Below are 922,746 nucleotides of genomic sequence, written 5' to 3'. Positions count from 1 at the left end.
TAATGCCATTGTCAAAGCTGACCGCATAGTAGTGCGGTTTGGCCACTTCATGCTCATGGCTGAAGGCCAGCGCCCGCTGCTGCTCATCGACCTGCAGCTTCCCGCTGCCGGGCATCAGCGAAAATACCATATAGTCCCCCATCCAGGGGCTGCACTGATGCACCTGCTGAAAGCCCCTGATCTTGTCAGCCTTATACTGGTACTTCCAGCCATCACCGTTTTTGCCGGTCTGTGCCGAAAAGAAATGCACGGCAAAGGGCAGCCCCACCGTCGGATAGGTATTGCCGTAGGAAAGGCTCCACTCGGAGTCGGTACCCTGCAGCGTATTTACATATTTGACCAGGTCCGCTTCCTGCGCCTGCAACCGGCAGGCAAGTAAAACGAGGAACCCATACATCCATAATTTTAGTTTCATCATATCGCTTTTCTATTTTTTATCCGGATTGCGCCCTTTCCATTTCAGTACCTGCTTCTCGGCCTGCCCATACTGCTTCCACAGCAGGCGGAGGTCATTGTGTGCGGGATCCAGGTCGCTGATCCGGATTATTTTTTCCTCTCCCGGCATCAGGGTAAAGTAGTTGTCCGAGATCATCAGCGGCAGGATACGCTCTCCGGTATGGCCGTCCAGCATGCGCAGCCTGTTGCCAAAGGCCACGGTGCTGCCGGCATTACGGACGGTGAGTACCCGGCCTGAGCTGCTGCTATCGCTGCTGTCTACGCCCCAGCTGAAGTGCAGCTTTGCCGGGGGCAGGCTGTTGAGCGCTGTGTAGTCCAGTTCCCGCTGCCCATTGTGCCAGTAGAAATTTTCGGACAGCAGCTCCCCTGTGCTGCTGCGCAGCTGCAGCCTGATGAAATGCAGGTCCGACAGCGCGCGATCACTGCCGCCGCTAAGGGGGCCGAGGCGGAATACCTCCCGGGCCTCGTTGCTGGCAACCGAGGCCGTGGCCCGGCGGCTATAGCCGGGGACCTCCTGTCCCGACAGGTTGAAGACGCGGGCTGTCACTGAAGCCGAGTCCAGGTCCAGCAGGCTGGTGTTGATCACCTTGACACTGTTATTGGCCACGTTCCACTGCACGTGCAGCGGTTCGCAGGCCTGTCTGGCCCCCCAGTAGGCGCCGGTCGCGTCGTAGTAGTAATCATAGGTCTGCCACACAAACGAAGGGTAGGCCGACTGGCTCATCCAGATCAGCAGCCCCGCAGCATCGTCCCAGAGTTTATCATTCCAGGCCTCGTACATGCCCTTCATGACTTCCAGGTTGAGGTATTGCGCTTTCTCGGCAAAAGCCGGCAGTCCGTCCGAGGGGCCAAATTGTGTATCGACCGCCGCCTTATACTGGATGGGGCTGGCATTGGACGCTTCCTTACCAAAGAAATGCCGGTTCCATACGTTGTCGTCTTCGGACTTCAGCTGTTCATCCGAGGGCAGCGGCCAGAGCTGATCCTGAGGGATAAACTTGACGATGCTCTCATAGTTGGGAAATGTCGCCGTCCCGATTTCGGTCCGCAGGCCATAGCCGTAGCTGCCGCTGTAAGGATAGGGCGGCTGGTTCCAGGCCAGGTTGCTGCCCGAGGTTTCGAAGTGATGCCTCGGCGGCTGATTGCCCCACCATCCGCTGCCCGACAGGCCATCCTGGTTGGAGCTGGACTTGTACAGGCGGTCGTTGTGGTCCTCGAGGGCCACGATGGAGCGCAGGTAGCTGTCGAGCTCCGGCTTGGGCCGCGTCTCATTGGCCCCGCACCAGATGGCGATACTCGGATGGTTGCGCAGCCTTTTGATCTTATCAAGGGCGTTGGCTTTGAAATCCGCGTCGCTGGCGACATCGTTGTAGGCCACATACAGCCAGAAGTCGTCCCATACCATGATGCCGTAGCGGTCACAATAGTCGTAGAAGGCATCGTCGGTAATCGATCCCGTCCACAGGCGGATCATATTATAGTTCATGTCTTTGTGCAGTTTCACCTTGAGGCCATATTCCTCCCCGCGGCAGCGCAGCAGGTATTCGCTCATGCCCCAGTTGCCCCCCTTGAGGTACACCTTTTTGCCGTTGATGAAGAAGTTGAGCACCGGCCAGCCCGCACGGTTGCGCACATACTGGTACTCATATTTGCGGATGCCAAACTGGATCCGCTTCTGATCCGACAGTTGGCCGCCGGTCTTCAGCGTCAGCTCGCAGCTGTACAGATGCGGCTCACCGTAGCCGTTGGGCCACCACAGCCGAGGCTGGTGGATTACAAACTCCTTGACCTCATTGCGGGTAATGTATACCTTCTGTCTGCTATGCGCTGCGATGGACAGCTTTTTGCTGAAAGGGATGCCACCGGGCTGTATGAGTCCGGTCAGCTCGACCTGCTGTGTGCTGTCGCTGGCATTGTTGATGTCGGTGGAAAACTCCAGGTAAGCAAATTCGTTGCTCTCGAGGTCCGAGCGCATCCAGGGATCTTCCAGCGTGACGGCACCTGCGGAGCGCAGCGACACATTGCCCGTAATACCCGCCAGGCGTCCCGGCACATAAGGCATCCAGTCCCAGCCCGCTGCCGCCAGATAGGTCGGACTCGCGGTCACCCCGAAGGCTTCCTTATCGCTGCGTGTCTTTTTCTGGTCCGCATCGCTGATCAGCACAGCGACCGTGTTGTCTGCCCCTTCGCGCAGCAATGCCGTGACATCAAACTTGCTGCGCAGCATATGTCCGCTCACATCCCGGGTCGATGTTGCCGTCCCCGACAGCTTCACCCCATTGAAGAAGAAGTCCGCATAGCGGTTGGTATTGTCAAACTGCAGCCAGATGCGCTGTCCCTTGCTGTAGCCCGCAGGCAGCCGAAAAGTACCCCGGTACCAGAAGGGCCGGTTAAACAACTTTTCGTCCACCCGATAGATATTGTCCGCATAGTTGGGATCCGGCACCAGACCCTGACTGACATAAGCCGTAAAGACCACCCCCGGGACAATGCCCCTGACGGGGTCTTTCAGCACAAAGCCGGGCTGCGAAATCTCCAGCCCCGACTGCGGCACTTCGTCCTTGGGCTTGATCTCCCAGCGGACGGCCGTATTGCTGCTATTGAGCGACAGCTCAGGTACCTGAGCCCTGTTCGGGGCAGCCAGCAGGAGCAGCAGCAGGATATAAATTAATCGTGTCATTATTAGATTCCCCAATTTTTATTGGGACGCGGTCCCATATACAGTTCCAGGGTGGCTCCCGCCACCATGTCTTTAAAATCAATATAACTTTTGTTGTACGGCTGACCATTCAGCTTCGCCCGCTGGATATAGCAGTTGGCCTCCGAGTTGCCATGGGCGATGATGCGGAAGGCCTTTCCCGGAAAATATACCGGATCCAGCGCAAAGACCACTTCCTCCAGCAGCGGGCTCGTGATCTCGTAGCGCGTCGATCCCGGGCAGGAAGGATGTATGCCCGCGGCCGCCAGTACGTACCAGGCTGACATCTGGCCCACGTCTTCGTTGCCGACAATCCCTTCGACCGAATTGCTGTAGGCCCGGTTGCAGATCAGGCGTGTCCACTTCTGCGTCAGGTGCGGCGCCTGCAGGTGATTGAACAGAAAAGGAATCAGGTGCACCGGTTCGTTGGCGTGATTATAATATTCGTTCCACAGCATATTTTCGGGCGTCTTCTCAAAAAATTCCGTCAGGTCGGCCAGGGTCTTGTCCCTGCCGCCCATCAGCTCGATCATGCCGGGGATATCGTGCGGCACAAACCAGCCCTGCTGGTAGGGGTTGCTTTCGATGGTGCCGTACCATTCCTTGGTGCGGGCATTCTCGGGCCAGTCCTCCCAGGATCCGTCGGCCCTGCGCGGCCTGAACCAGCCCTTCTGCGGATCAAAAATAGCGCGGTAGGCCCTGCTTTTGGTCCGGTAAGCCTGTTCCGTGGTCCGGTCACCGAGCTCCGCCGCCAGCTGGGCGATGCACCAGTCGGTGTAGGCATACTCCAGTGTGTTGGATATGCTGAGTGCGCCCGCGGTATAGCCCAGGGAATCATTGCCAAAACGCCGTGAGGTATTGACCGCATAGTGCAGCGCCTTGTGGGCATCATAGCCACGGATGCCCTTGGCATGTGCATCTGCCAGCACCGAAAGTGCGGGGTTGCCGATCATGCAGCCCGAGTAGGCATTTAAGAGCTCCCAGCGTTCAAAATATTCCTTTCCTGACTGCTCTGCCAGGCTGATCAGCGAATTCAGCTCGTCGTTTACCAGCGCCGGATTGATCAGCGTCTGCAGCGGGAACTGCGAGCGGAAGACATCCCAGCCGCTGAAGATCGTACGTTTGGTGAAGCCCTCACTCCGGTGGATCCGGCGGTCGCCACCGATGTAGCGGCCGTCGACATCCGTAAAAGTCCGGGGGTCGATCATGGTATGGTACAGCGCCGTATAGAAGATGGTCTTCTGGTCCGGCGTGCCGCCCCGGATATCGACCTTTGACAGCTGCGTATCCCAGACCGCCTCCGCTTCGGCGCGGATCCTGTCAAAGTCTTTGCCCTCCATCTCAGCCCTGAAATTATTTTCGGCGCCCTGCATATCCACAAAGGAGATCCCCACCTGCAGGTTGACCTGCTCACCCGCATGGGTGACAAATTCGGAGAAAAACCCCAGATGGCGCCCTTGCATGGCGTCGATGCCCCGGGTCACGGTTGCTGCCGCCACGCGGGCCTGATAGGCAGGCGAGACGACATCGTCGCGCTTGCGCTTCCAGTCTTTCGGAATATCGGCAGACCAGACGCCATAGTTTTTGAGCGGTTTGTCAAAACGTGCGTAGAAGTATACCGTATAATCGGCTTTGCCGTCGCCATCCCCCCAGCCACCGCCCTCGGGCGTGCAGCGCATCCAGCCGCGGATGCTATGATCGTCGGCTTTCTGTACATACTGTTCCACGGAAGTGCCGCCCACCCGGCGCGCCAGGTCGATCTGTATCCGCGACTGCCTGTTTTCGGGAAATGTAAAGCGGAGCATGCCACTATGCGGCGCTGCCGTGGCCTCCACCTTGATGTCATAGCGCCCCAGGTGGGCGGCATAATAACCGGCTCTGGCCGTTTCGCCCTGCTTATCATAAGGCGAACGGTAGCCCTGCAGGCTGCCATCCTCCTTTCCGGCGATGGTATGCAATGTCCCCGTGGTGGGCATGACCAGGAAGTTGCCCAGGTCGCCGTACCAGCCCACGCCGCTCATCTGCGTGAAGGCAAAGCCTTCGATGGTACGGTGCTCATCGCTATATCCGGGGCTGTTGTCGCCGCCGGTGATCGTATTGGGGCTCACCTGCACCATGCCGTAAGGTGTCGTTGCCCCCGGAAAGGTCTTGCCCAGACCGTGGTAGACGCCCGCAGCTCCGGTGCTGGTGCTGGCGCCGATAAAAGGATTCACATAAGCTGTCGGACTGGGCACATGCCGATGGCCGCGGCTCGCACAGGAAGTGATCCCCAGTGCCAGTGCGGCGATACAACAGGTCAGCAGTCCAGTTAATTTATTCATATCTATTCGTGCATTTTACAGGTTAAGGATTGATCAGGAAAGTCTGGATGCCGTACGGCGGTATTTTCACATCGAAGGCCGCTTCCTGCTGTTTTTTCTTTGTCAGCGCCACCTCGCCGAGGTCGGCGCCGTTGAGCTGCACCGCCCGCAGGGCACGCAGCGGAAAATTCAGGCTCAGCCGGACATTGCTTGCATTGGGCTGCGCGTTGTACAGGCGCAGCTTGAGCTGCCCCTGATCGAGGTGCAGCGCCGAAATCTCCAGCGGCCCCCCGGGCAGGCGGACCAGCTGCCGGTCGTGGACGTCCAGCTGCCGGTGATACCTGGCTACCAGCGGCTCGTTCCAGGCATTGCTGTGTCCGGCGATATCGGCCTCGAGCCAGTTTCCCCGGTGTGGGATCAGCGCATAGCGTATATGCAGGGGGCCCGTGATGCTGTAGTCCATGCCCCAGAGGCCCTTGCCCGAGTACTGGGCGGTCAGGCTCAGCGGAAAGTCACTGCCCTGCGCATACGAGCCCGTATGGTCGGTCAGCACCGCCAGTCCCCGCTGCCCACCGGCATCGTAGAGATCCAGCCAGTGCAGCACCACGTTGTTTTTGATCTGGTCCCACTGCCCGAAATGCGTATCCTCGAGCCGGCTTTCGGTCACGTCAAAAGGTGCATCTTTAAACACTTTGCCCCCGGCAAAATCCACCGGAAACATGACTTTCAGCTTGTAGCGGTCGTCGGTAAACGCCCGTCTGTTGTCGGTCCAGCGCTCCTGCTGCCGGTATTCGCCGATGCCCACATTGCCCTTCCAGTCGATACGCAGGTCCATATCGATACGCTGCTGGCCAGCCTCCAGCGCGAGCTGCTGCACAAAAGGATGACCGTTGATCTGGCCTTTTATTTCGACAAGCGTGCTCAGCGCATTATCCCGGAGGATCCGGAATACTGCCGGATGGTCTTTGGAGGAATGCAATCTGCCCTCCTCGTAAAAGTGTCCGGCGATCTCGCCCATGCGGTATGTCCCCTGCTGGGCGGCAAACTCCTGCTGCCCGGCAAATTTGGCCTTCAGGCTACGGATGGTGCCGCCCTGTTTTCGGTCGAGCACGATCCGGTACATATCATTTTCGAGGATGCAGTTGCCCTCTGCATCAAACTGCACCCCCTTGTGCGGAGCCTGGCTGCCGGAACCGGCAGCCAGGCGGTAGGTCGCATAGCCAAAGCCCTGCACCGCCGCCTTAAATTCCAGCTGCTGTCCCAGGGCCGTCCGCTGCTGCCGGCTGGGGATCAGCTGCCCGCGGCTATCCAGCACCCGAAGCTGCCCCATAGCCGCGGGCAGGGCCACCTGCACCAGGTCTGTGCGGGGCGCCGCAAGCGTATTGTACACCCTCACAAAGCCCGGAGCCTGGCGGTCCGGCGCCACGACGGCGTACGCTGCATCCGCGGCAGCAATAATGTCTTCGGCGGCAGCAATGCTGCTGTCTGTCCACTGGCGGATCGCCTGTGCCCAGGTCTGGCCCTTGTGCAGACGGTTGTAGGGCACGATCCAGGAGTCGTGGTGCTGAGCCAGCATCAAGGTCCGCCAGGCCTCGTCCATACGGCTGCTGTCGGGGACAAAGCCCCGCTCGATATAGGCCATGGCGGCAATCTTTTCGGCCTGGATCATTTTATTTTCTGCGGTGCGCACCTGCTGTGCGATCTGCTGCAGCACCTGGCTGCCCCACATCAGGTTGACCAGCAGGTCCTCCTGGCTCAGGCGCCAGTCCGGTGCAGGCTGTCCGGGAGCCACGGCCTTAAAATATTCAGTCCAGGTGCTGTAACGCACCCCGTTTGGCAGCTCATTGCCGCCACCTAGCCAGGGGCCCTTGTCCCAGCCCGCATCCTGATAACACATGCCGACGGGATTGCTGATCCCCGCATCAAAGCAGCTCTTCCAGTAGGAGGATGTATTGGCCCAGGCCGTGGTCTGCCAGGTGGAATTTTGCTCCAGTGCCTCATTGGCATAGCGGGGCACGGTCAATATGCCCGTCCCGTCGGGGCCTACCCAATTCAGGAAGGCGCCCCCATGTGCCCGTGTGTAGCCGCCCCAGCAGGTGTTGGGGCATTTGAGCACGGCATAGTCAAAGCCAAACTGCCGCAGCAGCTGCGGCAGGCTGCTGGTAAAGCAAGGTTCTTCCACGGCATAGGTCGTAAAGCGGATATCCGGAAAATGCCGGCGGTAGCGGGCCATGCCATAGGCAAACTGCCGGATGATGCTTTCGCCCGAGATGTTATAGAGGTAAGGCTGTGCATAGGTCGGGTTGGTAAAGTCCAGCCGCGGATCCGTGCTCCACTGCCTGAGGCGGGCGTAGCCCGCCGGATCCTTGAGCCTAACGGTATCCCAGGTTTCGGGCTCGATCTCCAGCCCGACACGCCATGCCGGCTGCTTGTCCAGGTGGTCAAGCATAAAGGAGGTGACCCAGAGCGGGTAATGCCCATAGATGCCACCGTGATAGCCATCCACAAAATAAGGTTGCTGCGCCCATAGTCCCGCTATAGGGGCCAGCAGCAGGCAGAGCCCGGTCCAAAAACGCTGTCGTGCTCCCATCATTTATTTCTTTGCCGGCACCAGGCGGATGCGATGTTTTACAGGCTGGTTTACTTCGTTCATACGGCGCTGCAGGTCCTCGATCTGGCTCTGCCAGGCCGCCCGCACTTCGGGATGCATCGCTTTGGCATACAGGTCCCTTTTGGCGCGTAGCCAGCCATCGTTGGCCACGTGCTGGTCCATGACTTCGATCGCCTTGCGGTTGTCGGCATTCAGGAGTCCCCGGGGCTGGAAAAAGTTGTACTGCACCCAGGCCAGATCCCGAAAGCGGCGTTCGATCTCCCAGCGTTCCTCGTTGAGGTACATGACCTTGAGGGCCTGCTGGTACTGGGGAGTCCGCGTCTGTGCGGCCAGGTTGATCCCTTTTGCCAGGTCCGCTGCGGACCAGGTGCCGATCTGTTCGTCATCTATCCAAAGGACCTGGTCGCCCCGGAGGCCTTTGACCTGCAGGGTTTCGCGGTTCATCTCCTCCATGAAGGGCACGATCCCGACGGCATCGTGCTGACTGTATCTGGCGCCCCAGCCCCGTGCCGTGGTATCCAGCGGGTAAGGCAGTGCCGCCGCGAGGTAGTCAAACTCCAGTGCAGCTGCCGAGCGGCGCAGCCCGTCCACCCTACAGTTGCTGGCCTGCTCGACCCGCTGCCGGGCCGCATCGACGGTCACCGTGGCGACCTCACGGCCCGCAAAGCCCTGAGCTTTTAAAAATAGGTAGGCCATGACCATATGCCCGTTGTTGTCCGGATGCACCCTGTCGCTTCCCGAAATCGTAAAACCGGGATCCTTTTGCTGACCCTGCACATTGATGGCGGTAATAGGTTCATTAAAATCAAAGAATTCCCAGCCGTTGGCCCTGGCCGATTCACGCTGAAAGTCGACGATGCGCTGCATGGCCTTATTTTTATTCTTAAACGGCGTATTGTCCTTGATCTGCACGGTCTCATCATAAGGCGTACTGCCCAGCAGCACCAGCCGTGTACCCACCAGCTGTTTATAGCGCTTTTCCATGTCCTTAAAGGCCTCATGGGATTCCCTCACCTTGGTATCCGCAAACACCTGCGGTTCGGCGCCATTGTACTCGAAATAGCCCGAGTCATTCATGCCGAAGGTGGTGATCAGCACCGTGGGCTTTTTGCTGAACACGTCGCCATCCAGGCGTCGCAGCATCTCCACCACCCGGTCGCCCCCGATGCCCGCATTGAAAAATTGAAGCTTCAGTCCCGGAAAGCGGGTGAGATAATATAGCCAGATATACGCGTGATAATGGCCCCCATCGGTAATGCTGTTGCCCAGGAAGACGACACGGTCGCCATCTTTAAAAGGCGCTATCTGTTGCCCAAGGCCACGGAGGACTGTTCCCACAGAGAGGAGAATGCTCAGTCCCGCTAAAAAGAGTTTTTTAGAATATGTTCCCATAAGATTAATATTGTGACGCCGGCAGTTATCGCAGTGATAGATTTATGAAAATTGGTCTTTGCACGGGCGTCATTTCCCTTGGAACAAATGTATAACGCAGGAGCCCCACCTGAATCAGCAGGTAGGGCTCCCGGTAAATGATTTTAAACCCAAAAAGCAATCAATACACTAAAAATCAACAATTTACATCAAACCCAAAATCAGGATTTGGTAAATGTTTTGGAATCAGTTTGTCGGTACAGCACCCAGTTTTCGGACCTTATCCTCAAAATGCTCGCTGTCGCCGAGGGCTTTGCTCTTGACTTTGCTCTTGTAATTGTATATGGTCTGCATCGAATAGCGCAGAAATACGGCGATCTGGTGAACGTCCGAAATCCCCAGGCGGATCAGCGCGAAAATACGGAGTTCGGTATTGAGCCGGTCCTTCTTGAGCTGGTAGCGTTCCTCGGGCCTGAGCAGGCTGTTGAACTCGTCGACAAAATGGGGATACACTTCGAGAAAGGTACGGTCGAAATCCGTGTATAGATCCTGCGCATATTTCTCCAGCGATTCGCCGGAGGAGGTGAGCTGCATCAGGTCATCCAGCTGCCGGCTTTTGAGCTTGCGGTGTACATTCTTCCGGAACTCGTCCAGCTTGTCGAGATATACCGCACACTGATTGATATAATATCCGATGTAGCGCTCACGCACTAGGTTGGCTTCATCCAGCTTACGGTTGACCAGCGTAAGCTGCCCGTTGGTCACATTGAGTTTTTTGCGGGCGCGGGACACGCTGCGGATCTGCTTGAAGAGGAAATAGAGCGTCAGGATCAGGATCACCGCAAAGGCGCTGATCACGATGGCATACATGCGCAGATTTTTGCGCTGCTGCTCAATCTTGGCCAGGTAGGTCGCCTCGATGATGGGCTGAGTGCGGGCAATGACGGTGTTTCTGAACCGTGAGTTATAATAGTTTGCGTCATCCAGCGCTGCCTGGATATAGGTAAAAGCACGGTTGACATCCCCTTTCTGGTTGAGGTAAACCGCGAGGGTGAGCAGCGATTCGTTCTCTTTGATGGCCAGGCGCACATCGGTGATGGCCGCCAGGATCAGGTACTGTTCGGCCTCCTGCATCTGCCCCAGCTCTTTATAGATCAGGGCCAGTCCCATCGCAGCCATGCCATAGCCATGGGTATCCGGCTTTTCGCCGGCAAAGAGCCGCAGCTGGATATCCTTTGATTCCCGGAATCTGCCGGCCGCCTTCAGCGCAAAGGATTTTTCTTTCAGGTACATTTCCGAATTGCTGTCCAGCAGGCCCATCAGGCTGCTGCGGGACTGTGCAATGGCCCGTTCGTAGTCGGCCGTATAGCGTGTATTGTCGGTATACTTGATCAGGTTTTCGTAGTAGCGGATATTGCTCCAGTGATACAGCACCTTGAGGTGATTGGGCAGCCGGCCGTAGTCGATCTGCTGCAGCACATCTGCAGCCTGCGTGAACAGGCCGGAAATGGCCCGTACAAAGGCCAGCTTGGCGCGGCTCTCGCTCAGCAGCATCTTGTCGCCCAGCTGCTCCGCAATGTCGATATTATGCTCAATGTAGGCCAGGGCAGAATCGCAGTTTAACGTCTGAAATTCAAAAATAAGCTGATTCTGGATATCATACCGTTCTTTCAAGGATGACTGCCGGCTGAGTTTGTGCCTGACCGCATCGATCTGCCCGATCTTGCGGCTGAGGTAAGCAGGCCTGTCTTTGATGGCCCCGTCCAGCACGCGCAGCAGCGAGTCGACGTTTGCCGCAAAAGAAGGTGTACAGTTCGCTATCGCAAGGATACAGACAAGAATAATATGTTTCGCTTTCACAGGTATGTAATTGATCAATCCAAGCCAAAGATAAACAAAAATTTATTGCTTTATCGATGCGCCGTGCGGACAAACATAGTGGGACTCCGGATCTGCATCACATCATCTGCAGGCCCGATTTCCGAAAGGGATCCAGTGCCGGATCATTGGCATCCAGATCGGTGATCAGAGCAGATAGCGCATCCAGATCGCAGACCCTGAAGTGCTCGGTCTGATAAAGCTTATTCTGAGCGGCCAGTGCGACGGTCCTTTTGGCACATTGCAGCATCACTTTTTTCGTCTCACCATCGGCAGCCGATACCGCCGATACCCCCAGCTGCGGATCCACCGCGCAGGTACCCATAATAAAGAGGTCTGCGATGTATTTGGCCGCTTCCGCGCAGGTCGTCATGCCCGAGGTGATGGCCAGATCCGGCTCATAATTTCCGCCGAGCAGCACCAGTTCCACCTGTTTGAACTTTTCGGCGACGGGGACAACCGACAAGTTGTTGGTAATGATGCGGATGCGCCTTTCGAGCGGCATGCTGCTGATCATCGCCCAGACCGTGGTGCCGCCATCTACAAAGACGGTCATGCCATCTTTGAGCAGCTGCTGCGCCTTCAGCGCGATAATATCCTTTTCGCGGGTGAGAAAAGACTGCCGGTCATGGAAGGTCAGCGGATCTTTTTCGCGGAGCATGGCACCGCCCCGTGTCTTGGAAAGCAGGCCATTGCGGTACAGGACGTCGATGTCGCGGCGTATGGTATCCTCCGATACCCCCAGCAGCAGGGCCAGCTCCTCAAATTTGACCTTCGCCCTGCTGTTCAGTTCACGGAGAATGATCTCAAAGCGTTCTTCCTTTAACATGATGCTACTTTTTGAATTTATAGATAAGGGCCACCATTACAAAGAGCAAAGCTATTGTTTCGAAGGCAATAGTCAAAGAAAAATGGTGGGCGATAAAGCCCAGCAGCGCGGGGCCCACGAGCTGCCCTGCGTAGCCGATCGTGGAAATGGCGGGAATGGACACCGTGGGCGACAGTCCGTCGATGCGCCCGCCCTCACTGAAAAATACCGGCACAATGTTGGCCGCGCCCATGCCCAACAGGACAAATCCGGCCATCGACAAGGCGATCCAGGGGCTAAACAGCAAAACAAAAATCCCCAGGGCAGCCAGCAGGCTTCCACCGATGACGACCACCATGCTGCTGAGCCTGCTGATCAGCGCATCCCCCTGTAGCCGCATGACTGCCATGGCCACCGAAAACGCCGCATAGCCTATACCCGTAAATTCAGGCGGCAGCCCTTTGCTGTCCCGCAGCAGCACAGCACTCCAGTCCAGCATGGCCCCCTCGGACAGGAAGGTGATGAAACAGAGCAGTCCCAGCACCAGCACACTGCCCCGTAGCCATTGAAAACGGCCCTGTGCGGCAGCAGCCTCATCCACATGCGAATATTGTCGGATCACCTCCTTTTCGGCAGCATGGCTCAGCAGCTGCGGATACTGAACAGCCAGTAAGACGATCAGCAGGGCCGAAATGAACATGGCGGCGTAGATGGGATCGAGGCCCATCTTCATTAAAAAACCCAGCCCGATCGACCCAAAGAGACCACCTACACTGTACAGACCGTGCAGGGACGACATCACCGGCCGGCCAAAGGCATTCTGCACCTGTACGCCGTGCGCGTTCATGGCCACATCCACCGTGCCGATGCTCCCGCCGAATAGCAGCAGCACCAGGGCCATCAGATAGGGATCCGACACCAGCAGCAGAAAAGGCAGTATGAGTGCCGACAGCAAGGCCGACACCAGTATCACCTTGCGGCTCCCCACCCTGCCGATCAGATAGCCCGAGACGGGCATCATCAGCAGAGCCCCGCCGCCCAGAAACAGCAGCAGGATACCCAGTTCGGCTTCGTTCATGCCCAGACGGTCCTTGGCAAAAGGTACCATCGGAGCCCAGCTTGCGATTGCCAGTCCGCAGACCAAAAATATACACTGCGTCGCTGTCTTTGCTTTTTGTATCGTTCTATCCATTCTCATTATCTATAACTAACTTTGCAATATTATGCAATTTTGCATAATATTGCAAATAAACACAGCTAATATCGAATAGCGATGAGAATAGAACATCTGGCGATCTGGGTCGATGACCTGGAGATGATGCGCCAATTTTACGCGACCTACTTTGGTACGTCGAGCAGTGCGAAGTATACCAATGCGAGCAAAGGATTCAGTTCCTATTTCCTGACATTCAGAGATGGGGGTGCGCGGCTGGAACTCATGCACCGAAGCGGTATCGCCGCTGCGCCGTCCAGCAGGGGCAGCAGCAAGGGCTACACCCATATTGCCATTCGGGTGGGCAGCCCTGCGGCCGTGGATGCGCTTACCGAGCGCCTGCGTGCCGATCACTATAGCATCGCCGGAGAACCACGGACCACCGGCGACGGCTATTACGAAAGTGTGGTATTGGACCCCGAAGGCAATCCCATCGAAATTGTGGCCTGAGCAGGTGTCCGGACATCTGTATGCGAGCGGCTGTCCTTCTGAACAAAGGACAGCCGTTAGTGGCACGGATACATGACAGCCAAAATAGGCATCTGGAAATAAGTCTACAAAATAAGTAGTCTTTTTTATGAAAACATTGTGGTTTAATATATGCATAATGTTACCTTTGTAAGGTAAAGATATTCATGAGTAAGGATCAAGACATACTGGAAATACAATTGTGGGAAGCGCTAAGAAGTGGAGAACAGGCTGCTTTACAGAAATTATACATGTCTTATTACAAGAGTCTGCTGCAGTATGGACTGCGGTACACCGACGATCGTGATAGCCTCAAAGACAGCATCAACAACACCTTTCTTTATTTCTGGGAAAAGCGCGACAGCATAAGCTCCGCCAGCCATGTCGGCAACTATATTTTTAAAAGCTACCAGCGGCAGCTGGTCAAGGACCTCAGCAGCAGCAACAAGTTTGAAACACTTCTGGAAAATAATGACAATGCCGAAGCCGTGGACATCGAAGAATTCCAGTTCATCATCCGGCAGGAAGAAAATACACGGATCTCCATCCTCAAAAATGCCATTCTCCAATTGCCCAAACGCCAGCGGGAACTTATACTCCTCCGCTATTATGAGGGGCTGAGCTACGATGAAATCTCGCGGCAGACCAACCTGACCAAACGGGCTGTGTACAATCAGATCCATACCGCCATCAATGCACTGAAGAAGGATACCAAGCTCAAAAACCTCAAACAGATCCTTCCGCTGCTGATCTTCTTTTAAGATTTTAAAAAAAAATAACACACAGACTTACAGCAGTTTACAATTTTTATAAAAAATGACTGGTAAAAATCGCGTCGGGCACGCTCTATCTAATTAAACGACTAATTTTTAGACCATGAGTGCATACCAGTCTATTCAGGATTTTATATTGGATGAATCTTTCTTTCGCTATGCCGTAAAGCAGGATGCGTCTGAAATCCGGAAATGGGAAAACTATATCAAACAGCATCCTGAACAGGCGGCGCTGATCGCGCGGGCCCGGCAGGAACTGCTGGATATGCACGATGCCCTTTACCTGATCGATGCTGAGCAGAACTATGCCCGGCTGGCCGGGAAGCTGCATCCTCCGGTCAGCACGGCAGGCGGCAGAAGACGGTGGGACTTGTATGCGGCAGCAGCTGTAGCGCTCTTGTGTCTGATGGCCTCCCTATGGCTTTACCAGTATCATTTCTACCCGACCCGGACGGTCGCTTACCAGACACAGCCTGCCGAAAAGAAAACTATCCATCTGCCGGACGGCACCCTTGTGAAGTTGAATGCCGCCAGCAAACTGGAGGTCTCCGAAGGATTTGGCAAAACAGACCGTGCGGTAAAACTGGTCGGCGAAGCGTATATGGAAGTCGCCAAAAACAAAGCGCTGCCGTTTACCGTGGCCACACAAGCGCTGCAGGTACGTGTGCTGGGCACCACCATCAATGTCCGGGCCTATGCCAATGAAGAACTTACGGCCGCCTCTCTGATTGAGGGCAGTGCCGAAGTCATCCTGAGGGGCAAGGCGAAATCCCCTATTCGTCTCAAGCCCAAGGACAAGGTCGTTGCGGCGGTCCGGGACAAGAAATTGGCCGATCAAGGCAGCGTCCCCACCGAAACGCAGCCAGAGGACTACAAAATGGAGACCGTCACCCAGTACGACGCCGAACAGCGGCTGGCCGAAACCTCCTGGACCCAGCAGAAGCTGGTCTTTGTCAACGAACCCTTATCATCGATCGCCAAAACGCTGGAACGCTGGTATAATATACAGATCGAATTTCAGGACCCGCACATCAGTGCACGCAAATATACCGCCGCATTTGACGATCGCGAAGAGCTGCAATATGTACTCGAAAGTCTGCGGAGCAGTATCCCCTTCAGCTACCGAAAAACAGGTCCGCGTACCATCGCAATTTATTTAACTGATCAATACAACTAACCCTATGAACGACACCGTGACATAATCGAATGGACATAAAAAAAGGAGCATGCCAGGCATACTCCTAAAATCGTTAATTAACACAACAGGCTGCGACGGCGAATCCAGGCTCTGTTGTCAATTGTTTACATTAACCTTGCAAACTTATGAAAAATAACGCAATTCGCGTTGAGGGAAGATATTATCCTAAACTTTTTAATGCTATCATTCTCGTGAAACTGACCACCATCCTAACCCTGCTGTTCCACCTGACTGCGATAGGTCATTCCCTGGCACAAAATGAACGGGCGACATTGAACCTGAAATCGGTTAATTTAGGCAAAATATTAAAAGAAATCGAGAGCCAGACCAAATACCGTTTTGTATACGGCGAAGACCTGGTCGAGGGGCTCGGCGAATCCTTTGCCATAAATGCACAGAACGAGCCGGTAAAAGATATTCTTGACGAGCTGCTGCTTCATACCGATCTCAGTTTTCGTCTGCACCGCGAATATCTCATTGTGCTGACCAAGGAAGAAAAACAGACCCAGCACGACCAGGGTATCCTTCAGGGTACCGTACGGGACAGTCAGGGCCGCCCATTGCCCGGAGTTACCGTGAATGTGCTGGGGGAAAACAACAACACGGTGCTGACGGATCCGAACGGCATTTTTAAGATCCGGGCCTCCCTCGGGCAGACCCTTCGTATCTCCTATGTAGGCTATGTTTCACAGACGGTCAGACTCAGTGCCGCACGCCTGCGCGAAGGGATCCAGGTCGTCCTGGAGACAGGAGTCAACACACTGGAGGAAACTGTCGTGGTGGGCTACGGCAGTGTCAAGCGGAAGGATCTGACGGGTTCGGTTGTATCCGTGGATGTCAAGGAGATCCGCGATGTCCCCTTTACCAGCATCGATCAGGCGCTGACCGGTAAGGCTGCCGGAGTGCAGGTGGTGCAGGCCGATGGATCCCCCGGAGGGGTTGCCAAGATCCGCATCCGCGGCGGGACCTCACTCATGGGCGGCAACGACCCCCTGTACATCATCGACGGGGTGCAGATGACCGTACAGAACCGCTACGTCAGCAATTCGGCCGAAGTGGTCAACCCTATAGACCGCTTTGGTTCGGACGACCCAAATAGCGCCGTATCAGGATCCTTTGCCCGTGGGCTGAACAGCCTCGCCGGACTGAATATCAGCGACATCGAAACGATCGACGTCCTCAAAGACGCTTCGGCCACCGCCATCTACGGATCGCGTGCCGCCAACGGTGTCGTCATCATCACCACCAAACGCGGCAAGCGGGACCAGAAGCCGACACTGGAGGCCAATTATTACCATGGTATCAGCAAGCAGCGTCCGATCAAACTGCTCGACCGCGATCAGTATATCATGATCCTGCAGGAGGCCAACCGCAACCTGCTCGAGGCCCGCAAGGCAGCCGGCGAAACGCTCACACCCGAAGAACTGGCCGATTTTGACAACCGCATCAACAATCCCGATTTCTATGGCACCGCCAATACGGACTGGCTCGATCTGGTCACCCGCACCGGGAAATCCGACAATGCCGATCTCTCCGTGCGGGGTGGCAGCAGCGCCTCCCAGTATTTTATCTCATTGGGCTACACCGGCAATCAGGGCGTCGTCAAAGGGACCGACTTCCAGCGTCTGTCGGGCCGGATCAACCTGGACAACGAAATTACCAGCAAGCTCCGTACGCAGGCCACCTTTGGCTACGGCTACACCACCAATAATATTACCAATGGTCTGTATACGCAGGCCTTGTTTGCCCCGCCGACCTTTGCCGCCTACAATGCCGATGGCTCCATTGCCAAATACACGGGCAGTACACTGGACGGATCCGATTACCAGGGCTATCAAAACCCGCTCGTACTCCTCGACGGCATCAATCGGGCAACAAGCCATTCGCTGCTGGGCTCCATAGCGGCTGACTACAGAATCCTGCCCGAGCTGGTGTTTCGGAGTACCGCTTCGATCAACTACAACAGCACCAACCAGCGCAACTATGTAACCGGAGACGCACTGATTGCGGCTTCGAACGGTGTGGGCACCTCCAGCCTTGGCACCGGATCCCAGTCACAGAACCAGCTCTCGGACCTGTTTTTTGAAAACACGTTGACCTGGGACAAAGTATTCAATACCGCACACCGGCTCAATATCGTAGGCGGAACCTCCTGGCAGAAGACGAGGTCACAGCTCTTCGGTGTCACTGCGCAGGGATATCCCGACGACAAGTACCTCAATAATCTGTCCTCCGCCAGCCTGGTGACCGCCGCAGTGGGTACGAGCGGACAGAATTCGCTGCTCAGCTTTTACACAAGGGCGCTTTATGCCTGGAAAGACCGCTATATCTTCACCTTTACCGGGCGTTCGGATGCATCATCCAAATTTCCCAAAGTCAACCGCACCGGATTTTTCCCTTCGGGCGGGGTGGCCTGGCGTCTGTCTGAAGAATCTTTTATGAAAGAGGTCAAGTGGATAGACGATATTAAATTGCGGGCAAGTGCCGGCTACACCGGAACCCAGAATATCGGGGACAATATGTTCTATACGCTCTACAATCCCTACGCCTATGCAGGCAAGAGCACCATGGTCCCCAGCCAGCTCGGCAACGAAGATATCCGCTGGGAATCAACCCTGCAGAAAGATGCAGGGCTGGACATCAGCCTATTTCATTCAAGATTCGGTGCCAGCATTGAGGTTTATGAGAAAGCAACATCAGGCATTTTATTCACCAGAACGGTAGCCGGCAGTTCCTCCTATAGCAGTGTCATTGCCAATCTGGCCAACATCCGTAACCGGGGGCTGGAAATTGCACTGCGCGGCACCTTTATCGAAAACAAGAACCTCTCCTGGAACGGCGCTTTCAATATCTCGTTCAACCGCTCCCTGGTCACCAATGTGGACCGCGACTTTACCGATCCCAATGATATCACAAGCTATAATCTGGGCAATGCGATCGTCCGTGAAGGAGAGCCATTGGGCCTGATCTACGGCAAACAGTTCACCGGCCTGCTGCAGACGCAGGAAGAGGTCGATGCCTACAAAGCGAAGAATCCGTACTGGATATATTTTGATCCTTATCTGGGTATCGGCGATCCGAGCTATAAAATTCCGGAAGGCGAATATTTTCCGTCCAACGATATCATCGGACATGCGGCCCCCAAGTTTTACGGCGGATATACCAACAGTATTTCATATAAGGGCCTGAGCCTGACCACGCTGTTTACCTTCAGCTATGGCAACGACATCCTGTACCAGGGCGATATCCAGAACAACAATGTCAGCAACCGCAGCAACAAAACGACCGAAATACTGGGTAGATGGACACCAGAGAATCCCACCTCTACCCGGCCGCGGCTCCTGTACGGGTATAACGGCACGACCTATACCAACAGCGCCGCCGTATACGACGGCTCATTTCTGCGGCTCAAATCATTGACCCTGACCTATGCCCTGCCTGAGCGCTGGAAAAAAAGGCTGGGTCTGCCACAGGCTTCCATCTTCGGATCTGCCACCAACATCCTCACCTGGACCAGCTACCCCGGCGTGGATCCGGAGGTCAGCAACGATCCCTATAGTCTGATCAATGGTGCCAGCGATCCGGGTACGTTTCCGGCCGTTAGGCAATTTACGCTGGGATTACGTTTTTCACTTTAAAAGAGAGCACATATGAAAAGAAAACTCATCTACATATTTCTTGGATTAGCCTGTACTGCAGGCAGTATGACCATGACATCCTGCGAGAGCCAGCTCGGGGCCCTTCCTGAAAATGCCAAGGTGGACGGCAACACGGTACTGGATGCTGCTACCGCACGCATCGCGCTCAATGGCGTGTATTATCGGTTTGCCAATGTATCCACCAGCAAAAACATTACCGAATGGACGAACAACGAGCGTCTCCCCGCCCAATTGGCCGGCTATATGATCTATGGCTACGGCACCGGCGCGGGATCACCTGAAGACAACCAGATGGTCAGTTCTGCCGATACCTACTGGCTCTATAGCTATGGCATCATCAATGCGGCCAACTCGCTGATCGGCGGCATGGACAAGTTGCCGCAGGGCCGTATTCCAGCTGCCGAGCGCGAGCCCATTGAAGCCGAAGCCCGCTTTTTAAGAGCATATGGGCACTTCAAGCTGCTGAGCTTTTACGCCCAATGGTTTGATTATTCCAGCCCCTATGGTGTCTTGCTCCGGGACCAGCCGGTCACAATCAGCACTATTCCCAAGGCCCGCTCCACGGTGGCCGAAAGCTATACGTCCATCCTCGCCGATCTGGATTACGCGATTGCGCACTGCCCGGCACAAAATGAAAAACACTACGCCACCAGCTGGGCAGCGCAGGCGCTGAAAGCCCGGGTGCTGCTGTGCCGCGGTCAGGCGGGCGATTACGCCGAGGTGATCAAACTCGCCGATGCCATCATCAACGAAGGCCCCTACAAGCTCGAAGCCAGGGCCGAGGATATCTTCCGCACCAAGGGTGCCAGCAGTACCGAGGTGCTGCTGAGCATCACCCCGCAGCCCAACCAGCCGGCCTATGCCTATAGCCGTAGCCGGCAGTTCTATCCGGGTGCCTCCACGCTGTACTGTGCCACCACCGCTTTGCGCGATCTGCTGGCGGGCGACCCCCGGCAGGACTGGATGATCGGCAGTTTCAGGAAAAATTATGGCAACTACTTCTTCACCAAGTATATTGCCGAAGCGACGTCCCCGACCGTGATTTCCGAAACGTTCTATGCGATACGTCTTACCGAAATCTACCTGATGAAGGCCGAGGCGCTGTTGCGCAGCAACAGTTCCATTGCACAGGCAAAGGCCATCCTGAAGGACATCGGCAGCCGCAATGGCCTGTCCGACTTTTCCGGACTCGAGGCCCTGACCAGCCGCGAAGACCTGCTCCGCTACCACTATACGGAGCTCTCCAAGTGCCTGGTCGCCGAAGATGGACAGGAATGGCTGTGTCTGTTGCGCCTGCCGCTGGCCACCATCACCACCATCCGGCCCAAACTGATCAGCAAAGAGCAGTACATCCTCCCCGTGCCGAGAGGTGAATTTGTTGACAATCCCAAATTTGGCGCACAAAATCCGGGTTACAACATTGACTTATAATAATCACGCTTAAAAAAACGACATGAACGCTAAAAAATATATATTCAGCACATTCCTCCTTGCCGCGGCATTAGGAGCCACAGCACAAAAGGCAAAGGTCTCGGGCGAGATCAAAGGACTCGGCGACGCAGAGATCGCCATCGGTTACCTCAAGGCGGGCAAGCCCGCGCGTGACACCATCCACATTCATCAGGACCGATTTGAATGGGCCGCGGAGATGCCCGAGCCCCAGAAAGTATACCTGATGTTTCCCACGCAGTATAGCGAATGCTTTCTGGAGGCCGGCGATATCCGGATCACGGGCCATGCCGATTCACTGCACCTGCTGAAAGTCGAGGGCAGTAAAATCCAGGACGAAGCCGACCGCTACCGGGCCACCTTGGAAGACCTGGAACAGCGGGCCACACCGCTGTATCAAAAATGGGGCAAAGTCAGCCCCGAGGAGCAGTTAAAGCTGGAGCAGGAGCTCGAGCATATCAGCGCCGAACGCCGTTCCCGGGCGGCAGCCTATATTGCCGCACACCCCCGCAGTGCCTATAGCTTGAGCCTTGTGGCCGACCGCTCGGCCATGGGCAGCTATGAAGAGGTCAAGCCCCTGTATGACGCCCTCGACAAGAGCGTGCTGATGACCGCGGCAGGGCAGCAGGCCACAGCGCGTCTGGATGTGCTCAAACGGAGTGCCCTGGGGACGCAGATACTCAACTTCACCCAGAACGATGCCGACGGCAGGCCCGTCAGTTTTGCCAGCTTCAAGGGCAAATATGTGCTGGTCGATTTCTGGGCCAGCTGGTGCGGTCCCTGCCGCGCCGAAAATCCCAATGTCCTCAAAGCCTATAACCAGTACAAAGACCGCAATTTTACCGTTGTCGGCATCTCCCTGGATGACAATGCCGAAAAATGGAAAAAAGCCATCAAGGATGATGGCATGCCCTGGACGCAGCTGTCTTCCCTGCAGGGCTTCGACAATGAAGTATCGGCTTACTATGGCATCCAGGGGATACCGAGCAGCCTGCTGGTGGACCCCGACGGTAAAATCATTGCCCGCAACCTGCGGGGTGCCTCCCTGCAGCACAAGCTGAGTGAACTATTCAACAAACAAAAATAAGATGCGTCCAAACCATTAAATAGAAACAAGAAACATGAAAAAGAATATATTATCCATCCTGTTTGTGGCGCTGGCCGCACAGGCCGTTGCGCAAAAAGCAACTACCGTGGTGACCGGTAAACTGGAGGGGCTGCCCAGAGAAGAATGGATCTATCTCTCCGGCTTCGGCAACGGACAAAAAGATTCTGTACAGCAGACCGAAAAAGGGTTCCGCTTTGACGTCGATATCCCCGAAGGCGAAGGTGACTTCTATATCCTTCAGGTAGGCAAGATGCGTCCTTCGGGCCAGATGAACGGGGCCTTTATCTTTCTGGAAAAAGGCAAGCTGCATATCAGCGGCAAGACACCGCAGCTGCAGGACGCCAAATACAGCGGCGGCAAGCTCGCCGACTACTACAATCTCTTTCAGCAACGGAGCAAAACCGAAGGGCTGGAAGAGCTGTATGAACAATTTGCCGCGGCCCGAAAAAGCAACGACCAGGATAAGATGACTGCACTGCGCACCGCAATAAACAGCAAAAATGCCGAACAGGCCGCGCTGGACAAGGCCTTTGTGCTGAAACACAAAAAGAGCCCGGCCATTGTCTATCCCCTGTTTTTCACGCTGCGCAACGGCGACAATCTGGGCGAGCTCGACACCCTGCTGCAGCAGGTCGCCCCGCAGGCCAAAAACAATGTGCCCGTCCGGACCATCGAACACAGCATCAAGACCGACAAGCTCACGGGCGTGGGCCGGCCGGCGCTGCCCTTCGCACAGACCGATACCCTGGGCAGGACCGTATCTCTGGCCGACTTTAGAGGCAAATATGTGCTGATCGATTTCTGGGCCAGCTGGTGTGTACCCTGCCGCATGGAAAATCCCAATGTGGTGAGTGCTTATCAGCAGTATAAAAACAAAAACTTCACCGTACTGGGTATTTCTTTTGACTATCCCGGACAGCAGCAGCGCTGGAAAGACGCCATTCATAGTGACCACCTCAGCTGGACCCAGCTTTCAGATCTGAAAGGCTGGAAAAATGAGGTCGGCGTGCTGTACGATATCAAATCCATTCCGTCCAACCTGCTGATTGATCCCAATGGTATCATCATCGCCAAAAACCTGCGCGGGGAAGCGCTGGACAAAAAACTTCAGGAGCTGCTGGGTGAGCCAGCGATGGACAAAGGTACTTTTGTGGTCAAGGGAGAAGTTGAAAATCCGGACAAATCCAGCTGGTTCCACATCCGCTATACCGATGCTGCCGGCCAGATCCGGAGCGACAGCGTCCAGATCTTCAATGGCGTGTTCAGCTACCTGGGCAGGGTACAGTCCGCCACTCAGGCCAGCGGCTATTTCAGCGATGGAAAAAGCGGTGCCCCACGGTCTTATGAGAAATACCTGCAGTTTTATGTAGAACCGGGGGTGCTGCAAGTCAAAGGCAGTACCGCCATGCCCCAGGAGATCCAGCTCTCGGGCACCCCGACACAGGATGAGTACAACCAGTACAGGAGCCTGGTCAAAACCGAACTGGCCGCGGTACAGCCGCTGAACCGGGCGTACAACGACAAGAGCGTTGAATACAGCCAGTTGAAAAAACAAGGCGCAACGGAAGCGGTGCTGAATGCCAAACTCGACGAACTTGAAAAGCTCAAAGAGGCCATGGCCCCCTATCACGAAACCATGCGCGAAAAGCAGTTTGCCTATATCAAGCAGCATCCCAACTCACTGGTTTCGGCTTCGCAGCTCCGTTTTTTTGTCAGCAGCGCCGATCTGGCTGAGCTCCAGGATATCTATGCCCAGATGGATGCCGATGTGCAAAACTCGCCCGAGGGGAAAGAACTTGCCGAGGAAATTGCCAAGTTAAAATCCGGCTCCGTGGGTGCTGCAGCCACTGATTTTGCGGGAACGGATATCCAGGGCAAGCCGCTCAGACTATCCGATTACCGTGGCAAATATGTGCTGCTGGATTTCTGGGCCAGCTGGTGTGTCCCCTGCCGCAAAGGCAACCCGCACCTGCTGCAGCTTTACAGCAAATACAAAAAGAAAGGCTTCGAAATCATCGGCGTCTCCGACGATGACAGCAATGAGAAAGCCTGGAAAAAGGCGGTTGAACAGGACAAAATCGGCGTATGGAAGCATGTGTTACGTGGTCTGAAGACCACGCCCGACGGGGGCTTTGACAAGTCAGCAGATAAGTCCGAAGCCTATGGCATCCATACCCTGCCCACCAAGATCCTGATTGACCCCAGCGGTGTCATCGTCGGCAGATATGGCGGCGGTGGCGGTAGCGACCAGGACATGGACGCCAAACTCAAGGAGATCTTTAAGTTTTAGAAAAAGGGAGTCGTTCCGGTCGAAATGAGCGGAACGGCTTTTTTTCTGTCCAAATGGCCTGATGCCCCACACGGCATGCCAATCCCGCTCAGTACCTGATCTTGCAGCATCCCGCTGTCCTATGCCGGCACACCGGATCAGCTTTTCGTGTAGCGTGCGGTCCACGGCACACCCTGCCAGCCTTTCAGCGAAAAATTGACAGTTTTCAGGAAAAAATTTCAGCTTTTGGCGATCGGTATTTTTTTTGCGGTACTTTTTATACAGTCGCAGGACTGTAAATAGACATTAAATTTAATTGTTTTCACTTCAAAAAAGGAGGTTATGATGAAACTCGCAAAAAGAAACTGGAACAATTTACCGATGTTTATGCCCTTGTTTGAAGATTTTAACCGTGAGCTGTTAAACTGGGGCAACAGCAATTACTCATCTACAAGTACCACCGTTCCGGCGGTCAATATCAAAGAAAATGGAGATGCCTTTGAGGTCGAAGTCGCCGCACCCGGTATGGCCAAGGACGATTTTAAAGTTACCCTGGACGGCAATCTGCTGACCATTTCCTCGGCCAAAGAAGAGAAGCATGAGGAGCAGCAGGACAACTATAACAGGCGCGAATTCAGCTACCAGTCGTTTCAGCGGAGCTTTGAGCTGCAGAAGGACGTGGTCGATCAGGAAAATATCGAAGCCCGCTATGAGAATGGTATGCTCAAGCTGACCATCCCCAAAAAAGAAGAGGCCAAACGGAAAGAACCACGTACCATTCCTATTTCATAAACTATACTTTAGACTGTCATCTCAAGTTGGTCTCCCTGCGCGGAGACCAACTTTTTTAATTGTGCTCAACGGACTATTGAAAGGTTATATATGATGAAAAAATCAGACTACCATATCGAAGTGCTGATGCCCTGCCGGGGTGGACAGGTCGAGATTGCCCGCTTTGACCTGGGCAGCTGCAGCAGTATTGTGCACGAACTGTTTGACGAGCTGCTGGGGGAGCCCGCATCCTCGGGCAAGCGGCTGCTGCGCATCAACCTGATCCTGAATGGAGCCGGCGCAGACCGCAGGCAGGTCCGTTCGGTCTACTGTACCCTCGACGAACTGGCCGAAAATACCAAGGCCATCATCAAAAAAGCATTCCGCGTGCTCAATATGGAAAACTCCATTTCGTAGCACCAAGGTAGCTCCGCCCGCGTTCATAAACTCATGTGCAGCAGCGGATAGGCTTTGCCCTGTCCGTCCAGCGGCGACCGTTTGACAACGTGGAATCCCATATGTTCATAAAAGGCGACGGCCTGCCTGTTCTGCTCGTTGACATCCACCCTGGTGACCTGCAGCTGCTCCATGGCGTGCACAAGCAATTGCTTTCCGATGCCCTGCCCCCTGTGGTCGTTGTGCACAAATAGCATCTCCAGACTCGGGCCCGCTATGCCCATAAAGGCGGTCAGGCTGCCACCGTTTTCGTAGCCCAGCAGAGTGACCTGCCCAAAATAGAGCGGCAGCTGCTCCCTATAATAGTGAAAATCCTCTTGGCGGAGAAAGTCGTGCGTATGCAGCACGGCACTCTCCCATATTTTTATCAGCCTGGGGTATTCGGCTGCGTCTACTGTCCTGATCATACCGGGCAAATCTAAACACAAAAAGTGTATTTCTGCCTAAGACACCGGCTTTAATCAAAAAATTACGTGTTTTTATCTAATTTTCTATGTATTTAGGTAAACAATTATCCAATTTTTTAAAACAATTTTCAGTATATTTACGTTAGAAAGATCAAGATACCAGCGATCACAGCCTTTTTGCACCTAAAGACTTTGGTAAAGATGAATGATGAAATAGATGAACTAAGGTTAAAAAACGACGAACTATCCGATTTTTTTGAAAATGCGTGCGTACCGTTCCGTCGTGTTAATGGCAATGGCATTATTATATGGGCCAACCAGGCCGAGCTCGATTTACTGGGGTATACCCAGGAAGAGTATATCGGCCATTCTATGCGGGATTTCCATGCCGATCCCAAGGCCATGGAGGAGATCTATGTACGGCTCTTAAATAACGAAACCATACAGGACTTTCCGGCTCGCCTGCGCTGCAAGGACGGGACATTCAAACACGTGGAGATCAGTTCCAATGCGCTGTTTGTCGATGGCAGGTTTATCCATTCACGCTGCATTACCAAGGACGTCACCAAGGCCGTGGAGAACGAAGCACGGTGGATCGAACAGGAAGAACGGAAAAACAAGATCCTGCAGCTGCTCAAAAAAAGCGAGGAGCGCCTGCGGCTGGCCATAGCAGCCACCGACCTGGGCACGTGGGACTGGGATTTTGAAACCTCAAAAGTCTATTTTTCGTCCGAAGCCAAGCAGATCCTGGGACTCAGCTACGATGAGAGCAGCATCTTTGGCGTATTGAAACAGATCCATCCCAAGGACCTGACCGTCATCGAAGAGGTCATGCATCAGCTGCAAAACACCACAAGCGATAAACATTTTAATTTTACCTGTAGAGTCGTTAAGCCCGAGCATAAAATCCTGTGGATCGAGGTCCGCGGCATAGCCCTGCTGGAGGGTAACACCAAGATCAACCGGATCATCGGATCGGTGCTGGATGTCACCGAGCGCAAGACGGCCGAAGTCAATAATGCCCAGCTGGTCGCCATCGTCAACTGTTCCAACGACGCCATTGTCGGCAAAACACTGGACGGCATCGTCACGAGCTGGAACCACGCCGCGGAACAGATTTTTGGCTATTCGGCCGCGGAAATGATCGGGCAGCCGATCCTGAAAATCATCCCCGAAGAGCGGCACGAGGAGGAAGAATATATTTTGCAGCGCATGCGGGCCGGTGAGTCCATCAAACATTTTGAAACCAAGCGCATCACCAAAAGCGGCAAACTGATCGATGTTTCGCTGACGATATCGCCGATCTCTGCAGGCGGCAAAGTCACCGGCGTCTCGAAGATCGCGCGGGATATCACGGCGAAGAAGCAGGAGGAGCGCAAGAAGAACGATTTTGTCTCGATGGTGAGTCATGAGCTGAAAACACCCCTGACCTCGATCCTGCTTTCGGCACAGGTGATGCAAAAGATGAGCAGCCAGAGCCATGATACCATGGGCATGAAGATGGCATCAAAAATCGAGAATCATGCCAACCGGATGATTGCGATGATCCGCGATTTCCTCAGTCTGGCCCGCATTGAAGAGAGCAAAATACAGCTGCGCAAGGAACATTTTCAGGTAGGGCAGATGATGCAGGAGCTGAAGGAGGAGGCCGAACTGATGGCCAGAAATCACGAGATCCATGTGCTATGTGAGCCGGCCTCGACGATCTTTGCGGACCGCGATAAAATCGGGCAGGTACTCAACAATCTGGTCAGCAATGCCATCAAATACTCGCCCAAGGGAGGCCGGGTGACCATCGGCTGCGAGCAGGTCGATGGCGCACTGCGCATCTATGTACAGGATGAGGGCGTGGGCATCAGCCCGGCCGACCAGCAGAAATTATTTGAGCGTTTTTACCGGGTAGAAAACGAGACGGTGACCAGCATATCGGGCTTCGGTATCGGCCTCTACATCGTGGCCGAGATCCTCAAGTACCACGGTACCAACATCGAGGTGGAAAGCGAACCCGGCCAGGGCTCTGTCTTTTCGTTCAAGCTGCCACAGGCCTAGGCTTGTTCCCGCTGTGCCCGGAGTGCAAGTACTCATCTATAGCAATACTATCAGAAAGAAACCGATGGGGAGGAAGAAATATCCCAGCCCATGACCAGATTTCTATAACGTTCGTAATCTGCCTTTTTCCATTTTGTGATGTGATATCCACCACAATACGGACAATAATAGGCGCGTTTGCAGGCGTATCTACCCATGCGGTGCTTAATCCGTTTGCCGTCGAGTTTATTTTTGATACGGCTCCTGACCTTAAATTGAAACATACGCCACTTTGCCTCCATTAAGGATGGAAAGGCCACTTTACCTGTGGCACGGCATTTCCAGGTTTTGCTTATCAGATTTTCCATAGCCAATATTTTTATTGATTCATATAATTGTCTTTTTCAATGGGCACCTGCAGCATGACCCACTCTTTGATACGTCTCGAAATCCTGGACGACACCTGAAACTCACGCAGTCCATCAAACGGAACTTTCAGCGCGATACGGAGCTTCCCTCCTTTTAACTGCTGACAGGTCTGTATCATATGAAGCGGTATGGCATGGTGCCGGTCTATCTTCTGGACGTACCCTCCGGTATCGCGCACAACTTCGTTGAGGCTACGCTGTTCACAGGCAAAATCCTCGGTCATATCCTTTCTGAGGTACAGTTTGACCAAGGGCGTGTTGCTAGTATTTTCATATTCGAACATGCCCAGCTCGTCGTACATAATCTTCTTTGTCAAAAGCCTGTTGTTGAGCAAAAATGCCTCCTGCTGTGGATCTAAGGCACGTACAGAGGCAATATCAATTTCTTCCGCAGGATCACTTTCAGCTGACAGTTCCCCGGATGGGGGCATTTCGGCAGCCGTGTGCTCACCTTGTGCGTACGGGGGAAGCTGACTCCTGAGGTCCATTATTTTTTCCTCCAGTTCACACACCTGTTGCTGCAGCCAGAACCTGTGTCGCCTTTCCACCACGAACACAATGCAGTAAAAATATAAGGTATACACCAGATTCAGCATCAGTACGGCTCCGAAGATGACCGACAACGGAAGCCATAGCCATTCGTTTTTTGGCAATGCAATCGGCTGAGTCACGGCAAATAAAAATACTGCCGGGAGTATGAAGCAGCAGAAAAACTGCATGCTGAACCTTTTTTCGGGAACCGTCAGCCAGTTCATTTTTCTATCCAGTACTTTGATGACTGCACTGATCGAAAAGAAAGCTGCCGCCGATACCAGCACATAAAACAGATAACTGACCACCAAAGGCATATTTTCAAACCAGGTCATCAGGGCGCCGATATAGCCCAGGTACCAACACACGAAACCAAAGCAAAACGAAGCGATCCACAACCAGATAAAGTCTGGATAATGCACCTGCAGCTCCGTATCTTTAGAATACCTGACCAGTTGATTACCTTTCATAATTTACTGTTTAAATATGCGGACAAATACACTAACCGACCCATAGATAAAATTGGCTAAGTAAGGTCCTGTACAAATCCCGTTATCGGGAATTTTTGTCATATAAATTTAGCCAATATTTTCGTAAACCGTTCATTTATAACGAAATTATACCCTCATGCCCGATTTTTTGCGCGGGAATAATTACCCAAAAAGCAGAAAATTAACACCCTCGTTGCCAAAATTTATACCTTCCTTGCAGAAAGCCGACCTTAAATGCAGAAAATAACCGTTTGTTGAAATAATGCTGATATCCGAAAAGATTGGCTGGCTTATTCCGTAAATTTGAAACAGAGCAAGTTACTGATTATAAACTGTATACACATGAATACATCACATACGCCAGTTCGCCGGTTCAGCCGCAATTATATTTTGATTGCCATCGCCGTGCTGACCACTGTTTATGGCCTGTTTCTGGCTTCGGCATTTCATTTACGCGTGTATAGCATCGGGGTACTGGTACTGCTGATCCCTTTTTTTGAAATCCGTAGCCGTCAGCTGATCATGCAGCTCTTCATCTTATTATTTATCTGCCTGCAGGTGAGCAGTATTTCGGTCTTTGACCGGCTGCCCTACCAGCTGCTTATCAGTTCACAGCCCTTCTGGCCTGCCGTACAGAGAGGGCTGCCTCTGGCGCTCGGCTGCTGCCTGCTTGTCCATCTGATCTTCAGGAAAAAAACAAGTATCGCCCGCCTGTACGGCATACAGCTACCGATTATGATTGCAGCATGCACCTGGTACGTACGCATGCTGCTGATCATGAACAACTGCCAGCATATTCCGAATGCAAAAGCCGTACGTCTCCCAGCTGTCGTCGTGCAGAAGTGCCCCGCCTGCTGCGATATCCATGAACTATGGCTTTCACTTACGTTTGAAGGCAAACAGCAAACCGTCCCCATCGACGTCCATCCCCAATTACATGAACGTACCAAGGAGGGGGATACCCTCAGGCTGACCATGCACCCCGGCGTATATGGCTGGCCCTGGTACCATAAAGATATCAAAAGGAGGTACGAATGATCGTAAGCCTACATCCCCTGACCCTCATGATAGAAACGCTGGGCCGCCTGGAGGCCAAGGAGATCCCCGAGCGGCTATCCAGCATATCCGTTGCCTGCCAGGACAATTTTGTTCAGGCCCTGCAGGCGCACCGGCAGGCCCATAGTGTGGAGGCGGCCGGTCAGTCGGTGCAGCTCTATCATGCACAACTGCTGCGCCTGCATCAAAAGCTCGACAGCTTCCTAAGGCACAACGGTATTGAGGACCGTACAGCCATAAATGCACTCGAGGAACTGCTCGAGCGCATCGAGTTTCTCTTCAAAAAAGATATCGATCCCCGTACGGCGCTCCCCAGCCATTACCGCGACAAGGTCAAAGACTATGTCAACAGCCATATTCACAGCATTTTTGAAAAACTGGCCCGAAAGAAAATCCCGCAGGTCTACCTCGACGAGATCCTCTCGGCTATCGATAGCCTGTTTGAAGACGGGAAGATCCCTTATATACAGTACCATCACCAGCACTATCTGCCCCACCTGATTGATGCATTGCGGCAGCTGGCCGACGATAGCCGTCAGGGCAAAAACTGGCACTTCCGCTTTCTGGTACTGATGGTCAACCTCAACTTTAACCATATGGGATTCTTTAACCGCTGGAAAGAGATGTATGATCAAGACGCCTCGTTTACGGAGGGATTGCTGCGCTATCCCAAACACTTTTCCTGCATCCCGGACTTTGCCTATGACAACAACCGCAGGAGCCTGCTCAAACTGATGTGCGAATATGTACAGTCCGGCAACAGGCAGCTGCAGCTCGCCGGGGCAGCAGGGGCAGAACAGTATATCCATAGCAACTTCAACGGGAAGGAACTGAAACTGTGGTTACATCTCTGTGTCAAGGCCGATATCACGCGGTCTTCAGAAAAAAAAGAGGTGGCGCAGGAATTTTCGAGACTGATCAAGACCAGGGAGGGTACTCTGCTGTCGACACATAGCCTGACCAAAATGGACAGAGCCGCCGAATATGCTGCCGCTGTCCGGCTGCGTAAGGTGCTGAAGACGATGCTCAGTGAACTACATGAAAAATTTCCGGAGCTGAGCCGTTAAAATCATCAGAAAAATTCAAAAAGCAGGGGTATTCCTCCACTACCCCTGCCATAGTGCCTGCACTCACAGGCCAAAAACACAGCTCTCCGCCTTGCTGTAGCCTGTTTTACCGAGCTGCCGGAACTGACATCATTTCCTGCAGCGTCCCCCCTCCCCCCTTCTCCATTCACCAAAAAGCCCATCGATCAGCACACGCGAGAGCATATACTACCCCTCCGTAGCCCTGATATGCGATCTATCTTTGTCCTGAAGCGTACGAGAAGTAGAAGCTGACGCTTAAACAGGCCGCTGTACCGGGAGAAGGATCAGGTACAGCGCCCTGTTACTGAAACTGACAAAGCGATTATAGCAACAACAATATACAGGCTATGGAATACAACAAGACTACAAACCACTTACATCGGCTGCTCCGTGCGGGGATGCTCCTATTTTGGGTCTATGTGGGCATGGACAAGATCTGGCAGCTGGACGCTTTCCGGATTGCCCTGGAGCAGCAGCCCGTGATCAGCCCGCTTGCCCCCCTGCTCTTTTGGCTGCTTCCGGTAGTCGAGATCGGTATTGGACTACTGCTGGCGGTACCGTCACGCACACTGCAGGTCCGGGGATGGCAGGCCTCCACGCTGCTGATTGCCATCTTTACCCTGTACATCGGTCTGGGCGTACTGGATGTCTATGCCCAGAAGCCCTGTATGTGCACCAGTTTTCTGAGCCGCATCAGCTGGGGCAGCCACCTGCTGATCAATGTCGGCCTACTGGGCCTATCCATACTTGGATGGAAGATGCGGCTATCATCTATGCTGAAAGGCAGCAGCACCTTAGCGGCGGGGGCCGACATTGCACTTGTGCTTATCGGCATTGTGTCGATCGGCATTTTGACCTACAGGAGTACACCTATGGCGAGGACTGATCTATGGCATCTGCCGGACAGCCTCTACCAAGTGCCCGAACACTACAACGTCAGTAGGCCTATAGTAGGCAGCCTGACATTCAGATACGACCGGTACTGCGGACGGTACCGGCAAATATTCACTAGAGGTATGCAAGCCAGCATTTTCACTAATCAATTAATGGCTTGCCATACAGAAAGGAGAAAGCGAAATGCTTACCAAATTTCTAAACAATTATGGCTACATGATATTAGGAGGAGCCATGATTATCGGTTTCTCGGCATTTAAAGGTGCTGAGGCTTATGCAGGAAAAAGTTTAGCTCCTGTAACTGTTTATTTCAATGGAGATCCATTAGATGCGGCTCAAGTTGCTGATGAATCACGCTGGACAACTACGCCTAATGGGCATAGCTGTAACCCTACGAACAATAAAGCTTGTTCGCTCCCGGTTGACAATACAGACTTGAGCGGATCCGCTTTAGATCCAGCAAAAATTTCAATGGATGCAATACCCGGTGCAGCAGGTGCTGCTTCAGGTTACATTCCGCAACGAACTGGAGGGTCAAGTTCGACACCTTTCAATCCCGTGAACCGAAATTAAGCAGTACCTAAAATATCCAAGCCCCAAAAATGGGGCTTGGATTGTATCACTAGAGTGGGTTTTGTTCCATCCCGGTTAACCGAATAATGTCATCAGGCAAAGGCAGGGCGTAGCGATTTGCATTTGGCTCCAATATATATTCGTTTCCGTCCAGAAACCTCCTTTGTCTAATATTTGCGCCTTCAAGATTTAATCTTTTGATATCCATCCATCTCAGCCCTCTAAAGAGCAATTCTTTCCTTCGTTCTCTTAATGTTAAGTCAACGACATCCTTTGCGACTGTTAACTGATAAGGGGTAAAGGCTCCTTTTTTATAACGCCTAGCTAATAACTTATTGAGATCTGCCTGCGCCTCCAGTAGTCTTCCAGCCCTTGCCAAACATTCTGCACGGATGAGATATATCTCATCCACCGCTATCCCCCCAAATGGTGATACCGTTTCCCAAGCATTCGATGCTACAGCATAATTTCCTTTAAAAGCATGATAACCATTCACACCTGTCTTAAAATATACCTGCTTTCTCAGATCATTCGTATCATAAGAATGATATAGTAAGGTATCCATCTGTGCTATCCGAATTAGCGGTGTTCCATTGGAAGTCTGTTCGTAATAACCCACAATTTCCTTATTGTACCGCAAAAACGGATTTGTCCCTATCAGATCAACCTCTGCTGGATTATTGAAATCCATCAAGTCATCTTTGATCTGAAGCATTTTATCCGCATAGTAATAGGCTGAATCATATTTCGCCATCGATAGGTAAGCCCGAGCCAACAGACCATATGCAGCTGCTTTTGACGGACGCATCACGTGGGTACTTGTCTGCGGCAAAAGAGTAACGGCCTTACGCAGATCATCCAGCAATGCATTATAACAAGCCAATACCGATGAGCGTTTTGACTTTACATTCATATCCGAAGAATTGCGCAGTACAATCCCAAGATCCGATGCTGCCGTCATACTATGGAATGCCTTTGCATAATTCCAAAGCAAGGACAGATATTGGTTGGATTTCCCAAAGAGTGCTGTACCTTGAATTCGATCGTAGTCAACAGCATTATGCGCTGTCCGCTCGATCCTAGCTAACCGTTCTAAAACTAAGTTGGAGATATACACAGGTCCATACCCCGCCGACCAATCGTTGCTAAAATTATACTGATTATTTCTCCAGGTATAATTTAACCGATCGATATCTGTCTGCATATCCAAGACCGATTGCTCCATAAAATAATCATCTGCCGATATCTCGCCCATCGAACCGATCCCCCGATTCATCTTTAAGGTATTATCCAGTAATTTTTGAAGGTCTTCCAGACTTCTGGGGATGACCAATCCATCATTTGATTGGACATCCAGATATTTGCTACAGGAACTATGTAGCAGTAGTATACCAATTATACCTAAAATAATTGATAGGCCTCTCTTCATATTTTTCATATTGTACGATCTAATATTCCAGTTGTATTCCCAGTGAAAACTGCTTTGAAGGACGCAGTCTATAAACAAATTCTGGATCAATCTTTTCTTTGTTTGCACTCCATATCATGCCTAGATTGCTCGCATTGGCAAATAGCCTGAGATTTATCTCTTTCGTCATTAATTTATACCGTTGTTTCCATGAGAAATTGATATATTCCAAGCGTATATGGTCTCCCTTCAACACATTGATGCTCGCTCTTGCATAAAAAGCATCCGCATCTGTCGATATGGGATAACTCATAGCTGGAACATCTGTTATTTGCTCATCGCCAGGTTTTTGCCAACGCTGTTCAAAATCCGGATAGGCAATCCCAGACTGAAAGAGGGTATAATAACTGGTGGTAGGTTTATTGAAGTAATAGCCGCCCTTGTAACTCAAGTTGAAAGAAAGATCAAAATCGCGGTACGATAAAGTATTGATCAGGTTACCAAAATGCGTTGGCTTAGCAGCTCCAATGTAAGTTATAGTCTCATTGCCTTCAGGGTTCATTGATGCCGAGCGGAATATCGCTGTATAATCTGAACTTGCCTGACCGTCCAACAATCCTTGTGGCATACCCTGATTATTGAGGCCCATCCATGTATACGCCGCGAGCGCATTGAGAGGGAGACCAACCACGGGATTGATCCGATTACCATTGGCTAAAAAGTACACCAACCCCTCATTTAAATTGCTGTAGTAGGCTGTCGTTTTATTTTTGTTGAGGCCCAACAATAGATTACTGCTCCATTTCAACGAGCCGACAGTGTTTATTGAATTCAATTTGAAGTCCCAGCCCCTGCCATGCATTTCGGCCACATTCTTTACGATTGTCCCACTATTGCCCCATGTCGTGTAATCGTATGCTGTCTCTCCATAGAGGTCCTTACCGTATTTTCGATAGTGGTCGATTGTCCCCGATAGCCGTCCTTTTAATACTGAAAAATCAACACCAAAGTTTAACATCCCCACTTTCTCCCAGCGCAGCGATGGATCATTCAAGTTTGAAATTCCTAACATCGGATATAAAGTGTAAGGGTCTGTCCCGCTCCCGGCAATAGGTTCGGGAGTCTTTCGGAGATCAACATTGCCACTATAGCCATACGTAGCTCTAAACTTGAACTGATCTACCCACCTCACTTTAAAAAACGCTTCGCGGTCCACTTGCCAGGAGGCTCCCACAGACCATAGAGGCGACCATCTATCGTTAGTGGTCGCCCCGAAGATATTGGCGCCATCCTTTCTGAAACTAGCAGATAAACCATATTTATTACGATATAGATCACTCCAATTACTATATACCGAAACAAAACGATTCGTCGTTTTGGTAAACATAGGCGCACCTACAATATTTAGATACAGATTGTCTGGAGCCGTGGCAAATGCAGTAAGGTAATCCACTGGCACCGACGTGAGCGGCACCCCATTATAACCATAAGCCGTATTTGAACTGCCTGCCAGCTGGTTTTCTCTGACCTCCGCCCCCACTATACCTTGAATATGGTGCTGTCCAAAGGTTTTGTTAAAATCCACTTGCGCCCTCGCCGTGTATGATCTGCCCTGTTGCTGGTCTACCGCTCGTATGGCACCCATAGGCACATTATACTTCTGCCGACCCGTCATTGGATCAATAGTCATAAACTGGTTGATTTTTAAACGCGTAAAGTAACTATCCTTTTCATGCAGATTCTCATTTTCAGTACGTTGGTTTTGCCATTGCAAACCAACACTGGCACTCAAAAAATCAAGCAGCTGATAGCTCAAATTGGTCGTTGCAAATAACTCATTGAGATGGTTTGTTTTCCGGTCGTATTTATAGTCCTGTAAGGGATAGTATCCCCAATCCAAGTAGCCATTCGAATAATGCTGTTCAAGGTAAGCATTGCTGTACATAGCCTCAAAGGGAACCTCATTTCCCACTTCATCTCTAAAATAAAGATAGGGATATGATTTACCAACTGTCTTGAAAGTTGAATAGTCTGGTTTTCCAGAGCGGTTACGCTGTTGTGTAAAATTTATCATAATATCCAATCGTAATTTTTCGAAAGGTCTATAACTATTGGATAGAAGTAGATTTAATTTTCGTGACTTTGCGTCCAGACTTGTCCTATCCGTCGTATAGCCTACACCCAACCCGTAAGCGTATGATTTACTCCCTCCATTAATATGCAAGGATAGCTGATTGGAAAATGCTGTCGTGTAGAAGTTATCCGTAAAATTTCGACGACCATCCTGATTAGCAAGCCAGTCTATCATTTTGGCTGAATCCAGCGCCGTGATCAGCCCCTTCTTTCTATCGTTTAGCAGATTAATGACCGGAGTCATCGCATAATAAGGCAAATACTGCAAAAACGTATCATAGTAACCGCCGTTGAACAGCATTCGCTCTACATTGATAAAATCTCGGGAAGACAGCTGATAGATTTGCTTTAAGTTGGGTTTCTGCTGAATAATTGAGGTATTGCTAAAGGATATCTTAGCTCTTTGAGCCGACTTAAGCGCTCCTTTTTTGGAAGTCATCACGATTACCCCATTACCCGCCCTTGCACCCCAAATAGCACTTGCAGCCGCATCTTTAAGAATGGAAATCGATTCAATATTATTGGGATCAATATTTTCGATCGCCCCTTCGTAAATAAAACCATCCAGCACCACCAAGGGATCTAAATTCCCATTTATTGTACTGAGACCGCGAACTGAAAAATTGAGTTTTTGTAGATCGGGATTATTGATAGGCTGGTTGTCAAACCGAAGTCCTGCTGTTACATTATTCAGACGCTGCAGTACATTTAAACCCGTCTGCTGATTGAGCAGCCCGCTGGAAATCACATCTACAGCTCCCGTAACATCACTTGCTTTTACAGTTTGATACCCCGTACTGACCAGCGCCTCTTCGAGATAGTTTACCCGTTTATCCAAAAATAGCGAGCCCCCGCGAGCGAAGAAAGCCACCGCTACCTTCTTATCGATAAAGCCTATGGAGGAGAATATTAGCGAATCTTTCAAAGTCGGTACCTTTATTGTAAATCTCCCGTCCGAGGTACTACGGGTCAACGTGCTCTTCCCCATCAGCCGGACAGTTACCCCAACTAGTGGCAGTTTGCTCTCGTTGGAATAAATCTGACCAGAGATCAGCAAATTATCCTGCTGGGCATGGCTAAAAAAATTGCAACATAGTAGAATGACTACTAAACAGTATATTTTCATAATAATAAGCCTTTCGAATTAATAAATACGGCTGATGTAAGGATATTCTTTTTCTTGATCATGCAGGGTAAGCATGATACCCTTTGTCTCCAAAAAGGTCAGCTTTTCCGCTGTAGACATGTATATAAATCCCTCTGGCATCCTGAGATCAATCCGTAACAACTGGGGCGGGCCGAAGGTTACAGGCAGATCAACATACAGATGCAATAACCTTAACAAGTTTATCAAGGGGTAATTTTGAAAGTAAATTGGCCCGTCCTCCGGATTTATGTTGACTTGCGGTATCCCACCTTTGGATTTTAGACTTGAAATATTATCCAGGATGCCGACTGAATAAAATGAAATCCGTCCACGTTTTCTTTCTACATTCAAACGAAAATAATCCTTAAACGCTTGTTGAAAATATCGATTTGCCTTACTAGATGAGATGGTATCGTCCACAAAGAGCTGATAGCAATATTGATATTCGCGCCGCGATCCACCGAATAACATTTTTTGTATCTTATCTTTCTGCCCGTTTTCAAAAACATAGTCGGTGTTTTCAAAGCCCCTGAGTTCATCTTTAAAAGCAGTCACCAACATAAAATTGAAGGCTGCATTTAGCATCTGATAACTGGAATTACCATTTTTATGGATGACATTGGGATAAGTCGGAAGATAATCTGGCAAATAACCTGTTATAGCCGACAGAAACTTGACACCGGCGGTGTCAAAAATTGGAGGCGTATCCATGACCTTGTCTTTATTGAGAAATTCACTTCTCAATTGCAGATCGGCCGTTTTATTTTCGAGAATAGTCTCGATATTACGGAGCCCCACTTCATCTGGCAGGGTATTTCCCAGAAAAACTCCATCTTGATTGATCCAAGCGATATTGGGTATCGTGTTATGTGGAAAGAGATTAGTCAGCATTGTATCCTCCAATATCGTCATCAACTTAATTTCGAAATTGTACTTTTCCTTGTAGCGATCCAGTACCAGCTTAATGCGACTCGGCGTATCCTTGTTTCTTTTGCTGTTAACCAGTAACACGGATAAACCTTTCGGGTATCGTTTTTGTATGTCTTCCATATGAGGAATATTCTCGATACAGCTCGGGCAACCTGTCGACCAAAAATCCAGCAGGATAAGCTTTCCTTTCAGATCAGCGAACTTAATTGTTTTCTTTTTGCCATTGAAATAGTTCAGCTCGAGCGGCTGATTCCATACCGCATCGGGAATCTTGTCCCCCGGCTTTAGCGCAACTAGATCAGATAGCCCATCCGCCCCGCTATCCTTGCGGGGCGTCTGAGCCGATAAACTAAACATAGAAACTAAAAACACACATGCCAACGACATGCGAAAAGCCTTTCTATAGCCACCAAATTGCCCGACGCATTTTAAAGCGTTTAGAACGTTTGATTTTTTTCGAGCGACCAAAGACTCGTCCTTGCCCATCAAGACCGCACAGGACGCCTGTAAATCACCAAAATTCAAACGATACGCATCAGTTCTCCTAACCGATCGGCCACACACTACTCGTAAAGAAGATTCGGATCCTCTACGCAGCTTATACCCAAGCTTCACTATAGAGCTACCGAAAGCATGTAGCTGTTTAGTACATCTTTGGTATATCTCCAGTAGCTTTTTGGTAGCTCTTCGGTACCTTTTTAGTACCTTTTCCGTACACTCCCGGTAGCTTAATGGTATACTTAAGTACCGACCAACTCCTGACCAACTTCGACCGTTCATCGGGTTTTCATCGGGACGGCATCGGGATTTCATCGGGTCCACCCGAAGAAATCCCGATGAAACATGCATGCAGGACCGATGGCCCGCCCGAACAAGGGCAGAACTTAGGGCGAAGTTGGTCAGAAGAAAGGCAGAAGAGCCTCTCTTATTCCTGCACTTTCGAAGCACCAAACAAGTACTTTTGAAGTACGTTTTTCCTTTGTAAATCTGCTTACGCAACAGTTGCGTAAATAGTACTATATCTGTGCTATATCTGTGCTTAACGAGTGCTTGAAATATACAGGTTATATAGCCCCTTAAAAAGGCTAGAAATTTTAGCGTATTCATAATTTAGTTTGTTAGTGGTTACTTCGATAACCGACCGAAAAACTCAGCGACCTTTTTGCTCACTTCTATCTCTTTTTCAATGTGCTCTTTTGCTTCTGCTGTCAGCTGCATTTTACGGAGGTCTATATTGTGATGATAGGTGATACAATAAGCGATCAAGACGCGGTACAATGCGATTGCAAATTCCTGCATTTCCTCATCCTTCAGGAGCCTATTTTTTCCTGCGCCAGTATCAAGATATGTGCTCAAGAGCTGGAGTATATTAGCAGAAACAGCGTCTAGCGCATATTGATTCCAGAATGCCTCAATCTCCTTTATAGGATCATAATCGACCTTATGGACATCATAAATCATCCAATCAAAAGCAAATTGAAACGCTAAAATCCTGTTCATTTTTCAGTAAGTAAATCCGTAACCGAAAGTACATAGCATCCCCCCTCCGATTGAAATCAGCTTTTATTGGGAGCCGATGTTACTTAGTTCACATTTGTAATAATTAATTCATTCTTGGAGCCAGATCGCGTTTGATTGAGGGGTCACACAGGTGAATAATATTGGCGTTACGCGTTCCATGGCAAGAGAAGCCAAATCTAATTTGGCCAAACCAGCCGAGCTACTCGGGGGCCGTGATGATGTTCTTTGATCTTTGCTTTTTGTTCATAACTCGTTTATTGGTAACGAGTCTTGGCGGTTCGCAGGCAAATGATAAATGTGGGACTGCATACCGTACCTGAAATAAAGTTTCTGACGCCTTACACACCACGGATTTACAGCAGTACCCACATCTATCTTAATGCACAAATATAGCATAAAAGTATAGACATGGGTGTTAAAATCTGCTGTCTTGTGGTGTGGCGTCAGAATACAGGCACAAGACTCTTAATTTAAACACCTAAACTATAGATGATTTAATCTAATTTCTTACTAAAACAAAGATAATAAAGACGCATCATAAAATCAAATTTTTACATATAAATATGATACATAATTTTCTTTGCCAAATTGGCAAATGGCAAAATTAGTTTTCATCTCTCCCATTCAACTTTACAACATTAATGCTGTTAGGCGTATAAGAATACATTTCAATTTGTCTGCTAGCCAGCTCTCCAAAGGTATTGGAAAGAGTGCTAATTATATTGGAACAATGGAGAATGAGCAAAATGAGGGAAGCTACAGCGATGAAGTCTTGTCGGAAATAGTACTTTATATAAACAAATTAATTACAGAAAATCCTGCGTTAGAACTAGAATTTGAAGGAAAAACCCATTATACAATTTATGATCTATATCCTTCGGATGTACTCAGCAACGAAAAAGTAGTTAAAAAGGTCGATCCGATTCCGCTAGGATCTGGTCCGACTGTTACTTTAAATGCAATGATAGAATCTACAGACTTCTTTAAATCTCCTCGTACATTAAAAGAAATTGTCGAAGAATCCAACAAAGTTCAGAACAGGAATTGGGTGCTGCAAGATTTCACACAGCCTCTGGAAAACGCCGTGAAAGGTAGAAACAAAAGACTCAAGGTAGTGCTTAAAGGCGACGTAAACACGTACATCCTTATCAATAAGCAAAAAAAGGTTTAGTATCTTTGTGGTCAAAGAAATGGCCATTTTATGCTAGTTGATCATAAATATGAAATAATTAACATTATTGCCATGCCACGAATAGAGGTCGAAAAAATGCTCAATGTATTCCTTTTGAGAAAGAAAAAAGGTTATAGTCAATTCGAACTTTCTTTCCTCATGGGGCAACGAGACTTTTATGTTCGTGATGCGGAAGATCTTTCCCATACCTTAATTTATTCTGTACCATTTAATAATATCTTCCGAGAAATTTTTGATTGCGATATTCAGGCTATTGTTCCTGATCTAACTAGTGCTAACTATACTATTCAGATTTCAAAAGTTAATGATCATTCGGGCAATGTGGTTTATAAGGCTGAAAAAGTTTTCGATGATTGTCATACAGAGCTTTTAGGTATGTTAACCGCTGAACCCAAAAATTTATTGCTTGAATCCCAAAGCAAAATTTCAGAACAAGCTGTTAAAGACTGGGTATTGAATCAAATCTCCGCAGGATATTTTGGGGAACCCAAAAACGCCTTACATATTCTCAAAGATTGTGAGAAAAAGCTCGGAAGCACAATACGTCCGTTGTTTCTTGCGAATGCATTAAAATCTTGTAATGGTACCAAAGGAGCTCCTAAATTGATGAGTAAGAAAAATGGGAATGGGAGGTTTGTCTTTGGAGAATAAAATTGTTTCGCAAATTTAAGACAGGTACATTTATTATATTTACAAATTAGTCATTTATAAACCATTACCAGAACCTAATCAAACATGGATAGAAAAACAATATCTTCATTTATAGATTTCATAAATCATCTTGATGCTGTCGAAATGTCAGGATATGAAATCAATTTATTCCGTGGTCAATCCCATAATCATCCATTGCTACCAAGTATATGTAGAAAGAACTCATCTAAGGATACTACGGAATTGGAGCGTGATATGCTTAGTGATTTCAAACGTAGATCTTCCCTCCTGATAAAAAAAGAATTTACAACAGATTGGGAATGGTTAGTTTACGCACAACATTTTGGACTTAAAACGCGGCTCTTAGATTGGACTAGCAATCCACTTATCGCTCTTTGGTTCGCATGTCAAAATCTTAATAATATACATGATGATGCTTATTTGTATATTTTCTCTTGTGATAACAACATGCGCGTTGATATTGATAAGAAAACTTCCCCATTTGAAATTAGAAGTACCAAAATCCTAAAACCAATGTTAAACAATGAAAGAATAGTTGCTCAATATGGGTGGTTTACCGCCCACGCGTACTCAAGATCTGCCGGTAGGTTTGTTAAGTTGGAAACTAATAAAAAAGCTAAAAAGCACCTGACTGAAATCAAAATCCCTGCCAGCTTAAAGAAAAAGATCCTCCGAAAACTATCGGTCTTCGGGATTAATAGCGGAAGTGTCTACCCCGATATTAATGGGCTTAGTTTAAATTTAAATTGGGAATATTTGGAAGAAAAACATTAACTATAAGACCCTGGCACAACTCAAACTGTATCGCACACAATTTTATGGCAGGTTTCTGCAATTTAAAGCTAAGCGACAACAAGATCATGGTGGTAAGCAAACAATTATAGCATGATGTCATGGTTAAGTGGCCCTTAAAAATGGCGGCTGAACAGGCTAAGAAGAGCTTATTGTAGTTAGCGCAACTTAATCCAAAATAATTTAAGTAAATTTGGTAGAGAGTAATCAATGACCAAATGATTTTAAACAAGGAATACTATCAAACCCTTTGGGATAGATTTAGAAGTGCCGGTATGCTTGGTGTTTTTAATGATAATATTTCGTGTTTAACTACAAAACTCATATTAGAGCATAATCACAAAAATAAAGCGGTACATTTCAACTTTCAGAACTCTAAAGAAATTATTTTTGAAATTGGGCAATATTTATTTCTTGAATTTGCTAACGACATCTACAAAAACCATTATGACTTACCCACATTAACGAAAGGAAGTAGATTACGAGATAAAAGAAAATATACACACGGAAAAAAGCATGACTATGTTATAAAGGGTATAAGTAATGGAAGTTATTTACTGGAGCATACCAAAAATAAAGCTCAATTAAATATAAAATATGATGATTTGGTAAAAAAGTTTATTCCTATAGAACAAGGCACAAGACAAACAACGTTACAAGGTTACACTAAGTTTTTTTCTGACCTGAACAAAGCATTAAAGCTAGACTTTACACCTACAAACTTTGAAAAAAAAACTGTCTTCATAGCGAGAAAAACTTTATGGGATAGCTTACCGAACAGGAACAAAATCCCTTGTGCCTATTTACCCAATCCAAGAGAAGAACAAAACGCCTCTTGGATAAGGTCAATCCCTGCATTGCAGGATTGTTTGGCGTACTTTACACCAAAGTATGAAGTTTGTTATTCAAATATTCTTTTGAGAAACGAAAAAGTCAAAACTATTGTTGTATTTGACACAGAAGCAGATAAGATTGAACAAATGGTTTCCGATAAAAACCGTTTTGGTTTCAATCTCATAATCATTTCCAATAGCGATTTTTCTAAGCTTGTGAAAAGCCAATCTATTCCTTGTTGGAATTGGTTTAAAGAAGAAATTGAAATTGTGAACGCTTTATGATTAACTTCCGAAACATACCCAGTAACGAATTAGAAGTACACATCAAGAATCTTGATGAAAAAATTGCTTATGCCAATTTGAAACTTGGGATTGAATTAAAATCCTACGGAAACATTTTACGAATTGCCTTAAATGCAGTTCAATATGAAACGATTGAAAATTTAATTGAACGAGTTGAAATAAATCGAGAATTAGAAAATGCTTTGGACAATACAGGCGGTTATTCACTTGATTATTTGGATAACAATAATCCTAAAGCTGAATTGCTTGCAACGCTTTATTATCTCAAAGAGAATTTGCCGAAGCAAAAAGTTTTGTTTAACTTTTTGAATACTGAAACTGACAAAAGAATGATTGCCGTTTTTGATAACAATGATTTGGATTTTATCGACAAACACATCCAAAACGAAAAGATTGAAATTGTATCATTTTCAGCATTGAAAAGGACGGACATCCAAAACAAAGTTTTAGTTTTTCATTCGTTCAACGGACAAAGAGATTTTGACTATCTGTACAATTTGGATAATGAGATCCGTCTTATCGTTTACAAGCAAGAAAAGAACCTGTATCACAAATACCTTGACCAAAGAAAGAAACTTGTTGAACAGGAAATAAAATCAAATGACCGTTTGACAATTTGTGGAATTGAATACAAAGAAGTTCGAGATAATGTAACCGGTATTAGTTCTACAATAAATGATATAGTTTTCCGGTTAGACGAGATGAGTGACAGAGCTTATGATGGTTACAAAAACGAGAGTGATTTATTGCTAAACGAAATCGAAGAAAAGCTAATTTATAAAGTAACTTCCGATATAGACACGATACTTTTGGAAAGTAATGATACGGTTTTTACGGATAAAGGCGATTTGAATAAAATTTACAAAATCAAAATTGGTGATAAAATCAGAGTTTATCCAAAGGAACGGTTAGCAGAAAATTTGTATCAAGTTGCTGTTGAAACTGAACCTGATGTTTTTGGAAAAGTTGAAGAACATTCAAAACTTTGGAAGCAAATCATTGTAGAGTTACGAAACAAATATGGCAACGATTTACTCTATCAAAAACTAAAAGAAAAAGGACTTCGTATTATGCAAGCAACGCTTGATACCTACGGAGGGGAAAAAAGTTTAAGGAAATTTCCGATGTTCAATAACGATTTGAGAGCTATCTTGAAACTTTATTTTCAAGATAAATCGAATAGCGAAATTGACATCGTATTAAAACCAATCCTAAAGTCAAAAACTACTTATAATAGTACTATGATAGTGCTTGGTCGTGGCTTGAAACAAGAATTGCGTTTGTTTTTGAAAGAAAACAAAATAGGCGAAATTTTGCATAAGCGAAATTTCAACGAAAACACATTACAATCCTTTGTTGATGAATTTATGCCAATACATACCGTAGTAAGTAAAGATGTTTTTGATGAGAGTATTGAAACTTTGGAAGAAGAAGCCTTACAATTAATTGAATTATGAGCGTAAAAGAAAATAGAGATATAGTTATTGAGCGAGTTCAGAAAGAAATAATCGGCCCCGGTTCAGACCTTTTTCATTGTAAAAAAGATTTTAGCGATGAAATCATTGAAGGAAAGCCTTTACAACGGTACTTTTCGGGTATTTTATTTCCAAAACAATTACAACCAAATGGGAGTGATAATGGTGAACAGGAAATGAAAGATGAAGATGTGGACGATGTAGCCGATTTAAGTTCTGATAAGATTGAAGAAGAAAATAAACTTAAAGAAGTTTTTGAAGAAGACGAGGACGAAACAGACAAAACCGACACGCAACCAAAATACACAGCAAACACATTTTTTCCCTCACATTTCGGAATTACGTTTGCCGTTAAAAACACTTGTAAAAGGTTTAAAGCAATTGTTCGTTTTGGTAATTATATCAAAGCAAAGCCCGAAGAAATTAAAATTTCTTATGGTGGAGATAGTGTAAATTTATTGAGTGAATACGGATTGAATAGTGTTGTGAGTTACGATGAGGAAAACAAAACACTTTCTCAAACTAAAAAATTACAACGAACCAAAGACGGAAAAACAACCGCAGAATATCAGGCATTTCAAGACGGATTAAAGGCTTTTACCAAAGCCACTTCTTACGACCATGCTTTATACAAAACCATTTCAAAACTATTTTTCAAGGATAAATACAAACGTAACGATAACAAAATTGAAGTTGAAATAAACATTGCGGATATTCTTTCTGCCGACAATCAGCATATAGAATTAAAGTTATCTGAACAACTAAACGTAAATACTGAAAAATGGAGTAAAGAGATGAAAGAAAGTCTTGTATTTCATTTGAAACTCTATCCTGACTATGCAGATAAATACTACATCAGGGCAATTGTTGAAAATAAATCGTTGATTGCAAAAGGCAAGTTTTCACTTTCAAAAGAAAAAGTAAATCAATTGTCTTGTTTTCAGACCGAAATTAGAATTGAAAGCGAAAAATTGTTACCATTCAGAGATTACAAAGCACATCTTTATAAAACCGATGAAGATAGAATGTTGGATTATCTCTATCGTGATAAACTGGCTTTCGGGATTGGGCACAACACAGCTTGCACTTGGGAAAATGCTCAATCGCCTAACACACCACAATGGATACAATCTACATTTTTGCCGGAATACGATGTAAAAAGCCAAAGTTCGGAAACCGACAAAATCAGAGGCGAGATTCTTAACATCAAAAATCTTTCTGTTTACAACACAAGTAAAGACAACATTATTTCAAACCTTAGCAAAGTGGCAGAAGCGTATAAAACTTGGATTGAAGATGCGCGAAAAGAAGCTAACAAAAATGAATTAGGTTTGAAAAACATTACAAAATGCGAGCAAATTTACAAGCGTATTAGCAACGGAATAAGATTGCTTTCTGAGAACGAAAATGCGTTGCGTGCGTTTCAGTTGGCAAACACAGCAATTTATTTGCAGATGTTCCAAACGGCACAGCATTTTAGTAAGAAAAAAGAAGGTTTTGAAGTTTGGGAGCGAAACGAAGCGTTGCAACACAACTTTGATGATTACGACAATTTAGATTTTCCGTCAAGTAGAATACCTGAATGGCGACCGTTTCAGCTGGCTTTTATTCTGCAATGTTTAGCTTCGTTTGTAGATGAAAACAGCACAGAAAAAGAGTTGATTGATTTGTTGTACTTCCCCACAGGTGGCGGTAAAACAGAAGCGTATTTAGCAGTTTCAGCTTTTTTGATTTTTTGGCGAAGAATAAATTATTCCAACAATTATGGCGGTGTAAACATTATCATTCGTTACACCTTGCGTTTGCTTTCTGCACAGCAATTTGAACGAGCCTCAAAAATGATTTTAGCTTGTGAATTTATCCGAAGCCATTACAATGATTTAGGAGATAAGCCTGTTTCTATTGGTTTTTGGGTAGGAAATCAAACCATTCCAAACACATTAAAAGAAGCAGAAACCAAACTAAAAAAGGCGCAAGAAAAACTAAACACAGGTGAAAATCATGTTGTTAATCCTTTTCAATTATCAAATTGCCAGTGGTGTAACACAAAAATTATTTCAAGACTAAACCAAGACGACAAGGTTTTACAAATTGGACACAGAGTTGGAAAAGCAAATTTACAATGCCATTGTTTGAATGATGCTTGTCATTTTTCAGAAACCAAAGGCGGTTTGCCTGTTGTGTTGATTGATGAAGATATTTACAACAAACCGCCAACCGTTCTTTTTGCAACGGTAGATAAATTTGCAATGCTTGCGTGGAAAGGCGAAGCAACAACATTTTTCAACAATCGTAATAACAGAAAACCCGAGTTGATTATTCAAGACGAGTTGCACTTATTGAACGGAACTTTGGGAAGTTTAGTTGGTTTATTTGAAAACGCTTTGTTGAAACTTTGCGATAATCCGAAAATCATTGCTTCAACCGCAACTGTGAAAAATGTGGACAAACAAATTCAAGGTTTGTACGGACGAGAAGCCCGAGTATTTCCGCAATACGCAACAAATGCAGATGATACGTTTTTCTCGAAAGTCATTGAAGAAAGTAAACGAAAATACATCGGAATTTTGCCGACAGGAAAAACAACCGTTGTAACCAACTTGCAACTTTTGGCTTCATTACTTTTTGCAAGATTAGAAATTTGGAAACAATCAAGCGACAAAAAAGAAGCAGATAATTTTTGGACAATTCTTTCCTACTTCAAAAGTTTGAAGGAAATCGGACGTTTTTCAAACAAAATTAATTCCGAATTAAAGCCAATCATCAAGCAATTACAAGTTCGCTATTTGAATGATGATTTTATTTCAGCAAACAATTACAACAAACTTTCTTACCGAAATATTGAATTGACAAGCCGTATTCCCAATGAGAAAATCAAAAAGAATTTGGACTTATTAGAGAGAGAATTTGACGGTAACATGAAAGAACACACAGCTTACGATTTGGTTTTGGCAACCAATATGATTAGTGTAGGGCTTGATGTTGGTAGACTGGGTGTAATGGTAATGAACGGAATGCCACCAAACACAGCCGAATATATTCAGGCAAGTAGCCGTGTTGCACGGAAGAATGAAGGTTTGGTAATTACACTTTACGACCCCTTTAACACTCGTGATTTATCGTACTACGAGGATTTCGTCCAATTCCACAAAACATTCTACAAGCAAGTTCAACCATTAAGCGTAACCCCATTTGCCGAAAACGCTTTGGAAAAAATGTTGTTTACGCTTGTGCTTGCGTATTTCAGACACACGACACCATATACAGCCAATGACATGGCAAATGCTTTGATTGATGATAATGTAGAAAACGAATTACGAAGTAATTTAATTCAACTTTTCACTGAACACAAGTTTGCTCAAAACGATATTCAACTTATCACAGAAAAGATAGATGACATTTTGAGAGAGTGGAGGTATAAACTTGAATCAAATAAAGACTTGAAGCATTATTATTGGAAAGACCGCCCATCCTTAATTATTCCTATACAGGAAAAGAAAAATGACGATGACACATTAATAGCAATGCAATCAATGAGAAGCGTCGAGCCAACTGCTGAAATTTTAATTAAACAATATTAGAACTTATGCCGAACGATAAAATAAAACACGGAAGAAGCAAACATATTTCAAATTATGGCGGTGTAGGTTCATTGATTGAAACAACGGATAATTCTATCATCATAGAAACCTTTGATGAATGGGGGTACAGCGAACTGAACGAAAAGTTGGCTCATTACATTGTTAAAGACGACCGTTTATTACAACGCTTAAAAAATCGTTTTCCGAATTTGAAACATTTGGTTGCAATTCCAACCGATAGAGATTCGTTTTTGCATAACGTAAGACCAAAAGCAAGTTATTTTCCGAAATGGTTTTATTGCACACGTTGCAACCGTTTTGCAAATTATAGTGAATGGAAAAAACGGTGGACGGCTTCAGGAAAAAAGACTGACTTTTTCAATCCACCCAAATGCAGTAATAAGGATTGCAAGGAAAATCATTTGGAACAAATTCGTTTTGTAATGACCTGTAGTAACGGACATATTCACGATTTGCCGTGGGAATTTTGGAACAATCGTTTGTCAAGTGACATAAGCCAACAAAACGATGAAGAAAACGAAAATGCAACCGAAAAGCCAAATGGACCTCAATTAGACTTTACACAAACGTGCTGTGACAATCAAGACTTAATTTATAAAATTAGTCGTGAGAATACGGAACTCTCGGGTATTTGGATTGAATGTAAAAACTGTAAGAAGAGAGCAAATTTAAGAGGTGTTTTCAATTTTGAGCAACCTTGTCCTGGTAAGAAGTATTGGTTAAAACCCGATAACGGTAAGTTTCACGAAGAAGAATGTAAAGCAAACACGAGCGTGAAACTCAAAACAAGTAATAGCGTTTATTATGCCAATTCATTGGGTAGTTTATACATTCCAGAATTACAAAATCCGCTTTCTACGGAAATCAGAATTGACATTGACAACATGGTTGAAAGTGGGGATTTTACAAATGAGTTGATTGTTCAATTGGTAAGTATTCAGAAAAAAATTGACAAGGAACTAATTCAACAGTATTTGGAAACAGGCGACATCAAATACATTCCTGATAATATTTATAGGGAAACGGAATACAAGTATTTTTTAGAAAAAAAGCAACCTGATAACAAGCAAATCAAATTTCATGTAATTGACTGTAATGCACACATCAATGGTTTTTCCAAGCTCATAAAAATTGATAAACTCAAAAAGACGACTGTTCAAACTTCGTTTACTCGAAACGAACCGATTGATGTAGATTCAATTTTACAAAATTCAACAGATTACGAATACACGGTACAACGGCAATCTGTTTCTAAAAACAATTTTGAAACAAGAACTTTACCAGCATTAGAAAGTTATGGTGAAGGGATCTTATTTGTTTTAGACGAACATAAATTAAAACAATGGGAACGACAACTAGAAGTAATTGAGCGAACTGAAAAGATAAAATCAAATGCGGAAAATGTAGATTGGAAATCGCACCAAATCATTGCAAAATCGTTAACGCCAAGAAAAGTGTTGATACATACATTATCACATTTAATAATGCGTGAATTGGAATATGTGTGTGGCTATCCTACATCTTCTTTGTCGGAAAGGTTGTATGTTAGTGAAACAATGCATGGCTTTTTAATCTCCGCTTTTGATGGGACGGACGGTTATTTAGGCGGACTTTCAAATTTGTGCAACGATTTAAAAAATCTAAATAACATTATTAATAGTGCCATTTTCAGAGCAACTGATTGTTCTTCTGACCCGATCTGTATAGAATCCGAAGGACAAGGTGTAGGGCAATTGAACCTTTCAGCTTGTCATTCTTGTACACTGACACCCGAAACAACTTGTGAACTATCTAATCTATACCTTGACAGGAAATTAGTTGTAAGCAATGATTACGGGTTTTTCAATAATTTAGTTTCATAGATTAATTCCTTTTAGAGAATTAGAAAAAGCGTTACCAATGTGTTACAGACCGAAATTTAGTAGTTCCGAAAACTGTTCATGTATTGCTTCTGCAAGTCGGAAACGACGATTTCGCAACATGTAGAAAGGTAAAAGCGAAAATCTCATTGCGAGGCTGTCAAATTAAAAAGATGGGAATTGTTATGGTTATTAAAAGAAAGTTATTTTGTAACTTGGTAATGCCAAATTTAGTGGAGACATCACGAGTATTATTTGTGAGATGAAATCAAAGATTTAACCTAATTCAAAATGAAGCTTAATAGATTAATTATACATGAACTTATAAAGGAATCTGGAAAAACAGAAGTAGACTACACGCCGTCTGAATCTCTTTTATTGGTCAACGATGGATTAACTAAAATGATTGAGAATATTCATGAGTCATTTGAGAAGTCAATTACGAGTTACCATCGATTTAAAACTAATACTCAATCTGAACCTATTTATATAAATGCTCATAAATATATAAATAAAGATAAAACTGATAAAAGATTTCTTTCATGGAGTAAAACCGGAATGAGAAAATTAGAAGATCTTGTAGAGAATATACCTTTTGCAACAGGTGGTTTTTATGTTTTTTCGGATTATGAGCTGAAAGGAATAAATTTCTTATCGATTGTTATTGTGAGAAATAAAGATGCATTTAATATTTCTTGGGATGAAGAACATAAAATATATAGCGTAGATACTACACAAAATATAAATATCGAGCAAATGGCGATGGGATTCCGATTAAATGTAAATTCTTATGTTGCAAAGACAGATCGAAATTATATAGCAATAATAAGCAAAAGAACGGAAGATGCATCCCAGTATTTTAAGGATTGGGTTTGTGTAGATGATGGAACTAGTAGCAAAATTAACACAAATAATCTAATACAGATTATAAAAGAAATCGGTGAACCCGATACTTTTGATGGAGATGAGGATGATTTTTTAAAACATATTCATGATACTATTTGGAGTGAACAAAGAGCCAATAAAGGTTATATTAATGTCGATAGATTAAGTGATTTGTTTTATCAGGATCCATCATATTTAAGAACGTATGCGGAAGAAAGCTATGGTACTGAGTTAGATTCAGATTTTAAAGTTAATACAAGTTCTCTAAAAAAGCTTATACGGTATAAGGCGTCAGTAAAGGGTATAAGTGTAAGCCTAGACGTAGAGCACTTTCAAAACGAAACTGTAGAATTGAAAGATGGCTGTGTTATAATTAAAAACAGGTCAATTTATAACCAATTGTGGCAACAACGAAATGAAGAAAATTGACAATCTATCTGACTTACTGTTATTACACGAAATTATCGAGAAGTCAAAAGTTCTTCAGGATATCAGGTACGAAAACGGTTCATTAGAAATAGAGCTTAAAGAAGATATTTCAGCTATCACTAGTGACTTGCAAAGTTCCAATATTGATTTCGATAAGTCTGGAAGTAAAATAATTGAAATTAATATTGATAAAAGCCAAATACTCTTTTTTCAAAATAAGGATACTTTTTATGATCGAGTTTGTTCAAATAATTTATCCCTTGATGGCAGGGATATTTTTATTTGGGATTATGATAAAACCTGTATATTATATGAAAATTTCTCAAAGGAGAGAGCTGCTAATGATGAGACAAAAAATGGAGGCTTTATCCTCAACGTCGTACAATATCGTGATCTTTTGAATATTTTTTTGGACATAAAAAACCAATTGATAGAATTGGAGAAAGCGCATCCGCAAAATGAACTTTTCTTTGCCTCAAAAGGTGACGACAATTTGTTGGTAAAAATCAATTACCAAAAAAAAGTAGATGAACTATACAATAGAAAATTTGAGTATCTTAATATCGATAAATTTTTAGAAAGAATAAACAATCAAGAATGGTTAGCTTGTTTCAAAAATACCATCTGCGCTTTTTTTGACAAACAATCAGATTCCAAGAAAACTTTCTTTTGGCTTTATGAGAATTTTGAGTATTTGTTTGCTAACACAGAGAAGAGCTATTTTCTTTACATAAGTAAGTTCTCTTTTGATAAGATTTCTAAACTATTCAAAAAGGATCAGGAGCAATATTTTAATAGTTTAAATGATTATCAGAACAAGCTCAGTGGACAATTAATATCCATTCCTTTAACGATTGGGGCAGCATTATTGAGTAGTAACTTTGTGACAAATAATGGGTTGGCAAATAGCTTTGTTGTGTATCTTATCTCCGCCTATGTAATTTTTGTTATGGGTACAATAGGGTTTGTCTTTTTCGATCTAATTAAACTAAAGAAAGACATAACGGACGAACGTGATAATTTTCAAAAGAGGTATTCTAATATATACGAGAATTTCAAACAAGACTTTGACTATATTTTATGTAAATCAAGGTGGATGATTGGTTTTGCAGTATTTTTATTGGTACTATTTTTAAGTATTTTATTAATAGTATGGATTGGCCCTACTGAGGAGCTGAAAAAGGATTTTATTTTAATTTAAATTTACTTTTTCTTGACTGCCTGCATAATCCGGAGGATATGCACCCAAAATCCGGTTGTTGATCCAGTCCGATCAGGTGTTCATATCTCTGCCAATCCGGCATATATATTCATTTTTCTGCTTCAAAATGACTAAAGAGTTTTTAAAAAATATTTTAACCCAGGACACACATTTATTTAAATATTATATTTGCATATATAAATGATTTTTCATGAAAAGAAACAATATAAAAGACAACCTATTTTTGCTTTTTTTATTTCTAACTTCTATATGTATCAATAGCTGTCAAAAGATAAACAGCACAATCGAAAATAGTGGAAATTACAATATCACCAGTGAAGAAGTAAAAGAAGTTTTAAAAGTTACCCACAGGTCATTCAAACATAAAAATCTGGAAATTCTACAAAATGAATTACTGAATTCTAAGCCAGTTCTCTATGTTAAAACTTTGGGAGATACTTTGGTGAAATATGTTGTCCCCGTTTTAAATGATGATCATACTGTAAAGGGTTATCTTTCATTTACAACAGATGCGGCTTTCAATTTTTTGAAATATGAGATATTGGACAGCAGAGCGATCCAGCAGAAGTCAACTGTGGAATTAGGAGAAGCTTTTTATCTATTCGAAACTATGCAAAAAAACGGATATAAGATCAATTCGGCCATCGAAAATCTAATTATTCAAAAAAAGATAGATAAATCAAATTTAAATGCGCAAGATATAAACGGGCTAGGCAAATTTGTAAAAAAATCTGCCGCCAAGGCTGGCAACAGCGATCAGCGATGTACTGCCATAATGCAAGTTCAATTTGCTGGTGTCGGAAGTGTCTGTAATCCGGGTGACTTTAATATTTTGGCAGAACATCTAACTCAAAAAATTAGAGAATATTTTTCAAATAAGGGAGGGCAGGCATATTTTGAAAATCAAGAAATTAAGGTTATCGCTCCTGATCTATGGGAATTTAACTTCCAGAATACGGCACAAGATAAGATTATTTCGCTGATGCAATATAATATTCCTATCATACCGTGTATAGGTTCTAATACCAATCCTCGGGTAACTTACTATTCAAAGTGGTGTACTGGAGAAGATCCGGAGGAACCATTTCCCGGAGAAGATGATGGATCTGGAGGAGGATCAAATCAGAGTCCAGAAGAAATAGATGACTACCTATCTCCTGAACAGCAGCAGCAGCTTTTAATCAATCGTATTTGTCCACAGTCTTTTGCTTTTACAAGTGTAGTAGAGGCTGGAAGTGGTCTTCCAGGGTGGAAAGAAGCATCGTTAAAAGGTGTTACTGTTAATACAATTGCAGATAGCTATTTTGAAAATATTTGGACAGTAGTTACAACAGGTACCCCTATAGTTTCATCAACATTTAATCTTGAAATCGGTGTTAGCGGCGATAGGCCCAGTACACAAGCATCGCTAGTGGCGGCTGAGGCAGCCAATACTGCTATGAATAATATTTTAAAAAAGTATTCTTATAAAGCTGTTAAGAGACAAATGGAACTAGGAAAATTTCCCGTATATTTCATAGCGGAAATGGTATTGCAGATAAAAAAAATATATCCAGAAGCAACAGTATCTTCGAATCTGAGTGGCCGCACGGTCGCCAAAACACCAATGACAGGTTGTCAATAATTTATATATGGAAAAGATTAAGAACATAATTAATAATTATTTTGATAGGGATTTCTTTTGGAAACACTATGAAAATGGATCTCCTAAATTAATAAATATCTATAAGAGGAGTGACAAATTCGAACAGGAAAATCCTGATCTTGTGAATAGAATTTTGGATAAGTTTCACACCGATTTCCCACAATATCAGATCAAGAGGTTTAGACCTTTCATTAAAGAAGATCGTGGGATTAATTTTGAAGTACGTATTGGAGCATCAGAGGTTTATGTGATTTGGGTAAGTATTTTTAACTTTTTCCTCGCATGGAAATTAGGTAATGAGATTCCTTTTTCTTCGAAAACATATATTGAACAGGGCGAATCAAATATTATTGATTGTATTTATGCCATGGTGGTCATTCCATGCATAGATGTTGAATGGTTACCACGGGAAATTGCTTATAAAGAGATAGAAGAATTTAATGGAGCAAATTATCCTGGTTATCTGGAAGACGATGAAATTTTTAACGAGCCAATTTTTATAGTCGATACATTAGCAAGAACTTGATATCCATTTTCACGTTTATATCCTTTGAATGAACTAGATGACTATCATTCTCAAACTTTAATAAAATATAATAAGGTTTTAAATCCTTATACCCTATAAAAATTGATTTTATTGAATCATAGGTCTTAAAAAACGTCTGATTGGTGGCAATATTAAATTGCATATCCTCAGTCCAAGCATTACAGTACGTCTATTGATACCGGTTTCCCTTTCGATGGAACGCTGGGAAAAGCCACGTTCCAAAAACAGCAATATCTGTCTTATTTTCTGCATATTTAGAGGTCTGTTTGCCATATCGTTAGGTCTAATACAGTCCCCAACTTAGCAATCTTTTTTCTTAAATATCCAGTGGTGTACTTTGCCGCGGAATTATTGGTGCACTTTGTGTCGGAATGGCAGTCTTTTAGGAATCGTTTAAAAGACCTTCAACTTATAATTAGGCTGCTAGAACTCTATACCAAAGTGGTGTATTTTGCAGCGGAATTACTGGTGGATATACTTGAACAAGCTGACCCCTCAAAATTGAAATAGATTTAGGGATGCATATTGCGTTTAAAGCTGTTATTCAACTGCCATACTGGCTCATGTTGACCCCCTAATTTATTTTTCAGTTCATTTCGCTGGAGCATACTGACCCCTTAGCAAGTAGTTTTTGTTACTTAGTGATCAAACAATTTGGATCACTGATGGCTGGAAAACCAAAACGAATGAGTCAGATAAAGCAATTAATCAGATTGTACCAGAGCGGTAGCGGGATAAAAACAATCGCCCGCATCCTTGGTATGAGCAAGAATACGGTGAAGTCCTATCTCAAAAAGATGGCCGACGGCGGTTTCAATACGGAAGAACTTCTTAAACAGGAGGATCCCCTGTTGGAAAAGTCGTTCCACGCAGGGAATCCTGCTTACAAGGCAGACAAGTTTGAGTACCTAAAAAGCCGTCTTGACTATTATGAAAAAGAACTTAAGCGTACCGGAGTTACCAAGCTGCTGCTCTGGCAGGAATATATAGAAAGTGATCCCACCGGTTATAGCTATCCACAGTTCAACTATCATTTAAGGCAACAGCTTGTCTCGCGCAAGGGCAGCATGGTGATTGAACATACCGCCGGCGATAAACTATATATTGACTTTTCCGGAAAAAAGCTCCATTATATTGACAGGTCCACCGGGGAGCTGGTCGCCTGTGAGGTATTTGTGGCCTGCCTGCCCTTTTCAGACTATGCGTTTGCAATCGCTGTACCATCTCAGCAGACCCCCGACTTTTTTTATGCACTGAGCAGCTGCCTGGAGTCTCTTGGCGGTGTGCCAAAGGCCATTGTTCCCGACAATCTCAAAGCAGCGGTCATCAGGGCCGATAAATATGAGCCGGTCCTGAACCAGGCCATGGAGGACTTTGCCAATCACTACGGCACAGCTGTGGTTCCGGCGCGTGCAGGCCGCCCAAAAGATAAATCATTGGTAGAAAATCAGGTGAAAATGATCTATACCCGTGTTTTTGCACCACTGAGAAACAGGCAGTTCTTTGATATCCATACGCTCAATGAAGCTATAAAGGTATGTATGTTAAAGCACAACCAGACCCGGATGCAGCAAAAACCATACTGTCGGGAAGAGCGGTTCTTAAGTTCCGAAAAATCAACATTGGGCGAACTTCCCAAAGAACGCTTCGAGCTGAAGAGCTATGCTGAACTCAAAGTTGGGGATAACGGACATATCTACCTGCAGCGCAATAAACACTATTACAGCGTACCCTTTGCTTATATCGGAGCAAAGGTAAAGATCATTTACACACGCAGTATGCTCTGGATCTATTGTCGGGGCAAACAGATTGCCTCGCACATACGCAGTTACAGGGAAAATGCGTACACCACTCTGGCGGCACATTTAAAGTCCGAACATCAGGCGTATAAGAACCGCTCGCATGAAACGTACCTGACAAGGGCAAAAGCACACTCTGCGGAGTTCGCCAAACTTCTGGAGGCTCTGTTTGAACGGGCACGTTATCCCGAACAGTTATTCCGTACCTGTGACGGACTGTTCAGGCTAAAACGGGATTTCCCGGCAGAAGAGTTTGACAAAGCATGCAGTTACGTACTAAAAAACAAGCTATATACCTACTACTGCTTTAGGAATGTACTTGAAAACGGAACAGCAAACAGTCAGCAGGAAACTTCCGTAAAAAGCTCCCTGCCGGCGCATGCCAATATCAGGGGGAGAGCATACTATGCAGGCAGCCAGCCGACACTGTTTGATCAGCCAAACGATGGACCGGCAATACAATGATCGGCAGGAATGAACAGAATAAAATAAACAATAATAAAATAAGATGAATATTGAAACACAGATGAGAGCGTTGCGCTTACATGGTATGGAGCGTAACTGGAAAGCATTGAATGAAACCCGCCGCAGTACAGAACTCTCCCTTTCCGAAGGACTGTCCCTATTGCTTCAGGCAGAATCAGATGAACGGGATGAAAAAAGGTTTGAGCGCCTCAAACAGAATGCCGGGTTCCGCTATCAGGCTTCCATAGAAGAAATAAACATGGTCGCTACCAGAGGTTTGGACAAGGGATTGATCACTACGCTGGCTACCGGCGAATACATCAAAAAAGGAGATCCTATACTCATCAGCGGTGCTACCGGCTGTGGGAAGAGCTTCCTCTCTTCGGCATTGGGCCATCATGCCTGTGCGCAGGGGTATAAAGTCCTGTACTTTAATCTGCAAAAACTACTTCTAAAAACTAAAATGGCCCGCCTGGAAGGTACACTGCACAAGCTGATGGACAGGATATCAAAAACAGACCTACTTATTGTCGATGACTTCGGCCTGGTAAATCTGGACCAGCAGCAAAGGCTGGATCTGATGGAAATAATCGAAGATAGACACGCTAAGGCCTCGACAATAATTGCCAGTCAGTTACCTGTGGCCAGTTGGTATGATGTAATCGGTGAAGATACAATTGCAGACGCAATACTCGATAGACTGATCCATGGATCTTACAGAATCGAACTTAAAGGCGAAAGTCTAAGAAAAAAGAAGTAATATTGTCAGGTCATCAGTTGGACTGAAGAAAGCCTTGATAGAGGGGTCAGTATGTCCAGCGGAGGGGTCAACTTCAACATTATATCCAACTGGTGTACTTTGGTGCGGAATAGTGGTGTAATATGGTGCGGAATATGCAAAGGTTGGGTGACAATACACAGAACGTTATTGATTTGAAAACCTTACCCCTTGTTTATTCTGCAATACCATACATGGCCTTAGCGTTAAACGAGATCAAATGTTGTCGGGTGATAAAATAGTCTAGCCCAAGGTCTTTGAACGATAGGTGCATAACCAGTTCACTGGGCGATGCATTAATTTCTTTATTTTCACATTAAACTTTACTATTTTAGTAAACACTTAAGGATTCCATATCCTCAATCAATAACGCTATTTTAAATGTCTGAAGATCAAAAGAAAATATTGGAGCAACAGCTCTGGAATATTGCCAATACTTTGCGAGGAAAAATGAACGCGGATGAGTTTCGTGATTATATACTAGGATTTATCTTCTATAAGTACTTAGCGGAGAAAATGGAAATTTATGCTAATTCTATTTTGGAGCAGGACAATATTCAATTCAGAGATATAAACGAAAATACTCAAAAAGGGAAAGAATATATAGAAGCCATCAAAGAAGAAGCTCTCGAAACGCTAGGATATTTTCTAAAACCCTCTGAATTATTCGGCGAAATAGCGAAACGTGGAAGCAGCGGTTCGAATACCTTTATTCTGGAAGATCTGCAAAAAATCTTGACCAATATCCAATTAAGTACAATGGGTACACAAAGTGAAGAAGACTTTGACAACCTATTTGAAGATATGGATCTCAATAGTACAAAACTTGGCAAAACAGCTGAGGCTAGAAATGCTATCATCGCCAAAGTCTTGGTACACTTGGATGAAATTGATTTCAAATTAGAACATACAGAATTAGATGTATTGGGTGATGCCTACGAATATCTAATTGGTCAGTTTGCTAGTGGTGCGGGTAAAAAAGCTGGCGAGTTTTATACACCACAAGAGGTTTCCAAAATCCTTGCTAAAGTAGTCACTACAGGAAAAAACAGATTAAAATCTGTCTATGACCCAACATGTGGTTCTGGCTCTCTCCTACTTCGTGTAGCCCGTGAAGTAAAAGATGTTAATAATTTCTACGGACAAGAGATGAACCGTACCACGTACAATCTTGCTCGGATGAATATGATACTCCACGGAGTACATTATCTCAAATTCGATATTAAGCAAGAGGACACACTGGAGCACCCCCAACATCTAAATGATATGCCTTTTGAGGCAATCGTTGCAAACCCTCCGTTCTCAGCGAACTGGAGTGCGAATCCATTATTCCTTAATGACGACAGGTTTAGCCAATACGGGAAATTAGCTCCTTCAAGCAAAGCTGATTTTGCATTTGTCCAACACATGATTTATCACCTTGCCGAGAATGGTACTATGGCAATCGTATTGCCGCATGGTGTCTTATTCCGTGGCGCTGCTGAATTACACATTCGGAAATACTTAATTGAACAGAAAAACTATTTGGACGCCGTAATAGGTCTACCTGCTAATATTTTTTACGGTACTAGTATTCCTACTTGTATTTTGGTATTCAAGAAGTGTAGAGAAACTCCGGACGATATCCTGTTCATAGATGCTAGTAAGGAATTCGAGAAAGTGAAGAATCAAAATATGCTCAGAGATGAGCATATCAATAAGATTGTAGATACCTACCGTAATAGAGTTGCAATTGATAAATACAGCCATCTTGCAAGTTTAAAAGAGGTTGCTGAAAACGATTACAACCTCAATATTCCTCGTTATGTAGATACTTTTGAAGCCGAGGAAGAAATCGATATACAGGCCGTCATGCAGGAAATCAAATCCTTAGAAGCTAAACGAGCCCAATTGGATCAGGAGATTGATGTTTATTTCAAGGAATTAGGTCTTGTCTTTTAATTTTCTGTAATGAAGCCAACAATCAATATATATTGTGACGAAAGTTGTCATCTACAGAATGACAAAGAACCAATTATGGTTATCGGAGCTGTTTATTGTCCGATTGAGAAGAAGGAAGAAATTTTTGAACGATTGTATAGTTTTAAAGTTAAACATAACCTTATTCCAAAAATCAAAAAAAATGATAGTGACAACCGAAGCTACTATGAACTAAAATGGAACAAAGTTTCAAAATCAAAAATCGAATATTACAAGGATGTAATCAACTATTTTTTTGATGATGATGACTTGCAGTTTCGAGTGCTTGTGGTTTCTAATAAATCTGCTATAGATTATGAGAAATTCAGCCATACACATGATACATTTTACTATAAAATGTATTTTGGAATGCTGAAAGCTATCTTGAACCCTGAAAACTCTCATCATATTTATATCGATATTAAAGATACCAGAAGCAAAGAAAAAGTTCACAAACTGGAACAAATTTTAAGGAATGACAAATATGACTATTCTAAAGAAATCATTAAAAAAGTACAACAGGTAAGATCCCACGAAGTAGAAATTTTGCAATTGACAGACTTATTAGTCGGTGCTACTGCTTATGTGAATAGAGCGTTAGCAGACAGCAAAGCTAAAAATGAACTAATTAATCTCATTAAATATCGCTCTAAATATTCTTTAACAAAATCTACGTTGTTAAAAGAGCGAAAATTCAATGTTTTTATCTGGGAACCTCAAAAACCATATTTTGTATGAATTTAGTGTTTCCTGAATTAATATATTTTGATGAATATGATGGAAATTTCCCCTCTTATTTTGACGCTATTTATTCCGTCTTTCATTGCGATTTCATCCAAGCTCAGCCTCTCTATGAAGGACTAAAAGTGTCTGTAAGGAAATATCCGGAAGTCGAAGGAATGCATCGTACATTTTATCATATTACGCACGAAGGAGAAGACGAAGCCAATAGACAACCTGATTTCCGACGAATGGAGAGAATCCGTTTTCCAAAATTTGTTATAGAAAACTTTGAACACGACGAAATACTCATCTGGAAAAATATAAGAGGCAAAGACGAACGAATCGTTTTATTTAATGAAGCCCAAAATTATATTGTGATCTTAACCGATAGAAAAGAGTATTATATGTTCATTACCGCTTATTATATCGAGACAGAGCATCGAAAAAGAAAGCTATTAAAAGAGTATGAAGCGTATATAAAAGCCAAAACCGCTTAGCGGAGCTAAACGGCTTCTTATACTCCTTTAACACTTACATCCAATGAAGAAATGGTTACTGAGCTTCTGCAAAGGTACAAAATAAAATTGAAAAAGCAAATGGACTAGATCCTTAATGCTGAGTAAGAAGATAATAATATGACCGAGATAAAAAAAGAAAATAAAAGCGTGGGTAAGGTTCCCAATTTGAGATTCCCTGAATTTACGGAGGAATGGGAAACTAAGAAGTTGGGGGAATTTGGCGAGAAAGTAAAAACTAAAAATAAAAATAATAAAGTTAAACTAGTGTTTTCGAATTCCGCTGTACAAGGGATTGTATTACAAGATGAATATTTTGATAAAAGTATTGCAAACAAAGATAACTTGAAAGATTACTATATTGTGGAACCGTTTGATTTTGTTTATAATCCTCGTATTTCTTCAAATGCACAGGTAGGTGCTATGAGTGTAAATAAGACTGGGAAAATAGGATTGGTTTCACCATTATATACTGTTTTTAAGGTTAATGATAATTCGATCAATCTTACTTTTTTAGAAATTATTTTCAAAACCACAGTTTGGCACAACTATATGAGGAGTATTGCAAATTACGGTGCAAGGGATGACAGAATGAACATAAAAGGCGATGATTTCTTTGCTCTTCCTGTTAAATTGCCTTCAAACAAAGAGCAGTCAAAAATAGCTAACTTTCTGTTTTTGTTGGATCAAAGAATTCAAACCCAAAACAAAATAATTGGGGAAATAAACGGTCTTAAAGCTACCGTTATAAAAAAAATATTCGCTGGGCAATTGAAATTCAAGGATGACAATGGAAAAGATTTTCCGAATTGGAACAAGACAGCTTTAGCAGAGATCGGTGAATTTTCAGGCGGAGGTACTCCATCCTCCTCTAATATTGATTTTTGGAATGGGAATATTCCATGGGTGTCCTCTTCAGATCTATCTGAAAATAATATTCGTTCGATTAATGTTTCAAAATTTATAACAGAAAGTGCTATTGATAATTCTGCAACAAAACTATGTCCCGCTCCTATGATTTTAATTGTTTCACGAGTTGGTGTTGGCAAGGTAGCTTACTCAGATAGAAGTATATGCACAAGTCAAGATTTTTTGAATGTATATAATTTCAACTGCAATGGTTTATTTCTAACATATTTGATTTCAAAAGAGATGAAAAAAGCAGCATCAAACACTCAAGGTACTTCTATTAAAGGAATCACAGCATCTGAAATTAAATCAACTGAAATTCAACTTCCTTGTAAACCTGAACAAAACAAAATAGCAGACTTCCTTTCATCAATCGATTTGAAAATTGATATTGAAAATCAATTTTTACAAAAATTAGAAGAACAGAAAAAGTTTTTACTGCAGCAAATGTTTGTATAATTTATGCAAGCATTTGCTGCAACAGGTATTTCTTCTGATTTTCAGCTTGAATTAAAATTTCCTTTTCAGTTTGAATTTTTTGGTCAATTGAGGACAAAAATGATGCTATTTTTTGTTGCTCTTCTAGTGATGGAAGGCTTACTTCAATATTAAAGAAATCAGAAACACCTACATTTAATAGACCGTGATTTCGAGCACCTTCTTGTGCTATTTTTTCTATTTCAGCATTTTGAATACCTGATTCAAAATATTGTTCTATAAAGTCCAAATTAACAATAGAATTGAATCTAAAGCAGATGTATAAGGTTGATACAATTCCTTTGTCGTATTTTTTTAACCTTTTCACAGCCCCCATTGGATAACCACTAGAATAACTTCTGTTATATGCAAATTCATTTTTTTCTAAAAGATAGTATCCTGAAACATCCTTAGCCGAAACAGATTTATTAAAAAACTCCAATTGACTTATTAACCCAAATTGAGCTGATATTGTTAATACATTTTGACTTCCCACAGAGTTTTTTTTAATAATTCTTTCAGAAATATCGCTCAATTTATGAATTATCCATTCAGGAAAATATTTCCCATCATCATCAGTAAACCTTATTTTTTGTTTGAATATTCGATTGCGAAAATCTCGGATTAAGGTTTCTAATTGTTCAATTATTTTGTTTTGGGTTTGAATACGTTCGTCAAGTAATGCGAAAAAAGAAGTGATTTTTTGTTGCTCATCTACAGCAGGAAACGATAAATCAATTTTTGATATCCTTCCAACATTGATGCTTAAAACTTTTGAGCCTTGAGATTCCTTTTGAATTTGTGTTCTGACAGAATTGGATTTAAACAAATAACCGTTAAAGCCCAAATGAAAAATACTTTTTTTTGGTCTTGCTAATAAAGTGTGTAGTCCTGATAATAATTTCTCGCCATTGACATTTACAATTTCGATACTCTTTCCCACATCATTCAAATCTTCGGAAGCGTCAGCAAAAATTACATCTCCTTCTTTGCAATAATTTTCATTAGAAATCCTGTCAAGATTTATTTCTTCATTTATGAAAGGAATTACTTCCTTAGTAGTATCAAATAAGGTTTGAAATTTAGTGTGAATATCTCCGTAATGGATATTTTTTACAGTACCGGCTTTGTAATTTAAATTTTCACGAGAAAATGAGTTTGTCACTTTAAAGTCCATCACGTCCCCCAACTTCTTCGTTTCCCACTCCTCCGTAAATTGAGGAAATCTCAAATTGGGAACCTTAGCTCCAAATCCATTTCGAGGATTTGATATCCTTAATCTTAAATTACTTTTATTTGAGATTCAATAAATAAAAATATAATGACTAAACAAAAACAACTTTCAGAAGTAATTGAATTGTGGAAAACAAACAAAAAACAGTATGTTAAAAAATCAAGCTTTGCAGCATATATACTGTTGATAGAAAATCATTTACTTCCATTATTTGGCAACAAATATTTAATAGAAGAGACTGATGTACAAAATTTTGTATTCAAGAAGCTAGAAGCTGGCCTTAGCCACAAAACAATTAAAGACATTTTGATTGTCTTAAAAATGATTATGAAGTTTGGCGCGAAGAATAAATGGCTAGAATATACACCATTTGACATCCAATTTCCTACGGAACGTGAAAAGCATAATATCGAGGTACTAAGCAGAGCCGATCAAAAGAAAATAATGAACTACATTCAAGAGCACTTTACTTTCAGAAACCTAGGGGTTTATATCTGTTTAAGTGCCGGCATGCGTATTGGCGAGATATGTGCGCTTACATGGGAAGATATTGACACTGATAGCGCTGTCATCAATGTCAGGCAAACAATTCAACGAATTTACGTCATAGAGGATGGAAAGAGAAGAACTGAGCTCATCCTAGATACGCCTAAGACAAAGAACTCTATTCGGGAAATACCGATCAGCAAAGACCTTCTAAGGATTTTAAAACCATTTAAAAAGATTGTCAATCCCTCCTTCTTTGTACTAACAAATGATGCGAAGCCTACCGAACCAAGAACATACCGCAGCTATTACAAAAATCTAATGAAAGAACTGAAGATGCCTGAACTTAAATTTCATGGATTACGGCACAGTTTTGCAACGAGATGTATCGAAAGCAATTGTGACTATAAGACGGTAAGCGTTTTACTAGGCCATTCCAACATCAGTACGACACTAAACCTTTACGTCCATCCAAATATGGAACAAAAGAAGAAAGCGATCGAACAAATGTTTAAAGGACTGCGATAGCTGATTAAATTATGAATTAGGAGGAGCAAATTACAAATACTTTTATTAAATTTATCCCTAAGTCAAAATAATTATTACTCCTAATTCATAACAATCTTGAGCAAGCAGTCTGAACAAGTTTTAGAGGAACAGTTAATTATCCAATTACAAAAATTGGGATATAAATATGTCGTACTACCTAATGAAAAAGCTTTATTGACTAATCTAAAAAGCCAAATAGAGAAGCACAACAATATTGTATTTAGTGATAGCGAGTTTGAAAAAGTCTTAAATATTCTAAATAAAGGCTCTGTATTTGAGAAAGCGAAAACATTACGTGAAAAGAAACATCATATCATACGGGATAACGGTGATAATCTTTATTTCGAATTTTTAAATGTGGAACACTGGTGCCAAAATGAATATCAAGTAACCAATCAGATCACGCAAGAAGGCAAATATGGGAATCGCTACGATGTTACCTTGTTAATCAACGGGCTTCCTTTAGTACAGATAGAGCTGAAAAGAAGAGGATTGGAAATGAAAGAGGCTTTTAATCAGATCAATCGTTATCAAAAACATAGTTTTGGTGCTGGAAAAGGATTGTTTCATTTTGTTCAGTTATTTATTATAAGTAATGGAGTCAACACTAAATACTTCAGCAATTTCGGTACGCACAACCAGGAATTTTTACAGACATTTCATTGGACAGATGAAAATAACATTCCACTCAACAATATTTTAAATGGCTTTACCGATACATTTTTAGAACCATGCCATGTCAGTAAAATGATATGTAAATACATCGTCTTAAATGAGACCGACAAAAAGTTAATGATTCTACGTCCCTACCAATATTATGCAGTAGAGAGTATCATTAAAAAGGTGACTGAGAATGAAATATTAAATGGCTATAATATTGAGAAAAACGGATATATATGGCATACTACTGGTAGTGGAAAAACCCTAACAAGCTTCAAAGCCAGCCAGATCTTATCTAAAATTCCAGCGATTAAAAAGGTCGTATTTGTTGTAGACAGAAAGGATCTGGATCATCAGACAAACAAAGAATATGATAATTTCAGTAAAGGTTCGGTAAGTTCCGCTACCAACACGGATGACCTAATCAGGAAATTTAATGATCCTGAAATAAGGATTATTGTCACCACTATCCAAAAACTGAATAATGCTATTTCAGGCAGGAATATATTTAAAATGAAGTCCATTCAGGATGGAAGAATGGTGTTTATCTTTGATGAGTGCCACCGTTCACAATTTGGTGACACGCATAAAAACATCGTGAATTATTTCAGCAATATACAACTGTTTGGTTTCACAGGTACGCCAATATTGGAAAAGAATTCTGATGGGATGAAAACTACGGCTAGCTTATTTGGCAAATGCTTGCACAAATATGTGATCACGGATGCGATACGTGACGAGAATGTATTGAAATTCTCCGTCGAATACATACAGACCTTCAAGAAGAAAGATCATATCATCGATCTAAAAGTAGAACAAATCAATGAACATGAGGTGCTAGAAGCTCCTCAACGCAAAGAAGCAATTGTCGATTACATCATTCAATACCACGATCAAAAAACGCAGAACAGAAAATTTTGCGCAATGATGTGTGTACAGGATATTGATGCTGTGATCCATTACTATGAGATATTTAAGCGCAAAAAGCTAAATGGAGAGCACAACTTGCGCGTAACAACTATATTCAGCTTTGGACAGAATGAAGATGAAATGGACGATACCATTTATTCACAATTAGGCGTCGCAGCCGAACCTAAAATGCAATATGGTAATCCCAAGCCACATCGTCGAGAGTTATTAGAAAATTATGTTCATGATTTCAACGAGATGTATGGCGAGGCCCAGGATATCAGAGATAATGAAGGTTTCTATAAATATTATAATGCGGTAGCTGGTAAATCTAAACATCCTAAACACGAATCTGATATTCTATTGGTCGCAAACATGTTTTTAACAGGTTATGACAGTAAGAATCTTAATACATTATACGTCGATAAAAATCTTCAATTCCACGGACTGATACAGGCATTTAGTCGTACCAATCGTATTTTAGATAAGAATAAAACGCAAGGAAATATCGTCTGTTTCAGAAATCTAAAAGATAAAACGGATGAAGCAATTGCTTTATTTAGCAACAAAGAAGCTATTGACGAAATCATTGTAGAGCCTTATGTGACCTATGTCGAGAAATTTAATCAAGCAACTCAAAAGCTCCTAGAAATCGTCCCTGGAGTAGATAACGTAGACGGGCTTTATACCGAAGAGGAAAAGCTTAAATTTATTCTGGCTTTCCGTACGATGATACGGTTGCATAAAAAGATGAGCCATTATTCCGAATTTACATGGGAAGATCTAGAAATCGACAGAGATATTTTTGATGGCTATAGCAGTAAGTATCAAGATCTAAAAGATTCAATAAACTTAAAAAGTGATATTCAAAAAACCTCTATACTTAACGATATCGATTTCGAACTTGAATTGATCAGACGGGATACCATCAATGTTACGTATATAATCCAGCTCCTTATTAAATTCAAGTCGAAAAAAGCAGGCAAGGATAAAGAAAGTATTGAAAAAGATATCGCCAATCTCTTGAACACAGAGGTATCACTACGAAGCAAAAGAGAGCTTATTGAGAAATTTATTCAAGAAAATCTACCGCATATCGAGGATAGCGATACGATCCCGGATGAGTTTGAAAAATTCTGGAATATAGAACAAGAAAACGCATTGCAGGACTTAATCAAAACTGAAAACCTGTTAGAAGAAGATACCGAAAGGCTAATTGAAAACTATCTTTTTACAGAGCGAGAACCTCTTCGTAAAGAAGTTCTTTCTCTTCGCGCTGAGGGAAGACCTAGCGTTCTAAAATCCAAAGAGATTGGTGATCGTATTTTAAATAAGATTGTTGGGTTTGTGGATACTTTCGTGAATGGGATAACGGGCCTGTAGTAAAAAGCCTGGCTTAAATCAAGGAAGTGCGATCAAAAACACCAAACAAAAGTTAAAACATGTGTAATAAAAAAAAACTATGGCATTATATAAATTAAAAGCACCTAGGCAATTTGGCGATATGCCTAAAGGCTATGAATTTCAAGTTGTCTCCTCCACTATACCTACACCTAATGCGAAGGATGTTGAAAAAGAAATAGCAAGATTAGGATTTAATAGACAAGCCCAAGGATATAGAAGTCCTGGCAATTTTGAAGTAAAGAAGATAAGTTAGAAGCTTAAAATTCTATTTTATTCAGATATTTTCGAATTCAAAAACTCATTTGGATTAACTACGGGTAGGATGATGCCATTTAAATTGGTTTCAGCCAACCTGCTGTATAAAATTCCTCTAAGAGTAGAATAGGATAAGCCAATCAATGTACCCAATAGCTGGTCTGTAAATGCGGCCTTGCCATCTTTTTCACCAAGGAAATCTAGCATATTCTCGACCTTAAAATAAAAATCATATAGGTATTCAGCGAAAACATGTTCAGTACATGAAAACGACACCAAAAGAGATATTTTAAATTTTGGGATAGGCTCAAACTTGATAGAGGTTTTTAAGCTTTAACCCTATGATACAGTTGGTGTTACACTCCCGGGGAACCTGAATTTCCAGATCTCCCTGATCTCCACGAACCTTTTTGCTCGTATGCCCGTTTCGGGAATTGCCCCGACCACTGCGCTCATGCTTTTCATAGCCAAGGTGGCCATTCATTCTCCTTCAAGCATCTGCGATACTGCACGTGCCTGTAATTCGCGGAAAAATGATTGCGCAGCTATAAGCCTTCCTTAAAACTCTTTAAGAATTCCTTGTCGTTTAATAGTGACTCCTTGTCAACCATACTTTTATTACTTAATGAAGGAATAGACTTCTTAGTTTTCCAATGCATGAGCATTGGCTGATCAAGGAAATGCGCTGTCTGTGGAGTAAGATAATCGCAGCTCATATGTGGTCGTAACATATTATAATTTCCAATGGCGCTTTTGGTGGCTAGTAATGCTTCAGCGCGCGACTTAAACACACGATTTAATCTAAAATCAACTTTTAGAATTCCATTAACTCTTTCAGCCATAGCGTTTTCATATGGATCGCCATTATCTCTCATACTGATGCTGATACCTGACTCACGTAATTTATTAACATATTGAAAACTGCAATATTGCGATCCTCTGTCAGAATGATGGATCAGCGGAGTTTCTGTTTGTATTTTTGTTCTGGAGCCAATTGCCATTTCCAATGCTGTCATGCAGCCTTCGGTATTAAGATAGGGGTGTAAACAATAACCGACAATCATTCTGGAATGCGCATCTGTAATCAGTGATAAATAGTTGAAGTCATTGCCCACACAGATATAAGTCAGATCACAGACCCAAACCTGCTCCGTTGTACTCACTGAGATATCCTTTATTAGATTGGGATATTTTTTCATCCAGTGATTGGAATTGGTCGTTCTGGGCACTCTTTTACCTGCTCTTATAATAAGATTATGGGCCTGTAATAAGTTATGAAGCTTATCTCTCCCCATTTTAATGTCACTTAATTGCAGGCTGGGACGTATCAGACGGTATAGCTTATTGGTTCCCAAACCGGGTATCTCACGACGAAAAGCAGCAACAAGGTCCAAAACTAAACTGTTCTGGGCATTCACTGCCTTTGTATGACAATGCTTTTGATAATAGGCTTGACGGCTTTTACCAAACAGTCTGCAAAGAGGGCCGACGCCAACTTTTGCAATACGGTTATCCCGTAGCTTTAAGACTGTTTGGTACCACGCTTTTTTCTAATAGATATCTTTAAATCCTGTTCAGCAACATCAATTAAGCTGTTTAAAGCAAGGATCATAAGGTTAGCCTCCTTTACTGCACGTTCTAATTCTTTGTTACGTTGCTGAAGAATGTGCAAATCCCGTTTCTGTTTATCTGTCATAGGAGCTAAAGTTATCAATCCCTCCTCAATTTTTTTGCGATAAGCATTTACCCAGTGATTGATTGCCTGGACGCTGTGAATTTCCAGCGATTCAGCAACTTCAACAACACTTTCACCGTTAAATAAAACGCGTACTATTGCTTCATCTTTGATATCCTCTGTGTATTGTCGTTGGATCAATAAGTGTTTAATATGATCATTCATTCTTGAAATAATTTTATTCCAAAAAATGTAAAGCTATATCAGTAGAAGACAATGGAAAGGACTTTAAGAACGATCCCTTATTGGCTCCTTTCCTAAAAACCCTATCTTATTATATTTGACTTCCCGAGAAAAAACAAAAAGATATTGATTTTCGATTATTAGTTTAGTAAATTTATAAAAGTGCACTACAGTATTTTTATTGTATGTATAAGCCTATATATAATAACTTGACTTAAAATAACAGTCCATCGAGTAATATTTATAAAATTTCCGTATAATTATGGCAGATAGATCAGCAATTGATACTATAAAAGGTTATTTTTACCAATTCGATTATACTATTCTTAGTTTATTGAAGTTATCGCAAGATACAGATGCCATCACTATAGAAGGCATTGAAGATATAGATATATCGACAGCTACAGAAGAATCCGCAATCCAGTGTAAGTATTATTCAAAAACGGAGTATAATCATTCTGTTATTGCCGAACCTATTAGATGGATGTTATCTCATTTTGCTGAGTACAAAAAGGGGAAGGCGCCCGAAATCAAATATATATTACGAGGTCATTATAAATCAGGACATGACAAATTATCCTTGCCCATAAACACTCAATTCCTAAAAACTCATTTCTTAACATATAACCGAACTGTTAAAGAAGTGAAAAAAACTTTTGAGCATCATAACATTTTAGGGCTCACAGATACAGACCTCCAGGAATTTATAAAGGTCCTAGAGATTGATATTAATGCCGAAGACTTTGAAAACCAATATAAAGAAATAGTCCAGCTCCTTAAATCTTACTATTCTTGCTCGGAATTTACCGCAGAACATTTTTTTTATAACAATGCGTTAAGGGCGGTCAAAGAATTGAGTATAAAAAAATCTCTTAAATCAAGAAGAGTTAATAAAGCTGATTTTTTTCAATTGATTGATAAAAGACAAATCCTTTTTCATGAATGGTTCGTAATCAAAAATGGAGAAAAAAAGCATTTTGCCAATCTGAAAAAGGAATTTTTCACATTTCTAAATGTATCATCTTTTGAAAGAATATTTATTATTGAAATCGATACAAACCAATATACTAGAGTTGAACTTAAGGAGTTGATTTTCATTATATCAAAAAAATGGTCAAAAATATCTAAGAGAGAACCGAAGCCTTTCTGCCCCTACATTTACATACACAATATAAATGAAAAAGAATTAATTGAACTAAAGAAGGAACTTTTATCTGAAGACTTTAAATTTATTGACGGATATAATTTTAATGGAGCTGATTTCAACCCGTCTTCAATTGTTCAAAGAGCTGATTATAGCAACCAAATAAAAATAAAATTTATAAATAAAATAACATTTATAGATGGAGTTCTGAAGGCTACAAAAGGTACTAAAGAATTATACCAATTCTATTTAAAACAGCCTTTCTACCAAAATGACCAAGCTTCAATTAAGCATATTCAAATTCAAATAAATCAGTTAAGCAATATTAAAAATATCATATAATGTCTGAACAAAAATCCCCAATTAATGCTCAGGTTGTATCAGTATTCCCTGACAAAATAAAAATAGTAGTTGATAATTTAGAGGATTTTAAAATAGCAGAAGAATCCTTGAAAGTAGGTTCGTACCTTAAAATAGAAGACAATGAAAACGCTATTTTGATAGCAGTTATTGAAAATTTTCAAATTACTGTCAGTGATTTGGGCGTAAATACGCATCTGATAGAAGCTTTCCCATTAGGAATCTTAAGAGCTAACAAATTTGAGAGAGGTGGGGATTCTCTTGCAATCCCACCGAAAGAGGTACAGCCAGCTACTATTCAAGAAATAAAAAAAATTTATGAAAGTTCCATCGATAAAGAGGAATCATTTTGTTTCGCGACGTTATCTACAAATCCTAATGTAAGTATTCCGGTAAATGGCAATAAATTTTTCAACAAACATATTGCCGTTGTCGGTTCGACAGGTTCTGGAAAATCCCATACGCTATCTACTTTAATTCAACATGCTATTTCCGAAAAAAATGGGGAATTTTCTTTAAATAATTCTCATATAATAATTTTTGATATTCACTCAGAATATTCTACAGCATTTCCTAAGGCCAACTATATTGATACAAATAATTTAGTTTTACCATATTGGCTTCTAAATAGTGAAGAATTAGAAGAGTTTTTCTTAGACACTGAAGCAAACGATCATAATCAACGCTATATTTTTAAAGAGTCTATAGTCAAAAATCGCAAAGAGAATTTCAACGGCCCAGAAACAGAGAAAGCAAAGATTCACTATGACTCCCCTATTTTTTTTGATATTCATAAGGTCCTGCAAGATGCAAATGAAAAAAACACAGAACTAATTGACACGGGAGAAGTATACGCCTCTGGAACAAAAAAAGGAGAGCCCAAAACTACGCAAGGAAGCCTTTACGGAAAACTCACAAACTTTGTTAACAGACTTGAAAACAAAATTAATGATACACGTTTAGAATTTTTAATAGGTGAAAAATCAAAAAAACAGACATTTGAACAAACTATAGAAAATCTCTTAAGTTACAAATCCAATAATCGATCAAACGTAACTATTATTGATTTAAGTGGTGTCCCATTTGAAGTATTATCTATCACGGTATCGCTTATTTCGAGACTAATCTTTGAGTATGGTTATTTTTACAAAAGATTAAGGTCTAAAATTGATAAGACAGAAAAAGTCAATAATGATATCCCTGTCCTACTCGTATATGAGGAAGCTCATAAATATGTTCCCAATATAGATCTTTCCAAATTTCGATCATCGAAAAAATCAATCGAAAGAATCGCAAAAGAGGGTCGCAAATATGGAGTGACTTTATTATTGGCGAGTCAACGACCCTCCGAAATTTCAGAAACTATTTTTTCTCAATGCAACAATTTTATATCAATGAGACTAACAAATCCTGTTGATCAAAACTACGTTAAAAAGCTTTTGCCTGACACACTGGGTAGTCTGATTGACAAAATGACTTCATTTAAGCAAGGTGAGGCGCTCATCGTAGGGGAATCTATTGTAATTCCATCTATTGTCCAAATAAATAAATGTTCTCCCGAACCTTCTTCAAGCGATATACCTTATTGGAAATTATGGAAAGATGAATGGAAAAACTTAGATATAAAAGCGTTAAAGGAAGAATGGAATAAATAATTTAGGAACAATGAATTATAATCTCGAAGTATTAAATGACAAAGAATTTGAGAGCTTGTCCAAGGATTTGCTTGAAAAAGTACTAGAATTTCGACTTCAAAATTTTAAAACAGGCAAAGACGGAGGGATTGATTTAAGATATTCAACCCATAATCTTAATGAGATTATCGTTCAAGCTAAGGCATATACGAAATCTACGTATGCTAATTTAAAATCAACATTAAAAAAGGAGAAAGAAAAAATGGCTATACTTTCTCCTCAACCTGTAAGATATATATTAACAACAACCTGCGATTTATCTGCAAAACAAGTCAATGAGATTGTCACCATAATGCATCCATATGTTACCTCAGCGCAAGATATTTATGGACGAGATAGAATCGAATCGCTGATCAGTAATCATCATGATATTGAAAAAAAATATTACAAGCTTTGGCTTACGAGTACAAATGTTCTAAAGACTATACTACATAATGGACAGCAATCGCAGTCAGATTTTCAAAGAACTAAAATATTAAAGAATGCCAGTCTTTATGTACCCACGAAAAACCTACAAAATGCTATTGACAAATTAAATGAGAATAAATTTGTAATAATTTCAGGAGAACCCGGAGTTGGAAAAACAACGCTAGCTTATATTTTAATATGTGACTTACTTGGAAACGGGTATGAACTAATCAATATTGATGAGAAAATCAGCGACGCATTACATTTATTGTCCGAAGATCCTGAAACTAAACAGGTTCTTTTTTTTGATGATTTTTTGGGAGCAAACATTAATGCGATACTTAATCCGAAAAATACGGAGAATAAAATTATTAGCCTTATTGAACAGATAGAATCATCAAAAAACAAATTTCTTATATTAACTTCAAGAACTACTATTCTTAATCAAGCTAAAGATAATTATGAGCATTTTGCACGTCAAAAATTCGATAAGAGATCTAAGTATGAGCTTGTATTAAACAATTACACTCTTTTAGATAAAGCCAAAATTGTATACAACCACCTTTACTTTAACAATATGGCTGATGAATATAAGACTCATTTTTTTGATAACAAAAGCTATTTAAAAATTATTGAACATAAAAATTATTTCCCAAGGTTAATTGAATTCATTACTGACCAAAAGAACTATGACCATGAATATTATACCACAGTGGATGAATTCATCTTTAAAAATTTGGACAATCCTCGTGAAATATGGAAAATTGCATTCGAACGGCAGCTTGAGGATGAAGACAGGTTTTTATTATTATCACTTTTTTCTTTTGCAAAAACTCGCGTACGGCATGATGAGCTCGAGCATGCGTTCAACTGCCGATATAACTACGAAATTCGGGAAAATGGAATACATAAAAAATTAGATCCTTTTAATAGATCTTTAAAAAAATTATTAGGAAGTTTTGCCTCATCTATAAAAACAAAAGATGGAACCAACGAATATCAACTTTTAAATCCATCAATCGCTGATTTTCTAATAAACTATCTAAAAAAAAGCAATGAGGAAAGAAATAGAGTACTTTTTTCGATAAGTTCTCCCAACCAACTTCTAGGTTATTTCGACAGGATAAGAGAAGATAAGATAATTCTCGATGATTATTTCATAAAAGAATACTATCCAACGTTCATTAATTGCTTAAATAACGTAATGAACAAACATTACGGCCATGTAATTTTTGACATATTATATTGCCTAGATCAATTTTTTAGCCCTAAAACAATTAATGACACAAATACTTTCATAAAATATTTCAACGACCTATTAAACTTAGAATATCAGGCTTATGTCTTTTCTCCACGGCTAATTACCATTCTTAAAAGTGTTAAATCCTGTTATCCCGAAAATATAATCAAAATAGTCACTGATAACTGGAATCTTTTAATGTTTTTAGTAATAAAAAATGCATATGAATCAGATCATCTCTCAGAGGTTAGAGAACTTCACGAACTCTACGCAATTGATTTATTCAAAACAATAAGTGTTCAAGAAATAAAGGAGGAGCTGACCCTTAAAATCAACAGCTTGTTCGATGAATATGTCAAAGATTATGAATTAGTAGTATCTGACGATGATGTGCTAAAGACATATCACGACACAGATGAAACCTATACAAGATCTTATATCAACGATAAGTATTGGGAATCATATGACTCTTTCTTCACTGATTGTGGACTTATAGATTTCTATGAAAATTTCGATCATGATTTAGATATTGACTCTTACAGTTTATTACATAAAATTTTAGAACGTTATAGTTATGAAGAAGACGATTATAGATCGGAAATCTCACATGATAAAGACTATAGTCGTAATGAAGAAATTCAAATGATTGAAGACTTATTTGAAAAATAAATACAACAATTTAGCTGGTATCTCCATATTATAATTAAAAAAATGAGTAAAAAAAAGGTTTAGAGTTAGAATTAATAACTTTAGAATTCTTAGAAAGAATTTTTAATGAACTTGGATATACAGTTACGAGGCGAAGAAACCAGAAAACTGGAACACAAGACGGATGTCTATAACGGAGGTCACCGGGCCAGTTAATTCGGTTTGATTTGCCAATTATTTCGGAGGTCGCTGGGCCAAAAACTCTCCTGAATTTCGGAGGTCATCGGGCCATTGTTACTTCTAAAACGGAGGTCATTGGGCCACTTTCCCTTAAACTGCTTAAGTTGTTGTTATATAACCCTATTACAGCAACATGGCAGGACAACGGAAAAACAAATGGAACTTAGAACACTGATCCTTCTCAAGAAAAAAGGACTTAGTAACCGTAAGGTTGCCCAGATGATGAACATCAACCGTAAAACGGTAGATAGCTATATCGGCCGGTTTAGATTACTGGGATTGGATTATCCCGAACTGCTGGCTGCATATTCCGGTGATGTTGACCCCTTTCCGGCGATACTGACCCCTCTGATTTTGGTTATCTGGGGGATTTTTACCAATAGCCTGACAATATTACCTTTTTTTTCTTAGACTTTCACCCTTAAGTTCAATTCGGTGAGAAGTATGTACAATCCGGTCCAATACAGCGTCCGCAATTGTATCTTCCCCAATCACATCATACCAGCTTGCGACCGGAAGCTGACTGGCTATAATGGTGGATGACCTGGCATGCCTATCTTCAATAATTTCCATCAGGTCCAGTCTTTGCTGCTGATCCAGATTTACAAGACCAAAGTCATCCAGGATCAGCAGGTCAGATTTTGCAATCCTGTCCAGAAGTTTGTGCATTGATCCTTCCAGTCTGGCAATCTTGGTTCGCTGGAGCAGCTTCTGTAGATTGAAGTATAAGACCTTTTTTCCCTGTGAGCATGCTTTTAACCCAAGGGCTGAGGCCAGAAAGCTTTTTCCGCACCCCGTCGCGCCCGATATCAGTAGGGGCTCACCTCTTTCAATGTACCCGCCAGTAATCAGGTCAGCGATCTGGGCTTTGTCCATACCGCGTCTGGGATCCATATTGAGCTCCTCGACCGATGCCTGATAGCGAAAGGCAGCATTCTTTTTTAGTCTGTCAAACCGTTTTTCTTCCCGGCTGTCCAGCTCTGACTGCAGGAGAAGCTGCAATCCATCCTCAAAGTTAAGTTCTGTCATACGACGCGTTTCTACCAGCGCTTTCCAGCTACGCTCCATGCCCAATAGCCGGAGACGTCTCATGTTGTGTTCGATGTTCACTGTAATTGATTTTTATGTTATGAATAATACCCCCGGTTCCTGATATTTTCGTGCAGGGGAAGTTTTTTTTTCGCTCTGTGCCCCGCCGTGCTCCGGAAAGTTTACCATACCGGTTATTAAAAGACCTTCAACAAACTTATACCGTAGCTGGCGATGAGTAATAGCTACCCGACAGGCCTTTATAAACAGGTCGCTGTAGGTCCTTTGAAGCCTGAACAGTCCGTCACATGTCCTGTAAAGCTGTTCAGGATGGCGTTTCTGATCAAAGATCATCTGTACCAGTTCACTGAATACCGGGGATATCGCATTTGCTCTTGTCAGGTAATGGGCAGGGTTCTTTTTTCTGAACTCACGGTACCCGGCATCCAGATGTTCCTCCAGGGTAGTATAGGCGTTCTGTTTTGGGCTCCTCTGATGCAGGGCGACCTGTTTTCCTCCAACAAAGATGTGCACGAGATTTTTGGTGTAGATAACCTGTGCTTTCTTTCCGATATAGCAACTGGGTGCAATATAGAAGTGTCTGTCCCTGCCAAGATAGACATGTCCGTTTTCACCGATCTTGAGCTCCGCATAATATTTTAGTGCAAAGCGATGCTCGGGTAATGGTAACAGAAGATGTTTTTCACAGCTGAGGAACCGTTCCTGCCGGCAATAGCTCCTGTTCTGCATACGCGTCTGGTTCAGCTTTAATACACAGTCTTCAACGGCGCTGTTGAGGGATGATAATGAGAAAAAGCTCCTGTTTCGAAGTTTGGCAAATACCTGCGTATAAATGATCTTTACATGGTTTTCTACGGCACTCTTGTCCCTGGGCTTTCCAGCGCGTGCAGGAACGATAACAGTAGCGTAATGATTGGCCGGGTCTTCCATACAGCGGTTGATTTCCGGTTCGTACCTGTCACTTTTTATAACCGCAGACTTGAGATTGTCCGGAACGATACATCTTGGCACCCCGCCAAGAAACTGTATGCATCTATCCAGCGCATCCAAAAAGTCCGGCGTCTTCTGGCTTGGTACAGCTGTGGCGTAACAATAATTGGAAAAAGGGAGACAGGCCACAAATATCTCACAATTTATGACCTCACCGGTATCGTGATCGATATAATGAAGCTTCTTACCGGAAAAGTCGATATATAGTTTATCTGCCGGCGTATGGTCCATCACCATCGAGCTGCGCTTCTGTACTTTGAGATATTGCCCCAGGTGGAAACAGAACTGTGAAAGTTCATAGCCGTCCGGCACGCTCTGCTTATATTCTTCCCAGAGAAGTTTACGGGTAACACCCGGACGGCCGGGTTCCTGCTGAAAATAGGAAAGCCGCTCTTTGAAATCCTCAAACCGGGCGTCACGATAGGCTGGATTACCGGCATTAAGAAGCCCGTCGAGAATCGGATCCTCCAGTTCCAGCAGCTCGTTCATGTTGAGCTTTGCCTGACCGATCTTGAAAAGATAGGTCTTTACGGTGTTCTTACTCAGTGACAAACAACGTGCTATCGCTTTTATGGCATAGCCCTGCTGTTTCAATCTTATCAATTGTTTTATCTGACTCATGGGTCTTGATTTACCGGCCATTGGAATAACTCTTAAAAATCTTATCCCAAATAAATCAAAATAACCAAGGGGGTCAAGATGCTCCGGAATTAGCCCCACATTATTTTTTTGAGGGGTCAGTATGATCCGGAATAAGTTCATCTAAATCTTATAGAGGGGTCAGCTTCTGCCGGAATGGCATGCGATAACTCAATGGAATCGCGCATATACTCCAGTGCAACGTACCGGAATCATGGGGTCAATTTACTCCGGAATATGCATTCCTCCTCCATAAGCTTTCTGATGTACGGAAAAAATTTTTCTATCGGGTTGTTACGGCTTTGTGATCTGCGGGATAAGGTTTTCATATCCAGATATCTCTTGATAGTTCGCCTGCTCATGTTCAGATGTCGTGCCATCGCACGTATAGAGTGCCCTTTTCCCTGCAGTTCTTTAAGCTGTTTGAACCGTTGAAGGCGGATTCCACCTTGGGGATTCGCTTCGGACCTTTTGTCTCCACCAGAGATATTTTGGCCGCAGACCGCTTTTTCCGCTTCGTTCAGGGGTTGCTTCGGGGACAGCATAGCGTTGACTTTGCTATACTGCCTGACCAATACTTTCTGTACTGCTTCGCTTAGATTTTTCAACAGATGCCAACGGTCGGTTACCTGTATAGCCTGTGGTGCACCGGCGATGATGGCTTTTTGGTAATTACTGTATCTGTCCCGACTCATTACCTTAATCTCCGGACGCATTTCCAGCCATTTTCGCAACGTCTCTTCTTCCCGGTCAGGCAGAAGGTCGATAGCTTTCCCTGTGTGAAGATTGACCAGGATACTACCATAGCTATTCCGTTTTTTATAGGCCCAGTCATCCACCCCGACAGCAGTCACACCTTCTGATGGTGAAAAAGCCTCGTTTTCAATCAGTCGCAGTATAGTCGTGTCACTGGAAGGCATCGACACTAAGTCGCAGATTCGCTCAGCAGGTCTGCCCCCGGCCAGTAGTCCCAGCTGCCGGATCTTGTTTTCCAAACGGTCGGTCTTCCGCCTGTAAGGCTTAAAGTAATGCTCGAAACGTTCAGTGAATACTTTAAACGGGCATTCCTGATGACGGCAGTAAAACTTACGCGAGCGAAGAAAAATCACGGATGTTTTTCCAAAAACCGGAAGATCTGCGATTTTACGTGTGTAATAACTATGGATTCTTTTCGAGGGGATACAGCAGTTCGGACAGCTAACAGACCCGGTGCCACTCTGAACATAAATACGAAGTTCGTCCTGTCTGTTGTCAACCGATATCACTTTGAAGCGATCCCCGTTTGAAAAAACGAGTTTTGAGGCATTCATTATAATCTTAACGGTCTGCACACGACAATTATGATAAGATTACCACCAAAAGTGGGGAAGAACCCGCTTCGGCGATATCTCTCGTCCGCGTAGCTGCAAAGCCTTTGCTGATGAATACCTTTCGTGCCGCCTGTTTGATCTTCTGCTCGGTTGAGTCTATATTTGTCTTTATCATCTGGTCTGAACATCATTGGTAATGCAAAGCTACTGATATTGTTTAGTATTAAACACTTATTTTAAACGTTTGCTTAACATTTAGATTCTAAGTTCCTCTTGAGCGTTCTAAGATAACGGCGCATGGCCCTTTTGGTGACCCAATTGACGATGGTATGGGGCAGTGAAAACCCTAGTCCCACTTTCACGACCGCGCTATCGAATTCCAGCGTATAGCAAACACGGGTCCCACCACGATCATTGTCATGAACTGTCCGAAGAGTTCGTAAAAAATAGCTTTCGTCAGTAGAGGAAGTATAAACTACCCGTGTCTGGTCGACCCATTCCGTGCAGCGTAATTTTCGCAGGTACGAGGGTACCTTTGGGGATAGCCTGGAATCTTCCAGGGCAACGGCTCCTACCTGCACCTCCCCTGTTATGGAGGTACCGTTGACCTCGCTGCGCCAATACTTATCATTGCGAAGATCTGCTATATAATCAAAAACTTTTCTCCGTTCGGCAGCTATCTCTATGCTGAGCGACTGTGTTACTATCATAATGGGTTGGTCTAAATATATCCGATGCTATCACGATCTATAGGCAAGACTGTCTTTTTTACTCAAAGTACGTGAATAGACGTTCTGGTGGCAAACATTTTAGCAAAGACCTGTTCAATATGATGGTTCAATTGAACATTTTCCTACATGAACGTCGAATGGGCCAGTTCCATAAAGTTACCTCCAATCAAACATTTCCCAACCTAAAATATAGCAGTTCATCCCGCCCATTCCACATATCATCCAACTTGGCATTCCTATCGACTTTGGTTTTGTCAAGCTTTGCAGCTCTTATATCATTATTTATACATTCATGAAATACAAGTTAGTCAAAGGCGTTCTGTTCGCCATGCTCAGCATTACCCTGGCCTGTAAAAAGGACAAGGTTACTGATCCCACAGATTTGGAAATCATCGCACCGACACCAATCGGAGTTGTAAACGGTCCCAAAACGACCAAGGAAATCGGCCCCAATGGGGGGCTCATCGAGACTGCCGAAGGCATTAGTATCAGCATTCCCGATGGCGCCCTGGATAAAAACACGGTTATTACGGTGGAACCCATCAGTACCACCAATCCAGCAGGAATAGGTCAATCTTTTAGGCTGTTGCCCCACGGCATCAAGTTTACCAAGCCTATCGAAATGACTTTTTCCTTTGCTGCAGTAGCCAGCAGCATTCCGCTGATTGAAGGCCTTACCGTTTCCTATCAGGATGATCAGGGTATCTGGAGAGTCGAGGGGAATACCCGTACCAATCCCACTGACCAAACAATTACGGTAGTTACAGACCATTTCAGTGACTGGGTCCCCATGAAGTGGCTGGACCTTGTTCCCGGCAATGCACAGCTGGAAGTGGGAAAATCCCTAACATTGAAGGCCGTTAGGTACATCCAGGTCGAGGACGACGATTTTCTAATCGTACCACTTGTCCCATCGAAGGTAAAAGACCGGCCGGTGATCAGGCCTGTTGCCTTGGCACAAAAACACATCGTCAAATGGGAACTGGGAGGTCCAGGGGAACTCAAGGCCAATGGAAATACGGCTACCCTAACTGCTCCTAAATCTGTTGCAAGTGGAAATGGAGCAGCGGTCAGCCTTCAGGTAAAGAGTCCCGGCGTTACCAAAAGACTATTGGTCTCAAACATTACCTACCTTTCGGACGAATACCTGCTGGTCAGTTTCAATGGAGGGGAGTGGAAATCCTATTATGGCGCCCTGACCAACATACAACAGAAATATAATGCGATTACGGGGATGGTCAATCCGGGCGATGAGTTCGTACCCCTGGCCATTATTTGGAACACAGGTGAGGGAAATCATCCTTGGACCGCTATTCACGAACCTAACAAATTTGTAGAATTCCAATACGCCTATTCTACCAAGGATCATCTCAGTCATCTCTATGAAAATTCAAAAGAAGATTGGGTGCCGAGCGGGGGAAGCCTCAACATACCAAAGATAAACAAAGACGGTTATACCGAGGGTACCTTTAACCTCAGCTCTGCCGGCAGATGGGTGGACGGTGAATATGCTGGCAAACTCACCATCAGCGGTAAGTTCAAACTGAAATTCCACCAGTTCTGATCGTGTTCACTATCGAATTGGATCACCTTAAATGATGAGCAATGAAAAGTTCAATTTTATGCTGTGCTGCTATCCTACTATGGATCAATTCCATGGCGCAGCCAAAACCAGCCCACAACGAAGCCTTAGACGCCTACATTGCAAAGGAAATGAAAGAAACCGGCACGCTCGGGATGGCCGTTGCCGTGATCAAAAACGGAAGGATATTACATTCCAATACCTATGGTCTTGCGAACATCGAATACGGTATTCCCGTTTCGCCGCGTACCAATTTTGCCATTGCCTCTGCGACCAAACTATTTACGTCCAGCCTATTGATGAAATGGGTGCAATCGGGGAAGATCAGCCTAGAGGATCCGATCGGCAAATTTATTCCAGAGGCACCCAAATGGCAGGACATCAAGATCCAGCACCTACTGGCACATGAGGGCGGCATAGTTTGGCCGGGAGCGCTTGGCGGCTATCTGGGGATTGGCGCTTCTTCCGAGTTCAAGGTAGAGCCCATCGAAACGGTCATCAAACAATTAAAGGACTCGTCGCTGGTATTTCCGCCCGGAAGTAAACAGGCCTACCAGAACGGAGATTATTTTGTGCTGCAATATATCATAGAAAAAATTGCAGGTGAGCCGATCGAAACGGTACTAAAAAAGGAACTTCTTTTGCCAATGCAAATGTTGGATGGAGGCTTTGACGTCGAATACAGGGGATTTCCTTTTCAGACCATGTACCCCATTCCCAACAAGTCACAAAATTTCACTAAGGGAAAAAATGGACCACTGGTCTTTAAGGGCTATTATTCGCCAGCCTCTTTTGGGGCCGGTGGGATGTTCCTCTCCCTTTCAGATCTTTGCAAGTGGGCAATCTGCCTGGATAGGCAAACTATCCTAAAAAAGGAAATACAGGACGTAGCGGTTGCAGCAACTGGCCTAAAGGGCGGTTTTAGCAAAATGGGATGGGCTATACAGAACAACAACGGACTGGCGATAGCTGGACATAGTGGCGGACCCGGCCTGGCGGATATCCTCAGGGTGCCCCAAGACAATTTTACGGTCATCGTACTGAGCAACAATGCCGACCTCTATGCCTACCTGGCCGGGGAGATCCTGAAAATGTACTATCCGAATTACAAGCCTGAAAAAATGCCGAAATCCTTCACAAGAAAGTTGGTTCGATAAGGCTGGTACCGCTCAGGGGCTCGAGCCTTCATTTAAATCCGCTAGGGACCAACATGGTTAACCTAGCGGATCAATAGAAAGCTAAGCCTAAAGCAAAAAGCAATCGTCATTGGCAATGTTCCGGAACTCTCCATTCCTTTTGGCGTCCATGATCACTCCGTAGATTCCTTCGGCAGAAGTTGTCGTATCCATCGGTGCGTCCGCCCCGCCCACATTGGTCCTTACCCATCCAGGATGGACCGCAGTCACCCTGATCCCGGTTTCACGCATCCTCAAGGCCAGCATTTTCGTATACATGTTGAGTGCCGCCTTTGAAATCCTATAGGCTGGTCCGTTTGTATCGGCTTGCGATAACAATCCCATATCACTGGAAACGTTGATGATATGACCACCTTTGGAGACCAGTCCCAAAACCGCTTCATTGAAAAACACCAAACCGGTGAGGTTCACATCTATCGTTCTTTTGAAGGATTCGTACTCAGGAATGATAAAATAGGCATCGGTTGCTACTCCCGCACAATTGACCAGGATGTCTATCCCTCCACATTCAGCTTCCAATGTTTTGGCAGCCTGGGCTATGCTATAGGCATCGGTAATTTCAAGGGCCACCGTTTTAAGGTGGGGATGCTGCCATTTGGGAGATTGTCCCGGCTTCAGGGTGATGGTCACCTGATACTGTTGATCTAGCAACAATTGAGCTAGGGCCATGCCTATACCATTATTGCCACCGGTGATCACTACTTTTTTCTGATTTTTCTGTTCCATTATATTCATTTTTCGGCAAAGATTGACCTTAGCAACTAGAACGGAAAACAACTTCGGTTGAATCAGCGATTTCGGGCACCCAATTGAAACAAAGGTATATTGCCATCTTAGGCAAAAACGGTTTGGGCTGTTTTTTTCACACTTGCTCCCTGGGAATGCTCACCTCATCCCAAACCTACTTTGGGCAGTTGAACTACCGCGGCATCTTTGTAAAAAAAACAACAAAATAATATGAAACAATTTACACTAGTCGCCCTACTGCTGATGATCGGACTACAGAGCTGCAAGAAAGATAGCGAGCATGAAGCTGCAGATGATTTTGCGGGGTCGCCCAGAAGCGAAGTTCCCGATGAACTGATCGCACCCAACGGAAAATATTGGACCTATGGCACCGTATCCAGCATCAACTATCACGACACCTATTCAGATTCCTACAGAAATGCCTTCGGGCTGAGCCTCTTTTTGGAAATCCGTAAAGACGGAACCTACAAGTTCATGCAATACCTCAATAGCGGAAACTATGCTACCCTGGACCAACTATGGCTGGAAACGGAAGGAACGGTGACCATTGGTACCGCTGATGTAGATGGTGTAGCCTATCCCACCTTCACCCTACATCCGGTCAAAGGCATCGAAAGGATCAGGACGGCCACAAAAAATGAGCAGCGCAAGCTCAAAAAGGAAGCATTGGTCGGCAGGGGAAATCTTTCGGCAACCTTCTTTTACGGACGCTACCTTGACCAGGGAAAACACTTCCTTGATATCCTGAATACCGACGGCACGGCACCAATCCAAGCCCTACACGAGGAATGGTAGCTATGCCAAAAGAATAAAGAAATGATAGCAAAGGGCAAACACCATTTTTTTATTGGTCTGTCCTTTTTGACAATTCAACCAAAAAATAACCCGTTCATCCATTTTTGGCTGGACGACTTCCCTGGAAAGCGGAAAATTTGAAGAAAAAAAACATGATGATCATAAGAAATATCAGGATTTTTGATGGCGCACCAGTTTCGGGCGCCAAGGATATCTACATCGAAGATGGCATTATCACGGCCATAAAGGAAAATACTGGCGGGTACGACCAGGAACAGGGACACGTCGTATTGGACGGAAAAGGAATGTTGGCGGTGGCTGGCATGACCGATTCGCACAAGCATGTGTGGCAGGCACCCTTCAAGGGCTATTCTGCGGATCAATTATTATTGGAATACCTTGAAAAGGTCTGCGGAGACATGGCGCAGAAGATCAGTGCCGAACAGCTATACCAGCTGAATCTATACGGCTACCTACAGGCTGCGGCCAGCGGGGTTTCCAATGTATTTGACTGGTCACATATCATGAACTCGGAGGCCCATGCCGATGCGGCTGTACAGGCGGCCATCGACTCGGGCATAAATGTGCTCTTCTTTCATTCTACCTCTGCCTTCGGAAGGGACAAGCTCTGGAATAACAGCACCATTCCACATCAGCCCTATGTCGAGCAGCTCGCCAGATCTCATAAGCACCAAAGTAACGTACGCATCGGTATGGGCATCAGGGGGCCGGAGTTTGCGACCATGGAGGTTAACAGGGCCGACATCGAGTTGGCTGCCTCCCTAGACTGTCCGGTATCGATGCACCTTGGCAGCTCCATTCTGGGCAAGATCCATCAACCGGTACGCCAGCTGGCGGATCATGGGCTGTTGGACGAAAGGCTGAACCTAGTGCACTGCAGTACCTTGTCATCGGAAGAATACGGCTTGATTGCAGAAGCGGGCTGCTTGGTATCAATCACACCAGAAGCCGAACTACAGACAGCCCTCGGCTATCCAGCAGTAGAGCTCCTTGCGGACCATCCTTCGGCCAAATGGGCCATTGGTACAGATATTCCAACTGGTGCTACCGATAGCCTGATCTTCCAGCAACGTTTATTGTTGCAGTATTATCGCGGCTACATGAACCAGCGAGCGATTGATCAGATGCAGTTTCCGACAGACATACCCTACAAAGCGAACAAATTCTTTTTTGATTCGATGGATCATGCCAATAGCTACTCGGGCTTTAACGTATCCTCAAAGATCGAGGTCGGCAGAAATGCCTGTATCAACCTCTTCCAATGGGATCAGCTGGAAATGGGCGGCTTCGGACAGCATCCGGCATTTTATTTCCTACAGGAAGAGCAGCTCAGGACGATTGTTGTCAACGGCAAACTTTTCAAACTGGATGGCGACTGGATCGACCATGATTTCCAGGCATTATCCCACCAGGTCCAAGAGATTGCAAAAGGTATACTTTCCTGATGAGCCTGTTTTTCCCTAGGGGCCGACAGTTGAAGAGACAGGATTTCTACGTCCTATTTTTCATCAGGCCCCCGTTTATGTTCCTGATCGCCTATTGGCTATTTGGCTCGAGCTATTTCAGCCATTGGCATATCTTTTGGCCGGTAACTTTGGCATTGATCGTCCAAACGGTCGTTTCCTGGCGTCTGCACATTTATGCGGACGGATTGATCCGTAGCCGATATGCTAATATCGAAAAGGTGACCGAAAGACTGGTCTGGAGCATGGGCAGCCATATCTGCATCATGGTGACGGTCATCAGCGCAAGCTGTGCCCTATTTGTGCTCACGGACTTCCAGGACTTTGATTTCCAGTGGGACGGTTATTTCAAGACGCTGGTGACCGGTTTCTGCACCAATATTGCCGCTACCGGCTTTCACGAAGGCGTCTACATGTTCCACAATTGGCGGAAAACCTGGTTGGAAGCCGAGGAACTGAAAAAGAACAATCTCAAGAGCCAGTTAACGGGACTGAAGTGCAAGATAGATTCGCATTTTTTATTTAACAGCATCAATACCCTATCCAGTCTTATTGAAGAAGATAGGACCTTGGCAGAAAAGTTTTTGGACGAGATGAGCAAGGTCTACCGTTACATCCTACAAGGTGACCGGGAAGAACTGATCCCCCTGGGCGAAGAAATCGATTTTATCCATTCCTGGTTTTTTCTGCTCAAGACAAGATACGGGTCTGCCATTGAGCTGCAACTGGGACAGCTTGGAGATACGGAGGCCTATGCACTTCCCGTACTCAGTCTGATGCTCATCGCCGAAAATATCATCGAACACAATTCGATCAGCAAGAAGGCTCCGTTAAAGCTATGCATCCAGAGAGAAAGGGACAACCTACTGTTCGGTCATTTGATGCAGCCTAAGAAAAACAGTCCTATCGTCAATGAGGACCAAAAGATCCACCATCTTTTTGATAAATACAAGCTAATGGGCATCTATGACGCTGACCTATTCTACCACAAACAATGGAGGTGGGTTAAAATCCCATTGATCTTAATCCCTAGGCCCTTATGAACTTCATCCTGCCCAACCGTAGCCAGTGGAGGACCTTATCCTTCCCGTTTCCCATTATCATCATCTCCATCTATTACCTGATGTTCTATAACCTTGGAATGGATTTGACCCATAGCCTCAACCTCTTCGGTCTCGTCTTCACGCTGGGCATCCTTTCGTGGTGGTTGTCTGTGGTCATCAGCAATTGCATGAACTGGCTCCTTCCCGATTCGGAACAGCTTCCATTAAGGGCACTGTGCATCTTCCTATCCCAGCTGTCAATAGAGATCGTCATCGTTTCGATCCTGTTCCAGGCCTTGGACAGGGTCTCGCAACCTGGACGACTTGAGCTCGACCAAGCCCATTTCGTTGCCGCGCTGGTATTGGCCCTGTTGAGCAATATCATCTTCAACAGCATTTGGCAGGTCAGATATATCTTTGAGCACTGGAAAAATGCATTGACCACAAAAGAACTTTTGGACCAGGAACAGTTGTTAAGGGAATATCGCGGACTTAGGGAACAGCTACATCCCTATTTCCTGTTTGACAGTTTATATGCTGTAGGCCGATTGATCGCCAATGACCTGGAAAGGTCCATTACCTATCTGGATGTACTGAGCAAGGTCTATCGTGCATTTCTGAACGAGAACAAAAAGGAACTCTGCAGCCTGTCACAGGAATTTGAGCATGTCATGTTGTACGTCAAATTGTTGGAAACGGCCAATGGAATGCCGATAAGACTAGACATCAGTCCGATTGGAGAGCACTCAGCCCATTACCTTCCCCCATTCAGCATACAAAGGATCATCGAAGACGTAAAGGATTACCATTATCCAGACCCCAACTTGCCCGAAATCCGCATTTGGACCGAAGAGGCCTACGTCTACGTTGAGCACGGACTACATGCACATTGGAACTACACGCCATCGGCCAACCTGCGCAGCATCGTTGGAAGGTACAATTATTTAAAAATAGGCCAATTTTCGGTCAAGAAAAATGGAGAAAGCCTTCGCTACAGTCTTCCATTACAAGTAAAATAGATATGAAAAAAAATTGGGAAATGCCAGATTTTGGCTGGCAGATGAAAAGCTTAGCTAGCGCGGAAACGAGCTTTGAGGTTACCAAAAATGGTGTTTATGATCTTCGCATTGTCCACAGCACGATCAAAGGGGTCAGCCCAAAGATGCTGGAATGGTGGTTCAGGAACATCGGTGGCGATATGACCTACCGTGGTCATCGATATCCAAGGTACCTGATCTGGCATCCGCTAGACCATATCCATTGGGAATTGGTTGGACAGAAAGGCAAAGCGCAGCAGGTTGGCGTGGGATCCTATTTCAGGATCGTGGAAGCCTTTGCCAACAATCCAAGCTATCAGATCGACAGCATTGAAAGGGTAGAAAAGTTGGATATTACAGGAATCAGGTTGGTCCGTAGGATACTTGGTATCGAAATTTTCAGCTTGGAACACCATTTCGGACAGGCAGGTACGGAAGGCAGCAGCTACCGGTCACAAATGTTGGTGGGCTCCGACCATTGGCTGATGGGACCGTTGTTCAATAAGTTGATCCGTCCATTTATTTTTTCGAAGATCATGGGCCGCTTGTGGCTGAAGCACAATATCGAAGAGGTCGGCAATTTCGAGTTCTTCCTTCCCGAACTCTATCGGCAATACCATCCGCAGTTCTGTGATGGAGACATGATTGCCGAGCCCTGGAGGCTCCTCCAGCAGCCATAAAATACAATTGGTAGTCAAATATCCCAGTTCATGAACGTGTCTGTTTGGGACTGAGCAGATTAACTGCAGTTTTGCCCTAAGAATAAAGAATTATCACACAAATAAATAATATAACAATGAAAAAAACAGTACTATCATTATTATTGCTAGCCGGTTTGGGCATGGCAGCAAACGCACAACAGGGCGCAACAAACAAGATCAGCGCAGGGCTAGAATTGGCTTTGCCTACCGGTGACAACGCGGACGTGTTCAGCTTCGGTTATGGCGCCTCGGTACAGGGTGAATTCAATATAGTCAAGAACCTTAACCTGACAGCCAATGCCGGATATCTTTCCTTCAGGCTAAAGAAGGAGATCAAAGACCTATTGGAGAGTTTTGGTGAAGACACTAAGGGCAGTGGTGCCATTCCGTTGAAAGCTGGTGCGAAGTATTTCTTTGCGGGCAAATTCTACGGACAGGCCGAGGTAGGCGCCGCCATCAGTACTGATGAGGACGGGGGTACGGCCTTCAGTTATGCACCTGGCATAGGCATTAACCTGCCGATTTCGGAAAAGACTATCGTAGATCTGGGGATCAGGTATGAGAACTGGAGAAAAGACGGTATCGGTTCCTCTTTCTTCGGGCTTAGGGCCGCAGTGGCTTTTGGTCTTTAGCCAATTGAATAGTAGTTTATAGTGTTGAGGGGCTGTTCTTAGGGGCAGCCCTTTTTTGCAGAAGATCTTTATATTTAACACAATCACATCAACATGAAAGTAAGCATTATTGGAGCCGGGATCGCTGGCCTAGCTACCGCCATTGCCCTGAAAAAAGAAGGTATCACCGCAGAGGTTTTTGAGGCTGCCCCACAACTGTCGGCTGTAGGTGCGGGATTGGGACTTGCGCCCAATGCCATTAAAGCGCTGTCCCATATCGGTCTGGACGAAAAGATTGTGTCCATTGGCCGACAGCTTCCCTACTTCCAGATCTTGGACCAACGGGGCGGGCTTATCTCTTCGGCCGACAGCACATATGTGGTCGAAAAATATGGAATCGACAATTTCACCATCCATCGCGCCGACCTTCACGAATGTCTTTTGAACGAACTGGACAGCCATTTTGTGCATACCAATAAAAGAGTTGTCCATTGCAGACCCTATCGTAGCGGTGCAGAGCTGACCTTTTCGGACGGCAGCATCCACCAGACCGATTACCTGATCGTCGCCGATGGGATCAATTCTATTGTCAGGAAGAAGATAGTTCTCGATTCTAAGACCAGATATGCAGGATATACCTGCTGGCGTGCAGTAGTGGACGCCAAGGCGCTTGACCTTCAAGGGGCTTCCGAAACCTGGGGAGCCCATGGACGTTTTGGTATCGTTCCCCTTAGGGATGGAAAGGTGTATTGGTTCGCCTGTATCAATGCGGCCCCCGATGATCCCAACTTTAAGAACTTTACAACGGCAAACCTGGCCCAACATTTTCAGGGTTATCATTCCCCTATCATCCAGCTTTTGGAGCTTACGCCCGACCAGGCCCTGATCCGGAACGACATCTACGATATCGAACCGCTGAAAAAATTTGCCTATCGCAGGATACTATTTGTTGGCGACGCCGCCCATGCCACCACCCCGAACATGGGACAGGGAGCTTGTCAGGCCATCGAAGATGCGGTCATCCTGGCAAACGAATTCAAGACCTCGAGCGACCTTGAGGAAGCCTTCCGCAGGTTTGAGAAAAAACGATTGAAACGTACATCGGCAATCATCTCCCAATCCCGCAGGATAGGTGCCATGGCACAATGGACCAACCCCATCGCCATTTTCCTCAGAAATTGGCTATTGAAACATAGTCCAAAAGGACTTCAAAAAAAGCAGTTCGAAGAACTTTATCGCTTTAAGCTATAGCACAAAAAAGGCTAGTAGGATCATCTACTAGCCGTTCTCGCTACCGTAATCAAGTAAATCAGCGCTTGTCTATCGGCACAGTCCCACTGTCGGGCTGGCGCTTACGTATACCGTCAATCTTGTGACCATCCATGATCAGGGCCATATCGACCAATACACTTTCGAACTGCATGCGATAACTGACCACTTTTGCGTTGACCTTGTCTTCAAGTCGGTGACTTTTTACCTTTCCAAGTTGAAGCAGCATCTTTCCGAGCAGCAGCTCGGTATCTTCCCGGCTCATGGCATTTTTCAGGCGATCGCTGAAGAGCACGTACACGCTATCGGTTCGGCCCGCATGGTAGTGTGCGATAAATCTGTTCACCGTTCCCTCTGGGCTCTGCTGTGCCAAGGCAGGTTTGTAGCAAAATGCAATCAGGACGATTGCGGAGACATTCCATAAAAATCTTTTCATTTCGATCAGCAGGGGTTCAAGAACCTGCCTCCCAAAACTCGCCAATGGCAAGCTAAACCAAAATAGAAAAGTATACGAACTGTCGATCTTCCGTATGAACAGTAGACTCCACATTCCTGCGCCAAGTTTAAGTGGAAACAGCACTACAATTAAACCAGGGATTTGACCAGTCCATCCGAAAGCGCTTAAGATCCATTGATAAAGCCACGAATTTGCCGTACCGGTAAGTTACGTTCTGGCACAGCGATTCGGGCAAAGGTGTTGGAAGGCTATCGGCATCAATTTATTAATTTCATATGAGACAAACAAAAATCAAACTAAAGGTTTTCGTGATCAGCTTATTGACGAACACGTTCCTAATCCAAAATCTGGCAATTGCACAACAGCAGGTCGAGCACGCCAAATTGCTTACCGAAAATGGTGCGGCTACAGATTTCTACGGCAGATCGGTCGCTATCAGTGGAAACTATGCCATTGTTGGTTCAAATAAAACGGAAGAGCTTGACGGATCCACCGGTAACATCCTTAATGATGCTGGTTCGGCCCACATCTATGAAAAATCCTTCGATGGAAAATGGGTCTTCAAACAGAAGCTCATTGCAGGTGATCGCAGGGTCAGTGACTCCTTCGGAACTTCGGTAGCCATCTTTGGCAACTTTGCGGTCATCGGAGCCGAAGAGAAGGACGTTGACCTACAGAAACTAGCCAATGTGGGGGCTGCCTACGTCTTTTATCGCGGAGCCGACGGCATCTGGCGTGAACACCAAAAACTAATACCTTCTGATTATGCAGCAAACGACTTTTTTGGTCATTCGGTGGCCATGCATGGCAACTACATCGTGGTTGGCGCTTATTTGAGCGATAAAGATGCCGCCGGAAACGCTGTTAGCAATTCTGGATGTTTTTATGTCTTTGAACTGGACAACGCTAATGGATGGAGCTTAAAACAAAAATTGACCGCACTGGACAGAAGGACGGGTGATTGCTTCGGCTGGTTGGTGGCCGTCCACGGCGAGCATATCGTGGTAGGCGCCTATCAGGATATAAAAAATGCAGAGGGCACAGGTTCACTGTTAAATGCGAGTAGCGCCTATATCTTCGGACGTCAACCCAACGGATCTTGGATACAACAACAAAAAATCGTGTCCAGCGATCGGAATTCAGGAGATTTCTTCGGTTACAGTGTCGCTATCAGCGGACAAACCGTTGTGATCGGTGCCTATGGTGAAGACGATGATATACAAGGGGGTAATCCCAAGCAGCTTGCCGGGAGCGCCTATATTTTTGAACAAGCTTCCAACGGCTCTTGGACGCAGACACAGAAGCTGAACGCTCCGGATCGTACCATGGAAGACCGTTTTGGCTATGCGGTGGGCATAGATGGCGGCAGTATCCTGATCGGCACCTATCTAGAGGACGACAATGCAGAGGGCCAACAATACCTGAGTGCTGCCGGCAGTGCCTATCTGTTCGTAAAGTTGGCAGATGGAAAATGGATCTTCCAGCAAAAAATAGTTAGCTCGGAACGTAGTGAAGTCGCACAGTTCGGTACCACTGTGGCTATCTCGGAAAACCATATGCTCTTGGGCGCTCCAGGTCATGCCAACAGAAAGGGAATGGCTTCGATATTTGGCCCACCTCCCGTACTTCCCATTGAACTCTACGAATTTAGCGCCAAATATAGCCATGACGCTGTCCTATTAAAATGGACTACGCTGATGGAGGCCAACAATAAGGAGTTTATCATTAAGCGGTCGATCAATGGAACAGACTTTACGGAAATTGCCCGTATCATTGGCGCAGGACATACCAACAGTAGAAAACACTATACCTATAAAGACAAAAACCTGAGTAGCGGCATTTATTACTACCGCTTGGAGCAGGTCGATTACGATGGAAAGCTTAGTGTACTTGGCGTAAGGATGGTGAAGATCCACATCGATCCTTCCACCGTCTCTGTATTTCCAAACCCCACGACAGGTCCAATCTATCTGATGCTGCCTTCCACATTTGGGAAATCGGTCAAGGTGACCATTGCCAATCTTTCAGGCCAGATTGTCCACAGCGAAACTCTCCAATCAAAGGAGCAAGCTGTAAAGCATCAGCTCAAACTCAACAAACCTATGGCTAGCGGCCTATATTTTATAGGTATAGACAGCGAAACGTCCAAGCAACAGCTCAAGCTGATGATTAAATAAATCTATCACAGCTTGTTCCTTAGAAAAAGAACAAGCTGGTACGATAAGATCAGCTAAAAGCTTCACCGCCTATTACCAAATCTCTTCCACAACCGTAGATTTGCAATAGCATATTTTGAATATCGGCATGTACCTCATCTACCCTATCAACACTGAGAAACAGGGTCAACAAGCTTCAGTTTGATATCCTAGACTTTTAATTGATAGGCGGACAGTCCAGACAAAAAAAGGGATGGCGATGCCAGTAGCATCATCATCCCGTTTAAAGTTCAAATTGGGTTCGCTTATTTTTTGGGTGTAAACCTCTCTACCTGATTATTGATCGGAACAAGGCTTTTCAGGTAACTATAGATGGCCCTTAGATCGGTATCTTTCATTCCCGCATACATTGTCCATGGCATTGGCGTATTATAGCTGCCATTTTCCACACGTGGCGAACTATACGCAGGATCCGCATAAAGCTTAAACCTAGCGAGGAAGCTCTCTTGAGTCCAGGTCCCTATCCCGGTTTGCTGATCAAAAGTGATGTTAGGTGCCCTTACGATGCCGACAGGCTGTGCAAATTCCATTCCGCCCCCAAATTCTGTGCCGGCGATAATACTTCCCTTATCCGTTTTACTATGACAATCTACACATCCTGCGGCATTTACCAGATATGCGCCATATTTTAATTCATCTGAGGTATCTGGACGCTTGGTAAAGCTAGGTTTCTGGGGCATCGTATTGATCAGGATATTGACCGGAAAATCTGCCTTGGATTCAGGGATATTTTTTTTTACGGGAGCTAGGGAACGGATATAGGCAACGATGTCATACAGGTCTTCCCTGTCCATCTTTCCAAAACGATGTGAGGCCATCACCGGAAATAAAGCCTTTCCCTCCTTGTCTACCCCTGCGGTGATCGCCCTAAAGATTTCGCCGTCAGTCCAACTGGCCAATGCATATGGTGTCAGGTTTGGTGCGTAAAAGGTTCCGGGAAAGCCCATCTCTTGGTTGAATACTTCTCCTCCCCCGCCCATACCATTGACATCCATAGGGCCAGCGAATAGCTCCCAGTTTCTTGTACTATGGCAGTCCATGCAGACTGCCACGTGATTGGCCAGATACCTGCCATTTTCGATTCGTTCAGGCGTGGCTTCGATGCTCAGCTTTGGTGCCGGATCGGCATTGGGCAGGGCTGTCTTGATGTACACACCCCCGGCCAGTACAACCAACAATATCACCACGATAATGATGAGGATTACTTTTAATGTCTTCATTTTATTTATTGGATAATCATTTAAATTATTACCCAAATTTCAATGACAACCGAGCTTTAAGAAAATACTTCATGAACCAATTGGGATTATAGTAAGATGAACTGTCCAAACCAAACGCAGCGGATCTACAGCGGGCTATTTACCCAGCCAGAGCTTAAAATCAGTGACCTTTTCACGGCTCACGATCGCCTCCTTATCCTGTAAGGGCTTCAGGTGCAGCGAAAGACGGTGACCAAAATAATCATGGATCTTGTCTATACTGGCCGTGGCCACCAGGAATGCCCGGCTGATCCTGAAGAAATCGTCCGGTTCAACCATATTTTCCAGCTCATCCATGGTATAGTCGATGATGTAGCGTTTATCGTCATAGGTCTTGAAAAAATTCAGGCGGTCATCCGAATAGAAATAGGCGATATCTGCCACATTGATCGAGATCAAGCGTTGCATACTTTTGACCAAAAATCGTTTACGATAGGTTTTGGGCTTTATCTGTTGCAATCCGGCCATCAGCTTTTCAAAATCAGCGACATTGGCAGTTGGCGCAGACTGCTTCTGGAGCCTTTCGAATTTCTGCAGGGCCGCCTCCAATTCTTCTTTCTGCACCGGCTTCAACAGATAGTCGATGCTATTGACCTTAAAGGCCTTCAATGCATGTTCATCATAGGAGGTCGTAAATATGACGGTACTGGTGACTTCGGTCTGTTTGAATATTTCAAAACTCTGGCCGTCGGTCAACTCGATATCCATCAGGATGAGATCGGGTTGCTTATTCGTTTCCAACCATTCGACCGTACTTTCCACACTATCGAGCACGCCCAGCACTTCTGCTCCTGGCGCAATGGACAACAGGGTCTTCACCAGCTTTTTAGCGGCAAGGTTTTCGTCTTCAACAATTAAAACTTTCATCTTTATATCAGTTAATTTCTATTTTGATCAGTGGTAATATGACCACAAACTGGTTTTCTGTCTCATAAAACTGCGGATCTTTGTCCATCAGCAACTTATAGTTTTCGGTAATATTGGATAGGCCTACCTTGTTGGAAAGGATGTTGCTTTTTTTCTTCTGCAGGTTATTGACTACATGAAGGTTTCCATCCCTGATATAGATCTCTATCTGTAACGGTCGCATTTTGTTGGCTACGTTATGTTTGACCGCATTCTCTACCAACAATTGCAGGGAATAGGACGGCAGGTAACAGCCCCTAGCAGCAGCATCCACTTCCAGTACCAATCGGATCGCCTCCCCATGTCTGATGCGCAGGAGTTCATAATACGATCCAATGAAATCAAGTTCGTCCCCTACACTTGTCAATCCCTCTTCTGTATTTTTCAGCAGGTACCGGTACACCTTGCTCAGTTCATTGAGGAAATACTCGGCCTTGACCGCATCCTCCGCAATCAGCGAGGAAAGGATATTGAGGTTATTAAACAGGAAATGTGGGTTGATCTGTTTCTTTAGGTTCTCAAACTCGTGTACCAGCTTCTGTTGTTCTATCAGTTCCTTTTCAGAAAGGCTCAGGCGCCATTGTTTGAAAATATACTCCACCTGCCATAGGGAGGTGGAGATCAGCGTGAGGAATACGCCTACCCATAGTCCGGTCCTAAAACTATCCTCATCAAATTGGTAGCCAAATAGCGATAAGGCGTCAAAGCCATAAAAATAGCTGCACATCGTCAGGGTGATCAGTACCATATGCACAATTGCCAACAGCACCAGCCTGATGATCGTCTGACTCAGCTTGGGCAGCAGTTTTGCCAGGTAGTGCATGGAGACGATATGCAGGTACCAGGATAACAGTCCGATGAGGTAGATCGCCGTAAATGCGCCCAGCATCACTTCCCATTCCTGGTAGAACCGATGTTTGAACATTACCAAACCTGTTGCAATGGAGATGATCGGCATCAGCACCCAGAAACTGATCCATTCTATTTTTGTAGGCCTGAATATCGTGCTCATATTTCCAAGTTTTTTTGAATCACAAGGGGCAGCTGGATGCGCCTTGTCCCGACAAGCTGTTGAATACTTATTTCGGCCATTCCCAACAGGCGGAACTTGTTGATGACATTGCGTAGCCCGCTTTCGTCGGCCTCAAGGTCGGCCTTGATCTTAGTCGATACCGAATTCTCGATCACAAGCTGTCCGTCCCCATTGGCACCGATATAGATCCTAAGGGGCATTTTCTTACTTACCACATTATTGTGCAGTGCATTTTCGAGCAACAGCTGTAAGGTAAATGGCGGTACCAGTTTTTCTGTTTCGGTTTCATCGATGTCCATATGCAATTCAATAGCCTGTCCATACCTGGCTTTCAATACATAGAAGTAAGAACCTACAAAGGCCAGTTCTTCGGCCAGGGATACGAACTGCCCATCGTTTTTGAGCAGGTACCTGTAGACTTTGCATAGTTCATCCAAAAAAGCTTCCGCCTTTTCCCCATCCTCGCCGATCAGGGCCGATAGTGTATTGATGCTGTTGAACAGAAAGTGCGGCTTGATTTGGTTCTTCAACCCTTCCAGTTGGCTTTTGATATAGGCTGTACGCAACTGCTCGGTTTCGGTCAGCGCAGCCCGCCATTTCTCAAAATTGGAAGCACCTTCATGAAAGAGCGTAGCGAAAAGGTTGAGGACCATCCCTGAAAGGATCACGTACAAAAAACGATCACCTCTGTAGACAAATCCCTGGAACTGGTAATGATGAAAAAGCCAGGTAATAAAAATACCGTCTACAGCTGTCATAACAAAGAACAGGAGCAGCGCGGTAAGCATCCTCCGCATGATCTGGGCATCCAGGGGCATCCTTGCCCTCAGGTATACGGCAACATAGGTATGGAACTGCCAGGAAACACATTTGATAAAGAGCGTAACCATCAATACCGAAATGAACTTCCCCCAACTCCCATAGAGGCTTTCCCCATAGAGTATGGAATTCATCAGGACCGAATAGGGTACCAGGATTCCCAACATGATCTTGAGATCGTTCTTCGTATATCGTGGTCGGTTCAATTTATCTTTTGATGTCCTCTAAGATACGACAATGGCATTAAAAATGATCAGCATCCACTCCTGAATGCTAATACATTTTGTATGAATTGAGGAATTTAATGAATGAACTGTACAATACAAAAATAACAGATCGTATCTACCATACTACCTTGAACGCAAACGATTAAATGTGACTGACCTTAAGGAATTTTATGCACTCGCTGGTTCTCGTCCCTGTACTGAATTTTCGGTACTCCCTTGGTCGTACTCCATACAATTTTATCATCCCTGGTCGCATCTCCAATCTTGATCATCGACATATCCTTTCTGGTATCGCTCCATAGCACGATCCGGTCACGATGCCCCCAACGGCTACATCGCCGTTCAAAGTGATATAAGCCAAACTGTCGGCCGCACTCAGGTAAATAACCTCTAAGCCATTTTTGCCTCCATAATCCAAGCCAAGACCAACAGCATTATCCTCATCCCTAAACCCAAATCCAGCCCTTTCATCTCCCCCGGTTCGTTGATCGATAATGACCAGCCCATACTATGGCGTTCAACCAGCTTTCCGCCCATCTGCAATTTCGTTTTCCTGCCCAAATATAGGCGGTCATCGCCGTTTTGGTCCATCAATACGATACCATGTATACTGTCCTGCCTTTTCCGTCCGAGATTTACAGTTTCTCCACTTCCCATGACGATTACGGGACTTCCCTGCTGATCTTCTATGATAAGCTGGGATACGCTCAGCTTTCCATCCTGTTAGACTGTGTAAATGCTGTGAGGAAAAGTGTGATCGACATTACTAAAAATATACACATCGCTATTCTTAGGTTTCGAACCTGCCGCTGCAGCTTCATAAATTCACGCCTCTCCATGTCAATTGATTTAATCATCCAATTTAATCTCGCAAAGGGCTATTTTGCATAGGGGAAATTCCTTGCGACCTTGCGCATCATGCGCTCGATCAGGTCATCTGTAGAGGAAGTGATGTTGGCATCCATGTTCTTGAACAGTCTCCAGATCAACTCGCCACTTTTACCTTCATTGAGCGTCAGGAAAATGGTACCGGTACCGGTCTTGCCGCCAAATCCTCCGAACATTACCGCGGAAGCAATGGCACCCGCCTCGGATTTGGTCTGCTCGGTTTCGAACCTTCCGCCCAGTACGGCGTCCACTCCCAAGATCTTAGCGATCTCATCCTTTGTAAATTCATCGGAACGATCCAGTATACCTGCTTTTTTCAGTAGGATATTGGTTTTTTCGGGATCCTGGAACTGCACCGAAAAATCTTCCTTTTTGCGCAACAGGAAGGTAAACATGCTCAATTGGATATTTTTGGACATGGTCTTCTCCTGCTCCCTGTTTCCTTCAGCACTAAAATTCTTTGGTTGCTTCTTGTAGCTGATCTTGGTTTCGAAACTTTGCCCCCAGAACAGCAACCAGATCATGCAGGAAAACATCAGGAAGAAACTGGATATACTACAGGAACAGGCATTGACCTTTATCAGCTATGGTGCCTCTCCCTTTACCCTATTAATTCTGGAAAAGGCAGCGAGTGATGTGTTACAGCAGATGGAGAGGCTTGGGAACGGCAAAGATCAGATGCCAGAGATGATGGTCGGAATCTTTAGAAGGCTTGATTTCCGACAGGCAGATAGGATTGACTATTACAGCCTGTCAAGTGAAGTGCTCAGACTGGAAGAAGATCAGCAACACATGGCGCCCCGTTACCTATCAGAAATGGATGGTAAACTTTCAGATTGGGCCGAACGCAAGTTGGCTATGTTGGTGGGTTTCGTGCACAGGGTAATGCAGCAGCAATCACTGGAGTTCACTGCAATTCAGGATGCAGACATTATCAAATTTAATCAAGTTCTGCCTAAAAGCAGCCCCATCGAACTGACAAGCGGATTTTGGATCTTGGCAGATAGAACTATCTGAAACAAGCATGGGCAAGGCCCATGCTCATATTTTTACTAACTTACCTGGATTTTTGTCCGGCCAAGAGCTCTTCAGAAGGAGTCAAATTGTAGGCAAACTCGACTATGTACAACTTCTGCTGAGCGCCCTGATGACTGACTTTGATCCAACCATAATGCGGTTTGTTATCGATCAACAATTGTACGCCAATATATTGGTCGTCCTTAGCTACCCAAGGCCCCTTCAGTTCATTTCCCTGAACCTTTTCGATCACGTCCAATAACACCGCTTTGGTCATGTAATTGCTCCAGCGGGTAGTCGCCAACATCTGCTCCCTGATGGGATTTCCCTGTTTCAATGGCGAGGCCCATAGCCCGTTCAATCCCATTTCGCTTCCCTTATCCAATAACAGCTTCCCACCGCTGGTCGAAATACTGCTGGCAAAGAAATAAAGATGGCTTTGGCTATCCATGACCAATGCACTGGTGAAATAGAGGTCATTCTTTCCATCGGCATTCATATCCAAGGTGATGAACTTATTGTAGGAAAGTTCCTGATTGACCACCCCGTGTACAATTCCGTTGTTATTGCTGGGCGGTGGTGCAGGTTCGGGCTTTTTACCTTCATCGGATGGCTTCTCGGGGATACCTTCCTTTGGTTTTTCGGGCACAGGTTTGTTCGGATCATCCTGTGGATTTTTGGTTTCAGCTTTGTCGCAGCTCTGCAACAAGATACAAAGACCTAAAAAGGCCATCAACGTTCTTTTCATGATTTGCTTATATTATGCGTAATTGACGGTAAACTTCCAAATACCGACATTATAAGCAAACCACTTGCTGAACGAACTGTGGGAAATGTATGCTGAACTGTTATCTCTAAAATTTAAAACCATACTCATGTCATGCTGTGCCAATGAACGCAGCATCCAACACACCCCCAGATTTCCGCTAATCATAGCGTGCCCATCCAGTTCATCCGCTAATCTGTAGATTTCGGATAAGCGAAACCTCCAAGCAAGCGGAAGAATTAAAATCATCCATTTAGCTTTCTTTGTCCTGACTGCGATAAAGCAGAAAAGGAAAACAATGGCAGTATTAAACCCCGTGATGGCTTATGAAGTGCAGTATTTTTGAGATAGCAACCATTTTCTGAACTAATTTTTATTATCTGCGGTCTTTACTTTTTCTGCCTGCTGCTTTTGCGGATGGATGATTAACCGCAATGTGGGGTCATTGGATATGAAATTCCATAGCCAGCTACAAACCAGTTTTACCTTGTTCTTAAAACCGGCAATAGGTAATATGTGTATCACCAGCCAGAGCCACCATGCAATAAACCCTTTGAAGAAACCAACAGGCAATTCCGCTACGGCTTTGTACTTGCTGATGATAGCCATGCTTCCTTTGTCGGCATAGCGAAAGGGCTTTAGCTGTTTGCCGTTGATGATTTTCTTAAAGTTCTTTCCCAACAAAGTTCCCTGCTGTATGGCTACCTGTGCCACCTGCGGATGCCCATTAGGAAATGCTTTGTCCGTATCCTGGTAACAGATGTCGCCAATGGCAAATACATTCGTTGTTCCCGTAACAAGGTTAAATTCGTTTACAGCTATACGCTTGTTTTTCAGCACTGCAGTTTCGGGCAATCCCTTTGCTTCGTTTGCGATAACGCCCGATACCCATATCAGTGTTTTGGCAGTAATCTGTTCTTCGTTTGAAAGATAAACTACATCGTCTTTGAAATTTTTTACCGCCACAGATAGCTTGATGTTTACACCTAACTCCGTCAGAGAAGCCAACGTTTCTTGCTGTGATTTTTGGCTCATTGTACCCAGTAAAGTATGTGCTGCATCTACCAGGTAAACGTGCATCGGGTCGTTCGCCAGTTCGGGATAATCTTTTTTGCGGATGTTGCGGTTCATTTCCGAAAGCATACCCGATAGCTCTACGCCTGTGGGACCACCACCGGCTATTACAAAGGTCATCAGCTTTCTTCGCTCAGCGGCGTCGCTTGTTTTGCAAGCCTGCTCCATATTGTTCAGTATGGTATTCCTGATTTTCAGGGCATCATTTATATTTTTTAACGGCAATGCTTTTTCGCTGATAGAAGATAATCCGAAGTAATTAGGTTGAGTGCCTTGTGCAAAGACAAGGTAATCGTAGTTAAGGTTTCCTTCACTGGTCTGAACGCTGTTTTGTTCAACATCAACACTAAGAAAAGTACCCTGATAGAAACGTACATTATCTTTCCCCTGGAACATCTTTCGGAAAGGATAGCTGATATTGGACGGCTCAATGAAAGAGGAAGCTACCTGGTAAATAAGCGGTGGAAAATAATTGTAGTTGTTCCTGTCCACCAGCACTACTTCAATTCCTTTTACGCCTGCAAGGTTTTTGGCAAGGTTCATCCCACCAAACCCACCGCCTATGATGACTATTTTTTTCTTCATGTCAAGAGATTTTTAGAAATCCGTGTTATATAGTTTTTTGAACTGCTTGTCCTTTATGCTTCCCGGTATAGAGCGGAAAAGCGCATTGCGCAACTTAATCATCAGGGGATTGGCAGCCTGTGCCACTTTCCCGATGCGGGCAGACTGATTGGTAATAAAGTGTGTACGTGGAAGCCTTCTTTTTTCAAAGCGAAGAAATGAATTGTTCAGTTCACCGCCTTTTAGAAGCTCATCATACAAGACTGCGGCATCTTCAATAGCCTGGCAAGCACCTTGTCCCATATTGGGTGTGGTGGCATGAGCAGCATCGCCTAACAGCAGTATGTTGTCAAAAGCATACTTAGGAATAGGCTTTAAATCAATAATGTCATTCCATATCAGTGCGCTCTCTGATGTTTGGGTGAGTATAGCCCCGATTTCAGCAGGATATTCCTTAAACCACTCTTTAAGGTTGTGCAGTGTGAAGTTTTTAAAACGGGCATTGTTGGCAGTGCTGTTTACTGTTGCAAACCAGTACAGCTTATTGTCAGCAAGGGGTACAGCTCCAAACCTTCCTTTGCTCCCCCATATTTCGTAGCTGTTATCAATGTTCAGCGTATGGTTGTCAATCACTGCTCTCCAGCAGGTATATCCTGCAAAGCGTGGTACAGAACCGGGAACCAGCTTCTGCCTTACCGGGGAATGGATGCCATCAGCAACGATAAGATAATCCGTATCAAAGCTGCTCCCGTCCTTAAACAATAGCCGGATATTGTTTTTCTGAACATTAATATCCACGCATTTTTTTCCGGTATATAGCTGTGTGCCGGGAATTTCAGAAAGCAAGGCTTCATGCAATGCTGCCCTGTGGATAGTGAAATTATCAATACCATACTCACGGCTTATCTTAATGCTGTCCGTATAAGTAATGATTTTATCCTTTTCGTCTTTAATAGTAAATGATGAAAGTATTCTTCCTTTTTCTACTACTTTATCCTTTATGCCGAGTTTGTCCAACGCTTTAATGGCATTGGCTGCAAGTCCTAACCCTGCGCCTACGGGTTTCATTGTTTCTGCGGCTTCAAATACAACAGGGGTATATCCTGCTTTTTTAAAGGCTATTGCAGTTGTAAGCCCTGCGATGCCTCCGCCTATAATTGCTATTTTATGTGTCATTTTATTTCTTTTTTTCGTACCGGTTTACTGAATTTTCAATCGGCTTTAAACTTTGCAGGTAAGTATATATAGCTTCCAAATCCGCTTCTTTCATACCTGAATACATGTGCCAGGGCATCGGGCTGTTTAAATCACCCTTTGTATATTTTGGCGATTGGTAACTGCTGTCTGCATATATTTTAAAACGCTGCACAAATGCCTGTTTTGTCCAATGCCCAATACCTGTTTCTTTATCAGGGGTGATGTTGGGCGAACGTACAATACCTGCCAGTTGTTGAAACTCCATACCTCCGCCAAACTCCGAACCTTTTATGATAGAACCTTTATCGGTCTTGCTGTGGCAATCCACGCAACCTGCAGCATTTACAAGGTAAGCACCATAAGCCAACCGGTCATTATCATTTGGTTTTGGTTGCGGTTGTGCTTCTTTAGGCATCGTATTCACTATAAAGTTCAATGGGAAATCCAGCTCACGTTCTGCTGTATTGTTCCTGATAGGAGCAAGCGTTCTGATGTAGGCTATGATGCTGTAAACATCTTCCTTATCCATTTGACCGTAATGGTGATACGGCATTACGGGGAATAATGCTTTACCGTCTTTGTCCACTCCGGCAGTGATTGCCCTGTAAATTTCTCCGTCTGTCCAGTTGCCCAGATTGTAAGGTGTAATATTGGGTGTGTGGATAGTGCCGGGAAATCCCATATCCTTTCCGAATTTTTCACCTCCACCACCAAGGTTGCCCGATAGCGGTCCGGCAAACTCCGTCCAATCCCTTGAACTGTGGCAGTCCATACACACCGCTACGTTATGAGCAAGATAACGTCCCCGTTCTATGCGTTCGGGCGTTTGCTGTATGGTAATTTCAACAGGCTCATTGATGTTGGGGAGAAACACTTTCACATAAGTGCCAGTAAACGCAACACCAATAAGGACAATAGCAAGAATGCCGAGTAATACTTTGTAAACCTTTTTCATTTCATTAAAAATTATACTGCAAAGGTCTTTTTTACGGCTTTCTTCACATAGTGGTATTCCATTGAATTGTAAAAAAGGGCAAATGAATTGTAATGGTTAGTTGGTATGAATAAAACGATATAGCAGGATACTTGTATTTCTTCGGATTAGATACCAGTCGTTTTTAATTTCGTTTCTTTCTCATACAGTTCGGGCAAGAAGAACTCAAAATTCCCGACTTCTTCAATGTTATGTTTTAGCCAGGCAGTTCCCATTTCTTTGGTAAAGAATAATGGTCGGATGCAGTAATTGAAAATTTTATTAAATGGATTTTTTTTATTGATACCTACTATCATTTGTGATTTGTAAATAGTGTTTTGCCCGTCCTGTATGAAATCATGTTGAAGTGAGAATATTTCGAACTTCCCGACACGTTTTACTAATCTTATACCTGTTTCATCCAATTTTTCTACATACTCTGTGCTGTCAACTAAAAATTCCATTTTTCGTCCAAATGCTTCAACAATTCTAAAATACGAACCAGCTGCAACTTCGTTGTTGGAAGTTTTGCCCACTAAACACCAATGGATATGGTCTTTGGGATGCCAGACCAGATATTTAAGATAATTTTTTCCTTTATAGGTCATCTCGCCACCGATATTCTTAAACCACCACAATAGCATTTTTGGAGTAACTCCCCGAATAGGGTCGTGTTCAATAGTTAACTTAAAAACGCCATTCTCCTCAATAGTAAAACTTGTTTTGGCTGTTTCTAAAGATTTCATTTTCCAGCCAAAATCTTGTTCGGCAGGCAATGTCCATTTGGAAAATCTACTTGCTAAAGTCATCGTTTCCTATTATTTTTAATTGTGAAGTGTCGTCATAAACTCTTCTGGCATATCGGGTGTGAGAACGACTTTTTTGTTATCGTTTGTGCAAATCAATACGGCACTGCTTCTTCTGGTGGCATACCAGGTCATTGAACCGTTTGTGCGGTTGGCATACTTACCGAAATATTCGAACAGCCCGCCAACGCCAAATGTTCTTACACTTTTCTGAACTATGGCATCATCAAGCCGTTCAATGTTCGTTATGGCATTGCGTTCCATAACAATGTCTTTCAACGGTCTGTGAATGATGAGGTGCGTATCGGTTACACGATAGTTGAGTGGTCTGAACAGTAACGTCCAAACGTAGAGGAGTATGAAACCCCCAGCTATCAAGAAAGGCGTTATTGCCTGTTCTTCTTTAATAGCCTCAAATTGTTTAGTGATAATAACTGTGAATACGACCGTTACACCAACGGTCATTATTTTCGCAAGGTTGTCTAATGATGCTTTGTACTTCATATCAAAATAATTTTATTGATACAAAGAACGATAATGAGTTTTGCGCTATACAGTGAAAGCTAAATGAACTGTTATATCTTCTGGTTGAACTGTAAGGATTACTTCCCCAGCCACTTTTTAAACGTATTCACTTTCTCCCTGCTTACCAGCGCTTCTTTTTCATTTTCGGGAAGCAGCTTTAGGTAGAGACGGTTGCCGAAATAATCCTCAATCTTATGAATGCTTTCCAGTGAAACAAGAAAGGAGCGGCTTGTTCTGAAAAAATCGTCTGGGTTTAACATGGCTTCAATCTCATCCAATGTGTAATCTACCACATAACGCTTGTTGTCATTGGTTTTAAAAAAGGTCAACTCGTCAAAATAAAAATACGCAATATCCTCTACGGAAATGGATACCAGCTTTTGCAGGTGCTTAACTAAAAACCGTTTCCTGTAAGCAGTAGGTTGTGCCAACTGGAAAGAGCGCAGCAGTTGTTCAATGTCTTTAGAGCTGGTTTCCGCACTGGACTTTGAATGCCCGTAAAGTCGTTTGTATTTTTCAAGTGCTGTTTTTAGTTCAGCTTTTTGAACGGGCTTCAGTAGGTAATCTATGCTGTTCAGCTTGAATGCCTGCATAGCAAATTCATCATACGATGTAGTGAAAATAAGCATACTCTCTACGTTCATGCTTCGGAATATTTCAAAGCTCTGACCATCGGTAAGCTCAATGTCTGAAAGGATAATATCTGGATGCGGATTATGTTCTAGCCATTGTACGGAGGAGGCTATACTATCTGTTACATCCACTACTTTTGCATCCGGTGCTACTTCCGTAAGCGTTTTTTTCAGCTTGCTCACTGCTAATTCTTCATCTTCTATTATAAGTATATTCATATCCGAGTATTTTAAGTTCTGTTTTTATTAACGGTAATTTCACTTCAAAGTATTCATCGGTTTGCTGCACTGTCATGTTTTCGATGTTCAGCATCCGGTACTTGGTCTGTATATTGGCAAGTCCTACATTATTGGATGGTACGGAAGCCTGCTTGCGTTGCAGGTTGTTCTTTACCTCTATATAGGCATTGCCTGTCATTTTTATGCTTATTCTTAAAGGCATAGCCTTATTTGCGGTATTATGCTTGATGGCGTTTTCAACCAATAATTGCAGTGAAAGCATCGGCAACAATCCGCCCGATTTTCCATCATCGGCTTCAATGGTTATCTGTACTGCATTGCTGAACCTTATTTTCAAAAGGGCAGCATAGGAACGGATAAACGCCAGCTCATCTTCGAGCGTAGCCAGGTCTTCACTGCCTCTTCTAAGCAGGTAACGGTATATCTTGCTTAACTCATCAAGATAGAAAGAAGCCTTATTAGGTTCTTCCGAAATCAAAGAGGAAAGCACATTCAGGTTGTTGAACAGAAAGTGCGGGTTGAGTTGCTGTTTCAATCTGTCAAACTCTTGTTGCAACAGTTCCCTTTCTATCCACTCTTTCTCTGCAAGAGTCTTTTTCCAGCTTTTGAAAATATACTCCACCTGCCAGATGATGGTAAAAATGATATTGAAAATAGCCCCCAGCACTATGGCAGAAAAGAAGTTCTCCTTTACAAAATTGATGTTCAGGAAAGATGTTTTTGCCAGCCCGCTGAATATGAGAAACGACAGGATGATGAGCCAAATAAAATGAACGCCAAACAGTATCATCCCTCTCTTTACGGTTTCGGATTGCCCGGGCAGCTTACTTGTAATGTAATTGTTGATGAAAGCGCAGGTGTACCATGAGCAAAAGCTTATAGGAATAAAAAGCAACAGAAGCATTGTAAGGCTATTATCGTCCAAAGACGAAAAATCAATCAGCAGGTACAGGAAGAACACCACCACCAGCGGAAGCGGGAATACGGCAGTAAACCATTGTACTCGTGTGGGTTTATATATGCTCATAGCTGACAGCGGATTGTTGAAGCGGTATGCTTATTGTTTTGATGTGATTATCTGTATGCTCCTCTATGTCCGGCAATCCTAACAGACGGTGAATTGTTTTTATTTCTTCTATTTGTCCAGTATTTTTCGTGTGGCCTGATTTCTTTTTGTGTAGGGGATGTGATATTTCCACACGATTATATTTCACTTCAATATCAATTTGAAAGGAAGCCTCTTTATCAATGATATAAGTATCGAGAATGGTTTCCAGAAATGCCAGTAAGGTCAGTCGGGAAATACAAACGCTTTGACCAGGTTCATATCCGCTGATAGAAAATTGAAGTGAATTGCCATACCTTGTTTGTACAATATAAATCCATGACCGTATAAAATTCAATTCCTTGTATAAAGGAACAAAAGTATCAGGTTCATTTCTTAGCAGATACCTGTACACTATACACATTTCATCCAAGAAGCGGTCTGCCTTTCCCGTATCAATTTCTATTAAGCCCGACAAAGTATTGATGCTGTTAAAAAAGAAATGCGGATTGGTTTGATTACGAAGCCCGGCAAGTCTGTTTTTAAGCGTGAGCTTTTTTAATTCTTCGGCTTCGATGAGTGTTCTTTTCCAGTTTTCAAAAGTGTAAACGCCTTCGTGAAAACCTGTGGCAGATAAATTGGTACATAAGCCTACCAGCAGTCCCGAAACAAAACTGCCCCAGGTGAAGCTGTGCCCTAAAAAATGAACTGCACCTGCCCACAGAAATAAAATTGCAATAAATACTGATGCAATGATAAAATGAAACAGCACTGATAATGCAATCCTCTTCACTGTATGGTTTGTATTGAAAAAACGTTTACGCAGAAAATGGTCTGCATAAATATGTAAACGCCATGTAGCTACCGTTACCAGAACAGCCACAACCGTAGCGGGAATAAATATTTTTATATCATTAAAATAAGCCCGTCCGAAAAGCACATAGCAAAGCAGCACCATAAATGGCGGTCTGATGAACAGCAGCACTTTTACGTCTTTTGAGCTTACTTTAAAAATATTCACTTGCTTCAGTTTAGTAAAATACAATATGCAAAATTATTTATTTTATTTTGACGGAATGGTAAAACAGCGATAGTTATACCGCTGTTTTTACAAAATAACCACGACTTTTTACCGAACTTTTTTTACTATTTCTGCTATTGCAGCTTCCAGTTGTACCATATCCCTGTTTAGCCATTTCCCTTCACGCAAAAGTACTTTTCCGTTGGCTATTACCGTATCTATGTTCGTTTCTTTCAGATAGTAGAAAGCAGGATTTTGTACAAATGATGTGCATTGCAATTCATCCCATTTCAGTAAACTGAGAGAAGCGTTTTTACCAACAAGAATTTCTTCACAGGTATTCATCCCCGCAAACTCGTGTGTGTATCGCTGGCTTTCAAAGAAAAAGTCGTTGGCTTTGTAAGGCATAGCCATCGGGAACTCCATTTTTTCAATCAGTTCATTATTTAATTCTGAACGGTAATGCTGCAATAAAAGGCGTTGCTGAAATATAAGACTGTCGGTAGATGCCGTATCAATATCAATACCTGCCGACCATTTTAAGCCTGTACATTTCGCAACCTGTTTGCTTGCGGGATTGCCCAAGCCCATCTGCATTTCGGCTTCGGGTGTCATGGAAACAAGGCAGCCTGCATCACGCATCAGCTCAAATTCTGTATCCGAAAGCGTATTGCAATGCACCATGTTCATATTGGCATGAAGCAATCCTTTTTCATACAACTGCATTACGGGCTTGTGAATTTTTCCAAGAATAGACGAACCAATGTGCATGGATACCGGGATGTTTAATTGCTTTGCCAGCTTAATGTCCTGCTCATTTACCTGCATGGTGGCGAACTCCGGTCCACGGATACCCATTCCTATTTTTACATAAGGAGATTGGTTGCCGTAATTCTTTACCAGCCTTTCAATATCCTTGTCATGCGGCAGTTCGCTGTTGTACCACCATGGCGTTCTGTCAATTGCTGTGGATGCGTGAAAGAACAGCACGTTGATACCTGCATCCGTTGCCGCCTGCAAAGCAGCGTCAGCGTGTTCAGGACTATTCATGATATGCGACCAGTCGAAAATGGTAGTGATACCGTTTGCAGCGGCTCTAAGATAGCCGTAAAAGTTCAGGCAGTACAATTCTTCCGGTGTGATTTGAGCGCCGATGCCACCCACCGTTTGGTTAAGGTAATCCATAAGCATAAGGTCTGCCGCACAAGCCTTAAAAGCTGCCTGCCATACATGGCGGTGTGCATCCGCCATTCCCGGTAATGCAATCATGCCTTTGCCGTCTATCACTTCCTCAGTTTCATAAGGCATTATGGTAGCCGCTATTGCAGCAATCCTGTCATTTTCAATTCTTATATCCGATGTATTGGTTATTGGGTTTCCATCGAATATGTGGACGTTTTTAATAATCATCTTTTTTTTGTATTTAAAGGTTACTATTTCATTATGCTGTTGCTATTTCCGGCTGGGTTTCCCAAACGGCATATTTTTCCATCAGCTCGGCTTTTACTCTTTTTCCTTTAGCTGTTTTAGCCATCCGACCCAATAAACCACCTATGATAGCAAAGAACCCTGTATGCCTGGACTCGCCGATGTCGAGTAATACGGCAAGATGCCAGATATTGGTAGGGATACCTTTTTTATTGGTCAATCCTGCTTTCACAAGGTTGGATGCAATCAATGCCGCCAGGTATTGCCCTTTGCAGGCAGGAACTACTTTGCACAGAAACTTGGCATCGGTGTCCGTAGTCCAAAATGTATGTATTTTACCTTTCTCCGCAAGAAAGGTTTGTCCTTTGGTCAATACCAATTTCTGATTGCCGTTGAGCATATGTAAACGCCCATCCAGAACGGTAAACTCTTCGGAGAATGAAAGGTGATAATGCGGTGAAGGACCGGGGCACCCTTTGGGTATGAATGCCTGTATTAAATGATAGGCTTGATTGGTGTCTTTGCCTTCGGTAATGATTTCCAATATGTCGCCCACGATGGGGTTATGCAATTTCTTAACCATGACTGATACTATTTTTTAGCTTATAATATTTTCGATGCCAAAATTCAGACATGGGGGAGCGTATATCAATAAGGTTCCCGGTGAATTGCGGTTATTGTACAATGAACTGTAATAAATCCAGCTAAGCCCCAAAACGAATTTTCTATTTTTAAATTCTCCAGTTTTAAGGGGAGAGGTCATTCCTTAGTGCCATTTTTGCTGCACCGTTATTGCCAAAAGTTGTGTATTCTGATTTACCGATTACAGTAATCTTAAACCTAAAATCTGAGGCTTAAATCCAAAAGACAGCCATAAAATAATTCACACAATTTTACACAAAACATATCATAAGATGATTGTAAACAATACTTGTTAAACCACAATAGAAGGGAGCGAATGACCCCCACCAATATAAAAATGAACTCTTTTACAAAGCAAAAATGAGCTTTTTTACAAAGTCGATTGTTGGTTTTCATTCTAATTTTGTATTATAAAATTTTAGAAATGAAAACTATAAATAAAATCTACATCAATGGCGAATTTGTAACGCCCAACGGAACAGAAGTTCTCGAAATTATAAATCCTTCAAATAACCAAAAAATCGGAGAAGTGACACTTGCTGATGAAGTTGATACCAGAAATGCAATCGCAGCAGCAAAAGGCGCATTTAAAACATTTTCAAAAACTACGGTTGCGGAACGAATTTCCTACTTGGAAAAACTAAAATCGGCAGTCGAAAAAAGAAAGAAAGAGTTTACAGATGTGATGGTGGAAGAATATGGCGGTACTTTCCAGTTCTCTTCGATGAGTAACGAATTTACAGGTCAATGGTTTGATTCGATGATTGAGTCCGTTAAAGGTTTTGAATTTGAACAAACCATTAATTCATCAAAAGTTTTTTTTACAACCCGTTGGCGTAGTGGGAATCATCACGCCTTGGAATGCCAGCAATGGATCTATTTGCAGTAAGGTTGCTACAGCAATTTCAGCGGGTTGTACCGTGGTCATCAAACCAAGCGAAATGAGCGCACTTCAGACCCAGGTATTAATGGAAGCTTTTCACGAAGCTGGGTTACCGAAAGGAGTCATTAATTTTGTAACCGGTTTGGGAAGCGTGGTCGGAACCGAATTGACCGTTCATAATGATATAGCCAAAATTTCCTTCACAGGATCTACAGCTGTTGGAAAACTGATAGCTAAAACAGCGGTGGATACGATGAAACGTGTTACACTAGAGCTTGGAGGTAAATCTCCAAACATTATTTTAGACGATGCTAATCTTGAAGAAGCAATTCCAACTGCGGTTTTCGGAGCTTATATGAATAGTGGACAAGCCTGCATAGCGCCAACAAGACTTTTAGTTCCCGAAAATCAATTGGAAAAAGTAAATGAAATTGCCAAGACAACCGCAGAACAGATTGTTGTAGGTTTTCCTGAAAACGAAAACACCAATGTTGGTCCAATGGTGAGTGTTAAACAATTTGAAAGGGTTCAGAATTATATTAAAACTGGATTGGAAGAAGGTGCAATCTTATTGACAGGAGGAATAGGGAAACCTGATGGACTGGAAGCAGGAAACTTTGTAAAAGCGACCATTTTTACTAATGTAAAAAACGATATGATTATTGCTCAGGAAGAAATTTTCGGCCCCGTTTTATCCATCATTCCTTATTGAATATTCCGACAAAAGTACACCACGGGTTCCGGACGAAAGTACACCAGATTTAGTGACCAATAACCCGAGCTATTTTGACATATAGGCTATAAATTTTAAAGAGTTTTCATCAAAGGAGCTCAATTCAAAATTCATTTCGCTATATAAGCTGTCTTATGAGATTTAAGAATTTATGCCTAAAATTTTAATTACGGGAAACGGCGCTTTCTATTCATAGATTAACCTATTTAAGTCGAAATATTTTGACAGCTATATAAAATAAAATATAGCAAATAAAAACAGTAACAAAGAGACGTATTATAAGATTTGCTATATGCCATGGAATTTCAGAAAGCTTAATTTCCCCACTAATAAGATCCAAAACTGTATAAAAAGTAACTAGTATCAAAGAATACTTTGTAATAATCCATAGTGTCGTATTTTTTCTCATTTTAATTATTTTCTGATGGTGCTGGAATATTAACTTCTGGAAGCTTAACTGTTGTTCCTAGCTCAGTTGTTTGATAAAAGTGGAAATTCAGGAGTGTAAACCTCAATATCTAAAACCGCATCTATTTTTTTAATAAATGCATTATATCTCTTTTCTAAAAAAAACCATGGAGTGCTTTCCTCTCGATTGCGTAAAAAGATGACAACGCGAAATTTACACGTATATTTTCTCGCAAATTTCTCTAATACCGAAACCTTAGGTTCTAATGCGTCCAAGATCTTTTCCATTTGCTCGCCAAAGTTTTCCATATTTCCATATGGTGTTCCATACACCCATTTATCTTCTTTTTTTTTAGATACTGCCTTACTTTCTAAATCTTTTGCGTGAGAGACATTACTGGCAATCAGTCCCAGTTCATTAGATATTTGCTGATGTGTGATATCGTCATAGTCACATATACAAAAACTCACATTTATTTCATTTCTCATCTATACTTATTATTATTCATCACTAGTTAATTTCTCCATTTTATTCCTCGTCCAAAGGAGAATAATAGAGATCCAGATCAAATTCAGCATCTACTTCCCTGATAAAATCGTGGTATCTTTTACCTAAATGAATCAAGGGAGGTTTATAACCTAGCGCACTACAAAAGTATGCCAGTGAAAAATCACAAGGATATTTTTTTGAGTACTCTTTTAAAATAGGAATTCTAGGTTCTAGAACGTCTAACAGTTTATTCAATTGAGTTTCAAAATCTTCTGTATTTCCGTACGATGGACCATAGATCCATGCATTACGCTTTCTGATCTTTGAAATTTTGGGAGATATCCGTTCCCCTTTAACAAATATCTTGCTAGGTGATAATCCGAGATCATTTGTAATAACATCATGTGTATTATTCTCGAAATCCCAGATAGCAAAACTAAGATTCAATTCTTTATCAAAAGCCATATTAAAAAGATGTTTGTTGTTTATACTGATCCATACCTCTCCAGGCTCTCCAAAAGTAATGTTCCTGTTCCAAGGCAACATAAACCATAACAGGTTGTACAAAAACAGAATATTTATAAATCAAATCGAGGTCGTAGTAAAAAAGTAACCGCAAAGAATGAGAATACTATTATCCAAAACTAGGCTATAAATACAAAATAAATCAATTCTTAATTAAAGCTTGCCCTAAATTCCAAAGGAGTTTGATTGGTTTTGGATTTGAATAACCTATTGAACGATTGCGCCTGTTCAAATCCTAACTGGTAGGCGATTTCGGAAACGGAAAGTACCGTGGAGCTGAGCATGGTTTTAGCAACCTCGATCAGCTTACTTTGGATATGGCTCTGGGCACTTTTACCTGTCGATGTTCTCAAAAGATCACTTAAATAATTGGGTGACATATGCACAGCCTCCGCAAAATATTTCACGTTGGGCAGACCCTTTTGCAAATGAAGCTCCTCATGAAAGTATGCATCCAATAATTCTTCAAATTGAGCCACAATAGGTCGCTGATGTGTTTTTCGGGTAATGAATTGCCGGTCGTAAAAACGTTTTCCGTAAACCAGCAACAGATCAAGAAAACTCACGATGGCTTCCTGACTATAACTGTCTATTTTACTCTTGTATTCGGTTTCAATACCTTTGGCAATAGCGTGGCACTGGGCTTTTTCTTCGTCTGAGAGAAACAGGGCTTCATTGACTTTGTAATCAAAAAAATCATAGCGTTGTATCTTTTTGTCCAAAGGAAAAGTACGCAGAAAATCGGGATGAAAATTGATGGTAAAACCATCTTTCACTATAGCAGCATTAGGGTCTACCTTGATAGTTTGTCCGGGTTTGAAAAAGGACATTGCTCCCTGCGTAAAATCAAAGTGATGCGGGCCATATTGTAAAATACAATCTGCACCTGATTTGACGCTGATATTGTACAAATTGGAATGGATGTAGCATGTCTCTTTTGGATGAGAATACGTAATTTTCGAAAAATCGATGATACTAAATAAAGGATGCATCGGTTTTTCAATGCCCATCATCTCGTGATAGGACGCTACGGAGTCGATACGTATATGTATTTCGTTGGATTGAGCCATTATTTTACGATATAATATAACTATATAAATTTAGTGATTTATATAACAAAAGAGCTTCCCGCTAATGAAGAAGCTCTTTTGCAACCTGTTTATTTACTCAGGTAAATCAAACGAACGATTACCTGTGTCTGCATGAGCAGGAAGTATTTCTTCAATTTTTTGCAATTCAGCTTCCGTAAGTCGAATGTTTGTAGCCTCTATATTCTGCTCTACATATTTCACTCTTTTGGTTCCGGGAATAGGCGTAATGCCTTTTTGAATGAGCCAGGCAATCGCTAACTGTGAAGTACTGTATCCTTTTTCATCTGCCATTTTTTCCAATTCTTTTACTAATTCAATGTTTTTGTAAAATTGTTGTCCTTGAAAACGCGGTATTTGTCTACGGAAATCATCTGCTGCCATATCCTCCGGCGATTTCAATTCACCCGTTAAAAAACCTCTGCCTAAAGGTGAATAGGCTACTAACCCAATGCCTAATTCGTTAACTGTGTCCAATACGCCATTGGTTTCCACATCACGACTGAATAGCGAAACTTCATTTTGAACTGCCGTGATGGGAGCCACAGCATGTGCACGTCTGATCAAATCTGCATCGATCTCAGAGACACCGATGTATTTGATTTTTCCTGCTTGCACCAATTCTGCCATTGCACCAATTGTTTCTTCGATCGGCACCTTCGGGTCTGGACGGTGCAGATAATACAAATCAATAACATCTGTATTCAGATTTTTGAGCGAACGCTCAATGGATTTTCTAATGTAGTCCGGACTGGCATTTAATTTCCAGGTCATCCGCCCATTATCATCTATCTCATACCCGAATTTTGTGGCAATGATGTATCGATCCCGGTTTCCGGAAATAGCTTTTGCGACCAGTTGTTCATTAAAATGTGGGCCGTACAGATCGGCCGTGTCGAGAAAATTTCCACCCAATTCGAGCGAACGATGGATTGTTGCAATGGATTCTTTTTCATCTGCTTTTCCGTACACATCGGCACCTTCAAAGCTTGTCATACCCATACAGCCTAATCCTACTAATGGTATTTCAAGTCCTAGACTGCCTAATTTTTTTGTTTGCATAACGTATAAATTTTTATACTTCAAAGGTAGAAACCATGGAATCAAGCCGATGATCCGAATTACGGATATGTGTAGCTGAATTGAAGGTGTATGACGGGATTGGATCGGTTAGCATAATTATGGAGTCCGACAGACTGCGGTGGTTACCATTGATATATTATATTCGTATTAAATCCGGTCTGTGTTCGGATGCTCAGCAGATAAAAGCCAAACTATAGCCAGACATCGGCCAGACTGCAAGCAGGAATTATCTGGCTAAAGGCTGGTCAATACCTTCGTAAACATTGGCCAAGACCGCGAGCATTCCGAAGCAGGTCCGAAGACAGTCCGAATAATGTGGGATGTTTCTTCGTTTACTATCTTATCATTCCGCCTTAGTTCCCGGAGAAAATTGTTTATCTTAATCTTCTTTTGTTTATCATTCATTGGGCTTAATTACCAGTCCAGTTTCTAAGCACTGTCGGAATTTTTATTGTTATTTGTCCATCATGACTTCTTTTAATATAAATTTTTAAAATTGAATTCATAGGTCTACTGACATTATACCGTATCGCAGCTTTCCATTTTGGGCTACCGTCGCTAAAATAGTTCGTATTCTTTTCAGACAATTTTTTCTGTAGCACTTTTGAATACGAAGATTTATCACCTTGTACTGGCTCTACTTCTTCTACATCGCCTTTTTTTGATATTTTTACTTTGAACAGGAAGACACTATCGACGTCATTTTTTGACGGCTTAGGACTACGGATTGAACTTAGATTTCTTTCAAGTACTTTCGTTCCCCCGATATATGTGGCAGGAAACGCCCATACATTTTCGGTAAGATGATGTCTTGTGTCCGAAGAAATGGTATTATTAAATAATGTTATCTGAAGCTTTTTTCTTTCTATAGTAATGGATTTTATCCTCTGGATCTTTTCTATTCCTAAACCTACATTACTATTAAACACGTCGGATTGTAAATCCAATACTTCAATCGAAGGGTATGCTTTTTTTAGAAGCCACAAATCCCCCTCAAATGTCAAGTCAAAGTGTTTAGTCTTCTCGCCAAATGAATCATTCTCAAACTTTAATAAAATATAATAAGGTTTTAAATCCTTATACCCTATAATAATTGAATTTATTGAATCATAGGTTTTAAAAAACGTCTGATTGGTGGCAATATTAAATTGCATATCCTCAGTCCAAGAGGATGGATTGTTATGACTAGTCTGAGCTATACTCATGAAAGGACAATAGCAACATAATATAATTCCTAATAAGAATGAAGAGAACGCTCGTGATATTTCTTTGATCATAACTAATTATTTACACTATTAAATTGACTAACCTGGTCCCCAATAATAAAACCCATCGGAGTCATACGGTCTTTTAAAGTTGGCCTCCTCCTCCCCTCTTATTCAGACAGTCAAAAGTCGGGTTTCGGGGAGTGTGAGCTGTAAGTTAACAAATTCTTTGGGAGTTAAATCATCTAGTGGACTGTGCGGTCTGTAATGACTGTATTCCCACCTGAAATTTTCGATTTTGTGCCTTGCACCTTCAGTGATAGAAACCAATTTACTGACAAACATCCGTCACTGAATTTGCGCCATTGAATGACTCAATATACGGATTATCTGTTGGTTTTCCCCGTCTGGAGAAAACTAATTCCACCTGATGTCCATATACCCACCTATCAAGTTCCTTTGGAGCAAACTCGGATCCATTGGGAGGTGTCACCTACAGATGAGGAACAGAATCGTTTTCCATTTTTTTAATTAATTCGTCGTATTCCTTTTCTCGATCTTTAGAATAAAAATGTGGTCCAGAAAAAGAATCATAGCCATGCCTATTTATTGCAGTTACATTTCTTAAAAATACAATTGCATCATACCTCTTTTTTACATTACCAAAATCGTTATAATCACTTTTTAATTTATGCCTACTTATACCCAACATTTGATTTGGTGGGGCAATCAATCTATCCGTTGGAAAATAGAAGAAGTCAATACCCGATTGAAACGCATAACTTTCCAGTGTCCGGGCACGAGGTATCTGAATTGTATCTGTAGTATAATGAAATGATTGACAGTCATCCTGAAGGAATGTACCTGCACCAAATGTGAAATTTATTGAGAAATAAGCGTCCTTATAAAAACGAGCTAAATAATTCCCAAGCATTTTTTCTGTTTTTGTTCCAGTAGTAAATGGTGTCTTTTTTACATGCCAAGAATGTGCTAAAATGATAATCTTTTCCCCTTCCTCCCGGTATAACGAATCCAAGAAACATAACCTTTTAAACATCTTCAAGTCTCGATCTAAGTGCCACCACTCATCCACATTCGAAAATTGCCTTTCTGGGTTGTCGTAGTCTGCAATAAAGTATTTATAAAAAGCTATATCCTGCTTGTTTAATCCCGTATACATGACCTGATCTACTTTCATTTTATTCAAAGCTTGTTTGGTCTCCGCTGCCATAAACATCGATAAATAAGGTCGCATAAACTCTTGTCCAAACAAGTACAGATGATAATCCATCAAAGGGTAATCGCGCCCCCCTTGATTTATAGGATTATCAATACCAAAAATTTTAACCTGCTTTGAGTTTGAATTGTTGTAATTCTTAATCCATTCTAATAGCCCCTCCAATTCGTCCATACCGGAAAACGTTAAATCAAGATTCCTTCTTAATTTTGCTTTTCCTGGTTCGTCTAATTTACCCGTGATATATAAGTTCATTAGAAAAGCCAATTCATAGGGAACTTCCATTAACACCAACTTACAGTTGTGGTGACTAATTAAATTTTTAACAAACAGATTACGCGCCTCCTTTAAATCATTACTACCATGTGTAATTTCGCCCAAGCCAATAACTTTAATATCTTTTATATTTGGTATTGGGTTTTCAAATTCATTTTCTGACTTTTTTAAAGGCTTAATATGTGACTTATCAAATACGGTGTATGTCGAATCTATCGGATATTTAATGATAGTTGATGTCATATCCCTCTTTCCACATCTTATTGAAATATTCCGAAAGTCCACCACTTGATTATTATCTTGGTCACCTTTATAGGTAATCGTTAGCTTGATAGCTGCAATCCTTCCTTTCCCAACAGAAACTACATTCTTTTTCCATTTTGTATTGATCTTGACCTGGATGGTATCACTTTCTAACGCTGATTCGTCTGCATCATAACTGGTAATATCAACCGATAAAGGAAAGTTAGTATGACCGCGTGTTTCAAAACCAATATGAAGATCTTTACGTTCAATATTCACCGGAAAAACTATTATTCGGGACAAGGTAAAAGACATTGTTTTGTCGATCCTCTTTTTATATAAAACACTTAAAAATTTTTTCCCTTTTTCTTCTTTTTGCTGAAAACTCGAACTACCATATGCTTTTACCCAATTCCGGTCACAGTCATCAACTTTTGATAATCCTAAGTCAAACCGATCCTCAAATGTTTGTTGCGCCAGCAAGTTTGCACACAGAAAAAATAGTATGAACAATATGTATAGTCTCATTTAGTTTACTTTCCTTCCTGAGATTTGTCAAGATATTGAAACAAAAAGGTGATTTTAGACCGATCATTTAAATCCCTAAAATCTGTCGCGGCACACCATCCGGAGTCTAGAGAAATGTAATTCGCCCAACCATTTATTAAGCATATTTTTTTGGGGAAAGATTTAATTTTCTTTCCTATGATTACCGCGTCTCCTATTTTAAAATTCCTATCTACTGTTGAAATAAATACAATTCGCCCAGTAGTATCTAAGCCCAACGAAAATTTTATGTCATCAACCTTGATTTGTACACTGTCTATTAGTCCATATTTGGGAACATACAATTTAGCTTCTCGATGACGGTTATTATTCCATATACTTCCGAGTTTAGGCATATGTTGCGCATATATAGAAAACGATAACAACGTTAGATAAATACTTAAAAACATCTTTTTTACTGCGATCAACCTTCCCTCCTTCTTAATGCCGAAAGACCAAATCTGTCTTTTTAGCCATTAATTTACTTTATATAACTTTCACACAATTTTAACAAAATCTAAAACAGTATACTTCCCTTTCTGAATAAATAAATGTTATATATTTATTAAATGTCGAACTAAGATGAAGCCCTCCCGCGAACTATGTCATCAAGTAAAGCTCGCTACTCTACGATTTATAAACTATGCATTCACATAAAAAGCCACATCTCGCGATGTGGCTCTACAACATTTATATATTTGACTAAAGGCTCTGTTATTTAGAGGAATGAATTGACTTGGACACTTTCCAGCTATCGCCTTCGCGCACCAAAGTCACCAGGTCGGTCTTGGTGAAATTTTCAAATTTCAACGTCACTTTAGCGACCATGTAGTCGGCCGACTCTTCGAGGATATCGGTGGCCACTTTACAGTCCAGCTTCTCTCCTTTTTGCTTTTTGAAGAATTTAACAACCGCACTACGTCCGTTGGTAGCTGCGTTAGCCTTCTGGCTGAAATCTGCAGCAAGCAGCTGCTCCACGCCTGCCGACTCGCCTTCGGTGGTGACCGCAACATAGTGGTCAAGGGCGAAATCTGCTGTGGACAGATTGACGTTTGCTTTTGCGGACTTTGAACCGGGTCCTTCAGCGGCCATAGTGAATGTGGATACTGCGATTAAGGCTGCTGCTGCGAATGTTTTTACTAGAGTTTTCATAATGATGTCTTTATTTTTTGTGTTAGTTCTGTTGTTCTTATTTGTTGACTCAAAACTACGGCACAATATGACCACAGCCTATGGGCTTTAGACCAACGGACGGGAAAACTCGGTAAACAGAGGAAATGGGGAGGTGAAAACAAAAAGAGCAGTTCAGGCGCTAAAGCTATTTAAGGCTTGATATATTCTTGATAACTCTTTTTGATGTATAGGATAATATCATAGTCGGACATGTATTTCACTGTATCAATATTCGGACGATACAACTGCATAAAAGTTTGTAGAGAGTCCCCGTTAAGGCCCGTCAAATTTTGAACCATACGCTTTGAAAAGGTATTGTCAAGATACCGCTCTTCTTCTTCCTTTATCAATTTCTGTTGCAGCTTGGATTGAGGGTTACGTTTATTTCCTAACATAGAAAGTACAGAAAGTACATCAACACTAATCAGCGAGGCTGTACTATTGCTAGCTTGATTAGGCTGTCTCGGGACATTTGAAGAATAGCTTTTGGTGATGAAAATGTCTTTAAATTTGGGTTTACTGTAATTGAAGGTCTTGGCAAATTCTTCCCGAAACTTTAAGGAATCAGCCTTATAATTTCTTAAAGGATTGATCTTGACTTCATCCAACAAAATTGTTGTTTGCTCCATATATATGACCAAATTATCAAGATTGCTATTACCAACTATATATTTAACCTCACGATATCCGATTGAAGAAAAGATGATTGTATCTCCAAGCTTAATGCCTGACACTTTAAATTCGCCATAACCATCGGAATAGGTCTTGCGCGAAGCTACTTTGATCGAAACACCTACAAGAATATCACCTGAATTCTTATCTTTAATCGTGCCTTTCAGATCTTGTGCTGAAGATAAGCTTGTGATAAAGAGCAATAGTAATAACACCTGTAGTCCACTCACTTTCAATTAGTTTTTACAATAAAAATATTATATAACTAAGCATTTAGCAATGTTATTAACCTTTTTTAACGCGATTACATTAAAACAATTTAAACATCAAAAAAATGAAAAGAATTATTGCAACTTCAATAACAACCACTAGTCGATGTACATCAAACTAAGGTATTCCTGAAAGGATCCAAATAATTTAATTCTCTTTGTTCAAATATTTCCTCAAGCTTTTCGGGACCATGTTCCTTTTTAAAGGCGACTTCTTCTTCCGTAATAGGCAGTAACCAATAGCAATGTATCGATTTATTGTCGCCAAGGGTAAGAATCTCCAGTTTGGGCCCATCCAGATAAGGTAGCGAAATTAACCCATAAGAGCATATGGAACCTAACCGCCATCCTCTTCCCCAGTTGATGGTGTGCCAATGTCCCAAACCTGAACCAAATCTATGATAATGTGCTACGACTATTAATGCTTCGACAAGTGTTTCGTCTTGGTCGCCAGAAAACAGGTGCAGTTCTAAGGCAAATTCATCTTCAAAGCAGGACATACCCAAGGTAGCATAAACCCACATTTTCCGTTCACTTGTTGGAGGAAATTCCAAAACACGAAAGTGATTACCCAAATCCTTATTGGGGCCTTTTTCCCAGTTCAGTGTGTTATGCATCTCTCCCCAATTGGAGATATAGTGTGCTAAAAGTTTTTGATGATATAAGCCCTGGTCCATTTTAATAATTCATTTCAATTTATCAAAAAAATTTAAAACTATTTTAATCTAACAGGTGTTCTTATTATACAAAGCCGCTACAAGTACTCCTTCAACAGAAGGTACCAACATAAAAATTGGCGTCGTACAGTGAAAATCCAATAGTATTCAAACACATTGGATGACGAAACAAAAAGAGGAAACGATAGGAAACATAAAAATTACTGTACAGAACAACGCTAAGAGAAAGGGTCTGATCAACATCAGGCCCTTTTGACGTAAAAAACCAGATCGGGGAGGCAGTGGTCTATGCCGAGTTGGTATACGTTACTTTTTTAATCGAATAAAATTGCTATCGGCCTTGACAAGGACCTTAGGCATTTTCATAAAATGCTTTAAATCTCTTCCCAGAATAGTATAAAGTAATCTCAAGACAGAGCCCTTGCTGACCTCCAGATTTCAACAAAAAGGAAATTTCAGAAAGACCTCAGTAGATGGTATTATTTAATAAAATTATTTGTACTATCGGGCTTTGTAGACAACGGCCTAAAATTAAACGTATCTCGTCTTGCTTCAAGCTTTCCAGTCTTGATATATTTCCGTGAGGTTATGATAAATTGTCTTTCGTTTATAATATGACCTTTATCAACATAGGTTTGATAGGATTCACCAAAAGCAGGCACTTTATAACGCTCAATTATGATATAGTTTTCTTTTATACTATAAATACCCCATATATATGGTATTTTTCTATCATATGAATTATTGAAGTTATTGGCTGCTAAAAAATTGCTATCAACACTATTTAGGCCAGCACTTATTTCCAAACTGCCTCCTTCCAATATTACACCGTTCTGATATAAGACTATTGAATTGTAAAGACCATTATCTTTCTTAGCGTAAAAATAACCATCAAGTTGTATTTTTCCGCTCTTATTATTTTCTAAAGTCAATGTCGGCGCCTGTCGATAAACAGAACATGCCGCCGCCAGGAAAACGGTCCCTATAAATAAATGCTTTACCATACTGTAAATAGATTAAGTGTACGATAATCTAAATTAACCATATTATTCAATAATGAAAAAATTGGGTAAGTCTGCCCATTATCGTGTGCGAATTTGTTCTGAAATATATTTCTGTTGTCCTCACAATTTGTCCCTATATTAAATCCCTTTTAGCGAAAAGTAGCGTATGCTCTTTTTCAGCAGAATAACTAACAAACAAAAAAGCCACATCTCGCGATGTGGCTCTACAACATATATATTTGACTAAAGGCTCCGTTATTTATAGGAATGAATTGACTTGGACACTTTCCAGCTGTCGCCTTCGCGCACCAAAGTCACCAGGTCGGTCTTGGTGAAATGTTCAAATTTCAAGGTCACCTTAGCGACCATGTAGTCGGCTGATTCTTCGAGGATATCGGTGGCCACTTTACAGTCCAGCTGCTCTCCTTTTTGCTTTTTAAGGAAGTTAACAACGGCGCTACGTCCATTGGTAGCTGCGTTAGCCTTCTGGCTGAAATCTGCAGCAAACAGCTGCTCCACGCCTGCCGACTCGCCCTCGGTGGTGACCGCAACATAGTGGTCAAGGGCAAAGTCTGCGGTAGAAAGGTTAACGTTTGCTTTTGCTGATTTTGAACCGGGTCCTTCAGCGGCCATAGTGAATGTGGATACTACAATTAAGGCTGCTGCTGCGAATGTTTTTACTAGAGTTGTCATAATGTCTTTATTTTTTGTGTTAGTTCTGTTGTTCTTATTTGTTGACTCAAAACTACGACAACATACGTCCACAGCCTATGGGCTTTAGACCAACGGACGGGAAAACTCGGTGAACAGAGGAAATGGGGAGGTGAAACTCTCCAAGCAGAAGACCATTAAAAATATCCCTTTATTTGGTGTAGATGCGATGCTCATAGAACGGTTCTATTTTTCGAGCCCATGTCTCGTCACGCAAAACATTGATAAATCATGTAGTATAGAATTACCAATGATTAAAGAATAAAAATCTTACATAAACGCGAGGAATTTACTATAGAATTGTGTATCTTTGCATTATAGAATTCTTTTCTCAGTGTAGAAAAGTCATCAAAAAGACAGTTTAATTACTAAAGTTAATACACCCTCCATGCCTCTCCGCGATGCACACTTGGGGGGGGGTCTTCTCTTTTTATAGCCTATGCCAAAGAAATCGTACAACAAACCACCATTGAGGTTTGCAGATCAGCTGGAAAAACTGAAACGCCGAGGATTAGAGGTTCCGGACGAGTCCCGGGCAATAGCTTATTTACAACAAATAAGCTATTATCGGTTGAGTGCTTATTTTCTTCCGTACCAATCCGTAAAAGACATCTTTGATAAAGGCACTACCTGAACCTGCACCTTGGTGAACAGCCGAATGGCAAGGTTAACATAGCCTTGTTTTGTAAGTAGAGCATTTTAATAATTCATTCCAATTTACCAAAAAAAAATTAAAACTATTTTAAACTGCCAGCTGTTCTTATTATACAAAGCGGCTACAAGTAATCCTTCAGCAGAAGGTACCAACATAAAAATTGGCGTAGTACAGTGAAAATCCAATAGTATTCAAACACATTGGATGACGAAACATAAAAGAGGAAACGACAGGAAACATAAAAATTACTGTACAGAACAACGCTAAGAGAAAGGGTCTGATCAACATCAGGCCCTTTTGACCTAAAAAGCCAGATCGGGAAGGCAATGGCCTGCGCCCTCCTCTGTTAAAAACATATCCCGAAAGAATTTCAACGTTGGTCGTCTCCCTGCTGGATGATAAGGAAATCCATGACCCCCTGTCTCGACAGTTGTTAAATACCAACGTAACGGATATCTCTTCGCCTGCTTGTATACATTCTTCAGATTTTCATAAGTATAGAGACTATCATCTTTTGCATGTAATGAATAAATCGGACGTGTAACTACCAAAGATCCACCTGATTCAAAGTCAGCAAACTTTGGTTTAGCTGAAATAGCATAAAATGCCCGAAAAGGACTACCAGATCCCCGTGCAAACTGGTAGGACACGTTACCGCCCATAGATAGTCCACCTAAATATATTGTATTGATATCAACAGAATAACGAGCTTTAACTTCGGTCAAAATCTTAGCAATCACACTAGAACAATGTGTATAATCCTTCCATCCGGGGTTGCCTTTTTGAAAAGGATAAATAATAATCGAGCCGGTACTGTCCCCAATTGTAAAAATGGGTTCAAGTCGGGTCTGCGGATCTATTTTAAATGATGCTTCGCCGGTAATTACGCCGCCATGTAGAAAAAATACGGCTCTTGTAGGCTTTTTTGGATTATAGTTCCCGGGAACAAATACAATATACGGTATTTCAAGCCCTCCTTCGTTGACATAATATAATGCAAAACCTGGAGTAGCATTCTGATATGAGCCTTTTCCTTTTAAAATGGCATTGGATAGGATTTCGTATTGCCAAGTACTGTCTAGCTTATTTTTTTCTAGTAATTGAGATTCCATTTTCGATAATACCTTTCGGTAGGAATCATCATTTATGATTGTTTTAAATATCGAGTCGTTTTTAAAGTAGAACAGTTCTTCTTGGCTGTTGCCCAGCCCGATCTTAGCTCCTTTGGCTAGCCACTCAATGGCCAAGTTGCTCTGGCCACTTCGAAGTGCGGCCACTGAAGCATTTGCATAATCATATTTTCCGATCTCTGCCTGATTTTTAAAAGCTCTCTGAAAAGTCTGAAGCGCATCTTTGTATCTCTCCAACTTAATTTGTGTGCCAGCTAACTCCATCAATTCCTCATAGGATTGAGCAATCGTTCTTTGAAATGAAAGCAAGGCAATAATTATAACTAAAATCTTCATTTATATTTTGGTTGATGACGCTAGATAGCAGTGCCTAAAATTGTTAAGCACACCAATGATAACAAGCGAATATGATAAACGAGCAGTTCGTATAAAAGCCACATCTCGCGATGTGGCTCTACAACATTTATATACTTGACTAAAGGCTCCGTTATTTATAGGAATGAATTGACTTGGACACTTTCCAGCTATCGCCTTCGCGCACCAAAGTCACCAGGTCGGTCTTGGTGAAATTTTCAAATTTCAACGTCACTTTAGCAACCATGTAGTCGGCTGACTCTTCAAGGATATCGGTGGCCACTTTACAGTCCAGCTTCTCTCCTTTTTGCTTTTTGAAGAATTTAACAACCGCACTACGTCCGTTGGTAGCTGCTTTAGCCTTCTGGCTGAAATCTGTAGCAAACAGCTGCTCCACGCCTGCAGACTCGCCTTCGGTGGTGACCGCAACGTAATGGTCAAGGGCGAAGTCTGCTGTAGAAAGGTTAACGTTTGCTTTTGCGGACTTTGAACCGGGTCCTTCAGCGGCCATAGTGAATGTGGATACTGCGATCAGGGCTGCTGCTGCGAATGTTTTTACTAGAGTTTTCATAATGTCTTTATTTTTTGTGTTAGTTCTGTTGTTCTTATTTGTTGACTCAAAACTACGACAACATACGTCCACAGCCTATGGGCTTTAGACCAACGGACGGGAAAACTCGGTAAACAGAGGAAATGGGGAGGTGAAACTTTCCAAGAGACAGGGTCTGATCAACATCAGGCCCTTTTGACGTAAAAAGCAGATCAGGAAGGCAATGATCTACGCCTAGTGGTGACAGAGCCCTTGCTGACCTCCAGAATGCAACAAAAAGGAAATTTTAGGGATAGCCCAGTGGATACGATTAATTAATAAAATTATTTGTACTATCGGGCTTTGTAGACAATGGTCTGAAATTGAAGGTATCTTGTCTTGCTTCCAGCTTTCCAGTTTTGATATATTTCCGTGAGGTTATGATAAATTGTCTTTCGTTTATAATATGACCTTTATCAACATAGGTTTGATATTTTTCGGCATAAATTGGTGTTAGATAACGTTCAATTGTGATATTATTTCCGTCAACAATGTATAATCCCCAAATATACCCTGTCTTTTTATCATTAACATTACTTTTTGAAAAAGTTTCATCAATATTCTTAAAACCATGTTTAATTCTCGGGTTCCCGCCTTGATAGACTATTCCATTTTTATACAGGAAGATAATATCAAAAAAAACGCTATCTAATTGAGTATAATAATACCCATTCAACAAAAGTCTTTCACTAACATTTTCTTTCAGCTGTAATGTCGGAAGTTGCCGACGAACGGAACATGACACTATTAAAAAGAAAAATACATAAAAATAAATTGTTCTTACCATACCCCAAATGGATCAAGTATGCGCCCAGCTCTCCTATAGAGCGCATTTGAATTCTCATTACGTTGAAATCTACTGTCTATCCCATCTCTCAAGACAACTGAACTGCAAGCACGTATAGAAATGAAAATACTACTATTTAGCTTGCTGCCGCATCACGTTCCAGAAATTATAGTCCATCATTGGAGCTTTTATAACACCTACATGGTGCCCAATGGTTACGATCTGTCCCCGATGATAGGTAGTATGGATGATTAAATGCTGTAAGTATTCATATTTCGGAAAATTCGACGAAAACCATTGTGATTCTATCAAATAGGGGTCGTTCATCGATTCGGTATTTTCTTTCACATAGGCTGCCAGTAGTTTTGCTTCGTTTACCAGATTTTCCATTTCTTGCTGAAGATGCACTGCTGTAGGAATGTATTCAAAACTCGGTGTCTCCGTACCACGAATCATCGATGACCAGTACAACTGGGTGTCGCTAATATGTTTTAATGTTTTGGCGATACTACTAAAACTCGAGGGACATTCCTTTTGTAACAGATCGTCAGGATAGTTCTGTAGCCAATTGACCAGCTGCTCCGTAACCCAAACGTTGTAGTCAACGGCATTGGTAATGAATGTTTTTAAACTCATTGTATTCTTTTTTAGTTCATAATTGCATGGATATTACCCCAAATAAATTTAGCGATTTTTTATAGCTATCCTCTTTTTTTTTTCAGCTGAATAACTAACAAACAAAGAAGCCACATCTCCGGATGTGGCTCTACAACATATATATTTTGACTAAACGCCTAGTTACTAAACGAATGGATTGATTTGGAGACTTTCCAGCTTTCACCTTCGCGCACCAAAGTCACCAGGTCGGTCTTGGTGAAATTTTCAAATTTCAACGTCACTTTAGCGACCATATAATCTGCAGACTCTTCGAGAATGTCGGTGGCCACTTTACAGTCCAGCTGCTCTCCTTTTTGCTTTTTGAAGAAGTTAACAACCGTACTACGTCCATTGGTAGCTGCGTTAGCCTTCTGGCTGAAATCTTCAGCAAATAGCTGCTCCACACCTGCCGACTCGCCTTCGGTGGTGACCGCAACGTAATGGTCAAGGGCGAAGTCTGCTGTAGAAAGGTTAACGTTTGCTTTTGCGGACTTTGAACCGGGTCCTTCAGCGGCCATAGTGAATGTGGATACTGCGATTAAAGCTGTTGCTGCGAATGTTTTTACTAGAGTTTTCATAATGTCTTTATTTTATATTGTTAGTTTTAGTTCTTATTTGTTGACTCAAAACTACAACACAATAGACCCCAGGCCTATAGGCTTTAGACTAACAGCCAGGAAAACTCGGTGAATGGTGGAAATGGGGAGGTAAAAATAAATCCTGATATTTACCGGACAAAGAACTAGACGGATAACCTATGCGGTGGTTTAAAGCTAATTACTCCCCCAGTAGCGGTGGAGAGCTGGTGAAGATTTAAGGTCTATTTTCTAGGATCGCTTCTACTTTAGGCTCTATTATTTTAAGCATCCTTTCAAATCCTACATCTGTTGGGTGTGTGCCATCCACTGTTCCTTCGGAATCATCACCTATTAAATGGTCTGTGGGTATATAATACAAATTTTTATAACCTGCCTGCAGCAATCTCTCATACTGTAGCTTAAAATTTTTATTCTGCTCGGTCAACCGCGCACGCCATTTTAAATTATAATTGCCGACCTGACGGGTAATGCTCTCGATCAGCAATATGGGTAACCGGGGATGGGACCGACGGATCCGTTCCACAAAATTGAACGTTCGGTCCCGGACTTCCTCTGGGCTACTGTTTGGTACACAATCCATGATGAGCAGGTCCATAGTATCAATGTCACACAGCATATCGGCCACAGCAGGCTCCATCCGCGCATTGCCGCTCACGCCCATGTTGATCACGCTGGCATTCAGCCGACGCCCCAATTGTGCTGGATAAGCTAATCCCGGACGGCTTGCGGAAGCTCCATGGACAATGCTGGAACCATAAATCACGATCTTTTTAGCAAATGACTGTTTGGTACCAACAAAGCTGGCTTTGTCATCAATAATCAGGTCAAAGTCCAATAGCTCTTTATATAGCGGAAAATAAACAAGAAATTCTTTTTCTGTTTTGGCCATATCTTCAACCAGCGTAGCTTTACTTTCTGCCAAATTAAGATCGGGACGAGCTACTCCTGCAAAGCGCCATCCGCTGGCTTCTTTTACATATACATCAAAACCCCGCGACATAATCGGCGTAGAATTATTGCCTAACACTGCATCGACCGTCTTCCAGCGTAAAGATAATTTGCTCGTATTGCTTTTAAACGTAATAAACATTCCTGCAGCATGGGTATATAATTTCTTTACCGCAGCAGGAAGCTCCCTGTACTTCGCTGTATCTATACGATGAAATTTTGGCGCATTTTCAAAAGCTCTTCCCTGCAGCTCAAATTTAGCAGACGAAATAACCTGTTGAGCGTAAATGGAAAACGAGCCATAAACAAAGAAGAGGAAAAGAAAGATAATTGTCTTTTTTTTCATGATGTTTCAATTAATAGCAATCATTATAACTTAATAGCAGCCATCTCATCTTACCCATGAGATGGCCGTCTACCTATAAAAGTATCGATTTTTTATTTTACGGTAAATACCGTGGCGACAGCGCGTTCTCCTTCATGGTCAAACTTTCCATTATCTGAAGGATAGTTGACCACACCTTCACCCTTCACCCAGGCTGTGGAGGAACCGCCGCCATCATAGTTTAATGCGGACGTGCAGCCCAAGGCGGCCATCAACTGGCCCAGCTGGGGAATCGTCAGTCCCTGTGACTGCGACGAACGTCCATCGATAACAGCTACGATCAGCTTATTGTCCTTGGTAAGCCCCACTGCTGTACGGGGATGTCTGCTGGTATTGAAATCTACGTTCAACTGCTCCAGCACCTGACCATTCTGCATCAATAAAGGGCCGCCAGCCAGTGCAGCTGTAGCGCTCAGGGTACCCCAACCACCTGCTGGCTTCGGCACGATCTGATAGCTTTGCCCGGTAAAGGTAAATGCGCCATTTTCACGGTAGCTATTAAATCCATTCACCGTCTGGTTGATCACCTGGCCGTCGTATTTGAAAAATACGGTTGATCCGCCCGTACTGGTATTAAAGTAACTCCCGTTGAATGCCACCAAAGCGCCCTTGGCCGTGGCAGCAGCACTTGTTTTTAGAAATCCGGTCTTCACATAGGGAATTTCCAGCTGCATACCTTTCTTCAGATCGATCTCAAATACATTAACATATTGTTTGGATTCAAATATCCGCGGGAATTGGTAATACTTCCACACCACACCATCGGCAACCGTTTTTGTATTCCAGGCAGCCGTATGGATAATCTCCGCCAGGTCTTCTTGCTGGGGAATACTGTAATCGTAGGGCAGCTGCGTTCCGCCTTCATTTTTCTTGCATGAAATAACAAGAAAAAGCAGCAATAAGCTGTATATAAAATTTCTTTTCATCTGTTTTTACTTTATTTCACCGATCCACTTTAACTTTAATGGAACCGCTTTTTCAATTGTTTTTTGGTCAATAGTGCATACGGCAGACTCCATATTTCGGTAAAAGATGACCTTATTTTCTCCCGGCAGCAATCTTGCCGCACTGACATTGCCCGCACCCCAACTATAGGGCCAGTTGGCAAAATAGTGTTGCGGCACGGTTTCCCGGACATACTGAAAGGCCTTTCCTTTTCGCTCCGCCAATAGCACTTTGTCCTTTCCGATCAATACCAATGATTTTCCCTGGATATACCCTGCATTGATTTGGTTCCAGTTCAATGTGTCTGGCAGCCTCAGCCATTCCTGAATAGGCTGTTCGTCCAGTACCTTATAGTCTTTTTTTGAAACTTTACGGCAATAGCCGTCAAAGAGGATGTACCATGCAGCCGGCTCATCGATATATATCGGCGGATTAAACTCTGAACTCCCTTTCAGAAAAGGGAACAGCTTCTCCACCGGACTGACGCTATAGCTGGTGTTAGCAGCATCCGTTGTATAGATGATATCCTGCGTCAGGTAACAGGTACTGTCTTTTTTTGTCCATACCGCTTCCGGCGTCAGCCAGGTGCCTTTTAATGTAAAAAGGTGGTTGTCATCGTAAGCGTTAAATATTCCGGCATAATCAAGACGGTCTTCCTTTTTGGGCTGTATAGCGCCTTCAATAAAAAACTTCGCTGTCACCCCATCGTATTTTTGCAGGCGGGCAGCAACAGCAATCGCATGCCAATGGTCGGAAACAACATACACTGTATCTCCTGGCTGCATGATCCGCTCGCCAGCGTTATTTTTTAGGCGCCTGCTAAAAATATAATTCTGCACCGTCGTCTTGGAGTTTTCCTCCTTGAAGATCAATGCTGCAGGCACGCCCTTGCTGACCAATTGCAGCGCCATGGACGACGCTTCGCAAATCTTGGAACCGTGGGCACCACAACCTCCAGACACCACAATAGCATCCATCGGCCGGATACGGTAGAGCTGAGCAGCAACATCTACCCGCTGGGCCAGTACCTCAGGATCGGCTGAACCCAATAATAGCAGGATATTTTTGTGCTCAGCAGCCCGGCTGTTGCCTAATACAAGAAGGATAAGGATAAATAAGCAGCTTAATTGTTTCATCTTATTTCACTTTTGCGCCCATCCAGCTGGAAGAACGCGGGTTATTATTGATATCTTGTTGCATGCGACTATCGTCCAATGCCGGCGTGTATTTCTTGGCAAGCTCCAGCAGTCCTGCCGAATTTAGACCATAGCTCATGGACGGATTTTCGGCACCGATAGGTAGATAATCTGGATTCAGCATGGTCGCAGGTTCAAAACTTACTTTTGGAACAATGCTTCCATCAGCGCCATACACCGCTTGCGCAGCAACCGTGTGCTGTATCCTTGGCACGACAGCAATGTTATCTGAATAGGCATCAACATCGGTAGAACTGCCCGCCTGGGTATTGCCTGATACAATCGAATTGATCAAAGTCAGGTTGTTGACATTGCTGCGACGATAGACCCCACCGCCGGGACCAACAACGGTATTCTTGGTAATGGTTGTACTGATCACGTCTGCCTGACTATTATCATACAGCATCAGTCCGCCGCCGCCATTGGCTGATGTGCTCGAATTTTCAGCCAGCAGGCAATTAACAAATATCCCTTTTGACTTTTCACGCAGATAAACGCCTGCTCCATAGGATGTATTTGAATTGCCGATCACCTCACAATTATAGAGTGTAATAGCTGCATTTGGATAGGCGTGCAAGCCCCCTGCGGTGCCTTTGGCACTATTGTGATTAAACTGGCTATCGTAGGCAATCAGTGAACCATCGGCGATCCATAGTCCGCCACCGTTATTTCCGCTGTTGCTATTATTGTTGATGCGACAGTTTTCCAACCTGAGCTGGGCACCTGCAAATGCGTAGATGCCGGCAGCAAAACCTGCGGTCCCCTTATCTGCGGTCGCTTTATTGTCGACCACATCCACATTTTTGAGCAAGACCCTGGCCATGCCAATCAACATACCGCCCCCTTGGCCACGGCTGAATTTGACGTTATTGATGGTTGTACTCGCACTACGATCGGTGGCATTTCCCCCTCTGATGCTGATGTTTTCAAGCGTCACCTGATTTTCAGGATCCGCGGTCGCCGTCACAGTGACGGTGTGGAACACCGATTTTCCGCTGGAAAGCTTTCCCTGAAAGATGGTTTTATACAAGGCCGGATTGGGCTGATCTCCAGGTTTGGCATTGGCCGCATATCCGCCGATCAGGCTGATATTTTTTGCGATCTCTATGGTTTTGTCCGATTCCTCATTCACATCACCATTGCGAATGGTCCGCGTTGGAACATAGGTTCCCTCGGCCAGGAATAACGTACTGCCTGTCGTTGCTTTTTCGAGTGCCTGATCGAGGTCAGTAGCACTACTCCACGAACTGCCATCCCCTCTGCCTGCAGGAGTCACATAAAAAACGGGCACTTTTCCGGATTCCTGCAAGATCAAGATCTCCTGCGATAGATTATCGTTCAGCCTGAGCAGCAAAGTCGCCGAACGTTCGTCTTCCGAATTTTTATCAACAGAAAACCGAATCTTATTTTTCCCCTTGGGATACACCGTACTATCGAGTTTGATCCAGTCTTTGTCGCTGCTTACGGTAACGGTCGCATTTGCCAAAATGTCCAATTGATAGGTATCGGCCCTACTGCCGACTTCCATATAATCCCGATCGATCAGGAGCCGCTGCTCACTCTCGACTTTATCTTTTTTACAGCTCTGTATGCCTAGGGCATACAAAAGGACCATAAAAATATATAACGATTTTTTCATTATAATCAATGTTTTTTGAACCTACTTATTGTTTTGTGTTCCTATAATTCTGCTGCAGCTGACGGTAACATTGGACCAGCTGCATTGTCGTTTCATAATGACACTCAAACATGAATACACCTTTATATTTAATTTTTTCCAGTGTGGCCAATATGGTATTCCAGTCATTCTGACCTTTGCCATTACAGGGTAAATAGTGACTTTCCTTGGTTCCATCCCCATCCGCGACATGCAGTGTCTTGACGCGCGCCCCAAAAGCCAAGAGCAGGCGCTCGGGATGCGCAATATGGTTCATATCGACGGCAATGCCGACCTGATCAGGAAAGCGCGCGAAAAGTTCCTGACATTCTTCCACGGTCCGCAGCAGGGGCCGCTCCCGCTCACCCACCGTCAGCGAAGGCCCCAGCATATTTTCGATGACGAGCTGCCGCCCAGCCTTAGCCACTGCCGGGTACAACTCCTTGACAGAACGTACCAGCTGATCCTTCCGGGCCGCACGTTTGTTGGGCTCGAGGTAATAGGAAGGGTGAAACAGGATGACCTGCGGATGAAGACGGTAAAGGCCTTCCAGCAGCTGCAAATGCATACGGATCACCTGCTGCCGCTGCTGTTCGTCCAGCGCAGAGATATCTATTTTGGCGGAAAAGGGCATATGGACAGACCATACCTTCACCGCGGCTTTTTTCAGTACAATGGCCAACGAATCGCATTTAAGCAACCATTCATGCTGTGGAATCTTTAAACTGAGGTCTGCATTGACAAAGCTTCCGAGCCCCGCGATCTCGATATAGTCCATACCTGCTGCTTTGTCTGCCTTTAGTTTTTCCAATGCTATCTTCCGGATATCGAGCGAATAGCCAACGGCATAATCAGGTCCACCCTGTTTTTGACAGTAGGTATATCCGGGGATCAATAGACAACAGAGGATCGCTATAAAAATAAGTTGTTTCATGTTATCGGTATAATTTCTCCCATTCAGGATTTTGTTTCAAATTTGGGTTTAACTGGATATCTTCAATCGGGATCGGTGCATAGTAATCGCGTTTTTCATCAAACTTACCCCGTTGATAAAAGGGATCAAGTGAGCCTTTATTGGCGTTCTGGGTATTTGAAATAGGGTCCCAAAGTGTCCGCTGATTGATATTGATCAATGTGGTCACCGTACCCGGTGCACCTGATGTATTGCCTGTATGGACATACACATCGGCCTTGCCATCCCCTGTAAAATCATAGGCTCCAACGCCGGGAAAATAAACCCCGACAATAGGCTGATTGAGTTTAGATCCGGCCTTCCAGCGCATTAAGTCATCCCAGCGCTGCCCTTCGTTGAACAATTCGATCCGTCTTTCGCGCCGTATTTCCAGCAGAACGCCCCTGAATGCACCAGCATCGACATTGGGATACATGGCCAGCAAATAAGGATCGGGGTTAGCATTCGCTTCAGCGAGGGATAGCATCGGCATGCCCGCACGGCTACGCAGCTTATTGACCGTCAGGTCGAGGTCACTTTGGCTGATGGTCCCAAGTTCGGCTTTCGCTTCGGCATGGATCAGCAGTGCCTCCGCATAACGGAATAAGATGACATCAAAATAGGAGGCCGATACGCCCCATTGCAATTTATCAGGCAACGCCTTGATCAGACGGTAGCCTGTCGTGGTGATCGTCAAGTTGACAGGCTCATTTGCTGTTTCTCCATTAGCACGGAAGTCTGGCCCTGCAGTTGTCTGTGTAAGCCTTGGATCTCTATTTTGCATTTCCTGATAGAACTCCATGGTCTTGTAACCCGATCTATCGGTAAAGCGGCTCCCATCCTTCATCAGATAGCTATTGATCATATCTTTGGCGATACCGTAGGCTCCTGAAGTTGCTGAGGTAAAGGAATAGCCAAGGCCATGAACACGCATACCCAGTTCAAAATCAATGGCAAGAATAGTCTCCACCTGATCCTGATTATTGCGGGCGAACAGATTCCGATAGGCTTGATCTGCTCCCCCCTGGCTGTACAAGGTATAGGCTCCACTATTCATCAGTTCGGCCGATGCGCTGACCGCCTCATTCAGGAACTTTTCATGTCCCGCGATCTGATGGTATTTTCTAAATGTTCCTTCAAAGAGCGCCACCCTGGCTTTCAGCAGCAGTGCCGTGTATTTGGTGATCAAGTTAAGCTGTTTTTCGGCTGGTATATTTTCGATCGCATAGTCCAGGTCAGCCATAATGGAATCCATCACCAGCTGCCGTGAGTCCCTGGCCTTGAAAAGGTCTTCATCTTTGGCGCTCAGCACCTTTCCATACCAAGGTACGTCACCAAAAGTTTTCACCTTATCGTAATAAAAATTTGCTCTAAAAAAACGGGCTATGCCACTGTATTTTTTTTGTGCCGCAGCGTCGGGAACTTTATGATAGTTGGCCAGAAAATAATTGATCTTGCGCAACTGGCTCCAGGACCAACCGCCCGAGCCGCTTCCCACGGGGACAGTTCGATTGCCCTTGATCCGGTCGGCCACCGTGAGGGGGATCATATTGTCCGAACTCCCATCGTTTGTATACCAGGATTCATTGGGCAGAAAGGTGTAAAAATCATTGGTGGCAACCTCCAGATCCTTTGCTGTATTGAAAAAATAGGGTGCTTCCACCTGGTCCTCCGAAGGACGGTCCAAATAATCTTTCTGACAAGCTGCCAGCGATAGTAAGATCAACAGACCAAGTAGTTTATAGGTGTTTGTTGTAAGTTTCATTATCATTGCGTTGTCGAGTATTAAAGCGTAAGCATTAAACCAAAAGAATAGGTTTTACCCATGGGATAGTCCCGCAGCAGCCCCCGCTCCGAGGAGTCCGCAGGATCATTGGCACTTGCGGGCGAATTATAATTGATCATTGCACCTGCCTGTTCGGGATCTATATACTTGGTCAGATTGCCAAAGTTCCAGGTCAACAGATTCTCGCCACTGAAGTAAAACCGCAGTTTTTCAACTTTATAGCGCCGTGTCCATTGCTGTGGCAGGGTGTAGCCCAACGTAAAATTTTTCATCCGCAGGAACCCGACATTGGTCAGGTAATAATCGTTCAATTCATATAGCGACCTTCCGCTCTGCAAGGACGAGTATCCCCGATAGATCTGTGGATACCTATTCGCTTTCTTGTCCGGAGTCCATGCATTATCTACCAGGTCTTTACGTACAAAGGAAAGATATGGCCGCTGATAGGAACCCCAGTATAAATCCCCTGTCGGGTACCAATCTTGTTTGGCAACACCGGCAAATGCCGCCGAGAGATCAAAATTATTCCAGGAAGCACTCATATTGATACCAAATGGAAATTTCGGCATGGCATTGCCAATGGGTTTAATATCACCGTGGTTGGCAAGCGTGTTGTCGCCTTTGTCGATACGGCCATCACCATTGAGATCTACGTATTTCACATCGCCACCGCGCAACATATTCCACTCACTATTTTGCGATACACTCAGAATATCGTTATATACTTTAGAGAGGGACAATTGCGGGTCCTGGAAACTATTCTGGTAGCTCAATGCCTCCGCGTCGGACTGAAACTGTCCGTCGATATGGTATCCCCAGATCTGCCCCAGTACCTGTCCTTCGTAATAGGAACTCAACAAGCCCTGTGGATTATTATATTTCGTAATGATCCCTTTAAAATTGGTGGTATTCACAGCGATGTTGAAGCGAAAGGGTGAACCGGCAAGGTCAAACTTGTCCTGGTAGCTTACCCCCACTTCAAAACCTTTATTACGCAAAGCAGCGTAGTTTTCACGGGGTTCATTAGCTCCAAATACTGCTGGAAGCGGCTGTCCCGGGAGATACATGCCTTCGACATCTTTCTGATACCAGTCAAAATTGACATTTAGCTTGTTCTGGATCAGTCCAAGATCAACACCGAAGTCAATGCTTTTGGTCCGTTCCCAGGTGACGACGTTCGGCAATGGTGCCGGCGTACTTGCCCCAATAAGACGGGAGCCCCCATTTAGCCAGGCCAACTGCTGCACGGTCATCAATTCCTTAAAGGTATTGACCCCTACAGTCTGGTTGCCGAGCTTGCCATACGAAGCTCTGAGCTTTAAGGTAGGTATAGTGCCTTTGATCGATTCCCAAAAGTGCTCACGATCCAGCTGCCAACCTAATGAAACTGAGGGGAAAAATCCCCATCGGCTCCCGCTAGGAAACCGTGATGAACCATCATACCGTGAATTTATTTCCAGCAGGTATTTATTGTCGTAGGCATAATTAAAACGGCCAAATACGCCCTGAATAGCCCAATTTTCAGCTGTGCCGCTCAGGCTGTACATGGAAGTCCCCAGCGCCAGGTTGGAAAGATCCTCGATCAGCAGGTCGTCCATGGCTCCGGCGATACGGTCCCGGTCAAAGGATTCCTGATTGTAGCCCACCAATAATTTGAACTGATGCTTCTGCGCCACATTTTTTTCGTAGGTCGCAAACAGGTTCATCGCGTTATACTTGTCTTTCCAGCGGTATTCTGTCAGACGGTTGAGGCCGGCAGTTGTATAATTGAGTTTGTTGCCCGAGTAGTAACTGAAGGGGTTGAGGCGTGTGCTCCGTGAAAAGTTTTCGATACGGTTGCTATAATCAAAATTTACCTGTAGGCCTTTCAATGGCTTGAGCAGGACACGGAAGGTATTGGTAAACTCTTCACTATTGCGTACCTCCCAGCTTTTTCCCGATTCCAGCCCTGCATTGGCTCCCTGACCGCCAGTACCCACACCGATATCCGTTGGAATACCATCGACAAAATTAGGGTAAAAAGGCATCAGATTATACCAGGTCGTCGTACTCCAAAGCCCCCCCAGACCATTGCTGTAGCCTCCATATTCTTTATCCTTTTCGTTGATGAACTGCGTATTGTTTGAAATTTCCAACCAGCTGTTGGGTGTGAATACCAAATTGGATTTCATATTCTGGCGGTCCATATTCGCATCGTCATTGATATTATTGATCGTTTCGCGTTTAAATACACGGCCGGAGAGATAGGCTTTCAACTTTTCACTGCCACCTGAAATGGCGATATTATGGAAGTTGGAGGGCTGATATTTTTTAAATAGGTAATCCCACCAGTTGGTCTTATAGAAAAACTTATAGGTTCCGTCTGCCTGCTTCTCATGAAAGGGCGCAATCTCCCCTGCAGCTACCATTTTGATCGCTTCCCAGTCCATTGCATTGTAACGTGTATAGGAACTGCCGTTATAACCATACAGTGCAGCATCTACTGTTTTCCCGTAGACATAGGGATCGGAGATATAGTCGGTACGGGAGGCCGGTGTAGTCCAGGCAAAATTATTGACATAATCCACCTTCACTGTCCCTGCCTTTCCTTTTTTTGTGGTCACCAAGATGACACCAAAAGCACCACGGGCTCCATAAATGGCCGCCGAAGCGGCATCTTTCAGCACAGAAACACTTTCAATATCATTGGGGTTGACCCGAGTAATATTCCCTTCGATCCCGTCGATCAATACCAGCGGGCCGCCCTCGTTGATGGAATTGAATCCCCGCACATTGATATCGGGTGTCTTGGATGGATCTCCGTTGTTGAGCTGGATATTCAGGCCGGGCATAAGTCCCTGGAGCGTACCTGCAATGTTCGCACTTGGTCGTAGCGCGATATCATCCGCATTGACCTGCGACACGGCACCCGTCAGATTGGCTTTTTTCTGCACACCATATCCCACGACGACCACTTCTTCCATTGCATTGATGGCAGGCTTCATGGTCACATGCAAGGTTGACTGCTGTGCCAGCGCCATTTCCAGCGGCTCATAGCCAACCATCGTAAATACAAGTATGGCATCACGGCTGCTGACCTGGATCTGAAAGCTGCCATCCTCGCGACTGAGCGTTTTCTCCTTTTTGCCTTTTTCACTGATAGTAACATTGTCCAACGGCCGGCCCTGCTCGTCTTTGACAAACCCTTTGACCGGGTACAGCTGCGGAGCCTCCGTAGCCGACGCCTGGCCAACAGCCTGATCCGTTCTTTTGTTCAAGACAATATTTTTATCCGCTTTGACATAAGATAACTGCAGCTGGGCCAATAGATCTTTCAAGGCTTCTTCAAAAGAGATATTGTGGTAGCTGACGCTGATACGGTCGTCTTTTGCGATCAGCGATTCGTTGTAAAAAATGTTGTATCCACTTTGCTTCTGCAGTTCTTTCAGGACCGCACTCACCTTTACATTGTTCCGCTTCAGATTGACGGTCTGGCCAAATGAAAATGCGTGCAGCTGTAAATTGGCAGCGAACAAGAGAGGAATTGCTAATGACAATTTCATAGAAATTGGTATTTTCTGGGATCTTACCTGACATAATAGGGTCGGTCCGATCAATTTTTTTTTATTAAATTGCATTCGGTTGAGATAAAATTTAACGGTTTTACTATTCATCCATGTCGAGAAAAAGACAAAACTTTCAGGGGCGTTGGCGCGCTCCTGATTGTTATATATGCTTCCCTTCTCATCAGCGTTAGTTTAGCACATATATCCTCCTTCCTTTACGTTCGAAATGTACGCCACCGGCGAAAGCAATTGTTTTCAATAGTTTATCGATATTTTCATAGCGGGAGATAGTCCCCGAGAAGTGCTGTCCCTGCAGCTTGTCTCCGTAACTGATCTCGACATCATACCAGCGAGCTACCTCGTCCATGACCGTTTGAATGGATGCATTATCAAAGGCGAAATTTCCATTTTTCCAGGCAAGGCTATAGAACGGATCCACTTGCTCCTTTTTCACATTCCTGCGACTTTTATCGAAAACGACCTGATCATTGGGCGCAAGGACTTGTTCTTTTAGGGCAGCATCGGCAAAAGAGAGCTTGACTTTCCCTTCTACCAACGTGGTAACGATGTGATCACCAAAACTCTTGATGTTAAAGTGTGTTCCCAGGACCTCGAGTGTCTGTCCTCCACTTTGCACAATAAAAGGTACCCTTTTGCCTTTAACATCCATTTTAGCCACTTCAAAATAAGCTTCCCCTTCGAGCTGCACCGACCGCAGCTTCGCATCAAATTTTACGGGATATTTGATCTTACTGCCTGCATTGAGCTGCACAAGACTTCCGTCAGCCATCCTGAGCGTATATTCCCCGCCCCGGGGCGTAATGATGGTGTTGTAGACGACGCTACTTGCCTGTGACCTGCTGTCCTTGAGCCGATAGCTGATTTGACCTTTATTATCTTTGGTAATCAAATATTCCCCTTGGTCAAGTACCGTATCCGCACGGAGCAAACTGAGATCGATCTGTTTTCCATCTTCAAGTATGATCATGGCTTTATCTGAGCCCGGTACGATCGACACCTTAGACAGCTGCTCTTTCGGTTGTGTTTCCTCGGTATAAAAGTTGTAGTAGCCCCATAGCACTGCACCGCATAACGCAAGAAAGACTGCCGCAACCTGCCACCAATTTCTCCTGAAATTAAAATGTCCATCTGTGGTCCTTTGGGGAGTAGATGCCGATGTTGCAATTCGGGGATCGGCCAATATATTTTCCAGCATCCGGTGCGGATCAGGGTATGCTGCGGGCTGTACCGGGTACGAGTTCTCCCGCCAGACTTTCTCCCAAACCTGAAGAAATACGGGATCATCCATTAATTCCTGAAGCTGTGCCCGTTCTTCTTTACTGGCTTGATCAGCAAGATATTTGCGTATTAATTGGCTGTATTGTTCAATTTGGTTCATTCCTTTGGATCGATTTCAACTACATAATCGCGCGAACCCTGAAAAAGTACCAATAGAAAAATATTTTTTTTTTGAAAAGGATTATAGATGCCGTTTTTTACCCCCCGGGATTGCTAAATGGGCTAATAAAAAATCGAATGCAAACTCAAGCTGCTTACAAAAAAAAGATAGACAGGATTTTGTCCAGCTTGAACCGGACAAATTTCGAGGCGAGGCTGAGGTGATTGCGCACCGTATTTTTGGAGAGTCCTTCCTCATCGGCAATTTCCTGATAAGATTGGTCTTCAAACTTGCTCCGTCGGTAAATTGCCTGCTGCTGTGGCGGCAGTTGTTCAATAATGGATTCTAGGATGACCTGTAGCTCTTTGCCCTCCAATTCATCCTGCAGCGAAAAGGAATTTTCAAGCCAGGTGTGCTGAAGCGACTGCAGATAATTGGACCGGACCAGCGATTTGCGGAAATTGGATATGGCCATTCTTTTTGAAATAGCAAATAGAAAGGGGAAAATGGCTTCCGGACCGGAAAGCTGCATTCTTTTTAAATAAAATTCAATGAAAACTTCCTGTGTGACCTCCTCTGCATCACTATCGTTTTTACAGAGCTGCCTGACTTTAAAATAGATAATCGGCTGATAATAATTAAACACAACACCAAAAACAGACTGATCCCCAGCTTGTAATAAGAGGAAATCATCCATTGAAATGGAAATATGTTTCAGCCCAGCGATCATGAATTCGGTATATTTAATTGATGCAAATTAACCTAACAGATGTTAATTTCATATAAAATTAACATTAATATCCATAATATCGAGCTTTGTCGCGCTATAAAAAAAACAGAGCTTTCCAGCTACATTGATTGCTGTCACTGCTTGAAATAAGGCTGAACTTTCACATTTCACTGGTATTAAATTAAGATAATGTATAGTGCTAGCCCCTTATTATATTCCGATTGATTCTCTCTTTTTGACTGATACGTTTTATTTTTTCATGGAACAAAAAAAATCACGCTATTAAAACTATTTCAAAGTAGCCGTTGTTCTTACTATACAAAACGGCTACAAGCTCCTTTCGAAAGAAAGGTTCAACATAAAATTGGCGTCGTACAGTGAAAATCCAATAGTATTCAAACACATTGGATGACGAAACAAAAAAGAGGAAACGATAAGAAACATAAAAATTACTGTACAGAACAACGCTAAGAGAAAGGGTCTGATCAACATCAGGCCCTTTTGACGTAAAAAAGCCACATCTCCGGATGTGGCTCTACAACATATATATTTGACTAAACGCTCAGTTATTTATACGAGTGGATTGATCTCGAAACCTTCCAGCTGTCACCTTCGCGCACCAAAGTCACCAGGTCGGTCTTGGTGAAATTTTCAAATTTCAACGTTACTTTAGCGACCATATAATCTGCAGACTCTTCGAGGATATCGGTGGCCACTTTACAGTCCAGCTTCTCTCCTTTTTGCTTTTTGAAGAAGTTAACAACCGCACTACGTCCGTTGGTAGCTGCGTTAGCCTTCTGGCTGAAATCTGCAGCAAATAGCTGCTCCACACCTGCCGTCTCGCCTTCGGTGGTGACCGCAACATAGTGGTCAAGGGCGAAGTCTGCCGTAGAAAGGTTAACGTTTGCTTTTGCGGACTTTGAACCGGGTCCTTCAGCGGCCATAGTGAATGTGGATACTGCGATCAGGGCTGCTGCTGCGAATGTTTTTACTAGAGTTGTCATAATGTCTTTATTTTATATTGTTAGTTTCTTGTTTTTTTTCTAATTGTCGTAAGGAGATCGATTTGTTGCATCATTTCCTTGTAGATTCTGAATCAAAATTACGACACAATACGCCCACAGCCCATGGGTTTTAGACCAACGGACGGGAAAACTCGGTAAACAGTGGAAATGGGGAGGTGAACATGGTCCAAACTTGGACCGAGGTATCAACAGGTCATCTGGAAAACGGAAGAAGTCGAGGGATTGAAAGATCAGTTATAACAATTCAGCCAATGCGATAATCCCTTCTTCCAGATCTTTTTCAGAAAGAGAACCATAGCCTAGCCGGATACCGTGTATAGTTTCACCAAAACTATAGGCATCTGGTGTGATAATTTTTATTCCTTTATTTTTTAGTTTCGTATCAATCTGCTGCCAGTTCACTGGTTTTTCGGGTACGACCCAAAATGCCAGACCACCTTCGGGAATGGTAAATCTGGCTTTGTCTTTGAGGTGTTTTGCCAGGAGGCTGGTTGCGAAATCTTTTTTGGCTTTATAGTGATTTGTTGCCTTTCTGATATGTCGTTTTAATGTACCGTCTTTGATGAGCTGCAAGACAGCCTGTTCCATAATGTTGTCACCCTGCACATCAATAATTTTACGCAGATCGCCTACTTGTTCAATCAAATCGCTATTGTTGCTGGCTAAATAACCGATACGCAGGGCAGGTGCGACAACTTTACTCATTGTTCCGATGTAAACATAATTTTTTAGCTCCGGGAAACTTGATAAAGGTAATATGGGGCGATACCCAAAATGAAATTCATTATCATAATCATCTTCTATGACCGTGAAACCATATTCGTTGGAAAGCCGTATCAGTTCCAGTCTTCTTTTTAGGCTCAATGTTACCGTAGTCGGGTATTGGCGGTGTGGCGTAACGTAAATAGCCTTTATCTTTTTACCGGATTTTAGATAATTCGTCACATCGGCCATCAGCAAACCATCTTTGTCCACATTTATCGGCAAGAGCCTCGCTCCTGCATGTTCAAATGCTTTCCAGGCTGGTTTATATCCGGGGTTTTCTATCATCACATAATCCCCTTCGGTAAACAGGCATTGAGCTGTGAGGTACATGGCCATTTGACTGCCCCGGGTGAGGCAAATATTTTGTTCACTGATCTGCATCCCTCTTTGGTGATTGAGCATTTGAACAATTGCCTTGCGAAACTCAAGATCACCATATTCATCGCCGTAACCCATCATCTGCCACTTTGCTTTTTGGTTGAAAATCTGCCGATAAGCCCTTGCCAGTTCCGTAACAGGAGCGATTTTACTGTTGGGGTGACCATCGTCAAACTGTAAATGATAATGCTTGTTTTCTGTGCTCTCTGCGTTCGCAATTATCTCCTTGTTATCATGCACGTCTTTAAAATCGGGCAAGGTATCGGCAACAAATGTACCTTTCCTTTCTTTAGAAATCAGCCAGCCTTCAATCAGCAGAACATTAAGGGCTTCCACAACCGTATTACGATTGACTTTTAATAGTTGTGCCAGATGTCTGCTTCCGGGCAAAACTTCGCCGGTCTTTAACCTTCCCGAATGGATATCTTTTATAAGGGCGTCGGCAATTTGCAGGTAAACGGCTTTGTCCGACCTTTCATCTAACTGTATTTCGAATTTCCAATCTCTTAACATCTGGACTATCTATTATTACAAAAACTGCATCATCATGCCAGTCCAAAGATACGATATTTTTGTAGTGCAATAGTGCAAAAGATCATTAAATAAATTCAATTATGGCAAAATTAGAAGCAGCTACAGCAGTAAAGAAATCAATTCATGAGGAACAAAAGCAATTCAGCTCTAAAGACTTTCATCAGACCTTTGCTAGACCAACCTATGTAAAGCCCTCACACGTCATTCACAAGAATGTTGAAAACGCTGGTGTGCACAACCAGTTTTCGGCAGAAAGAAAACACCCTGTATTCTTCGTTGACCTGCCGAGTAAAAATGTAAGTATGACCATCGGTGGTTTATTGCCGGAACAGAAAACACATCTGCATCGCCACACGTATGAAACTGTATTGTATGTGCTCGAAGGCAAGGGCTGGACAAAAGTTGAAGATGAAATTGTCGAATGGGAAGCAGGTGATGCTGTTTACATTCCGTCCTGGGCATGGCATCAGCACCAGAATTTGAGTGACAGCGAACCGGCCAAATATATCGCCTGCGAAAATGCTCCTCAACTCCAGAACCTTGGTGTAGCATTGCGTGAGGAAGAGGGCAGAGATTTTTAACTTTTAAAATAAGATCATAAAATGAATAATGTACCATTAAAAGGGGTAATAGCCTATCCAATTACACCGTTCGACAACAACGAGCAAATCAATATTCCTTTATTCAAAAAACAGGTAGAGCGCTTGGTGACAGCGGGTGTCCATGGTATCGCCCCTCTTGGAAGCACAGGCGTAATGCCTTACTTGAATGATTCCGAAAAAGAAGCTATAACCGAAGCAACAATGCAACAGGTAGCAGGTAGAATACCTACATTGGTGGGTGTTTCGAACCTTACGACGGAACGAACAGTCTACCACGCAAAATTCGCCGAAAAAGCAGGTGCATCCGCCATCATGATAATCCCGATGAGTTATTGGAAATTAACTGATGACGAAATTGTGAAACACTATGACGAAGTAGCGTCCAAAATTTCTATTCCTATTATGGCGTACAACAATCCGGCTACGGGCGGTGTGGATATGTCGCCTGCATTGTTGAAGCGTTTACTGGAAATTCCGAACGTAACGATGATAAAGGAGAGCACCGGTGATATCCAGCGGATGTATTACCTAAGAAAGGAATTAGGTGAAGACGTTGCTTTCTTTAACGGTTCCAACCCGCTGGCATTAGCCGCACTGTCCGCTGGTGCACGGGGCTGGTGCACAGCGGCGCCCAACCTGATACCTGAACTGAATTTAGCCCTCTACGATGCCATACAGCAAAACGATCTGGATAAAGCGAGAACTATATTCTACAAACAGGTTGATCTGTTGAAATTCATGGTGGCCAAGGGCTTGCCACGTTCCATTAAAGCGGGTCTTGATTTGCTGGAAATAGGAGGCGGAGGCCTTAAAAGCCCTATCAAACCACTTAGTGAACGTGAAATAGCGGAATTGGATGGCATACTTTCGGCCATAGAAAACGAAGTTTATCAAAGTTAAATCTCTAAAAACAAAGCAAAATGAAAAAGGCTATTTTTTATCATGCAGGTTGTCCCGTCTGTGTAAGTGCAGAACAGGATATTTTAAGTTTCATTCCCGAAAATCAGGTTGAAGTAATCCATTTGGGAGAAGATAAAGCCAAAGTAAACGATGCTGAAAAGGCTGGTGTGCGATCTGTTCCGGCATTGGTATTGGCGAATGGAAATGTATTACACATCAACTTCGGCGCTTCAATTGAAGATTTGAAGTAGTTGATTATAAAGCCCGGAAGCAACACTAACTTTCGGGTTTTATGCTTTCCTAAATAATTTATAATGAAATACAATGAGTCAAAAACAAGCAAGTAACTCCGCTGACATAAAGGATCAGCTACGCGACACTGTGAAAGTGACCCTGACTTTAAACGGGTCGACCACTCATATTTTATGGAACAGGCAGATACCGTTACTCGATGCCCTGTTAAATGCGGGTATACATGTACCGAATTCCTGCTGTAGAGGTACCTGTGGCACGTGTATCTGTAAATTGGAAGAGGGAGAAATACGGTTAAAGCGAAATTTCGTATTGTCCGAAACACATCTCCAACAAGGACTGATACTGGCCTGTGTGGCCGCTCCAGTAAGTCAAAGCATTACGATAAACTACGATGAATTCTAACGTAATGCAATGACAGGTGTGGGGTCCAGCTATAGCAGCCTGGCCTACGGGCTTTAGACCAACACTACCGCGCTTTAAACAATTTAGGTACAAAAAGGGTAAGATAATCCCGCCAGTTGGCCCAAATGTGTCCGCCTTCACTTTCATGATATTCGTAAGGCATATTGAGCTGATCCAACGTGGCCCTATATTGTTTTATTTCGTTGTAAAGAAAATCGGTTTTGCCCATGGCAATCCAGTAAAGGTGATAACCGTTTTCTTTTTGGCGCGTCAGGCTTTCATTTAAATTTTGGTAAAACTCAGGCAACTGTTCTGACCTTGGCATCACTGCGGCTGAAAACAAGCCCATATAGCCAAACGTATTGGGATAGTGTCTGGAAATATGAAGGGTATGAAAACCGCCCATGGAAAGTCCTGCAATGGCGGTGTAGTCTTTCCCTTTTTTCACGCGGTAATTACTGTTAATAAAATCCAACACATCTCCAAAAGTCTTTTCCATTTGGCCGTCCATAGTGTGTGGCAGGGCCATCGTCGGTTTATAAAATCCTTTATCCGATTGTCCGGGTGCAGCTTGCTGAAAAACATTACCGTTGGTCATGACGACAATCATTGGCTCGGCTTTTCCCTGGGCAATGAGATTGTCCATAATTTGTGATGCTCTACCTAGATCCATCCATGCTTCTTCATCTCCTCCCATGCCATGCAACAGATAGAGAACAGGGTAATCTTTTCCACTCGTTTCATATCCTGCAGGTGTATAAACCGTCATTCTTCTTTTCATTTTATTGCCGGGAGAGTCATACCAACGCTTGGCGACGGTACCATGCGCCACGTTGTTTACCGAATAGTTGTCCGCCTTCCCACCGCCCACAATAAAGACGTTGAAAATGGAGCTTACATCCCGAATGAGGTATACGTTGTTGGGATCGGTAGTTTTAACGCCATCGATAATTACATTATAACTATACAACTCCGAAGGCAGCGGAGGGCTGGTCAGCGTCCAGATGCTATCTTTCCCCTTGGTCATCGTTTTGGGGATAATATTCCACCCTTCTCGGGGCATCCAGTCGCCGGAGAGTTCCACTTTTTGGGCATTGGGAGCAAAGACCCTAAATGTCACTGAGTTGTCTTTGTGGATTTCCGGTGAAATGATTTCTTGCGGATTAAAAAGCGCCTGCTGTGCCAAGAGTGGCAACTGAATCAAAAGAAATAAAACGATAAAAAGGTTTTTCATGCGTCAGAAGTTTTATGTGTTGAAATAGTAAACAAGTTCCTTTCTCTAAAATAATCATTTTTGTTCATTCTATTTCTTTTTTCCTCCTATTTAAATGTTCTTGGCTACTTAAAGCCCCGCATACCAAAAACACCATATTGATTGGTGAAAGAAGAAATAAACCGGAATGAGAAGGTGAAGGTTTGAGTGACACAATAAACAAAAAATCCGCTAAATAATAGCGAATAATAAATGAACCCACGCGAATACTAAACGGCCAAAATCAAGTCGTTTCTTGTCCTTATTTTCATACCAGATAATTAAAATATGCCCTCAGCGGTATATATGGTTAAACTAAAAACATTAAAAAAATGAAAAAATTAATGATGAGCTTGGTAGCCGTAGCTGCGCTAACCACTACAGCCTTTGCCGGTACGGAAGCAAAAGACACCAAAGAAAATGCTAATGCAAAAACAGCCACTTACGACCTGGCCAAAACCAAAGCGGAGGTTAAAGTTGCAGAAAAAAAGGAGTCCAAAGACATGCTAACAAAATGTGTTTACGTGCTACATGTTTACAATAGCAGCGGCCAGGTGGTAAACACCTATACATCGGAGACCTATGTAGAAAATTCATGCACAGGATTCTTCGGAACCTGCAAACTGATGTACAGACATATGCTTGCCAATAACGAGCTGTAGTCTGAGCAGTAAATGTTATTCGAATACAATTTTAAAAATTTAAGCGAGGCTCAGGCCTCGCTTTCTTCAATCCAACGATCATGTACAGATATTCTCTATTCTTTGTATTCTTATTGGCCATGACGGTTACGTATGGCCAAAAACTAAAAGCGGTGTACGAATACCTGCCATCACCTATGGCTACTTTTCGGGAGGAGGTTTATTTTCAGGACGGCGTGAAGACTGCTGTTCGCGATTCGCTGCCACTGCCCAAACCTCAAGCTGCCGACAACAGCGACGAGGATGAGCTGAGCGGCAGCATGTCCCTTACGCTGGATATGGGCAAAGTCTACCGGAACATCGTTATCCAAAAAAACAATGTACCTCAATTGCTCGAAACCTGCTCGCTCAAAGGCAGCAACTACCTGATCAGCGACGAATTTCCGCCCCTCGTCTGGAATACTAACTATAAGGATGTAGATACCTTGGGCAAGCATATATGCCACAAAGCTACAGCCGCCTACCGTGGGACTACACTGGTCGCCTACTATACCAACGATATTCCCGTACCTGCTGGGCCTTATAAATTTGGTGGTCTGCCCGGCCTTATCGTCATGCTATACAACGAAGGGGCCAACCCCAATTATTGGCTGCTCAAAGAAATTGAGTACCCCTACACTGGCAATGTACCTGTCAACGAAAAATACATGCAGTCGCTGCCCAAGCTCAGCCTGGAGAGCTACATAAAAAAAGTAGATCTTGAAACGGAAGAGCGAATGCGCATGATGATGAGCAAAATGCCGGTGATGGAAGGTGTAACCGTGGAACGCCAAAAAGTTCGTGGCAGTGTCGAACAGGTATATGAGTGGGAAAAAAATTAAGCGTATAGCTGGTTGGCTTGGCCTATGCCTACTGCCCTTATTTGCAGGGGCACAGGTCAATATACATGGCAGGGTTACGGTCAAGGGTGAAGCGCTGCGCGGTGTGCGCATCGATCTGCGCCTTGCGGCAGATTCGCAGATGCTGGCCTACACCTTTAGCAACGCCGAGGGAAATTACCATCTGCAAACCCTGCAACGTGGAAAATTCATACTGCAGTTCAAAGCGCTTAGCTATGAACCGCTTAGCCTGGCCATTGAACCGGTGCGAGCTGATACGCTTATCGATGTGCACATGCAGGCCGGCGGTGTGCAGCGTTTACAGGAAGTGCTTATACATGCCAAGCAGCCCTACCGGCATGGCCGGGACACCATCGAATTGGTGGCAAAGTCTTTTCTGCAGGGTGATGAGCGCAACGTGGAAGACCTGCTGCGCAAAATTCCCGGAATCAACGTAGGCACCGATGGCAGCATCAAGATCGGCAACAAAGAGGTGGAAAAGGTCATGGTAGAGGGCGATGACTTTTTTGAAAAGGGCTACCGCCTGCTTACGCAAAATATGAGCGTGCAACCGCTGGAGAAAATTCAGGTACTGCAGCGCTATTCCAATAACAAACAACTGAAAGGCATCGAAAACTCCGATAAGGTCGCTCTTAATCTGCAACTGAAAGCGGATAGCAAAAGCCAATGGCTGGGCTCGGTCGGGCTGCAGGGCTCACCAATTGGTGCCAAATATTACCAGGCCAGCGCCAACCTCATGAATTTTGGCAAGCGCAACAAATATTACCTACTGGCCAGCGCCAACAATAATGGCTACGATGCTGTAAGCAGCATCAACCACCTGATTCAGTCCGGCCCGGCCAACGAACCCGGTCAAATCGGTCAAGACGTAAGTACACCGACACTTATTGACAATACGCCCAACCTGCCCGGTTTCGACTATCGACGCACGAATTTCAACAATGACAAGCTCATATCATTAAATACCATTTTGAATCCTACGCCGGCAATCAAAATCAAATGGCTGGGCTTTGCCAACCCCACAAAAAAGTCGTTTTATCGCCATACGGTGCAGGAGTACAATCTACCAGACATTCAGTTTACCACCACTGAAAACTATGCTTTTGCCCGTAAAATCGACAATTATTTCACCAAACTGGAGCTGCAGTACGAACCCGCCACTCATACCACACTTAGCTACACCGGTACACTGGGTTCGTTGAACACCAATGAGGTGGGCAAACTGCTTTTTAATAATACAGCCAGCCTAGAATCCACCAAAAACAAAGGCTACCTAACTAATCACAACCTGACGTACAGCCGTAAACTGTCGCCACGCAAAGCCCTGGTCAGCTCGATACGTTTTATCAGCCAGCAGTCGCCGGTTGATTACAGCATCAATCCATATTATTATGAAGATCTTTTTGGTCCTGACCCAGTGAGCGAGGTGCAACAGCATATAGACAACAAACTGCGTTATCTGGGGGCGACCACACATTATGTAAGCCGGCAACAGAATGGCAATTTCTTCGAGCTGGGATTGAGCTCAACCTATCAACAGCAGGAGCTCAACGGCCAGTTGCGGCTACTCCCCAGCCCCGAAGCAGAGCAGAAGACGGTGGTGTACCCCCCCAAATTTGCCAACGACATGACCCTACGTTTGTTTCAGACGAACCTTGTTTCGAAATACACGGTAAAGCGTCGCGTCTGGGAGGTGACGCCACGTCTGCAAGTGGGCGCGTTATACAGCAGACTGATTAACTTTGAGGTTCAAAAACACAAAAACGACCTATTACTCTCGCCGGGTGTATCAGGCAAATGGACTGTACACCGTAAGGGGCGACTGGAAGCCGATTTGTTTTTTCAACAGCAGAACGCCAAACTCACCGACCTGATACCCAACTATTACACCACAGGTGTGCGCAATTTTATAAAGGGAATGGATAACTTAGCAACGCTGAGCAGTTCGGGTGGATCGCTCCTCTATACCTATGGCAATATGACCGACCGCTTTTTTGCCAACCTGCAAATCGGGCATCAGATCCTGTTGGACTATATTGGAACGGAAAGCGACCTTAACCCCAATTTTAACCTCGTGCAACAGCTTTTGCTGAAAAATAAAACGATGACTTCTGCGAAAGCGGAGCTGAACTATTTTCTGAGACCTTTCAACGGAAATGTACGCTTGGATATCGGCTTCAACACCGTGGATTATGAAAACTTGGTCGTCGGCCTGGGTCGCAGGCAAATCCGCACAGACCGTTACGACTATGGGCTTTCGTTCAGAAGCTCCTGGAAATCCAGCTTCAACATATATACAGGGTATAGCTTGCAGACCAGCAGCTACCGCATGGAAGGTGTGACAAACAGCTTGACAAATAGCCAGGCTTTTTTGAATCTCTTTTTGCGCTGTAACGACAATCTGCAGATCAGCCTCAAAAACGAATCTTATCGCTTTGGCGCCATGCCCGACCAAAAAAAACAAACGTACTACTTTTCGGATTTTTCGCTGTTTTATGACCTCAAAAAATACCGGACCCGTTTTGATATAACGGCCAAAAATATCTTGAACACCCGTTCTTTCAGAAACACGCTGCTCACAGACATCTCGCGTTCCACCACGGAGTACCGGCTCCTGCCCCGGTACATAAGCTTTGGCGTAGATTATAATTTCTAAGGACCTTTGCTACAAAAATAATAGCACATCGAAGGACTTCTAAAAAAAAGCATGCTTTGGTAAGCTAAATGGGGCGTGAGACCAATAAATAAATGTTATTTTTAACCATAGTAATCGCAGCGTTCAGAATGGGAACGAAACTGATAAACGAAAAGAATTACTCCCGCACTGAACACTAAACTTTTGGATAATTATGGATTTATCAAGGAGAGCACAAATCATTTTAGCTAAATTACAGGACCACAATACCAAGCTTGGCGATATACGGATCATTGCAAAAGATTTAAAAAAAGACCATGAATTAGCCATGGAACTTTGGTCGTCCAACTTCTTTTTTGCTCAGCAATTGGCCATCTTAATTATGGACAAAAAATATCTAAGCGAAGATGTTATTGACAAACTGATCAACGACATGAATCGACATAGCGAGAAGGAGAAGCTACAACTAGTGGACTGGTTAATGGCCAACCAGCTCACCAAAGACAAAAAGACAATCGCTGTAATCGAACTGTGGAAAGACAGTCCCAATTCACTTAAAAGGCGAATTTATTGGTATTATCAGGCGCGCTTACGCTGGATGGGCAAACCACAAGCAGGTAGTGAAATATTGTTATCAGCTATTGAGAAACAAATTGAAAACGAAGAGCCTCACGTACAATGGGCAATGAATTTTACAGCAGGCTGGATTGGCGTTTACGAAAAAAACTATCGAAATCGCTGCATCGCTCTCGGAGAAAAAACAGGTTTGTATAAAGGTAAAATGGTGTCAAAAGGCTGCACCCCGGAATATTTACCCGAGTTTATCGCAATAGAAAGTAACAAAAGGAATTTATAACCTTTTGACGTAAAAAAGCCACATCTCACGACGTGGCTTTACACTAAACTTATAAACATATGATTCACTAGTGGTCAGTCTTCGGCTGTGCTGACCGACCACTAGTCGTTGTGTTCTATCTGTAAGCGTTGATCGAACGCGATACCTTCCAGCTATCATCTTCACGTACCAAAGTAACTAAGTCGGTCTTGGTGAAATTTTCAAATTTCATAGTCACTTTAGCCACCATAAAATCAGCTGACTCTTCAATGATATCCGTACTCACTTCGCAGTTCAGTTTCTCTCCTTTTTGTTTTTTAAAGAATTTCACCACCGCATCACGGTGATGAGTAGTGGCGTTGGCTTTGTGGCTGAAATCTCCGGTAAACAGCTGCTCAACGCCTGCTGACTCACCTGTGGTAGTGACCGCAATATAGTGCTCAAGGGCAAAGTCTGCTGTAGACAGATTGACGTTTGCCTTAACTGATTTTGTACCGGGGCCCTCAGCTGCCATAGCGAATGTGGATACTGCGATCAGGGCTGCTGCTGCGAATGTTTTTACTAGCGTTGTCATAATGTCTTTATTTTTTTGTATTAGTACTTATTCTTATTTGTTGATTCAAAACTACAACACAAACAGCCCCTAGCCCATGGGCTTTAGACCAATGGGCATGAAAACTCGGTGAACGGGGGAAATGGGGAGGTGAAGCTGAGTAATGTACAGGAGAGTTGGCATTTCCGCTTTTAATACCTTCACTTATTTGGAGTTTGTCGATGTATTTTGCAAGCAGAATATTTTACCTTTTCAAAGTAAAATCAGGAGCAATTTGGGGTGCTATATTATGCCATGCAGCGTTTAACCTGAGCATGATCTATTGTATATTTTATCTGTTGTGAAATAATTAGTGTATTGCTGACCTAAAAAAAATGAAAAAAAATCATTCTGATAAAACTATTTCCAGACTGCAGCTGTTCTTACAATAGAATGAAGCCAATAGCTGCCTTTCGCAAGAAAGGACCGACATAAAAATTGGCGTCGTACAGTAAAAATCCAATAGTTTTTAAAAGCATTGGATGACGAAACATAAAAGAGGAAACAATAGGAAACATAAAAATTACTGTACAGAACAACGCTAAGAGAAAGGGTCTGATAACATCAGGCCCTTTTGACGTAAAAAGCCACGCCTACCAATCTAAGGAGTCGATCCAGTTGCAGGTAGAAACCGAAACTGACGCTCTACCTTCAACACCTTGGGATAATTCGGAAATAATTACTACTTTTAAATGGGCAGAAAATCCATAAAAGCGGTCAATTTTCAATCCACAACCACTGAACTGTCGTACACAAATATCTTTAAATTATTTATCAAAACAATTAAAAAGAATCTCACCCAAAAATGGCCTAGCTTATACACTTAAATATCAAAGCCAACGCAAAAATACGGATGAGATATTGAAATTAATTCCCAAACATTGATTTGTTCATTCAGGATGTATTTATTAAAATTTCAGACTTTTTCATCTGTAATAGGATGTTAGTTATAGGAATGGATTGACCTGGACGCCTTCCAGTTGCCGTCTGCATACACCAGTGTCACAAGGTCTGTCATACTGAAGTGTTCAAATGTCAGTACAATTTTTGCAATCATACAATCTGTTGATTTTTCAACGATCTTGATATTCACTTTGCAGTTCAGAATTTCTCCTTTTTGTTTTTTTAAAGACTTAACAAGGGCATTACGTCCATAGGTGTGCGCATGGGAAGCTTGAATCGTCTGCTTAAAATCTGTGGCAAACAACTGCTCCACGCCCGCAGATTGTCCCTTTGTCGTCACAGCGATATAATGGCCAAGGGCAAAGTCTGCAGTGGACAGATTAATGCTTACTTTCCCGGATTTAATCTCGGGATCTCGGGCGGCCATAACGGATGTGGATACGGCAAATAGCGCTGTGGCTGCTAATGTCTTTATAAGTGCTTTCATAACGATTTTATTTAATATTGTGTTAGTTTATTTAATTGCTGATTCAAAACTACGGGTCATCCTACCGTTATTTGCTGCGCTTTAGGCCAACGATCGGAACAACTCGGCCAATGATGGAAATAAAAAGGTAAAGTTTCATTTCCCCACGCTACTTGTTCCTAGGAAAGCGTTCGTAAAGAATATAATGACCCATTTTATCAGCTGCGTGCCAAATAGTATACCAGTTGGCACAAAATCGTTGATTGTGCCCTCAGGGCACTGTAAGGAACCTATCAAGATCTTCTTAAAAAAAGGAAGTGTGCGCATGCGAACAATCTTGTTTGAAGTTGTTCGCATGCGCACACTACTTTAGGAGCCCAGCAAAAGGTTGACTGGCGGTCGTGGGTGAATTACTTTGGTCAGCCTTGGTTAGGATCAAGTTTTTTTGCTGACTCAATCAGTTCGCGCATTTCTAATTTGATATAATCAACATTGGAGGTTGACCCAGTCAGCATATAGCGTATATTACCTTCTTTGTCCAGGATAAATTTCGAAGGTATACCGTTGATACCTAGCTTGCCTGCAAGCAGCTTTCCTGTTTCCGGATCTTTTTGATCATCAAAAATCACTTCAAAAGGGTACTGATTTTTGTCGATAAACTTGGCGACATTCTCTTTGTAGTTTTTGTCCCGCTCCCAAGTATTGACAAATATAAACTGTACATCCTTATCATTGGCATATAACTCTTGGGCGGCTCTCATTCCTGGAAATGAACGCACACAGGGCTGACACCAGGTGGCCCAAAAGTCGAGCACCACAACTTTCCCTTTTAGACTTGCCAAGCTTACTTTGTCGCCTTTTAGATTTAGCAATTCGAAATCAGGTGCTTTTTTGAATACTTTATTTCCTTTGATATGTTCACGTATATTTTTGACAAGTTCTTCTTTAAGCGTGGCATTATACTGCTCATAACCGGCTAAAGTACCATTGAGTTCACCGTACAACTTTTTTAGTTCGGGCTCGGTGTCAAATTGTCCTTTAGCATAGAGTCTGGACAGAACATTGTAAGCTTCAAGTTTACGATTTACCCCCAAAAGTGTCTTTGCATGTACCCTCGCGAGTCCATCCGCCTGTTCTGGCGCTACGGCCAGCGCCTTATCGATATACTCCAGTGCTTCCGGATACTTTCCTTGTCCAACTAAAATATTGACATAAGCCGACATGGCACTTGCATAGCCCATGGAAGCAAACTTGGCTTTGTTATCTTTCTGATCCTCGGGCAGACTAATATAATAATAAGCGTCATCCATTGCTGTCTTCAAAATGGGTGCAGCAGCGGCTGTATCGCCAGCAGCCAGTAAGGCCTGACCAGTCGGTATGTAACCATTTCCACGCCAGAAACGCTCTTTCATCTGCCCTAAATAATGGCTTGCCTTTTTTGCATCCCCATCCTTGGCAAAGGAAGTTGCCAGAGACGCCAGCACATAATCATAAGTCAATTCATCTCCCGGAAAATTTGCCACCGGCCATTTCTTGATCAACTCCAGATATGCTTTTTCCTTGGCAGCGGTTTCATCTGCTTTATAGAATACGTTCGTTACAAAAGCTTCCCTGGTAATCTTTCCTTTAGGATATTTTTTAGTTGCCACTTTTTCCAGAGCAAGCTGTTTGTCTTCTCTTTCCAGCATACGCAGTACATTGATGGCTGTACGGTACTCCTCTTCGGTACTGTATTTTTTGGATTCAGCAAATAGGGCATTCGCCAGAGAGTCCTTTCTTTCGGCGTTGCCTCCATTGGCAATCTGATAATACCGCTCCATTTTGGCACGGTCCGCCTGCTGGGCAAACACTGTTGCCGAGGCCAACAAAAGGCCTATCATCAATTTAAGTTTCATGTCTTGTCTGTTTTTTAATTAATATTTATAGGCTAAATCAATAATTTTCCCAAAACCTGTAAAGGTTTTGTCCAGCTGCTGGACTGTCCCTGTAGGGCTCACTTTAAAATAATAGACCTTCCCTTCGGTCCCGTTCCAGGTGGTCACAATCAAGCGTGGCAATCCTTCGCCATATCCATGCCGTTCAAATTTTATTTTGCTAACGGCCTCATTGGCCGGCAGCTGATATTCTACGGTATAGGTATTAGAGGTCACCTCATATCGATAAAGTTTACCATCTGCAACATAAAAGATATGTGGTGACAGGGTAGAACAGCTGAGGTCGGCCGCTTTGGTCAGTCCCGGTGCGTCCAGACGCTGTTTGGCCACATTTATCGTGGGCTCTACGGCGGTGCGTGTGGTTCTAAACTGTAACAAATAAGCGTCGGATCCATCTGTGGTACGCATAATGGCATTACGCACGGTGCTCACATTGGAAGAGTCCAGTTTAATCAGGTCCATGCCTACATTATTCATATCAAAGAGCGCAGTATTTTGCGAAGCTGGGTCGAATGCATTAAGGTTACTGGAGGTAACAGCATAGAAGCAGCGATTGAGCCGGTCAAAAACAAATACATTGTAAGTATCGGAATAGTTGACACCGGAAATATGCTGCGGGGCCAGATCGTAATCATAATTGTGGCTAGATGATTTCATCTCTGCGCCAAACTTTTTGGCTCCGGGAAATCCGCCGACCATATTGGGATACAGTTTACCACCGTTGATCAGCAGCCCGAGGTTATTGCCATTGACGCCGCCCCAGGCAATATATTCGGGCTTGATCGTTGCCGGCGGCTGAAAAAACAGGTAGGCATAATCAAAACGCTTCTGCATCGTATTCCCGTCGAGCTCGATGGCGTCGTTGGCCCCCACAATATAAAATTTCTTACCATCCTGCGCCACGCCGTCGGAAACGGACTGCGGCGATATAGTAAAGCTCCGGGGATCGGCAATAGGATAGCCGGCATTACGCCCGCTGTAGATATCATGGTACACTGTTCCATTACGCAAAATCATTGAAAGGTCTGCCCTGCCAGCCTTGTCTTCCAAGAAGATCCAGCCCTGGGTAAATAGATCCTGAACTTCCAGCTGATAAAACTGGAATACCGAAATACCGGTTTTGTTGTTCGTCACCTTATAGGTTAGTTTGTAACTTTCACCCAGCACGAAAACATCGGGTGATACGGTATAGTTCAGTGATTTGGTCCTTGCAATCAGCGTACTATCCTGTACGTAACTGGCACTTGCTGAATTGAGGTAGACAAACCATTCATACGAAAGGTCACTGGCATCTCCCTGATAGGATATCTCAGGTGACAGCGTCAATGGCTCACCCTGCCTGACAAAAATCGTCTCGTTATTTTTCTCGCCGGAGAAACTCACTTTTTCCAGTTCAGTATAACTGTAATTGCCCTCGTCCTTCGCACAAGATAAGGTAAATAATACAAGTAAGGACAGATATAGTACAGTTGATAATCTCGTTGTTTTCATGCTATTTTATTTAGGGAATAATGACACGGTTACCATGTTCATCCAACATCGGCCCATTGGCCTTTTCATATTCGTAGATACCCAATCGCGCCTGGGCCAGCATCCTGTTGCTATCCTGTGGAAACAATCCTCCCTGATTCCAATTGCTATAATTGAGCAGCTGGGTCAGAAACAGGATCTTGGTGTTGGAATAATCGCCAAACAGATTTTTCCAGTAAGAATCCCAGATACTGGGCTTTTCCAGCTTATCCGTCAAAGTGAAACGCCAGGTCAGCCTATCCAGCACCGCGGAAACACCTTTGTCATCGTAACCGGGTTTAAAATCATTGTTGGCGACAATCTTTAATTCGGCTGTCACCACACTGTCTTTGAGCCCTGCCCGGCGAAAGAATATCAGATCCACAAGACCATCCGAAGCATCTGCTGGAATAAAAGCATTTTCGAGCTTAAAATGATATCCCTCCCTCGCTGTCGAACCAGCTGTCAATGCAATGGCGACGGGACGGTCCACTGGACGGGGCAAGCCAATAATCCGAAGCGGTATCTGAACGGTATCTGTCACGATATCGCTGGACTGAAAGGCAAAGCTGTAGTTTACGCTATCAACAAGGGTACCTGAGAAGCGTTTGTCGAACGAAACTTTGGGTTCGCTGTCATCAAACATCAATTTAGCGTCCTCCTTACATCCCTGTAAGCAGCACACAAGGGCGATACCTGCCCCGATAAAAGTGAGTAATCTTTTCTTCATGATCTTTAATTCAAGCCAAATTCTATTTCATTGTCCGGTAGAGGGAAAGTATATTTTGTATTGTCCATCGTTCCGCCCACCGAATTCGGCAGGCTGTTATAATTTTTACGCTTATAGTAAAACCACAGCTGCCCTTCGGAATAGAAATCCTTCCGGTACTCTTTGAACAATTCGGTCTCAAGCAGCGCAGCGGTACTGACCGAACCTGCGGACAATGCGGGGATTAGCCGTGCTGTACGTACTTTATTGAGGTAAACCAGCGCCTGGTCAATCGTTTCGCTAGCTTCAGCGGCGATATAGTACATTTCCGAGAGCTTGATCACGGGTACCAACTTCTGGTTTACGTTGGTGACGTTGTTACCGACATAATATTTTGTGTTGTAAACTGTACTGGCGTTGAACTGATTCCAGCGGCTATTGGAGGCCTGAGGTCCACGGATATCGATGGCATGGCCTGCGACCGATACTTCGTACCAGCTATTGAGGTTGGCCAATGTGGTAAATAGGTCCTCGTTTTCGGCCGCACCGGCTTCTGTCTTAAAATAGCGGTCCGAAATAGCCTTTAAGTCAGATTTATAGACTGAAAAAATATGCTCTGTACTGAAAATTGCGTTTGAGGTCGATGAGGTTGGGCTGACCGTATTGGTGTTGCCGTTGACAAATTCAAACTTTTGACTGTCAATCACCGCTTTGGCATATTTTAATGCTTCGGCTTTATTTCCCTGATAGAGATATACCCTGGCCAACAGTGCCTTGACAGCCCACACATTCAGGCGATTCTGGCGAAACATGGTAAAGACTTCCAACGATGTATTGGAAGCATTATCCTTGATCTGGTCGATATCGGGATATACTTCCAATAAAGACTCCGCTTCTTTCAGGTCTTTCTCCACTAACCCCAAGACTTCACTGCGCGTAAGCGCTTTGCCAGGGTTGACCGTAAATGCCGTTATATAGGGAATAGCTTTGCCATCGGTGTCCGTGCCGGCAGCAGGCGCAGCCGCAAATAGACGCAAAAGATCAAAATGTAGCAGGGCGCGCGCGGCTAATGCTTCGCCCTTTATAAGCTGGTAATTCACCCCGCTAAATAGCCCTTTGTCAGCGTCAATATCCTTGAGCAGATAATTTGCTTGTGCAATAGTACTGTACTGTGTAGTCCATAAGCTGCTCAGCAAAGATTTTGCTGTTGCATCGATGTAATTGTATCTTGCCAACCGGCCATAGGCATCCGTATTGGCATTGGATTTATTTTCATAGAGCTGTGCCAGGATGTCCAAACAACCATAGGTTAGTTCTTTCCCGTAGCTATTTGCCTGAGCCATTTTCTGATAAATGCCAATCAGGGCATCCTTATAGCCCTGCTCCGACGAGAACTGCTTTTCTTCGGTAGTCTGTGTACCGGGCTGTACATCCAGCCATTTGTTGCAGGATTGAGCTAAAATGCCCAGTCCTACCATAAGCAATATAATATAAGTCCTGTTGTTGTAAATGATTTTCATCTGCGTGGCTTTTAAAAACTGGTAGATAATTGAAGCGTAAATGAACGGGCAAAAGGATAGTCAAGACCGCGTTCGCGCCGTATAGAAGACATCTGGAACACGTCATTGGAATACATGGAGATCTTCGTATTGCTCATACCCCAGCGTTTGGTAAACTGGTCTTTGAAGCGGTAAAACACCGAAACACTTTCCAATGAAAGCAGATTATCGTTCTGTACAAATCTCGACGTCGCATAGGTAGGTGTTGTAATAGCATAACCATCAGCATCAATCAATCCCTTGTAAAACACATGGTCCCCTTGTTTCATCCAGCGTTCTTCGGCTACCCTACGATCCACATTGTAAAGACGGGCATCGACATTTTCTACCCGGTCGGCAAGGGTCTGGTTATAGGCCTGTCCTCCTACACGAAAGCGGAAAAATGCGTTAAAGCCGATGCCATTGTATTCAAAATTGGTTCCAAAAGTTCCTTCCACATCACTCCGTGAATCGCCGGCTATGACCTGATCCAAGGGATTGTAGGTATTGGTTAATTTGCCATCTCTGGTCCTGAAAATCTCATAGCCTGACGCCGGATCGATACCTAGAGAAGGGACCGCCCATATGGCTGTCTGTGATTGTCCCTCGGCATATCGGGTAATCGGAAGGGAGGATAACTCTTCGTTAGCCGCCTTGTTCAGCGCTGCAATCGTGTTGGAAACCTTGGTGATCTTGGTCTTGACGGAAAAGAGGTTGACAAATACAGACCAATTGTTTCTGTTTGCCGTATTGCTCACTATATTGTAACGTGTATATAACTCCCAGCCCTTTGCTTCCAGATCGCCCATATTCTCTTTGTACTGATCGAATCCCGTTGAAGGCGCCGTGGATATACTCGCGATCGATCCTTCTGTCTTTTCGATATAGTAATTGGCCGTAAGATCAAAGCGATTAAACAAGGTTAGATCCAGACCTATATTATTCTTTTGTGTTTTTTGCCACGCCAGTGCATTATTGCCAAATCCGAGCAGATAAGTACCGATCATACCACGGTAATCGGTGGAGTTAAAGTATCGGGAAGTTGTCTTCCCATAAAATGAATCAAAATTCTGCGATCCGGTATAACCGAATGAATAGCGCAATTTAAGCCGGTCTAATCCTTTGACTCCGGCCAGAAAATGTTCTTTGTGCAGGTTCCAGCCGGCTCCGGCAGACCAAAACGGCGCAAATCTATTGTCACTTCCAAATTGGGAAGATCCGTCCAGACGGAAAGAAAAATCCAATAGATAGCGGTTGTCGTGCGAGAACGACAGGTTGGAAAATAAACCGGCCAGACGTTTTATATTTTCCGTTCCCTCAGGTCGCGTTCCGGTAGCAAATTGGAGTCCCTGACTCATATTGTCCATACTTGCGTTAGGAAAACCCACAACTTTGAACGTTTCAGTATGGTTGTCTTCCTGGCTGATATTGGCCCCCAGCGTAGCGAAAATCAGATTCTTGTCAAAGGTTTTATTGAAATTGGCTGAGAAAATCCCCTCATAGCGCTGATTTTTACCGTAACCTTTGGTGTAAGAACCTTTTTCAAAGGTTGCCACATTGGTAAATGAGGAATGTTGGGCCGGCAGAAAACGATCCGATTCATCTGCCTGGTACAAGTAGGCAAATGTTCCTTTAAATTTAAGCCAGCTGTATGCCTGCCACTCCAACGCAAAATTATTGATTATGCTATGGTAGTTTGTCTGGTCAACCAGATTCAATGCTGCATCATACAGGGGGTTGACCGGTCTTCCAATATAGTCCGTCAGGTTATCATAGCTGTCAAAGTTTGTCAGACGCTTTCCTGTCTCCTCATTGAGGATATCCTCGAGGTATACTTTATAGGATCCGTCCGGATTATAGGGCGTCCAGTAGGGATTCAGCTGCGCATATTGGCGAAATGAGCCGTAGGGCGAATTGGTTCCCTTGTTTGATACGAGGGTAAGGTCATTTTTGAATAGCAGATTTTTGTATCGATAAGCTAAAAATGTATTGCCCGTCATCGTCTGTCGCCCTGATCCTTTCATGACACCGGCATTGTTATAGTAATTGAGGTTGACACCATACTGAACTTCCTCTCTTCCTCCTTCGAGATAGAGATTATGTTTTTGTCCGATACCGGTCCGTACAGGCTGGGCCAGCCAATCCGTGTTAACACCCGATCGCACGGCCGCGAGGCGGCTGTTGTAAATAGTTTTCAGCTGTTGATCGGTGCTGTTCCAACTGTTGTTATATACGCCGGTCTGTCTTTCGAGCTCCAATTTTTCGGTAGCGTTGAGCACATCGTAACCTTTCAGATCGGGCATTTCCAGAGTCATGTTGCCTGTATAGGTGACCTGTAGCTTGCCTGATTTAGGGCGGATGGTTTCGATTACGACGACGCCATTTGCCGCACGTGAACCGTAGATGGACGTTGCCGTAGCATCTTTAAGCAAATCAATACTTTTGATCCGGGTAAGGTCGAGGTCGTTGATTCTGGAGAGCGACACCTCAAATCCGTCTAAAATAAACAGCGGTGTATTAGGGCTATTTGAATAGTTGAATGGGCTGCTTCCTGAACTGTTGGGATCGATGAGACTGTTTCCGCCACGCAACGTGACCTCTGGCAGGGCGTTGGGATTAGACCCTAGATTTAGGTTTTCAGGCATCTGAAAAGAAGGGTCCAGCGATTTTATGGCTGATAGCACGTTGTCACTGCTGACATTTTGTAACTGTTCTTTCGTAAAGGATCTGGCCGCCCCTGTGTACATTTCCTTTGGACGTTCGAAGAGCCCGGTGACCACCACATCTTCTATCCTATTTTCAAGGGTTTTGAGCACCACTCTAAACTCTGTTTTGCCTGAAAGCGGCACCTCTTGGCTGACATAGCCGATCATGGAAAACACCAATACGCTCCCCGGAGCAGTAGCCGGCAGCCCCCAATGTCCATTTTGATCCGTTGCTGTACTGCCGCTTTCCACGCGTACCTGGGGATCCTTGGCATTTTTCAACAGGACGGTCACGCCGGCAATGGGCCGGCCATTTTCGTCCAATACGATGCCTCCGATACGACGAGGTTGGTCACGTTCATTCCGGAGAGCAGTTTTTCCGGGATCCTCAAACAGCACCACACCCAGGGATGTTTCCTTAAAATTCAGGTTGGTCTGCTGAAGCATCAGTCGGAGTGTCTCCGACACGGACCGTGACTGCGTGTCCATGACCGGAGCCATATATCGGTCCACAAGCTCACTTGGATAGAAAATGGTTATCCCTGATTTATGTTCAAGTTCCTGAAGAGCCTTTTTCAATGAAAGAGATGAAGTTCCCATATGGATCTTTACCGTATTCATCCGTTGACCCAACGATTCGGGCAGTGCCATCAATTGTAAAGAGCTGGATAGCAACAAGCCGCCGATCAAATTTACTTTCATGGTAGATAGAAAGATTTTTCGATGTTTAGGGTTAAAGTGGGCAAAATAGTCCCCACTTGCAAAAAACAAGAATTTTTGCATTATTTGTATTGGGTTTAATTGTTTCACAAAAATGGATAAGCTCAGCTCCCTGTTTTGCTTCCTACGGCCAGGGAGTTTTTACATTATCATTCGTTGTTAAGTCTGTTTTTTCGTTTTCATTAGGCGTTGATACTTGAGTTAATTTTTGTTAGTTTTTATTTTTTAAGGACAGCCTGCACCCTGTATTTCATATTGTCCCTCGCCGGTTTTGTGGTAAGTCGCATTTCGGGTTGCACAGATATTCAAAAGCACCTCGTCAATCGTTTCGCTGCCCGTGAATTTTCCGCTGACAGGACAGTTTTCCAGTGTCTGGTTGGCAAAATGCAGGCGCACGCCATAACGTTTTTCCAGGCCTTTAGCTATAGTACCGAAAGGTAGTGCATCAAAAGCCATATCTTGCTGCTTCCAGTTCAGGGCAGACTGGACATTGATTTTCTCAACCGCAGGCTTTACCGCCAGTTCATCGATATCAATTTTTTGGTCTGCTGTCAATTCCGCAAATACCTGCTTTCTGTCCTCCACCCGTACTCTTCCACGTTCAACAAGAACTTCCACCTGTTTGCCTGCTCGCGGATACTTTATCGTAAATGCAGTTCCCAAAACGGTAGTTCTGACCTCACCTGTATGGATGATAAAAGGCCGCCCCTGTTTATGCTTTATATCAAAATAAGCCTCCCCTTCCAAACTAACCTCTCTTGTCTGTCCTTCAAAATTGCTGGGGTAGGTCAATTTACTTCCAGCCCGGAGTACGACACGTGAACTATCAGGCAGTAAGACGAAGCGATTGTTTCTGCCTTCCGATTTTGAAAAATTTACCTGCTGCTCCGTTACGACCGGTTCTGCGCGCATGAAAATGACGAAAGATGCCAGCAACAGGGCTGCTGCAGTAGCGACATAAGGCCAATAGGTACGTTTACGGACTGGCGGTGCGGCTATATCTTTCCAGATATTGCTTTTTATCCGCTGACCGATATCCTGTTCGGTTTCACCGGGCTTAAGGGGCCAGACGGCCTCTTCTTCCTGCTGTTGACGATACCAGGATAGCAAACGTTCTTTTTCCTCCACAGAAATAGTTCCCTGAAGATATTTATCGATTAACTGCTGCAAATTACTATTGTCCATGAAGTCGTCCATTAATTATTAGTACCGCATGTCTATGGGTACCCCTATATTGAAATTGATTTTTTTTAAAGAAAAAATAAAAAGATAAAACCAACCTTGCGGAGCTGTACACGAAGTACTTTTAATGCCCGGGTAATATTGGCCTCTACCGCCTTTTCAGAAATCTGGAGTTCTGCGGCGATCTCACGGTTGGAATAGTGCTCATCACGGCTCAGCTGAAAGACCAGCTTACAGCGCTCTGGCAAGCTGTCAACAACACCATGCAGATATTCCTGCAAAAAGCGGGCGTCAATCGTATTCTGGTCCTGCTGAAAGGCATCCTGAGACATTTCAGCGCTCAGGATTTCCTCGCGGCGCCGGGCACGCTGTAATGCCTTAAAGGTGGAAAATTTGACCGCGGTAGCTAAATAATGAGAAAGAGACACAATCTTCACCGACTCACGCCTATTCCATAAGGATACAAATACCTCCTGTACAATTTCCTCTGCAGTATCCTTATCTTTGGTCAACGTAAACGCGATGGCCAGAAGCTTTTTCCAATAAAAATCATATATATCTGCAAAAGCCTGTCTATCACCCTGCTGTAAAGAGACAACCCATTGCTTTTCTAGATCTTCCACATCCATATCCGCCGTATTTTTAATGTTAGGTCATTGTGAAACTGGTCAAATATACAAATTGCAAGAATATAATCTACCTATTTAATAGATTTTATTTTTCAAAGATATTCTGTCAATTGTATTACACTCACCTAAACTTACGATTACTTTCAAGAAAAAAACAATTGTGCCCGTAATTTTAGTAAATATCTGACAAAAACCGTCAAATAACCGAAAAATATCAAAAATAAATTCATTTTAATAACAAATTCCAAATATATTTCGATCATCTACGCTGCTTCCTACACCACTGGCGCGCATTATATACGGCTCGGTAATGAACATTGATCTTTTATCTACGCATTTCGGGTAATGATTGCTGCGCACAAAAACGCCAAGCTCCTCCCTTCCAATTGGAAGGGTTAACATAAAAATATTGGATGACAGAACACAAAACAGAAGAAGATAGGAAGCAAACAATTACTGTACAAAGAAACAGCCACCAACTCCTCATTGGTGGCTGCTTTGTGATGGCCGCAGGGCACTTTTTATTGGACTTGTACATCCAATAATTTCAACCATCCGGCGCTGGTAAGATCACCATTGACCGCAAGCTTTATTCCCGGCTGATCACCATTTGTCGTATCGACAATAGCTACGGCCCAGGTATATTTTCCTGCGGGTACACCCACGTTAACTTTCAGCTCATACGATGTAGGATTATTTTTGAGCCAGGTAGATGGCTCTCCATTGTCATCCACAAAAACTTTTTTCACATTGCTGTCTTCATCCAATAATGCAAAAGCTACTTTATATTTATAGTTCCATTGGGGGATATTATTAGGGAAATAACCCCAGCCCATATTTCTCCAACGATGGGTAATGGTCGTTTCTGTTCCGGCGTTTACTTTTTCCGGTAAATACACCCGGTCGGGATATAAACGATAGCCCCCTTCGGAAATGAAGCGCTGACACAAAGAGAAAGACTTGGTAAACCAGCTTTCAATCTCGCCGATGCGGAAATCCATCATATTCACACCTGCCTCTAGTGAAGCATCAAATTCACCCTGCCTCACATCTTCGGGATGACCCTCTCTGTATTTTCCGCTCGGATCGATCCAGTAGCGGTGCGTGCCTGTTGTGATCCAGCCGCCCTCCATGATAATCGGACGTTTAAAATTCCAGGCTTTGGCAAAATTTTTCTCCCAACTTTGGTAATAAGCCGTCATCCCAAAAGCGTCCTGACGCAAGCTGTAGCCTTTGTTAATCATTTTATTCAACAGCTTCTCGGAATTGGGGTTGGGTGCTCCGTCTCCCGCAGGGTCGCCGACTACACGATGGTAATTGATCAGTAAAGGCACCTTGGTAAAATTTTTTGTATAAACATCGGAAATCCAGTCGATGACTTCTTCCTTAATCACTTCAATATTCTGACCAGAAGGGTGATCTAAGTCCTCATAAATGACACTGTGTCCCTCTCCCCATAGCCCGAGTCCATACGCGTCAATAAACGAAGTTTTATTTAGATCGTTAAAGTCCTTTGCCAGCTCTTCAATCAGTTTTGTATAGTACTTTCTAAAAATAGGGTCTTGTAATACTGGTGTTTTTCTGTCTGGGTATGATGTATTGGCAATGTAATACTTGGCGCCTGCATCAAACACAAACTGTGGCGTATTTGCCCCTTGGTCCCGACCATCAACGACGATGCGGAAAGCAATCGGCAATCCTTTCTCTTGTGCACCTTTGATCATTTTGTATAAGGCTGTACCCGGATCTCTCCAGGCATACACGCCATCTGCAGGATTAAAGGTGCGCCAGCTGGTACGAATATAGCAGGCAGAAGCATAATCAATGGCTTTGACGGTCTTACCCAAATCAGGCACGTAAAACTGCGTGTCCCAATAGGATGGCGTGCCGGACGCAGAAGCGTACATGACCCAGCCGTTCAACGGGTTGCGAAAGATGGAACTTCTGTTGTAACTGGGTTTCACCAAGGTGCCCTGTATGTCCTTTTCTTGGTCAGTATCGCTTTTCTTACAGGCAACCGCTAAAAGACACAATACGACAGCGATTGTTTTAAGACAGGCTATTTTATATTTTATATTTTTCACTTTTAGAAATGTTAAAGTTAATTTATGCTCTTTTTTACACCATCAGTTCACTCATCGCTTTAAGGCCAGGATGGTCATATTTCTTAAATCAAAAATCAGCACATTAGTCGTAGCCGGAATGGTGAAATACGAATTTCGGTTTGCGCTGGCGGTACCGCCCCCCAATTCAGCTACTTTGCCCAACGTAAGGGACAAGGTCTGGGCTGCACCGGCAGATGTAAGCGGAGCACTGAAAGCGTAAGCTAGATTTTTATTGTTACTATTATCTCCGGTTACGATAAACTTGGTCGTGCCGACTTTTCCCCCAGTATAGACCAGCACCTGCGGATCGGCCAGACTGACCGTACAATCCATTTTCAATGGTGTACCCCAGCCATTAATACTGCCATGCATCCATAGATCGGTAACGGTGGTCGTATATGGGGCATCCCCCGTCCATGTCACTGTCTTTGGTGCAAGCGCTTTCGCTGGCGAATAGATGGTTGCCGTGGCCTTCTGCATGTTGACCACAACACGGTACTGCCCGGCAGTTTCTATTTTCCAGGAGAACACATTTTCTCTCATCCTGATACCTACAGGGTTTCCATCATTGAGCACATCGCTTCCATCTGTGGCCACGACGTAATTGGTCTCGCCGTTAAATTCCACCGGAATCTCCAGTTCTCCCGGCTGCAAGTTCAACACATACGCGTACTGATCGAGGTTTTCCAACGTTTTTGGCATCTCAACGCGGCTTACGCCCACGGCACTGCCGCCCAAAAACACTTTGTCGGCATCAAACACTACAGTTTTAATCGGAGTAACGGCCACTCTGACTGTTCTGACTTCTGGTGCTTCAAAGCTGCCCCCACCTTCCCACTGCGCGACCACTCTAAACTCGAGCGTAAAGCTTTTATTTGTAGGTATACCCCATTTTTCGTTGGCCCAGTTCTGCAGCTGCTCGGAAGTGAAGCTCCTGCTGAATACGTTATCGTCTTCATAATTAAATATAGCTGTACCGGTACCAAAATTGTTGCCTACCACATCTAAAGCGGTGGTGTAACTTACCAGATGATCATCTGACTGTGTGCGTGCCGGCGTCCAGCTAAAGGTGACAATATCTTTGTCAAGATGATCCCCGTCCAGGGCAATGCTATCCGATGAAGGCTGAAGCGTCATCGTTTCCTCTACTTTTGGTATATCCTGAACTCCCTTCTTGCAGGACGACAGGCAGAAGACAAAGCTTACAAAAAGTAGGGTTTTATATATATAATTGATTATTTTCATCTGTTTATTAGTTTACTGACGGTTATCCATTATGCTGGTGGCGTCATTGAGCGCCTAACCAGCCCTGGCTGTATTTCGTGATCAGATGTCGAAGCTGCCCAAAATGGCTATTGCTTTTTTTGACCAGCTTCCTGACCTGATTTAATTGTAACCCGGATTTTGAGGGAATGGTGCCCCTGTATTTGCATCCCGGATTACCTGTGGAATCGGCCACAAGATGTTATTGTCCGTGATCTTATCCTTAATTGCATTATTGTACTTTTTGACACGTTCCACCAATTTATTGGTACGCACCAGGGTAAACCTCCGGCTTTCTTCTCCCACCAGTTCACGGATACGCTCATCGAGTAAGAAATCCATATTCATTTGTGCGGCAGTTATCTCCGAAGTTCCGGCTCTTTTCCGTACCTCGTTTACGGCCTGGGCTGCTTTGTCAGGCATATTTTGCCCTAGATAAGCTTCGGCAAGCAATAAATAGGTTTCGGCCAGACGGAACTTCATACGGTCTTTGTAACTGCCCGTCAAGCTTAAATTTTCTGGACGGCCGTAAAAGAACTTGGTGATCGCCGGGAACAGGGTTTTTGTCGTAAACCAGGTCTGTTCGGTGATACTTGCTTTTTTGCCATAGAGCGAAGTCTCGTTGGCGTTATTGTAATACCAGTTGCGTTTGATATTGTAGCCCGAATTACGCATATCATTGGCTTCGAAAATACCGGCTACATTGCCTGTGGCATTGGTACCATTGGTACCCACCCACCATTTCATAGGCACCAGCTGTGCAATACCTCTGCCGCCCAAGGTATCGGCCAGGACAAATCCTGTGATCGACGAGTAGTTAGGTATCCAGGCTCTACGCGTCCAGTCATCAGAATTGGTTCCCCCACCTATGGTATTAAACTGAAATTGCAATACCCATATACTTTCTTTGTTACCGCTTTTTCTATTTTGGTTATTTTCGAGAAACAGGTCACTAAATACGTCGCCGGGCTTGGCACCATTCACCCCATATCTATTTTTCATAAGATTGTAATAACCGCTATTGATCACTGCCAACGCTGCCTTTTCCGCTTCCGCAGGATTGCCCTGCAACAGATAGATTTCGCTTAAGAGATGGTTTGCTGCCCATTTGGTCAGCTTCCCTTCCTTCACAGCATCGGGATTTTCGGGTAAATTATCTACAGCAAACTTTAGATCGTCAACCATATGACCGATCACCTCAGCTTTGGGTGTGCGGGTAAAATTAAGCTGAAAATCATACAAAATTGTCTCGACATAGGGCACATCGCCGTAGAGGTACACCAAGGTACGGTAAGCGTATGCCCTAAAAAAACGTGCTTCAGCCTGAAAACGTGCTTTGTCGGACGGGCTATCCCAGTTGGTATTTTTTTCGGAATAGACCAACATCAGATTGGCCGATGATATCAAATTGTAAGCCCAATTCCAATAAGTACCCACAAACCGCTCAGATGCAGTCAGGGTAAGATTGGCAAAAGCGGTCAACGAACCGTCGCTATTAATAGCATCGGCTATATCTGTGGCCACCTGCAGCGCTTCGTACGGACAAGCGCCATTGTGAATAAAAGCGCCGCCTTCGCCATAGGTATTATACTCTGAGCGGGTCAGGGCATATAAACCCGCGCTCCCCACTTCGAAGCCATAGGTGCTGGTATAGGTGTTGGATGGAGCCAATTCAGTTTTCAAATTTTCATCCAGATAATTCTTACAGCCACCCAATGAGAACAATACGATAAGCGCCAAACTTGTTGTGATAATATTTTTCATTTTCATGTCGTATTAAATTAGAAGTTTACGTTTAGGCCAAACATATAGGAACGGGCCGTAGGGTAAGAGGCCATCCAGGTGTTGTCGTAGTTTAGCACTTCTCTGATATTGGAAAAAGTGTTCAGATTGTTGACACTGGCATTGATGTCAATGCCGCTTACACCTACTTTTTTGGCTATATTGTGCGGCAACTTGTAGCCAAACGTAATGTTTTTCACCTGCACATAATTCACTTTTTTGTAATAGCCATGACCCAATGGGTTGAGATAACCCGGCGAAACAATAGTAGCATGTGGATTTTCGGGTGTCCAGTAGTTGGCACCATGTACATAATTGGTAATTCCGAAAGTCCAGGAGCCCAGATTAGCCATATGGTCATCGCGCCATACACCAAAAACTCCTGTCACCAAAGCCGAGGCATAAAAGTTTTTGTACGATAGCCTGTTGGCCAAGGATGCGGTATAGCGCGGATTTTTGGATCCTATCACTACCCGGTCGCTGGGCTCAATCTTATTATTACCATCACGGTCGTAGAGTTTGGCTGCTCCGGGTGCTGCACCTTCAACCGGAATGGTTTCTCCATTTTGCCAGACACCAATCATTTTGTAATCGTAAAATACCCTTAATGGCTTACCGATAAACCAGTTGTTGGCCACATCATCAATGCCATCGCCTCTCAATTCCACGATCTTGTCTCTGTTTAATGAAAACACGGCTGTAGAGTTCCACTGAAAGTTTTCGCCTTTAATATTTGTTGAATTTAAGGTTACCTCAAGGCCTTTATTCTGCGTTGCTCCGATATTGTCCCAGATTCTATTGTATCCGTTCATGATAGGAACGGTACGGGTCATCAACAGATCTCTGGTCTTGGAAAGATAGGCGTCGATGGTTCCGCTCAACCTATTTTTAAACAGCTGAAAATCCAGACCAAGGTTGGTCGAGTAGGTCGTCTCCCATTTCAGATTAGGATTGCCGACACCATCTCCTGCCAAGTAGGCTGTGGTAACGGCCGTTCCGTCATCGCCCCAGATATATTTTACATTGGAATATAGCCGGTCTAAAGTCCTGTACGGTGTAATCGCCTGGTTACCATTGGCACCGTAAGAAAGGCGTACTTTCAGCATATCCAGCCATTTTACCTTACCTTTCAGGAAGTCCTCCTCCCCAATTTGCCAAGCTGCGGCGGCAACCGGAAAAAAGGCGTACTTATTGTTGATACCAAACACCGAAGCGCCATCGGTACGTCCGGTTAAAGTCAATAGGTACTTACCTTTGTAACCGTAGTTGATTCTGCCCATATACGACAGCATAGCTGTTTCGGACAATGAAGCACTATTGGAAACAAGACGGCTCGCCGATCCTATCATAAAGTACTCGGTATCGTCGGTGACAAATCCTGCTCCGCTCTGGCCTGTGGACCAACTTTTGGTTTTTTGCATACTGAACAAACCGGTCACGTCCAAACGGTGATCGCCTAGCTGACGTTCGTATTTGAGCAGGTTCTCCCAGGTATAATCATTATAATTAGAATTGTTGATGGAAGCACTGCCCCCAGCCTGTGTCCCCTGGTCCCTGCCTTCGAATGTATTGCGGCCATAATAGGTACCCGTAAATCCGTTGCGATAATTATAACCAAAGTTTGACCGTAATGATAGACCTTCTACCGGCAATAAAATATTAGCATATCCTGAAAGGAAGAAATTGTTGTTGTACCTATCTTGTATACCGTTGACGTTGCGCATAGGGTTTACGATCAAAGAGTACTCCATCGGTTCGGGCACATAATTTCCGGATTCGTCTTTATAACTGCCATAGGGGCTTTGTTTAATGGCGTGTTCAAGATTTGGCGTGATTCCGCCATCGCTTTTTCTGGTGTATTGCAAACCGATCCCGGTGGTCAGCCATTTATTAAACGTCTGATCCACATTGGTTGTGATATTCAGGCGCGACAAACGTGAATTGTACACCACGCCTTCCTGATCCAGTGCGGCCAACGCCGCCATATATTTCGTATTTTCGGTACCTCCGGAAATACTCAGCTGATGATCCATGGTAAAAGCTTTCCTGAATACATAGTCCTGCCAGTTGTGGGTAATACCTTTGGCATAATTGCCGCGCTCTGTTACGCTTATGATATCGCCGGCGATAGGATCCAACAAAGCGCCTGTATATCCCTGTCTGATACGGGCGATATCCTGTTGAAACCGGATGTACTCATTTGGTCCCATTACATTGATCTGTTGCATAGGTTCGGCCATACCGGCGGTACCTTTGTAGTTCACCTGAGCTTTGCCAAGGACTCCCCGCTTGGTTTGTATGAGGATCACACCGTTTGATGCACGCGAACCGTAGATAGCCGCAGCAGAGGCGTCCTTCAAGATAGAGAGGTTTTCGACGTTATTGGGATCGATGTCTGCCAGGGAACCGCTATAGGGAATCCCATCCAGAATAATCAATGGACTATTATTTGCGGATATGGAGTTTTCTCCGCGTATCAACAACGTTTGTGATGCGCCTGGGGCTGCTTCGGCGGTGGTAATCGAGAAGCCGGCCACCTGACCTACTAAGCGGTCCATCAGGTTGGGCGTGGAAACCATGCTCAGCTGTTCTTTTCCGACGACGGCCAGGCCTCCTGTAAGATCTTTTTTCCTGGCGGTCCCGTAACCTATTACTACGACTTGATCCAGCACCTTGTTTCCGGCCATTTTTACGTTCATTATCCCTGCTGGATCAACCTTTGCTTCCTGGTTATCGAAACCCACATAAGTAAACACCAAGGTAGCTGCTGCTGGTGCCTGAAGGACATAATGACCATTTGCATCTGTCTGCACAGTATTTTTGACACCTTTGACCGTGACCGAAACTCCCACTAATGCTTTCCCTGTTTCGTCGGTCACTTTTCCCTTAACTGTAATTTGATCTTTTGCTTGTGTATAGCCGTAATTTGTGGCCACCAACAATATGGCGACAATCATTAACCAGCTCTTGAGCCTGATATGTAATTCTTTTATCATTGATTTATATTGGTTAGTTTCAAAATTCACTTTGTCGTTCTTTACTTTCCCTTCCCGTAAAGACAATAAGGTTAAAATGGTTTTCTTCAATAGGCTTGCATTTTTTTGGTTTAACTTCGTTTCTTAAACAATATCCGGTAACGTAAAAGCTTGCTCCATGGCAGGGGCAGGTCCGTAAAGTTTTGGTTATCCCTCCTTCAGGTATTCACCCGGTCATAACTATTTCCCATATACATGTTTGTTTTTTTAATTGGTTAAGACAAAACTAAAGTCATCACCGGTCAATGGGGTTCGTTTTTGTACGAAAATGGTTCGATTTTGTACAAAGGGCAAAAACATGTGTTTATTGCTCTATAAGGCAGATAAAGTGTATTTTTTTATACTTTTTTTTGATGGCTTATACGGGGATAGAGGTCGCCGCTATGCGGGATTGCACAGCGGCAGCTTCAGTCAGGACACAGTTCTTCTATTTCCTGTCCCCGCCATTGGCGATTTTTTTCTTAAACTCAGACGGACTCACTTCAAACTGTTTTTTAAAACACACACTAAAGTATTTTGCATTGTTGAAGCCTGTCTGATAGGCAACCTCTGCCACAGTCAGATCTGATTTTTCCAATAGATAGGCGCTTCTTTTCAAACGCATATTCAAAATAAACTCTTTAATGGACATGCCGACAATATCATGTATCTTTTGGTAGAGTATGGTCCTGCCTACATTCATATCGGACACAAAGTCTTCGACGGAATAATTAGCGTTATCAATATTTTCCTCGATGACCTTGATGGCCTTATTCAGTAGCTCCTCGTCCATGGAGGTCACGGTGACATTTGAAGGATCAACCTGATAATGCTTGCTGTATTTTACTTTCAGTTCTTGCTGGGTTCTCAGGATGGTTTCGGTTTGCTGCAATAGATAATCGACATTAAACGGCTTGTCTATAAAGACGTTTGCACCGTATTCCAGTGCTTTTATTTTATTCTGGTTATCGTCTCCTGTCCCGGATATCATGATGATGGGAATATGGCTGGTCTTAAAATTTTGCCTTAAGCTCCGGCAAACGTCCAGGCCATTGCGATTTGGCATAATCAGGTCGGTAATAATCAACTGCGGATAAATTTTCTCGGCTTTGGTCAAGCCTTCTTTGCCGTCGCTGGCCGTATATACGTTGTATTTTTCAGCCAGCCTTTGCTCCAGATAAGCCCGCAACTGCGGGTCATCTTCGATCAGCAGGATATTGTCTGTCTTTTTGATATTCATAAAGCCTTTTTCGGGCTCTGCCGTATCCTGCATAATGATATCGTCAATTTCGGACACCGTATAATCGTACACATTTGACTGCATATCTCCTGATCCGGCTTGTTTCTTCAAGGGCAATGATATGGTAAACGAAATTTTATCGGCTTTGTTGACCATCCATATTTTTCCGCCCAGCACATCCACCAGTTCTTTTACAATGGCAAGGCCGAGCCCGGAACTTTCTTCAAAAGTAGGTCTTTGTGACGACAGGCGGTTGAAAGAGGTAAACAATGTCGCAATCTGTGCTTCGGAAAAGCCGTCTCCGGTGTTTAAGACTTCGACCGAAATGTATTCTGTCTCCTGTAGATCCGGCGATGAAAACCGCAATTTTTCTTCTTCGGTCGCAGAATAGATGCGTACCCCCACATAGCCGTTGTCTGGCGTATATTTGAGTGCATTGGAAAACAGGTTGGTCAGGATCTTTTCGATGATGTCATAATCAAACGCCACATATAAACTGTCTTTATGTGCGGCAAGGTTGGTCTCGATACCTTTTTTATTGGCATAGAGTTCAAAAAGACCAAAGATATCCCTTACAAAATTGATAAAATCACCGGCCTGTGGATTGAGCGTAATTTTTTGACTTTCAATTTCTCGAAAACGCAGCAGCTGGCTGATCATCCGCTGGATCCGGGATACATTTTTCTCGATCAGATCCATATATCCCACCGCAGCATCGTTGTTGACTACGGTCTCTTTAAGTTGTTTGAGCGGCTGCAACACCAGTGTTAACGGTGTTTTTAAGTCGTGCGAGATATTGGTAAAGAAATCCGTTCGGGCCTGGTTCAGTTCACGCATATTCTGTTCCTTTAAACTCTCCAGTGCGAGTCTTTCTTTGAATACTTTTTTATTGGTGTAATATCGGGTAATGAAAAACAGCAGGGCTAGAGCGAGGGCCACATAGAAACAATAGGCCCACCATGACAGGAAAAATGGAGGATCAACGTGGATATACAGCCTCGATATCTGGTCGCCCCACAATCCATCGTTGTTGGAGGCCTTGATCTCGAATGTATAATCACCGCCCGGAAGATTGAGAAACTGTACAGATTTTTGATTGGCGTGACTAATCTGCCATTCGTCGCCAAGTCCCAGCATGCGGTATGCAAATTGGTTTTTATCTGCCGACAGATAGCTATTGGCCGAAAACCTGATTTCTACATTGGACTGACTGCTCGATAGCCGTATCTGCTCCTTCTGGTTGGATAGACTGCCGATATCTTTTGGCAAAACGGATGGTTGGTCGCGCGGGGTCACCAGCTTGTTGTTCACTAAAAATGCCGTAAAAAACACTTTGGGACGCTGCAGGTTTTTATTCAGGTAGGCCGGGTCAAAAAGCAGAAAACCGTTGGTGCCACCAAACAGCATTTCGCCCTTGGATGTTTTGTAAGCTGAATGAATATAAAATGAGCCGATATTATTTTCCTGATAAAATCTGGCTTTTTCAAATTTATTTTGTTTCCGATCGAAATAAAAAAGACCTTCGCTGGTACTCAACCAGACGTTTTTGGTGCTGTTATCCTCCAGTATGCCAAATACCATCTTCGCCGGAAACCCGTTGGCAGCACTGTAGTTGGTGTAGGTTCCGTCCTTTTTGAGCACATTGACACCTTTTCCCAGGGTACCGAGCCAAACGTCGCCGCCAGAGGTAACGACATAGCTGCACAGATAGTTGGCAGAATACGCAGTGTCTTTGACCATATAGCGCTTTAACACTTTTAAGCTGCGGGTATCCACCATAAAAAAGCCCTGATGGCTGATCAGACAAAGCTGCTCCTGTTCATTAAGATAAAGTGCTTCCACCTCCAGGTTTAATTTTTTACCATTCGCGCCGATCACGTTTACCATTTCTATGCTGCCTTGCGGTTGCTTTCGGTATATAAACGGTTTATCAGGATCTGTCATCCACCATGTACCTCTGCTGTCGTTTACGAAATCGTAAACAGTCAACGGTTGCTGGCTTTCGGGCGAAAGGAAGTTGAAGCTGCCAAACCTATTATTGTCCAGGTCATAGGTACCGATTCCACCATTATAAGCTGAAATGAACAAGCGCCTGCCTTTTGCGTCAAACTTAAGGCGTTTGATCATGTTTGCATTTGACGAGCTGCTCTGTGATCTTAAAGGGCGGCTAAATTGGTCGTTTTTTCTATTCCAGTAATTGAGGTTACCGCCTTCTGTACCAATCCATATATTTCCTAAATGATCTTCCTGAAAACTACTTACAATGGGATGATTAAGCCCGCCGGGACTCGGATTAAAATAGCGCACCCTTGCGTCGTAAAGTGAGCAGTAGGCGATTTTACCACCGTAGGTACCTATCCATGCCCCTTGGTCGGGGTCCGCATAAATCGTCCAGATGGAGTTGTTGGGCAATGAAAAAGCATCATTCAGATTCATCTGTAAAGAGCTGCTGCTTCCCTGATCGGGGCTATAAAGGAAAAGGCCGGCCTGCGTAGCCACCCATATGACCCCTGTTGGGTCCAAGTATAGCTTTTTGGACAAAACGGACTGATTTTGTGCGACGATCACCGGGATTTTCTGTTTTAACGTTCCTGTCAAATCGGTCACATGAATACCACCCCGCTGCGTTAAAAAGTAAAGCAATCCACGGTACTCCACGATATCGTTTACCTGATTGGCCGCGCTACCAAAGTCCGCGAAATGTTCTACACGTTTCCTGGTCATCTCTACACGGTGCACAATAGCTCCCTGCGTTAAAAAAACATGACCTTTTGCACTCAATATGGTATGGAAAGATTTGTTCTCTGGCAACGAAAAACTTTCAGAATGACCATTTAATGGATCATAGCTCAGTACCCTGTCATCTGACAGCATATAAAGTTTGCCGTCGCTATTTAAACAGAATGAGCGGATCTTGCCCGGTACGGCGACATCAAAAGAAAAGCGTTCGTAATCGAACTTTAATAAGCCATAGCCCGAAGCTAAAAACAAATTTCCCTTCCTGTCTCTGATCAACGAACCATACCCCCATTTATGCTTTGGCTTGATAGCAGAGATGATATCATTTAACTGGTAAAAGCTATTGCCGTCATACATGAAGAGCGCGTCCGGACCAGTGTACCAGATCCGTCCCAGACTGTCTTTTGCGATGCTCTGGATACCTCCGTAATAGGAAGTTTCGGGCATCAGGTGAAATCTGTACCTCGAAACGTCGATAGCGAGAACATATTGCCAGAAAAAAGCGATGACACAAATTAGCAGACCGAATTTTTTCATTTAACCGATGCTTTTAAAAACTATTTAAATAACAGCCGTCGATTTCTCTGCTCATCCATTCTACCGAAGGGAGAATCAAAGAAATTGATACAGCTGAGCTCTGTTTCCCGACCTGCGGTCTGAAGTCAACATGCAAACGGCTGGTCTTTTTCATTGCCTGAAAATACTATGAATAACCTTAAAAATAAACTGCCGCGGCTATTTTTTCCAGATATCCTAACGCTCTCAGGCTATTTAAAGACAGGCGCTGTGGATAGACTTATGGTTTTTTGCTGATTGTTTTTTAATTCGAAGATAACGACTTCGTTTTTGCCCCGGACCAGATCTTCCGAAGAAATCGATATCGACTTCTGTTTTTCTTCTTCCCAGTACGAACCTAAATAGCGGTGATTTAACCACACCTCTCCCATTCCCCACCCAGTCATATCCAGATAGATATTGTCGGGTTGGTTGACCTCAAATTGCCCCCGGTAAAAACCGGGGGTATCATCCGCTGTCCGTTGTTCAAAAACCAGATTCTGTATTGGGTAGTCACGCACATTTAGCGGTATCATTTTCCAATTCCTGACCTCGTTTCCAGCTAACGTAACCGCGCCAAACAAACCTTTGGCATTATCCGTAATTTCGGGGCCATAGGTGATCCTTCCAATGTTCTCTACATACAACTGAAGCTGGTGTGTGCCCGGCAGTGCTTGTATCTTCAGCTTTTTTTTGGTATCCGTGATGGTGCCCAGCAGCTTGCCATCCATGTATACTGTTGCATAATCGCGTACGTTTTCCAATTCCAGTTCTTCCTCCCCCGTACTGATTTCTATCCCGGCCTGATAAAGCACATAGCCAGATTCCACGTTTAGGTCGTTCATGGATAATACATTTTCGGCCTCAATAGCCTTTTTATACACCTGTGAGAGCTGTGCTTTCTCTTGTAAGATCACTTCCTGCGCAGTTAATGTCTGGCTCAGAAACAGCAGACCCAATATGATTATTCTCTGCATCTCTTATATCTTTCTTAATTTGTTAAAAATGACTGGATAAAAGTTTCGTCCAGCGGCACCTGTGGCGAAAACTTATCACTGTTCACATAATTGTCAATACTGTACAACAATTGTTGTGTTGCCGGTCGCTTATCGATGTCCGTCTTGGTATCTAATGCCAGCACCAATAATTTTCCACCGTTTACTCTGGCTTCGAAGCCAATACCTAACTTTTGGTTGCTATCATAACTATCGATTACCTGTATAAATGGACGCAGCTTCTGCGGCGTATTTTGCATTTCGATCACTTTTGCATAATTAAGGATATCCCACCATTGCCAATCGGTATGGTATGAAGTGCTGAAATCCTTGAACATGCCCTGCTCGTGATGAATCAGGTTGCCGATGGTCATCGGTGCCCAGGCAAACATGATGGGGTTCCAGAAATGATTGTGAAACATGGACTTCCGGCCCTTTACGTGATCCGGCGATGGATAAAGCACGACTGTCTTTCCCTGAGCGAGCTGTTTTCTCACCGCCTCATCATAAACACTGCTGTATAGTACCTGATCGTTGGACCGCATCAAATTCTGATGGGCCGGATATACCCAGATGTCCCAGCTGTTTCTAATGCTATCATTGATGGCGAGATGTACGGTAACCTTTTGGCTGCTTATATTTTTCAAGGGTATCTCAAAGTCGCCGGCTGGCGATACCTGATCATTGGCAATGGTCTGCCTTTTCAGGTTTCCTTTTTTCAGCACTTTGCCGCTGGTATCAGTCAACCACCATTTAATTTTGGCATTTTTAAGAGCGGAATTGCTAAAGTTATACACCTCGGCTTTGGCCTTAAAAGTTTCGGTATCGAAATAGCTGCTTTTGGCATAACGCAGCAGAGCAACCGTTGGGGCACAGAACTCCCTGAATTTTTGAGCAGTAACGAGGCCTTTGGAATCCCAAAAAGGATCAAAGATACCCACAGGTGCATAACCCTGCCCCGGAAAATCGTTCAACGACAAAAGCTGGAAGCCTGCCGACTTGCCAGAACGTAGCAGCGTTTCGATCACAGCCTTGTACTCGAGTACCGTCAATGCGCCCGATGCCCTGTAAAAATCCTTCGCTTGGTCAAGCATGCCATTTTTTTGGAGCAGCTCCCTGAACACTTCAAAATTGCGCGCTTCGACGGGACTGTTTTCATACTTTTTAATTTCATCAAAATTGGGATAAATACATCTCTGCCCCGATTCGTGCGAAAGTACAGGCACATCTACGTCAGATTCTATATTCTTATCCCAGTCGGTATTGGGCAGACCTTCGTATACTTTTACCGGTCCTTTGTTGGTCTGCTGTGATACGTAATACTGGTCTGATTTTACCCGCGTTCTGGCCGTAGAGCCGCTATATAAATGGCGTGGGTCTGCTTTTCTGCCCGCGGCAGTCAGCTCTTCGATAAAGTCGAAGTTTCCGGTGATTTCATTGCCATTGCAATACAAAACAAAGGAGGGATGATTGCCGTACTCTTTTAAGATGGCTTTCATCTCTCTACGGAAGAAGTTGTACCGTGCTTCGTCAGGTTCTGCATCTTTGCCCCACATAGGCATCTCTACCTCGAAATAAATTCCATGTTTATCGGCCATGCGAAAAGCTGCGGCCGGCGGACACCAGGAATGGAAGCGTAGATGATTCATCCCGTACTCTTTCATCAGTAGCATAATACGCTCCCATGAGGCATCGTCCAACGGAGCATGTCCGGTTTTTGGGAACACCGCATTTTCGACATTGCCCCTTAGATGGATAGGACGGTTATTGAGCAATACGTGATTTTTCCCTTGTTTTACCTCACGCATACCGAATGTGACCGTCTTTTCGTGCTGATAGGTCTTGTTGCCGTCGGATGTGCTCAGCTGGCAGGTAATCCGGTAAAGGTTCGGGTTAAACTCATCCCACAATTTGATATTTTTGCCCAGCTGGATATTGGCCTCCACGAAGGTGACTGAATCGGTACTGGACACGGCAACTTGGTCTTGGAGACTATAGTTGGTTCCGGCAATAGTGAAAGAAGCCTCACCTTTCACCTGTTTTTTGATATCGTTATTTATCTGTAATCTCACTCGTATCGAGTGATCCCCGATGTTGGGATATACCTGGAGGTCTTCCAGATAGACGGGGTCTATGGCCATCAGCTTCATATCGCCCAAAATACCGTTCCAGTTGATCTGTGTAAATTCGGTATGGGCATGATCCCACTTGTGGGTATTGTACTGAAACCTATTGTCGATACAGACCGTAATACGATGCCTGTTTCCGGGTTTTACAAAAGGGCTAAGGTCGTGGTCGTGCGGCACGCTCACATAATCAATACTGCTTACTTGTTTGGTATCGACATAAATCGAACTTAACCAGTGCGTGCGCTCAAAATACATTCTTATCTTTTTGCCCTTCCATGCGGCGGGTATCTCGATATCGCGCTGGTACCAAGCCGGCCCCATGTATTCATATTTTCTAGTTAAACGGTCAATATATCGGTACGGATTTTTATACCCGATCTGGTAGTCATCGGTGATCCCCGGAAGTTTGATCGCTTCTTGTAAAACGTGGTTATAGCGTGGAGAAAGCGAGCCCCGCCGAAAATCCATCACATCGGTCTGAAAGCCCCAGGTGCCTGATAAATCGATGACGTCTTGAGCTTTTGACCAGCTGGTCAAAGCTAAAATCCCTATTAAGCATATTGTTTTTAAGTGTGTATATAAGTTCATTTTATGTTCGTTTAGATGTTATTTCGTTTTTTACCCTTCCGGTCGTGCTGTGCTGCGTATCAACGTACCCACAATGACGACTGGAGCAGTGTTGTTGCAAGGGTCTACAGGCAGGTCCATACCTCCAGGATACGGGCGGACAATTTATTTACTATCATAATATGCCTTCATTAAAAACCAGGCCTTCTTCCGGTATCCCTGATCCGATATTAGCCCTTTGCGGTTCCAGCCTTCCTGATTGGTGGGATGAAAACGGAAAGGCGAACGGAAATCAAAAAGTACCCATGGAGAGGTACCACGCAAGTTTGGGATATGCTTAAACATCTCCAGATTGTTTTTGTACAAAGTGGCCTGATAATCTTCGCTCCATGAACTTACGACATCCGCATCACCTGTTTTGCCAGACAGTGCTTCACCTCCAAATTCAGAAATGATCAAAGGCTGCCCTTTGGCGACTTCCCATTTGGCTTTATCCGGAGCAACCGGCCAAGGATGGTACCAGCCCATATATTTGTTAACGGCCACTACATCCAATTCTTTAATAAAGGGATCGTCCATTACAAACATTTGCCTTTCTTTATCGAAACGCACCAGATCAAAGGCCGCGGTAATGAGCCTTGTTGTATCCATGCTTCGACAGGTAGCTATCAATTGTCTGATAAATGTATTTCTGGACTCGGAAGGCTGTGTTTCGTTTGCTACGCCCCAAAACGTCAGCGCACAGCGGTTTTTGTCGCGCGCAACCATTTCACGCATCATCTTTGTGGCTTTTTCTTCAGTCGCCTCATTATCAAAATCGATACCTTGCCATACCGGGATTTCTTCCCATAACAAGAATCCCATTTTTTCGGCCATTCTGACGATATGTTCATTTTGTGGATAGTGCGCCAACCGAATCATGTTACAGCCTAGGGCTTTCGCTTCTGAAAGTAACATTGCCGCATCTGCCTGTGAAAAAGCGCGGCCCCTGCGCTGTGGTATTTCCTCATGAAAGGAGATGGATTTCAAGAAAATAGACTGGCCGTTCAGATAGACGTCCTCTCCTTTGACCCAAACATTGCGAAAACCGATCTCCTCTTCTATCTGATCATCGGGGCTCGAAATTTTCACCTGATACAGCGTTGGTGCAGATGGTGACCAACGCTTAATTTTCTGCGATACAAATGCTGTCTTTATTTCCCCATGGGCATCGGTCATCAGGGTCTGTTTTAGCTGCAGTTCCGGAATTTCGATCGTCACGGGAATATTTGCCTTCTTTTCTGAAAGTTTGACACTGGCGTTGATTTTATCCGCTCCTGTTTTATCAAGTTGGATAAAATAATCGTCGATAAACACGCTAGGGGTGCGGATCAGGAACACATCACGGGTGATCCCACCATAATTCCACCAGTCAAAGGCCATTGCCGGAATGGCGTCTACCCGCCGGGTATTATTCACCTCGACAGCCAAAAAATTATTCTTTTCCTTAACCGCGTCCGTAATTTCTACCTGAAAAGGTGTAAACCCGCCTTCATGCTGGGCGATTTCCTGACCGTTGAGATAGATACGGCAACGGTAGCTCACCGCACCAAAATATAGAAACAGTCTGCCTCCCCGGTCTTTCGCTGCATCAAATCTGCGGGCATACCAAATAGTTCCTTCGTAATATTTAAGTTCGGGCATCTGACTGTTCCAGTCTGGCGGAACGTTTAACCGAAGGCCGTTCTCGAAAGCATATTCATAAAAGTCGGTTTTGTTCTCCGGCTTTTTATTCAGGTAGATTTTGTTTTTTTTCCCCTGATCATATAGATCTACAATGGCGTCCCATTTTCCATTTAGTGATTGTACACGTCTACCGTATACGTTGGTCATGGTCTGCTGTGCAAAGAGGTTAGCAACCATCAGGCTAAAAAATAGCGATAATACGAAATGAAGATTGTTAAGCTTTATCATAATGTGTGTTTATCTCCTAATAATGTTGATGCAATGAGCGTGTACAGCTAATACCAAGCGCTCATTTGACAATTTCGTACCGGTAGAGGACAAAGTCATTGATCTTAGGCAGTGTTACGTCCATTGTTCCGCTTCTGCTGACCGTTGTACGGATGACTTTGCCATTCCCAAACAGGGGTGTACAGTTTATTTTTGTTCCGGCAGGCAGCCAGGTTTTTACTGAACCGACAGCTTCCGGTGTATTTTCCCTGTAGAAGATGAAGTAACCGGTCTCACCTTTTATGGACTGAAACCCTGTCCAGGACCTGCCGGAAGGTTCATCGCCGATGGGTAAAATGGTCCCCGAATGGAAATCGTGCTGGATCTCCCGATAGGCGCTGATCAGATGATGAATGTTCAGCGCAGCCCCGGGCAAACCGGTACCTTCGAACCATGCCAGCGGCTGTGCCGCCATCGTTGTGGCGAAGAGATACTCAAATGCGTGTTTTTTTGGCGCGAAGATATCATCGCCGTATTTATCCGCATTTCGCCATTTATTTAAAAATTCCACCTGAAGCCTTTCTGGCGGAACATATTTAGCCAATTGCCATAGATTCCTGAGCGTCCAGTAGGGATAATAGTTCTGCCAGTCGGTATAACGGTTTTCGAGGAAAATATTTCCATATTCGTTGAAGGTAAAGTAACCTGTCCTCCGGCCTGCCGTGGCATCTAAGTTGAATACGACCCGGTGGTCGGTCTTCTCCAACACAGTATCAAACAGCCTGCGCAGGTTGACCTCTGATTGCTTGGTCGGGATGGCCAAACCATCTATTTTGAAGGTACGGATACCATATTCTTTATACAGATGGATGAGCGCGCTGGCGTCTTTTTCCCAGTCGGCATAGTCGTTTTGTACACTTGGATTAAACCAGAGACAGATTTCCACGCCTAACTCTTTCCCTCGTTTTACGACAGGAGACAAGCCCCTCGGATATTTGACGGGGTCGGGTTTCCAGTAATTGGGATTATCCCAGATATTCTTGAAGGAACCTTTCGCGACGGCCGAATTTGGGCTTTTACCCACCTGCCAGCCATCATCTATCTGAAAATGGGAGATACCCAGTGCCGCCGCTCTCTCCACTTCGAGCAAACTAAATTGCTCGTTTACTTTAGCATCCTGGCTTCTGTCGCCCCAGGTATTCATCATGACCATCTCATCACGCTGTGGCAACAGTTTACGGATGTTCTTTTGATAGCTTCTGAGCGCCGTCAGCTGCTGCAATTCACCGCCGCTATACACACCGATCACGCAACTGTAGGCTTTTGTCCATACATTGTCTTTTACATCCTTTGCTGTCAGTCCCAATCCACTCACCGTAAAATGAGAAAATTCGGTCGTAAAATCGTACCCCTGATAGGCCAACTGTACACTGGATGTGGGCGCTTCCTTCAAGAAGAAAAACCCTTTATTATTTTCGTTATTGTGGGCGACAAGCAGATTGCCCCTGTATGTGGATTTACGGTAAGGAATGATATTCCTTTCCTGAATCAGGTTGTTATTCCAGTCGGTGACGTCAAAAAACTCCACAATCTTGGTCTGCCAGTGAAAACCATCCAATTTGATCTGGTCCAATACAGCCGCCATTTGCCCAGCTTCCATATCCTCCGTAGACTCGATATTCTTTCGGTCTGCCATATTTGCCGCTTTATCGTCCTGAATGGATGCCATATTGCCTTTTAGATAGATATCGCAAGCGATTACAGGGCTATTTGGGTAAATACGGTATGCTTTCTTTATATGTAGTTTTCCAAGTGAATAATTAATTTCAGCGATTAAATAAGTAGGGTGGATAGCCGTTTCCCTGACCTCATAAGAAGTATATGAAGAGTTTGTCGCTGGGGTTATAAGTTCCTTTGAAACCTGAAAATCGGGCGTGGTCAACTTGTTAAACCACATCTGGCCCGATGACTTATCTATCAGGCTGTGGGTAATCAGATTACCGCCGTTCCAAACGAACTTTCTTTCAATCGATGAATTGCCTATTACCAGTGTATCTTTTTCAAAACGGCTATAAGGACCGTGTTGGGCGTCGACAGTGCTGAACAGCGAAAAAAACAATAGAATCGAAAGTATATGTTTCATAAACTGAATTGGTTTGTGCTAACTACTGGGCATTGATCGAATAACGTTTCAGTTATTTTACACGGAATGCCGACAGTTTGGTCCATCCTTGAGCCGTAGCTTTTTGATCGAGGGCTAACTGAATAGCAGGTTTATTGTCCTTGGTGGTATCAACAATGGCTACAGCCCAAGTATAATTTCCGGCAGGCACAGCTATTTGTGCGCGGAGCTCATAACGCATTGGAGAGCCTTTCAACCACTGCGACGGATCACTATCCTGATCCACAAAAACCTGTTTCACATTGCCTTTGGCATCTAACACCGCAAAAGCCACTTTATATTTGAAATTCCATTGCGGGATGTTATTAGGGAAATATCCCCAGCCCATATTCTGCCAACGGTGTGCAATACGGGTTATCGCACCCGATTTAATGCGTTTGGGTAAGCTGATTTGATCCGGAAACAAGCGGTAGCCACCCTCTGTGTTAAAACGCTGAACTAACTCAAAGGATTTAAACCATGATTCGGTTTCGCCTCCAGCCCTAAAATCCATCATATTTACATGGGCTTCTGCTGACATCTCAAATTCTCCTTTTCTTACATCCTCGTCATGCCCTTCCCGATATTTTCCACTAGGATCTTTCCAGTAGCGATGTTTACCCGGAGCGACAATCCAGCCGCCCTCCATAATAATAGGACGCTTAAAATTCCATTTACGGGCAAAATCTTTTTCCCAATCTTGATAGTAACCGGTCATACCGAACGCGTCCTGGCGCAGACTATAGCCTTTATCAATGACTTTATCCAGTAATCTTTCGCTATTTGGGTTAACCGCTCCCCAGCTTTGTGGATGGCCGACCAACCGGTGATAATTGATGACTAAGGGGATCTTTGTAAAGGTTTTGGCGTATAAATCGGTTACCCAGTCCATGGTTTCTTCTTTTAATGTCTCGGTAGTTTCAGGGCTTGCTTTTTTGGGGTCTTCATAGACTACATAATGCGCTTCACCCCATTTTCCCAGGCCATAGGCATCGATAAACGAAGTTTTATCGGGATCATTAAATGCGTTGGCCAGAGCCGCTATAAATTTGCCATAGTATTTTCTGAATATGGGGTCCTGCGGGTATGGAGTTTGTCTGTCGGGATGTTTTTGATCTTCCAAATAGTAGCTAGCACCTGCATCAAATACAAATTTAGGCGTATTTTGACCTTGGTCACGCCCATCCACCACAATACGAAGTGCAATAGGCAGTCCTCGTTTTTGTGCTCCCTTGATTAGATTTCCGATTTTAGAATCAGGATTGTCCCAGGCGTACACACCATCCTCCGGATTCAGCGAAGACCAGCTTGTGCGTACATAGCAAGCAGAAGCATAATCAATGACTTTGACTTTTTTTCCGAGTGCCGGCACAAAATACTCCGTATCCCAGTAGGTTTCATCCGCATTACGCGGAGCATACATTACCCATCCGTTTAATGGATTACGCAACAGGGAGTGTCCGTCGTATTTTGGCTTCAATAAGATTTCATCTGAAGTGTTCCCGCCGTCTTGTTTCCTGTTTTTTTGAGCGAGGGACGGCAATGCAAAAACGCAAAGCACGAATAAAATAAGTTTAGTTGCCCTTTTTAATATCATTTGTCTGTTCATTGATTCGTATCTAAGAAAGTCTTTATGTCGATTGATCATCAGTTATTTATTAAGAAGCATGGAGTAATCCGTACTTATGTACCGTAGATAGCGTGCTTGTAAACAGGTGTATCTTGTTTCATACTGCAAGTTTGGTTATTATTTAATATTTATAATTGGTTTAGGTACTGGACAAAAATAGCCAGAGGCAGTCATGTTAAGGGTATCGATTTGTTCAGAAATGGTTTGTTTTTGTACAAAATAAGGCAGTATGCAGGGTGTTTGACTGTATTTGGGCGGTGTGCTGGTATCTGGCGTCTGTTTACACGATGTAGAGTTGTTAAATAACGTTATTTTCTTTACTGATATAGCGGTTTTTTGCTAGACTTGCCGTCGTTATAAACTTATTTACTCCTAGAAAAGAAAATGATATGCATATTTTAATCGGCCACCCTTCTCGCTCGATATTTTTGATGGCCTGGGCAATTTTTTCAGTTTTTCCCAGTGTTGCGCAGCTAAAGAATCAAGTTCGTGTCAGCATTAATTTCCATGAGATTGATAAAGATAGATTGAGTGTAGATTTCGACGATGGGGTCGTATTGGAGCCCGTCGATTTAAGCGGGGTGGATTCTGTTCTCGTGATCAATAAACCGGTGTATACCCCATACCCGACCATAAGACTCACTTATGACCGCAAATCCGGTCTAGATTATTTTATAAATAGCGACGGCGCAACTTTGAATCTTTTCTATGATGCGAACAGAACAGACACTCCGTTTTATTCGGTTGCTAATCCAAATTTTACTGCTATCTATGATTCCATTACCAACGAGATGTATCGTGACCTGAGGCGGGGGCAACAAGCCGAACTGAATAAGCTAAACGATCTGTTTAAAAAGCATGGTCATGAGATAGGAAGTAACGACTCCATTAAATATGAACTTACCACTCTGATCAAAACAATAAATGCGAAATCCATGGATTTCATGACATCCTATGCGGATCATTTTTTCTCCTTTTATTATTTTAAGAGTCAGGTGCTTGGACTGACAAATATGATCGTCCCCGATCCCGAATATTATAAATCCTTATTAATATATTACGAAAAAACGTTTCCGCAAAAATTCAGATTTACGGGTGAAGGAAAACAGATCACTGCAACATTACAGAAAAAAATAAGTCTCGTACATTTAGGCGAGAACATGCCTATGCCGGAGGTGTACTTCAAAGACAGTCACGGGGATACAATTCGATATAAGAATCAAAAAGAGCGCTTTGTCTTACTTGATTTTTGGGCAAGCTGGTGTGGTCCGTGTATACAACAAATCCCTGATATAAAGATATTAAGGGAGCAATTTACGGAGGAAAGCCTGAACATAGTAAGTATTTCTATTGATACAGATTCAACACGTTATGAAAATTGTAAAAAAGAACATAAATTAGATTGGGTACATTCCCTGGACAGGGGCGGCACACGGAGTGCCTCACTGGGAATCAGCAGTATACCAACCGTATTGCTCCTGGACCCAGATGGTAAGATAGTCTATTATAAGAATGGAGGAAAACTTGACATTGAAAAAATAGGCGCCATTGTCCGAAAGAAGCAGCGGAAGAACTAACGTTGAATATTAATCTAAAACAAAACGAAGAATGAAACCAGGTAAAATAATTCGTACAGCAATGCTTTGGATAACGCTTACTTTTGCCTTCGCCGGTAAGGCTCAGCAAAAGCTATCACACATCCCAAAGGGGTACTGGATAGCCTGTGGCGATGACAAAGTACTGATCATCGATCCAGCAATTGGCGCTGATAGCTCTGCAATCGTCTGGAAATGGGCATTCGGAGAAAGTGCCCACCAGATACCAGAGGAATATACCAGTTATTTTAAATCCATTGATGAGTGCAAGCCAGTGTTTGACAATAAAAAGATCCTGGTCACCTCATCGTCGGGAGCGACTTGCCTATTGAACATCGAAGACAAAAAAATCGAATTTTACGCCAAAACGCCGATGGCCCATTCTGCTGACGTATTGCCCGGCAAGCTTGTAGCGGTAGCGAATTCAACACACCCCAAGGGAAACTCGTTGGAGCTCTACCACCTGGACCAAGCTGAAAAACCAATCTACAAGGATACCCTATATTCGGGACATGGCGTGGTCTGGAACGACAGGCTCCAGCAGTTATTCGTATTAGGATACGAAGACCTGCGGACTTATCAATTGACCGCTGACAAAAACAGTTTAACGCTCACCAGTACCCTAAAAATCCCGGGAAAGGGAGGACATGACCTTTCTTATGTAGATGATAACCGTCTCTTGCTGACTTATACGGATGGTGTCGTCCTTTTTTCAATCAAGGACAAAAAGTTTGAGCCTTTTGCACCGTTAGCTACTGTTCATCATGTGAAATCGCTCAACTGGAATCCGAAAACCAATAGACTGGTATATACCAAGGCTGAAGAAAGCTGGTGGACCTTCAACATCTATGCGACCAATCCAGACCAAAAAGTAAATATACCGACCCTCAAACTTTACAAGGTACGCGTTTGTCGATAATCCGGATCATTGCCATGTTAACGGATACGGAGTGGGAAGGGACGGCCCTGTGACGGAATCCACCCTTTATTTGTCGCTTTTGCACAGCATGTGGCTCGGGAATCCTTGCCATCTTTGTGATGTAAAACGCAAATAAATCAGTTATGAAAAATATTCTTAAAACCGTCAGCGTATTGAAATCACTCATCTTTATAATCGTTATGACAACTGTATCTCAATTACATGGCCAACAGGCCCAACTTTCTGACAGTGGCTATGCTCCTGTCAATGGCATCAACTTATATTATGAGGTCTATGGCTCAGGAAAGCCCATTGTATTATTACATGGTGCTTTTATGACTATCGGCTCCAATTGGGGGCAACTTATACCTGAGCTTGCAAAAACCAGAAAAGTAATCGCCATTGAACTGCAGGGCCATGGGCATTCGCCGTTTTCGGACCGAAAATTTGACCATACAATACTGGCTGCGGACGTGGCCGAAGTGTTGGACCAGCTGAAAATCGACAATGCCGATGTCGTCGGATATAGCTTTGGAGGCGCAGTGGCTTATCAATTTGCCATTCAATATCCAAAGCGGTTAAACAAATTGGTCATCCTCTCCGCCACTTATAAAAGCAATGGCTGGATGCCCGAAGTCAACCAGGCCTTCAAGAATATGAAACCTGAATTTTTTGTGGGCAGTCCCATGCAAAAAGCCTATGATGCTGTTGCCCCGGATAAAACAAAATGGACAGCATTTTTAACACAGATGATTGCTTTGGCTCAGCATCCTTTTGATTTTGGCGATACAAACATTTCGAAGATATCTTCACCCGTATTAATCATCGCTGGAGACAATGATGGTCTGGATAAGGTTGAACTGATAAAAACTTTTCAGTTATTGGGAGGCGCAGTAGTAGGTGATTTTGGGCAAATGCCAAAATCTCAGCTGGCCATCATCCCTGGGCAGGGACACGTCAGTCTAATGAGTCAGACACAGACCATTTTAGGCTATCTAAACGAATTTTTAAAATAAATATCATGTTAGCGGGCTGTCTCTGGCACACATGAGGTGCCGTCAGCTGCTGATAAGAAGGCCGCGCATAACCGGACAATTAGCTTCAATGCATTCGCAAAAAAGAACTAAAAGAGCAGGACAGTACAGGATACTTAATTGAAATAAATTACGGATTATAGTAGGTGACGTTATACCTTAACGCGAATTGCTAACCAGATAAACTGCATATGGTAACTCTCCTTCAAAAATCCATCCTCCTCGGACTTCTATTGGTCATTCATTTAACAACATATGCGCTAAAATTAAGCGTCCATGATCTCAAAGTAGAGCATCTAAAAAGCCCACTGGCGATAGAAACCCCGGCGCCGCGATTTAGCTGGAAATTAGTTTCTGACGAAAAAAATACCTTACAATCGGGATACGAAATCCGTGTAGGACAAAATAGGTCTTCTCTGCTTGCAGGCAAAGACCTGGTATGGAACGCTAATGTGAGCGGAGACCAATCGGTCCTGGTCGAATATGCTGGTTCACCTTTGCAGTCGAAGCAGATCTATTACTGGCAGGTCAGGGTGAAAGATAATCACGGAAACCGATCTGCCTGGTCAGCACCGGCAAGCTTTAGAATGGGCATCCAGGCCAATGAATGGTCAGCAAAATGGATTAAGGTAGCGGGAAAAGATAGCAGTGCCCGGAGCCCTCTTTTTCGGAAAGAATTTTCCCTCCGGAAAAAGGTGAAGTCTGCTTTGGTATATGCTACGGCGAAGGGACTGTATGAAGCCAGCCTAAACGGTGAACGTGTAAGTGACGCATATTTTGCTCCCGGATGGACAAGTTACCGCCATCATCTGCAATATCAGGTGTACGACGTTACAGCCTCCGTCAAATCCGGCGCTAATGTGCTGGGCGTATGTCTCGGTGACGGCTGGTATAAAGGTAGGATAGGATTTGCGGGTCAGCGCACCTTCTACGGCGATACGCGCGCACTGTTATTACAGCTGGAAGTGGAGTACACGGATGGGACGAAGGAAACAATTGTGACGGACGAGAGCTGGACATATGCTTACGGCCCCATCTTGGCTTCGGACATTTACGACGGCGAGATCTATGACGCGAGGATGGAGATTGAAGGCTGGAACAATATCGGATTTAAGCAAAATGATACATGGAAGGCTGTGGAAACGCTAGATAAAGGATCAGAAAAACTGGTAGCCATGAGTGGTCCTCCTGTCAAGAAACATGAACGGTTTAAAGCAATAAAAATCTTTAAAACACCTGCCGGAGAGACCGTGGTAGACTTTGGCCAAAATCTGGTTGGCTGGGTAATGCTTAAAGCTCAAGGTCCTGCCGGAACAAAGATCACTCTTAGCCATGCTGAGGTGCTTACGAAGGAGGGGAATTTTTATACCGCCAACCTCCGCTCGGCAAAAGCACAAGTCTCCTACGTTCTAAAAAATGGACCGGAGCAATTTTTTGAGCCTCATTTTACTTTCCAGGGTTTCAGATATGTCCGGGTAGAGGGCTTTCCGGGTCAGCTGACGCCAGATGATCTCACCGCGGTGGCTCTGTATTCGGATATGGAGACAACCGGAAAATTTATAACGTCCAACAGCTTAATAAACCAATTGCAGCACAATATCCAATGGGGTCAGAAAGGTAACTTCTTGGATGTACCGACAGATTGCCCACAACGTGATGAGCGTCTGGGCTGGACCGGAGATGCTCAAGCCTTCGCCAATACGGCGGCGTTTAACATGGACGTGATGGCATTCTTTACCAAATGGCTAAAAGATCTGAAAGCCGACCAGCTATCGGATGGCCGGATTCCCTTTGTCATTCCACATGTCCTCGGTCCCAATGACGCGGCTTCTGCGGGCTGGGCCGACGTATCCACGATCATTCCATGGGATATGTATGTAGCCTATGGCGACCGACGCATACTGGAAACCCAATACGATAGTATGAAAAAATGGGTTGATTATATTTCATCTGTGGCAAAGGACGACCTATGGAATTCGGGATTTCACTTTGGGGACTGGCTTTTTTACCGTCCAAACGATGATAACGACGGAAGAGCTGCTGTGACTGATAAATATCTGATCGCACAGACATTTTACGCACACTCGACCCAGCTGCTGATCAATGCAGCGCAAGTCTTGGGGAAGGTGGATGATGCTACAAGATACAGCGCTTTACTGGAAAAAATTAAAGCGGCATTCATAAAAGAATACATGACACCTTCTGGCCGTCTGGTTTCAAGTACCCAGACAGCCTACGTATTGGCACTGCAATTTGATATGTTGCCCGAAACGCTTAGGCAAGCATGTGCCGATCGTCTTGTTGCCAATATCCGAGATTATGGCACGCATTTGACCACTGGATTTTTGGGCACTCCTTATTTATGTCATGTTCTTTCGAGATTCGGACATGATCAGGTAGCCTATGACCTATTGATGCAAGAGAGCTATCCCTCATGGCTTTACCCTGTTAAAATGGGCGCTACCACCATCTGGGAACGATGGGATGGGATCAAGCCGGATGGTTCATTTCAGACACCGGATATGAATTCTTACAATCACTATGCCTATGGCGCCATAGGCGACTGGATGTATAGAACGATTGGTGGGATAAACTCACGTGCCGACGCTCCGGGATATAAATCGATGGTAATCGCTCCCAGACCCGGAGGAAAGTTAACCAGTGCAACTACCGAGCTGGAAACAGCTTATGGTACCGTCAAAACGTCATGGATAATGGAGAATGCTATCCTGAAGTTGCATGTTACCATCCCGCCAAACACGCGCGCTAGCATTGTTTTACCGGATAAAACAGAGGAAATTGGATCGGGCAGCTATTATTTTGAATGCCCGCTCCTCGGCAACAAACATCGCTCTAAGGAACGCTAAAGTTTGCTTTCTTGCCGCAGGCGTTCTGGCCAAGGGCTTTAGGCAAATGGTCTGGAAACTTCGGTAAATAAGGGTAAAATATAGTGAAGTGCTGACTGTAGGAAAACACCTGAATTGTGTGAGACATGCGAACGGCCTAAATTTATGCAATGCTACCCACTATTAAATCAATTGCTTTACGTATATCAATTTCCCAGACTCCGGCTTCATTCTGTTCAAAATCAGATCTCCAGAGATAATATCCTTCCCCTAAATCGTAATGAGCCTCACTTTCGACATGTATTACACTTTCTAAAAAGGAATCTTCTGCAATTGGTAAATGTTCAATACAATCGCCAATATAGATCCCGCGAGTATCTGTGATGTATAAACCGTCAATTCTTACATGTACGATATTTCCATAATTGCTATCCTTCTCCACCGCCAACACAGTTACCCTTGAATTAGACTCTCCTTTTCTACTGTGATAAGACCAAACTTGGCCTGAATTGATTTCCTTCATTTTCCTGTTTGTTAACTGACCAATCGGTACTTCTTAAATACACCGTTCCAGCCCAATGAATACGACGGCAGAAGCCTTTGATTAGCAAAGGAGAATCTACTCTGACCATCTGACAGGGCCCGAAGTCAATGTATAAAAAATTTATTTGATTTAAAAACTATTTCAATCATCGTCCTTACTTCCGAATCAGCTAGCATTCGCTGGATGGGAAGCCAGAAAAAAGCGATGTAACTTCCCGAATGAAATCCGGTCAGATGTTTACTGTGCTGATCGAAGCTAACAATGTATGACTTAACCTCCGGTACTGAAATCTACAGGTAGCGGATACCCCTTACCTTGTAAATCTGCGATGGGTACCACGAGCTCACTCTGCCCGACAACAGACTGAGTAACCTTGCCTTTTTTGGCACGTTGGTCTTTAGTCGCCTCACGTTTTTTGCTGTCAGGTGCATTGGCCACGTTTTTATCGATTTTTACGCCAGCAATAACATTTCCTTGGGCATCACGGTTCATCTCGTCCAAAGCTCGTGTTAGATTTGCTTTCTCGTCATCATTCAACTTTTCGTATTTGATACCATACGAATCGAGCACCCGTGTGGCATTTTGAACCGTATTGGTCCCCCGCTCGTAAACGTCTCTATAGATATGCAGATGCCCATCTTGTGCTACAATCGTTTCATATCGAAGTTCGACAAGTACCGGCGAGGCAAGCTTTACGGTTTGGGTTTTTGTATCTTCCTTCTCATATTTAAGGATTTTGTCCGCAGAGATGGGTGTTCCCGCTATTTGAGATAAGAACTTGGTAAAGTCCTGTACCTGATCGTTAGTTAATCCTACACAGCCGTGCGAAGCAAAAGCGCCTAACTTTTCTGGGTTCTTGCCCCCGTGAATCAATGAAGGCAGGCCAATCGGAATCTTAATCGGCCCCAAAGGGTTCAATTCACTTCCTGCTGGTACCTTTTCTCCGGCAGTTACCTTACCTTTTACCCAAGGCTCGTCAGGAGGCGTCCATGTAGGATTAAAAATAATATTTACAGCCTTCCTCACCCCCGTAGGCAATGGAAATTCAGGATAACCAATTCCTATTCTGTACGTCTTTATTAGTTTCCCTTTTTCAAATACATCCATCCGAAAGGCGGGGGCATTAACGATAATACGTGAATCTTGCGGAACATGATTGGGAGCTAAGGGCAACGAATTTTCTGGGTCGGTATACCGTTTCGCCATAAAGGCGAAGAACTGTCCCGCTTTTTCTGCACCCAAGATCCTAACAACCTCGGTTGTGGCCTGCTTGATCGCTTGATTGAAAGATCTAGCGCTCTGAGCATTATCTTCATCGAGATTCTCCACTGCTGTATTCGCCGCAAGTTTTAGCTCGCTGATCTGCTCATTGCTGAGCTGAAGAGTATCTTTTAATTCACTGCTAAATTTTTCTTCATAAAAAAGAGCGTTTAACAAAGGAAGTGTAAAGTCCGTATTTTCGGCACGTTCGATAATGGTTGACTCATCCAGATCTTTCTGGTTTCGATTTCTGTTATTACACCCCAGCACCAATAGCACCAATAAAACAAAGCTGCCCAGGTAAATTCCGGCTATAAACTCTTTCGAAGTAAATTTGACGTTATTTCTCATATACTCAATCAACAATTTTACTTTTGAAATAGTTTGAAAAATGTCTTCATAGCCTACAAGTAGGTCTTAATGAACTGCAACGGTTAAAAAGCCCGGTGTTCCTTATCAACGAATCTCATTGTCTGCGGGCCTTACTCAAGATCAATACAAGGTCACTTTTGCCTCAGCTGCCTTTAATAACGGCGAACTCAATCGCACAGTGATGGCATCTCCCGGTTGTCCATCCGATTTAATATATGCAATCAATCTGCCATGATAAACACGCTGCTTATTGTCTGTATAATCACCCATATCTTGATTGTTTCCGGCTTCCAATCCAAGCAGATGTCCCGGGCCAGAAAGTTCACAGGTCACCTCACTGTCGGAAAGAATAACCGGATTGCCGTCTTCATCGATCACCTGTACTTCTATCTGAGCAACACCATGCTTCGCATCTGCCTGCAGGGACGACGAATTAAGCACACGCAACGCATATGGTCGTTTGCTAGTCTGAATACGATACCTGCTGATTATAGAACCATCGGTACTCATTCCGACCACTTCCAATGCACCCGGAGCATAAGGTATATCCCATGAGATTATACCTTGTTGGTTGTTATAAGGTTTTTCCTCTCCGACGATCTTTCCGTTCAGTTCTAAACGCACCTTGGCGGTGTTGGTATAACATACTACACGAATGCTCTGTCCTAAATCATAATTCCATATCGGCCATGCATCCATAGATGGAGCCTCATCGGTTTTATTGCTCCGTTCAGCCTCCAGTGCAGACCAAACATCCGTGCTTTGCGATCTTGATTTTATAGGATAGGTTCCCAAATAGGTGACCGGCCTCCCGGACCACAAAGCTTGACGGAAATATCCCCTCGGTTTTATAAATCCTGCAAAATCCAGCAATCCGGAATAAAAGCCTCTAGATGGCCAACGTCCTGATTCGCCAAGGTAATCAATACCTGTCCATAAAAATTGACCAAAGATATGTTCGTTATTTTTAACTGCCTTCCATGCATCGAAATCATGACGGTTTTCGCTACCATAAATGACTCTTTGCGGGTATTGTTTGTGATCCTGTTGATATCGGCTTTCCGTATAATTATACCCCGCAATATCCAACGTTCCGGGGTAGGCTGTCTCATTGGACATGGCTACTCCGGCCAGCCCAGCGGTAACAGGCCTGCTCGGATCATGTGCTCTGACGACAGAAGCCAATTTCTGGGCAATATGTCCCAACCGCATCGCATCAGGAGCGTTTTTTTGGTACCCACCGAAAATCGGTTGTGTAAACCCTCCCCCTTGGTTGCCGTCCAATACAGGATGAGAATATGGATCATTGGGATAATCAACTTCATTACCTATACTCCATGCGAAGATGGATATATGGTTACGATCGCGCTTGACCATATCTTCCAAATCACGTTCACCCCATTCCGCAAAAAAATCATACGAACCTTGATACCCGGGTGTTCCATGATTCCAGCCCGTCAACCATTTGCGTTTGGGATATTCCCATTCATCAAAGGCTTCATTCAGAACAAGCAGCCCCACTTCATCACATAAGTCATAAAAAGTAGAGGCCTGGGGATTGTGGCTTGTGCGTACAGCATTTACCCCGATTTCTTTAAGTTTCAACAAACGCCGGCGCCAGACATCAGCATACATCTCAGCTCCCAAAACGCCGGCGTCATGATGGAGGCAGACACCTTTGACTTTCATCCATTTTCCGTTTAGGGCAAACCCTCTGTCTGCATCGAAAGTCAACGTCCGGAATCCTGTTTTAAAAATAGATTGGTCAACAATTTGATTTCCGATGCAAATCGTACTCCGCAGTTGGTACAGATAAGGGTCTTCGAGCTGCCATAAATTTGGTGTCTTGACCGAAAGTGCTAGCTGAACATCTTTGGCGGATTCGGCATTCATGTGAATATTCCTGGTCTGCTTGGCGACAAGATTACCCTCCCTGTCTATCAGCTCCTGCAATAAGGTTACTTTTGCAGCTACCTTACTGTCATTTTTTAATCTTGTACAGGTATAAAGCTGCTCTTTTCCATTCTTTAAGACAGGATAAGCTTGGATCCCCCATTGATCAAAGTGAACAGGTTTGGCCGTTACCAACCATACATTGCGATAAATCCCAGATCCCGTATACCACCTTGAATCGGCAAATTGGCTATGGTCCACCTTGACGGCAATGGTATTTTCGCCATCGGTGTTCAAATACGGTGTGATGTCATACGCGAAGGATATATAGCCGTTAGGCCTCTTCCCCACCAGCTGACCGTTGATATACACTTCGCTGCGATTGTATATGCCTTCAAAATACAGATAAACCTTATCATCGGCAGATTGATTATTCACAAGGAGTTTTTTTCTATACCATCCGATCCCGCCCGGAAGATATCCTGTAGCACTTGCTAAACTCGGACTGAGAGGTCCCTTTACACTCCAGTCGTAGGGAAGGTTAACAGATTTCCAGTTTCGTGTATTAAATTCAGGTAGATTGGCATCTTTTAAATCGCCTAGATGAAATGACCAGTCGGCGTTGATCTGAACGGCCTTTCCGAATCCCAGCTGCGCAGATAATGCTTTAGGCAATATATGCAACAAAATAAGGACGAAAGCAACAGCAAAGTGTCTTATAGATTTCTTCATGTTCGTTATATATAAATTCTCGTAATGAGGTTTTCAGCTGAAGAGCGGTCTGGTTCGGTTACCAATGGAAGATCTAAACGATACCTCCGGCAATCCTATTTCCCGTCCACAAACATTGTCCTTTCTGATGGCTAGCAACCTAAAAGAACGGATTATAAGAAGGCGGCAATCAAAAAAGTTGTCATAATGACAATTGCAATATTATCAAAAGCATCCTACAGGAAAGGGGGGAAATTTACTTTTTTTAAGGGACAAATTCATCAAAATATGAATGTTTGGCTTCCGCTGCGGCCTTCTACGTTTTTCAGTTCCAAAAACAACATGAATTCGTTTTGGCTTCAGCAGTTCTACCAGGCACTCCCTGTTCCTCGTCATCCAGCATAGCAGTCTTCGCACACAAAAGAAATATTACCCTTTAATACTGGAAGCCGAAAAGAATAGAAAAATCCTTTCGAGCAACGTTGCCATATTGGAAGATAGAATTGCAAGTAGAGAAGGACGGCAGCAGACATATGGTAGCCAGGGCTACTACGACAGGGAACAGAAAAAGCGATGCAAGAGAACTTTCAAAGAAACAAATTGAGCTATAGATCAGTTTTTCAAGGATAAGCAGCATGCTACGACAATGGAGAGCCGGGATCAAAATCCGTTGCTCCGCAATATCGTATACAGCTTATCATAGTCCTCCCAGTCTCCGAAACCGTCGAATTTCAGGTCGCTGCTCCAAGAAACCATAGCCTTGCAATCAAAACAGATTTTGACCGCTCCGACACATTTATTATCTCTGTAAAAAATTAAGATATCTCTAAACTGGTTTATGCATGAGCTATCCAGATAGTCCTTTCTTTGATTGGAGAGAAACAAAGAATCGATAGATCCGTAAAGAGATCGGTCAACCTCTGTTTTAGAATAACCAATTTCTAACAAATGGGCGAGAGAGGAAGTGTCTACCTGACTACCCTCTAGCATAGTCAATAAAAGTGATTCCCGCGATGACTTATTCGCTTTGTCTTCCAACTCTCCTAGTTTATACGGGCTCATCGCGATCGAATAATGCTCCAGTGAATCAAAACCAGACGATGCCGAAATTGAACTGTGACCTCTATCTGAGATATCACGATTTCCACAACACTGCAATAAAATGCCTATAAAGAGGCTTATATAGCACAACAAAAACTCTGTTTTCATCTCGATTGTATTGAAATTCTGTTCATGCTAGATAAAATTACAGTTTCGAGGGCCTAATTAGAAAACGATAGCATACCGATCGACAAATGTTGTTGAAATCTTTTCTCCGACTTAAGCTGGATTGTAAAATAGGACATCTGTATCTAAAAAATGGCGCTATTTACTCTACAATCGTGTGGGGAGTCAAAGGAACTTTTTGTTTCCAGGTTCCTTTCACATTAAATAGGTGTCCCGAATTTTTGTTTTTAACCGTGAAGACATATGTACAGGTTCGCTCAAGATAGGTAAACTCACCCCTGACAGAAACACTGGAAAAAGGCTTTACCAGTAATTTTAGGCTGTTTCCAGGCTTTATGTAGCTTTCAGTTGTTATACCTTTGGTATAAGGCACTGTTCTTTGCCAATAGGAAGTGCCGTCTATTAATATCTCATCCATGAAAATCATGGTGTCCTGACTACTGATCCAGTCAAATGCACCATAGCTCTCGCTCAAAAATTCGGACCTATATTTTACATCTTTAAATATCGAAAGAACCTCAACATTTTTTTCGCTACCCGTGTCATTGCCCAACGTCATGGAACTGCAGCCTTCGGAGCTTACATATATTTTTCTGCTACCCTCCACTTCCTTAATCTCTTTTTTAACCAACTCGTAGTCCTCACCTCTCATTTGCCTGAAATTGATTTCATCCTGCTGATTGCCCGACAGAATTCCAATTGTGAAATTACGGGGTGTAGCACTAAAATTCTCCAACAAACTGATTTTAAGTTCATTGTTAACCGTTTTCTCCATTTTAAGCCAACCGTCTCCAACTTCAGTCTCACTATTTCCATCTAACTTCACTATATTTCCCACAGCATCTTTCAGCAGCTCGCCACTGACTGCATCTTTCACATAGGAAACCGTCCACTTGTCGGCTTTTATAGGAAAAATGTTATCAGTAAACCCTGTACTCAATGTTAGGCTCTTTAAAGTTGGCTGTATTAATCTCCCTTCGACTACCTCTTCTTTGGAACACGAGTTAAAAGTGAGCAAGCAGGCTAACAGCAGGGCACAAGAAATAAAATTCAATTTAAAACACTTTTTCATAAGGAATCAATTAACGGTCGGACAAACAACTTCGCCAATGTTTGCGACATTTAAATTAAACAAAGAGATGGCTCTTCACGCCTAATTAGGCAAATCCGAATTTAACCAGCTACTATATGTTTATGAGGTTCAAATGTACTTGCGAACAGGATCAACAAATAAGACGATTTGCCGAGAACGGAGTAAAGAAAAGGTTTCATTATCTTTGGCTTATAAATTTATATAAAGGTAATAAATTAAAACCGTAAAACAAGGCTGAAAAACAAGATCATAGAGATGACACCGTATCGCATGTCGGATGCCAATACTGGCCAATGATCCGCAGCAGACTAGGAAGTACTGGATAAATTGAACTGCAGGGTTAACAAAAGCTGGTGCTTCCAACAGCGCTGCAGTTCCTCGTACGCAGTTTAGCGAAGAGAACTCAATCTTCGGCACTGTCATTGCCCGGCCTCGAATAGGATGGCGGATCGCTAGCCGGAAACGATTGCTCCAGCTGTTCATCTATTTTCCGTTCGCGTTCCTCAACCGGTGTTTCCTCTTTTTCTGCGTGATCTTTTTCCTCCTCTGGTTGTCTATTATTGTTCTTTGGAATGTTCATAGCCTTTTTATATGGATGTTCGTTTTAAACAGGAACATGTGCACGGAAAGTTTCGTTCTACAATAAGTCAAATTATTTGCAATGCGGCTCAGGCGGCCTACACGTCCGAATTCCCTTCACCGATCATATCCTCCATAGTGACGACAAGCTTATCATAACCACAGCCTGAAGGGGACAATATCGTATAGGGGAAGATTTGGCCGATAACCGAAATGCGCTCAAGCACAACGCGATCATCAACGTTCATTTTGAATTAATCGCTTTTTTATATAAATTTAATATCAATTGTGTTTCTTTAGACCAATAAAACCTATGGAGCTATGGATTTGAAAGGATCTCCAATTAGTATTGACGAATTTGAACGATTTCAGCTGGGTGACGAACAGGCTTTTCAAAAAATATTTGAATGCTATAAATCGATCCTCTATGGAAGAGTGCGCCGTCTGGCCTGCTCTGCAGCCGAAGCTGAAGAGATTGTACAGGAGGTTTTTATCCAATTGTTTCTAAAAAGAAGCGATATTCCTTCGGCGGAGGCTATTTTCCCTTTCCTATATATCGCCTCCAAAAGAATGGCTATTTCAAATTTCCGTAAAGAGGTGATCCGAAAAGAGTATAGACTAGAAAGCAAGGGCGATCTCTATGATACATCTTCCTGCTCCCAAACTAAGCTGGAACAGAAAGAATACGAACAGCTGCTCGATAAGGTCATTGATACACTACCTGCTCAACAAAAGCTTGTGTATCGTATGAACAAGCTCGAAAACAGAAGCTACAAAGAAATCGCTGAGCACATAGGCATCTCCCGCCATACAGTCAGAAACCACCTGGCTGCTGCCTGCAACTCTATCAAACTACGGTTCCAAAAAATTCTTTTCTCCTTTTTTGCCTTATCACTGCTGCAATATGGTCATCCCAACACTACAGCCTTTAAAGTAGCTGTGCAAATCTTCTCAGCAGTTTCAAAAAAAATTTAGTCTTCCACTAGTACATATTGACTTCTCATGCGAATAGTTCATAAAGCATGTAGTGGAGGGTATAAATGTCCAAAGTAGAAGCATATAAGAAATTGATCCGGCAGTATTATCAAGCGCCTTTCCATGGGGAAGCGCTCAAGCAGTTCATTAATTATATGGACGATGAGGACTTTTTGGACGCTTGGGAACAGATCAGGCTCGAAGACACTACAGATCCTGACACCAATACCGAGATGGGAAATCAAATCTCATTCGAAAAAATAGCCGGCGACGCACGTCTTAAACAGGCGTTGATCCGAAACACCCCAGTAAAAAAGATACATCGCTTTACCTCGGGGAACATCATTCTTGCTGCCACGCTCCTGCTATTTTTAGTTGGCGCATGGGCATATCATTTCTATACATCTGGTTCATCTCCTGTCAGCGATGGAAGTGATTGGGCCCAACAGGTTGAAACGATTGTTCCAGGGAAAGACCGCGCACAGATTATTCTCGAGAATGGACATCGTATCGATTTAGAAAAAATAAAGGGTGACACTGTAATTGACAATGGCGGGTTCGAAATTATCAAAACAGCATCGGGTAGCATTTCATACCGCATCAAAGCTGGTGCAGATCCCCATAAGCTTGTTTATAATACGATTATCACCCCAGGTGGCGGCGAATATCATCTTACTCTGCCCGATGGAAGCCGAGTATGGCTAAATGCGTCGACCACGCTAAAATATCCCGTCATCTTTGATAAGTCAAAACGAGAAGTCGAAATGCAAGGTGAAGCGTATTTTGAGATCACCAAACAGACGGAAAAGGGAAAACGGATTCCATTTATAATACATTCGGGAGCGCAGTCCATAGAAGTTCTGGGAACGGCGTTTAACGTACAAAACTATGGTAAAAAAATTGTCACCACGCTGGTGGAAGGTAAAATCAGACTCAACTTCAAAGCTTCCCAGCTGGAGGACCAGATCTTAACTCCTAATGAACAGGCGGTATTTGAAAGCGGCACCAACCGTTTCAGCAAGGATCCGATCGATCCTTTTTATTATACAGCCTGGAAAGACGGCAACTTTGCTTTTCACAAGACTCCGCTGACAGAAGTTATGGAAATCATCGGCCGTTGGTATGATGTACAGATCCAATTTCAATCGACATTTGAGAATTTCCAATTTACCGGAACAATATCAAAATATAGCGACATCAAAAAACTATTGCAAACGATCGAACTGGTCGGTGGTGTACACTTTGAACTAAAAGGGAGGAAAATATATGTAAAGAAATAAATCTACACAACCAAAAGGCTCCAGGAGCGTTGCGACCGCCCCTGAAGCTGGTCTTTTTAAGACAGTTGACGAATCTTATCAGTATTAACACAAAAAATTATCAACCGAATGCAAAAATACAAAAAAAATCGGTGTGTCCTTTCTATGGATTTTAGGAAGGGATCTACCTTCAAACCATTGGTTATGAAACTGTCTATCGCAGTGCCACTGCTTTTTGCCGCTAGTCTGACAACTTATGCGGGTTCCTTTGGACAAACAATTAATCTCAGAAAGAGCAAAGCTAGCCTCGAATCCTTATTAAGGGATATCCAAAAACAGAGCGGGTATAATATTTTGTATAAAGAGTCGCTCGTGCCCAAAACACGTACGGCTGATGTTAAATTCATCAATGCACCATTAGAAACTGTGCTGAATGAACTGCTCGGCAAATATAATATCAGCTACAAAGTGGTGGACAACAACATTATTCTGAGCAAGGCAGCTGACCGCTTGCCAAACGTACAGCCAGAAGGAACCGCAGCCATACAGCAAAGGATCGTCCGTGGTAGGGTCCGCGATGCTCAAGGTAAGCCGCTCGCCAACGCGACTGTCACTGAAAAAGGCACAGCCAATCGTACTTCCACCTTGGAGGACGGTTCATTTTCTCTGCCAATCAGCGGCAACAATCCTTCGCTTCATGTCAGTATGATTGGTTATGTCGGAACAGATTATAAGGTAACGGCTAATGAAAATGTCGAAATCATGCTGCAGCAGACCATCACCTCCATGGAAGAAGTGGTAGTCGTAGGTTACGGCACCCAGAAAGCTTCTACCGTAACGGGATCTATCGTGGATGTTAAAGGCGATGTGCTCGATCGCGCGCCAGTCATGAATGTCACCAATACGCTGGCGGGTAGGCTGCCGGGCCTCGTGGCGACCACCGGGTCAGGCGAACCGGGCAGTGACAACTCCACACTGAGGATCCGAGGCGCGAATACACTTGGGGACAACTCGCCCCTCATTGTAGTCGACGGGATTGCCAACCGCTCAATTGAACGGTTAAACCCGCAGGATATCGAAAGCGTCACTATCCTAAAGGACGCCTCAGCGGCAATATATGGTTCTCAGGCTGCCAATGGCGTCATTCTGGTAACGACCAAAAAAGGAAAAACCGGTAAGCCACAGGTGAGCTTAACTCACAATCAGGGATGGTCACAGCCTACCGTAATACCGAAGGCTGCCGATGCGGCGGAATATGCGCAGATGCTCAATGAAATCAGTATATACGCCGGCCAGAAACCTAAATATACGGAAGATGAACTTTCATTATTCCGTTCGGGTACGGATATCTGGAAATATCCGAATACCGACTGGTTCGATGCTACATTCAAATCTGCGGCCCCACAACACAAAACAGCGTTAAACATTACAGGCGGGTCAGAATACTTGAACTATTATATCTCGGGCGGTTATGACAAGCAAGACGCGATCTATAAAAATTCGGCGACCAAATTTAACCAGTATAACTTTCGAAGTAATTTAAACGGTAAGTTCAACGAGTATATAAAATATGGTGTAAATGCTGCACTGCGCGAATATAACAGGAATTACCCGACACGTTCGGCTGCCGATATTTTTGGTATGATCCTGCGGGGCAAGCCCAATATGCATGCCTACTGGCCAACTGGCCAAAACGGTCCTGACATTGAATATGGCAACAATCCGGTCGTAATCACGACCAACCAAACGGGATATGACCGCAACAAAACGACCATGCTCGAGTCAAGAGCCAATGTAGAAATTACCATCCCCGGTGTGGAAGGCCTATCTGTATCGGGAAATGTTGCTTATGACCGAACCATACAGAACGATAAATTATGGCAGACGCCATGGACTTTGTATAACTGGGATGGCAGTACGGTCGACGCACAGGGTACGCCCGTACTTGTCGCCGGTCAAAAGGGTTTTACTGCACCGCAACTCCGGCAGGACTTCGACACCAAAAACCTTTTAACCTTGAATGCACTGGTACGTTACGAACGTAACCTCGGCGGTAAACACCATGTAAACGGCTTATTGGGTGTAGAAAAAATCACCGGTGATAATATGAATTTCTATGCCTTCAGAAAGTATTACGTCTCGGCAGCGATCGAAGAGCTGTTTGCAGGGGGCGATGCAGAGAAGGATAATTCAGGTCAATCATCGATGCAGGCCCGCCTCAATTATTTCGGGCGCCTCAACTACGATTTTGACAACAAGTACTTACTTGAGTTTTTGTGGCGCTATGACGGATCCTACAAATTTCCGAGCAATAAGCGCTTTGGTTTTTTCCCCGGCATTTCGGGAGGCTGGCGCGTCTCCAATGAGGCGTTCTGGCAGCCTCTTAAATCCGTGGTATCAGACCTGAAATTGAGAGCGTCCTGGGGACAAACGGGCAATGACCGTATCGACGATTATCAGTTTATGTCAAGTTACGGCTTCCTGACCGGCGCTTCCAATATCTATGTCTTTAACGGAACTCAGGAGAACAAGATCCTGAATGAGCTACGTATTCCAAACCCCAATGTCACCTGGGAGGTAGCCAATCAATCCAACTTCGGTCTGGATGCTAAATTCCTGAACAATAAATTGACCTTGACAGCAGAATATTTTTATAATGTGAGGACCAACATTCTATGGAACAGAAATGCTTCGGTACCCTCCTCTTCTGGCCTTACCCTACCCAAAGAAAACATCGGTGAGGTCACCAATAAAGGCTTTGAATTGCAGTTGGGATATACCGACCAAGTGAATGACTTCCGCTATGCTGTAAACGGAAATATAGCCACTAACCATAATCGGATCCGTTTTTGGGACGAGACTCCAGGTGTACCTGACTACCAGCAGTCTACAGGAAGACCGATGAATGCTAAGCTCTATTACAACGCCATTGGGATATTCAGGGATCAGGCAGCGGTGGACGCCTATCCCCATTGGGCAGGAGCGCGCCCCGGCGACATCATTTTTGAAGATGTCAATCAGGACGGAAAAATTGATGGCCTGGACCGCGTGAGATCTGAAAAAACGGAACTACCTACACTAACCGGCGGGCTGAATATCGACCTTGCTTATCGTGGATTCTACACAAGCTTGTTCTTTCAGGGTGCCGCCGGAGCTATACGGAACAACTATTACGAAATGCAGGGTGAGGCAGGCAACTACCTCAAACAGAATGTCGACGGGAGATGGACCACAGACAACCCTGATGCTTCCAAACCGCGTACATGGAACCGCTACAACGAATATTGGCGATCAAATGAAAATACGTACTGGCTGCAGAATTCGGACTATATCAGATTAAAAAACTTTGAGTTTGGCTACAACTTTTCCGAGGATATCTGTAAAAAGCTAAGGCTAACCAGGCTACAGCTTTACTGTAGCGGACAGAATCTATTGACCTGGACAAAGGTCAAAGACTTTGATCCAGAGACTACGTCGGCAACAGCATACCCGCTAAACAGAGTTTACAACTTAGGCATTTCACTTACATTTTAATGGTCATGAAAAAACAATTTAATCTATTGATAGTGTTGGCGGCTTTAACATTAGGATCCTGCCAAAAGGATTTTCTGGATACCGACCCATCTACTGAGTTTTCCGAGAATGCCGTGTGGGCTGACCCCGCACTGGTTGAAACCTTTATCAACCAAGTGTATTTTCGTCTAGATGAGCCGCTTACCGACGGCCGGTTTAAGGCTAATCTGGTCGACGAAGGACACTACCGCGGTAATGCGTCCTCGCTAAACTTCAACCGCAGCATTCAGTCTCCTGACGATCTATTGGGCTGGGGTGTTTCCCGATATCGATCTTGGGCGGATCTTTATAAAAGTATACGCTTTTGTAACATCTTTTTCTCCAAAGTAGATCAGGTGCCTTTCACTTCAAATGTAGTTGACGGCAAAACGCTCAAGGAGCGGATGACCGGTGAAATGCATTTTCTACGGGCCTATTATTATCATCTGCTTACCAGTACCTATGGTGGAGTGCCATTGATCACCGAACCTTATTCGCTTACCGATGAATTTCAGAAAGAGCGAAGCACGTATGCGGACTGCGTTAAATTTATGACGGATGAGCTGGACAAAGCCGCTGCCCTGTTGCCTCTGGAAAATACAGGAGCAAATCAGGGACGGGCGACGAAGGGAGCAGCGCTTGCACTCAAAGCAAGAATATTACTTTATGCAGCGAGCGACCTCTATAACAAAGAGGTCTTCCCGGGTTTCGAAAAACCGGAATTGATCCGCTATACAGACGGCAATCGTGCCGCAAGATGGCAGGCTGCCAAAGAGGCCGCCAAGGCTGTGATCGACCTCAATAAATATAAATTATACAAAGCGACTCCAGCAGCTACTGATGATGTGACAAAAAATCTGACTGAAATATTTTTGAGTAAAAATACCGAAGAAGATATTTTCATTAAATATTTCACGGTCCCCATGGGGCAACGAGCAGGACTATACTCTTCTCCAAACGGCTATCACGGTTGGGGGACCAACGCGCCTTTGGGTGACTTTGTTGACGATTTTGAGACCATAGACGGCAAAAAGTTTGACTGGTCCAACCCCGCAATGGCCATTGCCCCTTATCAAAATAGAGACCCGAGGTTCGCAGCGACAGTACTGTATAATGGAGCTTCATGGCGACAAAGACCGGATGATGCAAAAGGCCTGGACCCGGAAAATAAGATACAGACCGGCAGATGGGAGCGCTGGAATGCCACCACGGGCAAGGCAGATATTGTCTATGGAGTGGATACCCGCAAAAGTACGATAGAAGATTGGAACGGCAGTTATACAGATTATTACCTCAGAAAATATATTGATCCCGCGGTAAATGCCCAATACGATAAACAAACTGTCACCTGGCGTTTTATGCGTTATGCCGAAGTGCTGCTGAACTATGCCGAAGCATGTATTGAACTGGGGCAAGAAGAAGAAGCCCGCACCTACATCAATATGATTCGCAGACGAGCGGGCATGCCAGTAATCACTGATTCTGGCTCTGCACTTAAAGAAAGATACCGCAACGAAAGAAGGATAGAACTCGCCTTTGAAGAACATCGTTTCTATGATGTGAGGCGCTGGTTGCTGGGGCCACAGGTATATAACCGGACGACCAAGGTTGCTGATATCGTCTATAAGATGAATCCGGATCATACGACCGCTGCTGTCCCGACAATCAAGCATATCGATTTCGAGAAATATGCATGGAACGACAAAGCCTATTTTCTGCCGATTCTACGCGATGAGCTAAAGAAGAATGGTTTATTGATTCAGAACCCTGGATATTGATTTTCCGCTATTCAGAGCTGGCATGTCTGATGATACCACTCGTAATATATATTGATAAATAATCAAAAAAATGAAAAAAATTCAATTGATACTTGTTTTATTCCTGTTGCACAGTCTCTGGGCTAATGGACAGGAAGCCATTAAGATAACCCATTTGCCGTTTATCCAAGGACTTACCGAGCACTCGGTATCTATCATATGGACAACCGATAAGCCCGCGACAGGTTGGGTAGAACTCGCCCCAGATGATTCCAGCCACTTTTATTTTAAAGAGCGACCTAAATATTATGCTACAGCTTATGGCTTTAAAAAAGTCAGCACACTACATCAGGTTACGTTGACCGGACTCCAGCCGGGCACAAGATATCGATATCGCGTATACAGCCAGGAAGTGCTTAAACATGTAGGGGTCGACGTCCAGTATGGTGCTGTGGTAGCCAGTAATGTATATAAAGCGGCTCCGCTGTCCTTTAAAACTTTTGGGGATGCCAAATCGACACATTTCACCGTGGTAAACGATATTCATGAACGCAATGAAGTGCTCGACAAATTGCTTGATATCGGAGATATCAAGACCAGTGATTTTGTTGTCTTTAACGGTGATATGGCCAGTAGCCTTTTGAATGAAAATCAGATGTACGCTGGATTTATGGATATGGCGATTAAGAAGTTTGCCAGTGTAAAGCCCATGTTCTACGCAAGGGGAAATCACGAAACTCGCGGCCCCTTCGCGATCGAGTATCCTAAATATTTTCCTACGCCTACGGGCAAGCTCTATTATCAGTTTAGACATGGAAATACCGGATTTATCGTACTGGATTGTGGAGAAGACAAACCAGATAGCGACATTGAATACAGCGGTATCGTGGATATGGACAACTATCGCAGCGAACAGGCTGCATGGCTTGCTCAAGCAGTGGAAAACCCCGCCTTTAAAGATGCAAAATATAAAATCGTCATCTGTCATATGCCTCCATTTGGCGGCTGGCATGGTGAACAGGAAATTCTGGAGAAGTTTGTCCCCATCCTCAACAAGGCGGGGACACAAATCATGCTCTCGGGCCATCTTCACAGGCATATGATCAAAAACGCGACAAATGCTGTACAGTTCCCGATCATCGTAAACTCGAACAACAATGTCCTCCGTGCAGATCTGGACGATAGCCAAGGTGTCTTCAAAATCCTCGACCAGCAAGGCAAAACGGTAGACCAAGTCATCATCAAGCCTTTAAAATAGGTTAAAAAAGCTGCTATCTGATGGCTGTGATCTATTAAGCAGAGGGCTACTTGGACAGCAGGCTGTACAAGTCCTGTAAACAAAAGGTGTTAGACCACATTTTTGTGTGGGTTAACACCTTTTGTTCATAGTTAGAGAGCACTAATCTGCCCACACAAACATAATTACCTTATTTCTAGACAGCTATTCAATCGCCTGAAGTACTGCGATAAGCATTTGCAAGCTAGTATCCCAGTTTTGCCAAGCGTGCGTACATTTCCACAAAAGCGCATTGGTCTAATAGCCATTTGGATTTTTGGGTGTTTTTTAAAGTCCAGTCGGACTCAAACAGGCCGTCCCGATCGCGCATTTTATACCATGCTCTATCAAGGTTCCTGGCCCAGACCGCCATATATTCTGGGTTTCTGTCCTGTTCAAATAAGCTGATATAACCTCTCATCATGACGGCGTGAAACCATATATTACTGTTTTTCAGCACAGGAAAATCTTCACCCTCCCTAATCTTAAAAAAATGACCCAGGCAAGCCTTAGCAAGCTGCTGTGCATCGACCAGATACTTTTTTTCCTTAGTCAGTTTGTAGAGCAGTGCTGCTGCCTGCAGCATCTGACCGGAATTATAGGAATATTTGGCCTTTTCAACCTTTCCGTCAAGACGCATATTGTCCCAATATAATTTGTCCGCCGGATCTTGTAGCCGCGCTTTTGTCCATTCATACAGACGTCGGCCTTCGTTCAGATAGTTCTTCTTTTTGGTGGCTTCAAATAGCTTTAGGGCAAACACTGCAGCAGGGGCATTTGAACAGGTATTTTTGGATTCTTTCTTCTGCTCACACCAGTAGATACCTCCGCCTAACTTTTCGTCTTCACCGCTTTTTATAAACGCCCAGATTTCTTCAGCATGTTTTAGATATGCTGTTTTTTTGGTTTGGATATAGCTGTCCGTAAAGTCAATGCCCAGCCAGATATTGTCATCGTAAAAACGGTCGGACGCAGGTGCCGAATTGATATAAGAGGCGTATCCGACAGGTTGACGACGGTCATCTCTATATTCACGCAAACCAACTAACACCTTTTGATCCAAAAATTTATGAAGGTCCGTGTTTTTATTTCGAAGCTCCATCAAAGCATTGACGGCTGAAAAACTACCTGAGAACGGCCAGAGATAGGCATACTTTTTCTGTTGGCCGGCCTGCTCCGCATTATTCAGGTAGTCCGCCTTAAAACCTTCATCAAAAGGATATTTCTCGGCAAGGAGTTCATTCTCTGCATTACCGTATTTCGCATAAACTGCATCCAGAGTTTGTTGGGCACGCTCAAAAAAAACTGCATTTTTCACCTGTGCCTGTCCCGTTAGACGACATAGTCCTGTCAATAATATAGTGGTGGTGGTTATTATATGTATATATTTCATCAGCATGTTTAGTAGCGGAGCCATCAGGCCCTATTAGGTAACCCTCCGGCTCCGAAGTTTCAAAATTATTTTGACCGGGCCTGGTAGCGCGCCAGCCCTTCAAATAGCATCGCTGCACTCGCATAAGCAGTAATCTCACTATTTCCAATCGGCGGCTGGGACCAAGAGGAACCAAATAATAAGGTTGGCCGGCTGGTACCTTTGGTCCATGCAATTTTCCCGTTGTTGATCAGGAACTTTTCGAACTTAGCCCGGTAGTCAGCATCAATGCCTTCCAAATTCAAATATTCAATAAAATACCGGATAAATATCCCCTTAAATAAGGCTCCATCACCATTTCCTTCGTCGCGAAGAATATTATTACCCAAATCTATACAACGCGTAATCGTATAATAGCTAATTTTTTGGGCATCGACCAAATAGATTTGATCTTTGGTTACTTTAAAAAGTTCAACGGCAGTGCCCAGAAAGGTCCCCTGATTATAGGTCAGCGTAGTCATATCTACAGCATCGGTTTCGCCATTGATATTATCATATACGGCACCTGAAGACGGGTTATATAAGGTTGCCTTCTGCCACTCATAGATTTTTTTTGCCCAGTTTAGATAGGTTTCATTTTTTGTCAAAACATAAAGTCTGGCTGCCAGGATGCTGGCAGGCCCATTAGAGCAGGCGTTTTTGCTATACAGCATATCTTTGCGCCACGCCAGTCCCCCACCAGCATATTGTTCGTTCCAGGCTTCGATAATATCTGACCATAAAAGCAACACTGTATCGAGATATTTTTGTTCTTTGGTGACTTCATGCAAACGTAGCATAGTCAAGGCATTCCATTCCATATCGTCATAGAATACATTATAATACGTGTTGCCGTTTTTGACTTTGACACCTTCAAACCACTTGTTAAAATAGGCGCTATACTTCGTATCTCCGGTCCGTAAATAAGCATCTATAACAACGTCCATAGCATGCGCATTAGGCCAATATTGAAAGCCCTGGTCCGACTGGTTAATAGCGTTGTTAAAGTATCCTGCTTCATTCCAAAAACCGGCAATCATTTTATCGGACACTTGCGTGGCTATTGCTGACCAGGATTCTTGGACCGTATCGTCATAAGGATAGGTATCATCAATTTTTGTACACCCAAACAATATAAACAGCATGGATGATAAGATCATTATTTTTTTCATCATCTGTCCTCCTTTAATTTGGAACTACGGTATGCGTATACTCCTTATCGCCCTGTAAAATCAATGAGATTTTTGTCGGATGACCATCCACTGCATCGACAAATTTCCATTTATCATCCCATTGAGATAGATTGGGCAATATACGGACGAAATAATAGGTTGGGTCCGAGCCATTTGGTGGAACATCCAAAGGCTTTTGAGTACCGAGTTGTATGGGTTCTGCTTTACCCGCTTTGACTGTTTCCATCTGGAACTTGTAGCGTTGGTCACGGCCCCAGCTTTCCTGCTTAAAGTTGATTACCCCAGTTGCGGACCAGACACCCTTTCCTTGATAAGGCAAATCCAGCACAACTGCTCCGGAGGGAGAGAAATAGACCCCCATGCTCTTGATTTCCGTGTAGGTAATCGTTGCGACATTGAAATCAATTTGTATTCGGTAAATTGCTGTTTTTGTCACCGTATTGATTCCCGTTTCACTTTCTTTCAACTTTGTCTGATCTTCGGAATAGAAGATCCGGCCATCAGCAGCTTTGCGATCCGTAAATATATATTTCTTTCCGGCCTCCAACTTCGTAAAGATTTCATACTCCCCATTTCCCACAAGCTTAAACGGCAAGGCCTGTGCAATAGCTGCACCACCTTCCGAACCCTCTCCTGTAATGAACAATTCATCCGGAATTTCAGCAAATCCCTCCAGGCTCTTGATAGTTAACTTCCTGTTCGCTTGACTCAACACTCTTTTCATACCTCGGATGGAATACACCGACCAGCTGATATCCCCACTTGTGCCTGGTTCGATTCCCGCTTTAGCGGCTACTTGGTTCAATATCTTATGGCTAATGTTGGCTCCGTTGGAGTTGCCGTTATTATCTGAGGCAACGGTATATAGGGGCTTGCTAAAATCCCCGCCTACCTTATCAAAAACGACTTCATATTGGGCCGCACCCCCATCGGCGACTAACGCAGATTCCCATTCAAAATAAAGAGCAGCAGAAGCTGAATTTAATAATTTGACGGCTCTTCCGTCCACAGGTGAATATAGATGCTCTACAGCAGATACTTCAGCATCCGAGTAGTTCATATCGTCTTTTTTGCAGGAGAAAATGCTCGCAGCCAATGCAAACATAGCAATAACTTTAAAATACCATTTCATGTCTTTATCGTTAATTTTGCGGCTCACAACGAGTGTGTTCTCATGATCTCGGTGGCGCCGCTTTGTTTTTAATTCAATTAGTTTGAGTACCCCGGATTATTCGGCAACAGATTTTGATTCAGGTCAATCTGTGTCCTGGGTACCGACCAGAGGTAATCACGGCTTTCATCAAAGCGTCGGATATCCAATTTAATGTAGCTATTGTTACTACCATATTTCGCCCCAAAGACTTGACCATCCAAATAGGTCTTACCTGCTTTCCAGCGAACAATATCATAGTAACGCAAGCCTTCTAAAGCAAGCTCGCTGCGTCGTTCATTTCGTACAATCGTCTTCAGGTCACCTGTGGAAGGAAAGTCAAGCGCCTTGGCCATTTCAAAGCCTGCCCGCTTACGGATCGGTTTAATTGTCATGTCCCAAATATTGGCGTCGAGCTGACCCAGCGCTTCTTTTTCCTCGGCATACATCAATAATATATCAGCGTACCTGAATAGGATAATATTCAGTCCAGCATCGTATTTCACCGTCGCGGTCTTATCGTAATATTTTTTGACATAATAGCCGGTGGGAGACGCGTTGGCGCTGGCCCCCTGATACTCGTCGAGGCGCTCCTTATCGGTTGTGCCTGATCCGGGCTTGATAAAAATTTTGCGGACTGTATCGTCAAAGTCCGTCCATTGACTTCCATGATGAACAATTGTCGCTGTCATACGTGGATCCCGATTGACATACGGGTCGTCGCTATTGTAGCTGGGATCGTTAACGATGTTATTTCCATCGAGGGTAATATAACTGTCCACCAGACTTTGCAAGGGCGCATAAGCATTTAGACGTGCCTGGGCCGACATTGGGGCTGCATCGTAGAGCTTATTCCAAGTTTTTAACTGCGGTACATAAGCATAATCAAGAATAACCTCTGCGTTATACTCATTGGCAGCAGTAAACAATTGCGGATAGCTATTGAAAAGTGAATATGTGCCAAATTCGGACTGTTTATTCATCAGATTTTCGCAATACTGCAGCACTTTATTCCAATTGCTTTCATAGAGATAGGCCCGCGCCTGAAAGGCTGAGGCTGCGCCTCTGGTAATCCTGCCCTTATCATCGGCAGGCAGGGCGTCTTTGCTGGGTAAATCTACAATACATTCATCTAGCTCCTGATGAATAAAGGCCATAATGGTCGCTTTAGGCGTTCTAGGTATTGTCTTTGATTCCTCCAACGTGATATCTTTGGTAAAGAATGGCACATCACCAAAGAAGTTGACAAGCCTAAAGTACAGGAAAGCCCGGATAAATCGTACTTCGGCAGTCCGCCGCTTTTTGAGTGCAGCGTCCATGTCGGGCACGCGGTCTACATTTTCCAGGTAGACATGGCAGGTTTTGATCCCGCCATAGAGATCCGACCACTCTGAAGCAAAGCGTCCCAGGGTAGGATCTGCAGTACCGTTACGAATAGCACGCTGGTCAGTATTTGACCTGCCTTCAAAAATATTATCGCTCAGGGCTTCGTCGTTCCACATACGGTCTGCGGAATACATTTGATTATAGGCCATGTTGACCATTTTTTCCGCATTGTCGGGGTAGTTCCAGAAATTTTCGTCTGTAAATCTATCCGTCGGCAGTGTATCCAATTTATTGCAGGAGGTGAAATGGACAACCGCCATTAAACTCAAGCCTCCGATAAGTAGTTTGTATAATTTCATAGCATAAAAGGTTAAAACTGAATATTTAATCCGCCGCCATAGTATTTTAAAGTTGGGTAGTTGCGGGCACTATTGGCAGAACCGCCCATGTTTGAGTCAAATTCGGACGACTCTGGGTCTATCCAGGAGTTTTTACTCAGCGTCAGCAAGTTTTGACCATTGACAAAAAATCGGACGCGTTGTAAGCCCCATTTGGAGACGACATTCTTTGGCAGTGTGTATCCGATCTGCAGATTTTTCAGGCGAGCATATTTGCCATTGAAAAGATAAAGATCAGAGTCTTTTCCAAAGTTGTTGGTCGATGCTGTAGATCCATTTGCGGTCAGACGTGGCCAGCGTCCATCTATATTTGTCGGAGTCCAGTAATCCAGCTGATGCTGATAAATCGCATACGAATAGTTTTGATGAAATGGTTCGATCAATTCACCACGAATCATCATATCCCGTTTGCCAACTCCCTGCCAGAACATGCTAAAGTCGAAATCCTTATAACTGAGATTATAGGTCAGACCAAAGGTAAACCTTGGAAAACCGTTACCCAGGACAAAGCGGTCCCGTGCATCAATAATCCCATCATTATTTCGATCCACATACTTGACATCTCCCGGACGAAGGTCTGCTGCAGTAATACCACTTGGTAAAGCGGAAGTTTCTATGTCAGCGATATTTTGGAAGAGTCCCGCCATTTTATAGCCGTAATAAGAATTATAAGGCAGACCGACACGTGTTAATTTGGTAATGTTATCGACGGTCGAAATGCGGTCATCCCCGGGCATTGCTACGATCTTATTATGACTATCGCCCATGTTGGCACTGACCGTATGCTGAAACGCTCCGGTCGATGTCCGATAGCTCACGTTGATCTCCCAACCTTCATTGTTCATTTCGCCCAGGTTCTGGTTTTTTAATGTGGTACCGAATGTGGAAGGAATCTGCGGTGACATTAAAATATCTACAGTCCGTTTCTTAAAATAATCGAAACTTGCAGTCAGCTTATCGTTAAAGAACGTAGCATCGACGCCGACATTGAAATTATAGGTTTTCTCCCAGCGTAAATCCAGGCTGGCGTAATTAAATCCAGCAGCCGCAACCGGTTTATTGTTAAACCCATAACTGTTCGGATAAGATTCGTAAGTAAAATAGTAGGAATAGTCGTCCACAGCCTGATTACCCAGTACACCATATGTGGACCGAACCTTGAGACTTCCAATATGTTCCTTATACCAGTTCATAAAATGTTCGTCCGAAGCTCGCCACCCAAGTGAGCCTGAGGGAAAGAAGCCCCAGCGGTTGGCTTTGGAGAATTTCGAGGAACCATCATAACGAAAGCTGAACTCAGCAAAATACTTACTTTCGAAGTCATATCCTGCTCGGCCGAAGAGTGAATTGATGCTATTCTGTAAGGTCCCATTGGGCGTGACACGCGCACTTACGGGGTCGATAATCGTACCGGTGGTCGGCGTGCCGAGTACCGGATCTGTAAATTTCATTTTGAGCTCATTCTGTCTACGGGTGTACGACTCATTAGACGCGCCAAACAGTCCTGAGACATGGTGACCACCAAAGTTTTTGTCATAATCCAAAAGCAGCTGAAAGTTTAACAACGAAGCTTTTTCGTTAAAGTCTTCCGTATTGCGGTCGGAATTTACGTAGACCTGTGGTTGAGCGGCGTCTGGATTGGCATACAACGGCACTTGGATCCTCCGGATAAAACGATGGTCCGCGTAAATATCAGCGCCGAAAATACCGCGTAGTTTTAATCCGTCCATGAGCTTCGCTTCCAGGTTGAGATTGATATTGAAATAATCGTTATCATGCTTAATGTAACCACCTTCGTTGAGTTCTGCTAATGGATTCTGATCCGTCAGTGCATTATTGACCAGATATTTTCCGTTGTCGGCCTGCATACGGTAGTAATAGTACGAAGGCAAACGGGAAGCGTTGATAATAGCACTTCCTGCGGTATTACTCATATTGTTATTACGTGTATAGGCCAAAATAGAAGTCAGCTTGAAGCGGCCGATCTCCGTACTGAGGTTGGTCCGAAGATTGTATCGTTTGATCCCAAAATTCTGTCCGACAAAGTTGCTCGGTTGGTTATAAAACCCTCCGGAAAATAGGTAAGAACTCTTTTCCCCGCCACCGGTAACACTGATGTTATATTTTTGTTGGAAAGAATTTTTCATGATTTCCGGCAAGTTCCATTTCTCGATATCCTGATGTGCATATAAATCAGCAATTGCTGCAGGAGAAAACTGTGGGTCCATGCCTGAATTGGTCAGGGCGAGGTTGCGCAAGGTTGCATTTTCATAGCCAGCAACGGGGGAAAACAAAATATTGGGTTGTTGGACACCCCATTGCGTGCCAACTGCAACCGTAGGTTTCTGGTTTTGTCGTCCTCTTTTTGTGGTGACCAGAATGACGCCATTCGCCGAACGTGAGCCATATATTGCTGTAGAACCGGCATCTTTAAGTACCGACACGGTTTCGATATCATCTGGATTGATCTTGTTGAGTGTACCGCCTTCTGTAATAATCCCATCAATCACTACTAAAGGCGCATTGCTGTTGACCGTCGATATCCCCCGGATATTGATATTCATCGAATTATCATTCGGATCCATGCTCTTCTGCTGAATGGTCAGGCTCGGGGATGCGCCTTGCAGCGCCTGTGTCACGTTGCCTACGGGGCGATCCTGAAATGTCTTTGAACCGATCTGGTCAACTGCTCCCACAATTCTCTGGCGGGTCGTCGTACCATATCCGATCACGATAACTTCTTCCAACTGGCTATTGCTATGCTTCATGACCAACTGTAGCTGCTCTAGCTGCGTCGCAGACATAGATGCCAATTGTACCGTCAACTGTTCGTATCCGACCGAAGAAAGGACAAGTGTCGACGTTGGAGAAAGGTTGCGGATCATAAACGTTCCATCGGCAGCGGTCGATGTTCCAGCTTGCTGATTTCCTTTAACCCGGACAGAGACATTTGCTAACGGCTCTCCACGTTCGTTGGTCACCCGGCCTTTGATCACTGCCTGCCCCGAAACAGGCGCATCGGAGGCAGAAGCCGGCCCGGCAACAGGACGGTCACGGATAACGACGGTCTTGTTGTCCATCTGATATGACAGCGGCTGATCCGTGAAAATCTGCGCCAGTACGTCGGACAGCCCCCGGTCCTTGACCTTTATACTGACCGGCTTTGCATTTGCCATTTGCCGTTCTGTATAAAGGAAGTTGTACCCTGTCTGCGACTTGAGTTCCTTAAAAATTCTTTTAAGGCTCATATTGGTATATTCCAATGTTACCTTCTGTGCAAAGGTCGTAGCGCTAACCTGCATAAAAGTAACCAAGATAATTATGGTCGTCAATCGCATAATAAGCCATAGTTTACGGAATAGCAGATATGCTATCTCCTTATTTCTGATATAATTTTGATACATTTGCAAGGTTTGATACGCAGTATGTTCCAGTCGTCCAAACAAAAACATACTGCAGATTGGATAGTAAATTCAATTGTCCCAAACAGCAACTGGGTCCTCCGCGGCCCGGTTGCTTCTGATTACCCCTATGGTAAAGCTTATTCGTTTCGTATATTTATGCTCATGATCTGTTTTTTAGGTTATTATTGTAAAGATTATCGATCAACTATTAAGGCAGTACATACAATGTCTTCCCGTCGATACGAAAATGGACTCCGCCCGTTTTTTCCAGCAGACTTAACACCTGCTTTACATCATCAAATCTGGATATCCCTCCGCCAAACTTTTCTGTTGTTTTTTTGCCCTCAAAGATGACCTCGACATTATACCAGCGTGCTATCTTGCGCATGACACTCTCAATATCATCCCCATCGAACATAAATTCGTGATTGGTCCAGGCAATTATAGGTGCTGTGTCCACTGTCTGTAATTTCAATCTGCCGTTGGATGTCAGGCTCAACTGCTGTCCAGGGTGTAATTGTAGCTTTTGGCTTGCTGAAGTCACTTCCACAAGTCCTTCGACGAGGGTGGTTCGTACTGACGGCTCATCTGTATAGCTATTCACGTTAAAATGCGTTCCCAATACCTGAATATGCTGGCCTGCGGACCTGACGACAAAAGGGCGTTTGGCGTCTTTGGCCACCTCAAAGTAGGCCTCCCCGGTCAACTCGACCTCCCGCGTTCCTTGCAGTGCAAAACTTGCCGGATATTTTAAAGCTGAGGCGGCATTGAGCCAGACCTGTGTACCGTCAGGGAGTTTAATTCTGTAGGTTTCGCCTTTTGTTGTCGATAATACATGATGGCCGGTAACGGCTTCACTATTTTGCCTAATTTCGTAGATTAATTGTCCGTCAGAGCTCTTAGAAATCCTGATACCCATTTCGTCCGCGATCGGTCCATTGGAAGCTCCCTGCAATTGAATCTGCTGACCGTCGGAAAGCGTCAAGGTTGCAGATTGCTTTCCAGGTAATATAGACTCTTCTATTGATGCCTGCATCGGGACATTATCAGCGCGATCAACAAACCACCAGCTTAGTATCAATATTCCTGCGACAGCAGCCGCAACGGCGCCAGCATTTTTCCAGAATGTCAACGTTCTCATCTTAGGCTTATTAATCCTGTGATGTAATTGCTCCCAAGTGTTGTCCAGGACAAGTAATAAGTCCGTATTCCGAAGTAATTCTTGGTCGACAGGATCATCCAACGCTTCTTGAATGAGCTCCTGTATTAACACACGATCTGCCCCGGATTTAAGGTATGACAGAAAAGCACGGGCATCCTCTTCACTGAGCTCCCCCCGCATATACTGCCTTAAAGTATATTGAAGTAGTTCCTTTTCCACAATTGGTTATCTTCTTTTTAGCTATTACACTTCAAATGCGGAGATCATCTGCTCGTGCTGAGAATTTTATTTATTTTTTTTTAGCTTAAAAAAGATAACACTGTTTAATGATGCTGGAGGAGTATAAAGGAGGCGATTAATAGTGCAGACTGGTCTAGTTTAGCATGTTTCTCTTTGATGTACTTTGTAGCTTTTACAATATGGTCATTGATTGTCGAAGTCGATATGCGCAACAGCGTACTCACTTCGGCGTAGCTTTTGCCTTCAATCTTACATAACCTGTAGATCAATCTCCGTTGAGGAGGAAGCTGCTCAATCGTCTGAGACAACCAGTGCTCATCCTGCTTTTCATCCAATTGTTCTTCGACATGGCTGTAGAGCTGTGTGCCGTGAAGGCTAAGATAGGCTTGCACCTGTTTTTCCAGCTTGGTTTTACGAATGAAATTATATACACTGAATCTGGCAATCTGAAAAAGATAAGCGCGAAAAGATTGCTCAGGATCAATAAGCTTCCGCTTGTCCCAGACTTTGACAAAGACCTCCTGTAGAAGTTCGGTAGCATCCTGTTCGGATTTGACCATCTTCCGAATGTTAAGATAAATCCGGCCACTATATAAAGTATAAATCTGGCGAAAGGCCGTTTGGCAGCCCGAACGCAAGGCCAAAAGGATTTCCTTCTCTTCGATATGGTCATATTTCGGTTTATACATTGTCACATAGGTGAAAACATAAAAATAGAAAGCCAATTTTTGGTCTTTCTTCAAATAGCGATAACAAAGCGGCCAGGATCATCCCTTTCGATGAAAAAACGCTATCGTTTTGTCGTATTTGGTTATCTTCTGATCAGCTTCTGCTACATCCGGGATGTATGCTCCTTGAAACGAAGACGCAGGCACGGCTGCTCAAAAACAATCGTCCCCAAAGTTCTGATGCTCAATTACTGAAGATGATGAAACAAATATATAAAAACTAAAACGGTTTTGCTGATATCAAAAAAAATTTACTGGTATAGAACATCCAACAAGACACAAGCGATACAACAGGTGTGACACGACATGGAGTTGGGCACGAAGCTATAGACGGATACACATATCACCAAAAAAAGAGGCATCCGATATTGGGATGCCCTTTATCATAGAATAGATATGGCTCGAAAAATCATTACGCTGATTGCTACATGATGATATTGAAACACCTTATCCCGTGTTCAGGGAATAAAATGAAATAGTTTGTCGTGGGTTGATATATTCATAATCGCGTATCTTAATGCTCCGCCCCTGTGATTTTAAGTTCGTCCAGGTCAAGTTGCAATTCAGCTTTACGGATCGCCTCGTCACTATAGTGCTTTTCTTTGCGTAGCCGGAATAGTTCTTTGCGGTGCTGCTGATAAATGGTTAACAAAACGGTATGGTAGCATTCTATCTCCTGCTGTTCAGTTTCCACACATTCCAGGGACTGCAGGCGCGCTTCTGTGTTACGAACCCTTCCCTCGAGGCTAGATTTATAAAATCCGACCAGTTCGTTCTCTTTGAGTGAGTCGGCAAACTTTTCGTCCAATAGCTTCAATGCGACATTATCCAACCGCAGCTGGATAGCGGCTTGCTGTTCTTCTTCTGGAATGATAACATCAATCTCTTTCAGCCGGATCAGCTTGATAACAAAGGGCAGTGTGAGGCCCTGCACGACCAGCGTTACAAAGATGACAACGAAGGTAATGAAGATAATCAGATTGCGCTGTGGGAATGCTATACCATCGGACATCAGCATCGGGATGGACAGGGCAGTTGCCAACGACACTACGCCGCGCATCCCCGCCCAGCTGATCACCAAAGGGCCTTTCCAGCCAGGAGATGGATCTTGCCGTGCTTTTGCGCTCAGCCAACGTGGCACATGCGCCGCAGGATACACCCATAAAAAGCGTAATGCGATGACGATGGCACTAATTGCCAAACCGTAGGTAACGCCGTCGGCTAGGGAATATGCTCCCAGACCTGCGATTATCTCTGGCAGTTCCAGACCGATCAGCACAAACACGAGCGCATTCATCACAAAAATCATCGTCGTCCATACGCCCAGCATATTCATGCGGGTACTTCCGGTTTTAAACACTTCGTGTGCACGGTAAGACATAAATAAACCCCCACTCACAACTGCCATGACACCGGAATAGTGAAATTGCTCTGCTGCCAGAAACAGTATATAGGGGGTCATTACTGTCAAAGCTGCATCGATGGCAGGCGTAGTGGGTAAAAACCGATGAGTGATATACAGGATATGTGCTCCGGCAAGGCCGATAGCTATCCCCATTCCGGCCACCAGAAAGAACTGTGCCGTCGCCTCATGCATGGAAAAGGTTCCGGTCAAAACGGCGGCCAGCGCAAACTTGAAAACGATGAGTGAGGAAGCGTCGTTGACCAGGCTCTCCCCCTCAAGAATAGTCATCACTCTTTTCGGCACACTCATACCCTTTAGCACCGTCGCTGCAGCAACAGCATCCGGAGGAGAAACAATACCACCCAGTAAGAACCCCAACGCCAGTGTAAATCCGGGAATGAAGGATGAGGAAGCATAAGCGACGACAACCGATGTAAAAAAGACCAGACCGAAAGCCAGTAAAGCAATCGGCCGCTTCCATTTCCAGAAATCATTCCACGACGTATACCAGGCCGCTTCATATAGAAGGGGCGGCAAGAATATTAAAAATATCAGTTCAGGATCAAGATGCAGCAACGGGATTCCTGGAATGAAACTGATGCCCAAACCCGCAAGCACTAAAAATATGGGATATGCTATTTTTATACGCTGCGCAAGCATGACCAGGAGAAACACGGCAAACAATAGGCTGAGAATGAGAAGCAAATTGTGGTGCATAATCAATTGTGTTTAATATTAAGTCGTATGGATTCGTCAAGCCGCAGCTGATATGTGCGGACCGGTGAGATCACCAAGGTAGGTAAACTAATATTTTGCCTGCCCGATATCCAGGCGTTCAAATTTCCCCTCCTTGCCAAGCTGAAATTTAAAGAAAGTCCTGAAATCCCCCCAGCTTTCGGTGTGAAAATTTCCATAGATATCGAATCCGTTGTTTTCGACTTTGTCTATACTTGTGAAGCGTTCATGCCCACAGGCGGTCTTTACGAAATTTGCAAAATCGCGTGGATGACCATCGTCGGTTAACCGGGCGTTAGCCACAAAGAAAGATAAGAAGCTTGTGCTGTCCCCCTGTTGCCAGGCCTCAATAGCTTGTCTGGCCTGTTCGTTTGTAATTTTTGATAGATCCATTGTCTGTTCGGTTTTATGAATTGATGTATTTGATGCGCTACGCTGCGGTTTCTGCCCACAGGCAACCAACGACAAAATCATGGCCAGCAACGTAATCAGACATTTATAGGGCATTAGGATAGGTTTTTAAGGGATGCTGTAAATAAATAATAATCAGATTCAACAGTAAAAAAGGGATCTCTATCGCCACACCCTTGATATCCTTATCCAACAGATGGAAGCATATAATCAACAGAATGCCGGCAGCCATTAAAAAATTGCCCCACATGAAGGTCTTCGGAAATAGGATCAACAGCGCCGCCAAAATGGTGATAAGTCCATTTACCATTAGGCCCGTCTTGGTAAAACCCCATTTTCCAAACATGGCCATCATTTCCGTCTTGCCCGAAACCATCGCATATCCCTGTTTTAGGCCCATAAAAACAGCCGCAAGGATCAAAATAGAATTGATAATTTTCAACATCGTTATTTCTATTAATTCGTTACAAGCCAAAGCGCATTGTAGTTTGATGACTAAAAAAAGAGGCAAATAATCAATTATTTGCCTCCAATATTTCTCCTTCTATCTTGTGGTATAACCACCGTTCGCGAAAATAGTCTGACCTGTCACCCACCATCCGTCAGTAACCAAAAATTCAACTAGCGGCGCAATATCCTTGATATCGGTTAGTCCTCCAAGAGCAGACGCCTGCTTATGATAAGCTACCGCGTCGTCCGTTTCCTGTCCGTAGAAGAAAGGCGTGTCCATAGGTCCGGGAGCTACCGCTGTCACCGAGATACCACGGCCGCCGAACTCCTTCGAAGCCGCTCTCGTAAAATGTTCAACCGGAGCTTTGGCGCCAGCATAGGTTGAATAATATCCTGTATAGGCTGCAAGCAAGGAGGTAACGATGGTATTGATTTTTCCATTATCATTCAAACGCTTACCCGCTTCCTGGATAAAGAAATAGGCTACTTTGGCGTTTATATCGCTCATACTATCGTATTCTTCCTCGGTCGTGTCAGCAAAAGGCTTTTTCAAGACCTTACCTACTGTATTGATCGCAATATCAACTCCACCGAATTTTTCAATCGCAGCATCAAAAAGTTTGCTGATGTTTTTCACGTCAGTAAGATCAGCCTGATATAAAAATGCCTCTCCTCCTGCACTGTTAATATCCGCCAAAGTTTTTTCAGCGTCCGCCTTTGTGCTGTCACTATTGTAGTGAACAACGATCTTTGCTCCTTTGGCCGCAAGATTACGGCTCAATAGACCACCTAAGTTTTTTGCTCCACCTGCAATTAAAACTACTTTTCCTTTCAAATCATTTCGTGCCATTTTTCTCTTTATTTAAATGTTTTACAATTGTTTTTACAAAGTTGCTCATCCGAACGCTGACTTTTATGGTGAACTTTTCGGAATTTTACCTACGTATATTTTACCTACGTATATTATGTTATACGCTATGCCCGACAATCATGATTTCGAGAGATAGCCCCTACGCCCTGACGACTTAGGTTATCTCTCCGCCCGGACATAACCTTTGCAAAATCAAAGGGGCTGATCCGAACCGCAGGCATTGAAGGAACAGAACTATAAAAAGTTACTTTTTAAGCCCACTACCTCGTTTTTATCACTGTTTTAATATAGTTCCGGTAACTATGGTTTATATAAATTCTAGCTTCATCATCTTCTAAAATCAAGATACATGATATACAGCGCGTTAAATAAAGATAACAATATGTATAAGAAGGTTCTTTCCTGCTCACCAGAAAAAAGATTGTTGTGGAGGGATAACTACACTATTTATGCTTTCATAGCACAAACTTATGGACTACTTTGTCCTACTTTCAATTTCATCTGAGAGAGCTTGCCATAAAAAGAGAAAACGAGGTGACAAACACTCAGATCCCGCGTTAAAATAGTTTCGTATATTTCGCTCGAAAAATTACACAATCTGAGGAATATTCTTTAGATTTACTATACAAGTTGACCTGTAATTATTAACGATTTTATGAAAGTAGAAGTATCGCCAAACTTTAAAAAGCACGCGCGCAAAACTATTCTATCCATCTTTGTTTTTGCATTCACTTATATTTTATTGCTCGTCCTGGCCATTGGTTTAACAATCGGCTTCACCTTGTTTGGTCTATTTATCTTCGCATCCAAACCGATGTTCCTAACAGGCGTGTTATGTTTGGGCCTGATTGCCTCCGGACTTACCATTTTATTCTTTTTGCTTAAATTTGTATTTGCCCAAACCAAGACCGACACCAGTCATCTTACAGCGATAACTGCCCAAGATGAACCCCAGCTGTTTGCCCTTATTGATGAAATCGTCAACGAAGTGGATACCAGTTTCCCGAAGAAAGTTTTCCTGTCGCATGATGTCAACGCATCCGTTTTCTACGATTCAACCTTCTGGAGCATGTTTCTTCCGATAAGAAAAAACCTTCAGATCGGAATGGGGCTAATCAACGTGGTAACACAACAAGAGCTAAAAGCGATACTGGCACACGAATTTGGCCATTTTTCCCAGCGAAGTATGAAACTAATGAGCTATGTCTATCATGTCAACCAGATCATCTATAATATGCTGTACAAAAATGAGGCCCTTGATAACACATTCGAAAAATGGGGAAATGTCAGTGGCTATTCGGCTATTTTCATAGGTATATCTGTTTTCATTATCCAGCAGATCCAAAATATCCTCAAGTATTTGTATGAATATATCAATCTAAATTATTTGGCCCTATCGAGGGAAATGGAGTTCCATGCGGATGAAATCGCAGCGCATGTTGCGGGATCAAAAGCCTTAGCGGACTCTCTGTTGCGGCTGGGATTTGCAAATCATGCACTGGAATATGTACTCAATTTTTATGAAGGTAAAATTCCTGAACAGGTTCGGAGCAATAACATTTATCCTGAGCAGAGCTTCGTTATGTTACTCCTCGGACAAAAAAATAGGTATCAGTTGGAAAATGATCTCCCGCAGATCCAGCTGGCAAACTTAAAAAAATATGATAAGTCGAAGTTGAATCTTGACAACCAGTGGGCTTCACATCCTACTGATGAAGACCGTATCAAAGCACTACAACAAATAAATATTGTAAAGAACGAAACCAACAATGCTCCTGCAATGGCGTTACTGACCAACGATGGTGCTATCGCCCAACAGATTTCGGACAAGCTATTTTCAGGCGTTCAGTATGAACAAGTACCCGGCATTCTGGAAATTGAATCGTTTAAAGCACAATTCACAGACCGATTCAATAAATATACATTTGACCTCAAATTTAATGATTTCTACGATTTCAATAATCCCATATTGAAAAACGAGTTACCGGCACCGCCAATACAAGAGGGTCTGTCGTTCGAAATCTTATATGCAGATAGCCGGGCCGAACTGATTTATGAGCTCAATAGCCTTAAAAATGACAAATACGTTGTCGAAGCAATAAGCAATGGCGAGGTTAAATTAAAAACGTTTGATTATGGCGGAAAAAAATACCGGCATACAGAAGCATATGAACTGCTGCAAAAAATCGAAGGGGACATAGTAGCGACCGAACGGTTAATAGATGGATATAACCATCAAATCCACCATTACTTCACCCAGCTGTCGGACAGTATGAACCGACGGGAAGAATATGACCGGAAATATTATGATTACGCGGCTTTCCATAAAACCTTTGACGAATATCATAGCCTCTATGATGAAATGTCAAAAAATTCTGAGTTCATTTTTAAGACCACACCGTTTGCTGAAATTGAAGCCAAACTGAGTGATCTTAAAAAAAGGGAGCCCAGATTCAAAAACAAACTTCGTAAACTACTCGAACTACCCAGCGCTACGCAGGACATGGATGAAACAGTATTATCTTCGCTGAACACGTATATTCACAATGATCTGGTGTATTTCAATACCAACCAGTACAAAGAAGAAAATCTTGCCATTATGGTAAGCGCTATTTCAGAATATAAAAAGATACTGGACAATAACTATTTCAAGAAGAAAAAAAACTATCTGGATTTTCTGCTGGAACTTGAACAAAACAAAAAATAATCTTATGTCTGCGGCCCATCCGAAAGTAGCCATCAACAAAAAGGAGTGACGACCGACACTTGACAGGTAGAGTCTGACCACGGTAACAATAAAATGCTTACATTTGATTTTCGTAACTTACTTAGTCATGAGCGAAACATTGGAGACCCTACAGGATTATTATCGGCGACTCAGCCATCTACATACAAACGGCAGTGATCTGCTCGATGTGGAACTGGGAAAATCACATTTCAACATATCACCGCGTAAATACTGTGATTTCAAAACGCCCTATAACCGAAGGGATTTCTACAAGATCAGCCTTATCTTGGGAAAAGGCAGGTTTAAGTATGGACAGCACGAACTTTACATCGATCGTCCGGCGCTATTTCTGCCCGCATTAAACATCCCTTACTCCTGGGTGTGCGATAGCAATAGACAAGAGGGTTATTTCTGTCTTTTCAACCAGGAATTTTTCTCGGGCAGCCAAACTTTTGAACCGTTCAAGAAAACCTCATTGTTCAAGGAGTGGAGCAAACCGATTATTTTTTTGAATGATGAGCAACTGCATTTGATCACCACGCTGTTTGACAATATGTTCCGGCTCAACAACTCCAATTATGCCCTTCGCTGCGGGGCTATAAAGAGCAACCTCGCGGCGGTATTACATCTCGCATTAGAATGGCGGGTAGAAGATATCCATATACAGGACCAATCGGGCAGCGCAAGAATGTATCGTCTGTTTGACGAATTGCTCCATAAACAGTTTCCCTTAGATTCGCCTGCATACCCCCTCGAACTGCGTACCGCAGCTGACTTCGCCGCGCGGCTCAACGTGCACGTCAATCATCTTAACGCCTCTGTCAAAGCAGTCACTAATCTGACCACCACACAGATTATTAAAAGAAAAATTTTTGAAGAAGCAAAAAACCTGCTCAAATATACGGATTGGAACGTCGCAGAAATTGGTTATACCCTAGGGTTTGACGAACCGGCACATTTCAATAATTTTTTTAAGAAAAATGCTGAAGTCTCCCCGCTGAAGTTTCGGCAGCAGAACAAGTGATCTTTGATTTTAACAATTTTTACTTTGAGAGATAAAATTAAGCACAGCTTAAAACTGCTAGCTTTGTCTTAAATGAAATACGCAAAGCTATGTTGAAAGAAGCGTCTGCACAACGGATCAAATTGGTCACGCTCATGGCATATGTATCAATGCCTCTGTCGGGCTTTGTCACCGACATCTATCTCCCCTCTTTTCCGGCTATGGCCAATAGTTTGGCTGTGCAGGAACACGATATTCAGATCACTTTGACAGCCTATCTCCTGAGCTATGGTATATCGCAGCTATTTATTGGCAATATATTGGACAGCATTGGTCGCTATCACCCTAGACTCATCGCCTTGACTTTAGTGATTCTCAGTAGCCTGCTAATCGCAAAGAGCGACAGCACCCTCATTATCTGCTTGTTGAGAATCGTTCAGGGAATAGCCATTTCCACGTTGGTGGTCGCGACCAGAGCGCTTTTTGTTGACCTATATCAGGGCGAACGGCTGAAAAACTACCTCAGCTACTTTACCATTGTCTGGTCCTGCGGTCCCATATTGGCTCCTTTCCTTGGCGGCTATCTGGAAAAAATATTTGATTGGCAGGCAAACTTCTATTTTTTAGCGTTCTACGCCTCGGGGCTTCTGCTATTTGATCTTTTTTATGGCGGTGAAACCATTGCACAGAAGAAAAGGATAAATCTTAAGGACAATCTTGTACTATACAAGATGATGTTGCAAAATAAACTATTCTTATTAGGTATTTTGGTATTGGGACTGAGCTATTCTATCGTGATGCTGTTTAATATCACAGGGCCTTTTATTATTGAAAACAGATTTCATTTTACAGCCGTCACCATTGGTCATTGTACATTGGCGCTCGGTTTTTCCTGGATGATCGGTGGGTTTATCGCCAAACCGCGTCTGAAATCGGAATTTAAATCACGTATTGTTTTCCCGGCCCTGTTTCAGGCAATATTGATCATTATCTTCATTATGATCAGCCTAGTGGCGCAAAATCTCTATATTATGATCAGTTTCGCTTTTTTGATCCATATTATTTCGGGCATTTTATTTACCAGTTTCTTTACCAGCAGCATGCTTTTTTTCCCACAACATGCAGGCACCGCTGGCGGACTCATGGGCGGGCTGGTCTACATCATTACTTCTTTATCCAGTTTTGTTATCGCATTAAGCGGACAAGTAACAACGCAGTTTGGCCTGGCATGGCGCTATTTGATTTTTGCAGCTTTACTCACATGGATCATTATCCGTATGTGGCGACGGCAGGATACGCATTTAAAGAAAAAAATATAGGCACTATTCGATCCGCTCACACACATACCCCCACTCTAACATTTTCCTTATAACACGATGGGTCTCAATAGCTGACTGTGACGATTCAATCCTTAAGATATGCTCTTCATCCTCAAGATCAAAATTAATCTTATACGACGAGAATAATTGGAGTAGCGTGTCAACAATCTGCTGAGCCTCCTTATTCTTATAGACATTCGTTTTAAAAATTTCTACCTTTTTCATTGTACTTATTTAGATATCGAAGTTAAATCTTTATACCGGCCCTCTAATCCAGTAAGTTATTTTGGATCCGCGCATTTCCTTGAAATGAACGGACAGGGAAAAGTTTCCCCTTTGGATACTCCCGATGCTCGCCCAAAGCATTTGCTGTGACGGACTTTCTATCCTGCCCGGCGGGTGGATTGGTAGCTATAGCTGCTGCACCAACCACCAATAGGATTATTAACGCATTAAATAAATGTACCATATGTTTAGAATTATTCCATGCCGAATTTCTAAAAAGTATAAGGCCGATGCTATGATTTTTCGGTAAATAGCATATTTACGTCGGTAAACCGTAGATTTTCCATTATTAATTAAATGCTGTTACTACCCTGCCCGCCATGAAAGACTCGTTCAGGCTACTTATCGATTAAACTCGACCTTAAGGACGGGGGCAAATGAAAAAAGCCACATCCTTGAGAATGCGGCTTCGCTGTATATTAATTTAAATGGCTCGATCGGAAGGTCCCGTAGATAGGGGGATCTGGACGATGATTGTTTTGTCCGGTCAAGTGCAACAACCCCCTGTATTTAGCTATGCGGCACTGATTATGCTTAAGACGAAAAATGCTTATATGCGCATTGCCGGGCTGCCTTCATATGATTTGTCGAGCAAAGATAGGAATAGATGATTTGGGGGATAATTATATTTACAATTCGTCCAGTTTGGTTTAATATTCGTCGCGCAGGCAGAAAATTGGCGATTCGATACAATTGACATATCTTGGACAATCGGTCGGCAAGTCATAAGCGCCAAATTTGTAAATTTGATAAAGAGTCGTCGTGCCTCAGATGAATGAAGCCGAGATGCCATCATTTAGACTCATGGGGAATTCTTATTTACATGGAGTTTCATCAAGAGCGACAAAAAATATAATTGGATGAAAAAAATAGGATTTTTATCGTTTGGACATTGGTCCAAACACCCTGCCTATAGCACGCAGACAGCGAGCGACACTTTATTACAGTCAATAGATCTGGCTGTCGCTGCGGAGGAAATCGGGTTAGATGGTGCTTACTTTCGTGTACACCATTTTGCCGCACAGCTTGCTTCACCTTTTCCTCTTCTGGCTGCTGTCGGTGCAAAGACCAACAGGATCGAAATCGGTACAGGCGTCATTGATATGCGGTACGAAAATCCGCTCTACATGGTGGAGGATGCTGGCGCTGCTGACCTGATCTCTGAAGGTCGCCTACAGCTCGGGATCAGCAGGGGTTCACCCGAGCAGGTGATCGACGGCTGGCGATATTTTGGATACGAGCTGGCGGAAGGAGAGACCGACGCAGACATGGGCCGCCGCAAAGCATTAGCGTTTTTAGAAAAACTGGACGGCGTAGGTTTTGCCACCCCTAATCCCTATCCGATGTTTCCGAACCCTCCGGGTCTGCTGCGGCTAGAGCCGCATTCACAGGGCTTACGTGACCGTATCTGGTGGGGCGCAGCGTCCAACGCTACGGCAGTATGGGCAGCACAAAACAGAATGCATCTCCAAAGCTCCACGCTAAAGTATGATGAAAGTGGAAAACCGTTTCATGTGCAACAGGCCGAACAGATCAGATTATATAAGGATGCATGGAAAGAGGCCGGCCACCCGGGTGAACCGCGGGTTTCGGTCAGCCGATCGATCTTTGCTTTGGTAAATGATATGGACCGGTATTATTTCGGGCAAGAGACAGACAGAGCCGACAAAATCGGTTTTATCGAATCCGATAAACGTGCAATTTTCGGAAGAAGCTATGCTGCTGAACCCGATCAGCTGGTGAAAGAGCTGGCAATGGACGAAGCTATACAGGAAGCAGACACGCTGCTGCTGACGATACCCAATACTTTGGGTGTTGATTATAACGTGCATGTACTACGGGCTATCCTAGAACATGTTGCACCTGAACTGGGGTGGCGGTAAACTAATGCCAATGGTAAAGAACATTCGATACAAAACCAAAATTGCCGTAATCGGAGCTGGCCAGGCGGGACTTTCTTCCGCCTATCATTTGAAGAAACTGGGATTACAAATCGGCGGGGACTTTATCATTTTGGACGAATCCCCAGCCCCCGGAGGCGCCTGGCAATTCCGCTGGCCATCGTTGACGCTCAGCACCGTCAACAAAATTCATGATCTACCCGGAATGGGGTTTGAAGAGACACTCAGCAGCAAGCAAACCGAAGTACAGGCCAATATTGCCGTTCCGCATTATTTTGATCTTTATGAAAAGAAATACGGACTACAGGTATACCGGCCGTTGAAGGTTCAAAACGTATCTCTGGTAGAACCTCGCTTCCATATAGAAACTTCAGGTCCTTCCTTTTCGGCGCTGGGCATTATCAACGCAACTGGTACCTGGGAAAATCCGTATATCCCAGCTTATCCGGGAGCGGAATTATTTCGAGGCGAGCAGCTGCATACCAAGGATTTTAAAACGGCAGACTATTTCCTGAACAAACATGTTATTATCGTAGGTGGCGGCATCTCTGCTATCCAACTGCTTGATCAGATCTCCAGGATAACCAGCACGACCTGGGTTACCAGACGTCCGCCCATATTCAGAGAAGGTCCATTTGATGACATGGCTGGCCATGATGCCGTCGCAAGGGTTGAGGAACGCGTTAGACAGGGCCTTTCACCTTTATCAGTGGTATCGGTCACAGGCCTTCCCTACTCGTCCGAAATTCAGGCCATGGAACAGCGAGGAGTACTCAAGCGAAAGCCTATGTTTAGCGAGATCACCAGCACAGGAGTAAAATGGGAGGACGGTAGGGAGGAAAAGGCGGATGTTATCCTTTGGAATACCGGTTTCAAAAGTGCACTGGAACATTTAACCCCTGTGCTGCCAAAAGAAGAAAATGGAGGAATTCTCATGGGTGGCAGGTTAGCCACAATGGTTGTCCGTCAACCACGGATCCACCTTGTCGGCTATGGGCCGTCAGCATCCACGATCGGCGCCAACCGCGCAGGACGTGCGGCAGCCAAAGAACTACTGGAGACAATTGAAATATACAAATGAAATTTATCGTTACTTTTATTCTCCTTGTCATCTTACAGCAGCTTGCTGCTCAAGAATATCCACGGCTTGTTCCATTCAAGTCTGACGGCGAACTGAAACTGATGGACATCTCCACGGCCGAGGTGGTATCACCGGAAACATGGAACAACACAGGAGCTTACTATGTGGGTGGAGATTTCAAAAGCTATATTGTAAGCAATACTGAAAACAAGGCAACCGTTATTGATGCCCGGACAGGAAAAGAAATACTTTTTGGCCGTCTGGACAACGCATGCGGTGAGCTCAATATCAATAACCACCGCTATTACCATTTTGAATCAGAGGGCAGTTCCATCCTTTTAGCGGATGGGACGACGACAATCTCATTAAACCGCCAATACTCCAAAATCGAACCAAACAGCAATAGCTGGGACAATGGCAGTCCAGAAGGCCAGCAGTACGTCTGGGCATTAAAAGATGATGGCACCTACGATGTCCTTAATGCGAACAGCAATTTTACTAAGTTGAGCCCATTACCTATTTTTGACAGTTTTGATTTGATCTATGAAATTCACGAAAATGAACCCATGACGTTGATCGGATTTGCCCTCGGCAACAAAGCGGCTATACGACGTGACTTTGCCCAGCAATATAATATTCCTGAATCCGCAGAATTCGTAGACATATACGATATCGACTTTAATAACATTGGCAAGGCTGCTTACCAGCAAGAAGCGATTGGAGAACTTCTACAAAAGAATATTCAGCTCCGGGGAAGCCTAATAGCACCTCCGTCGATGCGCCAACAAGTAATAGTCCCCGGAAATACGAAGATCACCCTCAATGATGAATTTAGTCTTATTCCGACAGCAGATCATACCGAATTGATATTGGTCAACACGAAGCAGGGAAACACTCCAGTATTGGGGAAGACGCATTTCGACTATCGCTATATCAGTACTTCCCAAAATTTAAAGGCACTTTTGCAGATCAGACATGCTGAAAGCGGCAGTTTATTTTACTTTGATTTCAACGGCCTCTATTTTCCCAGAGGAACTCCATTAATCCCTGAACAATTCCGCCAATGGGAGCAGGAACTGACAGCCCCCTAATAGACATATGCAGAAAATGAAACAATGTATCGAAAAAAAAGGAGATAAGAATTGAACGCCATGGATGTGTCAGAATAATGAGCAACCGATAAACTTGTTAGTCACAGCCATTTTATCATAGTGTAATTCTATATACTGTTCGACACTATCAAACTGTAACTACACATCCAATGACGTTCAATTATAGCCAAATATAACTATTAAAACTAATTAATTTAGTTTATAAACTAAATTAGTTAGTTTTAATACATAAACAACTGTAAATCAAACAAATTATCTTCTCAGCCATAAAGGTAGCATCTGCAATATGTGAGCATTTACGCAGAGCAATGCATACTGATAAATCGCGCAGACAGGCATCGGCAACAGCCAGTCTTACAGAGACCTGCTAATATCGACGACATTAAAGATCTGATCTACATCATCGAGACTGACCTCAAAATCCGGATACTTTATTTTATCGGTATTCAGTGACCGGAGCGTCAGAATGCCTCCAGCTACATCATGATTGGCAATTTCCTTAATAATCACCCCTTCATACTTATGTACAATCACCCAATATCTGTATTTATGGGTGTGAAATTTGGATTGCCATAATTCTCTTTTGATCAATCGGCCTGTTACAATATCGCCATCGAGGACACTTGCATCTGTTCCGTCCGTCATACTTTCGCCACTCACCTCAAAAGAACGATAGACTCCTTTATGAAACTCATTCACTGTGATAAAATGTGCGGGCAGGTCATCCATATATTCAGCGTCCGAAAACCCCGAAAGATACCCCGCCTTCGCCTTTTCGGTTACCAGTTTTGTCTGCATTAGATAACGCCCCGGAGATACCTCATAAAATATATTGTTTTTATTTTCGTCGATGAATTTAATATCGTCAGAAAAATAGCCGATGGATCTACCATTTCCAAAATTGACATGGTTAACTGTGCTGGGCTGGACAAATGAACCTACCTCCTTCCGCTCACCCTTGCCGTATACCAGCCATTCATATCGAATCTGTGGAAAGGCAGTCTGAATCCGTGTTTTCATTGTGAGACCGATAGGATACTCGCCCTTTTTTATACGCGAATAGACTTGCTCGCGCACGCCCAATAGCGCAGCGAACTCACGGTTAGTCACGCCCATCTCTAATCGGATAACTTCAAAATTATTATCTGGATAAAGTTCCATGATTAACAAGTTTTTTAACAATTGTTACACTAATTCATAACAATCTGACGCTAAGTTACACAAGATATTAAACCTAAACAAATAAATAAACCTAAAAACAACATAAAATACTGTATAACAACATTTTAAAGTTAAACAATTTAGTTTATTAAATTGCACTAAAAAGGAATATAATAAAAAATATAATTTTTAAAGCTTGAAAGATTAACATAATTGTTTAACTTTGTTTAACAACATAAAAAGCCAAGAAGCAAACGGGGATGGTGATTGTTGTGACAAACGTAGACTAAGACTGAAATAAACGATTTAAAAGGAAACACCATGGAACATATCATCACACGAGATTCAATGCTCATCCAAACGCATGCCCTATCCTATAGGGATGGACATGATATTACGCAAAGAAAAAGCACACGCCAAGTTTCCGCTTTCGCGGAAAAAGAAAAGATAGGAATCAGTCAGGGGCCACAAAATAAAAAAACGAATACGCAACATATGAACACGCTATATTATTCTTTTATGATGAGCTTTTTAAAAGAACATCATCCCGATATTTTAAAATCCATCAACCGCATATATGAGCCTGACCTGTCCAAAATCAGCACAGTCATCGATTACTACTGCGATTTCATGGGAATCCCCTCGCAGCAAATTAGAGGTGAGTACATCAAGTACAAAGACATTCAGCATCGCTATAAGGCCATTGCCGTTGTGCTCCGTATCTTCCAGCCCGAAAAACTGGACAATCTGAAAACAAAAGTTAAAAGCAACATTTACAAAGAACTAGGTCCCTGTTTAAAAATAAATAGCGATACCCTTCAGAAGTCGATTATCTGCGCTTGCAATCAATTTGACATGTATAAGGATTTCAAAACGGACGTGAAACAAGCCGCGAATTATTATCTCATCAACACGCGGTTCAATGGTAGATAAGGTGATTTGGAGGGATATGATACCGGTCCGGCAAAGCAAGCTTGCATGTGATACACTTTTACCTGACCGGTATCGATACGTCAGTTATATTTCCTTCGCAGCCACCAGACAATACCGTAAACCACAGCCAGCAACCCCACCAAAAAATAGAGCATACGCGTCACCGCTGGCTCCGTTATCTTTTTATCCTGCCGTCCAAGCACACTAATTGTGTTCTCGCCATACTGAATATGCTGTAGTTTCTGTTCGCTCTTGCCAGACCTGACCTTAACATTTTCGCTTTTCTGCGTCTCGTGTTGCATAAATGTATTATGGAGCCTGCCTTTTTCTATGTGCAAACTACCGTCCGGCCGCAACTGAATACCTTCACCTTCCAGCAGCATTAATCCGGAGACTTCGATCGAATATGTGCTATCTGAGCGCTCGGCACGCACATGCTGCTCGTTAAGTTGTGTGTCTGACCGAAGACCGTTGTGTTCAACGAGCGCTGCCTTATGTAGCTCAGTTGTTTTCACTGTTTTCTTAAATAGACCGCAGCTGCTAACCAATAGCAGCATTACGGTCAATGGAAATACATTTTTCATTTTTAACTTTCTTTAATTCAATTTGCAATTCGCTATAAAGCTTCATCAGGTCGTCATATTTCACCTGTAAGGCTGCCAGCGTTTTTGAGCAGGCGATACGTTCCTCGTTAGCAAGTTTCAGCCCGGCATTCAGGTCTTCGATTATTGCTCTTAAATGCTCGATATCTTTTTCCAGCCGGCTGGCATAACTTTCCCATTTATCGATCACCTTTCCGGCGTTATCCACATTCGTAGCTTCCACTTCCGCCCGCTGTTTGGGCCGCCCTACGAGGTATCCGGCGATGGCGGTGACGAGCGGAACAATAAGTTTCTCCAAAATTTCAAGTAGTTCCATGATCGTCCTTTTTTATCAACATTTTAAACTTTGACCAAGGAAATTGCTTTCCCGGATCCTCCTTTCGTCCTGCCGCAATATCGCTGTGACCCAAAATCTCCTGAATCGGATACTGGGCAATAATGGCTTTACATACGTCGACTGCCGCAGCAATCTGCTTGGCAGGGTACACCTCCTGCCCTTTATTTTGCAGTTCGATACCTATGCTAAAGCGATTGATATCGTTCAAACCTTTCCAAAAACTTACACCAGCATGCCAGCATTTGACATTAAGAGGTGCCAGCTGGGTGATAGAGCCTTCTCTGCTGATATGCAGGTGGGCGGACACTTTACTTTTGGGATCCAACATCCAGGTAAGGGCACTAGTAGCATTAGATGCTCCGTCATAATGCATAATGATATAGCGTGGTCTAATAATTCCACCTTTGTTGGGCGTCTCCCGATAGGTTGCTCCCGTAATTTTGTGATCTTTAATTTCCATGTCTTTGTTGTTTAATTTGATTTGAAGCGCCTCTGTAAAAAATATTTCGTTTATATTGTACGGTGCTCCTGCACCGATGAAGTAGTGACTGATCAGCATTTCAATACAAATGTAGATCGGATAAAGGCCCAAAAGCTGGAATATCAACGATATCTGCGCGGTAGAAAAAAAATACCGAATATGTACTGAAATCCAACTGTTTTACTCTGTACGCCGGGGTAAACGAAACATTTCTCCTGCTCCATTGTTATTTGATCGTTATAGCATAGGATGAGTTATATCGTGAAGGCTAGGGAAACGGTTCGCCTAGCCTTTTTAGTACCTATCCCCTTGAGACTACAGCCGAAATTTCCGTGCGTTCGCAGACCGAACATATATTTAGGCAAGACCTATCAGTAGGATAGCAGGCGTGCCCATTATTTAACAGACAAGTTGCTGCAAGGCATGATTTTTTCCTATCTTAGGAACAAGGTTTGATTTAGGCTTAAAACACAGCATACCTGCTTTAAGATGCTCATCACAAGAATGCTCAACAATATCGACGGCAATGAATGAATTCTGTCTATTAATTGGAAATGACATAAACAACATCTCTCCGGGCATTAGCTGGAGTGACCTGCTGGCGAATATTAAAAAAAAATATCACGTCACCACATTGGAAAATGGGCAAAAACCTTTCCCTATGTTATACGAGGAGATTTTTCTTCGTGCTATCCAATCCCGGCATCTCAACGAGAAAGAGCTTAAGACCTATATTTCCGAAAGCGTCTCACTGATAAAACCCAACGAGATCCATCAGATGATCCGCGACTTACCGGTCAGCAACATCATCACCACGAATTATGAATTTAGCCTGGAAGGAGAAACACAGAGAACAAATACAAGCTTGGTCAGGGAGACCACGTACAGTATTTTTCGCAGACATGAAACTATGGATAAAACCTATTGGCATATTCATGGGGACTGCAGCATCCCCAATTCCATTAATTTGGGGTACGAACATTATTGCGGCCAGTTACAAAAAATGCGCGACTATGTAGTCAATGGAACGAATTACACTTCCGACAAGATATTTAAGGCTGCTTTCGTCAAGAGACTGAAACAGCAGAAAGAACTGAAACTGCAATCTTGGATCGACCTCTTTTTCACCCATGATATCCATATTCTGGGATTATCACTCGATTTCGTGGAAATAGATTTATGGTGGCTACTGACTTACCGGGCCCGACATAAATTTTATCGAAAGAGTAGTTTCATTAAAAACCGACTGTTCTATTATACAACCCAAAAATGGTACAACCTTTCGAGGGATAAGATGCAGTTGCTTACAGCAAATGATGTGGAGATTGTGACCATTGACGAATCCAATAAGACCAGATATTATAAAAAAATAATAAAGGATATTATGAAAAGATACAACGTGTCCATAAAGAATTAAAGTGGTACCCGCCCAAAACATATCGAAACAAAACTTCATACGACGATGTTTGCTTTTTCATCTTAATCGGAGCAGCAATAATTACCTTTACCTTCATAAATAATGCTATGGCAATACAAAATATTAAAATTATAAAGACCGAGATTCTCTCTGACAATTGGTATACATTAAAAAAGGTCACCAACCAGTACAGCAAGCCCGATGGCATCGTACAACAGCAAAGCCGGGAAGCTTACGACCGTGGAAACGGCGCCGTCATCCTGCTCTATAACAAACAATCGAAGACCGTAATCCTAACACGGCAATTCCGCATTCCTACATACATCAATGGTAATGAATCGGGGATGCTCATTGAAGCCTGCGCTGGTTTATTGGATCTGGATTCGCCCGAGGACTGCATACGCAGGGAAACAGAAGAAGAGACAGGTTACCAGATCACAGACGTGAAGAAGATTTTTGAAGCTTACATGTCCCCGGGTTCGGTGACGGAAATCCTGCATTTCTTTATCGCCGAATATTCGAGCAGCATGAAAGTGAGCGCCGGCGGTGGGCTGGCTGAAGAGGAAGAGCATATTGAAATCCTTGAAATAGAGATGCAGAAGGCGCTGGAAATGATCCAGAGCGGCGACATCAAAGATGGAAAAACGATTATGCTCCTCCAATACCTTAGGCTGAACAATATCTTATAATACAAAGCTGCTCCTATACGGGCATCTCGCTTAGGCTCAAGCGCAGTCACTTTAGACCGGACGTACGCTCAAAAACTGGAAAATATGCCGTTTCGGCATTTGCGTCTGACCTTTCACATTTATTGTGTAGACCACAAAAAAACGGACTAAATGCAAAATTACCACATTCAGTCCGTTTTTATTTACGGGAAACATTAGCTAGTTTTCACCAGCGTTCTTGATGATTTTCTCTGCTAACGCTTTGAGCTGAACCATATCCGCATAATCGAGCTTCAAGGCCTCAAAAAGCTGCATTGGGATACAGCTTGCCCTTTCCTTTAATTGAAGTCCTTGTTGGGTCAATCGGATTTTGACCACTCGTTCATCATCCTTGCTGCGTGTACGCGTAATCAGGGATTTGTTTTCCAGCCTTTTCAATAATGGTGTAAGTGTCCCATTATCCAAAAACAATCTTCCCCCCAGTTGATTGACGGTCTGTTCATCCTTTTCCCACAATGCCATCAATGTGATATATTGAGGATAGGTCAAATCGATCGCTTCAAGGATAGCACGGTAACGCTGCATAATTTCTCTGTGAAGAACATACACGGAAAAACAGAGCTGTTTGTCTAATTTTAATAAATCATCCATCCTGCAAATATATTGTGTTTTGTGAAGCTTAAGGAACCCTCATACTTATTTGTACTCGACGACAAACTCCTCCTTTGGTACCCGTACTTTTTTCATTGTCGAAATCCAGTCACGAGAAGGATCAGCCACACCAACATACATCAATGAAACACTCTTGAGTCCTTGCTCGCTCAATTGTAGCACATTATCCACCACACTGTTGTCGAAGCCTTCGGCAGGCGTAGAATCAACACGCAGTTCAGCTGCCTGTGCCAGTGCCAGGCCCAGCGCAATATAAGTCTGCCGTGCAGTATGCGCAAAATTGTTTTCCGCTGCTTCATTCAAATATATCGATTTCAGCTTGTCGGTATACGAGCCAAAACGGCCGCGCGGTAAATTTCGCTCATCGGTCGTAAAATCATACACTTTGTCAATACGTTCGGCGGTATACCGATCCCAGGCGGCAAAAACCAATACGTGAGAACACTCGCGCATACAATCAGGGTTGAGAGCACCTTCCGCCAGTTTATCTTTTAATTCCTGATTTTCAACGACCAAAATCTTAAAAGGCTGCAAACCAGAAGAGGTTGGTGCAAAACGCGCCGCCTCGATGATCTTATCGATATTTTCCTGACTAACTTTTTTTGTTGGGTCATATGCTTTCACAGCATGACGCCATTGTAAATCTGTTATAAGTGACATATAATATTGTATTATTTAAAAAGAACGGATAATAACGCCAGCAATGCCGGTATCCCCTGTATCAAAAATATTTTTCTATTCGCTGTGATGCCTCCAAAAATTCCGGCCACGAGCACGCATCCCAGAAAAAATAGACGGATATTGTCGCTCCATATAGCGTCTTCTGTTAAAAATGACCAGACCAACCCTGCTACCAGAAAGCCATTATACAAGCCCTGATTGGCAGCCAGGCCTTTTGTAGGTTTAAATAGTTCAGCAGGAAGTGTTTTCCCGAAACTGCGTCTTCCTGCAGTCTCCCAGGCAAACATCTCCATCCAGACGATGTAAATATGTTCTATCAGTACGATTACGGTGAATACCGTGGCTATATAATCCATATTCTATCCGTTGTTTGAAACCGTTAATTTAACCTCGATATTACCTCTTGTTGCATTTGAATAAGGACAGACCTGATGCGCTTTTTCAATGAGCTGCTGTGCCAATTCCAAACTAACTGACGGAATATTGGCGTGCAATTCAGCGGCCAAACCAAAGCCGCCATTGTCCAGCTGTCCTATACTTACTTTCGCTGTAACCGTAGTCTCGCCGGTTTTTATCCTATCCTGTCTGATCACCAGATTCAAGGCGCTGTCAAAACAAGCCGCGTAGCCAGCGGCAAAAAGCATCTCTGGATTAGCATAGTCGTCATTGGCACCGCCTAGGCCCTTTGGCGTTCGCACAGGTACATCAAGGACACCATTTTCACTTTTTACATGACCATTCCGTCCGCCCTGGGCGGTAGCTCCTATTGTATATAATGTTTTCATTTTCTTTTTGTTTATTTCAACAGTACAAATGTAGATTGAAAAATTATATTGTGCAAAATATAATAGCGTTATTTACATTAAAATGAAACTCCGCCTGCTCTATGGTCTTCGGGAACGGCAGCTATTTCTATCGCTGACACTTTGGCTCCCAGTCCGGGCGCGAAATGTGACAAACGTTTATTCGCCCGCGTTCAAAAATCGCACACTTCTTCCATATAAATCAGCTTTTCTACCATTACTCATTATGCGTTTACAATTGCATTGCATATCAACCTGAATTTACTTAGGTTTGATTGTTACAAATACAAGTTATATGAAAACCACTTCACTCGAACAATTTTATAACGAAATAAATGCGCCTATTCCACAGGAAATCGCACGTGAAATCGGACATTTCAATGTATTCAGTTTTGAGGAGTTGGCCGCAAAGCTAAAGAATAAACCAGTCATGCCATATAATAAACGGACTTATTACAAGATCAGCCTGATCACTGGAAGGAACACAGCCGAATATGCCGACAAAGTTATCGAAATTGAGGAATCAGGACTGGTGTTTGCCACGCCGAAAGTCCCCTATCACTGGATTCCAAAAGATGAACATCAAAAAGGCTATTTCTGCGTTTTTACCGCCGAATTCCTTGCCCGAAACAAAAGTGGTGTCGTTATAGACGACCTTCCGATCTTTCGTCCCGGAGGCCTTCCGATTTTTCAAATCAGCGATGAACAACGTGTAGAAATTGAGGCCATTTTCAAGAAAATGAATAAAGAATTATCCTCTGACTATGTCTTCAAATACGATCTTTTGCGTAACTATGTACTGGAGATCATCCATTATGGGCAGAAATTGCAGCCCAAAAGCATAAGCAACCCCTCTCACAGTGCATCCCATAGGATTACTTCGCTTTTTATCGAGCTTTTGGAACGGCAATTCCCTATTGACTCCCCCATGCAACACTTACAACTGCGTACCGCGCATGACTTCGCCGAACGCCTGGCTATCCATGTCAATCATTTAAACAAAATTCTAAAAGAAAACACGGGCAAAACAACAAGCCAGATCATCGGCGCTCGGATCACTCAGGAAGCGAAGATACTACTTAAGCAAACCGACTGGAACATTTCGGAAATAGCCTATACCCTCGGATTTGAAGAGATAGCCCATTTTTCAAATTTCTTCAAAAAACAGACAAGTATCTCGCCGAACAATTTCCGTTCGCACAGGTCATAATTTGAATTTCGCAAATATTGGTTTGCTTTTCGCAAAGAAGCAGACAACATTTCGGACGACCTTTGTAGTGTTCAATTAAAAAACAATACAATATGACAAGGAATAAAATAGCATTAGTTACTGGAGGAAGTCGCGGCTTGGGCCGCAACATGGCCATTAGTCTTGCAAAAAAAGGAATAGACGTTATCCTAACCTATAATAGCAATAAAGAGGAAGCCGACCATGTGGTTTCTAGTATTCAGTCATTGGGACAGCGGGCCACCGCATTCCAGCTAAACACTGGTGATGTGTCGTCTTTTGATAGCTTTATTAAGCAATTGACAAGTCATCTGCAGGAACAAACTGGTCAGCCCAATATCGATTTTCTAATCAATAATGCCGGGACTGCACTTTACGCCGCTTTCACGGATACTACCGAAGAACAATTTGACACCGTATATAATATTCATTACAAGGGTGTATTTTTTCTGACACAAAAGGTGCTGCCCTATATGAATAACGGCGGCCGCATCATTAACATCTCTTCCGGACTTGCACGCTTTGCTTTCGCAGGTTCCTCAGCATATGGATCCATGAAGGGGGCAATCGAGGTACTGACGAGATATCTCGCCAAGGAACTTGGTCCACGTGGCATCGCTGCAAACGTAGTCGCTCCCGGAGCAATTGAGACAGACTTTGGAGGTGGACATGTGCGGGACGACAAAGAAACGAATGCGCATATTGCCAGCGTAACAGCACTTGGGCGAGTGGGCCTGCCAGACGATATCGGCGGCGTAGTAGCCTTCCTATGTACCGAAGAGGCTAGGTGGATCAATGGACAGCGTATTGAGGTCTCAGGTGGCATGAATCTGTAGACGCATAAATCTTGATGTTAAATGTCCTGCACTTTTGTACAGGACATTTATTTTTTTTGTATTAGCCTAGAAAGGAGGTTTCCTTCTACGTTCTTACCCAAGAATAAGATCCACGTATTCCCTTTCCACAGCCTTCATAAAGAATAGAAAAATTATGTATAAATTAGATCATACAAAGTTCTTATATCCGTAAAATAGACTTACGGTGATCAAAGTCTACAACACCAATTTAGAAAAAATATGGAAAAGCAGCTATTTATGGCCAACAGGCTGCGCGAGGTATTGCTAGATGGACATTGGATTGCAAATACCAATTATCAAGAACAACTGATAGATACCAACTGGCAACAAGCCGTATATAAGATCAATACGCTAAACAGTATTGCAGCACTTACTTACCACATCAATTATTATCTTGAGGGATTACTATCCGCATTCAGGACAGGAAAAATCGACATCAGCGACAAATATAGCTTCGATGTACCGGAAATAAGCTCAGAAAGCGACTGGAAAGCACTCGTCCAACGTTTTTTGACCCATGCAGCTCGCTTTGCCGACGCTATCGAGGGGCTCGAAGAAAAACGTCTTGAGCAACCTTTTATTGAAGAAAGTTACGGTTCTTATTTAAGGAATATCGAAGGTGTAATCGAACATAGCTATTATCATCTGGGTCAGATTGTACTGATCAAAAAATTGATAGTTAGTCAACAAACGCACTGATCAGTTGATGCGTTGATATTCCCCACAAATAGCCATGAGGAATTCAATGTAGCTTTTTGCCAAATGGCAATTGTACTTCGCTCCTTGAGCCCTAGTTTTGAATACGATTTTAAATAAGAAAGATATGGATATTCTAATTGGACTTCAATGGGGAGACGAAGGCAAAGGCAAGATCATCGATTTAATGAGCAGGGACTACGACATCATCGCGCGGTTCAATGGCGGAGCGAATGCTGGGCACAGCATCTACCACCATGGTGAACGAATAACCTTAAAACTGCTTCCCTCGGGCATTTTTTACGCACACATTGATAATATTATCGGTAGCGCTGTGGTGATTGACCCCCTGGCTCTGAAGTCCGAAATCGACCTCGTTGAAACGCTGGTACAAGGCAGTTTGGAAAACCGCATTTTCATCTCCAAAAAAGCGCATCTTGTGCTGCCAACCCAACGATATTGGGACATCTTTCTGGAAGAGTCACCGCGGTATCCATCGATTGGAACAACCAAGAATGGCATAGGTCCGAGTTATGCCCATAAAGCACTCCGACAAAACGTACGTGCAGGTGATATTCACTCAGCACGCTTTGGCGAGGATGTTTATCACATGCTCAGCAGACAGTATGACGAGTTAGAAGTACTGGGACAGCCCATGCCTCCTTTGGAAAAATTATATCGCAACTTTATGGAAGCGTGCGAGTTTATGCAAAAACTACAGATTATCGACACGGAAATTTTTCTGAACCAAGCCCTCAGCACAAATAAAAAGGTACTGGCTGAAGGTGCCCAGGCTACATTTTTGGATATTGATCATGGTACCTATCCATATGTCACCTCCTCCAACACGATAGCATCCGCTGCTTGCGTTAGTCTTGGTGTCTCTCCGAAGCTGGTGAACCGAATTTATGGTATCACAAAGGCGTATTGTACCCGTGTGGGCAACGGTATCTTTCCGACAGAAATCAGCGATCCAGCAGCTTCATACTTACGCGAAAAGGGAAATGAGTTTGGCTCTAACACCAAGCGGCCGCGCCGTGTGGGTTGGCTCGACCTTCCTGCGCTGCGATATGCTGTGATGTTAAATGGTGTAACCGATCTGGTACTGACCAAAGCGGATATCCTAAATGGGATGGCAACAGTGCCCGTTTGCACCGATTACGACATTCAAGGTAACAAAACGGCATTGGCCTCTCTTGCATTTGCCGGAGCAGATGTACAGCCGATATGGAAATTTCTTCCGGGATGGAATGATACAAAGTGTGAGATCAGCGATCCTACCACTCTCCCTGAAGAACTGAGGGCCTTTGTTTCATATTTGGAGGAAGACTTAAATGTTCCCGTGAAATACCTTTCCGTAGGACCGCTACGCGAACAATTGATTACCTTAGCACATTAGATTGCCGATATGGAACAACTACTGCAATATATCCGAAAATTTGGTTCCCTCGACGGAAGGGAAGAAAGCCTGATCAGGGGCGCCTTCAAAAAAAAGACTATCAGCAAATCAGCGTATTTCGTCACCAATGGCAAAGTAACCAATAGTATTGCGTTTGTAGAAGATGGTGTATTTCGATCGCTATATTATAATCATAAAGGCGACGATTTTACGCGTTACTTTATTTATGAAGGTCGTTTTATTGGCGACCTACAAAGTTTTCTGGACCGCACACCGTCGAGCGATTATATCGAGGCATTGACTGATGCAACTATCTGGCATCTTGATATCCAAGAATTTAGGTTACTGGAAAAAGAAATCAAAATTTGGCCTCTTCTGATCTCGAAATTGTATGCTTTCGTTATCGAAAGCAAATTAAAAACGGCAAACACAATGATGAACCTAGATGCCAAAGAGCGGTATCTGTTATTCCTGAAACTATACCCCGGGCTTGCCAACCGCGTGCCCTTAGCCATGCTGGCATCTTACCTAGGTATAACGGCATCGTCTTTAAGCCGTATCCGGAGGAATACCTGAGCGCGATTTTCTTTTCCAAGGTAGCCGCATCGGTATAAGCAGATCCTATATATTAGAAGGCAAATTCGTCTAAAAGTAAATGACATGCTTATCCACAGTTCTGCAATTACCCCTTTCCGTCGACAGCGCTTGGGCTACTACCAACGATACAGCAACCGTGTCGTGAATACGTTGTCTCTGATGTCATCGGCAAAGTTGGCCAAACTCGTCGATTCATTGGTTACATGTTCGTTGTATACCGTAAGCTTTAGCCTATTGCTGATCTGATAAGCCACGCCATAACCCAGTGTACTGAATTTAACATCGCCATCCGCTGTAAAATTATCTGGCGCACCGATAGTCATACCGCTTGCTTTTGTGTTCGGGTCATAGACGTCGTAAGCCAGCAAAGCTGTGATACCCGTCCTGGCAATTTCCTGTGTAAACCAGAGGTAGTAGCCGTTGAACTTACGTTGATATAGATCAGTCGTCGGCTGCGTGGTGAAACTTCTGCTCGCGTAAGGGCCCTTAATATCCGTTCCCCCAGCTACTCCGGGCTGCTCACCAGCCACATATTCCGTTTTGAAGCTAGACTTTCCGAAGCTATTGTCGAGCTCAACCTGCAAGTTGGCACCGTAGTAGTTGCGGCCTATTCCCTTGCCTTCAATATCATCGCCTGTGTGTGCGATGTAGCCATTGTCTATTGGTGTATAATACGTCTTGGTATCGTTGCGTACAGTACCTTTATAGAAAGAACCTCCGAACCCAAGGTGCAGCTTCTTGTCCGCTAGGCTATCAAATTTAAAAGCTAAGTTGCCGATTAGATCTTTCTTCGAATCGTAGTCTTTGGCCGAATGCCCACTACCGTTGACCATCGCTAAGTCCAGATTCAAGAATTTCAGCTTCCCGCCCGGATGATAGCTCACCATACCACCAAGATCACGCTCGCGCGGCATTATAGTTTGAAAGACACGTGCTCGTTCGGGAAAATCACGGTAACCGGAGGAATAGACAATCGAATAACCGAATGGCCGATTAAAAAGGCCGGCTGTCAGGCTCAGTCCCTTTTGGCTGGGATGCCGCAATTGGATAAATGCATCCATCAGCTGTACCCCATCCTGTGTTGCGTCCAGCTGAAATACGATACTGGAGTAGGTGTCCACGCGGTCAATTTTGAGACGTCCACGGCGGATCATAAAGCGGTTATCGGAATTTTTAGAGAAATCGCCGCCTGAAAAAGATGTTATCCCCGGCGACTGGGCCTTTTGAAATTGTGTCTGTAGATATCCGGTAATCTTGATATCGTGCGGATCATAACTCGAAGGAGCGTTATTATTCTGCGCCACAGCTATACCCGGACCAGCTAACGCAAGCAGTAAAAATATTTTTCTCATTGAAAGTAACCCTTTTTTGCAGCAATGAATTTGTAAATTAGCACTTGTCATATAAAACGGTTTTAAGTCCTAAATGGTTTCACTGCAACAATAATCTCTAAATATACGAAGAAGTTTAAAGAGGCTCGACCTGCTAACTTCAACGCTGTAAAAATAGAGTCTCAATGTTAATTCAATATTAACAAATTGTTAGCCTATTAATTTATACACATAAAGTTAATGATTTGGTAATACTCACCGTAGTGTAGAAAATTTTATAGGTTTAAGCGAGAAATATTCATGGGATAACAATGACGTCAACTGAGATGACAGATATTCGTAATAAGAAGAAGAGGGCAATTCTTTAGAAATGCCCTCTTGAAATATACAGCTTAGATAAGTCGCAGAATAGCGTTCTATCCGTACTTGATGTTAACTAAAACACTTATTTACAACACACTGACTTACAAATCAAACCACATCTTATCATAATATTTGGGAGCTGGATTTGGGATATTAGGATTTGCCGATATTTCATCTGGAGAAAGGGTCCATCTTCTAATCAATGGTCCTGCAGTAGCCCCAGGAGGAACTGTTAATTTAGGCACCTCATTTCCATCTTTTCCCGAACGTCTCCACTGTACAAATCCTTCCATAGGTCTGTCCATTAAATCAATCCATTGTTGCAAATGTATTTCCTTTAACGGATCCGCAACAGTAGTCAGATCTTTTAAAGTATTATTAACAAAAGCGGTCGCGTCACCATTAGAAACTCCATAAAAAACACAAGCTGCCTTCACTCCATCCTTAAATAGTGAATTAGCTTTGCTTAAGTCTTTTGTCACTCCAAGTCCTCTTGCATAAGCTTCTGCTTTTAATAAAGTTAATTCATGATAAGATAATAGTAATGAAGGAGCATCTTTCCTATATAAATAGCTACTTATTAATGAAGTAGTTTCATCAGCAAGCTCCTCAGAACCAACAGCCTTATAGGTTGTTGCTTTTGGTCCCTTATCAAAATACCTGGGGATCCGAGGATCCTGAGGATCCATATAATTGAATACATTAGAATTAGCAAAAAACCATTGATTTTCGCCATTAGTGTAGGTTTTGAACAACCTGTACTTCGGATTTTCGTTATTCTCAGTTGAATAGTATTTGTGAATCCAGCTTTCTGAAGCTGAACTAATCATAACTGTCTCATCTTTTAAAAGATCTCCGATCTTCGATACAACAGATGGGTCAGCATCAGCCATCACCATATATACTTTAAACTTTATGGAATTTGCCAGTTTTTTCCATTTTTGTAAATCTCCTGAATAATAAATATCATAGTCTGAAATCTTCAATGCACTTGATTCATCAATCTGATTAATAGCGTCATCAAGTAACGCTATTACTCCGTTTAAAACATCTTTTTGACTATCATATTTGGGATATGAGATTTCAGGTACCCAAGCCTCACTAAAGGGAACATCGCCATACAATGTCGTTGCCTCATACATCAATTGTGCAAGTACAATTTTGCACTGCGCTGCAGCATTATTTTGTACGGGACTAGCCTCCTCCGCAATTTTTATAGCCTGCTTTAAGTTATTTCCCGCTGTACTATAATATACCTTAAAGGTATTTCCCAAAGCGTAAGTACTTATATTGTATAAATTATCATTCCCCCATCCATAATCCCCTCCACTTGCCAAACTTTGCACCTCTAAACCTAAAGGCAGCCAAGCATCACCACTATTTTTATTTGCATCCCAAGCAGTAACGGCATATCCGAACAGTAATTTCGGCTCAACCTTTGTCGCCGTTAACGGACTTGTATTAATATCAAGATATTTACTACAAGAGGAAGTTGTTAACAAGAGACCAGCTCCTAACAAAATACTCAATATTTTTATTTTATTTGATTTCATTTCTTTAAAATTTAGAATGTCATACGAATATTAAAGCCAAAAGATCTAGTCGAAGGAATACTATTAAATTCGACCCCTTCTCCCACGGATCCTGCTCCAAAGAAGTTAGATTCGGGATCAACATGAGGAACTTTACTTTTAATCAACCATAAATTTCTTCCTTCCACACCAAACTCAGCTGCCTTAATCACTTTTTGTCCGGACAGTACAGATTTTGGCAAAGCATAAGATACCCTAATCTCTCGAAGTTTTATATAGGACGCATCAAAAACATTTGAAACCGTATTACCTGCATCATAATTAGATTGATAATACATCTGTGCAGACTGCACTGGGACATCGTTCTGCACTAATGTACCATTCTTATCTACCAACCCATCCAGAATAATTGGGATAGATCTATCTCCACCAGTTTCAACAGCCAAACCGCTAGTTCTCAAATTTGACACCGTGCCTGAATAAAATTTCCCTCCTTGACGAATATCTACCAAGCCACTAACCGAAAATGATTTATAACTAAAATTAGTATTAATTCCTAACATCCAATCTGGATAAATATTACCTAATCTTGTACTCTTATCATCAGGGATTCTCAACCCGCTTTCCGAATCAATTAGGTATTTCCCAGTAGCCTCATCTTTTAGGAAATCTATTCCATAAATGCCGAAAGACTGTCCTTTTTCTGCTTTGATCTGAAGATTGCTCCAACCAGACGCCAAACTATATTGCTCTAGATTAGGTGCCAATTCCACAACCTTTTGATTATTTTTAGAAAAATTAAAGTCTAAACCCCATGTAAAATCTTCTGTTTTGACAGGGACAAGATTTAATCCTATTTCGACACCTCGATTTCTAACCAATCCAACATTTACATATTTAGCAAAATATCCGGTAGATATTGCTACGTCAATAGGTATAAGCTGGTTTTTTGTCTCATTGTTATAAAAATTAAAGTCTAGGCCGATTCTATTTTTAAAAAATTTCAACTCGGTTCCAAAATCGAAAGAGTTCTGACGTTGAGGCTTCAATTCATAGTTAGGCAATATTCTTGGTCCAGTAAAAGCCGTAGATATGGGGCCAAATGGAAAGACCGTAGTACTGCCACCAACATATTGCATAAAGACTGTCGATACAGGACTATATTGATAATCTAATTGAAAAGCTGGCAAATCACTTCCTACTTGTGCCCAGCTAGACCTTATTTTACCATAGCTTAGCCAATCTGGTTTATTATTTCCGAGAGCATCTGAAAATACAAATGAACCACTTATTGAAGGGTAGAAATAAGATCTATTTTCAACAGGTAACGTAGAAGTCCAGTCGTTTCTTCCTGTGACATTCAAGAACAAATAATCTTTATAATTGATTCCGAAATCCCCATATACACCTATCAATCGACGTTTAGAAAAACCTCTAGTAGGAGTTTTTGAGGCTGCATTGGGATAATTCCATAATTCGTCGATGGTTAAGTTTGTTGCATCAACAGTTGTCGACTCAGATTGTAAGTCGTTAATATTATGCCCTAAAATTAAATTAAATTTAAAATCGTCGAGAAGATGGTCCTGCGTAAGGGTAACCATCAAATCATTATTGATTTGCCTATAAAATAACTCGGAATTATTAAAGGCTCCATTCATTGTACCAGCAGTTCCCTTTTTTACTACGCTTGTACGTTTTTCTCTATAAATATCTCCCCCCAAGTTATCAGAAATAGTAATCCAGTCCACCGGTTTGTAGCTTAAATTATAAGTACCAAAAAAACGGTCGACAACATTACTATTCTTATTATAATTTAAAATCCAATAAGGATTATTACCATCTCTACCTGTCGTCATGAATATCTGCTCCCCAGTTACGGGATCTTTATAATTATTTCTCAAATCATTCATATCGACCACTCGTGGTACCCCATATACTGCGCTAGTAATAATATTTAAATTATTTGAACTCTGAGCAGGCCTACCATCTGAACTAACTCTTGTATAGTTACCTGAAAATCTCGACGATACTTTATCAGAAAATTGAGTACCTGTATTAACGCTTAAATTATAACGGTCTAACTTATTTTCAGGTATTATTCCTGATTCGTTAGTACTAGTTAGACCCAGGCGATAATCAGATTTATCCGTACCACCTGAAAAACTAACATTGTTTATGTAAGAATGACCTGTATTAAAGAAATCTTTAACATTATTGGGTTTTGCTGCTAATTGGACATCTCTTCCTAAAAAATCTTTTACTGTTTGACCCGCTATTTTCGGTCCCCAACCATTGGAATATTTAAGACTATAATCATATTCTTTTGTTTTAGTATTGAAAGTTCCTTGAGCGTATTCATTTTGAAACTCAGGTAAAACTAATGGAGAATCAAAGCGCACCGAGGAATTAAATGAAACGATACCCCTTGAGTTTAAAGACCCTTTTTTAGTCGTCACAATAATAGCACCATCCTTAGCACGAGAACCATACAAAGCCGTTGCAGCGGCCCCCTTTAAAACCGTCATTGATTCAATATCGTCGGAACTGATATCACCTACACGATTCCCAAAATCAATATTCCTTGCTGTAGTCCCACCCGATGCCGTATTGTCACTGATAGGCGTGCCGTCTATAACCCATAGCGGACTATTTCCTTCAAACGAATTCACCCCTCGAATAACAATTTTGCTCGATCCACCAACAGTACCTGACTGAGAGGTTACCCTTACACCAGTCATTTTTCCTGCCAATGAGTTAATAATATTTGTTTCTCGGGCTTTAGTCAAATCATCAGATTTAATCGTTGATGTACTATAACCTAACGATTTTTCTTCCCTTTTAATGCCCATTGCTGTCACCACAACTTCCTCTAATGCATTGTCGGAACTATCTAAGGATACATTAAAAGCAGATTGTCCTTCTTTTACAATTAGGGTTTTGTCCGCATAACCGACTGAGCGGAACACGATAACTTTTCCTGTTGGTACAGATAGCGAATAGTTACCATTCGCATCTGTTTGCGTGGCAACGTTAGATCCTTGAACAGCAATCGTCACACCCGCCAACGGTTTACCATCGGCACCGGTAACACGACCACTCACTTTTTTTTCCTGCGCGAATGCAACAGAAGTCAGGATCATACTACCCACGAAAAGACTGAGTAATTTGTGTTTCATATGTTTATGTTTATTAAAAGTGTTTATTTTTCGAAAATAACTTGGCTAGTATAATACTACTTTTCCAATAATCTATATACGTCTAGTTAGTAATGCATTTTTTGAAGCACAACGGCTGTTAAAAAATGTTAAATACAAAATTATAACTTTTTTTAACTTTTACAATGCAAGCATAACTTTCCGATAACAATAAATTCATACCGAAAATTAAAACGCTGTAAATCAACAAAATAAAATTAACCAATGAAGCACCAATTGTATCTAAGTAACGGCCAAAGTCATGAATATGCTGCCCCATTAAATCTAACAAAGAAAAGCGGCCATGTAAGAAAGAGCGATACCATGCTTTTAAGCTCTATTCTTTATCTACGTTGATATGGCCTAAATATACGCTGTTCATACTCCGGTTGCTGCCGTCAGTCGCGACGAAACCCAAATAGAGATGAAAAGTACATGGGCTATTGACCTTGGGTAACACGACCGTTTCTTCTAGGTCAATGATATTATTTCCCAGAAATATTGAATCGGCATAAAACATCGAAGTTTCTGGAAGCAATAAAAATATGACCTTGAAGTCTGTCAGCTCACGTTGAAACAGTTCATCGCGGTTTTTAAGCTGCCATCTGATGTGAAGCTTTTCGTCCACTATCTCGACTGTTGCTGCTGTAATAGCCTCTTCCAATCCCCTGCTGATCGCGAACTTCCCGTAATCCATAAACGGGCCATTTTCGTCCACCTTGACAGCATGTTCAAGATGATAGGACATTGCCGCATTAAATGCCGTCATATTCTCACCGTAATGATGAAATCCTAGACGGAAGAACTTCTTATAAGGACTCAGAAAATTTTGCGCAAAACCAAATTTGCTCCTGTTCTTCACTTCGCTATCGGACAATTTTCTTCTTTTTTTTACTTTTGGCAAAGACCTGACATAATTGATTCCTTTCCATTTACAAAATACTACCGCACCGACCTTACCGGAAGGCGCACCGTTAACTCCATTTTTTACACGCGCCATAGCTTTTTATACAAATGATAAGATCTATACAACACCTAAGAATAGGATAAGTTTATGATAATTACGTCATTAAATGTAAAGTAATTATTACAAAACAGGTATAAACAAAGGAAATAATACGGTTTTATCCGAATGAGGTCCCTATTAAATCCCTATTAAGTCCGTCTCACATCCTTTTTAATAAATAAGTTATTGTATAGTTGTAGTTGGCTTGAGATTAAGGCGTGTATTCCCAATATCTATGTCAAGCCTAAATATGTCAATTGGATAAAATAACACACTGTCCCTGCATTATCAGAAAATCCTTTCCGGACCTTGACAATCCGAATTAATTATTGAACTACTCGGTGAGATAAAACAACGTAGGCGTCCAAATTGAACGCCTACGTTATAAACTTAAATTGTGTTGTGATAATTATATACTAGCGTATACCGCCTGCCCACCAAACATTTTCGGTATAGACATACTGTCCATCACCGTATGCTGCCTGAACATATGGATTCGTAGTTGTATCATCGTTACCATATGGTAAACGCAATGGAAATTTACCTGGATTTTTCAATTGAATAAGATTCTCCCCGAGCGCTTTCCAACGGCGGATATCGTTGTACATTTCTGTTGATTCACCGGAAGCTCCGAAAAATGCAAGGTACTTTTCCCTAGCAATAGCCTGTAGACCATTTGAAGCTAGTAATGGTTTTACCGCAGCGTTGAAATAGTTTTCTGCGTCTGTTGCTGTTAAAGTTTTAGTCCCTAGCAAATGTTTCTTATAGGCGAGTCTCAGTTTTTGATAAGTCTATTAGCTATCGGCCCATGCGATTTTGCTACGGGAGTCTGCAAGCTGTCCCAAAAGATCAGCTAATCGTGTGGAGAGAGAGGAAATAAATGCCACGGCAAATAAAAACCTCCGACTACTGTAAATAAAATATGAAGTCAGGTTCACTCCACCTTTTATAACTACATAATATATACGGAAATATGTATAAAAACGTTAAAAGCGGCAATTTTTTTTAGAAATTGCCGCTTCATTGCTATAGAGATTTTAAATCATTTTACATCCCACCACACACGGTCTGTGAGTGGCTTAAGTCCTGGGAAGTTCGCATTCGACGTGGCTTCGCTATTAGGATAAATCAGGCGCTGTGGCATTTGACCGCTACCAATAACAGAACCTTTTGAAACGATAAAAAACTTCGGATATCCAGTTCTACGCCATTCGTTCCAAGCCTCGAAATTCTGAAAGCCTGCCAAAGCAAAATATTTTTGCGTAATGATGGCTTCTAGCTGCTGTGTCTTAACTTCAGGGAATTTGGCTTTTGTCATATAGGCTTTCAAGTCCTCAGCTGATAATCCTAGCCCAGCAAAACTAGCCTCAATTCCTTTATTATAAGTCTCCTCTGCATCAGCTGTCGCCCAACCTCTATAAGCAGCCTCTGATTGCAAGAAATAGCTTTCCGCCCGAGTAAATAAATTAGCTGGGGCAAGAGCAGATTTTGCGTCTCTAACATTAGCGCCTACTAATGCTGATGGCGGAGACACTCTCTTCTTTGTATTAGCTCTAAAGTCACCTTGCTCAATGTAAGCTATTGTATCTTGTTCGGAAAGTCTATCAAACAATTTAAATCTTCTTGGATCATTATTATCTACAAATGCTTTAACAATTGTCCCGCTGGCAACTAAATTCTGCACACTTCTCAAACCGATCATTTCGTTATAAAGCGGATTCTCATTTCCTCCAGTGGTCGTATATGTGATAGAAACATTTTTATCCAAAAACTTCGGATTAGTTGCATAGAGAGCTTTGATACCGGCAGAAGCAGCTGACGCATCGACTTCTGAAAGCCTCAAATACGCTTTTAACTTCAATGTATTGGCAAAAGCTTTCCAAGACTCCAAATCTCCTCCAAAATACATGTCCTGTTGCCCAGGATTTGTTCCCGTTTCGCTATTTAGAAGCTCTACTCCTTTATCAATATCCGCTAAAATTTGTGTATAAACTTCTTTTTGACTTTGATATTTTGGGCTACGATAATCTACCCCTTGCAACGCCTCATCTAAAGGAATATCACCGAAGGCGTCTGTAGCGACTTGGAAAGTATAAGCCTTTAAAAGATGGGCGATACCTTTATAATAATTGTCCAGTGTACTTTCGGATTGAATAATTATCTGGGCATTGTAAAGCGCGTAGCGATAAATATTAGCCCAAACGCTGTTTGTAGCAGTACTTTTTATATTGTATTGATCAATTGTTATATACTGCGAAGAGGTCGGGTTCTGCGTCCAGACTTGTGCCCATAGTCCACCATATACTTGCAATTGATTACCTAAAATTTGTCCAATACTAGCTTGAACTGTTGGCAGTAAAAGACGAGGCTCTGCTGTCTCTGGATAGTTCGGATTTTGATTTATATCCAAATACTTATTACAACTTGTAAATGCCACCGTGCCTAGAAGAAAGGCAAATACAATTTTCTTAAAATTTCTTTTCATTTCTCTTTTAAAATATTTCTAGAATGAAACTTTCACATTAATTCCGTAGTTACGCAAAGACGGTTGTGCCGTGTAATCGAATCCCTGTGCGTTTCCTGCCCCAGCGGAGTTAACTTCTGGATCCGCATACTTATTTTCTTTCGGTGTCCAGATGAAGAGGTTGTTACCGAACAAACCAACAGTAATATCTCCAAATGGAGTATTTTGAAGTTGGCTTTTCTTAAACTTATATGATATGGCCAAACTACGTAATTTGATATAAGAAGCATCCACAACATTTTCTCCTGCTTCCAAATATGGGTAATAATCTACCTTATCGTATTTAGCTGTCGTATTAACCACACTGTTTCCATTTTCATCTAGGTAGACCGAGTTAGGAAATATCTGACCAAAACGATCTCCACCCGTTTCTGCGGAGGTACCTGTAAAGGCCATAATATCTTTCGTTCTCGAGAAGAAAACACCGCCATGTTTCATATCAAACAATGTGTTCAATGACCAATTTTTGTAACTTAATGTAGTTCCTAACGATGCTTGGAATTTTGGATTGTAACTTCCTAGATATTGAGCTTCCGTAGTTGGAATCGGTAGGCCGGTTTCTTGATCTACAATGGTACGACCTTGTGCGTCTTTTTGATTTGTAATCGCATAAAACTCGCCGTATGGACGGCCTTTAGCAGCTACAATAGACATGCCCGAAAAACCACCCAAAGTTACTTGGTCAACTCCTTCCATTAATTCGACCACTTTGTTATTATTTTTGGTAAAGGTTCCCATGAGTTCCCATGTGAAATCCTGAGTCTTGATTGGAGTACCTCTCAAAGCAAGTTCCACTCCATTATTTGTCACTTTACCTGCATTGACAACAGAGAACCCAAACCCTGTAGAATTAGCTATAGGAATGCTTAAAATTTGATCTTTTGAACTGTTCTTATAGTAGGTAAAGTCAACTGACAATCTGTTCTGAAAAAATCCTAGTTCTGTACCTACTTCAAACGATGTTGTAATCTCAGGTTTCAGTTCAGCATTTCCAATAGTGGAGTTAGCCATTAATCCATAAACATTACCAAATGGAAATGTAGTACTACCAAAATTACCGTTTATCTCTCCGCGGCGGAACGTAGTTAGCAATTTATAAGGATCGGTATCGCTACCCACTTTTGCAATATTAGCTCTCAGCTTACCATAGCTTAAAATCCGCTTTGCATCGGCGCTCATCAACTCAGAAAACACAAATGAGCTACTTACACTGGGGTAAAAGAATGAGTTATTTTTTTTCGGAAGCGTTGAAGACCAATCGTTTCGAGCTGTTGCCTGCAAAAACAAGAAATTTTTATAAGATAAATTCAGGTCTGCATAAACACCTACTAGACGGCGTTTTTCCCAGGAGTCTTCAATCAAATCCAATGGCCCTAATGAATTGGCCAGATTATACCATCCCGGTTTTACTAGACCGCCACTGGAATTTGTGGCCGTATTATTTACAGATGCATAACGCTGTCTAATATTATTACCAACCATCAAAGACGCGTCGAAATCTTCATTAAACTTATGATTAGCTGTAACCATGAAGTCATGGATTACCTCTGTAACTTGGTATTGATCGAGACGATAACGTCCATTACTTGTGCGTACGTTTGAATCGGAATAGTTTCCGGACGTAAGGTCTGCAGGAAAGAAGGTATATTTTGGAGATTCTGTCCTTCTTCGATCAGAGTAATGATCGACGCCGACACGTTCCTTAATATCCAACCATTCGAAAGGTTTATAGCCTACGTTAAAATTACCCTGAATACGATTAACATCATTATAGTTGTTGTAATTTTGAAGTACCCAATATGGATTCATTGTATATGCGCCATAATAGCCATATCTATTACTATAATCAGTACCATCGGCCCCAACGTAACCATAACCAAAATAAGGATTGTTTAAATCTTTTAAATCAGTAACAGGAATATCCCTTGGTGTCTGCAATAAATTATTGTATACAGAAGCATCTCCTTGACCACCTCCAATGTTATTGCTATTGATTTTATTGTAATTGGCAGAAATCCCAGCGTAAAACTTATTAGAAAACTCGGTTGTTCCGTTAAATCGTACACCGTATTTATTATGGGTGTCCTTATTTCCTGGATATACACCATTGGAGTTTAAAGCATTTAATCCCAAATAAAACGTACTCTTTTCCGTACCGCCCGAAAAACTTAAGTTGTTATCGGAAGCTATACCAGTAGAAAAGAAATCGCGGACGTTGTCTTCCACTGCCGAGTATGGCTTGGTAAGTCTTTTACCATCGATTGACTGTCCCCATTCTTTCACTTCACCAGTAAATGGTGCTCCCCAAGACCAATTTTCCTTGGGATCATCAATAAATACTAGATTTCCCTCGCTATCATACGTTGACGCCCCCTGACCGTATTCGTTTTGGAATTCCGGCAATTTAAGAATGGAGGAAAACGTATTGGAAGAACTGAAGGAAATATCTGTTTTGCCACCACCTTGTTTACCTGTTTTGGTCGTAATAATTAATGCGCCATTAGAAGCACGTGAACCATATAATGCTGCCGCTGCAGGCCCCTTTAGGATAGTAACTGAAGCAATATCATCCGGATTAATATCGTTACCCCTGTTTCCAAAATCAACACTGGCAAGAGAGGATGATCCACCGATAACACTGGAGTTATCAATAGGCACACCATCCACAACGATCAACGCCTGATTATTTCCTGCGATAGAAGAACCTCCGCGCAACACGACACGAGACGAACTACCGGGAGAGTTTGATGTAGATGTAATGTTTACCCCTGCAACTTTTCCAGCTAAAGAATTGATTGCACTTGAGTTTCTTCCACTTGTCAACTCTTCGCTGTTGATTGTCGGAGCGGAGTATCCCAACGTTCTTTTTTCACGCTTGATTGCATTTGCAGTCACCACCACCTCTTCCAAGGCATTGTCATGGTTTTCCAAGGAAACGTTGAATACTGTACTGTTGTTGTTCACAATAATGGTTTTATCATCAAATCCAACTGAACGGAATACGACAACTTTACCAGCAGGTACATTCAATGAATAGTTACCGTCAGCATCTGTCTGTGTAGCCTGATTAGTACCTTGGACCACTACTGTCACCCCTGGTAATCCTTTACCATCAGCAGATGTCACACGACCACTAATCTTTTTTTCTTGCGCGAATGCGACCGAAGTCAAAATCATTCCGCCAACAAGAAAATTTAGTAATGTTTGTTTCATGTTTTAGTTAGTTAATTTATTATTTCTAATCCTCTATATTGATATTAAAGTATATCCAATCAAATAACCGTCTAAACATAAATTGCCTAGACAATAAACAGCAGCTAGCGAAAGCATGCCGTCATTCATTTTTTGATAACAGTTGATGATATTAGTGGAACAGCGAACTCCCGGCAGATGTAGAGTCAATCCATTGAAAAATACTCACCTGTAAAATCTACTCTTTTCAGTATTTACAGAATATAATAGTTAGTGCGATTTCTATTAGCGGTTCCAAATATAGAAAGCCAAAGTTGTTTTTACAAGTTTTTTAACATACCGTCTCAAAAATGGAAAATACTGCAATAAAGACCTCAGTATCTTACAAATTCAGACAAAAGAAACAATTTAGAATAAAAAACCAACAAACAAACCCACAACAGAATATTATACGGCAACACCATTATTTAACAAAACATTAACAATGATATAAGAATTTCATAATAGCAGCATCCTTTCATTTTTTTTGATCAAAAAAAATGTAATTTATAAACATTCTAAAGTGACTGGTGCGGTATCTAACACAAAAAGGCTCTATCCGTGAAGGTAGAGCCTCTTAGCGAATAAGCCAGTCAGTGAAGTTCTTAGTCCACCGTCTGCTTAGTCAATGTATTCAAACTTGGTATATGGAACCAAAACTTCAGGTATCTTGATACCTCTATCCGTCTGGTTATTTTCCAATATTGCAGCTACAATACGTGGCAGCGCCAATGCCGAACCGTTTAACGTGTGAGCCAGCTGCATTTTGCCTTCTGCATTTTTGAAACGTACTTTTAAGCGGTTTGCCTGATAAGTTTCAAAGTTAGAAACAGATGATACTTCGAGCCAGCGCTTTTGCGCCGAACTGTACACCTCCATATCGTAGGTTAATGCTGCGGTAAAACTCATATCTCCACCACATAAACGCAATACGCGATACGGAAGGCCCAATTTTTGCAACAAACCCTGCACGTACAAGCTCATCTCTTCAATCACCTCGTAAGACTTGTCCGGATGGACAATCTGCACAGCTTCGACCTTATCAAACTGATGGAGACGGTTGAGTCCGCGCACATGTGCGCCATAGGAACCTGCCTCGCGACGGAAACAAGGGGTATAAGCGCAGTGTTTAATCGGAAATTGCCCTTCTTTTACGATCACATCCCGATAGATATTGGTCACTGGGACTTCTGCGGTGGGAATCAGATACAAATTATCATTATTAACAAAATACATTTGTCCCTCTTTATCAGGCAACTGACCTGTTGCAAAGGCGGAGTCTTCATTAACCACAATCGGCACCTGAACCTCCTCATAACCTTGCTCTGCGGCCTGATCCAAAAAGAAATTGATCAAAGCACGTTGCAGCTTGGCGCCTTTTCCCTTATATACCGGGAAGCCGGCCCCAGAAACTTTCACACCCAGTTCCAAATCCACAATATCGTATTTGGTCAGCAGTTCCCAATGTGGAAGAGCTTCTTCTGATAAAGCAGGAATATCACCGTTGGTCAGCACCACTTCATTATCTTCGGCACCCGCACCGACAGGTACGGAATGATGCGGCAGATTGGGCAGTTGTACAATCTTTTCATTCAATGCCGTTTCTATCGTTGCCAATTTATCCAAAAGCTGCCTGACCTGTTCCTTATATCCCGATGACTTGGATTTAACGGCTTCAGCTTCTTCTTTTTTGCCCTGGCGCATCAGATCTCCAATCTGTTTTGCTGCCGCATTAGCCTCTCCCGAAAGCGCGTCCGATTCAGCCTGGATCTTACGGCGGTCTTCATCCAGACGGATGATTTCGTCGACCAACCCAATTTCCTTGAAATGCTTGACAGCCAATCTTTCGATAACCGTATCCCTGTTTTCACGGATATAATTCAATTGCAACATAATGTGATATATTATTTAAAATAGTGAACAAAGATAGTGAAAACTGATTTTAACCGAAAGGGAATCGTAGATTATTCATCAGCTACTCTATTCGAGAGAAAGAAAATGTTTTTCGGAGAAGTTATTCCCGAAAAACACTTCCGTCGGTACCCTCTTAACAAACTAGGTAAAGGCAAAATTCGCGGGCCACCCCCAGCCAATATTCGATCGAACTTCTGTTATCCACTTGCTTGCTTGCTTGCTTGCTTGCTTGCTTGCTTGCTTGCTTGCTTGCTTGCTTGCTTGCTTGCTTGCTTGCTTGCTTGCTTGCTTGCTTGCTTGCTTGCTTGCTTGCTTGCTTGCTTGCTTGCTTGCTTGCTTGCTTGCTTGCTTGCTTGCTTGCTTAGGCGATAGTAACCTCGTTACATAGGTACACATCCTGAATGGCATGCAGCAGCTCTACGCCCTCCTTCATAGGTTTCTGAAAAGCCTTACGGCCCGATATCAATCCCGTTCCTCCTGCTCTTTTATTGATGACAGCTGTCTTCACAGCTTCCTGGATATCATTTTGTCCGGAGGCCCCACCGGAATTAATAAGTCCTGCCCGGCCGGAAAAACAGTTAAGAACCTGATAACGACACAGATCGATTGGATGGTCAGTAGATAGCTGGCTATACATGCGTTCATCCAATTTTCCATAGGCACTCTTGCCCATATTCAGCGCTTTAAATCCGCCATTTAGCTCGGGCAGCTTTTGTTTGATGATGTCAGCCTTGATGGTTACCCCGAGGTGGTTGGCCTGCCCTGTCAGATCTGCGGACAGATGGTAATCCTGTCCGTCTACCTTAAATGCAGTATTGCGTAAATAGCACCACAATACAGTTGCCATGCCAAGAGCATGTGCTTCCTCAAAAGCTCTCGCTACTTCAATAATCTGACGGTCAGATTCTGCTGAGCCAAAATAGATGGTTGCTCCGACAGCTACAGCTCCCATGTTCCAGGCTTCGCGTATCGTACCATATAAAATCTGGTCGGCACGATTGGGGTAAGTCAGCAGTTCGTTGTGATTGATTTTTACCAAAAACGGTATCTTGTGGGCATACTTCCGGGACACAGCTCCCAGTACACCAAAAGTAGAAGCTACAGCGTTACAGTTTCCTTCCAATGCCAGTTTAACAATATTTTCGGGGTCAAAATATTGTGGGTTGGGAGCAAATGAGGCTCCTGCACTATGTTCTATGCCCTGGTCTACGGGTAATATAGAAAGATACCCGGTGTTGGCCAGGCGTCCTGTACCAAACAATTGTCCCAGACTGCGCAGCACCTGCGGGCTGCGATCACTCGTTCCGTATACCTGATCAATAAAAGCGGCATCTGGAAGATGAAGCATATCTCTGGATACTGCGGGTTTATCAAACTCCAGCAAATCACTTGATTCGGCACCTAGATATGCCTGAATTTTTTCAATGTACTGCATAATTTATCCTTGCATTTATATAGAAAATAACCCGAAAACGGATAGAATGTTTTAGCTCCTATTATCTAGCAAAAAAAACTTAACTTTGACCATGTTATATTTAGTCCCAACACCTATTGGCAATCTGGAAGACATGACCTTTCGTGCGGTCAATGTCCTGAAAGAAGTTGATATCATTTTAGCAGAGGATACCCGGACCAGTGCTCCTCTGTTAAAACATTTTGGTATTGAAAAGAAAGTATTTGCGCATCATCAGCATAATGAACATAAAGCTGTTTCCGAAATCATCAAGTTTCTGAAAGAAGGACAGCGAATTGCCCTGATTTCAGATGCTGGGACACCCGCAATTTCGGACCCGGGCTTTTTACTGGTACGGGAGGCTATCAAGGAAGGGCTTGAGGTTCAGTGCTTGCCCGGAGCCACGGCATTCGTCCCTGCATTGGTCAATTCGGGACTTCCGAATGACCGCTTCTGTTTTGAAGGCTTTCTCCCCGTCAAAAAAGGTAGACAGACGCGATTAAAGGCCTTGGCAGAGGAAAAAAGGACGATGATTTTCTATGAATCACCGCATCGCATTCTGAAAACCATTGATGAATTTATCTCTATTTTTGGTCCGGAAAGACAGGCTTCAATTTCAAGGGAATTGAGCAAATTATATGAAGAGAATGTACGTGGCACATTGACGGATTTAAAATTACACTTCGAAAACAATCCAATTAAAGGAGAATTTGTATTTTGTGTAGGTGGATTGGAATAAACTTTGACAATCTTTAATTACTTTAAAACGCATCTAACATGAACATGGAACAATTTGCACAGGACGGACAGGATATCAAGATCATTGAAAAACTGATCACCAAAGTCCGGGACATGCTTACTCCAGGAGAAAAAATAGATTATATTGCTGTTCAGAAGAAGCCAGCAGTAACCATCTTGCCCGATAGCATCACGATCAGCAACAAGCGCATTTTTATGTGCGAATTCACCAAATTGGGACTGGCAACGGATTTCGAAATCTTTGGCTGGCAAGATATCAAAGATATTGCATTCAAAGAAGAAATCTTCGGCTCTAAGGTTACGGTGATTCCTTTTACAGGCGAAAACTTGAGCATCGACTATATTCCAAAAGTACAGGCAAGAAAGCTCTACCAGTACATCAAAGCGGCACTGGAGAATTATAAAAAAGCGGAACTGGCTGCTGAAAAGGAGAAAATTGTAATCGCTCCCGCAGCCAAAGAAATCGTCCCGGAAAAAACGGAACATGTGACTCCGGCTCCTGCTCCGCCATCCACACCGCTTTCGCAGCCTACACCGGCAATTGCTCCAGCACCAGCGCCCCCCGCAGCCGTCTCCAGTACGCCTGTCAAAGAGGAAGAAGAGGATGAAATTACGCTGAAGCTTAAGAAGTTAAAAACGCTCTTTGATAAGCAATTGATTACACAGGAAGAATACGAAAACAAGAAAAGGGAAGTTTTGTCGAGTTTATAAATACAAGCGGGAGAAAAACGATTGTGAAAAATAATTATCTATTGGCACTTTTTAGTGCCTTTTTACTGTGGCTAGGCTGGCCACCTATCCCCTATTCCAGTGTATTGCTCTTTATCGGGTTTATTCCCTTGCTTCTTGCGCTGGAAAACATCATACAGCATGATTCCATGACGAAGAAAGGAAGAAAAATCTTTCTTGTTGCAGGACTCACCGCACTAATCTGGAATACAGCCTCGATTTATTGGGTATACAACTCGATTTCGTCGGTTATGCCGGCCTTCGCAGCGGTGCTGATCAGTTTGATCCCCTTCTGTCTTGGCGCCCTCTTGATGGCTGCTGCCTTCTGGTTATACTATCGATTGAGGCGTAAAGCCAACCTCACTCTGTCGCTTTTTGGTCTAATGGGGTTCTGGATAAGTTACGAACTGCTGCACGCTTCCTGGGACCTTGCCTTTCCCTGGATGACGCTGGGAAATGGTTTCGCCACTTTTCATCAGTTGGTCCAATGGTACGATATCACTGGCGTGTACGGCGGTTCCATCTGGATCTGGGTGGTCAATATTTTAATTTTCACACTTTATCTCCACTACAAAGGCCGATATACCCTCAAAAACAAAGTAATTCACGCTATAAGTCTTGGGCTGGTCCTGATCGTGCCAGCAACATACTCGCTGCTGCGCTATTCGAATTATGAAGAGCACCAAAATCCTGCGCAGCTCGTGGTCGTACAACCTAATATCGATCCTTATATCAAGTTTCAGCTCAGTCCGGAAGAGCAGCTAAGGACGCTGTTTGCATTATCCAGTTCTGTAGCTAAACCAAATACAGAGTTCTTTATCTGGCCCGAAACGGCTCTTTCGCAAAATGGCTATTTTGATGAAGAAAGCTTTCGGGACACTTATTCTTATAAACAAATCTTAAAATTTCTGGACGCTTATAAAAATGGTAACGTGCTGTCGGGCATAGAGAGCTACCAGCTGTACAATTATCCCAAAACACCGACAGCCCGCCAACTCGCTCCGCACGTCTATCAGGACAATTTCAATGCGGCAACGCTGATCGATTTCTCGTCCAAATTACAATTTTACCACAAGTCTAAACTGGTCCCGGGAGTGGAACAGATGCCTTTTGGTGCGGCAATGGAATTTTTAAAACCCTTATTTAAAGCATTTGGTGGTACAACTGGGGGATATGGCAAGCAGGCCGAACCCTCTGTATTCTATTCGCAAAGTGGCATTGGTGCAGCTCCTGTAATCTGCTATGAATCTATTTGGGGTGACTATGTGGCTAAATATGTAAAAAAAGGCGCGCAATTCATTGCCATCATCACTAACGACGGCTGGTGGGGCAACACCTCGGGCAAAGATCAGCATATGCAATATGCCAAACTCCGCGCCATTGAAAATAGAAGATGGGTTGCGCGGTCTGCCAATACCGGCATCTCCGGATTTATCAATCAACGGGGCGATATCGTCCAGCAAACAACATGGTGGCAGCCGGCTGCTTTAAACCAGGAGATCAACTTAAACGAAGAAATCACTGTTTATACGAAAACAGGAGATATTGCAGCCTATCTGGGGCTCGCTATAGGATTGGGCGGATTGTTGATTATTTTGTTGAGAAAAAAACAGTAGCGGCAGGAATCTACAGATAACATACACAGGCCGTTGGCGTTTGCGCTGTATTCATCAATAATTCTTATGTAAATAAGTTATTTAATGCATCTGATTTACTTTTTAGATTTGTAATTTTGCGCCATGCAAGTATATTTTGACAATGCTGCGACTACAGCTTTGGATCCTGAAGTGATAAAAGTCATGGTCGATGTCATGGACCACAATTTCGGAAATCCATCTTCCATCCATAGTCACGGAAGACAAGTGAAAACTATCGTCGAGAAAGCCCGAAAGACAATCGCCAGTCTTCTCCACGTATCTCCAGCGGAGATCTTCTTCACCTCCGGTGGAACAGAAGCGGACAATATGGCTATCGTTCGGTCCATAGCCGATTTTGGCATAACGCATGCCATTACATCGCCGATCGAACATCATGCGGTGCTGCATACCCTGGAGGAGCTCAAGAAAGAAGGGAAGATACAGCTTGACCTCCTGGAGGTCGACGCGAAAGGCAATTTAAATCTTGATCAGCTTGAAGTGCTTCTGAGTAACAATCCGCGCACCTTTGTTTCGATCATGCATGCCAACAATGAAATCGGAAATCTCAACGACATCGAACGCATCGCTGCTCTATGCCAGCAATATCATGCGATATTCCATTCGGATACGGTACAGACAATGGGACATTACCCGCACGACCTTAGCAAACTCAGAATAGATTTTATTACGGGTGCCGCCCATAAGTTTCACGGACCAAAGGGGGTTGGTTTTCTTTATATCAACGCCAACAATAAAATCAAACCCTTAATCTATGGCGGTGCACAGGAACGTAATATGCGCGGTGGTACAGAAAATGTCTATGGTATTGCCGGACTTGCCAAAGCTTTGGAAATAGCATATGAGCACATGGAAGAGCACCATGCTTATATCCAGGGCATTAAATCGTACATGATCAGCGAACTTCAAAAAGCGATTCCAGATGTGACATTCAATGGTATTATTGATCCTGACAAATCTCTATACACGGTATTGAACGTATCCTTTCCCTGCAGCGAGCTGGCCGATATGCTGCTGTTTAACCTGGACATTGCCGGCATCTCCTGTTCGGGCGGAAGCGCCTGCAGTTCAGGCACAGACATTGGCTCGCATGTACTAGGAGCTATCCGTGTAGATGCCGACCGCCCGTCGGTACGCTTCTCATTCTGCAAACATAATACAAAAGAAGAAGTGGACTTTGTGGTTTCTACCTTAAAAGAACTTTGCGCGAAAAAAAGATAACGAGATTCATTTAAGAGAAAAAGCCGGAGGGGATACCTTCGGCTTTTTTTTATTGCTCCGAATCTTGCCTCGCGGTAAGCTTCAGTTTTTTGTTAGAACATAGTATTTGGAAATATCACCGGTAATATCGTTACCCGATAAATCCAATTGACTTAATACATGGTTGCCTAGTTTGAATTTGTAATCTACCCCGTCCAATGTAATGATGTTGCCGTCGAGTTTCCATTTACCCTCACGAACAAAGACATCTTCGCTCTTGTTTAGATATTTGGATGAATATTTATAGGTATTGTCTGGGTGCAACGAGATCAGGGTTTCTATTCCATCGCAATCCGCACAGGGCATTACTCCCCTATATTCTCCAATGACAATCTCGGCCTTATCTCTTCCTTTCAGTTCCTGTAAATTATCTTTATAAGCAGCCACACTCTGTTTGGGATTGTCACATCCCCCCAATACAAGCGCTACCAACACTCCCACTGTCCAAACAAACGTTTTCATCGCATTCCAAATTCAAAAAAATCAGCATCTAATATATTCTCTCGGAATTTACATAACAAATTAAATACCAAAATTTTAGAATCTGCTAAAAATCGTCCTCATCCTCGTCTGTCAAAAAGGACAACGCGCCCTGTAATTCACCTAATGCATGAAAATTACGGCTCTTTCGAGCAATTTCAATTCCTTTTTTGTATGTAGAAATAGCAGAATCGGGTTGTCCCAGTTTTTCATACAGCTTAGCCAGATGGTAATAGGTGCCCACATAATCGGGATTGCTGTCTATTAATTGTTCAAAACGCCGGCGTGCCTCCTGCTCGTCATTCAGTTTTAGGTATTCGGCGGCAATGGCATATTTTAAAAAAGGATCTTCTGGTGTCTCCTTTAGAAATTCGTTAAGCTGATCCAATCGTGTTGACATAGTGTTTTTATTTCAAACTTAGCAATTTTGCGAGGATAAGCAATGATCTTGAAAAGCGTCCTTTTTCTATAATACTATGCTAGCATATAAAATGACAATTTACTGACGCACCCTCCGCATTGGAAAAGTATACAGACTCCATTTAAAATATTATCAATTATACAACGGAAACACTAATAAAATAAAAATTTTATATATTTTAAAAGAAATTCCGAGTAAAAATTTAAAAAACAACAATACAGGAACTATCTTTTCATACAGAATTTTAGACCGTTTACCTCTTTTTATTTGGGAGAAAATATGGTAAGTTTGGGTAAAACCAATCGCATATGAAAATATTAGTTTGTATAAGTAATGTCCCAGACACTACATCCAAGATCACTTTTACAAATGACAACACCGCTTTTAACACCGCTGCGGTGCAATTTATTATAAACCCTTATGATGAAATTGCTTTATCCAAAGCCGTGGAATTAGCTGAAGGCGGAAAAGGTACCGTTACTGTCATTAATGTGGGGGACGCCTCTACTGAAGCCACGATCCGTAAAGCATTGGCAATTGGTGCGGACAATGCCGTACGTATCAATGCGACACCACGGGACGCTTGGTTTGTTGCTCATCAGATCGCAGCATACGCCAAAGACAAAACCTTTGATCTGATCCTGACAGGACGGGAATCCATCGATTATAATGGTGCTCAGGTGGGAGCTATCGTCGCTGAACTGTTAAATATTCCGTCAGTCTCGATCGCGAAAAAGATTGACCTGTCTGCCGACAGTGTGAGCATCGAGCGGGAAATTGAAGGTGGCAAGGAAGTTTTGACCGCCAAACTACCGATTGTTGTCGGTACCGCGGAGGGCGTTGCTGAACCCAAGATCCCCAATATGCGGGGAATCATGAGCGCGCGCACCAAACCATTGGAAGTTCTGGAGCCTATATCAGTGGATTCATTATCCCATATCGTCAAGTACGAGAGTCCGGCACCACGTGGCACGGTCAAGCTGGTCGATGCTGCCGAAGTGGAAAAACTGGTTTCTCTTCTTCATGATGAAGCCAAAGTTATTTAATTACTAAATCTGAAAACATTATGTCTATATTAGTATATGTAGAAAATACGGATGGCAAATTCAAAAAATCGGCTTTCGAGGTCGTTTCTTATGCTAAAGCCATCGCTGATAACATCCATACCGACCTTACGGCTCTTTCCATCGGCCATGTTTCTCAAGACGAACTTGCCCGATTAGGTAATTATGGGGCATCGAAAATACTCACCGTCGACAATGAACAACTATCCACTTTCGTCAACCAAGCGTATGCGAGCATCATCGCTGAAGCAGTGCGGAGTACAGGTGCACAGCTACTGGTGCTTTCCAATTCATTTTCCGGCAAAGGGCTCGCACCACGGGTGGCCACAAAGCTGCAAGCTGCGCTTGCCGACGGCGTCCTGGAGCTGCCATCCATCGAAGGTGATAAACTGACGGTCAGGAAAACAGCATTCTCGAACAAAGCATTTGCCACGCTCGAACTGACCGCAGCCATTAAAATCATTGCGTTAAATCCAAACGCCTACGAGGCAAAAGAAACCGGCGGTACCGCTACTGTGGAGCAATTTAAGGCAAACTTAAACGCCAGCGATCTATCGACTGTCGTGAAAGAGATTGTGCGCGCCACAGACAAAGTCTCTTTACCGGAAGCGGAAATCGTTGTGTCTGCAGGACGTGGACTGAAAGGACCTGAAAATTGGGGCATGATTGAGGAACTTGCAGAGGTCCTCGGGGCTGCTACCGCCTGCTCCAAACCGGTATCCGACGCAGGCTGGCGCCCGCATGCTGAACACGTTGGCCAAACTGGTATTGTTGTGAGCCCCAATCTCTATATCGCAATCGGAATCTCAGGAGCGATTCAGCATCTAGCAGGTGTCAGCTCTTCCAAAACAATAGTCGTTATCAATAAGGATCCCGAAGCGCCATTTTTTAAGGTTGCAGACTATGGAATTGTGGGCGATGCGTTCGAGATTGTCCCTAAGCTGACGCAAGCTTTGAAAGCATATAAAGGGAATTAAACTGCTTATTCACACTTTATTTTCCCCATTTATCCTCGAGATAAATGGGGAATTTTATTTCATCATTGAATATTTGCTTTCGACCGCTATAAAAGGTGCCTAACAGCTGATGGAGGTCGGGAAATTTGTTCACCGCTAACGCAATTTATAATTGCATATAAAAGCAAATTTATCTAAGTTTGTAGACCGCTTTGGAATTAAAATGAAGAAAATCAGATTAGATATCGTTGGTTTATCCTATAGTCAAACACAGTCTGGGGCCTATGCCCTTGTATTGGGAGAAGTGGAGGGCAACAGAAGATTGCCCATCATCATTGGCAGCCATGAAGCCCAGGCCATTGCTATCCGGATAGAAAAAATGATTCCTAGCCGCCCGCTTACCCACGACCTATTTCAGTCTTTTGCAGAATCTTTCGGCATTAAACTTATTGAGGTATTGATCTACAATCTGATTGAGGGTATCTTTTATGCCAAAATCATCTGTTCTGACGGCAACAAAATTGTGGAAATTGATGCACGTACCTCCGATGCGGTTGCATTAGCCGTCCGCTTTGAAGCGCCTATTTATGCGTATGAATTTATCATGTCCTCTGCCGGAATTATTATTGAAGGCCATGAATTTGCATTTTTGGAAAATTTAGATAAAGCCAGCAAATCACAGGATCCCAATGTTATGGAAGTCGAAGAAAAGACTCCATCGAAATCACCCACCAACCCATTTTCTTCATTGACAGACGAACAATTGGAGCAAGCGCTCAACCAGGCTCTGGCTGATGAGAACTATGAGCAGGCAGCGCTGATTAGGGACGAAATTTCCAAAAGAAAGTAATTCCTTTCGTCATTGCGAAACAAAAACTCTAAATAATATCGTTTTATGTCTATTAAACTAAGATTGACCATTATGAGCTTCTTTCAGTTTTTCGTCTGGGGAGCATGGTTGATTACAATAGCCAATTATTGGTTCGGCACGAAGCAATGGGATGGTACGCAATTTGGTGCCATCTTTGCTACCATGGGCATCGCTTCGCTGTTTATGCCGACATTAATGGGTATCATCGCTGATCGCTGGATAAATGCGGAAAGGTTATATTTTATTCTGCATTTATGTTACGCAGGTGTTTTGTTCTATTTACCCCAGGTGAATGATCCAAACACCTTTTTTTATGCGATGCTGGCAGCAATGTGTTTCTATATGCCTACATTGGCGCTTTCCAATGCAATCGCCTACACAGCATTGAATCAGAACAACTATGACCTGGTCAAAGCCTTTCCGCCCATTCGTGTGTTTGGCACAATCGGATTTATCGTCGCTATGTGGATGACCAATCTAACCGGAAATAAAGCAACAGCTTATCAGTTTTACATTGCTGGTGCAGCGGCTTTGGCCTTAGCGCTGTATGCTTTTACGCTGCCGAAATGTCCTCCAAGAAAATTACAGCAGGACAACGCCTCCTGGACGCAGCTATTGGGTCTGGAAGCATTTAAACTCTTCGGCAACTACAAGATGGCGCTGTTCTTTATTTTCTCTATGTTTTTGGGAGCAGCCTTACAGCTGACCAACGCCTACGGCGATGTATTTTTGGATGAATTTAAATTTTTCCCAAAGTTCGTGGACTCTTTCGTAGTGAAATACTCCACTATTATCATGTCCATTTCGCAGATTTCAGAAACACTTTTCATTTTGGCCATTCCTTTTTTCTTGAAGCGATTTGGCATTAAGAAGGTGATGTTAATCTCCATGTTGGCCTGGGTACTCCGTTTCGGTCTTTTTGCTTTTGGCGATCCTGCAGGCGGGCTTTGGATGATCATCCTATCTTGTATCGTTTATGGAATGGCATTTGATTTCTTCAATATCTCCGGTTCATTATTTGTCGAAACATCGACGACCTCAAGCATACGCAGTTCGGCTCAAGGTTTATTTATGATGATGACCAATGGTATTGGCGCTGTATTTGGTAGTTTTGTATCAGGATGGGTCATCGACCACTATTTTACCAAAAGCTTCCAAAACGGACAGGACCTTGCACAGTACCTGGATACCTCGGTCAATGATGCCCATTTTCTGAATTTCATAAAGGAAAAAAGTGTTTCATTGCTGCCTGATGGCACATTGAGCAACAGCCTTATGCTCAAAGACTGGCACCATATCTGGCTGGCATTCGCGATCTATACGCTTGTTATTGCGATTCTTTTCGCAGTATTCTTCAGACATAAGCATGAGCGTGAACCGCAATATTCGAAATAACAAAAAGCCGCATTTGCGGCTTTTTGTATATTTGTAAGATGCAAAACACAACAACAGCATTATTAAAAGATCCGCAATCTCAAATCTACAACTGGACATTTCAATGGATTAAAGGCCTCGGTCTGGACAATCAGAGCAGCCATTTTCTCAACTCCATTGTATTATTACTTGCCGTCATCCTTTTTCTAGTTATTGTCGACTATTTTAGCAAAAGAACTCTTCTGCTATTAACCATTAAAGCAATCAGGAAAAGTACCAACCGTTTTGATGATCTTCTGATCAGGAATAAGACCCTTAAACTCATTGCCCATTTCGTTCCCATCCTGGCAGCACAATATATCATCCCCATGATCTTTATGGGTTTTCCGACCTGGAAAGAGAACATCAATAAGGTGCTCGCCATTGCAACAACGATTGTGAGTTTAATGATCATCCATTCGCTGTTGAAAAGCGTGCGCGATATTCTTCGCACGCGTAAATCCTTTGCCGACAAACCGCTGGAAAGTTATCTTCAGGTCTGCCAGATCATCCTCTTATTCATCGGGGGAACCATCTGTTTCTCGATCCTGACGGGCAACTCTCCATGGTCATTTCTTCTGTCTCTAGGAGCGGCTTCAGCTATCCTCATGCTGGTTTTCAAAGACACGATCTTAGGTTTCGTCGCAAGCATACAGGTCTCAGCCAATGACTCTATACGCGTGGGAGACTGGATCGAAATGCCCAAATACGGGGCAGATGGAACGGTCAGGGAAATCAACCTCAACAATGTGAAGGTACAGAACTTCGATAAAACGATAACCACCATCCCCACACATACCTTGCTATCGGACTCCTTTAAAAACTACAGAGGCATGCAACAGTCGGGCGGGCGCCGACTCAAACGGGCAATACATATCAAGATCTCGACTATCCGATTTCTGGAAAACGAAGAAATCGATAAGCTAAAGAATATTCAGATCCTACGTCCTTATATTGAGGAGCGGGCGGCCACGATTGATGCCTACAATCTGAAGCACCACATCGATCCCTCCACTCCGATCAATGGTCGCAAAATGACGAATCTAGGCCTATTTAGAGCCTACGCACTCACGTATTTACGGCAAAATCCACAGATCCACAAAACAATGCCTCTGATGGTACGCCAGCTTGCATCAACAGAACACGGCGTTCCGCTGGAACTATATTTCTTTGTCAGCGATATTCGGTGGGAATTTTATGAAGGTATCGTATCCGATGTCTTTGACCACTTATTTGCTGCAATAAAATACTTCGATCTTGAGGTGTTTGAAAATCCTGCTTCAGACGATTTCAGGCATTTCGTAAAGGGACAACACTTCAGTGTACTGCACTGAGCCGGCTAAACGGTCTGCCCTAAAAGAGTGAAAGGTAATCCGGGGAGATTACCTTTTCACTTTAAAAACAAACTAAATTTTCAGACGTGTTTCACAACAGATCTACACATTAACCCTAACTCTTTATGAATCAAAAATTACTCTATACAAATATAGTTCTACTATGTTAAGTGCATCTTAAGTTAACTTTAAACTTAAAATTATTCGACCACAACATCTTTTGTGGCAAAATGTTCACGGTTAAACATATCGACAGCTTTAATTTCAACCTGATATTTCCCTGCTTTCAGCTTTGGAAGGTTCGTCATCCATAAGTGACTTGATTTTTCGGGGTTGGATGGCCGGCGGGTCGTAAGCAGCTGCTTCGCCGTGTCGTACTTTGCCAAGGTTCCCAAAAAAGCAGGATCGTGTTCATTGACGTAGCTCATTTCTTTCCACTCCCCCTGATTAATACGCCACATCACCTTATCGCCTTCTTTTCCGATAAAGAAATTGGCATAAATCGGATAACGTCTGCTATACTTTTCGGGTATTATTGACGCTCCGTAAAGCTCGATCTGGTGACTTGCAGGCTTGCCGACAACGCGATAATCAAAGCTATATTGATTACCATCAATCTTTAAAATCGCATAGCCTTTTGGCGTACCGTCGCGCATGGTGGAAACCGGAATTCCTTTGTCATTCAGTTCACCCGAATACCAGTCGCCCGAAGTCGTGCCTACATTGTATTCATGATGCGGTTTTTCCTGCTTCCACCCATCCTGTTTTCCATAGAAATACTGCCGTTGAAAATGTGTGTGCGCGGACAGCGACAGCGTATATTTAAAAGGAGCCAAAATATCAAATAGACGCTGTCGGTCTTCATCGCGGAACACATCTGAATTTTGGTGGTACAGAGGAATGTGAAATGCCAGCACAACGAGTTTATCCTTATCGACATGCTTCAGATCATTTTCAACAAAGTCCAGTTGGTCCCTTCGAAAACCGCCCAAGTATCCTTTTCCTGTGCGTGGATTTGGATAAATAATATCATCCAGTACAATGAAATGTGCGTTGCCATAGTTGAACGCATAATTGTTTGGTCCAAATGTTTTTTCAAAAGATTCGTCCGAGAGACTGTCCGCTTTAGCATCATAATTCATATCATGATTGCCCATAACATTGTACCAAGGCAGTCCCATAGCAGATATAACCGATTTATATTTGGGCTGCAACGACAGATCGTCTCCTACCAGGTCGCCCAAGCTAATCCCAAATCGGGCAACCGATTTATCCGTAATTTCGTTGATTATACCATTTTTGAAAAACGCTAGCTCTTCCTCCGTATAAGCCTGGGGGTCGCCGAAGATAAAAGCTGAAAACTCAGGGCTTTCCTCTTGCTCATACAACGCAAAATCAATGGCTGCCGGAATTTTTCCAGTTGCGGCGACACCTGAGTATTTGGATTGTGGACTTCCCTTTGTTTTGTGGATGTAATAGAATTTTGGATGGTTATCAGTGTCCAGCGACAAGTTGTATCCACTCGGTTTAATCACAAAAATGATATTGTCGGCACCGACAGGTAGCTTATAACGGCCATCTTGATCGGTGATGACGACTTCGCGGCCGTTGCTAACGGAAACGCCAGCTAATCCTTTTTCATTTTTATCTAATTTTCCATTCTTGTTTATATCCAGATAAACCTTACCCTTTGCGAGTTCCTGAGCCTGCACTGACTGGGTCAATACGCAGGCGGCGGCGATTGCTAAAAATGCTTTCATGTGAAATGTAGTTTTGCCGCTAAAGTACCCTATTGGGATTAAAAGAAAATAAAGGGAATATAAAGTAATTATAAAACACCCATATTTTATTATCGCGCCTGCGCAGTCGCCAGCATACGGTTGACTTCGTCAATCATTGATTTGGCCGCATCATGCATCCGGGGATTGCCAGCAAAGTCTGCATCAAGCGTAACCGCTTTTGACTTCTCTTTATAAGTATATTTCAAATAAAAACGCGGCACGGTAGAGTGTGTAGAATCTTCTTTCCACTGCGGGCCAGTCATGTCCGTATCTAAATTCCAGAAGCCTAATTCCATCGCTTTACGATGCAGGTATAATAGGTCATCTTTGGTGAATTTTACGGTATCGGTGATCAGCGAATCCTGTTTGTTCAAATATTTATAGATGCGTGTTTTTGAGTTGTATTCATTGACCATGTGGTTGGGTTCACCGTATTTGAATTCAATCGATTCAAAATCCGCAAAACGGAAAGGTGCGTTCTTGATCATATTGCTATAGTAATAGACACAATACATCAAAAATGGCACAATAACACATAGGCCTAAAAAAATCTTTTTACTTTTTATTGTCATTTCTATAAAATTTTGACAAAAATAAGGATTTATATACCGTATAAAAGATTATATAAACATATGACATAAAACCTACATGTCTTCAGCTTCAAATCTTTGGTGATCCAGCATCAACAAAGGTTTTGGCATACCAGCTGTCCGAAAGATCCGATATGATGACACCCTTACGTGTGGAGACATGCACAAACTTGTTATTATGTAAGTATACGCCGACGTGGTCGATTCCTTTTCGACCAAAAGAGAAGAAGACCAGATCTCCTTCTTCCAGCTTTTCGGGTTTCTTTTTTTTGACGATGCCCTCCATATCCCTTGATGTACGCGGCAGGCTTCCTTTGTACACTTCTATATAAAGGAGGTTTACAAAACCTGAGCAGTCCACTCCGGCTTTCGTCTGTCCGCCCATGCGGTGCGGTATACCCATCCAGTCATCGATAAAGGAATATAATTGGGGATTAAGCTTTTTGGGACTCACGTCGAGTAATGCCGCGTAATTGTCGAGCCTTGCCCCGGAAAACGTCTTTCCACGCGCAGTACTGGCATCGGTCAATACCGAACCCGAAGCGTGGGAATTGGAACTGAGTATTTTTCTCTTCGTTGAACAGCTAGTCAACAACAATAACGTGCTCAAAAAGAAAATGTAATAAGATCTAGCAATCATCATAGCCGATATCATTCCGGTAAAACAAACATAGAAAAATTGCTCTTTTTCCACAAGTTTTATTTCAGTGTCTCACCGCCGAACAAACTATGTTGCAGAGATACATGTACTTCCTAAAAAAAAGCGGCAAGTAGAAAGTCCTTTTTCTGTCAACAAGAAGGTCTGGGCGAGGAAAGAATTGTTCAGAATCGTAACTTTGCCGGCTAATTTATTTGTGAATGGAAAAATTAAAAGGTGCATTAGCCGTCTTTTTAGGTGCAAGCAGTTTCGGTATATTATCTACTTTTGTAAAAAAAGCCTATGGTCAGGGGCTTACGCTGGGGCAGGTAACAGGAATCCAGGTATTGTTTGGCATGCTGATTCTATGGATTATCTTGATCCTGATGAACGTATTTTCGGCCGGTCCAACAACTTCGGAAGCTCGAAAGTCATCCTGGGTCAAAATTCTGGTCAGTGGCACATCCACCGGCTTAGTCAGTGTATTATATTACAAATGTGTACAGCTTGTTCCAGCTTCATTGGCTATTGTATTGCTGATGCAGTATATCTGGATCGGTGTGGTCATTGAATTTATTTTTTTCAGGACCAAGCCGTCCAAAAACAATTTGATCGGGATCGGAATCGTCCTAATGGCCACGTTGTTGGCGACCGGACTGATTGAAAAGGGACTCAGCCAGCTTAATCTCACTGGAATTGTATTTGGCTTGCTTGCTGCCACGGCATACTCGGTGTTTATGATTGTAAATGGCCGCGTGGGCAATGATTATCACCCAGTACAAAAAAGTGCAATCATGGTAACAGGTTCCTGTGTGCTTATCTTTACCCTATTTCCCCCTGTTTACTTATTCAATGGACAATTTGATCATCACTATCTATATTTTGGGCTTATCCTTTCGCTATTCGGCACCGTGATCCCACCGTTACTATTCGCCTACGGTTTACCCAAAACGGGGTTCTCATTGGGCGGAATATTAAGTTCTGCCGAACTTCCGGTGGCGACGTGCATGTCATATTTCATCCTGCATGAGTCTGTGACATGGCTGCAATGGCTCGGCGTATTGTTGATCCTCGGCACAGTCATCTGGCTGAACGCCGCCAAAGAGAAAGCACATTAACGGTCTTTAATTCCGTAAAAAAGAAGCTGTTCCAGACTCAATAAAGGGAAACCGCTGAATACAACATTTTGAAAGACTGAGAAAGGTATAGGCGTTAATGTGCCAAGGTTTCAGGAATTTCTTCCACCTCAACTTCACAGCTATCTGTTACTTCCATAAACTTCACAGGAATAACCTCATTGACCAACAATGGATCATAAAGAGAGCGTACTTTGACGTAATTTTTGGAAAAGCCATGCATATAACCGTCTTTTTCGTCCGCTTCAAACAGCACATCACCAATAGCCCCCAACTGCGATTCATAAAAAGCACGGCGTTTCTTCTCAGAAAGGATATGCAGCATCTTGCTCCGGTCACTCCGCTGTGCCCCGGGCACTGCTCCTTCCATCTGAGCCGCAATGGTATTTTCACGTTCCGAATACGTAAACACATGCAGATAAGATATATCCAGTTCGTTCAGAAAATTATAGGTGTCGATAAAGTCCTCACGGGTCTCTCCCGGAAATCCTACAATCACGTCCACGCCAATACAACAGTTTGGCATCAGATTTTTGATAAATTCTACACGTTCAGTGTACAGCTCACGTCGATATCTCCTGCGCATCAGGCCCAGGATTTTATTGCTCCCCGATTGCAATGGCATATGAAAGTGTGGTACAAAACGTTTGGACTGGGCCACAAATTCAATGATGTCATTGGACAGCAGGTTGGGCTCAATGGAAGAGATGCGGATGCGGTCAATTCCTTCTATTTCATCCAAGACTTTTACCAGATCCAGAAACCGGTCTTCGCGTTTACCGTTGCGAATCCCAAAATCACCGATATTGACTCCTGTGAGTACGATTTCTTTCACTCCAGAAGCAGCAATTTCTTCTGCCTGACGTACGATATCATCAATTTTGCCCGAGCGGCTGCTGCCCCGTGCCAGCGGGATAGTACAAAAAGTACAGGAATAATCACATCCATCCTGAACCTTTAAAAAGGTACGGGTACGATCACCTATCGAGTAAGCCGACACAAACTGGTTGGTCTCATCAATTGGGCCATTATAAACAATCGTTTTCTCCTGCTTGGTCAGGTCATTGATATGTTCGATAATATTAAACTTTTCAGCCGCTCCTAGCACCATATCGACCCCCGGAATCTCCGCGATTTCCTTCGGTTTTAATTGTGCATAGCAGCCTACGATCGTAATATAGGCGTTTGGGGAGTGCTTTAATGCCTCTTTGACCACCTTTCTACACTTCTTGTCTGCATTGTCCGTGACAGAACAGGTATTGATCACATAAACATCTGCCCGGCTGTTGAACGCAGTGGTCTCATAGCCCGCATCCTTAAACAAGCGGCCTATGGATGATGTTTCTGAATAATTCAGCTTACATCCAAGTGTATAGAAAGCTACCTTTTTATTCTCCATAATATTTTGCAAAATTACATTTTTTTTCAGTAACCCCTCCTATCAATTTAAGTTTTGACTTTCTCGTTATAGGGATTTTCCTTAGTTTTGACTGTCCCGGTAGAAATCAGCAACTAGCCCTGCAGGCGGCTGGCCCGCATGTTGCAAATCAGGGAGATTAAATTCACGTTATAGAAATGTAATCCATGAAACAATATTTAGATTTACTCAGGCATGTTTATACAAACGGTGTAGTAAAGACAGACCGTACCGGTACTGGTACCAAAAGTGTCTTTGGATATCAGATGCGTTTCGATCTCCGGGAAGGCTTCCCTTTGGTGACGACAAAAAAATTACATTTACGATCAATTATCCATGAGCTGATCTGGTTTTTGAAAGGTGAAACCAATATCAAGTACCTCAAAGAAAACGGGGTAAGCATTTGGGACGAATGGGCAGACGAACAGGGCAACCTAGGCCCAGTGTATGGCTCACAATGGCGCTCCTGGCCAACGCCGGATGGCCGTCATATTGACCAGATCGCGCAGGTCATAAACCAGTTAAAAAAATCTCCTGACTCCCGTCGTATCATTGTGTCGGCATGGAATGTCGCTGAAATCGAACATATGGCACTCCCGCCCTGCCACGCCTTTTTCCAATTTTATGTTGCCCCAGCGCAACCTGAAAAAGGCATATTGAAGCCACAGTTGTCTTGCCAGCTTTATCAGCGGAGCGCGGATATCTTCCTGGGGGTTCCCTTTAATATCGCCTCTTATGCCCTATTGACGATGATGGTCGCACAGGTATGCGACATGGAAGCGGCAGAATTTATTCATACATTAGGTGATGCCCACATCTACAGCAATCATTTCGAACAGACCGAACTGCAGCTGAGCCGCGCACCAATGTCACTTCCGCAGATGAAAATAAATCCGGAGGTCAGGGACATTTTCGATTTCAAATTTGAGGACTTTGAATTGTTAAATTACCAATCGCACCCGCATATTAAGGCACCGGTCGCCGTATAATATTATCGGAGGATAATATACATTTGCCAGCAAGATTCCGCTTATTCATAGCATTTTGCGCACCACAATTTAATACAGATAAAACGATGAGTAACCCAACGATAACATTAATTGTAGCTGCATCAGAGAACAATGCCATAGGTATCAATAACCAAATGCCATGGCATTTACCCAATGATTTCAAATATTTCAAGAAGAACACGCTGGATCATTCGGTGCTGATGGGGAGAAAAACATTTGACGCTATCGGCAAAGCATTGCCCGGACGAAGGAATATCGTTATTACCCGAAACGCCGAATTTCAGGCCGATGAAGTGGATGTGGCCAACAGCATCCAGGAAGCGCTACTCTATTGCCGTGATGAACGTGAGGTATTCATCATCGGGGGAGCGAATATTTATCAGCAAGCGCTGCCTTTGGCAAGTAAAGTATTGCTGACCCGTGTTCATACAACGATACCCGGCGATGCTTTCTTTCCTACCCTATCGTCAGAAGACTGGGAACTCGTTTCCTCAGAATTGCATGCTGCCGACGATAGACACGCCTTTGCCTACACTTTTGAAGTGTATATAAAAAAGTAAGAGGTTTGACATAATATGCATAAGTGTTTTTTCTTATTCCTTGTCTTTTTTATGACACACAGCTATGCGCAGCAGATCGATACGGTCTATTTAGAAAAGCTGCTCCGGAGCCGGCCCGATCTTTTTCAGCCTATATTGGATCATCCAACAAAAAAAGAGGTTCAGATCCTCTACACGCAGATAGATCGTGACGAATCCAACATCCCGCATTTTAGATCATATAGTTATAGGCTGAATCCAAGCTGGTACTTCTATCCAGCGAGCACGGTCAAACTTCCGACGGCCATTTTTGCCCTGGAGAAACTCAACGACCTGAACCTAGCCGGATTGACCAAAGACACTCCGCTACGCATTGATACGGCATTCGAAAGACAAACAGCAGTTGCAAAAGATGAGTCCGCCAAAAACGGTCTCCCTTCCATAGCACAGTATATAAAAAAAATATTATTGACCAGCGATAACGATGCTCAAAACAGGTTGTTTGAATTTATTGGCCGTGCGCCACTAAATGCGAAGCTCCAAAAACATGGGGCTATGCACAGCAGAATTGTCAATCGCCTGGCCATCGGCGACAAGGGAATATGGTCCAGACACACCAACCCCATTACATTCTATAAGGGCAATCAGGTCATCTATCAGCAGCCAGCGCAATATGATCCAAAAGATTATGACATTAAACTTGAAAATACACTTCAGGGAAAAGGTTATATAAACGACCGGGAACAGCTGGTACACGAACCCTGGAGTTTCGAGGGGTTAAATGCATATGCGTTGGAAGATCAACAGCTCATCTTAAAAAAACTGCTGTTTCCCGAAGCTTTTAAACGTAATGAACGTTTTAACCTACATCCGGATGATTACGCGTTACTTTACGATTATATGTCGCGTTACCCGTTTGAATCCGATTTTCCCAAATATGATACCACGGAGTTCTGGCCAACATATAGCAAATTACTTTTCTATGGCAGGGACAAAAATGCGTTTTTAAATCCAGATATCCGGATCTTCAATAAGTACGGAGATTCGTATGGATATAATATCGACAATGCTTACATTGTTGATTTCAAACATGGTGTCGAGTTTTTGCTTGCGGTCGTGGTACAATCGAATGAAAATGGCATCTACAACGACGGTATCTATGAATACGAAACGGTCACCTATCCTTTCCTGAAAAATATCGGGCAATTGATCTATCAAGAAGAATTGAAAAGAACAAAGACAATCAGACCGGATCTATCCAGATTTGATTTTAGAAAATAATATAAAGGCCTTCATGAACTGAAGGCCTTTATATTATTTTCTGCTATATTTTTTTGCAGAGGCAATCGCTTAGACTGGACGCTTCAAGGCACTTTCGATGAGCTCCGCGTAAAACTCCCCTTCCTTCATACCATAAGCACGGACTTGTTGTGGAATAAAACTCTGTGCTGTCTGTCCCGGGATGGTATTGATTTCGATGAAATAAAACTTATCGGTACCGCTTTCCAAAAAGAAATCTACACGGACCATCCCTTTGCAGTTCAGACGTACATAAATCTCCTTCAGAATACGTGCAGCGCGTTGCTGCTGCTCTACAGTTAGATCTGCCGGTGTTATTTCTTCTGTCAGCCCGGGTACATATTTGGCTTCATAGTCAAAAAATTCGCGTGTGGTCCGTACCTCTGTTGCCGGTAAGACTATCAGCTCGCCCGCAGCATTGCGAAAAATCCCTTCTGAAAACTCCCGCCCCGTCACAAATTCCTCAACAATCACCTGTTTTCCCGTATTTTCAGCATCGAAGGCTTTATCAATGGCTTGCTGCAGCTGGGAAGCTTCTTTCACTTTGGTCATTCCGATGCTGCTTCCACCAGCATTGGGCTTCACAAAATAAGGAAGGGACAAATTACTTTCCACGATACGGATAGCATCCACCCGTTGCGACTCGAACAACAACACGGACTTGGCGAGAAATAACTCGGGAATACCGCTTAATACCGCTTTGGTGTACCCTTTATTCATTGTCAGTGCCGACGTCAGCGCATCACATGAGGTATACGGTATGTTCAGCAGATCAAAATAACTTTGCAGCCTGCCGTCTTCCCCGGGTACGCCATGGACCATGATAAAGGCCAGATCAAAGGTGATGGTTTCCCCTTGTAGTGGAAGTGTAAAATCTTCCTTAGCAACGGAATGGCGTTCACCATTCGGATCTTCATAAAACCAAGCCTCCTTACTGATCGTAATCCGATAAACATCGTATTTTTCGTGATCTAGCTGAGTGTATACAAAGGCTGCACTTTTGAAAGAAACTGCCGCCTCCTCCGTGTAACCTCCGGTTATTAATGCTATTTTTGCTTTCATAAATTTTAGCGATTCGAATAGCAAATATAATTTGCTATACACGGAAAAACGAATAATTTTGTGACGAATAATTTTAATTTAACCATTCTGCTAAACTGGCGTCAATATTGCGGTCTTATGCAGAATTCATCTTTAATATTATATATAGAAAATGTCCAAAATCGTACAATATCTTCAGACGCCCACATTCAGGAAGAATCTTATTGCCGCATTTATCGCGATAATCTGTCTATTTCTGGCTATATATGTTGGACTGAAAATATATACTAAACATGATGAATCGATAGCGGTTCCAAAAGTAAAAGGTCTACATATCAATGCTGCGCTGCAGGCATTGGAAAATGCAGGACTAGAGTACCAGATCGACTCTGTTTATCAGATGGATGCCAAACCCGGCCTGGTGATCGAACAGGATCCCGAACAGGGATTTCACGTGAAATCGGGTCGGACAATATACCTTACGATTATCACACAGGTGGCTCCCGAAGTTGCTTTTCCAAATATTAAAGACAAAACACTCATTGAAGCAACAGCCATTCTAAAAAATCATAACCTTAAAATAGGTGATACATCCTATGTGGCAGACATCGCCCGCGATATCGTTTTAGATGCCCAGTTTGCCGGTCAGTCGATCCGAAATGGCCGAATGATACCGAAAGGTTCGCGTATTGACCTGGTGCTGGGCAATGGCCTTGGGGCAAACGAAGTGGAAATTCCGAACCTGATCGGTCTGCCGCTGAATGAAGCTAAATTTGCGCTTTCGGGTGCAGGCCTTGGCTTAGGTACTGTCACGTACGACCCCAATGTCACCGATACAACGACTGCCGTAATCAGTGCGCAGTCACCGGGAATAGAAAAGGGATTAACGAGCCTCGGGGCTAAAATTGATGTCACGCTTTCTCTTACGGCTCCCGCTCCTACGGCAACTGGAACACCGGGGACGACAGGTATGTCCAAGCCGCAAACTAATCCGTCACAGACAAACCTTCCGGTTAAGTCTACAGTCCCAGCAAAACCGACGACAACAGGCTCACCGGCAAAATCAACAAATCCACCAGGGGCAACACAAAAAAAGGAAAATAAAAGCAATAGTCTGGGCTTCTGATGCTACGGGAAAGGATTTGACCGGCAGCCTACGAACTATAGCGCAGGAAAATACCGTTAATACATAAAAACAACAAGCTGATGAAGTAAAACAGTGATAATCTTGGCTCTGGGCAATTATCGGACTAGCGTACCTGAGTTTCTTGCAACTGAAAATATAAATGAATGAAAAATAAAAAAGGAATACCAAGCTGGCTAAAAATTGGGTTAGTCATCGTTATCGTGATCGGCGGCTATTTTGCCTTGATCTTTTACCGTGCATTTTTTGCTTCCAACGTATCTGGAGAAAAGAAATACCTTTACATCCATGAGGGTGAAAAATATGAAGACGTCCTGAAATCAATCCGGGATTCCAATCTGCTGGATGATATCGCATCTTTTGAACGGGCAGCACAGTATAAAAAATATGCCCAAAGTATTAAATCAGGCCGATATTTGTTAAGCCCCGGTATGAACAACAGGCGTCTGATCGGAAATCTGATGGGCGGCTATCAGGAACCCGTTAAATTTAGGTTCGCCAACGTTCGCCTAAAAGAGAATATGGCTGCATTGCTCGGCAAAAATTTCGAAGCTGATTCAGCAGCGTTTATCGCGATATTGAATGATGAAACTATTGCACAGAAATTTGGTTTTACCAAAGAAAATTTTATTTCAATATTTATTCCCAATACCTACGAGATTTATTGGAACACAAGTCCGGAGAAGATCATCGCCCGCTTTGACGACGAATGGAAAAAGTTCTGGAACGCTGAACGGATGACCAAAGCAAAAGCCCTTAACCTGACTCAACAGCAGGTCAGTACCTTGGCGTCCATTGTAAAAGGCGAAGCCCTGCACCAGGACGAGATGCCTATGATCGCAGGGTTATATCTGAACCGTCTGAAAAAAGGCATGTTGCTTCAGGCCGACCCGACTGTGATCTTCGCCAACAACGACTTTTCCATCAGAAGGGTACTCAACAAGCATCTGAGAATGGATAATCCTTATAACACATACATTTATAGAGGATTGCCTCCGGGGCCTATTTCCATCCCCAGCATAGCTGCTATAGATGCCGTACTAAACTTTAAACAGCATGACTATATTTATATGTGTGCCAAAGATGACTTCTCGGGCTATCATAACTTTGCCACAACAGAAGCCGAGCATTTAGTCAATGCCCGTAAATTCCAACAGGCGCTAGACGCAAGAAATATCAAAAAGTAATGTTTGTATTTGATCATCAGATTCGTGTGCGCTATGCTGAGACGGACCAAATGGGTTATGTCTATTATGGGAATTATGCTGCATTTTACGAAATTGCACGGACCGAAATGCTCAGGAGCACAGGCATATCCTATAAAGAGCTGGAAGAGATGGGCGTCATGCTTCCTGTCACGGAGATGAAAACAAAATATCTCAAGCCGGGAAAGTACGACGACCTGATTACAATACGAGTTACGATACGCAAAAAGCCTGCTGTACGCATTGTTTTTGAATATGAGCTTTTCAATGAGAGCGGTGAACTGCTCAACCAGGGGGAGACTACACTGGTATTTGTGAATATGGAGAAAAACAAACCCTGTATGCCACCACAGGTCTTCCTCGATAAAATGAGTAAATATTTTAATTGATATGGGGAAATTTCACCAATGGCTATTAAGATTTGAACCTTATTTTAGACTGATCGAATGGAGTAAGCACATCATACTGCCGGGATTTGGATCACTCCCCTTATACACCGTTGCGGTATTTTTTTTTCAGGAGCTTTCCAGAGACTCTATCGTGAGCAAGGCATCTTCCTTATCTTATAGTTTTTTGCTGGCTATATTCCCCGGTATTATTTTTCTGTTTACTTTGATTCCCTATATTCCAATCGACAACTTTCAGGAGCAGCTACTGGATTTTCTCGCAGTAGTAATCCCGAAAAATGCGTTCCTTGTCGTCGAGACCACATTGGAAGATATTATCAAAAACCAGAATGGTGGGTTACTTTCCTTTGGTTTTTTGTTTGCAACATATTTTGCCACCAACGGAATGGCTTCATTGATGAATGCCTTTAACAAGGCTTCTTTAATGACAGAAAAAAGACCGTGGGCAAGAAAACGTGTCATTGCCTTGGCCCTGGCCTTCCTGATTATCTTTGCGCTGACTGTGGGCATGACCATATTCACTATTGCTGGTATCACCATCGACTACCTGAAGGAAACGACAGGTATCAAATCCAGCATGTGGGCTATATTATTAAAAATCGCGCGCTGGATGATCATTTTCGCCATTTATTTTTTTACGGTAAGCTGCATCTATAAATTTGGTCCATCTACCTCCAACAGATGGAAGTTATTTAGTCCGGGAGCATCCATGGCAACTATCCTCGCCATTCTGACATTCTCCATATTTACTTTTTATATCAACCACTTTGGCGCATATAATAAATTGTACGGGTCTATCGGGACTTTGATTGTGATCATGCTCTGGATCTATTTAAACACACTTATCTTATTACTGGGATATGAATTAAATGCTGCCATTGCCCTCTCCAAACAAACCATAGTCATCGCCAAACCTCGGATTTTCAACTCATTCAAGAAAGATGCACGCTAACATCTTTCGTAACTATTCAAGATGTTCTGGTCTTTGCAACGGTGTGCCAATCGACTTATAACGAGGGCTGCGACTACATAGATACCTTTCCTTTGGGATAAGTGGAAGTCTTTCAATAAAATATAGAAAAATAAAGTTTTGGAATAAAAGATTTTTTGTACCTTTGCAACTCCTACAACGTAGGAAAAAGGAGAAAATTAATTAATGGCAAAAAAACAAGAAGCAGAAAAAGAATTAGCAGCGAAAAACGCGGAGCTACAAGGTGCTGACACTAAAGTAGTGAAAGACACTGAAAAAATTGAATCAGAAGCTGATTCAAACTTAATCGACGAAATCAAATCAAACACTTGGATCACACCGGAAGGTGAATTTGACTGGGATGCGAATGATAAAGGTTTCGGAAATTATAGCGAAGCTGAACGCGCTAAACTTGAAGCACAATACGCTGATACTTTCAACCAGGTTAATCAAGGTGAAATTATCGAAGGTACTGTAGTTTCTATCAACAACAAAGACGTTGTCTTAAATGTTGGTTTCAAATCTGACGGTTTAGTCTCTTTATCAGAATTCCGTGACTTACCAGAATTAAAAGTTGGTGACAAAGTTGACGTATTTGTTGAATCTCAAGAAGATGCTAACGGTCAATTAGTACTTTCTCGTAAACGTGCTAAAACTCAAAAATCTTGGGAAGCTATCAATGAAGCATTGGAAAACGATGCTATCATTACTGGTTTCGTTAAGAGCCGTACTAAAGGTGGTCTTATCGTTGACATCAAAGGTGTTGAAGCATTCTTACCTGGATCTCAAATCGATATCAAACCTATCCGTGACTACGATGTATACGTAGGTAAAACAATGGAATTCAAAGTTGTTAAAATCAACCACGAATTCAAAAACGTTGTTGTATCACACAAAGTATTAATCGAAAACGACTTAGAAAACCAAAAATCTGAGATCGTAGCTAAATTAGAAAAAGGTCAAGTATTAGAAGGAACAGTTAAAAATATCACTGACTTCGGTGTGTTCATCGACTTGGGTGGTGTTGACGGTTTGTTACATATCACAGATATCTCTTGGGGCCGTATCGAGCATCCAAAAGAAGTTTTGTCTCTAGATCAAACAATCAACGTTGTTGTATTAGACTTTGATGATGAGAAGAAACGTATCGCTTTAGGCTTGAAACAATTGTCTGAGCATCCTTGGGAATCTTTAGATACCGCGTTGGAAGTTGGTTCTAAAGTTAAAGGTAAAATCGTAACAGTTGCTGATTACGGTGCTTTCCTAGAAATCATCCCTGGTGTTGAAGGTCTGATCCACGTTTCAGAAATGTCTTGGTCACAAAACCTACGTTCTCCTCAAGAGTTCTTGAAAGTGGGTGATGAGATCGAAGCTCAAATCTTAACTTTGGACCGTGATGAGCGTAAAATGAGCTTAGGTATCAAACAATTGACTCCAGATCCTTGGAAAAATATTACTGAGCGTTACCCTGTAGGTTCTAAACAAACTGCTGTAGTTAAGAATATGACTAACTTCGGTGTATTTGTTGAACTAGAAGAAGGTATCGACGGTCTGATCCACATCTCTGATTTATCTTGGTCTAAGAAAATCAATCACCCGAACGAATTTACTAAAGTTGGTGAAACATTAGACGTCGTTGTTTTAGAGCTAGACGAAGAAAACCGCAAATTATCTTTAGGTCACAAACAATTGGAAGAAAACCCTTGGGATACTTTCGAAACAATCTTTACTGAAGGTTCTATCCACGAAGGTACTGTGATCAAAGTGGGTGATAAAGGTGACATCGTAGCTTTACAGTATGGTGTTGAAGGTTTCTGTCCTTCTAAACACTCAGTTAAAGAAGACGGTTCTTCATTGAAAGTTGATGAAGTTGCTTCATTCAAAATCATCGAATTCAACAAAGAAAACAAACGTCTAGTAATCTCTCACTCTCGTATCTGGGAAGAAGAGAAAGAAGAAGCTCGCAAAGAAGAGTCCAACAATCGTAAAAAAGACGCTAAAGCTGAATCTTCAGCTGTGAAAAAAGTAAAAGATTCTGTTGAAAAATCTACTTTAGGCGACTTAGACGTGTTAGCTCAATTGAAAGAGCAAATGGAAAATGATAAAAACGCTAAGTAATTAGCTATTTAAATCCATAAAAAGAGGCGGTCCACATATGGACCGCCTCTTTGTTTTTAACGGTCTGCTTTGTAAATTTGTGTCTATAAGTGTTATTGTTATGTCATTCAAATCAGCCTTAATTAGCCCTGCGGAACTTCAGGAGGCACTAACAAAAAACGACCACCTCATCCTACTCGACTGCACGATCGATAAGGTTGGCCAATCGTTAAAAGATGCTCCATTAGAATTACTTCCCAATTCACTATTTTTCGACATTGAAGGAAAATTTTCCGATCCTGCCTCTAAATTGCCACATACTTTGGTTTCCGAACAGGTTTTTCAACGCGGTGTGCGAGCCCTAGGCGTTGATCAAGATAGCACAGTGGTTTTATACGACCGATGGGGTATCTATTCCAGTCCAAGAGGCTGGTGGATGTTTAAGGTAATGGGATTCAATCAGGTATATATTCTAAACGGTGGTCTTCCTGCCTGGAAAGAAGCAAAGTATCCATTGGTAAATAGCTATCAAGAGAACATCAAAAACGGTAATTTTGAAGCGCATTTTCAAAAAAACTTATATGCCGATAAAGAGTACATTTTAGCACATTATAGATCATCGGAAGTCAGTATCTTCGATGCCCGCAGCAAAGGACGCTTTAATGGTTTAGTAGCTGAGCCGCGTAAGGGGCTTAATGGTGGGCATATCCCCCATTCCAGAAACCTACCCTTTGAAGAAGTACTTGACGGTGTTTGCTATAAGGATGTCGCTGAATTAAAACGACAATTCGAGCATTTTAATACAATGGAAAAAGAACATGTGTTCACCTGTGGCTCTGGGATCACCGCCTCCATACTGGCTTTCGCCTGCTATCTTTCGGGGCAGCACAACATTCGCGTTTACGATGGATCATGGTCTGAATGGGGCCGTGAGGAACTAAACCTTCCTACAGAAAAATAATCAGAATAAGGTGTTCCAGGAATAGAGATTTGCCTCCAGACGGATGACCTCAGCGTCAAGTAGCTCACGAATAATCTCTATTCTTCTTTTTTCCGAGCCAACCGTCAGACCACCGACAAGATCATGCAGGTTTTTGGGTCCGGCCAATAAGCTGACTTTAACTTCTTGCTTGATTTTTGCTCGCTGGTTTTCCTGATGATTCCGAATCAGGCACAGGTCACAGACCTGACAAAATCCTGCATTCTTTTCTCCGAAATAAAGCAGCAAAGACTGACTACGGCAATGTGACTTTTCGATATAACCAATCATTCCATTGACCTGATCTTCTTTTACCTGATGGCGTTCGCGGATAAAAACATGATCGATATGCAAGTGTTTATAGTCAACGCGATTCTGTAAAAAAGTTAGCTGTGGAGCGTCAGTAGACGGCAGATAGCTTGCTATCTCCAATCCTTCCAAGGACTTTAACAGTTCGACAACCTTTGCATAAGGTATCCCCAGCTTGTTGGCAAACTCATATTCATTGATCAGAATATAATTTTCAAATACACCACCATAGGTACGCAAAATTGCCTTGATCAATTTATCATATTTTGCATATTGTACCTGCACCTTGTACAGTTCGGTATGATCTATTTCAAATTTAAACCGTGAAGGTATTGTTACTGCTTCGGACAACGTGAGCCAGCCATCACGTTCCAGAAACTTCAGCGCGTTCATTACCGGAACCAACGGCAGCTGATACTTCTTCGCAAATGTAACTACATCAAAATCCACGGTAATCCCTGCTCCAGCCCCATAGGGAATCTGGAAGTGGTTACATAGGTAATGATAACTCTGCTGGATAAAAGGAATATCCGGAAAACTTACCTGCAGCGTGTCAAGCAATTTTTGTTCATCATTTTTCTGGTAGAGAATGACCGGATAAGCTTTTTTTCCGTCCCGTCCTGCCCTACCAGCCTCTTGATAATAGGCTTCTAAGGAGTCAGGTAGATCCAGATGGATCACAAATCGCACATCAGGCTTATCGATCCCCATTCCAAAGGCGTTGGTCGCAACAATAACACGAATATTGTTATTCATCCAGGCATCTTGCTTTTGGTCCCGTTCCGGCCCGGGCAGGCCTGCATGATAATAATCTGACGAGATACCATTGTTGATCAATATTCGGGCGATTTCCAGTGTCTCTCTGCGATTTCTGACATAAACGATACCAGAGCCGCCCAGCTTATGGATAATACGCACCATGCGTCCCATCTTATCTTCCTCCTCGATTGCCATATACGCCAAATTGTCCCGCAAGAAACTTTTGACAAACACATTCGACGCCGGAAAACCTAGCTTGCGCTGTATATCAGCAATAACCCGCTCTGTTGCTGTTGCCGTCAGGGCCAAGAAGGGGACGTCGGGATGCAGTTCTCTGAGCCTGGCCAATTCCAGATACGGCGGGCGGAAATCATAGCCCCATTGGGAGATGCAATGTGCTTCATCAACAGCAAACAGATTAACCTTCATATAACGTATACGCTCCCTGACCAAATCACTATAAAGCCGTTCGGGCGAAAGATACAAAAACTTGATCTGCCCGTAGACACAATTGTCTAAGGTAATATCCACTTCCCGTTTTTTCATTCCGGAATAAATCGCCACTGCCTGAATACCATTTTTTTGCAGATGTTCGACCTGGTCTTTCATCAGGGCAATAAGTGGGGTAACAACAATGCATATCCCTTCTTTCATCAGAGCCGGCACCTGAAAACAAATAGACTTTCCCCCGCCAGTTGGCAAAAGGGCCAGGGTATCTTTACCCGACATGACCGATTGGATGATTTCCTCCTGTAAAGGTCGGAAGGATTCAAATCCCCAATATTGTCTTAAGATGGATAGACTATCTAATGTCATAAGTTCTCCTTATTCCAAACATACGCAAAATTATCTTTTAAGATATAATAGGATACACCCAAACTGTCAAGTTCAGTCTTTGTCTGCTGTACATACCTCAAGGAATTGGATCCATCAACGATAATCAGTTTGGGTCTGATTTGCCCAATGAGAATGGATAGCTCTTTGACGGCGTTCTTTCGGACAATGGCCAAATCAGCCTGCGGAAGCCGATCACTGCGCTGCTCGATAACGGCTATTTTACCTATAGGAAGGGAGATCAAATAATTTTTTCGCCTATCGTTGGTCAAAGGGATAAACTGGATTTGATCGCCCGCTGTCAGCGCAGAAATCTCCCGTCCGCAAGCATATTGCAGGGCAGTATGCTGTAAAGAATCAAAGGTACTATAGACCAGCCCTCTCCGGTGCCTGAAGTAGGCTATGGTCAGCTCATTTCGGGTATTATAAACCCGAAATTGTTCACTATCGATCTTCGTTGTACGATCATGGAGATCGATCAGCAGCATTGCGACTATACAAAAAAGGCCTAGATAAGCGTATTTCTTATCTCTCCATTGATACGCATATAGCAGCAAAAAGATAGCGAAGTAGGAAAGCAGTAGAAAACCGATATCGATGATATCATACCTTACTGTCGAAAATGCTAAGCGCTCAATATACTTTAAACAAGATAATATTACCGCAATCAGATACTCTAAAACATCACCCAGCATATGGTTGAGCCACTCCAATGGGCTGACGGTCATCACGAAACCGAGGTACATAATCAGGCTGGACGGAAAGTCGACAAGCAGGTTGGCAAATAGAAAATAGGTGGGAAACTGACCAAAATAATAGAGACTGAGTGGTGTTGTCAGCAGCTGGGCAGCGATGGAAATACTGAATGTGTCCCTTAGAAAGCGGACCACAGGACTTGTGACCACTATGACCCGTTCGAAAATCGGAATAAGCAGGGTCATACCGAGTACGGCTAGAAAGGAGAGCTGAAAGCCAACATCCATGATGGAACGGGGGGCACAGATCAGAATAAGTAGTGCAGCCGCTATCAAGGTATTGAACGTAGAACGGCTTCGTCTAAAGTGTTCGGCACATACGATGAAACTGATCATGATGGCCGCTCTGGCTATGGGGGGATCCAATCCAGCAATAAATGCATAAGACCAGATAATCAAGAGAGTCAGTAGAAAGGGCAGCCATGAGGCTGGCCCCCGCCAGTTGATCCGTTTAAAAATTAGCGATAGAAATCCGAAAAGTATAGCCACATGCATACCCGAAACGCTCAGCACGTGAATGGTGCCGGTATTGGTAAACGCACGGATATTATCTTCGCTGATATCGCTCCGGAAACCGTACAACAATGCTGCGGCTATTGAAAAATACTGTTCCTCGGAGAAATAAGGATACAACTTCATCAGAAAGTGCTGGCGGATCCGCAACGCCATTCCCCTGATATCAAAATAGCTGGGCAAAGCTGACCCAACAATTCTATATTGTCCGGATTTCAGAAAAAGCTGATGATGGATATCCGATTTATTTAAATAGCCACGATAATCAAACTGCATAGGATTATAAGGGGGATCTACAACTTTTGCACGGCCTTGTAACCATAGCTTGTCTCCATATTGCAGAAAGTTTTTGGATGTGTCGCGGAGGCTCACCATCATCTTACCCTTTAAAGCGATAAAATTGCCCTGCATATATCCACCGGTAACTTGCGCGGAGAACCGGATGAAGTCAGATTTCACTTTCGGTTCCTCATTCACCTCGACGACATAGCTATCGAGATTAAAATGCGAAAAATGATCTTTGACATAACGAGGGTCATTACGCCAATATTGCCAGACTCCAAACAGTAGAATAACGATATAATAAAATATCGGATAACAGCGTCCCAGCGGTCGACTACCTAGAAAATAACAGCACACTGTCAGCAGCGCCACGACCTGCAGCCCAGACTTCAGATATAAAAAGGATACCAGATCAAACCTAAACAGCGGCGCCACAAGCAGCGCCATAACGTATACAATCGCGATCTTCAGTAATGGAACTCGCTCCAGCGTTTGATCGAAACTTAAATCACTCATAGCTGCCACCTTAACTGTATCTTGATTTCCGATTTTCGGCCGCCATTGATCTCATCTAGCCCTGATCCGATCGTCTCCATCCCCGGGTAAAAGTATACCCCATATTTTGCCCATATATCTAGACGATTACCGACGCGGTACCGTACGTTCATGTAGGTCCGCCAGCCCGTTGCGGTATACATGCCAAAGCTAGATCCATAAAGTACGTCATTCTCGTATGCATACATGCGGTTGTCGTAGCTGTCTGTCTGAAAATACGCCACCCTTGAATTCAGCTGAATTTTGCCAGCGGAGGGCTTCCAGAAAATGTCCTGGTAAAATAAGTATCCGAAGGTGTTTTCTTCATATTCTTTTTGATACAGATTGGCCTCTGCGCGTGTACGGATGGTCCATACACGGTCCAATTTATACTGAAATTCGAGTCTCACTTGTTGTTTTGCCGTATTCACCAGTCCTGTTTCGGTATTTCCTTCTCCGGAGTAATTTACCTGTTTCAGCCGGTTGCGGTACCGGAGAGAAAGCTGGCCTTTTTTATACCACATATATGTGAGCTGACTAAAAATATCAGCTCCTGACGAGCTTGTGTCTGCTTGATATCTGGCCTCGGGAAATCTGAATATGTCCACATAGTTGGACCAGAGGAGTTTTCTTGCAAGCTGATAAGTAAGGCCGATGTAAGCGCCCTGCTCATTTGCAGTATTACTCGATTCACCAAATCCCTGTCCATAGAACGTATGGAAATTCCTCTTGTAATCGCGGATCAGCAACACGGAGGATAGACGTGGATGTAAGCTCATAATCGTTCCGAACAACCAGGCGGTCCCTCCATCGAGACTACTTGCGAACTCGCCAAATAGATGTAAGTTGCGAAACGTATAGTTTGTATATAAAGAAACATTCCGCAATAAGTCTCCTTCAAAATCGTATTGTTGCCTTAGACCACTCCCTTTTACTTTAATGGCATCCAATTGGGATTGATTGACATTGACACCGATTTTCATGCGGTTGTAGCGCCACAGTATATTTATTCCGTAAGTCATCTGATGGGCAGCATTCCGGTAGCGAAGTTCTGTAGGCGTGCGGTGCAATCCTGACACCGCGATAGTCTTAATGATACGCTCCCCATCCTGATCCGTAACATTGCCATCAATAGATCGATAAGAAAAGTAAGGAGTAATCTCCAATGGCTGTAGCTGTATAGTTGCTGTCAAGCCACGCATAAAATTGGTTTCATTCAGTGAGGTATACTGTTTGGCGCCTATGCCCTGCCGGGCGGTGTTCTGTACAAGCCCACCCTTGCCGAAGCTTAGACCGTTCCACATGCTGATACCCTGCCCGAATTGCAGGGCATAATCTCCGACAATGAGATTGTTTATGCGGCCGGCTTTCTTTACGGCTAAACTCACACTGTAGAAATCGAATCCCAATTTTTGCTTACCCGAAAAAAAAGGTTCGCCAGCATCTTTTTCCATATTGATCGCCAGTCGGATCTTGTCTTTAAGCGCCGCCCGGTACCGGACCGCATATTTATTAGCATCGCCAAGGTAGCGGGACCTGCTCGTATCGGTGATCTGGTATCCTTTTGCTTTTTCGAGAAGCTTCCCATAGCGGATTATCAGCTCATGGGAAAAATCCCTTAATTTAGCGTCTTTCAGTGGGCTCGTTTCTCCCACACGGACAAACGGAAGCAATAGATTTACCAACCTCGCATCAAAGCCCTCAATCGACTGCAGTTCCAGTACGTGAATAAAATTGCCGGAAACCTGACGATGCTCCAGGATACGCTGCAACAGCAAAGGGTTGAGAAACTGCAACTCGTTTAATGCTGTTCCATCGGTCTTATTGAGATCAATAGGATGTTTTAGATAGTAATACCATTTTTCGCTGATTTCGCTTAAGTCGGTATCTTCAGGAAGTTCTTCCGACAAGCTTTCAAATAACTCTTCAGGATTGATGTTCTCTTGTGCTTGCGCCATACAGGTTGATCCAACAAAACAACCTATGATGAGCAAAGTTTTGCTGCAATAGTTCATAACAGGTCTTATTCATATTGGCTACGTGTTGGCTTAAATAAGAAGCATATATCTCGGCATGATAATGATTCTTCACTATGAAGTTAGAAAATTAAACACAATAAAAAAAGGCTTGATGAAAAATTTCTCAAGCCTTTTTATTTTATTTAAGAAACGATACTAGATATCGATCTTCGCGTAACGCGCATTTTTTTCTATAAATTCACGTCGGGGAGCAACCTCATCGCCCATCAGCATGGAGAAAATACGGTCACATTCAGCTGCATTTTCAATGGTGACCTGACGCAGGGTACGTGTTTCAGGATTCATCGTGGTTTCCCAGAGCTGTTCTGCATTCATCTCTCCCAGACCTTTATAACGCTGTACATGAACGCTGTCTTCTTTACCTGTACCTTTTAACCGTTGAATAGCATTGATGCGCTGATCTTCATTCCAGGCATACTCATGTTCTTTTCCTTTTTTCACCAAGTACAGCGGAGGTGTTGCGATGTATACATACCCTCTTTCGATTAGCTCTTTCATATACCTAAAATAGAAAGTCAAAATCAGTGTAGTAATGTGCGAACCATCCACGTCCGCATCGGTCATAATAATGATGCGGTGATAACGTAATTTTTCCAGATTCAGCGCTTTTGCATCTTCTGGCGTCCCGACACTCACTCCTAAAGCGGTAAACATGTTTTTGATCTCTTCATTTTCGTAGATCTTATGTTCCATTGCTTTCTCCACGTTCAGGATCTTACCGCGCAATGGCATAATGGCTTGATGTTTTCTATCGCGCCCGGACTTGGCAGTACCACCGGCGGAATCTCCCTCGACAAAATAAATTTCACATTTTGTGGGGTCATTATCTTGGCAGTCTGCCAATTTACCGGGTAATCCAGATCCTCCCATCACGGTCTTGCGCTGTACGAGGTCTCGGGCTTTGCGAGCAGCCGCGCGCGCCTGAGCGGCAATCACCACCTTTTGGACAATGGCTTTCGCTTCACGGGGGTTTTCTTCCAGATAGACACCCAAAATTTCTCCTACAGCGACATCAACCGCTCCCATTACTTCAGAGTTACCCAATTTGGTTTTCGTTTGACCTTCAAATTGAGGTTCGGCAACTTTAACAGAAATAACAGCGGTCAATCCCTCACGGAAATCATCCCCAGTGATTTCAACCTTTAAGTTCTTAAGCAAACCTGACTTATCCGCATATGCTTTTAAAGTCCGTGTCAGACCACGGCGGAAACCCGCCACGTGTGATCCCCCTTCAATGGTGTTGATATTATTAACATAAGAATGCACATTCTCCGAATAGGTATCGTTATACTGTAGCGCTAGTTCCACAGGAATCCCCTGTTTAATGCCTTCTACATAGATTGGTTCTGGTATGAGGGCCTGACGAGTGCCATCTAGAAACTTGACAAATTCTTTAAGACCGCCCTCAGAATAAAATGTTTCTTTCTTTTCGGAGCCGTCATCATTGGCTTCACGTTCGTCTTCCAGCGTTAAGCTGACGCCTTTATTCAAAAAGGCCAGTTCACGGAGACGGTTGGCCAAGGTGTCATAATTGTATACCGTGGTCTGCGTAAAGATCGTCGGATCAGGATGAAATGTTACAATAGTACCTGTTTTATCAGATACGCCGACTTCTTTCACATCGTACATCGGCTTACCGATTTCGTATTCCTGCTGGAATATCTTTCCTTCGCGATGTACTTCAGCTTTTAAATGAGTGGATAATGCGTTGACACAAGACACCCCTACACCATGCAGACCGCCCGAAACTTTGTAGGTATCCTTATCAAATTTACCACCAGCGTGCAATACCGTCATCACAAGCTCCAGAGCTGATTTGTTTTCTTTTTTGTTAATTCCTGTAGGGATACCACGACCGTTGTCCCGTACTGAAATGGAGTTGTCTTTATGAATCGTAACAAAAATCTCTGTACAATACCCTGCTACAGCTTCGTCGATTGAATTGTCTACTACCTCGTATACCAAATGGTGCAGTCCTTTGACACCGGTATCACCAATATACATGGATGGACGCTTACGAACCGCCTCTAAACCCTCTAATACCTGAATATTATCGGCCGAGTAGGTGGATGCATTTTTCTTTTCTTCGCTCATTGAAAACCTCTTAAATGTAATATTCAAAAATACGAAATTTAGCCCGATTTAACAAGCCTCCGGCTAAGTTTAAGCGCATAAACGGAATCACTAAAATAGAGGGTAATTTCACTTTTTTGATATGAAAAATTAGAATTTCAATTTTTTTATGTTAGGTTTGTTTCAATAATTATCTGCAAATAACAAAAAGATGAACACTATAATTTCCATTGTATCGAAAGTTTCCTTCGGCCTCTTGCTGGCCGGAGCCATTGTATCATGCAATCAGCAGGGAACAAAAACTTCCAGTGAACCTGCTAAAAATGACGCGAATGCAGTAAGCAAAGAAAGTCAGGACAGCAATAAAGATAAAATCGTTTATATAAATTCAGATTCTCTCTCAGAAAAATACCAGTATTTTAAAGACATCAAATCAAAGCTCGAAGGAAAGGTAAAAAAAGCACAAGCCGATTTACAGTCAAAAAGCACCGCATTTCAACGCGAGGTTGCTGAATACCAAAAAAATGCAGCCACAATGTCTGCTGCTGACAGACAGGCTACCGAACAAAAATTGGCCCGTAAACAAGACGAACTTGCCCGCCTGGATCAGACAGCCTCTTCTTCCATCGCAAAAGATGAATCGGATGAATTTAACAATGTTTATAACAAGATCACTGAATTCCTGAAAAAACATGCTACGGAAAATGGGTATAAACTGGTGTTAACTTACTCGAAGACTAACCCGACGGTACTCTATGCTGACCCTTCCTTGGAAATCACCAATGAAGTGATCAAGCAGTTAAACGAAGAATACAAATCTTCCAAAAAATAGAAATCTCAGTCAGATAGAAGAGATCACATGATCGAATAAAAATAGAGGCTGTTCAATTGTGAACAGCCCATTTTTTTTTAAAAGACCGCTGCATTTTTGCGAACTCTCCCTGCCCGCCCTTTGCATGGATTGGAGCAAACAAAATTGTTTCTTATCTTGTCTTTGCAAAAATCAGATTTATGGTCAGAACAATTGTTGAAAAAGATATTGCCAGTTACGAGTGGATCGATATCTCCGAACCCACTACGGAAGATTTCGCATTCATCAAGCAACGATACGATCTCAATGAAGCATCGATAAAAGACTCCAGAGAACCTGAACATCTGCCTAAAATAGAAGAATTTGAGAATTATACATTTATTATTCTTCGGGTAATGTCTGATAATTTTAAAGAGAATTCTGACAGCATAGGCGAAGTTACAGACCGACTGACTATTTTTTATGGCAACGACTTTGTCATTACTGTCCATAAACGGCGTATTGAATTTCTGGAAAAACTTAAAAATATTGAGTTCACTTCCATCAAAACAAAAAATAGCCGGAAGCTTGCCGTCTTTATTACGACCGCTGCCGTCTTTACATTCAGCAAAACCCTTGAACAGCTTTCCACACGAATCGATTCCTATGAGGAACTCATCTTTCTGAAGCGCATGAAGCAACAGCCCGTTCTAAAAAATCTGTATTTTATAAAAAGACAGATTGATGTCGCCAGGAAAGTCATTTTTCTTTATAAAGAAGTTGTCGAACACTTTCATTCCTCGTCCAAAAAAGATGTATATACACGTGATCTGAAGGATCTACAGATACGTACTTCGACCTTATATGAAAACTTATCGGAAAATATTACGCAACTGCTGAATGTATTTTTTAATATATCATCGAATCATACCAATGAAATCATGCGCATCCTCACCATATTTTCTGTGTTCTTTATGCCGATCACTTTTGTGGCTGGGATTTATGGGATGAATTTTAAAAATATGCCAGAACTGGAGTGGTATTACGGCTATCCCATAGCCTTAGGAATAATGGTCGGGATATCATTAGCCATCTACCTCTGGTTTAAACGGAAAGGCTGGCTATAAGCCAACCTTTTTCTTTGCCGCTGTTACGATAAAGTCTTTAAGATAGAAGGGTTCAAAGTAGGCGACATCCTCAAACTGTTTAAGCCGAAACTTATTAAAAGCCAGCTCGGATAGGAAAGCCGCAGAATTTTTAAATTCCTTGTGCACGACAATATGATCCATCCCCCGAAACAGTTCGTCAAATTTATCTGCCCCCGAACCAAATAAATGGATACGTTGGTATGTATTCAACAGCGCATCATAATGACTTTCATTAATAACTTCGGCTGAAGTATCTTTTATAAGTTCAGCTCTATCGTTGTAAATAGCCCTATACACCTCCATTCGGCGTGCATCAATCATCGGAATATAAACTTCATTATCAAGCAGACCAAATTGCTCTCTATACCCCCAAAACAAGGCCTCTAGCGTGTTTACTGCCACCAAAGGTATGTCTAAACCGTAGCAGAGACCTTTCGCTGTAGATACACCAATACGCAGCCCTGTATAAGAGCCCGGCCCCATGCTTACCGCAATTGCTGAGAGTTGACTAAAAGTACAGCCCGTTTCGTGCATTAACCGCTCCATTAAAACGGTAAGCTTTGCAGCATGGGCATTAGGCTCGTCAAGGTTTATGACTTCCAGTGTCCGCCCGTTTTCACTTAGGGCTACCGAACACACAGGAGTGGAAGTATCGATCTGTAATATTAAATTATTCATGGTTCTCTTTTGAAATCAAGGGACGGGATCATGTCCATGGCCACCCCAGGGATTGCAGCGTATGATTCGTTTTAAAGCCATTAAACCACCTTTAAATGGACCGTATTTAACAATAGCTTCCTTACCGTATTGGGAGCAAGTAGGCGTATACCTGCAATTGGCACCCAAAAACGGTGATAGAAACAGTTGATAGAAACGAATAATGGTCAGGAAAAAAAAACTAAAAAAAGGTTTAATTCCTTTTATCCAAATAAGCTTGAGCACACTCATCCTGCAATTTTTTCAGCGTTTTATTCATTGCGGCACGAAACACATCAAAGGCTAAGATCTGTTTGCCGACGTATTGAATCGCCAGATACAAAGTTACATTATGTTCTATCAAAAAGGGAATTAAATCGTTTGATTTTTGTAAGCGATAGCTCTCTCGCAACATGCGCTTAATTGCATTGCGGTCGACCGCTCTTTTAAATCTACGCTTGGAAACGGAAATAATAGACTGACAAGGGGGATTTTTTTCAGTCTGCTGGCTGTTTTCAAAAATAAACACTACTCTAAACGGATACAAAACAAAAGAAGAACCGCATTTAAAAAGCATATCGATACGCTTTTTCGCACACAACCGTTCTTCTTTTGTAAATGTATTTCTCATACGATGACTTAATCTTATCAGAAAAAGTTCCTATAAGCGGCCATCGATCCTTGTCAAAGACTAGCCTTTGTGACGGTATTCGTCAGACACTGTAAGACGTTTTCTACCTTTAGCTCTACGTGAAGCTAATACTCTTCTACCGTTTGCAGAGCTCATGCGCTCTCTAAAACCGTGTTTGTTTCTTCTTTTTCTTTGCGATGGCTGAAATGTTCTTTTCATGACGCTATTATGCTAATTTGTTCTTACTTCAATTAAATACAAAACTCCCCAAGAGGAATGCAAAAGTAAAGTTTATTTTAGATAAAAACAAACAATATTAAGAACATTTAAACTTTCAGTGAAAGAGGCGACCTAAAGCATTCAGCAATAAGACACTAACCGACGCAAACCAAAATAAAAAACAGGGGAATTAAGTTCCCCTGCGCGGATCGTAAATTCAGGACGACTCTGTTATTTGTTTTTCAGAATGTCTCTGATTTCAGTCAACAAGGTCTCTTCTTTCGTTGGTGCAGGAGGAGCTGCAGGTGCGGCTTCTTCCTTACGTTTCAAGGAATTCAAGGCTTTGATAACACAAAAAATACAAAATGCAACAATCAAAAACTGAATAACCACATTAATAAAGTTACCGTAATTAATGGATACCTCTGCCTGTTTGGCCGCTTCGTCTGCAGCTTTCAGGACAATTTTCTTCGACGAGAAATCAACTCCACCTGTTAAATATCCTATGGGCGGCATGATAATATCGTCAACCAATGATGTAACAATTTTACCAAATGCCCCACCGATCACAACACCGACAGCCAGATCAACAACGCTCCCGCGCATTGCGAACTCTTTAAACTCTTTTAAAAATCCCATATTAAACCATTTAATCTGTTAAAACTTAGTCAAAACTACTAATTGTCATATAAATCTAATCAAAATATAACAACTTTTATAATGCATTCATAATTGTCCTACATTTTTATTTCTTAAGTCTTAGTTTTAAAAATAGAATCTAAAACGATATTCTTCAGTTTTTTATAAACTTAATTTGTTATATTTGCACGTTAACTAGGGCAAAATATCAGGATATATTGTATATTGATAGTACTTTAAATTTAAACGGTAACTAAAAAGCCCAGAATAAGATAAAGTATCTATGAAAAAGATTCTTATTGCAGACGACCATGGCATTGTACGATTAGGTGCTTCTGTCATCATTAAAGAAACCCTTAGACAAGCCGAAATCTTTCAGGCCGAAGATTTTGATGAAGTACTGGAAAAGATAACAGCAGAAGATTTCGATCTGTTATTATTGGACATTAACATGCCCGGAGGAAATAACATTAAGGTTGTTGAAGAGATTCTACAAATTAGACCGGGCATCAAAATTTTGGTTTTTTCTTCCTATGATGAATCGCTTTATGCATTACGTTATATTGAAGCAGGGGCCGCTGGCTATCTGAACAAAACGACGGCCATGGCCGAATTGAGCCACGCCATTTTGGCTATTCAGGAAAGGGGCAAATATATGTCCAGCAATGTGCAGGATCTGTACGTGCAGAAACTTACTCAAAGTAAATCTGAGTTAACCAAATTAAATCCTTTGGCCCGTCTATCTAATAGAGAAGTGGATGTGGCCAAGCAGTTGATCAAAGGCTTGGGAATTATCGAAGTATCGAGCTTACTGGAATTGAGCCCATCAACCGTAAGTACGTATAAGAGCAGGATATTTGAGAAATTAAATGTTTCCAATATACCCGAGCTCATCGAGTTATTCAGAATACACTCCAACAACTAAGAAGATCGTTGGAGTGCATTTTATGTTAAACCAGGTCATCCATAGTGACTACTGGGATATCCTTCACATTAAAATCTTTCAATGGCTCAGACTTTCGGTACGCATACCCCACCTCAGCTTCGAGATCCCATAACATCGGTGCCAAAAAGTTCAGACAAGTTGTGAAGCCCTGTACCGTCGCAGAAAAATCACCTGTGTCTTTCGAATTTTTAGCCTCATTTTCAATCTCAAAAGGGCCATCGAAACCACGATCCTGCAACAGGTCCACAAATCCACGCCAGTCCATGCTGTCCGACCCACCGAATCCGGGAAGCATCGCTTCGTAATGATGTCTATCCCAGTCGTGTACGGGAATACTTACATTTGCTTTTTTAGCAAGTTCGGCATCGACGTGCTGCATGGGATACATGCCCCCCCAGTCTACACGGGCAGCCGTTTCCAGATTGCGTGTAGTCTTTACGTGGATTCGCTGCAAACGCTTGATATCCGTATTCCGAATCACCTCAATCGGATTCGTATTCTGCCACACATCATGTGAGGGATCGTAGATTTCGCCGTGGGCCTGACTCGGTATCATTGCATACATCAATTTACGGGCAGCCAAGACAGCAGGCAGGTTATTATAAGTTGAACTGTAACGCGACGAACGCCAGCCTTCCATAGGGCAATTTTCATACAGGATGGTCACTCCCAACCCTTCCGCATAGCGGACAATAGGTTCAAATATACGCTTGTACTCATCCAGATTCTTCTGAAATCCATCGATCTGATTACCGAGCTCGTGGTTATAACCGACAAAAGTACCCACTTTAACATTATTTTCATCTCCCCCAAGCAAATGGGCAATACGAATTAACTTTAATAGATGGTTTTGGTTTTTCACACGTTGTTCAGGATCTCCACCGATCATATTTTCAAAGGCTCCAAGAGAAAGCTTCAAGTCAGCTTGATTAAATAGTTCCAATGTTTCTTTCGCCTTTGCCGGTGTAAATCCATCGTAATCTAAATGTGTAGCTGTATGATCTTCTCGCGTACCATCTTTTCTAAACACGCAAAGATCTATCCCACCAGCACCGATCCGTTTTGTCGTTTGAATCAATTCAGGCAGGGACAATTTGTCAAAGGCAGAACTCATTACCCATACAGGGTTATTTAATTTTGTAGTCATAGCTTATATAATTGTATTGTATCGGTTTCTAAAGATACTAAAAAAGCCATCCGATCGAATGGCTTTTTTAGTTTTATGTCAATTACATTAATCTACATTGTCATGGAGAAAGGAATTATTTGGCCGGATTTCCGTGTTACCATCTTCAAAAGAAAGTGTAAAACGGGACACCTGCGATTGCGAAGAATGAGGTGTATCTTCCAATGACATTTGCTTCCTTTTATATGCAGGCTCGTTTTCGAGTTCATGTAAACCGTTTGAAGACTTCAATTTCATGCTCAGCTCTTTCAAACGTAAAATACGTTCTTTGGTACGCACCAGCTGGTCCTCAAAGGAAACCTGTTCTTCTTCTACTTGTGGTAGTCCTACGTGTTCATTGGTTGTGCTGGAAGAAAAACTTGTCTTTTCTTCGTAGTCCGAAGCTGATGGAGTCGTGTACGAATCAAAGACAGTAGGCATTTGAAACTGAAAGACTGAGGGCGAGGTTTTTAACTGAAATTCGTTTTCATCAAATGACGCTTCCTCCTCATATGCACTATCATGACCTAGATCGTGGCGTATTACCTGCGGTTCTTCAACAGCCACGTGTTGCTGTACCGCATTTTTCGGAGCAGTGAACAGGTCAGATTGCAATGTATTGTTTGGGGTCGACGGATTATTTGTCGAAGGAGCTGCAGTTTCCACGCGGTGTACCGGAGTCACAAAACTATTTGTAGCAGGTGTTTCCTTTGGAGCAACCTGAGATACAGGCTTCACAAAAGAATTAACGGGCTCCGGTGTCAAGGGCATAGACACCTTTGTATTTTCACGTTCTTTGTCACGTTCTTCCGATGTCTGGAAACCTGTCGCGATGATGGTTACCGATAGCTCGTCCTCAAAGTTTTCGTCGATACAGTTACCCCAGATTAAATCCGCTGACAAACCCGCTTTCTCCTGGATGTAATCCGTAATGATGGCGACCTCATCCATCGTCACCTCTTTAGTTCCGGAAGTGATGTTCAACAAAATATAACGCGCGCCTTCGATTTCATTATCTTTCAATAATGGCGATGCCAAAGCACCTTCTACAGCTCTAAGCGCACGGTCTTCACCTTCAGCAACGGCATTACCCATAATGGCAACTCCGCTATCATTCATTACAGTACGAACATCCTTGAAATCGACGTTGACATAACCGGGGATAGTGATGATTTCGGCAATACCTTTCGCTGCAGTAGTTAAGATATCATCTGCTTTCGCAAAAGCGGCAGTCATGGTTAAGTTTCCAAAAATTTCGCGCAGACGGTCATTGGAGATCACCAGATAGGAATCCACATATTTACGCAGCTCAGAAAGCCCTTCTTCAGCCTGAGAGCGACGGCGCTTTCCTTCAAATGTAAAAGGAGTTGTGACAATAGCGACAGTGAGAATGCCCAGTTCTTTGGCTGCTTTGGCTAATACAGGACTTGCTCCAGTACCGGTACCGCCCCCCATACCTGCTGTGATAAATAACATCTTGGTATTGGTGCCCAACATACGTTTGATCTCTTCAATACTTTCGATCGCCGAATTTTCACCTACATCAGGATCTGCACCAGCGCCCATACCTTCGGTCAGACTTATCCCCAATTGAACTTTATTGGGAATCGGGCTCAATTCCAACGCTTGCGCATCGGTATTGCACACGATAAAATCTACCCCGCTAATCCCTTGTTTATACATATGGTTGACCGCATTGCCGCCACCACCGCCGACTCCAATAACCTTAATTATTGAAGATTGCTCTTTTAACATTTCAAACTGTATTGACATAACTTATCCCTATTTAACTTATAATGAACACGATACCGAAGTACGCCAAGCCCACTATATGTAATGTAATAATAATATAATTTCAACAAAAGTTTTCCACATTTGTGAAATTGTGGAAAACTTCAATCATTGTGGAAAACTTACTTTTTATCTAAAAAACTTGCATCATCAATCTCATTTCCATCCTTAATAAACCGTTTGAACCAAGATAGCAATCCCTGCTCCTTTTGTTGCTGTTCGGACACTTCCTTTGTGGTCGCTGTAGGTTGTGACTTCTTTACCGGAGCAAGCATTTCCCTACGGCTATCTTCTTCCTCTTCGTGGGATTGAATACCTTTGATCAGCAAACCAATACTGGTCGCATACAAGGGGCTCTTGAGCTCTTCAAAAAGAGGCTTGGGCAGTACTTCGTTCTTGGATAGATATTCATTTGGGAACCCCACCCGACAATCGATTCCTGTGATATATTCGACAAGCTGCACAAGATGTTTTAGTTGTGCCCCACCTCCGGTGATAACGATACCACCAATAAGTTTATTCTCGTAACCGGACGATTTAATCTCATAGTATACGTGTTCGATAATTTCCTCCATACGGGCTTGTATGATATAAGCGAGGTTTTTGACGGAAATTTCCTTCGGTTCACGGCCTTTTAGTCCGGGTACACAGATCACTTCATTTTCTTTGTTCTCATCAGCCAGAGCAGATCCGAACCGTGTCTTTAACAATTCGGCTTGGGAGCGCAATACAGAGCAACCTTGACGGATGTCTTCGGTCACAATATTACCCCCAAGAGGAATAACGGCCGTATGACGGATAATACCCTCATGGAAGATGGCCACATCTGTCGTTCCACCACCAATATCAACTAATACAACACCAGCATTCTTTTCATCTTCATCCAATACAGCTTCAGAAGATGCCAACGGTTCCAGGATCAATTCAGCAACTTCCAAATTGGAATTATCAATACATTTCTTAATATTTTTGATATCGGTAACTCGTCCCGAAATAATATGGAAATTTGCTTCTATGCGACGACCGGCCATGCCGATGGGTTCCCGTATACCGGGTTCATTATCTACCGTAAACTCTTGAGGCAACACATGTATAATTTCTTCTCCTGGAGGCAGTACCAGTTTATACATATCCGAAATCAAGCGTTCGATATCTCTCCGAACGATTTCATCATCACCATCAGTCTTGGTAAATATTCCACGATGCTGAATACTCTTAATGTGCTGACCGGCGATCCCCACATTAACCACTTTAATATCCACATTAGACTGTGCCTCGGCTATTTCAACCGCCTCCAGAATACTTCCCACAGTTTTCTGGATGTTGGCGACAACTCCTCTGCTCACACCGGCAGATTCGGCTTTGCCCACACCTAATAGTTCAATTTTGTTTCCTGAGCTACGTCTCCCAACCGTAACACAAATTTTGGTAGTACCAATATCGAGTCCCACGATAATTGGGTTTTCTCTTTCAATTTCTGCTGCCTTTGAGTTCATAATTTCCTGTATTGTTGCTGTATTACTATAATGTATTATTTGCTATTTTTTTTGTTTGGTCATCCGAAAAACTCCAGTTTCCACGTTTTTCACAGATGATCTGACCCCCATATTTTACATTCACCACTCCATAAGCATTTACGCCGACTTTAGGCATTATCTGCGTATAGAATGTTTTTAATAATTCAAATTTCTGTTCCAGAGAATCCGCTGAGCCGACAATTAACTGCTGCGATCCCACACGGGGCACGAGCTCAATGTCCTGATCCGCGTTGACATAGATCTGCACAACCTGATTGCTCCACAATTCATCTTTCCCTATAAATTCAGCTACTTTCACCAGATCTTTTACCAATGGTGTCGATATGGTGTCCAGCGCTTCATTGTATCCTTCGGCGATGTTACCTGTTGCGACCATAATGTGCGGAATATACTTTAATGTGGTTGGTATCTTTAGTCCTTTTGGATCGACATAAAACTCTCGCCCATTTTTGTTGATAACCCGCATAACAGCCTCGCGCTGATCAATATGTATGCTCACAGTACCGTCCATATCCGAATGGACGCTGGCGTCCGCCACATAGGGCAGCTTTTTCAGGGTCTCCTCGACCCGATGAAAGGGAATATCATTGACTTTTTTCCCGACAAAGTTTCCATAATTCTGTTTGATCATCTTGGAAATATCTGCTTGGTCAATAAAAGCTTCTGTCCCCTCAATAACAATTTTCACTTCTTTACAAGGCTGTTGTTCATCACGTTTCCCCACAATTGTCATAATCACGACCACAACGATCACCCCAATAAAAAATAGGGTAAAGTAGAGGACACGATTCCATTGTATGTCACGCAATTTTTTAAGCATGCTCAAAAATCTCCTGTAACGGTTTTACCAATTTATCAATATCGCCAGCGCCGACTGTAACGAGAAGTTCCGGCTTTTCATTCCTTGCGAAGTCAAGAACCTCTGCCGCAGTTGCAATCCGCTTTTGCGGCGCCGTAATTTTCTCCAGCAACCAGCTTGAGTTAACGCCCTCAATCGGAAGTTCCCGCGCGGGATATATTTCCATCAACAACAGATTGTCTGCCATGGACAGCACCTCGGCAAAGCCGTCCACGAAATCCCGTGTACGGGTAAACAAATGGGGCTGAAAGACCACATTTAGTTTCTTTGCTGGATACAGCTTTCTCATTGATGTCAGAAACGCACGCAGCTCTTCGGGGTGATGGGCATAGTCATCAATATAAATGGCTTCGGGCCTACGAACGATATATTCAAATCTTCTTTTAACTCCTTTGAAAGTCGTCAACGCTTTTTTGATGGCCGCGTCAGAAATATCCAATAACCTTGCGACCGTGATAGCAGCGACGGCATTTTCCACGTTGTGAATTCCAGGAATACCCAAATGAATGTCTTCGATTTTTCCTTTAGCATCCTGATAGTCAAAGAAGAACTCGCCATCACGGACGTGCACATTAGATGCATAAGCATCGGCAGCCTCCTGGCCAGAATAGCTGATCTGTCCTTTAAATTCAAGCCCTTTCTTTATGATCCGGGTACCACCTTCCACCACTTTATCCAAAAACAGCTGAAAAGATTCGAGCAAATGGCTCTTATCACCGTAAATATCCAAATGATCGGCATCCGAAGACGTCACAATGGCTATATTGGGATGCAGCGTCAGAAACGAACGGTCAAATTCGTCTGCCTCGACTACCACGGTATTGTTGTTGCCATAGAGTACATTCGTTTCATAATTCGAGCTGATACCACCTAAAAAGGCCGAGCAATCGTAACCAGAGTCTTTTAGCACATGAGCAACCATCGTTGAGGTGGTCGTCTTGCCGTGGGTACCTGCAACGGCAATGGTATATCTGCTCTCACTTATAATCCCCAGTACTTGGGATCTTTTATAAAGTATATGCCCCCGCCCCTCAAAAAAAGCCTTGATCTTGGAATCTTTTGGAATCGCTGGGGTGAAGATGACCAGTGTAGCCTCGCTCACGTTGTGAAAAATGGGATCAATAGTCTCCACATCATCTTGGTAAACAATCGGAATCCCTTCCTTGACCAGCGTCCTGGTCAGTTCTGTCTCCGTCCGATCATATCCACACACCACACAGCCCAAATGCTTAAAATAGCGTGCCAGGCCACTCATGCCGATTCCGCCTATTCCAATCAAGTATACTTGTTTTATTGCATCCAGATTCATACCTATCCTCGATTTTTACTTGCTAATTGATAAACTTCGGCAGCTATCTGCTTATCTGCATCCAACTTTCCTAGCTTCTTTATCTGCTCGCCTAACCCCGCAGCCTGTTGATGATCCTTTAATAATTCCAGGGCAGCCGGGATCAAATCTTTCTTCGCATCCCCATCCTTAATCAACACGGCTGCCTGCTTGTTGACCAAGGCCATCGCATTCTTAGTCTGATGATCTTCGGCAACATTCGGTGAGGGGACCAAAATCACCGGCTTACCAATTACACACAACTCAGAAATAGTTCCAGCACCTGCCCTGCTAATAATTAAATCGGCTGCTGCATAGGCGTAATCCATCTTCTGAAGGAAGGCCATCATCTTGACATTACCTGGAATTTTTCCTTCCAATTGAGCACGCAGCCCTTCTATATAAAAACTGCCACATTGCCAGATAAGCTGTACGTCTTCATCACGCAATAAGTCCAAATAGGCGACAACGCTTTCATTTAATGTTCTCGCGCCTAAACTACCACCAAGAACCAGAATTGTTTTTCTGCTCTGCTCGAGACCAAAGAAGGCTATCGCCTCTTCCCTTTTCCCCTCGATAGCAACAGATTCTCTTCGTATCGGATTACCTGTCAGCAGCACTTTGTCCGCTGGAAAAAACTGATCCATTCCTTCATAGGCAACACAGATGCGGGCGGCCTTAGCACCTACTTTTTTGTTGGTGACACCGGCGTATGAATTCTGTTCTTGTACCAGAGTCGGAACACCGACTTTATTTGCTGTCATCAATAACGGTCCTGAAGCAAAACCGCCCACACCGACAGCAACATCCGGTTTAAACTCCCGGATCACTTTTTTGGCCTTATTCAGACTCTTCATCAATTTAAATGGCAAAAGGATATTTTTCCAGAGCTGCTTTCTATTGATACCCTGAATATCCAGTCCAACAATGTCATACCCCGCAGCAGGCACTTTGTCCATTTCCATACGGCCATTGGCACCCACAAATAAAATCTCATTTGCAGAATCCATCGCTTTCAATGCATTTGCAATTGAAATCGCCGGAAAGATATGTCCTCCGGTTCCACCCCCACTTATGATTACACGAATTGCCATGCTTACTCTATTAGGCCGGAATTGAGCCGATCACCACTTTCTTGGGTTTCGCTTTTTCTTCCAACTGTTCTTTTCCTTTTAATTCTTCAATATTTCTGCTCACACTTAGGATAATCCCTAGTGCTACACTAGTGAATAAGATTGATGTACCGCCCATACTCACCAAAGGAAGCGGTACACCGGTCACAGGCCCCAGACCAACCGCTACAGCCATATTGGCCAGCGCCTGTATAGTCAAACTAAACCCCAGCCCTGCAGCCAAAAACGTCCCAAACGCTTTAGGGCTCATGGTCACAATACGGATGCAACGATACATAAACGCCAAGTATAGGAAGAGTAGAATAACACCACCAATAGTACCATATTCTTCAATAATAATGGCGTAAATGAAATCTGAATATGGATGGGGCAACACATTACGCTGCACACTATTGCCCGGCCCCTTACCCAGCAAACCGCCTGTAGCAATCGCTATTTTCGCATTGTTCGCCTGATAATTTTTGTCATCTTGGAAGGATACTGTTTTCTCTACTTTTTCGGTCTGGAAAAATGATTTCACCCGACTGATATAGGTCGCCCGGCGCGGACCGAAAAAAATCACCATCAACAGCAGCACTCCGCCACCACAGCAGACAATCGCAATCTGCTTAAACGAAATCCGGCCGATCAGCAATAAAAGTACACTCACACCAAACAACATTAATGCTGTCGAAAGATTCGCCAAGGCGATCAGAATAAAAACGCCACATACAGAGCCCATGATTGGTAGAAAGGATTTTTTAACATCCTTTATCTCTTCCTGCTTACGGGACAACATGCGTGCGAGAAAAACAATAAGCGATAGCTTAGCTAAATCCGAAGTCTGGAACGTCAATCCAATACCGGGTATGGTCAGCCAGCGGCTGGCTTCGTTCACTTTACTTCCAAAAAGTAAAGTGAACAAGAGCAAAGGGATCGTTATTCCCATCATTATTTTTGAAATACCCGCATAATAGCGGTAGTCCAGCTTGTGAGAAAGATACATCAGCACAAAGCCTATGGCAATGATGGAAAAATGCTTTAACAGATACATTTCCGTACCCTTACCTTCCTTATAGGCCAAGGTGCCGACCGAACTATATACAGCCAAAAGAGACCATCCCGAGAGGATAATCACTATGATCCATATCCATCGATCACCTTTCAATTTAGACATTATGTTCTGTAGCATATCCTTATTCCTGTGGGTTATACTTTTATAATTCCATTACTGCCGCTTTAAACTTGTCCCCCCGGTCTTCATAATTTTTAAACCAGTCAAAACTTGCACAAGCCGGAGACAATAATACCGTATCTCCTTTTTGCGCCAGATGAGAAGACAGTACCACTGCGTCCTGCATAGAGGTACTATTGACAATAATCTCCACATCCTGTTCAAAAGCCTCGTGTATAGCTGCAGTATCTTTGCCTAAGCAGACAATCGCACGTACTTTCTGTTTTACCAGATCAGCTAGCATGCTATAATCGTTCCCTTTGTCAACCCCCCCCAGCAACAACACAATTGGCGTGGAAAAACTTTCCAGTGCATACCACACTGAATTGACATTGGTAGCCTTTGAATCATTGATATAATTTACACCACCGATACAGGCCACATGCTCCAGACGGTGCGGAATATTCACATATGAACCCATGCTCTCCTTCATCGCTTGATTCCTCAACTCCTGCACTTTTGCAATCAATCCAGAAGCCATGCTATTATAAATATTGTGCTTCCCCTGCAATGACAATTCCTCAGTTTTCATAGTGAACGTATCGTTATTTGGTGTATTAATAATCATTGTTTTATTGGCGGCCAAATAAGCACCCAATTCAACAATCTGCTCTTGTGTAAAAGGCAAATAAATCCCCTTACTATGATGCCTTTCCAATCCCTTGACTGTCTCAGGATCGTCCAGACAATATATAAAGTAATCTTTCTCGGTCTGATTCCGGATTATTCTGAATTTTGAATCGACATAATTTGTCATTTTATGATCATAACGATCCAGATGATCCGGGGTAATATTTAGTATCACAGCAATATCTGCCCTAAAATGATACATATCATCCAGCATGAAGCTGGATATTTCCAGCACATAACAGTCAAAATTCTCTCTAGCAACCTGCAGGGCAAAGCTTTTTCCGATGTTACCTGCCAAACCGACGTTAAGCCCGCCATGTTTGAGCATTTCGTAGGTCAGCATGGTTGTTGTCGATTTCCCATTGGAGCCTGTTATACAAATCAATTTAGCTTCAGTAAATTGTGCTGCAAACTCGATCTCGGCTACTACAGGAATATTTTTTTCCTTCAGTGCGACAATCAGCGGTACAGTTTCCGGAATTCCGGGACTTTTTACCACAAGAGCTGCATTCAATATTCGTGATTCTGTGTGACTGCCTTCCTCGAATGCAATTCCCTCAGCCACCAATTGGGCCTTATAATGATCCGCAATAAGCCCTTTATCTGACACAAATACGTCATACCCCTTCTCTTTTCCAAGGATAGCGGTACCAACGCCGCTCTCACCTGCCCCTAAGACGACGAGATTCCCAGACTGTGGATAATATGTGGTTGCGATATTTGGCATCGTTATCTAATTTTCAATGTTACAATAGTCAAAATGGCCAGTATAATACCAACAATGACAAAGCGCGTTACAATTTTCGCCTCGTGGTAGCCTTTTTTCTGAAAATGATGGTGCAAGGGCGACATTAAAAAAATTCTTCTCCCCTCGCCATATTTCTTTTTGGTGTATTTGAAGTAGGAAACCTGCAGGATAACGGAAAGATTTTCCAATAAAAAGACACCACATAAAATTGGAATCAATAACTCCTTACGGATCAGAATGGCGAAAGCAGCAATGATGCCGCCAATAGCCAAACTACCTGTATCCCCCATAAACACCTGTGCCGGATAGGTATTATACCACAAAAAACCCACGCAGGCACCTACAAATGCTCCGGCAAAGATCACAAGCTCGCCCGAGTTGGGGATATACATGATGTTCAGGTAATCCGAAAAAATCACGTTACCCGACACATAAGCCAAGATAGCCAGGGTCACCCCGATGATAGCCGAAGTACTCGTAGCCAAACCATCAATTCCGTCTGTGATATTGGCACCATTGGAAACCGCCGTTACAATAAAGATCACGACCACCAAAAAAACTACAAACGTCAGGTAATCGCTCTGCAAGCCAAATACTTTGAACACTTTCGCATAGTCAAACTCATTATTTTTGTAGAACGGGATATTTGTTTTGGACGATTTTACATTTTCTGCATATGTTTTTTCACCGGTCCCCTCATTAATAACTACTTCCACTGGCTTGGTGGAAGTAGGCTTATCCACACCCTTACGTACGACGATATCCGGATGAAAGTACATGGTACACGCAATGATCGCTCCCAGCCCCACCTGGCCAACAACTTTAAACTTTCCGGCCAGACCTTCCTTATTATGCTTGAACACTTTGATATAATCATCTAAAAAACCGATAGCACCCATCCAAAGTGTGGTTATGATCATGATAATGACATATACATTGGTAAGTTTGGCAAATAGCAATGTGGGAATCAATATTCCGGCAATAATGATAATTCCACCCATAGTCGGTGTACCAGCTTTCTTTTTCTCTCCTTCCAGTCCCAGATCACGAATTGTCTCCCCCACTTGTCTATTGTGCAGGAACTGGATCAATCTCCCCCCAAAAACCGTGGTAATAATCAAAGAGACAATTACAGCCATGGACGTCCGAAATGAGATGTACTGAAACAATCCCCCTCCGGGTATATGAATGTATTCGCTCAACCACGTAAATAGATGGTACAACATATTTCTATTTTTCGTTAAATGTATTCTCTAAAACTTCTTTATCGTCAAAATGATGCTTCACTCCGTTCACATCCTGATACTTTTCATGACCTTTTCCGGCGACCAGAATAATATCACCCGGATTGGCTAGCTGAAAAGCAACTCTTATCGCTTCTTTGCGGTCGGCGATAGATAACGTTTTCACCTTTTGATCCACCTCTACCCCTGCCTCGATATCTTTGATAATCTGATAGGGATCTTCTGTGCGCGGATTATCGGAGGTAATCAAAAAGCGGTCACTATAGCGCAGCGCCGCCTGCGCCATCTCCGGTCGTTTGGTCTTATCACGGTCCCCGCCACAGCCCAATACCGTAATGATTTTTTGCTCCGGCCTACGCAGCGAACTAATGGTTTTTAGCACATTTTCCACAGCATCAGGTGTGTGCGCGTAATCAACGATTCCAAATACACCATTGGCTGATTTTACCGTTTCAAACCGGCCTTCAGCCCCTGTCAGAGTACTCAGCGCAGTCAATACCTTTACCGTTTCCTGCTCCAGCAAGATAGCTGTCGCATAGGCTGCCAACAGGTTATACGCATTAAAATCACCGATCAGTTTTACCCATACCTCCTGCCCGTCTATGCTCATCAGCATACCATCAAAATGACTTTCAATCACTTTCGCTTTAAAGTCAGCCCCTGAACGCAAACCGTAACTCTTTTTATGAGCCACCGTATTCTGTAACATCACACGTCCATTCCGGTCGTCGGCATTTGTCAGAGCAAACGCATGCGCATCTAAATCATCAAAGAACTTCTTTTTCGCTTTGATATAATTATCAAAGGTTTTATGAAAATCGAGATGATCGTGTGTGATATTCGTAAATATGCCGCCGGCAAATACCAATCCTGCGACCCGTTCCTGCACTACAGCATGTGAACTGACTTCCATAAAAGCATAATCACAACCATCATCGACCATTTCCCGCAAAAGACCGTTGAGCTGGATCGGATCCGGTGTTGTATGTGTTGCCGGTATTATTCTCGTACCGATCTGATTTTGTACAGTCGACAATAAACCTACGTGATAGCCCAATTCCGTAAATAGCTGAAATAACAGTGTCGCCACAGTAGTCTTGCCATTGGTTCCCGTTACGCCGACCAGTTTAAGCTGTTCAGATGGATTACCATAATAATTGGCAGATGCAATACCTAGGGCATACGCAGAATCCGCCACCAGGATATAGACAACCGAGTCCAGTGTTTCTACTGGCAGCTCCTCCACAATCACTGCGCGGGCACCGGAAGTGATCGCTTTATCAATGAATAAATGACCGTCAGTTTGGACACCTCGAACAGCGATAAACAAACTCCCCAGCTCCACCTTCCTGGAATCAAAGCACAAAGAGTGCACGTTAACCTCTTCGAGGTTACCCACCACCTGTTGCACAGGGATAGCATGCAATACCTTTTTTAAATCCATCGTTACTTAAGTTCTAAATTTACCGTTGTCCCAAATGGCAACCGCTGCCCGACTGTTAATGATTGCGTTATTACTCTACCTTTCCCTGAAACATGCGTTTTAAATCCTGCATTCTCCATCACATATAAGGCGTCCATCAGCCCCATTCCCAAAACATTAGGAACAACGCCTTCTTTATATTTCAAATCCATAAAAGGCACCCCTCTGTTGGACGTATCTATCGATCCTCTTGCAATCATATTCCAGTTTACCGTACCGATCCCAAGTTTTTCGTATACCTTTTTACTCGCTTCCCGCGAACCTTGCAAGGTTAACGGCAATCGACCCCCTACATTAACCGCTTTAAACGTTTTTTTCCCTTGCATCTCCATATCATTGGCATAGACCATATCTGCGAGTTCTTTAAAAACAGGCCCTGCTACCGAACCACCATAGTAACCATTCCGCGGATTTCGGATCACCACAATAATGGAGTACTTCGGATCCTCGGCTGGGAAATACCCTGCAAACGAGGATTGATACCGTCTGGCACCATAACCCCGTGCACCGTCCGCCATCTGCGCCGTCCCCGTCTTACCACCGGAGGTATATAACGGACTCGCAACACTCCGTCCTGTACCCTCAGTCATTACACCTTCCATCATCCCTCTCACTTGAGCCAGTGCCTGATCGGAAGCGATCTTGTCGTTAAGCACTCTGGCCTTGAATGTCTGAATCGTATTGCCTAGATGCCTAATCTCCTTCACGAATAAAGGTGCAATCAGCTTACCGTTATTCGCTACCGCATTGTAAAACGTTAATGTCTGCAATGGCGTAATCTTCATTTCATAGCCATAAGCCATCTGCACCAAAGAAAGTCCGCTCCAGCTTTTGCTTTTAGAGGTCTTCACTAGCGGAACCCCTTCTCCAGGAATCTGTAGACCCAAAGTTTTTCCAAATCCAAAGGAATACAGTTTCGAGGTAAACTGATCAGGATTATCCTTATAAGCCTGGTAGACAAATTTCGTAACCCCGACGTTCGACGATTCCTCAAAAGCTCTCTTTGCACTGATCACAGACTTTTTAGGCGCATGCGAATCTCTAATAGTATGCTTATAAATCGGCCACGTACCATTTCCGATATTAACCGTTGTACTGGAGTCAATTTTTTTATCATCTATCAATGCTAGATAGGAAGCTAATTTGAATGTTGACCCTGGATCAGCACTCTGAGCAATAGCCAGGTTGAACTTCTCCCGATAGACCCCATCCTTATCACGCATGAAATTTGCAACTGCCCGCACCTCACCAGTTTTGACCTCCATCATCACCACACAACCTTCATCTGCATTGCTGATGATCATCTGCTTCTCCAATGCCCGTTGCGCCATATCCTGCATATTCACATCGATTGTAGAGATGATATCCGACCCATCAACCGGTGCTACCTCAATATCTCTGTTAACCGGAATCCAGACCCCACCAGCAATACGCTGCATCAATCGCTTACCGCTTTTTCCGTCAATATACTCACCGTAAGCACCCTCCAGCCCCACATGTATATTTTCCTTTACATTTTTATAACCTATGGTCCGTGCCGCAAGATTCACAAAGGGCAAAATCCGCTTATTGTTCCTTTCTGTAATCAGTGCAGCCGGATACCGGTCTTTACCGACACGGGCAGCCTTAAATAGTGGAAACTGCTTCACTTTTTTCAAATCCTGATGCGACACATTACGTTTAATCAGTACATAACGCTGCTTTTTATTGCGTGCCTGTTTTAATAATGTCAAATATTGCCGCGATGATTTATCCTTAAAAAATTCAGCGAGCTTAATGGCTAACGAATCCACTTTTAGATTGAAGTAATCACTATCCTCCTCCGGAACAGCCATGGCATCAAAACGAAGCTCATATTCCGGAACAGAAGTAGCCAATAAGCTACCGTCGTTGGAATAAATATTCCCACGTGCCGCTTCCACCTCACGCTCCTGAATAGAAAGACTATCTGCCAGAGCTCTCCAATGCTGCCCATCTACATACTGCAACTTCAGCATTTTTCCAAACACCAGAAATGCAAGCAGCACAATAAGTCCAAAGGCAAAATAGACGCGTACAAGAATCGTATTTCTGATGCTCATAATTCTCTATTTATCTTCTTTTTTCTCTATTACTTCGATCTTGATCGGTGGCTCCAATCGTTCTTTCAGCCCCAAAGAATCCACCCGTTTCGCAATCTCCGTCTGGGTAGACATTTTCATGAGTTCGGCAGAAAGCGACTTATGGTCCCAGCCCAGTTCTTTGACCTCTTTGCTCACTTTATCGATGCTTCGAATGGTCCGCTCCGCAAAATGACGATTTGAGATATACAACAGCATAAGAAAGGCGATAAAAGCTCCGAAAGGCAGATACTCCAATATTTTGTTTAAGGAAAGGTCTCCAACGGTAAAAAGCGTTTTAATAAACGCTTCTGTTTCCTCTGCCTTTTCCTCAACAGTTTCTTGTAGTTCATCCTGAACTTCTTCGCTCAATTCTTTCTGTCTTATTGTATTCCTGCTCATCTTTCACCCACTTTAAGACAAATCCAACTTTTCAGCAATACGCAGTTTCGCACTGCGCGATCTATTATTCACCGCCAGCTCATGCGGCGAAGCCGTAATCGCTTTACGACTCAATACATGAAATGGCTTGATCTCATTTCCATAAAAATCTTTGTCCACCTCTCCTTTAAATTTCCCTTTGGCCATAAAATTTTTGACCAAACGATCTTCCAACGAGTGATATGACATCACTGCAAGACGACCTCCGGCACGCAAGCACCCCACTGACTGCAGTAGAAATTCCTGTAAAGCCTCCAGCTCACGATTGACTTCTATCCGCAATGCCTGAAACACCTGCGCGTGGTATTTATGCTCCTTCCCTTTCGGAACCAGGCGGCGGATCACCTCCTTAAGCTCCGCTACTGTATGTATTGGCTGCACCAGCCGTGCGGTAACAATCGTCTTGGCCAATGACTTGGCATTCATAATTTCCCCATACATCCCGAAAATACGGTGCAGCTCCTCCTCCGGATAAGTTGCCAGCACTGTTTTTGCATCTAGATCACTAACCCGGTCCATACGCATATCCAGATCCGCATCAAAGCGGATTGAGAATCCACGATCTGCCGCATCAAACTGATGTGACGAAACACCCAGATCGGCCAAAATACCATCCACATAACGCACACCATACAAACGGAGACTATTTTTTAAAAACCTAAAATTCTGATGAATCAAGGTAAAACGAGGATCATCAATCACGTTCGCTAACGCATCCGGATCCTGATCGAATGCAAAGAGCTTACCCTCAGGCCCAAGCCGGTTTAAAATTTCACGGGAATGGCCACCCCCACCGAAAGTCACGTCCACATAAATACCGCTGGGCTTGATAGCCAGCGCATCCATGCACTCTTGCAACATTACCGGAACATGATACACACTCTCCATATTCTTACATTCCAAAATCAATATCTCCCATGACTTCTGCTGCCAAAGCCGAAATATCTTCTATTCCGCCATCACCCATCAGATCATCATAACCTTGTTTAGACCATACCTCAATTTTATTAAACTGACAAGCCAGCACCAGCTCGGTTGTGATACCCGCAAACTCCAACAAACTCTTTGGCAGTAGCACCCTTCCGGCGGCATCCAATGTCAGTTCGCTCGCTCCACGCGTAAAAGCACGTACAAATGCCCGCACTTTCGGATCAAACTGATTTAACTTAGCCAATTTAGCAGTCATTAAATCCCATTCCTCCCGTGGATAAAAAACCAAATGTTTCTCAAAACCGCGATTCACTACAAGCCCATCTCGCTCAACATGAGGCATCTGCCTCTTGAGCGCAGCCGGCAACACCATCCTTCCTTTGGCGTCTAGCTTGCATTCGAATTCTCCGATCAACTGAGTCATGTCGTCAATTATCCTATTCTAATTCAAATGTAAAAGTATACACTTTCTCCCACTTTCCCCCACTTTGCTACATAAAAAAGTTTTCCACATCGAAAAATAGCTACATAACAAAAAAAAGAACAGCGGCAAAAGAACAAATAAAACCTTATTTACAAGCAGTTAAACCGCATTTTTAATCACTTCTTTCTGACAAAACTGTAGCATATTATTTTTCTGCTTTTTTTTAATAAGTGCACGTGAATTGTAAAATCTTCGGCTGCAAAGATTCGCTTTTAAGTCTTATCTCGTAAAAAAGGGGGAGAAAGTGGGAGATCATAATCACGGGACGAAATGAGTGGAGTAAAGTGGGAGTCCGAGATCAAATAAGCTAACCTTAATTCGTTATTGTCGACTAAAACCAATAATTTTGCGTAAATTTTTATTACAATAAGATATGCACAGAACACACACTTGTGGAGAATTAACGCTAGCTGACTTGGGGAAAACGGTTACCCTAAGTGGATGGGTTCAAAAATCCCGCGATTTAGGCGGTATGACTTTCATCGATGTTAGAGACCGCTATGGTATCACACAATTAACGTTCAATGCAGATGATGATGCGTCATTGCGGGCCAGTGCTCGTGAACTGGGCAGAGAATATGTCATTAAGGTAACTGGAGAAGTCATTGAGCGATCCAGTAAAAACCCAAAGATTCCAACAGGCGACATTGAAATTAAGGTGTCAGACCTTGAAATATTAAATGCAGCAAAACTACCACCTTTTACGATAGAAGACGACACAGATGGTGGTGATGATATCCGGATGAAATTCCGATATCTTGATCTACGTCGCAATCCCGTGCGCGAAAACCTTATTTTGCGCCATAGGACTTCGCAGGAAGTGCGCCGATATCTTGATTCGCAGAACTTTTTAGAGGTAGAGACACCCTACCTGATTAAATCCACACCTGAAGGAGCACGGGACTTTGTCGTGCCTTCGCGCATGAACCCCGGTGAGTTTTACGCCCTGCCCCAATCACCGCAAACCTTTAAACAATTGTTGATGGTTTCCGGATTTGATCGCTATTTTCAGATTGTCAAATGTTTCCGGGACGAAGACCTACGTGCCGACCGGCAACCGGAATTCACGCAGATAGACTGTGAAATGTCTTTTGTCGAGCAGGAAGACGTACTTAATATTTTCGAAGGGCTTGCAAAGCATATCTTTAAAACCATCAAAGGCATAGATTTGGGTGCGGTTCCACGTATGACTTACGCCGATGCTATGCGCTTGTACGGTTCGGACAAACCGGATATTCGTTTCGGTATGCAGTTTGTCGAGTTAAACGATGTTGCGAAAGACAAAGGTTTCCCCGTGTTTGACACTGCAGAATTAGTTGTTGGTATCAATGCAGAAAACTGCGCACATTATACCAGAAAGCAGATCGATGCCTTGACAGACTTTATCAGACGACCGCAGATAGGTGCTACAGGACTGGTCTACGCACGTATCAATGAAGACGGTTCCGTCAAATCTTCAGTGGACAAATTTTTCAATTCCGAACAATTGACAGCGATCGCAGAAAAGTTCCACGCGAAACCGGGGGACCTATTATTGATCATGGCTGGCAGCAAAGATAAAGTGCGTAAGCAACTCAATGAATTACGTTTAGAAGTAGCCTCGCAGCTTGGACTCCGCAACAAAGACACCTTCGCGCCATTATGGGTCGTCGACTTTCCATTGCTCGAATGGGATGAAGAAAGTGGAAGATACCATGCGATGCACCATCCATTTACCTCTCCAAAGCCTGAAGACATACCACTTTTGGACAGCAATCCGGGGCAGGTAAGGGCGAATGCGTATGACTTTGTGCTCAATGGTGTCGAAGTGGGAGGAGGATCCATCCGTATCCACGACAGAGAATTGCAGTCGTTGATGTTTAAACATTTGGGCTTCACTCCTGAAGAGGCAAAAAAACAATTTGGCTTCCTCATGGAGGCTTTCACCTATGGCGCGCCGCCGCATGGCGGACTGGCATTTGGCTTTGACCGTTTGGTTTCGCTATTAGCAGGTTTGGACACGATCCGCGATGTGATCGCCTTCCCTAAAAATAATTCGGGGAGGGATGTCATGATCGACGCTCCGGCAACCATCCATCAGGAGCAACTGGATGAATTGAGCTTAAATATTGATATAAAAGAATAAATTTTAAACTCAGCTTTCGAGAAACAATTTATTAACAGTATATTTAAAAGTTGGTTGGAAATGACCAACTTTTTTTTGTGAAAAAGCAGCAGATTAGATGTCAGAGAGTACCGCTAATACGTTTTTAAAGGAAAGTGCACAGAAAGCATTTGATATCAGGCACCGCGATATTATCAATTACAATATCGACAAATACAGCATGGCTTTCGAGAAAGGAAAAACCAAATTTGCGGATCTTGAAAACACGAAGATTAAAGCAAATTTGCTCAAGTGGAAGGTGATGGAAAACCTGGATCGATATCTGCTACAATTTGAGGCAAATTTCACTGCACGCGGCGGTAAGGTGATCTGGGCCAACCATGCTGAGGAAGCGCTCGAAGAAATTCATAAAATTCTCGAAAGAAAAAAAGCACGGTCGGTTGTCAAATCAAAATCGATGGCCACTGAAGAAATCGGGTTAAATCATTTTTTGGATTCGAAGAATATTGAAGCTATAGAAACCGATCTTGGCGAATATATTATACAACTGCTCGACCAAAGGCCTTATCATTTTGTAACACCGGCTATGCATTTAAGTCTGGAAGATATTGCGAAGCTTTTTCACGAAAAATTTGGCACACCGCTGGATGCCTCCGCTGAAGAGCTGACATTAAAAGCCAGGGAATTACTCAGAGAAAAGTATCTAGCAGCAGAAGTCGGTATTACAGGCGCCAATTTCTTAATCGCTGACACGGGCAGTATTGCCATTACGGAAAATGAGGGTAATGCCCGACTGACTTCCACATTTCCAAAGACACATATCGCTGTTGTCGGCATTGAGAAGATTATTCCAGAACTTCAAGATCTGGAAATATTTTGGCCACTTTTGTCTACACATGGCACGGGACAAAACCTGACTGTCTATAACACTCTACTGACAGGTCCCAGACAGCCCTATGAGTCTGATGGTCCCGAAGAAATGTATGTTATCCTGCTGGATAATGGTCGCAGCAATTTATTAGCTCAAAAAGAGCAGCGTCAAGGCTTATATTGCATTCGTTGTGGAGCCTGTCTAAACGTATGTCCTATTTATCAAAATATTGGCGGACATACCTATGAAACAACGTATCAAGGCCCGATCGGATCATTGATAACTCCGCATTTAAATGGAATGAAGGAGTTTAAGCATTTAAGCTATGCCTCTACCCTATGTGGCAAATGTACCGAGGTCTGTCCTGTCGGCATTGACATACAGCGAATGCTGCTTATAAACCGAAAAGATGCGGTCGAAGGGGGAATAGCCTCCAAAACAGAAAAAAAAGCCTGGAGCTGGTACACATATGCTATCCAACGGAGAAAATTAATCGATTTTTTTGGAGGAAAATTCAAGAACTTCTTTCTTAGAAAGCTTTTTAGAAAAACCTGGGGCGACCAGCGGGAACTGCCTAAAATCGCTGAAAAATCTTTCTCCCGTCAGTGGAAGGAACAGCAAAAGAATAGGGACTGACAACAAGTGTGCTGCGTTAAAAAAAAGAGAGGACCTATGGTCCCCTCCTCTTACTAACACTCACCAATTATTAATATGAAAACTATTCTATTCTTGTGCACTAGCTTGCTTTTTGCTCTGTCTCACTGTCCCTTACGGCATCTTGTTTTTTAAACTCCTGTTTCCGCATTTCTCGCTCTTTTTTCCACTGAAATCTGTGCGTTTTACGGTTCTCAGCATAAGCATCTTTCAATGTTTGTTGCTGCTCAGGTGTCAACAGGCTCATCATCTTTTCATGATCCGCTTTACGCTGCTTCCGCATCTTCTCCCGGTACAATTTACGCTCGGCCGCGATCTTCTTATGATCCTGCGCCTGTCTTAGATGAAAGGCATAGACCTCTTCCCTTTGTTTATCCGTAAATTTCAGTTTCTGATCCATGCGGTCGGTTTTGATCTTGGCCACCTCCTCAGGCGTTTTGTTTTTTAAGCTATCATGTTTCCGATCCCGATGCTTATGCGCAGCAACATTGATTCCCTTTGCTTCTGCCTTAGTATCCTTTTTTTCCTGTGCGAAACCTGTTAACATTAATCCAGATAGCGCCAAACTTAACATCAATCTTTTCATCGTTTTACTTTCTTTTATAAGTTCAACTCTTACTTTATTAAGGGCTGCTTTTTCAACCTATTTATCTATAAGAGTGTTGACGACTATCGAAAGTTTAATGCGGCATTTGTTAAATAACGTTAAGAGGACTTTATTGCGACACAGCGCTCAGGCGGATGGGCAAGGTATAGGCAACACGCACTGCACGGCCGTTTTGTACACCGGGTTTCCATTTTTTTGCCTTCTTCAACAAATCTATTGCTGCCTGTCCAGTTCCAAAGTCCATGTCCCGTTTGATGGCAATATCAGTCAACGTCCCATCCCGTTCGACCACAAAAGAAACTTCAATGACCCCCGATAATCCTTGATCCAAAGCATGCTGCGGAAAGCTATAGTTTTCAGAAACCCACTTCATAAAAGCTTGCATGCCTCCCACTGGGCTTGGCATGACTTCTACGGTAATAAAAGGCTCGTCCAGATTCGCTTCCTCACTTCCCCCCGAAACAATGCCTTTTGTATGTCCCGTGATCGCACCATCTTTTTTTGACGGACCGAACTCTCCTCTCGCCACATAGGTACCTGCAGCATTCGCTTTCAGTGTCATACGCGCTGTCATAGTATGAGGTTTGTTCAGTTCTTCCTGGCTAGCAACATCTTCAGTAACCCTATGCGCCTGCGCTACTTTAGGTTCTGACATATGTACCAAATCAAACTTTGAAACATCCTGTGCAATTTGCTGCGGTGCTTTGTCCGGCATCATTACCGGCTCTTCTTTCTTGTCGGCTTCCCTTGGGATTTCATTTAAGTCCTCCGATTTAAACACAGCAGAGGTCAATTTTACGGCAGGTAACGCCTGCTTAAAATATTTATTGTAGCTATAAGATCCTACAATAAACACCAATACAAAGGCAACTACAATTCCTAGACCGATATTGGTCGCCCGATCAGACAAGTTCCGTAATTCATATGCACCATACATTTTGTTGCGGCCAGCAAAGACAACATCTAACCACTCCTTACGGTAGATATTCAATTTTGAGTTCATCATCATATTAAAGTTTAAATGTTTTCATTATGATGCACGAAAGCCTTATATTACATAAAATTTTTGAACACACTTATGAAATCACTTTTATTAGCTATTCTACTATTTACCGTATATGCTTGTGACAATGCTCAAAACCAATCCCGGACTGCGGTGACCAAGGCGGAAAACAACGAAAAACTGATTTCGCCTTATTTCGGTTTTTTAAATGAACAAAAAGATTCGTTAATAGCTCTTCCAATGGATCAGATGATGGAAAGTCCGGAAAAATACAACTATGTCATCGTTGAACATCAGGTCAGTCCCTTGGAATTTATACAGACCAGACCGGACAATAAAGATAGCAACGGTAGACAAACGGCGCAGAATTTCGCCAACAGTGAAGGCTCTCTGTTCAAAATAAAAAACGTGATCACATCTGGCGATTTTGGTATGTTGGTCGACAAGGCCTTCTTAGAACATTATAAGCCTGAGCCTTTTAGCAGGACCCAATCGGCGACCAGTGCCGATATCAGGGAAAAGTTAGAAAAAAAATATAAAAGAAAAATCAATAAAAGTACCGCAGTCGCCATGCTGAATGACAAATCCCAGTTTCACCTCACCGTATTTGAACATCAGCAGGACTCCGCTCTTGCTGTATTTTCATACATAAAAGATGAGCAGGTGGTCAGCCTGGATTTTCCGGCCACTTACGATGATATCAGCACCTGGCGGGTAGATGATGGTGGAGAGTTTGACAACGATGCATTCCAGGTTTTAACCGTGCTGCGTTCTGCAGAAGGGATCAGTTTCATCAGCATCTTTTGGGGGGCCGAAGGTTATGAATTAAATTTCTATCAACCGCATAAAGACAGGTTCATTTCAGGTGCCCAGGCGTACGGTTATAGCTCACCCCTGTAGCCCCAATCGTTATTTTCCCGGTAGGTGCCGGGAAAATAACGAGATCCTATCTTCGAAGGCACCGGCTATAAATGCATGCGTGCCAATGGAGCAACATCCTGTCCGACGAAATCTCCGGCTAGATATTTATAATAACCTGCAATAGCAATCATGGCTGCATTATCTGTACAGTACTCAAATTTGGGGATAAAAACGTTCCAACGATACTTATTTCCCATTTCCATCAACTCTTTTCTTAGTCCTGAATTCGCGGACACTCCACCGGCAATGGCAATATCTTTTACGCCAGTCTGCTTCGCTGCCTTTTTCAATTTGTTCAGCAGAATAGATACAATACGCGATTGGACGCTTGCACATAAATCAGCAATATTTTCCTTCAGGAAGTCAGGATTTAACCTTATCTGGTCCTGTACAAGATAAAGTATTGCGGTCTTTAATCCTGAAAAACTGAAATCGAGCCCAGGGATTTGAGGCTCAGGTAACTTAAACGCTCCTGCATTACCCTCATGGGCTAATTTATCAATAAGAGGCCCTCCTGGATAGGGAAGATCTAGTATTTTCGCGGTCTTATCAAAAGCTTCCCCAGCAGCATCGTCCAGCGTTTCCCCTAATAGTTCCATCTCAAAGTAATCCTTTACAAGTACGATTTGCGTATGTCCCCCCGAAACAGTAAGACATAAAAAAGGAAAACTGGGTTTGGGATCATCAATAAAATGTGCCAAAATATGTGCTTGCATATGGTTGATATCAATCAAAGGGATGTTTCGGGCGAGAGCAAATGATTTTGCAAAAGAGGTTCCGACTAAAAGTGCACCTAATAATCCCGGACCCCGCGTAAAACTCACTGCATCTATCTGATTTTTGTTTATTTTTGCCTGACGAATGGCTTCTTCCACAGTAGGGATAATATTCTGTTGATGAGCACGCGAAGCCAATTCAGGCACAACACCACCATATTTTGCGTGGATAGCTTGGGTGGCAATAACATTTGAACGAATTTCACCGTTTATACAGATAGAAGCGGATGTTTCATCACAAGAAGATTCAATTCCTAAAATAATCGCCATAGCTAAAGGGTAAAAAATTTAGATTACAAAAGTATCAAAAAAATAATTAAAATAATGTCAATAGTGCTAGGCAGTGTATTCGTTATACTGCTCGCATTGACTTTATCCTTACAGTTGAAGCCTGTCCAGAATTTTGCCGCACAACGTGCCATAAAATATTTGTCCAATGAGCTGGATACAAAAATCAATCTCAAGAGCATCTATTTCAAGCCTTTTAAATCAATTGTAATTGAAGGTTTTGAAATCTATACACCGCAAGGTAAAGAAATTATAAAATCTGGAAAGATAGAGGCGGCGGTTAATTTATCACAGCTATTTGAGCTCAACAAAATCGTCATCAATAAATTGACGATTGAAAACACTGAAAGCCAATTTGAGCAGTTTAAGGATAGCAGTAACATCTCCTTCCTGATCCGTTATTTTAATCCACCCAAGAAAGAAAAGAAGAAGAGTTCCAATAAGATTGACTTCGAACTCAAGGAGCTGCTTATCAAAAACAATTCCCTTCGGTATGTCAACCATAATCAGAAACATTATGACAAGGTTGTTGATTTTGGCGATCTGGGTATTTCCAAATTCAATGCTCATTTTGAAAACATTAAAATAGATTCCAACCGCGTCTCGGCAACAATCAAGACCTTTAACCTTCGTGAGAAGAAAGGACTGATCATCAAGGGGCTGCTCGCTCGGGCTTCGGTAAGTAACAGGAGTATCGAAATGCATGACCTTATGCTTGCCACCAACCGCTCCACTCTCAAGAATTACCTGAGATTAGACTATAATCGCTTCGACGATTTTTCGGATTTCATCCATAAAGTCGATGTGAAAATACGTGCACGGGATTCGCGTATTCATTCCGAAGATATTGCCTACTTTTCCTCACCGATGCACCAGGTAAAATTCGATGCAACGATTAAAAAAGGCAACTTAAAAGGTACGGTAGCAGCCATTGATGCCTCGGAAATTGATCTTACCATTGGGAAGAACACCAAATTAACAGGCGATCTGAGGATCGTGGGACTACCCTATATGGATAAAACAAATTTTATAATTCCTGATGCATTTATTTCCACTGACTATCAGGATCTCCAGTCTGTTGTTAGCAATTTAGGAAATCTAAAAAACTTCAAACTCCCACAGATCGTCGCTACCTTTAACACGTTTGCCTATAAAGGCAGTTTACATGGTCAGTACAATAATTTCAAAACTGAAGGAACCTTAAAAAGCGATATTGGCAGCGTTGATATCGACGGTTCCTTTGACATGCGTAAAGAGATCATATACGCAGGCCATTTCCGGTCGAAACACTTCGATCTCGGAGCTGTTACCAAACGGAAAGATCTGGGAAGCTCGGGCTTTGACCTGCAGCTCAATGGCACTGGCACAGCCCCTAAACACTTAAAACTTGATGTAAAAGGTGACCTTACCAATTTTAATTTTAAACATTATACCTATCAACGCTTCCGGATCGAAGGCCATATAGCCAATCAGTTATTTCTTGGATCCGGATCGGTACACGACCCCAATCTTAGGGTGGAGTTTACGACCGATATCGATTGGTCTGCCCAGCCCAGTTATCACCTGGACGCAGCAATTGAGCAGGCTAATTTAAAAAAGCTTCAGCTTTTTCAGGGCGACTCCATCACTATTATGGATACAAAACTCCATACCAGCCTGATCGGTGACAACATCAACAATATCACGGGCGAGTTTAAATCGGATAGTGTAAGTTTCACTTCTTCCAAAGGCAGGTTCACGATTAAAAATATCCAGTTTTTGGCAGAAGGGGATCAGGAGGCCCGCTCACTCACGCTTCAGTCGGCTATCGGACATATCGATCTCAAGGGAAGAATAGACTTAAATACAATTGTTCCCTATTTTAAGTCACTTGCCATGCGTTATGCACCTGCCATAGGTTTCGAAAACAGCAGCTTCAACCGCCAGGACTTTGACCTGAATATCAATATCACCTCCTTCCGCCCTATCGCCACCTTTTTTCGGAAAGACGTCTCGCTAGATAGTGGAGCGACATTAAATGCCAAATTTGCAAGCGAAAAACAAACTGCGAGTTTCAATTTCTATGCCCCCGAGTTTAAATATAATGGCATCCGGCTGAGACATTTGATTATTGACCAGAATGCCAGTCTCAAAAATATGGAGCTACAAACCTCCATTGACCAGATCAACTTCACGGACAGCACCTATATTAAGAATGTTAACATTTCCAATACCTTGGTCAATGACAGCCTGCAGTTCAATATAAAGATGTCAGAACTGGAAGCCAGCAATAGCCTTGATTTAAACGGTGTTATCCGCTTTGCCCATGCAAAACCTGCCTTTATCAACTTCTATCCATCCAATATCCTGATCAACAGAGAACAATGGCTTGTCAATAATGATGCCCAGCTCAAAATTTCCAAAGGTAAATGGTATTTCGAGAAACTAACCCTAAGCCATGCCGAACAGAAGGTGCATATAAACGGTATACTGTCCAATGATATTTCTGATCGGATCAATCTGAAATTTGAGGACTTTAACCTTACCTCTTTAAATGGTATTACAAAACCACACGGCATCAACCTTTCGGGCAACCTCAACGGAAGCATTGAGATTAACTCTGTTTTTAAATCCCCGTTTATTGTGGCCAATATCAAGACCTCCCCCATTCTGTACAACAATATTCCGATCGGCTCACTGTACCTCGACGCCAACTACGACCCTGAAAACCAATTGGTAAAACTGGACAGTAAGATCCAGGAGGGCGATAAATTAATGCAGTTGAGGGGCTTTTATAATCATTTAAGTGAAAATAATAAATTAAACCTGCAGGCATCGCTCTTAAATACCGACGTTTTTGTCTTTCAACCCTTTTTACGTAATCTCGTATCGGACATCAAAGGTAAAATCAATGCGGATCTGGATATTGAAGGTGATATATTAAACCCTAAATTCAGTGGCACGGGGAAACTGCAGAATGCTTCCATGGTGATAAATTACCTGAAAACTCCTTATCGCCTATCGGATGAAATCAACGTATCAAACAACAGGATTTTCCTAACAGGACTCAAAATTTACGACCCGAAAGACAATGTAGCTACTATCGACGGGGTTGTGGACCTCAATAAATTAAGCGATCCAGATATTGATGTGACAGCTGAAGCAAAAAATTTCATGGTATTAAATACTACCATCAAGGACAACAGCATTTACTACGGCACAGCCTATGCTTCGGGCAATTTTGAATTCAAAGGGCTGACCTCCGCCATGAACATCAACATACGCGCCAAGTCCGAAGAAAATACCGTCATCAATATACCGTTTAATAATGCCAGCACCATCTCCGATAGTGATTTTATCTATTTCATCGATAAAGACTCGACCAAAACGAAAAACAAACAGAAGAAACGGGATTTCGACGGCCTGACAATGAATATGGACCTGTTAATCACCCCCAATGCTGAGATCAACCTATTTTCCAGCATGGGTGAACTTTCGGGAAAAGGCAATAGCAATCTTAATATGCGGATATCGTCATTAGGTGATTTTGAGATGTTCGGCGACTTCATTATCAATAGTGGTAAGTTTAATTTTACGGCTCAGGATTATATCAATAAAATTTTCGACCTAAAAGAAGGCGGCACAATACGATGGGCCGGAAATCCGGCGGAAGCAAATATCAATATCAATGCAATTTACCAACAAAGAACTAGCTTGGCCCCATTGTATAACGCGGCGGGAAGAGAAGAAAACCCCGAACGCGTGCTTGCACAGGCCGATATGATTTTAAAGGGACAACTGAGCCAGCCTGATATTACCTTTGATATTAACTTCCCTCAGAATCCCGGTGTCAAAGATGAACTTCAGGGCTATTTTTCCGATGCCAATAACGTCAATCAGCAGGCCCTGAGCTTAATTGTGCGGCGCAGCTTCACACCGGGGACACAAAGTGATTTTGGCAAAGAGGTGAACAACACCTTACTTTCAGCGGGAACTGAAATTGCATTTAATCAAATAAATAACATCATTGCGCAATCACTGAACATCAACTTCTTTGATATCAATATCAAGTCGCTCAACGATGCCTCTGCATCGCTCCGTCTGTTCAATGACCGCCTCGTCCTTACGGGGGGCATCTCAGACCGCCGCAATCAGGCACTGACAGATTTAAACGTTTTCTCAGACCGCGTATCAACGGACGCAGAAGCCTTATTTTATCTTCGAAAAGATGGAAGGCTCGTACTCCGGGCTTCCAATCGTCTTAATACCAGAAATTTTCTGCTCAGCCCAAATGATGGCGAATATATCAGCGCATTTGGCTTACTGTACCGCCAGGAGTTCAATACATTTTCAGAATTTTTAAGACGACTATTTCCAATAGGAAAAAAGAACAGCATCGTTCCGGCCCAGAAAGCAACAGATAAAAATAAACCCCACTAGTTCATCAGGGAACTGAAGGGCGTGAACACCTTCATTTGGCTATAATAGGAATGAGAGGTGTGCTCAACTATCCGGTCCCACCGTATTGCTCTGCTCAATTATGCAAGCAGAAGTGGATAAGGTCAATATTCATAACATAAAAAAGGCCTCTCAATTGTATTGAAAGGCCTTTCTTTGATCATTGGCTTGCTATTTATGCCAATTTTTCGAACTCTTTATACTCAATTTCGCTACTGTTTAATTTTACCAAGCCTTTTAAGTGATCAAATACTTTCAATGCTTTAGCTTCCTCAAACAGACGGTTTCCTTGCTCTCTGTCCTGTAACAACTGGATGGCAAATTGATTCAGTTGTTCATCAGAAGGTTCTTCGTTAATATTGTACATCTTGATCTGCGCATAAATGCGTTCTTTCGCTAAATTGATCACCTCATCATATTTAACTTCAAGACCATTTTCAGTAACAACACGGTTTTCAATGATTGTCCATTTCAGGTTGTTCAGAAAATCCGCAAAACCTTCATTTAATTCTTCGTCAGAAATACTTGGGTTTGTTGCTTTCAACCATTTTTTCAAGAATTCCTCAGGGAAAGTTACGTCAACTTTTTCCATACCAAAAGTATACATATCATTACGTAATTTCTGATCTGAATTCTGTTTAAATAAGTTTTCTACCTCTTCTTTTACTTTCTCAGTGAACTGTGCCTCTTCTGTCACTTCACCTTCTGCAAATAATTTATCGAAAAACTCCTGATTAAGATCAGCTTCCTCTAAACGGTTGATGTTTTTAACAGTCAATTCAAATTTCGTGACATCCAAAGCAGCAGCTTCTTCTTCACTGATACCTAAGATACGTGCCAGATCTTCAGTTTTGAAAGCTTTTTTCACATCAATCTTTACCGTATCATCTTTTTTAAGACCTACTAAAGATTTTTTGATTTTTGCATCTTCAACAATATCAGTACGGATAGAAGTCGTTTTTTCTAAACCATCTTCCTTATCTTGCTTTAATGTAGCATACAATACGTCGCCCTCTTCCGAGACTTCGGGATTCGTCATTTTTCCGTAGCTACGACGTAAGTTTTTGATACGGTCTGCCAAAGTTTCTTCATCAGCTTTGATTTCGTAAGCAGTGAATTCCGTCTCAGCAGTAAATGGCAACTCAAACGCAGGAGCCAGACCAATCTCATATTTAAAGTTGAAATTGTCTTTAAAATCCCAGTTATATTGAGCATCGTCTTCCAAAGGAAGAGGTTGACCTAATACTTCCAGTTTATTCTCAGCGATATAATTCGTGATTTTTTCATTCACCAATTTATTGATCTCATCAAATAAAATAGACTTACCATACGTACGTCTAATATGTCCCGGAGGAACCTGACCCGGACGGAAACCCGGCAACTTTGCTTTCTTAGCTTGTGCCTTAATCTCTTTGTCGACTTGAGGATTATAATCTTCAGGTGCTAATGCGACATTGATTACCGCATTGATTGCATCTACATTCTCGTGTGAAATATTCATACTCTTTTTAGCTATATCGCATTCATAAAAAAATCCTCCCGAGGTTTTAAGTTCGGGAGGACATCAAGTGCGGAAGAAGGGACTCGAACCCCCACGCCTTGCGGCGCCAGATCCTAAGTCTGGTGCGGCTACCAATTACGCCACTTCCGCATTAGGATTTCTTTTGATGCCACAAAGATAGAAATGAAAGCGATATCATGCAAGTATTTTTTACTCTTTTTTTGTTTTTTTTCAATATTTTATTTTGCTCTTGCATAATACATTATTATTCACTTACTTTGAATATCAAAGTACTTTTATGGAACAGAAAGATTTATTTAAAGAGCTTGGCCAGATCAGATCACTAATGGAGAAGTCGTCCAAATTTGTTTCGATAAGTGGATTGTCCGGCGTGCTCATTGGCTGTTATGCTTTAATCGGAACCGCCTTTGCCGGATATAGTCTATACAATCCATACCATATCATGAGCATGGTGCGAGGCAATATCAGCATGGTAGATCTGCTGCTAGGCACGGCGATACTTATCTTATTGCTGTCCTTAGTCACCGGCTGGCTTATGGCTCGTAAAAAAGCGAGGAAAAACAGACAGTCCATTTGGAATATTACCAGCAAATCCCTTTTATTTGCAGTTTCAATCCCACTATTAACGGGAGGTATCGTATCTTTGGTACTCCTTGCCGGGGACTATTATCATCTGATTGCAGCCATGCTCCTCATTTTCTATGGACTGGCTCTGTCTGCCGGAAGCATATATACGTTTGCGGAAGTTAAATGGCTGGGCATATTGGAGATCACTTTGGGCTTGGTCGCTTTATGCTTTCCTGATTACGGGTTGCTGCTGTGGGGATTGGGATTCGGTGTGCTACACATCATCTATGGTTTTATCGTTTACAAAAAGTATGAATCGTGAAATTGGACCTCTCTTTATATGACAAAATATTTGAAAACAGAGTACGCCTTCAGATTATGAGCATCCTCGCCGCAAATGAAGAATATGACTTCAGTTCACTAAAAGAGTTACTCGATGTGACTGACGGCAACCTGGCTTCTAACCTCAAAACACTGGAAAAAGAGGAATATATTATCGTAGAAAAGAGCTTTGTTGACCGTAAGCCCAATACAAGATATAAAAGAACAGCCAAAGGATTAAAAGCGTTTGAAAACCATCTTATCGCTCTGGAAAACTTAATAAAACAACAGTATAAATAATTTTTTTTATTCAATTACTTTGAAACACAAAGTACTTTTAAAACAATAAACATGAAAGAAATCCGGTTAAGTCTTATGCTACACCTCTATGATTGGTCATCCAAGGTGTATGCCTCCATTTTTAAATGGAACAAAAAAGCCTGGGGGATTAGCAAAGAAGAATTTTTAGCCTACCCAGCAGGTAGCATTGGCCACCGTCTAGGACTGTTTTATGAGAGCAAAGGCTTCGACGTGATGCCCAAACTGGAAAACCACGATGTTTTCCATATCCTGACAGAGACCGGAACGGAGATTCAGGACGAAATAGCCATGCAGTATTTATTATTGGGTAATGGAAAAATCAGCCTTTATTTGTTCGGAATGATTGTCGTCGGAGGTATACTGTATCCCGAGTATACCAATGATTATAAAAGAGCGTTCCGAAAAGGCCGGTCATTACAAAAATTCTATCACATCGACTTTAAAGAAATACTCCATTATCAGCTCAGCGAACTACAGATTGCTCTTTACAGCAACAATGTGCAAATAAACTTAAATAACTGAAATCATGGATAACAATAATTCATTTCATAACGGTCAATATTCGTTATTCGACAAAATCACGAACTCAACAGTCTTAAAATTATTTGTGATTTTATTTCTTTCCCTGATATTGCTCATACCGTTATCTCTGATCGAAGATTTGATCGAAGAACGCAAAACAAGGGAACAGGAAGTATCTGACGGAATCGCGCTCAACTGGGGACAGGACCAGGTTGTCTCCGGGCCTATTCTTGCTATCCCATATCAGCAAACAATCCGCGAATCCTCAGAGAAAAACCAAAATACCATTGTACAGGAGCACCAACAAATGAAGTGGATATTCATCCTGCCACGAACCTGCAATATCATGGCCAAGGTCGATCCTCAGCACCTGTCGAGGGGCATTTATGAATCCGTGGTCTACGGCAGCCATATTAAACTCGAAGGTACCTTTAGCAAAATAGATCCAAAGAACCTCGAAATCCCAGAAGAAAATATCGACTGGAAGGGCAGTAAAATCATCTTAGGTCTTGAGGACTTTAAAGGTCTCGGAAAGCGTCCTACTTTATCTTGGAACAACAGTCAATTTACTTTTGATCCTGACTTGCATAGTTTCAAATTATTTCACCAAAATCTGGTTAGCAACATCCCCCTCGCCGCCGGTCAGAACGAGCAACATTTTACGATCGAACTCGACCTGAAGGGATCTCGATCTTTGAACTTTTTGCCCCTCAGCGAACAGACCAACATTCAGGCAGAGGGCAACTGGGCAACCCCGAGTTTTACCGGCGCATTTTTGCCGGACAAACGAAATACGCAGACATCCAGCTTTTCGGCGTCATGGGAAATCCCTTCCTTTAGCCGGAAGATTCCGCAACAATGGACAGGCGACATGCAGCCTATTTACCATTTCGACGAAAACAACAGAATTGGGGACGGGTTCAATGCGCAACGTACAGATCAGACGGCCCCTGCTGCAAAAGTCGCTGCCGACGAACGGCTAACCAACAGTGATATGATAAGCATCCATTTCCTACCCGATGTCAACAACTATCAAAAAACAACGCGGGTCACAAAATATGGCATTTTAGTCATCGTTCTGACGTTCACATCCTTGCTATTCACCGAAGTCATCAAGAAAAAACGTGTGCACATTATTCAATACATCTTAATTGGTGTGGCCATGGTTCTTTTTTATACATTATTATTGGCGCTATCCGAACATCTCGGGTTTAACCCAGCCTATCTTATAGCCTCAATGGCCACGGTATTGTTGATTGGCAGTTTTATTAGGTCGATTACAAAAGACTGGAAATCAGCTTTATTGCTCAGTGCTATTTTAGCTATTTTCTACCTGTTTATTTATATCCTCATGCAGCTCAGAGATTATTCACTCATTGCCGGTACCATTGGGATTTTCATTATCCTTGCCATCCTTATGCGCGTATCAACTAAAATCAACTGGTATCAATTTGACAATAATCATGCAGATCAATAGGCATCATCTGAGGATGTACTGGATATTATTCCGTATTTTGCTAAAAAAATCATAACGCAATGACAAGTAGCCGACTTCTTTCAACAGAAAACGGCTATTTCTTTACTTCACTTAGCATTTAGTGGCAAAATCTGTAACTTGCGGGGATATTTTTCAGGAATATAGATATGAAAAAACTGACAATACTTACATTAGCAATTATGGCATGCAACCTCAGCAATGCACAAGAACAGAAACAACCCATTTCACCAAGCGGCCTTTGGGATCTTGGCCGTGTGTCGGCTGAAGGACTTTCTGCTGACGGCAAAACGTTAATTTATGGTGTTTCCAATTATAATTTGGAAAACAACAGCAGTGAAAAGAACTTATATACGGTTTCGCTGAGCAACGGAAGCGATACCCAATTTACCGATCAAAAAGGCGGTGAGACTGTCGTGCATATTGAACCCAACGGCGATGTCATTTACTTGCTGAAGGGTCAGCTCTGGAAAAAAAATCTAACGGAGGGTGAGCCAGCTCAATTAACCAGCGGCGAAACGGCACTGGACAATGTAAAATTCTCTCCCGATGGAAAATATATTCTCTTTAGCCAACCCGTACTCGTTAAAAAGTATCATAGCAAGGATAAGTACCCAGAGCTGCCAAAATCAGATGTTTATATCTATGACAACCTGGATTATCGGCATTGGGATACGTTCAACGACGGCAAGTTCAATCATCCATTTATAGCCAGTTACAGCGACGGAAAGCTCGGCGAGCCGATAGATCTTTTAAAAGACCAGCCTTTTTATAGCCCGCAGGCTCCCTTTGGTGGTGCAGAAGATTTTACTTGGTCCCCTGACAGCAAAGCGGTACTGTATGTCTGCAAGAAAAAATTTGGAACAGATTATGCCGTCAGTACCAACACCGATATTTATCGGTATGATATCGCTACCGGAGCAACTACTAATCTCACAGAAGGGATGAACGGTTACGATACCGCTCCAGCATATTCCCCGAACGGAAAAAACCTTGCATGGCTTAGCATGAAAACAGATGGATATGAATCGGATAAAAACGATATCATTCTGTTTGATAAGAATAGCTCCGTACGTTTAAACGTAACAGCGCACTGGGACGGCACGGTAAACGCCTTCCAGTGGAGCAGCGACAGCCGAAAAATTTACTTCACGGCGGCGATCAAGGGGACCGTGCAGCTATTTGAACTGGAAGTACCTTCCAACGTTAAATCCCGGAGTCTGCCGCAAATAGAGCAGATCTCCTCAGGCGATTTTGATATTACTGGTATTGTTGGCCAAACTAAAGACAAGCTTATTGTCACCTTGACAAAATTTACGCGTGCAACTGAAATCTACAGTTTTGACCTCAAAAGCAAAACTCTTTCGCCGATAACCAAGGTGAATGCTTCCAAATACGCAAAAATCGCTGATAACAAGATTGAAAGCCGCATAACAAAAGCCTCCGATGGCGCAGATCTGTTTTCGTGGGTTATCTATCCTCCTAACTTTGATCCTGCAAAAAAATACCCGACTATACTTTACTGTGAAGGCGGCCCACAATCGGCACTCACACAATTTTATTCCTTCCGCTGGAACCTGCAACTTATCGCTTCCCAAGGCTACATTGTGATTGCACCAAACCGCAGGGGTATGCCCGGCTGGGGGGTGAAATGGAACGAAGCTATCTCGCAAGATTGGGGCGGCCAGCCAATCCGGGATTATCTTGCAGCGATCGATGATATATCCAAAGAATCCTATGTCGATACCGCGCGGCGGGCAGCAATTGGGGCCAGTTATGGTGGATATTCAGTCTATCAGCTCGCCGGCGTACATCAAAACCGGTTTAAAACATTTATTGCACATAATGGGCTTTTTGACATGCGTAGCTGGTATGGCACGACCGAGGAGTTATTTTTCGCCAACCATGAACTTGGTGGTCCTTACTGGGAAATGAAAAACGAAAAATCCTACACTCAATTCAACCCCATTGAAAAGGCCAACAATTGGAATACCCCCATTTTAATCTTTCAGGGTGGAAAAGACTATCGCGTTCCTATAGGACAAGGGTTAGCCGCGTTTCAATTAGCCCAGCTCAAAAAGATCAAGAGCAGACTTGTCTACCTACCGGACGAAAACCATTGGGTGTTATCCGGACAAAATGCACAAGTTTGGCAAAGAGAGTTCTTTACCTGGCTGCAAGAAACTTTATAAAGAGACATCATTTTAACGAAATAAAGCCTGCTATTGCAGGCTTTATTTCGTTAAAATGATAACAGGAGTCTATTGTTCACCCTTTTTACCAAAAATAGAAAGTCGAATATATTTACCCGGTTTCTCTTTCACATCCTTCATCAAATTATCCATTTCCTTGGACGCATTGTTCAGGTTATTGTACAATTGTTCATCATTCAGAAGCAGGCCGATTGAGCCCTGTCCGCTATTGATTTTGTTGGTGATACTCTGAAAATCAGACATCGCTGCATTCACTTTATTCATGGTCTGCTCAAAGTCCAGTCGCGCAGCTTTGTCGGTTATATTATTCAGATTGGCCATGATCGCGTTGATCTTGTCTCCGTTTTGTGAAAAATTGGAACTTATGGACTCCAGATTGGCCATGATGCGGTTCAATCGTCCCTTCTCATTTCCCACCAAGCCTTCTACATCTTTCGTAATCCCCTCAACATTCTTTAACGAGGTCGAAATGCTATGAATACTATTTTTAAAATCGTCCTGGAATTGCTTATCCAAAACCGTATTGACTACAGATAAGGTAGAGTCGAGCTTGATCGTAATGGTTTCAATGCGCTTCTGGATAGGCTCTACTTTGTCCATAATATTTGCCTGTACACCCGAAGTAAGGTAATCACCGTCCTTGGCCATCTCCGTACTGTTTCCCATATCAAAAACGATAGCTTTGCTACCCAGAAGATCCGTACTCGAAATACGCGCGACGGTATTTTTCGGTATCTGATAGTGCGAATGAATCTTAAACTCAGTTTTGATCTTGCCATCAGGCTGCAGAATCATTTTGGAAACCCGCCCTATCTGATAACCGTTAACCAGAACCGGCTTTGACGGAGTCAGCCCATCGACCGCATCATAGGTCGTGTAAAATGTATTATCGCTGCTGAATACGTCGTTGCCCTTCAGAAAGCTATAACCAATAAATAATAAAACTATTGCAACTGTTGCTAATATGCCGACTTTTGTTTCGTTTGATATTTTCACAAATTATTCCTTTTGTAATGCATCCTTAATTTAAGTTTAAAACAGCACAAAAGCAAATCTGTTTAACGCTCGACAGAATTTTTATAGATTTTAATTGCTGAAACCAGATTATTAACGACTTCCTGTTGCCCTTCCTCCGACAGCAGATAGCTCTCCTCCTCCCGGTTGCTGATAAATCCAATCTCAGTCAATACCGCTGGCATGCCTGCTTCTGCCAATACGGCTAAACCCTTTTCCCAGAATCCACGGCTATATCTACCGGCTTTTACATATTCTCCTTCAATCATCTGCGCCAGGCGGATGCTTTTCTCGCGGAATCTATTTTTCATCAGGGAAAAGATAATTGCACTTTCCGGATCCTTTGGATCAAAGCCCTGGTAGTTTTCCTTATAATTTGCTTCCAGTAACAGCGAGGCATTTTCACGTACAGCCGCATCCTGCTGACCTAAACGATGAGATCCCGACACCAGAGTTTCGGTGCCATGTGCACTAGCGCCACTGGAATTACAGTGAATAGAAATAAACAAATCGGCTTTGTTGGCATTCGCCAAGCGAATACGCTTATAAAGTTCGACAAATTCGTCAGTAGTACGTGTATAAATAACCTTGATGCCGGGTATATCCTTTTGGATCTGGCGGCCCAGTTTCAAAGCGACGTCCAGGGCGATATTTTTTTCCAGGGAACGACGTCCCTGTGCTCCGGTATCTTTACCGCCGTGCCCCGCGTCGATGACAATAGTTTTAATCTGATAGTCAGGCGGCTGAGGTTGGCCGTTGTTCAATTGGAAAGAATTCAATAAAAAAAATCCCAAAGTAGCACACATGGCGCTACACCATTTTCTAATTCTTAAATCTGATTTCATTGAATAATTATTTGCTCTACTATAAACGCAACAAAATGAGTCAATATTATTTCTTCAATAGATAACGATATTTAACATTTTTTCTATTTGTTTTTTGACTAATTTTGTCCTTCGAAGTTTAACATTATTTCACAAAAATAACATTTGTCTTTAATTTTGAAGTCGTTAATCAACATTTTAACACTATTTATCATTCTTGCAATGAGCAATTCAGCCTTTGCTCAAAGTAACATTCCTTTAAAGCAGAACGGACTTCAAAGCAAAGATCCTGTCCCGACAACCCGTCCTCTCCAAGATACATCCAAAATAAAAGCTGTTGATTCAACGGGAAGCAAAGCGGACTCTACGAAGAAAAAAGGCGGTGGCCTTCAAGCCGAGGTCAGCATTATCGCTGTTGACTCCCAGAAATCTGAAGTCGCCAAAAATATTAGCCACTTATACCGGGGTGCAAAAGTAAAATATCAGGATTTCGAATTATCGGCTGATTACATCCGTCTCGATCGCAACCAGAAAAAAATATTTGCTTCGGGGATTTATGACAAAAACGGCAAGTACGTTGGCCGACCAATTGTCATTATGGGTAATGGCGAATCCCCAAAAACGGTCGATTCCCTCTATTACGATTATGAGAAACAGGAGGGCAATACCTATGGCATCATGACCGAGGTAGACGGGGGATATATCCAGGCGAATATCGTGCGTAAAAACATCTATGATGAAATGTCCATCTATAAAGGTCTATACAGTACCTGTAATCTACCACAGCCGCACACACACTTCGGTATACATATTACCAAAGGGATTGTAACCAAAAACCAGATTATCTCCGGTCCTGCCTATCTGGTTGTCATGGGTGTACCAATGCCTGTAGCCTTCCCTTTCGCTTTCTTTCCAAAACCGGACAAAAGAGCATCAGGCTTCCTGTTCCCCTCCTTTGGAGAAGATTATACCCGCGGTTTTTCAATGCGCGATATTGGCTGGTACTTGGCGTTCAACGATTACTGGGATAGCGAAATCCGAGGGTCCCTATATTCGAAAGGTTCGTGGGAAGCATCCATCAGCACCCGATATACAGTAAACTACAAGTTCAACGGTGGTTTCAACATTCGTTATGCCAACACCAAAACGGGGGTAGAAGGTACAGACAACTATGGTTCCAACAAAGATTTCAATGTAACCTGGAATCACACCCAGCGCCAGGAAGCCAATCCGGGCACCTCTTTTTCAGCCAGCGTGAATTTTGGTACCACCTCATTCTTCCAAAATACCGGTACGGGAAGCGTTCAAAACACCTATGAAAATCTTGCCCGCAACCGCATGGGCTCATCAATAAGTTATGGTAAAGTGTTTGCGGACGGAAAAGTGAATCTGACAGCGAGTTTGACGCACAATCAGGATATGGCAACCAGAAGCATTCAGCTCAGCCTGCCAAATGTCAGTTTGAACGTGTCATCGTTCAATCCTTTCGACAGTAAGGACCGCGTAGGTGAGCAAAAGTGGTATCAGCGCATCAATGTAGGCTATAGCTTCCAGGCACAGAACTCTGTAAGTACAACAGACAGTTTATTATTTAAACCCGGAGGCTTCAAAAAATTCCAGAACGGTTTCCAGCACAATATTCCTGTCAGTTTGTCGCTCAATGCGTTCAAATATTTCCAGTTTAACACCAGCGTAAACTATACCGAACGCTGGTATCTACAGAGCACGCGGCAGCGTATCGACAACACAGCAGCCGGCTACACACAACGTATTGATACCTTGCAGGGATTTAACCGGGCTTACGACTATTCGATATCTACTGGTCTTTCGACGAAAATATACGGTATGTATCCTAAAATTGGAAAAATCCAGGCCATCCGACATGTCGTCACTCCATCGATTAACTTTAACTATAGACCTGATTTTTCAGATCCAAGATATGGTTTCTATCAGCACTATATTGATCAGTACGGTAACCAAAATGTCTATTCCATCTTCTCACAGGGAATATATGGATCGCCCTCCGCTGGAAGATCGGCGGGTATCGGATTCTCCATTGATAATAACATTGAAGCCAAGGTCAAAAGCAAATCCGACACCACAGATGGTGGTTTTAAAAAGATACCTATTCTTCAGGGGTTGACCTTTAGCGGCAACTACAATTTTGTTGCCGACTCACTTAAACTATCTCCGATAACATTTTCCGGCCGGACCGCTTTTTTCGACCAAAAGATGAACGTCAACTTTAATGGTGCATTCGATCCCTACACGGTCAACGAAAATGGTGTACGTATCGATAGATTTGCGATTAAAGATGGAAGCCTGGCGCGGCTCACGAATTTTGGTCTATCCTTTGACTACAGTTTAAATCCGAAGGCTGCGCAATCGCGCAACAACAATATAGACTCCTTAAGGAAACAGATGGCAGGCGGCGGAATGACACCGGAGCAGGCACAGGCCTTATCAAGAATCAGTTCCGACCCCAATGCCTTTGTGGACTTCAACATCCCTTGGAACCTCGCAGCCTCGTTTAGCTTTAATATGTCCAAATTTTTTAACACGAGCACGCGAAAAATGGACAATCAGATCACGAGTACGCTAAACTTACATGGCGATTTTAGCGTCACCCCCAAATGGAAAGTGACCTTCCAATCGGGTTACGACTTCAAGCAGAAGGAAGTGGTTATGACTTCTTTCAATATCTATCGGGATCTACACTGCTGGGACATGTCGTTTGGCTGGATGCCTTTTGGACGCTATCGAAGTTACAATGTGACGATACGTGCCAAAGCGTCTATCTTGCAGGATCTCAAGTTAACAAAAAGAGCAAGTTCTGGGGGCGGTTATTTTTAATAACCGCTTTCTTTTTTTGTTCTTTTCTGATGAACGATCCATGCAGCGGCGTCAGCATGAAAACAGATTATTACACGACACAACAACAGCAATTCATAGGAGTTGGGCGTAATTTTAGTAAGTTTATACCATGAAAGCAGAGATCATTACCATCGGAGATGAAATTCTTATCGGTCAGATTGTTGACACCAATTCAAGCTGGATAGCGCAGCAGCTGGGTAAATTAGACGTGGATGTCGTGCAGATGACATCCATTCCTGATACGGAGGCCGCCATCATGGCGACCTTGAACACTGCATCCTCACGGGCAGACTTGATCATTATTACCGGCGGCCTCGGCCCGACGCAGGACGATGTCACCAAAAAGACGGCGGCCAAATATTTTGGCACAACCCTCATCCGCGATCAGAAGGTACTGCAGCACGTGACCGGATTTTTTGAGGCCCGCGGATTGCCCATGCTGGAGATCAATCGGCAACAGGCGGATGTCCTCGCCAACTGCGAAGTGCTGTTCAATGACTACGGCACTGCTCCGGGCATGCTCGTTCGCCATGCACAAAAACAATATGTATTTATGCCGGGTGTACCATTTGAAATGAAGCACCTGATGGTAGCGCGTGTGCTCCCAATTCTTGAGCAGCAAAACTCCGACACCTTTATTCATCACGAAACCATTCTCGTGGGTGGTATAGGAGAATCTTATCTCGCGGAGGAAATAAAAGACATCGAAGATGAACTGCCACCAAATATTAAATTAGCTTATCTACCCACATTGGCTTTTATACGTTTGAGACTTTCGGGAAAAAGTAAAAACAAGGTAGATATCTTACAGCAGGTAAAGCTTTTTAAAACCAAATTACTCCATCGGTTAAAAGACTATGTGATTGCCGATCAGGATACCAGCATTGAACAGCATTTGATAAAGTCCTTAACCCGTGCTGGATTAAGCTTGACGACGGCAGAAAGTTGTACCGGAGGAAGTCTAGCGGCGTCACTCACAGCAATCCCTGGGAGCAGCGAAATATTTGTTGGCGGCACCATTCCGTACTCCAATAGGCTCAAGCAGCTTCTCCTTGGTATACATGAACACACCCTAAGTCAATTTGGCGCAGTAAGTGAACAAACCGCACTTGAAATGGCCCAGGGTGCAAAAATAAAATTTGAGACGGATTACGCTATTGCCACAACAGGTATTGCAGGTCCCGGTGGCGGCTCCATTGAAAAACCCGTAGGAACCGTTTGGATTGCGGTTGCGGGAAGAAAAAAAAGCATTTCCAGGAAATTTCAATTTAACAACGATCGGCTTATTAATATCGAGCGGACACGCATGAACGCACTTCTCCTCCTATGGAAACTGCTTTCAGAAGAAGAGGCATAAGTTTTTCAAGATCATAAAATATAATTTCATTAAATAATACATGTAAAGAATAATATTTTAATTTGTTGAAATTAAACCATAATTTAATTAACTTCGTTTTTCTATACTGATATTGCTAAAAATATGGCTCTATATAAACTTTTACTTCCAAAAATGGGGGAAAGTGTATCGGAAGCGACAATTACCAAGTGGATAAAACAGCCGGGTGATCTGATTGAAGAAGATGACACTTTATTGGAAATTGCAACCGACAAAGTTGATTCAGAAGTACCTTCTCCAGTAAAAGGAATTCTCAAAGAACAACTGTATGCTGCCGATCAGGTCGTCCAGGTCGGTGATGTCGTTGCCCTAATAGAAATAGAGGGAGAAACCGAAACCGCTGAGGCCAGTACTCAGGCAGCGGAAACTGCCGGCGACAGACCGGCTCCATCCGATGAGGCAGAAACAGCTCATCTGGACATCCCCGGAATCAGTCAATTATCTGCTTATGAACCCACTGTTCCGAGTTCGTCCAACGAGGGCGAAATACGTTTTTACTCGCCATTGGTAAAGAATATTGCCCGTCATGAAGGGCTATCGCAAGAGGAGCTTGACCGCATTCAGGGTACTGGGGCTGAGGGTCGGGTGACCAAAGAAGACATTTTATCTTATGTAGCCAAACGATCGGCAAAAACAGCCGATACGGTTATTCCGGTCTCCCCGTCGATCCCCCAGAAAGAAAGCGCTCCATCCGTAACTCCGACTACCCACACTGTGGTCAGTGGACATGATGAAATCATCGAAATGGACCGGATGCGAAGACTGATAGCTGACCACATGGTTAAAAGTGTACAGATATCGCCGCATGTGTGTTCTTTTGTGGAGGCAGATGTCACCAACCTCGTCTTGTGGCGCAACCGTGTTAAAGATGCATACAAAAAGCGGGAAGGCGAAAATATCACCTTTACACCATTATTTATAGAAGCGATCAGCAAAGCTCTCAAAGACTTCCCACTGGTCAATATTTCTATTGATGGGCATAACATCATCAAAAAGAAAAACATCAACATCGGCATGGCCGCAGCACTGCCTAACGGTAACCTGATTGTCCCCGTCATTAAAAATGCCGATCAACTAAGTCTGGTAGGACTTAGCAAAGCGGTCAATGACCTTGCACAGCGCTCGCGGGCAAATAAATTAAAGCCCGACGATACACAGGACGGCACTTTTACATTCACCAATATTGGCGCCTTTGGCAATATTATGGGAACCCCCATTATCAACCAGCCTCAGGCAGCCATTTTAGCGGTAGGCACTATTACCAAGAAGCCGGCAGTCATTGAGACCGAATACGGTGATATGATCGGCATTAGACATATGATGTACCTGTCTCTTTCGTATGACCACCGTGCCATTGATGGTGCTCTCGGTGGAACTTTTCTAAAAAGGGTAGCTGATTATCTGGAAAACTGGGATAGCAACAGAGAGGTCTAATGTTGTCAAACATACTGAAAATCAATAGGGCTAACCAAAAATTTTGGATAGCCCTATTTTTATGCACCTCTACACGTGTTCACTACAGCATCATCTCGATATTTGATCTCAAAGGGTTCAGATTGCCCTGTGGACAATGATTATTTTATGTGGCTGTACTGAGATTTGGCATACTCCTACTAAAATTTAGCTCGTTCAAAATGAAGCTTTTTCTTTTTGATCACCAAGTGGAAGCGTAAGTAAAGAAGCAACGAAGAGGTCAGCAGCCCTAAAGTAAGTCCATACCAGATGCCCTCGATCCCCCAGTCAAACATTATACCCATGACATAGCCGCTGGGCAGGCCGATCACCCAATAAGCAATAAACGTGATAATCGTAGGAATATTGACATCCCCCATCCCCCGCAATACGCCCAGTCCCACCACCTGCGTGCCGTCAAATAACTGAAAGAGACCGGCTATAATCAATAGCTGCGAGGCGATGACGACCACTGCTGTGTCGGAGGTGAAAATATAAGGCAGATAATTGTTGAAGAGAGCAAACAGCGAAGCCGTAATCGCCATAAAGAGCAAAACGAGCTGATAGGAAGATACAGCAAAGCGCTCCAGGCGAAACAGATTGCGGTTTCCGTAACTATTGCCCACCTTGATCGTTGCTGCCGCAGCAATACCACTGGCCATCATATAGGTCATTGCCGCCAGCTGTATAGCCACTTGGTGTGAAGCCTGCGCCGTTGCGCTGATGGTCCCAGCCAATAAAGAAGCACCGGCGAATGCGCCGATCTCAAATACATATTGCATGGCCACGGGAGCACCGATCTGTAATATCTTCCGTAATCGGATCCGGTCGATTACCGTAATCCTAAAATGCTGGATATAACTTTTAAATTTCTGCGCACGCAAGACATAGGCCATCATGACAGACATCATCAGTACACGGTCGATCAAGGTACTATAACCGACGCCCTTGACCCCCATAGGAGCTATCCCGAACATCCCCTTCACAAATATTATTGCCAAAATGATATTTAGAACATTACCCCATATTGTTACATTCATAGCCTGCTTTGTAAACCCTAATCCTTCGGCAAACTGTTTGAAAGTACTGAACACCATTAACGGCAGCATGGACAAACTTAGGATAAACAGATAAGGTTTTGCCTCTTTCACTACCGCAGGGTCCTGATCCAAATGGTCAATTGCCAGCATCGATCCAAAATAGACTAGGCAGAACAAGAGTATGCCGGTAATGATATTGAGCCAGAAGCTGTTTGACAATAAAGTTCCACACTCCTGCTTATTGTCGCGGCCATTCTCCTGTGCGATCAAAGGAGTGATTCCATAAGCGATTCCTAACCCGACGACCATAACGATCATGAACACAGCATTTACCAGCGAAACCGCTGCCAGCGGAATCGTTCCGGCAAAATGCCCCACGATAACGCTGTCGGCAGTATGTACCAGAGTATGTCCCAATTGTGAGATGACCACCGGTCCGGCGAGCACAATGGTGCTTTTGTAATACGGCTTGTAAGATTTGAATTTTCCCAACATGATCAATACGAAAAAAAATAGGCACAAAAATACAAAGATATTTCTGCTCTATCGCCATATTATAAAATATTTAGCAAATAAATAACCAAAACTTCACGCTACGCAGCACGGTGCCATTAAGTAATTTTTATGTTTCAAATGCCTTAAAATTGTCTTAATTTTACGCACTGGGCTAAAAACTATAGAAATATAAACGTAACTTAGCACTTAGTTAGAAATCAAAAGAAGAGGAAAAGAGTATGTACAATCCAGTAATAGCATTCCTAAACATCGGAACACAAGAAATGATTTTAATCGTGTTTGCCATCCTGTTGCTTTTTGGTGGTAAAAAACTTCCCGAGCTGGCAAGAGGACTAGGAAGAGGGATACGGGAGTTTAAAGATGCATCCGAGGGAATCAAAAGGGAAATCTCCGATCAGATCAATAATTTCGAAAAGGACATAGAAGTTAAACCGGAAGTCAAAGAAGAGACTTTGCCAAACGATGTAAAAGCTGCTGAAGAGAAAGCCAAAGCTGAAACGGAACAGTCTGCGGACACCGAGAACGGTTCTGAGTCAGAACAGCCAAAGAAAAAATATGAGTTTACCACTCCGGCCGGTGTCGTAGAACATAATCCACACAAGCAGCCCGACTATGGAGAAGAGCCCGCCCATATCACTTACGGCTACAACGACCACTTTGCGGAAAATAAAGGCAGTGAAACAGCCGATACAAAGGCTCCTGAACAAGAAGGCACCAATAAACCGGCTTAGTTTTCATTACATTCATTTACAATAAGATATATACAAAAGCTGTTGAATACACTATTCAGCAGCTTTCCTTTTTAACATAACCTATAATGAGCTTATTATCCCACGAAACGATTATAGCTAATGAACTTTCCATTAGCGAAAAACAAGTTCGTACGACTATTGAACTGCTGGAGGAAGGAGCAACTGTTCCTTTTATCTCCCGGTACCGGAAGGAAATGACAGGCAGCCTGGATGAAGTGCAAATCACCGCGATCCGGGACCGCTCACAGCAATTGAAGGATCTCGACAAGCGTAAAGATGCGGTATTAAAATCCATTACTGATCAAGGTAAGTTAACGCCTGAGCTGGAACTACAGGTGCTGGCTGCGGAGACAATGGCTAATCTGGAAGACATTTATCTACCCTACAAGCCAAAAAGAAAGACAAGGGCGAGTGCCGCCCGCGAAAAAGGACTACAGCCTTTGGCCGATGTACTTTTGGCGCAGCAAAACACTGATTTTTTGGCTCTGGCGGAATCGTTGGTGGATGAAGAAAAAGGTGTTAAGAACAGCGAGGAGGCATTGGCGGGGGCGAGAGATATCATTGCCGAAATGATCGCCGAAGATGCCACTGTCAGATCCAGAGCTAGAGCTATATTTCTCGAAAAAGGCGAATTTGTGTCCAGAGTCGTACCCGGTAAAGAAGAGGCTGCACTTAAATATAAAGATTACTACGAATGGTCTGAACCGCTGAAAGATGCCCCTTCACACCGGGTACTCGCGATGCGTAGAGGAGAAAAAGAAGAATTGCTATACCTTGATATCGATATTCAGGAAGAAGACATTCTTCCGGCCATTGAGTCTATTTACATCAAAGCTGTCAATGAAGCAGCTTCACAGGTGAAACTAGCCCTAACAGATAGCTACAAGCGTCTTTTAAAGCCTTCTATGGAAACCGAAATCCGTGTATTGACACGTCAGAAAGCAGACGAAGAAGCTATCAAAGTTTTTGCCGACAACGTCCGTCAATTGCTTTTGGCTGCCCCCCTGGGCCAGAAAAGGCTGCTCGCAATAGATCCCGGATTTCGAACAGGCTGTAAGACAGTCGTCCTGGACGAACAAGGTCAGCTAAAAGAAAATACCACCATATTTCCACATAATGGCGCCAATGGGCTCGCTGAAGCACAGAAGACAATTAAATACCTGGTATCAAAATACGATATTCAGGCCATTGCAATCGGGAATGGTACAGCGGGGCGTGAAACGGAAGATTTTGTACGCAAACTAGCGCTCAGTGAGGTGATCGTCGTCATGGTCAACGAAAGTGGAGCATCCATTTATTCGGCTTCTGAAACCGCCCGCGAAGAATTTCCAGATTGCGACATTACTGTGCGCGGCGCTGTATCCATTGGCAGGAGACTCATGGATCCGTTGGCCGAACTTGTCAAGATTGACCCGAAATCAATAGGTGTTGGCCAATATCAGCACGATGTCGATCAAAACAAACTCCAGACTTCCTTGGACGACACAGTTATCAGCTGTGTGAATGCCGTAGGTGTGGAACTGAATACAGCGTCCAAACAGATCCTGTCTTATGTATCCGGATTGGGTCCGGCATTGGCTCAGCAGATTATTAAATACAGGAATGATAACGGTCCTTTTACATCACGCCGTGAGCTCAAGAAAGTACCCCGTCTAGGAGACAAGGCGTTCGAACAAGCCGCAGGCTTCCTCCGTATACGTAATGCTGCCAATCCACTGGACTCCTCAGCTGTACACCCCGAACGCTATGCTTTGGTCGAACAGATGGCCAAAGATCTTGGTAAAAATGTGGAGGATTTGCTAAAAGATGCCGAGTTAAGAAAATCAATACCGCTGAAAAACTATATTTCGGAGGAAGTTGGTTTACCCACATTAAATGATATTATAAATGAGCTGGCCAAGCCTGGATTGGATCCACGTGAAAAATTCGAAGCTTTCTCTTTTACCGAGGGCGTCAACAGCATTTCAGATTTACGCGTGGGAATGAAGCTTCCGGGCATCGTCACAAATATTACTAACTTTGGAGCCTTTGTTGACATCGGCGTCCATCAAGACGGTCTGGTGCATTTAAGCCAACTATCAAACCGATATATCGCTGATCCTCATGAAGTCGTCAAAGTGCAGCAGCAAGTCACCGTCACCGTCACAGAAGTAGACGAAAAACGTAACCGGATCGCCCTGTCCATGAAAACAGATGAAAAAAATGCAGCTCCTAAACATAAAAAAAACGAGAACAGGCGGAATCAGGAGCCCGAAACCGATATGGCAAGTAAGCTAGCTGCGCTGGCCAGCAAATTTAAATAACACAGATCGGCAATACATTTTATTTGACAATTACCCATCCCCCTGAGATAGAACTCAGGGGGCTTTTCTTTGACGCCTTTTTATTTGTATCTTTAATGGACAATATAAGCTGAATTGATATGAAAAATTGTTTAATACTACTAGTCATATTCTCTTTCGTCGCTCATTTTGAGACAAAGGCGCAACTTGCTGACGGTGTTTATTTATCCCAGACAGGCAAAAACAAAAATCTTATTCTGATCAAAGATCATTACCTGTCCTTTATCAGTTATGACGATATAGATAAACATTTCGGCTATACCTGGGGAGGTCCGATTCAACAACAGAACAACCAACTTACTGTGTTAGCAGAATATAATAGCACGGATAGCACCACCATTGGCAGCAAAATCAATTTAAGTTACAAAAAAGACAGTGATAAGGTGCTGATTAAGGTACGTGGCTCCGACCTGCTGTTCACAAAGCAAAAAGTACAGCCCCAGCCATTGGATGCTTTATGGAGAATAACTGGACGGCAACAAAATACAAAAATACACGAAATTCCACGCTCCGATCGCAAAACGATAAAGATCCTAGTCGATGGTTATTTCCAGTGGATTGCTATTAATCCGGCACAAAAAGGATTTTACGGAACAGGTGGCGGCCGTTACACCTACCGGGACAAAGAATACAAAGAGAAAATCCTCTTTTTCTCGAGAGATAATAGCCGCGTCGGACAAGAACTTCGCTTCGAAGGGAAAATCCTGGACAACAAATGGCACCATAGCGGAAAAAGCTCTAAAGGTGATGATATTTATGAAATCTGGAGTAAGGAAATTGATAAATGACAAAATGACAATACAAGAATTTCGATTATTGGAAGAGCCTAAAGACGATTGGTCACCGATACAGAAGGCCTTATGGTTTGACAAAAAAGGGGACTGGAAAACTGCCCACGATCTTGTTGATCGGCTGGATGGTACAGCAGCTGCACATGTGCACGCTTATCTCCATCGCAAGGAGGGCGATCTTTGGAATGCGGGTTACTGGTATAACCGTGCCAAACAGCCTGTATTTACAGGGCCCCTAGAAAACGAATGGGAAGAGTTGTTCAGGCGATTCTTTGCGCAATGATCTGCGGGATACGATTGTCTCAATAGATGGTATTAATCGCTTTCTCTGAACGTAGCCCGCCGCCAATGGTTTATCAATCGTAAAAAATACCATGCAAAGAACCGTGTAGTATACAGAGGAATAAAATGGCATGAATATTGATTATCATTTAGTATACTTTTCATAAATTTAGGTTAATAATTGGTTAGGTTAAAACACCTGAAGTTCCCCGCTTCAGGTGTTTTTGTGTTAAAAATCTATGCTTTTTCAAACAAGTGACCTATCTGCGCATTTATCACGCACGAGATAGATGTAGGAATTAAAGCGTCACTATTTTAAACTCACCGGCACAAATACAATTTTTTTATAACTGTCCTTTTCATACAGGACACCTATGGCCTTTTTATTTAAGAGCACCAGATCAGAATAGGCCGCATAATCTCCTTCCACCTGTTCCGGCGCTTTTGCAATAATACGGCTGAAATACCATGTTTTGCCCTTATCCTTGCTTAAACGCAGTGTCAAATTGTCCCTTCTGTTGGTCATTGCGGCGTTACAGACCGCCAAGATATACTTCCCTTTTTTCTGCCAGGAAAGTACAGATCCCTGATTGACTGGATCAGGCAAGTTTTTGTCGTAATAGGTCGTATCCCAAGTCACCCCGCCGTCACTTGAATAAGAAACAATCCTGGATCTAACATTCCCCTGTTGGTTACGGGAATTCATATATAATCCCGTTGAGGATATCTGAGCTGCCATTGTCTCGTTTGACCCTTCAAATCCTATGCTCTCGCCCAGTTTGAATGTTTTCCCATGATCATCTGAGTAGTAAGAGTGGGCAAAATAGTCCTTGCCATTCACTTTCGGGTTCCCTTCCGAATGATTCGCCGGAATATAAATACGCCCTTTAAACTTACCTGAGTCAAATTGCAGCCCATGTCCGGGCGTATTGGCATACGCACGCCAGTCTTCCTTAAAGGTATATTGCGCATGTACAGAAGGTTGATTGGGACGATGTGTTTCCAGAGTTATATTTCTAGGTTGAGACCAAGTTTTGCCACCATCAGTAGAACTGATCGACCAGCATTCACGTAAACCGTTGCCCTTACGCACCTCACCTTCATGATTATTTCCCGTATTATAAAAAAGCAGCAGACGCCCGTTTGGGTAGGCAGGGTCGAGTAAATCGACTACCGGAGCAGGGTTACCTACCTGCAAATTATCATTATCTACGGCCACCTTCAGCGGTCCCCAGGTCCGACCATTATCCTGACTGATTTTATAAACAATGTCCACATTGCCAAAGTCCCCAGCATGATCCACCCTTCCTTCTGCGAAAGCGATCAACTGACCTGATTTATCTTTTACAATGGCTGGAATACGATAGCTCTTATAACCATCTTGTCCCGAAATAAATACATCAACCTCCTGTGCCTGAATCATGCCCGCCAGCATGACAAATGCGAGCACTATGCTTATTTTTTTCATATGTTTTTCTATTAAATTGCTTGTTTATAACTGAATGTAAGACACATGTTTCCTAAGGATTTTCTGCTATTCAATCGTAGATCGGAATGCAGGTAAACATCCACTTCAGGGGATTTTGCCAGTCTTTTCCCTCCAACTTTCCTACAGGAAGTTTAATCACGACCTTATTCAAACCTTTTTTTAACCGGATAATTGTAGGTTGACGATAACTGTAACCTTCATCAACCAAGGCAATTTCCAAACTTCCTTTTTGACCAGCGTTCTGCCATTTTGGAGGACGAACCTCGTTTTCATTTATCCAAATTCTACTCATCCTGTCGTCCCAGGTTCCGAGAGCCGGTGAATCGCTTGCGTACGAACGGGAAAGATCATTAAATCCGATCCAGAACTTCTGATTGCCCTCCCTGTCACTCCAGAACTCGCTGACAGCATATACAGTTGTATTTTCCAATGGCCGATCGATAGCCCCTTTTATGACATCTGACCACCAATGTTTCAGGACGACCGTACCGCCGTAAAACTCGCCAATTTTTTTCAAAAATTTGAAATCACCCTTCTTTTCATTTTCCAGCGACATCGCGAGATTTCCATGATTTGCGACAGGACCATATATTGTCCATTGCTGTGTACTCTGTCGGTAATAGGGAAAGATCAGTTTATTAAAATATAAATTTTTATGCTGCAGCAACCGCGTTTCAAATTCAGTAAATTCAGCATGCCCCTGCGCATCAGTTTTTATGTTACTACGCCATTCAAACTCGCCCCCTCCCCGCCAACTACGTTCAGCAAACGTCAATAAAGCAGGATAGACTGCATTCTGGCGAAAGATATCGCGTTCATTATTGACTGCCCGATCCGGCCACGAACACAAGATTGCTCCGTGTAATTTTCGGTTCCCTTTTGCGCTTCCGCCCAATTGCCTATAGAATAAGGTGGTAACCGCTTCCAATGGATCCATATGGTTAATATAAAGGTGCTTCGAATCCACAGCTTCAAAAGGATAATCTGCTGTGATCTCCTGTGGCCCACCCATCCAAAGCTGGCGGATAGTCTGTGGCAACAGGTTGCCTCCGGGATCCCAGCCTATTGTTTGCAGTCCCAGGCACTCTGCCCATTTTGTCATCGTTGGTAGAAATGCTCGATTATATATTTTGACCTCATCCCCTCCTATATGTAAAAAGGGTAATCCCGGATACGTATCGACAAATTCTTTTACCAAGTTCTTAATCACAGCCATACCGCTGTCACTTTGCATATCCGTTTTAAAGTACCGACGAAATGCTGCCGAATGCCCAGGCATATCTATCTCCGGAACCAGCTGAATATGCCGTTCTCTGCAATATCCGATCAGTTCCTGCATTTCGGCGACGGTATAGAACTTACCTTTCCAACGTTCCATATTGGTAGAGTCAGTTAGACCGGGATACTTTCTACTCTCCAATCTCCAGGCAATATCTTCCGTAAAATGAAAATGGAAAATATTCAGTTTATACCTGGCCATCATGTCGATCTGTTCTTTCAACAGCGGGATACTTTGGTAATTCCGGCCTACATCAACCATATAACCCCGCCACCGAAAAGCCGGGTAGTCGACGATAGAGCAGTAAGGTATCTCACCATTGAGGTCGCCCAACTGCCTTAGTGTCTGCAGGGCGTAAAATATCCCTGTTTTATTTTTAGCTTTTATCCGTATACCGGATTGGGTCACATCAATCTGATAAGCTTCAGCTGCTGTGGGCAAGTCTATGAAATCGCCACATACCAGCGCAATATCAGGTTTCTCCTTAGCGTCTATTATTCCCGTCTGTCGCCCCCAGTCTTGCAGAAACTTCAGAAGCAATCGTCTTTCTTCCCTCAACGTATCCTGGGGAACTGCTACTCCAACGTTTTTGTGGAGGCGGTAGACGCCTTCCTTCCAGCTCACCGACCGAGGCATTGGAAGCAATGGCCTAGCTAACTGCCCCATACAGATATACGGGATGACTAGACACGCAAAACAAACGAAGTTAATTATTAAACCACGCAAGCCGATCGATAACTTCATGTGTTCTATCTCAGTGTTTTTAGAATCTGCATACAGTACCATTCCTGTCTCGGGAGATGAAAAGGTCCTTTAAAGAGGTTCCCTTTGGCCGTCTGCGCTAACGTTCCGTCGCGGTGGAGATAACCAAACCACTCCCCATTAACTTTATCATGAAAATGATCATAAGCATAATCGTGGATTTGTTGGTGCCATTTCTTATATTTTTCGTTGCCGGTCAAGAGGTAAGCCAGCAAGGTTGCAATAATAGCTTCATTCTGGGGCCACCAGAATTTCATGTCCTGCCAATATTCCTGTACAGGTTTACCATACACATCCCTAAAATAAAGGATTCCACCATATTCCTTGTCCCAGCCACGTTCCCACATATAGTCCAGCATTCGGCAACCGAGATTAATCAGGTCAGGATCATTATCCCGGTGTCTGGCTTCATGCAAAATAAACCAGGCACCTTCGATCGCATGTCCGGGATTGAGCGTCCGTCCATCAATGTGGTCGATAATTTCTCCTGCCGCACCGACCTGCTCCATAACGCATTGAATATCATCCTTGACGAAATCCCCCTGTATCTGAGCGATAAAATCCGTAATGGCCTGATCACAACGAGGATCGCCAATGGTTTCCCTAATCTGTTGGGCCGTATTGATCATAATCATAGGTACACCGATACCCTTCATTGGCCTGGTGGGCTCGTATTTGGGCTCGATTAACTTCTCACCGTTAGCATAGGCCAAGCATTCACCAAACAAAAATCTGGCTTCTGCTGCGATATCTTGGTCACCAGTGGCTTTGGCAAAGGCAGCAAAGGCAATGGCAGCAAAAGTCTCTGAGAAGAAATAACGTCGCATCCGAATGGGTCTTCCTTGTTGATCCACATGGAAATACATTTTTCCATTGCTATCGAAGCAATGCTTTTTTAAGAATTCATAGCCTGAGCGTGCCCAGACCAACCATTCATCTCTAGCCTCTACGGTGTTGTAGAGAGTAGACAATAACCAGCAGGCCCGGCCCTGTATCCATACCGCTTTGTCCGAATCAATCAAGGTACCGTCATGGTCACGCATCAGCAAATACCCTCCATATGTACAGTCAATAGATTTTGGGAACCAAAATGGAACAGTATCATTTAATAACTGATTCTGGTAAAACTTTTCCATTTGATCCAAATAGGAAGTGTCCAGTTTTTTTTCGATTTCTGTGAGATTCATATCTTATTTCTTTGATTTTGCGTTAGTTTTATTCTACTATTATATCAAAAGTTGAAACTGGCGTTCCAATTTCATTTTGAAGATTGGCTCTATTGAAAGGTTCATAAGCATACACGATCTTTTTGATACTGAAGCCCGGTTTTTCGATCGCTATTTTATTCGCTGCAACGATGTATGCATTGATACTGTGGATTCCACCTTTTTCATCAATAGCCTGGAACCCCGCTAGCGGATAACCATTTTTCGTCTTCAGTTCCTTACAGTTGTTAAAGATTAAGTAAAGGCAGCAATCGGCATGGAGCTGTTTAACGACCTGAGGATGGTCGGCATTGACCGATTGCCCATATTCATATTTTTTAACCAAATTAGCCAGACGGTGGCCAATGGTTATTTTTTCACGCGGATGGACATCCAATGAGTCACCCAGATCAAGCGCAACCGCCATGTGGACACGCTCTATTTGTTTTTCCAGGCGCCGTTGCGAATTTCTAAAATCGCCCCATGATGGCCTGTTCAGTCCCGGCAATTGAACAAAATAAAAAGGTAAGGTCTGATGAAACATTTTTCGCCAGGAAGAAACTAAAGTTTTAAACAGATGTTCATGAAGCTCTATGTGATGTGCATTGCTTTCGCCCTGATACCAGAGCACTGCCCTAAGACCAGTTTCCAGCCATTTACTGACTCCTGCCTCAAAGTTATACGCCGGTTGATAAGGGTGGCGTTGATTTTTTACTTTTGAGAGCGCTAGATTCTGGCTGGCACGTTTCCTGCAAAAGTCCTGTATGAAATCTGAAGTCCGCCATTGGTGAATATAAGTTGCCAATAGATCATCATTTTCCAGAGACTTCCTATCTATCCACGATTCTGTGTTTGAGCCGCCTACCGACAGGTCGATGATACCAATAGGAATTTGTTCTTCCTTTGTGATCTGTTCTGCAAACGCATATGCTACTGCTGAAAAATGAGCAGCTTGATCTTCTGTCACCGAACTCCATGAGCCTGTAAAATAGGTGAGATCGTTTACTTTTTGCAAGGCGATAGTATCCCATACTGTCGCGTTGGTTTCCATCAAGTTCCGACATTTGAAGAGACGTAGATTTTTAAGATGATCTGCTCCCTTGATGAGTTCTTCCCCTCCCATTGCATGCCGAAGCTGAAAAGCCATGTTGGACTGACCCGATGCCAAGTAAACGTCGCCAAAGAGGACATTGTTTAACACGATCTTGTCCTTGCCGGCGCTTATCGAGATTCGGTATGGCCCTCCCGCCTCCATCTTCGGCAGCTTTACCTGCCAAGAGCCGTCACGGTCTGCAAAGACAATATAGCGGATTTTATTAAACATAACCTTTACCTTGATATGGGGTGTTGCTTTGCCATATATCTTGTTTTCCCAGTTACGCTGAAGCACCATATTTGAACCTAGGGTCTCAGCAACCTGTAAACCGTGTTGTACCGGTGCCAGTACCCGGGCAATCTGCGCCGCGATGATATAAGCTCCCTGCTGGTTTGGATGTAAATAATCATCAAACAAATCGATACGGAACTGTAGCGGACTGTTCAGATCAATCAGCTCTACATGATTGTTCTCCGCAATTTGAGGAATCAATTTCTGTATTTGGCCGTACCAGTCACGGGTACCGGACAAAAATCGAGGATGCCCACTAAAAATAGGTGTCAAGCGACATATATAAATCTTCATCTGCCTGTTAACTGCGCGGATACCGTCAATCAATGTGGCATAATCCGACGCAAATGAATTTCTATAATTGGGCCAGTTCCTCGGGTCTGTATCATTGAGGCCAAGATGTATAATGACAATATCGGGCTGGTAGTTGAGCAGTCTTTTATATTCAGCGGTCTTATGATATGGCTTATGTCCACTTCGTAAAAGGGTGGCACCTGAATGTCCAAAATTAGCCACTTCATAAGCGTTTCCCAACAACAACTGAAGCTGAGAAGGATAAGATTCATGAGCAGGGTCTCCAAGTCCATAGCCAAAGGTGACCGAATTACCGACACAGGCTACGCGGATACGATTTTGTCCAACAGCCGATGCCGCCAGCTGGAAAAAGAGCAACAGTAACCAACTTTTCTCAAAAAGAGAACGGAATGACTTCATAAAGGATATCATATACATAACCATTGATCTGTTAAGAAATTCCTTCCGTCTCTCCGGTCGGTTTAGGTTTAAGAAATAGCAGCTGGAGCAAGAGAGCGATTAACACAGCTACTCCTAACGCAGCGAAACCGAGGCCAAAGTGTCCTTCATCCTTGAACCTGCCTAACCATTGCGTTATGGCGGCCCCCGCAAATACGCCAACCATATTCATAAATCCATAAGCGGAAGCGCGTAGATTCCTCGGTACGATCTGACACAGGATAGGCATATTGTTGGCGTCGAACATACCGAAGCCAATTCCAAAACAGATTGCTGCTCCCAGCACTGCTGTCAATGTCTGTCCTAACCCCAAAAACAACAACGCTGGTATTGTCAATCCAAGGCCAATTGCACTGGTATAAATTCTACCACGAATTTGTTTCCTCACCCAACGGTCGCTCACCATACCGCCTACTATTACACCTACAAAGGAGGAGATTGCAATCGTTATCGTAGACAGAGGCCCTGCACTGGACATAGGGATGTGCAAGTTGTCCGCAAACAACGTTGGCAGCCAATTTTTTATAGCCCAACCCGGTAAACTGGGAGCTGCGAAATAAAACAGCAGAATCCAGAACGCCACATTGGAAAAAATCAGCATCAGGCTTTTCAGCAAGGAACATTGTCCTTCCTGGCCGTTTTCCTCTGCCGCTGGCTCAGGCCTTTTTTCGGAAAGCAAGACGGCAAGTATCACTGCATAGACTATACCGACTATTCCGAACCAGTGAAAAGCAGTATGCCAACCTTTTGAAGCCGCCAGTGTTGCGCCAAAACCACCCAGTGCCTGACCGGTATATAATCCAGTCATATGTAAACCAATGGCTAGGGATCTATTTTTTCCTATATGATAATCTGCGATCAACGAAAGCGCCGTCGGAATGTACAGCGCCTCGCTAAAACCCATAATAGCGCGAAGTATCAACAAGGTAGGGTAGTCATTTGCCATACCCATTCCATAAGTGACCGCTGACCAAACAAACAAACTTCCGACGATCAGCCATTTTCTATTACCACGATCCGCGACGATGCCAGCTATTGGGCTCATGATACCATAGATGTACAAAAAAATAGCCATCAGCGCGCCAAAGGCCTCCGCACTTTGTAATACGGGTATATCGATCTGCATCGCGTCACGCATTGTGGAAAGCATTTGCCGGTCCATATAGTTCAGTAACGCAACACCCCAAAGTAGCGCCACGACGAGCCATGGATAAAAGGATTGATGTCGTAATGAAGAAATCATTTCAGGTTCCTATTGTTGTTTATTATTCTATTTCTTGAAAAATGTAGCCAGTAAAATCTGCGCACTTCGCACACCCGCTTTGATTTCACCTGACGGTAAAACCAACATATCCCCCCATAAAACAGCTGTTGTTGTTACCGGCCCATTGGAGGGCAGATCCCCCGCTCGGCTCCATCTCCCTGATTTCAGGTCGTAACGCCAGATCTCCCTGCCAAATCCGGGATGATTGGCCTGAAGCATGTTTTTAGCGCGAATCAGCTCCTGCTTTTTTTCCGTATCTGGCTCTTTCTCAGCCTCGGAGAGTATCGTTTCCACCCGACGAAAAGTAGTCCCCCGATCCGCACTAAATAACCATAGCCCATGATCCGGTAGTACACAGGCTGTCCCAGCAGCAGCTTTAAAAGGAATATCCGTGAGTTCCAACCAGCGCTGCCCACCGTCAACAGATTTCAATAGCCCTTGATATAAAGTCGAGGCGGCACTCCGGTTTCCTTTTCTCCCCCCCACTACGTATAAATGGTGCATATCGTCCACTAGCAGCTGCAAATGCGATACTGGGTAAGGAAGCGTTCCGACTTTCTTCCATCCGCTGCCGAGATCTTCGAGATCCAGCTGCAGCACTTGGTCCGACACTCCATCATGGCGTTCGCCACCAGCAACCAGCAGCTTGTTCCCTAAGCATACGGCCCCCATATTGGATAGCGAAAACGGAAGCTGGGGATAGACAAACGTTTCTATTTTTCTGTTGCTAACGTCATACCTGATCAGTCGACAGGCATTTGTCTTTCCTTCCGTATTCTCTCCGCCTATAACACACAGTCCGTTGGCTACACTCAGGCTGGCACTATAAGCAACAGCGTCCGGTAGGCTATCTTGCCCTATCAGACTGAGGCCGGCGCTATCTTTTGCATATATATAGACATCTTTCTGTATCTTTTTTTTGCCACCTTCCCACGGTGGCAGATCCGGAAAGTTAGCTCCACCACCAATCAGCAAAAAGTCCTTGGCAAGTCCGGCTATTGGTCCTGCCAGACCAATATGTGCCTTTCCATTCTGCCTTGCGGGCAGGTCAATAGAACGATGCCATTCCAAACGGCCGGTCTGCCCGTAAACACTGCTTACCATCAATATTCCTGCTACAATCGTCATCCAATTTTGTTTTGTCATAATGATCTATTTTTGGCCAGCTTGGCCAGCCGTTTGTTCTCCTGCTGCATGAGCGCCTGTATTACCTACCATCCTCCGGTTTATCACACCCATGTGCAGCAAAGTCCTGAAAGCCAAGCTTCATAACATCTGCTTTAAAAAGTGCGAACTGCTCTATGGACATATTTTTCACGGGTAGCCGGAATTCGCCACAATTTAAGCTAATCAACTTCATAAAAGCCTTTCCAACAGCAATGCCACCATATTTGCCCAACAACGATATCATGTCAATTGATTGTTGCTGCAGTGCATTTGCTTTTTCGAGATCACCTGCTTCAAAGGCCTCCATCAGCCGTAGATACAACGGCGCCGCGTAGTTATACGTACTTCCGACGGCACCTTTGACACCCAATACTAATGCCGACAGCATGTTTTCATCCCTTCCCCAAAGCATATCATATTTCCGCTCCGCGAAATTCATACAACTTAAGAAATCCATGAAATCTTCGTGTGTATACTTAATGCCTCTGAAATTGGGTATTACACCATCAATTTTTTTTAATAATTCGATCATCGGGAAATTTCCCCCGGTCAGCACCGGAATATGATAATAATAGAAAGCTGTCCGAGGGGAGGCGCCCGCTATTTCGACACAACATTTTGCCAGCTGATCCACATTTGCCGGCTTGAAATAAGATGGTGAAGTAAACGAAACAGCATCCACTCCTACCTGTTCTGCCAGTCGGGCCAACTGCTGGCATTCTTTGATATTGGTTCCGCCTAAGAGCATCATTAATGTAAATTCCGCGTCAGTGCTTGTGAGGCTTGCCCAAGCTGTCATTACAGCGACCTTCTCGTCAAACGTCAACGATACCCCTTCCCCCGTAGAGCCGCAGATGAAAGCACCTGTTACCTTATTTTTTTTTAGCATATCGTAATATGCTGGAATCAGCGCAAGATTGAGTTCTCCCGACTCATCGAAAGGAGTAAATGGTGCAGCTATTAATCCCGATATTTTTTGCATTAGCATGATATATGTTTTGATTTGATAAATAATTCTATGTATTTGCTTCCCGTCTGATATCATCCGAGGCGGGATTACTGTATTATGTACCTGAATAACCCGGATTTTGATGGCCTGACAGCTTTGGATCAGCCGTCAGTGTACCTAAATCTATTGGCCACAAGACCTTGTGTTTTTGACCGTCTGTTTGTTCTAAGACACCGACCAGATTCAGGTCTTTACGAAACACTAAAGACTTTCCCTGACCATCTTGCATCCGTCTTAAATCAAACCATCGTTTACCTTCAGAGACAAATTCCTTTGTACGTTCATAAAAAATTGCCAGTTCGTTTGCTTCGAAGCTTCCCTTAGTAAACACGGGGGCTTTACCAGCGTAAGCACGGTTTCTGACGGCCATAATTTCAGCGGTCGGATCTTCTCCCAGTTTATTTTTGATTTCTGCCAACAGCAGATACGCTTCGGCCAAGCGATAAATAGGATAATCATCCGAATAGCTACGGACACCATCAATCAACGTACCCAAAAACTTTTTAAATACAATAGCAGATGTGTTCCCTTTATTAAAATTGAGAAAGGTTGCGTTCGCCCTTGTATCCTCCTTATCAAATAGGCGGTAAAGATCGATTTTGTATTCATAACGAATTATTCCCGTAGACCCGGCTTGCAGAGGATCTTTAGGAATACTCTGCCCTTTGTCGTCCACGTAGCCTGTCAGATCATCGCTTGCGGCATAAATAAAGTTATTGAAGAAAGAAGTAGCCTCACCATTCAAATAGCGAATCGTGAAAATTATTTCTGAATTACCCTTCATCGATGGCATGCTAGCAGACTGAAACAGCTCGGAGAAGCTGCTGGCCAACGCATATCTCGACATCACGCTTTCTACTGCTGCCTTCGCCAGTTTCAAATCACCGGCAACATTTTCTGGAGCCATTCCATCCACTCCTACTTTAGCCGACCATAGGTAGACTTCCGTTTTTAACATTAACGTGGCAGCCAGTGACCATTGCGCTTTCTGGTTCTTTGTTTCATAACTTCCAGCAAACGATTTTTCTGATCTGTCCACTTCCGACTTTATGAACTCTAAGGTCACTTTTTCAGTTTCGGTTCTGGCCTTATAGGCTTCTTCTGCCGACGAGGGCGTGTTTACTGCTGCCTGTGGTTCCGTAACTAAAGGGACGCGACCATATGTACGAAACAGATAAAAATAATAGAAAGCCCGTAGTCCGTAAGCTTGCCCCAGATAATACCCCTTTTGTGTATCGGTCAGATAGTCGGCCTTCTCCACTTGATAAATAAAGTTATTAACCTGGAATATTGGGCCATAAAGACCCGCCCAACTGGAGATTCCCGGCGAACTTTCACGGATATCCTGTGTGATTATCCCCGCAGCGTTCAACGACGCTGTCCCCGTAAAACTAGTACCATCTCGCAAAGTTCCACCACGCAATTCACCCAGATTCCATAAATTTTGCTGCTGTCCACGAAGCTGGTTATGAAGTCCAAGCATTGCTCCAGCTACCTGCTCATTGTTTTTCCAAAAGCTTCCGCTGGCGAAATAATCCTCTGGAATGAGATCCAAATCAATTTCTTTGCATGAGGAAAACAAAGAAATTGCGAAGCCTATGTATATAAGTATCTTTTTCATCCGTTTAATTTTTTCTATCAGATTTACTCGTCTCTGAACTTTGTACTAAATAAACTTATTGTTAAAATTGAAAATCAAAAGGTTAGCTGAACACCAAGGATAAAGGTCCGTGGAAGAGGATAACCTCCGCCATTTTGCCCTACACTCCCACTCTCTGGTGAAAATAAGCTGTTTTTTGACCAATAATGTAAATTTTGCCCCGTCACGGATACGCTAAGATCCTCCATCTTTATTCGTTGAGCGATAGACTTAGGTAAACGATAGGAGAGATTGACCTCCCGAAATGCCAAATAGTTCCCTTTATTATAAAACATACTGCTCTCTCTGCTGGTATTATTTTTAAAAAGTTGATCTGCCCAATAATAGGTGGGGTATTGAGCATTCGGGTTGTCCGGAGTCCATGTATCAAATACACTTGTGGTGGTGTTAAATGTTCCCTGCATCATCCCTAAAAACCAAGCTTTCGGTCCATCATAGGCGACATAGCCCAATGCATAGTCAAAGCGGGTGCTAAAACTGATATCTTTCCAGCGCAAGGCCGCTCCAAAACCTCCGGTCCACCTTGGAAGAGTATTTCCCATATATACCCTGTCATAGGAATTGATAATCCCATCTTCATTTACGTCTTTCCACATAACATCTCCCAAGGCCAACGGGTAGTGTAAGTTTTTCTCACTGCTCGACATTGCATTATAAACATCCGGATGCACCAACGTCCTTGCCCCAATAAGATCTTTCAACTGCAATGCATAATTATCTAGTTGCTCCTGTGTACGAATGATCCCAATGGCCTCATAAGCAAAAGCTACGTTAGGGTCTTGTCCTTCTTGATAACCACCTACCCAAACTAGCTCTCTGGTTTTCGGATCGTAAACTTGCAAACCGCCCTGCCTATTGTTTTCAACACCGTTAAATGGCAATTTCAATATCTTATTTTTGTTATAGGCTGTATTCCAGTTAAAACTCAGGTCCCAGTCATTTTTCCGTAGCACCTGATAATTCAATCCGATTTCGATCCCCTGATTCTGCATGTCACCATTATTGGTCGTAATCGTTGTAAAACCTGCTGAAGCGGGTAGGGTTAAGTTTGCTATTTTATCTTTTGTAGTTCTGTGATAATAAGCAAAACTGAAGTCCATTCTGTTTAACATCCTCGCCTCTAGTCCTACTTCTTTTGTGATCAGACTTTCCCATTTTAAATTGGGAATAGATAGCGTTGACATGGTATACCCTACCTGACCGTCGTATTTATTCGTGCCATAGGAACCTTGGAGCGTATATGAACCTATCCCGCTGACATTACCATTTCCCCCATAACTCGCCCGCAATTTTAAGGTGTTTAACAATTTTGTTGAGCCTAAATACTCCTTCAAGAAATCCTCATTGTGCAAAGCCCAGCCTATTGAGACACCAGGAAAAGTTCCCCATCTGTTATTTAATAGTGTTGAATAACCGTCGCGACGGGCCGTTAGCGTCAAAAGATATTTTTCTTTATAATCATAGTTTACACGTCCAAAATAAGACATAATACGCTGGCGATCGTGGTAAGAATCAATACTTCGTTTATTTGCCTCAGGGCTCGTTAATCCTAGATCCATAAAATCGTCCGTAGGAGCCCCACTTCCAGCTGCCGAAAATCCATTATTATACGTATCGAAAAATTCCGAGCCCAGCATCACGTCAATGTGATGAGAGTTATCGATAACCGGTTTGTAATTCAAGACCGCATTGTAAGTTTGGTTATATATCTTGTCATAAGAGGCCGAAGAGTTGCGTGTCCGCACATAATTGCCCGGGCTCGCGAGATAATCCTTATTAAAAGACTCTACGGTTGATTGATTAAAAAACCAGTTTCCGCTTATACGCAAATTAAGGTCTCTTGCAAAATCAATAGTAAACGCCTGAGTAAGTGTAAGTTTTTGATTTAGGTTTTTCCGGATAAATTTATCATCATTTACCAGTGGGTTTCCATCTAGATAATCACGGCCAACAAGCAGATCTCCGTTAGCATTAGTGCCGCGCATTGTTGGCGGAGCTCCCAATGCGCGGGTCATATAATTACCTTCACCGTTAATGGCATCCCGCCATTTTGTGTACGCGAAATTTACACTCGAAAGAGAATGCAGCCAAGGTTTAATCCTATACTCGCCGTTCAGTATGAAAGTCGTCCGGTCATAAAAGGTATTAATTGGCATTCCCTTTTCGTTGTATTTTCCGACGCTTCCATAGTATTTACCTTTGTCATTCCCTCCTTGTAATGCTATACTATAATCTTGTGTCAGACTTGCATTGCGGAGCGCATACTTTGCGTAATCAAAATCCTTAAATAACAGCTCCTTTCCCGTAACCGGATCAACCATTGTTTGCCAGCCGTGCTGAAGTAATTCACGATTGGTATCATCAAGGAACATTGTACTCCATACGGCATTGCTCGTCATATTACCGTCCAGGATGTTTCCTTTATCGTCTTTATATTTATTACCTGTACCGAAGGGACCAACGCTAGTCAGTTGATTCAATTGAGATGGTTGATATTGTCCAGACACCTGAACGCCTTTTCGGCTCCAGTACAGATAGTCTTTTGCATCTAGGAAATCAAAAGGCATATTCAATTTATTGACACCCACTTTAGACGAAATAGTAATGTTGGAAATCCCCTCTTTTCCTCTTTTCGTAGTTATCAATATGACACCGTTTGCTGCCCTTGCACCATATATTGCTGTGGCCGAAGCATCTTTTAATACGTCGATAGATTCAATATCATTTTGATTGATATCATTAAATCCATTTCGAATTAACCCATCAACAATGACCAATGGTGCACCTCCTCCCCCATATGTTGTTCCACCTCGGAGTACAACTGTGGGAACAGCCCCCGGTCTTCCCGAAGTCTGTTGAACCCGAATGCCGGGTACAGTACCAGCTAAGGCAGAAGCTGGATTAGAACGGACTCCAGTTTCAAGCACTTTCTTATCCAGACGGCTAACGGAGCCTGTCAAATTGGATTTCTTCATCTTCCCGTATCCCACCACAACAACCTCATCCATTTGTTCGACTTTTGATTCAAGTTTAATATCCAATTGTCGGAGCTGTCCAATAGCTATTTCAAAAGGCTTATAGCCCGTTGAAGTAATGACCAAGGTCGTATTTGGATTGGTCGTGATTATAAAGGTTCCATCAGCATGCGTTTTTAACGATTGGTTGGTTCCCTTGATTCTGATGTTCACATCGCTAAGCGATTCCCCCGTCTTTGCATCTGTGATTTTCCCTTTCACTGAATGATCCTGAGCTTGGGCCACTAACATATGGCCTGCCAGAACAGACAGCGTTAACAGGGATCGTAATTTTAGGTTTGAATACATATTGGTTTGTATTAAGTATTACATATATGCAAATATATAAAATTATAAAAGCAAAAAACAAATTATATTTACATTATGTATAACATATTTTTGATTTTAATTAATTATCTTTGTATTACAGTGCCTAATGCGCTACATGTAACACATATGGAATTAAATCCTTCTTTAACTGAACACCTAAAAACCATTGATACTTCTTCACTAGTAGACCGTGCGGAGAAAGAAATCATTAATCTCTTTGTCAGTCAAGGGCTAAAAGTCGGGGATGCTCTACCAAAGGAGATGGAGCTGGCGCAAACGCTTGGCGTAAGCCGCACTGTTGTCCGTGAGGCGATGCTGAGATTACGTATGGTCGGACTGGTCGAATCCAAAAAACACAGAGGAGCAGTGCTAACCAGTCCGGATCTTATCAAACCCTTACGCAAATCCCTTTATCCGACCATTATGGAAAACAAGACCCTGCAGGATCTTTTTGAGATGCGCATGGTACTGGAGGTCGGTATGGCTGATATATTGTTTGAACATATACAGGAAAAAGATATTGAAGAGCTGGAGGCTATTGTGGCTAAAGAGCCATTAAACGCCGATAACACAATTTTCGACATTGAAACCGAGGTTGCTTTTCACGGAAAACTTTATGAAATCACAGGGAACACGATTTTAAAAGATTTTCAGAACATGTTACTACCTGTTTTTCAATATGTTCACAGTAGCGGTTTATTGACAAGCCCAAGCACATCAAAGAGCTTTATCTCCCATCGGGGCCTTGTAGATATATTGAAAGTAGGCAATGCGGAAGTTTTTCGCAATGCCATGCGAAAACATTTAGACAATCACTATCAACGTCTTTTTGTATATAAGAAATCCGTTGGATAAAGTCTTATTAATTCTTATCCACACAAGTAATGTTATTGCACAACATGTAAGATAAGCTACCGACAACAGTTTATTTCCCGATCTACCAACAGTTTTCCAGAATAGCTCACACCCTTGTTTGGTATCGCTGCGGTGAGGTTCGGATGAACAGGGTAGGCCTATCGGAGCTAAAGACGAAATGCTCGGAAGTATGTCCGTCTTCTAACAGATGAGCTACTAGAGCTATTATTATTTGCGCGTTAGCAATTTTGTTTATTAGTCGTTTTATGTAATACATATATTTGTTAATTTAGCATGATAAACTGACCTTTTAAAATCCGGGTAATGAAACTGAAATCGCTTTTATTTGTATTACTTACACTGCCGATCGTAAAAAATGCTTCTGCACAAAAAAGACCAAATATCGTCATCATCATTTCCGATGACCATGCTTACCAGACAATTGGTGCCTATGGCTCAACATACGGAAAAACACCACAAATTGACCGTATTGCTGCGGGTGGTGCAATATTTAAAAACACCTTTGTCAACAACTCCATCTGCGGCCCAGCACGGGCGACATTGTTGACCGGTAAATACAGCCATAAAAATGGTTTTAAGGATAATGAAACCTCCGAATTCGACTTCCATCAGGATCTTTTTGTGAAACAGCTCCAAAACGTCGGTTATCAAACGGCATGGGTAGGCAAGATTCACCTGGGCGACAAACTACAGGGTTTCAATTATTATGATATTCTTGTCGGTCAAGGAACATATTTCAATCCAGATTTTATCAGCAAACAGGGCCGTAAACGCACCGAAGGGTATGTCTCAGATATTGTTACTGAAAAAGCAATCCGATGGATGGACACGGTAGATGCGAACCGGCCGTTCTGCCTGGTCATCGGCCATAAGGCTACACATCGTACCTGGATGCCCGATCCAAAAGACTTTGGCACGTATGATTCTGTCCATTTTAGCTTACCGACAACCTTCCATGATAATTACCAAAGTAGGCAGGCAGCAGCGTTACAGGAAATGTCCATAGACAAGGATTTGCAAATGGGCTATGATCTGAAAATGTTCAAATCACTGGAAGACATGATGGCTGATGGTAATTTCAAACGGATGAACCAAGCCCAGAAAGACAGCTATATAGCGTATTACCGTCCGATATTTGAACAACTGAAGCAAGATAAACTAACAGGAAAACAGCTGGCGGAATGGAAATTCAGACGCTATATGGTCGATTATCTCAATACGGCTCAGTCTATGGACCGTAACATTGGCAAAGTGCTTGATTATCTGGATAAAAGATCTCTCACTGAAAATACAATTGTGATCTACCTCTCGGACCAAGGATTTTATATGGGCGAACATGGTTGGTTTGACAAACGCTGGATGTACGAAGAGTCTTTTCGTACGCCAATGGTAATGCGGTATCCTGCCCTGTTGCCTCAGCATTCAGTCATTGATGCGAAAATTGTCAACGCCGACATTGCCCCCACACTTCTAGAACTGGCCGCTGTCAAAAAACCGAAAGACATGCAAGGCGAATCGTTCGTTCACGTCCTAAAAAATAACAAAGAGGAACATCGCAAAGTTCTGTTCTATCACTATTTTGAGAACGGGGAACATGCCGTGAGTCCCCATTTTGGGGTCAGGGATGATCGTTACAAGCTGATTAGGTATTATAAACGCGTTGAAAACTGGGAACTTTTTGACCTGAACAAAGATCCTCATGAACTCCAAAATGTATACAAAGACCCAGCTTACTCGGATGTTGTCAAAATGATGAAAAAGAAACTTGCCGCGCAAATACAAAAATTTGACGATAAAGAAGCCGAAGGTATTTATCGAGTCAATATCGACCGCTGATCAAAATGAAGGATGGCCAAGACGGTTTTTTCCTATTATTTTCGGACCAACTTCCGACCAACTTCTACCTTTCATCGGGATTTCATCGGGACGGCATCGGGATTTCATCGAGCCAACCCGATGAAATCCCGATGAAAAAACGATGGCCACCCGATGTCAGCACGAAGAAAGTCAGAGTTTGATGCGGCGTTGACCAAAAGAAAACAGTTCATCTAAGTCTGATTTCGTCAACATAGTATTGTAGAAGTTCTTTTAAAATCCTTTTTATCCTTGTCCGTTTTGTGCAATTGCTGTTGAAGCCTATTCTGACCTAAATATTACAAAAAAAACAAAAACAAAGTATAGTTATCAGGTAGATTTAATATATTTGCATTAACATTTTTTAACACATGAAACTAGACACACTACTTATGCTTGAAAAACGAATGTCCAAAGGAGATGTTTTGCAGGTAAACATTTAAATATCTCCGACAACCTTTCCGTACATATAATAGCAATTCATTATTCATAATTAACTATGGCAAAAAATAACATAAATTTTGTCGTAATGGCTGCGCTATGCCTAAGTTCAAGCGCGCTATACGCGCAATCTACCATAAAAGGAAAAGTGGTTGACAACAACAACAGTCCTATTCAGGGTGCAACCGTCACCGAAACGGTCAGTAAAAAACAGGTTCAGACAGATGCAAACGGTTTATTCGAATTTCCTTCCAATGGGAGCTCATTGAATATACAGGTCCAATATGTGGGTTTTGAGTCTAAAATTGTACAGACCAATCCCAATGGGCTGACGACAGTTCAGTTACTACCGGCAACTTCGCAGTTGGAAGAAGTAGTGGTAACCGCCTTAGGAATCTCCCGCGAGAAAAAATCATTGGGATATGCAGTTCAGGAAGTGAAATCGGTTGAATTGCAAACGAGACCAACAAATGCCCTTAGCTCGTTATCGGGAAAAGTAGCTGGTCTTCAGATAACCACTTCTGGCGGTAATATGGGAGGATCTTCCTCTGTGTTGCTCCGGGGTATTACATCCATCTCGGGAAACAATCAGCCATTATATGTCGTTGACGGAACTCCTATAGATAATACAGATTTCAACTCCAGCTCAACGATCAACGGTAGTGCCGGAAAAGATGTTGGTAATATGATTCAGGACATCAACCCCGACGACATAGACAATATATCCGTGCTAAAAGGCGCTACAGCTGCAGCGCTTTATGGTTCGAGAGCTGCCAATGGCGTTATCATGATTACAACCAAACGTGCGTCAAAAGGCGAAAAAGTAGAAATCGCACTGAATACAGGTATAGACTTTGAAAACGTTGTTCGGCTGCCCAAAAGACAACATCTCTATGGACAAGGCTATTCCACGTCTTTCCAGACCCAAACTATAAATGGTACCGATTTCAAGCTAGTAGATTATGCCGCAGACGAGAGTTGGGGGCCCAAGCTTGATGGTACGCCAGTCCTTCATTGGTATAATCTGAATCCTGAAGATGAGGCTAACTATCTCAAACCATCACCTTGGCTTTATCCAAAAAATGACGTCAGTTATTTTTTCCGCACTGGTATAGCTAATACAAATAATATTGCCATTGCAGGTAACAGTGGGAACACGAATTATCGGTTTTCATACACAAATAAAAATGTCAAAGGGACTACCCCAAATTCGCACTTGTCCCGAAATTCACTCAATTTCTCCGGGGGGACGCAATTAGGCCGATTGAAAGTGACTTCCAATTTGAATTATATCCGCAACTCGTCTTTAGGCCGGCCGTGGACAGGTGCGTCTAATAGAAATATTATCCTAGAAGCATTCCAATGGGGGGCCGTGCAAGTGGATTACAAAATATTAGAGAATTACAAGAGAGCCGATGGAACGCCTTTAGCCTGGAACCGTACCGGTTGGCAAAATACACCAGCAGCAGAGGCAACCCGTTTTATTGACAACCCATATTGGTCAGCTTATGAATCTTATTTGGAGGACAAGAGAGATCGTTTTTATGGAAATATTGGTTTAGAATACGATGTAAATAGCTGGCTAAAACTTGGCGCCAAGGTACATGGCGATATTTATTCATTTCAGGCACAGGATCGTATCGCTGTTTACTCCCGTAGTGCCTCTCAATATGAGGAAACTAATAATAAACTGAATGAATATAATTATGAGTTTATGGCGACGGCAAAAAAGAATTGGAACAAATTCTCACTCGTCGCTTTCGCTGGAGCTAACATCAGAGACAAAAGCTGGCAAAATAATTATGCTATTACACAAGGTGGCCTGATTATCCCGAACTACTATAATTTGAAAAATGCAAATTCTGTTCGAATAGATAACTATAAATATCACAAACGCATTGCATCTGTTTTCGGCAGTGCTTCATTAGGTTATAATGACCTGCTGTATGTTGATGCGACAATTCGAAACGACTGGTCTTCCACTTTGCCAGCTACAGCCTGGTCTTATGCATATCCATCATTAGCAGGTAGTTTTGTATTCAGTAATTTAGATGCATTAAAAGAACTTTCTTGGTTGAGTTTCGGTAAATTAAGACTGGGCTGGTCAGATGTTGGAAACGACACAGAACCTTACCAGCTTACGAAAGTATATGAGGCAGAACAATCTTACGAAGGCAACCCGTCGTATACCTTGCCTGCACAAAAACCCAACGATAAGCTACGTCCAGAACGTACACGTTCCTTGGAGACTGGACTCAACGTTCAACTGCTGAAAAACAGACTAGGACTGGATATCACCTATTATAACAACAATTCGAGAAATCAGATCCTTCCAGTTCCGGTATCATCCTCCTTTGGCTATGAATACAAATGGTTAAATGCGGGTAAAGTTAATAACAAAGGAATTGAAATCGTACTCAATGGAACTCTGATTAAACATGAAAATTTCTCGTGGGATGCAACCATTAACTGGGCAAAAAACAGAAATAAAGTCGTTAAGCTAGACGATCAAGTCAATACATTGAATCTCAGTAGCTCATTAGTTCAATTGGTTGCTCGCGAAGGAGAATCCTACGGCCAGTTTTTAGGTTACGACTTTGTATATGCGCCGGACGGCCAACGCGTCGTACAAGCAGATGGTACTTACATGAAAACTTCCCAATTAGTACCCTTGGGAACGATCATGCCCGACTTTACCTTTGGCTTCCAAAATACGTTCCATTATAAAAACTTCAATCTTGGCTTTCTAGTTTCTGGCCGTGTCGGAGGTAAATTTTTCTCACAAACATATAAAGTTGGTATGTATGCGGGTATACTAGACAAAACAGCCGCAAACAATATTCGCGAAACGGGGGTCGTGCTCGATGGTGTAAAAGGGAATGTCGTCTTCCACAGCGACGGCAGCTATGACGTAACAGACATTCAGCCAAATACAACAAATATCACCGCACAGCAATGGGCGCGCAACGAGTACAATGGTCCGACAACGTTTTCTATTTTCGACGCGACTTATGTGAAGCTTAGAGAAGTTACACTGGGTTATAATTTTAATTTCGCAAACTCCAAGGTCGTTAAAAATATGGGTGTTAATGTATACGGTCGTAACCTTTGGAACATCTATACCAAAAGCAAGTATATAGACCCTGAATTCACCTCTAGTGGTGGCAATGTTCAGGGCATTGAAGGAGGTAATATCCCCCTACCGATTACTTATGGTTTTAATGTAAACTTTAAATTCTAAAAAAATGAAACTGTCCAATATAATATATATTTCTTTCCTCAGCTTGGCATCTGTTGCAGCCTCCTGCTCCAAAGAGACCTTTGCGGATATCAATACCGATCCCAATCGTCCGGCAATTGTAACTACACCAACGCTTTTAGTGACTGCTGAAAAACAATTAGTTAATGCCTTGCGTAGTGAAGAGATCAGCTTAAGGGGAGCCCAACTATTTGCTCAGTACTTCAGCCAGAATATCTATACTGATCAATCGCGCTACCAGATCCCCACTAGCTATTCTGACAATTACTGGACAGCCACTTACAGGGCTCTCAACAATTTAAATGAGATCGTTAAACTCAATTCCAACGAGAGCACTAAAGCAATTGCAGCTGCCGGTACCGCTGGCACCAACGCTAATCAGATTGCTATTGCCAGAATTCTTAAAGCATATGCCTTTCAATCCTTAACAGACGTGTTTGGCAACATTCCCTACGAATCGTACGGCAATAAAGATCCTGACTTTGAAGCGCTGCAGCAAGAACCAGATAATTTAACTCCAAAATACGCTAGGCAGGAGAAAATTTATAAAGATATCCTCAACGAACTACAGCAAGCTGCTGATACCTTGCTTAAATACCCAACAGGCAATACTTTTGGATCGGCAGATATTCTCTATAAGGGATCCAATGAACGTTGGGCAAAATTTGCAAACTCTTTGCGTTTACGTGTTGCCAACCGCATCAAAGGTAAAGACGCAGCCTTGGCGACAACACATATGGCAGACGCTATAAAAAAAGGTATATTTACTTCGAATGATGATAATGCGGTATTTAAATATTCGAAAACATCACCTCATGAAGCACCTTTATTCCGTGCTACAGTAACAGCTAATCGAAAGGATTTTGCGATTTCCAATGTTCTTGTGGAGACATTGCAGGGTATCCGCGGTCCGTTTAAGATTGCAGATCCAAGGCTATCTAAATTCGCTAAACCTGCTGCAGACGGAAAATTCATCGGGCAGCCCTATGGATTACCTTTGTCTGCAGGTAATCTCTTCCCTGTTGATAAAATATCGCTACCAAGCGATGCTATTAATGCTGCGGACTATGGCGAGGTACTTTTGGAATACGCAGAAATCGCATTTATTCTAGCTGAAAATAACAGTTGGGATCAAACTAACTATGAAAATGGCGTTCGTGCTTCTTTGGAAAAATGGGGCGTATCACAAGAGGATGTAGACACTTATATAAGTAAATTACCTTCCGCCAATAAAGAAAATGTACTTTCGCAAAAATATCTGGCACTTTTCAATCAGAGTATAGAAGCTTGGTCGGAGATAAGAAGAACAGGCTACCCATTATTCCTGATCAAAAAGGGTGATGTGACCTGGAGCGGCACGGTGGAAGGCAAACCCGTTACTTATACATTTGAGCCTGAAGTCGGCAATACGATCCCTAGCCGTCTAGTCTATCCGCTCAAAGAGCAAAGCACCAATAAAACAAATTATCAGGCTTCTTTAGCCCAACAAGGAGACGACGTTATAAACACCAAAATCTGGTGGAATACCGCAAATAATTAAATCCGCTTTAAGTGCAAACCCCTGAATTTAATATTTTCAGGGGTTTGTTTATTACTATATTTTCATAACTTCGTATAATACCCCAAAGTACATATTATGGACGATCAAATACTCGACAAAATCGATCAGCTCAGCGAAGATGGCAACGCATTTTGTGATCAGGGTAATTATCAGGAAGCCATCCGTATCTGGAACGAAGCTTTAAATCTAATACCCCAACCCCAGCATTTGCATGCCGAAAGCCTTTGGCTAGAGGCCTCCATTGGCGATGCTTTTTTCCTACAGGGCGATTTCCAAAATGCCCTCCAGCACTTTGAGAATGCCAAAAGGAATATTATCGAAAATGCCTACGAAAACCCGTTTATTATGTTGCGTCTAGGACAGTGTTACCTCGAATCCGCAGATACGGAAGCGGCTCAGGAATATTTACTTCGCGCCTATATGATGGAAGGAAAAGAGATTTTTGAAGAAGAGCCGCCCAAATATTTCGATTTTCTGGCCGACAATATAGACCTTGACTGACTTGTGTCTTCTATTTCCTGCCAGCTTCAAAGTAATGCCCGGGACTAACCATCCTAGGCTTACTCCATAACATATAACAGGAGTACGGCGGACTCCGATCCGGTGGCGAATACCGTCCGGGCCACTGCAGCAGTTATTTTCATTAATTTCCTTCCGTTGAAAGAGTTGTCTAAAAAAAAATCATTTTTTAGATGTTAAAACATAAATGTTCTATATTTGCATCAATTTATAATTGATCTAAATAAACTGCTATGAAAAACAGAACATGCATTAAGATGTTCACCGGTAGTATGCTTGTCTTGCTGAATATGCAGGTAATTGCACAAGAATTATCACTGATTGTAAAAAATACCGATAATCAACCTGTCGCTCAGGCCAACATCAGACTAAATGGGAAAAATATCGGCTATTCCAATCAAAATGGCCAATTCAAATTAAACAAGCTGCCATCTGGGGAATACTTGCAATTCCGTGTCTCTTATGCAGGATATTCTCCAGTGGAGAAAACCGTACTACTGGATACGGTCAAAAGCCCGATTTTATTTCAATTAGACGGGAGACAAACCTTGGATGAGATCATCGTTACAGCCGGTCGTAAACCGGAGAGCATTTCTACGGTTCCCTCGTCTGTTTCAATCCTGACCACCAAGGAAATTGAAGCACAAAGTCAGATCAGCACCAATCTTTCGAGCATCTTGGGCAATACGGTTCCAGGCTTGGGAACTTCAACCAATAAAGCTACCAACTCGGGGCAGACGCTGAGAGGCCGATCTGTTTTGGTACTAATCGATGGTATCCCGCAGTCTACACCGCTGATGAACGGACAGCGCGATCTACGAACGATAGACCCCAGTGTTATTGAACGCGTCGAAGTGATCAAAGGTGCAACGTCCATCTATGGCAATGGCTCGGCCGGCGGAATCATCAATTACATCACCCGCAAGCCCGCTAAAGATGCTGCGCCGATACAGGGCATCACCAGCTTAAGGACAACCTTCAATCCGGTCAACAGCGCCGGAACCATGGGATATCGCGCTGCACAGACCTTATTTGGCCGCAAAAACAGATGGGATTATACCGTCAGCGCATCTGCCGATTATGTGGGACTTCAGCGCGATGGCGATGGCGTACCACTCGGTCAGACTGACGCGCTTTCCAATACCTATCAGTACAATGCATTCCTCAAAGCCGGTTACAATATTGACAGCAGCTCCAACATTTCTGCGGTTTATAACTTTTACCGGAGTAACCAGCACAATCGATACATTAGCCAGACCGGTATATATGGGCAAAAGCCAACGATCGGTGTGAGAGGCGACGATCCCGGAAAACCCGCCGGAACGCCATACAACCACAACGCTATGCTGACCTATGCGAAAAACAACCTACTTGGTTCTACGTCACTGGTTGCGTCCGCCTATTACAATACATTCCGGTCCATGAATCGTTATGTAGAGAAAGCGTCCGCCTGGTACGGCCCTGGGCAGACGCAGATCAACTCGGAGAAAAAGGGTCTACGCCTCAACCTCAATACCCCCTTTAACCTATTGGGATATGCTGCTGACGTCACTTATGGACTGGACCTTTTAAACGATGTCACTGATCAGAACCTGACCGACGGCCGTGTCTATATTCCCCATATGAATATGCTTAACGTGGCCCCCTATGCGCAGGTCAAGATTGACTTTATTGAAAACCTGATTTTCAAAGGTGGCGTCCGTTATGAAAACGCCACTGTCAAGATCAAAGATTTCAACACAATCGCAACAGGTCCCAACAATGAAGGAAGCATAGCTGTAAAAGGCGGTAAAATTCCCTACAAAGGTGCCACCTTCAATGCTGGACTCCGTTACAATAAGTATGCGTTTTTTAATCCCTTCATCAGTTTTTCGCAGGGTTTTGCGATCAATGAGCTCGGCCGTATCGTGCGCAGAGCAACGGATAACGATCTCGACAGCCTGAAAACAGACCCCATAATTACCAATAACTACGAAGTAGGATTCTCGAGCAACTACAGTATTTTCCAGTTGGCTGCATCTTATTTCTACAGCACCTCAAAGATGGGCGTAGAACTTGTGGACATTGGCGGATACCTGATGCCCCAACGTCTTCCAGAAGATGTTTATGGATATGAGATTGCGCTCAGTGCAACCATCAGCCACCAACTTACTGTCGGTGGTACCTATGCTTATGTAGAAGGAAAGTCCAAAAAAGAAGACGGCACTAAATCCTACCTCAACGGCTCACGAATATCACCTGTCAAAGCAACAGGATATATCTATTTTACGCCCATAAAACCTTTGAATGTCCAGCTATTTTGGGTACACACAGGCTCCCGTGACCGTTTCTTGCCCAATGACAAAGGTGTATATAAAAACAGTGAAGGTCCAGTAAAGCAGGTCGACCTCTTTAATCTCAATGCAAACTACCAGCTCAACAGACAATGGTCGTTAGGAATGGGAATAGAAAACCTTTTCAACAAGAACTACTACCCTGTCGTCAGCCAATACCGTGCATTAAATGAAGAATACGTAAAAGGACAGGGTATGCTGGCATCATTCAACGTTAACTATAAGTTTTAGATGATAAAATCAAGCATCCTCTGGTTACATAAATGGCTAGGCATTATTACCGGAATTATTGTGCTTATTTTAAGCCTTTCGGGATGTGTATACACTTTTCAGGATGAGCTCAAATTATGGGCTTACCCTGAAAAGTATTTTATAAAGGATACTGTGCAGACAGCGTCTCCTCTGCCACTTAGCACCCTCCTTTCCAGCGCGCAACATAGTCTTGAAAAGGGACAGAAAATAACGCGGGTGGATCTATACCCAGCCAAAGATCGTACCTGGGTCTTCCGCGCCATGAAAACAGATGACAGCGCCTTTGGCCATTGGAACTACTACATCTACTATAAACGCGTCTTCGTTAATCCTTATACCGGCAGCGTACAACAGGTGGAAGATGCCAAGACAGAGTTCTTTCAGCTGGTGTTACAACTTCATCTCAACCTATTGCTCGGCAAAAAATATGGACATACCCTAGTCAGCTGGTCGGTAGCACTATTTGTGCTTATTCTGTTGAGTGGAGTTGTACTTTGGTGGCCGAAGAAATGGAAAGGCAAAAATTTACGCCGAAGCTTCTGGATTGACACCAAGGTCAAATGGAAACGCCTCAACCATGACCTCCATAATGTTGTAGGTTTTTATTGTCTGTTTTTTGCTCTGGTTTTCGCAATCACGGGGCTTGTCTTTGCCTTTCCAGCATTCAAAAAAAACTATATTGCAGCATTTAATCTGCTACAAACGAAAGAACGCGTACAACAAAAGCACACTTCAACCGCGCTACCAGCGCCGTACCTAAACGTTCAGGACAATGCTCTCGTATACAGTCTACAGCAATATCCACAAGCCGAAATGCTCTCTATCCGACTAAAAAAAGATACCGTACGGGAAATGGACATTCAGGTCAGAAGATATGAAACGCGAAGTGGCGTATTTGACTGGCTGTATTTTGACAAAAAGGAAGGCAGTCTTAAGGAGATCAAATCAAGTTCGCAATTACGGTATGGGGACAAGCTTAGCGCACTTAACTTTGACATCCATACCGGAAGTATAGGTGGCATGGGGACTAAGATCATCGCATTTATGGCAAGCCTTTGTTGTGCTTCCCTGCCAGTAACCGGTTATATCATCTGGTTCAACAAGAACAAGAAGAGGAAAAAGAAGGCAAAAAAGAAAAGTTATCAACATCATGTTGATAAGTGCTGTGAATAACCCATATTATGTTTTAAACATAGTTGTTAACATCATGTGGAAAACTAGGAATCCGCAGCTACCAATCGAAACTGCGCGATACTATTCGTATAGCACGCTTATTGATCTTACCAACGTTGAAAGCTTGGCGACCTCTCTTCACTGACGCCGGCCTCCACTCCAGCCGGCACTGAGGGATTGACTTTTAAACACAAATTTCGCTGGGCAAAATATACTTTTTTTTAAGCGTTGCGAAAACAACCTTACCAGTAAAGAGACTGCAGATGTCAGTAAAAATCGACATATATGAAAGTCGCCTGAAAATAATACGCTAACTGATGCTTGTTTATCGATAAATTTATGATTTTTGCATTCACAAAAACAACACTGTGTCAAAAGCGAAATTTCTTAAGCTTGCAAAACGCCTCTCGATCGGTATGGCAAGCATCATTCTACTTTTTATTATTTGCTTACTATCCGTACCTTATATCTTCAAAGAGCAAGTAAACGCGAAGGTAAAATCGCTGGTTAATGAACATATTAACGGTGAGCTAAACTATGAAAAGGTCCGCTTAACCTTCTTTGACCAATTTCCGCTTTTAACGGCCTCCATGGACCAGGTGCTATTAAAAGGGGCCGCTCCTTTCCATAAGGATACCTTGCTATCAGCTCAACAAGTGAGTTTTGGTCTTGACCTCCTTAGTCTGCTTAAATCCAAAATCATCATCGACAAGTTTATCGTCAGCAATGGGACCGTGAACATATTGGTGGACTCTTTGGGCAACAGCAACTACACGATCTACAAGTCGAAGTCGGCTGACTCTTCTAAAACGGGCGACAATTCTGAAAGCAACGCGCTGGCATTCCAACTGATCAGATTGGAGAAGACACATGTACATTATGAAGATCGGTCCATTCCGCTATGGTTTGACGCCAAAGATCTTGACTATGAAGGCAAAGGCGATCTTATGTCCAGCATATTCGATTTAAATACGCGTGCTAAAATTGCTACTTTTTCATTTTCTTTTAACAATGAGCTGTACGTGGATAGAAAATCTATCGACGCAACCTTATTGACAAAGATCAATACAGACAACCTGTCTTTCCTTTTTGAGCGCAATGATATCCGCATTAATAAGCTTCCGGTACAGTTCAAGGGTCTATTGTCTTTTATTTCACGTGGATATCATTTGGATTTCAGGCTCAGATCCCAGAAGAGCACATTAAGCGAATTGCTTTCTTTGGTGCCAAACAGTTATGCCGCATGGGTAGATAATCTGTCTGTCAAAGGCACTTCGGAAGTGTTTGTCAACCTGACCGGTGATTATATTGTCGACGACAATAAAATGCCTGATTTATCACTTGGGTTAACGATCAATAATGGCTATCTCGCCTACAACCAGTCCAGGAACCCATTGACAGATTGGAATGCGCGGCTAAAAATTAATCTCCCTTCTTTAAATACAGATTCCCTTCAGGTTATGCTTGACCAGTTCGATTTTAAGGTGGCTTCGGGTTATTTTAAAGCGAAAGGGGCGGCTGCCGGGCGGTCTCCCTTTAGGCTGCACGCTGATATCAAAAGTAGTCTTGATCTGGACTTGCTGTCGAATTCCTTACAGTTTCCGACGTTTTCCTTTGGCGGCAGATGGGACCTCGATGCAAAAATCAACGGAACCTATGCCAAAGGAATCCGCAAAGTCGGTCTTCAAAAACGTGAAGAGGAGTATATTGCTTCCATACCCTCTTTTGACATCAAGAATACTCTCGCCGACGGACATTTCAAACTGTCGGGTCTTCCTAGGGGACTCGACAAGATCGCATACCATCTGGAAGCAAAGAACTCCGACGGAAACATGAAAAATGCAGCTATAGCAGTGCGGGATATTTCTATACAGGCGCTTCACAATTATATAAAGGGTTATATTTCGATTTCGGATTTCAACAAGATCGCGATACAGTCTGACTTACAGGCTCTTTTCAACCTTGCTGACATCAAGAGTTTCTTCCCAATTGACGATGTCGAGCTAGCGGGGCTCGTGGACGTCAGCCTACATGCAAAAGGGCATGTTGATCTCAAGCGAAATATTTTTCCGGAAACCCACACTTCTTTTGTGATGAAAAATGGACGGATCAAATCGAAAGAATATCCCGTTCCAATGGAAGATATACACATCGAAGCCTTGGTACACAGCGAGAAAGGTTCACTACGCGATTTAAGTGTTAAGATCCTACCCGTATCTTTTACTTTTGCAGGTGAACCATTTTTTCTGAATGCAGACCTACGCAATTTCAACAACATCAGATACGATATCCAGTCCAAAGGCAAACTCAATCTAGGCCCGCTCTACAAGTTTTTCGCTCTAGACGGTGCCAACGTAGATGGATTTATACACACGGATTTCAGTCTCAAAGGTCTTCAGAGCGATGCTGCCGCGGGCCGCTATATGCAGCTTCAAAACCGCGGACATCTCCGTGTGGGCAATATTCAGGTGCATACAGATATGTTGTCTCAGCCCATTTCGATCAAAAGGGGGGATTTCCGCTTTCATCAGGAAAAAATGAACTTTGACCGGCTCCTGGTTAGCTATGGTCATAATGCCATTTCGATCAAGGGTTATCTCAACAATATCATAAATTACCTAACCCGCAGTAATGAAAACCTGAAAGGACAATTTACCCTCAACAGTAAGAGGATTAACGTGGACGATTTTATGGTTTTTGCAGATCGGCCCATACCCATAACAGTGTCGTCTCCGTCAGAATCAGGCGTTGTTCTATTACCTAAAAACCTGGATATTCAGGTGCTGGGATCCGCCAGCAATATTCTTTACAAGAAGATGAGCATCCAGGATTTTAACGGCTCCCTTCTACTAAAAGAGGGTAATCTGGCTCTCCATAACACAACGTTTGAGCTTTCCGGACTAAAGGTGAATATGAACGGCAATTACAAGCCTTTAAATCCACATCGTGCCGTATTTGATTATCAGGTAAAAGCGGACAGCTTTAACATCCAGCGTGCCTATAAAGAGATTCCCATCTTCCGTGAGATGGTGACCTCCGCAAAGAACGCCTACGGCCTCGTGTCCTTGGATTATCGTCTGGGGGGATTACTCAATGGACAGATGCAACCTATTATGCCGTCCATCACGGGTGAAGGCGCATTGATTCTGGAACAAATAAAATTTCGCGGATTTAAACTTCTCAATGGCATAAGCGCGTCGACTTCAAAAGAAAAACTCAAGGATGGTGAGGTGAAAAAGGTAACCATCAGATCACATATCAAGAATAATGTCATGACGATCCAAAGGACCAAGATGAAGATGATGGGATTCAGACCGCGGTTTGAAGGACAGGTTACCCTCGATGGCCATATGAACCTTGGATTCCGGCTAGGTCTGCCTCCTTTCGGGATTTTCGGAATACCGATGCGAATTACGGGTACTGCTGATAATTTCAAACTCAAAATGGGTAAATACAGGGAAGAAGATTTAGATATGGATATGGACAATGAAGACGCTGAAATGTATAAAGAGTTACAAAAAGAAAAGTCCGAGGCAATACAATAAACAAAATATAACAAAACACTAATCCCATATTATGCTTTAAAACATATTATTTTTCTATCTTTATTAGGAACAAATTTTTGGACAATGAGATATTTTGCAATTCTACTACTTGCGGGGCTGTCGATCTGCAGCTGGTCCAGTTTCAACGCCATTCAGCAGGATAAAAATCCACTTTATGGAAAAATTTTCCGTGATATCGATGAAATCCCTTCACTACGTCATTATACAGAAGCTTTTGGTACTGTGCTCCAAACGGGCAAACGCGCCAATGGAGATTATCGCTTTGCTGTTGGCTATTATACCAGTGACAAAAACGGCGTATGTATCCTGGAGGAACTAATGAAAGATAGCGGTAATGAGGTTAGGTATAAAATACTGGACACCATCAATATTCCGAAACTTTCAGCCAACCACAATTTTGGCACTTGCGAATACCACCCAACAGGCAAGTCAGCCGCTGATGTAATCGCTATCAGCGTCATCGACGAAAATAAGGAGTATTTCGACAACATCAAGCAGGCTTGGCGTATTGACACCAAAACTCAGAAGTTTATTCCGATAAGAGATTTAAGCGGTATCCGATGTATAAATGAGGGATATGGTCTGTAGTTTAGATCAGACCATCGCCCTCTAATCGCTCAAAAACTTGCAGAACGCCGACAACCTGAATGGGTTCCCGTAGGTAGTCTTCCTGCGAAAAGTATTTCACATCGGCTATTTCGTTACCCGGCGCTATCGTTTCCGTCAACGGATACAGAAAACAGTCCTGTTCCATGATGACCTCGGGCACAATACCATAAGCCGGAGCACTGATGTGACAATAATATGTGATTTTCTGTGGATCAAGGTCAATATTCAGCTCTTCCGAAATTTCGCGCCGTAACGATTGTAGGGCAGTTTCCCCAGTATCAATTTTTCCGCCGGGAAGATACCATGCGTTTCTGTTATTACTGTACGCCAGCAATAGTTTGCGATCTTTAATACTGATTAATCCGGCCGTTGGCAGACCTTGTGTCGTAGTAGGCATATATCTCTTATTAGTCTGAGTTGTGAAAATACCCTTTTTTACTTATCCGTCAAAATACAGTGTTGTCTTTTTCCCCTAAAGGCATGACTGGTAAGCAGTCGGTAAAACCGCTTTGGAACATGCTGCTCATGGGATCACTTCCCGCGTAGCAGTTTCTTTAAGCTGGACAGGAAGATCTCGGCGTATTCCATGGTAAAACAGAGCGGCGGCAGCAACCTTAGGGTATAAGCGCCAGCATAACCGGTGAAAATTTTTTCATGGAATATTAATTGGTGCCGAAGAGTGGCTATATTGTCCTCAAATTCCACGCCGATCATCAGTCCACGTCCCCGAACTTCGGTAACAGCGTCTATCGACTTCAATTCGTCAATTAAAAATGTACCTACCCGGGCAGCATTTTCAATCAGCTTTTCATTTTCCATGACGTCGAGAACGGCAATTGCAGCCGCACAGCCCAAGTGGTTGCCTCCAAAAGTAGTTCCAAGTTGTCCGCTAATGGCCTTTATCCGCGGAGAGATCATCGTCGCCGCCATTGGATACCCATTCGCGATACCTTTTGCTACCGTAACAAAATCAGCCTGCACTCCAGCATGCTGATGTGCAAAAAAATGACCGGTACGTCCATACCCCGACTGTACTTCATCCATAATGAGCATGGTACCCGTCTGTGTGCAGCTTACGCTCAGCTGTCTCAAAAACTCATCCGATGCTACGTGGATCCCGCCGACACCTTGTATCGGCTCAATGATTACCGCACAGTATGATTCTGTTTCCAGCTGCTTTCTTACACTGGAAATGTCGTTGAACGGCGTGAAAAAGTAGTGGCTGCTTTCATTTACCGGCGCCCGGTTACACGCGATGTCGGTCGCTGCAGCTGCAGCTGAAGTACGACCGTGAAATGCATTGGACATGCATAGCACCTTTTTCCTCCCTGTAAAAAAAGATGCCAGCTTCAGGGCATTCTCGTTTGCTTCGGCGCCAGAGTTTGATAAAAACAGGCTGTAATCCGGATATCCACTCATTTCTCCCAACCTCTTTGCCAAGCTTGTCTGTAGTTCATTTTGGACTGTATTGGAGTAAAATGCGAGCTGTTGCAGCTGCTTTACCATTCGGTGCACAACCTTGGGATGCGTGTGCCCCACGGAAATAACCGCATGTCCTCCGTATAGATCTAAATAGGGCTGTTGTTTTTCATCATACACAAAGCATCCGGCGGCACGCTCAAGCTGGATGTTGATCTTTTCAAATATCGGAAACGGTTTCATCGAAGGGTAGTTTTAGTACAAAGCTAATATGGGCTTAAATTTGCCTATTTTTCCAGTCCAGGATGATTTTAAATAACCAGTCCAAGATAGCAGAAAAGACGAAATCGTCTTTAATCGTAAAGAACAATTGTATATTTGGAACAGTAACCCAAAAGAACGACCCATGCTTAGACCCTGGAATTTGACCATAACCATTGACCGACACTCCGCAAAGGCGATTTATTTACAGATAGCAGCGAGCATTTCTGCTGATATACAATCTGGCCGGCTGAGCAGCGGCACCGCTCTGCCGAGTAGCCGGGCACTAGCCACTCAGTTGGGTGTAAACCGTAACACAGTGGTCGAAGCCCTACAATTGCTTCTTAGCGAAGGCTGGCTGGAGAGTCAGCAGCGGCGTGGCATTTTTGTCGCCAAAGAGCTGCCCCCTCTGTACTCAGGATCAACAGTGGACGGAACGGCGGATACTCCGCAGTCTCACCTACGTATTGTGTTCGATGATGGCAATCCGGACACCAGAATTGCGCCTATAGACCAGCTTGCGCGAGCATATCGCCAGATCTTCAAACGAAGTGCACGCTGGAAAATGATGGGCTACGCCGAACCATGCGGGCATGCTGATTTCCGTCAGGCCATTGCCGATATGCTGAACCAGGAACGCGATATGCGTGTTACCAAAGACCATCTTTGTGTCACCCGGGGTAGCCAGATGGCCATGTACCTTATTGCTCAGTGTCTGCTTGAGCCCGGAGATAGCATCTTGGTCGAATCGCCGGGATACTGTACGGCCTGGAAGATCTTCGAGCATCGGGGCGCGCGGCTCATTGAAATCCCTGTTGATGCAGACGGCATCCTTGTAGACGAGATCCTTCCTCATCTCACTGCGGCAACAAATGTCAAAGCCTTATATCTGACTCCCCATCGCCAGTATCCAACGACCGTAACCCTCAGCTCACATCGGCGGTCGCAACTCATCCAGCTCTCCAACGCTTTTGGATTTACGATTATCGAAGATGACTACGACTATGAATTTAATTTTGAGCAGCCCCCCGTATTCCCCTTGGCTGCTTCACCCGTTCTACAGCATTCTATCTATATCGGGACTTTGAGCAAAGTGGTAGCTCCTGCGCTCCGTATCGGTTATCTCGTCAGTAAGAGCGAACAATTATTACGCAATATAGCTGCTTTACGTTACCTTATTGACATACAAGGCGATAATATTATGGAGCAGGCTATACTGGAACTTATTCGGGACGGAACAATACGACGGCATATACGAAAAGCGACAGATCATTATCGGCAAAAGCGCGATCTTATGGTTCGCTTGCTCGAAGAACATCTGCAGGATCATGTCCACGTCCATATTCCTGAAGGTGGACTCGCAGTATGGCTATCCTTCAAACATCAGGTAGATTGGACATTACTATTTAAAAAGCTAAAGCGGAAATCGATACAGATTCCACACCCCGACAACTATGGTAAAAGCGATAGCTACGGAGGACTGCGTTTGGGCTATGGATCACTTTCAGAAGAACTGATCGAAGAAGGCATCAGCGAATTGGCACAGATTCTAAAACATGCCCGGATTAGTTAGGTCCTGACGGGAAGCTTGGTCAAATGTCGTAGACCGTTTCTCCATTTTGACTAGACCCTAAAAATTAAAATTTCGAAATAAAGACAACGAACCATATATAATTTTGGTATCATATGACCAATTGAAAGAATAGTATAGTCAAGAAACCCAATTCAGTCAAAAATAATGCAGTAACGTAATTATTTTGTAAAAAACGGCTGTTTTGAGCTTTTTGTTCATCAAATTAACCGTAGTTTTACGGCGCAAAAATTGAAGCCCGCTACTTTTTTTTAGATTGGGCTGTATAAAAGAGAGAAAAGAGTACATTATTTTATGATTGAAAGAATACCGAGCAGGCCGTATGCCGCAATAACTGCTATTGGTGGATATATCCCACCGAACAAAAGATCGAATACCGATTTAGAGCAGTTTTGTGACACGTCCGATGAGTGGATCATCAAACGTACAGGAATTAAGGAGCGGAGGATCTTAGATGAAAATCTTGCCACATCGGATATGGCGGTCAGGGCCATTCAGGATTTAGCACAAAAATATAACAAGGATTTACGGGACGTAGATGCACTTATTGTCGCTACTTCAACCCCGGATATGCCTATGCCGGCTACGGCCAATATTATTTTAGAGAAATTAGGTCTAAACAATGTATGGGCTTTTGACGTCAATGCAGCTTGTTCTGGATTTTTGTATGCCTTGGACATGGCTTCATCTCTTGTCGAAACACAGCGCTACAAAAATGTGCTGGTCGTTGGTGCCGACAATATAAGTACATATGTGGATCTGAAGGATCGCACGACAAATATCCTGTTTGGCGATGGGGCCGGCGTCATTTGGCTCGAGCCTTCAATTGAAGGCGGTATTATGGATGCTTATCTCTGCAGTAACGGTGCAGGACGCGAATTTTTAAAGATTGAAGCAGGAGGATCCCTATACCCTATCGACAGCACACTTCCTGTCAATAGTAATCGCTTTCTTAAGCAGGACGGAAAAACGGTGTTCAAACATGCGGTCCAGTCGATGAGTGATGCCTGCACGACGGTACTGCAGCGCAACAATCTGCAAATTGAAGATATCAACTGGTTAATTCCACATCAGGCCAATCAGCGGATCATTGATGCTGTGGGTCGCAGCCTGAATATCCCCGAAGATCGTGCGTTGAGCAATATCGAATACCTGGGAAATACGATTGCCGCTACCATACCGCTTTGTATCTGGCAAAATATAAAAAAATTGAATACTGGTGATTTGGTTATGCTGACCGCTTTCGGAGCAGGCTTTTCATGGGGAGCCAGCCTATTTAAATGGATGATTTAAGCGGCTCTAGGTATAAGATAAATAGTTCATCAGTTAAAGAGCAGGGCATGCCATTACGGAATACCCTGCTTTTTTTTAGCTGCTATTAGTAATTTAGGGACAGCCCCACACCAAATCCCATATCGCTGTCATAGTGGGTTCTAAAAGCCATATTCTTTGTCAGCACATAGTTCAGTCCGGCCATATATTCCAGATCTGAATTTACCATAAAGTCCGCCCGGATTCTTCTGGAGATAGGAATATCCTCCCGCATCAGCTGCAGGCGCGCAATACCGTCGTGATACACCTCAGCCTGAAAATTAATCAGCATCGGCAGAGTATACATAAACCCTAAGCTCACCGCTTTGCGACTGTCTTTTTTATTGGTCTGACCAAAAATATTCTTTTCGTGTGTGTCCTCTCCCATCCGGCGGTAACGGTAATCAAAACCAACAAAAGGCATAAACCACTGCATCTTTCCGAGGAAACGTCCCAGATGCGTCTCTACTTCATACCCATGCATGTCGTTGTAGCCCAGCCGCCACTCCGAACCCAGCTGCCAGCGCGCATTTTGGAACATAGCCTGACCGTCATTTCCGTTCGTGGCAAAGTCGTTCTGCGCCATAAAGTGGAGCATATTGCTCTCGCGCTGCAATTCCTTATACGCTTTTGCCTTATCGGGCAGATTGGGATTTTGGTAATCGCCCACGGCGAACACACGATTCATACCAGCCATCATATGATACAGGATATGACAGTGGAAAAACCAGTCGCCTTCCTCATTGGCTAAGAACTCGATAGTGTCAGTCTCCATCGGCATGATATCGACCACATTTTTGAGAGGCGCCTTAGCTCCTTTACCGTTCAACAGTCTAAAATCGAAGCCATGCAAGTGGATCGGATGCCGCATCATCGAGTTGTTGTAGAGTGTGATCCGCAGCACTTCACCCTTCTTAACCGGAATTTTGTCGGTTTCGGAAAGAATTTTGTTGTCCATGCTCCAGACATAACGGTTCATATTACCCGTCAGCTCAAACCTAAGCTCACGCACAGGAGATGACTTGGGAAGTTCTGTAACCTGCGGAGATTCCAACATCGCATAGTTCAATGTGACGATATCACTCTGCGCATTTGCATCATACCGGTTAGCGTCTGCATTCTTATCCATTTTACCGTGATCCATTCCCATATGCTGAGCATGCTCTTTGTTGTTCCCGCCTCCTGTAATTTCGGGATACATGACGACGTTCATATCCATCTGGTTGAGACTCATCTTCATGCCCATATCGTTGAGATCCCCATTCATTTTCATCATGTCATTCATCATCTTCATCCCTTCAAAATACTTGAGACGTGGGAGGGGCGAAATCAGCTGCTTGATTCCATTGCCGACAAAATAGCTGGCGGACTGCGTACGGTCTTCCGTCGTCGCCATAAACTCGTAGGCCACGCCGTCATCAGGAATAGTAAGCACCACGTCATAGGTTTCGGATACGGCTATCAGTAACCGGTCTACCTCCACCGGTACGACATCGTTGCCATCATTGGCCACAACTGTTATTTTCCCTCCGGCATACCGCAACCAAAAATAAGAAGAGGCACCACCATTGGAAATCTGTAAGCGTACCTTGTCTCCAGCCTTCAGTTTCCTTCCGTCAACTTCCCGTAGGTCGCTGGTGTGCGCACCATTTATCAATACCCGGTCATAATATACATCGCTCACATCCATGGCCAGCTGGCGCTTCCATTCGTTGGTGATTTTGGTCTTGAACTTTCCTGCTTTTATGGCTTCGGCATAGGACTGCGTCGCTCCCTTTTTGATGGCAGACCAGTCGTTGGCGGTATGTAGCATACGCTGGATATGATGGGGATTATAATTTGTCCACTCACTTAAAATAATTGGAATAGCCGGCAGATCGTCTATTCCTTTCCGGAAAGATTTATCATCAGACCGTTTTTTAAGAATCAGGCTACCGTACATACCGATCTGCTCCTGCCATCCGGAATGTGAATGGTACCAATGCGTCCCATGCTGGATCACAGGGAACCTGTACGTGTACGTCGATTGTGGTTTTATCGGCTCCTGCGTCAGATGTGGCACACCATCCTCCTTATTTGGCAAAAAGATACCGTGCCAGTGTAAAGAAGTACTCTCTTTCAGTTCGTTGTGGACCACGATTTCGGCTGTGTCACCTTCCGTAAACGTCAACGTAGGCATTGGAATCTGCCCATTGACCGCAATAGCACGTTTTGCTTTCCCGGCATAGTTGACAATGGTATCACGCACATAAAGCTCATGCCGCACCATTTTCTGAGCCAAGGCGGTCATCTGCAAGGCAAACAGAAAAACCAGGATTAATAGATTGTTTCTTTTACTCATCTTATCTTTTCTTACTGCTAAAACAGCTGTTTGAAACGCAGCGATTTAAAAATAAACACTTATATAAGTAGACTGTTTTAATCAGTTTGTATGTTTAAAATAACTCCTATAATTTGCTTCGTTCTCAAAATAGGATACTTCCCCCCGGTCACCTGTAATAGCGATAATAGCTTCTGCTTTATCAACGGTTTTTCCGGAGAAAGGGTCTGTAGCTATGCGTACGGCCTGCTCCCTGGGGATCCTATCTTTGCACATTTGACAACAACCGTAGTACATTTTACCATTGTGTTCTACCAGCAGTTGTTTCTTTGCCATAAAGGCATCATTAACCATACAGACCTCGGCAGCAGGAACAAGATCGCCTTTTCTATACTGAGCAGGCTGGATAGTGTTCATGGCCGCAACGTCTTCGCTATTGTCCGCTTTCGGTAGCTGAGGGTTATGCTGAGAACGGGTGCAGGCCATTAATGAAGCGACCAGCACCGTAAGGATAAGCATTAAATAATTCATCAGTCGCCACTAATTAAGTGTCTCTACTGTGCTTCCACAACTCATCATCTGCGATCCAAAGAATGGATTTTTCACGGCCTTTTCCTTAGTCAACCAGTTCCCCCCTTTTCCGTCGTTAAACATGGGGCAATGCTGATAATAAACAGGAGCCTGAAGATGGCTTACTTTCAGCAGCTGATACATCGCCTGGGACAGGGTAGCAAAAGCCATGCGTTGCTTGGCGACATCTTTTGTCTTTGCAATGGCAGCCGCATCAGCTGCCAGACTGTTCATCACCTTCATCCAGACGGTGTGCTCCTCTCGAGAGAGCTTGTTCATGTCGACAGCTTTGACTGCTTGCTGCAGGTTCAAGGCCTGAGCGGCTGCTGTTTGTGCATCAGTCTTTACCAGACCATCTTTTAGGGCAAAGTAGTGACTAGCCAGTTGGGACATTGTCGTACGCTGGACTACAGTGAAGACTGCTTCCGTCTTTTCAGCATGGCCAGAATGGCTTGCCGTTGATTGCATACTATGTCCCGAATGTTGACCATGTTGGGTGGATGCCGGTTTGAATACGCGGAGATATTGTTCTTCTTCAGGTAAATTGGCGTACGCGTCATCTGGCGCTAAAAATCGCTCGTTATCGAAACCCGCGAGCGCAATGCGTTTGAGCACATCATCGGCATCTGTTTTTGAAGCATCATACGTAATGGTAGCCATTTTTGTAGCTTGGTTCCAGTCGACTTTTGCTATTTTTCTTTCCCCGCCCTCCCGTTCTATAACGGTCTTTACCGACGGGCTGTTTCCAGATATCTTTACTGTTTCTGTCTTTGCATGCTTAATCTGTGCTTGTGTATACGTATCGGATAATACACCCAGTATGACTAAACCGATAAATGATATTGATTTCATGATATATTTTATTGAAATTAAGTAAATACAGAAGGAAATGCCACAGGCTGTCACCGCCAACTAGAACATAATAGCGGATGTCATCCAGGTGAATTCCTATATTTATACAAATTGTGGATCGGAACAAAGGTTCCGAAAAGAGATAGCACCGGCTATCGCCAATCTCTAGGCAAGCTTGGGCGGTTGCCAGATAGAGAAATAAGCGTCCGGACAAAAAGGAGGCTTATACAATCCATAGGATTGCAGACCATCTATTGTGATGGGTGCTGAAAGTCCCTCCTCGTGAGGGGAAATAATAGGATTATACTGCAGCGCAGTGCGGCAGGTTTTCTCATTGCACTGCTTGTTACAGTCTGAATCGTGCTGATCAGATTTCGAAGGCTGGCCACCGGGTTTTTTAGGATCCGACTTTTCTTCTTTGCAACAGCTTTCTGCTGCGGTATCACTTGTGTTCTGTTCGTTTTCTGCGCAGCAGGATTTTTCTACCTGGGGTTTTTCAGAATTTCCGTGGCAGGCAAATGTCCGGCCCGGCACTAAAAATAGCGCCACGATACACAGAATTAAAACAATATTGCCTTTTGTCCACATACAAAAAAACGAACTTATTACAGTCTATCACTACAACAACAGTATTCGTGATGTTTTTACATAATAAAGGTCGTTACTATTTTTCAGTTTATTGTTATAATATTTTTTATTTTTTTTATAGAATTTCCATTCCTATTTTTCCTGCTCTTTGATCCATTTGAGCATCAACAGGCAGCCGGGTGCATAAACGCCGCCATGATCAAAGCCCTGCAACTTATACAACACTGTGTTCGTATGCCCCGTCTGTTTTAAGATCGCTGCCAAATGGGCGTTTTCTTCATATCGTGCCGGTAGTTCCAGCCGTTCATCACCAGTAATCAGTAAAATGGGTGGCGCATTCTTCCGCGCATGAGATATCGGCGCATATTCGTCGATCTGAGGTATGACCATCGACTGTCCTCGCTCTTTCTTAATGGTATAATGTGTATTCGTCTGTCCGCTGATAGGTGCCAGTCCTTTTATACGGCTATTAGCGATTCCATAAGGTTGCAAGTAGCTGCTATCCAAACCAACCATCAACGCCAGATAACCACCAGCCGAATGACCCGAAATATAGATCTTACCGGGATCACCCCCATAAGAAGATATATGAGAAAAGGTCCATGCAACAGCTTCTGCTGCATCTTCTATATAGCTTGGCGCCTTGGCTCGGGGACTTAGCCTATAATTGACCGCCACAACAGCTACGCCCTTTTCCTTTAATTCAAGCGGGATAAACTTATTGCCCTCTTCCAGCCCCCCGCCATGGAACCATACAATTGTTGAAAACCCTTTTTTTCCCTTAGGGATATATAGATCAAGCTTACACCGCTCCTTTTTATAAGCATCCGTATCAGCATTTTTACAATAGCTGATATTTTCTATTGTCTGATAGTTCTGAGCAAGAGCACAGCCTTGCGAAATCAGTAAAAAGAGGATAAAAAACAACCTGATAGACATCGTATAATGGGTTTAAGTATTCAGATTCATAAAGTTAGCAAAAACTGCTTAAATTTCTTTATCGAAATTACAAAAGCATTACACAAATACGCGCTGTTCCTGAACGAGCTGTGTCGTGCTTACTTTTCGAGCAGTGGGCATAATTATCTTCGATCCGATATAACAAATAGCCAAAAAACCTGTTATTAGAGATAACAAGAGATTACATCAGAAAACAATCGACATAAGCATGGAAAAAATAAACATACAAACATCGATTAACGTGCGTGTGGAGACCATATGGAATGCATACACTTCTGCGGAGGACATTATGCAATGGAATCATGCTGCTGAGGACTGGCATTGTACAAGTTCGACCAACGATCTCCGTATAGGGGGTAAATTTAAAAACCACATGGAGGCTAAAGATGGATCTGCTGGTTTTGATTTCGTGGGGACATATACAGCACTTGATCCTTTTAAACGGATTGCCTATGACATGGCCGACGGTCGTCATGTCGAAATTCATTTTGATTCCAAAAAATCCTCTACAGATGTCAGCATAATTTTTGATGCAGAGTCTGAGAATCCTATTGAAATGCAGCGTGAGGGCTGGCGGGCCATATTGAATAATTTTAAATCATATGTGGAAAAAACATATGGCATACTTCCCTGACAGGACCTGCCAATCAATATGATACCGAATCAGGGGTCTTCGGACAGGTACAAAAAGGGATACTTGGATTACTCCTGACAATGGTTATCTTTGGCTAAAATTTGACACTCGATCAAATTGCCCGGAAGCAATTTCCAGCAGAAAATTGATAAAGACATACAATATGACAATAATTAACAATTATGAAGAGTATAAGGCCTTTGAGGGCAAGTCATTAGGCGAATCTCAATGGCATAAAATCGATCAAAGACAGATTAATCAGTTCGCGGACGCAACTTTAGACCATCAATGGATCCATCTCGACAGTGAAAAAGCAAAAACAGAAAGCCCATTTAAGTCAACTATCGCACATGGCTACCTGACCTTGTCACTCATTCCTTATTTGTGGAAGCAGATTGCCGATGTTCGGAACGTCAAAATGGAAATTAATTATGGCATCGAAAATTTGCGGTTTGCCCAGCCGGTCCTAGTCGACAACGAAGTGCAGCTGCACACCCATGTTAAAAGTGTCGTCAACTTGAGGGGTGTGGTCAAGGTTACCATTGAAGCGACATTGAAAATAAAAGACAATACCAAACCCGCCTATGTCGGAGATGTGATTTTTTTATACCACTTCAATTGACGCCAACTGCACAAATTGAACCAACTTTTGAATATGCTGGATGGTTTAACAATAAAACAAGTTACGGATCATAAGGACTATCCTTATGATCTGTTGCTTTTGGCGGATGAAACTATAGCCGCAATTGAGAAATATCTTTTCAAGTCTACTGTCTATGTTGTGCAGGTACAGGATCGCGTCGTCGCCGTATTCTGTCTATGTCCAATAGACGATACGACCTTAGAAATAAAAAATATAGCTGTTTCTCCTCCCTTTCAGAACAGTGGACTAGGAAGCGGCATTTTGCGCTATATACAGCAAACATACGCAGATCAATACCCTAATCTCATTGTGGGAACAGCCGATTGTGGTACGGATCAGATCCGCTTTTACGAACGCAACGGTTTCGTGAAATACGCCGTCCGTAAGAATTTTTTTATTGAGAACTACGAACAGCCTATCTACGAAAATGGTCAATTGTTGAAGGATATGGTTCTGTTGAAGTATTGTCGACCTGAATCGCAATAAAATGACGATGTCGTTTCCGGATTTCCTAAAGACATATACTAAATAATGAAACTAACAGCGATACATCCAAAATTGCCGATGCGTGACAAGGCAGTCACAAGCGATTTCTATTTAAACCAGCTTGGTTTCTCAAACTGTAACAGCGAAGATTATCCCGATTACCTGATGATCCGAAAAGATCAGGTTGAAATCCATTTTTTCGAGTACAGGGAACTTCCACCAGAAGATAACTATGGTATGATCTACATTCGCACAGACGATATTCAACAACTCTATCAATCCTTCCTGAAGAAGAACATTGCCATTCACCCCAATGGCGGATTAACGCGTAAACCTTGGGGACAATGGGAATTTTCCATCTTGGACCCCGATAATAATCTACTGACTTTTGGGCAGGCAGAATAGTATGACTTTACCAAGCGAGGCAAATTCCACAACGTCTACGTCTGCTTATTGTCAGCGGATCAAGAAGCTCAGCGAACCTTGAACAATCAGCATAGGATTTACCTCACCCCTAACCAAATAAGTCCGAACTCAAATAGCGGTCGCCGCGGTCGCAAGCGATAAACACGATAACGCCCCGGTCGATTTCATTGGCAATTTTTAACGCTCCGGCAAATGCGCCACCTGTACTCATACCAGCAAATATACCTTCCCGCCGTACGAGCTCACGCGCGAGTTCCGTTGCTTCCTGCTGGGAGATATCGATCACCCGGTCCACACGGCTTGGATCAAATATTTTGGGCAGGTAGGCTTCTGGCCAGCGTCTGATACCCGGGATGGAAGACTCCGACGTAGGTTGACAACCCACGATCTGTATTGCAGGGTTCTTCTCTTTTAGATATATCGAATTACCCATGATAGTTCCCGTAGTGCCCATGGCGCTGACAAAATGGGTTATTTCTCCAGCTGTATCGCGCCAGATTTCCGGCCCAGTGGTTTTGATATGGGCCTTATAGTTATCTGGATTGGCAAATTGATTTAGAATGAAATAGCCTTCCTGAGCTGCCTTTTGCTCTGCATAGTCGCGACATATTTCCATGGATTCCAGTAATGTGACCTTTGCTCCATAGGCTTCCATCGTCAGGGTTCGCTCCCTTGTGGAAGAGGCAGGCATCACCAGTTCAAGGCTTAAGCCATAGATTCCAGCAATCATGGCCAGAGCAATCCCTGTATTGCCGCTGGTCGCTTCGATCAGCTTGCTTTCTTTTGTAATTTCGCCCCTTTCCATAGCCGAACGGATCATATTTAATGCCGCCCGATCTTTGACCGACCCCGCAGGATTGTTACCTTCCATCTTCGCAAAGATCTTGACCTCTGGATTTGCGTGAAATTGGGTAATCTCTACCAATGGCGTATTTCCGATGGTATCTATAATATTTCCCATAAATATCTATATGATTGGTTTTGAATCAATAAATTTCGATGTAGCCTGATGGTAAACGGTCGTATACGGCTCCACTGAACTGGTCAGCCAAACATTGCCACCAATGACTGAATGGTGGCCAATATGCGTTTCACCCCCCAAAATAGTGGCACCCGAATAAATGATCACGTGGTCTCCAATAGTGGGATGACGTTTCACATTCGAATACACCTTGTCCACGCTGAGCGCTCCAAGCGTTACCCCTTGATAGAGTTTGACATAATTACCGATTGTACAGGTCTCACCGATCACCAGCCCCGTCCCGTGATCAATGTGCAAATGATGACCGATGGTTGCAGCGGGATGAATATCGATCCCTGTCTTGGAATGTGCATGCTCGGTCAGAATCCGTGGAATTAACGGGATCCCCAGACGATGCAGTTCATTAGCCATGCGGAAAATACAGATCGCAAAAAAACCGGGATAGGTACGAATTACTTCCCTTTTGTTCTGCGCGGCCGGATCGCCGTCCATCAGCGCATCCGCATCCCAGCACATCAGTTCATAAAGCTCAGGGATACGTTCAAAAAATTTTCGGGCTACTTCCGCATGATTACAGCTACCACAAGCTTTTGATTTGCTCAAAAGCTGCTCAAGCTCTAGTTCAAACTGTTCAAAAGCGAGCTTTACATCATCCACAGATCTCATTTCGCCAGAGTTGCGCTCCGGAAAAAGCAGATCCAGAATCCTTGTCGCCCAGCCACAGATCTTCTTGTTGGACGGCATTTCTAAAACAGCCAGCTGCTGCTCGTAGATATGTTGATAAAAATCATGCATCTTCAAAAGTAAATATGACAACAAATATACTATAATATTGATAGATTAACCCTTTTTATCAAAAAGACAGGCTATCAAAGCGGACAATCAGAGGACCAGGCGCTCAAACAGCTGCTGTAGTGTAACGTCAGGATCCTCACATAATCCCGGATGCGAGGCTGAACACTGGATGACGGTACTCCGTTTGGCTGTAAGCCAGCGGAAACGTTCTGTCATGTCCAGTGTAGCCAGCATGCCGGCACCTTTATCTCCATGACATATCCGCTGAAAAGAGGAAAGATGGTTCTCAATCAGCTCCAGTTCAATAGTTGGGCACAACGCTCTAACTTTTTGTTCGTCCACAGCATAGACCATCTTAGCAAAGCGGTATTTACGGCAAAATAGCGCAATACCAACGTTGATAAATTCCTCACGTTCCACACGCGGCACAAGCCGTACCACAGCATACTCATACAAGGTTTTTTCGGGCATCTTCAATCTGTTTTACAAAAATGGATGAATTGGCAACACGCTGTTTTAAAAAGGAAACATACACCTCTCTTGCATCCGCTGCCGACAGTTCGCGTTCGGGATCTTCCAGCCACCCGTCGGGTACAACTGCCATTATTTTTCGGAAAACTTCCTCGGTGAATAACGGGCGGTATGCCGCTTCGACCGCCGCCACGCTTGTCGCGTTTTTTAAAAGTACATGGTCTTTGATTTGAACAAAAGGTTTGACAGCCTGTTCTTCCCAATTGTCCCAGCTGTGGTGAAAATATAATGATGCTCCGTGATCAATCAACCAAAGCTCCTTATGCCAGATGAGCATATTGGTATTGCGGACCGTGCGGTCAACATTCATCAACAGGGCATCCAGCCAGACAATTTTTGAGGCTTCCTCAGCACCGATCACATCAACATTGGCATCGAATGTAATTGCACCACTCAAGAAATGTAATCCCAGATTTCTGCCCACACTAAATTTAAGGAGATCCTGAATCTCCTCATCGGGTTCTGTACGGCCAAAAGATTCATCGAGGTTGGCAAACACAATTTCCGGCACCCTTAACTGGAGTAGCCTGGCAAGTTCACCGCCAATCAATTCAGCAATCAGTGCCTTACGCCCCTGACCTGCGCCTCTAAATTTGATCACATAACTAAAACCATCATCGGCATCCACTAGGGCAGGTAAAGACCCGCCTTCGCGAAAAGGCTGTACATACCGGATAATCTCCACTTCGCGAATAATAGGTTGTTGAAAACTCATGAATATCTTTTTACTTTTATATACCAAAGGCAGTTACTGCCCCGGGAACCGTTCAATGAAACTAAATTGTATTTATTTTCGTATCCTGATCCGTTCGATAGATCAAATTTACCGAACTCCGCTTTACCTACGAACTTTTACCGGACAAAATATCTTGATAATTGTAATTTATTTTGTGAATTAGCGTAAATCATACATTAATTTGACCGTCAGAAGTATTATTTTCTAATTATATTTGTCATATAATCTCGACTTGTCTCATCAAGTTCTTCAAACGCAATATGGATACTATGCAGGAATATAACAGTGTGATCAAGCACTGTCAGGATTTATTTATAAAAAAAACAAAAGATTATGGTACGGCCTGGCGAATTATGCGTCTGTCCTCCATTACAGACCAAATTTACATTAAAGCACAGCGTATACGGACCTTAGAAATCAAAAAAGTATCCAAAGTCGGCGAAGGTGTAGTGGATGAGTATATTGGGATTATCAACTATTGTATCATGGCACTGATTCAGATCGATCTTGGTGAAGATGGCGATGACAACCTCGATCCTGTTTTTGTTAATCAAAAATATACAGAAAAAGTCACCCAGACGCGTGACCTCATGTTAGCGAAAAATCATGATTATGGTGAAGCCTGGCGTGATATGCGCGTATCTTCTATGACCGATCTGATTTTGATGAAAATCCATCGGGTGAAGCAGATTGAGGATAACGACGGGCAGACGATCGTTTCCGAAGGCATCCAGGCCAATTACCAGGACATGCTCAACTACGCCGTTTTTGCATTAATTAAGTTAGGATTAGCACAGCAATAAGCAAATGATGACAGCAGCAAAGCAGCAAACAAAAACAAATTACCTACTGGGATTTTGTCGAATTTTCACAGGACTTCTTTTTATTTTTTCTGGATTGATAAAGGCTAACGATCCGACCGGGTTTGGTTATAAGCTTCAGGAATATTTTGAAGTGTTTCACCTGACCGTTTTCAATGATTACGCTACTGCTATTGCTGTTGTGATCTGTGGATTTGAAATTCTTTTAGGAGCTTTATTACTGTTTGGTGTTTATGCCAATACTGTAGCCTGGGGTCTGCTGCTGCTAATTTTATTTTTTACGTTTCTGACCTTCTATTCGGCATTTTTTGAAGTTGTCACTTCCTGCGGTTGTTTTGGCGATGCCATTCCTTTGACGCCTTGGCAATCGTTTTCAAAAGATCTGATCCTGCTAGCCCTTATTTTAATTATATTTTTTAATCGCAGGCATATCCGGTCTATTATTAAAGGTTCGGGCAACCAGTTTTTCGTCACGCTGATCACTGTCATCGTCTCATTGGGCATTGGTATCTATACGGTCAATTATCTCCCGTTTATTGACTTCCTACCGTATAAAGTCGGCAACAATATCCCATCATTGATGGTATTGCCCGAAGGCAAAGAAGGCGATGTGTTCGAACAGCTCTACACAATGAAGAATAAAAAGACTGGAGAAACAAAACAGGTGAATGACAAAGTGTATATGGCGGATAAACTGTGGGAAGATGAAACTTGGGAAATAGTGGGTGAGCCAGAAAGCAGATTAATCAAAAAAGGCTATGATATACCCATTCCAGATCTGTTGATTACGGATGCAGACGGTGCTGACCATACCCAGGAGATTATCAATAATCCATATTATAACCTGCTGATTGTAGCAAAGGATCTTTCTACAGCAAATCTCGACGCTATACAAAAGATCAATCAAACCGCCACTCAGCTCTCAAAAGACTATAATGGTCTTCGGATTGTCCTGTTGACTGCTTCCGCATCTAAAGACGCGCAATACCTCAGCGATAAAATGCAGCTGATAGCCGAAATTTACTATGCGGATTTGATTCCTCTGAAAAGTATGGTGAGAGCTAATCCGGGTGTACTCCTGTTGAAGGGCGGAAATGTCATGGGCAAATGGCATTACCATAATTTTCCTGAAGCAAAAACGATTGAAGAGAATTTTTTAAGTAAAGACAAGTAATAACATATGCCAAAACCTATTTTTTTGATTGGTTATATGGGCAGCGGAAAGACGACGCTGGGAAAAAAACTAGCCAATAGATTAGGCCTTCCTTTTATTGACACCGACGAGGAAATAGTCAAAGAGATCGGTATGACGATCACCGAATATTTCGGCCAGTTTGGGGAGGATGAATTTCGGAAGCTCGAGCGTGCACAGCTACGCAGGTTTGCCGACAATTATGCAGTCATCTCTACAGGAGGTGGTGCACCCTGCTTTTTTGACAATATGGAATGGATCAAAGCCAATGGCTATGCGATTTATTTATATATGACACCAAAGGCTTTGTTCGACCGGCTTTCCCAGTCAAAGCTGCACAAGCGCCCTATTCTCATTGGAAAATCCCCCGAAGAACTCAGGGCTTTTATAGAAGAGAAGCTGACAGAAAGAGAACCCTATTATACCCAAGCCCATTTGACCATCGATCAACTCAATACGACAGTGGAGGATTTGGTAAGCATGATCAATCAGCATAATAGATAATATGACAAAGGTGCTACGCTATTTATTGCTCTTATGGGTCTTTACGCTGGCAAGCTGCTTTCGCCATAGCGGTGACACCGAAGGGCTGCCTGTGGGCAAGCGTATTCAGCTGACCTCGGCCGAGGACCTTTATCAGTTCCTCACCTATGACGACAATAGATACCCGCTGGTCAGTCTGCATCGAGGTGGCCCGAGTTCAGGATATCCTGAAAATGCGCTTGAAACATTTGCTTATAACGCCAGCCTACAGCCGGTAATTGTCGAATGTGACGTTCGCCTAAGCAAAGATTCAGCCTTGGTGCTTATGCATGACAACACGCTGGACCGTACAACCACAGGACATGGAGCAGTTAAAAGCCTTACCTTGGCCGAACTCAAAAAGCTACGTCTCGTGGATAATAATAAAAAAATAACACCTTATAAAATACCGACGCTAGACGAAGCGCTCGCTTGGGGAAAAGGAAAAGTTATTTTTACTTTGGACATCAAAAATGACGTACCTTACGAATCTGTGATCAATGCCATCCGCAAACAGCGCGCTGAATCGAGTGTGGTCATTATCACCTACAGCGCAGGCCAAGCCAGCAAAGTACATAACCTAGCGGGAGACCTGATGATTTCTGCCTCCGTCAAAAACCTTGATGACCTTGTCCGGCTCAGCGAAAAGGACATTCCTGATAATCGCCTGTTGGCTTTCGTCGGCAGCCGAGAAACGGATCCCCAATTAACCAAAATATTGCACGATCATGGAATTATGTGCATATTGGGCACTCAGGGAAATCTCGATAGACAAGCGACGAAAAAAGGCTTTCAGATATATGCAGGTTTTATCGATCGTGGCGCTGACATACTAAGTACCGACCGCCCCACCGAAGCCGGACGGGCTCTGAATTTTTATATCAAAAAACGCGGAATAACTTCGAAGTTTGTGCAATAAACCATGCCTATAGTCTACCACACCTGTCGGTTGGAGGCAGCCAGACTGTCACGCACAAAGTTTGCCACTTCATCATCGTCACCGGCGTCTGTAAGGCGTTTCCGCAACATGCTCAGCCAGTCCTCCAGCGCATCGGGTACTGTTTCGCCATTACCAAAAATCCCGCGCTGTGGATCTGGGCCAAGAAGACACCAATAGGAAGCCTCTTCCTGATACACGACCGGACGCAATTCCCTTATTTCCACAGGCAGGTCTGCCGCATTATAGTCGATCGGAACAATCTTCTCTGTCGCAATTTTCATCTGTTCCATAGCATATCTACAATTTTTTGAGTTCTTCTTCGGGCCAGGTGATCAGTTCCTGAAGCAAATAAGTTTTTGACTCCTCCTCATCCGCAAATTGTGCCAGAAACTCCTGCAGGTTTCCGTCTACTTTTAACAGCTTTCCATCCTGAATCACGTCGTAGCCTTCACTGATCCACTGCTCAATCTTTTTTCTGTCAATCTGAATATCTTCCATGTTATTTACGATCATGTACGGTTACATGACAAGAACAATACTTTTCCAAATATCGTTTCCTTTTTTTGTATGACACAAGTACTGAAGATCAACATTAAGGAAAGTGGGATTTAGTAACAACAAAAATCAAACTTCTCAATACAAACATTTTACACAACAAAACACAATTAGAGTCATATTTTCATTTTTTTGGCAAACTATTTGTTGTAACAGCGAAAGTTTTCATTTCAGAAACACAACGCTAACATTATTTTAATATCATGAAAAAAGTAATTCTACCTATTCTAACACTTTTTACATTTATTTTTGCTGTCAATCAACAGGCGAATGCCCAGACACCTTACCGCACTGCGATTGGTCTCGGAATCGACCTTGGTGACGGCCAGTCATTATTCGGACCGCAGATCAAGCATAATTTTGGCGGCAACGATGCAGGAAACGCACAAGTATTGTTTGGAGACAATATCACGGTTGTCGGAGTAGACTATTCGTATAACCAACGTATTGCTGGCACCCGCGGTTTATCTTGGTATATTGGTGTTGGTCCACAAGTCTCTTTTATTGACTATGGAAAATGGCACGATGACTGGGACGACGATTATCATTGGAAAGATGGCGATACCCATACAGACTTTGCTATCCGTCCAGCATTAGGGTTAGAGTTCCGCATTCCTTCTGCGCCGTTGGCGATGCACTTCGACTGGAAACCATGGTGGAATCTGTCTCATGGCTCTAACTTCGAACCTTCGCGTTTCTCATTGGGATTCAAATTTGTTCTAAAATAAAAGAAAATAGAGTGTTAAAAATCCTGCAGACGTCAAGTCGCAGGATTTTTTTATAATTACACAAATTGTTAATGCGCAGAACAGGTTTCTCCAAACATATCGGAACTTCGGCCGTTACCTTTGCGATGACGTCTGGTTGTCACTCCACAAAGTCGTTTTCTGAATACATCAGGATGCCGAACGCCAAACTATTAACTCAGCGGCTGTATACGTAGAAGAAACAATTCGTTGATGATCATGGTCAGTCACCAATCAGTACTTGAAATATCGCCTCCGGGATGGGTGACAACAAAAAAAGCCTTTGAAAAAATCCAAAGGCCTTCTATAATGTTTAAGACAAAAGCACAATTAGGCTTTCTCCTCTTTTAATTTCGATGTTTCATTTTTCGGTTCTTTCTCTTCAAAGCCTGAGCGTAAGATAGCATCCCATAAGGAAGAGCTCACCCCAAAACCTTTTTCTGGATCAGAATAATGATGTAACATATGATGCTGTTTAATCCGTTTGAAGATACCGCTCTTAAAATTAGCATGGTGCATGGCGTAATGGCATTCATCATAGATCAGATAACCCACCATGAATCCCGAAAAAAAGCAAGCTAGAATAAATTCGTTCGAAAAAAACAGGGTAAAGCCCAAATAGACCAATATGGCCAAAGGAATACTGGCAGATAGTGGCATCACCAGACGCATACGGTCTCTTGGGTAATCATGATGTACACCATGAAAAATAAAAGCTATGCGTTTGCCCCACTCGGTGGTTGGATGATAATGGAATACCCAACGATGCAATGCGTATTCGAAAGCAGTCCAGAAGGCCAGACCGAATAGAAAGTACCCGATATATGTCAACAACGGCACATCGCCCCAAACGAGAGCTTTATACGAAAAGAAAATTACTACAGGTACATAGAAAATCAAAGGTACACTCCAATGCACTTTCGTCAAAGACTCCAAAAAGTCATTTTTGAACATGCGCGTAGATTCCGTAGAATTTGAAACATAATTACGCTTTGCCATAATACTATTTTATTATTCCCTCACAAAAATACGTATTTTAAGCACAAATGAAGAAGGCTGCGTAAGAGAAAAACAAAATATTTGACCTTTTTAATAAAAAAGTTAAACACCTAATAGAATAACATCGCTAAAAAAACCTTTTAACCGATATCTTAGCTCAAATTTCACGATAAGCCAGACCAGGTTCTTTCGTATGACAACGCTGCAAAATTGACAAAATCAAGACAGTTTGCTACTTGAAGTTGACTGTTCCACCGACCATTTTCTTTTCTACGCGTTGTTCGGGCTTTCCATACACATCGATGACGCCGCCACCGCGTGTCTTTGTTTCAATTGTATCCAATGCATATACCTCCGCTTTTCCTCCTCCGTTTACGGTCACTGTAGTCGTTGCTGTCTTAAAATCTTTCCCTTCATATTTACCGCCAAAATTGGAGATCACCTCCTGCTTGTCGGCCTTTCCATAAAGCGCAACTGTTGCGCCGGAGGTTACCTTCACTTCGGTGGTTTTCGCGTTGGCATGCAGGTCAACCAGGCCGCCTTCAGATGCATAAACTTTCAGGTGATCTGCGACAACTGGGTCATTGGCTGTTGCGAATACCTTCGCCCCCTTCTTTGCCTCCACATTCTTCAGGCTCTTATAGTACACCTTTACCGATATATTGCCGCCTTGTAACATGTTTAACGTGTTCATCTTTAATGCGAGCGCACCGTTTGTATTGACTACCTTGATGTTTTCATAATTCTGTCCTTCAAATGTCACTAATGACTCATTGGATTTGATTAGTTCCACTTGTATTTTGTCCGTCGCCATGACCGAACTGAAATCACCAACATTTTGTTTCGCTTGGCCAAACGCAATCTGACCCATCAATAAGAAAACTGCACTAATTCCTAAAAATTTCATTTTTATACCATCTATTTTAAATTCCCATACCTGATTTAAGAATGTTATTGTATCGATATCCCACCCTCCAGGTTTCCCCCTGCTGCTTCAAAAAATACGCCAATCCCGTTTTTGAATTCCGTTTTTAACCTATTTTGACAAAAGATTGTCTTAAACTTCGGGACAAAAAAAACGTCCCATAATTACTTATGGGACGACTTCCTAATCATTCATTCAAGCAAACTACAATTTGCTGTTGACGTCTACTGCATTCAGATCGGCGAATGCTTCTTTCAGACGGGCAACAAATGCTTCCTCACCCTTGCGTAACCATACGCGGGGATCGTAGTATTTTTTGTTCGGAGAATCAGCTCCTTCAGGATTTCCGATCTGCCCTTGCAGATAGTCATGGTTTTTAGCTTCATAACCTCTAACCCCATCCCAGAAAGCCCATTGCATATCCGTATCGATATTCATTTTGATCGCACCATAAGAAATCGCCTCGGCAATTTCCTCAGGCGAGGAACCAGAACCGCCATGGAAGACAAAATTCACAGGTTTTTCAGCAGTGAGACTATATTTCTCGCGGATATATTCCTGAGAATTATGCAAAATTACGGGTTGCAATTTCACATTACCAGGTTTATATACGCCGTGCACGTTACCAAAGGCAGCAGCAACCGTAAATTTGTCAGATACTTTCGACAATTCCTCATAAGCGTAAGCCACTTCTTCTGGCTGTGTGTATAATTTTGAACTGTCTACATCTGAATTGTCAACACCGTCTTCTTCCCCACCGGTTACCCCCAATTCAATTTCCACAGTCATGCCAAGCGGCTTCATGCGTTCCAGATATTTTTTTGAAATTTCAATATTTTCTTCAATCGGTTCTTCGGACAGATCCAACATATGCGAAGAGAATAAAGGCTTACCATGTTGTGCGAAGAACTTTTCACCAGCGTCCAACAAGCCATCGATCCAAGGTAAAAGCTTCTTAGCAGCGTGGTCAGTATGCAAGATAACCGCTACACCATAATGCTCAGCTAATAAATGTACGTGCTGTGCTGCAGACACCGCTCCCAATACACAAGCTTTCAAGTTATCATTGTTCAATGATTTACCTGCATAAAATTGTGCACCGCCATTTGACAATTGAATAATTACTGGAGAGTTTACTGCTTTGGCAGTTTCCATCACCGCATTGATAGAATTAGTTCCGATAATGTTTACTGCAGGCAAAGCAAATTTGTGCTTTTTAGCAACTTCAAACAACTCTTGTACTTGATCTCCTGTCAATACACCTTTAAAATCTTTTAGGCTCATATTACTGTTATTGATTTATTTAAATCTTATTAATTCTTAAAGCTACTAAATTATTAAAAATAATTATTACTTCCTAATTTTTATAGTGTACTAAATACACTATCATTTGAAAACTGTAAAAGGGGCCAGTTGAATTGCATGTTATGCCGAAAGAACAGGATGCATATGCTGGCTACCGTCGTATAATATTCGATCAAAAAAATAAATAGAGTAGATCACATCTTGCCAAAAGATTCCGGGAATCATTAAATTTGGGCTCACTAATTTGTTACTATTATGCTACAAGTATACGGGATCAAAAACTGCAATACGGTAAAAAAAGCCCTGACATGGCTTGAGGACAACCAGATAGCTTTCCAATTTCACGATTTCAAAAAGGAAGGTGTCAGTGACGAAAAGCTAAAAGCATGGGAAAAGTCGGTTGATTGGCAGGCTCTGCTTAATAAGAAGGGAACCACCTGGAAAAAACTGTCACCCGAACAGCAAGCGCAGGTAGTGGACGTCAAGAGTGCCAATGAGGTATTAAAAGAGCATACCAGTATGATCAAACGTCCTGTGATTGAATATAATAACGGTATTTTGCTCGGATTTAACGAAGAAGAATATCAGAACAATTTAAAATAGTTGTTACAAGCTCCTTTGAGAAGGAGCTTTTTTTTGCCTTATGCACTTTTCATTGTATATTGGAGCGATTAACGTAATTAAAATTCTAAGAAATATGATGAAAAGTGTTGCCCTAGCTTCCTTAAGTCTAATTGCACTAAGCTATTCTTTGCCGTCCTTTTCCCAGGATCAAAATTCCAAATACAGCTATACGGAGGCCTTTGCGCCATTATTTTTCAATAATAACGGCAACGATTATCGTTCTGCAGCAGGAAAACCGGGTGCTGCCTACTGGCAGAATGCGGCAGATTATAAAATACAGGCATCGCTCAACGACCAGAATGATCAAGTAACTGGCACTGTTGAAATCACCTACAGCAACAACAGTCCGGACAATATGGATTATCTCTGGCTACAACTGGACCAAAATATGTTTTCCCAGCAGGGCCGCGGACAGCTTATTTCACCCCTAACAAATAGCCGGTATGGTGATGCCAATTCCACCTTTGATGGTGGCTACAAAATCCAGTCCGTGACCGATGTGAATGGCCATGCGATTGAGCATATCATTGACGATACTCGCATGCAGCTTCGACTACCAGCGCCATTGAAAAGTAAAGGCGGAAAAATTTCCTTCAAAATAGCCTACCAATATACAGTACCACAATATGGCGCTGACCGTACGGGTATCCTTGACACCAAGAATGGCAAAATATATGCTATAGCGCAATGGTTTCCCCGACTCTGTGTTTACGATGATATCCGTGGCTGGAATACGCTTCCTTATACAGGGCCGGGAGAATTTTACCGCGAATTCGGAAATTACCAAGTAGAGATTACAGCGCCGGCCAACCATATCGTCGTCCTCGGAGGGGAGCTGCTAAACCCGCAGGAAGTTTTTACTGCAGAGCAGTTCAAAAGGTACCAGCAAGCACAGCGTAGCGACGAAACTGTATTGATACGCTCTGCCGAGGAAGTCACTGTAAAGCGTTCCAGACCGGACAAAAAAACGCTTACCTGGAAGTACCAGTTAAATAACGCACAGGATATTGCCTGGGCTTCTTCAACGGCTTTTATTCTGGACGGTGCCAGGATAAATCTGCCCAGTGGCCGAACGGCTTTGGCTCTTTCTGCCTACCCTGTGGAAAGTAATACTAACAATGCCTGGGAACGCTCTACTGAATACACCAAAGCGGCTATTGAAATTTATTCAAAAAAATGGTTTGAATACCCTTATCCCGTTGCTGTCAATGTAGCCTCCAACGTTGGTGGAATGGAATATCCCGCCCTTTCATTCTGTGGTAACCAAGCGAGAGCAGGATCCCTCTGGGGCGTGACCAACCACGAATTTGGGCACAACTGGTTTCCCATGATCGTCGGATCCAATGAACGCGAGCACGGCTGGATGGACGAAGGGTTCAACACGTTTATCAACGAACTGGCCACAGAAGAGTTCAATAACGGTGAATATTACCGTTCTCAAGCCAGCCGATCGTATATTTTTACGGCTCAGAACCTTGAACCCATCATGAGTACGCCACAAAATATGAAAGAACGTAATATCGGCGCGCTCGTATATTACAAGCCAGCTTATGGCCTAAAACTATTGCGCAACGTTATCGTCGGCAAGGAGCGTTTCGATTATGCCTTTAAAAAGTATATACAGGAGTGGGCCTATAAACATCCGACACCCGAAGATTTCTTCCGTGCTATGGAAAACGGTACCGGCGAAAGCCTCAACTGGTTTTGGCGAGGCTGGTTTGTCCACAATTGGCAAATGGACCAAGGCATCAAATCCGTGTCTTATGCCAACAATAATCCAATGCATGGTGCACTCGTAACTGTCGAGAATCTCGAAAAACTTCCTATGCCGATCATCGTGGAGGCCACTACCGTATCAGGCAAAAAAATCCGGAAAAAACTGCCGGTGGAAATCTGGGAACGGAATCAGGTCTGGCAGTTTAAAATGCCGACAACCGAAGCGCTGCAATCCGTAGAACTGGATCCAGAGCATGTGATGCCTGACAAGAATCCGGACAATAATATATGGAAGGCAAATTAGCACAATAATTCAAAATCTATTCGTTATTTTTGGGATACGCAATCCAGCTGGGCGGCCGTAGCCGAGATGTATGGCCGCTCAGTGGGGATTAAACCATAAACACTATGCCTGCATGATACAAAACGCCTTTGCGGATATCTGATGCCAGGAATGTAAAAAACAAAGCTTAAAACCAAATTTATACGGATGAAAGTCATACACACTATTGTTACCTGCTTATTTATCACGTTGACCAGTGGACAGCTATTTGCCCAGGAAAAAACGAAAGGCATTATTATGGAACTTGTCAGTGGTGAAAAAATCGAAGCTGCCCAGATTCAGAACCTTCGGAACAAAGAGGAGGTGCAGACCAACAAAGATGGTTCTTTTGCCATCAATGCCAACATAAACGACCTTTTATTGATCAAAGCACCTGGATACGAACAGGATACTGTCTTCATATACGACAACAGCTTACGCAGAATCTATCTGAACCGACTGAACAATACAATCGAACTGAATCAGGTCATTGTCGAGCGGATGACTGATAGTCGTCTGGCAGCAGAAATCCAGCGCGAAAAAACCGCTGGAAAATATTCGGACGCCAGTCAGAATCGCGGCGGTATCCGTATTTCCCCAAGTCGGATATTCAGCAAAGAAGGAAAACGAGCCCGCTCTAACTACAAACTCCTAGTCGCCGAACTGGAGAAAAGAACTGTCGACCGTCGATTTACTGACAACCTAATCAAGGAGCTGACACCATTGGACGGCGCTGAACTTGCCTTATTTAAAGAACAATTCAGACCCTCTTACAAGTTCATACAAAACAGCAGTCAGGAGTCACTAAAAGTCTATATTATGGACAGTTACAAAAAATTTAACGAGAAAAAATAAAAAACCATCCATTATCACCTTAGTGTCAGAAGATATAAACTGTAATAATTTTTATTTCAGTTTAAAACCTTATGCATTATCTTTGTGTTATTAAAACAAATCAGCAATAGGATGTTACACAATCTTAGATTCGCAACAGCACTACATATTATGGTATTGGCGCAATTGGACGACACCCTCCGATGGCTCCCGTCCGAATATATTGCTTCCAGCATTCAGATCAATGCCAGTGTAGTGCGGAAAGAAATCGCCTCTTTGAAAGCAGCATCCTTATTGGTCAGCAAAGAAGGTAAAGGCGGGGGGATTCGAATAAACACTGAACTCGAAGACATCACCTTGGCAGACATTTACCTCAGTACCAAACAAAATGAGCTACCGGGCAAATTCAACAACCCGAATCCGGCTTGTATTGTAGGTAAAAATATCAATTCCAAATTGCAGGTGCTCTATCAGGAAGTCGACACTGATATCATTCGGCATTTGGAAAAGATAAAGCTGAGAGATTTTAGTAACACATTTAATACGTAAAGACATGAAAGTAGCAGTCATTGGATCCACTGGCTATGTTGGATCACACCTTGTAAAAGAATTAGCCGAGCGCAACTACGACGTCATCGCGATTGCACGTCATATTGACAACATTCCTTCCGGCCATCGGATCGTTAGGGCCGAGATCGACATTCACAATCACCAACAGCTTGTGAATGCATTGAAGGGAGCAGACGTAGTGGTCTCGGCTTTCAATGCCGGCTGGTCAAACCCTAACCTTTATGAAGACTTTACCAAAGGTGCATTGGCCATCCAGCAAGCTGTTAAAGACGCCGGAGTGAAACGTTTTATCGTTGTCGGCGGAGCAGGGAGTCTAGTAGTCGATGGTAAACGTCTTGTGGATTCACCAGACTTTCCAAAAGAAATTAAACCAGGTGCGCTCGCTGCCGCCGATTATCTTGACACGATACGCAAAGAGCAGGAGCTAAACTGGACAATGATCAGTCCCGCCATTGAGATGAATTCCCAGGCGGGTGGCATCCGCACTGGCAAATACCGGACTGGCCTGGACCATCCTGTATTTGATGCCGAAGGCAGGTCGAGGCTTTCGGTTGAAGACCTTGCGGTCGCTATCGCCGACGAAATCGAGCAAAAACAGTTCATCAACCAACGCTTTACGGCGGCATACTAATACAAATAGGCAACTGAATCAGATTTAATACAAAATTTTATCACAAAAGGGAAGCGCGATCTTCCCTTTTGTCGTTGATATCATTTATATTTGACATTAATTAAACAATTAAAAGGCTAAATAATCGTAAAGAATTAATCCTATGCTATTTAAGAAATCGATTCCTCAGCTGATCGCGGAGGCAAATGAAAATGGTGAACATACGCTCAAAAGGACGTTGTCGAGCACAGGCCTGATCGCGTTGGGTGTAGGCGCCATCATTGGGGCAGGACTATTTTCCTTAACTGGAATTGCCGCTGCTGAAAATGCTGGCCCAGCTGTCATCTTATCTTTCATTATTGCAGCCGTAGGCTGTGCTTTTGCCGGTCTCTGCTACGCCGAATTTGCTTCCATGATTCCAGTGGCGGGAAGCGCCTATACCTATTCCTATGCCACCATGGGTGAATTTGTTGCCTGGATCATCGGCTGGGATCTTGTCCTGGAATACGCTCTGGCCGGAGCCACAGTAGCCGTCAGTTGGTCGCAGTATTTTAATCAGCTGTTAATGATATTCCATATCCATTTGCCAGACATGCTACTCAAGGGCCCCTGGGAAGGTGGCGTAGTCAATCTGCCCGCTATTATCATCGTCTGCCTGCTTTCTCTCCTATTGATGCGGGGGACGCAGGAATCCTCTACAGTAAATAATATATTAGTTATTTTAAAAGTAGGTGTAGTCCTGATTTTTATCGCCTTGGGCTGGAGCTTCATTAATCCGGCCAATCACGATCCTTTTATTCCCGTGAATCCAGGCGAAGAAATGGTTAAGAGCGGTCAACAGAGTCTCATGGCCTTCCTCAAAAGCGACGATTTTGGGCATTTTGGAATCAGTGGGGTATTGCGCGCAGCTGGTGTCGTATTCTTTGCATTTATTGGTTTTGACGCAGTAAGCACAGCAGCGCAAGAAGCCAAAAATCCGAAAAAGGGCATGCCTATCGGTATCATCGGCTCTCTCGTCATCTGTACCTTGCTGTATGTGCTCTTTTCCTATGTAATGACCGGTATCGAAAACTATACCATGTTTAAAGGTGACGCCAAACCCGTCGCCACTGCATTTGCTAAAACAGGTTACCATTTCTTGAATACAGCTTTGATTATTACGATTATTGCAGGTTATACATCGGTCATCCTTGTTATGCTACTTGGCCAGAGCCGTGTATTCTATTCGATGAGCAAGGATGGCCTTCTTCCCAAAGTATTTTCAGATCTTTCCAAAAGGCAGACACCTTGGAAAACAAACGCAATCTTTATGGTATTTGTGAGCATCTTTGCAGGATTTGTACCAGTATCAGATCTTGGCCATATGGTTAGTATAGGTACTCTGTTTGCCTTTACGCTAGTTTGTGTCGGCATATTGGTACTGCGCAAAACCGATCCAAAATTGGAGCGCCCCTTCAAAACACCACTTGTTCCTTTTGTGCCTGTTATGGGTATCCTCGTATGTGTACTGATGATGGCATCTTTACCGATCGAGAGCTGGGAACGTCTCGCGATCTGGTTAGCCCTCGGCTTATTGATTTACTTTGTGTATGGCAAAAAGCATAGCGTTATCCGTAAGCAGCACCAAAATCAACAGTCTGTCGAATAAGTATAGCATACAATAAAAGCATTCCTGATTCTGCTTTCAGCAGGTGCTGTCCAAAACATTGGACAGCACCTTTTCTTTTTCAGCTTTCTATCTCCTACACCAGCCACTTCGTCGTTCAGGATGCCAAACTACTTATGACAAGTATAAGATTAGAAGATTTAGCGACCGAACTTATTCCTGGACTGAGCCAGCATTTATTTACAACGAACTCAGCTTAAAATAGCCATTGGCAATCAAGTCATCATCTAATCCCGCCCTGGCCGAGATCTGGATAGCGAACTTTTCTTTGTCCTGAGCCGTTAGCAGGTCCTCTATTTCATAAATATCATCCACATCCAATCCATATTTATCATCAATGTGGGCCGAACTGTGGTGTTTCCAAAAAACCGTGCGTTTAGCCTTCTCTGTGGCTTTGGCCAAATTGGCTGCGACGATCAGCTCTTTATAATGGAATTCATCAAACTCATTCGGCTTATAGCCCCCAAGGTTAACGAAGAATAATTTCAACGGTTGCTCCTGATTGACTGCCTGCCCTTTGTCAATAACGTTGATTTCATATTCGCCTATCTTATGAACCACACGATAGGCATCAATATGTATCTTGCCATCAGCTTCAGGCCAGAACTCCCGAATAGGCTCCACAAAGTCCTTCAGCTCATTTCCAATTCCAAAAAAAATATCGTGCTGTTCCGTACGTCTGTTTTTCGGCTTGCAGCCGATCAAAATCATAAATAATTTCATATCCAAATATTCTGTCTGATCAACACCTAAAATGAAATATCAAGTTATTTTCACAGATACTATGCTCGCTAATCGGGGATATTTCATAACTTAAGCCCATTAAATATTAAAAATAATTAATATTCACCACATTTGACAATGATAAAACCCTGACTATGCGTAAAATTTTCCTTTCATTTACCTTCCTACTTATATCCGTATGTTTATTTGGACAAAAACGCTATACAGATAAAAGACTTGAATCACAAATCAAACAGCTTATTCAGGGCTTTCAGGGCGATGTAGGTATCTATGTACACCATTTGAAAAAACATAAAGAAGTCAATATTCAGGCGGACAGCATATTCCCGACTGCCAGTGTGGTTAAGATCCCCATTCTCGTCGGTGTTTTTGATAAAATTGAGAAGGGGCAGCTTCAACTGGATCAAGAATTTATATACCGCGAAAGCCAAAAATACGGTGGTTCGGGCCTGATGCAATTTTTCAAGGACAGTACAAAAGTCGACCTCAAAACCTTGGTCGGTCTTATGCTTTCCTACAGTGACAATGTCACGAGTATCTGGAACCAGAAACTTGCTGGTGGTGGTGTGGCGATCAATTCATTAATGGAGGGATTGCAGCTCACTCATACACGTGTCAATTCACAGACAGAAGGCAGAAAAGCAGACTGGGAAAAATATGGCTGGGGGCAGACGACGCCAAAAGAAATGGCAGATTTAGTAACACTAATTCGTGAGGGCCGTGTGATCTCGGCCAAAGCTTCAGATCGTATGTACCGCTTTTTGGGTAATATGTTTTATGACGAACGTGGACTATCCCAGATTCCGGCAACGGTCAAAGCGGCCTCCAAAACAGGGTCTTTAGATGATGTCCGCAATGAAGTTATTCTGGTCAATGCTCCCAAAGGAGATTATGTTTTCAGCATCTTCACCAAAAACAATAAGGACCGGAGCTGGGGGAAAAATAATGAGGCAGAAGAATTGACCCGCAAACTATCAAAACTGCTTTGGGAATATTATAAGTAAAGGCCAAGTATACCACATCAGTTGCTTCTGGTCAAAAATTCTGCTAGAACCTTCCTAATAAAAAAATAAGGGATTCAAAAAATCCCTTATTTTTTCCCTGTAAACCGGGGTCGTTATGATTTTAGTTTTTTAAGGCTTCACCGACATTCTTGGCTTTACGGCTAATGTCATCAGCAGCTTTTTTGGACGCATCTTTAACATCATTGGCAGCATCCTTTGTACCCTCAGCCACATCCTTTGCTACTTCTTTTGTTTTGTCAGCTGCTGTATTCGCAGCATCGACAGTTGCATCTTTGGCATCATTTAATCCTTCTTTAACATCTTCCCCAGCATTGCGCAGCGCTTCTTTAGTTTTTTCCCAAGCGGTGTTGGCTTCTTCAGAAGCTGCACGTGCTTTTTCCTCAGCCGCTTTATCGCCTTTGGCAATTGCTTCATCCAAATCTTTTTTGGCTTGTTCGGCTTTTAAACGCGCATTTTCTTCAGCGTTTTTTAAATCTGCAATAGCCGCATCCACATGCTCACCTACTGTCTGGGCTGAATCTGTACTTGTCGAAGCCTTTTTTTCCGAATTGTTGCAAGAAGACATAACCAATGCTCCCGCTACTACCGCTAAAAGTGCAATTTTTTTCATTAGATTATCTTGTTTTTGATGGCTAAAAACAATCAGGAATCGTGTATATTAACTTAACAGTTTAACACCCTGATGCTTTCACATAAGTTTGTAATTAATGATTAACTGTTCAATAGTTACAACTTCTATGCCAAATCACCAAAATTATGCCTTAGGGTAAATTGTTCCTTTGGCTGCTTCCAACGTATTTTTAAGCAATCCAACGATGGTCATCAAGCCGACTCCGCCCGGCACTGGAGTGATCCATGATGCTTTCGGGGCCACATGTTCAAAGTCCACATCACCATATAATTTAAAACCTGATTTAGTTTCGGTAGACGTTTCTCTATTGATACCTACATCAATGATTACTGCCCCTTCTTTGACCATATCTGCTGTCACAAAATTCTTTTTGCCGATAGCCGCAACCACAATATCGCCACGCAGGACTTCCGCCTTGAGGTCCTTGGTACGGCTATGAGTCAAGGTGACCGTACAGTTTCCGGGGTTGGAATTGCGTGCCAGCAATATACTCATTGGCGATCCGACAATATTGCTTCTTCCGACCACAACGGCATGTTTGCCCGCGGTATCGATCTTGTAATAATCCAACATCAACATAATACCATAGGGTGTAGCTGGAATAAAACAAGGCAGATTCCGCTGCATACGTCCCAAATTGACCGGGTGAAAGCCATCGACATCTTTTCGGTAATCAATCGCTTCGGTAACTTTATCCGGATCGATATGTTTGGGCAACGGCAACTGAACAATCAATCCGTCGATCGTATCATCCTTATTGATTTCTTTGACCTTTGCGATTAATTCTTCTTCAGTGATTGACTCATCATAACGGATATTCGTTGATTCAAAGCCAACAAGCTGGCAATTGCGCATTTTGCTGGCCACATAGGTTTCACTGCCCCCATCATTACCAACTAGGATAGCCACCAAATGCGGTTTACGCCCAGTCTGTGTTGTAAATGCAGCCGCATCCAGCGCAATTTGTTCTTTAATTTTTTCGGAAACTAATTTACCATCTAAAAGATTCATGTTTAGGAGATTTTATTGTATTTAAAAGGAGCCCAAGAGCTCCTTTATTTAGATAATGTTCTAGTCTAATTTCAATACTGCCATAAATGCCGACTGCGGAATTTCAACATTCCCAACTTGGCGCATGCGTTTTTTACCTTTTTTCTGTTTCTCCAGCAATTTACGTTTACGCGAGATATCACCACCATAACATTTAGCCGTTACGTCCTTACGCAGTGCCGAAATCGTCTCCCTGGCAATAATCTTAGCGCCAATAGACGCTTGGATACGAATTTCAAATTGTTGGCGTGGAAGAAGCTCTTTCAACTTCTCACATATCTTCTTTCCAAAATCGTAGGCATTACTGCGGTGTATCAACGAAGACAGCGCATCTACAGGCTCATCATTTAAACGAATATCCAGTTTTACCAGATCCGATGTACGGTAGCCAATCTGGTGATAGTCAAAAGAGGCGTAGCCTTTAGAAATCGTCTTCAGTTTATCATAGAAATCAAATACGATCTCTCCCATTGGCATTTCAAACACCAGCTCCACCCTGTCCGAAGTCAAGTATTGCTGATTCACTATAGTGCCACGTTTTTGAATACAAAGAGACATAATCGGTCCAACGAAGTCCGATTTGGTAATGATATTTGCTTTAATGTAAGGCTCTTCAATGGTATCCAGCTTGCTTGGATCAGGCAGATCAGAAGGATTGTGAACAATCACCTCGGTTTTATCTTTCGTCAGATAAGCTTTATAAGACACGTTCGGTACTGTCGTGATGACCGTCATATCAAACTCACGTTCCAAACGCTCTTGAATGATCTCCATATGGAGCATCCCCAGAAAGCCACAGCGGAAGCCAAAGCCTAAAGCAGCAGAAGATTCTGGCTCAAAAACCAGAGATGCATCGTTGAGCTGTAGGCGGTGCATGGATTCACGCAGCTCCTCATAATCCTCAGTATCTACAGGGTATATACCCGCAAATACCATGGGTTTTACCTCTTCAAATCCTTGAATAGCTTCTGCACAAGGTCGGTCCCTATGCGTAATCGTGTCCCCTACTTTTACCTCACGGGCTTCCTTGATACCCGAAATGATGTAACCTACATCGCCTGTGCTGATGACATCTTTGGGTACCTGATTGAGCTTCAAAGTCCCAATTTCATCCGCAAAATACTCTTTGCCTGTCGCAACAAATTTAACCCTGTCTCCTTTTCGGATTTGGCCATTCTCCACTTTAAAATAGGCCATAATGCCGCGGAAGGAATTGAATACGGAGTCAAAGATCAATGCCTGTAACGGGGCATCAGGATCGCCCACCGGGTGTGGAATACGTTCAACGATAGCTTCCAATATATCTGGCACTCCCAAACCTGTCTTCCCTGATGCAGGAATAATCGCATCTCTGTCACCGCCAATCAGATCGATGATCTGGTCCTTTACCTCTTCAGGCATAGCGCCGGGCAGATCCATTTTGTTCAAAATTGGAATAATCTCAAGATCATGTTCCAGAGCGAGATACAAATTTGAAATTGTCTGCGCCTGAATTCCTTGAGATGCATCCACGATCAATAACGCACCTTCACAAGCTGCTATTGAGCGGGATACTTCGTAAGAAAAATCAACGTGTCCCGGGGTATCGATCAGATTGAGGATATATTCCTGACCATCTTTTTTATAATTCATTTGGATCGCGTGACTCTTGATCGTGATACCACGTTCACGTTCCAAATCCATATTATCGAGTAATTGTGCCTGTGCTTCGCGCTGACTAATGGTATTGGTATACTCTAAAAGGCGATCTGCCAAAGTACTTTTGCCATGGTCAATATGCGCAATAATACAGAAATTACGAATGTGCTTCATATAGGATTTTTAAACTCTTTTGCTAAAAGGCAAAGATACCTTTTTTTATACATATTTATATACTCAAGAACATTTTTCGTCCGCCCCCGCCCCGTCCTCAGTAAGACTGTGTATAAACATGACTTTCAAGTGGAAAGCCCAGAAATTCTAATCGGCTGTTGTGTAAAAGAAATGCTTTTGATTGCGGATAACCTTATCCATATCCCAGCTGATTTTATGTTCGAAGTGTTCTGACCGGACCGGACAATCCTTCACTTGGCAATAGCGGCAACATTCAGGAAGGCAAGGGTCAGCGTGGACAAAAAACTCCGTTCGGACCGACATTTCCTTATTCACGATCTTATCAACAGCTGATATTTCGTCGTGCACCCTCACCAGATCAAAATAGCGGGGCAGTGTGAGATGACAGTCAACATGCAACTCATTTCCGTATCGTTGTACCCGAAGGTTATGGACATCAATCCAGGCAGCTTTACGGTTGCGTTCTAGAATCTCGACTACATCCTGTACCAATGCCGTATCTGATTCATCCATCAGTCCTCCAATAGACTGACGAAGCAATTTGTAACCATTGAACAAGATAAAAAGCCCCAGAATAATGGAAATCACAATATCTATCCACTGAAATCCAGTTAGCTTCATCAACAATAAGCCGAGTATTAGCCCAATGGTACTATAGGCATCCACCTGCAGGTGTTTGCCATCCGCCACTAAAGTGATCGACCCCAGTGCACGGCCTCTCTTCATAATGTAAAACCCAATGGCAAAATTGACCAATGATGTTACAGCGATTAAATAGATACCCTGCTCAAGATGAGTAATATTCGCAGGAAAAAAGATATTGTAACAGGCTTTCGCTAAAATAATGGCGCCGGCAATAAAAATCAGCCCGCCCTCTAGAAATACGGAGAAAAACTCGACCTTCCCATGTCCGTAAGGGTGATTTTCATCCTTGGGCTGAGCCGCCAGGTAGATACTATAAAAAGCAAAACCTGACGCAATGACATTGACGATGCTCTCGGCAGCATCGGTAAAGATCGCACTCGAATCGGTCAAAAAGTACGCGATAAACTTGATGATCATCAAACCTATTCCCGTAAACAACGATAGTAAAACCAATCTTCTTTGTTTGGACATGACAATAATGTTGTAGGGCAAAGGTAAAGATATAACGGCAAATGTGGCTGATTAGTTTTTAACAGCTTGGTCAAAAAGTGTCAATTCATGCAAGTGTGGCTATCGCCCCCCGCTTTTGTTAGCAAAGCCCCAATAAAAACACGGCTTTTCTTTGTAAATTTTCAAAAATAAAGAAGATTATTTGCAACGTATATAATATCTTTGTCTTACCATGAGCACATCATCATACTTATCAGACAGGATAAATAATTTGTCCGAATCGGCCACACTTAAAATGACCAAGTTGGGCCGCGAATTAGCAGCGAAAGGCGTAAATGTTATTAGCCTTAGCGTAGGTGAACCTGATTTTAATACGCCTGAACATGTAAAGGATGCCGCAAAGAAGGCCTTGGACGAAAACTGGACGCGCTACTCTCCAGTTCCGGGTTACCCTGAATTGCGCCAGGCAATTGTAAATAAACTGAAGACCGAAAACAACCTGGATTATGACATATCGCAGATTGTTGTTTCAACAGGTGCAAAGCAGTCCTTGTCTAACGTCATCTTAACCTTGATCAACCCGGGTGATGAGGTCATTATCCCTACGCCGTATTGGGTATCTTACTCCGAAATGGTCGTTTTGGCAGAAGGTAAGTCGGTATTTATCAATACCGAAATTGATAATAACTTTAAGATTACACCAGAGCAGTTGGAGGCCGCCATTACACCAAAGACCAAGCTGTTTATGTTTTCTTCGCCGAACAACCCGACCGGAACTGTTTATAGTAAAGATGAGCTGGCGGCGTTAGCGAAAGTTTTTGAAAAGTATCCACAGGTTTTCATTCTATCGGATGAGATTTACGAACATATCAACTTTGTCGATAAACATGAATCTATCGCACAGTTTGACAGCATCAAAGACCGCGTTATCATCGTCAATGGCTTCTCTAAAGCCTTCGCAATGACTGGATGGCGTCTTGGCTACATCGCTGCAAATAAAACTATCGCTGCAGCCAACGATAAATTGCAGGGACAGACCACTTCAGGCACCTGCTCTATTTCACAGCGTGCAGGTATTGTTGCTTACGAGCAGGGATTGGAAACTGTCAACAAGATGAAAGAAGCATTTGCCCGCCGCCGCCAATTAGTTTATGATCTTTTGAGCGACATCCCCGGTGTAAGAACAAACTTACCTGAAGGCGCGTTCTACTTCTTCCCTGAGATTTCATCATTCTTTGGCAAAAAAGATCAGCAAGGCAATGTCATCAACAATTCCGCGGACCTGGCCCTGTACCTGCTAAATGTAGGACACGTCGCTACCGTAGGAGGAGATTCATTTGGCAATGATAACTATATCCGCTTATCCTATGCTGCGTCTGACGAAAGTCTCATCGAGGCATTAAAGAGAATCAAAGAAGCATTAGGCAAACTAGCGTAAACGCTATTACATAAAAATGGGTTGCTCCATACAATTGGACAATCCATTTTTTTGTATATCCCCGCTAGATCATAATAATATCTCTCCTGTCTAGCTTCGCTTATGAATCCGTCACCTCCAGGATTTTTTTCTTTATTCTTCGGATCAGAAACGCACTTCTTCTATCTTAGCAAGTCTTAGAGTCTCCAATTACTATATCCATCCAATCAGCATAGATAACAATTGTTGCTTTCTCAGTTTGCCGGTCTAAAGTTTTTTGACAAGCTCATAACACATAATTCACGTTGTTTTTAGCGCTTCAGACAAATATTTATTACATTTACTCCTATGAGTATTTTAACAGAAAAGTTCAAAACGAAGCACGATACTGCTCCGTTTTCTGAAATAAAGAATGAAGATTATATCCCTGCATTTGACGAAGCTATTCAAATGACCAAAGACGAAGTCAATGCAATCATTAACAATCCCGAACCGGCAACATTCGACAATACGGTTGCAGCAATGTCCTATGCCGGACAGACACTCGATAGATTATCCAACATCTTTTTCAATCTGCACTCGGCAGAAACCAACGATGAGCTGGAAAAAATTGCCCAGGATGTCGCACCCAAATTGTCCGCATTGGCCAACGATATTACATTGAACTTCGACCTGTTCAAACGGGTCAAGGCTGTTTATGATCAAAAAGAGCAGCTGACGCTGACGGCCGAACAGACGACGTTATTGGAAAAGTCATACAAAGATTTTGTTCGCAATGGAGCGCTTTTAAACGAAGAGCAAAAAGCAAAGCTGCGTGAGATCGATTCCGAACTAGCGCTTTTAAAATTAAAATTTGGCGAGAATGTCCTTGCTGAGACCAATGCTTATGAGCTATTGATTACCGACGAGAAAGACCTGAGCGGCCTGCCAGAGGGAGCTATTGAAGCTGCCCATGCATCAGCCAAAGCCAACGATAAAGAAGGCTGGCTTTTTACACTGGATTTTCCCAGCTACCTGCCTTTCGTCACATATGCTGACAACCGCGAGTTACGCAAAGAAATAACCTTGGCCGCAGGACGTAAAGCTTTTCAGAACAACCCATACAACAACGTGGAAAATGTTCTAAAAATCGTCAGACTGCGTTTCGAACGTGCCAAACTATTAGGATATGCAACACATGCGGATTTTGTGCTAGCAGAACGAATGGCACAGAGCCCAGCAAAAGTCATCGAATTCCTGAATAACCTCCTCGATAAAGCAAAACCTGCGGCACAGCGGGAATTTAAAGAACTGTGCGAATTTGCTCAAGAGTTACATGGCATCGAACGGCTCGAAAAATGGGATGGAGCCTATTATGCGGAAAAGCTCAAACAACAACGTTTTAATCTAGACGATGAAAAATTAAAACCTTACTTTAAGCTTGAAAATGTCCTACAAGGTGCCTTCGAGGTCGCACGTCGTTTGTTTGGTATCCATTTTAGGCAGGTAAGTGATATCGACACTTACCATGACGAGGTCCAGACCTATGAAGTCACTGGAGATGATGGTGAACTCGTCGCCATCTTCTATGCAGATTTCTTTCCACGTAAAGGAAAACGTAATGGCGCCTGGATGACCTCCTTCAAACCCCAATATATTCAAAATGGTAAACAGGAGCGTCCACATGTGTCTATCGTCTGTAATTTCACGCGCCCGACCGCCACAAAGCCATCGTTGCTGACTTTTCAGGAAGTTACTACCTTATTTCATGAATTAGGCCATGCCCTGCATGGCATGCTGGCAAACAGTACCTACCCCACTCTTTCTGGAACATCCGTATATTGGGATTTCGTCGAATTACCAAGTCAGATCATGGAAAATTGGTGCTATGAGAAAGAAACCCTAGAACTGTTTGCCAGACATTACGAAACAGGTGAGGTGATTCCCATGGAACTTGTGGAAAAGATCCGCGAAAGCGCTTCTTTCCTTGAAGGTATGGCAACGATGCGGCAGCTCAGCTTCGGCCTGCTTGACATGGGCTGGCATGGACAAGATCCAACAGGCATCACAGATTTAAAAACTTTTGAAAATAAGCAGTTTGAATCCACAAAATTATATCCTGATGTGAAAGAGAACGCGATGAGCACCTCCTTCTCCCATATTTTTAACGGTGGATATTCTTCAGGCTATTATAGCTACAAATGGGCCGAAGTGTTGGATGCGGACGCCTTTGACTATTTCAAGCAAAACGGCATTTTTAACACCGAGATTGCCAGAAAATTTAAGGACAATATCTTATCAAAAGGTGGCACCGAACATCCAATGGTACTCTACAAACGTTTCAGAGGCCAGGAACCTGCAGTGGAGCCACTGCTTAAACGTGCTGGACTAATCAAATAAAAATACAATACGGAGGATATGCCGCGACATGTGGCATATCCTTGGTATGTCGTCCCCTTTTCCTGCTAACCGAGACAACATTGGTCTTCGCATATTGCGGATTAATTTAAAAAATCGTACCTTTGTAATACATAATTGGGGTTGACCGGATTTGACAGGATGGAGACGGTTATGTAAGCATGTAGTGCGTTGTTAGTAGAGCACTTTAATCTGAACTTTCAAAATTATAACTGGCGAAGAAAACTACGCCTTAGCTGCTTAATTTAGAATTAAGACTAGCTTTTGTCTCGTTAAGCCTTGCTCTATCGCTTAACATCAGAGGCATCGATTCATAGAGCTGGTCAGTGTGATGTTGCTAAACACTGACGAGATTTAGCAAATACGGAGTCCGGTATAGGTAAGCTTCTCACCTTCCCTCTCCCGACAATCAAAGAGAAGCTAAACATGTAGAAAGCGTATACAGTACCATGACTGGACGAGGGTTCGAATCCCTCCAGCTCCACTAAACGGGATAATTTTTCAATTATCCCGTTTTTTTTACTCCCCCTTTCATCTCATTTTCAACTCATTACAAAGAAAAAAAAAAAAAAAAACATAATAGAGGGGCTTCGATAGATGCCGTTTTGATAGCAAAAATGTCAACGAACACCATTTTTTAAATTTGTATTTCTATGTGTCTCGCTTCACAACACGTAGTATGTAGCGAAAGCACCGTGGAACACGTTCTATAAGCAACCAATAAAACTAGCTGTGAAAAAATACGTAAAGCTTTTTATACTGCCGATTATCCTGCTCAGTGTTGGATCATGCAAGGATAATGACGGAATTATTGCCTGTCCAGAAATTTACGTTCCTTTGATCGCTAATATAAAATATCTTGATAACGATGGAAAGGACCTAATATTTGCTGACACTCCGGTATACCCGCCTGAGTCTATTAAAATATATAAAACAAGACCTGATGACCAACCTGTACCACTGATGTTTACGATAAACAAAAATGCTAAGTTCCTTGCTGTAAATTTAGAAAAAGTAGAAAACGGCACGTTTTATATTGAGTTAAAAACAGGTATAAAAGACAAAATCACATACTCTGCTAAAATTGACGGAAGCATCCCATGTAGCGATTTTAAATTAATTGATATTCATCAAAATGACGTCCCTGCCCAATATGATGACAAAAATCAGGTTTGGATATTGCAAAAATAACTTTGCATCCAGAATGAATCACATAACAATCAGTCCAATCAAAAAGATAGGGATATGTCTTACTCTTCTAATTCTATTTGACTGTAAAAGATGAACAAACGTTCAATTTTGTTGTTGACCACAATGAAATGGAATCCCGTATAAACATGTCCGGATATGCCACCATTACTAGTGGAAACGGAGGCTATACCATCCAACATTATATAAGATCAACAAGTTCTCTGGATTATATTCCAAATGGCCATTTGGATTAAATTTTCAACAATCACGATAGGGCATCATTTTCCTAACCTTAATTGAAGGGGTAGTAAATATCGGATTGTCTTCGGATCTTTTTCGGAATGTTCGCGTTGCTGAGCGATACTTAAACGGCTATAGATCAGTCTCCGACCAGACAATTACTGCTTGGGGTCTGGTCGAGGTCTGGCTCTAGTTTGGCTGTTGTCTGCCAAGCATCCGAACATGGTGCGAATTTGATACGAATTTGTTTGATACAATTTGTTGAAAGAATCTAATTTAAATACAAAATCCCGTGTCAATACAAAATCCCGTGTCAATACAAAATCCCGTATCGAAACAGCAATCCGTAAGCTACTGCCCACGAAACTGCTTTCGATACTTTAGCGGTGACACCTTTGTCACCACTTTAAATTGTTTGCTAAAATGAGCCCAGCTATTATATCCACTATTATAGCAAATATCAAGAATAGGTCGATCTGTCTCCCGCAATAATTTGCAAGCGTGACCAATCCGGAGCTCTTTGATAAAATCAAAGTAACTTTTTTTAATATTTTTTTTGAAGAAGCGGCAAAATGCAGAAACAGACATGTTAGTGCTTGAAGCGACATTTTCGAGTGATATTGGATTGAGAAAATTTTTAAAAGAATAGTCTATTATTGCCTCTATAAGACCGTTTTCCTCTCTTCCTGAAAACGTGTCAAACACCATAGTAATCACCTCCTGCTCCTCGGATGAGCCAATCCTTTCCAGACACTTTATGATACTCCCCATTGGTTGGACAACTATTTCACTAAATTAAGATACATTTTTCACTTTATCTGCATATTTTTCATCAGGTGTAACCCTACCGATAGATTTGTGCCGTCGCTCAGAATTATAAAAGGCGATATAATCTCTGACCTGTCGGTAGAGATCAACCCCTCCATTAGGGGGATTGATATAGATTTTCTCCCTTTTGATTGATCCCCAGAACCTTTCAATAAATATGTTATCCAGTGCACGGCCCTTACCATCCATTGAGATCTCGATATGATGATCCTTTAGCGCTTTGGTGAATACGGGAGAAGTGAATTGAGAGCCCTGATCGGTATTGAATATTTCAGGCACACCATAAGTCCCTATGGCTTCCAATAACACATCCCTGCACCATTCCACGTTCATGGTATTGCCCACAGACCAGCCAACAATCTTCCTGCTGTACACATCAATAATGGCAAACAGGTACATAAAGCCACGGAACATGGGGATATAGGTGATATCGGCCTGCCATACCTGATTTGCACGTTCGATTTTCAGTCCCCTGAGCAGATAGGGATATTTGTAATCCGCTTTATTTGCCTTGCTCAGGTTCTTTTTCGGACAGATAGCTCTCAGGTTCATCATGTGGTAAAGACGTCTTACCCGCTTTTCCCCCACTGGATGACCCAAGTCATATTTCAGGTAGGATGTCATCCGTTCCACTCCATAGAAGGGACAGTCAAGGAATTTCCGATCTATCAGCCTCATTATTCTCTGGTTGAACAGCGATTCCCCTTTGGGTCTGTAGTAATAATTACTGCGCGGAAGGCCGATAAGTTTGCACTGCTCCGAAACGCTGATCTTTTTTTCGGACGGGGAAACCAGTTTGCGTTTCGCTTCCATGCTCATTTCCCCAATACTTTTTTTAAGAAATCCACCTGGATCTGTAACTCACCGATCTTGGAATAGAGTTCTTTCTCTTTCGAATCATCTTTCTCTTCTCTCTTTTCACTGGCGAACACCTGTTCGGCATTGGCCAGAAATTCACGTTTCCAGCTGTTGATCTGCGTGGGATGTAACTCATATTTCGCCGCCAGTTCCTGGATGCTCTGTTGCTCTTTAATGGCTTCTATGGCTACCTTCGTCTTAAAGCCTGAACTGAATTTTCTACGTTCCTTTTTCATTTTCAACTGCTAATTTAAACATTTACGCAGTTGTCCAGTTTTTGGGGAGTACTATACTTTAGCAATTGCATGAGGCGAGCGACACCTTCGGCATTTTCTATTCGTCTAACCAATCGGCTGATTTCCTGTGCTAGCTGTCCATGAAGTCTAATCCCCACATTGTCGTTTTTGACCAATGTGGCTATTGTATGCATCTCCGGCAAAGCCAATAAATCTGCGCCCCAGAAATCTTTTAAAAAATGAACAACAATAGCGCTTCCAACGGCGTCATGTCTAGATTTCCGGAACCAATGTGGCAGATTCGAACCAAGAAAAAATACGTCTCCTTTCTGGTAATCTCCGATATAGTCGCCAATGAGCGCAGTACCATTCCCCTCTGTCATGACGATCAATTCACACTCCGGATGCCTATGCCACGCCGTTTCAAAATTGGGCGTACTATACCTCCGGCAGGCAAATGAACAATGTTCTTCGACATGTATTTTCTGAATTAGCGTTTTCATCTCAAAAAAAGTTGCAGCAGACATCTGCTATCTAAACACATAATATACAACAATAAACGCAACAAACGACAAGATAGCATATTTTTTTACTCAAATAGCAGTTGAATAGACCTATAACTATGCTGTAAATTTAAGCTACGATAAAGGGAACCTCGTTTAAACGCTACCCAGGGAGCATTGGGTGCGATAAACCTAAAACTAAATTATGGATACAATTTCAATAATGACCAGGTATGGAAACAAACACGTATGATGCCATTGTGGTGGGCTCTGGGATCAGCGGCGGATGGGCAGCAAAAGAGCTTTGTGAGAAGGGCTTAAAAGTCTTGATGCTGGAACGTGGTGGTCCTTACGAGCATATCAAAGATTATAAATCCGCCCTACGAGAACCATGGGATTTGCCGCACCGCGGATATACAACAGTCGAACAAAAAAGAAAATATCCAGTCATTCATCGTGGCTGGGCTGCGTCAGAAGCCGTCATGGATGGCTGGGTAAATGAAGAGGACTGTCCTTATACCGAACTGAAGCCCTTCACCTGGTGGCGCAGCTACCGTATGGGGGGACGCTCGACCTTATGGGGACGGCAGTCCTACCGGTTCAGCCAGATGGACTTTGAAGCCAATGAACGGGATGGAATAGCTGTTCCTTGGCCTATTGGCTATAATGACGTTGCCCCCTGGTATGATTATGTAGAAAAGTTTGCAGGAATCAGTGGGTCAATCGAAAATATTGCGCATCTTCCAGACGGACACTTCTTACCCCCCATGGAGTTAAATTGTGTAGAAAAAGAGGTAGCCAAACGAATAAAACACGTATACGGGGAGCAGCGGCGTCTGATCATTGGAAGAACAGCGAATTTAACAGCACTGATTCCAGGACGGTCCAAATGTCAATTTAGAAACCGATGCTGGGAAGGTTGCCCTTTTGGGGGCTATTTTAGCACCCAATCCTCCACCTTGCCTGCTGCAATGAAAACCGGTAACTTGACTATTCGACCTTATTCGTTGGTCACCCAGGTGCTCTATGACAAAAACACCAAAAAATCGAGTGGTGTCGAGATCCTCGACACCGAGACCAATCAAACTTATATATTTAAGAGCAAAGTAGTTTTCCTATGTGCCTCTTCGCTCAACAGCACCTGGATTCTGTTTAATTCAGCAACGGACATCTGGCCGGAAGGTTTGGGCAGTAGCAGCGGCGAGCTTGGGCATAATGTGATGGACCATCATTACAACATCGGTGCTTCTGGCGACGTGGAGGGTTATGAAGATAGGTACATATTTGGCAAAAGAGCGAACGGATTTTATATTCCTCGATTTGTCAATATTGGCGACGACAAAAGAGACTATCTACGTGGCTTTGGGTACCAGGGATCAGCTAACCGCGAAGGCTGGCGTAGAGATATTGCCGAACTAAATATTGGTGGCGATTTTAAAGATGCCCTTACAGAGCCCGGACAGTGGACCATCGGAGCGACAGCTTTTGGAGAAATACTCCCCTACCATGAGAATAAAATCTCATTGGATAAAGACCGAAAAGACAAATGGGGATTACCTGTATTAGCAATGGATGCAGAGCTTAAGGAGAATGAGCTGAATATGCGGAAAGATATGCAGGAAGAAATGAAAGCCATGCTTACCGTCGCAGGGATAAAAAACGTTAAGACCTGGGACAGCGGACATGCCATGGGACATGGTATTCATGAAATGGGAACTGCAAGAATGGGATTGGACCCCAAAACGTCGGTGCTCAACAAATGGAATCAAGTATGGGACTGCCCCAATGTATTTGTCACCGACGGTGCCTGTATGACCTCTTCGGGTTGCCAAAATCCGTCGTTAACTTATATGGCACTGACAGCGAGAGCTGTAGATCACGCCGTCAATGAGCTCAAGAAAAATAATATCTAGGTCAATGGAAAGAAGAACACTTTTAAAAATGATAACCCTACTCACTGGCGGAGCAGTGATTGGAGGCCACGCTTTTTTGACGGGTTGTAGCGGCGGCAGAGAACGGAAGCTAAAGGAACAACTCACCTTTACTCCCGAACAGCTGGCATTTCTGGATGAAGTAGCAGATACTATACTTCCGACGACGCAAAAAAGTCCGGGAGCTAAAGCAGCCAAAGTCGGCGCCTTTATGACGGTCATCGTCCGCGACTGCTACGAAGTGGCCGATCAGGAGGTCTTCCTCGAGGGGATAGACAAGTTAGATACCGCGTGTAAAAAAATGCACAATTTCCCGTTCGTGAAGGCAACACCTGAGCAAAGGCTCGCATTATTGACTTCCATCGATCAAGAGGCAAAAGAATATATGTCCCAAAAGCAAGAATTGCCCAATCATTATTACACGATGTTTAAACAATTGACACTATTGGGTTATTTCTCCTCCGAAATTGGCGCCAAACAAGCATTGCGGTACAACCAGGCACCTGGCCGATATGAAGGGGATGTGCCTTATAAAAAAGGCGATCGCGCATGGGCTTAAACATCAATAAAAACGAAAACCAATGACAACAATTAAAGGACCAGCTATTTTTTTAGCACAATTTGTAGGTACGGAAGCACCGTTTAATACCTTGGAAAGTATATGTGAATGGGCTGCTTCCATCGGTTACAAAGGAATTCAGATTCCCACTTGGGACAGCAGATTGATAAACCTTCAAAAAGCTGCCGAAGATCTGGAATACGTACAGCGGCTTCAGGACACCGTACGCTCCCATGGCCTGGAGATTACCGAATTATCAACCCATTTACAGGGACAACTGATCGCTGTCAATCCTTCTTTTGACAGTTTATTTGACGGCTTCGCACCACAGGAACTTCATGGCAAACCTAAAGAACGTCAACAATGGGCTGTACAGCAACTGCACTACGCGATCAAAGCCAGCCATAATCTAGGGTTAAAGGCCTTGGCAACGTTTAGCGGTGCTTTTCTATGGCCTTATGTATATCCTTGGCCACAACGTCCACAAAATCTGACCCAAACGGGATTTGGTGAGCTCGCCAAGCGCTGGCTGCCTATATTGGATGCCTGCGAAGAGTATGACGTGGACCTCTGCTATGAACTTCATCCCGGAGAGGATCTACACGATGGAGTTACTTTCGAGCTATTCCTGGAAAAAGTGAACTTTCATAAGCGCGCAAATATTCTGTATGATCCTTCACATTTTGTTCTGCAATGTCTCGATTATCTGCAGTTTATAGATCTATACCACGAACGGATTAAAATGTTCCATGTGAAAGACGCCGAATTTAATCCATCTGGCCGTCAGGGTGTATATGGAGGATATCAGGATTGGCAGGCCCGAGCAGGGCGTTTTCGTTCTATAGGTGATGGGCAGGTAAATTTCAAAGCTATTTTTACCAAATTGACCCAATACAACTTTCAGGGTTGGGCAGTGCTGGAGTGGGAATGTGCTTTTAAGAACTCCGAAGACGGAGCTCGGGAAGGGGCCGCCTATATAAAGGACTACATTATCCGGGTAGGCGACCGGGCATTCGACAATTTTGCCGGATCCGATGGCGACAGTGAGCTAAACAAAAAATTGATAGGAATAGCAGAAGAATAACAGTTTTAAACACAGCTATTATGGAAATTAGAAAACTTCGAATGGGAATGGTGGGTGGAGGTAAGAATGCATTTATTGGCGCTGTACATCGCATGGCCGCAAGTATGGACGGGCAGATCGAACTATGCTGCGGTGCTTTGAGTTCTGATCCGGTCAAAGCGAAAGAATCTGGAGAACTCCTTTCGCTTCCACCGCATAGGATCTATTCAAATTTTCAGGAAATGATGGTACATGAAAGTGAGTTGCCAGCTGACGAACGAATGCATTTTGTGAGTATTGTGACGCCAAATGTAGCTCATTTTGAGCCGGCAATGCTTGCCCTGGAACATGGATTCCACGTTATACTGGAAAAACCTATGACGTTTTCACTAAAAGAAGCCGAATTATTGCAAAAAAAAGTCAACGAGACTGGCTTACTTCTGGGCGTTACCTATACTTACTCGGCATATCCTATGGTAAAACAGGCACGCCAACTGGTCCAAGACGGCAAACTGGGCCATATCCGTAAAATCATGGTCGAATATCCGCAGGGCTGGCTCAGTACCCTAATCGAAGAAAAATCTGCTCTTGCCGCCTGGAGAACAGACCCCGAAAGAGGCGGCCTCAGTAGCTGCATGGGTGACATCGGCACCCATGCAGCCCACTTGGCTGAGTATATCTCAGGTATAAAAATCACAAAGGTATGTGCCGATCTCCGTATCGTCGTGGAAGGAAGACGGCTAGAAGATGACGGCAATGTTCTGCTGGGATTTGAAAATGGTGCGACAGGCGTACTGTCAGCTTCGCAGGTAGCCGCAGGCGAAGAAAATGCGTTAAAAATAAGGGTCTATGGCGAAAAAGCCGGATTGGAATGGAACCAGCAGGATCCGAATACGCTCCTACTGAAATGGCTAAATGAACCAGCACAAACATACCGTGCAGGCCAGTCCTACCTCTGCCCCATGGCTCAGCACAATACCCGCTTGCCGGCCGGACATCCAGAAGGCTATATAGAAGCGTTTGCTAATATCTACAAAAATTTTGCATCGACAATACGGGCGAAATTAAATGGTGTTCAACCATCTGAAGCTATATTGGATTTTCCTACCGTAAATGATGGAATGCGCGGCATGAAATTTATCGAAACCGTAATCGCTTCAGGACAATCCGATCAGAAATGGACGATGATGTAAATCACTGACGCCAATAGATACGATCGATAGTAAGGCTACTCCTGGCTCGTAATAGCTTAATATAACGGCCTTCTATCGATCGAAAGAAAAGAGCCCATACTTGTACGATGCATTTCAGGGCTGTCGAATGGACTATTACGACAATTTGCAAATGTGAAAAACTTTTGCAGACCATGCCAACTATCGCCCAAAAACTGATATTTTTGAACATAATTCCAGAATACATACATGAGTTCACTAATATTTCGTGACGCATTACAAGAAGATTTACCCCGTATTGTCGCTATTTACAATACGACTATTGCATCGAGAATGGTCACCGCGGATACAAGTCCAGTTTCTGTGGCTAGCAGACAAAAATGGTTTGACGACCACAACCCTTCAAAGCGCCCTCTCTGGATGGTTGAGGACGAAACTGGTCATATCCTTGGATGGGCTAGTTTTCAGTCTTTTTACGGCCGTCCTGCGTACGATGCAACTGTAGAAATCAGTATCTATATCGACGAACACTATCGCGGTAAAGGATTGGGCCGCCAAATACTCCAACACTGTATTGACCGTGCACCGGCCTTCGGAGTCCACACCCTTTTGGGGTTTATCTTTGCGCACAATGTACCCAGTATCGCACTGTTTAAGAAAATGGGATTTCAGGAATGGGCTCACCTTCCCAATATTGCTATCTTGGATGAGCAGGAACGGAGTTTGAAGATTCTAGGCAAACGGGTGAATTGACAAGTAGAGCTCGGTCCCAACGCTGAACATCAACAAAATCTACGGCAAAATTTGTCTTCTTGGTGTCCGGATCGGGGATAATGCCGCCACCACCTATACGAAAATAAAGCAACTCTATCAGTCACAAGATTTCGCTTCGTTTAGCTTCAGCCTATCGGATAAACCGCTGCACAAATTGTATGATCCTATCATGGAAAAATACACAGAATGGGCATTTTCCTTTAATGAAGATACAGAGCAGGGAAATCCTAAGAATACAGATGTACGGTTGTATTTTAACAACAATAAATTGGACAAAATGCAAATCACGTATAGGACATTCGATATGCCGGTCAATTAAATAGACACGTCACAAGAGGCTGCTGTCTACCCCGTATTACGAAACAGTCCCTATATGGATATGGTGAGTAACGGCACATCAAGGCCAGACGCCATCATCCGTGTTTTGCTGCGGTGGGTGAGGGAGCTCCAGAAACCGTATTTATAAGGAATCATCACCAGCAGGTCGGTATGACTTACTTTAACTTCATCGCGAATAGCTTTAACGACTTCATTGGAGGTAACATTTTTATAATAATAGCTGACTATACCCATGACGTTATTGATTGCTTCACGGGTTTCCTTACCTTTTTCTTCATTTAATTGCTCAACGGTCTTGCGGATATTGAGAACCTCCAATGTGGCGTCAAACTCTGCAGCAAAGTTCTTCACTTTTTCGAGGATTTCTTTCTGTACACCACGCACGATATCACAGGCGAAGAGGATATGTTTTAATCCGGTAAATTCAGCCCCCAGCGGCACCGAAAGAATCGGAATCTTCAGTTTACTGATTGCAGCGGTAGTCGTATTGCCCAGCATATCCTGGTCAAATGAGCGTTTGGCCATTCCCATGACCAACAAATCAGCGTTTGTTTCCTGAATACACTTGGTAATCTGGTCATAAAACAATCCCGTCGCTAAATACGGAATAGTGGTAATTCCATGCTGCGCCGTCACTGCTTCTGCTTTGCGCTGTAAGATTTTATTCTGATGTTCAAACATCTTGAACAAGGTGTCGGGAGAAAGACGTGCGTTCATGGCATGAATGGAAGGGTTCTGAAGCGAAAATAAGACGAGCTCATATTCCTTCCCATCAAAGACCTCCAATATAAAATTCAAGGCATGTTCAGCCTCTGCAGCATAATCTGTAGCAACAATTATCCGTTTCATCTGGTGTGAAATTATACGATTTAAAAATCTCTCTTTACACCATTCAAGTTAACGAAAAATAATAAATTTATAACTGGACAATTGTCTCAGCATCGTCAATTTTCTCCCGATTCCCGATTTATTTTGAATAACTGTTTTTTACAAAAGGTGCTTTTTTCAAGTAATCAATACTTTGTTCCAGGCCCGTGTAAATGTCGTTGTTTGTTTCTTCCAGCTCAACGAAAAGATACTTTAGTCCAGCAGTCTGCACGTTGTTAAAAATAGCATCAAATCCTACCATACCGCTCTGACCGATCTCACGATGATCTTTAATATGCAAAGCTCTAAATCTTCCTGAGTATTTATTGAAGTAGTCAACCGGACTAACATCACCAATCACAGCCCAATATACATCCATCTCAAAAAATACATTTTCTGGGTTGGTATGTTCCAGCATGTAATCGTACATGACTTGGTCTTCTACTTTCTTGAACTCATGCGCGTGATTGTGATAGCCATATAAAATTCCCTGCTCACGGCACTTTGCGCCTACCGCATCCAGATAACGGCACTGGGTCTCCAGATCCTTAAGTGTTTTGGGTACCTCCATCCATGGCGTCACGATATATTTCATACCAGCAGCTTTGTGGGTGGCGATACACTCGTCCCACCATTTTAGAGATTCTGAAAAATCACCTGAAGCCAGCTCCTGTGCTGATAATGTTTTCGTTGCATGTGAAGACAAGACCTTCATCCCCGCTTTTTCAACTTTAGCTTTAAATTCTTCCGGACTTAAATTATACAGCTTCCCATCTTTATAGCCAGCAGCTTCCACACCGGTATAACCAAGCGCTGCTATCTTTTGCAAAATCTGATCAAAATTAGGATTTTTTGCAATCTCCTCACGTACAGAATACAACTGTAGACCAATTTCCTTTTTTGCTGCCTTCTGTGCAAAAGTTGGATTGACAGCCAAAAGCATACAGCCGGCCAGCAATGTACCAATAAGGGTTCTCCTCTTCATATGTTTTTATTTTTCAGTAAAGACCTATCCAACACGAAAGCGATGGTAAACATACGTTTACGGGCTGTTTAGGTTTGTTCGTGTTTATGTGAAGTGCAATGTATACAAATACTGGAAAAAACACAATGCTTTGCCATTTTATTTATTCACATTCCAAGTTTTAAACGGACCAACCGATACATTATTACACAGCAATTCCCCAGTTTGTAAACGATTTCATAAACAAAACTGTTCTATTGTCAACGAACAACACTAAGAAAAATGGAAGAACAATTTAAAAATCCCGAATATAGCCACGAGAAGCAGGATGAGAAATTACCTGAGGTGGCGACAGAAGAAAAAGATGATGCTCCAGCAGGACGCAATATTAAGCGTACAATCATTATAGCTGTTTGTGTACTGATTGTATTTTACTTGATTTATTATTTCATGAGCGATCATTAACGTATTAAAATGCATATTGCAGCCATATTGTAGTAGACCTATGTCTGGTGCGCCAGTCCAAGTTTGTCTGACCATCCAGGAATAGACAGTTTGGCCGGGTGCCTAGTGCAGCCCGCTGACACGACTTCTTTTGCGGGTATGCGGGCTGCGCAGTTGGCTGTCTATATGTTTTTCATGATGGTCCAATAACAAACCTATCGGACAGGTGATATAGGGTTGAAATTACAAAGTGCATAATACGCTAGATATTGTCAACAACTCGATAAACGGGTTTACTGACATCTCACCCGAAAATAAAAATAAATTCTCATATAAGCAATTTTTAAAACAAAATTATAGACATATTTTTGCGCAAATTGTCACTCAATTCGTTGTATGACGGACAACGACAAACAAAAACTAGCGTCAATTGGTCTGCGATTTCGCGCCAGACGCAATGAACTCTATTATTCTATACGGGATGTTTCCAATCTGACCGGTATTTCAGTAGGTACTCTAAATGGGATAGAAAGGGGCAAAGACCTCACGTTGAGCAATTTTCTCCTTTTATGTAGCAGCCTTCAGATTCAACCCAAGACATTTTTTCAGGAAGATATTAAGTTCGGAGCCCCCTATTCATTGCCGCCCGATGTTCAGGAGCGCATTACCATCAACAAAAAGTTAGACAAACTCATCTATGATTCCGACTTTTTCGATAAGCCCAAACGGGTTTCTGAGGTATTGAAAGAACTGGATATAGACAGTGTTCACAGCAATAAGTTCTCCGTTCAGCTTACCGCTTATTGCGAAAAGGGCGCACTCGAATCAGAACAACGAGGTAACTTTAAATTTTATAGAAAAAGAACCTAACCCTCAAAACACGATCCCCTCCCAGACGGCTGAAGTGTCCTTCGAGTAGAACGCATTGTTCACCGTGCCGGTAATCTGAATTATTTTTGTATAAACTGTAACAACGGCTACCTTACTTATACTAATCCAGAAAATCAACATATAAACAGTTATGAAAACGAAATCTATTTACAACTGGAAAACTAACCTATTGGGAACTAAATTTAAATTGTATGCCAACGAGAATGTTATCGGCTCACTCGAATCAAGTAACTGGAATTTGGATGCACGAGCTACGATACAGTCCAATCAGTATAACTTCAAAAATAAGGGATTCTTCAACCCTTACACCGAAATCCGAGATAAGCATGGTTACTTGGTGGCTGATATTGAATACAGTCCTTGGACAGGCAATGCTACGATTAGCTTAATCGGTAAAAAATATTTTTGGAGTGCGAAAGGTATATGGATGTCGAGCTGGAAAATAGAAGATGCGAATGGTCAGGTTATCGAAGTAAAACCAGGTGTGTTAGGCGATAGCGGCACGATAGAAAGCATGGACAACAGCGAAATGTTGCTTTCAATCTGCCTTTACCTCCAGCGGCGTGCCGTACTTCTCTATTCAATGATTGCCTTCTTACCTATTTTCATCTTACTCCTGCTTTGCATCTAGTTAAACAGCGGACAGAACCTATACAAAAATAGGTACCACAGGCCCTTACGGACCTGTTTTTTTTTGCACAGACGGAACGCTGAAGAATCTAGACGCTATAAACGTCAGTGCCAATTATACCGCACGACAGACTATCCCATATTTTGTCCCAAGCTAAAATTACTTACTTTCCCCGTTCCATCAAAAACAATTCTTGTTCCAACGATTTTACCTATTCCCCTTATAAAGGGACCCGAATAGACCGTTTGATGATCAAATTGGATTTCAATCCTTCTCGCATGGACAAGACAACGGAGGTTAACCACATTGGAAAAATCCACCCCAAATTTCGATAAATCATGTGAATGCCCTTCAAATAATTGTTCGCCGATTCTCAATTTGAGATTCTCAACACAACCTGCAAGGGCTAAAGGGATACTAATTACTCCTTCAGTCCCAAGAATCATGACACGGGTTTGCTTACATGGAGCGTTTGAATGATTTAACGTATGCTGAATATCCATTTCATACCGGAAGTTTTCGCTGTTTATCATGAGTTGCTTACTGACATTGGTCAAAACAAATTCCGGTATATTGAGACTGAGATCTGCTGTATCCAGCTTTAAATCGTCGGGCCCCACTCCGATCATGTCGCCCCGATGTAGTAAACCCGACGGCAAATAAGTGGGAATAGGCTGTTTCATCAATACTCCCAACCAACCATTCGACTCTATAAAGACATCATGTTCCTTCACTATAGAATCATTCAGTATTAGTTTTGCACGATAATACCCCGGCATATAGTAAATACTTCCGTATTCATGTCCTCCCTTGTCTACTCGTGCCCGACGTTTGGGGTCCCAGCTCTGCTGAATAAAAACAGAATCAGCATTGGATCGGATAGCATCGTACTTAAAGATGACCGTATTGGGTACGCCCACAGCGATGGTTTTACTACTGAAGGCAATCGTTTCGAAAGACAACCTTTTGGAAAAAGATAGGTATATAACGCTTCCTGCGGATAACGCTGTTATCAGCAACAAACTGACAAGGATGTATATCAGCTTTTTATTCACTTTTAGGCGCGGTTCAGAAGTTTGTTGCATTCCAGAATTGGAACCGCAGAATGAACGCCAGCTGCTATATCCGATAAACTTCGCCAAAGTATCGAGAGTACTTAGGTTCGGAGAGCTTTTGTAATGCACTTTTCCCCATATCCTTTTTAATGTACTGGGACTCAACACAGTCTTTGTCTCATTAAAAATCTGCTCACTTAAATTTTCAAAATCTCTTGCCTGCCATTGATCACTATCTCCCCAATGGAGTTTGTTTTCAATCAGCTTTTTGATCACGGTTATATCATCTTGTCTATCAAACATTTAAAACTTGAATAAAATTTGAACTTATTTGAACAGGTGCTGAACATATCATCCGTTTCAAACATAATATTTTCGGATCAGATTCTTTATCAATCGAAATAATAATATCATAATTTATGAATAGCACTAAAATCATTAGCAGCATACTCTTTTTCCTCCCTACATTATTGGTATTTGGTCAGGACACCATAACACCCGCTTTAGCCCCCAAACAGATTAAACCATACAACCGGGCTTTCGAAATTCTCCACGAACAGTATCGGGGTAACCCGATCATTCGGATCAAAGGCAAACCCGACGCGGGAATAGCCTGGATCAAGGGTCTTACTTTCGAAAACGGAATAATAGAATTCGATGTCAAGGGAAAGGATATAGTACAACAGAGCTTCGTGGGGGTAGCATTTCATGGCCTGGACGACAATACTTATCAAGCAATATATTTCCGTCCATTTAACTTTAGATCGAAAGACCCCATCAGAAAAATGCATGCAGTACAATATATTGCCCTCCCCGATAACGACTGGCCCTACCTCAGGGAAACTTATCCCCAAAAATATGAGGCATCTGTACCTTCCACGGTAGATCCCAACGAATGGTTTCATGTCAAATTAATAATTGGCCAGCAAACGATAGCAGTATTTATCAATTCATATCCCCAGCCAATTCTCAGCGTAAAATCGCTTATGTCAAACGGAAAAGGCAAGGTTGGATTTTGGACTGGAAATGGTTCTGACGGTGATTTTTCCGGCCTTGTTGTGATTAAACATTAAGCCTCCCACAATATATAAGGCATACAGCGCCCACAAAATTTTGAAAGCCTCGAGCAGGAAAAAAAGCATATCCGCTTAAATGTTAATTCACAATAAGATAATATCAGCTTAACACAAAATCATTCTTTCCGTGTTTAACTTAGTAAGAATGAATAACATGGCTTCTAATCGTTTTGTTCCGACTATAGCTTTATGCTCCGCTGTTTTGTTCTGTTGCTGCGGCAATAACGATCATACGATCAAAATGAAAGGATCGGATACTGAAGTAAATCTCGCTGTCAATCTGGCCGAGGCATACAATAAAACCGACCCTACTTTCAGCATGGCCATCTCTGGAGGCGGATCAGGACTGGGGATTACTTCTTTGCTGAATGGGCAGGCCGATATCGCCAACTCCTCTCGCCCGCTGACGGAAGAAGAGCAGTCTTTATTCAAAAAGAAAAATATCTACCTAAAAACCGTAGTATTTGCTGAAGATGCCACCGCATTTGTCGTACATAGCGACAATCCCATAGACGAAATCGACATCCATACCTTAGCCAAAATCATGAGCGGAGCAGAGGAAAACTGGGAGTCCATTTCGGGATCAGCCATGCCGATCACCATCTATGGTCGGCAAAGCAGTTCAGGAACCTACTCGTTTATCCGCAAAAAATTAAAGATCGCTTATAGTCAAAGGGCTAAGGAGATGACCGGAAACGCACAGATTCTCGAAGCTATCAAGATTGACAAGTCAGGCATCGGCTATGTAGGAGCTGGGTATATTTCAAAAAAGATACAGGACAATCAAGGTATTAAAGTACTAAAAATCAAACATGATGCAGCACAGCCAGCTGTGTCGCCACTGGATCCCGCCGCCATTAAAAACAGAGTCTATTTCTTTCAGCGGCCACTTTATCAGTTTATTCCCGAAAAATCCTGGGCTAAAGTACAGCATTTCATTCAGTTTGAAACACAGGGAGAAGGAACTCAGATCATCGAAAATTCGGGGTATTACCTTATACAATAAGTTACCATGCAGTACAAAAAAAGAATAGCCATCGACAAGATCGCCAGAATCGTATTCAAGTCCACCGGTTACTTGGTACTCCTGTTATTGGGCGGTATTTTCTTTATGCTGCTCTATAATGCTATAGCCTTCTTTCTGGATGTGTCACCATTGGATTTTATTACTGGAAGCCAGTGGAATCCAACAGCAGCTGAACCCGTCTATGGGATTTTACCTTTAATTGTCAGCACCTCGATTGTGTCTTTCGGAGCCATGTTGCTGGCCGTTCCACTGGGAGTGGGAACCGCTGCATTTATTTCCGAATATGCCACTCCAAAGCTAAAAAATATTTTAAAACCCGCCATCGAGATGCTTGCTGCCATTCCCTCTGTAGTGATTGGCTTTCTAGGAATCGTACTTGTCGGACCTGGGATTGCGGATTTCAACAATTTACCCAACGGTCTGAACGCACTCAACGGAGCCATCTTATTGGCGATCATGGCACTTCCCACCATTATCACCATCTCAGAAGATGCCATCCATGCTGTGCCACAGACATACCGCGAGGCTAGTTACGGTCTTGGAGCTTCCCGGTGGCAGACACTTCGCAAGATTACCATTCCAGCCGCCGCACCGGGGATTATCGCAGCAATCATGCTGGGGCTGGGCAGAGCAATAGGTGAGACGATGACCGTATTAATGGCCACAGGCAATGCTGCAGTTTTTCCAAAGGGCTTCTTCGACTCCGTCAAAACCATAACAGCGACCATTGCAATAGAAATGGGTGAGGTACCCTACCAGACCACACATTACTATGCCCTGTTTGCCATTGCCATTGTCCTTTTTTTTATGACCTTGGTAGCCAATCTGATTGGCGAGTATTTTATCAACCGTTTTAGGAAATATCATGCGGCATAAATTCAGAAAAATAGGTTTTATCATGGAGTGGAGTACACTCCTGCTATCCACCGGACTGGTTTGCTTCTTCCTATGCGTCATTTTATATGACATTTTCAGCAAAGGCTCGGCCATACTCTCCTGGGATTTTGTCACTAAACTGCCGACCAACGGCATGACCCAGGGCGGTATACTCACACCGATGATCGGAACGGTATTTTTAACCCTGATCACTGCACTATTTTCTATCCCTTTCGGAGTTTGCTGTGCGATTTATCTGAACGAATATGCAGAGAATACATGGCTCACGCGTACCATACGAGCTTCCATCCGCAACCTTTCAGGCGTCCCTTCAATCATATATGGACTGTTTGGTCTGGCCTTATTTGTTCAGGCGCTCAGCCTAGGGACTTCTATTTTAGCTGCAGGACTGACGCTCGGCCTGCTATCACTGCCATATATTATTACCACAACCGAAGAAGCCCTGCTTCGTATCCCCCGAAGTATGCGAGAAGCGGCATTGGCTGTGGGCGCGACGAAGTTTGAGTCGATTAAAGATGTGGTGCTCCCCGCCGCACTGCCCGGTATCCTGACGGGGATAGTACTGACACTTTCCAGGGCTGCCGGCGAAACCGCCCCAATATTATTTACTGGAGCCGCATTTTATATCACCAATTCCTTTGGCAGTCTCAGTCAGGAATTTATGGCACTCCCCTATCACCTATATATGCTGTCTACGCAGCATCAGTCGATCGAGGAGGTCAGACCAATAGCCTATGGAACGGCATTGGTCCTTATTATCGTCGTCTTCCTCATGAATTTAACAGCTTTCTATATTCGGTATAAGTTTAGAAATAATGAAAAGTAAATTGGTCGCTGAACATCTCAACCTTTGGTTTGGGAACAAACAGGTGTTAAAAGATATTAATATCGAATTTGAGGAAAATAAGGTTACCGCATTGATCGGCCCTTCAGGTTGTGGCAAAAGTACGCTGTTACGAAGCTTCAACCGCATGCATGATCTATATCCAGAAGCCAAAATCGAGGGCCGTATCAAACTGGATGGACAAGACATCTATCGAAAAGAGATCGAAGTAACGGACCTTCGAAAGCGTGTCGGCATGGTCTTCCAGAAAGCAAACCCTTTTCCCAAGAGTATTTATGAAAATATTACCTATGGATTGAAGATCAATAATCTTACTGCAGACAAAACCACCGTCCAGAAGGCTTTGCAAGAAGCATATATCTGGGAAGAAGTTAAAGACGATCTGAAAAAACCGGCCACACGCCTCTCGGGCGGGCAGCAACAAAGGCTCTGCATCGCACGTACAGTAGCGCTGCGGCCCGAAATTATTCTGATGGATGAACCTTGTTCTGCACTGGATCCTGTAAGTACCCTTAAGATTGAGGAATTGATACACCATCTCAAAAAGGATTACACAATTGTCATCGTTACCCATAATATGCAGCAAGCTCAGCGTGTCGCCGACAAAACCGTATTTATGTACCTGGGCGAGATTATTGAACAGGGCGATACTGACCAGATCTTTAACCATCCGCAGCACGAGACCACCCGTAATTATATCAGTGGGCACTTTGGTTAACACCGCAGCAATCCGTAGCACACTTCCGATGTGCCTGCCTACTGCTTTCTCTTATGTTCGACAAGGCCCTTCCTTGTCGGACATCCTTGAAACTCCCTAGAATTATCAGGCAATGACAGAACTTAGGTTCCAAAAGGATCATTTTTTTTCTCCCTTTTTAATAGAAAGGTCAGATGTTCCACGGCATTTTTTAAACGCTTCGCGTCATCCTCCGTCTGAATGGCCCATAGTATCTCCTCAGTAACAGGTGCCGATCGATAACGGATTTGATAACCTGCCTTTACACGGGCAACAAGGAGCGGTTCAGATTTTGAAATATCACTACGAAAATGCTGGCCAGTAGATAAAAAGACAGTCAACGTTTTACCGTCAACTGTCACGGTATCTACCTTTGTATCTTTATAACGGTAAGCAAGCTTGTATAGCTTATTGATGTAAGCTAGGGTCTGCTGTTTGTTGAGCGCGGCATGTTGCCCTTGTAAGGCTGTGCTTATTCCCAGAAAAAAACAACAGTATAAAAGGATTTTTTTCATTCGAAAGAAGATTTGTTCATCGTCCGGTGGCTTTGCCAATACTTATCTGCACAGGCAATTATCCCAATAAAAATATCTATTTATTTAGGATTTTCCTACTGGCCTGCCATCAAAAAGCGGACCAATGGCAAATATTGAGGTCAGCACAATGCATCCCATCCTGAGCAGGAGCGAATTTTTATTGCCGTCCCTGCACGACACAAGTATTAAACGTCCAAACGACGATCATTGGCGACCGTCGTTTGGAAACTTATTGCGGGAACCAGCTCAGCTGTGCAAGGTCCGACTAATTCGATTTCAACAGATCCCTGGCATTTTCAGCAAGCCGTATAAACTCGGCCCGGTAACCCTCCTCATCGGATCCTTTTGCAGCTTTAGCCCGGGCGATCAAGCTTTCAAAGCTAGCTCTTTGCTTGAAATCAGAATCCCTGAGCAGCATGCCCAATTCTGCAACTGCACTCGCAAATCGAAGGTCTTCGCTGGCCTTTTCGATCTCAACGGCTTTCGCCTCAACGGTCTTCTGCTGCAGTTTGCTCTTGCTGCCTTCAGGTTCTTTGTATCGGAACTTCACTGTCGCCAGTTCACCATTCATTTTTCCCACACTTGCCTTTTGTTCCGCTTGGTACTTCAACGGATCCACGTTACCTGCTATGGCCGAAGACACCCCGACAGGAACAATCTCGTACAAGGCAGTCACCATATGCCCCACGCCCATATCGCCACCCATCTTTTGATCGTTGTTAAAATCTTCGGCTTCCAGCAACCGGTTTTCATACCCCACCAGACGGTAGGCCTGTACATAACTCGGATTAAATTCGACCTGGATTTTAACATCCTTCGCTACCGTGAACAGTGTACCGCCAAATTCAGTGACCATCGCTTTGCGTGCTTCGGAAATATTATCAATATAGGCATAGTTGCCATGCCCCTTATCAGCAAGGATTTCCATTTTGCTATCTTTCAGGTTCCCCATGCCATAACCTAGCACAGTCAGAAAAACACCAGACTTGCTCTCGCTGCTAATAAGTTCTTCCATAGATTCATCGCTGCTCTGGCCGACATTAAAATCCCCGTCACTGGCCAGGATAATCCTATTGTTGCCCCCTTGTATAAAATTTTGTCTGGCTATTTCGTAAGCTTTCTTAATTCCAGCCGCGCCCGCTGTACTTCCTCCGGCTTCCAGTTCATCAATCGCTGTTTTAATTTTCATTTTCTGACTACCGGCCGTACTTTCCAGCTTTACGCCCGCCGAACCAGCATAGGTTACGATCGCCACCCGGTCAATATCACGCAGTTGATCCACCAGCATTTTCAGTGAGGACTTTACCAGGGGCAACCGCCCCGGTCCCATCATGGATCCAGACACATCAATCAAAAAAACCAGATTGGAAGCCTTCAGCTGATCGGTTGGGATATCCTTCGCTTTAAGTGTTACGCGCATCAGCTGATGGGTGCTGTTCCATGGTGCTTTACTCAATTCGGTCAGGATGTTTACCGGTTCACCATTTTTAGGTCCGGCTACCCGATACTGAAAATAATTGATCATTTCTTCGACTCGCACAGCATCCTTTTCGGGGAGACTACCTGAATTTATAAACCGACGCACATTGCTATAAGACGCCGCATCCACATCAGCAGCAAAGGTGGATAGCGGTTCCTTCAACGGATTGATAAATTTGTTCTCTTTAATTTTTTGGTAGGACTCCTGAGAGGACTGCTGTCCACGGATGAATATTCCACTTCCCCCAAAGTAAGTCTGTTTTGCGCTTAGCGCCATCACAGGGCTACTATTCGTTTTAACCGCCGTACCGTACCCCAACACTACCACCTCCTCCAAGGTATGCAGGTCAGCGGCCATAACCGCATCTACTTTTGATTTTCCATTTACCGAAACCCGTCGTGTGAGATAGCCAAGGGCGCGAAATTCCAGAACATCTTTACCCGTGGCCACATGGATCTGATAATTCCCCTCACGATCGGTCACCTTGCTTTCTTTGGTCTGCAAGTTCGTCACGGTAGCGCCGCTCAGACCTCGTCCAGACTGCCCATCGGTTACTCTGCCCTTTACACGATATCCTTGACTCGCATAGCTCCCGAAAGACATCAGGACTGTCATTAAAAAAAGTATTGTTCTCATAATATTCCGTTTTTGGACAAGGGATGCAGCAAATATTAAATTTCCATAAACCAGAAAAAAAAAATATTTTTAACAAAATAATGTTTGCATTCAGGTCGTCAAAAATGGATTCAACGCGAGAGCAGGATCTCTTGCATCAATATCAGGAAACAGCAGATCTCCAGGTATTGGGCGAGCTCTATCAGCGACATACCGAAATGGTATATTATGTTTGCTTACGTTATTTCCAGGATCCCGAACGAAGTAAGGACGCCGTGATGAATATCTTTGAAGAACTCATATATAAAGTTAACAAACAAGAAATCAAAGACTTTCCGAGATGGCTTTATGTACTGAGCAAAAATCACTGCTTAATGTATTTACGGTCACAAAAAAATAAATCCCAGATTTCTCTGGATGAGTTTGTGAAATTTCCCGAAGCGCTGCATCAGTATGAGGAGCAGGACGAAAAAGAGTTGCAGCTGGCAGCGATGGAAAGTTGTCTGGAAAAGCTTCCCGAGCGGCAGCAACAGTCGGTCAGGCTCTTTTTTCTCGAAGAAAAATGTTACAAAGAGATCAGTGACACGACAGGATATAGCTTGAATGAGGTCAAAAGCTACATCCAGAATGGGAAACGAAATTTAAGAAACTGCATGGAGGCATGGAATGAGCAACAGTAATTACGACATAGCATACTTAAGGAAATACCTCAACGGCGAACTTTCTCCAAAAGAGATGTATGCTGTCGAGCGCGAAGCTCAGCGTGACCCAATGCTGGCAGATATTCTTATGGGTATGGAAATAGCTCCGGGACAACCCGACCTCTCCGATCTTAGACTCCGTATCCTAGAACGTACTGCTGCCTCCCAAAAAAATAAAAAGACGACTGTGTTCGACTGGAAGCGATTAGCCGTTGCCGCCAGTGTTGTCGCTATTCTGGGTGCCGGTATTCTATACGTTCAACACAAGAAAAATCCGGCCGATTCCCAACGGACGGCCAACATTTCCTCCGCTGCTCATGAGCAAGGATCCCCCATACCAAACGATTCGCCATCCGCCTCTCCGACAGGCGGCAAGACACAACAGACTGAAGCTACACGGCCCCAAGAAAGCAACACAACGTCTACTCCTCGCCAATATGAGGTAGACGACAAGCGCCTCGCGCTCAACAAACGATCCTCGCCGACCGCCCCGTCCGAAAAAAGAGATAGCCATACGCTGTCAGGACGCCCCGTACTGAGCCTGAAGCCGGCCGATACGGCGATGATTACCGGTTATGCTGCACAGGCAAAAAAGAGCCCAACGACAAACAGCGAACGGATAATGATCAGAGGCTATGGCAATGCTCTGGCAAGTCAGGTTGCGGGTGTAAACGGAGCTACGGTGCAGGGCTCAGGATCGCCTTTTCAGGTTACCGTCAAAGATAAAGAGACTGGACTACCCATATCGGGAGTAACCATTATACAACCCAATAGCAAGATAGCCACAAATACAGATGCTCAGGGCAAGGCTACTATACAACCAAGTTCAATTGATTCCCTAGTAGATATCATGGCCTTAGGTTATAATACGGTTGCACTCAATATGCGACGAACTAAAAATTTAAACGTGAAACTACAGCCCTCGAACGGTGCATTGGAAGAAGTCGTCGTCACCACGATGTCTTCACGAAAAACCAAAGCTGCAGAACCTGTATGGGGCTGGAAAGCATTTAATAGCTATATTAAGAAAAAAACCGCTCGTAGTCGCTATGAAGGAACAGTACGTCTAAGCTTTTATATTGATAAAGACGGGTTTCCGACCAATATCAATATTTTACAGAGCGCCAACGAATACCTGAATACCAAAGCTTCGGAAATACTGCTTTCCGGTCCGAAATGGAAGGCCGACGACAACCGTTATGTCACCGTGACTTTTGAGTTTAAATATGACTAACATTTAAAAAAGCGATCTCCAACACTAAAGCCCCCAAAAAAATAACAGATCAAATAGGGATTTTCATTTAAAATTATTTCATACATTAGCACTATAATTGTTAACCATATAGTGAATTTTATGAAAGTTTTCTTCAGCTGTCTGCTTGTTCTCAGCAGTTTTTGGGCCAGTGCTCAGGATTTTTCGTTTGGCAAGGTAAAAAAGGAGGATTTCGCTATTGACATCAGCAAACTGGACACTGCAGCCAATGCCTTTGTCATCCGTGAATATGGCTCCGCCCAGGTGAGTTATAACAATCAAAAGGGCTTATATGTCGAATTTACCAAACATGTGCGGATCAAAATACTGAACAAAGAGGGGTATGATCATGCAAACTTCAGCATTCCACTCTATAAAAGCGGTAATGAACGCGAAGTTCTTGTTGATATCAAGGGAGCGTCCTTTCATCTCGAAGGGGATAGAGTGGTCGAGACCGAGATGACCAGATCCAATGTTTTCAACGAAAACTCCTCTGAAAATCTTTCGGTGACAAAAGCGGCTATTCCAAGGGTCCAGGAGGGAACGATCATCGAATACCGTTATCGGACAGAATCACCTTTTATTTTTAACCTTAATTCCTGGGAATTTCAGGAAGAACTGCCCAAAATTTATAGTGAGTATGCGACGCGTATACCAGAAATCTGCCATTATAAAGCGAACTTAAAAGGCAGCTTGGCGATTAAAGATCGAAAGACGGAAAATTACAATACAGGGCTTCAAACGAATGTAGGCGACATTTTGGGTGAGAAGACAACCTACATCATGGAAAATATCCCAGCCTTCCAGCCGGAAGATTATATGACCTCTTCCAAAAATTTTCGTTCCATCATCTTTTTCGAACTTGGCCGTTATAGTGTACCTTTTGGACTGACCAAAGACTTCTCCCTCACCTGGGAAAATGTTAGAGAAAAACTGATGGCAGACGAAAGCTTCGGTGGTCAGGTCAAAAGAAAGACAGCACTAAAGCAGTTTGTTGATCCTGTCCTGCAGGGAGCCAATAGTGAACTTGCAAAGGCCTCCCGTCTCTATGCCTACTTTCAGAAACAGATCAAATGGAACAACCGCCATTCCATCTACGCAAAAAATATCAAGGAAGCGCTGGAAAAGAGGAGCGGCAACAGTGCGGACATCAATCTCGGATTGGTCAATGCATTACGATATGCGCAGCTGGAAGCCATTCCCGTCGTTCTGTCTACCCGCGATAACGGTTACGCCGGACTATACTCGCCGGCCATATCGGAGTTCAACCATGTTATTGCGCAGGTAAAGATCGGCGAAGAGTATTATCTACTGGATGCCACCTCTCCTTACGAGCCATTCGGCAACCTGCCCTTTAAATGTGTCAACTATCAGGGGCGCAGTATTCCTTTGACCGGCGAATCGGACTGGGTAAAGTTAGAATCTAGACTCCCCGCCTCCCAAAGCAGCTTTTTCTATGGCGAACTTCTGGAAAATGGCACTTTGAAAGGAAAATGGATAACCTCCAGAAGCGGTTACCTAGCTTCAAAAATGCGTGAGCGCCTGCAGAGCAGTAACTCAGAAGAAGAATTCTACGAAAAATTGGACGAGGACAATACCCGTATAAAAATCAATAGCTTCAAAGTATTCAACCGTGACTCACTGGAAAAACCATTATCGGAGGAGTTTGAGATAGAAATTGAACAATTTGCCTCTCTCCAGAGTGGGTTGCTCGCTTTTAACCCCTACATCGACAGCAAAACCACAAAAAATCCCTTCAATCTGACAGAAAGAAACTATCCTATCGATTTTGGCTCTTTGATTCATGAAGAAAACTATATGGAAATAAAGCTGCCCAAAGGCTATGTTTACGCTCCTGAGACAAGGCTGAAAAACATCAGCATGGCGTTACCAGAACGTGCTGCCCGCTATATTTTTAAAGTCAGTGATACAGCACCGGACACACTGCTGATTGAATCGGCGACACAATTCAATAAACCATTGTTTCTGCCTGAAGAATATTTCGATCTAAAAGAGTTTTTCAGCCGCATCATACAGGCGCAGAAGCTGGATATCACCCTCAAAAAAATTTAAAGCAGACTTTAACACAAAGTTCATATTATCTTGATGATAAGCTTAAATAAGCGGAATAAATTTGAATATCAAAAAAAGAGAATGAATATGATTAAAGATTCAGAATTATTCGAACTAGAGCATACCTTTCTTGGTGAAGGTTTTGATCTGGATGGTGATGACATCGTCATCGAGGAAGACTAGGTCTTCTTTTAATTCAGCAAGTATTATTCCCCTTATATAATCTCTAAGCCCGGTCTATTCTTAGCCGGGTTTTTCCTTTTCGTCAAAATACAAATCCTTTAGTACCCCTTAGATAGGGCTCTCCATTATGACATGCACATAAGCCTCATGCAATAAGCGGACGGCCTCTGGCATATCTTGTTCATCCAAATGCGCAAATCCCAGCCTGAGGGCGGTGACTGTCTTATTTTGATAGAGACAGACGCCGGGTAGCAAAAGGCCTCTTTTTTTAGCTTGCTGTTGCAGACGCATCAGTGAAAAGGAGCGGTTAAAGCGGATCCAGAAGGCCAGCCCCGATACAGGTGGCTCAAACGTAAGCTCCTGCTTAAAATACGCATGCAGCAACTGGGCAAAACGTTCTTTCCGTTCGGCGACGATCTTCTGGAATTTCCGCTGATAACGGAAGATATCTCCCTGATGAATAATTTCTCCCAGAGTTTTTTCCAGCATGAAATTGGGTTTACCAAAAATATTCAGATACTTTTTTCCTTCTTCCAAAAGGTCTTTCGGGGCGATCAGAAAGTTCATCTGGAAGCCCGGAGCAAAAAAGTGTCCGAAAGAGCCGATATACAGTACCCTTGCACCTCCGTTTTTCCTGAACAACGATTCTGCCTTCCCCCTTATAGGTGCCGTTTCAAAGTCAGCATCATCCTCGATTACAATAAACTGGTAGTGTTCGGCGAGCTGCAGTAACTGTACTTTCCTTTTCTCCGAAAGAGCAGCTGTCGTCGGATACTGACACTTTGTATTGACATATACGCACCTGATCTCTCCAGGACTGAAATGCGCAGCAATATAGTCGATGTCCATCCCCTCTGCATCTACAGGAACTGTTTTTAGTCTGGCGCCGGCCTGGCTAAAGATCATGTTGGGCAAAAAATAGCTCAGGTCCTCTACGAGGACAATATCCCCCATACGGATCAACAGACGCGTCAAAATCGAGAAGATCTGCTCCCTGCTGACGATCGGCAGCAGAAAGTTTCTGGAAATATGAAATCCTCGGGTCAGGTTGAGGTAATAACTCAGCTGATCCCTGAAAAACAGATTTCCTTCAGCTGTCTCCGGCAGCTGGTCGGTTTTCCGTTTCCTTTTTATCATCGATGCATAGAAACGGACCAGCTCATCGGCTTCAATGATACGGTAATCAGGGGTTCCGTCGGTAAAATAATAGTTTTCAGGAACCTCCAGATGTGGCGTATCCAAAATCAGTTCTTTCCGAAAATGGAAGGGAGCCCGTTCCGGAGGCTGACGGAATGCATCTTTCACCCCTTGGGAAGCTGTCTGTTCGGGGTTCTGCACAAAAGTACCAATGTTGGGCAGCACCTTAACCCAACCCTGCTCGTGCAGTTCATTTATCGCCGCAACAACGGTCTTACGATGCACCTGCAGATCAGACGCTATCTTCCTGCTCCCGGGCAACAGGTCTCCATCTTCCAGCAGATGGCGCTTTACGGCGTTGATAAACTGGTATACAATCTGCAAATAAACGGGATCTTCCTTGCGACGGTCGATCTTGACGATCGTATGGAAATGGACATGAACCGGACTACTCATTTTCTTTATTTCGGACTACCAAAGTTAATATTTAAACGCCAATCTTTGCAATTCCGACACACAAATTACGTCTGGCTCCGAAGCCATGGCCTGCATATAATTTAATGACAAGAATATGAGCGAAGCAAAAAAATGGACACAGAAGGAGGTTGTCGCACTATACAACAAACCGATCATGGAATTGCTCTATGAAGCTGCGGAAGTCCATCGAACTTATCATAATCCCAATAAAATACAAGTATCCACATTGATTTCAATAAAAACCGGAGGTTGCCCGGAAGACTGCGCTTATTGTCCACAGGCAGCACGGTACCACACCGACGTGAAAGCTCAAGCCCTCATGAGCGTGGAGCAGGTCAAAGCTCAGGCATTGGCGGCTAAGGCCAACGGCAGCTCACGTATCTGTATGGGCGCCGCCTGGCGCAACGTCAAGGACGGCCCCGAATTTGACCAGGTACTGGAGATGGTACGTACACTCAACCAAATGGACATGGAAGTATGCTGCACCTTAGGTATGCTCACCGAAAATCAGGCACAAAGACTTTCAGAAGCTGGCCTCTACGCGTACAATCATAATTTGGATTCTTCTGCCGAATACTATGGGGAAATCATTACGACCAGAAGTTATGCAGACCGGCTGCAGACAATCGATAATGTCCGGAAAACCAATATCACGATCTGCAGTGGGGGCATTATCGGCATGGGTGAAAGTGTTGCCCAACGCGCCGATATGCTGCTCACCCTCGCTTCGCTGGTCCCTCAGCCCGAGTCGGTACCGATCAATGCCCTGGTTCCGGTAGCAGGTACACCAATGGAGAGTCAACAAACGGTTTCCATCTGGGAAATGGTACGCATGGTCGCCACGGCGCGTATTTTATTACCACAAACGCAGGTACGCTTATCTGCCGGACGTACAGGCATGAGCCGCGAAGGACAAGCCCTGTGTTTCTTTGCCGGTGCCAACTCCATATTTACTGGTGACAAATTGCTGACTACGCCTAATCCCGATGTCAGCGAAGACATGCAAATGTTTCGCGAACTGGGGTTGATCCCGCAGCAAGCTTTTGAAAAACGAAGCCAGCCCAAAACAGTAGCAGCGGCCGATGCTCATTTTAAGGCACAAGGCGAAAAGCCCAAATGGTCACGTCCGCCCCGTAAGCGGAAGCCCTCCTGATACAGCATCAAGCGAGCAGGGGATCTGTTGTAGTCTCTACACCTGTTTCGAGTCTGCCTGCCAGCTGTATGGCAAAGTTGGCACTCCCCTGCCCCATGACCAACAGATCATACCAGTTGCCCTGTGTGGCAATGTCCAAAGACAGCACAATCTCCTTGCCTGCCCCAATGTCCATTATAGATTTATAGTTTTGGTAATTTAAGCTTTTAATTTCAACTTTCACCGGCTGGCTTTCCCGATTTCTAACAACAAGCCGCAACTTGCCTGTCGGTGTCTTAGTCAGCGGCTTCAGTTCCGGCGAGATGGCTGCTGAGACAGCAGGCGCATTTTTTTGACCTGTAAAGCGTCGGTAAAAACCATTTGGGCCATGTAGCTCAAAAGCATAATCTGAACCTTCAAACCTGCTGAGATCCCACTGGTAAAGCAACTGATCTCCTGCACTGACTGCGAAATTCCAGTTCCGATAGCGCTCTGTCCTCCCCTCGCTGTCACGGTACGTTTTTGGGCTATAAACATTAAAGGGCACTCCGCTGGTCCGTTTGCCGAAGATTGCTGTATCTACCTGCATCATTAGCTTAAATTTTCCATTGCTTACATAAGCCTCCGCATCGTGCGCATAGGGCAACGTCGGTGATTTACGGATGCCGGATTCCTGCACACGGTTGAATTTTGCCGTCCATACTTCTTTTTTTACCTTATTGAGATCATCGATTTCAACAAAACCTGCGGGGTTGCCCTTAAATTGTGCATTGTAAATGGTTTCGATATAAGAATTCCGGTTTAAGAAAGGAAGGTTTTCTTCCTTCTCGGTAAATGGAGTGAATGCAGCAGTCAAATCGCCACAGATCGTCCTTCGCCAGCTACTGATGTTTTCCAGACGGAGGTCTTTTTTGTACTTGTTGCTAAAAAAAGATTCGAGAAACTGCAATGTCGAAGTGTGGTCAAAGAGCTGTGAACACACCTTGCCACCCCTTGACCAGGGCGAGACAATATACATTGGCACGCGAAACCCGAGTCCAATCGCCGCCTCGCGAGCCTGTTTCTTCGGAATTCCCTGTTGGAGTTCGTTGGTCAGACGTACCATCTCGACCTCCGTATCAATCCCCGCTGAACAGGCACCCGTGTCTGCCTTTTTGAGGTCAGGAACCACAAAAGGCTTCACATGATCATAATAACCATCATTCTCGTCGTAGGTGATAATAAAGATTGTTTTCTTCCATACTTCTGGATTTTTTGTGAGGATATCCAGCACCTCCGAAACATACCAGGCACCATACCATGGAGCACTGGGATGATCTGAAAAATTCTTAGGGCCGGCCAGCCAGGATACTGCGGGCAGTGTACCGTTGTCAACATCCTTTCTAAACTGATAGAGCACATCTCCTTTAGGTACTTCCAGCGTCCGCTTTTTACCCTTTTCGCCAAATCCGAGTGTATCCAGTTTACGATAATTATTATCTCCCTTATTGACCGTAAAGGCCCGCTGATTTAGCGATTTAGTGAAGTCGCTCAGCTTTTCGTAATTTGCAGCATTATACGATTTCAGCTCTGCTTCCGCTCGGCCGAGCACCTCACTTTTCTTCCGGATATCCGCACGGATTTTTTCTGCCTGCGACTCCGATTCGGGCGAACGTTCCTCCAAGGCAGCGATTTGTCCGGGCAGATCACGCACCTGTGCCTCGAGGTTACTGATATAGGTATCCTTGAATTTCACCTGATAAGCTTGGAAAAACTCAAGCAGGTTGCAGCCAAAATTCGACAACCATGCCCGCTCTTCGCCCGTCAGACCACCCCCGCAACTCGTTTCGTTCTGATAAAAACGCCAGCTGATACTGTTCTTTTCAAGCAGTTCCGGAAAGGTCTCCCAAGTCATTTTTCCATAGCTGTAATCATCATTCCGGATATTGACTTTCTGCAGCCCGTCTTTCATCTCGGTGATCTTGCCCGTCCAGAAAAACGAACGGTTGGGGGTCGTGCTGGTCATGCCCGAACAAAAATTCTGGTCACATACCGTAAAAGCATCTGCGAGAGCATAGTGGAAAGGCAGATCCTCCCTGGTGAAATAACCCAAAGTAAGCGGCATCGCAGCATATTGTTTATTTCCCGACTGCTTGGCTGGCAGCCACTGATCATATCGCCCCTGATTAAAGGCATCTACCTGACTCGCGCGGCTGTGCGGAAGAGACCCCATCCAAGTCACTTTACTTTCTTTAAGATTCAAGCGGAAAGGGGCAAATACCCTCCCCTCCCTGTCGGTCTGATACCATACTGGCAGACCATTCGGCAACCGTACCGAACGCGGATCATTAAAACCACGTACCCCTGCCAGGCTACCCAATGTATGATCAAAAGACCGATTCTCCTGCATCAGGATAACGATATGCTCGGCATCCAGAAAACTACTCCCCGGTTCCGGATTTATAGCAAAGGCTTTCTGGATGGAGGCGGGCATGAAACTAGCGATACCTGCGGCTCCTGAAAATAGCAAAGTCTTTCTTAGAAACTCTCTTCTGCTTTCCATAATGTTTAGTTATAATTTCGATTTGAATCTACTTACATTTCTTTTTGTTTCATATTTCTTCGTGTAAATCTTATGTTACAGCGTACTCAGTTTCTCAAGCAAGTCCCCGAAACATAGCAGGATGCACCTTTAGGGCGCGCAAACTGCATTCAGCATGTAACATTTGTATCTATTCCTGTTGAAAGTTTCAGAAAACAACAAAAAGCCTGTAAGTTTACAGCAAATTTCTTCCACGGGCTAGCATTGCTCCTGGATCAACAAACAAACAGATATGACTATTCTCACCTTCACACTCATCCTCCTTTTAGGTGCTTTTATCGCAGGACTTTTGGGATCACTGACGGGCCTTGGTGGAGGAGTCGTTGTCATTCCGCTGCTGACACTTCTCTTCCACGTGGATATCCGCTACGCAATAGGAGCTGCCTTACTGGCATCCATAGCCACATCGTCGGGTGCCGCTACAGCCTACGTCAAAGAGGGGATCACCAATATTCGTCTGGGGATGTTTCTGGAGATTGCAACCACAGTGGGCGCCGTGATTGGCGCTATTATCGCTATCTATATGCCGACCAATACCATCGCTATTATTTTCGGTGTGGTATTGATATTTTCGGCAGCTATGACTGTTCGCAAGAAAAATGAACACGCCCTTTCGGGTGGTTCGGCCTTAGCCGAAAAATTAAAACTCAACAGCACCTATCCTGCCGGTGGTAAACTGGTTCCTTACAAATTGACAAACGTGGTCGGCGGATTTTCACTCATGGGTGTGGCGGGTATTCTTTCCGGCCTGTTGGGTATAGGCTCGGGATCGCTTAAGGTACTTGCGATGGACAGTATGATGAAAATTCCGTTCAAAGTCAGTACGACAACGAGCAACTTTATGATCGGAGTCACCGCTGCCGCATCCGCTGTCGTGTATCTTCAAAGGGGATATATGGACCCGGGCATTGCCTTTCCCGTCATACTCGGGGTACTCTGCGGAGCTATTACCGGTTCGAAGCTGCTGAAGCGAATGAATCCCAAAACACTACGGATTATTTTTGCCATTGCCATCACCCTGGTTGCTCTGGAAATGATTTTCAACGGATTTCAACAAAAGTTCTAACCACACAGAAGTGTGCCACTTATGCAATACGATACGGTCAGCCGAACAGACCGCGAATCCGGAAAAAGAGAGGTATTCACAAACTCATGACCTATAAAAAAATAAAACAAAGAGATGAAACAGGTATTTTCAAAACATTATTGGGGCGACAAAGATATCTCATTGCTGGTTGGACAGATCTTACGGACAGGCGTTATCCTAGCCTCATCCCTATTGGTCATCAGCGGTGTTTTATATCTGATTGTACATGGTCAGGAACAGGTGCCGGATTATAAGGATTTTATCGGCGAGAGCAATGCCAACACAACGATCACAGGTATCCTTACCGGTGCATTTGCGGGAAGTGTTCCACAGTTGATCCAACTCGGTGTGCTCCTATTGATCTGCACACCTATCGTCCGGGTTATCGGATCACTGTTCGGCTTTGTCATCGAAAAGGACCGGCTCTATATCATCATCACGCTGATTGTACTGGCAGTGATTATCGGGAGCATACTTAGTGGAGTGAAAGGTTAATCTGTATTCCGTCTGCGCCGCAGCCAGGTGTTTTTCTGCAGTGCATATTCAACGTTTCGCCGTTCAGGTTCGTTGGCATAAGCCACAATCCGCTCAGCGACCCTGTGGGCACCGAGGCGTTCCACAGCCTTTTGCGAGCGATAATTTTCAGCACCCACATGTAGCAAAATCGTATCCACAAAGTTGAAAGCAAAATCAAACATCATTTCTTTAACCAGGGGGTTGATTCCGCTTCCCCAATAAGCACGGGCATAAAACGTGAAGCCGACAAAGATGGATCTTTCGGTCTCATTTAACCCGTAATACCGCGTGCTCCCAATACATTCTCCCGTCGCCTTGTCCAATATGAGATAAGCAGCCTTGCTGTCTAGAGCGGATTCAAAAAAAGTACGAAATACCTCCTTCTTCCAGCGGTCTTTATTGGGATGCTGCTCCCATATCAATGGGTCTTGGGCAACTTGATAAAGCCGGTCAAAGTCCTTGGGGCCAATCAATCTCAAGGTGACCTTTTCATTTTCAAGTGTATTCGGTGCTACAAATTTCATGCGAATGTTTACTATTAGATAGCTTTGAAAAGCTGGTGAATCGATCAATTTTCAACAAAAGATACCAATTATTGATGAAACTCAGTTTAATTCTCTTCATTCCGGTCAAATATTACACCAAAATGTTTGTCCATCCTACATCCGAACCATACGGTTGCCTCCGTAGGAGACTATCCCCGTCCGTTGAACAAAATTTTTCGTGATGCCACGATGTTCTTTTGGTCAAAATAAGCTTACTCTTCTTTCACATAACAAAATTTCGTATTTTACGCTGTCTATGGAACAATTCAAAGAATTTGTAAAACAGCGCATCAAAGTTAGCGAAGAAGAGCTCAATGATATCATTTCCCGTTATCAGGTCAGAACGTTCAAGAAAAAGGAATACTTTCTACGCGCAGGCGAAATCTGCCATCATGAAGCCTATGTTGTCAACGGCCTCTTTAAATCATTCTACGTCACTGCCGACGGTATAGAGCATATCCTACAATTTGCCATCGAAGATTGGTGGATCGGAGATATCGCCAGCTTCAATTATCAGGAGCCGGCATTGCAGAATATTCAGGCCCTGGAAGACTCAGTCGTGCTCACCCTTTCTAAACAGGATAAAGACAAGCTTTATGAGGACCACCCGATCTTCGAAAAGCTTTCCCGGATTATGGCCCAGCGCGCACAAGTCGCTGCTCAGCACCGAATCATTTCCAGCATCGGTTTTACGGCACAGGAGCGCTATCTGGACTTTATCCAACGCTATCCTAAGATCTACCCGCGTATATCCAATATGCAGTTGGCTTCTTATCTCGGCGTCACGCAAGAATTCCTAAGCCGCTTAAAAAGACAGATATTAAAGCCCAACCGAAATTCTTGACCTACATCAATGTTTTCCCGCTCCGTTTATCTCACCTTTGCAAAAGCTTGTTCAAACAAACATTTTGAACAATTAACGGTTTGATAAATAAATAGAAAACAACATGAATAGATTTTTCCAATTTTTAGCCCTGTCGGTATTAATGGTTAATGTCGCTGTGGCGCAAGTAAAATGGTCTGCAGACCCTGCACATACCAATGCCCGCTTTGATGTGAAACACTTGGGAATAAGCTTTGTTGACGGCGAGTTCACCAAAGTTGAAGGAAGCGTAGAAACAGCTACCGGAACAAGCTTCAACAATGCAAAAGTTAACTTTTCCATTGATGTCAACAGCATCAATACCCGTATTGAAGCACGTGACAACCATTTAAAAACGGATGATTTTTTTGCTGCGGATAAATTCCCCAAAATGACATTGAAGTCCGTTACATTCAAAAGTGCCAAACTGAAAGGCCAATATATTATGGTCGCTGATCTGACCATCCGCGACGTGACTAAGCGCGTGACCTTCGACGTGACCCAAAATGGCGGTATCATTACCGACCCCTGGGGAAAAACACGTGCTGGGTTTACCGCCAGGACAAAAATTAACCGCCAGGACTTCGGAATAAAATATAATGACAAGTTACCATCAGGTGTAGAAGCCGTTGCTTCAGACGTAGACATCGTCGTCAATACGGAATTGGTGTTAAACTAGTCAACGAATTCTAAATCACACAAACTGGGACGGCTCTTCCTCAACAATGGAAGAGCCGTTTTTTATTAAAAACCTTTTAACATGCCGCCATCCAGCGGGATATTGGTCCCCGTCAGATAATTCGCATACTCCGAACAGATGAAGGCTACCAGATAACCATACTCTTCGGGTTTGCCCAAACGTCCGGCAGGCACCTGTTGGAGCCGTTGCTGCAAGGCTTCCCCGTAGGATATGCCCAGGCGCTGCGCATCAAGATTCGTCAACGACTGAATTCTTTCCGTATCAAACAGGCCAGTGAGGATACTATTCACCGTAACGCCATCTTTAGCGACATCAGCCGACAGCGACTTGCTCCAGCTCATCAGTGCTGTCCGCACTGTGTTGGATAAGACCAGATTAGATACCGGTTCTTTGACAGTCGAAGACGACACATTGATAATACGACCGTAACCGCTGGCAAGCATATAAGGCAATGCGCATGAGGTCGTATAGCAATGATTCTGGAACAGCAGTTCGAAAGCATGCTGGTAATCGGCGAGATTCTTCTCATCAATTTTTCCTGCTTTAGGACCGTTGGAATTATTGACCAGGATATCGACCTTATTCCCCTCAAAATAACGATCTACCTGTGCCTTATAAGCTTCGTGATCGTTATAATCGACAATAATATACTGATGTCGCTGTCCCTTTGAAGCGTCAAGGCTTTCACAGGTACGTTGTAATTTCTCTTCATTGCGTGAGGCCAGCGTGACAGAAGCTCCGCAGGAAGCCAACACACGGGCAATCCCTGCCCCGATGCCCGTTGAGCTGGCGCCAATCAGCGCCTTTTTTCCGATAAGATTAATTTCCATATTATAATTGTCCTACATTTACGTTCCAAATAATGCGACCTTCCTCGCGACATCGCTGCTCTACGCATACGCAGATTGGAGCAATATGCTCACCTGCAGCCCTGCATCTTTTCATTAATCATGATCCTTGGCTCGGATCATGGCGACAAACAGATACACGGCAAAAACCCAGGCTGATCCCAAACATATCCAGGCAAACACCGGAATTCCCCACCATTTGGGCTCAATCCGGGCAACAATAACCATCCCTCCCAAGAGATTAAGGGACATAAACATAATACCAATTACGATCCGGTTAACACCTTTACGAAAAATGGCATTAAAGGAACGGGCGCTGATCAGCCGGTGGTTTAACGTGAAATTTCCCGTCCGGAACAATCGAACCAAAGCCCGCATATCTTCCGGAAGTTTTTCGACATCACGGGCAAAAGATTCCACCTTATGTTTTCCTTTTTTGAACATGGCTTCAGGCGAGAGCCGTTCCCGCATAATCCGCCGCGCGAAAGGCCTGATGCTCTCCATGATATTGAGATCCGGATACAGTTGCCGGCCGATACCCTCCATCAGGGAAATACCGCGCATTAACTGATAAATATACTCGGGAAAATACAGACGGTTATCGCCAATGACCTTCCACAGCTTGTTGAATAAAATATCGAGGCTGAGATCACCCAAGGAAACATTGTCAATCAAATCGAATATTTCATACAAAGCGCGCTCAAACTGGCTCCGGTCGGGTATATGGCTGACCACAGCGACATCTTCGATCACGTCCGCCAGCCGTACAGCATCTTCGGAGATTGCAGACTGTATAAATTCTTCCAGCTGCTGGCGGTCTATGCCCAGCAGTTTACCCATATTTCCGAAATCCAGAAAGGCAATACGTCCATCAGGCATGACCATCATATTGCCCGGATGCGGATCACCATGAAAGAAACCATGGATAATAACCTGCTCCAGATACAGGTCAATACCATTCTTGACCAGAGTCTGCACATCCATGCCGCGACGTTTGATCTCTTCCAAGTCGGTCACTTTAAACCCATCAAGAAATTCCATACACAGCACACGGTCCGAAGACAGATCGGCATATACCCGCGGCACCTTGACCAGTTTGTTACCCTTAAAATTTTTGCTGAAACGTTCAATATTATGACGCTCAATGACCAGCGACATTTCCTCCTGCAAGGTCATGGCGAATGACTCGACAATAAGCGACAGATTTAGATTTTCCAACACCTCATTATACATTGTCAATATCCTGGCAATATCGCGCATCAGGGCAAGGTCGCAGCGCATCACCTCATCTATCCCAGGCCGGCGCACCTTCAGTACGACCTTACTGCCATCGACCAAGGTAGCCCTGTATACCTGCGCTATAGATGCTGCGGCGAAAGGTTTGGACTCAATGTCCCGGAAAGTTGATTCAACGTCCAGATCAAGCTCTTCCGCCAGATAAGACCTGATATCTACATCAAAGGCAGGCACATGGTCTTCAAGACGTTTGAGCTCCTCCACAAGATCCTTGGGCAATAGTCCTTCGCGCGTTGAAGCAGACTGTCCCAGTTTAACAAATGCAGGCCCCAGCTCTTCCAAAGCCATGCGAATACGCGCATAAACACTGATGTTGTCGACATCAATATTACGTTCAATACTTGCCCGCGGTCCTTTCCAGGGCAATCTGGCAATTGCATCCTTAAAGCCATACTTGGCCAATATACTTAAGATCTGGGAACTGCGCTGTAGTTTCTTGGTCGGATTATACATAGTGGACACGGATTTTCTCCAAACAAGATACGAAACAAAAACCTTACCTTTTTCGCAACATAGTAGGCAGAAAGTAAAAATTCCGGGGTTAGCTGCCTCTTATCGAGAAGATAGACTAATCGGATTCCATCTGATCCAGATTCTCTTTAATCTGTTTAACATAATCGCCGTAGTAATAGCGGATCATCAGCTCGGTAATCACGGCAATGATAGCAATAGACGCAATGGCCGAAAGAATCATCCATAAAATAAAATCAGGATCCTGCTGGTAGGTTTCCTTAAAGTGATACAATTTTTCAAACCACTCTATTGCTTTGTTCCGTCCAATCATGATCAGATATAAAAACAATGCCTGCGGAATCATCACATAAGCTACTATGCGATAGGTTTCAACCGCGTACTTTAAATCATAGTATAACTTGAGCAAATGTTCCCTGGACGCCAGCAGTTCGATCTGCCCGGCACTTTTGATTAGGTAATAAAACCGGCGGTAGTACAGCAGACTCGATAAACATATCTGTACGATAAAAAAATAATAAGCAAAGGCAGCATAGCCCTGGATCTTGTAAAATGGCAACATCGGCACCGCAATCAGGAAAATCACACATAGCAGCCAGGAAACAAATTCCCGCTTAATATTCCTTCGCAGTTTGGCCATGATATTACCGACTTCCTTATATTGCTGAAGATTGGGATTATGCAGATCCTCTTCTGTAGACTGTTCTTGCCAAGATTTTTTTAATTCATCAAAATTCATAGCTGTATTTTTTAATGATCTGTTGAATCCGTTCTTTTGTACGATTTAATTTTACCCGTGCGTTCACTTCCGAAATCCCTAAATGGGCTGCAATCTCACGATGGCTCTGTCCTTCGAGAAATAGGAAGATCAGGGCTTTCTCCACAGCATTAAGTTCATGCACTGCCTGATAGAACAGCCGTAGCTGCTCATCTTTATCGGTGTTGTACGCCTCCTCCGCATAGTCGTGTCGTTCTTCGAGCGGATCATGTTGCTGATGTTTCTTTTCTTTCTTCAGAAAGACCATCGCGGTATTTAACGCCACGCGGTACATCCATGTTGAAAATTTACTCTGCTGCCTGAATGTCCCGAATGACTTCCACAATTGATAAACAATTTCCTGATAAAGGTCCTGCCGCCCTTCGTGATCATCCATATACATACGGGTCACCTTGACGATTATTCCTTTATTTTCATCAATCAATCTAAGAAATTCTATTTCCGGTTGGTTCACTTAGCAAATTTTCTTTATGCAATGTTACTGGCAATAAGTATCGCAAACAAACAAAGTGTTACAGCTTCGCTTAAAATTATGTAAATTGTTCTTAAAAAGGAGGCAAATCAAGTTAATATGGAAAATATATTTTACGAAGGACAGGTCATCTGGGCACAGATTGATGCCAATCGGCACATGCGCCATTCCGCATATGCCGATATCTGCGCACAGGCGCGCAGCAACATGCTCCATAAAATGGGATTTTCACTCGATAATTTTGCTGCTTATCAGATCGGGCCTATTTTATTCCGGGAAGAGCTGATCTACTCCAAAGAAGTACATCTCGACGAATATGTAAAAGTCAAAGTCGAAATGACGAAGTACAATAAATCAAATAGCCGTTTTTCCTTTACCCACAAGGTTTATCGTCAGGACGGCACATTGTGCTGTACGGTGCATGTCGACGGCGCCTGGCTCGACCTAAAACAGCGCAAATTGACAAAGTTGCCCGAGGAAATGGAGCCCTACTTGGCGAAAGTACCGCGGGCACCCGAATACGAAGAGTTGGGATAAAAAAAATCCCTCGGTACCTAAAGAAGTTCCGAGGGATCAAAACATAAACTAAACCTAAAAACTATTTTTCTTATGATCGCTGCCACTGCTGGGACATAGCCGCGCTGCTACAATATTATTTTACTTCGATCAGACGTTTTGCAATAATCGCGTCTTCTTTCTTGCCTAGGGTCAACACCAGAATACCACCCTCATAAGCTGCTTCGATATTGCTATAATCTACTGTATCTGGTAAAGTAAATGATCTTGAAAATGATGTATAGTTGAACTCTTTTTTGCTATACAATTTTTCCTCGCTGGTCTGCTCTTCTTTCTTCTCTGCTGAAATCGTAATCAGATTCTTATCCACATTGATTTTGAAATCTGACTTATCTAAGCCCGGAGCAGCCATCTCGATTTTAAATGACTTTTCAGTTTCGGAAATATTCACCGCCGGAACACGCGACACCAAACGGTCCGAAATAAAGTTATCATTGAACAGATTATCAAATACAGTATTTACAAATGGATTTACTGCGTCAGTATTCAAACTTTTTGTTGGGAATTTAATTAATGCCATTTTTTTGTCCTCCTAATTTTGATATTGTTAAGCTTTTATTTTTCTAACTTGTTTTCTAGGAGGTATTCAATTTGCATACCAGCAACAAAACAAAGACAAAATGACACAAAAATATAATTTAAACTGTCATTTTGTCTTTGTTTCGCTATAAAGAACGTCTATATTGGCCGGTATTAAATGATGAAGCACATAAACCCTCCCTTGATGAATAACGTTTTAGACAATAAACTGTTTCGAGGGTCCTCCAAAATTTGACATTGTATCCGTTGCATCCCGTCACTCGCCCACCTGCTCCAATTCTGCTATAAGCAGCGACTTGACCGCATCATAACTATAGTCTTTTGCCTCTGCAAACGAAACGCCGTAAATTCTTGGCACCACACTGGCGTAATGCGGAAACGGCGCAAATAGACGATTATAATAGGCATCAAGCTGCGCATCGTCGGGTAGTTCGAAGGCTAAACGCAACTGAAAGCGTCTGACAACAGCGGCATCCAGAATCTCGGGATGATTGGTCGCAGCGACCAGCACGGCTTCGGCGGGAAAATAATCCATCAGCTGAATAATGGTATTCACGAGACGCCGCATTTCGCCCACGTCTTTTTCTTCGCTGATGCGCGCTTTGCCGATCTGGTCAAATTCGTCCAGAAAAAGCACCGCTTTTTCACGCCCCGCTTTGTCAAACGCCTGCTTGATATGCTGAGAAGTCTCTCCTATCCGCGAGGAAACCAGATTACTCAGATTCAGCACGTATATAGGCTTATCCAGTGCTGTAGCAAGAGCTTTTGCCGTCGTTGTTTTACCGCAGCCGGAGTACCCGTGCAGCAGAACCTTGTTGCTGACCGGCAGTCCATACCGGGCAAGTTCGCGGATATAGCGATGCTCCTTTATGAGCTGTCCAAGCTTCTCCCGGCTTTCAGCTTCGAGAAAGACATCTTCTAGCGAAATCTTTTCCTTATCCGCTATAACAAGATCGTAAATATTCATTTCTATTTCGTATAATATGGGGTCCGTCTTACTGACGCTGGGCAAATGATTAACGATTATACCTCAGGCTCACTTGCGAGCTGGACAGATCGCCACCAAACGGCGGATTTGACTTCCGGATCACAACTTCAATCATTTCAGCATAGCCTACCGACTGACGGATCTCCTCGAGTATCTCAGCCGCAGCCGATTCCAGCAACCTCCTTCTCGGCGCCATGATCTTGGCCGCGATGCGATAGAGTTCCTCATAGTTGAGGGTATTGCCCAAATCGTCTGTCTCGCCAGCGTGAAATGCAAAACACACATCGATGGACACGTAGAATTCATTGCCGACAATCTGCTCTTCCTCATAATAACCGATTGGAGCGAAAAATCGCGCTTCTTTAAGTGATACAGTCTGTAAAATGCTTGCCATGCACAAACCTAAGCAAATTGTTTGATACCTGAAAACATCGCACTGACTACCTGGACTACGGAAAAAGTCATTCACATCCATCTGAAATTATAATTGCATTTAAAAACATTTTTTTCTAAGTTTAACCATACCAAAAACCAAACAGATGAATTTTTCACGACCATCAACATTAGCAGTTGTCCTAGTATGTGCCGCAGTATCGCTGCAGGCTCAGACCAATATGAAGCCCATCGATACAGAATATTATACTCCTGTCCCACCGACCGTAAGGATCGATCACGGCATACCGAGCGATGCCCTCGTGCTTTTCGACGGAAAAGATCTTAGCAAATGGAAAAGTGAAAAAGGCAAAGCAAACTGGACTGTGGCCAACAATGTCCTCGAAGTAAAGCCGGGCACCGGAAACATTGAGACGACTGAACATTTTACCGATTTCCAGTTACACATCGAATGGAAAAGCCCAGCGGTGATCAAAGGTGAAGGCCAGGGCCGTGGCAATAGTGGCATCTTCCTTCAGGGCCTTTACGAGATTCAGGTACTGGACAATGACAACAATCCGACCTATGTCAATGGCGGCGCAGGCAGCATTTATAAGCAGCGTCCTCCGCTGGCACAGGTCATCGCTCCGGACAAATGGCATGTCTACGATATTATCTACAAAGCTCCCCAATTCAATAAGGACAGCCTGCTCGTCAGCAAAGGAACAGTCACCGTATTGCATAATGGTGTCGTTGTACAGAACAACACACAGATAGATGGCACTACCGAATACATCGGGCTGCCGAGGCAAGTGGCTCATGGCGCAGGTCCCATTATCCTTCAGGATCACGGCGACCTCGTTCAATTTAGAAACATCTGGATCCGAAAACTATAAGCCTGCACAACAATTTCAGTTAGACAAGCAACAATTCTGTACTAGGTTTTACAGGGCCATTTCCCTAATTTAGCCCTGTAAAATTTAATAACAGATGAAAAGAATTGCGCTATTCTTCTTGTTGGCCAGCGCGCTGACAAGCCAGGCCCAACGAAACCTGAATTTGGAGGAAACTGTATATGGTTCCCATACCTATGCACCGGCTTCGATAGCTTCCCCATCCTGGATACCAAGCACCAACAAGCTTTCCTATCTTGATAAATCGTATCAGAACCTACTCTTCAAAGGCGCTGCAGACAATTGGAACGAAAACAGTCTAGCCTCCAAGTCGGATCTCGAAGCAGCTTTGAAAACAGCAATTCCGGACGAAACATTCCGTTTAAGCATATTCCCCTACGACTACAAGTGGCGCGATGCCAATACTTTACTTCTGCAAGTGGACGGTAAAAGCAAAGCATATACTGTCGCCTATAACACCAAATCCAAAACTATTGAAAGTTTTATCGGCAATGACAGCCAGGGTGCTAACCGCGAAGTAGCACCTGACCTCTCCAAAATAGCTTATCTGATAGACAACAACATCTCTATAGTTGATAAAAACGGGAAAGTAACGACTGTAACCAACGACACAGACAAAGGGATTGTCAATGGCAGCGATTACACGCACCGTCAGGAATTTGGCATAAAAAAAGGAATGTGGTGGAGTGCCCAAAACGACAAACTGCTCTATTACCGCAAGGATGAAACCATGGTAGCCAATTATCCACTTCCCCAGTGGGCCCCTAAAATCGCCGGGATTAAGTGGATTAAATATCCAATGGCCGGGCAAAAATCCGAGGAAGTCTCTTTAGTAGTTTACAACACCACGACAGGGCAGAAAGTAACGTTGCAGACCGGTGATCGCTCGGAACAATACCTGACCGCGGTCACCTGGGATCCTTCCGGAAAATATGTTTACGTCGGCGTACTCAACCGTGGCCAGAACGATCTCAAATTCAACAAATACGACGCGGCAACAGGCGACCTCATCAAAACACTGTTTGAAGAAACCGCAACAACATGGGTGGAACCTGAAACCCCATTGACCTTCCTACCCAACAAAACAGATCAATTCCTCTATCAGTCCGACCGGGACGGATACAATCAGTTATACCTCTACAATACAGAGGGGAAGCTGGTTAAAAAACTTGGACACAAGGACATTGTACTCGAAACGCTACTGGATTTCTCTGCCGACGGAAATAAAATAAGTTACATAGGTGTCACCAATAATGGACTTGACCGTCAGTTATTTGAAGTGGACCTCAAATCCGGAAAAACCATACAACTAACCAACGAACCGGGGATGCACCTGGCCTCCGTGAGCAGCGACGGAAAATACCTGTATGACCAGTACAGTAATTTAAATACGCCAAACAATATACAGATCAAAGAACTTAAATCGGGTAAGGCAACGCAGCTACTCAAGGCAGAGAACCCTTTCAGCGGCAAAATCCACAATCCTAGAATTGAATTCGTCCAGCTGACCTCCGCGGATGGAAAATATCCATTGACAGGCCGTATTATTTATCCGAACGACTTCGACCCAGCAAAAAAGTACCCTGTGATGTACTACCTATACGGCGGTTCACATTCACAGCTGGTATCTAACAGGTGGCTGGGTGGCGCCGGTTATTTCGACATGTACATGGCGCAGCAAGGCTATATTGTGTTTACCATGGACAACCGTGGCACCAACTACCGCGGCCGCGATTTTTACACGGCCACGCACCGCAAGCTTGGCCAGAACGAAATGGCCGACCAGCTTAAAGGTATAGAATTCCTCAAATCCAAACCCTTCGTTGACCAGGGACGGATGGGTATCTTTGGATGGAGTTTTGGCGGCTTTATGACAACTTCATTTATGCTGCATCACAATGATATCTTCAAGGCCGCAGTCGCCGGAGGCCCCGTCATTGACTGGAAGTTTTATGAGGTCATGTACGGTGAACGCTACATGGACACGCCACAGGAAAATCCTGAAGGCTACAAATTAACTTCTCTACTCAACAAAGCAGATCAGCTGAAAGGAAGACTGCTGATTATCCATGGTGCACAAGATCCTGTCGTAGTGCAGCAAAACAGCATGGAATTCATTGAGGCGTGTATTAAGGCAGGCAAGCAGGTCGATTATTTCCTATATCCTACCCACGAACACAATGTAATGGGCCGCGACCGTATTCACATGTACGAAAAAATTGCCGATTACTTTAATCAGCACCTCAAAAAATAGATAAGCAACTAAATAAACAAGCACGGCTTCTTTCAAAGTAGCCGTGCTTGTTTATTTAGTTGCCACTTGTGCGCTTTGCCTTCAGGTTGCCGGGCCAAGCCATCGGTTTCCCATCGCTACCCAAAGGCAGCACCATTTTATCCCGCGATACTAATTCGGGTTCCTCGCAGGCAAGATAAGTCAGCACAGCAACGATAACCGCATTTTGCCTAACTTCATCAAACACAATTTTATCATAGGTATCTCGATTCGTATGCCAGGTCACCTTGCCGTAATCCCAGGATGTGGACGAAAGTCCAAAAGCCGGGATTCCACGCTGCACAAAGGAGGAGTGATCACTCCCACCCGTCCCCGGCATCCCGGGAAAGGAGGTCTGTATTTCATTACGTATTTCCTCCGGCAGGTATTGCAGCCAGCGACCTATATATTCATAAGCCTTCTCAAAACCACTTCCTCCGATACGCACAATCCGGCCGGTTCCATTATCCTGATTCCAGACGACCTGAATATTCTTAACAATTTCAGGATGATCTTCGACAAAGGCCGACGAACCGTTTAAACCCTGCTCTTCACTCCCCCAATTGCCCACCAAAATTGTCCTTTTATTATCTGGATATACTTTTCGCAGGATACGTACGGCTTCCATCATTGTGATTACACCGGTCGCGTTGTCGGTTGCGCCCGAAGCCCCGTCCCATGAGTCAAGATGAGCAGACAGCACTACATATTCATCCGGTTTACCCTTACCTTTGATTTCCGCTATACTATTATATGTTTTTGCGACACCTAGCTCTTTCGATTTACCTTGCAACAGCACACGGGGCTTAACGCCGCGTTCGGCCATACGGTATAGCAACCCATAATCCTCCAGGGCAATATTAAATACCGGAATCTGCCTTGACTTCGCGTCAAAAACCCGGGTGATTCCCGGCAGTTCAGTCCAATAAGAATCGATTACGCCAACAGCTCCCGCAGCCTCCAGCGCCAAGGGCAACGTGCGTCGCGTGTTCCCCGTGTAAGCCATACTCTGCTCCCAGGCGCTGAGCTGCCGCGTTTTCAGGGATTGATACTTTTCGTAACTTTTGGGCGACGCGGACTCCTTCCAGTTGGCATCAGACCTACCCGAGATCGGATTCATTCCGATAAGCACGATCTTACCTTTTACGGTCTGAAGCCAAGCCTGATAATCCGGCTGTGAGTGGAATATGGGCATCGCGATGACTTCAGCTTCCACACCTTTTTCTTTTGTCATCGGACTAAAAGCCAATTGGGTACCTTCCAAAGACTTCAGTCTCGGAAAAGTCATCGTAGCCTGAGAAGTACCACGCTCCCAAGAGCGCCATTCACCATAAGCTTCATTGCGGGCATGGGCACCCAAAGCTGTATATTGTCTGACGACCCAATCGTGCGCCTGTTGCATCTGTGGACTTCCCACCAGCCGCGGACCGATCATATCGACCAGCTCAAAAGCATAGTTCTCAAGCTGGGAGTTCGCATTGGCTTCCTGAACAATCGCCGCAACGACGGCCTCTTTGCTTTGTGCAACTATTATCGGACTGCTGAAAAGTAGCAAAGCAACTCCGATCAACTTTAAATTTCGTTGTTTCGTTCGTATTTTCATTTCTATTTTCTTTTTACGACACCTAGGCTTGGCTTCGTCTGGTTTTTCACGAAAATTACTAAAAATATTCAATAATCTACATCATCTTGCCTACCGCACAGCTGCTCCCTCGAAAGTCCACGGAGTGGATATGTGCGCCGCAAGGAGCAGAACTAAAAAAGCCTAAGGAGATTTCCTTAGGCTTTGCAAATAAAAGTTGGTTGGGTTGATTGTTTACACTGCTTCTACTTTTGACTTCTCGTAACTCTCCTGGTGCACTGAAGCTACTGCCCTGCCCGATGGATCGTTCAGGTTTTCGAACGAGGCATCCCAAGCCAGTGCTTCCGGCGTACTGCAGGCCACGGATTTCACCGAAGGTACTGTAGCTGCCGCAGCGGCAGAAGGAAAGTGGGATTCAAAGATTGTTCGATATAGGAATTCCTCCTTGTTCTTCGGCGTATTGACCGGAAACCGCTCAGACGCAGCTGCAAATTCCTGATCGGAAACCTTACTTTCAGCCTGTTCTTTAAGAGTATCTATCCAACTATAGCCCACACCGTCAGAAAACTGCTCCTTTTGACGCCAGGCAATGCTCTCGGGGAGATAGTCCTCAAAAGCTTTACGGACGACCCATTTTTCCATTCTTCCATCGCGGATCATCTTGTCTGACGGGTTGATGCGCATCGCTATATCCATAAACTCCTTGTCCAGAAAAGGAACCCGACCTTCTACTCCCCAAGCTGCCAGCGATTTGTTTGCCCGCAAACAGTCATAGAGGTACAATTTTTTCAGTTTACGTACGGTTTCCTCATGAAATTCCTGCGCATTGGGTGCTTTATGAAAATACAGATATCCACCAAAAAGTTCGTCAGAACCCTCTCCCGACAGCACCATCTTAATCCCCATGGATTTGATGACGCGGGCCAGTAAATACATCGGAGTTGACGCCCGTACGGTCGTCACATCGTAAGTCTCCAGGTGATAGATGACGTCACGGATGGCATCCAGTCCTTCCTGGATCGTAAAGTTAATTTCATGATGAATAGTACCAATATGCTCTGCGGCTTTCTGTGCAGCGACCAGATCGGGCGCACCTTTGAGACCAACAGCAAAAGAATGCAGCTGTGGATACCAAGCGTCTTCCTGATCATCAGTCTCAATACGTTTGGATGCAAATTTTTTGGTGATCGCGGCAATCACAGAGGAATCCAGTCCCCCGGAAAGCAAGACACCGTAGGGTACATCTGACATCAACTGACGGTGTACCGCATCTTCCAGTCCCTTGCGCAATGCAGCAATGTCCGTTTCATTGTCCTTCACTGCTTCATAGCTTTCCCAGTCGCGCTGATACCAGCGCTTGGGCTCTGTACCTGATTTGCTGTACAGATAATGTCCCGGAGGAAATTGTGCTATGCTATCGCAAAAACCTTCCAGTGACTTCAACTCTGAAGCAACGAATAACTGCCCCTGATCATCTTTTCCATAATAAAGCGGAATAATCCCCATATGATCGCGGGCCACAAAGAAGGAGTCATCCCTTGAATCATAGAGCGCAAAACCAAATATACCGTTCAGTTCATCGACAAAAGATGGCCCCTTGGCCAGGTACAATGCCAATATCACTTCAGAATCACTCTGTGTGGCAAACTCATAGTCGGGAAGGCTATTGCGCAATTCATGGTGGTTATAAATCTCACCATTAACAGCCAACACAACTTTGCCGTCAGGACTGTACAAAGGCTGGCTGCCCGACTTAGGATCTACTATGGCCAACCGCTCGTGAGCCAATAACGCTTTCTCACCGGTAAAAATACCAGACCAGTCCGGACCGCGGTGGCGAATACGTTTGGACATCTCCAAAACTTGGGGTCTCAATACGTCTGCAGGTTGCTTTAATTCAAAAGCGCCGATAATTCCACACATATTATGAAAATTTTAAATATTTCGTTTCTACATTTTGTTATTGACACAAAGTAAAACAATTAAAAACTAAATTCATAATAATTTTTAATTTTTATTGTATTTTTATTAAAAAACACAATTAAACCAAATGAAATTAACAATGAAATACCAATTTATTTACAATAATCACATGCTACATCACAAAATGGTTTGAAGATTTATAGTAAATTCACATGATAATCAGACAACAACCCGTATGGATCTAATAGGATCTTTTTATCGTGACCTTGCACTCCGCCCCGACGAGCTGAATGCCATAAAAGAAAAGCATCAGGCGATAACGGTCAAAAAAGGAGAGTTTATATTGACGAAAGGTCAGGTTGCTAACGCATATTACCTGATTGAATATGGTTTGACGCGTTCATTCCTGCACGATTATGAAGGCAATGAAGTGACGATAGATTTTTGCTGTGACCACGAAGTTGTCATCGAAGTAGCATCTTTTTTTCAGCGCAGCCCGACGGTTGAAAACATTCAGGCACTCACAGAGACCAAGCTATGGAAAATACGATTTGACGATTTTCAGGAGCTCTTTCACCAGATTCCTGAATTCAGGGAATGGGGGCGTTCGTGGATGGCAAAAGAACTGGTGCACACCAAAAACAGGGCGGTCGCGATGATCACTGAACCTGCAACTACGAGATATCTGCGGCTGATCAAAGAAAAGCCCATTCTGATTCAGCAAGCGCCGTTAAAGCACATTGCCTCTTATCTCGGGATCACCGACACCTCGTTGAGCCGTATCCGAAAAGAAATTGTACACAGCAGTTAGCGGAAAAACCGCGATCAGCTGCAGGTATTTTCAATTCTTGCCCTGAGACAAGTTTTCCGTTTATATTGACCGTTATTTTTGTGCTCAGCGCGTCTTTGATACCGCGCAAGCAAATACAGCTGAAATAATAATCAATATATTCAAATTAGAAATCATGGCAAAATTACACGCTTACTTAAATTTCGATGGCAACTGTGAAGAAGCATTCACATTCTATGAAAAGGTTTTTAATACCACAAATCCGGGTTTTATGCGTTATGGTGATGTTCCTGCAGACCCCGCGATGCCACCTATACCTGATGAAGCAAAGAACAAGATCTGCCATACCGCAATTTCAATCAACGGAGAGAGCATGCTTATGGGGGCAGACGTCATTTCAGCCTTCGGCCAGCAATATGCACAGGGCAACAATACCTATGTGATGCTCATGTGTGACGATGGCGAGGAAGCCCGGTCGCTATATGAAGCATTAAGCGTCAATGCAAAAGTTATAGAAATGCCCTTGGGCGAAACGTTCTTTGCGGAGCTGTACAGCTCTTTTCAGGATCAGTTTGGCATCTGCTGGATGGTCTATTTTGGCGGAAGCAAAGACGAAGATTGTAGCAATAAAGACTAGACGTTTGCAGCTACGCCGTCTATCAGTTACGATATAAGGGTACTGCTGCAGCACCCTTATATCGTAGCTATATTTCGGACGCCATGTAACCATGTAGCGCCACTTGACAAACTATTATTTGCTGATCAGCACATCCTGTTCAAAAACCACCCCATCCCAACCGTTTACCATAAATTGCCGGATATTCTGATGACCCTCGCCTGCAGGATTATCCAATACATTTTGATAATGTTCGGCAAACAGCCTCAAGGTGTCTTCTTCCGTCAGATGATTTAATCTGGCAAAATAAAAAAGTTTGGCGCTCCCCTGATTTTCAGCTTCTGAGTTTTTTAAGCTTCCATTCTGAAACGCCGCTGGACGGTACTCGTAGTTCAGGGCAATATGGTCGAGTACTTCCTGAAACCGTAATTGCCCCCTTTTGGATCTTTCAATGAGTTCTTCTGTTTTCATTCGGGTTGATTAAGTATTGTCAATTATATAATTCCATGCAATGAACCGCCTTTGGCCCCCAGTTGGTCTACCCGCCTTTCGACCGCAGCATCTTTAATCAAAGCTGGAGCATGGTGAGGTTTGGTACGCGCGTCGATGATGATCGGTCCTTCACAACCCCAGTGCTTGAATGCGGTAAAACTTTTAATTCCATAGATGTCAAATGCCGGATTGCTCCTTGTAAAGGTGGTCCATACAAAATTATTCACCGTCGCTGCAGTAAAATCGGCATCATCACACAGCACGATCAGCGGAAGTCCTTCCCACGGAAGGTCAGCAGCAGCACGACACCACTCCGCAATCACCTTTTCCTCCTCTTCATAGCTCGTGAACGCCTGTCCCTCTATCGCCAGAATACCGGGCATCACCATTTTGGACCGGCTGAACGGCCTTGGCAGATCGAGATTAGCCGGCAGCTCCCGCTGTAGCTCCCGCTTTTTGCTTCCCGCAGCAGCAAACACCACTTTTGACCCTGTGTTAAGTCCGTCACCCGAATAATCGAGGGTATCGATGGTGGTGTTGGTCTGAAAATGCAGATCGCGTGTAGGGTCTATCCGTTCAAGAATATGCTTCAGAAAAGCGGGGATATCATCGATATCCAATGTTGGATTATCTTCATGAGCGGATATAAATAAATATTTGGCTAAGCTCAGCTGATTTTTTCCAAGAATTTGATTGGCAATGGTCAGAATCTCCTGGGGTCGGTCGACCTTTTGATAAGGTGTATAGCGTTCGGAACCAATAGCAAATAACAGCGGATGCACTCCAGCAGCATCTACGGCGTTGACAGCATGCAGCCCGGAAATCTCCTTGGGAATGGCGGTTCCTGTAATTTCGTGGATCAGTGCTCCAAAGCTAGTATCCTCCTGCGGAGGGCGTCCCACTACGGTAAACGACCAGATGGGATTTTTTTTATGATATACATTGTGCACCTTCATCAGCGGAAAAGGGTGTGTCAGGCTGTAATAGCCAATATGATCCCCAAAAGGACCTTCAGGTTTATTCTCATTGGGATATACCGTTCCGGTAATCACAAAATCGGCATCGGCTGAGATACAGAATCCCTCATCATCGTAAAAATAGCGAAATCTGCGGTTGCCAAGCGCTCCTGCAAAAATCATTTCTGAGAGTCCTTCCGGCAGCGGCATGACCGCCGACAACGGGTGAGCTGGCGGACCTCCGACGAAAATACTCACCTTAAGCGGTCTGCCCAACGCATTTGCTTTGGTCTGATGGATACCGATGCCCCGATGCAACTGATAATGCAGCCCAATCTCACGGTCCTTCACATAATCATTGCCGGACAGCTGAATACGGTACATACCAAGATTAGCGTGCAGGATACCGGGCTTATCTACATCTTCTGTATAAACTTGTGGCATAGTGACAAAAGCACCGCCATCCATGGGCCAGTTGACAATCTGCGGAAGCTTGCTGATCTTCGACCTGCCATATAGAATCGGAGCACCCGATTTCTTTTTCCAGGGCAAGGCACCGAGTGCAGTCATGGATGAGCCGATGTACTGAAAGGGATTTTTCAGCACGGCAGCAGGATTCATCTTGACATCCACGAGCTTCTTGAGGTGGTCCAGCGAATCTCTGAACATAAACTTTGAACGCTCAAGCGTCCCAAAAAGATTCGATACCGCAGGGAATTCCGAACCTTTGATATTTTCAAAGTAAAGCGCGGGCCCGGCCACATCAAATACCCGCATATGAATAGCCGCCATCTCCAGGTAAGGATCTACCTCTTCTTTGATTCTGATTAAATGACCATGTTTTTCAAGATCAGCAACACATGCTTCTAAACTATTGTATCCCATATATTATTCTGCACCAACCGTTAATCCACAAATTTAACAGAATAATCCATATGTAAACAATCATTCCTGTGTGTTTACATGTAATTATCCTCATGCAGGCTTCGCATTTTGCGTTTCAAGAATACAAATCAACGACCACTGGCGGGACCGACGGCGGACAGTTACCAAAGGATCATGTATCCTGACAGACATAAGCTTTGAGCGGTGTAAACTGAAAGGGCTGAATTTTCTGCCAGGCAGAATTATCCACATTTTTTTCATAATACAGCACGCGCCTAAATTCGTCGATGTCTTCCTTATTGATATCATTAAAACGGCTCAGCAGAAGTTTCGCAAAAAACTTATTGACACCGATCTCCCGCTTCTGGGTTTCGGACGTGCAGTTCAGATATTGGTAAAACAGGCTTCTAAAAGTGATTTCCTCATTCCCGCCCAAGTAAATGACTTCCGAAAAAAAGTGATCTTCCCAAGGCATCTCACGCAGCCAACGATAAACATCCAGCAAAGGAAGAGGATGGAATTTTAAGGATGCCACCCAGTTCCAGTAGAATACCGTCTGCCGTTTTGCCAGTTTGGCAAACACGCGGTTGAGTATACTTTCTCTGCCGATGGCACTGCTTTTGATCACGATGGTATACCGTACCCGTAGCACTTCCAGTAGATTGCGCACAGGCTCCAAAAAATGCTCATCCATCAGCTGGGCAACATAAATAATACGGTTGTTGCCCCCTCTTTTGCAGATTTCTATAAAGTTACGCAGCCCCAGCAGCTCAAGCTGCAGCTGTATATCGTTGTCCAGTGAAGGCACCTGGGTAAAATAGATACCGAAATTGACATCACTGACCTCAAAGTTATCATAGGCTTCGCCCTTCCGCAAAAGATCAAGCTCAAAAAGCTTGGCTGTCACCCTTTCTTTCACAATTTTATTGAAAATGGACAGATTCCGTACCAGCCCCGTGACATCGAAATCTTTGGCCTGCAAATGACATGATGCCCGTCGTCCCAAATAAGTATTAAGACCGCTGATTAAAACCTTTTTCATCCCTAGTAATATTTCTGCGTATTCGCTTTTAAATGGCAGCAGCGAGTTCAGGCATCCGGCCTGTCGGCACCACAGCAGAGCAGCTTCTACCCTGTTGTTCCTGTACGTTATATGTTCTTCAGGCGCGGTGGTTTTTATCTCCAAATATGCTGACTAACAAATATCATAATTCTCTGATTTTAGAACAGAGAAAGGTCAAATAAGTTTAAGACTATTTTGACTTTTTGGACAAATTTATCCCATCCTTCGCTTCAGCACCAATTTCTTTGTCCTTTTTATGTCAATTCGTGTCTAAAAGCTTTGAGGAACACAATATCCTTATATATTTGTAATTCTTCTGAAAATAGACTGCACTAAAAAGTATTTATCTTCACCTCTATGGACAAAAGGGCAATAATGATCTGGTTTAGGAATGATTTAAGACTTCATGACAATGAAGTGTTTTATCAGGCTTCCGAGAGGAGCTCTTTTATTATTCCCGTCTATTGTTTTGATCCCCGATACTTTGACCGCAATCCATTTGGCACGTTAAACACGGGTGTACTGCGGGCAGCGTTTATCATTGAGGCAGTCACTGCCCTAAAAGAAAAACTGCGTAGCCACGGAAGCGACCTACTGACATACATTGGCAGACCGGAAGATATTATTCCGCGGATCGCACAAAAGTACCAGGTCAACGAGGTGTATCACCATCGTGAAGTTGCCCTGCGCGAAACGTCGATCTCCGAAAAGGTTGAAAGCGAACTATGGAATAGCAAAATTAACCTCCGCCATTTTATCGGACACACCCTCTACCACAAAGAGGATCTTCCTTTTCCGATCAAAGATATTCCTAACGGATTTTCTGTTTTCAAGAAAAAAGTAGAACGGGAAAGCACTGTCCGGCAACCGATTCCATTCCCTTCGAATTTTCTGACCCCCCCGCATCTGGAGGACACCAAAATCCCAACCTTGAAGGATCTGGGGTACAGCGACGAAGAAATCCGTTCCGTAGACGATATTTACATCCTGGGCGGCGAGGACACGGCATTGAGCATCATGCATTCCCTGCTGTCGACTTATCCAGAAGCTGAGCAGGACCCCTTGATTTTAGGCCCTTTTATCGCTTCCGGAGCTCTTTCCCCTATCTTGCTGTACAACAATATCAAAAAATTGGGCGAGGGCAAAAAAGACAAGCGCTTCGAGAAAATCATTGAGATATTGCTCTGGAGGGATTATTTCCGTTTTATGCTCAAAAAGTACCCGAACATCTTCTTTAAGGCACAAGGGACAAAGGTTGGTACGGGGATGACCATCCCGGCCCTGACGGTAAATGAAGAAGAGTTTGAAAAATGGAAATCCGGCCATACCGAACATGACTTTATCAACAGCACCATGACGCAGCTGCAAAAAACCGGCTATATTCCCTATCAGGCCCGGCTTATTGCTGCCAGCTATCTGGTACATGAATATCAAGTCAACTGGCTACGGGGAGCCTCCTGGTTTGAAGAGCACCTGCTGGACTACTCGCCAGCTACGGTATATGGTCAATGGTCACATATTGCGGGCGTGGGCACAAGCGAAAAAGACAACAAAGCCCTCGACTGGCAAAAATTGATCAAAACGCACTTTCCAAACGGCCTTCCTAAAGAGGATGAATGGCTCGCCAAATAAATCGCTGGCTGGAATAAATAACGCTACTCGAAATGAAATCTACAGTGCGTTACAGGCCCCTTTTAAATCATGCTAAAAATGTTAAGAATCGGATAGATTTATTGATTAAATAATTCAATTTCAGTATTAGAAACTCTTTTTTTATTCATAACTTTGACAAATTTCATAGTTTTAATTGTAAATGGACAATCTGACATATTTGAGTAATGCTGATTCGGCTTATGTCGATGGCTTATATCAATCGTACAAGCAAGATCCCCAATCGGTAGATTTCGGATGGCAAAAATTCTTTGAAGGTTTTGATTTTGGTCAAAACGCTGGTGGAACAACAAGTTCAGTAGGTGAAGCGACTCCCGAGCACGTATTGAAAGAAATCAATGTACTGAACATGATCAATGGTTACCGTGACCGGGGCCATCTCTTTACACACACCAATCCTGTACGCGAAAGACGCAAATACTACCCTGGCAAAGAGCTCGAAACGTTTGGTCTTGCAGAGACCGATATGAACACAGTCTTCAATGCGGGGGTGGAAGTTGGATTAGGTCCGGCTACATTAAAAGACATCCGTCAGCTGGTAGAGGACACCTATTGCCGCTCTATCGGTGCAGAATTCAAATATATCCGTAATCCAGAAAAAATAAAATGGCTACAAGACCGCATGGAAGCGGATCGCAATATGCCGAAATTCTCCTTGGACACCAAGAAGAGAATCTTAAACAAATTGAACCATGCCGTTGCCTTCGAGAACTTTTTGGGCACCAAATTTTTGGGACAGAAACGCTTCTCTCTCGAAGGTGCAGAGAGCTTAATTCCAGCCTTGGATTCGGTGATCGAAAAAGGAGCTGAGATTGGTATTCAGGAATTTGTGATTGGTATGGCACACCGCGGCCGCTTGAATGTACTGACGAACATTATGGGTAAATCCTATAAGTCTGTGTTCTCAGAATTTGAAGGTAAAACCTACGCCGATGACCCAGAAGTAAATTTTGGCGGGGACGTAAAATACCACTTAGGTTTCTCTTCTGAAGTGAAAACCAACGACGGCAAGACTGTACATTTGAGCTTGGCACCTAATCCTTCCCATCTGGAAACTGTGGATCCGGTTGTAGAAGGAATGGTACGTTCTAAAATTGATTTCAAATACGACGGTGATTCCTCAAAAATTGCTCCGATCCTGATCCATGGTGATGCAGCGATTGCCGGTCAGGGTGTCGTGTATGAAGTGACTCAAATGTCGAAACTGGATGGTTACAAGACTGGTGGTACAGTTCACATTGTGATCAACAACCAGATCGGATTTACCACAAACTATAAAGATGCACGGTCGGGTACTTACTGTACAGACGTGGCAAAAATCACTTCTTCACCAGTCTTCCATGTCAATGGAGATGATGCCGAAGCGGTAGTATATGCGATCAATCTAGCGGTTGAATACCGTCAAAAGTATAAGACCGACGTATTCATTGATTTGTTATGTTATAGAAGATTTGGTCACAATGAAGCCGATGAACCAAAATTCACGCAGCCTTTATTGTACAAAATCATCGAAAAACATCCAAACCCAAAAGAGGTCTATGCGAAAAAATTAATCGCTGAAGGCAGCATTGATGAAGCCTATTCAAAAACTATAGAAAAAGAATTTAAGTCTGAACTACAGGCTAAATTCGAAGATGCAAAAACTGTCGAGGTATTAACCGAAGACATTCCGATGTTCAAAGGCGCTTGGGAAGGATTGCGTCCGGCCAAAAAAGGTGAAGTATCCACCACAACAGACAAAACAAAGGTGTCGAAAGAGACCTTCCTGAAATTAGCAAAAGAGATCACGACGCTACCTTCAGACAAAAAGTTCTTCCGTAAGATTACCCGTTTATTCGAAGACCGTGCAAAAATGATCAGCAGTGATTCATATGATTGGGCAATGGGTGAATTGATGGCGTATGCGACTTTATTGGATCAAGGTAACCGTGTCCGCATCTCCGGACAGGATGTACAACGCGGTACATTTTCACACCGTCATGCGGTATTGACACTGGAAGATTCAGAAGAAAAATATGTGCCGTTGGCTAATATCAAGGGTGGTGACAAATTCTCCATCTACAACTCTTTGCTTTCCGAATATGCCGTTTTAGGCTTTGAATATGGCTATGCTTCCTCTAACCCCAACTCATTAACGGTTTGGGAAGCACAGTTCGGCGACTTCTATAATGGCGCGCAGATCATCGTGGACCAATATCTGTCCAGTGCAGAGACCAAATGGAAGCGTTCAAACGGGCTTGTCATGATGTTGCCTCATGGTATGGAAGGACAAGGTCCCGAGCACTCTTCCGCACGTATCGAAAGATTCTTGGAATTGTGCGCGGATGAAAACATGATCCTTGCAAACTGTACGCTGCCAGCCAACTACTTCCATTTGTTGCGCCGTCAATTAGTTCGCGAGTTTCGCAAACCATTAGTCGTCTTCACACCAAAATCGTTGTTACGTCATCCGAAAGTGGTATCTCCATTGAAAGACTTTACCGAGGGGGCTTTTCAGGAAGTAATCGATGACGCTAACGTAGCGGCCAAAGATGTCAAACGTGTATTGTTCTGTTCAGGTAAAGTCTATTACGATTTATTGGAAAAACAGGAAGCAGACAAACGCAAAGACGTTGCCATCGTACGTCTGGAGCAGTTGTTCCCAATTCCAACAGAACAGCTGAAAGCCGTCCGTAAAAAATACAACAAAGCCAAAGAGTTTATCTGGGTGCAGGAAGAAAATGAGAACATGGGAGCATGGTCTTACTACTGCCGCAAGCTGATGGGAACAGAAATCGCATTTACCGGTTTTGTTGCTCGTAAAGAGAGCGGAAGTACAGCGACAGGTTATATGAAACAACACGTTGCACAACAAGCAGAGATCTTAAACAAATCATTCGAATAAAAACAATTTAAAACCAATTGCGTCTTATGTATAGGACGCAATTGTACATAAAGAACATTATATATGAGCTTAGAAATTAAAGTACCAACCGTAGGTGAATCAATCACGGAGGTAACCTTATCACAATGGTTAAAGCAAGATGGCGATTATGTGGAGATGGATGAAAACATCGCCGAATTGGAATCAGACAAGGCAACGTTTGAATTACCAGCAGAAAAAGCAGGTATCTTAAGAATCATTGCACAAGAAGGTGATACTTTAGAAATCGGTGCTGTCGTTTGTACAATTGAAGAAGGCGAAGCTCCTGCTGGCGGTGCTGCCCCTGCTGCAAAACCTGCCGCCGAAGCAACCCAAGCTGCTGCTCCAGCAGCTGCGGCAACTGATGAAGATCCGGATAGCTACGCTGCCGGTACAGCGTCCCCTGCCGCTGCAAAAATTTTGAGAGAAAAAGGAATCGATCCTTCTACTATAAAAGGAACAGGTAAAGATGGTCGTATCACCAAAGAGGATGCAGAAAAAGCACAGCCTGCTGCTAAGGCTGCCGCTCCAGCTGCAAAACCTGCTGCTCCTGCGACCACGGCTACTGCCGCTCCAGTTGCAGGTGCTAGAAATGAGCGTCGTGAAAAATTATCCTCATTGCGTAAAACCATTGCTAAACGTCTTGTAGCTGTTAAAAACGAAACTGCGATGCTGACGACTTTCAACGAAGTCAATATGCAACCAATCATGGATCTGCGCGCTAAATACAAAGATACGTTCAAAGAAAAATTTGGTATTGGCCTTGGATTTATGTCCTTCTTCACGAAAGCAGTTACAACAGCGTTGGCAGAATGGCCTGCAGTAAATGCTCGTATCGAAGACAACGAAATCGTGTATTCTGATTTTGCAGATATTTCGATTGCTGTTTCTGCACCAAAAGGATTAGTCGTACCAGTGATCCGCAATGCTGAATCCATGTCTTTGGAACAGATCGAAAAAGAGATCGCATCATTGGCCGGAAAAGCCCGTGATAACAAATTGACAATTGAAGAGATGACCGGCGGTACGTTTACCATCACCAATGGCGGTGTATTTGGATCAATGATGTCAACACCAATCATCAACGCACCGCAATCAGCAATCTTGGGTATGCACAATATTATCCAGCGTCCGGTAGCCGAGAATGGTCAGGTCGTGATCCGTCCGATGATGTACATTGCACTTTCGTACGATCACCGCATCATTGATGGCCGTGAATCGGTAAGCTTCCTGGTACGCGTTAAACAATTGTTGGAAGATCCAGCCCGCTTATTGTTGGGCGTATAATATCTATACGACTTACTATAAAAAAGACCTATGCCTCACGGTGTAGGTCTTTTTTTATTTCCGGCCTCAGCCTTGTTGTTTGCCACACTTTTCGAATATTAAATCGTTCATGGACACAAGCACGGTCATTGCATTTTAAATTCTACACCATATTCTTTATTTTCACCTCTGCCCAACTCAGCGTTTAGATGAGTGTGGACCTCAAGTTAGGAAAAGGTTATGAAGAAAAAAATTGCCGTGCTGACAGTTTGCCTTTCAATCTGGACAATGCTCTTGTTTAGTAACATGGCCAATCCAATGGCACCTCATAGTATCACCGGCCAGCTACTTCCAGTCAGCAAGGTTAAGGTCAGCAGCGAACGGATTGATATCCGGATAAAAAGGGATACTCTGGAACACGACTACCAGAGTCATTTTACGATAGTGTACCATATCCAGGCTGCAGAAGCCATGAATCTGCCCCTGCTTTTTCTCGCCTACAATTTGGATGGGCTGCAGCAGGTACTTGTGAACCAGAAGCAGACGGAGGCCAGAACTTTGGACCAGCCCAACGCCACATTTCCTTTTCTCCGTAGAGACAATGGGTCCTATGAAATTACTTACGACAGCCAACAATGGAGGCGGGTATCCCTAACCGATGCATTTTATTTTACAGCCCGCCTTAAACAAGGGGACAATACTGTTCAGGTCCAATACACGGCATCAATGGGCTTCGACCGGCGCGACATCCTGCCCAAGTATGAAATCGACTACCTGCTCTTTCCCTCCAAATACTGGTCTTCCTTTGGTCCAATAGACCTGTACTTGCATCTCGAAGACAACATGGAAGTTGCAAAACAGGATATAGGAATTCCTGAACAGCAGACCACCGCCATGATCCACTGGATCATTCGCGCAGCCGGGGCTCGGGAAAGTTTTCATATTGACCTAAGTCCCAAAACGTCTATTGTAGCCAAAGCGATCCTATGGGTTAGCCCCAACCTCCTGGCACTGATCGGGTCAGTTGCGCTGCTATTTCTTCACCTACGGGCAATATACAGGAAATATGCACTCGGAAGAAATCGCTTTGCACTTTCAATCGGAAACCTGATCGTCCCAGCTTCGTTTTATACATTTGCATGGTTCTGGTCGGGTTTGGCCAATTATCTGGTTAATGGTGCGTTCGAGCAGCGCTCGCGCGGTTTTATCCTAATGGTCGTGCTGACATTACCCGTCCTATACCTTATCTATGGTTTGGTTTTGTTTTTGGTCGACCGCAGTATGAGAGCCAAACTTTGAAAAGCATTAGCTGATCTATCTGTTCACCGTCAGCTTATTTTCAATCATACGGTTATTGTACTGCTGGATAAAAGCTTTCATTTTGGTTTCCATCGTATCCAGAATGGCTGGCTGGGCTTTCAGCAGATCCTGTTTCATCAGTCGGTCCTGTTTAAGATTATATAATGAAGTAGGTTTCAGACCATCATAAGACATCATATAGTCTTTATAGTAAAAATTATAGCTCCCTGCATTGTTGTTAAGCACAAAATTGTCCCGTCCCGGCTGAAAGGCATCCGACCCGAACGCGAAATAAGGCTTGTCATAATGTAGGTAATTGAGTACGGTAGGCATAATATCAATCTGCTGCACCAGTTTATCTGATTTGCCTACTAACCGATCCCCCGGCGCATAAAAGATGATCGGGATCTGGAAGCCGCCGGCTGTCGTCTGATATTCGGGCAGATAGCTTACGGTAGCATGGTCTGCACAGATAACAAACAGCGTATTGTCAAACCACGGCATCTTGGATGCCGTAGCAAAAAACTCGCGCAGGGCATTGTCTGTATATCCGATCGGTTCCTGAACAGGCAGCGGACCTTTGGGAAACCGTCCCTGATACTTCGCGGGAACTTTAAATGGATGGTGGGAAGACAAGGAAAAGAAGCTCGCAAAAAATGGCTGTTTGAACGTATTGATCGTTTTGGCAGTGAACTGCAGAAACGGCTCATCCCAGATCCCCCAGATACCGTCAAAGTCCTGATCATTATTATACTCATTCTTCCCATAATAATGCTGGATACCGGCCAATTTCATATAAGCTGAAAAGCCCATGCTGCCGTTCGGAGCTCCATGGAAAAAGGCCGTCTCATAGCCCTTTTCGGCCAGCAGTTTGGCCAGACTGGTAGTCTCGTTACCGGAATATACCGAAAGTACGAAAGGTTCACCTATAGATGGAATGCCGGTGATCACCGAGGGCAGCGCATCGATGGACTTGCGTCCATTCGCATAGGTATCCGTAAATGTGTAGGCATGGCGGATCAATGAGTCCAGGAAAGGGGTATAGCCCTTGTACTTACCCCCTTGGATATCTTTATTCAATTCACCGAAATGTTCTTTCGCAAAACTCTCCAGAATCAACACCACAACATTCTTTTTCTGAAAAGGCTTATCGGTCTTCGGCTGATGAACCGGATTATAAATCGCCATCAGCTGAGGGTCAGAATAATAATGGACGGGTTTGAGATTGACGGCTTTCAGCGTCTTTAAGATGCTAAATGGTGTATTCAGCACAATGTTCATTTCTTCGGGTGTCTCCACATAATCGCCTGCATTGCTCAGGGTGATGGGGCGCGTGCTATGAGCCCAGCCACCACGTACACCTCCTATAAACAGAAATATGGTCAGCAGAAAGAAAGGTATCTGCAACAGCAGTGACTTCCAGGTATACCGCTTCGGACGCTCAATCCGGATCAAACGATAGGATTTGATCAGCCCATAAACAATTAAGGCCAGAATAATGATCAGATACCAATAGTCCAGGCAGAAGTCGAAGGCCAGTTTGAGGAGATTGGACTCGTTTGAAAATTGGTCGAGCACCGTGCCTGTCGTGCGTTTCAGTGTAAAAGGATAATACGCAAAGTCGACCAGGTTCAGTGCAATACCGAGTGAATTGACCACCACAAAGATCCATTTAGACAACTTTTGATAAGTCTGATGATAAGTAAATGGTCCCGGCAGGGTCTGCATCACGATGAAGAGGATATTGAAATACAGTAGCGCTACAATATCAAAACGAACCCCACCGGCAAACATGACGAGCAGTTTGCTTCCATTCACATTGGGGAACAGGGAAGCGTTCATCAGATAAAATCCGCCGCGCAGCAGCGCATAAACGACTAAAAGAAAAGCAAAGCGGATAGCTACAGCAATATAAGGAGCTAGTATTCCTTTTAACTTCATGGCATCAATATTTTAGAAATTCACGATACACTTCCTGGTAATAAGCTTTGGCTATACTTAGAAGGCTGTCTGTCTTAGCCGCCGGATACTCTTTGTTCGCCTTATAATTGACAATGCGACCGACGTTGTCGAAAGATACCGCCTGCTTCGGAGTGATCACGCCAAACGCATCCTTGGAGTTATAAAAAGCCACCTGCGGCATTGTGGGGTTAAACAGATCGCGGCTCCAGTGATATCGATCAGCCGGCAGTCTCAGCTGCTTCAGCAAGGTAGCAGCAAGATCCGTTTGATTGCCGATTCGGTCGATTACCTTACCCCGGTATTCCGGTTTGATCACCTCTCCGAAGAAAATCAGCGGAATGTGAAATCTGTTGGGATGAGAGAGGTCCCACTTTTCGGATGGCAGCCGGTGACCATGATCGGCGACAACAATAAACAATGTATTTTTATACCAGGGCTCTTTTTTGGCTTTACTGATAAAATCAAAAACGGCAGAATCGGTATAGTTTGCCGTACTTCTAAACTTATCGGCATTGTTGCTGTTTCCGAACTTGTAACCGTGTTTTAACTCAAAGGGCTCGTGATTGATCAAGGTAAAAACCGTGGAGAAAAACGGTTGTTTTTCCTTGTTAAAATCCTGGATCATCCGATTGAAGACCACATGGTCATACACTCCCCAGGAGGCCCGCTCGGCATCCAGCCCAAAGCTGGCATTGTCAACGACCCTAGAGATGCCGTGAGTGAGCATATAGGATTTGAAATTATAGAACTCGCTCTGTCCACCGTGGTAAAACGAAGTTTCGTAACCTGCCCTGTCAAATTCCTGCCCGATGGCGGGCATATTTTCGTGTTTGTCAATATATTTGATGATGCTTTCCGGGCCTTGAGCGGGGAAACCGCTCAATATCGCCACCATTCCTTTGTCGGAGCGGTCCGCAGCAGCATAAATGCGATCGAATAAAATGCCACCCTTGATTAATTCTTCCATATGCGGAGTAATACCCTTTTCGCCGCCCAGCGACTCGATTAGATCGCCAACAAAGCTCTCCAACATGATAATTACGACATTGGGGCGCGTGGTGTTGAGAACTTCGACAGTGGAATCAGGCTGATTATGAAAGACAGGTTTTAATTGCTCCTGAACGGTCTGCAGATCGTCACCATAAAAGTTATAAGGGTTTTTGAGCTTTGTGCTTTTAGTAAAAAAGTCCCGCAACAATGACCATTGGGTGTTGACCGCCGCATGATTATAAAAGGTTTCTTCCGAGTAGTAAGCTTTGCTCGGGTTGAGGGTAGCGCGGCCATATCCGCCACGAATGAAAGTAAAGAGCACAAAAACACCTACTGCAAGTTTGAGGAAGTTACCGACAGGCGATTTGATATTGTAGAAATGAACCCTTTTAAACATCCAGCGGTAGATATAGTAGCCACAAAATATACCGATCATCATGCCCAGAATCGGAAAAAATACCGGTGTGGATTCAGCAGAGGCAACGGCACCCGAGGGAGATGCAAGAAAGGCGTCGATAGCACGTTTTGATATCTTATCTCCCCATTCACGGTAAATATTAACATTGATAAAGCTGACGACAAAAAATAACACCAGCACAACTACCGTATAAATATCGAGGATCGTCCGTTTGGGATGAGCTTTTGGAAAAAATCCCAGAATACAATACACCAGAAACGGGATCGCACAAATATAAGATACGGCAGAAAAGTCCAGACTCAAGCCGTGATAATAAATTCTGAAAATCTCGTTAAAGTGAGAAAAACCGATTTTCTCAAAGAAAGCGATAATAAAAATCAACCTGTCTATAAAACAGATAATTAACCAAAATAGAAAGTATTGTGTTAACGCTCTAAGCTCGTTTGCAAATCGTTGCATCCCTTATATAAAAATAAAACAGGCAAATTTACATTAATTTACATTAAAATCGGGCTAAATACTTAGTAATATGATGAAAAGATTAAAAACATGTGAACACCCGATAACAAGCTGAGCTCCTCAACAATAATGTTAGCAGAATCATAAGAATTCCTTACTTTTGTGTTCCTAAAAAGTTTGAATATAAAATTTAAAATGAGCATAGCGAAAACTTACAATCCAAAAGAAGCTGAAGAAAAATGGTACAGCTATTGGAAAGAGAACGGCTTTTTCCGTTCTACTCCGGACGAACGTGAACCTTATACGATTGTGATGCCGCCGCCAAACGTCACTGGCGTATTGCATATGGGGCACATGCTGAACAATACCATTCAAGACGTTTTGATCCGCCGTGCCCGCATGCAGGGTAAGAATGCATGCTGGGTACCAGGAACTGATCATGCCTCTATTGCCACGGAAGCTAAGGTCGTCGCTATGTTGAAGGAACAAGGCATTGACAAAAAGTCTTTGACCCGTGAAGATTTTTTAAAGCATGCCTGGGAATGGAAAGAGAAATATGGGGGCATTATCCTGAAGCAGCTTGAAAAACTGGGCGCTTCCTGCGACTGGGAACGCACGCGTTTTACGATGGACCCCGAGTTATACGAGTCGGTTATCCGTGTATTCGTTGACCTGTACAACAAAGGGCTGATCTATCGGGGCTACCGCATGGTCAACTGGGATCCTGAGGCGAAGACCAACATCTCCGATGAGGAAGTTATTTACAAAGAAAAGAATGGAAAGTTATACCATCTGAAATATCAGGTAGAAGGCACCGACAAATACATTGTGGTCGCGACAACCCGTCCCGAAACCATCTTTGGGGACACAGCGGTGTGTATCAACCCCAACGACGAACGGTATACCTGGCTGAAAGGAAAGCAGGTTATCGTGCCGATCGTAGGACGTAAAGTCAATATCATTGAAGACGAGTATGTTGACCTCGAGTTCGGAACGGGCTGTCTTAAAGTGACTCCCGCACATGACGTCAACGACTATGCGCTCGGCAAAAAGCATGATCTGGAGTTTGTGGATATTTTTACGGACGAAGCAAAATTAAATGAAAACGGCCTCCATTACGCCGGCATGGACCGCTTCAAAGTCCGCAAAGAAATTGAGCAGGAGCTCGAAGAAAAAGGACTACTCGAGAAAGTAGAAAATTACACCAATAACGTGGGCACATCGGAGCGCACAGGGGCGGTCATAGAACCAAAAATCTCGAATCAATGGTTCTTGAAAATGGAAGATCTTGCCAGACCGGCTTTGGACAATGTAATGGATGACACCATTAAGTTCCACCCGACCAAATTCAAAAACATCTACCGCAACTGGATGGAAAATGTAACCGACTGGAATATCTCGAGACAGTTGTGGTGGGGGCATCGGATACCAGCTTACTTCTACGGCGACGGCAATGATGACTTCGTTGTCGCACAGACAATTGAAGAAGCACTGGTACTCGCACAGGAAAAGTCCGGTAATGCACGGCTGACAATAACTGATCTGCGCCAGGATGAAGACGTTCTTGATACGTGGTTTTCGGCTTGGCTGTGGCCTATTTCTGTATTCAACGGCATCAACGAGCCCGAGAATGCGGAGATCAACTACTACTACCCCACACAGGATCTCGTTACCGCTCCTGATATTATTTTCTTCTGGGTGGCGCGCATGATCGTCTCGGGCTATGAATTCCGCGGACAGCTGCCTTTTGAAAATGTATATTTTACCGGTATCGTCCGTGACAAGCTGGGCCGAAAGATGTCAAAATCGCTGGGGAATTCACCGGATCCTATTGATCTGATGAATGAATACGGCGCCGATGCGACAAGGATGGGTATGCTTCTTACAGCTCCTGCCGGCAACGACCTACCTTTCGATGTGGAGCTTTGTGTACAGGGACGTAATTTTGCGAATAAAATCTGGAATGCTTTCCGTTTGGTTAAAGGCTGGGAAACGGTGGAGTCTCCCGCTTCAGAATCAGATAAAATTGCCGCTGCATGGTTTGACGCGAGGTTTAATCAAACATTGACCGATATTGAAGAGCATTTCAAGCACTACCGATTGTCGGATGCGTTGATGGCAACCTATAAACTGGTCTGGGACGACTTCTGCGCCTGGTATCTTGAACTGGTAAAACCAGCGTATGGTTCACCGATTGCTGCCGCAACTTTAGACACTGTTAAAACGTTCTTTGAACGCGTATTGACGCTGGTGCATCCTTTTATGCCATTCATTACTGAAGAGTTATGGCATGATGAACTGTTTGGCAAAAATGCGAAAGACTGTATCATCGTCGCAGCATTCCCTACGGTAGACATTTATGATGAGCAGATGATCAAAGAATTTGCCATCGTCCAACAAATTATTTCTGAGATCCGCAATATCCGCAATTCGAAAGGGATATCACCAAAAGTAGCTTTGCCTCTGGCAGTCAATCAGCAATCAGACATCAACCTTGTGCAATATATTGCGATCATTTCAAAGATTGCGAACTTACAGGAAGTAACCTTTGTGACAGAGAAAGTCGCGGGTGCCACAAGCTTCCTTGCCGGCAAGGATGAATGCTATGTTATACTCGAAAACAACATCGATGTTGCTGCCGAACGCGAACGCATTGAGAAAGAACTCGCTTATCTAAAGGGCTTTCTCGTATCGGTTGAGAAAAAGCTTTCAAACGAACGTTTTGTTCAGAATGCAAAACCCGAAATCGTTGAAAATGAAAAAAGCAAAAAAGCCGACGCCGAAGCTAAGATCAAAATCCTGGAAGAAAGTTTAGCTGCATTGGGCTAATCATCATACAGCAAACAGAAGAGCCCCGTGTCTACCGCAGGACTCTTCTGTTTTATAAGCTCAGTACTCAAGCTGAACTTTGTTGCACGGAATCCTATAAAAAATGAATAACTTTATAAGAAGAAACTTAAATTATACGATTATGGGATTTAAAGAAACATTTCAGATCAACGGTGAAAACCTGTTACAGAAAATTAAGGATATTATCGCTGAGGGCAACGTTAATAAGATCAGTATCTCGGACAAACATGGGAAAGAAATTATGAGCTTTCCGGTTACCGTGGGGGCCATAGGACTTATCCTTGCTCCGGTATTTGCCGCCATAGGTGCTGTCGCGGCTCTCCTGACCGAGTGTACCATCACCGTCGAACGCAATAGCGACAAGAAAGAAGGTGACGGTCCCGATGACAAGCAAGATCCGCCTGCAGATCCTCCAAGGACGATTACCGTTCAGTAAGTAACTTCTTAACGTCTGATCCGATGAAAATAGTAAAGAACATCCTCTGCATTCTTTTTGGACTGCTGTTTATCAATGCCGGCCTGGATAAACTGTTACATTATATGCCTGTCCCGCCGATGGACATAAATATGCAAAAAGTCTTTGAAGCATTTATAACCATCCGGTGGTTATTGCCACTCGTAGCCATTATTGAAATCATAGGCGGAGCACTGTTCCTTTTTCCACGAACGAGAACTGTCGGTGCTTTGGTTATTCTCCCCATACTTATTGGTATTTTTATCCACAATATGATTTTTGCTCCGGGCGGTCTTCTGTTCTGGGCTCCTCTGTTCCTGATCTGGTTGTGGGTAGTTTTCGAAAACTGGGGCAAGTACAGAAAGCTGATGGCGTAACAGAAAATGCAAAAACTTTGGGTTGCGGCCGATTTTTGGTCAATTATTTGATGTATCCTGCACGACAGTTGCTCCTGTGGACACATGCTTCAGACAAATGCTGCAGGAGCAATTATTATGCTAGATCCACAAGCTCCTGGCAGCGGGCGTGGGCTATATATTTGCCGACATGTAATTAAACTTGCATATCAAAGCAAATTTATCTTAGTTTGCTGACACGAGCACGATTATAAGTTATTATATGGAAACTTTGCAAACTTTTTTCCGTTTTAATTTTTATTAATAGAAACTTAAATCAAATAATACGTTGAACAGATTTACCCGAATTGCATTTAAAACAATATTGTGGATTATCGGAGTCATCATTGCACTGATCATTCTGGTGATATTTTTAATCAGGCTCCCTGCCGTGCAAAATTATATTGCCGGAAAAGTAACGCATTATGTTGAAGGAAAAATAGGTACTCCGGTCAAAATCGGTTATATCAATATAGACTTTCCGAAAAAGCTAGTTTTAGAGGACATTTATCTTGCGGATCAGAGCCGGGACACATTGGTAGCGGGCAAAAGCATTGCTGTCGATATCAATATGCTGAAACTTCTGAAAAATACAGTCGAGATCCAGAATCTGGAGGCTGAAGGAATCACTGCGAAAATCCGTCGCACGATGCCAGACAGCGCCTTCAATTTTGATTACATAGTGAAAGCATTTTCCTCCCAGAAAGAGAGTCAGCCCACAGCCGATACTACGTCGGCCCTGCTGTTCAATCTGGATAAAATAAAATTTGACAAATTCCATATCGTCTATTCAGATGAGGTCATCGGCACGAGTGCCGATGTCTACCTAGGCACACTGAATACCAATATCAAAAAGTTTGATCTCACTAAAAATATGGCCTTTAATCTTCCCAAAGTAAAGATTGACGGTCTAAATGCAACGGTAAAGCAATGGAAGCCCGTGGCAGAAGGAGCAGGTCCCGAAGCGGAGGACTTTGGTATCACCGATAAAACCGCCCAGACCACCGAACTGCTTCCCGATGTTGGCATACAGATCGCTGATCTCGCCAATATCGTAGTCCGCTATGAAGACCAGTCCAGCGCCTTAAAAACAAAGTTCATCCTTAAGAACCTTCGCGCCGACATCAATAAAATAGATTTAAACAAGGAACTGGTCGATATTCAGACCATAAATCTCGACGGTTCAGACAATGAGGTCCTCTTTGGTAGATTGGCACGGAAAGCAGCTGCAGATACCAGCAGTGCCGATACAGCCAAAGTCAACTGGGTCGTGTCTGCCAAAGAAATTAACATCGACAATACCCGCTTGGCCTATCGGGATGACAATCAGGCCCGCATGAAAGGTTTTGACTATTTCAATATCAAGATTCCGGGATTAAAAACTAACCTGACGGATCTTTATTATAGCGCTGATTCGATCAGCGGATCGCTGAATGAACTGACGGCATCCGATCACTCCGGACTGCTGATCAAACAGCTTAAGGGGGAATTCAAATACACCGGTACCGGTGCTGAAATTAAAAATTTATATGCCGAGACACCGCGTACGCTGATCCGCGATTACCTAAAAGTAAGCTACCCATCATTGGATGTCGCATCCCAAAAGCCGGAGCTAATCCATGTGGATGCCACGATCAGGAAAAGCCACGTCGATATGCGCGACATTTACTACTTCGCTCCTTTCCTGGACACCATGCAGGTGATGAAGCCGTTGATGGACAAAAAATTTAATATCGACGGCAGAGTAATCGGTAAGGTTAATGATCTGCGTATCCCCAACATTGATTTTCAGACGCTGTCCAATACACGGGTAGTAGCGAGCTTACATCTGAAGGGATTGCCGGACGTAGAGAAAATGTCCATGGACCTAAATCTGAAAAAGCTCACCACAGGCCGATCGGATATCGAAAAGCTAGTCGCCAAATCCATGTTGCCGAGCAGTATTGAACTTCCGAATACGATCGGGCTGACGGGCACATTTAAAGGCGGTATGACTGCCTTCAACACGAACCTTTCCTTGGTAACCGAAAAAGGAACTGCCAAATTCGACGGGAAGGTAGGTATGGCTGGGCGGGATACCACTTACGATGCCTTTGTAAGCATCCGTGACTTTGATATTGGCAAAATCATGAAAATGGACAGTACACTCGGCATACTTTCCTTTGAAGGCAAAATAAAAGGTCAGGGCACCGATCCCAAAAAACTTGTGGCCAATTTTGACGGTAAGCTCAACCGCCTGGATGCCATGGGTTACCGCTACCAGAATATCGACATGAACCTAACGGCAGACAAGGGTGACATGAAAGCGTCTGTCATCAGTCCGGACCCCAATATCAAAGTAAAGCTGGATGCAACAGCCAATATGAAATCCAGATATCCTCAGGTCGATTTTGAACTGGTGGCCGACACCATTAATCTCAAAAATCTAAAACTAATGGATGATGACTTTAAGTATCATGGTAAGCTCGTCGGGCATTTCACCTCCGCTGATCCCAACTTTCTCAACGGCGAAGCCCATCTTACCAATTCATCCATCGCCTACAATAATGCATATTATTCGCTGGACAGTATTTCGCTGATAGCAAAATCAGATACCAGCAGAAACCTGCTGCTGCTAAAATCAGCATTCTTCAATGCCCATCTCGTCGGTAAATATAAGATTCTCGAGCTGCAAAATGCCATTCAGGATATTTTGCAGGTATACTATCAGCCCGGCAAGCCTGTCAAGGTACCAAAGTACGAGCCACAGAATATTGAGTTCTCCGCACAGCTGACCCGAACGAGATTTGTGCAAGATATGGTACCCGAACTAACGGAAATGAAAGATATTACCTTGGATGGTATGTTTAATAGTGAATCGAAAACCATCCTAGCCAAATTAGACGCACCCAAGATTGTATACAACGGGACCGAAATCAATAATGTGACGCTGGATATCAACACCCTGGATAGTACACTCTATTATTCAGCACTGATCAACAAGATCAAAGTTAGTAACATTGAACTCGTCAATACAGTATTCAGCGGCAAAGTCATCCAGAATAACCTGGACTTTGGCTTATGGATCAAAGATAAAAAAGAAAAAGAGCAGTACCATCTGGGCGCCAATATGCGTGTCGACAATGGTGCTTTCGTATTTAGCCTGCTACAGGATGGTCTGATGCTCAACTACGACAAGTGGACGGTTGATCCAAACAACGTCCTTAAGTTTGGCAGTACCGGTATACAGGCTCAGGATTTTGTCTTGAGCAACAAGGGCCAGGAACTTCGGATATCCTCCCAGGACAGCGTGTTGAATTCGCCGGTCAATATTTCGTTTAAAAATTTCCGCATTGAGACACTCAGCAAAATGCTGGAAAGCGAGACGCTGGACCTGGGTGGTGGCATCAATGGACAGGCTACAATATCCCGGCTCGAAAGCAGCCCTGTATTTGTATCCGACCTGGTCATCAACAAATTCTATGTAGGAAAAGACACTGTCGGAAATGTCAATATACAGGTCAACAATGCAAAAGAAAACACATATAACGCCAATATCAGTATCAGCGAGAATGGTAATAATGTGAAGCTGAGCGGTGATTTTATCAGTCCGCCGAACGGTGAATCCAGTCTGGATTTCACGCTGGACATCGCGCCGCTGACCATGCAGACTGTACAGGCTTTCAGCTTAGGCTATCTGAAAGACTCCGGAGGAAACCTTGAGGGACAGCTGAAAATAACAGGTTCACCCTCGCAACCACGTATAGACGGCGATGTCCATTTCAAAGAAGCGCAGTTTAATATCGCCATGTTGAATGCGCTGTTTAAGGCGAAGGACGAAACAATCCATTTTGGCAACAAAGGGATTACCTTCCCTAAATTTGAACTGGAAGACAAAAAAGGAAATATAGCCAAGGTGACCGGCTCGGTAGATACCAGAACGTATACGGACTTTGATTTTAATCTCAATGTGAATACAGATAATTTTGAGGTATTAAATTCTACCCAGACCGACAACGACATGTTCTATGGCAAGATGTATCTGACGTCCAACCTCCGGATCCGGGGCAACTTGGACAAGCCGGTCGTCGACGGAACCATCAAAGTATTGGGCGATACCGATTTTACCTTTGTGATGCCAAACGAAGATCCGGGGATGGCCGACCGTAAAGGCGTGGTAGAGTTTGTGGATAAAAGTGATACCACACGCGCCAATGTATTTGCCAAACTCGATTCCATGACCGTTACCAGACTGACAGGTATGGACGTGGATCTGAATCTGCAGACGGATAAGGAAGCAAAATTCAAGATCCTGCTGGATGCCGGTTCACAAGATGCCCTGAATATCCAAGGTCAGGCAGAGCTCAATGCCGGTATCGATGCCAGTAGCAAAATTACACTGTCAGGAACATTCACCGTGGACAAGGGTAGTTATTCATTCAGCTTTGGTCCGGTGAAGAAAGACTTTACTTTTCAAAAGGGAAGCACGATTACCTGGAATGGCGACCCATTGGATGCACAGCTCAATATCACTGCGGCCTATACGACCAAAGCCCCCACGTTGGAGCTGGTGGCTACACAGTTAGGATCCGAAAATCCAAACTTGTACAAACAGCGAGTTCCATTCAATGTACTGCTGAAAATAACAGATAAGCTGTTCCAGCCACAGCTGGGTTTTGATATTGATCTGGATGAGAACAATTCGATCGTTTCGCAGGATGTTGTCAGCAAGGTGAACAATGCCCTGACGACCTTACGCGAGAATCCATCCGAACTCAACAAACAGGTATTCTCATTGATCGTGCTGGGACGCTTTATGTCGACCAATCCGTTTGAAAGTCTTTCCGGTGGAGGCGGCACAGAAGCCATCGTCCGAAATAGTATCAGTTCATTCCTCAGCAGCCAGCTCAACCGCTTGGCATCAGAGCTGATCAGTGGTGTTGAGCTCGATTTCAACCTGACATCCGAGGAAGATTACGCTACCGGAGCCGGACAGACCAGGACTGACTTAAATATCGGTGTATCTAAAATGTTGCTGAACGACCGGCTGAAGATCACCATAGGTTCCAACTTTGAAGTGGAAGGGAATACCCGTCCGGGTGAGTCGGCAAATAATATCGCAGGGGATATCCAGCTCGATTACCAGCTTTCACAGGATGGCCGTTATTTTGCACGGGTATACCGTAAGAACCAGTATCAGGTGACTCTTCAGGGCCAATATGTAGAGACTGGCATCGGCTTCATTATCAATATGGATTACAATAAATTTAAGGAGATCTGGATGAGTTCGAAAAAACTCAAGGAATACTATGACACCAGCAGCAAAGGATTCAGGAAACGATTTGACGTGGAACGCATGGAGACCGACTCCGTATACCGTGACAGCGTGCGCACCGTCATTAGGGATAGCCTTATACTTCATAGTCCAGAATACCGCAAACGGATACAAGAAAGGGAAAAAGAACGACGCAAACAGCAATTGGACTCCAGCAAGACTATTCCCAAAAAAGAAAGTCCAAAAACAAATTTAGATACGATCAGAACGACTGCGATTAAAAATGAAGACGAGGAAAGGAGTTACCATGCGAGCTAAACTGAAATTTACTATTGGCCTATTGTCATTGACGGCACTGATCGCCTCCTGCTCTTCGACCAAGAATCTGAAAGAAGGCCAAAGTTTATATGTCAAAGGAAATGTCATCATCGATTCAGATACCATTTCCAAAGAAAATAAAGAGCGGCTTTCAACACATCTGGAGTCCGCACTGTTACCCAAGCCTAATAAACGCCTTGCCGGAATCCCTTTCAAGCTTTATTTTAATAATATGGCTGGTGACTCCGTGGGTAACAACGTTATCAAAAAGTTTCTCAAGAAGATCGGTGAGGAACCCGTTCTGCTGAGTGACGTTAACCGCGAATACAATGAAAACCTGCTGCGCAACAGACTTGAGAATATTGGTTTTTTCAATGCTGAAGTAAAATCCGATACCTTGGTAGAGGCAAAGAAGGCGACGATCAATTATACCGCCACGCCCAATCTGATCTACCGCATTAGATCGGTCAAGTTTGACGTTGACAGCACGACCCAGCTGGGCAGAGATATCCGTTCGTCTGCGGACAAAAGCCTGCTTCAGGTTGGAAAAAACTATAGCTTGGATGTCATCCTGAATGAGCGTGACCGCATAGACAATGACCTTAAAAATAAGGGATACTATTACTTTAGTCCGGATTACATCCTTGTGCAGGTAGACAGTTCACACCGCAACAACAGGGTCGACATGTATGTAACGGTCAAAAAAGAGACACCTGCTCAGGCCAAGGTTCCGTCTAAGATCAATAAAATCTACATCTTTCCTAACTATACGGAGACAAGCGCGGGCTATCAACGCTCAACACGCAACGCCGAACTGTACGATAGCAGTTATTATTTTATCGACCGTAGACACACTTACCGTAGGCCGGTTATCGCCAAGCATATCTTCTTCCGTCCCGGTGACATCTACAATCGTAATGCACACAACCAGACCATCAGCCATCTGGTCAACCTGAACAGCTGGAAGTTTGTCAAAAACAATTTTGTGGACAGCAAAGAAGTGCCCAATGCGCTGGATGTCTATTATTATCTAACACCGTTGCCCAAGAAATCACTTCGGGTCGAGTTACTGGGTAAAATGGCCTCCGTGTATAATGGAACAGAAGTTAATGTCAACTGGACATTACGTAATGCATTCAAGGGGGCCGAACAGCTGAGCTTTAACGTCTTTGGCGGTTATGAGACACAGACCGGTGGAAATGCAGATCTCAATTCCAGCTACTACCGCTATGGAGCAGAAGCGACACTGACCTTTCCACGGATCCTCAGCCCATTTGGAAGCATCAATCCTTCACGCCGTTTCATTCCAAAAACCTACATCAAGGGCCGGTATGAATTTCTAAACCGTCGCAAGGCGTACACCCTTAATTCAATTGCCCTGGATTACGGCTATATCTGGCAAGAATCGGAAGAAAAGCAGCATGATCTTGCTTTATTTGAAGTCACTTATACACAGCCCAAAGGGACTTCCGAAAGCTATCAGAAGCAGATGGATACGATCCCAGCATTGCGCCACGCGATTGAGCCGCAGTTTACCATCGGTCCGAACTACAACTTTACGTTCCAGAATACGATGAAACAGCATTTGAAGAATACCTTTTACTTCAAGGGAAACCTCGATCTTTCGGGCAACGTACTTGGTCTGATCAAAGGAGCTGATTTCAACAAAGGTAAAACATTCAAATTATTTGACGCCTACTTCTCCCAGTACATTAAAATCAGCGGGGATGGGCGGCATTACCTAAAATTGTCAGAAAACTCGCAGCTGGCATCCCGGGTTGCGCTTGGCCTGAGCTATTCGTATGGCAATTCGCGGTCCCTCCCCTACCTAAAACAATATTATGTGGGTGGCCCGAACAGTATTCGCGCCTTTGGTGCACGTGCTATAGGCCCCGGTACAGTTGCTCCTGAAAAGCTCAGCAATGGCTTATTCTATGCTGACCAGACCGGGGATATCAAGCTGGAGCTCAATACCGAATACCGGGCCAAGCTGGCCGGTTTTGTACATTGGGCAGCCTTTATAGATGCCGGTAACGTATGGTTGCAACGGGAAGATCCAAATAAACCCGGAGGTAAATTCAGTAAAAACTTTCTGAATGAACTTGCCGTAGGAGGCGGTGCCGGCTTGCGTTTCGACTTCACCTTCTTGATCATACGGACTGATTTTTCCATTCCGTTCCGTATTCCTTACCTGCCCAAAGGCGAACGCTGGGTATTCAAGGATATCGACTTCGGCAGTTCGCGCTGGCGCAAAGACAACCTGATGTTCAACCTCGCTATCGGTTATCCATTCTAATCCGGATGGGGATAGCAGGTTGATAGCAGGGCCTTCGGCAGGTTAACGTTTACGGAAACAATCAGCATAATCTATTCTTTATTAATCGTTTACAAAAAGGGTATCGCCTTATAAGATGGGGCGCATCAGGCTGTTCGTCTGCCTAACTTTAAGCTCAACAAGATAACTAAATAGTTGAGAACGATTAAAATTTGAAAAGATGAAATCACCAATGATGAAGATGGCTGGATTGTTTGGATTTGTATTCGCCATACTGATGACAAGCCAAAGCGCCCTTGCGCAATCGAAAGTAGACCATGCGCTAAACACTGCAGAAGGAGCTGCAGAAACAGTAAACAAAGCTGGCAAAACCCTTAAGACAATTGGGGGACTATTTAAGAAAAAAAATAAAGATGAGGCGGAGAACGCTCTTCCACCAACCACCACGATACATGTGCAGGGACCGGCTTCATACGATGCTGTAAATCAATTTAAAGAGGCTATAAAATCCTGCAAAGAGGTGAAAAACGCTAACCTAAAATTTAAGAAAGGCAAATCCATGATCACAGTAAATCATACGGGGACGACAGAAGGATTCTTCGAAAGCCTGAATAAGGCCGGTACTTTGAAGGGAAAAAACATTCTTTCTGTGGAAGAAGGAACAATTGAAATCGAAGTTCCGGGAGAATAGCAAAAAACAGGTCTGAAATAGATTGGTATACTGACAATAATTCGTTAAATTCAAGCATTATTTACTAATCCACATAAATGCTCATGAAATATCCATTCTTAGCGAGGACAAACAGTAGTGAAAGTGGGCTGGATATTCCATATGACCATGAACACAAATAATTGACATATGAAAGTAACCATTGTTGGAGCCGGAGCTGTAGGAGCAACTACAGCAGACAATTTAATCCGTCGAAATGTCGCAGAAGAGATTGTATTGTTGGATATTAAGGAAGGATTTGCCGAAGGCAAGGCGCAAGATATGGCGCAAACTGCCGCCTTGTTGGGTTTTGAATCCAAAATCAAAGGCGTGACCAATGACTATCTGTCCACTGCAGGCTCTACTGTAGCTGTCATTACTTCGGGCATCCCCCGCAAACCGGGAATGACTCGCGAGGAATTGATCGGGACAAATGCCAATATTGTCAAATCGGTAGTAGAGAATCTGGTCAAACATTCGCCCGACATCATTATTGTCATTGTTTCTAATCCAATGGATACCATGACCTATCTAGCACTCAAATCGAGCGGCTTACCCAAAAACAGGATTATCGGAATGGGCGGCACACTGGATTCTGCGCGTTTCAAATATCAACTGAGTGAAAAGCTGAATGCTTCGGCCGCCGATCTCAACGCCATCGTGATTGGTGGTCATGGAGATACGACGATGATCCCGCTCATCAAGCACTCCACGTGGAACAGCATCCCTGTCACCAATTTTCTGTCTACCGAGGAGCAGCAGGAGATTGTACAAAAAACGATGGTAGGTGGTGCGACCTTGACGAGCCTGATCGGTACGTCGGCATGGTATGCTCCCGGAGCGGCTACCGCAGCAGTCGTGGAAAGTATCGTGCGTGACCAGAATAAGCTATATACTGCCTCCGTTTATTTAGAAGGTGAGTTTGGGCAGGAAGATATTACCCTTGGTGTACCTGTCATCATTAATAAAAAAGGCTGGGACCGAATTATTCCGCTGCAGCTGGATCAGGAAGACAAAGAAAAGTTCAGCAAAAGTGCAGATGCCGTACGCGCAATGAATAATGTACTCAGGGAGATAAACGCGTTATAATAAGACTTTTTTCTTTCCGAGAGGCGGTTATTGACTTAATAACCGCCTTTTTTTGCTACAGTCTTTATGGCGAATCATGAAGCTGACATTTTAAAATAATCCGCTTTCGGAAGGCTTAATTTTTTATCTTTGAGCTTATGACGACAGTACCATTTCAAATCTTGGATCTTCAGGGACAAGGAACACATATTTTAGTTGACGTTACACTATACGAGCGCACATTCAAAATGGTCATCGATACAGGTGCTTCGAAAACTGTGTTTGACAAAACCCAGCTGGGACATCTTCTGGAAGATCAGCTACTGTTAGAACCGTCCGAAACCCTATCCACAGGACTCGGCACCAACTCAATGGAAAGCTTTAATATGGATATTCCCAGCCTGACTATTGGCGGCTGGCGGATCAGCCATCTCCGGGCGGCCGTGCTGGATCTCAGTTCCATCAACTACGCTTATCAGCAGATGGATCTGGAGCCAGTGATCGGTGTGCTTGGCGGCGATATTTTTGCCAGCTATGGTGCTGTTATAGACTATGCGAAGCAGACACTGAAGCTCAGGGACCGAAAAGTCAGGCGTAAATAGGCCATCGACACTAAAATCTGAACAATCTTTGGTGAATACGCAACCGAAGATAGGTATAATACAGTACAGCGATCAATATACCCAGTCCGCCCATGACATAGAGTGTGGTGCGCAACCCACAGTAGCTGGCCAGCGAACCGATCAGCAGTGTTCCGATCGGAAAGATACCCTGAAAAGCCATTACATAGTAGGAAATAGCCCGCGCCCGATATATTGGAATAGCATGTGTCTGAATATAGGTATTGATACTGGAATTTTGCATCATCATGGCAAAGGAAACCAGCATCACATAGACCAGGGCCATCTGCAGCATGCTGGAATGTGCCAGAAAGAGCAATGCAAGCCCCATGAGTGCGGCAGCCCCCATCACCTGATAGCGAAGGTTGGTTCCCGACTTTAACCGCGCCATGTTGAATGCACCAATCATAGCTCCCAGACCGGCCGCACTTTCAAACCAGGAGAAGGTCCGTTCGTCGCCGAGGAACATTTCTTTGGCAATTGCCGGTAAAAGCGACGTATAGGGAATTACAATCAGGCTGGAAAATGTCATGATAATAATCAGCGACGAGATATGAGGTGAACGTTTCAGATAACGGAACCCTTCCACCAGTCCCTCCCAGTTGCTTCCCTTGCTCAGCTGAACATGCGTTTCGTCTACGCGCATCATCAGCAGGGTAATAATGACCGGCACAAAACTAATGAAATTCAGCGCGAAACAGACCAGCTCACCATAGGTGCTGAGCAAGATACCACCAATGGCCGGGCCGAGCATCCGGGCAGCATTGAAAATTGTGGAGTTGAGCGCAATAGCATTTGGCAGGTCTTTGCGGTCGCCGACAAGATACATCATGAGGGACTGCCGGCCAAGGACATCGAAGGAATTGATAATCCCCTGTATCAGCCCAAGAACAGACAGCCACAGCACACTTTCCCATTTCAGGTAGACGACCAGTGTCAGCACTCCCGCCTGTATCATCAGGCCGATCTGTGTCATGAGCACCAATTTGTATTTTGGATGCTTGTCGACGAAACTCCCAATAAAAGGAGACAGCACCAGAGAAGGCAACAAGGAAATAAACTGAACAAATCCAAGCCAAAATACCGAGGAAGTCAGTTCATACACCAGCCAGCTGATCGCTATCCGCTGCATCCAAGTTCCCATAAGGGAAATAGCTTGTCCAATCACATGTAAACGGAAGTTTCTATAATGGAGAGATCTAAAAACCTGCATATATAAAGATAATACTATAAAAGTATAACAAAAAATATGGGGAAGAGATTGTGCTTTGCAAAAATAATGATGCAATTCGTCGAAATCAATGTGCAATAGTGGAATATAATCGATAACTTTGTGATACAATTATTCCGACATTAGAATAATCAAATAATTATCATTCAATAACATATACAATGAAATTTTTTATTGACACAGCGAACCTGGAACAAATCAAGGAAGCCCAGGACTTAGGTGTATTAGACGGCGTAACGACCAACCCAAGCTTGATGGCAAAAGAAGGTATCAGCGGTGACGAAAATGTAATCAACCATTACAAAGCCATCTGTGCGATCGTTGATGGCGATGTGAGCGCTGAAGTTATTTCGACAACTTATGAGGAAATGATCAAGGAAGGCGAAGCGTTGGCAGCTCTTGACAGCAAAATCGTAGTGAAAGTTCCGATGATCAAAGACGGCGTAAAAGCAATTAAATATTTCAGCAGCAAAGGCATCAAGACAAACTGTACATTGGTATTTACGGCAGGTCAGGCACTATTGGCTGCTAAAGCGGGTGCTACTTATGTATCTCCATTTATTGGCCGCCTGGATGATATTTCTACTGACGGGCTGGCGTTGATCGAAGACATCCGCCTGATCTATGACAACTACAACTTCTCTACACAGATTCTGGCCGCTTCCGTGCGCCATAGTGCACATATTCTGGGCTGTGCCAAAATTGGTGCCGATGTTATGACAGGCCCCTTGTCAGCGATCTTATCCCTGTTGAAGCATCCATTGACAGACAGTGGTCTGGCAACCTTCCTGGCTGATCACGCAAAAGCAGCAGGAAAATAAAAATACTATAGCCCCCTATAGGTTCAGAACCGATAAGGAAGATGACAATAATCTTAACCTTATCGGTTTTCTTATGTCGATAAATTCCGTACTTTTGTAGGTGATCTAAGGTTTAACGAACACAAGTCCATGGAACATTCCAACACAGCATATCCAGATATCCTGAAGCGAAACAATCTGAAAGTCACCCAGCCGAGGCTGAGGGTACTTGAGATTATTTCGACGAAAGATTCTGCGATCTCCCAGCCTGAACTGGAAAAGTTATTGGGCAAAGATATCGACCGTGTGACCTTGTACCGCGTGCTGGCGAGTTTCGAGGAGAAAGGCATTATCCACAAGATCTTTGACCTGCATGGTACCGCCACCTACGCCATGTGCTCCACCGATTGCTCCGAGCATGACCATCATGACCAACATGTACATTTCATCTGCCGCGTGTGCAACTCGGTGTACTGTCTGGATGATATCACACTGCCAAAAGTATCGATTCCTGCGGGCTTTAGCCTGGAGGCCATTGCTGTAAACGCACTTGGTGTATGCAATCATTGCAAAAAATAAATCGAACATTATCCGTCCAAAAACTATTTTTCACTTGATTTGTCTATAGTTGGGAATCGAAAGATGTGCCGATTAGATCAGCTATTATCGTGCTGTATGCTGTTTTTTTTGTACCTTGTATGTGGCCCGTCATGGCAGTCATGGATCGATAAGCCGTCAGCGCTGGCGCTGTCATAAGCCCTGAGGGCTGAACATTGAATAAAAATAAAGTAAATGAAAACAAAGAAAGAGAATCCCTATAAGGAGGTGCTGACCCAGCTGATTATCGACATTTTCGAGAAATCAGGCAACAAGCCCCTCAACTATAAACAAGTTTCTTCCAAGCTGAACCTAACGGACAGCGACTCCAAAGCGGCGATTGCCGACATCTTGCAGGATAATGTGCGAAACGGTCTTTTTATCGAAGTAGACCGTGGCAAATTCAGCCTGAAACAACTCAAAGTCTATGTGACCGGAAAAGTAGACATGACGGCGGACGGCTCCGCCTACGTGATTCCCGACGATGAGTTTGAGAACGATATTTACATTGCGCCCCGCAAGCTAAGACAGGCCCTGCATGGGGATATCGTGAAGGTACACACGTTTGAGAAAAGAAGAGGAGGACGCAAAAAAGAAGGTGAAGTCGTGGAGATTCTTCAGCGGGCCAAAACGGACTTTACCGGAACGATCAGCATTTCCAACAATTTCGCATTTTTTATTGCCGATGACCGCAAGATGCTACATGACATTTTCATCCCGCTGGACAACCTGAATGGCGCCAAGGACAAAGAAAAAGTCGTCGTATCGATCATCGACTGGCCTAGCGGCAGTAAAAACCCGGTCGGCACCGTGAAGCATGTACTCGGCGTCAAGGGCGAGAACAATACCGAGATGAATGCCATCCTGGCGGATTTCGGTTTTCCACTGGAGTTTCCGAAAAAAGTCGAGGCCGAAGCCAATAAAATATCCGATACGATCAGCAAGGATGAGATTGCCAAAAGACGCGATTTCCGTCCTGTCACCACATTCACAATTGACCCTGCAGACGCCAAGGATTTTGATGACGCCATCTCTTTCCAGAAGCTGGAAAATGGCAATTATGAAATTGGGGTACATATTGCTGACGTTTCACATTTTGTACTGCCGGATACCGAACTGGACAAAGAAGCCTTCGACCGCGGCACCTCCGTTTATCTGGTCGACCGCGTGATTCCGATGCTGCCTGAAAGGCTATCCAATGGCGTATGCTCGCTACGTCCCCATGAAGACAAGCTCTGTTTTTCAGCCGTGTTTGAGCTGGATGACAAGGCCAATGTGCACCATCAATGGTTTGGCCGTACCATTATCCATTCCGACAGGCGCTTTACCTATGAGGAAGCACAGGAAGTCATTGAAACAAAATCAGGGGACTTTAGCGCTGAGATTCTGAAGCTGAATGAACTGGCCTATATCCTGCGGGAGCGCAAATTCAAAAATGGCGCTATATCGTTTGAAAGTGAAGAAGTTAAATTTATACTCGATGAGAACGGTAAGCCTACAGGTGTATATACTAAAGTCCGTAAAGATGCCCATAAGCTGATCGAAGACTTCATGCTGCTGGCCAACCGCAAGGTGGCCGAATTTATCGGCAAGCAAGGACGGGGCAAAAACAAGCTGACTTTTGTCTACCGTTTCCATGATGTGCCCAATCCAGAGACACTGACCACATTTTCACAGTTTGCCGCCCGTTTTGGTCACAAACTATCGATCAGAACCGATAAGGAAACAGCAAAATCTCTGAATGCCCTGATGACAAAGATTGAAGGCAGCAAAGAACAGAATATGCTGACCTCTCTGGCTGTGCGTTCGATGGCCAAGGCCATCTATACGACCAAGAAGTCTAGTCATTATGGACTGGCATTTGACTATTATACCCATTTCACGTCCCCTATCCGCCGGTATCCGGATGTGATGGTACACAGGTTGCTGCAGTTTTATCTCGATGGAGGCAATAAGATCAATGCTGAACATTACGAGAAGATGGCAGAACATTCTTCACAGATGGAGAAAAAGGCGGCGGAAGCAGAGCGGGCATCCATCAAATATAAACAGGCCGAATATCTACAGGACCAGATCGGCACCGAATACACCGGTATCGTATCCGGTGTGACCGAATGGGGTATGTATGTGGAGATCGAAGAAAATAAATGTGAGGGTATGGTACGCCTGCGTGATATTACCGATGACTTCTACGTGTTGGATGAGAAGAACTATGCGATTATCGGCCAGCGCCGCAAGAAAAAGTATCAGCTTGGCGACGAGGTTCAGATCCGCGTTAAGAAAGTGGATCTAGACAAACGGCAGATAGATTTTACGTTGTTGTCTTAATATTCACTGCCTCAAAAAAGGAAAAAATTTTTCCTTTTTTGAGGCAGTGATCACTACATGTCATAGTGAAAAGTGTTTTAGTCTATTTCATTAAACGAAAACATCTTTAAAAATTTAGGATCGGCATCTTTCACGACAACTTTGCTACCTTCGTCCAGTACTTTTCCGTTATCTTCAATTTTCCAGGTAACCGTATATGGCGTGTTTCCGAATTCGAAGCCTCCAAAATCCAGGGAGCCAAATTGGAATTTCTCCAAAGATTTAAGCACGATGGTTTTTCCGCCATCAAAATCATCAGTACCTAAATGTACGATATCATCTGTCCTTTTTGTACCGTTTACATCCCAATCCACAAAAGTACCATTCTCTTTTCCGCCTGAGATGGTGACACTGAAATTATCCTGTTCGGCTTTTTTAAACTCCTTCGACAAAGTAATTGTAGCCGTCACATTGTGATCTTTAAAATTCACTGGTTTAGGGTCATCATCTTTAGAACAGCCTACAATAGCAAGCGACATCAAACCTAACACCGCGGCATACGTTAATTTCATTTTCATAACTTGAATACTTTAATTTGTTTCTACTGTTAATTATCTGCCCGTGTTTGACAAACGTCTTGCCAAAAAGATGCAAAAACACGCGAAAATATCAATATACTCAGAAACCAGTAGAAGAATATTTTCACAGAAAAAACACAGAACAACTCGTATTCAAAACAATAAAGATTTTTACGAGTCAAACATAAAATCTCATTTTTTCGTCCCAAGACTAAACAACGTCACTATTATTGTCCTTGTTTGACAACATACTATTAATCAATAGCAGCGGTTAAACTTGTTAGCACAAGGTCGGGCACCATTATTATCACGATAAATCTTACATATTATTGCGCTTTCCCGGAAAAGGAAACATTCCGCACTGTGTTTACTCCATTTCGCCAAGTAAAATATTGATTCTGCGCGATGTCGGATTGAGACAAACCAGTGTCGAAATCATTTTTCCATGTGGGGAAATGAAAATTCCACTCGGCGAAATCATCCAAACCATTGACAAAACGGGCCAGACAGGTGGCGGAATCATTTCGACAGTGAACTGGATCATTTCGTTACTGCGGCGGATGACACAAACGGGCGTCGAACCAATTCCGACAGACGGGGAAATGAAACTTCCACCCGACTAAATCATCTAAACCAAGGACAGCATGCACGAGAAGGAGCGCGAACTCATCAAACTAGGAGGGAAAACAGCTTCGCCAGAGGAAAAAGGCATCCGACATCTCTAAAAAATAATCTAAATTTTATACACTAACTATTTAATATTCAAAACGGAATCTGTATCTTTGCGAACTTAAAATAATTTAGGTATAAAATTTATAAACAAAAACAGGTAAATGCCTACTATTCAACAATTAGTTAGAAAAGGTAGAGTAGCTCTGGTTGACAAGAGTAAGTCACCAGCGTTGGACTCATGTCCACAGCGAAGAGGTGTATGTACACGTGTATATACTACTACCCCTAAAAAACCAAACTCAGCAATGCGTAAAGTAGCTCGTGTACGTTTAACAAACGGTAAAGAGGTCAACGCTTACATCCCTGGAGAAGGTCACAACTTACAGGAACACTCGATCGTATTGATCCGTGGTGGTCGTGTAAAAGATTTACCAGGTGTACGTTACCACATCATCCGTGGTGCATTGGATACTTCAGGTGTAGCAGGTCGTAACCAACGTCGTTCTAAATACGGAACTAAGCGTCCTAAACCAGGACAAGCAGCTGCAGCTCCAGCAAAAGGTAAAAAGAAATAATTAAACGGAGGAAAGAAAAATGAGAAAGTCAAAACCAAAAAAGAGAATCATTTTACCTGATCCAAAGTTTAATGACGTTCAGGTAACGCGTTTCGTAAACAACATGATGGTAGATGGTAAAAAATCTATCGCTTATGATATTTTTTACGATGCTGTAGAATTAGTAGAACAAAAAACACAAGAAAACGGCCTTGAAGCTTGGAAAAAAGCTTTGAACAACGTTATGCCTTCTGTTGAAGTTAAATCACGTCGTGTAGGTGGTGCTAACTTCCAAGTTCCTATGGAAGTTCGTCCAGAGCGTAAAATCGCTTTAGGTATGAAATGGTTAATTTCATACGCTCGCAAACGTGGTGAAAAAACAATGTTCGAAAAATTAGCAGGAGAAATCATTTCAGCTTCTAAAGGTGAAGGTGCTGCTGTTAAGAAGAAAGAAGATACGCACAAAATGGCGGAAGCTAATAAAGCGTTCTCACACTTCAGATTCTAATTTTGAAGACATTCAAAAAAAATATGATTACACCGACCTCCGATAAACGAACAATCCTTTATCAAGGTCGGTGTACTTATTTAACATTACATTTAAACACATAAGGCCATGCAGGCCAGTTGCTTAAAAATATTATGGCAAGAGATTTAAAATTCACTAGAAATATCGGTATCGCTGCGCACATCGATGCTGGTAAAACTACAACAACTGAGCGTATCCTTTACTACTCGGGTGTTAACCACAAATTGGGTGAAGTTCACGAAGGTGCTTCCACAATGGACTGGATGGAGCAAGAGGCTGAGCGTGGTATCACGATCACTTCTGCTGCGACAACAGTATTCTGGAACTACCGTGGCAACAAATACCAAGTTAACGTAATCGATACCCCTGGACACGTGGATTTCACGGTTGAGGTAAACCGTTCATTACGTGTATTAGACGGATTGGTATTCTTGTTCTCGGCAGTTGATGGTGTTGAGCCTCAATCTGAGACAAACTGGCGTCTAGCGGACAACTACAAAGTGCCTCGTATCGGTTTCGTTAACAAAATGGACCGTTCCGGAGCAGACTTCCTGAAAGTTGTAAAACAAGTGAAAGATATGTTAGGTTCTGACGCTGTTGCGTTACAGTTACCTATCGGTGCAGAAGATACATTCAAAGGTGTGGTTGACTTGATCAACAACCGTGGTATCGTATGGAACGAGCACGACAAAGGAATGACTTTTACCGAAGTGCCAATTCCTGATGATATGGTTGATGAAGTAGCTGAATACCGTGAAAAATTATTGGAAGCAGTAGCAGGATACGACGAGTCATTGATGGAGAAATTCTTCGATGATCCGAATTCATTGACTGAACGTGAAATCTTAGACGCTTTACGTAAAGCTGTGTTGGATAACGCTATCGTTCCTATGGTATGTGGTTCATCTTTCAAAAACAAAGGTGTTCAGACCATGCTGGATTTAGTAATGGAGTTGTTGCCTTCACCATTGGATCAAGAGGCTGTAAAAGGTACTAACCCAAATACTGGTGAAGAAATCGAGCGTAAACCATCTGTTAATGAGCCTTTCGCAGCTTTAGGTTTCAAAATTGCGACTGACCCATTCGTAGGCCGTTTATGTTTTATCCGTGCTTATTCAGGTAAGTTAGATGCTGGTTCTTATGTATTGAACACACGTTCAGGCAACAAAGAGCGTATCTCCCGTATCTTCCAGATGCACGCAAACAAACAAAACCCTATCCCATTCATCGAGGCTGGTGATATCGGTGCTGTTGTAGGTTTCAAAGACATCAAAACTGGTGATACCCTTTGTGACGAGAAAGCGCCTATCGTTCTTGAGTCCATGACTTTCCCTGAGCCGGTTATCGGTTTGGCGATCGAGCCTAAAACTCAGGCTGACGTAGATAAGTTGGGTATTGCTCTAGGCAAACTAGCGGAAGAGGATCCTACATTCGTAGTTAAATCTGACGAAGAGACTGGTCAAACAGTGATCTCTGGTATGGGTGAGCTTCACTTAGAGATCTTGATCGACCGTTTGAAACGTGAGTTTAAAGTTGAGGTTAACCAAGGAGCTCCTCAGGTAGCTTACAAAGAGTCTATCAACGGTACTACTGAACACCGCGAAGTGTACAAAAAACAATCCGGTGGTCGTGGTAAATTCGCAGATATCAAAGTTGTTATCTCTCCAGTTGACGAGGATTGGGATGTTGTTAAGTCTCCGCTTCAATTCGTAAACGAGATCGTGGGTGGTGCTATTCCTAAAGAATACATTCCTTCAGTTCAAAAAGGATTTGAGGTTTCGATGAGCAATGGTGTATTGGCAGGTTACCAACTTTCAGGCATGAAAGTACGTTTGATCGACGGTTCATTCCACGCAGTCGATTCAGACTCCTTGTCATTCGAATTGGCAGCGAAAATGGCTTACCGTGAGGCATTGCCAAAATGTTCGCCAGTATTGATGGAGCCAATCATGAAAGTTGAAGTATTGACTCCAGAAGAGAACATGGGTGATGTCATGGGTGACTTGAACCGTCGTCGTGGTCAAATGCAAGGTTTGGATTCACGTAACGGTGCACAAGTAATCAAAGCATTGGTTCCACTTTCTGAAATGTTCGGTTACGTAACACAATTACGTACAATCACTTCAGGCCGTGCAACATCTACAATGGAATTTGATCACTATGCAGAAGCTCCACGTAACGTTGCTGAGGAAGTAATCGCAAAATCAAAAGGTAAAATCAAAGGTTCTGTTGAATAATAGAACTTAACAATAAACCGGCCGCTGGTTGTTAATAGCTCTAATCAGCGGTCATTTTTAAATAATATCATATACTATGAGCCAAAGAATCAGAATTAAATTGAAATCTTACGATTACAATTTGGTTGACAAATCAGCTGAAAAAATCGTAAAAACAGTAAAACCTACAGGTGCAGTTGTTAGTGGTCCTATTCCATTGCCTACTGAGAAAAAAATCTATACGGTATTACGTTCACCACACGTTAACAAAAAAGCACGTGAGCAATTCCAATTGTGTGCTTACAAAAGATTGTTGGATATCTATTCATCAAACGCTAAAACTGTTGATGCCTTGATGAAACTTGAATTGCCTTCAGGCGTTGAAGTAGAAATCAAAGTGTGATAGATTTCAATTACTGAACAAAAAAAGGGCTTTTCTTTCGAAAAGCCCTTTTTTTTACTTGTTATAGTTTCTGTTTAGAATTGGTAGCCAACGCCTACTGAAAATACGCGGTTTTTCGATGTGGCACCCTCAATATCTTTATACATATTCGTTAATCCTAATCCATAACCGGCGTTAATCAGAAATCCATTTGTTAGTTTGTAACCTCCCAAGAAATTTAAACCTGCATCAAACGTCTTTAAGCCAGCATCGCTAAAACTACCGCTTTCACTAAGGTTTCCTTGACTGGTCTTCGCATGTATGCCAAATCCTGCATAAGGACCCGCCCCAAAAAAGACTTTTCCCGCATCCCCTGTAGGAATGTAATACACTAAATTTACAGGAACTTCTATGTACATCAGGTTGTCTTTAGCATCCTCGGCCAGACCAAATTCGCCTGCGGACGCCTTTCCTCCTTTACCTTGAAGGGAAACTCCAGGTTGTAAACTAAAACTCGGAGCGACCGGTATGTCTGCATAACCCGTAACATAAAAGGAGGTTGTAGCATCCGAAGTATAAGTCACATTTCCCCCACTTACTTTAAATTTAGCAAAGTTAACACCTGCCTTAACACCATAAGATGTTTGTGCTTTTGCGCCGACAATAAAACATAATGCTGCAGCGATTGATAGTAATTTTCTTTTCATTAAAAATAAATTAAATATAAAAACGAAAATACAAAACAATTTCCTGAATTACAATAAGAAATAAAAAATAGAAATTAATTTTCAGACCGAGTCGGGAAATGAAATCAAGCATATAGAAGCTGCTATCTTTAGGCCCCTATTCGCTTTTTGTTCGCACAACGTTCGCCCCTGATTCGCCCATTCTCTACTTTTCCCCTATCCTCCGCTTACCGATTATGTAAGGGAGGAATAGAGAATTTGGCAAGGAAACGGTAGAGCGATTCCGAACATGGGACGAACAAGTAACGAAGGAAGCAGCGACAAAAACGATGCATCTGGCCGCTCTCCAATTATAGTATCGCCCCGCTCCACTTCTCAATTCGACACTCGCTTTTTTGAAGTACCTCTGATGCAGCACATAACCTTCGACAGTGACTTACCAAAAGGGTACTGATCTCTGTACCTATTTAGTAGCTCTTTAGTATATCTCCAGTAGCTCTTTGGTACCTTTTTGGTACCTTATCCGTACACTACCCGTAGCTTAACGGTATATTAAGTACCGACCAACTCCTGACCAACTTCGGCCGTTCATCGGGTTTTCATCGGGCCGGCATCGGGAATTCATCGAGTGTGCCCGATGAATTCCCGATGAAAATTCGAAGCCAGCAGCATAAAAGGCAGAAGAAATACCGGAATTAATTGGGAAATCGTTAAAAGTCGCGCCCTACTCCACTGACTTTGCTCCCTTCCGCCGATACCTTGACAAAGCTTTAACACATTTATATGTACTTCATGCGGTAAACTCAAAATTACTTATCATGATCCCAACAACCATTTCGCAAAATCATCGATTTTATCTTTGTTGATCACAAGCTGCTGATCAAGCGGAAAATCTAACTCCAGTCTAAAGTTTTTATCGCCATTTACCTCATAACCTTTTACAACACTTCGGTGCACCAGTTCCCAGCGGGTTATCTGATAGTAATTCTTCGTGTCCAACCGTTCAACAAGATATTTTAGAGGATGATTATCCTGGATCGGTGGAATCGAAGGGTCACGTTCATTCCATTACTATTGCAGATCAAGACAATTGTTTGCTTATCAGACCCTTCTTTTGTTCATAAAGTATTTGAGGGAATTAAAGTTTCCAAATATGCTGAGAGTCTCAACGATCTAAACAAATTGTATCAACATCTATCCCCGAAAGATGCTGTAGAAAAAGAAGTTATCAAACGTGTTTGGGAAGAATACTCTAAAACACATGGATAAAAATTTGGCAAAAAGTAACTTTTAAATTACCTTTGTAAAATGAAAGTAAGAGAAGTTATCGCTTTTAAAAATTATTTCGAAGACTTCCTTTTAAGCCAGCCCCAAAAGGTGCAGGACAAGATCTTTAAAATAATTGAAGCTATTGAAACTCTCGAACGGGTTCCAAGTAATTATTTAAAACATTTAACTGGAACTAGTGGGTTGTATGAAGCAAGGATTCAGCTTGGCTCCAATATATGGCGTGTATTCTGTTTTTTCGACGGCGATAAACTGGTTGTCTTAATGAATGGATTTCAAAAAAAGACACAGAAGACGCCAAAGAATCAGATCGACAAAGCACTAAATATCATGGCTGAATATTATAAACAAAAAGATACAGAAGATGGAAACTAAGAGCTGGAAAAATATTAAAGATGACGTCTACGGAAAAGTTGGCACGCAAAGAAGAGATGAACTTGATAGAGACTTTGAAGCATTTAAAATTGGCCTGCTCCTTAAAAAGGCGCGTGAAGAAAGACACATTACCCAATCCGAGCTTGCACAGCTTATCGATAAAAAACGTGAGTATATTTCCAGGGTTGAGAATAATGGAAGTAACATTACCTTAAAAACGCTTTTCGACATTGTCGAAAAAGGACTTGGCGGCAAAGTGAAAATATCCATTGAGTTTTAACGTTCTCAACCTTGATCGAAATTATTGAGAGACCATTTATTCACAAATCTGAAAAGCCAGACGTGATTATGTCGAGGATGGACTATGTCATCATCTGCCAAGTAATCGAACGATTGAATGAGATAGGTATGGGCGATGATGAGCTTTCTTTCCTTCTCGGCAAACCTAACAATTACGTCTTCAGCTTTATAATAAAAACCGAAGGACAAGAATCGCTTCCATGAAGATCAGCTCGACCTGCTCCCCTTTCTCCTACATTGCCCATTTTCAAAAATTTTAGTAAACGGAACTGAGCCTGGAAACATTATGCTGTACCATACGCAGGAAATTGACGAAGACGGTTACAAAGGTTTTTCGCATATAGTCTACTCTGAAACAGGACAAGGTACTCGCATCATCCGGAAAAAGAAGAATGCTCCTAAAGGGAGCACCCGGAAAACCAACAAACCCGTTCTCGAAATTTTAAAGGGTTGGATTGAACAAAGTTATTTTGACCAAAAGCGCGATGCTTTAGATATATTCAAGAAACTTAAAACGCAGTCATCTATTAAATTCCGCGTCAGTGACATCGAAAAATGCATGAAAATTCTATGTGGTAGCCGTCTTTCTCTTCTGCAAAAGGATTCTATTGATGGGGTGTTGAGGTATTGGAAGATGGAAAATTCTGAAGATGCGGAGGATTGTTAATCTGTGGATCCTAAGTTTGAGCTCACGCTCACAGTGGAAAAAAGGTATTATACTTTAATCTCCTCCAGCGCTTGTCGCCTAGTGACCTGTATGTTCGGTTATTGGACATACGCCGGCAGACGCAGACGCATCTTCGCTCAGAACTGTGCATGCTGAAATGCAAAGTACTTTTGATGGATGCCACAGTCATCCCGCTTTGCCTGTCTGTGTTTGACTGAGCAACCCATGTCTTTCGTCAAGATCAACGGGTTCTTTCAGCGCAATATAGTCAAAGCCTTACTGGCCACTAAAGGCAGATATCGCCGTTCAAAATTCTAACACAGACATCTTTGTAAGACTCAGACTACTATACGTATGTTACGGGCGGTAAGCAGTCTGTCCTTGTCTCCTTGTCAATAATGACAGATTGCATCCTCTTTGGAGTAAACTAACATGAGGCAGCGGCAAATTGTCTACAGTTTACAATATACTGTACCAAGTTTCTACCATCCTTTAAGTATTCTTAAGTAAACTATTATGAAGCGGGGGCAAAATACTTGCAGTTTACAACAAACTACTTTGAATCTATAATAAGCAGGGGACAGTATGCCGTATACTGCTTGTATTTTTGGATAAACTTCCAGGTGTGTCTGATAAAAAGTAAGGAGTTTAGATCAAACTGATTAGCGTCTGTATCAAACGACCTGCAGTCTGTGGCAGATCTTTCAAGCCCCAAAAAACGCGAAACGAAAAAATACAGTATTTATTTCTTTACCCGTCTATAGGCATTGCTTATTCCATTTTCTGGCGGCTGCAGGCGTATGTTTGTGCGGTTGATCGGTCTCGCGAGCAAATTAAACGGCAGTAGCCCCGCTTGATGCGAAGTCCAGGTGGACATACAATTTATATTTGTTACTTTACTTTTAATTATTATATTTAGGAATAATTTACGCCATATAACAAGAAAACGAAAAGTTATTAACAATTGAACTTTAAATAATGAAAATATCTTTAGTCCACACTCGGAATATTCTTTTACTTTTTCTAGGGTTCCTGACATTTCAATCCTGTACAAAATCGGCTCCTGAAATTCCAGACCGAGAACAAAAACCAGAACCTGAAAAGGTGCCCGATGCCACAAAGGCTTCAAATTATGTTTACAGCTCTGAACGCCAATTGGAATTCAGCCTTTATCAAAACGATGCTTTGAAATCCTCATTCGGACAAAATGAACAAGAAAAAAATTTCAAAAACCGCCCCAGATATTTCCGGCCTCAGACGATAATCTTCAAAGAGGATTCATTGTTTATTTCCAAACTTGGCGGCTATACCGAATCATATAAAATAAAATGGGAAAAAGAAAAATTATTTATCTACGGGGATCAAGCCAGGGATTGGAAACACTTTGCCAGCAAAAACGATAAAGATGAACTTCTCTTAAATATTGTGCTTTACAACAGCCAAATAAAAAGCGAAAATTCCAATGCATTACGTACCGGTCAGCTATATAACCCATTGTCTATAAACGAAATATTGAGTGAGAAAAGCCGTGCTAATATGACTACGATCTGGCTAAAGATCGAGACGATTTATGTAGCCGAAAATAAAAAGCCATGAGAATAAAACTATTACTACTATTATTATTGCACCTGTTTTGCTTCAATGCTTTGGCGCAGGAAATCAGTGACGAATCTAATCGGTTTTTCCTGAATAAAAATCTTGACAAATTGTACATAGGTGCCATCATGAAGATCAGCTCTCTCCATAAGGATAACTATGAATTTATAGAAGCCTCCAACCTTCCGACGATAAACATTGTAATACCATCAGCTGATGAGGTAGTCGTTCCGAGTAAATCTGCGATGACAAATTTTATCCTTAAGCAGATCGAGGGCGAGGATCTGTCAACAATAGTCAGTGAGTCCATACCCAAGGTTCAAAAGGTGGCATCTTATGATAAATTGGGAGCAGTCTTTGGTCAAAAAATCAATCCCGAAATCATGCTCGCTGTTAATCCAAAATCCAAAGGCTCCAAATACCTATACGCTGCCAGTTTTACAAATCTGATTTACAGTCTGACATGCGTGACCGATATTGTCAAAGCGAAAGCACATCCGGCTATGACAGGCCTCGATCTAAAAGATTTAATGTATGTCGATGAAATCACCTTTGGCCGGGCTGCATCTATTTTCATTGAATCTGACGCAGATTATGAAACGATAAAAAATCTGGTAGATAAAAAGTATTTTAAAAGAGCACTCACGGAACAAGAAGAGGCAATTTTGGCAAATTCAACGATACATTTCCAGGTTTCGGATACAAAAGAAATAAACCTTTTTGACGGAGATCCTTTTCAGATTATACGCAGTTATATGACCGCCCCTATCACAAAAGAAGATTTCCTAAGGCCGATCTGGATCAGTGGAACCAATTTAAAGGATGGCGATATGGTCATTACACCGTAGGACTATATTTGAACAGAATGGTTTCAAAAAAATCGGTTTACGCAGGTAACGTCATTTTCCGTGGTACAGGTTAAATCAAAATAAAGCTTTGCACGCCTTTACAACGTGATGGGGATTGTTCTACGGATAAAAATTTGTAGCGCAGTGTTGTATAAAAGACACCTCAGGCCTCACCTTCTTTTTCAATGATTTTCTGTTCAATTGGATTAAGACTGTCGAACAGGTCCTTATACACCTCATCCTTGCTGTCTTCTTCACCCAACAGGAATCCCCAGGGTTTGAGTTCTCTGATCCGGTCCATCACAATCTTCACAATAGCCAGGATAGGAATAGCCAAAAACATACCCGAAATTCCCCAGATCATTTCGCCAATAATAATGGAAAGCATGGCAAATAAGGAATTGACCTTCACTTTAGATCCTACAATCTTCGGAACTATAAAATTGCTGTCGATCATATGCACGATAATCAAGGCGAGGACGACCAGTACCACATGCGTAAGAGAGGATGTCGCAAAAGTCAGAATAGCGATGATCAGCATTGAGGAGAAAATGCCGACATACGGCAATACATTGAACACACCGGTAATCAACGCCAAAAGCAGGCTATATTTTACGCCGATCAATGAAAGCACAACAAAGACCAGCAGTGCGACCAAACTCATCTGGATCAACAGACCGATAAGATACTTCTTGACGACGTACTGAACCTGTTGGACAACATCCACAACAATCGGCCGGTCTTCGACCCTGTTAACGAACAACAGAAACTTGACGATATGCCCCCGATAAATAAGCAGGAAAAACGTGTAGAGAAAAGTAAAAACAAATAAAATAAACATAGAGGAAAGCGAGACCAAGGCCGTTCCTAAAAACAGCGTTCCCGAATCCACGGATTTGGAAGCGGTCTTGTTGATGAAGTCCATCTGATCCTTGTGCTGTATACCAAACTGCTGACTTACCCAGGTCTGCAAATTGCCCACCCCATCCATAATCTGCTGCTTAAAGGCTGGGAAGTCCTCCTTAAGCATGGTCAGCTGCGAGGCTAGCAGAAAAAGCCCATAGCCCAGCAGACCAAAAAATAAGATCACACTCAGAATCCCCGCCAAGGTACGCGGAAAACGAAGTTTTCGCTCCATAAAATTGCTCAGTGGGATCAGTAATAAGGCGAATAAAAGTCCCAGAATCATCGGTATCAGGATTGTGTCTCCGATTTTAGCCAGATAACCTAACAATAGGATGCTGATCAATACACAAGCCAACTTGACATAAAAGGGTAAAGGAAGAAATCTTTTCATGTAGCAATCTTTTGAATAAAAATAACAATTTCAGCCGACTAAAGTTTAAATCAATAAAAAAGTCCCCACAAACGTAGGGACTCTTTCCTCATAATAAGTTTAATACTTACATTTCTTATAATCCAAAACCGATACCGATTGACCAGACGCGGTTTTTAATTGAACCATTATCCGGTGCTAAATTGGTCAAACCTAAGCCATAACCAGCATTGATCTGGAAGCCATTGGTCAATTGATAACCTGCTAAGAAGTTTACACCAAAATCGGTACGTTTTAAATTATCGTCATCTCCGCTACCAAATTTCACATCCCAATCTTTGCCATCTGCTTTATATTTACCGCTTAAAGCGAAACCTACATAAGGTCCAGCTCCGATAAAGAAATTACCGGATCCACCAGTAGGGAATTTAGCTACTGCGTTTACGGGTATATCTAAAGTCATGATATTTTCTTTAAGATCTCCATTAGACGTCTCCAGCCATTTTGCTCCTTTGCTCTGTAAAGACAACCCTGGCTGAATGGAAAAATAGGGTGATACAGGAGCGTCCAAGTAACCCGTTACAAAAAAACCTGTATTGGATTTAGTATCTCCCAAACTTGTCGAATATTTAGGAATGTTTACACCCGCACGGAGCCCATATCCCAATCCACCTTGTGCGAAAGCTCCTAATGAACCAAATAAAATTGCTGCAGATAATAATAATTTTTTCATGTTTCCTAATTTAATTTACGTTCTTCTTTTGCTACTTACTCTCATAATTTCCTGTATGAGATTTATTACAGTGCCATTTGCAATATCTATTCCAAAATCCGTAAACTATTCATATCCACATCAAAACAAATGAAAAAACTCGTGCCAGATTTGTTTTGAATGTCCTCTAAAAGATACAATGAGTTGCCTATATTGCTACTTATCCACATGCTGGCAGACAAAGAAGCAGACAATTAAAAAATGAGAGAGAGGAGTGGGTGCGTCGAAAATTACAAGCTTGGTTTTCAGAATAATGATCACAGAACAAAAAGTTTTATCACAAAGATTTTTTAATTCCAATTATAAGTTTTATTTTTGCAGACCTTCAAAAGGAAAAAATAGGGTCGGATGGCCGAGTGGCTAGGCTGAGGTCTGCAAAACCTCCTACAGCGGTTCGAATCCGCTTCCGACCTCGTTTTATTTTAAACAATAAAAATATTATCAAAATGGGAGTTACACGTTTAAAAAGAAAAGATAGAAGAAATAAAACTGTTTCACGTGTTGAGGTTCAGTTTTTGAAATTGGGAAGTAACATCGAGTTGGGTTCCAGATCAAAAATGAAAGCTAGCAGCCAAATCGTTAAAAACGATGCTATCTTAAACAAATTAGCTGCAGAAGCTAAATAATTAGAGAAAAAATTAGCAGCCTTTAAAGTATACACTTTAAAGGCTTTTTAATAGGTCCACCATCTGGTGGACTTTTTCTTTTGAGCTCATCCACTGCGCTTCGTCCATCCCCTGTACCTGGCTCTGCGAAAAACTCATCTTGGAAGGCTGGCTTTCCTTTGCCGAACTGTGAATAGCAATTGCCCCCGTCTCCTGTAGGATCTGTAGAATATTGGAAGCATCCACTCCTGCCCCCGGCATAATGACAATGCGGCCATTGGCGCGCTCGACCAGCTGCTTCAATAACGGAATTCCCTGAACAGCCGTATTCTGTAAGCCCGAAGTCAATATGCGGTCGATCCCCAAAGCAATGATATCGTCCAGAGATCCCAATGCATCGGCGACCCGATCAAACGCACGGTGAAAGGTCACATGCATAGGACGAGCAGCTTCTATCAGACGCTTGGTATTATCCTTGTCTACTGTACCGTCCGCATTTAGAATACCTATGACGACACCATCCATTCCCAGCTCTTTGCAGATCTGGATATCTGTGATCATCTCCTGGATTTCTTCTTCGGTATATAGAAAATCGCCACCACGCGGCCGGATAAGCACATGAATACCGATATTAACCCTTTCTTTTACGAGTTTAAGCTGCCCATACGAGGGAGTTGTACCACCGTTTTCCAGATTCTGACAAAATTCCACACGCGAAGCTCCGCCCCTTTCGGCCTCGATAGCGGAAGCCACAGAGTTGGCACATATTTCTAACTGATAATTTCCAATTGCTTTTTCTTTCATCCGATTTTACGATTAAACACCATACAACGCTCCGCGAATAACGCAAAAAAAAAGCACTTCTCTAAACAGATATCACTCAAATCATCCAAACATTTTTGTAAACCGTTTGTATATACCTTACATGCTTTTATTTAAATTATTAAAAACCAACAATATATAAACTTTAAGTAAAGATCATGGCTATAATATCGAAAAATATGGAAACCCAGGAAAAGATCATCAGTACCTTCGAAGAACTGCAAGATGCAATCCGCAGTTTAAAAAATCAGATGGTCGAATTCGAGCTGCTGTTTAATCAGGCCTGTGATCGCCATATCGCTTCTGATTTCCAGAAAGAATGGCTTTTGGACCGCATCGCCTCCCGCCACGATATTATATCGCTTAGGCATGACAGTCTGCTGCTCGTCCGCGAGACTGTAGCAGCTTTCAGAGACTTCGACGGCTTCTTCTTGGACCTCGGACAGCTGCTGCAGTCACTCGAAGGACTGATGCTACAACATGCAGAGGAAGAAGAATACGAAGTTGCTGCCATTATCAAACACTGGCATGAAAAGTTTGCCAATGCTGTCTTTTTTACAGCGGATCTGACCTGCTAAGTCCTCCTTTTATTTTACATTTGCAGCATTGTAAAATATTGAATCATGCGCAAACCACCAGCTATCGTTGATCTCCATGCTACCGCTTTTCTTGATGATTGGGAAGACTACTCTGCCGACGAGCTCCTGCTAGAATCCGTTGACTATTTAAGATCAAATCTCGACGCCGCCATTTATTGGGAAATGAATGAAATCAAATTTATTCACGGCAAAGGCAAAGGAATATTAAAGAAATTGGTGTTTAAGGAACTGCAGCAATATAAGGAAGCTGGTTCGATCGAACGGTATTACACTTCTTATCAGAATGAAGATATTGTCGTGGTGGTCATCGGTATATAAGCAAAGAGACCGCCCAACAGACAGTCTCTTTGCGATGTAAATCAGTTATTTTTGACCGCTGGTGTTATGACCACCTTCCGGAATTCAACCGGTCCATGATCACCTTGAAAATAAATTGGTCCGGGTTCAGCCTCCCGGCTATCCAACGCTCCGCCCGTAATGCCCGGGATCTCCTGATTGCTGATGACCGTCTTACCATTGGCAACGACAGTAACCAATCTGCCCACAAGCGTAATGTCATAAGTCTGCCATTGATCGGCTCCCTTGTTGACCATCTCGTTTGCGGCAAGAAACCCATAAACTCCGGCAAACAATACCGAGCTTGGATGCGCATCTTTCGGACTGTCCTCAATCTGAACTTCGTACCGCCCTCTTAAATACACACCACTATTGCTTCCTGATGGAATTTTAAACTCGACATGCAATTTAAAATCTTCAAACTTCTGTTCTGAAACCAGATTGGAACCCGACTGTGGGCTGGTCAGGACACCATTCTTTACGATCCACTGGTTTGTTTTGCCTGTAGCTTTCCAACCCGTAAGATCTTTACCATTAAACAGCTGTATGGGTTTCCCCCATTTTACCGTACCTGCTCTTTTCAACTCTGGCGCACGCACTCCCTTAAAACGGTGTGTCTTTCCGTCAGGTTCCGTTATGGTTCCTTGTAAGACACCATTAACAACCTCCCCTTCTACACTTAGATTCATCTTTCCGCTTTCCCATTGCGGCGGAATAGCAAATCTGAACTTACCGTTTTCAAAGAAAACCTGCGAAACAGGACGCGCACTTCCTGAAGTACTTACATAATGACCCACTAAAGTTTTGAAACCGGACAATTTTACTTCCAGCCAAGAAGGTGCCGGAGTACCATTGACATCAACCTCGATATCCCACCTTCCGATAAGTTCTTTTCCATCGACTTCCTGAGCATAATGAACAGGTGCCCCGGTCGGTGACTTTGCAACGACAATTTGTGGCAGCGTACACGCAGCCAAAACCCCTAACAGAAAAGCAGTATTTCTTCTCATCTTTCTATAATTTAATTTTAAAGGTAATGAAGCGATCTGTAGTATCCATCCGGTATGCTGAACAAATATGAGCGCTCCATATGATTTATGTTTATATCCTATTGAAATAAATGTTAAGCAATTTAACTGTTTCGTCGCTGGTATACAAGGTCTGAATGTTAAAAAAGGCAAAAGCTACCCTCACGTTACATCTGGCGACCAACAAAAAGAAAAGCTGAGCTGAGTGAGCAAAAGTGAAGGTTGATTGAGCATCGATTGATACCGATAAAAAATAAACCAGCTGAGCCATAGACACAGCTGATCCAATTTATTAATTAACCCCTCTGGATACGGCGTGTGGCTTTATACCAGCCTCCACCAGAAAACGCATTACTACTGTTTAGTACCTTCAAAATTAAAGCTGACGTCGGCCGCAGCTTCTTTTTCCGTGGAGACAACCAAGGATTTGGTATCCAGAAGATAGGTAAATGAACCCGAGGGCCCTCCAGAATAGGAGATATGAATATTGGAAATATTCTGCACTTTGAATACTTTAGGCGTCACAGCGCTATATAGCTCTCCGGATTTAGCGGCGACTTTAACAAGGTCGTCCCCCTCTTTTGTCACCATAACGATGGCATTGTAATAATCTCGCCCTGCGACATGAATGGTCCCTTTAAACGTCCCGATAGCTGCTTGGATATCTTCCACTGGTTTGGGCACATTGTCGTCATCCTTAGAACAGCCGACTGCAAAACTCAAAAAAGCAATCGCTAATATACCTGTCTTTACACCGCTTTTAATACTTCGATTTTTCATGTTCTGTTTTTTAATTTTAATATGATTTGTTCCTTTCGAAGAGTTCACCCTTCGCTCATCTGAACAGCAGAATTTCTTCCGCCATTGACACACGAGTATCCAAAAATAGAGAAGCCACGCATGTCTGACGCCCTATCTTATAAGGTGATACCTTTTTGTAGCAGCAACGAGATCGTTTAAACAAATAACAGGGCATTAAAAAACAGGAAGATGAACAGTATATTGACGATAAAAAGATCTGCGGATAATTCAATCTTTCGATATTAACGTAAACTGCTGTGTTTTTGCATAGGCACTGGGAGACATCTGGGTAATCTTCTTAAAATTCCGGTTGAAGCTGGTCTTCGAATTAAAACCACAGTCGAAGGCTAACGATAGCAAAGTAAACTGCTGGTTTTTGGGATCCAACAACAGTTCCTTAAAGGCTTCGACCCGATGGCTATTCACATAATCGTAAAAGGATTTTCCTTCCTTCGAGTTGATTACCTGCGACAGTATCACGGGATGCAGATTCAATCTTTTAGCTAAATCACCTAAAGTTAGCTCCGGATCCTGATAACATTTTTGTTCTTTCATCAGAGACTTCAGTTGCCCATGGATGAGCGAAGCATCTGATTCCTTCAGTCTCGTTTTTTCATATTTCGATTTTTCAGCTGGTAGAGCAGGATCGGTATTTTGCCAGCTTTGCTTTAGTAAGGCTGGAGCGTATACTTCATGTGCTGCGGATAAATTCGAGAAGACACCTACCTGACGGATACCAAAATAACCGATAAAAAAAATGAATAGTGCAACAACGGTATATAATGCCTGTGGTGAATCGGAGAAAATGACCACTACCCATATTGCACTCATACCAAAGATCAGATACCGGATCCAGTTTAGCGTAATACGGTCGGTATTCGACAGCTGACCAATTATGTTGCGGCGATGTGCATGCAGCAGCCGAAGCGACAGCATCACATAGGTCAGGCCCGAAAGTATGATCGCTACGACCAAGATTTGGAAAAAAGCTTCAAATTGCGGCAATATCTTTATGCCGGCCCCCACTGGTGTAAATACATCTGGGAGCACAAAAGTTAACATCACAACGACGAGAAGCGCAGGAATAAAATGGAGTAAATAACGCCATCGGTAACGCTGCTGTGCGCTCAGAAATAAAATGTATAAATAAAGGAAAGGCCCATGTAAAAATGGGAATGGCAACTGCCATAGAATGAACTGCGGATTTTTGAGTGCTAATCCCGAAGCGTACCAACCTATAAAAGCCAAATGGATACATGCAAAAAAGAACCATGCACATAAAATCCGATCAGCCACTGATTTTTGACGCTTACTGACAATCATAATGCACAAAAAGAGCGTAATGGACAGTCCCCCGACGTAAATTATCTGCCAAACTGATGTCATAGTCAGGCAGCTACAACAAAAATAACGCCAACCAATACCAATGAAGGCCCGGCTGCTGGCATATTGTGAATCTTTTGACCTACCCAGCTTTTATTAGTTGAAGAAGCTTGATTTATCATTGCCTGCAACATTTAACCCTCTGCTTTTAATTGAACATCGAGCTCTTTTGCATAGGCACTGGGGGACATCTGTGTTATCTTCTTAAAGTTCCGGTTAAAACTGGTCTTCGAGTTGAAGCCGCACTCTAAGGCCAATGACAGCATCGTATATTGCCTGCTGTCGGGTCGTAACAACAATTCCTTAAAGGTCTCAACCCTATAGGTATTGACATAATCATAAAAGGACTTTTGTTCTCTGGAATTGATGACCTGCGAAAGTATAACGGGATGCACCTCGAGGATCTTGGCTAAGTCCCCCAAAGTTAACTCGGGATCCTGGTAGCATTTTTGTTCCTTCATCAGCGCATTCAGTTTCCCATGGATGAGCGAAGCCTCAGATTCCGCCAGCCTCGTCTTTTCATATTTGACTTTTTCAGCGGGTTCTGGGGTAGCCTCGTCATATCGTATTTCATCCACTGCTTCCAGTTCCCGCAGCGGTACCACCTCATGTACCGATGACGCATGCGAAAAAATTCCTACCTGTTGTACACCAAAATAACCGAAGAAAAAAATGAATAACGTGATGACCACAAAAAATAGCTCTGGGCTCCCCTCGATAATGACGACAATCCAGATTGCACCAATACCAAAAATAAGATAGCGCATCCAGTTGAGGGTAATTTTTTCCGTATTGGAAAATTGTCCGACAATATTCTGTCTATGCCGACGCAACAACATTAGTGAAAGGATTATATATACGATCCCCGAGATCATAAAACCCAACATCATAATCCAGATGAAAGTATCATATTCCCGCAACATGTAATATTTCCCTTTATATTCTGCGACCGCGTCCGGTAACACAAAAGCCAATATAACCGCTACAATCACAGCAGGAATGAAATGCAGGAGATAACGCCATGTATGCCGCTGCTGTCCGGTCGCAAACAGAATATACAGATATAAGAAAGGACTATGTAAATAGGGAAAGGGCATTTCCCATCCAAAAAGTTTCGGCATTTTCAGTATTTCCCCAGACCCATACAGTCCAACCAAGATCAAATCAAAAAAAGCGAAAAAAAGCCAAGTGCTCAAAATCATATCCGCAGCGCTTTTCTTCGGTTTACTGATTAATAGAATGAAAAGAAACAGGGCCATAAAAACACCACCGATATAAATGATATGCCAGATTGAGGTCATAGGGAATTAGTTAGCATAAATTGTAATAAAGCAGCTGATTTTGAGTCTGCACTTATTTTCTAAAAATCATTTTTACAAACATTGGACATCAGCAATATACTCTCTTTTCGTTTATTTATCAAATTGAAATCTCCGCGTAAAATCAAGGCCAGTAGACCAGCATTTTATTGAAGGTTGCTTTCAAAATTGCGTAAACCTCACATGCGCATCGTCCCATCTTATAAGACGGCACCTTTGTAACATAAGCCACACATAGGTACAGGCGTTCTTTACGACTAATCAAGCGCAAAGAATACATTTATCTCCAACCCACTTTTCTTTCCCATTCTTCAACTTCCAGTTTCCTTTTTTCAAAATCCGGCGGCGGCAATTGTCTTTCGTTCTTCGCCCGTTCCCTTATACTCTCCGTCTGTTCTTCCAATGTATTAAGTCCTATTGACTTCCTTCTCTTATTTACTTTAACCAAGCTGTCAAAGGGGTTTGGACTTAAGTCACCTTTTTCATCCCAGTCAAACTGCGTTCCATAGAGCTGTAGTTTACCCTCAAAAACTAATATTCGGTCGGTTAGATAAGCTAAATTTTTCGATTCGGCTTTGTTTTCCTCCACAGCGGTTTCCAATAGCTTGAGACACTTTCTCATAAATTCAGGCTTTTCAATAGAATGCTGTATGACCAGCCAAGCTGCTTCACTGGCCTCTTGACCAACTTTATCGATGGTCGGATAGCCGATTATCTCTACGATATTGTTTAATTCAGTCGCATTATGATTGTGCAGCTGTTGCATCTGTGCGTTATAACCGTCGCTCAATTGTCCCCTTTGAACAAGTTCGCTCCTCAATGCTAAATCCGCATCTTTGAGCTCAATTATTTTTTTTGCTATGCTTCTATAGTCCATTTGATCACGTTGCTTCCCCTATATTTGGTATTGTATTAGCTGTATCCTATCATCATAGCTTCTGAATAAAAGGTAAAGTATGATGCTGTTGTAAACAAATATACCGAACTCGCCTCATTTTTGGGCTTACCTGCACCGACTGGGTCTCCTGAGCCTCCTTCGGTTCAAACCTCATAAACCATAAAAGGTCGCAGGTCCTCTTCCTGCTTAGAAACAAAAAAAGCCCTAACTTTCGTTAGAGCTTTTATGTCGGGGTGGCAGGATTGGCTCAGCCCCGCGTCACCCAAACTACAACCCTGAGCCTCCTTCGGTTCGAACCTCATAATCCTTTAAAAGGTCGTAGGTCCTCTTCCTGCTTAGAAACAAAAAAAGCCCTAACTTTCGTTAGAGCTTTTATGTCGGGGTCATGGGAGTCTGTTAGAACACCTTGAGGAACTTTTAGCGGAAATTGCCAAAATTAAAGAGGAAGAATAACTCAATTATGAGCTATTCAAAAAGTTTCATAAAGATAAAGGGGATTTATATATCCCCTCTATCTTTAAATGAATAGTAATCACAATCAGTTAGGATAATATGGTCTAACAGCCGTAAATCCATGATAGCGCAAGCTGTTTGGAGTCTTGTGGTTACTGCTTTATCCGCATTGCTCGGTCTTAAAATTCCCGATGGATGGTTATGGGCAACTGCCACCGCTGTTGCGTTGGATAACAAAGCACATTTGATTATCAGTTTAATATCGACTGCAACGGCATCTATACCGCCATCTGCTATCCTGTAATATCCAACTACATCCAATTTATTGTCGAGATAAAGAGCATAAAAACTTTCCCTCACCTCGATTTCGTCTATATTCCAGACCTGTCTAAATGCTACTTCCAAATCACTTGAAGAGTGTATTTCGGTAAAATCCGAAACAGAAAGTTCTGGATTTCGTCTGTAAGAAAGACATAATTCATTTGCGATAAACTCGTTCTTTTTCATGGCGTATTTGATTTAAAAAAATAAAAAATTAATTAACGCCAATGCGGATACGAGCCAAGTTTGACTAAGCAAAAGAAAAAACTGCGGAAAATGGGAGGCTCCGCTCGGAACGAGTGGATACCCATTTTGTGCAGTTTTTTATTGGGTGCGGTCGGGCTGAGCGATGGGGTGTGTCAAACTGGCGAGGTAAATTGTTGGTTAATTAATTGTACCCCTAAAACACATCGAAAATCTTGGTCTGTTCCTAATGAGCGGATAATCTTAGGACATAAAAAACGGTTACAAAGCACTTTTTGCCCGCAAGGGCCGCGCGCAAAAAAATGCCTTTGTCACGTGTAACACAATAAAGCAATAGGCGATGTTCAAAATCGCCTATTGCTTTATTGTGCCTGTCGTATGGTCTTGCGACTGTTGGGCTTGATGACCTCGCACCCATATTTTACTTTGATTTCGTCCAAAGACATATTACTGCCCTTTCTGACTTTAAACATATCGCTACGGTAATACCAAGCCTGTTTTTTCTTGGCGAAAAACAAACCTGCTTCCCTTAGCAATTTGCGTATGGGCTTTGTATTGCCTGTTACCCAAATCCAAAAGCCGACCAATTCGATTTTGATATATGGCAGGTGGGCAATCTTTTCGATTACTTCCCTGTATTCCTCGGAAAACTTGATTTTCTGCTCGGTTTCCTCGCTGTTGAGGTTCTCGCCCTTGATAATCTTCGCACTTACAAAGGCGTATTCCTGGTTAATTTTCTGCATGGTCTCGGTGTCTCCGCCTCGGTCGGGGTGGTTGTCCATCGCCAACTTTTTGTAAAGTTGTTTAACCTCGTCAAGCGTTTTGCAGTCGTTAAAATACATCATAACAATAGTAAATTAAGCCCCCCGTAAAGGGGGCTAAGTGAAACAAAAGGGGTTAAACTGTCGGCAATGTTATGTTTGCTTCGATTTCGGCAAGCCTATCAAGGCACATCGTTTTAACGAAAAGTGCAACGGATTTGATGATAACCGGATTTTTGGTTACAAACTTATTACGGTTGTCGTCCTCGATGGTGATTGTACACCCTTGATAATAATTACTATCGGTTTCGTCTGCGTCGTCCTTTATTTCAACCTCGAATTTATCCAAGTTGGCAATAGTTTCTAATAGTCGGTCACGCTGTACTTTCTTGCGGTGCAGGTCTGCAACAACCTGTAAAGTCTGCTCAAGATTTGGGGGGAATTTAACCTTTGTATCTTGTTGTTCTGTTGGGGTTGCTTTCTGCTCGGTGGCGGTCGCCTTTGCTGTGGTTTCCTTTTCGGCTACTTCGGTTTTTACCTCCTGTTTTTCCGCTTTGGCTGTGGCGGTACTTCCTGCCGTTTTTGCCGTGCCGTTGTTTGCACTTCCATTAGCTACCGCTTTTGTGTTCCTGTTATTGATTGCTGTCGTTTTCATGATATTAAAATTTATGTGTAAAAAATGTATTGTAAATAAGTTTCGATAAGTAGGCTATCAGCGGGGGCGCACGTGTTGCAAACTGTGTTTTTCCAAAATTTTTCATGTCCAAATTTTTTAAGCGAAAACCAAGGGCACAGCCCTCTGGCTTTTTGTTAGAAGACCGCTCCTTATAATCCCACAGTAAGGCAAGGCTTTGGAGAAAAAAATACTCTTTCGTGCCGAGGGAGTGTGCGACCGAGGTGCGAAAGGAAGATTTTTTTTGAACAAACCCCTTGGGGCTTGGGCTTGACGACTGGGGGATTTAGGGGAAATTTGCTAACGAAAAGGCCAAAGGAAATTCGCCTAACGCTGATAATAAAGAGGTATCAGATAGAGACGGGTGGGTAGAAATTTGGGTGAAAAACAGGTGTAAACTTGGTTGGGAAATAAACGGGTTGAAGAGTGAAAAGATTAGGAAATAGGCAGGTTGGAGATTCGGTTAAGTTGGCGGGGAAATCAGGCAATAGGAAGACCGCTCGGCTTGGGGAAATGGGAAGCCAATTCGGAAAAATGGGGCTTAGTTCATGGGAAAACCTATCTAACTTTTTGGTAAACGACCGCTCCGTCTTTCGTGGGGTATTCCAACGTACCTGCTTCAAGGTCTACCTTTAGAATATCCACGGTATTGTACATCGGGTGAGCAATCCTAATGGTGGTATCACTCGCTTGTAGTTCACCTACCAATGTTTCGCCCTTGCCGTGGTTGTTCCATTCGCCCGCTACTTTATTGGTGGGTCTCTGAGGATCATCCTCTTTAGCCGAAGACCAATTCGCTATAACGGTCACATCGAGTTTGCCGTCTTGATTGGCTTTGATTTCCAATGTGTCCTTAAAATAGTCAAAGGTGTTTTCGCTTTCCGAAGCGTACAGCCCTGTTACCTCTTTTTGTAAATCAGCACCGTTGTTTCCCGATGTACAGGCGTACATAAGTATGAGGGAAAGGGATGTGCAGGATAGTGTTTTTATGTTTATCATAACGGCTTCTCCTGTTAATGGTTATATACAAATATACCTATTTGGTATCGGTTAAACAAAAAAGGACATCGGTTGGTTTCCGATGTCCTTTGAGGGATTGGGCGGTTATCTTGCCATTCTTGCTGTCCTTGCTTCGTTTTGGTTCTGTCCAAGCCCCATAGCGTTTGCCCTTGACTGCGATAGGTCTTGACCCTCTTTGAGAAACTGCTCACGCATTACAGGTTTGCCGTCCTCCCGAAAGAAATTGAGGTTTCTAAAACGCACGGCAACTTCAAGGCGTACCTTTTGGGTTTCGTTATTCTGATTCTCTACCGTGACCATTGGCATATTTCCATTGCGTACACTTGCTTCCAATTTCTTGGCGGTTTCGGGTTTTTCCATTTCCTTGATACGGAATTTTTCAAGCGTTTCGTTGAGGTCAAAACCATAGGCAGGGTCATTGTACTGGTTCATCGGATAGTTACCGTACCTGTCCCGCTCCTTGTTGAAATTGAGCGTTACCCATGCTTGGTAGCCAACGCCTTGAAAGTTCAACAGGTCATCACGGTACACGGCATTCCCCAACATGAGATTGCCCGCCTGTTCTTTGCTAAAGCCTTTCCCGTTATCAATGTAAAAGGTCTGCGGTAATGGGGGTTGGCTGTACGTTTGACGGAACGAACGTTCTGTATAAATCATTTTCGAGTTTTCAATCTGTGCAAGTTTCGTCCTGCTCCTTACATCCTTGCCGATGGCAAGCTCGCTGTTCGGCTGTTGCTTGAAATACTCAATTGCTTCGTATGGGGTGTCAAACTTCCGCACAAGACTTTTATCTCCCTCCGTTGGGGTGATGACCATGTATTTGGATTCGGGTGTACGGAGTCTGTTTCTGTCCACGGTCACATCGAATTTGTTGAAGTAGTAAAAATCCGATTGAGCCGATTTCTTGTAATGGAGACGATAATCAACGATTCCCTTTGGGGTCTGTTTGGATTCGTAGAGTTTAAACTCCGGAACGTTCTTTTCCATCAGTTCCTGCATTTTTGCAGTGGATTCCTTTGAGAAACCCAATGCTTCCATTTCGTACTGTCTGTCTTCGAGATTACTTAAATTCATGGCATATTGCTTTTATTGTTTACAAAATTTAAAGTGCGGGGTGTCATCTTTTGATGCGCAGTAGAACCTGTTCACCCGCCTTTATCCTTACTTTTATCTTCCGCAGTCTTTTGCTCACCGCACTTCGTGCAGCGTCTATTCCCGCACCTGCTAACTGTGTGGTCAATGAATTGTCGAGACCATAAAGTCCGATACCGCTTATTGCCCTGTCCGCACCCATGTTTGCCGTTTCGCTGATTACCGCTTCGGGAGCGTCCAAGCCCTCGATACCGTCAAGTCCGTACACGGCGAAGTTGACAGGGATAATGGACGTACCGAGCCGTATATTGGTCACATTGACCAAAAGGCGTTGGTTGGCAATCCTTGCGATGCCGAATACTTCATGTCCTCTGGGTATGTTAAATCCATCAATGGTTACGGTGTCTTCAAGGCGCAGTCTAACAGTCGCTCCCTGTACAACCCTTTTCTTGTCGAGTACGGTTGCGGGTATTGCCCTAAACACGCTGTCTACGGTAAGCGAATCGGACAACATCCGTTCACGGTTGGCAACACGTTCGGGATGCTGTATATCAAGGATATTCCTCAACATATCGTTCAGTTGCTCGGTTTCGGGGTCGGGCGTGCTGTCCTCCTGCATATTCTTCATTAGCTGTTCCAACCTGTCCACATCGTCCTGCAAGGATGTGTTGAGCGGATGCACTTCGGAGAGTGTCATACCGCTTGCCCTTTGCCCAGATATTGTACGCCTGTCCACCTCGGGTTCTTGCAACCTCTTTTCAATCATGTCGAGTTTTTCGCTGATTTGGGCGGTGCGTTCCTCCAATTCCGTGCTGTCATCAAACCCGAAGTCTTCCGTGATTTCTTCCCCAACATCCTCGGGGTCTGTTTCATTTTGGTTCATCCTGTAAAGGGAAGCCTTGTCGGTCGCTTCGTCTTTCCGAAACGAGGCGTCGGGCAATGCCGTGTTGATGCCTGTCGTTTGGGGCGTGTCCTGTACCGTTCCCCTGCCACCGCCGAGGGCATAGAATATTAACGCCATGATAGGCACGAAGATTAACGGTAGCACCAATAGTGCTTTCTTTTTGCGTTGTTCCATAATTATTGCTTTTTTAAATGTTAACTATTGCATTTACTATCAGATAGACACAATGCAGACCGACCACGAGACAGAATGCGAAGAGCAATCCTTTAGCCCTCTTTTTCGGGAGATTTTCCGTCCGTCTGTTGAGCCAATCTGCCATTTTTCGCTGTTGGGTCTCCAATGCCCTTTTTGTCCTTTTCATCTTCTTTATTTGTTTTCGTTCATGACCGTTTCCCACCGTTGGATAAGGAATCCGTGGGGATTGTTGTCGCTCCTGCTCACGTTTCGGATTTCACCTTTCGTGATTAGGTGTCGCCTAACAGTGGATGTACTCCGAATGATGGTCTGCGTGGCATAACAGGTAAACCTGTACGGTGTCCTGTCCGTCTGGAGCGAAATACTGTCTATCTCAATCCGTGTGGATATGTTCGCCGATATGATGTTGGCGTAAAAACCCTGTTCCCGCAGGTTGTCATGCGCCCTTTTTGCGCTGATGTCGGCTAAATTGAAAGCCTTAGCCATGTTTGCCTGTATCACTTTTTCATCGGGGTCGAGCGTGAAAAAGTGTCGGTGGAAATTGCCGATATGGTTGCGCAGTTCCACAGGCAGGTTTTCCGTTCTTCCCTCGCTGAACGCTTCGAGTGCCTTTCCGTTGGATAGGATGTAAATACGTTCCCTTTCTTCGCTGACCATCCGATATGCGGTGAATATGGCGTATATGCTGACCACGGCACAGGCGACCAAAAACAGCAAACTGAATGTCCTCACGTGCCGAAAAGCCGTTTCTATATTTCTCAACTGTCTAAACATGGTATCTTAATTTTATTCGTCCTTGATTCTTATTCTTTCTTGTTGGTGTCCGCCTTGCTCTTGTCATTGCTATTGCCCTTTAGGCTACTGTAAAGCTGTTTTCCCAATTCGGAGTAATTTCCACCTACTGCTCTGACCGATTCCGTTCCTGTTGCCGAACCTTGTTGGGCTTGCCCCATTATTGCCTGTCCACCTGTGATTACCGTGGTATTGACACGTTGCAGAAGTGTATTGTGTCCACCTGCTTGTATGATATACCCCGCTACGTTGGGAACGGAGAAAAAGCCAACTATCCCGATGAGCAAGAACACGAGATAGGCGGTGTCCGTACTGCTGAAAAAGGTGTCGCCACCGCTCTCAATCTGTGAAATATCGAGCCGTATCATATTCTCCTGTATCTTCCCGAGTATGCTCCCGAAGATGTTCGCAATGGGCAACCACAGGTATATGTTGACATACCTTGCAATGAAGTTGGTCAAGGTGTCTTGGAATCCGTCATATACCGAGAAACCGAGCACCAACGGAAAGACGATGGCAAGCACGATGAGGAAAAACGTTCGGAGCGTATTGATACAGAGGGATGCGCCGAGGTAGACCACTTCGAGTACCTCTTTTAGCCACGCTTTTATCGAGTTCCTAAAGTTGTAGGACTGTTTTTCCATCCAAAACTGTATATCGTTGGAAATCCCTTTCAGCCAACGGTCTTCAGACCCTTTGTTATCCTCGGGATATTTGTACTTGTACCATTCTTCCCTGTTGCCTGTACCGTCTTCGCCAACATATATCTGCCATTGCTTTGATTTTTTGACGGCATTCTCTTTCTGTTTCAACAGCACTTCTATCGCCTTATTGCTGTTATCGACCATAGCCGAGGTAGCGGAGACGGTCGGGCTTAGTACGGAGTTGAGCAAGGAAAGGACAGCGGGAAACAGGATGATGGCAAGTCCGAGCGCAAAGGGGCGCAACAATGGGTAAAAGTCGATGGGTTCGGCTGATGCAAGCTGTCGCCATACACGGACGGCGATGTACCAAAGTGCGCCAAATCCCGCAATGCCACGGGCTACGTCGATAAGGCGACTGCTAAGGGGCAACATCTCGTTGTAGATATTATCAAGCACGCCTTGCATTCCTGTTAGTGTGCTGTTTATATCCTGTGCGTTTCCGATAATAGGAAAGACAATAAACAGCGTGACTATGGGTAATAAACTGATGGTCTTTTTCATTTTTCCTCCTTTCATTTCCTTGTCCTCAACATAGTTTCCAACCCTTGCACCTCCCGCTTTTCGTTCTCCCGCATAAGTCCAAGCATCCGTGCCTCGTCGTTGAAGTAGCGGACAAAAGCGGACATTTCCTGTGTCTTGGCGTAGAGCTTGTCGATATAGCTTAACCTTTCGTCGTCGCTCATCCTAAGATTGGAAGCGGTAATGACCATCAACAGTTCCTCGATGTTGCGTAGGCTTCTGCTTGTGATATTGCCATAAACAGAGAGCATATAATCAATTTCATTCACGGAGAAATTACCCGATGACCGAAACAGTCTCTTTGCCCGACCGTAGTCGTCCATGATATTTTTTTGCAGGGCAATGATGTCGGCTACCCTGTGGTACTTCTTGATGGCGGGGTTGACCTGCATCAATCCGTCAAGGAAAACGTCATGGATGGAAAAATTGCCCCTTGCAATATCCCTTACTGCATTGTAGCCACCGGTCAATACATCGTAGCCTTTTTTCATGTCCTGCAAGATGTTCTTGAGCTGGCTCAACTTCTCCACGTTCAACAGCAACTGCTGTATCTCCTGTGACTGCGCTCGTACTTCTGTAATCCCGAACAATGGGAATACGGCTAACATTCCGTACAGGAATGCTCTTTTAATCCTGTCAATCATATAACCTCCTTAGTTTTTGTAGTGAGCTGTCCTCGCTTTCCGATACCATGCGCCACGTTTCGAGTTCCTCGGCAAGCCATCTTGCGAACAGCATCTTGTCGGTCGCTTCACGGTGTATCGTGCTGAGCTTCTCCAATCGGCTTGCATCGTCCATGCTCGTCATGTTGGCAGATGTGACCAACAGGAGTTCGTCCATATCTCGCTCGCACTGCTTGATAAGATTTCGCTTGATGGTCATCAGATAATCCCGCTGTTCCTGTCCAAGCTGTTCGGGATAGCGCAGGTTGTCGAGTAGCCTTGCGGTGGTACGTTGCATCGCCAATATCTCGGCTATCTTCGGGTTGTTTCTCACAATGGGATTGATACTTTGTAGGTTACTAAAGAATAGGTCATGCAACCCAAATTCCCCGTTTGTGATTCCTTTGACGGTGTTCAGTCCATCCCGAGCAATGTCGTAGCCTTTCTTTGCCATAGAAGCGTATGTCCGCAATGCCACAATCTGCTCCAAGAGGTATTTTTTCTGCGTGCTCTTTTGCTTGAAAAACTCGCTGAAAGTCTGTGCTGACAGAAAATTTGGGGCGAGCATAGCTGTAAGCATAAGGGGCAACAGCACCCTCCATGCCCTTATTTTCTTATTGTTCGATTCCATATAGTTTCTTTAACCGTGATACTTCGTCCAATGAGTTTGCTCTTTGTAGGCTTACTCCGATATTTTGGCGGTTGAACCTCTTTAGGTCATTGAGGTTTCCGTTAATCCTGTCGGTAGCCTTGTTGATGATTTCCAAGCGTGATGCGTCGGACATCTGCGTACCGAAGCTGTTGACCACGATTAGAATCTCGTCCACGTTCTTGATGCTCTCCTCCAAAATCCCCGTATAGATCCTTTTCATGTTTTCAAGTTCGTCGGGTGAAAAATGGCTGTCTTTGGTGAACAGCCCCCATGCCCATTGGTATTCCTCGACCAATAGGGATTGGCTTTCTACAAGCTCCCGTACCCGCTTGATGTAGGTAATGGCTGATTTGACCTCCCACAGTTCCCTGTAATAGCGTTCGTACAGGTCTCTTTGCTTTTCGGTCCAATCGGCTATTTCGCCGAGCTTTAGTTTGGAAAGTTGATTTTCAAGCGTTTTCTGTGCGTTCTGTAACCAAATCGTGCGGTTCTGCAAACGCTGTACTTTAAGGTCAACGGCTTTGATGACACGCTTTACACCTGCTTTTATCACTTGCGCAATCGCCACTTGGGCGTTGGCTCCCTGTGGCAATGCCACGCAAAGCGTCATTGCACTCAATGGGAGTATAACCATGTAGTTTTTCATATTCTTAACTTGTTTTTTAATTGCATTCAAGAACCCCTCGGTTTTTTTCATCATCTTCAACATCTTCATCGCTGTTTGTCTAATTTGTTATTGATTCTGTTTTTGCATTCGCAGTTCCTTTGCGAGATGGGCAATGCCCCTTTCCATGCTTCCATACCTGTCGGCATATTCCTGTACTTTGAGCTTCTCGGTCAATTCGGTGGTGTATGCAAAATACTCCTCGGTGGACAGTTCGTTACGGTAGACCTTGATGGACTGTCCGCCCTGGTCTATCAGAAGTTCCCTGTAATTCTTCGTGGGGTCGTTTGCCCTGTTCAGTGAGAGCATCATGGTCTTGGTCTTTTCGGAAAGTCCAAGTGTCGCTTGCAGACTGTCAAACTTGTTCATGAATTTGCGCATATCAAGAAAGACCTTTGTGTCCGATAGGTTTACCACGGTCTCCTTGATGACAGGCGAACTGATGAGGTCGTCCACCTCCTGCGTAATCAGTGCGGGAATACCATTGAATTTTCGGATTGTTTTGTAGAGGTATTTTATAAACTCTGCCATACCCGCCTTTGCTATGGCAATCCATGCTTCGTCGATGGCAAGTACCTTTCTACCTTTGAGCTTCCGCATCTTTGAAATGAACATCTGCATGATGATAATCGTGACCACCGGAAACAAAATCTCATGCGACTTGATGTTGTCCAGTTCAAAGACTATAAAGCGTTCGTTCAATAGGTCGAGATTCTCTTTGGCGTTCAACAGGTAGTCAAATTCGCCACCCTCGTAGTAGGGATTCAGCACGTAGAGAAAATTCTCAAAGTCAAAATCCCGAGTGTTAACACCCGATGATTTCAGTACCGTGCTGTAATCGTCCTTTAGAAACTCATAGAACGTATTGAACGAGGGAAAGATGTTCGGATACTTGTCGAGCTTTTGATAATAGGCTGTGAGGGCATTGGACAGGGCAACGTATTCGGAACGTGTGTAGGTCTCGTCCGATTTCTTCCACAGGGAGAAAAGCAAGGTCTTTAGGCTTTCTTTTTTCTCGGTGTCCAAGACCTCGCCGTCCGACAGGTAGAACGGATTGAACTTGATGGGATTGTCCTCGGTATAAATGAAATAGTAACCGTCCAACAGGTCGCAAAGACCCTTGTAACTGCCTCCGACATCAATGACCACACAGTGCGCACCGTCCTCGTATAGTGTTCGCAGAAAATGGTTCATCAGCATGGATTTACCCCCTCCACTGCCCCCGCAGACAAACAAATTGCGATTTGTTATCGTTCCCTGCTTCATCGGCTTATCGAATAGGTCTGCCGATACAGGCCGACCGTAGAGCCTTTCGCTGAGCCGTATGCCCGAGCTGTCCGACCTGTAATTTGATTCGAGGTTAAAGAAACAGGTTGCCTGTTCGGCAAAGGTGATAAAGGTATCGTTCTCGGGAAAGTCTGCTTGGTTTCCTGCCATGCCCGCCCAATATATCTGCGGTGCGCCGACGGATTCGACCTTTGCCACGGCATCCATCTTTGCCATGTTTGCCGATACCCGATTGCGCACGTCCTTTAGCTTTTCGCTGTCTTCATCCCACACCATCACATTGAAGTGCGCTCGGACAGGAAGATATTGGTTGGCAACGGCATCGTTCAGATAGTCGTTTACGGCATCACGGCTTACCGAATTTTCACGGCTATAAGCTGAAAGGGAGTTTAGCCGTAGCCTTTTCCTTTCGAGTTCCTTGATGGTCTTTTGCGAATCGCCTATGAAAAGGTATTGGTTGTACAGGTGGTCACAGTCCAACAATAAACCGAGCGTACTGGCAAAACCAATAGAAAACTTTGTCCTGTCGGTACTATACCTATCATAGTTGATACGGCTACCGCACATCGAGGGGAGTTCCTCGACATCGGAAAGCGTGTACATTTCGCAATGCTTGTTCCCGATGGTCATACGCTCCCCGATATGGGTATCGCACAGGTGGGATTCTTCGCCCTCGCCCAACAGGAAACAGTAACGCTCAATGATACCTGCTTTGTTTGCCGTGCCTGCAAGTTCATCGTCAACGAGCCTGCGCAACCCGACAAAATCACTGTCTTCGAGTACCCTTGTAAACTGCCCTGCGATGTCCTCGAAATTCCGTAACAGCACGCTGTCCACGGTCTGTTTGGGTACGATGGATTTTCGTAGTATGTTACAGAAAGCTGAGTTTGACGGTTTCCTGTCATCGGGTTTCTTGGTAAGGAACAGGTAACAGTTGTGCGCCATGTAGGGTCGCCCCGAATAGAAACGGTCACTGCTCGTGGATAGAAAGGTTTTGCCCGAGCTTTCCCGAACGGTGCGCTTTACAAACCAATCCTGCTTGTGTAGTACCGTATGTTCGGGAAGAAGTTTTATCGCCTTTATCCACGCTTGGTGGAATGCGTCGTATTCCCTTTCGGCAAGCGTGAATATCTCGGGCAGATGGATTTCATAGGCGAGTGTGATGTCGCCGTTTGCTGATAGTATGCAGTTGTTTTCCACGCTTGCAATGGGAAGTATCTTGGTTGCTTCTGTCATTTTGCTCTGATTTGTTTTCGGTACTTGAGGTGTATGAATTGTTTTCGTGAACGGTAGCGTATGGCCTTGGGCAAGCGACTTCGGGCAAGGTACTTTTTGAGTCCATGCTCTCCGAAGCGTTTGCTCAATCGGTCAACTGCCCAAAACAGGGATGCTCCCGCCGTACCGATGACAGGGAGAATGACCATTAAGGGAAGTCCGATGATGTACAGCACGGCAAAGAGAATGAGCAATCCGACCAATCCCCCTGCGAGGTAGGCGATGTACTGTGCCTTTAAGCCTTTGAAGACGATGGGTCGGGAAACGCCTTTGTTCATGTGATAGACTACTGCCATTGTATTTTCCTCCCATTTCTAAACCCCAAAGAATGATTTGAGCACCGTCGCCACGATGACCAAGAAAATACAGCTCCCGAACCAGCTTGCGGCGACCTTGTTCGTGTCCGGGTCTCCTGCGTTCCATTTGTTGAACACCTTGACCGCTCCGACGATTCCGATGACTGCACCGATAGCATACATCAGGTCTGTGCCTGTATCGAAATAGCCTTTGACCTGTCGTGTCGCTTCCTGCAATCCTGCTTCTCCGCTCTGTGCAAATAGGCTTAGGGCAATAAGCTGTAAGGTTGTGACAAGGGAAAGTGGCTTTGATAGCTTTTTGATTTTTTCTTTCATAACTGATGGGATTTAAGTGTTAGCGAAATAGGTTTTTGATTTCGTCCTCGGTGATGGGGAACGGGGAGCTGTCCTTGATGTGTACGACAAGGCTATCCCAATTCTCGACGGATGTGATGTCGGGATAGGTTTCTTTGAGTTCTTCCAACATCCCCAATAGGTCTTGCTTCGTGCCGTTTTCCTTTTGGGTAATCTCTACGATTTCCGAGATTTCCTTTAGGAAGTCTGGGACTAACCCTAACTGCCTTTCCCTGCGGTGCGGGTCGGCAAAGTTGATTTCGTAGGTTTCGGTCATGCCCTCGGGGTCTTTGGTTTCGCCCATGACATTATCGGGGTCGTGGTGTGTTGTCGGCGGTTCGGATTTCGGGGGCTTGGTCTCTCTCGGTTTCAACCCGAATGCCCCTTTGATTTCTTCACGGAAAAATAACAGGAGTACGCCTGTGTACCACAACACGGTTAGGATTGTGGCGATTGCAAAGAAGTGCAACCATGTAAAATCTGATAGTAACATAACTTTGTTCGTTTTTCCCGACGCTCCATTGCGCAGGGATTTCGGAAGCAAAGTTTTCGGTTTGCGCAGGTCTTGTTTGACAACCTCTTGGGTAGTACCCTAAAATAATTTGGGGTGGGGTCACATAAAAAACGCCTACGGTATGTAGGCGTCTTCGTCTTCTAATTTCTGATTTAGGGATGTTCCCATGCTGTTGATGTACTGCGTTCGGCTTATCCTTTTTCGCCGTTTGATTTCGGCAAATCTTCTGTAAGGTCGTTTTACCTCCACGCCAAAGGCTTTCGCCAATACACGGATTACCTCGATGATTTCAGCATTGCCATTGTTCAGTTGTCCGGTGCAATGAATGCCATAAGCCAATTCGTAAAAGTTGATGCTGTCACCTGTCCATTTCAGTACAGGTGCATCGGGATCGTTGGGGGTGTCCTTTGGCCTGCCCTCCAAGAGCTCGTTGATATATCTTGCGGTTAGTTCATTGGCGATAATCTGTGAAAATGGATAATCGCCAAGTGTGGAAAAACGTTCGTCCGCATCTATACGCTGTGTACACAGCCATGTCGGGCAACTCCCTCTACCACGGATGAAAAGGACTTCATCAAGGTGGTCGGCTTTGGAACGGTAATAGGAAACGATTTCTTTATGGTCGTCAAAAAAGCTGTTGATGTCGTTCAGTTTAGCTTGGTAGAATTGGCGTACAAAGGTCTCCGACCAATCGGGGCTGTCCAATCGAAATTTTTGGGTCATGTATGCGAACATGAGGTGTCCGCAAAAAAAGGGTTTGCTTTCCTTGAAAAAGGTAATCTCTTCCTGCTTGTCCGTAAATCCGTGGCGCAATGCCTCGTCTTTCAGTTCCTGTAATAGCCTTTGGATGCAGTCGATTCGAGCATCTTCCCACGGCTCTGTTACGGCAAGGGTTTCTCCAAGAATCCCTATTGCCTCTTTGGACTTTTCTCTAATCATGTCTCTGCCACTTTAGTTAAACCATAGGGCGCGCCACTTGTCCACTTTCTGTAATCGCGATTTTTGGGACTGAATAACAAATCTCCTACACAAACATACACCTGTCAAGTATATGTTTTTACTTCATCCGGTTTCACTTACTAAGAAATTACAGGGAATGATAGGTAGGATTGGTTTATTGGGTGAAAATGGAGCTTTGTAGGATATACCTCTTTTTGGGATAAGAGTGTACTATTGTAATGGGAATAGAAACGGAAAACGTTACTTTACAGATAGTTTCTCGTAATATATTCTATCATTTTGCTCAACATCTCTACTAATCCCTGTGCATTTTTTCTATCTGTTACCGAATTTTTCTTTTGTAGGCTTCCTAATGAAAATGTCTCTCCGTTCGCTCTGATAAAGTTCTGTCGTATAAATTGGGGGAGACTGCCTTTCCCTGTTCTGCGCAGGAATGATAGGTTAAAAAGGGCATTGAACATCATCAAAAATTGCACTATATTTCTTTGGGTACTGAAAGTTGGGCCAATAAGATAGGCGACCTCTTGCTCTCGGTGCTTTATCATATTTTTCAAGAACCTGATCTCTATGGATATTGCCCTCAATACAAACTCTTTCAATCCCGCATCGGAATGGATATAAGCCATTCCGGAAATAACTGGAATCTTACTGATTTCTTTTTGCATAACAAATAGCCGTCCTATCTCGTCTATTGGGTCTTCTACTTTGTCCAATATTTTTCTGTAATAACTAACAAGAGCACGGATAAATTGTACTCGGTTAAAGTTTCGATTTATAAGCTCGTAATATATTGCTTCTTCGAGTTCAAATGTTGATGTCTTGCGACAAATTTCATACAGTGATTCCACGAGCCCCACAAAATAATCAAGTGAGCTAAATCCGTCATTTGGTGTTCGTGAGCTATGATTTGAGGGCATTGGATTAACGAAATAGTCTTGTAGCGAACTTACGATAATGGCATGTAAATTGGCTTCTTGAATTGTTTTAATTATATATTCTACTTTGTTGATTTCCATTGCCTGTATATAACCAACATAATGTAGCGGGGGAGAGAGCTTAGCATATTGCAAATGTGAAAATTTAGACCGTATGTTGAGCATTAGCCTATCGAGAGATGCCAAAAAGCATTCCAATAACTCTGTGCGATACGGGTGATATAAGTGGGCTTTACTTAGATGCGTATCTGCTTTTAAACTCAAAGCTATGGCTTGTTCCATGACTGCATCTACCCGATGTCCTTTACCATTATGGTTGTGTCCGAGTTCAATGAGTGTATAGGAAAGTTGTCTTTCTGCTTCTTCTATCACAACATTTGTTTTTTTTCTAAGGCTATTGGCTTTTTGCAGATTCAATTCTTCTGATTCAGATAAATATAACTCAATTTCTTGCCAAAGAGAGTTTAGCAAGTCTTCGATTTTTAATAGTTCCATCCCAATATTTTAAATCCAAATTATCTTTTATTAATTCTTTATTTCGATGTATGTTTTTAACTCCTTTCTATTTAAAAAGTGGTTCTGATTTATTGGGCAGGTTTCTTTTTAATTTTCTTAGCTGAACGCTTAAAACTACCCCACCAATTCCCGATAGGACGAATGCCAAAGCCGTAATAATTGTTAATGAAATTCGAGTAAAAATGGGATTACATATTAAAATAGTCGATATTAAAATTCTTAATATGCTTGTGATGGTAAGATTCTTACCCCTCAAATGACTATAATTTTTGAGGACAAAGGCGAAGCTTAATCCTTGTATAGCTTGAAATAGGAGTGTGAAACCAACAATAAAAGGTAACATCAAGATGATTATTTCAGACTTTGATAATATTACAATCCCAATAATTGTATTGGAAAGACCGCCTGTTAAATAAAAGGTCAATCCGTCTATTTCACTTTTGTTTTGAATAGAAAAGATAATTTCTAAAATACCGGAAATCAGAAATGAAAGACCAATCAACGGAGTGAATGCTCCGTATGTCTCTAAAGGTGCCATAAAAATATAGATACCGATTATCATGGGAACGGTTCCAATGATTGCAGGTGCAAACCAATGCTTTACGGGATTTTTAGTATTCCTTAACAATGTTGTCATAACGCCTCGCTTTCTATGATTATTTAGTATTTGACAAGACGATTTTGAATCATCTTATTAAGGTCTTGGGATTGGTATTAAATATTTTTATCTATGTACATAATAACCGTTTCAATGTCTATTAAGTTATTATTCTCTCTGTCCTCATTATTTGTTTTGATTTTATGGGATCGGAACAACTCTTTAATCATTCCAAAGACTGAATAATATATTAGTTCGGCTCTTTTATTTGTGATTTTATTGGTTGATTGCTTATTCTGTACTTGGACAAGGGAACTAAAATGATTAAAATGTTTGTGCTTCAATCTTTCAACGAATTCACCAATCTCTTCGGTAGAGGGTTGAGATTGCTCTTTTAAATAAAGATGAAAAACTTTGTGTCGTGAACAAGTTTCTTTCAGGGAGTCTATAATAAAAGCTTTTATCAACATATCATTTTCTACCGAAGACCTTTTTAGACAAATATTATTTAGACCATTTTCCATCTTTTTTAGGAGAGTCAAAAAAAGAATTTCTTTACTCCCATAATGATAGTGAATCATAGCGCTGTTCATTTTCGCTTTATTGGCGATATCCCGTATAGTTGTTAAGGGATAACCTTTTTGATAAAACATTTCTTCGGCAGCCTGTAAAATTTGATCTTTTGTATTCATAACCTCATTCCGTTTTACATTCAATTTTATACTATTAACTATTTTTCTTGCAAACCAACACTCTCAAATATGAAAATCACTTAACAATATCAAAGATTTGCATTGGCAATATTCCGAGTCTCCTTAGCCGTTTTAATTTTCATTATGATGGCAAAACAGCATAAAACGATTAGCACAACTCCAGCGGCTATCGCGGCAATCATAAAAATTGACCGCATAGTTAGTAGTTGACCTTGAACCCCCGAAGATTTTGCAATTAACATATTTGAGATGCCCGTTGCTTCATTTTGACCGTACCCCTTCGATGCAAGAAAACTTTTATATAAATTTTGTCTCTGCATAAGCACTTCGCTATCTGAGGTAAGTTTACTAAGAAAACCATATTTGTATTTTTGGTTGTAATGTAACTGCAACGTATAGAGTCCAGTTATTGAATTAAGTGTAGCAAGAAAACGAGCGTAGGCACAAACAATTATAGCTGTCATTCCGGTACTTTTGGGTACACTTGCAGCACAAAATATGGTAATGGGAACAAATAAAAAACCGCAAGCCAAACCTTGTAGAAATATGGGAAAACAAAGTTCGTAATATGACAGGTCTGGCGTTAGCCGAAAGTATAGCCATAGGTGATAAACACATAGTACAAAAAAACCTGCTAATAGAAGTTTTGGAAGATTCTGTTTTTTCGCAAGAATTAACTTAAGGGCTATAAATGTCGCAATGACAACCCCTACAATGTTATACATTCCTGCATTTACTACATCAGCTGAACTCCAACCGAGAACCCCAGCCGAATAACCATAAACGAGGTTTATACTATCCTTTAGTCCCCAAAAAACTAACATCAAGAAAAGTGCAAAAAGAAATTTACCGAATTTAAAAACAGTAAGGTCAATCAGCGGGCGTTTGAGGGTAGCTTTTCTATATAGGAAGAGACCAATATTAAATAATGCAAATACGGATGTGTACACTATAACAGGGTCAGACATCCAATATCTTTTTGGTCCGTATATGAATACAAATGCTGTTGCTACCGCTCCAAATATAAACAGTATGTAACTAATCCAATCAAGTTGATACAAAGGATAAGGTCTAATGTTTGTATGTGGCTTAAAGATAGCAAGACAAATTACGATGGCTATGATTTGTAATCCAATAAGGATATAATAAAAAACTACCCAATCTGTCCGTAGCACCACCCAAGATGCTCCAAGTCCTACAATCAATCCGCACGTAAGCACCAAAGAGAAAAAAATAGAAACACCAACAAGCATTCTTTTTTCTTCTGGCAGGGTAGAAAAAAGAATTATTAATATACTGCCCGCTACAATGCATGTCGCTACCCCGATAAAGAACCGTAAAACCGAAAATATGATTAAGTCATGTGTAAATAGGCAACCCAAATTAAGTAGTATCCCTGCAATAAACGCTATCAAAAGATAAGTGCGTATATTAAAATACCGTTGTGTGCGGAACTGTACGGGCAGGGTACTGATGATACCTGCAAAAGTAATCTGAAAAGCGAAAGAAATATCTTCTGATTCGGCACCATAAAAAGACATTACATGTGCCTGTATAAGTCCAAACGATGCAAATTGAGCCATGGCGGCAAATAAAATCAGAACTAACCCAATCCTTGTCAGACCTACATGTGGGCTTATCCACTTGTTAAAATATATCGCTTTCCTCATTACAGTTATTTTTGTGCATTTTTCGCTTTAACTCTAACATTCATACCTGCTTTAAGCTCATCTGTATCGTCATCTGTAAAAGCTATTTTTATAGGAATGCGCTGAACTATTTTTACGAAATTCCCTGTTGAATTGTCAGCGGGCAACAATGAAAATTTAGACCCTGTAGAAGCCGATATAGCCTCGATTTTACCGTGGAATATTTTGTCAGTTATAGCATCAACCGCTATTTCTACCGGTTGACCAACATACATTCCATTTACCTGTGTTTCCTTAAAATTGGCAGTAATCCATTTATCGTTTGTATTAACTACGGAAACCAGTGGTTGCCCAGCTTGCACCTGTTGCCCCTCCAAGATGTTTTTTCTTCCGGTATAACCATTATAGGGAGACGTGATAACCGTGTAGCTTAAATTAAGTCTTGCTAAGTCCAACATAGCTTCTGCTCGTTTCCGTGCCGCAAAAAGTGAGTTATACTTTGCTTGTAATTCACGGACTTTAGCATTTCCGGTTTTTAGACCATTTACTGTGGCATTGTAGTTGTTTTTGGAAACATCGTATCGGGTCTGCATTTGTTCGTAATCGGCTAATGTTACCGCTTCATCTTTTAAAAGATTTTTAAATCTTTTTACATCTTGTTCCTGTTGCCATAATGTAGCTTTTGCAGCATTGATTTGATCCTGATTGATTAGTGTCGCGGTCTCTGCTGAATGGATGCTGGCTGCTAATATTTCCTGCTGTGCTTTGGTGTCTTCCAGCATGGCTTCTGCCTCTTTTACTTTTTGGAGATATTCTCTGTCGTCCAAGATAACAAGTGTGTCTCCTTGTTTAATCTTTTGATGTTCATCAAAAAGAACCTGTTTTATAAATCCACCTGCCCTCGCAGAAACAGGATTGATGAACGATTCAATCTGTGCATCGTTTGTTTCTTCATAATCGCTTGAATGTAGCAGGTATCGTACAAAATAGAAAATTGCAACCACGGCAAAAATTACGGCAATCCAAGCGGTAACTTTTCCTATAATGACAGCACTTTTGGAATTCTTATTTTTTGGTTTCATTTATTTGTTTTGTTTTATAGTTTTCCTGTTAAAAAAAGTAATCGATAGTAAAGGGAGAGGGCACCTATATTTGCTTGTATATAGTTAAATTTGGCTTCATAATAAAGATTGTCTGCCTCCAATAAGTCCGTTAACAAGCTAAGTTGATTTGAATATTTTGCATTTTGGATATTGTAGTTTGCTTCTGCCTGTTCTATTGATTTTTTAATGACGGACATCCTGTTTAAGGCTTCAGCATATTTTGTAATTAGGGCTTTAGCTTCTTGCTGTACGTTGTCCTCAATCCACTCTTTCTGTTGTTTTAATTCATTCTCACGTATATATGAAGCCTTTACTTTGTTTTTATTTTGGTATAAAGACGATATATCGTAAGTCGCCTTTATTCCCACAAGTCCAACAGCAAAGGTTTGTGGTTGTGGTGGGAAAACGAGTGTGTTTGGATAATTAAATCCATAACCACCAAACAAATTGATTGAGGGAAGATTGTAGGATTTTGTCAACTTGGTGCGGTTCTCTTGAAGTTCTATATTCTTCTTTACTTTAAGGATGGAGAATGTTTCCGAATAGTCGCCCAATAGTTGTTCAACCTCACCAATTGCAGGGAGATGCAAAGAAGCTGTATCTTCAAGAATAATCTTGGTTCGATAATCCTTATTTAAAAATGTTAAGAGTTTATGGGAACTAATCTGACAATCATTTCTGTTTGCGGTGAGATTCAACTGAATATTGGAAAGGGCAACATCTGCTCTCAATACATCACTCTTTGTTACCTTGCCATTTTTATAAAAAGCATTGATGTTCTTTAAGCGGGTCTGCGCTCGTCTTTCTTGGTCCTTTATAAGCTTTTCATGATAATAGTATTTCACCATATCTAAGTACTGTACCGCTACCTGTAGTCCAATATTGGCTTCCTGTTCATTCAGATTAATGGTTGCTAATTCATCCTTATGTTTAGCACCTGCAACAGCCGCTTTCTGTCTACCGCCGGAATACAGGTTAAAAGCGGCTTCCACACCCAAAGCACCCGCATTCGCATTCGGCGGTTTGGGAATACTGTGCGATTCTCCTAATACATCCTCAAATAGTGTTACATCGCTATATCGCTGATAGGATGCATTTGTAAGAATACGAGGTAATACCCCCAGTTTTGCATCCTGTAATTCGGCCTGTGTTGCTGACGTTTCGTTCCGAAATACTTCTATTAGTTTATTGGATTCTTTGGATTGCCGGATTGCCTCATTTATTGAAAGTTTAACGATTGTGCTATCCGAAGTCTGGGCTTTGAGTGCGTGCATGGCACCTAACGAACAAAACCAAAGAAGTATAAGTCTTGTCTTTCTTTTTTGACGTATCATTTTCATTTATATATTGTCTATCTATTATTAATCGGGATTTTCTTTTTTTCGTTCCTGTAACACATTTCCTTTCAATATTTCCGTGTCATATAAAAAGTAAGTGAATAGCGAGCCGTCAACTTCGGTGGTTCTTTGGGTTACCCATTCGGGCAGGATTATTTCATTGGCTTTTTGGTTTTGGAACTGATGTAGAAATTCTTTGGTAACAAGAATATAATTTTGACTTGGAATGTTGTTCCTAAGCAACTTATGCGCAACCACAATGGCCATCCCAAGCTTGCTAAACCCAAACTGTTTATATTCCGTAATAGTGCCGTAGTCAACCAATAGTTTCAAAGAAAGTTCGGGGATGAGAGAGGGGCGACCTTGGGTCAGTTCACGTAGTTTCCTTTTGAACGTAATGAGCATAATTTCGTATTGATTCATTAAATCTTTAAAAGTAGGTAGCGCACCATACCTATAAAATAGAATTGCATCACCCTCAATTTCAGAAACTTTTAAGTTTAAAATATTGGTGTTTAATATCGTAGAAAGTAGTTCAGAGATAATCTCCTTTCTTAGCTTAACATCAATCCCATGAACATATTTTGTAAAACCGCTTATATCGGGAATGAAAATCATCCCCAGATGCTCTTCGTTCTTCTTTAGGTCCTTTGTCATATCAATACTCTGTTTAAATCGCCGGATAGGCTTCTTTATTTTCTTACCATAAAAATGAAATCTTGTACAAAGATACCTGTCAGTTTATTCAAAAAGTCCTACTTTTCGCCTGATTTAGTGGACAAAACACATTTTTATTCAATTTGCTTATCTATGATACTTGCGATTCTTTCAAAGAATGGAGAACCCAGCCACCAAATCTCGTATTCAGATAGGTAGTTGTGAGATTATCACCAAAAAAGAATAGACTTTATACCTTATTTCAATATATTATAGCGTTGCAAGAGCTGATTTAGGTAAGGAAGATTAATTTAGGCGCTGATAAGTGATTGTTACAGACTATTCAAGTCCTCTTTTCACTGGATTCCAAAATGGTTTCGTTTTTATTTGTTTGTTATTCCAATGTAGTTCTTTGCGGAAAAATTGGGATAATGCCACACATATCCTACTATCCCCGCCAATGTAAACTATTTTTTCACCCTCCATTTTAGGAATTATTTTTTTAATGAGCGTAATGATTTCGTCATAAGGATTTGGAGTCATTTCATAAAAATCAAATGGCGTTGTTCCGTCAATATCTTCGAACCGCTCATTTATATCCTGACAATAGAAAATGCTTTCTATTCTTTTGTTTTTGGGAAGATTCCGCCTAACCATATATAAATGTGATAATGCAGATAAATCGCCGATCATTAAATAGCTATCTGCGGAGTCGTCAACAAGAAAATTACCCTTTTTCCATTTAAAGAAAACTCTTTCTCCAACATGGCATTCCTGTACCCATTTGGCGCCGATCCCGTTACTGTGTGTTGCGATGGCAAGGTCGATGTATCCATTGGATTTATCAATATCCCAAACGCTGTAACTTCTCACTTTGTCTTTTAAAGAAAGTTCGTTATTGTCGATGCCGAAGCCTAACCGTAAGAAATATCCTGCCACAAAATCGGCACTTTTTACACTGTCACTTTTTAGCCGTATCCGATATACGGTATCCGAAAGTTTTGTTTTTTTTTCGATTATTGCCTCTTGAAGTACAATTTTCAGTATGTTTCCAATTATTCCCATATTTACAGAATCTAATTATGCAAAGATGGTTTAATAAATACGATTATACTTTGACTTAGGTCAAAATCGCCTATTTGGATTTAAGACGACTTAATGTTTCTTCTCGAATATCAAGGTAGGAAGCTAACACTCTGTTTGAAAGACGCTGTATCAACATGGGGTTTCCTTTCAGGACATTATCGTACCGTTGTTTAGCGGTAAGGGTTACTAAATGTTCAATCCTCCTGCTTTGAAATGAATAAGCCGTTTCCAAAATCCGTTGATAGAATATTCTCCAATTAGCCAATTCACTGTTAAGACGATAAAAATCAGCGTGATTGATTACTAATAGCTCCGTGTCGTCAAGTGCTTCTATAAATTCAATGGACGGTTGTTGGGAAATAAAACTTGTTAATGCTGTTCCTAAATTCATGTCACTATCAAGCATAACATACCGCGTTTTTTCTTGTCCATTCATATCCATGAAAAATATCCTGATACACCCTGTGGAAACAAAATAAAATTCATTGCAGATAATACCCTCTTTCAACAAAATGGTGTTCTTTTTAACTGTTTTTTGTGTAAAATAATTCGCTATTTTGCCAAGTTCCTGTTCGTCAAAAGAAGCAAATGTTTTCAGTACATTTTTAAGTTGATTTATCATGCTATTTGTAATAAGTCCACGATTACATTATTGGTGGTTATGTCTTTACGGTATTATGTGATTTAAAATCTTTGCGAAATCGACCAGGGGATACATTGGTCAGTTTAGTGAAGATTCGATTAAAATATTTGGGATCATCATATCCTAATTCGGTTGAAATTTCTTTTATGCTAAGGTCTGTATAACACAATAACCTTTGGCTTTCCCTAAGCATTTCCTGTTGTATAAAATAAGTGGCCTTGAAGCCTGTCACTGATTTTATTGTATCATTAAGATATGTTGTAGAATAATGCATTAAGCCAGCATAATCACTCGGTTTCTTTAAATCACGATAGTGGTTTCTTACCAATCGTTTATATTTTTTTGTAAGTTCTATCTTCCGCTGAGAATATTGCTTTGACAATGATTCAGCTGTTGCCTGAAATGCCGCTGCTATTTTATAAATACAGGGCATAGCTAAAGAATATACCGCAGACTTATGAAAGCTTGCAAAAGTGTAATCATTATAGGTGTTGAATAATAGGGTGAAATATTGAAGATACCATTCAAGTTCGGATTGGGAAAGTGATAAAAGAGGTTCTTTAAATAAGGAGTCTTCAATCATGAGGCGTGCATGGTCATCTACAATTTTATTATCCAAAAACAGTATCCATCCCTTACTATTGGTGTCAAAATGTATGGCTCTACGGATTTGTCCCGGAACAAGAAATAGGAGTTTTTCTTTTTTTACCTCTATTTTTTTAAAATCAACAAGAAGTTCTGCCTTTCCTGTCGTTAGCATGATGCATATAAAATAGTCATTACGGTGCAGTTCGCTTATGCTCTCTAACAATACTGAAATATAGGAGCTATCGATTTTGTCAATCCGAACCCCTGATATATTATCTTTTAACTGCCAAATAGGTATAGCACGTTTCATCAACTTATTGAATAATGTATTCACAAATTTACCGTAATTTTCAGACAAAGTATTCTGTTTTCTCGTTATTTGGTGGATAAAACACATGTTTTATTATATTGTCCATACTATAATTGGCTTATTAATACCTTTTTCAAAGTTTTGGATAAATAGAAAATCCCCATAAAAGGGGATTTTCCACATCATGTCAGTTTTCAGAATTAAGGCACCAATACCGCTCTTCCTCTAATTTTCCCTTGCCTTAATTTATCGTACACCTCATTGGCTTCGTCCAACTGAAAACGCTCCACCTCAATATGGATTTTTTTCTGTCTTGCAAGCCCCACAACTTCCATGAGTTCTGTTCTCGAACCCCAATAGGGATTAGTCATTGATACACCAAAAGGTAATTCCATCATGGTGTAATCATATCTGCCTCCTCCTAAACCGACAAGTGTGAGGTCTCCATCTAAGCTTACTATCTTAGTTCCCAAAGCAATGGTAGAATTGATCCCTACAAAATCAAGCACTACTTTTGCTTTTTTTATTCCTGTAATTTTTTGGATTTGTTCGGTAGCATCAGGGTCGGTAGAGTTAACCGTATAAGTCGCTCCCAACTCTTTCGCAAAATTCAATTTTTCCGCTGTAATATCGCAGGCAATGATAGTTGTACTACTTATTGCTTTTAAAATCTGCAAGGCTGTATGCCCTAAACCGCCTACTCCGATAACCACCACAAATTCGTCAGGCATCAATTTATTCAATGAGCGCTTAATGGCAGAATAGGGCGTCAAAGCTGCATCCGTCAACGGAGCCGCAATAACGGGGTCTAAATCATGAATTGGTACTAATAAACGTGAAGACGGTACCAACATATATTCTGCCATACCACCATTTAATCCCAATCCGCCACCTAACGGGTTTTCGGATTGATGGTCACAATAATTTTCTTGGGAATGTTGACAGGGTTTACAATGTCCACATCCCCAAGGACCATATACCAATACCGCGTCACCTTTTTTATAGCCTTTAACGTCTGGACCAACTTCCTCAATCCAACCTGCATTCTCATGTCCTAAAGTAAAATCGGAAATAGGGAGTAAATTATCATCTATAATATGTAAGTCCGAATGACAAACACCAGCTCCGCCGATTTTTAATAATACTTCATCACCTTTAGGTTTAGGAATTTCCATATTTTCTACTACACGGACATCTTTATGTCCAAATAAACGTACTGCTTTCATAACCAATTAAATTTTAAGTAACTTTAATATATCAAATTTTGCAGTTTTGTTTGTAAAAATATCCTCCTTTTCTCGCTCTTTAGTGGACAAAACACAGATATATAATAATGACTTAATCATACCAAACACGTTGTTAAGTAGAAATTGGTGGCGATTCATTCCCTTTTGGTTCATCGGGTTTTGGGGTATTGTCGGGTTTATAGCTTTCTAATTTCTTTAACTCTGTTCTGACGATTTCCCGCACTTCTTCTTTTATCCGCTCATAATTGTACCGTACATCTTCGGGAGTGATGGGGTTTATTATAGGGATTTCTCTGTACTTGGATTCTTCTTCTGCTATGGCTTTAAAATCGTTCTGTATCTCGGCATGGAACATTTTGAGGTCAATCCTACAATCGGGATTGTCGGCTACGACACCGACAAACTCGCCCGATGAAAGGCGTGATATTTTGGATGCGGGTATGGCATACTCCAATTGGGTAGACTTGGTAAACGATGTTTCACTACTGTTTATATTTTGGCTTACCTTTTCCTGTAATATCTTTCCAAACTGTTCGCTGAGATGCTTCGCCGTGTCTCCTGTGACCTGCCCGCTGATGATATTACCGACAACACCAAAGATTGCGTCGGCTTCTTCTTTGGAGTAGTCCTTGACATTCTGACTTAAATCTTGCAACCCCAAGACGGTCGAGACCTTATACCCTCGGGCAATGGCGAGGTGGTTAGAAATGTTATTAATTAGGATGGACGAAAATTCGTCGAAGATTAGACTTGATTTCAACCTGTTCTTTTGATTGATGATTTTCAGCAACCTATTGACATATAAGGAGAGTACCGCCCCGTAGGTCTGCAACTTCTGCGGATTGTTTCCCATACATACGATTTTGGGGTCTTCGGGGTTGTTGATGTCGAGGGTAAAATCGTTGCCACTCAATACCCAATAGAGCTGTGGCGATGAAAGGCGGGCAAGCCCTATCTTGGCACTTGCAATCTGTCCCTCCAATTGCTCCATCGCCTTGTTGCGAAATGCCGAAATAAACGGATTAACGAGTACCTTGATTTCTTCCTCCATATCGAGGATAGGAAACAGCATATTGTAATCTACCTGCATAAGCTCGATAACATGGGGCAAGGTGCAATACTTGCCCTCTTGATATTTCCTCAAATACCAAATGAGGGCTGTAAGGAAGTTAATTGGCGATTCCACGAAAAAATCGCCCTGTTTCTTCAACCATTGTTTGTTAAGTCCTAACAGAATGGTACGGCTCGATTCGGTTGCATCCGTAATGTCATCCATCGTATTTGGGTCTAAGGGATTGCAACGGTGTGTCCTGCTTAAATCGTCAAAATTGATAACATAGAATTTAGGCGGTTTTTTAAGCTGATGACGGTACTGTAACAGCTTGTTATAAGCAATCTTGGAAAGGTCATCGAATTTCAAATCGTATAGGAATACGGTAAAACCTTTCTTGATGTGTTGGTCAATCAGATGGCGGAAAATAAATGCGCTCTTACCTGTTCCTGGCTTTCCGACCACTAAAAGCCCTTTCAGTGGGTTGATAAAATTAATCCATGAGTCACGTATTTCTTTTTTTAGCCTGTACTTCGCAGGGAGATTAATGGAATACTCGTTGTCAAGCAACCTTTCTTCCTGTGGGAACGTTTCGTTGTCATCGTTGAAAACTCCACCGTTCATCAAGTCCTTTAGAAGCCTTGACAGCCACGTACCGCCAATGAGCATAAGGAGATAACCTATGCTCGTAATCCCGATATAAAGGACGGTTTGGGTCTCTATGGTCATATCGATATAAAGCAAAAACGTACTGACGAAATAGAGGAAGAGACCGCTAAGTATGTAGATGGCGATGTGGCTCTTTTTGATTTTCTCGTCCTTTTTGCCCTTGATGCTCAACAGGAAGACCGCCAATAAAATCAATGCGCCAATCTTGGGTTTGAGGTAACTGCTGAAAAGCCCTGTCTTGGAAATATTCTCGACAATACGGTCGGTGATATTGGCTGTCCATCCCCACGACTGAAACGCAAGGTAACAGGCAATGTAAAAGTGTATGGCAAGTATCGCAATGCTTAATAGCCTTGTGAAGTCGGCAATTTTGCGTAAACCCTGTATATCTTCTCCTGTGTTCATAGCTTGTTAAATTTTGAGATGTAGGCTTTTTAAAGCCTATTTTGGTTCTTTTTCTTTCTTCTCCGCAAGGTCTGTGAGGGTGTGTAATCTTTGGTATCAAGCATTTCTTGCACATAACCCAGACTTGGTGCGGGATCTGCTGAACGGTTATCAAGTGACAGCCCATCGTATGGGGTCGTAAAAGACGGTGTGGCAAGGTGGTTTTTTGGAATGTCCGAATTGCCGAGCCGTTTGCTGATAGCCGAAGCACTATAACTTTTGCCCAATGCGCTACCGTTGAATACCGTATGGTTTACATTGTCCACGTAGGTCGCTCCATAGATAATGCCCTGTTGGTTCTCTCTGAACAAAAGGAATATCCCGCTTTTGGCGAGTTCCTGTTTTAGCGTGTCCTTTGTGACGGTCTCGTACCGTAGTAGAATATCGTCCAGCCTGTTCTTGATGTCCTTTTTGAATTGCTCCCTTTTGTCCTTGTTCCGTTCGTACTTCTTCTCGATGTTCGCCAACGTGGGTTTGTGGTAAAAAGAGCTTGCTTTGAGGGGTACACCTACCTTGTTGCCGTTCTCGTCCAACAGGGAGTATATCAAGCCATTTTTACGGTACATTTCGCTGTCTTCTGCACCTCGGTCTGCCACCACGTTAAACTGCCTTAGAACAGCGTTATATTCGGGGAGCGAGGTAAACCGATAGTTTTCCAATACGCTACTTACCACATTGCTGATGGCACGTTTTGTCGGGGTCTTTCCGTAGCTGACCTTTTCGACATCAATGGCTTTTATCGAGGGATATGCTTTCTTTTTCTTGCTCTTGGCCACGAGCAAGCCAAACTCCTTTTCGACGGTCTGGCGAGCTTCTTCCGAACGTTTCCTACCGATGTTGTGCAGATTGATAGGTGTGCCGTCCGCTTGGATGCTGACCGTGGCGATATGTATATGTTGGTGCGAGACGTCCTCGTGCCGATAGACCAAAAAAGGCTGATTTCCGAAACCGAGCAACTCCATGTATCGGTTGGCGATACGTTGCATTTTCCCGTCCTCCAATTTTTCGCTTACATCGAAATTCAGCGATATATGGAGTGCATTGGTCGCCACGCTCGGGCGAAGTTCGGTAAGATGCTGAAACCTCCGCAGTTTGCCGTTAAAATCGAGGCTGTCCAATTCGATGGCAAACCCGCTCGCCATGATAATCCGTGCGTCTCTCTCCGATACTTTTTGCTCGTTGTAGTGAAGTATACCCCTAATGCTCTTTCCAATCTTTATCCTTGCAACCATTTTTCAGCGAGTTTTGAGACGATTTGCAACAGGTCGTCGATTTTGGGGTCTATGGAGCGGTATATCTCCGCAGTCTTTCGATAGTGAAACGAGCGTTCGGCATCGCTCTGACTCAAGTGGAAACGGTGGGTCTGTTGGTTGATGTTGATACCGATTGCCTTGATTTCCTTTCGTATCATGGCGAGTTCCTCCATAGTGCCGTTCATGGACATATCCTTGATGATGTATTTGATATGCCTGTCTGCAAGGATATTTCGGACGACCTGCCCGATGGATTTGCAGTCACTTTCCCTTTGGATTTTTTCGAGTTTTTTAAAGGTTTCCTCTGTGACACGTATCACGATGGAATGTGTTAAAATGCCGTCTCTTTCCGGTGTTTTTTTTCTTGGCATAAATGGCTTTTCAGAACGCTTAGGACTTTGCGAGTTTCGAGCAAAGTCTCCCGCCTCAAGGCGGGCAAAGTGTTTTTCGTATGCGGGTTACCGCATACGAAAATACATCTTTGCTACCCACCCACGTGGGTCAAAAGCTCCCCATAAAAAGGTGCTCAACTCTTTTCCTAAACTTTGGTGAAACAATGATTTTAGCTGATGGTCGCTACTTTAGAAACCGTTGTAAACTCTCGTCCATATCTTCGGATAATGCGAGGGTACTCCGTATGTACTGCCGTACTTTCTTGCGCACGTTCTTAACCTCTTTGGCATCGTGCTTTGTTGCGTATGGCTCTTGTTGCCGTAGCCGTTTTTTTCCTTTCTTTTTCATGTCCGATTTTTTTGTCAAAGTTGATAGGAAGTCTATTCGGGGATTGACAACTGCTTGGGTAGTGGCTAAAGATTTTTTGCGGTTTCACGGACACTTAATCGGTAGCGTGAGGGATAGAAGTGGAAAGCCCACAGCGTAGCGAGGACTTGCAACGGATAGCCCGACCCGTCAACGTCGGGACACGCCCAAAAAGCACCAAAGGAACTGCCCCGAAAAATAATGTTTGGGGGCTTGTCAACAGGTTGTCAAAGACCTGCTTTTTTATGCTTCATTATTGCAGGATGAAGCATGACAAAACAAAAAGTAAAACGGTTGAAAAAACCTCTGCAAAAGAGTTAAAAAACTCATCACAAAGTACTGAAAATCAGGATAATTTTCTTAAATTTATGGCAGAGATAATTGTTGAAATAATCATTAAGGAGACGGTACATGAGAACAAAAACATGCATCAGAAAGACGACTGAATGCCGAGGGCATTTCCCGTCAATAATTACAGAGTTAACAATTAAAAAAATCACTAAAGAGACTGAATATGGAAGCAATAGGTTATGTCAGAAAAAGTACTAAAGACCAATCCCATTACTCGCTCGAATACCAAGAAAAAGCGATACGGGAATACTGTGCATACAATAAAGTAGAGCTTGGTTCGGTCTACGTGGACGATGGAGAGAGTAGCTATACTTTTGACCGTGCCGATTACAGGGCATTGGAAACGTTCATCAAAAAGCAAAGGGGCAAGGTAAAATACCTTATTGTCCTTGACCACGACAGGTTTAGCCGTAACCTGCCCGAAGCATTAATGAAGATTGAGCAACTGGAAAAGAAGCACGGCCTAAAGGTCGTTGCTACAAACGAGTCACTCGATATTGATACTTCTGACCCAAACGTATTCATGATGCGGGCGTTCAAATACCTTATTGCCAATCAAGAACTATTTACCATTCGACGCAGGGCAAGGCTTGGTATCCGACAGGCGCAGGAATCGGGGCGTTATGTTGGACTCGCACCATACGGCTATACCAATGTCCGAGAAGCTGGAACGAAAAGGGGGTTGCTTGTTGTCAATGAATCGGAAGCGTATATCGTAAGGAAAATATTTAGGGATTACCTATCGGGAGTGCCACACTATATGATACACAAGTCCGTTCTGGAAATGGGATTTACCCGTACGGGCAATGATACGATGGCAAGGATTTTAAATAACGCTCTTTATGCAGGATTTGTCAAGGTATCTGCTACGGAAAAAGAACCTGAACGGCTTGTAAAAGGCATACACGAAGCGATTATTACCGAGGAACAATACTGGCGGGCGCAGGAAATGTTATCCGATAAGCGCGTGGAAAAACCCCATTTAAGGAAAGAATTTCCTTTAAGGGGTGTGCTGAAATGCGCTTGCTGTGGCGGTCATATGACCGCAGGACTTAGTAAGGGAAAGAAACACTATTACCTGTATTACCGTTGTGTAAAAAACAGTTCGCTCAATATTTCGGGTGTTGTGTTGCACAAAAAATATGCAGAGTTGCTCGAACATTTATGTTTTACAGGAGAACAGGTGAAAGAATTAATCGGGTATGTAAAGGAAGAGTTGGAGAAAGCTGTAGTAATCCGTAAAAAGGAACTGGAAGCCAAAAGAGAACTCTTGGCAATAGCCGAAAAGAGACTTGAAGCGCTTGAAGACAAGATTTTGAACGACATCATAACAGGAGAGACATACAAGAGGGGATACAAAAAATTCTCGATTGAGATAGCACGGCTAAAATCTGATGTTGCCGACCTTTCGGTTGACATCCGTGTAAAGGCGCAGGAGCAAATCGAGTTAATCCCCAAACTAATGCGCATACCACGAATTTTTGAATATGCTACAATCAATCAACAGCACGCTATTTTACATAGGGTGTTCAAACAGGGTCTCACCTTTGAAAATGGTACGTTTAGAACACCCGAACTCAATCCTGTATTTCATCATAACTATCAGACACTCAATAAAAAAGGGTTGCTCGAAGTAGAGCAACCCATCGAGGATAATCCTCAAATCCTATCAAGTCGGGGTGGCAGGATTCGAACCTACGACCTCCACATCCCAAATGTGGCGCGATACCGGGCTACGCTACACCCCGAAAAAGATATCACCTTTGTTTTGTGTGGCACAAAAGTACACTAAAAATATGTTGTTTTCAAAAATATTTAAAACAATAGACTTAACAAACTGATATATTGAAAGATAATTTTCAAGATCAGGAATTACAGCAAAGCAAATCATTTCTGTACGCCGAACCGCTCTACCGTTCAAAACGGTTAAGCTATACGGTTTCCTGGCCTCCTTCGGTTCGAACCTCATGGACCATAAAAGGTCGTAGGTTCTCTCCTGACCCGAAACAAAAAAAGCCCTAACTTTCGTTAGAGCTTCTCGGTCGGGGTGGCAGGAAGATTCCATACTTCCACAAACATTTATCTATCAATTAGTTGCCCCCCTAAATACCCCACGAGAACAGCCACGCGCAAGAACGATGGGGTTTCGCAAGCCACAAATGAGCGTTGGAAAATGGATTACTTCTTGTGCAAACTTTTCTTAATCTTAGCAGTAGTTATACGGATGCTATTACCCTTTTTTATAATTTCACGCAAAATATCGAAGTATTATATCTGAAATTTTACCAGTCGTCTGTAGCAAGGCGAATATTATTTTCGTTCCTTTGTTAAGAATGTTGTAAACTTATTATAGTAATATTAAAATAATGACAAAAAAAATAACTATCCCGTTTCTTAGCGTGTTATTTTTAGCTGTTGCATCGTGTAACGACGAAGAGCCATTGTTCCCTAAACCTCAACCAGAACCGGAGCCGTATGTAGAACATACTTGTCCGAAAGCAGGTGATATTTACAAGATTTTTCCAGATACTTTCTTTGTTAATAAAGATGGTCTATATATCATGTTGGGGAATAAGCTCCAACGGTTACACTATGATATTGAAAGCAGTACTTCATTTGCGTTGATGACTTGTGAAGGGAAATTTCATGACAGCAACAACGCTGTAAATAGTCCGCTTTCATGGGAGATTAAAACAGGAGAACAGGAAGGACGTGACACGGTGTATGCTACACAAGGAACTATCAACATTAACCAGCTCCTTTTACCAAAGGACGTGGACAGGATTTTGGAGTTTGAAGATGGCGAAAAAATGGAGTATGGTGTTGCCCTTTTAAATTTCAACCGAGATACTATCCAAGCAAGTACAATTACCGTTATATACAAGCAGGATTTGCAACCATAATCTAAAAACAAAAGAATATACCGAAATATCTTCCTAAAATAGTAGTCTGTTAATATATTGATTAGGTTAGGTATGCCTTCCTTATGAAATACAAAACTGTAATCTTCAAAAAGAGCCCCAATTGGACTACCCTAATAAATTACACTAAATTTGACGGTTTTCGGGAAATTTGCGGTCTTTTCAGCTTCACCATGCCATGCGCTCCCGTAGGTTCTGCATGTCCTCGCTCAATTTGCGTCCGACCACTTTGACATAAATCTGCGTGTTGCGGATGCTCGTATGTCCGAGCATCTTGCTGACGGATTCGATGGGTATGCCGTTGCTCAATGTCACCGGGGTGGCGAACGTGTGCCGTGCGATATGAAATGTAAAGATCGTATTTAATCAGACTGCCGAGTGTCCGCCCTGGCTGTGCAGCCCCCGGTACCCGTTCACGGATGACCGCTCCGTCTACCGTACTTCCCGACAATACCAATTCTTGGTAGGCGCAATGATTTTTGCCTTGAAACGGGCAAGAAATCGGTTAAGTCCCGCCGTTTCCTCACAGCTTCCCTTTGCCAAACCCTTTTTAGCATCCCATCCCGAGACGGCTACCGAACGTTTGACGGATATTTCCGTACATTTGCCGTCCGCCGTTACCCTTGCATAGATAGGTGCTTTCCCCTCTGCTGTCGTTTTCTGTTTCTTGAGGTAAAAGATAACCCCGAATGTGCAATTCTGTGTTTTCATATCAACTTAATTAAATGGTTGCATATCCGTGTTTTGGCGCTATCTGCCTGGGTTTGAGATGTAACAGGTCACTAACAAATAGAAAACGTGTGTCAAACAACCACAAAAAGCTGATTTTTAGATATTTGAATCTATTTCGGCGACTCAAAATTACGTATAGAAAATGGGTAACTGAATAGGTCACATTTTCTTTGGTTTTACTTGAACAAATTGGGGTAAGAAAAAAAGAAAAAATCTCTGTCGGGGTGGCAGGATTGGCTCAGCCCCGCGTCGCCCAAACTACTGCCCTGAGCCTCCTTCGGTTCGAACCTCATGGACCATAAAAGGTCGTAGGTTCTCTCCTGACCCGAAACAAAAAAAGCCCTAACTTTCGTTAGAGCTTCTCGGTCGGGGTGGCAGGATTCGAACCTACGACCTCCACATCCCAAATGTGGCGCGATACCGGGCTACGCTACACCCCGAAAAGGTATCACCTTTGCTTTGTGTGGCACAAATATACGGCAATTACTGTTTGCATGCAAGTCCAAACGCAAAAATCTGCGCCCATTTTATATGCGGACCGAAATGCAAGCTGCCTCCCGCGCGTTAGCATAAACAGCACATAGAAACAGACAGAAAACATTGATCTCATAGATGCATTTAAACCAAATTTGTGATAAAATTATCCATTTAGTTATTCATCATATCATCGAATATAATTTTCATCCAAATAAACTATCGAAATATGGTCATAAAACCAAATTTAAATAAATTTGTAGCCTGTTGGTTAATAATAATCAAGCGATTACTACTTTTTTATTAAAAAATCATTATCAAATTACCTTTATTGTTAAAAATATAACAGAAATTAATTACTTTTATTCCACCATAACATCCCCCATCAGCACAAGATCAGTACTGAACGTGTTATGAGTGCCCTGCTATTATTACAATATCATCAATGCATGAAAAATTTAACCATTATTGGATTAACACCTTTTGAAAAGCCTGACGTCAACCTAATGCCCAAACTGCATCAGGCGGGTGCATTTCCCGTACTAAGTTTGGGACACGACTTAGCCAATGCCGGGGAAGCACTGAAACTGCTCGATCGGACTGCTTTATACCCTTATGGAATTTGTTTTCCAAATGCTCAGCTACTGTCGCTACAGATTCCCGAGAACGTAAAACTTGTCATCCTTCCTTTTGATGCAAAATATCGTCCAGAAATTGCCAAGTCCATCATTTACCAGGTAGGCAGCGTGGATGAAGCCATACAGGCCGAACAGCTGGGAGCTGCAGGAATTATTATAAAAGGGAACGAAGCGGGCGGTCTGACCGCTTACGAATCAACATTTATACTTTTCCAGCGCATCATCCGGGTCATCCGGAACATTCCGGTCTGGATACAGGGTGGTGTCGGCCTCCATACTGCAGCTGCAGCAAAAGCTTTGGGAGCCACAGGAGTTGTTCTGGACAGCCAGCTGGCCCTCTTTCCAGAAAGCAGTGTTCCGGGAGACTTTAAGGATCTCTGCAGCAAATTAAATGGCACGGAAACCAGGATTATCGCAGGCTACCGCGTACTGGTACGTCCAAATTCGCCTGCCCTGCCGGAACAGCCGGATGTGGAAGAGCTCAGGCAGCATTTCAAAAATCTTGACCCTGCCTGCAGCTATATCCCTATGGGACAGGACATCGCTTTGGCAAACGACCTTTATCAGGATTTCAACAGCCTGAAAAAACTTATGTTTGGATTCAGAGAAGCCATGTATGGCCATCTGAAACAGGCCAAAGAGCTGGCACCTATCGACGAGAACAATGGGCTGGCACAAAAGCTCCGACTGCGCTACCCTATTGCACAGGGGCCCATGACTCGCGTCAGCGATGTCCCTGCCTTTGCTCAGGCCGTGGCATCAGCGGGTGCACTGCCTTTTGTTGCCCTCTCGCTGCTGCGTGGCCAGCAGGCAAAAGATCTGATCAGGCAAACCAAGGAGCTTGCCGGCGACAACACCTGGGGCGTAGGTATTTTGGGCTTTGCACCGCAGGAACTGCGCGACGAACAGCGTACATATATCCTCGAAGCGAAACCTCCTGTAGTATTGATTGCCGGAGGCAGACCTGCACAGGCGAAAATATTCGAGAAAGCGGGCATCACCACATTCCTTCACGTCCCTTCCCCCGCATTACTGGATATATTTCTCAAAGAAGGAGCCAAAAACTTCATATTCGAAGGCCGCGAATGCGGCGGCCATGTGGGGCCGCTGTCCAGTACGGTGCTCTGGGAAAAACAGATCGAACGAATCCTCAAAGAAGATCATCCTGAAAACATAAGCGTATTTTTTGCAGGCGGCATACATGACGCCTTATCCGCCGCTTTCGTCTCGGTCATGACAGCCCCCCTAACTGCCAGAGGCGTCAAAGTGGGGGTATTGATGGGAACCGCATACCTCTACACACAAGAAGCGGTAAACACGGGCGCCATTCAGGAGGAATTTCAGTTACAGGCGATGCACGCCAAAGACACTGTCCTACTGGAAACCGCGCCGGGACATGAAACACGCTGCCTCAATACGGCCTTCGCCCGATATTTCAGTGAGGAGAAAGCTAGATTGTTTGCAGCGGGGATCGACAAGAAGCTGATTTGGGAAGAGCTCGAAAAATTAAATGTCGGCCGTCTTCGAATTGCGGCGAAAGGGGTTGATCGGCAAGGCGATAAACTCATCTCCATTCCGAGAAATGAACAGCTCCAATTGGGTATGTATATGATCGGACAGGTAGCCACAATGCACGATAAAGTCACCTCCATCGACTGCCTCCATCAGCAAGTCGCCACCGGAAATAAACAGTATATCCAAGATGCACTTTTGCCCGAACAGCCTGAGTCGCCGGACCAGGCACTAGATGTAGCCATCATCGGTATGGACTGTATCTTCCCCGGAGCCAAAAATCTGGAAGAATACTGGCGCAATATTGTCCTCGGAAAGGATAGCGTTACCGAAGTACCCGACGAGCGCTGGAACAAAGATATTTATTACCAGCCCGACGTCGATGGCCCCGATGTTTCGCATTCTAAATGGGGCGGATTTATCCCCAACATAGATTTCGATCCACTCGCATTCGGGATACCGCCTCAGTCACTGGCCGCAATAGAGCCCACCCAGCTGTTGACCCTCCTCGTTGCCAAACGGGCGATGGAAGATGCCGGATATGGTGAAAAACAGATCGACAGAGAAAATATTTCGGTCATCATCGGCGCTGAAGGCGGTAACGATCTGGCTAACAGTTATAGCTTCAGGGGATACTATAAACAGGTCTTTGGGGAACTGCATGACGAAGTCAAAGCGGCATTGCCCCATACAACAGAAGATTCTTTCCCGGGCATCTTGGCGAATGTCATTGCAGGCCGCATCACCAACAGGCTGGACCTCGGCGGCCGCAACTTCACCGTAGATGCAGCTTGTGCTTCATCTCTCGCGGCAATTGACCTTGCCTGTCAGGAACTGGTGCTCGGCAAATCGGACATGGTCCTCGCCGGTGGCGCTGACTTACACAATGGTATCAATGATTATCTGATGTTTTCGAGCACTCACGCGCTCTCGCGCAAAGGGCGCTGTGCCACGTTCGACAGCGAAGCTGACGGCATCGCACTGGGCGAAGGGATAGCCATATTGGTACTGAAACGGTATGCCGACGCGGTACGCGATGACGACCGCATCTATGCGGTCATCAAAGGTGTCGGCGGGTCGAGCGATGGCAAGGCGCTGGGGCTAACCGCACCCCGCAAAATAGGCCAGGTAAGGGCCCTGGAACGAGCATATAGCCAAGCCGGTATCAGTGCTGCTACTGTTGGCCTGGTGGAAGCACATGGCACGGGCACTGTCGTCGGCGACAAAACCGAGCTCAGTGCCCTCACCAATTTATTTAGCCGCGCCGGCGCCCTGCCCGCCCAGACACTGCTCGGATCTGTAAAAACACAGATCGGACACACCAAATGCGCAGCAGGTCTGGCCGGACTGATCAAGGCATCACTGGCCGTATTTCACGGGATAAAACCGCCGACACTCCACCTGCAGCAACCGAACGCGTATTACAACGCACAGACCAGTCCTTTTGCCTTTCACGCCGAAACAGGATTGTGGACAGAACAAAAACGTTATGCTGCCGTAAGCGCCTTCGGCTTTGGGGGCACGAATTTTCATGCTGTCATTGCCAGTCATCCGCGACCGACCAGCGATATCACAATGAAATCCTGGCCTTCGGAACTGTTTGTTTTCCGCGGAGCAAGCTACGAACATGCGAAAAAGCAACTGAAACAGGTAAAAACACTGCTCGAGATCAACGACAGTCTGCCCTTAAAAGATATTGCCTATAGCTTGGCAACCGCCACCGAGGAACCTGTGCAACTGAGCATTGTTGCCGACACCACAGAAGATCTGAGCATGAAGATCGAACTGGTACTGTCCGGAATCGAAAGTAAAGATACCTTTATCGTAAAGCCCCTGCCGGGTAAAACCGCCTTCTTATTTCCAGGTCAGGGCAGCCAGCGCCTCAACATGGCCCGCGACCTGTTCGTCATTTTCCCTGCCATGCGCAAGCTAATGGACCAACATCCGGAACTGGAAAAACTTGTTTTTCCAGCGATGGTTTTCGACGGGGATACTTTAAAAAAACAAAAGGAATCCATTAAAGATACACGAATCGCACAACCCCTGCTCGGTATTGTCGACCTCGCCCTAGCAAAATTTCTTCAGTCTCTAGGTATCGTTCCCGACATGCTGGCGGGACACAGCTATGGGGAGTTGCCCGCACTATGTTTCGCCGGCGTATTTGACGAGGATTTATTGGTTGAGTTAAGCAACCGCCGTGCACAGGCAATCTTAGACGCAGTACAAGATGGAGATCCCGGCAGCATGGTCGCTGTCCATGCGGATACCGAAAAGCTAAAATCGGTTCTCAGCCAGGTGGAGGAATGCTATCCGGTCAACTTTAATTCCCCAACACAATGTGTCGTCGCAGGTAGCACTGCAGCGATAGACCGATTGATGATCGTACTCAAACAGGAACGTGTATCTGCAAAAAAACTGGAAGTCGCCTGCGCTTTCCATAGCCCCCTGGTCGCGAAATCGAAAGACCTCTATAAACAGGTCCTTCAAAATGTGCCCTTCGGCGAAATGCAGATTCCCGTTTGGTCCAACACCACTGCCAGTATATATCCGACGACGGCAGCTGCCATAAAAACACGCTTGACCGAGCACCTCGTCCAGCCAGTCCGCTTTGTCGAACAGCTTCAGGCCATGTACGCCGACGGCGCCAGATTATTTATCGAAGTCGGCCCCGGCAAAGTACTCACAGGCTTAACCAAGTCCTGCCTGACACAGGATCAGCTTACACTTTATGTCGAAGACAACAACCGGAATAAACTTACCCATTTACTGTGCATGCTTGCTCAATACTTGGGCACCGGCCGCAATTTCCATATCCATAAATTATTTGACGGGCGGCAAACACAGGTGATTCAGCTTGACCAGCCGCATCTGTATAAAAAAAGTCCTGCCCTATGGCGCGTCAACGGACAAGCAGCGCTGCCGATCAACGGTCCGCTGCCGGCCAATGGCGCCATGCCCCTAGTGAAACCGATCCATATGAACTTACCAAGCCCTAACCACAACGTAGCGCCAGAGGCGCATCCTACTGCTGAGCGCATGCTACACGAATATTTAAATAGCATGAAAATGCTCATTCAGGCTCAACGTGATGTCATGCTGTCCTTTCTCGGCCAGCAGCCGCCAGTGAACCCTATGCCTGCCTATGCAGCTCCAGCTGCCCTCCCCGGTGCCGGACAGCCCTCGCCGCTCCCCACCCAGACACTGTTTACCGCCCAGCCAGCAGCAACCGTAGTTGCCCAAACACCGGTAAAAGACGTCAAGAGCCTGTTGTTGCAGATTGTCAGCGACAAAACCGGATACCCGCCCGAAATGCTTGGCATGGATATGGACCTCGAGGCAGATCTGAGTATAGACTCCATCAAGCGGGTTGAGATCATCAGCACATTACGCAGTCAGCTGGGTGCGCTAACGATAGATCATAGCCAAGAGGACACGATCATGGAGCAGCTGGCGGCTATCAAAACATTGAATGGACTGGTTGTCTGGCTAACCGAGCACAGTGGTACTGCGGTAATCGCCGAGGAGGCCTTGTCAACCGAAGTGACATCATCAGCCCAACAGCCCCAGAGTTACACACTGGCCGAACTACAGTCTGCTATTTTGGATATTGTCAGCGAAAAAACGGGCTATCCCAAAGAAATGCTTGGGCTGGATCTCGATCTGGAAGCTGATCTCAGCATCGACTCCATTAAGCGCATGGAAATCATTGCTGCACTGAAAACAAAAGTGGGATTTGGCAAGGAACCCGAGCAGAAAGAGGATCTGATGGAAACCTTAGCCGCCATTAAAACACTAAACGGTCTGGCTACCTGGATTGCGGATATCGGTACTGAAACCACGCCCAAAAGCCCGTTGTCCCGCTTACGTTTCGGTCTGACTCCTGCTGCCACTGGCAAACCTCAGCCCCCCGATATCCTCCAGGGAAAACGTTTTGCGATTGCTCCTGACCATGGGCAGCAAACACAGGCAATCAAAACCATGCTCGAAAAACATGGGGCCATCGCTGAAGTCCTCGATACCGAAAAAGACCTGACGGTATTTGATGGCTTAATCATGACAGATATCTATTCAGCTAAGGTCAAGCGTAGCATTATCGACCATGTGGGCCTGATCAAAAAGATGAACATGGACCGCACGAAATGGGTGTATCTGATTTCGGATATTCCGGCCCATGTCCAGAGATCGGCGGATACTCAGGCATTACGCTATTATCAAGGTTACCCCGGACTATTTAAAAGTCTGGCCCGCGAGTTTGAGCAGACCAACTGCAGGCTGATCAGCTTACAAACTCCTCAGGAAGCTGATGGAATCGCTGAGATCGCTATCAATGAGATTTTGACCGTCGACAAACGGGTAGAAGTAATTTACAAAAATGATCAGCGCCATACCATAGACACCATTCCATCCCCCTTATCCGCAGATATAACGGAAGTACAGATTCAGCTGAACCAACAGTCGGTAGTTCTGGTCCTGGGCGGTGGACAAGGGATTACGGCCGAATTGGTAAAGCATATGTCGGCCTCCTACCCTTGTACTTATATTCTCGTGGGGCGGTCGCCAGATCCAAGACTGGCTACAAGCACATCTCTTGAACTGGAGAGGATGACATCCAAGGATCAGATCAGAAGCCAGCTGATCAAATCTGGGCAGCTAAATACCCCAGCAGAGATTGAAAAAGAGACCTTGCGTATCTTTAAGAACAACCAGATCCTTCGTACCATCCGGGAAATGGAAAGCCTGGGCAGCACCGTCGTTTACGAATCGCTGGACCTGTGCGATGAGATAGGGCTAAGTGCCTTGCTCCAGCAGATCTATAAGGAATATGGCAAGCTGGACGGAGTCATTCATGGTGCCGGCCTGCTGGAGGATAAACTCTTTAGACAAAAAACGATCAGCTCTTTTGGGCGCGTCTTTGACACTAAAGTAAGACCACTGCGTGTGCTTGCCGAACAACTGCATCCGGATTGCCAGTTTGTCGTCCTATTTTCCAGCATTGCCTCCGTGTATGGCAATAAAGGCCAGACCGACTATGCTGCAGCCAATAGTGTGCTCGACGACTATGCCAATACCCTCAACAAACGGCTGAAGGGCAAGGTTATCTCGATCAACTGGGGACCATGGAAAGGGGCCGGTATGGTATCGCAGACGCTGGAAACAGAATATGAGCGCCGCGGTATATCGCTTATTCCATTGGAAGAAGGAAAGGAAATTTTCCTGAACGAGATCAAGTACGGTACGGAAAGCCAGGTATTAATCATGTCAGGCAATAATTGGTAACATATCCATGATTATGAATACAACAGATGTTGCCGTCATCGGCCTATCTTGTGTTTTTCCCGGTGCACATGATGCCAGCACTTTTTGGCAAAATATCATCAATAAGGTCGATTCCACTCAACCTGCACCAGCGGACCGGATCGATCCCATCCATTTTAGCGACAGTGGGGGAAGCAGCGTGGACCGTTTTTATTGTAAACGGGGCGGATTTATTCCAGACTATGCATTTGATCCCACCGCTTATGGAATACTGCCACTCGCCGTTGAAGGCACCGAACCAGACCATCTGTTGACACTAGATCTGGTACAGAAAGCGCTGGCAGATGCGGGGGTGTTCCAAAAGCAACGTTCGCTTGAAAAAACGGGTATTATCATCGGCAAAGGTAACTATACCGGTCCGGGCGCGACACGCGCCATCGAAATCGTGCGAACCGGTGAACAAATGGCGGCACTCTTACAGGAACTGCTGCCGGATGTACCCGCTTCCGAAATTGAAAAGGTGAAACAGGCCTTTCAGAAGCGAAAAGGACGCTTTGCTGCAGACACAGCCATGGGTCTGATTCCCAATCTTGTAGCCTCCCTGGTAGCAAACCGCTTTAATCTGGGCGGTGTGGCATTCACCGTTGATGCAGCATGCGCCAGCGCCCTGATTGCTGTGGACCATGCTGTACAGGAGCTGCTGCGTGGCCGCAGCGACATGATCGTTGCCGGTGCTGTACACACGGGTCAGAATGCCGCTTTTTGGAGCATTTTTGCACAACTGGGTGCCTTGTCTCGCAACGAGCAGATCAAACCCTTCAGCAAGGATGCCGACGGCCTGCTTATCGGTGAAGGATGCGGTTTCGTCGTCTTGAAACGGCTGGAGGATGCGCTGCGCGACCAAGATAAGATCTATGCGGTGATCAAGGGTGTAGGTGTCAGCAGTGATGGCCATGGTAGCAGTGTGATGACACCGTCGGTCAAGGGCCAGCTGAAGGCTCTGCAGCAAGCCTGGCAAAATGCACAGCTGGATGTAAAACAAATCGGCTATCTGGAAGCACATGGCACAGGAACACCTCTGGGTGATAAGACGGAACTGCAGACCCTTGCAGAGTTTTTCGGAAACGAAGATTCCGTCCTCAGTGCCGGTATCGGATCGGTCAAATCCAATATCGGTCACGCCATGCCCGCAGCGGGAATCGCCGGTTTAATAAAAACCTGCCTCGCCCTATACCACGACACCTTACCTCCAACTCTCTACTGCGAAGATCCTATAGTTGAGATGGAACAAACACGCTTTGCCCCTATACAGGAAGCTAAGCCTTGGTCACGGTCAGGGTTGCCAAAAGTCGCTGGCGTAAATGCCTTTGGTTTTGGCGGCATCAACGCACATGTGGTACTGGAAGCTTACGATAGCATCAAAAAAGACCCCGTACTGGTACTTGCTCGCCCCACCCACGCCGAGCTGCTCAGCGCACTGCATAATAAGGAGACCGATCCGGGCGAAGGTAGCTATCGCCTCGCTGTATTCGACCCCACAGCAGACAGGATCGACAAAGCAATCAAAATCGTTTCCAAGAATAAACCGTGGCGAAATAAACAGGATATCTGGTACACCTGCGACCCGCTGTTGCAACAGGGCGGTAAAATCGCCTTTGTATTCCCCGGGCTGGATGGCCTGGCCAAGGGAGAGGTCGAGTCCGTGAAACGCTATTTTAGTCTGGCAGCCCCGATAGAAATAGAGGGAAACGGCCTTTTGAGTGACGCATTGGATATATTTAACAGGTGTAGCATCCTCGACAAATCACTTAAGAAGCTTGGGATCTATCCCGATATGAATGCGGGACATAGCCTAGGAGAATGGCTTGCCGGATATTCTTCAGAACTCGCAGAAGCGAGTTCTGTCATGCAGCTCATCGATGTGCTCGACCCGAAGACCTTTGAACTCAGGGATTCTAAATTTATTGCCATCGGGGCCGGTCTGGCAGAAGTGCAACCCTTGATCGCGGAAATTCCCGATGTATACGTATCGAACGACAATTGCCCGCATCAAGTGATATTATGCGGCAGCATTGCGGCCCTTGAAGAGCTCGTTCCAATATTGAAAGCCAGACAGATTTTCCATCAGATTTTACCGTTCCAATCCGGTTTCCATTCGCCCTTTGTGGCAGACAGACTTGAGCTTATTCTGGCCGGCATGGAAAAGGTGACCTTTCAGCAAACAAAGATTCCTTTGTGGTCGGCAACGACATTGCAGCCTTATCCGGCAAACCAGCAAGCGATCCGGCAGCTGAGTGCCGAACACCTTGTCCAACCCGTCCGTTTCCGTGAATTAACAGAAAAGCTCTATGAAGAGGGCGCTCGCTTTTTTATACAGGTGGGTACAGGTGGCTTGACCGGTTTTATCGACGACACACTAAAAGGTAAAACATTCAGCACGCTGGCATCCAGTGTAACAAGCCGCTCCGCTCTAGCACAGCTACAACGTGTCGTTGCGGCACTTTTTGTCGAGGGAAAAACAGTCCCACTCGATTTCCTATCCCTGCAGCAGGCAGTCAAGAAGCCTGCCACAAACGGGATCAGACTGCAGCTGGGATCCCCCATCGTACGTAATTTTGATGCTGTCAAAAGCCTGGGACAGTATTTTAATCTCGCCCAGCAGCAGCCGGCGGTCAGCAAAACAAATATAGGACATCCGCTGGTACGGGCATTTCAGGATAATATGGCTGAAATGATGCGCATGCAGGAGGAAGTGCTGACCGCCTTCCAAAACCGGATGCAGTCCACTGTGCTAGCACCGGATCCCCCATCTAGCTTATCGGCGGTTCTCCATTCCAGCACACATTTTTCAACAGCTTTGAAGGTCAGTCTGGACAGCCATCCTTACCTGATCGACCATAGTCTCCTGCGGCAGCCAGCAGGCTGGACAGAAGTTGCCGATATGGAACCGGTCATTCCCATGACGATGATTTTTGAGCTGCTGGCCGAAATTGCTCAGGCAGAACGACCGCAGACCACAATTCACAAAATCATGCAGGTCAGCGTCTTTCAGTGGATGAATGTAGCGCAGCCTTTTGAGAAGACGGCCAACGGAGAATGGCGTTCGGCTCATCATGCCTTTGTAGAAATCGAAAATTTTGCGAATGCCGAAGTACTGCTGGCAGATACATGGCCTGTACCGCCTACCGTGGACTTGTCCATTGGAAAGCTTCTTTCCATTACCCGGACTCCGGAAGAAATCTATGAGAAACATATGTTTCACGGGCCAGCCTATCAAGGCATTCTGGAAATCAGGGCGGTAGGCGAAAGAGGCATCTCCGGCAAAATCAAAGGCAACGGCGGGAAAGGGTCTTTATTGGACAACGCCGGTCAGCTGTTTGGCTTGTGGCTGCAGCTTACATTGGCCAAAGACCGCATCGCTTTTCCTGTTAAGATCAAAGAAATAGAGTTTTTTGACGCTATGCACGATCAGGATGGCCTATTCGATTGTACCTGTGTACTAACCGAGCTCAATGATGAATTTGCAGTTGCGGACATCACCCTGCTTCGCGAGGGAAAAGTGTGGTGCGCCATCCGGGGCTGGCAAAACCGACGACTGGAAATCGACGTTGCTCTGTGGAACGTATCCATGTCGCCCTTACACAATAGGCTTTCCGAGGAAATCGCCCCGGGCATATTTTATTTTCACCAGGCCTACACCCGGGTAGCATCGTGGGACTTCATTCTTAAACGCTATTTCAACCAAACCGAAAAGCAGTATTACCAACGGCTGTTGCCCAACCGCAGAAAAAGCTGGATGGTGGGCCGCGTGGCGGTCAAAGATGCTGTGCGACATCTGTTGACACAGCATAAAGATAGCCCCTGTTATCCCATCGTGTTTGAGATTCGCTCCAACGAAGTCGGCAGACCTTATCTCCATGGGGACATGACAGAAGATATCCATGTCTCCTTGGCCCATAAGGGCAGAGACGCGGTGGCGATTGCACAACAGGGCAAACCTGTCGGCATCGACATGGAGCTTATTGAAGAGCGCAGCGCTGGATTTTATCCGCTGGTTTTTACAGATGCTGAACAGGCATTGCTAAAGGATAAGGATCAGGCCGAATGGACGACGCGCTTCTGGACCGCGAAAGAAGCTTATGGAAAATATATGGGCACAGGCCTCCAAGGGAACCCAAAACGTTATCAGGTAGAGCGCATCGAGGGAGATCACCTCTGGATTAATCAAATAGAAATCAAAACAATCAAACATCAAAATTATATTATCGGATGGACACTTTAAATACCGCATTAAAAATGAACCACGACGAACTCTTTACCTTATTGAAAGGCTTTATCACAGAGGTAATCGGAGAGGAATTCGTCGAAGAAATGGACATCACACCGGAAAGCTCGTTCACAAAAGACCTGGAAATGGACAGCATTGAGATCGTTTCCTTTTCAGAGAAAATAAAAGCTCATTTTGGCGATCAGATCGATTTCACGGGCTGGTTGTCCTCCATGGATCTGGATCAGCTGATCAATCTGGACCTTCGTATGATCATCAATTATATCTACGAATGCCAATAATCACGGTCAACAATAGGAACGTTCATGTGCAGGAACTGAACCGGGGTGCCGAACATACTGTGGTACTGATCCACGGTATGTTCAGCAACCTGTCCATTTATTATTTTCATATCGCTCCGATCCTGGCACAGCATTTTCACGTGGTACTTTATGACCTCAAAAGTCATGGTCTGAGCGAGCGCACACGCGATGGTTATGATCTCGATAGCATGGCTTGCGATCTGAACGGATTACTGGATACTCTTCATCTCCAGAAAGTCTATCTCGCGGGTTATAGTTTTGGTGGTCTGATCGCGCTGAAAACGGCTTTGCGGATTCCAGAGCGGATTGAAGGTTTAGTTGTGATGGAAGCTCCAGATCCACAGGATGAGAAGGCGCGCCATATCATAGATGAATATAGCAAAGAGTTTTTGGCGCATTATATCGCCAATTTTACCGATACGACAAAACTGAAGATGGGTAAACGTCAGTTTGAAAAAAACCACCGCCTTTATGAGTTCTTGTTTCACCAGACCAGCATCAAATCCGATATGGTCAGGGAGCAGTATTTTCTGCGTGATATGGATACCGACAGGCTTCCCGCATCCACCCTGCTGCTCTATGGGACTAACTCCAACTGTAGGCAGGCGGGCGAATGGCTATCTTCCAAAATAAGCACGGCGCAGCTTCAGCTGGTTCCCGGTGATCACAACATCCCGATACAGGAGCCGGTAAAGCTCGCGGAGGCTATCATTCAATTTTTATCTAACACTTTATTGCAACACCATGGCTAAATTTGTATTTGTTGTCCCACCATTAACAGGTCACGTCAATCCAACGCTAAGCATTGGCGCTGCCTTGCTGGCACGAGGACATCAGGTTGCCTGGATCAGTCTCGACCAAGCCCTGTCCGCAAAACTTCCGGATGGCGGACAACTGTTGTTGATACAATACGACCAGACTGACGACGAAAAAAAACAAAGTAAAAAATATCTTGATATTATCTCAAAGAAAGTCGTTTATGGCATTGATAGCATCAAGTTTTTATATGAGGAAGTACTGGTTCCTTTAAACCGGCATTGCTACAAGGGCATCCTTGCTCTGTTGGAATCGTATAATCCCGATTTGGTTATCGGTGACCACCAGCTTTTTGCAGCATCAATCGCGGCGACGCAGCTTGGACTACCTCATGCTACTACAGTGACGGCGCCCGCGGCGGTTAAAATCGTCAGCGAACTGCCAAAAGTACATGAATGGGAAGTACAGCAGATTATGGCTCTGCAGCGGGAACTGGGGGTGACGGAAAATCGGCCATTGGATTGTTCCGATTTGCTCACACTTGTCCTCACCTCCCGTTACTTCTTCGGGGAAATGGACCTGCCAGCAAACTACCACTTTACGGGCCCTGTGCTCAGCCAACGCCACTCTGGACATGCCTTTGATTGGGATACCTTCCATGCTGGCAGGGCGAAGAAAATTCTCGTCAGCATAGGAACCACCTTTGACCACGATCATAAGCGCGCATTCTTTCAAAAGGTGATCGAAGCTTTCAGAAACGAGGACCTCACCGTCGTTGTTGTCTCAGACCCACAGCTTTTCGACACCTGGCCGCAAAACTTTATGGTCTGTCAGCAGGTTCCGCAGCTGGAGCTGTTGCCACATCTGGATGCTGTTATATGTCATGGCGGCCATAATACGGTGTCCGAAACGCTTTCTCAAGGCCTACCGCTCGTCGTGATCCCCATTGCTTATGATCAGTCGCATGTCGCCGGACGAGTGGTACGTACCGGAGCTGGTGAGCGACTCAATTTTAACCGATTTAAAGCCCATCATCTCAGAGACAGCACCTACAACATACTGAATAATCCCGCCTACCGCGAGGCTGCAGGCAGGGTACGCCAGTCTTTTACAGATGCTGGAGGCACAGCAACAGCTGCAGACCTCCTCGAGCGTGCTATTGCTCCCATACCGGCGGCCGCAGACAAACCAGCAAAGTTCCTGTTTGTCGTCCCTCCCTTTTTCGGACACATCAGTCCGACCTTGAGCGTAGGTGCCAGCCTCATTGCACGTGGACATGAAGTCCGATGGTTCGGTATTACGCCACTGGCGGATCAGCACATCCCCGCAGGTGGTCGTTACATCTATCCTAAGGCGGAACTGGCACCCTTTGAGGAAGAACTGCAGTATATCCTAAAGCGCCAGGATGATGGCCCCTCCTGCTCCGGTCCTGAAGTGATGAAACTGGCGCTCGAAGAGACCTATGTTCCGATTGCCAAGATGATGATGCCCGGACTAGAGAGGTTAATGTGTGAATGGCAGCCCGATGTGATTATCAACGATTGCATCACCTTTGGTGGAGCGCTGTTTGCGCACAAACATCAGATACCCTGTGTCACAACAACTCCGGTCCCCCCGGATGTGATGGGCGACACGGAGAAAAATGCACCAAAGGTATTTGAGTGGCAGCAAAATCTGATCAAAGAGCTGCAAAAGGCTGTGGGTATCTCTGATGAAGGTATCTTTATCCATTCCCACCGGTTAAACCTGGTGTTCACATCACAGGCTTTTGCAGGGTTCGAAACCGCGCCTGCACATATGAAGTTTGTCGGCCCGGTAAAAGGACGGCCCAACAATGCAGCTTTCGACTGGGAACGGCTTGAAGCCAGTACAACGCCCCGGATATTCGTCTCCTTAGGCACGCTGCTGGTCGATATCCGAAAGGCATTTTTCGGAAAGCTTATCGAGGCCTTTGCGGATCAGCCTGTCACAATTGTTGCGGCCACCGCACCGGAAATATTTGAAGAATGGCCATCCAACTTTATTGTCAGCAGTTTTGTGCCTCAATCAGCCTTGATGCCGCATATGGATATGGTTATCTGTCACGGTGGATTTAACACTGTGAACGATACTTTTACGAACGGACTACCTATGCTGATCACTCCTATCGCTTATGATCATTTCCATACAGCCAGACTGATTGAGCAGTCGGGTTGCGGGCTCAGTATCCGATATAAGCGCCTACGCATCGAAGCCTTACGGGACACCGTGTTTGAGCTACTTGAAAACCCGAAATATAGGATCGCGGCCAAAGCGGTGCAAGCAACTTTCCTGACTGCGGGTGGCAACGACCGGGCAGTAGCCTTACTGGAAGATTTTGTCGAACAAGAACGTACCGCACTGGTGCAATTATAGAAATGAAAAGAAGACTATTATTTGGCGAACGTATGTTATGGGGCGATGGAACCGAACCCTTCAATGCAGTCATTCCTTTTCGTCTACGGGGCATTTTTAAGGAAGAGGATATCCAACATGCGCTGGACAGACTACAGGAAAAACATCCCTGGTTACGGGCCCTGATAGCCTATGACGAGAGAAATGCTCCTTGGTTCAAAGTATCTGAATTGACCGTGCCTATTCCGGTACGATCAGTACGGCGAGCCAGCGAAGAGCATTGGCAGGAGGAATCCATACGAGAATGGCATTCCCCTTTTGATCATCAGGCACCTCTGGTTCGCTTTGTATGGATCCGGGGAGAAGAGATTTCCGATATGCTTTTTGTAGTTCACCATTGCCTCTGTGACGGTGGCTCTGCAATGGCTTTGTTGTACGCGTTCTTAAAAGTGCTGGACAATCCAGCAGCATTCATCGGGCACGAACAGCCTATCGGCGGCATCCAGGATGTCGTACCCGCAGATATTTTAAAGAATAAATCGGTACAGCTTAAGGCCAAATTAATCGGCCGTTTGGCCGCCTTCGCCATAAAATACATCCCCGTCCGCAAAAAAGCAGCCGACCGACAGGCGGACTATTTGATCCACTGGAAATTCAACAAGTCCATCAGCCGGAGGTTGGCCTCCTATTGCAAGTGCCTGGGGGTTACGGTCAATACTTTTTTGGCTTCTACCATACTGGATGCATTCCACAAAATACGTGGGGCCGCAGCTTTCAACAAGGTTTCCTGTCCGGTAGATATCCGCCGTTTTGCTCCGCAGGTTAAAGATGACCATATCTTTGCTTTCGGGCTGATGATTGTGCTTTCGTCAGACCGCAAGCGAACTCCGGTCGACAACCTGCAGATCATGCAGGCAGCAGTGAACCGTAAAACAGCCAAGCTGAATCCCTACCTCACAATGATGGTCATGGAGTCTGCCCACGACGCGCTGCACAACTTTACCAGGCTACTTAAACGGGGCCGCTCGTCCAACGACTGCATGTTTTCGAACCTGGGACGTCTTCATATTCCGGATCAATACCAATCCTTCAGCCTTGAAGCTATTTTCAGCCCTTCCGTCATCGGCCCTCTGGGTAATACAACAACCTTGGTCACCTCCACATTTAAGGAGCAAATGGATTTTTCGTTTGTGGGAAGTGAAGGCTATCTTCCAAAAGCGGAAGCAATGGCCATCCGTGATGCCATCATTGATTCCATAACACAACAAATAGATTATCAGACAGCATCATGATCAGGAGAACATTAATGATGGTGGAACGGATCATGTATGTGGATGCGGAGACACCTTTAAACTGTGTATTTGCTGCAAAAATTAGAGGTATCCTAGCTGCCAAAGATATTCAGCACGCACTGGATAAAATCCAACAAAAACACCCCCTACTGCGGTCATCTATCGACACCGCCGCAGCTAAGCCTACTTTCGTCGTCCACGAGAACATGCCCCCTATTCCGCTTCGTGTAATCGAACGCCAAACGGAGACGGACTGGCTATTGGCATCGGAGCGAGCATGGTATCACTCTTTTAAGGATACGACGCGACCCCTTGCCGAGCTGCTATGGATCAAAGGGCAGCATTGCTCCGAACTCCTGTGGGTACTGCCCCATTGCATATGTGATGGCACAAGCATTGTCACCCTGATGCGCGAACTCCTGTCGCTACTAGACGACCCAACGGCGCATCTGCCACCGTACTCCCTTTTCGGATCAGTCGACGAATTCCTCCCGGAAGGATTTAACCTGACTAAAAAATCCCGCAAGGCAAAATTCTACTTAGTCATGGCACGACTGCTCTTTTTCCTGCAACGCAAAAGCAAGCGGAAAAATGTTGGCCGAAACTATGCGCTTCACTGGAAGCTATCACCGCAAATTACAGCTAATATAACAGAACGCTGTAGAACGCTGGGGATAACGGTGCATGCCGCCTTATGCGCGGCGTTCATGCAAGCCTTTCAGAATATACAGGGGAAAAAGGCAAAAAATAAGGTTATCAGTCCGGTAGATATCCGACATTTTATTCCGGAAATCAGGCAGGATCACATGTTCGCTTTCGCTCCTACCGTCGAGCTCTCTCTAAAAAAAGGTGAATATAATCTACTGAAAAATGCTGTGTATCTTAAAGCAATGCTGCTGCAAAAAATGGAAAAGATAAATGCCCGTGAACTTTTGTGGCTAGGCGAACAGCTACATCCGCTTGTGGACCGTATGATTGCAATGCTGCAGACCAGCCGGGGTGGGCATGATATCACCTTATCGAATATGGGACGGATACAGATCCCGGTCCATTTCAAAAATTTCAGTGTAGAAAGCGTATTTAGTCCTACAGTAGCGTTCCCTTGGCTAAATGCGAATACCTTGGTAACAACGACCTACCGGGATCAAATGGACTTCTCGTTGATGTCGCACGAAGATTTTCTGCCGAAGGATGAAGCGAACAGAATTAAAGAACAGGCAATTGCATTATTGACATCGCTATAACATACGAATGATAACAGCATCACCACCAAAAAAAATAAAGAAAACGACACTCCGCCACTTTTTGAGAAAGCGTGTAATATACTATATTATTCCCAACGTCTGTTTTAACTTCCTGATCGCTTATGCCAGTTTTCAGGAGCTTGGATACACCCATTTTTTCGCCGGTCACCAAAGCCTTGCCCGATTAACGCTGCCCATGGCGATATTTCTGCCTGTTGTCCTGACAATGGACATCATCAAGCGCGTCATTGTGGCCATCGAACAGAAATCCATTGCGCTGGCGGTGGACGATAAACTGAAACGCCATGCTTTTATTACCAGGCTGTGCATTGCCCATGGCCTGGTTACCGGACTTTTGGTACTATCCTGCCTCCTTTTCGCACAATACAGCCTAACAGCTCACTACAAATTGAATGCAACGGCCATGGCAGCTCTCGATGCCCTGCTTGCAGGGCTGCTTTCGGTAATATTCACCTATTTACCCATACGCAGACTAAGGAAACATCTGTATAAACCCACCTTGACCATGGACGAAATACCGGCTGAGCAAGCTCCAACTGAGACACAAAGCGAGGAAAGACTCTCTTCAGGCCGATAGGCTAAGCGAGGTATACGCATGGATACCTTATTGAAGACAAACAGTGACTAAGACATAGCTTTGGTTAATGCATTTTCAGTAAGAAGTAGAAGATTGATTCGAACCTCATAGACCATAAAAGGTCGTAGGCCCTTTTCCTGACCCGAAACAAAAAAAGCCCTAACTTTCGTTAGAGCTTTTTATGTCGGGGTGGCAGGATTCGAACCTACGACCTCCACATCCCAAATGTGGCGCGATACCGGGCTACGCTACACCCCGAAAAGGTATCACCTTTGTTTTGTGTGGCACAAATATCGAATCATTTTTTTAATTTGTCAAGAGCTTTATGCAATTTTAAAACTAAAGCACTGATTGATTGCGGGATATTTTATCAGGGGTTAATCCTGTTGTATAAACATCGCTAAAAATCAGTTGTTATTTACTCCATTTCTGAACAAAACATGTTGCTGGCACAAGGAAAACAGCAATTATGGGAAACGGTAAAAAAGATGCTGGTCGAAAGCCAAAAGAAGACCCGTCAAAAGACTAGTTAACTCAGTTTGAGAATATTCAAAATAACTCTAGAGAATCGATTTCATTTTCATATCTTTGCATCCGATTTGAATAACAACGGATAGTTTTTTCAAAAACTATTTCCATATTCAAAAAATAAGTCGTAATATTGCATTCCGATTTTTACAGGATATAAATCGTTAATAATTACTCGAAATCATGGATTTAGTAAAATTTGTAGAAGAACAAGCGGTAGTAAAAAATGAAATTCCCGCTTTCAAAGCCGGAGATACCATCAGCGTTCATTATAAAATTCGCGAAGGAAATAAAGAGCGTGTTCAGGTGTACCAAGGTGTAGTAATCCAATTAAACAGCGAAGGTGCTAACGCTACTTTTACCGTTCGTAAAATCTCTAACGGTGTAGGTGTTGAACGTATTTTCCCTGTAAACTCGCCAAACATTGCCAAAATTGAAGTAAACAGCTACGGTAAAGTTCGTCGCGCTAAATTATTCTATTTGCGTGGCCTTACTGGTAAAGCTGCTCGTATTAAAACAAAACGAGTTTAATATCGAGTACAACACTATAAAAAAAGGCTTTGAAAACTTTCAAAGCCTTTTTTTATTTTCTGTCCTCTCCCTCCAACTTGCTTCGGCATACCCAAACTGTAATAAAATTAAGACAATACATCCTTGCCGAGCAATTACAGCACATCCAATTGCTTTGCTAAAACATTTTATTTACTTTTAGCCTCAATAAAATAACATGCGCAAAGGTCGACATTGAGGCGGCATGCTGAGTGAAAACCGATATGTATATGAGATGCAAGAAAAAAACAATGTGATGAGAAATATCCTGCTAGTAGTTGCCCTTACCTTACAGTCCATCAGCATTTTCGCGCAACGGAATCTCGAAGAATTCCACCGTTTACAGATTCAGCCGGCAATATACTATGTGCAGAAAACCCAGGAACAGATTTCCATTGACGGAAAAGCCGATGAGAAGTCTTGGATACTGACCCCCTGGACTTCCCCGTTCTGCGATATCGAAGGACCAAGCAGACCTGCTCCGACTCTGAACACACAAGTCAAAATGCTGTGGGATGAGGAAAACTTATATATCTATGCGAAATTAGACGAACCGCATATCAACGGCTACCTTCGGCAACCGGATACGATCATCTATCATGACAATGACTTTGAAGTGTTCCTCAAACCCAACCTTCGATCTCCAGACTATGTCGAAATCGAAGTCAATGCGCTAAATACTGTAATGGACCTGTTAATGACGAAACCATATCGTTTTGGCGGCAAGGCCAATCTAAACTGGGACACCAAAGGCCTCACAAGCGCCGTATACCATGAAGGCACGATCAATAATCCATCCGACCGGGATAAATTCTGGTCAGTCGAAATAAAGATCCCGGTCAAAAGCCTTAAGTATTTTGGTGAAGGACAACATATCAAGACCAATGAAGTGTGGAAAATAAACTTCTCCCGGGTACAATGGCATTACGACAGCACGGAAAAGGGATACACGAAAAGAAAAGATACTAACGGAAAACTGCTGTCCGAACAGAACTGGGTATGGTCTCCTATCGGTTTGATCAATATGCACTACCCCGAACGTTGGGGACATATTAAATTTGTGGAACATGCCGATCAGCACTTTTTGGATCGCTCATTCCTAACGATTGAAAAAATAGCTTGGAATATTTTTTATTTGCAAGAGATCTACAAACGCGAAAATAAGTGCTATGCCAGATCGTTGGCAGACCTCAATACATTATATCCAGGTCTCTCCGCGGACAGCAAGGCCTATGATATTACTTTTTCCAACGCGAACAACTTCTATCATGTTGAAATAAAGTCGAAATCGAAGCCCAGCCTAAAAGCAAGCATCGACAGTCAGGGGAATATTTATTTTTAATTTATTATTCGGCCGATCTGCAATTATAATTTTGAATAAAAATTGCTACCTTTGTATCCCGTACATAGAGCAACTATTTTGGTCATTTGACCACATAAAATTGAAATCCTTTAATTGTTATGACTAAATATATTTTTGTTACGGGCGGCGTTACTTCGTCGTTAGGGAAAGGTATTATTGCAGCCTCCCTTGCTAAACTTCTCCAGGCACGTGGCTACAAAGTGACCATTCAAAAATTCGACCCTTACATTAACATTGATCCCGGAACCTTAAATCCTTATGAGCACGGTGAATGCTATGTCACCGAGGATGGAGCTGAAACCGACCTTGACTTAGGTCACTATGAACGCTTCCTGAATGTTCCTACTTCCCAGGCGAACAATGTAACAACAGGCCGTATTTACCAGCATGTGATCCAGCAGGAACGTGAAGGCGCATATTTAGGAAAAACAGTTCAAGTCATTCCCCATATCACCGACGAGATCAAACGCCGCATGCAATTGCTGGGTGAATCTGGCAACTATGACATTATCATTACTGAGCTGGGCGGCACAGTCGGTGACATCGAATCGCTTCCTTTTGTGGAAGCCGTCAGACAGCTGCGCTGGGAACTTGGGGCGAATAACTCCTTAGTGATCCACCTGACACTGGTCCCCTACCTCGCTGCTGCAGGCGAGCTCAAAACAAAGCCAACCCAGCACTCAGTCAAAACTCTGCTGGAATATGGCGTACAGCCAGATATTCTGGTATGTCGTACAGAACATAAATTATCGCAGGAAATACGCAAAAAATTAGCGCAATTCTGTAATGTCAATATCAATGCTGTTGTAGAATCCATCGATGCATCCACCATATATGATGTACCGTTGTTGATGCTAAAAGAAAATCTGGATAAAACTGCGTTAACCAAGCTGAAACTTTCGAGCAAAAACGAACCTGATCTGGAAAATTGGAAAGCATTTTTGGGCAAGCTCAAAAATCCAACAAACGAGGTCAATATTGCCCTTGTGGGAAAATATGTTGAGCTTCCTGACGCATACAAGTCCATTACCGAAGGGTTTATTCATGCAGGAGCGAGCAATGAATGCAAGGTGAAGGTCAGCTATATCGCCGCTGAAAGTGTTACAAAGGAAAATGTTGCCGAGAAACTGAAAGGTATGGACGGAGTGCTGGTTGCGCCAGGATTTGGTGAACGCGGACTGGAAGGTAAATTAAACGCCATTCAGTATGTGCGCGAAAATCATATTCCATTTTTCGGTATCTGTCTGGGTATGCAATGCTCAGTTATCGAGTTCGGAAGAAACGTACTGGGACTGAAAGATGCCAACAGCTTTGAAATGGATGCGAATACCAGCAATCCGGTCATCAACCTAATGGAGGAGCAGAAAAACATCACCGATATGGGTGGAACAATGCGCTTAGGAGCCTATGACTGTGAAATCAAAAAAGGGACAAAAGCATTCGCGATCTATGGAAAAACAAAGATCTCAGAAAGACATCGTCACCGTTATGAGTTTAACAATGCCTATTTAAAACAATATGAAGCTGCCGGAATGATCGCTTCTGGCTTTAATCCGGAAACCGGTTTAGTTGAAATTGTCGAACTTAAAAATCATCCTTTTTTCGTTGCGGGACAATTTCATCCAGAATTAAAGTCAACTGTTGCAAATCCTCACCCACTTTTTGTTAGCTTTGTAGCCGCTGCTTTGGCGAACAAGAAATCAAAGTAGTGTAGAAGGATACAATTAATTAAGTTTAATTATTAAAAATGGATAGAAATACCCTAATTGGTTTGGTCCTGATGTTTGCTATCATCACTGGTTCGTTTTACCTGATGAAGCCCTCAGAATCGGAAATCAAACAAGAACAGGCGCGACAAGACGCAAAAGCGCAGGCAGCAAAGGGATTGCCTGTAAAGAATGACTCTATCGCAAAAGCAGCACAAACAGCAGCGACTGCAGATTCTGCTGAATTGAAGAAACCTTTTGGTGCTTCAAAATTTGGAACTGAAAAAATTATCACCCTCGAGAATGAATCGATCATTGCCAAAATCAGTACAAAAGGCGGTAAAGTAAAATCAGTCGAATTAAAAGGTGAAAAGAATTTCAATGGAAAACCATTGATGCTTTTTGATGGCGAGGACAATAAGTTTGGGTTCCTGTTCAACGCAGCGGGACAGAATATTTCAACAAACGATTTATACTTCCATACAGAGGCTACAGATATTCAAGTGACGGGCGAAGGCAAACAATCGGTTAAATTCAGGTTGAACTACAACGCAGATCAGTATATTGAATACGTATACTCCATCGCGGGCAAAGGCTATAATGTAGCACTTGATGTCAATACAAAAGGTATTCAGAACCTGATCCCGCAAAGCCAGAAAACATTAACCCTCAACTGGAATACAGCGCTCCGTCAAAAAGAGCAGAACATAGAATCTGAAAGACAGAAATCAACACTCTACTACAAAGAGGAGGATAAGGTAGACCACCTGTCCGAATCGAAAGATGACGACGAAGCACTGGAAAAGAAAGTACAGTGGATCGCTTTCAAACAGCATTATTTTTCCAATATTCTCAGCGCCAAAGACGGCTTTGTCAACGCCAAAGTCGACGTGAAGCACGCCACTGAGGGAGATGTTATCAAACTGTATAATACGAATGCAGAATTGAGTTTTGACAACCATAAGGATAATAATTACACATTAAATTTCTTCTTCGGCCCAAATCAGTACAATGTACTGAAGGCGGAGGGTAATGACTATCAGTCTATCATCAACATGGGCTGGGGTCCCATGCGGTGGATCAACCAGTGGATCACTGTACCGGTATTCAATTTTCTGGACGGCTTCCACATGAGTTATGGTATTGTTATTCTGCTGCTAACATTAATGCTGAAACTGATCCTATCACCAATGACATACAAGTCGTATGTATCGATGGCCAAAATGCGGGTCTTGAAACCACAGCTCGATGAGATCAAGGCAAAGGTCGGTGAAGACAACCAGATGTTGATGCAGCAGGAACAGATGAAATTGTATAAGCAGGTGGGCGTGAACCCTTTGGGTGGCTGTCTTCCGCTTCTTTTACAAATGCCATTTACCATTGCATTTTTCTACTTCTTTCCAAACTTATTTGAGCTGAGAGGACAGAGCTTCTTATTCATGAAGGATATGTCAACATACGACACCTTATTTACCTTCCCGGCAATATTTGGGTCCTTTAACCATATCTCATTGATGTGTATCCTAATGACCTTGACAACCTTGCTGACCACGTGGTACAACAATGCGACATCAGGAGCCACGGGACAGATGAAATACATGGGCTATATCATGCCACTGATTTTCTTCTTTGTCCTGAACAGTTTCCCTGCAGGTTTGAATTATTACTATTTTCTAAGTGCATTGTTCACATTCCTGACGCAGCTGGTAATCCGTTCAATGGTAGATGACGACAAAATCCTCGCGAAGCTGGAGGAAAATAAGAAAAATCCAAAAGTGGAGAAAAAATCGTCTTTTCAGGCCAAATTGGAAGAAATGATGCGTGCGCAACAACAAGCGCAACAAAACAAAAATAAATAGCAATATTTATCTTACTGATAGAGAAGGCTTCCTCAATGGAAGCCTTTCTTTGTTTATGGACTTGTGTAGCGGTTTGCCAAACCAAACGTTGACTATGGTGTTAATAATAAAAACACTACACATGAGATTGATAAAAATTATGATGCTGACCATGTCGATCCTGGGGCTGGCAAGTTGTTCGGTGATAAACAGAAGTGCTGATAAACCGCAGTCTGACAAAGCCGGCATGGACATCGTCGGAAAAAAATGGCAGTTAATTGAAGTGAATGGAAAAGCTGTTGCTGCAGAGATCAATGGCAGAATACCGTACCTACAGCTGGATGAAACACGCTACAGTGCGAACGGCGGCTGCAATGGAATCGGCGGTGAACTGACGCTGGAAAAAAATGGAAAGATCAAATTTTCAAAAGGTATGTCCACGATGATGGCTTGCCCCGATATGTCCATCGAGCGTGCTCTTTCTGCGGCTTTGCTCAGCACCGACAACTATACAGTGGATGGTAATATTCTCAACCTAAACAAAGCAAAGATGGCCCCGCTGGCCAAGTTCAGATTGCTCACTGCAGACCAACAGGACATCAGCGGCAGCTGGGAGCTCGATTATATCTCCGGTGCTCGCATAGCTTTCGAAGGACTTTATCCGCATCGTAAACCAACGATGAACTTCAGCGCCAAAGAAGGAAAAGTGAATGGCAACAGCAGCTGCAACAATTATAATGCAACCTTTAAAACAGCGGGCAATAAGATCAGCTTTGGGCCGATAATGTCGACGAAAATGGCTTGTGAAGGCAATGGTGAAGCGACATTTTTCTCCACCCTGGAAAAGGTAAATACGTATAGTGTCAGCGGCAATACATTGACCTTTATTATGGGCGACATCGCTGTGATGAGACTGCATCGTAAATAGCTCTTCGCTCAGCGCATATAAAAACAAACAAGGCGCCGATCCGGATCAGCGCCTGATTTGTTTTAATCCGCGGACCGCATACAACTTCTTTTCAGCAGTCTTTCATCTGTGTCAGACAAAGGCGCTGAATCCCGTGATGCTCCTTCCGACAATCAGCGAGTTGATCTCCTTTGTACCTTCATAAGAATAGATTGCCTCCGCATCGGCTAGAAATCTAGCGACGTTATATTCCAGTAAAATACCATTGCCGCCCATAACTTCCCTGGCCTTGGACACAATGTCTCGGGTACGTAACGAACAGAACACTTTAGCCAGAGAAGCATGTTCATCACGCAACTGTCCCGCATCCTGCAGTTCGGATAGCCTAAACACCAGCGTCTGCATCGCTGTCAGATTGGAGAGCATCTCCACCAAATGGTTCTGGATCAACTGGAAAGATGCGATGGGTTTACCAAATTGCTTTCTCTTTCGGGTATAGTCCAATGCATTTTCATAGGCGCCCCTGGCACAGCCTACAGCCATCCAGGCGACTCCCGCCCTTGTCATCTGAAGAACCTTACCCGTATCTTTGAAGGAATTCGCATTCTGCAAGCGGTCGGTTTCGGGAACAACACAATTATCCAGCGTAATAAGCCCATTTTGAACAATACGTAAGGCCATTTTATCCTTAATTTTTTCGACAGAAAAGCCGGGATTATCTTTACGGACAATGAAGCCTTTCACCTCTCCATCGTCGAGGTCCCTGGCCCAAATAATCGTCATATCGGAAAAGGTGGAATTGCCGATCCATTTCTTTTGGCCATTCAGCAACCAGCCGTCAGCAGTTTTCTTACAGGTCGTCGTCAGTCCGCCCGCAGCGCCCGATCCGACTTCGGGTTCGGTCAGACCAAAGGCGCCTATCACTTCCATCTTTTGCATCCTTGGCAGCCACTCCTGTTTCTGTTCATCCGAACCACAGATATAAATGGAGCCCATTGCCAGACCACTCTGCACACCAAAGAAAGTAGCTACCGATGCATCCACACGCGCAATTTCAGAGGCAATAATACCTTCCATTAACGAACTGCCGCCAGCACAGCCGTAGCCATCATAGGTATATCCACATATATTGAGCGCCGCCAGTTTAGGAACGATCTCGAAAGGGAATTCGTCCCGTAACCAATATTTGTTTACAATAGGCTTGACTTCCTGTTCCATGAATTCGCGTACTTTCAGCTGTAGCTCGCGATCAGCACCGGTCAGTTTGCTGTCCATATCATAAAAATCTCCATTTATTGCAGGCAGCTCTTTCTTTTCCTTGCCTGCACCGAGCATCTTTATCAGCCCCTGCAGCTGCTTGTCATCCATTTTTGAGACGGCATCCATCACCGCCCCCAAATCGACCTTCTTCGATATTTCTTCTAACTTGCCAAAGTCGATAGACTTGGCCAGATCCATGATATTCTTGACTTTATCAAACATAGTTGCAATATATTTTTAACAAAGGTGTTTCTTTTAAAATAAGAAAAATATTCCAAAATTGTTTGCTGCAACTCGACGGAACCCGTCATTATTTATTGCTGATCTTCAGAAGCCGAGCTTCACAAGAGCGCCAACACCCCAGCTCAAAAACAAGAAGACAAAATACAAAACACTGACAAACAGACGTTTGAATCTATTTTAAAAAAAATAGCTTTTTTTGGGTTACCTTTTTGGGTAACGTGTATTAAGAAATGAAAAAAGAAAATTATTTCAATTTAAATTAGAAAATTAGAAAATGAAAAACGCATTAAAATTCGGTTTCTTAGGTTTAGCTTTAACTGTAGCTTTCGCATCTTGTAACAATACAGAGAAAAAAGCTGAAGGTGCTAATGATTCAGTTGCTAACACATTGGATTCAGCTGCAAACACTTTAGATTCAGCTAAAACTACTCTTGATTCAGCTGCTAACAAAGTTGACTCTGCTGCAAACAAAGTTGATTCAGCTGCTACAAAATAATTCGGAACCGAATGAGTTATTTGAAGAGGTTTTTCGAAAGAGAAACCTCTCTTTTTTTAAAAAAAATAAAAAGCTGGGTTACCTTTTCAATTTATTGGTATAAACCCTTAAATAACAAGATTTGTAAATTATTTTAATTTTAATAAGATGAAAAACGCATTCAAATTAGGTTTCTTAGGATTAGCTCTAACAGTAGCTTTCGCATCATGTGGTGAAACTGGTAAAAAATCTGACGTTGCTACTGATTCTGCAAACACAGCTTTAGATTCAGCTAACACTGCATTGGATTCAGCTAATACAGCATTAGACTCAGCTAAAACTGCTGTTGATTCAGCTAAAACTGCTGTTGATTCTACTAAAGCTGCTCACTAATTCTTCGAAACAGAATTTTATCAGCATAGAGATGCCTCCTGACACAGGGGGCATTTTTTATATCTACCCAATTAAATTGCTAAGCTCCAAGCATTTTTTTACCTTTGCCAAAAAATCATTCAATCTATGGCTTTATCATCTCTAACAGCAGTTACGCCTATTGACGGACGCTATTACAATAATACCAATGAGCTTGCCGCTTTTTTTTCTGAGTTTGCCCTGATAAAATATCGGGTTCGTGTCGAAGTCGAGTATTTTATCGCACTGAGCGAATCCGGAATTCCGCAGCTACAGCATTTTGACAAAACATTGAACGAGAAGCTAAGAGATATCTACCGCAATTTTTCGGAGGAAGACGCTATATGGATCAAAAACACTGAAAAAGTAACCAATCATGATGTTAAGGCGGTTGAGTATTTTCTAAAAGATCAATTTGAGAAACTGGGCCTACAGGATTATCTTGAATTTATTCATTTCGGGCTCACCTCTCAAGATATCAACAATACAGCGATTCCCCTTTCCTGGAAAGAAGCCATTAAGGAAAGCTACATGCCTGCTATCGACGAACTGCTTCAGGAACTAAAGTCACTGGCAACATCTTGGTCAGATATCCCGATGCTTGCCCGTACGCATGGCCAGCCAGCATCGCCCACACGACTGGGTAAGGAATTGTACGTATTTATCGAACGCATCGAACGTCAGCTGCAGCTTTTGCATGCAGTACCCTATTCAGCCAAATTTGGCGGGGCAACAGGTAATTTTAATGCACATCATGTAGCCTATCCACATACCGATTGGGTAAGCTTTGGCAACAATTTCGTCAATATGGTCCTGGGACTGGACCGCTCGCAGACAACCACCCAGATCGAACATTATGATAACTTTGCCGCCAGCTGTGATGCACTGAAACGGATCAATACCATTATTATCGATCTATGCCGGGATATATGGACCTATATTTCGATGGAATATTTCAAGCAGAAAATTACCGCCGGACAAATTGGTTCTTCGGCCATGCCTCACAAAGTGAACCCGATTGATTTTGAGAATGCCGAAGGAAATCTCGGCATTGCCAATGCAATCTTCGAACATCTAGCCGCAAAACTGCCGGTTTCCCGCTTACAACGAGATCTGACGGACTCAACTGTCTTACGCAATATCGGTGTGCCGTTTGCCCATACGTTAATCGCTATAAAATCGACATTGAGAGGTTTACGCAAGCTCATCCTCAACGAGGCAGCTCTAGCCAATGATCTGGACAACAACTGGGCTGTGGTTGCTGAAGCATTGCAAACGATATTGCGGAGAGAAGGCTACCCCAAACCATATGAGGCATTGAAAGATCTTACACGCACCAACACACATGTGACACGTGAGACTATTGCCACATTTGTAGACAATCTCAACGTATCGGATGAGGTGAAAGCCGAGCTAAAGGCTATCAGTCCATCAAATTATACCGGCGTGTCTTTATAAGCTTTGACTTATAAATGACCTTAAGAGAACTTCTTTTGAACTATCTTTGTTTGGAATAAAAATTGAAATTCAAATGGCTACGATCAACGTATATACAGAATCTACTCCCAACCCTTCGACCATGAAATTTCTGGTCAATAAATTACTGATCAACGGGAGTGTGGATTTTCCAAATAAAGAAGCGGCACAGGATTCCCCTTTTGCTCAGGAACTGTTCAAGTTCAATTTTGTGAACGGCGTATTTTTTGCTAGCAATTTTGTAACGGTCACCAAAACGGATGATGCGGAGTGGGAAGATATCGAGGCCCTGTTAAAAGACTTTGTAAAAGGCGCAGTTGAATCTGAACTAGCCGTAAAGGCTGTCCACCATGACACCGAGGTAAACTTTGAAGGAACAGACACCGAAGTCAAGATCCAACAGGTTCTACATGATTACGTACGGCCCGCTGTTGAGCAAGATGGTGGTGCTATCCACTACAAGTCTTTCCATGAAGGTGTGGTGACTGTTGAATTAAAAGGTTCGTGCAGCGGCTGCCCTTCGTCTACCATCACGCTTAAAGCAGGTATAGAAGGCTTATTGAAACGCATGGTTCCCGAAGTGACCGAAGTGGTGGCAGAAGCCATGTAAATTTTCGTCAGCATAACTATAACAAAAAAAAGGATTCAGTAAAATTTGCTGAATCCTTTTTTTGGTCTGTGATCGCCTACCGCTTGGACGGCTTTCGCACAGCAATAGACCTCATGATATCCACCATATACACCTACTTCAGAAAACTGTCGTGCAACCGCAAATTGACGACGAATCCCCATATAAAGTTCAAATTTTCCTAGCCCCACCTTTCATGAGTAGTATTGGCCCAATAGCCCCGGGATGGGCGGGCAGGCACATCCATGCATACATGGTTACCGTCGACAAAAGGTCTTTTGTTTTCCACTCTGGAGATCAGCAAAGAAATTCACTTTTTAACAAGCATCTAGCTTAAAAATAGTTAACTTTACGACCAATTGTGAAACCAACAAAAAAAATGAGTGCAGATATTAACAAACTAGAACAAATTGCATCACAGGTAAGACGTGATATCGTACGTATGGTACACGCTTGTCAATCAGGCCACCCTGGTGGTTCATTAGGTTGTACAGATTACTTCGTGGCGCTTTATTTCAATGCAATGAAACGCAATTCCTCCTTTGACATGGATGGGAAAGGGGAAGATTTATTCTTCTTGTCAAACGGCCACATTTCGCCGGTATTTTACAGTACATTGGCGCGTGCGGGTTATTTTGAAGTGAGTGAATTGGCGACCTTCAGAAAAATCAATTCGAGACTTCAGGGCCACCCTACTACCCATGAAGGTCTTCCGGGTATCCGTGTGGCTTCAGGATCGTTGGGTCAGGGATTGTCTGTTGCGATTGGTGCAGCACAGGCAAAAAAATTGAATAAAGACAATAATCTAGTTTATGTATTGATGGGCGATGGCGAGCTGCAGGAAGGACAAGTCTGGGAAGCAGCGATGTATGCACCGCACAACAAGGTCGACAACCTAATTGCAGCTGTTGACTATAACAATGCTCAGATCGATGGATCGACGGATCAGGTATTATCATTGGGTGATTTACGCGCAAAATGGGAAGCTTTTGGCTGGGAGGTGATGGAAGTGGCGAAAGGAAATGATATGGCGTCTGTCGTAGCTGGCCTGGCAGAAGCGAAGTCACGTACCGGAAAAGGCAAACCGGTAGTTATCTTATTGCACACAGAAATGGGAAAAGGTGTTGATTTCATGATGGGTTCTCATAAATGGCACGGTGTGGCACCAAATGACGAACAGTTGGCATCGGCTTTAAATCAACTGACTGAAACTTTGGGAGATTACTAAGAATGAAACCGAGCTGTAGATAATGCTGTACTGTAGGTCAGTACTATTTACACCGAGTTCATCAGCCGACAAAAGAAAAAAATAATTAAATGAAAAAATATACTTACACAGAGTCAAAAGATACACGTTCGGGATTCGGCGCCGGCTTACTGGAAGCTGGAAAACAGGATGAGAATGTAGTTGCATTATGTGCAGATTTGATCGGTTCATTAAAAATGAACGATTTTATAAAAGAATTTCCAGAACGCTTTTTCCAGATTGGAATTGCTGAAGCGAACATGATGGGCATCGCTGCCGGCCTGACTATTGGCGGCAAGATTCCGTTTACAGGGACGTTTGCGAACTTCTCTACAGGCCGTGTTTACGACCAGATCCGTCAATCCATTGCTTATTCAGGCAAAAATGTGAAGATTGCTGCTTCACACGCAGGGTTAACTTTGGGAGAAGACGGGGCTACCCACCAAATTCTGGAAGATATCGGCTTAATGAAAATGCTACCGGGGATGACGGTGATCAACCCTTGCGATTTCAACCAGACAAAAGCAGCTACCATAGCCGCTGCGAAATACGATGGCCCTGTTTATTTGCGTTTCGGCCGTCCAGTAGTACCTAACTTTACTCCTGCCGACCAAGAATTTGTAATCGGAAAAGCAGTTTTGTTGAACGAAGGATCTGATGTGACGATCATTGCTACTGGACACTTAGTCTGGGAAGCAATTCAAGCGGGTGAAAAATTAGCAGAACTAGGCATCAACGCCGAAATTATCAATATTCACACCATTAAACCACTGGACGAAGAGGCCATCTTAAAATCTGTTGCTAAAACAAAATGTGTGGTGACTGCAGAGGAGCACAACCGCCTGGGAGGATTGGGTGACAGTGTAGCGCAGGTGCTGGCAAAAGCATTACCTAGCCCGCAGGAATACGTAGCTGTCAACGATAGCTTCGGCGAGTCTGGTACACCTGCACAATTAATGGAAAAATACGGACTGAATGCAGATGCAATCGTCGCTGCTGCTCAAAAAGTAATCAATAGAAAATAACAACACCACGCAGGTCAATATATGGATGACGCTTTAATTATAGCAAAATTCGCAGAAGAGAGTACGCGAGAAGAAGCTTTCCGTTCTTTGTTGAAAAAATATCAGCAAAAGATTTATTGGCATGTGCGAAGAATGGTAATCGATCATGATGATGCTGACGATGTCGTACAGGATATCTTTGTGAAAGTATGGAAAAACCTCGGTAATTTCCGCGAAGATTCGCAATTGTACACCTGGCTATATCGGATTGCAACCAACGAATGTATTACATTCTTAAATAAGAAAAAGCAAAAGCAGAACGTGTCGTTGGATGACGACACCTCTGCTTATTTAGCAGAAACACTTGCTGATGGCAATTACTTTAGCGGCGACAAAGCCCAAATGAAATTGCAGCAGGCTCTATTAACATTACCCGAAAAGCAGAAATTGGTTTTTAACATGAAATATTTTGAAGATATGAAGTATGAGGAAATTTCTGAGGTTCTTGGCACAAGTGTCGGCGCATTGAAGGCATCTTATCACTTAGCTGTCAAAAAAATAGAGTCTTTTTTTAACAACCACGATTAAACCTTTTAGCGAAATCGGGCTCTAACAGATACTATGAAGGAAAATAGTACATATCATGATGGGCTGGAACCTACTAATCTTCCAGAATCATTGCGTAAAAATCCTTTTGGCGTGCCTGAAAACTATTTCGAGGATTTAGAATCGAAAATAATAGCGCATGTCAGCTTGGGTAAATGCAGTGACGAAGATGTATTTGAGGTGCCCGAAGGATATTTTGACAGCCTTCCTGATCGTATTATGGGCGGAATTGCTATGGAATCCATAGCGGCCATAAATGACTTCGATATCCCTGAGCATTACGAAGCTGTATTGACCGACAGCATCTTTCATCGCATTGCAGAGGAAAAACTAAAAGAAAAGATTCAATCCGACGGCTTTAAGGTCCCTGTAAATTACGAACATGCACTTGAATACGACATCTTTGCCCGTATCACGGCGGAGGAATTAAAGAATACGGTTCCAACAGATGGATTTACGATCCCGGCGGATTATATGCAGGCCCTTGAAAGTAGCATATTTGCACGTATAGCAACGGAGAAATTAAAAAATAGTATTTCTACCGACGGATATACGGTCCCGGGGGACTATGAACAAACACTTGAAGACAATATATTTGCCCGTATTGCTGTAGACCAATTGAAGCAGAAGGTTTCAAACGATGGTTTTGAGGTACCGCCACATTATTTTGAGCGACTTTCGGACACGATCGTTGACACGATCCGACATAACGATAATGTCGTACTGCCGGAAACACCGATCCGCCGGCTCGGACGGCCTAAAAAATGGTACGCACGTTATGCTGTTGCGGCCTCACTGACAATGACACTCGGACTAGGTGGGTATTGGGGATATCAATATCAGTCGCAAAACACGATTTCTGCAGATAATACGGCTGAACAGCAGTTGAGCCAGCATCTATCGGAAATCCCTAAACAGGAAATTATTAATTACCTTGCGGCTTCAGCATCGGGAGACGATATGATATATATGTCTCAATACACTGACGAAACCAATCTTCCGACAAAAGGATTTGGAACGAATGTATCTAAACAAGACATAGAAGATTATCTAAATTATAGCTTATAATGATGTTCGATAAAAAAAACATATGGATAACATTGTTCTTTAGTATATTCTCTATCGCTTTGGGCTTTTCACAAGACAGAAATCGATTTCAGGCTATTGAAAATGAGAAGATCGCTTACATTACTAAAGAACTCAATCTGACGCCGAGGGAAGCGCAGCAATTCTTTCCTTTGTACAATGAATATAGCCAGACGCTGTGGGATTTAAGGAAAGCAAAGTTAAACGGTGCTCCTAAAAATAGTTTTCGGGGTGGCTCCAGAGATGTACTGCAATACGATGCCAAAGAGGTAGAGGTAAAAAAAGAATACCGGTCAAAATTTGCCAAAGTCATCGGAAATGCACGTGCATCCCAATTCTTCGAAGTGGAACAGGAATTTCGGGAACATCTGTACAAATCATTACAGCGAAAAAAATAATCGCAAAAATAAAGGAGAAGTCTTCAGGACTTCTTTTTTTATTTTCGGACATTTGTACCATCATGCTAAGTAATAGAGAATTGTTTTTAATGAACACCGCGCAGACCTCGAGCTCCCCTAGACTGGTCGAGGTGGTTAAAGCCGAAGGTGTATACCTATACGGCCCTAATGGAGAAGAGTATATGGACCTGGTCTCAGGGTTCAATGTAAGCAATATAGGACATCGTCATCCCCGGGTGCTCGATGCAATAAAAGAGCAGCTGGACCAGTATTTACATGTCACTGTCTACGGTGAGTTCGTGCAGGCGCCACAGGTGCAGTTTGCCACAGAGTTATTAGCGGAGCTACCCGCCCACTTCCAGTCTGTATACTTTACCAACAGCGGTACGGAAGCAGTGGAGGGAGCCATGAAAATCGCTAAAAAATATACTGGAAGAAGGCAAATCCTCGCCGCGAAAAAGGCCTATCATGGAAGTACGCAAGGTGCATTGAGCCTCATTGGGAATGAGGACTATCGCCGGGCATACGCTCCGCTTCTGCCGGAGATAGACTTTATCAGCTTCAATGATATGGAGGACCTCGACAAGATTACGGCAAGCACTGCCGCAGTAATTTTGGAAGCTATACAGGGCGAGGCTGGCATTAGAGTTCCGGATGTCACTTACATGCAGGCGGTAAGAAAACGTTGTGACGAAACCGGCACCTTGCTGATTTTTGATGAAATCCAGACCGGCTTCGGACGTACAGGGAAACTATTCGCTTTTGAACATTTTGGTATTGTGCCTGACATTCTCATGCTGGCAAAAGGCATTGGCGGTGGCATGCCACTGGGTGCTTTTGTCGCCCCAAAAGAACTAATGGATGTCATTAAAGACAATCCCATACTTGGCCATATTACGACCTTTGGTGGCCATCCCGTAAGTTGTGCAGCTGCAAGAGCTTCGCTCGCGGTAATTAAAGAAGAAAAGTTAATTGAACAGGTTGAGTATAAGGCGAGCCTATTCCGACAGCAGCTTCACCACCCTTCGGTCAGAGAGATCAGGGGACTAGGGCTGATGATGTGTCTACAGCTGGATTCTTTCGAGCAAGTGTACCAGGTCAGCAAATACTGCGCTGATCATGGTGTCATGATCGACTGGTACCTTCATTGCGAGACCGCGCTCCGCATCGCGCCCCCGTTGACGATTACGGAATCCGAAATAGAAAAAGCCTGTAACATCATTATGAAAGGTTTGGAAAAGTGTACTTAAAGTACGTAACTTTAGGTATAACAAAACCTAATAATGAACACAGACCGCAGATCATTTATCAAAAAAAGCATTATTGGTGCTGGCCTTCTAACCAGCGCCAATATATTGGGCAACGAAGCTTTTGCCCACGAAGAAGCCGCCAGACCTTCCAAAATAAGTTTAAGCAAGGGAGACGTTATCCTCTTTCAGGGCGACTCGATTACCGATGTCGGCCGTGACAGAAATAACCGCAATGCCAACGATCCGGTAGCCCTGGGCCGGGGCTATGCGTTGCTCGCAGCCAGCCAGCTCCTCAATAAGTATGCTGCAAAGGAACTGAAAATTTACAATACCGGTATCAGCGGCAACCGCGTCCCCGATCTTCAAAAACGCTGGGCCGAGGACACGGTGGCACTCAAACCCGCAGTACTGAGCATTTTGATTGGTGTTAACGACTTTTGGCGGACAATAGACCGCGGTGCTAAAACTACCGTTGAAGAATACAAAGCGCAATATCAGCAACTGTTGCAGGAAACCTTACGGCAGCTTCCCGATGTGAAGTTAATTATCGGTGAACCTTTTGCTGTCAGAGGAGTGGGACACATCACAGAAGCCTGGTATCCCAAATTTCTGGATTATCAAGAAGCTGCACGTGATATAGCTCAAGAATTTAATGCGATACTTATACCCTATCAAAAAATATACGATAACGCCCAGAAAACGGCGCCCGGAGCTTATTGGGCTGCTGATGGAGTTCATCCAACACTTGCTGGTGCACAGCTCATGGCTAACGCCTGGATGGACTGCATCAAATAAAAAAAGGGCGGATAAGCTGCATATAACATCCGCCCTTCTCTTTTTATCTTACGACACCTCTTTATAAGGTGTCTTTTGCAAGTCTGGCAAATAATATGCAACCACGCCGATCAAAGGTAGGTAGGAGCACAAGTGATAGATAAACTCGATGGAAGTATGATCTGCCTGCCATCCGAGCACAGCCGATCCTATTCCCCCCATCCCAAAAGCAAAACCATAAAACAAACCCGAGACCATGCCTAGTTTTTTAGGTAACAGCTCCTGAGCATACACGATAATTGCCGGAAAGGCAGATGACAATATCAGACCGATAATAACAATTAAGATCCCGGTCATGGTAAGCCCCACATAAGGAAGCGCTAAGGCGAAGGGTGCCACCCCCAGCACGGAGAACCATATAACATATTTCCTACCAAAGCGGTCTCCGAAAGCTCCTCCTAATAAAGTGCCCAAAGCGACAGCAATCAGAAAATAAAACAGGTATACCTGTGCCTCAACTTCATTGATCCCGAATTTTTTTATCGTATAAAACTGAAAATAGTTGGTGATACTGGCAATATAAAAATATTTGGACACGATCAATAACAACAGGATAATCACCGTCGTCACGATACGTGAATTGGGAAGATCCGGTACACGGATAATCTTCCTGACAGACCGGGACACATGTTCAAGACGGCGCTTGTACCAAGTCCCGATATAATACGAAATAAATTGGCCGACGATCGTAAATAAGCACATCCAGGCGATAGCTTGTTGCCCTCGGGGCAGTACCAGAAAGGCCACAATAATCGGTGCTAATGCTGTACCGGCATTCCCGCCAATCTGGAAAATCGACTGTGCCATACTCCGCCTTCCGCCGGAAGCCATATACGCTACCCTGGAGGATTCCGGATGAAAGATCGAAGATCCTATACCGACTAAGAAAACAGCAACTAAAATCCAGGCATAGCTGTGCGCCTGAGAAAACAGCAACATCCCAACCAGGGAAAACGACATACCGATAATCTGAGAGTAAGGCACGGGACGCCGATCGGTAAAGGAACCTACAACAGGCTGAAAAATGGAAGCCGCAATCTGATACACCAGAGTAATCATACCCACTTGTGAAAAACTCAGATGATGTTCCTCCTTCAGAAGCGGATACGTTGCCGGAATCACCCCCTGGATCAAATCATTCAGCAGGTGAACCATACTTACGGCAAACAAAATCGAAAAAATAGGCCTAGTTGTTTTTTCTTTGATCATGATCTCACTCGCATTGAAAAAGTCGATTTATTTCAATCAACCTATATATCTGCATTTAATTTATAATACACGCACCAATAATCCTTTCAGGTATTCGCCTTCAGGAAAAGATGCCCTGACGGGATGGTCTTCCGGCTGGTGAAATTGTCGGATAAACTGGATTTCTTTGCCAGCATCCAATGCTGCCCAGGCAAGCACTTGTTTGAAAGTATCCATGTCCATAGCGCCTGAACAGGAAAATGTCGCTAATAAGCCTCCGCTCTGCAATAGCATGAGGCCCCGGCGATTCAAATCTTTATACGCACGCGAGGCACGCTCCAAGGCAGAGCGGGATGGTGCATATTTGGGCGGATCAAGTACAATGACATCAAATTTTTCTCCCGCATCAATAAACTTGCGTAACTGCTTATTCACATCCGACAATATCGCTTCATGCCGGCCGGCTCCAAATCCATTTTCAGTTACGTTTTTTTCCAGCGTCTCAATAGCCAACGCGGAACTATCCACCGATATCACCTGCGATGCACCAGCCTTCAGGCTATTCAACGTGAAGCCACCTGAATAGCAAAAGCAATCCAGCACCCGCTTGCCCACGGCATATTGTGCGGCCAGCAATCGGTTTTCCCTCTGGTCACAGTAAAATCCTGACTTCTGTCCATCGATGATATTTACTTTATAATGGATACCGTTTTCGATTACATCAACAAATTCGGGCGGCAGCTCGCCTGACAAAAGTCCATTCGTATCCGGCAACCCTTCATGCTCCCGGGATTTTAAGTCACTTCTTTCATAAATGCCCTTGGGCTTCAACAACGCATTTAATTCCGCTATTATAATTTCTTTGACTCGCTCTACGCCTACAGAATGGACTTGAATGGATATAAAATCTGCATATTTATCGACAATAAGACCGGGAAGAAAATCGGCTTCGGCGAAAACAAGACGTACAGTATTCGTCTCACCATCGGTCAATAGATGCTGCCTCGCCCCAACAGCTTTCCGGATGCGCGTGCGCCACCAGTCAGCATCGATGACCACCTGCGGGTTCCATTCCAGAAGCCGGATCGCCACGCGCGAACTGTTATGAAAGAGTCCATAGGCAATAAACTCGCGTTCGACATTATAAACCCCTACGACTTCGCCGTCGTCAATCTTATCAGATAATGATTTAATAGCGCCAGAAAATATCCAAGGATGCAATTGCCAAGCAGCTTTATCCTTCCCCTTATTCAAATAAACTGATTTCATTGCTGCAAAATTAACTTATTAATTGCAAAACCCCGCTTATTTATTTGTCACAAAAACACGAAAAGAAACAATTATTCTTGTATATTTACAAAATGAATTTAAAACATCTTTTTTTTAACTGCGTGCATTACTTTTACTCTATTTTCCTGTAAAAAATCGGATTCTGAACTGGCAATTAAAAACGAGGAAGATCTTCAGATTGTCGAATACTCTACATTCGAAAAAATCGAGATGAAAGTCAACCAAGAGATTAAAGCCGAACCATATTTTATGGTTGGCTATGGTTATGATGCAAAGGAAAACTTACTCTTTGTCAGTAAAGGACTACGTGCAAAAATCCTTGACACAGAAAAATTAAAGCAATCCTCCTATATTTTCAGAACAACAAGTACGTCCGGAGGAGGAAGAATAAGCGAAGATATCGCAAAAGAGGAGTTATTAAGAAGTCTGAAGTTAAATTTCGATGTTGATAACGAGCCGCTTGCGACGACTGAAACAAATCTATTGACTAACATCCCCGAGGAGAATATTCAATTGACTAATTACTATACCGTCGGATTTCAATATACAACTGTCCACATTGCAGCAGAAGACCAAACATTCCATAATCAGGAATTTAAAAATTTTGTGGCCATGAATAGTCCAGCAGATATTGTAAAGAAATATGGCACCCATCTTATACTAAGCTGTTCTAAAGGAGCATCTGTCAACCTAGTGAAATACGTAGAAAAAAAGACTGTTTTGGAGGATAAACTTGTAAAAGACTGGAAAATCTTGGCATTTGTTTCAGGTGCTGACCTCAAATTATTTGATTTTCATCCCGTAAAGAATACTATTGATGTCAATACATGGCTGGACTCGTTGACCGAAGAAAATGGGGATTTTATAGCCTTCGACAGATATGCTCCTATACCTATTTATAACATAATTTCTGACAAAAACAAAAGTCAGGAACTAAAGAACTATATAGAAAGCTATCTTGGTCAAAAAAAGGGCTCCTAATGGAGCCCTCAGCGTTTAGTTATGGTTGATTAAATATGTTTTGAACGCCTCGAAGTCGACCTTCAACGGTTCCGCTAATTTTTCCTTTCCTTTCAGCGCTTCTGCACCCGCAGGCAATTCTATCTTGGCAAACACTTCATCTTCAATGGCATCCGGAAATTTGCAGGCATGAGCCGTCGACAGAAAAACCGAAGCATATTGGCCAGGATGTTCCTGTGCATATGTTCTGGCACCAAGCCACGCAATCGCAGTGTGCGGACAGGCAATATAATGGCACTCCTTAAACAGGGAATCCATCCCTGCCTTTGTTTCCTCATCGGTAAAAGTATAAGAAGAAATCATGGTTTTTAATTCGCCCAAGCTACCCGAGAACAGGTCCTGAATACGTACCCAATTGCTGGGATTGCCGACGTCCATCGCATTGCTCAATGTCTGAACGGAAGGCTTTGGCTCATACTGACCGGAGGCAAGAAATCGCGGCACAGTATCATTCACATTGGTTGCGGCAACAAAATGCTTGACTGGAAGCCCCATTTTATAAGCCAGCAAACCCGCACCTATATTTCCGAAATTGCCACTTGGCACTGTGAACACCACTTCATCGATTCCTTGTGATCTTAGCTGGGCATACGCGTAAAAATAATAAAAGGTCTGCGGAATTAGCCGGGCAATATTGATTGAGTTGGCTGAAGTCAGTCTTAAAGCCCTATTCAATTCAGCATCGCTGAACGCCTGTTTGACCAAGGTCTGGCAATCATCAAATGTACCGTCTACCTCCAACGCCCTAATATTCTGCCCATTGGTGGTCAGCTGAAGCTCCTGCACATCTGACACCTTACCTTTAGGATATAAAATCGTCACCCGTGTGCCTTCTACCCCCAGAAAACCCAGTGCCACCGCACCGCCCGTATCGCCTGACGTTGCAACAAGCACATCCAGCAATTTATCGTCGGTTTTGGAGAAGTAGCCCATGATACGGCTCATAAACCGTGCTCCAAAATCTTTGAAAGCATACGAAGGACCATGAAACAGCTCGAGCACTGCTGTACGGTCCGTCAGGAATTTGACCGGGGCATCGAAATTAATCGCATCGTCAATGATCTTCTTCAATTCCGGCCGTGGTATATCATTTTCCAAAAGAGCAGAAGCAACCTCCAAAGCGATTTCTTTCAGCGAGTACTGCTGTATGTTCTTAAGGAACAAGGGATCTAACTGCGGAATGTGCTCAGGCATATACAGTCCTTTATCCGCCGGCAATGAGTTAAACACCGCATCTTTAAATGAAACGGCCAATGTCTTATTATTTGTGCTGTAAAATTTCATTTTCTATTTAATTGTATTTGATCCTGTTATCGATCTGAGAATACTCTTTATCTTGTCAGGACATCCTTGATTTTGTTTGGAATAAGCTAATTCAGTACCCTTGGTCCTACGGTATTGACCCGCGACACGTAGCCAAAACTTTCGATATCCATGTTTTTCAAATGCGTCTGGATTTTATCGGCAATGTTTTTGGCGACTTCTTCGTCCTTTGTCATAGCAACAACAGACGGTCCAGACCCCGATATGCCAAAAGCCAGCGCGCCATTCTCCATGGCAATTGCTTTCATCTCATAAAACTCGGGGATCAAAATTGCGCGGGTAGGCTCAATCAGTATATCCTTCATACTCCGGGCAATTAGATCATAATCTTCTTGGAATAAGCCTGCCACTAATCCGGCAATATTTCCCCATTGCGTTACCGCATCTTTTAACAATACCTTATCTTTAATCAGCTGCCTCGCGTCGCGAGTTGGTACATCGACCTGCGGGAATACAACCGCTGCGACCAGCTCCGGAGGAGATGGAATAGAAATCACATCAAGAGGCTGATTTCCTCTGATCAATGTGATGCCACCATATAGCGCCGGTGCCACATTATCGGCATGCCCGGTACCGCAAGCAAGGCGCTCCCCCTCTACGCAGAACGGAAGTAGCTCCTCTTTGGTCAGCGGGTTGCCAAGCATGACATTGATTGCAAAGATACCTGCGACGGTACTCGCCGCACTGGATCCCAGTCCGGATCCTATGGGCATATGCTTATGCAGTTCGATCTCCACGCCTACCTTAGCAGCAATGTTCAGCGCCTGCAGCAAATACTGCACACAGGCCGACACGGTATTTTTGTCAGGGTCAAGCGGTAACCTGCCATCGTCACCTGTAATTTCTTTTATGGTAACGCCCGGCTGTTGCTTGCGTCTCATGATCACTTCGTCACCCGGTTTATCTACCGCGAATCCCAATATATCAAAACCGCAGATCATATTGGCGACAGTTGCCGGCGCGAATACCCGGACCTCGGGTAGCATCTTTTCCAAATGAATTACTTTATCCTTTAGGTACTCCACATTTAAATTATTGCCCATTGCTATTATTCTTATTTTTTCAACCTTGTATTACGCGCCTACATTAACCAGATCTGCAAATACACCTGCGGCGGTCACTTCCGCACCGGCACCAGGTCCTTTCACAACCAACGGACGTTCTTTATAACGCTCTGTTGTAAATGATATGATATTATCACTGCCAGAAAGCGCATAAAAAGGGTGGTTTTCATCGACAAACTCAATTCCAATGGAAACTTTTCCCCCTTCCAGTTTGCCAATATACCGAATGACTTTTTTCTCCCGGGCAGCCTTTGCTTTCATGGCCTCGAAATAGGCATTTTCATTTTGCAGCTCCGTGTAAAAAGCATCAACTGTATCAGCCTGCAAACAGGCCTCAGGCAGAATGGCCCCTAGTTCCACATCCTCTGCCTCAACAGCATAACCAGCATCCCGAGCTAAAATCAGCATCTTTCGCATAAAATCGATACCACCGAGGTCGTCTCTTGGATCTGGTTCGGTATAGCCCAGTTCCTGCGCTTTCTTTACCACATCATAAAAAGAAGCCTCATCTTTGAAATTATTGAAGATATAGGAGATGGTACCCGAAAGAATCGCTTCAATCTTCAATATACGGTCTCCGCTCAACATCAAATCTTTAAGCACCCGCACGATAGGTAAGCCGGCGCCTACATTCGTTTCGTAGAAGAAATCCACGCCATGTCTGTGTGCCGTGTCCCGCAGGGTCTTGTATTGTGCGTACTTGCCAGAATTGGCAATTTTGTTGCAGGTGACGATGGAAATATTCGCTTTAAAAATATCTTCGTAATACGTAGCTGGCAGCTTGCTCGCGGTGTTATCTATAAATACGCAGTTCGGCAAATTAAGTGCTTTCATTTTTTCAATGAACAGTGCCAAATCGGCTTCCGAGCCATTATTTTCCAGCTCTGCTGACCAGCTGCTAAGATTCACACCCTCTGTGTTAAACAACATTTTACGGCTATTGGATATCCCCACCACTTTGATCTCGATATCGTTTTTATCTAAGAGAAAATCGTGTTGTTCCTCCAGTTGTTTGAATAAGGTCGCGCCAATATTACCTGTGCCTATATTGAAGACGTGCAGGGTCTTCTTCAGTTCGGCAAAGAACGCGTCATGCACAGCATTGAGTGCCTTGGCCAGATCTTCTTTACCGATAATCACGGAAATATTGTACTCAGACGAGCCCTGCGCGATTGCACGAACATTGATTCCGTTCCGCCCGAGGGCAGCAAACAAGCGGCCGGACATGCCCGGAGTACGTTTCATATTTTCTCCAACGATGGCCAGCACCGAAAGGTTTTCCTCCACGGCGGGGATTACCAGTTTATTCGCCTGAATTTCCAGTTCAAACTCGATTTCGATCAGCTGGATGGCACGCTTGGCATCAGCGGGATTAACGGCAAAAGTAATGCTATGTTCGGATGACGACTGGGTAATAAGCACGACATTGATTTGCTCTCTGGCCAGCAGGGTAAACAGCCGCCCACTGAAGCCTGATTTGCCAATCATTCCTGAGCCACTTAAATTGATGACAGAAATATCCGATATCGAGGAAATACCTTTTATCGGCAATGAAGTCTTACCGCTGTCAAACTGGATCACTGTACCTGAAAAGTCGGGTTCAAAAGTATTCCGGATGACAATTGGAATTTTTTTGAGGAAAGCCGGGATCATTGTCGGTGGATAGATGACCTTTGCCCCAAAGTATGAAAGTTCCATCGCTTCCGTATAGGAAAGTACAGGAAGTGAAAAAGCTTTTTTAACAATACGCGGATCAGCAGTTAGCATGCCGTTGACATCCGTCCAGATCTCAATGGCAGTGGCATCCAATATAGACCCGAAGATCGCTGCAGTATAGTCTGACCCACCACGGCCTAAAGTGGTGATCCGCCCGTTTTCATTACTACCAATAAATCCAGTGACAAATAACAGCTTATCGCCATGTGTTATATAGAGAGACTTGATGAGCTGCTCCGTCAGGACTTCATTTAAATGGGCATTGCCAAAATTGGAATCTGTCTTCACATAATGGGAAGCATCGACAAATAAAGATTCAGGAATATATTGCTCCATGACCTTAGAGACCATATAATTGGAGCAACGTTCACCATAGCTAATAATCAAATCTTTGCTCTGGTTACTCAGCTCCCGAAGTGCAAAGATTCCTTGGAGTAGATCTTCAATTTCATTAAAAAATAGCTTAAGTTTAGTAAAGACCGGATTCTGGTACTTGACCGCCAATAACTCCTTTACTACGGTAAAATGTTTATCTTCCAGCAATTTAAGACCCTCCGAAAAGGCTTTGCCTTCTGAAGCATCTTCTGCCAATTGAGTCAACAAATTGGTCACACCAGACATTGCCGATAAAACGACCAAAGGTTTTTCCTTCGCCTCATAAGACTTCTTGACTATGCTGAGGACGGCTTTGAGACTTTCTACTGTACCGACTGAAGTTCCTCCAAATTTTAAAACTTTCATACTGATTTATACCTGTTTGTTTGAGTTGATTTTAAGTGAAAAAAAAAGCGCTTTCCCATCTGGAGGAAAGCGCTTCGAAATATTGTGTCTACAATTATATACAATGAAACTATTTCCTCCTGAGTCTTATCCCGGTGGTAATAATAATCGTTGTAATAATTGAATTTGTAATCATCGCATTTATTTTTGTGCTGTAAATATAGAACAAATATTATCACATTACCAAAGAAAATTAATATTTTTTTTAAGATTCACAAAAAAAGCATGTCCGCGCTATCATCATCGTACTTAGACTTCTTTCGGCTTGTAGTTAAGGAACTACATTTTGCAGCTGTTCGTCGACAAAAAAACAAACTCGTGTCAGATCCAATAAGGGTGTTTGGAAAGATGTTAAAATTGTTAAAGTTTCGTTAAATAGCGTAAAAAAAATTTGACCCTAAACTGATATTGTATTATATTCGCAACAGTGCTGTCCAAAATAGATGACAGTACCAATGAATTGCAAAGGTTAAATGTTGTACAAAAAAGCGATTTAATGAAAACAAAGAAATTTATAGCGTCATTGCTATTTATCGGCTTATGTCTAGTGTCGCAGGCACAAACCAACAGAAACGCCAAACCGGAATCAGATCCGGACAACCTCGCCAAAGAATACTTCTCACAAATCATGGGTGTCGCAGTCTCGGCAACCACAAATACAAAACTTTATCAATTTGTCTACGAATGGTTAGGTACGCCTTACCGTCTTGGCGGAGATTCGAAAAGAGGCATTGACTGCTCTAAATTTTCTTATGAATTATATGACAAGGTGTTTAATACAACACTAGGTTATAATAGCCGCAACCAATATTCGCAGGTAAAGACTGTTGACAAAAATGAGTTGAAAGCAGGTGATCTGGTATTCTTCAAAATCAGAAGCAGAAACATTACGCATGTTGGCGTTTATATCGGGGATAACAAATTTGCCCATGCATCATCCAGCAAAGGCGTAATGATCAGCAATCTGAATGAACCATATTGGAGACGTTATTATTATAATGGCGGCCGTCTGCCTGAAGATAACAACAAAACGCTCACGGCAGAGATATTGAAAGCTGAAAAAGACAATAAGCTGAACTAAAGATCAGCTTGATCATATAAAAAAAGTCCAAAGCTTTAACTGGCTCTGGACTTTTTTTATACAATTTAATATCCTATTTTTACCCCATAATCATTGAAATACGACTATGTCTTCGAAGAAAACGCTCATCTTAAATAAAGAACAAATAAAACAGAAATCAATCCGTATTGCCTATCAAATTTTAGAAGACAATTTTGAAGATGAAACACTGGTTTTAGTTGGAATTGCCGATAGAGGATACGTGTTTGCACAGCGTCTCAAAGCGATTTTACAGGACATTTCTGATAAGGAGATCCTGCTGATCAAAGTGACCATGAAAAAAACAAGCCGTTCTCTGAATGCCAGCACAGATTTACCTGTAGAGATGGCCAAGGACAAAACCATTATCTTAGTTGACGATGTCTTAAATAGTGGCAGAGCACTGGCTTATGGCCTGGGGGTATTCTTAAATGTTCCGCTAAAGAAAATGAGAACGGCAGTCTTGATTGACAGAAGCCATCATAAATTCCCGATATTCAGTGACTACTATGGCACCAAATTATCCACTATTCTCAAGGAACATGTCACTGTTACGTTAGAAGAATTTGACAAGGAAGAAGATGCAGCGTGGTTGGTTTAGACCATGTTGCTATTTCTTTGATACCTTCAATTTCATTCCCGGCTTAATACGGCTTCCGCTTAAATTGTTATCCCGTTTGAGCCGGCTCAGTGGCACTCCGTTTTTCTGAGCAATCTGAGAGAGGCTGTCTCCTTTCTTAACCGTATAATATGCTGTACGGGAATTTTGCTGTTGCTGCTTCTTAACCGATTTTTCCGTCTTCTGCGCTAATTTTGTACTGACAAAATTGTCTTCCTTTTTAATGAGTAAAGGTTGCCCGGGCACAACTTTATCGCCTCGTAGATTGTTCCATGACTTTAGATCCTGCACCGAAACCTCAAATTTATCAGCAATGCTGGCAAAGGTCTCTCCCACCTTTACTTTATATTTTCTATCCTTTAGCAGCGGTTCAGGCGCAACATTGGCATGCTGCACGATTGTGGTAGATACCGGTGTATTGAGTGCCGCATACAATTCTTCTATGGCTATTTTCCTGTCTACCACCGGCAGGACCAGTCGCAGGGGAGCTTCCTCAGTCCCGTTTATAACATACTTTTTACAGCTGGGATTCAGGGCACGGAGGCTCTCTTTGGATACTTGCAACGCGTCCGCAATCTGGTTTAATGAAATGCGCTTATTGACTTCCAGTACCTGTGTGCGTAAGGAGAGCGCAGTCTCCGCAGCGCTGATATCGTTTTCTTCTGCATATTTCATCGCATAGGTCATTGCGATGAACTTGGGAATGTAGTTTTGCGTCTGCTGGGTTAGGTAGGGCGCAATATCCCAGAAAGTTGGCTTTTCTTTTCCCGAACGTTGGATAGCCCTGCCAACTGCGCCCTTGCCACCATTATAGGAAGCGATAGCCAAAAGCCAATCGCCATATTCTTGATAAGCCTCTTTCAATATTTTAGCGATAGCATAGCTGGAAGCAACAGGATCCATACGTTGGTCCGTATAACTATCGACAGTCAGATTATAAGTTTTGGCTTCGTAGTACATCAATTGCCATAATCCCGTTGCTCCGGCACTTGAAATGTCTTTGGGGTTTAGCGAGGATTCGACAACGCTCAGATATTTGAGTTCTCTCGGCACACCGACCTCATCAAGAATGCGGTCAAAAATGGGGAAATAGTATTGTCCGAGCCCCATCATTTGACACATATACGGGTTATAGTTGCGCGAAGTATACTTATCGATGAGTTCTTTTACGCGAGGGGAGTAATCCAGAGGCACCTCCCGTTCGATCGCTTTGAGTTTTCGAACCAGCTGTACTTCTTCGTCTGTAATGGTGACGTCTTCCTGCTGGTTGCTACCTGAAGATTTTAAGCTATCCAGATATTGATAGATTTCCTGTTTTTCTTTTTCAATCCGTTCTTGGATGATGTGATGAGTAGCCTCTCTCATGCCATCTACAGCGCTTTCCTGAGCCGTGAGCGGCAGGACATAGCACAGCCCTCCTAGTAATGAAATTAACCTCTGTTTACCGATCATAAATTTACTGTTAATCCAGGTCTGATTTCCCTTTTAAAAATCAACATTAATTTAAACGTCCAGATATGGATTTTAGTATAAACTGGTTTTTTGACCTATATCAACAGGTCCAACAATAAAACAAAATACGATTTCGTTCCTCACAAAATCGTATCAATGTCTTATAGGGATTGAATCCCTTATTTATTATCTTCTACTTCAGGTTTCTTTTCAGGAGAAGACTCATCTTTCTGGCCTTCTTTAAACTCTTTCACCCCTTTACCCAATCCGCGCATCAATTCAGGAATCTTCTTGCCACCAAACAATAGTAACAATATTACTACAATGACAATTAATTCTTGCCCCCCGATTCCCATGATCAATAATGATGTTGACATAACTATAATTTCTTGTTTTTCAATTCTTTTAAACTAAATCTTTTCTCTCTCTTTACAAATGTAATGATAATTATTAAATATAGTAATTATTTCTTATCTCGCCAACCAGGACATCGGATTGAGCGGAGTCGACCCCTGATAAACCGAGAATTCAATCAAAGGTACCCCCGTATCCGAATCCACATCAGCAGTACCGATCGACTGTCCAGTACTTACTTTCTGTCCTTTCGACACATTTACACTTGCGAGATTATTGTACACCGTAAAGTACTCACCATGTTTGACCATAACAATTCGTTGTCCATACATAGTCAGAACACTACTTACTTCGCCGGCAAACACTGCTTTTACCGCAGCCCCATTGGAGGTTTGTATTTTTACTGAAATGTGTTCCACATTGACATTTCGCCCTACACTCTCGCCTCCAAACTCCTGCATGATGCGTGCATTGGACACCGGCCAAGGCAATCTTCCCCTGTTGGATCTAAAGTCATTGGAGAGCCTAACTGCCTCAGGCGTACTACGGAGTGCTTCAGAATCGGTCATCCTCGAACTACCCTTCGTGTTTGTACTTTTACCTTTCGAAGCATTGGATTCATCCGTTTTTTTGTTTCGCGCAGCAGCAGCCTCGGCAGCACGTCGGGCGGCTTCCGCCCTTCTCCTTTCGGCTTCGATTTCTCTTCGAATGATCTCCTTGATCGCAGCATTGATACGCCTTTCTTCTTTCTGCTTCTGTGTGATATCCTTCTTAACACCCCGTTCGGTCACAATCAGGTCACTCAACTGATCCGAGTAAACCGCACGTTGCTGCGATATGGTCCGCTTTTCATTTTCCTGTTCTTTCAGCAAAGCCACCTGCTTATTACGGTCTGCCTGCAATTGTGCTATTTTTTGTTCGATCTGTTTCTTTGTTTTCTCGATATCCGCAGCCTTTAATTTTCTGGAATCATTGAATTGCTGCAAATATTTGACGCGCCTGAACCCCTGATTAAAGTCTTTCGAGGCAAAGATGAACATCAGTTTGTTATAGGCATTCCGGTTACGGAAGGCAAACATGATCATCTTTTCGTAATCACGTTTCATCTTCTCCAGTTCTGCTTTCAACTTATTGACAGAAGCTGTGTTTGCGTTTATATGCCTGTTGATCACCGCTACTTCCGCCGTAATCGTATTGATCTTTTGTTCTCGCAGGTTGATCTGTTTGCTCAATGCAGACACCTGCTGCTGTGTCAACGATTTTTCTTTTGCAATCTCTCTAACTGTTTTTTGCAATTCAGCAATCTCACGGGTGAGTTTTTCGCGCTGTTTCTCCAGTTCAGCACGGGTCTGTGCAGAAGAAATCCCCACCATCAAAAGGAATGCTATTATACTGAATATCGTCTTCTTAAAATTCATTTACAATACTGTTTATTTAATGTTTGCCCAATCTGTAACCCCGTTATTTTCATCCAAAAGCGCAAACTAAATGCGAAAGTAATAAATCTAACGGAAAATAGATAAATCTCATCGGACTACTTTGTAACGCGATGATACGGAAAACGGCATTTCGACCGGTTCGTTAAACGTCACTTTATTAAAACTGATTTGTGTTTTTATCTCTTGTCTTCCATCGGAAATGATCAATTTGAGCAACATCGGAAATTCCTGATCAGCAGCGACGGCATATTCGCCATAATTGGCTTCGAGCAGCTGTCTTTTTGCCGGCTGTGACAGCCTGAACTGATAGGGACGGTTGTTATTGTTGAGCTTATACAAGAAATCCAGTTCGTTCAGCCTTCCGTCCAACTGTACCGAACTGGGATCTTGGCTAAAATTTACACGGTCTATATCTGAAAGCAGATTGGTGGAGAGGTTGGCCAGCAGTAAGTCCTGCAGATTGCCAAAAGTAAGATCCGGACTTGCAAAACGGTACAAATAATCAAATGGTTTGACGATATATTCGCCCTCAAATTTGTTCAGGATCTGCACGCTGTCCGGTGTAATCAGGAGGCGGGCCACCTCGATCCCCAAAGTAGCCGTAACAGAAATCCAGATTTTCCTGTCTTTTTCTATTCGGATATTGGAGGTGACGTCGTAGTTATCTTTACCCAGATCGAGCCGCATCTTTGCTTTCCCGGAAAAAGTCGTATAGTCCAGGTTTGTCAGCAAGAGATTACGGAGTGTATTCTTTTTTGCTTCGCGCGTATTATCCTTGACCACCAACTCGTTTTCAGACTTAAGTTCGGCCTCTTTCAGCAGTTTTTTTTTCGAACTGCAGGAAGCAAACAGAAGAATCATAATTCCGGCACAAACAACTTTATTCCACATAACTTTTTGTCTCAATCTTCTTTTTCAATTTCTGTTTACTTTCGTCCGAATCAGGCCCTTTTTCCATGGCCAGATTCCAATGTTTGACAGCATCAGCTGTTTTTCCCAGCTTCGCCAGAATATCTCCATAATGCTCCAGTAGCACTGCACTGGGTGGATTGGTATTCTTCATTGCTTTTTGGATCCATACCAAGGCATCCTCATACTTACCGTCAGCAAAAAGGACCCATGCGTAGGTATCTTCAAAAGTGCCGTTGTTGGGCTGCAGCGTTGTGGCCATCGCCGCATACTTCGCAGCTTCATCCAGCCGTTCCTTTCTTAACGATAAATAATAGGCTAAATTGTTCATCGCCGTAACATTTGTGCTATCCAGCCGGATGGCTTCCATATAAGCGGCATCCGATGCCTTATGCATCTTTAGCGTATTGTAGATATCGCCTAACCCAGCATAAATGTTAGCCTGCAGGAAAGGTGTTTCCTCCTGCGCATTATTGAGCGCAGCTTCCATAAATTTACGGCTATTTTCCGTATCCTTCTTCATTAAGTAGGCCATACTGGTAAAATAGAGTATTGTTGGATTATTCGCAACGTAATGCAGCGCTTCGGCGCCATGGGCAATAGCCTGATCAAACTCTCCCTTATCCATATCCAAGCTCATCAGCATGCGCCATGCATCAATCTGATACGGATTGACACTGACTGCCACCGCCAGCGAGCTCTGAGCCGCTGTCTTGTCGTCATTCAACCAAAGTACCTGTCCCTTGGCCATGTGGCTTTCTGCAATCCGGGGATGTACTTCAACAAGGACATTTGCCAGATCCAGGAGCTGAGCATTTGTATACGGGCTTTTTGGTCCCAACAGCGTCATCATAATTCTGTTTTTGTCACCAAAATCAACCTTTTTAGACTGGAACCCTTTTTTGAGCGCCTCAAAAGACAGTTTGAGTTTTTTGTCAAACCGGTATAAATCAGCCAAGTCAAAATAGAGAAAATCTTCCTGTGTATTCTGGATTCCTTTATTGATATATTCCAGGGCGAGTTTCGAATTCTTGGAGAGGTTATAGGCCTGTGCCAATTGCCCGTAGACCTGCGGGAGGCCCGTTCCTTTGTCGGCCCATGGTTTTAGCATCGCGATCACAGTCTTGTAATCTCCCGCATCATTTAATAGCACACTGCCCACCATATCTAATGTATCGGAAGCAGGGCTGATTTCCTTAGTGCTATTAAAATAGGTTAGTGCAGCATCTTTATAACCTCCATTAAAAAGGAGCATAATCCGCTCCCGTTTTAAGGAAGCAGTATTGTTATCATCAATATCGATAAGTTTATCTAAATAGATCAATGCGCTATCCGCGTCATTTTTACTTTTAAACGCGTCTACGGCGAAGCTCAGGTATTCGGGTTTTGCCTGGATGTCCAGCGCCTCTTTGATGGCTTCAATGGCAGCGGTCTGGTTGCGCATCTGTGCGAAAAGTATCGCCTTTGTGAAATAGATCTCGTCAGCCTGGGGATAGTCGGCAAGGATTGCATCCAAGGAATCCAGGCCGGGCCCTATCTTCCCCTGTTTCAGCATTTCCTGTACATTTTTGAATCGGCCATCATAAGGTTTGCCTTTTTTTTCTACCGATTGCGCCCGCAGCCCATTTACTATACCAACGAAAAATATAACAAAACTTAAAAAAACTCGCTTAGCTAAAAAATTCAATCTCATCTACTTCCGCTAAATAATTAAAAATTCTTCCTGCAATATACTAACTAATGTAACAATATTCAGTCCCGGAAGTTGTAAAAATATTGAGATCGGCATGCTGAGCGGAAAATTATGCTCGTTTCCAACAAAATAAGTAAAATAGATTTTAAAATATAGAATAATAGATGTACCTTTGCAGACCCTTGTGATAAGGGTGAGATTAAGAACTTTTTAATAATTATTTAAACAAAAGCAAGTGAATACGTTAAGTTACAAAACTGTCTCTGCCAACAAGAACACCGTTAACAAAGAGTGGATCGTTGTTGACGCTGAAGGAGAGATTTTGGGGCGCTTGGCGAGCAACATCGCGAAAGTAATTCGTGGTAAGCACAAGCCAACATTCACCCCACACGTAGACTGTGGAGATAATGTGATCGTTATCAATGCAGACAAAGTTAGATTGACAGGAAACAAATTGGGCGACAAAGTTTACGTTCGTTACACAGGATATCCAGGTGGACAGCGTTTTGTTTCTCCAAAAGAGTTAATGGCTAAATTCCCTGAGCGCATCATCGAAAAAGCTGTGCGTGGTATGCTTCCTAAAAACCGTTTAGGTCGTCAATTATTTAAAAACCTTTACGTTTATGCTGGTACTGAGCACAAACATGAGGCACAAAATCCAAAACCAGTTAAATTTTAAGGAGAATCGTCATGTCAACAACTAACACTTCAGGAAGAAGAAAAACTGCTGTTGCCCGCATTTACTTAACTGCTGGTAGCGGAAACATTATCATAAACGGTAAAGACTACAAAGAGTATTTCCCAACATTACCTTTGCAATACATCGCTACACAATCATTGAATGTAGCTGGTGAATTAGCAAACTTTGATGTAAAAGTAAACGTTAACGGAGGTGGTGTTAAGGGTCAGGCTGAAGCTGTTCGCTTAGCGATCGCAAAAGCGTTGATTGAACTTAACCCAGAAGTTAAACCTGCATTGCGCGCTAAAGGTTTAGTAACACGTGATGACCGTATGGTTGAGCGTAAGAAACCAGGACGTCGTAAAGCTCGTAGAAGATTCCAATTCAGTAAACGTTAATCAAAGGAGGATCAAAAAATGGCAAGAACTACTTATCAAGATTTATTGGATGCAGGTGTGCACTTTGGTCACCTTACACGTAAATGGGATCCGAAAATGGCTAAGTACATTTTCATGGAGCGCAACGGTATCCACATCATTGACTTGAACAAAACTCTTACGAAATTAGAGGAAGCTGCTTCAGCTATCAAACAAATCGTAAAATCAGGTCGTAAAGTTTTATTCGTAGCTACGAAAAAACAAGCAAAAGAAATCATCGCACAACAAGCGAAAGAGGTTAACATGCCTTTCGTTACTGAGCGTTGGTTAGGTGGTATGCTTACTAACTTCGCTACAGTTCGTAAGTCTATCAAAAAAATGTCTAACATCGACAAAATGCAAAAAGATGGTACTTATGATGTACTATCTAAAAAAGAGAAGTTGATGATTCAACGTGAGCGTGTTAAATTAGAAAACCTTTTGGGAGGTATTGCTGATCTAAACCGTTTACCAGCTGCTTTATTCATCATCGATGTGAAAAAAGAACACATCGCTGTTTCTGAAGCAATGAAATTGAACATCCCTACTTTTGCGATGGTAGATACAAACTCTGATCCTTCAAACATTGATTTCCCAATCCCTGCAAACGACGACGCTAGCAAATCGATTAGCTTAATCGCAAGCATCATTGGTCAAGCGATCCAAGAAGGTTTGGACGAGCGCAAACGCGATAAAGAAGAAGAAGCTGAAAAAGATGCAGCAGCTGCGAAAGCAAAAGCTGACAATGGTGAAGCTTCAGAAGCTAAACGTCCTCGCAAAGCGAAAGACGGCGAATAATATTTTTATTCCAAACCGGATAGCGTAGCGTTAGTTTCTGGAAAAGATTACTTTTCTTGAACTAGCCTATCTGTCCGGTTTTTTGGTTTAACAGCTCTTTTCTATCAAGGAATGTTAAACTTCATATTAGCTTAACCTAATTTAAGTTAATATTGTACAATTTTCAGTAGTAAACAATAATAAAAAGAAATAAACATGTCAGTACAAATTTCTGCATCAGATGTAAACAAATTGCGTCAACAAACTGGCGCTGGTATGATGGATTGTAAAAAAGCTTTGGTTGAATCTAACGGCGATTTCGAAGCTGCTGTGGATTACTTGCGCAAAAAAGGTGCAAAAGTAGCTGCTAGCCGTCAAGATCGCGACTCCAACGAAGGTGTTATCATTGCCAAAGCTACTGCTGATGGTAAATCAGGTATCGTAGTGGAAGTAAACTGTGAAACTGACTTCGTCGCTAAAAACGCTGATTTCGTAGCTTTCGCAGAGAAAATCGCAGACCTAGCATTAAATAGCAAACCAGCTTCTCTAGAAGAATTAAAAGGACTGGAACTTGATGGTAAGAAGATCGCTGATGCTCTGATCGAGCAAACTGGTGTAATCGGAGAAAAAATTGACGTTTCTAAATACGAGACAATTGCTGCAGAAAAAGTGATCGCTTATATCCACGGTAACTACCGTCTAGGTGTATTGGTAGGTCTTTCAGCTGATGCAGCTGGTGCTGAAGAAGCTGGTAAAGACGTTGCGATGCAAATCGCTGCAATGAACCCTATTGCTATCGATAAAGACGGGGTTGACCAGCATACTATCGACCGCGAAATTGCCATCGCTAAAGAGCAAATCATTGCTGAAGGTAAACCTGCTGAAATGGCTGAGAAAATCGCTCAAGGTAAATTGAACAAATTCTTCAAAGATACAACTTTGTTGAACCAGGAATTCGTCAAAGATTCTTCTAAAAACATTGCTCAATTCTTGGATTCAGTAGCTAAAGGATTAACAGTAACTGCTTTCAAACGCGTTCAATTAGGTGCGTAAGCCCATTGAAAATTCGCTATAGGATAGATGACAGGGACTTTTTAGTCCCTGTTTTTTTTTGAAAATACCTAATTGATTAACTACTCACCGCTGTCGACTTTTTCATACGGTAGCTTCCATTTTCATCCGATTTTGTGTAACTTGATCTTATACTAAAACGACGCTGTATTATGGGCATGCTAAAAGACAATGCATTAAAAGGAAAACGCATATTAATTACCGGCGGAGGTACAGGGCTCGGAAAAGCGATGACCAACTATTTTTTGGAATTGGGAGCTTCCTGTCTGATCACGAGCCGTAAAGACGAAGTCATCCAACACACCGCAGAAGAATTGGCTGCCAAGCATCAGGCCAGCTGTCTGGCCATCGCAGGCGATGTGCGTAACTATGAAGATGTCGAACGCGTCGTATCCTATGGTTATGAGCAGTTGGGCGGCATCGATGTCTTAATTAATAATGCCGCAGGAAATTTTATATCCCCTACCGAACGGTTGAGCCACCGTGCTTTTGAATCCGTAATCGGAATCGTACTCCAGGGGAGCATCAACTATACCCTCGCCCTTGGCAAACGTTGGATCCAAAACAAAGAGCAGAACAAAAGCATACTCAATATAGTGACGACTTATGCATGGACAGGTTCGGCATACGTAGTCCCATCGGCTACGGCCAAAGCTGGAGTGCTCGCCATGACCCGCTCTCTCGCTGTTGAATGGGGCAAGAAAGGGATTCGTTTAAACGCCATTGCGCCAGGCCCATTCCAGACCTCTGGAGCTATGGAACGCCTACTGCCCGGCGAGCTGAGCGAGCTACTATCGCCGGCCAAACGCATTCCACTGGGGCGCTTGGGCAAACTGGAGGAACTCGCAGATCTTTCCGCTTACCTCGTTTCGGATTATTCGAGCTATATCAATGGGGAAGTCATCACAATCGACGGGGGCGAATGGTTAAAAGGTGCCGGGGAATTTAACGGGCTGGATATCATTCCCGAAGCACAATGGGATGATATCGAGAAAATGACCAGAAATGCAAAAAGCACCTAAATGATGAACACCTCCTTCCGCGCCGAAAGAATCAAACACAAGCAAAAAGTAAATCTCAGCGAGCAGGGGTTTGACTTTGCGCTGGCCTATATTTCCAAAGGTGCCCTGGAAGCAAAAGCCCACGGGCTAAAATTCACGGAGCAAAACCTTCTTTTCCTCAGCACTAATTCACTGGGGCTGGAAACCAAAAAAGATACTGTCGTATTCATTTTATACTTCTCTGCATGCTATTTTAGGGATTTACACCACGTACAACAAAATTTCTGCTTATCTCACACACCTCCAGAGATCTTCCGTTCAACGACGTTGTTGAATAAAAGTCTTTCCCTAAAAAAGGAAAATCGAAAATTGGTCGAAAAAGTACTGGCCTTGATCTTCCAGCAATCCGCTCATGAAAATAACAGGACTTCTACGTTTATCTTCCACCAGATCATGTCCTTATTTGCCTTAATAGAAGGTATATTGAAAGATCTCGAGCTTCCAGTTCACCAATCCTATGGGCTATCACAGGAAATCGAGACCTATATACAACATAACATTTACTTTCCGGATCGCTTGCAGATTAAACAAATCGCTGGGCAATTTCAGATCTCCGCGAATTATTTTGGCGCTTTTTTCAAGAAAAAATACCTAAAGAGCTACAAGTGCTATATTGATGAGATGCGGATCCAGCTTATCGAAGAACGGCTGGCATCACCGCGATACACGATGAGGCAGATTGTCGATGAACTGGGTTTCAACGATGAAAGTCACCTAACTAACTTTTATAAGAAAAAAAGGCATATGACTCCCAGTGTTTACAGAAGATCACGAAATACGGGCTAAACAAATATCCTTAATGTTCGAGCTGCACCACCCCATTGATATCATTGTTTAAGGATCGTCGGATAGCTTCTTCCAGCACAAGAATTTTGTGGCCTTTTAACTTACTATCTTCTGCACGGACGAAAGCTTCATTAATATTGGTGAAGGACTCCAATTTCAGGGGTAAATAAATCGGATTCTCATCTGTAGCACTACCAATGGTCAATAGGATATTATATCCCTGAAGATGTAGGCTTTGTAAAGTTTGATAATTTAGACGCTTGAAAATCATAATGGCCAAGATTTTATGGTTAAAACAAAAATCCTGGTGCTTTGTTTTTAGTATCCTGATTTTTATGTTGTATGCAAAACTTTTTTTCAATACCATCTGTTTTATTGACAGAGGTAAAATTGAAAGACCATGGCGAAGACAGAAGATAAAAAAAACAACGGAAAAGTCGAAGAGGATTATCCGGATATGGAGCAGAATCTCGCTTATAACGAGGAAGAAGATAGTTACGAAATGGATGTCGACGGCGATGATCCCGACTATGACCATCCTGCAAATTACGACACCCTTTCCGAAGGCGCTGTAGACGATGATTCTACTTATGACGATTCGAATCCCTTTGTTGGCGACGAGTATGCTGACCCGGAAGAGCTTAAAGAAGACGAGCTCAGTGAATCGCATATGCGAATCGCATCCTTTAGTCACGAGCGCTTATCTCCACTCGACAAAAAACTGGCGGAGAACGAGGAAGATTTACGGGATGACCTTGATGAAGAAGGATATCCTAAAAACGACAGGTAGTTTTCCAAAATATAACACTAGCATGAGGAGCCCGAGGGCTCCTTTGCTTTGTATAGGATAAAGTTTCCTATATCCTTCAAAAAAACATAGGAAACATCCAGACTAATTATCGGTTTAACGCATACATCAATAGCCGGGATTTTGCTTCAGGTTCGGATTTTTATTTCTTTCGTCATTTGGAATAGGAAATAGTGTTCGTGACTGTGCATTCTCATGTGGACGATGGTTAAACCATGATTTTTTTTGGAAAACACCAAAACGTATAATGTCTTGACGCCTACGTGCTTCGGCCGCAAATTCCCATCCAAGTTCATCTAAAAAACGTCCGAATTTAATGTCTGCCCCACCATCTTCGCCTTTGACAGTTCCGTCCTTTTCCTGCCATCCGTAATTGTAAGTACTACCTTTTAACAGATCGCTTCCACGCACGGTAGCCTTCTCTGGTGTTGATTTAAAAGAACGCGTCCTTACTTCAGAAACCAACAACGCAGCTTCGTCCTCCCTCCCTATTCGCAACAGAGCCTCGGCTTTCATCATCAGCACATCCGCATATCGAAACATCGGATAATCATTATCCAAATTGCTGGTGGCACCTTTTTTTATCGCATATTTCCCAATTCTAAATCCAGCATTATCAGCTGCAATAGTACCATCACCGCCAATTCCCGGCACCTGTTTAACATAGTTAATTACCTCCGCTCCAGTTGTGGCATTGTACTGCCGCCCTTGTATCCAGCTGTCATAAAGACGTTGATCGTCGGGATCATAGGTATCAATAAACTGTGGTACTGCACAGTTGCCGCCCCAAGGTCCAGCAGACATACTATATACCAGGCGACTCAAGGGCGACAGCGTCTTCATATGCAATTGATTTCCATGGCCGTAAACTTCGTCATAGGGCACTGCGAAAATGATTTCGGGCGAACTCTCATTTACAGCCGAAAAGATGTTTTTATATTCATTATCGAGACGGAAAGCATTTGACTTGATAATGTCATCCGTTAGGGTTATCACCTTATTCCATTGTGCTATCCCTGTATACACTTCTGCGTTTAGATATATCTTGGCGAGCAATGTTTTCGCGGCCCAGACATTCATCCGTCCATACATTGGTGCTACGTCATGTGAAAGCAATGGAATAATTTCGTCGAGTTCTTTCACAACAAAATCATATACCTCTTTCCTTGTTTTTTGCTTCGGTAATGCAACATCTCTATAGTCCGTTACAATCGGGACATTGCCATGATTATCCAGCAATAAATAATAAGCTAGAGCTCGAGCGGCCCGCAACTCGGCTATTGCAGCTTTGCCGACGTCATCAGGCAGAGGAAGTGATTTTTCTTCTATCTGCATAATCACCATATTAGCTTTCGTAATGCTCGAATACGCCTGCTGCCATGTATTATAGGGCTGCCATTGGACAGCATTCCAAGTATGTTGGTGCATACGTCTGTATGTGCCTCCATCATCCCAGCCATTGGGACGCACCGGTGTAATAATATGGTCTGCTGATTCCTCCTGCAGGTCAAAATATCCCTGCCACCCAAACATCAACGACCGGAAAGATGCATAAACAGGAGACACAATAAACGGAAGATCACGTTCAGAAGGCTTAAAGTCTTTCTCCAATACCTCTGAAAACACCTCTTCATCCAACTTGGTACACGAATGGATAGACAAAAGTCCCAACACTCCCACACCACACAACAATGCGTTATATATAAATTTATATCCTCTTATCATGATAAACGTTTTTAAAATGTAACATTTAGACCCAATGTGAATGTACGGGTAGTAGGGTAACGGTCCCTATGTTCGATCCCCGGCGCGAAAGTAAAGTCACCCCGGTAACTCGTAGCTTCCGGATCTAAGCCTTTATAGCCGGTGATGGTCAATAAATTGAGTCCTGAGGCATATACACGAAATTTCTGAATCCCTTTTATAGCTTTTGGTTTAAAAGTATAGCCCAAGGTCACATTGTCCAGCTTCATAAAATCTGCATCCTCGATATAATGCGACACGTAAACGAGGTCATTTGCCAATGTCTTGCCGTATACAGGATCATAAGCCGTTTTGAGCGCATTGTATGCCTTATTTATTGGGTTTTCGTAATACATCCGTGACATATTAAGAACCTGATGACCGAATGCACCACGGAAGCTGAAACTAAAATCGATCTGTTTATACGTAAAATTATTATTCCAGCCGACATTTACATCCGGTATACCATTTCCATAATACTGCCGATCATCTAAGGTCGCTTCGCTAATAGGAATAGTTTTCCCTTCTTGGTTTTCAACAAGCCACTTACCATTGTCATCTACGCCAACCGTTTTCCAGACATAAAAATCGCCAACGGGCCGTCCTACTTCTACCCGGTGAGTGGACATCTGTATAGGTTCACCAGTATATCCGGCCTCAAAAAAAGGAACAGTAACGTCAAATTGTTTGTTAGAGAGATTGACCAGCTTATTTTTGTTTGTAGCTATCGTGACTCCGGTCTTCCATTTAAAACTTCCTTTACGCACTGCATCTACATTCACCAATGCCTCAAAACCCCTATTGCTCATCTCGCCGGCATTTAGCATCATACTCGGGTACAGATAGGGCGGTGATGGCACGTTAAACTGATATAACAAGTCTTTTACCTGACGAGTATAATAATCAAACGATCCATAAATACGATTATCGAAAAGACTGAAGTCCAGCCCTACATTGTATTCATTTTTTCTCTCCCAGCGCAAATCTGGATTGAAGTTACGCGTGGGAACAAAACCCGGTACCCATCGTCCATTGATATACGCGCCTTGTCCCCGCTCAAAGTTATAACTCGTCTGAGACATATAGGAAGCCGACGCGATAGTACCTGTAACCCCAAATCCTGCTCTTAATTTCAATTGATTGAGGGCCGTAATATCCTTCACGAAATCTTCTTTCGCAATATCCCAGCCCAAGGAGACTGCAGGAAAACTTCCCCATTTATTATTCGCACCGAAAGTTGATGAACCTTCCCTACGGATACTGGCCAATACCATATACTTTTCTTTGTAATTGTAGGACAAGCGTGCAAAAAAACCTATAAGCTTCCGATTTTCTTTATAACTCGTCATTTCAGCCAACCCCCGCTGAAGTGCCATGCCTGCTTCCAGCTTATTATATGTGTACTCATCTGTCGGAAAATCAAAATTGTATGCATAAAACTGGTCAAAAGTATCATCCTGCCAGCTATACCCGCCCAAAAGATCCACTTTGTGATGGTCGAAAGTAGCCGTATAATTGCCCGTAAGCTCCATGAGGTTCTGGACCGATGACCGTGTGTTGCGCGACGCAGTACCATTTAGGTTATTCTTAGTCGTGTTTACGTGATCAAAGCTCGTGGCATTTCCGGATAAATCGTTATTTTGCACACGTGACAACAACATTTTTAAGCTTAGCCCCTTAATAGGCCGGTAATCCACCGATCCGCTCAAACGAGTTTCCCGAAATATATTATCGTCAATGGTCTCGTAAATCATGCCCAACGGATTATCATAAAAGTATGCATCGCGTTCCTGCCATTTGCCATTCTCGTTATAAATGCGGTCTGTAGGATTCCGGATAATGGCCTGTCTCCACATATATGGTGATGATCCCCCATTATTGCTTTTACTATTACGGCTGATAAGCTGCACATTCGTCTTCAGCTTACCGTCAAACATATCATGGTTAAGATTGGTCCTGATATTCAGGCGCTCCTGGCCGCTTTTTAAGAACACTCCCTCCCAGTTCCGATAGTTGATTGATCCTGTAAAATTCGTACGCGAGTTTCCACCAAACAGGGAGATATTATGACTGTGACTTAGCGGATTACGAGTCACTTCATCCACCCAATTGGTTTCGCTGCCCAAATCCTGATAAGGTATTCCATCAGCGATAAGCCGACGATAATCAGCCGCCTCCATCATCTCTGGTTTCCTGAACAAGGTCTGCAAACTGGTATATCCGTTATATTCTATCGTTGTACGGCTTTCAGTAGCTCTATTGCGCCTGGTGGTCACCAAGATAACACCGGCCGTCGCCCGCGTCCCATAGATCGCTGCGGCCGAACCATCTTTTAGGACATCGACAGATTCAATGTCTTCGGGAGCCACCGTACTCAAATCGCCGGGAATACCATCAATAATCACCAACGGATCTTGCGATCCATTGATGGAGTTTAACCCGCGAAGGCTGACCTGGGTTGATTCACCGGGATCACCGCTCGGCGTACTGATCCGCAGCCCTGCAACCTTACCTTGAATTAACTGACCAACGTCCTTGACAGCTCCTTGTGTAAAATCTTCAGATTTTACACTTGCAATTGAACTGGTCACCTCACCTTTCTTCTGCGTACCATACCCCACAACCACTACCTCATTCAAGGCTTCGGAGGATGCCTCTAAACGGATATCAAGTGTCGTCTGTCCATTTAAAACGATCTGATAGGCTGCATACCCCAAAGAGGACACGCGGAGAACATCTCCTTTTTTGTACGAAAGGGAGAACCTGCCATCTGATCCTGATGAAGACTTTTCTTTTTTCCCCTCCAGTGATAAAGTAGCGCCCACAATAGCCTCACCTGTGGGAGCGGTCACACGACCTTTCAAAACCAAACTCTCCTGTGCCGGGAGGGTAAGGCTTACGCCCCATAGCAATAGAAGTAGCATAATGACTCTCTTCATAATTTGATTTATTAACAGTTTACAATGGAACTAAATTAGAAAAGTATAAGTGTCACAAATACATATATATTAACTAAATACAACTAGATTTTGACTCAAATACGGATTTTGCCAAGGACATTCGACCGATACGCATGATTTTAGGAAGCGGTTCAACCGGAAAGTATTCCTTCATTTTCGGCTGCAAAACGTGTACAAACTGTATATTTTTATGTAAGTTTACAGTGTAAGCTTTGAATATATGGAAAATCAGTCCCCGCTCATTCGTATCGTCGACCTCAAAAAATCGTATGGAAATAAGGAAATTCTGAAAGGCATCAATCTGAACATCTTCCCCGGCCAGGTCATTGGTTACATCGGACCGAATGGTGCGGGAAAATCCACGACGGTAAAAATATTAACTGGCCTGATCGACGATTTTTCGGGTACGGTAGAGATCAATAGCATCAATATCCGAGACAACGCACTCTCCATAAAAGCTCAACTCGGATATGTTCCCGAAAATGCGGAACTGTATGATGTACTGACTCCTATGGAGTACTTGGATTTTGTAGGAAAACTATATGGTATGGATGACAAGATCCTGCAGGATCGCTCTACAAAATTATTGGCGGCGTTTGGCCTGGAGGCCAATGCCACCAGCAGAATGGATACCTTCTCCAAAGGAATGCGTCAGAAAGTGCTGCTCATTTCCGGTATTATCCATAATCCCCAGATTATTATTCTCGATGAGCCGCTGTCGGGACTGGACGCAAATGCGGTTATTTTCGTGAAAGAGCTGATCGCATTGCTGGCAAAGGAGGGTAAAACCATTTTCTACTGCTCCCATATGATGGACGTTGTCGAAAAGGTGTCGGACCGGATCCTGCTGATCAACCAAGGTAGTATCATTGCTGACGGCACGATATCAGAATTGAAAACTAATCCGGATGAATCATTAGAACACATATTTTCAAAACTAACCCATCATACTGGCACCGCACTGGATGCCTCACACATCATCTCTGCTATCCAATAATCCATGGAAAGATTTATCTTAGCATTCCTGCTTTTATTTCGAGGCTTCTGGGAACGTTTAGGCGTCAATTTCGAACAATTTACAGCCATACTCAAAACGAAAACGACACTGGAAAACAGAAAGCCGCTCACTTTCAAGAAACGGAATACCGGTAGTTCATCCTCATCGGCATCCATCGTTCAATTTATCATGTATCTAATATTCGGCCTGCTTTTTTTGGCCATTATTATTCTGATTCCGGACAGATATCTGGCTGTTTCCATCATGTTGCTCTGTTTTACCAGCATGCTCAGCATCACGTTGGTCTCAGATTTTTCACCGATACTACTGGACACACGGGATCAGTACATCATTATGCCCAAACCCGTCAATGACCGCACCATCACCTTATCCAGAATCACCTTTATCGCGATCAAGCTATTCAACCAGGTCATCGCGCTATCTCTGCCCCTGCTGGTTTATGTTTTATTCAGCTGGGAGATTATCGCCGTGTTGCTACTGTGTTTGCAGCTTATCCTAAGTACTCTTGTGTCATTGGTGTTTGTCAATGGCTTTTATCTGATCAGTATAAAATACCTGCCCATCCAAAAATTCAAGGATCTCATTAGTTATATACAGATCGGACTCTCCCTACTTATATTTTTATCGTACTATATCGGTCCTAACTTGATCCGGACGATCGTGGAATCCCAGGTGACGATTGAGCAGCTGAAATTTCTCTGGCTATTTCCAAGTACCTGGATCGCCTCTTTTCAGTCTTTAGTCCTGGGCAACTTTACACCACTCAACATAGTGTTGTCTGTGCTGGGCCTTGCTGTCCCCTTTCTGGGGATCTACGCCTATACCCGGCTATTCTCCGAAGGTTTTAATGCCAAAATAGCGGCGCTGGCCAGTGCTGATGCCGTTCCGACCGAAACTTTGAGCGTAGCCTTGCAAAACAGCACTAAACGCCCCTCTATAAAAAAATTGCTGCACGAGTTTGCTCCACACCGCTAGAGGAAGCCGGATTCAGTATTGTATGGTTGATAAGTTCGAAAACCCGGGAGTTTAAGCAACAGCTGTATCCTTCTTTAGCGTATCTCCCAATTTACTTCATATTCCTGTTTCTACGCACCGGAGAAGATCTATCACTCAACGAAAAGCTGAATAAAATGGCCGAATCGGGTCTCTATATTATCATGTTCTACCTTTCGCTGCTAACTATCTTAACTGTTTTTCACTTGATTACACAAAGTAATAAATACAAAGCGGCCTGGATATATTATGTCTCGCCGATCAGCCGCCCCGGACAGCTGATGAGCGGTGTATTAAAAGCGTGCCTTATTAAATATGTTCTCCCATTCAACATTCTATTTATTTGCATTTGCATTCCTTTGTTTGGGCTCAGCGCGATCAATGATTTACTGCTTTCGGCCGCAGTCGGCGGTATTGAAAGTATCCTCATCATGCTTTTCCTTGTCAAAAACTATCCTTTCTCCAAAGCGAGCCAGTCCAACTCCAAAGCATTGGTCAACCTGTTTATCCTGGGCTTTCTAGGCCTTCTCGGCTATCTGCATCAAGTGATTTTTCGGCACGAGCTATTGATCTGGGGCCTCACCGCCGCGGGCTGGACCTTATTCTTTATTATGCTAAAATACCTGAAAAAAGAGGACTGGAAAAGCTTGGCTTACGACGATAATTGACAACCAACACAGAAAAAGGTTAAAAGATCACCGACTATGCATTTTGGCCCGAAAGTAGAATGCAACAAAAAATGGGCTGCTAAAAGATTCCCTGTTGTTCTGCAAGGGTAACAACTATATAAATAAAAAAGAGGAATATCAGAATCCATTCTTGATTTTCCTCTTTGTTTTTTCGTAGCGGGGAGCAGGATCGAACTGCCGACCTCAGGGTTATGAATCCTGCGCTCTAACCATCTGAGCTACCCCGCCGTTTCGGTATGCAAATATACCACTTCACCTGTCAATTCAAAAGATTTTTTTATTTTTTTTCGGCAGTTTACGTACATAAAAAGCGACATGATCCACAACAAACTCATTTATAACGAAGTAAAATGACACCCGTAAAAATAAGCAATAGGCGTCCGCTCGTACCAATTAAATGGGGGTAGATGGCTTCGTTTTGAAAATGAAATTTTTGAGAAAAATGGCCGCAACTTTTCACAAAAAAACTTGCAATAACAAAATAAATATGTATTATTACAAATAATACGCTGCGTGAACAAAAAGTAATTTGGGAAGGGATTTGTAGCGGGGAGCAGAATCGAACTGCCGACCTTTGGGTTATGAATCCAACGCTCTAACCATCTGAGCTACCCCGCCATTTTTGGGAATGCAAATATAGCTTATTTTTGGAGTAAACAAACTAAAATTAAAAAAACATTTTTATGGCAGATAAAATAAAATTCCAACTAGAATATATCATCAACTCTTCACCTAGAATTTTATTTCCGTATTTGCAAGAACCAAACGAATTGGCACAATGGTTTGCAGATGATGTAAACTATAAAGACACTGTATATACCTTCATTTGGGACGATGAACCACATCGTGCAAAAATCGTAGCATCGAAAGAAAACAAATCGGTACGGTTTAAATGGCTCGATGATGACCCCTATTATTTCGATCTTGAGATCGATCAGGATGAGCTGACCAATGATGTCGCACTTAAAATCACGGACTTTGCGAAAGAAGAAGATTTAGAAAACAGAAAATTAATCTGGAAAAATTCAATAGTCTATCTTCAAAGTGTTATAGGTGCTTAAAAAAGCCTATCTTTGCAATATGTTTTCGCCAGGGAGTCTCAAAGAGATCCCGGGATGAAAGATGCTTTAATGTAAGAGCATCACTTTGCTTAGGGTCACGGATGAAAAAGGTTCATTTACTAATTCTTCAAGCTTTCATTAAACCATTTATCGTCACATTCTTTATTGTGATGTTTGTGTTGTTGATGCTCTTCCTTTTCAAATACATCGATGATTTGATCGGAAAAGGCTTTGAATGGTATACGATTATGGAGCTGATCGGCTATCAATGTATCGTTCAGATTCAAATGGCGATGCCGCTTTCCATGCTGTTATCTTCCATCATGACCTTTGGTAATCTAGGTGAAAGCTATGAATTGGTGGCGATCAAAGCTGCGGGGGTCTCCCTGAGAAAAGCAATGACTCCCTTATTCATACTTGTTGGTATTTTTGCAGCAAGTTCTTTTCTCTTTTCCGATTACATTTTGCCAGTGGTTAACCTGAAAATGGGGACACTATTGACCGATGTCAGAAACAAGAAGGCCGACTTTCTGATCAAACCGGGTATCTTCAACAATACGATTCCGGGATATTCGATTCGGGCTAGAGGTAAAAATAAAGAAGGAACGATTCTGTATGACCTGATGATATACGATCATCGGGGCGGCAATACCGCCAACAACGTACTGATGGCCAAAGAGGGGTACATCTACAACTCTCCCGACAATAGCTACATGATCCTTAAATTGAAGGATGGTATACGTTACGAAGAGTCGCGGACGCAAAATTCGAAAACCTACGACCCACGGCAGCAGTTCACGCGGTTTAAGTTTAAGGAGACCGAGCAAAAGTTTGACATGGAGAGCTTCAAAGGAGGTAAAACCGACGAAAACCTATTTAAAAGCCACCATGCGATGCTGAACCTTAGACAGCTGGATATGTATATTGACTCCAATCATGTCAAGATTGATAGTATGGGTAAAGCCATAACCAGAACTTTAGATACACGCTATAATATTTATTCGAAATATTTCAGCTTAAACCAGCCTGGACAGCCTAAGGTGAAAGAAGCCAAAATCAAACCTTATAAGGACCTGTTAAAAGATCTTGTTCCTGCTGAACAGCGCACACAAATTACCATGAACGCATTGAGCCAGCTCAATTATCTCAAGGAAGACCTCAATAGCCGGACGCTGGAGTTTAAAGATTATAAAACCAAAGATATTCGCTATCGTATCGAGTGGCACCGCAAGTTTACGCTGGCCGTCTCCTGTCTCCTGCTGTTTGCCATTGGCGCACCACTGGGAGCAATCATAAGAAAAGGAGGGCTCGGACTACCGGTTGTCATGGCGATTATTTTCTTCTTAATCTATCATATTATCTCCACTGTAGCTGAAAAAACCGCCAAAGACGGCGCAATCTCTTCCTTTGTGGGCATGTGGATGGCCATTATAGTATTAACCCCATTAGCCGCGTTTCTCACCTATAAATCCACAACGGACTCCGCCCTGTTTGATATCGAACAGTACAAGTTGAAAGCTGAAGCAGCCTGGAAATGGGTCAAAGAAAAATTAGGAAAAAAGAATAAATTAAAAGCCTCACACTAGATTGTGACAGGGCTATTATAAATAAAATCAGATTCTACACTAACTTTGTATCAATTACAATATAACAATAAATGGAATTCAAATTAAACACGATCGAAGAAGCGATCGCTGATATACAAGCAGGAAAAGTAGTTATCGTCGTGGATGACGAAGATCGTGAAAATGAAGGTGATTTTGTCACCGCAGCCCGCAATGCTACTCCCGAAATTATCAACTTTATGGCAACTCATGGGCGCGGCTTGGTCTGTGCTCCGATTACCAAAGACAGAGCGGATGCCTTGCATCTTGACCTTATGGTAGGTCAAAATACCGCCGTGTATGAGACCAATTTTACCGTCTCTGTTGATCTGCAGGGCTATGGCTGTACGACTGGTATCTCTGCTTCCGACCGTTCCAAGACCATAAAAGCACTGATTGATCCGAATATTCACTACGAGGAACTGGGCAGACCGGGACACATCTTTCCGCTTATCGCTAAAGACGGCGGGGTCCTCCGTCGCACTGGACACACCGAGGCGACAGTAGACCTAGCCCGCTTGGCGGGTTTCGAACCTGCAGGGGTATTGGTCGAAATTCTGAAAGAAGATGGTGAAATGGCCCGGCTCCCCGAATTAATGGAAGTGGCCAAAAAATTTGACCTAAAAATCATTAGCATTGAAGACCTAATCGAGTACCGTCTAAAACACGATTCTTTGATTAATGAGGAAGTTACCGTTAACATGCCGACACAATATGGAGATTTCAAAATGAAGGCCTTTACGCAAAAGGATACCGGCGAACAGCACCTAGCCTTGTATAAGGGTGAATGGAGCGAAGATGAGCCCATCCTTGTACGGGTACATAGCTCATGTGTAACGGGTGACATTTTTGGTTCTTGCCGCTGTGACTGTGGTCCTCAGCTTCACAAAGCCATGGAGATGATCCAGCAAGAAGGAAAAGGTGTCGTTGTCTATATGAACCAGGAAGGCCGCGGCATTGGCCTGATCAATAAGTTACATGCTTATAAACTTCAGGAAAACGGCATAGATACCGTGGATGCCAATGTGCAGCTTGGATTTAAAGCCGACTTAAGAGACTATGGCGTAGGCGCACAGATCCTGAGAAGTCTTGGCGTTACCAAAATGCGGTTGATGTCCAATAATCCGACAAAAAGAGCCGGACTGATCGGCTATGGGCTGGAAATCGTAGAAAATGTTCCCATTGAAATAGAGGCCAATCCCTATAACGAAGAATATCTGAAAACAAAGAGGGACCGCATGGGACATACGATCATGAAAAACCTATAAAATTCCCATTTATTACATATATCTAAGTGGAGTGTTCAGATGAACACTCCACTTTCTTTTGAGCATGCGACGTATTGATTTTTGTTTTTCCTGAACGCATCCATGGATTCCCTCCCTTCGCGTATCAGCCAGAAAAAACTTTTCGTGTTTTTCGTTTTTGTTGGCGCTCAGACTCCATTCCGGTACTGCGAGATACTTAGTGTGCGAAGACCATAAGGAGGTTAGGATTTGTGATGTTATCATGGCAGTATTTTAGTGAAATAGCACTAACTTTATTGTGAATGGAAACCTTAGGGAAATATATTATCTTTTTTGATGGAGATTGCTTAATCTGCAACCGTTTTGTTCAGATGCTATTAAAAATAGACCGGAAAAATAAATTTCATTTTAGCTCGCTTCAATCTGACTTCGCCCTGGACCGCTTAATATCTTTGCCAAAAAACACCGATTCTATTGTGTATTTGTCTCCGAGAGGGCTTTACATAAAGAGTGAGGCGATATTGAATATCTGTAAAGATTTAAGTTTCCCCTATCGCCAAAAATCGTTACCGTTGGTTTAGCCGAAATAAACAATGTGCTCTTCTGAATGAAAAACAACGGAAAAAATTTATCTGAACAGCCGCTGGGTTACACGCCGGCGAAAACAATAGGTCCATGCTTATTGTTTCCAAAATACTGGGACGCCAGCTCCTACGCGAAGGGTAGTATCAGGTACAGCTCGTCGAACATATGAAAAATAATTAAATAACTAGCATAATGAAAAATCCACTTCTAATAGATAAAGCTTATATAAACGGTAAATTCGTTACTTCAAAGCAGACATTTGATGTCATCAATCCAGCGACAGGCAAGACAATTGCAGCTTTGCCCGACCTGAATATTTCAGATTGTACAAAAGCTATACAGGCAGCTCATTCGGCATGGGAAAGCTGGAAGAACAGCACAGCAACAGAACGGTCGGTCATTGTCCGCAATTGGTATAACCTTATACAACAGCACAAAGAGTCACTTGCTGAAATTATGACGTTGGAGAGTGGCAAGCCGCTAGCCGAATCCAGGGTAGAAGTCGATTATGGGAGCTCCTTTGTCGAATGGTTTGCCGAAGAAGGGAAGCGGGCTTATGGCGAGACCATACCCAGCCATAAAAAAGGTTCGCGGATGATGACCATCCAGCAAGGCGTCGGTGTCGTTGCAGCAATCACCCCCTGGAATTTTCCGCTGGCAATGATCACCAGAAAGGTTGCGCCGGCTTTGGCCGCAGGGTGCAGTGTGGTGCTTAAACCCGCATCACAAACACCGCTATCCGCCATTGCACTTGCCAAGCTGGCCGAAGATGCAGGCCTGCCCAAAGGGCTTTTCAATGTAATTACCGGAAAAGATAGCGCAGGCATAGGAAAAGAACTGGCGACGAATGATCTGGTGCGTAAGCTCTCGTTCACAGGTTCTACAGAAGTTGGCAAAACGCTGATGGAACAGTCCGCCTCAAATATTAAAAAGGTATCCATGGAACTAGGTGGCAACGCCCCTTTTTTAGTTTTTAATGATGCAGATATAGACAATGCTGTCGAAGGTGCGATCGCCGGCAAGTTCCGCAATTCGGGGCAGACCTGCGTATCGATTAATAGATTCCTTGTTCAGGAGGACATATATGAGGCATTTTCCAGAAAGCTTGCCCATGCAGTCAGCAGACTAAAAGTAGGCAACGGGCTCGACAAAGGGGTACAAGTAGGCCCCCTGATCAATGCCAAGGGATTGGAGAAGGTACAACATCATGTGCACGACGCTCTTAGCCGTGGAGCTGACCTGCTTACAGGTGGAAAAGCGATCAAAGGCCTCTTTTTCGAACCGACCGTGCTGACCAATATTCCCAGAGAAGCGCTTATATTCCGTGAGGAAACCTTTGGCCCAGTCTGTGCACTTTTCAGTTTCAGAACCGAGGAAGAGGGTATCACCATGGCCAATAACACCGAATTTGGACTAGCTTCTTACTTCTACAGTAGCAATGTCAATCGCTGCTTTCGGGTTGCAGAACAACTCGAAGCAGGTATGGTAGGGGTCAATACGGGGCTGATTTCAAATGCTGCAGCGCCATTTGGCGGAGTAAAACAGTCCGGCATTGGCCGGGAAGGATCCAAACATGGCCTCGACGAATATATGGAACTCAAATACATCTGTTTTGGCGGGGAATAGGAGGTGGAGTGAAGGCCTTCAGCCTCCTTTTTATTTTTCCCTACTACTTAAAAATGCAGTTAGTTTATCGCGGGTCGATGTAAAAGATAAAGCATCGCCTACCTGATTATAATTCTGTTTGTCTATGCAGCTTGGATATGCATATTTGGCGAAGGCCAGCTTATTGTCGTCGCGGATAAACAGTTCCATTAAATCCATGATTTCGGCCGTACGCAGCCGCATTGTTTTCAGTTCCTCTGCTGCGACCTGCAACCGGCCTTCATCATTCTCCTTTTGGTTCAGTAGGTCATTCAACCGGTTCGCGTTATTTTTCTCGATATAGCTGCCTTCCAAAGGCTCATCTGCTTCCTCCCGTTCATCTATTTCATTATTCTCTCTTTGCTGATCGCCATAACCCTCCCCCGTTTCAGATCGACGATATTGCTCCTCCCGCTGTCGTCCCTCATCGTAACGATCCCCGCCCTCATACCTATAGTCTCTAGAATTGCTGTTATACCGGCCAGCCGGATTCATGGATTCCAGAACAATACCGCTATTCCCACGGCGGCTACTCACCGAAAAAACGACGTCCATATACTGTCCATCGCGGCTCACGAGTTGCACACCGCTCCCGTTCAGGGCCCTGCGCCGGCTATCTGCGAATACTATACGCAAGTCATATCTCGGATTCCTCAGGTTAGCAACACGGATATCCGTTGACGGCCGGCTATTATACAAAACATGATTGATGTAAAGAAAAAAGGGAACATCGATTGAATAGATAGACAAACTCCCACCATAAGGTCTGTAACGTTGCGCAAATACGCCTGTTGCTAAAACAAGCAACAGCACGATAGTCAAAAATCTCTTGAACATAATTTTCGTCAATTTCTAATCTTCGACTATAACCAATGGAAAAGGATTAAGAAAGACTATGAATTTAACGTTCTTTTGGAACTATTTTTATTGCGGAATTTCTTGTAAAGTTTAACCGCCATCATCAGCGAGATAGACAAAATTAAAAGACCAAGGACACCGAAAATCCAATTCAGTGCAGACTTGAGCACCACCGTAAATACAATGGCAAATAATAGCACAGTTGCCAGTTCATTCCAGAGACGCAATTTGGTCGAAGACCAGCTGCACATTTCACATTTCAGCTGAAACATAATACGCTGGCATGCAAAATGATAAAGGATAAGTCCCAATACAAAAGTAAGTTTAACGTGCATCCACCCCATGCCGAGCAGGCCCGGATTGATATAAAGCATAACCAATGCAGCCAAAATCGTTAGATACATCGCTGGAGTCGTGATGATCCACCATAGTTTAGCTTCCATCACTGTAAATTGTTTATGTAGGATTTCATACTCTGCCACAGATTTGGACTTTGCCTCCGTGTGGTAAATAAACAGGCGGACCATATAAAACAATCCAGCCATCCAGCAAACGACAAAGATAATATGAACTGCTTTTGCATATAAATAGACCATAGCACAAAAGTACGAAAAGTTGACTGGAATTGGCTAGTTTGGGTGCCTATTGATTAAACTCTTACACTGATAATACAATGGCCTTAGACCGACCTTGCCAGCGCGGATAGCGTAAAAAAAAGGCCTGCCTAAGCAAGCCTATTCTATTCGGATGAATGAAAGAATTAATACCTAAATTCTTTTACTACTTCAATAGCGTATTTGACATGGTCAAAAGGAATATCGGGCATGATGCCATGTCCCAGATTAAAGATGAAGCCATTCTCACCCCTCATACGTTCAAATAATTCGATAATTTTCTTCTTGATCACAGGTTTGTCAGCATAAAGAACAAAAGGATCTAAATTACCCTGAACAGCGATGCCCTGAGGTAAAGACTGCTTTACATTTTTAAGGTCAGCATTCCAGTCTATCGAGACCACATCAGGCTGAGCCTCCACCATCATCGGCGCAAACACCGACGATCCCTTACAGAAGGAGATCACCGGAATATCCTTTCGGTTCAATTTGGAAAGAATCTGTTTGTTATAAGCATGCGAAAAATCACGGTAGTCGTTCCAGGATAAGGCCAGCGCCCAGCTATCGAATAACTGAATCGCATTTACACCTGCGGCAATCTGCATATTTAGATAGTCCACCGTCACATCCGCAATCTTTTGCAGAATCAGATGAGCGAGCTCCGGCTGATTGTTCAGCATCAATTTTGTCAGTTTGAAATCTTTAGAAGAACCGCCCTCCACTAAATAGCTCAATATGGTAAATGGAGCACCCGCAAATCCAATCAATGGAATACGGCCATCCAAGCGCTGCTGTATCACCTTAATGGCGTCAGCGACATATTGCAATCGATCCAAGCAGTCGATAGATAACGCTTCGGCATCTTTTACAGAACGAACCGGATTAGCGAAACGTGGACCTACGCCTTGTTCAAAAGATAGATCTCCGCCCATTGCTTCGGCAGTGACCAAAATATCTGAAAACAAGATTGCGGCATCAATTCCCAGCAGATCCACCGGCAACATGGTGACATCTGCGGCAATCTCTGGAGTTTTGCACATTTCAAGGAAAGAATACTTATTTTTGATATCCCAATATTCCTTCATAAAGCGTCCCGCCTGACGCATCATCCACACAGGAGGTCTCTCCGTTTGCTGCGAGAATGCAGCTCTAATCAATAAGTCGTTTTGTAAAGTAGTACTCACTATAAATGTTTTGATATTTCGTTTTCTATTTTTTTAACAATGTTGGTCTGCCTGGCTGTAAGATGCAACTTGCTGGCCACATCTGTATACGCCTTTGCCCGCGCATAGTCCAATTTGCGGAGAGCAATATTCGCCAAATTGATCATGACCATCCCCTTTTCATTGTCCTTTTTCCACGGCAGGCGGGAGGCCAATTGAAAATGGTATTCTGCCTCATCAATACGGTCTTCCTTCAGGGCAATATTTCCCATCATGAATTCATAAAAGTTACGACGCCCTTTACGCAGTGTATCCGGATTTTTAATTTCGGACAGGAGGCTCTTCGTTTTTTCATAATCCTGCCGATGGAAAGCCTGAGTCGCCAGAAAAACAGACCCCTCCCTAAAATGGCTCCAGATCAGATAGCCAATGCCTCCAGCAATTAACACCGAGGTCTGATAATGACCTTGGTACAACCCGTAGCCCAAAAGTAAAGCAGCGATAAAAATAACGGCTATTCTAGCCTTAATTGTCATCATCTTTCTCGACTATACGTGATTATTGTCGGTAAACTTATAACCAACTCCGCGGATTGAATGGAAATAAATAGGATGCTTTTGATCCGGTTCGAAGTATTTCCGGAACGTCAAAATAAAATTATCTATTGTACGTGTCGAAGGATACACGTCATAGTTCCATACAGTCTCTAAAATCTGTTCGCGCGAAACAGCCTCATTACGGCGCTCGATCAACAGTTTTAGCAGCATGGTTTCTTTCTTCGTCAGCGAGGTAATCGTTCCATCCGCATGGTGCAATTCGTAAGAATTGAAATAAATGGTCTTATCACCGATCTGGTAAGAATTCAGTTCCTTCAGGTCATCAGGCTTCATGCTACGGCGTACCAGGTTGCCCACACGGAGAATCAGCTCCTCCAGATTAAAGGGTTTGACCAGATAATCATCAGCCCCTTTCTTAAGTCCCGTAATACGGTCTTCACTGCTGTTTTTAGCAGTCAAAAACATAATCGGCACTTCGGTATTCTGTAGTCGAATGGTTTCAGCCACCTGGAATCCGTCAATCTCAGGAATCATTACATCGAGAATGACTAAATTGAAACGCTCTTCTTTAAAGACTTTCAACGCTTTCTTTCCATCAGTGGCCGTAGTCACACGGTAACCTTCCATTTCGAGATTCAACTTGATAGCTTCTAACAAGTGTTCTTCATCTTCGACAAGTAATATTCTTTGTTTACTTTGCATTTCTTTCAAATGTTACTTCAAAAATACTCCCTTTCGGAGTGTTATCTTTAACTTTAATGGTGGCGTCATGTTTCTGTAATACCGTTTTCACGATATATAACCCCAATCCAGTACCTTTGGTTTTCCGTGTTGCCTCACTGCCCACGCGATAAAACTTATTAAAGATAAGCTTTTTCTCCTCATCACTGATACCAATGCCATGGTCAGCAACCGAAAAAATAATTTTATTGCTTTCTATATACAGCTTCACATCCACCGTAGCACAAGCAGGCGAATACTTGATTGCATTTTCGATGAGGTTGGTCACCACATTACTGATCGCAAATTTGTCAGCATGAATGATAATATCTGCTTCCAGATAGGGCTTCAATACCTGAGAACTACAAGAATTCTTTTGTAGCCGGTCCACGATCTGCTCAACCAGAGATGTAAAATTAAAATCCTCTTTCGGCATGCTATAGTTACGGCTATCCAATTTTGTCGTCATCAATACATTCTCCACCAGATCATCCAACCGCTCGATATCTTTCAACGAGTTTCTCAAAAAAGTCTGCTGCTGTTCTTTGTCCAGATCCCTTCGCAGAATGGTCTGAATATAAAGTTTGACGGAAGCCAAAGGAGACTTAAGCTCATGCGTGATCGCCAGAAGGAAATTCTGTTGCTGCTGCAGTAATTTCTGTTCCCTCTCCACAAGGCGCTTTAAATGCCATGCGCCCCACAAGAAGATAATCAGAAAGAAAACACCCTCTCCAATAATCATGTTTTTCTTGCTCGGGTCAAAGCGGATAAACATCACACCCCACCAGATCAATTGCATGACCGCATAAAACAACAGAAAGTAAAAGAGTAACAGCGCTTTCTTCATGTAACAAAAATAGCTATTCAGCAATGTATTCGGAAATATACAGCACATTATGACACAAAGAAGAAAATTTAGCCGATTCACAATAAGTTGAAAAAGGCTTAAAGATGGTATATTTGCACATGTTTAATCAAAAGAAAAGGGATATTTTCTTTGACTTGGATCACACCCTATGGGATTTTGACAAAAATGCCGAAGAAACTCTCCATGAGCTTTATTTCAAATACAAATTTGACAGTCTCTTTGACAAGGAATCTTCCACCCGTTTTATTGAAACATATACCGTCAATAATCATCGCCTATGGGGACTTTATCACCATGGGAAAATCTCTAAACCAGAATTGAGGAAGGCACGGTTTGCAGACACCTTCACCGCCCTCGGCGTATCGCCGGAGTTATTCCCCGAAGAATTCGAACTCGAGTACCTGACGATATGCCCACAAAAGACAAATTTATTTCCTGATGCACACGAAACATTGGCTTACCTGGGCGAAAAATACAACCTCCATTTGATTTCCAATGGCTTTAAAGAAGCTTGTGAAACTAAGCTGGAAAAGAGCAACCTAAAGAAATATTTCAAGCATGTCTTTATCTCCGAGGTCATAGGTGTCAATAAGCCCGACCCCAAAATCTTCCGGTTTGCTCTGGAAACTGCGGCAGCCGGGGCGGAAGCATCTTTGATGGTTGGCGATAACCTTGATGCAGATATACGCGGTGCAATGAACGCGGGGATTGACGCCATCTTTTTCAACCCCAATGGCTACGAAAAGCCTGACGACGTCCCCCATATGGTACTGGGACTACAAGAATTACAATCCATTTTATAGCAAAAAAGCAGCTTTTAGCTGCTTTTTTGCTATTTTAACACCTTCACAGTGATGTTTCTAAACCAAACGTCATCGCCATGGTCCTGAAGACCGATCACGCCTGACTTGCTATCTCCGCCGACATGGCTAAGCAGCTCAAAAGCCAATGGCCATTTTTCTTGGCTAAATTTACTTTTCTGTAATAAATCAATCCAGGATTTATCCCACAAGGTATATTCCACGACCTTCACACCATTTTGAAAATGTTCTACTTTACCATTGTTTACACGGATTTTGACCTTGTTCCATTCGCCGTATGGTTTGCCGTTTTGTGGCTTCGCCGGGATCATATCATACAATGATGTCGATTTACGGTTGCCGTCTACCCCCATTTTGGCATCTGGGTGGTTTTCGTTGTCCAGCACCTGGCATTCAGGTGAGGAAATGTAAATGGGCTGGCCCTCAACTTCTTTCGCCAAAAAGAAAATACCCGAATTTGCACCCTTTGCAACCTTCCATTCCAGCTCCAGTTCAAAATTTTTAAAATCATGCGCGAAGATCAGATCACCGCCCTGATCCTTGCCCACATTGGCATGACTATCGTACTTGATCGCTCCTTGATCAATCACCCACTTCTTTGGAATATCAGTTTTATTATATCCTCTCCAGCCTTCCATTGAGCTGCCATCAAAAATCACATAGGCACCAGCTTTATTCTTTTTGAATTTCTTGATGTCCACACGCGGTAAATCCAAAATTTTATACGCAGGGACTTCCTTCTTTGCTTGCGCCACCGCTGTATTAAGTTGAGCCGAAAAAGCCATTACCGATACTGCGAGAACTGTCTTTAATAACTTCATTTTTCTAGTTTTAGGTTTGTTTCAAAATTAAAATTAAGCATTTAGGCTTAAAAAGTGCAATATAATTTAATATTCTTCTCCGCCACCATTTATTTCATTTGTGTTCGTTTCCCTCTTTTTGGACTTATTTAAATCCTGACTGCCAAAGCGATATGAAAGTGACAAGGTAAACATTCTCTTCATCCAACGATGCTCAAAATTAGAACTTAACTGTGGTGTCTCTGTAAAGCCCCGCATCCGTCTGGTATTGAAAACGTCCCTCACATTAAACATGATAGAAGCCTTTTTGTTGAATACATCTTTTTTCAAGGCGATATCAACACCTTTCATCGCATTCATTTTTCCCTGCGCCATCACCCGCGACGAGTTATATTCCCCCCGCAGCTGCGCCGAAAATGTTGGCGTAAAGCGGTAATTCGCTGTTAAATTGGAATTGTAGGCGAAACCATTGGAACCTTTGATGTTATAAGCTTCGTTCGCTTTGTAATTGATATTGATCAAGTTGAGGTTAAAGGTAAAATCAAAGTCCTTCGTCGCATTCACCTTAGAAATGAATTCAAAACCCGATAGATTCCGGCTCGTCAAATTTTCCCAGCGGCTATAGGTAACGCTACTAGCGGTATCCACATAATAGACGTAAGGTTGCATCACCTGACTCGTGTGGTTAAAGTAGGCCGAAGAGATCAAGTTGACCTTCCCGAAAGTTTTAGCAAAGCTCAATTCAAAACCGTGAACATCTTCGGGCTTCAGGTTGGGATTACCTTGCCTTCTGTTCATATCGTCAGAAACATTCAAAAAGGGATTGACCTGCCAGCCTCTGGCCCGTTGTACTCTCCGCGAATAACTAAATTGCAACTTATCACCATCGTCACCAACATTATAGGTCAAAAACAATGTCGGATAGAGTCTAAAAAAATCTTGTGTAGCTCTTGTTTCCTTATCCACAACAGCCGGATCTTTAGAGAAGTAGGTCGACTTCAAATTAAACTGTTCTGCACGCAAACCCAGCTGATAACCGATCTTATCAGACAACTTGCCCTGGTAATTCGCATATAACGCATGTACAGAAGAAGTAAAATCAAAATCATTGCTGATTCCATAATCTGGCACGTACTTGTTGTTGGCGCCCAATGTATCCGAAAACTGGGTATCAAATGACTTTCTGATCTGTGAGCGGTATCCAGCTTCAAACTTGCTGTGTTCCGAAAAGGGCAATACGTAGTCTGCCTGTATATTGATATTCTTACCGTCTTCGGAGGTCCTATTCTGTCGGCCAGTATTTGGGGCTTCGGAACTAAATATCTGATAAAAATCATTGGTTCCATCTTCCTTATCGCGGCCATAGCTGGCATTGGCCGTCAGCTCTTCTCCCTGCCGCTTAAATTGATGGCGAAAGTCCATCGTAAACTCGTATCCCAGGTCATCTTCGAGCTGCTTCGAGTTTCTTTTACTCGTTCCCGACAGTGTGGGGTGGTTAAAGTAGTTATAAGTTAAGTCCTCCACGCGGTTATTATCTCTCACGCTCAGGTTACCCGAAAAGCTCAATGAAGTCCGATCCGAAATATTGTAATCTACCCCTGCTTTCACCGTATGACTCGTGCCTTTCCTCGAGGATTCCGAATTGTTTGAAATCCGGCTACTGTTATTTTTGAAAATATTGTCGACAGCCCCGCTTCCCACCATATTCCGTTTGTTGAAATTATACGATCCAAAATAGTTAAACTTCTTGTCCCGATAGTTCAACGTGATTCCGGCCATATAATTATCATAAGATCCTGCCGAGGTATTCACTGATCCATTGAGGCCTGTCCGGATATTTTTCTTTAAAACTATATTGATAATACCCGTCTGTCCCTCAGCATCGTATTTGGACGAGGGATTAGTAATCACCTCTACTTTCTCAATGGAATTGGCCGGAAGGCTCTGCAATAGGGAGGTCACATCATTGCCCGCCAATGCAGACTCTCTGCCATCTATTAAAATCTTGACGCTGCTCGACCCTCTGAGGCTGACGGATCCGTCCTGATCGACCTGCAACGTAGGCACATTGGCCAGAACATCTGTCGCGGTACCGCCCGCACTCACCAGGCTCTCTCCGACGTTGAAGGTCTTGCGGTCAATGCCGATCTGCATAGCTGGCACTCGCCCTTCAACCACCACTTCATCCAGTAATTCACCTGTGGAGACGAGCCCCACGCGACCTAGATCTTTGGTTTTCGAAGCGACAACTTCAATCCCTTCAACCGTCTGCGTCTCATACCCTACATAGGAAATCCGGACACGATATTTACCCGGTTTGATATCTGAAAATAATAAAAATCCCTGATCTACAGACTGAGCACCTTTGATATAAGAATCGTCGTCTGCATCCAAAAGTGCTGCACTGGCAGACGAAATAGGTTTAGAAGTTTTGCTATCGATGAGAATAGCTTTGATTTGACCAGTCTGTCCGAAGACTGCAACTGGTAGAAGAAATACAAGTAATAAAAATTTAAACGATTTAGCGTTAAACAACATGAGAGCTTCAGCTTAATTTATAGTTTTGCTACAAATAAACCTAAAACTTATACACAAAGTTGACGCGTAACTATATTATTACCGTAACAAAAAGATAGCAATTATTCCACGGATACCGTCAGCCCTTCCGCTTTCAAAATCTTGCGGTATATTTCCATCTCGGTAAACGTACCTTCCAGTACCGCACATTTACCTTCGGTATGCACCTTCCAGGCAATCTTTTCCGCCTGCGGTTCGGTATACTGCAGATGGTACATCAGGCAATGGATCACATGTTCGAATGTATTCGTATCGTCATTCCATAAAATAAGGCGATTAGAGTCCTTAACAGACGCTAATATCTCTTCTAACGTAAAGGTTTCTTCAGCTGTTTGGGTACCCATGCTGCAAAAATAAAATATTTTTTTCTAAATTGACGACAATATAAAAGGGAAGAATTCAATCCATTAGACAATTTTATTATGTACCAGTCAAAAATCGCGGGAATTGGCTATTATGTCCCCAAAAACGTGTATACCAATAATGACTTAACCCGTTTTATGGATACGAGTGACGAATGGATCCAGGAACGTACCGGGATCAAGGAACGCCGCTACGCTGACCGCATCGGGGAGACCACCACCACCATGGCTGTCGAAGCCGCCAAAATAGCGATAGAACGGGCCAATATTACTACAGAAGAGGTAGACTTCGTTATATTCGCCACCTTATCACCGGACTATTATTTTCCGGGCTGCGCCGTACTGCTACAACGAGAGATGGGCATGAAAGAAATTGGAGCCTTGGATATCCGAAACCAGTGTTCGGGGTTTATATATGCCTTATCTGTCGCTGATCAATTCGTCAAAACCGGAATGTACAAAAATGTACTTGTGGTCGGATCCGAAAAGCATTCCTTTGCCTTGGACTTCTCCACCCGGGGTCGTGCCGTATCCGTGATTTTTGGTGACGGCGCCGGCGCAGTCGTACTACAGCCATCCACAGAAACAGGCAGCGGTATCTTAAGCACCCATTTGCATTCAGATGGTGCCGATGCCGAAAAATTGGCCATGTATTATCCCGGGGCATCAAGTGGTATCTGGCTGGATCAAATGCCAAACTGGCCGGAGCAGGAACTGGGAGGGCTATTGATGACAAAAGAAATGCTGGATGATGGTACCGCATTTCCATATATGGACGGACAGACGGTCTTTAAAAAAGCTGTCGTGAAATTTCCGGAAGTGATCCACGAAGCACTGGCAAAGAATGGACTGACGGCAAGTGATATCGATCTCCTCATTCCACATCAGGCCAATCTGCGTATTTCACAATTTGTGCAGAAAACCCTGGGATTAACTGATGAACAGGTATTCAATAATATTCAGAAATATGGCAATACCACCGCAGCATCCATCCCCATAGCGCTATGTGAAGCCTGGGAGGAAGGAAAGATCAAAGCAGGAGATCTCATTTGCCTGGCTGCCTTTGGCGCGGGTTTCACCTGGGGCTCCGCATTGATCAGATGGTAAGCAGCTTTTGGGGAGCAATAAGAACAAATCGCTCTCCAAAAGCTGCCACAGGCTTAAGATTTATCTAGCACGCACCTCCACCCTCCCTGGATGAAGGCCAGGGCTTTTTGCCGTAACAACAATACTTCCGGGCTTCCCTCCCATCACAATTGCCAGCGCCTTCCCATGAAAAGCACGGCGCGATCTGGACTGAAAACGGGAATGATCCACTGTATTCCCATTGTCCGTCGCAACAAGATTCGCTCCATCTCCTTCAACCCCAAATTCGATTTCCGGCGACGCCTCAGGAACAAGGGTACCAAACTGATCAACAATATAGGCGTGTATAAACGAAAGTTCTTTCGCATCGACGTCCAATGTGGGGCTTTCCGCAATCAATTTAATCTGATAAGGCTCGGCTGCTGTTCTTACACTGCTGCTCCGTACTTTTTGTCCGTGACGATAAGAGACGGCCTCCAGTGTCCCCGCCTCATACGCAATCCCTTTAAAAACAAGGTCGTATCGATCTGCATTTTTGGCCTGATCGCCGATCTTTTTACCATTGAGATAGAGTTCCACCCGATCGGCTTGATTGAAGTAAACGACGACATCCACACGGTCACCTTGCTGCCAGTTCCAATGTGGCAATAGATGCAAAACAGGCTCCTTGGTCCATACACTCTGATAGAGGTAATATACATCCTTCGGAAATCCGGCTAAATCGACGATGCCAAAATAGGAACTGCGCGCCGGCCAGGTATACGGTGTAGGTTCGCCCAGATAGTCAAATCCTGTCCAAACATACATGCCCGCAATATGATCATAGGTTTCCAGCAGCTTCAAGCTTGTATGGTGATCCGATCCCCAAGGCGTAAATACATGATCATAGGCCGATATGCTCTTATCGTTGTTACCGCCGTCAAATGGAATATCCCATCGCTCAGGCCACATTCTAACAGAATCATAAGGGACCAGATCATATTGCCCACGGCTTGCCAGTGCGGAGGTGCTCTCCGTCACTATAAATTTTTTTCCGGGATGATCCTGCGGAAAACTCGCCCATTTTTTGTGGTTATAGTTATAGCCTACCAAATCAACAGCCGTACTCATTAACACAGGATTGTCTTTGGACATTTCATTGTTGGCAATGGTGGTGGGCCGTGTACCGTCCAGGCTATCCACGATCGCTGACAAGGCCATAGGAATGGTTTTTCCATCGGCTCTCGCGTGCCACTGCTCCTGTGCCTCATTGCCCAGACACCAGATAAACAGCGAAGGATGATTACGGTCACGCTTTACGTGATCTGCAAAGTCGCGCTGATGCCATTGGTCCCAGTACAAATGATAATCAAAGGGGTTCTTCTGGCCTTTCCACACATCAAAAGTCTCGCTCATCACGACAAACCCCAGACTGTCACAGAGATCCAGCAGCGCGGGTGCCGCCGGATTATGTGAGGTACGGATACCGTTCGCTCCCATCTGTTTCATCAGACGCAGCTGCCGCAATGCTGCTGACCGGTTAAATGCCATACCTAAAGCGCCCAGATCACTATGTAAACATACGCCTCTGATCTTACGCTGCCTGCCATTGAGCACAAATCCCTGTTTCTCGTCAAAGGAAAACTGACGCAGGCCAAACTTTGTTTCCTGACGGTCGAGCACACGCCCGTTGGCCAGGAGCTGTACCACAGCTTTATATTGATGGGGACTTTCGATATCCCATAATATCGGACGGTCTATGCTTACATCCTGACTGCATCTAGTCATACCTGCCCTAAGCTTGTTCAGCCTGCTCTGCTTACTTGCAACCACTTTTCCCTGTGGGGAGATCAGCTCCGTCAGTACCGTAATGGGGGCATCCCCTTTGGTATTTTCAATTTCAAGTCCTACATTAACGAGCGCGCGGCTCTCATCGAGGTGCAATGTTTTAATAAAAGTGCCACCTGTTGCCAAACTGACCGGATTGCGGATCACCAGTTTCACATCGCGGTAAATACCGGAGCCCGAATAAAAACGTGAGTTGGGCTGCTCCTTGTTGTTGACCTTGACGGTGAGTACATTCTCTCTACCCAGCTTATGCAGATAGGCAGAAAGTTCATACTCAAATCCGATATAACCGTTGGGCCTTCTTCCAAGAAAATGCCCATTGATCCAGACTTCACTGTTTTGATAGATCCCTTCAAACGCTATGAATACACGCTGCCCCACGGCAGACGCAGGAAGAACAAAGGACTTTTGATACCATCCGATTCCCCCGTCGAGGTATGCGGCACCGCTGCCGGCGGGGCTATGTTGCCGAAATGGCTGTTCTATGCTCCAATCGTGCGGCAGGTCCAACAAACGCCAACCTTCACCCCTTTTTTCGCTCACGTATTGCCGGCTTGAATCAAGCTTAAACCACCAGCCCCTATTAAAATTAAGTTCCTGCCGTGACTGTCCGGCCACCGTCAGCGCCATGGCCAGCCAAATGTACAGGGTGCCCCATATCCGGGAATACTGCACAATAGAAAATAGATAAAGCATACATCAAATTATTATCATAACCAAGGATCAAAGCGCTGCACGGTAATCAAACCAGTCAAAAAATGCCTGTGCATTCGTCGGCTTGCCATTGGAACTTGTAAATAAGCCGACCATCACGCCGGTAAAACCACCCGCCACCTCTGTACTGAGGTAACGGGTGTCTACGTTTCCTACTATCGTAATTTTATCCATGGGAGACTCTTTATATGCAAATTGATAAGATGAAGCTGTACCGGAGATTTTCAGCTCTACCTTATTGCCCGATATTTTCTTTTCGGCGACGATATATTGCAGTGACCCCACATGTACCCTTAACTGTAGAAAATAATCCTTTCCTTTACGTCTGACAAAAAAATCATAGTGGTGAGAATTCGTTTGATAGAGTGTCAGTCCGGCCTCCTCATTGTCGGCCTTGGCTACGAATTCCAGTTGTGTGCCTGCTTCAAAGTCATGTTCTGTCTGCCTTCTACCGATGAACGATGGTGAACCGATTTCGTTCAATGTAACTGGACTGGTCGATAAGCGTAGGCTCCCCCGTCGTTCAGACAGTGAGTAACTGGCCGAATCGGGATTACGTAAATATTGCCAGGACAAACCTAATTCGGGCTGGTTAAACTCATCCCGTACAGGTGGTGCGGTAAAGGTGACCTTAGGCAAGGTAGCAACCTGCATGTCGAGCTGTATAATACCATTTCCGTTGATCTGCGGCCAGCCATCTTTAGGCCAGCTCACCGGTGCCAAAAAAGTTTCCCTTCCCAGAATATGGTAATAGCTGTAAGGCTGAGTCACACGAAAGCCCAGAAATACCGTCCACCAGGAGCCGTCCGCGGCCTGAATGAAATCGGCATGCCCTACCCCCTGGATTGGGCTCCCCTGCCCCAGCCGGTTGGAATGGGACAGAATCGGATTGAGCGGACATGATTCATAAGGTCCCCATATGGAACGGCTGCGCCCTATACTTGCACTATGTGCATACTCCGTTCCGCCCTCACCCAACAACAGGTAATAATAGCCATCTTTTTTATAGATATGGGGTGCTTCAGGAAAACGTCCTCCAGTCCCCGCCCATACCAGTCGTTCGGAAGACCGCAGCTTACCGCTCTCCAGATCTATCGCCGTTACCCGGATACCTTCGTCTCCCTGAGTGACAAAATAACTCTGCCCATCATCATCCCAAAAAATGTCAGGATCTATACTTTTTATATCTACCCAGGTCGGATCGCTCCAAGGGCCGGCGGGATTTTCCGCCGTGCAGTAAAAGTTTCCTTTATCGGACACATTGGTACAGATCACATAAAACAAGCCATCGTGGTAACGGATGGACGGTGCAAATAATCCGCCTGAAGAGTGCGCATTCGCGAGCTGTAGCTGCGAAGACCGTGTCAGACAATGTCCGCCCTGTTCCCAATGCACCAGATCTTTACTGTGATAAATAGGTAAGCCCGGGAAATACTCAAATGAGGAAGTTACCAGATAGAAGTCTTCTCCTACCCGGCAGATGCTCGGATCGGGATTAAATCCTCTGATAACCGGATTTTTAAATCCCGCCTGTCCAAAAGCAACAGGCAGGTAAAATAGCAGAAAAGTAACATAGATAACTGAGCTTATGTGCCTCATGTACCCCAAATTAAATATCAACATCGTTTCGCAATTCAAATCTCTATTTAGCCGAATGATCCCCATTCTGGCTTTCTTCTAAACTTTCTTTGTACTCCTTGCTGATAAAATTGAAGGTCAGCATGGCCGCGCTGTCATTGGATAATACGGGATCTCTAAGTACAGCTAACTGCATGGTATGTTCGGTTAAGGACATAATGCGTACATCACCCCAGTCGACGACGATCTTATCCTGCGGTGCGCCATGTAATGGTGCTGCTCCAGTAAGCCGTATCGTTTTCTTTTCAGTATCTATATTGAATGTACCTTTTTGTGTCTTTCCAAGCATGGCATGGTTCACATAAACATTGGCTGCACCTTTCAGGTCGAAAGTCATGCTACCATAGTCGCCCGCGGGCATGATCCAGCTGTTGCTTTTCCATTCTGCATCCCAGAGCCATGAATCACCGTTCAGGGGTTCAGCAGTCTTATTTATCGAGCCCCACCAGTCTCCGGTTCCATAAAAATACATAGGCCCCTTAAAATAGCGGGACCTGCCTGCCGCATCCAGATCCAGATACCAGGTTTTCTCGTTCCCCGCCCCACCCGATATCAAGGTCCAGGTTTCATCACTGATAAACTCGGCATACATCTCATCTATTTTAAACGTCACCGGTGCTCCATAGACAATTCCCCCACGGGTCTCAACACCAAATTTGACCGTGTACTCACCCGGAAACGGCATTTTTAAGGTTACTTTCTTCTCCTGACTATGCCCTTGGGGATGATCCCATAGCGGAGTGTACTTTGGATCCACTAAACTTGTCAGATAGACAATATTGGGATTATTGGCATCATGTTCAATTTTATATGATTTTCCCAGTTCTAACTGCGCGGAGGTCACATCAATCTGCCCAAGCGAATATTCCTCGGGCGAACAGCCTCCCAGTAGTACCACCACCGCAAAGCAGCAGATCGCATATATTATCTTTTTCATATGTTCAAAATTTAAGTTCAGCCAGCACGGAGTCTGGCGACATGATTCATTAATTCCAGCCTTCATTCTGTTTTAGTACACCATTGGACAAAGTGATCTGTTTATTTGGAATCTGCATAAACCCTCTCGTCTTCAGAAACTTGTCCTTCGTAACAGTGACTTTTTCAGAAACAGAGCCGCTCAGGACATCTTCAGACGTTTCAAGGATAGCCGCAGCGTTATTTAGCCCCTGCCGCAATACATCCCAATAACGGATACCTTCAAAAGCGAACTCAAACTTTCGTTCCTTAAGAATGTTGTTTTTGGTAGCAGCAACCGCCACAAAATGCTCTTTATAGGCTCGTTTTCGCACTTCGTCGAAATATTTCTGTGCATTTGCAGAGCCTAGTTCGGCAGCCATCAGCAGCACATCTGCATAACGGATGACAAAGTAATCCTGATCCTGCGAGAGCTGCATATCCTTATCTCCCCCTGTATTGGTAGTCCCATCGGGCAGCGCCGTCGGTGCATATTTCTTCACGGCATACCCAGTATACTCACGCTGATCTTTCAGATTAAATCCGGTGATCTTTTCACCTTCGATATCAATAATTGAGGCAGACTTTCGGGTATCGTTGTTGTCAAATTCGTTGAAAAAACTTTTGCTCACCGTACAGGCGCCCCACCCCTGACCGTAGGGAGACCAATTCTTACCGCGGAGGCCAAGAAATACCACCCAACGGTTGCCATCAACATAGCCATTGTAATTGGAAGTGTTGTTGAATTTCTGTGCAAAAACCACTTCGGAATTACCCTTTCCTGCATATTTTGAGATGTCCAGCGTATTGTCGCTGGCATTGGGAATATAACTTGCTGCCGGCCACAGATTCTTGAAATCTGCCACCAGCGCAAATTGGCCGCTGCTGACGATGTCTTCTAGCCCCGCCAGGGCTTCTGCTTTAGAAACGCCGATATCTTCACTGCCATAATATCCTGCGTAGAATAAATAGACACGGGCCAATAGTGCTTTTGCAGCAAAAGGTGTCGCCCGTCCATCATTGGTCGCGGCAGCCGACTTGGGGTAAGCGTCCGCAGGAATATTGGCAGCAGCAAACTTCAGGTCGGAAACGATCAGTTTATAGATTTCCTTTGGATCGGACTGGGGGATGTTGTCATTTGTCGGAACCGTCAGCAGAGGTACCTTTTCGAAGAGACGCACCAGATCAAAGTACATCAGTGCCCGTAAAAATTTAGTTTCGCCTTCGATCCGTGTACGCGCTGTCGTGTTCCCTGTAAAATCTGTTCCGTCCAATTTCCCCAGCAAGGTGTTACATCGGAAGATACCGGCATAGTAATCGGACCAGGTACCATCAAAAATATTGTTATCCGATTGCGACTGGGCAATATCAAAACGGTCTATCGCCTGAAATGCGCGCCCGTCTGTTGTACCCGTCCCGCCAAAGCAGTTATCGCCGGCCACTTCCGCCGTTATGTAAAAAGACTGGTTTCCATTGGAAGTGGTACGTTGGTAACCATCGTAACAGCCGACGAGGGCCATCTCAGCATCTGCCACAGTTTTATAAAAATTGTTTTCCAGGACGCTCGTCATGGGTTCGACATCCAGAAAACTGGATGAGCATGAGCCCAACAACAAGGATCCAATAAGTACTGAATGATAGATATAACTCGATTTTTTCATGATTTCTCGATTTTAGAATTTCACATTTAAGCCAAATAATACAGTTCTCGGTCTGGGATAATAACCGAGATCGATGCCCGATACCCAGCCGTCTGTCCCATAACCGATCTCCGGATCCATTCCGTCGTATTTAGTAAAGGTCAGCAGGTTCTGTCCCTGCACATAAAAACGGATCTGATTGCCATATTTCCATTTTATCAACCTGGAGAGATCATAACCCAAGGTTACGTTGCTGATCCTAAGGAAATCGCCGTCTTGAATGTATAGATCGGAAAACTGCCAGTTGACATTGGTTTCTGTAACACGAGGAATTATATTGGAAGTACCTTCTCCCGTCCAGCGATCCAGGATTCGTGTTGTATAATTCGCTTGTTTATTGGTATGGTTCCGATAAGACTGTACGATCTTATTACCTAATGAACCGTATGCATTGACCGAGAAATCAAATCCTTTATAATCCAGTCCGATGTTGAACCCATAGGTAAAATCGGGCATGCCTACCCCCAGATTGACCTTATCCGAAGCATTGATAATTCCATCATTATTCTGGTCAACATACTTGACATCGCCCGGTTTGACATCGGCTTGCAGTATCCCACGTCCAGCTGTTTTCCATGCTTCGATTTCGGCCTGATTCTGAAATAATCCATCGGTCTTATACCCCCAGAAATAACCGATGGGCAGGCCATTGGCTGCGCGGTAAAACTCTTCTGAATTATCGTACAACATGGCAGTCTGTCCATGTATTATCCCATCTTCTGTGGGAATTTGTCCGACCTTGTTCTTATTGTAGGCACCATTAACGCCAAACCGGTACTTCACTTCATTGATCTTGTCCGACCAGTTAAAGGCGAGTTCCACACCTGTATTTTTCACATCGCCACCATTGATAAAAGGAGGCAGCGTACCCGTCGTTGCCAATACAGGTGCTGTTACCAACCAATCCTTGGTTGTTTTTACATAAAAATCAGCCACGACGTCCAGTCGGTTGTGCGCAAACTTCGCATCGAATCCGATATTCGTCTGCTCCGAAGTTTCCCAGGTTAACTTAGGATTGGACAAGCGGCTGGGATAAGCCCCGGGGATATTCTTGTTGCTGGTCCCGAAAACATAATGCGCCCCGGGGTTTGACGATGTGATACCTGTTGAAGTGCTGATGGGGGCTGCATACTGGAAGTCGGCAATATCCTGATTGCCCACCTGCCCCCAGGATGCGCGAAGTTTGAAAAAGTTGATTCCGGCAAAATTCTCCCTGAAGAAGTCCTCCGAAGAGATCACCCAGCCTGCTGATACCGAAGGAAAATATCCCCAGCGGTTTGCTCTCGAAAATTTAGAAGAGGCATCAGCGCGCAGAGTAGCATTCAGCAGATACTTTTCTTTATAATTATAGCCCAACCTTCCGAAATAGGAGACTCTTCGTGTCACATTTTCCGGACGGCCCGAAACTGTACGTGTCTCAACGACGTTACCCTTCTCGTCCAGATGGGCCTGTCCTGTGGTGTTGTCCAGATAAGCATGGGCAAAATCGTTGAACTGCGACAGCAGATTCCAGTTTGATCCCGACAGATAGGTGCCCTGATAGCGCAGGGACTCCATCCCCACCATTGCCGAAAAGCGGTGATCTGTATGAAGATCAAAATCGTAGGATGCTGTATTCGTCCAGGTCAGGGTATGCCCCTTGCTCATATTTTGTGAAGTTGTCGTATGGTCCTGATTGTAGGTGTAAATCGAGAAGCGGTACAATGGTGTAAAGCTCCTATATTCCGAGGCGTAGTAATTAAATCCCAACAAAGAGCGGACTTTCAGTCCTTTGATTGGTTCCACTTCAGCAAAGACATCGGCCAATAATTTCTGTCCGTCATTGCTATTGTTCGAATTGGTCATCATCACACCATAGGGATTGCTATCCCCATTGTACCAAGGCGAATTCGAGGTATCGTTAAAAGGGCTGCCGTAAAGACCGTTGTCCGAGTAGACGGGCGATAGCGGAGAAGTCGCAAAAGCTCCGCGCAAGGTATTGTTATATTGGTTTCCGACGCTTATCCCGCGATTTTTGATATAATTAAAGTTGAGATGCTGACCGATTTTTAGAAAATTATCGAAGAGTTTGTGCTCCGAATTGCTCCTAAAACCATAGCGTTGATAATTCGATACATCCTTACCTCCGACAATCCCCTCCTGACTGATGTAATTTAAGGATAACGCGTAGGTAGATTTTTCGGAGCCGCCTGTCAGTCCAACATTGTAATTGTCCATCTTAGCGTTGTCCTTAAACATATAATCGAGCCAATTGGTATTGGCCAGCCCCGGCATACTGTCGAAATCAATTACAGATGCACCGGAATTGAGGGACTGTTCGTTCATAATGAGTTTGTATTGCGCCGCATCCAGCAACTTGGCTTTCCGTGCCACATTCTGTATCCCCGTATACCCGTCAAAGGAAAGCATACTCTTGCCTGCAGCCCCCATCTTGGTCGTGACCAGTACCACTCCATTTGCGGCCTGCGAGCCGTAGATCGCAGCAGAGGCAGCATCTTTTAATACGTCTATCGACTGAATATCTGCCGCATTCAATACGGAGATATCTCCTCCGGGGACACCATCAATAACATACAATGGTCCAGAGTTACCGATGGTCCCCAGTCCACGGACGACAACCTTCATGTCGGCCCCGGGCTGCCCAGAGGTAGAAGCGATGGAGACCCCCGGCGCTTGTCCCTGCAGGGACTGCAAAGGATTCAGCTGATTGCGCTTCTGTAGATCCTCGCCTTCCACTTTTAAGTTGGCCCCGGTATTCAGTTTCTTCTTTTGAACACCGTAGCCTATCACAACCACTTCATCGAGATCCGAAGTTGTCGGTTGAAGCCGGATAACCATGCTGGGTCCCGTGACAGTGACTTCCTCTGTTTTATACCCTACATAAGATACCGTCAAAGTAGAACCTTTCGCGGCGGTCAATGAGAACTTTCCCGATTCATCACTGCTTGTCGACACCTTCTGATTCTTTACCGTAATACTTGCTCCACCGATCGGCAGACCTGTGTCCGTAGAAACAACCGATCCTGTCAGGGACTGCGCCCAGACCAACGAGCTCATGCCAGTCATTGCCACCACGGCAATTCCCCTGCTCAACAACTGTTTGCTTATCATATGATTTGATTTAAAATTGGTTTTTACTTAGTTTAATTTGATCTGTAAAGCATCCCCCGAATAGCTGATCGTCTTCGCTTTCTTCGCCCGGGCATCAAGACCAGCAGCATGCTTGTCATGAACGAAAATCACATTGAATTTCCTGGTCTGCAACATGCCATCAAATGTCCCTGTCCGCTTCGCAAATGACAGTGTTCTGGTAGCATCCACATATTGGATATCAATACGGCTGTATTTTCCTTTTTCGTAGTTGTAATTGGTACCCTCATCTTCATAAAGTGAAAATTGACCATCGGCACCTGCATAAATGTAGAGGTCAAGAACCTCCTGCTTTTTTTCATCTGTATATTGTATCGCTGCACCGACAGGAAGTATCGTTCCAGCTTTGACAAAGACTGGTATCCGCTCATAGGGCGCCGGGACCATCAGATCCTGTCCACCCTTTGTTTTCTCTCCCTGATAGAGATCATACCAGTCCACGCCTTTAGGGAAATGAACTTTTCTGCTGTTTGCTCCTTTTTCTGTTACCGGGCTGACCAACAAACTAGGCCCCCAGAGGTACTGGTCATTAATATCGTAGCCATCCTTGTCTGCCGGGAAATCCATCGCCAGAGCCCGGATCATGGAATAATCCTCGAAAAATGTCTTCGCAGCCAAACTATAATTATAGGAAAGCAATTTGTAACGTAGATTAATAGCGTAAACCATACTCTTATAAGCCGGATGTCCATCCGGTGCAATGTTAAACGGCTCGCGGAAGGGAAATTGACCGTGGGCCCTAAATAATGGCAAAAACGAGCCATATTGGTACCAGCGGCTGTTCAGCTCCCGCCATTCCTCCAGATCTGTCGCGTTCGGCTGATGGAATCTATTCTCGACAAGGAACCCCCCGGCGTCCATTGTCCAGTAGGGTGTACCGGACATCGAAAAGTTAATTCCGCCAGCGATCTGGTCCTTCATATCGTGCCATCTGGAGGCAATATCCCCGCTCCAGGCCGCCGCCGCATACCGCTGCTGTCCGGCAAAGAATGACCGGGTCAGGATAAATACCCTCTTATTGGGGTCTGTAGCGCGCTGCCCCTCATAGATGCCTTTCGCATTTTGCAGGGGAAAAGCGTTATAATAGCGTACCGAGGACCCAATGCTGGGCTGGAAGACAGACTTGCGTTCATCTAAATCGATATTCGAATGGATATCTGGTTCGCTGGCATCCATCCACCAGGCATCAATACCGATTTTGAACAAGTTGCTGTCCAGCAATCGCCAAAATGCATCCCGCGCACCTTTACTAAAGGGATCATAGAAAGTTGACGTGTATCCTTTTCCGATCCAATCTTTGCGACCGTCGTAAATATTACGGGGATAAATCCATTTGTTGTCCTTAAACTCCCGATAGACCGAGGACTCCTCGTTGATTTTTGGCCATGCCGAAATCATGATCTTAAAATGCTGGTCGTGAAGCTTACGCACCATCGCCGCTGCATCAGGGAAACGTTCCACATCGAACTTCTGGCTACCCCAGTCATTTTCGGCCCAGTATGACCAGTCCTGTACAATGTTGTCGACCGGAATCCTGCGCTTCCGGAACTCTGCCGCAACAGCTTCTACTTCAGTTTGAGTTTTATATCGCTCTCTGCTCTGCCAGAATCCAAAGCTCCAAAGCGGCATGATGGGAGCCTTACCCGACAACAACCGGTACCCCGAAATAACCTCATCCATGGATTTGCCTTGGATAAAATAATAATCTATTGCATCACCAGCTTCGGAATTAAAGGAAAACAGATTTTTACGTGTATCCGGAACCGGGCTTTGCCAATTCAGCGTAAAATAAGATTCACCGCCGTCGGGAATCCATTCCATCCGGATTTTATGCTGCTCGCCTTTGGCCATTTCCTTTTCAACTTCAAATGTACCTGCATTCCAGGACTGACGCCAGCGATCGGCCATCAGCTCACCATCAATCCAGACCTTCATATAGCCCGAGTATTTAAAATGCAGAATGTGCTTGCCAGAGTAGGGAGATGATAAGCTTCCCTCGTAGATAACTTTGCTCGCAGCCAGTTTGATGTCTTTCGGAAATTTATGCTGATCAGTCAGATAACCGTAGTCAATGATCGATTCGGGGCGGGATAAAAAGACTTTATCCGAATCATTACGGTCCACATAAGTCGCCGTCAGCCAGCCCTGCTCCCCTTCCTTTGAAAAAAGCTTAAAGGCGTTCAATGGTAATAAAGGACGTACGTCCCCAGCCTTCGTAATAGAATAGTTATGCCATAGCACACCATAATTGTTCGTCGACACAAAAAACGGAATGCCGATTTCGGTATTATACTGCAGCAAGGTAACCTGCTTACCCCGATTATAGTTCATGACTGCATTTTGATGCTGCCCAAGACCATAAATACCTTCATCCGGGTGGACGATAAAGTCCTGATTGATCCGGTAAAATGAATCTCCATTATAGCTATCTGCTGTAAAGGAGCCCGAATTTCTTTTGGCTTCCTTAAAGATTGGCCGGCCATTTAAATCCAGAAACTCGACGTTTCCGTTCAGTCGGGAGACAACAGCCTGTAAACTGGAGGTCAGCACGTTTACAGTCGAGTCCGTGGGTCTGACCGCCAATGATCGGACCTGACGGCGTAAAGAATCCACTATGGTCAGGCTCGACTGAGCTGGATAGGCGGTTCCGCCGGGAACGGCAGTCACGCGAACAATCTTGTCAGTGATAACATCTACATAAACGTCCTGATCAATGGACGTGGCGGAATTTTTGAAGCTTACTTTAATACCGGTCGCCGTCTTTTCATAACTGGATCTGTTGACCTGGGCCGATCCCTGCTGTGCAATTACGAACAGCATCAGACCACTTAAAGCATACGTGAGTTTGCGCATATAATAAGATTTATTTGGTTATAATGTTCCCTTGGTTATTTCTATCCTTTGCCACCAAAGGATAATTCAAAGGTAGTGTGCAACCGGTTGTTTATAGGTTATGATTTGTTAACAATTAGGGGCTGATTTGTTAACTTCTTCATCGCTACCGGCGAAAACAATAGAATTAAATCACTGTATACAAACTATTTGCGATAATAAGACGGTAAATTACCGAAAGCAGATTTAAAGTATTTACTGAACTGTTTAGGATTGCCAAATCCCACGGCGTAAGCAATTTCGGCAATGGATAACTTCGAATTCTGAACTAGATGCATAGCGCGTTTCAAACGGATATGCCGCACATATTCGGTAGGAGAATAACCGGTAATGGCAAGCACTTTTTTGTACAGTCCGACACGGGTAATATTCATCCTCTTCGCCAGCAATTCTACGGACAGCGCAGAATCGCTCAGATCTTTTTCGATTTCCGTAATCAATGCCCGGATGAACTGTTCGTCCGCAGACTCGATCTCAGGTTGTACGAGGTCTACTTTGATCTGTTTCTGATAACGCCTGACGAGGTTTTGCTGCTGACCAAGGATCTGTGCAAGCTTTGATTGTAATAGTTCAATATGGAAGGGTTTGTGAATATAATCAGTCGCCCCAGCCCGTAGCGCCTCTACCTCAGTCCGCTGGTTGACCACGGCAGTTACGATCAAAACAGGAATATGGTCCAGTTTGCCCTGGCCTCTTACATAACGGCACAAGTCCAGCCCACTTTCTCCGGGGAGATTCAGGTCTGCGATGATTAAATCGATCGGCTGTCGACTGAGGTGCTCTTTCGCTAGGCCGACCGTTTGCGAACGAATGATGACATAGTTCGGACGCAAACATCTTTCCATATAGTGAAGGAAATCGGCATCATCTTCCACCAACAAAATACGAGGGTTCCCAGCCGGTAGATTTGGTTTCTGTTCCACCTCAGGTTCAGCTGCCTGTATGGGCAGCTCCACATAAAATCGCGTCCAGTCCGAATCACTCGAAACCTCAATTTTCCCGTTCAAAAACTCCACATATTCTTTGACGATAGACAGCCCAATGCCTGTGCCCTGATTCAATTTACCATTGGGAACTTCCAGCTGAAAATATCGTTCAAAAATACGCTGCTGAAGTCTATCGGGAATTGGTACGCCCTGATTTTTCACTTCGATATAGACGCTTTTTCCAAGATTAGTACCGCCAATGCCGGCCTGAACACATACAGTTCCCATTGTTGGGCTAAACTTGATCGCATTGGAAACTAAATTAAAAACAATACTCTCCAGCTTGTTTTTGTCAAACCAGGCCGAAAAAGAGCTTGGGACGAGATCCAGGTCCAGCCTGACCTGACTGGTTTCCGCTAATGCTGAAAAGGCCTGTACCTGTTCATGGATGAATCCCATGATATCTCCATACTCGGCGCGTAATTCCAGTTGACTGCGTTCCAGCTTTCTGAAATCCAGCAGTTGGTTAACGAGCTTGAGAAGACGATCGGCATTTTTTTTGATCAGGCTCAGATCGGCTTTTTTATGCTCATCCTCTTCTTGACTCAGCAACTGCTGCGTAGGCGTTAGGATCAAACTGATCGGCGTCCTAAATTCATGGCTGACATTCGTAAAGAAGCGTGTTTTCAATGCATCGAGCTCCTTAGCCTGCAGTGCCTGCTCCTTCGCGAGGTACAGCTGATTGCGTGTTCTGGCCCGTAATTTGGTCAGATAATAGAATATCCATAAAAGGCTGAACAATACACCGGCGTAAAGTGCAAAAGCCCAAGTGGACCGCCAGAATGGGGGCTGTATATCAATCGTCAATAATAGCACTTTTTCAGACCAATGGTGTGTGTCCAGTGCATGCCGGATATAGAAACGGTAAGCCTTTGCATCCAGATTGGTAAAGTTGGCACGTAGAGTCCCCGGCTCAAAATCAAACCACTCGTCACTCAGCCCGATAAGCTGATACTGGTAAAGGCCGCTGTTTTGCTGCAGATAGTCAAATGTTGATAGTTCCAGGGAGAGCGCGTTCAGGTTATAAGGCAGCTTAAGTTCTTTCAGGTTGTGCAATGACTGATCGTAGATCACCCGCCCAGCAAAAGCTTCGCCGACGGCCACCCGTTTATTGAATAGGTAGATGTTAGATAAAACCGGCGTAGGCATCCCCTGTTCACTGACAATGGCCTCGGGATCAATAAAGTTGAATCCTTTAGGACCACCAAAAACGAGCCGCCCATCGCGTAGCTTTAATGCAGCATTTTCATTAAAAACATTACCCTGCAATCCCAGCTCCTGCTTAAAATTCCGGACAATGAACTTGCCCGGGTCTCCTGAAGCCACAATTTCCGAAAGCCCCTTATTGCTCGATGCCCAGAGGTTGCCCTTATTGTCCACCAAAAGTGCCAATAGGGCATCATCGCTCAGTCCGTCCTTCTGTGTAAGGTAACTGATGTGCCCGTCCTCGATGACGTGTAGACCATCCTGGGTAGCAGCCCAGATCCGCCCGCGCCGATCCTCCTTGATATCATAGATCAGGTTATTCGACAACCTTGGTGAACTATTGGTATTGAAATACTTGATTTGGCCATCAGAACCTAAACGTGCCATCCCAGTAGCTGTGCCTATCCATAGCTGTTTTTTGGAATCTTCAAACAATACGGAGATATAATTGCTCGTTAGGGTATCTCGCCGCTGGTTGATCGCCTTGGAAAATACCTCCGTCTTCCGGTCAAACAAATATAGTCCGCCGCCGAGTGTGCCAACCCAAAATCTGCCGGAGCTATCTTCATAAACTTCCCAGACGCTGTCATCATTTAATTGCCCCGCTCCCGCGCCACGGACGAACGTCCGGAAGTTTTTACCGTCAAAACTGCACAAACCACCTCTATAGGTGCCTATCCAAAGGAGACCATCGCGATCTAGGTGCAAAGAAACGATCACGTTGCTGCTCAAGCTATTGGCCTGTCCAGGGTGATGCATATATTGGGTAAACGTTTTTTTGGAAATATCATAATAAAGAAGTCCCCCACCATTTGTTCCGATCCACAGATTCCCCTTCCGGTCTTCCACAAACTTATTGACATCGTCAAAGGGCAGTGATCTCGGTAACCCCGGGTAGTTTTTAATCAACGGGAACAACAGTAGGTTGGGGTGATAATAGCTAATACCGCCTTTATATGTGCCTACCCATATAATCCCCGACTGGTCCCTGTACAATGCCGTTATGCTGTTGTAAGGCAAGCTTCTGAGATCATATCGATCATTACGAATGATTTCGATTTTTCCATTTTGCTTATTAAATGCATTGATCCCACCGTGGTCGGTGCCCAGCCAGATTAAGCCTTGGGTATCTTCCACAATATTCCCCACAAACGGATTGGACAATTCGGACTGTAGATGTCTAACCCTACCAGTCTGTGGATGCAGCCAGTAGGCCCCCACTGGTTTGTCTTTGGCATATACCCATAGATCTCCATCCCTATCTTCAAATATATTCAGATTAACCTGCTTATGTGCCAAGGCTAGCTGGGCAACTTTGTGGCTCTGAAGGGACCGCAAGTCTGTCCGACTGAGCAAACCGTCTTCATAAATAATCCAGATAGACTGCTCACGTCCGCGGATAACGTCAGAGATCCGGCTCTGCTGATACCATGGAGATATGCTACGAAAGTTTCCCTTCGCCGCATCATATACGACTAGCGAACGGTCAGCATACAATAAGGCAAATTTCCCACTACCAAGAGGACGTATAGTGTATACATCCTTGGCTGGCAATCCTCTACCGGCCAACACGGAGTCCACCCGCTGAATGATAGTCCCTGTCCGCTGGTCAAAAATATTCATTTTATTGCTGGTACGTATCCATACATCTCCTTCGGGACCTTCGAATAAACCGGATATAACGTTACTGCTGAGTCCCTGCTCCTTATTACCAGAATAGCGGAAATTGGTAAACTGCATACCATCAAATCGGCTCAGGCCCGATTCCGTGCCAAACCAGAGATAATTGTATTGATCTCTCAGCGCGCAATTGATGTGGTTGTGGATCAGCCCCTGATCGGAGGTCAAGGTCCGAAACGGATACATATTGGTCTGGGCGAAAACAGCTGACTTCCCGAATAGAATTAAAATACAGAGAAGTATACGGTATGCTAAAGATGATTTTTTCTGCCTCATTGGTTATGCTTCTCCAATGATACAAAAATTGATTTATAAAAAAAAGGCGATATGTTTTGCATATCGCCTTTTGTATCATGTCGAATAATGGAATTATCCGTTTGACAAAGCTGCAGCGCCAGATACGATTTCGGTCAGCTCGGTTGTGATCGCTGCCTGACGCGCCTGGTTGTAAGATAATTTGAGTGATCTCAACAGGTCACCCGCATTTTCTGTTGCTTTATCCATCGCTGTCATACGTGCACCATGCTCGGAAGCATTGGAATCCAACACAGCTTTATATAATTGAATCTTGATGGCTTTGGGAATTAGTTCTTCGATGATCTTCTCTTTGGAAGGTTCGATGATATAATCCACTTCAGCTTCTATTTTTGCTTTATGCGTATGTTGCGTTTTATCTTCTGCAGGTAATAACGGTAAAATCTGCTCCGTTGTCAGCTCCTGAACAGCTGCATTTTTGAATTGGTTATACACCACTTCAACACGGTCAAAATTACCTTCCTTGAATTGTTCCATGATAAATTCTGTCACCATCGAAACAGATCCAAAATTCAAATCCGAAAACAAATCCGAGTGGTTGGCGATCATATTGAAGTTACGCTTTGCATAAAAGTCGTAACCCTTTTTTCCAATACCAATGATACTTAAATTACCTTTTGCATGTTGCTCAGCATATTTATTAAAAATCAAGTTATTGGTTGCTTTGATTACATTCGCATTGAATGCTCCAGCCAGCCCTCTGTTAGAAGAAACAACAACGATCAACACCTTATTTGGCTCACGGTCTATGGTGAACGGAGAATTGTTTCCTTCCACACTTGCAGAAACGTCTGCCAAAATATCTCTTAGTTTATTCGCATATGGTCGCAATTGTAAGATAGCGTTAGTAGCGCGCTTCAATTTAGCAGCCGAAACCATTTTCATAGCTTTCGTGATCTGCTGTGTTGATGTTACGGAGGTGATCCGGTTTCTTACTTCTTTTAAATTTGCCATATCTAAGATTGGAGATAGGAGATCTGAGATAGGAGATTTAAGAAATCTTTCAAAGACATCTCAAATCTCAAATCTATCATCTCACATCTGATTAATATTTTGATGCTAAATCTTTAGCTACTGTTTCTAATACTGCAGTCAACTCATCTGTAAATTTACCAGCTTTGAAAGCGGCCAAAACTTCTGGATGACGTTGCTCCAATTGTGTTAAGAATTCTTCTTCAAATTCTCTTACCTTGTTGACAGGAACATTACGCAACAAACCTTTTGTTCCGGCATAGATGATCGCTACTTGCTTCTCTACTGACACAGGAGAATATTGTCCTTGTTTTAGGATCTCCACGTTACGGACTCCTTTGTCCAATACAGCTTTTGTAGCCGCATCAAGGTCTGAACCGAATTTTGCAAAAGCTTCCAGTTCACGGTACTGCGCCTGATCCAGTTTTAAGGTACCCGATACTTTCTTCATCGATTTGATCTGAGCATTACCACCCACACGGGATACGGAGATACCCACGTTGATCGCAGGACGGATACCGGCATTGAATAAGTTGGACTCCAAGAAAATCTGACCATCTGTGATGGAAATTACGTTGGTTGGAATGTATGCCGAAACGTCACCTGCCTGCGTCTCAATAATCGGAAGGGCTGTCAATGAACCACCACCTTTCACCAAATGTTTGATAGACTCCGGAAGATCGTTCATGTTACGTGCGATATCATCTGATGAGTTGATTTTCGCAGCACGTTCCAACAAACGACTATGCAAATAAAACACGTCACCAGGATATGCCTCACGACCCGGTGGACGACGCAACAACAAAGATACCTCACGGTAAGCCACAGCTTGTTTAGACAAATCGTCATAAACGATCAATGCTGGACGGCCTGTATCGCGGAAAAACTCGCCGATAGCAGCACCCGCCATTGGCGCGTAAAACTGAAGCGGAGCAGGATCAGCAGCAGAAGCAGCAACCACAACGGTATAGGCCATAGCACCACGCTCCTCTAATGTACGCACGATATTTGCCACTGTAGAGTTCTTCTGACCAACAGCAACATAGATACAAAATACAGGCTGACCTGCATCGTAGAATTCTTTCTGGTTTAAGATCGTATCGATACAAACCGCAGTCTTACCTGTCTGACGGTCACCGATAACCAACTCACGCTGACCACGGCCTACCGGAATCATCGCATCAATCGCTTTGATACCTGTTTGCAATGGCTCTGTTACAGGCTGACGGTAGATAACACCAGGAGCTTTACGCTCGATCGGCATTTCATACAATTCACCTTGAATAGGCCCTTTGCCATCGATTGGCTGACCCAATGTATTCACCACACGTCCCAACAATCCTTCTCCAACTTTGATGGATGCAATACGGTTGGTACGTTTAATCGTATCACCTTCTTTGATTTCATCCGAAGGACCCAAAAGAACGACACCGACGTTGTCTTCTTCTAAGTTTAATACAATACCTTGTAATCCGTTATCAAATTCAACCAACTCACCGGACTGAACTTTAGTTAAGCCGTAAATACGAGCAATACCGTCACCCACAGCAAGTACGGTACCCACTTCCTCTAGTTCGGCTTCTGATTTAAAGCCCGACAATTGTTCTCTTAAAATTGCCGATACTTCATCTGGTCTTACCTCTATCATTTTAATTATTATAAGGGGTTTTTTGATTTATTTTACTTTGCAGGATCAGAGCTTATTAATTTCCCTGATTCAAATATCTTTCTAACTTATTCAATTTACCAGCAATACTTGCATCAATTTGGCGGTCGCCAATATTGACCACAAATCCGCCAATCAGACGGCTATCAACCTTATTGGTCAAAATCACCTGTGCGTTGGTCTCTTTTGCAAGTACGTCTTTCATCGCTGTTAAATTAGCTTCCGAAAGCGGTGCCGCGGACGTTACTGTCGCTTTTACAATACCTTTTACCTCATTGTACTCACGGATAAATTCCTGAGCGGTAGCATAAACGATGACACCACGACCTTTGTTGATCATGATCTTAAAAAAGGCTAAGATAGTCGGATTGATCTTATCTTTAAATAAAGCATCCAATACACTTTTCTTCTTGTCCAATGGCACAATAGGATTGGCTAAAATAGCCTGCAATTCTGAACTGGATTTCAACACAGCGATAAACGACTCCATATCCGTTTTGATAGTCTCCAGTGAGCCTTGCTCGCTAGCCAAATCAAGTAAAGATTTTGCGTATCTCGATGCAACTTTAAATACTGACATATTCTCTTTCGTAATTTAAGTGACCGGATTAGTTCAATTTAACATCATTAAGCAAATCTGCTACTAAAGCTTCCTGCTTACCTTGGTCCTCAAATTCTTTTGTTAACACTTTGCGAGCGATATCCAAAGACAAAGACGAAACTTGTGATTTCACTTCAGCCAAAGCCTTATTCTTTTGTTCATCGATTTCTGCTTTTGCCTGCGCAATCATCCTTGCACCCTCAGCTTGCGCCTGAGTTTTAGCTTCAGCAACGATTTTCTCTTTTAGCTCTTTTGCTTCTTTAAGGATAACATCACGTTCTGCACGAGCTTCTTTCAGTAATTGTTCGTTTTCATTGGTCAAACGAGCCATCTCCAATTTAGCTTTCTCCGCAGCTTCCAAAGCATTAGCAATTCCTTGCTCACGCTCATCCAAAGCATTTACGATAGGTTTCCAGGCAAACTTGCCTAACAAAAAGATCACAACCAATAAAATGATTAGTTGCCAAAAGAACAAACCGTACGAGAACTGATTAATTAATGCTTCCATTTATATACAATTGTAAATTATAATTTTCTTTTGTCTGTATTTTTTTGTTTAAATACAGTCTGCAACCAACCGTTGCAAACTGTATCTAGTAAACTTTTAATCAGCTTGGATTATTTACCTAAGATTAAAGCACCGAATGCTAAACCTTCAACTAAGGCACCAATGATGATCATCGCAGTTTGAATTTTAGATGCTGCTTCTGGTTGGCGAGCGATAGCTTCCATAGCTGAACCACCGATTTTACCTAAACCTAAACCTGCACCGATTACGATTAAACCTGCTCCAATTAAGTTGTACATAATAATTATTTTATAAAATTTAACAAAAAAATTCAATTAGTGATGTGCGTGCTCTTCAACAGCCATACCGATAAATAGGGATGACAACATCGTGAAGATAAAGGCTTGTAAAAACGCAACCAGTAACTCCAGGAAGAACAACACCAAAGTCAACAACATAGACACACCGATACTACCGGGAACCGTCAATTGTTGTTGGAATAAATAGACGATTGCTATCAAGCCCATTACTACAGAGTGACCTGCTGTGATATTCGCAAATAAACGCAACATCAACGAGAAAGGTTTTGTAAACATCCCCAAGACCTCGATAGGTGCCAAAATAAATTTAAACGGCACAGGTACCCCCGGCATCCAAAAGATGTGCTTCCAGTAATCTTTATTTGCTTTAATATTGGTGATAACAAAAGTGAATAAAGCCAGACATAAGGTTACTGTGATATTTCCGGTAACGTTAAATCCTAGCGGCGTCAATCCCAATAGGTTTAACACAAAAATCAGGAAAAATACAGACAGTAAGTACGGCATAAACTCTTTGTAACGATGCCCGATATTTGGCACGGCCATTTCGTCACGAACATATAAAACTAAGGGTTCTAACACGCGACCTACACCTTTTGGCAAGTTGTTGACACCTTTTTTATAGGTCTTCGCCAAACTTGTAAAGCCCCAGAACAACAAGAAAGCCGCCAATAATAAACCTACTACGTTCTTTGTAATAGAGAAGTCTAAAGGTTTTGCATTTGTTGGATGATGCTGTTCATCGTAGTTAATCGTGCCAGCAGCATCTGTCTTATAGATTTTGCCATGATATAGCGCATAGTATTGACCATTTTTCTCAACAACAGACTCACCATGATGAAATTCACCCGAAGAGAAAACAACCAATCCATTATCAATAAGAATTACTGGCAATGGAAAACCATAATGTTTTCCTGCTTTTTTATCGGTGAACAAAGAAAAATAATGATCATCTTGCAAGTGATGTTGACTATACTCTTTGATCTCCTCAGCTTGGGTTTTAGGCGCATCCCCGTGCGCTTCTTCAGCTGCTTTTAAGGTAAAAGGATTGACAGCAAGAAAAATTACTGCAAATAATAAAAGTGCTCTCTTAAGATTCACCATTTCAGATTACTATTGAATAATAAAAAATTTTGCGCAAAAATACAATTTTATTTGGCATTCTCAGCATTTGTTCAAACTTTTTCCAAAAATAGTTTAGACCTTTTTATCTGCTTGATTTAAAGCATTAAAAGCGATGTATACATCGACAAACAACGAGATAAAAAATACGACCAAAAAGTTATATTCGATAAAGTCATTCTCAAAGGTATTTAGCCCATCTTTGATATAGATAAAAGCTGCAACTGCCTTTAATAATACCAGACCCAAAAAAAGAACGCCCAACTTTTCGGGCATGGACCAGCTGGCAAAAAACACCAACACTGCAACGAGCAACGAGGAGCACAAACCAAAGCCATACATTCCCAGTAGGCTGTAGGAAGTTTGTGACCAATACAGGCCCAGCTGCATACCCGACAACACTAAATAATGCGCCATGAAACTAGCCACAAAAACGATCAGCAGCAGTAGCACGCTTTTCAGATAACTATTCATTCTTATTAATTTGATTTGCTTGCTTGATGAACTGGTACAAAGATACAATCACGCCTAAAAGCGTCAGGCCCTTCATACCCCATTCACCTGCAATCGCATATTTTTCGTCCAACCAACTGCCGACCCAGTAAAATAAATAAATGGTAATCCCCATCTGTATCGGCATGGAGGTAAACACGATCCACTTGTTAATCTTCTTATTGGTTTTTTCCTCTTTCAATTAGCTTATAATAAAGGTTGACAAATATACATCATAATTCGTTATACCTTACAACCCTAAAACTTTTTGTCCAATTTTAATATCTGGATAATCTACATCTGCTCCCAGAAGCATTTTAAGTTCAGATGATGACTTGTCGGGATGAGTCCGGATAACTTCTACGATGCGGTCCAGCTTGTCCTGGCTGATCAGCTCGGTAGCTTCCACTTCCGTGCCAACAAAATTGATCAGATGCCCATAGATTGTGCCCGCAACCATACCCCGTTTGCTTGCAATTTCCGGAATACTCATACCGTCTTTAAACATTTCTAAAGAGATATCCTTTGTATCGAGCTTTTTGCTTCCTTCTTCATCTGCACCCTGCACCGCTAGCTCCTGTTTTTCTTTTGTTTTGACACGTTCGGCAACGTCAAGCATGGCCGTCTGAAAGTCTTCCCGTTTAGACAACGTTTCGGCAATGATCAGACAGTGCTGCAACTGCTCACGTTTGCGCTTATAATCCAGTAACAGCGCCTTTAGTTCGTCAATGTATTTCTTGGTTCGTTTTCTGATCTGATACTCTTCGATATGCTCGGTCAGCGCTTTGATCAGATCAGTATCCATCCGCGGCAAAAACCAGTTGACGGCGGCTGTCGACCGTTCGCAGATCAGGTCGTAATCAATCGCGTCTTTATCCCGAAGTAGATCATATAACAGCACAATAAACTTGTGTGCCACCTTTTCCTGTGTCTGCAGCTGACCCACCAGTTGCTGAAAGACCTCTACGGCTTTTTCCTTCCCATCAATATTCCGATCGTCCAGCGACTTTAGCAATTCAGAAGTTTCGGTCAACAGCCCATCCCAACGGAAACCATTCATCAAGATCTGCCCCAGATAGCTTCGCTGACATTGCTCCAGGATCTCCTGGATATTGGTTTGAGACTGTGCCCGCTGTGCAAATTCGACCACCTGATAGTCTGTCCGGATAGCATAAGGAGGAATGATGGATTTAAGCACCAGCCCCTCTAAACTCGTCAGCCGGCTTAAAGCCACATAAACCTGCCCAGCCGCAAACGATGTCCCCGCATCGATTATGGCTTTGTCAAATGTCAGTCCCTGGCTCTTATGAATAGTGATCGCCCAGGCCAGACGTAACGGAAATTGCGAGAACGTACCCAACACCTCTTCCTTGATCTGATCCTGTCCTTTGTCATAATTGTAGCGGATATTTTCCCAGGTTTCCCGTTTCACTGTTACCGGATCCGAGCCATCCGGAAAAGCCACTGTGACAGTACCATGAACGGTATCAATGTCCTTCACTGTACCTATTTTGCCATTATAATACTTTCGCTCATCACCCGAATCGTTTCGGATAAACATCACCTGTGCCCCCAATTTCAGTGAAAGGGTCTCCTCCGCCGGGTAAGCCCCCTGGGCAAAGTCGTCCTTCACCACCGCCTTCAAATTGAGCATCCTGCCCGGCAACGATGCCAGCTTCGCGCTGTTGATCTCATCGGCAATCCGGTTGTGGGAAGTTAAGGTAATATACTGTTCGTCGTCCTTCGGAACAAAATCTTGTTGATAATAGCTGTTTAAGGTCGTCAGCATATCACTTGTACATTGATTGTTACGGATAGCATTCAAAATCGAAATAAACCCCTCATCCTGTTGCCGGTAAATCTTATTAAGTTCGAGCATGACCAGCGGATTATCGCGCAGCACCTTTGCATTGAAAAAGAAGACCGAAGAATAATGATCACGCAGTATAGTCCATTCCGTGTCTTTCACTACCGGCGGCAACTGATATAAATCACCTATAAACAACACCTGAAGACCACCAAAAGGCCGCATATCCCGCCGTACCGACTGCAATATCACATTGATGGCGTCCAATGTGTCTGCCCGCACCATGGAGACCTCATCAATTACCAGCAGTTCGAGTTCCTGCAGAATGGCACGACGTTGCTTTGTAAGCTTAATGGTGCTGAATAAACGGGACTTATTATAAATATGACTATCCTGCTCATCCCAGCGCAGTTCATAATCTTCGACAAAAGTGCCAAAGGGAAGCCAAAACAAAGAATGTAGCGTGGTTCCCCCCGCATTCATTGCCGCTACTCCCGTGGGTGCCGTGATTGCCATTTTCTTATAGCTGTGTTCACGGATATATTTCAAGAAAGTCGTTTTTCCGGTACCTGCCTTCCCCGTGATAAATAGGTTCTGATTGGTCTGGTTGACAAATGCAACAGCCTGCATAAATGCGGTATTCTCCCGATCAACTTGAAAATTTGACATATTTTGAAATTAGATGATCACAAAACTAAGGATTTCATTTCGAAATCGCAGGCTGCCTTTTATTTGAAGAGTGACGGCAAAATACATTAATTTTGATGATTTTAATATAGCTAAAACGGTTAACTAAAAAATATTAATGATTTTTTTCTATATTTAGCTGCTGAATAAATGATCATAAATTTTTAGAAGTTTTATAACATGGCTATAGATAAAACCGCATTATTTGAAAAAGTGCAGGAAATGTTGACATCCAAAGGATTCAACATCGAGAAGTCGGATGCTACCCGTCCTTGGGGTGGCTTTTTTGTCATTGACGAATCACAGGCGCAGGAGTTTGCGAACGAATATTTCGGAGGGCTGGATGTGCAGGAATTAAAAATTTCCGGAAAATTAAGTCCAAAAATTCTGATCGTTGCGCCAGAGAAGAGACTTTCCTGGCAATATCATCACCGCCGTGCTGAAATCTGGCGCGTTATCCAGGGAAATGTGGGCGTTATGGTGTCGGATACCGATGAGGAATCGGTTGTTTCAACCTTACGTGAAGGCGAAACTATCCGTCTGCGCCAAGGACAGCGTCACCGCCTGATCGGATTGGACGGATTCGGTATTTTGGCCGAGATATGGCAGCATACCGATGCTGACAACCCTTCCGATGAAGACGATATTGTACGCGTTCAGGACGATTTTGGCCGATAAAAATTTCTATTGCCGCCGACAAAAGGGTGTCCGGAATAACCGGACATCCTCCGTTTTTGCGTACTGCTCCCTTCCCGCCCTCTTTCACATTCTTGGCTCTGTCCTTCTTTGAGCTCAACTTTCCTTCCACATCGCTGCTCTTCGTTATCCGACAGGCTTAGTCCAAAGCGTAGCTTAGCCCATATCCTCAACCTGCCACTCAATTTCCGGTCCATACTAGTCCTTGCCATTCCTGCAGCTGTCATATGCCATGATTTTTTCTTTATGATTACTTACATTAATTGTAAAAATTTCCCAGTAATGGACGATTTTTCAAATTTGATGAAAAACAGCCGATATCTAAAAAATTTAGTCTTTGCTGCTACCGATCATGGTTTATTTTTTATACTTTTGTTAGCTAAGTTCAACATAAATTTATGAGTACATACAACGAAGACAGCATTAGGTCCCTGGATTGGAAAGAGCATATCCGCCTTCGTCCGGGAATGTACATTGGAAAGTTGGGGGACGGTTCGGCCTATGACGATGGCATCTATGTTTTATTGAAAGAAGTCGTCGACAACTCGATTGACGAATTTGTGATGGGCGCCGGAAAGACCATCGACATTACGGTAAACGAAAATAAGGTTTCGGTACGGGATTATGGCCGGGGTATTCCAATTGGATCTGTGGTCGATGTTGTTTCTAAGATCAATACCGGGGGTAAATATGATAGTAAGGCGTTTCAGAAGTCTGTTGGCTTGAATGGTGTCGGTACCAAAGCGGTTAACGCGCTATCCAGCCAGTTTACCGTACAGTCTTATCGTCAAAATATCACCCGCATTGCGCAATTCTCCAAAGGCGAACTGATTAGTGATGAGCAAAAGGACACGACACAGCGCAATGGCACTGCCGTAACATTCTACCCTGACGACACGATTTTCAGAAATTACAAATACAGACTTGAATTTGTTGAAAACATGATCTGGAATTATGTTTTTCTGAATGCAGGTCTAACCATCAATTTTAATAACAAAAAGTTCGTTTCCGAACATGGTCTGAAAGATCTGCTGGAGCGCAATATCGATGCCGAGTCCATGCGCTATCCAATTATTCACCTGCGGGGTGATGACATCGAGATCGCTATGACCCACGGCCAGCAATATGGTGAAGAATATTATTCTTTTGTCAACGGGCAGCACACCACACAGGGCGGTACGCATCAGGCTGCCTTTCGTGAAGCCATCGTAAAGACGGTTCGCGAATTCTATAGAAAAGAATTTGATGCCTCAGATATACGGTCTTCTATTATTGGAGCAATTGCCATCAAAGTGCAGGAACCGGTTTTCGAATCACAGACGAAAACGAAGCTGGGTTCTCAAAGCGTAGGTCCTGAAGGTCCAACAGTACGTGGCTTCATCAACGACTTTGTCAAAAAAGCGCTGGATGACTATCTGCACAAAAACCCTGCTACAGCAGATGCCCTTCAGAAACGTATTCTGCAGTCGGAACGTGAACGCAAAGATATCGCCGGCATCAAGAAACTGGCAAATGAGCGGGCAAAAAAAGCATCCTTACATAACCGTAAGCTGCGTGATTGTAAAATTCACTTTAGCGACAAAAACGAACGTAATCAAGAAACCACACTGTTTATCACGGAAGGAGATTCGGCCTCCGGATCGATTACCAAATCGCGGGATGTACAGACCCAGGCAGTTTTCAGTTTGAAAGGAAAACCGCTAAACTCCTACGGCATGTCCAAAAAAATTGTGTATGAGAATGAGGAATTCAACCTGCTACAACACGCACTTAATATCGAAGATGGCCTGGATGGTTTGCGCTACAATAATATCGTAATCGCTACCGATGCGGACGTTGATGGCATGCATATCCGGCTTTTGCTGCTAACTTTCTTTCTGCAGTTTTTCCCGGATCTCGTAAAAGCTGGGCATGTGTCTATCCTACAGACCCCCTTATTCAGGGTGCGCAACAAAAAGGAAACCATCTACTGTTATTCCGACGAGGAAAGGCAGCGGGCCATCAGCAAACTCGGCGGCAAGCCCGAAATCACGCGCTTTAAAGGGCTTGGTGAGATTTCTCCGTCCGAATTTGGCCTGTTTATCGGAAAAGACATACGTCTAGATCCGGTCATCCTGTCAAAAGACAATAAGATTCAACAATTATTAGAGTATTATATGGGCAAAAATACACCGGATCGACAAAAACACATTGTTGAAAATCTCCGCGTGGAAGTTGACCTCGAAGAAGAACTCACAAAAAAAGCGGGTTAATTTAAACCCGCTTTTTATCAACTGACAACCTATTTCATGCACAACCAAACCTTAATTCTGATCCAATGTCAAGATGCCGTTGGATTGGTTGCGAATATATCAAATACGCTGGCCAAATATCAGCTCAACATCGTCACCATGCGTGAATATGTGGATGAAGAAGCCAACAAATTTTTTGTTCGCGTAGTATGCAATGGTTTATTCGCAGAACAGTCCCAGCTTGCCCACTCTTTGGCGGAAGTACTCCCCCCCTCGGCACAGATTCAGATCAACCCAAGTAACCGCAAAAAAATTGTTGTCCTTGTCACCAAAGAACATCATTGCCTTGCGGATATCCTGGTTAGACAGCATTTCGAAACCTGGGGTGCCGAAGTACAGGCCGTCATCGGCAATTACGACAGCTTACGTTCCTTTACAGAAAAATTTGAAATCCCATTCCACCACATCTCTCATGAGAATCTGTCCAGAGACGAATTTGAAACAAAACTTATCGACCAGATCAATCAGTACAGTTTCGATTATATCATTCTGGCTAAGTTCATGCGTATTCTCTCCCCCAATTTTGTCGCGGCTTTCGAAAACAAGCTGGTCAACATCCATCATTCCTTTTTGCCGGCTTTTATCGGCGCTAATCCTTACAAACAGGCGCACGCCCGCGGGGTTAAAATTATCGGTGCAACAGCCCACTTTGTAACTGACCAGCTCGATGAAGGGCCCATTATCGTCCAGGACGTCCGACATGTCAATCACACCTATACTGTGAAAGATATGGTGACTGCAGGAAAAGAAATTGAAAAAGCAGTATTGAGCAGGGCTATTCGTCTACTGAGCGAAGATCGCGTCATGCTCAACGACTATAAGACGATCGTCTTTGAATAAAAAATGATCAGAAAACTCTATAAATAGACGAGCGGGACACTTATCCAAGGCCCCGCTCGTCTATTTTCTATATGTTGGTCCACAAATTATTTCGCCAGCTTGCGGAACTTACCGAAAACACCCAACGGTAATTTTGGTCCGGCCGTAGCCTGCAAAAATAGCTCACCAATTTCCAGGTTTTCAACCGCAGGGAAAGCCGTTTTGATTAAATTTTCAACAATTACCGACGAAAAGCCCAGAGAATAGGTATTTAAAATCAGGAAATGCTCCTTTGGGTCCAGTAATTGAACAACTTCGGTCATCATTTCCATAATATGATCTTCCAGCTTCCACTTCTCCCCCTTCGGTCCATGTCCGTATGCCGGTGGGTCTAGAATAATTCCATTGTACCGGTTGCCACGTTTTAGCTCACGTTTCACAAATTTCAACGCATCTTCCACTACCCAGCGGATATTATCCAGATTGGAAATCTCCATATTTTCATTGGCCCAGGTCACTACCTGTTTGATCGAATCCACATGAGTTGTATCTGCTCCCGCAGCCTTTGCAATCAGCGATGCCCCCCCCGTATAAGCAAATAGATTAAGTACTTTGGGATTTTCCGTTTTAAACGAGCGTACAGACTCTGAAATATAGTCCCAGTTGACAGCCTGTTCCGGAAAAATGCCTACATGTTTGAATGATGTAAGTCCCAGTCTAAATTTGATCGCCACATCATTATTTTTATATTGGATATGCCAGCGGTCCTGGATTTTCGGATTTTTCTTTAGCCAGTCACCCGAAGTCGCCGATCGTCCCCTGAATTTAATATGGTACCTTTTGTTCCATTCCGCATCACCCAGCGCCTTCGGCCATACCGCCTGAGGTTCTGGCCGAATCAAAATAAGGTCGCCAAAACGTTCCAATTTTTCAAAATCACCACAGTCAATAAGTTCATAGTCCTTCCAATGCTGTGGCGTCAATAGTTGTATATCTGTTGTTGCCAAAATCAAATTTTTCCGACAAAACTAAGCTAAATTTCCTTGATATTGAAATTTCACCGCAGTCCCTACTTTTAAATAGGTCTGACAGCGGCTATCGGGAACACCATCCTTCGCCTTATTCACCTAAAGAAGCTTTTGCGCTCTTCATTAAAGGACTCGCAAAAACAAAATTATTCAGCTCCTCTACATCAGACCGCATCATATCCTTATTGGATCCTTCCCAGAACTTTTGCCCTTTATATAAGAACAAAATATACTCCCCAATACCCATTACCGAATTCATGTCATGCGTCACTACGACCGTCGTACAATTAAGTTCCTGGGTAATTTTTAGTATCAGCTCGTCAATGACGATAGACGTCTCGGGGTCTAATCCTGAGTTGGGCTCATCACAAAAAAGATATTTGGGGTTCATGCTGATGGCGCGGGCAATACCGACACGCTTTTTCATTCCTCCTGAAAGCTCTGCCGGGTACAGCTTATTACGTCCTTCCAGGTTCACTTGTTCCAGACAATGATTCGCCCGGTCCAATTTTTCCGATTTGGACATATCTGTAAACATGTCCAGAGAAAACATGATATTCTGTTCGACAGTCATCGAATCAAAAAGCGCTGAATTTTGGAAAAGCATACCAATTTCCTTACGGATGGGGACACGCTCTTCAAAATTCATGCGAGTAAAATCCTGACCATCGAAAAGGACCCTGCCTTTTTCCGGATGATGTAAGCCAACGATGCACTTTAGCAAAGTGCTTTTGCCGGATCCGGATCCGCCGATAATCAGGCTCACCTTTCCGGGTTCAAAATTTGCACTGATTCCCTTCAGAACGTGATTATCGCCAAATGACTTATAAATATCTTCTATTTGAATCATATACTCTTTTTAAAGCATTAATGCTGTAATCACATAATCTGCTGCCAAAATAGTAATACAGCCCACCACAACAGCCTCGGTGCTGGCCTGCCCCACCTCCAGCGCTCCCCCCTTCACTTTATATCCCTTATAAGCCGACACAGACGTAATGATAAATCCAAAAACGACAGCCTTAACCAATGCTACCGTTACTGTAAAGCCGTTAAAACTATCTTGGATACCCAAGATATAATCTGCAGGCGTTACCGCCCCCGAAAGGGACCCACCGACCAGTCCGCCGACCAGAGCACACACAATCGCTATAATAACCAGCATGGGTATCATTGTTACACCAGCCAATATTTTGGGCAATATCAGATAGCCCGGCGCGTTGATCCCCATGATCTCCAAAGCATCTATCTGCTCGGTAACCCGCATGGAGCCGATCTGCGAGGAAATCGATGAGCCGATCTTTCCCATCAAAACCAGTCCCGAAATCGTCGGCCCCAGTTCTAAAATGTTGGAATCTCTATTGATAGATCCAATGATGGAGTTCGGAATAAGGTCCGACACCATCTGAAAAGCAATCTGCATAGTCATTACAGCTCCGATAAAGGTCGAGATGATCACGATAAGTCCTAAAGAACCAATACCGATGTCGGTCATGGCCAGTACAGTCTCTTTCCAGTAGATACGCCCTTTCTCCGGCTTTTTAAACACCGATTTCAGTAATATCAGATATGCGCCAATGTGATGAAAAATCATAGTAACCAGTTAATTCGCGGTAATACCCATAATCGTATTATCCGTATCCAATGTATTTATTAAAGGTAATTAATTCCAGCAAATATATAAACAAGCAAAAAGCCAAAAAGTCGGAGAAAAACAAATTTACTTACCGATCAATTAGCGACATTTACCGAATTTTTATGTATAATAGCCTAATCTTTGGTACAGTATCCGCATAGGCAGCGTACTTTTGGGCTATATAACAAACGGAATTAGTCATGAATACACAACGTATAACAACCGGAATCACGATTCTTTTTATAGGAGTGATCTTATTATTGTCCCAGCTCAACAGTATTTCATTCAACTGGGTGGGCATTTTTAAGTATTGGCCACTGTTTATTGTGCTTGCCGGTATCCGTATGCTCGTCCCCAAAGATCAGCAGATAGGTCAGTTTATTGCCATTGGTGCTACAGTAGTCATTCTGGGCTTCCTGACTTTCGTCGGTCTTTCCACTCCCAAGGAGCCCCTGTTGACGCACTTGTTAAAAAATAAAGGTGTCAATATCAATGTGGACGACCCCAACGACAAAACGAACTATACGACACAAAAACTCGAGGTACCACTAGACACCAAAATTCAACGTGCAAAATTGAACATTGATCTCGGAGCGACTGCCCTGAAGAACGACAGCAGCACGACAACTGCACTTTTTACGGCGTACAACACCTCCAAGGAATACCTTTTGGGTATGACAACACAAGGAGACTCTCCTGATAAAATGAATATTACTTTAAAAGGCAAATTCAGAGACAAGGATTTTAACGGCAAAAACAACAATACATACATTGCGCTCAATTCCAATATCATTTGGAACCTGAATTTTGATATTGGCGCGATCGATGCCAAACTGGATCTTTCCCCATACAAAATAGAGGCGATAGACATCGACGCCGGAGCCACTAGCCTAAAACTTAAACTGGGACAGCCCATGGCGACCACCAAAGTCTCCATGGATACCGGAGCATCATCCGTCGAAATTGCCATCCCTAAGGACGCTGCATGCCGCATCACCAGCGACAATGCGCTCTCCTCAACGGATTATGAAGGTGACTTCTTAAAAAGTGACGGCTTTGTCAAAACCACCAATTACGATACGGCCACACATAAATTTGATTTTGACATCAATGGCGGCATAACATCGATAAAAATCAGAAGATATTAATTGCCGAAGGATATTTAGTCAAGAAAGCCTAACTTTGTGTTATATATGAACACAAGTAATATGTTGACTTTACCGGGAATCTACTGCAATTCCAAGGTAGATTATTCAAGATGGAAGACCAGGGAGATCCAGATTGGTGATGTCCCTATGGGCGGAGACAACCCTATCCGTATCCAAAGTATGACTACAGTGGACACGATGGACACCCTGGGATCTGTAGAGCAGACCATCCGGATGGTTGAAGCCGGCTGTGAATATGTTCGTATCACTGCGCCAAGCATCAAAGAAGCACAAAATTTAGCCAACATCAAAAATGAGCTCCGCAAGCGGGGGTATAAGGTGCCGTTGGTTGCCGATATCCATTTTACCCCGAATGCAGCTGAGGTAGCGGCACGTATCGTCGAAAAAGTACGTGTCAACCCAGGCAACTATGCCGATAAAAAGAGGTTTGATCAACTCTCTTATACAGAAGAGGCCTATAAACTCGAACTAGAACGTATCTATACCAAATTTGCACCTTTAGTCAAGATCTGTAAAGAAAATGGCACTGCAATGCGTATCGGGACCAACCACGGTTCGCTATCTGACCGGATCATGAGTCATTATGGTGACACCCCTGAAGGGATGGTGGAATCTGCCATGGAATTCATACGGATGTGTGAAGACCTCAGTTTCTATAACCTCTGTATTTCGATGAAATCGTCCAATCCTCAGGTCATGGTTAAGGCCTACCGCCTACTAGTTGAAAAGATGGTTTCTGAGAACATGAATTATCCACTACACCTGGGCGTGACCGAAGCGGGTGATGGTGAGGATGGTCGTATAAAATCGGCTGTCGGTATCGGAACCTTATTGGAGGATGGTCTGGGCGATACCGTACGGGTGTCTTTGACCGAAGAACCCGAGCGCGAGGCTCCGGTAGCTATTGCATTAGTCAATAGATATAGTAAACGCAAAAAGCAGCTGGCCGGGCAGCGGCAGCCGGAAATTATTCAGTTCTCACCGGATAGTTCTGCACAGCCTTATCTGAGCCAGGAGGTGAATACCTTTATCGGAGGCTCACTGGTACCACGCATCGTTATCGACATTTCCAATGAAAATCTAAAAGATGCCCAAATTCTCGCTAAAGTAGGCTATCGCTACGATATGCTTCTGGATAAATATCACATGGGCGAACAGTCAGTAGACTTCGTTTATCTGGGTGACAATTTGCCCTCATTTACCATGCCGGCAAATTTAAAGCAGGTTTATAATTTTACCACCTGGTCTACACTCAAGGATATAACAAATATACATCCCCTTTATACGTTGCATGAGTTTGTGCATGCAACACGAAAAGACCGGGTGCTCAACATGGTCAAGATCAGCAATGCGGATTTGGCAACAGCTGTATTTGAGTCTTTGCAGCTGGATAATACGGTTGTATTTATTGTCGAAACCGACCATATTCACGGAATGGCTGATCAACGGCAATTTTTCAGAAACCTACAAGATATTGGGATCGACAATCCTGTCATTATCAAAAGGACCTATCCCAAGGAAGAGTTCTCGGGACCTGTCGGTGATTTTATGAATCCCGAAGAGCCGACCTCCAAGATACAGCTCTATGCGTCTACCGACATGGGGGCACTACTGATTGACGGCCTGGGTTCAGGGATTTGGATCGATTCACCTGCCACAGCGCTGGAGAATATCGCCTCACTATCCTTCGGAATACTGCAGGCGACCCGTTCCAGAATATCAAAAACGGAATATATATCCTGCCCCAGCTGCGGCCGTACACTGTTTGACCTCCAAGAGACCACACAGATGATCCGAAGCAGGACCAACCATTTAAAAGGGCTGAAAATAGGGATCATGGGCTGTATCGTGAATGGCCCGGGCGAAATGGCAGACGCAGATTACGGTTATGTCGGTGCAGGACCGGACAAAGTCACATTATATCGTGGCCAGCAGGTCGTCAAAAAGAATGTCAGCTCTGCACAGGCCTTGGATGAGCTGATCAAAATCATTAAAGATGACGGACTATGGGTAGATGAAGAACAGGAATAAGATAAAAAAAACGGGAACCAAAAGATTCCCGTTTTTTTATCCAAAATTATAATGATCTACTTTTTTAACGTACTGAAAATCGTTTCACCACGGTTTCTGAACCGGCAACGACCCGAACAAAATAAAAGCCAGTTGTCAGTTTTCCACCATGTTCAAAAGATAAATTCTGAACACCCGCATCCAGATTCCCGTTCAGCAACTGCAATATTTCGTTACCCAATGCATCCATCACTTTAATAGAAACACTAGAAGACTTCGCTAATTTAAAAGACAAACTAATTTGTTCGGCGATAGGATTATAGAATACCTTCACATTATTAATGACCTTCTCATTATCCTTGCTGTTATTGTCACCAAATGCCTCACTTTCCACCCAGATCTGCTTCGAAAAAGTAGGGCCATAAGGAGATTTGGCATACACATGAACCACCCCACTGCACCATGTCAGTGCGGTCAAAAGTGTTAAATAAGCTGCTTTAAGTAGATTTCTCCCCATAGTGTTAAATTAGACTTCAAATACTGGTTACGGTTTAATCAAATATAACGCTAACTATTTGAATTATCAACAACAAAGTTAGTATTTTGTTTAAAAGTTTTACAGTGAGACCGGCGGTCTATGGATTCTTTTAACAAATTTTAACAGCTATTGCGCATGTCAAATGAAATGCTAAAATTTGGCGCAGAAAATGTACCACATTAAAGTACAGGCAAAAAGTTTATTTTTGCACAATATTGTGAAACAAAATAACACATAATGACAGACAATAGTCATCACAACAGTATCAACAAGCTTAGCTTTGCCGGCTTGTTGATCAGCTTAGGAATCGTCTTTGGAGATATTGGGACTTCACCCTTATACGTCTTCAAGGCAATCATGGGACAAGGTGCTATCCACAAAGATCTTGTCCTCGGCGGACTCTCCTGTGTATTCTGGACGCTGACCTTACAAACAACAGTAAAATATGTCTGGATCACCTTGCGCGCTGACAATAAAGGCGAAGGGGGGATTCTTTCCCTCTATTCTCTGGTACGCAAGCGGGCCCCCTGGTTAATATTCCCAGCCATGATCGGTGCAGCAACACTATTAGCCGATGGCATGATCACGCCGGCCATCACCATTTCGTCTGCAATAGAAGGTCTCGATATCAAGTTTCCCGGGCTGCCCACTGTCCCTATTGTGGTCACAATCATATCCTTACTTTTTATTATCCAGCGATTTGGTACCTCCGTGGTCGGAAAAGTTTTCGGCCCCCTGATGACCATCTGGTTTACGATCATTGGCGTTCTCGGTTTATCCCATATCCATCTGGCACCGGAAGTCATGAAGGCTATCAATCCATACTATGCGTTTCATATTCTCATTACTTATCCACACTCGTTACTTTTAATCGGTGCAGTATTCCTCTGTACCACAGGGGCGGAGGCCTTGTATTCGGATATGGGACACTGTGGCAAAGCCAATATCCGCATCAGCTGGATCTATGTTAAAATTACGCTGATCTTAAATTATTTTGGTCAGGGAGCCTGGTTACTGACCCAAGAGGGCCGTGTACTGGGCGGAGCCAATCCATTCTATTCGATTATGCCCGACTGGTTTATCGGATATGGTATAGCCATCGCTACCATAGCTGCCATCATCGCGAGCCAAGCCATGATTTCGGGATCCTATACCTTGATTTCGGAAGCCGTGCGGCTTAACATTTGGCCGAAGGTGGCTATCCGTTACCCAAGCGAACATAAAGGTCAATTATATGTACCTTCCATTAATTTGATCCTTTGGATAGGATGTATGATTGTCATTTGGGTGTTTGAGGAATCCAGCAAAATGGATGCGGCATATGGGCTGGCGATCAACCTAACAGTGCTGATGACAACCATATTAATGGGCTATTTTTTAGCAATGAAAAAGGTAAATCGCGTACTAATTGGCATATTCCTGTTCGCCTACTTTGTCATCGAGCTCACCTTCCTTGTCGGTAACGGCGTGAAGATTGCACACGGCGGCTGGCTGACTTTGCTACTTGCTATTGCTCTTTTCGGAACCATGTATTGCTGGTATACTGCACGCAAAATCAAGAATCGATTCGTCAATTTTATCAATATCAATAAATATTATCCCATTATCTCCGAATTAAGTGAGGACAAATCAGTACCTCCATTTGCCTCCCATTTGGTATACCTGACCAGTGCAAACTTTAAGTCTGAGATAGAAGCCAAAATTATCTATTCGATCATTAACAAAAAACCAAAGCGTGCTGATGTATACTGGCTTGTGCACGTTGATGTGATGGACCATCCGCATACAAGAGAATACTCCATTGATCAGCTGATCCCCGGAAAGCTGATACGCATTGATTTTAAATTAGGTTTCAGAGAAGAACAGCGTATCAGCCTCCTTTTTAGAAAAGTAGTAGAAGATATGGTAAAAAAAGGCGAAATTGATATAACCAGTCAGTACAATACTTTACGCAAGCATAATATTCCGGGGGATTTTAAATTCGTCGTACTGGAAAAGGTGCTATCCAAGACCAATCAGCTGACCTGGATAGAAAAAGTAATCATGGATATTTATGGTTATCTCAAAAAAATGAGTCTCTCAGAAGAAAAAGGCTTTGGCCTGGACTCGAGTTTTGTAACGGTGGAACGGGTTCCGTTAAATTTTCCACAGACCTCCGAAGTCCATCTCATACGCAAAGATTAGTATATGAAAAGGTGATGCTGCAGCATCACCTTTTTTATTCGGCAGAATTGCTTTACTTTTGTTGCAAATACAGAACATAATGGCAGACGCTAATCCCAAAAAGAAATTACACCCTCGAAATAGACATCTCGACAACTACAACTTTGACGAACTCAGCAAAGTCGAACCTTCCTTAAAAGATTTTGTTACATTAAATGCTTACAAAGTAAAAACAATCGACTTTAATAATCCCGAAGCGGTGAAAGCCTTAAATCAGGCTCTTTTAAAAAAGTACTACAACATTCAGCACTGGGATATCCCTCAGGAAAACCTTTGTCCTCCCATTCCGGGCAGGGCTGATTACATCCACTACGCCGCAGACATTCTCGCCAGGGACAACAATGGCGAAATCCCAAAGGGCGGCAAAGTACGCATCCTGGATATCGGCGTGGGCGCCAACTGTATCTATCCCATCATTGGCCACCAAGAGTACGGATGGAGTTTCGTAGGCTCCGAAATCATTAAAAAAGCCTACAAAAACGCAATTGAAATTACCCGGACGAATATGAGCCTGAAAAAAAGCATACAAATACGGCTGCAGAATAATCCAAAAGCCATCTTCAAGGATATTATTCTTCCCGATGAAAAATTTGATATGGTCATCTGCAACCCACCCTTTTTCAGCTCACAAACTGAAGCATTGCAACAGTCTATACGCAAGACAACGGGTATTAAAGATGCTAAGGTAGGCGACAGCCCAGTCATACAGACATTTGCCGGACAAGGCAGCGAACTTTGGTGCGACGGAGGCGAGAAAGCATTTCTCACGCGCATGATATTTGAAAGCCAATTTCATAAAGATCAGGTGAAATGGTTTTCAACATTGGTCGCACACCGTGAAGATGTCAGATTTTTACTGCATAAACTAAAGAAAATCAATGTAAAAGAATCTGAAGTCATCCGTATGGAACAGGGCAATAAAGTAAGCCGGATCCTCTTGTGGAGATTTTAAACCATAAAATGGTATACATAATAAGACGGGCTGCTCAATCATTGCGCAGCCCGTTTGCTTATCAAAACAGATCCAAAAGTCCAATCGTTAGATCACAACCGATTTATTGAGTTTTGAATGTTTATAACCATACATAAAATACACCCCTAGTCCGATTACCAGCCAGATCACAAAAATTATCCAGTTACTTGCTCCTAACTCAGTCATTAAATAAAGATTGATCAATATACCGATAACCGGAAGAAGTGAAAAATTCATCTTAAAGCTATATACGCTCAAGACAAGCCAAGTCAGCCAAAAAATAATAACGAGCATTTTGTGTTCCACAATCTCTACCCAGGATAGCCGCTCCCATTCGACAAGGATGTCTTTCCCGTAGAGGTAGAGGCACACAACAGCTATCAGTAGACCTGCTCCGACAAGATACTTTCCATTCACGTAGGGAACTTTAAATTTGGATTTAGCCGATAGGCCTGAGTAATCCATATATAAGACACCTGCACAAACTAAGATAAAGGCGAAAAATGTACCTACACTTGTCAGGTCCACAAAAAAATCCATTTTGAAAAACAGCGATGGAATCGCTACGACCAGCCCTGTCACGATGGTGGCAAAGGAAGGTGTCTTGTATTTAGGGTGGATGGTTGCAAATTTCCTCCAAAGAAGACCGTCCCGGCTCATGGTCATCCAAATACGGGGCTGTGCCAGCTGATAAACCAAAAGAGCACTGGTAATGGCTATGACAGAGGTCACCGATATAATGCCGGCCATGTGGTCAAAACCCACATATTTAAATACAAAGGCCAGAGGGTCTTTCACATTGAGTTCGGTATAGTTGACCATCCCCGTCAACACCAGCGTAATGGCCACATATAATACTGTACAGATTAGCAAGCAATAAATCATGGCTTTAGGTAGATCCTTCTGCGGATTTTTACATTCCTCGGCCGTCGTCGAGATCGAATCAAAACCTATAAATGCAAAAAATACAGCTGCTACACTTCCGAGTACGCCCTGTAGCCCGTTGGGCGCGAAAGGGGTCCAGTTTTCAGGCTTTACATAGAATATACCTCCGAAGATGACCGCCAGTATAATCCCAACCTTGATCATGACCATGATCATACTCGCTTTTTGTGATTCTTTAATCCCAATATATACAAGCCAAGTCACCAAAAAGGTGATCACTCCAGCCGGCAAATCAAAAATAATAGGCATCCCCGCGACCCGTGGAGCGTTATTGAAAGCATCCAGACCATGCTGATCTATCGCTGTAAGGCTGGCCATTCCATGTTGGTTCAGTTTGTCCACAGCATCGAAAGCATAACCCGGAGCCATGGAAAGCCAAGCAGGAATATGGATACCAAATCCCTCCAGCATAGACACAAAGTACTGCGACCAAGAAATTGCAATTACGGTATTGGATACAGCATACTCCAGAACCAAGGCCCAGCCGATAATCCAGGCAAACAGTTCACCAAATGCCACATAAGCATAAGTATACGCCGAACCGGAGACCGGTACCGTGCTGGCGAACTGTGCATAAGCCAAGGCCGTAAAGACGCAGGCGAAAGCTGTAAAAATAAATAGAAGAGAAACAGCGGGCCCACCTTCGTAACTCGCCAGCCCAATCGTACTAAAAATCCCTGCTCCGACAATCGCGGCTATACCTAAGGAAACCAAATCCGTTACTCCCAATACTTTTGCTAAGCCAGTCCCCCCTTCTTTCTGCGTGTCGTGTAAGATCTGGTCAACACTTTTCTTTCGAAAAAGTCTATGTGACATGTAAATTAGTTTTATCCGTAAAATTTATGCGAAAATAAATATTTTCAAGGTCTTATACTATTGGTATTTTTTCGGCGCCTATTTAAAACCTACCAGTTCATAATGAATATAGTTATAAATGTCCTGATAATCGCTCATATGCTCGCGGAGGTAGGAAATAAGCTGTTCCGTCAATCGCTGCCGATGGGATTCCTGAACTTCAAACTGCCACAAACGTTTACAGATATTAAATAGCGCCCCGGCAATTTTTTCGATGTGTGCATAATCGTAAATGTATTTCCATTCGATAAACTGCTGATAAAACCGTTCAAATTTGGGAATATCGCTCAATTGATTTATTTGCAGAAACCTGCGGACGGCATTAGCATCTACCTGAATCAATGCTGTGTAAAACTTATCGATGGACACGGCATGCTGCTGGGTCAAAATATGGTCCAACAATAGTTCCAGAGCGATATGCGCCATAAAGGACGGACGTATTGGCAGCCCTTGCAAGCTACCTTGAATATGAAGTTTCAGCAGATGCGTATGACGAAAAAAGTAAGCCGAATTATGGAAAAGACGATCGACCTCTATATGGCGGTTCCAACCGATATAGAGCTGCTCAAGCAACGGATGATCCATCAGTTCCACCTCGTACTGTCTGGGTCTCAAAACGAAAGACTTATCCGCATTTTTTACTAAGTCGGGCAACAGCCCCCCCACAATTCGCTCAGGGGTGGTCGCAAACCGTTCAAAATAAAAATGTGATAAAAAATTCATACTAGCTTATTAGCGTGTGCTTTTATCCGGAATTATTCGCTCAATATACGCTTAATCTCCTATCTTTGCATCTTGTAAATTAAAAAATTAAATCCATTTAACAATGAGCTTTGTAGAAGAATTACGTTGGAGAGGCATGCTACAAGATATTATGCCTGGAACTGAAGACTTACTGAATAAAGAAAAAGTCGCTGGCTATATCGGTTTTGACCCCACGGGAGACTCTCTGCACGTAGGACATCTAACTCAGATCATGACCCTGATCCATTTTCAGAATGCCGGCCACAAACCAGTCGCGTTGGTCGGTGGTGCAACAGGAATGATCGGAGACCCTTCTTTCAAATCTGCAGAGCGTAACTTATTGGACGAAGCAACCCTACAACATAATGTTGCTTGTCTAAAAAAACAGTTAGGCAAATTTCTTGAATTTGGAGAAGGTGAAAATGATGCCAAAATGGTCAATAACTACGATTGGTTCAAAGATTTTAAATTCTTGGACTTCATTCGCGATATCGGTAAAATGATCACCGTCAACTATATGATGGCCAAAGACTCCGTCAGGAAACGTCTCGAAGGTGACAATGGCCTTTCGTTCACCGAATTTACCTATCAGCTGATTCAAGGCTATGACTTCTATTACCTTTGGAAACACCACAACTGCAAGGTGCAAATGGGCGGCTCGGACCAGTGGGGCAATATTGTAACCGGTAGTGAGATGATCCGTCGTCAGGATCAGGGTACTGCCTACGCCATTACCACACAACTGATCAAAAAAGCAGATGGTCAAAAATTCGGAAAAACTGAATCCGGTGCGGTATGGCTCGATCCAAAGAAAACATCACCATACAAATACTATCAGTTCTGGCTGAACACCTCGGATGACGATGCAAAAAACTGGATTAAGATTTTTACGCTTAAAACGAAGCAAGAGATCGAAGCCATCATTGCCGAGCATGATGCTGCACCGCACTTACGTATTGTTCAAAAAGCCTTGGCAAAAGATATCACAATCCGCACACATTCCGAAGAAGCTTATGAAACAGCCATTAAAACCTCGGAATTCCTTTTCGGTAACGGTTCTTTAGATTTCTTGAATAACCTGGATCATGAGGCTGTGCTCGAAGTTTTCGAAGGCATCCCGCAATTCAGCGTACCAAGAAATGAATTAACAACCGGTATGAACATCCTGGACCTCCTGGCTGTACATACACAGGTATTTCCATCAAAAGGGGAAGCTCGTAAAATGCTTCAAGGTGGTGGCGTGTCCATTAACCGCCAAAAAGCAACGGACACTGAGCAGGTGATCAGTGAAACCCACTTGGTCAACAATAGATATATCATTGCACAACGCGGTAAGAAAAACTATTATCTGATCATTATTAATTAATTATTGGTGTGGATTAACGTCACAAGATCTCATAAAAAAATCCCTTTTAACAAATTAAAAGGGATTTTTTTATGAGGCCTGTATTCTCATTTATTTTAACAATTTTTCAAAAGCCCTGCGGGCAGCTCCTCTGAAATACACCTCCCCACAATATTGATAGCCCAGCTTGTCAAATACATGCAGCATTCCGGCATTGTCAAAATTCGTATCCACTTTAATACTGTAGACTTCATGGCCTACAGCAATCTCCTCCACGGCTTTCATAATTGCGGTACCCACTCCTTTTATGTGCGGATCCTGAGCCGACGCTAGGCGATGTATCCCCACATATTTTCCATCACTGAGCCATTGGCCTTCAATCGCGGTATAGGCCGGTTCTATATCAAAAATAATAGCGACATAGCCTACAATCTTTGTCCCCATCTCAACCACATATCCATATCCTTTATCAATGTCAGACTGTACGACCTCTTCATGGGGGTATCCATCCTGCCATTGTCGGCTTCCTTGCTCCTTTCGGAGCGCGATCGCCTGCTGGATGATTTCCCAGATTCGACCTTTATCCTGTTGCGTCGCCTTCCGTATTTCAAACTTATTCATATCACCTTTATTTATATTTGTAAAACTACATAATTTAGTGCAGCGGGAAAAGACAGGTTTCATCGTCCTGCGTTCCTGGGAGCCTCATTGTTGTCCCCTACGCGTCCACAGGGGCATAGTATTTGCTTGCTGTAATTACTACTAAATCTTAATAGTCAAAACTAAAATTAATCGTTTATGCTACTGCCAGTCCGCATCAGCCAATAATAAGAAATGGTGGAATGAAAAACTACAAACTTAAAATAATGATAGCGATGATCTTCAAAATACTATCAAAATAACTAAGTTTGTAAGCAGTATAATTGTGAGCTTTTCAATGTCAAATAAAGGAAATACATTTAGGCAGACCGGAAATTCAGTTTCTGGCAAGCGTGCCCCGCAAAGAGAATCAGCGACGTCCAAAAAAGAAAAAAGTCAGAAAAATAGCATCCCTCGAGATTATTCGGATGCGCAACAAAAGACGGTTAAAATTTTAGGGATCCTATTGATTTTGCTTTCGTTGGCCTTCGCCACAGCTTTTGTTTCCTATCTGTTCACATGGCAGGACGACCAAAGTTATATCGCCAAAACGAATGGAGGCTGGGCGACTCTTTTTAGTTCGTCCGAAGAGATCCATGATGAAGCAGTAGAACTCCCTGTTGTGGACAATAAACTGGGCAAATTCGGCGCGTTGCTAGCTAATCAGTTTATGTATGAGTGGTTTGGCGTAGCCTCTTTCCTCTTTATCCCAGTTCTATTTATTTTGGGATACCGTTTATTATTTAAAAAGTCACTCCTGCCACTATACCGGACTGTAGTATACTCTTTTGTCGCCATTGTATTTATTTCTGTGACCTTGGGATTTCTTCATGGTTTTATGGCCGACACGCCACATATGCTAGAAGGTAAATTCGGTTTCTGGACAAATAAGCTGCTGGAAGCACAAGTCGGCGTTGTCGGAGTAGGCTGTATTCTGGCATTCGCCTATTTGACGACCTTGATTCTGCTGTATAATCTCGATTTCAAATTCTTATTGTTCAGTAACCGTAAATCCAGACTGTCGGATGATTCCGATGATGAAGAGGAGGACGAAGCCTATGCAGCCAACCAGTTGCGTAATAAATTACATATCGAAGATGATTCCATTCAATCGGTCCGAGAGTCTTTTCAACGACCGGCTTCTATCAATGAAAGGTTTCAGGCCAACAGGGAGAAGGAACAGCGCGAGGACTTCGAACGGCCGGCATTTACACATCACCCTATTCCAGAAGTTCAGATAGATCCTAAAGAAAAGGTGGTACTTGCGTTTGATGATAGCCCGATGGAACGCACCGAAACGACCCCTTCTATTAGTTTTACCATCGACCAGCCTGAAGAGGACAGCGAAGAGCATTATGCCCTAAACGTAGCCAAGCAACCGGTCTCCAAACCTGTACATGAGCCTGTCCCAGCTGACGAACCGCCATTGGAGGTCGAAGTCCCCGGCCTGGTCGTAGAAGATATCAAAGAAGAAAAGGAAATTACAGCCAGCGACCTCGTGGCCCAATTTGGACAATATGATCCAAAATTGGACCTTTCCGGCTACCAGCATCCGACTTTAGACCTGTTGAAAGACTATGGCACCGGCAAAATTACAATCAATCAAAATGAACTCGAGGCCAATAAAAATCGGATTGTTGATACACTGCGGAATTACAGCATAGAGATCGAAAGTATTAAAGCCACCATCGGTCCAACCGTAACCCTATATGAGATCATACCGAAGCCGGGGGTACGGATTTCAAAAATCAAAAACCTGGAAGATGATATCGCCTTGAGTCTGGCAGCACTCGGTATCCGGATTATTGCACCAATGCCCGGAAAAGGTACCATTGGTATCGAAGTTCCAAATTCAAGTCCAGAAATGGTATCGATGCGGTCAGTTCTCGCCACCGAGAAGTTCCAAAAAACGGATATGGACCTTCCTATAGCGTTGGGAAAAACAATTTCCAACGAGGTCTATATCGCCGATCTGGCAAAAATGCCCCACTTATTGGTGGCCGGTGCCACCGGTCAGGGTAAGTCGGTCGGTATCAATGCCATTTTAACCTCATTGCTCTATAAAAAGCATCCTGCAGAATTAAAATTTGTACTTGTGGATCCTAAGAAAGTAGAGCTCTCCCTATTCAAGAAAGTTGAACGCCACTTTTTGGCCAAACTTCCCGACGAAGAGGAAGCGATCATCACCGATACAAAGAAAGTAATCAATACTTTGAATTCACTCTGTATCGAAATGGACCAGCGTTACGACCTATTGAAAAATGCGCAGGTACGTAATCTAAAAGAATATAATGCAAAATTTATCAATCGCAGATTAAACCCTGAGGAGGGTCACCGATTCTTACCATATATCGTTCTTATTGTTGATGAGTTTGCCGACCTGATGATGACAGCAGGAAAAGAGGTCGAAACCCCGATTGCAAGGCTTGCCCAGCTCGCCCGTGCGGTGGGAATTCACCTGGTCATTGCGACACAACGTCCTTCTGTTAACATCATTACCGGTACAATCAAGGCCAACTTCCCAGCGCGTCTGGCTTTCCGCGTGTTATCCAAAGTGGATTCACGTACCATCCTGGACACAGGGGGAGCCGATCAGCTGATCGGCCGGGGAGACATGCTCCTTGCCACGGGAAGCGACTTGATCCGTATTCAGTGTGCGTTTGTCGATACACCGGAAGTTGAACAGATCTCCGATTATATTGGAGCGCAACGCGGTTATCCTTCGGCATTTATGCTTCCGGAATACATCGACGAAAATGGCGAGGGCTCTGGCAGCGTAGATTTTGATCCAAAAGACCGTGATCAATTATTTGAAGAAGCTGCACGCCTGATTGTCATGCATCAACAAGGTTCTACTTCGTTAATCCAACGCAAATTGAAACTGGGTTACAATAGAGCTGGACGTATCATCGATCAATTGGAAGCTGCAGGTATTGTGGGTCCATTTGAAGGAAGTAAAGCGCGCGAAGTGCTTTACCCAGATGAATATTCATTGGAACAGTATTTGGAGACATTAAGAAAGGACAATTAAAATGAAAAAACACGGATGGTTATTACTACTGAGCTTTTTGCTATTCCTATCTGGGCAGCAAGGCTACGCTCAAAACGATGCGGCAAAAGCGTTGCTCAACAAGGTAAGCCAAAAATACAACAGCTATAAAACGATCCAGGCAAGCTTCACCTTGGCTGTAAAGCAAGCCAATGGAGGCTCGCATGCAGACGCCGGAACGCTATATCTCGATAAAGCAAATAACAAGTATCAGGTTAGCACAAAAAATCAGGTTTTGATTTCAGATTCCAAAACTCAATGGAATATTATGAAAGCTGAACAGGAAGTGGAAGTGTCAGAGGCAAGTAATTCGACTGCTGAAATTAACCCCACTAACATCTTTACGTTCTATACTTCGGGGTTTAAATACGCGCTCGCTGGCGCCGAGAAAGTGAAAGGTATGAATTTGAGTGTCGTTGAGCTTAGTCCCGTTGACAGCAAACGGAACTACACAAAGATTAAGCTCCGGATCAACAAGACCAACAATCAGATTTACGATACCACTGTCTTTGACAAAAGTGGCAATCGATATACATACACGTTGACTTCACAGGAAGGAAATAAATCACTACCTTCCAGCCTTTTCACTTTTAACAAAAACAATTACAAAGGATTTGATATCGTTGATTTAAGATAATTTATGATTGGATGCATATCAAAATAAAAAAGGATTTCTACTTAGAAATCCTTTTTTATTTTAAAACATATTGGCATCACGTTCCAGCGTCTCGGTTTCTTTATCCGCGTAACGCAAATAACCATGTTTCTGCGGGTGCTCAATAATTTCCTTCATCGAGACTAACTTATAGACATACGATGCCGTTTCGTTATTCAGTTTCAATGCGAAATAATCATCCTTTTTCTGTCTTCTGATTGAAGCTTTTAGGCTGCCATCGCCAACATTATAAGCGGCGGCCACCAAAGTCCAATTGCCAAACTGCCTATAAAGGTACTTTAAGTAACGGGCTGCAGCATGCGTGGATTTTATCAGGTCCTTGCGGTCATCCACCGTACCATTGACCCGTAAGCCGTACAAGCGTGCCGTAGCAGGCATAAATTGCCAATAACCGCCGGCCCCTTTGGTCGAAACAACAGCCTTACTCAGGCCACTCTCCACCAATGGAATGTATTTAAAATCTTCTGGAATACCATGCGATTCTAAGATCTTGGCGATCGTAGGCAAATAAGTCTGTGCCTTTTTATGCATATCGTATGAGCCTGTTTTTTTAAATGAAAATCTCCTGAAGAACTTGCGTAATTTGCTTTCCACCAGCGGGCGATCCGTCGGTAGGGAATCTTCAGCAAATGTCAATGAACTTAGGTAAGATTCAAAAGAATTACTTTTTTCTTTTTTCTCTTCGTCGTGTCCAGAATGGGCTGGAACTGTGACTAACTTCGTTGCAGCGATCCTATCGCCGTCAGAAGTACTACTGTGTGGGGTTGAGTATAATTTTGACAGCAATAATGCAAACAAAATCAGACTACTACATAAAACTTTCTTTCTTATCATTCACTCCCTTACTGCTATCCTATCCACGACTAAAATCGATCAAAAAATAGCTTGGTTCAAATTCAAGGGAACAAAGATAAACAGTATTTATTTAAAAAACAAATAGTTACCTTCTGCGCCATTTAAAGCCGCTTTTTTAGAGCGGCAGGATGACAAAAAGTGGAAAAAGATAAAAAGATAAGGATTTTTTCACAAAACCCAAAATTATACCTAACTTTGCAGTTCACATTTTAGCAAAATACAATGCCATTCAGCAACAAAAGGAACAGTCGTGATGACAACTCCAGAAAATCACGAGGCAACTCAGACGGCTTCAAATCCAGAAGCGAGCAGAACAGTAGTTTCGGCAAAAAATCGTCATACGGCAGCAAGGATCAATCAAGCAGGGATTCTTACCGAAAAGACGATAATCGTGAGAGCAAATCATTTGGCTCTAAAAAATTCTCAGACAAAACATCCTTTAGAGGGGATAATAGCTCTTTCCGTTCAAAAGACAATTCGGATAGGACGTTCAACAAAGGAGGACGTTCATTTGATAAAAATGATGCTTCTCGATCATATGACAAAAGAGACCATTTCAGACGTACAGACAAAAATGATTCCAGATCATTTGATAAAAAAGAAGGTGGTTTTGAAAAGAGAGATTCCTACAAACGTTATGAAAAAACTGACCGGTCGTCAAATGGACGGGGTAAGAGCTTTGATAAGCCCTTTAAATCTTCATACCGCAAATATGATGATGAAAGGGGGAGAAACTTTGATGACAACAAAAGTTTCAATGATAAAAAATATATAAAACGTCCTAAAAAACAGCCTGAAATTCCTGCAGAAGACGATGGCCTGATCCGTTTAAACCGGTATATCGCCAACGCAGGAATTTGTTCAAGACGTAAGGCAGATGAACTAATAACAGCTGGGGTTATTTGGGTCAATGGAGTTCCGGTGACCGAACTGGGCACCAAAGTTGATCCTGTTGTGGATGAAATCCGTTATAACAACGAACGCTTAAAACGTGAGAAGATGGTTTATGTTTTACTCAATAAACCTAAAGATTATATTACCACGACCGATGACCCACAGGAGCGTCATACCGTTATGGAACTGGTATCAAAAGCAACAAAAGAGCGGATTTACCCAGTTGGTCGCCTCGACAGGAATACGACAGGTTTACTCTTATTGACAAATGATGGTAATCTTGCAGAGAAACTTTCTCATCCTCGTAACAGCATTAGCAAGATCTATAACGTTGAGCTCAACAAGAGCCTGACGCAAGGCGACTTTAACAAAATCGCATTCGGTATAGAATTGGAGGATGGTTTCATTAAACCCGATGATTTGAGCTACGTACAAGGGGGTACTAAAAGAGAAATAGGCATTCAGATCCATTCAGGCAAAAATCGCATCGTACGTCGTATTTTTGAGTCTTTGGGCTACGAAGTTGTTAAATTAGATCGCGTAGTTTATGCAAATCTCACTAAAAAAGACTTACCACGCGGGCGTTGGAGATATTTGGAGGAACGAGAAATCATTCAACTAAAACATTTGATCTAGTCGAATCCAATAAAGATCAAAAAGGGCGGTCATTCAAATTCACCGCCCTTTACTTTTTCTTCCCTATGAAGTATATAAGTAGAAGAAAACGACAAATGGGCGGCGATCAACGATTGCGTATACAGTATGAACAGTCGCCTGCAGTGTATATTTCCGGTTGCAACGCACATCCAGCATATCGATTTTCATCATAATGTGGTGAATCGAAGGCTGAAATAAACATTTGTGAAAAAAAATCAATTTATCTAAGTTTGCCCTTAGAAGAATAGCATAAAAAAACAATAAGACATGACTGATCCAAAAACCCTTTCATCCGTTGCAGAATTCCATAAGACATTCCAACATCCTATTCTGGACAAACCAATGATTCCTTCCGAACAACGATGTGCATTACGTGTATCCCTCATCGCAGAAGAGCTCAAGGAGCTGGAAGAAGCTATACAGGACAAAAATATCGTTGAGATTGCAGATGCCCTTTGTGACATTCAGTACGTATTGGCTGGAGCTGTTCTTGAATTCGGTTTACAGGACAAGTTTTCAGCGCTTTTTGATGAAGTACAGCGCTCCAATATGAGCAAGGCCTGTGAAGATGAGGCCGAGGCTATCGCCACACAGGAACACTACAAATTGAAGGGGGTAGACTCCTATTATAAAGAAGTTGATGGTAAATTCTTAGTTTTTAGAACTGCGGACAACAAGACACTAAAATCAATCAACTATTCACCAGCAGACTTAAAGACAATTGTTGAAGGTTAATGAGCTGTTCACTTACAGCAAAGTGAACGCATGACCATAAATAAGACAGGCTTCCCAAAGGAAGCCCGTCTTGTTTATGGTTATATTTTAAATGCTTATGGCACGCGCTCGAAGCTTAGTACCAAGTGGCGGCGTCAGTAATTCTTCACGATTGGCATAAGCTACCTTGTACCACCCCCCGTGCTTCCAGTCCCTTATCGATATAAGTTTGGATCCCGGATTTCCCTAATCCCCAATTGGGTGCTATTAATAACTCTCTGTCTGCAAGCCCGAAAACTCGTTGAATGATCAGGTCTGGGCGTAACCGTGGAATAAATTTTGCCAAAAAGGCAGTATAACCTTCCAAGGAGAAGAGCTCGAAAGGCTCCCTTTTATATTTCACCCCCATAATCGACCCCTCAACGATATGAAGATGGTGCAGTTTTACGAACTTGATCTGTGGGAATCTATTGATCTCCTCGGCATATTTAAGCATCATCTCCTCCGTCTCCCACGGAAAACCAAAGATCGTATGCACACAGAGATCCAAAGGCGTATTTTGCAGCATTTCCATAGCCTTCACAAATTCATCGTGCGAGCAGCCCCTATTGATTCGCTCCAAAGTATCGTTATACATAGACTCCATTCCCATTTCCAGATCCACGTCATAACGATCAGTATACGACTCTAACAATGCGATCTTCTCAAAGTCCAGACAATCCGGACGTGTTCCCACAGAAAGCCCGAGCGTATTTTCAGGATCGATACTTAAGGCTTCATCGTACATCATTTTTAGCAGATGCGTGGGCGCGTAAGTATTTGTATTGGGCTGAAAGTAGATGATAAACTTTTCTGCTCCATAGCTATTGCGGGCACGTGCGATACCAGACTCAACCTGTTCGCGTATAGAAGGAATTTTACGCGCAGTATCTGGGGTAAAGGAGTCCACATTGCAGTAGGTACATCCTCCATAACCTTTACTGCCGTCTCTATTGGGACAGGTAAAATTACCATCCACAATTACTTTAAATACACGCTGTCCGTTATATTTTTGCTTTAAATAAGCTCCGTAATGATTATACGGCTTAATTCCGTTATCCAATAATGTACCCATTGCGCTGCAAAGTTACTTAATAAAAATCAGAAATGAGTACTTGGCTAAGATTAATAGGTCATGCGTATTCCATTTCCAGATCCGCTGTCGCACCCAATAAATATATAAACGTTAGATCCAGCTTATTGATATACCTATAAGGTATGCTAGGGCGGTGTACCGCTGTAAACGAAAGAAGCCCTTGACTGTTTCCAGCAAGGGCTTCCGTGTAAAAAAAGGCACCGACCTACTCTCCCACCTGTTACGGCAATACCATCGGCTCTGGCGGGCTTGACTGCTCTGTTCGGAATGGGAAGAGGTAGACACCGCCGATATAGGCACCTAAAGATCATTTATGGTAGCAAGCAGCTGGATGATGGTATTCAGCTTCCCTCCGCAGGGAAAATACCGGTCCGGCAGCACGCACCATACTGACATATATACCGAAAGAGTGTCCAAAAATTAAAGAGGAAGACAACAGTGTCTGTCTGCATGAGAAAGCTTCGGGCTATTAGTACCACTCGGCTATGGTCTCTCAACCTTTACACCTGTGGCCTATCAACGTAGTCATCTCCTACGGCCCTGTCAGGAAGTCTCATCTCGTGGCCAGTTTCGCACTTAGATGCTTTCAGCGCTTATCTGCTCCAGACGTAGCTACCCTGCCGTACACCTGGCGGCATAACAGGTTCACCAGAGGTCTGTCCAACCCGGTCCTCTCGTACTAAGGTCAGATCCACTCAAACTTCCAACGCCCACAACAGATAGGGACCGAACTGTCTCGCGACGTTCTGAACCCAGCTCGCGTGCCACTTTAATGGGCGAACAGCCCAACCCTTGGGACCTTCTCCAGCCCCAGGATGTGACGAGCCGACATCGAGGTGCCAAACCTCCCCGTCGATATGAGCTCTTGGGGGAGATCAGCCTGTTATCCCCAGCGTACCTTTTATCCTTTGAGCGATGGCCCTTCCATACAGAACCACCGGATCACTATGTCCGTCTTTCGACCCTGTTCGACTTGTGGGTCTCACAGTCAAGCAAGCTTATGCCATTGCACTCCTCGTACGGTTACCAAGCGTACTGAGCTTACCTTTGAAAGCCTCCGTTACCTTTTTGGAGGCGACCACCCCAGTCAAACTACCCACCAAACAATGTCCTCCGCTCTGCGGAGTTAGAAACCGGATACAGAAAGGGCGGTATTTCAAGGGCGATTCCACGGATCCTGGCGAACCCGCTTCAATATCTCCCGCCTATCCTACACATCCTGTACCCAGTCCCAATGTTAAGCTATAGTGAAGGTGCATGGGGTCTTTCCGTCCCGTTGCGGGTAACCGGCGTCTTCACCGATACCACAATTTCACCGAGCTCATGGCTGAGACAGCGCCCAGATCGTTACACCATTCGTGCAGGTCGGAACTTACCCGACAAGGAATTTCGCTACCTTAGGACCGTTATAGTTACGGCCGCCGTTTACTGGGGCTTCGATTCAATGCTTCTCTTGCGATGACATCCCCTCTTAACCTTCCAGCACCGGGCAGGTGTCAGGCCTTATACTTCATCTTCCGATTTTGCAAAGCCATATGTTTTTGTTAAACAGTCGCCTGGGCCTTTTCACTGCGGCTGCTCATCGCTGAGACAGCGCCCCTTCTCCCGAAGTTACAGGGCCATTTTGCCGAGTTCCTTAGCCATGATTCACTCGAGCACCTTAGGATTCTCTCCTCGACCACCTGTGTCGGTTTGCGGTACGGGTCTTCTTAACCTGAAGCTTAGCGGGTTTTCTTGGAAGTCTGATTACCTGCTCTATCAGCGCCGCCGGAGCTTTGCTGTACTATCGGGGTTCAGCTGGAGCTGCGGATTTGCCTACAGCTCCAATACCTACGCCTTTCAACGAACTATTCCGTCAGTTCGCGGCAGTGTCACTACTCCGTCACCACATCGCAGTTAAAAAGAGTACTGGAATATTAACCAGTTGTCCATCGGCCTGCCCCCTTCGGGTGCGCCTTAGGTCCCGACTGACCCTGATCCGATTAACGTTGATCAGGAAACCTTGGTCTTTCGGTGGGCGGGTTTCCCACCCGCCTTATCGTTACTTATGCCTACATTTGCTTTTCCATAACCTCCACAGTTCATTACCGGACTGCTTCCCCGGCGATGGAATGCTCCCCTACCAGATGTAACATACATTACAAATCCATAGCTTCGGTACCGTTCTTGATGCCCGTTTATTATCCACGCCCGGCCGCTCGACTAGTGAGCTGTTACGCACTCTTTAAATGAATGGCTGCTTCCAAGCCAACATCCTAGCTGTCTGGGCAGCCGGACCTCGTTAGTTCAACTTAGAACGGATTTGGGGACCTTAGCTGATGGTCTGGGTTCTTTCCCTCTCGGCCTTGGACCTTAGCACCCAAAGCCTCACTGCAAGACATATCTGTCAGCATTCGGAGTTCGTCTGGATTTGGTAGGATTTGACTCCCCCGCACCCAATCGGTAGCTCTACCTCTGACAGACTCAGTTCTCACGCTGTTCCTAAAAACATTTCGGGGAGTACGAGCTATTTCCCAGTTTGATTGGCCTTTCACCCCTACCCTCAGGTCATCCGGAAACTTTTCAACGTTTATCGGTTCGGTCCTCCATTACATGTTACTGCAACTTCAACCTGCCCAAGGGTAGATCACAGGGTTTCGCGTCTACCTCATCTGACTATGCGCCCTGTTAAGACTCGCTTTCGCTTCGGCTGCGTCCCTGAAGGACTTAACCTTGCCAGACAAGAGTAACTCGTAGGCTCATTATGCAAAAGGCACGCTGTCACGGAACTACTCCGCTCCAACCGCTTGTAAGCACACGGTTTCAGGTTCTTTTCACTCCCCTGTTCGGGGTTCTTTTCACCTTTCCCTCACGGTACTGGTCCACTATCGGTCTCTCAGGAGTATTTAGCCTTGCCAGATGGTGCTGGCTGATTCCCACAGGATTTCTCCGGTCCCGCGGTACTCAGGATACCACTATGTCTGTATTCTTTACCTGTACGGGGCTCTCACCCTTGTCGCGCAGTTTCCCACCTGCTTCCAGTTCATAGCACAGTACAATATCGTGGTCCTACAACCCCGCACATGCCGTAACATGCACGGTTTGGGCTCTTTCCCGTTCGCTCGCCACTACTTGGGAAATCATTGTTATTTTCTTCTCCTACGCCTACTTAGATGTTTCAGTTCAGCGCGTTCGCGTATCATACGGCTATTCTTCAAATAGCCAGGTTGCCCCATTCGGAAATCCACGGATCACTTCGCATTTGCCGATCCCCGTGGCTTATCGCAGCTTATCACGTCCTTCATCGCCTCTGAGAGCCTAGGCATCCCCCGTGTGCCCTTATTTACTTTCTTCACCGGCATAGCCTTTTGCCACTATGCGGCTGCTTTTGATATATATACCGATATGCTACGCAATGATTCCTCCGGTATTCACCGGATATCTCCTCATCACATCAGACACATACCAGCATTGTCTCTACTGTTGTCTTCTCTTGTAATTTTTTTTCTCTTTCAGTATGTCAAAGAACTCTTTTTCCGGTATCCTGAAGCATATGTGTGCATACTTCACCGGAAACGTGGAGAATAACGGATTCGAACCGTTGACCCCCTGCGTGCAAGGCAGGTGCTCTAGCCAGCTGAGCTAATTCCCCTTTGTTTCAGATATCAGATTGTAGACCGGAGACAGCAGACTCTTTACTTTGTCCCTATTCTCACAGCTCTATTCTCAGATCTCTTTAAGTAGTCCCGAGCAGATTTGAACTGCTGACCCCTACATTATCAGTGTAGTGCTCTGACCAACTGAGCTACGGGACTAGCTGTATTATTCCATCTCTCCTTCCGGGACCGCTCCTTTAAGGGGAGGGCACTTTCTTCTGATGTTTTCTTTTTTTCAATCATGTGGTACGTGACGGGCAACGGTCCGCGATGCTCTAGAAAGGAGGTATTCCAGCCGCACCTTCCGGTACGGCTACCTTGTTACGACTTAGCCCCAATTATCGGTTTTACCCTGACACGCTCCTTGCGGTAACATGCTTTAGGTACCCCCAACTTTCATGGCTTGACGGGCGGTGTGTACAAGGCCCGGGAACGTATTCACCGCGTCATTGCTGATACGCGATTACTAGCGAATCCAACTTCACGGGGTCGAGTTGCAGACCCCGATCCGAACTGTGAACGGCTTTTAGAGATTAGCATGCTGTTGCCAGCTAGCTGCCCGCTGTACCGTCCATTGTAGCACGTGTGTAGCCCCGGACGTAAGGGCCATGATGACTTGACGTCGTCCCCACCTTCCTCACTGTTTGCACAGGCAGTCTGTTTAGAGTCCCCACCATAACATGCTGGCAACTAAACATAGGGGTTGCGCTCGTTGCGGGACTTAACCCAACACCTCACGGCACGAGCTGACGACAGCCATGCAGCACCTAGTTTCGTGTCCCGAAGGACGGATGCGTCTCTGCATCCTCCACTAACTTTCAAGCCCGGGTAAGGTTCCTCGCGTATCATCGAATTAAACCACATGCTCCTCCGCTTGTGCGGGCCCCCGTCAATTCCTTTGAGTTTCACCCTTGCGGGCGTACTCCCCAGGTGGATAACTTAACGCTTTCGCTGGGACGCTGGCTGTCTATCGCCAACATCGAGTTATCATCGTTTAGGGCGTGGACTACCAGGGTATCTAATCCTGTTCGATCCCCACGCTTTCGTGCATCAGCGTCAATACCAGCTTAGTGAGCTGCCTTCGCAATCGGAGTTCTAAGACATATCTATGCATTTCACCGCTACTTGTCTTATTCCGCCCACTTCATATGGATTCAAGCCCGTCAGTATCAAAGGCACTGCGATGGTTGAGCCACCGTATTTCACCCCTGACTTAACGGGCCGCCTACGCACCCTTTAAACCCAATAAATCCGGATAACGCTCGGATCCTCCGTATTACCGCGGCTGCTGGCACGGAGTTAGCCGATCCTTATTCTTCCGGTACATTCAGCTCCCTACTCGTAAGGAGGTTTATTCCCGGACAAAAGCAGTTTACAACCCATAGGGCAGTCATCCTGCACGCGGCATGGCTGGTTCAGGCTTCCGCCCATTGACCAATATTCCTTACTGCTGCCTCCCGTAGGAGTCTGGTCCGTGTCTCAGTACCAGTGTGGGGGATTCTCCTCTCAGAGCCCCTAGACATCGTCGCCTTGGTGGGCCGTTACCCCACCAACTAGCTAATGTCACGCGAGCCCATCTCCATCCTATAAATATTTAATAATATCCCGATGCCGGAACATTATGTTATGCGGTGTTAATCTCTCTTTCGAGAGGCTATCCCCCTGATGGAGGCAGGTTGCTCACGCGTTACGCACCCGTGCGCCACTCTCACCATTGATAGCAAGCTACCGATGGATCCCGTCCGACTTGCATGTATTAGGCCTGCCGCTAGCGTTCATCCTGAGCCAGGATCAAACTCTCCATTGTAAAATGAAGTTTCTGATTCCGACTATTTATAATAATCAGAATTCTTTTTTTAATATCTCTGATCCCGGACCGAATTGAACGGATTGATTGAATCTGTTCCATGACTTCCGACTTTCGTCTGTCTGCCCGTCACGCTACATGATTGTGTGTTATTAAAGAACTTTATGCGCTTCAACTTCCGTATCCGCTGTATTCAGACGGGCATTGCGCCCTCTTTATCTTTTTTTGTTTTTTCCGCCGTTTCCGGCGGGACTGCAAAGGTAGGAATCTTTTCCGGACTTCCAAAAACTTTCTGAAGTTTTTTTTGGCTTTCTTTTTCCGGTTTCCGCGTTCAGCTACCGTTGAACCCTTCTTTTTTCATGGCTGCTTCTTCCGGAGCAGCCCGCCCTCCCTTGCGGAGTGGTGCAAAGATAGAAACTTTTGGAACAAACTTCCAAGACTTCTGTCCTTATTTTTTCTGTTTTTGCCCTAACCCGCTGGACAGGTGGACGATTGTTTTTCAAACCGGCTGCTCCGGGACCGCAGAACAGGGGCCGGAAGGCCGGGAAGGCGCCCGGAGCAGGACGCAGTTCTGCCGGACCGCCGAACCGGATCGCAGAGGGCAGAGCAGATCCTGAAGACGGGTTACCAGAGCCCGCAATACTCCGACAATCCTTGACTCTCACTGCAGGACAGCAGCATGCCATCAGCACGGTGGCTCCGCCCTGTTTCCGTGCTGAGTCCGTGTTGAGTCCGTGTCCTGCACGCTCTCAGCGCCCCAGGGCCCTGTTCTCACTCCACGGTCATCCTGCCCCGGATGCGGATAAGGCGCGGAGCAGCAGTGGATCCGCGGTGCACCGCAGCCGGAGAAAACATGGGGCAGCACGGACACACGCACTCCGGACACACGATCTGCTGACTGCCCGGACTGAACGGGCCCGAAGCGCACGACCAGCTACGGATATCCGGTCCAACGTCCAAAGGGCAACTCGGCAGAGGCCAACATATACTTTTATATAGGTTTTACTTAGGGTTTGTTTAGGTTTAGTTTAGGTTTTCATTAGGTTCAGGCTAAATTAAACCTAAGGGAAACCTAACTAAGAAATACCTAATACCTAGGTAAATATGGAACTTGGTCACCGTCAATAGAAAACCAGTTCATATGAACATACTGGAGCTACACAACACTCGTATTGCAGAAATAGTCATTGCAGATAAATAAGTGACCGACTAATTAACCGTTCTCATCAAACAGCGTTTTTTTCACATATAAATTACGAGACACTGCCCCTGTACGGGATAGAACATCTCAGAATCGATCCGATATAGGAAGGATGGGACAAAAAGGGGAATAAAATTCTAAAATAGGATGGATAGCTTCATGTCTTGCTATCGGTTTTAAATACCCAAAAACGTTGTAAGGTATAATTAAAACCTAAGGAGACCAAAAGTTCAACAAGCAGCTTCGAAAACAAAAAATTACCATGATATACATCAACCAGAAAATGTATACCCGTAGATTTAAGCGCAATGCTTCCACAGACGACGATAATAAACTTCCACAATTGGCTACCCACAGAATGTTTTGTACTTCCAAAGGACCAATATCGATTGATCAGGAAATTCACTATTGCGCCCAGACTTCCGCTAATGGCATTCGAGAAAGGCGCACTGATATGGAGTAGCTTATAACAGGCCGAATATACCCCAAAATCAAACAGTCCGCCCAAGAAGGCGGAAAGTTGTGCTTTAAAAAAAATAAACGCTCGTGAAGACATTTTTAACGGGACTCTTCCTGTTGTTTTTTCAATTTATCTTCTCTATCCTTTGCGTCACCTAATTTTAGCAGGAGACGTGTGTCATTTGCATTGATAATAAAGAGCAATATACAGATGACCAATACACACCAATTGATGGAGCTAGGCATCAGCACTTCAAAAAGCATCACCAGACAAATAATTACTCGTATTTCAGTTGGACCAAGTATACCTGCGTCTATTGTGTATTTATCGGTAATTCTATACCGGAGCTGAGAGATGATCATCGCCCAGCCGTACAGGGACACCAGTGCAAATCCTAAATATTTATAATCTCCGGTCGTGTATAGCACATAGCCTAAACCGATAAAAACGGTACTGATCCAGTCCATTACAATATCAAGCGCAAATCCGTACCAACGTCGGGATTTGTTGCGATAAAAGGCTATACGGCCATCCAGCGAATCCCCAAACCATTGCACAAAAAAACCCGGGATCCCTAAAAGTAGATAGCGGATATCAACATATTCAGCCAACAGGAAGCTTCCTAAAACGATTAGCGATCCAAGAAAACCAATTGCTGTAAGTCCATCTGATGTAATCCAATTCGGGATTCTCGGCACGAGATAAGTAATCAGCTTTTGTTCAGGCTGACTCAGGATATTTGTTCTTTTCCGGTCCTGAAAAAGCTTTTTATTTATTTTAAATTCACTCATTATCTGTGATTATAACCATTTATTTTGTTTATACCAAACCAAAGTCTCCATTAAGCCCGCTCGCAGATCATAATTAGGTCGGTAATGTATTTGGCGCTGAGCCGACGCTATATCACAGCCCCAGTTTTCGGCTGTAAGTTCGTTCAAGCGCTCGGGGTATAATACGGGAATTGCCTTTGAATTTTTATATAAGCGCTCGAACATTACGGCTACAGCTTTTACTATCCCCAACGGAATATGCATTCGAAGCATTCTCTTCTGACTGAACTCCCTGAATATCTTAGCCATTTCATAACGGTCGTACACCTGTCCGTCACTTAGATTGTATACATGCTTCCCTCCCTGATCAAACCGGCAAGCGTTTAGGATGGCCTGCACGAGATCAGCGACATAAATAAAACTCAATTTTTGCGGTGACCTGCCAACATAGGCGTCCAAACCACCGTTCATCGTTTTAAAAAGAATAAAAATATCTTTTTCTCTTGGGCCGTACACTGCAGTTGGACGCAAAATCGTCAATGGCTGCTGGTCAAAATCGTTTAGAGCTAGCTCGGCCTTTCTTTTGCTGCGTCCATAAGCCGTCACTGGAGCATATGGGTTATGCTCGTCTATTAGACCTGAGGCATAGGAAACAGGCCCTATAGCAGCTAAGCTACTCACAAAAACAAATCTGCGGATTGGATTTTGAAGTGAAAAGCAGGCAGCAGCCAAGTTTCGCGTGTAGTTTACGTTAACGCGTTCCAAATCCTCCTCCCGCTTGGCACGGGTCATGGCTGCCGCATGGACAACATAGGTATAGTGCTCTGATTCCAGCAAGGCGCGGATAGCATCTACATCCGTAAAATCAGGGTAAACAAATTTATCCACTACAGAGCTAATTTCCGACACATCACTTGACTTACGTACTGCAGCGTGAACTTCCAGCCCTGCCTCTTTCGCTGCCCTAGTCAAATGATAACCTACAAAACCACTCGCTCCAGTGATTAATATCTTTTCTATCATAATGATTTCTGGTACAAACGATACCGTTTGTACAACTCTCCATTAATTTGTTCTATGGCATGGTTCATCATGTAGTTATGATCCAGCATCCACGAACATTCGGCTCCTTTTATATTTGAGCCGTTAGCATTTTTAATGATTCGACCATATAAACAGGCCTCTATCCCCAGTTTACGGTAATCTTCCAGTACGCCTAACATCAACACACGCAACAGGTTGATTTTCTTCATGCCAAACAGAAGTTTAAAAATTCCCGTGGGGAGCAAGCGCCCTCTCTTTATTTTAATAAGAATCTGATTAATATCCGGCACACCCAAACCAAAGCCCACCAGCTTACCATCTTTTTCAGCAAGAATGGCGAAACGCGGGTCAAGAATCATCTTCAGGTCCTTGGCTGTATAATTAAACTCGTCTTCTGTCATCGGAACAAACCCGAGGTTCTTGTCCCAGGCTTTATTGTAAATCTCCCGGACTTTGGCCGCCTCGTTCTTAAAATCCTTTACATTAAATTGGCGAAGTGTAATACCCGAGCGCTTTAAACGTTCTTCCAGTTTCTCCAGCAACTTGACCGAACGTTGGTTGGCCGTATTTTCCATCACCAGATACGCCCTGAGGTCCACCTTTTGCGCGTAGCCCGCCCCAATGATCAGGTTTATATAATACGGAAAATTATAAGGCATCATCGCTACCGGGGGCCGGTCAAAGCCTTCCACCAACAGACCTACAGTATCATTGGTAGACAGATTGATCGGTCCTACTATTGTATCTCCGCCCTTCGCTTTCACCCACTTCTCGGCCGTGTCAAACAAGGCATCAGCCACTTCCTGATCGTCGATACAATCAAAAAATCCCCATTGTCCCTCATTAACATGATTGAACGCGTTATGATTGTTGTTCCATATCGCACAGATACGGCCAACGATTTCACCATCGCGATAAGCAAGGAAGGGTTGGGCTTGAGAGTGTTTGTAAAAAGGATGCTTGTTCGGGGAAAGCAAATCTTCTTGTTCTAGAAATAAGGCAGGTACATAATTAGGATTTCCCTCATAGAGACTATGAGGGAAATCAATAAACAACCGTCTTTGTTTCTTTGTTTCAACGGGTATAATCTGAATCATATACGATTAGATTTTATATTAATGTTTCAACTTCAGCTTGTTTGAATACTTTAACCATCTTCTCAATGGCTTCGTCAATCTGATCATAAGTATGTGTTGCCATCAATGAAAAACGAATCAGGGACTCCTCGGCAGGAACCGCCGGAGACACTACTGGATTAACGAAAACACCATCATCCTGAAGCATTTTAGTAACCCAGAAAGTTTTTTCATTGCTACGAATAAATATAGGTAAAATCGGGCTTTCCGTCGCTCCAAGATCGAAACCATGATCCAACAGCTGCGCTTTGGCATAGTCCGTATTTTTCCATAACTTTTCGATATGTTCAGGCTCTGTTTGGATAATTTCCAAGGCCTTTAAGGTAGAGGCCACTGAAGCGGGGGTCATGGAGGCACTAAACATCACAGAACGGGCATTATGTTTCAAGAAATCGATTACATCGGCATCTCCGGCAACAAAACCACCCAAGGAAGCCAAGGACTTACTGAAGGTACCCATGATCAGATCGACCTCTTCATTAAGACCAAAATGAGACGCTGTACCTGCTCCTTTATGCCCAATAACACCCAGGCTATGTGCATCATCAACCATTACAGCAGCGTCAAACTCTTTGGCAATTGAGGTCAGTTCCGGCAAGTTAACAATATCACCTTCCATACTAAAGATACCGTCGGTACAGATTAATTTGGCACTTTCCTCCGGCAAACGCGATAATTTGGCACGCAGGTCCTCCATATTGTTGTGACCATATTTAATTACTTTCGCAAAAGACAGACGACTACCATCGATGATCGAAGCATGATCGCGTTCATCTAACAAAATATAATCGTTTCGTCCCATCAGACAGGAAAGCGGCCCAAGATTGGATTGGAATCCCGTGCTAAAAAGAATGGCAGCTTCCTTACCTACGTAAGCAGACAATTTTTCTTCCAGCTCCACGTGAATATCCAACGTACCGTTTAAGAAACGCGATCCAGCACATCCTGTTCCATACTTTTCCAAAGCATCTTGCGCTGCTTTGATAATACGTATATCGGTCGTCAACCCCAAATAAGAGTTAGAACCAAACATCAATACACGTCTACCATCGATTTTTACCTCGGTATCTTGTTTTGATTGAATAGGTCTAAAATAGGCATATAAGCCTTTAGCTTTTAACTCCTCTACAATCTTAAATTGCGATATCTTTTCGCCTAACTTTCCTTTACTCATGCGATAAAAAGGTATTTCTAAAACTATTTCTAACTTTTAGATGTTATTGTAACAAACAAAATTTCGAATTGGACTTTTATATAAAAAACTCGGCATTCGAATAAAAATCTGCTATATCCACAATGTAAGTTGAAATTCTACGTTGTATATATTCACAATAATTCCAAAAAACGTTGCAAACATACGAAAACATAATCTGACTTTCACTTAAATTTAGTCATATTTTTAACACATCGCCCAAAACTGTTAATTTTATTTTAATACTCCCCTAACATCTTCCTTCACAATTCTACTGTAAAATAAGACAATTTTAATAATTATATTTGCGAACTTTAAATTATCCTATACTTAGTTACATTTAGGTTCATTGCACTAGCAATGGTATAGACTTACTAATATACAACAATATATGGCTTTATCTTCAGATATCAATATAAAAAATAAAAAAGCTTCTTTTGAATACCAACTACTGGATAAGTACGTGGCTGGCATCCGTCTATTAGGTACGGAAATCAAATCGATCCGGGAAGGAAAGGCAAATATCAACGATAGTTTTTGCAGCTTTTTCGATGATGGACTGTATATCCGTAACATGCATATCGCCGAATACAGCATGGGCTCATTCTATAACCATGAAGCAAAACGGGACCGTCAGCTTCTGTTGACTAAAAAAGAGCTGAAAAAACTAAAAGAAAAAGGTGAAGAACGGGGTTTTACCATCGTTCCCTTACGGATTTTTATCAGTTCCCGTGGTTTTGCGAAGGTCGAAATTGCATTAGCACAAGGTAAAAAAGACTTCGACAAGCGGGAAACCATTAAAGAGAGAGACGTCAAGCGAGAACTTGACCGGGTTATGAAATTCTAACTGATGGTTAGTTTTCCTGCACTGTGTCAACAGCACGCACTGCAGGAAAGCTAATCAATATCCAGGCCTTCCAATACCGGAATTGGCTGTTTGTTCTCGCCAAGCGCAACGAAAGTGAACACGCCTTCAATAGCGAGCTCACGCCCCTCTTTATACATATGCTCCAAGTAGATTTCCACTTTCACTTTCAAGCTGGTACGCCCCACATTCTGAACCCGGGCAATAGCCTCAATAATACTGCCCGACGGGATAGCTTTGTTAAAATCGATGCGATCCGTCGACACCGTGACCAGCGTTTTTCGGCAAAACCGCGTTGCGGCCATAAAGGACACCTCATCCATTATTGACATGGCCTTCCCCCCAAACAAGGTATCATGATGATTGGTCAAAAACGGGAATACCGTATTGCAGACTCGTGTCTCCGATAGATCAATACGTTCTTGTAAAGTCATTTATTTCTCTTAATTATATATTGTCCTCAATGTCTATCCCAATGCCCTTCAGTAATAACGACGCATTGAATATTTTGCACTCGCCGCCCTTCAGCTTATAGTCAAACAACATCTGCCCTTCATCCACACGGATATCAAAATGATAATTTTTGATTGTTCCGGGTAATTCCTCTTCCAGGCTGGACAGCTGCAGATCATGTGTGGCTACCATACCTTTACCTGCGACACGGGCCAGCTGCCTGATGATAGCACGCGATCCCAAATATTTATCCACGGAGTTGGTGCCCCGTAACATCTCATCGATCAAAAAGAAACTGCTTGAATCGGCCGCAACGACATCCAGAATATATTTGACCCGATTTAGTTCTGCCTTAAATGTCGATGTGCTTTCATTTAAATTGTCTTTGATCCGCATATAAGATATCAGATTGTAAATAGGAAGACGAAAGGTCCTTGCAGCAACGGCTGCTCCCGCATAGGCCAGAACGGCATTGATACCGACGGTCCGCAAAAAGGTGCTTTTGCCGGCCATGTTAGAGCCCGTCACCAGGGCGATGCGATGATCGTTATTTGTATAATCATTTGCCACTGCCTGGCCAGCCGGGATAAGCGGATGGTAGATACCCGCGGCTTCCATTTTATCGTTAAGCGGATCGTCCAATATTACTGGGTACGCGTAGTCGGGATGATTCCGTTTCCAAACTGCAAGACTATTGATTGCCTCAACCTCCGCCAACGTATCAAAGGCACTCAAAATATACTGCTCATACGTTTTCTTCCACTTGATAATAGCGAGTACCTGCCGAAAATCCCACAGCAAAAAGAGATTCAAAAATAAGCCAACAAACACATTATTTCTGGCATCCAGATTATTGATTAGACCGGCCAGCCTCTTAAAAGCCTCTGAGATCGGTTCGTCACGGTCGCCCTTCGTTAGCTTGCCCGCTATCTCCTGCATTGCGGGAGACATCCATGCCTGACTCTCGATGGAACGTATGGCATCTGCGTAGGAACCCAAAACGGCCCCTATCTTATCAATACGGGAGGAAAACAAAGCCACACGACCTGATTTGGCCAAGGGCCAAAGAATATGAAATAATCCCAGAATAATCGCAATAGCGGCCATTTTTGAGAAAAAAAAACTTCCCACAAATGCAAGCAGCAATAAAATAGGCCCAGCATGGATATACAAACGCATAAAGCCATTACCAAATCGGAAATTGCCCTCTTGGAAATAACGGGACAAAAACGCTTTAATATCGACCTTTCGATGCAGATTACTCAGCAGTTTGGCCTGAAAATCCCACCCCCATTCCGTTTGTTGTGCCAGTTCACCGGACGCTTCCTGATTACTCAAGATTCGTTTTTTGTCCAGGGGAGCATTGAGCCAGGTCGCAAGCAAATCGATCCCCTGCTGTGTAGTCGAACGATTTAACTGTGCAAATAATGAGTAGGAACCAAAAACATCCAGATCGGAACTATAAGGATGATTCCCGTCGACAAACTGCTCGCCATGCGCATAGATATTGGGACCTCCGGCAACGATTTTCCGTTCATTGGACAATATTTGCAGGTAGGCTTCAAAATAGGTTTTCTGAAGCTCAAGCTGGCTCTGTCTCCGGACCAGATAAGCAAATAAAAACAATAAGGAAAAAAAACAGACAAAAACCAACACAAGGCTCTGCAACTGAAATATGTAGAATAAGATGGCACCCCCGATCAGGATAACCATGAGCCGGGACAGATTAATGCGATTTACCGTTTTGGTTAAGCCGGCAACCACCGACGTCATCTCCTTGTGCTTCTGCTCGTATATTGTATCGATTGAACTCATCTGTAAAATTATATAGGGTGTCGGCTTCCCTTACCAGGCCTGATCGCCAACCAAGGGTACAAAGCGGAAAGTGTCCAATTCAATCCGGTCAAACTCATTTTCTCCCACGCGGATTATGGTCATCATTTTCTGTGACTTCTCATCGCCTACCGGTATCACAAAAATACCGCCCATCTTTAACTGCTTCAGCATAATTTCAGGTACGTAGGGAGCCCCGGCAGTCACGATAATCTTGTCATATGGTGCGTGTTCTTCGATCCCTTTTGAGCCATCACCCAAAAAGAAATGCGCATGATATCCCATGTAAGGAAGCACCTGAATAGTCCTGTTGTAGAGATTTTCCTGCCTTTCTATTGTATATACCTCGGCCCCAAGCTCTAGCAGGATACAAGTTTGGTACCCCGATCCTGTGCCAATCTCCAGCACTTTATCTCCCTTTTTTACGTGGAGCAATTCCGATTGATAAGCAACAGTATAGGGCTGCGAGATCGTCTGTCCGTCACCAATCGGAAACGCAATGTCCCGATAAGCCTGGTTCCAAAAAGTCTCGTCAAAGAAAAAATGACGCGGCACCTTGCCAATCGCATCCAGGACTCTCTGATCTTCAATCCCCCGTCCCTTCAGATGCTCAACCAGCTTCTTTCGGGCTCCTTTTTCCCGGTAATTATCAATAAACTTATACGCCATGATGTTTCAAACTTAGATAAATTGCGTTTCATATGCAATATAATTGCAGTTTAATAATCGACAATTTATTTGGATCTGTCTGTTCTTTGATATTTATGATCGTCCTGCAGGCATCTGTCGTGCTGCATATTTGTGGCTCACTGTTCTGACTGCCTGTTGTCCAATGGCCAAAAATTGTCGCCGTTAATCGTTTAATACGGGTCAACATCCAGCTGTATCCGCACACCGGTATTGGCCTTATCGATTTCAAAATCCAGAACGGCCGACCGGATCAGTTCCTTCACCTTCACAATACTGATGTTGGTCCGTTCAATTTTTAGGGTGATGGTCTGGATAAAATTGTTGCGGACACGGGAGACCAGTGGCGGCTCAGGCCCCAATACCCGTGTGCCGAGCTGTTGTCGCAGTGCAAGCGCAAAACGATTGGCAGCATCATAACATTTCTGGAAATCATTATGCTTGATATCAATACGGATCAAGCGATAGAATGGTGGATAGAAATAGTTTTTGCGTTCTGTGATCTCGGTCATAAACATACCTTCGTAGTCGTTGCTGACCACCTGCTCCAGCACTCTATGTTTGGTAGTGTAGCTTTGAATGATGACCCTCCCGCCGCCTTCCCTACGGCCTGCGCGTCCAGCTACCTGAGAAAACAGCGAAAAAGCGCGTTCGTAAGACCTAAAATCGGGAAAATTAATAATGGTATCGGCATTGATCACTCCGATCAGGCTCACACGCCCGAAATCCAGTCCTTTGGCAACCATCTGAGTACCGATCAATACATCAAATTCGTGCTCATCAAAAGCAGTGATGATCTTGTCAAAACCGTATTTACCTTTCGTTGAATCCAGGTCAAGGCGGCCGATTCGGACGTCTGGCATCAGCAGCTCCAGCTCCTCTTCGACACGTTCGGTCCCAAAGCCCTTACTCTCGATATGCGGCATTCCACAAGCAGGACAGACTCGTAGCGGCGGCTCTGCATGTCCACAATAGTGACAGTGCATCATATTCGAGCTTTTATGGTAGGTGAGACTGACATCACAGTTCACGCATTTAGCGACGAAACCACAGGTATTGCACTGGATCATTGTGGTATGTCCGCGTCTGTTCTGAAATAAGATCACCTGCTCTTTATTTTTGACCGCTTCCGCAATCCCCTGTAATAAGGTGCCGGAGAAATAAGAAAACATATTTTCCTTACGCCCTTCTTCGGGGATATTAATTAACTCTACACTAGGCAGCTGTGCATTCCCGTACCGTTCGAGCAACTGCACGAACCCGTACTTTTTAGCCTTGGCATTATAGTAGCTTTCCAAAGATGGCGTTGCCGACCCCAGCAGTACTTTACTTTGATGCAAAAAGCCAAGATAGATCGCCGTATCCCGTGCATGATACCTCGGCGCAGGATCAAACTGCTTGTACGAAGTCTCATGTTCTTCATCGACAATGATAATGCCGAGATCCTGAAAGGGAAGGAAAACGGATGAACGGGCACCGATAACAACCTGAAACTCATTTTTCATCACCTTATGCCATACTTCTGCACGTTCATTGTCATTGAACTTAGAATGATAGACCCCCAGTTTATCTCCAAAATGCAGCTTTAACCGCGCGGTGATCTGCGCCGTCAATGCAATTTCTGGTAAAAGATATAAAGCGGATTTACCGGAAGCTATTGCCTGTTCGATCAGCCGGATATAGATCTGCGTTTTGCCGGAGGCTGTGACGCCGTGAAGCAGCGTCACAGCCTTCGTCTCAAAAGCTTGCTGGATCTCATCATAAGCCCGCTGCTGATATTCATTAAACTGAAAGTTGGCATCAAGGTCCACATCCTCTCCCTGAAATCGGGAAACCACTTTTTCTTTGATTTCGAAAACGCCCTTATCGACAAGGGCGGTAATTGCGCCATTACCGCAACCGGATGCTTCTACCAGCATTGCGCGCGTAATATCTTCCGTCCGCTTCACGAGCTGCATGAAGGCCAGCACAGCATCCTGCTGCTTTGGCGCACGGTTGAGGCTATCCAAGAGTTCCCGCTTGGCCTCCTCATCTCTAAAATCTGGAGCGAGGCGTAAAAATGCTTTGGTCTTCGGCTTGTATCGTTCGTGAATCTCCTCCGATATAAGGACGAGACCCTTATCAAACAGCTGCTTCAATATTGGAAATACTGTTTTTTGTCCCAGTAGCTTCACAATATCACTGACTTTGAGTTCGCCCGCCACCTCCAGCGCTTCAATAATCAAATATTCTTTATCCGAAAGTGCCGTACGGTCAAAGTCAGCTGCCATGGATAAGGCAACCTTGGTTTCGCTCGCCAGTTTCAATGCCGCAGGCAGAGCGGCTTGCATGACCTCCCCCAAGCTGCACATGTAATAATCCGCCAGCCAGTCCCATAATTTAAACTGCGCCAGATTGACGATAGGCTGATCATCAATGATATCCAGAATATATTTCGCCTCGTAATGGCGGGGTGCTTCATGGCTGATCGACTTGACGACAGCCGAATATATTTTATTTCGCCCAAACTGCACAATGACTCTTACCCCGACCTGTATACGGTCATTCCAATCCGCGGGAACACGGTAGGTATACGTTCGTGCCAGCGCCAAAGGCAAGACTACATCAATAAACAAGGTATCTCTTTCACTAAATATTGTAGATTGCGGATCGGACATAATTTCAAATTATGCGATAAAAATACAAAAAAAACAACAAGAGCCTTCCCGATTTATGTTCCGGAAGGCTCTTTCATAAGCACAAAGATTATATGTCGTCCAGCGCTAAGATTTATTTTTTAAAGCCGCCACAAACAGGGCGATCCAACCCACGATAAATGACAGGCCGCCCAGAGGAGTAATCGGCCCTAAGATTGCCGGATTACCAAAACCGGTGATCTCTCTGATGCTCAGAAGATATAAAGAGCCCGAGAAAAAGAAGATACCAATAAGAAAAGCGATAAAGGAAACCTTTATTGAATAGGTTTTTGCACGTGAAAAGGTGGATAAAAACAACAATGCAAAGGTATGATAAAAATGATATTGATTTGCAGTCTTCCATGTGTCAATATGATATGCACTTACCTTTCCTTCCAGACCGTGGGCACCAAAGGCGCCTAATATTACAGCTAATGCTCCCAACAGCGAAGCAGTTAAAATGATTTTCTTATTCATTATAATAAAGTGAATGCTGAACACGTGTTTCTCCGATAAATGTATTAAAAACCGATTGAAATAAGGAATTTTTTGTTAAATTTATATTACAAACCCGCATTATTTGGAACGATTCGCTACTGCTTCCGGCATATTTTTATTAGGTTTGTTTTTGGATATGGGACCATCATGGATTTAAGTCGTCACAAGCAATGTCAAAAGAGCCCCGCGCGATCCTGCATTTCAATAAGTGATTCCTGATAGTTTCGTACACAAGCAACCCGGATGTAACGAATCCATATAAGGGCCTCTGGCTTCTCTATGGCGTTCATAAATATTTACTCTGATGAAAAAAACAATTATCATCACCATTCTACTATTCATCGCCGTCATTGTAGCCACGATCTACCTTTTTGGCGATTTTAATAAAAATAACAAACAAGACTCTAAAGCATTACAATATCTGCCCGAAAACACATTAGCGATTGCTTCTTTTGCCAACAATCAAACGGTAGACACGATATTCAGTGATTATGAACTGTTCCGGGCCATTCTGGGACAGGCCAATGTTGATCATCTGGAAAAACTGAAATCAGAGCTGCTGCAAAGTCCTCAATTTGCTCCTTTTGTCGATGGGCAGCAGATCTTGCTTTCCTTTCATCAGGAGAAGGACCAGATCACCCCACTATATAGCGTGCAGGTCGGACAGAGTCTCGACAACAACTCATTGGCAACCCTTATTGCCCAGGCTGGGAAAGGTTATCAGGTACAGCCATTGGATACCTTAGGGCAACGGTTCTATGCCTTGGTACAAGGGAGCAAAGACAGCACACTGTATTGTGCTTATTCACACGAGATTATTTTTGCCAGCTACTCCAAGAAAGTACTTGCTCAAGTATTTGACAAAAACGTAAAAAAGATAAACTCCAAAGAGATTGAGTTCTTCGTCACCCACAACAATAAAAATACGCCGCTAAGCTTATATTTCTTCAATGAACAGCTGGCGCAGGTAGCCCGCATATTCATGAAGTCCAAATTTGGCAGCTACCTCAATCTAGTCGATTCTTTAAAAGGGCAGACTTCCTGGAATATGAACTTCAAAAAAGATGCCTTTATCTTTAAGGGTGCAACAGACCTGACGGGAAGTAAAGACAGCTATCTACAGCTGTTTGCCCATCAGACTGCCCAAGTCCAGGCTTTAGGCAACTACCTTCCTAAAAATGCAGCCTCGTACATCGATTTCAGCATATCGGACGCTCAAAGCTTCCGTGCGGGGCTGAAAGAGCTATTCATACAGCAGAAAGAATATGACCGCCTGAGCAAGAGCATAAAAAACCTCGAAGAGGATACGAAAATGTCTTTCGACAGTATCGTCACACCACTGTTTAACGACGAGTTCGCACTGGCTGAATTGGACAATCAGGATGTACTCGGTTTGATCAGTATTTCCGATTCCAGCTTATTTGCAGACCACTTCAAAAAATTCAGTTCATCGGTCGGCGATTCCATTTACCAGTTTAAATATTCCAACTTGTTATACGCCTCTTTTGGCCAGCCTTTCAAAAACTTTAACAGGCCCTATTTTACCATTGTGGACAACATTATGGTCGTCGCCAGCCGAACAGGAATACTGAGGGATTATCGTGAATCCTTCCGCGAGAAGCAGTTCCTTTCTGGTACGGCTATATTCAAGAACCATGCGGCATTGCAGAGCAGCCGCAGCAATGTGACGTTTTATTTAGAACCGAAGGCCGGCAAAAGCAACATCTTGGACAATCTAAAAACAGCATATGCTACAAATTTTAAGGATGACGAGCAATTTGGTTTCCAGAATTTCTACTCCTGGTCTTATCAGTTAAGTGGCAATCAAGGCACTTTTACCTCCAGTCTATATGCACTTTATAAAAGTGACACCCGGCTCGGCGGCAAACCCGAGTGGAGCGTACAGCTTGAAAACCGGCTCATCAACAAGCCATGGATTCTGGATCAGGATGGCAAAAACAAGTTTATCCTGCTCCAGGAACAGGATCACACTGTACATGCCTTTTCACCGGACGGCAAAGAACTATGGCAAAACCTGTTTCAGGGAGAGATCTTGGGAGAACCCATCCAGCTGCAGGACCTCAGTATCCTTGCCGTGACTAAAAACCGGCTCTATCGCTTTATGCCGGACGGAAAAAACCTGAGCGGCTTTTCTGTCGCATTGCCTTATCAAGCAAGCTATGGTGCCACCGTCTCCAATTTCAATAAAGAACAACGGATCTACATTCCTGCGACTGACCGTATCCTGGCTTATACCCTGGAAGGAAAGCGGGTAGAAGACTTTGAAAACAATACTGTCGACAGCCGGATCCTTTTCGACTTAAAAACAACCACTTTAGGCCAGACCAACTACCTCATCGCAGGGACGAGTACCGCGTCTATTTACTTCTTTGACCAGAATGGAAAAATAATCCGTAAAAAGACATTGGATACCGATGGTGAGAGCGTCAAGAATCCGATTGGGCTCGTGGCTGCCTCCGACGAAAAAAATTCTTTTGTGTATGTCGCCGACAATAAAGGCCATGTCTTTAAAGTACCATTCGAGGGCGAGGCAAAAAAAATTAGACTGGGCGACTGGAGTAAAGATGTATTCTTCAATTTTGAAGATATCAGTGGCGGGGCAGACCGGGATTTTGTTATCTTATCGAATAATAAATTAAACAGCTATAGTTCGCGGGACTCTTCTTCCTATTTCGAATATAAATTTATTGATGACGTCAGCAACAGGCCGCTCTTCTTTAAGCGTATCGGTAAATCGGATGTACTTGGTGTCGGCACCGACAACCGCATGATCTATGTCTTCGGATCTGACGGGCTGGTTCAGGAAGGTTTCCCGATGGAAGGCTTTTCGAAGTTCTACTATGGACCGATTAACTACGGCGACAATGCCAACTATCTCATCTGTATGAAGCGGGATTTTAAGGTATATGTATATAAATTTTAAAAACTTGAAAATCAAAATTTTAAACTACATATACCACAGAGCAGCGTGCAAAAGATGTTTATAAAAAATTTGTTTAATCTAATTTTTTTATAGTAGGTTTGCAGACTTAATATGACTATGCTGAAATCCGAAGAATTAAAAAGAATATTGGCTGAGCCAAAGCAGATTGTAATCACAACCCATTACAAACCAGATGGGGATGCTTTGGGCTCCTCGTTGGGATTGTATTTCTGGCTTACTGCAAAAGGACATCGCGTTAATTTAATTGTACCCTCTGACTTTCCTGCTTTTTTGGATTGGCTACCGGGTCTGGATAATGTACAGATCTATACACAGGATATTCCTTTACACGACCGGCAGATTGCTGACGCGGACCTGCTGTTCTGCTTGGACTTCAATGGCCTCGGCCGCATTCAGGAAATGGGAGAGCCTATCCGACAGGCGAGAGGAATCAAATGCATGATCGACCATCACCTTGATCCAGAAGGTTTTGAAGACTATGCCTACTGGGATCCGACAGCCGCTGCAACAGCACAATTGATCTACCGCTTCTTGGTAGACGAGATGCAGGATGCAGAACATATCAGCGCCGACATGGCGACCTGTCTATATACCGGGATTATGACTGACACGGGATCTTTCCGATTCCGCTCCACCACATCCGAAATCCATCGGATCATTGCCTCATTAATCGACTGTGGAGCACAAAACTGGGCCATCCATGAAGAGATCTATAACAGTTCGTCGGAAAATCGGCTTAAATTTCTCGGATTCTGTCTGCTCAACCGCCTCGAAGTAATCCATCCATACAATGCAGCCATCATCCATGTCACCAAAGAAGACCTCCAGCAGTTTCAGGTAATCACCGGAGATACTGAAGGACTTGTCAATTATGCGTTATCCATCAAAGGAATTCGCTTAGCTGCATTAATTATTGACAGAAGTGAACAAATTAAACTATCTTTGCGATCGATTGGCGAAGTACCCTGCAATGAGATCTGCAAATTGTATTTCAATGGCGGAGGGCATCTCAACGCTTCCGGTGGCAATTCAAAAGAAAGCCTCGAAGCCGTGATTGCAAAATTCAAGTCGATTTTACCAATTTATAAAGAAATATTAACAAAATAAGATATCGTAACATACATTAGAAAATGAAGAAAGCAATTCTATTTTTCACGGCTGCCGGTCTTTTGATGACGTCATGCCAAAATTTTAAAAAGGCTGAAGGTGGTCTTGAGTATAAAATCGTGGATGACAATGCAAAAGAGAAAGCAGTATCCGGCGATTTACTTTCCGTGGACATGATCGTCAAATCAGATAGAGATTCTGTATTGCAAAGTACTTTCGATATGGGTATCCCCCAGATCGTTCAATTATATGCAGATAGTATCATCGCCAAAAACCCAGGTGATCCAACAGGCTTGTTCAAATATGTCGGTGAAGGCGATAGCTTGGTATTCAAAATTAATCTGGATTCCGTCGCAGCAAAAACACATCAGCCAAAGCCTGAATTTGCGGACAAATACATCATCTATTCGATCAAAGTTCAAAAACACTTCAAAAAGGGCAAATTGACAGATCAGCAACTGGGTGAACAAGTTCAAAAATATTTTGAGGAGCAGTTAAACAAACATAAGGCTGCTGAACCTGCAAAAATCGAGAAATACATTAAAGACAAAAACTTAAAAACAACAAAAACGGCTTCAGGTCTTCAATATATTATCACCAAGCCGGGAACAGGCGCCAATGCCAAAGTAGGAGACTCTCTTCAGGTAAACTACGTAGGTTCATTGACTACCGGCGTTGTCTTTGATACCAACCTTCCGGATATTGCGAAGAAAGAGAAGATTTTCATGCCACAACGTCCTTACGAAGCATTGAAATTCCAGTTAGGTGTTGATGGTGTTATCCCAGGATGGACTGAAGCATTCCAGCTATTCAACAAAGGCACCAAAGCTACGTTGGTCATTCCATCTTCTTTGGCTTACGGTGATCGTCCATCAGGTAAAATTCCGCCTTATGCTCCACTTGTATTCGAAGTTGAGGTATTGGATATCAAACCGGGAAAAGTTCCAGCTCCAGCAGCAACAACTCCAGCGGCTCCGGGTACTACAGCACCTGCAACAGCTGCTCCTGCAACTAAAGCACCTGCTAAAAAATAAACAACAGGTTTTCGAAAGACTTTATACAAAAGCGCCGTTTCATTTCACGAAACGGCGCTTCGTTTTTAAAGGTGCTCCTCACCTCAGCTTTTCGTTTGCTTGGCAGCCTGCTTCATCTTCCTAATTTTTATCCACAGCACGATAAGGGCCAGCACAAAAGATAGCGTCATAATAATGGTCAATGCCAGAAGTGCTTTATCCGTATGATAATTTTCGGCATGCTGAATAAACATCAGCCTAAATATGCGAAGATAATGCGTAGACGGAATAACATTCGCTATGGCCTGTATCCATCCCGGCATCAAGCTCGATGGCCAGGTGAAGCCGCTCAGAATGAAAGCAGGTGTCGCGATCACCATCAGCACTTCAGTCGACTTTAACTGCGATGGCAATACGATGCTGACCAATACCCCGATAAAGCATACCGCTAGCAGAAACACCGTCGTACAAAGTATAAAGCGGCCAAAATCGGCATGCAGTGGCATGTGATAGTATTTTCCAAATCCCCAGTACAACAATAGGATACCGATCGACATCAATACATAGGGCAATATTTTGACCAAAATAAGCCCAATTGGATTCGACACTTTGTTGACCAGATCAGGAAAGGTATTGTTTTCGAATTCCGAGGAAAACGACAAGGCCAGGCCCAGCAGCAGGACCTGTTGCAGGACGGTAATCAGGACGCCGGGCAACATGAAATAAAGATAGTTGCCACTGCGGATATTCTGCTTGATGATGGTCGTCTTAAAAGGTTCGTATTGCTGCGCTGCAATTTTTGCGGGCACTCCCCTTTTCATCTGTGACTGGATCTGTATACCAGCTTTGAGCGTCATGGCACATACGTTGACAGCCATTAGCGCGGTATTGGAAGTCAGCGTATTTGCGCCATCCACAAAGACAGTGATTTCGGGCAGGCGGCTTTGCTGCACTCCTGAAGCAAAACCACGGGGGATATGGACAATGGTCGTGGCATCGAATTGAATTGCCACATCTTTTGAATCAAATAATGACGGCAACACTTTTGCCACCCGAATACTCTCGTTGTCCGATAGCATATCAATAAACGAACTACTCAAGGGGCTATTGTCTTCGTCGACCACCACAACGGGCATTTCGGTCACCTTCCCCTGCTGATAGACATGTCCTACAAGAATCCCATACAGTACAGGAGCGCCCAGAAAAAGCATCAGCAGCACCTTATTGTTGAAAAACAGGCGAAATTCACGCTGTAACAATGCTAAAAATCTTTTCACATCCTGACGGTTTAATTCGCATGGAGAATCACCAGCGTTTTGGTTAGCAAATCCTTCGTACCGGCGGCATCCTCCGGTACGACTTTTAATTCAAATACGGCAAGCTGCGGATCGAAATCCGGATAAGCCGAAGCAATGTTGGCGTACGCATTCAGGGCTTTTATGCTCACTACTTTCGCGCTGACTTTTTTGTGGTTTAGATAAGGTATCTCTACCTCTACTGCTCCGCCCTTTTGCAAGTTTCCGATCTGATTTTCGGGCAAGGTGAATCTAAAATATGTAGAACGGTCGAGATAACCATTGATAATGGGGTAGCCCGCCATTGCCAGTTCGCCTGTCTTCAGGTTGATCGTCTCCACGCTCATGTCCTGTGGCGCTATGACATATTTTTCCTGCGCAGCCACATTGACTTCAGATACTGCACCAAGTGCCCGCTCTTTCTGTCCGAGCGCCATGATCTGCTGTTCACGTCTTGCACCATTGCGTGCTTCCTCCAGTTCAGCCTGAGCCGCCAGATACTGGTTTTTCGCACCCTGATACTTTGCGTAGGTCTCATCATACTTTTGTTGCGGTATCAGGCTGTCCAGCAATAATGCTTCCAGCCGGCCGATTGATTTTCTGGCAAATTCGTACTGTTCTTTGAGTCCATCCACTTTTGCCTGCAATTGGACGAGCTGGCCCTTCGTCGCCCCTTTGACAGCCATATTATATTGTGCGTCCGCCGACTGGAGTGCGCCTTTTGCCTGCTCTTCTTTTGCATCGACTTCAGGAATGCTTAAAATCGCCAGGGTATCGCCGGCATGTACCAGATCCCCCTCTTCGACAAAAATCTTGGCAATCTTGCCAGGAACTTTGGTCACTACCGACACCTGCTCACGCTCCACCTTTCCCTCTATCGGTTTTTCCTTGACTTCTTCTGAACAGGCAACAAAAATAAGCACGGATAATAGTCCACATAAATTCTTCATGTTACTCATGTATAGTTTGTAATAATTTTCCGGATGTATGTAATAGCTCTACAGCAGCCGTCCGCTGCTGTAAAACATTATTGAAATAACCAAGGTTCACTTTGTACCACTCATTCTCCGTCGCGAGCAGTTCGGTCACATCGATCAGTCCGGCCTGATACTGCTTTACAGCCATAGATAAATTATTTTGGGCAACTTTCAGCTGCTGTTCGCCTACCTTCAGCTTCTGGTTTCCCGTTGTATAGTTCACCTTGTTCTTGCTCAGCAGCAGGTTGAGCTTCTCTTCGGTATCCTCCTTTTTGGTCGCGTTGATGGTCTGATCCAGTTTGACTTGTTTTATCTTGTTCTGATGTTCTCCCCCTGTATAGAGATCCCATTTTACTCCAAGACCAACCAACAGATTGGGATTACCTCTGATCGAATTAAGGGGCAGATTCACCGTCCCCAATAGAGGCTGATCCTTTATGCTGAGTTTAGAATTAAATACGTTGAGGTAATTGGCGGAGCCGAAAGCAAAGACTGCAGGCAAAGAACCTCCTTTTTCTTTTTTATATAAATATTCATACGCTTTGGATGAAGCCTCCAACGCCTTCAGCTCAGAACGCTGATCGACGTTGTCGGGAATTTCCGTCAGGAAAATTGGCTGAAGTGTATAGTGGATGCCCCCTACCTCCTCAAACGGAACACTGGTTTCCTGCTGGATCTTCTGGCATAGAAGGTCGCGGTTTCCGGCGACCTCGACTTTCTTCTCCTCCAGTTCGAGCAGTGCCAGTTTGAGCTTATCACGGTCATAAGGAATGGCCAGACCGTTCTGGATCGCTTTATTGACTTTTTCCTGTTCTTTCTTCAACCTTTTTTCTGAATCTGCTATCAGCTTATCGACTTCGTCAAGCAGCATCAACTGGTCAAAGGAAGCTATAATATCTTTAGAGAGGGTCTCACGGCTTGCTGACTCCAGATATTGCTGGGCAAGGGCCTTTTCTTTCAGCGCTTTTATCCCATTGGGTATCTGCAATCCTGAAAAGATAATTTGTCTCACCGAAACACCGGCGTAGGCGGCCTGCCCATGCATGCTGAATCCCGTTGCGCCCTCAAATAGCCCCAAGTTTAACAGGGGTACATTCACGGTGGGGATATCCACACTGCCATTGCTATGTACATAACCATACAGTCCGAGTGCCGAGACATGAGGCAGCTTATTGGCTTTAACACCTTCGGCCTCCAGCCGCGCCTTGTCCACCTCATAGGTCTTCAGTTTCAACTCCTTGTTGGTTTGAAAAGCTCTCTGAATAATATCTTTTACAGATGGGTCAATCAAAGACTGAGCATGCAGGCTATTTAAACCGATGACCGATGCTAAGGTGACCAAACCCAAGCTTAGTTTCTTATTCATCATTTTATACCATTTATTCTAAAAATAGGGCTACAGCCGTTCTCTTGTTTAACAGCAAATCATGCAGTATGTTTTGCCGCGTCGCGTTTTTCTGAATTCTCTCTTCCGCCATCACGGCGCCTTCAATACAAGAAAGAGAATACGTTATTAATTTTCATTTTGTTAATTAATAAGTTATCTTTGGAGAGCGAATTGAAATTTTGGTAATGAACACTACCTCTTGATTCGAGAATAACAAAAAGTAAAGTTACCCTAATCCGCTTTTTGCCTCCACGCAGAAAACTATGTTGCTTACAGATACACACACACACATTTATTACCATGCAGGTACGCCAAAGCTGCAGGAGCATCTACAGCGCTGTTTTGACAACGGTATACAGCGCCTTTTCCTGCCCAATGTCAATAGTGCCTCCATCAAGCCGGTTTTTGATACCGTTGCGGCTTATCCCGAACACTGCTTCCCCATGCTCGGGCTCCATCCCTGCGATGTGAAAGCGAATTATGTGAACGAGTTAAACACGATCCAAAAGAGCTTGGAAAATAACAAAGTCCATGCCATAGGCGAGATCGGACTAGATCTTTACTGGGACAAGAGTACGCTGGAGATCCAAAAAGAAGCCTTTAGAATCCAGGTTCAATGGGCCAAAGAGCTTCATTTACCGATAGATATCCATTGCCGTGAAGCCTTCCCCCAATTATTTGAACTTTTGGAAGAACTCCATGACGAAAGACTGTTTGGCGTTCTTCATTGCTTCACCGGAACGCTGGAGCAAGCACAGCTGGCCATTGATCTGGGCTTTGCCCTCGGCATAGGCGGCGTTGTTACCTTCAAGAAAGCTGGCCTGGATCATGTGGTCAGGGAGATCGACCTGCAACATATCGTGCTGGAAACGGATGCTCCTTACCTTGCACCGGTCCCCTATCGCGGCAAGGAAAACGAAAGCAGCTATTTAGTCTATATCGCCCAGAAAGTGGCTGACCTCCATGCTGTGTCGATGGACACGGTAGCCAGCATAACAACAGAAAACTCAAAACGTATATTTGGTATATAATCTACACAACCCATGCACAATATCTTTATTATCTACACAGGAGGGACCATAGGGATGGTCAAAGACGAAACAGGGACGTTCGTTCCTTTCGACTTTGAACTGATTAAGCGCAACCTTCCTGATCTAAGCCGGCTGGATTATAAACTTACCGTACATTCATTCGAACCGATCATCGACTCATCCAACATGAAGCCGGAGATCTGGATCGAAATGGCCCAGATTATCAAGGATAATTATGAGGACTACGATGGTTTTGTTATTTTGCATGGTTCTGATACAATGGCCTTTACCGCTTCCGTACTAAGTTTTATGCTGGAAGGGCTGCAGAAACCTGTTATCCTCTCAGGCTCCCAGCTGCCTATTGGTGAGATCCGCACCGATGCACGGGAAAATATGATGACGGCCCTTGAAATTGCGTCGGCAAAGCAGGACGGTGTTTCCATTATCCAGGAGGTCTGTATCCTCTTCGACAATAAATTATTCCGCGGCAACCGTTCCTTCAAGTATAATTCTGCCAAATTCGAGGCCTTTAGGTCACCAAACTATCCTGTTCTGGTAGAAGCCGGCATTCACCTCAAATACAACACGGATGCCCTGCTGAACAATGTCAACAAAGAATTTATCTTACATACCAAATTAGACAACCGAGTTGCCGTACTAAAACTCTTTCCGGGTATATCAGCGCAGACCATCAAGGCGGTGCTCGACTCTGATGTTCGCTCCATTGTAATGGAAACCTTTGGCTCGGGCAACACGACGACCGATAGCTGGTTTCTGGATCTGCTCCAAGAAGCGATTGACCAGGGCAAAAATATCCTTAACATTTCGCAGTGTAAAGTTGGGTCAGTGGAATTGGGTCGGTATGAAACTTCCCAAGGCCTTAAAGCAATAGGCGTGCTCAACGGCTACGACCTCACCTTTGAAGCCGCAGTCACAAAACTGATGTACCTACAGGGTGAACTCGAAGATCAAAAAGAGGTCGCTTACTGGGTGGAAAAAGACATTCGCGGAGAATTGACGGTTAACGATTAAACCATCATCTAGCGGTCTTGTAAAATAGACGCCTACAAATATGTCGTGATTCCAATAAAAGAGGGCTACAGTGGAGGTCTTGAAAACCGGGATACTGCAGCCCTCTTTCATTCATATTAGATTTTCGCCAGGACCTCAGCAACAACAAAATTACTTCCCCCCACGAAAATGAGGTCACCTGTTGTGTAGGCTACCTTTGCAGCGTCGAAGGCTGCTGTGACAGACGGGAAAGCCCAGCCCTGAAGGCCAAGTACTGCAGCCTCCCGCCGTAGCAGGTCTGCAGGCATCGCGCGCGGCATATCCGGCGCAGCAAAATAATATATAGCTTCTTTCGGTAGATGCGGCAGCATATGAGATAGATCTTTGTCCCGCATGGCCCCCATGACAAAGTGCAGCGTCTGATAAGGTGTGGCCTCCAGATTTTTTAAAACCTCATGAATGCCATCCTCGTTATGACCTGTATCGCAGATCACAAGAGGATTTTTGGAAAGCTGCTGCCAGCGTCCCTGGATACCTGTTGTCGACTGCACTTTCTTCAGCGCGCCTCGCACCTGTTCTGGGCTGATCTGAAAGCCCTGCTTACGCAGTTCATCGACTGCCAGCAGCACACCCGCTAAGTTTTTAACCTGGTAGGAGCCCTTAAGATCCAGCAGATATTGGTCTTCAGTACCCTTGGGGTCGCTGACATCTATAGCCAGATAATCCTGATCGACGGACCTTATCCTCGTGTGATAAACCTGAGAAGCAAACTGAATGGGAGCTTGTTCGGCATGTGCTTTATCCAGGAAGACCTGCGCTGTCTCGGTGGCATATTCCGAGATTACGACCGGTGTATTTCTCTTGATAATGCCCGCTTTTTCGCCTGCAATTTCGGTCAAGGTATTGCCCAGCATATTCATATGGTCAAAGCCAATATTGGTGATTACCGACAGCAAGGGCCGAATGATATTGGTGCTGTCCAGCCGGCCCCCTAGTCCCACTTCAATGACAGCGATATCCACCTTATTTTTTTCGAAGTAATCAAATGCCATAGCTACCGTGATTTCGAAAAACGAAGGGCTTACTTCTTCGATCAGCTGCCGGTGCTGCTCCACAAAATCAACGACAAATTGCTGCTCGCACATTACACCATTGACACGGATACGTTCTCTGAAGTCCAGCAGATGTGGTGAGGTATAGAGCCCGGTCTTATATCCCGCCTCCGCCAGAATCGCGGCAAGCATATGGGAGGTAGATCCTTTGCCATTGGTTCCGGCAATATGTATCGCTTTGAATTTTTGCTGCGGGTTACCGAGCGCATCACATAATCGGATGGTATTGTCAAGGTCTTTTTTAAAGGCTGAGGCACCATCCCTTGTAAACATAGGCAATCGAGTATACAGATACTCGATTGCCTCTTTATAAGCATTCATCTGAATGTTTTTAACGTAATTTAAAATTGAAGACAATCCGCCCTGTTTGGGAGTCAGGGGCATTAGGCAATTGATTTAGCCGTGCTCCTCGCACCGCACGTTCACATTTCTCCAGCAGTGAGGGATCCGTGATGGTCGTCCCTTTGACTCCTGCACGCGCATAGGTAATGATGCCCTGTTTATTCACTTTAAATTCGACGGCTACTTTTCCCGCCTGCTGTCCGTTATCGTCGATACTTGGTCGTTGCGTAAAGCTCCGGTTTTCAATCGATAGCATCATATTGCCATATCCAGACCCCCCTTCACCATAATTACTGGCTAGAGGGTCGCCCAATTTCGAGCCCTGATTTCCCGGAGTTGTACCTGTGCCGTCTCCCGCTCCCTTTCCATTATTCTTATTGCCTTTGAAAAGAGCTTTGGCATTGGCCTGTGGAGCTACTTCTTTAGTTTGTTTGGTTGTTTCTGTTGCTTTCGACTCTACTTTCTTTTCCGTCTTTGTGACTGCCGGCGCTTCCTCCATGTCCTGCGTAGCCACTACTTTTTCGGCGACCTGCTGCGTCGGCGTAGGTGTCGGTGTCTCTACCGGGTCAATTCGGTCTGGACGTTCATTATTGGCATTCGGGTCCACGGACGGCTCCTCGACACTCATGTAGTCATCGCCCATACCTTCGGGAGCCGTACCATAATTGACAATCATGCCGCCCATACCATATTCGTCGGGCGCCTGCGCTTTGAAAACGACAAAAAAGCCGATCAGGAGCAAAGCAGCCATGACCAATGTCGATAATCCCAAGGCTTTGGGGAAGTTGTTTTCTTCGTGCTGAAGATGGTATCTCATTGTATAAATCTCCTATATTAACCTATGAACAACAAACCTCAAAAAAGTTTAATGTTACTTATCTTTTTTAGGTTCGGTTGCCAATACCACTTTCACTTTCAAACGATTGGCCACATCCATCACAGAAATCACATTCTGAATCGGCACCGTGCTATCGACATAGAGCATGATTGTCAGCTCTTCGCCACCTGCCATCTGCGCCTGTACAGCCGCTTCCAGGCCCTCAATGGGAACAGGCGTTTTGTCAATAAAATAGCCCAGGTCTTTCGTAATGGATACCGTGATCGTCTTTTTTGCAACCGACTGCTCACCGGCACTGGACTTTGGCAACAATAGTTTGACCACCTGAGGGTTTGACACAGCGGAAGCCAGCAGGAAAAACAACATCAGGAAAAACATGATGTCATTTAACGCCGACGTGTGTACCTCCGCAGATGGTTTATTTTTTCTACTTCGTAAATTCATTATCTTCCGGGTTCATCCAATAAATCAATAAATTCTACTGCATCAGTTTCCATACGTAAAATCAAACGCTCGACCATCATATTTAAAATATGATAGCCCAGATATGCCAAGATACCTACGGCAAGACCAGAAGCTGAAGACACCATTTTTACATATAGACCTCCGGATACCGATGCGATATCAATACCGCCTGCCAGCTCTACTTCATGGAAAATTTTAATTACCCCAAAAATGGTACCCACGAAGCCGAGCATCGGAGCGATACCCGCAATAATACCCAAGATGTTGATATTTTTTTCCAATTTGGCAACTTCCAATTTGCCGACGTTCTCGATGGCTCCCTCAATATCTTTGATCGGTCTGCCCACACGCAGCAAGCCCTTTTGCAACATCCGTCCCAATGCTGAATTGCTCGAACGGCAGACAGCCAAGGCAGAGTCCAGGTTGCCCGACAGTACGTTTGCTTTGATCTGGGACATCAGACTGTTATCGTATTTTGCAGCGCGGCGAATAGTCAGATAGCGCTCAAAAAAGATGACTAATCCAATGAAAAACAATAAAAGTATCGGGATCATAATCCATCCCCCCTTGATCATCATATCGATCAAACTCATGTTTTCTGTACTTGCGGCGGCAGGTAATGGTTGTTGCGCAGCTTGATTAAACGTATCCACAGCAGTCCTTGCTGTATCCTGTACTAATGACATAATTATTAATAGTTTTATATAAGTTCTATAATGTTTCTACCCAGGCATCTTTGATTTTCTTCTCGACAGATTTACGGGCGAGGTCAGCCTCCTCCTTGGTCATGTACGCATTCAAGATGACTTTTTTTCTACTCTTTTTTGTTTTTCCTTCCACGGCACGCGCTGTTTTATACCCCATCTCACGGAGTCGCTTGGCTTCTTGTTCAGCTTGGACCATGGTCTTGGCGGAACCAATGACCAGCTGATATTTTGGCTGTGCAAGCGGTATGGATTCTTTAATTACCGGATCTGCCTGAAGTACGGTCGGTTTATCCACTGTTTTGCTGGCCGATACCGTACCAATAGCGGTCTTCGCGGAATCAGCGGCAGTGCTAACCAGGGAGTCGGTTTGTCTTAGGCTATCCGTCACTAGCACCTGCGATGCAGAATCCAGAACGGTCGCATTGCGCTTTTGGCCAATGCTGTCCGCAGTAGCTTTTGCAGGCGTTGGGCCGCCCAATAGTGTGTGTTTTAGTCCCGGATTCGTATAAAGCACCCCGACAACCAGCATGACCAGCACAATGGCAGCAGTGAGCCAATACCAGATCGCATTCGAGTTGCGCGGTTCCTCCTCATATATGTTGGGCGTGTATGCAGCATTTGCGGTTGCAATTGCTCCCTGCTCCTTTCTCAGCTCCCCCGTTGTGTCATTAGCCTGTTGTGCAACACTATCCTCCAGCTCCACGACGGCCGGTTCGGTTGTAGCCGTCTCCACGATTACATCCGCTGGTTCATCAGACTCCGCAACCGCATCGTCATCGGCAGCAGGCGATTGCTCGGCTACCTCCGCGTTGCCTTCAGCCGTTAAGGGCTGCGGATCAATACCGGTGTCTTCCGACTCGGTAGATTCTGGCTCTACATCCCGTTCTCCGCCTTGTGTATCCGTTGAGGCGACATGCTCTTCCTCAAGAGCCGGAATAACCGTCTCAATATCAGGTCCGGCCAGATTCACCACAGGCTGAAAATTGAAACCTGAGAGATCCAGCGGCTTAAACACCAAACTGGTACCATAACTGATCAGAAGTCCCAGATCATCCAGTTTTGCCTGTCCAAACTGCCCCAGCTCGTCACGCAACGCAGCGACAGCTTCATCCACAATCTGCTGTGCCTGTCCCAAGCCCAGGTTTTCCTGCTGTTGGATGTAATGGACCATATTGAAGCCATGCTGTGCAGAGTAGTCGAGCTCCACATACGAGATAGGTGGCAAAAACACATTGTTCTGTTTATCAAACTGCGCAGGCGAATGGATTCTTTTGAACACACCTATTCCCGGCACGTATACTTCCGCATAGCGTCTTAATAAACTATTGATGTTTTTGCCTAGATTCATTGTTCTACAATTTAAAATGCAAATTTATAATCTTAATTCGTTAAAAAGAATAATTAAGACCGCCAATTACATTGAAGCCCAGTCTTGGATAATACATATAACGTTCGTATTCCTTTCCGAAAATGTTATTTGCCTTGACGAAGACACCGAATTGCTTTTTGATCCGGTATTCAGCGCCGGCACTTAAATCAGCAAAAGACGCTATTGTTACCTTATGTCCGCTATCTGTGATACGGCTGCCGTCCGCGGCGTAGTCATACACATACGCGTAGGTATTGCCCTGGCTCGAAAGCTCGGCATCCACAAAAAACTTGTCCGAAATATTGAAACGTGCATTGGCCTGCAACCTAAATTTAGGTAAGCCCCAAGCTTCCTCCTCGTCACTCAGATTATAATCATCAATATACACTTTACCACCTAGATTAACCAGCTGCGAAAGACGTACATTGATCTCCCCTTCCAAGCCCATGTGTTTTGCTTTATTGATCATCCCATCATACACCACATCAAAAGCCCACGGAGCATAACCTATTTTGCCATCAGGGCTTCCAAGAGCTATGTTGCTATTTTTAAACAGGGGCAATCCTTCGATCTGCTTGTAGAAGACTTTCACTTTATATCCAAATGTAGCGCCTGCATTTCCTTTCAGTCCACCATATACATGGAGTTTTTCTATTGAGTTGGCGATCCGCACATTAGGTGCCAGGTATGGGTTCTCCTTCGCAAAATTACGGAAAGAGGCCTGTCTAACATTCCCATTCACGCCGGCGAATAAAGAGATGTATTCTGGCGCCAAAGAAAAATCTGCCTCCACAGATGGAAATACATTGAAACGGGATTCGTCACCAAACTCTGAAGTCAGATTGGCTCCAAGAGTCACGTTATAATTATCACCTTTAAAGCGGATATAGGGATTCAGCAACAAGAGGTTGTTCTTTACGTTGGCGGTATCATTTTCATTGGTCACATTATTCATGTTGACACTCACATTCGCCCCAACATTAAACGCGCTCATCCGCTTATTTAAGTATCCTGATAATGCGATTGAATTCTCCTTTGCTTGATAAGCATCTTTGAACAGGTAACCATCGACCTTTGCCGAATAGCTCATGGCCTGCTCATTTTTCGGATCGGCATTACTGGACAGTTCGCCATTTAAGTAAATATCGGTAAAGGCTTGCTTATCGATAGGATTCAACAGTTTTTCTCCGGCTTGATCAAAGGTCTGACCATAAAAATTGGTACCATAACGGTTGTACCCTATTGTCCCCTTTACCGTAACCGCATCGAGCACACGACGCCCGAAAATACCCACATCCTGTGTACTGAACTTCTGCCCTTCGATATTTCCTTTCTGGCTCAGATGTTTTGCAAATAAGCCGAAACGTGTATTTTCAAATTGCTCGGACGCCAGGTAAGCTTCGCCCAGGATCGAATTGTAGTTACCAATACCAAATTTGACGTAATTACTGCTCTGTTCAAAAGGCTGTGCGAAAGGGATCTCCTGCACATTCAGCTGCTTCAGACCTGTATTAATGTCCAATTTCTTATCCATGATATTACCATACGACAATTTGGGCTGGTACTCCCGCTTGTTGGTCATATCAGGGCTACGACGAATTTTTACCGCATCAGCAAGGATCGGCTTGTAATCGCGAACAACATCAAAAGAATCAATAGTGACCGGTTTTTCAGGATCATTCTTTTTGCCCGTTTCCTGTGCAAAAGAATTCAATCCCACGCCCATCAACAGCGCTGCTAAGGTATATTTCTTCACATTTCTATTTTGCAACTTCTTCATTGTATCCTATTTCTTTTTGTTGTTCAATTTATTTAGACGTTCTTTTGCTGCAGGCAAGATATCGTCTTTCGCCTCGTAGTTATCCACAATTGATTCTAATGTCGCTTTAGCCTGGAACGTATCTCCCTTACCTGCATAGGCATCAGCCATGGTGATAAAGCTTTTCGCTACCCAATATTCATAAGAAGAGAAATTGTCCGACAGGTCCATGGCTGTCTTGATACAAGCGTCATATTGCTTGTTTTCCAGCTGGAGCAGTGCCACATTGTATTTGGCTTCAGCTCCAAATACGGTACGGCTCTTCAAGGCTGCGAGGCTAAATTCTTTCATCGCCTCAGTCTTCTTATTCTGTTTGACATAACATTTACCAGCATACAGGTAGGCATTCGCAATTTCCTCTTCCGAAGATTTCTCGTAGTTTTTCACGGCGTTGGTATAGTTCAACGCTTCTTTATAATCTCCGATCTGATAGTAAGAAACCATCAGGTTATTAATCGCATAGCCATAATTAGCCTTATACTCTGAGGTTAACTCCAGCTTCTTCAGCAATTGCGTCGCCTCATTATATTTCTTTTGTTTCAGATAGAGATTTGATACCGAAATCAGTGTCCGTTCGGTATAAGGCGAAGTCCAGTCATTCAGAATAATATTATAATCGTGCAATGCGTCGTCGATATTGCCTAAGGCAGCATTACTTTCCGCACGCACAAAACGTGCATATTTCTCCTGATTCGGTTTCGGGAATTTATCGAAATAGGCATTGACAGCCTCGACAGCGCCCTGGTAATTGCCGCGGGAGAATAAAGTAGTCGCTGTGGAGAAGGTGCGCGCATCCTGTTCCGATTTTGAAAGATCGCCAAGATTAGTACCTGTCGCATATTTGATGTAGCCGGAGGCATCCCCTTTGTCCAGATAAATATTCTCGATAGACCGCATGGCTTGCTTGGCCTCCTCTGTAGACGCATATTGATCCACAACCCGTTGGAAGGTCGCTAAAGCAGCATCGTTATTGTCCTGATTGTATTGCACCAAACCGATAGTGACCAGCGCACGCGGTACATAGCTGCTCCGCGGATACTTCTCTACCATGCTTTGCAGTCCGGCAATTGCCTGCTCGCTTTCTCCCATTAAGAAACGTGTATACGGGATCTCAAAAGCGATATCGTCCGCATAATTTGAATTCGGGAATTGTGCGATCACTGCATTTAGCGTGGCAATCTTGCCGTTATTGTCGCCCTGCAATCCTTGAATAATTCCCCGCTGAAACAGCGCATAGTCCTGACTCGGTGCTTTGGATGCAATCAGCTTGTTGTACTCTGTGAGTGCTCTGCCATAGTTTTTCGAAGAGAAGTAGGAGTCCCCAAGACGGGCGATTGCATCGTTACGCGTGTTGATCTCCAATCCTTTTGAACCACCGGAAGCCAGGAAGCGCTCGAAATAGTTGGCCGCGGTATTGTAGTTGCCATTTCGGAAAGCAGCATACGCCAGCGCATAGTTTGCGTAGCCGTATACATCTGTTTTGCTGGCTCCCGGCAAACGTAAGAATTTATTGAAATTGGTCACCGCTTCACCATATTTGCGGACTTCGTACATCGCTTCGGCTTTCCAGTACGTGGAGAGCGCATAGATCTCCTCATCATAACGATGTTGTTCAGAGCGCATAAACATGGATATCGCATTTTCAAATGCACGCTCATTGTAGTATTCTAGACCACGGTAGTACGTTACCTTCTGGTAGGCTGCATTAGCTTCTTTTCCACGTTTTGGAATGGATTCCAGGATGTCCACCGCATCGCGGTAGTTTTTCGTGCTCAGCAACACTTCTGCCAGCAAGGTTTTTGCTTCTTCCTGACGGCGTGATTTTGGATAGGTCTTCAAATATTCCTGTGTAGCAGCCAAGGCCACCTGATGAAATTCCAATTCGTAAGAAAGCTTTGCATAATTGAACAAACCTTCTTCCTTCATCGCCGGATCAAAGTCCAATTTGGAAGCTCTAAAGAATGCGTTGCGGGCAGACTGCTTATTTCCTTTTTTCAGGAAGCTGTCACCCAGGGTGATCATCGCCGACTGATAATAGGCATCCGGCTCAGTCATCTTCTCCAGCTCGGCAATCGCTTTGTCGTAATCCTTCAGTTTGTAGGCAATATAACCGATCTGGTAGCTATCCTGATTATTCTGTGTCTTACCTTGGTCCTGCGCCTGGAATTTATCATAGTAGTCTTTAGATGTTTTCAGGTCGCCCTTGATAAAATACGTTGCAGCAATGATACGGAACATCTCCGTTTCATTTTCCTGTTTGGTACGCGATAAAATCGGCAGGGCATAATCCAATACGTCATCATAGCGCTTATCCAAGAAATACAATGCAGTGATGTAGTACGGATAGCTGCTTTCAAACTGTTTTGAACCATTTAAGCGCTCAAATTCGTTTAAAGCAGTTTTATATTCGGCATCTAAATAACACAAGTAAGCGTAGTAATAGATCGAGGCTTCCTGAAACTCGGTTTTCTGATCTTTCAATCCCTCAAACAAAGGCTTGGCCGTTTTGTAATCCTTGGTCATGAAAGAAGCATAGCCCAATTTAAAGCGGTATTCTACATTTTCCTTACCTGCAAGGTTTTTACTGTCGATCTTGGTGAACCATTCGATCGCTTTGCTGTAATCCTTTTTGGCGTAATACGATTTACCGATCTGAAAATAGGCAGCTTTTGAATTTGCACTGACGGGGAAATCTTTGATGTATTTTAAGAAACGGTTTTCGGCATCTGATTCGCCCAATTCAAGCGCACATACCGCTTGATAATACCGTACGTTTTCTTTCAGCAAGGAGAGTTCTTCTGTCTCGTCCAACTGTAAGTTGGATTTGGTCCGCAAGGCTTCCACACGATCGAACTGCGCTGAGGCAGAACTGAATTTTCCGCGCTCATACAATTCCATTCCGGTTTTGTACGCCTTGTTGATTTGTTGCCATTCTGTCTGTTGCGCTAATGCTGGCGTCGCCATAACACTTAATGCAACTCCCACCTGGTAAATCTTCTTATACATAATATGTGAAACCTTAATATGTTGTTTATCTGCAAATGTAAATCAATCCCTCCTCAAACGGCGATAATCTGCATGACGCACACTTCGCCGTCCTTTTCCCTTTCCCGTGTAACCTATACATCGGGGGAAAATATTGAAAATCAATCCAAATCTCCAGCTTGTGCGGAGATAGATTTATTCATGTTACTAAATTATACTTTAATTGAGATGTTTTGCCCAAAAGTTATTAACATCTGTGAATAACCCTGTATTATAACGGAAATTTTGCACAAAAAATATGCCCGACCAAAAATAAAGTCAGGCATCGTCTTGTTGGTCCCTTCATCACCTTATACCTTGGTCACTTCCGTTGATCTCGCATCATTACGGCCTTTAGCCGCGCTGCCCGGCCAATAGATACAATACGGCCATCCGTACTGCCACGCCATTTTCCACCTGATCCAGGATAATGGAGTGTTCGCTATCGGCTACATCAGAGGTGATTTCCACACCACGGTTGATCGGTCCCGGGTGCATGATGGTGATTGGCTTGTTCAGCGAATCCAAAATTTCTTTATTTAATCCGTAAAGCATCGAGTATTCCCGCAGTGAGGGGAAATAAGCGATATCCTGACGTTCCAGCTGAATACGCAGCATATTAGCCACATCACACCAGTTCAGTGCTTTTCTAAGATCATGTTCCACCTTTACACCCAACGAGGTAATATGTTTAGGTATCAGTGTCGTCGGCCCACAGACCATCACTTCAGCCCCCTGTTTTTGCAGGCACAGGATATTGGAGAGTGCGACACGCGAATGTGTGATATCTCCGATAATGGCCACCTTACGTCCGGCGACATCGCCAAAGCGTTCGCGGATGGAGAAGGAATCGAGCAAGGCCTGGGTCGGGTGTTCGTGTGCGCCGTCGCCAGCATTCACGATCTGCGCATTGACATGTTTGCTCAAAAACACGCCCGCTCCTGCGTAAGGATGCCGCATCACGATCATATCGACTTTCATCGCCAGAATGTTGTTTACCGTATCGATCAAGGTTTCCCCTTTGCTCACGGAAGAGGACGAAGCCGCAAAATTGACAATATCAGCCGAAAGTCTTTTTTCTGCAAGCTCAAATGAAAGCCGCGTGCGCGTTGAATTTTCAAAAAACACATTGGCAATCGTAATATCCCGTAGGGAGGGAACTTTTTTGATCGGCCGGTTTAATACTTCTTTAAAATTACTCGCTGTATCCAGGATTAATTGAATATCTTTTTCATTTAGATCTTTAATTCCTAACAAATGGCGAGTACTTAATTGTTCTGCTGCAGCTGACATCTTATAGTGTATTCAAGTATTTACTAATCATTTCAATTGACGAGGCTCCTTGTGTTGATTCCGGAAGTTTTATCGGACTGTGGCGGAGCACTTTGTTGTTGTCTAAAATTGTCTGGATGGTTGGCCATAGACCAGACCGATCTTAGTCATTACCAGACGTTTTCTTCTCGGTGATCAAGGTTATGCTATCCTGATCTTCGGACTCCTTCCAGTTCACAATAACTTTCTGTGAGTCGATAGAATCCACCTGTATACCAATATAATCAGGCTGTATGGGAATCTGTCTGGAAAAGCGACGGTCGACCAGGACAAGCAGTTCTATTCGCCGTGCCCGGCCAAAAGCCTGCACCGCATCCATCGCGGCACGGATTGTGCGTCCGGTCCAGAGTACGTCATCAATAAAAATGACATCTTTACCTTCGACGATAAAATTGATATTTGTGCTATTGGCGAGTATGGGACCGGCATTACCTTTAGTCCGGAAATCATCTCGGTAAAATGTGATATCCAGATCGCCGACCAGAATATCTTTTCCGATCATCTGTTGCAGTTCCTTGACAATACGCCGGGCTAAGAAAGTTCCTCTGGGTTGAATACCTATGACGACGGCATTTGAAAAATCACCATGATTCTCAATCAACTGACGACATAGCCTTTGAATGGTGATCTGAAATTTTGGTCCGTCTAATAAGATCGACTGTTTCATTATGGGAATGTTTGAGCAAAGCTACACTTTTTTCAACAAAAATTTAAGGCTCCCCGCCAATTAATTTCATGAACAGGCTGCTCCCACTCCGTTTTCTTACATCCTCACTGCTACACGCTGCCTCTCCCGTTCATCTTTCCACGCGCGATAAAGTAAACGGGCAGGCCGATCAGGACCAGAATAAAGCCCGGCCAGGTATATTGAGGTTTATAAATGATCAGCAGCACACAGAATATGGTACCGATAAGCAGATAGAGCAGCGGCGTCAGAGGAAATAAAAAAGTCTTGTACGACCGCTCCAGTGTCGGCTTGCGCACCCGCTGTATAATCACGCCGAGTACCGTGATCATGTAAAAGATGACGATCACAAAAGAGATCATATCGAGCAAATTACCATATTGTCCGCTCAGACAGAGCAGGGATGCCCAGATGCCCTGCAGCCACAAGGACCGGGCCGGCACATCAAATTTATTGTTGGGGATTGCCTGTTTAAGAAATAAGCCATCTTTGGCCATGGTCTGAAAGACCCGGGCTCCCGATAGGGCAAGCCCATTGACACAGCCGAATGTGGAGATCATGACCAGCACAGCCATCGCGATGGTCCCCACATGCCCCAGCATCTTTTCAGCTGCGGCAATAGCGACCCGGTCATTGGCGGCGAAAGCAATTTCTTCGCGGCTCAGCGCAGATAGGTAAATAATATTGCAGCAGATATATAAGACCATCACCAGACTGGTACCGATCACGAGTGCACGGACCACATTGCGCTGCGGATTGACAATTTCGCCCGACACAAAGGTCACATTTTCCCAGGCAACGCTACTAAACACCGATCCCACCATAGCTGCTGCCAGCGCCCCCATTAATGTACCTCCCGAAATAGCTGCCCAGCCCTCGCCTTTCAGGTTCTGAAAAGAATCCCAGCCATAGGCCATATTCTCCGAAAAATGATTTTCCCGAATCAAAAATAACCCACCGACGATCAGCAATACCAGGGCGATAATTTTTGCCGAAGTAAAAAAGGACTGTACCGACTTGCCACTTCTAATGCCCCTCGTGTTGATGTAAGTTAACAACAGGATGATACCCATGGCGAGCACCTGAATCCAGGTAATTTTGAACTCCCCGCGCTGAAACAAAGGAGCAGCATCGTTCAGCTGTGGAATCAGGTAGGCCGTAAATTTACCGAAGGCCACCGCTACGGCCGCTATGGTACCGGTCTGAATCACAGTAAACAGGCTCCAGCCATATAAAAATCCAACTGGCTTGCCAAAAACCTCCGTAAGGTAGGTATATTGTCCGCCGGCTTTGGGATACATTGAAGACAATTCACCATAACAGATTGCTGCAGCAACCGTCGCGACGGCAGTCAGCAACCATACGACCGCCAGCCAATATCCGGAGCCCAGCTGCCGCATCATGTCGCTCGACACAATAAAAATCCCACTACCGATCATCGATCCCATGACCAGCATAACAGCGTCCCACAATTTCAGTTGACGTTTCATATATTCAGTTATGTATTCAGTGCCTTCATTGGTATAAACGAACTTGCTACCCTCGGGTAACGACGCTGATCGGCTTCATGCTCCTAAATATAAGCGTTTTATGAGCCCAGACACCTCATCATGCAATCAGGTTGGTTTAATGCCGTTAAGCTAAGAAAAAATATTCAAAAAATTGCTCATATTTTAGAATCAGCAGCAGCTTGGAGAAGCGGTTTTCACTCAGGCAGGTCGAAAAAAAAGCTGTCCTTCCCACAAGCTGTTCAAAAAAGTATTATTTTTTGAACAGCTTGCATGTAAAGACAGCTCTTCCAGCTCAATGGGTGGTTGACAATTACTCTACACCATATTGCTGTTTATACGATTTTTCCAGGTCGGTCACCTGCTGTAGCAGCTGCTTTTCTGAGGTCGAAGCCAGAATGCTCTTGTAAGCACCCAAAGCCCGCAATGCCGTTCCGATATTGGAATATTCGAGTTCAGGTTTGCTCTGTGCAATATCCTGATACCAGCGCATATTTTGAGTAATGAACTTCAGGTTGCGGCTGACAATCTCGTTTGCGCGTTTATTTTCACCCGTTTCATACAATACGTTGATAATCGGAATGTAACCTAAGACATCACGCATCAGATAGACACGTTTCGGCATTTTCTCGTAAGTCTCCACCGCGACCTTACGAGCTTCATCTTTATGTCCTTCCACCATCAGCTGAGTAGCTGTACCGCCCATCACCGTATTGGTGATCATGGTGATCATCCGGTACGACTCGGGATCGAGATAAGAAGCATTTGCCATATTTCCCCACTGGTATTTGGTCGTGATATCTTTGTAGGCAGCCTGCGTATCTACCAATGTACCTTCTGCTCCTGCAGGCGCATTGATCGGCATCAAACGCAGGGCGAATCCCTCCTGCACCAAATATTTGTCCAGACCGAGGTAGTTATCGTTCGGCACGGTTGCTGCGAAATAAATCGGGCGTTTCCAGTTGTTATTCAACAATACATTCAAGATCGACAGCTCCGCTCTCGATACATAATTTCTATTGTATGTCCAGGTCATCGTATCTACGATGGACTCTTCCCATGCTTTTGGAACCACCTTATTTTTGATAACAGCTTCTCTATCGACCGGAAGGCTGAAATTTTTGGTTGGCAGGAAGTTCTCAAACTTACCACCACGCAGTTCCAGCTTGTTCTTTTGGTCATCGGACAACAAGATCTGCATCACCAGATCCAGGTCTACGTGTCCCGGAACCTGCATATCCTGATAGTAAAGAACCTCACGGACGCCTTTTTTGAATTTCTCATCATCAATGTTGATCGGTAGACCGTCCGCCTGGTTCACTTTTTGCTTCATCTGACGCATATACCAGTCGGAGCTCAGCAGGCTGAGATTCACAACGCGTACATCCGGACGATAATTTTCTACTTCCTGCACATACCATAATGGATAGGTATCGTTGTCGCCATAGGTAAACAAAATGGCATTGGGTGCACAGGAAGCCAGGTAATTTTTAGCCAGATCACGTGCCGTTGTTTTCTCCGAGCGGTCATGGTCATCCCAGTTCTGGAATCCCAGCAACACCGGTGCTCCCAGCAAACAGACTGCTGTAGCTAGCCCAGCTGCAACTTTGCCGTCCACCTTCTTGCTCAGGTAATCCGCGATAGCAAATACCCCCAGTCCGATCCAGATGGCAAAAGCGTAGAATGAACCTGCATAGGCGTAGTCACGTTCCCGGGGCTGCAGTGGGCTCTGATTCAGATAGAGCACAATGGCAAGTCCCGTAAAGAAAAACAATAATCCCACAATCCCGGCATCACGTTGCCGCTTGCCGAAGTGCCAGAAGGCGCCGATCAGACCGATGATCAATGGCAGGAAATAGTATTTATTGTTGGAAGGGTCTGTTTTCAACGAATCCGGGATCGCATTCTGACCACCCACATGCATCTGATCCACCGGCTTCAGACCCGAGATCCAGTTGCCTTCAGTAAAGGAGCCCTGCCCCTGCTGATCGTTTTGACGGCCCGCAAAATTCCACAAGAAATAACGTCCGTACATATGTCCGATCTGATAGCTGAAAAAGAATTTCATATTATCCCCGAACGTCGGAGATTGCCCTTCAGGAATTTTCAGGTAATCACGGTAATACCCGTCATGCCCGTCTCTATTGCTATAGATCCGCGGAAAGAACATGGTTTTATCGTATTTATAATCCATACCGTTTTCGACCTTTGTATACTTGTCCTTATCTTTTCTATAAGTGTAAGTCGGTGTAGCATCGACCACCTGCGCGTCAAACGTGGGACCACTTAATAGTGGCTCACTTGTATATTGTTCACGTCCCAAGTAGCTCACAAACGAAAAGGCATTATCTGGATCGCTGTTATTTAATGTAGGATTTGCTTTGGCACGTACCATGATCATGGCAAAAGAACTATAGCCAAATACGATGAAAGCGGTACTGACCAAAATTAGGTTCAGCATCGGTTTGACCTTTTTGATCGAATACCAGATGCCGTAAACAAAAAGCGCCACGACCAGAATCAGGAAGAAATTGAAGCCCGTTCCAAAGCCCAGTCCCAGGCTATTGACAAAGAACAGGTCAAAATAAGCCGCGGCCTTGACAGTATATTGTATGATCCCCCACAAAATCAGGGCAAGCACCACCACACCGATGAAGAATGCCTTGGTGGCCCCTGAGGAAGTCACTGTTTTTGTACGTTTGAAGTAGATGACCAGGGCAATTGCCGGAATGACCAGGAGGTTCAATAAATGCACCCCGATAGAAAGGCCCATCACATAGGCTATGAAAATCAGCCAGCGGTCAGCGCCGGGCTCATCCGCGTGGTTCTCCCACTTCAGGATACCCCAAAATACCACAGCAGTACAAAGAGAAGACATGGCGTACACCTCTGACTCGACTGCAGAAAACCAGAACGTATCTGTGAAGGCATAAGCCAGCGCGCCTACGGCTCCAGAGCCAAATATTTTGATCAGATCTGTTGCTGTAAACGATTCATCAGCACCTTTTACGATGATCTTCCTGGCCAGCGCAGTGATGGTCCAAAACAGAAACAAGATCGTCAGACCGCTACATACAGCAGATCCCACATTCATCCAGAAAGCGATCCGTGTCACATCACCACCCGCAAGGTTTGAGAAGATGTTCTGGATCATCAAGAATAAGGGAGCTCCCGGCTGATGCACAATTTGAAGTTTGAAGGCTGAAGCGATAAACTCACCACAGTCCCACCAGCTCGTCGATCGTTCGGCTGTCATGATATACGCTACCGTTGCAATGAGCGCACATATCCATCCTAAAAGATTGTTGATTTTAGTATAGTTCATAAAATGATAACTGTAAAAGTATATATATAATACGGCTCGAAAATAAGGATTAGTTGATAAGAAATGAACTTTATTCTGATTTTTTAACACATCTTGCCCGAAAAAATGTCGGCAGCCGGAATATCTTTGGGATAAAAACAAAAATTATTTCTTTGAAAATCAAGCCCAATACATATTCAAGCACATTTTTATTTGCAGAAATAAGAATTGTCCGTATATTTGCAACATCAAATCCGGAACGCTTGTGGATAAGACAAGCAGGATGAGTGTCCGATAGTATAAGGGTAGTACAAGTGATTTTGGTTCATTTAGTCTTGGTTCGAATCCAGGTCGGACAACAACAGCAGAAAGGCTTGCAAATGCAAGCCTTTCTGCGTTATATGCAAGGCTTATTGTTTATAAAAGGGTTAGATTTTTTTAAATTCCAATTTTGATTTTTAAAACAAATCTCTATCTTTGCGTCGTCAAAAAGAAAAAGACGGAAACGTTGACTTTTATTAGCGACATTGTCCGATAGTATAAGGGTAGTACAAGTGATTTTGGTTCATTTAGTCTTGGTTCGAATCCAGGTCGGACAACTTTTAAAGTTAACAGTATATGGATTGTGAAAACAATCCATTTTTTTTAATGTTTAGCTTTAAAAAATAAGGGAATAAAATATTGAATAAGCGACAATACAATAACCCAACATAAATATACAAAACCATGCCTTTGCAATTCAACACGGTTAAACTATTTGCAGGTTCTGGCACCACAGAACTAGCCGAAAAAATCGCACAATCTTACGGGAAGCCTCTTGGAGACAAAACATTATCACGTTTTAGTGACGGTGAGATTCAGCCATTCTACAACGAATCGGTTCGTGGAAGCGATGTATTCATCATCCAGTCGACCAATCAGCCCACTGACAATCTTCTCGAATTATTGTTGATGACTGATGCGGCCAAAAGAGCTTCAGCGCATTACATCACGGCCGTAGTTCCTTACTTCGGTTTCGCAAGACAGGACCGAAAAGACAAACCGAGAGTTGCCATCGGCGCAAAAATGATCGCCAATCTGCTGACAGCAGCTGGAATCCACCGTATCATGACGATGGACCTACATGCAGCGCAGATCCAAGGTTTTTTCGATATTCCTGTTGATCACCTTGATGGATCCATCATCTTTGTCCCTTACATCAAATCCTTAAAGCTTCCCAATTTAACAATTGCATCGCCGGACATGGGCGGATCCTATAGAGCACGTACCTTTGCCAAATTTTTCAATGCAGAAGTTGTTATCTGTGACAAACGCCGTAAGCGTGCCAATGAAATCGAATCGATGTCCATCATTGGTGATGTCACTGACCAGGATGTGGTCCTGATCGACGATATCTGTGACACAGCAGGCACGCTTTCAAAGGCAGCGGCCCTGATCATGGAAAACGGAGCACGCTCTGTACGGGCAGTTTGTACGCACGCCGTGTTATCGGGCAAAGCCTACGAGACTATCGAAAACTCGGCCCTGTCCGAAATGATTGTAACAGATACGATTCAGCTGGATCCTGTGAAAGCCAAACAGTCAACAAAAATTAAAGTATTATCTACCGCTGACCTGTTTGCAAAAGCAATCAAAAGCGTAAATCAGCATACATCGATCTCCGATCTGTTCGAAGTCGAGTAAAACACGGGGCCTGGCAAGGAGTATACAATTTTTAATTTTTGCTTTTTAAATTTATATACTATCTTTGCACCTCAAATTTATAGAAATTTAACGGATGGAATAGTTCATCCACCATTTAAAAACAATTTTAAAAAATGAAATCAATTGCTATTAGCGGTTCTGTAAGACAGAACGTAGGGAAAAGAGATGCAAAAGAATTGCGTTACCAAGGTTTAGTACCGGCAGTGCTTTACGGAGGTAAAGAACAAACCGCTCTTTCTGTATCCGCAGCTGATTTGAAAGCAGTTCTTTATACGGCTGATGTTATCTTCATTGACTTAAACATCGACGGACAGACAAAAAGAGCTATCGTTCAAGACGCACAATTCCACCCATTGACTGACCAGGTTACTCACGTTGACTTTTTGGAATTATTTGATGACAAAGAAGTATCATTAAATATTCCTATCAAATTGACAGGAACTTCTCCAGGCGTTAAAATGGGGGGTAAACTAGTTCAAAAATTGCGTAAATTGCGCGTAAAAGCATTACCTGCAAACTTGCCACAAGAAATCGAGGTACCAATGGAATCCTTAGAAGTTGGTAAATCATACCGTGTGGCTCAGGTTCAGCTGGAAAATGCAAAAGTATTAAACAACGCTGATGATACTATCGTATCCGTAATCATGTCACGTGCATTGCGTCAAGCTGAACAAGAAGCAGCTAAAGCAGCTAAAGGTGGTAAAAAATAATCTGGACAAGATTTTCAAATACTACAGAAAGCACCGAAATTCGGTGCTTTTTTGTTTATTTAAATTTCTATTTTTATACCTTGGATTACTCTTTTCGGGACAATATGCAGCAGACCGTAGCCCGGAGCCGTGAACACCACCGGCTTAGGAATACGTTAAACAATAAGGATAAAATAATTAAACTATATGAACTTCCTCATCGTCGGATTGGGCAACATTGGCAGTGAATATGCCGATACGAGACATAACATCGGTTTTATGGTAGCCGATGAGCTTGTCAGACAAGCTGGCGCCAGTTTCTCGTTATTAAAACTGGCGTATTACAGTGAATTTAAACAAAGGGGACACAACGTCACGGTTATTAAGCCGACCACCTATATGAATTTAAGCGGCAAAGCGGTCAATTATTATATGCAGCAGTGCAAAGTTCCCATTCAGCATGTGCTGGTCGTCGTGGACGACCTGGCCATTCCATTTGGTTCATTACGGATGAAGCCCAAGGGCAGCAGTGCGGGCCACAACGGTCTTAAATCCATCGAGCAACTGTGTGGTGGCCAGGTGTATCCACGGCTGCGCTTTGGTATCGGCGATAATTACCCCAAAGGCAGACAGGTGGATTATGTGCTGGGACCTTTTGACAAAGAAGAGCAGGCAGAATTACCAGCATTAATTGATCATGCGGTAAAAATGATCCAGAGTTTTGTCAACATCGGGATTGAGCTGACCATGACCAATCTAAATACAAAGTAAGAGAGGGATAAGCCTCTCTTACTTGTATCTAGATTGGCTACTACCTTTTATCGCCCTTGACGCCGGCAGCAGGTCTTATTGCTGTGTCGAGTTCGGTTTTGACCGTTTACTTTGTCTTCCCATCCAAAGTTTCAGCAGCTTCTTCTGCTTTTTTTATCCCGGCAGCTTTTTTCTTCGTGGTGACCATAATAACACCCTTATCGCCAGCTGCACCAAATCGCGCTGTCGCAGCCCCGTCTTTAAGCACCTCCACCGACTGGATATCCGAAGGTTTGAGATCATCTAATTTCACGGACTCCACCTTGCCATCGACCACGATCAATGGCTTCCCTATTGCAGATTGCCTGCCAAGCCATACGGTCTTGCCTTCCTTTCCCGGCGAGACGAACACGCCTTTGGCTGTTTTCGCAGCAAATGGAGCTGCAGCACCAGTGTTCATCGCGGTCCCGGGTCTTCCCTCCACTGTCACTGTACCACCTTTATCTCCTTCGTCATTTTTTTTATAGCCGATTACTTTCACCACATCTTCCGCGGTCTTACCTTCAGTATGCAATCGGCTATCGCTTTTACCGGCTTTATCCGGATGTTGTCTGGCCCATTTCTTTGTCGTTACTTCGATGACGCCATTTTTGCCGTCCCGACCATATTTTACCTGTGCGGTAGCATCCTTAATAACATGTATATGTTCAATATCGTTGGGAGACAGCTCTTTTATTTCCTCCGGACTTGCTTTCACACCATCGATGACATATAGAACGTTAGTAGGTATGCCTACGGTTTTCACCTTTGTCGTACGCGTAGAATCGCTCTGAAGGAAAAGGCCCGAAACCTTACCATGCACGCTGCCGGCAGCAGCACTTTTGCCGGTCTTCGTTGTAATCAAGACGACTCCCTTTTCACCTTTCTCGCCATATATGGCAGTTGCCGATTTATCTTTCAGAACCGATATGGATTCAATTGTATTCGGGTCCAGCGCATTCAACTTTTCTCTGTCGATCACCACATTATCCAGCATCAGCAAGGGATCATGACCAGCCAAACCAACTAACTTTAATCCGCTCGCTTTATCGTTATTTTCTCCAGCAACATGACGAACGGCATCATTCTTCACCGTATCTGCGGCCGGCTCCTTTTTTTGTAGCGTTCCAGTGTGAGCGGGCAACCTGTCAGGCAAAGAATCCAATGGATTCACCTGGGGCAGCGCAATCAGTGGGGTTTCATTCGCCTGCCTGACTACCCCTTCGATGCTATGCTCCGCCCTGCTGACCGTGAATGCGGCTCCTGCAAGCAGAAACAACGGGAGTAGAAAGCCATACTTGCTCAACTCTATTTTGGACGACCTTTTTTTATTCATCATCATAATGCGACGTTTTAATAGTTTAAAATTAAATTGATTGCTCAATCCTATTGAAGTGCCCTTTTTGGACACATTCAATAGGCTATATTGGTACGTTTGGCGGTCAATTCCTTTATCGAGCACCCGTTGATCAGTCAGGAACTCCAAATTTTGGCGAATGGCCCTGCGCAGCAGCCAGACGAAAGGATTGTACCAACAACACACCAATATCATTTCAAACAATAAAATATCCACACTGTGAAGGCCTTTCACATGAATATCCTCATGCTTAAAAATATCGTGCAGCTCCGCGTCCAGATGCTGCTGCTTGTTGACATAGATTTTATTCAGGAAGGAAAAGGGAACGATAGGAATCAATACGTTCCGGAAAAAATAAGTCCGCCATTGGTCTGCTGTAGAATGCATATGAATCCGCAGTAAGCTCATGAGCTGCAATAGAAATTTCAACAGCAGTATAACTGCGCCTACCATAAAAACGATTTCTATGAGCCCGGCCAGCGTCAATCTGTCCTGTACCTCCGGCTTTGTGATATAGAATGAAATCTGCTCACCGACCACGCCCATATCCAGCCCGCGCTGCAGCAAAAGAGACCTAAGATCCAAAAAGGGATACACGAAAGCAAATATGCCCCCGATCAAAAAATAGGCTCTATTCAAGGTATAGAACGTCAACCTCTTCAGGAGTCCAGTATAACCGATGTAGATCATCGCAAGCAAAAGATTGACTTGTAGGATGTAGGTCAGTAAGCTTTCCATTCTATTTGGATTTAGTGTCTTTGATCATATCCATTATCTCCTTGAGCTCATCCGCGGTCAACTTTTCTTCCTTTACAAAAAAAGAAACCATCTCCTTATACGAGTTTTTAAAATAATCGCCCACAAAGGAATTCATGAACTTTGCTTTGTAATCCTGTTCGCTGACAATAGGCTCATAACGCTTGGCATTCGCATACCTTACCGCTTTCACAAAGTCCTTGCGCTCTAAATTCTTGACGGTAGAAGCCAATGTGGTATAAGGCATCTTCTCGCCTTTGATGTTGTCCAGTATCTCTTTGATAAAACCTCCGTTGAGCGCCCATATGGATTGCATTGCCTGCTCTTCCTGTGCTGTTAATTTTTCCATTGTGTATCTTCCAATTACTAATCTTTCACTAATCTACGAATAATTCGTAAATATCAAAACTATTTTTCTTTTTTTTCATTGATGATCAAAATCGTATCGCGTCTCTACGCTGTGGAAAAAACAACCTGCTCATTTCATGCGTATTTAAACTCACGGGCCACGAATATGAGTTGGCTGGCCGAAAATTTGTAATACGTTTATTTTTATTCTAACTTTCAGCGACAGAAATCATAGTCAGTCATCAGAATGAAGGGATTACTGCAGTTATTCCATATAATAAAGAATCTGAGATCAGGCTGAATCGATAAATACAAGTAAAGTAAATGGCCAAGAACATCAAAGCGATCAAATGCCCCCACTGTGGCAGTATTAAAGTCACCACGCTGCGCCCGGATTACTATAAATGTAACAGCTGTGGCACAGAATTCTTTCTGGATAGCGACGACATCAATATCAACCACAACTATAACTATCCACGTCCTCATCCGGACCAGTCCAAAGCCCTCCGCATCATTGTGCTCGCTGTCGTCGGGTTTGTTGCGCTGCTGTTTTTTATCAATGTGCTCAGCGGTATATTCAGCAAAAAATCCGAACCAGCGTACTCGGCTTACAGCCCTTCGAACCAAAAGAAAGAGCCGGAAAAAACGGATCCGCTGGAATGGAACTACGCGAGCAACACCTTATTTTTGGATAAGAACAACGTACCGCACGTGGTACTGGTAGGCAATGTAGGGACCTTCCGCACAATGCACGACGAAGGTAGAGACAATAAGGTATATATAGGACTGTTTGATCCCAAGACCGGCAAAAAAGAATGGGTAAAAGCCTTGATGGAAAGTCCGGTCAAATTGTCAAGCAGCGATGTGCAACTACGGGTCTTTGAAGACCAGAATCTGTATATTATTGTTAAATCCAAATATATTTATCAGCTGGATCGATCGACCCTGACCTATAAGAGTGTGCTGGAGGACTATGTCAAGGCAGCGCCAGCCCTGAGTACTGGCATTGCCAAAGTAGAGTTTAAATATGCGGATTACGGCTCGGCTTATCAGATCGTCAATAATGAGGGACAAAATCTGGCGTATTATCCACTGATCAACAAAGCCATACCTGATAAGCAGCTTTACGACGAGCGACGGAAAAAACTTCCAAATGCTACAACAAAAACCGGCTTTACGTTTTCAAGTAAATCCAGCTATTATCCGGAGGAGAAAATACAGCTGATTCAATACAGGTATCAGTATCAATATGGATTTCCAAAAGACAGCCCACGCTTTTCCTGGGATAAAGACTTTGGTGGATCGGGCATATTCACGGACCGTGATCCCTACAAAAAGGTACTGATCAATCCCTGGCAATTTAAGGGTGCCCGTCTGCTCAGCTTTAACGACCTGACGCCGGGACGGCTTTACTTCCAGCCGAAGGTCGTTACTTACAATGAAAAAACACTGCTGATCGCCTACAAACCGACACCGGCGGAAGATGATCCTTTTCAGCTCCAGCTGTTGGATGCCGCTACAGGCCGCATACAGCAGACCATACCGACCGAACTTAAGTATATTGATGACGAGGGCAGCCTGCTTAAAGACGGCTTTATTGTCAAAGGCTCCAGCGACTACTATTATTTTGACCAAAGCGGCAAACAAATCAATAAATTCGAAGGGTACAATCCCAAATTCGACGCAATAAATTAAATATTATGGGACTATTCAATCTTTTTAACAACCAGCTATCTGAGGTCATTGAGTGGAAAAATCAGGACCCGCGATTATTATGGTATAAATTTCCATCCGAAAGAAATGAGATCAAAAACTCCAGCAAGCTGATTCTCGCTCCCGGGCAAGGCTGTATTCTGGTCTACGAAGGAAAGAGTGAAGACCTGCTCACCGAGCCGGGAACATACAACTTAGAAACGGACAATCATCCGTTTTTTACAACGCTGGCGAGGCTCAGGCAAAACTTTGAGTCGGAGCACAAACTATATATATATTTTTTCCGTACAGCAGCGATCGTCAACCAGTCCTGGGGAACAGGAAACCCGATAAAATATATCGATCCTCAGTACAACCTTCCTGTAGAACTGGGGCTTAACGGTACTTTTTCCTACCTCATCACAGATCCTGTACATTTCTACACGAATATTGTCGCCAATCAATATACAGTCGACACCGCGGCCATTCAGGAGATTATCAACAACCGCATTCCGCAGCAGATCATCAGCAGCATCGGACAGAAAAAACTGGGGTATAATGAAATTGACAGCCAACTCTCAAGTCTGTCTGCCGACATAAAAACCGCGATCGAACACGAATTCAAAGACCTTGGTCTGCACATCACGGACTTCAAGATCCTAGGTACTCAGTTTGACACTAACACCCAGCGCCGCATTGGTGAAATTGCTGACCTGAGCACCCAAAATCAGGCGGCTTCACAGGCGGGCCTCAGCTATGTGGAGCTCGAAAAATTGCGTGCACTTCGGGATGCAGCCAAAAATGAAGGCGGGCTGGCAGGAGTAGGTGCCCAACTGGGGGTGGGCATGGAATTGGGCAAGCAGTTCAACCTGGAAAAAGACCAGATCAAAGACAGCATCCAACAAGAAGGAGACTTTGTCGAAAAACTGCAAAAACTACAGTTGCTGCTACGCGAAAATATCATCACTCAGGAGGAGTTTGATACCCTCAAAAAACAGATCTTAAATAAAATATAATATCATATGAAATACATCTTCGGTATATTATTCACTCTGGTTATCCTATTTGTCGCCACATATTTTCTGCTGGGCTTATGGGGAATCCGCTTGCTGGACGCTGAGAATTTCAGCAAAATCCTCTGGACAACAGGTATTCTTACCTTAACGTCCATTATCTTGGTCTGCTTTGTCGTTATCCCCTTCTTTGGATCAGGCAAAAATGGCCGATATGAGGACAAAGGAAAGGTCGCCCAACGAAAAACTGACTGATATTTAGCATAATAAGTTAATGTTAAATTTGAATAAATTCTTTGCTGATATGAGTAAATATTTAGTCGATATTATCCAAAATGACGGAATCATGTCATTTTAATTCGAAAAGAACTTTCGATTTTAAATCTCAAATAGTTAAATTTGTGAGATTAGCATAACAAATCAGATATAAGATAATATATAAACATGTCAGATAAAGCATCTATAAATTTAGACGGCACTTCTTATGACCTTCCAGTCATTGTCGGTACTGAAAATGAAAAAGCAGTTGATATTTCCAAATTAAGAGATCAAAGCGGATTTATTACCTTAGACCCGGGATACAAAAATACGGGCGCCACTAAAAGTGCGATTACCTTCCTAGACGGCGAAAAAGGAATATTGAGATATAGAGGTTATCCTATCGAGCAATTAGCAGAAAAATCCACTTTCTTAGAAGTAGCTTATCTATTGATCTATGGAGAGCTTCCGAAAAAAGAGGTGCTCGAAAAATTCAGAGCTGACATCAAAAAACAAATGATGATCCACGAAGACATGAAAAATTTCTTCGCCGGATTCCCATCTAAATCCCACCCTATGGGACAGCTGTCCTGCCTGGTCGGTGCACTATCTGCATTTTATCCTGAATCTTTAAATCCTAATTTAACAGACGAAGAAGAAGATCAGACGATCATCAATTTACTGGCTAAGATGCCGACTATCGTATCATGGATCCAAAAGAAATCTTTGGGCCATCCAGTTGTATACCCTAAAAACAACTTAGGTTACATCGACAACTTCCTAAACATGCTATTCGGCGAAGTGAACGATGAAAAAACATTCGATCCAGTCGTTATCGATGCCATGCACAAACTACTTATTCTGCATGCTGACCATGAGCAGAACTGTTCGACATCCACTGTACGTATCGTAGGCTCTTCAAATGCCAACCTTTATGCTTCTGTTGCTTCCGGTATCAATGCCTTATGGGGTCCATTGCACGGTGGTGCAAACCAGGCAGTGATCGAAATGCTTGAAGCAATCAAAAATGACGGTGGCGACGCTGAAAAGTACCTGGCGAAAGCCAAAGATAAAAACGATCCTTTCCGTCTGATGGGATTTGGACATCGTGTGTACAAAAACTTTGATCCACGTGCCAAGATCATCAAAAAAGCATGTGACGATATTCTGGAAAAACTAGGTGTTCAGGATCCTGTATTGGATATCGCTAAAAAACTAGAAGAAGCGGCATTGAACGATCAGTATTTCATCGACAGAAAATTATATCCAAACGTTGATTTCTATTCGGGTATCATCTATCGTGCATTAGGGTTCAAAGCGGATATGTTCACTGTATTATTTGCGTTAGGCCGTCTTCCGGGATGGATCGCGCAATGGAAAGAGATGCGTGAGAACAAAGAGCCGATCGGTCGTCCTAGACAAGTATACGTTGGCCATACAGAACGTGACTACGTTGAATTTGCAAATCGCTAATCCGATTTCGATTTATATCCATAAAAAAGCATCTCCCGGGATGCTTTTTTTATGGATATGTCACAATAATCTACTTGTTAAGTATATTTTAATTTTTCCTTATCTAAATTCCCTGTTTTTCGTTAAGTTTGCGTATTCATTGGACGCTTATTAAAAATCATTATAAATAAGACTTGTTGGATTCTATACTACATATCTTGGTTCCCATTGCTATCTTCACCTTTATAGCAGCATTTACCTTATTTGCAGTATATGCCGAACGCAAAATTGCCGGATTTGTCCAGGACCGTCTCGGCCCAATGGAAACGGGGAAATACGGCAGTCTACAAACGATAGCAGATATCCTCAAGCTGCTCCAAAAGGAACTGATAACCCCTGCTTCAGCAGACAAAATTCTGTTCCGCATAGCCCCGATCATCATCTTTGTAGCGGTATTTACAGGCTTTGCAGTCATCCCATGGGCCAAAGATTTTATACCGGCAAATACCCATACCGGTCTGTTTTTTATCATGGCGATAATCTCCATTGATGCATTAGGCATTCTGATGGCGGGCTGGGGATCAAACAATAAATATTCCTTACTGGGTTCCATGCGGGCTATCGCCCAGATGGTTTCCTATGAAATACCTGTCGGTCTTTCCCTGATTACTGTTGTCATGCTTACACAGACTCTGAATCTCAATGAAATAACGATAGACCAGGGTATTGCTACCAACGGCAGTATCAAGTTTCTGGGTTTTTGGGAGGTGAATGAGATCGGTGGCATTTTTGCATGGAATATTTTTCAGGCCCCCCACTTGATCGTCACATACATTATCTTTTTCATTGCTACACTGGCCGAATGCAACCGTGCGCCTTTTGATATTCCCGAAGCGGAATCCGAATTGGTCGGCGGCTTTCATACAGAATATGGGGGTATACAATTCGCCTTTATCTTTCTGGCTGAATATGCAATGATGTTTCTGGTATCCATGCTGGGGGTAGTCCTTTTTCTTGGTGGTTGGAACACACCGTTGCCCAATATCGGTGCGCTGCGGCTCGCCGACTGGACCAGTGGTCTGGTCTGGGGAATCTTTTGGACTCTGGCCAAGTCACTATTTATTGTTGGAATACAAATGTGGATTCGCTGGACACTGCCGCGTCTTCGCGCAGATCAGCTGATGAGTCTTTGCTGGAAGGTGCTGACACCCTTGGCCTTTCTCTGCATGGCTATTTCCGCGATCTGGAGAATCTTAATTATTGCGTAAGATATGATATTTAAAACGGCTTCCCATGCATTTCGTACGGCGATCAAAGGTTTGTCTTTGACGGTCAGGCACTTGTTTGGCGCACGGCGTTCCCGTCAGGAGCTAAATATCAAAAAGGATAACTATTTTGACAATCAGGATGGCATTGTCACGGTACAGTATCCTGCCGAAAAGATGCCTATACCCGATGTTGCGCGTTATCAGCTGCAGGTTGACATCGACGACTGCATCGTGTGTGACTTGTGTGCCAAGGCCTGTCCCGTAGACTGTATTGAAATCGAATCGATCAAATCGCCTGAAGCCATTGGCAAGACCTCGGATGGCAGTGTCAAACGCCTTTATCCAGCCAAATTTAATATTGACATGGCCAAATGCATGTACTGCGGGCTATGCACCGTCGTCTGTCCGACTGAATGCATTACGATGACCAACGAATACGACCGCAGTTCACAAAAGCTAACCGACCTGATCTATGGTTTCTCGGATATGACCGAAGAACAGGTGGCCCAGCGAAAAGCGGAGTGGACTCGATATCAAGCTGAAAAGGAGGCAGCAAAACAGAAGTAAGATGGAAAAAATCCTGTTTTATGTATTTGCGTTCCTTGCCATCGGCTCGGCATTGCTGCTGGTCAACCTTAAAAATATAGCACGTGCATTATTTTTGTTTTTCATTGTGCTGTTTGCGATGGCGGGCCTGTATTTATTTGCACTTGCCGATTTTGTGGCGATTACGCAGATCATGGTCTATGTGGGTGGGGTACTGATCCTCATGCTGTTTGCATTTATGCTTTCCAACAAGGAACTTCTGAAAGAACTGCAGGATAGCAGTGGCTCATTCCTAAGCATGCCCAAGTGGCAAGCGGTGCCATTGGCACTGGGCTTTCTGCTCCTGATGATGTATGGAATCATTGAATGGCAGCAGGCTACTCCTACGTGGATAGACCAGTCTGAACAGAATGGCACTTTTATCGCGGCCACGGATAACAACATTCAGCAGATTGGACTGCGATTTATGACATTTTATGTACTGCCATTCGAAGTCATATCGGTCTTTTTGATGATGGCACTTATCGGTGCCTCCCATTTATCCAGAAAGGAGCGCAGCAGATGATCCCATTAACCCATTTTCTGATCGTCAGCGCCTGCATTTTCTGCATTGGACTTTACACCGTGCTCTCGAAAAAAAATGCCATCATGATTCTCGTGGGGATCGAACTGATGATCAACGCGGCTATTCTAAATTTTGTAGCCTTTGGCCGATACGACAAAATCAGTTACGGCGGGCAGATCTTTGGCTTGTTTGCCATCGTGCTTGCTGCTGCTGCCGTTGCTGTCGGACTCGCACTGGTTTTAAATGTATACCGGCATTACAAGACCATCAATCCGGACGAAATAAACGAACTAAAAGATAAGTAAGCATTGGATCAGCTTGTTAACATATCGCCCCTATTGACCGCGCTGCTCGCCGTATTAGCACCATTTATTGCCTTCCTTTACCAGGCAGTCGCAGGCAGACATGATCAATCGGGGGGCGTCTCCCTGCTGGCTATTGTGCTCAGCTTTGTTTTTGGTGGACTCACCTGGCTAACCTGCTGGAACAGTCCGCCCGTTTCCAGCCAGATCAACTGGTTTACCATTGGTGGATCCACGTTTACAGTCGGCATCCTGCTCAACAACCTCAGCACACTCATGCTGCTGCTGGTTCCAACCATAGCACTACCTGTACATATCTACTCCAGAGCATACATGAAGGGCGACACTGGCATTCACCGGTACTGGATGTATCTCAGTCTGTTTTGTTTCGCTATGCTGGGCCTGGTAATTATGGACAGCCTCTTGCTTATGTATATCTTCTGGGAACTGGTGGGCTTTGCATCGTACCTTCTCATCGGTTTCTGGTTTACCCGTGAATCAGCTGTACAAGCCAACAAAAAAGCATTTATTGTCAATCGTATTGGCGATTTAGGTTTCTTGATTGGCCTGGCAATTCTATTTACACAGTTCCAGACTCTCAATGTAGCTGAACTTTTTGCTGAGGGTGGCCTCTTCGCTCAGACCAGTGTCGCAGATGGACAGTGGGTCTCGCCGGTCAATACAATGGATCAGATCTGGTTAACGGTAGCCGGGCTTGCATTTTTTGTAGCTGCGATGGCCAAATCGGCACAATTCCCACTACATGTATGGCTGCCCGATGCCATGGAGGGGCCGACCTCCGTATCCTCCCTTATTCACGCTGCCACAATGGTTGCCGCTGGAGTATTCCTACTAGCAACCGTACTTCCGTTATTCAATGAAAGTGTGTTGTTGTTTATAGCAATCATAGGCACGGTTACCGCAGCATCCGCAGCTTACTTCGCCGTCGGTCAATACGACATCAAACGTATCCTGGCATTCTCAACCATTTCACAGCTGGGTTTTATGATGGTCGGTATCGGTATTGGCACCTGGGATGCAGCTTTATTTCACCTGGTCACACACGCCTTCTTTAAATGCCTTTTATTTCTTGCAGCAGGGGCAGTCATTCACGAGATGGCGCACCTCAAAGAACATAGTCATTTGGACTTCGATCCGCAGGACCTCCGCCAGATGGGCGGGCTAAAACAATATATGCCCAAAACCTTTATCCTAATGAGTCTGGCCTCGCTGGCCCTGGCGGGCTTTCCGCTCACCTCAGGATACCTCTCCAAAGACAGTATCGTCATATCCGCTTTTGAATGGGCATTGGCACATGGAGGAGGCTATCTGTTCATCCCAGTCTGTCTGGTTCTGGTCAGCATATTGACGGCATTCTATATTGGCCGGTTAATCTTTAAAACATTTTTTGGCGAATTTCGCCTACGGGCGCGGCTACCAGAAACGCTACAGGCACACCCATTACATGAGGCGCCGCGTACGATGCTGGTTCCGATGTTTTTTTTGGGAATATGCTGTTTATTCCCCCTATTTTCCACCACCCCACTCTCTTATCACGATTCGTGGCTGATGGATGGCCTATTGCCGGGAGAATATCAGTTTGCTCCCAGCCATAGTGCCCACCTGATCATTCCTTTGCTACTGCTGCTGGGATCCGCTGTGGGCTGGGTCATAGGCTGGAGATGGTATGTGCAAAATAAATATCCGCTAGATCCTGATAAATGGACTTTAAAAGCCGCTTTGCACCAGGGATATCTGAATGAGATCTACCAGGTCACCTTCGTTCAGGGCATATTAAAATTAGCACAGTTTAGTTACTGGTTTGACCGCCATATCGTCGATGCCCTGGTTGCTTTTGTTCGGTCCATCGTCCTCTCCTTATCACAGCTGAGCGTATGGGTAGACAAATATATTGTGGACGGTTTTGTCAACACAGTCGCTTCAATCGCATACTGGACGGGAAATCAGGTGCGCTTGGTGCAGAACGGAAAATTGCAGACAGCGTTGTATTCCGTGTTTTTGTTTGTTTTACTTGGTTTAATTTATCTTATATTTTTTTAGGACATGCCTATTCTATCCTTACTGATATTTTTACCGCTTTTGGCAACAGCTATCATTCTCGCCTTACCGACACGCTTTAAGTCGAGTTATCGATACATTGCCCTTGCCATCACTGGAATACAATTTGTGCTGGCTGGTATATGTTATGCACATTTTGATGCGGGCCAGACGGGTATTCAGGATCTAGCTGGGTATCAGTTTGTCGAGCAGCTGCCCTGGATCCGACTCGACCTGGGTACGATAGGCACACTTGAAATTGATTACCTTATTGGCATCGACGGTATTTCCATGCCCTTGCTGCTGCTCAGCGCTTTTGTAATGCTCATGGCCATCGGCGCATCCTGGAATATACAAAAAAGTCCCAAAGGTTATTTTGCCCTATTGATGGTGCTCAATATGGCTGTGATGGGTATTTTCTGTGCGCTGGACTTTTTCCTGTTCTATTTGTTTTACGAAGTCATGTTACTTCCACTATATTTCCTCATCGGTATTTGGGGTGGAGCCCGGCGGGAATATGCAGCCATCAAATTTTTCCTTTATACGCTATTTGGATCGGTTTTCATGCTATTGATCATTGTAGGCCTCTACTTTTCGGTGGTCAATCCAGAGACCGGAGCGCACACATTCAATATGATCCATATGATGAATCCCCAGAACTACCTCGCGGATTCCCTCTTTGCCTGGGGTGGATATCGGGAGATACTGGGTATTTCGGCAAGGCTGGTTGGCTTCATTGTGCTGTTTTTTGCCTTTGCCATTAAGGTTCCTATTGTACCCTTGCACACTTGGCTGCCCGACGCTCACGTGGAGGCACCAACGCCGGTATCGATTATTCTGGCGGGGATCCTGCTGAAGATTGGTGGCTATGGCATTATCCGCATCTGCTATAGCATCTTTCCCGATATGGCTGCACTTTCCAACTGGTGGCTGGGGTTGATCGGAGTGGTTTCCATCCTATATGGCGCATTGAATGCATTAGCCCAAAAGGATCTGAAGCGGATGATCGCCTATTCGTCGGTATCGCACATGGGCTTTGTGTTGCTCGGTGTAGCCTCGCTGACTGCCGAAGGTATCTCAGGAGCCATGTTCCAGATGATCTCCCATGGTTTTCTGTCTGCAGCGCTCTTTTTTCTGGTGGGAGTCCTTTATGACCGTGTGCATGACCGTAATATTTACAGTTTTCGGGGATTGGCGCAGATCATGCCCAAATACACAGGTTATGTTGCCGTCGCGTTCTTTGCTTCTCTCGGGTTGCCGGGCTTTTCCGCCTTTATCGGCGAAGCTTTTGTTATTATCGGTTCATTTAATGCCGCCAGCTTAGGCACTGGCTTACCGCGCTGGATGGCACTCGCGGGATCTGTCGGTATCTTATTGAGCGCAGCCTATCTCTTGTGGACATTGCAGCGCATGTTTTTTGGACAGGTCCGCCTGAAAGGCGCCGACAGCTGGGCACATGCCCTGACGGATGTCAATGGCCGCGAACAGCTGATCCTATTTCCGACCCTGGCACTCGCTCTTTTGCTGGGCATCATGCCTTCCCTGGTATTTAGTCAGCTAAATGCAAGTGTATTGAACCTTCTCAGCATTATACAACAATTTATTTAACCCAGCATGCTCGCATTCGGTCCATATATCAGTTCTTTTATCGATCAGGTCATCGCCAGTATTCCCTATTTTAAACCCGAACTTACGCTGGTCATCACCTTTATTGCTGCAATTATTGCCAGCCTGTTTTTAGACCGCCGCTGGAAAAAGAGCTCATTTGTCATTACTTTTGCCGGTATGGCACTCAGTGGCTGTTATCTGCTGGGACAAGGGCTCAGTAAAGTCGATATGGTTGCATTTTTCGATATGATCCATATCGATCCTTTCGCTACTTCAGCCCGGATGGTTATCCTTTTTTCAACCCTGCTGATTTGTCTTTTTGTGCAGCGCCGCCATCAGGAAGACCGTCCATTAGGTGACTTCTATGCTGTACTGCTGACAGCCACGCTGGGTTTAAATCTGTTGACCATGTCCAGCAACTGGCTGATGATTTTTATTGCGGTCGAAACTGTCTCTATCAGTTCGTACGTCATGGTCGGTTATTTTTCCTCCAGTAAAACTCAATCTGAAGCCGCGCTAAAATATGTCCTCTTTGGTTCGATCTGTGCTGCGGTAATGCTTTACGGCCTATCTCTGCTGTACGGTTTCACGGGAAACTTGAATTTCGATGCATCCAGCCATATTGCAGGCCTCATGGAAGCCCCACGGGTACTGATCAGCCTTGCGCTGCTCTTTTTGCTGACAGGAATAGGCTTTAAATTGAGCTTCTTCCCTTTTCATGTCTGGAGCCCGGACGTCTATCAGGGCGCACCGACCGTGGTGACGACCTACTTGGCCACAGTACCGAAAATAGCTGTTGTCGTGCTGTTATCCAAGCTCCTGGCAGCATGGCTGTCCGTATCTTTTTATTTCAGTGATTTTCTGCTCTATGTCGTGATCATCATCGCCATAGCAACCATGCTGGTCGGCAACCTGGCTGCCCTACGGCAGCAGGACGCCAAAAGGATGATGGCTTATTCTTCTATCGGCCATACGGGGATATTATTAATGGCCGTACTGGTTTATCAAAATAACGAGGCCAATGTGCTGTTGTTTTATCTGTCCATCTATGCGTTGATGAATATTGCCGTTTTTATTTTCATTGATTCATTGGAGAATGCTCTGGGAACGACTTCCATCGACTCCTATCGTGGACTTGGCAGGCAATTCCCACTCCTCTTTACCGCATTTTCTGTGGTATTGGTGGCGTTGGTCGGCTTACCGCCCACGGCCGGTTTTGTTGGTAAACTTTTGGTATTTTCCAAAGTATTTGAGCAATATCAGCAATTCCCCACCTTCGGCCTGCTGACGTTACTGATCGTGGGCGCGCTGACCTCGGTCATTTCCCTGTTTTACTACTTTAAAATCCCGCTGAACGCATTCTTAAAGGAAACGGCTGAGCAACATACTTTCCTGCCATCGCGCCTGCTGCTTGGCATCGGACTGCTCTGTACCGTCGCGGTCCTATTGCTGGGTATTTTTCCCGACATTTTATTGTCCTTATTTTAAGTTGCAGGCTGTGCCGTATCACCATATGTTTTACGGCTGGTCGCGAACGGCGCATCGGTTGAAGGAACAGGTTTTACCTTAGCACAGCGCGCGATTATAATTGTATATACTGGCAAATTTATCTAAGTTTGTGTTATGATTAGTGCAATAGCAAATCCGATTTTCCAACGTGCTATCCAGGATTACCACGTATACGACCAGATTGATCATCCAATCCAGAATCCGTATGACACACAATCCCTAGAACATCTCCTTTACCTCAAGTGCTGGATTGACACCGTTCAGTGGCATATGGAAGATGTTGTACGTAATCCGTCAATTGATCCCAAAGAGGGTCTATATTGGAAACGGCGCATCGACGAATCGAATCAGTACCGCACCGACACCGTAGAATATATCGACAGCTATTTTTTGCAGCAATATAAAGATATAGAGGCCAGGCCCGATGCAAAGATCAACACCGAAAGCCCAGCATGGGCCATTGACCGGCTCTCTATCCTAGCTTTGAAGATCTACCACATGGAGCAGGAAACATGGCGTTCGGATGCATCAGAAGCACATATTGCAGCCTGTCAGGAAAAATTGAATATCTTGCTCGAACAGCGAAAAGATCTGTCACAGAGTATCGATGAACTGTTGAACGACATTGAAGCCGGCAACAAATACATGAAAGTATATAAACAGATGAAGATGTATAACGATCCGGCACTTAACCCAGTACTTTATACCTCCGGGAAATAGAAACATGTCTTTGCCTCAGCGAATCATAGTAACTCGGTTTTCCGCCATGGGTGATGTCGCCATGGTCGCTTCTGTATTAAGAGAGTTTCGTCAGCAGTTTCCGCGGGTCGAAATCATTATGGTCAGCCGTCGCTTTTTTGAGCCATTCTTTGATGGGATACCGAATATGCGGTTTCACGCAATAGAGCCAAAAACAGTACATAAAGGTTTGCGGGGTTTGATTAGGCTGAAAAAAGAGCTAGCGCAATATGGAGCAGATGCCGTGGCAGATTTACACTTTAACCTACGTTCCCGCGTGCTCGCTCTGCTATTTTCTTTATCAGGTTTGACCGTAAAACAGCTGGATAAAGGACGTGCTGAGAAAAAGGCGCTTATCAGAAAAGACAACAAGGTTAAAGTGCCACTAAAGCTGACTGTCGAACGCTATGCAGATGTCTTTCGTGCCCTGGGGTTTATCTTTACGCTTTCCAATCGTCTGATACCGAATCTGCAGGACGTCCCCAAGGCGGCTTTCAGTATGTTCGGCAATATACGCCGTAAAAAAATAGGCATTGCGCCATTTGCCCAGCATCGTTATAAGATATGGTCTTCACACAACATGGAGCAAGTGATCGATTATCTGACACACAACGAATACGACGTACTGCTCTTTGGTGGCGGCAAGACTGAATTTCAAATTGCTCAGAACTGGACGGAGCGCTTCCCTAATACCTTCAATACCATTGGAAAGTTTAATTTACAGGAGGAGCTGGATATCATATCCAATCTAGACCTGATGATCAGCATGGATTCGTCCGGGCTGCATATGGCCTCCTTAATGGGTGTCCGTTGTCTGTCTTTATGGGGCGCCACGCATCCCTATGCAGGATTTACAGGATATGGGCAGCAGCTGGCGGACTGCATCCAGGTCGAACATCCCAACCGTCCCAGTTCGGTGTACGGCAACAAACCCTGCGACTGTAATGGTATAGAGGCGATTGATTTAATTACTCCGGCAATGGTGATCGAAAAAATAACGGCGATAAGATGAGAATAGGATTTGATGCAAAACGCTATTTTTTGAATAAAACCGGACTGGGTAATTACAGTCGGGATCTGGTACGTATTCTGGAGAAATATGTTCCACAGAACGACTATATAAAATACACCACGAAAACAGGCAGCTACATAATTGACCATCCGGAAATTGCTCAAACAACTCGTTTGCCGGAAGGTTTTATCAATACAACCTGGCCTAATCTATGGCGCAACCGGCGTATTGTGCAGGATCTGAAGAAAGACCAGATTGATATCTTTCACGGGCTGTCAGGCGAAATCCCTTTAGGGCTGGCCAAAACAGGGATTAAGTCGATCGTAACGATTCACGATCTTATTTTTATGCGGCACCCTGAGCTCTACCATCCTATTGACCGATGGATTTATAAGAAGAAGTTCAGACATGCGTGCGAGGCTTCAGACCGTATCATCGCTATTAGCAAGCAGACAAAAGAGGATATCATCGAATTCTTCAATATTCATGAAGGAAAAATTGAAGTAATTTACCAGGGATGTCATGAGGCTTTTAAATTAGAGAAAACCAATGAAGAAAAGCAAATATTAAAGAAGAAATTGGACCTTCCGAATCAATTTTTATTGAACGTCGGGACAGTAGAAGAGCGAAAGAATGCATTATCTATTGTTAAAGCTATCACCAACATAGACATTCCATTAGTAATTGTTGGTAAAAGCACGAAATATAGCAGGCAGTTACAAGACTTTGTTGCGCAACATCAAATGAAAAATCGTGTTTACTTTCTCAGCGGATTGAATATGCAGGAACTGTCAGTTCTCTATGCATCCGCACTTGCCTTTATATATCCTTCCATTTATGAAGGATTCGGAATCCCGATAATCGAGGCTTTGTATTCAGGCACACCGGTAATTACTACAAAATCCGGGGTATTTCCGGAAGCTGGAGGGCCCTCTTCCCTGTATGTATCACCACATGACATTAACGAAATTCAATATGCTATTGAGAGCGTTATTTTTTCTACCTCTTTACGGAATAAAATGATAGCCGATGGATTGATCTATGCTCAACGTTTTAACGATGAATATTTAGCCCGTCAATGGGAGACGCAATATTTAGCGCTCTAATCTTCAGTCTTTATCACCGGAATCACTTTTTGCAATTTTTTCCAATGCTGTGATCGATCGCCATAAATGAGCAGCTTGCCTAATTTATATTTGAATTTCATTATACCTCGATAGTCATCTGGCACAATACGATACGAAACCGCCGGGTTCTCAGCAATTACGTCATTAATAGCACGTGTATATACCGTTGGGCCCGTCATTCCATGCACGTCATGTGGAAATTTATTTTGCTGAATATTTTCGACGATATACTCAATAGTGCGCTCCAGAAAAGGATGTTCTTTGTCAAAAATTAAGGCCCATTGTGCGAAAAGGTTTTGATGATTTTTTTCGCGCGTAATAACGGCATAGTCCTCATCACTAAGATGTTCATCTAACTTGACAAGAATATCGCTATCCAGATCTAAATAGATCCCACCCTTTTTATAAAGAATAGCATAGCGAAAAAAATCGGCTTTGGCTGCGCCTATCTGTAGTTTGGAATAGGCTTTATACACTTCCTCATCAAACGAGTCTTTGATAAACTCATCTACTCTTCTATCATCATAAAATTCATAACTATACCCCTTGTTCTTACGCCTAAAGCTCTTGATATATAGTTTCGTTAACCAAGGAATTTGTTGCGTTTTAAATGTTTGATATATTACTTTCGGTATAGCCATCTTATTTCAAAAGTTCTTTATAAAGTTTCCAATATTCACTAGCCGCCTTATCCCAGGAAAACTGCTCCGCCCAGCTTTTAATTTCATTAGCACGATCTTCGCCATTGATAATATCCTGAAGTGTGGTTTTACCAAATTCGATCATGTAATCAGGATCAGTGGAATCCAAAAAGAAAGCCTCTGGCCCCCCGATTTCAGGCAGGCATGTATATTTAGACAAAAGCACTTTTTTGCCGAAAGACATCGCCTCAATAACAGGTAGTCCAAAACCTTCGGCGATTGAAGGAAAGACAAATAAAGCACAATCTCTTAAGTACCGGTATTTCTCTTCTTCAGAAACGGGGCCAGTTAAATGAACACGTTCTGCTACGCCTAACTCAGCCGCTAGATCAAGAATATATTGATTATAATCCGGCTCTGCGATAATACCACTAATGGTCAATTCCAAATTATTCCCAACTAATAAATAAAGCAACGTATGAAAATTTTTCTTACGATTTATGGTACCAATAGAATAAATAAAGGGTTTATGGGTATTATCCTGCGGTCGATCTAGCTGATCTAAATATTTCTGATCAATATTATTTCCATTATAAATTACGTGAAGTGGTTTCCGTTTTAGATCACAGTAGTTTTCTAGATCTTTTTTAACATAATGAGATATAGCTACAACAATGTCAGCTCTATCTAAATTTGCTTGTATTTTTTTTAAATATTTCTTTTCTTTTTCTATTGATTTGCCTTCCTTTAAGAAATTAAGATCATGAATCGTGGAAAGAACTTTGATACGAGAATTTCTGGGAAAATAATCGCTTAATTGAAACGAAGAATGCCAAAGGTTAAAATTAGCAAAACGCGGCATCCAGAATTTCTGCAATGATTTTTGCTGGTAATAATTTGCTTCTGTTCCAAAATCCTCATTAGCGGGGTTATTTGTAAAAAACACCATCTCATAGGGATCCGTTGTCTTCTTCAATAAAGCTTGGCCTAATTGCTTACAAAAATGAAATAAGCCTGTATGAGGATATTTCATCCGCTCGGCATCAAATATGATATTTAAATTTTTCATATTCTAAATTTGAAATACGAAAATACCTATTTTATACCTCCAATTACAGCTAGTCCAATACTTTTTTTACCCAATTCCTAAAAGAATATTTTTCAATAATCGAAGAGTCAATCTCAACGAGCGGTATATTCAAAAACTCTTTCAATTTTAATAGATTGTCACCATTCCAGATGAATATATTATTTGGATGATAAAAATCATAGTTTTTTATAGATAGATTATTGGTAATGATCTTTTTTCGATAGAATAGCGCTTCGAATATGCGAAACGAAAGCCCATTATGTATTGCCGAATTATCAAAATCCAGTAAAGCTTCGTAATGTTGAACATGACAAAGCATTTCCTTGTAAGTCAAAGGATCAGCTATAAATTCAATTCCAGAGTCACTATATTTCCCAATAGTCCTATCTTTTGTACAAAGTAATTTCACATTAACATCAAACCCTTCCTGCATCAAGAACTCGGTTAGTTCTATAATGAAGGGCATTCTACTTTCAAGATAGCTACCAACAAAACATAAGCTTTTAGGCTTAACTATTACATTTGTATCAGGAGGAATTTCCAAATAGAAGTTTGTAGTTAGTTCAATATTATTGTACAACCTTCTATATTTTAAATAATCTTTTTCGTCAAAAACAAAAAATTTTTGAAATAAATTAATACGATCAAATACCGCAGGAAAGCGATTAAGCCCATCCCACTGATAGCCGACCATTTTGTTTACCTTATTTTTTATATGTCGTAAAGTCTCAATGCCCAGTAGATCCGATCTAATAATTAAGGCATAATCCACTCTTTTTTTAATCTCATCCAATTGATATAACAAGGTTTTATTCTCTCTATCGAAAATCAACTGCTTTTTATAGTTACGTTGCAATAAAATATTTTTGTGTATGAAACTGCGAAGTCTTTCAAACGCACTTGCATACTTAAAAGGTTTATCAGTGATAAATAGAAAAATCACTTCGAAGCCAGCATTCTGTAACGAGAGAATCAATTCCTTATAAAACTGGAAATGTAATGGAATAATCAATATAATACTCTTTTTTTTCACCATATTTTTCATCGACTTGTCGAAAATATTGCTCTACTCACTCGAAATATATAACGACACGGCTTTCATTTACGCTACTTCTTTCTCTTAAAATAATAGAACAGCTTTTTATACCAAATATTATAATACTTTTTCTTATATCGTTCTTCTGAAGAAACTCGTTCTAATAATCGTTCTATTCCGTAATTAAACTCCTTAAATAGAGAATAGTGTTTGATATAAATATATAGCGTTGCTTCATCAGATATATTTGCTCTCCAATTCTGGTCAGTCATTGAGTCATTAGAATGACGCTTTCTATAATAGAACAACGGCTTTGGGATCTTATATACATGATCAAATCGTTGTGTCATTCTAATCCACATCTCCCAATCTTCAGCAAATTTCAAATTCGTATCGTACAATCCAATTGCCTTAAAGTTCTCGCTTTTCATCATAGCCGTCGCCGTAAAACAGTTTGTCCTAAGTATTGTTTCTTTAGAATATTCATCTAAATTAAAGATACCAGTTTCTCTCTCAAAAAACTGAGTCTGTGTATAGACAATATCTAGACTGTTATCTTCTGTGAACTTTTCCACGCATGAACTGACATAAGATTTGTCTAATAAATCGTCTGCATCCAAAAAAAGGAGATATTCTCCCGTAACAAAGTGAAATCCGTAATTCCTAGTAGCGGGTAGTCCTTCGTTAGCTTTTGAAAATATCTTTATATTTGAGTGATGCTGCGCGAACTCTTCTATAACACTATATGTTTTATCTTTTGAACCGTCATCAACAACAATCACTTCTAATTTTTTATACAGCTGATTCGTAACTGACTGTAGCGTCTCTATGACCGTACTCTCTACGTTATATGCTGGTATAACAATACTCACTAAATCTTTTTGAAACATCGATTCTTTCTCTTATAATTAATTTGTAACAATCTCATGATTAAACAAAGTTAATGCTTTTTGTGAGACTTAAGGTTGTCACTCTGCTTTATGCCAACTGAATCGTGTATTTTCTGCTTAACAACTAAAGCTAATCGATTCCAACAACCATTTTGGGCTATCTTTCTACTCAACATATAGAATTCTTTGTAATTTGCGCATTGAATAAGTTATTTAAATATTTTCTATGCTAAAAATCAGAAACTGGCTCGCGACGCTCACTTCTATTATAAAATACCCATCGATCGTAAAACGCCTAGACAAATCGGAGGGTTCAATTTATTTTTTCTTCCCTTTTTATCATATTGGTGGCGCCGAAAGGGTACATTTAGACATTTTGAGTTCGGTAAACCATAAAAATCCTGTGTGTTTTATCACTGATTCTTCAATCAATAACGATCTTAAGGCTCAATACATTAAAAATTCGACTTTAATCGAACTATTCCGTTGGGGAAGGAAAAAAAGCTTCAAAAAGCATATGCAAAAGAAAATTGCAGTTAAGATAAACAAGGCAAATAATGCTGTAGTCTTTGGATGCAATAGTCACTTCTTTTATGATTTATTGCCTCTATTAAAAAAAGATGTTAAAAAGATTGATTTGATCCACGCATTTATTGGAGACAATTCATTTGAAGAATGGTCCTTACCTTTAATTCCTCTGATAGATAAAAGAATTGTTTTAGGGCCCAAACATGTACTAAAACTCGCCTCCTACTACAGTGAAAAAAATATAAATGAAGAATATCTTAAAAGAGTACTTATCATTCCAAATAAAGTCGAAATTCCAACGAACTTTTCAAAAAAAAGTTTTGAAAACAACTTAACTGTTTTATTCATAGCAAGAGATTCTCCTGAAAAACGTATTCCTGTATTCCTTAAAGTCGCCAGCAAGTGTGAAGAACTGGGCCTTCCGTTTATATTTACGATGATTGGAGATTTTGAGAACTATAGGTATGAATTGACAAAAAATGTCAACTTCATTCCACGAATAAAGGATAAGTCACAGTTAAATTTGCATTACGCTAAAAGCCATCTCGTTATGCTAACTTCTAGCTATGAAGGCTTTCCAATGGTGTTATTAGAAGGAATGGCACTTGGAAACATACCTATAATAACTGATGTAGGTGAAGTATCTTCTTGGGTAAATGAAAGTTCTGGCACGGGATTTATTGTAGAAAACTACTCAGATACAGAACATCTTATCAGTGGGTTTGTGGACAAATTAACGTTCATTGCGAATCATAAAGAATTGTTACCTGAAATGTCTATGAACGTAATTAATCTCATAAAGAAGTCCTTCAATGAAGAATCGTTTACAAAAAAATATAGAGATTTATTAATACTTAAATAATATAACAATGCCTGAAATAACAGTATTAATGACTGCCTATAATAGTGCTATTTTTATTAAACAAGCAATTGACAGTATTTTGAAGCAAACCTTCAAAAACTTCGAATTACTAATAATTAACGATGGATCGACCGACAATACAATTGATATTATTCAATCTTATAGTGATCCAAGAATTAGGTTAATTAACAATAATTCAAACAAAGGACTAATATACAGCAGGAACATCGCGCTGACTGAAGCGAAAGGGAAATACTTGGCAATATTGGATAGTGACGATATAGCAATAATTAATAGACTTCAATTACAATGGGAAACATTCGAAAAACGGCCATCCTTAGCATTACTCGGTGGACAAGGAATAGTGATTGACAAAGATGGGAGAAAAACTGGAGAGATCTTAATACAAAAGACGGGTTCTGATGCGGTAAAACTAAAATTAGTGTTCGGCAACAGTTTTACACATTCTACAGTAATGATTAGGATGGAAGTATTTAGGAAACTTGGTGGATATCCGAATTTCCAATTGGCCGAGGACTATGCATTGTTTTCCAGGTTATCACATGACTTTGAATCTGACAATCTACCAGAGGTATTGGTCGAATATCGGATTCATGGAGAAAACATCAGTTTGCGAAAACAGGAGGAGATGTCGAATCTCCATGTTCCTATTGTTAAAAGTAGAATTAAACAATTTGGAATAGATGCAAAATCTGAACAAATTGAATGGTTGTTACACCCGAACACTGTAGCGGACAAAGATATCACATCGTTTAAATCTTTCTTAAAATTGCTAATCCACATAAATAGGAAGAACAACTTCTTGGAAAAAACAATGTTCGAAAAGAAGATTTTGGATATATGGTACGAAGCTGTATTGAACACAGTAAGGATTTCTTCTTTTTATCATGTATTTACACTACCCTTTCCCCTCTTCATACGACTAAGTAGTAAACAAGTTAGACGTAGTTTAAAAAATTCTTTAAAAGGCTTGTTTATAAAATGAAAATAGTTAAATTTCTAGGAGGCCTCGGCAATCAATTATTCCAGTACGCGTTCTATTTAGCTTTAGAGCAGAAATTCGAAAAGGTGAAGGCTGATCTATTTGATTTTGAAGAATACACATTACATAATGGTTTCGAGCTGGAAGCGATTTTCAACATCAAATTAACTGAAATCAGCGCTTTTGAGCAGAACCTATATACAAGAAATAATAGAAAGTGGTTGTGGCGAAAATTAAGAAGAGTTCTGAACACAAGAAGTTGTTATTTTGAAGAAAAAATTCCCTTCTCGTACTCAGCGGAACTTTTCAATGACCACAAAAGCCGTTATTACTGGGGATATTGGCAACATATCGATTACATCACACCGGTTGCTTCGCTTCTTCGTCAGAAGCTAATCTTTCCTACAATTGAAGATATCGAAAACAAGCTTATACAGAAATTAATCCATCAGAGTAACGCAGTGTCACTTCATGTACGGCGGGGAGATTACCTAAAAGAGCCGCTGTTTAAAGACATCTGCACAGAAGATTATTATCAACAAAGCATACGCTATATTCTTGAGACCCAAGAATCGCCATTATTTGTTATATTTTCCAATGATATTGAATGGTGTAAAACAGTATTTAAGGACTTGCATGCTGTCTTTGTTGACCATAATACTGGCATCAACAGTTTTAGAGACTTACAACTTATGTCATTGTGTAATCACCATATTATTGCCAATAGCAGCTTTAGCTGGTGGGGAGCTTGGCTCAATGAGCGGCCAGACAAAATCGTTGTTTGCCCTAAAAAATGGATTAATGACGCAGCCATAGATACTACAGGCCTAGTTTTACCTAATTTTATCACATTTTAGTCCTTTAAATTCTCTACTCATGCAAGTACCTACCTCCTCTCCAAAATATGATGCGATCATATGTGTGGGCCCCCAGCATATCGCAATTGCGAAAACGGTCATCCAACGTCTTAAGTTATTTTTCCATCCACAGCATATCTATGTTGTAACAAATGAATCTCACTTCAAAGATTTTCAATTATTGATACCAGAACTGGATTTAATTCTTGTGAACGAAAATGATCTATTTGAGCGTTTCAATTTGCAATCGGTAGCGAACTATCTGGAAGAGAGAATAAACAAAAAGGAAAGGGCCGGATGGTATTTTCAACAATTTCTAAAAATGGAAATTGCCAAAATCATACAAAATGAATATTATTTAATTTGGGACGCAGATACAGTTCCATTAAAACCAATTCGTTTTTTTAATAATGAAAACAGGGTGTTGATCCACAAGAGTGAAGAAAACCATCCTCCCTATTTTGAGACACTAAAAAGGATATTGGGTTTATCTAAAGCAGTAGACTATTCGTTTATTTCAGAACATCTTATGGTTAGAACATCGCTGATGAGAACCATGCTCCTTAAACTACGCGCAGATGACGATGACCGTGCGTGGCCTTATCATATATTAGAAAACATAAAAACAGAAGACCTCCCATTATCGGGATTCTCGGAATACGAAACTTACGGTAACTTCCTTCGTTCAACAGATCCAGAAAGCTTTGCATTACGGACCGATCCCGCGGAAATACTTTATAGTTCCCGAAATGGCAGTACGTTCTTTAGTTCATCACCACAGCCAAAGGATCTGGATTTTCTTGCGGCTCTAGGTTTGCACTATGTCACTTTTGAAACCTGGCAGGACAGCAACTCACGTAAGGTCAGAGCCAACAGAAAACGGAGCCGTCTATTTCTTTTTTTTAAGAATGCACCTTTACTCAATATAATTAGCAGACAAATCAAAAAAAATTTCATGAAAACTTATTCATTACCTCGACAACCCTAAAAATGTCATCTTCGGTATGTCCATACGAAATGGGTAGACTCAACACGGTACGGTGAATCTCGTCTGAAATGGGATAATCTAAACCGGGAAACAGGCCTTTCAGTGCCTTCTGGCGGTGCGGAGCTATTGGATAATGGATCTCTGTCCCGATTCCGTGGTCCAATAGATATTTCTTTAACCTGTCCCGATGCGAATGCCGAACAGCAAAAATATGATACACATCTACATGACCGTCCTGCACTGCTGGCAGAATAAAATCAGCTTTTAACCCTTGTCTATAAATTGCAGCAAGCCGTTGTTTGTGCACCGTAATTTCGTCAAGATGCCTTAGCTTAACCGATAGGAAAGCCGCCTGTATTTCATCTAGTCTGGAGTTATAGCCGACTTCATCAAACACGTATTTAACGGATGAGCCGTAATTCCGCAGTGTACGTACTGACTGTTCCATCGTTTCGTCCCGACAAGTTATTGCACCTGCATCTCCCAAAGCCCCGAGATTCTTTGTTGGATAAAAGCTGAACGCTCCAAAATCACCAAAAGCGCCTGCCTTTCGGCCCTTGTAAATTGCGCCATGTGCTTGTGCGCAATCTTCGACAACCTTAAGCTCATATTGATCTGCCAATTGAAGAATCGGATCCATATCACACATTTTACCATACAGGTGAACGACCAATATTGCTCTGGTTCGTTTGCTAATGGCGGCCTCAATCTTGTTTGGATCAATATTATATGTACTTAAATCCGGTTCTACGAGAACAGGCTTTAACCCTGCTTGCATAATTGCCAGTATGGAAGCGATATACGTATTGGATGGTACAATCACTTCATCTCCCGGACCAAACCCGAAGTACCGCAAGGATAGCACAAGAGCATCTAGACCTGAGGCCACCCCGATACAGTATTTTACCCCACAAAAATCTGCAAATGATTCCTCAAATTGCCGCACTTCGTTTCCTAAAATATACCAGCCTCCATGTAATACCTTCTGAAAAGCACCGGTATATTGTTCCATAAATTCTTTATTGACTTGCTGTAAGTTCTCGTAAGCGATCATGTACAAAATAAGGTTCGTAAATATAATCTCCTGAATCAAAATACTCGGAAGCTAAGACCATTAAGATAGCATCCTTCGAAAAATCAAACATCTGATGCCAGTCTTTAGGTTCCAGGATCAGACACTGGTCCGGCGAATTCAATTCAAAAACACGTTCGTTGTCGCGATCCTGATTATAAATGGCGCAGCTGCCTTTCAGACAAATTGCCGCCTGAATAGTCTGATGGTGCCGATGGCCGCCGCGCGTGGATCCGTCCACACCATAAATATAAAATATCCGCTTCACGTCAAAAGGAATTACTTTTTCAATCACTGTGAGGTGTCCACGGTCGTCAGTGAAGGTTTTAAGGTCAATCTGGTAAGCCATTATCTTAAAAAGTAGGATTGGTGATAATAATGACGGAACTTTCCGAATAAGTAAAGCTTACACATCCGGCGAAGAGACTTTCTAATACGGGGAATTTCGTTCATTTCATGAAACTGAATAGTACGCGATAAACTCCTTATTTCGCGGCCAGCGCTTCTTAATGCTCTGATATAAGGCTTGTATAAAAATTCAATATCATTCTCGCTAACCGAATACCCGCCTGCCAGTGTAAAAGAAGTTTTTTCGGCATATTTCAAACCATGAAAATGATAGAATACTACTGGGAATAGCTGTTGGCTAACAAGCTCCCTTCCCCAAATCTGCCCTATTCTACGATCAAAGTCAAATTGTTGAACATTCCATGGAGCTACCCCCCCGCCCAAATGTTCTGAAACATAAACTCCGGGAAATCGGGAGGGCCAATCATCCAAATACTTTTGATCGCCGAATCTACCGGGTTCTCTGCGATTATAACACCATTCCAAGCAAGCTGAACGCCACCACTCCAACACAGCAATCCCTTCCGATGAGTTCTTAAAATAAACAAATTGTACACAATAAATGCCGCCAGACTCACTGTCTTCATATAACGGCGTATACCTATGGGGAGTAATTATGACCGAAGCCCCATTTGCCGCGTCAATAAGCATGCTGGGGTCGGTATAAAAGAATACATCTGCATCCAGATATGTGCAGTTGGATAAACCAAATTCTTGAATGCTGTATAAAATCACGGACGGAGTACAGGTCCAGCAATACTCACCAGCTGTACGCGACGGTTTCACGGCCAGCAATTGTTCGTCTTCAAAGTCCGATAAGGAAATAATAGTTGCTTTGGGTAAAGATAGCCTTGTCAGAATGTCACAACATTCATCATCAAACGCAAATATGTACAGATGGAAGTCCCTTGAATGTTTTTCAAGCGAACGGTACATGGCTAGTCCCCTCGAAAGATACATAGAGTTGAACAAGGTGCAAAAATTATTCATATATTATATACATTTTAAAACATCATACGTTGTGACTTGTATTTATATGTAGTTTCGGGCGTGCTGCCCGAGGCCGACACAATGAAATACGCTTACGCAACGTTAAATACTATAAGAATCAAAAATTTTAATCATGGACAACAGCAGAAAACTCTATATTATCCGACATGCCAAAGCCGAAACCATTCCTGGAATCGGTGATTTTGATCGCGCGCTGACATCCGAAGGAATACAACATGCTAAACAAGTAGCTGCCAAACTGGCTACCAAGGTGACCTTGGACGACAACTGTGTTGTCATCAGTTCTCCCGCTAATAGAGCATTACAGACAACCCGCATATTCCTCGATGTACTCGGCAGCCCTTCATTTGACATTCAGATCGAAGAGTCCATTTATGAATGTACTTACAAGCATTTATTATCCGTCATCAATGCAATTCCGGAACACATCAACAATGTGTTGCTTGTCGGCCACAATCCGACCTTAACGGATCTAGTTGAATATCTGACCCGGAAAGCTGCATATCTAAGGACCTCATCCTATGCGGAAATTAAACTTGATACAGGATTCACCTTTCAGATGCTTAGCGGCAACTGTGCCGACCTAGTACAAATCGTCGATTAAAATTCAGAAATTAAGAACAACCGGTATTCACATGCTACTGACAGGTCAACCTGTAATAGTGACAACCGGATCCTGAAAAAGTCCTAATAGATTTTTCTAATTTTGAAAAAGATTAAATGAAGTCCTTAGGTAACACGAATAGAAAGCCTTATAGGACAAAGATCGTATAAGGCTTTCTATCTGCTTGGGCACACTGCTATTTGCTATTTCTGATATTTTTCATAGGGACAGTTTTCTCGATCCCGTTCATCACGTAAAAATAACCCAGCGCATTGCCCGAAATATTACCCTGTACATTTGCGGGTACCGCGGAAAGTAAACCTTTCCATTTTGTCTCCTGAAACAGATTGTAAAGAAATTTTGCGTAACGGGGCGAAACTGCAAATTTGGTGATGATCAGGCTATCTTTTTTATTCATTTCATATGTATAGGAAGAAGCCAGCAAACTGTTCAACACATTGGGTGCACCCGACTTAAAACTGTAACTATACGGAGCTTTAAAAACTGTGATACTTTCGTCCGAGAATGCTTTCTGTGGCATGATCAGCCATTTGTTGGAACTGCGCATACCAAATAAATAAGTAGACACTTTAACTCGCCAGTTTTTATGCGCATCTGTCTTTTCGACCGGAATAAAGGACTTTTCTATCGGCACTATGGACAGCAGCTGGTCCTGCGCTTCATAGACCTTTCCGTTCGATTCAATTTTCAATCGGAAGAGGCTGTCAGCTCTATCGCTCACACTAGGAAGCTCAGCTTTATAAAGGCCATCTCCAAGGTCTTCAAAAACGATAATAGCTGCCCCATTTGACACGGTCACCTTAGCCGCGGCGATGCCTTCAGTCCTGCTGCCCTTCGAGGATATGTTGAGCCGCTTCAATTGAATATACTGCTCTTTATACAGCGTATTAATGCCTCCCTCAACTATCATTTCGTAAGATTGTTCCTCCTCAATCGCAGACTTTTCGCAGGATAGAAACAGATAGCAAAAAACGAACAGAACAAATATTCTCATAACATTAAAATCTAATTGCATAGTTTATAGCAGGCACAAGACCTGAAAATGACGTCTGCTGTACAACCGGAGTGCCATTGTCATCTTCGGAAAAACTGTAGTACAACGGATTTCGACGGTCGAACAGGTTGTACACCCCGATATTCAAGGTGCTCCGCCGCCCCTTCTCTCTTTGTTTCTTCGTTTCCAGATCCAATGAACAGCTGACATCCAGACGGCTAAAAAGAGGCATCCGATGCGAATTCCTATTTGTATAAATGGGAACGACAATACCTTCATATTCGGTAAAACCCATTGGATATGTAAGTGGTCTTCCTGAATGTATCGTATAGTAAGCATTCACGTGGATGAAACTATTCAAGTCATATGACAAACTGCTTTTTACAACATGTGGAATATCCACATTGGCAACATATTCCCGTCCTTTGTTGATCCCGGGAATTGTTCGGAAAGACCTTGACCAGCTATAGCATAGGGTACCGTCAACCGCCCCTGCCCTCTTATTCAGGGAAAATTCAACCCCGTACATACGTCCATTTCCCTGCTTGATCTGCGTCTCAATAAATGGGTTAAGGATAAGCTGGGCATGATCAATCAGCTCCACCTGATTGTGCATTTTTTTCCAATACCCGTCCACACGTATATATCCTTTATGTATCCGTTTATGAAAACGGAAAGAAAAAGCATCTGCATATTGTGGCCGTATATTTTGTCCGGCAGGAACCCAGGCCTCGAGGGAGGAAAAGGCCAGTTCGTCATTCTGCAAAAGCTGAAGATATTGATACAAGCGATTATATGAGACCTGAATATTATAAGCGGTCCCGAATCTATACATCAGCGTCATGCGCGGCTCTATCCCATAAAAAGCTTTCTTTTTATCTGCATCCTCTGCAGGCACCTTATGCTGGTTACCGTTCAACAGGTAGTAGCGGCCAAAAGAGGTACTATAAAATGCATTCATACGTGTACCCAGAACAATCCGTAATGACGAATCAATTTTCCAGTTAAAAGAAGCATATCCAGCATATTCATAAGCCTGGGCTCTAAATATATTTTCCTCATTGCTGATATCCACAGGTTCAATTTCACCGGGTTTAAAACGATGGAAGGTTGCCTGCGTCCCGAAATCTAGGGTACGCTCGCTCCCCATGTAATAGCTAAAATCAGATTTTAAACTGACATCCCTGATCTGTGTCAACCATATCCTGTTTTCCGAAGATTCGGGCTTACTCACATCAAGTTTGTTCCGGTAATTGCTCAGAATCGCTGAGACATTCATAAACAGACGGGGGCTATGAATATAGTTCCAGCGTAAAGTTGATGTCCAGTTGCCCCAGCGGTTAGTGTTATTATTGAGCCCGACCACCTTATCCTGTCCGATATAACCCGAAAGGTAAACTTTATTCCGGTCGTTGATTGTATAGTTCAATTTCGCATTGTAATCACTATAAGTACCCTTAAGTTGAAATAAACGATACTCTGTGTCAAACATATTGGAGATACTGGACCGTGCCGTCACCAAAAAGGAGCCCTTTCCCCGTCTGATAAACGGGCCCTCAGCTCCAAGACGTGCCACCAGAAGACTTGCCCCACCAAAGAAACGTGTCGTCTGCACATCACCGTCCCGTGTGCTCATTTCCATAATAGCGGAAAGACGTCCTCCATAATTTGCAGGAATCGCATCTTTATAAAACTGAGTATGCTTTAGAATATCCGAGTTGAATACCGAGGTCAGGCCAAAGAAGTGTGAAGGATTGTATACTACTGCTTCATCGAGCAGCATCAGGGTCTGATCTTTGCCAGCACCCCGGACGAAAAGATTGCTTCCACCCTCCGTCAGCCCGTTGATACCGTTCTGCATCTGAAGCGCCTTGATAATATCCGCTTCCCCCTTATAAAAAGAAGCGTTTCGTGCTCTGGCCCAGTTAATTCTCTCACTCAACCCCTGCTGTTGCTTCTGGCCAATGATGGAGTCCCCATCGACGACAACTTCTTTTAAGTTCATATCCTGCGGAGCCAGTTTGATGACAAGATAATCGTTTTCCATTTCTGGGACAACGCGAATACGTTTTGGACAATACCCCAGATAAGTCACGACAGCATCGTAAGTATTCAATGGTAAAGTCAATGAATAAAATCCATAATTGTTCGTCAGCGTACTACTATTTTTTCCGGCAATCAGTAAACTGGCACCAATCAGGCTTTCGCCGCTCAAACTATCGATTACGCGACCTTTTAACGTAAAGGGTCGGCTTTCGGCATAAAAAATCAGTGCTCTATTCACGAAGGTATACCTTACCTTGGTTCCCGCCAATAAATAATTGAGCAAATCAGAGAGGTTTGCATTTCTAAATAGACGTCCGTAAATCACATTACTATCAAAGATCTGTTCGTCATACGACATCGACAGGCCGTAGTCTCGTTGGATTTCCCGCAGAATCTGGATGATCTGTTTGTTGTGCGTATCGACGGAAACGGAAATTTCAGCGATATTGCCCTGGCCCGCGGATTCCGAAACCGTACCTATCAGCAGACTAAAAAAAATGAAAAAACGATACACGACAATACCCTTCATCTTAATGCTGGCACGGCTACTGGTAGATACTATATCCGATTTTGGTGGATTTCCATTTGAGGTTCAAGGTCTTGGAAAGGATCTGAACAATTTCATGGAGCGATTGCCCCTCGAAATACACGGTTACTTTACGTTCTTTCAGACTGTCGCCGACTACTAGGACATTTATCTGAAAACGTCTGCTCAGATCGTTACAGATATTCTCCAGACGTTCGTTGGTATAACTGATCTTCTGTGCTAACCCACCTGCGTCCGATGCCTCCGCCGCGATCTTTGAAAGCATAGCTGTTTTTTTCTTAAACAGTCCTTTTTCGTTCTTGTATAAGATCAGCTCCTTGGCTTTATGGCCTTTTGCGTCACTAAGCGCAACAGTCCCTGAAGTGACCAGCACCTCGACATCTCCTGACCGAAGATCGATTTCAAAGGAAGTCCCTATGTCCCGTACATAGTTGTTCTCAAGCTGTACGACAAAGGAATTGGTGTTGAGGTGTCTTACATCAAAAAGCGCTTTTCCGCTTAGCAATTTCACTGTCCGTTGCTGCAAGAATGTGTTTTTATTGAATATAGCCTCGCTTCCCGGATCCAATATCATTACCGAACTATCGGGCAATAGAAACGGTTCTTTGGCTGCTGTCCCATACAGACGAACTTCGTATCCCATCCAACGGCCGAAGTTCAGGTAGCAGGTAGTCCCGATCAGGAGCAATACAGCAGCGGCAGTAAATATGGTCCAGGGCTGCCGCAGTCGACGTACTGAAGGTTGTTGTTCGGCCCACGCATCCTCCACCTCATCCAACTTTGGATTAAACCGGTCCCATTGGTGATTGACATCAACGTTTTTGTAATGTTCCAGAACGCTTAGGTCGGTAGAAACCGCTATAATCTCATCGTAGCACTTCTCATTCTCCAAATCTTCAGCAATCCAGCACCCGAGCAATATCCTTTCCTGCTCGGAAATAACTCCCTCCAACTGCTTCTGAATCAAGTCGAACGGAATGAATCTGGCGTTATTGCTTTCTTCCATATCTATAAGATAATAAACTGGACAAAAAGTCCTAATGAAAAAAATAGAAAGCCGATCAACGAATAGGTTTTCTGTTTGGCCATAGCCATCCGGATTCTATCATAGGCTATGGTCAGCTGATTTTTAACCGTTTTTATAGAAATACCGAGATGGTCTGCGATATCTTGCTGTTTCATTTTATGGTACTTACTCATAACAATGATTTTACGGCATTGGGGCGGCAGGCTTTCCAAAACACTTTCTATCAGCAGCAGCTTGGATTCATATAATTTAGCGAAATCTGTTTCGTCCGCATCCTCGTAAAAATCGATTTCTTTGATATAACTATGATTCTGGTCCGAAAGACGCTGATTCTTCTTGAGATAATTAAGCGACAGATTGATCACGCTACGGGAGAGGTATGCCCCTAGTGATTGGTTTATATGTAGCTTCCTGCTATTTTCCCAGAGCATCATAAATACATCGTTTGTCAGCTCTTCAGCGACCGACTCTATCCTCACATACCGAATAGATAATGCATATAGCCTACGGAAATAGCCTTTATAAATAACTTCAAAAGCATTTCTGTCTTTTTCAGCTATCTTTTTGAGCAGGTCAGCATCGTTTGACATCGGTATCAATAAAGCTAATATAATTGTGTGTAAAAGTAATCAAAATTCATTGGAGTTTTACGCCATCAATCTAATTTACGCCTCCCAGAATCTCTTAATACTCTAATTAACGCAATTAGAAGAAAAACGCCACAGTATAGTTGATTTCAATCATGCTTTTTACAGAAATAAAAAACATTTATTCTATACTTATCGCTATCTGGGAAAGCGGAACAGCCTCCATTGCGATGATGGGCAGTCGCCGAACCAAAATATTAAAAATAGATTTAAGCTTCCATTATGAAGGCTTTTCACTAACTTCGTCTTATGGCGAATCAACTCCAGTTTGAAAATTCCCCTTACCTTAAGCAGCATGCACACAATCCGGTGGATTGGATGCCGTGGGGAGCGGAAGCCCTGAAAAAGGCAAAAGATGAAAATAAACTTATCATAGTTAGCATCGGCTACTCTGCTTGCCACTGGTGTCATGTGATGGAACGTGAGAGCTTTGAAAATACGGCCATCGCCCAGACCATGAATACTTTTTTTGTGCCGATCAAAATAGACCGCGAAGAAAGACCTGATATCGATCAGGTATATATGCTCGCGGTACAGCTGATGACCAACGCCGGCGGATGGCCACTCAATTGCATCTGCCTGCCCGATGGCCGGCCGATATACGGTGGCACCTATTTTAAACCGCATGACTGGCAAAACATCCTGCTGCAGATTGCGCAGATGTGGGAAGAGAAACCTGAGGTTGCGCTCGATTATGCAAACAAACTGGAAAACGGTATCCAACGGGCAGAGAAACTACCTATTCAGCCTATCCCCGATCAATACACTGAGACGGACCTTGACGACATCGTGAAGCCATGGGTGCAAACCTTTGATAAAAAAGAAGGCGGGTATAAAAGAGCTCCGAAATTTCCCCTGCCCAACAATTGGTCCTTCTTTTTAAAATATGCTTCACTAACCGACGATCAGTCTATTTTGGACCACGTCCATTTCACCTTAAAAAAAATGGGCTCTGGCGGCATCTACGACCAGATTGGCGGAGGCTTTGCCCGCTATTCCGTAGATCATTACTGGCATATCCCCCATTTCGAAAAGATGCTTTACGACAATGGACAGCTACTGTCCTTGTATGCTGAAGCTTATCAGCAAAACAAGGATCCGTTCTATAAGAGAATCATGGAGGAAACCATAGCTTGGGCCGAACGCGAAATGCTTGCACCCAACCATGGTTTTTACAGCGCATTAGATGCCGATAGCGAGGGTGTGGAGGGAAAATACTATTCATTTGCAAAAGCTGAGTTTGACGACGTACTAGGAGAAGATGCACCCCTGTTTTGTCAATATTTCAATATTACTGAAGAGGGCAACTGGGTGGAAGAAGAAATCAATGTACCCATATGCGCCATTAATGCAGACCAGCTTGCTGCTAAAGTCAACATGTCAGGTGACGAATGGGCAGAGTTTCTAAAAAAATCGAAGAAAAAATTATTTGATTATCGCGAACAGCGCGTACGACCCGGACTTGACCATAAGCAATTGACCACCTGGAATGCGCTAATGTTAAAAGGGCTGGTAGACGCCTACCGTACCCTGGACAACAACCGCTTTCTAGACCTCGCCCTCCATAATGCAACGTTTATCTGTACTGAGCTCATCCAAGATGATCATACCATATTACATCAGCCGAAAGACGAGAATCGTGCGATAAACGGATTCCTGGACGACTATGCGTTCACGATAGAATCTTTCATTGCGCTCTATGAGGCCACATTTGATCAGCAATGGCTCCACATTGCCCGAGAGCTGGCGGATAAAGCAATCGACCTCTTTTTTGATGCTGAACAAAAAACATTTTATTATACATCTTCAGAAGCCGAAGAACTTATAGCCCGCAAAAGCGAGATTATGGATAACGTCATCCCCTCATCCTCCTCGACCATGGGACGTCAACTAAAGCGCCTCGGGCTCCTTTTTGATGACGAGAATTATACGGCCATAGCGGATCAGCTGTTGGCCAATGTGTTTCCACAAATCAAAACTTATGGCTCGGCCTATTCAAATTGGGCAATATTATTGCTAGAAGAAATATATGGGATCAATGAAATCGCATTGACCGGTGAACGAGCGGAGCTATTCCGTAAGGAACTGGATCAGCATTACATCCCCAATAAACTTGTGTTAGGCGGTACGGAAGAAAACCTTCCACTGCTGGAAAATAGAATCGGAAAGGAGACAAAAGCATATCTTTGCAAAAATAAGACCTGCAGTCTTCCGCAGGATTCCATAAATGCGTTAATAAATCATATTTAATAAACGGTGGTCTCCGGACGACCAAAAATCAGAATCAGATGGCTATAAAAGCAAACGACGTCGTAGCATTGACGTACAGACTTCACACAGTAGAAAATGGTGAAAAGGTTTTTGTTGAAGAAACAACTGCAGAACAACCTTTGGACTTCTTATATGGTGTAGGTATGATGTTACCTAAATTTGAAGAAAACATCGCAGATTTAAACGTTGGTGATAAAATCTCCTTTGAATTGGCTCCAGAAGATGCATACGGTCAAAAAGACGACAGAGCATATGCGCAGCTTCCAGTAGATATGTTTAAAGAGACAGGTTTACCGCCAGTAGGTGAAGTTTTACCTCTACAGGACAACCAAGGAAATCAATTCCGTGCTGTCGTTGCAGAAGTAACTCCGGAAGTTGTAGTTGCAGACTTAAACCACCCCATGGCAGGCAAAACGTTAAACTTCGATATCGAAATCTTAACGGTACGTCCCGCTACTGAGGAAGAATTATCCCATGGACATTCCCATGGAGCAGACGGTACCCAAGGTCACTAATAAGGCCTTGTATCTGGATAAAGAAGGACGTTGCATGACGTCCTTTTTTATTTCCAATCGCTAATTCACTCTATCCGATGTTCGCCTTTGATTTCGGACAAAAGGAGCCTAATCGCTAACTAGGGTATTTTAGAACACTTACATGCTCAACAACACAAATCAACAGGAAATCCATATTATACCAAGAATTATATTCGATTATAAGCCGCTCAAATAATCTGTCATGACTATAGCATCTACTACCTAGTCCGTGTACGGTAAACACTATTCAGTCACGGTGCAAAGATAGTTCTGGTCATCCTCTGGGTTCATTCGTACTTATAGTAGAATAAGAGCGTCCCGTTACAGCTGTGCTACCGCCTTCTATCCGAGTCTGACTCGGACCCAACACGGACTCAACACGGACTCATGTCGTTCTCACCACGGCTAAATGCTGTCTATGATATGAAGATATAATACATCTGACTTCCCTCCTGACTGAATTTACTATATTCAGCCAACTGAAACAATTTTTTGATTAAGGTTTATTAAAGCTCACTAACCGCATAATTACAAGCTTTACAATTTCCTCGGGCAGGATTCTTGATTCCCATCTAAAAGCCTTATATTGCCTATAAAGGATACACTATGACATTTGGCGAAAAAGTAATTTCATTTAACAAACAGCTCCATTATAAAGGGGATCTTCCTCCAGATTTTAATGTCATCAATCCCTATCTGGACAATCCGGAAACGTTAACCGTCATGGAGCAATTTTACAAAAAATACTATAACGACACGGTTAAGCGTAAATTTATCATCGGCATTAACCCCAGCAGACACGGCGCAGGCGTAACTGGGGTACCTTTCACCGATACCAAAAGGCTCTATAGTTCCTGTGGCATAAAAATGCACTCAGCGCATACCCACGAAGTGTCGTCTGTATTCATGTACGATATGATTGAGGCCTATGGCGGTCCCGAAGTATTCTACAAGCAATTTTACATCAATTCCCCCTTCCCGCTGGCGATCGTCAGACATACCCAAGCGGACAATTGGATCAACGCGAATTACTACGACGATAGAAAACTCTTTGAAATGGTAAAGCCTTTTATGCAGGCCTCCTTACAACAACATATTCAAATGGGACTGGAAACCGATGAAGTATTTGTGCTGGGCAAAAAAAACGGTACCTTTCTAGCGAAGATCAACCAGGAACAGAAACTGTTTGGCAAAATGACTATTTTGGATCATCCGCGTTATATCCAACAATATAAATCAAAGGACAAGCAACTATATATTGACAATTATATTCAACGATTAAGTGGGATATCCCTGCCTACACTTCGCTAAGCATATAGACCCCGACCTGAAACCCCTTGAGTTATGTGGCTATTCCAGCGAAGTGAATCACCTATCTTCTAATTCATTATATACCATCGCTCTAAAACTGCGCAGATAGTTGCTGCCGGGACTTGGCTTAAATAATATCTTAATAACGTCTTTTTCATAATTTTTCATAATCTTGTGGATCAGCTGCTCAAGATCGGATGGATCTGTCCGGTAATCAATATGCAAAGAGTTGGCCATTGCCCGTAAAAATCTAAGCTTGTCATATGCATACAAATCGTTCCACACATGCAATAAAAGCTTTGCTCCAACGCGGTAATCGATCGCTTCGAGCATTTTGCTGTAATTTTTCTCTCGCTTCAGTATGTCAAAATACAGTTGACCAGCATCATAATCATAGCTCATGCTGTTGCGTAGCATAGTCAACGTATTCGTCCTGAACTTCTTATTCATTTGCTCGTCTTCTGAATTCTCGACTATAAATTCGTAATCGGTGAAATTTGGATATACCCCAAACTTATACATTTTGATTTGCGCCAACTTATTCAAGTCACCGCTCAATGTATATAATTCTTCCAATATATCTAAAAATGGATCATTATATTCAGACCGGGCATTTGACTCTATGACCAGATTACAATAAGCGATGGCACGTTCCGGATCCAGCGGCTTAACCGCTTCTATTAATTTCAGATTATATTTGGCTTCCCAATGTCTGAGAAAAAAATAATCCATATTTGCTTCAAACGTATCATTCTCAATGAGCACATCGAGAAAAAACTCATCCACGGGTAGAGACATATGATAACCCTCCCTTAAATTTTCTTTGAGCAGATGTTCTATTTTCACACTCAGTAAACGCTTGCGATCCGGACTGGAACTTTGATACATCAGGACAAGTAAGTCCAGCATCCCTCCCTGCTCATTACCCAACGTCCACATTTTGCTCCAATAAGCATCCGTCAATTTTACCCATTGGATGTCAGATTCAATTTGGGCAACAAACATAGCAATCTTGGTATTGCTGATCTCTATAAATTTTTTAAAACGTGTTCCAGTGTAGAGGGTTTGATATTCGATAGAAGTAACGCCATTGTACACAGCTGAAAAAAGGTCAATAACTTTCTCATTTCCAATATTCAATGCTAAATAGTCCCAAAAGGGTATGAGTGATTTTTCCCATAGCTGGACGATCTTCTTAACCTCGGATGCTTCTACTTTCCTACGCTTTCCGATCACGGACACAACGGCGTCTCTTAAAATTTTAACGACATCTTTCTCTTGATACTCCTGCTTATCTTTTCCGAATTTCAACAGAAACTGTAACTCAATATCTTTGTTGGTCTTGAAAAGTTCCAGAAGCCAGGAAGTCAGCGACTCTTGTTCGACACTTAATAACAGTTGTTCACTTTCTTTTACCTTCTTTCTTTGGGAGCTTTTTGAAGCTTTGTTTGAATTAGAACTTTCCTTTCTATTTGCCGAAAGTTCAATCAGTATGGCTATCTGATGAATGCAATAAGTCTCCCGGGGCCCGCAGTCACAGGAGTGCCCGACGATGATATCTTTATCCAGCTGTATATTGACATCGTAAGATTCTGTCCCTTCATCTACGTAAGCCACGAAATTTCCTTTGCGCTCAAATTCTTCCAATTCCCGAAACGCGAGCTTTTTAGCTTGGGTAACCTTGGTCTCACTTTGTTTGGCTAAGATCTGTGAAATTTTCATCTCTAGTTAAGTAACATTAAAATTGATCTCTTACGAAGATATAGTTTCTCTTTTACCTATCAAAGTGTGTGTATACTATTTATTGATGACTTTATTCTTCGTCGCATCATCATAAACCAGTATCAACTTGCCGTCTGCAATCAGCAGCCCCCGGCTGCTTCCTTTCAATCGGTTGGCTTCATTACGGACATTTACTCCGTATACTTTCCCTTCATAAAAACTGCTCACTTCATCGAAGATGGTATGTCCTACGAATATCCGTTCGACAGCATACTTCTTCAGAATTTTCTTCAGGTCCGTCGCACTCAGAGGCTGATATTTTTCTTCCTGTTTCACCATACCTCGGTACCACAATGGGCCTTCGCTGCCAAACAGAAATTCGGCAGCGGCTGAGCGCTGCCGCTCGGCCTTCGTCCGGAACAAATGATGACGTACCGAGTCATTGATAGCGTCAATCGTCCACTTTGGATTCAACATGGCGGCACTCAACCCCGCATGCACAAAGAGATACTTTCCTACTTTTTCAATCGTGTTTTTTGATTGCAGCCATTGTCCCAATTCCGTATTCGACGCCCAGAAGTCACGATACTTTCTTCCTATGTTATCCGCTAGGGTCATATATTTGCCCTGGGTATATTTATAGTTGCCACGCAGCAACATTTCCTCATGATTGCCCAGCAGGAAATAAACCCTTCCACCAGCTTTGGCTGCTTCATCTTCCAGCTTATAGATCAGCCAAAAAATGGGCAGCACATCTTGACCGCGGTCGAATACATCGCCTATAATCACCAGATGATTTTTTCCAAACGTCCATTCATAATTCGATCCGATTACCTGCTGTGACTTTAGTATGGAGTGAAATGATTCAAAATCGCCATGTGGATCCGATAGTACCATTAGCTTGTCACTGCGACGGTAGGTAGCCGGCGCCGGGGAAACAAGCGGGTGGCGAGAAACAGTAAACCGATGTCTGCCATCTTCTGTAGAGACAGAAAAGGTTCCCACCGTTGTATCCCGTTTTATGATTCCGTCTGCAACACATATCCACTCTGTCTTGCCGTTCTCATAGAAAAAATAGGGGCCGTCATGCCGCCCCAACTGGAACTGTGCCCGCAGATTCCACGGCTGAAAAGACAACAGTATGAAAAGTAAAGGGTATAGAGCACTGATCCTAAACGGATCAGTGCTCAAATAACCAGAAATATTTATTGATCTGTTAACCATCGTATTAATAACCTGCATTCTGCACAATGTTTGGATTGACGTCAATTTCTCTTCTTGGAATGGCCATCACCGTTTTGAAGTACGTACGGTCAAAAGACTTTGTTTCTGGCCGCAATAATGGCGACACATGTGCTTTTCCTTTGCGTTCTATCCGTAGATTATTGCGCATAGCATCAAACAACCGGTGTCCCTCTCCAACCAGCTCACGGCGGCGTTCCTCCATTACCCGATCCAAATTGACAGCCCCGCTCAATGTCTGCTCCGGATTAGCCCTGCTGACAATCGCATTTAGGTAATGGAGCGCACTATTGTTGTCCCCCAGCTTCACTGCGGCTTCTGCCGCGATCAAGTAAGCTTCTGAAAGGCGAAGGATCGGAATATCCGCAAACTCTGGATTTTCATTCTCAGCGGCGTTGCCGGGATATTTGTTCAGATAGTAATAATCCACTTGCTTACTGGTGTATTTCATGATAGTCTGAAGCCGCACGTCCTTCGGATCCGCGTTGAGCAGGTTCATATAATCGTCCGAAAGAATGATATCGTTGTACCCCGAACGCCACAATAAGTTTCCTATCCCCTCTTTTCCAGGTCCATTTTCTACTTTTGATACCGAAAGCTGAAACAGGATTTCACTTGTAAAGTCTTTGGACCATACCGTTCCATATTCTTCATTTTTCCACAGCTGATATTGTCCTTTTTTTGAACTGCCCGCACTTTCGGCGTTCTTGATCAATGTAGTAGCGGTTGAAAATGCTTTTACATCGTCACCGGTGTATAAATAGGCTCGTGCCAACAGCTGTTGGGCCGCAAAACGGTTGAGCTTTCCATCGTTTTTTGCACTGCTCAATAGGCTGTCAGCAGCTCGAAGATCTGCAATCACCTGGGCAAACACTTCTTTAACTGTATTTCTGGATGGTTTGCTTGCAAACTCATGTTTCTCCGTCTCAATCGGCACACCCAAAGACGCTCCCTGATCAACCGAGTAGGGAGTTCCAAACACCTTCACCAGGTCAAAATGTGCCATGGCACGCATAGTCAAAGCCTGCCCCTTGATGTCTCTGAGCATATCGGTCATCTCAGATGCTGGCACGCTATTGGTATAGGCAAGTACACTATTTGCATTACGGATGACACGATAGGGCTGGTACCAAAGCGAGGACGGTGTATTATCCTTATTGAACTCGAAAAGATAATAGCTCGCCGCCCGCTTTGTATCGCCATTGGCAAGCATATCCTCTCCTGTAACATCGCCATAATAGGTCATCCGCGCTCCATAATATTCATATCCACGCATGATATCATAGATACCATTTATTGCATAGCTGGCCTGACTAGGCGATTTGATCGCCTCTGAGCTTTCAGTTGACGTGCTTGGCTGCGCCGTCTCCAGCCATTTGTTGCCGCAGCTTGTCAACATGACACATGACAAGAACGCCATTGATACTATATTTTTCATCCCCTTATTTTTTTTCAATTGTAACGAAGCTGCCTGATTATCACTGTTTGAATAGAATTGGCAGGCTTCATAGTATATATTTTTTTTCATCTGCTATTAAAATTTCACGTCCAAACCGAAGGTTACTGTCTTCAGTTTCGGAGACTCAAAATAGACTGATCCATTCACAGGAACCTCGGGATCATAATTTTTATAAGCAGCAAAGGTTAACAAATTCATGCCTGAACAAAATGCCCTGATATTGCTTACTTTGAGACGGCGTGAAATATGTTGTGGAATAGAAACACCAAAAGTCAGATTCTTTAGCCGGATGTGATCCGTAGAATGCACTCGCCGTGTGTTGGCAACACTGCTCATATCATACTTGTTGCCGACCATGAACATTTCAATATCAGTCTCATCCCCCGGCTTTTGCCATCTACGTTCATAGTATTTCGGAATATTGTCATATCCGGTTTTTCCGCCCAGTTCTGTTTTCTGTGCACCGTTATCATACGAATAGCCGCCCAGTGAATAAGTCCATGTAAAATTTAAATCCAAAAACTTATAGCGGAATGTATTGGTAAAACCGCCGACAAGCTTTGGATCTGCACTCTTGTAAAGGATACGGTTGGCCGCATTATAGTCCTCGGTAATGGCTCTAGACCCAAGGTCGGCAGGATCATTTATGTAATACTGCGGTACACCAGTCTCTTTATTTATCCCAGCAAACTCAATCAGATAGTAACTATACCAGGGCTGACCCACGCGGTGAATCTGCGTACCGTCCCGCAGTTCGAAACTACCATCTGACAAGGCAATTGTCTTGTTACGGTTCATTCCAAAATTCAGGGCCGATGTCCATTTAAATGGTCCTTTTCGTAAAACGTCAACATTCAGATCAAGCTCTATGCCTGAATTGCGGATTGTTCCGATATTGCTCAGATACGATGAAAATCCAGTCGTGTAAGATGTCGGCACATCATTCAGCAAGTCCGAAGACTGACGCTGATACCACTCCAGCGTAAGGCCTACCCGCTCAAACAAACGAAGGTCTAATCCAATATTCAGATTGTTCTGTTTCTCCCATTTCAAACCGGGATTACCAAGCTGTATCTCCCGCATTCCGGGGTTGTTCTTATATGGATATCCAAAGCCCGTAAGATCCATATAGGTGTAGAAGCTGCTGGGCAAAGTACCATTAGTACCATAAGATACGCGGACTTTACCATCACTGACCACATCACGTAGGCCGCCCATAAATCCTTCGTTGGTGAACTTCCAGGCGCCGGACAATGACCAGAATGTTCCCCAGCGGTTGCTGCGGTGAATTCTTGAACTGCCATCCATACGAACACTAGCGCCCAGAAAATACCGGTCATCATAATTATAGTTGGCCCGCGAAAGGTATGACAGTAAACGCCATTCTGAATTAGCTCCTGAAACGTCGGTCAATACCGAACCATTGGACAACACGATCTTGTCTACCGTCGGAAAGTTATCTTTTGAGCCATCAATACTTTCTTTACGGTAACTGTTGACTTCGTATCCTCCCAGCACATCCAGATGATGCCTATCTGCAATCGTTTTGGTATAGGTAAGGCTATTGCGCCATACCATCTGTTTGTAATCCGAAAAACTTGTGGTTAAGGAACCATTGGTCTTTTCGCCATCCGAGGTACGCGGATCAAACCATGAATTGTACCGGGTCGTTGTATGATCCAAGCTGAACGTCGTATTAAACACAAGGCCTTCGATAAATTTGTAGTTTGCAAAAATGGTATTGAATGAGCGATCGGCTTTTTCCCGTCTAAAATTGTAAAGCGAGGAAGCCTTCGGATTGCGTGGCCCGTTGGAAAAGAAATCCAGAAAAAACGACCCATCTTCGTTGTAAATAGGTTCAGAAGCCGTGATCTTATGCCGTGTTGAATAAATCGGTGAGGTATACGTTCCACCTTCGGAATTGACATCCTGCGCGATATTGGAATATAAAATATTCGCGCCGAGCTCCATTTTCTCGTTCATCTTATATTTCACGTTCAATCGTCCAGTAAGACGTTCGAACCCTGATTGATAGGATAAGCCTGTTTGATTGGTATAACCCAATGACGTATAATAGGATAATTTGCTATCACCACCGGAGGCAGATAGATCCGCATTCCGGAAAGGAGAATGCCGACGAAACAATGCCTTTTTCCAGTCTGCCCAGCCACCGACTGGAATCGGAGCGTATTTATCGATATTGGCTTGTGCATATTCATCAATTTTAGCTTCATCCGTTAACTTGTCCAGGTATCGAGCTTTATTGCGGAGTCCTTCCAGAAGCATCTCACGCCTTTGTGGTCCGTCCATGACTTCCCGAAAATCTGTTGCCTGCCCCGAAAGACCGTAGTCCGCTTTAACGGTGAAAACAGGCCTGCCTGCTTTGCCTGATTTTGTTGTGATCAGAATTACTCCCCCAGCAGCTCGTGAACCGTAAAGTGATGCCGCTGCAGCATCTTTAATGACTGTAATCTGCTCAATATCTGCACTGCTTAAGGTAGACATCACGTCCAGACCAGCATTGTTGGAGCTGCTCGAAGAAATATCACCTGACATCACAGGCACACCATCGATGACAAATAGTGGTTTATTGGAAGCATTGATGGATCCCATCCCACGGATACGAATATCTGTTTCTCCTCCCGGCTGTCCGGATAATGAGTTAACCTGAACACCGGGAGCATTTCCTTGAAGCATAGTCGAAAAGTTGACCGCCGGAACATCTGCCATGCGTTCCGTCCGGATTGTTGACGCCGATCCCGTGTAGTCCGATTTCTTAAATGTTCCATACCCAGTGACGACCACTTCCTCCAAATCGGACTGGCTAAACTGCAAACTTACATTCAGGATTTCTGCATCGACTTCAATCTCTTTACGCTCGTACCCTAAAAAACTGAACACCAAGGTCTCGCCACGACCGGCAACAACCGAATAGCTTCCATCCTGGTCTGTGCCTACGGTAGTCTTGGTACCTTTTACCGTGACGCTGACTCCCGACAACGGTTTCCCCTGCTGGTCGGTCACCTGACCGCGAACATTCTTCTGCATTAAGCTGGAATGCTCTTTAATAGCATCATTTGTCGGGGAGGCTCCTAAATGAGTTATTTTCCCCGGTTTAACAACGATAGATCTACCGTCCGTAATATAGGTCAGTCCATATGGCAAAAGCAGCTCTTTGAGTGCCCGGTCCAAGGGTACATTATTAAATTCGACCGTCACCGCAGGTGTATTCTTGACGATTTCCGATCTGCACAGGACTGTATAACCGGTCTGCTTTTTTATTTCACGGAATATGGTTGCCATCGAACTATTCTTCTTTTTGATGTTCACTGTCTGGGCAAAACTTCCGGCATGGAGCTGCCCGACAGTAAACAAAAGAAGTATAATTATCATTTTCATAATAATGAGGTATTTATACTTTTTCATTACATTTGATTGGTTTGTTAGTTTAATAAACAGTTAAGCACATTTTATTATATTTCAGACCACTTTGGCTGGGGAAGTGCCACCTTCCTCAGCTTATTGGATGAAATAGCATTGATGTTCGAAGTATTCTTTATTTCATCAATTTAACCCTCCTCCCTTCTATTTGAATTTTAATTTTATCATCTGTCATTTTAATGATATGGAGTACTTTATCAAAATTATCTAGCCGCGATACCGAGCCCCAGAGTTTGATCCCTGCCAATGCCGGGTCCACCTCTATTTCGATATCATACCACCGCGCTACCTGTGTCAGTGCTGTTCCCAGTGGCTCGTCGCTAAACATAAACTCATCATTTGTCCAGGCAATGGCTTCATCCACCGGTACCTGCTGCACCAGCAGGTTTTCGCCTGACAGCACCGTTTGTTCTCCCGGATGCAATGTTTTTGTGTTCCCTGCAGGAATAGAGACCTGTACCTTCCCTTCCAACAACGACACCTTGGATTCCTGTTCCTGCGCGAATGAGTACACATTAAAGTGTGTACCCAGGACCTTTATTTTCTCCTTTTTTGTGGCAACGATAAACGGCTTTCCAGCTACTTTAGTCACCTCAAAATAGGCTTCCCCGTCCAGCTCCACTATACGCTCTGCAACAAACTTGTTAGGATAGCGGAGACGTGTATCCGCATTTAGCCATACTTTGGTTCCATCGGACAGCTTAATCTGGTATTGTCCTCCTTTGGGTGTAGACAAGGTCATCATACGCCCGTCCTCTCCACCTGCAGCCAAGGCCAATGACCCGTCCTGATACGTAATATTCTCACCCATAACAATTCCGCCCTGCTGCTGATCAAGCCCCAGCTCTGTACCATCAGCAAGCTGCAAGGTCGCTTTATTGCCTCCGGGGAGCAGTGCAGCAGCGAGTTTAGCCGTCTCATTGGCCGGGGCAGTTTTGTCCAAATTCATTTTCCAGAATACCAGCCCTATTAACCCGATCAGGCAGGCAGCAACAGCATACCAGCCATATCTTCTACGTCGAATACTGGGGTTTGCCTTTGTCGGGTAACCGATCCGCTGTATAATGTTGGACAGTATGCGTTCTTCCCGCCTTCCGGTTTCCTTTTCCTGTATCTCCGAATAGGCCTGCAATTCTTTTCGTAACTGTCCGGGATCTTCGAGTTTCTTTATCTTTGTATGCAGCTGCGGATATTTTTTAAATAGCTGCTCAAGCTCCTGATGTTGTTCAGCAGGAAGTTCTCCTTTGAGATATGCATGAAGCAGCTGAATGATATGGTCAATTTGGTACATGATGGTGTTACTCGTGTTCTTTTCTACAATAAAAACACAGGCGGCCGGATTATCTTACAGCAAAACCTGAAAAACTTTTAAAAACACTGATAATAAGAGATATTATCACTTTTCAGGTATATTGATTTATACGTGAGTGATGACGAAAGTTTGGATTGAAAACCTTAGTGTTCCATGCTAATTTTTGTCAATAAGGGTTAAAAAGGCAAATATGGTTAAAGCGTCTTTTGGTCCCAGCAGATCTTTTATGGTACTTATCGCACGGGAGCGGTTGGTATAGACTGCTGCGGGGCTTATCTGGAGCTGTTCTGCGATTTCTTCCACAGTTTTATCTTCGATGAAGGTGAGATTAAATACTTCCCGCTGCTTTTCCGGCAGTTTCTCCACTTCGTTGAAAATGGCGTGAATAAGTTCTGCATAAATCATATCGGAGAAGACATCCTGATCATCCATAAGCATGTCTTCATAAGCGGACAATGGTTCCTGGATCCCTCTGGAACGATTGGTCCGGATGACATTGAGGCTTGCATTCTTGGCAACGATGTAGAGAAATGCGCGCAGGCTGTCCATCGAGTGGAAATCCAGCCTGCGGGACCACAGCTTCACAAATACATCGGCCACAATTTCCTCAGCGGCATCCGTATCGTTGACGTAGCGGGAAATAAAAAAAAGCAGCTGCTTGTAGTATCTATGATAGATGGCTACGAAGCCCGCCTGGCCGTCTTCTTTCAAACTGTCTATCAACTGCGAATCTGTCATGAGGTAGTGAAAAGTAATCAATAGGTTACCTTTGTTAGCTTGGCTAAATTAGAAATACTTTTTAGATTATCAAACAGTTGCTATAACTTAAAGGGGACGACAGTAAGCATCAAATTCTGGTAGCGCGCAGCATTTCTCTCTTTCCCGGTGCACCAGGTGCTTTCTCAATCTTAAAACCCAACGATTTCATGCTGCGTTTAAGGTTGCCTGTGATGGCATAGGTAACAAAAACTCCTCCAGGCCGGACAAACTGTGCCACATGTCCTAAGGCAGCATCGTTCCACATCTCAGGCTGGTGAACAGCCGCGAAAGCATCGAAATAAACCACATCAAATTGACGGTCGGACTGAAAATCCATCAAAAGACTGTGCGCGATATGCAATTGCAATCCCGCATTCAGCTGTATAGGTCCCTCCAATGCTTTTTCGTACCCCTCAAGATAAGCGGACCACAGTCCTGAATCCACACTTTCATCGTAACCCGTTGCCGCAATAGTGGCCAAGGGCAAAGGGAAGCCCTCAATACCAACATAATCTACCTGTAAGGGTTTGTCAAGAATATACTCCCCTGTCTGCAGCAAGTTTAACCCTGTTCCAAAGCCGACTTCCAAAACAGCGATATCCCCTGTTACGGTCTGCTGAACATAATGTTCTAGCCCCATCTTCACAAATACATGTCTGCTCTCCTGCACTGCGCCATGTCTGGAGTGATAGCATTCTCCTATCGCCGCATTATATAAGGTCTTCGAACCATCTCCTGTCGTTACAAAATCCATCTTATTCTCTTTTTAATTTGCTGTTGGCTCATCTGGCTTACATCGCCCAGAGAAGTGCGGGCCACGTGAACAGCCGAGTCAGCGTATAAAGGTAAGTATTTCTGAAAGTCTGTAAAAATGCGAAAGTCGGACGCATAGCAGGTTTGTGCCGGTATTGGCAGTATATAGGCACAAATATTAAATGAAAAAGAGTATTTTAGCAGGCAAAACGACTAAACAATCGCAAACCTAATGAACCGAAGCGAGCTCATGGAAAAGAAAAATAGGGAGATGAAATACGCAGCAAAAACTTTCCTGCACAACTATGGCAGTATTTTATTTCTGCTGTTTGGTATCAGTCTTGGCAGTGTGATCGGTATCTTTTTTCCTCATGCAGTAGATAGTCTTAAGCCAATCGGGGATATCTTTCTCAACCTACTCTTTGTCAGCGTCATACCACTGGTATTCTTTGCCATAGCAGCATCTGTCGCCAATATCGAGGGTGACCGGGTTCTGGGCCGCATCATTGGTACGATGGCTGCCGTATTTATCGTGGGCATTGTCATCGCTGGACTGGCAAGCATTATTTTTCTCTATCTTTTTCCGCTTAGCACAGATCTGCCGGTCGAACAGAGCAAGGAAATTATCGATACGGCAAAGGATGATTCCTGGGCAGAAAAGATCGTCCGCTTCCTCACCGTGAGTGAATTTTCTAGCCTGTTGTCGCGACAGAATATGCTGGCATTTGTTATATTCTCCTTTCTTGTAGGCATCGCAACACGTCAATCTGCGGCAGCCGGAGATCTTTTCAGAAAGTTTATCAATTCGGGAAATGCGGTCATGGGCAATCTGCTCGTCATGGTCATGAGACTCGCGCCTATCGGCCTCGGTGCGTATTTTGCCTACCAGGTCGGTACACTGGGACCACAGCTCTTCGGCTTTTACGCCAAGCCGATTGGGCTCTATTACATCTTTGGACTTCTGTATTTTTTTACCGTATTCAGCCTATTTGCTTTTTTCGCCTACGGTATCAGGGGCGTCAAGCTTTACTGGAAGAATAATATTCTCCCTTCGCTGACGTCATTGAGCAGCTGCAGCAGCCTGGCAACCATGCCGGCCAACCTGCTTGCCGCCAAAAGTATCGGCATTCCCGATACGGTCGCCAGTGTGGTAATTCCACTGGGGACTACCTTACATAAACATGGCTCGGCAATTTCCTGTATCTTTAAGATCTATGTGGCGCTGCTGCTCAGCGGGCAGGATTTTTTCAATCCCGCCAATCTGATCATGGCAGTGGGCATCACGTTGCTGGTCAGCATCGTTGCCGGCGGCATCCCGAATGGCGGCTATATCGGTGAAATGCTGATCATATCGGTATACCAGATGCCGACGGAAGTGATACCCTCGATTATGATCATTGCCACACTCGTCGATCCATTAGCAACAATGCTGAATGCCACGGGGGATACAGTCGCCGCTATGCTGACAGCGAGATTAACGGGCCAAAAACTCTCTCCGCACGAAACCGCCAGCTCTGAGTGACGGACTCAGAAACGGTAGGAAAAAAACAGCTCGCCGTATTGGTGTCGGTAAAAAACCCCTTGCAGTTCCTTCGAATTAAAAATATAGCTGATGCCATAATTGATCTTATGGTCTGACCAATGAAAGCCGACCCTGTGGCTGATCATCCAAGGTTCCACCTGATACAGTCTGCCGACAGGATCATCTTTGCCCAGGCCGCCCCGGATGGTCGAATTATAAAAAATCCGCGCAAGGCTGGGCTGGTAAACAAAATACCATTCCTTCTCTCCGGCCTGCCGGGCCTGTGTCAGATGACCATAGGTGAAGGTGGAAGCCTGATAGGGCTTCAGCTTACCAACCCGTACCGGCAGTCCGGCCTGAATATTCGTATTGTTCATCCCAAGCACGGCCTGTGTTTTTACCCCCAGATCAAAGGACTGTGCGCGATTGCGGTAAAGCCCTTTCAAATATTTTGCATGCAGATCGACACCAAATGCATTGCTAAGCTGTGTATCCCAGCCTGTTGCCTCATACATACCAAATAGATGATGGATAAACCGCTGGGCCTCTTCGCCGTAAGAGCGCTGTCCGATCTGCCCGAACTCCACTTTTCCCTCTATCAGCTGATCAGCAGATAAAAAGCGTGTTGCGCCACCACTTAAATATAAATATCCCGCAAAAGGCCGGTCATAGTCCTTCGGCTGCCCGCGGTAATCGAGGATGCTGATGCCATTGTAAATTCGCTGCCCGATCTCAAAGTCCAGCACGGTATTAGACTGCGGCTGCGGTCCGGCCGATGGCAAAGCTATCCGGTAATTGACATTGATGCCATTGGTGTAATAACGGTCCTGTCCGATCAACAAATAAACGTCATTGTCGTTCTGAACGGAGACTTCCTGATTGCGCCATCTTACCTGCCCAAAAACAAAAAAAAATGGAAATACAATTCCATACCATAGCAGTAAAGACCGCAAAGCAACATTCATATTAACAGGCAATTGTAAAATTCATGCAATATCGCCAGCACCAAAATATTAAATCTCCATTGAAATTATTCAAAAGCATTCTAATATCGCATATTTTTTCAACTCTGCCAATCTATTTAGAACAAATATAAATAATACCGAAAAGTTGCATTATTCCTTTCTTCGCAAATCTATTCGTAATTTTGCATTCGGTTAAGTGTCTGTTAGGGCCAATCTTCTCCTGTTTGGACGGTCGGGCTCTCTTAGGCACAATATCGCCGCTGAACAGGTCTTGTGATTGGTTCACCCGGATAAAGAAATTGATACATTATAAATAATTTAAACGAATGAAAAAAAGTTCGATCATTCTAATCGCTATCATTGCTGTGGCCATCGCCATGATACTTGTGATCTATACCGATTCAAGTACATACTCCACATTTACCGAGGCAAAAGAAAAGAAAACAGAACTATATGTTGTGGGCCAGCTCAACAAGCAGAAGGCGCTTCATTATGATCCAAAGACGGACGCCAATAAATTTACATTTTTTATGTATGACAACGAGGGTACCGAGTGTGAAGTGGTGTTCAGGGGAGCCAAACCTCAGGATATTGAGCGTTCGGAGCAGATCGTTCTGACGGGTAAAATGGACGGCAACGTTTTTAGAGCCAGCAAAATACTGATGAAATGCCCATCTAAATATAACGATAAATCGGTGGTCACCGAGATCAATGCAACGGCTTTCAATAATTAATTCGTAAAATCAATCTTTCAATGGACGTTAACTACGTTGGTGAACACCTGCTGCCGGGTCAGATCGGACAGTTTTTTATTGTACTTTCTTTCGGTGCAGCAATTTTATCCTGTATCAGTTATTTTTTCGCGACTAGACACCCTGAAGAGAGTTCATGGAAAAAGCTCGCCCGTATTGGTTTTTGGATCAATGCGGTCTCTGTTGTAGCTATTGGTGGTACATTATTTTATATCATCTACAACCATCTGTTTGAATATAATTACGCCTGGGCACACTCCTCCAAGACGTTACCCACCTACTACATCATTTCCAGTTTCTGGGAAGGACAGGAAGGTAGTTTCTGGTTATGGATGTTCTGGCAGACTGTGCTGGGTGCCATACTGCTCTTTAAAGCCAAAAGCTGGGAATCCTCTGTCATGACATTTGTCATGCTGTGCCAGGCATTCTTAGCCTCCATGCTGGTGGGCGTCGAACTCTTCGGTCTACGCATCGGCAGTTCGCCCTTTATATTGCTGCGCGAGGCGATGGACATTCCTATCTTCAAGCAGGCCAATTACGTATCATTAATCACTGACGGCAACGGCTTAAACCCGCTGCTACAAAACTATTGGATGGTCATTCACCCGCCGACCTTATTTCTGGGCTTTGCGTCCATGATTGTGCCATTTGCTTATGCAACGGGAGCCTTATGGACTAGACGTTATAAAGAATGGATCAATGCAGCGCTGCCATGGGCGCTATTCGCGGTGATGATCCTCGGTGCAGGCATCATCATGGGTTCCTTCTGGGCGTACGAAGCGCTCAACTTTGGCGGCTTTTGGGCATGGGATCCGGTAGAGAATGCTTCCATTATCCCCTGGTTTACACTGATCGCTGCAGTGCACGTCATGATCGCCTACAAAAACTCGGGCCACTCCTATTTCACGGCCACCTTCTTGGCGATGATCAGCTTCGTCCTGGTCATTTATGCTTCTTACCTCACACGCAGTGGTATCCTCGGAGAGACTTCTGTCCACTCGTTTACCGACCTGGGCATGAGCGGACAGCTTATCCTATTTAATGTCGTGTTCCTGATTATTATGGTAGTCTTCCTTGCGGTAAAAAAGAAGGAAATGCCGATCACCGAAAAAGACGAGGACATCTACTCTAGAGAGTTCTGGCTGTTTATTGGTGCCTTGGTACTTACGGTGGCCTGTGCGCAGATTATCGCCTCCACCTCCATCCCGGTATTCAACAAGATATTCGGCACGAAAGTAGCGCCACCGCTGGAACCTATTCAGCATTACAACAAATGGCAGTCTGGCTTTGCAGTCATCGTGATGATCATGACCGGATTTACCCAGTTTTTAAAATACAAACGCACCGACAGCCGTAAATTTCTGGCTTCGACAGTAGCATCGTTGGTGATAGCACTATTGCTGACTGCGGCAATTACCTACATTACCAAAACATACAGCAACCTGATCTACATGCTGATCACCTTTTCGAGCACCTTCTGTATATTGGCTAATATCCGCGTCCTTGGGGATGCTTTCAAAGGAAAATGGAAGCTGGCCGGCTCCTCGGTGGCCCACATTGGATTTGGACTACTATTGATCGGCGCCATGGTAGCGGCAGCTACCAATGAGGTGATTTCCGTCAATAACACAGGATATATTGCGGTATCTGGATTTGACAAGGTGGAAAAACCAGGTGACAACCTGTTCCTTACCGAAGGTCAGCCCGTGCAGATGGGTGAATATAAAATCACGTATATCGGCGACAGCATTGTTGCACCAAACACCTATTATAAGATTAAATACGAGCGGGTAGATGAGGAAACAGGCAAAGTCAAAGAAGAATTTATCCTGCAGCCATTTGCTCAGAACAACGCAAAAATGGGCGGTCTTATCGGTACTCCGGCGACCAAGCATTACATCACGCACGATATCTATACCCTGATCACGGCTGCGGCCGCAGAAAGTCAGGCGCAGCATGCGCAGGTAGCAGCCGAGGACAAAACCGGCTTTGAAGACTATGAGGAGCCTGCAACCTATCAGGTCAATATCGGTGATACGCTACGTTACCGAAACGGATATTACGTCATCGAGGGGCTCAACCGCGATGCACATCTGGAAAAAATCCCAAAAGGCCCCAACGATATTATGGTCGGACTGAAAATCAAGGTCTTTGCAGCCGACAACAAACAATATGAGGTACAGCCGATCTACCTGATCAAAGATGGTGGTGTCTACGACTTCAACAAGGACGTTACTGAACAGGGACTGAAATTTCGCTTTACAGGCATCAAGCCGGACCAGGATAAACTGGAGATCATGGTCTATCAAAAGCCGCTGCCGGAAAAGAAATGGGTTGTCTTTAAGGCCATCAAGTTCCCTTATATCAATTTCTTCTGGTGCGGAACGATTGTCATGACCATTGGTTTTATCATGTCTATTGTCAGGAGAAACAAAGAGCAAAAACGAAAATTAGCTAAATAATGAACATTGTGATCTTAGGAAGCGGGAATGCCGCAACGCATTTTGCACAACAGTTCCAAAAGAGAGGGCATCAGATCGTTCAGATTTATAGTAAAACAAAGGCCAATGCGAATGCATTGGCCTTTGCGCTTCAATCTGCTGCGACGGATGATCTGTCGCAGCTACAGCCTGATGCTGATCTATACTTCATCGCCGTAAGTGATGGAGCTATCCCGACACTCGTCAGCCAGCTGGCATCAGGCATTAAGGGAATCGTTGTCCATTGCTCGGGGGCTACCGACATAGCGGCATTGAACCGCTTTACAAACTATGGTGTGATTTACCCGCCCCAGTCATTGTCGAAAAACAAATCTGTTGATTTTGCCGAAATACCGCTTTGTGTAGAAGGGAATACAACGACAAACGCGCAGTTGCTGCTCCGGCTAGCACGCGAACTTTCAGCACAGAGCCTGCTCTGCAATTCGCCGCAGCGAATGGCGATTCATCTATCCGCTGTTATAGTCAACAACTTCACAAATATTCTTTACCAAATGGCATACGAGCTGCTGGCTGAAAACAGTTTACCGTTTGACCTGGTGCGGCCGATCATCCTGGAAACGGCAGAAAAGGTTCAAAATCACATTCCATTTACAGTTCAGACAGGCCCCGCCCGTCGCGGGGATGAAGACACCATACAAAAACATTTGAAATTTATTAGTAATAAACCAGATTTACAGCAAATCTATCAACTTTTAACGCAACAGATTACTAAAAGAAAATAGTTTGTCATAAACAGTTATAAACTTGTCAAAACTTACCTCAGGGGGCCAATTATAGCCATTTACTCTAGGAACTTTAGTACATTTGCTCTGTCCGAAAGCGCATTTTTGGAATGCTAATTGAGCAATAAAATAAGCAATTGGGCTGAACAGTAACAATAGCGAATTAAAACTAAACAATCGTATTTTCTATGGAAGTTAGAAAACTCATTATTTCAATAATGGTTGTGATTAATTTAATCATTGTATCATTTGGATTTATATTCACGCCAAGCTGGTTTTGGCTGTTGATTATACCCTTCCCCCTATTATTGATCGCATTATACCATAGTTTCCAGACCAGACACGCCATCCTGCGCAACTATCCGCTGGTTGGATACTTTCGTTTTATTTTTGAGTCGATCCGTCCCGAGCTGAGACAATATTTCTGGGAATCCGATATGGACGGGCGCCCCTTTAACAGAAGACAGCGTTCTATCGTGTATCAACGCGCAAAAAACCAGCGTGAGACGGTAGCCTTCGGTATGCAGAGTGACCCGCAGGCTGTAGGAAACGAATGGGCCGCACACTCGGTTTTTCCATGCCATATCGAAAATCATGACCTGCGTACGGTAGTAGGCAACGAGGCCTGTAAAAAGCCTTACAGCTTAAGTGTATTCAATATCTCGGCCATGAGTTACGGAGCATTGAGCAAGACGGCTATCACGGCATTAAATAAAGGTGCTGCCTTGCAAAACTTTGCGCATAATACCGGCGAAGGTGGGATCAGTGATTACCACAACAACGGTGGTGACCTAATCTGGCAGGTGGGTACAGGATATTTTGGCTGCCGGAATGCGGAGGGCAAATTCGACCCCGAGCTCTTCCGTGAGAAATCCAACCGCGAGAATGTCAAAATGATTGAACTTAAGCTCTCACAGGGAGCAAAACCGGGGCATGGGGGTATTTTGCCCGCAGCCAAAAACACGCCTGAGGTCGCTGCCATCCGGCACGTCATCCCAGGAACGGACGTCATGTCGCCTCCCGCACACAGTGCGTTCTCCACGCCAACGGAAATGATGCATTTCCTGCAGCAGATGCGTGAACTATCGGGTGGGAAACCCATCGGATTCAAAATCTGTATCGGCGATAAAAATGAATTCATCGATATCTGCCATGCGATGCAGAATACTCAGATCTTCCCCGACTTTATCTCGGTCGACGGATCTGAAGGGGGAACCGGTGCCGCACCATTGGAATTTACAGATAACCTGGGAATGCCGCTTTATGATGCCCTAGCTTTCGTAACCAAAACACTAATCGCTTTCGGTCTGAAAAAACATATTAAGCTGATCGTGTCCAGCCGCATTGTGACCGGCTTTGATATCTTAAAAGTCATTGCACTGGGAGCTGATGCTTGTTATAGTGCCCGTGGGATGATGTTTGCCCTAGGCTGTATCCAGGCGCTAAAATGTAATGAGGACGTCTGTCCTGTCGGTGTGGCAACACAACAACCACACTTGTATAAAGGCCTTGATGTCAACGACAAATATGTACGTGTGGCCCAATTCCACCGTAATACCTTACGCGCCACCGTGGAGATTATGGAAGCCTGTGGGTTCAAGACCCTGGCCGACGTATCTGCAGATAAATTTTTCCGAAAAGTAGATGCAACCCGGACATTGAGTTTTCAGGAGATCTACTTTGGTACCGAAGGCAAATTGGTCAACAGCCACACGGACTTTGAGAGCAAGCTCTTCGAGGACTAAACAGCTCCATTATAACACATAAACAAATCCCCCAAGTGCTCTGACATTTGGGGGATTTGTTTTTATCGTGATGTTTTTATCTTACGCCGGTGTATCATTTATGCACGATCCAGTACTTGGCGTGCTGTAGCATGTTCTCTTATTTCAGGTTAAAGAGCACGCGATGGAGCGTCGTATGGGATAAAGCGATCTGGTCTTCAGTCAGGCCTCCCAGCGCCTGCTCAATGGTATTTTTGGCCTGTCGCATGCCCTCCTCCTTCATTCTGCGGCCCGTCTTGGTCAGATAGATCAGATTGGACCGTCTATCGTTTTTATCGTTGACACGGATCACCAGATTCATTCTTTCAAGATTGTTGATCAGGCGGGTCACACTCGGTTTGTCTCTGAATGTCCGGACGGCAAGTTCCTGCTGGGTAAGCCCCTCTTCCATCCAGAGATTGTACATGATACTCCACTGCTCGGAGGTAATAGTCAATCCTGCTTCTTTGAGATTACGCTGTAAACGGCGCATAACTGCTATGGAATACTTCCCTGTAAGGAAATTATAAAAGTACTCTTGCGATTCTAAATCTTGGTCTAACATAATAAATAATGGTTATGGTTGTTTACGCAACTTAAGCTGCAAAAAATAGTAGCCCCAAATCAAGCTGATAAAAACTAAACTTATTTTGGCTAATAATTAGCCTAAATTACGCTTTTTATGAAGCTACCCAAAGAAATTTTATCAACATGCCATAAATAGATGTTAATAAACCATAATTAATGATCTATATTAGACTGAATTTAGGAATAAAATAGATACAAACAAAATAAATGCTTGTCTTTATATCTATTCCAGGAAGAGTTAACCGATGGTAAAACTGTCTGAATCTTTCAAAAATGGAAATTTCTCACGGGCTTCCAACAGATCATTTGGATTCAGGGTAAAGGTGTACAGATCCTCATCTTCGGGTTTGTAGTACACCACATCGCCCAGTGGAGAAATGCACATCGAGCCGCCGGAATAATAAATATCATTACCGTCGTGGCCGACACGGTTTACACCGATCACATAAGCTTGGTTCTCGATCGCGCGCGCCGGAATAAGTGCCCGCCAATGCGCCGAACGTTTATCAGGCCAGCTGGCCGTGTACACCAGGATATCGTAAGCAGCGTTCTGATTCTTGGACCATACCGGAAAACGCAGGTCATAGCAAATCATCGGACATATATTCCAGCCTTTGATATCCACCAGTATACGCTCGTTACCGGGTTCAAAGTACTCATTTTCCTTGGACAGACTAAAGAGATGGCGCTTGTCGTACTTCACATATTTGCCATCCGGAAACATCCAGACAAAACGGTTATAATATTTTCCGCCTTCCTCAATAATCAACGAACCGGCAACAACGCAATTCAGGGAGCTTGCCATTTCGAACAGCCATTTTGTTGTCGGCCCATTGGCAGGTTCAGCGCATTTCGCAACGTTGTTCGTGAAGCCGGTATTAAACATCTCAGGCAATAGGATCAAATCAGTTTTCTCACGTAGCGAAGAAAGCCGCAACGCCAGGTTATTCAGATTTTTCTCTATATTTTCCCAGAATAAATATGCTTGAAATATCGTTATCTTTAAAGGCTCCATTGAACGTAATCTAAAATTATTTAATTAATTTCTTACAAAATAACCATTTATTGGCAAAATAAGAATTTTAATACAATTTCTCTATTGCTGACGTACCAGTAGGCTATTTGCTAACACTAATAACGCTTCCTTCCGCTGCTTTGGTACATCTAGCGCCTCCATTTTTTCAAAGGCCTTCTGGGTATAGTTATCTTTGAGTTCGTCTGCTGATTTTCTGACTTCATACTTATCGTAAAGGGCTAGCATATCTGCAACTTTGGTCGGCCGCGTGTCGACTGTAGATTGCAACAGCTGCTCCATATGTGGTCTGTCTGCCGGCGCAATGACCTCCATCAATTTGACCAATAAAAAGGTTTTCTTATTGATCATTATATCGCCGCCCACAATTTTCCCAAAGGTATCCGGATCGCCATAAGCATCCAGAATATCGTCCTGCAGCTGAAAGGCCAGCCCGACATTTTCGCCAAAGTCATATATCAATTGCTGCTGTTGCGCATCTGCTCCCGACAGAATAGCACCTAGCTGTAGAGCTCCGCCCAATAGCACCGACGTTTTCAGACGGATCATCTCCAGGTACTCGTTCATGCTCAGCGATTCACGCATTTCGTAATCCATATCCAGCTGCTGTCCTTCACAAACCTCCATGGCAACTTTACTTAAAATCTTGAGCGTCGCGGGCAGGTAGACCGGATTACATTTAGATATTTCTTCATACGCCTTCACCAACAGGCCATCGCCAGATAAGATAGCGATATTGGCATCCCACTTTTCATGAACGGTGGTTTTCCCCCGCCGCAAGGGAGCCTTATCCATCAGATCGTCGTGAATCAAGGAAAAGTTATGAAAAAATTCGACTGCTTTCGCTGCAGGAATGATTTCCTCCATCTGTTGCATACCAAATAACTCCGCTGCCATCAAGGTGAGCACCGGCCGCACCCGCTTTCCGCCCAAAGTCAATATATACCGTATGGGATCATATAAATTGGTTGGTGTTGCTGGAAATTGACTTTTCTCTATCGCCTCTATTACGAGCTGTTGTAAATGTTGCATATATCTTTACGATCGAATCCTGCGAATATAGCAATAATCGGGTAGAAATGGCAACATAATCCGCTGCTGACTGAGGAGAACCGAGGTATTCCATTTTTATACCTAAGCAATAATATTGCATATACAAGTGAATTTATTTAGGTTTGTATGAAGTCATTCACATGCGTATACTGATCATCCATACATTCTACCAGTCTCCTGGGGGCGAGGATATCGTTTTTCGGGAAGAAACCAGCCTTCTGTCTGCAGAACACGATGTTCTCACCCTTACTTTTCAGAATAAAAAAGGCTGGCAGGGCGCCTTGCAGACTTTAAGCTCCATCTGGAATATTTTCGCGGCAAGGAAATTAAAAAAGACGATACGCGAATTTGAGCCGGATGTGGTACATCTTCACAACACGCATTATGCTTCCGGACCGATACTTATCCGGACCGTTGCCAAACTGGGGATACCTCAGGTGATGACCTTACATAATTTCAGGCTGCTCTGTCCCTCGGCTACTTTATACCACCATCAGCACCTCTTCCTGGATTCTATAAAAGCACAATTTCCCTGGACCGCCATTCGTGAGAAAGCCTTTAATAATTCAGCATTGAAGACCTTTCTACTGGCTTTCAACTATTGGTTTCACCGCCGAATCGGCACCTGGAACAAGGTCAACCGCTATATCAACCTGACAGATTTTGCCAGAGAGATATTTATTAATTCCAGCTTGTACGTATCTCCAGAAAAGTTTGCTGTAAAGCCGAATTTTGTATTCCCCCCCCCTCTGCCCGAGGTACCTCAAGGAGAGTATTTCATCTATGTGGGCAGGCTATCCGACGAAAAAGGCATATGGAATCTGGTCGAAGCAGCCAAAGACACTGATTTTACATTAAAAATCGTGGGCGACGGTCCCCTTGCCGGAAAAATTCGGGACGCCATCGGTAACCATCCGCGTATTAGCCTGCTGGGTTTCAAGCCGCGTACTGAAATCATGTCCCTTGTTGCCGCTGCACAAGCTTTGGTCCTGCCTTCCATCTGCTACGAAGGGATGCCCATCACGCTGTTGGAGGCTTATTCAGCCGGCACCGCCGTGCTGTGTTCCAATCTGGGCCCACTGCCTGAGATGGTCATTCCAAACAGCACCGGTCAGACCTTTGATCCACATGATAAAACTTCTATCATCAACTGCCTTACACAATGGAATGCGAAGCCAGCAGCTGAAAAAGATGAGATTAGAAAGACCGCCCGGGCGTATTATTTTAGTAATTTTACACCAGAGATCAACAAAAATAAATTGCTGGCGATCTACGAGGACGCCATTAATGACAAAAAATTAAATAGATGAGCATTATTATATTAGACAAGCTGGGTCTGGCGCCCAAAATTCAGGCGGTTTTGGAGACCATCTACGACCCTGAACTAAAGCCGGCCAATATCGTGGACCTTGGTCTTGTATATGAGATCATCACCAAAGAAGACGGCATTGCAAAAGTGGTGATGACGCTAACTGCCCCCGGTTGTCCTGTCGCAGGGGAAATCATGAATGAGGTACAAGAGAAAGTTGCGGGGGTGGAAGGAGTCAAAGAAGCCCTGGTAGAACTGACGTTTGACCCTCCATGGACTAAAGATATGATGTCCGAAGAGGCAAAGCTTGAGCTGGGTTTTTTATAAGAGCTGCTTTCTTCTGCTGCTTTTTCCCTGAGAGTTCCCTGACGTATAGCCTTTCTATGTCACATAGGCAGACCGCACTGGGTTGGTCTATATTTTGTTTTCCAGATCACTCAGTTTCTTCAACGGTTTGGCTGTATTTGGATCGCTGCCAAAGAGCAGTTTCCATAGGTTACGCGACTCCTTGGTCAACAAGGGAGACACGATGGAGAGGATCAACACATAGACCACCACAAAGGACTGAATGACGGGCAGCAACGCCCCTGCCTTACCAATATTGGCCATAATAATCGAGAATTCGCCCCGCGCTGACAAAGTGAATCCGATATCAAAGGATGTCTTTGGCTTCATGCCTGAGAACTTTGAGGCGAAATAGCCGGAGGCTAGATTACCCATCACGGTCACCAACGCCGCAATAGAGGCCCAAAGCACTGCACCACCAAGAGACATGATATCGATGGAAAGCCCAAAACTGAAGAAAAACATTGCACCAAAGAAATCCTTATAGGGTAAGACCATTGCCTCGATCTTTTTAATATACTGCGAATCAGCCAATACGAGTCCGGCCATCAATGCACCAATAGCTTCAGCCACATGGATGGTCTCCGAAAAACCAGCAACGATAAAAAGCAGGGCGAAAATGATTAATATAAATAGTTCCGACGTTTTTTCCTTTAAAAGGCGATCGATCGCAGGGACTAGCTTCCTGCCCAGAACAAGAAACGCCAGTATAAAGCCCAGCGCGAGCAAAGAAGTACCTGCAACCGTCCAAAAGGAACTGCTTCCTGTCAAGATCAGCCCCGACAGGAAAGAAATATGCATGGCAATAAAGAGATCATCAAACATAATCATCCCCATGATCACTTCGGTTTCGGGGTTTGCCGTGCGTTTGAGGTCTGTCAGCACCTTTGCTACTATCGCGGTTGACGAACTCGTCATAATACCGCAGAGGACCATCATCTCCTTAAAAGGCATATCCATCAGCCATCCGATCAATAGCCCCGAAGTAAAGTTGAGCAGAACGTAGATAGTTCCCCCCGTCACAATCGCTTTTCCGGATTTGATCAGCCGGTTTACCGAAAACTCCAACCCCAGATAGAACAACAAAAACAAGACCCCAAGCCGCCCCATAAAATCAATAAAGGGTTTGCTTTCGGTAAAGGTCAGATCCACCATGCCAATCCGCGGAGCGTGCTGCCCTAGCACCATCCCTATAATTATGAAAAAAGGAATAACGGAAAATCGGAGCTTGTTGGCAATCAATCCAACAATAGCAACGAGTCCTACGGCGATTCCAATTTCCAGAATTAAGGTGTGTGATAGCATAGATTACAGTAAAATTTCCTTTAAAAGTTTGATGTTGTTTTTCTTTCCTGCGATGACCAATGTAGTACCTGCACTGATGAGGTAAGCAGGCCCCGGATTGATAATGGTCTCATCATCCCGTATGGCCGCAATGATGGAAGCTCCGGTACGTTGCCGAACTTCCAGTTCGCCGATCGTCTTTCCTGCCCCCTCACATTTGCCTTCGACTTTGTACCATTCGATACGCAAATCGTCCAAGGCCACTTCAATGGTCTCCAATGCCTTCGGTTTATAGGACAGACCACCTATAATACCTGCTATCTGACGTGATTCATCATCATTGAGCGTCATCACACAACGAGACTCGTGCTCTTCGTCATCATAGCGATACAATTCCCGCCGCCCGTCATCGTGGATCACAACAACCATATTGTCACCGGCATCAGTTTCAATTTGAAATTTCTTTCCAATTCCAATCAGATCGGACTCTCTTACAATAGACATAATCTTCTATTTAAATAAATACCAATTCAAACAGCCAATTGCCGTTCCTATTAAATTACAAATTTAACCAAAAATTCAGTCTTAAACGAATCCTCCCCTCACGACGGCAGGAGGCAAAAAAGCAGGTCAACCCAAGATACAAAAAAAAGAGCAAAAATACACAGCTTACAGGGAGGTAAAAATTAATCCAACATTCCGGTTCCGGATTATGGCTGCGCATCAATCAGTCTAAAACTACCGTCTTCGCGTGCCTGACTGCGACCGATCGCAATGCTTTTGGAATGGTAAAACAGAAAGATCCAGTTTTCCGGAGCTCCTGCCGCCCAATAGGTCTGCCTCAGTTCTTTGGACCGCCGGCCGTCAAAATCATATTTTGCTACATAGTTATGAAAGATCTCCTCGGGCTCAGGTAATACGTCGCCGCCAAAAAAGTAATGCTCGCTGTCACTGTGGATGTGAAATACCTGATGGTTTGCCGTATGGCCGCCGCTGTGCGCATATGAAATTACATCATTTACCTTTCCGGTACCTTCCACCAACACCAGGTTACCGCTCCGTTGTACCACATCAAATATTTCAGTCCGATACGAGTTTGAGATACCCGAATAAGCATCTTCCCACTCGCCGCGCTGTACAATATACTCGGCCTTAGGAAAAGCAATTCGCGGCGTGCCGCTCTCTATAGTCACCATACCACCAGCATGGTCCTTATGCAAGTGTGACATGAGCACATAATTGATATCCCCCGGTTCATGACCGAGTTTCCGAATATTTTCATGCAATCTCAGTACACCATTGTCGTTGGCATACCCTAATCCCGTATCACAGATTATGAGACCCGCATCTGTTTTCAGCAAAAAAGGGTGCACATCGATAAACATGGATCCCGGCCGGTCCCCGGGATCATCGAAATCAGGATCAAAGGGGACAAATTTTTTGCTCTTGTCAACGGAAAAAGAACCTTCATACAAAGAATAAGCCTGCACCATATTTAAAACATTGGGAATATGCACGTTAAGCAAAGAGGCCGTCAATACCGGGTTTAGGAATTAGGTAAGTCCAGCCTTAAAACGTATATTTACACTTAAAATATGCTGCAAAGATATGCAAAAAAGGTGGGTACTAAAATCTAAAACTGATGTCAAAATAACCAACAAACTGCGCGAGGAATTAAATATCAACCCTGTGTTAGCGGAGTTGCTCGTCAGCCGGGGCATTGGAACTTTTGATCAGGCAAAACAGTTTTTTAGGCCACAACTGAGCGACTTGCACGATCCTTTTTTGATGAAAGATATGGAAAAAGCCATATCCAGAATCATCCGGGCCATCGGTAACAAAGAAAAAATACTGATTTATGGGGACTACGATGTTGATGGCACGACAGCCGTTGCCGTTGTCTACAGCTTCTTCCGGGAATTCCACAGCCAGCTTGAATTTTACATTCCTGACCGCTATGCCGAAGGCTACGGCATATCGACGCAGGGGATAGACTACGCCGCCGCCAACGGATTTACCTTGATCATTGCACTGGACTGCGGGATCAAGGCCATCGACAAAATTGATTACGCCAACAGCAAGGGCATAGACTTTATCATTGGCGACCACCACCTTCCGGGAGAAAAGCTTCCCAACGCCTATGCTGTACTGGATCCGAAACGTGCAGACTGCGACTATCCTTATAAGGAGCTTTCGGGTTGCGGTATCGGGTTTAAGATCATTCAGGCATTTATCCTAACCAATGGCATGGATATCAAAGCCTGCTATCAGTTTTTGGATCTGGTTGCCGTTAGCATCGCTTCGGATATTGTCCCCATCACTGGAGAAAATAGAATTCTGAGCCACTTTGGGCTTATCAAGCTCAATACCAACCCATGTGTAGGACTCAAGGCCCTGATCGACCTTTCCAACAACCGGACAAAAACATTTACCGTCAATGACATCGTTTTTCAGATCGGCCCACGGATCAATGCAGCCGGCCGCATCGATCATGCGAAAGATGCAGTCAAACTGCTTATATGTAAATCACTACAGGAAGCTAAAGATTTCAGTTCGAGTATCGACGATCAAAATAATGTACGCAAGGACTTTGACCTCAGGATAACGGAGGAAGCTCTCGCACTGATTGAGGAAAATGTCGTTCTGAAAAGCCGGAAGTCGACCGTATTATATAAGTCGGACTGGCACAAGGGGGTCATCGGAATTGTCGCCTCCAGACTCACAGAGAAATATTATCGTCCAACGATTATCCTGACCGAAACGAATGGTCATATCGCAGGTTCCTGCCGTTCGGTGATTGGATTTGACCTCTATGAAGCTCTCAGCGAATGTGCCGACTTACTCGAGCAATTTGGCGGACACAAATATGCTGCAGGGCTGACCATGTCACTGGAAAACGTCACCTTATTTCAGGACCGTTTCGAAGAGGTTGTCGCCAGACGTATCAGCCCCGAAATGCTAACGCAGGAAATTGTGATCGATGCCAAGCTTCAGCTCAAAGATATCGACGGCAAATTTTTCCGTATACTCCAGCAATTTGAGCCCTTCGGCCCGCAAAATGAATCACCTATTTTCCTAAGCAAAAAGGTCAGCGCTGTCGGGCAGGCATTTCTGGTCGGAAATAATCATTTGAAAATGGCCGTGGTACAAGAAGATTCACCTTCATTCGAGTGTATAGGTTTTGGTCTCGCCGAGCATATTGACCATATCAATTCGGGGCAGAGCTTTGACATCTGCTACAGCATTGAGGAAAATGTATGGCGCAACAAACGAAACCTGCAACTCAACATAAAGGGGATCAGGTATTAGTTGGCAAGTTGAATCGGATCTATCCAAGGAAATCGTGGAATAACTTGATCCGCTGACCACTTGATAATAACGAGATATTAAATATATTTACAAAAGATTTGCACAGAATGGCCCATGAGTAAATGTGTCAGCAACAAGCTGGTGATCAGAGACCTTGGCCATCGTCAATCAACCGGTTGACTCAGGAGTGCAGATCAGAGAACAGACAATTCACGAAGATGATTTTAAAGGCAGAGCATCTCATAAAAAAATATAAACAACGTACTGTTGTCAACAATGTTTCCTTCCATGTAGAACAAGGGGAGATTGTCGGATTGCTGGGACCCAATGGTGCCGGCAAAACCACATCATTCTATATGATTGTAGGACTGATCAAACCCAATGAGGGCAAGGTATTTCTGGACGATCAGGAAATTACCCAAGATGCCATGTATCAACGCGCGCAACGCGGTATTGGTTATCTGGCTCAGGAAGCATCCGTCTTTCGGAAGCTGTCTGTGGAAAACAATATTCTCGCTGTCCTGGAAATACATTACCCCAACAAGGAGGAGCGCTTGGCAAAGCTGGAAGAACTATTGACCGAGTTTAGTCTGCATCGGGTGCGTAAAAACAGGGGTGACCTCCTGTCCGGTGGTGAGCGCCGGCGGACAGAGATCGCCCGTGCACTGGCCGCAAATCCTTCTTTTATTCTACTGGATGAACCCTTTGCAGGGGTAGACCCCATTGCGGTTGAGGAAATTCAGACCATCGTTGCGAAGCTCAAAACACGCAATATTGGCATCCTGATCACCGACCACAACGTACAGGAGACCTTGTCCATCACCGACAGAGCATATTTGCTGACCGAAGGCAAGATCATGCTGACGGGCACACCCGAGGAAATTGCCGACAATGAGCTCGCCCGGAAATTCTATCTCGGCCGTCATTTTGAATTACGAAGGAAAAAATTTTAAACGTCTAAAGCAACATCATCTCCTATGGCCCTATTAAACTCCATTTTTACTTGGTTCATGAAAAAGAGAATTCATCAGATTGAGCTTTTCATGAAATACCCGCACGACGTGCAAGAAGAATGGTTTCAAAGTTTAATTTCCACAGCAGAGGCAACCGAGTGGGGAAAAAAATATGATTACACCAGCATATTGACTCCCGAGATATTCAAAGAGCGGGTTCCGATACAAGACTACGACGATATCAAAGGCTATGTGGACCGTATGATCAAAGGCGAACAGAATATCCTCTGGCCTTCGGATATCAAATGGTTTGCAAAATCTTCGGGTACAACATCGGACCGTAGCAAGTTCATTCCTGTCAGCGAAGAAGCACTCGAAGAATGCCATTTTCAGGGAGGAAAGGACATGCTGACCATCTATTGCCACAATAGACCTGAAAACCGCGTTTTTACCGGTAAGTCCGTAGTCATTGGCGGTTCCTCCCAGATCAATAATTTCAGTCCCGACTCTTATTATGGGGATTTGTCGTCGATCTTGATCCGCAATCTGCCATTCTGGGCAGAATTCAAACGGACCCCAAACATAGAAGTGACTTTAAATCCTAATTTTGAAGAAAAGATCGAACAGATAGCGCAGATCACCATCAAGGAAAATGTGACCAGCCTGGCGGGCGTACCGACATGGAATATTGTAATGGCTAAGCGCATCCTGGAAATCACGGGCAAGGACAATCTACTGGAGGTATGGCCAAACCTCGAATTTTATGGTCATGGAGGGGTTAGCTTCAAGCCTTACCGTGAGCAGTTCAAGTCCCTCATTCCTACAGAAAAGATGTATTATCTGGAAAACTATAATGCCTCAGAAGGCTATTTTGGCCTGCAGGACCAGTCAGATTCGGACGATTTGTTATTGATGCTGGACTACGGGATTTATTACGAATTTCTGCCGACCGAACGGATGCATGAGGAAAATCCAAAAACCTTGCGCTTGGATGAGGTGGAAATCGGTAAAAACTACGCGCTGATCATATCGACCAACGCGGGATTGTGGCGCTATAAAATCGGGGATACCATCAAATTCACCTCTTTGTCGCCCTACCGCTTTCAGATCTCAGGCCGTACCAAGCAATATATCAACACGTTTGGCGAAGAGGTGATCGTGGACAATGCTGAGCAGGCGCTGACTGAAGCCAGCAAACTGACCAACGCGCGTGTCAAAGATTATACGGCGGGCCCCGTATATTTTAAAGATGCTGAAGCGGGAGCCCATGAATGGGTCATCGAATTTGAGCAACAGCCCAATGACTTTAAGCGGTTTTGTGAAATACTGGATGCCAAACTACGGGAAATCAATTCTGATTACGATGCAAAGCGATTTAAGGACATGGCGCTGCGATCACCGATCATCCATAATGCGCCTGAAAATACTTTCTATACATGGATGAAATCCAGGGATAAGCTAGGTGGCCAGAATAAGGTGCCACGGCTGAGCAACAACAGGGAATATTTGGACCCGCTACTGAAAATTCTACGTGATTAAAACGGTATGATGGCTATAATTGGTTGTTGAGATTAGCCAAAAGTCGCTACGTTGCTATTTTTGGCTAATCTCTTTCTGTTTTAGGGTTTGATTGCTGTTTTATATAAAAACACAAAAAAACCAAGGATAAAATTCACAGAAATACCTTTCTTTTGAATTTCAACTTCACGCTGTAACAATTCGCGAGTTTCACCCGATGTTACTTCATTGCTTTTGTTAAGACGTTGAGTCAATTCCATACTAAGTTTATTTTATGATAAGTGATTTTATAGCGTAACTGCAGACCAGGTGTCAATCTTTGGTCGCACAGTTTAGAGCCAAACTTTATGCCATAAATTATACTCCCAGCATTAATTAACATAAAATTAATACAATTAATTTTTGATGTAAATCAGCAGCTACAATCTACAGGAACATTTTCCGATTTATAGAAAAAGTGTAGTAAATCGGGGAATTACTGTCCCAAATAAAAGGCATCTGCCGCGCCGCAAATTATCGATGTAAAGTGCGGTTTATATGTCAATTTTTCCTAACTTAGCCTAAGTAATATAAAAAATAAGATGAACGCGACAGAGAACTATTCAATTCGCGTAGAGCCAACTCAAAATTCAAGACTCTCGCAAGTAGATTTCGACAATCTAAAATTCGGAAAGATATTATCTGACCACATGCTGGTCGCCAACTATGATGACGGTGAATGGAAAGATGTCAGCGTCGTCCCTTATGGAGATATCAGTATCAGTCCTTCCATGTCTGCTTTACATTATGGTCAAGCGATTTTTGAGGGAATCAAAGCGTACAAGTTTGCAGATGGCACAGTGAGTATTTTTCGTCCGGACAGAAACTGGGAACGTTTCAACAAATCTGCTGTCCGTCTTCAGATGCCTGAAGTCCCTGAAGAGATCTTTATGGACGGGCTGAATAAGCTGTTGGACATCGATCGTGACTGGGTTCCGGCTAAAGAGGGTTCATCCTTATATATCCGCCCGTTTATGTTCGGTACCGAAGGAGCATTGGGCGTACATCCGTCAAAATCGTACAAGTTTATCATTATCACAGGTCCAGTAGGTGCTTATTATAGCAAACCGATCAGCTTAAAAGTCGAAACTTATTACACGCGTGCCGCAGAAGGCGGTGTTGGGTTCTCGAAAAATGCTGGTAACTATGCCCTGTCGCTTTACCCGACCCAGCTGGCAAATGATGAAGGCTATGATCAAATCATGTGGACCGATGCTGCTGAACACAAATATATTGAGGAAGCGGGTACAGCGAACCTGATCTTCCGCATTGGCGATTCGATTATCACTCCACACGGCGATACGATCCTTCATGGCGTTACACGCCGCACCATCATGGAGCTGGCAGAGAAGTGGGGATATCAGGCCGAACAAAGGAAAGTATCTGTTCAGGAACTGATCGACGGCATCAAAGCAGGTACCGTGTCCGAGGCTTTTGCCGCTGGAACTGCTGCTACGATTACACACATTAGCCGTATCGGTTATGAAGGACAGGATTACCATCTGCCTCCCGTTGAGGGCCGTGAATTCTCCAACAAGGTATTGCAGTATCTGAACGAGTTGCGCTATGGAAAAGTAGAAGACACCTTCGGATGGAACTATATCGTTAAATAAACGAAAACACAAGGTATAAAACGGGGCTGTCCAACAATATTGGACAGCCCCGTTTTGTATGCGATTCTATACATGTCCCTCACAGCATCATTTCAGGATCCGATTCTCCAAAGGATTGGATTGACTTTCTGAATATCTTCTTGATACTTACGCGGCAAGCCTAATCAGTTTCGGCCAATTGACTTTCTATAAAGCGAATGATCTCCACTGTTTCCGAAGGTTGGAACCAGTGGGTATTGCCATATTTTTTAAACCAGGTGATCTGCCGCTTGGCATAGCGTCGGGAATTCTGTTTGATTTTGTCAACCGCTTCGGACAGCGACTGTTTACCATCCAGAAAGTCAAATAGTTCGGCATAACCAACGGTCAGTAAGGCAGGCTTCATTTTGTAAGGCAGCAGTGACTCGACCTCTGCCAGGAGACCAGCCTCCATCATATGATCCACACGGCTGTTGATTCGCCCGTAGAGCGCGGTACGATCCATATTCAGCCCTATTGTCAGGATGTCAAAAGGCCTTTTCTCCACCTCCTTTTTATGAAACATGGACATTGGTGTGCCCGTGGCTTCAAATACTTCCAGTGCACGGACCACCCGTTGCGGATTATCGACATCTGCCACCTCAAAATAGGTGGGATCGATGATTTTTAGTCGCTCTTTCATGACCTCAAGGCCCAGATCAGCAAGCTCCGAATTAAGTCGTTCGCGGACCTCTGCTCCCGCTTTGGGCAGGTCGTCCAGCCCTTCACATAAGGCCCGGACAAAAAGTCCTGAACCGCCAACCATAACGACAACATCGTGCTGCCGAAAAAGTTCATCCAGTTTCGCCAGCGCCTCCCGTTCAAAATCCCCTGCCGAATAGTCCTGTGTAATGTGATGGGAATTAATAAAATGATGAGGCACAGCGGCCAGCTCAGCGGCCTCAGGCTTTGCTGTGCCAATGGACATCTCCCGGTAAAACTGGCGGGAGTCTGCAGAAATGATTTCAGTTTTAAAATATTGTGCCAATGAAATAGCCATTGCAGTTTTTCCAACAGCAGTCGGACCCACAATGGCTATCAATGTTTTTCTCTTCGCCATAATCACTGCGTCAAATGCCATGGATGCATTCTCGGCCTATTATCTATTTAATATTCGTCTTCGTACCCGTTGGATTCTTCACGCTCCTCCTCGCCTTCGCCGTCTTCATCATCGCTGTCGAAGCCATCCAATTCATCCTCATCGTCCACACCGTATTGTGTATCGTCTTCCTCCACATAGTCGTCTTCTTCCACTGCATCGGAAACAGGAAAATTGGCTGCAGTCATTGTTTTCGGAACCTGTCCCACGGACTTGAACAGCGCAGGGTATTGCTTCCCATCCTCCTCTTTCAGAATCTTAATCAATTCGACCTGAAAATCATAGGGACGCTCAAAATTATAGATGTAATAGAACTTCTGATGCGGATCGTCGATAAACTTGCTCAGACGGATATTTTCCATGAGCAATACTTCAGCATCCCGTTTGCGCTGAACCGGCTTGTACGCAATTTCGGTTCCCTTTTTCCATTGGTCATTGCTCACATAGAACGAGGAAGAAGCCTCAGCAGCATAGCCTGTCGATTTATGGATTTCCTCATGCAAGTCTAAAAATGTACTTTTGGAAGGCATATCAATTTCACGATATACGTCCTCATAGTCCTCAAAAGTAACTCTAAATCTATAAATTGCCATCTCTAAATGTGTCCTTCTTTTTTAGCAGTTTAAAATTAATACTATATTTTAAGAATTGGAAATTTCCAATGGGATTTCTTGTTTGGCAGTTAAGCCTAAATCTTGGGCCTTTTGCAGGAGATAGTGATATGCTTCGATTCGCGAATTGGGAATTTCGCCTTCCAATATCGCCTCCCGGATTATGTTTTTTAGCTGCCCCACCGTGCGGCCCGGTGTCAGCCCAAACAGGATCATGATATCCTGTCCGCTGATAGGAGGCTGCCAGTTACGAATTTTGTCGCGTTCTTCAACATCTTTGAGCTTTTGTTTCACAAGCTCAAAATTCTGTCGATATTTTTTCTTTTTAAACTCATTCTTGGTTGTCACATCGGCATGGCAAAGCATCATAAGCGCTTCAATATCGTCCCCCGCCTCAAACAAGAGACGTCGCACTGCGGAGTCTGTCACGATATCCTGGGCCAGCACGATAGGGCGCAAGTGCAGCTGTACCAGTTTCTGAACAAACTTCATCTTTTCATTGAGCGGCAATTTCAGTTCGGTAAAAAGCTTAGGCACCATACGGGCACCACGGTCTTCATGTCCGTGAAACGTCCAGCCGAGTTTTTTATCAAAGCGTTTTGTAGCAGGCTTGGCAATATCATGCATGACGGCCGCCCAGCGCAGCCATAAATCGCCAGATTGCTCGCAAACATTGTCCAGCACTTCCAGTGTATGGTAGAAGTTGTCTTTATGTCCTTTTCCGTCAATGATGTCTACCCCATGCAGGTTGTACATCGCCGGAAAAATCAGTTCAAGCAGTCCTGTATCAAAAAGGTATTTAAATCCCACCGACGGTTTGGTGGAGAGCATGATCTTATTGATCTCATCAATAATCCGTTCCTTGGAGATGATTTTGATACGATCTTTGGTTTCGGAAATTGCGGTGATGGCCTCTATAGCAATTTTGAAGTTCAGCTGCGTTGCGAAACGAATCGCACGCATCATGCGTAGCGGGTCATCCGAAAAGGTTTCTATGGGATCAAGCGGTGTCCGAATAATGCGGTGCTCGAGGTCCTTCACCCCGTTGAAAGGATCCACCAGGGCACCGTAGTCAGCTTTATTTAACGAAAAAGCCATCGCATTGATGGTAAAATCGCGGCGGTTCTGATCATCCGCCAATGTTCCGTCTTCCACAATCGGTTTTCGGGAATTGGCACGATACGATTCTCTTCTGGCGCCGACAAATTCCACGTTTAGGCCGTCGTACACCAACATGGCAGTGCCAAAGTTTTTGTACACAGCCACCTTGGTCTGCAGTTTTTCACCTAATAAGGTGGCAAATTCAATACCACTTCCCACAACAACAATATCCACGTCATTTTTGAAAGGACGTTGCATCAGATAGTCCCGTACATAGCCGCCGATGACGTAACATTCGGTATTTGTCTTTTCAGCAAGCTCTTTGATGATTGTAAATATTGGATGTTGTAAATTATCGTACATAGTTAGAACAGGAGGTAAAAAACCAAACAGTTTGCAAAAGTAAGAATTTTTTCCCTAATCCCTATCTTTGGATAACTTGCGGAACGCCAATGGATTTTTGAGCAATTCAGCCTGTTCTCTACGTTTTTTAATGATATGCAATGCCGAGAAAAGTGCTTCGGCAAAGGAGCTTGAAGAGGCTAAGTTTTTCCCCGCGATATCATAACCTGTACCATGGTCAGGTGAGGTACGCACGATGGGCAAGCCGGCCGTAAAATTGACTCCAGCTCCGTTGGCGATATGTTTGAAAGGGATGAGGCCCTGGTCGTGATACATCGCCAGCACTGCATCAAATTTTTCGTAAGCACCCTTCGCGAAAAAGCCATCTGCTGGATATGGACCAAAACAAAAGATTCCCTGTTCATTAGCTTTTTCTACAGTTGGACGAATGATCTGGTCATCTTCCGTTCCAATAATACCGTGGTCTCCAGCATGTGGATTAAGCCCAAGAACAGCTATTTTAGGCTTCTCGATCCAAAAATCTTTTTTCAGGGACTCATTCATTAATGTTAGCTTCTTCAAAATCGCTTCCTCGGTGATATTTGCAGCCACTTCGTGCAAAGGGATGTGTCCGGTGACAACACCGATGCGAAGTTCGTCGCAGATCATAAACATCAATACATCGTTAGCATCAACTTTTGCCTGCAGGTATTCGGTATGACCGGGGAAATTAAATCCTTCCTGCTGAATATTATGTTTATTGATCGGTGCAGTTACCAAGGCATCTATTTTACCGGCTTTGAGGTCTTCGACAGCCCTTTCCAATGACAGGAAAGCATATTTACCGCCGGTCTCATTTTCCTCTCCCAGTGTGATCTTGACATCCTCCTGCCAGCAATTAATCATATTCGCACGTTTGGGATGAGCTTGTTCGGCATCATTGATCACATTAAAACTAAAATCATTTATGCCAATAGCTTTGCGGTGAAAAGAAGCCACTTTCGTATTTCCGTAAACTATAGGTGTAAAGAAGTCACATATACGTGGATCCACCAAAGACTTGATGATCACTTCAAGTCCGATGCCATTAATATCGCCAACAGTAATTCCGATTCTTAATTTATCACTCATCCTATTTAATGCTTTGATCCAAAAATAGGGATTTTTTTTTAGTATTGGGTAGTTAGATATGACTATTGAGATTCTGGTTGCACGAGCGCGTCGCATAAAAACTGTCACCACTTTTAATTTTGACTTTTTACGCTATAAAGCTTTTAATTTTTAATTTTGTAGCATGAGCACAGTAAGAGCAAAAAAACATTTAGGACAGCATTTTTTGAACGATAAAAATGCAGCGCAACGTATCGTGGAAGCTTTGGATCCTAAACTGGGCTTTGGTCAGGTGCTCGAGGTGGGGCCGGGAATGGGCGTCCTTTCCGATTTTCTGCTACAAAAAGAAGAATATGAAACGTACTTGATCGATGTTGATGACGAGTCCATCGCCTATCTGGACGACAAATATCCGCAGCTCGGCGAGCGCCTGATCCATGGAGACTTCCTGAACTTGGATTTTTCGCAGTATTTTGGTGAGAAAATGGCCGTCATCGGCAATTTCCCTTACAATATATCCTCGCAGATCTTATTTAAGATTCTGGAAGAACGGCAACGTGTCGTGCAGATGACCGGCATGTTCCAAAAAGAGGTAGCCGAACGTTGTACTGCCAAAGCCGGCAGCAAGGAGTATGGTATCCTCAGCGTTTTTCTTCAAGCTTATTACAAAGTGGAGTACCTGTTTACGGTCAAAGCAGGCGCATTTAACCCACCGCCAAAGGTGCTGTCGGGGGTCATCCGCATGACAAGAAACGACCGTGAACAGCTGGATTGTGACGAAAAGCTATTTTGGCGGGTGGTGAAAGCCGGGTTCAACCAGCGCCGCAAGACCCTCCGCAATTCGCTCTCCGGAGTTATTCCCAAAGATAAAATGTCGGACAACCCACTATATGACCTGCGCGCAGAGCGGCTGACGGTGGATGACTTTGTTGGTCTCACAAATGAAATTGCCAGCTGCCTCTGAGATATGAAACCAAGCGAAAGCACATTCATCATTGTCGGCGGCGGGATCGCTGGGCTATGTGCCGCGATCGGCCTCCAAAAACTGGGCATTGAGGCGCATGTATATGAAAGTGCGGCCGAGCTTAAAGGAATCGGAGCTGGTTTTGGACTTGCTGCTAATGCCATGCAGGCGTTAGAACTAATGGGGCTAAAGGCAGAGATCAGCAAAATTGGTCATTATCTGGATTCCTACAATGTACTTGATCAGCACGGCCATATTCTGGTCGCGCCCAGCACGCAAACCATCAGTTCAAAATACAGGCAGGACAATTTTGCCGTCCATCGCGCTGACCTACATCAGTTTTTATTATCCAAAATTTCGCACCAACGGATCCATCTAGGCAAGCGTGCCATATCCCTCGAACGGGAACAAGGTGGGGTAAAGGTACACTTTGCCGATGGCAGCCAGACCACAGGTCACGCCCTACTGATTGCCGACGGTGTACATTCGCTGTTGCGGCAGCAACTTGTCCCCGGGTCTGCCCCCCGCTATGCCGGTTATACCTGTTGGCGGGCCACAATCGACAACAGCAGCATACAGCTGAAGAAAAGTACCGAAACATGGGGGGCAAAAGGCCGCTTTGGGATGACCCCACTCGTCGGCAACCGCATCTACTGGTATGCCTGTGTCAACAGTCCTGCCCAAAGCCTCAACTTAGGAAACTGGGGTACAGCAGAACTTCTGAATAATTTTAAGGATTATCACTCCCCAATTCCGACAATATTAAAGGAAACCAATACCGAAGATCTTATCTGGAACGACATCATCGATATCGCAGCATTGCAGCAACTCGCCTTTGATCAAGTTGTCCTATTGGGAGATGCTGGCCATGCCACCACACCGAATTTAGGACAGGGAGCCTGCCAGGCGATAGAAGATGTTGCTGTATTGGTGGACGAGCTGCGGACGACCCCATCCATACCCGAGGCATTCAAAGGTTTTGAGAAGCGACGGATAGACCGCGTGAGATATATTTGCAATACCTCCTGGAGGATCGGTAAAGTCGCGCAATGGGAAAATCCTTTCTTAATCGCTATGCGGAATTTCTTCATGAAAATCATGCCCAACAGCCTTAAACAGCAGCAAATAAACAATTTACTATCCGTGGACTTTATGCAAATTAACCGTAATCATGGAAACTAATATTTTGATTGTTGATGATATCCATCCTGTCATGCTCGAGAAATTTGACGAAGCAGGCATCGCATATAGTTATCAGCCGGATATCAGCCGTGCGGAAGCAGAGCAAATCATTACCAGCTATTCCGGTCTGGTGATCCGCTCCAAATTTCAGGTCGACAGCGCTTTTTTGAATTTTGCGCCAAACCTACGTTTTATTGCCCGCGCTGGTGCCGGCATGGACAACATCGATGACGAAGCCGCCGGGCTGCGGCACATTACATTGATACCGGCAAATGAGGGCAACCGCGATGCCGTCGGCGAGCACATGATCGGTATGCTATTGAGCCTGATGAACCACCTCAATCGTGCGGACCGCCAAGTGAGATCGGGACAATGGTTGCGTGAGGCCAACCGCGGCTACGAGTTGAAGGGCCGTACAGTGGGGCTTATTGGCTATGGCCACAACGGCATGGCGATGGCCAAAAAACTGTCCGGCTTTGACGTCAAGGTGCTGGCGTATGATAAGTATCGGAAAGATTATAGCGATATATACGCTACCGAGGCCAGCATGGAGGCGATCTACCAACAGGCAGATATCATCAGTTTTCATATCCCCCTCACCGGAGAAACGAAAGGGATGATTGATGAACAGTATCTATCGAAGTTCGAAAAACGGATATTCTTTTTGCTCGGTGCGAGGGGAGGCATTGTGGATGTGTCAGCAGTATTAAATGGTCTTGATAAAGGGAGCATACTCGGAGCAGCCTTTGATGTACTTCCGATAGAGAAATTCCCAAAATTGGCCGAACAAAGCTGGTATAAGGATCTTATCAGCCGCGATAACGTCATCCTTTCCCCACACGTGGCAGGATGGACATTTGAAAGCTATTATAAGCTGTCGGAGGTCGTCGCAGATAAGATTATCGCTTTTCTAAGGTGATCCGCATGCTTTGTTATTCTAGAAAAAGTAATCATGTGATAAGGCCATGACGGTTATGTTCTAGCTGGCGTTATTACAAGCCATAAAAAAGAACAACAATCAAAAATTGGAGCACGAGGCTACCGTCCAATAAATAGGCATAGTGATAATGTTCCCGGGATTTGAATACGGCCAGTTTGAGGAGAGCCAGTATCAGCAGGTTGGTCAGGATCAGTCCTATCTTGATCGGCATCAGATAAGGTGCAATCAGTATAAAAAGGCTATGCAATACCAATAGCGTGTATGTAAGATTCTTTGCTTTTTGTTCGCCCAGCATATTAGGCAGCGTCCGCAGGTGATAATACGAATCCTGCTGGATATCGCGGATATCGAAAGGCAGTGTACAGATAATCAAAAATATAAATTTGAGCACACATAATACCATAAATACCCAATGGTCGATAGTAATACCTGTATTGGCCAGCTCAACGTAAGGGAGCACCACACTGCTGCACACCCAGACCAGAGCAATGTGGAAGATCTTAGCTCCCGGAATCTGCCGGAGGCCCACTTTCCGGTCATGGAAGGTAAACAAAGGCATACCGTACAACAGGCTTAACGAGCCAATGAAACCCAAAAATAGGAATGAATACAAGTGGATATGCCATAAGCAATAAGCAAGCAGGGTCAGAGCGATGCTATTATTGGACCACATCACCCATTCATGATTAAAAATCCAACGCGTCCGCGGAAATTTTGACTGCTTCGGATCTTTGGGTTTGGACCACCATAAGCTAAAATTGTAGAGCAATAAAGTCGCCGTACCTTCAATCAGGACAATATACCAATTGATCGGCCGTTCAAAGATAATATAGGTCAGTGCACATTGCGCCATGGCGGCCAGTGCAATCAGAATATTCGTATAAATGCTGACATAGAATATCTTTCTGAGAAAGGACATTTGCATTAAATCTTATTGCAATATAACAATCTTGATAGATAAAAGTAGTTTAACATTATATTAAACTTCAAATTGTTGATAAAATGGGCAAAAACCGCTAAATTGTACACCGAAATTGAAATATTAAAAACAATTTCGCAACGATAACTATATAAAATAAAATAATTCATAATAACCCTAATAAGATGAGCCTACAAATAAAATCATTTGAAGAATATCAGCGTGAGTATAAGCGAAGTGTAGAACAACCCGAAGAGTTTTGGGCGAGCATCGCGGATCATTTTTTCTGGAAGAGAAAGTGGAACAAAGTGCTTAACTGGAACTTTGAGGAACCAAATGTCAAATGGTTTGAAGGTGCTAAATTGAACATTACGGAAAATTGCCTTGACCGCCATATCTATGCAAATGGAGACAAACCAGCCATTATCTGGGAGCCGAACGATCCGAATGAAGCACATCGTATCTTATCGTACAAGCAATTGTTGCAGAAGGTGGAGCAATTTGCCAACGTATTAAAAAACAACAATATCAGAAAGGGCGACAGGGTCTGTATCTATTTGCCTATGGTACCCGAACTGGTGATCGCGGTACTCGCATGTGCGCGTATCGGTGCTATTCATTCCGTAGTTTTCGGTGGATTCTCGGCCCGTTCGATTGCCGATCGCATTATTGACGCTGAGTGTAAGCTGATCGTCACCTCAGATGGAAGCTACCGCGGTAACAAGACCATTGGTCTTAAAAATATTGTGGACGACGCCCTGATGCAGTGTGATACTGTCGAAAAGGTAATTGTATTGACCCGTACCCGTACACCTGTATCCATGATCAAGGGACGTGATGTATGGTGGGAAGACGAGATCAAGAAAGTAGAAACCCAAGGCAATCCCGCCTGTCCTGCTGAGGAAATGGATGCCGAAGATACTTTGTTCATCTTATATACTTCCGGCTCTACCGGCAAGCCAAAAGGTGTAGTACATACTTGCGGGGGCTATATGGTCTATACAGGTTACACGTTCATGAACACCTTCCAGTACCAGCCCAACGATGTATTTTTCTGTACAGCGGATATTGGCTGGATCACGGGACATAGTTATATCGTCTACGGACCACTTTCTCAGGGTGCCACATCATTGATGTTTGAAGGTATTCCGACTTTCCCGGATGCCAGCCGTTACTGGGATATCGTGGATAAATATAAAGTCAATATCATCTATACCTCACCGACAGCATTGCGCTCGCTAATGGCCTTTGGTGACGAGTATGTCGACAAAAATGATCTTTCTTCATTGCGGGTGCTGGGCTCGGTGGGCGAACCTATCAATGAAGAAGCCTGGAACTGGTTTAACGAAAAAGTAGGTAAAAAGAACTGTCCGATCGTTGATACCTATTGGCAAACCGAGAACGGGGGCCACCTAATTACATCGTTGGCGGGTGTCACACCTGAAAAGGCCAGCTACGCGATGTTTCCGATGCCGGGCATTCAACCTGCACTGATGGATGAGAGCGGCAAAGAAATCGAAGGTAATGATGTAACTGGCAACTTATGTATCAAATTCCCATGGCCGGGCATGCTGCGCACGACCTGGGGTGATCACGACCGCTGCAGACAGATCTACTTCTCTACATACAACAACATGTATTTCACAGGAGACGGCTGCTACCGCAGCCCCGAAGGGTATTACAAAATCACAGGCCGTGTAGATGACGTGCTGAACGTATCAGGACACCGGATCGGTACAGCGGAAGTTGAAAATGCCATCAATATGCACGCCGATGTCGTAGAGTCGGCCATTGTGGGTTATCCCCACGCCGTCAAAGGACAGGGTATTTATGCTTATGTGATTGCCAACCACCACACTGACGCAGAAGCAACGAAGAAAGATATCATGGAGACCGTTTCGCGTATCATCGGTCCGATTGCCAAACCAGACATCATCCAGTTCGTCAGCGATCTTCCCAAGACAAGGTCAGGAAAAATCATGCGCCGTATTCTGCGCAAGATCGCCGAAGGAGATGTCAGCAACTTGGGGGACACTTCCACATTACAGGATCCAACCGTAGTGGAAGGCATCATTCAGGGCGCTGAAAGTCTGAAAAAATAAATAATAACCTTTAACATAAAAAAGCCTTCTGAGTGGAAGGCTTTTTTATGACACGCTTGTTTGATACGGTTTGTAAAGATAGGATATAACTTTTACAAACCGATTTTTCGTGGTGTATGGAAGTGCGGTTATCGGGCAGAATTCAAACGAATTGGAAGCGTATAGCGTACATTAACCGGCTCACCACGCCAAATACCAGGCTTCCATTTTCTGGCCTGTTTCACCACACGGATTCCTTCTTCTCCAGTCCCGTACCCTAAGTCCTGTTCCACAACGAGGTTCTTCACATTCCCTTCTTTGTCGACAGTAAAACCAATCTCTACCGTACCACTTACCCCTCTTTTTAATGCCTCTTTAGGGTATCTATAATGACTACTTATAAATCCCATCAACCGGGATATCCCACCAGGGTATTGGGGATTGACTCGGTAAGTAGTGGAATCATACTTAATGATTTCACCACTGGCCTTCGTTGTGACTCCTGCGAGAAGCTTGTCTTTGCTGTAATTTTCTATGATTGAACTTTCGCCAAACTTCCCTTTCCATTCACCTTCACGCATGCTATTAATCATCTGTCCCTCTTCGTAGTCATTACCATATCTAAAGCGAATACGACCATTACCGTTTTCGAGCATTTTATTTTCCAGCGAGTCATAATAAACCACATAAATAGGTTTCTCGATCTTTAATTTCCCTTTTTTATCAACATAATTGGGATAAAAAACGGTCATCTCCAGTTTATTGTTAGGGTATAAATAAAATGCAGAATCAATCAGTCGGCTATCACTGCTATAATTTTCCAGACTTTTCAGTTTTCCGTCTTCGTAAAATTCATACTTCGTCCCTAGGTATTCAAATGATGGTTTTGGTTTTCTACTATCTGCTTTTAATTTGATGGAATCATTTCGTGTGTAGAACTCTTCGATGGTATAATACCTTCCTTCTCCTTCACCAAGCATATGGACGGTTCTTGAGAAATAAGCAGAATCACGTTGTTTGGTTTCATCACCATCCTGCTTATGGAAAGTAGTAAAAGAAACCTGGGCTAGCGAACCAAAATGATAGAAAATGAGCAACAAAGAGCAGATCAGTTTTGCTGAAAATTGTAAATAATGCCTCATACTAATTATTAATCTGGAAGCAATTTAACACTTTTTTGAGCAATCTTACAAAACTTAAAATTAAATAATCATTAACCGTATCGATGAGCTGCAATTTACCACAGTAGTTTTCCACATTGTGTAAATAACAGTATGATTAAGTAGAATCACAACAGCCTAACTGTTTTTAAACCAGATAATACAGCTTCCCTTGCATATCATCTTTCAGTATGCGCTGGATTTAGCCTATTATGTGCCTACCGCGTTTAGAAAGTCATTAAGTCATCCCTAGGACCAAGGATGCACATTTGCTGAATGTTTGAGAGCTAGCAAAAAAAAGCCACATCATCACGACGTGGCTTAAAATAAACATATGAATTTAATTAAACAGTTTCTATTTGTAGGCATTGACAGAACTCGAAACCTTCCATGTACCAGCTTCGTTGATCAACGTGACGAGGTCGATTTTTGAGAAATGCTCAAATTTCATGGTGATCCGGGCCACCATATAGTTTTGGGATTCTTCCAAAATTTCTGTATTGGTACTACAGTTCAGTTTTTCACCTTTTTGTTTTTTTAGGAAAGAAATGACCTCAGAACGTTTATTGGTCCGGGCGTTCTGCCCCTGAATTTTTTGACTAAAATCTGCCGCAAACAGCTGTTCCACACCATCTGAGGCACCTTCAGTCATTACAGACAGGTAGGTATCAATCGCCAAATCGGCTGTCGATAAGTTCAATCCCTTTCCTGGATCCTTTGCTGCCATGCTCATGGTGGATACCGCAATTAAAGCAGCGGCTGCGAATGTCTTTACTAAAGTTTTCATAATTGCTATACTTTATAGTGTTAGTTTTTTGTCTCTTTTCTAATTGTCGCAAGGATCTTGATTTTGTTGCATCATTTCCTTTAAGATTCTGATTCAAAAGTAAGACAATGCAACATGTGATTTTATTACATTTAGATCAATAGCGCAGAAAAGTCGGTGAATAATATACTTGAAGCGGTAAATAGATGTCCAGTCCAACGGAAAATTTAAAATTGAAGTAAAAAACGATTATAAATTTGATAATCCTGATAGGTACTTTGTTAAAGATAAGTTATCATCAACTCCATATCAATTCCTGACTGCATACGAGTTGTTAAAAACATGTCAATATGGTGATTGCACAATTAAAAGGTGGACTCAACGTGGACTCACTGTGCACACAAGGTGGTTACAGTCAAGAGTTGATCACCAGTTGATATGGATTTGATGCGTCAATACTGTTTTTCCCATTCTTCTATTTCATTCGAATAAAGGTACCATTTACGTAGTCAAGCTTCTGTGTATAATAGTTTATTTCAGAGCCTGATGCCAGCATTCCCCCTATTGCGCCCAACAACACCGAAGCGGCAACAACATTTGTTGCAGAAGCAGTTTCCTTAACTGGTCCTATAAAGATAAAGTCGTTTCCTTCCTTTGTCAAAGCATAAAACTGCCCTTGACTTGAAACAAATGGAAGACCAGCATGGACTACTGCATAATAATCTTTCGGATTTATCTTTCTGGGCTTCCTTTTTTCATTTTCTTTAAAGAAGCCCAAATAAAAATCACCATCTTTTAATTGGACCTGTCCAACTGAAGGGGTTTGACGGGCAAATTCCTGATATGTCAGATATAATCCATCTTTAATTGTTGTGGCATTGTAAAGTGCTAATTGTTTCTTTTGGATATAGTCATAATTTTCAATTTCGCTAAGACTATAGCTTTTTGTTGTATCACCTTTTTTGGTTAATGCGTCAAAGATTAAAGTATTGACTACGTCACTCGCACGCGTCAGAATTGCTTTGGTTACATCCATACCTTTCACGATAACCGATGTATCAATACGTACTAACGGAAAATAATCTCCGTTTCCCTTCTTGGCAAATAAAATTGCTCTGAAATCCAAAAATCCCTTTTCAGTGAAAGCACCTGTCAATTCGGCTATGCAGAATTTTTCCAACCTCATGAGCAATTCACCGTCGCCTTTACGGTCGGTTATTTGTTCCAACTGGCTCTGCAATTGTTTTTCGAGCGATGGCTCCGCCAAAAGCAATCGGTTTGCGTTCAGCATTCCTACTTGTATTACGCCGAGGTTATCTTTTATTTCTCTTGCGTCATATAGACTTATTTTGCCATAATCAGCAAGTTCAACTAGTTTATCTGCTTTCTTAAATTGAAATGGTCTCGTTTTTTGCTGTGCTTTCACCGCAACAACCTGTATAAGAACAATTAATAGGAGGCAAATAATACGTTTCATGGTAACCAAGTTTTCAGAAAGTATACAATAAGCTAAGGTATCATATTATTTGCTCTTCTGCAATGTTTGTACTTCTTTATGAATCGTGGGCTTTCCTTTCCACTTGCTATCTATATCTTTTAGAGTAAGTTCAAATGGGCTATCATAAAAAACATTATGGTAAGTTAATATTGGCAACTACAAGTATCCCACCTTACACACTCAGTTAAACTTAATTAGAAACGTCCCCAATTCGAGCTATAGGGATAGCTAGCAGTGATAATGCATTTAAAAGTGCTTCCTTATCAGCAACAGAAAAGGATATTTCTTTTCCATTATTCAGACACACACGCATGATGCTCGGGGCATCAGAAATTAAACCCCAGCCGTATCGAAAACTGTATCTGAAACCCCAGCCTCCAAAATCCCTTAATGCAGATATATCATGTATCTGAATAACGGAGATTTCACTCAGCTGATAAGTACGTTTGAAAATAGACATAACCGAATATTGGAACCCGTTAGTATTTATTTTAACGTCGACCCGATAAAAGACGAGGAGGACACCGACAAATAGGATAATTAGGTGAACACTAAAGGGAACTTTAGCAAATAAAAAAATTAAAATATACAGTACTACAAATAGTACAATTGCTATTTTAGGCATTTTTAACTTTTCCCGGAACATGGTATTCATATTTTCGGTTTATCCTTTATTTTATCTTGCAGCCTGCTTATTCCTCTTAGTATATTTAAATATACAAATTGTTTCACTCTGTAAAAATACAACCACTTTAAGTTCTGACCGTCGCCGCGGGAGTATCCTCCCTCTGCTGCCCACCGATACAATTACATTTTCTCCTTTGCCCTCGATTATTATCGGATTACCAAAAGAAGAAAATGTAGCTTTATCGTCCAACACCCCTAGCCAATTGTACATAGATGCCAAGTAGTCTATCCTTTGGAGCATCTGATACAACAGCATTCACTACTTTCCATTCATTTTGCGTAATAGAAGTCTTGTAACCAAGTCTACATTGCGGATGAAAGATAGTATTTTCAGTATTGGTTGTCTTCAGAGTCACCCCCAAATCTACGATAGCCGCGTCATATTTCATTTGAGTCTGATTGGACTGTATCCCCATAAAACTCCCAAAGGTGCCATTTAAATCTTTTTTTTGAACCGTAAAAGTAGCTGTCTGGGTCCCTATTCCAAATTGCGGGCTAAAAATCAATTTCCCTGCACGAAATGTAATCAATAGGTTGGTTCGACTACGTTGTAAAAACCCTCTCAGAGAAACTCTAGAGAGGGCATAATTTTAATAAACCTATGAAATATACGCTCTGCTTAATACAGAATGCATCGTTTTTATTAGCTCTGTGGGACTAATTTTATCGTTCCTTCATCGTTGGTAAAATAACCTTTTAAATATCCATCCGTTGGCTCTACATACTTTAACTCTCTAAATTTCACCCCACTTACATCATATTCCGTGTAGAAGTCAAGTCCCACAGGGGTGTAACGATAAGCAAGAGGTTTCGTGTTGCCCGCAATCAATAGTGCCCTTTTTGTTGCGACAGTAGCAAATGTCGCCGGAAACGACTCAGTTCCCACTTCAAACATATAATTCGAGAAAACATGAAATTTTTCAACGGCGGCCCTGTAAGACGCAACAATCGTTGAAGCTTCGTCGGATTTGACAGGCAATAAAACAATCTTATTATATGATTTCCGTCCTTCCATAACGATAGAATCACTTGATACTTTCGTTACCAAGAAATCATTTTCACCTTTCATACCTTCGTTACTCGCTCCAATTTGCGTTGATAAGAAGCCGGGCAACTGATAAGCAGCTTCTCTGTTAAAAACTCCAGGCAGCGCAAAATAATGGAAAATACGGTTATACGTATCGAACGTTAGAATCGGTCCTGCTCCAGGAGCAACAGTATAGGTACTTACTTGTGCAGACAGAGTTGTAAAATCACCTTCCACACTAACATCAGTGCTGTTGTTAAATTTAGCAAACAGCGTATATCCTCCAAACTCCAATCCGTTACTTGGGAAATATTTAATTATCCAGCCATTTTTATTTGACTGTAATTTGGAATATACATTTGCAACACTAGCATTTAAACGTTCAGTTGGATTTTCATCAAAAATATGATCCATTTTCTTTTCACAACTCGCGTTCAGAAACAAAATAGTTACTCCTAATATAAATAGTTTAAATTTCATTTTTTCTTAATTTAAAGTTGTTTGATCAAATGTGCTAAGACCAGGGTAACGGGCGAGAATATTTGCTCTCAAAATATCCATATCAACCCCCCACTCGGATTTCATGTAGTTTTTTACAATAGCTAATTTTGAGAGAATTAAAGCCCTTCCTGCAGCCGACGAATTTTCAACATTCAACATCGCGTCAAAGTCAGCCTGACTTCGGGTTACATAAAATGAGTATAACTCAGCAAAATCCTCCGTATCCGCTTTAGAAGCATAGGGTGAAATAAAACCAGCTGCAATTGCAGCCCCCGGATTATTTGCAGGATATTTGGCATTCCAATCATCCTCCACATAACCGGTCCCCGTAATCTCCTTGAAATTGCTCGGGTATGGCTTATTCTGATTCAAAATATGTTGAAATTCATGATGCACGGTTTTGAAAAACCTGCCAGTCAAAAAAGTTGGGTTTTGACCTGTAGTTTCATTTAGCTCCAGCAAATTATATAAAGAGACCTTAGTCCCTGACTCTGCAGTCCCCAAAATCATAACACCGTTTGTCTGAATCGGAGCAGAGCCAGTATAGGTGATTAATTTCGGGAAATTATTTTTTAAGAACTGCTTACTCCCAGTCACTTCAGTATACGGTTCCAGCACAAGATAAAGCATGAGTTTTGAAAGTCTAATCGAAGATTCAAGAGGTGCCGGTACCAATCTGTAACTCATATCGGACTCCTTGTCTACATACTTATAAAGTATCTCAACATTATATGGTAAAGTATAATTGTTATATAAATAATTATCCAACGCATTTTTTGGAATTGCCGAATCGATGAAAACACTGTTGGAACTTAATTTGTCTTCTTTATTGCATGCAGAAAAAAGTACTCCGCATAATGTCAATAATGTAGATAGTTTATTATTTAATTTCATTGGATCTAGGATTTGCTGTTAAACCTGCACTTATTACATCTTGTGGTAACTGAATCGCACGTCGATCATCCCGTACCGATAGCTTATTATCGGTTACAGTAAAAGTCATTGGACCATTGTTAACCGCAGGAGCTATTCTCCTGGTGATTTCAATTCCGTAACGTTTTATATCAAACCACCTCAGACCTGTATGGAGAAATTGTAAACGCTTCAGCGAAAGTACTGCATGGATCATATTTTCTTGCGTTCCTGATTCAATTTGAAAGTCTGGATTTAATTTCTTTTTAGGCGTAGGTGCAGTAGGGGTAAAATATTCAAAGGAATTCGCCCAATTATTAATAGAAGTTTCACTAATCTCCGCGGGCTGATTAATGGTATTGTTATTAATATGCATTTGCATATCTGCTATTGCTGCGCTATAATTTTTTAAATGAATATTGGCTTCTGCTCTATTCAATAAAGCTTCCTCCGAAGTAATCGGGGAATATACTCCACGAGCAAATCCAATCCCCGCAACTTGATCTGTATATTCAAAAATATAGGCAACATGTGGGAAAAGTACTTTATTTGCTGTAGTGCTGGTATAAGAAAAAGCTCTGATTCTATAGTCGGTAGAGGTTGACGCCTTACCGAAGGGTTGCCGCGCAAATATAGTCTCGGTCATCGCAATAGATCCGCCGTGGCTTATTCTATTGTTTGTTGAGTAACCACCAAAAGTTGTCCCCATAGCTGAATAAGCTGTAGCTAACAAGAAATTAGCTTTTATAGCGCTCGCATTATACTCTCTTGTTGTATTATTGATGGCAGCGGAGAAAGAAGCTATAGTTGCATAATCCCTTAATGTTGCTGACGGATTATTTCCCAGAGCTTCTGTCGAATATTCAACAGCCTTTGCCCAATCCTCCATAAACAATGCTACTCGTGATGCAAAGGTATAAGCCGCCGCACGGTTAAAATGATATTTCGCCACACTTGAGTTCGCATAGGAAGCATCATTAATTAACGGCAATCCTTCCTCAAGATCTTTTCGAATAAAATCATACACTTCCTGAACCGTATTTCGCTTATATTTCGGGTTTAACGTAGTTTCACCTTTGGTCATATAAGTTATACCTAGATCCGTCGCGGAATATTTTTTGGAGTAATTCTGTGCGAACATATTGACAAGAATCCAATGATTATACGCACGTGCAAGCAGTGCCTCTCCTCGCTGGGCATTCAAACTGGCCGAATTCCCCTGTTCTTCAATCGCTTGCAGAGCTGCGTTTGCACTGGCTATAGAACTATAGCAAGCCCCCCAGATGCGCTCAATCCCATCATTACTTGTTTCCGTTATATCTTGCCATTTGTAAATTTGCTCGATAAAGCGAGAATAGTTTAAATATACTGGTCCAACATCATCTACATTGTCAGAAGAAAGTTCGGCCACCATAACGTATGCATTCTCAGGGTAAGCACCAACCAGCATCTTACCTATTTTATCTGTGGTATTCAGTTCAGCCCTGTTATCAGGCAACACGTCTAGATATTTCTTACAAGAAGACAGGCCAGTCCCTATTATTCCTGTAAAAATTAAAATATATAATAGTCTCTTTTTCATATTCTTAGAATCCCATTTTTAAGGTTAAAGTATATTGTTTTGCAATTGGTAATGCCACACCACCGGAATTTACGAATTCTGGATCTTGTCCATTAAGACGTTTATCAGCATAGATCAACCATGGATTGATGACATTAAATCGTACCCCCAGATGGTTCATGTTTATAGATTTCACAAAACTTTTAGGCAATTCATATGATAAAGAAATATCCTTTAAGCGGATAAAATCGCCTTTAGCAACAGTTTCAGTGGAATAGTTATATGCATTATAGGCATAATCGTATTGACTGTTGTTTCTGATAAAACGTCTATCCAGGATGACCGGAATATTCGTAAACGCTTCATCACCTGGAACAGTCCATGCATCCCAGAATTCCCTTGGCGTAGCATTTAAGTCAGAATACCCTGTCTTATATGCTGGATCCAACCGAATTACATTTCCAAAAGAATAAGTTATAAATACATTTAGCTTAAAATTCTTGTAAGAAAACACGTTACCAAAGCTTCCCATATCAGTCGGTTCAGTCGGGCCTTCATATTTTAAAAAGTCAATTTTTTTTCGTTCCTGAAAATATACACCTGTAGTTGTCTCTGTACCATCTATATAATTATATACTGGCAAACCATTTGGAAGAAGACGGTTAAATGGAATAGAAAACAACGGCCTCACAGGATAGCCAGCCAATCCATATCCACCAGCAGCAATTAAATCAGAAACTCTGCTATTGTTTTCTAAAGCAGTAATTTTGTTTTTCGCTTTTGTATAGATAAAGCTAGAAACCCATGAGAAGTCTTGCTTTCTCAATATTGTTGCCGAAAGACTAAATTCCAGTCCGTGGGATTGCATATCAGCAACGTTACCATACTTCGTAATTTCACCTCCAAGTCCCTGTGTATTTACAATACCGATTAGATCAAAATTTTTGCGCTTATAATAATCAACATCTAATGCAATTCTGTTTCTTAATAACCCGATTGAGGTACCGATATTTAATTCATGCTTTTTCTCATATGTGAGTTCCGAATTTTCCAAATTAGAAATGGTCAGACCCGTTTCTTTATCAGAAGTATTAGGCCGCCAAGGATTATAACTCTGAATAATAATTTTCGAGTTAGTAACAAAATCTGGACCTCTGTCTGCTGTCAAGCTATAAGATCCTTTGAAACTCAAATTAGAAAACGGCGTATTCAATTTTTTAAAGAAATCTTCTTCCATCACATTCCACATTCCTGAGATATTCCATGTTGGCATCCAGCGTGCGGACGTTGTACGACCTAGACGATTAGTTCCTTCATAGCGTAATGTACCGTTAACAGTATATCGATTATCAAACGTATAATTTGCTGTACCATAAAATGCAACCTGCCTATTGCGAGCTGGAGCAATATCACCGTTTTTTCTTCTATCAATAGAATAATAATCTGCGTTTTCCTCTTGGCTCTTTTTGAACAGCTTATAGTCTATAAAGGGAATCTCGCCTAAATCATATTGTAATCCCCAGCCCCGAAACCAGTTCTGATTTCGGTCAACAGAATTTGTTTCTGCGCCAGCAAACACGTAAAGTTTATGAATTTCATTAAAGGTTTTATCAAAGGCAGCAGTAAATCTGAAGTCCTTTGTAAACATTTTATTATCTGTTCGATTATAAATTCCACCATATGGTAAAACAGAAACAGGAACAGCATAAGGATCACTGGGATCAGTATAGAGAAAAGGATTTGCATCACGAATAAACGTTGTCGGCATCCAGCGATAAGCCAGTGCTTGGTTCGACTGATCCTTAATATAATGTTGTTGTGAAGTTTGTTGATACCTTGTTGCTGCTAGTAAGCCCAACTCCAATGCTTTTACCGGCTTCCACTTTAATTCACCTTGAAATTTGATATCTGCAGCATTGATATCCATGTAATTATTATCTAGCTCATGCAGAATATTAAAAGGAGCATAATTCCGTGTATAGAATTCATTTGGATCGAGCGTCCGTGAAGTATTTAATGCGTAACTGTAGGGATTAATATCGAAATCGCGCTTAATTTCCATCGAAACTCGATCCACTGATGAACCTAACGTACCAGGTGCACGTTGGTCCCGATACGATCCATTTGTCCTCAAATCTAACTTAAGGTTATCGAATAGGTTATAAGAAGCGTTGAACATTCCTGTATAGCGCTTTACGTCAGATTTTCGGGCCCATCCATTATCAAAAACTCCACTAATAGACGTATAATACTGTGCCCTTTCCGTACCTGAAGAAAGACTAATCGAGTGGTTCTGCATGATTGTCCGACTGAACAATTGCTTAAACCAATCGGTATTACGGTATTCGGCATTCCTTAAGTAGGCATTCCTTGCTTCCTGTGTGTTTTCTAATTGTCCTGCCTTGATCAACTCATACATTTTCCCGTAGACCCCCGATTCAGACCTACTTGCAACATCAGCCATTGTTAACCATCCCCTTTGTTCAAGAATTTGATAAAATGCCATCTGCTCCTGAGAATTCATGATATTGAAATTATTGTAAGAAGGAATAGACCTAGAAGTGAACTCACCAACGTAATTTGCAGAATTTCTACCAGCTGTGCCTTTTTTTGTTGTAATGACAATTACTCCGCCCATAGCCCGAGCACCGTATATAGAGGTTGCCGAACCGTCTTTGAGCACTGTGAATGACTCAATGTCATTGGCATTTAAACCAGCAACTGCAGAGCTGATTAAGGTCAAGGCATCTCCCGACGATAGATCATCTGAAGAAACATTCGCAACATCTTCTATAATAATCCCATCGATTACCCAGAGTGGCTTCGAACTTCCATAAATTGACGTTGCTCCACGGACCCGAATTTTTGGAGCAGATCCAAACGTTCCAGTTGTATTTTGAACTGAAACCCCCGCTACACGTCCTTCTAATGCTCTTGATGGGTCAGGAAGTCCACCGAGTTCAATATCTTTCATATCAACCTTAGCTGTAGCTCCTGTAAACGTTCTCTTATCAATTTTAGCTCCAAGCCCTGTTACAACAACTTCGTCAATTTGATTTTCATTGGAATCCAATACAATAGCTATGACAGTTCTATTATTGACACGAACCTCACTATTATTAAACCCAACATATCGGATAACCAATACATCATGTCCGTCCGCATTTATCTTAAAATGTCCATTTGCGTCAGTTTGGGTTGAAATCGAGGTGCCTTTAACGGTAACAGTAGCGCCAGCTAACAGGTTTCCGTTATTATCTTTAATCGTTCCTGAGATTGACTGTTGGCTGTCTTCTGAAACGGTTTTGTTCTTTTTATTACTATTGACAGATATTGTATTTGCAATAATCCTGTACTCGATATTTTTATCTCCTAGCACAGAGTTTAACGCCTCTTCAACAGTTGCATTTTTTAGATCGATTGTAATACGAGATTTAGCGTTTAAGTTTTCGCTATAAAGAACGCGTAAATTCGATTGTTTGGAGATAGCGGAAAGAGCCTCTTCAATCCGTGCATTCCTCATTTTCAATGTAACTTTTTGTGCTGTTCCTTTTGCATGGACACCCGTTACAAATGCAAATAAAAGACATGTACTAATTTTCATAATACGTAGGGGTTTGCAAAACCTGTAGTCCCGAGGTTTTAAGGACCAAGCTTTGCTAAATGGTAAGTTATTCATACATTTACATTTTGTGGTTAATTAGGTAATTAATAGTTCACTTTTAAGTTATCCGCCCGTTAATCACATTTTATGAACAGGGATGCGCCAACATTCCTGTTCTCTTTTGGGCTTTTTAGTTGCAAAGTAAGATTGTTATATCATAAGCCTTCTCAATTAGTGCGTAATATCTATTAAAAATTAAATTTTATTTTCGATAATCAGTTCTTTTCCTTGAATTCCAAATTTTAGATCGCTGACATAAGATAGCATCTCCAAAACTTGAGACAATTTTACATCTCGCTGAATGCTTCCACTATACTCTTTGGTAAGTTGAACATTTCCCCTAAATTTTACATCTAAATCATACCATCTCGACAATTGATGGGCGATGTCCACTATGGTTGCCTTCTTAAAATAAAACTCATTGTTAAACCAGGCCAAATCTCGCTGAAAATCTGCTTTACCTTTAATCAAATGATTTTTTGAGAGTGAGGCAAATTCTCCTGGAGAGAGTTCGAGCTTATTTTTCTTCTGCCACACTTCAACCTTCCCCTCGACTAATGTAGTCCGAATATCGTCGTAATAAGCAAAGACGTTAAAATGCGTTCCTAAGACTTTTATTTCCCCACCCCGAGACTCCACAAAAAAAGGTCTATTGACGTCATGCGCTACCTCGAAGTAGGCTTCTCCTTCTAAACTGACTCGTCTTTCATGGTTCTCAAACTGCGTAGGAAATTTTAACTTCGACTGCGCATTCATCCAAACTTTTGTACCATCACTCAATATTATTTTATAAAAACTGGCTCGTGGCACAATTAAAGTATTCAAGCTGGAGGTAGACTGGTTTTTGCCATTTTTAATGATTAATTCCGTACCACTTGCTACAAATGTTTTATTTTTATTGTAGGCTTTAGAAACATTATCACTCAAACGAATTTTTTCTCCATTCGACATCTCTAAAATAGCACCACTTGTAGCGGGCGCTATATCGTGTCTTTGGTCAACAGTTGTGTATTTGTCTTCAAGATGTTGTTTTGAAAATTCAGATCGCCAGAAAAGGAAACTACCAACCACGAAGGTGATGGACGCAGCAATGCTCAATGACCTTCTACTGAAAAGCTTCACTTCCTTTTTATTGTTCAGTTTATTCCAAGCTTTATTGGCATCTAACTGCCGAACAATAGCTAAATCTTCTTCGATGTTTTTCGCCTGACGAAATGACTCCAAAAGCTGTTTGTTCTTGGAATTGGCGTTAAGCCACAAATCCAGCTGGTTTTGCTCTTCCATGGTAAGTTTACCATTCAAGAACTTTTGGATTAGTTTTGAAATATGCCCGCTGCTTTGTTTCATATTACAATAAAGAAACGCAAGACAAAAAAAAGGGTGACAAGAATTAAATTTTTTTTAACAAAAATATCATAAGAGGTATAAATTCAGGATTTAGACGTTTTAACAGCATTTTCATACCTCGCTGCTTTTGTGTTTTCACTGTATTGATACTAATCTGTAATTCCTTGGTAATCTCCAGATTAGACAATCCCTCAAGATAGCCCAATCGAAAAACTTGCTGGCAAGCAAGAGGCATTTCTTCAATAATTCTATATATTTCCTGAATAATCTCACTATGAATCATATTCAATTCAAGTGCTGTATTATCCTCTTCAGTAAACCCAACGACATTCCAGTATCTTTGTCGTACTTTTTCGTGACGGATATGGTTATAGCAGGCAAAACGGACAGAGCTATACAAGTAATTTTTAATCGCAATCTCATTATCGCTAACTTGGCCAGTATTTTTAAAATAGGCGATAAAAGAATCTTGCACAAGATCTTCTGCTACCGCTAAATCACCGACTAGTTTCCAAGCAAAGTGGCACAGCCCATTATAGTGTGTTTTGAATAATATCTCTTCTTTCTGCATCGTTAACCCTCTTCAGCCACCACACCTGTGTTTGACCGGTGGATATCTTAGGACATAAATGTACATCTACTCTTTGAGATGTTTAATAATTGTGCCATAAAAATGAGTAATATTTTTTTATTTTTTACAAAAAAATATTAAGAATAGGGATCGACACTCATTGTGACTTACAGTAAATAGTCCAAATCAGAATGTAAAAACCAAAAATGGCAATACGGAGATGGGTGACAGCAGATATTAAGGAAATGAAATTGTTTGTATAAAAACGTTGATTTTAAGGACTAGTGTAACAGATAGAGGTGTATCAATACCTTGCTCTTATTATATGCGATCTTGCAGCAAAACACAGATCAAAAGAACTCAAACTTGTTTTAATTGTCTGTTACGCAAAAAATAGTCTATGAATGTTTCTTTCGAGTCATATCATACTATTTTTTCAAAACCTCTTTCCAAGTTTTTGGAAAGAGGTTAAGCAAGTTTGAATTGAACAGTTAAATGGTTTAACGCCCGAAACTAATCCATTTTCTAGCATCTGATACGGTGACCAAATCATATTGTCCCAATGCCGTTTCTATGACATATAATCCTTTTGGATCGGTAAAATCAAGAGCTGTTTGTAAAATGATATTGCGATAGGCTGCCGGAATTGTTCCCAAGGTTCCTAAGTACTGGTATTTTATCAATCCAGATTGTAAATCGATCGTACCCGCAATAGCAGTTCCAAAATAGATGGAATTACCTTGAGCGTATGCAAGTAAATCATAACCAGGCCCGTAGTCTAACCAAGCGATTCTTCTATTTATTCCTGTTCCCACAGACACACTGTTATCATTTAAATAATCTTCTTCTCCATCCTTAACCCAAGGTGTAAAGGCAATCTGACGATCGGATCTCCAAAATCGAGTTACAGCAGTCTTATCATAATTCATTGGTGTAATCGATTCCGTAATTTTCAAATTTAATGTCCCTGAACTCGCGGCCAAAAAACCTGAAGGATCATATTTTACATTCGACAAGCCTGCAATACTATCTTTACCAATTAGTATTGGATTGAAAAATCGAATATCGTCTTTAACCACATAAAAATTACTACCCACATTCTCCCCAGTTTCAGCGGAAATAAAGTTGATACGCTTGCTTCCTACATCAATTTTAGCTTCGTAATTCTTTCCCGCTATTTCAGTCCGTTTGAAATAGGTATGTATTTGAGACAATTTATCCTGCATTGATGTAGTCTCTTCATAAGTCGATGCCAAATCTTCTTCTGATTCTGCTCGGATCAAAATCAGCTTGCTTTTATTAAAAGTGCCCTCCAATACAATTTTATCTTTAGTAGTTGAAATAATTGCAAACTCGAAATCTGCTTTATAACCAGTTCCTACGCCGCCTCCCAAAACATTGGGATTAGGATCTGATAACTCGTGTAGTATAGAATATGTATCAAACAACAGAGTCGGACGCTGCAGTGCTTTGAGTCTATATGAACTTTCTTCCTGATTTATTTGGTATTCGGCATTCATGACGACACGGTTCCTGTCATTGAACTTCATTGTAAAATCGACCGCTATGTCAATGTTGGTCAAAAGATAAGCTTTCCAACCATACTTTGCACTGACAAGAGCAGTTTGATACTGGGCGAGGCTATCCGTCAGCCTAACGTCAACATCATCCATAACTGACGAAGTTTTATCCTTCTCACAGCTCGAAAATGCGACAACAAATAGTATATAAAGTAATAAGTACTTTTTCATCTTGTTATAATTTGCTTTTAATTAAAAAACGAAACTGGTATCTATATTTCATTATCTTCTTTTATTACAACGTTCCGAAAACATAAGATTCAGGATCGTTTTTATTGACTAAACCTCCAAAGAGTCCCTTTGACTGTGGAATAATATCATCTACCCATTTCAGTATAAAAGTTTGATTAGCAAAGTAATTAACAATCGGAAACACAGATGCTTCTATAGCTCTGGCATTTGCATTTGTTGGCTGAGGGTTTGTGTACGTAAGTGTAATATTATCATTTGAGCCGCTAATAGTATAATGGAAATCGGCATTGTATCCAGCACCAACGGCAACCGTCGGATCCATAAAATTGACGCGAAGAATAACCCTATTTGCAGTACTAAAAATTAAAGAAATATTATCTATATAAAGCCCCATATTTGCTTGCAAACCTACATTGGCATTATTATATGCGGTTAAAAAGTTAGACGACAAGCCAGTTAGTTTCTGGGGATTCACTGCAATGCTACTATACGGCTTTGCTGCCCCTAACAACTCATTTAATGGTGGAGTTGGAGAGTTAGCCTCAATAGCCTCTTGAGTTTTAATTTGAAGATCGACTAATGAAATTCCCCATTCATTTTTCATATAAGAAGTCACGATAGCCTTCTTTTTTAACAATTTATTTCTCGCATCCGTATTTTGCTCATAAATACCTTTACCATTGCGTTTGATATATTGTCCCTCGTAAACGAATAGGTTATTGACAATATTATTAAAATATGCTTCGCCTCCTTCAAGCAACGTAGATAATGTTTCGACAAAATCATCATCTTTATTGGAACGGGCATAAGGTGTAACAAACCCCTTGCCCCAAAAATCAGCTTCATACATAATTTTATCCAGAGCTGCATTGCTACTATATGCTCCTCTAAAAATATTGAACCAAGTTGCTGTATAATCGGAAGGGGTTATTCTCTGATAATCGGGAGTAACCGCTATATTTTGGTTCAAGACATGTCCAAATTCGTGATGCATGGTATGCAGTATCTCCCGCACTGCTGGCTGGTTATCAGGATCGAAAGTGTTCAGGTTCAACAAAACAATTTTCCGCCCAGCTTCTGCCGTTCCCAGCGTAATAGTTCCATTACTATTATACGAAGGACTTCCTGCCAAAAAAAACTGCTTCTGGGTATATTTTTTCATAAAATTTTCCCCCATGATACCGACATAGGGGTCAATCCAGGTTTTCTTGATAATATCCATTACTGGGATTACTAAACTCTCTTTAACAGGAATTACGTTTTTATATATTTCTGGTAGTTCAGATCTGTCCCATTTATACTTAACTTCGATATTGTAGGGTGTGGTAAAGTTTTTACTGATCCAGTCGTCCACTTCTGTTTTAGCCCATGTATCTCCTCCTAGACCAACAATATCCGAGGTCAGCTTATCTTTATCGCTACATCCCAAAATCATCGAAGACACAAGCATAAGAAAAAATATATTTTTAAAGTTCTTTTTCATAAATCAATTTCTAAAAGTTAACATTATCTGGGATTGGCTTCGAGACCAGCAGCAATAGCGTCTTGAGGTATCTGTACCACTCGCCTTGGATCGTCTGCCCCCAATGTAATTTTGTCCTTGCCATTAGCGCTTACATGCTCAATTGGAATTTTTAATCGAATGATATCAAACCATCGCATACCCTCGTGCATAAATTCCATCCTTTTAAAAGTTAGAATAGAAGACACCAAAGCATCTTTATCTGACGAATTTTGATAGAATCCTTTTGCTTTTTCCAGCGAGAACTTGTCGGCTGTTGTTGAATAATTTACTATGCGCTTTGATAAATATCTATCAAGATCAGTCACCGCCTGTGCACTATTCCCTAACATAGCATTTGCTTCTGCTCTATTAAACAGCACCTCTTCTGCTGTAAGTAAAGGAACCATATTATATGGATCACCTATAGTTGCATTAATTGATTCTTTTACAAAATGTTCCTTGAATTTGGGAATATTATAAACCATCTCAGTTGCCCCAAAAATGCTATTTGCCATCGCTAACTGTTTTCCGCTAGGATTATTTGCTGGATTGAATATCGGCAACAGACTAGAGCTCAAACCGTAATTATAAGAAGCATAGCTTCGTCCCCACACACTCTGAGCTTCCTGAAGCAATATGTTAGCTGGCTCGGTTGAATTAGTATAGATCGCCTGCAATTCATAATACCCTAATGAGTTATATATGGTATTCCACGGGCGCAGGTTTTCTTCCACCGTCCCCCCTGGGAATATGGCATCTGCATGTTCGACTACCTTTGCGTACTCTTTTTTGAATAGGTAAAAACGGGTCGCAAAAGCGTGAGCAGCTTGTGTTGTGAAATGATATTTTGGAACTACATATTTATTATTTTTAATCAATGGAATGCCTTCCGTCAAATCTTTTTCGATATTTGTGTATACACTTGCAACTGTTCCGCGGGTATAATTCCCTTCTACAACTTTTTGAGGTTGTGTAACATAAGGTATCCCCGGATCAGTTTTAGCCGTAGCTGGATCGTATGCCTTCGAAAAAAATGTCACTAACATAAAATGTGCATATGCTCGAGCCACTAAAGCCTCTCCCCTGCTGGCAGCATATTCCTCCGTATTTCCCGCCTTATCTATTGCTTCCAAAGCATAATTTGCAGCTGCAATGGCCTTATAACAAGCGTTCCAATAATAAGGTGGCGAATCAATTTCGTTAGGATTCACTTGATCAATATAATTCCAGGCGGACGAATTAGGTAATTCCCGTGTCGTTCCACCTTTATCTCCAGCATTATCACTCATAGACTCCGCCATAGTAATATAATTACCGTGTGGATAGGCATTTGCTAACAATTCTGCAACTTTAACAGCGTTGTTTAATTCAGTACGATCATCAGGCTGATGTTCAAGAAATTTATTACAACCTGTCGCAAAAAATATATTGGACAGTGCTATATATAGGATTAATTTTCTACTTTTCATTTTAACATTATTTATTAAAATCCAACTTTTAAAGACAACGTGTATTGCTTAGGTATTGGCAATGCAACCCCACCTGACGCAAAAAATTCGGGATCCTGACCTTTTAGTTTTTTATCGGAATAAATCAACCAGAAGTTATTGGCTGTTATACCAATCGAAGCATGATTTGCTTTGACGGATTTGAGGAACTTGGCCGGCAGTGCGTATGATAATGCCAATTGTTTTAACCTAATAAAACCTCCATCTGCAACCCTGACTGTTGAATAATTGTATGTATTGTACGGATATTTTCCGCTAATAGCGTTTTCTGCCTGGACATCTAAAATGGACGGAATATTTGTTATTGCTTCGTCTCCTGGCATTGTCCATCGATCCTTGAATTCATTTGGCATTGCATCTAAATCAGAATAGGACGCGGCAAATGCTGGATTCAACCTAATTTTATTACCTGCTGAAAATGTAAATAATGCATTTAATGTAAAGCCTTTATAACTTAAGGAATTATAAAAACCTCCTGTCAGTTTAGGATCAGTCGGCCCTTCATATTTCAGATATTTCGTTTCAAGACTTTGCATATAAACATCTATACTCTTTTCTCCTTTTTCGTTTATAAACTCAGGAATACCAGTCTCAGGATTTAACCCCGTAAACTCTACTGAATAAAGGCCACGGTACGGGTAACCTTCTTGTGGGCCACCGTCGGCTGTCACAAGATTAAAAATAGATTGAGGACTTGTTAGCTTCGTAACTTTGTTTTTATTATAGCCAAAATTGAAATTGCTCCTCCAGCTGAGCGTCTCATTCTTGATAATCGGCCCGCTTAATGTTACCTCTATACCTTTTGAATTCATATCCGCATAATTGGCAGTAATCAGATATTGCCCTCCGATACCGGAAGTACGCAAAGGACTTATTAAATCAAAACCATTTCGATTATATAAATCAATAGTCAAGTTTAATCTATTCTTGAAGAAACTCATATCAAAGCCCAAGTTGGTTTCATACTGCTTTTCCCAAGTGAGATCCTTATTCTCAATATATTGTATATTCATTACAGACTCTATCTCATCCAAATAAGGTCTTAAAGAACTTCCATTTCTGAGTACTATTGCTGAGTTGGTAGCATTACCAAGACTAGCTGTCAGCCCGTAAGTACCACGTATTGTTAGTTTATTCAATATATCTTGATTTTGCATGAATGCTTCTTCATCGACATTCCATGCTCCTGAAATATTCCATGTTGGCAACCATCTCGCAGTCTTCGAGCTTCCCAGCTGGTTTGATCCATCATAGCGGCCAGTAAAATTGATTGAATATTTCCCATCATAGGAATATGCTGCTCTTCCCATAAATGCTGAAAAGCGATCATACTTATGTCCCATTGAATAATAATTTAAATTACTCAATGTGGCCTGTTTAATAATATTCGGATCAATAAATGGTACGCCGCCTTTATCATATTGGTATCCATAGCCAATCATACTTCTGGCCTGACGATCTGCTAAACGTAACTCTTGGAATGCGTAAATATTTACCAGATGTTTTTCATCGAAAGTATTATCATACTCAAATGAATTTCTGACCATATATGACTTTAAGAAGTCATCACTGGTATTGTAAAATCCGCCATAAGGGAGTACAACTACTGGTTGTAATTCGGGATGAGCGGGATCACGGTATAAAAAGCGATTATGTTCTTGAACATAGGAATCATAATCTGCTCTATAGGCATTCGCCATATTGGAATTTTCCCTTACTTTATGTTCATTTCCACTTTTTACATAACGCATAGATGCTAATAGATCATATTTGAGATGTTTGGAAAATTTGTAGTTCGCCCCGGCCTGGATTTTTAAATCCAACATACTTAGATCCAAAGTATTATTATCCAGTTCATCTAAAATATTAAAAGCTGCAAAGTTTCTAGTAAAGCTTTCTCTATTCCCATTCTCGTCGTATGCAGTCATCGTACGGCTGGTATTGAGGGCATAACTAAAAGGATTAATATCAAAATCTCTCGAATACTTTCCTTCAACTGGATTACTAACTCGTCCTACTGTGCCGGGAGCTTTTTGATTACGGATAGAGCCTGTAGTAATGAAATTAAGTGTTAATTTCTCTGAGAGATTAAATAAAGCATTGATATTTGTTGTATATCTTTCTACTTTATTTCCTACCGCCCATCCATTATCATTTAAATAACTTGTCGATATATAAAGTTGGGATTTATCCGTTCCCGACGAAACACTCACACCGTGTTCCTGCATCAATGAGTTCTTGAACAATACATCGAACCAGTCAGTATTAGCCAACGCATATCTACTTAAAAATTTGTTTCTCGCTTCAGGTGTGTTTTCGAGTCCAAATTTTCCCTCGCTTTCATTGTAAGAATTGATCAAATGATACATCTTCGTATAGACGCCACCGTTTTCCGCTCTTGATGCATTTGAATGATTAAGCCAACCTTTACGGGCCAACTCAGAATAAACCGACATTTGATCTGAAGAATTCATAATATTGTAATTGTTATAAGTCGGCTTCAAAAAGGTTGAAAAATTACCGGTGTAAGATATAAGCGGTTTTCCTATTCTCCCTTTCTTAGTGGTAATCACGACCACACCATTCATCGCTCTAGCTCCATATTGTGCTGTTGCTGCGGCGTCTTTCAAAATATTGAAGCTCTCAATATCATCTGCGTTTATTCCTGCAACGGATGAACCGATAAGTGTGTTGACGTCTCCCGAAGACAATTGTTCATTCGATATATTGACAACGTCCTCCAAAATAACACCATCAACAACCCACAACGGCTTATTATCGCCTGTAATTGAAGTTGCCCCGCGCACACGTATTTTAGGTGCGGCACCAAAAGTTCCAGAAACATTTTGTACAGAGACCCCAGCGACACGTCCTTCCAGCATCCTACTTACGTCGGTGATACCGTCTTGCTTAATATCCGACCCTTTTATCGTCGTCGCCGCCCCAGTAAATAGCTTCCTGTTTAAATTCTGATATCCAGTAGACACTACATCAACGATTTCCAGCTGCCGTTCGTCTGATTCGAGTTCAACAGCAATAGTACTACGGCCTTCCACCGCTACCTCCTTCACGGTATAACCGATGAACCGTACGATTAATATGGCATTGGCCGGAGCGTTAATTTTAAAATGTCCAGAAGCGTCTGTATGGGTTGATACTGATGTTCCTTTTACGGTTACTGTGGCTCCCGCCAATTCTTTTCCACTTAAACTTTTAACTGTTCCCGAAACGACCTGTTGCAAAGTATTCTTGCCTGAATGATAGTCTACTTGGCCATTCACTGATATGGTATTCGCAATGATCTTATATGCTATATGATTATTACGTAAGACAGCGTTGAGTGCTTCCTCTACAGAAGCATCTTTTAGATTGACATCAATTCGTGCTTTTGAATCGATATTCTCCCCATAAAATAGCTGCAGGCTGGACTGTTTGGAGATCGCTTTCAGCGCCTCTTCAATCCGTGCGTTTTTCATCCTCAAGGTAACCTTCTGCGCAATGCCATTGGCTTGAACTCCGGTCACAAAGGCGAAAAGAAGACATGTACTAATTTTCATAATACGTAAAGGTTTGCAAAACCGCGGGTCCTGAGGTGTCAGTCGCCACGTTTTGCCAAATGGTAAGTTATTCATACATTTACTCTTTGTGGTTAATTGGGTTTACTTAATTCGCGTTTTAATTTTAGGCCTTTTTAATCCTCCGGAACAGGGATGCTGCAACATTCCTGTTCTACTTTGATAGAATAAGACCTTTAGGTCAGGTATTATTTCTCTTACATAAGCACTCCTTTTATTTATTTTCTACAATTAATTCATTGCCGCGAAGTTCAAACTTCAAATCACAGACGTACGTCAACATTTCCAACACTTCGGATAACTTCACATCACGCTTAAAATTGCCTGTATATACCTTATTAAGGGACACCCCCTTCTTAAATCTAACCTGGATGTCATACCATTTAGAGAGTGTAGAGGCAATCTCAGCTATAGTTTCTTTTTTAAAATAAAACTGATTATTATGCCAGGAGAGATCATGTTCCAGATCTGCCTTTCCTTTGCTTAGCTGTCCTGAAACAATGTTTGCATATTCGCCCGGCTCCAAAACAATTATATTCCCAGAATGGCTAACCTGTACCTTTCCTGAAGATAACGTCGTACGAACATTATGACTGTAAGCATTGATATTGAAGTGGGTACCCAGCACCTTGACCTCGCTGCCTCTAGACTCTACAAAGAATGGACGCTGAGCATCGTGGGCGACTTCAAAGTATGCTTCTCCTTCTAATATAACACGACGCTCGTCGTGTTTAAATTTAACCGGAAATTTGAGCTGAGAGCTGGCATTTACCCACACCAAGGTACCATCCTCCAATGTCAGCTTATAGAAATTACCTTTAGGCACAACCAATGTATTGAATTGCAAGCGTACGGTTTCCGCTGGCATATCGTCATCTCGTGTATTTTGTTTGCTCCCCAAGGCAACAATTTTGGGATCAATTGTCTTATTGGAATCTGCTAACGGCATAACTGAACCATCCGCCAAGACCAATAAAGCGCCTTGTTGTGCTGGGGATATGTCTCTTTTAATAGAAGTAACCTGAACTCCTCCTGAATCTATTTTTTCTTTTTGGAGATTATAGATCAGAGCTGCCCCCAGGACAAGAAGAAGCATTGCTACTGCCCGAACGACCGTCCATTTTTTCTTTCCTTCAGCAGACTCCTGCCGAATTTTTTGCCAAGCCTGATCTTCATCTAGACCGGCAAAAAAATTAAGATCCTCCTCGATATTTTTTGCATCGCGCAAATCTTCGATCAGTTTATCATTTCTGTCATCCGATTTTCTCCAATGTTCAATTGAAGCGCGCTCTTCCGCAGTGTCCTGTCCGCGGAGTAATTTATATATTAATCTGGCTATGTAATTGGCGTTAGCTCTCATATCTATAGGTTAGAAACCTTATAGACATCAAATGGGTGACAGGAAATTAAAATTATTTTAACAAAAAAATAATAAAGGGTAAAAATTCAGGGTGTAATCTCTCCAACAGCATCTTCATCCCACGCTGTTTTTGAGTTTTGACAGTGTTGATACTGACTTGAAGTCTTTCCGTGATTTCCAAATTGGACAGTCCCTCCAAATATCCCATTTTGAAAATCTGCTGACAGGCCTGAGGCATCTGGGCTATAATTCGATAAACTTCATTGAGTACTTCTGTATGGATCATGGAAAGTTCGATAGAATGCTCATCCTCCTCTCTAAAATCAATATGAGACCAATATTTTTCCTTGACCTTCTCATGCCGTATATATTTTAAACAAGAAAATCGAACTGCTGTGAAGAGATAATTGCGCATAAAATTTTCAGATTCATCCATACGCCGCTCTTCCTTAAAGAATGTAATAAACGCATCTTGCACCAGATCCTCTGCAACGGAAGATTCACCGACAAACTTCCAAGCAAAATGACATAAACTTTTGTAATACTGTCTAAATAACTTTTCTTCAGGTCCCATAACGATAAAACGGGTATATCTAACAATTGATCAGTAATTCTGATAGCGAATAGGCCAACTAGTCTAGTGTAAAGATAGAGTTTTAATTTTATTTTAACAATAATTAACACATTTATTACATAACTTGCTACTAAATCAGTTACCTGTCTATCCAAGCGAATAATTTGAATCTTAACTACCAGATTTCTAGAGTGTAATCTACCTCCAACCAGTAGGTAGAAATAAGCTAATGACGATTTGTTTTGCAGAAAACACTATCAAAAACTTCACTTTTTTCCGATTTTTTTGCTATATTGTAAACTTTCCGAAAATCTCCGCACCTCTATAATACTCAAGGTTGAGAGCAATGCCGGAGACATTATGGAAAGGTAACAACATCATCTTAATAAAATTAAACAAAGACTGAATGCTATTTACTGTTTTATCAGGGTTAATAACATCGAGCCTTATTGTTCCATTTGGTCGGTTCCTCAAAACCAGATGGGGTTTTATTCTCGCATTTTTACCGGTACTTTTATTTTTATACTATCTGAAATTTATTGTACCGATCGGACAGGGATCCCATTTTGTGCAATCCACCCCTTGGGTACCTTCCCTGGGCATCAATCTGGACTTTAAGTTAGATGGTCTTTCCCTGCTCTTTACCCTGCTGATCACTGGCATTGGTGCCTGCATATTTTTTTATGCAAATGCTTATCTCAAGGGCCATCCCTATATCGACCGTTTTTTTGGTTATCTCTGCCTGTTTATGTCGGCGATGCTGGGTCTGGTACTTTCGGACAATATGCTTCTGCTGTTCATCTTCTGGGAGCTGACATCCATCAGTTCTTTCTTTTTGATCGGATTTAACAACGATATTAATGATTCAAGAAAAAGTGCACTGACTGCCCTTTCGATTACCGGACTTGGTGGCTTTTTCCTGCTTGCCGGATTTATACTGACCGGCAGTATCGCGGGCACATACAGTATCATCGAGCTGGCCGATAGGGCTGCATTGATCCAGCAGCATCCACTTTTCCCGTTGGTGTTTGGATTGATTGTGCTCGGTGCGATCACGAAATCCGCCCAGTTCCCTTTCCATTTTTGGTTACCCGGTGCGATGAAAGCCCCTACGCCGGTCTCTGCTTACCTGCATTCGGCAACGATGGTCAAGGCAGGGATCTACCTGCTGGCCCGCTTCTCCCCCGTCTTGGGCGGAAATCCGATATGGTCCTATTCACTAATGGCAATAGGTGGCGTGACCATGCTCTACGCCGCATTTCACTCGCTTTTCCGCACAGATCTCAAAGGTGTATTGGCTTATTCGACCATTTCTGCATTGGGCGTCCTTGTCTTCCTCCTTGGACTTGGCACCAAAGAAGCCGTCATCGCTGCCAGTGTATTTATTCTCGTACACGCGTTATATAAGGCTTCTTTGTTTCTGATCACCGGCATTATTGACCATGAAACAGGCACAAGAGACCTGACTGTCCTTAGGGGGCTAAACAAAGTATTACTGCCGGTCGCCGTCGCAGGCTTTCTCGCCGCTCTATCCAGCGCCGGCGTACCACTCAGTATCGGCTTCATCGGAAAAGACCTGATCTATGAGGCTACATTACATGCTCATCCGGGCCTGTTCCTTTACTTGACAGGCGCGGCTGTGCTAACAAACATTTTCCTTGTAGCCGCCGGATTTATGGCAGGCATCAAGCCTTTTATGGGCAAGCTCCCTGAACAGTTTAACGGTATCCACCTTCCGTATAAGTCAATGTGGATTCCGCCGCTGATTCTGGCGATCCTAGGTATCGTATTTGGCTGCATCCCCGGTATCCTTGGAGACTGGTTATCGGGCCCCACCGCGACCAGCATCCTCGGCGGTCCCGAGGGCTTCCAGCTCAAAATCTGGCACGGGTTCAATCTTGTGCTATTGCTGAGCGCGATTACCATTATCGCGGGTACAATTCTGTTTGTTTCAAATAAACCCAGTGCGGGCAAACTGGCCTGGATAGGAAGATTTAATGCCTTCGCTCCGGAAAATATCATGCGCGTGATTTCCCGTGAACTTGTACTTTTCTCTGCCTTCTTCACCAGTAAAATGCATAATGGCTATCTGCGTTCTTATTTACTGAAAATTATCTTGTTTGCCGAACTGCTGATCGGCTATCAGCTCTACTTGGGCGGGCCGCTGCATATCAAATGGGAAACCTTGTCTCCCGTCAGCTTTTACGAGGTCACCACCGTATGTATCTTGGTCGGAGCTATCATTTTGACCATCCGCACTTCCTCCCGCCTGACGGCAGTCGTCGCTACAAGTGTCGTAGGGTACGCAATCTGCCTGATCTTCGTGTTCTATAGCGCTCCGGATCTGGCGATGACCCAGTTTACCATCGATACACTGACCGTCGTACTGTTTGTACTTGTCCTGTTTAAACTGCCATCGTTTTTGAACCTGGCCAACCGTCGGACCATCATCAGGGATGCGATCGTCGCCATCATTTTTGGCGTCATGCTATCCATGGTCGCCCTGCGTGTACTACATGAACCGACAAGCACGGACATCAGTGACTTCTATGGGAACTACGCTTATGTATTGGCGAAAGGAAAAAATGTCGTCAACGTCCTGCTCGTCGACTTTAGAGGCTTCGATACCATGTTTGAAATTGTGGTACTGAGTATTGCTGCTTTAGGAGTCTATGGTTTATTGAAATTACGTTTAAAATCGTCTGATAAAGAATAATATTTTATGGCAAGTTAGGGAAGTGTTGATGACCTCATCAGAATCTCAATACTCACTACGAATATTTAAATACTAGAATAAATGAATAGTACCATATTACAGACCGCAACGCGTTATCTTCTACCGATACTTTTGCTTTTTTCGGTATTTCTTTTATTGCGCGGTCACTACTATCCCGGAGGCGGTTTTGTTGGTGGCCTGGTCGCCTCCATCGCCTTTGTCCTACATAGTTTTGCATTCGGACCGCAAAACACGATGAAGCTGATTCAGTACAAGCCCCTATCCCTTATTCCCATCGGTCTCGGGATCGCTGCAGCAAGTATGTTTCTGCCGGCTTTCTTTGGTTACCCAGTCATGACCGGACTTTGGCTGGAAGAAAAGATTCCTGTCATCGGAATGATCGGAACCGCCCTATTCTTTGACTTGGGTGTCTATTTTGTCGTGATCGGGGTTGTACTCACCATTTTGTTTACCATCGCACTAAATACGGAGGAAGAATAATGGAACTGGTTCTTGTATTGTTGATCGGGATTCTATATGCAGCAGGAATCTATCTTATCTTGCGACGGAGCATGGTCAAACTGCTATTGGGAATTATGCTATTGGGCAATGGCACCAATATCCTCATCTTTCTACTTGGAAACATCATTAAGGGCAAGCCTCCCATTATCGGCCCCGACTTAAAGGTATTTACGGATATATATGCAGATCCCATCCCGCAAGCATTGATATTGACGGCAATTGTGATCAGCTTTGGGCTGACATCTTTTGCCATTGTACTGCTCAAACGTGTCTATGCACTACTGGGCACAGATGATTTGGATGATTTAAACACGCCTGAGGAAGAAGATATATGATAGACAACCAGCTTATTGCCACGGTCATCGTGCACCTATTTATTGCCATTGTCCAGTTGATGTTCTGGCGAAAATCCACCGCACAACGCTATTTGAGTGTGGGTGGAAGTATACTGGCACTGATACTTGCATTTAAGTTATTTTTCAAAGTGGAGGACAGCGGCATTTTAACCATGAATGCAGCCAACTGGAAAGCGCCTTTCGGAATTGTCTTTGTAGCAGACCTGTTCAGCAGTACACTGGTGGTGCTCACCTCCATCGCCGGACTGGCGGTATCGATATTTTCCTGCGTAGGGGTCGGACGTCAACGGATCCTCTATGGCTACTTTCCCATTTTCCACTTTTTGATGATGGGGCTCAACGGAGCCTTCCTGACCGGTGATATTTTCAATCTCTATGTCTGGTTTGAGGTTATTATCATCTCTTCATTCGTGCTGATGACACTTGGGGGCCGCAAATCCCAGCTGGAAGGGGCTGTCAAATATATGGCCATGAATATTCTTGCCTCCACATTCTTCCTGACGGGAATCGGGATTCTCTATGGCATTTCCGGTTCACTAAACATGGCCGACCTGGCGCTGCGGATTCCCAAAATACAGAACCAGGCGCTCGTCGAGATCTCCGCAACGTTTTTCCTGATCGGATTTGGTATCAAATCAGCAGTTTTTCCGCTCTATTTTTGGCTGCCCTCTTCTTATCACACACCACCATCTGCCGTTGCTGCGACATTTGGCGGATTATTAACCAAAGTGGGTATCTATGCCCTGTTTCGCGTTTTCTCCCTGCTCTTTATTCCCAATGAATTTACAAAAGAATTATTGGTCATCCTGGCCATACTGACGATATTGACTGGTGCCTTTGGCGCCGTGATCAAAACAAATATCCGTAGATTATTTTCCTACCTGATCGTTTGCCATATTGGTTTTATGATCGGCGGCCTCGGGATATATAGCAAATGGGCACTGCTGGGCGCGGTGTTTTACCTGATCCATGATATTATGGTAAAGACCAATCTGTTTTTAATCGCAGGCGTTATCCGGCAGCTTAGGGGTACGATGGATATGAACAGGCTGGGTGGTCTCTATGCTCAATATCCGAAGATCTCCTTGCTGTTTGCTGTAGTGCTGTTCTCGCTGGTCGGCATTCCACCATTATCAGGCTTCTGGCCCAAGATCTATCTTTTCAGAGATGCCTTTCAGCTGGAGAAATATGCCTTTGCCGCGGCACTGATTATCGGTAGCTTCATTACTTTATTGGTCATCGCCAAAATGTGGGCACAGGTATTCTGGAAAGACGTACCGGAACCGGCAGTGATTGAGGACAAATTTGCAAACATGGTCGGCTACAAAAGAACCATGCTGTTGCTGCCTGTCATGCTGCTGGCAGCAGCATCTCTCTATATCGGCTTCAACGCGGAAGCCATCATTCGCGTCGCGGATCAGATCGCTGTACAATTATTGGATACTTCACCTTATATAAACGCTGTATTAGGAGGGCAGAATTAATATGATCAAACAGTTTTTAATGAATCTGATGCTGTCCTTTATCTGGGTAGCACTTACAGGATCCCTATATTACACCAATTTTCTGTTCGGCTTCCTACTTGGTTTCGCCATCCTCTGGGTCATGAACAGAAACGAAGCTGACCAGCGCTATTTCTTTCGGGTTCCAAAGACCGTCAGCTTTATACTCTTTTTCCTGTGGGAAATGATCGTCGCCAATGCTCAGGTTGCTTATGACGTCATAACACCCAAATTTTTTATGAAGCCGGCAATTGTGAAATACCCCATGGATGCGAAGACCGATCTGGAAATCAACCTGCTGTCGACCTTTATTTCACTCACCCCCGGCACATTGATATTGGATGTCAGCGAGGACAAGAGAACGCTTTTTATCCATGTCATGTATATGAAGAGCAAGGAGCAGTTTGTTTCCACGCTCAAAAACAATGTTGAACGAAGACTTTTAGAAATCTTACGATGAGTTTAAACAGTTATTTCGATTATGTAATTCTTCCGATATTAACATTGTCGGTTATTCTGGCTTTTATCCGGTTATACAAAGGTCCGCAGATCTTTGACCGTGTCATCGCACTGGACCTCATCATCACGATTGGAATTGGTATTATCACGGTTTATAGTATCCGCAGTGCGCAGGAAGTATTTTTGGATATCGCCATGATCCTGGCACTGATCGCATTTCTCGGCACGATAGCCTTTTCATTTTACTTAGAAAAACAAAACAACGATGATTGATATTACATTAGCTATTGTAAGCACCATAGGAGCCCTTGCCATTCTATTTGCATCAATCGGCATATTGCGGATGCCGGATTTTTACTTACGTCTTTCGGTTACGGTAAAGGCGGCAACCCTCGGCGTGGGGTTATTACTGATCTGCGCGGCCATGACGTTCCCTGATGTGTCGGTGACCACCAAAGCCATAGCAATTGGCTTTTTCCTTATCCTCACCGCTCCTGTAGCGGCGCATATGATCGGCCGTGCCGCTTATATACAGCGGGTAAAAACCTGGAAAGGAACCACGCTCAACGACCTTGAAAAGGAAGGCAAACTAGACTGCAGGAAAGAAGACTTCTAATTGCTCCTGCTAGCTTCCACCGGAGGTAAACTGACCTTAAAAACCATATCAGGGCACCAAACTGAAATCGATGCCCTGATATGGTTTTATGAGCCGAGCCTGAGTGGACTAAAATAGTATACATACAGGCGCCGGAACACTGATTTCCTTACCAGTATCGGTCAGCAGCCCTGTTTTTGCGTCACGGCTGAATAACACAATATTGTTGGTGTTTTGATTGGCCACCAGAACAAAATTTCCATCTGGCGAAAAGTTAAAATTGCGTGGTCCCCTGCCTTTGACGGATGTATTGGCGAGCTTCTTTAATTCACCATCTTTTCCTATTGCAAATGTGGCAATGGTATTGGCATCCCCCCTATTTGTCGCGTACAGGAACTTGCCATCAGGAGAGGTTTTGATGTCTGCCCCACCATTTTGTCCATGGAAACCTTCGGGATTTATGTCATAGGTATTCTGGTACATCCAATCATTGCCTTCTTTTTTATAGGATGCAATCTGGCCCGTCATTTCTAATATTGCATAGAGATATTTCTCTTTTTTATCAAAAGCAATATGGCGCGGCCCGCCACCAGCCGGTGTAAAGAAGTCCTCTGACTCTTCAGCGGCACTAAACGTGTTTCCTGATTTGCTGATAGAGAATACAGAGATCTGATCTAAACCGAGATCCTGAAGAAATAGTCTATCGCCCTTTTTCGAAAAAAAGGCAGAATGTACATGCGGCTTTTCCTGGCGCACCGGATCCACACCCTTACCCTCATGCTGGATGAGACGGTTCCTTTTGCTTAACACACCATTGCTCTCCAGATCAAACAAAGCTGCCGAACCACCGGAATAATTAGCCACCGCCAATAAGCTGCCTTTCGGGTGCACCTCGACAAAACAGGGCGATTCACCACCTGAAGGAAGTGAATTTAGCAGGGTCAGCTTTCCATCCTTAAATGAATAGGCTGATACCGTCCCCTCCTCGCCAGGGAGTTCATTGGCCGCGTAAACAAAATTATTATAACGTGCCAAAAACGAGGGGTCTTTGCTTTCCTGCGTGCTCAGCAACGAGGCTTCTCCCGTTTTTGTGTCGAAATTGTAAACATAGATCCCTTTGCTTTCGGTTCTATTGGTATAGGTTCCGACAAACATGGGTATCTGCTGGGCTAATGTAGTCAAGGGAAGTATAGTCATTAAGTAAATAAAAGCTTTTTTCATCTGTTCAAATTATTTATCCATATTACTTGTTTTAACGGCTTCAATAAACCGTTACCTGCGCATTGCTTTTTATATCATTTCGTCTGCCCGCAATATCGTCAATAAACTTGTTAAATTAGGTTAAAACCGCCCTTGCTAATAGGCAAATGCGTATTTTAGCGAATCAATATTAACAAGTCATCAATCTCCATCTGAAATACCGAGATTATAAAAATATTGTTAAATAAAAATACGAATAATTCATATAATCTGATAATTTTGTGCTGTTGTTCAAAATTTCACCATATGGAACGACGTAATCGAAAGGTTGATTTTAAATAATTTAGATGAAAAAAAACATATATATATTGTTTTTGTTGCTGTTTGTTTCCATTCAGGCCAACTTTGCGCAAAGGGGACAAGTTATTGACCGGGTAGTTGCAACTGTGGGCTCAGGAATTATCCTTCAGTCGGATGTAGACATGCAGTATGCACAATGGCTAGCGCAGGGAAATAAGCCCAACGAAACATTTAAATGTGGGGTACTCGAGCAGCTAATCATTCAGAAGCTACTTTCACAACAGGCTGTAATTGACTCCATCGATGTGACCGAAACAGAGGTCGATGATAACCTGAATGCCCGTCTGCGGCATATGTCGCAACAGGCAGGCGGCCAGGAACGTCTTGAGAAGTTTCTCAACCGGTCGCTATTACAATATAAAGAAGAAATGCGGGCAAGTGTCTTCGAACAGCTGAAAGCAAATAAAATGCAGCAAAATATCGTATCCAAGGTGGATGTCACGCCATTGGAGGTAAAGCGCTATTTCGAAGGATTGAACCCAGACAGTTTACCTTATTTTAACACCGAGGTAGAAATTGGTGAAATCGTCCTGATGCCTAAATTGACTGACGAAGAGAAAAAAGAACAACGGGAAAAAATAGAAAACATCCGTAAACAAATTGTCGACGGTTCGGATTTTGGGACAATGGCCCGGTTGTACTCACAGGATCCGGGATCTGCTCCATACGGTGGCGACCTGGGCTTTGGTACCCGCGACAATTATGTGAAAGAGTTTTCGGCCATGGCATTTAAATTAAAACCGGGAGAAATATCGCCTGTCGTCGAATCGAAATTTGGCTTTCATATCATCCAGGTATTAGAAAGACGGGGCGAAGAGGTACATAGCCGCCATATCTTAATGAAGATCAATCCGGGCGCTGCAGCATTGGAGCGAACAAAGAATAAATTGGACAGTATCTATAAACTTGTCGTAGATAAGAAATTAGATTTCTATAACGCTGCCACCAATTTCTCAGACGCTGAAGAGAGTAAATTCAACGGCGGTATGGTCCTCAATCCACAAGGATCCAGCCGTACAACCTTAATTCCGATGGACGGGCTCGAAAAGGCTGTCTTTACAGCAATCGATCCGCTGAAACCCGGCGAATATTCGAAACCGGAACAATTCACCGACAAAACAGGGGATGTAGGTTACCGTTTCAATTACCTCAAGACACGTATCCCACCACATAAAGCCAATCTGGATCAGGACTTCACCAAAATCAAGGAAGCAGCCCGGCAAGATAAAATCAACCGGAATCTCAGCAAGTGGTTTGATGATAAGGCGAAAAGCACCTTCATCGAAATCAGCGAGGACTTTGGGAACTGCGACGAACTAAAAAAATGGAAGAAGTAAGATAAGACAAAAAAAAGACTTGAATGGATCATTCAAGTCTTTTTTTTGTCTTATCTCTCAAACATCATTTCTATCAGGATGTTCCAGTTGGCCTTTTTTACGTCGTCTTTTGCCAGCTCGCTTAATTGCCACACCCGTATATAATTATATTTGACCACCTTATCTTTTTGCCGAACAGTTGCCGTTCCTTTGGTGTAGGCGAAGTCCCCACTATACGAACGTTTCACCTCTTCCGGCACTGTTTCGATCGTCATACGCTGTTTCTTTAAGTATGCCATCATTTTATCCTTACCCTCCAACGGACTTGTCCATGGGAAAAGAAACCGAACGTCCTCACTTAAAAACTCCTTATAGGCCGTGGCATTATCGGCCTTGAGCACAGTAGACATCAGCTTATCGGTTTCCATGACAATATCTTCCCGTTGATTAAGCCTTACTTTGGAACGATGTTTTAAATACCAGGAATCTGTTGGTTCGATATATTCAAGATCAAAGTTGCTGTCGTTGCCGTTATTTTCTACTTCAGCACGGATATCGACAAGCCATTTTCCTTTTTTATTCCGCTTCCAGACTGTGAGGTATTCACCGTGACGCAAGCGCGCACCAACTTTCTGAAAATCCATCGACCCTGAGGTGACACCAAACTCCTGGCTCTTGGCGACCAACGCAAATGTGGGTGTCCAGTCTATGACATCCGGAATATTGGGTCTATTATTAAGGTAATTGAATGCGTTTACTGCAGAGGGAACGAAGAATGTAGATTCCTTATCGATAATTGATAAAAACGCCTGATGTGGCGTGGTCGCTTTGGCCATTGCTGCGGCATCTTTATCCGCTTGTATCAAGCTTCCAACTTTTTCGGGTATCTGCGCATACAATGCTGTACCGACCGTACTCATCAATGCAACAACGGATAACCTGTTCCAAAAATTCATATACAAATGATTATTTATAAATGTTCATTCTCATCGACATAAAATGAACGTGTTGTACTCAGTTTGCCGGCGAAGGCTTTACGGAATATCCATTGGCTTCTGGAAACGATGATGTCCCCGACCTAAGGATATTCCAATTAGTTTGCTTTAAATTCGATTTTTTATCTATCAAATCTTATTCCAAAGTGTTCCTTCCTTGCTATCTTTCAACTGAATACCAATTGCATTGAGTTCATCACGGATCCGATCCGATGTGACAAAATCCTTGTTGGCTTTAGCCTCGTTGCGCAATTTGATCACCAGATTCATCACATCATCGATATCATCGGTACCTGAGGCCTGATCATTCCGCAATCCGAGGATATCTTCAACAAACTCTTTCATGAAAATTTTGAGTCTTTCAAGTCCTTCCTCCGATACCTTCGCTTTGCCGTCATAAATGGAATTGATCAAACGCACGACTTCAAATAACTCCGCAATGAGTACCGGACTATTGAAGTCATCGTCCATAGCAGCATAACATTTGTTGCGGATTTCAGCCAGATGGAATGAATCAGCTCCCTTGGACACCTTCAGCTTATCAAGAAGGCTCATCGCTGTCATTAAACGTTTATAGCCTTTGTCCGCTGCATCCAGTGCTTCATTGGAGAAGTCCAATGTGCTACGGTAATGTGCCTGCAGCATAAAGAAGCGCACCGCCATTGGTGAATACCCTCTGTTTAACAAAGGATGGTTACCTGTAAACAATTCACCCGGCAAGAATCCGTTGCCGGCAGACTTGGACATCCGCGCGCCATTGACGGTCAGCATATTGGTATGCATCCAGTATTTTGCGGGACTTGTATGGTTACATGCCTCGGACTGCGCAATTTCGTTGGTATGATGTGTTGCAGCCAGATCCATTCCGCCACCATGAATATCAAACTGGTCGCCGAGGTATTTGCGGCTCATGGCCGAACACTCGATATGCCAGCCCGGAAACCCTACACTCCATGGCGCAGGCCAGCGCATAATAGTTTCGGGCTTAGCTTTGATCCACAGAGCAAAATCCAGGCGTCCTTTTTTCTCATCCTGACCGCTCAATTCGCGGGTATTGTTTAGCATATCTTCCAATTTGCGGTTGGTCAAGATTGTATAATCATACTGCTGAACATACTTCTCAACGTCAAAGTAGACGGTCCCATTGACTTCGTAGGCGTACCCATTAGCGATAATCTGCTGGATCATTTCGATCTGCTCAGAAATATGTCCAGTAGCTGTGGGCTCAATGCTGGGCGGCAAGGTGTTGAAAAGACGCAACACATCATGAAAACCGATGGTATACTTCTGCACGATTTCCATGGGCTCCAGCTGTTCCAATTTGGCCTTTTTTGCAAATTTATCATCTCCTTCGTCACGATCGCCCTCCAAATGTCCTGCATCAGTAATGTTGCGTACATAACGCACCTTATATCCAAGGTGGCGCAGATACCTAAAAATCAAATCAAAAGATACAAACGTACGACAGTTGCCCAGATGCACATCGCTGTAAACAGTAGGTCCGCAGACATACATCCCCACGAGATTGGGATGGATCGGTTCGAATTTTTCTTTTGTTCTTGAAAGCGTATTATATAAGAAGAGATTATGGTCCATTTTTCTTAAAGCTCTTGGGAAATCTATTTTTGTCTGAAATATATTTGAATAGGCACACCTGTAAAGTCAAAGTTTTCGCGTAATTTATTTTCGATAAAGCGTTTGTACGGATCTTTGATATACTGTGGCAGATTACAGAAAAACGCAAACATCGGCGTGCGTCCCGGAAGCTGCGTAACGTATTTAATCTTGATATATTTTCCTTTCAGGGAAGGCGGTGGATAATGCTCAATAATATCCAGCATCACTTCGTTTAGTTTTGACGTCGGGATCTTTTTCGTTTTGTTGGCGTAGACCTTATCCGCAATTTCCAATACTTTTAGTACGCGCTGTTTTTCGGTCACCGAAGTAAAGACAATAGGGACATCCGTAAATGGAGCTATTTTTTCACGGATACGGTCTTCAAAGGCTTTCATCGTCTTATTATCCTTCTGGATCAGATCCCATTTGTTGACTACGATGACGATTCCCTTCCTGTTTTTTTCAGCGAGATTGAAAATATTAACATCCTGTGCCTCCAGTCCATCCTGTGCGTCCAACATCAGGATAGTGACATCAGAATCTTCCAATGCTTTTATTGTGCGCATGACAGAGTAAAACTCGATGTCCTCATTCACTTTGGATTTGCGGCGAAGGCCAGCGGTGTCGATCAGCAGGAAGTTGTGGCCATACTGGTTATAATGAATGCGGATAGAATCGCGGGTGGTACCGGCCACAGGTGTTACAATATTCCGGTCCTTGCCGATGAGTGCGTTGGTCAATGAGGATTTACCCACATTTGGACGACCGACGATGGTGTATTTGGGCAGGCTTTCTTCCTCCTCTTGCTCTTCTTCGAAGTGCGACACTACAGCATCTAATAATTCACCTGTCCCCGAACCTGTGGCAGCTGAGATATTAAATACTTCCCCTAATCCGAACGCGTAGAATTCGGCCGATTCATGGTGCAATTTAGCGTGGTCCACTTTATTGGCCACTACATAGACAGGTTTAGAACTTCTTCTGAGGATATCCGCAATCTCATCATCCAGATCGGTGATACCAGTGGTCACATCCACCATAAATAATACGACAGAAGCCTCTTCGATGGCAATGTACACCTGGTCTCGGATAGCTTCTTCGAAGATATCATCCGAGCCATGTACAAAACCACCGGTGTCGATGACTGTAAATTTTTTTCCGATCCACTCGGCCGTTTCATAATGACGGTCGCGGGTCACACCGCTAAAGTCATCAACAATCGCTTTTCTACTTTCTGTCAGGCGATTAAATAAAGTAGATTTACCTACATTCGGACGCCCGACAATTGCAACAATATTTGCCATATTTAATGTATTTGATCCGTCCGCTCTCACAGCAGACGGCACTTTTATGCTAAATTACAGTTAAGGGTACAAAGATACAGATTCAAAAGGGATTATATAGGATAAAACAAAAAAAGCATTACCTCCTCAGAAGTAATGCCTTTCGTTTATGATTAACCAGCAATAATCACGGATTTTGTTTTAAAACACCATTTGTTAATGTGATTTGTTGCTCCGGAATATAATCAATGACTTCATTTGATTTCGCATCGACCGTTAAAAAAGAATTTGAATTTGAGATGTGTGTACCAGGGTATTTCCTATCCAAAGTATATCCATTTCTAAATACATCGAACTTCCTATGCCCTTCCCAAGCAAGTTCAAGCTTACGTTCAGTTAATACAACATCAAGTACAGATTTTTCACCAAGATTAGCAGTAGTCCATAATCCAGTCGTCGGAATCCCAGCTCTTTTTCGAATGACATTCACATCATCCAAGGATGACTGTATACGCCCTAATTTTGCATTTGCTTCGGCACGTATTAAATATATTTCAGCCAGTCTAGATATTACTGGGGACCAAAGATGGCCTTGACCTTCCTGTCCCGAACATTTAAGAATAAAATATTTCAGATAGCCATTCCGATCTTCTAATTTTTTATCAATCAACACTGTTCTTTTTTTGCCTGCAATTTCGATAAAATATTGAAACGAACCGGCACCATTCGACTCTTTAATTAATTTATTTTTATTGCCATCAGAAGTATATGTATAATCCGAACCTTCTCGTTTAACAATGACGCTACCGTATTTGTAATTATCATTTACATAATAGGCATGTAGTTCATTGTTGTTAGAAACAACCGGCTCAACAAAACTGTAACGAATATCCTCCGGATATTTACGGATCTCTTCTAAATAGGATCTTGACGCATACATTTCCCCCCAACCAGCACCATTGATCGTTGCATACATAGATCCTATTGTATACCATCCATTATCAGAATAGTCAACATCTTTCAAAAACTTGATTGCAAAAATAGTCTCCGGATTATTTTCCGGCGCTGCTTTCGCAATATCCGTATATTTATCTCTTGACAATAGTGTAAACTTACCTGAATTAATTACTTTATCAGCATAACTTATCGCCTTTTCATTTTCACCCATAAACAGATACACACGTGCTAATAAAGCTTGTGCGGAATATAAACTTGCATATATATTCCCTTTATACGACTTAAAAAGTGTCTCTGCCTTTAACAAATCAGATACGATTTGTTGATATACTTCTTTTACTGTATTACGAGGCAATACTTCAAAAGGGTCGTCATTAAGTTTAAGCGGAACAGCTAAATTTACATCTGGATTTTGATTATAAGGACGTCCAAAAACATTGGCTAAATAAAAATACATTAAGCTTCGTAAATATAGATTTTCAGCGATAATCTGATCGTTTGTATCTGAAGTCCCTTCCTCTAATTGACCTAAGATATTATTCGTTCCTGCAATAATTTTGTATGAATTTTCCCAATAACTATTTACACGACCATTATTAACAATACGGTTATAGTTATAATTATAAAAAAAAGCATCAGTAGTAACCCCACTCAACGACACCTCGTCGGAAGGATATTCAGTGACGCGATGCCAATTCTCCACCCAGCTTTTCAACGTATGATAATTCCCAAGGTTTAATGCGTCGACCGCTCCTTCGGTATTTGTTATAGACTCATTGGTCAAATCTGTATAAGGTTCTTTATTGAGCGAACAGGAGCTCAATAAAAAAAATATAATTGATGAATATAAAAGTTTATTTTTCATGTGATTGAATTTAGAATGTGAAATTAACACCTGCTGTAACACGCTTTGGAGATGGATATTGGGAAGTCGAATCTCCAAATAAGGCCGCCTCGGGATCAAGTCCTGTAAATTTAGTTGACAACCATAAATTATCTGCAGCAATAAAAACGTTCACACTTTTCAACTTAAGTTTACTTAATAATTGTGGATTAAAATCATAAGCCAATGTCACGTTTCTTAACCTAAAGAAAGATGCATCCTCCAAATATCTAGATGATGTCTTATTAGAAGCGCTATTATTATTATAGGAAGCTATCGGATGTGTTGCATTAGCATTAGTCGGGGACCATCTTGACCATCCATCTGCTAAAATCATCTGATTATATGACGGATATGCCCCATCTGAATCAAATAATTCACGACCTCCATTGTAGGCATAAGCACCGTTCAAATAAGAGAATGTCGCTGTCAGTGATATCCCTTTATATAGGAAACTTGTGTTTATACCGCCCTGGTATTTAGGGGTTGAAGTACCCACAAATTGTAAAGTTGCTTTATTATAGTCTGAAGTGGTTGAAACTTCACCAGTCTCAGGGTTTACAACCTCCCATAATGGCGCACCATTATTTTGATTAACACCAGCCCAATGACGCATATACCAAGAGTCAATATCACGTCCTTCTGAGTAACGCTTATTTCCAGCTGGCACATCAACACCATCTTTTAGATTTTTGATTCGATTTTTATTTGCAGCCCAATTGGCACCAATATTCCACTGTAATGGACTTTGTGGATCAAGTACCCGAGCATTCACTGCCAGCTCTAAGCCTTTATTATTGATAGAGCCAATGTTATACCAATAGCCATCCCATCCTGCAGTTGCAGGAAATTTAACATAAGACAATAGACCATCCGTATTTTTATTATAAGCATCGACAGTTAAATCTATTCGATTAAACAGGCCTAATTCCAATCCTAAATTGACATCTCTCGATTTTTCCCAGCTTACATTTCTATTATTATATTGGTTAGGAATAGCTGCTGGCGCACCATTATACTGCCCATTCAATCCATAAAGCGAATATGATGCGTAAAGTGAGGTAGGTGTATTGCCGACTTCTCCATATGAGGCTCTCAACCGCAATAAATTGATCTGATCGACATTAAAGAAATTCTCTTTATAAATATTCCAAGCTCCACTTACTGCGAAGAAACCACCATAACGATTATCAGCCCCAAAGCGTGAAGCACCATCCAATCGATATGAACCCTGGAAATTATAACGCTCATCATATTTATAATTTACTTGGACAAGACCAGATTGGAATGCATAATCATTTTTTGTACCTGATTGTGACAAGAAATTGGCCGCATTATCAACTATCGTTGATCCCCCGGATATACCTTTACCTGAAGCCCCAACGCTGGTGTACACATAATCAGAATATTCATACGCAGCAAGCGCTGAAACCTCATGTTTACCAAAATTTTCTTTATATTTTAACATTTGGTTAAAAAATCTCGTAATACGTTTGTCGGCAAATTGAGATACAGAGCCTTTATTCTCTAAACCAGAATTTGATTTAGGATCCGTATATGACATCGTAGTTTGATTGTAATAAGCCAAACTATTCATTGATTCAAATGTAAACCGATCTGAGATTTTCAAAGAAAAATCTAAATTTGATTGTATATCGAATGTTTGTCCTTCTCCATAATTATACTGTAAATCATACAAATAATTATTATTATCCCTACCATACCACAATACATCACCCACTTTAGGATTTATCAATGAGCCATCTGCATTAAAAGGAGTATCCCAAGGCATATTCAGATACATATCATAGAGTGAATGTTGACGATCCTCATAACTAGTATAAGAAGCATTTATCCTTGGCTTAAAGGTTAGATTCTTCGTCAATTTATGTTCAATATTCAATCTCCCGGTAAGTCTATTATAATCGTACCCTTTTACAGATCCTTTTTCATCGTAATAGTTTCCACTTGCATAAATTGATGTTTCTTCCGTCTTCCCCAAATAGTTTGCACTAAAATCATTTATTGCTCCACTTTGAGTGCCATTCGCTAACCAGTCATAATTAGTCTTCAAAACATCTGAAGTTACATTATTCGGTATCGCTTCTTGATTGTTAAATGATTGGTATAAATCCCACATTTGTTGAGAATTCATTACCTTAAATTTCCCAGGATTGAATTTTGCAGCTCCAGAAGATAAGTTAAATGCAAAGAGATGTTCACCAGGTTTTAATGCTCTTTTAGTCGTAACAACAATGACACCACTAGCTCCCCTTGAGCCATACTGTGTCGTTGCTGCAGCATCTTTCAATACCGAAACTGTTTCGATATCATTTGGATTTATATTTGGTGTTCCGTGCATAATTACACCGTCAACAACCCATAGTGGACTAATATTTGAATTGATTGAATTTCGTCCCCTAACTCGAATATTAGCATTTGAACCAGGTCTACCCGAACCAGAAACAACGTCAACCCCGGCAATTTTACTTTGTAATAAAGTGGAAACATTAGGTGATTTTACATCCTTTAATGTTTTTTGATCGATAGAAACAACAGAAGCTGAAACTTCTGTTTTCTTTTGACGCGAATATCCTGTTACAACGACTTCATCAAGCGCCTCATCATCAAGAACAAGATTAATATTGATAACTGGACTTGTCACAGTCACTTCTTGGCCTTTATATCCAATACTGTTGACGACCAGTACATCTCCGTTTTTGGCTTCAATGCTAAAGCTCCCATCCGTCCCCGCGGATGTAGAGCGTGAAGTACCACGCACACTAATAGTCGCACCCGCCAGAGGGCCGTCTGCTGACTGCACTTTTCCGGTGACTTTCTGCTGAAAAACATCTTTATTCGACAGAACATTGTGGCTTGCAAATGTAAGACCATTAGCGTTAGCTGCGCCATGTGTACTTGTCATCAATAAAGCTAACGATAACAGACTCAACCTGTGATTGCCGAGAATCTTTGAAATCATAATATTTAATAGTTAGTTTAAACATTGATTAGCATGCTAATCAAAATTTAGGTACATGAATGCTAAAGCTATAAGAAGATACAGGCTTATCAAAATGCACACACAACGAAATCGATTGCGCCAATTACACAAACGATTGCATAAACAGGCATTTGCAACTAAACGCAGTCCGGTTATTGCCGCAGTCATTTTTGCCTATGTATAAATGAAAATGTGATATGCCAAAATCGGATATTTTGAGAAACAATAAATAACAGTAGTTAAGGATTATCTTAAAAGACAGAAAAGCATGAGGGATGCAAAAACAAAAAGCCAAGGTATCCACCTCGGCTTTTTCATTTAGTAGCGGGGACCAGACTCGAACTAGTGACCTTCGGGTTATGAGCCCGACGAGCTACCAACTGCTCCACCCCGCAATGTATTTTAAATGTCTTGAAAAAGAACCGGCCATTGCAACCGGCTCTCTCTTAGTAGCGGGGACCAGACTCGAACTAGTGACCTTCGGGTTATGAGCCCGACGAGCTACCAACTGCTCCACCCCGCAATGTATTTTGGATTTCTTGAAAAGAACCGGCCATTGCAACCGGCTCTCTCTTAGTAGCGGGGACCAGACTCGAACTAGTGACCTTCGGGTTATGAGCCCGACGAGCTACCAACTGCTCCACCCCGCAATGTATTTTGAATGTCTTGAAAAAGAACCGGCCATTGCAACCGGCTCTTTCTGTAGTAGCGGGGACCAGACTCGAACTAGTGACCTTCGGGTTATGAGCCCGACGAGCTACCAACTGCTCCACCCCGCAATGTATTTTGAATGTCTTGAAAAGAACCGGCCATTGCAACCGGCTCTTTCTGTAGTAGCGGGGACCAGACTCGAACTAGTGACCTTCGGGTTATGAGCCCGACGAGCTACCAACTGCTCCACCCCGCAATATATTTTTTGAACAAAATTGCTTTTTCTTTTGAAAAAACAAGATTATGATCCCTTCGAATTGGAGTACAAAGATATATTTTGTTTCTTTGTAATCCTAATAAAATTTAGAAAAATGTCACATAAAGCAGGATTCGTAAGTATCATCGGAAAGCCAAATGCTGGTAAGTCCACCCTAATGAACGCTTTAGTGGGTGAAAAGATGTCCATCATTACCCCAAAAGCACAAACGACAAGACACCGCATTATCGGTATTGTAAACGATGAAGATCATCAGATCGTCTTTTCGGATACTCCGGGTGTCATCAAACCAAACTACTCGCTACAGGAATCCATGATGAATTTTGTTCAAGGATCACTTATTGATGCAGACATTATTTTATTTGTGACGGATATCCATGAAAAATATGACGAGAATGACGTGTTGGAAAAATTACGTAAAACAAACTCGCCCGTCGCTGTTCTCATCAACAAAATCGATAAATCTTCCGAAGAGGAGGTAAAAGCCAAAATTGAATTCTGGCAGGAAAAACTGAATCCCGACACCATCTTTGCCATATCCGCAAAACTGAACCATAACGTATCTGCTGTCATGCAGTACATCAAGGATAAATTGCCTGTGCATGAAGCATACTACGAAAAAGACGAGCTGACTGATAAATCGATGCGCTTCTTTGTCTCCGAAATGATCCGTGAAAAGGTATTCAAACTGTACGACAAAGAAATCCCGTACAGCACGGAAGTAATTGTTACATCGTATAAAGAGGAAGCAAATATCACCCGTATCGCCGCAGAAATTATCGTCGAACGCGATTCCCAAAAGAATATTATTATAGGCAAAGGCGGAGCCATGATCAAAAAGGTCGGCACTTATGCTCGCCAGGACATTGAAGAGTTTATTGGCGGCAAAGTATTCCTGGAATTGTTTGTCAAAGTCATCCCCGACTGGAGAAGTAAGAAGAACTACCTCAAACGTTTCGGCTACGACGACTAATTAGCGCAGAGCTAGGGGTAGCTTTCTTAACTTTGACTTTTTACTTTGAAAAGTATTCACGAAGTGCTTTAATCTGTTTGAGATTAAGCACTTTTTTTAGTTCTTCATCAGAAGCCTCTCTGACTTTTTTTACCGATTTAAATTCCTTCAGCAGCTTCTCTACCGTCGTCTTACCAATACCGGGAATGTTCTCCAATTCGGATACAAAGGTCTTGCGGCTGCGTTGGTTACGGTGAAAGGTGATGCCAAACCGGTGAGCTTCATCGCGAAGATGCTGGATCACTTTTAGGGTCTCTGATTTCTTATCCAGATAGAGCGGGTACTGATCGCCGGGATAGAACAGTTCCTCCAGTCTTTTTGCGATGCCGATCACAGTAACCTGCCGTTCGATACCAAGCAGGCGTAAGCTCTTAAGTGCTGCGCCCAGCTGGCCTTTACCGCCGTCGATGATAATCAACTGCGGCAGAGACTGCCCTTCGTCCAGTAACCTCCTGTAGCGTCTAAATACAGCTTCTTCCATCGTCGCGAAGTCGTTGGGGCCTTCTACTGTTTTTACATTAAAATGCCGATAATCCTTTTTTGACGGCTTGGCATCTTTAAACACCACGATGGCTGACACAGGATAATTTCCCTGTATATTAGAGTTATCAAAACACTCGATATGCTGCGGCAGTACGTTCATGCGGAGATCCTTCTGCATCTGTTTCAAAATACGCTCTGTCCGGATATCAGGATTGAGTTTTTCGTATTGCAGTAAGCGTTCTTTCCGGAAAAAGGCCACATTTTTCTGGGACAATTCCAAAAGTTTCTTTTTCTCTCCCAGTTTGGGAACAGTAAAGCGGATACGCTCATTCTCCTCGATATCCAGTTCAAATGGTACTATGATCTCCCGTGACAGGCTTTTGAAACGCTCCCGTATTTCGGGAATGGCCAGTGACAGCAGTTCCTGTTCCGTTTCATCCAGTCGACGTCTCATTTCCAGGGTCTGCGTCTGAATAATGACTCCGTTCATTACCTTTAGGTAGTTGACAAAGGCATAACCATCGTCGGAGGCAATGCTAAAGACATCCACGTTTGTGATCGAGGAGTTGACCACTGTCGATTTGCTTTGGTAATTGTCCAGTTTATCTAATTTAGCCTTGATTGCCCCTGCCCGTTCAAAGTCCAATGCCGCTGCGGCAGTCGCAATGCTTTCTTTCAGGCGGTTGGTCACGACAGCGATTTTGCCGTTCAGAATATCTTTGATATCCCGCAGATTCTGATCATAGTCCTCTTCAGACTGGTAGCCTTCACAGGGCCCCTTACAGTTACCGATCTGATATTCGAGACAGATCTTAAACTTACCCTTTCGGATATTATCCTGGGTGAGCGCCAGATTGCATGTTCGAAGCGGAAATAGTTCACGGATCAAATCAAGCACAATATGCATCATCCCGACAGAAGGATAAGGCCCGTAATAACGGGAGCCATCTTTCACATACTGCCGGGTCCAAAATACTCTGGGAAAAGGCTCGTTCTTGATGACGATCCACGGATACGTTTTGTCGTCTTTCAGTAGAACGTTATACCTTGGTTTATGTTTCTTGATCAGTGAGTTTTCAAGTAGCCAGGCATCAATTTCTGTATCGACGATAGTAAATGAAATCCGGTTGATCTTTCGCACCAGCACACGGGTCTTACCGTTCAGCTGGCTTTCATTGACAAAATACGATCCGACGCGGTTGCGAAGGTCCTTCGCTTTACCGATATAGATAAGTTCATAGTTCTTGTCAAAATATTGATAGACACCGGGCCGATGCGGTATTTTCTTTAGTTCTTCTCTATAGTCGAATGCCAAAACCTTGAAATTAAATCCCAATACTCACTACTACTAAAACCCCAACCGGTCATCTTTTAATTTCGCATCATCACGTAGACTGGAGTCGGTCGATCCATCTTCTACATCGGATCCACCACCGCCCCAGTACTGGTTACAGTCGATAACGCGTGTCAGTCCACCTTGCGGTTGTTCAAAGTCGCCTTTGGTGTATTTTAAGTTCGAATCTTTATACACCCGTTGCATGAAGTAGGCAAAGACAGGCATAGCAGCTGCCGCTCCTTGTCCGTATTCCATCCGGTCAAAGCTGATTTCGCGATCTTCTGCCCCTGTCCATACCCCAGTTACCAGTTCGGGAGTAACACCTATAAACCAGGCATCGGCGTTACCGTTGGTGGTACCGGTTTTACCTCCAATAGGGTTGGTTAACTTGTATTTCCATTGAATACGGCGTGCCGTTCCCTGGGAAACAACTTTTTTCAACATATCCACGATAATATATGCCGACTCACTGTTCAGTGCTTTGACCACTTTAGGCGCTTTATCGTAAATGGGAGTGCCATTTTTATCTTCAATACGCAGGATAGCTGTTGGTTCGATCCAGGTTCCCTGATTCACAAATGCCGAATATGCTCCGACCATATCAAAGACGGACGCCTCATAGGCTCCTAGCGAGATAGAAGGATAATTAGGCACGTCGCTAGTGATTCCCATACGTTTAGTAAGGGCAGCCACCTCTGCCGCCCCGACCTCATGGATCAAGTATGCTGTGGCATAGTTTTGCGAATATGCAAGTGCTTTGGCCAAGGTAATGGGGTTTCCACCCTGTGCATTTCCCCTCGGAGTCCAGCCATTGTAAGTCTGCTGGTAGTTTGGAATGCTATAACAAGGTGAGTAACCATTGTCTATAGCTACAGCGTAAGTAAAAGGCTTGGCCGTAGATCCCACTTGCCGGGTTCCCATTTTCACCTGGTCATATTTAAAATGTTCAAAGTCAATACCGCCCACCCAAGCTTTGATATGGCCGGTTTTGGGCTCCATGGACATCATGGCGTTGCGCAGCATCAATTTGTTGTACTTGATCGAATCCATAGGCGTCATCAGGGTGTCCACACTTCCTCTCCAGGTGAAGATATTCATCGGCACTTTTACATTGAAGGCCTTTTTGATCTGGTCTTCGCTCCAGCCTTCTTCTTTCAATATACGGTAACGGTCAGAGCGTTTCATACCACTGATCAGCAGCTTCGCTTTATCCCCTTTGAAGGGATCACGATTTTTCCACTGCGCGGCGAATTTGGATTGCAGCTGCCTCATCCATTCCTTCTGTGCATCCTCTGCATATTGCTGCATAGACATATTGATGGTCGTATAGATCTTCAGTCCGTCTCGGTCTAGATCGTATGGCGTACCGTCCGGTTTGGTAATCGACAGTTTGGCAAACTCCTTCTTAATCTCATCCTTCAGTACGGCTCTAAAATAAGGCGCCAGCCCTTCGCCGTAGTTGGCAATCTTGAGCTCTAATCCAAGCGGTTTTTCCTTTGCTTTGGCAGCTTCCTCCGCTGAAATGAAGTTGGCGGCCACCATGTTGTTCAGGACCGTATTGCGGCGCATTCTTGAGCGCTCCGGATATCTCACCGGCGAGTAAGCCCCGGGGCCTTTTAACATACCCACCAATAAAGCTGCCTGATCCGCTGTCAGCTTATCCGGAGTAGTATTGAAATACGTTCTTGCCGCAGATTTGATTCCGTAAGTATTATAAGCACCAAAGTCAACAGTATTAAAATACATGGTGATGATTTCATCTTTGGTATAATTTCTTTCCAGCCTGACTGCAGTGATCCATTCCTGAAATTTTTGGATCACCCGTTTTAAAAAGTTCTTTTGACGGCCATCCGAAAAGAGGTTCAGCGCTAATTGTTGGGTAATGGTACTCCCCCCCTGCTTGTTGCCTGTCAAGGTATGGAAAATCACCGTAATGGTCCGCGAATAATCGATACCCGAGTGATCATAAAAGCGTTTATCCTCAGTGGATACCAATGCTTTGACCAAATAAGGAGAAAGCTCACTATATTTGACGTTGGACCGATTCTGCACGTAGTAGGTCCCCAGTACCTTACGGTCTTCTGTGATGACCTCAGACGCCAAGTTGCTTTTTGGATTCTCCAGATCGCTGAATGAAGGTAATTTCCCAAACAGCCCCAGCCGTACACTCAATATAAACAAAAAGCCCACGGCCACTATGCCGATGACAATCTTCCAAAAATTAAACGTATACCGCTTTATATCGCCTTCAGTAAGCTGATTTTTTTTTGATACTCGCTTCATCTATTTACTTAAGTTTCAGATGTTATTTATAACTCATCTTTGTATATTTTCAATTGCAGTCGAAAAGCCCAGCGTCTGCTATTATGCTGTTGTTTTCTAGACAAAATACGATGCGTTATGATCCATTTTTCCGGTCTATCGAAGTCGTATCGGAGCTTGCATGAACGTTCATTTGTTTCTCTTTGTCGGCATTTGTGTTTGTCATATCCAAAGACGGACATTACACTCTTTCCTACAGACTTCGATATGATTTTATTTCCACGTTATCAGATAACGTGCCAAACAATGCTTTTACCAGAACAAAGGTATTACAATTAAATCAAAAGTCCACATGTTTGCTGGTCTAGTTGTCTATACCCGTTCGATGAGGCAAACTGCATACGCTACGACACCTTCTTTTCGTCCAATAAACCCCATTGTTTCGTTGGTAGTCGCTTTGATTGAAATATCATCGATATCAAGACCTGTTGCTTCTGCCAGCTTCACTTTCATCTGTGGGATATAAGGCTTGATTTTCGGTGCTTCGAGGCACAACATGGCATCGATATTTCCCAGCCGATAGCCTTTGGCCTGAATCAGAGCCATGCATTCTTTCAATAATACCAGGCTACTGATTCCCTTCCAGCGCATATCGGTATTCGGAAAGTGATAACCGATATCTTCTAAATTGGCTGCCCCTAAGATGGCATCACAAATCGCATGTACCAGCACATCCGCATCCGAATGTCCAAAAGCGCCCGCGTGATGCTCCAGCTGAACGCCGCCAACAATAAATGGATGTCCTTCTCTGATCTGATGGACATCGAATCCAAATCCAACTTTAATTTTCATCACTATCTCGTGTACATAGCCATCGACCTGCGTTGGCTGATTATTTATTTACCTGTTTCCAGGCCTGTTCTGGCTCTGTCTCCGCGAAGATAACATTTTACCCACGATAATCTGAAATACCTGGCGTGCCCTTGATCATAAAGATATGGCTTCTAGGGAAGCCGGTCCTAAAATAAAAGAGGCTATCTCTGGTGAAATAGCCTCTTTTATTTGATTGTCTGTTTGTTTCACTAGGGTATATCTGCCCGCTTTATGCTTCCACTTCCACAGGAGCAAATTGATCATATACTTCGCCAAAAGCGTCATAGTCCTGATCACCATTAGGTTCAAACACCTGAATATCTTTGGATTTTGCAAAGTCCACAATTGCTGGATTGACCTGCTGATCGGCTACCACAACCATATCTGTAAAGTGCAGAGCCCCTTTATAGATTGCTTCGTAGCTACCATCGCCATAAACCTTCGCATCTTCAGCCTTAAAAGCCCCTTCAGGTGCCATTTCAGCATATTTCACTCCTAACGTACCTTTAAACTCCTCATTAAACAAGGAATACATCACCTTAGCATCTTTAAATGTCGGGTCATCTTTGTAAGTTGTCTTCACATACGCAGGTACCAAAGCAGAGAACCATCCATGACAGTGGACTACATCTGGTGACCAGCCTAATTTTTTAACAGTTTCCAACGCTCCTTTACAGAAGAACACCGAACGCTCATTATTGTCTGCAAAGAATTCGCCATGCTCATCACTAAAAACTTTTTTACGCTGAAAGTAGTCCTCATTATCCAAGAAATACACCTGCATCCGGGCTGCAGGCAATGAAGCTACTTTAATGATTAGCGGATTATCATTATTATCCACAACAATGTTCAAGCCTGAAAGACGAATTACCTCATGCAATCTATTTCTACGCTCGTTGATATTGCCAAAACGAGGCATCAAGATACGGATTTCAAAACCCTTCTCTTGCATCGCTTGAGGCAGTTGACGTGTGATTTCAGAAATTTTGGTTAATTCGAGGAAAGGCGACATCTCGTGAGTAATAAACAATATCTTCGTTTTTGCCATCTCCAGTTATTTTTATTTATTATTTTCGAACAGTAAAATCGGTCTACAAAGGTACGAAAAAAATACTTACCATGCAATTTACTATCAATCATCGTTTTATATTCCCAAAATAATATGCAACTTTGCCAACAAAAAACTATTTATCATTGTGGAAATTTTCAAAACGAAAGCATCTCTCCAGGCATATCTACAGAAAGCACGCTCATCCCATAAAAAAATCGCCCTAATCCCGACAATGGGCGCGCTACACGAAGGTCATCTCTCCCTGTTGGACTACGCCGGACCGATCAGTGACATCCGGATCTGCAGCATCTTTGTAAACCCTACTCAGTTCAATGATCCCAAAGACCTGGAAAAGTATCCCCGGCCAATTGAAAACGACATCAAATTGCTCGAATCGGCAGGTTGTGATATTCTGTTCATGCCCAATGTAACAGAAATGTACCCAAATAGCAATGAACAATGGCATCTTGACCTTGGCGAACTGGACCGAATCTGGGAAGGAGAAAAACGTCCCGGCCATTTTCAGGGAGTCACGCAGGTGGTGTACAAATTATTTACCCTAGTACAGCCGGATATCGCCTGTTTTGGTCAAAAAGACTTCCAGCAGGTCATGGTTATCAAACGGATGATCGAAATCAAACATTTACCGGTACAATTGGCTATCTGTCCAACTGTCCGGGATAAAAATGGTTTAGCCCTAAGCTCCCGTAATATGCGCCTAAGTGAAGCTGGAAAGACAACTGCGCTGGCACTTTCCCGCGCGCTGCAATATGTTAACGACCATATCAAGGATCAAACTGACCTTAAAGACATTAAGGCACAAGCCCTGGCAATTCTAACATCAACACCCGGCATTACGGTCGAATACTTTGCTATCTGTGAAAGCTCTTCTTTAAAAGAAGTCGATCAGATTGATTTTAGCAAGCAACATGTGGTTCTTGTCACAGCTTGGGTAGAGGGGGTACGGCTGATTGATAATATGATTGTAGAATGATGAAAGGCCCATTACAAAATACCAAAAAAGCTTTACCTTTGCGCCATGGTTATAGAAGTAATGAAATCCAAGATTCACCGCGTGAAAGTTACACAAGCGGAATTGAATTATGTGGGTAGTATCACAATAGATGAAGATTTGATGGATGCCGCAAATATCATCGCCAACGAAAAGGTCCAGATTGTGAACAATAACAACGGCGCCCGTCTGGAAACGTATGTGATCCCCGGACAACGTGGTTCGGGAATCATCTGCCTCAATGGTGCAGCAGCGCGCCTGGTTCAAGTCGGCGATATCGTTATCATCATTTCCTACGCTACAATGGATTTTGAGGAGGCCAAGCAATTTAAGCCTTCCGTCGTATTTCCGGACGACAACAACCACTTAATTAGATAATATTCAGTATTGAATTTTTTTAATTTTTAATTTTAACTTCGTTAAGTTATATCGTATTTTTGAAGCGTTACATGCAAAGTAACGCTTTTTTTATGCAGTCCAAAGCAACAGGAAATATTCGTCAGTTTATTGCATCATTCCAATTGGTATTGATGTCCCTGATTATCATTTCAGGTGTTGTCTTTATGCACAAGGAAGTAAAATCCACCGGTGAAATTGTCATGCACACTCACCCTTACGATTTTACAAAGAAAGAAAAGCCCCAAGAAACCGACGACCAGATCGACTATCTGAACGTTATTTATCAGAATACCTACGTTCAGACAGAATTTACCGTATTGGAGCTTCCTGTCCCACGGGAAGTCCCTAAGACGGATTATCGTACGATCTGTCCAGATGTGTTCGGTATCACAATTGACCACTATTACCTGAGAGGCCCGCCCTGCGTCGCTTAACCAGCATTTTACTTTATATTAACCAGCCTACTGACTTTCATTACCGACAGTGAAGACATGTTTGCACGCAATTAAAACCAAGTGGCATTCAAACATTGTACGCTAATACAGTCTATATAGGGTCTGGCTTTATTTACATTAATATGTGTTCTTCCGGTCAACGCTAAGATAACAGTTTTGGAAAGACTGGCCCACGATCAGGTTGCAACAGCAGGTCTTATGGACCTTCGGAATGGCATATCCGCCTTCTTATCTGATCGTTAGGCAGGTACTGACTATGCTTCTGAAAAAGCATACGCAGGATAGTAGCTATTATTCGAGTGACCGAAGATCGGCATCTATTATTTTATATACATCACAACACAACTATGTTAAAGCAATACACGTTACTCGCTAGCTTACTGGCTGGTACATCCACAATATATGCACAAACACCCCTAGAAGGCCATCTATTCAACAGAAGTCGTGAGCCCATTCCATCGGGCACTGTGACGGTCAAAAATAGCAAATCCGTCACGTCATCAGATACCGCGGGACACTTTAAATTTAATGCGATTACAGGCGCGAAAATCACGTTAAACATCTCGGCGGTAGGTTACCGGTCATTGACGAAGGTCATTGCCATGGACACCATAAAATCACCGGTACAGATCCAGTTGGAAGAAGACAACCTGAACCTGGATGAGGTCGTCGTTTCGGCTACCCGCTACGGTGTCAAACGTAAAGACGCCCCTGTGGTGGTAAACGTGATCGGTCCTAAGCTATTCAACGCGACACAGTCTGTCGCCATGTCCGAAACCTTGAACTACCAGCCCGGTGTACGGGTGGAAAACAACTGTCAGAACTGCGGATTCTCACAAGTGCGGCTAAATGGCCTGGAAGGTCCTTATTCACAGATTCTGATCAATAGCAGAGCTGTTTTCTCGGCCTTGAATAGTGTATACGGCTTAGATCAGATACCGACCAGCATGATTGACCGGATTGAAGTGGTTCGAAGCGGTGGCTCAGCCCTGTTCGGTGCCAACGCCATTGCGGGAACCATCAATATCATCACCAAAGATCCTGTCGAGAATGACTGGCAGGTAAAATCCACCAACTCCCTGATCGACGGAAAAAGCTGGGACAACACTGTGGACTTCAACACCTCACTGGTGGCGGAGGACCTCAAAACCGGCGCCACATTTTATGGTATGCACCGTAATAGGCAATCTTATGATGCCAATGGAGATGGCTTCTCAGAGATTACCAAACTGCGTAACACGACTTTTGGCACCAAAGTATTCTATAAACCCAGTGATCTGGATAAAATCACAGTTGATTTTAGTACAGTCAATGAGTTCCGCCGGGGCGGTGATCAGCTGGACAAAGTCCCGCACCTTACGCAGATTACCGAACAGTTACAGACTAGTTCTGTCGTAGGTGGTATAACCTATGATCATTATTCCGAAGATTATAAACATAAACTGTCCGCATATGGATCTGTACAGAAGACCGTGCGCGACAGTTATTACGGCGGACTAGGCGGTGGCTCAACGTTGGCAGACAGCACCCTGGCTTCAAATGCTTATGGTAAAACGGACGACATAGCCCTCGTTGCTGGAAGCCAGTACACGTATAATTTCGAACGGGACGTATTCACAGCAGGTGTCGAGTTTTCCTACAACGACACACAGGATGAAATCGCTGGTTACAACAGAACCATCGACCAGCGGAGCAAAGGGCTGGGCAGCTATGCTCAATACGAGTGGAAGCCCTTTGCGACATTAAAAACCTTGATCGGTGCCCGCTATGACTATACCTACGTCGACGGTAAATATAGTCTGGCAGGAATAAACCGCAATTCAGATCAACGCTTTGGAACATTCAGTCCACGCCTGACCATACTCTACGACATCAGCAAAGATCTGCAGTTCAGAGGAGGTTATGCCCGCGGCTTCCGAGCTCCACAGGCATTTAATGAAGATATGCACGTCACCTCCATCGGCGGCAACCAGGTATTTGTGCTGATCGGCGAAAACCTGAAAACAGAATACTCCAACGCTTATACCGGATCTTTCAGTTACAACAAAAACTTTGGAAATGTACAGACCAGTATGCTGGTCGAGGGTTTCTATACCGATCTCAACAACCAGTTTGTCAATGTCATGGCTTCAGAGAAAGACGGCCTGATTATCCAGGAAATGCAGAACGGCGAAGGCGCACGCGTATATGGCTCGAATATAGAAATCAATGTGGCTCCCTCATCCTGGCTGACCTTTCAGGCTGGCGGTACCGTACAACGCTCGCGTTATAAGCGTGAGCAGCTTATCTATGAAGGCAAAACAGAATCCCAGGATATCTGGACAAAAAAATATGTCCGGACTCCCAATATCTATGGCTATATGAACAGCAATCTCAAAGCCACCAAACGTCTGGCAGTGGATCTAACCGGTGTATATACCGGTAAAATGATCGTCCCACATATCCAAGATGACATCATGACGCTCAAAGATGCGCGTGATTTTGTTGAACTGAATCTGCGTCTCGGTTATACCTTGCCCATACACAAGCATTTCAGTATCGAGATTTTTGGCGGCGTACAGAACATGTTTAATGCGTTTCAAAAAGATTTTGATAAAGGCCCCTTACGCGACTCCGATTACATATATGGACCTACGCGCCCGCGTACCTATACATTCGGCCTTCGGGTAGGCCACTTTCATTAAATAAACAATTGCTATGAAATATAAATGGAAAGGCAGCTTCCTGTTGATCATGTTGTTTTATCCGCTCCTGCACTTTGGTCAGGAGCGGATAAATTGGGTCAGCTTTGAACAGCTGGACTCTTTAATGGCTGTTGCACCACGCGAGACTCTTCTTTTTATACACACTGACTGGTGTAGTTACTGCAGGAAAATGGAGCAGGAGGTGTTTACAAAAGCAGAGATCGTATCGCGTATCAACAGCTTGTACTATGCCGTAAAGCTCGATGCGGAATCCACACAGCGTATCACTTTTGATCAGAGTATCTGGAAGCCGGCATGGAATGGGAAAAGAAAAGGACAATATCATCCCTTAGCATTACAATTATTACACGGGCGAAAGATGGTCTTTCCCAGCCTATTTCGGTTTGACCGCGACTTCCGTTTAAAAAATTTACAACAAAAATACCTGAATTCAAAACAGTTGAATGATTTTTTAGAATAATTTAACATATTTGTGTAGCGAAACCAATGACCGATGCGTTTTGAGTTTTATAATTAATACACACTTTAAGAAATTATGAAAAATATCACGAAATTTTTGATGGCGTTTTTGTGCCTGGGGATGATTTTTGCATCTTGTAGTAAGGGAGATGATATCAACTGGGATGAACTAGAAGAAAAAGCAAGACAGGAACAAATCCGGAGATATAAGACGAAAAAAGAACAGGCTTTGCAAATAAAAACCTATGCTGAAGCAGAATTTACCAACCCGAAATTCTCTTCTGACTCTACTGGCATATGGTATGAAGTTATTAATGAAGGTACGGGAGACGCATATGATTATACAATACCGGCAAAGGTCAGTGTCAATTACAAAGGCGAATTAATGAATGAAACTGTCTTTGCAGCAACAAAAGAAGGAACGCCTGCTAACTATGCTAATTTGGGCTATACTTTTAATGAAACTACCCAAGGTCAGTTCCTTGGCAGTTGTTGGTACTTTGCATTTCTTCCTGCATCCGTTAATAAAAACGGAATAGAGCAAAAAATATATGGATTATTGGAAAAAGGCCTGAAAAAAGGGTCTAAAATTCGATTTATCACACCTTCCATCTGGGGATTTGATAATAGAGAATATAAAATCGGTGATGGCCCAACAATTCCTGCTAACTCTCCGTTGATATATACCATCGAAGTAGTGAGTATCGAGAAAGCTACAAACTAAAAAAATATTTATATTGTCTAAAGCCATTTTCTCTTAGAAAATGGCTTTTTTTGAAGGAATACCATGAAAAACTTACTATCTACTCTATTAGTTGGACTAACCCTAGCTTCTATCTTTTTTGCTAGTTGTAACAAAGACAATTTTGACTACGATGCCTGGGAAAAAGAACAACTCGAAAAACAACGTATCCAGGATTCTATCAACAAAAAGCGTATCGAAGAACAATATCCCATCATCAAAGAATATGTAGCAGGCAACCAGCTTCAAAATGTTCAATATGTTGATTCACTGGGGATCGCTTACCAACTTCTGGCAGCTGGAGAGGAGACTTCCTATAGCTATTCCTTTAATTCCAGCGGGGGAATAATCGCTCCTGATGTCATTGTAAAATATATTGGCAAACTGGTGCCTAGCGGAACTGTATTCCAACAGACGGAGGAGGGAAAAACAGCTGAATTAAACTTATCTCAAGTAATCCAAGCTTGGAAGATTGCCTTCATTCCAAAATCAATTTCTTATAATGGTAAAGACATACCAGTGGGGGGCCTCACGCTGACAGGTCTGAAAAAAGGGTCTAAAATTCGGATCATCGCCCCTTCTCCTTTCGGCTACGGAGACACAGGAAAACAAGGTTCATCTTCTTCAAGTGTTTCGATTCCTGCTAAGACACCATTAGATTTTACGATAGAGGTTGTTGATATCAAAAACAGATAACCCATTAGAAATTAAACCAGTATACTTTTCAAAAAAGAGATTCTCGATGACTGAATCTCTTTTTGTTTATATATGCAGCGCACTGCCCCAAATCCCATAACAATCAAAACAAGGTAGGATACGCCAGCCTTTCGGCGAACAAGCTGTACCTCGTCGCTTTGCTAAAGGGTAAGATGTCTAATGCTCTCTTATAATCTCAATATACTTCGCAGACTTAATGGGGAACCTATTGGCATGCCTAAAATAAAAAAGCTCGAAGTGGGGAACTCCGAGCTTTACCTAACCAATTATTAACCTAAATTATGAAAAGACCTTTATTTCTTACTTTATATATTTCTTCTGTTTTGATACTTCAAAGATAGTATAGATTCTGCCAGCTGTCAAGAAATTTAACAGCATTTAACGTTGTTAAAATTATGTTAAAACATTTTAGCAACATCCATGTTACATATAGAGGAGCAAGACACAGGATGGTATTTAACCGTAACGAAACGGATAATATCCCGTTCTCAAAAGTCACAATTATAGGCCAGAAAAGCTAGAATAAAAGAAATACTTTCGACAAAAAGAAATAAATTTGTGATTAGATCCCGATGACTAATATACATATACATGAAAATAGCTTTAGCACAATTAAATTACCACATTGGCAATTTTGAAGCAAATACCGCAAACATCATACATGCTATCGAACAGGCCAGATCAGCAGCCGCCGATCTGATCATATTTGCCGAACTGGCGATCGGCGGATATCCTGCCAAGGATTTCTTAAGAAGTAAGGTATTTAGACGTCAATGTGATGAAGCTATCCAGCAAATCGCCAGCCACTGTCAGGATATAGCCTGCATCATTGGTGCTCCCGTGAAAAATAGCGATCCTGAAGGTAAGGAACTGTACAATACTGCCATTTTTATTGAAGATGGTGCCGTCCGAAATATTGTTAAAAAGGGGCTTCTCCCAGACTACGATGTTTTTGATGAATATCGCTACTTCGAGCCAAACAAGCGCTTCCACTGTATCGAACTGAAAGGCGTAAAGATTGCGCTGACTGTTTGCGAGGACCTTTGGGATGACGATGAGGGCGGCAATTCCTATGTTGGCAATCCCATGGCCGAACTACAGCAGGAAAACCCCGATCTGCTGATCAATATTGCGGCCTCCCCATTTTCCTATACACATTTTGATAAACGGGTGACAGTACTCGCGCAACAGGTTAAAAAGTCTAAACGGCCCCTGATTTATGTTAATCAGGTGGGGGCACATATGGATATTATTTTTGATGGCCGCTCAATGGCCCTGAATAACGAAGGAGGAAAAATAGCTGAACTAAAACGATTTGAAGAAGATCTTCAATACGTCACTTATCATCAGCGCAATATTACGTCGACAACAGCTTCGGTCAAGGATGCGGTATCCGATATTGCACTGATCCATGATGCCCTGATTTTGGGACTTCGAGATTATTTTCAAAAATCCGGATTCAGACGAGCCGTGCTGGGATTGTCGGGAGGGCTGGATTCTGCCTTGGTCGCTGCACTGGCCTGTGAAGCCCTTGATGCGGACAACGTCCTGGCCGTTCTGATGCCCTCCGTATATTCTTCGGATCATTCGATCAAAGATGCGCTGGATCTGGTTAATAATACACGCTGCCAACATCATATTGTCCCTATCAAAGCTATTGCAGCGGCATACGAAGACAGCCTGTCTCCTCTTTTTGAGGGGCTGCAGCCTGACACAACCGAAGAAAATATTCAGGCCCGTGCAAGGGCTGTGATCCTGATGGCCATCTCCAACAAGTTTGGCCATATTCTGCTCAATACATCGAATAAAAGTGAAGCCGCCGTGGGATACGGCACCCTTTACGGCGATATGGCCGGTTCCATTTCTGTCATTGGCGATGTTTACAAATCCAAGGCCTACGAATTAGCCCGTTATATCAACCGGGAACGTATCATCATCCCCGTCAATACGATTGAAAAAGCACCTTCGGCGGAATTGCGTCCCGACCAAAAGGACTCGGACTCGCTGCCCGAATATGAATTGCTCGACAGCATCTTATTTGAATTGATTGAAAATGAGAAGACAGGATCAGAAGTTGTAGCAATGGGATTTGAAAAATCGTTAGTAGAAAGAGTAAGCAAGCTTGTTAATAATGCGGAGTTTAAGCGCTTTCAGGCGCCCCCAATTCTGCGAGTTACCCCAAAAGCATTTGGTACGGGAAGACAAATCCCCTTAGTGGCAAAATATCCGTATTAATTTTACAATAGAGGTTAAACCATGTGTGCTGTTTTTTGTCTAATATTAATAAATTTAAAATGCAGTCCCTACGCTATGAAGTTAAAGGGATAATGCCATAACAAGCTGCTGGATTCGTACAATCTTAGCGGCGAAAAAATACGAACAAAAAATTAGTTAAATAAAATATTAAGTTCCATATAGGCCATGAAGAAGATTCTTTTATTTTTGGTGCTCTGCGTTGCACTGGCATCATGTTCATCTTACCAATACAATACTACGCGGGTAGAAAAGATGGATTTTACACCGTTCAAAACGTATGCTTGGTTACCTCCTGTTGACTCGCTTTCAAAATCCTATTTTGACAATGATATTGCCAAAACGAATATTTTGGATGCGGCCAACGCTGCTTTAGAGGCGAAGGGACTTCAGTATACAAAAGATAATCCGGACCTTCTATTCCGTTACATTGCTATTGTCAACAACAAAAGCCGTCTTGTATACGGAAGTGCATATTACGGATGGGGCGGCCCCTGGGGTTGGTACCGGCCATGGTTTTCACCTTATTTTTATGGCGGCGGATATTACCCTGTGGCAAAAGAACGCTACCGCTATGGCCACCTGATCATCGAAGCCATAGACCGCAAGACCAATTCCGTGATCTGGCAGGCCCGTGGCTCGGGAGACGTTGATAACCCAGAAAAAGCAATCAATAACATCAGTAAAGTAGCAACCGGCGTGATTGATCTTTTCCCTGTAAAAACATTAAAGAAATAAATTCAGCTAAGAAAGCAAGATTCTCGGATAGCCGATAATCTTATTGCTATAGATCAAAAAAAGACTGGTTGTGATGCAACCAGTCTTTTTCTATTAGAATCAGACTGAAGGTCTTAACTTTAGGTAGAATGGTACCTCGACCCGTTCTTTCGATTTGTTCATAATCAATTCTGCAGCTAGTCTCCCCATCATCTCAAAATCAGTAGATATCGTCGTAATACCATTTAATATGAATTTCTTCAAGGGGGTTTCATTGTAGGAGATGATCCCTACATCCTTGCCGATGACCAATTTATTTTGAATCACCTTATTCAGCAGCTTCACCAGATCGTCTTCAATAATATTGATATAACAGGTGCCTTTCTCCACTTTTTCCTCATCGATGTCCGATACTAACTCATGTTCAAAAGCAAATTGCTGGCAAAACTTATAAAAGCCTTTGATAATAGCTTTTGGGAAATCACTATAGTCGGGAAATACCAGCTTTAAGCTTTTATACTTACTCAGCACCTCGTTTGCCTCCTCCAGAGCATTGTAAATATCCCGTTCATAATTTTCATATACTGCTGGAAAATCGCCGGGCACATCCTCGATAAATTTACCCAATAGCATCAATTTTTCTGCTGGGATCTTGCGGATGATGTCCGGAGCTTTATCCCTTCCTTCTTTAAAATGTGGAAACAGCACGTAGTAATCATAAGTTTTGGTCAGGCTGCCCAAAAGGTTATTCAGATATGATAGATCCGAATTATAAACAAAAAGATCCAGGTTGGCAAAATCACCCAGTTCCCTCGCAAAAGAGTCGTAAACTATTTTTTTATGGGCACTCAGTTTGTTGAGGAAAAGCGCAATCTTAAGTTTTGACTGGACGTCGGTCTTATTCACATAATAGCCCTTCCCCGGATTTGAAGCAATAATCTCATTTTTCTTTAGATAACGGTAAGCCTTTTCGACCGTATCGCGGGATATCTCAAGGTATGCACTCAGTTCGTTAATGGAGGGCAGCATGTCATTCCGAACCAATGTTTCATTTTTTACAGCATCAATAATTGTATTTGCCAGCTGCAAATACTTTGGAGTAGCAGAGAAGTCACTAATTTCCAGGGTTTTTAAAAATTGATTTACGGAACTGGTCATTGTTAGATTTTAATAATTATAAAATTAATGATTTGTTTATAAATATTTAAATAAAAGACCTGAATCCTCCATCAAAAACCTGCTTCTATACAGCCCATGATAAATGGACCGGTTGCCTTGGTATCATTCTTCCGGACCCGCTCACCGACATAGTAGTCATAGCTACCATCACGGTAGGGACTTCCGCCCAATCCAGCCACAGCGTTACATTGGATCAATGTCCAAGCTCCATTTTCACGTTTCAATAATTTTTTTCGAATACCACGATATAATCGATCCACCAGAGTACGGTAGCTCTCCTGCAGATACTTTTTATGGATACCTTTGGCATAAGCGTATAGCAACATGCTGTTTACCGACGCCTCCTGATAATTTCTCTCGCGCTGCGGCTGGTCAATGACCTGCCACCACAGGCCCTCTTGATCTTGATATCTCGCCAGACTCTCCGCCAGGGACTGCAGCAATTGAATTAGCGCAGGTCTTCTTGGATGACGCGCGGGGAGATCATCCAGCACATCAATGACCGCCATATAATACCAGCCGATGCTTCTTCCCCAAAAATTGGGAGACTGCCCCGTCTGCGGATTTGCCCAGGCCTGCTTCTTACTTTCATCCCACGCGTGGTAATATAATCCGGTCGCCGCATCAAAGGTATGTTTGGCCGTAATCAGAATCTCGTCGACAGCCTTATCGTAATAGCGGTCATCGCCAACCATTTTAGCGTACTTTGTCAAAAATGGTGCAGTCATATAAACGCCGTCGAGCCAGACCTGATGGGGGTAAATCAATTTGTGCCAGTAAGCGCCCTCAAGCGTAGTCGGCTGATACTTCAGTTGATGCGCCAATGATTCTATAGCCAGTCTATATTTTTCCTTTTTGGTCTTTTCATAAAGTTCAAATAATATTTTTCCCGGGTTGATATAGTCCACGTTATACGTACTGAGCTCATATAAGTGGATTTGCCCCTTCTCATTGATTAAAGTATCGGCCCATTTTTCCACATAGTTGAAGTATTTTTTATCTCCTGTCTTTTCGAAAACCTTTAACATGGCAAGACAACCTAAGCCTTGCGCATAACCGAAATAAAGCCGTTTGCCGTGATCTAATTGCCAAGCTTCAGGGAAACGTTTCATTTCTGCATCTGCAAACTGCTGGTACATGGGCTGTGCTGTTATGGTTAGCGCACTGACCACTAGAAATACTATTAAGGTTATTTGTCGGAATATCATCGTTGTGTTATCAAAAGTAGGGTTACGATTACCGCTATCTCCCCATCCCTACAGGGCAGGGAAATAGTAGGTTGTCCTCTTAATAAAGTGGATGCTGTTGGCCTGTAAGCCCCGGATTATTATCAATTGTTGAGGTACTTAACGGCAGTATCTCCACTTTATTTTTTTCTAAGCCCCTAAAAATATTATTTACCCAAGTCGCTGTTGGCGTCAATGCATTGGCAAAGAAGATCGACTGGTTACTATACATATCCAGGAGTGTATACCCTTGGTCTGTTAGCTCTGCCCTTTTTGAAGCATCGGGAATCTCTTTAAATGAAATAAACTCTTGAGCAACCAGAGGATCATTAAAGGTATTGGCCGCTGTCATTCTATATGCCCGAAAGAGATCTATATTTGCATATTTTCCTGTATGTGAAGCAAGGTCCAATAGGTCTTGCTTCGTCTGGGTCAACTTCTCGAATAAAATTCCCCATCGTATCAAATCAGTCCGCCGCCATCCTTCAAAGCCCAACTCAAGCTTACGTTCTTGAATAAGAGCTTCCCTAAACCCTTGGTAGGAGCTTGGTGTCAGTCCGATTTTACTTTTATCGTTTTTAAAAGCACGTAAACGAACCTGCTCATACATATCTTTCGCTGTTGCCGTTGGTCCCTGATTGATTTCATTTTCCGCCTCCGCATACATCAACAGGATATCCGCATACCGCAATTCGATCCAATTAATATCTCGTTTGTTTACAGCAATGCCTTTCTCCGATTTCCAGTTGACACGGAACTTACCTATTGTGTTGCTCGCATAAGTATTCATTTGGTGTTTACTGTCCGCGGTGATTGAGTATGTTGCAATTGCAACGTCACGACGGCTGTCGCCTTCCTCAAATTCGAAATAATATGTCGGAAATGCGGCCATTGCCGGTTGCGCTTTGCCATAAAAAGAATTTGTATGAGAAAAAAAACCATTTGTATACCCAATCTGTGCATCGTTACGATCTGCGCCCTTTTGACCATATTCCAACATCGATTCATTATCGTACTTGCCATTGATGACATTCCTGAATATTGTTTCGTAGTCGATCAAACTATTTTCTCCCCTTTCTACAACAGCTTTGCAGGCATCTCGGGCAATTTGATATAACTGTTGTATCCTAGCCTGATCCGAGCGTTTGCTCAGCTGGACGCTACTTGCTGAATACGAGTTTAAATCCCATCGTAGGGAGTATCCTGCCGCATATAAAGCCGTACGTGCCAATAGTCCATAGGCCGAATTCTTTGAAATACGTTCTACCGATAGACCGGACTCGCTTTTCCATGGGAGTAAAGTAATTGCCTTTTGTAAATCTTCGATACAACCCTCCAAAATAGTGTCACGGCTAACGCGTGAAGAAGTAAAGCTTCCCGCATCGACGACGGGAATACGTGGAAAAGGAACATCGCCAAAATAACGTACCACATTCAACATATTCTTGGCACGTATCGCCAGCGATTCCCCAAGTAGCATATCCAATTTACGCTTTTCAGCCTCCGTCTGAGGCTGCATCAACGGAATATTTTTAATTAACACATTAGCTTGTTCAACACCGGAGTACATGGCTGTATAAGTCGACGATGGACTTGTTGCCGGCGTATAAACATAATTGGAAACCTGATTCTTTGAGTTGGTCTCACCCTCAGTTGAAAAACATTCATCTGTGCCCATACCGAGTTGATAGTACAATTCAGTGTTAAACACACTGGTATAAGCCCCCAGTAAAGCCATTTCAACACGATCCGCATTCTCAAAAATATTATTGCTATCGTAATCGCTTTGAGAAGGAAGATCCAAAAATTTCTTGCATGATCCTGTTGTCAACAAGCAGGCCACGCATAAGATGCTGACTATTCTTTTCATTGGAATATTGTTATTTTGCCTGTATGAATACGTTGTCTTCTGTAATTACCTGACCTCTCAAATTCATTGGGCTTATTTCTGTAAACATAAACTTTCGTTCCCCTATTTATTGCCCCCGTCAAAACGTCAAGTTGACACCAAGGACAAAACTTTTTGTCCTTGGATAGGCTGAATTGTCTACCCCCCGAGTTAAAATAGACGATGTCGATGCCACCTCGGGATCATAACCAGAAAACTTCGTAAACGTATGGATATTGTTAAGTGTGAGGAAAACTCTCATTTTTTGGATGAAAGCACGTTTTGACAGTTCTTGCGGCATCGTGTAGCCCAAGGTAACATTATTGATTCTCAAAAAGGAAGCGTCTTCTAGATAATAGTCCAATGCATCGCTGATGGCAATATTATTTGCTGCATTCAGGCTCCAGACGTGATCCTTCTCATGTTGGTTTGGGTTCAGTTCGGCCAGACGAACAAGATCCCTAGTTTCAGCCCCTGTATTCGGATCAATCAATGTAAATCGGCCGGCCATGCTTTTCAGAGCATTCTGATTCGGTAAATATGGCCCCATAAAGCGTTGGGTATTCATATTAAATGCCTTGTTGCCGTATGCAAAATTCAGAAATACATTTAAATCAAAATTTTTGTAGGAGAAGCTATTTCCAATTCCGCCGAAAAATTTCGGTTCTGGGCTCCCTATTACGGTCCGATCATTGGTCGACCACACCGGATTTCCGTTGCTATCGGTCTCACCAGCGGTCGGCATATATTTCACGTCTCCAGGTTTAATGGTTGACCTATTCTTTCCTTTTAGCGACGCTACCCCATCTTTTAAGCTGTAGCTACCGTCTGTATTTTGTATAAAATCATCTGTTGTATACACGCCATCAAATTTATAACCATAAAATTGTCCTACCGTCTCTCCCACTCGTGTAATAAAGTCAATTCTCGAACTGAGATTATTCAACATAAAATCATTGCCCTCGCTAGTAGATCCATACAGCCCTAGCGTTTTTGATCGGTTAAAGGTAATATTGAAGTTTGTCTGCCATTGAAAGTCTTGCCTTTTTATGTTTAATGTCCGCAAAGTAAATTCAACTCCGCGATTACGCAATGCTGCGACATTTTGGTTCTGATAACGATATCCTGTCGAAGTAGGAATGGTTTGTTTCAACAATAGATTACTTGATTTGTTTGAATAGAAATCTGTTGTCAAGCTAATTCTATTCTTTAGAATGGCGATATCCAATGCAATATTGGTCGTTTGTGTTTTCTCCCATTGCAACTCAGGATTCCCCAACAAATCACTTGGCTTTAATCCCACTACTTCAGTATTGTTTATCGCGGCTATTGTGGATCCATATAATGTAGCATAAGTCACATTTCCAATATTGTCATTCCCCGTGGAACCGTATCCGGCCCGTAGTTTTAATTGATCAAAAAAGTGTTGACCTTCCATAAAGTGCTCCTTATGAATATTCCAGGCTGCTGAGGCCGAAGGAAAGTAGCCCCATTGATGGTTTTCCTTGAACTTTGAATTACCGTCAGCACGTAAGGTAGCGGTAAAGAGATATCGGTCATTATAATTATAGATTGCTCTTGCAAATCCTGAAACAAGCCCATATCGACCTTCGTCAACGTCTGCGCGATCTATTCTCGTGGCAAGTGAAACATCATTGAGCCCGAAATTACTTTGCGGAAATCCATAATAGGTATGTCCCAAACTCTGATCTTTGGAATACAATACCTCATGCCCAATCATGAGGTTTAGATTATGCTTATCTAGCTGCCGTGTCCAAGACAGGGTATTGGTCAGCTGCCACTGATAACCTTCAGCATTACTTCGGGATCCGTATGGCCCACCATTATTTCGGGCATTCACCGTACGGCCGTCATCCCACATGTCATTCCTGCTGTGCTTCCACTGATACGATCCTGCAGTGCGAAAAGTAAAATCTTTGAGAAATTTGATATTCAATCCCAAGTTGACAACGGCCAAACGACTAGCCTTCGCCTTAGTGATGGCATCGTTCATAATAATCGGGTTATAAATATCATATTGTGAGTCTGTTGCCTGAAGCTCCTCAGCGATATCAGCATGCAGCAATTGCTCGTCAGTAAACCGAATTCCGCCCGTTACTGGTTGCAAGATGGACATCTTTAGCATGCCTCCCAACGAACCTCCTCCTTGTGTATTTGCATCTTGCAACAAAGTATTAAAATCCAGATCTACGCCCCTAAAGAGATTGTGGTTGACTTTGGCTCTGATGCTATTACGATTAAAGCCTGATTTAGCCAGGATACCATCCTGGCTCATGTTGTTATAACTAAGCATCAGTTTGGTTTTTTCATTGCCGCCATTGATATTGACATTATGGCTTTGTAGCACCGCCGAGCTGCCAAAAACTTCCTGTTGCCAGTCGATTCCCGTACGATTACCGTACTGTTGCTTTATGCGCGTATACGCATTGCTACCAAAATCTGGAGCTGTAGGATCTCCTCCAAACATATTTGCGAACTGCTGCTGCCTGCCACCTAAGGTCTGGTACTCGTATTGGTATTTTACATAATCCTCTACACCCAATAGTTCCAGCTTCTTACTTAGCGTTTCAAAACTGAAATAGGTATTATAATCTATATTGGTTCGTCCAGATTTTGCCGACTTTGTCGTTATCAATATCACGCCGTTGGCACCTCTCGACCCATAAATTGCAGAAGCAGAAGCATCTTTAAGCACATCGACACTCTCGATGTCGCTTGCATCCACGTTATTTAACCCACCTTCCAAAACAAATCCATCTACGATAACCAGCGGATTGCTAGATCCCGAAAAGCTTGTACCACCACGAACGGTAACATTAACAGCTGATCCCGGGGCCCCACTTTGGGTGACGATATTAACGCCTGCAATTTTTCCAGTCAGCGCTTGGGCGGTCGTTGTCACGGGAATATCTTTAATTTCGCTTCCTTTAATTGACCCAACTGCCCCAGTTAAATCTCTCTTTCTCGCAGTGCCATAACCAATGACAACAACCTCGTCCAGATCACGATTGGATTTCTTCAACTGTACTCTAATAGGCGCATTTCCTTGAACAGTAACTGTTGCTGGCTCGTAGCCTACGCTCGACAATTGCAAAATATCCCCATCTCTCGCGATATATTGGAACACGCCTTTCGAGTCGGTTTGGATGGTTCGATCGGTACCGTTGACCCGGATACTGACTCCAGTGAGCGGCACATTGCCTTCGTCGACAACGATACCCGAAATCTTGTTCGATTGCGCCCACAGATGAACTGGCAAAGCTAAAGTGATCAAAGCCAGTTTAAACTTTGAACGAAACAGTAGTGGTTTGTCTTTTGATATATTTTTCAACATGGATATATAATTGATTGTATTTGATCTTGTGTCTCGTATTTCCTGGAGACAAAGAAATACGAGGAAACAGCTGCTATGCCTAAGAAATTATTTACCTGTTTTTTTCTGTTGTGCCAATAAAATCAGATAGGCCTCTATATTGAGGTATCCGCTGAACAAGGGATGGCTACTCGGCGTCAGCGCATCTGCACCATTATTTTTGTCCAGTTTTAGTCTTTCCTCCCAAATATCAGGTATACCGTCTCCGTCCGAGTCGGCGAGCGGTTCTGCCGGCTCAAACCGGCCAAGCCCACCGTTATCCAGGGGCAGATCCGATTCACGGTAAGTGTAAAACCCCCGGGTACCTTTGCTCCGCAGTTCCTGAATTAAAAAGGCATCGACCTGATCTCTTCTGGGCAAGATCGCACCCACATGATCGACCAAGTAGGCATAGGCTTCTTTGGCACTCAATTTAGGCCTAAGGGTAGGATAAGTCCCATAAAAGTCGGACGTCTTAAAGTTGTCTGCCGTAAGTCCGTGATACCAGACTTCGGTAGCTTCAATGAGTTGCCCATCCAGTTTACCATTCTGATTGTTGTCAAAATAATTGCCAGACTGATACAGATTAAAGTTGCCGTTTCCTCTAGAAAATGGAGTTCCTTTCGTCTTTGGAGTTGAGGGCCCTCCCACAAAATAATTATTTAATATCGTCACGTTAGACTCTCCGGATGACTCACCGCCAAGAATATAGGCGTCTGCAGATATGGCATGATCGGGATAGCTGGTGTTGGCATTTCCAAAGTTATAGACAACGTTATTTACAAACTCATTGATGCCTTTCACTTTTGGATTTCTTGTCTTATTACTATGATACAGCGATCTGATGATGGATATTCTCCCACCGGTCTGTATCAAGCCTCCTGCCGAGTGATTATGGCGATGGAGGCCTTGTCCGATAATTGAATTCTGAATGGTAATACTATCCGGCTCGTAACCCTTTTTGTCCCAATTGATGGAAAATACTTCATCCAGTCCCCAGGTAAAGGACATATGATCAAGCATGATATTGTTGCCATTGGCTATACCGGATGCATCATCACTTTTACCGGCACCTGCATTTGCGCCAAGCCGGATGCGGATAAAACGTGCAATCGTCCCATTTGATCCGGAAAAAGAAACTTTTCTTCCGTACAGAACAATTCCATCGCCCGGCGCTGTATGCCCGGCAATGGTGGTGTTTGCAGCAACGGCTAGATTGGATTTTAATTTAATGATTCCGGATACGTTAAACAATACAAAACGTCCGGGCTTGCTCACAGCATCACGGAACGAGCCCGGACCGCTGTCCTCTAAATTGGAAACAACATAAACAGTCGGTGCAGCTGCACCTCTGGCGCCCTTCGCAAAGCGGCCAAAGCCTTCCGCCCCAGGAAAAGCAAGTAGCCTTCCGTCTTCAGTTGTAGCATTACTTTCCGTCCATTCAATCCATTCCAATCTGGAAACAAGTGGATCTTTGGAACAAGAAAGAAGAATCATAGCCAAAGCGCCAAAAGAAAATAGACTCTGTCTTTTCATAATGATGAGATTTTCAAGCCAACCGGTGCCGGCTTGGGGTTTATAATTGTTATCTATTGGTATACACAATATTACAAAATGCAACCGGTTTCATCATCCTGCACTGTACTGTTGTATGTCAAAAGGACACTAGGGTATCGTAGCTTGTTTCCTCCTATTTTTTGTGCTTTGTTACTATCCGCGCGTTTTCCGGTAAAAAGGCCGGTTCCCAGCCATCCAACACCTTCTCTTTTGTATATCGCTCTGCTTCTGCATCGGTCAGCTGATGTGACCAGCTAACACGGCTGTTTATATGAGCTCCTTCGCCACTACTCTTATATTCAGCATAATACGCCGTCTTTTCATTCTCCGCATTTCCCCAGTTATGCCAGCCAAGAGCACGGATATGTTTTCCCATCTCACTCGTTAAAAAGACCACTTTAGCATAGGGCCGCCAAGGCCGTCCTAACCAAACCTCCGATATGTTGTTTGCAGCCGTTAGTTTACAGTCAACAAACACATAGCCATACTGCTGTTCAGCTGGTGTCGAGGCTGCTGTAATATAGCCGCCAGTACGATTGCTATGCACCTGACATTTGGAGAATAAAGTTGTGGAACCTCCAAAAATAAAATCCACAGAGCCTTCTATATAGCAATTTTCCAACAGGGACTTTGTTCCATTGTGTCCGTACCAAGTATCCTGATACCCCAACATTTTACAATCTTTAAAGGCCGACCTAGCCGCATCGACATATAAAGCAACGGCCTGTCCGGCGTCCATGCCAGCGGAATTCTCGAAAGTAAGTCTCTCCCCTATAAATTGATCACCTTTTATATATACCGAACGCGAATCCGCAGTTCCGTAGCTCCCACCGCCGGGTTTAGGCTTACCACTGTGGTTGTCAAATGTCAGGATAGTCGTTTCTTTATCCTCACCTATAAGATGGATAAAGGGTTTATTTTGCGGTATTTCGACGACTTCCTTATAGATTCCCGACTTGATGTAGATATAAATCGGCTGTGTCCTATTGGCCGGAACAGCATCAATAGCTTCCTGAACCGACGTATAATCTCCAGATTCATCCTTTGCAACAATGATATCTGGTACGAGGTCCTCTTGGGGTGCCGCTGCCGTGGTGAACGTCTTCACCTGTTTTTTGGAGGTCAAAGACGCTGATGCCAGGCTTATACTCCGTAGCCTGACTGTATAATCGCTGCTCGCATCCAAGGCTTCAAAGGTATAGCGGGTATCCGTAATCGTATCGGACCGCTGCAAAGCAGACGCAAATGCAGTTCCTTTGGATAGTTCTACAAAATAGCCATCAGCACCGGCAATGGGATTCCAGCTGACGGTTGCTTGATTATGCTGGCTTTCAATATATATCTCCTGGGGGCCTTCTAGCTCAGAAAGCATTTGTTGATTATACAGCATTTCATTTTTGCAGGAAAGCAGCGATAGCATACTGCTTATATAGACCATGCTATTCGTCCGATTGAACATTTGTTTTTTCATTGCAGTCAGATTTAATATAAATGTTTTACCAGACTATTTAGATATACTTCAATATTGTCGTAACCCTTGCTTAAGTCTCTACCATTGGCATTGGCCTTCGTCGGATCTAGTTTATTGGCGATCTCCCACGCATCTGGCATGCCGTCCTCATCGCTGTCTTTTGGTATTGTTCCTTGTTTGAGCTGAGGCCATCCACCCACATCATCTTGTGAGTCAATTATGCCATTCCGGCTCCGCTCATCACCACTAGATCCGTCCGCCGTAAAATTTCCATTCTTAACTGTATTTATAATCCGGACATCAGCATCATCCCGTACGAGTGAGGCACCCACTTTTTCCAGAACGGCTTGATAAGCCTGTTCAGCCAATTCGGTTTCCACATTATCTTCGATAGGCAAAGCTGCTGACAAGCGAATGGCACTTAGTGTAGCCTGATCCAGTATGCCATATTTGGCGTTAAACTGGTTGGCTACTCCATAGCTCCAATTATCGGCATTTACCTGTTCATTACCCTCGATTACATTTCCATGTACATAAAATTTCCCCCAGACATTGTAAATTGGCGAAGCCTCATTTTTTTCGTATTTGTCAATGGACACTATTCTTCCGCGCACACCCGAGCGGGTTGCGGGGCCGGGTTTATAATAATTATTGACCATATTGACGTTCATCGCTTCCCCCCCATACCCACTGTTGCTCGCCCAGTTGTAAAAAACATTATTCCGGATATCCACAAGATCCGTCAACGCGTAGGATGTTCCTTCCCGTTCGCCAAGTCGTGGGTTTCTGCTATCATGATGCGCGATGAGGTTGTGATGAAACGTAGCCTTCTTTCCCCCCCATATTGCTCCATAGCCGTGGGCTCCTTTTGCATGCGCCGATAAGCGCAAGCTTTCGGCAATGATACACCATTGCATGGTGAAATTTTCATTGTTATAGAATGATGCGCATTCATCGGTAGACCAGCTCATAGAGCAGTGGTCAACCAGTATATTTTTGCGTTCAAAACCACCTACAGCATCCCCTTCCACCTGCTGCCGGTCTCCCATCCGGAAACGTAAAAACCGAATGACAATGTTATCGGCTTTTATGCTCACGGGATAATCCTGCAGGCAGATACCATCTCCGGGCGCTGACTGTCCGGCAATGGTCAGATCGCCATTCTTGATATCCAGATTGCTCTTGAGCGTAATATTGCCAGATACCTCAAAGACAACGATACGGGGACCAGTTTGATTCAGGGCATCTCTTAAACTTCCGGGACCAGAATCCTGCAGGTTGGTCACCTTGATGACCTTTCCTCCACGGCCTCCGGTAATCTGCCGCGCAAAACCTTCGGCCCCAGGAAAAGCATATACCTGCTCCACAGCAACAGCTCCTGTCTGAAAGGACTTGTATATGCTCCGCGATGTAAATGCCGGATTATCCTGATCTATCGCCCGAATCCGTAAGGTATAATCTGTCTTGGGTTTTAAATCAGCAAAGGCATATTGCTCATTTTGAATGGTATCGCTGGAGTAAACCACCTTACCGAAAGATGTTCCTTCTGCCAATTGCAGAAAATAGCCATCTGCCAGCGGATCCTTTGTCCAGCTAAAATTTACCTTTGTTCCTTCGACCTGCACATTTAGGTTTGAAGGGTCTGCCAAAACTCCCCCGTTGTTAGGCTGCTGTACAATGGATTTTGAGCATGCGGCATACATGCCAACCGTAGTTAACAGTAGTACTGTTGATAATTTCATCATGTTAAGTAAGGTTTAAATTGGGTATAGTTATTCCTATATAGCCGATCACTCAGCTATATAGGAATCGGTTATTTTTATGGTCTCCAACGTGGATCTCCGGCATCATCTTTACCAGCAAAACCGTTATCCTTAATCCGGAAATTGCCCAGAGCTGGATCTGCAAATAAATCCGTGCTTTTCTTGGTATAATCAAGTGTGGGCAGAGGAACTAGATCAGACGCTTCTTTCCAGGTAAAATCGGCCGTACGGTAATTTCTGCTGGCTGTAATCTGTGTACTTGGGTTGATCCTTATCCCTCCAAGGGTTTTGTTTGTCGCATTAGGATCTGCGGACTTCGGATCACCGAATATCAAGCCTGCGATTGTGAGTCCACCAGCAATGGTATTTTTTGTTCCATCAAAATCTATAAAGTTTCTTCCCGAAAGCGGGGCACGATAAAATGTGACGTGTTCAATCTTGTAAAGGCCGCTGGCATTGTTTTTACTGGCGAGGAATGCATCTGCGTTATAGACTGTTGAATTTTCCAATGAAAAATTATTGACCGCCGACTTATTGTCATCGACTGTTAATACAGCATAGCCCCCAATGTTATAAATGATACAATTGGAAAAAGTCTGTTGCCCGACAGTGATGCCGCCTCTGTACCTGGTCACTCCGCGCACATCGTGTATGATACAGTTTTCAAATGCCAACAAATCGATAGTTGCCGTCGTATTCGGATTGAAAATATATTTAGTACCTGCATCATTGCTAAATAATTCGAGATCAACAAAGGCCAGCTTGGCCATATTACTATTCGCTGTAATGCCAAAATTGGATATTCCACTTAAGGACAATCTTGCTTTGGCGCTCACCAATGGATTATCTTCAGACATTATGGTTATCGATTTACTAAAGTTAACCGCACCTGATATTTCATATGTTGCCCCTTTTTTCAGCAAGATGGTCGCCCCGGCATTCGCTTTGGCGATGGCCTCGCCCAAATTAACAGTTGCAGGATCTTCTTTGCTTAAATCTATTATCTCTCCGCTCAAAGGTTCTTTTGTTGTGTAACTATTTTCACCCCTAAACTTCTCACCGCTATACAGTGCCACACGATAGGCTGTAGCCGCTGTTAGATTTTCAATCAATAACCAGCCATTCGCTATATTCTGGGCTGTAAGCGGGATGGTCTGCACGAGTGTTTCCTGAGCAGACTCAGCAGCTACGCGGAAGACCTTTACCGTTGTCACGGCCTCACCTTCGTTTTTCCATTTAAAAAGAATACGGTTCATACCGACATCCGACGGAACCGGAAGGTGGACGATTGTGGGAAATCGCGGTGTTTTTACTTCGCCAAAATCCGCTGGTCTCGAGTTCTTTGCTGGATCCGAAGGATGTAAAGCGGTCACCCGAACTTGATAAAGCTGCTGCCACAGCAGGTCGTCTACGGTCCCTCCGGTAGTATCCACGACCTCTACTGACTTTGCTACGGTCTTAAAGGTATCCACACTGACCTCTATGGTATATCCGGCGGCACCTTCGGTCTGTCGCCAGGCAACATCAATATAATTGCCGGAGGCCTGTAAAGAACCTTTGATGGCAGGCCTGAATAAACGGGGAGCATCCCCCTGAAGCTCGGCAGTCCACTCTTTTTTACATCCCGTCAGGAATAGCATAACCATTCCACAAAGGACGATTGAATTTAATATAGCTGAAATACGTTTCATCTTGTTATATTTTTGTTTCCATCAATCTGCTGTGTTTTCACCTGATCAGAAATTATAGCCTTCATTTTTTAATGTTCCTAGGCTGCTGGTTACCGTCGAACTATGCAACGGCAATATATAGGGAACAGGAGACAGTCCGGTATCATCCTTATATCCGCGCCATGAACGTAAAATATAGTCGGCAGGACGCTGCTCTTTATCATTGTATAAGGCCTTGAGCCAATTGAGGGCGGTAAATCCGTCGGGGTTGTCGCCCTTTGACGGACTGTCTTTTATTTTGGGTGGTACGACGACTTGTCTGAATAGTCCACCGTACCATTCGATGGTCTTATCTGCTTTCAGCCGATAATAGAGTGTACCCGGTAGAGTAGCATAGGGTCCGGCTCCATTAAAGGTGTTTTCTCCTATTTCGGCAAGGATCTTACGATTTTCAGCAATTTTTTTACCGAAGAGATTCCACCGAATTAAATCATAATGACGAATACATTCGCCTCCCAGTTCCCAGGCCCTTTCGTCCACGATAGCATCAAAGAAAGTACGCTTACTGCCTGCGACCTGATTTACGTACTGATCAACTTTGCTCGCCCAGGCGGTTTCCTGAAAAGCACGTTTTCGCACCAGTTTTAATGCCTCCTGAGCTTCCAAAGTTGGGCCGTTGAGCTCATTTTCACTTTCCGCATACATCAGGATAACATCCGAAAGACGCATGATCGGCCAGTTGATCCCTGTACCTTTCGCCGAATTTGCGCCAGAAGGGGTCGGCATCAATAATCTGTTCCACTTACCTATACCGATCCCTGTTGCCGAGATCGTAGCCTGCTCGAGTTTGTTGTTATATTTGATGAACGAAGCGGTCTTGAACAGTCGTGTATCTAGCGTATCAAAACTGTAGACATAGGCCGGATTATACGGCATATAACTTGAGCCAGAGCCATATGGGTGTTCACCTGCGTCTACAGCGACGCCTATATTCCACCCCACATCTCCGAAACCCGGCGCAAAGGCCACTTCGTAGAGCACATCGGTTTTGCTGTCTACAATCCACTTGCTCTGGTTGTCAAATACATCGCCAAATTTGGGGTGCAGCTGATGTCCCGATTCATCCATTACCTTTTTACTGTATTCCCGGGCAATTTTATAGTAGTTGAGATAATCCTCTTTTCGTCGCATGGTCATATCCGGATACAGCCAATATCCGCCGCGACATAAGGCGAGCCGGGCGATAAACCCTTGGGTAAACTCACGGTTGACAGTCTCTACACCATAGGTCAGCTGAGAGGCTGGTTTCATATGGGGAACAATACTGATCAGATCCGCGATCAAGGTACTTAAAATCGTATCCCTTCCAGTGCGTGCTAAATACAGATTATCACCGCCCTGAGTCGGCTTTAATTTAAAGGGCACGTCGCCCCAGTAATTCACTAGCCAGTAATACCACATAGCCCGTAGTGTCTTGGCCTCTCCAAGAAGCTGCTTCATATCTGCATGATCGGCCATAGGTGACTGCTCAATCCCCTCGATCGCCAGATTGGCCCGATTTATAGCACTATAGGCGTTGTTCCAGACCGTCCTGATGTCACCGTTACCGTCTGTCGCTTCCAACGACCAGATATCGCGCCTTGAATTTTCCGGAGCAGCTCCCACACCCCCCACTTCTATATCCGTGTTGGGGATGAATGCGTTTGACAGCCGTGAGGTGAAAGCATCCTGGTTAAACAACGCATAGATGCTGCTTACACCTTTGGTGGCATCGCTGACATTTGCATAAATTATCTCCTGTGTAAAATTGGAAGGCGAGTCGGTGTCCAAAAACTTTTCACAGGAAACAAAGGCCAGTGAAAAGATGACCGCGATATAGCTGGATTTTATAAAATACTTTCTCATGTGTTTACTATTTAAAATTGACATTCAGACCGAACGTAAATGTTCTACTCTTGGGATAAGCCGAATAATCCACTCCGGGCGTCAGGGCGGCGTACGCACTGCTCCGCGTGGTTGACACTTCAGGGTCATAACCTGAATAGCTGCTCCAGACAAAGGCGTTGTACACCGTAGCGAAGAGACGCAGGGAGGAGATACCCATACGGGAGGTCAGCTGTTTGGGTAAAGTATAGCCCAAGGTCACATAGGACAGACGCAGAAAGGATCCATCTTCGATCGCATCTGAAGTCAACACTGGTGAGGCCGTGCCCATAGAAAAGGGCGACCAAACCTTGGCATCTTTATTTAAGGCAGCCAGTTCGTCCAGACCAGTAACCAGCTCCCCGGCTTCGTTGATATACTTATATCGGTCCTGAGAATTCATGCGATCCGATATATTGCCAAAAGTAGTCCGATATAGCATATTATACTGGATTCTGCCCGTGTTATAAATATCGTTCCCATAGACCCAGTTGAAGAATGTGCTTAAGTCAAAATTCTTATACCTGCCATTGAACCCGAAGCCGCCCGAGTGTTTGGCCAGGGCATTCCCGATGACCATACGATCTCCCTCGGCTGTGATCTGTCCGTCGCCATTAAGATCCTTTAGTTTCATTGTGCCCGGCCTGATCCCCAGCGTCCCCCCGAGAATGCCCTGTGACGAAGCGATTCCGTCCTTGAGGGTGTAAGAACTGCCGCCGTTGTAAGAGTCAAAATCATTTGAGGTATAAAAGCCATCTGCAACGTAACCATAGATCTGCCCAATGGTTTCGCCGACATTAAAAAGATAGTCGTCCTGAGTCTTGAGGTCAGTTCCGGCCCAATTGGACTGTAGGATACGCCTGTTGTTGCCATCCAGTTTATCAATCGTCGGAATATTGCGGCCTATGTTGAACGATAGGGTCAATCCATAATCCGGCTTCTCGATCAGGGGCGCGGTCAGTCCTATTTCTATCCCTTTGTTGCTCGTCTGGCCAAGGTTAATAAGCTGTTTGGTAAAACCATTGTATGCTGGTATCTCATTGTCAATGATCAAGTCTTTGGTCGTATTTTTATAGATGTCGATAATAGCAGAAAGCTTATTGTTGAATAGGCTGAAATCCAAACCCAGGTTGCGCGATACAGTGGTTTCCCAGCGTAAATTGGGGTTTGGTAAAGAAGAATTTAAAATGTTATAGTAGGTCTGGTTGATGTCGCCTGCGCCGTAAGGGCGGTTTTGACTGGGCCCGTACAACAGCCTCCAGGCATCGTTTGCTATCCGGTTATTCCCGGCTTGACCATAACTCAAACGCAATTTCAGGTCATTGACAAAGTCGACCTCCTTCATGAAGCCTTCTTCTTTAATTTTCCAGGCAAACGAGGCCGATGGAAAATAACCCCAGCGCTTGCCTGGAGCAAATTTGCTACTTCCATCTGCCCGCAGAGTGGCATAGAGGATATATTTATCCAGATAAGCGTAATTGACACGTCCAAAAAATGAGACAAAATCTTCCCCACGCGCTTCGTAAGTTTCCATACGTTCTGGAGTACCCAAAGCCATGTTGGCAAACAAGACATCCGGTGTTATATTTTCATCAAAATATTTTGCCCGGTTCAGGCTGCTGTTGCCATTGGTAAAACTCAGTTCATGTCCGAGCAGGAAATTGAGGTTATGCTTTTCATTTTTCAACGCAGTGTAGTTGGCCGTATTCACAAAGCGGTAGACACTTGCCGAGGAAAGATCGATCTGTCCCAGCGGCAAGTTTAACCCCACATTACGTGATTCGCCGGTCAACGGCCCCCAATACCGTTTATTATTTCCGTCGCGGAGCGAAATTGCCGCTTCAGAGCGCAATGCAAGATTGCGTACTGGATTATAGGTAATTGCAGCTCCCAAGCTTAAATCTCTTGTTTTGCGTTGTCTATAATCCTGTTTGGCGAGTTCAATCGGATTGATCAAGCTCCGTAGAAAATTATCGTAATCATCTTCCCCATCGACAATGGTGGTAGGATCAATGACCATGTGGTCCACCAGCCCATTGATCGGTCTAGTCTGGATACCATCGGAGATGCGTACGCTTGATGTGCCGGAGGTTCCGGCCCCGTCAATCACATTATGCGTGTAGCGCGCCGACAGATCCAATTTTAGATTTTTATAGAGTTCATGATTCAATTTGAAATTAAAATAATAACGCTTTTGCCCTGAGTTGAGCATCAGGCCCTCATCTTTGTTGTAGGTATTGTTAAAACCCCATTTCGTTTTTTCGGTCCCGCCAGAGATGGATAGGTTGTGCTGGCTGGAACGGACTGCTCCGCCAAACAATTCGTCCTGCCAGTTGGTACCCGCCTGATACTTGTACAGTTCAAGATCATCATACTCGCCAAAAAACTTCTTAAAATTGCTATACTCATTGGAATTTGTCCCGCGGATCATTCCATATTCGTAATGCAACAGCGCAAATTCGTAGGGAGAAAGCACCCCGAGCTCTTTTGGCATGTATTTACTCTGGAAGAAATTGTTGTAGCTGATGCTGGTCTTGCCGGCCTTTGGGCTCTTGGTGGTCACGATCACAACCCCGTTGGCTCCTTTTGACCCGTAAATCGCTGTGGAGGAAGCATCCTTTAGTACATCAATGGATTCGATATCCGAGGCCGAGATATCATTGAGGTTATTGACGATAAAACCGTCCACAATATATAAGGGAGCGTTGTCCTGCGTAATGGAACCACCACCTCTGACCCGGATGACGATTTCGGCGCCGGGAGCACCATCAACGGTCGTCACCTGTACCCCCGGCAGTCTACCGGTCAGTGCTTCGGCAACGTTGACAACCGGAGCTTTCTCCAGCTCCTTGCCTTTGATCGAGCTCACAGCTCCGGCAAGATCTTTACGCGACACAGTACCATAGCCAATAACGACCACCTCATCCAGTCCTTTAGCGTCCTCCTGCAACGTGACGATCAGCTGGTCGCCCGGCGGGACAGGCTTTTCCGTGCGAATAAAACCTACGGACGAAAAAACCAAGGTATCGCGCAGCGATTCGACCAAGATCGTATATCGCCCGTCTTTGTTGGTACTGGCCTGTTTGCTTTTCCCTTTGATACTCACCGTTACACCCGAGAGGGGCTGAGTATCCGGACCGTAGACTGTACCCACAATTTTCTTTTCCTGAGCCAAACCGAGCTGTGCAACGGACATCAGAAACAGTAAAGTTTTGAGTTTTCTCATATTAAGCTATAATTTTGAATTGGTTATTACTTAAGCACGCTTGACAAAATTTTTGAATCATACGATTCCGTCCCGGAAAAGGCTTAAAAGATTCAATAAAATTGTCCAGCAAAGATTATATTGGTTATTTTCCTGCGTTCGTAATAACAATAATACATGAAAACAGGCTCTCTATGCTATAAAACAGGAATTAAAATTACGCAATCGATGCCGGCAACGTTTGCAGGACAGTTCAGGACAGTGATCCGTAACAACCGGTTGCAAAAAAAAACGCACTGCTTGACAGTGCGCTTTAGAGGATCGTATTCCTCATGTCATCTTCCGATGAATGGCCGACAATTAACGATCAGATCATCAAGCAATGCCGTCATCTTGCTCCTAGGCATGCGATGACTTTATATTGTGCAGCTTCTAGGGCATCTTTTTAAACCCTTCTTTTTTTATGACCCATCTCCCATCTTTCGGAAACCCCGGCAAATCACCGGAAGATGCATCCCAGCCTTCAAGCATCATCGCCACAGTAGTCAGTACACCACCATTGCCGGGTAAATATATACGCAGGCGCCCATCCTGATAGTTATGCCCGTTTTTGAGGTATGTATTGGTCTGGACATTCATGAATAAAGCGTCCAGCGCTTTATGTGGCAGGTTCAGCCGTGCAGCATTCATGGCAGTCATTGGAAAATCCCAACCCCATGTTTTCTCCCAATGCCATTTCGACAGCACGAGGTCTAAGGTATTTTTCATGATTGCTTTATCCAGTTTCGGTGACTCTGGCACCATTCCCAAGGCACCGAGGACCGCAGGATGGTCTGTCATCCATCGATCAAAAGTGTAAGAGTCCGGAGCTGTCTGGGTAGCCAGATATACCTGATCTCCGATAGGTAAGGGCGCTAATTTTTCGATCACATCATCCCATTTTGCTACCCGGGGTTCGCCTAATCGTTCTTTCCACTTCTGAGCCGTACGAAGTGCCCAATCCCAATACGCCACCTCATAAGTCGGATTCATGGTTTCCGAAGCCTTAAATACTTCCTGCGCCGGGATCACTCCTTTACCAATATTGTACCGACCTGTCAGGCTATCGTAATGTGCAAAGTCTGCCATAAATTCGGCGGTTGCAAACACGAGGTCTTTATATTTTTTTAAGACAGCCAAACGCTCTTTATCACGGTAAGCCAGCTCAGTCATATAAATAATATGTGGCTGCTGCCATACCAAAAAGGCCGCTACAGATGAAGGGCTTTCGTTCCCTTCATTGTCGGACATCTTTATCCATCTTACCCCTTGATATCCCTGCCGTTTTGCCAGGGCCCGTGCTTTTTCAAATGTCCGGAAATAATAATCCAGGGTTTTCTCCATAAGCTCCGGGCGCCCCCAGAGGGCAAAATGGACAGCATGCCACCAATGCATCTCGGTATGGGGCTTACCGTACCAGCTGTTGAAGGTGAGCCCTGTCTCTTGTGGTGGATTGCTACCTCCACATTGTACCTTTGTTAAATATTGGGAAAGCACCACTCTTCTTTCCAGTTCATTTGCCCGTGGATCTGTACTGCCTGCAAAATCAACCGCAGCTCCACTCTCCCAAAAAAGCTTCCACTGCTGTGTACTTTCGCGCGCCGCGTCTTGGTAATTTCGACTATTGTGTCCGGCTTTACTCGTGGCAGCAAACGCAAAAGAAAATTCGAAAGCCTTCAGATCCGCTGCCGGTTGATAAACAAAATAATGCGGCGCGGTATTTTGGAAAGTCCCTTGCGAAAACTGCAGTTCCGTAAAATAATCCGTACCCTGCAGCTGGTGGCTGATGACAGCACCCCGAGACGAACTACTGACAATAAGCGTTTTGTGATCATCCACCTGCGTATAGTTTGTCCCCTCATCTAAAAATTGACCACTGGGATAGGGATATTGGATAAATACTCTCAGCCGCTCCTTGGCGATCAACGGGGAGCGCACATGTACAGCTACGGCGTCCTGTGTCTGATAAGATGCCGTTTTCACAACTACGGGGTCCCCGTCAACGCTAAACTCACTTATTATCATCCCCGTCCACAGATCCAGTTCCTGACGAATGTTTTTAATGTCATTTATCGCTGCCCGTCGGCCATCTTTGCAGTAAAATTCCAGCCCCACGTTGCCCAGTTGCAGACGGTGTTTATTTTCCCTGAAATAATTTACGGCTGCGGCATTCCGCGGCGGTTCTTTAAGCTGAACACTGTATTTAGCATCGCGCCCTTCATTGTTGAAATCATATGATTTTAATGTTTCCTCAAAAGCATAGTTCTCTGTGTTGGGAAAGGAATCCCAGCCCCATTCGGACTGAGTGCCTAATGACACCCCATATCTGTAGTATAGGGGGAAAGACTGCATGCCTGTTGCATCAACAGTGTATGCAAAGGCCCCGTTACCCACGGTAAGGGACGCCAGCGTATCCATCATCAGGTTGCGTACATTATGCCTTTTGACTACCAGTTCACGGTCAATTTTGCCGATACGCTGTGCTAGACACAGCATCGGGCACAGCAAGGTCATCATAACAGTCGCAGTAATTTTCGAATTTATTTTCATCTGAATACAATTGTTTTTGACACATTTTTTTATGCCGATCTTTATCGACTGGCCGATACTCCCGCTAGACGCTCCACCATGGACGCGTCATTATCAAGGCTTATGCCGAACCAGCCGGTTTTCCGTGATCAGCTACCGCAACAGCGTGAGACTGATCAAGCCAATGACAGCATCGTTTGCCACAGCAATAAGTTCCACGGACTGAAGCTGCTTGCTACTGTCGAGTGGTAAATCCAATAGCGTGGCCGCCCCACCATCGATAGCACGGTTGCTATAACCTTTAATTTCCGTATAGCGATTCCACGCACCACCTTTATAAAGTTCGCCGGACTTGAGACTGACCCGATAGGGAATCTGGTCATCCGGGATATCAAAAGCACGATTGTCGTCGAGGTAGTCCTGTTCTATCGGCCACCAGTTGAATGGATTGATCAAGTCAAGGATGCTAGTTGTGCCATCGGTATAATTGACCTTGATCTTAGCATTGGTCAGCTGGGACTGCATGGGATTTGTTGAACCAGCCATCAGTAGATACATTTTACGTGCACGTCCTTCCAAAGGTATTGTAGCACGGCTAGGGTAATTATCCCATTGACTGACAAATAGAACGTTTCTGTTTTCATGTTTTATCTGGAAGGGAATATCCAAATAGCTCAGCTTGTTTTGTCTACTTCGGGCCATTATTCCACTATCATCAATACTGGCGGCAGTCAGTGGGTAACACCAGTTGCCTATTCCCTGCCAGGGCAGCTGCAAGGTCGGTCCTTCTGGTCGTGGTGACAGGTATTTTTGCTGAAAGATATCATTCAGACGGGCGTTATACTTGCTTGTTAAATTTTGTTCCTCAAAATGCCCACTATCGGTTATCTTCCAATCTATATAATCGACTTTTTCACGGTAATCACCCAAAACGAGATAGAGGCTGTTGGTTCCTTTAGAAAAAATTTCTGCAGGAAGCTGCAGTGCACGTATTTCCTTCGGTTTTAAACGAAGCGTCCGCCGAAAACGGTCATGGTCGATGGCCACATGCTGTATCTGTTCCGAACGGTTCGTTAGCGAAAGATAGTACTTGGTATCTTTTTTTAGCAAATTTGATTTTAAAGGGCTTTGCAACCTGATATTCACTGCTTGCCACCAGGTCATTTCACCTTGCTGAAGTTTTATAAAAAAGGTTCCTTGATGCTCCTTGTGAATAAACCACAACTGCTGTCCCGACCTTTTTTGAATAATTCCCTGCGGATCCCGGAGATCCAACACTTGTGTTCTCTTATCCAAGGGAATCGACCATGGATCAGTAAATACCTGTTGTAGGTCGCCCGTAGCCATATTCTTTACTTTTCCCGCGCCTGTTATCTGAACTTCAAAATCACGACCGGGATCCGATTCTATAATAAGGAACGGTTTATTGATGGACGAAGCTTTTACCGACCATTTCATATCTTTTCCATTAATTTTAACTGAGCTGACCCGCTCAAAATCAACGGGAATTTCCAAGATAAGCTTTAAAGACTGCGCATAACGGGTTTTGATTCGAAACGTTGTGGTGTGAGCAGTCTTTTTATAACTGTAGCTCCATTCAGGCAGTTCGATCTCTGCAAATTCCCAAGTTGTGGGAAATCCCGGTTTAATAAGTAGCTTGTTGTCCAATAAGCGCGGGTGAACGCCAAACAACCCCTCGACCAATGTGCGCGAAGCCACACCTATGGGATCTGCAAAGTCCCGATATAATTCGCCACGGAAAGCATCATAATGGGAAAGCTGCTGAAAATTGCCGGGGCTGATGCCGTGATACATGCTTTCCGTCAGGTTACTTTTCCACAGCTGATACGCCTCATCTGGCCTTCCGGCCTGCCAGTAGGCAAGTGCTGTCTGTAAATTCTCAGCCAAAGCCACATTGTTGACCGACCAGGTGTAAGGCTGCCAGGTAGTCGTCGGGAGCGTATAGAGGCCGGCCTGCTCCTGCCCTTTTACTGCAACAGGAATCCGGGGCAAACTATTGGCCACGTATTGCAGGTTTTGGTAATTTTCAAAATCATCCAGGACATCGGCATCAGCCACATGGTAAATCGTCCATAAGCCCGGCCTTTCGTGTACAAGCTGATGGCCCAAAGCGTCCTGAAACTCGGCAAAGTACCCCTTTCCCTTAAGCCAGAGCCTATTTTTCAATGCCTTCTGAATTTTATCTGCTTCACGTATATAAGGATCTGGATTCTGTCCGATTAAGCCTGCCAACTTGCCCATCATCCGATTGGCACGGTAATTATAAGCTGTGGTATGGGTTACCCCGCCCCCCGAATATTGTAGTCCATCGCTAGCCCAGATCGCGCAATAGGCATCGTATAAACCGTCGTTGTCGCGGTCGAAATTGCGCTTTTCCCAATCAAGGTGCCGTTGGAGCGTCGGCCACATTTGTCTGAGGTAAACGGTGTCACCGGTATAATTAAAATGCGACAATAGCTGATCAATAAATACCAGATTCATGTCGTAATGATGTGGCACAGTATTATTGTTGGGATTCCTGCTGATATATCCACTGGAGAACATGGCAGTGCCCATTTTTTCCAGATGCCGTGCTAAATGCAAGGCTGTATCCATGACTACGGGAGCGGCGGCAGGACTGGTTACCTGCGAACGGGCATAACTCGAAAAGTGTTCCTTCGCCCGGCCATGCCAGCCCAAAGCATCTGCAGCATAAGCACCCCGCCATGCATTCAGGCGCATGCGCCATGCAACAGCACCATGCAAAAAGGTAGGACTCTCCCAAATACCATCCGCAGCAACTGCCAAAGCTGCTCCGAAATTATTAATATATCTATCCGGCGTGTTTAATTTGATGCGATTAGCCAAAGCCAGCCTTGCCTGCTGCGCCTGTTCAAAAATTACTGCCAAAGCTGGCTCTTCACTTTTCCCCGGTATGAGCCTTCCTTTGGAGATCTGCACATAGCAGGGCTCCGCTTTTAGCTGACATTCTGCCACCACAATAGGGCTGTCTACAGGTTTAACAGCCGTCAAATTTGGTAGCTCTGCCAATGCTGACGCATCCGTAAGCCATACTCGAGCATCTTCTGAAAAACGGCCATGCACAAATTGGGCTTCTTTTTTCTTATTTTGATAAACTAATTCAAACCGTTCTTTTTCTATGACATACCGGTTATTTTCACAATAGGCCGGTAGCAGGTAAAACCCTGATTCCGGATCCGCCCCCACATCACCATTCCTGCTGAATGTTGCTCCGCTAGCTCCGCCATATATGGCATAAAGCTGCGCTTCAGGGCTGACATCGGTCGCCTGCAGTTTTACGATCATTCCTTCGGCACCGGCTTGTGCCATGACGACGATATCAACATGCCCTTCCCCCAGAAAGGTGTCCCAAATGCGATAGACCATGGAACCTGGCCTATATCGTGTCTCGATGCGGTCAGCGTCAATCATCTTCTTATATTTCTGCTTATTGCGTAGAACAAATTGCAGATTGCCCCCCATACCGGGCAGATACAAAGCAAATTCAGGGAGATCCCCTGCCTCCACACGAGAAGCCCGATGATCGCCATATAGTGCCCTGTTAAATCGGTACCGTCCGTTGACGAGCAGAAAATCGCCATTATCTTCTGTATAATGTAACGCCCGTTCTTTGCCGGGTACCTGCTTAGCCTGAGCAAAAGACTGTTGTATGGACAAGGACAATAAAATCCAGAAAGAAAACAGGCTCCTTCTTTTCATAATCAGTCAAATGACGTTAGTTCTTTTCCATTTACCACAACATTCTTTAACATCACATTCTTAAGGTGGTCTACTTTATACATTTCCTTTACACCTTCGATTTTACAGTTGACCATCGTAAAATCGGTCACAGGTGAAGATTCATAGGCCGTCGACAATACCGCATATTTGCCGCCCCCCTTTACCTGAAGATTTTCCACCCAGATGTTGCGGATGGTCGGAATATGTTTTCCGGGCTTTTCATAAAACATGTTGAAGCGTATTGCGGCTTCTTTGTACTGACCGACCTCTGTATTATAGAAGAATACATTCTCGATGATACCGCCCCTGCTGGAACTGGTTTTAATGCGCAATGCCCGATCAAGATTAGGGCTATCCATGACATTGTTGAGGGCATAAATATTTTTGGCTCCGCCCGCTATTTCACTGCCGATGACAACACCGCCGTGTCCGTCTTTCATCACACAATTTTCGATGATATGGTTTTCGGCAGGACGTCCTATGTTGCGGCCGTCCTCGTCGCGGCCCGATTTAATCGCAATACAGTCGTCGCCGGTATCGAAATAGCAGTTTCTGATCCAGACGTTCTTACTCGCTTCCGGATCGCAGCCATCGTTATTAGGACCATGACTCACCACCTTTACCCCCTCAATCAATACATTCTCACATAAGACGGGATTCAGGTTCCACATTGGCGAATTGACAAGCTTGACATCAGCAATCCAGACGTTCTTACATAGGTAGGGCTGAACAAAATTAGGCCGAAGGAAATTGCCGTGCCCAAACAGTCTCTTTTGAGGGTCTAGCTCTTCGGCCATCTGCTTATGTAAAATCGCACGGGCAGGTTTCTGCTCTCCCGGGCGTCCCTCGTGCCATCCGTATTTACGCGCGCCGCACCAGTACCACCAGTGATCATTGTCTGCATTGCCATCCAGCAGGCCTTTACCGGTGATAGCAATATTTTCCTCTTTATATGCGTAAATGAATGGAGAGAAATTGATGCACTCCATTCCCTCCCATCGGGTAAATACCATCGGATAGTCAGCGCTATCTCGACTAAACAGTACCGTGGCTCCTTCCTTGATATGAAGATTAACATTACTTTTGAGATAAATCGCTCCGGTTAGGTACACGCCTTCAGGGACCACGACGCGCCCCCCGCCCTGCCTGCTGCACGCTTCGATCGCCTGTTTGATGGCCGCCGTATTTTTTGTCCGGCCATCCCCAACGGCTCCAAAGTCAGTGATCACATAATCTTTGTTTTTAAATTTTGGCGCTACAATCAGCTTTTTCAGCTGATCGATTTCTTTTAACGGCTGCTGGGCCGTCGTCCAGACAGTCTGCTGTCCATAACTGTTGACAAAACCAAGGACGGTAATAAGAATACTAAAAATCGTTTTCATCAGGTATTGTTGTTTTACTTATATGATTTCAAAAATGAAGGTCGTGGAAGTATCTGCCTTCCCGCCTTGGGTGGCACCGAATAAGAAACGTGGTTCGTTGGTCAGCCTGTCCATGAGTATCATGGGGCGCTCCAGCCGTCCAAAACGTTTTAAATTGGCCGGGGGCGTTGCTTCGTGTACATACTCAGCCAGATTTAGATAGGCTACTTGCGGTTCAGACCATTGAATGCCATTCTTTGACATTAGGATCAGCCCATATTCATGGTTATAAAAACCCATATCCCTGGCGATCAAGCAGTACTGCCCGTCTTGCTGCCAAACGAAAGCGTCTTCGAGCTGCGCATTGTTCGGCCGACCAGAAAAATCAATTACTGGCCGTTCTGAGACCTTGTGGTAGGGCCCCAGAGGATGATCCGCCTTAGCCAGCCCATATTTTCGATTCCCCCTGACGGGCCCCGTATCACGCAGGTATTCCGCTGTATTCCAAGATTTGTAGTAGAGCCAAAACTTACCATCGTCGCCCTGTAAAAATGCGGGGTTCGTCGTACAGTGATCATCCCAAGCGCCCTCTTCTCCCGGCAGCAAAATAGGACTGTCGCTCCTTTTCCAAGGACCATCCAACGTTTTTGCTGTCGCCACACCAATTCTCTTCGTATCAGTCTTGCCATTGCAGTTACCCATATAAAAGAGATAAAACATGTCTCCCACTTTTTTGATTAGGGGATTATGGCAGGTGGTACTATCCCAACATCCATCTCTTGGCTGCAATACGACCTCTTTGTGCTGAAAGCTCTCATACGGGGATTCCGCCACCGCATGGGCAATCTCGGAGCCCTTAATCCATCCGCCCATTCCCTTATCTTTGCGCCATCGGGAATAAAAAAGATGAACTTTTCCATCATCGCCCCAGATCGGAGATGAACACCAGATAAAATAATCGTCCAACTGTAATGAACGCCCGATGGGCTTCAAGCTAAAATACGGTGCCACCTCCTGCTTATTTTTGGTAATGGCACCTGCTGGAGACAGTGCAGCGATTAGCAAAAATGCATTTGATTTTAAGAAGATCCTCCTATCCATATCAGACATTTTCTGGCGATTGATTTACAATTTGGTTTTCCGGTATCCGCAGCTTCGACGAATAAGTCTTTAAGATACAAAAATCGGTGTAACCGCCTATCCTGCCCTGTCCTGCGACTACTTACGAATTTTGCCACAGACCACTACTTTTTTCTCAATAAAAAAGCCTACCGGTTAGATTTCAGACCAGGTAGGCTCATGTTTATCTGCTGAAAAGCCGCCAAATGATTATGAGAACAAGAAACTTTCAGAAAAAAATCGCCCTTAAACTTAAGGGCGATTAGATTTCGATAGCATGATCAATATCCCGGATTCTGGGTATATAGTCCAGGGCTATTGTCGAGTTCGGACTGTGGTACCGGATACAAGACATAATTCACTTGAAAATCAGACATCTGTTTTGAGACGTCCTCTTTCGTAATCCAAGCCTTCATCACAGATTCAACTGTTCCACTGCGAATAAGATCAAACCAACGCAATCCCTCACCGATAAACTCCCGTCTCCGTTCGTCCATCAGTTGCGTTTTAGTCACATTGGTCAGCTCGGCCGTCAAACCAGCACGTTTTCGGATTTGATTGACGATCGCATCCACATCAGTTTGAGACCCAACAGCCCCGTTCAGAATGCACTCTGCCTTCAGCAACAGCAAATCGCTATAACGAAACACAATATAATTGATCGGCCAATCCATGCGACTCGCCGGCACTTTGGTCACATCGACGAATTTTTTAACAAAGGATCTTGTTTCAACAACATTGCCATAGGTATATCCTTGCTGAATACTGAATGTTTTCCTACCATCACTTGCATCATACAATTTAAGCAAGTCTTCAGATACAGGTCTAATCGTAAGGCCCCCTTGTGTGGCTAGCCCGAGTGAATTGAACCAATTGTCAGGCACGAGTACCCATGGAAAAGTAGCCCCTACGACAGGATTCGCCCCACTGGAATATTCTATATTGAAGATCACTTCCTTGTTGCGCTCATTTCCATAATCAAAAACGCTATTATAACTGGCCAACAAACTAAATTCATTGCTATTGATTACATCGTTGAACTGTTCCACGGCTTTCGCCCATTCATTGCTGTTCAAGCCCGCTCCTTCAACACCCAAAGTGGGTCCTGATCGCGTCATATAAACCAATCCCAGCAACATTTTTGCAGCGTATTTATTGACACGACCTTTATCTACCACCGCATAGGCACTGGGGGCTGGAAGGGCATTAATGGCCTTGTTCAGATCTTCAATAATCAAGGCATACAACTCCTCCACGTTGCTCCGCCCAATACTTTTGGCTTGACTGGCAGACACAACCTTGTCGATAAGTGGCACTTTTCCGAAGTATCGAATCAAATCAAAATAAAAAAATGCGCGCAAAAATCGAGCTTCACCTTCCATTCTATTGCGAAGAGTCGCATCCGGGATGGCTGTAGCACCATTCGTCACAAGTTGTTCCAAATAATTGTTTACACGAAAGATGCCGTTAAAATTTGTTTGCCAAGCTTCTATCACATAGGGGTTACTGGCAATCGTTTTATGAAAACTGTTGATCCCTTCCCAATCACGTACCCCGCCATCGGACACAGCGTACAAATTGTCCGATCGTGTCTCCGAAAGATTCATCAAACGGTCTGGATATCCTCGTGTACTGTTATAGATCGCGTTCAATCCTTGCACAAAATCATTCGTAGTCTTAAAGTAGGTGTCAGATGTTGCACTCGAAATTGGCTGCTGGTCCAGATCCATTTTGCAAGATCCCAATAGACCTGCCATCAACAAAAATATACTCAACTTTTTCATTATTTTAAAAATTTACGTTCAAACCAAATGTTACTGTTTTTGGAATCGCTAAGCCCCCATAATCACCGGCTTCGGGATAATCAGCGCTTCCGCTTAAGTTTGTATTGGAAGATTCTGGATTTACACCACCGTCATATTTATCCTTTCCCCAAAAATTTTCCAATGTCACGAATAAACGGACTAAACTAAGTTTGGACTGACTCCCTAATTTTAGGTCTTTTATATTATAACCAAGTGTGACATTACGTAGGCGCCAATAATCTGAAGAATACAACCAATCTGTATTTTTGATCCGTCCGAATGTTGAATACGCTTTTCCCACGCGACCTTCCCCGGGATCCTCTTCTGAACGCCATCTATCCCTATAAAATCCAAGTGCATTGTCCGATGATCCTTGACCAGTACGCCCCAATGCCCGTCCTAGAAGGGAATAGATATGGCCTCCATTTTGGCCTTGAAACATGAAACTCAAATCAAAATTTTTATATTTTAAATTGTTGGTGATTCCCCATACATAACTCGGGTTTGGGTGTCCCACAATTACGCGGTCATTCGCGTCGATCACGCCATCACCATTGGCATCCACATACCTTGGGTCGCCTGCCTTTTGGCTACCATACAATGCGGCACCGGCGTCAATGTCTGCCTGACTCAATATACCATCTTGTTTAACGACGTAAATGCTATACATCGGTTCACCAACCCGTAAAAGGCTATGTTGAATATCGAACGAAGATGGAATTAAGATTTCCTTTTGCTCACCAGCAAGTTTTGTTACCTCATTGGAATTATGACTGATATTAAAAGAGGTAGACCATGAAAAATCCGATTTTCTGATCTGATGGGAAGTGATCTCGAAATCCCAGCCTTTACTTTTTACCTCACCAGCATTATCCAAGTAGGAAGAAAAACCTGTGGCCAACATGGACGGCACATTCAACAATAGATCACTGCTCTTACGCATATACCAATCAAACGATCCTGTGATACGGGATCCCAAAAGGCCAAAGTCCAATCCAACATCGTAGGTCCGGGATTTTTCCCATTTTAGGTCCGGATTAATGATATTGCTTGGTGCCTGCCCGGATGTCGAAAGACCATTTGACGAATAATTATAAAAGCCCAATAAGGCAATGCTGCTGTAATCTCCGATATTGTTATTTCCAGATTCACCATAACTACCACGCAGTTTCAGCTCATTGATAAAGGTGATGGGTTTCATAAAATTCTCCTGCGACAAACGCCAACCCATGGACAGTGATGGAAACCAGCCCCATTTTGTATTGGACCCAAAACGCGATGAGCCGTCACGTCGAATACTTCCCGAAAGAAGGTATTTTCCGTCATAGGCATATTGAACCCGTCCAAAATAAGACAGCAAGACGCTTTGTGTTGCGCCGGTTGAAGCCACCGTAGCGACTGCGCCATTCAAAGTTGTGATGGAACTATTGGTATAACCTCCCTGTGAAGTGATGGAAGAAGTTTCAAGTTTATCAAAATTATAGGCTTGCCCCAATAAAGCAGTAATATCATGTTTGTCGATATTGAGATGATAGTTTAGAGTGTTTTCATTGACAAAAGTTTGCTTTCGATATACGCTATTGGATCCATAGGTCGCTTGATTCGGGTTGTTGGTTCGATTAGCCAAAGTTCCGCCTACGGTATAGGGCTGAAATCTATTGCTTCGACTATCGGTCTGATCCAGATTGACCGTGGTCTTAAAATTTAAGTTCTCCAGGATATTGTACTGTCCGTAAACTGTCCCCAATAAACGTGAAATTTTGTTTTCCCCGATATAATAGTTCAATTTTGCTATTGGATCGTTTGTCGATGTGCTCCAAGGGTATTTTTCATTGTCAAAAACATTCACTGTTCCCGCAGGATGGTCCTGAACCGGTGACATCGAATAAATCTGATGCATAATATTATCCTTTCCTTCCACCCCCGGATCATTTCCGATAGAATAAGTGGGTGCTAGGTTTAAGCCGAATGCAAATTTCTTATTCGGTTTCACTTCGACGTTAGCCCTGGCAGTATAATTTTTATAGTCCAATCCTTTTACAATACCTTGTTGATTGAGATAATTTCCCGAGACATAATAATTGACAAATTCTGTCGCTCCGGAGGCTGCTACCTGATAATTTTGGACCACGCCTTTTCGATACGCTTCGTCTTGCCAATTAATGAGGTAAAGCCCCGGATGTCCAGGTTCCAGCCAACGGTCATCATACATATAAGATGTGTTATATTTCCCCTCGGCAAGCCCCAATATTTTCCGTCGTTCGGCATTGCTTTGACTTGCCAGCCTTCCTGTACCGGAGGCTTCCCATTGCGCATTGATCATCTCCACCGCTCTATCTATCCATTCTTCACCATTCAACATATCCAATTTCTTATAAGCCTCGGAAATGCCGACGTATGAATTGAGGCTCACTTTGGCCTGACCGCTCTTTCCACGTTTTGTGGTGATCAGAACAACACCATTTGCTGCCCGGGATCCATAAATTGCAGCTGCAGATGCATCTTTTAACACCTCCACAGATTCAATATCGTTGGGATTCATATTGTCCAAAGGATTTCCTGAGGCATAGTTTCCCGAACCGTTCTGTGCTGCCGTTGATAAAGGAAAACCATCAATAACGTACAAGGGTTCACTGCCGGCAGTGATAGAACCTGATCCCCTGACCTGAACACTTAACCCTTTTCCGGGAACACCTGTGGATTGCTTGACCCTTACTCCAGACATCTGTCCGATCAAGGCTTGATCAACACGCGCAATAGGACGCTCATCGAGATTTTCGGCATTAAATTTTGAAACTGGAGCAATAAGATTAGTCCGTTTCTGAGATCCATAGCCAATGACAACGACTTCGTCGAGTGATTCTTGCTTGGCTGCCAGGTTCACTTGCAAAAAAGAGAGGTTGGATACGTTTAACGTTTTCGTAACGTATTCTATCGAAGTGAAGGTCACCTTATCCCCCGGCTTGGCAATAATGCCAAATTCACCATTTTGATTAGTTGTCCCACTACCTTTGCCGTTCACATGGATAGTCACTCCGCTGATAGGCTGACTTTTGTCGTCAACAACTTTCCCCTTCAGCAGTTCTTGAGCATATAATACCTGAGTCAAAGCCAACTGGGTCATTACTACAGTACCATATCGTAAGATATTTTTCATGGGTTGAAGTTTAAATTGTTATTTGTGATTTATATTGGTAACTGGAAGTTATAGTATCCCTTGAAACTAACTATCCTGAACTTACAGGTTCGCATGTATCTAGTCTATTACAGAAAGCAAAAAGCCCCATTTTAGGGGCTTTTTGTTGCTATTTATGTTTATTAATGTAACAAGATTACTCTCTTTTGAATCCTGTTAAACGTCAATATAAACTTCTTGCCGTGGTGAAAAATTGACCAGCCAAGTAGGAGCTACGGCGGACACATCCAATCGTTTTCACTTAATAACTCCACAAAGTCACAGGACCGATCAAACCGCTTTCCATGGATTTCCAATCACCGGCATCAAAGTTTTTATAGTTGATATTCACAAAATTGATTTCGTGATAATTACGCCACGCAACTTTTTGCTGATCCAGGTGACGGATTCGGTTGGCCATCAGGTTGGCTACTTCGATGCGGATTTTATTTTCTCCATCGACCAACCATTTGGTGACATCCTGTTGAAAAGGTATAGACCACAATATACCTGCATCCTGCCCATTGATAAATACCCGGGCGCTTTCTGCAACCCTTCCAAGCTTCAGAAGATAGGATTTTGAAGGATTCTTATCGATAGAAAACGTTTTTTCATAAGCCGCAGTCCCCGAAAAATTGATGGCGTCTTTATCCCCCCATGCTGTCCAGGAAGAAAGTCGCTCAAGCTTTCTGGCACGTGGCAAAACAGGTCCCCCTGCAATAAAGCTTACCTTCCAATCACGATCCAGTTGGGCCACTTGGCTTAATTCTTCCTGATAACGAAACGTTTCCTTGGCCTTTTGATCCGAAGCCAAAATGATCCAAGAATAGCCTGACGGAATCTGCACGCGTATTTTGCCATCGATCGATGGCAGCTGAAATGTCCGCCCAGTCTGAGGATCCAATAAAGTATACTGTTTAGCTTGTGTATTTAACATGATACTGCGGTCGACCATCTGTCGGCTGTGATTAACCAGATAATAGTAGGTGTCCTTACCAGCGACTCTCCTTGAAAACTTTAGTCCTGTCTGGCTAATCCGTTCGGGAGCGATCTGTTCTGTTTCGAGTGCTGAACTGACATCCGCCGTCAAATAGATCTTACCTTTTCCAAAAGCTGTATACTGATTCGCTTTATCTCTCTCGAAACCCAGAGACGCAATCAAAGTATTGAACTGCGCACGACGTTCGTCCAACCGGCTGTACCCAGCAACCTCTTGCGGCAATTGTTGGAAGACGACTGTTGCTCCCTCGCGCGCCATTTGCAGAATTTTCTGGAGTGTGACTTCAGAAAAATAATGGCAGGCAGGAATATAAATTGCCCGATACGGGATCGCATCCTTAGCTGTTTGTAATCTGCCGTCCTTAACCGTTGTTCCAGCTAAAATTTTATCCGTTGCAAAATCAAAGCTATAGCCTCTTTTCTGCAGTTGCACACTTTGTTTATAAAATTGCGTTGGGTGCAACCATTCGTCAACATCATGAACTTTCAATGCCTTATCCATTCCCTTCGCATCATTCCAAATATCATAAATAGGCCAGTAAATTAGCAATTCGTTATCAGCACGGCTAGATTGAAGAATAGACTGGACACGTGTAATATATTGATTTAAACCGCTGAGATGGTCCCAAAATGAATTTTGCGGCACAAAGTTTACTGAAGCATAGAATAACCACCCCGGAAAGGGTACATTTTTTGGTGAATATGTTGTGCCGTGGTAGAACACATGATTCACCCCGGCGAGGAATAGTTGTTCGACTTCAGGTTTCGTTTGCGACAAGGAGGTTTTAAAATGTTCCGTAAGCCACGTGAAGGTCTCTGAAGAAGTATATTTTTTACCGTATACATTTGTCGCTGATGTCGCAAATTTGGCCATCATGGGATCAGGGTCCACATTACGAATATCAGCAGTATCGCGCCTTAAACCGGGGATATCGAAACTACTGGAGCCAAAGGTTTCACATTCAGAAATATCTGTATCAGCATACAAATCGATCAGATTTCCCGGAGATCCATGGGCCTGATTTTTCGAAATCGCTTTATAGCGATGGGCGAAGTTCGTAAATGGGACCAAAAAATTCTGGGCAAGGAGTGCATCCACAACTTCACGGTAATCGGATTTTAGGCGTGCTGTTTTGGTTGTATCCTTACCCAATCCTGCAAAATCTAGCAGGTTATCTTGTAGTTTGTATCCTTTTATCCGTTCGAATGATTGCAAAAATTCATCTGTCCAGTTCGCACCGTATACTTCGTAGCTATCGTTAAAAAAAGCACGCACATGCAATGGTTTGTCCTTAAAAGCTTCGGCAAATCTATTAAAATAGGATGCAACTGAGGTCTGTCCGAGATGATCCAGGGTATATCCTTCACCACCGGGAGCAGCGCGCTTCACTTTTTGGCCTGTCCTGCCTGAAAATACAGCCAACAACCGGATATCTGCTGGCGCTTCCCATGTTCCACCGGTATGTGAACGATAATCATCCAGATTAATCTCGCTATGATCTGATCTAAACGCACGCAGAGCCTGCAGCATGTAATAATGTTGTTTAGGATCCTTCGGTTTTAGGGGGAACTGAATTTTTTCGCCTTTTTTTAATTCAAAGTCATCCAGGATCAGTTTGGTGGCCGCATCTTTTTCCCTGATCTGTGGCCCACCGAAAGGCCATCCCGTTCCCAAGTTGATGTCCACTCCCAACCCAAGCCTCCCTGCCTTATCGGTTGTTACAGCCAACATATTCATCCATGGTGGTGAAAGAAAACTCAGATACTTGGACTCAAATCCTTTAGCGCCATAAATTGGCGTCACCTCGACACCGCCAAATCCACTTTTATCAAATAAGGTTAATTCACGTTCGAGGTTGGCTCTGTCCACAGCCGAACCGAGCCACCACCAACGCGTCCAGGGCTTCATCTCTTTGGTCACTGCCGGCCATAGATTCTGTGCGATACTTCCACCGGAAGCCAACAGGTTACAGGCAAACAATAATGATATATAAATTTTTCTCATGTTAAAATTGGTCTAATCCATATGAAATACCTTCTTCAAGTTTATCGATACCGGAGAGTGGTCCGGATTTACGTCCATGATATCATGCATATAATCCCACCATTGCTGAACTATGGCTTCCTTACCCAATTCTTGTGATGAATGTCCCGCTAGATATTGAACAGCAAATAACGTATCGGTCTCTTCATCCAAAAAAATACTATAATCAGACACACCATTTTCGCGCAATAAGGTGATTAATTCTGGCCAAATCCTGTCATGCCTGCGCTTGTATTCCGCGGACATACCCGGTTTTAGTTTCATCTTAAATGCTATTTTCTCCATCTCGTTTATGTATTGAACTGTTTTATTATTACCATATTCTTAATTGGCCAATACCTGATGGATATCGGCTTCAATAATACTCAAGGTACCTTTGGCATTGGCATCATTACGTGCGACACCATCATCAAGTTTCTTACCGCCCATTTCTACCTGATTATTTTCCTTTGCGGTAAAAGGCGCATTTTTAAGTTTTATGGTCACCGTTTGGCCTTTCGTACGCGGAAATGAAAGCGTACAGTAGCCTAACGTCAGATCTGTATTGCCGTCAAAAACAAGCTTGCCGTCCACAAAAACCTGCAATGGGTAGGATCTTGATCTAAAATTATTCAGTTTCAGATCGATTTCATCGATATCGGACTTTTCCTGTAAGGTATATGTAATCCAAGCAGTACCCAGCTGGCCATCATTGACCCAATCGGATAGCTCATTGTCATCGTAGGACTGTCCCACCTTATCTTGGTTAGCTCCAGACGTGGCTGTACGGATTTTGAGACTTTTTTTCAGCTGCAGCAAAGTGGGTTTCGATGGACTTGGCCCCCGCTCTAAAAATGAAGGCAAATTTTCATTGGATTCTTTGACAAAATAATTCGCCATCGTTCTGATAGGTTGCACCTGCCAGGTGACCGAATCGGATAAAAGGCCTTCAGACACTGCTTTCAATACAACCTTACCCGATTTATCGTACTGTGTACGAAGTAAAACACGATTTACGCCAGCCTCGACCGGAAGCGATCTGGCCAAAATGTAATTATCGGGACCCTGTGCAATTCCACCACGCCAATCCATCGGTCCGTCTAGTTTGAAATCAATCTTATTTGAAGCAAGTGGGCACCGCAACCCATTTTTATCCAGTACTTCAACTTCGACCAATACCATATCGTTTCCATCTGCAAATAAGCCATTTTTACCATGATGTGCTGTCAAACGGATTTTATAAGGTTCACCTGTGGTTCTGAGCTCCCTTATATTCAATAATTTTCCATCTTTACTGAATGATTTCGCCGTCAATACGCCCGCCTCGAAATCAACAGCAGGAAAACGGAACAGGAAATCATATAGCTTTTCTGCTTCTGCCTGTACTTTGCCGTTCAGCGATAATTCTACCCGGTCAGCAGCGGAAACGACCAAGACATCTTTTTTCGTTCCAGCAGGGTAGTTCCAGTGCCCTACAAGATATAAGCCTTTTGGATCTGGGGCGATCCAACCATTCCACATCACCTGATGTGCAAAGTAAGCATCTTTTGGAATGCGCATAGCATCTACCTCACCGCTTCTTCTGTAGTTCTCCTTTCCCCTGAAGTGCGTATTCGAATCGGAGAATATAATATTCACACCCCCCGAATTGACCCGATCACCGGTTCCCGGACGCATTTTCCAATATTCCCACCAACGATGTACAGCCTCAACGACATAACTATCCTGATTTCTATTATAATCACTGGCATGTACACCTTTATAAAGTGGTCCTTCCCCATCCTTGTGAAATGGATAACTCCATTCATCCCAGTATTTACGTAATGCCTCATCCCGCATATATTCCGTAGCAATCATCGGATGACGGGCGCTTTTATTAATGTACAGCATTTCACCACCATATTCCGCTAGTTTACTGTCTAACATCTCACGTGAACCGATTGCCCGTCCGCCTGCAGGATCGAATTGATCCCGTATAGCTTTCATCTCTGCCATATGCTCTTCCGATATGGATTCGTTTCCACATTCATAAAACAGCACACTGGGATTATTGCGATAATATATGATTACATCGCGCATCAGTTCGACTCGGTGTTCCCAGCGTCTCCCCTGAACATCTTTTTCAGCATCCCCTGCCGGCAGCATTTGCATAAGTCCTACCCGGTCGCAGGATTCAACATCCTGTTTCCAGGGGGCTACGTGCATCCAGCGGACAAGATTAGCATTGCCCTTGACCATTAACCCATTGCTAAAATCACTTAACCAAGGTGCTACAGATAGGCCAACGGCGGGCCATTC

Annotated in this window: 746 protein-coding genes, 14 tRNA genes, 3 rRNA genes, 1 other RNA gene and 3 pseudogenes (2 of these 767 only partly in view); 331 read left to right on the top strand and 436 right to left on the bottom strand. The window is 43.6% G+C overall.

The features are described from left to right. The 8 genes from FGL37_RS14125 to FGL37_RS14090 all read right to left on the bottom strand — a co-directional run. Positions 1 to 418, bottom strand: the beginning of a protein-coding gene (locus FGL37_RS14125; protein WP_262709464.1) for a GH92 family glycosyl hydrolase. It extends 1,343 nt beyond the left edge of the window; only the first 418 of its 1,761 coding nucleotides appear in the window; it begins with the start codon at positions 416 to 418; the stop codon falls past the left edge of the window. A gap of 9 nt (positions 419 to 427) precedes the next feature. Beyond that, positions 428 to 3,136 (bottom strand): glycoside hydrolase family 2 protein, encoded by a 2,709-nt coding sequence (locus tag FGL37_RS14120; protein ID WP_138096872.1) that lies wholly within the window; start codon positions 3,134 to 3,136, stop codon positions 428 to 430. 2 nt (positions 3,137 to 3,138) lie between these two features. After that, entirely contained in the window at positions 3,139 to 5,475 is a 2,337-nt protein-coding gene (locus tag FGL37_RS14115; protein ID WP_028069735.1) for a GH92 family glycosyl hydrolase, read from the bottom strand. 22 nt (positions 5,476 to 5,497) lie between these two features. Beyond that, positions 5,498 to 8,047, bottom strand: a complete 2,550-nt coding sequence (locus tag FGL37_RS14110; protein ID WP_197734474.1) for a glycoside hydrolase family 38 N-terminal domain-containing protein — start codon at positions 8,045 to 8,047, stop codon at positions 5,498 to 5,500. After that, positions 8,048 to 9,457 (bottom strand): SGNH/GDSL hydrolase family protein, encoded by a 1,410-nt coding sequence (locus FGL37_RS14105; protein ID WP_037533140.1) that lies wholly within the window; start codon positions 9,455 to 9,457, stop codon positions 8,048 to 8,050. A 225-nt stretch (positions 9,458 to 9,682) separates the two neighbouring features. Next, a complete protein-coding gene (gene susR, locus FGL37_RS14100) occupies positions 9,683 to 11,314 on the bottom strand; it encodes a SusR family glycan utilization regulator (RefSeq protein ID WP_197734473.1) in 1,632 nt (543 codons plus the stop codon). A 79-nt stretch (positions 11,315 to 11,393) separates the two neighbouring features. Next, a complete protein-coding gene (locus FGL37_RS14095) occupies positions 11,394 to 12,143 on the bottom strand; it encodes a DeoR/GlpR family DNA-binding transcription regulator (RefSeq protein WP_028069731.1) in 750 nt (249 codons plus the stop codon). A gap of 4 nt (positions 12,144 to 12,147) precedes the next feature. Further along, a complete protein-coding gene (locus FGL37_RS14090) occupies positions 12,148 to 13,314 on the bottom strand; it encodes an MFS transporter (RefSeq protein WP_028069730.1) in 1,167 nt (388 codons plus the stop codon). 81 nt (positions 13,315 to 13,395) lie between these two features. Between FGL37_RS14090 and FGL37_RS14085 the strand changes: the two genes are divergently transcribed. The 9 genes from FGL37_RS14085 (at position 13,396) to FGL37_RS14045 (ending at position 25,447) form a co-directional block, all read left to right on the top strand. Beyond that, positions 13,396 to 13,785: a VOC family protein gene (locus FGL37_RS14085; protein WP_028069729.1), complete on the top strand. Its 390-nt coding sequence runs from the start codon at positions 13,396 to 13,398 to the stop codon at positions 13,783 to 13,785. Positions 13,786 to 13,970: 185 nt separating this feature from the next. Further along, entirely contained in the window at positions 13,971 to 14,564 is a 594-nt protein-coding gene (locus tag FGL37_RS14080; protein WP_028069728.1) for an RNA polymerase sigma factor, read from the top strand. 115 nt (positions 14,565 to 14,679) lie between these two features. Beyond that, positions 14,680 to 15,753, top strand: coding sequence for a FecR family protein (locus FGL37_RS14075; protein WP_028069727.1), 1,074 nt, complete (start codon positions 14,680 to 14,682; stop codon positions 15,751 to 15,753). A gap of 146 nt (positions 15,754 to 15,899) precedes the next feature. Beyond that, the gene (locus tag FGL37_RS14070; protein ID WP_197734472.1) at positions 15,900 to 19,412 is read left to right on the top strand and encodes a SusC/RagA family TonB-linked outer membrane protein; all 3,513 of its coding nucleotides are present in this window, start codon (positions 15,900 to 15,902) and stop codon (positions 19,410 to 19,412) included. Between the two features lie 12 nt (positions 19,413 to 19,424). Then, positions 19,425 to 20,864, top strand: coding sequence for a RagB/SusD family nutrient uptake outer membrane protein (locus FGL37_RS14065; RefSeq protein WP_028069725.1), 1,440 nt, complete (start codon positions 19,425 to 19,427; stop codon positions 20,862 to 20,864). A gap of 22 nt (positions 20,865 to 20,886) precedes the next feature. Then, positions 20,887 to 21,969, top strand: coding sequence for a TlpA disulfide reductase family protein (locus FGL37_RS14060; protein WP_051606802.1), 1,083 nt, complete (start codon positions 20,887 to 20,889; stop codon positions 21,967 to 21,969). Positions 21,970 to 22,003: 34 nt separating this feature from the next. Further along, the gene (locus FGL37_RS14055) at positions 22,004 to 24,280 is read left to right on the top strand and encodes a redoxin domain-containing protein (protein ID WP_051606801.1); all 2,277 of its coding nucleotides are present in this window, start codon (positions 22,004 to 22,006) and stop codon (positions 24,278 to 24,280) included. A gap of 321 nt (positions 24,281 to 24,601) precedes the next feature. Next, a complete protein-coding gene (locus FGL37_RS14050) occupies positions 24,602 to 25,051 on the top strand; it encodes an Hsp20/alpha crystallin family protein (RefSeq protein WP_232048696.1) in 450 nt (149 codons plus the stop codon). A 126-nt stretch (positions 25,052 to 25,177) separates the two neighbouring features. Then, positions 25,178 to 25,447, top strand: a complete 270-nt coding sequence (locus FGL37_RS14045) for a hypothetical protein (protein ID WP_138096868.1) — start codon at positions 25,178 to 25,180, stop codon at positions 25,445 to 25,447. A 23-nt stretch (positions 25,448 to 25,470) separates the two neighbouring features. Here FGL37_RS14045 and FGL37_RS14040 read toward each other — a convergent pair whose 3' ends face one another. Beyond that, positions 25,471 to 25,893, bottom strand: a complete 423-nt coding sequence (locus FGL37_RS14040) for a GNAT family N-acetyltransferase (RefSeq protein ID WP_028069722.1) — start codon at positions 25,891 to 25,893, stop codon at positions 25,471 to 25,473. A 201-nt stretch (positions 25,894 to 26,094) separates the two neighbouring features. On the opposite strand from FGL37_RS14040, the gene FGL37_RS14035 reads away from it, so the two are divergent. Then, positions 26,095 to 27,942 (top strand): PAS domain-containing sensor histidine kinase, encoded by a 1,848-nt coding sequence (locus tag FGL37_RS14035; protein ID WP_028069721.1) that lies wholly within the window; start codon positions 26,095 to 26,097, stop codon positions 27,940 to 27,942. A 50-nt stretch (positions 27,943 to 27,992) separates the two neighbouring features. Here FGL37_RS14035 and FGL37_RS14030 read toward each other — a convergent pair whose 3' ends face one another. Next, positions 27,993 to 28,289 carry a hypothetical protein gene (locus FGL37_RS14030; protein ID WP_028069720.1) on the bottom strand — a complete coding sequence of 99 codons (297 nt, stop codon included), beginning with the start codon at positions 28,287 to 28,289 and terminating at the stop codon, positions 27,993 to 27,995. An 11-nt stretch (positions 28,290 to 28,300) separates the two neighbouring features. After that, positions 28,301 to 29,350: an MFS transporter gene (locus FGL37_RS14025; protein ID WP_028069719.1), complete on the bottom strand. Its 1,050-nt coding sequence runs from the start codon at positions 29,348 to 29,350 to the stop codon at positions 28,301 to 28,303. 363 nt (positions 29,351 to 29,713) lie between these two features. Here FGL37_RS14025 and FGL37_RS14020 point away from each other — a divergent pair, with 363 nt between their 5' ends. The 4 genes from FGL37_RS14020 (at position 29,714) to FGL37_RS14005 (ending at position 32,982) form a co-directional block, all read left to right on the top strand. After that, a complete protein-coding gene (locus FGL37_RS14020) occupies positions 29,714 to 30,409 on the top strand; it encodes a hypothetical protein (RefSeq protein ID WP_028069718.1) in 696 nt (231 codons plus the stop codon). Continuing rightward, a complete protein-coding gene (locus FGL37_RS14015) occupies positions 30,406 to 31,494 on the top strand; it encodes a hypothetical protein (RefSeq protein ID WP_028069717.1) in 1,089 nt (362 codons plus the stop codon). The genes FGL37_RS14020 and FGL37_RS14015 overlap by 4 nt, the downstream gene beginning before the upstream one ends. 368 nt (positions 31,495 to 31,862) lie before the next feature. Then, positions 31,863 to 32,669 (top strand): MauE/DoxX family redox-associated membrane protein, encoded by an 807-nt coding sequence (locus FGL37_RS14010; protein WP_028069716.1) that lies wholly within the window; start codon positions 31,863 to 31,865, stop codon positions 32,667 to 32,669. After that, positions 32,626 to 32,982: a hypothetical protein gene (locus tag FGL37_RS14005; protein WP_138096866.1), complete on the top strand. Its 357-nt coding sequence runs from the start codon at positions 32,626 to 32,628 to the stop codon at positions 32,980 to 32,982. The genes FGL37_RS14010 and FGL37_RS14005 overlap by 44 nt, the downstream gene beginning before the upstream one ends. Before the next feature lie 49 nt (positions 32,983 to 33,031). Here FGL37_RS14005 and FGL37_RS14000 read toward each other — a convergent pair whose 3' ends face one another. The 4 genes from FGL37_RS14000 to FGL37_RS13985 form a co-directional block, all read right to left on the bottom strand. Next, positions 33,032 to 34,411 carry a RagB/SusD family nutrient uptake outer membrane protein gene (locus tag FGL37_RS14000; protein WP_028069714.1) on the bottom strand — a complete coding sequence of 460 codons (1,380 nt, stop codon included), beginning with the start codon at positions 34,409 to 34,411 and terminating at the stop codon, positions 33,032 to 33,034. Positions 34,412 to 34,430: 19 nt separating this feature from the next. Beyond that, positions 34,431 to 37,649 (bottom strand): SusC/RagA family TonB-linked outer membrane protein, encoded by a 3,219-nt coding sequence (locus FGL37_RS13995; RefSeq protein ID WP_028069713.1) that lies wholly within the window; start codon positions 37,647 to 37,649, stop codon positions 34,431 to 34,433. Positions 37,650 to 37,667: 18 nt separating this feature from the next. Next, positions 37,668 to 38,957, bottom strand: coding sequence for a TlpA family protein disulfide reductase (locus tag FGL37_RS25400; protein ID WP_171019307.1), 1,290 nt, complete (start codon positions 38,955 to 38,957; stop codon positions 37,668 to 37,670). Positions 38,958 to 39,725: 768 nt separating this feature from the next. Continuing rightward, entirely contained in the window at positions 39,726 to 40,100 is a 375-nt protein-coding gene (locus tag FGL37_RS13985; protein WP_028069711.1) for a hypothetical protein, read from the bottom strand. 616 nt (positions 40,101 to 40,716) lie between these two features. Here FGL37_RS13985 and FGL37_RS13980 point away from each other — a divergent pair. From FGL37_RS13980 to FGL37_RS13900, 17 genes are all read left to right on the top strand, one after another. Continuing rightward, positions 40,717 to 41,292, top strand: a complete 576-nt coding sequence (locus tag FGL37_RS13980; protein WP_028069710.1) for a hypothetical protein — start codon at positions 40,717 to 40,719, stop codon at positions 41,290 to 41,292. A 30-nt stretch (positions 41,293 to 41,322) separates the two neighbouring features. Next, on the top strand, positions 41,323 to 41,964 hold the full coding sequence (locus FGL37_RS13975) for a hypothetical protein (protein ID WP_028069709.1): 642 nt from the start codon (positions 41,323 to 41,325) through the stop codon (positions 41,962 to 41,964). A gap of 84 nt (positions 41,965 to 42,048) precedes the next feature. Further along, positions 42,049 to 42,759 carry an FRG domain-containing protein gene (locus FGL37_RS13970; RefSeq protein WP_051606797.1) on the top strand — a complete coding sequence of 237 codons (711 nt, stop codon included), beginning with the start codon at positions 42,049 to 42,051 and terminating at the stop codon, positions 42,757 to 42,759. Positions 42,760 to 42,995: 236 nt separating this feature from the next. Next, a complete protein-coding gene (locus FGL37_RS13965) occupies positions 42,996 to 43,895 on the top strand; it encodes a hypothetical protein (RefSeq protein WP_028069708.1) in 900 nt (299 codons plus the stop codon). Further along, positions 43,892 to 45,373: a DISARM anti-phage system protein DrmE domain-containing protein gene (locus FGL37_RS13960; RefSeq protein ID WP_028069707.1), complete on the top strand. Its 1,482-nt coding sequence runs from the start codon at positions 43,892 to 43,894 to the stop codon at positions 45,371 to 45,373. Before FGL37_RS13965 ends, FGL37_RS13960 begins: the two co-directional genes overlap by 4 nt. Beyond that, complete coding sequence (locus FGL37_RS13955) at positions 45,370 to 48,972, top strand: helicase-related protein (RefSeq protein ID WP_028069706.1); 3,603 nt, start codon at positions 45,370 to 45,372, stop codon at positions 48,970 to 48,972. The genes FGL37_RS13960 and FGL37_RS13955 overlap by 4 nt, the downstream gene beginning before the upstream one ends. 5 nt (positions 48,973 to 48,977) lie before the next feature. Further along, complete coding sequence (gene drmB / locus FGL37_RS13950; protein WP_028069705.1) at positions 48,978 to 50,855, top strand: MrfA Zn-binding domain-containing protein; 1,878 nt, start codon at positions 48,978 to 48,980, stop codon at positions 50,853 to 50,855. Between the two features lie 288 nt (positions 50,856 to 51,143). Further along, complete coding sequence (locus FGL37_RS13945) at positions 51,144 to 52,166, top strand: nucleoid-associated protein (protein ID WP_028069704.1); 1,023 nt, start codon at positions 51,144 to 51,146, stop codon at positions 52,164 to 52,166. Further along, positions 52,153 to 53,367 (top strand): hypothetical protein, encoded by a 1,215-nt coding sequence (locus tag FGL37_RS13940; protein ID WP_028069703.1) that lies wholly within the window; start codon positions 52,153 to 52,155, stop codon positions 53,365 to 53,367. The genes FGL37_RS13945 and FGL37_RS13940 overlap by 14 nt, the downstream gene beginning before the upstream one ends. Positions 53,368 to 53,578: 211 nt before the next feature. Beyond that, on the top strand, positions 53,579 to 55,012 hold the full coding sequence (locus FGL37_RS13935) for a hypothetical protein (protein ID WP_028069702.1): 1,434 nt from the start codon (positions 53,579 to 53,581) through the stop codon (positions 55,010 to 55,012). A gap of 7 nt (positions 55,013 to 55,019) precedes the next feature. Further along, positions 55,020 to 55,559, top strand: a complete 540-nt coding sequence (locus FGL37_RS13930; protein ID WP_028069701.1) for a hypothetical protein — start codon at positions 55,020 to 55,022, stop codon at positions 55,557 to 55,559. Positions 55,560 to 56,266: 707 nt separating this feature from the next. Continuing rightward, positions 56,267 to 57,844, top strand: a complete 1,578-nt coding sequence (gene istA / locus FGL37_RS13925; RefSeq protein ID WP_232048695.1) for an IS21 family transposase — start codon at positions 56,267 to 56,269, stop codon at positions 57,842 to 57,844. Between the two features lie 43 nt (positions 57,845 to 57,887). After that, positions 57,888 to 58,604, top strand: a complete 717-nt coding sequence (istB, locus tag FGL37_RS13920) for an IS21-like element helper ATPase IstB (RefSeq protein ID WP_138096862.1) — start codon at positions 57,888 to 57,890, stop codon at positions 58,602 to 58,604. Positions 58,605 to 59,003: 399 nt separating this feature from the next. Further along, positions 59,004 to 60,563, top strand: a complete 1,560-nt coding sequence (locus tag FGL37_RS13915; protein ID WP_028071651.1) for a type I restriction-modification system subunit M — start codon at positions 59,004 to 59,006, stop codon at positions 60,561 to 60,563. A 9-nt stretch (positions 60,564 to 60,572) separates the two neighbouring features. Then, positions 60,573 to 61,319, top strand: a complete 747-nt coding sequence (locus FGL37_RS13910; protein ID WP_028071650.1) for a DUF3800 domain-containing protein — start codon at positions 60,573 to 60,575, stop codon at positions 61,317 to 61,319. Next, a complete protein-coding gene (locus FGL37_RS13905) occupies positions 61,316 to 61,801 on the top strand; it encodes a hypothetical protein (RefSeq protein ID WP_037534205.1) in 486 nt (161 codons plus the stop codon). Before FGL37_RS13910 ends, FGL37_RS13905 begins: the two co-directional genes overlap by 4 nt. 138 nt (positions 61,802 to 61,939) lie before the next feature. After that, complete coding sequence (locus FGL37_RS13900) at positions 61,940 to 63,187, top strand: restriction endonuclease subunit S (protein ID WP_138096860.1); 1,248 nt, start codon at positions 61,940 to 61,942, stop codon at positions 63,185 to 63,187. Between the two features lies 1 nt (position 63,188). Here FGL37_RS13900 and FGL37_RS13895 read toward each other — a convergent pair whose 3' ends face one another. Next, positions 63,189 to 64,436 (bottom strand): restriction endonuclease subunit S, encoded by a 1,248-nt coding sequence (locus FGL37_RS13895; RefSeq protein WP_081817981.1) that lies wholly within the window; start codon positions 64,434 to 64,436, stop codon positions 63,189 to 63,191. A 90-nt stretch (positions 64,437 to 64,526) separates the two neighbouring features. Between FGL37_RS13895 and FGL37_RS13890 the strand changes: the two genes are divergently transcribed. The 3 genes from FGL37_RS13890 (at position 64,527) to FGL37_RS13880 (ending at position 68,700) form a co-directional block, all read left to right on the top strand. Then, positions 64,527 to 65,453 carry a tyrosine-type recombinase/integrase gene (locus tag FGL37_RS13890; RefSeq protein WP_028071646.1) on the top strand — a complete coding sequence of 309 codons (927 nt, stop codon included), beginning with the start codon at positions 64,527 to 64,529 and terminating at the stop codon, positions 65,451 to 65,453. A gap of 96 nt (positions 65,454 to 65,549) precedes the next feature. Next, on the top strand, positions 65,550 to 68,426 hold the full coding sequence (locus FGL37_RS13885) for a type I restriction endonuclease subunit R (protein WP_028071645.1): 2,877 nt from the start codon (positions 65,550 to 65,552) through the stop codon (positions 68,424 to 68,426). A 79-nt stretch (positions 68,427 to 68,505) separates the two neighbouring features. After that, entirely contained in the window at positions 68,506 to 68,700 is a 195-nt protein-coding gene (locus tag FGL37_RS13880) for a hypothetical protein (RefSeq protein ID WP_028071644.1), read from the top strand. A gap of 17 nt (positions 68,701 to 68,717) precedes the next feature. On the opposite strand, the gene FGL37_RS13875 is transcribed toward FGL37_RS13880, so the two are convergent. The 4 genes from FGL37_RS13875 to FGL37_RS13860 form a co-directional block, all read right to left on the bottom strand. Continuing rightward, complete coding sequence (locus FGL37_RS13875; RefSeq protein WP_028071643.1) at positions 68,718 to 68,909, bottom strand: hypothetical protein; 192 nt, start codon at positions 68,907 to 68,909, stop codon at positions 68,718 to 68,720. A 100-nt stretch (positions 68,910 to 69,009) separates the two neighbouring features. Further along, positions 69,010 to 69,186 carry a transposase gene (locus FGL37_RS26110; RefSeq protein WP_138096856.1) on the bottom strand — a complete coding sequence of 59 codons (177 nt, stop codon included), beginning with the start codon at positions 69,184 to 69,186 and terminating at the stop codon, positions 69,010 to 69,012. A 61-nt stretch (positions 69,187 to 69,247) separates the two neighbouring features. Next, a complete protein-coding gene (locus tag FGL37_RS13865) occupies positions 69,248 to 70,207 on the bottom strand; it encodes an IS3 family transposase (protein ID WP_138096854.1) in 960 nt (319 codons plus the stop codon). A 17-nt stretch (positions 70,208 to 70,224) separates the two neighbouring features. After that, entirely contained in the window at positions 70,225 to 70,602 is a 378-nt protein-coding gene (locus FGL37_RS13860) for a transposase (protein ID WP_028071642.1), read from the bottom strand. A gap of 280 nt (positions 70,603 to 70,882) precedes the next feature. Between FGL37_RS13860 and FGL37_RS13855 the strand changes: the two genes are divergently transcribed. From FGL37_RS13855 to FGL37_RS13840, 4 genes are all read left to right on the top strand, one after another. Then, positions 70,883 to 72,106 (top strand): DUF4297 family anti-phage-associated protein, encoded by a 1,224-nt coding sequence (locus FGL37_RS13855; RefSeq protein ID WP_028071641.1) that lies wholly within the window; start codon positions 70,883 to 70,885, stop codon positions 72,104 to 72,106. Beyond that, entirely contained in the window at positions 72,106 to 73,779 is a 1,674-nt protein-coding gene (locus FGL37_RS13850) for an ATP-binding protein (protein WP_028071640.1), read from the top strand. Before FGL37_RS13855 ends, FGL37_RS13850 begins: the two co-directional genes overlap by 1 nt. A gap of 10 nt (positions 73,780 to 73,789) precedes the next feature. After that, positions 73,790 to 76,135, top strand: coding sequence for an nSTAND3 domain-containing NTPase (locus FGL37_RS13845; RefSeq protein ID WP_028071639.1), 2,346 nt, complete (start codon positions 73,790 to 73,792; stop codon positions 76,133 to 76,135). Positions 76,136 to 76,510: 375 nt separating this feature from the next. Next, entirely contained in the window at positions 76,511 to 76,765 is a 255-nt protein-coding gene (locus FGL37_RS13840; protein WP_028071638.1) for a helix-turn-helix domain-containing protein, read from the top strand. Here the strand turns inward: FGL37_RS13840 and istB (FGL37_RS13835) are convergent. The 5 genes from istB (FGL37_RS13835) to FGL37_RS13815 all read right to left on the bottom strand — a co-directional run bounded on the left by istB (FGL37_RS13835) (position 76,748) and on the right by FGL37_RS13815 (position 81,053). After that, positions 76,748 to 77,464 (bottom strand): IS21-like element helper ATPase IstB, encoded by a 717-nt coding sequence (gene istB, locus FGL37_RS13835; protein ID WP_197734471.1) that lies wholly within the window; start codon positions 77,462 to 77,464, stop codon positions 76,748 to 76,750. The two genes, FGL37_RS13840 and istB (FGL37_RS13835), sit on opposite strands and share 18 nt — an antisense overlap. Before the next feature lie 12 nt (positions 77,465 to 77,476). Next, the gene (gene istA, locus FGL37_RS13830) at positions 77,477 to 79,015 is read right to left on the bottom strand and encodes an IS21 family transposase (RefSeq protein WP_197734470.1); all 1,539 of its coding nucleotides are present in this window, start codon (positions 79,013 to 79,015) and stop codon (positions 77,477 to 77,479) included. A 230-nt stretch (positions 79,016 to 79,245) separates the two neighbouring features. After that, entirely contained in the window at positions 79,246 to 80,343 is a 1,098-nt protein-coding gene (locus FGL37_RS13825) for an ISL3 family transposase (RefSeq protein ID WP_138096852.1), read from the bottom strand. A gap of 28 nt (positions 80,344 to 80,371) precedes the next feature. After that, positions 80,372 to 80,518 (bottom strand): TetR family transcriptional regulator, encoded by a 147-nt coding sequence (locus FGL37_RS13820; protein ID WP_081818014.1) that lies wholly within the window; start codon positions 80,516 to 80,518, stop codon positions 80,372 to 80,374. Positions 80,519 to 80,591: 73 nt separating this feature from the next. Then, on the bottom strand, positions 80,592 to 81,053 hold the full coding sequence (locus FGL37_RS13815; protein ID WP_028072162.1) for an SRPBCC family protein: 462 nt from the start codon (positions 81,051 to 81,053) through the stop codon (positions 80,592 to 80,594). A 313-nt stretch (positions 81,054 to 81,366) separates the two neighbouring features. Between FGL37_RS13815 and FGL37_RS13810 the strand changes: the two genes are divergently transcribed. After that, complete coding sequence (locus FGL37_RS13810; protein ID WP_028072163.1) at positions 81,367 to 82,638, top strand: hypothetical protein; 1,272 nt, start codon at positions 81,367 to 81,369, stop codon at positions 82,636 to 82,638. Between the two features lie 41 nt (positions 82,639 to 82,679). Beyond that, on the top strand, positions 82,680 to 83,813 hold the full coding sequence (locus FGL37_RS13805) for a serine hydrolase domain-containing protein (protein ID WP_081818015.1): 1,134 nt from the start codon (positions 82,680 to 82,682) through the stop codon (positions 83,811 to 83,813). A gap of 87 nt (positions 83,814 to 83,900) precedes the next feature. Here FGL37_RS13805 and FGL37_RS13800 read toward each other — a convergent pair whose 3' ends face one another. Further along, a complete protein-coding gene (locus FGL37_RS13800; RefSeq protein WP_160169553.1) occupies positions 83,901 to 84,578 on the bottom strand; it encodes an SDR family NAD(P)-dependent oxidoreductase in 678 nt (225 codons plus the stop codon). Between the two features lie 231 nt (positions 84,579 to 84,809). Here FGL37_RS13800 and FGL37_RS13795 point away from each other — a divergent pair, with 231 nt between their 5' ends. The 7 genes from FGL37_RS13795 (at position 84,810) to FGL37_RS13765 (ending at position 91,521) form a co-directional block, all read left to right on the top strand. After that, positions 84,810 to 85,394, top strand: a complete 585-nt coding sequence (locus tag FGL37_RS13795) for a hypothetical protein (RefSeq protein ID WP_028072165.1) — start codon at positions 84,810 to 84,812, stop codon at positions 85,392 to 85,394. 152 nt (positions 85,395 to 85,546) lie between these two features. Beyond that, complete coding sequence (locus FGL37_RS13790; RefSeq protein WP_138096850.1) at positions 85,547 to 86,860, top strand: amidohydrolase family protein; 1,314 nt, start codon at positions 85,547 to 85,549, stop codon at positions 86,858 to 86,860. Continuing rightward, on the top strand, positions 86,860 to 87,921 hold the full coding sequence (locus FGL37_RS13785; RefSeq protein WP_081818016.1) for a sensor histidine kinase: 1,062 nt from the start codon (positions 86,860 to 86,862) through the stop codon (positions 87,919 to 87,921). Before FGL37_RS13790 ends, FGL37_RS13785 begins: the two co-directional genes overlap by 1 nt. Beyond that, positions 87,918 to 88,940 carry a sensor histidine kinase gene (locus tag FGL37_RS13780; RefSeq protein WP_028072167.1) on the top strand — a complete coding sequence of 341 codons (1,023 nt, stop codon included), beginning with the start codon at positions 87,918 to 87,920 and terminating at the stop codon, positions 88,938 to 88,940. Before FGL37_RS13785 ends, FGL37_RS13780 begins: the two co-directional genes overlap by 4 nt. Before the next feature lie 2 nt (positions 88,941 to 88,942). Further along, the gene (locus tag FGL37_RS13775) at positions 88,943 to 89,638 is read left to right on the top strand and encodes a DAPG hydrolase family protein (RefSeq protein ID WP_160169554.1); all 696 of its coding nucleotides are present in this window, start codon (positions 88,943 to 88,945) and stop codon (positions 89,636 to 89,638) included. A gap of 116 nt (positions 89,639 to 89,754) precedes the next feature. Then, positions 89,755 to 90,291: an outer membrane beta-barrel protein gene (locus tag FGL37_RS13770; protein ID WP_028072168.1), complete on the top strand. Its 537-nt coding sequence runs from the start codon at positions 89,755 to 89,757 to the stop codon at positions 90,289 to 90,291. 93 nt (positions 90,292 to 90,384) lie between these two features. Then, positions 90,385 to 91,521, top strand: coding sequence for an FAD-dependent monooxygenase (locus FGL37_RS13765; RefSeq protein WP_028072169.1), 1,137 nt, complete (start codon positions 90,385 to 90,387; stop codon positions 91,519 to 91,521). Positions 91,522 to 91,579: 58 nt separating this feature from the next. Here FGL37_RS13765 and FGL37_RS13760 read toward each other — a convergent pair whose 3' ends face one another. Continuing rightward, complete coding sequence (locus FGL37_RS13760) at positions 91,580 to 92,089, bottom strand: hypothetical protein (RefSeq protein WP_028072170.1); 510 nt, start codon at positions 92,087 to 92,089, stop codon at positions 91,580 to 91,582. 182 nt (positions 92,090 to 92,271) lie between these two features. Between FGL37_RS13760 and FGL37_RS13755 the strand changes: the two genes are divergently transcribed. Continuing rightward, positions 92,272 to 94,173 carry a T9SS type A sorting domain-containing protein gene (locus FGL37_RS13755; RefSeq protein WP_028072171.1) on the top strand — a complete coding sequence of 634 codons (1,902 nt, stop codon included), beginning with the start codon at positions 92,272 to 92,274 and terminating at the stop codon, positions 94,171 to 94,173. Positions 94,174 to 94,457: 284 nt separating this feature from the next. On the opposite strand, the gene FGL37_RS13750 is transcribed toward FGL37_RS13755, so the two are convergent. The 6 genes from FGL37_RS13750 to FGL37_RS13725 all read right to left on the bottom strand — a co-directional run bounded on the left by FGL37_RS13750 (position 94,458) and on the right by FGL37_RS13725 (position 99,868). Further along, a complete protein-coding gene (locus FGL37_RS13750; protein ID WP_028072172.1) occupies positions 94,458 to 95,432 on the bottom strand; it encodes a c-type cytochrome in 975 nt (324 codons plus the stop codon). Positions 95,433 to 95,567: 135 nt separating this feature from the next. Next, positions 95,568 to 96,338: a LytR/AlgR family response regulator transcription factor gene (locus FGL37_RS13745; RefSeq protein ID WP_028072173.1), complete on the bottom strand. Its 771-nt coding sequence runs from the start codon at positions 96,336 to 96,338 to the stop codon at positions 95,568 to 95,570. Between the two features lie 7 nt (positions 96,339 to 96,345). Then, positions 96,346 to 97,389, bottom strand: a complete 1,044-nt coding sequence (locus FGL37_RS13740; RefSeq protein ID WP_051607336.1) for a sensor histidine kinase — start codon at positions 97,387 to 97,389, stop codon at positions 96,346 to 96,348. Then, on the bottom strand, positions 97,386 to 98,396 hold the full coding sequence (locus FGL37_RS13735; RefSeq protein ID WP_138096848.1) for a sensor histidine kinase: 1,011 nt from the start codon (positions 98,394 to 98,396) through the stop codon (positions 97,386 to 97,388). The genes FGL37_RS13740 and FGL37_RS13735 overlap by 4 nt, the downstream gene beginning before the upstream one ends. A gap of 450 nt (positions 98,397 to 98,846) precedes the next feature. Continuing rightward, entirely contained in the window at positions 98,847 to 99,113 is a 267-nt protein-coding gene (locus FGL37_RS13730) for a hypothetical protein (protein ID WP_028072175.1), read from the bottom strand. A gap of 221 nt (positions 99,114 to 99,334) precedes the next feature. Next, positions 99,335 to 99,868 (bottom strand): hypothetical protein, encoded by a 534-nt coding sequence (locus FGL37_RS13725; RefSeq protein WP_051607337.1) that lies wholly within the window; start codon positions 99,866 to 99,868, stop codon positions 99,335 to 99,337. Between FGL37_RS13725 and FGL37_RS13720 the strand changes: the two genes are divergently transcribed. After that, positions 99,867 to 100,361 (top strand): hypothetical protein, encoded by a 495-nt coding sequence (locus FGL37_RS13720; protein WP_028072176.1) that lies wholly within the window; start codon positions 99,867 to 99,869, stop codon positions 100,359 to 100,361. The genes FGL37_RS13725 and FGL37_RS13720 overlap by 2 nt on opposite strands. Before the next feature lie 40 nt (positions 100,362 to 100,401). On the opposite strand, the gene FGL37_RS13715 is transcribed toward FGL37_RS13720, so the two are convergent. The 12 genes from FGL37_RS13715 to FGL37_RS13660 all read right to left on the bottom strand — a co-directional run bounded on the left by FGL37_RS13715 (position 100,402) and on the right by FGL37_RS13660 (position 111,215). Beyond that, positions 100,402 to 101,109, bottom strand: coding sequence for a hypothetical protein (locus tag FGL37_RS13715; protein ID WP_028072177.1), 708 nt, complete (start codon positions 101,107 to 101,109; stop codon positions 100,402 to 100,404). 12 nt (positions 101,110 to 101,121) lie between these two features. Next, positions 101,122 to 101,376: a hypothetical protein gene (locus tag FGL37_RS13710; protein ID WP_028072178.1), complete on the bottom strand. Its 255-nt coding sequence runs from the start codon at positions 101,374 to 101,376 to the stop codon at positions 101,122 to 101,124. A gap of 117 nt (positions 101,377 to 101,493) precedes the next feature. Next, positions 101,494 to 102,786 carry an NAD(P)/FAD-dependent oxidoreductase gene (locus FGL37_RS13705; protein WP_028072179.1) on the bottom strand — a complete coding sequence of 431 codons (1,293 nt, stop codon included), beginning with the start codon at positions 102,784 to 102,786 and terminating at the stop codon, positions 101,494 to 101,496. A gap of 12 nt (positions 102,787 to 102,798) precedes the next feature. After that, complete coding sequence (locus FGL37_RS13700; RefSeq protein WP_028072180.1) at positions 102,799 to 103,941, bottom strand: FAD-dependent monooxygenase; 1,143 nt, start codon at positions 103,939 to 103,941, stop codon at positions 102,799 to 102,801. 1 nt (position 103,942) lies between these two features. After that, entirely contained in the window at positions 103,943 to 104,917 is a 975-nt protein-coding gene (locus tag FGL37_RS13695; protein WP_028072181.1) for a c-type cytochrome, read from the bottom strand. A 146-nt stretch (positions 104,918 to 105,063) separates the two neighbouring features. Continuing rightward, positions 105,064 to 105,744: a hypothetical protein gene (locus FGL37_RS13690; RefSeq protein ID WP_037534512.1), complete on the bottom strand. Its 681-nt coding sequence runs from the start codon at positions 105,742 to 105,744 to the stop codon at positions 105,064 to 105,066. Between the two features lie 15 nt (positions 105,745 to 105,759). Continuing rightward, complete coding sequence (locus tag FGL37_RS13685; RefSeq protein ID WP_051607338.1) at positions 105,760 to 106,245, bottom strand: PH domain-containing protein; 486 nt, start codon at positions 106,243 to 106,245, stop codon at positions 105,760 to 105,762. A gap of 98 nt (positions 106,246 to 106,343) precedes the next feature. Beyond that, positions 106,344 to 107,117, bottom strand: a complete 774-nt coding sequence (locus FGL37_RS13680; RefSeq protein ID WP_028072183.1) for a LytR/AlgR family response regulator transcription factor — start codon at positions 107,115 to 107,117, stop codon at positions 106,344 to 106,346. After that, the gene (locus FGL37_RS13675; protein WP_051607339.1) at positions 107,092 to 108,165 is read right to left on the bottom strand and encodes a sensor histidine kinase; all 1,074 of its coding nucleotides are present in this window, start codon (positions 108,163 to 108,165) and stop codon (positions 107,092 to 107,094) included. Before FGL37_RS13675 ends, FGL37_RS13680 begins: the two co-directional genes overlap by 26 nt. Beyond that, entirely contained in the window at positions 108,152 to 109,204 is a 1,053-nt protein-coding gene (locus FGL37_RS13670; protein WP_138096846.1) for a sensor histidine kinase, read from the bottom strand. Before FGL37_RS13670 ends, FGL37_RS13675 begins: the two co-directional genes overlap by 14 nt. Before the next feature lie 108 nt (positions 109,205 to 109,312). Continuing rightward, a complete protein-coding gene (locus FGL37_RS13665) occupies positions 109,313 to 110,614 on the bottom strand; it encodes an amidohydrolase family protein (protein ID WP_051607340.1) in 1,302 nt (433 codons plus the stop codon). A gap of 31 nt (positions 110,615 to 110,645) precedes the next feature. After that, positions 110,646 to 111,215, bottom strand: a complete 570-nt coding sequence (locus FGL37_RS13660) for a cupin domain-containing protein (RefSeq protein WP_051607341.1) — start codon at positions 111,213 to 111,215, stop codon at positions 110,646 to 110,648. A gap of 483 nt (positions 111,216 to 111,698) precedes the next feature. On the opposite strand from FGL37_RS13660, the gene FGL37_RS25550 reads away from it, so the two are divergent. Together FGL37_RS25550 and FGL37_RS13655 are read left to right on the top strand one after the other, a co-directional pair. Beyond that, positions 111,699 to 112,163, top strand: a complete 465-nt coding sequence (locus tag FGL37_RS25550; protein ID WP_051607342.1) for an aldehyde dehydrogenase family protein — start codon at positions 111,699 to 111,701, stop codon at positions 112,161 to 112,163. Next, positions 112,063 to 112,869 (top strand): aldehyde dehydrogenase family protein, encoded by an 807-nt coding sequence (locus tag FGL37_RS13655; RefSeq protein WP_197734469.1) that lies wholly within the window; start codon positions 112,063 to 112,065, stop codon positions 112,867 to 112,869. The genes FGL37_RS25550 and FGL37_RS13655 overlap by 101 nt, the downstream gene beginning before the upstream one ends. A 492-nt stretch (positions 112,870 to 113,361) precedes the next feature. Here FGL37_RS13655 and FGL37_RS13650 read toward each other — a convergent pair whose 3' ends face one another. From FGL37_RS13650 to FGL37_RS13595, 12 genes and pseudogenes are all read right to left on the bottom strand, one after another. After that, entirely contained in the window at positions 113,362 to 113,787 is a 426-nt protein-coding gene (locus FGL37_RS13650; RefSeq protein ID WP_028072185.1) for a DUF4279 domain-containing protein, read from the bottom strand. A 40-nt stretch (positions 113,788 to 113,827) separates the two neighbouring features. Next, the gene (locus tag FGL37_RS13645; RefSeq protein WP_028072186.1) at positions 113,828 to 114,253 is read right to left on the bottom strand and encodes a DUF4279 domain-containing protein; all 426 of its coding nucleotides are present in this window, start codon (positions 114,251 to 114,253) and stop codon (positions 113,828 to 113,830) included. Positions 114,254 to 114,462: 209 nt separating this feature from the next. Beyond that, the gene (locus FGL37_RS13640; protein WP_028072187.1) at positions 114,463 to 115,383 is read right to left on the bottom strand and encodes a helix-turn-helix domain-containing protein; all 921 of its coding nucleotides are present in this window, start codon (positions 115,381 to 115,383) and stop codon (positions 114,463 to 114,465) included. 93 nt (positions 115,384 to 115,476) lie between these two features. Further along, positions 115,477 to 116,463 carry an aldo/keto reductase gene (locus FGL37_RS13635; protein ID WP_028072188.1) on the bottom strand — a complete coding sequence of 329 codons (987 nt, stop codon included), beginning with the start codon at positions 116,461 to 116,463 and terminating at the stop codon, positions 115,477 to 115,479. 431 nt (positions 116,464 to 116,894) lie between these two features. After that, the gene (locus tag FGL37_RS13630; RefSeq protein WP_138096844.1) at positions 116,895 to 117,761 is read right to left on the bottom strand and encodes a hypothetical protein; all 867 of its coding nucleotides are present in this window, start codon (positions 117,759 to 117,761) and stop codon (positions 116,895 to 116,897) included. Between the two features lie 102 nt (positions 117,762 to 117,863). After that, positions 117,864 to 118,170: pseudogene (locus FGL37_RS25760) on the bottom strand (integrase core domain-containing protein); the annotation flags it as partial. A 12-nt stretch (positions 118,171 to 118,182) separates the two neighbouring features. Next, positions 118,183 to 119,973 carry an erythromycin esterase family protein gene (locus FGL37_RS13620; protein WP_081818017.1) on the bottom strand — a complete coding sequence of 597 codons (1,791 nt, stop codon included), beginning with the start codon at positions 119,971 to 119,973 and terminating at the stop codon, positions 118,183 to 118,185. Positions 119,974 to 120,705: 732 nt separating this feature from the next. Then, complete coding sequence (locus FGL37_RS13615; protein WP_138096840.1) at positions 120,706 to 121,143, bottom strand: nuclear transport factor 2 family protein; 438 nt, start codon at positions 121,141 to 121,143, stop codon at positions 120,706 to 120,708. Positions 121,144 to 121,313: 170 nt separating this feature from the next. Beyond that, on the bottom strand, positions 121,314 to 122,066 hold the full coding sequence (locus FGL37_RS13610) for a carboxypeptidase-like regulatory domain-containing protein (RefSeq protein ID WP_160169555.1): 753 nt from the start codon (positions 122,064 to 122,066) through the stop codon (positions 121,314 to 121,316). A 152-nt stretch (positions 122,067 to 122,218) separates the two neighbouring features. Further along, complete coding sequence (locus FGL37_RS13605; RefSeq protein WP_028072193.1) at positions 122,219 to 122,782, bottom strand: suppressor of fused domain protein; 564 nt, start codon at positions 122,780 to 122,782, stop codon at positions 122,219 to 122,221. Positions 122,783 to 123,261: 479 nt separating this feature from the next. Then, a complete protein-coding gene (locus FGL37_RS13600; protein ID WP_028072194.1) occupies positions 123,262 to 123,786 on the bottom strand; it encodes a hypothetical protein in 525 nt (174 codons plus the stop codon). A gap of 255 nt (positions 123,787 to 124,041) precedes the next feature. Next, on the bottom strand, positions 124,042 to 124,479 hold the full coding sequence (locus FGL37_RS13595; protein ID WP_138096838.1) for a nuclear transport factor 2 family protein: 438 nt from the start codon (positions 124,477 to 124,479) through the stop codon (positions 124,042 to 124,044). Between the two features lie 457 nt (positions 124,480 to 124,936). On the opposite strand from FGL37_RS13595, the gene FGL37_RS13590 reads away from it, so the two are divergent. Then, positions 124,937 to 125,131, top strand: a complete 195-nt coding sequence (locus tag FGL37_RS13590; protein WP_028072196.1) for an Abi family protein — start codon at positions 124,937 to 124,939, stop codon at positions 125,129 to 125,131. 323 nt (positions 125,132 to 125,454) lie between these two features. On the opposite strand, the gene FGL37_RS13585 is transcribed toward FGL37_RS13590, so the two are convergent. The 16 genes from FGL37_RS13585 to pdxR (FGL37_RS13510) form a co-directional block, all read right to left on the bottom strand. After that, entirely contained in the window at positions 125,455 to 126,618 is a 1,164-nt protein-coding gene (locus FGL37_RS13585; RefSeq protein ID WP_028072197.1) for an alpha/beta hydrolase family protein, read from the bottom strand. Between the two features lie 151 nt (positions 126,619 to 126,769). Next, on the bottom strand, positions 126,770 to 127,207 hold the full coding sequence (locus FGL37_RS13580; protein WP_081818018.1) for a nuclear transport factor 2 family protein: 438 nt from the start codon (positions 127,205 to 127,207) through the stop codon (positions 126,770 to 126,772). Between the two features lie 289 nt (positions 127,208 to 127,496). Continuing rightward, a complete protein-coding gene (locus FGL37_RS13575) occupies positions 127,497 to 128,012 on the bottom strand; it encodes a hypothetical protein (protein WP_028072198.1) in 516 nt (171 codons plus the stop codon). A 132-nt stretch (positions 128,013 to 128,144) separates the two neighbouring features. Continuing rightward, a complete protein-coding gene (locus FGL37_RS13570) occupies positions 128,145 to 128,648 on the bottom strand; it encodes a DinB family protein (RefSeq protein WP_028072199.1) in 504 nt (167 codons plus the stop codon). Between the two features lie 158 nt (positions 128,649 to 128,806). Then, positions 128,807 to 129,247: a nuclear transport factor 2 family protein gene (locus FGL37_RS13565; RefSeq protein ID WP_138096836.1), complete on the bottom strand. Its 441-nt coding sequence runs from the start codon at positions 129,245 to 129,247 to the stop codon at positions 128,807 to 128,809. A 235-nt stretch (positions 129,248 to 129,482) separates the two neighbouring features. Further along, the gene (locus FGL37_RS13560) at positions 129,483 to 130,562 is read right to left on the bottom strand and encodes an SGNH/GDSL hydrolase family protein (protein WP_028072201.1); all 1,080 of its coding nucleotides are present in this window, start codon (positions 130,560 to 130,562) and stop codon (positions 129,483 to 129,485) included. 92 nt (positions 130,563 to 130,654) lie between these two features. Then, a complete protein-coding gene (locus FGL37_RS13555; RefSeq protein WP_051607346.1) occupies positions 130,655 to 131,527 on the bottom strand; it encodes a phosphodiester glycosidase family protein in 873 nt (290 codons plus the stop codon). Between the two features lie 6 nt (positions 131,528 to 131,533). Then, positions 131,534 to 132,682 (bottom strand): YdcF family protein, encoded by a 1,149-nt coding sequence (locus FGL37_RS13550; protein WP_028072202.1) that lies wholly within the window; start codon positions 132,680 to 132,682, stop codon positions 131,534 to 131,536. Position 132,683: 1 nt separating this feature from the next. Then, entirely contained in the window at positions 132,684 to 134,381 is a 1,698-nt protein-coding gene (locus FGL37_RS13545) for a right-handed parallel beta-helix repeat-containing protein (protein ID WP_028072203.1), read from the bottom strand. A gap of 25 nt (positions 134,382 to 134,406) precedes the next feature. After that, a complete protein-coding gene (locus tag FGL37_RS13540; protein ID WP_051607347.1) occupies positions 134,407 to 135,333 on the bottom strand; it encodes a sugar phosphate isomerase/epimerase family protein in 927 nt (308 codons plus the stop codon). Position 135,334: 1 nt separating this feature from the next. Then, on the bottom strand, positions 135,335 to 137,116 hold the full coding sequence (locus FGL37_RS13535; protein WP_028072204.1) for a RagB/SusD family nutrient uptake outer membrane protein: 1,782 nt from the start codon (positions 137,114 to 137,116) through the stop codon (positions 135,335 to 135,337). A 20-nt stretch (positions 137,117 to 137,136) separates the two neighbouring features. Further along, positions 137,137 to 140,679 carry a TonB-dependent receptor gene (locus FGL37_RS13530; protein WP_028072205.1) on the bottom strand — a complete coding sequence of 1,181 codons (3,543 nt, stop codon included), beginning with the start codon at positions 140,677 to 140,679 and terminating at the stop codon, positions 137,137 to 137,139. A gap of 190 nt (positions 140,680 to 140,869) precedes the next feature. Then, positions 140,870 to 142,081 (bottom strand): FecR family protein, encoded by a 1,212-nt coding sequence (locus tag FGL37_RS13525; RefSeq protein ID WP_051607348.1) that lies wholly within the window; start codon positions 142,079 to 142,081, stop codon positions 140,870 to 140,872. A gap of 154 nt (positions 142,082 to 142,235) precedes the next feature. Next, the gene (locus FGL37_RS13520) at positions 142,236 to 142,778 is read right to left on the bottom strand and encodes an RNA polymerase sigma factor (RefSeq protein WP_160169556.1); all 543 of its coding nucleotides are present in this window, start codon (positions 142,776 to 142,778) and stop codon (positions 142,236 to 142,238) included. A gap of 599 nt (positions 142,779 to 143,377) precedes the next feature. Further along, entirely contained in the window at positions 143,378 to 143,815 is a 438-nt protein-coding gene (locus tag FGL37_RS13515) for a nuclear transport factor 2 family protein (protein ID WP_138096834.1), read from the bottom strand. A gap of 255 nt (positions 143,816 to 144,070) precedes the next feature. Then, positions 144,071 to 145,492 (bottom strand): MocR-like pyridoxine biosynthesis transcription factor PdxR, encoded by a 1,422-nt coding sequence (gene pdxR / locus FGL37_RS13510; protein WP_028072207.1) that lies wholly within the window; start codon positions 145,490 to 145,492, stop codon positions 144,071 to 144,073. A 101-nt stretch (positions 145,493 to 145,593) separates the two neighbouring features. Here pdxR (FGL37_RS13510) and FGL37_RS13505 point away from each other — a divergent pair, with 101 nt between their 5' ends. The 4 genes from FGL37_RS13505 (at position 145,594) to FGL37_RS13490 (ending at position 147,672) form a co-directional block, all read left to right on the top strand. Continuing rightward, positions 145,594 to 146,094, top strand: a complete 501-nt coding sequence (locus tag FGL37_RS13505; RefSeq protein WP_037534515.1) for a cupin domain-containing protein — start codon at positions 145,594 to 145,596, stop codon at positions 146,092 to 146,094. A 21-nt stretch (positions 146,095 to 146,115) separates the two neighbouring features. Beyond that, positions 146,116 to 147,015 (top strand): dihydrodipicolinate synthase family protein, encoded by a 900-nt coding sequence (locus tag FGL37_RS13500; protein WP_028072209.1) that lies wholly within the window; start codon positions 146,116 to 146,118, stop codon positions 147,013 to 147,015. Between the two features lie 20 nt (positions 147,016 to 147,035). Then, entirely contained in the window at positions 147,036 to 147,266 is a 231-nt protein-coding gene (locus FGL37_RS13495) for a thioredoxin domain-containing protein (RefSeq protein WP_028072210.1), read from the top strand. Between the two features lie 73 nt (positions 147,267 to 147,339). Continuing rightward, positions 147,340 to 147,672, top strand: coding sequence for a 2Fe-2S iron-sulfur cluster-binding protein (locus tag FGL37_RS13490; protein ID WP_028072211.1), 333 nt, complete (start codon positions 147,340 to 147,342; stop codon positions 147,670 to 147,672). A gap of 64 nt (positions 147,673 to 147,736) precedes the next feature. On the opposite strand, the gene FGL37_RS13485 is transcribed toward FGL37_RS13490, so the two are convergent. Beyond that, positions 147,737 to 148,906, bottom strand: coding sequence for an esterase (locus tag FGL37_RS13485; protein ID WP_028072212.1), 1,170 nt, complete (start codon positions 148,904 to 148,906; stop codon positions 147,737 to 147,739). A gap of 350 nt (positions 148,907 to 149,256) precedes the next feature. Here FGL37_RS13485 and FGL37_RS13480 point away from each other — a divergent pair, with 350 nt between their 5' ends. The 4 genes from FGL37_RS13480 (at position 149,257) to FGL37_RS13465 (ending at position 153,955) form a co-directional block, all read left to right on the top strand. Next, positions 149,257 to 149,586 carry a hypothetical protein gene (locus tag FGL37_RS13480; RefSeq protein ID WP_028072213.1) on the top strand — a complete coding sequence of 110 codons (330 nt, stop codon included), beginning with the start codon at positions 149,257 to 149,259 and terminating at the stop codon, positions 149,584 to 149,586. Positions 149,587 to 149,666: 80 nt separating this feature from the next. Further along, on the top strand, positions 149,667 to 150,446 hold the full coding sequence (locus tag FGL37_RS13475) for a GLPGLI family protein (protein WP_081818019.1): 780 nt from the start codon (positions 149,667 to 149,669) through the stop codon (positions 150,444 to 150,446). Beyond that, complete coding sequence (locus FGL37_RS13470) at positions 150,427 to 153,120, top strand: peptidase associated/transthyretin-like domain-containing protein (RefSeq protein WP_028072215.1); 2,694 nt, start codon at positions 150,427 to 150,429, stop codon at positions 153,118 to 153,120. The genes FGL37_RS13475 and FGL37_RS13470 overlap by 20 nt, the downstream gene beginning before the upstream one ends. 193 nt (positions 153,121 to 153,313) lie before the next feature. Continuing rightward, positions 153,314 to 153,955: a DNA alkylation repair protein gene (locus FGL37_RS13465; RefSeq protein ID WP_028072216.1), complete on the top strand. Its 642-nt coding sequence runs from the start codon at positions 153,314 to 153,316 to the stop codon at positions 153,953 to 153,955. A 115-nt stretch (positions 153,956 to 154,070) separates the two neighbouring features. Here FGL37_RS13465 and FGL37_RS13460 read toward each other — a convergent pair whose 3' ends face one another. From FGL37_RS13460 to FGL37_RS13370, 19 genes are all read right to left on the bottom strand, one after another. Continuing rightward, entirely contained in the window at positions 154,071 to 154,508 is a 438-nt protein-coding gene (locus FGL37_RS13460) for a nuclear transport factor 2 family protein (RefSeq protein WP_028072217.1), read from the bottom strand. Between the two features lie 961 nt (positions 154,509 to 155,469). Further along, positions 155,470 to 155,916, bottom strand: coding sequence for a nuclear transport factor 2 family protein (locus FGL37_RS13455; RefSeq protein ID WP_028072218.1), 447 nt, complete (start codon positions 155,914 to 155,916; stop codon positions 155,470 to 155,472). Positions 155,917 to 156,314: 398 nt separating this feature from the next. Further along, the gene (locus FGL37_RS13450) at positions 156,315 to 157,790 is read right to left on the bottom strand and encodes a TlpA family protein disulfide reductase (protein ID WP_051607350.1); all 1,476 of its coding nucleotides are present in this window, start codon (positions 157,788 to 157,790) and stop codon (positions 156,315 to 156,317) included. 18 nt (positions 157,791 to 157,808) lie between these two features. After that, positions 157,809 to 159,320 carry a PKD-like family lipoprotein gene (locus FGL37_RS13445; RefSeq protein ID WP_028072220.1) on the bottom strand — a complete coding sequence of 504 codons (1,512 nt, stop codon included), beginning with the start codon at positions 159,318 to 159,320 and terminating at the stop codon, positions 157,809 to 157,811. A 10-nt stretch (positions 159,321 to 159,330) separates the two neighbouring features. Further along, the gene (locus tag FGL37_RS13440; RefSeq protein WP_028072221.1) at positions 159,331 to 160,068 is read right to left on the bottom strand and encodes a DUF4843 domain-containing protein; all 738 of its coding nucleotides are present in this window, start codon (positions 160,066 to 160,068) and stop codon (positions 159,331 to 159,333) included. Between the two features lie 5 nt (positions 160,069 to 160,073). Beyond that, positions 160,074 to 161,567: a RagB/SusD family nutrient uptake outer membrane protein gene (locus FGL37_RS13435; protein WP_028072222.1), complete on the bottom strand. Its 1,494-nt coding sequence runs from the start codon at positions 161,565 to 161,567 to the stop codon at positions 160,074 to 160,076. Positions 161,568 to 161,578: 11 nt separating this feature from the next. Beyond that, complete coding sequence (locus tag FGL37_RS13430; RefSeq protein ID WP_028072223.1) at positions 161,579 to 164,992, bottom strand: SusC/RagA family TonB-linked outer membrane protein; 3,414 nt, start codon at positions 164,990 to 164,992, stop codon at positions 161,579 to 161,581. 243 nt (positions 164,993 to 165,235) lie between these two features. Then, a complete protein-coding gene (locus FGL37_RS13425; protein WP_028072224.1) occupies positions 165,236 to 166,195 on the bottom strand; it encodes a FecR family protein in 960 nt (319 codons plus the stop codon). Positions 166,196 to 166,260: 65 nt separating this feature from the next. Next, positions 166,261 to 166,821, bottom strand: a complete 561-nt coding sequence (locus FGL37_RS13420) for an RNA polymerase sigma-70 factor (RefSeq protein WP_028072225.1) — start codon at positions 166,819 to 166,821, stop codon at positions 166,261 to 166,263. A 521-nt stretch (positions 166,822 to 167,342) separates the two neighbouring features. After that, positions 167,343 to 168,905 (bottom strand): DUF4832 domain-containing protein, encoded by a 1,563-nt coding sequence (locus FGL37_RS13415; RefSeq protein WP_232048694.1) that lies wholly within the window; start codon positions 168,903 to 168,905, stop codon positions 167,343 to 167,345. A 51-nt stretch (positions 168,906 to 168,956) separates the two neighbouring features. Further along, complete coding sequence (locus FGL37_RS13410) at positions 168,957 to 170,171, bottom strand: SusE domain-containing protein (protein WP_081818021.1); 1,215 nt, start codon at positions 170,169 to 170,171, stop codon at positions 168,957 to 168,959. 141 nt (positions 170,172 to 170,312) lie between these two features. Next, complete coding sequence (locus FGL37_RS13405) at positions 170,313 to 171,953, bottom strand: RagB/SusD family nutrient uptake outer membrane protein (protein WP_028072227.1); 1,641 nt, start codon at positions 171,951 to 171,953, stop codon at positions 170,313 to 170,315. A gap of 17 nt (positions 171,954 to 171,970) precedes the next feature. Beyond that, complete coding sequence (locus FGL37_RS13400) at positions 171,971 to 175,057, bottom strand: SusC/RagA family TonB-linked outer membrane protein (protein WP_232048693.1); 3,087 nt, start codon at positions 175,055 to 175,057, stop codon at positions 171,971 to 171,973. Between the two features lie 376 nt (positions 175,058 to 175,433). Then, positions 175,434 to 179,501 (bottom strand): response regulator, encoded by a 4,068-nt coding sequence (locus FGL37_RS13395; RefSeq protein ID WP_197734468.1) that lies wholly within the window; start codon positions 179,499 to 179,501, stop codon positions 175,434 to 175,436. 230 nt (positions 179,502 to 179,731) lie between these two features. Beyond that, positions 179,732 to 180,496 (bottom strand): glycoside hydrolase family 35 protein, encoded by a 765-nt coding sequence (locus FGL37_RS13390; RefSeq protein ID WP_028072230.1) that lies wholly within the window; start codon positions 180,494 to 180,496, stop codon positions 179,732 to 179,734. 14 nt (positions 180,497 to 180,510) lie between these two features. After that, the gene (locus tag FGL37_RS13385) at positions 180,511 to 183,231 is read right to left on the bottom strand and encodes a DUF8487 domain-containing protein (RefSeq protein ID WP_037534518.1); all 2,721 of its coding nucleotides are present in this window, start codon (positions 183,229 to 183,231) and stop codon (positions 180,511 to 180,513) included. Between the two features lie 144 nt (positions 183,232 to 183,375). Further along, entirely contained in the window at positions 183,376 to 185,163 is a 1,788-nt protein-coding gene (locus FGL37_RS13380) for a glycoside hydrolase family 2 protein (protein ID WP_037534520.1), read from the bottom strand. A 61-nt stretch (positions 185,164 to 185,224) separates the two neighbouring features. Beyond that, entirely contained in the window at positions 185,225 to 187,285 is a 2,061-nt protein-coding gene (locus tag FGL37_RS13375) for an alpha-galactosidase (protein WP_028072233.1), read from the bottom strand. 52 nt (positions 187,286 to 187,337) lie between these two features. Then, positions 187,338 to 188,912, bottom strand: a complete 1,575-nt coding sequence (locus FGL37_RS13370) for a hypothetical protein (RefSeq protein ID WP_028072234.1) — start codon at positions 188,910 to 188,912, stop codon at positions 187,338 to 187,340. A gap of 410 nt (positions 188,913 to 189,322) precedes the next feature. Between FGL37_RS13370 and FGL37_RS13365 the strand changes: the two genes are divergently transcribed. From FGL37_RS13365 to FGL37_RS13350, 4 genes are all read left to right on the top strand, one after another. Then, positions 189,323 to 190,510 carry a TlpA family protein disulfide reductase gene (locus FGL37_RS13365; protein ID WP_081818022.1) on the top strand — a complete coding sequence of 396 codons (1,188 nt, stop codon included), beginning with the start codon at positions 189,323 to 189,325 and terminating at the stop codon, positions 190,508 to 190,510. Between the two features lie 31 nt (positions 190,511 to 190,541). Further along, positions 190,542 to 191,447: a DUF6528 family protein gene (locus FGL37_RS13360; protein WP_028072236.1), complete on the top strand. Its 906-nt coding sequence runs from the start codon at positions 190,542 to 190,544 to the stop codon at positions 191,445 to 191,447. A gap of 143 nt (positions 191,448 to 191,590) precedes the next feature. After that, positions 191,591 to 192,463, top strand: coding sequence for an alpha/beta fold hydrolase (locus FGL37_RS13355; RefSeq protein WP_028072237.1), 873 nt, complete (start codon positions 191,591 to 191,593; stop codon positions 192,461 to 192,463). Positions 192,464 to 192,672: 209 nt separating this feature from the next. After that, positions 192,673 to 195,348 carry a family 78 glycoside hydrolase catalytic domain gene (locus FGL37_RS13350; protein WP_037534522.1) on the top strand — a complete coding sequence of 892 codons (2,676 nt, stop codon included), beginning with the start codon at positions 192,673 to 192,675 and terminating at the stop codon, positions 195,346 to 195,348. A 142-nt stretch (positions 195,349 to 195,490) separates the two neighbouring features. On the opposite strand, the gene FGL37_RS13345 is transcribed toward FGL37_RS13350, so the two are convergent. From FGL37_RS13345 to FGL37_RS25390, 7 genes are all read right to left on the bottom strand, one after another. Further along, entirely contained in the window at positions 195,491 to 195,850 is a 360-nt protein-coding gene (locus tag FGL37_RS13345) for a hypothetical protein (RefSeq protein WP_028072238.1), read from the bottom strand. A gap of 291 nt (positions 195,851 to 196,141) precedes the next feature. Beyond that, a complete protein-coding gene (locus FGL37_RS13340) occupies positions 196,142 to 197,482 on the bottom strand; it encodes a L,D-transpeptidase (RefSeq protein ID WP_028072239.1) in 1,341 nt (446 codons plus the stop codon). A gap of 141 nt (positions 197,483 to 197,623) precedes the next feature. After that, positions 197,624 to 200,128, bottom strand: a complete 2,505-nt coding sequence (locus FGL37_RS13335) for a glycoside hydrolase family 2 TIM barrel-domain containing protein (RefSeq protein WP_037534524.1) — start codon at positions 200,126 to 200,128, stop codon at positions 197,624 to 197,626. 639 nt (positions 200,129 to 200,767) lie between these two features. Next, positions 200,768 to 201,316, bottom strand: coding sequence for a hypothetical protein (locus FGL37_RS13330; protein ID WP_138096832.1), 549 nt, complete (start codon positions 201,314 to 201,316; stop codon positions 200,768 to 200,770). A 160-nt stretch (positions 201,317 to 201,476) separates the two neighbouring features. After that, entirely contained in the window at positions 201,477 to 202,406 is a 930-nt protein-coding gene (locus FGL37_RS13325) for a hypothetical protein (RefSeq protein ID WP_028072242.1), read from the bottom strand. A gap of 424 nt (positions 202,407 to 202,830) precedes the next feature. Next, positions 202,831 to 203,007, bottom strand: coding sequence for a hypothetical protein (locus FGL37_RS25395; RefSeq protein ID WP_162835075.1), 177 nt, complete (start codon positions 203,005 to 203,007; stop codon positions 202,831 to 202,833). 97 nt (positions 203,008 to 203,104) lie between these two features. Further along, positions 203,105 to 203,254, bottom strand: a complete 150-nt coding sequence (locus FGL37_RS25390; RefSeq protein ID WP_160169557.1) for a hypothetical protein — start codon at positions 203,252 to 203,254, stop codon at positions 203,105 to 203,107. Between the two features lie 73 nt (positions 203,255 to 203,327). Here FGL37_RS25390 and FGL37_RS13320 point away from each other — a divergent pair, with 73 nt between their 5' ends. The 5 genes from FGL37_RS13320 (at position 203,328) to FGL37_RS13300 (ending at position 211,807) form a co-directional block, all read left to right on the top strand. Next, a complete protein-coding gene (locus FGL37_RS13320) occupies positions 203,328 to 203,981 on the top strand; it encodes an RNA polymerase sigma factor (RefSeq protein WP_028072243.1) in 654 nt (217 codons plus the stop codon). 65 nt (positions 203,982 to 204,046) lie between these two features. Further along, positions 204,047 to 205,261: a FecR family protein gene (locus tag FGL37_RS13315; RefSeq protein WP_051607352.1), complete on the top strand. Its 1,215-nt coding sequence runs from the start codon at positions 204,047 to 204,049 to the stop codon at positions 205,259 to 205,261. 183 nt (positions 205,262 to 205,444) lie between these two features. Beyond that, positions 205,445 to 208,774, top strand: coding sequence for a TonB-dependent receptor (locus FGL37_RS13310; protein WP_081818023.1), 3,330 nt, complete (start codon positions 205,445 to 205,447; stop codon positions 208,772 to 208,774). A 5-nt stretch (positions 208,775 to 208,779) separates the two neighbouring features. Further along, positions 208,780 to 210,570, top strand: coding sequence for a RagB/SusD family nutrient uptake outer membrane protein (locus FGL37_RS13305; RefSeq protein ID WP_028072245.1), 1,791 nt, complete (start codon positions 208,780 to 208,782; stop codon positions 210,568 to 210,570). Positions 210,571 to 210,640: 70 nt separating this feature from the next. Further along, positions 210,641 to 211,807 carry a purple acid phosphatase family protein gene (locus tag FGL37_RS13300; protein WP_028072246.1) on the top strand — a complete coding sequence of 389 codons (1,167 nt, stop codon included), beginning with the start codon at positions 210,641 to 210,643 and terminating at the stop codon, positions 211,805 to 211,807. Between the two features lie 223 nt (positions 211,808 to 212,030). Here FGL37_RS13300 and FGL37_RS13295 read toward each other — a convergent pair whose 3' ends face one another. The 11 genes from FGL37_RS13295 to FGL37_RS13245 form a co-directional block, all read right to left on the bottom strand. Beyond that, entirely contained in the window at positions 212,031 to 213,218 is a 1,188-nt protein-coding gene (locus FGL37_RS13295; RefSeq protein ID WP_028072247.1) for a glycoside hydrolase family 76 protein, read from the bottom strand. A 65-nt stretch (positions 213,219 to 213,283) separates the two neighbouring features. Next, positions 213,284 to 214,411 carry a glycoside hydrolase family 76 protein gene (locus tag FGL37_RS13290; protein WP_197734467.1) on the bottom strand — a complete coding sequence of 376 codons (1,128 nt, stop codon included), beginning with the start codon at positions 214,409 to 214,411 and terminating at the stop codon, positions 213,284 to 213,286. Positions 214,412 to 214,421: 10 nt separating this feature from the next. Next, on the bottom strand, positions 214,422 to 215,561 hold the full coding sequence (locus FGL37_RS13285) for a SusE domain-containing protein (protein ID WP_028072249.1): 1,140 nt from the start codon (positions 215,559 to 215,561) through the stop codon (positions 214,422 to 214,424). Positions 215,562 to 215,638: 77 nt separating this feature from the next. Then, entirely contained in the window at positions 215,639 to 217,264 is a 1,626-nt protein-coding gene (locus tag FGL37_RS13280; protein ID WP_028072250.1) for a RagB/SusD family nutrient uptake outer membrane protein, read from the bottom strand. An 11-nt stretch (positions 217,265 to 217,275) separates the two neighbouring features. Further along, the gene (locus FGL37_RS13275) at positions 217,276 to 220,707 is read right to left on the bottom strand and encodes a TonB-dependent receptor (protein ID WP_232048692.1); all 3,432 of its coding nucleotides are present in this window, start codon (positions 220,705 to 220,707) and stop codon (positions 217,276 to 217,278) included. 208 nt (positions 220,708 to 220,915) lie between these two features. Further along, positions 220,916 to 222,088: a FecR family protein gene (locus FGL37_RS13270; protein ID WP_138096828.1), complete on the bottom strand. Its 1,173-nt coding sequence runs from the start codon at positions 222,086 to 222,088 to the stop codon at positions 220,916 to 220,918. A 104-nt stretch (positions 222,089 to 222,192) separates the two neighbouring features. Further along, complete coding sequence (locus tag FGL37_RS13265; protein ID WP_037534620.1) at positions 222,193 to 222,798, bottom strand: RNA polymerase sigma factor; 606 nt, start codon at positions 222,796 to 222,798, stop codon at positions 222,193 to 222,195. 553 nt (positions 222,799 to 223,351) lie between these two features. Next, positions 223,352 to 224,959: a Na+/H+ antiporter gene (locus FGL37_RS13260; protein WP_037534529.1), complete on the bottom strand. Its 1,608-nt coding sequence runs from the start codon at positions 224,957 to 224,959 to the stop codon at positions 223,352 to 223,354. Positions 224,960 to 225,046: 87 nt separating this feature from the next. Further along, positions 225,047 to 225,484, bottom strand: coding sequence for a hypothetical protein (locus FGL37_RS13255; RefSeq protein ID WP_051607355.1), 438 nt, complete (start codon positions 225,482 to 225,484; stop codon positions 225,047 to 225,049). Continuing rightward, on the bottom strand, positions 225,474 to 225,833 hold the full coding sequence (locus FGL37_RS13250; protein WP_028072255.1) for a DoxX family protein: 360 nt from the start codon (positions 225,831 to 225,833) through the stop codon (positions 225,474 to 225,476). Before FGL37_RS13250 ends, FGL37_RS13255 begins: the two co-directional genes overlap by 11 nt. A 99-nt stretch (positions 225,834 to 225,932) precedes the next feature. Continuing rightward, positions 225,933 to 226,688: an SDR family oxidoreductase gene (locus tag FGL37_RS13245; protein ID WP_028072256.1), complete on the bottom strand. Its 756-nt coding sequence runs from the start codon at positions 226,686 to 226,688 to the stop codon at positions 225,933 to 225,935. Between the two features lie 676 nt (positions 226,689 to 227,364). On the opposite strand from FGL37_RS13245, the gene FGL37_RS13240 reads away from it, so the two are divergent. From FGL37_RS13240 to FGL37_RS13230, 3 genes are all read left to right on the top strand, one after another. Further along, positions 227,365 to 229,416: a M48 family metallopeptidase gene (locus FGL37_RS13240; protein WP_028072257.1), complete on the top strand. Its 2,052-nt coding sequence runs from the start codon at positions 227,365 to 227,367 to the stop codon at positions 229,414 to 229,416. Positions 229,417 to 229,543: 127 nt separating this feature from the next. Further along, positions 229,544 to 230,461 carry a helix-turn-helix domain-containing protein gene (locus tag FGL37_RS13235; protein WP_028072258.1) on the top strand — a complete coding sequence of 306 codons (918 nt, stop codon included), beginning with the start codon at positions 229,544 to 229,546 and terminating at the stop codon, positions 230,459 to 230,461. Positions 230,462 to 230,550: 89 nt separating this feature from the next. Continuing rightward, positions 230,551 to 231,759 (top strand): MFS transporter, encoded by a 1,209-nt coding sequence (locus FGL37_RS13230; protein WP_028072259.1) that lies wholly within the window; start codon positions 230,551 to 230,553, stop codon positions 231,757 to 231,759. Between the two features lie 3 nt (positions 231,760 to 231,762). Here the strand turns inward: FGL37_RS13230 and FGL37_RS13225 are convergent, their stop codons facing one another. Then, positions 231,763 to 231,984 (bottom strand): hypothetical protein, encoded by a 222-nt coding sequence (locus FGL37_RS13225; protein ID WP_028072260.1) that lies wholly within the window; start codon positions 231,982 to 231,984, stop codon positions 231,763 to 231,765. A 43-nt stretch (positions 231,985 to 232,027) separates the two neighbouring features. Beyond that, positions 232,028 to 232,228 (bottom strand): hypothetical protein, encoded by a 201-nt coding sequence (locus tag FGL37_RS13220; protein ID WP_028072261.1) that lies wholly within the window; start codon positions 232,226 to 232,228, stop codon positions 232,028 to 232,030. Between the two features lie 676 nt (positions 232,229 to 232,904). Between FGL37_RS13220 and FGL37_RS13215 the strand changes: the two genes are divergently transcribed. The 3 genes from FGL37_RS13215 to FGL37_RS13205 are packed head-to-tail and all read left to right on the top strand — an operon-like array spanning position 232,905 to position 236,117. After that, positions 232,905 to 233,927 carry an LLM class flavin-dependent oxidoreductase gene (locus FGL37_RS13215; protein WP_028072262.1) on the top strand — a complete coding sequence of 341 codons (1,023 nt, stop codon included), beginning with the start codon at positions 232,905 to 232,907 and terminating at the stop codon, positions 233,925 to 233,927. Positions 233,928 to 233,937: 10 nt separating this feature from the next. Further along, the gene (locus tag FGL37_RS13210; RefSeq protein ID WP_028072263.1) at positions 233,938 to 235,026 is read left to right on the top strand and encodes an NAD(P)-binding domain-containing protein; all 1,089 of its coding nucleotides are present in this window, start codon (positions 233,938 to 233,940) and stop codon (positions 235,024 to 235,026) included. Beyond that, complete coding sequence (locus FGL37_RS13205; RefSeq protein ID WP_028072264.1) at positions 235,023 to 236,117, top strand: hypothetical protein; 1,095 nt, start codon at positions 235,023 to 235,025, stop codon at positions 236,115 to 236,117. Before FGL37_RS13210 ends, FGL37_RS13205 begins: the two co-directional genes overlap by 4 nt. Before the next feature lie 375 nt (positions 236,118 to 236,492). Here FGL37_RS13205 and FGL37_RS13200 read toward each other — a convergent pair whose 3' ends face one another. Beyond that, complete coding sequence (locus tag FGL37_RS13200) at positions 236,493 to 237,299, bottom strand: hypothetical protein (protein WP_051607356.1); 807 nt, start codon at positions 237,297 to 237,299, stop codon at positions 236,493 to 236,495. A 321-nt stretch (positions 237,300 to 237,620) separates the two neighbouring features. Here FGL37_RS13200 and FGL37_RS13195 point away from each other — a divergent pair, with 321 nt between their 5' ends. Further along, a complete protein-coding gene (locus tag FGL37_RS13195; protein ID WP_028072265.1) occupies positions 237,621 to 238,232 on the top strand; it encodes a hypothetical protein in 612 nt (203 codons plus the stop codon). A gap of 80 nt (positions 238,233 to 238,312) precedes the next feature. Here FGL37_RS13195 and FGL37_RS13190 read toward each other — a convergent pair whose 3' ends face one another. From FGL37_RS13190 to FGL37_RS13180, 3 genes are read right to left on the bottom strand one after another with little or no spacing between them, the layout of a single operon-like run. Next, on the bottom strand, positions 238,313 to 238,816 hold the full coding sequence (locus tag FGL37_RS13190; protein ID WP_138096826.1) for a hypothetical protein: 504 nt from the start codon (positions 238,814 to 238,816) through the stop codon (positions 238,313 to 238,315). Then, complete coding sequence (locus FGL37_RS13185; RefSeq protein WP_028072267.1) at positions 238,773 to 239,150, bottom strand: hypothetical protein; 378 nt, start codon at positions 239,148 to 239,150, stop codon at positions 238,773 to 238,775. Before FGL37_RS13185 ends, FGL37_RS13190 begins: the two co-directional genes overlap by 44 nt. Further along, the gene (locus FGL37_RS13180; RefSeq protein ID WP_138096824.1) at positions 239,137 to 239,631 is read right to left on the bottom strand and encodes an N-acetylmuramoyl-L-alanine amidase; all 495 of its coding nucleotides are present in this window, start codon (positions 239,629 to 239,631) and stop codon (positions 239,137 to 239,139) included. Before FGL37_RS13180 ends, FGL37_RS13185 begins: the two co-directional genes overlap by 14 nt. A 547-nt stretch (positions 239,632 to 240,178) precedes the next feature. Between FGL37_RS13180 and FGL37_RS13175 the strand changes: the two genes are divergently transcribed. Together FGL37_RS13175 and nudK are read left to right on the top strand one after the other, a co-directional pair. After that, positions 240,179 to 241,069, top strand: coding sequence for an SIR2 family protein (locus tag FGL37_RS13175; RefSeq protein WP_037534533.1), 891 nt, complete (start codon positions 240,179 to 240,181; stop codon positions 241,067 to 241,069). Between the two features lie 107 nt (positions 241,070 to 241,176). Further along, positions 241,177 to 241,758, top strand: coding sequence for a GDP-mannose pyrophosphatase NudK (gene nudK, locus FGL37_RS13170; RefSeq protein ID WP_028072268.1), 582 nt, complete (start codon positions 241,177 to 241,179; stop codon positions 241,756 to 241,758). Between the two features lie 198 nt (positions 241,759 to 241,956). On the opposite strand, the gene FGL37_RS13165 is transcribed toward nudK, so the two are convergent. Genes FGL37_RS13165 through FGL37_RS13150 form a run of 4 tightly spaced genes read right to left on the bottom strand, consistent with a single transcriptional unit; the run spans position 241,957 to position 243,875 of the window. Next, positions 241,957 to 242,388: a MarR family winged helix-turn-helix transcriptional regulator gene (locus tag FGL37_RS13165; RefSeq protein WP_028072269.1), complete on the bottom strand. Its 432-nt coding sequence runs from the start codon at positions 242,386 to 242,388 to the stop codon at positions 241,957 to 241,959. A gap of 45 nt (positions 242,389 to 242,433) precedes the next feature. Continuing rightward, complete coding sequence (locus tag FGL37_RS13160; protein WP_028072270.1) at positions 242,434 to 243,069, bottom strand: nitroreductase family protein; 636 nt, start codon at positions 243,067 to 243,069, stop codon at positions 242,434 to 242,436. Positions 243,070 to 243,080: 11 nt separating this feature from the next. Continuing rightward, positions 243,081 to 243,446, bottom strand: coding sequence for a DUF1304 domain-containing protein (locus tag FGL37_RS13155; protein WP_028072271.1), 366 nt, complete (start codon positions 243,444 to 243,446; stop codon positions 243,081 to 243,083). A gap of 3 nt (positions 243,447 to 243,449) precedes the next feature. Beyond that, entirely contained in the window at positions 243,450 to 243,875 is a 426-nt protein-coding gene (locus FGL37_RS13150) for an organic hydroperoxide resistance protein (protein WP_028072272.1), read from the bottom strand. A 313-nt stretch (positions 243,876 to 244,188) separates the two neighbouring features. On the opposite strand from FGL37_RS13150, the gene FGL37_RS13145 reads away from it, so the two are divergent. The 5 genes from FGL37_RS13145 (at position 244,189) to FGL37_RS13125 (ending at position 248,649) form a co-directional block, all read left to right on the top strand. Next, positions 244,189 to 245,103: a helix-turn-helix domain-containing protein gene (locus FGL37_RS13145; RefSeq protein ID WP_028072273.1), complete on the top strand. Its 915-nt coding sequence runs from the start codon at positions 244,189 to 244,191 to the stop codon at positions 245,101 to 245,103. A 92-nt stretch (positions 245,104 to 245,195) separates the two neighbouring features. Next, entirely contained in the window at positions 245,196 to 245,957 is a 762-nt protein-coding gene (locus FGL37_RS13140) for an SDR family NAD(P)-dependent oxidoreductase (protein WP_028072274.1), read from the top strand. 240 nt (positions 245,958 to 246,197) lie between these two features. Then, positions 246,198 to 246,677, top strand: a complete 480-nt coding sequence (locus tag FGL37_RS13135; protein WP_028072275.1) for a DinB family protein — start codon at positions 246,198 to 246,200, stop codon at positions 246,675 to 246,677. Positions 246,678 to 246,801: 124 nt separating this feature from the next. Continuing rightward, entirely contained in the window at positions 246,802 to 248,073 is a 1,272-nt protein-coding gene (locus tag FGL37_RS13130) for an adenylosuccinate synthase (protein WP_028072276.1), read from the top strand. A 9-nt stretch (positions 248,074 to 248,082) separates the two neighbouring features. After that, positions 248,083 to 248,649 carry a Crp/Fnr family transcriptional regulator gene (locus FGL37_RS13125; protein WP_028072277.1) on the top strand — a complete coding sequence of 189 codons (567 nt, stop codon included), beginning with the start codon at positions 248,083 to 248,085 and terminating at the stop codon, positions 248,647 to 248,649. 137 nt (positions 248,650 to 248,786) lie between these two features. Here the strand turns inward: FGL37_RS13125 and FGL37_RS13120 are convergent, their stop codons facing one another. The 9 genes from FGL37_RS13120 to FGL37_RS13075 all read right to left on the bottom strand — a co-directional run bounded on the left by FGL37_RS13120 (position 248,787) and on the right by FGL37_RS13075 (position 265,200). Further along, entirely contained in the window at positions 248,787 to 250,022 is a 1,236-nt protein-coding gene (locus FGL37_RS13120; RefSeq protein WP_028072278.1) for a porin, read from the bottom strand. 443 nt (positions 250,023 to 250,465) lie between these two features. Then, the gene (locus tag FGL37_RS13115) at positions 250,466 to 251,917 is read right to left on the bottom strand and encodes a SusD/RagB family nutrient-binding outer membrane lipoprotein (RefSeq protein WP_028072279.1); all 1,452 of its coding nucleotides are present in this window, start codon (positions 251,915 to 251,917) and stop codon (positions 250,466 to 250,468) included. 11 nt (positions 251,918 to 251,928) lie between these two features. Continuing rightward, positions 251,929 to 255,072, bottom strand: coding sequence for a SusC/RagA family TonB-linked outer membrane protein (locus FGL37_RS13110; RefSeq protein WP_028072280.1), 3,144 nt, complete (start codon positions 255,070 to 255,072; stop codon positions 251,929 to 251,931). Positions 255,073 to 255,427: 355 nt separating this feature from the next. Continuing rightward, a complete protein-coding gene (locus tag FGL37_RS13105; RefSeq protein ID WP_051607358.1) occupies positions 255,428 to 256,090 on the bottom strand; it encodes a DUF6266 family protein in 663 nt (220 codons plus the stop codon). A 422-nt stretch (positions 256,091 to 256,512) separates the two neighbouring features. Continuing rightward, positions 256,513 to 256,851: a hypothetical protein gene (locus tag FGL37_RS13100; protein WP_028072282.1), complete on the bottom strand. Its 339-nt coding sequence runs from the start codon at positions 256,849 to 256,851 to the stop codon at positions 256,513 to 256,515. Between the two features lie 287 nt (positions 256,852 to 257,138). Next, positions 257,139 to 258,581, bottom strand: a complete 1,443-nt coding sequence (locus FGL37_RS13095) for a SusD/RagB family nutrient-binding outer membrane lipoprotein (protein ID WP_028072283.1) — start codon at positions 258,579 to 258,581, stop codon at positions 257,139 to 257,141. 18 nt (positions 258,582 to 258,599) lie between these two features. Continuing rightward, positions 258,600 to 261,833: a SusC/RagA family TonB-linked outer membrane protein gene (locus FGL37_RS13090; RefSeq protein WP_028072284.1), complete on the bottom strand. Its 3,234-nt coding sequence runs from the start codon at positions 261,831 to 261,833 to the stop codon at positions 258,600 to 258,602. Positions 261,834 to 262,472: 639 nt separating this feature from the next. Further along, the gene (serS, locus tag FGL37_RS13085; protein WP_028072285.1) at positions 262,473 to 263,744 is read right to left on the bottom strand and encodes a serine--tRNA ligase; all 1,272 of its coding nucleotides are present in this window, start codon (positions 263,742 to 263,744) and stop codon (positions 262,473 to 262,475) included. Between the two features lie 382 nt (positions 263,745 to 264,126). Further along, positions 264,127 to 265,200, bottom strand: coding sequence for a class I fructose-bisphosphate aldolase (locus FGL37_RS13075; protein ID WP_028072286.1), 1,074 nt, complete (start codon positions 265,198 to 265,200; stop codon positions 264,127 to 264,129). A gap of 91 nt (positions 265,201 to 265,291) precedes the next feature. Here FGL37_RS13075 and rsmI point away from each other — a divergent pair, with 91 nt between their 5' ends. The 4 genes from rsmI to FGL37_RS13055 all read left to right on the top strand — a co-directional run bounded on the left by rsmI (position 265,292) and on the right by FGL37_RS13055 (position 269,582). Continuing rightward, complete coding sequence (rsmI, locus tag FGL37_RS13070; RefSeq protein WP_028072287.1) at positions 265,292 to 265,957, top strand: 16S rRNA (cytidine(1402)-2'-O)-methyltransferase; 666 nt, start codon at positions 265,292 to 265,294, stop codon at positions 265,955 to 265,957. A gap of 38 nt (positions 265,958 to 265,995) precedes the next feature. After that, positions 265,996 to 266,688: a PH domain-containing protein gene (locus FGL37_RS13065; protein WP_028072288.1), complete on the top strand. Its 693-nt coding sequence runs from the start codon at positions 265,996 to 265,998 to the stop codon at positions 266,686 to 266,688. Positions 266,689 to 266,711: 23 nt separating this feature from the next. Then, positions 266,712 to 268,322: an apolipoprotein N-acyltransferase gene (gene lnt / locus FGL37_RS13060; RefSeq protein ID WP_028072289.1), complete on the top strand. Its 1,611-nt coding sequence runs from the start codon at positions 266,712 to 266,714 to the stop codon at positions 268,320 to 268,322. Between the two features lie 123 nt (positions 268,323 to 268,445). After that, positions 268,446 to 269,582 (top strand): cysteine desulfurase family protein, encoded by a 1,137-nt coding sequence (locus FGL37_RS13055; protein WP_028072290.1) that lies wholly within the window; start codon positions 268,446 to 268,448, stop codon positions 269,580 to 269,582. Between the two features lie 81 nt (positions 269,583 to 269,663). Here FGL37_RS13055 and FGL37_RS13050 read toward each other — a convergent pair whose 3' ends face one another. Both FGL37_RS13050 and FGL37_RS13045 read right to left on the bottom strand, forming a co-directional pair. Further along, entirely contained in the window at positions 269,664 to 270,083 is a 420-nt protein-coding gene (locus tag FGL37_RS13050) for a copper resistance protein NlpE (protein ID WP_028072291.1), read from the bottom strand. A gap of 85 nt (positions 270,084 to 270,168) precedes the next feature. Then, positions 270,169 to 270,501 carry a tetratricopeptide repeat protein gene (locus FGL37_RS13045; protein ID WP_028072292.1) on the bottom strand — a complete coding sequence of 111 codons (333 nt, stop codon included), beginning with the start codon at positions 270,499 to 270,501 and terminating at the stop codon, positions 270,169 to 270,171. 329 nt (positions 270,502 to 270,830) lie between these two features. On the opposite strand from FGL37_RS13045, the gene FGL37_RS13040 reads away from it, so the two are divergent. The 5 genes from FGL37_RS13040 to FGL37_RS13020 all read left to right on the top strand — a co-directional run bounded on the left by FGL37_RS13040 (position 270,831) and on the right by FGL37_RS13020 (position 276,160). Further along, a complete protein-coding gene (locus tag FGL37_RS13040) occupies positions 270,831 to 271,568 on the top strand; it encodes an electron transfer flavoprotein subunit beta/FixA family protein (protein WP_028072293.1) in 738 nt (245 codons plus the stop codon). A gap of 20 nt (positions 271,569 to 271,588) precedes the next feature. Further along, positions 271,589 to 272,563 (top strand): electron transfer flavoprotein subunit alpha/FixB family protein, encoded by a 975-nt coding sequence (locus FGL37_RS13035; RefSeq protein ID WP_028072294.1) that lies wholly within the window; start codon positions 271,589 to 271,591, stop codon positions 272,561 to 272,563. A gap of 202 nt (positions 272,564 to 272,765) precedes the next feature. Further along, positions 272,766 to 273,392: a bifunctional nuclease family protein gene (locus tag FGL37_RS13030; RefSeq protein ID WP_028072295.1), complete on the top strand. Its 627-nt coding sequence runs from the start codon at positions 272,766 to 272,768 to the stop codon at positions 273,390 to 273,392. A 45-nt stretch (positions 273,393 to 273,437) separates the two neighbouring features. After that, the gene (locus tag FGL37_RS13025) at positions 273,438 to 274,808 is read left to right on the top strand and encodes a nucleoside permease (protein WP_028072296.1); all 1,371 of its coding nucleotides are present in this window, start codon (positions 273,438 to 273,440) and stop codon (positions 274,806 to 274,808) included. A gap of 38 nt (positions 274,809 to 274,846) precedes the next feature. Further along, the gene (locus tag FGL37_RS13020) at positions 274,847 to 276,160 is read left to right on the top strand and encodes a mechanosensitive ion channel family protein (protein ID WP_051607360.1); all 1,314 of its coding nucleotides are present in this window, start codon (positions 274,847 to 274,849) and stop codon (positions 276,158 to 276,160) included. A gap of 200 nt (positions 276,161 to 276,360) precedes the next feature. On the opposite strand, the gene FGL37_RS13015 is transcribed toward FGL37_RS13020, so the two are convergent. From FGL37_RS13015 to FGL37_RS13005, 3 genes are all read right to left on the bottom strand, one after another. After that, entirely contained in the window at positions 276,361 to 277,920 is a 1,560-nt protein-coding gene (locus tag FGL37_RS13015) for a calcineurin-like phosphoesterase C-terminal domain-containing protein (RefSeq protein WP_028072297.1), read from the bottom strand. An 89-nt stretch (positions 277,921 to 278,009) separates the two neighbouring features. Then, positions 278,010 to 278,429, bottom strand: a complete 420-nt coding sequence (locus tag FGL37_RS13010) for a hypothetical protein (RefSeq protein WP_037534631.1) — start codon at positions 278,427 to 278,429, stop codon at positions 278,010 to 278,012. 172 nt (positions 278,430 to 278,601) lie between these two features. Next, positions 278,602 to 279,174, bottom strand: coding sequence for a C40 family peptidase (locus tag FGL37_RS13005; RefSeq protein ID WP_028072299.1), 573 nt, complete (start codon positions 279,172 to 279,174; stop codon positions 278,602 to 278,604). Positions 279,175 to 279,389: 215 nt separating this feature from the next. Here FGL37_RS13005 and FGL37_RS13000 point away from each other — a divergent pair, with 215 nt between their 5' ends. Then, complete coding sequence (locus FGL37_RS13000; RefSeq protein WP_028072300.1) at positions 279,390 to 280,286, top strand: EamA family transporter; 897 nt, start codon at positions 279,390 to 279,392, stop codon at positions 280,284 to 280,286. Between the two features lie 94 nt (positions 280,287 to 280,380). Here the strand turns inward: FGL37_RS13000 and mtaB are convergent, their stop codons facing one another. Further along, positions 280,381 to 281,703, bottom strand: a complete 1,323-nt coding sequence (mtaB, locus tag FGL37_RS12995; RefSeq protein ID WP_037534540.1) for a tRNA (N(6)-L-threonylcarbamoyladenosine(37)-C(2))-methylthiotransferase MtaB — start codon at positions 281,701 to 281,703, stop codon at positions 280,381 to 280,383. Between the two features lie 185 nt (positions 281,704 to 281,888). Between mtaB and FGL37_RS12990 the strand changes: the two genes are divergently transcribed. The 3 genes from FGL37_RS12990 to FGL37_RS12980 all read left to right on the top strand — a co-directional run bounded on the left by FGL37_RS12990 (position 281,889) and on the right by FGL37_RS12980 (position 284,551). Next, a complete protein-coding gene (locus FGL37_RS12990) occupies positions 281,889 to 282,710 on the top strand; it encodes a thymidylate synthase (protein ID WP_028072302.1) in 822 nt (273 codons plus the stop codon). Between the two features lie 86 nt (positions 282,711 to 282,796). Then, complete coding sequence (locus FGL37_RS12985; RefSeq protein ID WP_028072303.1) at positions 282,797 to 283,291, top strand: dihydrofolate reductase; 495 nt, start codon at positions 282,797 to 282,799, stop codon at positions 283,289 to 283,291. 51 nt (positions 283,292 to 283,342) lie between these two features. Next, positions 283,343 to 284,551: a serine hydrolase gene (locus tag FGL37_RS12980; protein WP_232048691.1), complete on the top strand. Its 1,209-nt coding sequence runs from the start codon at positions 283,343 to 283,345 to the stop codon at positions 284,549 to 284,551. Positions 284,552 to 284,620: 69 nt separating this feature from the next. On the opposite strand, the gene FGL37_RS12975 is transcribed toward FGL37_RS12980, so the two are convergent. Next, positions 284,621 to 285,631 (bottom strand): D-alanine--D-alanine ligase, encoded by a 1,011-nt coding sequence (locus FGL37_RS12975; protein ID WP_028072305.1) that lies wholly within the window; start codon positions 285,629 to 285,631, stop codon positions 284,621 to 284,623. 151 nt (positions 285,632 to 285,782) lie between these two features. Here FGL37_RS12975 and FGL37_RS12970 point away from each other — a divergent pair, with 151 nt between their 5' ends. The 6 genes from FGL37_RS12970 to FGL37_RS12945 all read left to right on the top strand — a co-directional run bounded on the left by FGL37_RS12970 (position 285,783) and on the right by FGL37_RS12945 (position 292,394). Further along, positions 285,783 to 286,736 (top strand): PASTA domain-containing protein, encoded by a 954-nt coding sequence (locus FGL37_RS12970; protein WP_081818025.1) that lies wholly within the window; start codon positions 285,783 to 285,785, stop codon positions 286,734 to 286,736. Between the two features lie 164 nt (positions 286,737 to 286,900). Beyond that, positions 286,901 to 287,941 carry an endolytic transglycosylase MltG gene (mltG, locus tag FGL37_RS12965; RefSeq protein WP_028072306.1) on the top strand — a complete coding sequence of 347 codons (1,041 nt, stop codon included), beginning with the start codon at positions 286,901 to 286,903 and terminating at the stop codon, positions 287,939 to 287,941. Beyond that, positions 287,941 to 288,348: an acyl-CoA thioesterase gene (locus FGL37_RS12960; RefSeq protein ID WP_028072307.1), complete on the top strand. Its 408-nt coding sequence runs from the start codon at positions 287,941 to 287,943 to the stop codon at positions 288,346 to 288,348. The genes mltG and FGL37_RS12960 overlap by 1 nt, the downstream gene beginning before the upstream one ends. A gap of 1 nt (position 288,349) precedes the next feature. Then, positions 288,350 to 289,318 (top strand): YihY/virulence factor BrkB family protein, encoded by a 969-nt coding sequence (locus tag FGL37_RS12955; RefSeq protein WP_028072308.1) that lies wholly within the window; start codon positions 288,350 to 288,352, stop codon positions 289,316 to 289,318. Between the two features lie 204 nt (positions 289,319 to 289,522). Then, a complete protein-coding gene (gene rpsA, locus FGL37_RS12950) occupies positions 289,523 to 291,454 on the top strand; it encodes a 30S ribosomal protein S1 (RefSeq protein ID WP_028072309.1) in 1,932 nt (643 codons plus the stop codon). A 100-nt stretch (positions 291,455 to 291,554) separates the two neighbouring features. Beyond that, positions 291,555 to 292,394 (top strand): sulfurtransferase, encoded by an 840-nt coding sequence (locus FGL37_RS12945; protein WP_028072310.1) that lies wholly within the window; start codon positions 291,555 to 291,557, stop codon positions 292,392 to 292,394. On the opposite strand, the gene FGL37_RS12940 is transcribed toward FGL37_RS12945, so the two are convergent. The 4 genes from FGL37_RS12940 to gyrB all read right to left on the bottom strand — a co-directional run bounded on the left by FGL37_RS12940 (position 292,395) and on the right by gyrB (position 300,531). Next, complete coding sequence (locus FGL37_RS12940) at positions 292,395 to 294,296, bottom strand: RecQ family ATP-dependent DNA helicase (RefSeq protein WP_028072311.1); 1,902 nt, start codon at positions 294,294 to 294,296, stop codon at positions 292,395 to 292,397. Continuing rightward, positions 294,293 to 296,380 (bottom strand): ComEC/Rec2 family competence protein, encoded by a 2,088-nt coding sequence (locus FGL37_RS12935; protein ID WP_037534543.1) that lies wholly within the window; start codon positions 296,378 to 296,380, stop codon positions 294,293 to 294,295. The genes FGL37_RS12940 and FGL37_RS12935 overlap by 4 nt, the downstream gene beginning before the upstream one ends. Further along, entirely contained in the window at positions 296,377 to 298,356 is a 1,980-nt protein-coding gene (locus FGL37_RS12930) for a helix-hairpin-helix domain-containing protein (RefSeq protein WP_051607362.1), read from the bottom strand. Before FGL37_RS12930 ends, FGL37_RS12935 begins: the two co-directional genes overlap by 4 nt. A 216-nt stretch (positions 298,357 to 298,572) precedes the next feature. Beyond that, positions 298,573 to 300,531, bottom strand: coding sequence for a DNA topoisomerase (ATP-hydrolyzing) subunit B (gene gyrB, locus FGL37_RS12925; RefSeq protein WP_028072314.1), 1,959 nt, complete (start codon positions 300,529 to 300,531; stop codon positions 298,573 to 298,575). Between the two features lie 190 nt (positions 300,532 to 300,721). Here gyrB and FGL37_RS12920 point away from each other — a divergent pair, with 190 nt between their 5' ends. Together FGL37_RS12920 and FGL37_RS12915 are read left to right on the top strand one after the other, a co-directional pair. After that, a complete protein-coding gene (locus FGL37_RS12920) occupies positions 300,722 to 301,342 on the top strand; it encodes an OmpH/Skp family outer membrane protein (RefSeq protein ID WP_028072315.1) in 621 nt (206 codons plus the stop codon). A gap of 179 nt (positions 301,343 to 301,521) precedes the next feature. Then, a complete protein-coding gene (locus FGL37_RS12915) occupies positions 301,522 to 302,427 on the top strand; it encodes a magnesium transporter CorA family protein (RefSeq protein ID WP_028072316.1) in 906 nt (301 codons plus the stop codon). Here FGL37_RS12915 and tsaB read toward each other — a convergent pair. The 5 genes from tsaB to mscL form a co-directional block, all read right to left on the bottom strand. After that, the gene (tsaB, locus tag FGL37_RS12910) at positions 302,422 to 303,126 is read right to left on the bottom strand and encodes a tRNA (adenosine(37)-N6)-threonylcarbamoyltransferase complex dimerization subunit type 1 TsaB (protein ID WP_028072317.1); all 705 of its coding nucleotides are present in this window, start codon (positions 303,124 to 303,126) and stop codon (positions 302,422 to 302,424) included. The genes FGL37_RS12915 and tsaB overlap by 6 nt on opposite strands. 15 nt (positions 303,127 to 303,141) lie before the next feature. Next, entirely contained in the window at positions 303,142 to 303,396 is a 255-nt protein-coding gene (gene yidD / locus FGL37_RS12905; RefSeq protein WP_081818026.1) for a membrane protein insertion efficiency factor YidD, read from the bottom strand. After that, complete coding sequence (locus FGL37_RS12900; RefSeq protein ID WP_037534545.1) at positions 303,359 to 303,775, bottom strand: ribonuclease P protein component; 417 nt, start codon at positions 303,773 to 303,775, stop codon at positions 303,359 to 303,361. The genes yidD and FGL37_RS12900 overlap by 38 nt, the downstream gene beginning before the upstream one ends. Positions 303,776 to 303,835: 60 nt before the next feature. Then, on the bottom strand, positions 303,836 to 303,994 hold the full coding sequence (rpmH, locus tag FGL37_RS12895) for a 50S ribosomal protein L34 (protein WP_075991291.1): 159 nt from the start codon (positions 303,992 to 303,994) through the stop codon (positions 303,836 to 303,838). A gap of 231 nt (positions 303,995 to 304,225) precedes the next feature. Next, the gene (mscL, locus tag FGL37_RS12890; protein WP_028072319.1) at positions 304,226 to 304,633 is read right to left on the bottom strand and encodes a large-conductance mechanosensitive channel protein MscL; all 408 of its coding nucleotides are present in this window, start codon (positions 304,631 to 304,633) and stop codon (positions 304,226 to 304,228) included. A 283-nt stretch (positions 304,634 to 304,916) separates the two neighbouring features. On the opposite strand from mscL, the gene FGL37_RS12885 reads away from it, so the two are divergent. Continuing rightward, positions 304,917 to 305,558 carry a response regulator transcription factor gene (locus FGL37_RS12885; protein ID WP_028072320.1) on the top strand — a complete coding sequence of 214 codons (642 nt, stop codon included), beginning with the start codon at positions 304,917 to 304,919 and terminating at the stop codon, positions 305,556 to 305,558. 25 nt (positions 305,559 to 305,583) lie between these two features. Here the strand turns inward: FGL37_RS12885 and FGL37_RS12880 are convergent, their stop codons facing one another. From FGL37_RS12880 to mraZ, 14 genes are all read right to left on the bottom strand, one after another. Next, positions 305,584 to 306,726, bottom strand: coding sequence for a sugar phosphate isomerase/epimerase family protein (locus FGL37_RS12880; RefSeq protein WP_028072321.1), 1,143 nt, complete (start codon positions 306,724 to 306,726; stop codon positions 305,584 to 305,586). Between the two features lie 87 nt (positions 306,727 to 306,813). Beyond that, the gene (ftsZ, locus tag FGL37_RS12875; RefSeq protein ID WP_037534547.1) at positions 306,814 to 308,517 is read right to left on the bottom strand and encodes a cell division protein FtsZ; all 1,704 of its coding nucleotides are present in this window, start codon (positions 308,515 to 308,517) and stop codon (positions 306,814 to 306,816) included. Between the two features lie 140 nt (positions 308,518 to 308,657). Further along, positions 308,658 to 310,031 carry a cell division protein FtsA gene (gene ftsA, locus FGL37_RS12870; protein WP_028072323.1) on the bottom strand — a complete coding sequence of 458 codons (1,374 nt, stop codon included), beginning with the start codon at positions 310,029 to 310,031 and terminating at the stop codon, positions 308,658 to 308,660. 25 nt (positions 310,032 to 310,056) lie between these two features. Next, the gene (locus tag FGL37_RS12865) at positions 310,057 to 310,893 is read right to left on the bottom strand and encodes a cell division protein FtsQ/DivIB (RefSeq protein ID WP_051607363.1); all 837 of its coding nucleotides are present in this window, start codon (positions 310,891 to 310,893) and stop codon (positions 310,057 to 310,059) included. Next, positions 310,886 to 312,241 (bottom strand): UDP-N-acetylmuramate--L-alanine ligase, encoded by a 1,356-nt coding sequence (gene murC, locus FGL37_RS12860; RefSeq protein WP_028072324.1) that lies wholly within the window; start codon positions 312,239 to 312,241, stop codon positions 310,886 to 310,888. The genes FGL37_RS12865 and murC overlap by 8 nt, the downstream gene beginning before the upstream one ends. Before the next feature lie 2 nt (positions 312,242 to 312,243). Then, positions 312,244 to 313,353, bottom strand: a complete 1,110-nt coding sequence (gene murG, locus FGL37_RS12855) for an undecaprenyldiphospho-muramoylpentapeptide beta-N-acetylglucosaminyltransferase (RefSeq protein WP_028072325.1) — start codon at positions 313,351 to 313,353, stop codon at positions 312,244 to 312,246. Between the two features lie 10 nt (positions 313,354 to 313,363). Next, on the bottom strand, positions 313,364 to 314,563 hold the full coding sequence (locus FGL37_RS12850; RefSeq protein ID WP_028072326.1) for an FtsW/RodA/SpoVE family cell cycle protein: 1,200 nt from the start codon (positions 314,561 to 314,563) through the stop codon (positions 313,364 to 313,366). A 25-nt stretch (positions 314,564 to 314,588) separates the two neighbouring features. Next, a complete protein-coding gene (murD, locus tag FGL37_RS12845) occupies positions 314,589 to 315,962 on the bottom strand; it encodes a UDP-N-acetylmuramoyl-L-alanine--D-glutamate ligase (protein ID WP_037534548.1) in 1,374 nt (457 codons plus the stop codon). A gap of 2 nt (positions 315,963 to 315,964) precedes the next feature. After that, positions 315,965 to 317,209, bottom strand: a complete 1,245-nt coding sequence (mraY, locus tag FGL37_RS12840) for a phospho-N-acetylmuramoyl-pentapeptide-transferase (protein WP_028072328.1) — start codon at positions 317,207 to 317,209, stop codon at positions 315,965 to 315,967. Between the two features lie 4 nt (positions 317,210 to 317,213). After that, complete coding sequence (locus FGL37_RS12835) at positions 317,214 to 318,671, bottom strand: UDP-N-acetylmuramoyl-L-alanyl-D-glutamate--2,6-diaminopimelate ligase (protein ID WP_028072329.1); 1,458 nt, start codon at positions 318,669 to 318,671, stop codon at positions 317,214 to 317,216. A 2-nt stretch (positions 318,672 to 318,673) separates the two neighbouring features. Continuing rightward, positions 318,674 to 320,791: a PASTA domain-containing penicillin-binding protein gene (locus FGL37_RS12830; protein ID WP_028072330.1), complete on the bottom strand. Its 2,118-nt coding sequence runs from the start codon at positions 320,789 to 320,791 to the stop codon at positions 318,674 to 318,676. Between the two features lie 6 nt (positions 320,792 to 320,797). Next, positions 320,798 to 321,211, bottom strand: coding sequence for an FtsL-like putative cell division protein (locus tag FGL37_RS12825; protein WP_028072331.1), 414 nt, complete (start codon positions 321,209 to 321,211; stop codon positions 320,798 to 320,800). A 12-nt stretch (positions 321,212 to 321,223) separates the two neighbouring features. Beyond that, positions 321,224 to 322,138: a 16S rRNA (cytosine(1402)-N(4))-methyltransferase RsmH gene (gene rsmH, locus FGL37_RS12820; RefSeq protein WP_028072332.1), complete on the bottom strand. Its 915-nt coding sequence runs from the start codon at positions 322,136 to 322,138 to the stop codon at positions 321,224 to 321,226. A gap of 4 nt (positions 322,139 to 322,142) precedes the next feature. Further along, a complete protein-coding gene (gene mraZ, locus FGL37_RS12815) occupies positions 322,143 to 322,604 on the bottom strand; it encodes a division/cell wall cluster transcriptional repressor MraZ (protein WP_028072333.1) in 462 nt (153 codons plus the stop codon). A 433-nt stretch (positions 322,605 to 323,037) separates the two neighbouring features. On the opposite strand from mraZ, the gene aspS reads away from it, so the two are divergent. Continuing rightward, entirely contained in the window at positions 323,038 to 324,789 is a 1,752-nt protein-coding gene (gene aspS / locus FGL37_RS12810) for an aspartate--tRNA ligase (RefSeq protein ID WP_028072334.1), read from the top strand. Positions 324,790 to 324,886: 97 nt separating this feature from the next. After that, entirely contained in the window at positions 324,887 to 326,275 is a 1,389-nt protein-coding gene (locus tag FGL37_RS12805) for a LutB/LldF family L-lactate oxidation iron-sulfur protein (RefSeq protein ID WP_028072335.1), read from the top strand. 100 nt (positions 326,276 to 326,375) lie between these two features. On the opposite strand, the gene FGL37_RS12800 is transcribed toward FGL37_RS12805, so the two are convergent. Both FGL37_RS12800 and FGL37_RS12795 read right to left on the bottom strand, forming a co-directional pair. Continuing rightward, positions 326,376 to 326,879 carry a hypothetical protein gene (locus FGL37_RS12800; RefSeq protein ID WP_138096822.1) on the bottom strand — a complete coding sequence of 168 codons (504 nt, stop codon included), beginning with the start codon at positions 326,877 to 326,879 and terminating at the stop codon, positions 326,376 to 326,378. A 130-nt stretch (positions 326,880 to 327,009) separates the two neighbouring features. Further along, positions 327,010 to 327,909, bottom strand: a complete 900-nt coding sequence (locus tag FGL37_RS12795; RefSeq protein ID WP_232048690.1) for an energy transducer TonB — start codon at positions 327,907 to 327,909, stop codon at positions 327,010 to 327,012. A 69-nt stretch (positions 327,910 to 327,978) separates the two neighbouring features. On the opposite strand from FGL37_RS12795, the gene FGL37_RS12790 reads away from it, so the two are divergent. Next, on the top strand, positions 327,979 to 328,803 hold the full coding sequence (locus FGL37_RS12790; RefSeq protein ID WP_028072338.1) for a hypothetical protein: 825 nt from the start codon (positions 327,979 to 327,981) through the stop codon (positions 328,801 to 328,803). A 65-nt stretch (positions 328,804 to 328,868) separates the two neighbouring features. Here the strand turns inward: FGL37_RS12790 and tsaD are convergent, their stop codons facing one another. Next, positions 328,869 to 329,870 carry a tRNA (adenosine(37)-N6)-threonylcarbamoyltransferase complex transferase subunit TsaD gene (gene tsaD, locus FGL37_RS12785; RefSeq protein ID WP_028072339.1) on the bottom strand — a complete coding sequence of 334 codons (1,002 nt, stop codon included), beginning with the start codon at positions 329,868 to 329,870 and terminating at the stop codon, positions 328,869 to 328,871. A 54-nt stretch (positions 329,871 to 329,924) separates the two neighbouring features. Between tsaD and FGL37_RS12780 the strand changes: the two genes are divergently transcribed. Further along, positions 329,925 to 334,307: a translocation/assembly module TamB domain-containing protein gene (locus FGL37_RS12780; RefSeq protein WP_051607364.1), complete on the top strand. Its 4,383-nt coding sequence runs from the start codon at positions 329,925 to 329,927 to the stop codon at positions 334,305 to 334,307. A 193-nt stretch (positions 334,308 to 334,500) separates the two neighbouring features. Here the strand turns inward: FGL37_RS12780 and FGL37_RS12775 are convergent, their stop codons facing one another. Both FGL37_RS12775 and FGL37_RS12770 read right to left on the bottom strand, forming a co-directional pair. Beyond that, the gene (locus tag FGL37_RS12775; RefSeq protein ID WP_028072340.1) at positions 334,501 to 335,826 is read right to left on the bottom strand and encodes a trigger factor; all 1,326 of its coding nucleotides are present in this window, start codon (positions 335,824 to 335,826) and stop codon (positions 334,501 to 334,503) included. Between the two features lie 68 nt (positions 335,827 to 335,894). Continuing rightward, positions 335,895 to 335,976 (bottom strand) — tRNA-Leu (locus FGL37_RS12770). A 148-nt stretch (positions 335,977 to 336,124) separates the two neighbouring features. Between FGL37_RS12770 and FGL37_RS12765 the strand changes: the two genes are divergently transcribed. The 5 genes from FGL37_RS12765 (at position 336,125) to FGL37_RS12745 (ending at position 341,265) form a co-directional block, all read left to right on the top strand. After that, positions 336,125 to 336,736 (top strand): hypothetical protein, encoded by a 612-nt coding sequence (locus FGL37_RS12765; protein ID WP_028072341.1) that lies wholly within the window; start codon positions 336,125 to 336,127, stop codon positions 336,734 to 336,736. Further along, a complete protein-coding gene (locus FGL37_RS12760) occupies positions 336,733 to 337,035 on the top strand; it encodes a winged helix-turn-helix domain-containing protein (RefSeq protein WP_028072342.1) in 303 nt (100 codons plus the stop codon). The genes FGL37_RS12765 and FGL37_RS12760 overlap by 4 nt, the downstream gene beginning before the upstream one ends. A gap of 51 nt (positions 337,036 to 337,086) precedes the next feature. Beyond that, on the top strand, positions 337,087 to 337,578 hold the full coding sequence (locus FGL37_RS12755; RefSeq protein ID WP_051607365.1) for a Coq4 family protein: 492 nt from the start codon (positions 337,087 to 337,089) through the stop codon (positions 337,576 to 337,578). A gap of 4 nt (positions 337,579 to 337,582) precedes the next feature. After that, complete coding sequence (gene creD, locus FGL37_RS12750) at positions 337,583 to 339,055, top strand: cell envelope integrity protein CreD (protein ID WP_037534551.1); 1,473 nt, start codon at positions 337,583 to 337,585, stop codon at positions 339,053 to 339,055. A gap of 167 nt (positions 339,056 to 339,222) precedes the next feature. Beyond that, positions 339,223 to 341,265, top strand: a complete 2,043-nt coding sequence (locus tag FGL37_RS12745; protein WP_028072344.1) for a S9 family peptidase — start codon at positions 339,223 to 339,225, stop codon at positions 341,263 to 341,265. Positions 341,266 to 341,334: 69 nt separating this feature from the next. Here FGL37_RS12745 and FGL37_RS12740 read toward each other — a convergent pair whose 3' ends face one another. Together FGL37_RS12740 and FGL37_RS12735 are read right to left on the bottom strand one after the other, a co-directional pair. After that, positions 341,335 to 342,282 carry an MlaD family protein gene (locus FGL37_RS12740; RefSeq protein WP_028072345.1) on the bottom strand — a complete coding sequence of 316 codons (948 nt, stop codon included), beginning with the start codon at positions 342,280 to 342,282 and terminating at the stop codon, positions 341,335 to 341,337. A 62-nt stretch (positions 342,283 to 342,344) separates the two neighbouring features. Further along, positions 342,345 to 343,145, bottom strand: a complete 801-nt coding sequence (locus tag FGL37_RS12735) for an N-acetylmuramoyl-L-alanine amidase family protein (protein ID WP_051607366.1) — start codon at positions 343,143 to 343,145, stop codon at positions 342,345 to 342,347. Positions 343,146 to 343,346: 201 nt separating this feature from the next. On the opposite strand from FGL37_RS12735, the gene FGL37_RS12730 reads away from it, so the two are divergent. The 3 genes from FGL37_RS12730 (at position 343,347) to FGL37_RS12720 (ending at position 348,828) form a co-directional block, all read left to right on the top strand. Beyond that, a complete protein-coding gene (locus tag FGL37_RS12730; RefSeq protein WP_037534553.1) occupies positions 343,347 to 345,977 on the top strand; it encodes a putative LPS assembly protein LptD in 2,631 nt (876 codons plus the stop codon). Between the two features lie 130 nt (positions 345,978 to 346,107). Then, entirely contained in the window at positions 346,108 to 347,355 is a 1,248-nt protein-coding gene (locus FGL37_RS12725) for a competence/damage-inducible protein A (RefSeq protein WP_028072348.1), read from the top strand. A 123-nt stretch (positions 347,356 to 347,478) separates the two neighbouring features. After that, the gene (locus FGL37_RS12720) at positions 347,479 to 348,828 is read left to right on the top strand and encodes a dihydrolipoamide acetyltransferase family protein (protein ID WP_028072349.1); all 1,350 of its coding nucleotides are present in this window, start codon (positions 347,479 to 347,481) and stop codon (positions 348,826 to 348,828) included. 179 nt (positions 348,829 to 349,007) lie between these two features. Here FGL37_RS12720 and FGL37_RS12715 read toward each other — a convergent pair whose 3' ends face one another. Then, the gene (locus tag FGL37_RS12715) at positions 349,008 to 350,381 is read right to left on the bottom strand and encodes an MATE family efflux transporter (protein ID WP_028072350.1); all 1,374 of its coding nucleotides are present in this window, start codon (positions 350,379 to 350,381) and stop codon (positions 349,008 to 349,010) included. Between the two features lie 239 nt (positions 350,382 to 350,620). Here FGL37_RS12715 and FGL37_RS26025 point away from each other — a divergent pair, with 239 nt between their 5' ends. From FGL37_RS26025 to FGL37_RS12695, 4 genes are all read left to right on the top strand, one after another. Further along, entirely contained in the window at positions 350,621 to 351,133 is a 513-nt protein-coding gene (locus FGL37_RS26025; RefSeq protein WP_081818027.1) for a Sec-independent protein translocase subunit TatA/TatB, read from the top strand. Positions 351,134 to 351,219: 86 nt separating this feature from the next. Continuing rightward, positions 351,220 to 353,457 carry a Tex family protein gene (locus FGL37_RS12705; protein ID WP_028072351.1) on the top strand — a complete coding sequence of 746 codons (2,238 nt, stop codon included), beginning with the start codon at positions 351,220 to 351,222 and terminating at the stop codon, positions 353,455 to 353,457. A 119-nt stretch (positions 353,458 to 353,576) separates the two neighbouring features. Continuing rightward, a complete protein-coding gene (locus tag FGL37_RS12700; RefSeq protein ID WP_028072352.1) occupies positions 353,577 to 354,284 on the top strand; it encodes a hypothetical protein in 708 nt (235 codons plus the stop codon). 4 nt (positions 354,285 to 354,288) lie between these two features. Then, positions 354,289 to 354,570 carry a hypothetical protein gene (locus FGL37_RS12695; RefSeq protein ID WP_028072353.1) on the top strand — a complete coding sequence of 94 codons (282 nt, stop codon included), beginning with the start codon at positions 354,289 to 354,291 and terminating at the stop codon, positions 354,568 to 354,570. 309 nt (positions 354,571 to 354,879) lie between these two features. Here FGL37_RS12695 and FGL37_RS12690 read toward each other — a convergent pair whose 3' ends face one another. The 9 genes from FGL37_RS12690 to FGL37_RS12650 form a co-directional block, all read right to left on the bottom strand. Further along, positions 354,880 to 356,037, bottom strand: coding sequence for a sialidase family protein (locus tag FGL37_RS12690; protein ID WP_028072354.1), 1,158 nt, complete (start codon positions 356,035 to 356,037; stop codon positions 354,880 to 354,882). A 70-nt stretch (positions 356,038 to 356,107) separates the two neighbouring features. Then, positions 356,108 to 358,003 (bottom strand): beta-N-acetylhexosaminidase, encoded by a 1,896-nt coding sequence (locus FGL37_RS12685; protein WP_138096818.1) that lies wholly within the window; start codon positions 358,001 to 358,003, stop codon positions 356,108 to 356,110. Positions 358,004 to 358,086: 83 nt separating this feature from the next. Further along, on the bottom strand, positions 358,087 to 359,286 hold the full coding sequence (locus tag FGL37_RS12680) for an AGE family epimerase/isomerase (RefSeq protein ID WP_081818029.1): 1,200 nt from the start codon (positions 359,284 to 359,286) through the stop codon (positions 358,087 to 358,089). Between the two features lie 28 nt (positions 359,287 to 359,314). After that, positions 359,315 to 361,405, bottom strand: coding sequence for a GDSL-type esterase/lipase family protein (locus FGL37_RS12675; RefSeq protein WP_028072357.1), 2,091 nt, complete (start codon positions 361,403 to 361,405; stop codon positions 359,315 to 359,317). A gap of 31 nt (positions 361,406 to 361,436) precedes the next feature. Further along, the gene (locus tag FGL37_RS12670) at positions 361,437 to 362,687 is read right to left on the bottom strand and encodes an MFS transporter (protein WP_037534556.1); all 1,251 of its coding nucleotides are present in this window, start codon (positions 362,685 to 362,687) and stop codon (positions 361,437 to 361,439) included. A 27-nt stretch (positions 362,688 to 362,714) separates the two neighbouring features. Next, a complete protein-coding gene (locus FGL37_RS12665) occupies positions 362,715 to 363,854 on the bottom strand; it encodes a hypothetical protein (RefSeq protein ID WP_138096816.1) in 1,140 nt (379 codons plus the stop codon). 61 nt (positions 363,855 to 363,915) lie between these two features. Continuing rightward, positions 363,916 to 364,857 carry a dihydrodipicolinate synthase family protein gene (locus tag FGL37_RS12660; protein WP_232048689.1) on the bottom strand — a complete coding sequence of 314 codons (942 nt, stop codon included), beginning with the start codon at positions 364,855 to 364,857 and terminating at the stop codon, positions 363,916 to 363,918. Positions 364,858 to 364,939: 82 nt separating this feature from the next. Further along, a complete protein-coding gene (locus tag FGL37_RS12655) occupies positions 364,940 to 366,505 on the bottom strand; it encodes a RagB/SusD family nutrient uptake outer membrane protein (protein ID WP_028072361.1) in 1,566 nt (521 codons plus the stop codon). Positions 366,506 to 366,579: 74 nt separating this feature from the next. Next, on the bottom strand, positions 366,580 to 369,867 hold the full coding sequence (locus tag FGL37_RS12650) for a SusC/RagA family TonB-linked outer membrane protein (RefSeq protein ID WP_051607368.1): 3,288 nt from the start codon (positions 369,865 to 369,867) through the stop codon (positions 366,580 to 366,582). A 147-nt stretch (positions 369,868 to 370,014) separates the two neighbouring features. On the opposite strand from FGL37_RS12650, the gene FGL37_RS12645 reads away from it, so the two are divergent. From FGL37_RS12645 to FGL37_RS12605, 9 genes are all read left to right on the top strand, one after another. After that, positions 370,015 to 370,743 carry a FadR/GntR family transcriptional regulator gene (locus FGL37_RS12645; protein ID WP_028072363.1) on the top strand — a complete coding sequence of 243 codons (729 nt, stop codon included), beginning with the start codon at positions 370,015 to 370,017 and terminating at the stop codon, positions 370,741 to 370,743. A 324-nt stretch (positions 370,744 to 371,067) separates the two neighbouring features. Then, positions 371,068 to 372,600, top strand: a complete 1,533-nt coding sequence (locus tag FGL37_RS12640; protein WP_028072364.1) for a sulfatase family protein — start codon at positions 371,068 to 371,070, stop codon at positions 372,598 to 372,600. A gap of 517 nt (positions 372,601 to 373,117) precedes the next feature. Beyond that, the gene (locus FGL37_RS12635) at positions 373,118 to 376,300 is read left to right on the top strand and encodes a SusC/RagA family TonB-linked outer membrane protein (RefSeq protein WP_028072365.1); all 3,183 of its coding nucleotides are present in this window, start codon (positions 373,118 to 373,120) and stop codon (positions 376,298 to 376,300) included. Between the two features lie 4 nt (positions 376,301 to 376,304). Beyond that, complete coding sequence (locus tag FGL37_RS12630; RefSeq protein WP_028072366.1) at positions 376,305 to 377,858, top strand: SusD/RagB family nutrient-binding outer membrane lipoprotein; 1,554 nt, start codon at positions 376,305 to 376,307, stop codon at positions 377,856 to 377,858. A 96-nt stretch (positions 377,859 to 377,954) separates the two neighbouring features. After that, positions 377,955 to 378,380, top strand: a complete 426-nt coding sequence (locus FGL37_RS12625) for a tetratricopeptide repeat protein (RefSeq protein WP_028072367.1) — start codon at positions 377,955 to 377,957, stop codon at positions 378,378 to 378,380. A 251-nt stretch (positions 378,381 to 378,631) separates the two neighbouring features. Continuing rightward, a complete protein-coding gene (locus FGL37_RS12620) occupies positions 378,632 to 380,962 on the top strand; it encodes a TonB-dependent receptor (protein ID WP_037534558.1) in 2,331 nt (776 codons plus the stop codon). Continuing rightward, on the top strand, positions 380,963 to 382,156 hold the full coding sequence (locus FGL37_RS12615; protein WP_028072369.1) for a PepSY-associated TM helix domain-containing protein: 1,194 nt from the start codon (positions 380,963 to 380,965) through the stop codon (positions 382,154 to 382,156). 368 nt (positions 382,157 to 382,524) lie between these two features. Beyond that, positions 382,525 to 385,701 (top strand): AsmA family protein, encoded by a 3,177-nt coding sequence (locus FGL37_RS12610; RefSeq protein WP_028072370.1) that lies wholly within the window; start codon positions 382,525 to 382,527, stop codon positions 385,699 to 385,701. An 84-nt stretch (positions 385,702 to 385,785) separates the two neighbouring features. Then, on the top strand, positions 385,786 to 386,310 hold the full coding sequence (locus FGL37_RS12605; RefSeq protein ID WP_028072371.1) for a hypothetical protein: 525 nt from the start codon (positions 385,786 to 385,788) through the stop codon (positions 386,308 to 386,310). A gap of 1 nt (position 386,311) precedes the next feature. On the opposite strand, the gene FGL37_RS12600 is transcribed toward FGL37_RS12605, so the two are convergent. Together FGL37_RS12600 and FGL37_RS12595 are read right to left on the bottom strand one after the other, a co-directional pair. Further along, positions 386,312 to 386,728: an NUDIX hydrolase gene (locus FGL37_RS12600; protein WP_028072372.1), complete on the bottom strand. Its 417-nt coding sequence runs from the start codon at positions 386,726 to 386,728 to the stop codon at positions 386,312 to 386,314. A 134-nt stretch (positions 386,729 to 386,862) separates the two neighbouring features. Then, the gene (locus tag FGL37_RS12595) at positions 386,863 to 387,993 is read right to left on the bottom strand and encodes an aspartate aminotransferase family protein (protein WP_028072373.1); all 1,131 of its coding nucleotides are present in this window, start codon (positions 387,991 to 387,993) and stop codon (positions 386,863 to 386,865) included. Positions 387,994 to 388,156: 163 nt separating this feature from the next. Between FGL37_RS12595 and pdxR (FGL37_RS12590) the strand changes: the two genes are divergently transcribed. Next, entirely contained in the window at positions 388,157 to 389,584 is a 1,428-nt protein-coding gene (gene pdxR, locus FGL37_RS12590) for a MocR-like pyridoxine biosynthesis transcription factor PdxR (RefSeq protein WP_028072374.1), read from the top strand. A 312-nt stretch (positions 389,585 to 389,896) separates the two neighbouring features. Further along, on the top strand, positions 389,897 to 390,895 hold the full coding sequence (locus tag FGL37_RS12585) for a beta-ketoacyl-ACP synthase III (RefSeq protein WP_028072375.1): 999 nt from the start codon (positions 389,897 to 389,899) through the stop codon (positions 390,893 to 390,895). Positions 390,896 to 390,980: 85 nt separating this feature from the next. Here the strand turns inward: FGL37_RS12585 and FGL37_RS12580 are convergent, their stop codons facing one another. The 5 genes from FGL37_RS12580 to FGL37_RS12560 all read right to left on the bottom strand — a co-directional run bounded on the left by FGL37_RS12580 (position 390,981) and on the right by FGL37_RS12560 (position 396,182). Next, positions 390,981 to 393,254, bottom strand: a complete 2,274-nt coding sequence (locus tag FGL37_RS12580; RefSeq protein ID WP_028072376.1) for a multicopper oxidase family protein — start codon at positions 393,252 to 393,254, stop codon at positions 390,981 to 390,983. An 81-nt stretch (positions 393,255 to 393,335) separates the two neighbouring features. Further along, complete coding sequence (locus FGL37_RS12575) at positions 393,336 to 393,764, bottom strand: hypothetical protein (protein WP_028072377.1); 429 nt, start codon at positions 393,762 to 393,764, stop codon at positions 393,336 to 393,338. 9 nt (positions 393,765 to 393,773) lie between these two features. Beyond that, positions 393,774 to 394,655 (bottom strand): DUF3347 domain-containing protein, encoded by an 882-nt coding sequence (locus FGL37_RS12570; RefSeq protein ID WP_028072378.1) that lies wholly within the window; start codon positions 394,653 to 394,655, stop codon positions 393,774 to 393,776. 165 nt (positions 394,656 to 394,820) lie between these two features. Then, the gene (locus tag FGL37_RS12565) at positions 394,821 to 395,204 is read right to left on the bottom strand and encodes a hypothetical protein (protein ID WP_138096812.1); all 384 of its coding nucleotides are present in this window, start codon (positions 395,202 to 395,204) and stop codon (positions 394,821 to 394,823) included. Between the two features lie 171 nt (positions 395,205 to 395,375). Further along, a complete protein-coding gene (locus tag FGL37_RS12560; RefSeq protein WP_028072380.1) occupies positions 395,376 to 396,182 on the bottom strand; it encodes an alpha/beta hydrolase in 807 nt (268 codons plus the stop codon). Between the two features lie 229 nt (positions 396,183 to 396,411). Here FGL37_RS12560 and FGL37_RS12555 point away from each other — a divergent pair, with 229 nt between their 5' ends. The 4 genes from FGL37_RS12555 to FGL37_RS12540 all read left to right on the top strand — a co-directional run bounded on the left by FGL37_RS12555 (position 396,412) and on the right by FGL37_RS12540 (position 398,371). Continuing rightward, the gene (locus FGL37_RS12555) at positions 396,412 to 396,837 is read left to right on the top strand and encodes an SRPBCC domain-containing protein (protein ID WP_028072381.1); all 426 of its coding nucleotides are present in this window, start codon (positions 396,412 to 396,414) and stop codon (positions 396,835 to 396,837) included. A 163-nt stretch (positions 396,838 to 397,000) separates the two neighbouring features. Beyond that, positions 397,001 to 397,459, top strand: coding sequence for a MaoC family dehydratase (locus FGL37_RS12550; RefSeq protein WP_028072382.1), 459 nt, complete (start codon positions 397,001 to 397,003; stop codon positions 397,457 to 397,459). Between the two features lie 33 nt (positions 397,460 to 397,492). Further along, positions 397,493 to 397,966 carry a GNAT family N-acetyltransferase gene (locus FGL37_RS12545; RefSeq protein ID WP_037534561.1) on the top strand — a complete coding sequence of 158 codons (474 nt, stop codon included), beginning with the start codon at positions 397,493 to 397,495 and terminating at the stop codon, positions 397,964 to 397,966. A gap of 45 nt (positions 397,967 to 398,011) precedes the next feature. After that, the gene (locus tag FGL37_RS12540) at positions 398,012 to 398,371 is read left to right on the top strand and encodes a bleomycin resistance protein (RefSeq protein ID WP_037534563.1); all 360 of its coding nucleotides are present in this window, start codon (positions 398,012 to 398,014) and stop codon (positions 398,369 to 398,371) included. A 109-nt stretch (positions 398,372 to 398,480) separates the two neighbouring features. Here FGL37_RS12540 and cysM read toward each other — a convergent pair whose 3' ends face one another. The 4 genes from cysM to FGL37_RS12520 all read right to left on the bottom strand — a co-directional run bounded on the left by cysM (position 398,481) and on the right by FGL37_RS12520 (position 401,415). Beyond that, positions 398,481 to 399,353, bottom strand: a complete 873-nt coding sequence (gene cysM / locus FGL37_RS12535) for a cysteine synthase CysM (RefSeq protein ID WP_028072385.1) — start codon at positions 399,351 to 399,353, stop codon at positions 398,481 to 398,483. 6 nt (positions 399,354 to 399,359) lie between these two features. After that, entirely contained in the window at positions 399,360 to 400,169 is an 810-nt protein-coding gene (locus tag FGL37_RS12530; protein ID WP_037534565.1) for a serine O-acetyltransferase, read from the bottom strand. Between the two features lie 87 nt (positions 400,170 to 400,256). Further along, positions 400,257 to 400,640, bottom strand: a complete 384-nt coding sequence (locus FGL37_RS12525; protein WP_028072387.1) for a DUF3037 domain-containing protein — start codon at positions 400,638 to 400,640, stop codon at positions 400,257 to 400,259. After that, positions 400,618 to 401,415: a HipA family kinase gene (locus FGL37_RS12520; protein WP_028072388.1), complete on the bottom strand. Its 798-nt coding sequence runs from the start codon at positions 401,413 to 401,415 to the stop codon at positions 400,618 to 400,620. The genes FGL37_RS12525 and FGL37_RS12520 overlap by 23 nt, the downstream gene beginning before the upstream one ends. 281 nt (positions 401,416 to 401,696) lie before the next feature. Between FGL37_RS12520 and FGL37_RS12515 the strand changes: the two genes are divergently transcribed. From FGL37_RS12515 to FGL37_RS12500, 4 genes are read left to right on the top strand one after another with little or no spacing between them, the layout of a single operon-like run. Next, positions 401,697 to 402,239, top strand: a complete 543-nt coding sequence (locus FGL37_RS12515; protein WP_028072389.1) for a DUF1599 domain-containing protein — start codon at positions 401,697 to 401,699, stop codon at positions 402,237 to 402,239. Positions 402,240 to 402,243: 4 nt separating this feature from the next. Beyond that, positions 402,244 to 403,431 (top strand): BT_3928 family protein, encoded by a 1,188-nt coding sequence (locus FGL37_RS12510; protein WP_037534567.1) that lies wholly within the window; start codon positions 402,244 to 402,246, stop codon positions 403,429 to 403,431. A gap of 6 nt (positions 403,432 to 403,437) precedes the next feature. Then, a complete protein-coding gene (locus FGL37_RS12505) occupies positions 403,438 to 403,953 on the top strand; it encodes a shikimate kinase (RefSeq protein ID WP_028072391.1) in 516 nt (171 codons plus the stop codon). Position 403,954: 1 nt separating this feature from the next. Further along, positions 403,955 to 404,890 (top strand): glycerophosphodiester phosphodiesterase family protein, encoded by a 936-nt coding sequence (locus FGL37_RS12500; RefSeq protein ID WP_028072392.1) that lies wholly within the window; start codon positions 403,955 to 403,957, stop codon positions 404,888 to 404,890. A 14-nt stretch (positions 404,891 to 404,904) separates the two neighbouring features. Here FGL37_RS12500 and FGL37_RS12495 read toward each other — a convergent pair whose 3' ends face one another. After that, positions 404,905 to 405,201: a hypothetical protein gene (locus tag FGL37_RS12495; RefSeq protein WP_028072393.1), complete on the bottom strand. Its 297-nt coding sequence runs from the start codon at positions 405,199 to 405,201 to the stop codon at positions 404,905 to 404,907. Between the two features lie 7 nt (positions 405,202 to 405,208). After that, positions 405,209 to 405,424 (bottom strand): hypothetical protein, encoded by a 216-nt coding sequence (locus FGL37_RS12490; RefSeq protein ID WP_028072394.1) that lies wholly within the window; start codon positions 405,422 to 405,424, stop codon positions 405,209 to 405,211. A 245-nt stretch (positions 405,425 to 405,669) separates the two neighbouring features. On the opposite strand from FGL37_RS12490, the gene FGL37_RS12485 reads away from it, so the two are divergent. After that, positions 405,670 to 406,194, top strand: coding sequence for a hypothetical protein (locus FGL37_RS12485; protein ID WP_028072395.1), 525 nt, complete (start codon positions 405,670 to 405,672; stop codon positions 406,192 to 406,194). A gap of 348 nt (positions 406,195 to 406,542) precedes the next feature. Here the strand turns inward: FGL37_RS12485 and FGL37_RS12480 are convergent, their stop codons facing one another. The 3 genes from FGL37_RS12480 to fbaA all read right to left on the bottom strand — a co-directional run bounded on the left by FGL37_RS12480 (position 406,543) and on the right by fbaA (position 409,420). Beyond that, positions 406,543 to 407,211 carry a sterol desaturase family protein gene (locus tag FGL37_RS12480; protein ID WP_232048688.1) on the bottom strand — a complete coding sequence of 223 codons (669 nt, stop codon included), beginning with the start codon at positions 407,209 to 407,211 and terminating at the stop codon, positions 406,543 to 406,545. Positions 407,212 to 407,443: 232 nt separating this feature from the next. Further along, entirely contained in the window at positions 407,444 to 408,118 is a 675-nt protein-coding gene (locus FGL37_RS12475; RefSeq protein WP_028072397.1) for a head GIN domain-containing protein, read from the bottom strand. 222 nt (positions 408,119 to 408,340) lie between these two features. Then, entirely contained in the window at positions 408,341 to 409,420 is a 1,080-nt protein-coding gene (fbaA, locus tag FGL37_RS12470) for a class II fructose-bisphosphate aldolase (RefSeq protein ID WP_028072398.1), read from the bottom strand. Positions 409,421 to 409,696: 276 nt separating this feature from the next. Between fbaA and FGL37_RS12465 the strand changes: the two genes are divergently transcribed. The 6 genes from FGL37_RS12465 to FGL37_RS12440 all read left to right on the top strand — a co-directional run bounded on the left by FGL37_RS12465 (position 409,697) and on the right by FGL37_RS12440 (position 415,765). Beyond that, complete coding sequence (locus FGL37_RS12465; protein ID WP_028072399.1) at positions 409,697 to 410,044, top strand: ArsC family reductase; 348 nt, start codon at positions 409,697 to 409,699, stop codon at positions 410,042 to 410,044. A gap of 94 nt (positions 410,045 to 410,138) precedes the next feature. After that, on the top strand, positions 410,139 to 412,085 hold the full coding sequence (locus FGL37_RS12460; RefSeq protein ID WP_037534651.1) for a M1 family metallopeptidase: 1,947 nt from the start codon (positions 410,139 to 410,141) through the stop codon (positions 412,083 to 412,085). Between the two features lie 186 nt (positions 412,086 to 412,271). Next, a complete protein-coding gene (locus FGL37_RS12455; protein ID WP_037534570.1) occupies positions 412,272 to 412,958 on the top strand; it encodes a peptidase associated/transthyretin-like domain-containing protein in 687 nt (228 codons plus the stop codon). Between the two features lie 111 nt (positions 412,959 to 413,069). Then, positions 413,070 to 413,486: an RrF2 family transcriptional regulator gene (locus FGL37_RS12450; protein ID WP_028072402.1), complete on the top strand. Its 417-nt coding sequence runs from the start codon at positions 413,070 to 413,072 to the stop codon at positions 413,484 to 413,486. Between the two features lie 4 nt (positions 413,487 to 413,490). Continuing rightward, the gene (locus tag FGL37_RS12445) at positions 413,491 to 414,138 is read left to right on the top strand and encodes an NAD(P)-dependent oxidoreductase (RefSeq protein WP_028072403.1); all 648 of its coding nucleotides are present in this window, start codon (positions 413,491 to 413,493) and stop codon (positions 414,136 to 414,138) included. A gap of 142 nt (positions 414,139 to 414,280) precedes the next feature. Then, entirely contained in the window at positions 414,281 to 415,765 is a 1,485-nt protein-coding gene (locus FGL37_RS12440) for an amino acid permease (RefSeq protein WP_028072404.1), read from the top strand. Between the two features lie 198 nt (positions 415,766 to 415,963). Here FGL37_RS12440 and FGL37_RS12435 read toward each other — a convergent pair whose 3' ends face one another. After that, on the bottom strand, positions 415,964 to 416,506 hold the full coding sequence (locus FGL37_RS12435; RefSeq protein WP_037534572.1) for a DUF1543 domain-containing protein: 543 nt from the start codon (positions 416,504 to 416,506) through the stop codon (positions 415,964 to 415,966). Between the two features lie 155 nt (positions 416,507 to 416,661). On the opposite strand from FGL37_RS12435, the gene FGL37_RS12430 reads away from it, so the two are divergent. After that, a complete protein-coding gene (locus FGL37_RS12430; protein ID WP_028072406.1) occupies positions 416,662 to 417,531 on the top strand; it encodes a serine hydrolase in 870 nt (289 codons plus the stop codon). A gap of 121 nt (positions 417,532 to 417,652) precedes the next feature. On the opposite strand, the gene FGL37_RS12425 is transcribed toward FGL37_RS12430, so the two are convergent. From FGL37_RS12425 to FGL37_RS12410, 4 genes are all read right to left on the bottom strand, one after another. After that, complete coding sequence (locus tag FGL37_RS12425) at positions 417,653 to 418,162, bottom strand: hypothetical protein (RefSeq protein ID WP_028072407.1); 510 nt, start codon at positions 418,160 to 418,162, stop codon at positions 417,653 to 417,655. Between the two features lie 144 nt (positions 418,163 to 418,306). After that, on the bottom strand, positions 418,307 to 419,194 hold the full coding sequence (locus FGL37_RS12420) for a bifunctional 5,10-methylenetetrahydrofolate dehydrogenase/5,10-methenyltetrahydrofolate cyclohydrolase (protein WP_028072408.1): 888 nt from the start codon (positions 419,192 to 419,194) through the stop codon (positions 418,307 to 418,309). Between the two features lie 60 nt (positions 419,195 to 419,254). After that, complete coding sequence (gene lepA, locus FGL37_RS12415; RefSeq protein ID WP_028072409.1) at positions 419,255 to 421,045, bottom strand: translation elongation factor 4; 1,791 nt, start codon at positions 421,043 to 421,045, stop codon at positions 419,255 to 419,257. Between the two features lie 147 nt (positions 421,046 to 421,192). Further along, positions 421,193 to 422,182 (bottom strand): cation diffusion facilitator family transporter, encoded by a 990-nt coding sequence (locus FGL37_RS12410; RefSeq protein WP_028072410.1) that lies wholly within the window; start codon positions 422,180 to 422,182, stop codon positions 421,193 to 421,195. Positions 422,183 to 422,393: 211 nt separating this feature from the next. On the opposite strand from FGL37_RS12410, the gene FGL37_RS12405 reads away from it, so the two are divergent. The 4 genes from FGL37_RS12405 (at position 422,394) to FGL37_RS12390 (ending at position 427,166) form a co-directional block, all read left to right on the top strand. Continuing rightward, positions 422,394 to 423,599 (top strand): pyridoxal phosphate-dependent aminotransferase, encoded by a 1,206-nt coding sequence (locus FGL37_RS12405; protein WP_232048687.1) that lies wholly within the window; start codon positions 422,394 to 422,396, stop codon positions 423,597 to 423,599. A gap of 327 nt (positions 423,600 to 423,926) precedes the next feature. After that, complete coding sequence (locus FGL37_RS12400; RefSeq protein ID WP_028072412.1) at positions 423,927 to 425,957, top strand: M3 family metallopeptidase; 2,031 nt, start codon at positions 423,927 to 423,929, stop codon at positions 425,955 to 425,957. Positions 425,958 to 426,094: 137 nt separating this feature from the next. Further along, positions 426,095 to 426,462: a transfer-messenger RNA gene (gene ssrA, locus FGL37_RS12395) on the top strand. Positions 426,463 to 426,707: 245 nt separating this feature from the next. Continuing rightward, complete coding sequence (locus FGL37_RS12390) at positions 426,708 to 427,166, top strand: hypothetical protein (RefSeq protein WP_028072413.1); 459 nt, start codon at positions 426,708 to 426,710, stop codon at positions 427,164 to 427,166. A 591-nt stretch (positions 427,167 to 427,757) separates the two neighbouring features. On the opposite strand, the gene FGL37_RS12385 is transcribed toward FGL37_RS12390, so the two are convergent. Genes FGL37_RS12385 through FGL37_RS12370 form a run of 4 tightly spaced genes read right to left on the bottom strand, consistent with a single transcriptional unit; the run spans position 427,758 to position 429,831 of the window. Next, the gene (locus FGL37_RS12385; protein ID WP_051607370.1) at positions 427,758 to 428,177 is read right to left on the bottom strand and encodes a helix-turn-helix domain-containing protein; all 420 of its coding nucleotides are present in this window, start codon (positions 428,175 to 428,177) and stop codon (positions 427,758 to 427,760) included. Positions 428,178 to 428,201: 24 nt separating this feature from the next. Continuing rightward, entirely contained in the window at positions 428,202 to 429,053 is an 852-nt protein-coding gene (locus tag FGL37_RS12380) for an IS3 family transposase (RefSeq protein WP_028071708.1), read from the bottom strand. Then, positions 429,050 to 429,328: a transposase gene (locus FGL37_RS12375; protein ID WP_028071709.1), complete on the bottom strand. Its 279-nt coding sequence runs from the start codon at positions 429,326 to 429,328 to the stop codon at positions 429,050 to 429,052. Before FGL37_RS12375 ends, FGL37_RS12380 begins: the two co-directional genes overlap by 4 nt. A gap of 14 nt (positions 429,329 to 429,342) precedes the next feature. Next, positions 429,343 to 429,831 carry an AraC family ligand binding domain-containing protein gene (locus tag FGL37_RS12370; protein ID WP_160169503.1) on the bottom strand — a complete coding sequence of 163 codons (489 nt, stop codon included), beginning with the start codon at positions 429,829 to 429,831 and terminating at the stop codon, positions 429,343 to 429,345. A gap of 233 nt (positions 429,832 to 430,064) precedes the next feature. Here FGL37_RS12370 and FGL37_RS12365 point away from each other — a divergent pair, with 233 nt between their 5' ends. The 6 genes from FGL37_RS12365 to FGL37_RS25385 all read left to right on the top strand — a co-directional run bounded on the left by FGL37_RS12365 (position 430,065) and on the right by FGL37_RS25385 (position 435,649). Beyond that, positions 430,065 to 431,744 carry a GMC oxidoreductase gene (locus FGL37_RS12365; protein WP_028070434.1) on the top strand — a complete coding sequence of 560 codons (1,680 nt, stop codon included), beginning with the start codon at positions 430,065 to 430,067 and terminating at the stop codon, positions 431,742 to 431,744. 4 nt (positions 431,745 to 431,748) lie between these two features. Continuing rightward, a complete protein-coding gene (locus FGL37_RS12360; protein WP_028070435.1) occupies positions 431,749 to 432,321 on the top strand; it encodes a gluconate 2-dehydrogenase subunit 3 family protein in 573 nt (190 codons plus the stop codon). Between the two features lie 22 nt (positions 432,322 to 432,343). Further along, positions 432,344 to 433,405 carry a sugar phosphate isomerase/epimerase family protein gene (locus tag FGL37_RS12355; protein ID WP_028070436.1) on the top strand — a complete coding sequence of 354 codons (1,062 nt, stop codon included), beginning with the start codon at positions 432,344 to 432,346 and terminating at the stop codon, positions 433,403 to 433,405. A gap of 20 nt (positions 433,406 to 433,425) precedes the next feature. Further along, positions 433,426 to 434,577: a Gfo/Idh/MocA family protein gene (locus FGL37_RS12350; RefSeq protein ID WP_028070437.1), complete on the top strand. Its 1,152-nt coding sequence runs from the start codon at positions 433,426 to 433,428 to the stop codon at positions 434,575 to 434,577. A 228-nt stretch (positions 434,578 to 434,805) separates the two neighbouring features. Beyond that, entirely contained in the window at positions 434,806 to 435,309 is a 504-nt protein-coding gene (locus FGL37_RS12345; protein WP_028070438.1) for a GNAT family N-acetyltransferase, read from the top strand. A 190-nt stretch (positions 435,310 to 435,499) separates the two neighbouring features. Further along, on the top strand, positions 435,500 to 435,649 hold the full coding sequence (locus tag FGL37_RS25385; protein ID WP_160169504.1) for a hypothetical protein: 150 nt from the start codon (positions 435,500 to 435,502) through the stop codon (positions 435,647 to 435,649). Between the two features lie 50 nt (positions 435,650 to 435,699). Here FGL37_RS25385 and FGL37_RS12340 read toward each other — a convergent pair whose 3' ends face one another. Together FGL37_RS12340 and FGL37_RS12335 are read right to left on the bottom strand one after the other, a co-directional pair. Then, complete coding sequence (locus tag FGL37_RS12340; protein ID WP_028070439.1) at positions 435,700 to 436,518, bottom strand: universal stress protein; 819 nt, start codon at positions 436,516 to 436,518, stop codon at positions 435,700 to 435,702. 118 nt (positions 436,519 to 436,636) lie between these two features. Continuing rightward, complete coding sequence (locus FGL37_RS12335; RefSeq protein WP_028070440.1) at positions 436,637 to 437,521, bottom strand: sugar phosphate isomerase/epimerase family protein; 885 nt, start codon at positions 437,519 to 437,521, stop codon at positions 436,637 to 436,639. 261 nt (positions 437,522 to 437,782) lie between these two features. Here FGL37_RS12335 and FGL37_RS12330 point away from each other — a divergent pair, with 261 nt between their 5' ends. The 3 genes from FGL37_RS12330 (at position 437,783) to FGL37_RS12320 (ending at position 439,466) form a co-directional block, all read left to right on the top strand. After that, positions 437,783 to 437,965, top strand: coding sequence for a hypothetical protein (locus tag FGL37_RS12330; RefSeq protein ID WP_028070441.1), 183 nt, complete (start codon positions 437,783 to 437,785; stop codon positions 437,963 to 437,965). A gap of 375 nt (positions 437,966 to 438,340) precedes the next feature. Then, entirely contained in the window at positions 438,341 to 438,814 is a 474-nt protein-coding gene (locus FGL37_RS12325) for a helix-turn-helix domain-containing protein (protein ID WP_028070442.1), read from the top strand. A 151-nt stretch (positions 438,815 to 438,965) separates the two neighbouring features. Continuing rightward, positions 438,966 to 439,466, top strand: a complete 501-nt coding sequence (locus tag FGL37_RS12320; protein ID WP_028070443.1) for a hypothetical protein — start codon at positions 438,966 to 438,968, stop codon at positions 439,464 to 439,466. 131 nt (positions 439,467 to 439,597) lie between these two features. On the opposite strand, the gene FGL37_RS12315 is transcribed toward FGL37_RS12320, so the two are convergent. Next, positions 439,598 to 440,824, bottom strand: coding sequence for a hypothetical protein (locus FGL37_RS12315; RefSeq protein ID WP_028070444.1), 1,227 nt, complete (start codon positions 440,822 to 440,824; stop codon positions 439,598 to 439,600). A gap of 116 nt (positions 440,825 to 440,940) precedes the next feature. Between FGL37_RS12315 and FGL37_RS12310 the strand changes: the two genes are divergently transcribed. The 5 genes from FGL37_RS12310 to pstB all read left to right on the top strand — a co-directional run bounded on the left by FGL37_RS12310 (position 440,941) and on the right by pstB (position 445,083). Continuing rightward, positions 440,941 to 441,594, top strand: a complete 654-nt coding sequence (locus tag FGL37_RS12310; RefSeq protein ID WP_028070445.1) for a hypothetical protein — start codon at positions 440,941 to 440,943, stop codon at positions 441,592 to 441,594. 157 nt (positions 441,595 to 441,751) lie between these two features. After that, positions 441,752 to 442,603 carry a substrate-binding domain-containing protein gene (locus FGL37_RS12305; protein ID WP_037533688.1) on the top strand — a complete coding sequence of 284 codons (852 nt, stop codon included), beginning with the start codon at positions 441,752 to 441,754 and terminating at the stop codon, positions 442,601 to 442,603. Between the two features lie 6 nt (positions 442,604 to 442,609). Continuing rightward, positions 442,610 to 443,500, top strand: coding sequence for a phosphate ABC transporter permease subunit PstC (gene pstC / locus FGL37_RS12300; RefSeq protein ID WP_028070447.1), 891 nt, complete (start codon positions 442,610 to 442,612; stop codon positions 443,498 to 443,500). Positions 443,501 to 443,522: 22 nt separating this feature from the next. Further along, positions 443,523 to 444,347 (top strand): phosphate ABC transporter permease PstA, encoded by an 825-nt coding sequence (pstA, locus tag FGL37_RS12295; RefSeq protein ID WP_232048686.1) that lies wholly within the window; start codon positions 443,523 to 443,525, stop codon positions 444,345 to 444,347. Further along, positions 444,337 to 445,083, top strand: a complete 747-nt coding sequence (gene pstB / locus FGL37_RS12290) for a phosphate ABC transporter ATP-binding protein PstB (RefSeq protein WP_028070449.1) — start codon at positions 444,337 to 444,339, stop codon at positions 445,081 to 445,083. Before pstA ends, pstB begins: the two co-directional genes overlap by 11 nt. Before the next feature lie 122 nt (positions 445,084 to 445,205). Here the strand turns inward: pstB and FGL37_RS12285 are convergent, their stop codons facing one another. Both FGL37_RS12285 and FGL37_RS12280 read right to left on the bottom strand, forming a co-directional pair. Beyond that, on the bottom strand, positions 445,206 to 445,616 hold the full coding sequence (locus tag FGL37_RS12285) for a hypothetical protein (RefSeq protein ID WP_138096810.1): 411 nt from the start codon (positions 445,614 to 445,616) through the stop codon (positions 445,206 to 445,208). Positions 445,617 to 445,902: 286 nt separating this feature from the next. Then, positions 445,903 to 447,753: a vWA domain-containing protein gene (locus FGL37_RS12280; RefSeq protein WP_037533652.1), complete on the bottom strand. Its 1,851-nt coding sequence runs from the start codon at positions 447,751 to 447,753 to the stop codon at positions 445,903 to 445,905. Between the two features lie 104 nt (positions 447,754 to 447,857). Between FGL37_RS12280 and FGL37_RS12275 the strand changes: the two genes are divergently transcribed. The 3 genes from FGL37_RS12275 (at position 447,858) to FGL37_RS12265 (ending at position 451,758) form a co-directional block, all read left to right on the top strand. Continuing rightward, positions 447,858 to 448,412 carry an RNA polymerase sigma factor gene (locus FGL37_RS12275; protein WP_028070452.1) on the top strand — a complete coding sequence of 185 codons (555 nt, stop codon included), beginning with the start codon at positions 447,858 to 447,860 and terminating at the stop codon, positions 448,410 to 448,412. Next, positions 448,399 to 449,667 (top strand): carboxypeptidase-like regulatory domain-containing protein, encoded by a 1,269-nt coding sequence (locus FGL37_RS12270; RefSeq protein ID WP_028070453.1) that lies wholly within the window; start codon positions 448,399 to 448,401, stop codon positions 449,665 to 449,667. Before FGL37_RS12275 ends, FGL37_RS12270 begins: the two co-directional genes overlap by 14 nt. A 120-nt stretch (positions 449,668 to 449,787) precedes the next feature. Further along, a complete protein-coding gene (locus tag FGL37_RS12265) occupies positions 449,788 to 451,758 on the top strand; it encodes a DUF3858 domain-containing protein (RefSeq protein ID WP_037533655.1) in 1,971 nt (656 codons plus the stop codon). Positions 451,759 to 452,049: 291 nt separating this feature from the next. Here FGL37_RS12265 and FGL37_RS12260 read toward each other — a convergent pair whose 3' ends face one another. Next, positions 452,050 to 453,534, bottom strand: a complete 1,485-nt coding sequence (locus tag FGL37_RS12260; RefSeq protein ID WP_028070455.1) for an aminotransferase-like domain-containing protein — start codon at positions 453,532 to 453,534, stop codon at positions 452,050 to 452,052. A 115-nt stretch (positions 453,535 to 453,649) separates the two neighbouring features. Between FGL37_RS12260 and bioB the strand changes: the two genes are divergently transcribed. After that, complete coding sequence (gene bioB / locus FGL37_RS12255; protein ID WP_028070456.1) at positions 453,650 to 454,708, top strand: biotin synthase BioB; 1,059 nt, start codon at positions 453,650 to 453,652, stop codon at positions 454,706 to 454,708. Between the two features lie 7 nt (positions 454,709 to 454,715). Here the strand turns inward: bioB and FGL37_RS12250 are convergent, their stop codons facing one another. Further along, on the bottom strand, positions 454,716 to 457,229 hold the full coding sequence (locus FGL37_RS12250; RefSeq protein ID WP_028070457.1) for a phosphocholine-specific phospholipase C: 2,514 nt from the start codon (positions 457,227 to 457,229) through the stop codon (positions 454,716 to 454,718). Between the two features lie 271 nt (positions 457,230 to 457,500). Between FGL37_RS12250 and FGL37_RS12245 the strand changes: the two genes are divergently transcribed. Continuing rightward, positions 457,501 to 458,334 (top strand): sulfite exporter TauE/SafE family protein, encoded by an 834-nt coding sequence (locus tag FGL37_RS12245; RefSeq protein ID WP_028070458.1) that lies wholly within the window; start codon positions 457,501 to 457,503, stop codon positions 458,332 to 458,334. 114 nt (positions 458,335 to 458,448) lie between these two features. Next, positions 458,449 to 458,850 (top strand): DUF1634 domain-containing protein, encoded by a 402-nt coding sequence (locus FGL37_RS12240; protein ID WP_028070459.1) that lies wholly within the window; start codon positions 458,449 to 458,451, stop codon positions 458,848 to 458,850. Here the strand turns inward: FGL37_RS12240 and FGL37_RS12235 are convergent. After that, a complete protein-coding gene (locus tag FGL37_RS12235) occupies positions 458,847 to 459,395 on the bottom strand; it encodes a GNAT family N-acetyltransferase (protein WP_028070460.1) in 549 nt (182 codons plus the stop codon). The two genes, FGL37_RS12240 and FGL37_RS12235, sit on opposite strands and share 4 nt — an antisense overlap. A 277-nt stretch (positions 459,396 to 459,672) precedes the next feature. Between FGL37_RS12235 and FGL37_RS12230 the strand changes: the two genes are divergently transcribed. After that, positions 459,673 to 460,260, top strand: a complete 588-nt coding sequence (locus tag FGL37_RS12230; RefSeq protein ID WP_037533656.1) for a Crp/Fnr family transcriptional regulator — start codon at positions 459,673 to 459,675, stop codon at positions 460,258 to 460,260. Between the two features lie 103 nt (positions 460,261 to 460,363). Then, positions 460,364 to 460,957: a YceI family protein gene (locus tag FGL37_RS12225; RefSeq protein WP_028070462.1), complete on the top strand. Its 594-nt coding sequence runs from the start codon at positions 460,364 to 460,366 to the stop codon at positions 460,955 to 460,957. Between the two features lie 65 nt (positions 460,958 to 461,022). Here FGL37_RS12225 and FGL37_RS12220 read toward each other — a convergent pair whose 3' ends face one another. The 4 genes from FGL37_RS12220 to FGL37_RS12205 all read right to left on the bottom strand — a co-directional run bounded on the left by FGL37_RS12220 (position 461,023) and on the right by FGL37_RS12205 (position 464,825). Further along, a complete protein-coding gene (locus tag FGL37_RS12220) occupies positions 461,023 to 461,808 on the bottom strand; it encodes an SDR family oxidoreductase (protein ID WP_028070463.1) in 786 nt (261 codons plus the stop codon). Between the two features lie 114 nt (positions 461,809 to 461,922). Next, entirely contained in the window at positions 461,923 to 463,575 is a 1,653-nt protein-coding gene (locus tag FGL37_RS12215; protein ID WP_051607001.1) for an ABC1 kinase family protein, read from the bottom strand. 115 nt (positions 463,576 to 463,690) lie between these two features. Then, positions 463,691 to 464,332, bottom strand: coding sequence for a hypothetical protein (locus tag FGL37_RS12210; protein ID WP_028070464.1), 642 nt, complete (start codon positions 464,330 to 464,332; stop codon positions 463,691 to 463,693). Then, complete coding sequence (locus tag FGL37_RS12205) at positions 464,322 to 464,825, bottom strand: RNA polymerase sigma factor (RefSeq protein WP_028070465.1); 504 nt, start codon at positions 464,823 to 464,825, stop codon at positions 464,322 to 464,324. The genes FGL37_RS12210 and FGL37_RS12205 overlap by 11 nt, the downstream gene beginning before the upstream one ends. A 117-nt stretch (positions 464,826 to 464,942) precedes the next feature. On the opposite strand from FGL37_RS12205, the gene FGL37_RS12200 reads away from it, so the two are divergent. Then, complete coding sequence (locus FGL37_RS12200; protein WP_028070466.1) at positions 464,943 to 465,380, top strand: acyl-CoA thioesterase; 438 nt, start codon at positions 464,943 to 464,945, stop codon at positions 465,378 to 465,380. 115 nt (positions 465,381 to 465,495) lie between these two features. Here the strand turns inward: FGL37_RS12200 and FGL37_RS12195 are convergent, their stop codons facing one another. The 3 genes from FGL37_RS12195 to folB form a co-directional block, all read right to left on the bottom strand. Beyond that, the gene (locus FGL37_RS12195) at positions 465,496 to 465,939 is read right to left on the bottom strand and encodes an Hsp20/alpha crystallin family protein (protein ID WP_028070467.1); all 444 of its coding nucleotides are present in this window, start codon (positions 465,937 to 465,939) and stop codon (positions 465,496 to 465,498) included. 276 nt (positions 465,940 to 466,215) lie between these two features. Next, entirely contained in the window at positions 466,216 to 466,926 is a 711-nt protein-coding gene (locus FGL37_RS12190; protein ID WP_028070468.1) for an AAA family ATPase, read from the bottom strand. Positions 466,927 to 466,975: 49 nt separating this feature from the next. After that, positions 466,976 to 467,341 (bottom strand): dihydroneopterin aldolase, encoded by a 366-nt coding sequence (folB, locus tag FGL37_RS12185; RefSeq protein WP_028070469.1) that lies wholly within the window; start codon positions 467,339 to 467,341, stop codon positions 466,976 to 466,978. Positions 467,342 to 467,486: 145 nt separating this feature from the next. Between folB and FGL37_RS12180 the strand changes: the two genes are divergently transcribed. Next, entirely contained in the window at positions 467,487 to 468,215 is a 729-nt protein-coding gene (locus FGL37_RS12180; RefSeq protein ID WP_028070470.1) for a 3-keto-disaccharide hydrolase, read from the top strand. A gap of 94 nt (positions 468,216 to 468,309) precedes the next feature. Beyond that, on the top strand, positions 468,310 to 470,487 hold the full coding sequence (locus tag FGL37_RS12175; protein ID WP_028070471.1) for a S9 family peptidase: 2,178 nt from the start codon (positions 468,310 to 468,312) through the stop codon (positions 470,485 to 470,487). Between the two features lie 55 nt (positions 470,488 to 470,542). Here the strand turns inward: FGL37_RS12175 and FGL37_RS12170 are convergent, their stop codons facing one another. Both FGL37_RS12170 and asnB read right to left on the bottom strand, forming a co-directional pair. After that, positions 470,543 to 472,108, bottom strand: coding sequence for a M20/M25/M40 family metallo-hydrolase (locus FGL37_RS12170; protein ID WP_028070472.1), 1,566 nt, complete (start codon positions 472,106 to 472,108; stop codon positions 470,543 to 470,545). 213 nt (positions 472,109 to 472,321) lie between these two features. Then, a complete protein-coding gene (gene asnB, locus FGL37_RS12165; RefSeq protein ID WP_028070473.1) occupies positions 472,322 to 474,010 on the bottom strand; it encodes an asparagine synthase B in 1,689 nt (562 codons plus the stop codon). 235 nt (positions 474,011 to 474,245) lie between these two features. Here asnB and FGL37_RS12160 point away from each other — a divergent pair, with 235 nt between their 5' ends. Then, a complete protein-coding gene (locus FGL37_RS12160; protein WP_037533657.1) occupies positions 474,246 to 474,821 on the top strand; it encodes a Crp/Fnr family transcriptional regulator in 576 nt (191 codons plus the stop codon). Between the two features lie 154 nt (positions 474,822 to 474,975). Next, entirely contained in the window at positions 474,976 to 475,437 is a 462-nt protein-coding gene (locus FGL37_RS12155; RefSeq protein WP_028070475.1) for a VOC family protein, read from the top strand. 114 nt (positions 475,438 to 475,551) lie between these two features. Here FGL37_RS12155 and FGL37_RS12150 read toward each other — a convergent pair whose 3' ends face one another. From FGL37_RS12150 to FGL37_RS12140, 3 genes are all read right to left on the bottom strand, one after another. Then, entirely contained in the window at positions 475,552 to 475,887 is a 336-nt protein-coding gene (locus FGL37_RS12150) for a HopJ type III effector protein (RefSeq protein WP_028070476.1), read from the bottom strand. Between the two features lie 23 nt (positions 475,888 to 475,910). Continuing rightward, on the bottom strand, positions 475,911 to 477,749 hold the full coding sequence (locus tag FGL37_RS12145; protein ID WP_028070477.1) for a UbiD family decarboxylase: 1,839 nt from the start codon (positions 477,747 to 477,749) through the stop codon (positions 475,911 to 475,913). A 172-nt stretch (positions 477,750 to 477,921) separates the two neighbouring features. After that, complete coding sequence (locus FGL37_RS12140; RefSeq protein ID WP_028070478.1) at positions 477,922 to 478,791, bottom strand: NAD-dependent epimerase/dehydratase family protein; 870 nt, start codon at positions 478,789 to 478,791, stop codon at positions 477,922 to 477,924. A 396-nt stretch (positions 478,792 to 479,187) separates the two neighbouring features. Here FGL37_RS12140 and FGL37_RS12135 point away from each other — a divergent pair, with 396 nt between their 5' ends. From FGL37_RS12135 to FGL37_RS12120, 4 genes are all read left to right on the top strand, one after another. Then, on the top strand, positions 479,188 to 480,444 hold the full coding sequence (locus FGL37_RS12135; protein WP_232048685.1) for a deoxyribodipyrimidine photo-lyase: 1,257 nt from the start codon (positions 479,188 to 479,190) through the stop codon (positions 480,442 to 480,444). 181 nt (positions 480,445 to 480,625) lie between these two features. Next, positions 480,626 to 483,367: a 2-oxoglutarate dehydrogenase E1 component gene (locus tag FGL37_RS12130; RefSeq protein WP_028070480.1), complete on the top strand. Its 2,742-nt coding sequence runs from the start codon at positions 480,626 to 480,628 to the stop codon at positions 483,365 to 483,367. Between the two features lie 63 nt (positions 483,368 to 483,430). Continuing rightward, positions 483,431 to 484,672, top strand: a complete 1,242-nt coding sequence (gene odhB / locus FGL37_RS12125) for a 2-oxoglutarate dehydrogenase complex dihydrolipoyllysine-residue succinyltransferase (protein ID WP_028070481.1) — start codon at positions 483,431 to 483,433, stop codon at positions 484,670 to 484,672. 219 nt (positions 484,673 to 484,891) lie between these two features. Beyond that, the gene (locus FGL37_RS12120; RefSeq protein WP_138096808.1) at positions 484,892 to 485,950 is read left to right on the top strand and encodes a hypothetical protein; all 1,059 of its coding nucleotides are present in this window, start codon (positions 484,892 to 484,894) and stop codon (positions 485,948 to 485,950) included. Between the two features lie 15 nt (positions 485,951 to 485,965). Here the strand turns inward: FGL37_RS12120 and FGL37_RS12115 are convergent, their stop codons facing one another. Then, complete coding sequence (locus FGL37_RS12115; protein WP_028070483.1) at positions 485,966 to 487,891, bottom strand: LTA synthase family protein; 1,926 nt, start codon at positions 487,889 to 487,891, stop codon at positions 485,966 to 485,968. Between the two features lie 4 nt (positions 487,892 to 487,895). Beyond that, positions 487,896 to 489,779, bottom strand: a complete 1,884-nt coding sequence (locus FGL37_RS12110; RefSeq protein ID WP_028070484.1) for an LTA synthase family protein — start codon at positions 489,777 to 489,779, stop codon at positions 487,896 to 487,898. 195 nt (positions 489,780 to 489,974) lie between these two features. Between FGL37_RS12110 and FGL37_RS12105 the strand changes: the two genes are divergently transcribed. From FGL37_RS12105 to FGL37_RS12070, 8 genes are all read left to right on the top strand, one after another. Beyond that, positions 489,975 to 492,608, top strand: coding sequence for a valine--tRNA ligase (locus FGL37_RS12105; protein ID WP_028070485.1), 2,634 nt, complete (start codon positions 489,975 to 489,977; stop codon positions 492,606 to 492,608). A gap of 142 nt (positions 492,609 to 492,750) precedes the next feature. Continuing rightward, the gene (locus FGL37_RS12100) at positions 492,751 to 493,065 is read left to right on the top strand and encodes a DUF4342 domain-containing protein (protein ID WP_028070486.1); all 315 of its coding nucleotides are present in this window, start codon (positions 492,751 to 492,753) and stop codon (positions 493,063 to 493,065) included. Between the two features lie 23 nt (positions 493,066 to 493,088). Beyond that, the gene (locus FGL37_RS12095) at positions 493,089 to 493,460 is read left to right on the top strand and encodes a MauE/DoxX family redox-associated membrane protein (RefSeq protein WP_028070487.1); all 372 of its coding nucleotides are present in this window, start codon (positions 493,089 to 493,091) and stop codon (positions 493,458 to 493,460) included. Positions 493,461 to 493,767: 307 nt separating this feature from the next. After that, a complete protein-coding gene (locus tag FGL37_RS12090; protein ID WP_028070488.1) occupies positions 493,768 to 499,050 on the top strand; it encodes a translocation/assembly module TamB domain-containing protein in 5,283 nt (1,760 codons plus the stop codon). Beyond that, complete coding sequence (tamL, locus tag FGL37_RS12085) at positions 499,016 to 501,346, top strand: translocation and assembly module lipoprotein TamL (RefSeq protein WP_028070489.1); 2,331 nt, start codon at positions 499,016 to 499,018, stop codon at positions 501,344 to 501,346. Before FGL37_RS12090 ends, tamL begins: the two co-directional genes overlap by 35 nt. Before the next feature lie 199 nt (positions 501,347 to 501,545). Then, a complete protein-coding gene (locus tag FGL37_RS12080; protein WP_138096804.1) occupies positions 501,546 to 502,016 on the top strand; it encodes a hypothetical protein in 471 nt (156 codons plus the stop codon). A 168-nt stretch (positions 502,017 to 502,184) separates the two neighbouring features. After that, positions 502,185 to 503,123 carry a malate dehydrogenase gene (locus FGL37_RS12075; RefSeq protein WP_028070491.1) on the top strand — a complete coding sequence of 313 codons (939 nt, stop codon included), beginning with the start codon at positions 502,185 to 502,187 and terminating at the stop codon, positions 503,121 to 503,123. A 137-nt stretch (positions 503,124 to 503,260) separates the two neighbouring features. After that, positions 503,261 to 503,704 (top strand): retropepsin-like aspartic protease, encoded by a 444-nt coding sequence (locus FGL37_RS12070; protein WP_037533659.1) that lies wholly within the window; start codon positions 503,261 to 503,263, stop codon positions 503,702 to 503,704. 10 nt (positions 503,705 to 503,714) lie between these two features. Here the strand turns inward: FGL37_RS12070 and FGL37_RS12065 are convergent, their stop codons facing one another. Then, positions 503,715 to 504,935 carry an MFS transporter gene (locus FGL37_RS12065; RefSeq protein ID WP_028070493.1) on the bottom strand — a complete coding sequence of 407 codons (1,221 nt, stop codon included), beginning with the start codon at positions 504,933 to 504,935 and terminating at the stop codon, positions 503,715 to 503,717. Positions 504,936 to 505,114: 179 nt separating this feature from the next. Here FGL37_RS12065 and fsa point away from each other — a divergent pair, with 179 nt between their 5' ends. The 3 genes from fsa to rnr all read left to right on the top strand — a co-directional run bounded on the left by fsa (position 505,115) and on the right by rnr (position 508,678). After that, on the top strand, positions 505,115 to 505,774 hold the full coding sequence (fsa, locus tag FGL37_RS12060) for a fructose-6-phosphate aldolase (RefSeq protein ID WP_028070494.1): 660 nt from the start codon (positions 505,115 to 505,117) through the stop codon (positions 505,772 to 505,774). 129 nt (positions 505,775 to 505,903) lie between these two features. Continuing rightward, positions 505,904 to 506,332 carry a Fur family transcriptional regulator gene (locus FGL37_RS12055; protein ID WP_028070495.1) on the top strand — a complete coding sequence of 143 codons (429 nt, stop codon included), beginning with the start codon at positions 505,904 to 505,906 and terminating at the stop codon, positions 506,330 to 506,332. Positions 506,333 to 506,545: 213 nt separating this feature from the next. Continuing rightward, the gene (gene rnr, locus FGL37_RS12050) at positions 506,546 to 508,678 is read left to right on the top strand and encodes a ribonuclease R (RefSeq protein WP_028070496.1); all 2,133 of its coding nucleotides are present in this window, start codon (positions 506,546 to 506,548) and stop codon (positions 508,676 to 508,678) included. Positions 508,679 to 508,755: 77 nt separating this feature from the next. Here rnr and FGL37_RS12045 read toward each other — a convergent pair whose 3' ends face one another. Continuing rightward, positions 508,756 to 509,235, bottom strand: coding sequence for a hypothetical protein (locus tag FGL37_RS12045; RefSeq protein ID WP_028070497.1), 480 nt, complete (start codon positions 509,233 to 509,235; stop codon positions 508,756 to 508,758). 455 nt (positions 509,236 to 509,690) lie between these two features. On the opposite strand from FGL37_RS12045, the gene FGL37_RS25380 reads away from it, so the two are divergent. The 5 genes from FGL37_RS25380 to rpsJ all read left to right on the top strand — a co-directional run bounded on the left by FGL37_RS25380 (position 509,691) and on the right by rpsJ (position 513,609). Beyond that, positions 509,691 to 509,858: a hypothetical protein gene (locus FGL37_RS25380; RefSeq protein WP_160169505.1), complete on the top strand. Its 168-nt coding sequence runs from the start codon at positions 509,691 to 509,693 to the stop codon at positions 509,856 to 509,858. A 210-nt stretch (positions 509,859 to 510,068) separates the two neighbouring features. Then, positions 510,069 to 510,482, top strand: coding sequence for a 30S ribosomal protein S12 (gene rpsL / locus FGL37_RS12040; RefSeq protein WP_002993550.1), 414 nt, complete (start codon positions 510,069 to 510,071; stop codon positions 510,480 to 510,482). Between the two features lie 19 nt (positions 510,483 to 510,501). Then, positions 510,502 to 510,969, top strand: a complete 468-nt coding sequence (gene rpsG / locus FGL37_RS12035; protein ID WP_028070499.1) for a 30S ribosomal protein S7 — start codon at positions 510,502 to 510,504, stop codon at positions 510,967 to 510,969. A 134-nt stretch (positions 510,970 to 511,103) separates the two neighbouring features. Beyond that, positions 511,104 to 513,227: an elongation factor G gene (gene fusA / locus FGL37_RS12030; protein ID WP_028070500.1), complete on the top strand. Its 2,124-nt coding sequence runs from the start codon at positions 511,104 to 511,106 to the stop codon at positions 513,225 to 513,227. A gap of 76 nt (positions 513,228 to 513,303) precedes the next feature. Then, a complete protein-coding gene (gene rpsJ, locus FGL37_RS12025; RefSeq protein ID WP_028070501.1) occupies positions 513,304 to 513,609 on the top strand; it encodes a 30S ribosomal protein S10 in 306 nt (101 codons plus the stop codon). 74 nt (positions 513,610 to 513,683) lie between these two features. On the opposite strand, the gene FGL37_RS12020 is transcribed toward rpsJ, so the two are convergent. Both FGL37_RS12020 and FGL37_RS12015 read right to left on the bottom strand, forming a co-directional pair. Beyond that, positions 513,684 to 514,295: a porin family protein gene (locus FGL37_RS12020; protein ID WP_051607005.1), complete on the bottom strand. Its 612-nt coding sequence runs from the start codon at positions 514,293 to 514,295 to the stop codon at positions 513,684 to 513,686. Positions 514,296 to 515,090: 795 nt separating this feature from the next. Further along, positions 515,091 to 515,273, bottom strand: a complete 183-nt coding sequence (locus FGL37_RS12015; protein WP_028070502.1) for a hypothetical protein — start codon at positions 515,271 to 515,273, stop codon at positions 515,091 to 515,093. A 309-nt stretch (positions 515,274 to 515,582) separates the two neighbouring features. On the opposite strand from FGL37_RS12015, the gene FGL37_RS12010 reads away from it, so the two are divergent. From FGL37_RS12010 to FGL37_RS11990, 5 genes are all read left to right on the top strand, one after another. Continuing rightward, positions 515,583 to 515,936 carry a type II toxin-antitoxin system RelE/ParE family toxin gene (locus tag FGL37_RS12010; protein WP_028070504.1) on the top strand — a complete coding sequence of 118 codons (354 nt, stop codon included), beginning with the start codon at positions 515,583 to 515,585 and terminating at the stop codon, positions 515,934 to 515,936. Then, positions 515,926 to 516,216 carry a helix-turn-helix domain-containing protein gene (locus FGL37_RS12005; protein WP_028070505.1) on the top strand — a complete coding sequence of 97 codons (291 nt, stop codon included), beginning with the start codon at positions 515,926 to 515,928 and terminating at the stop codon, positions 516,214 to 516,216. The genes FGL37_RS12010 and FGL37_RS12005 overlap by 11 nt, the downstream gene beginning before the upstream one ends. 306 nt (positions 516,217 to 516,522) lie before the next feature. Next, entirely contained in the window at positions 516,523 to 516,903 is a 381-nt protein-coding gene (locus tag FGL37_RS12000) for a hypothetical protein (protein WP_028070507.1), read from the top strand. A 978-nt stretch (positions 516,904 to 517,881) separates the two neighbouring features. Continuing rightward, complete coding sequence (locus FGL37_RS11995; RefSeq protein ID WP_028070508.1) at positions 517,882 to 518,499, top strand: hypothetical protein; 618 nt, start codon at positions 517,882 to 517,884, stop codon at positions 518,497 to 518,499. Next, positions 518,496 to 519,347 (top strand): hypothetical protein, encoded by an 852-nt coding sequence (locus FGL37_RS11990; protein WP_028070509.1) that lies wholly within the window; start codon positions 518,496 to 518,498, stop codon positions 519,345 to 519,347. The genes FGL37_RS11995 and FGL37_RS11990 overlap by 4 nt, the downstream gene beginning before the upstream one ends. Before the next feature lie 163 nt (positions 519,348 to 519,510). Here FGL37_RS11990 and FGL37_RS11985 read toward each other — a convergent pair whose 3' ends face one another. Both FGL37_RS11985 and FGL37_RS11980 read right to left on the bottom strand, forming a co-directional pair. Beyond that, entirely contained in the window at positions 519,511 to 520,644 is a 1,134-nt protein-coding gene (locus FGL37_RS11985; RefSeq protein WP_028070510.1) for an AI-2E family transporter, read from the bottom strand. A gap of 115 nt (positions 520,645 to 520,759) precedes the next feature. Next, entirely contained in the window at positions 520,760 to 521,356 is a 597-nt protein-coding gene (locus tag FGL37_RS11980) for a porin family protein (RefSeq protein ID WP_028070511.1), read from the bottom strand. Between the two features lie 381 nt (positions 521,357 to 521,737). On the opposite strand from FGL37_RS11980, the gene FGL37_RS11975 reads away from it, so the two are divergent. Together FGL37_RS11975 and FGL37_RS11970 are read left to right on the top strand one after the other, a co-directional pair. After that, positions 521,738 to 521,808 (top strand) — tRNA-Cys (locus FGL37_RS11975). A 33-nt stretch (positions 521,809 to 521,841) separates the two neighbouring features. Further along, positions 521,842 to 522,021, top strand: coding sequence for a hypothetical protein (locus tag FGL37_RS11970; protein ID WP_028070512.1), 180 nt, complete (start codon positions 521,842 to 521,844; stop codon positions 522,019 to 522,021). A gap of 36 nt (positions 522,022 to 522,057) precedes the next feature. On the opposite strand, the gene FGL37_RS11965 is transcribed toward FGL37_RS11970, so the two are convergent. Beyond that, positions 522,058 to 522,804, bottom strand: a complete 747-nt coding sequence (locus FGL37_RS11965; protein ID WP_028070513.1) for a copper homeostasis protein CutC — start codon at positions 522,802 to 522,804, stop codon at positions 522,058 to 522,060. Between the two features lie 176 nt (positions 522,805 to 522,980). Here FGL37_RS11965 and FGL37_RS11960 point away from each other — a divergent pair, with 176 nt between their 5' ends. After that, the gene (locus FGL37_RS11960) at positions 522,981 to 523,400 is read left to right on the top strand and encodes a hypothetical protein (protein ID WP_028070514.1); all 420 of its coding nucleotides are present in this window, start codon (positions 522,981 to 522,983) and stop codon (positions 523,398 to 523,400) included. Positions 523,401 to 523,445: 45 nt separating this feature from the next. After that, entirely contained in the window at positions 523,446 to 523,739 is a 294-nt protein-coding gene (locus tag FGL37_RS11955) for a Smr/MutS family protein (protein WP_028070515.1), read from the top strand. Positions 523,740 to 523,780: 41 nt separating this feature from the next. On the opposite strand, the gene FGL37_RS11950 is transcribed toward FGL37_RS11955, so the two are convergent. The 37 genes from FGL37_RS11950 to FGL37_RS25370 form a co-directional block, all read right to left on the bottom strand. Continuing rightward, complete coding sequence (locus FGL37_RS11950; RefSeq protein ID WP_081817905.1) at positions 523,781 to 524,767, bottom strand: 3-keto-disaccharide hydrolase; 987 nt, start codon at positions 524,765 to 524,767, stop codon at positions 523,781 to 523,783. 372 nt (positions 524,768 to 525,139) lie between these two features. Further along, entirely contained in the window at positions 525,140 to 525,565 is a 426-nt protein-coding gene (locus FGL37_RS11945) for a hypothetical protein (protein WP_037533663.1), read from the bottom strand. Positions 525,566 to 525,814: 249 nt separating this feature from the next. After that, complete coding sequence (locus tag FGL37_RS11940; protein WP_037533665.1) at positions 525,815 to 526,972, bottom strand: helix-turn-helix domain-containing protein; 1,158 nt, start codon at positions 526,970 to 526,972, stop codon at positions 525,815 to 525,817. Positions 526,973 to 527,103: 131 nt separating this feature from the next. Continuing rightward, complete coding sequence (locus FGL37_RS11935) at positions 527,104 to 528,270, bottom strand: helix-turn-helix domain-containing protein (protein WP_037533667.1); 1,167 nt, start codon at positions 528,268 to 528,270, stop codon at positions 527,104 to 527,106. A 298-nt stretch (positions 528,271 to 528,568) separates the two neighbouring features. Next, complete coding sequence (locus FGL37_RS11930) at positions 528,569 to 529,165, bottom strand: DUF6624 domain-containing protein (RefSeq protein WP_028070519.1); 597 nt, start codon at positions 529,163 to 529,165, stop codon at positions 528,569 to 528,571. 519 nt (positions 529,166 to 529,684) lie between these two features. Continuing rightward, a complete protein-coding gene (locus tag FGL37_RS11925; RefSeq protein WP_037533669.1) occupies positions 529,685 to 530,146 on the bottom strand; it encodes a JAB domain-containing protein in 462 nt (153 codons plus the stop codon). Positions 530,147 to 530,526: 380 nt separating this feature from the next. Continuing rightward, positions 530,527 to 531,009, bottom strand: coding sequence for a molecular chaperone DnaJ (locus tag FGL37_RS11920; RefSeq protein ID WP_081817906.1), 483 nt, complete (start codon positions 531,007 to 531,009; stop codon positions 530,527 to 530,529). Between the two features lie 52 nt (positions 531,010 to 531,061). Further along, complete coding sequence (locus FGL37_RS11915) at positions 531,062 to 531,580, bottom strand: hypothetical protein (RefSeq protein ID WP_028070521.1); 519 nt, start codon at positions 531,578 to 531,580, stop codon at positions 531,062 to 531,064. A gap of 576 nt (positions 531,581 to 532,156) precedes the next feature. After that, entirely contained in the window at positions 532,157 to 532,597 is a 441-nt protein-coding gene (locus FGL37_RS11910; protein WP_028070522.1) for a hypothetical protein, read from the bottom strand. Between the two features lie 105 nt (positions 532,598 to 532,702). Next, positions 532,703 to 533,692 (bottom strand): hypothetical protein, encoded by a 990-nt coding sequence (locus tag FGL37_RS11905; protein WP_028070523.1) that lies wholly within the window; start codon positions 533,690 to 533,692, stop codon positions 532,703 to 532,705. 43 nt (positions 533,693 to 533,735) lie between these two features. Next, positions 533,736 to 534,788, bottom strand: coding sequence for a conjugative transposon protein TraM (gene traM / locus FGL37_RS11900; protein ID WP_028070524.1), 1,053 nt, complete (start codon positions 534,786 to 534,788; stop codon positions 533,736 to 533,738). 13 nt (positions 534,789 to 534,801) lie between these two features. Beyond that, on the bottom strand, positions 534,802 to 534,975 hold the full coding sequence (locus tag FGL37_RS25375) for a hypothetical protein (protein WP_160169506.1): 174 nt from the start codon (positions 534,973 to 534,975) through the stop codon (positions 534,802 to 534,804). A gap of 5 nt (positions 534,976 to 534,980) precedes the next feature. Next, the gene (gene traK, locus FGL37_RS11895; RefSeq protein ID WP_028070525.1) at positions 534,981 to 535,583 is read right to left on the bottom strand and encodes a conjugative transposon protein TraK; all 603 of its coding nucleotides are present in this window, start codon (positions 535,581 to 535,583) and stop codon (positions 534,981 to 534,983) included. Between the two features lie 29 nt (positions 535,584 to 535,612). Further along, positions 535,613 to 536,806 (bottom strand): conjugative transposon protein TraJ, encoded by a 1,194-nt coding sequence (gene traJ / locus FGL37_RS11890; protein WP_028070526.1) that lies wholly within the window; start codon positions 536,804 to 536,806, stop codon positions 535,613 to 535,615. 11 nt (positions 536,807 to 536,817) lie between these two features. Continuing rightward, a complete protein-coding gene (locus FGL37_RS11885) occupies positions 536,818 to 537,468 on the bottom strand; it encodes a hypothetical protein (RefSeq protein WP_051607011.1) in 651 nt (216 codons plus the stop codon). Next, complete coding sequence (locus FGL37_RS11880) at positions 537,461 to 538,117, bottom strand: hypothetical protein (protein ID WP_051607013.1); 657 nt, start codon at positions 538,115 to 538,117, stop codon at positions 537,461 to 537,463. Before FGL37_RS11880 ends, FGL37_RS11885 begins: the two co-directional genes overlap by 8 nt. Beyond that, positions 538,101 to 538,784, bottom strand: coding sequence for a hypothetical protein (locus FGL37_RS11875; RefSeq protein WP_028070528.1), 684 nt, complete (start codon positions 538,782 to 538,784; stop codon positions 538,101 to 538,103). Before FGL37_RS11875 ends, FGL37_RS11880 begins: the two co-directional genes overlap by 17 nt. Positions 538,785 to 538,871: 87 nt before the next feature. Next, a complete protein-coding gene (locus FGL37_RS11870; protein WP_028070529.1) occupies positions 538,872 to 541,325 on the bottom strand; it encodes a TraG family conjugative transposon ATPase in 2,454 nt (817 codons plus the stop codon). Next, positions 541,322 to 541,660, bottom strand: coding sequence for a DUF4133 domain-containing protein (locus FGL37_RS11865; RefSeq protein WP_028070530.1), 339 nt, complete (start codon positions 541,658 to 541,660; stop codon positions 541,322 to 541,324). Before FGL37_RS11865 ends, FGL37_RS11870 begins: the two co-directional genes overlap by 4 nt. Positions 541,661 to 541,678: 18 nt before the next feature. Beyond that, positions 541,679 to 541,996 carry a DUF4134 domain-containing protein gene (locus FGL37_RS11860; RefSeq protein ID WP_028070531.1) on the bottom strand — a complete coding sequence of 106 codons (318 nt, stop codon included), beginning with the start codon at positions 541,994 to 541,996 and terminating at the stop codon, positions 541,679 to 541,681. Positions 541,997 to 542,015: 19 nt separating this feature from the next. After that, positions 542,016 to 542,507, bottom strand: a complete 492-nt coding sequence (locus FGL37_RS11855) for a hypothetical protein (RefSeq protein ID WP_138096802.1) — start codon at positions 542,505 to 542,507, stop codon at positions 542,016 to 542,018. A gap of 135 nt (positions 542,508 to 542,642) precedes the next feature. Continuing rightward, entirely contained in the window at positions 542,643 to 543,467 is an 825-nt protein-coding gene (locus FGL37_RS11850) for an RteC domain-containing protein (protein WP_028070533.1), read from the bottom strand. 266 nt (positions 543,468 to 543,733) lie between these two features. Then, positions 543,734 to 544,918: a hypothetical protein gene (locus tag FGL37_RS11845; protein ID WP_028070534.1), complete on the bottom strand. Its 1,185-nt coding sequence runs from the start codon at positions 544,916 to 544,918 to the stop codon at positions 543,734 to 543,736. A gap of 67 nt (positions 544,919 to 544,985) precedes the next feature. Next, positions 544,986 to 545,576 (bottom strand): HdeD family acid-resistance protein, encoded by a 591-nt coding sequence (locus FGL37_RS11840; protein WP_051607015.1) that lies wholly within the window; start codon positions 545,574 to 545,576, stop codon positions 544,986 to 544,988. Positions 545,577 to 545,653: 77 nt separating this feature from the next. Then, entirely contained in the window at positions 545,654 to 546,229 is a 576-nt protein-coding gene (locus tag FGL37_RS11835; protein ID WP_028070535.1) for a TetR/AcrR family transcriptional regulator, read from the bottom strand. A gap of 89 nt (positions 546,230 to 546,318) precedes the next feature. Further along, a complete protein-coding gene (locus FGL37_RS11830; protein ID WP_081817907.1) occupies positions 546,319 to 547,920 on the bottom strand; it encodes an MFS transporter in 1,602 nt (533 codons plus the stop codon). A 5-nt stretch (positions 547,921 to 547,925) separates the two neighbouring features. Then, positions 547,926 to 548,981, bottom strand: coding sequence for an HlyD family secretion protein (locus tag FGL37_RS11825; RefSeq protein ID WP_037533671.1), 1,056 nt, complete (start codon positions 548,979 to 548,981; stop codon positions 547,926 to 547,928). Between the two features lie 14 nt (positions 548,982 to 548,995). Further along, positions 548,996 to 550,336 carry a TolC family protein gene (locus FGL37_RS11820; RefSeq protein WP_211253638.1) on the bottom strand — a complete coding sequence of 447 codons (1,341 nt, stop codon included), beginning with the start codon at positions 550,334 to 550,336 and terminating at the stop codon, positions 548,996 to 548,998. A gap of 27 nt (positions 550,337 to 550,363) precedes the next feature. After that, a complete protein-coding gene (locus FGL37_RS11815; RefSeq protein WP_051607020.1) occupies positions 550,364 to 550,996 on the bottom strand; it encodes a DUF2652 domain-containing protein in 633 nt (210 codons plus the stop codon). 339 nt (positions 550,997 to 551,335) lie between these two features. After that, positions 551,336 to 552,061 carry an SIP domain-containing protein gene (locus tag FGL37_RS11810; RefSeq protein WP_028070538.1) on the bottom strand — a complete coding sequence of 242 codons (726 nt, stop codon included), beginning with the start codon at positions 552,059 to 552,061 and terminating at the stop codon, positions 551,336 to 551,338. Between the two features lie 70 nt (positions 552,062 to 552,131). After that, positions 552,132 to 552,704: a Crp/Fnr family transcriptional regulator gene (locus FGL37_RS11805; protein ID WP_028070539.1), complete on the bottom strand. Its 573-nt coding sequence runs from the start codon at positions 552,702 to 552,704 to the stop codon at positions 552,132 to 552,134. A 37-nt stretch (positions 552,705 to 552,741) separates the two neighbouring features. Further along, complete coding sequence (locus FGL37_RS11800; RefSeq protein WP_160169507.1) at positions 552,742 to 553,623, bottom strand: helix-turn-helix domain-containing protein; 882 nt, start codon at positions 553,621 to 553,623, stop codon at positions 552,742 to 552,744. Positions 553,624 to 553,823: 200 nt separating this feature from the next. Next, positions 553,824 to 554,849 (bottom strand): NAD(P)-dependent alcohol dehydrogenase, encoded by a 1,026-nt coding sequence (locus tag FGL37_RS11795; protein ID WP_028070541.1) that lies wholly within the window; start codon positions 554,847 to 554,849, stop codon positions 553,824 to 553,826. A 133-nt stretch (positions 554,850 to 554,982) separates the two neighbouring features. After that, complete coding sequence (mobC, locus tag FGL37_RS11790) at positions 554,983 to 556,995, bottom strand: conjugal transfer protein MobC (RefSeq protein ID WP_028070542.1); 2,013 nt, start codon at positions 556,993 to 556,995, stop codon at positions 554,983 to 554,985. 29 nt (positions 556,996 to 557,024) lie between these two features. Then, positions 557,025 to 558,266, bottom strand: a complete 1,242-nt coding sequence (locus FGL37_RS11785; RefSeq protein WP_028070543.1) for a relaxase/mobilization nuclease domain-containing protein — start codon at positions 558,264 to 558,266, stop codon at positions 557,025 to 557,027. After that, positions 558,251 to 558,658, bottom strand: coding sequence for a plasmid mobilization protein (locus FGL37_RS11780; RefSeq protein ID WP_028070544.1), 408 nt, complete (start codon positions 558,656 to 558,658; stop codon positions 558,251 to 558,253). Before FGL37_RS11780 ends, FGL37_RS11785 begins: the two co-directional genes overlap by 16 nt. A gap of 205 nt (positions 558,659 to 558,863) precedes the next feature. Further along, the gene (locus FGL37_RS25370; RefSeq protein WP_160169508.1) at positions 558,864 to 559,028 is read right to left on the bottom strand and encodes a hypothetical protein; all 165 of its coding nucleotides are present in this window, start codon (positions 559,026 to 559,028) and stop codon (positions 558,864 to 558,866) included. 532 nt (positions 559,029 to 559,560) lie between these two features. Here FGL37_RS25370 and FGL37_RS26105 point away from each other — a divergent pair. Beyond that, positions 559,561 to 560,487 (top strand): annotated as a pseudogene (locus FGL37_RS26105) (recombinase family protein); the annotation flags it as partial. 584 nt (positions 560,488 to 561,071) lie between these two features. On the opposite strand, the gene FGL37_RS11765 reads toward FGL37_RS26105, so the two are convergent. Continuing rightward, positions 561,072 to 561,145, bottom strand: a tRNA-Pro gene (locus FGL37_RS11765). Between the two features lie 618 nt (positions 561,146 to 561,763). Here FGL37_RS11765 and FGL37_RS11760 point away from each other — a divergent pair. Beyond that, on the top strand, positions 561,764 to 562,300 hold the full coding sequence (locus tag FGL37_RS11760; RefSeq protein ID WP_028070547.1) for a hypothetical protein: 537 nt from the start codon (positions 561,764 to 561,766) through the stop codon (positions 562,298 to 562,300). Between the two features lie 186 nt (positions 562,301 to 562,486). Here the strand turns inward: FGL37_RS11760 and FGL37_RS11755 are convergent. The 3 genes and pseudogenes from FGL37_RS11755 to FGL37_RS11745 all read right to left on the bottom strand — a co-directional run. Then, positions 562,487 to 562,672, bottom strand: a pseudogene (locus FGL37_RS11755) (tyrosine-type recombinase/integrase); the annotation flags it as partial. 78 nt (positions 562,673 to 562,750) lie between these two features. Further along, a complete protein-coding gene (locus FGL37_RS11750; protein ID WP_028070548.1) occupies positions 562,751 to 563,029 on the bottom strand; it encodes an Arm DNA-binding domain-containing protein in 279 nt (92 codons plus the stop codon). A 387-nt stretch (positions 563,030 to 563,416) separates the two neighbouring features. Continuing rightward, a tRNA-Pro gene (locus FGL37_RS11745) sits at positions 563,417 to 563,490 on the bottom strand. 483 nt (positions 563,491 to 563,973) lie between these two features. Between FGL37_RS11745 and FGL37_RS11740 the strand changes: the two genes are divergently transcribed. From FGL37_RS11740 to FGL37_RS11705, 8 genes are read left to right on the top strand one after another with little or no spacing between them, the layout of a single operon-like run. Beyond that, positions 563,974 to 570,951: a type I polyketide synthase gene (locus tag FGL37_RS11740; RefSeq protein WP_028070549.1), complete on the top strand. Its 6,978-nt coding sequence runs from the start codon at positions 563,974 to 563,976 to the stop codon at positions 570,949 to 570,951. A 13-nt stretch (positions 570,952 to 570,964) separates the two neighbouring features. Continuing rightward, positions 570,965 to 575,212, top strand: a complete 4,248-nt coding sequence (locus tag FGL37_RS11735) for a type I polyketide synthase (RefSeq protein WP_028070550.1) — start codon at positions 570,965 to 570,967, stop codon at positions 575,210 to 575,212. Then, positions 575,200 to 575,499, top strand: a complete 300-nt coding sequence (locus tag FGL37_RS11730; RefSeq protein ID WP_028070551.1) for an acyl carrier protein — start codon at positions 575,200 to 575,202, stop codon at positions 575,497 to 575,499. Before FGL37_RS11735 ends, FGL37_RS11730 begins: the two co-directional genes overlap by 13 nt. Then, a complete protein-coding gene (locus FGL37_RS11725) occupies positions 575,490 to 576,272 on the top strand; it encodes an alpha/beta fold hydrolase (RefSeq protein ID WP_028070552.1) in 783 nt (260 codons plus the stop codon). Before FGL37_RS11730 ends, FGL37_RS11725 begins: the two co-directional genes overlap by 10 nt. Further along, positions 576,265 to 578,670, top strand: a complete 2,406-nt coding sequence (locus FGL37_RS25750; protein ID WP_028070553.1) for a glycosyltransferase — start codon at positions 576,265 to 576,267, stop codon at positions 578,668 to 578,670. Before FGL37_RS11725 ends, FGL37_RS25750 begins: the two co-directional genes overlap by 8 nt. A 2-nt stretch (positions 578,671 to 578,672) precedes the next feature. Beyond that, the gene (locus FGL37_RS11715; RefSeq protein ID WP_028070554.1) at positions 578,673 to 579,941 is read left to right on the top strand and encodes a condensation domain-containing protein; all 1,269 of its coding nucleotides are present in this window, start codon (positions 578,673 to 578,675) and stop codon (positions 579,939 to 579,941) included. Next, entirely contained in the window at positions 579,938 to 581,185 is a 1,248-nt protein-coding gene (locus FGL37_RS11710; RefSeq protein ID WP_028070555.1) for a condensation domain-containing protein, read from the top strand. The genes FGL37_RS11715 and FGL37_RS11710 overlap by 4 nt, the downstream gene beginning before the upstream one ends. Positions 581,186 to 581,192: 7 nt before the next feature. Next, complete coding sequence (locus FGL37_RS11705) at positions 581,193 to 581,783, top strand: hypothetical protein (protein WP_051607025.1); 591 nt, start codon at positions 581,193 to 581,195, stop codon at positions 581,781 to 581,783. Between the two features lie 184 nt (positions 581,784 to 581,967). Here FGL37_RS11705 and FGL37_RS11700 read toward each other — a convergent pair. Continuing rightward, positions 581,968 to 582,041, bottom strand: a tRNA-Pro gene (locus tag FGL37_RS11700). Between the two features lie 453 nt (positions 582,042 to 582,494). On the opposite strand from FGL37_RS11700, the gene rplS reads away from it, so the two are divergent. From rplS to FGL37_RS11675, 5 genes are all read left to right on the top strand, one after another. After that, positions 582,495 to 582,842, top strand: coding sequence for a 50S ribosomal protein L19 (gene rplS, locus FGL37_RS11695; RefSeq protein ID WP_028070556.1), 348 nt, complete (start codon positions 582,495 to 582,497; stop codon positions 582,840 to 582,842). Positions 582,843 to 583,116: 274 nt separating this feature from the next. Further along, positions 583,117 to 584,202: a carbohydrate-binding family 9-like protein gene (locus FGL37_RS11690; RefSeq protein WP_081817911.1), complete on the top strand. Its 1,086-nt coding sequence runs from the start codon at positions 583,117 to 583,119 to the stop codon at positions 584,200 to 584,202. Positions 584,203 to 584,321: 119 nt separating this feature from the next. After that, positions 584,322 to 585,932 (top strand): CTP synthase, encoded by a 1,611-nt coding sequence (gene pyrG / locus FGL37_RS11685; RefSeq protein ID WP_028070557.1) that lies wholly within the window; start codon positions 584,322 to 584,324, stop codon positions 585,930 to 585,932. A 38-nt stretch (positions 585,933 to 585,970) separates the two neighbouring features. Continuing rightward, a complete protein-coding gene (gene yidC / locus FGL37_RS11680) occupies positions 585,971 to 587,788 on the top strand; it encodes a membrane protein insertase YidC (RefSeq protein WP_028070558.1) in 1,818 nt (605 codons plus the stop codon). 121 nt (positions 587,789 to 587,909) lie between these two features. Then, on the top strand, positions 587,910 to 588,695 hold the full coding sequence (locus tag FGL37_RS11675) for an META domain-containing protein (protein WP_028070559.1): 786 nt from the start codon (positions 587,910 to 587,912) through the stop codon (positions 588,693 to 588,695). Positions 588,696 to 588,806: 111 nt separating this feature from the next. Here FGL37_RS11675 and FGL37_RS11670 read toward each other — a convergent pair whose 3' ends face one another. Further along, positions 588,807 to 590,156 carry an acyl-CoA dehydrogenase family protein gene (locus tag FGL37_RS11670; RefSeq protein WP_197734466.1) on the bottom strand — a complete coding sequence of 450 codons (1,350 nt, stop codon included), beginning with the start codon at positions 590,154 to 590,156 and terminating at the stop codon, positions 588,807 to 588,809. Between the two features lie 295 nt (positions 590,157 to 590,451). On the opposite strand from FGL37_RS11670, the gene FGL37_RS11665 reads away from it, so the two are divergent. The 11 genes from FGL37_RS11665 (at position 590,452) to FGL37_RS11615 (ending at position 599,552) form a co-directional block, all read left to right on the top strand. After that, positions 590,452 to 590,673, top strand: coding sequence for a PG1828 family lipoprotein (locus FGL37_RS11665; protein WP_028070561.1), 222 nt, complete (start codon positions 590,452 to 590,454; stop codon positions 590,671 to 590,673). 147 nt (positions 590,674 to 590,820) lie between these two features. Next, positions 590,821 to 591,045 (top strand): hypothetical protein, encoded by a 225-nt coding sequence (locus FGL37_RS11660; RefSeq protein WP_028070562.1) that lies wholly within the window; start codon positions 590,821 to 590,823, stop codon positions 591,043 to 591,045. A 126-nt stretch (positions 591,046 to 591,171) separates the two neighbouring features. Then, positions 591,172 to 592,521 carry an adenylosuccinate lyase gene (gene purB, locus FGL37_RS11655; protein WP_028070563.1) on the top strand — a complete coding sequence of 450 codons (1,350 nt, stop codon included), beginning with the start codon at positions 591,172 to 591,174 and terminating at the stop codon, positions 592,519 to 592,521. A 73-nt stretch (positions 592,522 to 592,594) separates the two neighbouring features. Further along, the gene (locus tag FGL37_RS11650) at positions 592,595 to 593,149 is read left to right on the top strand and encodes a NifU family protein (protein ID WP_028070564.1); all 555 of its coding nucleotides are present in this window, start codon (positions 592,595 to 592,597) and stop codon (positions 593,147 to 593,149) included. 397 nt (positions 593,150 to 593,546) lie between these two features. Next, entirely contained in the window at positions 593,547 to 594,395 is an 849-nt protein-coding gene (locus FGL37_RS11645; RefSeq protein WP_028070565.1) for a transketolase, read from the top strand. Positions 594,396 to 594,484: 89 nt separating this feature from the next. Further along, complete coding sequence (locus tag FGL37_RS11640) at positions 594,485 to 595,438, top strand: transketolase family protein (RefSeq protein ID WP_028070566.1); 954 nt, start codon at positions 594,485 to 594,487, stop codon at positions 595,436 to 595,438. A gap of 21 nt (positions 595,439 to 595,459) precedes the next feature. Then, entirely contained in the window at positions 595,460 to 596,005 is a 546-nt protein-coding gene (locus tag FGL37_RS11635) for an RNA polymerase sigma factor (protein WP_028070567.1), read from the top strand. A 33-nt stretch (positions 596,006 to 596,038) separates the two neighbouring features. Then, positions 596,039 to 597,091 carry a hypothetical protein gene (locus FGL37_RS11630; RefSeq protein ID WP_028070568.1) on the top strand — a complete coding sequence of 351 codons (1,053 nt, stop codon included), beginning with the start codon at positions 596,039 to 596,041 and terminating at the stop codon, positions 597,089 to 597,091. After that, complete coding sequence (locus FGL37_RS11625; protein ID WP_232048683.1) at positions 597,091 to 597,507, top strand: hypothetical protein; 417 nt, start codon at positions 597,091 to 597,093, stop codon at positions 597,505 to 597,507. Before FGL37_RS11630 ends, FGL37_RS11625 begins: the two co-directional genes overlap by 1 nt. 62 nt (positions 597,508 to 597,569) lie before the next feature. Further along, the gene (locus FGL37_RS11620; RefSeq protein ID WP_028070570.1) at positions 597,570 to 598,757 is read left to right on the top strand and encodes an aspartate aminotransferase family protein; all 1,188 of its coding nucleotides are present in this window, start codon (positions 597,570 to 597,572) and stop codon (positions 598,755 to 598,757) included. A gap of 33 nt (positions 598,758 to 598,790) precedes the next feature. Then, positions 598,791 to 599,552 carry an SGNH/GDSL hydrolase family protein gene (locus tag FGL37_RS11615; protein WP_028070571.1) on the top strand — a complete coding sequence of 254 codons (762 nt, stop codon included), beginning with the start codon at positions 598,791 to 598,793 and terminating at the stop codon, positions 599,550 to 599,552. A gap of 48 nt (positions 599,553 to 599,600) precedes the next feature. On the opposite strand, the gene FGL37_RS11610 is transcribed toward FGL37_RS11615, so the two are convergent. Both FGL37_RS11610 and FGL37_RS11605 read right to left on the bottom strand, forming a co-directional pair. Beyond that, positions 599,601 to 600,800, bottom strand: coding sequence for an MFS transporter (locus FGL37_RS11610; RefSeq protein WP_037533675.1), 1,200 nt, complete (start codon positions 600,798 to 600,800; stop codon positions 599,601 to 599,603). A 60-nt stretch (positions 600,801 to 600,860) separates the two neighbouring features. Next, entirely contained in the window at positions 600,861 to 602,048 is a 1,188-nt protein-coding gene (locus FGL37_RS11605) for a class I SAM-dependent rRNA methyltransferase (protein ID WP_028070573.1), read from the bottom strand. Positions 602,049 to 602,279: 231 nt separating this feature from the next. Between FGL37_RS11605 and FGL37_RS11600 the strand changes: the two genes are divergently transcribed. Next, positions 602,280 to 603,050: a hypothetical protein gene (locus FGL37_RS11600; RefSeq protein ID WP_028070574.1), complete on the top strand. Its 771-nt coding sequence runs from the start codon at positions 602,280 to 602,282 to the stop codon at positions 603,048 to 603,050. 15 nt (positions 603,051 to 603,065) lie between these two features. Here FGL37_RS11600 and thrC read toward each other — a convergent pair whose 3' ends face one another. The 3 genes from thrC to thrA form a co-directional block, all read right to left on the bottom strand. Then, complete coding sequence (gene thrC / locus FGL37_RS11595) at positions 603,066 to 604,373, bottom strand: threonine synthase (protein ID WP_028070575.1); 1,308 nt, start codon at positions 604,371 to 604,373, stop codon at positions 603,066 to 603,068. Positions 604,374 to 604,459: 86 nt separating this feature from the next. Continuing rightward, positions 604,460 to 605,398 carry a homoserine kinase gene (locus tag FGL37_RS11590; RefSeq protein WP_028070576.1) on the bottom strand — a complete coding sequence of 313 codons (939 nt, stop codon included), beginning with the start codon at positions 605,396 to 605,398 and terminating at the stop codon, positions 604,460 to 604,462. A gap of 87 nt (positions 605,399 to 605,485) precedes the next feature. After that, entirely contained in the window at positions 605,486 to 607,933 is a 2,448-nt protein-coding gene (gene thrA / locus FGL37_RS11585; RefSeq protein ID WP_028070577.1) for a bifunctional aspartate kinase/homoserine dehydrogenase I, read from the bottom strand. Positions 607,934 to 608,468: 535 nt separating this feature from the next. Between thrA and FGL37_RS11580 the strand changes: the two genes are divergently transcribed. Together FGL37_RS11580 and FGL37_RS11575 are read left to right on the top strand one after the other, a co-directional pair. After that, entirely contained in the window at positions 608,469 to 609,053 is a 585-nt protein-coding gene (locus tag FGL37_RS11580) for a C40 family peptidase (protein ID WP_028070578.1), read from the top strand. Positions 609,054 to 609,159: 106 nt separating this feature from the next. Further along, a complete protein-coding gene (locus FGL37_RS11575; RefSeq protein WP_028070579.1) occupies positions 609,160 to 609,672 on the top strand; it encodes a phosphoribosyltransferase family protein in 513 nt (170 codons plus the stop codon). A gap of 9 nt (positions 609,673 to 609,681) precedes the next feature. Here FGL37_RS11575 and FGL37_RS11570 read toward each other — a convergent pair whose 3' ends face one another. From FGL37_RS11570 to FGL37_RS11550, 5 genes are all read right to left on the bottom strand, one after another. Next, entirely contained in the window at positions 609,682 to 611,142 is a 1,461-nt protein-coding gene (locus FGL37_RS11570) for a LysM peptidoglycan-binding domain-containing protein (protein ID WP_051607027.1), read from the bottom strand. A 179-nt stretch (positions 611,143 to 611,321) separates the two neighbouring features. Then, entirely contained in the window at positions 611,322 to 611,519 is a 198-nt protein-coding gene (gene tatA / locus FGL37_RS11565; protein WP_028070580.1) for a twin-arginine translocase TatA/TatE family subunit, read from the bottom strand. 93 nt (positions 611,520 to 611,612) lie between these two features. Next, entirely contained in the window at positions 611,613 to 612,914 is a 1,302-nt protein-coding gene (locus FGL37_RS11560; RefSeq protein ID WP_028070581.1) for a murein hydrolase activator EnvC family protein, read from the bottom strand. 108 nt (positions 612,915 to 613,022) lie between these two features. Beyond that, positions 613,023 to 613,826 (bottom strand): lipoprotein insertase outer membrane protein LolB1, encoded by an 804-nt coding sequence (gene lolB1 / locus FGL37_RS11555; RefSeq protein ID WP_028070582.1) that lies wholly within the window; start codon positions 613,824 to 613,826, stop codon positions 613,023 to 613,025. After that, positions 613,816 to 615,537 carry a tetratricopeptide repeat protein gene (locus tag FGL37_RS11550; RefSeq protein ID WP_028070583.1) on the bottom strand — a complete coding sequence of 574 codons (1,722 nt, stop codon included), beginning with the start codon at positions 615,535 to 615,537 and terminating at the stop codon, positions 613,816 to 613,818. Before FGL37_RS11550 ends, lolB1 begins: the two co-directional genes overlap by 11 nt. 235 nt (positions 615,538 to 615,772) lie before the next feature. Here FGL37_RS11550 and rplM point away from each other — a divergent pair, with 235 nt between their 5' ends. From rplM to FGL37_RS11520, 6 genes are all read left to right on the top strand, one after another. Further along, on the top strand, positions 615,773 to 616,216 hold the full coding sequence (gene rplM, locus FGL37_RS11545) for a 50S ribosomal protein L13 (protein WP_028070584.1): 444 nt from the start codon (positions 615,773 to 615,775) through the stop codon (positions 616,214 to 616,216). A gap of 11 nt (positions 616,217 to 616,227) precedes the next feature. Then, on the top strand, positions 616,228 to 616,614 hold the full coding sequence (gene rpsI, locus FGL37_RS11540) for a 30S ribosomal protein S9 (protein WP_028070585.1): 387 nt from the start codon (positions 616,228 to 616,230) through the stop codon (positions 616,612 to 616,614). Between the two features lie 18 nt (positions 616,615 to 616,632). Beyond that, a complete protein-coding gene (rpsB, locus tag FGL37_RS11535; protein WP_028070586.1) occupies positions 616,633 to 617,430 on the top strand; it encodes a 30S ribosomal protein S2 in 798 nt (265 codons plus the stop codon). Positions 617,431 to 617,625: 195 nt separating this feature from the next. Further along, entirely contained in the window at positions 617,626 to 618,462 is an 837-nt protein-coding gene (gene tsf, locus FGL37_RS11530) for a translation elongation factor Ts (RefSeq protein ID WP_028070587.1), read from the top strand. 176 nt (positions 618,463 to 618,638) lie between these two features. After that, positions 618,639 to 619,502, top strand: a complete 864-nt coding sequence (locus FGL37_RS11525; RefSeq protein WP_138097126.1) for an SDR family oxidoreductase — start codon at positions 618,639 to 618,641, stop codon at positions 619,500 to 619,502. Next, complete coding sequence (locus tag FGL37_RS11520; protein WP_051607028.1) at positions 619,503 to 620,327, top strand: helix-turn-helix domain-containing protein; 825 nt, start codon at positions 619,503 to 619,505, stop codon at positions 620,325 to 620,327. A 10-nt stretch (positions 620,328 to 620,337) separates the two neighbouring features. Here the strand turns inward: FGL37_RS11520 and FGL37_RS11515 are convergent, their stop codons facing one another. Further along, the gene (locus FGL37_RS11515; RefSeq protein ID WP_138096798.1) at positions 620,338 to 620,598 is read right to left on the bottom strand and encodes a hypothetical protein; all 261 of its coding nucleotides are present in this window, start codon (positions 620,596 to 620,598) and stop codon (positions 620,338 to 620,340) included. A gap of 129 nt (positions 620,599 to 620,727) precedes the next feature. Here FGL37_RS11515 and FGL37_RS11510 point away from each other — a divergent pair, with 129 nt between their 5' ends. Continuing rightward, complete coding sequence (locus FGL37_RS11510; RefSeq protein WP_028070590.1) at positions 620,728 to 621,117, top strand: hypothetical protein; 390 nt, start codon at positions 620,728 to 620,730, stop codon at positions 621,115 to 621,117. A 126-nt stretch (positions 621,118 to 621,243) separates the two neighbouring features. Here the strand turns inward: FGL37_RS11510 and FGL37_RS11505 are convergent, their stop codons facing one another. Both FGL37_RS11505 and FGL37_RS11500 read right to left on the bottom strand, forming a co-directional pair. Further along, positions 621,244 to 622,860, bottom strand: a complete 1,617-nt coding sequence (locus tag FGL37_RS11505) for a RagB/SusD family nutrient uptake outer membrane protein (protein ID WP_081817909.1) — start codon at positions 622,858 to 622,860, stop codon at positions 621,244 to 621,246. A gap of 11 nt (positions 622,861 to 622,871) precedes the next feature. Beyond that, the gene (locus FGL37_RS11500; RefSeq protein WP_138096796.1) at positions 622,872 to 625,817 is read right to left on the bottom strand and encodes a SusC/RagA family TonB-linked outer membrane protein; all 2,946 of its coding nucleotides are present in this window, start codon (positions 625,815 to 625,817) and stop codon (positions 622,872 to 622,874) included. Between the two features lie 241 nt (positions 625,818 to 626,058). On the opposite strand from FGL37_RS11500, the gene FGL37_RS11495 reads away from it, so the two are divergent. The 3 genes from FGL37_RS11495 to FGL37_RS11485 are packed head-to-tail and all read left to right on the top strand — an operon-like array spanning position 626,059 to position 628,517. Beyond that, positions 626,059 to 626,835: an ABC transporter ATP-binding protein gene (locus FGL37_RS11495; protein WP_028070593.1), complete on the top strand. Its 777-nt coding sequence runs from the start codon at positions 626,059 to 626,061 to the stop codon at positions 626,833 to 626,835. A 3-nt stretch (positions 626,836 to 626,838) separates the two neighbouring features. Beyond that, on the top strand, positions 626,839 to 627,831 hold the full coding sequence (locus FGL37_RS11490) for a hypothetical protein (protein ID WP_028070594.1): 993 nt from the start codon (positions 626,839 to 626,841) through the stop codon (positions 627,829 to 627,831). A 26-nt stretch (positions 627,832 to 627,857) separates the two neighbouring features. Continuing rightward, positions 627,858 to 628,517: a hypothetical protein gene (locus tag FGL37_RS11485; RefSeq protein ID WP_028070595.1), complete on the top strand. Its 660-nt coding sequence runs from the start codon at positions 627,858 to 627,860 to the stop codon at positions 628,515 to 628,517. 175 nt (positions 628,518 to 628,692) lie between these two features. On the opposite strand, the gene FGL37_RS11480 is transcribed toward FGL37_RS11485, so the two are convergent. Next, positions 628,693 to 628,766 (bottom strand) — tRNA-Met (locus FGL37_RS11480). Between the two features lie 316 nt (positions 628,767 to 629,082). Then, positions 629,083 to 629,156 (bottom strand) — tRNA-Met (locus tag FGL37_RS11475). Positions 629,157 to 629,221: 65 nt separating this feature from the next. Here FGL37_RS11475 and FGL37_RS11470 point away from each other — a divergent pair. The 5 genes from FGL37_RS11470 to FGL37_RS11450 all read left to right on the top strand — a co-directional run bounded on the left by FGL37_RS11470 (position 629,222) and on the right by FGL37_RS11450 (position 634,661). Further along, complete coding sequence (locus FGL37_RS11470) at positions 629,222 to 629,599, top strand: START-like domain-containing protein (RefSeq protein ID WP_028070596.1); 378 nt, start codon at positions 629,222 to 629,224, stop codon at positions 629,597 to 629,599. Between the two features lie 101 nt (positions 629,600 to 629,700). Continuing rightward, positions 629,701 to 631,185, top strand: coding sequence for an LptF/LptG family permease (locus tag FGL37_RS11465; protein ID WP_028070597.1), 1,485 nt, complete (start codon positions 629,701 to 629,703; stop codon positions 631,183 to 631,185). A 71-nt stretch (positions 631,186 to 631,256) separates the two neighbouring features. Beyond that, positions 631,257 to 632,471, top strand: coding sequence for a bifunctional 3,4-dihydroxy-2-butanone-4-phosphate synthase/GTP cyclohydrolase II (locus tag FGL37_RS11460; protein ID WP_028070598.1), 1,215 nt, complete (start codon positions 631,257 to 631,259; stop codon positions 632,469 to 632,471). Positions 632,472 to 632,752: 281 nt separating this feature from the next. Next, positions 632,753 to 633,031 carry a thiol-disulfide oxidoreductase DCC family protein gene (locus tag FGL37_RS26100; RefSeq protein WP_051607029.1) on the top strand — a complete coding sequence of 93 codons (279 nt, stop codon included), beginning with the start codon at positions 632,753 to 632,755 and terminating at the stop codon, positions 633,029 to 633,031. A 196-nt stretch (positions 633,032 to 633,227) separates the two neighbouring features. Further along, positions 633,228 to 634,661, top strand: a complete 1,434-nt coding sequence (locus tag FGL37_RS11450; protein ID WP_037533678.1) for an NAD-dependent succinate-semialdehyde dehydrogenase — start codon at positions 633,228 to 633,230, stop codon at positions 634,659 to 634,661. A 30-nt stretch (positions 634,662 to 634,691) separates the two neighbouring features. Here the strand turns inward: FGL37_RS11450 and FGL37_RS11445 are convergent, their stop codons facing one another. The 6 genes from FGL37_RS11445 to FGL37_RS11420 all read right to left on the bottom strand — a co-directional run bounded on the left by FGL37_RS11445 (position 634,692) and on the right by FGL37_RS11420 (position 639,438). Next, entirely contained in the window at positions 634,692 to 635,516 is an 825-nt protein-coding gene (locus FGL37_RS11445; RefSeq protein WP_028070600.1) for a proline and serine-rich protein 1 family protein, read from the bottom strand. A gap of 56 nt (positions 635,517 to 635,572) precedes the next feature. Next, a complete protein-coding gene (locus tag FGL37_RS11440) occupies positions 635,573 to 636,133 on the bottom strand; it encodes a CopD family protein (RefSeq protein WP_028070601.1) in 561 nt (186 codons plus the stop codon). Positions 636,134 to 636,297: 164 nt separating this feature from the next. Next, positions 636,298 to 637,335: a uroporphyrinogen decarboxylase gene (gene hemE, locus FGL37_RS11435; protein ID WP_028070602.1), complete on the bottom strand. Its 1,038-nt coding sequence runs from the start codon at positions 637,333 to 637,335 to the stop codon at positions 636,298 to 636,300. Continuing rightward, positions 637,335 to 637,853 carry a hypothetical protein gene (locus tag FGL37_RS11430; protein WP_232048682.1) on the bottom strand — a complete coding sequence of 173 codons (519 nt, stop codon included), beginning with the start codon at positions 637,851 to 637,853 and terminating at the stop codon, positions 637,335 to 637,337. Before FGL37_RS11430 ends, hemE begins: the two co-directional genes overlap by 1 nt. Before the next feature lie 9 nt (positions 637,854 to 637,862). After that, positions 637,863 to 638,573, bottom strand: a complete 711-nt coding sequence (locus FGL37_RS11425) for a response regulator transcription factor (RefSeq protein ID WP_028070604.1) — start codon at positions 638,571 to 638,573, stop codon at positions 637,863 to 637,865. After that, a complete protein-coding gene (locus tag FGL37_RS11420; RefSeq protein WP_028070605.1) occupies positions 638,563 to 639,438 on the bottom strand; it encodes a sensor histidine kinase in 876 nt (291 codons plus the stop codon). Before FGL37_RS11420 ends, FGL37_RS11425 begins: the two co-directional genes overlap by 11 nt. A gap of 104 nt (positions 639,439 to 639,542) precedes the next feature. On the opposite strand from FGL37_RS11420, the gene FGL37_RS11415 reads away from it, so the two are divergent. Beyond that, on the top strand, positions 639,543 to 640,262 hold the full coding sequence (locus FGL37_RS11415) for a YjjG family noncanonical pyrimidine nucleotidase (RefSeq protein ID WP_232048681.1): 720 nt from the start codon (positions 639,543 to 639,545) through the stop codon (positions 640,260 to 640,262). Between the two features lie 29 nt (positions 640,263 to 640,291). Here FGL37_RS11415 and FGL37_RS11410 read toward each other — a convergent pair whose 3' ends face one another. The 3 genes from FGL37_RS11410 to FGL37_RS11400 form a co-directional block, all read right to left on the bottom strand. Next, entirely contained in the window at positions 640,292 to 641,101 is an 810-nt protein-coding gene (locus FGL37_RS11410) for a 3-keto-disaccharide hydrolase (protein WP_081817910.1), read from the bottom strand. Positions 641,102 to 641,167: 66 nt separating this feature from the next. Then, positions 641,168 to 643,618: a TonB-dependent receptor gene (locus FGL37_RS11405; RefSeq protein ID WP_028070607.1), complete on the bottom strand. Its 2,451-nt coding sequence runs from the start codon at positions 643,616 to 643,618 to the stop codon at positions 641,168 to 641,170. Between the two features lie 101 nt (positions 643,619 to 643,719). Then, positions 643,720 to 644,001: an ATP-dependent Clp protease adaptor ClpS gene (locus FGL37_RS11400; RefSeq protein ID WP_028070608.1), complete on the bottom strand. Its 282-nt coding sequence runs from the start codon at positions 643,999 to 644,001 to the stop codon at positions 643,720 to 643,722. A gap of 78 nt (positions 644,002 to 644,079) precedes the next feature. On the opposite strand from FGL37_RS11400, the gene FGL37_RS11395 reads away from it, so the two are divergent. After that, positions 644,080 to 645,126: a 3-oxoacyl-ACP synthase III family protein gene (locus FGL37_RS11395; protein ID WP_028070609.1), complete on the top strand. Its 1,047-nt coding sequence runs from the start codon at positions 644,080 to 644,082 to the stop codon at positions 645,124 to 645,126. Positions 645,127 to 645,186: 60 nt separating this feature from the next. On the opposite strand, the gene FGL37_RS11390 is transcribed toward FGL37_RS11395, so the two are convergent. The 16 genes from FGL37_RS11390 to FGL37_RS26020 all read right to left on the bottom strand — a co-directional run bounded on the left by FGL37_RS11390 (position 645,187) and on the right by FGL37_RS26020 (position 670,324). Then, positions 645,187 to 647,628 (bottom strand): glycoside hydrolase family 2 TIM barrel-domain containing protein, encoded by a 2,442-nt coding sequence (locus FGL37_RS11390; protein ID WP_232048680.1) that lies wholly within the window; start codon positions 647,626 to 647,628, stop codon positions 645,187 to 645,189. A gap of 27 nt (positions 647,629 to 647,655) precedes the next feature. Continuing rightward, positions 647,656 to 649,245, bottom strand: coding sequence for a glycoside hydrolase family 43 protein (locus tag FGL37_RS11385; RefSeq protein ID WP_028070610.1), 1,590 nt, complete (start codon positions 649,243 to 649,245; stop codon positions 647,656 to 647,658). Between the two features lie 43 nt (positions 649,246 to 649,288). Beyond that, positions 649,289 to 650,221 (bottom strand): hypothetical protein, encoded by a 933-nt coding sequence (locus tag FGL37_RS11380; RefSeq protein ID WP_138096794.1) that lies wholly within the window; start codon positions 650,219 to 650,221, stop codon positions 649,289 to 649,291. 49 nt (positions 650,222 to 650,270) lie between these two features. After that, the gene (locus tag FGL37_RS11375; RefSeq protein WP_028070611.1) at positions 650,271 to 651,899 is read right to left on the bottom strand and encodes a RagB/SusD family nutrient uptake outer membrane protein; all 1,629 of its coding nucleotides are present in this window, start codon (positions 651,897 to 651,899) and stop codon (positions 650,271 to 650,273) included. A gap of 12 nt (positions 651,900 to 651,911) precedes the next feature. After that, the gene (locus FGL37_RS11370; RefSeq protein WP_037533681.1) at positions 651,912 to 655,049 is read right to left on the bottom strand and encodes a SusC/RagA family TonB-linked outer membrane protein; all 3,138 of its coding nucleotides are present in this window, start codon (positions 655,047 to 655,049) and stop codon (positions 651,912 to 651,914) included. Between the two features lie 27 nt (positions 655,050 to 655,076). Further along, on the bottom strand, positions 655,077 to 657,941 hold the full coding sequence (locus FGL37_RS11365; protein WP_037533683.1) for a glycoside hydrolase family 31 protein: 2,865 nt from the start codon (positions 657,939 to 657,941) through the stop codon (positions 655,077 to 655,079). 185 nt (positions 657,942 to 658,126) lie between these two features. After that, a complete protein-coding gene (locus tag FGL37_RS11360) occupies positions 658,127 to 662,128 on the bottom strand; it encodes a hybrid sensor histidine kinase/response regulator transcription factor (RefSeq protein ID WP_028070614.1) in 4,002 nt (1,333 codons plus the stop codon). A 93-nt stretch (positions 662,129 to 662,221) separates the two neighbouring features. Further along, positions 662,222 to 663,121: an ATP synthase F1 subunit gamma gene (atpG, locus tag FGL37_RS11355; RefSeq protein WP_028070615.1), complete on the bottom strand. Its 900-nt coding sequence runs from the start codon at positions 663,119 to 663,121 to the stop codon at positions 662,222 to 662,224. A gap of 91 nt (positions 663,122 to 663,212) precedes the next feature. Beyond that, positions 663,213 to 664,787: a F0F1 ATP synthase subunit alpha gene (gene atpA, locus FGL37_RS11350; RefSeq protein ID WP_028070616.1), complete on the bottom strand. Its 1,575-nt coding sequence runs from the start codon at positions 664,785 to 664,787 to the stop codon at positions 663,213 to 663,215. A gap of 55 nt (positions 664,788 to 664,842) precedes the next feature. Continuing rightward, a complete protein-coding gene (locus FGL37_RS11345) occupies positions 664,843 to 665,385 on the bottom strand; it encodes a F0F1 ATP synthase subunit delta (RefSeq protein WP_028070617.1) in 543 nt (180 codons plus the stop codon). A gap of 28 nt (positions 665,386 to 665,413) precedes the next feature. Continuing rightward, positions 665,414 to 665,914 carry a F0F1 ATP synthase subunit B gene (locus FGL37_RS11340; protein ID WP_028070618.1) on the bottom strand — a complete coding sequence of 167 codons (501 nt, stop codon included), beginning with the start codon at positions 665,912 to 665,914 and terminating at the stop codon, positions 665,414 to 665,416. A gap of 110 nt (positions 665,915 to 666,024) precedes the next feature. Continuing rightward, entirely contained in the window at positions 666,025 to 666,213 is a 189-nt protein-coding gene (gene atpE, locus FGL37_RS11335; protein WP_028070619.1) for an ATP synthase F0 subunit C, read from the bottom strand. Between the two features lie 36 nt (positions 666,214 to 666,249). After that, positions 666,250 to 667,338, bottom strand: coding sequence for a F0F1 ATP synthase subunit A (gene atpB, locus FGL37_RS11330; protein WP_028070620.1), 1,089 nt, complete (start codon positions 667,336 to 667,338; stop codon positions 666,250 to 666,252). Positions 667,339 to 667,431: 93 nt separating this feature from the next. Next, positions 667,432 to 667,830, bottom strand: coding sequence for a hypothetical protein (locus FGL37_RS11325; RefSeq protein ID WP_028070621.1), 399 nt, complete (start codon positions 667,828 to 667,830; stop codon positions 667,432 to 667,434). After that, positions 667,823 to 668,050, bottom strand: a complete 228-nt coding sequence (locus tag FGL37_RS11320; protein ID WP_028070622.1) for an AtpZ/AtpI family protein — start codon at positions 668,048 to 668,050, stop codon at positions 667,823 to 667,825. The genes FGL37_RS11325 and FGL37_RS11320 overlap by 8 nt, the downstream gene beginning before the upstream one ends. A gap of 48 nt (positions 668,051 to 668,098) precedes the next feature. Continuing rightward, positions 668,099 to 670,324 (bottom strand): helix-turn-helix domain-containing protein, encoded by a 2,226-nt coding sequence (locus FGL37_RS26020; RefSeq protein WP_028070623.1) that lies wholly within the window; start codon positions 670,322 to 670,324, stop codon positions 668,099 to 668,101. Positions 670,325 to 670,522: 198 nt separating this feature from the next. On the opposite strand from FGL37_RS26020, the gene FGL37_RS11310 reads away from it, so the two are divergent. Beyond that, positions 670,523 to 671,020 (top strand): cupin domain-containing protein, encoded by a 498-nt coding sequence (locus FGL37_RS11310; protein WP_028070624.1) that lies wholly within the window; start codon positions 670,523 to 670,525, stop codon positions 671,018 to 671,020. On the opposite strand, the gene FGL37_RS11305 is transcribed toward FGL37_RS11310, so the two are convergent. Continuing rightward, positions 670,999 to 671,250, bottom strand: coding sequence for a hypothetical protein (locus tag FGL37_RS11305; RefSeq protein ID WP_150113826.1), 252 nt, complete (start codon positions 671,248 to 671,250; stop codon positions 670,999 to 671,001). The genes FGL37_RS11310 and FGL37_RS11305 overlap by 22 nt on opposite strands. Positions 671,251 to 671,436: 186 nt before the next feature. On the opposite strand from FGL37_RS11305, the gene FGL37_RS11300 reads away from it, so the two are divergent. Then, positions 671,437 to 673,290 (top strand): DNA topoisomerase IV subunit B, encoded by a 1,854-nt coding sequence (locus FGL37_RS11300; protein ID WP_028070625.1) that lies wholly within the window; start codon positions 671,437 to 671,439, stop codon positions 673,288 to 673,290. 36 nt (positions 673,291 to 673,326) lie between these two features. Beyond that, positions 673,327 to 674,169 (top strand): formyltetrahydrofolate deformylase, encoded by an 843-nt coding sequence (gene purU / locus FGL37_RS11295; protein ID WP_028070626.1) that lies wholly within the window; start codon positions 673,327 to 673,329, stop codon positions 674,167 to 674,169. A gap of 86 nt (positions 674,170 to 674,255) precedes the next feature. On the opposite strand, the gene FGL37_RS11290 is transcribed toward purU, so the two are convergent. The 3 genes from FGL37_RS11290 to FGL37_RS11280 form a co-directional block, all read right to left on the bottom strand. Then, a complete protein-coding gene (locus FGL37_RS11290; RefSeq protein ID WP_028070627.1) occupies positions 674,256 to 675,161 on the bottom strand; it encodes a class I SAM-dependent methyltransferase in 906 nt (301 codons plus the stop codon). 106 nt (positions 675,162 to 675,267) lie between these two features. Beyond that, positions 675,268 to 676,026 carry an ABC transporter ATP-binding protein gene (locus FGL37_RS11285; protein ID WP_028070628.1) on the bottom strand — a complete coding sequence of 253 codons (759 nt, stop codon included), beginning with the start codon at positions 676,024 to 676,026 and terminating at the stop codon, positions 675,268 to 675,270. Between the two features lie 9 nt (positions 676,027 to 676,035). After that, a complete protein-coding gene (locus FGL37_RS11280; protein WP_028070629.1) occupies positions 676,036 to 676,770 on the bottom strand; it encodes an MlaE family ABC transporter permease in 735 nt (244 codons plus the stop codon). Between the two features lie 242 nt (positions 676,771 to 677,012). On the opposite strand from FGL37_RS11280, the gene FGL37_RS11275 reads away from it, so the two are divergent. Together FGL37_RS11275 and ispG are read left to right on the top strand one after the other, a co-directional pair. Further along, entirely contained in the window at positions 677,013 to 677,960 is a 948-nt protein-coding gene (locus FGL37_RS11275; protein ID WP_028070630.1) for a toast rack family protein, read from the top strand. A gap of 45 nt (positions 677,961 to 678,005) precedes the next feature. Then, positions 678,006 to 680,012: a (E)-4-hydroxy-3-methylbut-2-enyl-diphosphate synthase gene (ispG, locus tag FGL37_RS11270; RefSeq protein WP_171019306.1), complete on the top strand. Its 2,007-nt coding sequence runs from the start codon at positions 678,006 to 678,008 to the stop codon at positions 680,010 to 680,012. 64 nt (positions 680,013 to 680,076) lie between these two features. Here ispG and FGL37_RS11265 read toward each other — a convergent pair whose 3' ends face one another. Then, complete coding sequence (locus tag FGL37_RS11265) at positions 680,077 to 680,508, bottom strand: T9SS type A sorting domain-containing protein (protein ID WP_051607031.1); 432 nt, start codon at positions 680,506 to 680,508, stop codon at positions 680,077 to 680,079. A gap of 258 nt (positions 680,509 to 680,766) precedes the next feature. Here FGL37_RS11265 and FGL37_RS11260 point away from each other — a divergent pair, with 258 nt between their 5' ends. After that, positions 680,767 to 682,713: a KUP/HAK/KT family potassium transporter gene (locus FGL37_RS11260; RefSeq protein WP_171019305.1), complete on the top strand. Its 1,947-nt coding sequence runs from the start codon at positions 680,767 to 680,769 to the stop codon at positions 682,711 to 682,713. A gap of 79 nt (positions 682,714 to 682,792) precedes the next feature. Further along, positions 682,793 to 683,704, top strand: a complete 912-nt coding sequence (gene rlmF, locus FGL37_RS11255; protein WP_028070633.1) for a 23S rRNA (adenine(1618)-N(6))-methyltransferase RlmF — start codon at positions 682,793 to 682,795, stop codon at positions 683,702 to 683,704. An 87-nt stretch (positions 683,705 to 683,791) separates the two neighbouring features. Here the strand turns inward: rlmF and FGL37_RS11250 are convergent, their stop codons facing one another. Continuing rightward, a complete protein-coding gene (locus tag FGL37_RS11250) occupies positions 683,792 to 685,486 on the bottom strand; it encodes an amino acid permease (protein ID WP_028070634.1) in 1,695 nt (564 codons plus the stop codon). A gap of 78 nt (positions 685,487 to 685,564) precedes the next feature. Beyond that, positions 685,565 to 686,248 carry an ACP phosphodiesterase gene (locus FGL37_RS11245; RefSeq protein WP_028070635.1) on the bottom strand — a complete coding sequence of 228 codons (684 nt, stop codon included), beginning with the start codon at positions 686,246 to 686,248 and terminating at the stop codon, positions 685,565 to 685,567. 103 nt (positions 686,249 to 686,351) lie between these two features. Between FGL37_RS11245 and tyrS the strand changes: the two genes are divergently transcribed. Further along, positions 686,352 to 687,635 carry a tyrosine--tRNA ligase gene (tyrS, locus tag FGL37_RS11240; RefSeq protein WP_028070636.1) on the top strand — a complete coding sequence of 428 codons (1,284 nt, stop codon included), beginning with the start codon at positions 686,352 to 686,354 and terminating at the stop codon, positions 687,633 to 687,635. 90 nt (positions 687,636 to 687,725) lie between these two features. On the opposite strand, the gene FGL37_RS11235 is transcribed toward tyrS, so the two are convergent. Then, a complete protein-coding gene (locus tag FGL37_RS11235) occupies positions 687,726 to 688,235 on the bottom strand; it encodes a GNAT family N-acetyltransferase (protein ID WP_028070637.1) in 510 nt (169 codons plus the stop codon). Between the two features lie 316 nt (positions 688,236 to 688,551). Between FGL37_RS11235 and FGL37_RS11230 the strand changes: the two genes are divergently transcribed. Next, on the top strand, positions 688,552 to 691,284 hold the full coding sequence (locus FGL37_RS11230) for an FtsK/SpoIIIE family DNA translocase (protein WP_028070638.1): 2,733 nt from the start codon (positions 688,552 to 688,554) through the stop codon (positions 691,282 to 691,284). A 1-nt stretch (position 691,285) separates the two neighbouring features. Continuing rightward, on the top strand, positions 691,286 to 691,939 hold the full coding sequence (lolA1, locus tag FGL37_RS11225; RefSeq protein ID WP_028070639.1) for an outer membrane lipoprotein periplasmic chaperone LolA1: 654 nt from the start codon (positions 691,286 to 691,288) through the stop codon (positions 691,937 to 691,939). Positions 691,940 to 691,999: 60 nt separating this feature from the next. Here lolA1 and FGL37_RS11220 read toward each other — a convergent pair whose 3' ends face one another. Continuing rightward, entirely contained in the window at positions 692,000 to 692,812 is an 813-nt protein-coding gene (locus FGL37_RS11220; protein ID WP_051607032.1) for a lytic transglycosylase domain-containing protein, read from the bottom strand. A gap of 243 nt (positions 692,813 to 693,055) precedes the next feature. Between FGL37_RS11220 and FGL37_RS11215 the strand changes: the two genes are divergently transcribed. Further along, complete coding sequence (locus FGL37_RS11215) at positions 693,056 to 694,363, top strand: pseudouridine synthase (protein ID WP_028070640.1); 1,308 nt, start codon at positions 693,056 to 693,058, stop codon at positions 694,361 to 694,363. 288 nt (positions 694,364 to 694,651) lie between these two features. After that, a complete protein-coding gene (locus tag FGL37_RS11210) occupies positions 694,652 to 695,119 on the top strand; it encodes a pyrophosphohydrolase domain-containing protein (protein ID WP_028070641.1) in 468 nt (155 codons plus the stop codon). Positions 695,120 to 695,264: 145 nt separating this feature from the next. On the opposite strand, the gene mnmL is transcribed toward FGL37_RS11210, so the two are convergent. From mnmL to FGL37_RS11180, 6 genes are all read right to left on the bottom strand, one after another. After that, the gene (gene mnmL / locus FGL37_RS11205; RefSeq protein WP_028070642.1) at positions 695,265 to 696,212 is read right to left on the bottom strand and encodes a tRNA modification radical SAM protein MnmL/YtqA; all 948 of its coding nucleotides are present in this window, start codon (positions 696,210 to 696,212) and stop codon (positions 695,265 to 695,267) included. Between the two features lie 213 nt (positions 696,213 to 696,425). Beyond that, a 5S ribosomal RNA gene (gene rrf, locus FGL37_RS11200) occupies positions 696,426 to 696,537 on the bottom strand. A gap of 146 nt (positions 696,538 to 696,683) precedes the next feature. Further along, positions 696,684 to 699,565: ribosomal RNA gene (locus tag FGL37_RS11195) — 23S ribosomal RNA — on the bottom strand. 225 nt (positions 699,566 to 699,790) lie between these two features. Beyond that, positions 699,791 to 699,864, bottom strand: a tRNA-Ala gene (locus FGL37_RS11190). Positions 699,865 to 699,953: 89 nt separating this feature from the next. Next, a tRNA-Ile gene (locus FGL37_RS11185) sits at positions 699,954 to 700,027 on the bottom strand. Between the two features lie 120 nt (positions 700,028 to 700,147). Continuing rightward, positions 700,148 to 701,675: ribosomal RNA gene (locus FGL37_RS11180) — 16S ribosomal RNA — on the bottom strand. Together the 16S, 23S and 5S rRNA genes with 2 tRNA genes alongside form the textbook arrangement of a ribosomal RNA operon. A 420-nt stretch (positions 701,676 to 702,095) precedes the next feature. On the opposite strand from FGL37_RS11180, the gene FGL37_RS11175 reads away from it, so the two are divergent. Beyond that, positions 702,096 to 702,674 (top strand): hypothetical protein, encoded by a 579-nt coding sequence (locus tag FGL37_RS11175; RefSeq protein ID WP_138096789.1) that lies wholly within the window; start codon positions 702,096 to 702,098, stop codon positions 702,672 to 702,674. A gap of 359 nt (positions 702,675 to 703,033) precedes the next feature. Here FGL37_RS11175 and FGL37_RS11170 read toward each other — a convergent pair whose 3' ends face one another. The 5 genes from FGL37_RS11170 to spt are packed head-to-tail and all read right to left on the bottom strand — an operon-like array spanning position 703,034 to position 707,460. Continuing rightward, positions 703,034 to 703,432 (bottom strand): GtrA family protein, encoded by a 399-nt coding sequence (locus FGL37_RS11170; protein WP_028072161.1) that lies wholly within the window; start codon positions 703,430 to 703,432, stop codon positions 703,034 to 703,036. Positions 703,433 to 703,434: 2 nt separating this feature from the next. After that, complete coding sequence (locus FGL37_RS11165; protein WP_028072160.1) at positions 703,435 to 704,127, bottom strand: CDP-alcohol phosphatidyltransferase family protein; 693 nt, start codon at positions 704,125 to 704,127, stop codon at positions 703,435 to 703,437. 9 nt (positions 704,128 to 704,136) lie between these two features. After that, positions 704,137 to 705,129, bottom strand: a complete 993-nt coding sequence (locus FGL37_RS11160) for an NAD-dependent epimerase/dehydratase family protein (protein WP_028072159.1) — start codon at positions 705,127 to 705,129, stop codon at positions 704,137 to 704,139. Beyond that, positions 705,126 to 706,247 carry a hypothetical protein gene (locus tag FGL37_RS11155; protein WP_028072158.1) on the bottom strand — a complete coding sequence of 374 codons (1,122 nt, stop codon included), beginning with the start codon at positions 706,245 to 706,247 and terminating at the stop codon, positions 705,126 to 705,128. Before FGL37_RS11155 ends, FGL37_RS11160 begins: the two co-directional genes overlap by 4 nt. Positions 706,248 to 706,260: 13 nt before the next feature. Further along, complete coding sequence (gene spt, locus FGL37_RS11150; protein ID WP_028072157.1) at positions 706,261 to 707,460, bottom strand: serine palmitoyltransferase; 1,200 nt, start codon at positions 707,458 to 707,460, stop codon at positions 706,261 to 706,263. 409 nt (positions 707,461 to 707,869) lie between these two features. Between spt and smpB the strand changes: the two genes are divergently transcribed. Then, complete coding sequence (gene smpB / locus FGL37_RS11145) at positions 707,870 to 708,325, top strand: SsrA-binding protein SmpB (RefSeq protein ID WP_028072156.1); 456 nt, start codon at positions 707,870 to 707,872, stop codon at positions 708,323 to 708,325. Between the two features lie 50 nt (positions 708,326 to 708,375). Here smpB and FGL37_RS11140 read toward each other — a convergent pair whose 3' ends face one another. The 5 genes from FGL37_RS11140 to FGL37_RS11120 form a co-directional block, all read right to left on the bottom strand. After that, positions 708,376 to 708,777 (bottom strand): acyl-CoA thioesterase, encoded by a 402-nt coding sequence (locus FGL37_RS11140; RefSeq protein ID WP_028072155.1) that lies wholly within the window; start codon positions 708,775 to 708,777, stop codon positions 708,376 to 708,378. Positions 708,778 to 708,790: 13 nt separating this feature from the next. Beyond that, the gene (locus tag FGL37_RS11135) at positions 708,791 to 710,611 is read right to left on the bottom strand and encodes a MutS-related protein (protein ID WP_037534376.1); all 1,821 of its coding nucleotides are present in this window, start codon (positions 710,609 to 710,611) and stop codon (positions 708,791 to 708,793) included. Between the two features lie 30 nt (positions 710,612 to 710,641). Further along, positions 710,642 to 711,298, bottom strand: coding sequence for a protein-L-isoaspartate(D-aspartate) O-methyltransferase (locus tag FGL37_RS11130; RefSeq protein ID WP_028072153.1), 657 nt, complete (start codon positions 711,296 to 711,298; stop codon positions 710,642 to 710,644). A gap of 191 nt (positions 711,299 to 711,489) precedes the next feature. Next, a complete protein-coding gene (gene priA / locus FGL37_RS11125; protein WP_028072152.1) occupies positions 711,490 to 713,973 on the bottom strand; it encodes a replication restart helicase PriA in 2,484 nt (827 codons plus the stop codon). 105 nt (positions 713,974 to 714,078) lie between these two features. Then, the gene (locus tag FGL37_RS11120) at positions 714,079 to 714,468 is read right to left on the bottom strand and encodes a DUF423 domain-containing protein (RefSeq protein WP_028072151.1); all 390 of its coding nucleotides are present in this window, start codon (positions 714,466 to 714,468) and stop codon (positions 714,079 to 714,081) included. Positions 714,469 to 714,793: 325 nt separating this feature from the next. Here FGL37_RS11120 and FGL37_RS11115 point away from each other — a divergent pair, with 325 nt between their 5' ends. The 3 genes from FGL37_RS11115 (at position 714,794) to FGL37_RS11105 (ending at position 719,595) form a co-directional block, all read left to right on the top strand. Then, the gene (locus FGL37_RS11115; protein WP_028072150.1) at positions 714,794 to 717,433 is read left to right on the top strand and encodes an SMP-30/gluconolactonase/LRE family protein; all 2,640 of its coding nucleotides are present in this window, start codon (positions 714,794 to 714,796) and stop codon (positions 717,431 to 717,433) included. Between the two features lie 117 nt (positions 717,434 to 717,550). Next, positions 717,551 to 718,561: a DHH family phosphoesterase gene (locus tag FGL37_RS11110; RefSeq protein WP_028072149.1), complete on the top strand. Its 1,011-nt coding sequence runs from the start codon at positions 717,551 to 717,553 to the stop codon at positions 718,559 to 718,561. 23 nt (positions 718,562 to 718,584) lie between these two features. After that, the gene (locus FGL37_RS11105; protein ID WP_028072148.1) at positions 718,585 to 719,595 is read left to right on the top strand and encodes an FKBP-type peptidyl-prolyl cis-trans isomerase; all 1,011 of its coding nucleotides are present in this window, start codon (positions 718,585 to 718,587) and stop codon (positions 719,593 to 719,595) included. An 83-nt stretch (positions 719,596 to 719,678) separates the two neighbouring features. On the opposite strand, the gene FGL37_RS11100 is transcribed toward FGL37_RS11105, so the two are convergent. Genes FGL37_RS11100 through FGL37_RS11090 form a run of 3 tightly spaced genes read right to left on the bottom strand, consistent with a single transcriptional unit; the run spans position 719,679 to position 723,215 of the window. Beyond that, positions 719,679 to 720,851, bottom strand: coding sequence for an ABC transporter permease (locus FGL37_RS11100; protein ID WP_028072147.1), 1,173 nt, complete (start codon positions 720,849 to 720,851; stop codon positions 719,679 to 719,681). 11 nt (positions 720,852 to 720,862) lie between these two features. Next, a complete protein-coding gene (locus tag FGL37_RS11095) occupies positions 720,863 to 721,819 on the bottom strand; it encodes an HlyD family secretion protein (protein ID WP_028072146.1) in 957 nt (318 codons plus the stop codon). A 1-nt stretch (position 721,820) separates the two neighbouring features. Beyond that, positions 721,821 to 723,215: a TolC family protein gene (locus tag FGL37_RS11090; RefSeq protein WP_028072145.1), complete on the bottom strand. Its 1,395-nt coding sequence runs from the start codon at positions 723,213 to 723,215 to the stop codon at positions 721,821 to 721,823. A gap of 281 nt (positions 723,216 to 723,496) precedes the next feature. Here FGL37_RS11090 and FGL37_RS11085 point away from each other — a divergent pair, with 281 nt between their 5' ends. Both FGL37_RS11085 and FGL37_RS11080 read left to right on the top strand, forming a co-directional pair. Beyond that, entirely contained in the window at positions 723,497 to 724,264 is a 768-nt protein-coding gene (locus FGL37_RS11085) for a TatD family hydrolase (RefSeq protein ID WP_028072144.1), read from the top strand. A gap of 12 nt (positions 724,265 to 724,276) precedes the next feature. Further along, on the top strand, positions 724,277 to 725,296 hold the full coding sequence (locus tag FGL37_RS11080) for an asparaginase (RefSeq protein WP_028072143.1): 1,020 nt from the start codon (positions 724,277 to 724,279) through the stop codon (positions 725,294 to 725,296). A gap of 116 nt (positions 725,297 to 725,412) precedes the next feature. Here the strand turns inward: FGL37_RS11080 and FGL37_RS11075 are convergent, their stop codons facing one another. The 11 genes from FGL37_RS11075 to FGL37_RS11025 form a co-directional block, all read right to left on the bottom strand. Continuing rightward, complete coding sequence (locus FGL37_RS11075) at positions 725,413 to 726,708, bottom strand: bifunctional folylpolyglutamate synthase/dihydrofolate synthase (RefSeq protein ID WP_028072142.1); 1,296 nt, start codon at positions 726,706 to 726,708, stop codon at positions 725,413 to 725,415. 10 nt (positions 726,709 to 726,718) lie between these two features. Then, entirely contained in the window at positions 726,719 to 727,546 is an 828-nt protein-coding gene (locus tag FGL37_RS11070; RefSeq protein ID WP_028072141.1) for an energy transducer TonB, read from the bottom strand. Positions 727,547 to 727,600: 54 nt separating this feature from the next. Further along, positions 727,601 to 728,011: an ExbD/TolR family protein gene (locus tag FGL37_RS11065; protein ID WP_028072140.1), complete on the bottom strand. Its 411-nt coding sequence runs from the start codon at positions 728,009 to 728,011 to the stop codon at positions 727,601 to 727,603. Continuing rightward, complete coding sequence (locus FGL37_RS11060) at positions 728,011 to 728,718, bottom strand: MotA/TolQ/ExbB proton channel family protein (protein ID WP_028072139.1); 708 nt, start codon at positions 728,716 to 728,718, stop codon at positions 728,011 to 728,013. Before FGL37_RS11060 ends, FGL37_RS11065 begins: the two co-directional genes overlap by 1 nt. Positions 728,719 to 728,743: 25 nt before the next feature. Then, positions 728,744 to 730,087: an HU domain-containing protein gene (locus tag FGL37_RS11055; RefSeq protein ID WP_028072138.1), complete on the bottom strand. Its 1,344-nt coding sequence runs from the start codon at positions 730,085 to 730,087 to the stop codon at positions 728,744 to 728,746. A 40-nt stretch (positions 730,088 to 730,127) separates the two neighbouring features. Continuing rightward, positions 730,128 to 731,888: a TonB-dependent receptor gene (locus FGL37_RS11050; RefSeq protein WP_028072137.1), complete on the bottom strand. Its 1,761-nt coding sequence runs from the start codon at positions 731,886 to 731,888 to the stop codon at positions 730,128 to 730,130. Between the two features lie 6 nt (positions 731,889 to 731,894). Further along, positions 731,895 to 734,933: a tetratricopeptide repeat protein gene (locus FGL37_RS11045; protein ID WP_028072136.1), complete on the bottom strand. Its 3,039-nt coding sequence runs from the start codon at positions 734,931 to 734,933 to the stop codon at positions 731,895 to 731,897. A 372-nt stretch (positions 734,934 to 735,305) separates the two neighbouring features. Then, positions 735,306 to 736,244 (bottom strand): aspartate carbamoyltransferase catalytic subunit, encoded by a 939-nt coding sequence (locus tag FGL37_RS11040; RefSeq protein WP_028072135.1) that lies wholly within the window; start codon positions 736,242 to 736,244, stop codon positions 735,306 to 735,308. Between the two features lie 142 nt (positions 736,245 to 736,386). Next, positions 736,387 to 736,950, bottom strand: coding sequence for a bifunctional pyr operon transcriptional regulator/uracil phosphoribosyltransferase PyrR (gene pyrR / locus FGL37_RS11035; RefSeq protein ID WP_028072134.1), 564 nt, complete (start codon positions 736,948 to 736,950; stop codon positions 736,387 to 736,389). A 110-nt stretch (positions 736,951 to 737,060) separates the two neighbouring features. Further along, the gene (locus tag FGL37_RS11030) at positions 737,061 to 738,458 is read right to left on the bottom strand and encodes an APC family permease (protein ID WP_028072133.1); all 1,398 of its coding nucleotides are present in this window, start codon (positions 738,456 to 738,458) and stop codon (positions 737,061 to 737,063) included. Between the two features lie 331 nt (positions 738,459 to 738,789). After that, entirely contained in the window at positions 738,790 to 741,801 is a 3,012-nt protein-coding gene (locus tag FGL37_RS11025; protein ID WP_028072132.1) for a glycosyltransferase family 117 protein, read from the bottom strand. 705 nt (positions 741,802 to 742,506) lie between these two features. On the opposite strand from FGL37_RS11025, the gene FGL37_RS11010 reads away from it, so the two are divergent. The 3 genes from FGL37_RS11010 to pth all read left to right on the top strand — a co-directional run bounded on the left by FGL37_RS11010 (position 742,507) and on the right by pth (position 744,944). Next, positions 742,507 to 743,463 carry a ribose-phosphate pyrophosphokinase gene (locus tag FGL37_RS11010; protein ID WP_028072130.1) on the top strand — a complete coding sequence of 319 codons (957 nt, stop codon included), beginning with the start codon at positions 742,507 to 742,509 and terminating at the stop codon, positions 743,461 to 743,463. Positions 743,464 to 743,597: 134 nt separating this feature from the next. Continuing rightward, positions 743,598 to 744,194, top strand: a complete 597-nt coding sequence (locus tag FGL37_RS11005; protein ID WP_028072129.1) for a 50S ribosomal protein L25/general stress protein Ctc — start codon at positions 743,598 to 743,600, stop codon at positions 744,192 to 744,194. 186 nt (positions 744,195 to 744,380) lie between these two features. Continuing rightward, positions 744,381 to 744,944 (top strand): aminoacyl-tRNA hydrolase, encoded by a 564-nt coding sequence (gene pth, locus FGL37_RS11000; RefSeq protein ID WP_028072128.1) that lies wholly within the window; start codon positions 744,381 to 744,383, stop codon positions 744,942 to 744,944. A 106-nt stretch (positions 744,945 to 745,050) separates the two neighbouring features. Here the strand turns inward: pth and FGL37_RS10995 are convergent, their stop codons facing one another. Continuing rightward, the gene (locus FGL37_RS10995; RefSeq protein ID WP_037534374.1) at positions 745,051 to 747,057 is read right to left on the bottom strand and encodes a M56 family metallopeptidase; all 2,007 of its coding nucleotides are present in this window, start codon (positions 747,055 to 747,057) and stop codon (positions 745,051 to 745,053) included. Between the two features lies 1 nt (position 747,058). Then, positions 747,059 to 747,424 (bottom strand): BlaI/MecI/CopY family transcriptional regulator, encoded by a 366-nt coding sequence (locus FGL37_RS10990; protein ID WP_028072126.1) that lies wholly within the window; start codon positions 747,422 to 747,424, stop codon positions 747,059 to 747,061. Between the two features lie 323 nt (positions 747,425 to 747,747). Between FGL37_RS10990 and FGL37_RS10985 the strand changes: the two genes are divergently transcribed. From FGL37_RS10985 to FGL37_RS10920, 14 genes are all read left to right on the top strand, one after another. After that, on the top strand, positions 747,748 to 749,118 hold the full coding sequence (locus FGL37_RS10985) for a hypothetical protein (protein ID WP_028072125.1): 1,371 nt from the start codon (positions 747,748 to 747,750) through the stop codon (positions 749,116 to 749,118). 5 nt (positions 749,119 to 749,123) lie between these two features. After that, the gene (locus FGL37_RS10980) at positions 749,124 to 750,131 is read left to right on the top strand and encodes an SPFH domain-containing protein (RefSeq protein WP_028072124.1); all 1,008 of its coding nucleotides are present in this window, start codon (positions 749,124 to 749,126) and stop codon (positions 750,129 to 750,131) included. A 6-nt stretch (positions 750,132 to 750,137) separates the two neighbouring features. Next, positions 750,138 to 750,383, top strand: coding sequence for a hypothetical protein (locus FGL37_RS10975; protein WP_028072123.1), 246 nt, complete (start codon positions 750,138 to 750,140; stop codon positions 750,381 to 750,383). A gap of 189 nt (positions 750,384 to 750,572) precedes the next feature. Then, positions 750,573 to 751,859, top strand: coding sequence for a citrate synthase (locus FGL37_RS10970; RefSeq protein WP_028072122.1), 1,287 nt, complete (start codon positions 750,573 to 750,575; stop codon positions 751,857 to 751,859). A gap of 185 nt (positions 751,860 to 752,044) precedes the next feature. After that, positions 752,045 to 753,106, top strand: a complete 1,062-nt coding sequence (gene nuoH, locus FGL37_RS10965; protein WP_407695582.1) for an NADH-quinone oxidoreductase subunit NuoH — start codon at positions 752,045 to 752,047, stop codon at positions 753,104 to 753,106. A gap of 3 nt (positions 753,107 to 753,109) precedes the next feature. Further along, positions 753,110 to 753,673, top strand: a complete 564-nt coding sequence (locus FGL37_RS10960) for a NuoI/complex I 23 kDa subunit family protein (protein WP_028072120.1) — start codon at positions 753,110 to 753,112, stop codon at positions 753,671 to 753,673. Position 753,674: 1 nt separating this feature from the next. Then, positions 753,675 to 754,217, top strand: coding sequence for an NADH-quinone oxidoreductase subunit J family protein (locus FGL37_RS10955; RefSeq protein ID WP_028072119.1), 543 nt, complete (start codon positions 753,675 to 753,677; stop codon positions 754,215 to 754,217). Then, positions 754,214 to 754,522, top strand: coding sequence for an NADH-quinone oxidoreductase subunit NuoK (nuoK, locus tag FGL37_RS10950; protein WP_028072118.1), 309 nt, complete (start codon positions 754,214 to 754,216; stop codon positions 754,520 to 754,522). The genes FGL37_RS10955 and nuoK overlap by 4 nt, the downstream gene beginning before the upstream one ends. 3 nt (positions 754,523 to 754,525) lie before the next feature. After that, positions 754,526 to 756,580: an NADH-quinone oxidoreductase subunit 5 family protein gene (locus tag FGL37_RS10945; RefSeq protein WP_028072117.1), complete on the top strand. Its 2,055-nt coding sequence runs from the start codon at positions 754,526 to 754,528 to the stop codon at positions 756,578 to 756,580. 3 nt (positions 756,581 to 756,583) lie between these two features. Continuing rightward, the gene (locus FGL37_RS10940) at positions 756,584 to 758,185 is read left to right on the top strand and encodes a complex I subunit 4 family protein (protein ID WP_028072116.1); all 1,602 of its coding nucleotides are present in this window, start codon (positions 756,584 to 756,586) and stop codon (positions 758,183 to 758,185) included. A gap of 6 nt (positions 758,186 to 758,191) precedes the next feature. Then, complete coding sequence (locus FGL37_RS10935) at positions 758,192 to 759,673, top strand: NADH-quinone oxidoreductase subunit N (protein WP_028072115.1); 1,482 nt, start codon at positions 758,192 to 758,194, stop codon at positions 759,671 to 759,673. Positions 759,674 to 759,808: 135 nt separating this feature from the next. Continuing rightward, positions 759,809 to 760,414: a DUF4254 domain-containing protein gene (locus FGL37_RS10930; RefSeq protein WP_028072114.1), complete on the top strand. Its 606-nt coding sequence runs from the start codon at positions 759,809 to 759,811 to the stop codon at positions 760,412 to 760,414. A gap of 4 nt (positions 760,415 to 760,418) precedes the next feature. Then, positions 760,419 to 761,444 carry a glycosyltransferase family 9 protein gene (locus tag FGL37_RS10925; RefSeq protein ID WP_028072113.1) on the top strand — a complete coding sequence of 342 codons (1,026 nt, stop codon included), beginning with the start codon at positions 760,419 to 760,421 and terminating at the stop codon, positions 761,442 to 761,444. Then, a complete protein-coding gene (locus tag FGL37_RS10920) occupies positions 761,441 to 762,550 on the top strand; it encodes a glycosyltransferase family 4 protein (RefSeq protein WP_028072112.1) in 1,110 nt (369 codons plus the stop codon). Before FGL37_RS10925 ends, FGL37_RS10920 begins: the two co-directional genes overlap by 4 nt. On the opposite strand, the gene FGL37_RS10915 is transcribed toward FGL37_RS10920, so the two are convergent. The 4 genes from FGL37_RS10915 to FGL37_RS10900 all read right to left on the bottom strand — a co-directional run bounded on the left by FGL37_RS10915 (position 762,547) and on the right by FGL37_RS10900 (position 766,228). Further along, positions 762,547 to 763,212 (bottom strand): glycosyltransferase family 32 protein, encoded by a 666-nt coding sequence (locus FGL37_RS10915; protein ID WP_028072111.1) that lies wholly within the window; start codon positions 763,210 to 763,212, stop codon positions 762,547 to 762,549. The genes FGL37_RS10920 and FGL37_RS10915 overlap by 4 nt on opposite strands. A 1-nt stretch (position 763,213) precedes the next feature. After that, positions 763,214 to 764,281, bottom strand: coding sequence for a glycosyltransferase family 4 protein (locus tag FGL37_RS10910; protein WP_051607324.1), 1,068 nt, complete (start codon positions 764,279 to 764,281; stop codon positions 763,214 to 763,216). Between the two features lie 49 nt (positions 764,282 to 764,330). Continuing rightward, complete coding sequence (locus tag FGL37_RS10905; RefSeq protein ID WP_138096787.1) at positions 764,331 to 765,338, bottom strand: WaaS/CpsH family glycosyltransferase; 1,008 nt, start codon at positions 765,336 to 765,338, stop codon at positions 764,331 to 764,333. Between the two features lie 71 nt (positions 765,339 to 765,409). Then, positions 765,410 to 766,228 (bottom strand): glycosyltransferase family 2 protein, encoded by an 819-nt coding sequence (locus FGL37_RS10900; RefSeq protein WP_028072108.1) that lies wholly within the window; start codon positions 766,226 to 766,228, stop codon positions 765,410 to 765,412. A gap of 517 nt (positions 766,229 to 766,745) precedes the next feature. Here FGL37_RS10900 and FGL37_RS10895 point away from each other — a divergent pair. From FGL37_RS10895 to FGL37_RS10880, 4 genes are read left to right on the top strand one after another with little or no spacing between them, the layout of a single operon-like run. Then, entirely contained in the window at positions 766,746 to 767,618 is an 873-nt protein-coding gene (locus tag FGL37_RS10895; protein WP_160169550.1) for a glycosyltransferase family 4 protein, read from the top strand. Positions 767,619 to 767,625: 7 nt separating this feature from the next. Continuing rightward, entirely contained in the window at positions 767,626 to 768,624 is a 999-nt protein-coding gene (locus tag FGL37_RS10890; RefSeq protein WP_051607323.1) for a glycosyltransferase family 2 protein, read from the top strand. Then, positions 768,621 to 769,478 (top strand): alpha-1,2-fucosyltransferase, encoded by an 858-nt coding sequence (locus FGL37_RS10885; RefSeq protein ID WP_028072106.1) that lies wholly within the window; start codon positions 768,621 to 768,623, stop codon positions 769,476 to 769,478. Before FGL37_RS10890 ends, FGL37_RS10885 begins: the two co-directional genes overlap by 4 nt. 19 nt (positions 769,479 to 769,497) lie before the next feature. Further along, positions 769,498 to 770,466: a DUF6492 family protein gene (locus FGL37_RS10880; protein WP_051607322.1), complete on the top strand. Its 969-nt coding sequence runs from the start codon at positions 769,498 to 769,500 to the stop codon at positions 770,464 to 770,466. Here FGL37_RS10880 and FGL37_RS10875 read toward each other — a convergent pair. Genes FGL37_RS10875 through FGL37_RS10865 form a run of 3 tightly spaced genes read right to left on the bottom strand, consistent with a single transcriptional unit; the run spans position 770,432 to position 772,876 of the window. Then, positions 770,432 to 771,478: a DegT/DnrJ/EryC1/StrS family aminotransferase gene (locus FGL37_RS10875; RefSeq protein WP_232048679.1), complete on the bottom strand. Its 1,047-nt coding sequence runs from the start codon at positions 771,476 to 771,478 to the stop codon at positions 770,432 to 770,434. The genes FGL37_RS10880 and FGL37_RS10875 overlap by 35 nt on opposite strands. Before the next feature lie 7 nt (positions 771,479 to 771,485). Continuing rightward, positions 771,486 to 771,887: a sugar 3,4-ketoisomerase gene (locus FGL37_RS10870; RefSeq protein ID WP_028072104.1), complete on the bottom strand. Its 402-nt coding sequence runs from the start codon at positions 771,885 to 771,887 to the stop codon at positions 771,486 to 771,488. Beyond that, positions 771,887 to 772,876: a hypothetical protein gene (locus FGL37_RS10865; protein ID WP_037534370.1), complete on the bottom strand. Its 990-nt coding sequence runs from the start codon at positions 772,874 to 772,876 to the stop codon at positions 771,887 to 771,889. The genes FGL37_RS10870 and FGL37_RS10865 overlap by 1 nt, the downstream gene beginning before the upstream one ends. 133 nt (positions 772,877 to 773,009) lie before the next feature. On the opposite strand from FGL37_RS10865, the gene FGL37_RS10860 reads away from it, so the two are divergent. Then, on the top strand, positions 773,010 to 773,501 hold the full coding sequence (locus FGL37_RS10860) for a SixA phosphatase family protein (protein WP_037534367.1): 492 nt from the start codon (positions 773,010 to 773,012) through the stop codon (positions 773,499 to 773,501). A gap of 196 nt (positions 773,502 to 773,697) precedes the next feature. On the opposite strand, the gene FGL37_RS10855 is transcribed toward FGL37_RS10860, so the two are convergent. Genes FGL37_RS10855 through FGL37_RS10840 form a run of 4 tightly spaced genes read right to left on the bottom strand, consistent with a single transcriptional unit; the run spans position 773,698 to position 778,726 of the window. Continuing rightward, complete coding sequence (locus tag FGL37_RS10855; protein WP_138096785.1) at positions 773,698 to 774,516, bottom strand: DUF4249 family protein; 819 nt, start codon at positions 774,514 to 774,516, stop codon at positions 773,698 to 773,700. Between the two features lie 4 nt (positions 774,517 to 774,520). Then, on the bottom strand, positions 774,521 to 777,091 hold the full coding sequence (locus tag FGL37_RS10850; protein ID WP_028072101.1) for a carboxypeptidase-like regulatory domain-containing protein: 2,571 nt from the start codon (positions 777,089 to 777,091) through the stop codon (positions 774,521 to 774,523). Between the two features lie 16 nt (positions 777,092 to 777,107). After that, complete coding sequence (locus tag FGL37_RS10845; protein WP_028072100.1) at positions 777,108 to 778,115, bottom strand: FecR family protein; 1,008 nt, start codon at positions 778,113 to 778,115, stop codon at positions 777,108 to 777,110. 2 nt (positions 778,116 to 778,117) lie between these two features. Beyond that, positions 778,118 to 778,726: an RNA polymerase sigma factor gene (locus FGL37_RS10840; RefSeq protein ID WP_028072099.1), complete on the bottom strand. Its 609-nt coding sequence runs from the start codon at positions 778,724 to 778,726 to the stop codon at positions 778,118 to 778,120. Positions 778,727 to 779,032: 306 nt separating this feature from the next. Between FGL37_RS10840 and FGL37_RS10835 the strand changes: the two genes are divergently transcribed. The 3 genes from FGL37_RS10835 to FGL37_RS10825 all read left to right on the top strand — a co-directional run bounded on the left by FGL37_RS10835 (position 779,033) and on the right by FGL37_RS10825 (position 782,901). Further along, positions 779,033 to 781,033 carry a thioredoxin domain-containing protein gene (locus FGL37_RS10835; RefSeq protein WP_028072098.1) on the top strand — a complete coding sequence of 667 codons (2,001 nt, stop codon included), beginning with the start codon at positions 779,033 to 779,035 and terminating at the stop codon, positions 781,031 to 781,033. Positions 781,034 to 781,071: 38 nt separating this feature from the next. Then, positions 781,072 to 781,569, top strand: a complete 498-nt coding sequence (locus FGL37_RS10830) for an FKBP-type peptidyl-prolyl cis-trans isomerase (RefSeq protein WP_028072097.1) — start codon at positions 781,072 to 781,074, stop codon at positions 781,567 to 781,569. Between the two features lie 627 nt (positions 781,570 to 782,196). Continuing rightward, positions 782,197 to 782,901 carry an SMUG2 DNA glycosylase family protein gene (locus FGL37_RS10825; RefSeq protein WP_037534364.1) on the top strand — a complete coding sequence of 235 codons (705 nt, stop codon included), beginning with the start codon at positions 782,197 to 782,199 and terminating at the stop codon, positions 782,899 to 782,901. A 57-nt stretch (positions 782,902 to 782,958) separates the two neighbouring features. On the opposite strand, the gene FGL37_RS10820 is transcribed toward FGL37_RS10825, so the two are convergent. The 7 genes from FGL37_RS10820 to mnmC2 all read right to left on the bottom strand — a co-directional run bounded on the left by FGL37_RS10820 (position 782,959) and on the right by mnmC2 (position 793,590). Then, positions 782,959 to 784,623: a hypothetical protein gene (locus FGL37_RS10820; RefSeq protein WP_028072095.1), complete on the bottom strand. Its 1,665-nt coding sequence runs from the start codon at positions 784,621 to 784,623 to the stop codon at positions 782,959 to 782,961. 75 nt (positions 784,624 to 784,698) lie between these two features. Then, a complete protein-coding gene (locus FGL37_RS10815; protein ID WP_160169549.1) occupies positions 784,699 to 785,847 on the bottom strand; it encodes a metallophosphoesterase in 1,149 nt (382 codons plus the stop codon). 4 nt (positions 785,848 to 785,851) lie between these two features. Further along, positions 785,852 to 787,303, bottom strand: a complete 1,452-nt coding sequence (locus FGL37_RS10810; protein ID WP_028072093.1) for a RagB/SusD family nutrient uptake outer membrane protein — start codon at positions 787,301 to 787,303, stop codon at positions 785,852 to 785,854. A 96-nt stretch (positions 787,304 to 787,399) separates the two neighbouring features. Further along, the gene (locus tag FGL37_RS10805; RefSeq protein ID WP_160169548.1) at positions 787,400 to 790,723 is read right to left on the bottom strand and encodes a TonB-dependent receptor; all 3,324 of its coding nucleotides are present in this window, start codon (positions 790,721 to 790,723) and stop codon (positions 787,400 to 787,402) included. Between the two features lie 157 nt (positions 790,724 to 790,880). Next, the gene (locus FGL37_RS10800) at positions 790,881 to 792,056 is read right to left on the bottom strand and encodes a FecR domain-containing protein (protein ID WP_051607319.1); all 1,176 of its coding nucleotides are present in this window, start codon (positions 792,054 to 792,056) and stop codon (positions 790,881 to 790,883) included. Between the two features lie 177 nt (positions 792,057 to 792,233). Continuing rightward, entirely contained in the window at positions 792,234 to 792,815 is a 582-nt protein-coding gene (locus FGL37_RS10795) for an RNA polymerase sigma factor (RefSeq protein WP_028072091.1), read from the bottom strand. A 109-nt stretch (positions 792,816 to 792,924) separates the two neighbouring features. Continuing rightward, on the bottom strand, positions 792,925 to 793,590 hold the full coding sequence (gene mnmC2 / locus FGL37_RS10790; protein ID WP_028072090.1) for a tRNA (5-methylaminomethyl-2-thiouridine)(34)-methyltransferase MnmC2: 666 nt from the start codon (positions 793,588 to 793,590) through the stop codon (positions 792,925 to 792,927). Between the two features lie 249 nt (positions 793,591 to 793,839). Between mnmC2 and FGL37_RS10785 the strand changes: the two genes are divergently transcribed. Continuing rightward, on the top strand, positions 793,840 to 795,111 hold the full coding sequence (locus FGL37_RS10785; RefSeq protein ID WP_232048678.1) for a dicarboxylate/amino acid:cation symporter: 1,272 nt from the start codon (positions 793,840 to 793,842) through the stop codon (positions 795,109 to 795,111). A gap of 5 nt (positions 795,112 to 795,116) precedes the next feature. Here FGL37_RS10785 and FGL37_RS10780 read toward each other — a convergent pair whose 3' ends face one another. Then, entirely contained in the window at positions 795,117 to 796,076 is a 960-nt protein-coding gene (locus FGL37_RS10780; RefSeq protein ID WP_028072088.1) for a lipid A deacylase LpxR family protein, read from the bottom strand. Between the two features lie 326 nt (positions 796,077 to 796,402). Between FGL37_RS10780 and FGL37_RS10775 the strand changes: the two genes are divergently transcribed. The 4 genes from FGL37_RS10775 (at position 796,403) to FGL37_RS10760 (ending at position 801,796) form a co-directional block, all read left to right on the top strand. Further along, positions 796,403 to 796,810 carry a cytochrome c maturation protein CcmE domain-containing protein gene (locus FGL37_RS10775; protein WP_028072087.1) on the top strand — a complete coding sequence of 136 codons (408 nt, stop codon included), beginning with the start codon at positions 796,403 to 796,405 and terminating at the stop codon, positions 796,808 to 796,810. 20 nt (positions 796,811 to 796,830) lie between these two features. Then, positions 796,831 to 799,290, top strand: a complete 2,460-nt coding sequence (locus tag FGL37_RS10770; protein ID WP_028072086.1) for a heme lyase CcmF/NrfE family subunit — start codon at positions 796,831 to 796,833, stop codon at positions 799,288 to 799,290. Continuing rightward, a complete protein-coding gene (locus FGL37_RS10765; protein WP_028072085.1) occupies positions 799,290 to 800,051 on the top strand; it encodes a Rossmann-like and DUF2520 domain-containing protein in 762 nt (253 codons plus the stop codon). Before FGL37_RS10770 ends, FGL37_RS10765 begins: the two co-directional genes overlap by 1 nt. Before the next feature lie 188 nt (positions 800,052 to 800,239). After that, positions 800,240 to 801,796, top strand: coding sequence for an FMN-binding glutamate synthase family protein (locus tag FGL37_RS10760; RefSeq protein WP_028072084.1), 1,557 nt, complete (start codon positions 800,240 to 800,242; stop codon positions 801,794 to 801,796). A gap of 139 nt (positions 801,797 to 801,935) precedes the next feature. On the opposite strand, the gene FGL37_RS10755 is transcribed toward FGL37_RS10760, so the two are convergent. The 3 genes from FGL37_RS10755 to FGL37_RS10745 all read right to left on the bottom strand — a co-directional run bounded on the left by FGL37_RS10755 (position 801,936) and on the right by FGL37_RS10745 (position 804,467). Further along, positions 801,936 to 802,379 carry a MarR family winged helix-turn-helix transcriptional regulator gene (locus FGL37_RS10755; RefSeq protein WP_028072083.1) on the bottom strand — a complete coding sequence of 148 codons (444 nt, stop codon included), beginning with the start codon at positions 802,377 to 802,379 and terminating at the stop codon, positions 801,936 to 801,938. A 261-nt stretch (positions 802,380 to 802,640) separates the two neighbouring features. Then, positions 802,641 to 803,417, bottom strand: coding sequence for an amidohydrolase (locus tag FGL37_RS10750; RefSeq protein WP_028072082.1), 777 nt, complete (start codon positions 803,415 to 803,417; stop codon positions 802,641 to 802,643). Between the two features lie 81 nt (positions 803,418 to 803,498). Then, positions 803,499 to 804,467: a polyprenyl synthetase family protein gene (locus FGL37_RS10745; protein WP_028072081.1), complete on the bottom strand. Its 969-nt coding sequence runs from the start codon at positions 804,465 to 804,467 to the stop codon at positions 803,499 to 803,501. Positions 804,468 to 804,628: 161 nt separating this feature from the next. On the opposite strand from FGL37_RS10745, the gene FGL37_RS10740 reads away from it, so the two are divergent. Both FGL37_RS10740 and FGL37_RS10735 read left to right on the top strand, forming a co-directional pair. Continuing rightward, the gene (locus tag FGL37_RS10740; protein ID WP_028072080.1) at positions 804,629 to 805,798 is read left to right on the top strand and encodes a glycosyltransferase family 4 protein; all 1,170 of its coding nucleotides are present in this window, start codon (positions 804,629 to 804,631) and stop codon (positions 805,796 to 805,798) included. Continuing rightward, positions 805,795 to 806,124, top strand: coding sequence for a metal-sulfur cluster assembly factor (locus FGL37_RS10735; protein WP_028072079.1), 330 nt, complete (start codon positions 805,795 to 805,797; stop codon positions 806,122 to 806,124). The genes FGL37_RS10740 and FGL37_RS10735 overlap by 4 nt, the downstream gene beginning before the upstream one ends. A gap of 87 nt (positions 806,125 to 806,211) precedes the next feature. Here the strand turns inward: FGL37_RS10735 and FGL37_RS10730 are convergent, their stop codons facing one another. From FGL37_RS10730 to FGL37_RS10720, 3 genes are all read right to left on the bottom strand, one after another. Beyond that, on the bottom strand, positions 806,212 to 807,447 hold the full coding sequence (locus tag FGL37_RS10730; protein ID WP_028072078.1) for a cation:proton antiporter: 1,236 nt from the start codon (positions 807,445 to 807,447) through the stop codon (positions 806,212 to 806,214). A 3-nt stretch (positions 807,448 to 807,450) separates the two neighbouring features. After that, positions 807,451 to 807,930, bottom strand: coding sequence for a cation:proton antiporter regulatory subunit (locus FGL37_RS10725; protein ID WP_028072077.1), 480 nt, complete (start codon positions 807,928 to 807,930; stop codon positions 807,451 to 807,453). Between the two features lie 206 nt (positions 807,931 to 808,136). Continuing rightward, positions 808,137 to 808,919 carry an MBL fold metallo-hydrolase gene (locus FGL37_RS10720; protein WP_028072076.1) on the bottom strand — a complete coding sequence of 261 codons (783 nt, stop codon included), beginning with the start codon at positions 808,917 to 808,919 and terminating at the stop codon, positions 808,137 to 808,139. A 115-nt stretch (positions 808,920 to 809,034) separates the two neighbouring features. On the opposite strand from FGL37_RS10720, the gene recJ reads away from it, so the two are divergent. From recJ to FGL37_RS10705, 3 genes are all read left to right on the top strand, one after another. Then, positions 809,035 to 810,735, top strand: coding sequence for a single-stranded-DNA-specific exonuclease RecJ (recJ, locus tag FGL37_RS10715; RefSeq protein WP_028072075.1), 1,701 nt, complete (start codon positions 809,035 to 809,037; stop codon positions 810,733 to 810,735). 218 nt (positions 810,736 to 810,953) lie between these two features. Next, entirely contained in the window at positions 810,954 to 811,688 is a 735-nt protein-coding gene (lptB, locus tag FGL37_RS10710) for an LPS export ABC transporter ATP-binding protein (protein WP_028072074.1), read from the top strand. Positions 811,689 to 811,712: 24 nt separating this feature from the next. Next, positions 811,713 to 813,227 (top strand): GH3 auxin-responsive promoter family protein, encoded by a 1,515-nt coding sequence (locus FGL37_RS10705; RefSeq protein ID WP_028072073.1) that lies wholly within the window; start codon positions 811,713 to 811,715, stop codon positions 813,225 to 813,227. Positions 813,228 to 813,307: 80 nt separating this feature from the next. Here the strand turns inward: FGL37_RS10705 and FGL37_RS25365 are convergent, their stop codons facing one another. Beyond that, entirely contained in the window at positions 813,308 to 813,466 is a 159-nt protein-coding gene (locus FGL37_RS25365) for a hypothetical protein (protein WP_160169546.1), read from the bottom strand. Between the two features lie 321 nt (positions 813,467 to 813,787). Here FGL37_RS25365 and FGL37_RS10700 point away from each other — a divergent pair, with 321 nt between their 5' ends. Further along, complete coding sequence (locus FGL37_RS10700) at positions 813,788 to 814,858, top strand: branched-chain amino acid aminotransferase (RefSeq protein ID WP_028072072.1); 1,071 nt, start codon at positions 813,788 to 813,790, stop codon at positions 814,856 to 814,858. Positions 814,859 to 815,018: 160 nt separating this feature from the next. On the opposite strand, the gene miaA is transcribed toward FGL37_RS10700, so the two are convergent. Genes miaA through pdxA form a run of 4 tightly spaced genes read right to left on the bottom strand, consistent with a single transcriptional unit; the run spans position 815,019 to position 819,160 of the window. Then, entirely contained in the window at positions 815,019 to 815,936 is a 918-nt protein-coding gene (gene miaA / locus FGL37_RS10695) for a tRNA (adenosine(37)-N6)-dimethylallyltransferase MiaA (RefSeq protein WP_037534475.1), read from the bottom strand. A 47-nt stretch (positions 815,937 to 815,983) separates the two neighbouring features. After that, positions 815,984 to 816,568 (bottom strand): IS1096 element passenger TnpR family protein, encoded by a 585-nt coding sequence (locus FGL37_RS10690; protein ID WP_028072070.1) that lies wholly within the window; start codon positions 816,566 to 816,568, stop codon positions 815,984 to 815,986. 48 nt (positions 816,569 to 816,616) lie between these two features. Beyond that, positions 816,617 to 818,050 carry a CCA tRNA nucleotidyltransferase gene (locus FGL37_RS10685; protein ID WP_028072069.1) on the bottom strand — a complete coding sequence of 478 codons (1,434 nt, stop codon included), beginning with the start codon at positions 818,048 to 818,050 and terminating at the stop codon, positions 816,617 to 816,619. 54 nt (positions 818,051 to 818,104) lie between these two features. Further along, a complete protein-coding gene (gene pdxA, locus FGL37_RS10680; protein ID WP_028072068.1) occupies positions 818,105 to 819,160 on the bottom strand; it encodes a 4-hydroxythreonine-4-phosphate dehydrogenase PdxA in 1,056 nt (351 codons plus the stop codon). 163 nt (positions 819,161 to 819,323) lie between these two features. Between pdxA and rsmA the strand changes: the two genes are divergently transcribed. From rsmA to FGL37_RS10665, 3 genes are read left to right on the top strand one after another with little or no spacing between them, the layout of a single operon-like run. Beyond that, entirely contained in the window at positions 819,324 to 820,103 is a 780-nt protein-coding gene (rsmA, locus tag FGL37_RS10675) for a 16S rRNA (adenine(1518)-N(6)/adenine(1519)-N(6))-dimethyltransferase RsmA (RefSeq protein ID WP_028072067.1), read from the top strand. Between the two features lie 3 nt (positions 820,104 to 820,106). Beyond that, the gene (locus tag FGL37_RS10670) at positions 820,107 to 821,285 is read left to right on the top strand and encodes an FAD-dependent monooxygenase (protein WP_028072066.1); all 1,179 of its coding nucleotides are present in this window, start codon (positions 820,107 to 820,109) and stop codon (positions 821,283 to 821,285) included. Then, positions 821,275 to 822,204 carry an NAD(P)-dependent oxidoreductase gene (locus tag FGL37_RS10665; protein ID WP_028072065.1) on the top strand — a complete coding sequence of 310 codons (930 nt, stop codon included), beginning with the start codon at positions 821,275 to 821,277 and terminating at the stop codon, positions 822,202 to 822,204. Before FGL37_RS10670 ends, FGL37_RS10665 begins: the two co-directional genes overlap by 11 nt. A 73-nt stretch (positions 822,205 to 822,277) precedes the next feature. Here FGL37_RS10665 and FGL37_RS10660 read toward each other — a convergent pair whose 3' ends face one another. Further along, the gene (locus tag FGL37_RS10660) at positions 822,278 to 823,144 is read right to left on the bottom strand and encodes a UbiA prenyltransferase family protein (protein ID WP_028072064.1); all 867 of its coding nucleotides are present in this window, start codon (positions 823,142 to 823,144) and stop codon (positions 822,278 to 822,280) included. A gap of 185 nt (positions 823,145 to 823,329) precedes the next feature. On the opposite strand from FGL37_RS10660, the gene acs reads away from it, so the two are divergent. Then, the gene (acs, locus tag FGL37_RS10655; RefSeq protein ID WP_028072063.1) at positions 823,330 to 825,246 is read left to right on the top strand and encodes an acetate--CoA ligase; all 1,917 of its coding nucleotides are present in this window, start codon (positions 823,330 to 823,332) and stop codon (positions 825,244 to 825,246) included. A gap of 128 nt (positions 825,247 to 825,374) precedes the next feature. Here the strand turns inward: acs and FGL37_RS10650 are convergent, their stop codons facing one another. From FGL37_RS10650 to FGL37_RS10575, 16 genes are all read right to left on the bottom strand, one after another. Continuing rightward, positions 825,375 to 826,367 carry an energy transducer TonB gene (locus tag FGL37_RS10650; protein ID WP_051607318.1) on the bottom strand — a complete coding sequence of 331 codons (993 nt, stop codon included), beginning with the start codon at positions 826,365 to 826,367 and terminating at the stop codon, positions 825,375 to 825,377. Between the two features lie 373 nt (positions 826,368 to 826,740). Continuing rightward, positions 826,741 to 827,172 carry a nuclear transport factor 2 family protein gene (locus tag FGL37_RS10645; protein ID WP_081818005.1) on the bottom strand — a complete coding sequence of 144 codons (432 nt, stop codon included), beginning with the start codon at positions 827,170 to 827,172 and terminating at the stop codon, positions 826,741 to 826,743. A gap of 454 nt (positions 827,173 to 827,626) precedes the next feature. Further along, on the bottom strand, positions 827,627 to 828,628 hold the full coding sequence (locus tag FGL37_RS10640; RefSeq protein ID WP_028072061.1) for a hypothetical protein: 1,002 nt from the start codon (positions 828,626 to 828,628) through the stop codon (positions 827,627 to 827,629). Positions 828,629 to 828,839: 211 nt separating this feature from the next. Next, complete coding sequence (locus FGL37_RS10635) at positions 828,840 to 829,304, bottom strand: hypothetical protein (protein ID WP_028072060.1); 465 nt, start codon at positions 829,302 to 829,304, stop codon at positions 828,840 to 828,842. A 675-nt stretch (positions 829,305 to 829,979) separates the two neighbouring features. Beyond that, positions 829,980 to 830,843, bottom strand: coding sequence for a DUF4302 domain-containing protein (locus FGL37_RS10630; protein WP_028072058.1), 864 nt, complete (start codon positions 830,841 to 830,843; stop codon positions 829,980 to 829,982). Between the two features lie 6 nt (positions 830,844 to 830,849). Then, positions 830,850 to 831,758 (bottom strand): zinc-binding metallopeptidase, encoded by a 909-nt coding sequence (locus FGL37_RS10625; protein WP_051607317.1) that lies wholly within the window; start codon positions 831,756 to 831,758, stop codon positions 830,850 to 830,852. After that, complete coding sequence (locus tag FGL37_RS10620) at positions 831,745 to 833,358, bottom strand: RagB/SusD family nutrient uptake outer membrane protein (RefSeq protein WP_028072057.1); 1,614 nt, start codon at positions 833,356 to 833,358, stop codon at positions 831,745 to 831,747. The genes FGL37_RS10625 and FGL37_RS10620 overlap by 14 nt, the downstream gene beginning before the upstream one ends. Positions 833,359 to 833,362: 4 nt before the next feature. Beyond that, positions 833,363 to 836,941: a SusC/RagA family TonB-linked outer membrane protein gene (locus FGL37_RS10615; RefSeq protein WP_232048677.1), complete on the bottom strand. Its 3,579-nt coding sequence runs from the start codon at positions 836,939 to 836,941 to the stop codon at positions 833,363 to 833,365. Positions 836,942 to 837,196: 255 nt separating this feature from the next. Continuing rightward, positions 837,197 to 838,348, bottom strand: a complete 1,152-nt coding sequence (locus FGL37_RS10610) for a FecR family protein (protein ID WP_028072055.1) — start codon at positions 838,346 to 838,348, stop codon at positions 837,197 to 837,199. A 43-nt stretch (positions 838,349 to 838,391) separates the two neighbouring features. Continuing rightward, the gene (locus FGL37_RS10605; protein WP_028072054.1) at positions 838,392 to 838,919 is read right to left on the bottom strand and encodes an RNA polymerase sigma factor; all 528 of its coding nucleotides are present in this window, start codon (positions 838,917 to 838,919) and stop codon (positions 838,392 to 838,394) included. 500 nt (positions 838,920 to 839,419) lie between these two features. Next, the gene (locus FGL37_RS10600) at positions 839,420 to 840,670 is read right to left on the bottom strand and encodes a DUF4302 domain-containing protein (protein ID WP_028072053.1); all 1,251 of its coding nucleotides are present in this window, start codon (positions 840,668 to 840,670) and stop codon (positions 839,420 to 839,422) included. Between the two features lie 64 nt (positions 840,671 to 840,734). Continuing rightward, the gene (locus FGL37_RS10595; RefSeq protein ID WP_051607316.1) at positions 840,735 to 842,174 is read right to left on the bottom strand and encodes a substrate import-associated zinc metallohydrolase lipoprotein; all 1,440 of its coding nucleotides are present in this window, start codon (positions 842,172 to 842,174) and stop codon (positions 840,735 to 840,737) included. Positions 842,175 to 842,197: 23 nt separating this feature from the next. Then, entirely contained in the window at positions 842,198 to 843,664 is a 1,467-nt protein-coding gene (locus FGL37_RS10590) for a RagB/SusD family nutrient uptake outer membrane protein (RefSeq protein WP_037534359.1), read from the bottom strand. Positions 843,665 to 843,678: 14 nt separating this feature from the next. After that, positions 843,679 to 847,260, bottom strand: a complete 3,582-nt coding sequence (locus tag FGL37_RS10585) for a SusC/RagA family TonB-linked outer membrane protein (protein WP_051607315.1) — start codon at positions 847,258 to 847,260, stop codon at positions 843,679 to 843,681. A 232-nt stretch (positions 847,261 to 847,492) separates the two neighbouring features. After that, positions 847,493 to 848,638, bottom strand: coding sequence for a FecR family protein (locus FGL37_RS10580; protein WP_028072050.1), 1,146 nt, complete (start codon positions 848,636 to 848,638; stop codon positions 847,493 to 847,495). A gap of 52 nt (positions 848,639 to 848,690) precedes the next feature. Next, positions 848,691 to 849,212, bottom strand: coding sequence for an RNA polymerase sigma-70 factor (locus FGL37_RS10575; protein WP_037534357.1), 522 nt, complete (start codon positions 849,210 to 849,212; stop codon positions 848,691 to 848,693). Between the two features lie 406 nt (positions 849,213 to 849,618). Here FGL37_RS10575 and FGL37_RS10570 point away from each other — a divergent pair, with 406 nt between their 5' ends. The 7 genes from FGL37_RS10570 (at position 849,619) to mnhG (ending at position 855,383) form a co-directional block, all read left to right on the top strand. Beyond that, positions 849,619 to 851,928 carry a putative monovalent cation/H+ antiporter subunit A gene (locus FGL37_RS10570; RefSeq protein WP_028072048.1) on the top strand — a complete coding sequence of 770 codons (2,310 nt, stop codon included), beginning with the start codon at positions 849,619 to 849,621 and terminating at the stop codon, positions 851,926 to 851,928. 81 nt (positions 851,929 to 852,009) lie between these two features. Next, entirely contained in the window at positions 852,010 to 852,429 is a 420-nt protein-coding gene (locus FGL37_RS10565) for a Na+/H+ antiporter subunit B (protein ID WP_028072047.1), read from the top strand. Continuing rightward, positions 852,429 to 852,785 (top strand): Na+/H+ antiporter subunit C, encoded by a 357-nt coding sequence (locus FGL37_RS10560; RefSeq protein WP_028072046.1) that lies wholly within the window; start codon positions 852,429 to 852,431, stop codon positions 852,783 to 852,785. The genes FGL37_RS10565 and FGL37_RS10560 overlap by 1 nt, the downstream gene beginning before the upstream one ends. Beyond that, the gene (locus tag FGL37_RS10555) at positions 852,782 to 854,290 is read left to right on the top strand and encodes a proton-conducting transporter transmembrane domain-containing protein (RefSeq protein ID WP_028072045.1); all 1,509 of its coding nucleotides are present in this window, start codon (positions 852,782 to 852,784) and stop codon (positions 854,288 to 854,290) included. Before FGL37_RS10560 ends, FGL37_RS10555 begins: the two co-directional genes overlap by 4 nt. Before the next feature lies 1 nt (position 854,291). Further along, a complete protein-coding gene (locus tag FGL37_RS10550) occupies positions 854,292 to 854,768 on the top strand; it encodes a Na+/H+ antiporter subunit E (protein WP_028072044.1) in 477 nt (158 codons plus the stop codon). After that, positions 854,765 to 855,040 carry a monovalent cation/H+ antiporter complex subunit F gene (locus tag FGL37_RS10545; protein ID WP_028072043.1) on the top strand — a complete coding sequence of 92 codons (276 nt, stop codon included), beginning with the start codon at positions 854,765 to 854,767 and terminating at the stop codon, positions 855,038 to 855,040. The genes FGL37_RS10550 and FGL37_RS10545 overlap by 4 nt, the downstream gene beginning before the upstream one ends. Further along, complete coding sequence (gene mnhG / locus FGL37_RS10540; RefSeq protein ID WP_028072042.1) at positions 855,033 to 855,383, top strand: monovalent cation/H(+) antiporter subunit G; 351 nt, start codon at positions 855,033 to 855,035, stop codon at positions 855,381 to 855,383. The genes FGL37_RS10545 and mnhG overlap by 8 nt, the downstream gene beginning before the upstream one ends. Before the next feature lie 108 nt (positions 855,384 to 855,491). Here the strand turns inward: mnhG and FGL37_RS10535 are convergent, their stop codons facing one another. Next, positions 855,492 to 856,583 carry a lactonase family protein gene (locus FGL37_RS10535; RefSeq protein WP_028072041.1) on the bottom strand — a complete coding sequence of 364 codons (1,092 nt, stop codon included), beginning with the start codon at positions 856,581 to 856,583 and terminating at the stop codon, positions 855,492 to 855,494. A 326-nt stretch (positions 856,584 to 856,909) separates the two neighbouring features. Between FGL37_RS10535 and FGL37_RS10530 the strand changes: the two genes are divergently transcribed. Beyond that, the gene (locus FGL37_RS10530) at positions 856,910 to 858,259 is read left to right on the top strand and encodes a peptidylprolyl isomerase (protein WP_028072040.1); all 1,350 of its coding nucleotides are present in this window, start codon (positions 856,910 to 856,912) and stop codon (positions 858,257 to 858,259) included. 50 nt (positions 858,260 to 858,309) lie between these two features. Here the strand turns inward: FGL37_RS10530 and FGL37_RS10525 are convergent, their stop codons facing one another. From FGL37_RS10525 to FGL37_RS10480, 10 genes are all read right to left on the bottom strand, one after another. Further along, the gene (locus FGL37_RS10525) at positions 858,310 to 859,194 is read right to left on the bottom strand and encodes a DUF4440 domain-containing protein (protein ID WP_028072039.1); all 885 of its coding nucleotides are present in this window, start codon (positions 859,192 to 859,194) and stop codon (positions 858,310 to 858,312) included. Between the two features lie 168 nt (positions 859,195 to 859,362). After that, positions 859,363 to 860,829, bottom strand: coding sequence for a cysteine--tRNA ligase (gene cysS, locus FGL37_RS10520; protein WP_028072038.1), 1,467 nt, complete (start codon positions 860,827 to 860,829; stop codon positions 859,363 to 859,365). Positions 860,830 to 860,852: 23 nt separating this feature from the next. Further along, positions 860,853 to 862,154 (bottom strand): ribosome biogenesis GTPase Der, encoded by a 1,302-nt coding sequence (der, locus tag FGL37_RS10515; RefSeq protein WP_028072037.1) that lies wholly within the window; start codon positions 862,152 to 862,154, stop codon positions 860,853 to 860,855. A gap of 166 nt (positions 862,155 to 862,320) precedes the next feature. Beyond that, a complete protein-coding gene (locus FGL37_RS10510; RefSeq protein WP_028072036.1) occupies positions 862,321 to 863,955 on the bottom strand; it encodes a RagB/SusD family nutrient uptake outer membrane protein in 1,635 nt (544 codons plus the stop codon). 10 nt (positions 863,956 to 863,965) lie between these two features. Further along, positions 863,966 to 866,956, bottom strand: coding sequence for a SusC/RagA family TonB-linked outer membrane protein (locus FGL37_RS10505; RefSeq protein WP_197734464.1), 2,991 nt, complete (start codon positions 866,954 to 866,956; stop codon positions 863,966 to 863,968). Positions 866,957 to 867,299: 343 nt separating this feature from the next. Continuing rightward, positions 867,300 to 867,372, bottom strand: a tRNA-Met gene (locus FGL37_RS10500). Positions 867,373 to 867,427: 55 nt separating this feature from the next. Beyond that, positions 867,428 to 867,500 (bottom strand) — tRNA-Met (locus tag FGL37_RS10495). A gap of 54 nt (positions 867,501 to 867,554) precedes the next feature. Next, positions 867,555 to 867,627, bottom strand: a tRNA-Met gene (locus FGL37_RS10490). Between the two features lie 56 nt (positions 867,628 to 867,683). Continuing rightward, a tRNA-Met gene (locus FGL37_RS10485) sits at positions 867,684 to 867,756 on the bottom strand. 55 nt (positions 867,757 to 867,811) lie between these two features. After that, positions 867,812 to 867,884: transfer RNA gene (locus FGL37_RS10480), tRNA-Met, on the bottom strand. 115 nt (positions 867,885 to 867,999) lie between these two features. Between FGL37_RS10480 and era the strand changes: the two genes are divergently transcribed. Further along, positions 868,000 to 868,878: a GTPase Era gene (gene era / locus FGL37_RS10475; RefSeq protein ID WP_028072034.1), complete on the top strand. Its 879-nt coding sequence runs from the start codon at positions 868,000 to 868,002 to the stop codon at positions 868,876 to 868,878. 40 nt (positions 868,879 to 868,918) lie between these two features. Here era and uvrC read toward each other — a convergent pair whose 3' ends face one another. The 4 genes from uvrC to FGL37_RS10455 all read right to left on the bottom strand — a co-directional run bounded on the left by uvrC (position 868,919) and on the right by FGL37_RS10455 (position 874,919). Further along, a complete protein-coding gene (gene uvrC, locus FGL37_RS10470) occupies positions 868,919 to 870,715 on the bottom strand; it encodes an excinuclease ABC subunit UvrC (RefSeq protein ID WP_028072033.1) in 1,797 nt (598 codons plus the stop codon). 33 nt (positions 870,716 to 870,748) lie between these two features. Further along, the gene (locus FGL37_RS10465; RefSeq protein ID WP_037534354.1) at positions 870,749 to 873,019 is read right to left on the bottom strand and encodes a transglycosylase domain-containing protein; all 2,271 of its coding nucleotides are present in this window, start codon (positions 873,017 to 873,019) and stop codon (positions 870,749 to 870,751) included. A gap of 351 nt (positions 873,020 to 873,370) precedes the next feature. Continuing rightward, on the bottom strand, positions 873,371 to 873,850 hold the full coding sequence (gene ispF, locus FGL37_RS10460; RefSeq protein WP_028072032.1) for a 2-C-methyl-D-erythritol 2,4-cyclodiphosphate synthase: 480 nt from the start codon (positions 873,848 to 873,850) through the stop codon (positions 873,371 to 873,373). 250 nt (positions 873,851 to 874,100) lie between these two features. Continuing rightward, entirely contained in the window at positions 874,101 to 874,919 is an 819-nt protein-coding gene (locus FGL37_RS10455; RefSeq protein ID WP_028072031.1) for a glycogen/starch synthase, read from the bottom strand. A gap of 148 nt (positions 874,920 to 875,067) precedes the next feature. Here FGL37_RS10455 and panC point away from each other — a divergent pair, with 148 nt between their 5' ends. From panC to FGL37_RS10410, 9 genes are all read left to right on the top strand, one after another. Next, entirely contained in the window at positions 875,068 to 875,916 is an 849-nt protein-coding gene (panC, locus tag FGL37_RS10450; protein ID WP_028072030.1) for a pantoate--beta-alanine ligase, read from the top strand. 45 nt (positions 875,917 to 875,961) lie between these two features. Next, positions 875,962 to 876,312 carry an aspartate 1-decarboxylase gene (gene panD, locus FGL37_RS10445; RefSeq protein ID WP_028072029.1) on the top strand — a complete coding sequence of 117 codons (351 nt, stop codon included), beginning with the start codon at positions 875,962 to 875,964 and terminating at the stop codon, positions 876,310 to 876,312. A 92-nt stretch (positions 876,313 to 876,404) separates the two neighbouring features. Then, positions 876,405 to 876,767: a DUF8478 family putative metalloprotein gene (locus FGL37_RS10440; RefSeq protein WP_150113837.1), complete on the top strand. Its 363-nt coding sequence runs from the start codon at positions 876,405 to 876,407 to the stop codon at positions 876,765 to 876,767. 368 nt (positions 876,768 to 877,135) lie between these two features. Next, positions 877,136 to 879,472 carry a TonB-dependent receptor plug domain-containing protein gene (locus tag FGL37_RS10435; protein ID WP_028072027.1) on the top strand — a complete coding sequence of 779 codons (2,337 nt, stop codon included), beginning with the start codon at positions 877,136 to 877,138 and terminating at the stop codon, positions 879,470 to 879,472. A 13-nt stretch (positions 879,473 to 879,485) separates the two neighbouring features. Then, a complete protein-coding gene (locus FGL37_RS10430) occupies positions 879,486 to 879,953 on the top strand; it encodes a thioredoxin fold domain-containing protein (protein WP_037534351.1) in 468 nt (155 codons plus the stop codon). A gap of 75 nt (positions 879,954 to 880,028) precedes the next feature. Beyond that, entirely contained in the window at positions 880,029 to 880,676 is a 648-nt protein-coding gene (locus tag FGL37_RS10425; protein WP_028072025.1) for an FKBP-type peptidyl-prolyl cis-trans isomerase, read from the top strand. 63 nt (positions 880,677 to 880,739) lie between these two features. Further along, positions 880,740 to 881,390: an FKBP-type peptidyl-prolyl cis-trans isomerase gene (locus FGL37_RS10420; RefSeq protein ID WP_028072024.1), complete on the top strand. Its 651-nt coding sequence runs from the start codon at positions 880,740 to 880,742 to the stop codon at positions 881,388 to 881,390. Between the two features lie 612 nt (positions 881,391 to 882,002). Next, a complete protein-coding gene (locus tag FGL37_RS10415; RefSeq protein ID WP_028072023.1) occupies positions 882,003 to 883,646 on the top strand; it encodes an NAD+ synthase in 1,644 nt (547 codons plus the stop codon). Positions 883,647 to 883,832: 186 nt separating this feature from the next. Beyond that, on the top strand, positions 883,833 to 884,402 hold the full coding sequence (locus FGL37_RS10410) for a DUF4136 domain-containing protein (RefSeq protein ID WP_028072022.1): 570 nt from the start codon (positions 883,833 to 883,835) through the stop codon (positions 884,400 to 884,402). Between the two features lie 99 nt (positions 884,403 to 884,501). Here FGL37_RS10410 and FGL37_RS10405 read toward each other — a convergent pair whose 3' ends face one another. The 19 genes from FGL37_RS10405 to FGL37_RS10315 all read right to left on the bottom strand — a co-directional run. Further along, positions 884,502 to 885,539 carry a GntR family transcriptional regulator gene (locus FGL37_RS10405; RefSeq protein ID WP_028072021.1) on the bottom strand — a complete coding sequence of 346 codons (1,038 nt, stop codon included), beginning with the start codon at positions 885,537 to 885,539 and terminating at the stop codon, positions 884,502 to 884,504. A gap of 71 nt (positions 885,540 to 885,610) precedes the next feature. After that, the gene (locus FGL37_RS10400; protein WP_028072020.1) at positions 885,611 to 886,768 is read right to left on the bottom strand and encodes a glycoside hydrolase family 88/105 protein; all 1,158 of its coding nucleotides are present in this window, start codon (positions 886,766 to 886,768) and stop codon (positions 885,611 to 885,613) included. A gap of 79 nt (positions 886,769 to 886,847) precedes the next feature. Continuing rightward, positions 886,848 to 888,656, bottom strand: coding sequence for a RagB/SusD family nutrient uptake outer membrane protein (locus FGL37_RS10395; protein WP_028072019.1), 1,809 nt, complete (start codon positions 888,654 to 888,656; stop codon positions 886,848 to 886,850). 118 nt (positions 888,657 to 888,774) lie between these two features. After that, on the bottom strand, positions 888,775 to 892,029 hold the full coding sequence (locus FGL37_RS10390; RefSeq protein ID WP_051607312.1) for a SusC/RagA family TonB-linked outer membrane protein: 3,255 nt from the start codon (positions 892,027 to 892,029) through the stop codon (positions 888,775 to 888,777). 87 nt (positions 892,030 to 892,116) lie between these two features. Next, on the bottom strand, positions 892,117 to 893,583 hold the full coding sequence (locus FGL37_RS10385) for a pectate lyase family protein (protein ID WP_037534467.1): 1,467 nt from the start codon (positions 893,581 to 893,583) through the stop codon (positions 892,117 to 892,119). A gap of 154 nt (positions 893,584 to 893,737) precedes the next feature. Next, on the bottom strand, positions 893,738 to 895,075 hold the full coding sequence (locus tag FGL37_RS10380) for a pectinesterase family protein (RefSeq protein ID WP_138096781.1): 1,338 nt from the start codon (positions 895,073 to 895,075) through the stop codon (positions 893,738 to 893,740). A gap of 11 nt (positions 895,076 to 895,086) precedes the next feature. Then, positions 895,087 to 896,820 (bottom strand): fibronectin type III domain-containing protein, encoded by a 1,734-nt coding sequence (locus tag FGL37_RS10375; RefSeq protein ID WP_138096779.1) that lies wholly within the window; start codon positions 896,818 to 896,820, stop codon positions 895,087 to 895,089. A 74-nt stretch (positions 896,821 to 896,894) separates the two neighbouring features. Continuing rightward, complete coding sequence (locus FGL37_RS10370; RefSeq protein WP_081818002.1) at positions 896,895 to 898,529, bottom strand: DUF4957 domain-containing protein; 1,635 nt, start codon at positions 898,527 to 898,529, stop codon at positions 896,895 to 896,897. Between the two features lie 45 nt (positions 898,530 to 898,574). Further along, entirely contained in the window at positions 898,575 to 900,413 is a 1,839-nt protein-coding gene (locus FGL37_RS10365; RefSeq protein WP_081818011.1) for a RagB/SusD family nutrient uptake outer membrane protein, read from the bottom strand. A 7-nt stretch (positions 900,414 to 900,420) separates the two neighbouring features. Continuing rightward, the gene (locus FGL37_RS10360) at positions 900,421 to 903,657 is read right to left on the bottom strand and encodes a SusC/RagA family TonB-linked outer membrane protein (protein ID WP_028072015.1); all 3,237 of its coding nucleotides are present in this window, start codon (positions 903,655 to 903,657) and stop codon (positions 900,421 to 900,423) included. A 411-nt stretch (positions 903,658 to 904,068) separates the two neighbouring features. After that, positions 904,069 to 906,225 (bottom strand): glycoside hydrolase family 65 protein, encoded by a 2,157-nt coding sequence (locus FGL37_RS10355; RefSeq protein ID WP_051607310.1) that lies wholly within the window; start codon positions 906,223 to 906,225, stop codon positions 904,069 to 904,071. Between the two features lie 132 nt (positions 906,226 to 906,357). Next, on the bottom strand, positions 906,358 to 909,945 hold the full coding sequence (locus FGL37_RS10350; RefSeq protein WP_028072013.1) for a DUF4450 domain-containing protein: 3,588 nt from the start codon (positions 909,943 to 909,945) through the stop codon (positions 906,358 to 906,360). A 2-nt stretch (positions 909,946 to 909,947) separates the two neighbouring features. After that, positions 909,948 to 911,348, bottom strand: coding sequence for a glycoside hydrolase family 28 protein (locus FGL37_RS10345; protein ID WP_028072012.1), 1,401 nt, complete (start codon positions 911,346 to 911,348; stop codon positions 909,948 to 909,950). Positions 911,349 to 911,366: 18 nt separating this feature from the next. Further along, on the bottom strand, positions 911,367 to 912,428 hold the full coding sequence (locus FGL37_RS10340) for a glycoside hydrolase family protein (protein WP_028072011.1): 1,062 nt from the start codon (positions 912,426 to 912,428) through the stop codon (positions 911,367 to 911,369). Between the two features lie 299 nt (positions 912,429 to 912,727). Beyond that, positions 912,728 to 914,230: a RagB/SusD family nutrient uptake outer membrane protein gene (locus FGL37_RS10335; protein ID WP_028072010.1), complete on the bottom strand. Its 1,503-nt coding sequence runs from the start codon at positions 914,228 to 914,230 to the stop codon at positions 912,728 to 912,730. 4 nt (positions 914,231 to 914,234) lie between these two features. Further along, positions 914,235 to 917,408 (bottom strand): SusC/RagA family TonB-linked outer membrane protein, encoded by a 3,174-nt coding sequence (locus FGL37_RS10330; protein WP_028072009.1) that lies wholly within the window; start codon positions 917,406 to 917,408, stop codon positions 914,235 to 914,237. Positions 917,409 to 917,688: 280 nt separating this feature from the next. After that, entirely contained in the window at positions 917,689 to 920,430 is a 2,742-nt protein-coding gene (locus tag FGL37_RS10325; protein ID WP_028072008.1) for a glycosyl hydrolase, read from the bottom strand. A gap of 12 nt (positions 920,431 to 920,442) precedes the next feature. Then, positions 920,443 to 920,754 carry an L-rhamnose mutarotase gene (gene rhaM, locus FGL37_RS10320; RefSeq protein WP_028072007.1) on the bottom strand — a complete coding sequence of 104 codons (312 nt, stop codon included), beginning with the start codon at positions 920,752 to 920,754 and terminating at the stop codon, positions 920,443 to 920,445. Between the two features lie 39 nt (positions 920,755 to 920,793). Continuing rightward, positions 920,794 to 922,746: the 3' portion of a glycoside hydrolase family 2 protein gene (locus tag FGL37_RS10315; protein ID WP_028072006.1), read on the bottom strand. Its footprint extends 1,005 nt past the window's final position; 1,953 of the gene's 2,958 nt are visible here — the last part of the coding sequence; its start codon lies off the right edge, out of view; the stop codon is at positions 920,794 to 920,796.

This window comes from Sphingobacterium thalpophilum (assembly GCF_901482695.1).
GTDB lineage: Bacteria > Bacteroidota > Bacteroidia > Sphingobacteriales > Sphingobacteriaceae > Sphingobacterium > Sphingobacterium thalpophilum.
Note: the sequence above shows the minus strand (reverse complement) of the source record. Positions and strands in the feature narration are given on the sequence as shown.

What these genes read in the sequence shown, in the direction of transcription:
- FGL37_RS14120 (WP_138096872.1), bottom strand. Translation starts at nt 3,136, where the DNA reads ATGACACGATTAATTTATATCCTGCTGCTGCTCCTGCTGGCTGCCCCG.
- FGL37_RS14115 (WP_028069735.1), bottom strand. Translation starts at nt 5,475, where the DNA reads ATGAATAAATTAACTGGACTGCTGACCTGTTGTATCGCCGCACTGGCA.
- FGL37_RS14110 (WP_197734474.1), bottom strand. Translation starts at nt 8,047, where the DNA reads ATGATGGGAGCACGACAGCGTTTTTGGACCGGGCTCTGCCTGCTGCTG.
- FGL37_RS14105 (WP_037533140.1), bottom strand. Translation starts at nt 9,457, where the DNA reads ATGGGAACATATTCTAAAAAACTCTTTTTAGCGGGACTGAGCATTCTC.
- FGL37_RS14095 (WP_028069731.1), bottom strand. Translation starts at nt 12,143, where the DNA reads ATGTTAAAGGAAGAACGCTTTGAGATCATTCTCCGTGAACTGAACAGC.
- FGL37_RS14090 (WP_028069730.1), bottom strand. Translation starts at nt 13,314, where the DNA reads ATGGATAGAACGATACAAAAAGCAAAGACAGCGACGCAGTGTATATTT.
- FGL37_RS14085 (WP_028069729.1), top strand. Translation starts at nt 13,396, where the DNA reads ATGAGAATAGAACATCTGGCGATCTGGGTCGATGACCTGGAGATGATG.
- FGL37_RS14080 (WP_028069728.1), top strand. Translation starts at nt 13,971, where the DNA reads ATGAGTAAGGATCAAGACATACTGGAAATACAATTGTGGGAAGCGCTA.
- FGL37_RS14075 (WP_028069727.1), top strand. Translation starts at nt 14,680, where the DNA reads ATGAGTGCATACCAGTCTATTCAGGATTTTATATTGGATGAATCTTTC.
- FGL37_RS14070 (WP_197734472.1), top strand. Translation starts at nt 15,900, where the DNA reads ATGAAAAATAACGCAATTCGCGTTGAGGGAAGATATTATCCTAAACTT.
- FGL37_RS14065 (WP_028069725.1), top strand. Translation starts at nt 19,425, where the DNA reads ATGAAAAGAAAACTCATCTACATATTTCTTGGATTAGCCTGTACTGCA.
- FGL37_RS14060 (WP_051606802.1), top strand. Translation starts at nt 20,887, where the DNA reads ATGAACGCTAAAAAATATATATTCAGCACATTCCTCCTTGCCGCGGCA.
- FGL37_RS14055 (WP_051606801.1), top strand. Translation starts at nt 22,004, where the DNA reads ATGAAAAAGAATATATTATCCATCCTGTTTGTGGCGCTGGCCGCACAG.
- FGL37_RS14050 (WP_232048696.1), top strand. Translation starts at nt 24,602, where the DNA reads ATGATGAAACTCGCAAAAAGAAACTGGAACAATTTACCGATGTTTATG.
- FGL37_RS14045 (WP_138096868.1), top strand. Translation starts at nt 25,178, where the DNA reads ATGCCCTGCCGGGGTGGACAGGTCGAGATTGCCCGCTTTGACCTGGGC.
- FGL37_RS14040 (WP_028069722.1), bottom strand. Translation starts at nt 25,893, where the DNA reads ATGATCAGGACAGTAGACGCAGCCGAATACCCCAGGCTGATAAAAATA.
- FGL37_RS14035 (WP_028069721.1), top strand. Translation starts at nt 26,095, where the DNA reads ATGAATGATGAAATAGATGAACTAAGGTTAAAAAACGACGAACTATCC.
- FGL37_RS14030 (WP_028069720.1), bottom strand. Translation starts at nt 28,289, where the DNA reads ATGGAAAATCTGATAAGCAAAACCTGGAAATGCCGTGCCACAGGTAAA.
- FGL37_RS14025 (WP_028069719.1), bottom strand. Translation starts at nt 29,350, where the DNA reads ATGAAAGGTAATCAACTGGTCAGGTATTCTAAAGATACGGAGCTGCAG.
- FGL37_RS14020 (WP_028069718.1), top strand. Translation starts at nt 29,714, where the DNA reads ATGAATACATCACATACGCCAGTTCGCCGGTTCAGCCGCAATTATATT.
- FGL37_RS14015 (WP_028069717.1), top strand. Translation starts at nt 30,406, where the DNA reads ATGATCGTAAGCCTACATCCCCTGACCCTCATGATAGAAACGCTGGGC.
- FGL37_RS14010 (WP_028069716.1), top strand. Translation starts at nt 31,863, where the DNA reads ATGGAATACAACAAGACTACAAACCACTTACATCGGCTGCTCCGTGCG.
- FGL37_RS14005 (WP_138096866.1), top strand. Translation starts at nt 32,626, where the DNA reads ATGATATTAGGAGGAGCCATGATTATCGGTTTCTCGGCATTTAAAGGT.
- FGL37_RS14000 (WP_028069714.1), bottom strand. Translation starts at nt 34,411, where the DNA reads ATGAAGAGAGGCCTATCAATTATTTTAGGTATAATTGGTATACTACTG.
- FGL37_RS13995 (WP_028069713.1), bottom strand. Translation starts at nt 37,649, where the DNA reads ATGAAAATATACTGTTTAGTAGTCATTCTACTATGTTGCAATTTTTTT.
- FGL37_RS25400 (WP_171019307.1), bottom strand. Translation starts at nt 38,957, where the DNA reads ATGTTTAGTTTATCGGCTCAGACGCCCCGCAAGGATAGCGGGGCGGAT.
- FGL37_RS13985 (WP_028069711.1), bottom strand. Translation starts at nt 40,100, where the DNA reads ATGAACAGGATTTTAGCGTTTCAATTTGCTTTTGATTGGATGATTTAT.
- FGL37_RS13980 (WP_028069710.1), top strand. Translation starts at nt 40,717, where the DNA reads ATGGCAAAATTAGTTTTCATCTCTCCCATTCAACTTTACAACATTAAT.
- FGL37_RS13975 (WP_028069709.1), top strand. Translation starts at nt 41,323, where the DNA reads ATGCTAGTTGATCATAAATATGAAATAATTAACATTATTGCCATGCCA.
- FGL37_RS13970 (WP_051606797.1), top strand. Translation starts at nt 42,049, where the DNA reads ATGGATAGAAAAACAATATCTTCATTTATAGATTTCATAAATCATCTT.
- FGL37_RS13965 (WP_028069708.1), top strand. Translation starts at nt 42,996, where the DNA reads ATGATTTTAAACAAGGAATACTATCAAACCCTTTGGGATAGATTTAGA.
- FGL37_RS13960 (WP_028069707.1), top strand. Translation starts at nt 43,892, where the DNA reads ATGATTAACTTCCGAAACATACCCAGTAACGAATTAGAAGTACACATC.
- FGL37_RS13955 (WP_028069706.1), top strand. Translation starts at nt 45,370, where the DNA reads ATGAGCGTAAAAGAAAATAGAGATATAGTTATTGAGCGAGTTCAGAAA.
- drmB (WP_028069705.1), top strand. Translation starts at nt 48,978, where the DNA reads ATGCCGAACGATAAAATAAAACACGGAAGAAGCAAACATATTTCAAAT.
- FGL37_RS13945 (WP_028069704.1), top strand. Translation starts at nt 51,144, where the DNA reads ATGAAGCTTAATAGATTAATTATACATGAACTTATAAAGGAATCTGGA.
- FGL37_RS13940 (WP_028069703.1), top strand. Translation starts at nt 52,153, where the DNA reads ATGAAGAAAATTGACAATCTATCTGACTTACTGTTATTACACGAAATT.
- FGL37_RS13935 (WP_028069702.1), top strand. Translation starts at nt 53,579, where the DNA reads ATGAAAAGAAACAATATAAAAGACAACCTATTTTTGCTTTTTTTATTT.
- FGL37_RS13930 (WP_028069701.1), top strand. Translation starts at nt 55,020, where the DNA reads ATGGAAAAGATTAAGAACATAATTAATAATTATTTTGATAGGGATTTC.
- istA (WP_232048695.1), top strand. Translation starts at nt 56,267, where the DNA reads ATGAGTCAGATAAAGCAATTAATCAGATTGTACCAGAGCGGTAGCGGG.
- istB (WP_138096862.1), top strand. Translation starts at nt 57,888, where the DNA reads ATGAATATTGAAACACAGATGAGAGCGTTGCGCTTACATGGTATGGAG.
- FGL37_RS13915 (WP_028071651.1), top strand. Translation starts at nt 59,004, where the DNA reads ATGTCTGAAGATCAAAAGAAAATATTGGAGCAACAGCTCTGGAATATT.
- FGL37_RS13910 (WP_028071650.1), top strand. Translation starts at nt 60,573, where the DNA reads ATGAAGCCAACAATCAATATATATTGTGACGAAAGTTGTCATCTACAG.
- FGL37_RS13905 (WP_037534205.1), top strand. Translation starts at nt 61,316, where the DNA reads ATGAATTTAGTGTTTCCTGAATTAATATATTTTGATGAATATGATGGA.
- FGL37_RS13900 (WP_138096860.1), top strand. Translation starts at nt 61,940, where the DNA reads ATGACCGAGATAAAAAAAGAAAATAAAAGCGTGGGTAAGGTTCCCAAT.
- FGL37_RS13890 (WP_028071646.1), top strand. Translation starts at nt 64,527, where the DNA reads ATGACTAAACAAAAACAACTTTCAGAAGTAATTGAATTGTGGAAAACA.
- FGL37_RS13880 (WP_028071644.1), top strand. Translation starts at nt 68,506, where the DNA reads ATGGCATTATATAAATTAAAAGCACCTAGGCAATTTGGCGATATGCCT.
- FGL37_RS13875 (WP_028071643.1), bottom strand. Translation starts at nt 68,909, where the DNA reads ATGCTAGATTTCCTTGGTGAAAAAGATGGCAAGGCCGCATTTACAGAC.
- FGL37_RS26110 (WP_138096856.1), bottom strand. Translation starts at nt 69,186, where the DNA reads ATGAATGGCCACCTTGGCTATGAAAAGCATGAGCGCAGTGGTCGGGGC.
- FGL37_RS13860 (WP_028071642.1), bottom strand. Translation starts at nt 70,602, where the DNA reads ATGAATGATCATATTAAACACTTATTGATCCAACGACAATACACAGAG.
- FGL37_RS13855 (WP_028071641.1), top strand. Translation starts at nt 70,883, where the DNA reads ATGGCAGATAGATCAGCAATTGATACTATAAAAGGTTATTTTTACCAA.
- FGL37_RS13850 (WP_028071640.1), top strand. Translation starts at nt 72,106, where the DNA reads ATGTCTGAACAAAAATCCCCAATTAATGCTCAGGTTGTATCAGTATTC.
- FGL37_RS13845 (WP_028071639.1), top strand. Translation starts at nt 73,790, where the DNA reads ATGAATTATAATCTCGAAGTATTAAATGACAAAGAATTTGAGAGCTTG.
- FGL37_RS13840 (WP_028071638.1), top strand. Translation starts at nt 76,511, where the DNA reads ATGGAACTTAGAACACTGATCCTTCTCAAGAAAAAAGGACTTAGTAAC.
- istA (WP_197734470.1), bottom strand. Translation starts at nt 79,015, where the DNA reads ATGAGTCAGATAAAACAATTGATAAGATTGAAACAGCAGGGCTATGCC.
- FGL37_RS13825 (WP_138096852.1), bottom strand. Translation starts at nt 80,343, where the DNA reads ATGAATGCCTCAAAACTCGTTTTTTCAAACGGGGATCGCTTCAAAGTG.
- FGL37_RS13820 (WP_081818014.1), bottom strand. Translation starts at nt 80,518, where the DNA reads ATGATAAAGACAAATATAGACTCAACCGAGCAGAAGATCAAACAGGCG.
- FGL37_RS13815 (WP_028072162.1), bottom strand. Translation starts at nt 81,053, where the DNA reads ATGATAGTAACACAGTCGCTCAGCATAGAGATAGCTGCCGAACGGAGA.
- FGL37_RS13810 (WP_028072163.1), top strand. Translation starts at nt 81,367, where the DNA reads ATGAAATACAAGTTAGTCAAAGGCGTTCTGTTCGCCATGCTCAGCATT.
- FGL37_RS13805 (WP_081818015.1), top strand. Translation starts at nt 82,680, where the DNA reads ATGAAAAGTTCAATTTTATGCTGTGCTGCTATCCTACTATGGATCAAT.
- FGL37_RS13800 (WP_160169553.1), bottom strand. Translation starts at nt 84,578, where the DNA reads ATGGAACAGAAAAATCAGAAAAAAGTAGTGATCACCGGTGGCAATAAT.
- FGL37_RS13795 (WP_028072165.1), top strand. Translation starts at nt 84,810, where the DNA reads ATGAAACAATTTACACTAGTCGCCCTACTGCTGATGATCGGACTACAG.
- FGL37_RS13790 (WP_138096850.1), top strand. Translation starts at nt 85,547, where the DNA reads ATGATGATCATAAGAAATATCAGGATTTTTGATGGCGCACCAGTTTCG.
- FGL37_RS13785 (WP_081818016.1), top strand. Translation starts at nt 86,860, where the DNA reads ATGAGCCTGTTTTTCCCTAGGGGCCGACAGTTGAAGAGACAGGATTTC.
- FGL37_RS13780 (WP_028072167.1), top strand. Translation starts at nt 87,918, where the DNA reads ATGAACTTCATCCTGCCCAACCGTAGCCAGTGGAGGACCTTATCCTTC.
- FGL37_RS13775 (WP_160169554.1), top strand. Translation starts at nt 88,943, where the DNA reads ATGAAAAAAAATTGGGAAATGCCAGATTTTGGCTGGCAGATGAAAAGC.
- FGL37_RS13770 (WP_028072168.1), top strand. Translation starts at nt 89,755, where the DNA reads ATGAAAAAAACAGTACTATCATTATTATTGCTAGCCGGTTTGGGCATG.
- FGL37_RS13765 (WP_028072169.1), top strand. Translation starts at nt 90,385, where the DNA reads ATGAAAGTAAGCATTATTGGAGCCGGGATCGCTGGCCTAGCTACCGCC.
- FGL37_RS13760 (WP_028072170.1), bottom strand. Translation starts at nt 92,089, where the DNA reads ATGTGGAGTCTACTGTTCATACGGAAGATCGACAGTTCGTATACTTTT.
- FGL37_RS13755 (WP_028072171.1), top strand. Translation starts at nt 92,272, where the DNA reads ATGAGACAAACAAAAATCAAACTAAAGGTTTTCGTGATCAGCTTATTG.
- FGL37_RS13750 (WP_028072172.1), bottom strand. Translation starts at nt 95,432, where the DNA reads ATGAAGACATTAAAAGTAATCCTCATCATTATCGTGGTGATATTGTTG.
- FGL37_RS13745 (WP_028072173.1), bottom strand. Translation starts at nt 96,338, where the DNA reads ATGAAAGTTTTAATTGTTGAAGACGAAAACCTTGCCGCTAAAAAGCTG.
- FGL37_RS13740 (WP_051607336.1), bottom strand. Translation starts at nt 97,389, where the DNA reads ATGAGCACGATATTCAGGCCTACAAAAATAGAATGGATCAGTTTCTGG.
- FGL37_RS13735 (WP_138096848.1), bottom strand. Translation starts at nt 98,396, where the DNA reads ATGTTGGGAATCCTGGTACCCTATTCGGTCCTGATGAATTCCATACTC.
- FGL37_RS13730 (WP_028072175.1), bottom strand. Translation starts at nt 99,113, where the DNA reads ATGGGAAGTGGAGAAACTGTAAATCTCGGACGGAAAAGGCAGGACAGT.
- FGL37_RS13720 (WP_028072176.1), top strand. Translation starts at nt 99,867, where the DNA reads ATGCAGGAAAACATCAGGAAGAAACTGGATATACTACAGGAACAGGCA.
- FGL37_RS13725 (WP_051607337.1), bottom strand. Translation starts at nt 99,868, where the DNA reads ATGATCTGGTTGCTGTTCTGGGGGCAAAGTTTCGAAACCAAGATCAGC.
- FGL37_RS13715 (WP_028072177.1), bottom strand. Translation starts at nt 101,109, where the DNA reads ATGAAAAGAACGTTGATGGCCTTTTTAGGTCTTTGTATCTTGTTGCAG.
- FGL37_RS13710 (WP_028072178.1), bottom strand. Translation starts at nt 101,376, where the DNA reads ATGATTTTAATTCTTCCGCTTGCTTGGAGGTTTCGCTTATCCGAAATC.
- FGL37_RS13705 (WP_028072179.1), bottom strand. Translation starts at nt 102,786, where the DNA reads ATGAAGAAAAAAATAGTCATCATAGGCGGTGGGTTTGGTGGGATGAAC.
- FGL37_RS13700 (WP_028072180.1), bottom strand. Translation starts at nt 103,941, where the DNA reads ATGACACATAAAATAGCAATTATAGGCGGAGGCATCGCAGGGCTTACA.
- FGL37_RS13695 (WP_028072181.1), bottom strand. Translation starts at nt 104,917, where the DNA reads ATGAAAAAGGTTTACAAAGTATTACTCGGCATTCTTGCTATTGTCCTT.
- FGL37_RS13690 (WP_037534512.1), bottom strand. Translation starts at nt 105,744, where the DNA reads ATGACTTTAGCAAGTAGATTTTCCAAATGGACATTGCCTGCCGAACAA.
- FGL37_RS13685 (WP_051607338.1), bottom strand. Translation starts at nt 106,245, where the DNA reads ATGAAGTACAAAGCATCATTAGACAACCTTGCGAAAATAATGACCGTT.
- FGL37_RS13680 (WP_028072183.1), bottom strand. Translation starts at nt 107,117, where the DNA reads ATGAATATACTTATAATAGAAGATGAAGAATTAGCAGTGAGCAAGCTG.
- FGL37_RS13675 (WP_051607339.1), bottom strand. Translation starts at nt 108,165, where the DNA reads ATGAGCATATATAAACCCACACGAGTACAATGGTTTACTGCCGTATTC.
- FGL37_RS13665 (WP_051607340.1), bottom strand. Translation starts at nt 110,614, where the DNA reads ATGATTATTAAAAACGTCCACATATTCGATGGAAACCCAATAACCAAT.
- FGL37_RS13660 (WP_051607341.1), bottom strand. Translation starts at nt 111,215, where the DNA reads ATGGTTAAGAAATTGCATAACCCCATCGTGGGCGACATATTGGAAATC.
- FGL37_RS25550 (WP_051607342.1), top strand. Translation starts at nt 111,699, where the DNA reads ATGAAAACTATAAATAAAATCTACATCAATGGCGAATTTGTAACGCCC.
- FGL37_RS13650 (WP_028072185.1), bottom strand. Translation starts at nt 113,787, where the DNA reads ATGAGAAATGAAATAAATGTGAGTTTTTGTATATGTGACTATGACGAT.
- FGL37_RS13645 (WP_028072186.1), bottom strand. Translation starts at nt 114,253, where the DNA reads ATGGCTTTTGATAAAGAATTGAATCTTAGTTTTGCTATCTGGGATTTC.
- FGL37_RS13640 (WP_028072187.1), bottom strand. Translation starts at nt 115,383, where the DNA reads ATGGCTCAATCCAACGAAATACATATACGTATCGACTCCGTAGCGTCC.
- FGL37_RS13635 (WP_028072188.1), bottom strand. Translation starts at nt 116,463, where the DNA reads ATGCAAACAAAAAAATTAGGCAGTCTAGGACTTGAAATACCATTAGTA.
- FGL37_RS13630 (WP_138096844.1), bottom strand. Translation starts at nt 117,761, where the DNA reads ATGATCAAAGAAATATCACGAGCGTTCTCTTCATTCTTATTAGGAATT.
- FGL37_RS13620 (WP_081818017.1), bottom strand. Translation starts at nt 119,973, where the DNA reads ATGAGACTATACATATTGTTCATACTATTTTTTCTGTGTGCAAACTTG.
- FGL37_RS13615 (WP_138096840.1), bottom strand. Translation starts at nt 121,143, where the DNA reads ATGAAAACTCTAGTAAAAACATTCGCAGCAGCAGCCTTAATCGCAGTA.
- FGL37_RS13605 (WP_028072193.1), bottom strand. Translation starts at nt 122,782, where the DNA reads ATGGACCAGGGCTTATATCATCAAAAACTTTTAGCACACTATATCTCC.
- FGL37_RS13600 (WP_028072194.1), bottom strand. Translation starts at nt 123,786, where the DNA reads ATGGTAAAGCATTTATTTATAGGGACCGTTTTCCTGGCGGCGGCATGT.
- FGL37_RS13595 (WP_138096838.1), bottom strand. Translation starts at nt 124,479, where the DNA reads ATGACAACTCTAGTAAAAACATTCGCAGCAGCAGCCTTAATTGTAGTA.
- FGL37_RS13590 (WP_028072196.1), top strand. Translation starts at nt 124,937, where the DNA reads ATGCCAAAGAAATCGTACAACAAACCACCATTGAGGTTTGCAGATCAG.
- FGL37_RS13585 (WP_028072197.1), bottom strand. Translation starts at nt 126,618, where the DNA reads ATGAAGATTTTAGTTATAATTATTGCCTTGCTTTCATTTCAAAGAACG.
- FGL37_RS13580 (WP_081818018.1), bottom strand. Translation starts at nt 127,207, where the DNA reads ATGAAAACTCTAGTAAAAACATTCGCAGCAGCAGCCCTGATCGCAGTA.
- FGL37_RS13575 (WP_028072198.1), bottom strand. Translation starts at nt 128,012, where the DNA reads ATGGTAAGAACAATTTATTTTTATGTATTTTTCTTTTTAATAGTGTCA.
- FGL37_RS13570 (WP_028072199.1), bottom strand. Translation starts at nt 128,648, where the DNA reads ATGAGTTTAAAAACATTCATTACCAATGCCGTTGACTACAACGTTTGG.
- FGL37_RS13565 (WP_138096836.1), bottom strand. Translation starts at nt 129,247, where the DNA reads ATGAAAACTCTAGTAAAAACATTCGCAGCAACAGCTTTAATCGCAGTA.
- FGL37_RS13560 (WP_028072201.1), bottom strand. Translation starts at nt 130,562, where the DNA reads ATGAAAAAAAAGACAATTATCTTTCTTTTCCTCTTCTTTGTTTATGGC.
- FGL37_RS13555 (WP_051607346.1), bottom strand. Translation starts at nt 131,527, where the DNA reads ATGAAAAGAAATTTTATATACAGCTTATTGCTGCTTTTTCTTGTTATT.
- FGL37_RS13550 (WP_028072202.1), bottom strand. Translation starts at nt 132,682, where the DNA reads ATGAAACAATTAAGCTGCTTATTTATCCTTATCCTTCTTGTATTAGGC.
- FGL37_RS13545 (WP_028072203.1), bottom strand. Translation starts at nt 134,381, where the DNA reads ATGAAAAAATCGTTATATATTTTTATGGTCCTTTTGTATGCCCTAGGC.
- FGL37_RS13540 (WP_051607347.1), bottom strand. Translation starts at nt 135,333, where the DNA reads ATGAAACAACTTATTTTTATAGCGATCCTCTGTTGTCTATTGATCCCC.
- FGL37_RS13535 (WP_028072204.1), bottom strand. Translation starts at nt 137,116, where the DNA reads ATGAAACTTACAACAAACACCTATAAACTACTTGGTCTGTTGATCTTA.
- FGL37_RS13530 (WP_028072205.1), bottom strand. Translation starts at nt 140,679, where the DNA reads ATGAAATTGTCATTAGCAATTCCTCTCTTGTTCGCTGCCAATTTACAG.
- FGL37_RS13525 (WP_051607348.1), bottom strand. Translation starts at nt 142,081, where the DNA reads ATGAACCAAATTGAACAATACAGCCAATTAATACGCAAATATCTTGCT.
- FGL37_RS13520 (WP_160169556.1), bottom strand. Translation starts at nt 142,778, where the DNA reads ATGGATGATTTCCTCTTATTACAAGCTGGGGATCAGTCTGTTTTTGGT.
- FGL37_RS13515 (WP_138096834.1), bottom strand. Translation starts at nt 143,815, where the DNA reads ATGACAACTCTAGTAAAAACATTCGCAGCAGCAGCCCTGATCGCAGTA.
- pdxR (WP_028072207.1), bottom strand. Translation starts at nt 145,492, where the DNA reads ATGTTAAGAGATTGGAAATTCGAAATACAGTTAGATGAAAGGTCGGAC.
- FGL37_RS13505 (WP_037534515.1), top strand. Translation starts at nt 145,594, where the DNA reads ATGGCAAAATTAGAAGCAGCTACAGCAGTAAAGAAATCAATTCATGAG.
- FGL37_RS13500 (WP_028072209.1), top strand. Translation starts at nt 146,116, where the DNA reads ATGAATAATGTACCATTAAAAGGGGTAATAGCCTATCCAATTACACCG.
- FGL37_RS13495 (WP_028072210.1), top strand. Translation starts at nt 147,036, where the DNA reads ATGAAAAAGGCTATTTTTTATCATGCAGGTTGTCCCGTCTGTGTAAGT.
- FGL37_RS13490 (WP_028072211.1), top strand. Translation starts at nt 147,340, where the DNA reads ATGAGTCAAAAACAAGCAAGTAACTCCGCTGACATAAAGGATCAGCTA.
- FGL37_RS13485 (WP_028072212.1), bottom strand. Translation starts at nt 148,906, where the DNA reads ATGAAAAACCTTTTTATCGTTTTATTTCTTTTGATTCAGTTGCCACTC.
- FGL37_RS13480 (WP_028072213.1), top strand. Translation starts at nt 149,257, where the DNA reads ATGAAAAAATTAATGATGAGCTTGGTAGCCGTAGCTGCGCTAACCACT.
- FGL37_RS13475 (WP_081818019.1), top strand. Translation starts at nt 149,667, where the DNA reads ATGTACAGATATTCTCTATTCTTTGTATTCTTATTGGCCATGACGGTT.
- FGL37_RS13470 (WP_028072215.1), top strand. Translation starts at nt 150,427, where the DNA reads ATGAGTGGGAAAAAAATTAAGCGTATAGCTGGTTGGCTTGGCCTATGC.
- FGL37_RS13465 (WP_028072216.1), top strand. Translation starts at nt 153,314, where the DNA reads ATGGATTTATCAAGGAGAGCACAAATCATTTTAGCTAAATTACAGGAC.
- FGL37_RS13460 (WP_028072217.1), bottom strand. Translation starts at nt 154,508, where the DNA reads ATGACAACGCTAGTAAAAACATTCGCAGCAGCAGCCCTGATCGCAGTA.
- FGL37_RS13455 (WP_028072218.1), bottom strand. Translation starts at nt 155,916, where the DNA reads ATGAAAGCACTTATAAAGACATTAGCAGCCACAGCGCTATTTGCCGTA.
- FGL37_RS13450 (WP_051607350.1), bottom strand. Translation starts at nt 157,790, where the DNA reads ATGAAACTTAAATTGATGATAGGCCTTTTGTTGGCCTCGGCAACAGTG.
- FGL37_RS13445 (WP_028072220.1), bottom strand. Translation starts at nt 159,320, where the DNA reads ATGAAAACAACGAGATTATCAACTGTACTATATCTGTCCTTACTTGTA.
- FGL37_RS13440 (WP_028072221.1), bottom strand. Translation starts at nt 160,068, where the DNA reads ATGAAGAAAAGATTACTCACTTTTATCGGGGCAGGTATCGCCCTTGTG.
- FGL37_RS13435 (WP_028072222.1), bottom strand. Translation starts at nt 161,567, where the DNA reads ATGAAAATCATTTACAACAACAGGACTTATATTATATTGCTTATGGTA.
- FGL37_RS13430 (WP_028072223.1), bottom strand. Translation starts at nt 164,992, where the DNA reads ATGAAAGTAAATTTGATCGGCGGCTTGTTGCTATCCAGCTCTTTACAA.
- FGL37_RS13425 (WP_028072224.1), bottom strand. Translation starts at nt 166,195, where the DNA reads ATGGACAATAGTAATTTGCAGCAGTTAATCGATAAATATCTTCAGGGA.
- FGL37_RS13420 (WP_028072225.1), bottom strand. Translation starts at nt 166,821, where the DNA reads ATGGATGTGGAAGATCTAGAAAAGCAATGGGTTGTCTCTTTACAGCAG.
- FGL37_RS13410 (WP_081818021.1), bottom strand. Translation starts at nt 170,171, where the DNA reads ATGAAAATAATCAATTATATATATAAAACCCTACTTTTTGTAAGCTTT.
- FGL37_RS13405 (WP_028072227.1), bottom strand. Translation starts at nt 171,953, where the DNA reads ATGAAAAATATTATCACAACAAGTTTGGCGCTTATCGTATTGTTCTCA.
- FGL37_RS13395 (WP_197734468.1), bottom strand. Translation starts at nt 179,501, where the DNA reads ATGAAAAAATTCGGTCTGCTAATTTGTGTCATCGCTTTTTTCTGGCAA.
- FGL37_RS13390 (WP_028072230.1), bottom strand. Translation starts at nt 180,496, where the DNA reads ATGCAGAGAATAATCATATTGGGTCTGCTGTTTCTGAGCCAGACATTA.
- FGL37_RS13385 (WP_037534518.1), bottom strand. Translation starts at nt 183,231, where the DNA reads ATGAACTTATATACACACTTAAAAACAATATGCTTAATAGGGATTTTA.
- FGL37_RS13380 (WP_037534520.1), bottom strand. Translation starts at nt 185,163, where the DNA reads ATGATAAAGCTTAACAATCTTCATTTCGTATTATCGCTATTTTTTAGC.
- FGL37_RS13375 (WP_028072233.1), bottom strand. Translation starts at nt 187,285, where the DNA reads ATGAAACATATACTTTCGATTCTATTGTTTTTTTCGCTGTTCAGCACT.
- FGL37_RS13370 (WP_028072234.1), bottom strand. Translation starts at nt 188,912, where the DNA reads ATGAACAGACAAATGATATTAAAAAGGGCAACTAAACTTATTTTATTC.
- FGL37_RS13365 (WP_081818022.1), top strand. Translation starts at nt 189,323, where the DNA reads ATGCATATTTTAATCGGCCACCCTTCTCGCTCGATATTTTTGATGGCC.
- FGL37_RS13360 (WP_028072236.1), top strand. Translation starts at nt 190,542, where the DNA reads ATGAAACCAGGTAAAATAATTCGTACAGCAATGCTTTGGATAACGCTT.
- FGL37_RS13355 (WP_028072237.1), top strand. Translation starts at nt 191,591, where the DNA reads ATGAAAAATATTCTTAAAACCGTCAGCGTATTGAAATCACTCATCTTT.
- FGL37_RS13350 (WP_037534522.1), top strand. Translation starts at nt 192,673, where the DNA reads ATGGTAACTCTCCTTCAAAAATCCATCCTCCTCGGACTTCTATTGGTC.
- FGL37_RS13345 (WP_028072238.1), bottom strand. Translation starts at nt 195,850, where the DNA reads ATGAAGGAAATCAATTCAGGCCAAGTTTGGTCTTATCACAGTAGAAAA.
- FGL37_RS13340 (WP_028072239.1), bottom strand. Translation starts at nt 197,482, where the DNA reads ATGAGAAATAACGTCAAATTTACTTCGAAAGAGTTTATAGCCGGAATT.
- FGL37_RS13335 (WP_037534524.1), bottom strand. Translation starts at nt 200,128, where the DNA reads ATGAAGAAATCTATAAGACACTTTGCTGTTGCTTTCGTCCTTATTTTG.
- FGL37_RS13330 (WP_138096832.1), bottom strand. Translation starts at nt 201,316, where the DNA reads ATGAAAACAGAGTTTTTGTTGTGCTATATAAGCCTCTTTATAGGCATT.
- FGL37_RS13325 (WP_028072242.1), bottom strand. Translation starts at nt 202,406, where the DNA reads ATGAAAAAGTGTTTTAAATTGAATTTTATTTCTTGTGCCCTGCTGTTA.
- FGL37_RS25395 (WP_162835075.1), bottom strand. Translation starts at nt 203,007, where the DNA reads ATGAACATTCCAAAGAACAATAATAGACAACCAGAGGAGGAAAAAGAT.
- FGL37_RS25390 (WP_160169557.1), bottom strand. Translation starts at nt 203,254, where the DNA reads ATGAACGTTGATGATCGCGTTGTGCTTGAGCGCATTTCGGTTATCGGC.
- FGL37_RS13320 (WP_028072243.1), top strand. Translation starts at nt 203,328, where the DNA reads ATGGATTTGAAAGGATCTCCAATTAGTATTGACGAATTTGAACGATTT.
- FGL37_RS13315 (WP_051607352.1), top strand. Translation starts at nt 204,047, where the DNA reads ATGTCCAAAGTAGAAGCATATAAGAAATTGATCCGGCAGTATTATCAA.
- FGL37_RS13310 (WP_081818023.1), top strand. Translation starts at nt 205,445, where the DNA reads ATGAAACTGTCTATCGCAGTGCCACTGCTTTTTGCCGCTAGTCTGACA.
- FGL37_RS13305 (WP_028072245.1), top strand. Translation starts at nt 208,780, where the DNA reads ATGAAAAAACAATTTAATCTATTGATAGTGTTGGCGGCTTTAACATTA.
- FGL37_RS13300 (WP_028072246.1), top strand. Translation starts at nt 210,641, where the DNA reads ATGAAAAAAATTCAATTGATACTTGTTTTATTCCTGTTGCACAGTCTC.
- FGL37_RS13295 (WP_028072247.1), bottom strand. Translation starts at nt 213,218, where the DNA reads ATGAAATATATACATATAATAACCACCACCACTATATTATTGACAGGA.
- FGL37_RS13290 (WP_197734467.1), bottom strand. Translation starts at nt 214,411, where the DNA reads ATGATGAAAAAAATAATGATCTTATCATCCATGCTGTTTATATTGTTT.
- FGL37_RS13285 (WP_028072249.1), bottom strand. Translation starts at nt 215,561, where the DNA reads ATGAAATGGTATTTTAAAGTTATTGCTATGTTTGCATTGGCTGCGAGC.
- FGL37_RS13280 (WP_028072250.1), bottom strand. Translation starts at nt 217,264, where the DNA reads ATGAAATTATACAAACTACTTATCGGAGGCTTGAGTTTAATGGCGGTT.
- FGL37_RS13275 (WP_232048692.1), bottom strand. Translation starts at nt 220,707, where the DNA reads ATGTATCAAAATTATATCAGAAATAAGGAGATAGCATATCTGCTATTC.
- FGL37_RS13265 (WP_037534620.1), bottom strand. Translation starts at nt 222,798, where the DNA reads ATGTATAAACCGAAATATGACCATATCGAAGAGAAGGAAATCCTTTTG.
- FGL37_RS13260 (WP_037534529.1), bottom strand. Translation starts at nt 224,959, where the DNA reads ATGCACCACAATTTGCTTCTCATTCTCAGCCTATTGTTTGCCGTGTTT.
- FGL37_RS13255 (WP_051607355.1), bottom strand. Translation starts at nt 225,484, where the DNA reads ATGCCCTATAAATGTCTGATTACGTTGCTGGCCATGATTTTGTCGTTG.
- FGL37_RS13250 (WP_028072255.1), bottom strand. Translation starts at nt 225,833, where the DNA reads ATGTTGAAAATTATCAATTCTATTTTGATCCTTGCGGCTGTTTTTATG.
- FGL37_RS13245 (WP_028072256.1), bottom strand. Translation starts at nt 226,688, where the DNA reads ATGGCACGAAATGATTTGAAAGGAAAAGTAGTTTTAATTGCAGGTGGA.
- FGL37_RS13240 (WP_028072257.1), top strand. Translation starts at nt 227,365, where the DNA reads ATGAAAGTAGAAGTATCGCCAAACTTTAAAAAGCACGCGCGCAAAACT.
- FGL37_RS13235 (WP_028072258.1), top strand. Translation starts at nt 229,544, where the DNA reads ATGAGCGAAACATTGGAGACCCTACAGGATTATTATCGGCGACTCAGC.
- FGL37_RS13230 (WP_028072259.1), top strand. Translation starts at nt 230,551, where the DNA reads ATGTTGAAAGAAGCGTCTGCACAACGGATCAAATTGGTCACGCTCATG.
- FGL37_RS13225 (WP_028072260.1), bottom strand. Translation starts at nt 231,984, where the DNA reads ATGAAAAAGGTAGAAATTTTTAAAACGAATGTCTATAAGAATAAGGAG.
- FGL37_RS13220 (WP_028072261.1), bottom strand. Translation starts at nt 232,228, where the DNA reads ATGGTACATTTATTTAATGCGTTAATAATCCTATTGGTGGTTGGTGCA.
- FGL37_RS13215 (WP_028072262.1), top strand. Translation starts at nt 232,905, where the DNA reads ATGAAAAAAATAGGATTTTTATCGTTTGGACATTGGTCCAAACACCCT.
- FGL37_RS13210 (WP_028072263.1), top strand. Translation starts at nt 233,938, where the DNA reads ATGGTAAAGAACATTCGATACAAAACCAAAATTGCCGTAATCGGAGCT.
- FGL37_RS13205 (WP_028072264.1), top strand. Translation starts at nt 235,023, where the DNA reads ATGAAATTTATCGTTACTTTTATTCTCCTTGTCATCTTACAGCAGCTT.
- FGL37_RS13200 (WP_051607356.1), bottom strand. Translation starts at nt 237,299, where the DNA reads ATGGAACTTTATCCAGATAATAATTTTGAAGTTATCCGATTAGAGATG.
- FGL37_RS13195 (WP_028072265.1), top strand. Translation starts at nt 237,621, where the DNA reads ATGGAACATATCATCACACGAGATTCAATGCTCATCCAAACGCATGCC.
- FGL37_RS13190 (WP_138096826.1), bottom strand. Translation starts at nt 238,816, where the DNA reads ATGAAAAATGTATTTCCATTGACCGTAATGCTGCTATTGGTTAGCAGC.
- FGL37_RS13185 (WP_028072267.1), bottom strand. Translation starts at nt 239,150, where the DNA reads ATGGAACTACTTGAAATTTTGGAGAAACTTATTGTTCCGCTCGTCACC.
- FGL37_RS13180 (WP_138096824.1), bottom strand. Translation starts at nt 239,631, where the DNA reads ATGGAAATTAAAGATCACAAAATTACGGGAGCAACCTATCGGGAGACG.
- FGL37_RS13175 (WP_037534533.1), top strand. Translation starts at nt 240,179, where the DNA reads ATGAATGAATTCTGTCTATTAATTGGAAATGACATAAACAACATCTCT.
- nudK (WP_028072268.1), top strand. Translation starts at nt 241,177, where the DNA reads ATGGCAATACAAAATATTAAAATTATAAAGACCGAGATTCTCTCTGAC.
- FGL37_RS13165 (WP_028072269.1), bottom strand. Translation starts at nt 242,388, where the DNA reads ATGGATGATTTATTAAAATTAGACAAACAGCTCTGTTTTTCCGTGTAT.
- FGL37_RS13160 (WP_028072270.1), bottom strand. Translation starts at nt 243,069, where the DNA reads ATGTCACTTATAACAGATTTACAATGGCGTCATGCTGTGAAAGCATAT.
- FGL37_RS13155 (WP_028072271.1), bottom strand. Translation starts at nt 243,446, where the DNA reads ATGGATTATATAGCCACGGTATTCACCGTAATCGTACTGATAGAACAT.
- FGL37_RS13150 (WP_028072272.1), bottom strand. Translation starts at nt 243,875, where the DNA reads ATGAAAACATTATATACAATAGGAGCTACCGCCCAGGGCGGACGGAAT.
- FGL37_RS13145 (WP_028072273.1), top strand. Translation starts at nt 244,189, where the DNA reads ATGAAAACCACTTCACTCGAACAATTTTATAACGAAATAAATGCGCCT.
- FGL37_RS13140 (WP_028072274.1), top strand. Translation starts at nt 245,196, where the DNA reads ATGACAAGGAATAAAATAGCATTAGTTACTGGAGGAAGTCGCGGCTTG.
- FGL37_RS13135 (WP_028072275.1), top strand. Translation starts at nt 246,198, where the DNA reads ATGGAAAAGCAGCTATTTATGGCCAACAGGCTGCGCGAGGTATTGCTA.
- FGL37_RS13130 (WP_028072276.1), top strand. Translation starts at nt 246,802, where the DNA reads ATGGATATTCTAATTGGACTTCAATGGGGAGACGAAGGCAAAGGCAAG.
- FGL37_RS13125 (WP_028072277.1), top strand. Translation starts at nt 248,083, where the DNA reads ATGGAACAACTACTGCAATATATCCGAAAATTTGGTTCCCTCGACGGA.
- FGL37_RS13120 (WP_028072278.1), bottom strand. Translation starts at nt 250,022, where the DNA reads ATGAGAAAAATATTTTTACTGCTTGCGTTAGCTGGTCCGGGTATAGCT.
- FGL37_RS13115 (WP_028072279.1), bottom strand. Translation starts at nt 251,917, where the DNA reads ATGAAATCAAATAAAATAAAAATATTGAGTATTTTGTTAGGAGCTGGT.
- FGL37_RS13110 (WP_028072280.1), bottom strand. Translation starts at nt 255,072, where the DNA reads ATGAAACACAAATTACTCAGTCTTTTCGTGGGTAGTATGATCCTGACT.
- FGL37_RS13105 (WP_051607358.1), bottom strand. Translation starts at nt 256,090, where the DNA reads ATGGCGCGTGTAAAAAATGGAGTTAACGGTGCGCCTTCCGGTAAGGTC.
- FGL37_RS13095 (WP_028072283.1), bottom strand. Translation starts at nt 258,581, where the DNA reads ATGAAAAGAAATTTTAAGAAAATTGTATTTGCCTTTCTTCTAGGCACG.
- FGL37_RS13090 (WP_028072284.1), bottom strand. Translation starts at nt 261,833, where the DNA reads ATGAAACAAACATTACTAAATTTTCTTGTTGGCGGAATGATTTTGACT.
- serS (WP_028072285.1), bottom strand. Translation starts at nt 263,744, where the DNA reads ATGTTGCAATTGAATTATATCCGTGAAAACAGGGATACGGTTATCGAA.
- FGL37_RS13075 (WP_028072286.1), bottom strand. Translation starts at nt 265,200, where the DNA reads ATGCAGTACATTGAAAAAATTCAGGCATATCTAGGTGCCGAATCAAGT.
- rsmI (WP_028072287.1), top strand. Translation starts at nt 265,292, where the DNA reads ATGTTATATTTAGTCCCAACACCTATTGGCAATCTGGAAGACATGACC.
- FGL37_RS13065 (WP_028072288.1), top strand. Translation starts at nt 265,996, where the DNA reads ATGAACATGGAACAATTTGCACAGGACGGACAGGATATCAAGATCATT.
- FGL37_RS13055 (WP_028072290.1), top strand. Translation starts at nt 268,446, where the DNA reads ATGCAAGTATATTTTGACAATGCTGCGACTACAGCTTTGGATCCTGAA.
- FGL37_RS13050 (WP_028072291.1), bottom strand. Translation starts at nt 270,083, where the DNA reads ATGAAAACGTTTGTTTGGACAGTGGGAGTGTTGGTAGCGCTTGTATTG.
- FGL37_RS13045 (WP_028072292.1), bottom strand. Translation starts at nt 270,501, where the DNA reads ATGTCAACACGATTGGATCAGCTTAACGAATTTCTAAAGGAGACACCA.
- FGL37_RS13040 (WP_028072293.1), top strand. Translation starts at nt 270,831, where the DNA reads ATGAAAATATTAGTTTGTATAAGTAATGTCCCAGACACTACATCCAAG.
- FGL37_RS13035 (WP_028072294.1), top strand. Translation starts at nt 271,589, where the DNA reads ATGTCTATATTAGTATATGTAGAAAATACGGATGGCAAATTCAAAAAA.
- FGL37_RS13030 (WP_028072295.1), top strand. Translation starts at nt 272,766, where the DNA reads ATGAAGAAAATCAGATTAGATATCGTTGGTTTATCCTATAGTCAAACA.
- FGL37_RS13025 (WP_028072296.1), top strand. Translation starts at nt 273,438, where the DNA reads ATGTCTATTAAACTAAGATTGACCATTATGAGCTTCTTTCAGTTTTTC.
- FGL37_RS13020 (WP_051607360.1), top strand. Translation starts at nt 274,847, where the DNA reads ATGCAAAACACAACAACAGCATTATTAAAAGATCCGCAATCTCAAATC.
- FGL37_RS13015 (WP_028072297.1), bottom strand. Translation starts at nt 277,920, where the DNA reads ATGAAAGCATTTTTAGCAATCGCCGCCGCCTGCGTATTGACCCAGTCA.
- FGL37_RS13010 (WP_037534631.1), bottom strand. Translation starts at nt 278,429, where the DNA reads ATGATCAAGAACGCACCTTTCCGTTTTGCGGATTTTGAATCGATTGAA.
- FGL37_RS13005 (WP_028072299.1), bottom strand. Translation starts at nt 279,174, where the DNA reads ATGATGATTGCTAGATCTTATTACATTTTCTTTTTGAGCACGTTATTG.
- FGL37_RS13000 (WP_028072300.1), top strand. Translation starts at nt 279,390, where the DNA reads ATGGAAAAATTAAAAGGTGCATTAGCCGTCTTTTTAGGTGCAAGCAGT.
- mtaB (WP_037534540.1), bottom strand. Translation starts at nt 281,703, where the DNA reads ATGGAGAATAAAAAGGTAGCTTTCTATACACTTGGATGTAAGCTGAAT.
- FGL37_RS12990 (WP_028072302.1), top strand. Translation starts at nt 281,889, where the DNA reads ATGAAACAATATTTAGATTTACTCAGGCATGTTTATACAAACGGTGTA.
- FGL37_RS12985 (WP_028072303.1), top strand. Translation starts at nt 282,797, where the DNA reads ATGAGTAACCCAACGATAACATTAATTGTAGCTGCATCAGAGAACAAT.
- FGL37_RS12980 (WP_232048691.1), top strand. Translation starts at nt 283,343, where the DNA reads ATGACACACAGCTATGCGCAGCAGATCGATACGGTCTATTTAGAAAAG.
- FGL37_RS12975 (WP_028072305.1), bottom strand. Translation starts at nt 285,631, where the DNA reads ATGAAAGCAAAAATAGCATTAATAACCGGAGGTTACACGGAGGAGGCG.
- FGL37_RS12970 (WP_081818025.1), top strand. Translation starts at nt 285,783, where the DNA reads ATGTCCAAAATCGTACAATATCTTCAGACGCCCACATTCAGGAAGAAT.
- mltG (WP_028072306.1), top strand. Translation starts at nt 286,901, where the DNA reads ATGAAAAATAAAAAAGGAATACCAAGCTGGCTAAAAATTGGGTTAGTC.
- FGL37_RS12960 (WP_028072307.1), top strand. Translation starts at nt 287,941, where the DNA reads ATGTTTGTATTTGATCATCAGATTCGTGTGCGCTATGCTGAGACGGAC.
- FGL37_RS12955 (WP_028072308.1), top strand. Translation starts at nt 288,350, where the DNA reads ATGGGGAAATTTCACCAATGGCTATTAAGATTTGAACCTTATTTTAGA.
- rpsA (WP_028072309.1), top strand. Translation starts at nt 289,523, where the DNA reads ATGGCAAAAAAACAAGAAGCAGAAAAAGAATTAGCAGCGAAAAACGCG.
- FGL37_RS12945 (WP_028072310.1), top strand. Translation starts at nt 291,555, where the DNA reads ATGTCATTCAAATCAGCCTTAATTAGCCCTGCGGAACTTCAGGAGGCA.
- FGL37_RS12940 (WP_028072311.1), bottom strand. Translation starts at nt 294,296, where the DNA reads ATGACATTAGATAGTCTATCCATCTTAAGACAATATTGGGGATTTGAA.
- FGL37_RS12935 (WP_037534543.1), bottom strand. Translation starts at nt 296,380, where the DNA reads ATGAGTGATTTAAGTTTCGATCAAACGCTGGAGCGAGTTCCATTACTG.
- FGL37_RS12930 (WP_051607362.1), bottom strand. Translation starts at nt 298,356, where the DNA reads ATGGCGCAAGCACAAGAGAACATCAATCCTGAAGAGTTATTTGAAAGC.
- gyrB (WP_028072314.1), bottom strand. Translation starts at nt 300,531, where the DNA reads ATGAGCGAAGAAAAGAAAAATGCATCCACCTACTCGGCCGATAATATT.
- FGL37_RS12920 (WP_028072315.1), top strand. Translation starts at nt 300,722, where the DNA reads ATGAACACTATAATTTCCATTGTATCGAAAGTTTCCTTCGGCCTCTTG.
- FGL37_RS12915 (WP_028072316.1), top strand. Translation starts at nt 301,522, where the DNA reads ATGGTCAGAACAATTGTTGAAAAAGATATTGCCAGTTACGAGTGGATC.
- tsaB (WP_028072317.1), bottom strand. Translation starts at nt 303,126, where the DNA reads ATGAATAATTTAATATTACAGATCGATACTTCCACTCCTGTGTGTTCG.
- yidD (WP_081818026.1), bottom strand. Translation starts at nt 303,396, where the DNA reads ATGAGTGTGCTCAAGCTTATTTGGATAAAAGGAATTAAACCTTTTTTT.
- FGL37_RS12900 (WP_037534545.1), bottom strand. Translation starts at nt 303,775, where the DNA reads ATGAGAAATACATTTACAAAAGAAGAACGGTTGTGTGCGAAAAAGCGT.
- rpmH (WP_075991291.1), bottom strand. Translation starts at nt 303,994, where the DNA reads ATGAAAAGAACATTTCAGCCATCGCAAAGAAAAAGAAGAAACAAACAC.
- mscL (WP_028072319.1), bottom strand. Translation starts at nt 304,633, where the DNA reads ATGGGATTTTTAAAAGAGTTTAAAGAGTTCGCAATGCGCGGGAGCGTT.
- FGL37_RS12885 (WP_028072320.1), top strand. Translation starts at nt 304,917, where the DNA reads ATGAAAAAGATTCTTATTGCAGACGACCATGGCATTGTACGATTAGGT.
- FGL37_RS12880 (WP_028072321.1), bottom strand. Translation starts at nt 306,726, where the DNA reads ATGACTACAAAATTAAATAACCCTGTATGGGTAATGAGTTCTGCCTTT.
- ftsZ (WP_037534547.1), bottom strand. Translation starts at nt 308,517, where the DNA reads ATGTCAATACAGTTTGAAATGTTAAAAGAGCAATCTTCAATAATTAAG.
- ftsA (WP_028072323.1), bottom strand. Translation starts at nt 310,031, where the DNA reads ATGAACTCAAAGGCAGCAGAAATTGAAAGAGAAAACCCAATTATCGTG.
- FGL37_RS12865 (WP_051607363.1), bottom strand. Translation starts at nt 310,893, where the DNA reads ATGCTTAAAAAATTGCGTGACATACAATGGAATCGTGTCCTCTACTTT.
- murC (WP_028072324.1), bottom strand. Translation starts at nt 312,241, where the DNA reads ATGAATCTGGATGCAATAAAACAAGTATACTTGATTGGAATAGGCGGA.
- murG (WP_028072325.1), bottom strand. Translation starts at nt 313,353, where the DNA reads ATGGCAATTCGTGTAATCATAAGTGGGGGTGGAACCGGAGGACATATC.
- FGL37_RS12850 (WP_028072326.1), bottom strand. Translation starts at nt 314,563, where the DNA reads ATGCTACAGAACATAATGTCTAAATTGAAAGGTGATCGATGGATATGG.
- murD (WP_037534548.1), bottom strand. Translation starts at nt 315,962, where the DNA reads ATGCCAAATATCGCAACCACATATTATCCACAGTCTGGGAATCTCGTC.
- mraY (WP_028072328.1), bottom strand. Translation starts at nt 317,209, where the DNA reads ATGTTGTACCATCTATTTACGTGGTTGAGCGAATACATTCATATACCC.
- FGL37_RS12835 (WP_028072329.1), bottom strand. Translation starts at nt 318,671, where the DNA reads ATGGATTTAAAAAAGGTATTGCATGCTATCCCTGTGCAACAGGTGGTG.
- FGL37_RS12830 (WP_028072330.1), bottom strand. Translation starts at nt 320,791, where the DNA reads ATGAGCATCAGAAATACGATTCTTGTACGCGTCTATTTTGCCTTTGGA.
- FGL37_RS12825 (WP_028072331.1), bottom strand. Translation starts at nt 321,211, where the DNA reads ATGAGCAGGAATACAATAAGACAGAAAGAATTGAGCGAAGAAGTTCAG.
- rsmH (WP_028072332.1), bottom strand. Translation starts at nt 322,138, where the DNA reads ATGGAGAGTGTGTATCATGTTCCGGTAATGTTGCAAGAGTGCATGGAT.
- mraZ (WP_028072333.1), bottom strand. Translation starts at nt 322,604, where the DNA reads ATGACTCAGTTGATCGGAGAATTCGAATGCAAGCTAGACGCCAAAGGA.
- aspS (WP_028072334.1), top strand. Translation starts at nt 323,038, where the DNA reads ATGCACAGAACACACACTTGTGGAGAATTAACGCTAGCTGACTTGGGG.
- FGL37_RS12805 (WP_028072335.1), top strand. Translation starts at nt 324,887, where the DNA reads ATGTCAGAGAGTACCGCTAATACGTTTTTAAAGGAAAGTGCACAGAAA.
- FGL37_RS12800 (WP_138096822.1), bottom strand. Translation starts at nt 326,879, where the DNA reads ATGAAAAGATTGATGTTAAGTTTGGCGCTATCTGGATTAATGTTAACA.
- FGL37_RS12795 (WP_232048690.1), bottom strand. Translation starts at nt 327,909, where the DNA reads ATGATGATGAACTCAAAATTGAATATCTACCGTAAGGAGTGGTTAGAT.
- FGL37_RS12790 (WP_028072338.1), top strand. Translation starts at nt 327,979, where the DNA reads ATGAAATCACTTTTATTAGCTATTCTACTATTTACCGTATATGCTTGT.
- tsaD (WP_028072339.1), bottom strand. Translation starts at nt 329,870, where the DNA reads ATGGCGATTATTTTAGGAATTGAATCTTCTTGTGATGAAACATCCGCT.
- FGL37_RS12780 (WP_051607364.1), top strand. Translation starts at nt 329,925, where the DNA reads ATGTCAATAGTGCTAGGCAGTGTATTCGTTATACTGCTCGCATTGACT.
- FGL37_RS12775 (WP_028072340.1), bottom strand. Translation starts at nt 335,826, where the DNA reads ATGAATATTTCACACGAGAATGTAGATGCAATCAATGCGGTAATCAAT.
- FGL37_RS12765 (WP_028072341.1), top strand. Translation starts at nt 336,125, where the DNA reads ATGGAACAGAAAGATTTATTTAAAGAGCTTGGCCAGATCAGATCACTA.
- FGL37_RS12755 (WP_051607365.1), top strand. Translation starts at nt 337,087, where the DNA reads ATGAAAGAAATCCGGTTAAGTCTTATGCTACACCTCTATGATTGGTCA.
- creD (WP_037534551.1), top strand. Translation starts at nt 337,583, where the DNA reads ATGGATAACAATAATTCATTTCATAACGGTCAATATTCGTTATTCGAC.
- FGL37_RS12745 (WP_028072344.1), top strand. Translation starts at nt 339,223, where the DNA reads ATGAAAAAACTGACAATACTTACATTAGCAATTATGGCATGCAACCTC.
- FGL37_RS12735 (WP_051607366.1), bottom strand. Translation starts at nt 343,145, where the DNA reads ATGAAATCAGATTTAAGAATTAGAAAATGGTGTAGCGCCATGTGTGCT.
- FGL37_RS12730 (WP_037534553.1), top strand. Translation starts at nt 343,347, where the DNA reads ATGAGCAATTCAGCCTTTGCTCAAAGTAACATTCCTTTAAAGCAGAAC.
- FGL37_RS12725 (WP_028072348.1), top strand. Translation starts at nt 346,108, where the DNA reads ATGAAAGCAGAGATCATTACCATCGGAGATGAAATTCTTATCGGTCAG.
- FGL37_RS12720 (WP_028072349.1), top strand. Translation starts at nt 347,479, where the DNA reads ATGGCTCTATATAAACTTTTACTTCCAAAAATGGGGGAAAGTGTATCG.
- FGL37_RS12715 (WP_028072350.1), bottom strand. Translation starts at nt 350,381, where the DNA reads ATGTTGGGAAAATTCAAATCTTACAAGCCGTATTACAAAAGCACCATT.
- FGL37_RS26025 (WP_081818027.1), top strand. Translation starts at nt 350,621, where the DNA reads ATGTACAATCCAGTAATAGCATTCCTAAACATCGGAACACAAGAAATG.
- FGL37_RS12705 (WP_028072351.1), top strand. Translation starts at nt 351,220, where the DNA reads ATGAGCTTATTATCCCACGAAACGATTATAGCTAATGAACTTTCCATT.
- FGL37_RS12700 (WP_028072352.1), top strand. Translation starts at nt 353,577, where the DNA reads ATGAAAAATTGTTTAATACTACTAGTCATATTCTCTTTCGTCGCTCAT.
- FGL37_RS12695 (WP_028072353.1), top strand. Translation starts at nt 354,289, where the DNA reads ATGACAATACAAGAATTTCGATTATTGGAAGAGCCTAAAGACGATTGG.
- FGL37_RS12690 (WP_028072354.1), bottom strand. Translation starts at nt 356,037, where the DNA reads ATGAAAAAAATAAGCATAGTGCTCGCATTTGTCATGCTGGCGGGCATG.
- FGL37_RS12685 (WP_138096818.1), bottom strand. Translation starts at nt 358,003, where the DNA reads ATGGGGCAGTTAGCTAGGCCATTGCTTCCAATGCCTCGGTCGGTGAGC.
- FGL37_RS12680 (WP_081818029.1), bottom strand. Translation starts at nt 359,286, where the DNA reads ATGAATCTCACAGAAATCGAAAAAAAACTGGACACTTCCTATTTGGAT.
- FGL37_RS12675 (WP_028072357.1), bottom strand. Translation starts at nt 361,405, where the DNA reads ATGAAGTCATTCCGTTCTCTTTTTGAGAAAAGTTGGTTACTGTTGCTC.
- FGL37_RS12670 (WP_037534556.1), bottom strand. Translation starts at nt 362,687, where the DNA reads ATGATTTCTTCATTACGACATCAATCCTTTTATCCATGGCTCGTCGTG.
- FGL37_RS12665 (WP_138096816.1), bottom strand. Translation starts at nt 363,854, where the DNA reads ATGACAAAACAAAATTGGATGACGATTGTAGCAGGAATATTGATGGTA.
- FGL37_RS12660 (WP_232048689.1), bottom strand. Translation starts at nt 364,857, where the DNA reads ATGCAAAAAATATCGGGATTAATAGCTGCACCATTTACTCCTTTCGAT.
- FGL37_RS12655 (WP_028072361.1), bottom strand. Translation starts at nt 366,505, where the DNA reads ATGAAAAAGATACTTATATACATAGGCTTCGCAATTTCTTTGTTTTCC.
- FGL37_RS12650 (WP_051607368.1), bottom strand. Translation starts at nt 369,867, where the DNA reads ATGTATTCAAACCTAAAATTACGATCCCTGTTAACGCTGTCTGTTCTG.
- FGL37_RS12645 (WP_028072363.1), top strand. Translation starts at nt 370,015, where the DNA reads ATGGAATTAAATCCTTCTTTAACTGAACACCTAAAAACCATTGATACT.
- FGL37_RS12640 (WP_028072364.1), top strand. Translation starts at nt 371,068, where the DNA reads ATGAAACTGAAATCGCTTTTATTTGTATTACTTACACTGCCGATCGTA.
- FGL37_RS12635 (WP_028072365.1), top strand. Translation starts at nt 373,118, where the DNA reads ATGGCAAAAAATAACATAAATTTTGTCGTAATGGCTGCGCTATGCCTA.
- FGL37_RS12630 (WP_028072366.1), top strand. Translation starts at nt 376,305, where the DNA reads ATGAAACTGTCCAATATAATATATATTTCTTTCCTCAGCTTGGCATCT.
- FGL37_RS12625 (WP_028072367.1), top strand. Translation starts at nt 377,955, where the DNA reads ATGGACGATCAAATACTCGACAAAATCGATCAGCTCAGCGAAGATGGC.
- FGL37_RS12620 (WP_037534558.1), top strand. Translation starts at nt 378,632, where the DNA reads ATGAAAAACAGAACATGCATTAAGATGTTCACCGGTAGTATGCTTGTC.
- FGL37_RS12615 (WP_028072369.1), top strand. Translation starts at nt 380,963, where the DNA reads ATGATAAAATCAAGCATCCTCTGGTTACATAAATGGCTAGGCATTATT.
- FGL37_RS12605 (WP_028072371.1), top strand. Translation starts at nt 385,786, where the DNA reads ATGAGATATTTTGCAATTCTACTACTTGCGGGGCTGTCGATCTGCAGC.
- FGL37_RS12600 (WP_028072372.1), bottom strand. Translation starts at nt 386,728, where the DNA reads ATGCCTACTACGACACAAGGTCTGCCAACGGCCGGATTAATCAGTATT.
- FGL37_RS12595 (WP_028072373.1), bottom strand. Translation starts at nt 387,993, where the DNA reads ATGAAACCGTTTCCGATATTTGAAAAGATCAACATCCAGCTTGAGCGT.
- pdxR (WP_028072374.1), top strand. Translation starts at nt 388,157, where the DNA reads ATGCTTAGACCCTGGAATTTGACCATAACCATTGACCGACACTCCGCA.
- FGL37_RS12585 (WP_028072375.1), top strand. Translation starts at nt 389,897, where the DNA reads ATGATTGAAAGAATACCGAGCAGGCCGTATGCCGCAATAACTGCTATT.
- FGL37_RS12580 (WP_028072376.1), bottom strand. Translation starts at nt 393,254, where the DNA reads ATGAGTAAAAGAAACAATCTATTAATCCTGGTTTTTCTGTTTGCCTTG.
- FGL37_RS12575 (WP_028072377.1), bottom strand. Translation starts at nt 393,764, where the DNA reads ATGAATTATTTAATGCTTATCCTTACGGTGCTGGTCGCTTCATTAATG.
- FGL37_RS12570 (WP_028072378.1), bottom strand. Translation starts at nt 394,655, where the DNA reads ATGAAATCAATATCATTTATCGGTTTAGTCATACTGGGTGTATTATCC.
- FGL37_RS12560 (WP_028072380.1), bottom strand. Translation starts at nt 396,182, where the DNA reads ATGTCTATCAGGTTGTTTTTTATCCTCTTTTTACTGATTTCGCAAGGC.
- FGL37_RS12555 (WP_028072381.1), top strand. Translation starts at nt 396,412, where the DNA reads ATGGAAAAAATAAACATACAAACATCGATTAACGTGCGTGTGGAGACC.
- FGL37_RS12550 (WP_028072382.1), top strand. Translation starts at nt 397,001, where the DNA reads ATGACAATAATTAACAATTATGAAGAGTATAAGGCCTTTGAGGGCAAG.
- FGL37_RS12545 (WP_037534561.1), top strand. Translation starts at nt 397,493, where the DNA reads ATGCTGGATGGTTTAACAATAAAACAAGTTACGGATCATAAGGACTAT.
- FGL37_RS12540 (WP_037534563.1), top strand. Translation starts at nt 398,012, where the DNA reads ATGAAACTAACAGCGATACATCCAAAATTGCCGATGCGTGACAAGGCA.
- cysM (WP_028072385.1), bottom strand. Translation starts at nt 399,353, where the DNA reads ATGGGAAATATTATAGATACCATCGGAAATACGCCATTGGTAGAGATT.
- FGL37_RS12530 (WP_037534565.1), bottom strand. Translation starts at nt 400,169, where the DNA reads ATGCATGATTTTTATCAACATATCTACGAGCAGCAGCTGGCTGTTTTA.
- FGL37_RS12525 (WP_028072387.1), bottom strand. Translation starts at nt 400,640, where the DNA reads ATGCCCGAAAAAACCTTGTATGAGTATGCTGTGGTACGGCTTGTGCCG.
- FGL37_RS12520 (WP_028072388.1), bottom strand. Translation starts at nt 401,415, where the DNA reads ATGAGTTTTCAACAACCTATTATTCGCGAAGTGGAGATTATCCGGTAT.
- FGL37_RS12515 (WP_028072389.1), top strand. Translation starts at nt 401,697, where the DNA reads ATGGATACTATGCAGGAATATAACAGTGTGATCAAGCACTGTCAGGAT.
- FGL37_RS12510 (WP_037534567.1), top strand. Translation starts at nt 402,244, where the DNA reads ATGATGACAGCAGCAAAGCAGCAAACAAAAACAAATTACCTACTGGGA.
- FGL37_RS12505 (WP_028072391.1), top strand. Translation starts at nt 403,438, where the DNA reads ATGCCAAAACCTATTTTTTTGATTGGTTATATGGGCAGCGGAAAGACG.
- FGL37_RS12500 (WP_028072392.1), top strand. Translation starts at nt 403,955, where the DNA reads ATGACAAAGGTGCTACGCTATTTATTGCTCTTATGGGTCTTTACGCTG.
- FGL37_RS12495 (WP_028072393.1), bottom strand. Translation starts at nt 405,201, where the DNA reads ATGGAACAGATGAAAATTGCGACAGAGAAGATTGTTCCGATCGACTAT.
- FGL37_RS12490 (WP_028072394.1), bottom strand. Translation starts at nt 405,424, where the DNA reads ATGATCGTAAATAACATGGAAGATATTCAGATTGACAGAAAAAAGATT.
- FGL37_RS12485 (WP_028072395.1), top strand. Translation starts at nt 405,670, where the DNA reads ATGAAAAAAGTAATTCTACCTATTCTAACACTTTTTACATTTATTTTT.
- FGL37_RS12480 (WP_232048688.1), bottom strand. Translation starts at nt 407,211, where the DNA reads ATGGCAAAGCGTAATTATGTTTCAAATTCTACGGAATCTACGCGCATG.
- FGL37_RS12475 (WP_028072397.1), bottom strand. Translation starts at nt 408,118, where the DNA reads ATGAAATTTTTAGGAATTAGTGCAGTTTTCTTATTGATGGGTCAGATT.
- fbaA (WP_028072398.1), bottom strand. Translation starts at nt 409,420, where the DNA reads ATGAGCCTAAAAGATTTTAAAGGTGTATTGACAGGAGATCAAGTACAA.
- FGL37_RS12465 (WP_028072399.1), top strand. Translation starts at nt 409,697, where the DNA reads ATGCTACAAGTATACGGGATCAAAAACTGCAATACGGTAAAAAAAGCC.
- FGL37_RS12460 (WP_037534651.1), top strand. Translation starts at nt 410,139, where the DNA reads ATGATGAAAAGTGTTGCCCTAGCTTCCTTAAGTCTAATTGCACTAAGC.
- FGL37_RS12455 (WP_037534570.1), top strand. Translation starts at nt 412,272, where the DNA reads ATGAAAGTCATACACACTATTGTTACCTGCTTATTTATCACGTTGACC.
- FGL37_RS12450 (WP_028072402.1), top strand. Translation starts at nt 413,070, where the DNA reads ATGTTACACAATCTTAGATTCGCAACAGCACTACATATTATGGTATTG.
- FGL37_RS12445 (WP_028072403.1), top strand. Translation starts at nt 413,491, where the DNA reads ATGAAAGTAGCAGTCATTGGATCCACTGGCTATGTTGGATCACACCTT.
- FGL37_RS12440 (WP_028072404.1), top strand. Translation starts at nt 414,281, where the DNA reads ATGCTATTTAAGAAATCGATTCCTCAGCTGATCGCGGAGGCAAATGAA.
- FGL37_RS12435 (WP_037534572.1), bottom strand. Translation starts at nt 416,506, where the DNA reads ATGAAATTATTTATGATTTTGATCGGCTGCAAGCCGAAAAACAGACGT.
- FGL37_RS12430 (WP_028072406.1), top strand. Translation starts at nt 416,662, where the DNA reads ATGCGTAAAATTTTCCTTTCATTTACCTTCCTACTTATATCCGTATGT.
- FGL37_RS12425 (WP_028072407.1), bottom strand. Translation starts at nt 418,162, where the DNA reads ATGAAAAAAATTGCACTTTTAGCGGTAGTAGCGGGAGCATTGGTTATG.
- FGL37_RS12420 (WP_028072408.1), bottom strand. Translation starts at nt 419,194, where the DNA reads ATGAATCTTTTAGATGGTAAATTAGTTTCCGAAAAAATTAAAGAACAA.
- lepA (WP_028072409.1), bottom strand. Translation starts at nt 421,045, where the DNA reads ATGAAGCACATTCGTAATTTCTGTATTATTGCGCATATTGACCATGGC.
- FGL37_RS12410 (WP_028072410.1), bottom strand. Translation starts at nt 422,182, where the DNA reads ATGTCCAAACAAAGAAGATTGGTTTTACTATCGTTGTTTACGGGAATA.
- FGL37_RS12405 (WP_232048687.1), top strand. Translation starts at nt 422,394, where the DNA reads ATGAGCACATCATCATACTTATCAGACAGGATAAATAATTTGTCCGAA.
- FGL37_RS12400 (WP_028072412.1), top strand. Translation starts at nt 423,927, where the DNA reads ATGAGTATTTTAACAGAAAAGTTCAAAACGAAGCACGATACTGCTCCG.
- FGL37_RS12385 (WP_051607370.1), bottom strand. Translation starts at nt 428,177, where the DNA reads ATGGGGAGTATCATAAAGTGTCTGGAAAGGATTGGCTCATCCGAGGAG.
- FGL37_RS12380 (WP_028071708.1), bottom strand. Translation starts at nt 429,053, where the DNA reads ATGAGCATGGAAGCGAAACGCAAACTGGTTTCCCCGTCCGAAAAAAAG.
- FGL37_RS12375 (WP_028071709.1), bottom strand. Translation starts at nt 429,328, where the DNA reads ATGAAAAAGGAACGTAGAAAATTCAGTTCAGGCTTTAAGACGAAGGTA.
- FGL37_RS12370 (WP_160169503.1), bottom strand. Translation starts at nt 429,831, where the DNA reads ATGAAAACGCTAATTCAGAAAATACATGTCGAAGAACATTGTTCATTT.
- FGL37_RS12365 (WP_028070434.1), top strand. Translation starts at nt 430,065, where the DNA reads ATGGAAACAAACACGTATGATGCCATTGTGGTGGGCTCTGGGATCAGC.
- FGL37_RS12360 (WP_028070435.1), top strand. Translation starts at nt 431,749, where the DNA reads ATGGAAAGAAGAACACTTTTAAAAATGATAACCCTACTCACTGGCGGA.
- FGL37_RS12355 (WP_028070436.1), top strand. Translation starts at nt 432,344, where the DNA reads ATGACAACAATTAAAGGACCAGCTATTTTTTTAGCACAATTTGTAGGT.
- FGL37_RS12350 (WP_028070437.1), top strand. Translation starts at nt 433,426, where the DNA reads ATGGAAATTAGAAAACTTCGAATGGGAATGGTGGGTGGAGGTAAGAAT.
- FGL37_RS12345 (WP_028070438.1), top strand. Translation starts at nt 434,806, where the DNA reads ATGAGTTCACTAATATTTCGTGACGCATTACAAGAAGATTTACCCCGT.
- FGL37_RS25385 (WP_160169504.1), top strand. Translation starts at nt 435,500, where the DNA reads ATGGAAAAATACACAGAATGGGCATTTTCCTTTAATGAAGATACAGAG.
- FGL37_RS12340 (WP_028070439.1), bottom strand. Translation starts at nt 436,518, where the DNA reads ATGAAACGGATAATTGTTGCTACAGATTATGCTGCAGAGGCTGAACAT.
- FGL37_RS12335 (WP_028070440.1), bottom strand. Translation starts at nt 437,521, where the DNA reads ATGAAGAGGAGAACCCTTATTGGTACATTGCTGGCCGGCTGTATGCTT.
- FGL37_RS12330 (WP_028070441.1), top strand. Translation starts at nt 437,783, where the DNA reads ATGGAAGAACAATTTAAAAATCCCGAATATAGCCACGAGAAGCAGGAT.
- FGL37_RS12325 (WP_028070442.1), top strand. Translation starts at nt 438,341, where the DNA reads ATGACGGACAACGACAAACAAAAACTAGCGTCAATTGGTCTGCGATTT.
- FGL37_RS12320 (WP_028070443.1), top strand. Translation starts at nt 438,966, where the DNA reads ATGAAAACGAAATCTATTTACAACTGGAAAACTAACCTATTGGGAACT.
- FGL37_RS12315 (WP_028070444.1), bottom strand. Translation starts at nt 440,824, where the DNA reads ATGTTTGATAGACAAGATGATATAACCGTGATCAAAAAGCTGATTGAA.
- FGL37_RS12310 (WP_028070445.1), top strand. Translation starts at nt 440,941, where the DNA reads ATGAATAGCACTAAAATCATTAGCAGCATACTCTTTTTCCTCCCTACA.
- FGL37_RS12305 (WP_037533688.1), top strand. Translation starts at nt 441,752, where the DNA reads ATGGCTTCTAATCGTTTTGTTCCGACTATAGCTTTATGCTCCGCTGTT.
- pstC (WP_028070447.1), top strand. Translation starts at nt 442,610, where the DNA reads ATGCAGTACAAAAAAAGAATAGCCATCGACAAGATCGCCAGAATCGTA.
- pstA (WP_232048686.1), top strand. Translation starts at nt 443,523, where the DNA reads ATGGAGTGGAGTACACTCCTGCTATCCACCGGACTGGTTTGCTTCTTC.
- pstB (WP_028070449.1), top strand. Translation starts at nt 444,337, where the DNA reads ATGAAAAGTAAATTGGTCGCTGAACATCTCAACCTTTGGTTTGGGAAC.
- FGL37_RS12285 (WP_138096810.1), bottom strand. Translation starts at nt 445,616, where the DNA reads ATGAAAAAAATCCTTTTATACTGTTGTTTTTTTCTGGGAATAAGCACA.
- FGL37_RS12280 (WP_037533652.1), bottom strand. Translation starts at nt 447,753, where the DNA reads ATGAGAACAATACTTTTTTTAATGACAGTCCTGATGTCTTTCGGGAGC.
- FGL37_RS12275 (WP_028070452.1), top strand. Translation starts at nt 447,858, where the DNA reads ATGGATTCAACGCGAGAGCAGGATCTCTTGCATCAATATCAGGAAACA.
- FGL37_RS12270 (WP_028070453.1), top strand. Translation starts at nt 448,399, where the DNA reads ATGAGCAACAGTAATTACGACATAGCATACTTAAGGAAATACCTCAAC.
- FGL37_RS12265 (WP_037533655.1), top strand. Translation starts at nt 449,788, where the DNA reads ATGAAAGTTTTCTTCAGCTGTCTGCTTGTTCTCAGCAGTTTTTGGGCC.
- FGL37_RS12260 (WP_028070455.1), bottom strand. Translation starts at nt 453,534, where the DNA reads ATGAGTAGTCCGGTTCATGTCCATTTCCATACGATCGTCAAGATCGAC.
- bioB (WP_028070456.1), top strand. Translation starts at nt 453,650, where the DNA reads ATGAGCGAAGCAAAAAAATGGACACAGAAGGAGGTTGTCGCACTATAC.
- FGL37_RS12250 (WP_028070457.1), bottom strand. Translation starts at nt 457,229, where the DNA reads ATGGAAAGCAGAAGAGAGTTTCTAAGAAAGACTTTGCTATTTTCAGGA.
- FGL37_RS12245 (WP_028070458.1), top strand. Translation starts at nt 457,501, where the DNA reads ATGACTATTCTCACCTTCACACTCATCCTCCTTTTAGGTGCTTTTATC.
- FGL37_RS12240 (WP_028070459.1), top strand. Translation starts at nt 458,449, where the DNA reads ATGAAACAGGTATTTTCAAAACATTATTGGGGCGACAAAGATATCTCA.
- FGL37_RS12235 (WP_028070460.1), bottom strand. Translation starts at nt 459,395, where the DNA reads ATGAAATTTGTAGCACCGAATACACTTGAAAATGAAAAGGTCACCTTG.
- FGL37_RS12230 (WP_037533656.1), top strand. Translation starts at nt 459,673, where the DNA reads ATGGAACAATTCAAAGAATTTGTAAAACAGCGCATCAAAGTTAGCGAA.
- FGL37_RS12225 (WP_028070462.1), top strand. Translation starts at nt 460,364, where the DNA reads ATGAATAGATTTTTCCAATTTTTAGCCCTGTCGGTATTAATGGTTAAT.
- FGL37_RS12220 (WP_028070463.1), bottom strand. Translation starts at nt 461,808, where the DNA reads ATGGAAATTAATCTTATCGGAAAAAAGGCGCTGATTGGCGCCAGCTCA.
- FGL37_RS12215 (WP_051607001.1), bottom strand. Translation starts at nt 463,575, where the DNA reads ATGTATAATCCGACCAAGAAACTACAGCGCAGTTCCCAGATCTTAAGT.
- FGL37_RS12210 (WP_028070464.1), bottom strand. Translation starts at nt 464,332, where the DNA reads ATGAATTTTGATGAATTAAAAAAATCTTGGCAAGAACAGTCTACAGAA.
- FGL37_RS12200 (WP_028070466.1), top strand. Translation starts at nt 464,943, where the DNA reads ATGGAAAATATATTTTACGAAGGACAGGTCATCTGGGCACAGATTGAT.
- FGL37_RS12195 (WP_028070467.1), bottom strand. Translation starts at nt 465,939, where the DNA reads ATGGCATTAATTAAATTCCCAACAAAAAGTTTGAATACTGACGCAGTA.
- FGL37_RS12190 (WP_028070468.1), bottom strand. Translation starts at nt 466,926, where the DNA reads ATGAATATTTACGATCTTGTTATAGCGGATAAGGAAAAGATTTCGCTA.
- folB (WP_028070469.1), bottom strand. Translation starts at nt 467,341, where the DNA reads ATGGCAAGCATTTTACAGACTGTATCACTTAAAGAAGCGCGATTTTTC.
- FGL37_RS12180 (WP_028070470.1), top strand. Translation starts at nt 467,487, where the DNA reads ATGAATTTTTCACGACCATCAACATTAGCAGTTGTCCTAGTATGTGCC.
- FGL37_RS12175 (WP_028070471.1), top strand. Translation starts at nt 468,310, where the DNA reads ATGAAAAGAATTGCGCTATTCTTCTTGTTGGCCAGCGCGCTGACAAGC.
- FGL37_RS12170 (WP_028070472.1), bottom strand. Translation starts at nt 472,108, where the DNA reads ATGAAAATACGAACGAAACAACGAAATTTAAAGTTGATCGGAGTTGCT.
- asnB (WP_028070473.1), bottom strand. Translation starts at nt 474,010, where the DNA reads ATGTGTGGAATTATCGGCGCTTTTGAATTAAAGCAACCTGCAGACGTA.
- FGL37_RS12160 (WP_037533657.1), top strand. Translation starts at nt 474,246, where the DNA reads ATGGATCTAATAGGATCTTTTTATCGTGACCTTGCACTCCGCCCCGAC.
- FGL37_RS12155 (WP_028070475.1), top strand. Translation starts at nt 474,976, where the DNA reads ATGGCAAAATTACACGCTTACTTAAATTTCGATGGCAACTGTGAAGAA.
- FGL37_RS12150 (WP_028070476.1), bottom strand. Translation starts at nt 475,887, where the DNA reads ATGAAAACAGAAGAACTCATTGAAAGATCCAAAAGGGGGCAATTACGG.
- FGL37_RS12145 (WP_028070477.1), bottom strand. Translation starts at nt 477,749, where the DNA reads ATGGGATACAATAGTTTAGAAGCATGTGTTGCTGATCTTGAAAAACAT.
- FGL37_RS12140 (WP_028070478.1), bottom strand. Translation starts at nt 478,791, where the DNA reads ATGAAAAAGGTTTTAATCAGCGGTCTTAATACTTATTTGGGACGACGG.
- FGL37_RS12135 (WP_232048685.1), top strand. Translation starts at nt 479,188, where the DNA reads ATGATCTGGTTTAGGAATGATTTAAGACTTCATGACAATGAAGTGTTT.
- FGL37_RS12130 (WP_028070480.1), top strand. Translation starts at nt 480,626, where the DNA reads ATGGACAATCTGACATATTTGAGTAATGCTGATTCGGCTTATGTCGAT.
- odhB (WP_028070481.1), top strand. Translation starts at nt 483,431, where the DNA reads ATGAGCTTAGAAATTAAAGTACCAACCGTAGGTGAATCAATCACGGAG.
- FGL37_RS12120 (WP_138096808.1), top strand. Translation starts at nt 484,892, where the DNA reads ATGAAGAAAAAAATTGCCGTGCTGACAGTTTGCCTTTCAATCTGGACA.
- FGL37_RS12115 (WP_028070483.1), bottom strand. Translation starts at nt 487,891, where the DNA reads ATGAAGTTAAAAGGAATACTAGCTCCTTATATTGCTGTAGCTATCCGC.
- FGL37_RS12110 (WP_028070484.1), bottom strand. Translation starts at nt 489,779, where the DNA reads ATGCAACGATTTGCAAACGAGCTTAGAGCGTTAACACAATACTTTCTA.
- FGL37_RS12105 (WP_028070485.1), top strand. Translation starts at nt 489,975, where the DNA reads ATGAGCATAGCGAAAACTTACAATCCAAAAGAAGCTGAAGAAAAATGG.
- FGL37_RS12100 (WP_028070486.1), top strand. Translation starts at nt 492,751, where the DNA reads ATGGGATTTAAAGAAACATTTCAGATCAACGGTGAAAACCTGTTACAG.
- FGL37_RS12095 (WP_028070487.1), top strand. Translation starts at nt 493,089, where the DNA reads ATGAAAATAGTAAAGAACATCCTCTGCATTCTTTTTGGACTGCTGTTT.
- tamL (WP_028070489.1), top strand. Translation starts at nt 499,016, where the DNA reads ATGAAGACGAGGAAAGGAGTTACCATGCGAGCTAAACTGAAATTTACT.
- FGL37_RS12080 (WP_138096804.1), top strand. Translation starts at nt 501,546, where the DNA reads ATGAAATCACCAATGATGAAGATGGCTGGATTGTTTGGATTTGTATTC.
- FGL37_RS12075 (WP_028070491.1), top strand. Translation starts at nt 502,185, where the DNA reads ATGAAAGTAACCATTGTTGGAGCCGGAGCTGTAGGAGCAACTACAGCA.
- FGL37_RS12070 (WP_037533659.1), top strand. Translation starts at nt 503,261, where the DNA reads ATGACGACAGTACCATTTCAAATCTTGGATCTTCAGGGACAAGGAACA.
- FGL37_RS12065 (WP_028070493.1), bottom strand. Translation starts at nt 504,935, where the DNA reads ATGCAGGTTTTTAGATCTCTCCATTATAGAAACTTCCGTTTACATGTG.
- fsa (WP_028070494.1), top strand. Translation starts at nt 505,115, where the DNA reads ATGAAATTTTTTATTGACACAGCGAACCTGGAACAAATCAAGGAAGCC.
- FGL37_RS12055 (WP_028070495.1), top strand. Translation starts at nt 505,904, where the DNA reads ATGGAACATTCCAACACAGCATATCCAGATATCCTGAAGCGAAACAAT.
- rnr (WP_028070496.1), top strand. Translation starts at nt 506,546, where the DNA reads ATGAAAACAAAGAAAGAGAATCCCTATAAGGAGGTGCTGACCCAGCTG.
- FGL37_RS12045 (WP_028070497.1), bottom strand. Translation starts at nt 509,235, where the DNA reads ATGAAAATGAAATTAACGTATGCCGCGGTGTTAGGTTTGATGTCGCTT.
- FGL37_RS25380 (WP_160169505.1), top strand. Translation starts at nt 509,691, where the DNA reads ATGAAAATTCCACTCGGCGAAATCATCCAAACCATTGACAAAACGGGC.
- rpsL (WP_002993550.1), top strand. Translation starts at nt 510,069, where the DNA reads ATGCCTACTATTCAACAATTAGTTAGAAAAGGTAGAGTAGCTCTGGTT.
- rpsG (WP_028070499.1), top strand. Translation starts at nt 510,502, where the DNA reads ATGAGAAAGTCAAAACCAAAAAAGAGAATCATTTTACCTGATCCAAAG.
- fusA (WP_028070500.1), top strand. Translation starts at nt 511,104, where the DNA reads ATGGCAAGAGATTTAAAATTCACTAGAAATATCGGTATCGCTGCGCAC.
- rpsJ (WP_028070501.1), top strand. Translation starts at nt 513,304, where the DNA reads ATGAGCCAAAGAATCAGAATTAAATTGAAATCTTACGATTACAATTTG.
- FGL37_RS12020 (WP_051607005.1), bottom strand. Translation starts at nt 514,295, where the DNA reads ATGAAAAGAAAATTACTATCAATCGCTGCAGCATTATGTTTTATTGTC.
- FGL37_RS12010 (WP_028070504.1), top strand. Translation starts at nt 515,583, where the DNA reads ATGAAAGTAAGAGAAGTTATCGCTTTTAAAAATTATTTCGAAGACTTC.
- FGL37_RS12005 (WP_028070505.1), top strand. Translation starts at nt 515,926, where the DNA reads ATGGAAACTAAGAGCTGGAAAAATATTAAAGATGACGTCTACGGAAAA.
- FGL37_RS12000 (WP_028070507.1), top strand. Translation starts at nt 516,523, where the DNA reads ATGCTGTACCATACGCAGGAAATTGACGAAGACGGTTACAAAGGTTTT.
- FGL37_RS11995 (WP_028070508.1), top strand. Translation starts at nt 517,882, where the DNA reads ATGAAAATATCTTTAGTCCACACTCGGAATATTCTTTTACTTTTTCTA.
- FGL37_RS11990 (WP_028070509.1), top strand. Translation starts at nt 518,496, where the DNA reads ATGAGAATAAAACTATTACTACTATTATTATTGCACCTGTTTTGCTTC.
- FGL37_RS11985 (WP_028070510.1), bottom strand. Translation starts at nt 520,644, where the DNA reads ATGAAAAGATTTCTTCCTTTACCCTTTTATGTCAAGTTGGCTTGTGTA.
- FGL37_RS11980 (WP_028070511.1), bottom strand. Translation starts at nt 521,356, where the DNA reads ATGAAAAAATTATTATTATCTGCAGCAATTTTATTTGGTTCATTAGGA.
- FGL37_RS11970 (WP_028070512.1), top strand. Translation starts at nt 521,842, where the DNA reads ATGGGAGTTACACGTTTAAAAAGAAAAGATAGAAGAAATAAAACTGTT.
- FGL37_RS11965 (WP_028070513.1), bottom strand. Translation starts at nt 522,804, where the DNA reads ATGAAAGAAAAAGCAATTGGAAATTATCAGTTAGAAATATGTGCCAAC.
- FGL37_RS11960 (WP_028070514.1), top strand. Translation starts at nt 522,981, where the DNA reads ATGGCTATAATATCGAAAAATATGGAAACCCAGGAAAAGATCATCAGT.
- FGL37_RS11955 (WP_028070515.1), top strand. Translation starts at nt 523,446, where the DNA reads ATGCGCAAACCACCAGCTATCGTTGATCTCCATGCTACCGCTTTTCTT.
- FGL37_RS11950 (WP_081817905.1), bottom strand. Translation starts at nt 524,767, where the DNA reads ATGAGAAGAAATACTGCTTTTCTGTTAGGGGTTTTGGCTGCGTGTACG.
- FGL37_RS11945 (WP_037533663.1), bottom strand. Translation starts at nt 525,565, where the DNA reads ATGAAAAATCGAAGTATTAAAAGCGGTGTAAAGACAGGTATATTAGCG.
- FGL37_RS11940 (WP_037533665.1), bottom strand. Translation starts at nt 526,972, where the DNA reads ATGACATCAGTTTGGCAGATAATTTACGTCGGGGGACTGTCCATTACG.
- FGL37_RS11935 (WP_037533667.1), bottom strand. Translation starts at nt 528,270, where the DNA reads ATGACCTCAATCTGGCATATCATTTATATCGGTGGTGTTTTTATGGCC.
- FGL37_RS11930 (WP_028070519.1), bottom strand. Translation starts at nt 529,165, where the DNA reads ATGGACTATAGAAGCATAGCAAAAAAAATAATTGAGCTCAAAGATGCG.
- FGL37_RS11925 (WP_037533669.1), bottom strand. Translation starts at nt 530,146, where the DNA reads ATGAAAAAGAACGAGTTTATCGCAAATGAATTATGTCTTTCTTACAGA.
- FGL37_RS11920 (WP_081817906.1), bottom strand. Translation starts at nt 531,009, where the DNA reads ATGATGTATTTTAACGACTGCAAAACGCTTGACGAGGTTAAACAACTT.
- FGL37_RS11915 (WP_028070521.1), bottom strand. Translation starts at nt 531,580, where the DNA reads ATGAAAACGACAGCAATCAATAACAGGAACACAAAAGCGGTAGCTAAT.
- FGL37_RS11910 (WP_028070522.1), bottom strand. Translation starts at nt 532,597, where the DNA reads ATGATAAACATAAAAACACTATCCTGCACATCCCTTTCCCTCATACTT.
- FGL37_RS11905 (WP_028070523.1), bottom strand. Translation starts at nt 533,692, where the DNA reads ATGAATTTAAGTAATCTCGAAGACAGACAGTACGAAATGGAAGCATTG.
- traM (WP_028070524.1), bottom strand. Translation starts at nt 534,788, where the DNA reads ATGGAACAACGCAAAAAGAAAGCACTATTGGTGCTACCGTTAATCTTC.
- FGL37_RS25375 (WP_160169506.1), bottom strand. Translation starts at nt 534,975, where the DNA reads ATGAAAAGGACAAAAAGGGCATTGGAGACCCAACAGCGAAAAATGGCA.
- traK (WP_028070525.1), bottom strand. Translation starts at nt 535,583, where the DNA reads ATGTTTAGACAGTTGAGAAATATAGAAACGGCTTTTCGGCACGTGAGG.
- traJ (WP_028070526.1), bottom strand. Translation starts at nt 536,806, where the DNA reads ATGAAAAAGACCATCAGTTTATTACCCATAGTCACGCTGTTTATTGTC.
- FGL37_RS11885 (WP_051607011.1), bottom strand. Translation starts at nt 537,468, where the DNA reads ATGATTGACAGGATTAAAAGAGCATTCCTGTACGGAATGTTAGCCGTA.
- FGL37_RS11880 (WP_051607013.1), bottom strand. Translation starts at nt 538,117, where the DNA reads ATGGAATCGAACAATAAGAAAATAAGGGCATGGAGGGTGCTGTTGCCC.
- FGL37_RS11875 (WP_028070528.1), bottom strand. Translation starts at nt 538,784, where the DNA reads ATGAAAAACTACATGGTTATACTCCCATTGAGTGCAATGACGCTTTGC.
- FGL37_RS11870 (WP_028070529.1), bottom strand. Translation starts at nt 541,325, where the DNA reads ATGACAGAAGCAACCAAGATACTTCCCATTGCAAGCGTGGAAAACAAC.
- FGL37_RS11865 (WP_028070530.1), bottom strand. Translation starts at nt 541,660, where the DNA reads ATGGCAGTAGTCTATCACATGAACAAAGGCGTTTCCCGACCCATCGTC.
- FGL37_RS11860 (WP_028070531.1), bottom strand. Translation starts at nt 541,996, where the DNA reads ATGAAAGAAAAAATCAAAAAGCTATCAAAGCCACTTTCCCTTGTCACA.
- FGL37_RS11855 (WP_138096802.1), bottom strand. Translation starts at nt 542,507, where the DNA reads ATGTTACTATCAGATTTTACATGGTTGCACTTCTTTGCAATCGCCACA.
- FGL37_RS11850 (WP_028070533.1), bottom strand. Translation starts at nt 543,467, where the DNA reads ATGATTAGAGAAAAGTCCAAAGAGGCAATAGGGATTCTTGGAGAAACC.
- FGL37_RS11845 (WP_028070534.1), bottom strand. Translation starts at nt 544,918, where the DNA reads ATGGAACTATTAAAAATCGAAGACTTGCTAAACTCTCTTTGGCAAGAA.
- FGL37_RS11840 (WP_051607015.1), bottom strand. Translation starts at nt 545,576, where the DNA reads ATGACAACATTGTTAAGGAATACTAAAAATCCCGTAAAGCATTGGTTT.
- FGL37_RS11835 (WP_028070535.1), bottom strand. Translation starts at nt 546,229, where the DNA reads ATGAATACAAAAGATCAAATTTTACAGGCTGCCGAAGAAATGTTTTAT.
- FGL37_RS11830 (WP_081817907.1), bottom strand. Translation starts at nt 547,920, where the DNA reads ATGAGGAAAGCGATATATTTTAACAAGTGGATAAGCCCACATGTAGGT.
- FGL37_RS11825 (WP_037533671.1), bottom strand. Translation starts at nt 548,981, where the DNA reads ATGAAACCAAAAAATAAGAATTCCAAAAGTGCTGTCATTATAGGAAAA.
- FGL37_RS11820 (WP_211253638.1), bottom strand. Translation starts at nt 550,336, where the DNA reads ATGATACGTCAAAAAAGAAAGACAAGACTTATACTTCTTTGGTTTTGT.
- FGL37_RS11815 (WP_051607020.1), bottom strand. Translation starts at nt 550,996, where the DNA reads ATGACAAAGGACCTAAAGAAGAACGAAGAGCATCTGGGGATGATTTTC.
- FGL37_RS11810 (WP_028070538.1), bottom strand. Translation starts at nt 552,061, where the DNA reads ATGGGAATAATTGGAAACATACTGAAAATTGTACTTCAAGAGGCAATA.
- FGL37_RS11805 (WP_028070539.1), bottom strand. Translation starts at nt 552,704, where the DNA reads ATGATAAATCAACTTAAAAATGTACTGAAAACATTTGCTTCTTTTGAC.
- FGL37_RS11800 (WP_160169507.1), bottom strand. Translation starts at nt 553,623, where the DNA reads ATGAAACGTGCTATACCTATTTGGCAGTTAAAAGATAATATATCAGGG.
- FGL37_RS11795 (WP_028070541.1), bottom strand. Translation starts at nt 554,849, where the DNA reads ATGAAAGCAGTACGTTTATTTGGACATAAAGATGTCCGTGTAGTAGAA.
- mobC (WP_028070542.1), bottom strand. Translation starts at nt 556,995, where the DNA reads ATGAACACAGGAGAAGATATACAGGGTTTACGCAAAATTGCCGACTTC.
- FGL37_RS11785 (WP_028070543.1), bottom strand. Translation starts at nt 558,266, where the DNA reads ATGGTTGCAAGGATAAAGATTGGAAAGAGCATTAGGGGTATACTTCAC.
- FGL37_RS11780 (WP_028070544.1), bottom strand. Translation starts at nt 558,658, where the DNA reads ATGCCAAGAAAAAAAACACCGGAAAGAGACGGCATTTTAACACATTCC.
- FGL37_RS25370 (WP_160169508.1), bottom strand. Translation starts at nt 559,028, where the DNA reads ATGAAAAAGAAAGGAAAAAAACGGCTACGGCAACAAGAGCCATACGCA.
- FGL37_RS11760 (WP_028070547.1), top strand. Translation starts at nt 561,764, where the DNA reads ATGACAAAAAAAATAACTATCCCGTTTCTTAGCGTGTTATTTTTAGCT.
- FGL37_RS11750 (WP_028070548.1), bottom strand. Translation starts at nt 563,029, where the DNA reads ATGAAAACACAGAATTGCACATTCGGGGTTATCTTTTACCTCAAGAAA.
- FGL37_RS11740 (WP_028070549.1), top strand. Translation starts at nt 563,974, where the DNA reads ATGAAAAATTTAACCATTATTGGATTAACACCTTTTGAAAAGCCTGAC.
- FGL37_RS11735 (WP_028070550.1), top strand. Translation starts at nt 570,965, where the DNA reads ATGAATACAACAGATGTTGCCGTCATCGGCCTATCTTGTGTTTTTCCC.
- FGL37_RS11730 (WP_028070551.1), top strand. Translation starts at nt 575,200, where the DNA reads ATGGACACTTTAAATACCGCATTAAAAATGAACCACGACGAACTCTTT.
- FGL37_RS11725 (WP_028070552.1), top strand. Translation starts at nt 575,490, where the DNA reads ATGCCAATAATCACGGTCAACAATAGGAACGTTCATGTGCAGGAACTG.
- FGL37_RS25750 (WP_028070553.1), top strand. Translation starts at nt 576,265, where the DNA reads ATGGCTAAATTTGTATTTGTTGTCCCACCATTAACAGGTCACGTCAAT.
- FGL37_RS11715 (WP_028070554.1), top strand. Translation starts at nt 578,673, where the DNA reads ATGAAAAGAAGACTATTATTTGGCGAACGTATGTTATGGGGCGATGGA.
- FGL37_RS11710 (WP_028070555.1), top strand. Translation starts at nt 579,938, where the DNA reads ATGATCAGGAGAACATTAATGATGGTGGAACGGATCATGTATGTGGAT.
- FGL37_RS11705 (WP_051607025.1), top strand. Translation starts at nt 581,193, where the DNA reads ATGATAACAGCATCACCACCAAAAAAAATAAAGAAAACGACACTCCGC.
- rplS (WP_028070556.1), top strand. Translation starts at nt 582,495, where the DNA reads ATGGATTTAGTAAAATTTGTAGAAGAACAAGCGGTAGTAAAAAATGAA.
- FGL37_RS11690 (WP_081817911.1), top strand. Translation starts at nt 583,117, where the DNA reads ATGAGAAATATCCTGCTAGTAGTTGCCCTTACCTTACAGTCCATCAGC.
- pyrG (WP_028070557.1), top strand. Translation starts at nt 584,322, where the DNA reads ATGACTAAATATATTTTTGTTACGGGCGGCGTTACTTCGTCGTTAGGG.
- yidC (WP_028070558.1), top strand. Translation starts at nt 585,971, where the DNA reads ATGGATAGAAATACCCTAATTGGTTTGGTCCTGATGTTTGCTATCATC.
- FGL37_RS11675 (WP_028070559.1), top strand. Translation starts at nt 587,910, where the DNA reads ATGAGATTGATAAAAATTATGATGCTGACCATGTCGATCCTGGGGCTG.
- FGL37_RS11670 (WP_197734466.1), bottom strand. Translation starts at nt 590,156, where the DNA reads ATGTTTGATAAAGTCAAGAATATCATGGATCTGGCCAAGTCTATCGAC.
- FGL37_RS11665 (WP_028070561.1), top strand. Translation starts at nt 590,452, where the DNA reads ATGAAAAACGCATTAAAATTCGGTTTCTTAGGTTTAGCTTTAACTGTA.
- FGL37_RS11660 (WP_028070562.1), top strand. Translation starts at nt 590,821, where the DNA reads ATGAAAAACGCATTCAAATTAGGTTTCTTAGGATTAGCTCTAACAGTA.
- purB (WP_028070563.1), top strand. Translation starts at nt 591,172, where the DNA reads ATGGCTTTATCATCTCTAACAGCAGTTACGCCTATTGACGGACGCTAT.
- FGL37_RS11650 (WP_028070564.1), top strand. Translation starts at nt 592,595, where the DNA reads ATGGCTACGATCAACGTATATACAGAATCTACTCCCAACCCTTCGACC.
- FGL37_RS11645 (WP_028070565.1), top strand. Translation starts at nt 593,547, where the DNA reads ATGAGTGCAGATATTAACAAACTAGAACAAATTGCATCACAGGTAAGA.
- FGL37_RS11640 (WP_028070566.1), top strand. Translation starts at nt 594,485, where the DNA reads ATGAAAAAATATACTTACACAGAGTCAAAAGATACACGTTCGGGATTC.
- FGL37_RS11635 (WP_028070567.1), top strand. Translation starts at nt 595,460, where the DNA reads ATGGATGACGCTTTAATTATAGCAAAATTCGCAGAAGAGAGTACGCGA.
- FGL37_RS11630 (WP_028070568.1), top strand. Translation starts at nt 596,039, where the DNA reads ATGAAGGAAAATAGTACATATCATGATGGGCTGGAACCTACTAATCTT.
- FGL37_RS11625 (WP_232048683.1), top strand. Translation starts at nt 597,091, where the DNA reads ATGATGTTCGATAAAAAAAACATATGGATAACATTGTTCTTTAGTATA.
- FGL37_RS11620 (WP_028070570.1), top strand. Translation starts at nt 597,570, where the DNA reads ATGCTAAGTAATAGAGAATTGTTTTTAATGAACACCGCGCAGACCTCG.
- FGL37_RS11615 (WP_028070571.1), top strand. Translation starts at nt 598,791, where the DNA reads ATGAACACAGACCGCAGATCATTTATCAAAAAAAGCATTATTGGTGCT.
- FGL37_RS11610 (WP_037533675.1), bottom strand. Translation starts at nt 600,800, where the DNA reads ATGATCAAAGAAAAAACAACTAGGCCTATTTTTTCGATTTTGTTTGCC.
- FGL37_RS11605 (WP_028070573.1), bottom strand. Translation starts at nt 602,048, where the DNA reads ATGAAATCAGTTTATTTGAATAAGGGGAAGGATAAAGCTGCTTGGCAA.
- FGL37_RS11600 (WP_028070574.1), top strand. Translation starts at nt 602,280, where the DNA reads ATGAAAGTCAACCAAGAGATTAAAGCCGAACCATATTTTATGGTTGGC.
- thrC (WP_028070575.1), bottom strand. Translation starts at nt 604,373, where the DNA reads ATGAAATTTTACAGCACAAATAATAAGACATTGGCCGTTTCATTTAAA.
- FGL37_RS11590 (WP_028070576.1), bottom strand. Translation starts at nt 605,398, where the DNA reads ATGCTACCCGAGGTCCGGGTATTCGCGCCGGCAACTGTCGCCAATATG.
- thrA (WP_028070577.1), bottom strand. Translation starts at nt 607,933, where the DNA reads ATGAAAGTTTTAAAATTTGGAGGAACTTCAGTCGGTACAGTAGAAAGT.
- FGL37_RS11580 (WP_028070578.1), top strand. Translation starts at nt 608,469, where the DNA reads ATGAAAACAAAGAAATTTATAGCGTCATTGCTATTTATCGGCTTATGT.
- FGL37_RS11575 (WP_028070579.1), top strand. Translation starts at nt 609,160, where the DNA reads ATGTCTTCGAAGAAAACGCTCATCTTAAATAAAGAACAAATAAAACAG.
- FGL37_RS11570 (WP_051607027.1), bottom strand. Translation starts at nt 611,142, where the DNA reads ATGATCGGTAAACAGAGGTTAATTTCATTACTAGGAGGGCTGTGCTAT.
- tatA (WP_028070580.1), bottom strand. Translation starts at nt 611,519, where the DNA reads ATGTCAACATCATTATTGATCATGGGAATCGGGGGGCAAGAATTAATT.
- FGL37_RS11560 (WP_028070581.1), bottom strand. Translation starts at nt 612,914, where the DNA reads ATGAATTTTAAGAAGACGATATTCAGTATAATAGCATTCCTTTTGATG.
- lolB1 (WP_028070582.1), bottom strand. Translation starts at nt 613,826, where the DNA reads ATGTGGAATAAAGTTGTTTGTGCCGGAATTATGATTCTTCTGTTTGCT.
- FGL37_RS11550 (WP_028070583.1), bottom strand. Translation starts at nt 615,537, where the DNA reads ATGAGATTGAATTTTTTAGCTAAGCGAGTTTTTTTAAGTTTTGTTATA.
- rpsI (WP_028070585.1), top strand. Translation starts at nt 616,228, where the DNA reads ATGTCAACAACTAACACTTCAGGAAGAAGAAAAACTGCTGTTGCCCGC.
- rpsB (WP_028070586.1), top strand. Translation starts at nt 616,633, where the DNA reads ATGGCAAGAACTACTTATCAAGATTTATTGGATGCAGGTGTGCACTTT.
- tsf (WP_028070587.1), top strand. Translation starts at nt 617,626, where the DNA reads ATGTCAGTACAAATTTCTGCATCAGATGTAAACAAATTGCGTCAACAA.
- FGL37_RS11525 (WP_138097126.1), top strand. Translation starts at nt 618,639, where the DNA reads ATGCTAAAAGACAATGCATTAAAAGGAAAACGCATATTAATTACCGGC.
- FGL37_RS11520 (WP_051607028.1), top strand. Translation starts at nt 619,503, where the DNA reads ATGATGAACACCTCCTTCCGCGCCGAAAGAATCAAACACAAGCAAAAA.
- FGL37_RS11515 (WP_138096798.1), bottom strand. Translation starts at nt 620,598, where the DNA reads ATGATTTTCAAGCGTCTAAATTATCAAACTTTACAAAGCCTACATCTT.
- FGL37_RS11510 (WP_028070590.1), top strand. Translation starts at nt 620,728, where the DNA reads ATGGCGAAGACAGAAGATAAAAAAAACAACGGAAAAGTCGAAGAGGAT.
- FGL37_RS11505 (WP_081817909.1), bottom strand. Translation starts at nt 622,860, where the DNA reads ATGATAAGAGGATATAAATTTATATATAACGCATTGTTGTGTGGTGTG.
- FGL37_RS11500 (WP_138096796.1), bottom strand. Translation starts at nt 625,817, where the DNA reads ATGAAGAGAGTCATTATGCTACTTCTATTGCTATGGGGCGTAAGCCTT.
- FGL37_RS11495 (WP_028070593.1), top strand. Translation starts at nt 626,059, where the DNA reads ATGGAAAATCAGTCCCCGCTCATTCGTATCGTCGACCTCAAAAAATCG.
- FGL37_RS11490 (WP_028070594.1), top strand. Translation starts at nt 626,839, where the DNA reads ATGGAAAGATTTATCTTAGCATTCCTGCTTTTATTTCGAGGCTTCTGG.
- FGL37_RS11470 (WP_028070596.1), top strand. Translation starts at nt 629,222, where the DNA reads ATGGCAGATAAAATAAAATTCCAACTAGAATATATCATCAACTCTTCA.
- FGL37_RS11465 (WP_028070597.1), top strand. Translation starts at nt 629,701, where the DNA reads ATGAAAAAGGTTCATTTACTAATTCTTCAAGCTTTCATTAAACCATTT.
- FGL37_RS11460 (WP_028070598.1), top strand. Translation starts at nt 631,257, where the DNA reads ATGGAATTCAAATTAAACACGATCGAAGAAGCGATCGCTGATATACAA.
- FGL37_RS26100 (WP_051607029.1), top strand. Translation starts at nt 632,753, where the DNA reads ATGGAAACCTTAGGGAAATATATTATCTTTTTTGATGGAGATTGCTTA.
- FGL37_RS11450 (WP_037533678.1), top strand. Translation starts at nt 633,228, where the DNA reads ATGAAAAATCCACTTCTAATAGATAAAGCTTATATAAACGGTAAATTC.
- FGL37_RS11445 (WP_028070600.1), bottom strand. Translation starts at nt 635,516, where the DNA reads ATGTTCAAGAGATTTTTGACTATCGTGCTGTTGCTTGTTTTAGCAACA.
- FGL37_RS11440 (WP_028070601.1), bottom strand. Translation starts at nt 636,133, where the DNA reads ATGGTCTATTTATATGCAAAAGCAGTTCATATTATCTTTGTCGTTTGC.
- FGL37_RS11430 (WP_232048682.1), bottom strand. Translation starts at nt 637,853, where the DNA reads ATGATGACAATTAAGGCTAGAATAGCCGTTATTTTTATCGCTGCTTTA.
- FGL37_RS11425 (WP_028070604.1), bottom strand. Translation starts at nt 638,573, where the DNA reads ATGCAAAGTAAACAAAGAATATTACTTGTCGAAGATGAAGAACACTTG.
- FGL37_RS11420 (WP_028070605.1), bottom strand. Translation starts at nt 639,438, where the DNA reads ATGAAGAAAGCGCTGTTACTCTTTTACTTTCTGTTGTTTTATGCGGTC.
- FGL37_RS11415 (WP_232048681.1), top strand. Translation starts at nt 639,543, where the DNA reads ATGGTATATTTGCACATGTTTAATCAAAAGAAAAGGGATATTTTCTTT.
- FGL37_RS11410 (WP_081817910.1), bottom strand. Translation starts at nt 641,101, where the DNA reads ATGAAGTTATTAAAGACAGTTCTCGCAGTATCGGTAATGGCTTTTTCG.
- FGL37_RS11405 (WP_028070607.1), bottom strand. Translation starts at nt 643,618, where the DNA reads ATGTTGTTTAACGCTAAATCGTTTAAATTTTTATTACTTGTATTTCTT.
- FGL37_RS11400 (WP_028070608.1), bottom strand. Translation starts at nt 644,001, where the DNA reads ATGGGTACCCAAACAGCTGAAGAAACCTTTACGTTAGAAGAGATATTA.
- FGL37_RS11395 (WP_028070609.1), top strand. Translation starts at nt 644,080, where the DNA reads ATGTACCAGTCAAAAATCGCGGGAATTGGCTATTATGTCCCCAAAAAC.
- FGL37_RS11390 (WP_232048680.1), bottom strand. Translation starts at nt 647,628, where the DNA reads ATGCTTTATCTATTTTCTATTGTGCAGTATTCCCGGATATGGGGCACC.
- FGL37_RS11385 (WP_028070610.1), bottom strand. Translation starts at nt 649,245, where the DNA reads ATGAGGCACATAAGCTCAGTTATCTATGTTACTTTTCTGCTATTTTAC.
- FGL37_RS11380 (WP_138096794.1), bottom strand. Translation starts at nt 650,221, where the DNA reads ATGAAAAAGATAATATATGCGATCTGCTGCTTTGCGGTGGTGGTACTA.
- FGL37_RS11375 (WP_028070611.1), bottom strand. Translation starts at nt 651,899, where the DNA reads ATGAAAAAATCGAGTTATATCTATCATTCAGTACTTATTGGATCCTTG.
- FGL37_RS11370 (WP_037533681.1), bottom strand. Translation starts at nt 655,049, where the DNA reads ATGATAAGCAAACAGTTGTTGAGCAGGGGAATTGCCGTGGTGGCAATG.
- FGL37_RS11365 (WP_037533683.1), bottom strand. Translation starts at nt 657,941, where the DNA reads ATGCGCAAACTCACGTATGCTTTAAGTGGTCTGATGCTGTTCGTAATT.
- FGL37_RS11360 (WP_028070614.1), bottom strand. Translation starts at nt 662,128, where the DNA reads ATGAGGCAGAAAAAATCATCTTTAGCATACCGTATACTTCTCTGTATT.
- atpG (WP_028070615.1), bottom strand. Translation starts at nt 663,121, where the DNA reads ATGGCAAATTTAAAAGAAGTAAGAAACCGGATCACCTCCGTAACATCA.
- atpA (WP_028070616.1), bottom strand. Translation starts at nt 664,787, where the DNA reads ATGATAGAGGTAAGACCAGATGAAGTATCGGCAATTTTAAGAGAACAA.
- FGL37_RS11345 (WP_028070617.1), bottom strand. Translation starts at nt 665,385, where the DNA reads ATGTCAGTATTTAAAGTTGCATCGAGATACGCAAAATCTTTACTTGAT.
- FGL37_RS11340 (WP_028070618.1), bottom strand. Translation starts at nt 665,914, where the DNA reads ATGGAAGCATTAATTAATCAGTTCTCGTACGGTTTGTTCTTTTGGCAA.
- atpE (WP_028070619.1), bottom strand. Translation starts at nt 666,213, where the DNA reads ATGTACAACTTAATTGGAGCAGGTTTAATCGTAATCGGTGCAGGTTTA.
- atpB (WP_028070620.1), bottom strand. Translation starts at nt 667,338, where the DNA reads ATGGTGAATCTTAAGAGAGCACTTTTATTATTTGCAGTAATTTTTCTT.
- FGL37_RS11325 (WP_028070621.1), bottom strand. Translation starts at nt 667,830, where the DNA reads ATGAATAGTTATCTGAAAAGCGTGCTACTGCTGCTGATCGTTTTTGTG.
- FGL37_RS26020 (WP_028070623.1), bottom strand. Translation starts at nt 670,324, where the DNA reads ATGTCAAATTTTCAAGTTGATCGGGAGAATACCGCATTTATGCAGGCT.
- FGL37_RS11310 (WP_028070624.1), top strand. Translation starts at nt 670,523, where the DNA reads ATGGCTATAGATAAAACCGCATTATTTGAAAAAGTGCAGGAAATGTTG.
- FGL37_RS11305 (WP_150113826.1), bottom strand. Translation starts at nt 671,250, where the DNA reads ATGGCAAGGACTAGTATGGACCGGAAATTGAGTGGCAGGTTGAGGATA.
- FGL37_RS11300 (WP_028070625.1), top strand. Translation starts at nt 671,437, where the DNA reads ATGAGTACATACAACGAAGACAGCATTAGGTCCCTGGATTGGAAAGAG.
- purU (WP_028070626.1), top strand. Translation starts at nt 673,327, where the DNA reads ATGCACAACCAAACCTTAATTCTGATCCAATGTCAAGATGCCGTTGGA.
- FGL37_RS11285 (WP_028070628.1), bottom strand. Translation starts at nt 676,026, where the DNA reads ATGATTCAAATAGAAGATATTTATAAGTCATTTGGCGATAATCACGTT.
- FGL37_RS11280 (WP_028070629.1), bottom strand. Translation starts at nt 676,770, where the DNA reads ATGATTTTTCATCACATTGGCGCATATCTGATATTACTGAAATCGGTG.
- FGL37_RS11275 (WP_028070630.1), top strand. Translation starts at nt 677,013, where the DNA reads ATGAATACACAACGTATAACAACCGGAATCACGATTCTTTTTATAGGA.
- ispG (WP_171019306.1), top strand. Translation starts at nt 678,006, where the DNA reads ATGAACACAAGTAATATGTTGACTTTACCGGGAATCTACTGCAATTCC.
- FGL37_RS11265 (WP_051607031.1), bottom strand. Translation starts at nt 680,508, where the DNA reads ATGGGGAGAAATCTACTTAAAGCAGCTTATTTAACACTTTTGACCGCA.
- FGL37_RS11260 (WP_171019305.1), top strand. Translation starts at nt 680,767, where the DNA reads ATGACAGACAATAGTCATCACAACAGTATCAACAAGCTTAGCTTTGCC.
- rlmF (WP_028070633.1), top strand. Translation starts at nt 682,793, where the DNA reads ATGGCAGACGCTAATCCCAAAAAGAAATTACACCCTCGAAATAGACAT.
- FGL37_RS11250 (WP_028070634.1), bottom strand. Translation starts at nt 685,486, where the DNA reads ATGTCACATAGACTTTTTCGAAAGAAAAGTGTTGACCAGATCTTACAC.
- FGL37_RS11245 (WP_028070635.1), bottom strand. Translation starts at nt 686,248, where the DNA reads ATGAATTTTTTATCACATTTTTATTTTGAACGGTTTGCGACCACCCCT.
- tyrS (WP_028070636.1), top strand. Translation starts at nt 686,352, where the DNA reads ATGAGCTTTGTAGAAGAATTACGTTGGAGAGGCATGCTACAAGATATT.
- FGL37_RS11235 (WP_028070637.1), bottom strand. Translation starts at nt 688,235, where the DNA reads ATGAATAAGTTTGAAATACGGAAGGCGACGCAACAGGATAAAGGTCGA.
- FGL37_RS11230 (WP_028070638.1), top strand. Translation starts at nt 688,552, where the DNA reads ATGTCAAATAAAGGAAATACATTTAGGCAGACCGGAAATTCAGTTTCT.
- lolA1 (WP_028070639.1), top strand. Translation starts at nt 691,286, where the DNA reads ATGAAAAAACACGGATGGTTATTACTACTGAGCTTTTTGCTATTCCTA.
- FGL37_RS11220 (WP_051607032.1), bottom strand. Translation starts at nt 692,812, where the DNA reads ATGATAAGAAAGAAAGTTTTATGTAGTAGTCTGATTTTGTTTGCATTA.
- FGL37_RS11215 (WP_028070640.1), top strand. Translation starts at nt 693,056, where the DNA reads ATGCCATTCAGCAACAAAAGGAACAGTCGTGATGACAACTCCAGAAAA.
- FGL37_RS11210 (WP_028070641.1), top strand. Translation starts at nt 694,652, where the DNA reads ATGACTGATCCAAAAACCCTTTCATCCGTTGCAGAATTCCATAAGACA.
- mnmL (WP_028070642.1), bottom strand. Translation starts at nt 696,212, where the DNA reads ATGGGTACATTATTGGATAACGGAATTAAGCCGTATAATCATTACGGA.
- FGL37_RS11170 (WP_028072161.1), bottom strand. Translation starts at nt 703,432, where the DNA reads ATGTCTTCACGAGCGTTTATTTTTTTTAAAGCACAACTTTCCGCCTTC.
- FGL37_RS11165 (WP_028072160.1), bottom strand. Translation starts at nt 704,127, where the DNA reads ATGAGTGAATTTAAAATAAATAAAAAGCTTTTTCAGGACCGGAAAAGA.
- FGL37_RS11160 (WP_028072159.1), bottom strand. Translation starts at nt 705,129, where the DNA reads ATGATAGAAAAGATATTAATCACTGGAGCGAGTGGTTTTGTAGGTTAT.
- FGL37_RS11155 (WP_028072158.1), bottom strand. Translation starts at nt 706,247, where the DNA reads ATGATTCAGATTATACCCGTTGAAACAAAGAAACAAAGACGGTTGTTT.
- spt (WP_028072157.1), bottom strand. Translation starts at nt 707,460, where the DNA reads ATGAGTAAAGGAAAGTTAGGCGAAAAGATATCGCAATTTAAGATTGTA.
- smpB (WP_028072156.1), top strand. Translation starts at nt 707,870, where the DNA reads ATGGCTTTATCTTCAGATATCAATATAAAAAATAAAAAAGCTTCTTTT.
- FGL37_RS11140 (WP_028072155.1), bottom strand. Translation starts at nt 708,777, where the DNA reads ATGACTTTACAAGAACGTATTGATCTATCGGAGACACGAGTCTGCAAT.
- FGL37_RS11135 (WP_037534376.1), bottom strand. Translation starts at nt 710,611, where the DNA reads ATGAGTTCAATCGATACAATATACGAGCAGAAGCACAAGGAGATGACG.
- FGL37_RS11130 (WP_028072153.1), bottom strand. Translation starts at nt 711,298, where the DNA reads ATGGCGTATAAGTTTATTGATAATTACCGGGAAAAAGGAGCCCGAAAG.
- priA (WP_028072152.1), bottom strand. Translation starts at nt 713,973, where the DNA reads ATGTCCGATCCGCAATCTACAATATTTAGTGAAAGAGATACCTTGTTT.
- FGL37_RS11120 (WP_028072151.1), bottom strand. Translation starts at nt 714,468, where the DNA reads ATGAATAAGAAAATCATTTTAACTGCTTCGCTGTTGGGAGCATTAGCT.
- FGL37_RS11115 (WP_028072150.1), top strand. Translation starts at nt 714,794, where the DNA reads ATGAAAAAAACAATTATCATCACCATTCTACTATTCATCGCCGTCATT.
- FGL37_RS11110 (WP_028072149.1), top strand. Translation starts at nt 717,551, where the DNA reads ATGCTGAAATCCGAAGAATTAAAAAGAATATTGGCTGAGCCAAAGCAG.
- FGL37_RS11105 (WP_028072148.1), top strand. Translation starts at nt 718,585, where the DNA reads ATGAAGAAAGCAATTCTATTTTTCACGGCTGCCGGTCTTTTGATGACG.
- FGL37_RS11095 (WP_028072146.1), bottom strand. Translation starts at nt 721,819, where the DNA reads ATGAAGAATTTATGTGGACTATTATCCGTGCTTATTTTTGTTGCCTGT.
- FGL37_RS11090 (WP_028072145.1), bottom strand. Translation starts at nt 723,215, where the DNA reads ATGATGAATAAGAAACTAAGCTTGGGTTTGGTCACCTTAGCATCGGTC.
- FGL37_RS11085 (WP_028072144.1), top strand. Translation starts at nt 723,497, where the DNA reads ATGTTGCTTACAGATACACACACACACATTTATTACCATGCAGGTACG.
- FGL37_RS11080 (WP_028072143.1), top strand. Translation starts at nt 724,277, where the DNA reads ATGCACAATATCTTTATTATCTACACAGGAGGGACCATAGGGATGGTC.
- FGL37_RS11075 (WP_028072142.1), bottom strand. Translation starts at nt 726,708, where the DNA reads ATGAATGCTTATAAAGAGGCAATCGAGTATCTGTATACTCGATTGCCT.
- FGL37_RS11070 (WP_028072141.1), bottom strand. Translation starts at nt 727,546, where the DNA reads ATGAGATACCATCTTCAGCACGAAGAAAACAACTTCCCCAAAGCCTTG.
- FGL37_RS11065 (WP_028072140.1), bottom strand. Translation starts at nt 728,011, where the DNA reads ATGAATTTACGAAGTAGAAAAAATAAACCATCTGCGGAGGTACACACG.
- FGL37_RS11060 (WP_028072139.1), bottom strand. Translation starts at nt 728,718, where the DNA reads ATGTCATTAGTACAGGATACAGCAAGGACTGCTGTGGATACGTTTAAT.
- FGL37_RS11055 (WP_028072138.1), bottom strand. Translation starts at nt 730,087, where the DNA reads ATGAATCTAGGCAAAAACATCAATAGTTTATTAAGACGCTATGCGGAA.
- FGL37_RS11050 (WP_028072137.1), bottom strand. Translation starts at nt 731,888, where the DNA reads ATGAAGAAGTTGCAAAATAGAAATGTGAAGAAATATACCTTAGCAGCG.
- FGL37_RS11045 (WP_028072136.1), bottom strand. Translation starts at nt 734,933, where the DNA reads ATGTATAAGAAGATTTACCAGGTGGGAGTTGCATTAAGTGTTATGGCG.
- FGL37_RS11040 (WP_028072135.1), bottom strand. Translation starts at nt 736,244, where the DNA reads ATGTCAGCTGCAGCAGAACAATTAAGTACTCGCCATTTGTTAGGAATT.
- pyrR (WP_028072134.1), bottom strand. Translation starts at nt 736,950, where the DNA reads ATGAAACAGTCGATCTTATTAGACGGACCAAAATTTCAGATCACCATT.
- FGL37_RS11030 (WP_028072133.1), bottom strand. Translation starts at nt 738,458, where the DNA reads ATGAAACGTCAACTGAAATTGTGGGACGCTGTTATGCTGGTCATGGGA.
- FGL37_RS11025 (WP_028072132.1), bottom strand. Translation starts at nt 741,801, where the DNA reads ATGAACTATACTAAAATCAACAATCTTTTAGGATGGATATGTGCGCTC.
- FGL37_RS11010 (WP_028072130.1), top strand. Translation starts at nt 742,507, where the DNA reads ATGCCTTTGCAATTCAACACGGTTAAACTATTTGCAGGTTCTGGCACC.
- FGL37_RS11005 (WP_028072129.1), top strand. Translation starts at nt 743,598, where the DNA reads ATGAAATCAATTGCTATTAGCGGTTCTGTAAGACAGAACGTAGGGAAA.
- pth (WP_028072128.1), top strand. Translation starts at nt 744,381, where the DNA reads ATGAACTTCCTCATCGTCGGATTGGGCAACATTGGCAGTGAATATGCC.
- FGL37_RS10995 (WP_037534374.1), bottom strand. Translation starts at nt 747,057, where the DNA reads ATGGAAAGCTTACTGACCTACATCCTACAAGTCAATCTTTTGCTTGCG.
- FGL37_RS10990 (WP_028072126.1), bottom strand. Translation starts at nt 747,424, where the DNA reads ATGGAAAAATTAACAGCACAGGAAGAGCAGGCAATGCAATCCATATGG.
- FGL37_RS10985 (WP_028072125.1), top strand. Translation starts at nt 747,748, where the DNA reads ATGGCCAAGAACATCAAAGCGATCAAATGCCCCCACTGTGGCAGTATT.
- FGL37_RS10980 (WP_028072124.1), top strand. Translation starts at nt 749,124, where the DNA reads ATGGGACTATTCAATCTTTTTAACAACCAGCTATCTGAGGTCATTGAG.
- FGL37_RS10975 (WP_028072123.1), top strand. Translation starts at nt 750,138, where the DNA reads ATGAAATACATCTTCGGTATATTATTCACTCTGGTTATCCTATTTGTC.
- FGL37_RS10970 (WP_028072122.1), top strand. Translation starts at nt 750,573, where the DNA reads ATGTCAGATAAAGCATCTATAAATTTAGACGGCACTTCTTATGACCTT.
- FGL37_RS10960 (WP_028072120.1), top strand. Translation starts at nt 753,110, where the DNA reads ATGATATTTAAAACGGCTTCCCATGCATTTCGTACGGCGATCAAAGGT.
- FGL37_RS10955 (WP_028072119.1), top strand. Translation starts at nt 753,675, where the DNA reads ATGGAAAAAATCCTGTTTTATGTATTTGCGTTCCTTGCCATCGGCTCG.
- nuoK (WP_028072118.1), top strand. Translation starts at nt 754,214, where the DNA reads ATGATCCCATTAACCCATTTTCTGATCGTCAGCGCCTGCATTTTCTGC.
- FGL37_RS10940 (WP_028072116.1), top strand. Translation starts at nt 756,584, where the DNA reads ATGCCTATTCTATCCTTACTGATATTTTTACCGCTTTTGGCAACAGCT.
- FGL37_RS10935 (WP_028072115.1), top strand. Translation starts at nt 758,192, where the DNA reads ATGCTCGCATTCGGTCCATATATCAGTTCTTTTATCGATCAGGTCATC.
- FGL37_RS10930 (WP_028072114.1), top strand. Translation starts at nt 759,809, where the DNA reads ATGATTAGTGCAATAGCAAATCCGATTTTCCAACGTGCTATCCAGGAT.
- FGL37_RS10925 (WP_028072113.1), top strand. Translation starts at nt 760,419, where the DNA reads ATGTCTTTGCCTCAGCGAATCATAGTAACTCGGTTTTCCGCCATGGGT.
- FGL37_RS10920 (WP_028072112.1), top strand. Translation starts at nt 761,441, where the DNA reads ATGAGAATAGGATTTGATGCAAAACGCTATTTTTTGAATAAAACCGGA.
- FGL37_RS10915 (WP_028072111.1), bottom strand. Translation starts at nt 763,212, where the DNA reads ATGGCTATACCGAAAGTAATATATCAAACATTTAAAACGCAACAAATT.
- FGL37_RS10910 (WP_051607324.1), bottom strand. Translation starts at nt 764,281, where the DNA reads ATGAAAAATTTAAATATCATATTTGATGCCGAGCGGATGAAATATCCT.
- FGL37_RS10905 (WP_138096787.1), bottom strand. Translation starts at nt 765,338, where the DNA reads ATGGTGAAAAAAAAGAGTATTATATTGATTATTCCATTACATTTCCAG.
- FGL37_RS10900 (WP_028072108.1), bottom strand. Translation starts at nt 766,228, where the DNA reads ATGTTTCAAAAAGATTTAGTGAGTATTGTTATACCAGCATATAACGTA.
- FGL37_RS10895 (WP_160169550.1), top strand. Translation starts at nt 766,746, where the DNA reads ATGCAAAAGAAAATTGCAGTTAAGATAAACAAGGCAAATAATGCTGTA.
- FGL37_RS10890 (WP_051607323.1), top strand. Translation starts at nt 767,626, where the DNA reads ATGCCTGAAATAACAGTATTAATGACTGCCTATAATAGTGCTATTTTT.
- FGL37_RS10885 (WP_028072106.1), top strand. Translation starts at nt 768,621, where the DNA reads ATGAAAATAGTTAAATTTCTAGGAGGCCTCGGCAATCAATTATTCCAG.
- FGL37_RS10880 (WP_051607322.1), top strand. Translation starts at nt 769,498, where the DNA reads ATGCAAGTACCTACCTCCTCTCCAAAATATGATGCGATCATATGTGTG.
- FGL37_RS10875 (WP_232048679.1), bottom strand. Translation starts at nt 771,478, where the DNA reads ATGGAACAATATACCGGTGCTTTTCAGAAGGTATTACATGGAGGCTGG.
- FGL37_RS10870 (WP_028072104.1), bottom strand. Translation starts at nt 771,887, where the DNA reads ATGGCTTACCAGATTGACCTTAAAACCTTCACTGACGACCGTGGACAC.
- FGL37_RS10865 (WP_037534370.1), bottom strand. Translation starts at nt 772,876, where the DNA reads ATGAATAATTTTTGCACCTTGTTCAACTCTATGTATCTTTCGAGGGGA.
- FGL37_RS10860 (WP_037534367.1), top strand. Translation starts at nt 773,010, where the DNA reads ATGGACAACAGCAGAAAACTCTATATTATCCGACATGCCAAAGCCGAA.
- FGL37_RS10855 (WP_138096785.1), bottom strand. Translation starts at nt 774,516, where the DNA reads ATGAGAATATTTGTTCTGTTCGTTTTTTGCTATCTGTTTCTATCCTGC.
- FGL37_RS10850 (WP_028072101.1), bottom strand. Translation starts at nt 777,091, where the DNA reads ATGAAGGGTATTGTCGTGTATCGTTTTTTCATTTTTTTTAGTCTGCTG.
- FGL37_RS10845 (WP_028072100.1), bottom strand. Translation starts at nt 778,115, where the DNA reads ATGGAAGAAAGCAATAACGCCAGATTCATTCCGTTCGACTTGATTCAG.
- FGL37_RS10840 (WP_028072099.1), bottom strand. Translation starts at nt 778,726, where the DNA reads ATGTCAAACGATGCTGACCTGCTCAAAAAGATAGCTGAAAAAGACAGA.
- FGL37_RS10835 (WP_028072098.1), top strand. Translation starts at nt 779,033, where the DNA reads ATGGCGAATCAACTCCAGTTTGAAAATTCCCCTTACCTTAAGCAGCAT.
- FGL37_RS10830 (WP_028072097.1), top strand. Translation starts at nt 781,072, where the DNA reads ATGGCTATAAAAGCAAACGACGTCGTAGCATTGACGTACAGACTTCAC.
- FGL37_RS10825 (WP_037534364.1), top strand. Translation starts at nt 782,197, where the DNA reads ATGACATTTGGCGAAAAAGTAATTTCATTTAACAAACAGCTCCATTAT.
- FGL37_RS10820 (WP_028072095.1), bottom strand. Translation starts at nt 784,623, where the DNA reads ATGAAAATTTCACAGATCTTAGCCAAACAAAGTGAGACCAAGGTTACC.
- FGL37_RS10815 (WP_160169549.1), bottom strand. Translation starts at nt 785,847, where the DNA reads ATGGTTAACAGATCAATAAATATTTCTGGTTATTTGAGCACTGATCCG.
- FGL37_RS10810 (WP_028072093.1), bottom strand. Translation starts at nt 787,303, where the DNA reads ATGAAAAATATAGTATCAATGGCGTTCTTGTCATGTGTCATGTTGACA.
- FGL37_RS10805 (WP_160169548.1), bottom strand. Translation starts at nt 790,723, where the DNA reads ATGAAAATGATAATTATACTTCTTTTGTTTACTGTCGGGCAGCTCCAT.
- FGL37_RS10800 (WP_051607319.1), bottom strand. Translation starts at nt 792,056, where the DNA reads ATGTACCAAATTGACCATATCATTCAGCTGCTTCATGCATATCTCAAA.
- FGL37_RS10795 (WP_028072091.1), bottom strand. Translation starts at nt 792,815, where the DNA reads ATGACAGATTCGCAGTTGATAGACAGTTTGAAAGAAGACGGCCAGGCG.
- mnmC2 (WP_028072090.1), bottom strand. Translation starts at nt 793,590, where the DNA reads ATGGATTTTGTAACGACAGGAGATGGTTCGAAGACCTTATATAATGCG.
- FGL37_RS10785 (WP_232048678.1), top strand. Translation starts at nt 793,840, where the DNA reads ATGGAAAAGAAAAATAGGGAGATGAAATACGCAGCAAAAACTTTCCTG.
- FGL37_RS10780 (WP_028072088.1), bottom strand. Translation starts at nt 796,076, where the DNA reads ATGAATGTTGCTTTGCGGTCTTTACTGCTATGGTATGGAATTGTATTT.
- FGL37_RS10775 (WP_028072087.1), top strand. Translation starts at nt 796,403, where the DNA reads ATGAAAAAAAGTTCGATCATTCTAATCGCTATCATTGCTGTGGCCATC.
- FGL37_RS10770 (WP_028072086.1), top strand. Translation starts at nt 796,831, where the DNA reads ATGGACGTTAACTACGTTGGTGAACACCTGCTGCCGGGTCAGATCGGA.
- FGL37_RS10765 (WP_028072085.1), top strand. Translation starts at nt 799,290, where the DNA reads ATGAACATTGTGATCTTAGGAAGCGGGAATGCCGCAACGCATTTTGCA.
- FGL37_RS10760 (WP_028072084.1), top strand. Translation starts at nt 800,240, where the DNA reads ATGGAAGTTAGAAAACTCATTATTTCAATAATGGTTGTGATTAATTTA.
- FGL37_RS10755 (WP_028072083.1), bottom strand. Translation starts at nt 802,379, where the DNA reads ATGTTAGACCAAGATTTAGAATCGCAAGAGTACTTTTATAATTTCCTT.
- FGL37_RS10750 (WP_028072082.1), bottom strand. Translation starts at nt 803,417, where the DNA reads ATGGAGCCTTTAAAGATAACGATATTTCAAGCATATTTATTCTGGGAA.
- FGL37_RS10745 (WP_028072081.1), bottom strand. Translation starts at nt 804,467, where the DNA reads ATGCAACATTTACAACAGCTCGTAATAGAGGCGATAGAGAAAAGTCAA.
- FGL37_RS10740 (WP_028072080.1), top strand. Translation starts at nt 804,629, where the DNA reads ATGCGTATACTGATCATCCATACATTCTACCAGTCTCCTGGGGGCGAG.
- FGL37_RS10735 (WP_028072079.1), top strand. Translation starts at nt 805,795, where the DNA reads ATGAGCATTATTATATTAGACAAGCTGGGTCTGGCGCCCAAAATTCAG.
- FGL37_RS10730 (WP_028072078.1), bottom strand. Translation starts at nt 807,447, where the DNA reads ATGCTATCACACACCTTAATTCTGGAAATTGGAATCGCCGTAGGACTC.
- FGL37_RS10725 (WP_028072077.1), bottom strand. Translation starts at nt 807,930, where the DNA reads ATGTCTATTGTAAGAGAGTCCGATCTGATTGGAATTGGAAAGAAATTT.
- FGL37_RS10720 (WP_028072076.1), bottom strand. Translation starts at nt 808,919, where the DNA reads ATGGTGCAGGCTTATTCTTTGTATGAAGGTTCTTTTTCCGTTGACAAG.
- recJ (WP_028072075.1), top strand. Translation starts at nt 809,035, where the DNA reads ATGCAAAAAAGGTGGGTACTAAAATCTAAAACTGATGTCAAAATAACC.
- lptB (WP_028072074.1), top strand. Translation starts at nt 810,954, where the DNA reads ATGATTTTAAAGGCAGAGCATCTCATAAAAAAATATAAACAACGTACT.
- FGL37_RS10705 (WP_028072073.1), top strand. Translation starts at nt 811,713, where the DNA reads ATGGCCCTATTAAACTCCATTTTTACTTGGTTCATGAAAAAGAGAATT.
- FGL37_RS25365 (WP_160169546.1), bottom strand. Translation starts at nt 813,466, where the DNA reads ATGGAATTGACTCAACGTCTTAACAAAAGCAATGAAGTAACATCGGGT.
- FGL37_RS10700 (WP_028072072.1), top strand. Translation starts at nt 813,788, where the DNA reads ATGAACGCGACAGAGAACTATTCAATTCGCGTAGAGCCAACTCAAAAT.
- miaA (WP_037534475.1), bottom strand. Translation starts at nt 815,936, where the DNA reads ATGGCGAAGAGAAAAACATTGATAGCCATTGTGGGTCCGACTGCTGTT.
- FGL37_RS10690 (WP_028072070.1), bottom strand. Translation starts at nt 816,568, where the DNA reads ATGGCAATTTATAGATTTAGAGTTACTTTTGAGGACTATGAGGACGTA.
- FGL37_RS10685 (WP_028072069.1), bottom strand. Translation starts at nt 818,050, where the DNA reads ATGTACGATAATTTACAACATCCAATATTTACAATCATCAAAGAGCTT.
- pdxA (WP_028072068.1), bottom strand. Translation starts at nt 819,160, where the DNA reads ATGAGTGATAAATTAAGAATCGGAATTACTGTTGGCGATATTAATGGC.
- rsmA (WP_028072067.1), top strand. Translation starts at nt 819,324, where the DNA reads ATGAGCACAGTAAGAGCAAAAAAACATTTAGGACAGCATTTTTTGAAC.
- FGL37_RS10670 (WP_028072066.1), top strand. Translation starts at nt 820,107, where the DNA reads ATGAAACCAAGCGAAAGCACATTCATCATTGTCGGCGGCGGGATCGCT.
- FGL37_RS10665 (WP_028072065.1), top strand. Translation starts at nt 821,275, where the DNA reads ATGGAAACTAATATTTTGATTGTTGATGATATCCATCCTGTCATGCTC.
- FGL37_RS10660 (WP_028072064.1), bottom strand. Translation starts at nt 823,144, where the DNA reads ATGTCCTTTCTCAGAAAGATATTCTATGTCAGCATTTATACGAATATT.
- acs (WP_028072063.1), top strand. Translation starts at nt 823,330, where the DNA reads ATGAGCCTACAAATAAAATCATTTGAAGAATATCAGCGTGAGTATAAG.
- FGL37_RS10650 (WP_051607318.1), bottom strand. Translation starts at nt 826,367, where the DNA reads ATGAGGCATTATTTACAATTTTCAGCAAAACTGATCTGCTCTTTGTTG.
- FGL37_RS10645 (WP_081818005.1), bottom strand. Translation starts at nt 827,172, where the DNA reads ATGAAAACTTTAGTAAAGACATTCGCAGCCGCTGCTTTAATTGCGGTA.
- FGL37_RS10640 (WP_028072061.1), bottom strand. Translation starts at nt 828,628, where the DNA reads ATGAAACGTATTATTTGCCTCCTATTAATTGTTCTTATACAGGTTGTT.
- FGL37_RS10635 (WP_028072060.1), bottom strand. Translation starts at nt 829,304, where the DNA reads ATGAATACCATGTTCCGGGAAAAGTTAAAAATGCCTAAAATAGCAATT.
- FGL37_RS10630 (WP_028072058.1), bottom strand. Translation starts at nt 830,843, where the DNA reads ATGAAATTTAAACTATTTATATTAGGAGTAACTATTTTGTTTCTGAAC.
- FGL37_RS10625 (WP_051607317.1), bottom strand. Translation starts at nt 831,758, where the DNA reads ATGAAATTAAATAATAAACTATCTACATTATTGACATTATGCGGAGTA.
- FGL37_RS10620 (WP_028072057.1), bottom strand. Translation starts at nt 833,358, where the DNA reads ATGAAAAAGAGACTATTATATATTTTAATTTTTACAGGAATAATAGGG.
- FGL37_RS10615 (WP_232048677.1), bottom strand. Translation starts at nt 836,941, where the DNA reads ATGAAAATTAGTACATGTCTTTTATTTGCATTTGTAACGGGTGTCCAT.
- FGL37_RS10610 (WP_028072055.1), bottom strand. Translation starts at nt 838,348, where the DNA reads ATGAAACAAAGCAGCGGGCATATTTCAAAACTAATCCAAAAGTTCTTG.
- FGL37_RS10605 (WP_028072054.1), bottom strand. Translation starts at nt 838,919, where the DNA reads ATGCAGAAAGAAGAGATATTATTCAAAACACACTATAATGGGCTGTGC.
- FGL37_RS10600 (WP_028072053.1), bottom strand. Translation starts at nt 840,670, where the DNA reads ATGAAAAAGTACTTATTACTTTATATACTATTTGTTGTCGCATTTTCG.
- FGL37_RS10595 (WP_051607316.1), bottom strand. Translation starts at nt 842,174, where the DNA reads ATGAAAAAGAACTTTAAAAATATATTTTTTCTTATGCTTGTGTCTTCG.
- FGL37_RS10590 (WP_037534359.1), bottom strand. Translation starts at nt 843,664, where the DNA reads ATGAAAAGTAGAAAATTAATCCTATATATAGCACTGTCCAATATATTT.
- FGL37_RS10585 (WP_051607315.1), bottom strand. Translation starts at nt 847,260, where the DNA reads ATGAAAATTAGTACATGTCTTCTTTTCGCCTTTGTGACCGGAGTTCAA.
- FGL37_RS10580 (WP_028072050.1), bottom strand. Translation starts at nt 848,638, where the DNA reads ATGAGAGCTAACGCCAATTACATAGCCAGATTAATATATAAATTACTC.
- FGL37_RS10575 (WP_037534357.1), bottom strand. Translation starts at nt 849,212, where the DNA reads ATGGGACCTGAAGAAAAGTTATTTAGACAGTATTACAAAAGTTTATGT.
- FGL37_RS10570 (WP_028072048.1), top strand. Translation starts at nt 849,619, where the DNA reads ATGCTATTTACTGTTTTATCAGGGTTAATAACATCGAGCCTTATTGTT.
- FGL37_RS10565 (WP_028072047.1), top strand. Translation starts at nt 852,010, where the DNA reads ATGAATAGTACCATATTACAGACCGCAACGCGTTATCTTCTACCGATA.
- FGL37_RS10560 (WP_028072046.1), top strand. Translation starts at nt 852,429, where the DNA reads ATGGAACTGGTTCTTGTATTGTTGATCGGGATTCTATATGCAGCAGGA.
- FGL37_RS10555 (WP_028072045.1), top strand. Translation starts at nt 852,782, where the DNA reads ATGATAGACAACCAGCTTATTGCCACGGTCATCGTGCACCTATTTATT.
- FGL37_RS10550 (WP_028072044.1), top strand. Translation starts at nt 854,292, where the DNA reads ATGATCAAACAGTTTTTAATGAATCTGATGCTGTCCTTTATCTGGGTA.
- FGL37_RS10545 (WP_028072043.1), top strand. Translation starts at nt 854,765, where the DNA reads ATGAGTTTAAACAGTTATTTCGATTATGTAATTCTTCCGATATTAACA.
- mnhG (WP_028072042.1), top strand. Translation starts at nt 855,033, where the DNA reads ATGATTGATATTACATTAGCTATTGTAAGCACCATAGGAGCCCTTGCC.
- FGL37_RS10535 (WP_028072041.1), bottom strand. Translation starts at nt 856,583, where the DNA reads ATGAAAAAAGCTTTTATTTACTTAATGACTATACTTCCCTTGACTACA.
- FGL37_RS10530 (WP_028072040.1), top strand. Translation starts at nt 856,910, where the DNA reads ATGAAAAAAAACATATATATATTGTTTTTGTTGCTGTTTGTTTCCATT.
- FGL37_RS10525 (WP_028072039.1), bottom strand. Translation starts at nt 859,194, where the DNA reads ATGAATTTTTGGAACAGGTTATCCGTTGTTGCATTGATGAGTACGGTC.
- cysS (WP_028072038.1), bottom strand. Translation starts at nt 860,829, where the DNA reads ATGGACCATAATCTCTTCTTATATAATACGCTTTCAAGAACAAAAGAA.
- der (WP_028072037.1), bottom strand. Translation starts at nt 862,154, where the DNA reads ATGGCAAATATTGTTGCAATTGTCGGGCGTCCGAATGTAGGTAAATCT.
- FGL37_RS10510 (WP_028072036.1), bottom strand. Translation starts at nt 863,955, where the DNA reads ATGAAAAATAAACTTTTATATTCATCAATTATATTTTTTTTATTGAGC.
- FGL37_RS10505 (WP_197734464.1), bottom strand. Translation starts at nt 866,956, where the DNA reads ATGATTTCAAAGATTCTCGGCAATCACAGGTTGAGTCTGTTATCGTTA.
- era (WP_028072034.1), top strand. Translation starts at nt 868,000, where the DNA reads ATGTCACATAAAGCAGGATTCGTAAGTATCATCGGAAAGCCAAATGCT.
- FGL37_RS10465 (WP_037534354.1), bottom strand. Translation starts at nt 873,019, where the DNA reads ATGAAGCGAGTATCAAAAAAAAATCAGCTTACTGAAGGCGATATAAAG.
- ispF (WP_028072032.1), bottom strand. Translation starts at nt 873,850, where the DNA reads ATGAAAATTAAAGTTGGATTTGGATTCGATGTCCATCAGATCAGAGAA.
- FGL37_RS10455 (WP_028072031.1), bottom strand. Translation starts at nt 874,919, where the DNA reads ATGGCAAAAACGAAGATATTGTTTATTACTCACGAGATGTCGCCTTTC.
- panD (WP_028072029.1), top strand. Translation starts at nt 875,962, where the DNA reads ATGGTTATAGAAGTAATGAAATCCAAGATTCACCGCGTGAAAGTTACA.
- FGL37_RS10440 (WP_150113837.1), top strand. Translation starts at nt 876,405, where the DNA reads ATGCAGTCCAAAGCAACAGGAAATATTCGTCAGTTTATTGCATCATTC.
- FGL37_RS10435 (WP_028072027.1), top strand. Translation starts at nt 877,136, where the DNA reads ATGTTAAAGCAATACACGTTACTCGCTAGCTTACTGGCTGGTACATCC.
- FGL37_RS10430 (WP_037534351.1), top strand. Translation starts at nt 879,486, where the DNA reads ATGAAATATAAATGGAAAGGCAGCTTCCTGTTGATCATGTTGTTTTAT.
- FGL37_RS10425 (WP_028072025.1), top strand. Translation starts at nt 880,029, where the DNA reads ATGAAAAATATCACGAAATTTTTGATGGCGTTTTTGTGCCTGGGGATG.
- FGL37_RS10420 (WP_028072024.1), top strand. Translation starts at nt 880,740, where the DNA reads ATGAAAAACTTACTATCTACTCTATTAGTTGGACTAACCCTAGCTTCT.
- FGL37_RS10415 (WP_028072023.1), top strand. Translation starts at nt 882,003, where the DNA reads ATGAAAATAGCTTTAGCACAATTAAATTACCACATTGGCAATTTTGAA.
- FGL37_RS10410 (WP_028072022.1), top strand. Translation starts at nt 883,833, where the DNA reads ATGAAGAAGATTCTTTTATTTTTGGTGCTCTGCGTTGCACTGGCATCA.
- FGL37_RS10405 (WP_028072021.1), bottom strand. Translation starts at nt 885,539, where the DNA reads ATGACCAGTTCCGTAAATCAATTTTTAAAAACCCTGGAAATTAGTGAC.
- FGL37_RS10400 (WP_028072020.1), bottom strand. Translation starts at nt 886,768, where the DNA reads ATGATATTCCGACAAATAACCTTAATAGTATTTCTAGTGGTCAGTGCG.
- FGL37_RS10395 (WP_028072019.1), bottom strand. Translation starts at nt 888,656, where the DNA reads ATGAAAAGAATAGTCAGCATCTTATGCGTGGCCTGCTTGTTGACAACA.
- FGL37_RS10390 (WP_051607312.1), bottom strand. Translation starts at nt 892,029, where the DNA reads ATGTTGAAAAATATATCAAAAGACAAACCACTACTGTTTCGTTCAAAG.
- FGL37_RS10385 (WP_037534467.1), bottom strand. Translation starts at nt 893,583, where the DNA reads ATGAAAAGACAGAGTCTATTTTCTTTTGGCGCTTTGGCTATGATTCTT.
- FGL37_RS10380 (WP_138096781.1), bottom strand. Translation starts at nt 895,075, where the DNA reads ATGAAAAAACAAATGTTCAATCGGACGAATAGCATGGTCTATATAAGC.
- FGL37_RS10375 (WP_138096779.1), bottom strand. Translation starts at nt 896,820, where the DNA reads ATGATGAAATTATCAACAGTACTACTGTTAACTACGGTTGGCATGTAT.
- FGL37_RS10370 (WP_081818002.1), bottom strand. Translation starts at nt 898,529, where the DNA reads ATGAAACGTATTTCAGCTATATTAAATTCAATCGTCCTTTGTGGAATG.
- FGL37_RS10365 (WP_081818011.1), bottom strand. Translation starts at nt 900,413, where the DNA reads ATGAGAAAGTATTTTATAAAATCCAGCTATATCGCGGTCATCTTTTCA.
- FGL37_RS10360 (WP_028072015.1), bottom strand. Translation starts at nt 903,657, where the DNA reads ATGAGAAAACTCAAAACTTTACTGTTTCTGATGTCCGTTGCACAGCTC.
- FGL37_RS10355 (WP_051607310.1), bottom strand. Translation starts at nt 906,225, where the DNA reads ATGAAAATAAATTCGAAAATTACTGCGACTGTTATGATGACCTTGCTG.
- FGL37_RS10350 (WP_028072013.1), bottom strand. Translation starts at nt 909,945, where the DNA reads ATGAAAAGAAGGAGCCTGTTTTCTTTCTGGATTTTATTGTCCTTGTCC.
- FGL37_RS10345 (WP_028072012.1), bottom strand. Translation starts at nt 911,348, where the DNA reads ATGAAAACGATTTTTAGTATTCTTATTACCGTCCTTGGTTTTGTCAAC.
- FGL37_RS10340 (WP_028072011.1), bottom strand. Translation starts at nt 912,428, where the DNA reads ATGGATAGGAGGATCTTCTTAAAATCAAATGCATTTTTGCTAATCGCT.
- FGL37_RS10335 (WP_028072010.1), bottom strand. Translation starts at nt 914,230, where the DNA reads ATGAAAAAGTTGAGTATATTTTTGTTGATGGCAGGTCTATTGGGATCT.
- FGL37_RS10330 (WP_028072009.1), bottom strand. Translation starts at nt 917,408, where the DNA reads ATGAAAAATATCTTACGATATGGTACTGTAGTAATGACCCAGTTGGCT.
- FGL37_RS10325 (WP_028072008.1), bottom strand. Translation starts at nt 920,430, where the DNA reads ATGAGAAAAATTTATATATCATTATTGTTTGCCTGTAACCTGTTGGCT.
- rhaM (WP_028072007.1), bottom strand. Translation starts at nt 920,754, where the DNA reads ATGGAGAAAATAGCATTTAAGATGAAACTAAAACCGGGTATGTCCGCG.